The 922,746-nt window shown below is 59.1% G+C and carries 859 protein-coding genes, 24 tRNA genes, 2 rRNA genes, 13 pseudogenes and 2 riboswitches (1 of these 900 cut by a window edge); of the genes and pseudogenes, 449 read left to right on the forward strand and 449 right to left on the reverse strand.

From position 1 onward, the window contains the following. Window positions 1–2 precede the first annotated feature (2 nt). From QB905_RS02220 to QB905_RS02230, 3 genes are all read left to right on the forward strand, one after another. Window positions 3–2,882: ribosomal RNA gene (locus QB905_RS02220) — 23S ribosomal RNA — on the forward strand. Between the two features lie 221 nt (window positions 2,883–3,103). After that, window positions 3,104–3,218 (forward strand): 5S ribosomal RNA (gene rrf / locus QB905_RS02225). Between the two features lie 148 nt (window positions 3,219–3,366). Further along, a tRNA-Met gene (locus QB905_RS02230) sits at window positions 3,367–3,443 on the forward strand. Window positions 3,444–3,592: 149 nt separating this feature from the next. On the opposite strand, the gene tnpC is transcribed toward QB905_RS02230, so the two are convergent. From tnpC to QB905_RS02250, 5 genes are all read right to left on the reverse strand, one after another. Continuing rightward, complete coding sequence (tnpC, locus tag QB905_RS02235) at window positions 3,593–5,131, reverse strand: IS66 family transposase (protein WP_282972944.1); 1,539 nt, start codon at window positions 5,129–5,131, stop codon at window positions 3,593–3,595. Window positions 5,132–5,199: 68 nt separating this feature from the next. Further along, window positions 5,200–5,553, reverse strand: coding sequence for an IS66 family insertion sequence element accessory protein TnpB (tnpB, locus tag QB905_RS02240; protein ID WP_282972945.1), 354 nt, complete (start codon window positions 5,551–5,553; stop codon window positions 5,200–5,202). After that, window positions 5,550–5,942 carry an IS66-like element accessory protein TnpA gene (tnpA, locus tag QB905_RS15260; RefSeq protein WP_461781760.1) on the reverse strand — a complete coding sequence of 131 codons (393 nt, stop codon included), beginning with the start codon at window positions 5,940–5,942 and terminating at the stop codon, window positions 5,550–5,552. Before tnpA (QB905_RS15260) ends, tnpB (QB905_RS02240) begins: the two co-directional genes overlap by 4 nt. 44 nt (window positions 5,943–5,986) lie before the next feature. Further along, a complete protein-coding gene (locus QB905_RS02245) occupies window positions 5,987–6,967 on the reverse strand; it encodes a trehalose-6-phosphate synthase (protein WP_282972946.1) in 981 nt (326 codons plus the stop codon). A 73-nt stretch (window positions 6,968–7,040) separates the two neighbouring features. Then, complete coding sequence (locus tag QB905_RS02250; RefSeq protein WP_282972947.1) at window positions 7,041–8,531, reverse strand: catalase; 1,491 nt, start codon at window positions 8,529–8,531, stop codon at window positions 7,041–7,043. Window positions 8,532–8,749: 218 nt separating this feature from the next. On the opposite strand from QB905_RS02250, the gene QB905_RS02255 reads away from it, so the two are divergent. After that, entirely contained in the window at window positions 8,750–8,986 is a 237-nt protein-coding gene (locus tag QB905_RS02255; RefSeq protein ID WP_282972948.1) for an alkylphosphonate utilization protein, read from the forward strand. 41 nt (window positions 8,987–9,027) lie between these two features. Further along, window positions 9,028–9,483 (forward strand): GNAT family N-acetyltransferase, encoded by a 456-nt coding sequence (locus QB905_RS02260; protein ID WP_282972949.1) that lies wholly within the window; start codon window positions 9,028–9,030, stop codon window positions 9,481–9,483. On the opposite strand, the gene QB905_RS02265 is transcribed toward QB905_RS02260, so the two are convergent. Further along, window positions 9,480–9,692 carry a helix-turn-helix transcriptional regulator gene (locus tag QB905_RS02265; protein WP_282972950.1) on the reverse strand — a complete coding sequence of 71 codons (213 nt, stop codon included), beginning with the start codon at window positions 9,690–9,692 and terminating at the stop codon, window positions 9,480–9,482. The genes QB905_RS02260 and QB905_RS02265 overlap by 4 nt on opposite strands. After that, window positions 9,689–10,078: a hypothetical protein gene (locus QB905_RS02270; protein ID WP_282972951.1), complete on the reverse strand. Its 390-nt coding sequence runs from the start codon at window positions 10,076–10,078 to the stop codon at window positions 9,689–9,691. Before QB905_RS02270 ends, QB905_RS02265 begins: the two co-directional genes overlap by 4 nt. 182 nt (window positions 10,079–10,260) lie before the next feature. On the opposite strand from QB905_RS02270, the gene QB905_RS02275 reads away from it, so the two are divergent. Next, entirely contained in the window at window positions 10,261–11,421 is a 1,161-nt protein-coding gene (locus QB905_RS02275) for an acyltransferase family protein (RefSeq protein WP_282972952.1), read from the forward strand. Window positions 11,422–11,426: 5 nt separating this feature from the next. Here QB905_RS02275 and QB905_RS02280 read toward each other — a convergent pair whose 3' ends face one another. Continuing rightward, complete coding sequence (locus tag QB905_RS02280) at window positions 11,427–11,741, reverse strand: rhodanese-like domain-containing protein (protein ID WP_282972953.1); 315 nt, start codon at window positions 11,739–11,741, stop codon at window positions 11,427–11,429. A gap of 161 nt (window positions 11,742–11,902) precedes the next feature. Between QB905_RS02280 and QB905_RS02285 the strand changes: the two genes are divergently transcribed. Then, complete coding sequence (locus tag QB905_RS02285; RefSeq protein WP_282972954.1) at window positions 11,903–14,104, forward strand: beta propeller repeat protein; 2,202 nt, start codon at window positions 11,903–11,905, stop codon at window positions 14,102–14,104. Window positions 14,105–14,265: 161 nt separating this feature from the next. Here QB905_RS02285 and QB905_RS02290 read toward each other — a convergent pair whose 3' ends face one another. Continuing rightward, entirely contained in the window at window positions 14,266–14,814 is a 549-nt protein-coding gene (locus tag QB905_RS02290) for a hypothetical protein (RefSeq protein WP_282972955.1), read from the reverse strand. Between the two features lie 154 nt (window positions 14,815–14,968). Next, complete coding sequence (locus tag QB905_RS02295; RefSeq protein WP_282972956.1) at window positions 14,969–16,108, reverse strand: endo-1,4-beta-xylanase; 1,140 nt, start codon at window positions 16,106–16,108, stop codon at window positions 14,969–14,971. Window positions 16,109–16,284: 176 nt separating this feature from the next. On the opposite strand from QB905_RS02295, the gene QB905_RS02300 reads away from it, so the two are divergent. From QB905_RS02300 to QB905_RS02320, 5 genes are all read left to right on the forward strand, one after another. Next, entirely contained in the window at window positions 16,285–18,699 is a 2,415-nt protein-coding gene (locus QB905_RS02300; protein ID WP_282972957.1) for a glycoside hydrolase family 3 N-terminal domain-containing protein, read from the forward strand. A gap of 72 nt (window positions 18,700–18,771) precedes the next feature. After that, on the forward strand, window positions 18,772–19,596 hold the full coding sequence (locus QB905_RS02305; protein ID WP_282972958.1) for a GDSL-type esterase/lipase family protein: 825 nt from the start codon (window positions 18,772–18,774) through the stop codon (window positions 19,594–19,596). Beyond that, entirely contained in the window at window positions 19,596–22,208 is a 2,613-nt protein-coding gene (locus tag QB905_RS02310; protein ID WP_282972959.1) for a glycosyl hydrolase 115 family protein, read from the forward strand. Before QB905_RS02305 ends, QB905_RS02310 begins: the two co-directional genes overlap by 1 nt. Window positions 22,209–22,395: 187 nt before the next feature. Then, entirely contained in the window at window positions 22,396–23,607 is a 1,212-nt protein-coding gene (gene manD / locus QB905_RS02315) for a D-mannonate dehydratase ManD (protein WP_282975553.1), read from the forward strand. Between the two features lie 39 nt (window positions 23,608–23,646). Next, on the forward strand, window positions 23,647–24,906 hold the full coding sequence (locus tag QB905_RS02320; protein WP_282972960.1) for a DUF3422 domain-containing protein: 1,260 nt from the start codon (window positions 23,647–23,649) through the stop codon (window positions 24,904–24,906). A gap of 2 nt (window positions 24,907–24,908) precedes the next feature. Here the strand turns inward: QB905_RS02320 and QB905_RS02325 are convergent, their stop codons facing one another. Continuing rightward, complete coding sequence (locus QB905_RS02325) at window positions 24,909–25,676, reverse strand: class I SAM-dependent methyltransferase (RefSeq protein WP_282972961.1); 768 nt, start codon at window positions 25,674–25,676, stop codon at window positions 24,909–24,911. Window positions 25,677–25,778: 102 nt separating this feature from the next. Between QB905_RS02325 and QB905_RS02330 the strand changes: the two genes are divergently transcribed. After that, window positions 25,779–26,567 (forward strand): helix-turn-helix transcriptional regulator, encoded by a 789-nt coding sequence (locus tag QB905_RS02330; RefSeq protein WP_282972962.1) that lies wholly within the window; start codon window positions 25,779–25,781, stop codon window positions 26,565–26,567. A gap of 17 nt (window positions 26,568–26,584) precedes the next feature. Here the strand turns inward: QB905_RS02330 and QB905_RS02335 are convergent, their stop codons facing one another. The 4 genes from QB905_RS02335 to QB905_RS02350 form a co-directional block, all read right to left on the reverse strand. Next, window positions 26,585–27,079 (reverse strand): hypothetical protein, encoded by a 495-nt coding sequence (locus QB905_RS02335; protein ID WP_282972963.1) that lies wholly within the window; start codon window positions 27,077–27,079, stop codon window positions 26,585–26,587. An 81-nt stretch (window positions 27,080–27,160) separates the two neighbouring features. Next, a complete protein-coding gene (locus tag QB905_RS02340; protein ID WP_282972964.1) occupies window positions 27,161–27,484 on the reverse strand; it encodes a hypothetical protein in 324 nt (107 codons plus the stop codon). Between the two features lie 63 nt (window positions 27,485–27,547). After that, on the reverse strand, window positions 27,548–27,694 hold the full coding sequence (locus QB905_RS02345) for a hypothetical protein (RefSeq protein WP_282972965.1): 147 nt from the start codon (window positions 27,692–27,694) through the stop codon (window positions 27,548–27,550). 240 nt (window positions 27,695–27,934) lie between these two features. Continuing rightward, window positions 27,935–28,678, reverse strand: a complete 744-nt coding sequence (locus QB905_RS02350) for a glutaredoxin (protein ID WP_282972966.1) — start codon at window positions 28,676–28,678, stop codon at window positions 27,935–27,937. Between the two features lie 67 nt (window positions 28,679–28,745). On the opposite strand from QB905_RS02350, the gene QB905_RS02355 reads away from it, so the two are divergent. Continuing rightward, complete coding sequence (locus tag QB905_RS02355) at window positions 28,746–29,129, forward strand: MerR family transcriptional regulator (RefSeq protein WP_282972967.1); 384 nt, start codon at window positions 28,746–28,748, stop codon at window positions 29,127–29,129. A gap of 149 nt (window positions 29,130–29,278) precedes the next feature. Here QB905_RS02355 and QB905_RS02360 read toward each other — a convergent pair whose 3' ends face one another. Continuing rightward, window positions 29,279–29,689, reverse strand: coding sequence for an endonuclease domain-containing protein (locus QB905_RS02360; protein ID WP_282972968.1), 411 nt, complete (start codon window positions 29,687–29,689; stop codon window positions 29,279–29,281). Between the two features lie 65 nt (window positions 29,690–29,754). Further along, window positions 29,755–31,590 carry a phosphomethylpyrimidine synthase ThiC gene (gene thiC / locus QB905_RS02365; protein WP_282972969.1) on the reverse strand — a complete coding sequence of 612 codons (1,836 nt, stop codon included), beginning with the start codon at window positions 31,588–31,590 and terminating at the stop codon, window positions 29,755–29,757. 387 nt (window positions 31,591–31,977) lie between these two features. Here thiC and cytX point away from each other — a divergent pair, with 387 nt between their 5' ends. The 3 genes from cytX (at window position 31,978) to QB905_RS02380 (ending at window position 37,104) form a co-directional block, all read left to right on the forward strand. Then, complete coding sequence (gene cytX, locus QB905_RS02370) at window positions 31,978–33,294, forward strand: putative hydroxymethylpyrimidine transporter CytX (protein WP_282972970.1); 1,317 nt, start codon at window positions 31,978–31,980, stop codon at window positions 33,292–33,294. Window positions 33,295–33,383: 89 nt separating this feature from the next. After that, window positions 33,384–33,824 (forward strand): hypothetical protein, encoded by a 441-nt coding sequence (locus tag QB905_RS02375; RefSeq protein ID WP_282972971.1) that lies wholly within the window; start codon window positions 33,384–33,386, stop codon window positions 33,822–33,824. Window positions 33,825–34,017: 193 nt separating this feature from the next. Beyond that, window positions 34,018–37,104: a TonB-dependent receptor domain-containing protein gene (locus tag QB905_RS02380; protein ID WP_282972972.1), complete on the forward strand. Its 3,087-nt coding sequence runs from the start codon at window positions 34,018–34,020 to the stop codon at window positions 37,102–37,104. Window positions 37,105–37,197: 93 nt separating this feature from the next. Here QB905_RS02380 and QB905_RS02385 read toward each other — a convergent pair whose 3' ends face one another. Beyond that, window positions 37,198–37,971: a PhoH family protein gene (locus QB905_RS02385; protein ID WP_282972973.1), complete on the reverse strand. Its 774-nt coding sequence runs from the start codon at window positions 37,969–37,971 to the stop codon at window positions 37,198–37,200. A 323-nt stretch (window positions 37,972–38,294) separates the two neighbouring features. On the opposite strand from QB905_RS02385, the gene QB905_RS02390 reads away from it, so the two are divergent. From QB905_RS02390 to QB905_RS02415, 6 genes are all read left to right on the forward strand, one after another. Beyond that, entirely contained in the window at window positions 38,295–38,825 is a 531-nt protein-coding gene (locus tag QB905_RS02390; protein ID WP_282972974.1) for a gamma carbonic anhydrase family protein, read from the forward strand. 72 nt (window positions 38,826–38,897) lie between these two features. Then, the gene (locus QB905_RS02395) at window positions 38,898–40,385 is read left to right on the forward strand and encodes a DUF1593 domain-containing protein (protein WP_282972975.1); all 1,488 of its coding nucleotides are present in this window, start codon (window positions 38,898–38,900) and stop codon (window positions 40,383–40,385) included. 200 nt (window positions 40,386–40,585) lie between these two features. Then, entirely contained in the window at window positions 40,586–40,795 is a 210-nt protein-coding gene (locus tag QB905_RS02400; protein ID WP_282972976.1) for a cold-shock protein, read from the forward strand. A 151-nt stretch (window positions 40,796–40,946) separates the two neighbouring features. After that, window positions 40,947–41,918 carry a bifunctional helix-turn-helix transcriptional regulator/GNAT family N-acetyltransferase gene (locus QB905_RS02405; protein ID WP_282972977.1) on the forward strand — a complete coding sequence of 324 codons (972 nt, stop codon included), beginning with the start codon at window positions 40,947–40,949 and terminating at the stop codon, window positions 41,916–41,918. 30 nt (window positions 41,919–41,948) lie between these two features. Next, the gene (locus tag QB905_RS02410) at window positions 41,949–42,590 is read left to right on the forward strand and encodes a dihydrofolate reductase family protein (RefSeq protein WP_282972978.1); all 642 of its coding nucleotides are present in this window, start codon (window positions 41,949–41,951) and stop codon (window positions 42,588–42,590) included. Between the two features lie 110 nt (window positions 42,591–42,700). After that, window positions 42,701–42,988 (forward strand): hypothetical protein, encoded by a 288-nt coding sequence (locus tag QB905_RS02415; RefSeq protein WP_282972979.1) that lies wholly within the window; start codon window positions 42,701–42,703, stop codon window positions 42,986–42,988. A 1,153-nt stretch (window positions 42,989–44,141) separates the two neighbouring features. Here the strand turns inward: QB905_RS02415 and rnhA are convergent. Together rnhA and ispH are read right to left on the reverse strand one after the other, a co-directional pair. Continuing rightward, window positions 44,142–44,594, reverse strand: a complete 453-nt coding sequence (gene rnhA, locus QB905_RS02420; protein WP_282972980.1) for a ribonuclease HI — start codon at window positions 44,592–44,594, stop codon at window positions 44,142–44,144. 9 nt (window positions 44,595–44,603) lie between these two features. After that, window positions 44,604–45,557: a 4-hydroxy-3-methylbut-2-enyl diphosphate reductase gene (ispH, locus tag QB905_RS02425; RefSeq protein ID WP_282972981.1), complete on the reverse strand. Its 954-nt coding sequence runs from the start codon at window positions 45,555–45,557 to the stop codon at window positions 44,604–44,606. Between the two features lie 188 nt (window positions 45,558–45,745). Between ispH and QB905_RS02430 the strand changes: the two genes are divergently transcribed. The 10 genes from QB905_RS02430 to QB905_RS02475 all read left to right on the forward strand — a co-directional run bounded on the left by QB905_RS02430 (window position 45,746) and on the right by QB905_RS02475 (window position 55,794). After that, window positions 45,746–46,444, forward strand: coding sequence for a Tat pathway signal sequence domain protein (locus QB905_RS02430; RefSeq protein WP_282972982.1), 699 nt, complete (start codon window positions 45,746–45,748; stop codon window positions 46,442–46,444). A 47-nt stretch (window positions 46,445–46,491) separates the two neighbouring features. Then, on the forward strand, window positions 46,492–48,306 hold the full coding sequence (gene argS, locus QB905_RS02435) for an arginine--tRNA ligase (RefSeq protein ID WP_282972983.1): 1,815 nt from the start codon (window positions 46,492–46,494) through the stop codon (window positions 48,304–48,306). A 191-nt stretch (window positions 48,307–48,497) separates the two neighbouring features. Further along, entirely contained in the window at window positions 48,498–49,364 is an 867-nt protein-coding gene (locus QB905_RS02440; RefSeq protein WP_282975554.1) for an NYN domain-containing protein, read from the forward strand. Further along, the gene (locus QB905_RS02445) at window positions 49,357–49,797 is read left to right on the forward strand and encodes a hypothetical protein (protein ID WP_282972984.1); all 441 of its coding nucleotides are present in this window, start codon (window positions 49,357–49,359) and stop codon (window positions 49,795–49,797) included. Before QB905_RS02440 ends, QB905_RS02445 begins: the two co-directional genes overlap by 8 nt. A gap of 67 nt (window positions 49,798–49,864) precedes the next feature. Further along, window positions 49,865–49,958, forward strand: a riboswitch (glycine riboswitch). Window positions 49,959–50,087: 129 nt separating this feature from the next. After that, complete coding sequence (gene gcvT, locus QB905_RS02450; RefSeq protein WP_282972985.1) at window positions 50,088–51,233, forward strand: glycine cleavage system aminomethyltransferase GcvT; 1,146 nt, start codon at window positions 50,088–50,090, stop codon at window positions 51,231–51,233. 15 nt (window positions 51,234–51,248) lie between these two features. Further along, a complete protein-coding gene (gcvH, locus tag QB905_RS02455; RefSeq protein ID WP_282972986.1) occupies window positions 51,249–51,614 on the forward strand; it encodes a glycine cleavage system protein GcvH in 366 nt (121 codons plus the stop codon). A gap of 152 nt (window positions 51,615–51,766) precedes the next feature. Then, complete coding sequence (gene gcvPA / locus QB905_RS02460; RefSeq protein WP_282972987.1) at window positions 51,767–53,107, forward strand: aminomethyl-transferring glycine dehydrogenase subunit GcvPA; 1,341 nt, start codon at window positions 51,767–51,769, stop codon at window positions 53,105–53,107. Continuing rightward, window positions 53,104–54,675, forward strand: a complete 1,572-nt coding sequence (gene gcvPB / locus QB905_RS02465) for an aminomethyl-transferring glycine dehydrogenase subunit GcvPB (RefSeq protein WP_282972988.1) — start codon at window positions 53,104–53,106, stop codon at window positions 54,673–54,675. The genes gcvPA and gcvPB overlap by 4 nt, the downstream gene beginning before the upstream one ends. Before the next feature lie 78 nt (window positions 54,676–54,753). Continuing rightward, the gene (locus QB905_RS02470; protein WP_282972989.1) at window positions 54,754–55,131 is read left to right on the forward strand and encodes a hypothetical protein; all 378 of its coding nucleotides are present in this window, start codon (window positions 54,754–54,756) and stop codon (window positions 55,129–55,131) included. 228 nt (window positions 55,132–55,359) lie between these two features. Next, the gene (locus QB905_RS02475; protein ID WP_282972990.1) at window positions 55,360–55,794 is read left to right on the forward strand and encodes a hypothetical protein; all 435 of its coding nucleotides are present in this window, start codon (window positions 55,360–55,362) and stop codon (window positions 55,792–55,794) included. An 86-nt stretch (window positions 55,795–55,880) separates the two neighbouring features. Here QB905_RS02475 and radC read toward each other — a convergent pair whose 3' ends face one another. The 3 genes from radC to QB905_RS02490 form a co-directional block, all read right to left on the reverse strand. Then, entirely contained in the window at window positions 55,881–56,615 is a 735-nt protein-coding gene (radC, locus tag QB905_RS02480; protein ID WP_282972991.1) for a RadC family protein, read from the reverse strand. 23 nt (window positions 56,616–56,638) lie between these two features. Next, on the reverse strand, window positions 56,639–57,457 hold the full coding sequence (gene map / locus QB905_RS02485; RefSeq protein WP_282975555.1) for a type I methionyl aminopeptidase: 819 nt from the start codon (window positions 57,455–57,457) through the stop codon (window positions 56,639–56,641). 70 nt (window positions 57,458–57,527) lie between these two features. After that, window positions 57,528–57,716 (reverse strand): hypothetical protein, encoded by a 189-nt coding sequence (locus QB905_RS02490; protein ID WP_282972992.1) that lies wholly within the window; start codon window positions 57,714–57,716, stop codon window positions 57,528–57,530. Between the two features lie 326 nt (window positions 57,717–58,042). Here QB905_RS02490 and QB905_RS02495 point away from each other — a divergent pair, with 326 nt between their 5' ends. Together QB905_RS02495 and QB905_RS02500 are read left to right on the forward strand one after the other, a co-directional pair. Then, on the forward strand, window positions 58,043–58,891 hold the full coding sequence (locus tag QB905_RS02495; protein WP_282972993.1) for a division plane positioning ATPase MipZ: 849 nt from the start codon (window positions 58,043–58,045) through the stop codon (window positions 58,889–58,891). A 5-nt stretch (window positions 58,892–58,896) separates the two neighbouring features. After that, entirely contained in the window at window positions 58,897–59,358 is a 462-nt protein-coding gene (locus QB905_RS02500) for a J domain-containing protein (RefSeq protein WP_282972994.1), read from the forward strand. 44 nt (window positions 59,359–59,402) lie between these two features. On the opposite strand, the gene QB905_RS02505 is transcribed toward QB905_RS02500, so the two are convergent. Beyond that, on the reverse strand, window positions 59,403–60,902 hold the full coding sequence (locus QB905_RS02505; protein WP_282972995.1) for a serine hydrolase: 1,500 nt from the start codon (window positions 60,900–60,902) through the stop codon (window positions 59,403–59,405). A gap of 502 nt (window positions 60,903–61,404) precedes the next feature. On the opposite strand from QB905_RS02505, the gene QB905_RS02510 reads away from it, so the two are divergent. From QB905_RS02510 to QB905_RS02530, 5 genes are all read left to right on the forward strand, one after another. Beyond that, entirely contained in the window at window positions 61,405–61,842 is a 438-nt protein-coding gene (locus QB905_RS02510; protein WP_282972996.1) for a phasin family protein, read from the forward strand. A 282-nt stretch (window positions 61,843–62,124) separates the two neighbouring features. Then, window positions 62,125–62,439, forward strand: coding sequence for an ATP-dependent Clp protease adapter ClpS (gene clpS, locus QB905_RS02515; protein WP_282975556.1), 315 nt, complete (start codon window positions 62,125–62,127; stop codon window positions 62,437–62,439). 341 nt (window positions 62,440–62,780) lie between these two features. Further along, window positions 62,781–65,096 carry an ATP-dependent Clp protease ATP-binding subunit ClpA gene (gene clpA, locus QB905_RS02520; RefSeq protein ID WP_282972997.1) on the forward strand — a complete coding sequence of 772 codons (2,316 nt, stop codon included), beginning with the start codon at window positions 62,781–62,783 and terminating at the stop codon, window positions 65,094–65,096. A gap of 129 nt (window positions 65,097–65,225) precedes the next feature. Then, window positions 65,226–67,010: an AAA family ATPase gene (locus QB905_RS02525; protein ID WP_282972998.1), complete on the forward strand. Its 1,785-nt coding sequence runs from the start codon at window positions 65,226–65,228 to the stop codon at window positions 67,008–67,010. A gap of 90 nt (window positions 67,011–67,100) precedes the next feature. Beyond that, window positions 67,101–68,090: an LLM class flavin-dependent oxidoreductase gene (locus tag QB905_RS02530; RefSeq protein WP_282972999.1), complete on the forward strand. Its 990-nt coding sequence runs from the start codon at window positions 67,101–67,103 to the stop codon at window positions 68,088–68,090. Window positions 68,091–68,178: 88 nt separating this feature from the next. On the opposite strand, the gene QB905_RS02535 is transcribed toward QB905_RS02530, so the two are convergent. From QB905_RS02535 to QB905_RS02555, 5 genes are all read right to left on the reverse strand, one after another. Next, entirely contained in the window at window positions 68,179–68,724 is a 546-nt protein-coding gene (locus QB905_RS02535; protein ID WP_282973000.1) for an NADPH-dependent FMN reductase, read from the reverse strand. 8 nt (window positions 68,725–68,732) lie between these two features. After that, window positions 68,733–69,275, reverse strand: a complete 543-nt coding sequence (locus tag QB905_RS02540) for a glutathione peroxidase (protein WP_282973001.1) — start codon at window positions 69,273–69,275, stop codon at window positions 68,733–68,735. 90 nt (window positions 69,276–69,365) lie between these two features. Continuing rightward, a complete protein-coding gene (locus tag QB905_RS02545; protein WP_282973002.1) occupies window positions 69,366–70,400 on the reverse strand; it encodes a LacI family DNA-binding transcriptional regulator in 1,035 nt (344 codons plus the stop codon). A 213-nt stretch (window positions 70,401–70,613) separates the two neighbouring features. After that, window positions 70,614–71,261, reverse strand: coding sequence for a pseudouridine synthase (locus tag QB905_RS02550; RefSeq protein WP_282973003.1), 648 nt, complete (start codon window positions 71,259–71,261; stop codon window positions 70,614–70,616). A gap of 44 nt (window positions 71,262–71,305) precedes the next feature. Continuing rightward, on the reverse strand, window positions 71,306–71,722 hold the full coding sequence (locus QB905_RS02555; RefSeq protein ID WP_282973004.1) for a hypothetical protein: 417 nt from the start codon (window positions 71,720–71,722) through the stop codon (window positions 71,306–71,308). Window positions 71,723–71,865: 143 nt separating this feature from the next. On the opposite strand from QB905_RS02555, the gene QB905_RS02560 reads away from it, so the two are divergent. Continuing rightward, window positions 71,866–72,834, forward strand: coding sequence for a 2-hydroxyacid dehydrogenase (locus tag QB905_RS02560; protein WP_282973005.1), 969 nt, complete (start codon window positions 71,866–71,868; stop codon window positions 72,832–72,834). On the opposite strand, the gene QB905_RS02565 is transcribed toward QB905_RS02560, so the two are convergent. Next, window positions 72,795–74,027: a glycosyltransferase 87 family protein gene (locus QB905_RS02565; protein WP_282973006.1), complete on the reverse strand. Its 1,233-nt coding sequence runs from the start codon at window positions 74,025–74,027 to the stop codon at window positions 72,795–72,797. The genes QB905_RS02560 and QB905_RS02565 overlap by 40 nt on opposite strands. Continuing rightward, window positions 74,024–75,193 carry a hypothetical protein gene (locus tag QB905_RS02570; protein ID WP_282973007.1) on the reverse strand — a complete coding sequence of 390 codons (1,170 nt, stop codon included), beginning with the start codon at window positions 75,191–75,193 and terminating at the stop codon, window positions 74,024–74,026. The genes QB905_RS02565 and QB905_RS02570 overlap by 4 nt, the downstream gene beginning before the upstream one ends. A gap of 302 nt (window positions 75,194–75,495) precedes the next feature. Here QB905_RS02570 and QB905_RS02575 point away from each other — a divergent pair, with 302 nt between their 5' ends. Next, entirely contained in the window at window positions 75,496–76,671 is a 1,176-nt protein-coding gene (locus QB905_RS02575) for a glycosyltransferase (protein WP_282973008.1), read from the forward strand. 43 nt (window positions 76,672–76,714) lie between these two features. On the opposite strand, the gene QB905_RS02580 is transcribed toward QB905_RS02575, so the two are convergent. Together QB905_RS02580 and QB905_RS02585 are read right to left on the reverse strand one after the other, a co-directional pair. After that, window positions 76,715–77,188, reverse strand: a complete 474-nt coding sequence (locus QB905_RS02580) for a glycine zipper 2TM domain-containing protein (RefSeq protein WP_282973009.1) — start codon at window positions 77,186–77,188, stop codon at window positions 76,715–76,717. Between the two features lie 236 nt (window positions 77,189–77,424). Next, window positions 77,425–78,021 (reverse strand): hypothetical protein, encoded by a 597-nt coding sequence (locus QB905_RS02585; RefSeq protein WP_282973010.1) that lies wholly within the window; start codon window positions 78,019–78,021, stop codon window positions 77,425–77,427. Window positions 78,022–78,179: 158 nt separating this feature from the next. On the opposite strand from QB905_RS02585, the gene QB905_RS02590 reads away from it, so the two are divergent. Together QB905_RS02590 and QB905_RS02595 are read left to right on the forward strand one after the other, a co-directional pair. Continuing rightward, a complete protein-coding gene (locus QB905_RS02590; protein ID WP_282973011.1) occupies window positions 78,180–79,421 on the forward strand; it encodes a class I SAM-dependent RNA methyltransferase in 1,242 nt (413 codons plus the stop codon). A gap of 16 nt (window positions 79,422–79,437) precedes the next feature. Next, window positions 79,438–80,115 (forward strand): glycosyltransferase, encoded by a 678-nt coding sequence (locus tag QB905_RS02595; protein WP_282973012.1) that lies wholly within the window; start codon window positions 79,438–79,440, stop codon window positions 80,113–80,115. Window positions 80,116–80,149: 34 nt separating this feature from the next. Here QB905_RS02595 and QB905_RS02600 read toward each other — a convergent pair whose 3' ends face one another. From QB905_RS02600 to QB905_RS02610, 3 genes are all read right to left on the reverse strand, one after another. After that, window positions 80,150–80,584, reverse strand: a complete 435-nt coding sequence (locus tag QB905_RS02600; protein ID WP_282973013.1) for a hypothetical protein — start codon at window positions 80,582–80,584, stop codon at window positions 80,150–80,152. A gap of 32 nt (window positions 80,585–80,616) precedes the next feature. Then, window positions 80,617–82,641, reverse strand: a complete 2,025-nt coding sequence (locus QB905_RS02605) for a lytic transglycosylase domain-containing protein (protein WP_282973014.1) — start codon at window positions 82,639–82,641, stop codon at window positions 80,617–80,619. Between the two features lie 166 nt (window positions 82,642–82,807). Beyond that, on the reverse strand, window positions 82,808–83,638 hold the full coding sequence (locus QB905_RS02610; RefSeq protein ID WP_282973015.1) for a uracil-DNA glycosylase: 831 nt from the start codon (window positions 83,636–83,638) through the stop codon (window positions 82,808–82,810). Between the two features lie 120 nt (window positions 83,639–83,758). Here QB905_RS02610 and QB905_RS02615 point away from each other — a divergent pair, with 120 nt between their 5' ends. The 3 genes from QB905_RS02615 to QB905_RS02625 all read left to right on the forward strand — a co-directional run bounded on the left by QB905_RS02615 (window position 83,759) and on the right by QB905_RS02625 (window position 88,466). Then, window positions 83,759–85,447 carry an electron transfer flavoprotein-ubiquinone oxidoreductase gene (locus QB905_RS02615; protein ID WP_282973016.1) on the forward strand — a complete coding sequence of 563 codons (1,689 nt, stop codon included), beginning with the start codon at window positions 83,759–83,761 and terminating at the stop codon, window positions 85,445–85,447. A gap of 347 nt (window positions 85,448–85,794) precedes the next feature. Continuing rightward, window positions 85,795–87,582 carry a tetratricopeptide repeat protein gene (locus QB905_RS02620; protein ID WP_282973017.1) on the forward strand — a complete coding sequence of 596 codons (1,788 nt, stop codon included), beginning with the start codon at window positions 85,795–85,797 and terminating at the stop codon, window positions 87,580–87,582. Beyond that, window positions 87,579–88,466, forward strand: coding sequence for a 4-(cytidine 5'-diphospho)-2-C-methyl-D-erythritol kinase (locus QB905_RS02625; protein ID WP_282973018.1), 888 nt, complete (start codon window positions 87,579–87,581; stop codon window positions 88,464–88,466). The genes QB905_RS02620 and QB905_RS02625 overlap by 4 nt, the downstream gene beginning before the upstream one ends. Here QB905_RS02625 and QB905_RS02630 read toward each other — a convergent pair. Together QB905_RS02630 and QB905_RS02635 are read right to left on the reverse strand one after the other, a co-directional pair. After that, window positions 88,404–88,880: a DUF6157 family protein gene (locus tag QB905_RS02630; RefSeq protein ID WP_282973019.1), complete on the reverse strand. Its 477-nt coding sequence runs from the start codon at window positions 88,878–88,880 to the stop codon at window positions 88,404–88,406. The two genes, QB905_RS02625 and QB905_RS02630, sit on opposite strands and share 63 nt — an antisense overlap. 68 nt (window positions 88,881–88,948) lie before the next feature. Beyond that, window positions 88,949–90,292, reverse strand: coding sequence for an AmpG family muropeptide MFS transporter (locus tag QB905_RS02635; RefSeq protein WP_282973020.1), 1,344 nt, complete (start codon window positions 90,290–90,292; stop codon window positions 88,949–88,951). A gap of 341 nt (window positions 90,293–90,633) precedes the next feature. Here QB905_RS02635 and QB905_RS02640 point away from each other — a divergent pair, with 341 nt between their 5' ends. The 5 genes from QB905_RS02640 to QB905_RS02660 all read left to right on the forward strand — a co-directional run bounded on the left by QB905_RS02640 (window position 90,634) and on the right by QB905_RS02660 (window position 99,030). Continuing rightward, window positions 90,634–91,533: a glycine--tRNA ligase subunit alpha gene (locus QB905_RS02640; protein ID WP_282973021.1), complete on the forward strand. Its 900-nt coding sequence runs from the start codon at window positions 90,634–90,636 to the stop codon at window positions 91,531–91,533. Window positions 91,534–91,686: 153 nt separating this feature from the next. Next, window positions 91,687–94,041 carry a glycine--tRNA ligase subunit beta gene (glyS, locus tag QB905_RS02645; RefSeq protein WP_282973022.1) on the forward strand — a complete coding sequence of 785 codons (2,355 nt, stop codon included), beginning with the start codon at window positions 91,687–91,689 and terminating at the stop codon, window positions 94,039–94,041. A gap of 95 nt (window positions 94,042–94,136) precedes the next feature. After that, on the forward strand, window positions 94,137–96,803 hold the full coding sequence (gene ppdK, locus QB905_RS02650) for a pyruvate, phosphate dikinase (RefSeq protein ID WP_282973023.1): 2,667 nt from the start codon (window positions 94,137–94,139) through the stop codon (window positions 96,801–96,803). 499 nt (window positions 96,804–97,302) lie between these two features. Further along, window positions 97,303–98,193, forward strand: a complete 891-nt coding sequence (locus tag QB905_RS02655) for an OmpA family protein (RefSeq protein WP_282973024.1) — start codon at window positions 97,303–97,305, stop codon at window positions 98,191–98,193. 105 nt (window positions 98,194–98,298) lie between these two features. Beyond that, the gene (locus QB905_RS02660) at window positions 98,299–99,030 is read left to right on the forward strand and encodes a hypothetical protein (protein WP_282973025.1); all 732 of its coding nucleotides are present in this window, start codon (window positions 98,299–98,301) and stop codon (window positions 99,028–99,030) included. Window positions 99,031–99,217: 187 nt separating this feature from the next. Here the strand turns inward: QB905_RS02660 and QB905_RS02665 are convergent, their stop codons facing one another. Both QB905_RS02665 and QB905_RS02670 read right to left on the reverse strand, forming a co-directional pair. Next, window positions 99,218–100,165: an NUDIX hydrolase gene (locus QB905_RS02665; protein WP_282973026.1), complete on the reverse strand. Its 948-nt coding sequence runs from the start codon at window positions 100,163–100,165 to the stop codon at window positions 99,218–99,220. Beyond that, window positions 100,162–100,725 carry an HD family hydrolase gene (locus tag QB905_RS02670; RefSeq protein ID WP_282973027.1) on the reverse strand — a complete coding sequence of 188 codons (564 nt, stop codon included), beginning with the start codon at window positions 100,723–100,725 and terminating at the stop codon, window positions 100,162–100,164. The genes QB905_RS02665 and QB905_RS02670 overlap by 4 nt, the downstream gene beginning before the upstream one ends. A 173-nt stretch (window positions 100,726–100,898) precedes the next feature. Between QB905_RS02670 and QB905_RS02675 the strand changes: the two genes are divergently transcribed. Next, window positions 100,899–101,726: a universal stress protein gene (locus tag QB905_RS02675; protein WP_282973028.1), complete on the forward strand. Its 828-nt coding sequence runs from the start codon at window positions 100,899–100,901 to the stop codon at window positions 101,724–101,726. Here the strand turns inward: QB905_RS02675 and QB905_RS02680 are convergent. Next, a complete protein-coding gene (locus tag QB905_RS02680; RefSeq protein ID WP_282973029.1) occupies window positions 101,704–103,236 on the reverse strand; it encodes a tetratricopeptide repeat protein in 1,533 nt (510 codons plus the stop codon). The two genes, QB905_RS02675 and QB905_RS02680, sit on opposite strands and share 23 nt — an antisense overlap. Then, window positions 103,233–105,083 carry a tetratricopeptide repeat protein gene (locus tag QB905_RS02685; protein WP_282973030.1) on the reverse strand — a complete coding sequence of 617 codons (1,851 nt, stop codon included), beginning with the start codon at window positions 105,081–105,083 and terminating at the stop codon, window positions 103,233–103,235. The genes QB905_RS02680 and QB905_RS02685 overlap by 4 nt, the downstream gene beginning before the upstream one ends. Before the next feature lie 273 nt (window positions 105,084–105,356). Between QB905_RS02685 and flbT the strand changes: the two genes are divergently transcribed. From flbT to QB905_RS02705, 4 genes are all read left to right on the forward strand, one after another. After that, window positions 105,357–105,752: a flagellar biosynthesis repressor FlbT gene (gene flbT / locus QB905_RS02690; RefSeq protein WP_282973031.1), complete on the forward strand. Its 396-nt coding sequence runs from the start codon at window positions 105,357–105,359 to the stop codon at window positions 105,750–105,752. Beyond that, window positions 105,742–106,134, forward strand: coding sequence for a flagellar biosynthesis regulator FlaF (gene flaF, locus QB905_RS02695; RefSeq protein WP_282973032.1), 393 nt, complete (start codon window positions 105,742–105,744; stop codon window positions 106,132–106,134). The genes flbT and flaF overlap by 11 nt, the downstream gene beginning before the upstream one ends. 97 nt (window positions 106,135–106,231) lie before the next feature. Next, window positions 106,232–107,599: an MATE family efflux transporter gene (locus QB905_RS02700; protein WP_282973033.1), complete on the forward strand. Its 1,368-nt coding sequence runs from the start codon at window positions 106,232–106,234 to the stop codon at window positions 107,597–107,599. 50 nt (window positions 107,600–107,649) lie between these two features. Then, window positions 107,650–108,414 carry an SDR family NAD(P)-dependent oxidoreductase gene (locus QB905_RS02705; protein ID WP_282973034.1) on the forward strand — a complete coding sequence of 255 codons (765 nt, stop codon included), beginning with the start codon at window positions 107,650–107,652 and terminating at the stop codon, window positions 108,412–108,414. A 29-nt stretch (window positions 108,415–108,443) separates the two neighbouring features. Here QB905_RS02705 and QB905_RS02710 read toward each other — a convergent pair whose 3' ends face one another. After that, window positions 108,444–109,352 (reverse strand): cobalamin biosynthesis protein CbiG, encoded by a 909-nt coding sequence (locus tag QB905_RS02710; RefSeq protein ID WP_282973035.1) that lies wholly within the window; start codon window positions 109,350–109,352, stop codon window positions 108,444–108,446. Between the two features lie 206 nt (window positions 109,353–109,558). On the opposite strand from QB905_RS02710, the gene QB905_RS02715 reads away from it, so the two are divergent. Continuing rightward, window positions 109,559–110,509, forward strand: coding sequence for a Gfo/Idh/MocA family protein (locus QB905_RS02715; RefSeq protein WP_282973036.1), 951 nt, complete (start codon window positions 109,559–109,561; stop codon window positions 110,507–110,509). A gap of 4 nt (window positions 110,510–110,513) precedes the next feature. Here the strand turns inward: QB905_RS02715 and QB905_RS02720 are convergent, their stop codons facing one another. From QB905_RS02720 to QB905_RS02745, 6 genes are all read right to left on the reverse strand, one after another. Beyond that, on the reverse strand, window positions 110,514–110,663 hold the full coding sequence (locus tag QB905_RS02720) for a hypothetical protein (protein ID WP_282973037.1): 150 nt from the start codon (window positions 110,661–110,663) through the stop codon (window positions 110,514–110,516). A gap of 172 nt (window positions 110,664–110,835) precedes the next feature. After that, the gene (locus tag QB905_RS02725; protein ID WP_282973038.1) at window positions 110,836–111,522 is read right to left on the reverse strand and encodes an NnrU family protein; all 687 of its coding nucleotides are present in this window, start codon (window positions 111,520–111,522) and stop codon (window positions 110,836–110,838) included. Between the two features lie 168 nt (window positions 111,523–111,690). After that, complete coding sequence (locus tag QB905_RS02730) at window positions 111,691–112,404, reverse strand: hypothetical protein (RefSeq protein WP_282975558.1); 714 nt, start codon at window positions 112,402–112,404, stop codon at window positions 111,691–111,693. A gap of 75 nt (window positions 112,405–112,479) precedes the next feature. Further along, window positions 112,480–113,151 carry a hypothetical protein gene (locus QB905_RS02735; RefSeq protein ID WP_282973039.1) on the reverse strand — a complete coding sequence of 224 codons (672 nt, stop codon included), beginning with the start codon at window positions 113,149–113,151 and terminating at the stop codon, window positions 112,480–112,482. 55 nt (window positions 113,152–113,206) lie between these two features. Next, complete coding sequence (locus QB905_RS02740; RefSeq protein ID WP_282973040.1) at window positions 113,207–114,019, reverse strand: exodeoxyribonuclease III; 813 nt, start codon at window positions 114,017–114,019, stop codon at window positions 113,207–113,209. A gap of 176 nt (window positions 114,020–114,195) precedes the next feature. Continuing rightward, on the reverse strand, window positions 114,196–114,525 hold the full coding sequence (locus QB905_RS02745) for a HesB/IscA family protein (protein ID WP_282973041.1): 330 nt from the start codon (window positions 114,523–114,525) through the stop codon (window positions 114,196–114,198). A gap of 145 nt (window positions 114,526–114,670) precedes the next feature. Between QB905_RS02745 and QB905_RS02750 the strand changes: the two genes are divergently transcribed. Then, window positions 114,671–115,834, forward strand: coding sequence for a deoxyguanosinetriphosphate triphosphohydrolase (locus tag QB905_RS02750; protein ID WP_282973042.1), 1,164 nt, complete (start codon window positions 114,671–114,673; stop codon window positions 115,832–115,834). A gap of 10 nt (window positions 115,835–115,844) precedes the next feature. Here QB905_RS02750 and QB905_RS02755 read toward each other — a convergent pair whose 3' ends face one another. After that, window positions 115,845–116,690, reverse strand: coding sequence for a fumarylacetoacetate hydrolase family protein (locus tag QB905_RS02755; protein WP_282973043.1), 846 nt, complete (start codon window positions 116,688–116,690; stop codon window positions 115,845–115,847). Window positions 116,691–117,070: 380 nt separating this feature from the next. Then, window positions 117,071–118,330, reverse strand: coding sequence for a spinster family MFS transporter (locus QB905_RS02760; RefSeq protein ID WP_282973044.1), 1,260 nt, complete (start codon window positions 118,328–118,330; stop codon window positions 117,071–117,073). Between the two features lie 85 nt (window positions 118,331–118,415). On the opposite strand from QB905_RS02760, the gene QB905_RS02765 reads away from it, so the two are divergent. Then, window positions 118,416–118,850, forward strand: coding sequence for an OsmC family protein (locus QB905_RS02765; protein ID WP_282973045.1), 435 nt, complete (start codon window positions 118,416–118,418; stop codon window positions 118,848–118,850). Here QB905_RS02765 and QB905_RS02770 read toward each other — a convergent pair. Then, complete coding sequence (locus QB905_RS02770) at window positions 118,847–120,259, reverse strand: ArnT family glycosyltransferase (RefSeq protein ID WP_282973046.1); 1,413 nt, start codon at window positions 120,257–120,259, stop codon at window positions 118,847–118,849. The genes QB905_RS02765 and QB905_RS02770 overlap by 4 nt on opposite strands. 391 nt (window positions 120,260–120,650) lie before the next feature. Between QB905_RS02770 and QB905_RS02775 the strand changes: the two genes are divergently transcribed. Then, a complete protein-coding gene (locus QB905_RS02775) occupies window positions 120,651–121,745 on the forward strand; it encodes an NADH:flavin oxidoreductase/NADH oxidase (RefSeq protein ID WP_282973047.1) in 1,095 nt (364 codons plus the stop codon). A 46-nt stretch (window positions 121,746–121,791) separates the two neighbouring features. Here QB905_RS02775 and QB905_RS02780 read toward each other — a convergent pair whose 3' ends face one another. From QB905_RS02780 to QB905_RS02790, 3 genes are all read right to left on the reverse strand, one after another. Continuing rightward, a complete protein-coding gene (locus QB905_RS02780) occupies window positions 121,792–124,131 on the reverse strand; it encodes a glycoside hydrolase family 31 protein (protein ID WP_282973048.1) in 2,340 nt (779 codons plus the stop codon). A 146-nt stretch (window positions 124,132–124,277) separates the two neighbouring features. Then, window positions 124,278–125,372, reverse strand: a complete 1,095-nt coding sequence (locus QB905_RS02785; RefSeq protein ID WP_282973049.1) for a hypothetical protein — start codon at window positions 125,370–125,372, stop codon at window positions 124,278–124,280. 476 nt (window positions 125,373–125,848) lie between these two features. Beyond that, a complete protein-coding gene (locus tag QB905_RS02790) occupies window positions 125,849–126,517 on the reverse strand; it encodes a COQ9 family protein (protein ID WP_282973050.1) in 669 nt (222 codons plus the stop codon). A gap of 262 nt (window positions 126,518–126,779) precedes the next feature. Here QB905_RS02790 and rpsU point away from each other — a divergent pair, with 262 nt between their 5' ends. The 3 genes from rpsU (at window position 126,780) to QB905_RS02805 (ending at window position 128,154) form a co-directional block, all read left to right on the forward strand. Next, window positions 126,780–127,025 carry a 30S ribosomal protein S21 gene (rpsU, locus tag QB905_RS02795; RefSeq protein WP_282975559.1) on the forward strand — a complete coding sequence of 82 codons (246 nt, stop codon included), beginning with the start codon at window positions 126,780–126,782 and terminating at the stop codon, window positions 127,023–127,025. A 114-nt stretch (window positions 127,026–127,139) separates the two neighbouring features. Next, on the forward strand, window positions 127,140–127,568 hold the full coding sequence (locus QB905_RS02800) for an acyl-CoA thioesterase (protein WP_282973051.1): 429 nt from the start codon (window positions 127,140–127,142) through the stop codon (window positions 127,566–127,568). 91 nt (window positions 127,569–127,659) lie between these two features. Continuing rightward, window positions 127,660–128,154, forward strand: coding sequence for a hypothetical protein (locus tag QB905_RS02805; RefSeq protein ID WP_282973052.1), 495 nt, complete (start codon window positions 127,660–127,662; stop codon window positions 128,152–128,154). A gap of 316 nt (window positions 128,155–128,470) precedes the next feature. On the opposite strand, the gene QB905_RS02810 is transcribed toward QB905_RS02805, so the two are convergent. From QB905_RS02810 to QB905_RS02840, 7 genes are all read right to left on the reverse strand, one after another. Further along, on the reverse strand, window positions 128,471–129,193 hold the full coding sequence (locus QB905_RS02810; RefSeq protein WP_282973053.1) for a hypothetical protein: 723 nt from the start codon (window positions 129,191–129,193) through the stop codon (window positions 128,471–128,473). Between the two features lie 106 nt (window positions 129,194–129,299). Continuing rightward, window positions 129,300–130,721 carry an NAD(P)(+) transhydrogenase (Re/Si-specific) subunit beta gene (locus QB905_RS02815; RefSeq protein WP_282973054.1) on the reverse strand — a complete coding sequence of 474 codons (1,422 nt, stop codon included), beginning with the start codon at window positions 130,719–130,721 and terminating at the stop codon, window positions 129,300–129,302. Beyond that, window positions 130,722–131,057, reverse strand: coding sequence for a proton-translocating transhydrogenase family protein (locus tag QB905_RS02820; protein ID WP_282973055.1), 336 nt, complete (start codon window positions 131,055–131,057; stop codon window positions 130,722–130,724). Next, complete coding sequence (locus tag QB905_RS02825; protein ID WP_282973056.1) at window positions 131,044–131,436, reverse strand: nuclear transport factor 2 family protein; 393 nt, start codon at window positions 131,434–131,436, stop codon at window positions 131,044–131,046. Before QB905_RS02825 ends, QB905_RS02820 begins: the two co-directional genes overlap by 14 nt. Continuing rightward, on the reverse strand, window positions 131,433–132,572 hold the full coding sequence (locus tag QB905_RS02830; protein ID WP_282973057.1) for a Re/Si-specific NAD(P)(+) transhydrogenase subunit alpha: 1,140 nt from the start codon (window positions 132,570–132,572) through the stop codon (window positions 131,433–131,435). The genes QB905_RS02825 and QB905_RS02830 overlap by 4 nt, the downstream gene beginning before the upstream one ends. A gap of 349 nt (window positions 132,573–132,921) precedes the next feature. Continuing rightward, window positions 132,922–133,167, reverse strand: a complete 246-nt coding sequence (locus QB905_RS02835; protein ID WP_282973058.1) for an aa3-type cytochrome c oxidase subunit IV — start codon at window positions 133,165–133,167, stop codon at window positions 132,922–132,924. A 151-nt stretch (window positions 133,168–133,318) separates the two neighbouring features. Next, on the reverse strand, window positions 133,319–135,118 hold the full coding sequence (locus QB905_RS02840; protein ID WP_282973059.1) for a M3 family oligoendopeptidase: 1,800 nt from the start codon (window positions 135,116–135,118) through the stop codon (window positions 133,319–133,321). Window positions 135,119–135,350: 232 nt separating this feature from the next. Here QB905_RS02840 and QB905_RS02845 point away from each other — a divergent pair, with 232 nt between their 5' ends. Next, a complete protein-coding gene (locus QB905_RS02845; RefSeq protein ID WP_282973060.1) occupies window positions 135,351–136,826 on the forward strand; it encodes a sigma-54-dependent transcriptional regulator in 1,476 nt (491 codons plus the stop codon). Window positions 136,827–136,924: 98 nt separating this feature from the next. Then, window positions 136,925–138,049: a lactonase family protein gene (locus tag QB905_RS02850; protein WP_282973061.1), complete on the forward strand. Its 1,125-nt coding sequence runs from the start codon at window positions 136,925–136,927 to the stop codon at window positions 138,047–138,049. On the opposite strand, the gene QB905_RS02855 is transcribed toward QB905_RS02850, so the two are convergent. The 4 genes from QB905_RS02855 to ykgO form a co-directional block, all read right to left on the reverse strand. Next, on the reverse strand, window positions 138,046–139,032 hold the full coding sequence (locus QB905_RS02855; protein WP_282973062.1) for a glycoside hydrolase family 71/99 protein: 987 nt from the start codon (window positions 139,030–139,032) through the stop codon (window positions 138,046–138,048). The two genes, QB905_RS02850 and QB905_RS02855, sit on opposite strands and share 4 nt — an antisense overlap. Further along, the gene (locus QB905_RS02860) at window positions 139,029–139,448 is read right to left on the reverse strand and encodes a hypothetical protein (protein ID WP_282973063.1); all 420 of its coding nucleotides are present in this window, start codon (window positions 139,446–139,448) and stop codon (window positions 139,029–139,031) included. Before QB905_RS02860 ends, QB905_RS02855 begins: the two co-directional genes overlap by 4 nt. Before the next feature lie 86 nt (window positions 139,449–139,534). Beyond that, window positions 139,535–139,810, reverse strand: a complete 276-nt coding sequence (locus tag QB905_RS02865) for a DUF2312 domain-containing protein (protein ID WP_282973064.1) — start codon at window positions 139,808–139,810, stop codon at window positions 139,535–139,537. 223 nt (window positions 139,811–140,033) lie between these two features. After that, the gene (gene ykgO / locus QB905_RS02870; RefSeq protein WP_006274063.1) at window positions 140,034–140,159 is read right to left on the reverse strand and encodes a type B 50S ribosomal protein L36; all 126 of its coding nucleotides are present in this window, start codon (window positions 140,157–140,159) and stop codon (window positions 140,034–140,036) included. Between the two features lie 275 nt (window positions 140,160–140,434). On the opposite strand from ykgO, the gene QB905_RS02875 reads away from it, so the two are divergent. From QB905_RS02875 to QB905_RS02915, 9 genes are all read left to right on the forward strand, one after another. Then, window positions 140,435–141,757, forward strand: coding sequence for a lytic murein transglycosylase (locus tag QB905_RS02875; RefSeq protein WP_282973065.1), 1,323 nt, complete (start codon window positions 140,435–140,437; stop codon window positions 141,755–141,757). A gap of 128 nt (window positions 141,758–141,885) precedes the next feature. Then, complete coding sequence (gene motA / locus QB905_RS02880; protein WP_282973066.1) at window positions 141,886–142,758, forward strand: flagellar motor stator protein MotA; 873 nt, start codon at window positions 141,886–141,888, stop codon at window positions 142,756–142,758. Between the two features lie 257 nt (window positions 142,759–143,015). Then, window positions 143,016–143,219, forward strand: coding sequence for a hypothetical protein (locus tag QB905_RS02885; RefSeq protein WP_282973067.1), 204 nt, complete (start codon window positions 143,016–143,018; stop codon window positions 143,217–143,219). 124 nt (window positions 143,220–143,343) lie between these two features. Next, a complete protein-coding gene (locus QB905_RS02890) occupies window positions 143,344–143,550 on the forward strand; it encodes a hypothetical protein (protein WP_282973068.1) in 207 nt (68 codons plus the stop codon). 108 nt (window positions 143,551–143,658) lie between these two features. Then, the gene (locus tag QB905_RS02895; protein ID WP_282973069.1) at window positions 143,659–143,904 is read left to right on the forward strand and encodes a hypothetical protein; all 246 of its coding nucleotides are present in this window, start codon (window positions 143,659–143,661) and stop codon (window positions 143,902–143,904) included. Between the two features lie 10 nt (window positions 143,905–143,914). Next, on the forward strand, window positions 143,915–145,660 hold the full coding sequence (mnmC2, locus tag QB905_RS02900; protein WP_282973070.1) for a tRNA (5-methylaminomethyl-2-thiouridine)(34)-methyltransferase MnmC2: 1,746 nt from the start codon (window positions 143,915–143,917) through the stop codon (window positions 145,658–145,660). A gap of 85 nt (window positions 145,661–145,745) precedes the next feature. Beyond that, entirely contained in the window at window positions 145,746–146,204 is a 459-nt protein-coding gene (locus QB905_RS02905; protein WP_282973071.1) for a DUF6491 family protein, read from the forward strand. An 18-nt stretch (window positions 146,205–146,222) separates the two neighbouring features. Next, window positions 146,223–146,660 (forward strand): DUF6491 family protein, encoded by a 438-nt coding sequence (locus QB905_RS02910; protein ID WP_282973072.1) that lies wholly within the window; start codon window positions 146,223–146,225, stop codon window positions 146,658–146,660. A 3-nt stretch (window positions 146,661–146,663) separates the two neighbouring features. Further along, on the forward strand, window positions 146,664–147,071 hold the full coding sequence (locus QB905_RS02915; protein ID WP_282973073.1) for a hypothetical protein: 408 nt from the start codon (window positions 146,664–146,666) through the stop codon (window positions 147,069–147,071). Between the two features lie 31 nt (window positions 147,072–147,102). On the opposite strand, the gene lepA is transcribed toward QB905_RS02915, so the two are convergent. From lepA to QB905_RS02930, 3 genes are all read right to left on the reverse strand, one after another. Then, window positions 147,103–148,908 (reverse strand): translation elongation factor 4, encoded by a 1,806-nt coding sequence (gene lepA / locus QB905_RS02920; protein WP_282973074.1) that lies wholly within the window; start codon window positions 148,906–148,908, stop codon window positions 147,103–147,105. A gap of 317 nt (window positions 148,909–149,225) precedes the next feature. Then, a complete protein-coding gene (locus tag QB905_RS02925) occupies window positions 149,226–150,449 on the reverse strand; it encodes an SGNH/GDSL hydrolase family protein (RefSeq protein ID WP_282973075.1) in 1,224 nt (407 codons plus the stop codon). A 112-nt stretch (window positions 150,450–150,561) separates the two neighbouring features. After that, window positions 150,562–151,164 (reverse strand): fasciclin domain-containing protein, encoded by a 603-nt coding sequence (locus QB905_RS02930; RefSeq protein ID WP_461781761.1) that lies wholly within the window; start codon window positions 151,162–151,164, stop codon window positions 150,562–150,564. A 377-nt stretch (window positions 151,165–151,541) separates the two neighbouring features. Here QB905_RS02930 and QB905_RS02935 point away from each other — a divergent pair, with 377 nt between their 5' ends. Then, entirely contained in the window at window positions 151,542–152,153 is a 612-nt protein-coding gene (locus tag QB905_RS02935; RefSeq protein WP_282973076.1) for a DUF1134 domain-containing protein, read from the forward strand. Here QB905_RS02935 and QB905_RS02940 read toward each other — a convergent pair. Genes QB905_RS02940 through QB905_RS02950 form a run of 3 tightly spaced genes read right to left on the reverse strand, consistent with a single transcriptional unit; the run spans window position 152,148 to window position 154,570 of the window. Continuing rightward, window positions 152,148–153,182, reverse strand: coding sequence for an oxidoreductase (locus QB905_RS02940; RefSeq protein WP_282973077.1), 1,035 nt, complete (start codon window positions 153,180–153,182; stop codon window positions 152,148–152,150). The two genes, QB905_RS02935 and QB905_RS02940, sit on opposite strands and share 6 nt — an antisense overlap. Further along, window positions 153,175–153,804 (reverse strand): TIGR02466 family protein, encoded by a 630-nt coding sequence (locus QB905_RS02945; RefSeq protein WP_282973078.1) that lies wholly within the window; start codon window positions 153,802–153,804, stop codon window positions 153,175–153,177. The genes QB905_RS02940 and QB905_RS02945 overlap by 8 nt, the downstream gene beginning before the upstream one ends. A gap of 40 nt (window positions 153,805–153,844) precedes the next feature. Next, the gene (locus tag QB905_RS02950) at window positions 153,845–154,570 is read right to left on the reverse strand and encodes an SIMPL domain-containing protein (protein ID WP_282973079.1); all 726 of its coding nucleotides are present in this window, start codon (window positions 154,568–154,570) and stop codon (window positions 153,845–153,847) included. Between the two features lie 166 nt (window positions 154,571–154,736). On the opposite strand from QB905_RS02950, the gene QB905_RS02955 reads away from it, so the two are divergent. The 3 genes from QB905_RS02955 to QB905_RS02965 all read left to right on the forward strand — a co-directional run bounded on the left by QB905_RS02955 (window position 154,737) and on the right by QB905_RS02965 (window position 157,080). After that, window positions 154,737–154,812, forward strand: a tRNA-Ile gene (locus QB905_RS02955). 104 nt (window positions 154,813–154,916) lie between these two features. Beyond that, window positions 154,917–155,342, forward strand: a complete 426-nt coding sequence (locus QB905_RS02960) for a TadE/TadG family type IV pilus assembly protein (RefSeq protein ID WP_282973080.1) — start codon at window positions 154,917–154,919, stop codon at window positions 155,340–155,342. Between the two features lie 67 nt (window positions 155,343–155,409). Further along, window positions 155,410–157,080, forward strand: a complete 1,671-nt coding sequence (locus QB905_RS02965; protein ID WP_282973081.1) for a pilus assembly protein TadG-related protein — start codon at window positions 155,410–155,412, stop codon at window positions 157,078–157,080. Here QB905_RS02965 and QB905_RS02970 read toward each other — a convergent pair. Continuing rightward, entirely contained in the window at window positions 157,077–157,337 is a 261-nt protein-coding gene (locus QB905_RS02970; protein ID WP_282973082.1) for a GNAT family N-acetyltransferase, read from the reverse strand. The genes QB905_RS02965 and QB905_RS02970 overlap by 4 nt on opposite strands. A 218-nt stretch (window positions 157,338–157,555) precedes the next feature. Between QB905_RS02970 and QB905_RS02975 the strand changes: the two genes are divergently transcribed. The 11 genes and pseudogenes from QB905_RS02975 to QB905_RS03025 all read left to right on the forward strand — a co-directional run. Beyond that, window positions 157,556–158,371, forward strand: a complete 816-nt coding sequence (locus QB905_RS02975) for an SPOR domain-containing protein (RefSeq protein ID WP_282973083.1) — start codon at window positions 157,556–157,558, stop codon at window positions 158,369–158,371. 12 nt (window positions 158,372–158,383) lie between these two features. Next, window positions 158,384–159,439, forward strand: coding sequence for a beta-N-acetylhexosaminidase (nagZ, locus tag QB905_RS02980; protein ID WP_282973084.1), 1,056 nt, complete (start codon window positions 158,384–158,386; stop codon window positions 159,437–159,439). A 20-nt stretch (window positions 159,440–159,459) separates the two neighbouring features. Next, window positions 159,460–160,314, forward strand: a complete 855-nt coding sequence (locus tag QB905_RS02985; protein ID WP_461781793.1) for a segregation and condensation protein A — start codon at window positions 159,460–159,462, stop codon at window positions 160,312–160,314. Then, window positions 160,304–160,951 (forward strand): SMC-Scp complex subunit ScpB, encoded by a 648-nt coding sequence (scpB, locus tag QB905_RS02990; protein WP_282973086.1) that lies wholly within the window; start codon window positions 160,304–160,306, stop codon window positions 160,949–160,951. The genes QB905_RS02985 and scpB overlap by 11 nt, the downstream gene beginning before the upstream one ends. 138 nt (window positions 160,952–161,089) lie before the next feature. Further along, a complete protein-coding gene (gene tatA / locus QB905_RS02995; RefSeq protein ID WP_282973087.1) occupies window positions 161,090–161,287 on the forward strand; it encodes a twin-arginine translocase TatA/TatE family subunit in 198 nt (65 codons plus the stop codon). A gap of 61 nt (window positions 161,288–161,348) precedes the next feature. Further along, window positions 161,349–161,927 carry a Sec-independent protein translocase protein TatB gene (gene tatB, locus QB905_RS03000; RefSeq protein WP_282973088.1) on the forward strand — a complete coding sequence of 193 codons (579 nt, stop codon included), beginning with the start codon at window positions 161,349–161,351 and terminating at the stop codon, window positions 161,925–161,927. Continuing rightward, window positions 161,924–162,853: a twin-arginine translocase subunit TatC gene (gene tatC, locus QB905_RS03005; protein WP_282973089.1), complete on the forward strand. Its 930-nt coding sequence runs from the start codon at window positions 161,924–161,926 to the stop codon at window positions 162,851–162,853. Before tatB ends, tatC begins: the two co-directional genes overlap by 4 nt. A 117-nt stretch (window positions 162,854–162,970) precedes the next feature. Beyond that, window positions 162,971–164,458: a serine--tRNA ligase gene (gene serS, locus QB905_RS03010; RefSeq protein WP_282973090.1), complete on the forward strand. Its 1,488-nt coding sequence runs from the start codon at window positions 162,971–162,973 to the stop codon at window positions 164,456–164,458. 86 nt (window positions 164,459–164,544) lie between these two features. Further along, a pseudogene (locus QB905_RS03015) lies at window positions 164,545–164,694 on the forward strand (serine--tRNA ligase); the annotation flags it as partial. 86 nt (window positions 164,695–164,780) lie between these two features. Continuing rightward, window positions 164,781–164,930 (forward strand): annotated as a pseudogene (locus QB905_RS03020) (serine--tRNA ligase); the annotation flags it as partial. A gap of 85 nt (window positions 164,931–165,015) precedes the next feature. After that, window positions 165,016–165,165 (forward strand): annotated as a pseudogene (locus QB905_RS03025) (serine--tRNA ligase); the annotation flags it as partial. A gap of 170 nt (window positions 165,166–165,335) precedes the next feature. Here the strand turns inward: QB905_RS03025 and QB905_RS03030 are convergent. The 6 genes from QB905_RS03030 to QB905_RS03055 form a co-directional block, all read right to left on the reverse strand. Then, entirely contained in the window at window positions 165,336–165,983 is a 648-nt protein-coding gene (locus tag QB905_RS03030; RefSeq protein WP_282973091.1) for a 3-oxoacid CoA-transferase subunit B, read from the reverse strand. 1 nt (window position 165,984) lies between these two features. Then, window positions 165,985–166,737 (reverse strand): CoA transferase subunit A, encoded by a 753-nt coding sequence (locus tag QB905_RS03035; RefSeq protein ID WP_282973092.1) that lies wholly within the window; start codon window positions 166,735–166,737, stop codon window positions 165,985–165,987. Between the two features lie 97 nt (window positions 166,738–166,834). Beyond that, a complete protein-coding gene (locus QB905_RS03040; protein ID WP_282973093.1) occupies window positions 166,835–168,070 on the reverse strand; it encodes an NAD(P)/FAD-dependent oxidoreductase in 1,236 nt (411 codons plus the stop codon). Between the two features lie 130 nt (window positions 168,071–168,200). Continuing rightward, the gene (locus QB905_RS03045) at window positions 168,201–169,118 is read right to left on the reverse strand and encodes a bifunctional 5,10-methylenetetrahydrofolate dehydrogenase/5,10-methenyltetrahydrofolate cyclohydrolase (protein WP_282973094.1); all 918 of its coding nucleotides are present in this window, start codon (window positions 169,116–169,118) and stop codon (window positions 168,201–168,203) included. A gap of 84 nt (window positions 169,119–169,202) precedes the next feature. After that, window positions 169,203–170,009: an N-formylglutamate deformylase gene (hutG, locus tag QB905_RS03050; protein ID WP_282973095.1), complete on the reverse strand. Its 807-nt coding sequence runs from the start codon at window positions 170,007–170,009 to the stop codon at window positions 169,203–169,205. A gap of 57 nt (window positions 170,010–170,066) precedes the next feature. Next, entirely contained in the window at window positions 170,067–170,873 is an 807-nt protein-coding gene (locus QB905_RS03055) for a glycoside hydrolase family 16 protein (protein WP_282973096.1), read from the reverse strand. 120 nt (window positions 170,874–170,993) lie between these two features. Between QB905_RS03055 and QB905_RS03060 the strand changes: the two genes are divergently transcribed. Then, on the forward strand, window positions 170,994–172,811 hold the full coding sequence (locus QB905_RS03060) for a monovalent cation:proton antiporter-2 (CPA2) family protein (protein WP_282973097.1): 1,818 nt from the start codon (window positions 170,994–170,996) through the stop codon (window positions 172,809–172,811). Window positions 172,812–172,836: 25 nt separating this feature from the next. Here QB905_RS03060 and QB905_RS03065 read toward each other — a convergent pair whose 3' ends face one another. After that, window positions 172,837–173,484, reverse strand: coding sequence for an HAD-IB family phosphatase (locus tag QB905_RS03065; protein ID WP_282973098.1), 648 nt, complete (start codon window positions 173,482–173,484; stop codon window positions 172,837–172,839). Between the two features lie 270 nt (window positions 173,485–173,754). Here QB905_RS03065 and clpX point away from each other — a divergent pair, with 270 nt between their 5' ends. Next, on the forward strand, window positions 173,755–175,014 hold the full coding sequence (gene clpX, locus QB905_RS03070) for an ATP-dependent Clp protease ATP-binding subunit ClpX (protein WP_282973099.1): 1,260 nt from the start codon (window positions 173,755–173,757) through the stop codon (window positions 175,012–175,014). A 167-nt stretch (window positions 175,015–175,181) separates the two neighbouring features. On the opposite strand, the gene QB905_RS03075 is transcribed toward clpX, so the two are convergent. The 3 genes from QB905_RS03075 to QB905_RS03085 all read right to left on the reverse strand — a co-directional run bounded on the left by QB905_RS03075 (window position 175,182) and on the right by QB905_RS03085 (window position 177,150). After that, a complete protein-coding gene (locus QB905_RS03075; RefSeq protein WP_282973100.1) occupies window positions 175,182–175,883 on the reverse strand; it encodes a transposase in 702 nt (233 codons plus the stop codon). A gap of 128 nt (window positions 175,884–176,011) precedes the next feature. Then, window positions 176,012–176,842, reverse strand: coding sequence for a hypothetical protein (locus QB905_RS03080; RefSeq protein WP_282973101.1), 831 nt, complete (start codon window positions 176,840–176,842; stop codon window positions 176,012–176,014). Further along, window positions 176,839–177,150, reverse strand: coding sequence for a hypothetical protein (locus QB905_RS03085; protein WP_282973102.1), 312 nt, complete (start codon window positions 177,148–177,150; stop codon window positions 176,839–176,841). The genes QB905_RS03080 and QB905_RS03085 overlap by 4 nt, the downstream gene beginning before the upstream one ends. 251 nt (window positions 177,151–177,401) lie before the next feature. Between QB905_RS03085 and lon the strand changes: the two genes are divergently transcribed. From lon to QB905_RS03100, 3 genes are all read left to right on the forward strand, one after another. Next, entirely contained in the window at window positions 177,402–179,792 is a 2,391-nt protein-coding gene (gene lon, locus QB905_RS03090) for an endopeptidase La (protein ID WP_282973103.1), read from the forward strand. Between the two features lie 361 nt (window positions 179,793–180,153). Beyond that, window positions 180,154–180,432, forward strand: a complete 279-nt coding sequence (locus tag QB905_RS03095) for an HU family DNA-binding protein (RefSeq protein WP_282975561.1) — start codon at window positions 180,154–180,156, stop codon at window positions 180,430–180,432. Between the two features lie 164 nt (window positions 180,433–180,596). Beyond that, a tRNA-Val gene (locus tag QB905_RS03100) sits at window positions 180,597–180,672 on the forward strand. A gap of 198 nt (window positions 180,673–180,870) precedes the next feature. On the opposite strand, the pseudogene QB905_RS03105 reads toward QB905_RS03100, so the two are convergent. From QB905_RS03105 to QB905_RS03115, 3 genes and pseudogenes are all read right to left on the reverse strand, one after another. Then, a pseudogene (locus QB905_RS03105) lies at window positions 180,871–181,878 on the reverse strand (IS256 family transposase); the annotation flags it as partial. A gap of 35 nt (window positions 181,879–181,913) precedes the next feature. After that, window positions 181,914–183,094, reverse strand: a protein-coding gene (locus QB905_RS03110) for an IS3 family transposase (RefSeq protein ID WP_282973104.1) whose coding sequence is annotated in 2 segments (ribosomal slippage) — window positions 181,914–182,800 and window positions 182,800–183,094 — 1,182 coding nt in all. Because the reading frame shifts where the segments join, the coding sequence is not laid out codon by codon here. Next, the gene (locus QB905_RS03115) at window positions 183,024–183,947 is read right to left on the reverse strand and encodes a site-specific integrase (RefSeq protein ID WP_282973105.1); all 924 of its coding nucleotides are present in this window, start codon (window positions 183,945–183,947) and stop codon (window positions 183,024–183,026) included. Before QB905_RS03115 ends, QB905_RS03110 begins: the two co-directional genes overlap by 71 nt. 261 nt (window positions 183,948–184,208) lie before the next feature. Here QB905_RS03115 and QB905_RS03120 point away from each other — a divergent pair, with 261 nt between their 5' ends. Next, the gene (locus QB905_RS03120) at window positions 184,209–185,408 is read left to right on the forward strand and encodes an IS256 family transposase (protein WP_282973106.1); all 1,200 of its coding nucleotides are present in this window, start codon (window positions 184,209–184,211) and stop codon (window positions 185,406–185,408) included. 273 nt (window positions 185,409–185,681) lie between these two features. Here the strand turns inward: QB905_RS03120 and QB905_RS03125 are convergent. Next, window positions 185,682–185,756, reverse strand: a tRNA-Val gene (locus QB905_RS03125). A 92-nt stretch (window positions 185,757–185,848) separates the two neighbouring features. Beyond that, window positions 185,849–186,559, reverse strand: a complete 711-nt coding sequence (gph, locus tag QB905_RS03130) for a phosphoglycolate phosphatase (protein WP_282973107.1) — start codon at window positions 186,557–186,559, stop codon at window positions 185,849–185,851. Window positions 186,560–186,618: 59 nt separating this feature from the next. Here gph and glmU point away from each other — a divergent pair, with 59 nt between their 5' ends. The 16 genes from glmU (at window position 186,619) to QB905_RS03210 (ending at window position 206,439) form a co-directional block, all read left to right on the forward strand. Further along, window positions 186,619–187,995 carry a bifunctional UDP-N-acetylglucosamine diphosphorylase/glucosamine-1-phosphate N-acetyltransferase GlmU gene (gene glmU / locus QB905_RS03135; RefSeq protein WP_282973108.1) on the forward strand — a complete coding sequence of 459 codons (1,377 nt, stop codon included), beginning with the start codon at window positions 186,619–186,621 and terminating at the stop codon, window positions 187,993–187,995. A gap of 22 nt (window positions 187,996–188,017) precedes the next feature. Further along, the gene (gene rpiA, locus QB905_RS03140; RefSeq protein ID WP_282975562.1) at window positions 188,018–188,710 is read left to right on the forward strand and encodes a ribose-5-phosphate isomerase RpiA; all 693 of its coding nucleotides are present in this window, start codon (window positions 188,018–188,020) and stop codon (window positions 188,708–188,710) included. A gap of 131 nt (window positions 188,711–188,841) precedes the next feature. Then, window positions 188,842–190,218 (forward strand): glutathione-disulfide reductase, encoded by a 1,377-nt coding sequence (gene gor, locus QB905_RS03145; protein WP_282973109.1) that lies wholly within the window; start codon window positions 188,842–188,844, stop codon window positions 190,216–190,218. After that, on the forward strand, window positions 190,215–191,549 hold the full coding sequence (locus tag QB905_RS03150; RefSeq protein WP_282973110.1) for an O-antigen ligase family protein: 1,335 nt from the start codon (window positions 190,215–190,217) through the stop codon (window positions 191,547–191,549). The genes gor and QB905_RS03150 overlap by 4 nt, the downstream gene beginning before the upstream one ends. Before the next feature lie 114 nt (window positions 191,550–191,663). Further along, window positions 191,664–193,037 carry a class II 3-deoxy-7-phosphoheptulonate synthase gene (locus QB905_RS03155; RefSeq protein WP_282973111.1) on the forward strand — a complete coding sequence of 458 codons (1,374 nt, stop codon included), beginning with the start codon at window positions 191,664–191,666 and terminating at the stop codon, window positions 193,035–193,037. A 318-nt stretch (window positions 193,038–193,355) separates the two neighbouring features. Beyond that, the gene (locus QB905_RS03160) at window positions 193,356–194,186 is read left to right on the forward strand and encodes a flagellin (RefSeq protein WP_282973112.1); all 831 of its coding nucleotides are present in this window, start codon (window positions 193,356–193,358) and stop codon (window positions 194,184–194,186) included. Between the two features lie 274 nt (window positions 194,187–194,460). After that, a complete protein-coding gene (locus QB905_RS03165) occupies window positions 194,461–195,294 on the forward strand; it encodes a flagellin (RefSeq protein ID WP_282973113.1) in 834 nt (277 codons plus the stop codon). Between the two features lie 109 nt (window positions 195,295–195,403). Continuing rightward, window positions 195,404–195,748 carry a flagellar biosynthesis protein FlaG gene (locus tag QB905_RS03170; protein WP_282975563.1) on the forward strand — a complete coding sequence of 115 codons (345 nt, stop codon included), beginning with the start codon at window positions 195,404–195,406 and terminating at the stop codon, window positions 195,746–195,748. A gap of 152 nt (window positions 195,749–195,900) precedes the next feature. After that, a complete protein-coding gene (locus QB905_RS03175; RefSeq protein ID WP_282973114.1) occupies window positions 195,901–196,731 on the forward strand; it encodes a flagellin in 831 nt (276 codons plus the stop codon). A 247-nt stretch (window positions 196,732–196,978) separates the two neighbouring features. After that, on the forward strand, window positions 196,979–200,026 hold the full coding sequence (locus QB905_RS03180; protein ID WP_282973115.1) for a transcriptional regulator: 3,048 nt from the start codon (window positions 196,979–196,981) through the stop codon (window positions 200,024–200,026). Window positions 200,027–200,183: 157 nt separating this feature from the next. Next, window positions 200,184–200,867, forward strand: a complete 684-nt coding sequence (locus QB905_RS03185; protein ID WP_282973116.1) for a hypothetical protein — start codon at window positions 200,184–200,186, stop codon at window positions 200,865–200,867. An 86-nt stretch (window positions 200,868–200,953) separates the two neighbouring features. Continuing rightward, the gene (locus QB905_RS03190; protein ID WP_282973117.1) at window positions 200,954–201,424 is read left to right on the forward strand and encodes a hypothetical protein; all 471 of its coding nucleotides are present in this window, start codon (window positions 200,954–200,956) and stop codon (window positions 201,422–201,424) included. 177 nt (window positions 201,425–201,601) lie between these two features. Continuing rightward, window positions 201,602–202,108, forward strand: a complete 507-nt coding sequence (gene ssb / locus QB905_RS03195; protein ID WP_282973118.1) for a single-stranded DNA-binding protein — start codon at window positions 201,602–201,604, stop codon at window positions 202,106–202,108. A 92-nt stretch (window positions 202,109–202,200) separates the two neighbouring features. After that, on the forward strand, window positions 202,201–204,990 hold the full coding sequence (gene gyrA, locus QB905_RS03200; protein WP_461781794.1) for a DNA gyrase subunit A: 2,790 nt from the start codon (window positions 202,201–202,203) through the stop codon (window positions 204,988–204,990). 20 nt (window positions 204,991–205,010) lie between these two features. Next, entirely contained in the window at window positions 205,011–205,499 is a 489-nt protein-coding gene (gene coaD, locus QB905_RS03205) for a pantetheine-phosphate adenylyltransferase (protein ID WP_282973120.1), read from the forward strand. Between the two features lie 13 nt (window positions 205,500–205,512). Beyond that, window positions 205,513–206,439 (forward strand): peptidylprolyl isomerase, encoded by a 927-nt coding sequence (locus QB905_RS03210; RefSeq protein WP_282973121.1) that lies wholly within the window; start codon window positions 205,513–205,515, stop codon window positions 206,437–206,439. Between the two features lie 11 nt (window positions 206,440–206,450). Here QB905_RS03210 and QB905_RS03215 read toward each other — a convergent pair whose 3' ends face one another. Next, the gene (locus tag QB905_RS03215; protein ID WP_282973122.1) at window positions 206,451–207,149 is read right to left on the reverse strand and encodes an MBL fold metallo-hydrolase; all 699 of its coding nucleotides are present in this window, start codon (window positions 207,147–207,149) and stop codon (window positions 206,451–206,453) included. Between the two features lie 166 nt (window positions 207,150–207,315). Here QB905_RS03215 and QB905_RS03220 point away from each other — a divergent pair, with 166 nt between their 5' ends. The 3 genes from QB905_RS03220 to QB905_RS03230 all read left to right on the forward strand — a co-directional run bounded on the left by QB905_RS03220 (window position 207,316) and on the right by QB905_RS03230 (window position 212,236). Then, complete coding sequence (locus QB905_RS03220) at window positions 207,316–208,893, forward strand: amino acid permease (protein ID WP_282975564.1); 1,578 nt, start codon at window positions 207,316–207,318, stop codon at window positions 208,891–208,893. Between the two features lie 76 nt (window positions 208,894–208,969). Continuing rightward, window positions 208,970–211,450 (forward strand): ATP-dependent helicase HrpB, encoded by a 2,481-nt coding sequence (gene hrpB, locus QB905_RS03225; RefSeq protein WP_282973123.1) that lies wholly within the window; start codon window positions 208,970–208,972, stop codon window positions 211,448–211,450. A 42-nt stretch (window positions 211,451–211,492) separates the two neighbouring features. Further along, window positions 211,493–212,236, forward strand: a complete 744-nt coding sequence (locus QB905_RS03230) for a glutathione S-transferase (protein WP_282973124.1) — start codon at window positions 211,493–211,495, stop codon at window positions 212,234–212,236. Window positions 212,237–212,357: 121 nt separating this feature from the next. Here QB905_RS03230 and QB905_RS03235 read toward each other — a convergent pair whose 3' ends face one another. From QB905_RS03235 to QB905_RS03245, 3 genes are read right to left on the reverse strand one after another with little or no spacing between them, the layout of a single operon-like run. Next, window positions 212,358–213,149 (reverse strand): TrmH family RNA methyltransferase, encoded by a 792-nt coding sequence (locus QB905_RS03235; protein WP_282973125.1) that lies wholly within the window; start codon window positions 213,147–213,149, stop codon window positions 212,358–212,360. Next, window positions 213,146–214,078, reverse strand: a complete 933-nt coding sequence (locus tag QB905_RS03240; RefSeq protein ID WP_282973126.1) for a class I SAM-dependent methyltransferase — start codon at window positions 214,076–214,078, stop codon at window positions 213,146–213,148. The genes QB905_RS03235 and QB905_RS03240 overlap by 4 nt, the downstream gene beginning before the upstream one ends. Continuing rightward, on the reverse strand, window positions 214,023–215,627 hold the full coding sequence (locus QB905_RS03245; protein WP_282973127.1) for a glycosyltransferase family 2 protein: 1,605 nt from the start codon (window positions 215,625–215,627) through the stop codon (window positions 214,023–214,025). Before QB905_RS03245 ends, QB905_RS03240 begins: the two co-directional genes overlap by 56 nt. 141 nt (window positions 215,628–215,768) lie before the next feature. Between QB905_RS03245 and QB905_RS03250 the strand changes: the two genes are divergently transcribed. Genes QB905_RS03250 through QB905_RS03260 form a run of 3 tightly spaced genes read left to right on the forward strand, consistent with a single transcriptional unit; the run spans window position 215,769 to window position 218,311 of the window. Beyond that, window positions 215,769–216,530 carry an ABC transporter substrate-binding protein gene (locus tag QB905_RS03250; protein ID WP_282973128.1) on the forward strand — a complete coding sequence of 254 codons (762 nt, stop codon included), beginning with the start codon at window positions 215,769–215,771 and terminating at the stop codon, window positions 216,528–216,530. 7 nt (window positions 216,531–216,537) lie between these two features. Then, on the forward strand, window positions 216,538–217,533 hold the full coding sequence (locus tag QB905_RS03255; RefSeq protein ID WP_282973129.1) for a FecCD family ABC transporter permease: 996 nt from the start codon (window positions 216,538–216,540) through the stop codon (window positions 217,531–217,533). Between the two features lie 4 nt (window positions 217,534–217,537). After that, window positions 217,538–218,311, forward strand: coding sequence for an ABC transporter ATP-binding protein (locus QB905_RS03260; RefSeq protein ID WP_282973130.1), 774 nt, complete (start codon window positions 217,538–217,540; stop codon window positions 218,309–218,311). A gap of 117 nt (window positions 218,312–218,428) precedes the next feature. On the opposite strand, the gene QB905_RS03265 is transcribed toward QB905_RS03260, so the two are convergent. Then, a complete protein-coding gene (locus tag QB905_RS03265; RefSeq protein WP_282973131.1) occupies window positions 218,429–220,897 on the reverse strand; it encodes a lytic transglycosylase domain-containing protein in 2,469 nt (822 codons plus the stop codon). 167 nt (window positions 220,898–221,064) lie between these two features. Between QB905_RS03265 and dapA the strand changes: the two genes are divergently transcribed. Next, window positions 221,065–221,973, forward strand: coding sequence for a 4-hydroxy-tetrahydrodipicolinate synthase (gene dapA / locus QB905_RS03270; RefSeq protein WP_282973132.1), 909 nt, complete (start codon window positions 221,065–221,067; stop codon window positions 221,971–221,973). An 8-nt stretch (window positions 221,974–221,981) separates the two neighbouring features. Further along, window positions 221,982–222,452 carry an SsrA-binding protein SmpB gene (gene smpB, locus QB905_RS03275; RefSeq protein ID WP_282973133.1) on the forward strand — a complete coding sequence of 157 codons (471 nt, stop codon included), beginning with the start codon at window positions 221,982–221,984 and terminating at the stop codon, window positions 222,450–222,452. A gap of 248 nt (window positions 222,453–222,700) precedes the next feature. Here the strand turns inward: smpB and QB905_RS03280 are convergent, their stop codons facing one another. Further along, window positions 222,701–223,282 carry a LabA-like NYN domain-containing protein gene (locus tag QB905_RS03280; protein ID WP_282973134.1) on the reverse strand — a complete coding sequence of 194 codons (582 nt, stop codon included), beginning with the start codon at window positions 223,280–223,282 and terminating at the stop codon, window positions 222,701–222,703. A 30-nt stretch (window positions 223,283–223,312) separates the two neighbouring features. On the opposite strand from QB905_RS03280, the gene folK reads away from it, so the two are divergent. Further along, a complete protein-coding gene (folK, locus tag QB905_RS03285) occupies window positions 223,313–223,822 on the forward strand; it encodes a 2-amino-4-hydroxy-6-hydroxymethyldihydropteridine diphosphokinase (RefSeq protein WP_282973135.1) in 510 nt (169 codons plus the stop codon). A 140-nt stretch (window positions 223,823–223,962) separates the two neighbouring features. Here folK and QB905_RS03290 read toward each other — a convergent pair whose 3' ends face one another. After that, complete coding sequence (locus QB905_RS03290; RefSeq protein WP_282973136.1) at window positions 223,963–224,892, reverse strand: DMT family transporter; 930 nt, start codon at window positions 224,890–224,892, stop codon at window positions 223,963–223,965. A gap of 251 nt (window positions 224,893–225,143) precedes the next feature. On the opposite strand from QB905_RS03290, the gene QB905_RS03295 reads away from it, so the two are divergent. Next, entirely contained in the window at window positions 225,144–225,668 is a 525-nt protein-coding gene (locus QB905_RS03295; protein ID WP_282973137.1) for a thermonuclease family protein, read from the forward strand. 71 nt (window positions 225,669–225,739) lie between these two features. Here QB905_RS03295 and QB905_RS03300 read toward each other — a convergent pair whose 3' ends face one another. After that, window positions 225,740–226,531: a glutaminyl-peptide cyclotransferase gene (locus tag QB905_RS03300; RefSeq protein WP_282973138.1), complete on the reverse strand. Its 792-nt coding sequence runs from the start codon at window positions 226,529–226,531 to the stop codon at window positions 225,740–225,742. Next, window positions 226,512–228,182, reverse strand: coding sequence for a 2-isopropylmalate synthase (leuA, locus tag QB905_RS03305; protein ID WP_282973139.1), 1,671 nt, complete (start codon window positions 228,180–228,182; stop codon window positions 226,512–226,514). The genes QB905_RS03300 and leuA overlap by 20 nt, the downstream gene beginning before the upstream one ends. Window positions 228,183–228,493: 311 nt before the next feature. On the opposite strand from leuA, the gene rpoZ reads away from it, so the two are divergent. From rpoZ to rpmF, 4 genes are all read left to right on the forward strand, one after another. After that, window positions 228,494–228,853: a DNA-directed RNA polymerase subunit omega gene (gene rpoZ / locus QB905_RS03310; RefSeq protein ID WP_282973140.1), complete on the forward strand. Its 360-nt coding sequence runs from the start codon at window positions 228,494–228,496 to the stop codon at window positions 228,851–228,853. A 204-nt stretch (window positions 228,854–229,057) separates the two neighbouring features. Next, entirely contained in the window at window positions 229,058–231,355 is a 2,298-nt protein-coding gene (locus tag QB905_RS03315; protein ID WP_282973141.1) for a RelA/SpoT family protein, read from the forward strand. A gap of 80 nt (window positions 231,356–231,435) precedes the next feature. Beyond that, window positions 231,436–231,819 (forward strand): RidA family protein, encoded by a 384-nt coding sequence (locus QB905_RS03320; RefSeq protein ID WP_282973142.1) that lies wholly within the window; start codon window positions 231,436–231,438, stop codon window positions 231,817–231,819. Between the two features lie 171 nt (window positions 231,820–231,990). Next, on the forward strand, window positions 231,991–232,173 hold the full coding sequence (gene rpmF, locus QB905_RS03325) for a 50S ribosomal protein L32 (protein WP_282973143.1): 183 nt from the start codon (window positions 231,991–231,993) through the stop codon (window positions 232,171–232,173). Window positions 232,174–232,244: 71 nt separating this feature from the next. Here the strand turns inward: rpmF and QB905_RS03330 are convergent, their stop codons facing one another. Further along, window positions 232,245–232,457 (reverse strand): hypothetical protein, encoded by a 213-nt coding sequence (locus tag QB905_RS03330; RefSeq protein ID WP_282973144.1) that lies wholly within the window; start codon window positions 232,455–232,457, stop codon window positions 232,245–232,247. Window positions 232,458–232,600: 143 nt separating this feature from the next. Here QB905_RS03330 and eno point away from each other — a divergent pair, with 143 nt between their 5' ends. The 12 genes from eno (at window position 232,601) to QB905_RS03390 (ending at window position 243,418) form a co-directional block, all read left to right on the forward strand. Then, window positions 232,601–233,878, forward strand: coding sequence for a phosphopyruvate hydratase (gene eno / locus QB905_RS03335; protein WP_282973145.1), 1,278 nt, complete (start codon window positions 232,601–232,603; stop codon window positions 233,876–233,878). A gap of 177 nt (window positions 233,879–234,055) precedes the next feature. Beyond that, a complete protein-coding gene (gene pyrE / locus QB905_RS03340; RefSeq protein ID WP_282973146.1) occupies window positions 234,056–234,643 on the forward strand; it encodes an orotate phosphoribosyltransferase in 588 nt (195 codons plus the stop codon). 3 nt (window positions 234,644–234,646) lie between these two features. Next, window positions 234,647–235,399, forward strand: a complete 753-nt coding sequence (locus QB905_RS03345) for a pyridoxine 5'-phosphate synthase (RefSeq protein ID WP_282973147.1) — start codon at window positions 234,647–234,649, stop codon at window positions 235,397–235,399. Beyond that, window positions 235,396–235,785, forward strand: coding sequence for a holo-ACP synthase (acpS, locus tag QB905_RS03350; RefSeq protein WP_282973148.1), 390 nt, complete (start codon window positions 235,396–235,398; stop codon window positions 235,783–235,785). Before QB905_RS03345 ends, acpS begins: the two co-directional genes overlap by 4 nt. Window positions 235,786–235,908: 123 nt before the next feature. Further along, complete coding sequence (gene lepB / locus QB905_RS03355; RefSeq protein ID WP_282973149.1) at window positions 235,909–236,787, forward strand: signal peptidase I; 879 nt, start codon at window positions 235,909–235,911, stop codon at window positions 236,785–236,787. A 63-nt stretch (window positions 236,788–236,850) separates the two neighbouring features. Further along, window positions 236,851–237,561, forward strand: coding sequence for a ribonuclease III (rnc, locus tag QB905_RS03360; protein WP_282973150.1), 711 nt, complete (start codon window positions 236,851–236,853; stop codon window positions 237,559–237,561). Then, window positions 237,558–238,565 (forward strand): GTPase Era, encoded by a 1,008-nt coding sequence (gene era, locus QB905_RS03365; RefSeq protein WP_282973151.1) that lies wholly within the window; start codon window positions 237,558–237,560, stop codon window positions 238,563–238,565. The genes rnc and era overlap by 4 nt, the downstream gene beginning before the upstream one ends. Window positions 238,566–238,798: 233 nt before the next feature. Then, window positions 238,799–239,521 carry a DNA repair protein RecO gene (gene recO, locus QB905_RS03370; protein WP_282973152.1) on the forward strand — a complete coding sequence of 241 codons (723 nt, stop codon included), beginning with the start codon at window positions 238,799–238,801 and terminating at the stop codon, window positions 239,519–239,521. Window positions 239,522–239,594: 73 nt separating this feature from the next. After that, window positions 239,595–240,053 (forward strand): hypothetical protein, encoded by a 459-nt coding sequence (locus QB905_RS03375; protein ID WP_282973153.1) that lies wholly within the window; start codon window positions 239,595–239,597, stop codon window positions 240,051–240,053. Window positions 240,054–240,102: 49 nt separating this feature from the next. After that, the gene (gene parC, locus QB905_RS03380; RefSeq protein WP_282973154.1) at window positions 240,103–242,334 is read left to right on the forward strand and encodes a DNA topoisomerase IV subunit A; all 2,232 of its coding nucleotides are present in this window, start codon (window positions 240,103–240,105) and stop codon (window positions 242,332–242,334) included. Window positions 242,335–242,427: 93 nt separating this feature from the next. Continuing rightward, window positions 242,428–242,844 (forward strand): PEGA domain-containing protein, encoded by a 417-nt coding sequence (locus QB905_RS03385; RefSeq protein WP_282973155.1) that lies wholly within the window; start codon window positions 242,428–242,430, stop codon window positions 242,842–242,844. Continuing rightward, window positions 242,831–243,418 carry a hypothetical protein gene (locus QB905_RS03390; RefSeq protein ID WP_282973156.1) on the forward strand — a complete coding sequence of 196 codons (588 nt, stop codon included), beginning with the start codon at window positions 242,831–242,833 and terminating at the stop codon, window positions 243,416–243,418. The genes QB905_RS03385 and QB905_RS03390 overlap by 14 nt, the downstream gene beginning before the upstream one ends. A 412-nt stretch (window positions 243,419–243,830) precedes the next feature. Here QB905_RS03390 and QB905_RS03395 read toward each other — a convergent pair whose 3' ends face one another. Next, on the reverse strand, window positions 243,831–244,568 hold the full coding sequence (locus QB905_RS03395; protein ID WP_282973157.1) for an arginyltransferase: 738 nt from the start codon (window positions 244,566–244,568) through the stop codon (window positions 243,831–243,833). A gap of 105 nt (window positions 244,569–244,673) precedes the next feature. After that, window positions 244,674–245,579, reverse strand: a complete 906-nt coding sequence (locus QB905_RS03400; protein WP_282973158.1) for a flagellar motor protein MotB — start codon at window positions 245,577–245,579, stop codon at window positions 244,674–244,676. Between the two features lie 171 nt (window positions 245,580–245,750). Between QB905_RS03400 and QB905_RS03405 the strand changes: the two genes are divergently transcribed. Continuing rightward, window positions 245,751–246,236 carry a flavin reductase family protein gene (locus QB905_RS03405; protein WP_282973159.1) on the forward strand — a complete coding sequence of 162 codons (486 nt, stop codon included), beginning with the start codon at window positions 245,751–245,753 and terminating at the stop codon, window positions 246,234–246,236. Then, the gene (locus QB905_RS03410; RefSeq protein WP_282973160.1) at window positions 246,233–247,099 is read left to right on the forward strand and encodes an NAD(P)-dependent oxidoreductase; all 867 of its coding nucleotides are present in this window, start codon (window positions 246,233–246,235) and stop codon (window positions 247,097–247,099) included. Before QB905_RS03405 ends, QB905_RS03410 begins: the two co-directional genes overlap by 4 nt. 300 nt (window positions 247,100–247,399) lie before the next feature. Here QB905_RS03410 and QB905_RS03415 read toward each other — a convergent pair whose 3' ends face one another. Beyond that, the gene (locus QB905_RS03415; protein WP_282973161.1) at window positions 247,400–248,107 is read right to left on the reverse strand and encodes a DUF1223 domain-containing protein; all 708 of its coding nucleotides are present in this window, start codon (window positions 248,105–248,107) and stop codon (window positions 247,400–247,402) included. Between the two features lie 71 nt (window positions 248,108–248,178). Then, complete coding sequence (locus QB905_RS03420; protein WP_282973162.1) at window positions 248,179–249,051, reverse strand: DUF535 family protein; 873 nt, start codon at window positions 249,049–249,051, stop codon at window positions 248,179–248,181. 174 nt (window positions 249,052–249,225) lie between these two features. Here QB905_RS03420 and QB905_RS03425 point away from each other — a divergent pair, with 174 nt between their 5' ends. Next, window positions 249,226–249,891, forward strand: coding sequence for a response regulator transcription factor (locus QB905_RS03425; protein WP_282973163.1), 666 nt, complete (start codon window positions 249,226–249,228; stop codon window positions 249,889–249,891). Continuing rightward, a complete protein-coding gene (locus QB905_RS03430; protein WP_282973164.1) occupies window positions 249,888–251,294 on the forward strand; it encodes an ATP-binding protein in 1,407 nt (468 codons plus the stop codon). The genes QB905_RS03425 and QB905_RS03430 overlap by 4 nt, the downstream gene beginning before the upstream one ends. Window positions 251,295–251,309: 15 nt before the next feature. Here the strand turns inward: QB905_RS03430 and QB905_RS03435 are convergent, their stop codons facing one another. The 4 genes from QB905_RS03435 to QB905_RS03450 form a co-directional block, all read right to left on the reverse strand. Beyond that, entirely contained in the window at window positions 251,310–251,711 is a 402-nt protein-coding gene (locus QB905_RS03435) for a hypothetical protein (RefSeq protein ID WP_282973165.1), read from the reverse strand. 66 nt (window positions 251,712–251,777) lie between these two features. Then, window positions 251,778–252,311, reverse strand: coding sequence for a hypothetical protein (locus QB905_RS03440; RefSeq protein ID WP_282973166.1), 534 nt, complete (start codon window positions 252,309–252,311; stop codon window positions 251,778–251,780). 2 nt (window positions 252,312–252,313) lie between these two features. Next, entirely contained in the window at window positions 252,314–253,315 is a 1,002-nt protein-coding gene (gene hemB / locus QB905_RS03445; protein ID WP_282973167.1) for a porphobilinogen synthase, read from the reverse strand. A 191-nt stretch (window positions 253,316–253,506) separates the two neighbouring features. Then, on the reverse strand, window positions 253,507–254,052 hold the full coding sequence (locus QB905_RS03450; protein ID WP_282973168.1) for a DUF1697 domain-containing protein: 546 nt from the start codon (window positions 254,050–254,052) through the stop codon (window positions 253,507–253,509). A 190-nt stretch (window positions 254,053–254,242) separates the two neighbouring features. On the opposite strand from QB905_RS03450, the gene hemA reads away from it, so the two are divergent. The 16 genes from hemA to QB905_RS03530 all read left to right on the forward strand — a co-directional run bounded on the left by hemA (window position 254,243) and on the right by QB905_RS03530 (window position 268,471). After that, entirely contained in the window at window positions 254,243–255,466 is a 1,224-nt protein-coding gene (gene hemA, locus QB905_RS03455) for a 5-aminolevulinate synthase (RefSeq protein WP_282973169.1), read from the forward strand. 22 nt (window positions 255,467–255,488) lie between these two features. After that, window positions 255,489–255,785 (forward strand): hypothetical protein, encoded by a 297-nt coding sequence (locus QB905_RS03460; RefSeq protein WP_282973170.1) that lies wholly within the window; start codon window positions 255,489–255,491, stop codon window positions 255,783–255,785. 152 nt (window positions 255,786–255,937) lie between these two features. After that, complete coding sequence (locus tag QB905_RS03465) at window positions 255,938–256,351, forward strand: hypothetical protein (RefSeq protein WP_282973171.1); 414 nt, start codon at window positions 255,938–255,940, stop codon at window positions 256,349–256,351. 229 nt (window positions 256,352–256,580) lie between these two features. Further along, entirely contained in the window at window positions 256,581–256,784 is a 204-nt protein-coding gene (locus QB905_RS03470; protein ID WP_282973172.1) for a DUF6898 family protein, read from the forward strand. A gap of 353 nt (window positions 256,785–257,137) precedes the next feature. After that, complete coding sequence (locus tag QB905_RS03475) at window positions 257,138–257,338, forward strand: DUF6898 family protein (protein WP_282973173.1); 201 nt, start codon at window positions 257,138–257,140, stop codon at window positions 257,336–257,338. Window positions 257,339–257,671: 333 nt separating this feature from the next. Next, entirely contained in the window at window positions 257,672–258,976 is a 1,305-nt protein-coding gene (glyA, locus tag QB905_RS03480) for a serine hydroxymethyltransferase (protein WP_282973174.1), read from the forward strand. A 3-nt stretch (window positions 258,977–258,979) separates the two neighbouring features. Next, complete coding sequence (nrdR, locus tag QB905_RS03485; RefSeq protein WP_282973175.1) at window positions 258,980–259,516, forward strand: transcriptional regulator NrdR; 537 nt, start codon at window positions 258,980–258,982, stop codon at window positions 259,514–259,516. A 153-nt stretch (window positions 259,517–259,669) separates the two neighbouring features. Beyond that, window positions 259,670–260,320 (forward strand): RibD family protein, encoded by a 651-nt coding sequence (locus QB905_RS03490; RefSeq protein WP_282973176.1) that lies wholly within the window; start codon window positions 259,670–259,672, stop codon window positions 260,318–260,320. A gap of 322 nt (window positions 260,321–260,642) precedes the next feature. After that, complete coding sequence (locus QB905_RS03495) at window positions 260,643–261,242, forward strand: riboflavin synthase (RefSeq protein WP_282973177.1); 600 nt, start codon at window positions 260,643–260,645, stop codon at window positions 261,240–261,242. Continuing rightward, on the forward strand, window positions 261,239–262,408 hold the full coding sequence (ribB, locus tag QB905_RS03500) for a 3,4-dihydroxy-2-butanone-4-phosphate synthase (protein ID WP_282973178.1): 1,170 nt from the start codon (window positions 261,239–261,241) through the stop codon (window positions 262,406–262,408). The genes QB905_RS03495 and ribB overlap by 4 nt, the downstream gene beginning before the upstream one ends. A gap of 85 nt (window positions 262,409–262,493) precedes the next feature. Continuing rightward, the gene (locus tag QB905_RS03505) at window positions 262,494–262,961 is read left to right on the forward strand and encodes a 6,7-dimethyl-8-ribityllumazine synthase (RefSeq protein WP_282973179.1); all 468 of its coding nucleotides are present in this window, start codon (window positions 262,494–262,496) and stop codon (window positions 262,959–262,961) included. Continuing rightward, window positions 262,958–263,482, forward strand: coding sequence for a transcription antitermination factor NusB (gene nusB, locus QB905_RS03510; RefSeq protein WP_282973180.1), 525 nt, complete (start codon window positions 262,958–262,960; stop codon window positions 263,480–263,482). The genes QB905_RS03505 and nusB overlap by 4 nt, the downstream gene beginning before the upstream one ends. A 59-nt stretch (window positions 263,483–263,541) precedes the next feature. Then, a complete protein-coding gene (gene thiL / locus QB905_RS03515) occupies window positions 263,542–264,516 on the forward strand; it encodes a thiamine-phosphate kinase (RefSeq protein ID WP_282973181.1) in 975 nt (324 codons plus the stop codon). A gap of 161 nt (window positions 264,517–264,677) precedes the next feature. Next, complete coding sequence (locus tag QB905_RS03520) at window positions 264,678–265,256, forward strand: glycine zipper 2TM domain-containing protein (protein ID WP_282973182.1); 579 nt, start codon at window positions 264,678–264,680, stop codon at window positions 265,254–265,256. A 92-nt stretch (window positions 265,257–265,348) separates the two neighbouring features. After that, a complete protein-coding gene (locus QB905_RS03525; RefSeq protein WP_282973183.1) occupies window positions 265,349–265,759 on the forward strand; it encodes a hypothetical protein in 411 nt (136 codons plus the stop codon). 555 nt (window positions 265,760–266,314) lie between these two features. Beyond that, window positions 266,315–268,471, forward strand: a complete 2,157-nt coding sequence (locus QB905_RS03530; RefSeq protein WP_282973184.1) for a sodium-translocating pyrophosphatase — start codon at window positions 266,315–266,317, stop codon at window positions 268,469–268,471. Window positions 268,472–268,540: 69 nt separating this feature from the next. Here QB905_RS03530 and QB905_RS03535 read toward each other — a convergent pair whose 3' ends face one another. Together QB905_RS03535 and bamE are read right to left on the reverse strand one after the other, a co-directional pair. Then, a complete protein-coding gene (locus tag QB905_RS03535) occupies window positions 268,541–270,388 on the reverse strand; it encodes a beta-L-arabinofuranosidase domain-containing protein (protein ID WP_282973185.1) in 1,848 nt (615 codons plus the stop codon). A 126-nt stretch (window positions 270,389–270,514) separates the two neighbouring features. Continuing rightward, window positions 270,515–271,009: an outer membrane protein assembly factor BamE domain-containing protein gene (gene bamE, locus QB905_RS03540; RefSeq protein ID WP_282973186.1), complete on the reverse strand. Its 495-nt coding sequence runs from the start codon at window positions 271,007–271,009 to the stop codon at window positions 270,515–270,517. 117 nt (window positions 271,010–271,126) lie between these two features. Between bamE and QB905_RS03545 the strand changes: the two genes are divergently transcribed. From QB905_RS03545 to QB905_RS03585, 9 genes are all read left to right on the forward strand, one after another. Beyond that, window positions 271,127–271,762 carry a ubiquinol-cytochrome C chaperone family protein gene (locus tag QB905_RS03545; protein WP_282973187.1) on the forward strand — a complete coding sequence of 212 codons (636 nt, stop codon included), beginning with the start codon at window positions 271,127–271,129 and terminating at the stop codon, window positions 271,760–271,762. 12 nt (window positions 271,763–271,774) lie between these two features. After that, a complete protein-coding gene (locus QB905_RS03550; RefSeq protein ID WP_282973188.1) occupies window positions 271,775–272,314 on the forward strand; it encodes a DUF177 domain-containing protein in 540 nt (179 codons plus the stop codon). Window positions 272,315–272,456: 142 nt separating this feature from the next. Further along, window positions 272,457–273,638 carry a phosphate acyltransferase PlsX gene (plsX, locus tag QB905_RS03555; protein WP_282973189.1) on the forward strand — a complete coding sequence of 394 codons (1,182 nt, stop codon included), beginning with the start codon at window positions 272,457–272,459 and terminating at the stop codon, window positions 273,636–273,638. 3 nt (window positions 273,639–273,641) lie between these two features. Next, on the forward strand, window positions 273,642–274,622 hold the full coding sequence (locus QB905_RS03560) for a beta-ketoacyl-ACP synthase III (protein WP_282973190.1): 981 nt from the start codon (window positions 273,642–273,644) through the stop codon (window positions 274,620–274,622). A 95-nt stretch (window positions 274,623–274,717) separates the two neighbouring features. Then, on the forward strand, window positions 274,718–275,020 hold the full coding sequence (locus QB905_RS03565) for an integration host factor subunit alpha (protein ID WP_282973191.1): 303 nt from the start codon (window positions 274,718–274,720) through the stop codon (window positions 275,018–275,020). 29 nt (window positions 275,021–275,049) lie between these two features. Continuing rightward, window positions 275,050–275,541 (forward strand): MerR family transcriptional regulator, encoded by a 492-nt coding sequence (locus QB905_RS03570; RefSeq protein WP_282973192.1) that lies wholly within the window; start codon window positions 275,050–275,052, stop codon window positions 275,539–275,541. 80 nt (window positions 275,542–275,621) lie between these two features. Continuing rightward, window positions 275,622–275,698, forward strand: a tRNA-Pro gene (locus tag QB905_RS03575). A gap of 145 nt (window positions 275,699–275,843) precedes the next feature. Beyond that, the gene (surE, locus tag QB905_RS03580; protein WP_282973193.1) at window positions 275,844–276,650 is read left to right on the forward strand and encodes a 5'/3'-nucleotidase SurE; all 807 of its coding nucleotides are present in this window, start codon (window positions 275,844–275,846) and stop codon (window positions 276,648–276,650) included. Next, window positions 276,647–277,288, forward strand: a complete 642-nt coding sequence (locus QB905_RS03585) for a protein-L-isoaspartate(D-aspartate) O-methyltransferase (RefSeq protein WP_282973194.1) — start codon at window positions 276,647–276,649, stop codon at window positions 277,286–277,288. The genes surE and QB905_RS03585 overlap by 4 nt, the downstream gene beginning before the upstream one ends. On the opposite strand, the gene QB905_RS03590 is transcribed toward QB905_RS03585, so the two are convergent. From QB905_RS03590 to QB905_RS03605, 4 genes are read right to left on the reverse strand one after another with little or no spacing between them, the layout of a single operon-like run. Then, window positions 277,285–278,526: a hypothetical protein gene (locus QB905_RS03590; RefSeq protein WP_282973195.1), complete on the reverse strand. Its 1,242-nt coding sequence runs from the start codon at window positions 278,524–278,526 to the stop codon at window positions 277,285–277,287. The genes QB905_RS03585 and QB905_RS03590 overlap by 4 nt on opposite strands. Window positions 278,527–278,566: 40 nt before the next feature. Next, a complete protein-coding gene (locus QB905_RS03595; protein ID WP_282973196.1) occupies window positions 278,567–278,881 on the reverse strand; it encodes a hypothetical protein in 315 nt (104 codons plus the stop codon). Next, window positions 278,878–279,408 (reverse strand): RNA polymerase sigma factor, encoded by a 531-nt coding sequence (locus QB905_RS03600; protein ID WP_282973197.1) that lies wholly within the window; start codon window positions 279,406–279,408, stop codon window positions 278,878–278,880. The genes QB905_RS03595 and QB905_RS03600 overlap by 4 nt, the downstream gene beginning before the upstream one ends. Window positions 279,409–279,415: 7 nt before the next feature. Further along, a complete protein-coding gene (locus QB905_RS03605) occupies window positions 279,416–279,844 on the reverse strand; it encodes a hypothetical protein (protein ID WP_282973198.1) in 429 nt (142 codons plus the stop codon). Between the two features lie 263 nt (window positions 279,845–280,107). Between QB905_RS03605 and QB905_RS03610 the strand changes: the two genes are divergently transcribed. The 3 genes from QB905_RS03610 to secD all read left to right on the forward strand — a co-directional run bounded on the left by QB905_RS03610 (window position 280,108) and on the right by secD (window position 284,590). Then, window positions 280,108–281,352, forward strand: coding sequence for a M23 family metallopeptidase (locus tag QB905_RS03610; protein WP_282973199.1), 1,245 nt, complete (start codon window positions 280,108–280,110; stop codon window positions 281,350–281,352). 210 nt (window positions 281,353–281,562) lie between these two features. Continuing rightward, entirely contained in the window at window positions 281,563–281,913 is a 351-nt protein-coding gene (gene yajC, locus QB905_RS03615) for a preprotein translocase subunit YajC (RefSeq protein ID WP_282973200.1), read from the forward strand. 61 nt (window positions 281,914–281,974) lie between these two features. After that, window positions 281,975–284,590, forward strand: coding sequence for a protein translocase subunit SecD (secD, locus tag QB905_RS03620; RefSeq protein ID WP_282973201.1), 2,616 nt, complete (start codon window positions 281,975–281,977; stop codon window positions 284,588–284,590). Between the two features lie 241 nt (window positions 284,591–284,831). Here the strand turns inward: secD and uvrA are convergent, their stop codons facing one another. Continuing rightward, window positions 284,832–287,744, reverse strand: coding sequence for an excinuclease ABC subunit UvrA (gene uvrA, locus QB905_RS03625; protein ID WP_282973202.1), 2,913 nt, complete (start codon window positions 287,742–287,744; stop codon window positions 284,832–284,834). Between the two features lie 240 nt (window positions 287,745–287,984). Here uvrA and QB905_RS03630 point away from each other — a divergent pair, with 240 nt between their 5' ends. After that, window positions 287,985–289,046 carry a hypothetical protein gene (locus QB905_RS03630; protein WP_282973203.1) on the forward strand — a complete coding sequence of 354 codons (1,062 nt, stop codon included), beginning with the start codon at window positions 287,985–287,987 and terminating at the stop codon, window positions 289,044–289,046. 109 nt (window positions 289,047–289,155) lie between these two features. Here the strand turns inward: QB905_RS03630 and QB905_RS03635 are convergent, their stop codons facing one another. From QB905_RS03635 to QB905_RS03650, 4 genes are all read right to left on the reverse strand, one after another. Further along, window positions 289,156–290,946, reverse strand: a complete 1,791-nt coding sequence (locus QB905_RS03635) for an acyl-CoA dehydrogenase C-terminal domain-containing protein (RefSeq protein WP_282973204.1) — start codon at window positions 290,944–290,946, stop codon at window positions 289,156–289,158. 32 nt (window positions 290,947–290,978) lie between these two features. Continuing rightward, complete coding sequence (locus QB905_RS03640; RefSeq protein ID WP_282973205.1) at window positions 290,979–291,404, reverse strand: MerR family transcriptional regulator; 426 nt, start codon at window positions 291,402–291,404, stop codon at window positions 290,979–290,981. A 97-nt stretch (window positions 291,405–291,501) separates the two neighbouring features. Continuing rightward, a complete protein-coding gene (locus tag QB905_RS03645; protein ID WP_282973206.1) occupies window positions 291,502–291,987 on the reverse strand; it encodes an RrF2 family transcriptional regulator in 486 nt (161 codons plus the stop codon). 66 nt (window positions 291,988–292,053) lie between these two features. Further along, the gene (locus QB905_RS03650; RefSeq protein ID WP_282973207.1) at window positions 292,054–292,533 is read right to left on the reverse strand and encodes a carboxymuconolactone decarboxylase family protein; all 480 of its coding nucleotides are present in this window, start codon (window positions 292,531–292,533) and stop codon (window positions 292,054–292,056) included. A gap of 155 nt (window positions 292,534–292,688) precedes the next feature. Between QB905_RS03650 and QB905_RS03655 the strand changes: the two genes are divergently transcribed. Then, on the forward strand, window positions 292,689–294,359 hold the full coding sequence (locus tag QB905_RS03655; protein WP_282973208.1) for a lysine--tRNA ligase: 1,671 nt from the start codon (window positions 292,689–292,691) through the stop codon (window positions 294,357–294,359). 142 nt (window positions 294,360–294,501) lie between these two features. Here QB905_RS03655 and QB905_RS03660 read toward each other — a convergent pair whose 3' ends face one another. From QB905_RS03660 to QB905_RS03680, 5 genes are all read right to left on the reverse strand, one after another. Next, window positions 294,502–295,146: a S24 family peptidase gene (locus QB905_RS03660; protein WP_282973209.1), complete on the reverse strand. Its 645-nt coding sequence runs from the start codon at window positions 295,144–295,146 to the stop codon at window positions 294,502–294,504. A 95-nt stretch (window positions 295,147–295,241) separates the two neighbouring features. Next, a complete protein-coding gene (locus tag QB905_RS03665; protein WP_282973210.1) occupies window positions 295,242–295,679 on the reverse strand; it encodes a hypothetical protein in 438 nt (145 codons plus the stop codon). A gap of 104 nt (window positions 295,680–295,783) precedes the next feature. Continuing rightward, window positions 295,784–296,146 carry a hypothetical protein gene (locus QB905_RS03670; RefSeq protein ID WP_282973211.1) on the reverse strand — a complete coding sequence of 121 codons (363 nt, stop codon included), beginning with the start codon at window positions 296,144–296,146 and terminating at the stop codon, window positions 295,784–295,786. A gap of 127 nt (window positions 296,147–296,273) precedes the next feature. Next, on the reverse strand, window positions 296,274–296,681 hold the full coding sequence (locus QB905_RS03675) for a PaaI family thioesterase (protein ID WP_282973212.1): 408 nt from the start codon (window positions 296,679–296,681) through the stop codon (window positions 296,274–296,276). Window positions 296,682–296,684: 3 nt separating this feature from the next. After that, a complete protein-coding gene (locus QB905_RS03680; protein WP_282973213.1) occupies window positions 296,685–297,128 on the reverse strand; it encodes a PaaI family thioesterase in 444 nt (147 codons plus the stop codon). A gap of 144 nt (window positions 297,129–297,272) precedes the next feature. Here QB905_RS03680 and queC point away from each other — a divergent pair, with 144 nt between their 5' ends. Next, window positions 297,273–298,013 (forward strand): 7-cyano-7-deazaguanine synthase QueC, encoded by a 741-nt coding sequence (gene queC / locus QB905_RS03685; protein ID WP_282973214.1) that lies wholly within the window; start codon window positions 297,273–297,275, stop codon window positions 298,011–298,013. Then, window positions 298,010–298,645 carry a 7-carboxy-7-deazaguanine synthase gene (gene queE, locus QB905_RS03690; RefSeq protein ID WP_282975565.1) on the forward strand — a complete coding sequence of 212 codons (636 nt, stop codon included), beginning with the start codon at window positions 298,010–298,012 and terminating at the stop codon, window positions 298,643–298,645. Before queC ends, queE begins: the two co-directional genes overlap by 4 nt. A 133-nt stretch (window positions 298,646–298,778) precedes the next feature. Here the strand turns inward: queE and QB905_RS03695 are convergent, their stop codons facing one another. The 4 genes from QB905_RS03695 to QB905_RS03710 form a co-directional block, all read right to left on the reverse strand. After that, the gene (locus tag QB905_RS03695; protein WP_282973215.1) at window positions 298,779–299,492 is read right to left on the reverse strand and encodes a pirin family protein; all 714 of its coding nucleotides are present in this window, start codon (window positions 299,490–299,492) and stop codon (window positions 298,779–298,781) included. A gap of 79 nt (window positions 299,493–299,571) precedes the next feature. Further along, window positions 299,572–300,672 carry a chorismate synthase gene (aroC, locus tag QB905_RS03700; RefSeq protein ID WP_282973216.1) on the reverse strand — a complete coding sequence of 367 codons (1,101 nt, stop codon included), beginning with the start codon at window positions 300,670–300,672 and terminating at the stop codon, window positions 299,572–299,574. A 120-nt stretch (window positions 300,673–300,792) separates the two neighbouring features. Further along, window positions 300,793–301,512 (reverse strand): GNAT family N-acetyltransferase, encoded by a 720-nt coding sequence (locus QB905_RS03705; protein ID WP_282973217.1) that lies wholly within the window; start codon window positions 301,510–301,512, stop codon window positions 300,793–300,795. Further along, window positions 301,509–302,291 (reverse strand): DnaJ C-terminal domain-containing protein, encoded by a 783-nt coding sequence (locus QB905_RS03710; protein WP_282973218.1) that lies wholly within the window; start codon window positions 302,289–302,291, stop codon window positions 301,509–301,511. The genes QB905_RS03705 and QB905_RS03710 overlap by 4 nt, the downstream gene beginning before the upstream one ends. 109 nt (window positions 302,292–302,400) lie before the next feature. On the opposite strand from QB905_RS03710, the gene pdxH reads away from it, so the two are divergent. From pdxH to QB905_RS03725, 3 genes are all read left to right on the forward strand, one after another. Then, window positions 302,401–303,066, forward strand: coding sequence for a pyridoxamine 5'-phosphate oxidase (gene pdxH, locus QB905_RS03715; RefSeq protein ID WP_282975566.1), 666 nt, complete (start codon window positions 302,401–302,403; stop codon window positions 303,064–303,066). Window positions 303,067–303,446: 380 nt separating this feature from the next. Next, entirely contained in the window at window positions 303,447–304,190 is a 744-nt protein-coding gene (locus tag QB905_RS03720) for a DUF1499 domain-containing protein (protein ID WP_282973219.1), read from the forward strand. A gap of 73 nt (window positions 304,191–304,263) precedes the next feature. Next, entirely contained in the window at window positions 304,264–304,413 is a 150-nt protein-coding gene (locus QB905_RS03725) for a hypothetical protein (RefSeq protein WP_282973220.1), read from the forward strand. Between the two features lie 53 nt (window positions 304,414–304,466). On the opposite strand, the gene sppA is transcribed toward QB905_RS03725, so the two are convergent. From sppA to QB905_RS03740, 3 genes are all read right to left on the reverse strand, one after another. Continuing rightward, window positions 304,467–306,239 carry a signal peptide peptidase SppA gene (sppA, locus tag QB905_RS03730; protein WP_282973221.1) on the reverse strand — a complete coding sequence of 591 codons (1,773 nt, stop codon included), beginning with the start codon at window positions 306,237–306,239 and terminating at the stop codon, window positions 304,467–304,469. 140 nt (window positions 306,240–306,379) lie between these two features. After that, on the reverse strand, window positions 306,380–307,270 hold the full coding sequence (gene trhO, locus QB905_RS03735) for an oxygen-dependent tRNA uridine(34) hydroxylase TrhO (RefSeq protein ID WP_282973222.1): 891 nt from the start codon (window positions 307,268–307,270) through the stop codon (window positions 306,380–306,382). Between the two features lie 20 nt (window positions 307,271–307,290). After that, the gene (locus QB905_RS03740; RefSeq protein WP_282973223.1) at window positions 307,291–307,752 is read right to left on the reverse strand and encodes an MEKHLA domain-containing protein; all 462 of its coding nucleotides are present in this window, start codon (window positions 307,750–307,752) and stop codon (window positions 307,291–307,293) included. A gap of 191 nt (window positions 307,753–307,943) precedes the next feature. Here QB905_RS03740 and QB905_RS03745 point away from each other — a divergent pair. Next, a tRNA-Gln gene (locus tag QB905_RS03745) sits at window positions 307,944–308,017 on the forward strand. Between the two features lie 261 nt (window positions 308,018–308,278). Here the strand turns inward: QB905_RS03745 and QB905_RS03750 are convergent. Beyond that, window positions 308,279–311,575 carry an autotransporter domain-containing protein gene (locus QB905_RS03750; protein ID WP_282973224.1) on the reverse strand — a complete coding sequence of 1,099 codons (3,297 nt, stop codon included), beginning with the start codon at window positions 311,573–311,575 and terminating at the stop codon, window positions 308,279–308,281. A 358-nt stretch (window positions 311,576–311,933) separates the two neighbouring features. After that, window positions 311,934–312,010, reverse strand: a tRNA-Asp gene (locus tag QB905_RS03755). Between the two features lie 366 nt (window positions 312,011–312,376). On the opposite strand from QB905_RS03755, the gene QB905_RS03760 reads away from it, so the two are divergent. From QB905_RS03760 to QB905_RS03855, 20 genes are all read left to right on the forward strand, one after another. Beyond that, on the forward strand, window positions 312,377–312,754 hold the full coding sequence (locus tag QB905_RS03760; protein ID WP_282973225.1) for an NADH-quinone oxidoreductase subunit A: 378 nt from the start codon (window positions 312,377–312,379) through the stop codon (window positions 312,752–312,754). After that, window positions 312,745–313,320: a NuoB/complex I 20 kDa subunit family protein gene (locus QB905_RS03765; RefSeq protein WP_461781762.1), complete on the forward strand. Its 576-nt coding sequence runs from the start codon at window positions 312,745–312,747 to the stop codon at window positions 313,318–313,320. The genes QB905_RS03760 and QB905_RS03765 overlap by 10 nt, the downstream gene beginning before the upstream one ends. A gap of 12 nt (window positions 313,321–313,332) precedes the next feature. After that, window positions 313,333–313,935: an NADH-quinone oxidoreductase subunit C gene (locus tag QB905_RS03770; protein WP_282973227.1), complete on the forward strand. Its 603-nt coding sequence runs from the start codon at window positions 313,333–313,335 to the stop codon at window positions 313,933–313,935. 25 nt (window positions 313,936–313,960) lie between these two features. After that, the gene (locus QB905_RS03775; protein WP_282973228.1) at window positions 313,961–314,371 is read left to right on the forward strand and encodes a hypothetical protein; all 411 of its coding nucleotides are present in this window, start codon (window positions 313,961–313,963) and stop codon (window positions 314,369–314,371) included. Between the two features lie 12 nt (window positions 314,372–314,383). Further along, entirely contained in the window at window positions 314,384–315,607 is a 1,224-nt protein-coding gene (locus tag QB905_RS03780; protein WP_282973229.1) for an NADH-quinone oxidoreductase subunit D, read from the forward strand. Further along, on the forward strand, window positions 315,604–315,948 hold the full coding sequence (locus tag QB905_RS03785; protein ID WP_282973230.1) for a hypothetical protein: 345 nt from the start codon (window positions 315,604–315,606) through the stop codon (window positions 315,946–315,948). Before QB905_RS03780 ends, QB905_RS03785 begins: the two co-directional genes overlap by 4 nt. Window positions 315,949–316,072: 124 nt before the next feature. Then, entirely contained in the window at window positions 316,073–316,741 is a 669-nt protein-coding gene (gene nuoE, locus QB905_RS03790; protein ID WP_282973231.1) for an NADH-quinone oxidoreductase subunit NuoE, read from the forward strand. Then, window positions 316,741–316,998 carry a hypothetical protein gene (locus tag QB905_RS03795; protein ID WP_282973232.1) on the forward strand — a complete coding sequence of 86 codons (258 nt, stop codon included), beginning with the start codon at window positions 316,741–316,743 and terminating at the stop codon, window positions 316,996–316,998. Before nuoE ends, QB905_RS03795 begins: the two co-directional genes overlap by 1 nt. A 2-nt stretch (window positions 316,999–317,000) precedes the next feature. Continuing rightward, window positions 317,001–318,314, forward strand: coding sequence for an NADH-quinone oxidoreductase subunit NuoF (gene nuoF, locus QB905_RS03800; RefSeq protein WP_282973233.1), 1,314 nt, complete (start codon window positions 317,001–317,003; stop codon window positions 318,312–318,314). A gap of 176 nt (window positions 318,315–318,490) precedes the next feature. Next, window positions 318,491–320,557, forward strand: a complete 2,067-nt coding sequence (nuoG, locus tag QB905_RS03805; RefSeq protein ID WP_282973234.1) for an NADH-quinone oxidoreductase subunit NuoG — start codon at window positions 318,491–318,493, stop codon at window positions 320,555–320,557. 13 nt (window positions 320,558–320,570) lie between these two features. Then, a complete protein-coding gene (gene nuoH / locus QB905_RS03810; protein WP_282973235.1) occupies window positions 320,571–321,629 on the forward strand; it encodes an NADH-quinone oxidoreductase subunit NuoH in 1,059 nt (352 codons plus the stop codon). Beyond that, window positions 321,626–322,117, forward strand: a complete 492-nt coding sequence (gene nuoI / locus QB905_RS03815; RefSeq protein ID WP_282973236.1) for an NADH-quinone oxidoreductase subunit NuoI — start codon at window positions 321,626–321,628, stop codon at window positions 322,115–322,117. Before nuoH ends, nuoI begins: the two co-directional genes overlap by 4 nt. 16 nt (window positions 322,118–322,133) lie before the next feature. Then, a complete protein-coding gene (locus tag QB905_RS03820) occupies window positions 322,134–322,748 on the forward strand; it encodes an NADH-quinone oxidoreductase subunit J (protein WP_282973237.1) in 615 nt (204 codons plus the stop codon). Then, window positions 322,745–323,050 (forward strand): NADH-quinone oxidoreductase subunit NuoK, encoded by a 306-nt coding sequence (gene nuoK / locus QB905_RS03825; protein ID WP_282973238.1) that lies wholly within the window; start codon window positions 322,745–322,747, stop codon window positions 323,048–323,050. Before QB905_RS03820 ends, nuoK begins: the two co-directional genes overlap by 4 nt. A 30-nt stretch (window positions 323,051–323,080) precedes the next feature. Further along, a complete protein-coding gene (gene nuoL, locus QB905_RS03830) occupies window positions 323,081–325,162 on the forward strand; it encodes an NADH-quinone oxidoreductase subunit L (protein WP_282975567.1) in 2,082 nt (693 codons plus the stop codon). 18 nt (window positions 325,163–325,180) lie between these two features. Further along, window positions 325,181–326,695 carry an NADH-quinone oxidoreductase subunit M gene (locus QB905_RS03835; RefSeq protein ID WP_282973239.1) on the forward strand — a complete coding sequence of 505 codons (1,515 nt, stop codon included), beginning with the start codon at window positions 325,181–325,183 and terminating at the stop codon, window positions 326,693–326,695. Between the two features lie 18 nt (window positions 326,696–326,713). Continuing rightward, window positions 326,714–328,141: an NADH-quinone oxidoreductase subunit NuoN gene (gene nuoN / locus QB905_RS03840; protein WP_282973240.1), complete on the forward strand. Its 1,428-nt coding sequence runs from the start codon at window positions 326,714–326,716 to the stop codon at window positions 328,139–328,141. A gap of 9 nt (window positions 328,142–328,150) precedes the next feature. Next, the gene (locus QB905_RS03845) at window positions 328,151–328,894 is read left to right on the forward strand and encodes a biotin--[acetyl-CoA-carboxylase] ligase (protein WP_282973241.1); all 744 of its coding nucleotides are present in this window, start codon (window positions 328,151–328,153) and stop codon (window positions 328,892–328,894) included. Beyond that, on the forward strand, window positions 328,891–329,664 hold the full coding sequence (locus tag QB905_RS03850) for a type III pantothenate kinase (RefSeq protein ID WP_282973242.1): 774 nt from the start codon (window positions 328,891–328,893) through the stop codon (window positions 329,662–329,664). The genes QB905_RS03845 and QB905_RS03850 overlap by 4 nt, the downstream gene beginning before the upstream one ends. 20 nt (window positions 329,665–329,684) lie before the next feature. Next, window positions 329,685–331,352 (forward strand): ribonuclease J, encoded by a 1,668-nt coding sequence (locus QB905_RS03855; RefSeq protein WP_282973243.1) that lies wholly within the window; start codon window positions 329,685–329,687, stop codon window positions 331,350–331,352. 408 nt (window positions 331,353–331,760) lie between these two features. Here QB905_RS03855 and phaC read toward each other — a convergent pair whose 3' ends face one another. Next, window positions 331,761–333,605 (reverse strand): class I poly(R)-hydroxyalkanoic acid synthase, encoded by a 1,845-nt coding sequence (phaC, locus tag QB905_RS03860; protein WP_282973244.1) that lies wholly within the window; start codon window positions 333,603–333,605, stop codon window positions 331,761–331,763. A gap of 678 nt (window positions 333,606–334,283) precedes the next feature. Between phaC and QB905_RS03865 the strand changes: the two genes are divergently transcribed. From QB905_RS03865 to QB905_RS03905, 9 genes are all read left to right on the forward strand, one after another. After that, window positions 334,284–334,544 (forward strand): hypothetical protein, encoded by a 261-nt coding sequence (locus QB905_RS03865; protein ID WP_282973245.1) that lies wholly within the window; start codon window positions 334,284–334,286, stop codon window positions 334,542–334,544. Between the two features lie 176 nt (window positions 334,545–334,720). Next, window positions 334,721–335,686 carry a class II fructose-bisphosphatase gene (gene glpX, locus QB905_RS03870; RefSeq protein WP_282973246.1) on the forward strand — a complete coding sequence of 322 codons (966 nt, stop codon included), beginning with the start codon at window positions 334,721–334,723 and terminating at the stop codon, window positions 335,684–335,686. Window position 335,687: 1 nt separating this feature from the next. Continuing rightward, entirely contained in the window at window positions 335,688–337,559 is a 1,872-nt protein-coding gene (recJ, locus tag QB905_RS03875; RefSeq protein WP_282973247.1) for a single-stranded-DNA-specific exonuclease RecJ, read from the forward strand. Between the two features lie 64 nt (window positions 337,560–337,623). Then, window positions 337,624–337,698: transfer RNA gene (locus tag QB905_RS03880), tRNA-Glu, on the forward strand. Window positions 337,699–337,957: 259 nt separating this feature from the next. Next, window positions 337,958–338,521: a cold-shock protein gene (locus tag QB905_RS03885; protein WP_282973248.1), complete on the forward strand. Its 564-nt coding sequence runs from the start codon at window positions 337,958–337,960 to the stop codon at window positions 338,519–338,521. A gap of 219 nt (window positions 338,522–338,740) precedes the next feature. Continuing rightward, window positions 338,741–338,817, forward strand: a tRNA-Pro gene (locus QB905_RS03890). A 33-nt stretch (window positions 338,818–338,850) separates the two neighbouring features. Continuing rightward, window positions 338,851–338,927, forward strand: a tRNA-Pro gene (locus tag QB905_RS03895). Window positions 338,928–339,344: 417 nt separating this feature from the next. Then, complete coding sequence (locus QB905_RS03900) at window positions 339,345–339,650, forward strand: ETC complex I subunit (RefSeq protein ID WP_282973249.1); 306 nt, start codon at window positions 339,345–339,347, stop codon at window positions 339,648–339,650. A 212-nt stretch (window positions 339,651–339,862) separates the two neighbouring features. Continuing rightward, window positions 339,863–339,939, forward strand: a tRNA-Arg gene (locus tag QB905_RS03905). A 9-nt stretch (window positions 339,940–339,948) separates the two neighbouring features. Here QB905_RS03905 and sseA read toward each other — a convergent pair. Both sseA and QB905_RS03915 read right to left on the reverse strand, forming a co-directional pair. After that, window positions 339,949–340,788: a 3-mercaptopyruvate sulfurtransferase gene (sseA, locus tag QB905_RS03910; RefSeq protein WP_282973250.1), complete on the reverse strand. Its 840-nt coding sequence runs from the start codon at window positions 340,786–340,788 to the stop codon at window positions 339,949–339,951. Continuing rightward, the gene (locus tag QB905_RS03915) at window positions 340,785–342,218 is read right to left on the reverse strand and encodes a cryptochrome/photolyase family protein (protein ID WP_282973251.1); all 1,434 of its coding nucleotides are present in this window, start codon (window positions 342,216–342,218) and stop codon (window positions 340,785–340,787) included. Before QB905_RS03915 ends, sseA begins: the two co-directional genes overlap by 4 nt. 72 nt (window positions 342,219–342,290) lie before the next feature. Between QB905_RS03915 and QB905_RS03920 the strand changes: the two genes are divergently transcribed. Genes QB905_RS03920 through QB905_RS03930 form a run of 3 tightly spaced genes read left to right on the forward strand, consistent with a single transcriptional unit; the run spans window position 342,291 to window position 345,117 of the window. Then, the gene (locus QB905_RS03920; protein ID WP_282973252.1) at window positions 342,291–343,070 is read left to right on the forward strand and encodes a glycosyltransferase family 2 protein; all 780 of its coding nucleotides are present in this window, start codon (window positions 342,291–342,293) and stop codon (window positions 343,068–343,070) included. After that, a complete protein-coding gene (locus tag QB905_RS03925; RefSeq protein ID WP_282973253.1) occupies window positions 343,067–343,984 on the forward strand; it encodes a lysophospholipid acyltransferase family protein in 918 nt (305 codons plus the stop codon). The genes QB905_RS03920 and QB905_RS03925 overlap by 4 nt, the downstream gene beginning before the upstream one ends. Continuing rightward, a complete protein-coding gene (locus tag QB905_RS03930; RefSeq protein WP_282973254.1) occupies window positions 343,981–345,117 on the forward strand; it encodes a DUF3089 domain-containing protein in 1,137 nt (378 codons plus the stop codon). The genes QB905_RS03925 and QB905_RS03930 overlap by 4 nt, the downstream gene beginning before the upstream one ends. Before the next feature lie 109 nt (window positions 345,118–345,226). On the opposite strand, the gene recG is transcribed toward QB905_RS03930, so the two are convergent. Further along, on the reverse strand, window positions 345,227–347,296 hold the full coding sequence (gene recG / locus QB905_RS03935; RefSeq protein ID WP_282973255.1) for an ATP-dependent DNA helicase RecG: 2,070 nt from the start codon (window positions 347,294–347,296) through the stop codon (window positions 345,227–345,229). A 65-nt stretch (window positions 347,297–347,361) separates the two neighbouring features. On the opposite strand from recG, the gene QB905_RS03940 reads away from it, so the two are divergent. Together QB905_RS03940 and mfd are read left to right on the forward strand one after the other, a co-directional pair. Further along, window positions 347,362–347,643, forward strand: coding sequence for an FAD assembly factor SdhE (locus QB905_RS03940; RefSeq protein WP_282973256.1), 282 nt, complete (start codon window positions 347,362–347,364; stop codon window positions 347,641–347,643). A gap of 8 nt (window positions 347,644–347,651) precedes the next feature. Then, window positions 347,652–351,119, forward strand: a complete 3,468-nt coding sequence (mfd, locus tag QB905_RS03945) for a transcription-repair coupling factor (protein WP_282973257.1) — start codon at window positions 347,652–347,654, stop codon at window positions 351,117–351,119. A 109-nt stretch (window positions 351,120–351,228) separates the two neighbouring features. Here the strand turns inward: mfd and QB905_RS03950 are convergent, their stop codons facing one another. Beyond that, window positions 351,229–352,557 (reverse strand): GGDEF domain-containing protein, encoded by a 1,329-nt coding sequence (locus QB905_RS03950; protein WP_282973258.1) that lies wholly within the window; start codon window positions 352,555–352,557, stop codon window positions 351,229–351,231. 101 nt (window positions 352,558–352,658) lie between these two features. Continuing rightward, window positions 352,659–352,922 (reverse strand): sulfurtransferase TusA family protein, encoded by a 264-nt coding sequence (locus QB905_RS03955; protein WP_282973259.1) that lies wholly within the window; start codon window positions 352,920–352,922, stop codon window positions 352,659–352,661. A gap of 99 nt (window positions 352,923–353,021) precedes the next feature. Here QB905_RS03955 and QB905_RS03960 point away from each other — a divergent pair, with 99 nt between their 5' ends. Then, entirely contained in the window at window positions 353,022–353,681 is a 660-nt protein-coding gene (locus tag QB905_RS03960) for a hypothetical protein (RefSeq protein WP_282973260.1), read from the forward strand. Here QB905_RS03960 and QB905_RS03965 read toward each other — a convergent pair. After that, the gene (locus QB905_RS03965) at window positions 353,678–354,583 is read right to left on the reverse strand and encodes a LysR family transcriptional regulator (RefSeq protein WP_282973261.1); all 906 of its coding nucleotides are present in this window, start codon (window positions 354,581–354,583) and stop codon (window positions 353,678–353,680) included. The genes QB905_RS03960 and QB905_RS03965 overlap by 4 nt on opposite strands. Window positions 354,584–354,689: 106 nt before the next feature. On the opposite strand from QB905_RS03965, the gene QB905_RS03970 reads away from it, so the two are divergent. Then, window positions 354,690–355,541, forward strand: a complete 852-nt coding sequence (locus QB905_RS03970; RefSeq protein ID WP_282973262.1) for a pirin family protein — start codon at window positions 354,690–354,692, stop codon at window positions 355,539–355,541. A 50-nt stretch (window positions 355,542–355,591) separates the two neighbouring features. Here the strand turns inward: QB905_RS03970 and QB905_RS03975 are convergent, their stop codons facing one another. Both QB905_RS03975 and QB905_RS03980 read right to left on the reverse strand, forming a co-directional pair. Then, a complete protein-coding gene (locus QB905_RS03975) occupies window positions 355,592–356,944 on the reverse strand; it encodes a glycoside hydrolase 5 family protein (RefSeq protein ID WP_282973263.1) in 1,353 nt (450 codons plus the stop codon). A 223-nt stretch (window positions 356,945–357,167) separates the two neighbouring features. After that, on the reverse strand, window positions 357,168–358,058 hold the full coding sequence (locus QB905_RS03980) for a class I SAM-dependent methyltransferase (RefSeq protein WP_282973264.1): 891 nt from the start codon (window positions 358,056–358,058) through the stop codon (window positions 357,168–357,170). A gap of 272 nt (window positions 358,059–358,330) precedes the next feature. Here QB905_RS03980 and QB905_RS03985 point away from each other — a divergent pair, with 272 nt between their 5' ends. After that, window positions 358,331–358,567 (forward strand): hypothetical protein, encoded by a 237-nt coding sequence (locus QB905_RS03985; protein ID WP_282973265.1) that lies wholly within the window; start codon window positions 358,331–358,333, stop codon window positions 358,565–358,567. 9 nt (window positions 358,568–358,576) lie between these two features. On the opposite strand, the gene QB905_RS03990 is transcribed toward QB905_RS03985, so the two are convergent. Genes QB905_RS03990 through QB905_RS04010 form a run of 5 tightly spaced genes read right to left on the reverse strand, consistent with a single transcriptional unit; the run spans window position 358,577 to window position 362,635 of the window. Continuing rightward, complete coding sequence (locus QB905_RS03990) at window positions 358,577–359,389, reverse strand: MBL fold metallo-hydrolase (RefSeq protein WP_282973266.1); 813 nt, start codon at window positions 359,387–359,389, stop codon at window positions 358,577–358,579. Beyond that, complete coding sequence (locus QB905_RS03995) at window positions 359,386–360,177, reverse strand: TatD family hydrolase (RefSeq protein ID WP_282973267.1); 792 nt, start codon at window positions 360,175–360,177, stop codon at window positions 359,386–359,388. Before QB905_RS03995 ends, QB905_RS03990 begins: the two co-directional genes overlap by 4 nt. A gap of 17 nt (window positions 360,178–360,194) precedes the next feature. Then, window positions 360,195–361,193 (reverse strand): DNA polymerase III subunit delta', encoded by a 999-nt coding sequence (locus QB905_RS04000; RefSeq protein ID WP_282973268.1) that lies wholly within the window; start codon window positions 361,191–361,193, stop codon window positions 360,195–360,197. Continuing rightward, window positions 361,193–361,885, reverse strand: coding sequence for a dTMP kinase (tmk, locus tag QB905_RS04005; protein ID WP_282973269.1), 693 nt, complete (start codon window positions 361,883–361,885; stop codon window positions 361,193–361,195). Before tmk ends, QB905_RS04000 begins: the two co-directional genes overlap by 1 nt. A gap of 42 nt (window positions 361,886–361,927) precedes the next feature. Further along, window positions 361,928–362,635, reverse strand: coding sequence for a septal ring lytic transglycosylase RlpA family protein (locus tag QB905_RS04010; protein WP_282973270.1), 708 nt, complete (start codon window positions 362,633–362,635; stop codon window positions 361,928–361,930). Window positions 362,636–363,361: 726 nt separating this feature from the next. Here QB905_RS04010 and QB905_RS04015 point away from each other — a divergent pair. From QB905_RS04015 to QB905_RS04055, 9 genes are all read left to right on the forward strand, one after another. Next, window positions 363,362–363,451 (forward strand) — tRNA-Ser (locus QB905_RS04015). A gap of 288 nt (window positions 363,452–363,739) precedes the next feature. Next, a complete protein-coding gene (locus QB905_RS04020; protein ID WP_282973271.1) occupies window positions 363,740–364,315 on the forward strand; it encodes a hypothetical protein in 576 nt (191 codons plus the stop codon). Then, window positions 364,312–364,953: a hypothetical protein gene (locus tag QB905_RS04025; RefSeq protein WP_282973272.1), complete on the forward strand. Its 642-nt coding sequence runs from the start codon at window positions 364,312–364,314 to the stop codon at window positions 364,951–364,953. The genes QB905_RS04020 and QB905_RS04025 overlap by 4 nt, the downstream gene beginning before the upstream one ends. A 620-nt stretch (window positions 364,954–365,573) precedes the next feature. Beyond that, complete coding sequence (locus QB905_RS04030; RefSeq protein ID WP_282973273.1) at window positions 365,574–365,975, forward strand: MarR family winged helix-turn-helix transcriptional regulator; 402 nt, start codon at window positions 365,574–365,576, stop codon at window positions 365,973–365,975. A gap of 66 nt (window positions 365,976–366,041) precedes the next feature. Continuing rightward, window positions 366,042–366,422 (forward strand): DUF1398 domain-containing protein, encoded by a 381-nt coding sequence (locus QB905_RS04035; protein WP_282973274.1) that lies wholly within the window; start codon window positions 366,042–366,044, stop codon window positions 366,420–366,422. 85 nt (window positions 366,423–366,507) lie between these two features. Beyond that, a complete protein-coding gene (locus tag QB905_RS04040; RefSeq protein ID WP_282973275.1) occupies window positions 366,508–367,860 on the forward strand; it encodes an MFS transporter in 1,353 nt (450 codons plus the stop codon). Between the two features lie 8 nt (window positions 367,861–367,868). Then, window positions 367,869–368,642: a nucleoside triphosphate pyrophosphohydrolase gene (gene mazG / locus QB905_RS04045; RefSeq protein ID WP_282975568.1), complete on the forward strand. Its 774-nt coding sequence runs from the start codon at window positions 367,869–367,871 to the stop codon at window positions 368,640–368,642. Then, window positions 368,614–369,156: a DUF6438 domain-containing protein gene (locus QB905_RS04050; protein ID WP_282973276.1), complete on the forward strand. Its 543-nt coding sequence runs from the start codon at window positions 368,614–368,616 to the stop codon at window positions 369,154–369,156. Before mazG ends, QB905_RS04050 begins: the two co-directional genes overlap by 29 nt. 159 nt (window positions 369,157–369,315) lie before the next feature. After that, a complete protein-coding gene (locus tag QB905_RS04055) occupies window positions 369,316–369,924 on the forward strand; it encodes a winged helix-turn-helix transcriptional regulator (RefSeq protein ID WP_282973277.1) in 609 nt (202 codons plus the stop codon). On the opposite strand, the gene QB905_RS04060 is transcribed toward QB905_RS04055, so the two are convergent. The 8 genes from QB905_RS04060 to dusB form a co-directional block, all read right to left on the reverse strand. Then, the gene (locus QB905_RS04060) at window positions 369,916–371,460 is read right to left on the reverse strand and encodes a DHA2 family efflux MFS transporter permease subunit (RefSeq protein WP_282973278.1); all 1,545 of its coding nucleotides are present in this window, start codon (window positions 371,458–371,460) and stop codon (window positions 369,916–369,918) included. The genes QB905_RS04055 and QB905_RS04060 overlap by 9 nt on opposite strands. Continuing rightward, window positions 371,460–371,888 (reverse strand): MarR family winged helix-turn-helix transcriptional regulator, encoded by a 429-nt coding sequence (locus QB905_RS04065; RefSeq protein WP_282973279.1) that lies wholly within the window; start codon window positions 371,886–371,888, stop codon window positions 371,460–371,462. The genes QB905_RS04060 and QB905_RS04065 overlap by 1 nt, the downstream gene beginning before the upstream one ends. A 77-nt stretch (window positions 371,889–371,965) precedes the next feature. Beyond that, on the reverse strand, window positions 371,966–373,294 hold the full coding sequence (gene hflX / locus QB905_RS04070; protein WP_282973280.1) for a GTPase HflX: 1,329 nt from the start codon (window positions 373,292–373,294) through the stop codon (window positions 371,966–371,968). 48 nt (window positions 373,295–373,342) lie between these two features. After that, window positions 373,343–373,591, reverse strand: coding sequence for an RNA chaperone Hfq (gene hfq / locus QB905_RS04075; protein ID WP_282973281.1), 249 nt, complete (start codon window positions 373,589–373,591; stop codon window positions 373,343–373,345). Window positions 373,592–373,703: 112 nt separating this feature from the next. Then, window positions 373,704–374,567 (reverse strand): D-amino-acid transaminase, encoded by an 864-nt coding sequence (locus QB905_RS04080; protein WP_282973282.1) that lies wholly within the window; start codon window positions 374,565–374,567, stop codon window positions 373,704–373,706. A 48-nt stretch (window positions 374,568–374,615) separates the two neighbouring features. Continuing rightward, window positions 374,616–376,016 (reverse strand): nitrogen assimilation response regulator NtrX, encoded by a 1,401-nt coding sequence (ntrX, locus tag QB905_RS04085; RefSeq protein WP_282973283.1) that lies wholly within the window; start codon window positions 376,014–376,016, stop codon window positions 374,616–374,618. Then, window positions 376,016–378,259, reverse strand: coding sequence for a sensor histidine kinase NtrY-like (locus QB905_RS04090; RefSeq protein WP_282973284.1), 2,244 nt, complete (start codon window positions 378,257–378,259; stop codon window positions 376,016–376,018). The genes ntrX and QB905_RS04090 overlap by 1 nt, the downstream gene beginning before the upstream one ends. Before the next feature lie 146 nt (window positions 378,260–378,405). Then, window positions 378,406–379,398, reverse strand: coding sequence for a tRNA dihydrouridine synthase DusB (dusB, locus tag QB905_RS04095; protein ID WP_282973285.1), 993 nt, complete (start codon window positions 379,396–379,398; stop codon window positions 378,406–378,408). Window positions 379,399–379,477: 79 nt separating this feature from the next. Between dusB and QB905_RS04100 the strand changes: the two genes are divergently transcribed. The 3 genes from QB905_RS04100 (at window position 379,478) to QB905_RS04110 (ending at window position 381,932) form a co-directional block, all read left to right on the forward strand. After that, window positions 379,478–380,611 carry a bifunctional 2-C-methyl-D-erythritol 4-phosphate cytidylyltransferase/2-C-methyl-D-erythritol 2,4-cyclodiphosphate synthase gene (locus QB905_RS04100; protein ID WP_282973286.1) on the forward strand — a complete coding sequence of 378 codons (1,134 nt, stop codon included), beginning with the start codon at window positions 379,478–379,480 and terminating at the stop codon, window positions 380,609–380,611. A 137-nt stretch (window positions 380,612–380,748) separates the two neighbouring features. Further along, on the forward strand, window positions 380,749–381,363 hold the full coding sequence (locus QB905_RS04105) for a superoxide dismutase (protein ID WP_282973287.1): 615 nt from the start codon (window positions 380,749–380,751) through the stop codon (window positions 381,361–381,363). Window positions 381,364–381,422: 59 nt separating this feature from the next. Next, entirely contained in the window at window positions 381,423–381,932 is a 510-nt protein-coding gene (locus tag QB905_RS04110) for a CinA family protein (protein WP_282973288.1), read from the forward strand. A gap of 109 nt (window positions 381,933–382,041) precedes the next feature. On the opposite strand, the gene QB905_RS04115 is transcribed toward QB905_RS04110, so the two are convergent. After that, window positions 382,042–382,494 carry a type II toxin-antitoxin system RatA family toxin gene (locus tag QB905_RS04115; protein WP_282973289.1) on the reverse strand — a complete coding sequence of 151 codons (453 nt, stop codon included), beginning with the start codon at window positions 382,492–382,494 and terminating at the stop codon, window positions 382,042–382,044. 3 nt (window positions 382,495–382,497) lie between these two features. After that, on the reverse strand, window positions 382,498–383,469 hold the full coding sequence (gene lipA, locus QB905_RS04120) for a lipoyl synthase (protein WP_282973290.1): 972 nt from the start codon (window positions 383,467–383,469) through the stop codon (window positions 382,498–382,500). Window positions 383,470–383,623: 154 nt separating this feature from the next. On the opposite strand from lipA, the gene QB905_RS04125 reads away from it, so the two are divergent. Continuing rightward, window positions 383,624–384,568, forward strand: a complete 945-nt coding sequence (locus QB905_RS04125) for a serine aminopeptidase domain-containing protein (protein ID WP_282973291.1) — start codon at window positions 383,624–383,626, stop codon at window positions 384,566–384,568. Window positions 384,569–384,752: 184 nt separating this feature from the next. On the opposite strand, the gene QB905_RS04130 is transcribed toward QB905_RS04125, so the two are convergent. After that, complete coding sequence (locus tag QB905_RS04130; RefSeq protein WP_282973292.1) at window positions 384,753–385,100, reverse strand: hypothetical protein; 348 nt, start codon at window positions 385,098–385,100, stop codon at window positions 384,753–384,755. A gap of 83 nt (window positions 385,101–385,183) precedes the next feature. Between QB905_RS04130 and QB905_RS04135 the strand changes: the two genes are divergently transcribed. The 5 genes from QB905_RS04135 to QB905_RS04155 all read left to right on the forward strand — a co-directional run bounded on the left by QB905_RS04135 (window position 385,184) and on the right by QB905_RS04155 (window position 391,448). Then, on the forward strand, window positions 385,184–386,743 hold the full coding sequence (locus QB905_RS04135; protein WP_282973293.1) for an AMP-binding protein: 1,560 nt from the start codon (window positions 385,184–385,186) through the stop codon (window positions 386,741–386,743). 194 nt (window positions 386,744–386,937) lie between these two features. Further along, window positions 386,938–387,252, forward strand: coding sequence for an ArsR/SmtB family transcription factor (locus tag QB905_RS04140; protein ID WP_282973294.1), 315 nt, complete (start codon window positions 386,938–386,940; stop codon window positions 387,250–387,252). 105 nt (window positions 387,253–387,357) lie between these two features. Beyond that, entirely contained in the window at window positions 387,358–387,750 is a 393-nt protein-coding gene (locus QB905_RS04145; RefSeq protein ID WP_282973295.1) for a hypothetical protein, read from the forward strand. A 74-nt stretch (window positions 387,751–387,824) separates the two neighbouring features. After that, on the forward strand, window positions 387,825–390,038 hold the full coding sequence (locus QB905_RS04150; protein ID WP_282973296.1) for a TonB-dependent receptor: 2,214 nt from the start codon (window positions 387,825–387,827) through the stop codon (window positions 390,036–390,038). 72 nt (window positions 390,039–390,110) lie between these two features. After that, window positions 390,111–391,448: a PepSY-associated TM helix domain-containing protein gene (locus tag QB905_RS04155; protein ID WP_282973297.1), complete on the forward strand. Its 1,338-nt coding sequence runs from the start codon at window positions 390,111–390,113 to the stop codon at window positions 391,446–391,448. On the opposite strand, the gene QB905_RS04160 is transcribed toward QB905_RS04155, so the two are convergent. The 9 genes from QB905_RS04160 to tpiA all read right to left on the reverse strand — a co-directional run bounded on the left by QB905_RS04160 (window position 391,440) and on the right by tpiA (window position 400,871). Then, window positions 391,440–391,700: a DUF6496 domain-containing protein gene (locus tag QB905_RS04160; RefSeq protein WP_282973298.1), complete on the reverse strand. Its 261-nt coding sequence runs from the start codon at window positions 391,698–391,700 to the stop codon at window positions 391,440–391,442. The genes QB905_RS04155 and QB905_RS04160 overlap by 9 nt on opposite strands. A gap of 123 nt (window positions 391,701–391,823) precedes the next feature. Beyond that, complete coding sequence (gene lpdA, locus QB905_RS04165; RefSeq protein ID WP_282973299.1) at window positions 391,824–393,233, reverse strand: dihydrolipoyl dehydrogenase; 1,410 nt, start codon at window positions 393,231–393,233, stop codon at window positions 391,824–391,826. A 14-nt stretch (window positions 393,234–393,247) separates the two neighbouring features. Next, window positions 393,248–394,516 carry a pyruvate dehydrogenase complex dihydrolipoamide acetyltransferase gene (locus tag QB905_RS04170; RefSeq protein WP_282973300.1) on the reverse strand — a complete coding sequence of 423 codons (1,269 nt, stop codon included), beginning with the start codon at window positions 394,514–394,516 and terminating at the stop codon, window positions 393,248–393,250. A 12-nt stretch (window positions 394,517–394,528) separates the two neighbouring features. Next, complete coding sequence (locus QB905_RS04175) at window positions 394,529–395,875, reverse strand: pyruvate dehydrogenase complex E1 component subunit beta (RefSeq protein WP_282973301.1); 1,347 nt, start codon at window positions 395,873–395,875, stop codon at window positions 394,529–394,531. A 17-nt stretch (window positions 395,876–395,892) separates the two neighbouring features. Continuing rightward, on the reverse strand, window positions 395,893–396,927 hold the full coding sequence (pdhA, locus tag QB905_RS04180; RefSeq protein ID WP_282973302.1) for a pyruvate dehydrogenase (acetyl-transferring) E1 component subunit alpha: 1,035 nt from the start codon (window positions 396,925–396,927) through the stop codon (window positions 395,893–395,895). 172 nt (window positions 396,928–397,099) lie between these two features. Continuing rightward, entirely contained in the window at window positions 397,100–397,414 is a 315-nt protein-coding gene (locus tag QB905_RS04185) for an FtsB family cell division protein (protein WP_282973303.1), read from the reverse strand. Between the two features lie 259 nt (window positions 397,415–397,673). Next, entirely contained in the window at window positions 397,674–399,308 is a 1,635-nt protein-coding gene (locus QB905_RS04190) for a CTP synthase (RefSeq protein WP_282973304.1), read from the reverse strand. A 98-nt stretch (window positions 399,309–399,406) separates the two neighbouring features. Continuing rightward, complete coding sequence (secG, locus tag QB905_RS04195) at window positions 399,407–399,988, reverse strand: preprotein translocase subunit SecG (RefSeq protein WP_282973305.1); 582 nt, start codon at window positions 399,986–399,988, stop codon at window positions 399,407–399,409. A 139-nt stretch (window positions 399,989–400,127) separates the two neighbouring features. Beyond that, complete coding sequence (gene tpiA, locus QB905_RS04200) at window positions 400,128–400,871, reverse strand: triose-phosphate isomerase (protein WP_282973306.1); 744 nt, start codon at window positions 400,869–400,871, stop codon at window positions 400,128–400,130. Between the two features lie 217 nt (window positions 400,872–401,088). Here tpiA and QB905_RS04205 point away from each other — a divergent pair, with 217 nt between their 5' ends. Both QB905_RS04205 and trpE read left to right on the forward strand, forming a co-directional pair. Continuing rightward, complete coding sequence (locus QB905_RS04205) at window positions 401,089–403,038, forward strand: peptidylprolyl isomerase (RefSeq protein ID WP_282973307.1); 1,950 nt, start codon at window positions 401,089–401,091, stop codon at window positions 403,036–403,038. 5 nt (window positions 403,039–403,043) lie between these two features. Continuing rightward, window positions 403,044–404,567 carry an anthranilate synthase component I gene (trpE, locus tag QB905_RS04210; RefSeq protein ID WP_461781795.1) on the forward strand — a complete coding sequence of 508 codons (1,524 nt, stop codon included), beginning with the start codon at window positions 403,044–403,046 and terminating at the stop codon, window positions 404,565–404,567. Here the strand turns inward: trpE and QB905_RS04215 are convergent. Continuing rightward, window positions 404,564–404,845 (reverse strand): hypothetical protein, encoded by a 282-nt coding sequence (locus tag QB905_RS04215; protein WP_282973308.1) that lies wholly within the window; start codon window positions 404,843–404,845, stop codon window positions 404,564–404,566. The two genes, trpE and QB905_RS04215, sit on opposite strands and share 4 nt — an antisense overlap. A 198-nt stretch (window positions 404,846–405,043) precedes the next feature. On the opposite strand from QB905_RS04215, the gene QB905_RS04220 reads away from it, so the two are divergent. The 4 genes from QB905_RS04220 to lexA all read left to right on the forward strand — a co-directional run bounded on the left by QB905_RS04220 (window position 405,044) and on the right by lexA (window position 408,252). Then, a complete protein-coding gene (locus QB905_RS04220; RefSeq protein ID WP_282973309.1) occupies window positions 405,044–405,637 on the forward strand; it encodes an anthranilate synthase component II in 594 nt (197 codons plus the stop codon). Then, entirely contained in the window at window positions 405,630–406,655 is a 1,026-nt protein-coding gene (gene trpD, locus QB905_RS04225) for an anthranilate phosphoribosyltransferase (protein ID WP_282973310.1), read from the forward strand. The genes QB905_RS04220 and trpD overlap by 8 nt, the downstream gene beginning before the upstream one ends. Continuing rightward, entirely contained in the window at window positions 406,652–407,443 is a 792-nt protein-coding gene (gene trpC / locus QB905_RS04230) for an indole-3-glycerol phosphate synthase TrpC (RefSeq protein ID WP_282973311.1), read from the forward strand. Before trpD ends, trpC begins: the two co-directional genes overlap by 4 nt. A gap of 110 nt (window positions 407,444–407,553) precedes the next feature. Then, window positions 407,554–408,252, forward strand: coding sequence for a transcriptional repressor LexA (gene lexA / locus QB905_RS04235; RefSeq protein ID WP_282973312.1), 699 nt, complete (start codon window positions 407,554–407,556; stop codon window positions 408,250–408,252). On the opposite strand, the gene QB905_RS04240 is transcribed toward lexA, so the two are convergent. After that, window positions 408,246–410,405: a ComEC/Rec2 family competence protein gene (locus QB905_RS04240; protein WP_282973313.1), complete on the reverse strand. Its 2,160-nt coding sequence runs from the start codon at window positions 410,403–410,405 to the stop codon at window positions 408,246–408,248. The two genes, lexA and QB905_RS04240, sit on opposite strands and share 7 nt — an antisense overlap. A gap of 88 nt (window positions 410,406–410,493) precedes the next feature. Here QB905_RS04240 and gltX (QB905_RS04245) point away from each other — a divergent pair, with 88 nt between their 5' ends. Both gltX (QB905_RS04245) and gltA read left to right on the forward strand, forming a co-directional pair. Beyond that, the gene (gene gltX / locus QB905_RS04245) at window positions 410,494–411,891 is read left to right on the forward strand and encodes a glutamate--tRNA ligase (protein WP_282973314.1); all 1,398 of its coding nucleotides are present in this window, start codon (window positions 410,494–410,496) and stop codon (window positions 411,889–411,891) included. An 89-nt stretch (window positions 411,892–411,980) separates the two neighbouring features. Then, a complete protein-coding gene (gene gltA, locus QB905_RS04250; RefSeq protein WP_282973315.1) occupies window positions 411,981–413,273 on the forward strand; it encodes a citrate synthase in 1,293 nt (430 codons plus the stop codon). A 204-nt stretch (window positions 413,274–413,477) separates the two neighbouring features. Here gltA and QB905_RS04255 read toward each other — a convergent pair whose 3' ends face one another. Together QB905_RS04255 and thiS are read right to left on the reverse strand one after the other, a co-directional pair. Beyond that, window positions 413,478–414,275 (reverse strand): thiazole synthase, encoded by a 798-nt coding sequence (locus QB905_RS04255; RefSeq protein ID WP_282973316.1) that lies wholly within the window; start codon window positions 414,273–414,275, stop codon window positions 413,478–413,480. Between the two features lie 4 nt (window positions 414,276–414,279). Continuing rightward, complete coding sequence (gene thiS / locus QB905_RS04260) at window positions 414,280–414,477, reverse strand: sulfur carrier protein ThiS (RefSeq protein WP_282975570.1); 198 nt, start codon at window positions 414,475–414,477, stop codon at window positions 414,280–414,282. Between the two features lie 119 nt (window positions 414,478–414,596). Here thiS and QB905_RS04265 point away from each other — a divergent pair, with 119 nt between their 5' ends. The 5 genes from QB905_RS04265 to aat all read left to right on the forward strand — a co-directional run bounded on the left by QB905_RS04265 (window position 414,597) and on the right by aat (window position 418,192). Continuing rightward, on the forward strand, window positions 414,597–415,058 hold the full coding sequence (locus QB905_RS04265; RefSeq protein ID WP_282973317.1) for a type II 3-dehydroquinate dehydratase: 462 nt from the start codon (window positions 414,597–414,599) through the stop codon (window positions 415,056–415,058). A gap of 29 nt (window positions 415,059–415,087) precedes the next feature. After that, a complete protein-coding gene (gene accB, locus QB905_RS04270; RefSeq protein ID WP_282973318.1) occupies window positions 415,088–415,576 on the forward strand; it encodes an acetyl-CoA carboxylase biotin carboxyl carrier protein in 489 nt (162 codons plus the stop codon). Between the two features lie 7 nt (window positions 415,577–415,583). Further along, window positions 415,584–416,939: an acetyl-CoA carboxylase biotin carboxylase subunit gene (gene accC, locus QB905_RS04275; protein ID WP_282973319.1), complete on the forward strand. Its 1,356-nt coding sequence runs from the start codon at window positions 415,584–415,586 to the stop codon at window positions 416,937–416,939. Window positions 416,940–417,053: 114 nt separating this feature from the next. Further along, window positions 417,054–417,458 (forward strand): hypothetical protein, encoded by a 405-nt coding sequence (locus QB905_RS04280; protein ID WP_282973320.1) that lies wholly within the window; start codon window positions 417,054–417,056, stop codon window positions 417,456–417,458. Between the two features lie 74 nt (window positions 417,459–417,532). Next, window positions 417,533–418,192: a leucyl/phenylalanyl-tRNA--protein transferase gene (aat, locus tag QB905_RS04285; RefSeq protein WP_282973321.1), complete on the forward strand. Its 660-nt coding sequence runs from the start codon at window positions 417,533–417,535 to the stop codon at window positions 418,190–418,192. On the opposite strand, the gene QB905_RS04290 is transcribed toward aat, so the two are convergent. Together QB905_RS04290 and QB905_RS04295 are read right to left on the reverse strand one after the other, a co-directional pair. Next, window positions 418,171–418,962 (reverse strand): DUF2155 domain-containing protein, encoded by a 792-nt coding sequence (locus QB905_RS04290; RefSeq protein WP_282973322.1) that lies wholly within the window; start codon window positions 418,960–418,962, stop codon window positions 418,171–418,173. The genes aat and QB905_RS04290 overlap by 22 nt on opposite strands. A 10-nt stretch (window positions 418,963–418,972) precedes the next feature. Then, window positions 418,973–419,368, reverse strand: coding sequence for an NADH:ubiquinone oxidoreductase subunit NDUFA12 (locus tag QB905_RS04295; protein ID WP_282973323.1), 396 nt, complete (start codon window positions 419,366–419,368; stop codon window positions 418,973–418,975). Window positions 419,369–419,608: 240 nt separating this feature from the next. Here QB905_RS04295 and QB905_RS04300 point away from each other — a divergent pair, with 240 nt between their 5' ends. From QB905_RS04300 to QB905_RS04310, 3 genes are read left to right on the forward strand one after another with little or no spacing between them, the layout of a single operon-like run. Beyond that, window positions 419,609–422,365, forward strand: coding sequence for a TSCPD domain-containing protein (locus tag QB905_RS04300; RefSeq protein WP_282973324.1), 2,757 nt, complete (start codon window positions 419,609–419,611; stop codon window positions 422,363–422,365). Window positions 422,366–422,415: 50 nt separating this feature from the next. Continuing rightward, the gene (locus QB905_RS04305) at window positions 422,416–422,970 is read left to right on the forward strand and encodes a pentapeptide repeat-containing protein (RefSeq protein ID WP_282973325.1); all 555 of its coding nucleotides are present in this window, start codon (window positions 422,416–422,418) and stop codon (window positions 422,968–422,970) included. A 57-nt stretch (window positions 422,971–423,027) separates the two neighbouring features. After that, the gene (locus tag QB905_RS04310) at window positions 423,028–423,750 is read left to right on the forward strand and encodes a DUF6445 family protein (protein WP_282973326.1); all 723 of its coding nucleotides are present in this window, start codon (window positions 423,028–423,030) and stop codon (window positions 423,748–423,750) included. Between the two features lie 53 nt (window positions 423,751–423,803). Here the strand turns inward: QB905_RS04310 and aspS are convergent, their stop codons facing one another. Then, window positions 423,804–425,600: an aspartate--tRNA ligase gene (gene aspS, locus QB905_RS04315; RefSeq protein WP_282973327.1), complete on the reverse strand. Its 1,797-nt coding sequence runs from the start codon at window positions 425,598–425,600 to the stop codon at window positions 423,804–423,806. Between the two features lie 219 nt (window positions 425,601–425,819). Here aspS and QB905_RS04320 point away from each other — a divergent pair, with 219 nt between their 5' ends. The 3 genes from QB905_RS04320 (at window position 425,820) to QB905_RS04330 (ending at window position 430,404) form a co-directional block, all read left to right on the forward strand. Next, the gene (locus QB905_RS04320) at window positions 425,820–426,494 is read left to right on the forward strand and encodes a P-loop NTPase family protein (protein ID WP_282973328.1); all 675 of its coding nucleotides are present in this window, start codon (window positions 425,820–425,822) and stop codon (window positions 426,492–426,494) included. A gap of 82 nt (window positions 426,495–426,576) precedes the next feature. Next, entirely contained in the window at window positions 426,577–428,847 is a 2,271-nt protein-coding gene (locus QB905_RS04325; protein WP_282973329.1) for an RNA degradosome polyphosphate kinase, read from the forward strand. A gap of 75 nt (window positions 428,848–428,922) precedes the next feature. Beyond that, complete coding sequence (locus tag QB905_RS04330) at window positions 428,923–430,404, forward strand: Ppx/GppA phosphatase family protein (protein WP_282973330.1); 1,482 nt, start codon at window positions 428,923–428,925, stop codon at window positions 430,402–430,404. Between the two features lie 15 nt (window positions 430,405–430,419). On the opposite strand, the gene rnd is transcribed toward QB905_RS04330, so the two are convergent. Then, window positions 430,420–431,568: a ribonuclease D gene (rnd, locus tag QB905_RS04335; RefSeq protein ID WP_282973331.1), complete on the reverse strand. Its 1,149-nt coding sequence runs from the start codon at window positions 431,566–431,568 to the stop codon at window positions 430,420–430,422. 63 nt (window positions 431,569–431,631) lie between these two features. On the opposite strand from rnd, the gene purM reads away from it, so the two are divergent. Together purM and purN are read left to right on the forward strand one after the other, a co-directional pair. Continuing rightward, window positions 431,632–432,675 carry a phosphoribosylformylglycinamidine cyclo-ligase gene (gene purM / locus QB905_RS04340; RefSeq protein ID WP_282973332.1) on the forward strand — a complete coding sequence of 348 codons (1,044 nt, stop codon included), beginning with the start codon at window positions 431,632–431,634 and terminating at the stop codon, window positions 432,673–432,675. 148 nt (window positions 432,676–432,823) lie between these two features. Further along, entirely contained in the window at window positions 432,824–433,399 is a 576-nt protein-coding gene (purN, locus tag QB905_RS04345) for a phosphoribosylglycinamide formyltransferase (RefSeq protein WP_282973333.1), read from the forward strand. A 129-nt stretch (window positions 433,400–433,528) separates the two neighbouring features. Here purN and ndk read toward each other — a convergent pair whose 3' ends face one another. After that, entirely contained in the window at window positions 433,529–433,945 is a 417-nt protein-coding gene (ndk, locus tag QB905_RS04350) for a nucleoside-diphosphate kinase (protein WP_282973334.1), read from the reverse strand. A gap of 109 nt (window positions 433,946–434,054) precedes the next feature. Between ndk and QB905_RS04355 the strand changes: the two genes are divergently transcribed. Beyond that, complete coding sequence (locus QB905_RS04355; protein WP_282973335.1) at window positions 434,055–435,956, forward strand: ABC-F family ATP-binding cassette domain-containing protein; 1,902 nt, start codon at window positions 434,055–434,057, stop codon at window positions 435,954–435,956. Window positions 435,957–435,980: 24 nt separating this feature from the next. On the opposite strand, the gene QB905_RS04360 is transcribed toward QB905_RS04355, so the two are convergent. The 5 genes from QB905_RS04360 to QB905_RS04380 form a co-directional block, all read right to left on the reverse strand. Further along, window positions 435,981–436,694, reverse strand: a complete 714-nt coding sequence (locus tag QB905_RS04360) for a sensor histidine kinase (RefSeq protein WP_282973336.1) — start codon at window positions 436,692–436,694, stop codon at window positions 435,981–435,983. A gap of 15 nt (window positions 436,695–436,709) precedes the next feature. Further along, complete coding sequence (locus QB905_RS04365) at window positions 436,710–437,183, reverse strand: response regulator (protein ID WP_282973337.1); 474 nt, start codon at window positions 437,181–437,183, stop codon at window positions 436,710–436,712. A 118-nt stretch (window positions 437,184–437,301) separates the two neighbouring features. Further along, window positions 437,302–437,604: a proteinase inhibitor i78 gene (locus QB905_RS04370; protein WP_282973338.1), complete on the reverse strand. Its 303-nt coding sequence runs from the start codon at window positions 437,602–437,604 to the stop codon at window positions 437,302–437,304. Between the two features lie 74 nt (window positions 437,605–437,678). Continuing rightward, the gene (locus QB905_RS04375) at window positions 437,679–438,185 is read right to left on the reverse strand and encodes a DNA polymerase III subunit chi (protein WP_282973339.1); all 507 of its coding nucleotides are present in this window, start codon (window positions 438,183–438,185) and stop codon (window positions 437,679–437,681) included. A 1-nt stretch (window position 438,186) separates the two neighbouring features. After that, complete coding sequence (locus QB905_RS04380; RefSeq protein WP_282973340.1) at window positions 438,187–439,668, reverse strand: leucyl aminopeptidase; 1,482 nt, start codon at window positions 439,666–439,668, stop codon at window positions 438,187–438,189. A 254-nt stretch (window positions 439,669–439,922) separates the two neighbouring features. On the opposite strand from QB905_RS04380, the gene QB905_RS04385 reads away from it, so the two are divergent. The 6 genes from QB905_RS04385 (at window position 439,923) to rsmA (ending at window position 448,391) form a co-directional block, all read left to right on the forward strand. After that, complete coding sequence (locus QB905_RS04385) at window positions 439,923–441,095, forward strand: LptF/LptG family permease (RefSeq protein WP_282973341.1); 1,173 nt, start codon at window positions 439,923–439,925, stop codon at window positions 441,093–441,095. A 12-nt stretch (window positions 441,096–441,107) separates the two neighbouring features. Continuing rightward, the gene (locus tag QB905_RS04390; protein WP_282973342.1) at window positions 441,108–442,244 is read left to right on the forward strand and encodes an LptF/LptG family permease; all 1,137 of its coding nucleotides are present in this window, start codon (window positions 441,108–441,110) and stop codon (window positions 442,242–442,244) included. 112 nt (window positions 442,245–442,356) lie between these two features. Further along, window positions 442,357–445,092, forward strand: a complete 2,736-nt coding sequence (locus QB905_RS04395; RefSeq protein ID WP_282973343.1) for an LPS-assembly protein LptD — start codon at window positions 442,357–442,359, stop codon at window positions 445,090–445,092. A gap of 60 nt (window positions 445,093–445,152) precedes the next feature. Continuing rightward, on the forward strand, window positions 445,153–446,535 hold the full coding sequence (locus tag QB905_RS04400) for a peptidylprolyl isomerase (RefSeq protein ID WP_282973344.1): 1,383 nt from the start codon (window positions 445,153–445,155) through the stop codon (window positions 446,533–446,535). A gap of 12 nt (window positions 446,536–446,547) precedes the next feature. Further along, entirely contained in the window at window positions 446,548–447,573 is a 1,026-nt protein-coding gene (gene pdxA / locus QB905_RS04405; RefSeq protein ID WP_282973345.1) for a 4-hydroxythreonine-4-phosphate dehydrogenase PdxA, read from the forward strand. 44 nt (window positions 447,574–447,617) lie between these two features. Then, on the forward strand, window positions 447,618–448,391 hold the full coding sequence (gene rsmA, locus QB905_RS04410) for a 16S rRNA (adenine(1518)-N(6)/adenine(1519)-N(6))-dimethyltransferase RsmA (protein ID WP_282975571.1): 774 nt from the start codon (window positions 447,618–447,620) through the stop codon (window positions 448,389–448,391). Between the two features lie 2 nt (window positions 448,392–448,393). On the opposite strand, the gene gmk is transcribed toward rsmA, so the two are convergent. The 7 genes from gmk to fabD all read right to left on the reverse strand — a co-directional run bounded on the left by gmk (window position 448,394) and on the right by fabD (window position 454,681). Next, window positions 448,394–449,050 carry a guanylate kinase gene (gene gmk, locus QB905_RS04415; RefSeq protein ID WP_282973346.1) on the reverse strand — a complete coding sequence of 219 codons (657 nt, stop codon included), beginning with the start codon at window positions 449,048–449,050 and terminating at the stop codon, window positions 448,394–448,396. 3 nt (window positions 449,051–449,053) lie between these two features. Continuing rightward, window positions 449,054–449,926 (reverse strand): YicC/YloC family endoribonuclease, encoded by an 873-nt coding sequence (locus QB905_RS04420; protein WP_282973347.1) that lies wholly within the window; start codon window positions 449,924–449,926, stop codon window positions 449,054–449,056. Window positions 449,927–449,984: 58 nt separating this feature from the next. Next, on the reverse strand, window positions 449,985–451,088 hold the full coding sequence (gene mltG / locus QB905_RS04425; protein ID WP_282973348.1) for an endolytic transglycosylase MltG: 1,104 nt from the start codon (window positions 451,086–451,088) through the stop codon (window positions 449,985–449,987). Between the two features lies 1 nt (window position 451,089). Next, window positions 451,090–452,379 carry a beta-ketoacyl-ACP synthase II gene (fabF, locus tag QB905_RS04430; protein ID WP_282973349.1) on the reverse strand — a complete coding sequence of 430 codons (1,290 nt, stop codon included), beginning with the start codon at window positions 452,377–452,379 and terminating at the stop codon, window positions 451,090–451,092. Between the two features lie 88 nt (window positions 452,380–452,467). After that, window positions 452,468–452,707 carry an acyl carrier protein gene (locus QB905_RS04435; RefSeq protein WP_282973350.1) on the reverse strand — a complete coding sequence of 80 codons (240 nt, stop codon included), beginning with the start codon at window positions 452,705–452,707 and terminating at the stop codon, window positions 452,468–452,470. A gap of 184 nt (window positions 452,708–452,891) precedes the next feature. Then, window positions 452,892–453,644: a 3-oxoacyl-[acyl-carrier-protein] reductase gene (fabG, locus tag QB905_RS04440; protein WP_282973351.1), complete on the reverse strand. Its 753-nt coding sequence runs from the start codon at window positions 453,642–453,644 to the stop codon at window positions 452,892–452,894. 92 nt (window positions 453,645–453,736) lie between these two features. Next, the gene (gene fabD, locus QB905_RS04445; RefSeq protein WP_282973352.1) at window positions 453,737–454,681 is read right to left on the reverse strand and encodes an ACP S-malonyltransferase; all 945 of its coding nucleotides are present in this window, start codon (window positions 454,679–454,681) and stop codon (window positions 453,737–453,739) included. 146 nt (window positions 454,682–454,827) lie between these two features. On the opposite strand from fabD, the gene QB905_RS04450 reads away from it, so the two are divergent. Further along, window positions 454,828–455,355: a peroxiredoxin gene (locus QB905_RS04450; protein ID WP_282973353.1), complete on the forward strand. Its 528-nt coding sequence runs from the start codon at window positions 454,828–454,830 to the stop codon at window positions 455,353–455,355. Between the two features lie 294 nt (window positions 455,356–455,649). On the opposite strand, the gene rpoC is transcribed toward QB905_RS04450, so the two are convergent. From rpoC to rplJ, 6 genes are all read right to left on the reverse strand, one after another. Continuing rightward, on the reverse strand, window positions 455,650–459,843 hold the full coding sequence (gene rpoC / locus QB905_RS04455; protein WP_282973354.1) for a DNA-directed RNA polymerase subunit beta': 4,194 nt from the start codon (window positions 459,841–459,843) through the stop codon (window positions 455,650–455,652). Window positions 459,844–459,945: 102 nt separating this feature from the next. Further along, window positions 459,946–464,019, reverse strand: a complete 4,074-nt coding sequence (gene rpoB / locus QB905_RS04460) for a DNA-directed RNA polymerase subunit beta (protein WP_282973355.1) — start codon at window positions 464,017–464,019, stop codon at window positions 459,946–459,948. Between the two features lie 360 nt (window positions 464,020–464,379). Then, window positions 464,380–465,246: a hypothetical protein gene (locus tag QB905_RS04465; RefSeq protein WP_282973356.1), complete on the reverse strand. Its 867-nt coding sequence runs from the start codon at window positions 465,244–465,246 to the stop codon at window positions 464,380–464,382. Window positions 465,247–465,258: 12 nt separating this feature from the next. Beyond that, window positions 465,259–466,011 (reverse strand): hypothetical protein, encoded by a 753-nt coding sequence (locus QB905_RS04470; RefSeq protein WP_282973357.1) that lies wholly within the window; start codon window positions 466,009–466,011, stop codon window positions 465,259–465,261. A gap of 180 nt (window positions 466,012–466,191) precedes the next feature. Further along, window positions 466,192–466,575, reverse strand: coding sequence for a 50S ribosomal protein L7/L12 (gene rplL, locus QB905_RS04475; protein WP_282973358.1), 384 nt, complete (start codon window positions 466,573–466,575; stop codon window positions 466,192–466,194). A 64-nt stretch (window positions 466,576–466,639) separates the two neighbouring features. Then, window positions 466,640–467,155, reverse strand: a complete 516-nt coding sequence (gene rplJ / locus QB905_RS04480) for a 50S ribosomal protein L10 (protein WP_282973359.1) — start codon at window positions 467,153–467,155, stop codon at window positions 466,640–466,642. 446 nt (window positions 467,156–467,601) lie between these two features. On the opposite strand from rplJ, the gene QB905_RS04485 reads away from it, so the two are divergent. Then, entirely contained in the window at window positions 467,602–468,201 is a 600-nt protein-coding gene (locus tag QB905_RS04485; protein WP_282973360.1) for a MiaE family protein, read from the forward strand. Window positions 468,202–468,205: 4 nt separating this feature from the next. On the opposite strand, the gene QB905_RS04490 is transcribed toward QB905_RS04485, so the two are convergent. Next, window positions 468,206–469,564, reverse strand: a complete 1,359-nt coding sequence (locus tag QB905_RS04490) for an MFS transporter (protein WP_282973361.1) — start codon at window positions 469,562–469,564, stop codon at window positions 468,206–468,208. A gap of 118 nt (window positions 469,565–469,682) precedes the next feature. On the opposite strand from QB905_RS04490, the gene QB905_RS04495 reads away from it, so the two are divergent. Continuing rightward, on the forward strand, window positions 469,683–470,600 hold the full coding sequence (locus QB905_RS04495) for a LysR family transcriptional regulator (protein WP_282973362.1): 918 nt from the start codon (window positions 469,683–469,685) through the stop codon (window positions 470,598–470,600). A gap of 53 nt (window positions 470,601–470,653) precedes the next feature. Here QB905_RS04495 and rplA read toward each other — a convergent pair whose 3' ends face one another. The 6 genes from rplA to QB905_RS04525 all read right to left on the reverse strand — a co-directional run bounded on the left by rplA (window position 470,654) and on the right by QB905_RS04525 (window position 475,253). Further along, window positions 470,654–471,346 carry a 50S ribosomal protein L1 gene (gene rplA / locus QB905_RS04500; RefSeq protein WP_282973363.1) on the reverse strand — a complete coding sequence of 231 codons (693 nt, stop codon included), beginning with the start codon at window positions 471,344–471,346 and terminating at the stop codon, window positions 470,654–470,656. A gap of 1 nt (window position 471,347) precedes the next feature. Next, the gene (gene rplK, locus QB905_RS04505; RefSeq protein ID WP_282973364.1) at window positions 471,348–471,776 is read right to left on the reverse strand and encodes a 50S ribosomal protein L11; all 429 of its coding nucleotides are present in this window, start codon (window positions 471,774–471,776) and stop codon (window positions 471,348–471,350) included. A 205-nt stretch (window positions 471,777–471,981) separates the two neighbouring features. Then, the gene (nusG, locus tag QB905_RS04510; RefSeq protein ID WP_282973365.1) at window positions 471,982–472,557 is read right to left on the reverse strand and encodes a transcription termination/antitermination protein NusG; all 576 of its coding nucleotides are present in this window, start codon (window positions 472,555–472,557) and stop codon (window positions 471,982–471,984) included. A 21-nt stretch (window positions 472,558–472,578) separates the two neighbouring features. After that, window positions 472,579–472,875: a preprotein translocase subunit SecE gene (secE, locus tag QB905_RS04515; RefSeq protein ID WP_282973366.1), complete on the reverse strand. Its 297-nt coding sequence runs from the start codon at window positions 472,873–472,875 to the stop codon at window positions 472,579–472,581. A gap of 113 nt (window positions 472,876–472,988) precedes the next feature. Continuing rightward, window positions 472,989–473,064: transfer RNA gene (locus tag QB905_RS04520), tRNA-Trp, on the reverse strand. 119 nt (window positions 473,065–473,183) lie between these two features. Continuing rightward, window positions 473,184–475,253: a DUF3857 domain-containing protein gene (locus tag QB905_RS04525; RefSeq protein ID WP_282973367.1), complete on the reverse strand. Its 2,070-nt coding sequence runs from the start codon at window positions 475,251–475,253 to the stop codon at window positions 473,184–473,186. A 430-nt stretch (window positions 475,254–475,683) separates the two neighbouring features. On the opposite strand from QB905_RS04525, the gene QB905_RS04530 reads away from it, so the two are divergent. Further along, window positions 475,684–476,496, forward strand: a complete 813-nt coding sequence (locus QB905_RS04530) for a carbonic anhydrase (protein WP_282973368.1) — start codon at window positions 475,684–475,686, stop codon at window positions 476,494–476,496. Window positions 476,497–476,504: 8 nt separating this feature from the next. On the opposite strand, the gene QB905_RS04535 is transcribed toward QB905_RS04530, so the two are convergent. Both QB905_RS04535 and QB905_RS04540 read right to left on the reverse strand, forming a co-directional pair. Continuing rightward, entirely contained in the window at window positions 476,505–477,419 is a 915-nt protein-coding gene (locus QB905_RS04535; protein WP_282973369.1) for a hypothetical protein, read from the reverse strand. A 39-nt stretch (window positions 477,420–477,458) separates the two neighbouring features. Next, window positions 477,459–478,268 carry a hypothetical protein gene (locus QB905_RS04540; RefSeq protein WP_282973370.1) on the reverse strand — a complete coding sequence of 270 codons (810 nt, stop codon included), beginning with the start codon at window positions 478,266–478,268 and terminating at the stop codon, window positions 477,459–477,461. 177 nt (window positions 478,269–478,445) lie between these two features. On the opposite strand from QB905_RS04540, the gene trmFO reads away from it, so the two are divergent. Both trmFO and QB905_RS04550 read left to right on the forward strand, forming a co-directional pair. Further along, window positions 478,446–479,870: a methylenetetrahydrofolate--tRNA-(uracil(54)-C(5))-methyltransferase (FADH(2)-oxidizing) TrmFO gene (gene trmFO, locus QB905_RS04545; protein ID WP_282973371.1), complete on the forward strand. Its 1,425-nt coding sequence runs from the start codon at window positions 478,446–478,448 to the stop codon at window positions 479,868–479,870. A 245-nt stretch (window positions 479,871–480,115) separates the two neighbouring features. After that, entirely contained in the window at window positions 480,116–480,850 is a 735-nt protein-coding gene (locus QB905_RS04550) for a DUF1353 domain-containing protein (RefSeq protein WP_282973372.1), read from the forward strand. On the opposite strand, the gene QB905_RS04555 is transcribed toward QB905_RS04550, so the two are convergent. From QB905_RS04555 to QB905_RS04580, 6 genes are all read right to left on the reverse strand, one after another. After that, entirely contained in the window at window positions 480,834–481,508 is a 675-nt protein-coding gene (locus tag QB905_RS04555; protein ID WP_282973373.1) for a squalene/phytoene synthase family protein, read from the reverse strand. The two genes, QB905_RS04550 and QB905_RS04555, sit on opposite strands and share 17 nt — an antisense overlap. Before the next feature lie 3 nt (window positions 481,509–481,511). After that, on the reverse strand, window positions 481,512–482,150 hold the full coding sequence (locus QB905_RS04560; RefSeq protein WP_282973374.1) for a hypothetical protein: 639 nt from the start codon (window positions 482,148–482,150) through the stop codon (window positions 481,512–481,514). 94 nt (window positions 482,151–482,244) lie between these two features. Continuing rightward, a complete protein-coding gene (locus tag QB905_RS04565) occupies window positions 482,245–482,487 on the reverse strand; it encodes a putative signal transducing protein (RefSeq protein ID WP_282973375.1) in 243 nt (80 codons plus the stop codon). 293 nt (window positions 482,488–482,780) lie between these two features. Further along, window positions 482,781–483,971 carry an elongation factor Tu gene (gene tuf / locus QB905_RS04570; RefSeq protein ID WP_282973376.1) on the reverse strand — a complete coding sequence of 397 codons (1,191 nt, stop codon included), beginning with the start codon at window positions 483,969–483,971 and terminating at the stop codon, window positions 482,781–482,783. 187 nt (window positions 483,972–484,158) lie between these two features. Beyond that, a tRNA-Gly gene (locus QB905_RS04575) sits at window positions 484,159–484,232 on the reverse strand. Between the two features lie 106 nt (window positions 484,233–484,338). Beyond that, a tRNA-Tyr gene (locus tag QB905_RS04580) sits at window positions 484,339–484,422 on the reverse strand. A 176-nt stretch (window positions 484,423–484,598) separates the two neighbouring features. Here QB905_RS04580 and rlmB point away from each other — a divergent pair. Further along, window positions 484,599–485,513 (forward strand): 23S rRNA (guanosine(2251)-2'-O)-methyltransferase RlmB, encoded by a 915-nt coding sequence (gene rlmB / locus QB905_RS04585; RefSeq protein ID WP_282973377.1) that lies wholly within the window; start codon window positions 484,599–484,601, stop codon window positions 485,511–485,513. Window positions 485,514–485,640: 127 nt separating this feature from the next. Beyond that, entirely contained in the window at window positions 485,641–486,333 is a 693-nt protein-coding gene (locus QB905_RS04590; RefSeq protein WP_282975572.1) for a YjbE family putative metal transport protein, read from the forward strand. A gap of 17 nt (window positions 486,334–486,350) precedes the next feature. Here the strand turns inward: QB905_RS04590 and metG are convergent, their stop codons facing one another. After that, window positions 486,351–488,072: a methionine--tRNA ligase gene (gene metG, locus QB905_RS04595; RefSeq protein ID WP_282973378.1), complete on the reverse strand. Its 1,722-nt coding sequence runs from the start codon at window positions 488,070–488,072 to the stop codon at window positions 486,351–486,353. A gap of 151 nt (window positions 488,073–488,223) precedes the next feature. Between metG and QB905_RS04600 the strand changes: the two genes are divergently transcribed. The 3 genes from QB905_RS04600 (at window position 488,224) to QB905_RS04610 (ending at window position 489,548) form a co-directional block, all read left to right on the forward strand. Then, window positions 488,224–488,299 (forward strand) — tRNA-Thr (locus QB905_RS04600). A 349-nt stretch (window positions 488,300–488,648) separates the two neighbouring features. Continuing rightward, a complete protein-coding gene (locus QB905_RS04605) occupies window positions 488,649–488,909 on the forward strand; it encodes a hypothetical protein (RefSeq protein ID WP_282973379.1) in 261 nt (86 codons plus the stop codon). 99 nt (window positions 488,910–489,008) lie between these two features. After that, complete coding sequence (locus QB905_RS04610) at window positions 489,009–489,548, forward strand: c-type cytochrome (RefSeq protein WP_282973380.1); 540 nt, start codon at window positions 489,009–489,011, stop codon at window positions 489,546–489,548. Here the strand turns inward: QB905_RS04610 and QB905_RS04615 are convergent. The 6 genes from QB905_RS04615 to QB905_RS04640 all read right to left on the reverse strand — a co-directional run bounded on the left by QB905_RS04615 (window position 489,520) and on the right by QB905_RS04640 (window position 495,512). Then, on the reverse strand, window positions 489,520–490,326 hold the full coding sequence (locus QB905_RS04615) for a hypothetical protein (protein ID WP_282973381.1): 807 nt from the start codon (window positions 490,324–490,326) through the stop codon (window positions 489,520–489,522). The two genes, QB905_RS04610 and QB905_RS04615, sit on opposite strands and share 29 nt — an antisense overlap. Before the next feature lie 52 nt (window positions 490,327–490,378). Continuing rightward, window positions 490,379–490,885 (reverse strand): NfeD family protein, encoded by a 507-nt coding sequence (locus QB905_RS04620; protein ID WP_282973382.1) that lies wholly within the window; start codon window positions 490,883–490,885, stop codon window positions 490,379–490,381. Between the two features lie 9 nt (window positions 490,886–490,894). After that, the gene (locus tag QB905_RS04625; protein WP_282975573.1) at window positions 490,895–491,800 is read right to left on the reverse strand and encodes an SPFH domain-containing protein; all 906 of its coding nucleotides are present in this window, start codon (window positions 491,798–491,800) and stop codon (window positions 490,895–490,897) included. A 169-nt stretch (window positions 491,801–491,969) separates the two neighbouring features. Further along, on the reverse strand, window positions 491,970–494,477 hold the full coding sequence (locus QB905_RS04630; RefSeq protein WP_282973383.1) for an ATP-binding protein: 2,508 nt from the start codon (window positions 494,475–494,477) through the stop codon (window positions 491,970–491,972). Window positions 494,478–494,695: 218 nt separating this feature from the next. Then, on the reverse strand, window positions 494,696–494,833 hold the full coding sequence (locus QB905_RS04635; protein ID WP_282973384.1) for a hypothetical protein: 138 nt from the start codon (window positions 494,831–494,833) through the stop codon (window positions 494,696–494,698). 271 nt (window positions 494,834–495,104) lie between these two features. Beyond that, window positions 495,105–495,512 (reverse strand): NUDIX hydrolase, encoded by a 408-nt coding sequence (locus QB905_RS04640; protein WP_282973385.1) that lies wholly within the window; start codon window positions 495,510–495,512, stop codon window positions 495,105–495,107. Between the two features lie 58 nt (window positions 495,513–495,570). On the opposite strand from QB905_RS04640, the gene QB905_RS04645 reads away from it, so the two are divergent. Beyond that, complete coding sequence (locus QB905_RS04645; protein WP_282973386.1) at window positions 495,571–497,004, forward strand: FAD-binding oxidoreductase; 1,434 nt, start codon at window positions 495,571–495,573, stop codon at window positions 497,002–497,004. A 27-nt stretch (window positions 497,005–497,031) separates the two neighbouring features. Here the strand turns inward: QB905_RS04645 and QB905_RS04650 are convergent, their stop codons facing one another. Next, on the reverse strand, window positions 497,032–497,859 hold the full coding sequence (locus tag QB905_RS04650; protein ID WP_282973387.1) for a response regulator: 828 nt from the start codon (window positions 497,857–497,859) through the stop codon (window positions 497,032–497,034). Window positions 497,860–498,161: 302 nt separating this feature from the next. Beyond that, window positions 498,162–498,947, reverse strand: a complete 786-nt coding sequence (locus tag QB905_RS04655) for a response regulator (protein ID WP_282973388.1) — start codon at window positions 498,945–498,947, stop codon at window positions 498,162–498,164. A gap of 196 nt (window positions 498,948–499,143) precedes the next feature. Here QB905_RS04655 and yaaA point away from each other — a divergent pair, with 196 nt between their 5' ends. Further along, the gene (gene yaaA / locus QB905_RS04660) at window positions 499,144–499,911 is read left to right on the forward strand and encodes a peroxide stress protein YaaA (protein ID WP_282973389.1); all 768 of its coding nucleotides are present in this window, start codon (window positions 499,144–499,146) and stop codon (window positions 499,909–499,911) included. Window positions 499,912–499,919: 8 nt separating this feature from the next. Here yaaA and QB905_RS04665 read toward each other — a convergent pair whose 3' ends face one another. Together QB905_RS04665 and QB905_RS04670 are read right to left on the reverse strand one after the other, a co-directional pair. Further along, a complete protein-coding gene (locus QB905_RS04665; protein WP_282973390.1) occupies window positions 499,920–500,837 on the reverse strand; it encodes an L-threonylcarbamoyladenylate synthase in 918 nt (305 codons plus the stop codon). After that, complete coding sequence (locus tag QB905_RS04670; protein WP_282973391.1) at window positions 500,834–502,096, reverse strand: YceI family protein; 1,263 nt, start codon at window positions 502,094–502,096, stop codon at window positions 500,834–500,836. Before QB905_RS04670 ends, QB905_RS04665 begins: the two co-directional genes overlap by 4 nt. A 180-nt stretch (window positions 502,097–502,276) precedes the next feature. On the opposite strand from QB905_RS04670, the gene QB905_RS04675 reads away from it, so the two are divergent. Then, window positions 502,277–504,052, forward strand: a complete 1,776-nt coding sequence (locus QB905_RS04675) for an acyl-CoA dehydrogenase (protein WP_282973392.1) — start codon at window positions 502,277–502,279, stop codon at window positions 504,050–504,052. On the opposite strand, the gene QB905_RS04680 is transcribed toward QB905_RS04675, so the two are convergent. Beyond that, on the reverse strand, window positions 504,036–504,896 hold the full coding sequence (locus tag QB905_RS04680) for a S1 family peptidase (protein WP_282973393.1): 861 nt from the start codon (window positions 504,894–504,896) through the stop codon (window positions 504,036–504,038). The genes QB905_RS04675 and QB905_RS04680 overlap by 17 nt on opposite strands. Window positions 504,897–505,061: 165 nt before the next feature. Between QB905_RS04680 and QB905_RS04685 the strand changes: the two genes are divergently transcribed. Both QB905_RS04685 and QB905_RS04690 read left to right on the forward strand, forming a co-directional pair. Continuing rightward, window positions 505,062–507,194, forward strand: coding sequence for a S9 family peptidase (locus tag QB905_RS04685; RefSeq protein WP_282973394.1), 2,133 nt, complete (start codon window positions 505,062–505,064; stop codon window positions 507,192–507,194). Continuing rightward, window positions 507,187–507,723 carry a GNAT family N-acetyltransferase gene (locus tag QB905_RS04690; protein WP_282973395.1) on the forward strand — a complete coding sequence of 179 codons (537 nt, stop codon included), beginning with the start codon at window positions 507,187–507,189 and terminating at the stop codon, window positions 507,721–507,723. The genes QB905_RS04685 and QB905_RS04690 overlap by 8 nt, the downstream gene beginning before the upstream one ends. A 333-nt stretch (window positions 507,724–508,056) precedes the next feature. Here the strand turns inward: QB905_RS04690 and QB905_RS04695 are convergent, their stop codons facing one another. From QB905_RS04695 to QB905_RS04710, 4 genes are all read right to left on the reverse strand, one after another. Further along, window positions 508,057–508,695, reverse strand: a complete 639-nt coding sequence (locus QB905_RS04695; RefSeq protein WP_282973396.1) for an ATP-dependent Clp protease proteolytic subunit — start codon at window positions 508,693–508,695, stop codon at window positions 508,057–508,059. 222 nt (window positions 508,696–508,917) lie between these two features. Continuing rightward, complete coding sequence (gene tig / locus QB905_RS04700; RefSeq protein WP_282973397.1) at window positions 508,918–510,267, reverse strand: trigger factor; 1,350 nt, start codon at window positions 510,265–510,267, stop codon at window positions 508,918–508,920. A 315-nt stretch (window positions 510,268–510,582) separates the two neighbouring features. Further along, window positions 510,583–511,233: a hypothetical protein gene (locus QB905_RS04705; RefSeq protein ID WP_282973398.1), complete on the reverse strand. Its 651-nt coding sequence runs from the start codon at window positions 511,231–511,233 to the stop codon at window positions 510,583–510,585. Between the two features lie 135 nt (window positions 511,234–511,368). Then, on the reverse strand, window positions 511,369–512,595 hold the full coding sequence (locus QB905_RS04710) for a dicarboxylate/amino acid:cation symporter (protein ID WP_282973399.1): 1,227 nt from the start codon (window positions 512,593–512,595) through the stop codon (window positions 511,369–511,371). A gap of 236 nt (window positions 512,596–512,831) precedes the next feature. Between QB905_RS04710 and rpsF the strand changes: the two genes are divergently transcribed. From rpsF to QB905_RS04760, 10 genes are all read left to right on the forward strand, one after another. Further along, window positions 512,832–513,215: a 30S ribosomal protein S6 gene (gene rpsF, locus QB905_RS04715; RefSeq protein WP_282973400.1), complete on the forward strand. Its 384-nt coding sequence runs from the start codon at window positions 512,832–512,834 to the stop codon at window positions 513,213–513,215. A 14-nt stretch (window positions 513,216–513,229) separates the two neighbouring features. Continuing rightward, entirely contained in the window at window positions 513,230–513,508 is a 279-nt protein-coding gene (gene rpsR / locus QB905_RS04720) for a 30S ribosomal protein S18 (protein ID WP_282973401.1), read from the forward strand. A 10-nt stretch (window positions 513,509–513,518) separates the two neighbouring features. Beyond that, window positions 513,519–514,106: a 50S ribosomal protein L9 gene (gene rplI, locus QB905_RS04725; RefSeq protein ID WP_282973402.1), complete on the forward strand. Its 588-nt coding sequence runs from the start codon at window positions 513,519–513,521 to the stop codon at window positions 514,104–514,106. A 187-nt stretch (window positions 514,107–514,293) separates the two neighbouring features. Next, on the forward strand, window positions 514,294–515,778 hold the full coding sequence (locus tag QB905_RS04730; RefSeq protein WP_282973403.1) for a replicative DNA helicase: 1,485 nt from the start codon (window positions 514,294–514,296) through the stop codon (window positions 515,776–515,778). 213 nt (window positions 515,779–515,991) lie between these two features. Next, window positions 515,992–518,460 carry a glycoside hydrolase family 2 TIM barrel-domain containing protein gene (locus QB905_RS04735; RefSeq protein ID WP_282973404.1) on the forward strand — a complete coding sequence of 823 codons (2,469 nt, stop codon included), beginning with the start codon at window positions 515,992–515,994 and terminating at the stop codon, window positions 518,458–518,460. Window positions 518,461–518,655: 195 nt separating this feature from the next. Beyond that, window positions 518,656–519,705 carry an alanine racemase gene (gene alr, locus QB905_RS04740; protein WP_282973405.1) on the forward strand — a complete coding sequence of 350 codons (1,050 nt, stop codon included), beginning with the start codon at window positions 518,656–518,658 and terminating at the stop codon, window positions 519,703–519,705. Window positions 519,706–519,757: 52 nt separating this feature from the next. Next, the gene (gene radA, locus QB905_RS04745; RefSeq protein ID WP_282973406.1) at window positions 519,758–521,131 is read left to right on the forward strand and encodes a DNA repair protein RadA; all 1,374 of its coding nucleotides are present in this window, start codon (window positions 519,758–519,760) and stop codon (window positions 521,129–521,131) included. A 151-nt stretch (window positions 521,132–521,282) separates the two neighbouring features. Continuing rightward, a complete protein-coding gene (locus QB905_RS04750) occupies window positions 521,283–521,783 on the forward strand; it encodes a CvpA family protein (protein ID WP_282973407.1) in 501 nt (166 codons plus the stop codon). A 58-nt stretch (window positions 521,784–521,841) separates the two neighbouring features. After that, window positions 521,842–523,353, forward strand: a complete 1,512-nt coding sequence (gene purF / locus QB905_RS04755) for an amidophosphoribosyltransferase (protein WP_282973408.1) — start codon at window positions 521,842–521,844, stop codon at window positions 523,351–523,353. Between the two features lie 8 nt (window positions 523,354–523,361). Continuing rightward, a complete protein-coding gene (locus QB905_RS04760; RefSeq protein ID WP_282973409.1) occupies window positions 523,362–524,111 on the forward strand; it encodes an SDR family NAD(P)-dependent oxidoreductase in 750 nt (249 codons plus the stop codon). A 3-nt stretch (window positions 524,112–524,114) separates the two neighbouring features. On the opposite strand, the gene der is transcribed toward QB905_RS04760, so the two are convergent. The 4 genes from der to panB all read right to left on the reverse strand — a co-directional run bounded on the left by der (window position 524,115) and on the right by panB (window position 529,092). Next, window positions 524,115–525,731 (reverse strand): ribosome biogenesis GTPase Der, encoded by a 1,617-nt coding sequence (gene der, locus QB905_RS04765; protein ID WP_282973410.1) that lies wholly within the window; start codon window positions 525,729–525,731, stop codon window positions 524,115–524,117. Window positions 525,732–525,804: 73 nt separating this feature from the next. Then, window positions 525,805–527,247 carry a PQQ-like beta-propeller repeat protein gene (locus QB905_RS04770; RefSeq protein ID WP_282973411.1) on the reverse strand — a complete coding sequence of 481 codons (1,443 nt, stop codon included), beginning with the start codon at window positions 527,245–527,247 and terminating at the stop codon, window positions 525,805–525,807. A 63-nt stretch (window positions 527,248–527,310) separates the two neighbouring features. Next, window positions 527,311–528,063, reverse strand: a complete 753-nt coding sequence (locus QB905_RS04775; protein ID WP_282973412.1) for a tetratricopeptide repeat protein — start codon at window positions 528,061–528,063, stop codon at window positions 527,311–527,313. A 204-nt stretch (window positions 528,064–528,267) separates the two neighbouring features. Further along, window positions 528,268–529,092: a 3-methyl-2-oxobutanoate hydroxymethyltransferase gene (panB, locus tag QB905_RS04780; protein ID WP_282973413.1), complete on the reverse strand. Its 825-nt coding sequence runs from the start codon at window positions 529,090–529,092 to the stop codon at window positions 528,268–528,270. A gap of 298 nt (window positions 529,093–529,390) precedes the next feature. On the opposite strand from panB, the gene QB905_RS04785 reads away from it, so the two are divergent. Together QB905_RS04785 and QB905_RS04790 are read left to right on the forward strand one after the other, a co-directional pair. Then, window positions 529,391–530,002: a PadR family transcriptional regulator gene (locus QB905_RS04785; protein ID WP_282973414.1), complete on the forward strand. Its 612-nt coding sequence runs from the start codon at window positions 529,391–529,393 to the stop codon at window positions 530,000–530,002. Window positions 530,003–530,022: 20 nt separating this feature from the next. After that, window positions 530,023–530,517 carry an SIP domain-containing protein gene (locus QB905_RS04790; protein WP_282973415.1) on the forward strand — a complete coding sequence of 165 codons (495 nt, stop codon included), beginning with the start codon at window positions 530,023–530,025 and terminating at the stop codon, window positions 530,515–530,517. Here the strand turns inward: QB905_RS04790 and QB905_RS04795 are convergent. Further along, window positions 530,451–530,810: an ArsC family reductase gene (locus QB905_RS04795; RefSeq protein ID WP_282975574.1), complete on the reverse strand. Its 360-nt coding sequence runs from the start codon at window positions 530,808–530,810 to the stop codon at window positions 530,451–530,453. The genes QB905_RS04790 and QB905_RS04795 overlap by 67 nt on opposite strands. A 402-nt stretch (window positions 530,811–531,212) precedes the next feature. On the opposite strand from QB905_RS04795, the gene QB905_RS04800 reads away from it, so the two are divergent. After that, complete coding sequence (locus tag QB905_RS04800; RefSeq protein WP_282973416.1) at window positions 531,213–531,416, forward strand: cold-shock protein; 204 nt, start codon at window positions 531,213–531,215, stop codon at window positions 531,414–531,416. A gap of 71 nt (window positions 531,417–531,487) precedes the next feature. On the opposite strand, the gene guaA is transcribed toward QB905_RS04800, so the two are convergent. The 5 genes from guaA to QB905_RS04825 all read right to left on the reverse strand — a co-directional run bounded on the left by guaA (window position 531,488) and on the right by QB905_RS04825 (window position 537,082). Continuing rightward, window positions 531,488–533,029 (reverse strand): glutamine-hydrolyzing GMP synthase, encoded by a 1,542-nt coding sequence (gene guaA, locus QB905_RS04805; protein WP_282973417.1) that lies wholly within the window; start codon window positions 533,027–533,029, stop codon window positions 531,488–531,490. A 5-nt stretch (window positions 533,030–533,034) separates the two neighbouring features. Beyond that, a complete protein-coding gene (locus tag QB905_RS04810; protein WP_282973418.1) occupies window positions 533,035–534,351 on the reverse strand; it encodes an RsmB/NOP family class I SAM-dependent RNA methyltransferase in 1,317 nt (438 codons plus the stop codon). A gap of 9 nt (window positions 534,352–534,360) precedes the next feature. Continuing rightward, on the reverse strand, window positions 534,361–534,753 hold the full coding sequence (locus QB905_RS04815) for an MAPEG family protein (RefSeq protein ID WP_282973419.1): 393 nt from the start codon (window positions 534,751–534,753) through the stop codon (window positions 534,361–534,363). An 18-nt stretch (window positions 534,754–534,771) separates the two neighbouring features. After that, window positions 534,772–536,229: an IMP dehydrogenase gene (gene guaB, locus QB905_RS04820; protein ID WP_282973420.1), complete on the reverse strand. Its 1,458-nt coding sequence runs from the start codon at window positions 536,227–536,229 to the stop codon at window positions 534,772–534,774. Window positions 536,230–536,341: 112 nt separating this feature from the next. Continuing rightward, window positions 536,342–537,082 (reverse strand): RlmE family RNA methyltransferase, encoded by a 741-nt coding sequence (locus tag QB905_RS04825; protein ID WP_282973421.1) that lies wholly within the window; start codon window positions 537,080–537,082, stop codon window positions 536,342–536,344. 102 nt (window positions 537,083–537,184) lie between these two features. On the opposite strand from QB905_RS04825, the gene QB905_RS04830 reads away from it, so the two are divergent. The 6 genes from QB905_RS04830 to tgt all read left to right on the forward strand — a co-directional run bounded on the left by QB905_RS04830 (window position 537,185) and on the right by tgt (window position 541,353). Beyond that, on the forward strand, window positions 537,185–537,556 hold the full coding sequence (locus QB905_RS04830; RefSeq protein WP_282973422.1) for a hypothetical protein: 372 nt from the start codon (window positions 537,185–537,187) through the stop codon (window positions 537,554–537,556). 90 nt (window positions 537,557–537,646) lie between these two features. After that, complete coding sequence (locus tag QB905_RS04835) at window positions 537,647–538,120, forward strand: peptidylprolyl isomerase (RefSeq protein WP_282973423.1); 474 nt, start codon at window positions 537,647–537,649, stop codon at window positions 538,118–538,120. 68 nt (window positions 538,121–538,188) lie between these two features. Continuing rightward, window positions 538,189–538,605: a hypothetical protein gene (locus QB905_RS04840; RefSeq protein ID WP_282973424.1), complete on the forward strand. Its 417-nt coding sequence runs from the start codon at window positions 538,189–538,191 to the stop codon at window positions 538,603–538,605. Window positions 538,606–538,676: 71 nt separating this feature from the next. Beyond that, entirely contained in the window at window positions 538,677–539,087 is a 411-nt protein-coding gene (locus QB905_RS04845; RefSeq protein WP_282973425.1) for a hypothetical protein, read from the forward strand. 31 nt (window positions 539,088–539,118) lie between these two features. Further along, window positions 539,119–540,189 carry a tRNA preQ1(34) S-adenosylmethionine ribosyltransferase-isomerase QueA gene (gene queA, locus QB905_RS04850; RefSeq protein ID WP_282973426.1) on the forward strand — a complete coding sequence of 357 codons (1,071 nt, stop codon included), beginning with the start codon at window positions 539,119–539,121 and terminating at the stop codon, window positions 540,187–540,189. A 48-nt stretch (window positions 540,190–540,237) separates the two neighbouring features. Next, on the forward strand, window positions 540,238–541,353 hold the full coding sequence (gene tgt, locus QB905_RS04855) for a tRNA guanosine(34) transglycosylase Tgt (protein ID WP_282973427.1): 1,116 nt from the start codon (window positions 540,238–540,240) through the stop codon (window positions 541,351–541,353). Here tgt and QB905_RS04860 read toward each other — a convergent pair whose 3' ends face one another. Beyond that, complete coding sequence (locus QB905_RS04860; RefSeq protein ID WP_282973428.1) at window positions 541,354–541,878, reverse strand: hypothetical protein; 525 nt, start codon at window positions 541,876–541,878, stop codon at window positions 541,354–541,356. A gap of 468 nt (window positions 541,879–542,346) precedes the next feature. Between QB905_RS04860 and QB905_RS04865 the strand changes: the two genes are divergently transcribed. After that, a tRNA-Lys gene (locus QB905_RS04865) sits at window positions 542,347–542,423 on the forward strand. A gap of 109 nt (window positions 542,424–542,532) precedes the next feature. Here QB905_RS04865 and hspQ read toward each other — a convergent pair. Next, window positions 542,533–542,877, reverse strand: coding sequence for a heat shock protein HspQ (gene hspQ, locus QB905_RS04870; protein ID WP_461781763.1), 345 nt, complete (start codon window positions 542,875–542,877; stop codon window positions 542,533–542,535). A gap of 284 nt (window positions 542,878–543,161) precedes the next feature. Here hspQ and QB905_RS04875 point away from each other — a divergent pair, with 284 nt between their 5' ends. Beyond that, the gene (locus QB905_RS04875) at window positions 543,162–544,415 is read left to right on the forward strand and encodes a Ppx/GppA phosphatase family protein (RefSeq protein WP_282973429.1); all 1,254 of its coding nucleotides are present in this window, start codon (window positions 543,162–543,164) and stop codon (window positions 544,413–544,415) included. Window positions 544,416–544,532: 117 nt separating this feature from the next. Here the strand turns inward: QB905_RS04875 and QB905_RS04880 are convergent, their stop codons facing one another. Then, on the reverse strand, window positions 544,533–544,838 hold the full coding sequence (locus tag QB905_RS04880) for an SCP2 sterol-binding domain-containing protein (RefSeq protein WP_282973430.1): 306 nt from the start codon (window positions 544,836–544,838) through the stop codon (window positions 544,533–544,535). Window positions 544,839–544,984: 146 nt separating this feature from the next. On the opposite strand from QB905_RS04880, the gene QB905_RS04885 reads away from it, so the two are divergent. From QB905_RS04885 to QB905_RS04895, 3 genes are all read left to right on the forward strand, one after another. After that, the gene (locus QB905_RS04885) at window positions 544,985–546,178 is read left to right on the forward strand and encodes a BaiN/RdsA family NAD(P)/FAD-dependent oxidoreductase (protein WP_282973431.1); all 1,194 of its coding nucleotides are present in this window, start codon (window positions 544,985–544,987) and stop codon (window positions 546,176–546,178) included. Between the two features lie 163 nt (window positions 546,179–546,341). Beyond that, on the forward strand, window positions 546,342–547,646 hold the full coding sequence (locus QB905_RS04890) for a tyrosine-type recombinase/integrase (protein WP_282973432.1): 1,305 nt from the start codon (window positions 546,342–546,344) through the stop codon (window positions 547,644–547,646). Between the two features lie 58 nt (window positions 547,647–547,704). Then, window positions 547,705–547,789 (forward strand) — tRNA-Leu (locus QB905_RS04895). A 145-nt stretch (window positions 547,790–547,934) separates the two neighbouring features. Here the strand turns inward: QB905_RS04895 and QB905_RS04900 are convergent. Then, entirely contained in the window at window positions 547,935–549,416 is a 1,482-nt protein-coding gene (locus tag QB905_RS04900; RefSeq protein WP_282973433.1) for a DUF2971 domain-containing protein, read from the reverse strand. A gap of 165 nt (window positions 549,417–549,581) precedes the next feature. Beyond that, window positions 549,582–549,782, reverse strand: a complete 201-nt coding sequence (locus QB905_RS04905; RefSeq protein ID WP_282973434.1) for a hypothetical protein — start codon at window positions 549,780–549,782, stop codon at window positions 549,582–549,584. Between the two features lie 464 nt (window positions 549,783–550,246). Here QB905_RS04905 and QB905_RS04910 point away from each other — a divergent pair, with 464 nt between their 5' ends. Continuing rightward, window positions 550,247–550,465 carry a hypothetical protein gene (locus QB905_RS04910; protein WP_282973435.1) on the forward strand — a complete coding sequence of 73 codons (219 nt, stop codon included), beginning with the start codon at window positions 550,247–550,249 and terminating at the stop codon, window positions 550,463–550,465. Continuing rightward, window positions 550,458–550,778: a hypothetical protein gene (locus QB905_RS04915; RefSeq protein ID WP_282973436.1), complete on the forward strand. Its 321-nt coding sequence runs from the start codon at window positions 550,458–550,460 to the stop codon at window positions 550,776–550,778. The genes QB905_RS04910 and QB905_RS04915 overlap by 8 nt, the downstream gene beginning before the upstream one ends. 40 nt (window positions 550,779–550,818) lie before the next feature. Here QB905_RS04915 and QB905_RS04920 read toward each other — a convergent pair whose 3' ends face one another. The 3 genes from QB905_RS04920 to QB905_RS04930 all read right to left on the reverse strand — a co-directional run bounded on the left by QB905_RS04920 (window position 550,819) and on the right by QB905_RS04930 (window position 552,253). Then, entirely contained in the window at window positions 550,819–551,097 is a 279-nt protein-coding gene (locus QB905_RS04920; protein ID WP_282973437.1) for a hypothetical protein, read from the reverse strand. 509 nt (window positions 551,098–551,606) lie between these two features. After that, window positions 551,607–552,011: a helix-turn-helix domain-containing protein gene (locus QB905_RS04925; protein WP_282973438.1), complete on the reverse strand. Its 405-nt coding sequence runs from the start codon at window positions 552,009–552,011 to the stop codon at window positions 551,607–551,609. Beyond that, window positions 552,008–552,253, reverse strand: coding sequence for a type II toxin-antitoxin system RelE family toxin (locus QB905_RS04930; protein ID WP_282973439.1), 246 nt, complete (start codon window positions 552,251–552,253; stop codon window positions 552,008–552,010). Before QB905_RS04930 ends, QB905_RS04925 begins: the two co-directional genes overlap by 4 nt. A gap of 182 nt (window positions 552,254–552,435) precedes the next feature. Here QB905_RS04930 and QB905_RS04935 point away from each other — a divergent pair, with 182 nt between their 5' ends. Beyond that, window positions 552,436–553,311: a hypothetical protein gene (locus QB905_RS04935; protein WP_282973440.1), complete on the forward strand. Its 876-nt coding sequence runs from the start codon at window positions 552,436–552,438 to the stop codon at window positions 553,309–553,311. Between the two features lies 1 nt (window position 553,312). Here QB905_RS04935 and QB905_RS04940 read toward each other — a convergent pair whose 3' ends face one another. Further along, complete coding sequence (locus QB905_RS04940) at window positions 553,313–553,750, reverse strand: hypothetical protein (protein WP_282973441.1); 438 nt, start codon at window positions 553,748–553,750, stop codon at window positions 553,313–553,315. Window positions 553,751–553,972: 222 nt separating this feature from the next. Here QB905_RS04940 and QB905_RS04945 point away from each other — a divergent pair, with 222 nt between their 5' ends. After that, the gene (locus QB905_RS04945; protein ID WP_282973442.1) at window positions 553,973–554,569 is read left to right on the forward strand and encodes a tyrosine-type recombinase/integrase; all 597 of its coding nucleotides are present in this window, start codon (window positions 553,973–553,975) and stop codon (window positions 554,567–554,569) included. Between the two features lie 44 nt (window positions 554,570–554,613). Here QB905_RS04945 and QB905_RS04950 read toward each other — a convergent pair whose 3' ends face one another. The 3 genes from QB905_RS04950 to QB905_RS04960 form a co-directional block, all read right to left on the reverse strand. Next, a complete protein-coding gene (locus QB905_RS04950; RefSeq protein ID WP_282973443.1) occupies window positions 554,614–554,952 on the reverse strand; it encodes a hypothetical protein in 339 nt (112 codons plus the stop codon). Between the two features lie 185 nt (window positions 554,953–555,137). Beyond that, the gene (locus QB905_RS04955) at window positions 555,138–555,482 is read right to left on the reverse strand and encodes a type II toxin-antitoxin system RelE/ParE family toxin (protein WP_282973444.1); all 345 of its coding nucleotides are present in this window, start codon (window positions 555,480–555,482) and stop codon (window positions 555,138–555,140) included. Continuing rightward, window positions 555,479–555,763, reverse strand: coding sequence for a type II toxin-antitoxin system ParD family antitoxin (locus tag QB905_RS04960; protein WP_282973445.1), 285 nt, complete (start codon window positions 555,761–555,763; stop codon window positions 555,479–555,481). The genes QB905_RS04955 and QB905_RS04960 overlap by 4 nt, the downstream gene beginning before the upstream one ends. 199 nt (window positions 555,764–555,962) lie before the next feature. On the opposite strand from QB905_RS04960, the gene QB905_RS04965 reads away from it, so the two are divergent. The 5 genes from QB905_RS04965 to QB905_RS04985 are packed head-to-tail and all read left to right on the forward strand — an operon-like array spanning window position 555,963 to window position 559,618. Then, the gene (locus tag QB905_RS04965; RefSeq protein ID WP_282973446.1) at window positions 555,963–556,454 is read left to right on the forward strand and encodes a hypothetical protein; all 492 of its coding nucleotides are present in this window, start codon (window positions 555,963–555,965) and stop codon (window positions 556,452–556,454) included. A gap of 11 nt (window positions 556,455–556,465) precedes the next feature. Continuing rightward, complete coding sequence (locus tag QB905_RS04970; protein ID WP_282973447.1) at window positions 556,466–557,203, forward strand: hypothetical protein; 738 nt, start codon at window positions 556,466–556,468, stop codon at window positions 557,201–557,203. A 23-nt stretch (window positions 557,204–557,226) separates the two neighbouring features. Beyond that, a complete protein-coding gene (locus QB905_RS04975; RefSeq protein WP_282973448.1) occupies window positions 557,227–557,484 on the forward strand; it encodes a hypothetical protein in 258 nt (85 codons plus the stop codon). Between the two features lie 11 nt (window positions 557,485–557,495). After that, window positions 557,496–559,076: a type IV secretory system conjugative DNA transfer family protein gene (locus tag QB905_RS04980; protein WP_282973449.1), complete on the forward strand. Its 1,581-nt coding sequence runs from the start codon at window positions 557,496–557,498 to the stop codon at window positions 559,074–559,076. Then, the gene (locus QB905_RS04985; RefSeq protein WP_282973450.1) at window positions 559,073–559,618 is read left to right on the forward strand and encodes a hypothetical protein; all 546 of its coding nucleotides are present in this window, start codon (window positions 559,073–559,075) and stop codon (window positions 559,616–559,618) included. Before QB905_RS04980 ends, QB905_RS04985 begins: the two co-directional genes overlap by 4 nt. A 173-nt stretch (window positions 559,619–559,791) precedes the next feature. On the opposite strand, the gene QB905_RS04990 is transcribed toward QB905_RS04985, so the two are convergent. Then, the gene (locus QB905_RS04990; protein ID WP_282973451.1) at window positions 559,792–560,556 is read right to left on the reverse strand and encodes a hypothetical protein; all 765 of its coding nucleotides are present in this window, start codon (window positions 560,554–560,556) and stop codon (window positions 559,792–559,794) included. Further along, window positions 560,553–561,278: a hypothetical protein gene (locus tag QB905_RS04995; protein WP_282973452.1), complete on the reverse strand. Its 726-nt coding sequence runs from the start codon at window positions 561,276–561,278 to the stop codon at window positions 560,553–560,555. The genes QB905_RS04990 and QB905_RS04995 overlap by 4 nt, the downstream gene beginning before the upstream one ends. Before the next feature lie 135 nt (window positions 561,279–561,413). Between QB905_RS04995 and QB905_RS05000 the strand changes: the two genes are divergently transcribed. Beyond that, complete coding sequence (locus QB905_RS05000; protein ID WP_282972822.1) at window positions 561,414–562,760, forward strand: IS1380 family transposase; 1,347 nt, start codon at window positions 561,414–561,416, stop codon at window positions 562,758–562,760. Window positions 562,761–562,894: 134 nt separating this feature from the next. Here QB905_RS05000 and QB905_RS05005 read toward each other — a convergent pair whose 3' ends face one another. The 6 genes from QB905_RS05005 to mobQ form a co-directional block, all read right to left on the reverse strand. Then, a complete protein-coding gene (locus tag QB905_RS05005) occupies window positions 562,895–563,341 on the reverse strand; it encodes a hypothetical protein (RefSeq protein WP_282973453.1) in 447 nt (148 codons plus the stop codon). A gap of 27 nt (window positions 563,342–563,368) precedes the next feature. Next, window positions 563,369–564,661, reverse strand: a complete 1,293-nt coding sequence (locus tag QB905_RS05010; protein WP_282973454.1) for a hypothetical protein — start codon at window positions 564,659–564,661, stop codon at window positions 563,369–563,371. Between the two features lie 55 nt (window positions 564,662–564,716). After that, entirely contained in the window at window positions 564,717–565,376 is a 660-nt protein-coding gene (locus tag QB905_RS05015) for a hypothetical protein (RefSeq protein ID WP_282973455.1), read from the reverse strand. A 20-nt stretch (window positions 565,377–565,396) separates the two neighbouring features. After that, complete coding sequence (locus tag QB905_RS05020) at window positions 565,397–565,927, reverse strand: hypothetical protein (protein ID WP_282973456.1); 531 nt, start codon at window positions 565,925–565,927, stop codon at window positions 565,397–565,399. A 284-nt stretch (window positions 565,928–566,211) separates the two neighbouring features. Beyond that, window positions 566,212–566,670, reverse strand: a complete 459-nt coding sequence (locus QB905_RS05025) for a hypothetical protein (protein ID WP_282973457.1) — start codon at window positions 566,668–566,670, stop codon at window positions 566,212–566,214. Beyond that, window positions 566,660–567,652: a MobQ family relaxase gene (gene mobQ, locus QB905_RS05030; RefSeq protein ID WP_282973458.1), complete on the reverse strand. Its 993-nt coding sequence runs from the start codon at window positions 567,650–567,652 to the stop codon at window positions 566,660–566,662. The genes QB905_RS05025 and mobQ overlap by 11 nt, the downstream gene beginning before the upstream one ends. Before the next feature lie 377 nt (window positions 567,653–568,029). Here mobQ and QB905_RS05035 point away from each other — a divergent pair, with 377 nt between their 5' ends. Together QB905_RS05035 and QB905_RS05040 are read left to right on the forward strand one after the other, a co-directional pair. Next, on the forward strand, window positions 568,030–569,172 hold the full coding sequence (locus QB905_RS05035; protein ID WP_282973459.1) for a Fic family protein: 1,143 nt from the start codon (window positions 568,030–568,032) through the stop codon (window positions 569,170–569,172). Window positions 569,173–569,309: 137 nt separating this feature from the next. Beyond that, window positions 569,310–570,707 (forward strand): hypothetical protein, encoded by a 1,398-nt coding sequence (locus QB905_RS05040; RefSeq protein ID WP_282973460.1) that lies wholly within the window; start codon window positions 569,310–569,312, stop codon window positions 570,705–570,707. Between the two features lie 112 nt (window positions 570,708–570,819). Here QB905_RS05040 and QB905_RS05045 read toward each other — a convergent pair whose 3' ends face one another. From QB905_RS05045 to QB905_RS05055, 3 genes are read right to left on the reverse strand one after another with little or no spacing between them, the layout of a single operon-like run. Continuing rightward, entirely contained in the window at window positions 570,820–572,757 is a 1,938-nt protein-coding gene (locus tag QB905_RS05045) for a DUF3732 domain-containing protein (RefSeq protein WP_282973461.1), read from the reverse strand. After that, complete coding sequence (locus QB905_RS05050; RefSeq protein ID WP_282973462.1) at window positions 572,754–573,272, reverse strand: three component ABC system middle component; 519 nt, start codon at window positions 573,270–573,272, stop codon at window positions 572,754–572,756. Before QB905_RS05050 ends, QB905_RS05045 begins: the two co-directional genes overlap by 4 nt. A 3-nt stretch (window positions 573,273–573,275) precedes the next feature. After that, window positions 573,276–574,484: an ABC-three component system protein gene (locus QB905_RS05055; protein ID WP_282973463.1), complete on the reverse strand. Its 1,209-nt coding sequence runs from the start codon at window positions 574,482–574,484 to the stop codon at window positions 573,276–573,278. 287 nt (window positions 574,485–574,771) lie between these two features. On the opposite strand from QB905_RS05055, the gene QB905_RS05060 reads away from it, so the two are divergent. From QB905_RS05060 to QB905_RS05070, 3 genes are all read left to right on the forward strand, one after another. Next, window positions 574,772–575,278: an antirestriction protein ArdA gene (locus tag QB905_RS05060; protein WP_282973464.1), complete on the forward strand. Its 507-nt coding sequence runs from the start codon at window positions 574,772–574,774 to the stop codon at window positions 575,276–575,278. A gap of 546 nt (window positions 575,279–575,824) precedes the next feature. Beyond that, window positions 575,825–576,085, forward strand: coding sequence for a FitA-like ribbon-helix-helix domain-containing protein (locus QB905_RS05065; protein WP_282973465.1), 261 nt, complete (start codon window positions 575,825–575,827; stop codon window positions 576,083–576,085). Further along, window positions 576,082–576,495, forward strand: a complete 414-nt coding sequence (locus tag QB905_RS05070) for a PIN domain-containing protein (RefSeq protein ID WP_282973466.1) — start codon at window positions 576,082–576,084, stop codon at window positions 576,493–576,495. The genes QB905_RS05065 and QB905_RS05070 overlap by 4 nt, the downstream gene beginning before the upstream one ends. Before the next feature lie 235 nt (window positions 576,496–576,730). On the opposite strand, the gene QB905_RS05075 is transcribed toward QB905_RS05070, so the two are convergent. Further along, window positions 576,731–576,994, reverse strand: a complete 264-nt coding sequence (locus QB905_RS05075) for a hypothetical protein (protein WP_282973467.1) — start codon at window positions 576,992–576,994, stop codon at window positions 576,731–576,733. Between the two features lie 1,035 nt (window positions 576,995–578,029). Here QB905_RS05075 and QB905_RS05080 point away from each other — a divergent pair. The 4 genes from QB905_RS05080 (at window position 578,030) to QB905_RS05095 (ending at window position 582,616) form a co-directional block, all read left to right on the forward strand. Beyond that, window positions 578,030–578,368, forward strand: a complete 339-nt coding sequence (locus tag QB905_RS05080; protein WP_282973468.1) for a P-II family nitrogen regulator — start codon at window positions 578,030–578,032, stop codon at window positions 578,366–578,368. A gap of 56 nt (window positions 578,369–578,424) precedes the next feature. Further along, on the forward strand, window positions 578,425–579,831 hold the full coding sequence (gene glnA, locus QB905_RS05085; RefSeq protein ID WP_282973469.1) for a type I glutamate--ammonia ligase: 1,407 nt from the start codon (window positions 578,425–578,427) through the stop codon (window positions 579,829–579,831). A 339-nt stretch (window positions 579,832–580,170) separates the two neighbouring features. Continuing rightward, window positions 580,171–581,646, forward strand: a complete 1,476-nt coding sequence (locus QB905_RS05090; RefSeq protein ID WP_282973470.1) for an ammonium transporter — start codon at window positions 580,171–580,173, stop codon at window positions 581,644–581,646. A 268-nt stretch (window positions 581,647–581,914) separates the two neighbouring features. Beyond that, complete coding sequence (locus QB905_RS05095) at window positions 581,915–582,616, forward strand: TorF family putative porin (RefSeq protein ID WP_282973471.1); 702 nt, start codon at window positions 581,915–581,917, stop codon at window positions 582,614–582,616. Between the two features lie 91 nt (window positions 582,617–582,707). Here QB905_RS05095 and QB905_RS05100 read toward each other — a convergent pair whose 3' ends face one another. The 9 genes from QB905_RS05100 to coxB form a co-directional block, all read right to left on the reverse strand. Next, entirely contained in the window at window positions 582,708–583,967 is a 1,260-nt protein-coding gene (locus tag QB905_RS05100) for a M16 family metallopeptidase (protein ID WP_282973472.1), read from the reverse strand. Then, window positions 583,964–584,680 (reverse strand): SURF1 family protein, encoded by a 717-nt coding sequence (locus QB905_RS05105; RefSeq protein ID WP_282973473.1) that lies wholly within the window; start codon window positions 584,678–584,680, stop codon window positions 583,964–583,966. The genes QB905_RS05100 and QB905_RS05105 overlap by 4 nt, the downstream gene beginning before the upstream one ends. After that, window positions 584,677–585,045: a DUF983 domain-containing protein gene (locus QB905_RS05110; RefSeq protein WP_282973474.1), complete on the reverse strand. Its 369-nt coding sequence runs from the start codon at window positions 585,043–585,045 to the stop codon at window positions 584,677–584,679. Before QB905_RS05110 ends, QB905_RS05105 begins: the two co-directional genes overlap by 4 nt. Continuing rightward, window positions 585,045–585,920 (reverse strand): cytochrome c oxidase subunit 3, encoded by an 876-nt coding sequence (locus QB905_RS05115; RefSeq protein WP_282973475.1) that lies wholly within the window; start codon window positions 585,918–585,920, stop codon window positions 585,045–585,047. The genes QB905_RS05110 and QB905_RS05115 overlap by 1 nt, the downstream gene beginning before the upstream one ends. Window positions 585,921–586,098: 178 nt before the next feature. Then, window positions 586,099–586,632, reverse strand: a complete 534-nt coding sequence (locus QB905_RS05120) for a cytochrome c oxidase assembly protein (protein ID WP_282973476.1) — start codon at window positions 586,630–586,632, stop codon at window positions 586,099–586,101. A gap of 2 nt (window positions 586,633–586,634) precedes the next feature. After that, entirely contained in the window at window positions 586,635–586,829 is a 195-nt protein-coding gene (locus tag QB905_RS05125) for a hypothetical protein (protein WP_282973477.1), read from the reverse strand. Then, a complete protein-coding gene (locus tag QB905_RS05130; protein ID WP_282975576.1) occupies window positions 586,826–587,791 on the reverse strand; it encodes a heme o synthase in 966 nt (321 codons plus the stop codon). Before QB905_RS05130 ends, QB905_RS05125 begins: the two co-directional genes overlap by 4 nt. Before the next feature lie 158 nt (window positions 587,792–587,949). Continuing rightward, window positions 587,950–589,641, reverse strand: a complete 1,692-nt coding sequence (gene ctaD / locus QB905_RS05135; protein ID WP_282973478.1) for a cytochrome c oxidase subunit I — start codon at window positions 589,639–589,641, stop codon at window positions 587,950–587,952. Window positions 589,642–589,665: 24 nt separating this feature from the next. Then, window positions 589,666–590,625, reverse strand: a complete 960-nt coding sequence (coxB, locus tag QB905_RS05140) for a cytochrome c oxidase subunit II (protein ID WP_282973479.1) — start codon at window positions 590,623–590,625, stop codon at window positions 589,666–589,668. A gap of 409 nt (window positions 590,626–591,034) precedes the next feature. On the opposite strand from coxB, the gene tldD reads away from it, so the two are divergent. Then, window positions 591,035–592,495: a metalloprotease TldD gene (tldD, locus tag QB905_RS05145; protein ID WP_282975577.1), complete on the forward strand. Its 1,461-nt coding sequence runs from the start codon at window positions 591,035–591,037 to the stop codon at window positions 592,493–592,495. 62 nt (window positions 592,496–592,557) lie between these two features. On the opposite strand, the gene QB905_RS05150 is transcribed toward tldD, so the two are convergent. The 8 genes from QB905_RS05150 to QB905_RS05185 all read right to left on the reverse strand — a co-directional run bounded on the left by QB905_RS05150 (window position 592,558) and on the right by QB905_RS05185 (window position 599,798). Then, window positions 592,558–592,746, reverse strand: coding sequence for a hypothetical protein (locus QB905_RS05150; RefSeq protein ID WP_282973480.1), 189 nt, complete (start codon window positions 592,744–592,746; stop codon window positions 592,558–592,560). Between the two features lie 26 nt (window positions 592,747–592,772). Beyond that, the gene (locus QB905_RS05155; RefSeq protein ID WP_282973481.1) at window positions 592,773–594,143 is read right to left on the reverse strand and encodes a glutamate--cysteine ligase; all 1,371 of its coding nucleotides are present in this window, start codon (window positions 594,141–594,143) and stop codon (window positions 592,773–592,775) included. A 97-nt stretch (window positions 594,144–594,240) separates the two neighbouring features. Beyond that, a complete protein-coding gene (locus QB905_RS05160) occupies window positions 594,241–594,987 on the reverse strand; it encodes a 16S rRNA (uracil(1498)-N(3))-methyltransferase (protein WP_282973482.1) in 747 nt (248 codons plus the stop codon). A gap of 1 nt (window position 594,988) precedes the next feature. Continuing rightward, window positions 594,989–596,839 (reverse strand): M61 family metallopeptidase, encoded by a 1,851-nt coding sequence (locus QB905_RS05165; RefSeq protein WP_349252557.1) that lies wholly within the window; start codon window positions 596,837–596,839, stop codon window positions 594,989–594,991. 285 nt (window positions 596,840–597,124) lie between these two features. Further along, the gene (locus tag QB905_RS05170; RefSeq protein WP_282973484.1) at window positions 597,125–597,535 is read right to left on the reverse strand and encodes an OsmC family protein; all 411 of its coding nucleotides are present in this window, start codon (window positions 597,533–597,535) and stop codon (window positions 597,125–597,127) included. A gap of 13 nt (window positions 597,536–597,548) precedes the next feature. Beyond that, window positions 597,549–598,424 carry a pirin family protein gene (locus QB905_RS05175; RefSeq protein WP_282973485.1) on the reverse strand — a complete coding sequence of 292 codons (876 nt, stop codon included), beginning with the start codon at window positions 598,422–598,424 and terminating at the stop codon, window positions 597,549–597,551. A gap of 14 nt (window positions 598,425–598,438) precedes the next feature. Beyond that, the gene (locus QB905_RS05180; protein ID WP_282973486.1) at window positions 598,439–599,194 is read right to left on the reverse strand and encodes a hypothetical protein; all 756 of its coding nucleotides are present in this window, start codon (window positions 599,192–599,194) and stop codon (window positions 598,439–598,441) included. 97 nt (window positions 599,195–599,291) lie between these two features. Continuing rightward, complete coding sequence (locus tag QB905_RS05185; protein ID WP_282973487.1) at window positions 599,292–599,798, reverse strand: DNA-deoxyinosine glycosylase; 507 nt, start codon at window positions 599,796–599,798, stop codon at window positions 599,292–599,294. A 93-nt stretch (window positions 599,799–599,891) separates the two neighbouring features. On the opposite strand from QB905_RS05185, the gene QB905_RS05190 reads away from it, so the two are divergent. Both QB905_RS05190 and QB905_RS05195 read left to right on the forward strand, forming a co-directional pair. Next, window positions 599,892–599,983 (forward strand) — tRNA-Ser (locus QB905_RS05190). 186 nt (window positions 599,984–600,169) lie between these two features. Continuing rightward, window positions 600,170–600,304, forward strand: a pseudogene (locus QB905_RS05195) (IS630 family transposase); the annotation flags it as partial. A gap of 324 nt (window positions 600,305–600,628) precedes the next feature. Here QB905_RS05195 and QB905_RS05200 read toward each other — a convergent pair. Further along, window positions 600,629–601,636, reverse strand: a pseudogene (locus QB905_RS05200) (IS256 family transposase); the annotation flags it as partial. A 35-nt stretch (window positions 601,637–601,671) separates the two neighbouring features. Continuing rightward, a protein-coding gene (locus QB905_RS05205; RefSeq protein WP_282973104.1) for an IS3 family transposase occupies window positions 601,672–602,852 on the reverse strand; the annotation gives its coding sequence in 2 pieces (ribosomal slippage) (window positions 601,672–602,558 and window positions 602,558–602,852; 1,182 coding nt in all). Window positions 602,853–603,474: 622 nt separating this feature from the next. Here QB905_RS05205 and QB905_RS05210 point away from each other — a divergent pair. The 4 genes from QB905_RS05210 to QB905_RS05225 all read left to right on the forward strand — a co-directional run bounded on the left by QB905_RS05210 (window position 603,475) and on the right by QB905_RS05225 (window position 608,261). Continuing rightward, on the forward strand, window positions 603,475–604,980 hold the full coding sequence (locus tag QB905_RS05210) for an undecaprenyl-phosphate glucose phosphotransferase (RefSeq protein WP_282973488.1): 1,506 nt from the start codon (window positions 603,475–603,477) through the stop codon (window positions 604,978–604,980). Between the two features lie 109 nt (window positions 604,981–605,089). Then, entirely contained in the window at window positions 605,090–606,565 is a 1,476-nt protein-coding gene (locus QB905_RS05215; protein WP_282973489.1) for a lipopolysaccharide biosynthesis protein, read from the forward strand. Continuing rightward, window positions 606,562–607,479 (forward strand): glycosyltransferase family 2 protein, encoded by a 918-nt coding sequence (locus QB905_RS05220; RefSeq protein WP_282973490.1) that lies wholly within the window; start codon window positions 606,562–606,564, stop codon window positions 607,477–607,479. Before QB905_RS05215 ends, QB905_RS05220 begins: the two co-directional genes overlap by 4 nt. Then, window positions 607,479–608,261 carry a polysaccharide deacetylase family protein gene (locus QB905_RS05225; RefSeq protein ID WP_282973491.1) on the forward strand — a complete coding sequence of 261 codons (783 nt, stop codon included), beginning with the start codon at window positions 607,479–607,481 and terminating at the stop codon, window positions 608,259–608,261. The genes QB905_RS05220 and QB905_RS05225 overlap by 1 nt, the downstream gene beginning before the upstream one ends. Window positions 608,262–608,339: 78 nt before the next feature. On the opposite strand, the gene QB905_RS05230 is transcribed toward QB905_RS05225, so the two are convergent. Next, window positions 608,340–609,539, reverse strand: coding sequence for an IS256 family transposase (locus QB905_RS05230; protein WP_282973106.1), 1,200 nt, complete (start codon window positions 609,537–609,539; stop codon window positions 608,340–608,342). Window positions 609,540–610,509: 970 nt separating this feature from the next. On the opposite strand from QB905_RS05230, the gene QB905_RS05235 reads away from it, so the two are divergent. The 4 genes from QB905_RS05235 to tnpA (QB905_RS15265) all read left to right on the forward strand — a co-directional run bounded on the left by QB905_RS05235 (window position 610,510) and on the right by tnpA (QB905_RS15265) (window position 614,099). Next, window positions 610,510–611,709 carry an IS256 family transposase gene (locus tag QB905_RS05235; RefSeq protein ID WP_282973492.1) on the forward strand — a complete coding sequence of 400 codons (1,200 nt, stop codon included), beginning with the start codon at window positions 610,510–610,512 and terminating at the stop codon, window positions 611,707–611,709. 30 nt (window positions 611,710–611,739) lie between these two features. Further along, a complete protein-coding gene (locus QB905_RS05240; protein ID WP_282973493.1) occupies window positions 611,740–611,943 on the forward strand; it encodes a DUF736 domain-containing protein in 204 nt (67 codons plus the stop codon). A 223-nt stretch (window positions 611,944–612,166) separates the two neighbouring features. Then, complete coding sequence (locus tag QB905_RS05245; protein WP_282973494.1) at window positions 612,167–613,393, forward strand: ATP-binding protein; 1,227 nt, start codon at window positions 612,167–612,169, stop codon at window positions 613,391–613,393. Window positions 613,394–613,706: 313 nt separating this feature from the next. Further along, window positions 613,707–614,099 (forward strand): IS66-like element accessory protein TnpA, encoded by a 393-nt coding sequence (gene tnpA / locus QB905_RS15265; RefSeq protein ID WP_461781760.1) that lies wholly within the window; start codon window positions 613,707–613,709, stop codon window positions 614,097–614,099. A gap of 51 nt (window positions 614,100–614,150) precedes the next feature. Here tnpA (QB905_RS15265) and QB905_RS05250 read toward each other — a convergent pair. From QB905_RS05250 to tnpA (QB905_RS15275), 3 genes are all read right to left on the reverse strand, one after another. Beyond that, window positions 614,151–615,331, reverse strand: a protein-coding gene (locus QB905_RS05250) for an IS3 family transposase (protein ID WP_282973104.1) whose coding sequence is annotated in 2 segments (ribosomal slippage) — window positions 614,151–615,037 and window positions 615,037–615,331 — 1,182 coding nt in all. Because the reading frame shifts where the segments join, the coding sequence is not laid out codon by codon here. After that, complete coding sequence (gene tnpB, locus QB905_RS15270; protein WP_461781765.1) at window positions 615,261–615,524, reverse strand: IS66 family insertion sequence element accessory protein TnpB; 264 nt, start codon at window positions 615,522–615,524, stop codon at window positions 615,261–615,263. The genes QB905_RS05250 and tnpB (QB905_RS15270) overlap by 71 nt, the downstream gene beginning before the upstream one ends. Next, entirely contained in the window at window positions 615,521–615,913 is a 393-nt protein-coding gene (tnpA, locus tag QB905_RS15275) for an IS66-like element accessory protein TnpA (protein WP_461781760.1), read from the reverse strand. Before tnpA (QB905_RS15275) ends, tnpB (QB905_RS15270) begins: the two co-directional genes overlap by 4 nt. 264 nt (window positions 615,914–616,177) lie before the next feature. On the opposite strand from tnpA (QB905_RS15275), the gene QB905_RS05255 reads away from it, so the two are divergent. Beyond that, the gene (locus QB905_RS05255; protein ID WP_282973495.1) at window positions 616,178–616,297 is read left to right on the forward strand and encodes a hypothetical protein; all 120 of its coding nucleotides are present in this window, start codon (window positions 616,178–616,180) and stop codon (window positions 616,295–616,297) included. Window positions 616,298–616,310: 13 nt separating this feature from the next. Here the strand turns inward: QB905_RS05255 and QB905_RS05260 are convergent, their stop codons facing one another. The 9 genes and pseudogenes from QB905_RS05260 to QB905_RS05305 form a co-directional block, all read right to left on the reverse strand. Beyond that, on the reverse strand, window positions 616,311–616,625 hold the full coding sequence (locus QB905_RS05260) for a type II toxin-antitoxin system RelE/ParE family toxin (RefSeq protein ID WP_282973496.1): 315 nt from the start codon (window positions 616,623–616,625) through the stop codon (window positions 616,311–616,313). Further along, entirely contained in the window at window positions 616,625–616,873 is a 249-nt protein-coding gene (locus QB905_RS05265) for a type II toxin-antitoxin system ParD family antitoxin (protein ID WP_282973497.1), read from the reverse strand. Before QB905_RS05265 ends, QB905_RS05260 begins: the two co-directional genes overlap by 1 nt. Window positions 616,874–616,915: 42 nt before the next feature. Next, the gene (locus QB905_RS05270) at window positions 616,916–617,041 is read right to left on the reverse strand and encodes an XRE family transcriptional regulator (protein ID WP_461781766.1); all 126 of its coding nucleotides are present in this window, start codon (window positions 617,039–617,041) and stop codon (window positions 616,916–616,918) included. A gap of 93 nt (window positions 617,042–617,134) precedes the next feature. Then, window positions 617,135–617,443, reverse strand: coding sequence for a helix-turn-helix domain-containing protein (locus tag QB905_RS05275; RefSeq protein ID WP_282973498.1), 309 nt, complete (start codon window positions 617,441–617,443; stop codon window positions 617,135–617,137). A gap of 300 nt (window positions 617,444–617,743) precedes the next feature. After that, a pseudogene (locus tag QB905_RS05285) lies at window positions 617,744–618,318 on the reverse strand (IS6 family transposase); the annotation flags it as partial. A gap of 277 nt (window positions 618,319–618,595) precedes the next feature. Beyond that, a complete protein-coding gene (locus QB905_RS05290; protein WP_282973500.1) occupies window positions 618,596–620,875 on the reverse strand; it encodes a nitric-oxide reductase large subunit in 2,280 nt (759 codons plus the stop codon). A gap of 268 nt (window positions 620,876–621,143) precedes the next feature. After that, complete coding sequence (locus QB905_RS05295; protein WP_282973501.1) at window positions 621,144–621,341, reverse strand: hypothetical protein; 198 nt, start codon at window positions 621,339–621,341, stop codon at window positions 621,144–621,146. 69 nt (window positions 621,342–621,410) lie between these two features. Continuing rightward, on the reverse strand, window positions 621,411–622,106 hold the full coding sequence (locus tag QB905_RS05300; RefSeq protein ID WP_282973502.1) for an alternative oxidase: 696 nt from the start codon (window positions 622,104–622,106) through the stop codon (window positions 621,411–621,413). 114 nt (window positions 622,107–622,220) lie between these two features. Continuing rightward, window positions 622,221–622,997, reverse strand: a complete 777-nt coding sequence (locus tag QB905_RS05305; RefSeq protein WP_282973503.1) for a cyclic nucleotide-binding domain-containing protein — start codon at window positions 622,995–622,997, stop codon at window positions 622,221–622,223. 145 nt (window positions 622,998–623,142) lie between these two features. Between QB905_RS05305 and QB905_RS05310 the strand changes: the two genes are divergently transcribed. Next, window positions 623,143–624,096, forward strand: coding sequence for a Tn3 family transposase (locus QB905_RS05310; protein ID WP_282975580.1), 954 nt, complete (start codon window positions 623,143–623,145; stop codon window positions 624,094–624,096). Window positions 624,097–624,369: 273 nt separating this feature from the next. Here QB905_RS05310 and QB905_RS05315 read toward each other — a convergent pair whose 3' ends face one another. From QB905_RS05315 to QB905_RS05335, 5 genes are all read right to left on the reverse strand, one after another. Then, a complete protein-coding gene (locus QB905_RS05315) occupies window positions 624,370–624,750 on the reverse strand; it encodes a cation transporter (RefSeq protein WP_282973504.1) in 381 nt (126 codons plus the stop codon). Between the two features lie 143 nt (window positions 624,751–624,893). After that, window positions 624,894–625,091, reverse strand: coding sequence for a hypothetical protein (locus tag QB905_RS05320; protein WP_282973505.1), 198 nt, complete (start codon window positions 625,089–625,091; stop codon window positions 624,894–624,896). 80 nt (window positions 625,092–625,171) lie between these two features. Next, complete coding sequence (locus QB905_RS05325) at window positions 625,172–626,287, reverse strand: nickel/cobalt efflux transporter (RefSeq protein WP_282973506.1); 1,116 nt, start codon at window positions 626,285–626,287, stop codon at window positions 625,172–625,174. A gap of 6 nt (window positions 626,288–626,293) precedes the next feature. Further along, the gene (locus tag QB905_RS05330; protein WP_282973507.1) at window positions 626,294–626,569 is read right to left on the reverse strand and encodes a metal/formaldehyde-sensitive transcriptional repressor; all 276 of its coding nucleotides are present in this window, start codon (window positions 626,567–626,569) and stop codon (window positions 626,294–626,296) included. Between the two features lie 620 nt (window positions 626,570–627,189). Beyond that, the gene (locus QB905_RS05335) at window positions 627,190–627,882 is read right to left on the reverse strand and encodes a cytochrome b (protein ID WP_282973508.1); all 693 of its coding nucleotides are present in this window, start codon (window positions 627,880–627,882) and stop codon (window positions 627,190–627,192) included. A gap of 464 nt (window positions 627,883–628,346) precedes the next feature. On the opposite strand from QB905_RS05335, the gene QB905_RS05340 reads away from it, so the two are divergent. The 3 genes from QB905_RS05340 to QB905_RS05350 all read left to right on the forward strand — a co-directional run bounded on the left by QB905_RS05340 (window position 628,347) and on the right by QB905_RS05350 (window position 633,295). Then, the gene (locus QB905_RS05340; protein ID WP_282973509.1) at window positions 628,347–630,917 is read left to right on the forward strand and encodes a TonB-dependent receptor; all 2,571 of its coding nucleotides are present in this window, start codon (window positions 628,347–628,349) and stop codon (window positions 630,915–630,917) included. Between the two features lie 162 nt (window positions 630,918–631,079). Continuing rightward, on the forward strand, window positions 631,080–632,117 hold the full coding sequence (locus QB905_RS05345; protein ID WP_282973510.1) for a YncE family protein: 1,038 nt from the start codon (window positions 631,080–631,082) through the stop codon (window positions 632,115–632,117). Beyond that, window positions 632,114–633,295 (forward strand): histidine-type phosphatase, encoded by a 1,182-nt coding sequence (locus QB905_RS05350; RefSeq protein ID WP_282973511.1) that lies wholly within the window; start codon window positions 632,114–632,116, stop codon window positions 633,293–633,295. The genes QB905_RS05345 and QB905_RS05350 overlap by 4 nt, the downstream gene beginning before the upstream one ends. Window positions 633,296–633,473: 178 nt before the next feature. On the opposite strand, the gene QB905_RS05355 is transcribed toward QB905_RS05350, so the two are convergent. The 4 genes and pseudogenes from QB905_RS05355 to QB905_RS05365 form a co-directional block, all read right to left on the reverse strand. Then, window positions 633,474–633,875, reverse strand: coding sequence for a hypothetical protein (locus QB905_RS05355; protein WP_282973512.1), 402 nt, complete (start codon window positions 633,873–633,875; stop codon window positions 633,474–633,476). Window positions 633,876–634,428: 553 nt separating this feature from the next. Then, window positions 634,429–634,629 (reverse strand): annotated as a pseudogene (locus QB905_RS15280) (integrase core domain-containing protein); the annotation flags it as partial. A gap of 31 nt (window positions 634,630–634,660) precedes the next feature. Beyond that, on the reverse strand, window positions 634,661–634,957 hold the full coding sequence (locus QB905_RS15285; RefSeq protein ID WP_461781767.1) for a group II intron maturase-specific domain-containing protein: 297 nt from the start codon (window positions 634,955–634,957) through the stop codon (window positions 634,661–634,663). Between the two features lie 131 nt (window positions 634,958–635,088). Continuing rightward, window positions 635,089–636,269 (reverse strand): IS3 family transposase gene (locus QB905_RS05365; RefSeq protein WP_282973104.1). Its coding sequence is split into 2 segments (ribosomal slippage): window positions 635,089–635,975 and window positions 635,975–636,269, totalling 1,182 coding nucleotides; the frame shifts between segments, so codons are not numbered across the junction. Between the two features lie 60 nt (window positions 636,270–636,329). On the opposite strand from QB905_RS05365, the pseudogene QB905_RS05370 reads away from it, so the two are divergent. Further along, window positions 636,330–637,355 (forward strand): annotated as a pseudogene (locus QB905_RS05370) (IS3 family transposase); the annotation flags it as partial. Here QB905_RS05370 and QB905_RS05375 read toward each other — a convergent pair. The 5 genes from QB905_RS05375 to QB905_RS05395 all read right to left on the reverse strand — a co-directional run bounded on the left by QB905_RS05375 (window position 637,326) and on the right by QB905_RS05395 (window position 644,745). Next, complete coding sequence (locus tag QB905_RS05375; RefSeq protein ID WP_282973513.1) at window positions 637,326–638,684, reverse strand: sensor histidine kinase; 1,359 nt, start codon at window positions 638,682–638,684, stop codon at window positions 637,326–637,328. The pseudogene QB905_RS05370 and the gene QB905_RS05375 sit on opposite strands and share 30 nt — an antisense overlap. Beyond that, the gene (locus QB905_RS05380; protein ID WP_282973514.1) at window positions 638,681–639,334 is read right to left on the reverse strand and encodes a response regulator transcription factor; all 654 of its coding nucleotides are present in this window, start codon (window positions 639,332–639,334) and stop codon (window positions 638,681–638,683) included. The genes QB905_RS05375 and QB905_RS05380 overlap by 4 nt, the downstream gene beginning before the upstream one ends. 118 nt (window positions 639,335–639,452) lie before the next feature. After that, window positions 639,453–642,548, reverse strand: a complete 3,096-nt coding sequence (locus tag QB905_RS05385) for an efflux RND transporter permease subunit (protein ID WP_282973515.1) — start codon at window positions 642,546–642,548, stop codon at window positions 639,453–639,455. Further along, window positions 642,548–643,435, reverse strand: a complete 888-nt coding sequence (locus QB905_RS05390; RefSeq protein WP_282973516.1) for an efflux RND transporter periplasmic adaptor subunit — start codon at window positions 643,433–643,435, stop codon at window positions 642,548–642,550. The genes QB905_RS05385 and QB905_RS05390 overlap by 1 nt, the downstream gene beginning before the upstream one ends. Then, complete coding sequence (locus QB905_RS05395) at window positions 643,432–644,745, reverse strand: TolC family protein (RefSeq protein WP_349252558.1); 1,314 nt, start codon at window positions 644,743–644,745, stop codon at window positions 643,432–643,434. Before QB905_RS05395 ends, QB905_RS05390 begins: the two co-directional genes overlap by 4 nt. Window positions 644,746–644,959: 214 nt before the next feature. Here QB905_RS05395 and QB905_RS05400 point away from each other — a divergent pair, with 214 nt between their 5' ends. The 14 genes and pseudogenes from QB905_RS05400 to QB905_RS05460 all read left to right on the forward strand — a co-directional run bounded on the left by QB905_RS05400 (window position 644,960) and on the right by QB905_RS05460 (window position 658,225). Further along, window positions 644,960–645,436: a DUF2127 domain-containing protein gene (locus tag QB905_RS05400; protein ID WP_282973517.1), complete on the forward strand. Its 477-nt coding sequence runs from the start codon at window positions 644,960–644,962 to the stop codon at window positions 645,434–645,436. Between the two features lie 302 nt (window positions 645,437–645,738). Further along, window positions 645,739–645,912, forward strand: a pseudogene (locus QB905_RS05405) (transposase); the annotation flags it as partial. A gap of 118 nt (window positions 645,913–646,030) precedes the next feature. Further along, window positions 646,031–646,285, forward strand: a complete 255-nt coding sequence (locus tag QB905_RS15290; protein ID WP_461781768.1) for a heavy-metal-associated domain-containing protein — start codon at window positions 646,031–646,033, stop codon at window positions 646,283–646,285. Window positions 646,286–646,539: 254 nt separating this feature from the next. After that, the gene (locus QB905_RS05410; RefSeq protein ID WP_349252559.1) at window positions 646,540–647,286 is read left to right on the forward strand and encodes a Bax inhibitor-1/YccA family protein; all 747 of its coding nucleotides are present in this window, start codon (window positions 646,540–646,542) and stop codon (window positions 647,284–647,286) included. A 35-nt stretch (window positions 647,287–647,321) separates the two neighbouring features. Next, window positions 647,322–647,822 carry a hypothetical protein gene (locus QB905_RS05415; protein ID WP_282973518.1) on the forward strand — a complete coding sequence of 167 codons (501 nt, stop codon included), beginning with the start codon at window positions 647,322–647,324 and terminating at the stop codon, window positions 647,820–647,822. Window positions 647,823–648,143: 321 nt separating this feature from the next. Next, window positions 648,144–649,343 (forward strand): IS256 family transposase, encoded by a 1,200-nt coding sequence (locus QB905_RS05420; protein ID WP_282973519.1) that lies wholly within the window; start codon window positions 648,144–648,146, stop codon window positions 649,341–649,343. Between the two features lie 174 nt (window positions 649,344–649,517). Beyond that, window positions 649,518–649,793: a metal-sensitive transcriptional regulator gene (locus QB905_RS05425; RefSeq protein WP_282973520.1), complete on the forward strand. Its 276-nt coding sequence runs from the start codon at window positions 649,518–649,520 to the stop codon at window positions 649,791–649,793. A 9-nt stretch (window positions 649,794–649,802) separates the two neighbouring features. Then, window positions 649,803–652,184 (forward strand): copper-transporting P-type ATPase, encoded by a 2,382-nt coding sequence (locus QB905_RS05430; protein WP_282973521.1) that lies wholly within the window; start codon window positions 649,803–649,805, stop codon window positions 652,182–652,184. A 146-nt stretch (window positions 652,185–652,330) separates the two neighbouring features. Then, window positions 652,331–652,702, forward strand: a complete 372-nt coding sequence (locus QB905_RS05435; RefSeq protein WP_282973522.1) for a hypothetical protein — start codon at window positions 652,331–652,333, stop codon at window positions 652,700–652,702. A gap of 106 nt (window positions 652,703–652,808) precedes the next feature. Continuing rightward, entirely contained in the window at window positions 652,809–654,962 is a 2,154-nt protein-coding gene (locus QB905_RS05440) for a multicopper oxidase domain-containing protein (RefSeq protein WP_282973523.1), read from the forward strand. After that, window positions 654,952–655,704 (forward strand): copper resistance protein B, encoded by a 753-nt coding sequence (locus tag QB905_RS05445; protein ID WP_282973524.1) that lies wholly within the window; start codon window positions 654,952–654,954, stop codon window positions 655,702–655,704. Before QB905_RS05440 ends, QB905_RS05445 begins: the two co-directional genes overlap by 11 nt. Window positions 655,705–655,738: 34 nt before the next feature. Beyond that, the gene (copC, locus tag QB905_RS05450) at window positions 655,739–656,104 is read left to right on the forward strand and encodes a copper homeostasis periplasmic binding protein CopC (RefSeq protein ID WP_282973525.1); all 366 of its coding nucleotides are present in this window, start codon (window positions 655,739–655,741) and stop codon (window positions 656,102–656,104) included. A gap of 29 nt (window positions 656,105–656,133) precedes the next feature. Beyond that, window positions 656,134–657,057 (forward strand): copper homeostasis membrane protein CopD, encoded by a 924-nt coding sequence (copD, locus tag QB905_RS05455; protein WP_282973526.1) that lies wholly within the window; start codon window positions 656,134–656,136, stop codon window positions 657,055–657,057. Window positions 657,058–657,088: 31 nt separating this feature from the next. Continuing rightward, window positions 657,089–658,225 (forward strand): acyltransferase family protein, encoded by a 1,137-nt coding sequence (locus tag QB905_RS05460; protein WP_282973527.1) that lies wholly within the window; start codon window positions 657,089–657,091, stop codon window positions 658,223–658,225. 151 nt (window positions 658,226–658,376) lie between these two features. Here the strand turns inward: QB905_RS05460 and QB905_RS05465 are convergent, their stop codons facing one another. The 3 genes from QB905_RS05465 to QB905_RS05475 form a co-directional block, all read right to left on the reverse strand. Beyond that, complete coding sequence (locus QB905_RS05465; protein ID WP_282973528.1) at window positions 658,377–660,569, reverse strand: two-component system response regulator; 2,193 nt, start codon at window positions 660,567–660,569, stop codon at window positions 658,377–658,379. A 17-nt stretch (window positions 660,570–660,586) separates the two neighbouring features. Beyond that, window positions 660,587–662,815, reverse strand: a complete 2,229-nt coding sequence (locus tag QB905_RS05470; protein ID WP_282973529.1) for an ATP-binding protein — start codon at window positions 662,813–662,815, stop codon at window positions 660,587–660,589. A 194-nt stretch (window positions 662,816–663,009) separates the two neighbouring features. Then, on the reverse strand, window positions 663,010–663,600 hold the full coding sequence (locus QB905_RS05475; RefSeq protein WP_282973530.1) for a glycine zipper domain-containing protein: 591 nt from the start codon (window positions 663,598–663,600) through the stop codon (window positions 663,010–663,012). Window positions 663,601–663,945: 345 nt separating this feature from the next. Here QB905_RS05475 and QB905_RS05480 point away from each other — a divergent pair, with 345 nt between their 5' ends. The 4 genes and pseudogenes from QB905_RS05480 (at window position 663,946) to QB905_RS05495 (ending at window position 667,788) form a co-directional block, all read left to right on the forward strand. Then, a complete protein-coding gene (locus QB905_RS05480) occupies window positions 663,946–664,683 on the forward strand; it encodes a hypothetical protein (RefSeq protein ID WP_282973531.1) in 738 nt (245 codons plus the stop codon). 151 nt (window positions 664,684–664,834) lie between these two features. Beyond that, window positions 664,835–665,302 (forward strand): hypothetical protein, encoded by a 468-nt coding sequence (locus tag QB905_RS05485; protein ID WP_282973532.1) that lies wholly within the window; start codon window positions 664,835–664,837, stop codon window positions 665,300–665,302. A 168-nt stretch (window positions 665,303–665,470) separates the two neighbouring features. Then, window positions 665,471–666,535 (forward strand): annotated as a pseudogene (locus QB905_RS05490) (transposase); the annotation flags it as partial. A gap of 72 nt (window positions 666,536–666,607) precedes the next feature. Continuing rightward, window positions 666,608–667,788 (forward strand): IS3 family transposase gene (locus tag QB905_RS05495; protein WP_282973104.1). Its coding sequence is split into 2 segments (ribosomal slippage): window positions 666,608–666,902 and window positions 666,902–667,788, totalling 1,182 coding nucleotides; the frame shifts between segments, so codons are not numbered across the junction. On the opposite strand, the gene QB905_RS05500 is transcribed toward QB905_RS05495, so the two are convergent. From QB905_RS05500 to QB905_RS15295, 4 genes are all read right to left on the reverse strand, one after another. Further along, on the reverse strand, window positions 667,772–668,326 hold the full coding sequence (locus tag QB905_RS05500; protein ID WP_282973533.1) for a hypothetical protein: 555 nt from the start codon (window positions 668,324–668,326) through the stop codon (window positions 667,772–667,774). The genes QB905_RS05495 and QB905_RS05500 overlap by 17 nt on opposite strands. Further along, complete coding sequence (locus QB905_RS05505; protein WP_282973534.1) at window positions 668,326–668,655, reverse strand: VirB3 family type IV secretion system protein; 330 nt, start codon at window positions 668,653–668,655, stop codon at window positions 668,326–668,328. Before QB905_RS05505 ends, QB905_RS05500 begins: the two co-directional genes overlap by 1 nt. Before the next feature lie 2 nt (window positions 668,656–668,657). Beyond that, window positions 668,658–668,966, reverse strand: a complete 309-nt coding sequence (locus QB905_RS05510; protein ID WP_282973535.1) for a TrbC/VirB2 family protein — start codon at window positions 668,964–668,966, stop codon at window positions 668,658–668,660. A 117-nt stretch (window positions 668,967–669,083) separates the two neighbouring features. After that, entirely contained in the window at window positions 669,084–669,878 is a 795-nt protein-coding gene (locus tag QB905_RS15295; protein WP_461781769.1) for a lytic transglycosylase domain-containing protein, read from the reverse strand. Between the two features lie 112 nt (window positions 669,879–669,990). Between QB905_RS15295 and QB905_RS05515 the strand changes: the two genes are divergently transcribed. Further along, a complete protein-coding gene (locus QB905_RS05515) occupies window positions 669,991–671,190 on the forward strand; it encodes an IS256 family transposase (RefSeq protein WP_282973536.1) in 1,200 nt (399 codons plus the stop codon). 335 nt (window positions 671,191–671,525) lie between these two features. Here the strand turns inward: QB905_RS05515 and QB905_RS05520 are convergent, their stop codons facing one another. From QB905_RS05520 to QB905_RS05535, 4 genes are all read right to left on the reverse strand, one after another. Beyond that, window positions 671,526–674,303 (reverse strand): valine--tRNA ligase, encoded by a 2,778-nt coding sequence (locus QB905_RS05520; RefSeq protein ID WP_282973537.1) that lies wholly within the window; start codon window positions 674,301–674,303, stop codon window positions 671,526–671,528. A gap of 108 nt (window positions 674,304–674,411) precedes the next feature. Beyond that, window positions 674,412–674,942: a DUF2497 domain-containing protein gene (locus QB905_RS05525; RefSeq protein WP_282973538.1), complete on the reverse strand. Its 531-nt coding sequence runs from the start codon at window positions 674,940–674,942 to the stop codon at window positions 674,412–674,414. 227 nt (window positions 674,943–675,169) lie between these two features. Continuing rightward, window positions 675,170–676,576 (reverse strand): TolC family outer membrane protein, encoded by a 1,407-nt coding sequence (locus QB905_RS05530; protein ID WP_282973539.1) that lies wholly within the window; start codon window positions 676,574–676,576, stop codon window positions 675,170–675,172. A 233-nt stretch (window positions 676,577–676,809) separates the two neighbouring features. Next, window positions 676,810–677,439, reverse strand: a complete 630-nt coding sequence (locus tag QB905_RS05535; protein ID WP_282973540.1) for a protein-L-isoaspartate O-methyltransferase family protein — start codon at window positions 677,437–677,439, stop codon at window positions 676,810–676,812. A 231-nt stretch (window positions 677,440–677,670) separates the two neighbouring features. On the opposite strand from QB905_RS05535, the gene QB905_RS05540 reads away from it, so the two are divergent. The 3 genes from QB905_RS05540 to QB905_RS05550 all read left to right on the forward strand — a co-directional run bounded on the left by QB905_RS05540 (window position 677,671) and on the right by QB905_RS05550 (window position 678,982). Next, a tRNA-Cys gene (locus QB905_RS05540) sits at window positions 677,671–677,744 on the forward strand. Window positions 677,745–678,150: 406 nt separating this feature from the next. Beyond that, a tRNA-Asn gene (locus QB905_RS05545) sits at window positions 678,151–678,226 on the forward strand. A gap of 117 nt (window positions 678,227–678,343) precedes the next feature. Continuing rightward, entirely contained in the window at window positions 678,344–678,982 is a 639-nt protein-coding gene (locus QB905_RS05550; protein ID WP_282973541.1) for a 2OG-Fe(II) oxygenase, read from the forward strand. Between the two features lie 22 nt (window positions 678,983–679,004). On the opposite strand, the gene QB905_RS05555 is transcribed toward QB905_RS05550, so the two are convergent. Next, a complete protein-coding gene (locus QB905_RS05555) occupies window positions 679,005–679,805 on the reverse strand; it encodes a hypothetical protein (RefSeq protein ID WP_282973542.1) in 801 nt (266 codons plus the stop codon). Window positions 679,806–679,941: 136 nt separating this feature from the next. On the opposite strand from QB905_RS05555, the gene QB905_RS05560 reads away from it, so the two are divergent. Next, window positions 679,942–680,538, forward strand: coding sequence for an LOG family protein (locus tag QB905_RS05560; protein WP_282973543.1), 597 nt, complete (start codon window positions 679,942–679,944; stop codon window positions 680,536–680,538). 1 nt (window position 680,539) lies between these two features. Further along, window positions 680,540–681,238 (forward strand): VIT1/CCC1 transporter family protein, encoded by a 699-nt coding sequence (locus QB905_RS05565; protein WP_282973544.1) that lies wholly within the window; start codon window positions 680,540–680,542, stop codon window positions 681,236–681,238. A 98-nt stretch (window positions 681,239–681,336) separates the two neighbouring features. Here QB905_RS05565 and gltX (QB905_RS05570) read toward each other — a convergent pair whose 3' ends face one another. Further along, window positions 681,337–682,674 (reverse strand): glutamate--tRNA ligase, encoded by a 1,338-nt coding sequence (gene gltX / locus QB905_RS05570; protein WP_282973545.1) that lies wholly within the window; start codon window positions 682,672–682,674, stop codon window positions 681,337–681,339. Between the two features lie 200 nt (window positions 682,675–682,874). On the opposite strand from gltX (QB905_RS05570), the gene QB905_RS05575 reads away from it, so the two are divergent. Beyond that, window positions 682,875–685,019: a putative bifunctional diguanylate cyclase/phosphodiesterase gene (locus QB905_RS05575; protein ID WP_282973546.1), complete on the forward strand. Its 2,145-nt coding sequence runs from the start codon at window positions 682,875–682,877 to the stop codon at window positions 685,017–685,019. A 49-nt stretch (window positions 685,020–685,068) separates the two neighbouring features. On the opposite strand, the gene dksA is transcribed toward QB905_RS05575, so the two are convergent. Continuing rightward, window positions 685,069–685,497 carry an RNA polymerase-binding protein DksA gene (dksA, locus tag QB905_RS05580; protein ID WP_282973547.1) on the reverse strand — a complete coding sequence of 143 codons (429 nt, stop codon included), beginning with the start codon at window positions 685,495–685,497 and terminating at the stop codon, window positions 685,069–685,071. A gap of 228 nt (window positions 685,498–685,725) precedes the next feature. Then, window positions 685,726–686,151, reverse strand: a complete 426-nt coding sequence (locus QB905_RS05585; protein ID WP_282973548.1) for a flagellar assembly protein FliX — start codon at window positions 686,149–686,151, stop codon at window positions 685,726–685,728. A gap of 267 nt (window positions 686,152–686,418) precedes the next feature. On the opposite strand from QB905_RS05585, the gene QB905_RS05590 reads away from it, so the two are divergent. From QB905_RS05590 to QB905_RS05600, 3 genes are read left to right on the forward strand one after another with little or no spacing between them, the layout of a single operon-like run. Next, window positions 686,419–687,561: a flagellar basal body P-ring protein FlgI gene (locus QB905_RS05590; RefSeq protein WP_461781770.1), complete on the forward strand. Its 1,143-nt coding sequence runs from the start codon at window positions 686,419–686,421 to the stop codon at window positions 687,559–687,561. Next, window positions 687,561–687,902 carry a rod-binding protein gene (locus QB905_RS05595; RefSeq protein ID WP_282973549.1) on the forward strand — a complete coding sequence of 114 codons (342 nt, stop codon included), beginning with the start codon at window positions 687,561–687,563 and terminating at the stop codon, window positions 687,900–687,902. The genes QB905_RS05590 and QB905_RS05595 overlap by 1 nt, the downstream gene beginning before the upstream one ends. Before the next feature lie 4 nt (window positions 687,903–687,906). Further along, window positions 687,907–688,347, forward strand: coding sequence for a flagellar basal-body protein FlbY (locus QB905_RS05600; RefSeq protein ID WP_282973550.1), 441 nt, complete (start codon window positions 687,907–687,909; stop codon window positions 688,345–688,347). A gap of 35 nt (window positions 688,348–688,382) precedes the next feature. On the opposite strand, the gene QB905_RS05605 is transcribed toward QB905_RS05600, so the two are convergent. Next, on the reverse strand, window positions 688,383–688,865 hold the full coding sequence (locus QB905_RS05605; RefSeq protein WP_282973551.1) for a peroxiredoxin: 483 nt from the start codon (window positions 688,863–688,865) through the stop codon (window positions 688,383–688,385). 107 nt (window positions 688,866–688,972) lie between these two features. Between QB905_RS05605 and QB905_RS05610 the strand changes: the two genes are divergently transcribed. Then, entirely contained in the window at window positions 688,973–689,638 is a 666-nt protein-coding gene (locus tag QB905_RS05610; RefSeq protein WP_282973552.1) for a YqgE/AlgH family protein, read from the forward strand. On the opposite strand, the gene QB905_RS05615 is transcribed toward QB905_RS05610, so the two are convergent. Continuing rightward, window positions 689,615–691,378, reverse strand: a complete 1,764-nt coding sequence (locus tag QB905_RS05615) for a putative bifunctional diguanylate cyclase/phosphodiesterase (RefSeq protein ID WP_282973553.1) — start codon at window positions 691,376–691,378, stop codon at window positions 689,615–689,617. The genes QB905_RS05610 and QB905_RS05615 overlap by 24 nt on opposite strands. A gap of 487 nt (window positions 691,379–691,865) precedes the next feature. Between QB905_RS05615 and QB905_RS05620 the strand changes: the two genes are divergently transcribed. The 6 genes from QB905_RS05620 to QB905_RS05645 all read left to right on the forward strand — a co-directional run bounded on the left by QB905_RS05620 (window position 691,866) and on the right by QB905_RS05645 (window position 698,947). Next, complete coding sequence (locus QB905_RS05620; protein ID WP_282973554.1) at window positions 691,866–692,528, forward strand: TorF family putative porin; 663 nt, start codon at window positions 691,866–691,868, stop codon at window positions 692,526–692,528. 132 nt (window positions 692,529–692,660) lie between these two features. Next, window positions 692,661–694,781 (forward strand): DNA topoisomerase IV subunit B, encoded by a 2,121-nt coding sequence (parE, locus tag QB905_RS05625; protein ID WP_282973555.1) that lies wholly within the window; start codon window positions 692,661–692,663, stop codon window positions 694,779–694,781. A 211-nt stretch (window positions 694,782–694,992) separates the two neighbouring features. Then, a complete protein-coding gene (locus QB905_RS05630) occupies window positions 694,993–696,444 on the forward strand; it encodes a DEAD/DEAH box helicase (protein ID WP_282973556.1) in 1,452 nt (483 codons plus the stop codon). A 121-nt stretch (window positions 696,445–696,565) separates the two neighbouring features. Beyond that, a complete protein-coding gene (locus QB905_RS05635; protein WP_282973557.1) occupies window positions 696,566–697,621 on the forward strand; it encodes a GGDEF domain-containing protein in 1,056 nt (351 codons plus the stop codon). Between the two features lie 77 nt (window positions 697,622–697,698). After that, complete coding sequence (locus tag QB905_RS05640) at window positions 697,699–698,457, forward strand: lysophospholipid acyltransferase family protein (protein WP_282973558.1); 759 nt, start codon at window positions 697,699–697,701, stop codon at window positions 698,455–698,457. An 82-nt stretch (window positions 698,458–698,539) separates the two neighbouring features. Then, window positions 698,540–698,947, forward strand: coding sequence for a hypothetical protein (locus QB905_RS05645; protein ID WP_282973559.1), 408 nt, complete (start codon window positions 698,540–698,542; stop codon window positions 698,945–698,947). Window positions 698,948–699,095: 148 nt separating this feature from the next. Here the strand turns inward: QB905_RS05645 and QB905_RS05650 are convergent, their stop codons facing one another. From QB905_RS05650 to QB905_RS05690, 9 genes are all read right to left on the reverse strand, one after another. Then, the gene (locus QB905_RS05650; RefSeq protein WP_282973560.1) at window positions 699,096–699,488 is read right to left on the reverse strand and encodes a HesB/IscA family protein; all 393 of its coding nucleotides are present in this window, start codon (window positions 699,486–699,488) and stop codon (window positions 699,096–699,098) included. A 125-nt stretch (window positions 699,489–699,613) separates the two neighbouring features. After that, window positions 699,614–699,976 (reverse strand): SUF system Fe-S cluster assembly protein, encoded by a 363-nt coding sequence (locus QB905_RS05655; RefSeq protein WP_282975585.1) that lies wholly within the window; start codon window positions 699,974–699,976, stop codon window positions 699,614–699,616. Between the two features lie 69 nt (window positions 699,977–700,045). Then, window positions 700,046–701,260, reverse strand: coding sequence for an aminotransferase class V-fold PLP-dependent enzyme (locus tag QB905_RS05660; RefSeq protein WP_282973561.1), 1,215 nt, complete (start codon window positions 701,258–701,260; stop codon window positions 700,046–700,048). Beyond that, window positions 701,250–702,296 (reverse strand): SufD family Fe-S cluster assembly protein, encoded by a 1,047-nt coding sequence (locus QB905_RS05665; protein ID WP_282973562.1) that lies wholly within the window; start codon window positions 702,294–702,296, stop codon window positions 701,250–701,252. Before QB905_RS05665 ends, QB905_RS05660 begins: the two co-directional genes overlap by 11 nt. Further along, the gene (gene sufC, locus QB905_RS05670; protein ID WP_282973563.1) at window positions 702,296–703,045 is read right to left on the reverse strand and encodes a Fe-S cluster assembly ATPase SufC; all 750 of its coding nucleotides are present in this window, start codon (window positions 703,043–703,045) and stop codon (window positions 702,296–702,298) included. Before sufC ends, QB905_RS05665 begins: the two co-directional genes overlap by 1 nt. Beyond that, window positions 703,045–703,515, reverse strand: a complete 471-nt coding sequence (locus QB905_RS05675; RefSeq protein WP_282973564.1) for a hypothetical protein — start codon at window positions 703,513–703,515, stop codon at window positions 703,045–703,047. The genes sufC and QB905_RS05675 overlap by 1 nt, the downstream gene beginning before the upstream one ends. Then, window positions 703,512–704,978 (reverse strand): Fe-S cluster assembly protein SufB, encoded by a 1,467-nt coding sequence (sufB, locus tag QB905_RS05680; protein ID WP_282973565.1) that lies wholly within the window; start codon window positions 704,976–704,978, stop codon window positions 703,512–703,514. The genes QB905_RS05675 and sufB overlap by 4 nt, the downstream gene beginning before the upstream one ends. 1 nt (window position 704,979) lies before the next feature. Beyond that, entirely contained in the window at window positions 704,980–706,119 is a 1,140-nt protein-coding gene (locus tag QB905_RS05685; protein ID WP_282973566.1) for a cysteine desulfurase family protein, read from the reverse strand. Window positions 706,120–706,123: 4 nt separating this feature from the next. Beyond that, window positions 706,124–706,648 carry an Rrf2 family transcriptional regulator gene (locus QB905_RS05690; RefSeq protein ID WP_282973567.1) on the reverse strand — a complete coding sequence of 175 codons (525 nt, stop codon included), beginning with the start codon at window positions 706,646–706,648 and terminating at the stop codon, window positions 706,124–706,126. Window positions 706,649–706,854: 206 nt separating this feature from the next. Here QB905_RS05690 and QB905_RS05695 point away from each other — a divergent pair, with 206 nt between their 5' ends. Beyond that, the gene (locus QB905_RS05695; protein WP_282973568.1) at window positions 706,855–707,502 is read left to right on the forward strand and encodes an alpha/beta hydrolase; all 648 of its coding nucleotides are present in this window, start codon (window positions 706,855–706,857) and stop codon (window positions 707,500–707,502) included. A gap of 62 nt (window positions 707,503–707,564) precedes the next feature. On the opposite strand, the gene QB905_RS05700 is transcribed toward QB905_RS05695, so the two are convergent. After that, the gene (locus QB905_RS05700; protein WP_282973569.1) at window positions 707,565–708,698 is read right to left on the reverse strand and encodes an anhydro-N-acetylmuramic acid kinase; all 1,134 of its coding nucleotides are present in this window, start codon (window positions 708,696–708,698) and stop codon (window positions 707,565–707,567) included. A gap of 80 nt (window positions 708,699–708,778) precedes the next feature. Between QB905_RS05700 and tyrS the strand changes: the two genes are divergently transcribed. Continuing rightward, window positions 708,779–710,047, forward strand: a complete 1,269-nt coding sequence (gene tyrS, locus QB905_RS05705) for a tyrosine--tRNA ligase (RefSeq protein WP_282973570.1) — start codon at window positions 708,779–708,781, stop codon at window positions 710,045–710,047. Between the two features lie 12 nt (window positions 710,048–710,059). On the opposite strand, the gene QB905_RS05710 is transcribed toward tyrS, so the two are convergent. From QB905_RS05710 to QB905_RS05725, 4 genes are all read right to left on the reverse strand, one after another. Beyond that, window positions 710,060–711,061, reverse strand: coding sequence for a YihY/virulence factor BrkB family protein (locus QB905_RS05710; protein ID WP_282973571.1), 1,002 nt, complete (start codon window positions 711,059–711,061; stop codon window positions 710,060–710,062). A 161-nt stretch (window positions 711,062–711,222) separates the two neighbouring features. Then, on the reverse strand, window positions 711,223–711,783 hold the full coding sequence (locus QB905_RS05715; protein ID WP_282973572.1) for a bactofilin family protein: 561 nt from the start codon (window positions 711,781–711,783) through the stop codon (window positions 711,223–711,225). Then, the gene (locus tag QB905_RS05720) at window positions 711,767–712,903 is read right to left on the reverse strand and encodes a M23 family metallopeptidase (protein ID WP_282973573.1); all 1,137 of its coding nucleotides are present in this window, start codon (window positions 712,901–712,903) and stop codon (window positions 711,767–711,769) included. The genes QB905_RS05715 and QB905_RS05720 overlap by 17 nt, the downstream gene beginning before the upstream one ends. Window positions 712,904–713,130: 227 nt before the next feature. Continuing rightward, window positions 713,131–713,619 (reverse strand): peroxiredoxin, encoded by a 489-nt coding sequence (locus QB905_RS05725; RefSeq protein ID WP_282973574.1) that lies wholly within the window; start codon window positions 713,617–713,619, stop codon window positions 713,131–713,133. Window positions 713,620–713,768: 149 nt separating this feature from the next. Here QB905_RS05725 and QB905_RS05730 point away from each other — a divergent pair, with 149 nt between their 5' ends. Further along, window positions 713,769–717,980 carry a YhdP family protein gene (locus tag QB905_RS05730; RefSeq protein ID WP_282973575.1) on the forward strand — a complete coding sequence of 1,404 codons (4,212 nt, stop codon included), beginning with the start codon at window positions 713,769–713,771 and terminating at the stop codon, window positions 717,978–717,980. Window positions 717,981–718,207: 227 nt separating this feature from the next. On the opposite strand, the gene prfB is transcribed toward QB905_RS05730, so the two are convergent. The 3 genes from prfB to QB905_RS05745 form a co-directional block, all read right to left on the reverse strand. Then, a protein-coding gene (prfB, locus tag QB905_RS05735; protein ID WP_282973576.1) for a peptide chain release factor 2 occupies window positions 718,208–719,333 on the reverse strand; the annotation gives its coding sequence in 2 pieces (ribosomal slippage) (window positions 718,208–719,263 and window positions 719,265–719,333; 1,125 coding nt in all). Between the two features lie 77 nt (window positions 719,334–719,410). Beyond that, window positions 719,411–721,828: a penicillin-binding protein 1A gene (locus QB905_RS05740; protein WP_349252560.1), complete on the reverse strand. Its 2,418-nt coding sequence runs from the start codon at window positions 721,826–721,828 to the stop codon at window positions 719,411–719,413. Between the two features lie 174 nt (window positions 721,829–722,002). After that, complete coding sequence (locus QB905_RS05745; RefSeq protein WP_282973577.1) at window positions 722,003–723,229, reverse strand: N-acetylmuramoyl-L-alanine amidase family protein; 1,227 nt, start codon at window positions 723,227–723,229, stop codon at window positions 722,003–722,005. 709 nt (window positions 723,230–723,938) lie between these two features. Here QB905_RS05745 and QB905_RS05750 point away from each other — a divergent pair. From QB905_RS05750 to QB905_RS05760, 3 genes are all read left to right on the forward strand, one after another. Further along, window positions 723,939–726,575, forward strand: coding sequence for an Rne/Rng family ribonuclease (locus tag QB905_RS05750; RefSeq protein ID WP_282973578.1), 2,637 nt, complete (start codon window positions 723,939–723,941; stop codon window positions 726,573–726,575). 272 nt (window positions 726,576–726,847) lie between these two features. Next, on the forward strand, window positions 726,848–728,278 hold the full coding sequence (locus tag QB905_RS05755) for a M48 family metalloprotease (RefSeq protein WP_282973579.1): 1,431 nt from the start codon (window positions 726,848–726,850) through the stop codon (window positions 728,276–728,278). A 22-nt stretch (window positions 728,279–728,300) separates the two neighbouring features. After that, window positions 728,301–729,095, forward strand: a complete 795-nt coding sequence (locus tag QB905_RS05760) for a DsbA family protein (RefSeq protein ID WP_282973580.1) — start codon at window positions 728,301–728,303, stop codon at window positions 729,093–729,095. Window positions 729,096–729,271: 176 nt separating this feature from the next. Here QB905_RS05760 and lpxB read toward each other — a convergent pair whose 3' ends face one another. From lpxB to QB905_RS05880, 24 genes are all read right to left on the reverse strand, one after another. Beyond that, complete coding sequence (gene lpxB / locus QB905_RS05765; RefSeq protein ID WP_461781771.1) at window positions 729,272–730,447, reverse strand: lipid-A-disaccharide synthase; 1,176 nt, start codon at window positions 730,445–730,447, stop codon at window positions 729,272–729,274. Then, window positions 730,428–731,270 (reverse strand): LpxI family protein, encoded by an 843-nt coding sequence (locus tag QB905_RS05770; protein ID WP_282973581.1) that lies wholly within the window; start codon window positions 731,268–731,270, stop codon window positions 730,428–730,430. The genes lpxB and QB905_RS05770 overlap by 20 nt, the downstream gene beginning before the upstream one ends. A gap of 18 nt (window positions 731,271–731,288) precedes the next feature. Next, a complete protein-coding gene (gene lpxA, locus QB905_RS05775) occupies window positions 731,289–732,080 on the reverse strand; it encodes an acyl-ACP--UDP-N-acetylglucosamine O-acyltransferase (RefSeq protein ID WP_282973583.1) in 792 nt (263 codons plus the stop codon). Continuing rightward, complete coding sequence (gene fabZ / locus QB905_RS05780) at window positions 732,077–732,556, reverse strand: 3-hydroxyacyl-ACP dehydratase FabZ (protein ID WP_282975588.1); 480 nt, start codon at window positions 732,554–732,556, stop codon at window positions 732,077–732,079. Before fabZ ends, lpxA begins: the two co-directional genes overlap by 4 nt. 53 nt (window positions 732,557–732,609) lie before the next feature. After that, a complete protein-coding gene (gene lpxD / locus QB905_RS05785; protein WP_282973584.1) occupies window positions 732,610–733,653 on the reverse strand; it encodes a UDP-3-O-(3-hydroxymyristoyl)glucosamine N-acyltransferase in 1,044 nt (347 codons plus the stop codon). A gap of 15 nt (window positions 733,654–733,668) precedes the next feature. Then, window positions 733,669–734,379 carry an OmpH family outer membrane protein gene (locus QB905_RS05790; protein WP_282973586.1) on the reverse strand — a complete coding sequence of 237 codons (711 nt, stop codon included), beginning with the start codon at window positions 734,377–734,379 and terminating at the stop codon, window positions 733,669–733,671. Window positions 734,380–734,445: 66 nt separating this feature from the next. Beyond that, entirely contained in the window at window positions 734,446–736,914 is a 2,469-nt protein-coding gene (bamA, locus tag QB905_RS05795; RefSeq protein WP_282973588.1) for an outer membrane protein assembly factor BamA, read from the reverse strand. Between the two features lie 226 nt (window positions 736,915–737,140). Then, window positions 737,141–738,343, reverse strand: a complete 1,203-nt coding sequence (locus QB905_RS05800; RefSeq protein ID WP_282973590.1) for a M50 family metallopeptidase — start codon at window positions 738,341–738,343, stop codon at window positions 737,141–737,143. A gap of 24 nt (window positions 738,344–738,367) precedes the next feature. Further along, window positions 738,368–739,585 (reverse strand): 1-deoxy-D-xylulose-5-phosphate reductoisomerase, encoded by a 1,218-nt coding sequence (dxr, locus tag QB905_RS05805; RefSeq protein WP_282973591.1) that lies wholly within the window; start codon window positions 739,583–739,585, stop codon window positions 738,368–738,370. Further along, window positions 739,585–740,475, reverse strand: a complete 891-nt coding sequence (locus tag QB905_RS05810) for a phosphatidate cytidylyltransferase (RefSeq protein WP_282973593.1) — start codon at window positions 740,473–740,475, stop codon at window positions 739,585–739,587. The genes dxr and QB905_RS05810 overlap by 1 nt, the downstream gene beginning before the upstream one ends. Window positions 740,476–740,481: 6 nt before the next feature. Continuing rightward, on the reverse strand, window positions 740,482–741,249 hold the full coding sequence (uppS, locus tag QB905_RS05815; protein ID WP_461781772.1) for a polyprenyl diphosphate synthase: 768 nt from the start codon (window positions 741,247–741,249) through the stop codon (window positions 740,482–740,484). A 52-nt stretch (window positions 741,250–741,301) separates the two neighbouring features. Further along, a complete protein-coding gene (frr, locus tag QB905_RS05820) occupies window positions 741,302–741,859 on the reverse strand; it encodes a ribosome recycling factor (protein WP_282973594.1) in 558 nt (185 codons plus the stop codon). A 14-nt stretch (window positions 741,860–741,873) separates the two neighbouring features. Beyond that, window positions 741,874–742,614, reverse strand: a complete 741-nt coding sequence (pyrH, locus tag QB905_RS05825) for a UMP kinase (RefSeq protein ID WP_282973596.1) — start codon at window positions 742,612–742,614, stop codon at window positions 741,874–741,876. A 126-nt stretch (window positions 742,615–742,740) separates the two neighbouring features. Beyond that, window positions 742,741–743,655 (reverse strand): translation elongation factor Ts, encoded by a 915-nt coding sequence (tsf, locus tag QB905_RS05830; protein WP_282973597.1) that lies wholly within the window; start codon window positions 743,653–743,655, stop codon window positions 742,741–742,743. A 148-nt stretch (window positions 743,656–743,803) separates the two neighbouring features. Beyond that, on the reverse strand, window positions 743,804–744,601 hold the full coding sequence (gene rpsB / locus QB905_RS05835) for a 30S ribosomal protein S2 (RefSeq protein ID WP_282973599.1): 798 nt from the start codon (window positions 744,599–744,601) through the stop codon (window positions 743,804–743,806). Window positions 744,602–744,784: 183 nt separating this feature from the next. Next, on the reverse strand, window positions 744,785–748,213 hold the full coding sequence (gene dnaE, locus QB905_RS05840; RefSeq protein WP_282973601.1) for a DNA polymerase III subunit alpha: 3,429 nt from the start codon (window positions 748,211–748,213) through the stop codon (window positions 744,785–744,787). A gap of 298 nt (window positions 748,214–748,511) precedes the next feature. Next, window positions 748,512–749,192, reverse strand: a complete 681-nt coding sequence (locus tag QB905_RS05845) for an ABC transporter ATP-binding protein (protein WP_282973603.1) — start codon at window positions 749,190–749,192, stop codon at window positions 748,512–748,514. Further along, window positions 749,185–750,471, reverse strand: a complete 1,287-nt coding sequence (locus QB905_RS05850) for a lipoprotein-releasing ABC transporter permease subunit (protein WP_282973605.1) — start codon at window positions 750,469–750,471, stop codon at window positions 749,185–749,187. Before QB905_RS05850 ends, QB905_RS05845 begins: the two co-directional genes overlap by 8 nt. 5 nt (window positions 750,472–750,476) lie before the next feature. After that, window positions 750,477–751,802 carry a proline--tRNA ligase gene (proS, locus tag QB905_RS05855; RefSeq protein ID WP_282973606.1) on the reverse strand — a complete coding sequence of 442 codons (1,326 nt, stop codon included), beginning with the start codon at window positions 751,800–751,802 and terminating at the stop codon, window positions 750,477–750,479. A gap of 102 nt (window positions 751,803–751,904) precedes the next feature. Continuing rightward, complete coding sequence (locus tag QB905_RS05860; protein ID WP_282973608.1) at window positions 751,905–752,165, reverse strand: DUF1467 family protein; 261 nt, start codon at window positions 752,163–752,165, stop codon at window positions 751,905–751,907. Window positions 752,166–752,185: 20 nt separating this feature from the next. Then, on the reverse strand, window positions 752,186–753,130 hold the full coding sequence (gene argC, locus QB905_RS05865; protein WP_282973609.1) for an N-acetyl-gamma-glutamyl-phosphate reductase: 945 nt from the start codon (window positions 753,128–753,130) through the stop codon (window positions 752,186–752,188). 291 nt (window positions 753,131–753,421) lie between these two features. Continuing rightward, window positions 753,422–753,898 (reverse strand): 30S ribosomal protein S9, encoded by a 477-nt coding sequence (gene rpsI, locus QB905_RS05870; RefSeq protein WP_282973611.1) that lies wholly within the window; start codon window positions 753,896–753,898, stop codon window positions 753,422–753,424. A gap of 2 nt (window positions 753,899–753,900) precedes the next feature. Continuing rightward, complete coding sequence (rplM, locus tag QB905_RS05875; RefSeq protein ID WP_282973612.1) at window positions 753,901–754,374, reverse strand: 50S ribosomal protein L13; 474 nt, start codon at window positions 754,372–754,374, stop codon at window positions 753,901–753,903. Between the two features lie 163 nt (window positions 754,375–754,537). After that, window positions 754,538–755,590 (reverse strand): COX15/CtaA family protein, encoded by a 1,053-nt coding sequence (locus tag QB905_RS05880; RefSeq protein ID WP_282973613.1) that lies wholly within the window; start codon window positions 755,588–755,590, stop codon window positions 754,538–754,540. Window positions 755,591–755,889: 299 nt separating this feature from the next. On the opposite strand from QB905_RS05880, the gene QB905_RS05885 reads away from it, so the two are divergent. Genes QB905_RS05885 through QB905_RS05895 form a run of 3 tightly spaced genes read left to right on the forward strand, consistent with a single transcriptional unit; the run spans window position 755,890 to window position 757,010 of the window. Beyond that, on the forward strand, window positions 755,890–756,159 hold the full coding sequence (locus QB905_RS05885) for a transglycosylase (protein WP_282973614.1): 270 nt from the start codon (window positions 755,890–755,892) through the stop codon (window positions 756,157–756,159). Between the two features lie 3 nt (window positions 756,160–756,162). Next, a complete protein-coding gene (locus tag QB905_RS05890) occupies window positions 756,163–756,399 on the forward strand; it encodes a DUF2842 domain-containing protein (RefSeq protein ID WP_282973616.1) in 237 nt (78 codons plus the stop codon). Next, window positions 756,396–757,010 (forward strand): TMEM175 family protein, encoded by a 615-nt coding sequence (locus tag QB905_RS05895; RefSeq protein WP_282973617.1) that lies wholly within the window; start codon window positions 756,396–756,398, stop codon window positions 757,008–757,010. The genes QB905_RS05890 and QB905_RS05895 overlap by 4 nt, the downstream gene beginning before the upstream one ends. 122 nt (window positions 757,011–757,132) lie before the next feature. Here the strand turns inward: QB905_RS05895 and QB905_RS05900 are convergent, their stop codons facing one another. The 5 genes from QB905_RS05900 to QB905_RS05920 all read right to left on the reverse strand — a co-directional run bounded on the left by QB905_RS05900 (window position 757,133) and on the right by QB905_RS05920 (window position 761,182). Continuing rightward, entirely contained in the window at window positions 757,133–757,858 is a 726-nt protein-coding gene (locus tag QB905_RS05900; RefSeq protein ID WP_282973619.1) for an ABC-type transport auxiliary lipoprotein family protein, read from the reverse strand. Next, window positions 757,855–758,790: an MlaD family protein gene (locus QB905_RS05905; protein ID WP_282973620.1), complete on the reverse strand. Its 936-nt coding sequence runs from the start codon at window positions 758,788–758,790 to the stop codon at window positions 757,855–757,857. Before QB905_RS05905 ends, QB905_RS05900 begins: the two co-directional genes overlap by 4 nt. 10 nt (window positions 758,791–758,800) lie before the next feature. Further along, on the reverse strand, window positions 758,801–759,604 hold the full coding sequence (locus tag QB905_RS05910; protein ID WP_282973622.1) for an ABC transporter ATP-binding protein: 804 nt from the start codon (window positions 759,602–759,604) through the stop codon (window positions 758,801–758,803). Continuing rightward, window positions 759,604–760,770, reverse strand: coding sequence for an MlaE family ABC transporter permease (locus QB905_RS05915; RefSeq protein ID WP_282973623.1), 1,167 nt, complete (start codon window positions 760,768–760,770; stop codon window positions 759,604–759,606). The genes QB905_RS05910 and QB905_RS05915 overlap by 1 nt, the downstream gene beginning before the upstream one ends. Before the next feature lie 133 nt (window positions 760,771–760,903). Next, window positions 760,904–761,182, reverse strand: a complete 279-nt coding sequence (locus QB905_RS05920) for a DUF3253 domain-containing protein (protein WP_282973625.1) — start codon at window positions 761,180–761,182, stop codon at window positions 760,904–760,906. 31 nt (window positions 761,183–761,213) lie between these two features. On the opposite strand from QB905_RS05920, the gene QB905_RS05925 reads away from it, so the two are divergent. The 3 genes from QB905_RS05925 to QB905_RS05935 all read left to right on the forward strand — a co-directional run bounded on the left by QB905_RS05925 (window position 761,214) and on the right by QB905_RS05935 (window position 763,904). Further along, complete coding sequence (locus QB905_RS05925; RefSeq protein ID WP_282973626.1) at window positions 761,214–761,666, forward strand: PaaI family thioesterase; 453 nt, start codon at window positions 761,214–761,216, stop codon at window positions 761,664–761,666. Between the two features lie 145 nt (window positions 761,667–761,811). Continuing rightward, the gene (locus QB905_RS05930; RefSeq protein WP_282973628.1) at window positions 761,812–762,513 is read left to right on the forward strand and encodes a response regulator; all 702 of its coding nucleotides are present in this window, start codon (window positions 761,812–761,814) and stop codon (window positions 762,511–762,513) included. A 32-nt stretch (window positions 762,514–762,545) separates the two neighbouring features. Then, window positions 762,546–763,904 (forward strand): ATP-binding protein, encoded by a 1,359-nt coding sequence (locus tag QB905_RS05935; protein WP_282973629.1) that lies wholly within the window; start codon window positions 762,546–762,548, stop codon window positions 763,902–763,904. Here the strand turns inward: QB905_RS05935 and proC are convergent. From proC to QB905_RS05950, 3 genes are all read right to left on the reverse strand, one after another. Beyond that, window positions 763,877–764,680 carry a pyrroline-5-carboxylate reductase gene (proC, locus tag QB905_RS05940; RefSeq protein ID WP_282973631.1) on the reverse strand — a complete coding sequence of 268 codons (804 nt, stop codon included), beginning with the start codon at window positions 764,678–764,680 and terminating at the stop codon, window positions 763,877–763,879. The genes QB905_RS05935 and proC overlap by 28 nt on opposite strands. A gap of 102 nt (window positions 764,681–764,782) precedes the next feature. After that, window positions 764,783–765,322 carry a type III secretion system chaperone family protein gene (locus tag QB905_RS05945; protein ID WP_282975590.1) on the reverse strand — a complete coding sequence of 180 codons (540 nt, stop codon included), beginning with the start codon at window positions 765,320–765,322 and terminating at the stop codon, window positions 764,783–764,785. Window positions 765,323–765,351: 29 nt separating this feature from the next. Next, window positions 765,352–765,648 carry an accessory factor UbiK family protein gene (locus QB905_RS05950; protein ID WP_282973633.1) on the reverse strand — a complete coding sequence of 99 codons (297 nt, stop codon included), beginning with the start codon at window positions 765,646–765,648 and terminating at the stop codon, window positions 765,352–765,354. A 250-nt stretch (window positions 765,649–765,898) separates the two neighbouring features. On the opposite strand from QB905_RS05950, the gene lgt reads away from it, so the two are divergent. From lgt to ychF, 8 genes are all read left to right on the forward strand, one after another. Beyond that, entirely contained in the window at window positions 765,899–766,786 is an 888-nt protein-coding gene (gene lgt / locus QB905_RS05955) for a prolipoprotein diacylglyceryl transferase (protein WP_282975591.1), read from the forward strand. After that, window positions 766,786–767,853, forward strand: a complete 1,068-nt coding sequence (locus QB905_RS05960) for a class I SAM-dependent methyltransferase (RefSeq protein ID WP_282973634.1) — start codon at window positions 766,786–766,788, stop codon at window positions 767,851–767,853. Before lgt ends, QB905_RS05960 begins: the two co-directional genes overlap by 1 nt. An 83-nt stretch (window positions 767,854–767,936) precedes the next feature. Further along, window positions 767,937–768,716 carry a peptidoglycan editing factor PgeF gene (gene pgeF / locus QB905_RS05965; protein ID WP_282973637.1) on the forward strand — a complete coding sequence of 260 codons (780 nt, stop codon included), beginning with the start codon at window positions 767,937–767,939 and terminating at the stop codon, window positions 768,714–768,716. Between the two features lie 159 nt (window positions 768,717–768,875). After that, on the forward strand, window positions 768,876–769,811 hold the full coding sequence (locus QB905_RS05970; RefSeq protein ID WP_282973640.1) for a ribose-phosphate pyrophosphokinase: 936 nt from the start codon (window positions 768,876–768,878) through the stop codon (window positions 769,809–769,811). Window positions 769,812–770,129: 318 nt separating this feature from the next. Continuing rightward, window positions 770,130–771,401, forward strand: a complete 1,272-nt coding sequence (locus QB905_RS05975) for a hypothetical protein (RefSeq protein ID WP_282973644.1) — start codon at window positions 770,130–770,132, stop codon at window positions 771,399–771,401. A 163-nt stretch (window positions 771,402–771,564) separates the two neighbouring features. Then, on the forward strand, window positions 771,565–772,167 hold the full coding sequence (locus QB905_RS05980; protein WP_282973646.1) for a 50S ribosomal protein L25/general stress protein Ctc: 603 nt from the start codon (window positions 771,565–771,567) through the stop codon (window positions 772,165–772,167). Between the two features lie 72 nt (window positions 772,168–772,239). Continuing rightward, window positions 772,240–772,869 carry an aminoacyl-tRNA hydrolase gene (pth, locus tag QB905_RS05985; protein WP_282973648.1) on the forward strand — a complete coding sequence of 210 codons (630 nt, stop codon included), beginning with the start codon at window positions 772,240–772,242 and terminating at the stop codon, window positions 772,867–772,869. Window positions 772,870–773,253: 384 nt separating this feature from the next. Next, window positions 773,254–774,366 (forward strand): redox-regulated ATPase YchF, encoded by a 1,113-nt coding sequence (ychF, locus tag QB905_RS05990; protein ID WP_282973650.1) that lies wholly within the window; start codon window positions 773,254–773,256, stop codon window positions 774,364–774,366. Between the two features lie 227 nt (window positions 774,367–774,593). On the opposite strand, the gene QB905_RS05995 is transcribed toward ychF, so the two are convergent. Genes QB905_RS05995 through petA form a run of 3 tightly spaced genes read right to left on the reverse strand, consistent with a single transcriptional unit; the run spans window position 774,594 to window position 777,313 of the window. Next, window positions 774,594–775,454 carry a cytochrome c1 gene (locus QB905_RS05995; protein WP_282973652.1) on the reverse strand — a complete coding sequence of 287 codons (861 nt, stop codon included), beginning with the start codon at window positions 775,452–775,454 and terminating at the stop codon, window positions 774,594–774,596. An 18-nt stretch (window positions 775,455–775,472) separates the two neighbouring features. After that, window positions 775,473–776,762: a cytochrome b gene (locus tag QB905_RS06000; RefSeq protein WP_282973653.1), complete on the reverse strand. Its 1,290-nt coding sequence runs from the start codon at window positions 776,760–776,762 to the stop codon at window positions 775,473–775,475. A 2-nt stretch (window positions 776,763–776,764) separates the two neighbouring features. Further along, complete coding sequence (gene petA, locus QB905_RS06005) at window positions 776,765–777,313, reverse strand: ubiquinol-cytochrome c reductase iron-sulfur subunit (RefSeq protein ID WP_461781773.1); 549 nt, start codon at window positions 777,311–777,313, stop codon at window positions 776,765–776,767. Window positions 777,314–777,662: 349 nt separating this feature from the next. Here petA and QB905_RS06010 point away from each other — a divergent pair, with 349 nt between their 5' ends. Next, entirely contained in the window at window positions 777,663–778,130 is a 468-nt protein-coding gene (locus tag QB905_RS06010) for a tRNA (cytidine(34)-2'-O)-methyltransferase (RefSeq protein ID WP_282973656.1), read from the forward strand. A gap of 40 nt (window positions 778,131–778,170) precedes the next feature. Beyond that, window positions 778,171–779,061, forward strand: coding sequence for an oxygen-dependent coproporphyrinogen oxidase (gene hemF / locus QB905_RS06015; protein WP_282973657.1), 891 nt, complete (start codon window positions 778,171–778,173; stop codon window positions 779,059–779,061). 136 nt (window positions 779,062–779,197) lie between these two features. Here hemF and QB905_RS06020 read toward each other — a convergent pair whose 3' ends face one another. The 4 genes from QB905_RS06020 to QB905_RS06035 form a co-directional block, all read right to left on the reverse strand. After that, window positions 779,198–779,929, reverse strand: coding sequence for a type 1 glutamine amidotransferase (locus QB905_RS06020; protein WP_282973658.1), 732 nt, complete (start codon window positions 779,927–779,929; stop codon window positions 779,198–779,200). Window positions 779,930–779,954: 25 nt separating this feature from the next. Continuing rightward, complete coding sequence (locus QB905_RS06025; protein WP_282973659.1) at window positions 779,955–781,178, reverse strand: CCA tRNA nucleotidyltransferase; 1,224 nt, start codon at window positions 781,176–781,178, stop codon at window positions 779,955–779,957. A gap of 72 nt (window positions 781,179–781,250) precedes the next feature. After that, window positions 781,251–781,769: a GNAT family N-acetyltransferase gene (locus tag QB905_RS06030; protein WP_282973660.1), complete on the reverse strand. Its 519-nt coding sequence runs from the start codon at window positions 781,767–781,769 to the stop codon at window positions 781,251–781,253. A 424-nt stretch (window positions 781,770–782,193) separates the two neighbouring features. After that, on the reverse strand, window positions 782,194–782,940 hold the full coding sequence (locus tag QB905_RS06035; RefSeq protein ID WP_282973661.1) for an enoyl-CoA hydratase-related protein: 747 nt from the start codon (window positions 782,938–782,940) through the stop codon (window positions 782,194–782,196). Window positions 782,941–783,194: 254 nt separating this feature from the next. Between QB905_RS06035 and QB905_RS06040 the strand changes: the two genes are divergently transcribed. Together QB905_RS06040 and QB905_RS06045 are read left to right on the forward strand one after the other, a co-directional pair. Next, entirely contained in the window at window positions 783,195–784,625 is a 1,431-nt protein-coding gene (locus QB905_RS06040) for a hypothetical protein (RefSeq protein WP_282973662.1), read from the forward strand. 73 nt (window positions 784,626–784,698) lie between these two features. Next, entirely contained in the window at window positions 784,699–785,454 is a 756-nt protein-coding gene (locus QB905_RS06045; RefSeq protein WP_282973664.1) for a hypothetical protein, read from the forward strand. 406 nt (window positions 785,455–785,860) lie between these two features. Here QB905_RS06045 and QB905_RS06050 read toward each other — a convergent pair whose 3' ends face one another. Next, window positions 785,861–787,189, reverse strand: a complete 1,329-nt coding sequence (locus QB905_RS06050; RefSeq protein ID WP_282973666.1) for a dihydroorotase — start codon at window positions 787,187–787,189, stop codon at window positions 785,861–785,863. Between the two features lie 77 nt (window positions 787,190–787,266). Continuing rightward, entirely contained in the window at window positions 787,267–788,256 is a 990-nt protein-coding gene (locus QB905_RS06055) for a glycosyltransferase family 9 protein (protein ID WP_282973667.1), read from the reverse strand. Between the two features lie 38 nt (window positions 788,257–788,294). Here QB905_RS06055 and ygfZ point away from each other — a divergent pair, with 38 nt between their 5' ends. The 5 genes from ygfZ (at window position 788,295) to QB905_RS06080 (ending at window position 792,361) form a co-directional block, all read left to right on the forward strand. Continuing rightward, the gene (gene ygfZ, locus QB905_RS06060; RefSeq protein ID WP_282973668.1) at window positions 788,295–789,143 is read left to right on the forward strand and encodes a CAF17-like 4Fe-4S cluster assembly/insertion protein YgfZ; all 849 of its coding nucleotides are present in this window, start codon (window positions 788,295–788,297) and stop codon (window positions 789,141–789,143) included. Next, window positions 789,140–789,739, forward strand: a complete 600-nt coding sequence (locus QB905_RS06065) for a DNA-3-methyladenine glycosylase I (protein WP_282973669.1) — start codon at window positions 789,140–789,142, stop codon at window positions 789,737–789,739. The genes ygfZ and QB905_RS06065 overlap by 4 nt, the downstream gene beginning before the upstream one ends. A 29-nt stretch (window positions 789,740–789,768) precedes the next feature. Next, entirely contained in the window at window positions 789,769–790,329 is a 561-nt protein-coding gene (locus tag QB905_RS06070) for a DUF805 domain-containing protein (RefSeq protein WP_282973670.1), read from the forward strand. A 34-nt stretch (window positions 790,330–790,363) separates the two neighbouring features. Next, window positions 790,364–790,978, forward strand: coding sequence for a ribonuclease HII (locus tag QB905_RS06075; protein WP_282973671.1), 615 nt, complete (start codon window positions 790,364–790,366; stop codon window positions 790,976–790,978). A gap of 273 nt (window positions 790,979–791,251) precedes the next feature. After that, window positions 791,252–792,361 carry a site-specific DNA-methyltransferase gene (locus tag QB905_RS06080; protein WP_282973672.1) on the forward strand — a complete coding sequence of 370 codons (1,110 nt, stop codon included), beginning with the start codon at window positions 791,252–791,254 and terminating at the stop codon, window positions 792,359–792,361. Between the two features lie 153 nt (window positions 792,362–792,514). Here QB905_RS06080 and purD read toward each other — a convergent pair whose 3' ends face one another. Together purD and QB905_RS06090 are read right to left on the reverse strand one after the other, a co-directional pair. After that, entirely contained in the window at window positions 792,515–793,780 is a 1,266-nt protein-coding gene (gene purD, locus QB905_RS06085) for a phosphoribosylamine--glycine ligase (protein WP_282973674.1), read from the reverse strand. Between the two features lie 57 nt (window positions 793,781–793,837). After that, the gene (locus QB905_RS06090; RefSeq protein WP_282973676.1) at window positions 793,838–795,895 is read right to left on the reverse strand and encodes a GAF domain-containing hybrid sensor histidine kinase/response regulator; all 2,058 of its coding nucleotides are present in this window, start codon (window positions 795,893–795,895) and stop codon (window positions 793,838–793,840) included. A gap of 144 nt (window positions 795,896–796,039) precedes the next feature. Here QB905_RS06090 and xseA point away from each other — a divergent pair, with 144 nt between their 5' ends. The 6 genes from xseA to QB905_RS06120 all read left to right on the forward strand — a co-directional run bounded on the left by xseA (window position 796,040) and on the right by QB905_RS06120 (window position 801,727). Beyond that, window positions 796,040–797,569: an exodeoxyribonuclease VII large subunit gene (gene xseA / locus QB905_RS06095; RefSeq protein WP_282973677.1), complete on the forward strand. Its 1,530-nt coding sequence runs from the start codon at window positions 796,040–796,042 to the stop codon at window positions 797,567–797,569. 37 nt (window positions 797,570–797,606) lie between these two features. After that, window positions 797,607–797,855, forward strand: coding sequence for a DUF2093 domain-containing protein (locus tag QB905_RS06100; protein WP_282973678.1), 249 nt, complete (start codon window positions 797,607–797,609; stop codon window positions 797,853–797,855). Further along, on the forward strand, window positions 797,852–798,673 hold the full coding sequence (locus QB905_RS06105) for a M23 family metallopeptidase (RefSeq protein ID WP_282973679.1): 822 nt from the start codon (window positions 797,852–797,854) through the stop codon (window positions 798,671–798,673). Before QB905_RS06100 ends, QB905_RS06105 begins: the two co-directional genes overlap by 4 nt. Before the next feature lie 100 nt (window positions 798,674–798,773). Continuing rightward, window positions 798,774–799,268: a response regulator gene (locus QB905_RS06110; protein ID WP_282973681.1), complete on the forward strand. Its 495-nt coding sequence runs from the start codon at window positions 798,774–798,776 to the stop codon at window positions 799,266–799,268. Window positions 799,269–799,379: 111 nt separating this feature from the next. Next, window positions 799,380–800,663, forward strand: a complete 1,284-nt coding sequence (gene tipF / locus QB905_RS06115) for a flagella assembly cyclic-di-GMP phosphodiesterase TipF (protein ID WP_282973682.1) — start codon at window positions 799,380–799,382, stop codon at window positions 800,661–800,663. A 191-nt stretch (window positions 800,664–800,854) separates the two neighbouring features. Next, window positions 800,855–801,727, forward strand: a complete 873-nt coding sequence (locus QB905_RS06120) for a TIGR01459 family HAD-type hydrolase (protein WP_282973683.1) — start codon at window positions 800,855–800,857, stop codon at window positions 801,725–801,727. Here the strand turns inward: QB905_RS06120 and QB905_RS06125 are convergent, their stop codons facing one another. From QB905_RS06125 to QB905_RS06135, 3 genes are all read right to left on the reverse strand, one after another. Then, window positions 801,728–802,186, reverse strand: a complete 459-nt coding sequence (locus tag QB905_RS06125) for a GNAT family N-acetyltransferase (RefSeq protein ID WP_282973685.1) — start codon at window positions 802,184–802,186, stop codon at window positions 801,728–801,730. 148 nt (window positions 802,187–802,334) lie between these two features. Then, on the reverse strand, window positions 802,335–803,270 hold the full coding sequence (locus QB905_RS06130) for a protein phosphatase CheZ (protein ID WP_282973686.1): 936 nt from the start codon (window positions 803,268–803,270) through the stop codon (window positions 802,335–802,337). A gap of 36 nt (window positions 803,271–803,306) precedes the next feature. Further along, complete coding sequence (locus QB905_RS06135) at window positions 803,307–803,693, reverse strand: response regulator (protein WP_282973688.1); 387 nt, start codon at window positions 803,691–803,693, stop codon at window positions 803,307–803,309. Between the two features lie 293 nt (window positions 803,694–803,986). Between QB905_RS06135 and QB905_RS06140 the strand changes: the two genes are divergently transcribed. Both QB905_RS06140 and QB905_RS06145 read left to right on the forward strand, forming a co-directional pair. Further along, window positions 803,987–804,412, forward strand: a complete 426-nt coding sequence (locus tag QB905_RS06140) for a MaoC family dehydratase (protein WP_282973689.1) — start codon at window positions 803,987–803,989, stop codon at window positions 804,410–804,412. A 6-nt stretch (window positions 804,413–804,418) separates the two neighbouring features. Beyond that, on the forward strand, window positions 804,419–805,429 hold the full coding sequence (locus QB905_RS06145) for a bifunctional riboflavin kinase/FAD synthetase (RefSeq protein WP_282973691.1): 1,011 nt from the start codon (window positions 804,419–804,421) through the stop codon (window positions 805,427–805,429). A 162-nt stretch (window positions 805,430–805,591) separates the two neighbouring features. Here QB905_RS06145 and QB905_RS06150 read toward each other — a convergent pair whose 3' ends face one another. Both QB905_RS06150 and QB905_RS06155 read right to left on the reverse strand, forming a co-directional pair. Continuing rightward, window positions 805,592–807,934: a glycosyl hydrolase 115 family protein gene (locus tag QB905_RS06150; protein WP_282973693.1), complete on the reverse strand. Its 2,343-nt coding sequence runs from the start codon at window positions 807,932–807,934 to the stop codon at window positions 805,592–805,594. 312 nt (window positions 807,935–808,246) lie between these two features. After that, the gene (locus tag QB905_RS06155) at window positions 808,247–809,083 is read right to left on the reverse strand and encodes an IS5 family transposase (protein ID WP_282973694.1); all 837 of its coding nucleotides are present in this window, start codon (window positions 809,081–809,083) and stop codon (window positions 808,247–808,249) included. A 135-nt stretch (window positions 809,084–809,218) separates the two neighbouring features. On the opposite strand from QB905_RS06155, the gene QB905_RS06160 reads away from it, so the two are divergent. The 6 genes from QB905_RS06160 (at window position 809,219) to mutL (ending at window position 817,794) form a co-directional block, all read left to right on the forward strand. After that, window positions 809,219–810,154, forward strand: a complete 936-nt coding sequence (locus tag QB905_RS06160; RefSeq protein WP_461781796.1) for an IS110 family RNA-guided transposase — start codon at window positions 809,219–809,221, stop codon at window positions 810,152–810,154. 368 nt (window positions 810,155–810,522) lie between these two features. After that, window positions 810,523–813,588 carry an isoleucine--tRNA ligase gene (gene ileS / locus QB905_RS06165; RefSeq protein ID WP_282973700.1) on the forward strand — a complete coding sequence of 1,022 codons (3,066 nt, stop codon included), beginning with the start codon at window positions 810,523–810,525 and terminating at the stop codon, window positions 813,586–813,588. Next, window positions 813,578–814,126 (forward strand): signal peptidase II, encoded by a 549-nt coding sequence (gene lspA, locus QB905_RS06170; RefSeq protein ID WP_461781774.1) that lies wholly within the window; start codon window positions 813,578–813,580, stop codon window positions 814,124–814,126. Before ileS ends, lspA begins: the two co-directional genes overlap by 11 nt. Before the next feature lie 115 nt (window positions 814,127–814,241). Next, complete coding sequence (locus QB905_RS06175) at window positions 814,242–814,811, forward strand: DUF3035 domain-containing protein (RefSeq protein ID WP_282973702.1); 570 nt, start codon at window positions 814,242–814,244, stop codon at window positions 814,809–814,811. Between the two features lie 71 nt (window positions 814,812–814,882). Next, entirely contained in the window at window positions 814,883–815,650 is a 768-nt protein-coding gene (locus QB905_RS06180) for a methyltransferase (protein ID WP_282973704.1), read from the forward strand. 299 nt (window positions 815,651–815,949) lie between these two features. After that, on the forward strand, window positions 815,950–817,794 hold the full coding sequence (mutL, locus tag QB905_RS06185; protein ID WP_282973706.1) for a DNA mismatch repair endonuclease MutL: 1,845 nt from the start codon (window positions 815,950–815,952) through the stop codon (window positions 817,792–817,794). Window positions 817,795–817,894: 100 nt separating this feature from the next. Here the strand turns inward: mutL and QB905_RS06190 are convergent, their stop codons facing one another. From QB905_RS06190 to QB905_RS15300, 3 genes and pseudogenes are all read right to left on the reverse strand, one after another. After that, window positions 817,895–818,047: a hypothetical protein gene (locus QB905_RS06190; protein WP_282973707.1), complete on the reverse strand. Its 153-nt coding sequence runs from the start codon at window positions 818,045–818,047 to the stop codon at window positions 817,895–817,897. A 257-nt stretch (window positions 818,048–818,304) separates the two neighbouring features. After that, window positions 818,305–818,880, reverse strand: coding sequence for a 16S rRNA (guanine(966)-N(2))-methyltransferase RsmD (gene rsmD, locus QB905_RS06195; protein ID WP_282973708.1), 576 nt, complete (start codon window positions 818,878–818,880; stop codon window positions 818,305–818,307). 1,175 nt (window positions 818,881–820,055) lie between these two features. Further along, a pseudogene (locus tag QB905_RS15300) lies at window positions 820,056–820,890 on the reverse strand (pseudouridine synthase); the annotation flags it as partial. Between the two features lie 214 nt (window positions 820,891–821,104). Between QB905_RS15300 and QB905_RS06205 the strand changes: the two are divergent. Together QB905_RS06205 and QB905_RS06210 are read left to right on the forward strand one after the other, a co-directional pair. Next, window positions 821,105–821,578 (forward strand): nucleoside deaminase, encoded by a 474-nt coding sequence (locus QB905_RS06205; protein WP_282973711.1) that lies wholly within the window; start codon window positions 821,105–821,107, stop codon window positions 821,576–821,578. A gap of 59 nt (window positions 821,579–821,637) precedes the next feature. Beyond that, window positions 821,638–822,507 (forward strand): mechanosensitive ion channel family protein, encoded by an 870-nt coding sequence (locus tag QB905_RS06210; protein ID WP_282973712.1) that lies wholly within the window; start codon window positions 821,638–821,640, stop codon window positions 822,505–822,507. A gap of 426 nt (window positions 822,508–822,933) precedes the next feature. On the opposite strand, the gene QB905_RS06215 is transcribed toward QB905_RS06210, so the two are convergent. The 4 genes from QB905_RS06215 to QB905_RS06230 all read right to left on the reverse strand — a co-directional run bounded on the left by QB905_RS06215 (window position 822,934) and on the right by QB905_RS06230 (window position 825,513). Then, window positions 822,934–823,887 (reverse strand): acetyl-CoA carboxylase carboxyltransferase subunit alpha, encoded by a 954-nt coding sequence (locus QB905_RS06215; protein ID WP_282973714.1) that lies wholly within the window; start codon window positions 823,885–823,887, stop codon window positions 822,934–822,936. Between the two features lie 88 nt (window positions 823,888–823,975). Further along, entirely contained in the window at window positions 823,976–824,341 is a 366-nt protein-coding gene (locus QB905_RS06220; protein ID WP_282973715.1) for a type II toxin-antitoxin system VapC family toxin, read from the reverse strand. Beyond that, window positions 824,338–824,553, reverse strand: coding sequence for a type II toxin-antitoxin system VapB family antitoxin (locus QB905_RS06225; protein ID WP_282973717.1), 216 nt, complete (start codon window positions 824,551–824,553; stop codon window positions 824,338–824,340). The genes QB905_RS06220 and QB905_RS06225 overlap by 4 nt, the downstream gene beginning before the upstream one ends. A 45-nt stretch (window positions 824,554–824,598) precedes the next feature. Continuing rightward, window positions 824,599–825,513, reverse strand: a complete 915-nt coding sequence (locus tag QB905_RS06230; RefSeq protein ID WP_282973718.1) for a site-specific tyrosine recombinase XerD — start codon at window positions 825,511–825,513, stop codon at window positions 824,599–824,601. Window positions 825,514–825,619: 106 nt separating this feature from the next. On the opposite strand from QB905_RS06230, the gene QB905_RS06235 reads away from it, so the two are divergent. The 3 genes from QB905_RS06235 to QB905_RS06245 all read left to right on the forward strand — a co-directional run bounded on the left by QB905_RS06235 (window position 825,620) and on the right by QB905_RS06245 (window position 828,733). Next, window positions 825,620–826,207: a shikimate kinase gene (locus tag QB905_RS06235; protein ID WP_282973720.1), complete on the forward strand. Its 588-nt coding sequence runs from the start codon at window positions 825,620–825,622 to the stop codon at window positions 826,205–826,207. Next, window positions 826,204–827,361 carry a 3-dehydroquinate synthase gene (gene aroB, locus QB905_RS06240; protein WP_282973722.1) on the forward strand — a complete coding sequence of 386 codons (1,158 nt, stop codon included), beginning with the start codon at window positions 826,204–826,206 and terminating at the stop codon, window positions 827,359–827,361. The genes QB905_RS06235 and aroB overlap by 4 nt, the downstream gene beginning before the upstream one ends. An 82-nt stretch (window positions 827,362–827,443) precedes the next feature. Beyond that, window positions 827,444–828,733 carry an HlyC/CorC family transporter gene (locus QB905_RS06245; protein ID WP_282973724.1) on the forward strand — a complete coding sequence of 430 codons (1,290 nt, stop codon included), beginning with the start codon at window positions 827,444–827,446 and terminating at the stop codon, window positions 828,731–828,733. Between the two features lie 85 nt (window positions 828,734–828,818). Here QB905_RS06245 and QB905_RS06250 read toward each other — a convergent pair whose 3' ends face one another. The 3 genes from QB905_RS06250 to QB905_RS06260 all read right to left on the reverse strand — a co-directional run bounded on the left by QB905_RS06250 (window position 828,819) and on the right by QB905_RS06260 (window position 835,007). Continuing rightward, window positions 828,819–832,352, reverse strand: coding sequence for an efflux RND transporter permease subunit (locus QB905_RS06250; RefSeq protein WP_282973726.1), 3,534 nt, complete (start codon window positions 832,350–832,352; stop codon window positions 828,819–828,821). Between the two features lie 3 nt (window positions 832,353–832,355). Then, window positions 832,356–833,453 (reverse strand): efflux RND transporter periplasmic adaptor subunit, encoded by a 1,098-nt coding sequence (locus QB905_RS06255; protein ID WP_282973727.1) that lies wholly within the window; start codon window positions 833,451–833,453, stop codon window positions 832,356–832,358. Window positions 833,454–833,669: 216 nt separating this feature from the next. Then, window positions 833,670–835,007 carry a hypothetical protein gene (locus QB905_RS06260; RefSeq protein ID WP_282973729.1) on the reverse strand — a complete coding sequence of 446 codons (1,338 nt, stop codon included), beginning with the start codon at window positions 835,005–835,007 and terminating at the stop codon, window positions 833,670–833,672. Between the two features lie 190 nt (window positions 835,008–835,197). Here QB905_RS06260 and QB905_RS06265 point away from each other — a divergent pair, with 190 nt between their 5' ends. The 3 genes from QB905_RS06265 to QB905_RS06275 all read left to right on the forward strand — a co-directional run bounded on the left by QB905_RS06265 (window position 835,198) and on the right by QB905_RS06275 (window position 837,466). Beyond that, the gene (locus QB905_RS06265; RefSeq protein WP_282973730.1) at window positions 835,198–836,034 is read left to right on the forward strand and encodes a DUF2336 domain-containing protein; all 837 of its coding nucleotides are present in this window, start codon (window positions 835,198–835,200) and stop codon (window positions 836,032–836,034) included. An 85-nt stretch (window positions 836,035–836,119) separates the two neighbouring features. Next, the gene (locus tag QB905_RS06270; protein WP_282973732.1) at window positions 836,120–836,878 is read left to right on the forward strand and encodes an NAD kinase; all 759 of its coding nucleotides are present in this window, start codon (window positions 836,120–836,122) and stop codon (window positions 836,876–836,878) included. 93 nt (window positions 836,879–836,971) lie between these two features. Further along, complete coding sequence (locus QB905_RS06275) at window positions 836,972–837,466, forward strand: Hpt domain-containing protein (protein WP_282973734.1); 495 nt, start codon at window positions 836,972–836,974, stop codon at window positions 837,464–837,466. A 68-nt stretch (window positions 837,467–837,534) separates the two neighbouring features. Here the strand turns inward: QB905_RS06275 and spbR are convergent, their stop codons facing one another. Next, a complete protein-coding gene (gene spbR, locus QB905_RS06280) occupies window positions 837,535–838,716 on the reverse strand; it encodes a SpbR family protein (RefSeq protein WP_282973736.1) in 1,182 nt (393 codons plus the stop codon). Window positions 838,717–838,910: 194 nt separating this feature from the next. Between spbR and QB905_RS06285 the strand changes: the two genes are divergently transcribed. After that, a complete protein-coding gene (locus tag QB905_RS06285) occupies window positions 838,911–840,713 on the forward strand; it encodes an ATP-binding response regulator (RefSeq protein ID WP_282973738.1) in 1,803 nt (600 codons plus the stop codon). A 198-nt stretch (window positions 840,714–840,911) separates the two neighbouring features. Here QB905_RS06285 and QB905_RS06290 read toward each other — a convergent pair whose 3' ends face one another. From QB905_RS06290 to QB905_RS06345, 12 genes are all read right to left on the reverse strand, one after another. After that, window positions 840,912–841,835: a transglycosylase SLT domain-containing protein gene (locus tag QB905_RS06290; RefSeq protein ID WP_349252561.1), complete on the reverse strand. Its 924-nt coding sequence runs from the start codon at window positions 841,833–841,835 to the stop codon at window positions 840,912–840,914. 50 nt (window positions 841,836–841,885) lie between these two features. Beyond that, window positions 841,886–842,962, reverse strand: a complete 1,077-nt coding sequence (locus tag QB905_RS06295) for an NAD(P)/FAD-dependent oxidoreductase (protein WP_282973740.1) — start codon at window positions 842,960–842,962, stop codon at window positions 841,886–841,888. 153 nt (window positions 842,963–843,115) lie between these two features. After that, a tRNA-His gene (locus QB905_RS06300) sits at window positions 843,116–843,191 on the reverse strand. Window positions 843,192–843,342: 151 nt separating this feature from the next. Next, window positions 843,343–844,038 (reverse strand): energy transducer TonB, encoded by a 696-nt coding sequence (locus tag QB905_RS06305; RefSeq protein ID WP_282973742.1) that lies wholly within the window; start codon window positions 844,036–844,038, stop codon window positions 843,343–843,345. A gap of 247 nt (window positions 844,039–844,285) precedes the next feature. Further along, the gene (locus tag QB905_RS06310) at window positions 844,286–844,879 is read right to left on the reverse strand and encodes a TonB family protein (RefSeq protein ID WP_282973743.1); all 594 of its coding nucleotides are present in this window, start codon (window positions 844,877–844,879) and stop codon (window positions 844,286–844,288) included. 124 nt (window positions 844,880–845,003) lie between these two features. Beyond that, window positions 845,004–845,438, reverse strand: a complete 435-nt coding sequence (gene exbD, locus QB905_RS06315; protein ID WP_282973745.1) for a TonB system transport protein ExbD — start codon at window positions 845,436–845,438, stop codon at window positions 845,004–845,006. A gap of 5 nt (window positions 845,439–845,443) precedes the next feature. Further along, window positions 845,444–846,337, reverse strand: a complete 894-nt coding sequence (locus QB905_RS06320) for a MotA/TolQ/ExbB proton channel family protein (protein WP_282973747.1) — start codon at window positions 846,335–846,337, stop codon at window positions 845,444–845,446. Between the two features lie 663 nt (window positions 846,338–847,000). Beyond that, window positions 847,001–848,509, reverse strand: coding sequence for a tryptophan halogenase family protein (locus QB905_RS06325; RefSeq protein WP_282973748.1), 1,509 nt, complete (start codon window positions 848,507–848,509; stop codon window positions 847,001–847,003). Then, complete coding sequence (locus QB905_RS06330) at window positions 848,510–849,508, reverse strand: cupin-like domain-containing protein (protein ID WP_282973749.1); 999 nt, start codon at window positions 849,506–849,508, stop codon at window positions 848,510–848,512. 4 nt (window positions 849,509–849,512) lie between these two features. Next, the gene (locus QB905_RS06335) at window positions 849,513–850,238 is read right to left on the reverse strand and encodes a SapC family protein (protein ID WP_282973751.1); all 726 of its coding nucleotides are present in this window, start codon (window positions 850,236–850,238) and stop codon (window positions 849,513–849,515) included. 135 nt (window positions 850,239–850,373) lie between these two features. Continuing rightward, window positions 850,374–851,918 (reverse strand): tryptophan halogenase family protein, encoded by a 1,545-nt coding sequence (locus QB905_RS06340; RefSeq protein ID WP_282973754.1) that lies wholly within the window; start codon window positions 851,916–851,918, stop codon window positions 850,374–850,376. A 270-nt stretch (window positions 851,919–852,188) separates the two neighbouring features. Further along, window positions 852,189–855,032, reverse strand: a complete 2,844-nt coding sequence (locus QB905_RS06345) for a TonB-dependent receptor (RefSeq protein ID WP_282973756.1) — start codon at window positions 855,030–855,032, stop codon at window positions 852,189–852,191. 805 nt (window positions 855,033–855,837) lie between these two features. On the opposite strand from QB905_RS06345, the gene QB905_RS06350 reads away from it, so the two are divergent. Next, window positions 855,838–858,339 carry a glycoside hydrolase family 9 protein gene (locus QB905_RS06350; RefSeq protein WP_282973758.1) on the forward strand — a complete coding sequence of 834 codons (2,502 nt, stop codon included), beginning with the start codon at window positions 855,838–855,840 and terminating at the stop codon, window positions 858,337–858,339. 163 nt (window positions 858,340–858,502) lie between these two features. Here the strand turns inward: QB905_RS06350 and QB905_RS06355 are convergent, their stop codons facing one another. Then, window positions 858,503–859,057: a PDDEXK family nuclease gene (locus QB905_RS06355; RefSeq protein ID WP_282973759.1), complete on the reverse strand. Its 555-nt coding sequence runs from the start codon at window positions 859,055–859,057 to the stop codon at window positions 858,503–858,505. After that, window positions 859,054–859,284, reverse strand: a complete 231-nt coding sequence (locus QB905_RS06360; protein ID WP_282973761.1) for a helix-turn-helix domain-containing protein — start codon at window positions 859,282–859,284, stop codon at window positions 859,054–859,056. The genes QB905_RS06355 and QB905_RS06360 overlap by 4 nt, the downstream gene beginning before the upstream one ends. Before the next feature lie 74 nt (window positions 859,285–859,358). Here QB905_RS06360 and QB905_RS06365 point away from each other — a divergent pair, with 74 nt between their 5' ends. Both QB905_RS06365 and QB905_RS06370 read left to right on the forward strand, forming a co-directional pair. Then, complete coding sequence (locus tag QB905_RS06365; protein ID WP_282973762.1) at window positions 859,359–860,351, forward strand: DNA-methyltransferase; 993 nt, start codon at window positions 859,359–859,361, stop codon at window positions 860,349–860,351. A 433-nt stretch (window positions 860,352–860,784) separates the two neighbouring features. Next, window positions 860,785–861,408: a hypothetical protein gene (locus QB905_RS06370; protein WP_282973764.1), complete on the forward strand. Its 624-nt coding sequence runs from the start codon at window positions 860,785–860,787 to the stop codon at window positions 861,406–861,408. Between the two features lie 115 nt (window positions 861,409–861,523). On the opposite strand, the gene QB905_RS06375 is transcribed toward QB905_RS06370, so the two are convergent. Both QB905_RS06375 and QB905_RS06380 read right to left on the reverse strand, forming a co-directional pair. After that, window positions 861,524–862,444 carry a nucleotidyl transferase AbiEii/AbiGii toxin family protein gene (locus QB905_RS06375; protein WP_282973765.1) on the reverse strand — a complete coding sequence of 307 codons (921 nt, stop codon included), beginning with the start codon at window positions 862,442–862,444 and terminating at the stop codon, window positions 861,524–861,526. Continuing rightward, window positions 862,437–863,207: a type IV toxin-antitoxin system AbiEi family antitoxin domain-containing protein gene (locus QB905_RS06380; protein ID WP_282973767.1), complete on the reverse strand. Its 771-nt coding sequence runs from the start codon at window positions 863,205–863,207 to the stop codon at window positions 862,437–862,439. The genes QB905_RS06375 and QB905_RS06380 overlap by 8 nt, the downstream gene beginning before the upstream one ends. Window positions 863,208–863,437: 230 nt before the next feature. On the opposite strand from QB905_RS06380, the gene QB905_RS06385 reads away from it, so the two are divergent. The 7 genes from QB905_RS06385 (at window position 863,438) to drt3b (ending at window position 872,686) form a co-directional block, all read left to right on the forward strand. Further along, window positions 863,438–863,626: a helix-turn-helix domain-containing protein gene (locus tag QB905_RS06385; protein ID WP_282973769.1), complete on the forward strand. Its 189-nt coding sequence runs from the start codon at window positions 863,438–863,440 to the stop codon at window positions 863,624–863,626. 58 nt (window positions 863,627–863,684) lie between these two features. Beyond that, window positions 863,685–864,116, forward strand: coding sequence for a hypothetical protein (locus QB905_RS06390; RefSeq protein WP_282973770.1), 432 nt, complete (start codon window positions 863,685–863,687; stop codon window positions 864,114–864,116). A 312-nt stretch (window positions 864,117–864,428) separates the two neighbouring features. Further along, window positions 864,429–864,755, forward strand: a complete 327-nt coding sequence (locus QB905_RS06395; protein ID WP_282973771.1) for a hypothetical protein — start codon at window positions 864,429–864,431, stop codon at window positions 864,753–864,755. Next, window positions 864,752–866,581: a type IV secretion system DNA-binding domain-containing protein gene (locus tag QB905_RS06400; RefSeq protein ID WP_282973772.1), complete on the forward strand. Its 1,830-nt coding sequence runs from the start codon at window positions 864,752–864,754 to the stop codon at window positions 866,579–866,581. The genes QB905_RS06395 and QB905_RS06400 overlap by 4 nt, the downstream gene beginning before the upstream one ends. Then, window positions 866,581–869,355, forward strand: a complete 2,775-nt coding sequence (gene mobF, locus QB905_RS06405) for a MobF family relaxase (RefSeq protein WP_282973773.1) — start codon at window positions 866,581–866,583, stop codon at window positions 869,353–869,355. The genes QB905_RS06400 and mobF overlap by 1 nt, the downstream gene beginning before the upstream one ends. Before the next feature lie 117 nt (window positions 869,356–869,472). Continuing rightward, window positions 869,473–870,723, forward strand: coding sequence for an antiviral reverse transcriptase Drt3a (gene drt3a, locus QB905_RS06410; protein WP_282973774.1), 1,251 nt, complete (start codon window positions 869,473–869,475; stop codon window positions 870,721–870,723). After that, the gene (gene drt3b / locus QB905_RS06415) at window positions 870,716–872,686 is read left to right on the forward strand and encodes an antiviral reverse transcriptase Drt3b (RefSeq protein ID WP_282973776.1); all 1,971 of its coding nucleotides are present in this window, start codon (window positions 870,716–870,718) and stop codon (window positions 872,684–872,686) included. Before drt3a ends, drt3b begins: the two co-directional genes overlap by 8 nt. 233 nt (window positions 872,687–872,919) lie before the next feature. On the opposite strand, the gene QB905_RS06420 is transcribed toward drt3b, so the two are convergent. Both QB905_RS06420 and QB905_RS06425 read right to left on the reverse strand, forming a co-directional pair. After that, window positions 872,920–875,325 (reverse strand): DEAD/DEAH box helicase family protein, encoded by a 2,406-nt coding sequence (locus QB905_RS06420; protein ID WP_349252562.1) that lies wholly within the window; start codon window positions 875,323–875,325, stop codon window positions 872,920–872,922. A 154-nt stretch (window positions 875,326–875,479) separates the two neighbouring features. Then, window positions 875,480–876,439 (reverse strand): annotated as a pseudogene (locus tag QB905_RS06425) (IS256 family transposase); the annotation flags it as partial. A 58-nt stretch (window positions 876,440–876,497) separates the two neighbouring features. On the opposite strand from QB905_RS06425, the gene QB905_RS06430 reads away from it, so the two are divergent. Further along, window positions 876,498–877,678 (forward strand): IS3 family transposase gene (locus QB905_RS06430; protein ID WP_282973104.1). Its coding sequence is split into 2 segments (ribosomal slippage): window positions 876,498–876,792 and window positions 876,792–877,678, totalling 1,182 coding nucleotides; the frame shifts between segments, so codons are not numbered across the junction. Here QB905_RS06430 and QB905_RS06435 read toward each other — a convergent pair. From QB905_RS06435 to QB905_RS06450, 4 genes are all read right to left on the reverse strand, one after another. After that, window positions 877,622–878,278, reverse strand: coding sequence for a hypothetical protein (locus tag QB905_RS06435; RefSeq protein ID WP_282973777.1), 657 nt, complete (start codon window positions 878,276–878,278; stop codon window positions 877,622–877,624). The genes QB905_RS06430 and QB905_RS06435 overlap by 57 nt on opposite strands. A 176-nt stretch (window positions 878,279–878,454) precedes the next feature. After that, window positions 878,455–879,654 carry an IS256 family transposase gene (locus QB905_RS06440; protein WP_282973106.1) on the reverse strand — a complete coding sequence of 400 codons (1,200 nt, stop codon included), beginning with the start codon at window positions 879,652–879,654 and terminating at the stop codon, window positions 878,455–878,457. A gap of 117 nt (window positions 879,655–879,771) precedes the next feature. Then, window positions 879,772–880,719, reverse strand: coding sequence for an Eco57I restriction-modification methylase domain-containing protein (locus tag QB905_RS06445; RefSeq protein WP_282973779.1), 948 nt, complete (start codon window positions 880,717–880,719; stop codon window positions 879,772–879,774). After that, the gene (locus QB905_RS06450; RefSeq protein ID WP_282973781.1) at window positions 880,716–881,366 is read right to left on the reverse strand and encodes an N-6 DNA methylase; all 651 of its coding nucleotides are present in this window, start codon (window positions 881,364–881,366) and stop codon (window positions 880,716–880,718) included. Before QB905_RS06450 ends, QB905_RS06445 begins: the two co-directional genes overlap by 4 nt. A gap of 259 nt (window positions 881,367–881,625) precedes the next feature. Here QB905_RS06450 and QB905_RS06455 point away from each other — a divergent pair, with 259 nt between their 5' ends. Continuing rightward, entirely contained in the window at window positions 881,626–882,132 is a 507-nt protein-coding gene (locus QB905_RS06455) for an antirestriction protein ArdA (RefSeq protein WP_282973782.1), read from the forward strand. A gap of 71 nt (window positions 882,133–882,203) precedes the next feature. Here the strand turns inward: QB905_RS06455 and QB905_RS06460 are convergent, their stop codons facing one another. From QB905_RS06460 to QB905_RS06510, 11 genes are all read right to left on the reverse strand, one after another. Continuing rightward, window positions 882,204–883,421 (reverse strand): tyrosine-type recombinase/integrase, encoded by a 1,218-nt coding sequence (locus QB905_RS06460; RefSeq protein ID WP_282973783.1) that lies wholly within the window; start codon window positions 883,419–883,421, stop codon window positions 882,204–882,206. 164 nt (window positions 883,422–883,585) lie between these two features. Further along, a tRNA-Phe gene (locus tag QB905_RS06465) sits at window positions 883,586–883,661 on the reverse strand. Between the two features lie 142 nt (window positions 883,662–883,803). Then, window positions 883,804–884,055, reverse strand: a complete 252-nt coding sequence (locus QB905_RS06470) for a DNA gyrase inhibitor YacG (RefSeq protein ID WP_282973784.1) — start codon at window positions 884,053–884,055, stop codon at window positions 883,804–883,806. Further along, complete coding sequence (locus tag QB905_RS06475) at window positions 884,052–885,062, reverse strand: ribonuclease E/G (protein ID WP_282973785.1); 1,011 nt, start codon at window positions 885,060–885,062, stop codon at window positions 884,052–884,054. The genes QB905_RS06470 and QB905_RS06475 overlap by 4 nt, the downstream gene beginning before the upstream one ends. Next, window positions 885,059–885,652, reverse strand: a complete 594-nt coding sequence (locus QB905_RS06480) for a Maf family protein (protein ID WP_282973786.1) — start codon at window positions 885,650–885,652, stop codon at window positions 885,059–885,061. The genes QB905_RS06475 and QB905_RS06480 overlap by 4 nt, the downstream gene beginning before the upstream one ends. Window positions 885,653–885,662: 10 nt before the next feature. After that, window positions 885,663–885,884, reverse strand: coding sequence for a translation initiation factor IF-1 (gene infA / locus QB905_RS06485; RefSeq protein ID WP_282973788.1), 222 nt, complete (start codon window positions 885,882–885,884; stop codon window positions 885,663–885,665). A 162-nt stretch (window positions 885,885–886,046) separates the two neighbouring features. Continuing rightward, on the reverse strand, window positions 886,047–886,577 hold the full coding sequence (locus tag QB905_RS06490; RefSeq protein WP_282973789.1) for a porin family protein: 531 nt from the start codon (window positions 886,575–886,577) through the stop codon (window positions 886,047–886,049). A gap of 262 nt (window positions 886,578–886,839) precedes the next feature. Further along, on the reverse strand, window positions 886,840–887,304 hold the full coding sequence (locus QB905_RS06495) for a UPF0262 family protein (RefSeq protein WP_282973791.1): 465 nt from the start codon (window positions 887,302–887,304) through the stop codon (window positions 886,840–886,842). Between the two features lie 2 nt (window positions 887,305–887,306). Continuing rightward, window positions 887,307–887,777 carry a DUF2948 family protein gene (locus tag QB905_RS06500; RefSeq protein ID WP_282973793.1) on the reverse strand — a complete coding sequence of 157 codons (471 nt, stop codon included), beginning with the start codon at window positions 887,775–887,777 and terminating at the stop codon, window positions 887,307–887,309. Further along, window positions 887,778–889,073, reverse strand: a complete 1,296-nt coding sequence (murA, locus tag QB905_RS06505; protein WP_282973795.1) for a UDP-N-acetylglucosamine 1-carboxyvinyltransferase — start codon at window positions 889,071–889,073, stop codon at window positions 887,778–887,780. A gap of 114 nt (window positions 889,074–889,187) precedes the next feature. Next, window positions 889,188–889,403, reverse strand: a complete 216-nt coding sequence (locus tag QB905_RS06510) for a hypothetical protein (RefSeq protein ID WP_282973797.1) — start codon at window positions 889,401–889,403, stop codon at window positions 889,188–889,190. 128 nt (window positions 889,404–889,531) lie between these two features. Here QB905_RS06510 and QB905_RS06515 point away from each other — a divergent pair. After that, a tRNA-Thr gene (locus QB905_RS06515) sits at window positions 889,532–889,606 on the forward strand. Between the two features lie 505 nt (window positions 889,607–890,111). Here QB905_RS06515 and QB905_RS06520 read toward each other — a convergent pair. The 5 genes from QB905_RS06520 to QB905_RS06540 form a co-directional block, all read right to left on the reverse strand. Further along, a complete protein-coding gene (locus tag QB905_RS06520) occupies window positions 890,112–890,288 on the reverse strand; it encodes a hypothetical protein (protein ID WP_282973799.1) in 177 nt (58 codons plus the stop codon). Window positions 890,289–890,420: 132 nt separating this feature from the next. Continuing rightward, window positions 890,421–890,957, reverse strand: a complete 537-nt coding sequence (locus tag QB905_RS06525) for a hypothetical protein (protein ID WP_282973800.1) — start codon at window positions 890,955–890,957, stop codon at window positions 890,421–890,423. After that, the gene (locus QB905_RS06530) at window positions 890,936–891,403 is read right to left on the reverse strand and encodes a D-Ala-D-Ala carboxypeptidase family metallohydrolase (RefSeq protein ID WP_282973801.1); all 468 of its coding nucleotides are present in this window, start codon (window positions 891,401–891,403) and stop codon (window positions 890,936–890,938) included. Before QB905_RS06530 ends, QB905_RS06525 begins: the two co-directional genes overlap by 22 nt. Next, a complete protein-coding gene (locus tag QB905_RS06535) occupies window positions 891,400–893,067 on the reverse strand; it encodes a DUF2793 domain-containing protein (protein ID WP_282973802.1) in 1,668 nt (555 codons plus the stop codon). Before QB905_RS06535 ends, QB905_RS06530 begins: the two co-directional genes overlap by 4 nt. 141 nt (window positions 893,068–893,208) lie before the next feature. Continuing rightward, window positions 893,209–893,688, reverse strand: a complete 480-nt coding sequence (locus QB905_RS06540; RefSeq protein WP_282973803.1) for a DUF4112 domain-containing protein — start codon at window positions 893,686–893,688, stop codon at window positions 893,209–893,211. Between the two features lie 155 nt (window positions 893,689–893,843). Here QB905_RS06540 and QB905_RS06545 point away from each other — a divergent pair, with 155 nt between their 5' ends. Next, entirely contained in the window at window positions 893,844–894,716 is an 873-nt protein-coding gene (locus QB905_RS06545) for an endonuclease/exonuclease/phosphatase family protein (protein WP_282973805.1), read from the forward strand. Here QB905_RS06545 and QB905_RS06550 read toward each other — a convergent pair. The 10 genes from QB905_RS06550 to QB905_RS06595 form a co-directional block, all read right to left on the reverse strand. Then, window positions 894,713–895,303, reverse strand: a complete 591-nt coding sequence (locus QB905_RS06550) for a hypothetical protein (protein WP_282973806.1) — start codon at window positions 895,301–895,303, stop codon at window positions 894,713–894,715. The two genes, QB905_RS06545 and QB905_RS06550, sit on opposite strands and share 4 nt — an antisense overlap. A 107-nt stretch (window positions 895,304–895,410) precedes the next feature. Continuing rightward, window positions 895,411–896,256: a 23S rRNA (adenine(2030)-N(6))-methyltransferase RlmJ gene (rlmJ, locus tag QB905_RS06555; RefSeq protein WP_282973808.1), complete on the reverse strand. Its 846-nt coding sequence runs from the start codon at window positions 896,254–896,256 to the stop codon at window positions 895,411–895,413. 42 nt (window positions 896,257–896,298) lie between these two features. Further along, window positions 896,299–896,670, reverse strand: a complete 372-nt coding sequence (locus QB905_RS06560; RefSeq protein ID WP_282973810.1) for an MmcQ/YjbR family DNA-binding protein — start codon at window positions 896,668–896,670, stop codon at window positions 896,299–896,301. A gap of 4 nt (window positions 896,671–896,674) precedes the next feature. Beyond that, window positions 896,675–898,345: an amino acid kinase family protein gene (locus QB905_RS06565; protein WP_282973812.1), complete on the reverse strand. Its 1,671-nt coding sequence runs from the start codon at window positions 898,343–898,345 to the stop codon at window positions 896,675–896,677. 126 nt (window positions 898,346–898,471) lie between these two features. Then, the gene (locus QB905_RS06570) at window positions 898,472–899,359 is read right to left on the reverse strand and encodes a DUF1003 domain-containing protein (protein ID WP_282973814.1); all 888 of its coding nucleotides are present in this window, start codon (window positions 899,357–899,359) and stop codon (window positions 898,472–898,474) included. An 84-nt stretch (window positions 899,360–899,443) separates the two neighbouring features. After that, complete coding sequence (locus tag QB905_RS06575; protein ID WP_282973816.1) at window positions 899,444–900,604, reverse strand: glycoside hydrolase family 5 protein; 1,161 nt, start codon at window positions 900,602–900,604, stop codon at window positions 899,444–899,446. Between the two features lie 131 nt (window positions 900,605–900,735). After that, window positions 900,736–901,377: a DUF3617 domain-containing protein gene (locus tag QB905_RS06580; RefSeq protein ID WP_282973817.1), complete on the reverse strand. Its 642-nt coding sequence runs from the start codon at window positions 901,375–901,377 to the stop codon at window positions 900,736–900,738. A gap of 5 nt (window positions 901,378–901,382) precedes the next feature. Then, window positions 901,383–902,192 carry a hypothetical protein gene (locus tag QB905_RS06585; protein WP_282973819.1) on the reverse strand — a complete coding sequence of 270 codons (810 nt, stop codon included), beginning with the start codon at window positions 902,190–902,192 and terminating at the stop codon, window positions 901,383–901,385. A 68-nt stretch (window positions 902,193–902,260) separates the two neighbouring features. Continuing rightward, window positions 902,261–902,956: a uracil-DNA glycosylase gene (gene ung, locus QB905_RS06590; protein WP_282973820.1), complete on the reverse strand. Its 696-nt coding sequence runs from the start codon at window positions 902,954–902,956 to the stop codon at window positions 902,261–902,263. 76 nt (window positions 902,957–903,032) lie between these two features. Beyond that, a complete protein-coding gene (locus tag QB905_RS06595; RefSeq protein ID WP_282973821.1) occupies window positions 903,033–903,773 on the reverse strand; it encodes a helix-turn-helix transcriptional regulator in 741 nt (246 codons plus the stop codon). A 123-nt stretch (window positions 903,774–903,896) separates the two neighbouring features. On the opposite strand from QB905_RS06595, the gene QB905_RS06600 reads away from it, so the two are divergent. The 4 genes from QB905_RS06600 (at window position 903,897) to metB (ending at window position 907,606) form a co-directional block, all read left to right on the forward strand. Continuing rightward, window positions 903,897–904,502, forward strand: a complete 606-nt coding sequence (locus QB905_RS06600; protein WP_282973823.1) for a TetR/AcrR family transcriptional regulator — start codon at window positions 903,897–903,899, stop codon at window positions 904,500–904,502. Next, on the forward strand, window positions 904,499–905,215 hold the full coding sequence (locus QB905_RS06605; protein WP_282973824.1) for a DUF899 domain-containing protein: 717 nt from the start codon (window positions 904,499–904,501) through the stop codon (window positions 905,213–905,215). The genes QB905_RS06600 and QB905_RS06605 overlap by 4 nt, the downstream gene beginning before the upstream one ends. Window positions 905,216–905,269: 54 nt before the next feature. Further along, window positions 905,270–905,378: riboswitch (SAM riboswitch) on the forward strand. An 84-nt stretch (window positions 905,379–905,462) separates the two neighbouring features. Next, the gene (gene metX, locus QB905_RS06610; protein WP_282973825.1) at window positions 905,463–906,443 is read left to right on the forward strand and encodes a homoserine O-succinyltransferase MetX; all 981 of its coding nucleotides are present in this window, start codon (window positions 905,463–905,465) and stop codon (window positions 906,441–906,443) included. 5 nt (window positions 906,444–906,448) lie between these two features. Then, complete coding sequence (gene metB / locus QB905_RS06615; RefSeq protein WP_282973827.1) at window positions 906,449–907,606, forward strand: cystathionine gamma-synthase; 1,158 nt, start codon at window positions 906,449–906,451, stop codon at window positions 907,604–907,606. Here metB and QB905_RS06620 read toward each other — a convergent pair. The 3 genes from QB905_RS06620 to QB905_RS06630 all read right to left on the reverse strand — a co-directional run bounded on the left by QB905_RS06620 (window position 907,601) and on the right by QB905_RS06630 (window position 910,669). After that, entirely contained in the window at window positions 907,601–908,734 is a 1,134-nt protein-coding gene (locus QB905_RS06620) for an enoyl-CoA hydratase/isomerase family protein (RefSeq protein WP_282973829.1), read from the reverse strand. The genes metB and QB905_RS06620 overlap by 6 nt on opposite strands. Then, on the reverse strand, window positions 908,734–910,233 hold the full coding sequence (locus QB905_RS06625) for a CoA-acylating methylmalonate-semialdehyde dehydrogenase (RefSeq protein WP_282975595.1): 1,500 nt from the start codon (window positions 910,231–910,233) through the stop codon (window positions 908,734–908,736). Before QB905_RS06625 ends, QB905_RS06620 begins: the two co-directional genes overlap by 1 nt. A gap of 202 nt (window positions 910,234–910,435) precedes the next feature. Then, window positions 910,436–910,669 carry a BolA family transcriptional regulator gene (locus QB905_RS06630; protein ID WP_282973831.1) on the reverse strand — a complete coding sequence of 78 codons (234 nt, stop codon included), beginning with the start codon at window positions 910,667–910,669 and terminating at the stop codon, window positions 910,436–910,438. A 139-nt stretch (window positions 910,670–910,808) separates the two neighbouring features. Here QB905_RS06630 and QB905_RS06635 point away from each other — a divergent pair, with 139 nt between their 5' ends. The 4 genes from QB905_RS06635 to QB905_RS06650 are packed head-to-tail and all read left to right on the forward strand — an operon-like array spanning window position 910,809 to window position 914,454. Then, on the forward strand, window positions 910,809–912,314 hold the full coding sequence (locus QB905_RS06635) for a porin (protein ID WP_282973833.1): 1,506 nt from the start codon (window positions 910,809–910,811) through the stop codon (window positions 912,312–912,314). Between the two features lie 10 nt (window positions 912,315–912,324). After that, the gene (gene modA, locus QB905_RS06640) at window positions 912,325–913,068 is read left to right on the forward strand and encodes a molybdate ABC transporter substrate-binding protein (RefSeq protein ID WP_282973834.1); all 744 of its coding nucleotides are present in this window, start codon (window positions 912,325–912,327) and stop codon (window positions 913,066–913,068) included. Continuing rightward, window positions 913,068–913,742 carry a molybdate ABC transporter permease subunit gene (modB, locus tag QB905_RS06645; protein ID WP_282973835.1) on the forward strand — a complete coding sequence of 225 codons (675 nt, stop codon included), beginning with the start codon at window positions 913,068–913,070 and terminating at the stop codon, window positions 913,740–913,742. The genes modA and modB overlap by 1 nt, the downstream gene beginning before the upstream one ends. Then, complete coding sequence (locus QB905_RS06650) at window positions 913,735–914,454, forward strand: molybdenum ABC transporter ATP-binding protein (RefSeq protein WP_282973837.1); 720 nt, start codon at window positions 913,735–913,737, stop codon at window positions 914,452–914,454. Before modB ends, QB905_RS06650 begins: the two co-directional genes overlap by 8 nt. 130 nt (window positions 914,455–914,584) lie before the next feature. Here QB905_RS06650 and QB905_RS06655 read toward each other — a convergent pair whose 3' ends face one another. Next, the gene (locus QB905_RS06655) at window positions 914,585–916,252 is read right to left on the reverse strand and encodes a PQQ-dependent sugar dehydrogenase (protein ID WP_282973839.1); all 1,668 of its coding nucleotides are present in this window, start codon (window positions 916,250–916,252) and stop codon (window positions 914,585–914,587) included. Between the two features lie 160 nt (window positions 916,253–916,412). Here QB905_RS06655 and QB905_RS06660 point away from each other — a divergent pair, with 160 nt between their 5' ends. The 3 genes from QB905_RS06660 (at window position 916,413) to QB905_RS06670 (ending at window position 922,157) form a co-directional block, all read left to right on the forward strand. After that, window positions 916,413–917,195 (forward strand): pseudouridine synthase, encoded by a 783-nt coding sequence (locus QB905_RS06660; RefSeq protein ID WP_282973841.1) that lies wholly within the window; start codon window positions 916,413–916,415, stop codon window positions 917,193–917,195. A gap of 369 nt (window positions 917,196–917,564) precedes the next feature. Then, window positions 917,565–918,884, forward strand: a complete 1,320-nt coding sequence (locus QB905_RS06665; RefSeq protein WP_282973842.1) for an MFS transporter — start codon at window positions 917,565–917,567, stop codon at window positions 918,882–918,884. 225 nt (window positions 918,885–919,109) lie between these two features. Continuing rightward, a complete protein-coding gene (locus tag QB905_RS06670) occupies window positions 919,110–922,157 on the forward strand; it encodes a beta strand repeat-containing protein (protein ID WP_282973843.1) in 3,048 nt (1,015 codons plus the stop codon). 4 nt (window positions 922,158–922,161) lie between these two features. Here QB905_RS06670 and QB905_RS06675 read toward each other — a convergent pair whose 3' ends face one another. Next, window positions 922,162–922,746, reverse strand: partial view of a mannitol dehydrogenase family protein gene (locus tag QB905_RS06675; protein WP_282973844.1) — the final stretch only. The gene runs 834 nt beyond the window's last position; only the last 585 of its 1,419 coding nucleotides appear in the window; its start codon lies off the right edge, out of view; its stop codon occupies window positions 922,162–922,164.

Raw genomic sequence — 922,746 nt, forward strand, 5'->3', positions numbered from 1 at the left:
ACGATCAAGCGTTAAAGGGCTTCTGACGGATGCCTTGGCGTAGAGAGGCGAAGAAGGACGTGGCAAGCTGCGATAAGTACCGGGGAGGCGCTAGCACCCTTTGATCCGGTAATTTCCGAATGGGGAAACCCACCTTTACGGCTCTCTCATTTTAGTGAAGAAAGTGAAGCAAACTGTTGTTGTTTTCCGAACCTACGCACGTAGGTGAGGCAAGCACGACCGTGCGCCCGAGCTTATGCGAGGAACTCGCTGCGCAAGCAGCGCACTAAGATGAGTTAGTTGTTTTAAGGTATAATAAACTGAATACATAGGTTTATTAAGCAAACGCGGTGAACTGAAACATCTCAGTAACCGTAGGAAAGGACATCAACCGAGACTCCGAAAGTAGTGGCGAGCGAAATCGGACCAGGCCAGTGCTCTTGTGAAATAAAGCCGAACAGTCTGGAAAGGCTGACCATAGCGGGTGACAGTCCCGTAGGCATCAAATAGCAAGAGACTCGAGTAGGGCGGGACACGTGCAATCCTGTCTGAACACGGGGGGACCACCCTCCAAGCCTAAGTACTCCTCTACGACCGATAGTGAACAAGTACCGTGAGGGAAAGGTGAAAAGCACCCCGACAAGGGGAGTGAAACAGATCCTGAAATCGGAAGCCTACAAGCAGTCGGAGCCCCCCAGCGGGGTGACGGCGTACCTTTTGTATAATGGGTCAGCGACTTCATGTGCCGAGCAAGCTTAAGCCGATAGGTGTAGGCGTAGCGAAAGCGAGTTTGAATAGAGCGTTAAGTTCGTTGCATGACGACCCGAAACTAGGTGATCTATCCATGAGCAGGATGAAGGTACAGTAACATGTACTGGAGGTCCGAACCCGTGAATGTTGAAAAATTCTGGGATGACTTGTGGATAGGGGTGAAAGGCCAATCAAACCTAGACATAGCTGGTTCTCCGCGAAATCTATTTAGGTAGAGCGTCGGATGTATTCCCTGGGGGGTAGAGCACTGGATGGATGCGGGCGGCGCGAGCTGTACCAATTCTAACCAAACTCCGAATACCCAGGAGAACTGTCCGGCAGACACACGGCGGGTGCTAACGTCCGTCGTGAAGAGGGAAACAACCCTAACCATCATCTAAGGCCCCCAAGTTATGGCTAAGTGGGAAACGATGTGGGATTGCTTTGACAATCAGGAGGTTGGCTTAGAAGCAGCCATCCTTTAAAGAAAGCGTAACAGCTCACTGATCAAGCGATCCTGCGCGGAAAATGTAACGGGGCTCAAGCCATACGCCGAAGATATGGGTTTGCAGTTTACTGCAAGCGGTAGCGGAGCGTTCCGTAAGCCTGAGAAGGTCAACTGTGAGGTTGGCTGGAGGTATCGGAAGTGAGAATGCTGACATGAGTAGCGATAAAGAGTGTGAGAGACACTCTCGCCGAAAGACCAAGGGTTCCTACGTAAAGCTAATCTGCGTAGGGTTAGCCAGCCCCTAAGGCGAGGCCGAAAGGCGTAGTCGATGGGAACCAGGTAAATATTCCTGGGCCAGTGTGAAGTGACGGATGGCATAACTTGTAAGGGCTTATTGGATTGTCCTTGCAGGGGCGTTGTCCCTGGAAATAACTCACACAGAGACTGTACCCGAAACCGACACAGGTGGTCAGGTAGAGTATACCAAGGCGCTTGAGAGAACTATGCTGAAGGAACTCGGCAAATTACACGCGTAACTTCGGGATAAGCGTGACTTGCTCTGGGCAACCAGAAACAAGTGGCACAGGCTAGGGGGTAGCGACTGTTTATCAAAAACACAGGGCTCTGCGAAGCTGTAAAGCGACGTATAGGGTCTGACGCCTGCCCGGTGCCGGAAGGTTAAAAGGAGTGGTGAGAGCTGCGAATTGAAGCCCCGGTAAACGGCGGCCGTAACTATAACGGTCCTAAGGTAGCGAAATTCCTTGTCGGGTAAGTTCCGACCTGCACGAATGGCGTAACGACTTCCCCACTGTCTCCAGCATAGGCTCAGCGAAATTGAATTCCCCGTGAAGATGCGGGGTTCCCGCGGTCAGACGGAAAGACCCTATGAACCTTTACTATAGCTTCGCCTTGGCGTTAGCATCAACATGTGTAGGATAGGTGGGAGGCTATGAAGCGGGGGCGCCAGTTCCCGTGGAGCCATCCTTGAAATACCACCCTTATTGTTGCTGACGTCTAACCGAGGTCCGTTATCCGGATCCGGGACATGGCGTGGTGGGTAGTTTGACTGGGGCGGTCGCCTCCCAAAGTGTAACGGAGGCGCGCGATGGTGGGCTCAGAACGGTCGGAAATCGTTCGACGAGTGCAATGGCATAAGCCCGCCTGACTGCGAGACTGACAAGTCGAGCAGAGACGAAAGTCGGCCATAGTGATCCGGTGGTCCTTCGTGGACGGGCCATCGCTCAACGGATAAAAGGTACTCTAGGGATAACAGGCTGATTTTGCCCAAGAGTCCATATCGACGGCAAAGTTTGGCACCTCGATGTCGGCTCATCTCATCCTGGGGCTGGAGCAGGTCCCAAGGGTATGGCTGTTCGCCATTTAAAGAGGTACGTGAGCTGGGTTCAGAACGTCGTGAGACAGTTTGGTCCCTATCTGCCGTGGGTGTTCGAGACTTGAGAGGATCTGTCCCTAGTACGAGAGGACCGGGATGGACATACCTCTGGTGGACCTGTCGTGGCGCCAGCCGCGCAGCAGGGTAGCTAAGTATGGAATAGATAACCGCTGAAAGCATCTAAGCGGGAAACTAACCTCAAAACAAGGTCTCGCTGAGGATCGTGGTAGACTACCACGTTGATAGGCCGGGTGTGGAAGCAGGGTGACTTGCGAAGCTAACCGGTACTAATAATCCGATAGGCTTGATCGTTCCTCAATAAAACTCATGATAATACTCATCATCAAAGTCCTTCGCGCCGAGAAGCGTTGCTCTAACGCTTCGCTCTTTGAGAGCGGCGCTCAGTGTACTTTGATGATGGGCCATATCGACATCTTTGATCTCGAAGCGGTTCTTCGATCAAAGATGACATGTCGTTCAGCGCGCTCATAGGCGCGCATGTCAGCTTTGTCTTCTCACTTCTTCTCTGTTGACCTGGTGGCTATGCCGGAAGGTCCCCACCCGATCCCATTCCGAACTCGGTCGTTAAGCCTTCCTGGGCCGATGGTACTTCGTCTTAAGGCGCGGGAGAGTAGGTCGTCGCCAGGTCTACAGAGAAGAAGAAAATACCCTTCAATTACATCACAAAAAACCGGGCAGGCTCCCATTGCCCGCCCGGTTTTTTAGTATCTGTATGTGACTTAAACACATGCAAAAACAATCCGGGCTGCGCTCATACGCCCGACATTCTTGGTGACGCGGGGTGGAGCAGCCCGGTAGCTCGTCAGGCTCATAACCTGAAGGTCAGAGGTTCAAATCCTCTCCCCGCAACCAAAATATCGCCGCCCATAATAGGGCGGCTTTTTTGTGCCGGAAAGGGGGGTACGCGCATCAGTCCTCGACAGGCTGTTTCTGGCTGGTTGCTTCCGGCACCGTAAACCGGCCCGCTTCGACGGCGCTGATAAAGGTAAGCGGTGTTTCGCTCACACCTTGACGGCGTAGTTGCAAGGGAGAAGGTGGTCGATCTGGCTTTGCTTATGTCCGCCCGCGATGGCCCTTAGGGTGTTGGTCAGGTAGGCATGGGGATCGATGCCGTTCAGTTTGCACGTTTCGATCAGTGAGGCGATGATGGCCCAGTTCTGGGCGCCGGCGTCATGGCCTGCAAAGAGAGCGTTTTTCCGGTTCAGGGCGATAGGCCGGATCGTGCGTTCAACAGTGTTGTTGTCCAGCTCGACGCAGCCGTCGTCGAGGAACTGGCAGAGGCCGCCCCAGTATTTGGCGATGTAATTCAATGCCTCGCCAAGCGGCGATTTGGCGGCGACACGGCTGCGGTGATTGTTGAGCCATGCCTCTATATCGGCCACTACGGGGCCAGATCGTAATTGTCGTGCAGCCAGACGCACCGCCGGATCGCTACCGCGGATGTCCCCTTCGATCTTGTAGAGATCGGCGATGCGCCTGAGGCCCTCTTCGGCGATTGGCGCCGGACCGGCGCGGGTAATCTCAAACAGCTTACGACGGGCATGCGCCCAGCAATAGGCCAGCCGGATTGCCGGGCCGATACGGTCGGGTGCGATCAGGCGATTGTAACCGGCATAGCCGTCGACCTGCAGAATGCCGGTGAAGCCCTGCAAGATATGTTCGGCATACTGCCCGCCACGCCCGGGCGCGTAGGTGAAGGCCACACCAGGCGGTGCCGCACCGTTCCACGGTCGGTCATCGCGGGCCAGGGCCCAGAAGTATCCGGTTTTTGTTTTACGTGCGCCGGGATCAAGTACCGGGGCGCGGGTTTCATCCATAAAGAGCTTGGTGGATTGCTTCAGATTGGCGATCAGGGCGCCCCACACCGGGCGCAACTCGAACGCGGCCCGGCCAACCCAGTCAGCCAGCGTAGACCGGTCAAGGTCAACGCCTTGGCGGCTATAAATCTGGGCCTGCCGATACAGGGGCAGATGGTCGGCATACTTACTGACCAGCACATGAGCCACAGTCGCCTCAGTCGGCAGGCCACCGGGAACGAGGCGCGCCGGAGCAGAGGCTTGAGTTATGCCATCCGTGCAGGCCCGGCAGGCATATTTGGGGCGGCGGGTGACGATGACGCGGAACTGCGCCGGGATCACGTCCAGCCGCTCGCACCGGTCTTCACCAATGCAATGTAAGCCGTTGCCGCAGGCACAGAGCAGACTGTCAGGCTCAATAACCTCTTCGATGCGGGGCAGATGGCCGGGTAAGGCCCCGCGATTGCCAGCGCGAGACTTTGCAGCCCGTTTACCACAAGGCGCATCGGCCTCTTCCTCAGCATGGATCGCGGCGATAGCGGTTTCAAGGTCTTCCAGGGCCAGTTCAAACTGACCCGGCTCGGCCTTCTCGGATTTGCGCCCGAAGGCGGCCTGCCTGAAGGCGGCGACCAGCTTCTCCAATCGCTCGATCCGGTCATCCTTGCGCAGATTGCGGGCCTCAGAAGCCACCAGCATGGCTTTGAGAACCGCTATATCATCAGGCAAATTGGCGGGGTTGAGCATGACGGCAATCTAACAAAATCCGCTTTTACCTTCCTGCCTAAAATGCCCCCCGAGTCATCTTGTCGCAGCTATTCCACCGCCTCCGGTGCACGCGCCTCCAGGGCCCGGACTCGGCGCCAGTCCAGCCCCGAGAACAACGCCTCAAACTGAGCATGGCTAAGGCTCATAAGTCCGTCCTTGATCGCCGGCCAGGTGAACACATGCGCCTCCAGCCGTTTATAGGCCATCACCAGTCCGGTGCCGTCCCAATAGAGCAACTTCAGGCGGTCCGCCTTGCGCGACCGGAAGACGAAGACCGTGCCGGTGAAGGGGTCTTTGTGCAATTGGTTCTTCACCAGTGCGGCAAGACCATCATGCCCTTTACGGAAGTCGATTGGCTTGGTCGCCACCATGATCCGTACCCGGTTTGACGGGAAGATCATACCGACGCCATCATGGCACACGCAACTGCCGCAATACGATCTGCTGAAGCGTCGTCTTCAAGACGGATCGTCACATTCCCGACCACGATCTCAGGCCTGATAGCCGGATGCGTAGCCGCGACCGGGGCCGGTTCGCTGACCACCAGAGCGCTAAATTCAACGTCGTCCTCAGGCGCCGGCAAGATCAACTTGCCCCTCCGCGCCAAGGTGCGCCATGAAGACAGGTGGTTCGCCTTTACCCCGGCACGGCGCGCCACTTCATTGACGCTTACCCCAGGCCGCAAGGTCTCTGCAACAAGCCGCGCCTTGACCTCATCCGGCCATCGGCGCGAACGCCGGGTCCCACTGCGGACCGCCCTTCCAGTGAGAATCTCCGGTGTAGTCTCCATGGAGAAAGTCCCTCTCGTTCAACTCTGAACAAGCCATGCGCAGATCAATGCCGAAAAGGGAACGTGGGGGCAGAACACCGCTTACTGATAAAGCCATCGGCCCAGGCGCTGATGTCATATGGATTGGCGAGCAGCGCGCCGTGCAGTTCGGCGGCGGCGCCGGCGAATTCCGACAACAGCAGCACGCCCTTGCCATTCCAGGCCTCCTTGGCGATGACATATTCCTTGGCGACCAGATTAAGCCCGTCGCGCAAAGGGGAAATCCAGGCCACATCGGCGGCACCATAATAGGCCATCAGGTCTTCAAAGGGCAGGCTGCGGAAGAAGAAGCGCACCGGCGTCCAGTCCATGCGCCCGAAACGGCCATTGATACGTCCGATGGCAGCCTCGATGTCCTGCTGGATGGTTTGATAGACCGTCATGCCGGGGGCGGCCGGGGTGCAGATATTGATCAGACTGACCTGGTCGTGCATTTCCGGGTGGTCGCTGAGCAGTTGTTCGAAGGCCGCCAGTTTTTCGAGTTGGCCCTTAATACCAACTTGCGCAGACCTGAACCTATTTGGTTGCAAGTTGGTATTCGTTTTTTTGCAGCTCAAGCGCCGCATGGCTCGCCGCATACGCGGCGACGCGCAGTCGCGCTTGCCAAGCTGCGATGAGTCAAAGTCATCGCAGCTTGGTATAACGTAATCGAGGCGCTCGACCGACAGGATGGTGGTCTTGCCGCGCATTTCCTCTTCGATGGCCGCTATGCGCTGGCGTGTTTCGGGCATGTCCATCAGCGAGCGGACGTGATCGACATGGATGCCGACGGGATGGGCTCCCAGGCGCAGGCGGCGATGTGCGGCCACAATTTCAGCCGGATACAGATTGCAGGCGACCGCCGCACCAAAGGCCATGAAGCGTGGCGCGCTGGCATAGGATTTGACGATTCGCGTTTCACAATGCGCCTCGACCGCATCGACGAATGCAAACCGCGCTAACAGGATGCTGAAGACGCCGGCTAGGGGGGGCGGCCTCTTCAACATCCTGTCAGGCTTTTATTTGTGCGCATACGCACATCTGGGGCCCAAAAGTGCGTCACACTTTTCGGGATGGGCTCTAATACGGGCCGGTGTCGCGCGTGGCCTCCACCGCCGCATCGCCGCCGGTTTTCAGCGCCTGACGAATGCCGGCACCATAGGCCGGATCGATCCGGTCAAAATGACCGAGTGCGCGTTCGATGATAAAGTCGGGGACTCCTTTCATCGAACCGGCAATACTTGCGCAGGTGCGTTGTTTTTCACCGGCGTCGAACAGGTTGAACAGGGCGCGGATCTGACCGTAATCGTCATTGCCTGCGCGGTGATCATAGCGGTCGGCGTCGCCCGAAATTTTGAGCGGCGGTTCGCGGTATTCCGTGGCCTGAACCGGGCCGCCGAAGCTGTTGGGCTCATAATAGGCGTCCGGGTTCTTGAAGTTATCGAAGAAGCGCATGGCGCCATCGGCATGGTAATTATGCACCGGACATTTCGGTGCATTGACAGGCAGGGCCTCATAATGGGTGCCCAGGCGATAGCGATGGGCGTCGGCATAGGAGAAGATGCGCGCCTGCAACACCTTGTCGGGTGAGAAACCGATACCCGGCACGATATTCGACGGCGAATAGGCGGCTGATTCCACCTCCTGAAAATAATTGTCAGGATTGCGGTTCAGTTCAAGCACACCGACCGGGATCAGCGGGTAATCCTTGTGCGTCCACACCTTGGTCAGGTCGAACGGATTATAGGGCGTCTTTTCCGCATCGGTTTCGGGCATGATCTGCACCTGCAAATCCCATTTGGGATATTGGCCGCCCTCAATGGCGTTATACAGCGCCTCCTGGTAGCTTTCGCGGGTTTCGCCGATCAGCCGGGCGGCCTCGGCATTGCTGTGATTGACCTTGCCCTGACGGGTCTTGAAGTGGAACTTGACCCAGAAGCGCTCGCCATCATGATTGATAAAGCTGTAGGTGTGCGAGCCATAGCCGTTCATGTGCATCGGCGAAACCGGTATGCCGCGATCCGACATCAGTATGGTAACCTGATGCAGGGATTCGGGGCTCAGGCTCCAGTAATCCCACATGGCGGTGGGCGAACGCAGATGGGTTCGCGGGTGGCGTTTTTGCGTGTGGATGAAGTCGGGGAACTTGTACGGATCGCGGATAAAGAAGACGGGCGTGTTGTTGCCAACCATATCCCAGTTGCCTTCCTCGGTATAGAATTTCACCGAAAAGCCGCGCACATCGCGTTCGGCATCGGCTGCGCCCAGTTCACCGGCCACGGTGGAGAAGCGCGTGATCACCGGCGTCACCTTGCCGATGTCGGAGAACAGGCGGGCGCGCGTATAGCGCGAAATGTCGTGGGTGACGGTAAAGGTGCCGTGCGCGCCCCAGCCCTTGGCGTGAACCACGCGCTCAGGAATGCGTTCGCGGTTCTGGTGGGCCAGCTTTTCGATGAGCTGGTAATCCTGCATCAGAACAGGGCCGCGCGGTCCCGCCGTCAGCGCATTCTGATTATCGGCGATCGGCGCGCCGGCAGTGGTGGTATGGTAAGGGCATTTGGGTTCGGACATGGTTTCGATCCTGTAATGGCAGCGAGACGGGCTTGCGTTTTTCTGAGAGGCTCAGGGTAAGAATGGGTGCTTAATAAGTCAAATTGATTGTTATTTACTTTTCAATAAGGTAAGCTTATATAAAGTCTCGACACGACCCCCGTTCCGGCGCGTTCGATTGTACTTGATGTATGATCAGACGGGCTGTAGGGCCGTTGTTTTTATAGATGGAGATGCAGATGACCGAAGATGATGACGAGATCGTGGTAAAGGATGCCAATGGCACCCGCCTTAGTGACGGCGACAGTGTCACTTTGGTCAAGGATCTGAAGGTCAAGGGTTCGGGCGGCGTGACGCTGAAACGTGGCACATTGATCCGTCAGATACGCCTGACCGATGACGAGGCCGAGATTGAATGCAATCATGAAAAGGTGCGCGGACTGGTTTTGCGTACCGAGTTCGTCAAAAAAGCCTGAGCCCGCGGCGAAGCGTGGGTCATCAGCAGGAGAAACGACATATGCGGATCGTCATGGCGAAACAGGATGACAAAGCGGCGTGGTGGCCGCTGTGGCAGGCCTATCTCGCTTTTTATGAAAACCCCTTGCCCGACGATCTCAGCGAACTGACCTTCGCGCGCTGCCTCGATCCGGCGTCGGGCATGGAATTGCGGCTGGCGAAGCAGGATGGCGAGACGGTGGGGTTCGCCCTGTGTGTCTATCATCCGTCATCTTGGTCGCGCAGCGGCTATTGCTATCTCGAAGACCTGTATGTGACGGAAGCTGCGCGCGGCCAGGGCGTGGGCCGGGCGCTGATCGAGGCGGTGGCGGCGGGCGCAAGCGAGCGCGGTGCGGAAAAGCTTTACTGGCAGACTCACGAACATAATGCCACGGCGCGCGCCCTATACGATCAAGTGGCCACAAAGACGGATTTTGTCAGCTATATGCGGCCATTGCTGGCTTCTGGGCCATCTTAGACCGGCTGATCCGTGCGATAGGGGTTGATAAAGATAGCCTCTACGGGCCTGTCGAAGACCGCAGCGATTTTGTAAGCCAGGTCGAGCGACGGGCTGTGCTTATCGGTTTCGAGTGCGATAACGGCCTGACGTGACACACCCAAGCGGCTGGCGAGATCGGCCTGCGTCAGGCCTTTTTCGGTGCGTAGTTCGCGCAGGTTCTGCTTCACGAGGCTTGTCTCGACGCAATACGGGTCAGGCCGAACAGGCCCCAGAATAACAGATAGACGAGATAGAGCGAAAAATGACGGGCATTGGCGTTGCTTTCTATAAAGCCCCATGCCGAGCAGATGAACAGGGTCAGACCGGTGGCGGTAATGAAGCGCTTGACCAGCAGACCGCGCAGATATTCATCGACCCTGTCTATGTAGTTCATGAAAACAAGGATCGTGCCGCCAATGGGCAAGGCGGGCAAAACCGCCATGACGTAAAGCAGCGCTCCCGTTGGCTGTTGAGATTTGATGAACAGGACGGAAGCGAACAGAACGATGATATAGACGGCCACCCAGGCCAGGAACCAGATATTATACTGACAGGTCGGCGATTTGAGGTTCATGAATTTGCTCCGGAAAGTATGTAAGGTAAGCTTTACATTTTAGGCAATGTCATGTCAACCTTACATTACAAAAAAAGTAAAGTTTGCCTTACATTTTATTGGTATTGAAATGGTAGATACCAATTTGGGCTTGGCAAGCGCCGCGCCATGTGGGATGAGTTGTGGCACAACAGGGGACGCACATGGCCACGGTGATTGATTTCAAGAAACGCGAAAAGACGTCCTCCGCACCGGCGAAGCCGCGTTTCGAGGCGCTCGATATATTGCGTGGCCTGTTCATCATCGGCATGTTGCTGGCCAATAATGCCGGTGACTGGGGCCATATCTACACGCCGTTCGATCACGCCGAATGGCACGGCTTCACCATGACCGATATGGTGTTTCCGGGCTTTATGGTCTGCGTTGGCATCTCGATGACCCTGTCGCTGGGGCGGCGCATGAAGGCGGGCGGCAAACCCGCCATGGCGCTGCACGCCGGTCGCCGCGCCCTGATCCTGATCGCGCTCGGCATATTTCTCAATGCCCTGCCGTGGTTTGATCTGGCCCATCTGCGCTTTCCGGGCGTGCTGCAACGCATCGGCATCTGCTATGGTCTGGCCACGGCTCTGGTGCTGCTGCATTCGCATCAGGACAGTTCCGGTCGCCTGATCCTGCATCCGCGCGCCCTGGCCTTCTGGGCAGGCGGTCTGCTGGCGGCCTATGCCGTGCTGCTGCGCTTCGTGCCGGTGCCCGGTTTCGGGCCTAACCATTTCGACGCGGTGATGAGCTGGCCCGCCTATGTTGATCGCGCCGTCTTCGGCCCCAACCATATCTGGATGCAGGCCAAGACCTATGATCCAGAGGGCATTCTTTCCACCTTCCCGGCGATTTTCAACATATTGGCGGGCATATTGATCGGCCTGTTTATCAATGATCGCACGCCGCAAAAAGCGATTGGCGGCGTGGTGGCGGCAGGGCTGATGCTGGCTCTGGCCGGACTGGCGCTCGATCCCTCTCTCCCGATCATCAAGAAGTTATGGACGCCCAGCTTCGCCCTGCTGACCAGCGGCATCGCCTTTTTGCTGCTGGCTGCACTGATGCAAATCATGGACAAGATGGGCCATAAACGCTGGGCCATGCCGATCCGCGTCTTTGGCACCAACGCCATACTGGCCTATGTTTTCGCCTGGCTGCTGGCGGTGGGCCTCGATGTCAGCGGACTGTACCGCATGATGACCGAATGGATGCTGGGCTGGATGCACGATCCCTATGCCATGTCGCTGGCCTTTGCCGTGCTGGTGCTGGTCGTCGTCTGGCTGGTGGTTTTGCCCTTTTACCTCAGGAAGATATTCCTGAAAATCTAAGCGCCTTACCGCTCGGTCGGCAGGCCAGCGCCCTTCCAGCCATAGAGGCCGCCCGCCAGATGATGGTCTATGTCCAGACCCATCGCCTGAAAATACTCAGCCGCCTTGGCGGAGCGCACGCCACCGGCGCACGACAGCACGATCATCTTCTCCCCGGCATCGGGCAGGGCGGCGGGATCAATCACCGACAAGGGCAGGCTGACCGCCCCCTTGATGCGCTCGGCGTCAAATTCATGCGGTTCGCGCACATCGACCAGCACGATCTGCCCGGCTTCCAGACCGGCGGCGACCTCTTCGGGGGACATATTGATGACGGGCATAGCAGTCTCCGGCAGACATGAAACGATACGCCGCGATACGCTTTTCGTCGCCTGACGGCAAGATTGTCTGTGTATTTTTATATGTAGTATAATTTTTTACTGGTGCTGGCTGCCTTGGCCGTGCCATTCTGGAGGCTATAAAAAAGCGGGAGTGAAAAGACATGCGTTCAGCGGTATCGGCTGCGGCCATCGCACTTGTTCTGGCGGGCCTTTGCGGTGGTCAGGCCGTGGCCGAATCCCGGCTTCCGGCCAGCACGGCCCAGCCCTATCAGTGGGCCAGCGTGCCGTGGCATGGCGGCGGTTTCGTTGATGGCTTCCTTTATCATCCCACCGAAAAAGGCCTGCTCTACGCCCGCACCGATGTCGGCGGCATGTATCGCTATGATGCGCAGGCACAGCGCTGGATTCCGCTGATGGACGGTTTCGGTCACGACGACTGGGATTGCTTCGGCGTGATGAGCATGGCGGTGGACCGCCACGATCCGAACCGGCTATACGCCACCTGCGGCCTGTATCTCAATCCGAACGTGCCCGATGGCGCGGTGGCCCGTTCCGATGACCGGGGCGCCACCTGGAAGCTGACCCGGCTGCCGGTGAAGATGGGCGGCAATGCGATGGGGCGCGGCACGGGTGAGCGCTTGCAGGTCGATCCGGCCGACAGCGATCATCTGTGGCTCGGCACGCCGCAGGACGGCCTGTGGGAATCGCATGATGGTGGCAAATCTTTCACGCGCAACACGGCCTTTACGCCCAAATCGGTCAGCGTGGTGCTGCTGTCGGGCGATGGCCAGACCGTGTGGGCCGGATCGGGCGAGACGGGCGAGGGGCTGTTCGTCAGCCATGACGGCGGTAAAAGCTTTACGGGCGTGGTCGGTTCGCCGCGCCTGATCCCGCACCAGATGGCTCTGGGCACGGACGGCACGCTCTACGCCACCTTCTCTGACGGTCTGGGGCCGTGGGCGGTGACGAACGGCGCGGTCTGGAAGCTGTCGCCGCAGGGCGTGTGGACGGACATATCGCCGATCCACCCCTCGAAAGCCGACAGTTTCGGTTTTTCCGGCCTCGATCTGCAACACGGCACGCTGGTCGTCTCGACCTCCGACCACTATCCGGGGCGCGACGATCTTTATGTCAGCCATGACGGCGGTGCATCGTGGAAACCGGTCGGGCCGCAATCGCATCACGATATTTCGCAGGATCCGTGGCTGAAATCCTATATGGGCGACGCTGATCATCCCCAAAAAGACAAGGACGCGGCTAACCGTCGCAATATGGGCCATTGGATGGATGCGGTGAAACTCAACCCGTTCCATCCCGACGAACTGGTCTATGGCACCGGCTATGGCGTGTGGATGACCGATGATCTCGGTCACCTCGATACGGGCGGCACGGTTGATTTCCAGTTCCGCGACGATAATTTCGAGGAAACCGTCATTCTCGGCCTCGAAAGCCCGCCGCAAGGCGCGCATGTGCTGGCGGCGATGGGTGATGTGTCGGGCGCGGGCTGGGACGATGTGACCAAGGGGCCGGACGCCTATCTGTTCGCACCGACGCACGAAACCAACCAGTCGGTCGCCTTTGCCGCCCTGAAGCCGCAGGTGGTGGTGCGCGCTGCCGATAATAACCGTTCACACGGCTATATTTCGTACGATGGCGGCCAAAGCTGGCAGGGTTTCGCCTCGGCCCCGCCGCCTCTGGCCGGGCAGGAATGGCACGACCACCGCGCTGGCCGAATCGCCATTTCGGCGGATGCGTCGTCTATTGTGTGGATGCCGGAAAACGCCTCGACCTATGTCTCGCAGGATGGCGGCAAAAGCTGGATCGCCGCAAAAGGCTTTCCGGCGCCCGACCGCGGGCTGGATCCGATCGCCGACAAGCTATCGCCGCACACCTTCTATGTGTTTGATCGCAAGACCGCGACCATCTATGCCAGCCATGATGGCGGCCTGAACTTCGCACCGTGGTTTGATAATCTGCCAGGTCTGACCCCCTGGCAAAACGGCCAGTTGCGCGCCGTGCCGGGGCGGGCGGGCGACCTGTGGCTGGCCTTGCCGCAGGGGCTTTATCACGTCCAGGACGGCAAGGCGCAGGCCGCCGCGCAGGTTACGCAAGCCTGGCAGGTGACGTTCGGCAAGTCCGCGCCGGGCCAGACCTATCCTGCTGTCTTCCTGTGGGGCCAGGTGGGCGGCGTCGAGGGCCTGTGGCGTTCGGACGACGAAGGTGCATCATGGGTGCGCATCAATGACGACGCCCACCGCTTCGGCAATATGCGCGCCATCGCCGGTGATCCACGCGACTATGGGGTTGTGTATATCGCACCGGACGGGCGCGGCGTGATGGTGGGCCGGATGGCGAAGCCTTAGGATGGATCGAAATTTAGCAACCCCTCCGTCATCTTCGCCCTGACGGGCTTGCTGCCACCTCCCCATCTTCGCTTCGCTCGACAAGGAGAAGGGATGTGCCGCCTGTCACCCTCCTCCCCATTCATGGGGAGGTGTCGATCCGGCTCAGGCCGTTTACGTCCTCAGTAGGTTTCGCTGTTGTTGAACACAAAGGCCGGGCCAATATCGACCGTCTGTTTCGCGCTGTTGAGGTGAACCACGAAGACCAGCTTACCGGCGGCATAATCCTTATCGGCGGTCGTTTTCAGCGTGTAGAGCGCCCACTGGCCGGTGACGTTGAAATCGGCTTCGGCGCCGACATTGGTATAGGGGGCTTCGTTGATCTGCACGCGGCTGTGCAGCACGGCGGGCTGGCCGTCGTCGCGTTTCGCCTTCAGGAAGATGTCGCATTCGATCTGGTCGCCCGCCTTGATCGGCTTGTCGAGGCTTGTTTGTGCCGCAGCGGCGTAGGATTCGCCCACGCCCGTCGCCTTGACCTCGATGGCGGCTCCGCCCTGCACGCTGGCGTCCTTGATCTTCTTGTTGGTTTGCGGGCCATAGATGACCAGGCTTGCCGGATTGGGGTTGTTGATCAGATGCTTCATCGGATCGTCATCGGCGCGGGCGGCGCTAAAAGCGAGCGGCATGGCGATCAGGGCGCAGACGGCCGCGGCGAAGAGGTGGCGTTGCATGGTCTATCCTTCCTGTTTCAGACGCTCCCTTCGGAGCTTTCTTATTTTTGAAAGAGGAAACTGGCATACAAATTTCATTTTGACCACACGGTCAAAAAGAACGGGCGAAACTTACGTCCCGCCCGTTGCTTTTAGGTATCAGTCGAAGCCGATATTACCCCCGTGCCGGTGCCGTTTTGAAGGCGTCGGCGATGGCTTCGCGCAGCGGCTTGGGCTTGAAATTGTCGTCATAGGGGGTGGGGCGCAGGCGCACCCCGTCTTTGCGCGGCGTGAAATCCTGCAACCAGCTAAACTTGTCGTCCATACCCCAGCACAGAACGTCTTTCGTTTGCGTATAGCTGAGGATCTGGTCGAGATAGAGCCGCCCGACGGTCGCCACGATGGCGTCGCGCTTGTCGATGTCACTGGTCGGGATGGTGGCGTCATCGACGTCGAATTCAGTGACGAGCAGATCATAGCCCATGCCGGTCACCTCATCGAGGAAGTCCTTCCAGTCATTGACCTGCGCCGCCAGCAGATCAAAACCGTTGCCGATATGGCTCTGCACGCCCAGCGCATCGACCGGCACCTTGTTGTCGCGGAACCAGTGCAGCAGCTTGAGCACGCCCTTGCGGTGGGTTTCATTGCCGGTTTCCCAGCTCATATAGTCATTATAGACAAGCTGCATCTGCGGCAGGTTTTCGCGCGCAGCTTCAAAGGCGATGCGTAAGGAATCGATGCCGAGCACGCGCGTAAAGGCATTGGCGCGCACCTCGCCGGTTTTCGGGTCGATAGTTTCGTTGACCACGTCCCATGAGGTCAGGCGCGTGCCGTAATGGCGGGTGACCCTGGCGATATAGTCGCGCAGCATTTTTTCGGCCTCGGCCTTGCCGGAGAACTTATAATCCTTCAGCCATTTCGGCGTGTATTCGTCGCGCGCCCAGATCAGGTTGTGGCCGCGCATGGCCATCTTGTGCTCTTCGGCGAAGTTAAGGATCGCGTCGCCCGGTGCGAAATTATAATCGGTCGGGTTGGTATTGTGCGTGACGTACATCTTCAGCTCGTTTTCGGGCACGATGATGTTGCATTCACGAATCACGATCGCCGTCACATCTGGGTTCAGAATGCCGGTTCGGCTGGCGCTGATCGCCGTGCCGAAGCGCAAGCCTTTGGCGGCGGCCAGCGCGCCAAGCGAGGGTGATGCGGTCTGCGCCAGGGCGAGGCCGGGCAGGGCGCTTGCGGCCAGGGCCGTCGCGCCCAGAGCGGTGATCGATTGGCGGCGGGTGAAATTCGCAGGTGCGAGATTTTGGCTCATGAAAGATTCCCTGTTGAATTTTTGTCTGTTAGCGGTAACAGTGACAGCAACAAATTGCGCCGTCAACCGATATGCTCATGCCTGAAGTCAAGGCGCGGGAATCAGCTTAAAACGACGGGCACAATCCTTCAAAACCGGGCCATTACGTCCCGGCAAGCCGTTACAGGGAAAATATTATGAGCCAGACCCGTCACCCGACCCGCCGCGCCTTTACCGCAGGTGCGGGTATTTCCACCCTGGCCCTGACGATGGGCGCGGCTACGGGGGCTATGGCCAAGGCCAAGACCAAGGCCGCCGATACCCCGCTCTATAAGGACGCCAGCCAGCCCATCGATGCGCGCGTCGAGGATCTGCTGGGCCGCATGACGCTCGAAGAAAAGGTCATGCAGATGGAGTGCGTCTGGCAGGCCAAGGGCGCGATCATGGACGCCCAGGGCAATTTTGATCCCAAAAAAGCCGCCGCTGTTTATCCGAACGGCCTCGGCATGATGGCACGTCCTTCGGACCGTGTCGGCGTCCATGCCGTCACCGGCGCGGGCGATAACGGCACGACGCCGAATCGCAACGCTTTTGACACCGCCACCTATATCAATGCCGTGCAAAAGTGGGCGGTCGAGCAGACGCGCCTCGGCATCCCGCTGATCATGCACGAAGAAGCGCTGCACGGCTATGTGGCGCGCGACGCCACCTCCTTCCCGCAGGCTATCGGACTGGCCTCGTCCTTCGATCCCGATATGGCGCAGCGCATCTTCTCGGTGGCGGCGCGCGAAATGCGCGCGCGCGGGGCCAATTTCGCCCTGGCCCCGGTGGTCGATGTGGCGCGTGATCCGCGCTGGGGCCGGATCGAGGAAACCTATGGCGAAGACCCGCACCTGTGCGGTGAAATAGGCAAGGCGGCTGTGCTGGGCTTCATGGGCGATACCCTGCCCCTGGCCAAGGACAAGGTGTTCGCCACGCTCAAGCACATGACTGGTCACGGTCAGCCCGAAAACGGCACCAATGTCGGCCCCGCCGATCTCGGCGAGCACGAGTTGCGCGAGGATTTCTTTCCGCCGTTCGAGAAGATCATCAAGGAGACCAATGTCCGCGCCGTCATGCCCTCGTATAATGAGATCGACGGTGTGCCTTCCCATGCCAATAAGTGGCTGCTGACCACCATCCTGCGCGGCGAATGGGGCTTTAAGGGCGTGACGGTGTCCGACTATTTCGCCATCAACGAACTGATTACGCGCCACCATCTGGTGTCCGATCTGACGGATGCGGCTTACCGCGCCATCAAGGCTGGTGTCGACATCGAAACCCCGGATGCCGCCGCCTATCCGAACCTGCCAGCCCTGATCAAGGCGGGTCGTGTGTCCGAAGACGAAATCAGTGAGCCGGTAAAGCGCATTCTGGAAATGAAGTTCCAGTCGGGCCTGTTTGAAAACCCCTATGTTGACGCCAAGATCGCCGACAGTCTGACCGCCGCACCCGACGCCGTGGCCCTGGCCCATGAGGCGGCGACGAAGACGGTGGTGTTGCTGAAAAATAATGGCATTCTGCCGCTGCAACCGGCCAAGGTCGGCAAGCTGCTGGTGCTGGGCACTCATGCGCGCGACACGCCGATCGGCGGCTATTCCGATGTGCCGCGCCATGTCGTGTCGATCCTCGAAGGCATGCAGGCCGAGGGCAAAAAGTCGGGATTCGAGGTGGATTATTCCGAGGCCGTGCGCATCACCGAAGGCCACATCTGGGGTCAGGACGAGGTGCATTTCACACCCGACTCGATCAATGACAAGCTGATTGCCGACGCCGTGGAAGCCGCCAAATCCGCCGACACCATCCTGATGGTGCTGGGCGGTAACGAACAGACTTCGCGCGAAGCCTGGGCCGACAACCATCTGGGCGACCGCGAGTCGCTCGACCTGATGGGCCGCCAGAACGATCTGGCAGAGCGGATTTTCGCGCTCGGCAAACCCACTGTGGTCTTCCTGCTCAACGGTCGCCCGCTGTCGGTCAACCGGATCAATGACAAGGCCGACGCGATTGTCGAGGGCTGGTATATGGGCCAGGAAACCGGCTGGGCCGCCGCCGATATTCTGTTTGGCCGCGTCAATCCGGGCGGCAAGCTGCCGGTGTCGATCGCTCACAATGTCGGCCAGTTGCCGATCTATTATAACTACAAGCCGACCGCGCGCCGTGGCTATCTCGACGGCACCACCAAGCCCTTGTTCCCGTTCGGTTATGGCTTGAGCTATACCACTTTCGACATCTCGGCCCCGCGTCTGGCCAAGGCGACGATGGGAGTGGCCGATTCCACCGAGGTCAGTATCGATGTGAAGAATACCGGCTCCGTGACCGGCGACGAGGTGGTGCAGCTCTATATTCGCGACGATGTCTCTTCGGTGACGCGCCCGGTACTCGAACTCAAGCATTTCAAGCGCATCACGCTCAAGCCGGGCGAAGTCCAGACCGTCACCTTCACCATCGCACCGCCCGACCTGTGGTTCTATAACACCGATATGCAGCGCGTTGTCGAACCGGGCACCTTTACCATCTCGGCGGGAGCGAATAGTGTCGATCTGAAGACGGCGACCCTGACGGTCGCTTAAAAAGGGTGCGGCCTGGAACAGGCTGTTTTTCGGGCCGCACCGCCATCAGATGAATGACATGGGAGTGACATCATGGACGATATGCGGCGCAAACTTCTGACGGGCGCTATCGCCGGTGGAGCGGCGTTTTCACTGGCGGCCTCTTTGGCCACGGGGGCGCGGGCGCAGAATGCCGGACAGAACAATGCCGAATCGGAAAAGGTGCAAAGCCAGCTTCAGGATTTTAACGGGCCGGAGCTGAATGTCACGCCGGTGGGCGAGGACTGGGCGCAACTGCATCGCTATCATGACGCCAATACCGGTGTCGCCGCCCTGCCGCAGGATAAGCGCCGCGTCGTCATGATGGGCGATTCGATCACCGACAACTGGGCCAAGCCGGATTTTTCGGGCACCTTCTATGCCGATAACGGTCTGATCGGGCGCGGCATTTCCGGTCAGGTGTCGGCGCAGATGCTGGTGCGCTTTATGCCCGATGTGGTGGCCCTGCGGCCGCAGGTTGTGCATATCATGGCGGGCACCAATGATGTGGCCGAAAACAAGGATCCTTACGATCCGGTGGCCACCACCAATAATTTGCAAGCCATGATCAGCCTGGGGCGTCTGTTCGGCATGAAGGTGCTGCTGGCCAGCGTGCCGCCCGCCCTGAGCTTTTCCTGGCGTCCCGGCATCGTCAACCCGCATGAAAAAATTGTCGGCATCAATACATGGCTGAAATCGGTGGCGGCGGCGCAGGGCTGTACCTATGTCGATTACTGGCCGGTTCTGGCCACGCCCGATGGCGGCCTCAAGCCCGAACTGGGCATCAATGGCAACACCGTGCATCCCAATGTGCAGGGCTATGCCCTGATGCAGCCGATCCTGCTGGCGGCGGTCAATTCGGCACTGGCGGCTGGCTGATGCGGTTGTGGCCCGGACTGATCGCAATGGTGGCTCTGGCCTGCGGGCCGGTTGCCTACGCCGCCTGCGAAGGCCCGGTCGCGGTTTGCGACGGAGCGGGCGAGGGCGTGGCCCTGATCAGCCATGATAAGCCGGTCAGTGTCTATGTCGATGCGGACGCCGAAAAGCCGGTGGCGCGCGTGGCCAGTGATTTCGCTGCCGATCTGGGCCGGGTGTCGGGCACGGACGCCACCATCATTCACAGCCTTGATGGCGTGAAGGGCGATGTGGTGGTGATCGGCGAGATCGGTCACTCAAAGCTGATCGATGCGTGGATCAGGGCCGGTAAGCTCGATGTGTCGGCCATCAAGGGACAGTGGGAAGCCTATGGCCAGCAGGTGATCGGCTTGCCCGGCGGCGGCCATGCGCTGGTGATCACCGGGGCCGACAAGCGCGGCGCCATCTATGGCACCTATGATATTTCGGCGAAGATGGGGGTGTCGCCCTGGTACTGGTGGGCCGATGTGCCGGTGGCGCACAAGGACGATCTGCACGTCACGGCGGGGATGCGCCACGATCAGCCGGTGGTGAAATATCGCGGCTTTTTCATCAATGACGAAGACCCGGCCTTTGGCGGCTGGGCGAAGGAGAAATTCGGCGGCGTCAATCATCTGGCCTATGAGAAGGTGTTCGAACTCGATCTGCGCCTGAAGGGCAATTTCCTGTGGCCCGCCATGTGGGGCAAATCGATTGCCGATGATGATCCGCAAAGCCTGAACACGGCTGATGATTACGGCATTGTGCTGGGCACGTCGCACCATGAACCGATGATGCGCGCCCAGGAAGAATGGCACCGCCATCAGGATCAGGGCGTGACCGGCGGCGCGTGGGACTACACGAAGAACGCCGACAATCTCAATAAGTTCTGGCGTGGCGGCATTGAGCGCATGGTTGCGTGCTCAAGCAGCGGCAGCGTTAGCACAACGAAAAAGTGCGGTCATGAAGATGTTGTGACCATCGGGATGCGTGGCGATGGCGATGAGCCGATGACCGAAGGCAATGCCATCCCCCTGCTGGAAGAGATCGTCACCGACCAGCGTAAAATCATCGCCGATGTGACAGGCAAACCGGCCAGCGAGACACCGCAGGTCTGGGCCCTCTATAAAGAGGTGCAGGACTATTACGATCACGGCATGAAGGTGCCGGATGACGTGACCCTGCTGTTTTCCGACGATAATTGGGGGCAGATACGCCGCCTTCCCAAATATGGCGCGCCGCAACGCGCGGGCGGCTATGGCATCTATTATCATTTCGATTATGTCGGCGCGCCGCGTAACTATAAATGGATCAATACCAACCAGATCGAAAAGACCTGGCAGCAGATGGAACTGGCCGACGAGGCGGGGGCGGATCGCCTGTGGATCGTCAATGTCGGCGACATCAAGCCGATGGAATATCCGCTCAGCTTCTTCCTCGACATGGCGTGGAACCCGAAGGCGATGACGCCTGACGCGCTGGCTGCCTATCCGGCGAAGTGGGCGGCGCAGCAGTTCGGGCCGGATCATGCGGCGGAGATCGGCGAAATTCTGACGCGCTACTCGCAGTACAATGCGCGCAAGAAGCCGGAATTGCTGGATGCCGACAGTCTTCCGGTGCAGGATCTGCAAAATATGACGACAGATTACCACAGGCTGGCGTCCGAAACCGACAGGATCGGGGCTCTCCTGCCGAAGTCGGACGCAGCCGCATGGTACGAGCTTGCCGAATATCCTGTTGCGGCCAGTGCCAATCTCTATGCGCTGTATAATGCGGTGGCCACGAACCGGCTGATCGCGGATAAGAATCCTGACATGGCAGATCAGTTTGCGAACAAGGCGGATGCGGCCTTCGCTACGGATGCAGCGATGGCGGCGCATTATAATGGCCTGCTTGACGGCAAGTGGGATCATATGATGGATCAGACCCATATCGGCTATGACAACTGGCAGGAACCCAAAACCAATATCATGCCGGCGCTGGTGCGAAGCTCGGGCCATGCCACGGCGACAGTCACGCAGCCCGAAGCCGTGCCGGCCAGCCCTCCGCTGCCAAAGGATGGCCCCGTCACGGATGCGGGCCAAGGTTATATCGCTATCGAGGCCCCGCATTTCAGCCGCAAGACCGAGGCGCACGGTGTTCGCTGGCAGGTCATCCCCAATCTTGGCCGTACGCTCGGTGCGGTGATCTCCCTGCCGCAGATCGCGCCCGCCATCACTGATGGTTCGATGCAGCTCGATTACGACATCACCACCAGCAAAGATACGGACGCCACGCTGAACCTCTATCTGGCACCGACTCTGGACACCCAGGGGGCAAGTTCTGAAAAACCCGGCGGTCTGCGCATCGGCGTCAGTATTGATGATCGTCCCGTCCAGATTCTGAGCTATGATCTTAAGCCTGATAAGCCCGACTGGAACCAGGCGGTAAAAGATAATATCGTTATTTTGCAAGCGGTTTTCCAGAGCCTGAAGCCGGGAGCGCATACGATCCGGGTCTTCCGGATCGACGGCAATGTGGTGCTGGAGCGGCTGGTGCTGGACACGGGCGGGCTGAAACCGTCCTATCTCGGCCCGCCGGAAAGTCTGCAAAAATGACCCCTTCGGGCCCTTCGGGCTCATGGCTTTGCAAAAGCTATACTTTTGCTTTGCCAAACCCCACGCTTGCGCGCAGGGAGGAGGGCGGGCGTCCTCCTCCTCCCTATCGAGCCTTTGGCGAGGATGGGGAGGTGCCGGCGAAGCTGGCGGAGGGGTAAAACCTAACGAACGAAAGTTTGAGAGACCTATTATGAAAATTACCGCAGCCCGCGTCATTGTCTGCTCGCCCGGACGCAATTTCGTCACGCTGAAGATCGAAACCGACCAGGGCGTCTATGGCATAGGCGACGCCACCTTGAATGGCCGCGAAAAGTCGGTTGTGGCCTATCTCGAAGACCACGTCATCCCCACCCTGATCGGCCGCGATCCGCGCCGCATCGAAGACATCTGGCAATATCTCTATCGCGGGGCCTATTGGCGCAGGGGGCCGGTCACCATGCGCGCCATAGCCGCCGTCGATGTGGCTTTGTGGGACATCAAGGCCAAGATGGCGGGTATGCCGCTCTATGATCTGCTGGGCGGGCGTTCGCGCGATGGCGTGCTGGTCTATGGCCACGCCAATGGCACGGACATCGCCCATACTTCCGAACAGGTCGGCCATTACCGCGACCTCGGCTATAAGGCGATCCGCGCCCAGTCGGGCATTCCGGGCGTCAAGGGCGCTTATGGCGTCGGGCGCGGCGATATGTATTACGAGCCCGCCGATGCGGCCCTGCCCACCGAAACCCTGTGGAATACGGCCTCCTATCTCAGATTCGCGCCCAAGCTGTTTGAACAATTGCGCGCCGATCATGGCGACGACATCCACCTGCTGCACGATGTCCACCATCGCCTGACGCCCATTGAGGCGGGCAGGCTGGGCAAGGATCTGGAACCCTACCGCCTGTTCTGGATGGAAGATGCCACGCCCGCTGAAAATCAGGAGGCCTTCCGCCTGATCCGTCAACATACCACCACGCCTCTGGCCGTCGGGGAAATCTTCAATACGCTGTGGGACGCCAAGGATTTGATCAGCGAACAACTGATAGATTATCTGCGCATGACGATTGTTGGCTCGGGCGGGGTGACGCACCTGCGCCGCGTGGCCGATTTCGCCGCTGTCTATCAGGTGCGCACCGGCAGCCACGGCGCTACCGATCTGTCGCCGGTGACGCTGGGCACGGCGGTGCATTTCGACACCTGGGTGCCCAATTTCGGCATTCAGGAATATATGCGCCATTCGCCCGAAACCGACGCGGTCTTCCCGCACGATTACCGCTTCGCCGACGGTTACCTCTATGCCGGTGAGGCCCCTGGTCACGGCGTTGACATTGATGAAAAGCTGGCGGCCAAATACCCGTATGCGCCCAAGCAACTGCCGATTGCCCGCCTCGAAGACGGCAGCATGTGGAACTGGTAGACGTACGCTTCGGATATAATAACAAGGTCACAAACCACCATGCCACGCTCCGAAGACCATAGCTTACGCGCCAAGCTCAGCGAGCTGATGCACGCGCGCACCATTCCGCTGTTCACGGCCCCCGCCGTGGTGCGAAGCTGGCTGTGCCTCGTCTCTGACGATGAACGGGCGGCTGAAACAGAATGGGTCAACAGCCTGGGCACACCCGTCGATGGCCGGCTGGCCGAGACAACGCCGAAAGGCGGCATGATCTGGGAGCGACACGGCGAATTTTCGACCTGGCTGCAATTCAGCCTCGCCCTCGATCCACGCGCCGCCCTGCGCGAAGGGCTTGGCTTTTGCAGTCTGCGCACCGAGGATTTCGCCTGGCTGGAAGGGGCGCCGGGGCAGGTGTTCCGCTCGGTCGAAATCGTGGTGATGGCCCATGAACCCAAGGCCGCCCAGTTCAGCGGCGTCATCGACCTCGCTCAGGCCGTCTGTTGCGATGTGTTCGATCACAAGGCGCGCATCTGGAGCGACTTCCGCGCCCATGAAGGCGGTGCAGGGCGCATCTATGTGCAGGATAAGGGGCTGAAAAACGACGAACTTTCCCGTCTGCTGCAAGGCCTGATCGAGATCGGCCATTATCGCAAGCTGGCCCTGCTGGGCTTTCCGGTGGCGCGCGATCTGATGGGCTGGCTCAAAGACGCCGAGGCGCGGCTGGCGACGGTGACGGCCGATATGGCGGCGCAATCGGCCTCGCAGGAGGTTTTGCTGGAACGGCTGATGACGCTGTCGGCCGAGGTGGAAAGCCGCGCCAATGCCGTGCGCTTCCGGCAGGGGGCTACCGAAGCCTATGATCGCCTGACCTCCGACCGGTTGGTTTCGCTGCGCGAAAGCCGCGTCGAGGGCCATTCCACCATGCAGGAATTTATCGAGCGCAGACTCCAGCCCGCCATGCGCACCTGTGAGGCGGCGTCGCGCCGGCTGGATGACCTGTCGGTGCGCTTAAGCCGGGCGTCCGATCTGCTGCGCGCCCGTATCTCGATCTCGCTGGAGGTGCAGAACCAGAGCCTGCTCAAAAGCATGGACCTGCGCGCCCGGCTGCAAATGAAACTGTCGGCTCTGGTCGAAGGCTTATCGGTCTTCGCCGTCAGCTATTATGTGTTCAACCTCGTCAAATATGCGCTTGATCCGCTGCTGGCCGGGCACGAAAAGCTGGCGCATTTTCTTTATGCGCCGCTGATCGTGGCCATCATCGCCCTGGCCTGGCTGTTCATCACGCGCCGCAAGAAAACGATCGAGGGCGCGGCGGAATAGGCCTATACCGCCTTCGCCCAGAACAGGCCCGTCTTCAGCGTGAACGAGCCGTCGGCCTGCACCTTCAGGGCGTCGCGCACCTCGGCGGGGGCCTCGTCGAGCAGGGTGCGGATCATGGCGGCGCGCTGGTCGGAGGTGCGCATCCGCGTCACCCAGGCGCTGAAATCGAGCGGCAGGGGCCAGTCGGCTTCCTCAACCATTTCGAAACCGGACGCAGCGATCAGATCGCGCCATTGCGACGCCTTGAGATTGCGCAGGTGCGAGCGGTCGCGCAGCACTTCGATGGCCTGTAAATGGGTATCGACCAGATCATCCTCGTCGCCCAGCACATCGATCATCAGCAGATAGCCGCCGGTTTTGACCACACGGCGCATCGCCTTCAGCGCCACCGGCAGATTGCGCCAGTGGTGGGCCGAATAGCGCGAGGCGACGACGCAGAATTCGCCATCCGCAAAGGGCAGGGCGTCAGCGCTGGCCTGTACCGTTTCGATGGTCAGGCCGCGCAACTTAGCCGTTTGCGCCACCGTGGCCAGCATGGCCGGTGACGGATCGCAGGCCACGGTGCAGTTCAGGTGCGGGGCCAAAGCATAGGCCAGATGACCGGCGCCGCAGCCAATATCGAGCCCCTTGCCCTTATAGGCCGGGATGGCGGCGCTGACCGTCTCGGCGGCGCGCTTCAGATCGGGGCCTTCTGCGTGAACGCGGCTGGTCAGATAGGCGGCGGCCTGCGGATCGAACTGGTTGTGCACGGTCTGGGAATGGTCGGTCATTTGGAAAAGCTCCTTGCGATGGAGGCGAGCATATCCCGAATTTAAGGGGGTACAAGATGGTATCTTATGGTGGTATAAGAGGTGACAGTTCAGGAGTTATCCATGTCCGCCAGCCATCCTGATACCAGTGAACTGGGTGCCTTTATCCGCGCCGCCCGCGAACGGCTGACGCCCGAATCGTGCGGATTACCGCCGGGAAAGCGCCGCCGCGCCTCCGGTTTGCGCCGCGAAGAAGCCGCCGCCCTGTGCCATATCAGCCCGACCTGGTTCACCTGGATCGAACAGGGGCGCACCACGGCCATTTCCACCGCCACTTTGGGGGCCATCGCCAGGGGGCTGAAACTGTCGCGCGCCGAACGCAGCTATCTGTTCATTCTGGCCGGTCGCGGCGAACCGGTGGTGGCCGCTGGGCAAATGTCCGATCCGCACCAGATTGCCCCGCTGGTGGAAGCCGTGACCGCACCGGCCTATGTGCTGGATCGCCACTGGGACGCGGTGGCATGGAATAAAGGGGCACAAAGCCTGTTTACGGGCTGGCTGGGCGGTGCGGAAAGAAATCTGCTGCGCTATGTCTTCCTTGATCCTGAAGCGCGCAGCTTTATCGCCGATTGGGAAACGCGCGCGGTGCGGCTGGTGGCGGAATTCCGCGCCGACACTGCCGATGCGCCCGCCGATCCGGTGCGCCGCGCGCTGGTCGAGGAACTGAGCCATGCCAGCGCCGATTTCAAGGCGGCCTGGGCCTCGCAGGCCGTTCTGGAACGCGAAGGCGGCCTGCGGGTGTTTCACACGGATCAGGGCGAGGCGCGCCACCGCCAATTCACCTTGCGTCCCTCAGGCTTTGCTGACCTGCGTCTGATCGTGTTGCTGGCGGAGGTTGCTGCGGGCGGATAGAGCCTCAGAAGCGGTTATCAGCCTCCGATACAGGTCAGGCCGATCAGTTTCTGCGCCCGGGCGTGCAGTTCGCTGGTCTTGGGGTAGAGCGCCTTCAGCGGTGCCGTATCGGCCTTGTCGTCTTCGGCGATTTTGACCATAGAATCGACGGTGTCCTGCGCCTTGCCAAACTGGCTTTGCGCCGAACGGGCGCGCTGGCAGGCGATCAGCGGGCGCTGGGCTGTCCAGGCGATATGGGCATCGGTCAGGTCTTGCTGGCCGGTCTTGATCAGACTCACAAAGCTATCGGTCTGGTCGCGCAATTTGGCTTCGGTTTGAGCCGACTTGCTGGGCGTGGCGCGTCTGTGCGTGGCGTGGCGGGATTTTGCCGGATGGCGGGTTTTATGGGCCGTGGTTTTATGGGCTGCCGTTTTATGGCTTGGGGCCTTGTGGTGCGGCGCAGCTCTCGCGGCCAGGGCCGCAGGCGCGGGGGCCAGCGCCAAAAGGACGCTCGACATCATTAACAGAAACATGGACTTGCACATTTTCACGGGGCCGAACCTATAGAGGGCTTTCGGGCCTTGCAAGTCTATGTCCTTAAAAAAGGGAGTGAATTACGTCCGCAGGCGCTTCGCGTTCGCCTGAGCGCGGCGGCTGACCGGCTTTAGCCCGGCATGGGCGATTTTCAGCGCCGAACTGGCGTTGAAAGGCAAGGCCATCGACGCCATGCCCATCGCCATCAGGCTTTCAAACGCGGCCTCGCCCTTTTCGGCGCTCATTTTGGTAAATTCGCGCTGATCACGCGCTGACAAAGGCAGGCTGGCCGTCGCCATGCGTGTTGTGCGCTGGGCGATGACTTCGGCGGAGGCTGTCAGCATGGCAGCGGCCTCCATATTGAAATCGAACCACAGCATGAAGGGGTTGGTATTACGCGCCATAGGGGGGACTCCTTTGTCCACAACCTGACAGCATGATCATCAGGAAGCGATAAGCTTGCGGGATCAGCCGATTTGTTCGGCCACCAGACGGCGCAGTTCACGGCGCGAGAAACCCATAAAGACGGGGGTGGCGCGTTCGGTGCGGGCCGTTATGAGGCGCAGATCGGTGTGCGGGTGGTGGGAGGTGGTCTTGTTGTGTTGAACTTGCATAAGAATAATCCTTAGCCGCCGGTTTTACCCTGACGGTCTTTTTTATAATGAAGGCGATTGGAATCAAAAGCCGGAACAGCCACGCAAAATCTCGCGGCGATCAAACGGAAATGACGTGAAAAACATGAGGCTCGCGGCGCGTTTGCGCAATCTGGAACCTATGCCCTCTGGGGGACATATCGTCGTTGATGTCACCTATATAGGGCATAGGCGGCTGTGATGCAAGTCAGTCAGGGTTCATCAGGCGGGCATGACCAGCACCCAGACGGCCATGACGATCATCATCAGGTTTTCGGTCAGGGACACAAAACCGAGCGGCACATTGGAATCACCGCCGACGCAGGCGCATTTCAGTTCGCGTTTGTCGATATAGACGGCCTTGAACACCGATATGGCCCCGACCGTGCCGATGAACAGGGCCACCGGTGCCGACAGCCAGTGCAGCGCGCCCGCCGCCATCAGCAGGCCCGCCGCGCATTCGGCGAACGGATAGATATAGCCATAGGGCACCCATTTTTTGGCCAGCAAATCGTAGTTCAGGAACATGGTCGAGAACTTTTCCAGGTTTTGCAGCTTGAGAATGGCCAGCACCACCATGCTGAAGGCAATGAACAGGCCGGGCGTGCGCAGGCTGAACAGCGTGCCGGACACGGCATAGCTGACCGCCAGGGCCAGCAGGGCGGTGACGGCGAAGATAGCGATGACCGGCTTATAGCTGGTGGCTTTGGGATCGGCGACTTTCTGGCCGAAATAGCGGCGCAGATCATCATAACCGCCGATGCGCGCGCCGTCGATAAAGGTCTGGGGCGTGGTTTTGACATCATGCTGCGCCTTGAAGGCATCGGTGTCTTCGCGCGTCTTCAGCCAGCGATCCTCGACGGTGAAGCCCTTGCTTTTCAGCAGATGCAACGCCTTCAGCCCATAGGGGCAGGTGTGGCTGGGCATCACCATGCGATAAAGGGTGGCAGTTTTTGGCGCGGTCATATCCGTCTCGCTTGAAAGCTGATGGCGAGGAGCTTACCTTCTGTACTATGGTACGGAGTCAAGCGTAATGACGATGCGGATTGCAGACCTGGCGCGTAAGGGCGGTGTCGGCGTGGAAACGGTGCGCTATTATCAGAGGCGGGGCCTGCTGCCGGTGCCGCCGCGCACGGCGGGCGGGCGGCGCTACGGCGAGGACGCCGTGCGGCGGCTCGGTTTTATCCGTCAGGCCAAGGCGGCGGGCTTTACGCTGGAAGAGATTAGCGACTTGCTGGCGCTGGACGCGACCGAAGACCGCGATCAGGCGCGCGCTTTGGCGCGGACGCGGATTGCGGCGCTTGATGCGCAGATTGCCGCGATGGTGGCGGCGCGCACGGCGCTGGAGCGGCTGGCCGACGCCTGCGCCCATTCCAGCGGGCCGTGCCCGATCTTGACAGCCTTTGACGGCGGGTGAGGCGAGGTTCGGGTGGGCCGTTAGGATAATCCTCCTCCCCCTTGGGGGAGGGGAACCGCGAAGCGGTGGTGGGGGGTAAGGCGGGCAGCACCCCCACCGTCATTTCGTAAGAACGAAATGCCACCTCCCCCAGGGGGGAGGAGGGTGTTTCATGGTCTTTGGATTAGGCGCTCGTGGATTTGTATGAGGACGTATTCGGCGGCGGCGTCCGGATCCTGCATGATGTAAACGGCGGGGATACGCAGGGTTTCAATGCCTTGCTTTAATAGCCAGCTATCACGGCGCGCGTCATAGGCGATAGCTTCATCAAAGGTGTGTTGCGCGCCATCGACCTCAATGGCCAGCATGGCGTCCGGGCAAAAGAAATCGAGAATGTAGGGCCCAACCGGATGCTGGCGGCGGATGGTCAGGCCGGTGTTTTTACGTGAGCGCAGGCGCAGCCACAGGCGAACCTCCGGCGGCGACATGGCTTTACGCAAGGCGCGGGCCTGTTTGTGTTTCGGTTTTGCGAGTTCGGAGGCCATTTCAAGGAAGGTATGATACCACCGTCTTTTTGGCAAGGCCAAACACCCTCCTCCCCCCTGGGGGAGGTGGCGGCGCAGCCGACGGTGGGGGTAAGCTCAACTCACTCCGCCGGCACGTCGATCTCCGAGCCCAGTTCGCGGAACTTAGCCGACATGCCCTCCATGCCAGCCTCAATATCGGCGCGTTCGTTATCGGTCATGGCGGCGGAGTAGTCGCGCACCTCCTGACTGATCTTCATCGAGCAGAATTTCGGGCCGCACATCGAGCAGAAATGCGCCGTCTTATGCGCCTCTTTCGGCAGGGTTTCGTCGTGGAAGGCGCGCGCCGTTTCGGGATCGAGGCCGAGATTGAACTGGTCTTCCCAGCGGAACTGGAAGCGGGCGCGGCTCATGGCGTCGTCCCACAGGCGCGCAGCCGGATGGCCCTTGGCCAGATCGGCAGCGTGGGCGGCGATCTTATAGGCGATCACCCCGTCCTTTACGTCCTGACGGTCGGGCAGGCCTAAGTGTTCCTTGGGCGTGACGTAGCAGAGCATGGCCGTGCCGTACCAGCCGATCATGGCCGCGCCGATGGCCGAGGTGATGTGGTCATAGCCCGGCGCGATGTCGGTGGTGAGGGGCCCAAGCGTATAGAAGGGGGCTTCGCCGCAGGTTTTGAGCTGCTTATCCATATTGGCCTTGATCTTGTGCATCGGCACGTGGCCGGGGCCTTCGATCATGCACTGGACGCCCTTCGCCCAGGCGATCCTGGTCAGTTCGCCCAGCGTATCGAGTTCGGCGAATTGCGCCGCGTCATTGGCGTCGGCGATCGAACCGGGGCGCAGGCCGTCGCCCAATGAGAACGACACATCATAGGCGCGCATGATGTCGCAGATTTCGTCAAAGTGCGTGTAGAGGAAGTTTTCCTTATGGTGGGCCAGACACCATTTGGCCATGATCGAGCCACCTCTGCTCACAATGCCGGTAACGCGCTTCGCCGTCAGGTGGATATAGGCCAGCCGCACCCCGGCATGGATGGTGAAATAATCGACGCCCTGCTGGGCCTGTTCGATCAATGTGTCGCGGTACACGTCCCAGGTCAGGTCTTCGGCGACGCCGTTCACCTTTTCGAGCGCCTGATAGATGGGCACGGTGCCGATGGGGGCGGGCGAATTGCGGATGATCCATTCGCGGATATTGTGGATATTGCGGCCTGTCGAGAGATCCATGACATTATCGGCGCCCCAGCGGATGGCCCAGACCATCTTTTCGACCTCTTCCTCCATCGAGGAGGTGACCGCCGAATTGCCGATATTGGCATTGATTTTCACAAGGAAATTGCGGCCGATAATCATCGGCTCGACTTCCGGGTGGTTGATATTGGCCGGGATGATGGCGCGACCACGGGCCACTTCGGAACGGACAAATTCAGGGGTGATATAGTCGGGGATTTCCGCCCCGAAATCCTCGCCATCGCGGATCACTTCAGCATTTTCGGCGCGGCGCAGGTTTTCGCGGATAGCGATATATTCCATCTCCGGCGTGATAATGCCCTGGCGCGCATATTCGAACTGGGTGACGGATTTGCCGTCCTTTGCGCGCAAAACCTTGGGCAGGTTAGGGAATTGCGGAGCCAGAGCGCCTTCGGACACATTGCCATTATCTTCGGGTTTGACCTCGCGGGCGTCGATATACTCCACATCGCCGCGATCCACGATCCACAGTTCACGCAGGCGCGGCAGGCCCTTGGCAATGTCGGGCGTGAAGCCCTCTTCGGTATAGGGGCCCGACGAATCATAGATGGTCAGCGGGGCTTCGTTGGCCGACGGATGGACGCGGACTTCGCGGAACGGCACGCGAATATCAGGGTGGAGCGTACCCGGCTGATAGACCTTGTGCGAGCCGGGAATGGGCGAGGCCTCGACCGTAACCGGTTTTTGGATGGTAGGTTTGTTCATTGTAAATCCCTTATAAAACAAGGGATCATGCGCGTTAAGTGCGGGCGCTTGACCATTGGCGGCCAGATTAAGCGTATCCAACTCCCTTCGCCGGCATGACCCGGATCAGGTTCGGCGGGTTTGGAGCGCCGGAACATTTTCAGATGAAAATGTTCCAAGATTATCTGGTCGCTCTTTCTGATCCAAAAAGTGGAACCACTTTTTGGGAAAACGCTCCAGCCTCCGTCTCAGCCCGCCTTACTGCGCGGACACCCCGGTGAACTACGTGGGACAATAGGCGCATGGCAGCGGCGGAGCAAGCGAAGAAAGGCCGGTTACGCATTGTTGTTGCAGGGGGCGGCGGGCATGGTTAAGGCTGTGCTTTTTGCCCGATTTGTAAAGTTTCACATGGCTGCCGAACCTTCCTCCCTGTCCGATCACGACGCCTATGACCCGCTGACCCCGGTGCCGCCGGACAAGCGCACCTTGAGCGGACGTGATGCGTTTTCCCTGTGGTTTTCGCTGGGGATCGGCCTTTTGGTCTTGCAGGGCGGGGCGCTGCTGGTGCCTGGGCTTTCGCTGGCGCAGGCCTTTGCCGCCATCCTGATCGGCAGCGCGGTGGGGGCGGTTCTGCTGGCGCTGGCCGGTGTCGTCGGGGCCGATACGGGGCTGGCCACCATTGCCGCCTTGCGTCCGGCCTTGGGCGTGCGCGGCGCTCATGCGGCGGCTGTGCTCAATGTGGTGCAACTGATCGGCTGGGGCGCGTTCGAGATCATCGTGATGCGTGACGCCGCCAATACCCTGTCTGGCAAGGTGTTTGGCGTGTCGCTGCCCGTGGTCTGGACGCTGTTGTTTGGCGCGGCGGCCACAGGGCTGGCGGTGATGGGGCCGTTGAGTTTCGTGCGGCGGTTTCTGCGCCACTGGGGCTTGTGGATTTTGCTGCTCGGCGCGGCGTGGATGACGGTGACCCTGCTGCGCGGTCATGACTGGGTGGCGATGTGGCACAGGGCGGGCACGGGGGCCTTATCCCTGCCGGGCGGCATCGATCTGGTGGTGGCCATGCCTTTGTCATGGCTGCCGCTGATCGCCGACTATGCGCGCTTCGGCAAAACGGCGAAAGGCGTGTTTCGCGGCTCGGCCTCAGGCTATGTGCTGGCCAATATCTGGTTTTACGCGCTGGGGGCCGCCTATGGGCTGACGGCGTCCGACATGCAGGGGCAATTGCTGTCGGCGCTGGCGCTGGCGGGCGGCGGACTGGCGCTGCTGCTGGTGCTGATCGACGAAACCGACAATGTGTTTGCCGACATCTTTTCCGCCGCGACCTCAACCGCCACGGTGGTCAAGGTGAAGATCAAGCACCTCGCCATCGGCTTTGGTATCTTATGCACCGGCATCGCGCTGTTCGTGGCGATGGATCAGTTTATGAGCTTCCTCTATATGATCGGTTCGGTGTTCACCCCGCTTTACGGGGTTTTGCTGGTCGATCATTTCATCATCCGCCGCCGCCGTATCGAGGCTGATATTTTCACGATTTCCGGGCCCTATGGCTTTACGCAGGGCTTTCATGTCGCGGCGTTTGCGGCCTGGATCAGCGGCATCGCCACCTATTATTACGTGCTGAGCTATCTGCCTGCTCTGGGCGCTACCCTGCCGGCTTTTGCGGCTTCGGCCTTTATCTACTGGGCCTTGCGCATGGTTTTCACCCGCCCGGTGATTGCGCCTTAATCTTTCGGAAATGTCACGCAGATAAAATTATCCACAGACGATTGGGCGCTCAGGACTCATGGCTGATCAGAGGCCACAGGATAACAACAATGCCGGATACGGCTGAACCGCACCATGTGCCGCATGGCTACAAGCATCCGGCAGAGCATCATCACTGGTGGTGGTATGCCGGGCTGGCGGCCATCTGTCTCGTTATCGCCCTGATCGTTTTCGTGTTTCGTCAGTTCGATCAGGCGGCGTCGCCTTTGTGCAACCGGGAAACCGGTCAGGTGCTGAATTCGCCTAATGGCACAATGGAGCTGTCGATCGCCACCACCTCCTGTCTGGGCGGCAAGCCGCAGATTCGGCTGATGATGCGCCGCATCGACAGAGGTTCCGGCGATCCGCATACGGTGGTCAGCTTTGACGACAAGGCCAGTGTGCGCGCCGGGTGGGTTTCCGACCATGAGGTGCTGGTCAGCCAGAAGGGCGGGCAGATCACCACTTTCGAGCCGATCTGGCACGATGTGCGCATTCATTACAAAAAATAGAGTTCCGAACACGCCTGGCCGGGGCACCAAATGGGCGAAACTGTGTTCGCTTTGCGGCGCAACAGTGAATTAATCATTTGTAATCTATAATGCGCACGGTCTCGCATTCCGCAGGCCGGTCAGGTCTGGTGGCGCCCCGGCGGCGCGATACGGCTGCTGAGTATAACTCCTTACCCCCCGATGGAGTCGCGTCATGTTTCTTTCGCCCTGCCAGACCCGCTTGTGGCTGCTGAGTGGCACTGTTCTGGGTTCGGTTGTCGCCGTTCCGGCCCTGGCCCAGACTCAAGTCCAGACTCAGAGCCAGACTCAGACTCAGAGTAAGGCTCCGACAGCCTCCGGCGATGATCCCGCCACCGAGGTGATCGTCACCGGTTCGCGCCTCCATCACACCGAATATGAGTCCGACGCGCCGGTGCAGATTATCAGCGCCGAAAAATCGAGTCTGTCGGGCATGATCAGCGCCGCCGGTGTGCTGCAATCGGCCTCGGTGGCCGCCACATCGGGCCAGATCGACAACACCTTCACCGCCAAGGTGCCGCTGGGCGGGGCCGGGATCAATACGATCAGCCTGCGGGGCCTGGGCGCGCAACGCACGCTCGTTTTGCTCAATGGTCACCGGATGCCGCCTGCGGGTGTGGGCGGCACGGTTGGGCCGGTCGATCTCAGCTTCATTCCGCAATCTCTGGTGGCGCGCTATGAAATCCTGAAAGACGGCGCATCGTCCATCTATGGCTCGGACGCCGTGGCGGGCGTGGTCAATATCATCACCAGGGACAAGGTGAATGGGGCCACTGTCAGCGCCGATGCGCGCGTCACGCAAAAGGGCGGCGGTGACCAGTACGACACCAGCCTTTTGTTCGGCAAGACCTATGATAAGGGCGATTTCCTCGTTTCAGCCGACTATTACACCCAGACGGCGCTGCGTTATTCGGATCGGTCGGAATTTGCCTGTCCGCAGGATAACTATACCGACGCCAGCGGCAAGCGCGCCGATATTATCGATCCCAATACCGGCACCTATAAATGCTTCGGCCCGGCGGGTTTTTCCGGCTATGTCGGCACCTATTTACCGCTTAATTCCTATTACTACTATTATGGCAGCCTCTATACCAATATCGGCGGCAGCCTGCATGGCAGCCGCGCCCCCACAAAGGACGGCTCCGGCGTTTCCCCCGAAGGCGTGGCGGGCTATCTGTTCACCCCCTATGCTGAACGTAATTTCAATTCCAAACAGGGTCTGGCCGCCACGGTGGTTTCGCCGGTGAAGCGCCTGTCGCTGTTTGCATCGGGCCATTATCGCCCCGATTGGGCGGGTGGTGCCGAGCTTTACGGCGAGCTGATGTATGGCCAGCGCACGTCCGAACAGGATTTCACGCGCGTCCTGTCACCCTATATCAGCGGCGATAATCCGACCAATCCGTTTAATAATGTCAGCCTGGCCCTGCCTGTGCCCGGCTATCCGAACTTCTATATTTCCGATGAAACCGGCGCGCCACAAACCAAGCTGACGATTGTGCCGTTTCTGCTGGCCCCGGCCAATTCGGTGCAGACCGTTGATTATCTGCGTGCACTTGGCGGGGTGCGCGGTGATATGGGCAGGTGGCACTGGGACGCCTATGTATCGGCTTCGAAAAGCCACGGCACCTACACCACGGACGTGATCCCGACCGACCGGCTGGAGGCCGTCACCGGTACGGAGCAGACACCGGCGGCCACCTATATCGGCACCTGTAATGCCGATGCTCCGGCTGGCTGCGTGCCGCTGGTGCTCAATTACGATCTGCTGGTGAACAACGACCTGCCGAAAGCGCTTACCGACTATCTGTTCCAGCAGGATAAGGGCAAGACCGACTATACGCAGCTTATCGCCGAGGCCACAATGACCGGCGACCTGCTGCAACTGCCCGCAGGCCCGCTCGGCTCAGTCTTTGGCGTCAATTTCCGCCACGATGAGATCAATGATGTGCCGGGACAATATGCCATCAGTGGTGATTCCTGGCGGCAGTCGGCGGCGGGCCAGACCAAGGGCCAGGACACGCTGTCGGAAGCTTTTTTCGAACTGAATGCGCCGCTGGTGCGCGACCAGTTTGCCATGAAAAACCTCAGCGTCAGCCTGTCGGGGCGTTTCTCCAACTATGACAGTGTGGGCAGCGCCTGGACCTACAAGACGGGCTTCAACTGGGCGCTTGATAACCGTGTGCGTCTGCGCGGCACCTATGGCACCTCGTTCCGCGCACCTGCATTGTATGAACTGTATCTCAACGACCAGACGACCTTTTATAATCAGAATCAGGTCGATCCGTGCATCAATTACAATCTGACGGGGCCGGACGGCAGCCAGAACCAGAGCGCCACCGTGCGCGCCAATTGCGCCGCCGATGGCATTCCCGGCAATTATAACGGCTCTTATAACGGCGTCAGCGCTGGCGCGGCTGTCACGACGGGCGGCGGCAAGGATCTGAAGCCCGAACATTCGGCTTCGGCCACCTTCGGCTTTGTGGTTACCCCGCCGCTGAGCGGCTTCCAGTTGGCGGTCGATTTCTGGCGCATCAGCGTAGCCGACCAGATTACCAGTTCGGCCAGCGGCATTGTCGGGGCCTGTTATGCCAGCACGACCTTCCGCTCGCAGCCCGGCTTTTGTGACCTGTTCAGCCGCGATCCGGTGACGCACCTGATCAGTACGGTCGATGCCAGCTATCGCAATATTCCGCTGGAGCAGAGCGGCGGCGTCGATTTCACCACCAGCTATGAACACAGTTTCCCGTTTGGCGAACTGCATATCGACTCACAGGTTTCGAACATCAAATACCATCGCAAGCAATTGTTCCCCGGCGCCGATAATTACGACTATGCCGGTACGATCGGCGACCCGAAATGGGCGGGTAATGTACAGACCCGGTTCAGCCATCATGCCTGGACCCTGGCCTGGACGGTCAACTATACCGGCGCCAGCAGCAATATCGGCCTGTACGGCGAAACCGGCAGCGCCAGCATCGCCGACGGCACGCTGGGCTCAGGTTTCGGTTATAATGCCAATACGGTCTATTACCGCGCCTTCACCAAGGATTTCTTCACCCACGACCTGACCGTGCGTTATGCCGCCAAAGACTGGACGGTCATCGCCGGCGTGGTCAATCTGGCCAATACCAAGGCGCCGCTCTTAGGCAAGGGCGTCTATGCCGGTTCGGCCGACCGGTTGGGCAATGTGGTCGATTCCAGCCAATATAATGACGGCTATCTGGGCCGAACCTTCTACCTGCACATGGATAAGAGCTTTTAGAGGGTCCAGATGCGTGTAGAAACAAAAGCTTAGAGTGCATAAAAAAACGGCGGGCCACAAAGCCCGCCGTTTCCGGTTTTAAAGCTGGCGCGCTTACAAAACGCCGAGCATCTGGGCCACCAGCGGATGGCGCACAATGTCCTTGTCCTTCAGGCGCACCACGGCGATGGTTTCGACCGCCTCGAACTTGTCGGCGACATCGGCCAGACCCGACAGGCCGGTCAGCAGGTCGGACTGGTTGGGGTCGCCGGTCACGATCATGGTCGAGTTCCAGCCGAGCCGCGTCAGCAGCATTTTGAGCTGGGTGTAGGTGCAGTTCTGCGCTTCGTCGATCACCACAAAGGCGTTGTTGAGCGTGCGTCCGCGCATATAGCCGACAGGCGCAATCTCGATCAGGCCCTCGCTGATCAGCGCCTTGACGCGCTTCATGCTGAGACGGTCGGTCAGGGCGTCGTACAGCGGGCGCAGGTAGGGGGCCAGCTTGTCTTCCATATCGCCGGGCAGGTAACCGATCGATTCCCCGGCCTCGACCGCCGGGCGCGACAGGACGATGCGGCCTACCTTGCCGGCTTCGAGCGCCTCGACCGCTTTCGCAATAGCCAGATAGGTCTTGCCGGTGCCGGCGGGGCCCAGGGCCAGGACGAGGTTTTTCTCATCAATGGCGGAAAGCAGGGCGGTCTGGCCCTCGGATTTCGCCTTGATGGTTTTGACATAGGACTGATCACGATCCTCATTAGCATGACCAAGCGGCGACCAGGTCGAGCCACCGCTGTGCACATTCAGACGGCGCACCTTGGGGTCGTTCTGATACTGTTCGGCGTCGAGCGTGCCTTCGCGCATGAAGCGTTTGACGGTTCGCTTGGTCATTGGATGCTCCTTATGGCAATAAAAAAGGCGAGGCCATGAGAGGCTCGCCTTCGGATACGGATACAGGATTTGGGGAGGACAGGGCATGGCCACATGAGTCAGGGCCATCGCCCGATGGGGGCGGAGGATAGGCGTGGGGGGATGAGTCAATCACTCGTCGTACCACTGAAAACTCCAGGTTACACCTTGAAGCGATAGTCTTGTCAGGGACTATAGGGGAGAACTGATTCCCTTAAGTCCGACGCTAACAGATTCGTTGACTATGGTTAGCAGGGTCTTAATAAAAAATCGTGTTATGCACATTTCACATAAGGTTCATGCAAATGGCTACTTATCGCCTGGGCGACAAAACCCCGGTCTTACCGGCAGGTGAGCGCTACTGGATCGCGCCCTCGGCTGAGGTAATCGGCGATGTCCATCTGGGCGAGGACGCCAGTATCTGGTTCGGCGCGGTGGCGCGGGCCGATAATGAACCGATGATCATCGGCGCGCGCAGCAATATCCAGGACGGGGCGGTGCTGCATTCCGATCCCGGCTCGCCACTGGTGATCGGCTGTGACGTGACCGTCGGCCACAAGGCTGTGCTGCACGGCTGCACGGTCGGTGATGGCAGTCTGATCGGCATCGGCGCGGTGGTGCTCAATGGGGCGGTGATCGGCGCGGATTCCATTGTGGGGGCAGGCGCGCTGGTGCCGGAAGGCAAGGTCTTCCCCGACGGCGTTTTGCTGTTGGGCCAGCCCGCCCGCGTAGCGCGCGACCTGACGCCGGAACAGATTGGCCAGCTCAGGCACTCCGCCGCCCACTATGTGCGCAATGGAAGGCGCTTCAGACGCGATCTGGTAGTCAGTAAATGAGCGTTTCCGGGCGCGGGAAATCATGATAGCGCGATCAGCATAAATAAAAATTGCCACGGTATGGAGACAGTCATGAAACTTTTTAAAGCGGCGAAACCGGGCCTGATGACATCCGCCATGCTGGCAGCCCTCATCCTGAGCGCCGTCTCACCTGACGCTTATGCCCAAAACGTTGCGCACGCGCCGATCACGGCCCCCGCCGACAAGCAGCGTCTGATCGTTCTGACCGACATCGGCGGTGAGCCGGATGACAGCGAATCGATGGTCAGGCTGATGGTCTATTCCAGCGAGATCGACATCGAAGGCATCATCGCCACGACCTCGGTCTGGATGAAGAACGACACCCACCCCGAAGATATTCGCCGCGCCATCCATGCCTATGGCCAGGCGCGCTCCTATCTGCTGCTGAACGAAACCGGCTATCCGACCGCCGAAAGCCTGCTGGCCAGGGTGGCCGTGGGCCAGCCCGGATACGGCATGGGGGCCACGGGCAGGGGCAAGGCCTCGCCCGGTTCCGAGCTGATCGTCAGGGCGCTCGAATCCAATGATCCGCGCCCGCTATGGGTGACGGCCTGGGGTGGCGTGAACACGCTGGCGCAGGCGCTGATCACTTTGCAGAACACCAAAAGTCCTGCCGAGATGAAGCGTCTGGTCGCCAAGTTGCGCGTCTATACGATTTCGGATCAGGACGATGCAGGCCCGTGGCTGCGCAAGACCTTCCCCGGCCTGTTTTACATCACCAGTGTCGGCCCGTACAGCAACGCCACCTGGACGGCCAATAACACCGTCATCGACGGGATCGACAACAGCCATATCAGCAATGGCTGGCTGGCGAAGAACATCCAGCAGGGCCACGGGCCGCTGGGCGCGGCTTACCCCGATGTCGGCTATGGCATGGAAGGCGACACGCCGTCGTTCCTCGGGCTGATCCCGAACGGTTTGAATGTGCCTGACCGCCCTGATTTCGGCGGCTGGGGCGGGCGTTATGAATTGCAGACGCCTTCGGTGACCGGGCTGGGCGATGAAGTGACAGGCGGGATTCCGATCACGCCCGAAACGCGCCCGATCTGGTCGAATGCGGTTGACAGCTACACCCCTTACGAAGCCTCCGACTATGGTCGCGTGATCAAACCGGGCGCGAAAACCTTCAAGGATTTCCGCGTTACCCTGTGGCGCTGGCGTGACGATTATCAGAACGACTTCGCCGCCCGCATGAACTGGGCCGTCAAGCCGTTTGCGCAGACCAATCATGCGCCTGAGATCAGGCTGGCCACGCCCGATCATCTCACCGTGCATTCCGGCGACTATGTGGGGCTGAGCGCCGCAGGCACCACTGACCCCGATGGCGACAGCCTGACCTATCTGTGGTTCAACTACCCCGAAGCCGGAAGCTGGAAAACGCCGATCGCCATCGACGGCGCGGAGGATGTGGTTCATGCCGGGTTTACGGCCACCGTGGTCACCAAACCGGAAACGGCGCATTTCATCCTGAAGGTGACCGACAAGGGCACGCCGCCGCTCAGCAGCTATAAGCGCATTATCGTCACCATATTGCCGTGATTTATTGCCGAACTAAAATCTTCGATTGACTTATCCAGCAAAGTAAAATAGAAGAGTTTTGCCCGACTATATATATTGTCTGTAGATTTGTTTTGGCGTCTTACAAGCGCATCTGGCGAACCTTCCATTCAAAATTTAATCGAGAGGTATTCGTGCATTTGCGCGAATACGTATAATACTTACCATTGAAAGGGTTCATCATGAGCGCAGGTACAGTTAAGTGGTTTAATTCCACAAAAGGTTTTGGTTTCATCGCGCCTTCGGACGGCGGCCAGGACGTGTTCGTTCATATCAGCGCGGTCGAACGCGCAGGCATGAGCGGCCTGAATGAAGGCCAGCAGGTCAGCTATGAGCTGCAACGCGACGCCAAGTCGGGCAAGATGTCCGCTGAGCGTCTCGAAGTCGCCTAAAGCGTTTTCGAGCGAAAGCTTGAGATGAAAAGGTCGGGCCTCGCGATCCGGCCTTTTTCTTTGTCTGCCATACGGATTCATAGGCTTGCCAAAAGGTTTTGGTTTATATATACCGCGTTATATAACTGAGCATATAGATGTGAGTCCTGAGATGGATATTGTCAGTGAAATGGGGGCCGTTTTTCTGGGCAGCCGGTTGAAGCGGCTGGCCGAACGGTTGCAGGCCGACGCGGCGCGCATTGTCAACGAGGCCGGACTGCCTGTGCAGCCAGCGCACATGCCCGTGCTGATGGCGCTGGATCGCCAGCCCCTGACCATCGGCCAACTGGTGGAAGTGGTGGGCGTCAGCCAGCCGGGCATGACGCGCGGCATCGGCCAACTGGTCGAGCTGGGGCTGGTGCAGTCCGAAAAAGGCGAGGATCAGCGCATCCGCACCATCCACCTGACCTCCGATGGTCAGGCGGCGATGGCGCGTGCGAAACACATGGCGGTGCCGCGTATCGAAGCTGCGGTGCAGAGTCTGTTCGCCACGCTCGATCATGATTTTCTGGCCCAGATCGCCCGGGTGGAGGCGGCGCTGGATGAGCGCTCCCTGTATGCGCGGGCGGGCGAAGCGGCTTTGCCGGGGTTGAAGATTCGTGAATATACACCTGATCTGGCACAGGATTTCCATGAGATCAATGCCGAATGGATCAGCGGCATGTTCCGCCTGGAAGCCACCGACATTGAGGTTTTACGCCACCCCGACGAAAAGATCATCAAGCCCGGCGGCACCATCCTGTTTGTTGAGGCGGCCGGTCTTGGCATTGTGGGGACGTGCGCCCTGCAAAAGACCGGGCCGGGCGCGTTCGAACTGACCAAGATGGGTGTGCGCTCAGTGGCGCGCGGCATGAAGGCGGGCGAATTTCTGCTGGCGGCCATGATCGAACGGGCGCAGGCTATGCAGGCGGAAACCCTGTATCTGCTGACCAATTCGAAATGCGCCGCCGCCATCCATCTGTATGAAAAGCTGGGCTTCCGCCACGATGCCGCTATCATGGCCACCTATGGCGCGCGTTACGCAAGGTGCGACGTCGCCATGCGGTTCGGGCAGGATGGCGTATTCCATCAGGTGGCTTCCTGATATAAAATCTCAAGGCACAGGGAGACATCAATGACGAAAGTAAGGGTGGCCGGGTTCAGCGTTTCGCTTGACGGCTTTGCGGCGGGTACGGATCAGAGCCTTGATCATCCGCTAGGTCTGCGGGGGCAGGACCTTTTTCAGTGGATTTTCCCGACGCGGATGTTTCATCAGATGATGGGAAAAGAGGGTGGTGAAACCGGCCCTGATAACCGGTTCGCGCAAAGCTCGATGGACGGTTTCGGCGCCTTCATCCTGGGCCGTAACATGTTCGGGCCGTCGCGCGGCGAATGGCCGGACGATCAGTGGAAAGGCTGGTGGGGCGACAATCCGCCCTATCACGCGCCCACCTTTGTGCTGACCCATTATCCGCGACCGCCCATCGAGATGCTGGGCGGAACGACATTTCACTTTGTCACGCAAGGCATCGAAGCTGCGCTGGAAATGGCGCGCGAAGCGGCGGGCGCGAAGGACATCAAGATCGGCGGCGGCACCCGGACGGTCAGGCAATATATTGAGGCGGGCCATGTTGATGAGATTCACCTCGCTGTTGCGCCCGTTGTGCTGGGGCAGGGCGAGGCGCTTTTCAGCGGGCTGGATCTGCGCGCTCTGGGCTACCGAACCGTCGAGCACGTAGCGACCGAGCGCGCCACCCATATTGTTCTGGCCAGATAGAGCGATAGCCCGCGCCTTTCTGCTTTACGCAGCCGGGCTGCGGCCCTATGTGGGCGGAAAGATTGGGTCAGAGGAGACAGGCGATCATGGTGGCGAAGGCGAAGCGGGCGATGAGCGATATTGCCGTCATCGATGGCGTCACCTATTGCTGGCATGTGCATCGTGAGCCGCAATGGGCCACGGTTGATGGCGCCAAGGGCCTGTGCATCGCGGTCGAACCCCAGGAAGACCCTCAGAAAATCCTGCTGATGGAATATCCGTTTCCGCCACCGAACCGGCACCAGCAACGCCCGAAAATATCGAAAAGCGACGTTGCCCTGCGCATCCGGGAAGCGATGGAGGCTGGCTGGAACCCGGAATCGCGCGGCAAGCCGTTTACCTATATCATCGGGAAGTAGGGGGCTCGTCTGCGGTGGTTGGCTGTGGATGGAGCTGCCGCGTGGGGTGCGGGGCCGAAGTCGGTTATTGGCCCATAAGAGACATCAACGCACTTTTATAAAGAGAAAAAGCGGAAGTAGTTGGGCAACGTAACGCCAGCCGATGTCTACTTGGTAGGGCCTACTGGCCAGTCTCAACCAAAGGCAGAAGATCAAACGCAAGACTCTCGAATGCCGCCGCTTGCAACACCCAAATAAGCGGCCTAATTTCATGCCAACTGGAGATCAATCCCGCCGTTATTTTGAGAGCCAGCTTGTCCCATCAACCTTGAAGACGGACAAATTATAAAACCGTAACTAGGCATCACCCTGCTCTCGTTTCTCAGTCATTTTTGCAATCAAACAAATAAAGAAAAAGCCCCAAATGAATATATCTTTTATAAAGAAAAACGTGATGTCCCAATAATTCAAATATTCTCTTTTGGCATACCTAACGTATTTTCCACTATTTACATAGGTATGTCTTATTTCTGACAATCTCTCACTATAGCTAGTCAAAATATTATGGCCACTAGATATTGACATGATAATTTTATCAACGCTACGATTCAAAAGCTTTTTTATTTCTACATATTGAACTCGAACAGGCTTTGTCGGGGACCCTAGGCTTGCCAGAGCAGATGCCTGGACACACATGTTGAGGGGAGGGCTAGGTTCGCAATTCATCTCCAATATTTCGCCTGATGTCGTTTGAAATTTAATGGGTGGCGGAACACAGCTAATTGAAGCACACCTAGGCACAGTCGTCGGGACAAAAAAACCAACGGCTGTCACAAATGCACTTCCTTTGGGAGGGCTCCAAAAGTATGTGTTTATGCCTGGGTTACTGTTAAATTCCAAGCCGATTAGAATTATAAAAACCAAACAAAATAACCAGTATGGAGCTTTCTGAAACGTCTTTATATAATCATTCATGGCGTTCATTATTTTACGTTCTTTATAATTACTGACCTGCACTGGATTTTGTGGAGGCTCGAACTTCCGAGGAAATGATTTCTTTAGTTTGGATATTTGCGACCGCGTCAACAATGTCCGTTTCTGGCTCGTCGCGCAACCTGTGATATGGTGTCGCCTTTGGGCGCAAAGCGGAACACCATACGCCTACGCCCCCGTCTTACACCCTCTTCCGGGCCTCGATAATGCCTTTGTTGGCCAACTGGTCGGCGCGTTCGTTCATTTCGTGACCGGCATGGCCCTTGACCCAGTGCCATTTGATCCTGTGCGGCTGGCAGGCGGCGTCGAGCCGTTTCCACAGGTCGTCATTCTTCACCGGCTTCTTGTCGGCGGTTTTCCAGCCGCGCGCCTTCCAGCCCTTGATCCATTCCGACATGCCCTTCAGCACATACTGGCTGTCGATATACAGCGCCACGTCGCACGGCTTTTTCAGCGCCTCCAGCCCCTGAATAGCGGCCATCAGCTCCATGCGGTTATTGGTGGTGACGGGATCATAGCCGTACAGCTCTTTTTCATTGAGGCCGGACACGAGGATGCAGCCCCAGCCGCCGGGGCCGGGATTGCCCTTGCAGGCGCCGTCTGTGTAGAGCTGGACTTTCGGGCGGTCGGTCATGGATCAGTTTTACGCCACGGCCCTGGGCAGTTTGAAGGTGACGGTTTCGCGCACCCCGGCATTTTCGATCACCTTGGCATCGAAGCGCGCCGCCACCGCCGCCACAAGGTCTTCGATCAGGTTTTCCGGTGCCGAAGCGCCCGCCGAAATGCCAAGCGTTTTCACATCCTCAAACCACGCCCAATCGACATGGCTGGCGTCATCGACCAGATGCGCGGCCTTCGCGCCGGCACGTAAGGCCACCTCGACCAGACGCTGCGAATTGGACGACTTGGCCGAGCCGATTACCAGCACCAGTTCGCAAGCGCCGCTGATCGATTTCACCGCCTCCTGACGATTGGTGGTGGCGTAGCAGATGTCTTCCTTGTGCGGCACGCTGATGGCCGGAAAGCGCGCTTTCAAAGCGGCCACGATCTCGGCGGTATCGTCCACCGACAGGGTGGTCTGGGTGACGAAGGCGAGATTGTCGGGGTCTTGCGGGATAAATGCGCGCGCCTGTTCCACCGTTTCGATCAGCTTCACCGTGCCTGCGGGCAATTGGCCCATCGTGCCGATCACTTCGGGATGACCGGCATGGCCGATCAGGATGATTTCGCGGCCCTCGGCATGGTGGCGCTCGGCCTCGACATGCACCTTGGAGACCAGCGGGCAGGTGGCGTCGAGATAGAACATCTGGCGCGACTCAGCCGTGGCCGGCACTGATTTCGGCACGCCATGCGCCGAAAACACCACCGGGCGGTCAGGCGGGCACTGGTCCAGTTCCTTGACGAAGATGGCGCCCAGGCCTTTCAGTCGATCCACCACATGCTTGTTGTGGACGATTTCGTGGCGGACGTAAACCGGCGCGCCATAGCGCTCCAGCGCGCGTTCGACGATCTGGATGGCGCGATCCACCCCGGCGCAAAAGCCGCGTGGCGTGGCGAGATAGACGGTGAGCGGTTTTTTGACGGAGACTTGCGACATAGGGCTCACATAATCGCTTTCGCAGGCTTGCGCCAGACCCTGTGGCACCCGGTCTGACACATCTTCCGCCGCACTTTGGCCGCAACTGCTCCATAAAACCCTTTGAAAAGCGGTTTCGAGGCGCTACACATCCTGCCGAAGCGCCGTTTATTCGGCCATCATTGTCCAGATCAGGGGATCAACAGTCTATGTCAGTTGTCATGCGTCGTATTCTGACGGGGGTTTGCCTTGGTCTGCTAATCAATATTGGCGGTGTTATGGTGGCGCACGCCCAGATGGGCGGCGGCCCCGGTGGCGGTCAGGGCGGACAGGATAACAGCCGGGCCGAGCAGGACAAGAAGGACAAGGAGTGGGGCAATACCAACCTGCACCTGAAGGCGGTCAAGGCCGAAGGGCCGTGCCCTTACGTCAAGGTATTGTACGATGCCGCCCGCTATGAGGAATTCCAGGATAATAAGGAATCGACCACCACGGCGAAATGGACCGGCCAGATCAATGGCGTCAATTCCGATTGCGCCTATAAGGGCACCGATCCGATTCTGGTCGGCATGGACATTTCCTTCTCGCTGGGCCGCGGCCCGATGGCCGATGGCGACACCAAGATCTATCATTACTGGGTGGCGGTGACCGAGCGCGACAAGACGGTGCTGGCCAAGAAGGAATTCGACCTGCCGGTGACCTTCGCTCCCGGCCAGAAGGCGCAGGACGTCAATACGCGAATCGAGGATATTGTGATCCCGCGCGCCGACCTGACCGTTTCCGGCGCCAATTTTGAAGTGCTGGTCGGGTTTGATGTGACGCCGCAAATGGCCGACTTCAACCGTCAGGGCAAGCATTTCCGTTACGTCACCCCTGAGGAAAACAAGAGCGACGACGCGGGGCAATAGGCCGCTTTTTCCTTGTCACGGCGAGGGTGGGTGCTTATGACGGCGGGATGTCACTGACCCCGCCGGATGGCCCGATGTTTACCGAATCGTTCGACAACTCCCATGATTTTCGTCACGGCCTGAGCGCGCTGACCGGCAAGGCTTTTGCTGCTAAGGGTTTTGATGCCGCAGCCGGGCGCGTCAGGGCTTCGGATCGGCCTGATCTGGCCGATTTTCAGTGCAATGGTGCGCTGGCGGTGGCCAAGCAGGCCAAGGCCAATCCGCGCGAGGTGGCTACGCGCATTCTGGCCCATATCCAGCATGATTCCCGTCTGAAATCGGCGGACATTGCCGGGCCGGGCTTTCTCAATCTGATCCTGTCGGAATCCGCCTTAAGCCAGCGCGCCAACACCCTTGTCGTCGATGAACGGCTGGGCGCGCCGGTGGTGAGCCATCCGCGCAAGGTGATCATCGATTTCGGCGGGCCCAATGTCGCCAAGGAAATGCACATCGGCCACCTGCGCACGGCGGTGATCGGCGAAAGCCTGAAGCGCGTTTTCCGCTTTATGGGCGACACGGTGGTGGGCGATGCCCATTTCGGCGACTGGGGCTATCAGATGGGCCTGCTGATCGTGGCCCTGTCGGATGAACAGCCCGATCTGCCCTATTTTGACGCAGGGTTTGAGGGGGAGTATCCGGCCGAGCCGCCGGTGAGCCTCGATGATCTCGGCCGCCTCTATCCGCTGGCGTCCAATAAGGGCAAGGCCGATCCTGATTACCGCGATCGGGCGCGCAAGGCCACGAAAGAGCTACAGACCGGGCGGCGCGGCTATCTGGCCCTGTGGCGGCATTTCGTGACCGTATCACGCGAAGCCCTGCAACGTGACTATGCGGCTTTGGGCGTCAGCTTCGATCTGTGGAACGGCGAATCCGATGCCGACCCCTATATCGAGCCGATGGTGGCTGACCTGAAGGAAAAGGGCCTGCTGGTGCCCAGTCAGGGGGCGCAGATTATCCAGGTGGCGCGCCCGGACGACAAGAAGGAGATGCCGCCCTTGCTGGTCGTCTCGTCGGAAGGTTCGTCCATGTATGGCACGACCGATCTGGCTACCATCGTGCAGCGCAAACAGGAATTCGGCCCGGATCTGGCGCTTTATGTCGTCGATCAGCGACAGGCCGGCCATTTCGAACAGGTCTTCCGCGCCGCCTATCTGGCCGGTTATGCGAAGGTCGGCGAACTGGAACACGCCGCCAATGGCACGGTCAACGGGCCGGACGGCACACCGTTTAAAACGCGCGACGGCGGCACGCTGAAGCTGCACGATCTGCTGTCACAGGCGCTGGCGAAGGCGACAGAACGCCTGCATGAGGCCGGGCTGGGCGAGGGGCTGTCTGAGGCTGAGTTCGCCGATACGGCGCATCAGGTGGCGGTGGCGGCGCTGAAATTCGCCGAGCTTTCCAACCACCGCACCACCAATTACATCTTTGATCTCGACCGCTTCACCAGCTTCGAGGGCAAGACCGGGCCGTACCTGCTTTATCAGGCGGTGCGGATGAAATCGATCCTGCGCAAGGCGCGCGATCAGCAGGTGTTTGAAGGCGAGATCACGGTGGCCGAACCTGCCGAGCGCGAACTGGTCTTGCTGCTCGATGCTTTTGATGGTGCGCTGAAAGAAACCTATCTCAAGCGCGCCCCTAATATCCTGGCCGATCATGTCTATCGTCTGGCGCAGGGTTTCTCGAAATTCTATGCCGCCTGTCCGGTGCTGGCCGGTGAGGATGTGGCGTTGAAGGGCTCGCGTCTGGCGCTGGTGTCGCTATGCTTGCGTCAGCTTGTGCTGGGGCTTGATCTCATGGGCCTGACCGCGCCGGAACAGATGTAAGATTTTTGACCACGGATAACACGGATGATGGCCTATTGCCATCTACACGGATAAGGTCTTTGATTTCAGGGTAACCGCAGTCTTCGACGACAAGGCCGTCATGATCAGAATGATTTGCGGGCTCAAATATTGTGTTTTTACCATGAAGTCCGCGCCCTTATCCGTGTCGCCGTGCAGCGGCATCCGTGTCGATGGCCATCGGCTGTCGATCCGTGGTGAAATCCTTCCCTTCCTATCCCGCCACAAAATATGCTGACAAATCCTCGGGCTTAAGCTTAACTGTTACCCAAAGCTTAACGGATCAGGGCGATATGTCGGGCGCGGCGGGGAAAAATTCGCAAGACGGATGGCGTCTGCCCATCTTCCGCAAGCGCGCGGCCTTTTATTATGACGGCTTCAACCTCTATCAGGCGGTCGATGCCTATAAGCGCCCCTATCTGAAATGGCTCAATCTGAAGGCCCTGAGCCGGGCGCTTGCGCCAAAATCAGAGGCCGTCAAGCGCGTGGTCTGGTGTTCGGCTTTCCGGCCGGCGCAGAAATTCAAGCTGAAGCGCCACGAAGACTATATGAAGGCGCTGCAAGGGCAGGGGGTGATCTGCCGCATGGGCCATTTCATCCACGCCACAGACACCTGCAAGGCGTGCGGGCACGGCTGGCAGATCGCGGTGGAAAAACAGGGCGATGTCAATCTGGCCCTGTCCATCGCTGCCGATGCCGAGGATAATCTGTTCGATATTTGCTATCTGGTGACGGCGGATGGCGATCACGCTGCCACGGCGCGCTATCTGAAGGAGCGGTTCCCGAAAAAAAAGCTGGTGCTGGTGACTCCGCCTGGCCGTTATCCCAATCGCCATATCGAACGGCTGGCCGATGCCTGCCTCGACATTGAAACCCGTCATCTCGAAGCGGCCCTGTTGCCGCAGATGGCGAAATATAAGGCTCGTTTTTTGCGTTCATCCGAAAAAATCGCCCGCCCGGACATCTATAATCCGCCGCAAGTGCTCCAGAAAAAGCACCTGACTCTGGTGGTCAATAATGGGGCGGCCCATCATGGCTGAACCGTTTGAACAACGCCTCTATGCCCTGATCGAGCGCCATCAGCATTGTTCGCCCGAAGCGCTGGAAAATTTCCGGGCGCTGGGTGACGACGCCTTCGTGGTCGGCGATCTTGGCGGCGAGCACCAGATCGGCTTCTATCTCGATGACGTGCAGCGCTTGCTGAAAAGCTATGGCGTCGAGCCGCCCATCGAACAGAAGGCCTCACCCTTTTGGTGGCTGTGGCCCGATAAATGCCTGGTGTACCGCGATTTCACGATAGGCGAACTGAAGGCGCTGATTCGCACCGGCATCTGGCCCGATGACGCCTATGAATGGGAAGAGGTCAGTCTCGGCCAGAAGCTGGCCAGTCTGAGCGTGATGCTGGTTCTGCTGGTGCTGGTTCTGGGCCTGCTGGGCCTGGGCGTGTGGTGGATCGCGCACTGGATCGGTTAGGCGAGGTGTTGATTTTCACCGACACGATTCATCGGCTTGACTCTTATCGCGCCGTATCGCACAAGCGAAAGACCTTACGGGAGAGTGCGTGACCTAAAGTCCACGCCGCCGAAGGCGCAACCGCCCCGGAAACGCTCAGGCCAACGGACCGTAAGTCATCTAAAACGCTGGAAAGTGATGCTGTCATGGCATCCGCCGACGGAGCGAAGGCGTTTTACAGACGCTGAAATCTCTCAGGCCACAAAGGACAGCGGGGGCAGACCGAACCTTAAAACCGTCTGCGAGCCCTCATGTCAGAAGAAATCCTCAAATCGACGCCCCTCGAAGACCGCCATATCGCGCTGGGTGCGCGCATGGTGCCGTTTGCCGGTTACAACATGCCCGTGCAATATGAGGGCGTGCTGGCCGAACACAAATGGACGCGAGCCTCCGCCGGTCTGTTCGATGTGTCGCATATGGGACAGGCGCGCATTACGGGCGAGGGGGCTATCGCCACGCTGGAAGCCCTGACCCCGACCGATTTCGCCGCCCTGAAAGCGGGCCGCCAGAAATATGCGCTGTTGCTGGCTGAAGACGGCGGCATTCTCGACGACTGGATGGTGTCGCGCCCTGAGGCCGAGGGCTTCTTTCTGGTGGTCAATGCCGCCTGCAAGGATCAGGATTTCGAGATCATCGCCGACGCCATCGCCGACGACGAAAATGGCCCCCCAGACGAACTTGAAGATGTCGAGTTTGAAGTGCTGACCGAGCGGGCGCTTCTGGCCCTGCAAGGGCCGAAGGCCAAGGACGTGATGCGCGAACTGTGCCCGGCGGCCTGTGACATGTATTTCATGGACTGCGGCACGTTTGAGCTGCTGGGCGAAACGGCGTTTATTTCGCGCTCCGGCTATACGGGCGAGGATGGCTTTGAGATCAGCTTCCCGGCGGAGCGCGTCGGCGATCTGTGGGACGAACTGCTCTCCAGCCCTCTGGTGAAGCCGATCGGGCTGGGCGCGCGCGACAGTTTGCGCCTGGAGGCCGGAATGCCGCTCTACGGGCATGAGATGGATGCAGGCTATACGCTGGTTGAGGCTAATCTTGGCTTCGCCATGCAAAAATCAAGACTTGAGCGCGGCGACATCAGGGGCATTGACAGGATCCGCGCCCAGCTTGGCGGCGATCTGGCGCGGGTGCGCGTCGCTATCCGCGTGCTGGCAGGCCCGCCCGCCCGCGAAGGTGCGAAAATTCTAGACGGCGACGGCGAGGAACTGGGCGTTGTGACGTCCGGCGTGCCGTCGCCCAGCCTTGGGGTTTCCATCGCTATGGGCTATGTGCCGCCCGCCTTTTCCGCCATCGGCACGGCTGTCCAACTGGAAGTGCGCGGCAAACCCTATGCCGCCGAAATCGTCAGCCTGCCGTTTGTGGCCAATGGCTATCATCGCCAACCGAAATCCTGAGCAAAGGACAATCTCATGAAATTCACCAAGGATCACGAATGGGTGCGCGTCGAGGGCGCGGAAGCCTTTGTGGGCATTTCGCTCTATGCCGCCAATGCGCTCGGCGATGTTGTGTTCGTCGAGCTGCCCGAAATGGGTAAGACCGTGAAGCAGGGCGACGCCTTTGCTGTCGTCGAAAGCGTCAAGGCCGCGTCGGATGTCTATGCGCCGGTGTCGGGCGAGGTGGTTGCGGTCAATGACGACCTGCCGAATGCGCCCGAAACCATCAATGCCGTGCCCGAAGCGGGCGGCTGGATCGCCAAGATCAAGCTGTCCGATCTGTCGGAGCTGGACGGGCTGATGGATCAGGTGGCTTACGACGCCTATCTGGACACCTTGTAATAAAAGAACCTCCCCTGATTTCAGGGGAGGGGGACCGCGCAGCTTGCTGCGGGGTGGTGGGGTTAAATGACCGTCGGAATTAACCCCCTCCGACGCTTCGCGCCACCTCCCCCTGAAATCAGGGGGAGTTCTTTGGTAGGAATTGTGAGCCTATGAGATACCTCCCTTTAAGCGCCCATGACCGGGCCGACATGCTGGACAAGATCGGTGTGGCCACTATCGACGATCTGTTCGTTGATGTGCCGCAGCCCGCGCGCCGCGCAGGCACGGTTGACCTGCCGACGGTGGCGGGCGAAATGGAGGTCGAGGCGCAGCTTCAGAGCCTTGCCGCGCAGAATGTGTCGCCGGCGAATGTGCCGTTTTTCATTGGGGCAGGGGCCTATCGCCACCACATTCCATCAACGGTTGATCATATCATCCAGCGCTCGGAATTCCTGACCAGCTATACGCCTTATCAGCCGGAAATCGCCCAGGGCACGCTGCAAGTCTTGTTTGAGTTTCAAAGCCAGGTGGCGCGTCTGACGGGGATGCCGGTGGCCAATGCCTCGCTCTATGACGGCTCGACCGCCGCCGCCGAAGGCGTGCTGATGGCGACGCGCGTCACGCGCCGCAACAAGGCCGTGCTGTCGGGCGGCCTGCATCCGCATTACCGCGAAACGGTCGAAACCCTGGCCCATGCGGTCGGGATCAAAACCGAGGCCTGCGCTGTGGCGGTCGATCACGAAGCCGATGTGCTGCAACATATTGACGCCGATACGGCCTGTGTGGTGGTGCAGACGCCGAATGTCTTCGGCACGGCCACGGATGTGAGGAAGATCGCCGAGGCGGCGCAGGCCGCGGGCGCGCTGCTGATCGTGGTGGTGACCGAGGCCATGTCGCTGGGTCTGCTGAAATCGCCCGGTGAAATGGGCGCCGATGTGGTGGCGGTCGAAGGCCAGTCGATCGGCGTACCGCTGTCCTACGGCGGGCCCTATGTCGGGCTGTTCGCGGCGAAGGAAAAATACCTGCGCCAGATGCCGGGGCGTCTGTGCGGCGAGACGGTCGATGCCGATGGCGAGCGCGGCTTCGTGCTGACGCTTTCGACGCGCGAACAGCATATCCGCCGCGACAAGGCGACATCAAATATTTGCACCAATTCAGGGCTTTGCGCGCTGGCCTTCAGTGTTCACATGAGCTTGCTCGGCGAAACCGGCTTAAAGCGTGTGGCGAAAATCAACTATGCCAAGGCGCATCAACTGAAGGATCAACTGGTTAGCGCAGGGTTTGAAATCGTTACGCCGCGCTTTTTCAACGAATTCACGGTAAAATTGCCGAAACCTGCCACGCCGGTGGTGGAAGCGATGGCGGCCAGGGGCGTGCTGGGCGGGGTGCCGTTCGCGCGCCTGCAAAACGAACCAGGTTTTGAGAATGATCTGATTCTCGCCGTCACGGAAACCGTATCCGAGGCCGATATGGCCGCCCTTGTCATAGCCCTGAAGGAAGCCGTGCAATGAGTATGAACAGCGTTGGCCGCCCGACGGCGCCGGAAATGACACCAGACATCGACGTTACAGCCGCCTCGTTCAGGACGCTGCTGGGCGGGCGCGGCCTGCTGCAGAATGAAAAGCTGATCTTCGAGAAGGACGATTACAGTCGTACCGGCGTCGATTTCGCCGATGTCGAGATCGACGCCTCCGACCTCGACGGCCTGTTGCGCGGCGATGATCTGGGCCTGCCGGGCCTGACCGAGCCGGAAGCCATGCGCCACTATGTCCGCCTGAGCCAGAAGAACCACGCCATCGACCTGGCGCTCTATCCGCTCGGCTCCTGCACCATGAAGCACAATCCGCGTCTCAATGAGAAGATGGCGCGCCTGCCGGGGCTGGGCGACATCCACCCCTTGCAGCCTGTCTCGACTGTGCAGGGCGCGCTGGCCCTGATGGACACGCTCAGCCACTGGCTGAAAACCCTGACCGGTATGCCCGCCGTCGCCATTACGCCCAAGGCGGGCGCGCATGGCGAGCTGTGCGGGCTGCTGGCCATCAAGGCGGCGCACGAGGCGAAGGGGCAGGGCCATCGCCGCACGGTTCTGGTGCCGACCTCGGCGCACGGCACCAATCCGGCCACAGCCGCCTTTGTCGGCTATCAGGTGCGCGAAGTGGCCCAGACCGAAGACGGCCGCGTCGATGTGGCCGATCTAGCCGCCAAGCTGGGGCCCGATGTGGCCGCCATCATGGTCACCAACCCCAATACCTGCGGGCTTTTTGAACGCGACATCATCGAAATTGCCCGCCTGACCCACGCGGCGGGGGCCTATTTTTACTGTGACGGCGCTAATTTCAACGCCATTGTCGGGCGGGTGCGTCCGGGCGATCTTGGCGTCGATGCCATGCATATCAATCTGCACAAGACCTTCTCGACACCACACGGCGGCGGTGGGCCGGGTGCCGGGCCGGTGGTGCTGTCCGAGGCGCTGGCGCCTTTCGCGCCCAAGCCGTGGGTGGTCTCCCACGGTTCCGGCTTCGATCTGATCGAGCATGACGAAGGGATCAGCGCTGAAAATTTTGGCCGCCAAAAGCCTTTTGGAAGAATGTGCGCCTTTCACGGCCAGATGGGCATGTTTATCCGTGCGCTCACCTATATGCTCAGTCATGGCGCTGACGGGCTGAAGCAGGTGGCCGAGGACGCGGTTCTCAATGCCAACTATATTAAGGCCAGCTTGCAGGATCTGATGAGCGTGCCTTTCCCGGACGGCCCGTGCATGCACGAGGCGCTTTTCGACGACGAATGGCTGAAGGATACCGGCGTCACCACGCTCGATTTCGCCAAGGCGATGATCGACGAGGGCTTCCATCCGATGACCATGTATTTCCCGCTGGTCGTGCATGGCGCCATGCTGATCGAGCCGACCGAAACCGAATCGAAGGACGAACTCGACCGCTTTATCGCCACCTTGCGCGCCCTGGCCGGTGCTGCCAGGGCCGGTGAGGTGGCACGTTTCAAGGGTGCGCCCTATCTGGCCCCGGCCAAACGGCTTGATGAAACGCGCGCTGCCCGCCAGCCCCGGCTGAGCTACAGCTAGTCCGCGGCACTCCATCTTGTTTCCTTATGCGGCGGGCCCATATCCTGATCATGGGAAACCCTTCGTGGAGTCTTGGTCATGGCGATTCTGGCAAAGCTGTTGATGACGTTTGGCGGTGCATGTCTGATGCTGCTGGGCATGGTGATCGCCCCCTTGCCGGGCCCCTTCGGTGTGCCGGTCATGCTGATCGGCCTGATCATCATCTTGCGCGGCTCTACATGGATGAAACGGCTGTTCGTGCGCCTGCTGCATAAATATCCCAGGGTGATGCGGCCCATTCGTGCCCTGTTGCGTCCGGGCGCCAAGGTGGTGGCTCTGCTCTGGCTGACCAGCCTGCGTATCGAGCGGCGCGTCCTGCCCAAGCGCTATCGCTATCTGTATCGCTGCCGCCGCGATCTGAGGGGGATTCTCCATCAACGCCGCCCGCGTCGTGGGCTGGTAGCGGTTACGATGTAAAATATTGTTGCAAATCACAGAATGTGCAGCCGAAAACATGAACAAATACAAGCTTTGTCATCACGAAGTTTTCCTTACAGATACGAAACTTTCGACATCTTCACTTCGTCTTCAGGCTGAGCCTTTACAATGCCATGATGTCTCTCCATATGGGGCTTGTGTCGCTATGTTGCGGTGCGAAAAAATTTAGAGTTTTTTGGGGACGATAAGGCGTCCGAATTGATCAGCATGTCGAGTGAACACGGCGCTGTCGCGCCCATTGAAGAGATGGTTCCTTCCCGCACCCGTTGCCGGATCCGCGCTGCCAAGCGTGCGATCAAGCGCTTTAGCCGACGTGTGCTCGGCTGGCTGCTGATCGCCCTTGGCTTGTCGCTGATCGCAGCGGGTTTTGTGCTGATCATTATTCCGGGCCATTATTTCCTGATCGTGTTTGGTCTGGTGCTGGTGCTCGGCAATTCCTTCTGGGCGCGTCGCCAGTTTGTGCATCTGAAGCGTCGCCACCCCAACTGGGTCATGCCGATCCGCAAGCTTTTGCGCCGTAATCCGCCGGTGGTTTCGGTGTTCTGGCAACAGGTTCTGAAGGCCGAACGCTTTATCCTGCGCGGTCGTGGTATGCTGGTGGGTATGCGTCGCCGATTTCTCAGGCGCGCGCGCCCGGTCTAAAAGCACCCGGTCTAAAGCCGACAGACATTGACAAAAAAAGCCCCTTCGGTTTCGCCGGAGGGGCTTTTTCTTGTTGCGCTGCCCGTTTACATAGCCCCGATCTGTTTCAGGCTGGCCACGCCTTCGCGACCGACGATCAGATGATCATGGACGCCGATCTTGAGCGGCTTGCCGGCGGCGACGATCTGTTTTGTCATGTCGATGTCGCCCTGACTCGGCATGGGATCGCCACTGGGGTGGTTATGCACGAGAATGACGTTGCTGGAAGAAAGCTCCAGCGCGCGACGCATGATTTCGCGCGGATAGGCCGGCGCATGATCGACCGTGCCGTGGCCCATGATTTCGTCGGCGATCAACTGATTTTTCTTGTCGAGAAACAGGATGCGAAACTGTTCGCGCGGCTCGTGGGCCAGGGTCACCTTGAGGTACGACACCAAAGCCGACCATGAGGCGATCACCGTGGTGCGGCGTAAGGGATCGGCCACCAGACGACGCGTGGCCTCGAACATCAGTTGCAGATCAAGCGCGATGTCGGCGGTCATTTTCAGCGCCTTGCCGTGATTATCGAGCGCCGACACCTGTAGCATGTCATCGAGCGGGGCGGAGAGGGCGGCGGCCAGTGAGCCGAAGCGCGCCAGCAGGGCCTTGGCCAGCGGCTTGACATCGCGTTGCGGGATCGAGCGGAACAGGAACAGTTCGAGCAGTTCGTAATCGGGCAGGGCCGATACGCCGCCGATGCGTGCCCGGTCACGCAGACGCTGGCGATGGCCGCCATGTTGCGGGAGAAGGGGCTCAGCCGCCGGATGATCGTTTGCGTCCATGCCTCCCCCCAAAAATAAACGGCCTAGCCGGCGACTGCGCCCGGCCGGAACTGACCCGTTGGCGAGGCGGTGAACAGCTCGACGCCATTGTCCGTCACGCCGCAGCTATGTTCACACTGGGCGCTCAGCGTCTTGTCGCGCGTCACGGCGGTCCAGCCGTCGTTCAGTACTTTCACCTCATGACGACCGAGATTGATCATCGGCTCGACGGTAAAGAACATGCCTTTTTCGAGCACGGGCCCGGTGCCCGCCTTGCCGAAATGCAGCACATTGGGGGCATCGTGGAAGATACGCCCGACGCCATGACCGCAGAAGTCGCGCACCACTGAGCAGCGCTGGCCCTCGGCATATTTCTGGATAGCGGCGGCGATGTCGCCAAAGGTGTTGCCCGGTTTGATCTGGGCCAGGCCGAGCGCCATCGCCTCATAGGTGACGTCGATCAAACGCTTTGCTTTCGGCGATACGTCGCCAACCTCGTACATGCGCGAAGTGTCGCCATGCCAGCCATCGATAATGCAGGTGACATCGATATTGACGATGTCGCCTTCACGCACGGTTTTTTCCGAAGGCATACCGTGGCAGACCACATGATTGGCCGAGATACACACCGTATTCTGGTAGCCGCGATAAAAGACGCAGGCTGGCAAACCGCCATGATCAAAGATAAACTGGCGCGCCAGATCATCGAGAAAGCTTGTGGCCACGCCGGGTTTGACGTGCGGGATCAGCATGTCGAGGCATTCGGCGGCCACACGGCCCGCCTTACGCATACCAGCGAAATCCTCATCCGTGTGAATGCGGATGGTGTCGGAGCGGGTCATATAGTCGGAATCTGTCGTCATGGCGGCAATATAGACCGCAGCGGCTCTCATTTCCAGAGGGGGCGCGGCCTATATTGTGTCGGTCGTTCCGTCAGAGCGTTTCCGAAAAAGCGGTCGGTGCCTGCCAGCCCATATTGTCGTGCCGCAGCGATCCGTCATCATATCCGGCAGCGCCCGGTTGCGGCGCACAATGCGGACATTCTTCGAGGGCTTCTTCAACGGTGAGGCCATGATCAATAGCCTCCATCATGCACTTTAAACGTTCGGCAGCAGCGTCCATCAAAGGATCTCCATAAACTCCCCAAGGGTAACCAAAGGCAGTCTGCGCCCGCTTTTTTGAATTGTTAAATCAATTTTATTTGCACTTGCGAAGGTTTGCATACGGACAATTTATTGCAACGCACAATGTCCGGGTTCGGATTAGCCTCCGGCTCAGACATGACTTACCCACGCCCAAAATCGCCGATAGTCTTAACGAAAGCCGAAAATCTTAACGAAGGGTTGACGGCCTCTGGCGGCCAGCGGCATGAAGGCCTAAGTGATGGGGACTTGGGCCTTCGGGCATGAGTCGCGGTGAGAGCGTAGGTTCAGGGCGGAGTTCAAGGCATGTCGCAGGCGCGTATTCTGGTTTTCGGCAATGAAAAGGGCGGTGCGGGCAAGTCCACCGTGGCCATGCACGTGGCGGTGCATCTGCTGCATCAGGGCAAGCGCGTGGCCTTTATTGACCTCGATCTGCGTCAGCGTTCGCTGGCCCGCTTCTTTTCCAACCGCGCCAGATGGGCGGCGGCCAATGAAAAGACTCTGTTGCAGGCGTTTGAACCCTTTCTGGCCGACAAGCCGGCCAGCCTGCTCACCGCGCCGGAAAATGAGGCGAAGGCGGCGTTTGACCGCGCGCTTGATCAGGCGCTGGATGCAGCCGATTATGTAATCATCGATACGCCGGGCGGCGATCATGCCCTGTCGCGCCGCGCCCACGCCGTGGCCCACCTGATCATTACGCCGATGAATGACAGCTTCATCGATTTCGACCTGCTGGGCGAGGTCGATCCGGTGACGCTTGAGGTCAAGCGTCCGTCCATCTATGCGGAAACCGTGTGGAATTCGCGCAAAACACGCGCCGCCTGGGATGGTAAGTCGATCGGCTGGATCGTGCTGCGCAACCGTCTGGCCCAGCTTGAGGCGCGCAACCGCCGTCGGGTGGATGAGCGGGTGACGGCGCTGGGCAAGCGGGTCGGGTTTGAGGTTCTGGCGGGCCTGCGCGACCGGGTGATTTATCGTGAGTTGTTTCCGTTCGGCCTGACTGTGGCCGATCTTTCGGAGGACATCAATCCGGTGGCCATGTCGCTCAGCCATGTGTCGGCGCGGCAGGAATTGCGCGCCCTGATGGCCTCGCTGGGGCTGGAGGCCGGAAGCGATACCCAGGCCGAGCCTGAATTTGAAACGGCGGAGACGTAAAATCTATGTGGCTGGCCCTGATCGCGGTGGCGTTTCTGATCTTTGTCTATATCGGGCGGCAGGCCCGCCTTGGCCGCCTGAAACCTGCGCCGTGGATCAGGCAGTTCCGCGCCGTGCGCAGCGTCATCGGCGTCGGCTTAAGCGTGTTCGGTATCACGCTTCTGGTGCGCGGCCTGTTGTGGGAAGGCGTGATCGCCATACTGATCGGCATGGGCATGATGGGCACAGTGCGCTTTCAGGCGGCGTTTCGCAGGCCGCAAGGCCCGCCCGTGGCCGCCGCCTACAGTCAGGACGAAATCCGTGCCTATGCCGTGCTCGACCTGGCGGTGGGGGCAGATCGCAAGGCGATACGCGAGGCGTGGAAGCGCAAGATGAAGACGGCGCATCCCGATCAGGGCGGCTCCGGCGAACGCGCTCAGGCGCTCAATGCGGCGCGCGACATCCTGCTCCGGCGCAGAGGCGTGTGACATTGGCGGAGGGGGGGGCTTTAAGGCCGCTAAATACCGGTTCGTTATGCGTCCGGCTTGATGACCATGCAGTCGAGATGCTTGGCGCTCATGCTCTTGCAGGCTCCTTGCGCCTCTTCCTTGGTGAGGGCGGCGAAGCGCGTACGATACCAGCCCGCATCGGATTTGGTGACCTGTGAACGGCCCTCGGCCAGGGCGTCGTCGAAGCGGTGCTGAATCTTCTTCACCCAGTCGGCGGCCAGTTCCTTGTCGCGGAAAGCGCCGACCTGAATCGACCAGACGGCGTCACGCTTCTTCTTACGGCTTTTCGACGCCTTGCTGTCGGCGGCGGCGAGGCGCGTATGCACACGAATCTTTTCAGCGGTTCTGGTAACCGGCGCGGGGGTGGCCTTCTGAACCGGAGCGGGCGTCAGATCGGCTGCCTTGGGCGTTTGATTAAGCGCGGCCACCACGTCCGGGGCCTTGATGACGGCGCTGGCTTTTTCGACATCGCTATCGGTGGCATTGGCCTGTTCGCTACCCTCAAGCGTAGCGCGTAACTGCTGGTCGCTCAAAGGCTTGCTGTTGGCGGCCAGCACCGTATAGGGCACGGGGCCTTGCGGCATGACCTGATAGGGCGTGGTGGACGATGGCATGATGCCCGTATCGAAGGCCTTGGTGAATTCGTTCTGCGCCACGGTGATGACTTCGCCGTGGTCGCGGCGGTTTTCGACATCAAAGCCGATATTCAGCAGTTCGGTGGCGTGTTCGCGGCGCTGTCGGCTATTGGTAGCGCCCAGCATGACGGCGATCAGACGGTGACCGTACTTGACCTGCGACACGACAATGGTTTCGCCGGCGGCATTGGTGAAGCCGGTCTTCATGCCATCGACGCCCGGCATACCGTGCAGCGGATTGTGGTTGTAATAGGTGCGGCCGCGAAAGGTGACACTGGGCAGGTTGAAATAGCCGTAATATTGCGGGTAATCGCGCATCACCGCGCGCGCCAGAATGGCCAGGTCGCGCGCCGAGGTCACCTGACGCGAATCGGGCAGGCCGTTGGCATTGACGAAGCGTGTTTCGGTCATGCCCAGTTCCTGCGCCTTGATCGTCATCATGGCGGCGAAGCGTTCCTCGGTGCCGCCCACCTTTTCGGCCAGCGCCACGGCCATGTCATTGGCCGAATAGGTCGAGGCCAGGCGCATGGCCGTATCGACATCGATCGTGTCGCCCGCCTTCATATAGACCTTGACCGGCGCCTGCGAAGCGGCGTGCTGGCTGATGGTGATCTGGTCGGTGGGCTTGATCTGGCCGTGGGCCAGGGCGTCGAACACCATATAGAGGGTCATGATCTTGGTCAGCGAGGCCGGATAACGCTCGGCGTCGGCGCGCATTCCGTACAGCACTTCACCGGTCTGGGCATCGACCACGATACCGGCATATTTGGCATTGTCGGTCAGATCCTGCGCGACGGCGGCGTTAGGGATCAGGGTGGGCAGGGCCATCATCACCGCCGTTGTCAGCAGCAAAGCCTTGCCGCCGCGCGCACCTGAAAGTGTTGCCATCCGCCGGAATGAAATAATTGCCTGCCCGATCCTGCCCATCAAAGCTGTCCTTAAAACTCTTTTACAACGCTAACCTTCGCCTCGGCGGGCAGAATAAGGAAGCAATGTGTTCCTATTATGCGCCGCAGCCAGCAACCCGAACCACAAGTGTGTTACGGCATTTCCTTAAGCAAGTTTTAAGGACACCGTTTCGTGACCGGGAAATCCCGCCTTGCGACTGCCCGGATCACATCAGGGGCCCTGACACTGGATCAGGACAAGCCCGATGCGACAAGCGCAGACAACCACTGTCTGCACGGCTTGACTAAAAATCTCCCATGTGGCGGGAAATGTCGCATCACGATTGCGTTAATTGCGTTGTGCAGCGCAACATAATCCTTGACCTGTTATCGCGCCTGCGATATAACACTGTTCATCCGGGCAGGACGTCCGGGTTTCCGGCGCTTAAAACGGCGTCTCAACTCGGGTCAGTCCCAACTTAATCCCTTATAGGAGTTCTCTCATGGTAGAAGCTGCTGAAACCATCAAGTCGACTGTCGAAAAAATGTCGGTCGCCGGCAACCAGGCCTTCAAGGACTCGGTTGAAAAGACCCTCGGCGCGCTCAATGAAGCCAGCGCCCTGTCAAAAAGCAATGTCGAAGCTGTCGTCGAAAGCATGACCGCCGCCACCAAGGGCGCGGAAACCGTCGGGGCTCAGGCCCTGGCCTATTCGAAGAAGAGCTGGGACGACGCCGTGGCCGCCGCCAAGACCTTGTCCGGTGCCAAGAGCGCTCAGGAAGTCATCGAGCTGCAATCGAAATTCGCCAAGTCTTCGATGGAAGCCTATGTGGCCGAAATGAATGCGATCAGCCAGACCCTGTCGGCCTCGTTCAAAGACACCTTCAAGCCGATCAATGCCCGCATGACCGCGGCCGTCGAGAAGTTCCAAAGCTACCGTTAAGCTTTATAGCTGACCAGTTTTGAAGCCCCGTGCGGTAACGCGCGGGGCTTTTTCGTGTGCTTTATTACACCGGAAAAGAATCTGTGATCGGGTGTGAACGACAAACTGCATTTAACCTCTTAACAGGGAAGCGGTTTGGACTATCTTGTCTTTTACCGACTCCGACATATCTATGTAGGACGGCGGCAGGGCGGTAAGGCCAGCCCAAACCGGAAGCGATTAAAGAGGTTGATTTTGCGTAAGGACGGATACAAGCGCGCCATTACGGCAGCGGAAAAGGGCCTGACGGGCACGCGCCCGGCTGGTGCGCCGCTGGTGGTGGTGGATACCAAGCCCAAGCCGCAGAAACCATCGCTTTATCGCGTACTGATTCTCAATGACGACTACACGCCGATGGAATTCGTCGTTTATGTGCTGGAGCGCTTTTTCAACAAATCGCGCGAAGAGGCCACGCTGATTATGCTGCATGTCCACCAAACCGGTGTGGGGGTATGCGGCGTATATACGTATGAGGTGGCGGAAACGAAGGTGGCGCATGTGGTCGATATGGCCCGGCGTCATCAGCATCCGCTGCAATGTACGATGGAGAAGGAATAGTTGGTCTGATGACGACGATCTTAAGGCAAGAATGTCGGCATCAGCATCCGCTGCAATGTACGATGGAGAAGGAATAGTTGGTCTGATGACGACGATCTTAAGGCAAGACTGGCTTTAGGCAAGAATGGCGTCATCAGCATCCGCTGCAATGTAAGATGGAGAAGGAATAGGAGGGCGCGGACAAAAAGCAGACGACCAGGCCCGGTGCGCGGTTCAGATCGCGTTCAGGTCAGTATGGTAAATTCGTCTAAACCTTAAATTTAGAGGTTTGGTCGCAAGATTTTCAAGAGTGCCGCTTTTCCCCAAAAGCGTTTTGAGTTTTCAGGTTTCAGGAGGTCGTCATGCCGTCATTTTCCAGCGCTTTAGAGGAAACCCTGCACCGCGCCGTCGGGCACGCCAATGGGCACCACCACGAATATGCGACGCTTGAGCACCTGCTGCTGGCGCTGATCGACGATGTCGATGCCGCCGCCGTCATGAGCGCCTGCAATGTCGATCTGGCCAAGCTGCGCACCGCGCTTGACGCCTATATCGAAACCGACCTGAAATCCCTGGTCGAGCCCAGTTCGGAGGAGGCCAAGCCCACGGCGGGTTTCCAGCGCGTGATCCAGCGCGCCGTCATCCATGTCCAGTCGTCCGGGCGCGACGAGGTGACCGGTGCCAATGTGCTGGTGGCCATCTTCTCCGAGCGCGAATCGCACGCCGCCTTCTTCTTGCAGGAGCAGGAGATGACGCGCTACGACGCAGTCAACTATATCGCCCACGGCATTGCCAAGAAGCCGGGTGCTTCGGAACCGCGCGTCGTGCGCGGCGGCAATGAGGACGGCGCACAGAGCGACGACAAGGCCAAGAGCGGTTCTACCGATGCGCTGGCCGCCTATTGCGTCGATCTCAACGAAAAGTCACGCCACGGCAAGGTCGATCCGCTGATCGGGCGTTCGGCTGAGGTGGAACGCTGTATCCAGATCCTGTGCCGCCGCACCAAGAATAATCCGCTGCTGGTCGGCGATCCGGGCGTCGGCAAGACGGCCATCGCCGAAGGTCTGGCCAAGAAGATCGTTGATGGCGATGTGCCGGAAGTTCTGGCCGGGGCCACCATCTATTCACTCGATATGGGTACGCTGCTGGCCGGCACCCGCTATCGCGGCGATTTCGAGGAGCGCGTCAAGCAGGTGGTCAAGGAACTGGAGGCGCATCCCAATGCCGTCCTGTTCATCGACGAAATCCATACGGTGATCGGCGCGGGCGCGACCTCTGGCGGCGCGATGGATGCTTCCAACCTGCTCAAGCCCGCTTTGGCTGCCGGTTCGCTGCGCTGCATGGGTTCGACCACCTATAAGGAATATCGCCAGCACTTCGAGAAGGATCGGGCGCTTGTCCGCCGCTTCCAGAAGATCGACGTCAACGAGCCGACGCTCGACGACACGATCAAGATTCTGAAAGGCCTCAAGCCCTATTACGAGACCTTCCACCATCTGAAATATACCGACGCCGCCATCAAGACGGCGGTGGAGCTGTCGGCGCGCTATATCACCGACCGCAAGCTGCCCGACAAGGCGATCGACGTGATCGACGAAGCGGGGGCCTTGCAGATGGTGCTGCCCGAATCGAAGCGCCGCAAGGTGATCGGGCCGAAGGAAATCGAGTATGTGATCTCCAAGATCGCCCGTGTGCCGTCGAAATCGGTGTCGCGCGACGATACCCAGACCCTGCGCGATCTCAAGACCGATTTGCAGCGCGTGGTATATGGGCAAGACGAGGCCATCGACCAGCTCTCGACCGCCATCAAGTTGTCGCGGGCGGGCCTGCGCGATCCGCAAAAGCCGATTGGCTGCTACCTGTTCTCCGGCCCCACGGGTGTCGGCAAAACCGAGGTGGCCAAGCAACTGGCGGCGACGCTGGGTATCGAACTGCTGCGTTTCGACATGTCGGAATATATGGAGCGCCATACGGTGTCGCGTCTGATCGGCGCGCCTCCGGGCTATGTCGGCCATGATCAGGGTGGTCTGCTCACCGATGCCGTCGATCAGCAACCGCACGCGGTTGTGCTGCTCGATGAAATCGAGAAGGCGCACCAGGACATCTACAACATCCTTTTGCAGGTCATGGATCATGGCCAGTTGACGGATGCGGTGGGCAAGAAGGTCGATTTCCGCAATGTCGTGCTGATCATGACCACCAATGCCGGGGCTTCGGACAACCAGAAGAACTCGATTGGTTTTGGCCGCGAAAAGGTGACGGGCGAGGACGAACAGGCCATCAAGCGTCTGTTCACCCCGGAATTCCGCAACCGCCTCGATGCCATCGTCACCTTCAAGCAACTGAAGCCTGAAGTGATCAGCCAGGTCGTCCAGAAGTTCATCCTGCAACTGGAAATGCAACTGGCCGACCGCCACATCTCGATCGAACTGACCGACGATGCGGCCAAGTGGCTGGCGGAAAATGGCTATGACGAACTGTATGGGGCGCGCCCGCTGGCCCGCGTCATCCAGGAAAACATCAAGAAGCCGCTGGCCGACGAAATCCTCTTCGGCAAGCTGGTCAAGGGTGGTCATATCCTCGTCAAGCTGACCGATGGCAAGATCACCTTCGACATCACGCCTTCGCAAAAGGGCGGCGCCGACAAGTCAGGCGCGAAAGCCGAAGCGGTGGATTAAGCCACACGCACTAAGTTATTGAAATCTACACAATCCCGATCTTGAAATCCAAGGTCGGGATTGTTGCATTCGCAATTCGAATAGCTTTATGTACGGTATAATTCAGTTATTGAATGGGAAAATAAAATCGTGGCTTCGATATTCGAATACATAGAAATAAAGAATTTTAAAAAATTCTCGACCTCACAGCGTATAGAATTTGCACATCCCACGGTTCTGATCGGCCCGAACAATTCTGGAAAAACCAGTGTCGTGCAAGCACTCGCGTTGTGGTCTTTGGCCATAAAAACTTGGTATGAACTTAGAAGAACATCAAAGGCAAAAGAAAGAACATCTGCACCAATAAATAGGCTTGCAATAACTGGGGTGCCCGTTCCTAGGACGCGACTTTTTTGGCATGATGCGAAAGTGCGAACGGGCAACAAAGACATCAACATGGAGATAACTGTCGGAGTGTGGTTAAAGGGACAGTGCCGTCCACTCGGTATAAGTTTTAGAAATCAAGGGGACGAACTTATATATTGCGATCCGATAGGTGATGTTAAAACTGATGATGAGCTTATTGCTTATGCATCTTCTATAGATGTTGCCCTGCTCTATCCCATGTCTGGAATTGAGCCTGAAGAGCCTATGTTGCAGCCTGGACGTATTGATGTGCTGCTCGGCCAAGGGAGAACTGCGGAGGTGTTGAGGAACCTTTGCTGGTCTGTTCATAATGGTGACGCCAAAAATTGGATCAAAATTCAAAATCTTATGAAAAGGCTATTCAGTATAATTTTGGGAATTCCAGAAGCCACATCGCGTGGCGGCATTCAACTGACCTACAAGCAAGAGGGAGCAAAAGAACCCTTTGATATTTCTTTAGCTGGTAGAGGGATGCTTCAAATGCTACTTTTGCTTGCTTATATATATTCTCATCCTAGAGGGGTAATGTTAATTGATGAGCCAGATGCTCACCTTGAAATTCTTAGGCAGAGGCAAGTATTTGTTTTATTGAGAAATATAGCTCAAGATGCGTTAGGGCAAGTAGTTTTGGTCACTCACTCGGAAGTCGTTCTAGAGGAGGCTTTAGATGAAAATTTAACACTAATAATTGATGGTATATCTGACAATTTAGCTAGTAAAAATGACATTAAGCATAGCTTAAAGCATTATGGCGCGGCCAATTATATAAAAGCAAAAGAGAGGGGGTATGTTTTATATTTAGAGGGATCAACTGATTATGACATGCTTAGAGCTTTTGCAGAAAAAATAAATCATCCAGTATTAGATGTTTGGGATGACAGAGTTAATCTTTATTACGTTCAAAATAATTATCCGGATGCAACAGAAGATACTGAATTGGAACGTGTTGAGGGAGGGTATGGGCTCAAACCTGTTGATCACTTTGGTCGTTTAAGCTCAATATTGCCTAAGCTTCATGGGTTGGCAGTCCTGGATAATGATGGCAAAAACCGTACAAATTTGGATGCGGGAGCTTTGAAGATAAGATATTGGGACCGTTACGAGGCAGAAAATTACTTCATTACGCCGCAGTTGTTATTAGATTATGTGACGAAGGAAAATTCGGACACACCCTTATTTGGTTCATTTTCAAGTGAAGCTAATGAGGTAATGGACAGCTTGATTTTGTCTGAGGTTTTTAACGGTCGAGAAGATGACTTCGCTATATGGAAAGGAGCAGAAGGGGCTGCTTCTAAATTAATTTGGACAACAGCGACAAAAAATAAAAAAATGAGTTCTTTTGCAGAAGAGTTCTTTCGACAGTTTTCTATTCGTGTAGGAAATCCAATGTTACTTCGAAAAAGTGATCTTCATACGCTGGTGCCGCTTTACGGAGATATTTTGGATAAGGAAGTCTCTGAAAAATTGGATGCACTTGATGATCTATTAAAGAGAGCTGGGCCAATTTAATTGCACTTTAGATTGAAATTATCATTTGAATATTCCCCCTCGCAATCATGACCCAAGCACCTACATAGGCTCCAGCACAAGGAGCGCCGCATGATCCCCTTTTCCATTCTCGACCTGTCGCAGATCGGCGAGGGCGGCAGCGCGTCTGAGGCGCTGGCCAATTCGGCTCTGATGGCGCAAATGGCGGAAGAGGCGGGCTATCACCGCTACTGGCTGGCGGAACATCACGGTATGCCGGGCATAGCGTCCGCGGCCACCGCCATCGTCATCGCCCATGTTGGCGCGGCTACCCAAACCATTCGAGTCGGCTCTGGCGGCATCATGCTGCCCAATCATTCGCCGCTGGTCATCGCCGAACAGTTCGGCACGCTCGAAGCGATGTTCCCCGGTCGCGTCGATCTCGGCATTGGCCGCGCCCCCGGCACCGATATGGGCACGGCGCGGGCGCTCAGGCGCAATATGGAAGCCGCCGTCGATAGCTTCCCGCACGATATTGTTGAACTGCATAAGCTTTTGGGCGCACCCGAAGACGGCCAGCGCCTGCTCGCCGTGCCGGGTATGAACAGCCATGTGCCGGTCTGGTTGCTCGGTTCCAGCCTGTATAGCGCGCAACTGGCGGCGCAACTGGGCCTTCCCTATGCCTTCGCCTCGCACTTCGCGCCGGAGCTTTTGTTTGAAGCCCTGCACATCTACCGCTCGACCTTTCGGCCCTCGGCGGTGCTGAAAAAGCCGCATACGATGGTGGGGGTGATGGGGGTGGCCGCCGACAGCGATGCCGAGGCCGAGCTGCTCTACACCTCGATGCAGCAATCCTTCGCCAATCTGCGCCGCAATGTGCGCGTGCCCTTCCCGAAGCCGAGCTATGACGCGGTGGCTGGGCTGACGCCCGACGAACAGGCCATGATCGACCACATGCTGCGCTATGCGATGGTCGGATCGCCTGAAACCATCGAAAAGCGGCTGACCAGCTTCCTCACCCAGACCCAGGCCGACGAACTGATCGTTTCCATGCCGATCCACGACATCGAGGCGCGGCTGAAATCCGTGCGTTTGTTCGCCGGGATCCGCGACCGGATTTAGAGCGTCATGGCATGGAAGCCGTATCTGGCTCCGTATGACATCTTCTATCGTGAACAAGCGCGCTGTAGTTGGGAATAAAAAAAGCGCTCTAGACTTTCGTGCGTTCGATCCAGGCGACGAAATTGTCAAGAAAGCCAGACAGGAATCTGGCCGTGCCTTCGTTGGCGATGGTGCCGTCTTCGCTGAGGAAATCGGGCTTGAAAGTCATGTAAACCTCCGGTTCACCCAGCACGGCCATGCCCAGGATGACGAGGGTGGAGCGCAGTTGCGACTGCATGACCGCCGTGCCCTGCGCACCGGGCGAAGCGCCGGTGACGGCTACAGGCTTGCCCTTCCAGACATTATGGCCGAAGGGCCGCGAGCCCCAGTCGAGCGCGTTCTTGGTGACGGCCGGCATGGAGCGGTTATATTCTGGCGAGACGATCAGGACCGCATCGGCGGCGGCCACCTGATCTTTCATCCGCGTGACGGCTTTCGGTGGCGCGGCCCACAGATCGTCATTATAGAGCGGCAGATTCATATCGACATGATCAAAGCTGAAGCGATCAGCGCCCAGTTTTTCAAGGGCTTGCGCATATTGGCGGTTGATCGACTCGCGGCGCAGGCTGCCGATCAGCAGGGCGATCTTGTACATGATATTCCTCAGGCTGCGAGTTCGGCGTCAATGGCGGCGATCAGGCGCGGATCATCAGCGGCGACATCGGGCGCGAAACGCTCGACGATGCGGCCATCGCGGCTGATCAGGAATTTTTCGAAATTCCACAAAACCTCGCCCGGCGGACTGACCGGAATGCCGAATTTTTCCAGCCGTTCGCGCATCGGCCCGGCGCTGACGGCGGTGGGTTGGGCGCGGGTAAGCTGTTCATAAAGCGGGTGTTTATCCGCGCCGACCACACTGATCTTGGCAAACAGTGGAAAGGTGACATCGAAGCTGGTGGTGCAGAAATCGGCGATCTCGGCATCGCTGCCCGGTTCCTGACCGAGGAAATTATTGGCCGGAAAGGCCAGTATCTCGAAACCCTGATCCTTGTGGGCGCGGTAAAAGGCTTCCAGCCCCTCATATTGCGGGGTCAGGCCGCATTTCGACGCAACATTGACGACCAGCAACACCTTGTCGCGATAATCGCCGAGGCTGGTGGCTGTGCCGTCGATGCGTTTCAGGGCAATGTCGGAAAGATCGGGCATGGCGGCTCCTTTGTCTGATGGGGCGATGGCGAGTATGGCAATGGAAAGGGCGTTTGTCGCTTCCCGACTGCGTGAACGGCCTTCTTTCATTCAGGCGGCGGGCGCTACGGCGGAATCGCGGATGACGACACGGTGCGGCATCAGCTCATAAGCTCCGGTCAGATGGGGCGAGGCGATGGCTTGCAGAACAATATCGACGGCGCGCTGCGCCATATCAAAAACCGGTTGCGAGATGGTGGTAAGCGGCGGCCAGACGATCTGCGAAAAGGGCGCATCGTCGAAACCGGCGATCGTCAGGTCGCGCGGCACGCTCAGGCCGAGCTGGTGCGCGCGGTACAGCGCGCCTGCGGCCATGTCGTCATTGGCGCAGATGATGGCGGTGGGGCGGGCGGTCATCAGCGCATCGAGCCGTTCATAGCCGCCGTGGAAGGTCAGGTTGCCGCGCGCCGTGGCAGCGCTGGCAGGATCGAGGCCCTGCGAGGTCAGGGCACGGCAAAAACCCGCATAGCGCAGGCTGGCCGAGATATGGTCGCGCAGGCCATCGATAAAGGCGAAGCGACGGTGGCCGAGGTCGAGCAGATAGCGCGTCAGGTCATAGCCTGCCGCCTCATCATCAATGCCGATGCCGGGGGCCAGGTCGCGCGTCTGCGGGCCGGCGGCGATGCAGGCCACCGGCATGTGGCGCGCCCGGATCATGGCGATCAGCTCGGCGTCATCGGAAAAGGGCGGAGCCAGAATCAGGCCGTCGCAGGCATGGCTGTCGATCAGATCCATGACGCGCTGGTGCTTTTGCAGCGAGTGCGGAAAAACCTGCTGCATCAGCAATTGCAGGCCCGCCTTGCCACAGGCGCGCAAGGCGCCGCTTTCGATCAGCAGATTGTACCAGGTATGGGGGCCGACCTCGTCATTGACCGGATAGATGACCATCAGGGCGTGGCTGCGTCCGCCCGCCAGCATCCGCGCCTGGGCATTGACCCGGTAACGCAGCTTGCGCACCGCCGCCAGCACCCGGTCGCGCGTCGCTTCGGCGACATGGGCCTCGCCATTCAGAACGCGCGACACCGTGGTGCGGCCTACGCCGGACAGGGCGGCAACATCATAGATGGTGGGGGCGCGCGTGGGCATGGCGTTTCTGACCTGTGGCGTTTTATGTGGCGCTGTCGCCTTATCCACGCACCCTAGGCCAGTCGGCGCACAGGTCAAGCCAGACCATGTGGCGCAAATGCGACAAGCCGCCTGACAGGGACATGATAATATTTTGCGGTTTCAAGGGCTTGTTGAATAACAGAAAGCGATGGGATGACAGACGATTTTATGGGAGCGCACCCATGTCCATTGTTAAAACGCTGCCGCCGCCTCAAAGCGCAGGGCCTCTCCGCTGACCGGATGCGGCACGGTCAGGCTGTGGGCGTGCAGCAGCAGGCGCGGGCTTAAGCTTTGAATCGGCGGCGGCGCATAAAAGACATCGCCGAGGATCGGGTGGCCCAGCGCCGCCATATGGACGCGCAACTGGTGCGAACGACCGGTGACGGGCTCTAAGCTGAGGCGGGTGGAGGCTGGGGCGCGTTCGATGACGCTGTAACGGGTAAGCGCCGCCTTGCCGACCTCATGATCGACCTTTTGCAGCGGGCGATTGGGCCAGTCGCAGATCAGCGGCAGGTCGATTTCGCCATTGTCTGCCGTCACATGACCCGCCACCACGGCGATATAGGTCTTGGCGATGCGCCGTTCGGAAAAGGCGACCGACAAGGCCTTTTGCGCCGCTGTACCGCGTCCGAACACCATCAGGCCGGAGGTAGCCATATCGAGCCGGTGGACGGTCAGGGCGTCCGGGTAAAGCACTTGCAGGCGGGTGATCAGGCAGTCCTTGTTGCTGTCGGCGCGACCGGGCACGCTGAGCAAGTCCGCCGGTTTGACGGCCACCAGCATGTGGTCGTCGGCATAGAGGATTTCGGGCGGGCTGTCTGGCGGGCTTTTGGGCGGCATGATCCCCGCCTAGCCGAGCCTGCGCTTTTTCGCAAACGGCTTTTTCAGGCCACCCGTTCGGCCACGCCATTTTGGGCGCGCACTTCGAAGCGGTCTTGCGAAAAGCAGATGAATTGCCGCGACATCAGCGTATCGACCGACATCCATTCGCCAAGCGCCATATCGGGCGTCAGGGTGAGGCGCAGGAAACCATTATAGGCATCGTCGGCGGCCACGACTTCGGCGTTTCGCTCGGTCAGCAATTCTGCCAGATGCAGGTCGGGCAGCCAGGCATCGAGCCAGCGCGTCGGGCTGGAGACGGCGGTGACACCGAACTCGGCGGCGATGGGCCGCCTAAGCGTCACGGTTTCGGGCAGCGGTTCGGGGATGCGCATCAAAACCCGGCCATTGCCCATGCCGTAATCGGTGGGGCCTGTGCCATCAAAGCGTGTCTGCGGCTTATCACCATGACCAATCCCCAAATCCCGATCCGGCCGTCTGTGGATAAGTCCGCGCTTAAGGCGGTTGGATGACGGTTTTGCGTGCAAAACCTTAACGAGCCCGTCATGTTTTGCTTGGTGTTTGGTGTCGCATGGGCCAAAAAAGCCTGTAAACCGGAGGTTCCATGTCCCAGCCGAAACTGTTGCTCACCCGTCCGTGGCCAGAAGGCGCGCAAAGCTGGTTACAGGCGCGTTTCGATGTCACCGTCCATCAGGGCGCAGGGCTCGATGCGGCGGGTCTGATTCAGGCTATGCGCGATTATGACGCTCTGGGCGCGGCGGTGAATGACAAGCTGACCGCTGAGGTGTTCGCCGCGCCTGAGTTGCGCGCCCGTCTGGTGGCCAATTTTGGCGTCGGTTATGAACATATCGATACCGAAGCCGCCACCAGGGCCGGGATTATCGTCACCAATACGCCGGATGTCCTGACCGAGGCCACGGCCGACATCGCTTTGATGCTGATGCTGATGGCGTCGCGCCGGGCGGGCGAGGCCGAACGCCAGTTACGTGCCGGTCAGTGGAAGGGCTGGGGTGCCAAGGCGCTGTTGGGGCAATCCCTGCAAGGCAAAACTTTGGGGCTGGTCGGCTTTGGCCGCATCGCTCAGGCAACGGCGCGCAAGGCCCGCGATGCCCTGGGGATGGAGATTATCTATTATGGCCGCCACCGCGCCGCGCCGGAGACTGAGGCCGCATTGGGGGCGCGCTTCGTCGCCGATCTCGATGCTTTGCTGGCCGAGGCCGATGTGGTGTCGCTGCATGTGCCGGGCGGGGCGGACACACACCACATGATCGATGCGGCGCGTCTGGTGCATATGAGGGCCTCGGCCATACTGATCAATACGGCGCGCGGGCCGGTGGTGGACGAGGCGGCCCTGGCGCGGGCGCTGACTGAGGGGCGCATCCGGGCGGCGGGGCTTGATGTTTATGAGCACGAGCCGGACGTGCATCCGGCGCTGCTTAAGCTGGAAAACGCCGTCCTGCTGCCGCATCTCGGCAGTGCCACGGTCGAGACGCGCGAAGCCATGGGGATGCGCGCCGCCGAAAACATCGCGCTCTATTTCGCAGGTAAGCCGGTGCGTGACCGTAGCGCCTGATCGGATCGCTGGCGGACTGACGGTGCCAGCCAGGCTGAGCGTGCGGCCAGACGCGCAGCGACGCAGACTGTGATGGCGGCATAGGCCAGCACGCAGACCGGGGCACGGGGCAGGCCTGGAACCTCGAAGATATTGAGCGCCAGGGCGAAGATCAGCACGCCTGCAAAGGCCCAGCTTACCGCCGTGAAAAAGCGTTCGCCCAGCGGCTTGGCCATCATCACCACCAGCGCCATGAAGGGGGCCAGCGCCAGCATGTCGTAATCCATCAGGCGCGGATTGAGCAATTGCGCCACGCCCAGTCCGATGATGATCCGGCCAAGATGATCATGGCTTCGGCTCTCGGCCAGACACAGCCCGGCCAGACAGATCACCGCCATATAGAGGGCCAGTCCCGTCAGAGTAAGCCAGCCATAGGGCGACAGACCGAGCCACGAAGCCCAGGCGAAATAACCAATGCCCGGTTGCTGCGCCATCACCACAGTACCCAGAGTCTGATGCCAGTTGGCGCTCAGCGAACCGGCGGTCAGCATCTCGGCGGCGACGGCGGCAAGGCCGAGAGTGGATGCGCCAAACGTGGCGAAGATGCGGGCGCGCCAGGGCCGGTTATCCAGAGCCAGCACGATCAGATAGGTCAGCATGACCGGCTTGACGAGCGCGGCCAGAATGACGGCGGCCACAAAGGGCCAGCGCGCGCGCTTCAGATTGAGAGCGGCGGCAATGATCATGGCGTGCAGAATGAAGCCGATATTGCCGCAGACCAGCGCGCTGCCCGCCATAGCCGAAAAACTCATCAGGCGCAGCCGCCAAGGGCTTCCCGCCAGCGGCATGATCAGGGCATACCACAGCAGAAAGGCCAGGGCGGGCAACAGGGCGATCAGCCAGAGCCAGCGCGATTGTATCAGGCCGATGCCCGCCAGAGGCGCGAACAGCTTCGCCACCTGCGGCGCATAGACATAGACGGCGGGGCGTAAGGCTGTGCAGACCGGGTGCAGGTCGTAGGGGCTTAAACCCCGCCGCACATGGTCGGCACCGCAGATCAGGGCGTCGAAATCATTGAGCCACCAGCCGTGTTTGATGATCCGGCTGACCAGATTGCCGAGCGCCGGAAACAGACACAACAGGTAAAAGACGACGCGCCCCCACGGGCGCAGGCTGTGGCCTTCGATAAAGGCAACGGCGTCGCTTTTGATCATGCCGCCAGTCCATCGGATACCGGTTTGAAAGTGCGCAGGGCCAGACGCGCCGACGCCCACAGCAGGTAAAGCGCAAAACCCAGAACAGCCAGAGGCGTGGTGATGCCGGCCACCGTTGTCAGGCCGCCGATCAGGCACAGGACGCACAGGCCAAGGATGATAGCCGGGCCGCGCGGGGTCAGGCCTGCCGAGGCGGCCCGCCCGGCAATGATGATCAGACCGGGGCCGAGCAGGAACATATCCTGGCTCATCAGGCGCGGAATCAGCAGGACGGCCAGGCTGAAACCGAACCACAGGCGCTCATGGCGCGTCAGTTTCAGCGCTTCGGCCAGGGCCAGCCCACCCGCCGACAGAAGTGCGGCATAGATAAGATAGCCCGCCTTGGCGGTCATGGATGAAGGCGACAGCCCCGCCATCTGGAACCAGCCGAACCAGCCCGCACCGGGGGTCTGGTCATAAACGAAGTGCGACAACAGAGTGTACCACTGCCGGGCCAGTTCGCCGCCCGACAGGCTGAAGATCAGCATGGGCGCCAACCCGCACACTATGGCGACGGCGATCATGATCAGCCGCCTGCGCCATGTCAGTTGAGCCAGCAGGATGACCGCCAGATAGGTCAGGAAAACCGGCTTGACCCAGGCGGCGATGACTACCGCGGCCACGAACAACCAGGGCAGGCTTTCCAGGCTCAAGGCGGCCAGCAGAACCGCGCCGTGCAGGATGACGGCGATATTGCCCCACATGAAGGCGCTGCCGCTGAGAAAGCTCAGAAACGGCAACTGACCGCGCGTTCCGGGCAGGGGGGAGAGACGCAGGGGCATGACGGTCAGGGCCGCCGCCGCCATCAGATATACCAACAGGTAGATAACGAAAAAACCATGCTCGCCGCACAGGCTCTGGAGGAAAGCGGCGAGGCGCGCCACGGCGGGCAGGTAAACAAAACTCGAAGCGTGCATCCCAGAACAACTTAAATTTCGCGCATAGATGGGCGCACCTGCCAGCATCTTCTGACCGGCGCAGGCCACGGCCTGATAATCGCCGAACCACAGTTTTGAATGGTGCAGCTTGGCGATCAGGCCCAGAACAGGCGGCAGGGCGAACAGCCAGCCAGCGGAAACGGGCAGGGCGGGGCGTTGCGGGCTGGGTCTGGATCCGAATTTTAACATTGTGTTCTGTAAGTGAAGCAGATAATGAGCGGCGTTTGTCTTGCCGTTCATTGGCGCTTAGCGGTGTGCGAAGACTGTTTTTTGACCGTCTTGTTTCAGTTCTGATACTATCGCTTTCAGGTCTGATGCTATCGCGGGTGGATCGATCACAGATTTGCCACGGTTTGGTCTTTTAAGCGGGCAGCGGAGATGAGGGTAATATCGTGCTTGCCCGTCTGACGGGTTTGGTTGTTTTTTGATAGACTGTATTTGTCTGGTTTGACAAGTCAGGGTTGACGATTTTGTCTGGGGAGTCTGATTTTTTGGCCGATACCGAACGCGATTCCGGCGCTGCCGTATCCACTATGATTCCCGATCTCAGCCTCGTCATCTGCACGCTGAACGAAGGCACGGCCATCCGCTCCGTCATCAATGAGATTTGTGACGCGCTGGACGGCATCCGCCATGAGATCATCGTGGTGGACGATAATTCCTCGGATAATACCGGCAGCGAAGTGCTTGATGTGGCGAAGCTGCGTCCCAATGTGCGCCTGCATGTACGTGTCGGTGAGCGCGGCCTGTCATCGGCGGCCATCAAGGGCTGGGACATAGCCCACGGCCGCTATCTCGGTGTGATGGACGGCGACGGCCAGCACGACCCCAGGGCCATCCGCCAGATGGCCGACATGATCATGGCGGGAAATACCGATCTGGTCTGCGTGTCACGCTATCTCGGCCAGACCGAGACGGGGCTGTCGGGCCTGCGCGACATTGGCTCGAAAGTGGCCACCGCCGCCACCGGTCTGGTGCTGAAAGTGCCCTTGTCCGATCCGATGAGCGGCTGTTTTTTGATGACGCGCGACTATTACCAGTCGGCGCGGCCCAAACTGACCGGCATTGGTTTCAAGATATTGCTCGACATAGCCGCCTCGGCACCGAAAAAGCCACGCTTCGGCGAGGTCAAGGCGGCCTTGCGCGAACGTCAGGGCGGGCAATCGAAGCTCGATCTGCGCGTGGTGGCCGATCTGGGCGCTTTGCTGATCGAAAAGGCGACGGGCGGGCTTTTGCCGGCGCGTTTCGTGCTGTTCGCAGGCGTCGGCGTGACCGGTGTTGTCGTCTATGCCGTCGTGCTGATTGCTTTTCATCTGCTGTTGCGCGGCGAGCATCAGGCGCTCTATCGTTATCAATACCGCTATGACGACACGATCAGCTACAGTATGGCCATCTGGCTGTCGATGACATGGAATTTTTTCATCAATAACTGGCTGACCTTCCGCGACAAACGGCTCAAGGGTTGGGCCATCCTGCGCGCCCTGCTGGGCTTTTACGTCGCCTGTTCGATCGGTGCCGTGCTCAGCCTGGTGCTTTCACTGTTTATGAAGGAACACCTGCATATCCACTGGCTGGTGGCCGGGATCAGCGCTGCCCTGCTCAGTTCGGTGTGGAACTACTGGGGCGCGCGCATGTTATCGTGGCGCGACAAGAAGCCCGCCAAATAAGGGATCAACAGGAAAGGCCCCGGCTCAAACCGGGGCCTTCATCTTACCAGCGATCATGACGCTCATGATGGTAATGGTGACGGTAATCGCGGCGATCATAACGGTCATAACCGTCGCGGCGATCATAATAGCCATAGGCGGGCGCCACATAGACACGTTCGCGGACATAGGGGCGGGGCTCGACATAGACGCGGCTGTAGCCGTAGCCGCCGCGATAACCGTTGTCGTAATAGCCGGTATCGCGGTAGCCGTCATAATAGCAGTCGGTATTGTCGCGCGCGATCGACGAGCCAACAACGGCCCCCAGCACGGCGCCAGCTGCGGTGCCTGCGCCACGGCTGTGGCGGCCCGATACGCCGTTACCGATGGCGGCTCCGGCGACAGCGCCGAGAATAGCGCCGTTAGTGCCGTTTTCGCTGCGGCGGTAGCAATCGGCGGACGCCACGCCCGGCAGGGCCACGGCAATGGTGGCGGCGGTCAGGGCGGAGGCGATCAAGGTCTTGTGCAGAATCTTCATGGTTGTGTCTCCTTCTCGTGCGGCCACGAAGCACCTCCGAAGCCGATCATGAAGCCAGTATAGACGGGCGAACATGAACGGCATTTGAGCGCTGCGTTCATCTTCGTTCATCATAATTTTACGTCCGCAGACCTCTGTTCACGATGCCGATAGCCGCTCGTGTTGCAAGGCGCGGATAAAAAAACCGCCCCTTGCGAGGGCGGTGAAGTCTTCCGGGGGAGGAGGGGAGAAAAGGGTTACCAGTCGAAGCGGCTGCGGCCAAAATCGCTGCGGCTGATCGACCGAGAATGGTAATAGGCGCGCGGCGAATAGCTGTTGGTGGGCGTATAGTCGCGCTGGCGTTCGTCGAGCCGACGATAGGCACGGTTGTAAGAGCCATAGCCGTAGCCATAGGATCGGCAACCGCAGCCATAACCATCATAATACCAGCGTGCACGCGACACAGGGCGGGTATGCACAATGCCATCTCGGTAGCCTGATTGCTCGCGGTCGCGGTGATCCTGTGGTGGTGATCCGTCCCAGCGGTAATATTCGTCGCTCACATAATCATAGCCGAGATAGCGCCCGGCATAGGGCACGCCGCTGTCATCCTGACTGTCGCCTGCATAGGCATAGGCGTCGTCATCGTGGCTGCGTTCATAGGCATTGGGGGGATCGCGGTGATCAGAGGTTTGGTCGGAATAGCCATCATGGTCGTAACCCCGATCATAGCCATTATCGCTGTAGCCGTCATGATCATAGGCTTGATCGTAACCCCCAGCCAGAACCGTAGCCGGTATCATGGCCGCGCACAGCAGGATAGCCAATGATGAGCAGCGAGAGAAACGCGGCATGACGATGACCCCTCAGATGATAGTTCCATAGTCGCGGAAAAGATGAAAACTGTAAATATGCAATTTAGTCCGCTTTGTAAGGAAGGCGTAAGGGTAAATCCTCCTGCCGTTTCGGGCTTTGGTTGCGGATTGATGCGCCATGCTTTAAGCGGGCGCACATGGATAACAGCTTCGATCTCGATATTACGCGCATGGGCTTTCAGGGCGACGGCCTGAGTGCCGACGGTCAGGCCGTGGCGCTCAGCCTGCCGGGCGAGCGCGTCCGGGTCAGTCGCGGCAAGGAAAGGCTTGAACTGGAGGCGGTTTTGAGCGCCAGCCCTGAGCGCGTCACGCCGCCCTGTTCGCATTTCAGCGCCTGCGGCGGCTGCGCCCTCCAGCACTGGCAGATGGATGCCTATAGCGCCTGGAAGCGCGAAGCGGTGGTGACCCAGTTGCGCCGCGCCGGTATCGACGCCGAGGTGACGCCGATCCTGACCACGCCTGTAGCCACACGCCGCCGCGTGGGCCTGCACGCCCGCAAGCGCGGCAAGGCGGTTGAGTTGGGTTTCAAGGCGCGCCGCTCGTGGAATCTGGTGCCGATCGATACCTGCACCATCGCCGTGCCGTCGATCGTCAGCGCCATGCCGGTTTTACGCGAACTGGCCCTGCCTTTGTTCGAACATCCGAAATCCGCGCCCATCTTGCATGTTACAGCGTCGCTGACGGGACTCGACATCGATATTTCCGGCGTCGAGCGCAGCAAGAGCGGCGGCTTGTCGGCGGATGCACGGATGCAGATCGCCATGATCGCCGGTGAGGCCGATTTCGCCCGCGTGACGATGGGCGACGACATCCTCTATCAGGCGCGCACCCCGGCCGTCGCCTTTGGCCGGGCACGAGTCGGCCTGCCGATGGGCTCGTTTTTGCAGGCCAGCGCGCCCGCCGAGGCCGAAATGGCGCGGCTGGTGGGGGCGGCAGTGGCGGGCGCCAGGCGCGTGGCCGATCTGTTTTGCGGCGCCGGGGCCTTTACCTTCCCGCTGGCCGAACAGGCGAATGTCTGGGCTGCCGATGGTTCGGCCCCCGCCATTGCGGCGCTGAAAAGCGGCATGGCCAGCGCGCCGGGCCTGAAAACCATCACTGCCGAGGTGCGCGACCTGTTTCGCCGCCCCTTGCTGGCCGAGGAGATGAAGGGGCTGGACGCGGTGGTGTTCGATCCGCCGCGCGCCGGAGCCGAGGCGCAGAGCCGCGAAATTGCCCGTTCCGCGCTCAGTCGCGCCGTGGCGGTGAGCTGCAACCCCATCACCTTTGTCAGGGACGCGAAAATCCTGATCGAGGCCGGTTTTTCGCTGGACAGGGTGACGCCCATCGATCAGTTCTTGTGGTCGGCCCATGTCGAACTGGTCGCCGTCTTCTCGCGTTAGATAAGGCTCTTTTCCTGTGATTTCCGTCATCATGCCTACCCTGAATGCCGAAGACACGCTGGCGCGCAGCCTGTCGGCCCTCGTGCCGGGTGTCGTGGAGGGGCTGATCAAGGAGGTGGTGGTGGTCGATGGCGGTTCCGACGACGCCACGCTGGAAATCGCCGATTCGACCGGCTGCACCATTATTCATGGCGATGCCGAACGCGGCCTGCAATTATGGCAGGGCTGCCGGGCGGCGCGCGGCGACTGGCTTTTGATCCTGCATCCCGATTCACAACTCGGCGATGGCTGGATGGATCAGGTGCAGGCCCATATCCGCAACTATCCGTTACAGGCCGGTTATTTCCATCTCAAATTCGATGATCCGTCATGGCTGACCGCCTTCTGGGGTGAGATTCTGGCGCTGCGGGCGCGCTGGCTGGCCATGCCGAGCGGCGATCACGGCCTGCTTCTGTCACGCGCCCTCTATGACTGTGCGGGCGGCTATAAGGATCAGGTGGCGTTCGAGGATGTGGCCCTGTCGATGGCGCTGGGGCGGGCGAGATTACGACCGATGGCAGCGGCACTGACCACCAGCGCGGCGCGTTTCCATGCCCGTGGCTGGGCTTTCGGCACGCTGGGCCGCGCCTTTCGCTTTCTGCTGTACCTGCTGGGCGTGCCGCCCAGGCCGCCGGTGCATAAGCCGCTGGGTTAGAGGTCGTTTCCCTCAACCCAATTGACGCGGATTTTTAGAGCCGTCCAACTTGCTTTTCGGACAAGCCCTCAGACTTTAAGCGAGAACTCAGTATTGTAAGAACGACCGCTGCGATGAACGCAACGGAAGTTCCGATTAAGAATATAGAATCAAACGAAAGTTGCGAAATTGATAAATTCTTGTTCCTTGAATATATCATTATAGCGCCAATAATCATGAGTCCTGCTGCCACGCGAAAATATGCGGCTGCATATCTCATTAACATATTTCTTTTTGATATTTTGGGCAACTGGGCTCGATCGACAGATTTCATACTTTTTAATGAGCCATATATTAGTGCCATAGGAATTAAGAAATAAAAATCACCCAAGGGTGATGCTGCTATATTTAATAGAAATATTCCAATCAATAATAGTCCTATCCCTGTGATCGCAAGAGTTATGGATAGAGGTGTGTTTTTTTTATTCATCTTTTCCACATGCGCTGGATGAAAATTTACCTCTACTGATCCTTTGACACATCAATAATCGGCGCGTCATTGGCCGCCAGTTGCAGGCTATGCGTTGGCTTGTCCATGATCTGGCGATAGATCCAGTAGCTGGCGGCGACTTCTTCGACATATTGCCGTGTCTGGGCCACGGGGATCGATTCCATTACCAGCAGGGAATCGGGGTTATTACCCAGCGAATCGAGCGCGTCCTTCACCGGGCGCGGCCCGGCATTATAGGCGGCGATGGTGCGCAACAGGTCGCCATCGACAATGTTCGAATCCTGAAGGCGGGTAATATAGTCCTGGCCGACGCGCAGGTTGACCGCCGGGGTCAACAATTGTTTGGGGCGCGAATTGAAGCTCGAATCGTTCTCCACCAGGGCGGCGGTGCCCGGCATCAGTTGCAGCAGACCGTAAGCCCCCGCATAGCTGTGTGCACCCGGATCGAAGCGGCTTTCCTTGCGCGCAAAGGCAAAGAGCAGAGCCTTATCGACCGTATAACCGCCCTTGGGCTTGAAATCGGGCAGGGGGTAGGAGGCGGTGTTGAACAGCCAGTCCGAGGTGGTGAGCGCATTGACGGGCACGTGGGTTTTGGCGGCCAGGGCCAGCCAGTTTTCGCGATCATCGGCCCCGCCTGAATGCTGGATGGCCGATTGCAACTCGTCCTGGGCATCCGAAGTGCGGCCGACCTGAAGCAGGGCATTGAGGCGCTGGGCGCGCGCATCGGTCAGCACCCAGTTGAAATTATCGGTCAGGCTGGCCTTCAGCGCGTCGCGCGAGGCGATATTAAAGGTCGGCGGCAGGCCCTTCTGCGCCAGTTCGACCGCAGGCGTGACGCCCAGTCGCGCCTCGGCCACCAGGCCATAGAAGGTGAAAGGGAAGCTGGCGGCGATCTTGAACCAGGCATTGGCGGTGTCGGCCTGATTGAGCTTGGTGGCGCAGCGTCCGGCCCAATAGGCCCCGCTTGACTGGCTCCAGGCATTGCGGCTGGGATCGGTGGCCACGAACTTGAATTCGTTCAGCGCCTGGTCATAGCGCGCCAGCCGCCACAGGGCGAGGCCGGCCACCCAGTGATCGCCGATCTGTCGGCCCAGTTTCACGGCACCTTCGAGATCGCCATTATTATAGGCCGAGCGCGCCGATTTCGGCGTCAGGGGCGAATCGAGTTCGGGTGCGCCTTCATCCGGATCACCGGCAGGCGTGGACTGCGACAGCTTCGTGCTGCCCGACAGGGCCACGGCAGCATCGCTGCCTGCCGCTGCGGTGGCCTGCTGCCCCATCAGCGACGGGAAGGCCGGATCGGGCGCGCCCTCGGGCTTTTTGCGCTTGGCCAGGTTCCAGACGCGCATCGCCATCGGCTGATCGCCATAGGCATTGAGCCAGCCGATCAGTTCGTCATAGGTGGAGGTATAGCCCGCGCTGAACAGCTTGTGATATTCCGCATAGCCCATCAAACGTTTGTCGGTCACCTGAGCCAGTTGCGCCTCGGCCCCCGTATAATCACCCTGATCAATCAGGGTAAAGGCGGTGCGGTAGAGCGTGGCGTCCTGCGGTGACAGCGGACTGAGCAGCGGCTGGGCGGTGATCGGCGCGCCCTGACCCGCCACCAGACGGTAGGGTATGGGCGTGGCGTTCATCACCATTGGCGCAACAGCCGAGGCAGGCGCAGCGGCGGCATCAGCAATAGCCGGCGCGTTGCTGGCGAAGCCTTTCGGCGCCAGGGACAGCGCCTTGATCAGGGCGGCCATGCCATCGGCGGCGAAGGCTGAGGTGCTGACAGGTTTCGCTCTGGCAGTTTCGGTTTTTCTGGCAGTTTCGGTTTTTCTGGATTTAGATGAAACGGCTCTGGATGTTTTGACGTGTTCTGCGGCCCTGTGCGCGGTGGTCTTATGCGCGGCAGTCTTGTGTGCGGCAGTCTTGTGCGTGGCAGTCTTATGCGCGCTGGCGGCATGGCAGGGAACGGCCATGATCAGGGCCAGACCAAGGCCCAGGCTGAAAACAGAAAATCGGGTGAAAGCGCGGGTCTTTGACGTCAAAACGGTGCCTTGGTCAGAGGGTGGGCCGGTCGGCGCAAATCGGGAAGAACGAGGTTAGCCAGATATTGAGATCATGGCAAGCCATGACCTATTGTGTCTTTATAATCAGGCATGAGTTTACAATATGGCCAAAAAGGGTCGAACCTATCACGGCTTGGTGAGGTGGCTATAAGGCAAGCTGTGCCTTGAGCTGCAACAGGTCGCGCCACAACAGCGCCTTGGCCTGAGGCTGGCTCAGCAAAAAGCGCGGCGGATAGCTGGCAATGGCCGGTATGTCGAGGCCGCCTTCATGATAGCGCACAAGGCGACCACGTAGTTTGGACAGGCTCTGGTCGAGATTGAGCGCGCAGGCTACGGCGGGGGCGCCCAGCAGCAAAAGCGCTTTTGGCGCGGCCAGCCGAATCAGGGCGTGCAGGAAGGGTGCGCCCAGCGTGATGTCCTCAGGCGTCAGGGGGCGTCCGCCCGCCGGTCGCCAGAAGGCGCAAGGAGCCAGCATGGCGCGCTCCAGCAGGCCCGCCGCCTTCAGCGCCTTGTCCATCATCTCGCCCGGCTTACCGGCAAAGGCCTGCCCGCTGTCGTCCTCGTCGCTATCGGGCGGTTCGCCGATGACCAGCAGGTCAGGACTGGCCAGCCCGCGAAACCGCACGAGCGATTTGCCGCCCTCATGGCGCAACGGCATGTGCTGGAAGGCGTCGAGTTCGGCATAAAGCTCATCAAGGCTGCGCGCGGCATTGGCGCGCTGGCGGGCCTCGTGGGCCAGCGCCGCCACATCGATATAGGCTAAGCTGTGTGGGCGCAGCGCATTGACGGGGGCTGTTGCGGCCTGAGGCGTCACGTGAATTTGCGCGGACGTGGCGGCATTGGCTTGAAAACGCGGTTTATTTTCGCTCAGAGTCCTATTAAGAGGCTCTGTTTCATAGACTTCGTCCAGCTCATGATCGATAAGAAAGCCGAAATAGCTTTCGAGTGCCTGATAGGTGTCATCGCTGAACGGCATGGCTTGAGCGGATGGCCTTATGAAAACGAACGGTGGGCGCAGTCATAGAGGCTGGCGCGGCAAAGTTCAAAACAAAACACGTCCTGGCCGTTTGCAGGCCGCTTTGAGGAGATGAAGGTCATGTCGGATACGCCGAAAACCACCGAAGGGGTGGCGCGCGAATCGATGGACTATGATGTCGTCATCGTCGGCGGCGGGCCAGCGGGCCTGTCGGCGGCGATCCGTCTCAAGCAGAAGGCTGCCGAGGCCGGTATTGAGGTCAGCGTGGCCGTGCTCGAAAAAGGCTCGGAAATCGGCGCCCATATATTGTCGGGCGCGGTGATCGATCCGTCGGGGCTGGCGAAACTGTTCCCTGACTGGAAAGCTATGGGCGCGCCCCTCGAAACCGAGGTCAGCGACGACAAATTCATCTTCCTGGGGCCGCAGGGCGCGCTGGACATTACCTGGCTGCCCAAGCCCGACTATATGAGCAATCACGGCTGCTATATCGCTTCGCTCGGCAATTTAAGCCGCTGGCTGGCCGAACAGGCGGAAGGCTTGGGCGTTGAAATCTATCCCGGCATGGCCTGTTCAGAGGTGCTTTACGACGACGAGGGCGCGGTGGCGGGCGTGGTGGCCGGGGTGTTCGGTGTAGCGAAAGATGGCCATCACAAGCCCGATTACCAGCCGGGCCTCGACCTGCGCGCGCGTTACACCTTCTTTGCCGAAGGGGCGCGCGGCTCGCTGTCGCAGCAGGTGATCCGCAAGTTCGATCTGGACGCCAAAAGCGATTACCAGAAATACGGGCTGGGCATCAAGGAACTGTGGAAGGTTGCCCCCGACAAGTTCAAGCCCGGCCTTGTGCAGCATACGCTCGGCTGGCCGCTGGACGACCGCACCGGCGGCGGCTCATTCATGTACCATTTCGGCGACCATTATGTGTCGATCGGCTTTGTGGTGCATCTCAATTACCAAAATCCGTATCTGTCGCCCTATGACGAGTTCCAGCGCTTCAAGCACCATCCGCTGATCCGCGACGTGCTGGAAGGTGGCGAGCGCGTGGCCTATGGCGCGCGCGCCATCAGCGAAGGCGGTTATCAGTCGGTGCCGCGTCTGGTCTTCCCCGGCGGGGCGCTGATCGGCTGTTCGGCGGGACTGGTCAATGTGCCGCGTATCAAGGGCAGCCATAATGCGATCAAGAGCGGCATTCTGGCGGCGGATGCGGTAGTCAAGGCGCTGAGGTCAGAAACGCCGTCGCGCGTGCTGGAAGCGTATCAGACGGCCTATGACCATTCCGACATCGCGGCGGAACTGCGCCTTGTGCGCAACGTCAAGCCGCTGTTGTCGCGGCTCGGCACCAGTTTCGGCACGCTGATCGGCGGCCTTGAAATGTGGTGTACGCGGCTGCTCGGCGGTTTTTCGTTCCTCGGCACGCTCAGTCATGGCAAGTCCGACGCCCATGCCATCAAGCCTGCGGCGGAATGCAGGCCGATCAGCTATCCGAAGCCGGATGGCGTCCTGTCGTTCGACAAGCTGTCTTCGGTGTTTCTGTCGAGCACCAATCATGAGGAAGACCAGCCGGTTCACCTGAAACTCAAAGACCCGCATATCCCGATCGACATCAACCTGCCCAAATATGCCGAACCGGCGCAGCGCTATTGTCCGGCAGGGGTTTATGAGATTGTCGGGCTGGAAACGCATCAGCCGCGTTTACAGATCAACGCCCAGAACTGCGTCCACTGCAAGACCTGCGACATCAAGGATCCGACCGGCAATATCGTCTGGACGTGTCCGGAAGGTGGTGGGGGGCCCAACTATCCCAATATGTAAAAATGGCTGAGGCTGGCCTGCAACGGGCAGTTTTCTGCGCTTCCGGTGCTCACGGACTTGAGTACGCTGCGCTCCGGTTCTCGAAACCAGCCCGTTTCGTCACAGCCTGAGCCATTTTAAATGGCTGAGGCTGGCCTGCAACTAGCAGTTTTCTGCGCTTCCGGTGCTCATGGACTTGAGTACGCTGCGCTCCGGTTCTCGAAACCAGCCCGTTTCGTCACAGGCTGAGCCATTTTAAAAGCGCCCGGCTGCTGACATCTTGTCAACTTTTACGTGACAGGTTTTGACATTATATCCTACCTGCTTAAGTACAGCTTCCGTTCGACAAAAGGTCACCCGCCGTCGCCATGCCCAAACCCCGTCTTGTCCCGGCCCTTGCAGGCCTTTTGTCGCTGGCCTGCGCCACGGCGGTGCCCGCCAGCGCCCACTCGACCGCGCCTGTAACCGAAGCAGCGCAATCGCCCATCGCCGATTTTCTGGTGGGCCGTTATGCCATCGCCAATGGCGACATCGCCACGGCGGCCCAGGCCATGAACGCGGCGGCTCAGGCCGATCCCGCCAGTTCCGATCTGCGCGAAAGCGCTTTTCTGGTCGGCATTCTGGGTGGTGACATCGACCGGGCAGCGGCGATGGCGCCCGGCCTGAAGGATGGCTCAGACACGTCACGATTGATGGGGCCACTGGTCATGGCCGTCACCGAAATACGCGCAGGCCGCTATGGTGCGGCGCGCCGCCATATCGAAGCCGGCCTCAAGTTCAAGCCGCAGGATCGCAATCTGGTTTTGCTGCGCCCCTATGTGCTGGCGCTCGACGGTAAATGGAAGCAGGCTTTCGATGAGTCCGGCGATGCGGCCCTGACTGCCAGCGACAGCGGACGGCTGCTCGTCTACCTGCTCAAATCGGAACGCGCCCGCCTTTATGAACTGCATGGCGACAACACCAGCGCCGAAGTCCTTTACAAGGCCCTGTGCCAGCCCGGTGCGGCCAGTTATATTTTCGGCCCCGACTATGCGGCCTTCCTTGAGCGGCAAGGACGCGGCGACGAGGCCAAGGCGCTGTGGAGCACGATTGCCAGCCAATCGGGTGATCCCGCCGCCAAGGCCGCGCTCAAACGTATCGCCAAAGGTGGTGCGGCTCCGGCCTTGCCTGACCTGAAGGCCTCGATGGCGCAGGCCCTGTTCGTGTCGTCCACCATTGCCTTCAGCGAGCACGATTCCGAAATGGCGCTGGCCAGCATACGCCTGTCGCTGTATCTCGATCCGCAGCCCGAACGGCCGCGCATCTTTCTGGGCCAGATCGAGCAAAACCTGAAGGATACCCAGGCCGCCGATGCGGTATGGGCCGGAATTGGCCGTGATTCGCCCTTCTATGCCGAAGCCACCTTGCGCCGCGCCGGCATGTTGCGCGATGCGGGCGATTCTGATGGCGCTCTGGCCCTGCTCGATCAGGCCTTAAGCATCGATCCCGACAATCTGTCACTGATCAGCGAAAAGGCCGGGCTGCTTCATGCCGAATATAAGGATCAGGCGGCGCTTGATGTGATCGAGGCGCGCGTCAAGCGGGCGGGCGACAAGGATTTCACCTGGCAGGCCTGGTTTCTGGAGGCCATGATTTACGATTCGCTGGATCGCTGGAGCGATGCCGAGGCCATGATCACCAAGGCGCAGGCGCTCAATCCGGGCCGCCCGGAGATTCTCAACTTCCTCGGCTATGGCTGGATCGAGCACGGCATTCATATACAGGACGGCATGGATCTGGTGCGTCAGGCCATGAATATCAGCCCCAAATCAGGCGCGATCATCGATTCGCTCGGCTGGGGCTATTATAAGCTGGGTGATTATGATCAGGCCCTGACCTATATCGAACAGGCCATCCAGCTCGAACCCGCCGACGCCGACATCAATGAGCACCTCGGCGATGTCTATAAGGCGCTGGGGCGCAATACCGAGGCCGGTTACGAATGGCAGCGCGTCCTGACCCTGAAAACCAGCGACAAACAGGCCGCCGAAGTGCGCAAGAAGATCGATGACAATGCCGCCAGCCTGCGCATGGTGTCGGGCGCGGTTGCGCCGAAAGCCGGGGCCGTCAAGGTGGTTGCCACGGCGAATGACCCAGCGGCGCGGCAGCGCCCGTGACGGCCACGCAAACGGCGCGCGCCAAGGTCAATCTGTACCTGCATGTGGCCGCGCCCGATGCGCGCGGCTGGCATCCGTTGCAAAGTCTGGTGATGTTTGCCGATTGCGGCGATACGGTCAGTCTGACAGACGATGGTGGCCGGAGCATCACCGGGCCGTTTGGCGCAGGGCTAAGCACAGGCGAAGACAATCTGATCTGGAAGGCGGTGCGCGCCTTTGAGCAGACGGCGGGCGTTACTATCCGCCACGGTCTTCATCTCGACAAGCAATTGCCCATCGCTTCGGGGCTGGGCGGCGGCAGCGCCGATGCGGGGGCCGCTTTACGCCTGTTGCGCGAAGCTTATGCGCCGCAGATGGCCGATGACCTGCTCGACACCATCGCCGCCAAAACCGGGGCGGACGGCGTGATGTGCCTGCGCAGCGAAACCGCTTTTGCCGAGGGCTATGGCGAGCGTCTGACGGCGGTGAAACTGCCCTGCGTGCCGTGCGTGCTGGTCAATCCCGGCGTGGCCTGCGCCACCGCCGATGTCTATGCCGGATTCGATGCGCTTGAGCCTTTCGCGGCCATTGAGGCGAAGGGGGGCGAGGCGAAAGGGGGCGAGGCGAAGGCGGGCTTTGCCGATATTGTCAATTTGAACGGGCTGGTGGCGGCGTTGGCGGCCACGCGCAACGATCTCGAACCCGCCGCCATACGCCTGCAACCGGTCATCGCCGAGGTGCTGGCGGAACTGCGTGGTCAGCCGCAAACCCTGCTGGCGCGCATGTCAGGATCGGGCGCCACCTGCTTTGCGCTCTGCGCCGATGATGAGTCCGCCAGTGCCTTAGCCAGCCGGATGCAGACGATTTTGCCGGGCGGCTGGGTGCGCGCCTGCCGGCTTGGTTGAGACTGTTTTGGCTGAAGGGCGGGCATTGCGCATGGCCGGTTCGATGCGATGGCCGCCGCTTGTCAGGAATTTCCGATAAGCCACCGAATCTACCGGATAAATAGCGATTTTTCCTGCATCATTATAATGGGCACCGAAACCATAGGTCTTGGTGAGCGGCGAGGCGCGCATACAGGGATGGCCCTTGCTGAAAAAGGCCTCGCGGTGAGTGTCACGCACCGCGTCAGCAATATGGTTGCGCCGACACCAGACCTCGAAATTGAGGGCGTCGATGTCATATTCGTAAGGGTGTTCGCTCAGCAGATCATAATGCAGGCGGGCGATGGTCGGCCCCGCGTCACGCTCAGGCGGCGGCAGACCCTGGCTGGCGGGACAGTCTTCGGCGACGGTGATGAAGGTGTTGGTAATATGCACGGCATTTTCCCTTTTTGCCTTCGATATGCGACAGGCAGGGTAAGAAATCCATACGAGTTTACGCCGTTTCAGCGCGCCGTAAAGACTCCCTTTTGCCCCAGTCGCCAGCAGAGAAACAGAGTTGGAATGGCCAGGGCGGCGGTGAAGGCAAAAAACAGCGCATAGGCCGGGAAAAGCCCCAGGATCGGCTTAAAGCTGTCGATGAGCAGGCCGGAAAAACCCTTGAGAAATTTACCGCTTAGGGCCACCACCGAATACATCAGCGCATAGTGGGTGAGGGTGTGGTCGCGGCCCTCTTCGCCGCGCACGATCAGGCTGGTCATAAAGGCCACCAGCGCCGTTTCGGCAATGCCATCGCCGATGTCATCGACCACCAGAGCCGTGCCGAACAGCACCAGATTGCCATGCACCAGCGATAACCACGAAAAGAACAGATTGGAGGCAGGGCCAACCAGCGCCCCCAGCCAGAAGGCGCGCCGCAAACCGAAAAACAGCAGACAGGCTCCGCCGATGCCAATGCCGGCAAAGCCCGCTGCCAGCCCCACCGTGCCGCGCAAGGCACCGATGGCGTCGAGATCGAGGCCGGTATCCTGATACATGGGCGTGCAGACCGGCCCGATCAGATAATCGCCCAGCCGGTAAAAGGCGAGGGTCAGCAGGATCAGCCCCGCCGTGCCCTTGTGTTGTTGGTAAAAACTGACAAACGGCTCAATCACCAGTTCGCGGAAGGTTTTGGGCGCGTCACGGTCGCGGATTTCCGCCTCGGTGCGGTGGGCCAGAAGCGTGGTGATCATGCCAATGCCGATACAGGCGGCCATCAGTTCATAGGTAAAGGGCCAGCCCAGATGATTACCGACGATCAGAATGATCGACGAGGCCGACCACAGGCCGATCTTGACACCGAGGCTATAGGCGCTGGGGTTAAAGGCCTGATCGGTGCGGGTCTTAGTCTGCTCGACGCGCCAGGCGTCGATGGCGATCTCCTGCGAGGCGGCGCAGAAGGTGACGAACACCGCCGCCGCCACGAAGGGCCACAGGTGGCGCGGCCCGATCAGCGCCATAGCCACCAAGCCAATCGCAACCCCGATCTGGCTCAGCAGCATGTAGGATCGCCTCTGACCCAGCCACGCATAGAGCAAAGGCAGGCGCACCTTGTCCATCCACGGCGCCCAGACGATTTTCAGCCCGTACAGCAGCGTCACCCACGACATGAAGCCGATGACGGTCAGGGCAATGCCTTCGCCGCGCAGCCACAGGTTCAGGGTGGAGCCGACGAGCAGGAAGGGCAGGCCGGAGGAAAAGCCAAGCCCGATCAGCAGCCATGAGGTGGGCTGGCGCAGGCTGTGGCGCAGGTCGGCCAGATGGCTTGTAGTGGCCCGCAAGGGTGTTGAATTGTCAGGGGAATGGGCCATCGGATCGCACCTCTGGCTGATCAAGGCCGATTCGCGGCTTTTTTCCAAGCCGCGATGAGCTTTATTCATCGCAACTTGGCAAGGCCGACTGGCCGACGCCGCGTTAGAGCATCATGCCAAAAAGTGGATGCCACTTTTTGGAAAAACATGATGCGTAAGCAAAGACTTAGAGCGAGATGACGAGTCTATCTAAAGTCATCTTGCTCTAGCGGTGAGCCATGCGGCGCCTGAGCTACATGAACAGAAGGATTTCTTTGAAATCTGAGGGTCTTTCGGCTTGCGGCGCGCGGGGCGTCCCTTTATGTTCGCGCCAAATTTCGACCACCGGATTAGCCGAATTCATGCCGCCTGCCGAACCCGCCAAAGAGCCCTTAAGTTTTCAGGATCTGATCCTGACGCTCCATGCCTACTGGTCCGAACAGGGCTGCGCCATTTTGCAGCCCTATGACATCGAGGTGGGGGCGGGTACGCTGCATCCGGCCACGGTGCTGCGTGCGCTCGGCAAAAAGCCGTGGAAGGCCGCCTATGTGCAGCCGTCGCGCCGCCCGGTCGATGGCCGTTATGGCGAAAATCCCAACCGTTTGCAGCACTATTACCAGTATCAGGTCATCCTCAAACCCAATCCTGAGGACATGCAGGCGCTCTATCTGGAATCGCTTCGCCGCATCGGGCTTGATCCAGACCTGCACGATATTCGCTTCGTAGAAGACGATTGGGAAAACCCGACGGTCGGGGCCTGGGGCCTTGGCTGGGAGGTGTGGTGCGACGGCATGGAGGTGACGCAATACACCTATTTTCAGGGCGTCGGCGGCATCGAGGTCGATGTGGTGTCGGGCGAACTGACCTACGGGCTGGAGCGTCTGGCCATGTATGTGCAGAATGTCGATAATGTCTATGACCTGAAGTTCAACAAGGCCGGGGTCAAATACGGCGACATCTTCAAGGAGCAGGAGCGCCAGTTTTCGGCCTTCAATTTCGAGGTGTCAGACGTGGCGACGCTGAAGCGCCAGTTTGAGGATATGGAAATTCAGGTCAAGCGCATTCTGGAGATGAAAAACAGCCTTGGCTATCCGCTGGTTTTGCCCGCCTATGATCATGTGCTGAAAGCTTCGCATTTGTTCAATCTGATGGATGCGCGCGGCGCCATCGCCGTGGCCGAACGTCAGAGCTATATCGGGCGTATCAGGGATCTCTGTAAGGCGTGCGCGCAAGAGTGGGCGCGGCAGGAGGAGATGCGGTAATGGCCGGTAAATTAAAACCTCTCCTCCCCATTCATGGGGAGGGGGGCCACGAAGTGGTGGTGGGGTATCTCTCCGCCGATAGAATGACCCCTCCGTCATCGACGCTTGCGGCGCGATGCCACCTCCCCATGAATGGGGAGGAGAAATAAGATTATGGCCCAGCTTCTGATCGAACTGTTCTCCGAAGAAATTCCGGCCCGTATGCAACTCGGCGCAGCAATGCGTTTGGTAGGTCTATTTGCTCATGCCTTGAAAGAAAAGGGTTTGGCCGAAACAGCGGTCGTAAGCGAGCACTTGAAAGTGTATGTTACGCCTAGAAGATTGACTCTGGTGGGCGACAATCTTCCCGTGGAACAACCTTCTATCACTGAAGAGGTGAAGGGGCCGAAAGAGGGCGCGCCGGAACAGGCGATGGCCGGATTTCTGCGTAAAGTCGGTCTGACTCAGGATCAGCTTGTGCTGGAAAACGGCGTGTGGATGGCTAAAATCCATAAGCCCGGCCGTCGCACGGTCGAGGTTTTGCCCGACATGCTGCGCGACGTGATCTTAAGCTTCCCGTGGCCGAAGTCGATGCGTTCGGGCACCAGCAGCTTCCGCTGGGTGCGGCCTTTGAAGCGCATCCTGTTCCTGTTCGATGGCGCGGTGGTGCCGTTTGAACTGGAAGGGCTGACGGCTTCGAACCTGACCGAGGGGCACCGTTTCCTCGGTTCGGGCAAGCCCTTGGCAGTGAGCGATTTCGCCAGCTATGAGAAGGCTTTACGCGAAAATTTTGTCATTCTGGATCATGCCGAACGGCAGACCGTCATTCTGTCCAGGGCGCATGGTGTTTGCGAAGCCGCCGGTTGCGAACTGATCGAGGATCAGGGCCTGCTCGAAGAGGTGGCCGGGCTCAATGAATGGCCCGTGCCGCTGCTGGGCGACATGGATCCGGCTTTTCTGACCCTGCCGCCCGAAGTCATCAAGACCTCGATGCGCACGCACCAGAAGTATTTCGCTGTCCGCAGGAAAGCTGCGGACGTGCCCCCTCCGTCGCCGACAAGCGGCGACACCTCCCCCGCAAGCAGGGGAGGAGAAATGGCCCCCAAGTTCGTCATCACCGCCAATATGCAGGCTGTCGATGGCGGCGAAGAAATCAAGCGCGGCAATGCCAAGGTCTTGTCGGCGCGCCTGTCGGATGGCGTCTTCTTCTGGAAGGAAGACAATCGCGCCGGCAATTTCGATCAATGGTTGACGAAGCTTGAAGGCAGTACCTTTCACGTCAAGCTGGGCACGATGAAGCAGCGGGTAGAGCGCATTGTGGCGCTGGCCGCGCATCTGGCGCCTCTGGTGGGCGCGGATGCCGATAGGGTGGCGCAGGCGGCGCGTCTCGCCAAGGCCGATCTCGCCTCCTATATGGTGGGTGAATTCCCCGAATTGCAGGGTGTGATGGGCGGCTATTATGCCGATGCCGCCGGGCTGGATGCCGAAGTGGCCGACGCTATCCGTCAGCATTATAAGCCGCAGGGGCCGACCGATACGCTGCCACAAGGCAAGGTCGGCGCGGTGGTGGCGCTGGCCGACAAGCTGGATACGCTGGTCGGTTTCTTTGCTATCGGTGAAAAGCCGACCGGTTCTAAGGATCCATACGCTCTGCGCCGCTCAGCGTTAGGGATTTTGCGCATTCTGAGGGATCAAAATGTTAAATTGGAATTGCTGGAAATAACTCGCGCTTGGTATAGAAATCTGAAAGTGTGTGCGATTCCCACGGGAGAGCTAGGCTATGGTATCCGTGCGGCCCTGAATGATCAAATATACGCTGTCGGCCCAAGTGGAAATTTACCGGATGGAGCTCAAGATGCGCTTTTTGATGAGAAATTTTCTCTTGCGCTTACAAACGGTACTGTCGAAATTTTTAAATGTCCATCTGCTTACGGACGCACTCAGAAACACATAGATTATGCACCTAACACTGCCGAATACGAAGTACTTTCTACGCTGAATAAGCAGGACGAAGTCGCTTACGATCTCCTCGACTTCTTCAATGACCGTCTGAAGGTACAGTTGCGCGACGAGGGCCATGCGCCCGATGTCCTGGAAGCCGTTTTCGCGCTGAAGGACGACGATGTGCTGCGCCTGACGAAGAAGCTCGATGGCCTCGAAGCCGTGCTGACATCGTCTGATGGCGAGAACCTGCTGCAAGCCCATAAGCGCGCGGCCAATATCTTGGCGGCGGCCAAATGGACCGCGCCCGCCACCGCGCCCATCGCTTCGGCGCAAGCCGAACCGATGGAAACCGCGCTGGCCGAGGCGCTTAAACAGGCGCAAACGGCTGTGGCAACGGCTCTGGCAGCGGAAAATTACGCGCAGGCCTTGCAAACAATTGCTGCGTTGCGGCAAAATATTGATAGCTTTCTTGACGGCGTTCTGGTCAATGCCGAAGATGCGACGGTTCGCGCCGCGCGTCTCAATCTGCTGGCCGGTGTGTGTGCCCTGTCAGCCGATATTGCCGACTTAAGCAGGATCGTCTGATTGAATCTTTATAATCAATAATAAAAACATAGGGTTTTGCGAACCAACGCACCCGCTACATCAAAACTACATGCGAAGTGAAAAAGGGAAAGTTCATGTCAAAGCAATGGGTTTACGCTTTCAAGGCCGGTCAGGCCGACGGCAATGCCGGAATGAAGGCGTTGCTGGGCGGCAAGGGGGCCAATCTGGCCGAAATGTCGTCGCTCAACCTGCCTGTGCCTGCGGGGTTCACCATCACCACCGAGGCCTGCGTCCACTATTTTAAGAACAATGCCGAATTGCCCGATGGTCTGGTGGCCGAGGTCGATCAGGCGCTGGCCGACCTCGAAAAAGTGACGGGCAAGGGTTTTGGCCAGGTGGCCAATCCGCTGCTCGTTTCGGTGCGCTCGGGCGCACGCGCCTCGATGCCCGGCATGATGGATACGGTGCTTAATCTCGGCCTCAACGACGAAACCGTCGAAGGTCTGGCGACGCTGACCGGTGACCGCCGCTTCGCGCTCGATTGCTACCGCCGCTTCATCACCATGTATTCCAATGTGGTGCTCGATGTGAGCCACCACAGCTTTGAAGACATACTGGACGACCACAAGGATCGCCTGGGCATCACGGTCGATACCGACATCACCGCGAAAGACTGGGAAAAAATCATCGCCGACTATAAGGAGATGGTGAAATCCGAGCTGGGCCGCGATTTTCCGCAGGCGCCGCAAGACCAGCTCTGGGGCGCGGTGAAGGCGGTGTTCGGCTCGTGGATGAATGACCGCGCCAAATTCTATCGCAAAATGCACGACATCCCCGAAGACTGGGGCACGGCGGTCAATATCCAGTCGATGGTGTTCGGCAATATGGGCGACACCTCGGCCACGGGCGTGGCGTTCACGCGCAATCCGTCCAATGGCGATTCAGACCTGTACGGCGAATTCCTGCTCAATGCGCAGGGCGAGGACGTGGTGGCGGGCATCCGCACACCGCAGGCCCTGACCAAAAAATCGCGCGAAGAGATGGGTGAAAAGGCCCTGTCGATGGAAGAGGCGCTGCCCGAAGTGTTCGCCCAGTTCAAGGCGACCGTCGATACGCTGGAAAACCATTACCGCGATGTGCAGGACGTGGAATTCACGGTCGAGCAGGGCAAGCTCTATATGCTGCAAACCCGCAATGCCAAGCGCACCTCCAAGGCCGGGTTGAAGATCGCCGTCGATATGGCGAAGGAAGGGCTGATCACGCCCGCCGAAGCGCTGATGCGTGTTGATCCGGCCTCACTCGATCAGCTTCTGCACCCGATGCTTGACCCACAGGCCGAAAAGGTGGTCATCGCCAAGGGCCTGCCCGCTTCGCCGGGCGCGGCTTCGGGCAAGATCGTCTTTACCGCCGATGACGCCGTGCGTCTGTCGGCGGCGGGCGAGGATGTGATTCTGGTGCGCGATGAAACCTCACCGGAAGATATTCATGGTATGCACGCCGCCAGAGCCATCGTCACGGCGCGCGGCGGCATGACCAGCCACGCCGCCGTTGTGGCGCGCGGCATGGGTCGGCCGTGCGTTTCGGGCGCGGGAGAAATGAACATCTATGCCGAGCGCGGTGAATTTTCGGCGCGCGGCCAGACCTTCCGCTTCGGTGAAATTATCACGCTCGATGGCTCGACCGGCGAGATCATCAAGGGCGCGGTGCGGATGATCGAACCGGAATTTTCGGAAGACTTCCACCAGATCATGCGCTGGGCCGATGAGCATCGCAAACTGGCCGTGCGCACCAATGCCGAAACCCCGGCGGATGCCCGCACGGCGCTGGGCTTTGGCGCCGAGGGTATCGGCCTGTGCCGCACCGAGCACATGTTCTTCGATGAAGACCGCATCACCGCCGTGCGCGAAATGATCCTGGCCGATGACGAAGCCGGCCGCCGCAAGGCGCTGGAAAAGATCCAGCCGATGCAGAAGGCCGATTTCGCCGAACTGTTCGAGATCATGGACGGCCTGCCGGTCACCATCCGTCTGCTCGATCCGCCCTTGCACGAATTCCTGCCCCATACGGCGGAAGACGTGGCGCAGGTGGCCGAAATGTCGGGCGTCGGCGAAGAAAAGCTGATGAAGCGCACCAAGGAGCTGTCGGAAACCAATCCGATGCTCGGCTGGCGCGGTTGCCGTCTGGGCGTCACCTTCCCGGAAATCTACGAATCGCAACTGCGCGCCATTTTTGACGCGGCGCTTGATCGCGTCGAAGCCGGTGGCAAGCCGCAACCGGAAATCATGCACCCGCTGGTGGCGACGCGCGAAGAGATGAAATACCTCTCAGACATGACGCACCGTATCGCCAAAGAAGTCTTCGCGGCGCGTGGCAAAGAAATCGCCTATCTGGTTGGCACCATGATCGAACTGCCGCGTGCTGCCCTGCTGGCCGATAAGCTGGCCGAGACGGCGGAGTTCTTCTCGTTTGGCACCAATGACCTGACCCAGACCACCTACGGCATCAGCCGCGACGATTCGGGCCGCTTCCTCAATCCCTATATCGAAAAGGGAATCTTCGAGAAGGATCCGTTCGTTTCGCTCGATCAGGAAGGCGTTGGCGCACTGATCGACATCGCCGTCACCAAGGGTCGCAAGCAACGCCCCAATATCAAGATGGGCATTTGCGGCGAACATGGCGGCGACCCGGCCTCGATCGCCTTCTGTCACAAGGAAGGGCTCGGCTATGTGTCGTGTTCGCCCTATCGCGTACCCGTGGCGCGGCTGGCGGCGGCGCAGGCGGCGATTGCGACTGCTGAGTAACCGCGCCACATCTTAAGTGTAATGGGGCGCGGCTGGCGGCGGCGCAGGCGGCGATTGCGACTGCTGAGTAAGTTTTAGCCAACGGATGACACTGAAAGCACGGATGGGGCGGTGGCCCTGTCCGTGCTTTTTTGTGACGGGTGGAGGAAGAGAATCCACAGATGGACACAGATATTCAGGATCGCTTCACGCTACCGCTATCGAGGGCGTGAATATGTGTCACCACGGATTGGGCCTGCGGCCAAGACACGGATCGCCGCCGGGGCTGCGTCACGAATAAGAATGCGCCTTCGCTTTACCTTCCAGGCCCATCTCTCCGTTTTGCGACATACGGCGTGTCAAAATCTCTTCCGATAGCGGTAGCGTGAAAATAGTCTGCATATCTGTGTCCATCTGTGGATCAACTCACCTTAACAACATCGCCTGTTGATTGTTTTCGCTGGTTGTGTCGCGTCGAAAGCCGCGATAAAAGGTTAATAAAGTCATTGGAGGGGATGCCATGCAGGCTGGAGCCGTCTGGTTCTTGGGCGTATTGGGGCTGGCGGGCCTCAGTGCCGCAGCGGTCGTCAATGTGCTGCCCGCCATGCAGGCCGATCTGCAATCGAGCATCGACAAGGCTTTGCTGGCCGATGGCCTTGGCCATGTCAGCGCCGATGTGTCGGGCCAGAGCGTCATCTTGCGCCTGAAGGACAAGAATCCAGCCCATGCGGCGGAGCTGCTGCGTGCCAAAACTCTGGTGGAAGGCGTGGCCATTCCGGGCGAAATCCGGGTGCCGCGCGGCGGTATTTTGCTTAATCGCCCGGTCAGTTCGGTGACTGTGGCCGAAATGGCGACCCCGCCCGTACCCGCCAACAGTGATCACAGCGCCTTGCCCGCCGCCCAAACTCAGGCATCTTCAGTTGCGGCAGTCTTGGCCACGCCGGAAACAGTGGGTGGTGAGCGCGCCACCGTGATCGCCGCATCGGGTGATCTGCCGCGCGTGGCGGGCGATGCGGCGCAGGAGGCCAGTGTGCTGGCGGCGCGCTCGTGCGAAGACCGGGTGCGCGCGGTAGTCAATGATCGCCGCGTCGATTTCGAACCCGGCACCTATGAGCTGACCGGCAGCAGCCTTGATCTCGTCCATGATGTTTACAGGGTGGTGGCGGCCTGTCCGGCCCATGCGCGGGTGACGGTGGCCGGTTATACCGACAATGTCGGCGATGGCACGGTCAATCAGCTCATTTCGCAGGCGCGCGCTCAGGCCGTGGCCGATGCGCTGGTGGCCGATGGCTTAAAAACGGGACAGGTGACGGTGCGCGGCTTTGGCGCGGCCTTGCCGGTGGCCGATAACAGCACGGTGGCGGGGCGCGAACAGAACCGCCGCGTCGTGTTTTCCGTGAATGCGGGGTAGGGCGATGGTGCATCTGGTCATGGAATTGCGCTGGTTTCTGGCGGCGGCGGCGGCCCTGGGCCTCTTGACCGGCATTCTGGCGCGGCGGGCAAGCCGATGACGGGCATGGAATTTCTGATCGCCAAGACCGTGATCCTGTTCGCGGCAGCCTTTTTCGTACCGGCATTGATCGGCTTTCTTTTGACACCTGCGCGCCGCAAGCCTGTCAGGGCGATGGCGCGGCCCATGCTGTTCGATGATGAGCCTGAAAAGCAGGCCGAAGACCAGCCGGAAACTTTGGTCAAAGTCGCGGAACCTCCGCCCGAGGCGCAGGCAGACACCCGACCGGCCCGTCCTGAACCCGTCAGCTATCTCGATGCCGCCGCCGAAGCCTTTACGGCTGGCGTGGTGACGCCGCCCGGCGCGCCCCGCGCCGCGCGTCCCGCCGATCTCGGCCCCTATACGCCCCTGCCGGTCAGCGGAGGACAGGCCGCCGCCGCCAGCAGAAGCGTGGCCAATGTGACCATCCATCGCCGTGATACCAGTCTGCAACGCCGCGTTTCCAGCCTGGCGGTCATGACGCCGGACAGCATCGAGGCGGCGGTGCAGCAGGCGGGCAGCGGCCTTGAGCCCCTGCGTCTGGATGGCCCGGAAGGCGCGCCTGACGACCTGACGGTGATTTCCGGCATCAGCCCGTCCTATCAGGGCGAACTGAACGCGCTCGGCATCTATCACTACTGGCAGGTGTCAGGCTGGGGGCCGGAAGAGGTGGCGTGGGTCGCCAACCGCATTCGCCCGGCCCAGCGCATCGCCCGCGAAAACTGGATGGCGCAGGCAGCGCGGCTGGCCAAACTTTAGGTTTTGGCAATAAAGTCAGATTTGAACCACGGAAAACACGGATCATGGCCTCCGGCCATGTCACGGATAAGAGACAGCGTTCACGGTTGTTTTGGAGTCCGCATCACCCATCCGTGACGCCGCGAAGCGGCGATCCGTGTTTTCCGTGGTTTAAAGTCTTCGCCCTGCTGACTGGCAAAGGTCAAACTCAGGCTCTGGGCAGGCTCAGGCCCGATGACGGGCTGAAGCGGAAACGGTCGCGGTCATAGGCGTAAAGCTCGGCCGGTCGCCCGCCGGTATCTTCGCGCAACTGGCCAAGCGGCGTCACGAAACCGGTGCGTTCCAGGCCACGGCGGAAGTTTTGCTTATGCAGGCGCAGGCCCGACAAGGCCTCCAGCGATTTTTGCAGTTCGAGCAGGGTGAAGCGTTCGGGCATCAGCTCGAAAATCACCGGGCGGTATTTCAGCTTGCCGCGCAACCGCGACAGGCCGGTGGCCAGGATGCGGCGGTGATCCGACGCCATGACTTCGCCGCCTGCGGTTCCGGCGTCTCTGCCCGGTCTGGCTTCGCCGATCAGGCCGGCATCATAAAGTAGTTCGTAGCGGTCAAGCACGCGCTCTTCGTTCCAGTTGTCGAAATCGCGCGGGAACAGGATGTCGATGCGGCGGCGGCGCAACTCGGTTTCGTCCGGCGTTGCCGCCTGGGCGCACCACGCCGCAAAGGCCGGGCGCAGGGCTTCGAGCGCCGGGGGACTGTCGCCGCGCCGCCAGTCCTCCCACGGGAAGAAGCGCTGAAACGGCACCCAGGCAGCATTGATGCGGGCGCGAAAATCGCTGTCCGGCGTCAGGGCCAGATAGCCGACCGAAATGATGCGGGCGGCGTCGATGCCGGGAATCGCCGCCTCGCGGTCATCGTCGCCGAACGAATAGAGTTGCTCGACATAGCCGATGTCGAAGCCCGTCTGTTCGCTCACAAAGGCGCGTAAGCCCAGATCGAAGGTGCGGTGGGCGCGCGGTGCGAAGGGGCCTGAGGGCAGGGCGAAGGCTGGCCCCCCTGCGGATTTCGGCAGGTTGAGGCACAGAACCACGGCCTCGTTGTCGCGCACGGTCACGACCACGGCAGACAGTTCGATCGCTATGTCGCCGCTTGCCATCATGGTTTTAAAATCTCGTGCAAGCTTTTGAAACGCAATAAAAAAGCAGAACTGGCTTCAACTGGTGACAGGGGTGTTATGGCGAGGTGATAACCCTCAGGTGGTTCGCCGAACCACTGACGCGCCTCCGCGTCGCTGAAACCGGCCAGTTGGGTGGCCTCGAAAAAGGCGCAAGCCTGATCAGCGCGCTTGATCAGCTTTTTGACCATCGGCGGGGTGGTGGCCGACAGGCCGAAACGGATATGGATGGTTTTTTCGAGCTGATCCTCAAAGCGCCGGTAATCGAAGCCAAGCGCCGCTTTGAAGGGCGAAATCATGTCGCCGATCACATATTCCGGCGCATCGTGCAACAGGGCCATCAGTCGCCATGCCACGGCCAGATCGGGCTGGATATGGCCACAAATTTCTTCGACAATCAGGCTGTGCTGGGCCACGCTGAAGCCGTGTTCGCCGCGCGTCTGGCCGTTCCAGCGCGCCACGCGCGACAGGCCGAGCGCAATATCGTCGATCTCGACATCGACGGCGTGCGGATCGAGCAGGTCGAGGCGGCGGCCCGACAACATGCGCTGCCACGCACGGGGGGCTGGATCGGGAAGCTTTGCGGAACGTGAACGGGGAGAGGAAGGCATGATCGATCTAAAATGTCACATCAGGTTTTTATCACAAGAGGTATATAGATAAGGTGGTGCATGGGGGCGTACGATTCGCGCTTATGCACAGGATACGGGAGGCGAAAATGGTGGAAACATCCAAGGGACAGGCGTGGTCGCGCATCAGTGTGCCGATCAGTGGTGCCGAGTCCGAGGCCCTGTCACTCGAACTGGCGGCGCGCATCGCCGCGGCCTTTGAGGCGCGCCTCAATGTGCTGTTCACGCCGCCCGATCCCGCTGAACTGGCACCCTGGCTGGGCGAAGGCTTCATGGGCACGGTGCAGATGTCGGCGGTGGAAAGCCTGAAAAATGCCGCCGAAGAGGCCGAGCAAATGGCGCGTTCGCAATTCGACGGCCTCAGCTATCAGGCCAAAACCTTCACGGCCCTGACCTCGCCGGTGTGGCAGGATCTGGCGCTTGAAACGCGGCTGTCCGATATGGTCGTATTCGGTGGTCAGAGCGCACGCGGGCAAGGGCTGCTGTCGGAAGCCTTCCAGCAGGTGCTGATGGAGGAGCGCGCCGGTGTCTTTATCGCGCGTCAGCCCTTTGATGTCAGCGGCACGGCTCTGGTGGCCTGGGACGGCAAGGAACCTTCGTCACGCGCCGCGCGCCGCGCCGTGGCCCTGCTCAAAAAGGCGTCGAAAGTGGTGATCATCGGCGCGCCTTCGGGCGATGTGCCCGCCGATCTGCACCGTCTGGCCGATTATTACGCCGCGCACGGCATCCCGACCGACATCGACGAACTGCCCAAGGGCGATCTGGTGGCCCAGTTGATCGAGGCCAATGCACGCCATGACGCCGACTATATGGTGGCGGGGGCCTTCGGTCGTTCACGCCTGCGCGAATTCGCCTTCGGCGGCACGACACGGGCGCTTTTGCAGAATACCCAGCTCAACCTTTATATGGCGCATTAAATCTTGCGGTCAGTGCTTCCTGGATGGCCTGCATGGCAGGCTGCCAGTCCGGCAGTTTGGATGGGCTGAATGTTCGCACGGTCGGATACCACGGATAATGCGGCTGCCCCAGTTGTGGCCAGCTTCGGGGTGGCATGATCAGCCACACAGGTGCGCCACAGGCAGCGGCGATATTGCTGGTGGCATTGGCGGGCGCGATGATCAGATCGAGCGCCAGACTTAAGGCCGCCAGTTCATCGAGATCGTCCTTGAGATCGAGGTCGGGCAGACGGATGAGCGCTGCGCCCCAGGTTTCGGCGCAGGCCTGCTCTTCCGCCGTGTCACCATATTGCAGATTGATAAAATGCGCGTTCGGCGTGGTCAGCACGTCGCGCCAGTCGGTGAAGGGCGCGAAGTTCGGATCGCGTTGCAGGCCGCTTTTCAGGCTTTTCCATAGAATGCCGATTTTGGGTCCGTCACCCAGGCTGTCGAGCACGTTACGCCAGTGGGCTATGCGCGCCGGATCGGGCGTCAAAAAGGCATTGCCGGACGGAAAGCTGTCGATACGGCTGCGATAGAGCGGCAGGAAGTCGGCGAGCAGCGCCCACGCCTCGATGGCGGACTGGTCAAGGCCGGGGAAGGTGCGTTGCAAACGGCCATCGATTTTTTGCGTGTGATGCGCCACGATATGGACGGCTGGAAAACTGCGCTGAAACAGGCTGACAAGGCGCGGTTCGACGGCCAGGGTCAGGCGGCCAAAAGGGCCGAGATCGCGCAGCAGATCAGGCAGGATGGAGGCGAAAAGCACTTCATCGCCAAGGCCCTGTTCGGCGCTGACCAGAAGCTTGCATCCGGCAAGCGGCTTGCCGGGACGCCAGTGCGGCGACCAGACGGCATAATGCACCTCCTGCGCCGTGCCATAGCGATAACGGGCGGTATAGGTTTGCCAGCCCTCTGCCAGATGGCCGTGGGCCAGCAGGGCCTGGGCATAGGCAATACCGGCGCTGGAACTGCTGTCGGGATCTTCGAAAGTGTCTGCGGCATATTTGAGATCGGACAGGGCCAGGGCGTGCTGATCCAGCGCCATCAGCACGCCGCCACGATTGAGGCGCGCGGCGGCGTCATCGGGTGCCAGGCGCAGGGCCTCATTATAAAAAATGAGGGCGTTGTCATAATCGAGGCGTACCGACAGCACATCACCGAGTGCCGCCCAGAGTTGGGGCACGTCGGGATGCTGGCCGATCAGCGGCTTGAGCAGGGCGATGGCCTCGTCGAAACGGCCCTGTTCGCGCAAAGAGGCGGCGTAGGCGCAGATGACCGGCAGTTCGTGCAGGCCGTGCGTGATCAGATGGGCGTAAAACCGTTCGGCCATGTCGAAATGGCCCAGGCGAAAAGCCAGTCCGGCCAGACGACGGGCAATATCGAGCGAATCGGGCGCTTCTCTTAAGGCCGCTTCATAAGCGGCCAGCGCGCCGGGCAAATCCTGCTGCGCCTCAAGCGTCATGGCGCGTTTAAGAGCCGTTTGCGTCATGCCCGGCGGATGTCCGGCTGATCGCTCAGATGGGTGGCTATGAGGGCGTCGCGCACCTGCGTCATGACCGGGGCCCAGTCCACCAGCGAGTCGGTGAAAACGCAGCGCGTCTTCGGATACCAGGGGAAATAGTCGGTGCCGAGCGCTGTCCACGAACCGCGCGGCAGGATCAGCAGGATGGAGGCCCCGGCGGCACCGGCGATATTGCTGGTGGCCACAGCGGGCGACACGATGGTATCGAGCGCCACGCTGAGGGCGGTCAGATCATCGAGATCGTTTTTCAGATCGAGGCCGGGCGGAGTCCAGATGTCGATACCGGCCTCGGCGGCCCACGCCATTTCTTCGCTCGTATCGCCATATTGCAGATTGACGAATTGCAGGCCGTCGAGCCGCAGCAGGGTTTCCCACTCGGCGAAGGGCGAATAGAAGCGGTCGCGCCGGGCGTGCTTGATCATGCTCTTCCACAGAAGGCCGATCTTGGGCTTGTTGTTCAGGCTGTTCAGCATCGCCTTCCAGTAGGCAACGCGCTCCGGGTCGGGCGTCAGGTAGCTGTCCGTGGCCGGAAAGGTTTCGATGCTGCCACGGTAGCGGCCGAGGAAATCGCCAATAATCGACCAGGCGTCATAATCGTCCCAGTTGTTCACTTCGGGAAAGACGCGCGTCGGCAGGTTTTTATAGCGTGTCGTGTGGTGGCGGCACACGGTGGCGGCGGGAAAGCTGCGCTGGAACAAAGGCACAAGGCGCGGTTCGGTGGCGATGGTCAGATGACCGTCCGGGCCCATTTCGGCCAACAGGTCGGGCAGGAGGTTGGAAAACAGGACTTCATCGCCCAGGCCCTGCTCGGTGGAGACGAACAGACGTTTTCCTACCACGGGCTCACCGGGCTGCCAGCGCGGGCGCGGGATGACATAGTGCATGGTTTCGGCGGCACCGTTCCAGCTACGCGCCTCGTACCATGTCCAGCCTTCGGCTAGCCTGCCCAGGCTGAGATTGGCGAAGGCCATGCTCAGTTTGCAGGTATAGATGTTGGACGGATCGACGAACAGTTTCAGCGCGCGGTGCAGATAGTCCAGCCCCTCTTCGGGCGGAATGACATTGCCGAGATTATACAAGGCGTGGACGTGGTTCGGATCGAATTTCAGCGATTCCCGGTAAAACAGGGCGGCGTTTTCATTGTCGCCGCGCGCATTGACCACGGTGCCCAGGGCATTCCACAATTGCGCGTCATGCGGAAAGCGCGGCAGGAAGTCCTGAAGCAGGGCGATGGCGTCATCGATCTGTGAGGATTCGCGTAAGGTGGTGGCCAGGTTATTGACGGCTTCGAGGCTGTCGGGACACTTTTCGAGGTGGAAGCGGAAGAATTTTTCCGCCATGTCGGTAAAGCCCATCTTGTAGGACAGGCGGCCGAGATCACCGGCAATGGCGGGATTTTCGGGCTGGATGCGCAGGGCCGTTTCGTAGCAGGTGATGGCCGTTTCAAAATCATTGCACTTGTCACGCGCCACGCCGAGAATATGCCAGGCCTCGCCGCTCTTTTCATCAATATTCAGTGCCTGCAAAGCCAGGTCGCCGCCATTCGCCCAGTCGCCGGTCTTGAATTTCTGGATCGCTTCGCGCAGCAGCTTGAGGGTGTCGGTGCGCCGGATATGCTCATTGGCTTCGGCAAGGATGCGCAGGGCTTCGCTGGAACCGGCATCGCCGAAAATTTGCCGTGACGGCGCCGCGGAATCGAAGGCCGGAAAGGGCAGGGCGGTATCGGTAACGGGAGCCGGTGCGGACGGTACGCTCGCCAGCGGCAGAAAGCCTTTGGCCGGATCGGCCGCGCCACCGGTGGCTGGTGGCTTCATAGGCAGACCCCGCTTTACAGGCAAAGGTTTCCGGTGTGAGGACATAGGCTAGCTCCGCAACGCATGACGTGTCATTCTGTAAATAGGGATTCGTTTAAGACAACCTAAACATATGGATTCCGGCCCCTTCTGGTGACCCGTCTGGCTGGTGACCCGTCCGGCAAGGGGCGTCTGTAACCTGTTGCAGGTTTCTTTGAAACCGGATGTTAACCTCGGTGGCTTTATAGACGGATGGGCTGTCTGTTTCGCACCGGTCGGCTCTAAGGAAAAAAAATGCCTTTAAAACTGTCTTTGAAGCCCGGTGAAAGATTTGTTCTGAACGGGGCGGTTGTGCAGAACGGCGATCGCCGCTCTTCGCTGGTGCTGCAAAACAAGGCGTCGGTGCTGCGTGAAAAAGACATCATGCAGGAAGAAGAGGTCACCTCGCCCGCGCGCCACGTCTATTTCCCCGTCATGATGATGTATCTCGATGAAGCGGGGGCTGACAAATATTACGATGAATTCCTGCGCCGCATGACCGAGTTCATGAACGTCATCAGCAATTCTCTGGTGCTGGCCGAATGCGTCGGCATATCGAAGAACCTGATGGCGCGCGAATATTACAAAGCGTTGATGGGCTGTCGTAAGCTTATCGAGTATGAGGACGAGAGACTGGGCCATGTCGCTTAAAGCGTATCAGACCACCGCCGCCCGCGCCGAAGATCCCCGGCAGACCGAGTATCGCCTGTTTGGGCAGGTAACGCGGGCCCTGATGGAGGCTGAGAAGCTTGACCGTTCGCAGATTTGCGAACGCATGGACGCCCTGGACTGGAATCGCCGCATGTGGTCGATGCTGGCCGCCGATTGCGCGCTCGAAGGCAACCGGCTGCCTGATCAGATACGCGCCAATATTATTTCGCTGTCGATCTGGGTCAATAAGCATACCTCGCTTGTCATGCGCAATGCCGAAGAGATCGCGCCCCTGATCAATATCAACCGCATCATCATGCAAGGGCTGGCCCCCAGCCAGGCTGCCGAGCCGCAGCCCGTGGCGCGCCAGTCTTTTGGCTGACCAGTCTTTTGGCTAATAAGTCTTTTGGCTGATAACCCTTTCAGATAATTTGACATAGGCAAGCCGGGCGGCTTCGGCTAAACAGGCGGCCATGTTCGTGTGGCGATCCTTTATCACTCCTGAAACCAGGGCGGCGTTTGCCGCCCTTTTTCGCCTGTCATGGCCGGTGGTGGCGGCGCGCGTCGGCATCATGCTGATGGCTCTGCTCGATACGATCGTGGTCGGGCGCTATTCCACCGCCCAGCTTGGTTTCCTGATGCAGGCCCAGGCCCTGCACTGGGTGCCCGCCCTGACCGGCATGGGCCTCTTGATGGGGGTGCAGGTCAAGACCGCGCATTTTCTTGGCTCAAACGAGCCGCATCGCATCGGCGCCGTGGTGCGGCGCGGCCTCGGCTATGCCCTGATCTTAGGTGTCGGCTGCATGATCGTGCTGATCGCCGCCGGGCCGGCCTTTCTGCGCGCTACGGTGCAACCCGACATCGCGCAGGGGGCATACCTGCCGCTGATCCTCTTTTCCAGTTCCCTGCCGGTTTTTTTGTGCGGTATCGTCGCCACCCAGTTTCTGGAGGCGCTGGGCCGGACGCGCGATGTGCTGATCGCCACCCTTCTGGCCAATGCGCTCAATGTGGTGCTGCTTCTGTGGCTGGTGCCGGGCCATGTCAGCCTGTTCGGCATCACCTGCAATGGCGCGGCCGGAGCGGCGGCGGCCACCCTGATCGCGCGCACGCTTCAGGCTGGCGGACTGCTCATCTATGTTGTGTGGATGCGCGCGGCCCGTCCGTTCAACCTGCTGGGCCGCCAGCCGCCCGACCATGACGGGGCGGTGGAGCAGCGCCATGTCGGCTATGCCACGGGCGCGGCCTATTTCATCGAGGTGGCGGCCTTTTCCGGCATGACGGTCTTTGCCGGTCATGTCGGTGAAATGGCGGTGGCGGCGTGGTCGATCGTGCTCAATTTCGCCGGTGTCATCTTCATGGTGCCGATGGGGCTGTCCGCCGGGTGCTCGGTGCTGGTGGGGCGGGCTTACGGCGCAGGCGACCGGGCGGGCGTGGCGCGTATGGGACGGGTCAGCTTCATGACGGCCACCTTGTTTACGCTGGGCGTGGTGGTGCTGGTGCTGATTTTCAGCGAACCGGTCACCCGTTTCTATACGCACGATCCGTTGCTGATTCCGGTGGTGCGCCACGGGCTTTTGCTGGCCTGCCTGTTCTTCGTGCCCGATGGTTTGCAGGTGGTGGGGGCGCAGGCCCTGCGGGCGCGCCGCGATATTCTGGCCCCGACCGTCATCCACTATGTCTCGTATGGCGCGATCATGCTGCCGCTCGGCTTTATCTTTTGCCTGACCCTGAACCTGGGCGTGGCGGGGCTGATCTATGCCGTGGTGGTGGCCTCGCTGATAGCAGGCGGTTTTCAGACGGCGCGGTTTCTGTGGCTCGATAAAAAGCCGGTGCCCATCTCGACTTAGGAATCGATCCGACCTAATAAGTCGTACAATTTTTAAAGAAAGGCCATGCCATGCTCGACGACCTAAAGGGGAAATGCGTTCTGATCACCGGGGCCTCGACCGGCATCGGTGCGGCGGCGGCCAGGGGCTTTGCGCGCGTCGGCGCAAAGGTGGCCGTGCATTATCACCAAAGCGCCGCCGAGGCCGAAGCTGTGGCCGCCGACATCAGGGCTGAGGGGGGTGAGGCGCATCTGGTGCAGGCCGATCTCAACCGTTTTGAAAACGCAGCGGACATGGTGGCGCAGGCCGCCGACAAGCTGGGCGGGCTCGATATATTGGTCAATAATGCCGGATCGCTGATGACGCGCACTCTGTTTGCCGACTGGAGCGACGCCCTGTTCGATGAGGTGATGAACCTCAATGTCCGCTCGGTGCTCGACGCCACCCAGGCCGCCGTGCCGTATATGGAGGCCGCGGGCGGCGGGGCCGTCATCAATCTCGGCTCGATCGCGGGCAGCAATGGCGGGGGCCCCGGTTCGGGCATGTATGCCAGCGCCAAGGCCTTCATCCATAATGTCACGCGCCACATGGCCACCGATCTGGCTAAAAAGAACATCCGCGTCAATGCCATCGCGCCCGGCGTGATCAAGACGCCGTTTCATGACAAGACCCCTCCCGAACGCATGGCCGCCATGCTGGCCAGCGTGCCGATGGGCCGTCTCGGCGCGGCCGAGGATTGCGTCGGGCCGATCCTGTTCCTGGCCTCGGATCGCATGAGCGGCTATGTCACCGGCCAGATCGTCCATATCAATGGCGGTCAGTTTTACGCCGGTTGAGTGTTTCGCGGAGCCATTTTCTGAGCGGATCACAGACCCAGAATCCAGCCTTCTTCCTGCGCGGCGATGAGCCGTTGCGCCTCGTCCAGCTTCGGTGCGGCGAAGGCCGCGCCAAGCTGGCCCTTGTCATCGAGATCAGCCAATCCTTGCGCGGTCAGGCGTACCGAGGCCGCGTCCTTCATCTCGCCCGCCTCGGCGACGCCGTCGAACAGCGGCGGATGCACCTCGACGACCAGCGTGTTCAGTCCGGCCAGTGTGTCGGGCGTCTGAGCCTCGAAACCGGTCTGGAACGGCCAGATTTTCGCAGCCTCGCCCAGTTCGGCCACAAGGGTGCGCAGGGCGGTGATGCCGAGCATGGCCGTGCCGCCGGCCACGCCCGCGCCGTGCATCTGCCACAGGCTTTTCGGCATGGAGGCTTGCGGCAGTTTTCGGGCGCGCACCGCCTCTTCGGTCAGGCGATATTCAGGAAATTCGCCGTACGAGTCGGGCTTGAGCGTTGACAGCCATTTCTGCGCGGCATTCTTCGGGCAGCCCCAGAAAGGGTAGGCGGCGTCGGTCATCAGCCGGTTGATCTTGGCCGCCACCTGAAAGCGGTTATTGCTGTTGTCGGGCTTATCGACGATATTTTTGGCCAGAAAATCCCACACGGCCCGCCACGGTTCGCCATCCAGCTTAAGGCGTTCCGCCGTGCCACGGGGCAGGCCAAGCGGAAAATTGACGGCCAGCAGGATGCGGTCGCCGCGCTTGTGCAGGTCGGCCAGAAGCTCGCGCAGCAGAGCCAGACCTTCGGCGCGCGTGGCCGGATTATGCGTCTCATAGGACAGGCGGAAACGCACATCGCGCTTCATCACCCCGATCCACATCGAGGAGTCACCGGTCTTCTTGCCTTCGGCGGCGCTGTAATCGACGACGACATAGGCGCCAAACAGACGTGACACGGCGGAACCTCCGGTGAGAAAACGAATTGCAGGGATGGGCTGCGACCGGCGGGCCGCGAAAAACCCGGCGCTTCTAGCCTGAATAGAGGCGCGACAAAAGCGCTTTATGCGCTCCATATGCCGCTTTGCACAAATTATGTTTTGAAATCTTATCGCAAAACACGGTAAGCAGGAGCCCGAAGGTACGGCAATGGCGAGAGATGACGATGACGAAGATTTTGCGCGTCGGTGTGGCGGGAGCAGGTGTTTTCGGCGGCTATCACGCCAATAAATATCGTCAGATCGCCAATGTCGAACTGGCGGGGGTTTATGATCTCGACAAGGGACGCGCCGAAACCCTGGCCGACCAGCATGACGTGCAGGCTTTCGGTGCCGATGATCTTGACGATTTCCTGAGCCGGATCGACGCCCTGACCATTGCCGCACCGGCCTTTGCCCATGCGGCCATCGCTTTGAAAGCTCTGGAAAAGGGCGTGCATGTCTATTCCGAAAAGCCGCTGGCGGCCACGGAAGATGACGGCGAGGCCATGATCGCCGCCGCGGCGGACAAAGAGCTGGTGCTGGCCTGCGGCCATCAGGAACGCGCCGTTTTTGAAGCCATCGGCCTCTATGGCGTGCCGGAGCGCCCCTTGCGTCTCGAAGCGGTGCGTAACGGCACGGCCAGCACGCGCAATCTCGATGTGTCGGTGGTGCTCGATCTGATGATCCACGATCTCGACCTCGCCATCTCGCTGGCCGGTGCGCATCCGGGCGGGTTGACGGCCACGGCGCGCTACCGGCAGGAACCGGGCTATCAGGCGACAGGTGCCGATGAGGCGGTGGCCGATGTCGATTTTGAAAACGGTATGAAGGCCATTTTCAGCGCCTCGCGCATGGCCGAAACGCGCCAGCGCACCATGCGCATCGTCTATCCGCAAGGGCAGGTGGAGATTGACTTCCTCAACCGCACCTTCGTCAATACCACGCCTTTCAAGCTTAATGCCGATTTCGCCGAAGCCGACATCGCCCGCGACCCGCTGGGCACCAGCGTCGGACGGTTTCTGGAAACGGTGCGCGGCGAACGGGCGGTGCCTTTGTGCAATGGGCGCGAAGCCCTGAGCGCGCTCAGCCTGGCCCTGGCGATCGACAGTGATCTGGCCGATGTGGCGCGGGCCTGAGCGTTTATTGCGGCTGGCCCTTGAAGATCAGCCCGAAGGCCAGAACCCCAAAGCCGCCGGTCATCAGCCAGTACTGGTAATCGCTTAAATAGGGAATGGCGCGGAAATGGCCGATCAGGCTGGCCAGAACCAGCGCCACGGCCACGAAAAACATGAGTAATGTGAAGGCTGAAAGCTTCATAACCCGACGCGCACCCACCCAAACCGACGTCCACAGAATTAGTCTGCGCCCATTTGTTCAAAAACATGTGACAAGATCAACGAAAAATTAACCGCGAACGCTTCGCAAGGGCTGATCTCTGGCAAATATATCGCAGGTGCGTAAATTAAAACGCCCGTACCGTGAACAGCAGTTCGTGCAGGGTGAGGAAAACGCTGAACATCGATACGGCCAGCAGCGGGCGCACCACGCCCAGTTCTTTGGCGTCGAAGGCGATGCGGCCTTCGATAATGGCCACGAAGGGCACGATCGACGTGCGGCGCATGATCGAAGCATAGACATCGCCCATCAACGTCATGCGCTTGCGGTCGATGGTGTTGGCACCTAGGCCGCACAACGCCAGCAGGGAGCCGAAAAAAATCCAGGCCGCCAGATTGCCATTGCAGATCATATGGGTCAGGGCCCAGATGCCGATCCCGGCCAGAACCGGGTGGCGGGTGATGCGGATAATGCCGTAAACCGGTTTTTCAGGCATGTGCCACAGGGCGGGCAGGCTGGTGGCCGACGGCGTGGTGTAGCCCATCACCACCAGCAGGAAGGCCAGGAAATTGCCAGCTATGCCGATGACGCGCAGAAAGGGGCCGGAGTTCCACAAGGCGTAATTCATCGGATCGCCCAGCGCCATGCCGAAGGCGACGCAAAGCCAGATCAGCCCGCCGATCGACAGCAGGGAAAACAGGATATAATAGGCCGTGCCGCCGATCTTTTCGATCACACGATCCTTCAGCGATGTGGCGCTGATCATCAGGTGGATGAACAGGAAAAAGGCGCTGGCAAGCGCAAGTGTCCACATCAGTCGTCTCCGCTTTGATCAGCAGGCGCGTCGTTCCATACGGGCTTCGGGCAATATGGCTTCAGGTCATCCGGCTTCATGGGATTCGCTTAGCACGGCTGGCAGGGCTGCGCCACAGGACGGTGGCCTGTGCCCTGTGCATAAACCTTAAGCCAGAACCATGCCGCATCAGAGATAGGGAATCATCGGCGCATTGAGCACATCGCCTTCACTCTTCGGCGGCGCGTCGGCTTTCGGCGAGGCCGGAGCCGGCGTCACCGATGCCGTCAGTTGCGCAGGCATGGGAGGCATAGGGGGTGGCATGGGCGGTGGGGCGGCGATCAGGGCAGAAGCCGGTTTCGGTGGTGCGCTGGTGCGGCGTAAGACCGCCTCGACATGATAGAACCATTTACGGGCATTATTGAGCGCGGCGCGCGGCCCTTCGGCGCGGGCGGTCATGGCGTCGTGCGGATCCCAGATCACCAGTTCGAAATCGGGGTCGGACGGATCGTCGAACATCAGCCGCAGGGTGACGCGGTGCACGGTGGGGGCGATGTCATCGAGCAGTTTGGTGGGCCCGCCGCGCACCACCCGGCCCGCCACCTTGTCATCGACAAAGACCTCGATGCCCATCAGTTCGGCCATCGTATAGGGCTTGTGCGGTATTTTGCCGAAATTGCGCACGATGATGATGCGGTCACCGGCAAAGGATGAGGCGGCCGCCGCCTTGCGCACCGGCTCCAACGCCTGAACATCCGCCTTGAAGCCGCCAAGGCCTTCGCGCAGCTCGTCTTCGAGCTTTTTGGGCTGTTCGACGCGCGAATCGTAAAGACGATAAAGCACGACCAGTATGGCCAAGACGGCTGCCGACAGAATGATAATGACGGGCAGATAAGGCGGCACGATCAAGAACCCGATGCTAAGCGGAAAGCGAACTTAACCACGTTTTTGGGCCGAGGTTAAGCGCTCTGGTGTTTTTTACCGCATTTCATCGTCATACGTGTCATGCGCGTCATCGTCTTCCCAGGGCGGAAGCGGGGCCGGGGCTTGCGGCCTGTCGCCGTGGCGCTCGGTTTGACGGGCGGCGACAACCGGTTCGGCTTCAGGATAGGGCGAGGGCTGGGCCGACTGGCGCTTGATCACCGCATCGACGTGCGACAGCCATTTGCGCCCCAGCCGGACAGCCTCGGCGGCGGTCTTGGCGTGCACCGGATTATGGCTGACATCGCCGAACAGATTGATTTCAAATTCCGGGTTCTGCACATCGGCAAAGATCAGACGCAGCGTGACATGGGCGGCCTGGGCGTGGGTTTCGTTGAGCACCTTGCGGCTTTCACCGCGCTGGGCGCGCGCCACCACGCGCTCATCAACGATCAGTTCAGCCCCCTCGATCTCGTCAAAAGCGAACACCAGCCCTTGTCCGCTGGGGCTCCACATGACGGCCAGATCACCGGCGGTGAAATCGAGGCCCGCCGCCTTGCGGCCGTCAAGGTCGTAAACAATGGCGTCCGCCGGTTTGCCGAGCGCGGCATTGAGCGCACGCGCCAGACGGCGGGAGGCTTCGAACCACCACATCAGGCCCGACGCGATCAGGGTCAGGCCGATTCCGCCAAACAGAAAATACAGAAGTACGCGCGCGGCATGGGCCATGTGGGGAGTCACGCCAGTTGAACTATGGATAACAAAACCTTATCGCCGATACGGGTTAAGATTGTGTTGTCAGCATGATCTCAACCGGCACATGATCAGACGGTTTGGCCTCGTCATGGGTGCGACCGCGTGTCTCTTTGTGGATGACCAGATCGGTCAGCCGGTCGGCGGCCTGCGGCGACAACAGGTGGTGATCGATGCGGATGCCCTGATTCTTCTGCCAGGCCCCCGCCTGATAATCCCAGAAGGTATAGCGGTTGCCTTCGGTGGGGTGCGAATCGAAGGCGTCGGTATAACCGAGATTTTTCAGGCCCTGATAGGCGCGGCGCACAGCGGGCTGATAGAGGGCGTCGTCGAGCCAGACACTGTCATTCCAGCAATCTTCCTTGGTCGGAATAATGTTGAAATCTCCAGCCAGTACGGTCATTTCCTCAAGTGAAAGAAGAGATGCGGCATGGGCGCGCAGCCGTTCCAGCCAGCGCAGCTTATAGGCATATTTGTCGGTGCCGAGCGGATTGCCATTGGGCAGGTAGATGGCGGCGAAGCGCACCGGCTCAGGGGCCTCGATCACCGCTTCGATATAGCGCGATTGCTCATCGGCTTCATCGTCCGCCAAATCGTTCCGGGGAAGGCCGCGCCGCACATCCGACAGCGGATATTTCGACAGGATGGCCACGCCGTTCCAGGTTTTCTGCCCGAAGACGGCGCAATTATAGCCAAGCGATTCAAAAGCTTCTGTGGGAAACTTCTCGTCGATACATTTCAGCTCCTGCAAGCCGCAGACATCGGGCGCGGCTTCGCGGAACCATTCGAGGATCAGCGGCAGGCGGGCATTGACGGAGTTGACGTTCCAGGTGGCGAGTTTCATGCGTCCAGATTTAGCGGGCGTCATGGCGAAGGGCAAGGCGTTTAGAATTTGAACCACGGAAAACACGGAAATCACGGAAATCAAACAGAGTGTTCCAAAGCTTGCTGGGCGAAAAAGGAGCGCTATGTGCTCAGACTATTTTTCCGTGCTTTCCGTGTTTTCCGTGGTTCAGACAATTACAGCGCGAAGCTGGTTCCACAGCCGCAAGACGAAACCGCCAGCGGATTCAATATCTTGAACTGCGATCCGACCAGTTCCTCGACATAGTCGATCATGGATCCGGCCATGAGCGGGGCCGATACCTCATCGATCAGGGCCGTGGCGCCGTCCAGTTCGATACGGCTCTCATCCTCGTTCGGCGCATCCGTCAGATCGAGCACATATTGAAAACCCGAACAGCCGCCGCCTTCGACCTGCACGCGCAACATGACCGGATGACCGGCCTCGGCGGACAGGCGGTTCAGGTGACGGGCGGCGGATTTGGTCAGGGTGATGTCGGGGTGCATAGGGTAAACTCTGGGAGAACTCCGGCTAATATGGGCGCGAATCCGCATAAAATCAGCCCCCCATCTGCATGTTCTGTGAATTTTTAGGCGCTGGTCACACTTCATAGTATATCGACAGCCATCTGATCCGCACGGAGACACCCTTATGTCCGTTCTTGCTCCTTATGCCGCCGATGCCAGCCAGAACCAGGGGCGTCTGCACGCCGAACCGGACAGCGCCACGCGCACCGCCTACGCCCGTGACCGCGACCGCATTATCCATTCGACGGCCTTTCGTCGCCTGAAGGGCAAGACGCAGGTTTTCGTGGCGACCGAAAGCGACTATTTCCGCACCCGCCTGACCCACAGCCTCGAAGTGGCGCAGATCGCCCGTTCGCTGGCCCATGCGCTCAGGCTCGATGAAGACCTGGCCGAAACCATCGCTCTGGCGCACGATCTCGGCCATCCGCCCTTCGGCCATGCCGGTGAGGACGAACTGCACGCCTGCATGTTGCCGTGGGGCGGGTTCGATCACAATGTCCAGACCTTCCGCGTCGTCACCCGGCTGGAAGTGCGTTACCCCGCCTTCGATGGCCTGAATCTGACCTGGGAAACCCTTGAAGGCATTATCAAACATAATGGCCCGGTCAGCCAGCACATGAGCGAGCCCTCATGGAAATCCATCGTTGATTTCAATGAGCAGTGGGATATTCGCCCCGGTAGTTTCGCCTCGCTCGAAGCCCAGTGCGCCGCGATTGCCGACGACATTGCCTATAATAATCACGATGTCGATGATGGTTTGCAGGCCGGGCTTTTCAGCATTGCCGACCTGCTCGACGTGCCGATGATCGGGCCCGCCCTGCGCAGCGTCCAGGCCGACTGGCCGCAGATCGACGACCGGCTTTTGCGGCTGGAGGGCGTGCGGCGCATGATCGGCGTGATGATGCGGGATGTGCTGGAGCAGACGAGGGCGCGCCTGAGCGTAGCCGGTATCGAAACCGCCGAGGATGTGCGCGTGGCGGGCAGCCAGATGGTGCAGTTTTCAAAGCCGGTGCATGACGACCTGTCGCGGCTGCGCGGCTTTCTGTTCGAGCGCATGTACAAGCATTACCGTGTCAACCGCACGCGCTCGCACGCCAGACGCCTGCTGAACGAGATGTTCCATCTGTTCATGAAGGAGCCCGACACCCTGCCACCCGAATGGTATCAGCTTGTCTGCGCCAGGGATGCCGAGGCGGCGCGGGCACGGGTCATCTGCGACTATATTGCCGGCATGACCGACGCCTATGCCACGGAAGAACACCGCCGCCTGTTTTCATTTGGTGGCTAGCCGTTAGACATCAGGCGTCGGCCACGGTCTGTTTTTGTGTGCCGAGGCCCGCAATACCCAGTTCCATCACATCGCCCGCCTTCAGCCAGACCGGCTCCGGCTTGACGCCCATGCCAACGCCGGGCGGGGTGCCGGTGGTGATGATGTCGCCCGGTTGCAGGCTCATAAACTGCGACACATAATGGACGATATGGGCCGGTTTAAAGATCATGGTGGCGGTTGAGCCGTTCTGGTAGCGGTGGCCATTGACCTCAAGCCACATGTGCAGGGCATGGGGATCGGCAATCTCGTCCTTCGTCACCAGCCACGGGCCGATCGGGCCGAAGGTGTCGCAGCCCTTGCCCTTGTCCCAGGTGCCGCCGCGCTCGATCTGAAACGCGCGTTCCGATACATCATTGACCACGCAATAACCGGCCACATAGTCAAGCGCCTCGGCTTCGGAGACGTAAGCAGCGTGTTTGCCGATGACGATGCCGAGTTCGACCTCCCAGTCGAGCTTGGTCGAACCGCGCGGTTTCAGCACCCTATCGAACGGGCCGCAAATGGCGCTGGTGGCCTTGGTGAAGATGACTGGCTCCGATGGAATCGGCAGGTTTGATTCGGCGGCATGGTCGGCATAGTTGAGGCCGATGCACAGGAATTTGCCGACGCGGCCAACGCAGGGCCCGATGCGCGCATCCTGCGGCGCCAGAGGCAGGCTTGACGGATCGAGGCCGCGCAATTGGGCCAGACCGGCATCGGAGAGCACATCTCCGGCCATATCGTCGATCACGCCGCTGAGATCGCGGATCTGGCCGTTCGCATCAAGCAGGCCGGGTTTTTCCTGACCCGCAGGGCCGAAGCGCAAGAGTTTCATGAGCAGTCTCCAAATGTCGTCTTGCCTATAAAACAGTTTTTACCGCTTGCGAAGCATCGCTTAACCGCATTCTGATTTTTTCGCGGCGGGCTTGGCATCGCATGACGATGATGTCCGGCCTATTCTGTCCCCTTACACACAATTTGCGATGACGGTTCGCGAAGACAGAGATGTTTGGGTTCAGATTGAGCAGCCTCAGATTTAACGGAGCGGCGCTTGCCCTCGCACTTTGTACGGCGGTCGTAGCTCCGGAGCTTATACCAGCGACCGCTGACAGTTTATAAGCCATTTCCGGGTTCGGGCGACGCCCCCCAAGCGTTCGTATCCGGAATGCGAGCCCTTCAGCCTTTACTGGTTGAAGGGCTCTTCTTTTTGCAGCCTCAATCCACCCACGCTTTTTTCAGCGTGCGCGACGCACCGAACAACAGCAAGGCGGCCAGCAGGTAAAAGCCAAGCCCGATCACGAAGGCCCATTTAATGGAGTCTTCGCCGTACATCGGTTTGAGCAGGTCGGACACCTTGCCAAAAAAGTAAGGCCCAAGGCTCAGGCCGATCAGATTATTGACCAGCAAAAACAAGGCGCTTGCCTGACTGCGGCCATTGACCGGCACAAGATGCTGGACGGCGGTGAGCAGCGGTGCGAGCCAGACAAGGCCCAGCGCCTGCGGAATCAGCACCAGCAAAAAGGCTTGCAGCGGCGTATGGGCCATCACAGCCAGCCCGTACAGCGGGGCGGAAACGAGCAGGGCGCAGGCCGGGATGAGCGGATAAGCGCCTTTGCGCGCCTGCCCCAGACGGTCAGCCAGCCAGCCGCCCAAAGGTATGCCGATCAGGCCGCTGATCAGAAAGGCCATTGAGAACAGGATCGAACGGCTGGTTATGTCCATGTTCAGGCTGCGCGCCAGAAAGGTGGGGAACCAGTAGAGAAAGCCGTAGCCGACCATTGAGGCCGCCGCCGCGCCCAGCGCCATCAGCCAGAAGGCCGGCTTGGCGCAGACCAGACGCGCCGTGGCCAGCAGGCCGGGCGCTGCGCCCTGCACGGGCGCGTCATACTGGCCACGCGGCGGATCGCGTACCAGCAGGCGAAACAGGGGCGCGACCACCAGCCCGACAAGACCGATGACCAGAAAGGCGTAGCGCCAGTTGACATGGGCCGCCATCAGCCCGCCAAACAGAATACCGGCGGCGCTGCCGAGCGGAATGCCGAGCGTATAGACCGAGATGGCGCGCGCCCGGCTGTGCGGCGGATAAAGATCGGCGATCAAAGCATAGGCGGGCGGCACGCCTCCGGCTTCGCCGACCCCGACCCCCATGCGCGCCAGAAAGAGCTGGCCGAATCCGGCGCTCAGGCCGCACGCAGCGGTGAAGGCCGACCAGACGGCCAGCGCCACCGTCATCAGCCAGACACGCGAGCCACGGTCGGCCAGCCAGGCGGCGGGCAGGGCCAGCACCGAAAAGAACAGGGCGAAGGGCAGGCCGCCCAGCCAGCCGGTCTGGGCATCATTGAGATGCAACTCGGCGGCGATCGGCTCTTTCAGGATGCTTAAGATCTGGCGGTCGAGAAAGTTGAGCATATAGACCACGATCAGCAGGATCATGGTCAGGTTGCGGCCTTTGGCAGCAGGAAGAGGATCGGTCATGGCAGCTTTGCGATTCGCATTGTTTTGCTATGGATGAGGTCATACAACGGCAGTCGGCATTCACACCAGATGAAAGGTTCTCCCCATGATCCGTACAGCAAAGGCCCATTGGGCCGGTAATGGCCAGCAAGGCGAAGGCAGCCTGACCACGCAGAGCGGGGTGCTTGACCAGCAGCCCTACAGCTTCAAGCTGCGCTTTGAAAATGCCGACGGCAAGGCGGGCACCAATCCCGAAGAACTGATCGCGGCGGCCCATTCGGGCTGTTTCTCGATGGCGCTGGCCTTTGCCCTGGGCGCGGCGGGCTTTACCGCTGACAGTATCGACACCGAGGCCAGTGTTGACCTGCAACCGGCGGATGGCGGTTTTGCCATCGCGGCGATCAAGCTGAAGCTCAGCGCCAAAATTCCCGGCATTTCGGCTGATCAGTTTCAGGAGATCGCAGCGGGCGCCAAGGCGGGCTGCCCGGTATCCAAGGCGCTGTCGTCCGTGCCGATCACGCTGGAAGCCGTTCTGATCTAAGGTATTTGGCAATCAGGCGTTTTGAGTCGACCGCGATAGAGATGGAAGTCCGTCTTGCGGCTGGCTCTGGCGCGTGAGGCCGTGTCGAGATCGCTTAACTGATCAAAGCAGGTGGTCAGGTCGGGCGCATGGTTGGGGGCGACGACGATCAGGGCCATGCCCGGCGGCACGGGCGTGGGCCAGTTGTAGCGCGCCCGTTCGGCCACGGCGCGCACGGTCTGCTGCGGCAGGTGGTAGCTCAGTTCGCCCTGCGTATCATAGTCGGTGGTGGCGATCCATGTCGCGCCGCTCGCCTGACGCGCCGCGTCTATACGGCTGGCAAGGCCATTCCAGCCCTGAGCCAGACCCGCCGCACCAAGGCCGGGGGCCTGATCGCCGAGCGCCAGAAAGCCAAGCGCCAGAACGGTGATGGCGATGCCGAAGGGCGCGGCCCAGCTTCGCAGCCGTGGCCACCAGCGGCCCTGCAAGCCCTCGCTCGCCGAGGCCGCCAGCACGACCAGTCCCGGATAGATGGGGGCCGGCCAGTTGCCCTGAATGCGGTCGTGAAAAACATGGATCAGCAGATAGACCAGCAAAGGCAGGGGCAGGGCGATCAGCAGGTTGGCGGCGGGGTCGCGGCCTTTCCACCACCTTGCCACAGCCAGTCCGGCGAACAGGGCGATGAAAGGATTGATCAAGAGCGGTTGCGAGATCAGGAATTCGATCAGATAGCGCGCCGTCAGATGGCTGGCTTCGAGCCGCCCGAACTGCTTGGCCACTGTGATCCAGCCATGCTGCGCGTTCCACAGCAGGTTGGGGGCCATGACGGCCAGAGCCAGCACAGCACCCAGCCATAACCAGGGCCGCGTCAGGTGACGGCGGGCGTCACGATCCATGACCAGCCAGACCAGTACGCCTAAGCCTAAGAACAGATTGGTGTATTTGGCCTCAACGCCCAGACCCGCGAACAGGCCGAACACCAGCCACCAGCGGCCATCATCGCTCCTGACCAGTCGCGCCAGTGCCCACAAGGCCGCCGCCCACATCAGCACGCTGGGCGGATCGGGCGTGGCCACCACCGTGCCGATGCTCAGCAGCAAACAGGCATTGAGCCAGAGCAGGGCCCGTTTCGCCACCGTGGCGTCGAATAATGTGCGCGCCGTGTTGTAAACCAGCGCGCACAGGACGAGGAAACCCAGCACGAACGGCAGACGCACCCAGAGCGCCGCGTTGCTGACGGCGGTGAAGGCGGCGATCCACCACGCCACCATCGGCGGGTGATCATAATAGCCGAAGCTCAGATGCTGCGCCCACAGCCAGTAATAGCTCTCATCGGGCACAAGTCCGGCCCGTCCCGCCGCGATCAGGCGCAAGGCCGTCAGGGCGAGGATCAGCGGCAGGTAGGGGATGGTTTTCAGGCGGGCCAGCATGTCGCCTTCATGGCTGGTTTCGCCGCTTCTGGCAACTACAGCCTGAGGAACCAGCGATCCGGCACGGTAACCTCCCTTGTATTCTTATTTTCATCGAGGGTAGAGCGGTTTGCATTCTGCTTGAATCAGTCAAAGGAATGCAACCCGCTCTACATTTTGCGTTTTTCCGCATCTCGCATTCAATTTGTAAGTCAAATTAAACGCTCGTTGCTCTGGAGCGGTTTGCATTCTGATTGAATCGTTGAAAGGCATGCAACCCGCTCTACATTTTGCGTTTTTCCGCATCTCGCATTCAATTTGTAAGTCAAATAAACGCTCGTTGCTCTGGCGTGGCGGCGGTGATCACTCCATATCGGGAGCGCGCCCACATTTTAATGTACCGGAGATGAGCATGAGTGTCCTGTTTTCCCCCATCGCCCTGCGTAGCCTCAGTTTACGAAACCGCATCGTGGTGTCGCCCATGTGTCAATATTCGGCGGAGAATGGCCGCGCCACGGACTGGCACATGATCCATCTTGGCCATCTGGCGCTGTCGGGGGCGGGGATGCTGATCATCGAGGCCACGGCGGTCGAGGCCGATGGCCGCATTACCCCCGGCGATCTGGGGCTTTATGATGAGGCCTGCGAAGCGGCGCTGAAGCCGGTTCTGGCCGCCATCCGGCGCTGGTCGGATATACCCGTGGCCATCCAGCTCGGCCATGCCGGGCGCAAGGCGTCGTGCCATCTGCCGTGGGAGGGCGGCCAGCAGATCGCGCCCGATGCGCCGCAGGGCTGGCGCGTCCATGCGCCGTCAGACGTGCCCTATCTCGAAACGGACGCTACGCCGATTGCGCTCGATAAGACCGGACTGGAGCGCGTCAAAGCCGCCTTCGTGGCGGCGGCGCAGCGGGCCGAGCGCCTCGGTATCGACGCCATCGAGATCCACGCCGCCCACGGCTATCTGCTGCATGAATTCCTGTCGCCCCTCAGCAATCACCGCGATGACGACTATGGCGGCTCGCTGGACAACCGGATGCGCTTTCCGCTCGAAGTTTTTAAAGCGGTGCGCGACGCCTTTCCGGCGGATAAGCCGGTGGGCGTGCGTGTTTCGGCCTCCGACTGGGTGGAGGGCGGCTGGGACATCGACCAGACGGTCGTGTTTGCCAAAAAGCTGAAAGCGCTGGGCGTGGACTGGATCGATGCCTCGTCGGGGGCTTTGTCGCCCTTGCAACAAATCCCGGTTGGCCCCGGTTATCAGGTGCCGTTCGCCGCCGCTATCCGTGAAACCGGCGTCACCACCTTTGCCGTGGGGCTGATCACCGAAGCGCAGCAGGCTGAGGATATTCTGGAATCGGGCAAGGCCGATCTGGTGGCTCTGGCGCGCGCCATGCTCTATGATCCGCGCTGGCCGTGGCACGCCGCCGCCGAACTGGGGGCGCAGATCGATGCGCCCGCACAATATTGGCGCTCCGCCCCGCACGGGGTGAAGGATCTGTTCCGAACGTGACGGTCTGAAAAAAAAGCCCTGGATCGCTCCGGGGCTTTCTTTCATTTTACTTGCCGATCACCTGTACGAGGCCAGGTGCGGTTTTGGCCATTGCGCCTGAGGCGGACAGCTTGCCTGAGGCGTCATCCCAGGTGAGCTGGCTCGTCACCGTGCCCTTGCCCGTTTCGTAACCATAGGTTTTGCCGTCATCATCATAGAGGTTGAAGGTGCCGTCAGCGCCCGGATAGACCTTCAAGGCGGTGATGGTTTGCGGCGTGGCGGTGGACTGGATGTCCGAACCCACGGGGATGATCGAGCCTGCCTTGACAAACAGCGGGATCTGCTCGATCGGCGCGGCCACATCAACCCACTGGCCGCCGGTCAGCTTTTCATTGGTCCAGTAATTATACCAGTCTGAACCCGCCGGCAGATAGACCTTCTTCTGGGTTTGCCCCTGTTCGGTGACGGGAGCCACGAGGAAGGCCGGGCCGAACATATATTCCGTGCCGATGTCGCTGACATTCGGGTCGTTCGGGAAGTCCATCCACAGGGCGCGCATGAAGGGGGCACCCGTATCATAGGTATGTTTGGCGCTGGAATAGATATACGGGATCAGGGCGTAGCGCAGCTTGTCGTATCTGGCCATGATCGCCTCGGCCTCGTGACCGAAGGCCCAGATTTCGGTGTGTTTGCGATCACCATGCAGGCGTAAGGTCGGCAGGAAGGTGCCGTATTCGAACCAGCGCGTCAGAAGCTCAGGATAGTCGTTGTTCTGGCCCACCACGTCGCGCGCATCGGACGGATCGAGCAGGGGCGGCTTGGTGGCGGTCGTGGTTTGCGGCAGCCATTGCCAGCCGCCGATGTCATTGCCCCAATAGGCGATGCCCGACGCCGTCATGTTAAGCCCGGTAGGAATCTGGCGCTGCAAAGCTTCCCATGACGGGTTGATGTCGGACGACCAGAACAGGGCCCCCGTGCGCTGCGAGCCCAGATAGGCGGCGCGCGCCAGGATCAGCACGCGCTTGTCGGGCTTCCAGGCGCGCATGCCATCGGCCACGCCCTCAACGTGCAGCAGGGGGAAGACATTGTGGTAGCGGTCGCCCGAACCGATCGAGAAGAAATAGCCGTCCGGCACCAGATCGGGCTCGGTTTCGTCGAGCCACGGATAGTCGTAACCGTGCGACAGGATATTATCACGCGCGTGATCCCAGTACCATTTGCGGGCGTCGGGATTGGTCGAATCGATCAAGGCGCCGGTGCGGTCGGAACGGAAGGGCAGGCCATCGACCGGGTTCCCGTCCTTATCCTTCAGGAAATAACCCTTAGCGGCGAGTTCGTTATAATAACGGCCTGAGGTTTCGAAACGCGGCCAGATCGAGATGATCGACTCTATCCCCATATCGTGCAACTGCTTGTTCATGGCGTCCGGATCGGGGAACTGCGCCGGGTCGATGTCCATCTGGCCCATGCGCGTCCAGTAGAACCAGTCCTGCACCATGATGTCGAGCGGATAGCCCTTCTGGCGATAGGTATTGGCCACGCGCAGGATTTCGGCCTGGCTGTCGTAACGCGCCTTGGACTGGATCAGGCCGAAGGCGGCCTTGGGCGGGATCGGTGTGCGGCCGGTGACGCGGGCATAGGCCGAGTAAATCTCTTCGGGCGTATCACCGGTGACGACGAAGAAGGAGACGCGCTCGCCGACCTCGGACTGGAATTTCGTTGCGCCATTGATGCCGGCAATGAAGTGCGTATCGGACGGGTTGTCCCAGATGATACCATAGCCTTTGGACGACACCATAAAGGGCACGCAGACGGTTTCACCGCCGGGCGCATCATACCAGTGTTTGCAGTCGATCACCCGGCCGCGCAGATCGAGCGGGCCGCGTGACATCTGATTCTGGCCCATGCCGTAATAATGTTCGTCGGTGGGCGCGGTGAAATCGGCACCAACCTGAAAGGTGTGCTCGCCATTGACATCGTGCGGGGCCATTTCCCAGCCGGTCATGTTGAGGATGGTTTCGCCTTTGGCGTTCGTCACCTGCAAACCGACGGGCGGCAGGGACGGGGCGAAATATTTTTCACCCTGACTGGGCACATGCGGCGCGGGGGCAGCATTGACATGCAAGGTCAGGGCGTTCGAGGTGAAGCTGTCGCCGTTTGCGTCGCTGGTTTCGCGGAAGGCGGAATTATCGGCGTGATCGGCCAGTATGCCGTAACCGGGGCCTTTCAGCGCGTCGGCCTTGTCGATGGCAATGGTGACGTGGATGACGTTCGGGCCGTAAGCCTCGACGCTGACCCACGCGCCGTTGCGGTCCAGCGTGGTGATCGGCGCAGAGTGGGCGCTGACGGCCAGGCTTAAGGAAAGAGCGGATACGACACCGCAAAGAAGGGCCTTGAAGGAACGCATCGGTATCTCCCCTGACAGCGTTATCATTTTTCTTACGGCTAAGGCGGCGCAGGCCTTGCGTCAAGCTATTATCATACAAGTTTGGGCGTCACCGTCGTAAAACCGACGATGGTGAAATTGCTCCATCGCCGGTTTTCATCGATAAATTACATCTTCATGCCCGACATAGGCATCCAATGGGTTTTTAACTGTATGAAGCCGACTGTGCCGTTCGGATGGTCGCCATAAGCCGGTTTCAGAGGCTTCGGCACATGGTTGAACTGGCGCACCACGCCGAGACCCAGGGTTGCGCCATGACCGATTTGGAAGGTGCGAATGACGCCGATCTCTGTCTTGGCCACCCACCAGGCATGGCCTGGAACCAGTTCGTCATTATAGACACGTTCATAACGCGCCAGTCCGATCCAGGGGCCTTTGAAATGGAAACTGTTTTCGAACAGCCACGCATCGGAGGGTTTAACGTTTCTATGTTCTTGCGCTTTGCGCCCGAAGGCAAGGGTTGAGTCCAGCCTGCCCGTAACGAAATTGCGCGTATAGGCGAGGCTGGCGCTTTTCTGAATCAGATTGATGTCCGGCTCCAGTTCTTCCGGGCTGACCACACGCGCCCATGAGCCTTGCGCTGACAGATCAGGTGTGATCCGCCATGTCAGGCGCATGGCCGTGGAATCAAGATGCGGACGTTCAAGATTGAAGCGATGCTCATCCGGTTCGCGGCCGGTGAACTGGCTGACCTCAATCTGCACGGGGCCTTGGGTCAGGCCCGCAGCCACGACGCCCATGGTGATATGTCCGGCATCGAACCAGTGGTGGGTGATTGGCGCAGTTGGGAAATTCTCGCCGGAAGGGCGGTGCATGAAAGCCTGCGGCCCGAAGCCATTTTCGCCCGGCCAGCCGACGCGCACGAAACCGCTCATATCACCATCGAAACGGTGGGTGACGGTGGCGGTCAGGCCCATGAACAGGTCGTGTGGATGCTGGCGATCGACGAGCGGGTGCACGCCGTCAGCCGTTTCGCCTGTCTGGAGCAGAAGAGGGTAGCCGTTCTTGCCCATGAAGGCGTCCGGCGACAGCATGGCCTGAAGATCAAGATCGGTGCTGTCGTTGAGCGCATGGCTGGCCATGATCATCGCCATGCCTTCGACAAAGCTCTTTGAGCCGCCACGGGGGCCCTGTTGATCATCGGCGGCAAAGGTGATCGCCGTATGGGCCATGATATGCCAGCGGGAGCTTTGTTGTGGCATGGACATATCCGGCATGTTCATGCCTTGCATCTGAGCATGGGCTATCTGGGGAAGGGACAGCGAAAAAAACGCCGCCGCGCAGGCGGGCGTGATAAAGCGGTAAGACATGGATGTATTTCCGAAAAAATTGATGGAACAGGTTTCAGACCATCAGGCGTTTTTCGGCGGGCGCGGTTCCATGAAAGTGGACAGGCCGACGAGGGTGGCGGCAGGTGAGGCCGTGAATTGTATGGCCGAGGTTTTGCGCGCCATGGGAACCGGGCTAGCGTCAGGTGCTATCATGGCGGGCTGATTGCAACAGGGCATAAGGTTCTGATCGAGGGGCGGGGTCCGGTGTTGAACATCAAGTCTGACGATGTCCTGCATCATGTCCATCGGCATATGACACGGAGCGCTGGTGGTGACCGCCGTCGCATGAGCCGCGCTGCTCACAGCTAGCATAGTCCACAGGATAGCAAGCATGATGCGCAGGTTTTTCATGCTGTTTCGCCGACGCGAACGCTGCCGAAGCGCCAGCGGCCCAGTTTTTTGCCGAGATCGAGCAGCAGGTCTTCCGGTTTTTTCGGCAGTTTGGCCTTGAACTTTTCAAACGCCATGACCTGTTCGATATTGCGCGCGATCTGGGCGGTTTGCGCTTCGCGCTCTTGCGTCAGGCGCGTCATCAGGGCGGTGGTCAGGATGCCGCAGACAATGGCGCGTTTGGAATAGTGATTTTCATCAAGCGCCACATCGCCGGCCAGCCGCCAGATACGGTCTGCCGTGGCCCATAACAGCCGATGATAAAGAACGGCGTGGCCGGGCAGGGCAAAAAAGCCCATCAGGTGACGCGCCACCTCACCATCAACGGCGGCGGCATCAAGGCGCAGATTGAGCAGAAAGCCGATTCGCTCACGAATCTTCATGGCGGCCAGAGATTGACGCATATCGGGATCATCGAGCGCATCATCGGCCATTCGCCATAGAATAGCGGCGATGTCGGCGGCCCCATTGGGGGCGATCAGGCTGGCCTCGGCTTCGGAAAACCCGGCGGCGCGTGCACCCGCCGCCACGGCTTGCCGATTGAGGCCAAGCGTGGCGATATAGGGCATAACGGCCTGGGCGAGCTGGTTTTCAGCGGTGCGCAGCGGTGAGGCATGATCTGTCATGGCCTGAGAATAGCGCCTGCATCGCCCGCCGCCAAGAGACGGTTTACGGCCTTTGTGTAACAAAATGGCGGTAAGGGGCAAAAAATCACCGCGAATTCCCCTTTTCGCGCGGGCTTTGGCTGGACATGGGCTTGCGCCTCATGTAAGGCAATCCCGACCTGCCCGCCAGCTTCTGTTGGCGGGTTAACGTTTTTATTCACTATCGGGCTGAAGGCATTGCGCCCCGCAAGGGCTGGTCATTTCCCTCTCAAGCCTTCGCACCCTGAATGGAGAGATACCTCTGGTACAGATTTTTGTCCGCGACAACAATGTCGATCAGGCCCTGAAGGCCCTGAAGAAGAAGATGCAGCGCGAAGGTTCCTTCCGCGAAATGAAGCGTCACGTCCATTACGAAAAGCCGTCCGAAAAGCGCGCCCGCCAGCAGGCGGAAGCCGTGCGTCGTGCGCGCAAGCTGGCCCGCAAGCGCTTGCAGCGTGAAGGCGGTCTGCCGGCCCCGCGCACCAAGTAAGACCTGTCCGGCGCGCCCTTTGCAGCGCGCCGTTCGGAGATTTACACATAACGCCGGGACGGGTTCGTTCCGGCGTTATTTTTTTGCCATATCCAACTTGCCGGAAACACTCTCATGGCCAAATCCGCCGGTATCGACACCGATGCCCCCGACCCCGCCGATCTCGGCATCCTGACCACCGCCATGCCTTCGGACACCAATCCGTCCGGTGATATTTTCGGCGGCTGGCTGATGTCGATGATGGATCTGGCGGCGGGAAATATCGCTGCCCGCTATTCGAAAGGCCGCGTCGCCACCATCGCTGTCGATGGCATGGTGTTTCTCACCCCGGTGCAGGTGGGCGACGAGGTGACAGTGTATGCCAAGCTTTTGTCCGTGGGCCGCACCTCGATCCGCATGAAGGTGGACGCCTATCGCCGCCCGCGCGAAGGCGAACTGAAAACGCACGTCACCGAAGGCATTTTTACCTTCGTGGCCATCGACGATCAGGGGCGGCCGCGGCCCGCCGTGACGGGCGACAGCAAGGACTCGCTTCCGGAATAAATTGTGTTAACACTATGAACAGGCCGTGATGACTGTGATCCATGATCGCCGTCATGCGATAAAAAGCCGGTTCAGAACAGGGGCAGACATCATGAAACCGTCATCCTTCAGCCGCTTTCAGGATTGGCTCAGCGCGTGGGACGACGCCAAGACCCGGCAGGTTCTCGTGGTGGTTCTGGCGGTTCTGTCCGGTCTGTTGCTCGGTATGCTCGTCTATACCATCACCAAATATGTCCTCGATCAGATGTTCCCGTTTCCGCCGGGTCTTTACATGATGCAGGGTGCGCAAAAGGCCGAACTGATGAAAACCGTGGCCTTGCAGGTGTTTCTTGTCATCCCGATCACCTGGATGGTCGGTACGCTGGTCGGCGGTTATTGCGCCACGCGCATGGGTAAGGTGGGGCAGTTTCCCGCCTGGATCACCGGTATCCTGCTCATCGCCTATTTCTGGATCGACCTGCTGAGTCTGCCCAACGACATGGCGCTGTTTGTGCTGTGCCCGATTTTGGTGGTGATCTGCGCTGTAGCGGGTGGCTGGCTGGGTATGTATATGACGGTGCAGAAGAGTCTCAAGTCCGCAGCCTGAGCGGCACTGGCGGGCTGCAAGCCGTCATCTCACTGCGCGCATTGGCTCGTGTACAAGGGTACACGTCGCGGCATGTGCTCGTGAGCCAACGCCTTTCGCCGCCCCATTGCCACTCAGGAGAGTGGCAAGCTGATCAATGGCCTGAGCGGCACGGACGGGCTGCAAGCCGTCATCTCACTGCGCGCATTGGCTCGTGTACAAGGGTACACGTCGCGGCATGTGCTCGTGAGCCAACGCCTTTCGCCGCCCCATTGCCACTCAGGAGAGCGGCGAGCTGATCAATGGCCTGAGCGGCACGGACGGGCTGCAAGCCACCTCAGTTCGTATCGAACAACACTTTCGACGGCATGTGGCTGAGCTGAATGCGCGTGGCCCCCTTCACATCACCGGGCACGAAATAGGGCGTGCCTGCCGGATATTCACCGTTCTGCGTGGTTTTCGGCAGACGTTGCGGGCCGCTGGCCGTGGTGGCCACAGCCTCACCGCCGCCGACAAAATAAACGCGGTCGAGTTTCGACAGGGTGAAGGCCAGAATACCGGCGATCTTGTTCATGGCGTCATTGCCCTGCTGGATGCCCTGCGCCAGACCATTCGCGTCATAGCTCTGCCTCAGGCCCTGCGCCGGGGTGACCTTCAGCTTCATCGCCACTGAGCAGGTTTCGGGGCGCACGGTCGTGATGGTGGCGTCGCTATTGAGCTGGGCGCGCGTCGGCAAGGGCGTGATGCGGCCATCGCCTTCAATGCGCAACGGAATGGCGCGGCCATTATCGTTCAGCGTGGCCCTGACCTTTGAGGCGTCGCAATGCTTGATGCGCAGGACGTAATAGATGTCGATCAGGTCGCGTTCGCCGGGCGACAGATTGAGGAAGCTCTTGTAGCCGAGAAAAGCCTGCGAGGCCTGTGCGCTTTGCGTCACCATGCCATTGGCCGTGGTGGCGGGCGGCAGCCTGGGCGTAGCCAGCGCCGGGGCGGCGCAGGCCAGCAGGGCCAGGGACATTACAGAGGCAGGCTTGAACATAGGCTTGGCGGCTTCGGACATGGTTTCCATCACAACTGATCTTACGGTCTTAAATCTACCGTCACATCTATAAGGATGTAAGACTGAATGGAAGCTGAACGGGGTGGTTTCGTGGCCACCCCGTTTTTCACAGCGCCTTGACGATGCCCTCGACCATCTTCTTCGCATCACCAAACAGCATCATCGTATTGTCGCGGAAGAAGAGTTCGTTCTCGACCCCGGCATAGCCGGCGCTCATGCCGCGCTTGATGAAGAGCACAGTGCGCGCCTTTTCGACATCGAGGATCGGCATACCGAAGATCGGCGAGGCCGGGTCGGTCTTGGCCGCCGGATTGGTGACGTCGTTGGCGCCGATGACGAAGGCGACATCCGCCGTGGCGAATTCGGAATTGATGTCTTCCAGTTCGAACACCTCATCGTAAGGCACATTGGCTTCGGCCAGCAGCACATTCATATGGCCCGGCATACGGCCCGCCACCGGGTGGATGGCGTATTTGACCTCGACGCCTTCCTCTTTAAGCTTGTCGGCCATTTCGCGCAAAGTGTGCTGGGCCTGCGCCACCGCCATGCCGTAACCGGGCACGATGATGACCTTTGAGGCATTCTTCATGATGAAGGCGGCGTCATCCGCCGAGCCCTGTTTGACGGGCCGTGTCTCGATCTTGCCCCCGGCGGCGGCCGCGCTCGTATCGCCGCCAAAGCCGCCCAGGATGACCGAGATAAAGCTGCGGTTCATCGCCTTGCACATGATGTAGGAAAGGATTGCGCCCGATGAGCCGACCAGAGCGCCGGTGATAATCAGGGCGATGTTTTCCAGCGTGAAGCCGAGCGCTGCGGCGGCCCAGCCCGAATAGGAGTTGAGCATTGACACCACGACCGGCATATCGGCTCCGCCGATCGGGATAATCAGCGTGATACCCAGCACCAGAGCGACGGCGAAAATGCCCCAGAAGGGCCAAGTGGCCAGTCCGTGCGTCAGGATCAGGGTGACGATCAGGGCGACAACCGCCAGGGCCAGCACGATATTGAGCAGGTGGCGGGCGGGCAGGATGATCGGTGCGCCCGACATATTGCCATTGAGCTTGGCAAAGGCGATGACCGAACCGGTAAAGGTGATGGCGCCGATGGCGCAGCCTAAGGATAGTTCGATCAGGGACTGGGTTTTGATACCATCGAGTCCGTCATCAATGCCAAAGGCGCGCGGCGCATAGAGCGCCCCCACGGCCACCATGCAGGCGGCCATGCCGACCAGCGAGTGAAAGGCCGCCACCAGTTGCGGCATCTGCGTCATGGCCACCTTGTTGGCGATGATGGAGCCGACAATGCCGCCCACCGCAATGCCGCACAGGATGATGACGATGGTGACCGGATCGAGATCGCCCTTGGTCAGCAGGCTGAACAGGGTGACGCCAACGGCGATGGCCATGCCGACCATGCCGTACAGATTGCCCTTGCGCGAAGTTTCCGGCGACGACAGGCCACGCAGGGCCAGAATAAACAGAACGCCCGAAACGAGATAGGCGAGCGCGGCGAAGTTGGTAATATCCATTTACTTTCCCTCCGCTTTCGCAGCCGGTTTTTCTTTTTTCTTGTACATGGCCAGCATCCGGCGCGTGACCATGAAGCCGCCGAAGATATTGACGGCGGCCAGCATCGAGGCGATCCCGCCCGCGCCCTTGGAAATCCACACGCCCGAACCCATGCCCGCGGCGCTGGAGGCGGCGGCGATCAGAGCGCCGACGATAATCACCGAGGAAATGGCGTTGGTGACGGCCATCAGCGGCGTGTGCAGGGCGGGTGTGACGCTCCACACGACATAGTAGCCGACAAAGATGGCCAGCACGAAAATGGCCAGACGGAAGATTGTGGGATCAACGGCTTCCATAATTTTTCCTTTTTATCGGTGCCGTCGAGAAGGCGGCATTGGCCAGACGGATCAGGCCCTGATCGTTATATTCAAAGGTTTCCGCGACGATATGGCTCGACTGGTTGCGATAGACGAGCGTATGGCCCTGCGCGCCGACACAATTGGCGACCGGCTCGTATTTCAGCTTGGGTACGCGCGGCAGGGTGGCCGAAACATAGCTGAAAAAGGCCTGAATATCGGTCAGCACGCCGCGTTCCGACAGGCCGAGTTTGGCGACGAAGGGCGAGATAAAGACCAGATTATCGGCATAGAGTTCGCATATGGCCTGGGCGTCGCGCGCATTCCACGCGGCGTACCACGCCAGAGCCTTTTGTTCGTAGTCGATAACCGGGCTCATGATGCGCTTTTCAGATTGGGGTGAACGATGGCGCCGCCCTGGGTGACCAGCGCAGCTTTCAGGATTTCATCTTCCAGATCGGGGGCCAGTTCGCCATCCTTGTTGATCAGCAGACCGACAAAGGCTTGCAGGTTTTTGGCATAGAGCGCCGAGGCATCGGCGGCGATGCTGGCGACGATATTCGAGAAACCGATGATCCTGACGCCGTTAGCATCGACGATCTCATCGGCCTTGCAGCCCTCGACATTGCCGCCCTGCGGCGCGGCCAGATCGATCAGCACCGAACCGGGCTTCATCGAGGCCACCTGTTCGCGCGTGACCAGCACGGGCGCGGGACGTCCGGGAATGAGCGCCGTGGTGATGACAATGTCCTGCTTGGCGATATGGCTTGAGACGAGCGCCGCCTGCTTGGCCTTGTACTCCGCCGACATTTCCTTAGCGTAGCCGCCCGCCGTCTGGGCGTTTTTGAACTCTTCATCCTCGACGGCCAGAAATTTCGCGCCCAGGCTTTCGACCTGCTCCTTGGTGGCCGGACGGACATCGGTGGCGGTGACGACTGCACCCAGACGCCTGGCCGTAGCGATGGCCTGAAGGCCTGCCACGCCCACGCCCATGACGAAGACCTTGGCCGGGGCCACTGTGCCCGCCGCCGTCATCATCATCGGGAAGGCTCTGCCATAGGCATTGGCCGCCTCGATCACGGCGCGGTAACCGGCCAGATTGGCCTGCGACGACAGCACGTCCATCACCTGCGCGCGGGTGATGCGCGGCACGAATTCCATCGCATAGGCGGACGCGCCCTGTGTGGCCAGAGCCTCCAGCGTCGCCTTTTCGCGGTAGGGATCGAGCGTAGCGATGACGATGGCCCCCGGTTTAAGCGCCTTGATCTCATCGACCGAGGGGCCGCGCACCTTTAGCACAATATCGGCGTCTTTCAGGGCGTCACCGGCGGTTGTGACAACGGTGGCACCGGCGGCGGTGAAGGCATCGTCAGGCAGGGAAGCGCCCAGACCTGCGCCCGTTTGCAGGCGCACAGCCAGACCCGCCGCAACCCATTTTTTGACGGTATCCGGCGTGGCGGCGACGCGCGTTTCGCCGGGGGCGGTTTCTGAGGTAATGGCAAGGGTCAGGCCCATTTGGCTTCCTCTTGAAGTGTGGCAAGGCTGCATTCGCAGCTTTATTCGCCGCTGACTCAGCCAGGGCGATTGTTGGTTATGGTTGCTAGGTATGAGCAAATCGGGCGCAAGTCAAAGACTTGTTGCAGGAAGTTTACAGCGGGTGCGCTTAAGAACTGGCCACCGCGAACAGAGACGGCGCGACCGTTAGCGCTATCATCATTGCATCTTAAGCCTGAGGCGGATCGGCATTCAGCCCCTTGCTGAAGAAAGCGACCCCTCCGTCTCGACGCGCTTTGCTGGCTCGACACCTCCCCATGAATGGGGAAGAGGGTGGGGCCGCTTGTTTCTCTCTCAGACGCCGCTGGATTTAGTGCGACGGGTTTTTTTGCTTGAGAAAGTAGAAACCGGCCACGGCGACGATGGCCGCGCAGATAAAGGCAGTGATGAAGCCCGCCTTGGTGGAGGTCAGAAGCACGAGGAAGACGAGCAGAACGGCAATATGCAGACTGACCCATTTGGTCAGGGCATTGAACAGGTGATAGGAGGCCTGATGCTCGTGTATATACATCTCGCCGCGCACATAGTCGTCGGAAGAATCGTGGGGATCGGCCATGAGAATCCTCGCTAAACCTGTATTTTTATAAACCGCCGCAGCTTTTTTGTGCGCGGTGATACCGTGTTCTTACAAAAGCCCGACGCTTCGGTCAATGGCCTGCTCAGCGCGAGGCAAAACAGATACAAACCCAAACCATTTCAGGGCGGGATTAAAAAAGCGCCTCGAATTGCTCGATCAGGCTTTCCAGGCGATGGCAGCCCATCTTCCAGAAGGCCTTGTCGCGCGGGTTCATGCCGAAAGGCACCAGAGCTTCCACGTAGGTTTTCGTGCCGCCGCCCGCCAGAAGCTGCTCATACAATGGCGCGAAGCTTTTCGGATCCTCGCGGCGCTTTTCCATCAGGGCCGATACCAGCAAATCGCCGAAGGCGTAGGCATAGACATAGAAGGGCGCGTGGACGAAATGGCTGACATAGGCCCACCACACCTCATAACCGTCATTGAGCTTGATGGCGGGGCCAAGTGATTCGCCCATGATGTCCAGCCAGATGGCGTTGATCTGCTCCAGCGCCACCTCGCCCTCCAGACGCGCGGCGTGGAACCTCTCCTCGAAGCGGTGAAAGGCGATCTGGCGGACAACCGAATTGAGGCCGTCTTCAATCTTGCCCGCCAGCAGGGCTTTTTTATCTTCCAGCGAGGCGGTGGCCACCAGATGCTCGAACACCAGACCTTCGGCGAAAATCGAGGCGGTTTCGGCCAGCGTCAGTGGGGTGTCGGCCAGAATCGAGCCCAGCGGCTGGCACAGGGTCTGGTGAACGGCGTGGCCCAGTTCGTGGGCCAGGGTCAGAACCTCGCGGCGGTCGCCGGTGAAGTTGAGCATCACATAGGGATGGCGGTTGGCCGTCACCGGATGGGCATAGGCGCCTGACGATTTGCCGGCGCGCGGGGCGGCATCGATCCACGGATGCTCAAAAAAGGTGCGGGCGCGCGCGGCAAATTCCGGCCCCATCTGGGCGAAGCTGTCGAGCACGATTTTTTTGGCATCTTCCCAGCTATAATGCTTTTGCACATCTTCGGTGAGCGGGGCGTTGCGATCCCAGAAATCGAGCGATTTTTTGCCCATGACGCGGGCCTTCAGCGCATAATAGCGGTGCGACAGGCTGGCATAGGAGTCCGACACGGCCTCGGCCATCGCATCGACCGCGTCCTTATCGACCTCATTGGCGAGATGGCGTGAGGCGGCGGGGTCTTCGTACTTCCGCCAGCGATCCTCAACCTGCTTTTCAAAAGCCAGCGTGTTCATGGCCAGTGCCAGAACGGGCGCATTGTCGCGTAAGGCTTCGGTCAGCCCCTTGGCGGCGGCCTTGCGCACCGAAGCCTGCGGCGCGGACAGGCGCGTCAGGGCGTCGTTGAGGGTCAGGCTTTCGCGTCCGACCCTGGCGCGCAGGCGGGTCAGGGTTTCATCGAACAGGCGCGTCCATTGCGACACGGCGGGCATACGCTCCAGCATCAGCCGTTCGAGATCGGCCGAAAGCTCGTGCGGACGCGAGGCGCGAATGCGGCGCAGCCACGGACGCCAGCGTTGCGCCTTTTCGGTGGTACGTAAAGCCTGCTCGATCTCCCAGTCTTCGAGCCGGTTCAGTTCGAGGCTTAAATAAAGTGTGCCTGCCGAAATCATGGCGGCTTGCGTCGATAAATCTGATTGCAGCTTGGCGATGGCGGTGTTTTCGCGGTCGATGGTCGAGGCCAGGGTGGCATAGGCCAAGGCCCCGCCCATATCGTCCATCGCCTTTTCATAAAGGCTGGCCGCCTGATCGATCAGCAGGCCCAGCCGTTCAGGATTGGCGCGGGCGGAGATAAAGGCGTTTTCCAGCTTCGCCAGTTCTTTCACATGGCCTTCGCCGCGCGCGAAATCGGCGGCGATGCGCGGGTCTTCGGGGCCGACATAGAGGTCGGATAAATCCCAGACGGGCAGGCCTGAGGCGGCGTCAATCGGCAATATCTGTGTCATGGCCGTTCTGATAAGCCTGTCGGACGCGAAAATCGAGAGGTAATTTATCAGCGACCAGCGACCGAACGGGCATGCCGCCTGCGCAATGCTGTGGCACATGCGCCTGAGCGCTACTCAAAATGAAACGTTAAGGATAAGGCTACACCCGATTTTTACCCCAAGACGATACACATGTCTCAAAACAGGTCGTGTCCGCCGGGCAGGGCCGATGATGATGACGGGTGACTTCCATATGGCTAAAACCATCCTGATCTGCGACGACGATCCGACGCAGCGCCGCCTGATTCAGGCCGTGCTGGAGCGCGAGGGTTTCGCCGCCCTGCACGCCGAGAATGGTGCGCAGGCCTATGAACGCCTCAGTCAGGCGCAGGGCATCGACGCCGTGATCCTCGATCTGGTCATGCCGGGACAGTCGGGCATCGACACACTGAAGGACATCCGCGCCGCCGGTATCCGCACGCCGGTGGTGGTGCTGACCGCTTCGGGCGGCATCGATACAGTGGTCAAGGCGATGCAGGCCGGGGCGCAGGACTTTTTTATCAAGCCCGCTTCGCCCGAACGCATTCTGGTATCGGTGCGTAACGCCCTGCAAATGGGCGATCTGTCGGCTGAGGTGCAGCGCCTGCAAAAGCGCAACACCAATCGTACCTCGTTCGATGATCTGATCGGCACTTCTGCCGCCATGCAGATGGTGCGCAGGCTGGGTGAACGGGCGGCGAAATCGAATATTCCGGTGCTGATCTTAGGCGAGAGCGGCGTCGGTAAGGAACTGATCGCGCGCGCCATTCAGGGATCATCCGAACGCGCAGGCAAGCCGTTCGTGGCCGTCAATTGCGGTGCCCTGCCGGAAAATCTTGTCGAATCGATCCTGTTCGGCCATGAAAAGGGTTCCTTCACCGGCGCTTCCGACAAGCATCTCGGCAAGTTTCAGGAGGCCAGCGGCGGCACGCTCTTCCTCGATGAGGTCGGCGAACTGCCGCTCGACATGCAGGTCAAGCTGCTGCGCGCGCTGCAAGAAGGCGAGATCGATCCGGTGGGATCGAAGCGCCCGGTCAAGGTGGATGTGCGCATTATCTCGGCCACCAATCGCGATCTGGCCGATCAGGTCAGGGCGGGGGCATTCCGGGAAGATTTATTCTATCGGCTCAATGTCTTTCCGGTGGAAGCTCTGGCCTTACGCGAACGCCGCGACGATATTCCGGCCCTGATCGATCACTTCATCCGCCGCTTTAACATCGAAGAAGGCAAGCGCGTCACCGGCGTGTCGGGCGAGGCCATGCAGATGCTGTGCGCCTTCGACTGGCCCGGCAATGTGCGCCAGCTCGAAAACACCGTGTACCGCGCCATCGTCCTGTCCGACAGCCCGTATCTGCAAGCCTTTGATTTCCCGGCCATCAGCGGCAAGGCGGCCCCTCTGTTTGTCGTGGACGACAAACCCGATAGCGTCCACGTCCCCAATGGTGTCCACGTTATCGAAGAGCACCATGCGGCGATCAATGCCTTACAGGACACGCCGGTGCGCATCCTCGACGAGTCCGGCCACCTGCGTAAGCTCGACGAAATCGAGCGCGACCTGATCGAACACGCTATCGGCGTCTATGCAGGTCACATGTCGGAAGTGGCGCGTCGTTTGGGGATTGGCCGTTCCACCCTCTATCGCAAGGTGCGCGATTGCGGTCTGGAAAACATGGTCAGGGAAGCGGGCTGACGCTCTGGAAGCGGGCTGACGCTTCTGGAAGTGGGCTGGCGCTCTGGCGCCGGACACGGTTTCGCTCTAGGATGGCTCTTTTGCCCCGGAGTCGCGCCTTGCCCATTACCCTTCACCGTCGTCAGATGCTGGCCGCCACCACGGCGCTCGGATTCATGTCCCTGTCCGCCCGCGCCGCCACGCCCGGTTCGGAATTCTTCGTCGGCGCCTACACGACCGATAGCTCGAAGGGCATTGTGCCGCTTTTCTATGCCGCCGACAGCAACACATGGACATTGGGCGCGCCTGTAACCCAGATCGAAAACGCCTCCTTCGCCGTGCGCCATCCGTCCGGCAAGCTGTGGTACATGCTCAATGAACAGGCCGACGGCAAGGTGGGGGCCTGGGCGCGCCACGAAGACGGAAGCTGGACGCCGGTAGCGGAAGTTTCCAGCCACGGCGACGCGCCCTGTTTCGTTTCGACCGACGATACAGGCGGCACGCTGGGCGTGGCCAATTACAATACCGGTGATGTGGTTTTCTACCGTACCGATGCGGCCACGGGCGCGCCGCTCGAACCGGCCTCGATCCGCCGGAATACGGGCAGCGGCCCGAATAAGGATCGCCAGTCAGGCCCCCACGCCCATTGCGTGCGCTTTACCCCGCAGCAGGATTTCATCTACAGCAATGATCTCGGCACCGATCAGGTGCTCGGCTATCCGTTCGATGCCGCCAGCCAGACGGTGGGCGATGTCTTCACCGCCGTCACACTGCCGGGCGGGCAGGGGCCGCGCCATATCGTCTTCCATCCGTCCCAGCCTCTGGCCTTTCTGGTGACGGAAATGGGCAATTGCGTCTTTGTGCTGCGCCGTGAAAAAGACGGCACGCTCAGCATCGTGCAGCAGATTTCGACCATCCCCGCCGATTTCACCGGTCACAGTCAGGCGGCGCATATCGTGCTCAATCAGGCGACGAACCGGCTCTACGTGTCGAATCGCGGCCACAACAGCATCATCGTGTACGATGTGGCGGCGGATGGCAGCCTGACCACGCGCCAGATCGTTTCGACCGAGGGCGACTGGCCGCGCTTCTTCCTGTTGCTGGAGGACAAACAGCGCGTGGTGGTGGCCCACCAGAATGGCGGCACGCTCAATGTGTTCAGCGTCAAACCGGACGGTTCGCTGGCTTCGACCGGTCAGGTTCTGAAGGTGCCGCAGCCGGTCTTTATCGGCCAGCTTATCTAAAAGCTAATGGCGGCGGCGGTCTTCAGTTCGCGGTCGCCATATTGCGTGCTGGGTTCGATCTCGCTGCCTTCGTGCCATTCATTGAAACTGACGATCAGCAGCCAGTCCGGTTTGGCGGCGATGGCGTCGGCCAGCAGGCGCCGAAAGGTCTGGCCGCCGTCGCGCCTGACGATCGGGCGTTTGCCGTCGCGTCCCGGCACCAGATGGTCGTCGAAACCGGGCAGGACGGTGGCGGTGGTGACGGCCAGCCCCTTCTGGGCGCGCACCCATTGCCGGTAATGATGCGCCCGCCACAGGCCGCGTAAAAAATGCGGATGGGCGATGTCGAACTGCTGGGAATAGATATGGACGGCGTCGAAATGCGGGCCGCGTTGCGCGATTTCGTCAAGTGTATTGGCCGTGCCGATAAAGGCCAGAGCGCCGGGGGCCTTCGCTTCGATCAGCTTGCGCGCCTTGTCCCAGCCGTCGAGGCCGAGATTTTGCATCAGCCGGTCGAAGAACATGATGACCGGTTTACCGGCCAGTTTCAGCCAGGCCGGATGATGGGCGTAATGGCTGTGCAGGTACAGCACATCCGTCGCCACGCTGTCGGGTGAGGTCGCCGGTTCGACATAGGCGCACACCTTCAGCCCCTGCGCGGCGCAGGCATCGAGCAGCAGGGGCAACTGCTTGTCGGTACGGTCATCCTGCCCCCACCACGAGGCGATGAAACCGGTCATACCGGCGGCTTTCGCCTGCGCCACCTGCCGTTTGATCACCGCCGGGTCGAGGCTGTCATAAAAGCCACCTTGCGGCGTGTCGAGAATAACGTCCTCCGGCCCGGCGTCCGGCCAGTGGGCGGACTGGCCCGAAAAGGCTTTGGTGGCGTACCAGCCGTAATAGAAGGCCAGCACCTCCTTGCTGGCGGGCGCGGCGCGACTCAAGGCAGGCCAGAAGGGCAGCAGGGCGAGGGCGGAGACGATGGTGCGGCGATCAAGATTCACGGTCTTGTCTTCTCTTTTTTATCGGCTTTTTGGCGGATTTCGCGCAGCTTGATGCCCTGGCGCAGGCTGAGTGTGCCGTTCATCGCGCCCTTGTCGGGATCGGCGAAGGCGCGGCCATAGGTTTTGACACGCTCACTCACGCTGTCGATAAAGGCGTCTTCCCATTCCGATAGCTCAACACCCTGTTCGGCAGCGGCCTGCCGCGCTTTGTCGAGGGCGCGCAGGGTGCGTTTTTGCAAAGCCTTCTTTTCCTGGGCGCGGCGTTCTTCGGGCGTGACAGCCTGGGTTTGCAGGCCGGATTTGGCGCTCAGACCGGTCTTGGATTGCAAGGATGTCTTGGATTGCAAGCCGGATTTTGATGTCAGCGGCTGGCTGCGGCGCATACCGGCAGCGGGCGTTTTCGCTTTAAACGCCATGATCGCCGCGCACAACTGACAAGACCATCCTCATCTTTTGATGATGAGGATGGTCTGAACAAAGGGTCAAGCGTTTTTGTCTGCAATCAACGGTCGCCGATGGCGGTCAGGTACAGGTCGAGAATGGTTTCCTCTTCCTCGCGCTTCAGCTTGTCCTTCTTGCGCAGGGCCACCACCTTGCGCAGGATTTTGACATCAAAGCCCTCGCCCTTGGCTTCGTCGTAGATTTCCTTGATGTCGGCCATGATACCGGCCTTGTCTTCCTCAAGGCGTTCGACACGCTCGATAATGGTGCGCAGGCGGGTCTGGGCAGCGCCGGAAATCACGTCGTCGGCGGCAAAGGCGGGGGCGTCATCGGCCATAGGGTAATCCTGTCGGTTCGGGTAAGGGCTTTCCACTTAACCATAGTCAATGCGAATCACGACCTCAATCTCGGCTTTGCGGATAAGTACGCTCATCTGTGGATGAATTGCGAAAAAGCCGGAAATCAGACACGAAAAAACGCCTGAAGCGCGGCGGCTCCAAGCGTTATCCGATAAGTATCAAGACGGCAGATACGGCCTTGCGGGCGCAGCCTTGCTGAGCTTAGCCTTGCTTCGCCTTGAAGCGCGGGTCGGTCTTGTTGATCACATAGACGACACCCTTGCGGCGCACGATCTTGCAATCGCGGTGGCGACCTTTAAGCGACTTAAGCGAGCTGCGGACTTTCATGGTTTCACCCGGTCTTATAAAAAATGGCGTTGGAAGAAGCGGCGGCACACAACAATCTTGCCGATTGCGCACATGGCCAACTTCGTCGGAGCGCAGCGATCTAGGGGAGGCGTCGGGAAATGTCAACGCCGTTTGCCATGATTTCGCTCTGAGAAGGAAATTTCGCGCGAAAATAACATGGCAGGCCCGATTCACGCCGAAGTGAGGCGCGGGTGGCTAGGCATGTGCCGGGCAATCGGGCTACCCTGAACGGGCACTATCATTTCGGAGATCCCATGCGCGCGCATTATCTTGGCTTCTGCGTTCTTCTGACGGCCTGCGCCTCAACTGCGCCTTCTCCGGCCCTGCCGCCTGCGCCTGCGCCCGCGCCCGCTCCAGCGGCGGTTACACCTCAGCCGACCAAAGCGCCAGCGGTCGCAGCGGTGGCCCCGCCCGCCACAGGTGTGATGAGTTTTGACGATTGGCGGCAGAGCTTTATCAACAAGGCTGTGGCGAAGGGCTTCGATCCGATCTTCGTTACCAATGTGATGGCGGGCGTGCAGCCTTTGCCAAGTGTCACCTCGGCTGACTCGCAGCAACCGGAATTTTCGAAGCCGCTTTCCACCTATATTCGTAATACCGTAACGCCCGCACGCGCCGCTGCCGCGCGCGCCGCCCTCGATGCCGATCCCGATGTCGCCACTATTGTCCAGACCTATGGCGTGCCCGCCGAAATTCTGGGCGGAATCTGGACGATAGAAAGCGATCTCGGCCGCGTTCAGGGCTCCACCGATGTCGTGGCGGCGCTGTCAACCCTGGCCTATAATGGCCGCCGCCGCGACTGGGCCGAGGGCCAGTTGCTGGCCGTTCTGACCATATTACAACAGGGAAAGATCGACCGCGCCATGCTGAAGGGGTCGTGGGCCGGTGCAATGGGCCAGACCCAGTTCGAACCCGACAATTATCTGTCGCTCGGCGTTGATGGCGATCATGATGGTAAGATCGATATCTGGAATTCCAATTCGGACGCCCTGGCGTCTGCGGCCAATCTGCTGGCGAAGGCCGGATGGAAGCCGGGCGAGGAATGGGCGGTCGAGGTGATCCTGCCGGTCGGGTTTGATGATTATCTGGCCGAAACCCAGCAGATGACGCCGACCCAGTGGGCCGCTATGGGGGTTAAGCGCGCCGATAACGGCTATTGGAAGCCGGGCGAGGCGGATGAGGAGGCCACGCTCCTGTTGCCGTCCGGCGCAAAGGGCCCGGCTTTTCTGGCCCTGCCCAATCATTATGTCATCCGCAAATATAATAATTCGACCGCCTACGCCCTGGCTGTGGGGCTGCTGGCCGATGGCATTGCCGGGCGACCGCCTCTGGTCACGCCCTGGCCGGATGAGCCGCCACTCAGTCTCGACCAGCGCGAGAAAAGCCAGATGGCGCTGAAAGCGGCGGGCTTCGATCCCGGCCCGATCGACGGCGTGATCGGCACCGGCACGCGCCAGGCCATCCGCGAATGGCAAAGGGCGAATCACCTGGCGGCGGATGGCTATCTGAGTTTCGACCTGGCCAACCGGTTTACATCTATGGTGGATACGGCGGGCGCCACCACGCCTGTATCCTGAACAAAATAAGGCCAGTTGCGCCAATAATACGGTAAAAAAGTGCGGTTAAGGCCGCCGCGTCGAAACCGCCCCTTAATGATTAACGGCGATAGTGACCACATCTTTCAGGTCGCAGGTCGTCATTTTTCATGTTCCAGATCATCGGTATCGTTCTTCTTTTCGGCGCTGTCTTCGGCAGCTACATCATGACGGGCGGTAATCTGGCCCCGGTCATCGAGGCGGCACCGCACGAACTCATGTGTATCGGCGGGGCGGCCATCGCCGCCACCCTGATCGGCAACAGCCTGACCACGATCAAGGGCATTGCCGGGGGCTTTGGCAAGATTTTCAGCGGCGCGAAATGGAAGGCATCCGATTACCGTGACCTGTTATCGCTTTTGTTCCTGCTGACCAAGACGATGAAATCCAAGGGCGTGATCGCACTGGAAAGCCATATCGAAAAGCCGCATGAGTCCTCGATCTTCAACCGCTTCCCCAAGATCGTCAAAGACCATTTCGCCACCGATTTTATCTGCGATACCCTGCGCATGATGACCATGAACCTCGAAGATCCGCATCAGGTCGAAAGCGCCATGGAAACCCAGTTGGAAAAGCACCATCACGAGGCGCTGGGGCCTTCGCACGCCTTGCAAAACATGGCCGACGCCTTGCCGGCGCTCGGTATCGTGGCCGCCGTTCTGGGCGTGATCAAGACGATGGGATCGATCACCGAACCGCCGGAAATCCTGGGCGCCATGATCGGCTCGGCCCTGGTCGGCACCTTCATGGGTGTCTTCCTGGCCTATGGGCTGGTGGCGCCGTTTTCGGCGCGCATGGGCGCGGTGGTCGATGAAGAGGGGGCTTTTTACAAGATCATCCAGTCCGTTCTGGTGGCCCATCTGCATGGCAATGCCGCCCAGATCTCCGTCGAAATCGGTCGCGGTTCGATCCCGTCGGAATCGCAGCCGTCGTTCCTGGAAATGGAAGAGGCGCTGAACAACATACCGGCCGAAGCCGCCTGATCCCTTGCGCTATGAGGGGGCCTTCTGACGGGCCTGTGTTCACAATTTTCCACCGTCTTGTCTCGCAGCGGTCGCTTTACGGCTTGTATTTGTGGCCCAAATTCGTCACTTCATCTGAAAAGCATTGAGATTGTCGCTGCCACGATCACAGTTTTGTGAAATAAGCCCTTGCGAGACTCGGGGCTTTTCGGTATGGGTTTTCCGTGAGTGTGGGTTCGCTTCCTGACGCTCTAACGTTAGAAAAAAGGATTGGGTTCATGACATCCAATATCGTCCGCGCGGCTCTGGTCGCCATGGCTGCTATCGCTGCTCTGTCCGTCGCTGCCTGCTCGAAGCCGGCTGCTACCACGGACGAATCTGCCGCCTCTTCCGAAATGGCTCCGGACGCTGCTCCGGCTGATTCGGCTATGGCTGCTGATACCTCGGCCATGCCGGCCTCTGACGCTGCTTCGTCGATGTAATTCCGGACATCCTCTCACGAGGGTGTCTCAGGAGGGTCGCTTCGGCGGCTTTCGCCTTGCGGGGGCTCTAATTTTCCGCAACAGACCACTATCTCTTTTGTCTCTTAAAAACAGGATTTGATCCATGACCTCCAAGATCGTTCGCATCGCCCTCGTCGCCGCTCTCGCCGGCGCTGCCCTGACCGTCGCCGCTTGCTCGCCGAAGGCTCCCGCCACCGACGCCGCTGCCGCTGCTTCGGATGCCGCCACCGACGCTTCGGCCGCCGCTTCGACCGCCGTTGACGCCGCTTCGGACGCCGCTTCGGCCGCTTCGGACGCCGCTTCGAGCTAAGTCCTTTGCCTTAGGGCAAAAGCTGATGAAAAGGGTCGCCACTGGCGGCCCTTTTCTGCATTCTGCGCCGTGATTCGCCACAATATGCGCCTCAGGAATTTGATGATTATGTCCCGTACAAAGGTTGCTGCCGCCGCTGCATGTTTGCTGATCGCCGCCCTTTCCTTAAGCGCCTGTAAGCCCAAGGCTGATGATGCGGCTCCGGCGGCCACGGCCGCCACACCTGCCGATGCCGAACTCGACGCCGCCGCTTCGCAGGACGCCGCAGCGGCGGTGGAAGCGGCTATGGCGGCCTCGCCGAGCGCCTCCGATCCGCTGACCTCTACGGACGCTGCATCATCGGCTTCGTCGTAAAGGCGATCTGATGAGTGGCGATCCGGGCCTCTATTTCGCCGAGGACGGCGCGCCGCGCTCGCAACGTTTCGGCGACATCTATTATTCGCTGCAAGACGGCCTCAACGAATCGCGCGCCGTCTTTCTGGCCGGGTGCGGTCTGCCGGATGCATGGCTGAACCGGCAGGATTTCCGTGTGCTCGAACTGGGTTTCGGCACCGGGCTGAATATCGTCGCCCTGCTCAAACTCTGGGCGGACACGCGCGTGCCGGGGGCGCACCTGTCGATCTTTTCGGTCGAAGCCTATCTGATGACGGCTGAGGAGGCGGGGCGGGCGCTGTCAGCATGGCCGGAACTGGCCCCTTACGCCGAAGCCTTATTGGCGCAGTGGCCCGCTGCAAGGCGCGGCTTCGCCCGGTTTGATTTTCCGCAATGGGGTGCCAGCCTGACCCTGGCCCTGATGGATGTCCGTCCGGCGCTCGATCAATGGCAGGGGCGGGCCGACGCTTTTTTTCTTGATGGGTTTTCACCGGCCCTCAATCCCGACATGTGGGGCGAGGATGTGATGCTGGCCCTGGCCGCACATGCCAGACCGGGCGCGCGACTGGGCACCTTTACCGTGGCCAGCGCCGTGCGGCGCGGCTTGCAGGCGGCGGGGTTTGAGGTGGCCAAACGGCCCGGTTTCGGGCGCAAGCGCGAACGACTGGAAGCCGTGCTTCCGGGGGAGGCGGAGGCTGCGCTGCCCGCGAAACGCATCGCTATTGTCGGCGCGGGCATTTCCGGCGCGGCGCTTGTCTGGCAGGCGCGCCTGATGGGGCTTGAGATCGATCTGTTCAGCGTGGGCGAGGGGGCGTCGGCCAATGCAGCGGCTCTGGTGACGCCACGTTTCGATGCCGGCCATGAGGCCGACGCCGCTCTGTTCGCCGACGCCTTCGCCTATGCCAACGCCTTTTACAGGCGGATCTGCCCGCACGCCATATTGGCCGAGGGCATCGATATTGCCGCCACCTCAGAACGCGAGGCCGAACGTTTCGCCCGCATCAGGACGCAGGATGTTTTTGCTGATGATGATCTGATCCTGTTCGCGCCGGGCGACTCCGTCGCCATGCCCGAACTGCCGGGATTGCGCCTGCCGGGGGGGCTGGCGATCAGGCCGGGGGCTGTGATCAAAAGTCTGCTGGGCGATCAGTCGGTGATCGCCGAAAAAGTAACCGGCTGGCGGCGTGAGGTGCGGTTGTTCAGTCTGATCACCGAAGCCGGAACGCATGAAGCCTATGACGCCGTGATTCTGGCCTGCGGGGCGGGCCTGCTCGATTTCCCCGCCGCCCGTAAAGGTTTGCGGCCGGTGCGCGGGCAGGTCGAGCTTGCGCCTGTATCGCCGCCGCTGCAACCGGCGAGTTGGGGCGGCTATGCTGTGCCGGTGGATGGCGGCTGCCTGTTCGGGGCCACGCATGACCGCGACGACCTCGGCACGGAGGTGCGCATGGATGACCGCCAGGACAATCTCGACAGGCTGAACAGGGCCATGCCGCAGGTGGCGGCGGCCATCGATCCGTCATCCCTGACATCACGGGCGTCGTTGCGCATGAGCAGCCGCAACCACCTGCCGCGTTCGGAAAGTCTGGAGCCGGGTCTGTGGCGCTTAAGCGGCCTGGGCGGGCGCGGATTTTGCCTGGCCCCCTTGCTGGCGGCCGATCTGATCGCCGATCTGGCGGGCCTGCCGTCGCCTTTGCAGCGCAGGGCAAAAAAATTATTGTCGTCGCGCGACACAGTTTGAGCCAGATGAGCGTATAAGCTTTTGTTCATCCGCGGTTCAGCCTGACAGGATTAGGCTGAATGGCTTTGTCGGCAGGAGAGTTGTGATGAAAATTTCGGCTGTTTTGGCTTCGATGATGATTACGGCGGGGGGGCTTGCCGCGATTGCCGGGGTAGCCTCCGCCATGTCGGCAAAACCGGATGGACAAGGCGTGCCGCCACCGGCCAGCCATGACCGTTTCGCCTGTTTCGACCCGTCCTTCACCGAAGGGTTCCAGACGATCAATGATCACAAGATGATCGTGACGACGCCGCGCAACCAGGCTTACGAACTGACGCTCGGCGGCGTCTGTATCGGCCTCGACACCAGCTTTACGGTCGGCATCCGCTCGCGCAACGGCATGTCGCAGGTGTGCGGGCCCTTCGATGCCGACATTCTGTACAATGATATGGGCGGCCTGCGCCATATGCAGTCCTGTCCGATCACCTCTGTGCGCCATTTGAGCGCAGAAGAGGCGGCACCCTATGTCGGCAAACTGCGCAAGGCGAAAAACGATAAAAAATAAAGTGCAAAGGAAACAGAAATGAACAGCTTCAAAAAAGGCGGTGCTTTTATCGGCTTTGCCGCCGCCGGACTTCTGGCCGGTATCGTCAGCGTCGCGGCCTTTTCCGGCGTCGTTTCGGCACAGGAAAGCCATGTGGCTGATGCCGCCGATATGAACAAGATGGCCCCCAAATGCCTCGATGGCCAGCATACGGGCCGGATGCACGTCGTCAATGACCATACCTTGCTGGTTTATGACCAGTGGCAGAACGCCTACAAGCTCGATATTGGCGGGCCGTGCCGCTCGATGAGCGACATGTCGCATTTTGGTTTCGAGTTTCAGGGATCGACGCAGATATGCCGCGCCCACGACGCCATGCTCCTCTATTCGGTGGATCGTGAACGCCCGGTCAAGTGCCTGATCAATGGGGTGACCCCTCTGACCAAGGCCCAGGCCAATGAGCTGGATCCCGGCTAGGTCATGCGCCGTTTGTGGATGATCGCCGCCGTGCCCGTGATCGTGCTGGGCGGCTGCGCCGGCCCGATGGCTCCTCAGGATCAGATGAGCCGCCTGTCATCGGATCAGTGCATCTTCCGGCCCTTGCGCGATACGCGCGTGATCGACGACCAAACCCTGTTGCTGGTCGGGCGCAGCGGGCGCGGGGCTCTGGCCCACATGGCCTCGGCCTGTCTGCGCGTCAATGAGGCCGTGGTGCTGCGCTATGATGGCGGCGCCAGTATCTGCGGGCCGCTGGATGTCGATGTGTCGGGCGGCATGGAGATGCTGGGCGTTGGCAATGCCAATGTGCCCGTACACTGCTATGTCAAAAGCCTGACGCCGCTTAGTCAGGACGATGCCAGCCGGATGATGAAAAGCGGCAAGTCCTGATGATCAGTCCCTGATGATCAGTCCCTGATGATCAGTCATTGTCCATTTTCAGCGCGGCGATGAAGGCTTCCTGCGGGATTTCGACACGGCCGAACTGGCGCATCTTTTTCTTGCCTTCCTTCTGCTTTTCGAGAAGCTTCTTCTTGCGCGTGGCGTCGCCGCCATAACATTTGGCGGTCACGTCCTTGCGCAGGGCGCGCACGGTTTCGCGCGCGATGATCCGGCCGCCGATAGCCGCCTGAATCGGAATGACGAACAGGTGCTGCGGGATCAGGTCTTTCATCTTCTCGCACATGCCGCGCCCGCGCATCTCGGCCCGGTCGCGGTGGACGAGCATGGACAGGGCATCAACCGGTTCGGCATTGACGAGGATCGACATCTTGACCAGATCGCCCTCGCGGTAGTTTTCGATGGCGTAGTCGAAGCTGGCATAGCCCTTGGAAACCGATTTCAGCCGGTCGTAAAAATCGAACACCACCTCATTAAGCGGCAGATTATAGACCACCATAGCGCGGTTGCCGACGTAAGAGAGATCGACCTGTTCGCCACGGCGATCCTGACACAGCTTGATGATAGCGCCGAGATAATCGTCGGGGCAGAAGATGGTGGCCTTGATCCAAGGCTCCTCGATATGGTCGATCCTGACCGGATCGGGCATGTCGGCGGGATTGTGCAGATGGATCACATCGCCGTTGTTCATGTAGATTTCATAGACCACCGAGGGCGCGGTGGCGATCAGGTCGAGATTGAACTCGCGCGTCAGACGCTCCTGAATGATTTCAAGGTGCAAAAGCCCCAGAAATCCGCAGCGGAAGCCGAAGCCGAGCGCCGCCGAGGTTTCCATCTCGAACGAGAAGCTGGCGTCATTGAGACGCAGGCGGCCCATAGCGGCGCGCAAATCTTCGAAATCGGCGGCGTCCACCGGGAAGATGCCGCAAAAGACCACCGGCTGCACGGGTTTGAAGCCGGTGAGGGCGGCGCTGGTGGGCTTTTTCTCATCGGTGATGGTGTCGCCGACTGCAGCGTCGGACACCTCCTTGATCTGGGCGGTGAAGAAGCCGATCTCGCCGGGGCCCAAGCTTTCGACATCGACGGCCTTGGGCTGGAAGACACCGAGCTTGTCGATCTTATAGGTCTTGCCGGCATTCATCAGCTTGACCTGCTGACCGGGTTTCATGCGGCCATTGAAGACGCGCACCAGCACCACCACGCCGAGATAGGCGTCATACCAGGCATCGACCAGCAGGGCCTTCAGCGGCTCGGCGTCATCGCCCTTCGGCGCGGGCAGGCGGGTGACGATGGCTTCGAGCACGTCCTCAATACCAAGACCCGACTTGGCCGAACACAGAACGGCGTCGGAGGCGTCGATACCGATCACGTCCTCGATCTGGGCGCGGATACGCTCCGGCTCGGCGGCGGGTAGGTCGATCTTGTTGAGAACCGGCACGATCTCATGGTTGTTGTCGATGGCCTGATAGACATTGGCCAGCGTCTGGGCCTCGACGCCCTGCGAGGCATCGACGACCAGGATCGAGCCTTCGCAGGCGGCCAGTGAACGCGACACTTCGTAGGCGAAATCGACGTGGCCCGGCGTGTCCATCAGATTGAGGATATAGCTCTTGCCGTCATGGGCCGTGTAATTGAGCCGCACGGTCTGGGCCTTGATGGTGATGCCGCGCTCGCGCTCGATGTCCATATTGTCGAGCACCTGCTCCTTCATCTCACGCGCCGTCAGCCCGCCGGTGAACTGAATCAGGCGGTCGGACAGGGTGGACTTGCCGTGGTCGATGTGGGCGACGATGGAGAAGTTGCGGATCAGCGAAAGGTCTGTGCTCATAAGGCCAGCGCACTAGCATGGCCTACCCCAATAAGGAAGAGGCAATAGGCAGGGGCGATTAAGGACGGTGGTTCCGCAGCCGCCTGTAATCGATTGCAAAATTTCATGGCGGCGTGGAGTTTCGACTGGTCAGGCCGGGACGAAAACGCTTATGTCATCCCCGAAGGCTCGATCTATATCCAGTTGGTCAACGCCACCAATGCGTTGAAGTAGGATTTTGAACCACGGAAAATATGGAAAGCACGGACTTTCAGGGATATAGCTCAAATCGCCATCTCACCCTGCGATCCGTGTTTTTCCGTGTTTTCCGTGGTCGATCACTTAAATAAACTCAGATCAATCGCATCGCCCATCGCCTTGTAACCGGCCATGCCGGGATGCAGGTGGTCGCCGGAATCATAGGCGGCTGACAGGCGATCAGGAGCCTTCGGATCGCGCAGCAGAGCGTCGAAATCGATCACGGCATCGAAAGCACCCGATGTGCGGATCCAGCTATTGATCGCCTGACGGTCGGCCTCGACCTGGGAATCGGGATGGTAATAATCGTTGCCGGTAAAGGGCGTGATGGTGGCCCCATACACCTTCAGGCCGCGGGCATGGGCGCGGTAGATGACCTGCTGGTAATCGGCGATGATCTGGTTGACGAGGGCCGTATGGGCCTCAGGCGGAATGGGCGCGTCGCGCGTGGCCGTGCCGAGATCGTTGACGCCCTCGAACACGATCAGCCACTTCGCTCCGGCCTGCCCCAGCACATCACGGTCGAGGCGGGCAATGACATTGGGGCCCAGCCCATCAAGATGCAGGCGGTTGCCGCCGATGCCTTCATTGATGACGGCGATATTCTGACCGGCCAGGCGCGCGGCCAGTTCGTCGGTCCAGCGGCCATTGCTGTCGTTCTCGACCGCGTGGCCGTCGGTGATCGAATCGCCGAGCGCCACGATGGTTGACCCGCCGCTATCGACATCGACGCCGGACAGGTTGAACCAGTTGGCCTGGGTTTTCGCATCCTTCATGTCGGCGTCGTCGCTGTGATCACCGTGCATGATATAGGTGGTGGCGCGCGAGCCGGGATGGCCGGTCTGTTGCGTGATGGTGCCCGGAATATAGAGGCTGATGGCCAGGCTGGCCCCGTCAGCCACGTTCAGGTCAACGGGATCGGAAATATATTCGCCGGAAGCGGGCACCAGCACATCCGTTGAACCGCCAAAGGTGACGGCGCTGTCGGTGGCCGGATCGATGGCCGATGAGCCGAGCTTGCCGAGCGCGACATGCACGTCCTTTATTTCCAGCGGCACTGAACTCATGACATTGGAGACGCGGATGCGGATTTTCGGGCCGCCTTCCGACACATGCACGACCTGACGCAGGGTGATGTTGGATGTGTTGTCGGCGGACAGGGCATTTTCACCGGTCGGCACCATCTGCGACGAGGCCCAGGTGGCGTTCCAGCCTGGATCGCCTGAGGTGGCGGCGTGCGCAAAAGCGGGCATCGAAAAGGCGAGCAGACCGCAGGTGGCCAGCAGAAGACGGCGGGTGATCATGGGTATTGTCCCTGTTTATGGTAGCGTTATCAGCAACTATGCGGCAGAGCGCTTCGCCTGACAAGGGACAAAAGTTCCCCGAAGACCAGAGTTGATCTTCGGGGAACGGGCATTACGAAGCGGGCAGCAAAACCTTGTCGATGACGTGGATCATGCCGTTCGACTGGTGGACATCGGCGATGGTGATGTCGGCGGTGGCGCCGGTTTCATCGGTGAGTGTGATCATGCCGCCGTTCTTTTTGGCGGTGAGCACGCAGCCGCCGAGCGTGGTGAGCTGATAACTGCCGCCATTCTTATCGATCCAGCCCGCAAGATCAGCCGCCGATACATTGCCCGCCACCACATGACAGGTCAGGATTTTGGTGAGCTGCGCCTTGTTTTCGGGCTTGAGCAGCGTATCGACCGTACCTTTGGGCAGGGCGTCAAACGCTTCGTTGGTGGGCGCGAAAACGGTGAAGGGGCCTGGGCCTTCAAGCGTATCGACCAGGCCGGCGGCCTTGACGGCGGCGACCAGCGTGGTGTGATCGGCGCTGTTCATGGCGTTTTGTACGATGGTCTTGTTGGCATACATGGCCGCGCCGCCGACCATCGGGTTTTGCGCATAGTGCATCAGATGGGCCGTGGTATCGGCGGCAATAGCCATAGGGGCTACGAATATGGGGGCGATAGCGGACAGGGCCAGAATGCAGGCGGGGAGAACAACAAAAGAGCGCATGGAGATGATCCTTGAGGCATGTGCATGACAAAATGGCCATGTCGGAAGCTGTTACGCTGTCAAAGCCTTGCCGGACGTTTCCTTTATAGAATTTTACCAAGCCACCACCTGCTCGCACATGGGAAGTTTACATGAGGCTTCACATCGCCACAGTGCAACCGGGAAAATGGAAATGGCGGCTATGCTGACATTCGAAGACCTGCAAAGTCCCACCCGGACAGGCTTAACCAATAAGGCGAACTTGCGGCTGGTTGAGCCCTATTGCTGACATAGGAAGATGCGAATCTGGCCTTTACGGGGCGACGTAAGGGTTATTTAGTAAATCTGATCTTAACCTTCACGACGATACATCCCCGCTAAAATTCCGAGGAGCCGTCATGAAGCGTCGTCAATTTCTAATGGCTGGTATGGCCCTGGCGGCTGCACCGCTTGTTCCGCAGTTCGCCCTTGCCCAAAATCAGCCGCCTGCGCCTGCGGATAACGACACGCAGAACGGCCAGCACTATTATTCGCGCGATGAAATCCTTCAGGCGGGATCCAATTTCCTGGGCGTCACGGTCGAGGCGCTGGGGGGTGCGATGGAAAAGATTTTCGCCGATTACGGCGACCACCCCACCGCCTATATCGCCGGTCAGGAAGTCTCCGGCGCGGTCGGCATCGGTCTGAACTACGGCAAGGGGATGCTGTATATGAAGGACGGCGTGGCCCCGAGCGAAATCTACTGGCAGGGGCCTTCGATCGGTTTCGACACGGGTGCCAATGCGTCGCGCGTCTTTACGCTGGTCTATAATCTGCGCGAACCGATCTTCATGTATCGCCGTTTCCCCGGCGTCGAGGGTTCGGCCTATTTCATCGGCGGTTTAGGCGTAACCTATCAGCGCGCCGAAGGCATTATCCTGGCCCCGATCCGCGCCGGTGTCGGTTTCCGCCTCGGTGCCAATGTCGGCTATATGAGCTTTTCCAAGAAGCGCCGTATTTTTCCATTATAGAAGAATACGGCGGCCTTCGCGGGCGCTCAAAAAACCCATTTCGAGCAGGTGCATCACCTTCAGCGCGTCCGTGGCCAGTACCGGCACGGGCGCGTTGTCGCGTATGGCGGCGGCCATGCCTTCATAATAGCCGGGATAATGGCCGGGCAGGGCGGGTATAAGCTGTTCGACGCCGGGTGAGCCATCGCCGGTTTCACGCAGCACGCTCATTTGCAGATCGACGCCCCAGCCTGCATCGCCCGGTGTACGGCCCGCCTTCAGCATGTCCTCCTGCGTGTCGAGGCCGTGCTTGATCCAGCCGCCGCGCGCGCCTTGCGCCTCAATGGCCGGGCCGCTGATCGTCGTCATCATCGATGAATGCAGGATAACCCTCAACGGCCCATAGGCCAGCACGACATGGAAATAATCGTCGGTACTGGCACCGGGACGCTGGGCGGCGATGTCGGCCTCGATCCAGTCCGGCTGCCCGAACAGAGTCAGCGCCTGATCGATCAGATGCGCGCCGAGGTCGAACCAGATGCCGGAGCCGGGGCCTTCGCGTTCGCGCCAGCGGTCGCGCACCTGCGGCCGCCAGCGATCAAAGCGGATGATGACCTGATACAGATCGCCGAAGCGCGGCAGCAGCGCCTGAAAGGTCAGGTGATTGGAATCCCAGCGGCGGCAATGAAAAACCGACAGGTGCCGCCCGACCCGTTCTGCATGACGGATCAGCGATTCGCCTTCGGCCACCGACAGGGCGAACGGTTTGTCGATCACCACATGCTTGCCCGCATCGAGCGCTTCGTGGGCCAGCGGCGCATGACTGTCATTGGGGGTGGCGATGACCACCAGTTCGATGTCGGGATCGGCGACGGCGCGGCTGTAATCGCTGTTCACCCTTATATCGGGCAGATCGGCGCGCACATTATCGGGCCGTGATGAGCCGATCAGCGTCAGTTCCAGCCCCGGCACGGCGCGGATCAGCGGCGCGTGGATCACCTTGCCGGCATAGCCATAACCGATCAGAGCGGTTCTGACGGGTTTAGCCATAGTTGAAGCTCACCGAAATGCGCACATCTTCGCTCATATTGATCGGCACCTCATGGCGCAGCCAGCTTTCCCACATCAGAAGGTCGCCGGTCTGAGGCTGGACAGGCACAAAGCTCTGGTGTTCGGGACGGCCCGGTTTGCGCAGAGGCGCGTTCATCATCATCGGCAGGCGCGGGTCTTCGAGACGCAGGGCGCTGGCCCCATCGGGCACATGCACGTAAAATGTGCCGGACAGGATGCTGCGCGGGTGGATATGGCCGGAATGGTGGCCCATCGGTTCGAGAATATTGATCCACATCGAATCGAGCTTCAGCTTCTCACCGCCGAGATCGAAATCGAGCGTATCGGCAAAGGCGGCGACGTGGGCGTCGAGCAGGGTCTTCAGGTCGGAAAAAACACTGGCGCGCGCCGGAAGATCGGGCAGGGAGGCATAGGAGGTATAGCCGAGATAGCCCTTGGTCTGCGACCAGGTCTGTCCGGCCTCGTCCTCATCGGCGAAGGCGCGGCAGGTATCATCGAGATCCTCCAGCCAGATGGCGAAGTCGGGTCGTGCACTCAGACGGGCGCTGTAAAGCTCGGTGACGAACAGCGGGGTGATGGCGGCGGGGGGCAATTTGCTCATCCCGCCTGATTAGGCCGATCCTCCCATCCCGGCAAGGGGGCTATTGCAGCTCATAGGTCGCCGAAACCTGCACGCTCAGTTGCAATTCTCCCGAAGCCACGGGGGTGGAATCGGATGCCGCCTTCATCATCATCATCGGGCGCGGCGGGGTGATAGTGCTGGTGGAGCCTTCTTCGAGCGTCAGCAGGCGGCCGAGTTTCATGCCGGTGGCGTCGGCATAGAGTTGGGCGCGCTGGCGCAGATTGGCCACGGCGTCTTTACGCGCCTGATCGCGGAGGACGCTGTCGTCCTTCAGACCGAAATCGATGCTGTTGATCTGGTTGATGCCGGCACCGATCACCGCATCGACCACCGGGCCGGTGCGGGCCGTGTCATTGACGCGCACCGTGATCTGATCCTGCGCCTGATAGCCGGTCAGTTTCGGGGCCTGACCGTCCTTATAGTCATATTGCGGATTGAGATTGAGGCTTGATGTCTGGATGTCGCGCGCCTCGATCCCGGCCTTTTTCAGGGCGGCCATCACAGCATTCATGCGGACATTATTATCCTGCATGGCAGACGACGCGGTGGCGCCTTGCGTCACCACGGCGAAAGTAACCGTGGCCATATCGGGGGCGGCGCTTTCCTCACCCGTAGCGGTCAGGCGCAATGTGGTCGGCATGGGCTGGCTGGCAGCAGTTTGCGCGAAGGCAGGCAGGGCCGTGAGCGGCGCGGCAGCCATAAGCAGACCTATCAGGGCGGGTTTCAGCAAGCGGGAAGCGGACATGGTGGGGGCCTTTCGACGGAGAGTTGCTGGTGGTGATAATATATAGGTGCGATGAACCCCGGCTGAACGTTTTTGAGGCACGCCCCTGTGGACAAATGCCTCGGTGGCTTTGTGCGCATTGCGGTTTGACGAAAGCCGTGTTAGCACGCGCCTCTCCCATATTCGGGGGCGAGTAGCTCAATGGTTAGAGCCGACCGCTCATAACGGTCTGGTTGGGGGTTCGAGTCCCTCCTCGCCTACCAATCCCAAAATACAACCTTGAGATTTATGCAACCCAATAAATCGTTATAGGTTTATAAACGCATTTGATGCAACCTTAGATGGAGTTTCTGTTTGGGGTCGCAAAATGCCAGACCTGTCTGCCTATTTATCAGGCTTTCAGCGAAATCGCACCGGGGCGACGGCGCTGGAGTTCGCGCTGATCGCACCGATCCTTATCATGATGGTGGGAGGGATTATCGATTATGGCGGCTATTTCGCCTCGGCCCACGCCGTGCAGCAGACGGTCAATGACGCCGCCCGCGTCGCCATTTCCGGCACGACCGCCGATGAGCGCCTGGAACTGGCGCAGCAATCCATCAACAGCGACATGACCAGCTATGCCATTCTGGCGGGCGGGCAGACGAGCCTGTCCATCGATGAAGGCGCGCAAATCATCGTGGTCAGCCTGACCTACACACCGCAAGGCGACAGTTTCGAACTGATGCCGATGGCACCGGGCCTGCCGCATTCCCTGACCCGCACCGCATCCATCGTCCGGGGCGGCTACTGACCGCCTGCGCTGGCCCCATCGCAGGCGGTCTTTTTTTATAAATGCAAGCTTTCCCAAAGGAAGCGTCATGTATCTGTTCTTACTACGCTTTCGCCAGGATGATCGCGGCGCTGTCGCTATAACTATGGCCTTGATGATGACGGTCATCATCAGCTTTGCCGCGCTGGCGGTCGATACCGGCTATCTGTATCTGAAAAGCCGCCAGTTGCAGGGCACGGCCGATCTGGCGGCCTTGTCGGCGGCGGCGCATCTCGACCATGCCGATGCGGCGGCGCAGGCGGTGGTGGCGGCCAATGAAAGCGATGCGGTCAGTGTCCAGACGCAAACCGGCGTCTATGATCCGGCTTCCGGCAGCGACCCGGCCTCGCGCTTCAAAGCGGGTGCGTCAGGTGACAGTGCCAGTAACGCCGCCCGCGTCGTGCTGACCGATCACGCCGACCTGTTTTTCGGGCGCATATGGCGCAACAGCCCCGTGGCCATATCGCGCACGGCCACGGCGTCGAACGTGCAGATGGCCGCCTTCAGCATCGGCAGTCGGCTGGTCTCGCTGAACGGCGGCGTGGCCAATGCGCTGTTAAGCGGCCTGACCGGCAGCCAGATCAGCCTGAGCGTCATGGATTATAATGCTCTGGTCGGCGCAAAGGTCGATCTGCTCAGCTACGTACAGGCCCTGCACACCAAAGCGAACCTGACCGCCGCCAGTTTCAGCGACACGCTCAACAGTCAGATCAGCGTCGGCGATGCGCTCGATGTGCTGATCGGCCAGAGCGACATACAGAATAATCCCAGCCTGAAAGCGCCGCTGACCGTGCTGGCCAACAGTGCCGTTCGCAACACCAAGATCCGCCTCGGCGACCTGATCGATACCGGCGTCTATGGTGATCAGGATCATATAGTGGGCGGTGTCGATTCCGCCATCCATGTCAGCAGCATGGCGCTGGTCAATGCCCTGCTCGAACTGGCCAATGCCGACCGTCAGGTGCAGCTTGATCTGTCGGCGCAGGTGCCGTCACTGGCCGGGGTGAAGGTATGGCTGGCGATCGGCGAGCGGCCCAACCATTCGCCCTGGCTGACCGTGACGCGCAGCGGCGATCCGATTATCCGCACGGCGCAGGCAAGGCTCTATATCGAGGCGTCTGTAGCGGCCAATAATGCGTTGCTGAAACCGCTGGGCGTGACGGGCGTGCGTTTGCCGGTCTATGTCGAACTGGCCTCGGCGCAGGCGAAGCTGTCGGCCATTTCGTGCGATGCCTCAGGCCACAGCGTCAATCTGCTGGTCAGTCCCAGCATCGGTCAGGCGGCCATTGGCGACATCGATACCAGCCAGCTCAACGATTTCAAAACACCGCTCACCGTTTCCACCGCCACCGTGCTGGGCCTGCCGCTGATCAGGGCCACGGCACGCGCTCAGATCAGTCTGGGCGGCGTCACCTGGCAGAACGTCCGCTTCAATGCCGCCGATATTGCCAACCAGACCCTGCATACGGTCAAGACCGATGATCTGGTGCAGGGCCTGACCACCTCCCTGCTGCAACAGACGCAGATCAATGTCAGCGTGGCGGGGCTGGGGCTTAATCTCGGCGGTGTCACCTCGGCTGTGGGGGGGCTGCTGACGCCGGTGGGGCCGCCGCTCGATGGTGTGCTCAACGGCCTGCTCGACACATTGGGCCTGGGGCTGGGTGAGGCCGATGTGCAGGTCAATGGCCTGCGCTGCAATGGTTCGGCTTTAGTGATTTAGGCCGGATGCCGTTTGATCCACACCGCCGCATAGTCGCAGATCGGTACTACTTTCAGATCCTCGGCGCGGGCTCTCTGCATCAGATCCGCCATCAGCCGTCCGGCGGCGCCGGTGCCGCGCAATGCGGGCGGGGCCTCGACATAATCGATATAAAGTGTTGCGCCATCAAGGCGATAATCGGCAAAGGCCGTGTGGCCGTCTTCGCTCAGTTCGAACCGCCCGCCGGGTGATGATAGTTGCTGATCGTCCGTGTGCATGGTGTTGTCCTTACAGGTCGAAATCTGGGCATACGAAACCATATGTGCAAGACATGACAGGACGAAAATATCCCATCTCGCCGATGAACATTTTTGGACACAGGGCTGTCAAAATCGTCTGCCACACTGTAGGTAAAGCTGAAGATGCAGGACGCTGAAGGGCGAATCAGCGTCTATTGCTGCGGTTTGGCGGCTTTCTGCACCAGGGAATATACGACATGTCTGACGAGGATCGCGGCACCTATTCGCCCCCGACCGAGGATCATCTGAGCTACGAATCGCGCCGCCCCGTCTCGCGCGATCAGGCTCCGGTGACGCTGATCATCAGCGGCATCTGTCTGGTCGTCTTGCTGCTGATTGTGGTGCTGCTCTATAATTCCGGCCTGAACAAGCATGGCAAGCTGGCGCCGGTTGTGGGTGATTCCATTGCCAATATGAAGGATGCTCAGGTTCAGGACGCCCAGCCGCTTTCCGATTCCGACACGAGCCTTGATGAGACGGGCCAGCCCATTTTCGCGCCGAGCGCCGAAGCGCCCGTGGCGCGCGACCTGGCCCCGCCGACCGCTGCGCCGATCAGCGGGCCGCTGCCCTCGCAGGCCGGTAATTCCGCCGTGGCTGCCGCTGCGCCCGCTCAGGCCTCATCGCAGGTCGTGTCTCAGCCCGCCGCGCCGGTCGATAACACGCCCGTACCCGGCGCGCCCGTAGCAAAACCGGTGGTCAAGCCGGCCGTGGCGGCCCCCGCCGCTGCCAAACCTGCCGCTGCCAAACCTGTCGCTGCCAAACCTGTCGCCGCCTCAGGCGGAGCCGCCGTGCAGATCGGGGCTTATGATTCCACTGATACGGCCAATGCCGAATATGCGCGTGTCGCTTCCAGCTATGGCCTGTTCGTCGGCGGCGCGGGCAAGCGGGTCGAGAAGGTTCAGACCGCCAACGGCACCTTCTACCGCACGACCTTTACCGGTCTGACGCCTGAGAAGGCAAAAGCCTTTTGCGCGGCGCTCAAGGCCAATGGCCGCGATTGCATTATTCGCTAGGAGCGTAAAACCTTGGTCAGGGCGTGCATCCTGGGGCTGGCCGGGCCGGAGCTGACGAAGGCGGAAGAGGCGTTTTTCGCCGAAACCCAGCCTTTGGGCTTTATCCTGTTTCGCCGTAATATCGAAACGCCGGGGCAGGTGGCGGCGCTCGTCGCGGCCCTGAAATCTTTAGTCGAACATGCGCCGCTGATCCTGATCGATCAGGAGGGCGGTCGCGTCCGCCGCCTGCGCCCGCCGTACTGGCCCGACTATCCGCCCGCCGCGCGCTTTGCCGAGGTGTGCGCGACACAGGATGCAGAGCGCGAACTGGTGCGGCTGGGCGCGCGTCTGATGGCGCACGATCTTTTTGCACTCGGCATCAATGTCGATTGCGCGCCTGTGCTCGACGTGCCGCAACCGGGCGCGCATGACATTATCGGCGACCGCGCCTATGGGCGGACGGCGCGCGATGTGGCCGTGATGGGGCGCGCCGCCTGCGAAGGCCTGCTGGCGGGGGGCGTTCTGCCGGTCATCAAGCATATTCCCGGTCATGGCCGTGCCGGAGCCGATTCCCATACGGCCCTGCCGGTGGTCGATACGTCGCTTGATGAACTAATGGCCGTCGATTTCTATCCGTTCCGCGTCCATGCCGACATGCCGCTGGCCATGACCGCCCATGTTCTCTACACGGCCATCGACCGCAAGAATCCGGCCACCACGTCAAAAGCCTGCCTGAAGCTGATCCGTGAGATCATTGGCTTTGATGGCCTGATCATGTGCGATGATCTGTCGATGAACGCGCTGTCGGGCGATCTGCGCAAACGCGCCCGCCAGACCCTGAGGGCCGGGTGCGATGTGCTTTTGCATTGCAATGGCCAGATGGAGCAGATGCGCGAGGTTGTGACCGAAACGCCGAAGCTGAAAGGCGCGGCGCTGCGACGTTTCGAGGCGGCGATGAACCGTCTGCTGGCCATGCCCGAACCGCTTGATGTGGCGGCGGCGCGGGCGCGTTTCGAGGCGGCTGTGGGCGGCAAGGCGGAGTTGCGCGCCGATCCCACCGAAGGCCATACAAAGGTAGTTGTGCCGTGAGCCGCCCCGGCGAGCGCGACATGGCGGGGCTGGAGCACGACGTCCTGCAAAGACGGCTCGATTTCGAGGCCCCCGGCCCGGACATTCCCGAAGACATTGCCGCCGATGAAACTCTTGTGCTCGATCTCGATGGCTATGAAGGGCCGCTGCATGTTCTGCTGGCTCTGGCGCGTCAGCAAAAGGTGGATTTGCTGCGCATTTCGATCACCCGTCTGGCCGAGCAATATCTGGCCTTTATTCAGGAGGCGCGCCGCCTGCGCTTTTCGCTGGCCGCCGATTATCTGGTCATGGCCTCATGGCTGGCCTATCTGAAATCACGCTTGCTGCTGCCCAAGACCGAGCGCCAGCAAACCAATGAGCCGCAGCCGGAAGAACTGGCCCAGGCCCTGGCTTATCGCCTGAAAAAGCTTGAAGCCATGCGCAAGGCAGTCGAGGCCCTGACCTCGCGGCCGCAACTGAAGCGCGATATGTTCGCGCGCGGCGACCCGGAGGCAAGGCTGGTTCTGCCATCCTCACGCATTGAGGCCAATGTGTTCGATCTGATGAGCGCCTATGTGACGCAGCGCCGCCGCGAACTGGATCGCCATTATGATCCAACGCGGCGCATCGAGGCCTATTCGCTCGAAGACGCGCGCGATCACCTGCGCGCCCGCCTGCCGAATCTCAGCAACTGGACGGCGCTCGACGATGTGGCCCCGGAGCCGCAAACCGAAGCCGGGCCAAGGCGCGTCTCCTATCTGGCCTCCACCCTGTCGGCCTCGCTCGAACTGGCCAAGGAGGGCCATTTGCAGCTTCAGCAACTGGCGACGTTTGAAACCCTGTATATGCGTAAGCGCCAGCCGATTCTGAACGCGGGAGCCGGGCATGACGCCTGAGGAAACGGAACGCGCCATCGAGGCCCTGTTGTTCGCCGCCGCCGGGCCCTTGTCGGTGGCCGAACTGGCCTACCGCCTGCCGGAAGGTGCGGACGCCGGCAAGGCGCTGGCGGCCTTGCGCACCCGCTATGCGGGACGCGGTGTGACGCTGGAAATCATCAATGACCGCTGGCAGTTCCGCACCGCGCCGGATATGGCCTATCTGATGGTCGAGGAGCGCGAGGAGCCGCGCAGGCTTTCCAAGGCTGCGCTCGAAACCCTGGCCATCATCGCCTATCACCAGCCGGTGACGCGCGCCGAGATTGAGGCCGTGCGCGGGGTGGGGCTGTCGCGCGGCACGCTCGATGTGCTGCATGAAATGAACCTGATCAAATTACGCGGACGCAGGCGTTCGCCGGGTCGGCCCGTCACCTACGGTACGACCGACACCTTCCTTGAACAGTTCTCGCTGCCGTCCTTGTCCGACCTGCCGGGCATGGCCGAAATGCGCGCGGCGGGCCTGCTCGATCTCAATGTACCGGCTGATTTTCTGGTGCCCGATCCGGGGCAGGGGCAGTCTGCCGACGGCGAGCCTTCGCTGCTGGAGGACATGGATGAGGTCGAGTTCGCGCAGGATTTCTTTGACAATAAAACCTGAGATCGCCGTAATTTGATGCAAAAAGGCTTTCCTGACTTGGGCAGATAAGCCTATAAGGAAGTGATAAGCCCTCATCGGGCTGTTGTTTAGTGAGCGCCGTGCAGGCTTGACCTGATGCAGGCGCAAAGGAGACGTATCATGTTTTCAGGTGGATTGAGCATCTGGCACATTCTGCTTGTGGCGGTCGTGGCCCTGCTGCTGTTCGGCGGCGGCGGCAAGATTTCCCACATTATGGGCGACGCGGCCAAGGGCATCAAGGCTTTCAAAGACGGCCTGAAGGATGAGCCTGAGGACGACAAGAAAGCCAAGAAGGACGCCGACGAGCCCAAGGCCTGATCGTGGTTTTGGCTTAACGCCCTGATTTCAAGCCCGATTTCAAGATAGAAAGCGTTCGATCATGGTGCCCGGTATCGGGGGCGGTGAGCTCGTCGTCATAGCTGTTGTGGCTCTGATCGTGGTCGGGCCGAAAGACCTGCCCAAGCTATTGCGTCAGTTAGGCCGGTTTGTCGGCAAGATGCGGCGCATGGCCGACGAATTCCGCACATCTTTTGAAGACATGGCCCGCCAGAGCGAGCTGGATGAGTTGCGTAAAGAAGTCGATGCCCTGCGCGCCAATACGTCGCAGCCCTCCATCGTCAGCGACATCAACAGCCAGATGCGCGCCATCGAAACCGACATCAATGCGCCCGCAGCCGGCAGTTTCACGCCTGCGCCTGCCGCGCCTATCCCCACCACGCCGATTTTCTCAGAGTCTTTGGCCGATCTAGCGCCCGCCGAGCCGGTCAATCCGCAACTCGAAGGCCTGCCGCCGCGCTCAGGCGCCAAAACCAGAACCAATAAGGTTGCTGAGCCTGCCCCAGCCACCGTAAAAGCACCGCGCAAACGCGCCGTGAAAGCCACACCCGCCACGTCCGAACCCACGCTGAGCGCGCCAAAAAAGCCGCGCGCCCCGCGTAAACCGAAGGCCAAGGCATGAGCGAGGACATTACCCTGCCGCAAACGGTCGAGGATTCCGGCAAGCGCGAGCTGATCAGTCCGGTTCTGCCTCATCCGGACGAGGTGGAAATCGAATCGTCGCGCGCTCCTTTGATGGATCACCTGATCGAGCTGCGGTCGCGCCTGATCAAGATGGTGGCGGCGTTTTTCGTCTGCGTCATCGGCTGCTACGCCTTCCATAACCACATCATGCAGTTTCTGGTGCATCCGCTGGCCGTGGCCTCGGCCCTGTATCAGGAGCAGCAGGGCGGCCATAAGGGCGGACCGTTCGACCTGATTTTTGTGCTGACCGGCCTGAAGCACGTAGCGCAGGTCAAGGATATTCCGCTGATCGCCACTGCACCGATGGAGGTGTTCTTCACCAATTTGCGCATCGCCATGTTCGGCGGCGTGATCGTCAGTTTTCCGGTGCTGGCCTGGCAGGTGTATCGCTTTGTTGCCCCCGGCCTCTACAAACGCGAACGTATGGCTTTTTTGCCGTTCCTGTTCGCCGCGCCCGTTCTGTTCGTCATGGGCATGTGCCTTGTCTATTTCGCCATCCTGCCGATGGTTCTGTGGTTCTCGCTTAACCAGCAGATCATGAGCAATACCGGCGTCACCGTGCAGTTCATGCCCAAGGTGTCGGAATTTCTCGAACTGGTCGAAACCCTGATGATCGCCTTCGGCCTCTGTTTCCAGTTGCCGATCGTCATTACCCTGCTGGGTATGACCGGCATGGTCACGTCGAAAATGCTCGGTTCGTTCCGCCGTTATGCCATCCTGTGCATCGTGGTGGTGGCCGCCATCGTCACCCCGCCCGATCCCATCTCGCAATGTCTGCTGTCGGTGCCGATCATCCTGCTCTACGAGGTGTCGATCCTGTGCGTGAAACTGGTGGAATTTAACAGACGCCACCGCAAGGCCTGAGCCTTGCCTGAAACCACGCAATACGTATAAAGCAACATCCCTCCCTGCGCAGCGGGGAGGGGGGACCGCGAAGCGGTGGGAGGGGCAAACCTCTGACTTCATCTCAAGGCTGACACCATGCACGATATTAAAGCTCTGCGCGAAAATCCGGACATGTTCATCGAGGGCTGGACGCGGCGCGGACGCGACTCTGCCGCCAAGGATGTGCATCTGGCCGTCAGCCTCGATGGTGAACTGCGCGCCGCCCAGACGGCCTTCCAGACGGCGCAAGGAGAGCTGAAGCGAATTTCAGCCCAGATCGGTCAGGCCAAGGCGCAAAAGGACGAGGCGCGGGCCGCCGCCCTGATGGCCGAGGTCGAAGGGCTGAAAGTTGCAATTGCCGAGGCGCAGGAGACTGAACGCGCCAAGACCGAAGCCTTGCGCGACCATCTGGCTGCCTTGCCGAACCTGCCGTTCGATGAGGTGCCGGTCGGGGCCGATGAGCATGAGAATGTCGAGGTGCGCAAGCATGGTGCGCCGGTGAAGCTCAGCTTTGCGGCCAGGGATCACGCCGATCTTGGCGAGGCGCTGAAAGGCCCGCTGGGGTCGATGATGGATTTCGAAGCGGCGGCGAAAATGTCGGGCGCGCGCTTTGTGGTGCTGAAGGGGCAATTGGCGCGACTGGAGCGCGCCATCGGCCAGTTTATGCTCGATGTTCAGACGACCGAGCATGGCTATCTGGAGGTCAATCCGCCGGTGCTGGTGCGTGATCACGCGCTGTTTGGCACTGGGCAACTGCCGAAGTTTGAAGAGGATTTGTTCAAGACTAAAGGTGAAAAACTAGATGTTGCTCGCAATGAAGATCTACGTTCGTATCTAAATGGCCAAATTAAGTTTTCATTGGATAAATTGGAAGTAATAAATTTTATTGATAGGTATGATAAAATAACGAATCTTAATGTAATTGCTCAAGAATTTACTACCGCAATGCAAAAAGATAAACTGGCGGAAAGGGTTTCTAATCGTTATTACCTCATCCCCACCGCCGAAGTATCCCTAACCAATCTTGTCCGCGAAGCCATCACCGCCGAGGAGGAACTGCCCCTGCGTCTGACGGCCCTGACCAACTGTTTCCGCGCCGAGGCCGGATCAGCAGGCCGCGACACCAAGGGGATGATCCGTCAGCACCAGTTCCAGAAGGTCGAACTCGTCTCGATCACCACGCCGGAGCAATCGGGCGAGGAGCATGAGCGCATGACCAACTGCGCCGAAAACATCCTGAAAAAGCTCGATCTGTCGTTCCGCACCATGCTGCTCTGCACCGGCGATATGGGTTTCGGCGCGAAGAAGACCTATGATCTCGAAGTGTGGTTGCCGTCGCAGAATACCTACCGCGAGATATCAAGCTGCTCGAACTGCGGGGATTTTCAGGCCCGCCGCATGGATGCCCGCATCCGTAAATCCGGCGAAAAGGGCACGCGCTTTCTCCATACGCTCAATGGTTCGGGCCTGGCCGTGGGGCGCACCCTGGTGGCGATCATGGAAAATTATCAGGACGAGGGCGGACGCATCGCTATCCCCACCGTGCTGCAACCCTATATGGGCGGGTTGAGCCATATCGGCTGAGTTTTGAAAGCAAGAACCCCCACCACCATCTGCGCTGCGCTTGATGGTCCCCCTCCCCATCGAAGATGGGGAGGTATAAGGTGAAGGGGCGCTTTCTCCATACGCTCAATGGGTCGGGGCTGGCCGTGGGACGCACTTTGGTGGCCATCATGGAAAACTATCAGGACGAGGGCGGGCGCATCGCTATCCCCGCCGTGCTGCAACCCTATATGGGCGGGTTGAGCCATATCGGCTGAGTTTTGAAAGCAAGAACCCCCACCACCATCTGCGCTGCGCTTAATGGTCCCCCTCCCCATCGAAGATGGGGAGGTATAAGGTGAAGGGGCGCTTTCTCCATACGCTCAATGGGTCGGGGCTGGCCGTGGGCCGCACCCTGGTGGCCATCATGGAAAATTATCAGGACGAGGGCGGGCGCATCGCTATCCCCACCGTGCTTCAACCCTATATGGGTGGGCTGAGCCATATCGGCTGAGTTTTAAAGCAAGAACCCCCACCACCATCTGCGCTGCGCTTGATGGTCCCCCTCCCCATCGAAGATGGGGAGGTATAAGGTGAAGGGGCGCTTTCTCCATACGCTCAATGGGTCGGGCCTGGCCGTGGGCCGCACCTTGGTGGCGATCATGGAAAACTACCAGGACGAGGGCGGGCGCATCGCCATTCCCGCCGTGCTGCAACCCTATATGGGTGGGCTGAGCCATATCGGCTGAGTTTTAAAGCAAGAACCCCCACCACCATCTGCGCTGCGCTTGATGGTCCCCCTCCCCATCGAAGATGGGGAGGTATAAGAAAAAGGTCTTCCTCAATCTATACCTCCCCGACTTGTCGGGGAGGGGGACCGCGCCGAAGGCGTGGTGGTGGGGGTTCTGACTTGCGAACCCTATCCCTTCAGCGCCACCTCATAGGCGGCTTCGGTCTTGGCGGCGATCTCTTCAAGCGTCACATCTGGCGCCAGTTCGGTGAGGATCAGGCCCGAACCATCAGGCTTGACCTCGAAAACGCCGAGCGTCGAGATGATCACATCCACCACGCGCGTGCCGGTCAGCGGCAGGGTGCAGGCCTTCAGCACCTTCGATTCGCCCAGCTTATTGGCGTGTTCCATCACCACCACGACGCGCCGCACACCGGCCACCAGATCCATCGCCCCGCCCATGCCCTTGACCAGCTTGCCGGGGATCATCCAGTTGGCGATGTCGCCGTTTTCGGCCACCTCCATCGCGCCTAAGATGGTCAGGTTGATATGACCACCGCGAATCATGGCGAACGAATCAGCCGACGAGAAGAAGGAAGTTTCCGGCAGGGCGGTGACGGTCTGCTTGCCGGCGTTGATCAGGTCGGCGTCGATCTCGTCTTCGTAGGGAAACGGCCCCATGCCCAACATGCCGTTTTCCGACTGGAAGGTGACGGTCATGCCTTCGGGGATGTGATTGGCCACCAGGGTGGGGATGCCGATGCCGAGATTGACATAGAAGCCGTCCTGAAGCTCTTTTGCCGCACGCTTGGCGAGATCGTCTCTTGTCCAAGGCATATTAAGCTCCTTCCCCATTTGAGTGCGCTACCGCTGCGCTGCTTGAGCGCTCGCGCACGGTGCGCTGTTCGATCCGCTTCTCGAATGTGCCCTGCACGATGCGATCAACATAGATGCCGGGCGTGTGGATATGATCGGGATCGAGGCTGCCGACCGGCACGATCTCTTCGACCTCGGCAATGGTGATCTTGCCCGCCGTCGCCATCATCGGATTGAAATTACGCGCCGTTTCGCGGAAGATCAGATTGCCGCGTGCATCGCCTTTCCAGGCCTTGATAATGGCCAGATCGGCCACCAGTCCGGTTTCCAGCACATAGGTACGGCCACCAAAATCCTTCAGCTCCTTGCCATCGGCCACGATGGTGCCGACGCCGGTGGCGGTATAAAAGCCGGGAATGCCCGCGCCGCCCGCCCGGATGCGTTCGGCCAGCGTACCCTGCGGATTGAATTCCAGCTCCAGTTCGCCCGCCAGATATTGCCGCTCGAACTCTTTGTTTTCACCGACATAAGACGAGATCATCTTTTTGATCTGGCGCGTTTCCAGCAACTGGCCGAGGCCGAAACCATCGACTCCGGCATTGTTGGAAATCACCGTCAGTCCCTTCACGCCCGAATCGCGTAAGGCCGCGATCAGGTTTTCCGGGATGCCGCACAGGCCAAAGCCGCCGGACATGACGGTCATGCCGTCAAAGGCAAGGCCAGCCAGGGCGGTTTTGGCGTCGGGATAGACTTTGGGGGTAGAAGTTTCGGCCATGTTATCCTCAGTCAGCGGAGGCAGGTGTTTTGAAGCTAACCGCAATTATCGCGCAATGTCATGTCAAAATTGTGCGTTGCGACAATAAGATCGACGCTCAGGCGGCGGGCGCATTGAGATAGGGCTTGAGCGGCGCATCGCCATCGGCGACCACGGCTTCGTCAAGCGCCGGGCCACGCGCGATCAGCAGCTTGGCGGCCATGAAATCGGCGGGGCGGCTGACGCATTCGGCGGTGCGCAGGCGGTTTTGCGCATCGAGATGATAGACGCTGAAAGCCCCCGTCGCCGGATCGCCGCGCACAATGGCGCGCGTATCGGGCCTGAGCAGTCCGGCGATTTGCAGTTTGAACTCATACTGATCCGACCAGAACCACGGCGTCTCGACCACGGGCGGTTTATGGCCGGTGATGGCCGCCGCCGCCTGCTTGGCCTGCTCCAGCGCATTGGGCACGCTTTCCAGCCGGAAACGGCCATCATAAAAGGGCAGGGTGCGTGAGGTGACATCGCCGATGGCGAAAATGGCCGGATCGGATGTGCGCGCCTCGTGATCGACCACAATGCCATTATCGACCTCAAGCCCCTCTGCCCGCGCTAGGTCGTCATTGGCCAGCGCGCCGATGCCGACCAGCAGCAGGTCGAAAGCGTGTTCGGTGCCGTCCGCCATATGGACAATCTTCTGATCGCCCCCGCCAAGACATAAGCCTGCAATAGCGCAACCGGTAATCAGGTTCGCGCCGCGGCCCTGGTGCATCTCGCTGAAAAAGGCCGACAGTTCGGCGGAGGCGACGCGCGCCAGAATACGCGGTTCCTTCTCAAAAATCGTCACGTCGCAGCCGAGATGACGCGCCGACGCCGCCACTTCGAGCCCGACATAGCCCGCGCCGATCAGCCCTATATGATGACCGGGGCGCAGGGCGTTTTTCAGCGCCTCGGCGTCATCGAGCGTGCGCAGGGTGTGGTGCGGCACCCTGTCAGCGCCGCTGGCCGGATAGGGGCGGGCGCGCGAACCGGTGGCGATGATCAGGTGGTCGTAGGGCAGGGTTTCGCCGCTGGTGAGACGGACGGTTTGGGCTGACCGGTCGATGGCCACGACCTGTAAGCCGAGCCGCGTTGTGATCTGCTGATCGTCATAAAAGCTGTCGCCGCGCAAATACAGATCATCGAGTCCGGCCTCGCCTTTCAGCCATGCCTTGGAAAGCGGCGGGCGCTGATAGGGCAGGTAGGGTTCCGCGCCGATCAGCGTGATGGGGGCGTCATAGCCATATTGACGCAAAGCCCCCGCTGCTGCGCCGCCCGCATGACCCGCGCCGATAATGACAATGCCGTTGGACATGGATGGATCCTAAAAAGTAAGCCCCCCACCACCACGTCGCTACGCTCGCGGTCCCCCTCCCCAGTGAACTGGGGAGGTATAGGGAAGTGTTGGCAGAACGGTACGAGTGGCGGCGGTGGGAACGATTTGCTCAAACGCCTTCCGGCACGGGCAGATTATTCTGCAAACAGAAGGCCTTGATCGTATTGTTGAGCAGGCAGGCGATGGTCATGGGGCCGACGCCCTTCGGCACCGGCGTGATGGCCAGGGCATGGGCCTTGGCCGCCTCGAAATCGACATCGCCGACCAGCTTGTTCTTCGGGCCTTCGGCTGTATCGACCGTGATTCGGTTGATGCCGACATCAATGACATAGGCTCCGTCCTTCACCCAGTCGCCCTGCACGAAGTTCGGACGGCCAACGGCGGCGACCAGAATATCGGCGCTGCGGCAGACCGAAGCCAGATCGCGCGTTTTGGAGTGGGCGATGGTGACCGTGCAGTCCTGTGCCAGCAAAAGCTGCGCCATCGGCTTGCCGACAATATTGGAGCGCCCGACGATGACGGCAGTCTTGCCCGCGAAGCTGTCGCCATAGGTCGTCATGGCGTCTTTGAGGAGCATCAGCGAGCCCAGCGGCGTGCAGGGCACGATGCCGTCCAGCCCGACGGCCAGCTTACCGGCATTGGAGACGTGGAAACCATCGACATCCTTGTCGGGGTCGATAGCGTCGATCACCTTCAGCGATGACATATGCTTGGGCAGCGGCAATTGCACCAGGATGCCATTGACCGCCTGTTCGTGGTTCAGTTCGGCAATCAGGGTCAGCAATTCGTCTTCGGAGGTGGTGTCGGGCAGTTTGATGGTGCGCGATTCCATGCCGATGGCCTGGGTCTGTTCGCCCTTGTTTCTGACATAGACCTGACTGGCCGGGTCTTCACCAACGATGACCACCACCAGGCAGGGCACGAGGCCGTGCGCGGCTTTCAGATCGGCGACGTGCGCTTTCAGGCGCTCGCGCAGACGGGCGGCGTAACCGGCACCATCGATGATATGACCGCGGGATGTTGACATGTTCAGACCTCTTCTACAGGGCTAAGTCTTTGTTTTATAGCTCTTCCTTATCCAAAAAGTGGAACCACTTTTTGGGGAAACGCTCTAAAACAAGGCCGCCACCAGCGTGCGCAAGGCAGAACTCAAGGGGCTGGCAAGGCCTGCTTCATACAGGTGGGGTGTGGCCAAGTCCAGATAAGTGGACTGAACTATTTCGATTTGCAGGGCATAAATATCATCCTGCGGTTGCCCATAATGGCGGGTGGTGTAGCCGCCGGTGAAACGCCCGTCCAGCACATGGCTCCAGCGTGTTTCATGAAGGCACCAGTTGCTCAGGGCCTCTTGCAGGCGCGGCGGTAGGGTGCGGCCCGAGTTCGTGCCGAAATTGAGATCGGGCAGGTGGCCTGCGAACAGATTGGGGATTTCCGGGCGGATCGAATGGGCATCGATCAGCAGGGCGTAACCGTGGCGCGCCCTGGCGGCATCAAGGGCGCTGCGCAGAGCATCGTGATAGGGTTGCCAGTAACGGGTGCGACGATGGCGTATTTCGGCGTCATCGGGTTCGTGACCCGGCAGGTAGATCGGATGCAGGTCGAAATCGCTTAACGGACACAGGCCCGTCTCGAACCTGCCGGGATAGAGGCTGGCGTCATCGGGCGGGCGATTGAGGTCGATGACATAGCGTGAATGGGTGGCGAAGAGTGTGGTGGCGTCAAACTCAGGCGCGAAATCGAACAGGCGGTGGACGTGGAAATCGGTTTCGCCGACGCTATGGCCGGTGGCGTTCATCTGAACAGCGATGGCGGGCGGAATATGGGTGCCGACATGCGGAGCCGCGATGACCAGAGGGCCTAAGCCCCTATGCAGGTCGAAAAGCGGATATTCGTCCGTAGGCGGCGTATCGGAAGGCATGGTTTCAGTTGAACCGGTCAGGCTGTCTGCGTCAAGGGCCGCAGACCCCAGCCGGGATTATTTTTGGTACACCCGCACATAGTCAATCTGCATCTGCGCCGGAAACGCCGTGTCATCGACACCCTGACGCCCGCCCCAGGTGCCGCCCACCGCCACATTGAGGATCATATATTCCGGCTGATCGAACGGCCAGGTGCGTGCATCGGCACCGGCGGGTTTATCGAGACGGTAATAGGGCTTGTTATCGACCAGAAAGGTGATGTGATCCGCCGTCCATTCCGCCTGATAATCATGAAAGGCGCGGCACAGATCAGCGACCTCGGTATGGCCGCCCTGATGCACCTCGTCCTCGACCGTGTGCGTTGAATGCAGGGTGCCATAGACGGTGGTGGGCTCGAAGCCGACCTCTTCCATGATGTCGATCTCGCCCTGCTGCGGCCAGTGCCAGCCGCCGATCAGCCAGATGGCGGGCCACTGGCCGACGCCGCAGGGCAGTTTGGCGCGCACATCGAAAAATCCATAGGTCCAGCTTGCCTTGCCATTGGTGGTCAGCCGCGCCGACGAATATTTCTGGCCGCCATAGTCGCGCTGGCCGGTCAGGGATTCGTGGCGGGCCTCGATGATCAGGTCGCCGTGCGCGACGCGGGCGTTCTCAAGGCGATGGGCGGAATAATATTCCAGCTCCTTGTTCCACCAGCCATCGCGGTTGCGCTGAGTCTGATAGCCCCATTTGGCCGGGTCGGGCGCGCCGCCCTTGCTGAACTCATCCGACCAGACCAGATGATAACCGTCCGGCACGGTTTGCGCATGTGCGGCAGCCGGCAAGGTGGCCAGAGCGACGGCAAGGCCCAGACGGAATTTCATGACAACGGCTCCCCTAGTTTTAAAGCGATGCTGGCAGGTTTGGCGGCAATGGGCAAGTAAGCGCCGCAATACGGTATTTTCCAGCCTTGCAAGCCCGTGCTTTGTGGCTAAATAGGCGGCATGGACATAAGGCTGCTGATCAATATCTTCGTCTTCCTCATGGCGGGTGCCTTCGTGGTGCCGCTGGCGCAGCGCTTTCGGCTGGGATCGGTGCTGGGCTATCTGATCGCCGGGATCATTATCGGCCCGTTCGCTCTGGGCCTGATCGGTCAGGCCGACAAGGTGATGCACTTTGCCGAGTTCGGCGTGATCATGATGATGTTCCTGATCGGCATGGAACTGGAACCGGCGGTGCTGTGGCGTCTGCGCCGTCAGATTGTGGGGCTCGGCGGCTTGCAGGTGACGGTGACGGCGGCAGCGCTGATGGCGGCGGGGCTGTTGCTTGGTCATGGCTGGCGGCCTTCGCTGGCCGTCGGGCTGGCTCTGGCCATGTCATCAACGGCTTTGGTGTTGCAAACCTTGCAGGAAAAGAACCTGACCCATTCGCTGGTGGGGGAGACATCGTTCGCCGTCCTGCTGTTTCAGGACATGGCGGTGATCCCGATCCTCGTCGTGATTCCGTTGCTGGCCCAGACCATGTTTGCCCATGTCACGCCCGCCGATGACGCCAGCCTGATCGCCCACTGGCCGATCTGGTTGCAACCCGTAGCCGTGGTGGCGGTGATCGCCCTGGTGATCCTGATCGGGCGCTATGCCTCACGCTATCTGTTCCAGTTGATCGCCAGGGCCAATCTGCGCGAGGTCTTCACCGCCGCCTCTCTGGCGCTGGTATTTGGTGTCACCATCCTGATGGAACTGGTGGGGGTGTCGCCCGCCTTGGGGGCGTTTATCGCCGGGGTGGTTCTGGCCAATTCGCAATATAAGCGCACCATCGAAACCGACATCGAGCCTTTCAAGGGGCTGCTGCTTGGCCTGTTTTTCATTTCGGTGGGGATGGGCATGGATTTCGGCGTGCTTGTCCAGCACCCGCTGGGCCTGTTTGGCGCGGTGATCGCGCTCATGCTGATCAAGGCGCTGGTGCTGTGGTTTCTGGGTGAGCGCTTCGGGCTGGATACGCCGCTGGCGCTGGGGCTGGCTTTCGGCCTCAGTCAGGGTGGTGAATTCGCCTTCGTGCTGCTGCAACTGATCGGCGGGCTGAAGATGATCGACGCCGAGACGCAGAAATTCCTGACCCTGCTGGTGGCCCTGTCGATCGCCGCCACGCCGCTGCTGACCGCCGCCTATGCGCGCTTTATCGTGCCGAAATTCATGAGCCGCCTGCCACAGCGCGATTTTGACGAGATCGACGAGCATAATCCGGTGATCATCGCCGGTTTCGGGCGGGTGGGGCAGATCATCGGTCGCTTCATGCTGTCGCAAGGTCTGGCCGTGACCGTGCTGGAAAAAAGCCCGGATCAGGTCGAGGCCGTGGGGCGGTTTGGCTTCAAGGCCTATTTCGGTGACGCCACGCGCATGGATTTGCTGCGTTCGGCGGGCATCACCGAGGCGCGGATGCTGGTGGTGGCGATCGACGACCCGGACGCCGCCATCGACATTGTTCGGCAGGCGCGCGAGCATTATCCGAAGCTGAAGATCTTCGCCCGTGCCCGCAACCGCCGCCACGCCTTCGATCTCAATAAGGCGGGGGCTGATTATTATCACCGCGAGACGCTCGACGCTTCGCTGGCGATGGCGCGCGAGGCGATGGTGGCGCTGGGCTACCCCAAGGCGCAGATGGAGCGGCGGGCCAAAAAGTTCCTCGAACACGACATCGCCACTTTGCGAAAATCGTTCGAGTTTTTCGAAAGCGAGCCCGACATGATCAATTTCGCCAAGCTGTCGCGGCAGGAACTGGAAGGTATCCTGCGCGACGACGCTCAGGAAGGTGAGGGCGCTTAGGCTGGTCATTTCGTGCGCTGTATTATTAAGGGCGTCCACTGAAAACCCGGTAGTGACCTTCGCGGGCAGCAGCGATCATCTCCCGGTCGCCGCTGGTGTCGCCATAGGCGGCTTGCAATTCGAAAGCGTCCCCGAAGGCTTCGCGCAGGCGGCACATCTTTTCTTCGCCGCGGCAATTGGGGCCGTCGAGATCGGGCGTCAGCCGACCCTCGGCGGTAAAGCCAAGGCGGGTGCCGATAACGCGATCCGCGCCGATCAGCTTGCCGAACGGGCGCACCAGCAGGTCGGGCGAGGCGGTAACGATGACGCGCCTGATCTTAACGCCCCTGACATCTGCCGACTCATGGCCGCGCCACGTGGCCAGCGCATCCGGGCGAAACAGGTCCATGCCGGTGCGGGTAACGAAGGCGCCGATCAAGGTTTCGAGTTCGGCCTGCCGGATCGGCCCCAGCAGGTGAAACAACAGACGCGATTTGAGGGTGCCGCGGTCGCGCGTTTTCAGATAATCGAGGCCCAGCGAGGGTTGCAGCGCAAAGGCTGAGGCCACGCGCGCCCTGCCGCAGGTGGCCATGAGAAAAGCATTAAAGCTGTCCTTGCAGGTCAGGGTGCCGTCGAAATCGAAGGCGACGATCGGGCGGGAATCCGTAGCCGGAGCGGGGTTTGTACGGGTCATGAAAACTTCAAAATCTCGTTATAGCGCATGTGTCACTTTCAAACTGCCCGGCTTATCCCATATAAAGGTGGTTAAGCGAAGCTTCACGGAACTTGCGTGGTTGAGACGTGGTCTAAACTGTGCATAATCGCCATAATGTGAAGCTAATATGACGTGGACCTGTGCCAAAATCAGCCTTTCATTAAGGCTTGCGGGTTTAGGTTTGTGATATGTAAGGCGAAATGGGCCCGGTCTGCCGCGCACCTTTCGCCGATTGAGGATTGAAAGCCTATGACCAAAGCCGCTTCTGGCGACTCGAAAAGCACTCTGTATTGCTCCTTCTGCGGAAAGAGCCAGCATGAGGTGCGTAAGCTCATCGCCGGGCCGACCGTGTTCATCTGCGATGAGTGCGTCGAACTGTGCATGGACATTATCCGCGAGGAGCACAAGATCGCCTTCGTGAAATCGAAGGACGGCGTGCCGACTCCGAAGGAAATCCGCGAGGTTCTCGACGACTATGTCATCGGTCAGGGCCAGGCCAAGAAGGTGCTGTCGGTGGCGGTGCATAACCACTACAAGCGCCTCAACCATGCCCAGAAGGGCAATGATGTCGAACTGGCCAAGTCCAACATCATGCTGATCGGCCCCACCGGTTCGGGCAAGACCCTGCTGGCCCAGACCCTGGCGCGCATTATCGACGTGCCCTTCACCATGGCCGATGCCACCACCCTGACCGAAGCCGGTTATGTGGGTGAGGACGTTGAAAACATCATCCTCAAGCTGTTGCAGGCGGCGGATTATAATGTCGAACGCGCCCAGCGCGGTATCGTCTATATCGACGAGGTCGATAAGATTTCGCGTAAATCCGACAATCCTTCGATCACCCGCGATGTGTCGGGCGAGGGGGTACAGCAGGCGCTTCTGAAGATCATGGAAGGCACGGTCGCCTCCGTGCCGCCGCAAGGTGGCCGCAAGCATCCGCAGCAGGAATTTTTGCAGGTCGATACCACCAATATCCTGTTCATCTGCGGCGGCGCCTTTGCCGGTCTGGAAAAGATCATTTCCGGCCGTGGCAAGGGTTCCAGCATCGGTTTCGGCGCCACGGTGAAAGACCCGGAAGATCGCCGCACCGGCGAAGTGCTGCGCGCGGTTGAGCCTGATGACCTGATGAAGTTCGGCCTGATACCGGAGTTTATCGGCCGTCTGCCGGTTCTGGCGACGCTGGAAGACCTTGATGAGCATACGCTGGTCATGATTTTGACCCAGCCGAAGAACGCGCTGATCAAGCAGTATCAGCGCCTGTTCGAGATGGAAAACGTGACGCTTACCTTCACCGACGAGGCCTTGCTGGGCGTCGCCAAGAAGGCCATTGTGCGCAAGACCGGCGCGCGCGGCTTGCGCTCCATCCTCGAAGGCATCCTGCTCGACACCATGTACGAACTGCCGACCATGCAGGGCGTCGAGGAAGTGGTGATCAATGGCGAGGTGATCGAAGAACGCGCCCAGCCTTTGCTGATCTATGCTGAAAAGCGCAGCGGCGGCGCGGCTTAAAGCCACTCTGGCGGACTGCGAACCGTCATCTTGCTGCGAGCCGGTGCTCACGTACTTGAGTACGCTGCGCTCCGGTTCTCACAAGCTAACGCCTCTCGCCTCGCCATAGCGGCTCGGTTACGTAGTAATAAAAAAATGGCTCCGGTATTACCGGAGCCATTTTTTATTTAGGTGAAAAGCGGTAGTGGCTTCTGTTCCGGCGATTTTATCCTCCGCGGTTTTGGCCCCCGTTTTTGCGGAAGCAGAGCGCGCCCATGGACAGCTTCAAGCTGTTCGATCCACGCCTTCGCACCGATGGGCCTGCCGATCTGTTCGGCTTGCAGAAGACGCGACCAGCACTCGTCGTCAACGGGCGCGGATCTAACAAATTCTGCAAAGTCGGGGATGCGTGAAAGCGCCGGCTCTACCTGAACATAGGCCGTATCCTGACCCTGAATATGGGCCGCTGCGCTCGACCACGGCCAGTCCTGTGCGCGCTCGACAAGTCTGGCCTTGACGGGGTTGAGGGCCACATAGCGAAACGCGGCCAGCAGATGAGCCTCATCCATGGCCACGGAGCCAAACCGCCCCTGAAACAGATGACCTGTCCAGCGTTGCCGTGCGCCGATAAAGCCCGTATAGCGCCGGTGCGCTTCGCCTACGGCCCGCGCCAGACCCGTCTCGTCTATCGGCGTCAGAATGAAGTGAACATGATTAGGCATCAGGCAATAGACCAGGCAGGCAACATTATACCTCTTGAGTTGAGTGGCCATAAGATCGAGGTAAATCTGCTCGTCGCCCGGCTCGAGAAATATCCGCTCACGCCGATTGCCGCGTTGCGTTACATGGTGCGCCACCTCCGGTATAATCATTCGACCTAAACGCGCCATGTCCCCTCCGTTTAAGGTGCAATCTTATTGGGTAATTGGTATCGTGTCACCGTAATGCACACCGTAATGCAAATAATTTAGTAGGCCGTTCGCAAATGTTGACTGGGGGTCAGTTGTGACATTTCCCATTATTGGCCTCCGCCAAAGGAACTTTCTTCGAACAGATGATATAAATCAGACTTTTCACACGCTGATCCATTTGCAGAATAGCCTTTGTTAACTACGTAATTAACACCCTTCGCAAATACCTTATTTCCATTCCCCCGCAACTCTTGAGCGTATCCGATAACATTTGGAACGGAATTTGAAATATAACTAACAAAAAACAAATTATATTTATTTATGTCTAATTTTCCGCCATAAGTCCAAACTAGGCATGTCGTACTTGCATTTTTTCTTATTGGAATATCTTTAAATCCAGAATCATTACTAAGAACATGCTTCACATTATTGCATTCTGGTGAATTAATATTCGCTTCTTTAATTGTATATACTCCAGGAATTGCATCATCTCCTAAAACTCTTACTTCTATGTTTCCAATAGATCCGACGTATGCATCAATTTTACTAACAGGTAACACTTGAAATAAAGTTTCAGCTTCCTGTATTGCCCCAAAATTACTACCATTTTTATCCGGAACAAGAACTTCATTTGTTTCCAAAGGATTTTCCACCTTTTGCAAAACAAGTAAATTATCAATTTTTGGTATTGGTAGCAACCATCGCGCCCTACCATCCACTTCACATTGCGTTTGAAGATTCTCCACTTCTGAATGAAAGCTCACTGCAGTTGAAACGTCCGCAATCGGCGCACATCCGGATATCGTAAATACAGATAAACACCCAAATACCGATATACACACAGAAACCTTTTTCAAAAAAAGGATGTTATTTTCTTTCGAATTTCTTAGAAATTTCCATGCACATTCTATACTGATATTTTTTGTTCTATTTCTCACTTCTCTCTCCCAGCTTCATGCACGGCCCTGGCCACGGGTGACCACAGATAGTCGATGACGCGACGCTTTCCCGTGACCACTTCGAGCGTAGCGCTCATGCCTGCGGACAAAACAGCGCGATGACCACCGACCATCAGGTCCGACTGCGTAAGCTTTACACGTATGGGAAATACCAACCCCCTCTTGTCGTCCACCGTCGCATCCGGCGACACGTATTCGACAACCCCATGAAGCACACCGTAGCGTGTAAATGGAAATGCATCAAGCTGGCTGGCCTGGCACAAAACCAGCATCGGGATCAGGCGCAAGCCTTCGGTGTTTCGCCGATTATGACGAAGCTGAGTGCGCTTAAATCAGTCACTATTGAACTTCACCAAAGTGTCACCACATCTGTTGCAACGCCGCATAGTGGGTGAAAAGAGTGGACTTATCCCCTTTTTGTCATGGTTATGACGGCAAAACCGAAAAGACCCGGTTGAGCCTGTGCGCCCAAGGTTTAAGGTGAGCACATCCGGCGACTGAGTCTTGTAAGGCGGTCTTCCCGCCGCAAGGAGTATCGATGTTAGATGTTTTGACCATTCCCGTCTTGCCATTGCGCGATATTGTGGTGTTTCCGCATATGGTCGTGCCGTTGTTCGTCGGGCGGGAAAAGTCCGTTCAGGCGCTGGATGAGGTGATGAAGGGCGACAAGCAGATCCTGCTGGCCACCCAGAAAAATTCCGGCGATGACGATCCGGCCGCCGACGCCATCTATGAAATCGGTGTGCTGGCCAATGTGTTGCAGCTTCTGAAGCTGCCCGACGGCACGGTTAAGGTGCTGGTCGAAGGCAAGTCGCGCGCCCGTATCAAGCGCTTTGTCTCGACCGACGCCTATTATCAGGCCGAGGCCTATGTGCTGGAGCCGACCTCCAGCGCGGGGCCAGACGCCGAGGCGCTGGTGCGCGCGGTATCCGAGCAGTTCGAGAACTATATCAAGCTCAACAAGAAGATTCCGCCCGAATCCTTGAGCGCCATCGCCGAAATCCACGATGCTGATGTGCTAGCCGATTCGATCGCCGCCCATCTGGTGGTCAAGATCAGCGAAAAGCAGGCGCTACTGGAGCAACTGGGCGTGGCCAAACGCCTTGAGAAGATTTACGCCCTGATGGAGGGCGAAATCTCGGTCTTGCAGGTCGAGAAGAAGATCCGCTCGCGCGTCAAGCGCCAGATGGAGAAGACGCAGCGCGAATATTATCTGAATGAGCAGATGAAGGCCATTCAGCGCGAACTGGGCGAGCAGGACGAAGGCAAGGACGAGCTGGCCGATCTCGAAAAGAAGATCAAGGCCACCAAGCTTTCCAAGGAGGCCCGCACCAAGGCGATGGCCGAGCTGAACAAGCTGCGCCATATGAGCCCAATGTCGGCGGAAAGCACGGTTGTGCGCAACTATCTCGACTGGCTGCTGGCCATCCCCTGGGGCGCGGCCAAGACGAAGCCGATTGATCTGCAAAAGGCCGAGGATATTCTCGAAGCCGACCATTACGGTCTGGACAAGGTCAAGGAGCGCATTCTTGAGCATCTGGCCGTGCAAGCGCGCATGGGCACGCTGAAAGGCCCGATCCTGTGCCTTGTCGGGCCTCCGGGCGTCGGCAAGACCTCGCTCGGCAAGAGCATCGCCAAGGCGACCGGGCGCGAATTCGTGCGCATCAGCTTAGGCGGCGTGCGCGATGAGTCGGAAATCCGCGGTCACCGCCGCACCTATATTGGCTCGATGCCCGGCAAGATCATCCAGAACATGAAGAAGGTGAAATCGACCAATGCCTTCTTCCTGCTCGATGAAATCGACAAGATGGGCAATGACTGGCGCGGCGATCCGGCTTCGGCCCTGCTCGAAGTGCTGGATCCGGCGCAGAATTCGACCTTTGCCGACCATTATCTCGAAGTCGATTATGACCTGTCGAAGATCATGTTCGTCACCACGGCCAACAGCCTGAACATGTCGCAGCCCTTGCTCGACCGGATGGAGATCATCCGCATCCCCGGCTATACCGAGGATGAAAAGGTCGAAATCGCCAAGCGTCACGTCCTGCCGAATCTGATGAAGGAACACGGCCTGACCGAGGCGGAGTTCGTGGTGCCGGAAGCGGCGATCCGCGACATCATCCGCTATTACACGCGCGAGGCCGGCGTGCGTTCGCTGGAGCGCGAGTTGGGCAATCTGGCGCGCAAGACGATCCGTGATCTGGCGCGTGAAAAGGTGGCTTCGATCACCATCGATGATGAGCGTCTGGCCAAATATGCCGGTGTGAAGAAATATCACTACGGCGCGACCGACGAAACCGATCAGGTCGGTATCGTCACCGGTCTGGCCTGGACCGAATTCGGCGGTGACATCCTCACCATCGAAGCCATCAAAATGCCTGGCAAGGGCCTGATGAAGGTGACCGGCAATCTGAAGGAAGTGATGAAGGAATCCGTTTCGGCGGCCAATTCCTACGTCAAGGCTCTGGCACCGAAATTCGGTATCCTGCCGCCGGTTTTCGACAAGACCGATGTCCACGTCCACGTGCCCGAAGGCGCTACGCCCAAGGATGGCCCTTCGGCGGGCGTGGCGATGGCGGTGGCGATGGTGTCGGTGCTGACCGGCATTCCGGTCCGCAAGGATCTGGCCATGACGGGTGAAATCACCCTGAGGGGCCGCGTCCTGCCGATTGGCGGGCTGAAGGAAAAGCTGCTGGCGGCCCTGCGTTCCGGCATCAAGACCGTGCTGATCCCCAAGGAAAACGAGAAAGACCTCGTGGAACTGCCCGATAATGTCAAGGCTGGGCTGGAGATCATCCCGGTCGGTCTGGTTGAGGAAGCGCTCGGTCATGCCCTGACGCGGCCCCTGACGCCCGTGGACTGGATCGAACCGGTTATCGCCGCGACCGCAACGCCGGTGGATGACGCCGACAGTGCCACGGCGCATTAAGCCGGGGCCCAACACCGCTAAAGAAGCCCGCCGCATCCGTGGCGGGCTTTTTTGTGTGCGCCCGAATCAGGGCTGCGTTTTGTGGATTTGAGTCCTTATGGCGTAAGGAGCGGGTGGGTTTTGCGGCGAAATGGTCGTTTCAATATGAAACAAAAGCCGGCAAATATGTGCAAAAGGATCGAAAATAGGCGCAAACCCTTTAAAAAACACGGTTTGCAGCGCAGCAATCGCCATTTCTGTTTTGACCTTCCATAAATTTTGTAGTCTCTATCACGTTCACCCACTGACGACTCAAGGCATTGCCGGCGTGCAGAGGGGATGAGCTGAAGCGAACCACCCGATGCCGGGTAAGGGAGAGAAACTGATGACGAAAGCTGAACTCGTGGCCGCCATTGCCGATCAGGGCGGTCTGACGAAAGATCAAGCCAAGAAGGCCCTCGACGCCTTCACCGACAGCGTGGTCGGTGCCCTCAAAAAAGGCGACGACGTACGCCTTGTTGGCTTTGGCACCTTCCTGGCCGTCAAGCGCGAAGCTGGCACGGCCCGTAATCCGCGCACCGGTGAAACCGTGCAGCGCGCGGCCAGTGTCACGGCGCGTTTCCGCGTCGGTGAAGGCCTGAAGGGCGCGCTGAACAGCTAAGATCAGGCTGTGCAGACCATGATGTGTTGCTTTTCCGGCAGCGCCTCTTGGACGTCAAAAAGTTTTAGAGGCGTTTCTGTCAGGGCGATTTGTTGGCCCGAAGCGGAAACGCCTCTTGACTTATGGGGGGCAGGTTGGCACATCGTCCGCTCCCACCGCAAAGGGGGCGATTAGCTCAGCTGGCAGAGCGGCTCGTTTACACCGAGTAGGTCGGCGGTTCGATCCCGTCATCGCCCACCAACTATCTGATTCTATTGAACATTCTCAATATTTTCACGAAATTGACCCATCTTTTGACACCAAACTGGTTCACCAGACGGTCTTAGAACAGTCAAATTCACCATTAGAATCAAATACTAAGGCATGCAGATCGTGCCCCAGGGCGTGGTGTAATTGAGCGCTTGGCATCAATGACTTCCGGACAGGTCCAGGCTTTTATCAGTTTGCCACGGCGGGCATGCTGATAAGCGGATCATCGCTGAGTTGTGCGATGGTTTCAAGGGTAATGTAGCGCCCGCGCTGAACCGCCCATTCATCGTTCTGTTCGAGCAAGATGGCGCCGACCAGTCTGGTGATGGCATCGTCGTTTGGGAAGATGCCCACGACATCGCAGCGACGCTTGATTTCGCCATTGAGCCGTTCAATGGGGTTGGTTGAGTGCAGCTTGATGCGGTGTTCCTTCGGGAAGGTCATATAGGCCAGGACATCGTGCTCAGCCTCGTCCATGATCGTGGCCAGCTTTGGCATTTTGGGCCTGAGCTGGTCGGCGACGTTTCGCCATTGGGTACTCGCCGTTTCCGCCGTCTCCTGGGCGAAGGCCGTGCCGATGAAGGCAGAGACGACGCGTCGCCCGCTCTTGCCGGCATGGGCGCAGACATTGCGCATGAAGTGAACACGGCAGCGCTGCCAGGTGGCGTTGAGAACCTTGGAGACGGCACCCTTGATGCCGATGTGGGCATCAGAGACCACAAGTTTGACACCACGCAGGCCCCGGCGTGTCAGGTTGCGCAGGAACTCTGCCCAGATCGGTTCGGCTTCCGAGGTGCCGACCTCCATGCCCAGCACTTCACGCCTGCCGTCGCTGTTGACGCCAACGCAGATGATGACGGCGACCGAGACGATACGGCCGCCCCGGCGCACCTTCAGATACGTAGCGTCAATCCAGATGTATGGCCATTCCCCTTCAATGGGGCGGTTCAGGAAAGCCTTCACACGGTCATCGATCTCTTCGCACAGCCGACTGACCTGACTCTTGGAGATGCCGCTCATCCCCATCGCCTTGACCAAATCATCGACAGAGCGCGTCGAGATACCCTGAACGTAAGCCTCCTGGATCACAGCCGTCAGTGCCTTCTCGGCCATGCGCCTGGGCTCCAGGAAACCCGGGAAGTAACTGCCTTTACGAAGCTTCGGGATCCGAAGCTCGACCGTGCCTGCGCGTGTTTGGACTTGCCCGGAAAAAGTGGAGAGCGAACCGGGTTTTAGGCAGCCAGCTTGAGAGCGGTGCTCTCGAACTGGATGGGGCTCATATAGCCTAAGGCGGAATGCCTTCGGCGTGGGTTGTAGAAGCCGTCGATATATTGGGATATCTCGGCTTCTGCCTGCTGGCGGGATCTGTAGGCCGTCCGCCATATCAGCTCGGATTTGATGGTCTTGAACACCGTCTCGACCATCGCATTGTCATAACAGTTGCCCTTGCCCGACATGGACAGGATAAAGCCTCGGCCCGTCAAGAGCTTTTGGTAGGCCTCGGAACAATATTGGCTGCCGCGGTCGGAGTGGTGAATAACGCCACGCGGCGGTCTGCGTATGGCGATGGCGCGTTGCAGGGCATTGAGGGCAAGATCCTTCTTCAACCGGTCGCTGACCGACCAGCCGATAATCCGGCGGGAATAAAGATCGAGCACGATCGCCAGGTAAAGCCAACCCTCCGCCGTCCAGATATAGCTGATATCGACACCCCATTTCTGGTCAGGCGCTGACGCCTCAAAGTCCTGATCCAGAATATTGGGCGCCACAGGCCCGCCATGATGGCTGTCGGTCGTTTTCTTATAACGCCTTGTCTGCAAGGCCTTCAAACCGTTGTCGCGCATCAGACGGGCAACGCGATGGCGCCCGACCTCGACGCCGTCTTCCTGCAATTCGACCGTCATACGCGGGCTGCCATAGGTTTCATGCGACGTGGCGAACTGCGACCGGATATGCGCCAGAAGCACCAGGTCATCCTTCTGACGACGGCTGGGCGCACGGCCCTTCCAGGCGTAAAAGCCGCTCATGCTGACGCCGAACAGGGCGCAACTGCGGCGGACAGGAACGGTGGCCTTCTCCGCATCGATGACCCGAAATATCATTTCGTGGTCTCCCGCGCGAAGAAGGCGGCTGCTTTTTTTAGAAGGTCGCGCTCCTGGCGCAAAATCTCATTCTCTTTGCGAAGCCGCGCCAGCTCCTTGCTGACGTCTGAGTGCGGCCCCGACAAAAGATCGGCCTCCCGATGTTGCGTCAGCCAGCGCGTCAGCGTCGATTTTCCAATACCCAGATCTTCTGCAATTGCGGCAACAGATCGGCCACTCGTCTCAACAAGACGCACAGCCTCAGCACGGAACTCCGGCGTCACACCAGCATGGCGACCACGCCCGCCTAATGTCTTCTTCTCGTCCTTCATGGATCAAACTCCTAGCAAATTTTAGAAGTTCGCTCTCCACTTTTTTCGGGCAAGTCCATTTCGAAAATGGATCGCTATAATAACCCGTGGTGCTAAGCGTCAGTTCCGGGAAGAGTTTCTTGCCGTGTTTGCGGTGCTGGTCAGACACATAATCCAAAAATCCGAGTCCAATGAGCTTGGCGTGGATCGGCACGATCCGGCGGCTGCTCATCGTCTTAAGCTTCTTGTCGTCGCGCCCTCGAACGCATTCGGTGTTGACCGAGAAGCAGGCTATTCCGTCGATTTCTTTCACATCTTTAAGATCAAGCTGGCATATTTCGTTTAGTCGCATTCCACTGAACAACGCGATAAGTGGAATCCAGAAGCGACCACGCCGTGGCCGAGCCTGCCCCGGAATGTGGTAGCCAGCCTCGTCATCGCGACATCCCCGATAAAGTGGGGCGTTGAAAATGCGGGTCAGTTGCTCTGGGCTGAATGGGTGTCGTTTGTCACGGGGATGAACGTCATCTTTAACTTGTAGCCCCCGGAACGGATTGCGATCCACCAGTCCTTCGTTGATTGCGAAGTTCACCAACGTGGAAAGCTTGATGATGTAATCATTCACCGACTTTGGACTGAGAAGGGCATACCTACCAGTGCGCCCCTTCTCGGCGGCTTGCCGAAAATCCAAACGCGGAAAGCGCTTCTTTGCGTTTGACGGCACCCATTTTAACGTCGCGATGATGTCTCTGGCGGATTGTCGGTCATAGTCGGTGATGACCTTGTTCTTGCCTTGTACAGCCTCAGCCAATTCGACAGCATTCCAATAGCCCGACGCCGCTTTCTCTGACCGGTTCTTGGTGGGATCGGACAAGAAAACCTCGCAGACCTCTCGCAAAGTCTTGCCGGTAGGCTTGGGGACGAAGCTGGCAGGGGCGGGGGCTACTACCGGATCAGGAGCCGCAGCAGGCGGAGTAGGTCGTGTCCCAGCGAGTGGTGTAACTGGGTAAGAGCGTAGCGCATGGCTCGCCGCCCATTCAAAAGGGCAAAGCGAGCCTTAGCGTAGCGGGTTGGTCATCAGTGATTTTCGGATAGGTTTGGGTTGCGACACTCATTCCAGAACGAAAGAACACCGATGACCGACGATATGATGGCCCTGAAAGGGCTTGTTGAAAAGACCTCAGACAGCGATTTGTTGCGCGACATGATCAGCTTCACGGCTGAACGCTTGATGGCATTGGAAGTGAGCGGCATGACCGGTGCCGGCTACCATGAGAAAACCGGCGACCGGCTGGTCCAGCGCAACGGCTATCGTGACCGAGACTGGGAAACACGCGCAGGCACGGTCGAGCTTCGGATCCCGAAGCTTCGTAAAGGCAGTTACTTCCCGGGTTTCCTGGAGCCCAGGCGCATGGCCGAGAAGGCACTGACGGCTGTGATCCAGGAGGCTTACGTTCAGGGTATCTCGACGCGCTCTGTCGATGATCTGGTCAAGGCGATGGGGATGAGCGGCATCTCCAAGAGTCAGGTCAGTCGGCTGTGCGAAGAGATCGATGACCGTGTGAAGGCTTTCCTGAACCGCCCCATTGAAGGGGAATGGCCATACATCTGGATTGACGCTACGTATCTGAAGGTGCGCCGGGGCGGCCGTATCGTCTCGGTCGCCGTCATCATCTGCGTTGGCGTCAACAGCGACGGCAGGCGTGAAGTGCTGGGCATGGAGGTCGGCACCTCGGAAGCCGAACCGATCTGGGCAGAGTTCCTGCGCAACCTGACACGCCGGGGCCTGCGTGGTGTCAAACTTGTGGTCTCTGATGCCCACATCGGGATCAAGGGTGCCGTCTCCAAGGTTCTCAACGCCACCTGGCAGCGCTGCCGTGTTCACTTCATGCGCAATGTCTGCGCCCATGCCGGCAAGAGCGGGCGACGCGTCGTCTCTGCCTTCATCGGCACGGCCTTCGCCCAGGAGACGGCGGAAACGGCGAGTACCCAATGGCGAAACGTCGCCGACCAGCTCAGGCCCAAAATGCCAAAGCTGGCCACGATCATGGACGAGGCTGAGCACGATGTCCTGGCCTATATGACCTTCCCGAAGGAACACCGCATCAAGCTGCACTCAACCAACCCCATTGAACGGCTCAATGGCGAAATCAAGCGTCGCTGCGATGTCGTGGGCATCTTCCCAAACGACGATGCCATCACCAGACTGGTCGGCGCCATCCTGCTCGAACAAAATGACGAATGGGCGGTTCAGCGCGGACGCTACATTACCCTTGAAACCATCGCACAACTCAGCGATGATCCACTTCTCAGCATGCCAGCCGTGGCAAACTGAGCGAAACCCGGACCTGTCCGGAAGTCATTGATGCCAAGCGCTCAATTACACCACGCCCTGGGGCACGATCCAGAATCGGTACAAAAAATCGGTACAGCAGAAAGGCTGTTAGTTGTTGATTCTAATGATGAATTTTGACATTTCGGATCATCGAATTGGAACACTTCACCAGCACAACAGTCGAGATTATGGACTGAGAGCGTTGGGTATGGATGATTAAAACCGTTAAAAAGCAACGGTTTGAGATCATGGATTTCGATTGTTGGGGGGAAATGGTGGACGTGACAGGGATTGAACCTGTGACCCTTCGCGTGTGAAGCGAATGCTCTCCCGCTGAGCTACACGTCCGTACCAATTTCGCGGGCCATTCCACAGAAACCGGAATGGCGGCGGGGAGGCGTGCTATTAGCGTGGCGGGCCTGCGCTGGCAAGACGGAATTTCAGGAAATTGTGGAAACCAGCCGCGCCACGGCGGCGGGCAGGTCGCGGAAATGGTCGAGCAGGGCGTCGGGCCGCAGTTCAGCCAGCGGGCGTTCGCTATAGCCATGCGTGAAGAGGATCGACGGCACCTTGGCGTTGCGCGCCGTCATATGGTCGGTTTCGGAATCGCCGATCATGATGACACGGTTCATATCACCGCCCATTTCGCTGACAGCGGCGATCAGGTGATCGGGTGAGGGCTTCTTGTTGGGCACGGTGTCGGCCCCTTTGATGGCACCGAAGCGACCGGCCAGTCCCATGCGCGTCAGCAGCTCAACTGCCAGATAGGTGTGCTTATTGGTGCAGACACAAAAACGCGCGCCCGCGGCTTCCAGCGCGTCGAGCGCCGCTTCCATGCCGTCATAGGGCCGGGTCAGTTCGTCGATATGGCGCTCATAATGCTTAAGCATCAGCTCTAACAGCGGCCCCTCTTGTTCGGGGGCCAGAGGCGCACCGGCCAGGGCGAAGGCGCGGCGCAACAACTCCATCGCGCCCCGGCCGATCAGCGGGCGGGCATCGTCGAGTTTATAGGGTTCGACGCCCTGTTCGTGCAGCACCTTGTTGAGCGCGCTGATAATGTCGGGGGCGCTGTCCACCAGCGTGCCGTCCAGATCGAAGGCGAGACTATAGCCGCTCAGGTTCATTTTTGTCGAAACTTTCAAGTTTGCCATCGAATTCATGTTCCGTTTGGGCTAAATCGGCCTGTCCCGCAACCCAAAGAGTCGCAGTCATGGCCGAAAAACCCGCTTCCGCTCGCGCCGCCGTTATCCTCGCCGCCGGGCAGGGCACGCGCATGAAGTCGCCCCTGCCCAAGGTGCTGCATAAGATCGGCGGACGCACCATGCTCGACCGGGCCATTGACGCAGCGCTGGATGTGGGTTGCGAGCGCGTCATCGTGGTGGTGGGCACGCATAGTCCTGAGGTGCGCGCCGTCGCCGAAAAGCGCGTCGGTTCCGCCAATATCGTCACCCAGGATCCGCCGCAGGGCACCGGCCATGCCGTCAGTGTGGCCAAGGCCGCCCTGGCCGATTTCGACGGCAGCGTGATCATCACCTATGCCGACTCGCCGCTGATGGCGCGCAAGGTGCTGGAGCCGGTGTTTGCGCTCAATGAACGCGCCGATCTGGCCGTGCTGGGCTTTAACGCCGCCGATCCTTCGGCCTATGGCCGCCTGATCCTCGATGGCGACGGGCTGGAGGCGATTGTCGAAGCGCGCGAATGCACGCCGGAGCAACTGGCCATCACCGCTTGCAATTCCGGCGTCATCGCCTGCGACCGGGCGCTGTTGTTTGAACTGCTGGCCGGGGTCGGCAACGACAATTCCAAGGGCGAATACTACCTGACCGACATTGTCGGCATCGCCCGTCATCGCGGCCTGTTGCCGCGCGTCTGTTTTGCGCAGGAAAACGAGGTGCTGGGGGCAAATTCACAGGCCGAACTGGCGGTGATCGAGCGCGTCTGGCAGGACGGTGTGCGCCGTGGTTTTATGGACAATGGCGTCCATATGCCCGCGCCGGAAACGGTTTTCTTTGGCTGGGATACGCAGATTGCGCCCGGTGTGGTGATCGAGCCCCATGTGGTGTTTGGCGAAGGCGTTACGGTGGCCACAGGCGCGGTGATCCGGGCCTTTTCGCATCTCGAAGGCGCAAAAGTGGGCGAAGGCGCGCTGATCGGTCCCTATGCCCGTCTGCGCCCCGGTGCGGACATAGGCCGTGACGCGCATATCGGTAATTTCGTCGAGGTCAAGAATGTGACGATCGGCGCGGGGGCCAAGGCCAATCATCTCAGCTATCTCGGCGATGGCGAGGTGGGGGCGGGCTCCAATATCGGCGCGGGCACCATTTTCTGCAATTATGACGGCTATTTCAAATACCGGACGATCATTGGTGAAAACGCTTTTATCGGCTCGAACACGGCGCTGGTGGCGCCGGTGACGGTGGGGGCGGGGGCCATGACCGGTTCGGGTTCGGTGATCACGCGCGATGTGACGCCGGGGGCGCTGGCTTTTGAACGCGCCGATCAGATCGAAAAGCTGGACTGGGCCACGAATTTCCGTGCTCGTAAGGCGGCGGAAAAAGCGACCCGCGCTCAAAAAGCGAAGCGTTAGCGCAAGGAAACTGCAAATGACCATGTCGGCGGATGAACAAAAAAAAGCCGTGGGCGAAGCGGCGCTTCAATATGTCAAAGATGGCATGAAGGTCGGACTGGGCACCGGCTCGACGGCGGCCTGGTTCGTCAAGGCCATTGCGGCGGCGGTGCAGGCCGGTATGAAGCTGACGCTGGTTTCCACCTCGGTGCAGACCACGCAACTGGCCCAGAGCCTTGGTCTGGCCATCAAAGACATCAATGAGGTCGGGATGCTCGATGTCTGCGTCGATGGCGCTGATGAGGTCGGGCCGGGCCTGGCCCTGATCAAGGGGGGGGGCGGCGCTCTGTTGCGCGAAAAGCTGATCTGGGAACAGGCGAAGACCTGCGTGGTCATTGCCGATGCCGGTAAGGTGGTCGAGATGCTCGGCAAGTTCCCCCTGCCGGTCGAGGTTGAGCCATTCGCCTGGAAGGGCACGGTCAATCGCATCACCGATGTGCTGGCCGAGTTCGACATCACCATGATGCCGGTTATGCGCAAAAAGGAGGGGGAGGGCTTCATAACCGATGGCGGTAATCTTATATTCGATATTGCCTGCGGGCGCATCGAAGACCCGGCCGGACTGGCTCACGCGCTGAAATCAGTGACGGGTGTGGTCGATCACGGCTTCTTCCTCGATCTGGCCGAGGTGGCCTTGATCGGTACGGAGACGGGCGTGAACACGCTGGAGCCGTAAGACTTTGAACCACGGAAAACACGGAAAACACGGATTTGAGGCTTTTTTCTCGAACGGATCCTGTCTTTCCGTACTTTCGGTGTTTTCCGTGGTTAAAAACAATAAAGGCGCTGCCGCGCCCGGAGTAACACATGACCAAGTACGATTATGATCTGTTCGTCATCGGCGCAGGCTCCGGTGGGGTAAGGGCGGCGCGTCTGGCGGCGCAACTCGGCAAGAAGGTGGCCGTGGCCGAGGAAGACCGCCCCGGCGGCACCTGCGTGCTGCGCGGCTGCGTGCCGAAAAAGTTCATGGTCTATGCCTCGGAAGTGACCGAGCAGATCGCTGAGGCGCGCGGGCTGGGCTGGGATGCGCACAGCGGCACCTTCGACTGGAACAGCTTCCGCGACCGCAGTCAGGCCGAACTGACGCGGCTGTCGCAGATCTATTCGGCCAATCTGGTCAAGGCCGGTGTCGAGATCGTCAATGCCCATGCCGCCTTTGCGGACGCCCACACCCTGATCCTGACCACCAAGGCGGGTGGCCAGCGCAGGGTGACTGCCGAAACCATCCTGATTGCGACAGGTGGCTGGCCCTTCCTGCCGCAGCATTGCCCCGGCGTGGCCGAGCATGGCCTGACCTCGAACGATATGTTCCTGTTGCCGGAATTGCCGAAAAGCCTCGTCATCGTCGGTGGCGGCTATATTGCGGTTGAGTTCGCTGGCATCATGCACGGGCTGGGCGTCGATGTGACCCTGCTTTATCGCGGTCAGAAAATCCTGCGCGGCTTCGATGACGATGTGCGCGATCATCTGGCCAATGAAATGGCTCTGCGCGGCGTGAAAATCCGCACCCAGCTCGATCCGGTGGCCCTGCGTCTCGATGACGGGGGCCGCACCATCCTGTCGCTCAATGACGGCAGCGAAATGACAGCCGACAAGGTGCTGTACGCTTCAGGCCGCAAGCCGAAGACCGAGGGGCTCAATCTCGAAGCCATTGGCATCACGCCCGATGCGCATGGCGCCATTCCGGTTGATCCGTTTTCGCGCACCGAACTTGCTCATATCTACGCCATCGGTGATGTGACCAACCGGATGAATCTGACGCCGGTAGCGATCCGCGAAGGCGTGGCCTTTGTCGAGACGGTCTATAAGGACAACCCGACCGCTTTCGATCATGAAAACATCCCGACGGCGGTGTTTTCGCAGCCGCAGATCGGTACGGTGGGCCTGACGGAAGCCGAAGCTGTCGAGAAGGCCATTGCCTTTGATGTGTACACGGCGCGCTTCAAACCGATGAAGACGGCCTTTATTGGCGGGGACAGCCGCATCTTCATGAAGCTGATCGTCGAACAGAAAAGCGATGTCGTACTGGGCGTGCATATGGTGGGCGGCGATGCGGGCGAAATCATCCAGTTGGCCGGGGTGGCCGTCAAGGCCAGGCTGACCAAGGCGCAATGGGACGCCACCTGCGCCGTTCATCCGACGGCGGCTGAAGAGTTAGTAACATTGAAGGATAAGCGCGCATGAGCGGGTATGAGGGGGGAGGCGAAGTGGCCGTTGCAGACGGTCTGTGGCCGCGTTTTCGTGAAGCCTATACGCCCTGGGTGCTGAAGATCGGCTTCGCGTTTCTGCTGCTTTTTGCCTTCTTCGCGCCTGACCATATCGCCGCCCTGATCTTTCTGATCGGGGTCTTTCTGCTCGGCTATCTGCGCCATCTGCGCGCCATGATCGTGCCGGCCGTTCTGACGGCGCTGATCCTGCTGATGGCGTTTGCGCGTTCGGATTTCGTCGACTTTCTGCGTCAGGGCATGAGTCTCGGCGCAGCCTACACCAGATCGGTGCGTTATTTTCAGGCCCCGATGGTGGAATGGTTTGTCGGCTGGGCGGTGATCCTGGCGGCCTTCCGGCTGAAAGGGCGGCAGGCGGCGGATGTCATGACCTGGCTTTACTGGGCTTTCGCGGGCCTGACCGTTTTGCAACTGCTCGACGGGGTCAGTCTGATGAGCCTGCGCAACAGCATCAACAACGCCTTTTTCGGCGGCCATCGCCCCGAAATGGTGGTGGTGCTGGTGTCCAATTCCAATACGATTCTGACCATGCTGTTCTGGCCGCTGGCCTATTATCTGGTGGCGCGGCGGCGCTTCCTGCTGCTCTGGGCAGCGGCCCTGACGGTTCTCGGCGTGGCGGTGGTGGTCGATACCAATGCACAGGTCTTGGCCATGGCGGCGGGTTTTATTGTTTTCATGGCGGCGCGCCACTGGCCAGCCGGTCTGGACAAGAGCGGCGTGCGGCCGGAGCGCGTTCTGGCAGTTTTGTCCGCCGTGGCCGCGCTGGGCTTTCCGCCGCTGGTACTGTGGTTGATGCGTTCGGGGCTGGCGCTGAAGATCAAGACCGACCTCTTGCCCTCATGGGCGGCGCGCATCGACATCTGGAGCTTCGCTGTGACGAAAGCGCTGGAAAAGCCGGTCTGGGGCTGGGGATTTGAATCCTCGCGTAACTTTTCACCGATGATCCCCGATCATCCGCATAATATGTCGTTGCAGGCCTGGCTCGAATTGGGCGTACCGGGTCTGATCCTGCTGTCGGTTTTTTGGTTCAGCGTCTTCTGGTCGCTGAAGGGGACGGGCAGGGTGGTCGCACGTGAGAAGGGCTTGACGGCGTTGACGGAAGAGGCTGCCGCACCAGAGCCGGTCAGTGACACGCGGCCCTACTGGCTGGCCACGGCCACGGCCTTTTATCTGGTTAATACGGTCAGTTTCGGCCTGTGGCGCGACTGGTTCTATTGTCTGGGAGCTTTTGCGGTCACTGCTGCTTTTCTGGCCGAACGCGCGGTGCGCCACGTCCGCGATGAGACGTAAGGTTGCAAATTTAACAACAGTGTGCGGGCTTTACAGGCCACAACTACCACCTATATAGGTTTGCAACAGGTTTTTCCGGTTGAGTTCAGGCCGGACGAGAGTTTAGATAGTTACATGAAAAAGATATGGTCCCCCAAAGACTGGCGTTCGTTACCCGCTCTGCACATCCCTTCGGATTATCCCGATGCGCAGGCGCTGAACGCCGTTGAAGATGAACTTTCGCACCTGCCGCCTCTGGTTTTTGCAGGCGAAGCGCGCCGCCTGACTCAGGCGCTGGGCAAGGTGGCCAATGGTGAAGCCTTCCTGCTGCAAGGCGGCGATTGCGCGGAAAGCTTCAAGGAGTTTTCGGCTGACAATATCCGCGACAGCTTCCGCCTGATCCTGCAAATGGCCGTCATCCTGACCTTCGCCGGCGGCAAGCCGGTGGTCAAGGTGGGGCGCATCGCCGGGCAATTCGGCAAGCCGCGTTCGTCTGGCGTCGAAACCATCGATGGCGTCACCCTGCCCAGCTATCGCGGCGACAATATCAATGGCATGGATTTCACGCCGGAAGCGCGCCTGCCCGATCCGCAGCGCCTGATCAAGGCCTATCATCAGTCTTCGGCCACGCTGAATCTGCTGCGCGCCTTCGCCAATGGCGGCTATGCCGACCTGTACAACATCCATAAATGGACCCTAGGTTTCGTGTCCGGCAGCCCGCAGGGCGAGCGTTACCGCGCCCTGGCCGACAAGATTTCCGAAACCCTGAGTTTCATGTCGGCGATTGGTATTTCTTCGGAAAGCCAGCAGGAGATACGTCAGGTCGATTTCTTCACCTCGCACGAGGCGCTGCTGCTGAATTACGAGCAGGCGATGACGCGCGTCGATTCCACGTCGGGCGACTGGTACGACACCTCGGCCCATATGCTGTGGATCGGTGAACGCACGCGCCAGCTTGACGGCGCACACGTCAACTACATGCAGGGGATCAAGAATCCGATCGGCGTCAAATGCGGCCCGACCATGGAGCCTGACGATCTCAAGCGTCTGATTGATGCCCTGAACCCGGAGGCCATTCCCGGCCGCCTGACCCTCATCGGCCGCTTTGGTTCCGACAAGGTGGCTGAGCGCTTGCCCAAGCTGATGGAGGCCACACGCAGCCACGGCGTGCCGGTCGTCTGGTCAATTGATCCGATGCACGGCAATGTCATCAAGGCGGCCAATGGCTATAAGACGCGGCCTTTTGATCGCATCATCTCGGAAGTGCGTTCGTTCGTTGATATTGCGGCGGCTGAAGGCGTTCACCCTGGTGGTATGCACCTCGAAATGACCGGCCAGAACGTCACCGAATGCACAGGCGGGGCTTTTGCCCTGTCGGAAGAGGATCTCGGCGACCGTTACCATACGCATTGCGATCCGCGCCTTAATGCCGATCAGGCGCTGGAACTGAGCTTCCTGGTGGCTGAACGCCTGCACAGCCTGAAAGTGAAGGCGCAGGCGGCTGCCTGAGAGCCGATGCTGAAAAAAAAATGACTGAAAACGCCCGGCTATGTCCGGGCGTTTTTTTGTGCCGTCGCCAGATTATGGTTCATGACCGGTTAAAATTGCCCGGTCTGATGAGTATGCGCGGCACCTTTTGCCGCAAGTGCGAAACCTGCTTCGATTCGCAGCAATGGCAATATAAAATTATATATATAATTCAATCAGTTATAATAATTTTCGCGTGCATACCCTATGGCCTCCGGCTTGCTTTGATCCTGTTAGCTAAAATAGCTGATCGGCAAAAGCCGTGATTATTTCCCCCCGACCAGAATGGAAGGTTCTCCGATGTCGAATGTATCGGTCAATACCAATGTGGGCGCCATGGTGGCGCTGCAAAACCTGAACGCAACCAATACCGAGCTGCAAATGACTCAAAACCGGATCAGTACCGGTTTGAAAGTCGCCAGCGCCAAGGATGACGGATCGACCTGGGCGATTGCCCAGAACCAACGCGCGACCGTTTCGTCTCTGGATGCTGTCAAGGACTCGCTGAACCGGGCATCGTCAACGATCGATGTTGCCATGTCGGCGGGGCAGAGCATCTCGGATATGTTGACGCAAATGAAAGCAAAGGTACTCGCAGCTTCGGACACATCGCTCGACACCACCAGCCGGAAGGCCCTGGATGCCGATTTCAAGGCCTTGCGTGACCAGATCAGTAAGACCGTGAAAACGGCCAGCTTCAATGGAATCAATATCCTTGATGGCAGCACAACCGGGATCAAGGCGCTGGCCAATGCCGACGGCACGTCCGTTTTGACAATCAGTACGCAAAACCTGTCATTGGGGGGAGGGATCATTACCCTCACCGCATCGCAGGACTTCACCACTTCGACCAATGCAGCATCGCTGATCTCGGTAATCGATACCTCGCTCAACAATGTTTCATCGGCCCTAGCGAATTTGGGTACGTCATCGAAGTCTGTCGATTCCCAAACGCAGTTCATTGGTAAGCTTCAGGATTCACTGACGGCAGGTATAGGTAATCTTGTTGATGCCGACATGGCCAAGGAAAGTGCCAATCTTCAGGCGCTGCAAACCAAGCAGCAACTGGGTGTTCAGGCGCTTTCAATAGCCAATCAGTCGCCTCAGACGATACTGAGCCTGTTTAAGTAATCCCCTCAGCCGGGAAGCGTCCCCTCGCTTCCCGGCAGCCTTTTGACTGGGCACATATTGCCGGAGTGGGCAAAAATTTCCCGGCAAAAGCGCTAACCCGGCAGATATTGCCGGGAAAAACATCCCTAACGGGACTTTAAAATCAATATAATCAATTTGTTGAGCAGGCATTTTTCAGGCGGAATATCTGGCCTGTCCCTTGCATATAGCTACTCAGGCAAAATGCCGCCGGCCGACAAAATGTCGCCGGATATCCAGAACAAGGAAAAAAGCTATGTCGAATAATAGCATCAATACGAATGTTGGCGCCCTCATTGCGCTGCAAAACCTCAATGCGACCAACACCCAACTGCAAACGACCCAAGACCGCATTTCGACAGGTCTGAAGGTTGCCAGCGCCAAGGATGATGGTTCGACCTGGGCCATTGCCCAAAACCAGCGCTCCACCGTTACCTCGCTTGACGCCGTGAAGGACTCCCTGTCCCGCGCATCGTCGGTGGTTGACGTGGCTTCCAACGCCGGCAGTTCGATCTCTGACATGTTGACCCAACTCAAGGCGAAGGCTCTGGCCGCGTCCGACACATCGCTGGACACGACGAGCCGCAAGGCTTTGGATGCCGACTTCAAGTCGATCATCGGTCAGATCAACAAGACGATCAGCACCTCTTCGTTCAACGGCATCAACCTGCTGGACGGCTCCAAGGCCAATGGCATCACGGCTCTAGCCAATGCTACCGGCACCAGCGTTTTGACTGTCGCCGGTCAGAATCTGTCCCTTGGCGGTTCGATCATCACCCTGTCCGCTGCCGCTACACTGAGTTCGGCTACCCATGCCGGTTCACTGTTGTCGACCCTTGATACGTCGATCACCAATGTGTCGTCAGCTCTGGCCAATCTCGGCACGGCTTCGAAATCCATTGCGAGTCAGTCTGACTTTGTCGGCAAGCTTCAGGATTCAATCACGGCGGGTATTGGTAACCTCGTCGATGCTGACATGGCCAAGGAAAGCGCTAATCTGCAAGCCCTGCAAACCAAGCAACAACTTGGCGTCCAGGCCTTGTCAATTGCCAACCAACACACATCTTCGGTTCTCAGTCTCTTCCGTTAAGGAATTGGCGGGTGTGTCGCTGCCGGTTACAACGGTAGCGACACGCCTGAACCGCCGACGTTGCTATCTCCAGAAAAGGTATCGGTCTGACAGGCCGCACGTATTGGAAATGATTAATAATGTCATAAGTTTTCCGCAATTGCCCGACGTGGCTCAAATCAAGCCTACGCCGATCTTGGCACCGGCTGTAACTGCCACGAATGCGTCCGGCGATGCGCCGCCACAAGACGAAAAATCTGAACTGGGTCAGGACAAGGGCCGAGATCAGGAGCCGCCTTTAGCTTATACTTTGCGCCTGACGATCGATAAGGATCCGACGACGGGCGAATGGATTTATAGGGCAATTGATCGCTATACGGGCAAGATTGTAAGCCAAATGCCTCACCAAACGGTTAAAGAGTTAATAAGTTCAATGTACTATCAAGTGGGTTCTGTTATTAAAACAGATATTTAAACAGATTTTTAAGCTAAATTAAAAAACTATCCACCGTGCAATTTGTGTTGCGCGGTAAAAGTCGTTTGCACCCGTTAACACTTTGCTTACCATGAACGTTAAGATTCGAATCAGTTGAACTGAGTCGGCGTTTCAATGGAGGTTTCCGGGCCATGACCGTAAGTGTGCATACCAACACATCGGCAATGATTGCCTTGCAGAATCTGACGAGCACCAACAAGGCTCTTGAAGACGCGCAAAATGTTATTTCAACAGGATTTGCTGTCAACTCCGCCAAGGACAATGCTTCGGTTTACGCGATCGCGCAAGGCCAGCGCGCCGATCTGAGCGGACTGAACGCAGTGACCGACAGCCTCAACCGTGCCTCGTCGATCGCCGATGTTTCGATGGCAGCCGGTCAGTCTGTGTCCGATCTGCTTAATCAGTTGCGTGAAAAGGTGGTTGGCTCGATGGATACCTCCATCGACACGACCTCGCGCAATGCACTGAACGCCGATTTCAAGTCCATCCTGGGCCAGATCACGCATGTCGTTGAGAACGCCACTTTCAATGGCACCAATATCATCGATGGTTCGCTGGCCAAGTCGATCAATTTCATCGCCAATGCCGACGCAACCTCGACTATCACGCTGAGCGTACGTACCATTGCTCTGGGCGGGCCGATCATTACCCTGACGGCGGGGTCTTCCCTGACGAGCGCCACGATGGCGGGCAATATTCTGGCCAAGCTTGATACCTCGATTGACAGTCTCAACGCCAATCTCGGTGCGCTCGGTTCGCAATCGAAGCAGATAGAGGGCCATCTGGCTTTCGTGTCCAAGCTTCAGGATTCGATCACCAGCGGTATCGGCAATCTGGTTGATGCCGATATGGCCAAGGAAAGCTCGCAATTGCAGGCTTTGCAGGTGCAGCAACAATTGGGCACGCAAGCCTTGTCGATCGCCAACCAGGCACCGCAGCAAATCTTGTCGCTCTTCAAATAGGGCTGTTTCAAATGCTGAAGAAAAGCGGGCTGCGGCTCGCTTTTTTTATGATTTAAATCTTCTGAAACCCGATAAGAGAGCGTGTTCCTATCTGATCGGCGCTCTAAGTTTTTTTATGCGCATCTTAATCCCGAAAAAATGCGTTACACTTTTTGGATGCGCTTTATTGCACAATATTTACACTTATTAAGATTTGCTCAGGCACAGTCGATCACACCTTTTACGTTTGGTTTGTGTCGATTCTGTCATGATCAACCTGGATACCTCTCTGCTGACGAGTTATTATAACGCGAAGTATGGCATTGCTTCAGCGGATACGTCAGGCGCGTCCTCAGGCGGAGGGGCGGGCGGTGCCGACAAGACCAATTCGCCAACGGGCATGGCTGCGGCCCCGACCGCGCCGTGGGCGGGCAATTCAGGTATGTTGAGTGAGGATGATCTCGTCAGCAAGGTGCTGGGCGGGCAAAGATTCATCAATGCCAATGCTGTGCTTTCCAATGTTACCGGGGCCTCACCGGACTATACCAAGCTGTTTACTCTCTATCAGGGGTTGAATGCGCTGGAGGGCCTGGCCCAGCAGGCCAAGGGCGGCCATCTCTCCGCCTTCGCCCTGTCGGCCCTGAAAAGCCGCTTCGATTCCGGTATGAAAGAGGTCAGCGGCTATATCGGCAGCACCCGGTACGACCACATCAATCTGAGCGCCGGTACCCTGACCGACGAAATGAAAAGCGATTCAGGCACGGCGCGCACCGATACACTCTACAATGGCCCGGCCATCGCCAGCGGGGCGGCTTCGACGGCGGTCAAAGCCTTTACGGGCGATATCCGTTTCGCCATATCGGCCCAGAAGATCGGCACCCATGAGCCGATTGTGGTCAATCTCGACCTCAGCGATATGGGCGACCAGACGCGCAGCATGTCGAATGTGGTGTCCTACATCAACAGCCAGCTCAAGGCGGCGGGACTGTCGAGCAGGTTTGCCGTCAACCGTACACCGGCGGTTCCGGTGACCACCACGGTGAACGGCAAGACTGTTACCCTGTCGGATGGGCAGGACACGCTGGGCCTGCAAATCAAGGGCGTCACCACAGAAACCCTGACTCTGAGCGCGCCCGTAACGACCGATTCCGTCTATGTAGCCCAGACAACGGGCGATCCCGACAAGAAGATCACGCCGTCCACCAGCGCTTCGGCAACCTCAACGACAACGAAAGATGACAAGGCTGTTCCAACCACGGATGTGACATCGAAATTATTGAAATTTCAGACAGATACATCCGGCGGCGCAGTCCTTGCCAGCGGCGATCCGCAGCCGCCCGACACGATTTCCAAGGTTGGCGCGCAATATTGGGTCAGCGGCGAGGCGGGGCAGACGGCCTTGCCAGCCTCGGTGACCAATGTCCACGCCACGGCGGCGGGCAAGGATGGCTCGCTCTATGTGCTGGCCGACATCAATGACACGACCGGCGGACAGGTGGTGGGCGGCGCGCAGGATGTGGCGCTGATGAAATACGATTCGGCGGGTAATCTGGTCTATACGCGCGTACTTGGTGCCGCCGATACCGCCACCGGCCTGGCCCTGACGGTGGCGGATGATGGCCGGGTAGCTGTGGCCGGATCGGTGACCGGCGCGCTCGAAACCGCCGCCACTAAGACCACCACCTATGGCACGGGCGACAAGGCCGTCAGCTATACCGCCACCACGGAAACGGGTTTGAATGGCGTCGATAACGCCACGACGGACAGTTTCGTTACCGTATTCGACGCGGATGGTGTGGAGGCGTGGACGCAGAGGCGGGGGGCTTCGGCTTCGGATGAAGCGACATCGGTGGCTTTCGGCGAGGATGGCTCGGTCTATGTCGGCGGGCGCACCCAGTCGCTGATGCCCGGTGCCAATGGCGGCACGCATGGCGGCTGGGATGGCTATGTGCAGGGCTACACCGCCACGGGCATGCCGAAATTCACCCTTCAGACCGGCTCGGCCAACAGCGATACGGTTTCGCAACTGATGACCGACGGCAATATGCTCTATGTGGCGGGCAGCAATAATGGCGATGCGACGCTGACCGCTTATGCGCTGAGCAGCACCACGACCGTTGATGACAAGGGTAAGAGTACAACTAAATATGCCGCCACCCAGACGACGACGCGCGATCTGGGCGGGTTGGGCGGCGGCTCCATTACTGGCATGGCGATTGATAATGGCCAGATCTATCTCGGTGGCTCCACCGGCAATAGCGGCCTGCTTAGCGGCGGCACGGTCAGCAAGGCGGGGTCGGGCGGCCAGGACGCCTATGCCTTGTCGGTGGCAGAAAATCTCGGCGATACAAGCCGCGACACCATCGCCTTTTACGGCGGAACCGGGCAGGAAAAAGACGCCCATGTGCAGTTTATCGGCGGCAAGGCGTGGATCGCCGGTTCCACCACCGGGACGATTGACGGCACGACGCAACTCAGCACCAAGGACAAGACGCAGGACGGTTATCTGGCGCGCCTCGATGTGGCCAGCGGCGCGGTGGAGTATCAGACGCGCTTCACCTGCACGGACGGCATCGTCAATCCCAAAGCCATTGCCGTGTCGCAAAATTCATCGAGCGCACTCGACCGGCTGGGCCTGCCGCTGGGCACGATCCAGCAGACCGATTCCAATCTGGTGATCGCGGGCACCAGCGTGCGCACGGGCGACCAGTTTTACCTGATGGATCCCGATACCGGCGTCAAAAAAACCATCACCATCGAAGCCAGCGACACGATGAAAAGACAGGCCACCAAGATCGTGCGTGCGTCGGGTTACAAGCTCAGCGTCGATGTCAGCAAGATGCTCGGCGAGCAAACCGACCAGCTCGTTATTAAGCCCACCAATTCGAACAGCCGCATGGAGTTTGTCAGCGGGGCGGTGGGCAAGGATGCGCTGAAAGGGCTGGGTATCGATCCGGGACTGGTCAGCAACGACGCTACCAAGACGATGAATGCCTCGTCGGCCAGTTACCTGAAATCGCAAAAGCCGATGGGACTCGATTTTGACGGCAGCCTCAATCTCAATTCGGACGCCAATATTCAGAAGGCGCTCGACAGCTTGCAGGCGGTGATGAAAAACGTACAGAAGGCCTATAGCTATCTGAGATACGGCGATCCGCAGGCATCGGACGCCAGCCATAAAGGCAAAACCGGCGGCTCGGTGCCGACCTATCTGACCAACCAGATCGCCAATTATCAGGCGGCGCTCAACCGTTTGCAGGCGGGCAGCAGCAATAATAATAGTGGCTCTTCATCCACCGGCCTTTTTGGTCTTTGATTTTTGGGCGGATAACGCCTTGCCTTGGGATGACCTTAAATCTTAATTGTATTGAGGCTTGGCCTGAGGCGCGCCTCTGCTATGATTGCGCCTGAAAACCAAGTTTCAAGAAACCGAGTCTCAAGGCGGCATTTACCGGTCGCGAAGGGGGAAACGAATGGCGATGCAACCTGAAAAGCGCTGGCTGTGGCTTGCGGGCGGCGCGATCGTGGCGCTGGTGATCGGCATTGCGTTGGCCGTGGCTATGTCATCGGGTCACAAAGACGAATCGAAAATGAACGATCAGCCGACCGGGCTGACCTTCAATGTCAGCGATCCGAAGCCAACCCTCGATCCCAAAAAACCTCTGCGCTGCTATGTGGCTGGGGCCTATGTCGGCGAGGTCACTCTGGCCGAGTGCGCCAAAAGAAATGGCGTGGCGGCGCAATCACTCGATGTTGGGCAGGATGATCAGGGCAATATGACGGCGGCTCCCACCGGTTCGTTGGCACCCGTGCCGTTGGCACCCGCCAGCAGCGTCAGCGCACCGGAAGCGCAAGCGGCAAATACTGGCGGCGAAGTGGTGCCGCCGACCGTACCCGCCGCCGCCGGGCCCACGGCAGCCTGCCTGCGCTATAATTCCAATAGCTGGAACCGGCTGGCCGACAATATCACGCTCGGCCAGTGCGCCGTGTTGCTTTATGATGGCCGTTGCGTGTCGCCTGGGCAGGCGTCTTACGGCCGCTGGGGATCGAAGACCCTGCGCCTTGTGCCGCATCGGGTGGAGCAGTCGGACGACAACACCAATTTCCACGGGTTTGTTGATCAAGGACAGGGCTGTTCAGTGCCTTTGGTGCGCTGAGCGGCGACCTGTGCTTTTTTCTTGGTGCGAAGCCCCGGTTCGTGGTTAAATCGCTACGCAATAAGAACGACAGGAACGGAAACAGGATGCGTCGAAACGCGGTGATGATCATGGGTGTGGCCGGGCTTGGCCTGGGTGCGATGGCGCTGGCGGGCTGCACGCCGCGCGTCCAGTCGCCTGATGCGCCGGGGGTCTGTTATTTCATCGGTCACCCGACGCCGAAAGAAAACAAGTTCAATGTTCTGGCCACCAATGTGCCCGACCTCGAACACTGCGCTGTCTATGTCTATAATGCCCGCATGGACATGCTGAAAACCGGCACAGCCGGGCCGGAAACCGACGGTGCCTATATGGGCAACTTCCTGTTCGCCGATAATCATGAGGTGCGGTCGGGCCAGCATTATGAAGGGCCGGCTTTTCCCTTCCTCGTCAAGGCCCCGGATGGACGTCTGGTGGCGCCGGGGTCGATTGTTCAGGACGATGGCGAACCGACCGGGCCTCAGTCGGTGAATATCCCGAAAGACCTGCCGAAGATTTCTTCTGGCGACAAGAAATAGGCCCGGCCACGACCCTTGCGTTAACGATCTGTGGATAGGCCGATTCCGAAACGGGCAAGGCGGGCCTCAGGTCTTGGCTTGGCGGCGTTAAGATTCTAGTGTGGTTTTTTTGAGTCGCGTAAAAGACGGCGCATCGCGCGGACCGCGCGGTTCACGAACATATAAAAGGCAAGAGCGATGGCAGGCAGTGTCAACAAGGTCATTCTGGTCGGCAATCTCGGCAAGGATCCCGAAATCCGCACCCTCAATTCCGGCGACCGCGTGGCCAATCTGACCATCGCCACCTCGGAATCGTGGCGCGACAAGATGAGCGGCGAGCGCAAGGAAAAGACCGAGTGGCACCGCGTCGTCATTTTCAATGACAATCTCGCCAAGATCGCCGAGCAATATCTGCGCAAGGGCTCCAGTGTCTATATCGAAGGCAGTCTGCAAACGCGCAAATGGACCGACCAGAGCGGCGTTGAAAAATACTCGACCGAAATCGTGCTGCAAAAATACCGTGGCGAACTGACCCTGCTGGGTGGTCGTGGCGATGGCGGCGGCGCATCGTCCGGCATGGGCGGCGGCGGTTACAGCGATTATGACGATGGACATAGCGGCGGCGCACCGGCTTCGAGCGGCCAGCGCGCTCCGGCTTCGGGGCCTGCGCAGAATTTCGATCTCGATGACGAGATTCCGTTCTAGGGCTGGGCACGCAACCTATGCCAAGGCTGGCAATATTGCCTCAAGCCACAAGAGTTCAACTGTAAGATATTGATTTCATGAACGATAAGACAATGGACGATTCGGATAATACAGGCCAGACGCCTCAGGGCGGAGGCGGCCTGCCGCCGGGAATCAGCCACGTCACTATCGAAGACGAACTGAAGCGGTCCTACCTCGATTACGCCATGAGCGTGATCGTGTCGCGCGCCCTGCCGGATGCGCGCGATGGCTTAAAGCCCGTCCATCGCCGCATCCTCTATTCGATGCACCAGTTGGGTATGACGCCCAATAAGTCCTATTCGAAATGCGCCCGCGTCGTGGGTGATGTGCTGGGCCGTTTCCACCCGCACGGCGACCAGTCGGTCTATTTCGCATTGGTGCGCATGGCGCAGCCCTTTTCGATGGGGCTGATGCTGGTCGATGGTCAGGGTAATTTCGGTTCGGTGGACGGCGATATGCCGGCCTCGATGCGTTATACCGAAAGCCGCATGGACCATTCGGCTATGGCTTTGCTGGCCGATATTGAAAAAGATACGGTCGATTTCCAGCCCAATTATGACGGCAAGGAAGAAGAACCGACCGTCCTGCCAGCGCGGATTCCCAATCTGCTCGTCAATGGGGCGGGCGGTATCGCGGTCGGCATGGCCACCAATATTCCGCCGCATAATCTCGGTGAGATCGTCGATGCCGGTCTGGCCATGCTCGATAATCCATCGATCACCACCGAAGAACTGCTCGACATCGTGCCCGGGCCGGATTTCCCGACCGGCGGTGAAATCCTTGGCCGATCAGGCTCTCGTCAGGCGCTGCTGACCGGGCGCGGCTCGGTGATCATGCGTGGCAAGGCCACGGTGGAAACCCTGCGCAAGGACCGCGAAGGTATTGTCGTCACCGAAATCCCCTATCAGGTCAACAAGTCGAGTCTGATCGAACATATCGCCGATCTGGTGCGCGAAAAGCGGCTGGAAGGCATTGCCGACATCCGCGACGAATCCGACCGTCAGGGGATGCGCATCGTCGTCGAGCTGAAGCGCGATGCGTCGGGCGAGGTGATCCTCAACCAGCTTTATCGCTACACGGCGCTGCAAACCTCGTTCGGCGTCAATATGCTGGCGCTCAATCATGGCCGCCCGCAGCAGATGGGCCTGCGCCAGTTGCTCGACATCTTCCTCGAATTCCGCGAAGAGGTGGTGGTTCGCCGCACGCGCTTTGAGCTGAACAAGGCGCGGGATCGCGGCCATGTTCTGGTCGGCCTGGCCATTGCGGTGGCCAATATCGACGAAGTGATCCACATTATCCGCACCTCGGCCGATCCCAATGCGGCGCGCGAACGCCTGACCAGCCGTGTCTGGCCCGCCGCCGACATGGCGTCGCTGGTAGGCCTGATCGCCGATCCGCGCTCGATCGTGCTGGAAGGCGGCGATGTGCGCCTGACCGAAGAGCAGGCGCGCGCCATTCTGGCGCTCACCCTGTCGCGTCTGACCGGGCTTGGCCGCGACGAAATCGGCGACGAGGCGCGCGCTCTGGCCGCGTCGATTGCCGAATATCTGGCTATTTTGTCGTCGCGTGAGCGGATCATCAGCATCGTACGCGAAGAACTGGTGGAGGTGCGGGAACAGTTCGCCGTGCCGCGTCGCACCCAGATTGCCGAGGGCGAGGGTGAGCTGGAAGACGAAGACCTGATCCCGCGTGAGGATATGGTCGTGACCGTCACCCATTCCGGCTATGTCAAGCGCACGGCGCTTAATGCCTATCGTGAGCAGCATCGCGGCGGCAAGGGCCGGTCGGGTATGGCGATGAAGGATGAGGACGCGATTACCGGCGTCTATTCGGCGACGACGCACCAGCCGATGCTGTTCTTTTCGTCGAACGGCAAGGCCTATAAGCTGAAAGTGTGGCGTCTGCCGCTCGGCACGCCGCAATCCAAGGGTAAGGCCTTCGTCAATCTGCTGCCGCTCGACAGCGGCGAAACCATCACCAATATTCTGGCCCTGCCGGAAGACGAGGCGGCGTGGGACGGCCTCGACATCCTGTTCGCCACCCGTTCAGGCGATGTGCGCCGTAACAAGCTCAGCGATTTCGTCAACGTCAATCGCGCCGGTAAAATCGCCATGAAGCTGGAGGATGGCGACGCCATTGTTGGCGTGGCCATTTGCAGCGAAGACAATGACGTCTTGCTGGCTACATCTGGCGGACGGGCGATCCGCTTCGCCGTCGATGAGGTGCGCGTGTTCAAGGGCCGCGACTCCACCGGCGTGCGCGGCGTGCGCTTGCAGGGCGACGACAAGGTCATTTCGATGGCCATCTTAAAGCGCGTGGATGCCACACCGGCTGAGCGCGCCGCCTATCTGAAGGAGGCTTCGCGTCGTCGTCAGGCCATGCTGGAAGGTGGCGAAGGCGAAGAGGTTGTGGCCGTCGCTGATGATGAGAGTGATGAGGCCGCCGATGCCGTGGCGCTGAGCGAGGAGCGTTTCGCCGAATTGCAGGCCACGGAAGAGTTCATCCTCACCCTGTCCGATCTTGGTTTCGGCAAGCGCTCGTCCTCCTATGATTACCGGCGCACGGGCCGGGGCGGGCAGGGCATTGTGGCGATGGATCTGTCCAAGCGCGGCGGTAAGCTGGTCGCCTCCTTCCCGATTGAGGCTACGGGCGGTTTGCTGCTGGTGACATCGGGCGGGCAACTGATCCGCACCAATGTGACCACGGTGCGTGTGGCCGGGCGCAATACGCAGGGCGTCACCATCTTCCGCGTCGGCGATGACCGCGTCGTGTCGGTGGAACGCCTGCCGGAAAGCGAAGACGAGGCGGAAGACGTGGCGGCAGAAACTGCCGAAGCCGCGCCACCAGCCAGCGAAATCTAAAGATTTCAGGGGAAGCGCATATGCGGATCGGGCTTTATCCGGGCACGTTTGACCCGATCACCAACGGCCACAGCGATATTATCGGTCGCGCGGTCAAGCTGGTCGATAAGCTGGTGATCGGCGTAGCGCGCAATACCGGCAAGGCACCGATGTTTTCGCTGGAAGAGCGCGTCGAGATGATCGCCGAACAGGTGGCCTATCTCGGCGACCGGGTCGAGGTTCTGCCGTTTTCAAGCCTGCTTTTGCATTTCGCCGAAGAGGTGGGGGCCGGTGTCATCATACGCGGCTTACGCGCCGTGGCCGACTTCGAATACGAATTTCAGATGACAGCGATGAACCAGCAGCTTAATCGTGAGCTGGAGACGGTTTTTCTGATGGCCGATCCGCGCCATCAGGCCATTGCCTCGCGTTTGGTCAAAGAAATAGCCCAATTGGGCGGCAATATCACGCCGTTCGTGGCCGAAAGCGTCGAAAAGCGCTTGATGGCCCGCGTCCGGAACTCAGTTTGAACAGGATCATTGGATGTCGGTTGTGAAAAAGAAGGCCATCTTGGCGGGGGCGGTCGTGGCCTTTTTTGCGGCGGGTATCTGCGGTTCCGCGCTCGCGCTCGATCCCGGCTATCGCGCGCCGGACGCCGATAATACGGTGGTGATCGACACGACCAAGGGCGAGATCATTGTCGAGCTTTATCCTGCCCTGGCGCCTCTGTCAGTGGAGCGGATCAAGACCCTGACACGCCAGCACTTCTATGATGGCCTGACCTTCCACCGCGTTATCGAAGACTTCATGGATCAGACTGGTGACCCCAAGGGCGATGGCACGGGGGGCTCTACCCTGCCGGACGTCAAGGCCGAATTCACCATACGTCATGATGCCAGCTTCCCGATGGTGGTGGCGGCGCGCCCCACAGGTTCGCAGATTGGCTTTCTCGGCGCCATGCCGGTGGCCAGCCAGGTCAATGAACTGATGCCGATGTCGGCCGATGGCAAGGTTGAGGCATGGCCGCTGTTTTGCCAGGGTGTGATGGGCATGGCGCACAGCTATGATCCCAATACCAATAACAGCCAGTTCTTCCTGATGCGCGGTTCCAATTCGTCGCTCGACAAAAACTACACCGCGGTCGGCGTTGTCCTGTCCGGCATGGAGGCCGTGCGCAAGATGAAGATCGGTGAACCGCCCGTCGATCCCGACAAGGTGACGAAGATGCGTATGCTCTCCGATATTCCTGAGGCCGAGCGTCCGCAGATCGAGGTGATGGATACGTCTTCGCCACAGTTTCAGGCCGTGATCGACCAGACTCGCAAGGATAAGGGTGCAGATTTTTCAGCCTGCGATGTACCAATGCCGTTCAAGGATCTGAAAGCCAAGCCCGCTGACGCCGCGCCCGCCGCTGCACCGGCTGCCATCGCTCCTGCATCGCCATTAGCCCCGGCCAGTGCTGGGAATTAAACCTCCTAAGTTTAGCCCGGCCCCTGCTGATTGGGGCCGGCGCTGGCGATGACGCTGTCGGCCACAAACGGATTCGTCTGACGTTCAATGGCGAAGCTCGACATCGGGCCGTGGCCGCAGACAAAACGCACATCGCCCCCCGGATTCTGACACAGCGGCCAGAGCTTGTGCGTGATGGCGTGGATCAGGTCGGCATGGTTGCCGCGCGGAAAATCGGTGCGGCCAATTGAGCCGCGAAACAGAATATCACCGACCTGCGCAAACTGGCTTTCGGGCTGATAGAAGATAACATGGCCGGGCGTATGGCCGGGGCAGTGGATCACCTGCCAGGTGGTGTCGCCAAGCGTAACCGTGTCGCCATCCTCCAGCCAGCGGTCGGGCGTGAAGCTTTCACCCTCCAGCCCCCAGCGCGCGGCGTCTTCCGGGATGCGGTCGATCCAGAACTGATCGTCGCGGTGCGGCCCTTCAATGGGCAGGCCGGTGCGGCGTTTCAGTTCCGCTGCGGCCCCGGCATGATCAGCGTGACCGTGGGTAATCCAGATTTTTTCCAGCTTCAGGCCGCGCCGGTCAATCTCAGCCAGGATCGGGTCAAGATCGCCGCCCGGATCGATAATGGCGCAGGCTTTCGTCGCGTTACACCAGACGATGGTGCAGTTTTGCTGCAAGGGCGTAACAGGCGCGACAAGCAGACTGATCGGTAATTCGGACATAACAACTCTCGAACGGCGGGATGGCCGGGGCGCGGATGACAGTTCAGCAAAGATAGTTGCAGATTTAATTTATGCGTTATAGGCTTCAACCTTATCAGGCCGCAACCGGGGCAGAATAAAGGTTTAGTGACCTGAAAAAAACCAGCAAAAAAGGTGAAGGATGAATATTTGGCGCGTGAAGTCACTGGATGCGATTCTGGCGACGGCGGAAAAGAAGTCTCTGCACCGCTCGCTGGGGGCGTTCCAACTGACCATGCTGGGCATTGGCGCAGTGATCGGCACAGGGATTTTCGTGCTGACGGCGGCGGCGGCGCAAAAAGCCGGGCCCGGCATGATGCTGTCCTTCGTTGTGGCCGGACTGGTCTGCGCCGTGGCGGCCCTGTGTTATTCCGAACTGGCTTCGATGGTGCCGGTTTCAGGTTCGGCCTATACCTATACCTATGCCGTGATGGGCGAACCGATTGCCTGGATGGTGGGTTGGGCGCTGATCCTTGAATATGCGGTGGCGGCTTCGGCGGTCTGCGTCGGCTGGTCGGGCTATGTAATGGGGCTGATTAAGAGTACGACCGGTTTCGCCCTACCCGAAGCTCTGGCCAATGGCCCGCTGTGGGGGCTGAATGGCTTTCTGCCGACCGTCGATTTCAGCCACGGCATCGTCAATCTGCCAGCCATTCTGGTGGCGGCGGCGGTGACCTGGCTTCTGGTGATCGGCACCAGTGAAAGCGCCACGGTCAATGCTATCCTCGTGGCGATCAAGGTGGCGGCCCTGACAGCCTTTATCGTTCTGACCATGCCCCTCCTGAAGGGGCATAATTTTACCCCCTTCATGCCGAACGGGCTTTTCGGCCATGATGGTCTGGGTGTCATCGGCGCGGCGGCCTCGATCTTTTTCGCCTATGTCGGCTTCGATGCGGTTTCGACTGCCGCCGAGGAAACCAAGAACCCGCAACGCAATGTGCCGATAGGACTGATCGGTTCGCTGGCCATCTGCACCATTTTTTACCTGCTGGTGGCGGCTGGCGTGGTCGGCACGGTGGGGGCGCAGCCGATTCACGATGCCAATGGCGCGATCATGGGGCCTGATGGCGCCGATTTCGCCCTTCGCTGCAAGGCTTTGGCTGCCGCAGGCACGCCACCTATCGTCTGTTCGAAAGAGGCGCTGGCCGAAACCCTGCGCCGCATCAATTTTCCCTTTATCGGCAATCTGCTCGGTCTGGCGGCCTCGATCGCCCTGCCGAGCGTGATCCTGATGATGATTTACGGCCAGACGCGGATATTCTTCGTGATGGCGCGCGATGGTCTGCTGCCGGAAAAACTGGCTGATGTGCATCCGAAGTTCAAGACGCCGTGGAAGATGACGATCTTCACCGGCATCTGCGTGGCGGTGGCCGGGGCCTTCTTCCCGGTGGGGCAACTGGCCGATATTTCCAATTCGGGCACCCTGTTCGCCTTCTTCATGGTGGCCATTGCCGTGGTGGTGCTGCGCAAGACCGATCCGAACCGTCACCGTCCATTTCGCACCCCCTTTATCTGGGTGGTCGCACCACTGGCCGCGCTGGGCTGTCTCGGCCTCTATTTCAACCTGCCTTTCGTGGCCAAGATGGTGCTGCCAGTGTGGGGCGCCATTGGTTTGATCATCTATTTCGCTTATAGCCGCAGTCATAGCCATGTCGGGCGCGGCCTGATCGAGGTGCACGAATCCGACAGTGATGTACCGCCGCCTTCGGTGCCGCCTATCGTATAGTCTTCGGGCGGATGTTTTTTGTTTCCTTGTGCGGGGAAGGGCCCTAAACCGAAGCGGCTTTGTGTAAGGTTGAGCCGTGCTGCCCGTCGAAGAGATTTTTCCCGCCCTTAAGGCGCATCTGGCCACCGTCTCGACAACGGCGCTGATCATCGCACCGCCGGGGGCGGGCAAGACGACTGGCGTGCCGCTGGCCCTGCTCGATGCACCCTGGCTTGCCGGGCAATCGATCCTGTTGCTCGAACCGCGCCGACTGGCCGCCCGGGCCGCGGCGACGCGCATGGCCGAAACACTCGGTGAAAAGATCGGGGAAACGGTCGGTTTCCGCGTGCGCGGCGAAAGCCGGATCGGGCCGCGCACCCGAATCGAGGTGGTAACCGAGGGTATATTTTCGCGCCGTATTCTCGATGATCCGGGGCTTGAGGGCGTGGCCTGCGTTATCTTCGATGAGTTTCACGAGCGCAGTCTCGATGCCGATCTGGGGCTGGCCTTTGCGCGCGACAGCCAAAGCCTGTTGCGCGAAGATTTGCGTCTGATCGTCATGTCGGCCACGCTTGATGGCGAGCGCATATTAGAGCTGTTGCCGGAGGCCGGACGGTTTGAATCGCAAGGCCGCACCTTCCCGATAGAGACGCACTATCTTAGCCGCGACCAGAACCGGCTGATGGAGGCCGATGTGGCGCGTCATGTGACGAGGCTGGCGGCGAAACTGATGCCGGAACGGGCCGAAACGATGCTGGTCTTCCTGCCCGGACAGGCGGAAATCCACCGCGTGGCGCGCCATCTCGATGAGATCGGGCTGGCGGCTCATATCGAGGTGCATAAGCTTTATGGCGCTATGGATGTCCGCGATCAGCAGGCAGTGCTGGCGCGCAATACCCCCGGCCATCCCAGGATCGTGCTGGCCACCGCTATTGCTGAAACCTCGCTGACGCTTGACAAGGTGGCGATGGTGATCGATTGCGGCCTGTCGCGGTTGGGCCGCTTCGATCCGGCGCGCGGCGTCACCCGCTTTGTGACTGAGCGCGTGACGAAGGCTTCGGCGGATCAGCGGCGCGGCCGGGCTGGACGGACGCAGGCTGGCCATGCCTATCGGCTGTGGGATGCCGAGCAGGATCGCTCGCTAATACCCTTTGCGCGCCCGGAAATTCTCGAAACCGACCTGTCGCAACTGGCCCTGGGCCTGCGTCAGTGGGGCGCGAAAACGACGCAAGGCCTGGCCCTGCTCGATCACCCGCCCGCCGCCGCCATGAACGAGGCGGTGAAGTTGTTGCAGGGCTTGGGCGCGCTGGATAAGGCCGGGGATATGACGGCGCACGGGCGGATGATGGCGCAACTGCCGATGGCACCGCGTCTGGCCCATATGTTGCTGAAGGCGGCGGAAGCCGGGGCGGCCATGCAAGGGGCGCAACTGGCGGCGCTTTTGTCGGAAAATGGCCTAGGTGGACGTTCCGGCGATCTCGATACGCGGCTTGAGGCTTTGGCGCGCGATCGCTCACCAAAGGCCATGCAGGCGCGCAGACTGGCCGAAACCTGGGCGCGTCAGGCGGAAAATCTGGTCACAAAAGGGGCAAAAACAGCGGGCGGACGGGTGTTTTCGCATCATCTGCTGGCGGAGTGCTTCCCGGAGCGCGTGGCCAAGGCCAGAAAAGCAGCAGATGGCAAGGCGGGGCAATTCGTCATGGCCAATGGACGTGGCGTCTATGTTGACGAGCACGATGCGCTGGCGCGGGCCGACTATCTGGCCGTGGGCGATCTGGGCGGGGGGAAAGACCGCGACCGTATCCTGCTGGCCGCGCCCCTGAGTGAGGCGGACATCCGCACCCTGTTCGCCGACCGGCTGGAAACCTCTGTTGTGCTGGAGCGTGGCGGCTCTGGCTTTCGCGCGTTCGAGCAGGTGCGGCTGGGGGCGGTGATCCTGTCCAGCAAACCGCTGGAGCGTGTGCCGTCGGACATGCTGCTTGAGGTCGAGGCTGAGGAAATTCGCGCCAAGGGTCTAAAAGCGCTGAAATTTTCTGATGGGGCGCAAGCCTTGCGGGCGCGGGTCGCTTTTTTGCGGGCCGGGGACGATAGCTGGCCCGATATGTCGGACGAGGCCTTGCTGACAGGCCTTGCCGACTGGCTGGGCCCCTATGCGGCCGGGAAATCCATGTTGCGGCTGGTGCAGGGCGAAATTCTGCAAGCGCTGAAGGGCCTGCTGACCTCCGATCAGCAACGCCTGCTCGGCAAGCTGGCCCCCGAAACCTGGCCCATGCCGACCGGTTCCCAGATCCGCATCGATTATGCCGCCGAGGGTGGGCCACGTCTTGAGGTGCGGGTGCAGGAGCTTTACGGCACGACGACGCACCCGTGCGTGGGGCCGAAGCGCACGCCCCTGACCCTGGCCCTGTTATCGCCCGCCCATCGGCCGATCCAGATCACCAAAGACCTGCCCGCCTTCTGGGACGGATCGTGGCGCGAGGTGCGCAGCGAGATGAAAGGGCGCTATCCGCGTCATGTCTGGCCCGAAAATCCGCGCGAGGCCACGGCGACAACGCGCGTTAAGCCGCGCGGCACCTGAACCCATTCGCGTCTTGCGCCGTATAAGGTCACAGGAGGCACAATGATCACACTTCACCATCTTGAGAATTCGCGTTCGCAGCGCATGATCTGGCTCTTGGAAGAGCTGGGGCTCGACTATAGGCTCAAAATTTACAAGCGCCGCCCCGATATGCTGGCGCCGCCCGAACTGAAGGCGGTGCATCCGCTCGGCCATGCGCCCGTCCTGACCACGGCGCGCCGCACCCTGGCTGAAAGCGGCGCGATTGCCGAATATCTGCTCGTCACCTATGGGGTTGGTCGCCTGACGCCGCGCGAAGGCAGCGCCGCCTGGATGGACTATATCTACTGGATGCACGCCACCGAAGGCTCGGCCATGCCGCCGATCCTGCTCAGGCTGATTTGCGAGACCGTGCCGAAAAAAACGCCGTGGCCGCTGCGGCCATTGGCTTCGGCCATCATGAAAGGGCTGGAGCGCATGATGGTGACGCCCAATCTGAAGGCGCAGACAGCGCTGTGGGAAGACACGCTGACACGCCATGCCTGGTTTGCCGGGCCGGTCTTCACCGCCGCCGACATCATGATGAGCTTCCCGGTCGAGGCGGCGGCGCGCTTTGGCCTGCTTGAGCATTCACCGCAGACCCTGCAATGGCTCAAGACCATTCAGGCGCGCCCGACCTACCGGCGAGCCTTGCTGCGCGGCGGCCCCTATACCTTCGTGTTAGATGGTGATGCAGCCGGCGAAGGTGAGGCCGATCAGCGGCAGGATGAGCAGTTTGAGGATAAGCGACGTCAGGCGATTCATTGAGGCAACTCCGGTTTTCAGTCAGCGCAGACTAGACTTTCCGGCGCTGAAGAGAAACCGCAAAAAGCTTTTCCTTACGCCGGGTTTATCAAATAAAGCCCGATCCGGCGGCAGTTACTTTTCATCACAGCCCCTGCGCTGCATAGATCATGATGCCGGTGGCGACCGACAGGTTAAGACTGTCAGCGCGACCGCGCATCGGGATTTTGACATGGGTGTCGCAGATGGCGGCGAGGTCAGGCGTCAGGCCTGACTGTTCGGTGCCCATCAGGATCAGGGTGGGGCGGCGATATTCGGCGGTGCGGTGGTTGTGGCTGGCGGTGAGCAGGGTGCCGACCAGCGCGCCCGTCCAGCGCGCCCGGTCGGCCAGAAAAGCCTCGCGCGTGCATTTAACGATGGGCAGGGCGAAGATCGAGCCCATCGTGGCGCGCACGGTTTCGACCGAAAACGGATCGACGCAATCGCCGATCAGGATCACCCCGCCTATGCCCGCCGCATCGGCGGTGCGGATGATGGTGCCGAGATTGCCGGGGTCGCGCACCTGTTCGAGCGCCACCCAGACATCGGCGGAGGCAGGGTCGATCTCATCAAGACGATGCACGATCTGCGCAAAGACAGCGATGACCATCTGCGGATTATCTTTACGCGAAATTTTCTCTAAAATTTCGCGCGTTACCTCAAGAACCTCGCCCTGTGCCGCAAGCGTGGCGGCGATGGCGCGTTCCAGCAACGGATGGCGATCAGCGTCCCTGCCATAGACCAGTATGCGCGGCGTCATGCCCTGATCGAGGGCGTCGATGATGATTTTCAGTCCCTCGGCCAGAAACAGACCCGTCGCCTCGCGTTCCTTACGCATGTGCAGGGCGCGGATGTCTTTGACCGTCTGGTTGGTGAGCGAGGTAATCTCTCTGATCATCCCTGCCACCGCGCAAAGAAGGACAGGCCGATCTCGCGCGGTGCGACATCGGCGGGCTTGAAACCTTTCGGCGGTTGGGCTTCCTCAATCAGGGTCAGTTCGCCATGATCGATGCGCCCCTCGCGCGGGCCAATCGCTTCGGCGACCAGATGCGCCAGTGCCGGGCCGGACACACGCGCCGCATAGGCATTGAGCAGCAGGAAGGCGGCTTCGTCGCTCAAAAGCTGGGCGCACAGATGGATCATTTCCGGCAGGTCTTCGAACAGACGCCACACCTCGCCCGTGGGGCCACGTCCGTATTTTGGCGGATCGAGGATAATGCCTTCATATTTCGAGCCGCGTTTGACCTCGCGCTGCACATATTTGCGCGCATCCTCGCAGATCCAGCGGATCGGCGCGTCACTCAGGCCGGACAGGGCGGCATTGTCACGCGCCCAGCCAATGGCTTTTTTCGACGCATCGACATGGGTGACTTTGGCGCCCGCCGCCGCGGCCGCCAGCGAGGCGACGCCCGTATAGCCAAACAGGTTGAGCACGCGCATACCGTCCCCCTGACCACGCCGCGCGGCGATGACTTCGCTCTGCCATTGCCAGTTGGCCGCCTGTTCGGGGAAGAAGGCGAGGTGGCGAAAATTGGTGAAGCGGCCATGAAATTTGACATCTTGCCAGCCCAGCACCCATTGCTCAGGCGGCGGGCGGCTGAAGCTCCAGCGGCCTTCGTCTTCATCGCCTGCGGGGTCAAAGATGGCGTCGGCCTTGTCCCAGAGGGCCGGGTATTTCGGGCTCCACCAGCATTGCGGTTCAGGACGCACGACGAGGAAGTCGCCATAGCGTTCGAGCTTGCGCCCGTGGCCGGAATCGACAAGGGCGTAGTCAGCCCAGGCTTGCGTTCTTAAGGTTGTGGCTGTGTCGGCGATGATCATGCTCATCGCCATACTGGCGCGCGGCGGCTTCGTAAAGAGGCGGCTCATCTTTTTGCGGCAGGCCCTGACATGCCGGGACAGATACCGGGGCATGATCGGTCTTGTCCCAGTGGAAAGGACGCGCGAAAAGCTGATGGGCCGCAAAGGCGGCGGCGATCGATTGCAGGCTCCAGTACAGGGGGGCGGCGAACAGATCGCGCCAGCGCAGGGCCAGACCGGCGCGCTTGCCGCCCGTCTGCATGGCGATCAGGCCCGCCAGATTGCCGAGGACGAACAGCAGCAGATCATGCATGGCCGGATCACGCACGGCATGGCCCGGATCGAATGTGCCTTGCAGGCCGAACAAAAGCAGGGTGACGACCATCATGAAACTGAGCGGCGCATAGCAGAGCGAAGCCAGAACGCTCAGGCCCACACCGATGACGACGCCTGCCCACACTCTGAGGCTGCGCGGGGCGGTCAGGCGCGTATGCACCAGAAGGGTCTGGATATAGCCCTTGATCCAGCGCGTTCGCTGCGGGATCCAGGCGTGGCTGGTGGCTGTGGGTGTTTCAAGGGTGGGCAGGCTGAGAAGGCCGCTGGCATAACCCGAATCGGCCAGCCTCAGGCCGAGATCGGCGTCTTCGGTGACATTATAGGCATCCCAGCCGCCTAGTTTTTTCAGCGCCTCAGCCCGGAAGTGATTGCTGGTGCCGCCCAGCGGAAAGGGCAGGCCGAAATAATGGAGCGCCGGCAGCAGGACATCGAACTGCACGGCATATTCGGCAGCGAACTGGCGGGCGATGAAGCCTTGCGCATGAGCCGGGCGCAAAGGGGCCTGCAAGCAGATCAGGCGTTTGGGGCTGGCGGCGAAGGTGCGCGCGGCTTCGAACAACTGGCCGGGATCGGGGCGATCCTCGGCGTCGTAGATCACGACCAGATCGCCGCGTGCCTCGGTCAGGGCATGGTTAAGGGCGCGCGGCTTGGTGCGCGGGAACCCCACCGGCACCAGTATGGGGCGCATATAGGACGGCAAATCGGTGGCACACAGGGCGGCGATGGTATCGGCATCGTCTTCTTCAAGGGCGAACAGGATTTCCAGACGATCCTGCGGATAACGCAGGGCCTGCATGGCAGCCACGACCTGCGGCACGATGTTGGCCTCATTGTAAAGCGCCACGATGACGCTGTAATAGGGCATGGCGGCCGGATGGAGATAGGGCGTTTTGACGCTGCGCCTGGGCAGGAAGACCGCCGTGACGCGCAGAAGGGCATTGGCGCAGAAGCCGGTCCACAGCAGGGCCTGAAGCGTGTTCAAAGTCGTATGCGGCGCGAAGATGGAGGCGGTGATCAGCAGGCCCAGCAGGCACAGGGTTAAAACGGCCTGATGGCGCGTCATGCGGATGATGGCCGAGCGGGCGCGGCTGAGCGGCAGAATGGGGCTGCGGCGGCGGCGGCGTGGACGGGCACCGGGAAAAAGACGTATCGGGCCTGTTCCTGTCCGGCCAGAATCCTTATAGGCATTCTTATAGGCCCATTTTTCCCTGAACGCCTCGGCCTTGAAAATCCAGCTCATCACGCCCCCCGCTGCCCTGTGCCGTTTTGAGACGGCAGATTATGAAGAGCGGGTTTTACAGAGAGATAAAAGCAATTGCCGGTGGAGATTTTGCGAAAAACGCTCACCCTTTGCGCGAGTTTCGTCTGGTTTTTCGCCTGCGTGACTTATGCGCATGGCCTGTCGGGTGCGCCGACCGTGGTTTCGCTCGATGAATGCGCCGATCAATATGTGCTGGGTCTGGTGGAACGCAACCGCATCCTGGCCCTGTCCGATCATGTGCGCTTTGGCGACTCCTATTTTCGCGACCGTGCCGGTAATATGCGCCGCATCAAGCCTCGGCTGGAATCGGTGCTGGCGCTTGATCCCGACATCGTGGTGCGCACCTGGGGCGGCGATTTTCGCCTGATTCAGGCGCTTCAGCGCCGTGGCATCAAGGTGATCAATATCAATGATGTTAACAGCTATGTTCAGGCAAAGGATGAGCTGTTTCGTGTCGGAAAAGCGCTGGACGCGGAAGCGGGCGCCCGCATCGAGGCGCACAATTTCGATGAAGCCTTCAGCGAAATCAAGCCGGTCGGGCGCGGTCGCAGCGTGCTTTATTATACGCCGTCGGGCACCAGTGCGGGCCCCGATACCATGACCGGCGACATGCTGCTCAAGCTGGGTTTCCGGCTGGAGACACAGGACAAGGGTTATTTTGCACTGTCGCCGGAGGTCTTGCTCGGCATGAAGCCCGACGTGTTTGCGCTTGGTTTTTATAACGACCGTTACGCCATGCGGCGCGTGCCCGGCAGACAGCCTCTGGTGCGCGCCCTGATCGCACGCACACCGCATTTCACCCTGCCGGCGCGGGCTTTGAGCTGTGGCGGCTGGTTCACCATCTATGATCTGCGTGACCTGTCGCAAACCCCCATACCTTAGGGCCTCCATGCACGTATCCACCACCCTGCTGAACCTGTCGCTCGCGGTCGCCATTGTGGTGCTGCTCATCGTGATGATGCTGTTCGGCGATGTGCCTTTGAGCGCCGCGGCCTGGCTCGACGCCTTTATCCACTGGCAATCGATCGGCGCGGAAATCGTATGGGGCATCCGCCTGCCGCGCAACCTGACGGCCATTGGCGTGGGGGCCATGCTGGGCATGAGTGGTGCCCTGATGCAGGGGCTGCTGCGCAATCCGCTGGCCGAACCGGGCCTGCTCGGCGTCTCGGCCGGGGCGGGGCTGGGCGCGGCCATCGCCATCGTGCTGGGGCTGGCCCTGATCCCTTTCACCGTCGCCGGTTTCGCCCTGATCGGCGCAACCGGCGTAGCGTTTCTATTGCTGGTTTTCGTGCAAAAATTTCCACAGCGTCAATCCTTGATTTTGCTCGGCGTTGGCCTGTCGGCCCTGTGCGGGGCAACGATGGCGCTGGTGTTTAATCTGTCGCCCTCGCCGGTGACGACATCTGAAATGCTGGGCTGGATGATGGGGTCGGTCGAGAACCGCGACTGGTTCGATGTGATGCTGTGCGTCGTGGGGCTGGCCGCCGCCGGGGCCTTGAGCTACCGCGTCGGCAAGGGGCTGCGCTTTTTGACGCTCGGCGAGGAGACGGCGCGTTCGATGGGTATCGACATGACGCGCCTGACGCAACTGATCGTTATCAGTTCGAGCCTGCTGGCCGGGCTTTCGGTGGCGGTGGCGGGCGTGATTGGCTTTGTCGGCCTGGCCGCCCCGCATTTCGTGCGCGCTATGGGCATCCGCGATCCTTATCGTTTGATCGTGCCCTCAGCCCTGACCGGCGCCCTGATCGTGCAACTGGCCGATGGGCTTGTGCGCATTATTCCGACGACCGGCGAGTTGCACCTAGGCGTCGTCACCTCGCTGATCGGTGCGCCCTTGTTTGCCGTTCTGGCCTATCGCAGCGCCCGCTCATGGATGCAGGATTAAAGCCATGTCAGATGTGAAACCGGAACTGCACATTAAACAGGTCAGTGTCAGGCTGGGGGGCGACACCATTGTCCGTGAGGTCGATGCCGTCTTGCCGGCGGGCAGACTCTATATTCTGGTCGGGCCGAACGGGGCGGGCAAGACCACATTGTTGAAGGCGATGGCGGCGCTTTTGCCGCTCGATCAGGGGGCTGTGACACTGGAGGGCCGCGATGTGGCGGCCATGCCGCCTTTCGCCCGCGCCGCGCAAATGGCCTATCTGCCGCAGGAACGCAGCATCGCCTGGAATTTGAGCTGCGTCGATGTGGCGGCGCTGGGCGCGCAGCACCTGCCGCCCGAACTGGCGCGGCAAAAGGCCTTTGCCGAACTGGAGGCGCTGGGCTTGCAGGAGATTTGCGATCGCGGCGTATTTGCTTTGTCGGGCGGACAGAGGGCGCGGGTGCTGCTGGCGCGTGTGCTGGCGGGCCCGGCATCGGTTCTGCTGCTCGATGAGCCGCTGATCGCGCTTGATCCGGCCTGGCAGCGCCATGTCCTGGTGCGGTTGAAACAGCGCGCCGAGGCCGGACAGACGGTGATTTTAAGCCTGCACGACCTGCATCTGGCGGCGCAGTTCGCCGATAGCGTCATGCTGATGCACAGGGGCGAGCTAGTGGCGATAGATGACCCAGAAAAAGTATTTACATCGAGATATTTATCTGAAGTTTTTAATCTTGATGGTGAACTGTCCGGCCCGCCGGATCAGCGTGTATTACGTCTGGAAAGCCGTCCGCTTTTCTAGAGCAACGAGCGTTTAATTTGACTTACAAATTGAATGCGAGATGCGGAAAAACGTAAAATATAGAGCGGGTTGCATTCCTTTGACCGATTCAATCAGAATGCAAACCGCTCTAGCGCTTCAGCGCCGCTTATGATGGCTGGCGGCTTTCGCCTTTGACTTAGATTTTGTCTTCGATTTGACGCTTTTCTTTTCCGTCCTGTGCGTCTTTACCGCCTTGTGTTTAGTCCCGGTCCGGCGCCTTGCCTCAGTCCTGTGCGCGGCAACCGGTCTGGCCTTCGGTTTTGGATCGGCGATGGGCTTCATACTGACCGGGGCGGCGGTAAGCGCAGCGGCGGCTGTGGCGTCCTGGGTTTGGGCCTTCTGGTAATCCATATAGCTGATCGGCGCATCGGGCGTGTCGCTGCCATCACCGACATCATCGGGATCGAAGCTGCCGATCGGCGCAGGGCTGCCGCGCGTCACATCGGCCGTGGCGGTGAGGGGGGCCGTGCCGCCATTCAGGCGGGCGCGATAGATGCGCATATTTTCGGTGACGCGCATCATATAGTCGCGCGTTTCGCCCAGCGGCATACATTCAATAAAAGACAGGGCGTCGGCCCCCGGTCCGCGCGGTTCGCCACATTGCGCAATCCACTGGCCCATACGACTGGGCCCGGCATTATAACCGGCGGCGGCCAGAATATAGGAGCCACCGAAACGATCCACCAGTTCGCCGAGATGGTAGGTGCCGAGCGTCATATTGTAATCAGCGTCATAAAGCCTGGAATCGCTGAAACCGAGATTGAGGCGGTTGGCCACGGCCCGGGCGGTGGAGGGAATAAGCTGCATCATGCCCTTGGCATTGGCGGGTGAGCGTACGCTGGGGTCGAAGCCCGATTCCTGACGGGTAATGGCCAGCACAAAGGCTTTTTCCGGCCCCGGCACATTGGGCACATCGCGGATCGGATAGGCGCGTTCCGGCAGGTAAAAGCCGCGCTGCATCGACATGCGCGCCACCTTCATGGCCATAGCCTGACTATCGTAAGAGGCCGTCAGGTCAACGAGCAGGGCTTCCTCCTCGGCATTGGGCAGGACGGTGTCGAGATCGAAGATGATGGCGTGGAACAGGCCCATTTCGCCCAGCCCGCCAAGGATTCGCGCCGCCTTCACCTGTTCGCGGTTTTCAAAGCGCGCCTTGTCGGCGGCGGAAGGCACCGGATCCTTGCCGAGGCTGATCTGGGTGACACCTGCTTTTTCGGCAGCCATCTGGCCATAGAAGGCATAGATATATTGCGCGCCCTTCTGATACCAGGCGCGGGCCGTATCGGCGTCGCTGACTTCAGTGGCCGTAGCGGGATGGTTGCGTGCCTCATAGGCGCGGCCCAGCCAGTAATCGGCACGGCCTTGCGTGATCGGCGAGGTGCCGGCCTCGGCCACGCCCTGAAAATGGCAAATGGCGGCGTCGGGATCGTTCAGCTTGATGAGCGCCATCCAGCCCGCGAAAAACTCGGCCTCAGCCTCGGCCTCGCCGCCATCGAATCCGCCGCCATTCATGGCATTATAGGCGGTGCGATAGTCCTGTACCTTCAGGGCGGCGCGGAAATAGGCGAGGCGCAGGCGGTAAAGCTGTGAGGCCGCACCGGGGCTCATCGAGGCGGGCGGCAAATCGGGCAGCAGGGGAAAGCCGAGCGGTTCCAGCCCCTTGCCCGACAGGTATCGGGCGCGGGCATAGGCCAGAACCGGATTATGCGGATCGCTGGCCAGAGCGGTCTGGTACAGGCCATCGGCGGCGGCGGAACTGCTGCGCATGGCGATGACGGCACGCGCGACATCGCCTGTGTGGGCATCGACATAGGCAATCATGTCGGTGATCGATTGCGAACTGGCGTTTTGCGTATCCAGCATCAGACAGTTGATGCGCGCCAGATTGTCGGCGGCAGTCAGGTAACGGCTGAAGGCCTGATAAAAATTGGCCTGGGCGATCGAATCGAAAACCTGGGTGCGCCACCAGATTTTGGCCAGGCTTTGCGCTTCGCTGGTGCGACCGAGATTGCCATAGGCGGTGATCAGGGCCGTGGCGCCCTCGATGCTTTGCGGCGGTGCGCCCTTGAACCAGTCCACGATCTGCTGGTCGGTCATGCCGGATGCGGCGATCAGTCTTTCGGCGGCGATCTGGCGATTGGCGGCGCGCGGCCAGCCCCACAGGTCGCGGCGGGCGGCGTCGAGCGCGGCGAACGAATAGATGCCGCCATTATTATTGATAATCGTCCAGGTGACGATCTTGCGCGCCACCGGATCGGTCAGGCCCTTAGCCAGCGAATCGGCCTGGGCGAAATTGCCGGTCTTGACGGCTTGCAACGCCTGTTCGAGCAGGGCGGAATCGGCGGCGGACAGGATGGACGGCACGTAAGGCCGGGCCGTCGTACCGGTATCGGGCTGGTCGCTGAGCTGGCTATAGGGAATCGGCCCCGAATCGTCCTGCGCCTGAGCAGGCCCCAACCCGGTCAGGCTCAACGCGCCGACACTGCAGGCCAGCCACACCTTGCGGCGCAGCGTTTTCGTACCGAAGGGGGGGCGAAAGGCGAGCGGAAGGCGAAGGCGCGTCATAAGAATCCTTTTTAGGGTGGTGGCGTCCACTATAGGTGATAGTTTCTTTTTATAAAGCCATTGCGGCGAAAGCTTAGTCGCCGTAAGGCTAATTTTGCATTTAATGGCAGGCGAATACGGGTGAAAAGACACATCTTCTCGCGGCCAATCACGATCACGGATTCAAGATGAGCGACGCAAAGCCCACACCCCTGTTTCAAGGGATTTTCACCGCCCTGGTGACGCCTTTTCGCAATGGCGAGGTCGATTATGCCGCTTTCGAGCGGCTGGTGGAGCGCCAGATTGCGGCGGGTGTGCATGGCCTGGTGCCGGTGGGCACGACGGGCGAAACCTCGACCCTGTCGCTGGAAGAGCACAAGGCCATCGTCAGGCTGTGCGTTGAAAAGGCCGCCGGTCGTGTGCGCGTCATCGCCGGGGCTGGTTCTAACAATACCGCCGAAACGCTCGAACTGGCGCACCACGCCAAGGCCGTGGGGGCTGATGCCGTGCTGGTGGTGGCCCCCTATTACAACAAGCCTTCGCAAGAGGGTTTGTATCAGCATTTCAAGGCTTTGAACGATTCAGTTCAGATTCCGGCTGTGCTGTATAATGTGCCGGGTCGCACCGTGGTTGATATGAGCAACGAAACGATTGCCCGTCTGGCCGAACTGCCCAATATTGTCGGCATCAAGGACGCGACCGGCGCGCTCGACCGCATGAGTCAGTTGCGCGTAGCGATTGGCGGCGATTTTTCGTTCATTTCGGGCGATGACCCGACCTTCCTCGGCTATCTGGCGCATGGCGGGCATGGCGTGATTTCGGTCACCTCCAATGTCGCGCCCGCCAGCATGGTGGCGCTGTATGACGCCGTGCGTCAGGGCGCTTATGACACGGCGCTGGACTGGCAGGACAGGCTGATCGGCCTGCACAAGGTTCTGTTCGCCGATGCTTCGCCTTCGCCGACCAAATACGCCATGAGCCGCCTTGGCCTGTGTACGGATGAGGTACGCCTGCCGATCACGCCATGCGCGCAGGCCGTGCGTCCGCTGGTCGATCAGGCGATGGCCGTGGCCGGTCTGGACATGGAGACGGCATAGGCACCCGCATGGCCGAACTTCAGCCCAATTACAAAGTGATCGCCGATAACCGGCGGGCGCGTTTCGATTATTTTCTCGAAAATAATATCGAAGCGGGTCTGGCCTTACGCGGTACCGAGGTCAAATCCCTGCGCAATGGCCGGGCCAATATCGCCGAGTCTTACGTCAGCGTCGAGGGCGACGAACTGTGCCTGATCAATGCTGACATTCCGCCCTACGGTCAGGCCAACCGCTTCAATCACGAACCGCGCCGTATCCGCAAACTGCTGCTGCATCGCAAGGAAATCCACCGTTTCATCATCGCCATCCAGCGCGAGGGCATGACCATCGTGCCGACCAAGCTCTATTTCAACGATAAGGGTCTGGTGAAGCTGGAGATCGCCCTGGCCAAGGGCAAGAAGATCCACGACAAGCGCGAAGCTTCGGCCGAACGCGACTGGCAGCGCGATAAGGGCCGCCTGATGCGTGACAAGGGCTAGAGCAACGAGCGTTTAATTTGACTTACAAATTGAATGCGAGATGCGGAAAAACGTCAAATGTAGAGTGGGTTGCATTCCTTTGACCGATTCAATCAGAAGGCAAACCGCTCTAGTTATTAACCCGGCGCTTGAGAGAAGAACCCCCACCACCACATCTCAGCCGCTTCGCGGCCTCGTGCGGTTCCCCTCCCCATCGAAGATGGGGAGGTACAGGAAAGGTGACAACACGTCGATTTGTGCCGAAATTCTCAGGCCTCGTCGAACTCATCATCGGTTTGCAGGAATTTCGGCGCGTTCTGGCTGCGCGGACGCCCCACCACGCCTTGCAGATCGGCCAGATCGACGAAGGTGTCGGCCTGACGGCGCAATTCATCCGAGGTCATGGGCGGCTGCGACTTGACGGTGGAAACGACCGTAACACGCGCGCCCTTGCGCTGCACCGATTCGATCAGGCGGCGGAAATCGCCATCGCCGGAAAACAGCACCAGATGGTCGCAATGCTCGGCCATTTCCATCATGTCGCAGGCGATTTCGATGTCCATATCGCCGCGCCAGCGCTTGCGGCCCTGACTATCGGTATATTCGCGCGCCGATTTGGTGACCAGACTGAAGCCGTTATAATCAAGCCAGTCGACGAGCGGGCGCACCGGCGAATAGTCGTCGCCCTCGACCAGTGCGGTATAGTAGTAGGCGCGCACCAGAATGCCGCGCTTCTTGAATTCATCGAGCAGCTTACGATAATCGATGTCGAAATTGAGCGCCTTGGCGGCGGAATAGAGGTTGGCCCCGTCGATAAAAAGCGCGATACGGTCGCTGGGATAAAAACTCATCGAAATACTCTCGGAAAATGGCGGGATGAAATGACGGCAGATACAGAAATAATCGTGGCCTATGGCGCCAATCTGACGCCGCCGGACATGACTGCATCGCAGGCTTTCGCGGCCCTTGTCAAGACGCTGGAAGCGCGTGGTCTGACCATGATAGCGATTTCGCGTTTGTGGCACTCAAAGGCCTGGCCTGATCCGGCTGATCCGCCCTATTATAATGCCGTCATGGTCGTGGAGACGGAGCTGCCGCCGCAGGCATTACTGGCGCTTTTGCATGAGGTCGAGCGTGAGGCCGGACGCCTTCGCCAGCCCGGTTTGCTAAATGCGCCGCGCACGCTCGATCTCGATCTGATCGCCTATGGACGGCGCGTCATGACGGAGGATGGGCTGATCCTGCCGCATCCGCGCAGCCATGAGCGCGGTTTCGTTATGGGGCCGCTGGCCGAAATCAGGCCTGATTGGCTGCATCCCGAACTGGGTCGCACCGCCACCGATCTGTACCGCGAGGTGAGCGTAGGGCGCGACGCTCAGCCTGTGTCTTAGAAGGCTTAACCACGGAAAGCACAGACGGTCGCAAGCGACCACACGGAAAGAACAAACTGCATTATCTTCTCTTATCCGTGCAGATGGTCGCAGGCCATCGTCCGTGTTTTTCGTGGTGAGTTTCTAAATATCGATGAACCTTAAGCCTCGCGGCGCGCTGCGCGCTGATCGAGCCACAGATAGAGGCCGACGCCTGCCAGCACCAGCAAGGTGCCAACCAGATCGGCGGCGGTAACCGGAATGGTCAGGATGAGCGCGCTCATAATCAGGGTGAAGACCGGATTGACGAAGCCGATCACCGCATTGGCCTGAGATGAAATGCGGCTGAGGGCGAAATTGATCAGGTAGCTGGGCATGACGGTGGCGGTGACGGCCAGACCGAGGCTCAGGTAAAGCAGCGGCGGGCTGAGATGAACGCCACCCTTGTGATGCAGGATGAAAAACTGGCTGACCGTGACGACCGCCGCGCCGCTCATGGCCCAGGAGGTGAACAGCGACGGGCCCAGGCGGCGGATCAGCGGCTTGGCCAGCAGCAGATACAGGGCGAAGGCGATTGACGACACGCTGCACCACAGGACGCCGACGGCGATGACCGAACCGCTGGTCTTCAGATCGGTCAGGAAGACGAGGGCCAGCCCGACATAGGCGATGGCGAAGGCCCAGATCGCCTTCAGCCGCAAGGGCTGGCCGAAGAAAAGCGCGCCGAACAGGATAACGAACAGAGGATAGGTGAACAGGATCAGCCGTTCGAACTGCGGCGACAGGGTGGTCAGGCTGACAAAATCGGTATAGCTGGCCAGCCAGTAGCCGAGGGCACCCACCGCCATCGCTTGCAGATAAAGGCCGGGACGGCGTAGCGGCGAGGGCAGGGCGTCCTGCCCCTTGCGACGGGCGCGCCACCAGGTCATCAGGCCGATCAGCAGGTAAAACGGCATGGCGATGCTGAGGCGCAAGGATAGGAGCGCGCTGGCGTCGATGCCATAGCGATAGGCCAGCTTGATCCAGATGCCCTTGGTGGCGAACAGGAAGGAGCCCACAAAGGCCAGTGCGTAGCCTGTCCAGTTTTTCATCTGGAATCCGGGACGTTCAGGCGAAGGAGAGGCAGCGGGCGGCATCGGCAGGCTCGTAAGAGGGGGCATTGTCCGATGCGGAGCGCCCCGTTATGACGGGGGGCGCGAAAAAAGTTTACGCGCCCGGTGTGCGATTACGGTCAGAGCGTGTTGTGCCCGGACGGAAGATACGCACGGACTTGCACGCCCGGCTGAGTCTGGACATGATGTCGAGGTGCGTCAGCACGAAATGATTGGCGAGGCTGGTAAACATGAGGCGGCGTGTACGCTCTGACGGTTTCAAATGCAACTGCAACCTGAAGCTTTTCGCGCTGTGGCTGTCACTTTGCGTTACGGTGTGTGGTTATCTGACGCCTTTGCCTGTGATGGCCGCTGTCGGTTTAAGCGGCCCGGCCTATGTCATCGACGGCGATACGATTGTCATTCATGGCCGCCATATCCGTTTGTTTGGCGTCGATGCGTTTGAGCACGATCAGACCTGCGGGCGCTTCGCCTGCGGGGTAGCGGCGACGGAGGCCATGCAAGGGCTGGTGCGCGGCAATATGGTCGCTTGTGTTCGGCAAGCGACTGATCCCTATGGCCGCATGGTGGCGGTCTGCCGGGCAGGGGCGAACGATCTCGGACAGGTCATGGTGCATCAGGGACTGGCCGTCGCCTATCGCGCCTTTTCGACGCGCTATCTGCCGGATGAGAATTGGGCGAGGGTGCATCATGCCGGGGCCTGGGCGCATGGCTTTGACAGTCCGCGCACCTGGCGCGAGACGCATGTGAAGTAGATTTGAACCACGGAAAACACGGAAAACACAGATGATTTACGTCATTTCCGTGTTTTCCGTGGTTCGTCTATCTATTCCGGCGTCAGCTTGATCTCATAGAGGTGCGGCCACAGCTTGCCGGTGACGAACAGGCGGTCATGGGCGGCGTCATAGGCGATGCCATTGGCCACCGCATCAGGATCCGTGCCGGGACTGACGATTTCCGGCAAGCTGTTGAGGTCGATAATGCCGGTGACATGCCCGGTTTTCGGGTCAATGCGTACAAGCTGGCGGGTGCGCCAGATATTGGCCAGCACCTCGCCCTTCACCCATTCCAGTTCGTTGATCTGGTCGAGCGGCTGGCCGTCCAGCGTCACTTTGAGCGTGTGCACCACTTTCAGCGTCAGCGGATCGAGGAATTTGAGCGTTTCGGTGCCGTCGCTCATGATCAGCTCGTGGCCGTCGCTGGTCAGGCCCCAGCCTTCGCCTGTATAATGGAAGCTTGACAGGCGATGCAGATTTTTCTGCGACCAGACAAAGCCTGTGCCCGCCTGCCAGGTCAGGCTGATGATGCGGCCCTGCCAAGGCGCGATGCCTTCACCGAAATACTGCTTGTCGATACTGACCTGACGCAGCACCTTGCCGGTTTGCAGATTGACCTGGCGAATCCACGATTGGCCATTGCGGCCCGTACTCTCATAAAAGGTGTCGTCCTGATAGAAGAGGCCCTCGGTAAAGGCCTGCGTATCGTGCGGATAGGTGTGAACCACCGAGACGGCATAGCGCGGCACAGCCGCCTGAGCCTGCGCGCCGGTCAGGCCTATGGCTAAAGCGAGGAGCGCCGCGCGCCACATCATCTGCGGCCTACAGGGCGTTGGCGGCACTGAGCACCGCCTTGACGGACGCGGTGGCCACATCATCATCGATGCCGACGCCGAACACGCGACGGTCATCACTGGTTTTGGCCTCGACATAGGCGACGGCCTGACCATCGGCCCCCTGCCGGATCGCGTGCTCGGCATAGTCAACCACGTCGAGATCGAGGCCGTACTGGTCATTGAGCGCCTTGACTGCGCTGGAGATCAGCCCGTTGCCGTGGCCGATCACCGAGGCTTCGACGCCATCATGGCTGATCCGCCCCACAAAGGTGCGCGTGCCGCCCGAACGTACCGGCCCGGTCTGTTCGTACTCGATCAGGCCGTATTTCTGTTCGCCGGTCAGATGATAGGCTGACTGGAAGGCGTCCCAGATTTCGAGCGACGACAATTCGCGTGACGAGGCGTCGGTGATGTTCTGGATTTTGTGCGAAAAATCGACCTGAAAGCGGCGCGGCAGTTTCAGCCCGTGGCTCTGCTCCAGCACCCAGGCGATGCCGCCCTTGCCCGATTGCGAATTGACGCGGATGACCGCCTCATAGCTTTCGCCAAGATCGGCCGGATCGACCGGCAGATAGGGCATTTCCCAGATACCGTCATTGCGCTGTTCGTGGGCGGCGAAGCCCTTGCGGATGGCGTCCTGGTGCGAGCCGGAAAAGGCGGTGAAGACCAGTTCACCCGCATAGGGGTGACGCGGATGCACCTTGATATTGTTGCAATATTCGACCGTCTGCACCACTTCGCGCATATTGGAGAAATCGAGCTGCGGCGACAGGCCCTGGCTGTACATATTGAGCGCCAGCGTCACGAGATCGACATTGCCCGTGCGCTCGCCATTGCCGAACAGGCAGCCTTCGATGCGGTCGGCGCCCGCCAGCAGGCCCAGTTCGGCGGCGGCGGCACCCGTACCGCGGTCATTGTGCGGATGAAGGCTGATGACCACGCTGTCGCGGCGGCTGATATGGCGGCAGAACCATTCGATCTGGTCAGCATAGATGTGCGGGCCCGCCACCTCGACCGTGGCCGGCAGGTTGAGGATCAGAGGCCGTTCGGGCGTCGGCTCGATGACGGCGATTACCGCCTCGCAGACCTCAAGCGCGAATGCCGGTTCGGTGGCAGTGAAGGTTTCGGGGCTGTATTCGAACAGCCAGTCGGTGCCCGGCTGTTTGGCGGCCTCGTCGCGCAGCAGGCGCATCCCGTTCACCGACAACTGCACCACCTCTTCCTTGCTGCGGTCGAATACGACGCGGCGGAACAGGGGTGAGGTGGCGTTATAAAGGTGGACAATGGCCGTCTTCGCGCCGCGTAAACTTTCAAAGGTGCGTTTGATCAGGTCTTCGCGCGCCTGCACCAGTACCTGAATCGTCACATCGTCGGGGATCAGATTGTCTTCGATCAGCTTGCGCACGAAATCGAATTCGGTCTGCGACGCCGAAGGAAAGCCGACCTCGATCTCCTTCAGGCCGCATTTGAGCAAAAGATTGAAGAAGATCAGCTTCTTTTCCACATCCATCGGGTCGGCGAGGGCCTGATTGCCGTCGCGCAGATCGGTGGAGAGCCAGCGGGGTGCCTTTTCGATGCGCTTCGACGGCCATGTGCGATCCGACATGTCAACGCCGAGCGAGAAGGGCAGGTACTTGGTTTCAGGGTTCTTCAGCATAGTCCGGCTTGTGTCACGCTTGGGGCGGTTTCGTCAATTGTCATTGCATTTTTCGCAGCTCAAACGCCGCCAATCTTCTTTGATTTAAGAATGGGCTCCTCGCATAAGCTCGGGCGCGCAGTCGCGCTTGCCAGGTTGCGATTGAGTCAAGATCATCGCAACCTGGTATTACAGGCATTTGCCTAGCATTTTTCTTGTCTTTGGCGAGGAAGCGCTTTATAGACCCGTTCAAAGATTATCCGCTTCGCCGATGGCCTGCCGCCCGATGGGCAGGGCTGCGTGCGAAGCTGTCCCTGTTACCGAGGTATTTCATGGCCCGCGTCACCGTCGAAGATTGCGTTGAAAAGATCGACAACCGCTTCAATCTCGTGCTTCTGGCCGCGCACCGCGCGCGCGCCATCTCATCGGGTTCGTCGATCCTGGTGGATCGTGACAACGACAAGAATCCGGTCGTTTCCCTGCGCGAAATCGCTGACAGTGCCGTCGATCCTGAAGTTCTGACCGAAAGCCTGATCGCCTCGCTGCAACGTGTCGATGAGCGCAGCGAAGCCGAGGAAGAGGCCGAAACCCTGGCCCTGCTGGCCGATCCTTCGCACCAGCAAATGTCGGAAAGCGAACTGATCCGCGCCTTGCAAACCGACCGAGACGGCGGCCAGGAAGAGCGTTACTGATCAGGTTGCGCCTCAGGTCGCATCTGGCTTTCAGCGCGAAACAACCTATCTAAAAGGCCCGTGGCGCATAGCTTCGGGCCTTTTTCATATCAGATGTGACGAAATCAGGCATTTTCCCTTAAAAAGCCTTGTGAATATTCCCACCTGTGAGAAACTTTTAACCCCAGTCTTTGAAGAGATGGGGTGCATGGATACGGACACACGATGAACGCAGATGGCGAGCAATTGGTGGGCACGACGGCGACGCAGGCGAATGCGGCGGCCGGTTCGGTTGCGTCCGCGCCTCAACCCGTCTCCCAACCTGCGCCCGCCCGTCCGAGATTCCTGCGTCAGGTCGAACTGATCGAGCGCGTGGCGGCCTATGACCCCACGGTCGATGAGGCCATGCTCAACCGCGCCTATGTCTATGCCATGCGGATGCACGGCGCTCAGTTGCGCGCTTCGGGCGATCCCTATTTCGCCCACCCGATTGAGGTGGCGGGCATCCTTACCGATTACAAGCTCGATTCCGCCGCCATCGCCACCGCGCTTTTGCATGACACGATCGAAGACACCCCGGCCACGCGCGAAGACATCGCCTCGATGTTTGGCGAGGATGTGGCCCAGCTCGTCGAGGGGGTCACCAAGCTGACGCGGCTGGAGCTGCAATCGGAATATACCAAGTCGGCGGAAAACCTGCGCAAGTTCATCCTGGCCATCGCCAAGGATGTGCGCGTGCTGCTGGTCAAGCTGGCCGACCGTCTGCACAATATGCGCACCCTGCAATATGTGCCCGAACACAAGCGCGAGCGCATCTCGCGCGAAACCATCGAGGTCTATGCGCCGCTGGCCCGCTCCATCGGCTGCAACCGCTTTGCTACCGAACTCGAAGACCTGGCCTTTTCCTTTATCAATCCGCGCGCCCATAAGGCGATCATCCGGCGGCTGGAGGAGATGCGTAAAGAACGTGGCGACACTATCGCCGCCATTGCCCGCGATGTGGCCGCCAGGCTTGAAAAGGCCGGCATGTTCGCCCGCGTATCGGGGCGCGAAAAATCGCCCTATTCGATCTGGCGCAAGCTGCAACGCAAGAGCGTGGGCTTCAATCAGCTTTCCGACATCTATGCCTTTCGCGTGGTGATGCAGAATGTCGATGACTGTTACCGGGCGCTGGGCATATTGCACAGCACCTGGCCGTGCGTGCAGGAGCGGTTCAAGGATTTCATCTCGACGCCGAAGAGCAATAATTACAAGTCGCTGCATACCACTGTGGTCGGCCACAAGGGCACGCGCATCGAATTACAGATCCGCACCGCCGAAATGGATCGTATCGCTGAGGAAGGCGTGGCGGCGCATTGGGGCTATAAGAACCAGACCTATGGTTTCGACGAGGAAGCCGCCACAGCCGATGGCGGGCGTAATCCGATCAATTCCTTGCGCAATATCGTGTCCATCGTCGAAAACGGCGGCGATTCCGAGGACTGGGTCGAGCACGCCAAGATGGAGATGTACCTTGATCAGGTGTTTGTTTTCTCGCCCAAGGGTCGGCTGATCTCGCTGCCGCGCGGTGCCATGCCGCTCGATTTCGCCTTTGCTGTCCATACCGAGGTCGGAGAAACAGCGATTGGCTGCCTGATCAATGGTGAGCACAGGCCGTTGCGCACCGTGCTGCAAAATGGCGATCAGGTCGAGATCCTGACCGGGCTGGAATCGCGCGTCAATCAGGACTGGTTCTCACTGACCACGACGGGCAAGGCGCGCGCCGCCATCCGTCGCCATCTGCGCCAGTCGGAGCGCGAGGATTTCATCAAGGTGGGGAAGGTCGCTGTCGAGCGCGCGGCGGCGCAGGTCGATAAGGGGCTGGACGATATTAGCTGGCGTCCGGCCTTTGACCGTTTCAACGTGACCAGCGAAGACGAATTGTTTGAGCTGTGCGGGCGCGGCAAGATTCTTCCGGCCAAGATATTAGAGGCCATCTTCCCCGGCCTCAAACTGCCGATGACCCTGTCGATCGATACATTGACGCGCATCCGTGACAGCGACGGCGGTATGGCCTTTGTGCGCGGCACGGCCCTGCACGAGGGGCATAAAATCTTCTTCTCGACCTGCTGCCATCCGGTGCCCGGTGATCGCATCGTCGGCATTGTCGAGGCCGACGGCGTGCATGTCCACTCCATCGAATGCGAAACCCTGGAGGCGCTGGAGGCCGAAAAAGACCGCTGGATCGATCTGCACTGGACGCTCAACGCTGAAAAGAACACGCTGTCCGTGGCGCGTCTGCGCGTCAATATGCAGAATAAGCCCGGTGTTCTGGGTCAGGCCTGTACCTTGATAGGCGAGGCGAGGGGTAATATCGTCAATATCGCCCTGACCTCGAAACCCTATGATTTTCTTGATGTCGATTTCGATATTGAGGTGCTGGATGCCCGCCACATCATCAATATCTCGGCGGGCCTGCGCACTTCGCCGATGATCGAGAGCGTCGAGCGGGTGCGCGGCGAAGAGTTGGGGCCCGCCGCCTGAATTTCGGAATCATGGCTTGAATTTTCGCTGCAAACAGGCGAAAGGCGGCGGCATTGTTGTGACATTTCAGGATAGCTGCCATGCGTAAGCTCATTTCTTCCGGTTCGCCCTTCGAGGCCACCATCGGTTTCTCCCGCGCCGTGCGCAGCGGCAACCGGATCGAGGTTTCCGGTACGGCCCCGATTCGTGACGGCCAGACGGCGGGCGTAGGTGACGCCTATGAGCAGACAAAGGCGGCGCTGGAGATCATCGTCAAGGCGGTCGAGGAGGCGGGCGGCAAGGCCACGAACATCATCCGCACGCGCATTTTCATGACCGATATTTCGCTGTGGCAGGATGCGGCGCGCGCGCATGGCGAGGTTTTCGGCCAGATTCGCCCGGCCTCGACCTTTGCCGAGGTCAAGGGGCTGATCAATCCCGATTGGCTGGTCGAGATCGAAGCCTCAGCGCAGATCGAGGAATAGGGCCTGAATAGAAAAGCTTTGCCCTGAGGCTTTTAGCCCTTGATCGGCGGGGGAAGTTGGGGCATAAGGCGCGCCTTCTGTCTCACATGCCGACATGGGCTGTGAGCCTGACCCCATTTATTATGCCTGAAGGCTGTGGCTTTCGGCTTTTGACCAAGAAGAGAGACGGAAATGGCCGTACCTAAGCGCAAAGTCTCGCCCTCGCGTCGTAATATGCGCCGTTCGCATGACGCCCTGGGCCCCAATCCCTATACGGAAGACAAGGACACCGGCGAACTGCGCCGTCCGCACCATGTCGATCTGAAGACCGGCATGTACAAGGGCCGTCAGGTGATCACGCCGAAGAAGGACTAATTCTCCTTTTATCGTCAGATTTAAAAGCGCGGGCGCTGGCGACAGTCCCGCGCTTTTTCGTGGCGGACAGCCTATTGCGGCGACGGCAGATCGACGATCAGGGTTTCGGGTGTTTCCATCGTGCCGGGCACCACATGGCAGGTGCCGCCATATTTGAGCGCGTAGGCACCGGATTGTTCGATCAGGGCTTTGAAGTGTTCGTAGGATTCGCCTTCGGGCAGGGTGAATTGGTAACGGCCGGGTTCGCCACGGCGCAGTTTTTCGGTCTGTTCAAGCCATCCCATATGAAACTCCTCATTTAAACCTTGTGGGTGTGCAGCATTGCCTGCCCTGGCTATAAGGGGTCAATCCTAAAAAGAGGTGGCCACCTGCACGCATGATGTTATAAGGCGGCGCCTCTCAATCCCCTTCATGCAAGGATCTGCCCATGCCCGAAATCATCGACATCGCCGCCCGTGAAATTCTCGACTCCCGTGGCAATCCCACGGTCGAAGTCGATGTGACCCTCGATGATGGCGCGTTTGGCCGCGCCGCCGTGCCATCGGGCGCGTCTACCGGCGCGCATGAAGCGGTTGAAAAGCGCGACAATGATCCCAAGCGCTATGGCGGCAAGGGCGTGCGCGGCGCGGTCGATTCGGTGAATGGCGAAATATTCGATGCCATTTCGGGCTTTGAGGCGCTCGATCAGCGCCGCCTCGATCAGGCCCTGATCAATCTGGACGGTACGCCCAATAAGGCGCGTCTCGGTGCCAACGCCATTCTGGGCGTTTCGCTGGCCACGGCGCGCGCCGCCGCCATTTCTTCGGGTCTGCCGCTTTATAAATATGTTGGCGGCCTGGCGGCGCGCGTCCTGCCCGTGCCGATGATGAACATCATCAATGGCGGCGCTCATGCCGACAACCCCATCGACATTCAGGAATTCATGATCGTGCCGGCGGGCGCGGAATCGTTTTCCGAAGCCCTGCGCATGGGTGCGGAAATCTTCCACGCGCTGAAAAAGGGCTTGAAGGCTGCCGGTCACAACACCAATGTCGGCGATGAAGGCGGTTTCGCCCCCAATCTCGGTTCGGCCGAGGAAGCGCTGAGCTTCATCATGAAGGCGGGCGAGAGCGCGGGCTATAAGGCCGGTTCGGATTTCTGGCTGGCTATGGATGCGGCGGCCACCGAATTCTACAAGGACGGCAAGTATAATATGACCGGCGAAAAGAAGATTCTGGAAGCCGACAAGATGGTCGATTATCTGGCCAATCTGGCCGACAACTTCCCGATCTGCTCGATTGAAGACGGCATGGCCGAGGACGACTACGAGGGCTGGCGCATGTTGACCGACCGTTTGGGCGACCGCGTCCAGATCGTTGGCGACGACCTGTTCGTCACCAATCCTGACCGTCTCGAAACCGGTATCGTGGAAGGCATGGCCAATTCGCTGCTGGTCAAGGTCAACCAGATCGGCACCCTGTCGGAAACGATGGACGCCGTCGATATGGCGCATCGCGCCGGCTATACGTCGGTCATGTCGCACCGTTCGGGTGAAACCGAGGATTCGACCATTGCCGATCTGGCCGTGGCGATGAACTGCGGTCAGATCAAGACCGGTTCGCTGGCGCGTTCGGACCGGGTGGCCAAGTACAACCAGCTTCTGCGCATCGAATCGATGCTCGATGATGAGGCGGTGTATGCGGGCGTCGGCGTCATTCGTTGCTGATATAAAGGGGCGTGGGGGCTGTGCCCCCACATCTGTTTTATTTCCAATAAAAAAGAGCCTCGCCTTAAGGCGGGGCTTTTTTATTGGAAGAAAAGGCATGGGGCCACAGGCCCCAAACCCCTTTACATCGCTCCGGGTAACGCGATAAACCGGGCACCACTTGCAAGGGATAAAGCTATGACCTCCGAAGACGTAATCAACGAATTCCGCGCCGCCAATGCCCTGCGCGAAGGCCATTTTGTCCTGTCGTCGGGCCTGCATTCGCCGATGTTCCTGCAAAAGAACCTCGTCTTCATGAACGGCGAACGCTGCGCGCGCCTGTGCAAGGCGCTGGCCTGGAAGATCGTCGATCAGATCGGTGAGGTCGATGTCGCCATCTCTCCGGCGGTGGGCGGCATCATCCCCGGCTATGAAACGGCGAAGCATCTCGGCGTCGATTCGATGTATGTCGAACGCGAAGGCGGCGAGTTCAAACTGCGCCGTGGCTTTCACATCGAACCGGGCGCGAAGGTCGTCATGGTCGAGGATATTGTCACCACAGGATTGTCGTCACGTGAGTGCATCGCCGCCATCCAGAAGGCAGGCGGCAAGGTGGTGGCGGCGGCCTGCATCGTGGATCGTTCGGGCGGAAAAGCCGATGTCGGTGTGCCGCTGATCGCCCTGGCCTCGCTGGCCGTGCCCGCATACCCTGCCGATAATCTGCCGCCCGAACTGGCCGCCATTCCGGTCGAAGACCCCGGCAGCCGCCGTCTGGCGAAAGCCTGACCCATGACCCGTATCCGTCTGGGGCTGAATGTTGACCACGTCGCCACCGTGCGCAATGCGCGCGGCGGCTCTGCGCCTGATCCGGTGCGGGCGGCGCAGATCGCGCTTCAGGCTGGAATTGACGGTATTACGGCCCATTTGCGCGAAGATCGCCGCCACATTCTCGACCGCGACATCACGGCGCTGAAAGCGGTGTGCGACGCGCATCACAAGCCGCTCAATTTCGAAATGGCGGTCACCGATGAGATGGTGGCCATCGCGCTCGACCTGAAGCCGCACGCCGCCTGTCTGGTGCCGGAGCGCCGCCAGGAACGCACGACCGAAGGCGGACTGGATGTGGTGGGCCAGATCGAGGCGGTTGGCGCGGCGGTGGCCAGGTTCAACGCTGCCGGCATTCGCTCCTCTCTGTTCATCGCCACCGATCCGGCGCAGGTCGAGGCCGCCGCCAGGATCAAGGCCCCGGTGATCGAATTCCATACGGGCGCGCTGTGCGATGCCTTCCGTGACGGCGAAGAGGCTGTTTTCGAGAGCGAACTGAGCCGTTTGCAGGCAGCGGCGGCACAGGCGCAGGCGCTCGGCGTCGAGGTTCATGCCGGGCATGGTATTGATTACGACACGGTGGCCTTCATCGCCAAAATCCCACAGGTGCGCGAACTGAATATCGGTCATTTCCTGATTGGTGAAGCGATCTTCATCGGTCTGGAGGCGGCCCTGTTGCGGATGCGCGATCTGATCGACGCGGCGCGCGGCGCATGATTCTGGGCGTCGGCATCGATCTGGTGGATGCGCGCCGCATCGAGGAGTCGATCCGCAAGTTCGGCCATAAATTTCTTGACCGCATCTTCACCGCCGACGAACAGAGCCATGCCTTCAAGGCCGCCAAGCCGCATTTGAGCTTCGCCAAACGCTTCGCCGCCAAGGAGGCTGTGGCCAAGGCGCTCGGCACCGGCGTGCGTGGCTTTCTGTTTGTCGATATCGAGGTCTTTTCCGATGCACTGGGCAAGCCGCATGTCGTGCTGCACGCGGGCGCGGCAGGCGTTTTGCGCGGCAAGCTGAGCGAGCATCACACCGCCCACATCCATCTTTCCTTAAGTGACGAAGACCCTTACGCCACGGCCTATGCGGTGATCGAAACCACATAGGCCGTGGCTGGCGCGCCACCATCCGGGGAAATGTCTTGCCCTTGCCATATTCTATGGTTAGTTGGGGCGAAGTTTTTCGGGGCAGCGGCCTTGATGATGCGAACATAAGCGGGGCAGTTTCTCATGACCACACCGGACGATATGACGCCAAAGGCTGATTCAGAAGCCCTTGCGGCATCGGCTGAACGCCGTTCTGAGGCACAGGCGGAAACGGCTGAGATCGTCAGCGACGCGCCCGCCGATACGCGCACAGCGAAGCAGATGGCGATTGATGAGTTCAAGGAAATCGTCACGGTCGTCGGCGTGGCGCTGGTTCTGGTGCTGATCCTGCGCACGTTTCTGTTCCAGCCCTTCACCATTCCCTCGGCCTCGATGGAGCCCAATCTCTATTCCGGCGATTACATTATCGTTTCCAAGTGGAATTACGGCATTTCCAAATATTCGTTCCCGATCACCTTCCCGGTCATCAAGGGCCGCTGGTTCAATCACCTGCCGACGCGCGGCGATGTGGTGGTGTTCAAGCTGCCGCGCGATCCGCATATCGACTATATCAAGCGCGTGATCGGCCTGCCGGGCGATACGGTGCAGATGAAGCACGACCGGCTCTATATCAACGGCCAGCTTGTGCCGAGCGTCAAGGTGGGCGAGGTGGCAGCCAAGGACGATCCGGCGGGGTCGGCTATGGAATATCGTGAATCCCTGCCTGATGGCCGGGTTCATACGATTCAGGACATGATGACCGATGGCCAGGCCGACGACACGCAGCTATTTACAGTCCCGGCGGGCAATTATTTCGTTATGGGCGATAACCGCGACAATTCGCTCGACAGCCGTTTTTCGCCCGATAATCCTTACGAACCGGGCGTTGGTTTCGTGCCGGAAGCCAATCTCGAAGGCCGCGCCTTTCTGATCCTGATGTCGTGGAAGGACGGGTCTTCGCTGTGGAAGCCGTGGACATGGCTCAACTTCCACTGGGATCGTTTCTTCAAGCCCATCCACTAGACCTGGAGCCTTAGGCGCAGTTTGCCTTTGCCCTTATGCGGCAGGTGATGTAAACGCTGGCAAATGAGCGCCCGCGTGCAAAATAACCGTCTTCAGGCCATCGACGCCCTTCAGGATAAGCTCGGCTATCGTTTCCGCGATGGCCGGATGCTGGAACTGGCCCTGACCCACGCCTCGGTGGCCGAGGGCGCGCGCAAGATGGCCGATAATGAACGGCTGGAATTTCTCGGCGACCGCGTGCTGGGTCTGATGATCGCCGAAGCCCTGATGGAAGCCTTTCCCGACGCCACCGAGGGCGATCTGTCGCGCCGGTTTCATGTGCTGGTCAGCCGCGAAACCTGTGCCGATGTGGCGCGCGCGCTCGATCTGGGCGCGGCCATCCGGCTGGCGGCGGGCGAAACCAAAAGCGGCGGACGCTCGAATCCGACCATATTGGGCGATGCCTGCGAAGCCCTGATGGCGGCGGTTTACTGCGACGGCGGCTATGACACTGTTGTGCGCATTTTCAAGCCGCTGTGGGTGCAGGCGCTGAAGGACAGCGGCAATGTTTCGCGCTCAAATCCGAAATCCTTCTTGCAGGAATGGGCAGTGGCCAAGGGGCTGGGCGCGCCGGTTTACCGGCTGGTCAATCGCCGTGGCCCCGATCATGCGCCGGTCTTCACCATCGAAGTGGTGATCGACGACATACCAGCCCAGCCCGCCACAGGAAAATCACGCCAGGAGGCCGAAAAGGCCGCCGCGCTTCGCTTTATCGAAAGAGAAAACCTCACTTGAACGACCTTGATCCCACGGTTTCAGACTCTTCTGGCCCGCAAACCTGCGGCTTCGTCGCCATCATCGGCGCGCCCAATGCGGGCAAATCGACCCTGGTGAACCGCCTTGTCGGCACCAAGGTGTCGATCGTCACGCAAAAGGTGCAGACCACGCGCTTCCCGGTGCGCGGCATCGCGCTGGACGGCGATTGCCAGATGATCCTCGTCGATACGCCGGGTATTTTCAAGCCGCGCCGTCGGCTTGACCGCGCTATGGTCCGGTCGGCGTGGAGCGGCGCGCAGGACGCCGACGCCATTGTGCTGCTGGTCGATGCGGCGGCGCAGGCCGCGGTCAACCATCCTCAGGCCCGCATCGAGGGCGCAGCCCAGAAAAGCGCCAAGGCCACCGGCGCCGATCATAAGGCGGTCGAGGATGTCGAGATGATCGTGGCCCAGCTTCAGGCCAATGGTGCCAAGGCGATTCTGGCGCTCAACAAGATTGACCTGATGCAGAGCGAGAACCTGCTGGCCATTGCCGATGATCTGTATAAGAGCGGCGTGTTCACGGATGTTCTGATGATTTCGGCCGATAAGGGGCATGGGGTGCATGATCTGAAAACCCTGCTGACGGCGCGGATGCCGCAGGGGCCGTGGCTCTATCCCGAAGATCAGGCGGCGGACGCGCCGGTGCGCATTCTGGCGGCGGAAATCACGCGCGAAAAGCTGTTCCTGCGCGTCCACGAAGAACTGCCCTATGCGGCGGCCGTGGTCACGACCGAATTCAAGGACATGCCTGATGGTTCGGCGCGCATCGAGCAGTCGGTCTTCGTTGAGCGCGACGGTCAGCGCGCCATCGTGCTGGGCAAGGGCGGCCAGACGCTGAAATGGATCGGCCAGAAATCGCGCGAGGAACTGGCTATCTTGCTCGACCGGCCCGTGCATCTGTTCCTGCATGTCAAGGTCGAGGAACGCTGGAGCGATGATCGCGCGCTCTATGCGCAGTTCGGTCTGGAATATGATAGCTGACCATCGAAAGCCACGAAAACAGGCAGGATTGATTTCCGCGAAGCGGCATCCCGATGAATAGTCATCATCGTGTCGTTTGCTCTTCTTATTTTCGTGCTTTTGGTGCTTTTCGTGGCTAGAGCAAGATGACTTTAGATAGACTCGTCATCTCGCTCTAAGTCTTTGCTTACGCATCATGTTTTTCCAAAAAGTGGCATCCACTTTTTGGCATGATGCTCTAAAAATTCTAACCTATGACCGAATTTGAAGACGACGCCATTGTTCTGACCGCGCGCCCTCACGGCGAAACCGGTGCGATTGTCCATGTGTTGAGCGAGGTTCACGGCGTCTATGCCGCCCATGTGGCGGGCGGGGCGTCACGGCGGCTCAAACCGATTCTGCAAGCCGGATCGCGCGTGGCCCTGACCTATCGGGCGCGCCACGATGATCAATTGGGCGCGGCCACGCTGGAGCCGCTGGGGGCAACGCCCGACCTGCTCGATGACCCGCAGGCCTTGACCGGCCTGCAATGCGCCTGCGTGATGACGCGCTCTGTGCTGCCCGAACGCGAGGCCCATCCCGGCGTCTATCACGCGCTGTCGGCCCTGCTGGGCGTTCTGGTCGTGGCGGAGATATGGCCCGCCATCTATGTGCGCTATGAGGCGGGCCTGCTCGAAGCGGTCGGCTTTGGCCTCGATTTAAGCGCCTGCGCCGTCACCGGCAGTCATGATGATCTCGTCTATGTCAGTCCGAAATCGGGCAGGGCGGTCAGCCGCGCGTCGGGTGCGCCTTATCAGGACAAGCTTTTGCCGCTGCCGCCTTTTCTTTTGTCGAGTCAGGGCGGGCTGGGTGAAGATGACATCGAAAAGGGTCTGGCCCTGACCGGCTTTTTCCTCGAAAGGCATGTCTTTCATCCGCATGACAAGCCCTTGCCCGACATCCGCCAGCGCCTGATCGACACGCTGCGGCAGGGCTGAAACCTGCCGTCCATTTTTTGGTAAGGGTTTGTATGTCATAACTTTGTTACAGTTAAGGATAAAGCCGAACCCCATGCTGCCGTACAGCGAAGCGCAGATCATAGCCGCCAATGTCAATCCGGCCACCGGACTGGCGACCGACTATCTGAACCTTTTCAACGAAGCTATCATGCTGTTCGAAATGGGCCTCGACATGCCGGACATGGCCGAGGAACTGGCCGACTGGCACCGGCGCGGTTATATCGAGCATTTTGAATATTCCGGTTTTGAGCTGAAGGATGTGGTGATCGCCGCCTATCTGTACGCCCCGCACGAGATTCGGAGCGCGTTTGACGATACCGTGGAGCGCGCGCTCGGCGTTTTCGATTCCTCGATCAACATCCTGCTCAGTTCCAACATCGAAGACGCGGCGGCGCGTGCCGATCTTGATGCGCGGCTGGACGAGATGAAGGCGATGGTGGTCGAGATGGATTCGCATATCCACGGTCGCGCTGAGGCCGACCGCCAAAGCGAGGTTGACGCGCTGTTCTAAGCTTGCCTCCGGGCTTGTTTTCCGGGGCTTCCCGCTCTAGCCTGCGCGCATGAGCGACATAATGATTCCTGACGACGCGGGCGGGCGCATCCTTGATGAGCCGATGGGCGATGCCCTGTCGCGCCGCTACCTGGCCTATGCCCTGTCCACCATCATGCACCGCGCCCTGCCGGACGTGCGCGACGGCATGAAACCCGTCCACCGCCGCGTCATGTACGCCATGAGCAATATGCGGCTCAGCCCCGAAGCGGCGGCGCGCAAATGCGCCAAGGTGGTGGGCGAGGTGATGGGTAATTTCCACCCGCACGGCGACCAGTCGATCTACGACGCTCTGGTGCGCATGGCGCAGGATTTCGCGCAGCGTTATCCGCTGGTCGATGGTCAGGGCAATTTCGGCAATATCGACGGCGATAATGCCGCCGCCATGCGTTACACTGAATGTAAGCTGACCGTGGCCGCTACGCTTTTGCTCGACGGTATCAACGAGGACGCGGTCGATTTTCGCGCCACCTATGATGAGCAGGATGAAGAACCGGTCGTGCTGCCCGCGGCCTTCCCGAACCTGCTGGCCAATGGCGCTATGGGGATTGCGGTCGGCATGGCCACCTCGATCCCGCCGCACAATGCCGCCGAACTGATCGACGCCTGCCGCAAGTTGCTGGCCAAGCCCGATACCGCCATCGAAGAGCTGATGGAGATTATTCCGGGGCCCGATTTCCCAACCGGCGGCATCTGCGTTGAATCGAAGGCCTCTTTGCTGGAATCCTACCGCACCGGACGCGGCTCGATCCGCACCCGCGCCCGCTATGAGGTTGAGGATCTGGGGCGCGGCGCCTGGCGCATCGTGGTGCGCGAAATTCCCTATCAGGTGCAGAAATCACGCCTGATCGAGCAACTGGCCGATCTGATTGAGGCCAAGAAGGCCCCGCTGCTCGGCGATGTGCGCGACGAATCGGACGAACAGGTGCGTCTGGTGCTGGAGCCCAAGACGCGCAATATCGAACCCGAAGTGCTGATGGAAAGCCTGTTCAAGATCTCCGATTTAGAGACGCGCTTCAGCGTCAATATCAATGTGCTCGACGCCACCAGCACGCCGCGCGTCATGAGCCTGCGTGATTGCCTGACGGCCTTCCTCGATCACCGCCGCGAGGTTTTGCGGCGCATGTCGCAATGGCGGCTGGAGCGCATCGAAAAGCGCCTGCATCTGCTCGATGGCCTGATGATCGCCTTCCTCAATCTCGACGAGGTGATCCGCATCATCCGCGAGGACGAGACGCCTAAGCCCACCTTGATGGCGCGTTTCAGCCTGACCGAGGTGCAGGCCGACTATATCCTCGATACCCGCCTGCGCCAGTTGGCGCGGCTTGAGGAAATGACCATCCAGAATGAGCATAAAAAGCTCAGCGAGGAACGCGATGGTCTGATCGCCCTGCTCGGTTCGGAAAAGCTGCAATGGAAGCGTATCGACCAGCAACTGGTCGAGGTGCGCAAAAAACTGGTGTCGGGGCGTCGCACCACCTTTGCCGATGCGCCCACCGGTATCGAGGTGGCGGCCATCGAAAGCTATCTGCCGAAGGAGCCGATCACCGTCATCCTGTCGAAGCGCGGCTGGATCCGCGCCGCCAAGGGCAAGGTGGAAGACCCATCGGAACTGAAGTTCAAGGAAGGCGATGAACTGGGCTTCCTGGTGCCAGGTTATACCACCGACAAGCTGCTCATCCTGACTTCGGATGGCCGTTTCCTGACGCTTACCTGCGATAAGCTGCCTTCCGGGCGCGGGCATGGCGAACCTTTGCGCCTGATGCTCGACATCGAGGAATCGGCGCAGATCGTTACGGTCTTCATGCTCACGCCGGGCCAGAAGCGGCTGATGGTATCGAAAAACGGCTATGGTTTCGTCATGAACGAGGACGATGCCGTGGCCAATAAGCGCGCTGGCAAGCAGGTGCTGAATGTCGAGGGCACTGAAGCCTTTGCCGCCCTGCCGGTGACGGGCGATCATGTCGTGGTGCTGGGCGAAAACAACAAGGTGCTGGTGTATCCGGTGACGGAACTGCCCGACATGGCGCGCGGCAAGGGCGTCAAGCTTCAGGCCTATAAGGACGGTGGCGTGAAAGACATTGCCGTGTTCAGCATGGCGCCCAGATCCGGAGAGACGGGTGCGGTCTGGTATGATGGGGCGGGCCGGTCGCGCGACTTCAAGGATGTTAAGGACTATATCGGCCGCCGCGCTTCGGCTGGCCGTATCGCACCGCGGGGATTGCGCAAACTCAGGTTGTAATATGGGGTGGCTTGACATTTCCGTATCGTCATATATCGATACGGAAAGGCCGATAATGGCCAGGGGGGGAATTTCATGTATAAAATGAGGTCTATGGGCCAATTGAAAGCCGTGTGTCTCGGCATGGCGGCTGTGTCCGTGTCTGCACTCGGCGGCTGCGCCACCATGACGCGGGGCACGCATCAGGACTGGACGGTTACATCCGATCCCCTGGGCGCGATGGTGCAGACCAATAATGGTTTTGCCTGCGACACGACGCCGTGCACCTTCAAGGTGCCGCGCAAGCCCGGCTTTGAGGTAACTGTGAGCAAGCCGGGCTACAAGACCGCCAAGTTCAACGTCGTTAGCAGCGTACATGGTGGCGGCGGCGCGGCCATGGCGGGTAACGTCCTGGTTGGCGGTATTATTGGCGGCATCGTGGACGCTAATAACGGGTCGATGGATGATCTCACGCCCAATCCACTTGTCGTAAAACTGGAAAAAGAGGGTGGCTCGGATGCGCAGAAATAATCTGGTTTCAGCCGCGCTTGTCCTGGGATTTCTTGCGGTATCGCCCTATGCGCAGGCTCAGGACGCTACAGACTCCGCAAGCAGCAGCGCATTGAGCCAGAATGCCTCAGGTCAGAACGCTTCGACGGCTGCGGCAACCCCGGAAATTATCGGCAAGGGTGTGCTGGTCATGGACAGCGCCTTGCTTAATACGCGCCTGAAGCAGCATCCGGCGTCCTATACCGGCGCGCTGACAACGGTGACAGTACCGATCGGATCCAAACTGCGTGATAATGGCCTTGCGGCGCTCAAGGCCAGTTTCACCGGCGGGGTGTCGCAGGCGGCGGCTCCTGAAGCCGGGGCCTATAATATCACATTGCGACTTGATGGTTTCAGCTACAAGTATGATTCTCTGAGCAGTTTTGGCATGGCCGTTACACCGCGAGTGACAATCACCGTCACGGCGGACGTGACGGGTCCGTCTGGCATTGTCATTCTTCATAAGGCTTATAACCGTACCGATCTGACGGCTGGCCACTATGTTCTCAGTCTCAAACCATCCGAAAAGGTTTTGGCTAGAGCAACGAGCGTTTAATTTGACTTACAAATTGAATGCGAGATGCGGAAAAATGTAAAATGTAGAGTGGGTTGCATTCCTTTGACCGATTCAATCAGAATGCAGACCGCTCTAGAGCAACGAGCGTTTAATTTGACTTACAAATTGAATGCGAGATGCGGAAAAACGTAAAATATAGAGCGGGTTGCATTCCTTTGACCGATTCAATCAGAATGCAAACCGCTCTAGTCTGGACAAGGCTCTGGACGAAATTTTCACTGACATGGCGACAGATATTGCCGCTGTAGCAAAAACACCCGCCGCTGCGCCAGCAAGTGACGCCAACTCGTCCTCTTCCAGTGCAGGTGATGAAAGCAGCACGGGCGGCGAAACGGCACCATCGGACGACTCATCTTCCTCGTCTTCTGCTACGTCTTCACCGCAATCCTGATCAGCCGACGTCTGAATCCGACCTCGGCAGGGTTTGCCAGCCGAGGTCGGTCAGGGCTTCCAGCGGGCGGTAGCGCGCCTTGTAATCCATCTTGGGTGAGCCCTTCACCCAGTAGCCGAGATAGACATAATCATAACCGGCGCGCGTCGCCTGATCGATATGATCGAGGATGATATAGCGACCGAGGCTGCGCGGCAAAAGGTCGGGATCGTAAAAGCTGTACACCAGCGACAGACCGTCATTGAGCGCATCGACGAGCACGCAGGCCACCAGCCGGTCGTCCAGCCGGTATTCGATCAGATGGGTGCGCACCAGCGTTTCCTCGACCATAGCCACCAGATCGGGCCAGCTCATATCCATCATGCCGCCATCGGGATGGCGGGCGCGCAGATACTTTTGCAGCAGGTCGAACTGCTCACGGCTGGCCTCGGCCTCGACGAAGCTCTTGATCAGGTCGGCATTGGCGCGCACCACGCGCCGGTCAGATTTCGACATCCGGTACTGATGAACCGGTATGCGCACGCTTTGGCAGGCGCGGCACGACTGGCAGGCCGGACGATAGGCGATGTTTTGCGAACGGCGAAAACCGATGGCGGAGAGCTGGTCGTTGAGCCCGATGGCCTCCAGCGGCGGCAGGTGAACAAACACCTTGCGCTCTTCCTGTCCGGGCAGGTAGGGGCACGGGCCGGGCACGGTCAGATAATATCTGAGCTTTCGTCCTGGAAAGTGCTCGCTCATAACGCTACGGCTTCCTGACTCTATCCCTCTGGATACGGATAGTTGACCCTAATTCTGTCTTCCTCGCAAGGCGCAAATAAACCTTCCCGTATCAGTTTTGAGTTGTCAGTTCTGCGGCAGAACCGGTGCTTCGCGTAACAGCACGATCGAGATGCGGCGATTACCGGCCAGCGAAGGATCGTCAGGATAAAGCGGTTCCTTGGCGGCCTTGCCCGATACCTCGGCGATGCGATCCTGATCGACGCCCGCCGCCTGCAAAACGGCGCGTGACGCATCGGCGCGGGCGGCGGAAAGCGCCCAGTCCTTAGGATCCTGATCGGACTGGCCTGCCACGGCGGAGGTGTGGCCGGTGATGGTGATGCGATTGGGCAGGCGGTTGATGATCTTGGCCACGGCGCGCAGCAAAAGCTTGGCACGGTCATTGGGCTGGGCCGAGTTCACATTGAACATCGAACGGCCTTCCTGATCGATTAACTGGATGCGCAGCCCCTCAGGCGTCTGGTCGACGAGGATGTTCTTCGATAGCTCCGCCAGTTCAGGCATGTCCTGCAAGGCCTGACGCAGCGATTCGGCTGCACTCTGGAACGCCATCTGCTCCTGCTTCTGGGCGTCGGTTTCCTGATCATTATCGGCGTTCGATCCAGCGCTGCCCTTGCCCTTGGTCTGGCTCGACTGCCCATCGGGGTCTTGTGTGTTGGGCGGCTTGGGGGCCATCTGCTCGATGAAGGACATGGTGCCTTCGTTCTTGTCGCCGTCCGTGCCGAGCGCCTGACCGCCCAGAATACCGCCGGAGCCGGAGGTCGATTGCGACACATTGGCCGGGGCGAAATAATCGGCGACGCCGCGCTTTTGTTCGGGCGAGGTGGTGTTGATCAGCCACATCAGCAGGAAGAAGGCCATCATGGCGGTGACGAAGTCGGCATAGGCCACCTTCCACGCGCCGCCGTGGTGGCCGCCGCCGCTGACCTTCTTGACTTTTTTAATAAGGATCGGCGCGTCGCGACTGGCCATGAAAACCGCAAACCTCGGAAATGTTGCGCAGACCTTAAAGGTTTTAACGTTAATGACGCGTTGAGGATGTCTGTTTTTTGCGCAAAAAAGCGCGCGCAGGGTTTGATTCCGCCGCGCAGAATGGCATAGCCATGAGGGTAAGAAGGCGGCGTTTTGTGATTAGGCAGTATTATGGATAAGAAGGCCCTGCGCCATACGCTTGGCAGTTTCGCCACCGGCGTCTGTGTCATCACCACGCCCGATCCCGATCATCAGGCCGGTCATGTGATCGGCATGACCGCCAATTCCTTCAGTTCGGTGTCGCTGGAGCCGCCTCTGGTGCAGTGGTGCCTCGATCTGAAGGCGCACCGCTATCAGGTCTATGCCGAGGCACCGCGTTTCGCCATCAATGTGCTGGGCGCGGGCCAGGCCACGTTGTCGCGCCGCTTTGCCCGCCAAAACGCCCATATTCTGCCCGAAGAGGGATTGGTCAGCCCGCTTCATCCGCTGCGGCTGGAAGGCGTGGCGGCGTTTCTCGATTGCGAACTGTATGACAGCCGCGTCATGGGCGATCATCTGGTCATCACGGCACGGGTGATGGCCTTCGACGCCGATACGGAGCGGGCAGGGCTGTTGTTTTTCCGGGGCCGGTATGGCGAAGCGGGGGTGATGCTATGAAACTGTGTTTTGCCGGACTGGGCGTGATGGGCGATCCGATGGCGGGTCATCTGGTTAAGGCGGGCCATCAGGTGACCGCCTATAACCGCAGTCCTGCCAAGGCGGTGGACTGGGCGAAACGTAATGGCGCTAAGGCTGCGGATAGCGTTGCGCAAGCGGTTGATGGCGTGGACGCTTTGCTGCTGTGTGTCGGGCGTGATGGCGATGTGCGCGATATGGTGACTGAGGCCCTGCCGCATCTGAAGGCGGGCGCTCTGCTGATCGACCACACCACCACCTCGGCGAAGCTGGCGCGCGAAATGGCGGCTCTCTGTGCTGAAAAGGGTGTGATTTTCTTCGATGCACCGGTATCGGGCGGGCAGGCGGGGGCGCAAAACGGGCAGTTATCGGTGATGGTGGGCGGCGCTGCCGATCGCTTTGCCGACATGCAGGCCCTGACCGCGCCCTATACGAAATCGATCACCTATCTGGGCGAGGCGGGGGCTGGTCAGACGGCCAAGATGTGCAACCAGATCGCTATTGCCGCCGCCGTGCAGGGCGTGGCCGAGGCGATGCACTTCGCCAGATGTGCCGGACTGGACACCGATCTCGTCTTCAACGCCATTTCGGCGGGGGCAGCGGGTTCGTGGCAGATGTCGAACCGTTGGAAGACGATGAGCGAAGATAAATATGACTTCGGCTTTGCGGTCGATTGGATGCGCAAGGATTTGGGGATAGCGCTGGATGAGGCGCGTGAGAACGGCGCGCATCTGGCCGTGGCGGCGCTGGTTGATCAGTTCTATTCCGAGGTGCAGTCGATGGGCGGTGCGCGCTGGGATACGTCGAGCCTGCACGCGCGGCTGGAGGCCAGGCGAAAGCGCTAGAGCGGTCTGCATTCTGATTGAATCGGTCAAAGGAATGCAACCCGCTCTATATTTTACGTTTTTCCGCATCTCGCATTCAATTTGTAAGTCAAATTAAACGCTCGTTGCTCTAGGACAGATCGACATTCAGCGTCTTGCTGAAGAAAGCCCCCTTTGTCTCGACGCGCTTTGCTTGCTCGACACCTCCCCATTGCTGCGCAAAAGGGAGGAGGGATGTGCCGCCTGCCTTCCTCCTCCCTGTAGAGCGAAGCGAAAACGGGAAGGCTTGATGCCGGAGGGGTTTCTCAATGTCGATCCGTCCTACAGGGTTGCTGCCGTTATAATCGGCCCGCCATCGCCTTGCTGAACAAGGATAGCCGTGCGGTAATGTGCATCGCTGGCTTTTAGCAAGTGAAAATCCGCTGTCGTCCCATGCCAGTCGCCGAGGCGTACAAGCTGGCGCACCACATTACGCTGAGGCAGGGTGCGGCCACTGTTTTCACCGCGCCCGATAGCGACATTTTGCGTGCGCGGATCATAGCGCACCAGCCAGACAATGGCCTGTGGCGCACCGGTCATGGCGGCAATCGTGACATGATCGCCGTTGATCACCACGGACGGGCCCGGTTTTTGATGCGCGGCGGCGGTGCGGATCAGCGGCTCGACCTGTTGCAGGCTCTGGCCAGTGGTATCGTGCGCGCCATCAATCACCATTTGCGGCGTATAGACATTGTCGTGATGCAGGCCCTTCGCATAGGCCCATTGGCGGGCCGTATAGGCCGGATCGCCAAAACTGTCCTTCCAGCCGAGATTGTCCCAGTAGGTGACGGCAAAACTGAGCGCCAGTACGTCCGGCCGGTCAGCCAGCGTGTTCAGCACGGCATGGGCGGGCGGACAGGAGGAGCAGCCCTGACTGGTGAACAGCTCGACCACGACCGGACGCGCCGGGGCGGCAAGCGTGGGGGCGCAGGCCGTAAGGGCGGCGAAGATGGCGATCAAAGCGGGCATGAAGGGGGTGGGGCGTGTCATGGATAGCCTTACGCCTGAATGAACGCAAAGGTTACACCCGGTTGCAGCGGGCGAACAGTGCCGCCACCGTGTCAGGCCGCATGATCAAACCGTATAATCTCAGGCGCCGACAGCAATGCCAGGCCCAGGGTTTCCGCGATCTGTTGATTGAGCGCGTGTTTGAGCGCCTGACGCGCCAGCCAGTCCTTACGCTTCTTGGCCGGTATATCGGCGGCGGCGCGCGTTTCAGGACGGTGCGCCGCCATCTTGAAATAACCTTCGGGCGTAGTTTGCGCACCGTTTTCAAGCCAGAACAAATCGTTATTGGCAACGAAGGCGTGACGGGCATTGCGCAGCGGATGCAGGGCGTCGGGCACGGCCTCCAGCGTGTCGGCACCAAATATATTGGCCAGAAGTCCGGCAACATACAGACACGCGGCCTTGGGACGCCATCCGTGCAAGGCGCGCGTCGTGGCGATGATGCGTTGCTTGGCGTCTTCGGCAGCAGGGCCTTGCAGACCGCCGATGCGCAGGACGGGCCGCCCGTCGGCGGTGTGGCCGAGATGGAAGGTCAGCGCCGCCAGCGCCAGATCTTCGTTGTCTGCCTTAAGGAAAAGCGTGATCTCGCCTTCGGCGCGGTAACGCTCATGCCGATGCAGACTGAAGCTGTAAGCCTGGCCCAGCTTGTCATTCAGGCGGGCCAGAGAAACGATCTCGCCGCGCATGAGGCTGGCAATCATGTCAGGGCACAGGATGGCGGCCTCATAATCGTAATGCCCGGTGAGCAGGTCGAGCTTTTTGCGCGGCGAGAGTTTGCGGTTGTAATAGCTGCGGGCAAACTTTGTTCGCACCATTTCGATCGGCGGTTCCTGCCCGGTATAGAGCTGGTGATTGGCTTCGGTATAGGCGATCCAGCGCGATGACCACGGATACATCTGCCAATATTTCATAACGAAAAAACGCATTTTTCCGAAACCGAAACTCCGGCGAATCCGTTTCGCCGTCGCCACAAAACGCATAAAAGACATGGTTCGCCTGTATGACCTGTAAAATCAGGAGGCAGTCTAAAACACATTGCTGATGTGAAACTGATTGCACCTCTGGATTGTATGGAACGCGCGGCGACGGGACACAGGGGCGTGGCGACGAGATTGCTGGTGATTGAAGACGATCCCGTCCTGGGCGAAGGTCTGAGGGCCGGGCTCGAAAAGGCGGGCTACAGCGTCGATCTGGCCAACCGGCTCGATATGGCTGACACCCTGTTGAAAGGTCGTCATCAGCCTGCGGCGATCCTTCTCGATTTGGGCTTGCCCGACGGCGATGGGATGCGGTTTCTCAAAGCGCTGCGCCGTGATGGGCAGGCCATTCCCGTCATGATCGTCACGGCGGCAGCGCAACGGGAAATCCGGCTGGAAGGGCTGAATTGCGGCGCAGATGACTATGTCACCAAGCCCTATGATCTCGATGAAGTCACGGCCAGGACGCGCGTCCTGCTGCGGCGGGCCAGGGGCATGGCGGCAGATCTGTCGTATTTCGGGCCTTATGAACTCGATCTGAGCGGTCAGGTTGTGCGCGCAGGCGAACGCACCATCCTGCTGACCCAGCGGGAATTCCGCGTTCTGTCGCTTCTGACGAGCCGGATCGGTCGCTGGGTATCGAAATCCGACATCGAATATGTCGTCTATGAAGACGCCGTCGATATTGAAAGCAACACCATCGAGACAGCGGTCTATGGTTTGCGCAGAAAGCTGGGTGCGGAAGCTATCATGACAGCGCGCGGGCTGGGCTATATGGTTCGGCGATGAGGCCGGCGGCGATACAGAGCCATCCGCGCTCCCTGATCAGATCGGTCTTCCTGCGGGCGATGATCATTGTCATTCTTGGCATGACTCTGATCGGTGCTGTGGCGGCGACGACCGTGTCGTCACTGGTCAATCGCGGCTTCGATGCGCAATTGCGTATGGGCAGCCTGATGCTGGTCAGTCTTATGTCGGATGAACTGGCGGCGCGGCGTGCGATGTCGCCACCACAGCCCGCCTCATGCGATCAGCCGCTCCTGTCCGGGGAAGATCGTCAGGCCTTTACCGATTTCGCCCGCTGGCGCATGTTTCGCGTCTGGTACGGTGGCAGGGCGTGCTGGGCGTCACGGGTGGGGCCTGATCTCACCGCGCCGGGGGCTTCCAGTTTCAGCCGGTTTCAGAATATTCGCGATCACGGCGTCACCTGGCGCTATTATACCTATGCCGCGCCGCACAACGGCCCCGTGGTGCAGGTGGGTGAGCCGCTGGGCGTGCGCCGCCGTATCGTGGCGCGCATGGTGCTTGAAATGATCATTCCTTTTCTGCTGATCGCCATTCTGCTGATTTTCGTGCTGCTGCGTGGTATGCGCGCCAGCCTTAAAAATCTTTATCTGTTCAGCGAAACCCTGGCCATGCAGAAGGATCGCCCGCCTTTCCTGCATCCGCAGCCTGAGGATTGGGCCAGAGAACTGCATCCGCTCATCCGCACACTGAATCGCCTGTTCACCCGCATCGAGGAGGCGATCGGCCGCGAACGCCGCTTTATTGATATGGCCGCACATCAGTTACGCACCCCGCTGGCGGGCCTCAGTATCGAAGCGCAACTGGCGGCGCGCAGCCAGACGCCGGAGGAGCTTGAGGCGCGGCTGGCGGGCGTTCATGCTTCAACCCAGCGTGTGTCGGGTCTGGTGGATCAGCTTCTGATCCTCGCTCAGGTCGAGGCGACGGTGAGGCCCTCTGTCGCCGCCGTAGCCGTGAAAGATGTTTTGTCCTCCGTGATCGCCGACATAGCGCTGGTGGCGGCGAGGCGTCAGGTGGAGATCGCGGTCGAAATGGACGACGATGCCGAACTGACGGGGCCGGAGGCGCTGCTTCATCCCTTGCTGGCGAACCTGATCGACAATGCGGTCAAATACTCACCCGAAGGCGGGGAGGTTCTGGTCGAGGTGCACAAGCAAGCGCTGATCATCAGCGATAGCGGGCCGGGCATGAGCCGTGAGGAGCGCGCGCATGGTTTCGAGCGTTTCTGGCGCGCGCCCGGCAATAACCGGCCAGGCGCGGGTCTGGGCCTGGCCATCGCTCAGGAGGCCGCCACGCGGCTGTCGGCGCGCCTGTCGCTGGAGGATCGCGGCGATGGCCGCTCTGGCTTGCAGGTGCGCGTCAGTTTCGGTGATTGGCCTGAGGGCTGATTGTCGTCATACGGGTCACGAAGCCGGCCATTCAAGGCGGTGGTCGTCGGGCGCGAGCGTGATCCTGCCCGCCGCAATGTCTTTCTGACGCTGGAGCTCGCTCTTGACGCGCCAGTCGCCGACTGTATCGCAGCGCAGGTGGCGGTTATCGACCGGCACCTTGAATTGTGCGTGGATGGCGCGCGCGAAACCTTCGGCGAAAATATCGAGATTGCGGCCATGCGGCTTCAGATCGGCATCGACCTTGAAGACGTTCGATTCGTAGGATTGATTACGGTTGAAGTCGAAATAGCTGCATTGCAGCCAGGTTTCGGGCGGTGGCGGGGTGGAGGGCTGGGCGGGCGGCAGTTTTCCGGTCGTGATCTGCGCCGCGGCGGGCATGGCCAGAAACGCCAGCAAAAAAATGAACGCCTTCATGAGAGCCTCCTGAAATGTCATCCCTGTTAAATTAAGTGCTGCCGACCAGTTTGTCACCCTGTCGGGTTAATTCAACGTCGCGGCGCGTTCGACATAGCGTTGCAGGACGCGGCTGTAATTGTCGTCAAACTGGATCAGGCTGATGTCATCGAACGGGCAATCGAGGTCTTCGTCGATCCAGTTGCCACCCGGATCGACAGCCTTCAGATCGACGCTTTCGTCATTCACCACGCTGATCTGGCCGACATCGGCCTCATCGTCCTGCGACACCACAACGAATTTTTTCTTGACCTGCAAGGACTGGAAAATTTCCGCATAGGAGCCGAGCTTCAGCCAGGCATAGCGCTTGGTGCGCTTGACGCTGTTGAAGTCGAGAATGCGGCGTTGGTCGTCGTGAAATTCCGACACCTCGCAGCCCTCGACCCGTTCGACAGGCACGATCAGCGCCCCGACATCCTGCCATTCATAAACGGCCTGAAGCAGCAGAAAGCGCGCATTGAGGCCGACGATAAAGCCCTCATGGCCGCCTTCTTCGATTTCCAGCCGCACATAGGTGCCCTGCTCATAGGCCTGTTTCAGGGTTGCGCTGAGGTCGGTCATGGTCAAGCCTTTAAAAGTTCCGCCACATGGCGGGCGAAATAGGTGAGGATGCCGCTGGCCCCGGCGCGTTTGAAGGCCAGCAGGGTTTCCAGCACGGCCTTGTCGTGGTCCATGAAGCCCGCATCGACCGACGCCTTGATCATCGCATATTCGCCACTGACCTGATAGACAAAGGTGGGCACGCGAAAGGTTTCCGATACGCGTTGCACGATGTCGAGATAGGGCAGGCCGGGCTTGACCATCACCATATCGGCACCTTCCTGCAAATCGATGGCCACTTCACGCAGAGATTCGTGCGTGTTGGCGGAATCCATCTGGTAGGTTTTCTTGTCGCCTTTCAGCGCCTTGACGCCGATGGCGTCGCGGTAGGGGCCGTAAAAGGCGGAGGCGTATTTGGCGGCATAGGACATGATCAGCGTATCCTGATGGCCGCCCGCTTCCAGTGCCTTGCGGATCGCAAGTATCCGTCCGTCCATCATATCGGAGGGCGCGCAGATGTCGGCGCCAGCAGCGGTCAGCACCAGCGCCTGCTGGGTGAGCATCTCAACCGTGGCGTCATTGGCGATTTTGTCACCGATGATCAGCCCGTCATGGCCGTGATCGGTATAGGGGTCGAGCGCAATATCGACCAGCAGGCCGATACCGGGCACCTCGGCCTTGATGGCGCGACAAACTTGCGCGATCAGGCCGTCGGGATCGATGGCGGCTTTCGCGTCAGCGCTGCGGATTTTCTCACTGAGGTGCGGGAAAAGCGCCAGCACGGGGATGCCGAGATCGCGCGCCAGCTTTGCTTCTTTGACAGCCTCTTTGATGCTCAGGCGGTCAACGCCTTTGAGGCTGCCGATGGCTTCGCGGGCCACATCGCGGTCATGGACGAAGATCGGCCAGATCAGGTCGGACGTATGCAACCGGTTTTCAGCCACCAGATCGCGTATCCAGCCGGACTGGCGCAGACGGCGCGGACGGTTCAGCGGAAACGGAGCAAGGATGGGCGTGAAGGTCATGACGGCATAGTCTCGATTGATTTCAGGAGTCTTAGGCGCTTTGAGTCATGGCTTCAAGCGCGGGAAAAAAAGGTTTCAACCACGGAAAACACGGAAAGCACGGATCGCTGCATGGCGCGTCAGGCAGAATGGCTTCGGCTTCGCAATATGGCCAAAGGCCATCAGTCCGTGTTTTCTGTGTTTTCCGTGGTTCACTTTTCTCCCTTCGCCATTTCCACCAGAGTCTCGACCGTATTGAGATTGCGGGCGGTCATGTCGGCCTTGATATAGCGGCCGATCTTCTCGGCCAGTTTCGAGCGGCCGATGCCTTCGGGGGCATAGAGGTAAAAGACCTCGTCGGTCAGCTTGAAGTCTTCGCCATTGGCTTTCAGGGCGCTGAGCGCATCGAGATCGGCGGCGGCGGGCGGGGCCTTCAAAAAGAAAAAGTGCTGCGCCTTGCCTTGATGCTCATGATTGCGGAAGGGATTGTCGGCCAGCAGCTTTTCCAGATGGTCGCGCGTCACCAGAAACAAAGGCGGGCGAAAGCCGAACCGCTTTGCGATGGCGGCTTCGATGCGTTCAGTCGTTTCGGCTTCACTGAGCGATGAGCGAAACACCATATTACCGCTCTGGATATAGGTTTTCACCTCTGTGAAGCCCTCGGACTCCATCAGGGTTTTCAGGTCTTTCATCGGCAATTTGTTGTTGCCGCCGACATTGACGCCGCGAAACAGACCGATCCACAGGGCGTCTTGCATCGTAAATCCTCACAGGCTGCGGCAATATGCGCAGGCGAAAATGCGAAAAGGGCTGGAAATTTGCTACATTATATCGCAAATTCTATGCGAACTGACGATAAATTATGCCCGGCGTGTCTTGTTTCTGACCGCCGTGAGGTCTATCCCGTTGTGATTGCTGCCTTTGTCGCGGGCGGCCGGAGTTGTTGCTATGGACTATAATGCCGCTTTCGAAGCCGCCGTGGACAAGGTGCGCTCCGAGGGACGCTATCGCGTTTTCGCCAATCTGAAGCGCCATCAGGGCGATTTCCCCCGCGCCACCTGGATACGCGATGATGGCAGCGAACAGGAGGTCACCGTCTGGTGCTCGAACGATTATCTCGGTCAGGGCCAGAATCCGGTTGTACTCAACGCCATGCACGAAGCCATCGACACGGTGGGCACCGGTTCGGGCGGCACACGCAATATTTCCGGCACCACCTGGTATCATAATGCGCTGGAGGCCGAACTGGCCGATCTGCATCAGAAAGAAGCCGCTCTGGTTTTCACCTCCGGCTATGTGGCCAATGAGGCGGCGCTTTCGACGCTTTATAAAATCCTGCCGGGTCTGATCGTTTTTTCCGACGCCTTCAACCATGCTTCGATGATCGAAGGCATCCGCAATGGCCGTGGCGAACGTCATATTTACCGCCATAATGATCTCGACCATCTGGAAGAGCTGCTGAAAGCCGCGCCCGTCGATGCGCCCAAGCTGGTGGCTTTTGAATCGGTCTATTCGATGGATGGCGATATTGCCGACATTCGCGCCACCGTGGCTCTGGCCAAAACATACGGCGCGCTCACCTATATTGACGAAGTTCACGCGGTCGGCATGTATGGCCCGCGCGGCGCTGGCGTGGCCGAACGCGACGGGGTGATGGATCAGATCGACATCATCGAAGGCACGCTCGGCAAGGCGTTCGGCATGATGGGTGGCTATATCGCCGCCAATGCCAATATCTGCGACGCCATCCGCCTGTGGGCTTCGGGCTTCATCTTCACCACCTCTCTGCCGCCCGCCATCATGGCCGGGGCTGCCGCTTCGGTGAACTGGCTGAAATCGCACAATGAAAAGCGCATCCAGCATCAGGAACGCGCCAAAACCCTGATGGAGCGTTTCCGCGCCGTGGGGATTCCGGTGTTTCCGTCGGAATCGCATATCGTGCCGGTGCTGGTGGGCAATGCCAAGCACTGCAAGATGATCTCGGACATCCTGCTCAATGACTATGGCATCTATGTCCAGCCGATCAACTACCCGACCGTGCCCAAGGGTACCGAGCGCCTGCGTTTCACACCTTCGCCCGACCATGACGACCGCATGATGGACCATCTGGTCGAGGCGATGGACAAGCTGTGGACGCATTGTAATGTGGCGCGTCTGCCGAACGTGGCGTGAGGCTGATTTAGGGGGGGGGCAAATGATTAGTGTGTGGCGTCGTTGGCAATATAAAAAATATGAAGCGCGGATTTCAGCGTCAGATGATTTTGAGAAGTTCAATCAATTTGCGTCAGGGCCTTGGACGCCTGAAATAGCATCCAAGCTTCCTTGGGATATACTCGTTAAAGGCCCACAGCTTGGGAATATTGATGTGCAGACGCGAAAAGTTATAGATATGGAAATAGCTAAACGATGTCAATCTCATCAACCGTTTATTGCAAATTTACTGGCTGTTTTAGCAATATTAATTTCGATAATTTCATTGTTAAAATCATAGAATTTATAGAAATACTTCCTAAGATGCTGTGAAGTGATTTTATATTTGTGAATATAATGGCTTGAAAATACTATAACTGTCATGGTGTGGTGGGGTGGTAAGTGATGTATTCCTGTTTTGATGTTTACCTATCAAATACTCAGGTTCGGCTCATGGCGGATAGGGATTCTGAACATTTTAATATTTTTTGGAATGTGAAAATTCCAGATGATTGCGATGTAATACTTCCAAGTGGAAAAAGCTTGAAGCAAATGGATGGTGTTTTTGCACTTTTCTCTGCAGAAGATGCGAATTTGACGCAGCATCACAAAAATAAAATTTCAGTAGATGCTGAAAGTTATTTAATTTATTTTTGTATTAGCAATGATTTTTTGACTAAAATTGTCGATTTTGAGTTGTCGGGTCGCGGACCAGTTGGTGTGCGCGTTGGAGTTGATATGTGGAAATATTCTAAAGAGGACATCATGATTTCAACTTTTAAGGAAGAATTGCAAATAATACAAGGAAGGTCTGCGGTTTGGATGGTTGATGCAGTTGATTTTTTCTGGATAAGCCATAAGAAATGAATGCCTTCTCTTCATTTAATTTTAATATAGTAAATAATTGCGATATTTTTATTTAGGTGTAGATTCGGTAGATTCGGTAGATTCGGTAGATTCGGTGACACCATACCGAATGCGAGATATTTCCGGTGATTGTCCGCTCGGAGAATAAGATAGGAACGGGCAGGGATGGGCACACGCGCATAATCTGTGTAATCTGCGCAATCTGTGGATTCCTTACCTTACTCATCCGATGTCCGAAATCTATATCGAACTGCAACGCAATGGCGCTTACCTGAAGTGTACGGCCACCTGCGCCCGCACGGGCGAGGAGGCGATGGCGGTCGGGCCGGTCAATGATCCCGAAGGCGTCAAGCGGCTGGCCGTCATGAAGCTGCGCAACAAGCTGGACGGCAAGGGGCAGGGCCCGCGCAGCGGCGGCGGATTCGTTGTATAAACCCAAGGTTCGTAGGGGGGCATGTGGTGAAAAGGGACTCCACAGATGAACACAGATATTCAGGACAAACCCACGCTACCGCTATCTTGTGAGTCAGGATGGGCGCATCGCCGCTGCGCGGCCTAAGAAAAGTGAAGTGTTTAGCCGATAGCGGTAGCGCGAACCCCATCCTGAATATCTGTGTTCATCTGTGGATTCAAAACCTCAGCCTAAAATTCGGTGACACCATACCGAATGCGAGATATTTCCGGTGATTGTCCGCTCGGAGAATGAGATAGGAACGGCAGGGATGGGCACACGCGCATAATCTGTGTAATCTGCGCCATCTGTGGATTCCCTGCCTCAACCAGCCCATGTCCGAAATCTATATCGAGCTGCAACGCAATGGCGCTTATCTGAAGTGCACGGCCATCTGCGCCCGCACAGGCGAGGAGGCGATGGCGATTGGGCCGGTCAATGATCCCGAAGGCGTCAAGCGTCTGGCTGTCATGAAGCTGCGCAACAAGCTGGACGGCAAGGGGCAGGGGCCGCGCGGCGGCGGATTGGTCATATAAACCCAAGATTCATTCCAGGGTTCGTGGGGGGGGGCATGTGGTGAAAAGGGACTCCACAGATGAACACAGATATTCAGGATAACGCCACGCTACCGCTATCTTGTGAGTCAGGATGGGCGCATCGCCGCTGCGCGGCCTAAGAAAAGTGAAGTGTTTAGCCGATAGCGGTAGCGTGGCGTTATCCTGAATATCTGTGTTCATCTGTGGATTCAAAACCTCAGCCTGGACGCGCTTTGCGCCAAACGAGGCTAAAAACCTTGCCTCACCCTGTCGATAAGCGTAAACGCTCCCCATATTCCCATTTCCTTTCCAAAGCACAGGATTGTCACCGCCGTGAATGCGCCCGCCAATGCCTCCGCCTTCGTTCCGCAAGGCTATTTCCACAATGATCTGGCCTCTTCCGACACGGAAGTGCTGCACGCCATAGAGGGCGAGTTGCACCGCCAGCAGGATCAGATCGAGCTGATCGCCTCGGAAAACATCGTCTCCAAGGCGGTGCTGGAAGCGCAGGGCTCGGTGCTGACCAACAAGTACGCCGAGGGCTATCCGGGCCGTCGCTATTATGGCGGCTGCGAATATGTCGATGACATCGAGCGCATCGCCATTGAGCGCGCCAAAAAGCTGTTCAACTGCGCCTTCGCCAATGTGCAACCCCATTCCGGCGCGCAGGCCAATCAGGCGGTCTTTTTCTCGCTGCTGCAACCGGGCGACACCTTCATGGGCATGGATCTGGCCTGTGGCGGGCACCTGACGCACGGGTCGCCCGCCAACCAGTCGGGCAAGTGGTTCAATGTCGTGCCGTATGGCGTGACCGAGAGCGACAACACGATCGATATGGATCAGGTGGCCGCTCTGGCGCAACAGCACAAGCCGAAGCTGATCCTGGCGGGCGCTTCCAACTATCCGCGCCATATTGATTTCAAGCGCTTCCGCGAGATCGCCGATTCGGTGGGCGCCTATCTGTTCGTCGATATGGCCCACTATGCCGGTCTGGTGGCGGGCGGCGTCTATCCCGATCCCCTGCCGCACGCCCATGTGGTGACCACCACCACGCACAAAACCCTGCGCGGACCGCGCGGCGGCATGATCCTTAGCAATGACGAAGCCCTGGGCAAGAAGATCAATTCGGCCGTCTTCCCCGGCTTGCAGGGCGGGCCTTTGATGCACGTCATCGCCGGTAAGGCTGTGGCCTTCGGTGAGGCGCTGCAACCGGAATTCAAGCTCTATGCGCAGCAGGTTGTGGCCAATGCCCGCGTGCTGGCGTCCACGCTGGTTGAGCGCGGCCTGGCCATCGTGACCGGCGGCACGGACAGTCACGTCATGTCGGTCGATCTGCGTCCCAAGGGCCAGACCGGCAAGGGCACGGAAGCGGCGCTTGAGGCCGCCTTCATCACCTGCAACAAGAATGGTATTCCGTTCGATCCGCAGCCCTTCACCATCACGTCCGGCGTTCGCCTCGGCACGCCTGCGGGCACGACGCGCGGCTTCCGTGAGGAAGAGTTTAAGCAGATCGGCCATCTGATCGCCGATGTGATCGACGGCATGGCGGCCAATAATGGCGAGCCTGATCTGGCCGTGCAGGAAAAAGTGCGCGCGGCGGTCAAGGCCCTGACCGGCAAATTCCCGATCTACGGTTAAGCCATGCGCTGTCCGTTTTGCGGCAATCTGGAAAGTCAGGTCAAGGACTCGCGGCCTTCGGAAGACGGCGCGGCCATCCGCCGTCGCCGTTCGTGCCCGGAATGCGGCGGGCGCTTCACCACGTTTGAACGTGTGCAGTTGCGCGACCTGATGATTGTCAAGCGATCCGGGCGGCGCACGCCTTTCGACCGCGCCAAGCTGGAGCGTTCGCTGTCGATTGCGCTGCGCAAGCGACCGATTGATCAGGATCGCATCGACCGCATGGTGTCGGGGATCGTGCGTCAGTTAGAGAGCATGGGCGAGACGGATATTCCGTCTGATGCCGTCGGCGAACTGGTAATGGCGGCGCTCAAATCGCTCGATGTGGTGGCCTATGTGCGTTACGCCTCGGTGTATCGTGATTTCCGCGAAACCTCGGACTTTGCCAAGTTTCTTGGTGATGAGGGGTTGCATCAGGAATCGAGTGAGCCCGTAGAAGATCCGCATATTATCCGGCAAGGCTTGGGCGAACAGGATATTTCGCCTAGCGATGACGCTTAGAATTTAGACATGCCGCCATATCCCCTCTCCCCACGGGAGGGGAGAGGGTGGTTCGCTTGCGAACCGGGTGAGGGGTTCTAAGGCTGCGGTATTTACCCCTCACCCTAACCCTCTCCCCTTTGCATGGGGAGAGGGGACAGGTAAAGCGAACGCATGACCCGTCCCTCCGTCACACTGAAACTCGCCACCACGCTCGACGGGCGGATTGCGACCCATGACGGCCAGAGCCGGTGGATCACCGGTGAGGAGGCGCGGCGCGTCGTGCATGAATTACGCGGCGGTCATGACGCGGTTCTGGTCGGCATCGAAACCGTCCTGCATGATGATCCCGAACTGACCGTCCGCCTGCCCAATTATGAAGGTTTCCAGCCAGCGCGCGTGGTGCTCGATTCGCGTGGCCGTCTGCCGATGGCGTCGAAACTGGTGCAGACGGCGCGGGTGATCCCGACCTATGTGGTGACCACCGGCAACATCGCGCCGGAAATGCAGTCGCTGGGTGTCAAGGCGCTGAAGGTGCCGTCCAAACACCAGCGGGTCGATCTGGCGGCGGCGCTCGAAGCCCTGAGCGCGGTCGGTATCGAGCGTCTGTTCGTCGAAGGGGGCGGCGTCATCGCCACGGCCTTCCTGCGCGCTGGTTTCATTGATCGCCTTGAATGGTTTCGCTCGGCCACCATCTTGGGCGGAGATGCGCGCCCGGTGATCGGTCACCTCAATATCGAGGATTTGTCGCAGATGGTGCGCTTCACCCGGCTGGGTGTGCAGTCGGTGGGTGACGATCTGTGGGAGACGTATGAATTGGTATGAGACGTTTACGGGGTGGGATACTAAACCTTCATCCTTCCTCTGTTTACGGGGCCGGAGATTAAACCTTCATCCTTCCTCTGTTTACGGGGCCGGAGATTAAACCTTCATCCTTCCTCTGTTTACGGGGCCGGAGATTAAACCTTCATCCTTCCCCGTTTACGGGGAAGGTGGCGAGCTTGTCTCGCCGGAAGGGGGGATAGCAGACGACAGATTTCCCCCTTTCGTCTGCTCGTTACACTCGCATCCACCTTCCCCGTAAACGGGGAAGGATAAAAGACTCCGGCCCCGTACAAGGGGAAGGATGATAAAATGAGGTCTGAATTTGTTTACCGGCATTATTTCAAGCATCGGCACGGTCAAGGCGCTTAAGCGCTCGGATGAAGGGATGCGTCTGACCATGATGGTCGATTTCCCGCTCGACGATGTTGTGCTGGGCGCGTCGATCAGCCATGCCGGTTGCTGCCTGACCGTGGTGAAAAAAGGCGAGGGCGTCTATGATCTTGATGTCTCCAACGAAACCCTGAGCCTGACCAACCTTTCCGAATGGCGGGTCGGCACGCAGGTCAATTTGGAGCGCGCGCTCAAGATCGGCGATGAGCTGGGCGGTCATATCGTGTCCGGCCACATCGATGGCTTGGCGAAACTGATCAGCGTGACGCCCGATGGCGAAAGCTACCGCCTGACGTTCGAAGCGCCTGCGCCCCTGCATCGCTTTATCGCGCCCAAGGGTTCGGTGGCGCTCGACGGCATTTCGCTGACGGTCAATGAGGTCGAGGGCCAGACCTTTGGCGTCAATATCATCCCCCATACCTGGACGCACACCACCTTATCGCAGACAGGGGTTGGCGGGCATGTTAATCTTGAGGTTGATCGTCTGGCGCGCTATGCCGCGCGCTGGTATGAAACAAAGGCCCTGTCATGACCCTGCATAAAATCACCACCGATCTGCAACCGGTCAATGACCTTGCCAATAGCCATGCCAATAGCTATGAAAGCCCGATCTCGGCTATCGAGGCTATTCTGGAAGATGCGCGCAATGGCCGCCCCTATATTCTCGTCGATGCCGAAGACCGCGAAAACGAAGGTGATGTGGTTATTCCGGCTCAGATGGCCACGCCCGATGTCATCAACTTTATGGCGCGGTTTGCGCGCGGCCTGATCTGTCTGTCGATCACGGGTGAGCGCGCCAAGGCGCTGCGCCTGCCGCCGATGGTGCATGATAATGGCGCACGCAACGGCACGGCTTTTACCGTGTCGATCGAGGCCAAGGACGGCATCTCGACCGGCATTTCGCCGCGTGACCGCGCCCATACCATCGCCGTCGCCATCGATCCCGGCAAGGATTCGCGCGACATCGTATCACCCGGCCATGTCTTTCCACTGGTGGCGCGTGAAGGCGGCGTGTTGGTGCGCGCCGGTCATACCGAGGCGGCGGTCGATATTTCGCGCATGGCCGGGCTCTATCCGGCGGGCGTGATCTGCGAGATCATCAATGATGACGGCTCGATGGCGCGTTTGCCCGATCTGGTGAAATTCGCCCAGACCCACGGCATGAAGATCGGCACGATTGCCGACCTGATCGCCTATCGTCGCCGCACCGAACGCTTTGTCGAGCGCGTGCTGGAGCGTCCCTTCGACAGCGAATGGGGCGGTCAATTCCGCTTGCTTGTCTATCGCAATCAACTGGACGACGCCGAGCATCTGGCCCTTGTCAAGCAACAGCCGCAGGCTGGAAAGCCTACCCTCGTTCGGATGCACCAGCTCGATCTGGCCTCGGATGTGCTGGCAGGTTCAGGCGGGCCGTTCCGTAGCCATTATGTGCAAAAGGCGATGGAGGCTCTGGCGGCGCATGATGGCCCGGCGGTGATGGTGCTGCTGCGCGATCCCGATCCGAAGGTTCTGTCGGGCCGGTTCGCCAGTGACGAGTTGCACGGGCCGGGGGCGCGGGGTTTGCGCGATTACGGCGTGGGGGCGCAAATCCTGCTCGATCTCGGTGTGCGCGAAATGATTTCCCTGTCCTCGACGCGGCCAAAACCGGCGGCGCTCGAAGGCTATGGCTTGTCGATCATCGACTGGCAGGCGCTTTAGGGCTTTTTCATGGGGCCGGAAGCGCGTATGAGCCTGTTTCTGCCTGACTTCATTCAGTCGATTCTTTTTATTCAGGACCACGCGCTTGAGCCTTGATACCTCCCTCCGCATCCTCATCGTCGAAAGCCGCTTTTACGACGATATTGCCGACGAACTGCTGGCCGGGGCCAAGGATGCGCTGACCGCGCACGACATCGCCTTCGATGTCGTCACCGTTCCGGGCGCGTTTGAGATTCCGGCCGCCATCGCCATGGCCGAAGATGCGGCCCACCGTCCGATGGGCCGCGCCTATGATGGCTATGTGGCGCTGGGCTGCGTGATCCGTGGCGATACCACCCATTATGATTATGTCTGCAATGAATCGGCGCGTGGCCTGATGAATCTCAGCTACAAGCAGCGCCTCGCCATCGGCTATGGTATTCTGACTGTCGAAGACGAAGAACAGGCCTGGGTGCGGGCGCGCCGTAATGAAGGCAATAAGGGTGGCGCGGTGGCGATGGTCGCTTTGAGCATGATCACCCTGCGCAAAACCCTGATGGAGGGCGGCCAATGAGCGAATCGACGCCGCCCACCAGTCTGAAGGCCGTGATGGAACACCTGAACGCTCAGGCGGGCGTTACGCCGTCCCTGACCAAGAAGGATAAGCGCGCCCGCACCGTGGCGCGGCTGGTGCTGGTGCAGGCCCTGTACCAACTGGAGCTGACCGGTTCGGGTGTTGAGGCCGTGATCCGCGAATTTTCCGATTATCGCTTTGATGGCGACATCGAGGGCGAGCCGATGGGGCAGGCCGATGAGGCCTTTTTTGCCGAGGGTGCGCGCGCCGTGGTGCGCGAACAGGCGACCATCGATGCGGCGATCACGGCGCGTCTGGCGGCGGGCTGGCGTATCGAACGCCTCGACACGACGGTGCGCGCCATTTTGCGCGCTGGAACGTGGGAGATGATGCTGCGCAAGGATGTGGCGCTGGAAGTGGTCATCAACGAATATGTCGAGATCGCCCGCGCCTTCTTTGGTGAAACCGAGGCCCGCTTCGTCAATGCTGCGCTCGACGGCATTGCCAAGGATGTAAGATAGCTCCCCTTGCGTCATGACGGAACGGCGAGGGGCTGTTCCTTGACCCTATGAGGCCCGATATGAGCGAACACGACGAGTTTTCGATTATCGACCAGTTGTTCAAGCCGCTGGCGGGCCTGTGCCGCGAAGCGCGCGGCCTGATGGATGATGTGGCGGTCATTCCCGGCGATGCCGAGCACGACCTGCTTGTCTCGACCGACGCGCTGGTGGCGGGCGTCCATTTCTTCGAGAACGATCCGCTCGATCTGGTGGCGCGCAAGCTGATGCGCGTCAATATTTCCGACATCATCGCCAAGGGCGGCACGCCCTACGGCTATCAGCTCGTCACCGCTTGGCCGCGCGGCACCCCGATCAACGACAAGCGCGATTTTGTGCGCGGGCTGAAGGCCGATCAGGATCGCTTCGGTCTCAGCCTGTTTGGCGGCGACACGGTATCAACGCCGGGGCCGCTGACCTTGGTCATGACCATTTTCGGCAAGGCCCCGCGTGGCCGCGCCCTGTCACGTGTCGGGGCAAAGCCGGGCGACCGTATCTTCGTGTCGGGCTATATCGGCCAGGGTCATCTGGGTCTGCGGGCCTTGCAAGGGGCTTTAAGCGGCCTGTCGCAAGGTGATCGCAATGCGTTGATCAGCGCCTATCACCTGCCCGAAATCCGGCCCGATCTGGCGTCGGCTGTGCTGAACCATGCCAGTTCGGCGATGGATATCTCCGATGGGTTGCTGGCTGATGCCGACCATATGGCGCGCGCCAATGGATTGATGATGCGCCTTGATCTCGACCGTGTGCCCACCTCGCTGGCGGCGCGGGCGGCTATTGCGCAGGGGTGCAGCGTCATCGACCTGGTAACGGGCGGTGACGATTATCAGATACTTTGTACGGCTGCTGACGCCGGTGCTGACGCCCTTCTGATGGCGGGTTTTTATGAAATCGGCGTTTGCCTGGGCCTGTCGCAGGACGCATTGCCGGGGGCGGAACTCTGGGCAGGCGAACGCCGTGTCGATGCGCCTGTAAAGGGTTTTCGCCACCCGGTATAAGACTACATCGTCCTGCGCGCGATACCCCCTTACCGGAAATTTATAATTGTAGTATCGTTTTCGTTGCGAAATCGGCATTGCCGCTCTTGCACGCCAAATCTATGACAGGGCTACAAGCCAGTCCGGCAATGTGTTCGGACGTCTTTCGGAGGTGATCGTTCATGAAGCGTTTTACAACATTCAATACCCTGCGCGCCGCTCTTGCACTTGGGCTCGGTGCCGCGCTGGTGATGCCTTCGCTGGCCTCGGCGCAGGATCGCGATCTGCGCAACTATGATGGTTATTGCTATGCCAAAAAGGCCGATGCCCAGCGTAACGGCACGGTCATCGGCGCGGTGCTCGGTGGCCTGATCGGCAGCCAGGTATCGAAACATGAGCGTGGCCTCGGTGCGGTGGGCGGTGCGGTGCTCGGTGGCGTGATCGGCAACAGCGCCGGCAAAAGCAGCGTTAAATGCTATGATGGCAACTACTATGCCTATCAGGGGCATTATTATGATCCGGCTCCGGCACCGTACGGCTATACGGTCGTTTATTGGAAATCCCGGCCTTCGTCTTCGCATTATAGCCACGTCTATTATGACCGTGATCGCCACGCCGGGCCGCCGCCCTGGAATTATAATGACGCCTGGAAAAATAATGGCCGCAATGACAATAATGGTCACGGCCATAATGGTCATGACAATAATGGTCATCATAACGGCTGGCGTGACAAGAACGGTCACTGGCACAATAATCGTTGATCTGACGCCATTTTTTTTGAAAAGTCCTCCTGGAAATCGGGAGGACTTTTTTCGTTCAAGGCTTGTAAACCGTTTTGCGGCAAGGTCGGGCCATGAGCCCTTTACGTCGCCAGTTTTTTGTCACCCTGCCTCTGCTTGCCCTCCTGCCGACTTTGGCAAGAGCTGACGACAAGAAGGATGCCGCCGCCCCGTCGGTGCAACTGGCGACGGTGGCTGTGCCGATCACTCAGAATAACCGTCTGGTCAATTATATCTTCATCAGCGTGCGCGTGGACCTGACCATGATGGCCAATGAAGGCAAGTTCCGCGACATGGAACCCTATTTCCGCGATGCCATTGTGCGCGTGACCAGCAAAACCTCGTTCGGACTGCCCGGTCATGATGATCAGCTCGATACGGCCCGCTTCAAAGCGGCCATGATGCCAGCCTTTGCCGACATTACCGGGCCGGGCATGGTCAAATCCATCGATGTCTTGTCGCAAACGCCTAAATTTCATCATTAGAGCGCTTTTCGATCTGATAGACTCAAATCGGCGCTCTAATACCAACTTGCGCAGACCAGAACCTATTTGGGTGCAAGTTGGTATTCGCATTTTTTCAGCTCAAGCGCCGCCAATCCTCTTTGATGAAGAATGGGCTCGCCGCATACGCGGCGACGAGCAGTCGCGCTTGCCAAGCTGCGATGAGTCAAAGTCATCGCAGCTTGGTATAAGTTTTTATTTTATCGCTCTTCCTTACCCAAAAAGTGGATCCACTTTTTGGGAGAACGCTCTAGTGATCGACGTTTGCCGGAGGTTTGCGCTGCATTGCGTGCATCTTAAGCATTTGTATTCTTAAACTATAAGTAATGGTGATCTTGCAATGCAGCAAACATTGCGCGCGAAGCCTTTGCGTTTGCAGGTTTTAGTGATGATCAAGCCTTGAACTTAAGAAAAACTTTTGGCACTCTCCGTCGCAATCAAAAAATAAGACCTTGAATAAGGTTCGTTTTTTGATGTTCAAAAACAGGCATTGCATCTGCTTTGCCCTGAAAAATATAAACAGACAGGGGTTCCGTTATGAATATTGCTTTGATGCTGGCCATTGCGGCCGGCATACTTGGCCTGCTCTATGGGGTTGTGCAGACCCTGAGCCTTTTGAAGGCCGATGCGGGTAACGAGCGTATGCGTGAAATCGCCGCGGCTATCCAGGAAGGGGCCAGCGCCTATCTGAAGCGGCAATATACGACCATCGCCATGGTCGGTGTCGTCATTTTTGTACTCGCATGGGTATTCCTCGGTCAGTGGTCGGCCATCGGCTTTGCCATCGGCTCTATACTTTCTGGTGCAGCCGGTTTTGCCGGTATGCTGATCTCGGTGCGCGCCAATGTGCGCACGGCACAGGCGGCCTCGGAAAGCCTGAAAAAGGGTCTGAGCCTGGCTTTTGGCGCAGGCGCGGTGACCGGTCTGTTCGTAGCGGGCGGGGCGCTGCTCGGCGTTTCGGGTTATTTTGCCATCCTGACGCTTGGCCTTCATCTTGATCCCACCAGCCGCGACGTGGTCAATGCGTTGGTGTCGCTCGGCTTCGGTGCGTCGCTGATCTCGATCTTCGCCCGTCTTGGCGGCGGTATCTTCACCAAGGGGGCGGATGTCGGCGGCGATATGGTCGGCAAGGTTGAGGCCGGTATCCCTGAGGACGACCCGCGTAACCCCGCCACCATCGCCGATAATGTCGGCGATAATGTCGGCGATTGCGCCGGTATGGCGGCCGATCTGTTTGAAACCTATGCGGTGACGATGGTGGCCACGATGGTGCTGACCACCATCTTCTTCGGCACTTCGCCGCTGTTGATGCCGATGATGATGCTGCCGCTCGCCATCGGCGCGGTCTGTATCGTCACCTCGATCATCGGCACCTTCTTTGTGTCATTGGGTAAGTCGCAAAACATCATGGGGGCCTTGTATAAGGGCCTGATCGCCACCGGCATATTGTCGATCGTGGCGGTGGCCGGGGTGATCTGGAAGTTCGTCGGTTTCGATACGCCGATCAGCTATGAGCTGGGAGGCCTGACCTTCGCCTTCACCGGCATGACCCTGTTCTGGTGCGGCATGGTGGGGCTGGCCGTGACGGCGGGCTTCATCGTCGTGACGGAATATTATACCGGCACGGGCAAGCGCCCGGTCGTCTCCATCGCTCAGGCCTCGGTGACCGGACACGGCACCAATGTTATTCAGGGTCTGGCGGTTTCGATGGAATCGACGGCTATACCCGCCCTGATCATCGTGGCGGGTATCATCTGCTGCTATCTGCTGGCGGGCCTGTTCGGTATCGCCATCGCCACCACCACCATGCTGGCTCTGGCGGGCATGATCGTGGCGCTCGACGCCTTTGGGCCGGTGACCGACAATGCGGGCGGTATCGCCGAAATGGCGGGCCTGCCCAAGGAGGTGCGCCACACCACCGATGCGCTCGATGCGGTGGGCAATACCACCAAGGCCGTCACCAAGGGCTATGCCATCGGCTCGGCGGGCTTAGGTGCACTGGTTCTGTTCGCCGCCTATACGTCCGATCTCAAGCACTATGCCGGTCTGGCCGATGCTCCGGCTATCTTTCAGGGCCTCGGCGACCTGACCTTCTCGCTGTCCTCGCCGTGGGTGGTGATCGGTCTGCTGATCGGCGGGCTTCTGCCCTATCTGTTCGGCGGCATGGGCATGACGGCCGTTGGTCGCGCCGCGCAATCGGTGGTCGAGGAGGTGCGCAAGCAGTTCCGCGAGGATCCGGGCATTATGGCAGGCACGTCCAAGCCCAATTATGGCCGCGCTGTCGATATGCTGACCAAGGCGGCGATCCGGGAAATGATCATCCCGTCGCTGCTGCCGGTTCTGTCGCCCATCGTCCTGTTCACCATCGTCTATTATATCGGTGGCCGGGTGCCGGCGTTTGAATCTGTGGGCGCCATGCTGCTGGGCGTCATCGTTACCGGCATTTTTGTTGCCATCTCAATGACATCGGGTGGCGGCGCCTGGGATAATGCCAAGAAGTCGTTCGAGGATGGCTTCATCGACAAGGACGGCGTCAAGCACATGAAGGGCTCGGAAGCGCACAAGGCCTCCGTGACCGGCGATACGGTCGGCGATCCTTACAAGGATACGGCGGGCCCGGCGGTCAATCCGATGATCAAGATCACCAATATTGTGGCCTTGCTCATGCTGGCGGTTCTGGCCCACGGCGCGTAAATTTTGGGCCCATGAAAACGAAAGCCCCGGCTGTCAGGCCGGGGCTTTTTTGCGCCGCCTTTGAAAAGGTCAGGCGAGCCGCGTATAGAGGCGGTAGGTTTCATCACCGATGGCCGGGAAGGGCTTGAGGCGCACGTCGCGGTCGGCCCGGATCAGCCAGTCGCCGGAAGGATCGGGTCTGGCCGACAAAAGCGCTTCGCGGCTGAGGCTGGCATCGCCATCGCCCGTCGGGAACAGCACGACTGGCCCGGTCATCAGCGCTACCATTTCCGGGTGGGCTGTATTGAGCGGTTCGAGGCGCAGGCCCATATCGAGGCTTAAATCTATCCGGTCGCCGTTTTTCCAGGTGCGCGTGATCGTGGCGAACCGACCCGGCGTCAGCGCCACATCGGTTGGCTGGCCATTGATGGTAAGCCGGGTTTGCGGCCCGGCCCAGGCCGGAATGCGCAGCTTCAGGCCGAAAGTGGCGGGCCTTGCCGTCGTTATGGTCAAGACGCTGGTGTTTGCGACCGGGTATTGCGTGTCTTGCGCCAGCACCACCTTCTGCCCGCCGAAATGCGCCTGTGCCCTGGACGGCACATAGAGGTTGACGTACAGGTTTTCAGCGTCGAACAGATAGGCGCTGACGCCGTAATCGGCGGTGAGCTGGATGAAGGTGCCCGAACAGCACGGCCAGCGGTCGCGGGCATAGACCTTGGTCGAGGCCTGATTATAGTCTGAATAGTAGAAGGTACGACCATCCGGCTCGGTGGGTTTGGCGCCGAGAATGGTGTTGTACAGTACCCGCTCCATGCTGTCGCCGTAACGGCTGTCGCCGGTCAGGCGCAACAGGTAGCGGGTAATCTTGAAATGACCATAGGCGCCGCAGGGCGTCTCGAAACTGGCATGGGTTTCGGTCAGGCTCTTGTACAGGCTTTCCGTGTCGTCGCTGGCCAGCAGACCTTCATTGCGGCCCCAGCCGCCGGTGGCGAAGCTCTGGTCGCTGACGATCTGAAAGCCGTTTTTGGCGGCGCGCAGATAGGTTTCATCGCCCAGGCTCAGATAGGACTGAACCGCCGAACTCAGGCCGTTGACGTGGCTATAGGCATGTTGCGTGGCCAGCGGGTTTTGCCCTTGCGCCAGAGGGCCGAAATAGCCCTCAACGGCGAAATAGCGCGTGGCCAGGGCCTTATAGCGCTCGCCCATGCCGCGCTGCCAGGCCAGAAACAGGTTCTCCGGCAGGGTATAGCTTTCGTCGAAGGTCTTGGCCAGACGGTCATGCGGCCGCGCCTGCATCTCGTCGCGCGTCAGGGCCTTTTCGGGCAGATAGGGCAGGGCAATGTCAGTCAGGTGGTCAAGCGCAGGTTTGGCAGCGCTGACGCCAGCGAACGTCCAGGCGTCCATCAGCCCCACCACCAGCTTGTCATAGGTATAGGCGGGCAGATTGTAATCGTCGAAAAATTTCGGTGAAATGGTGGGAATGTAATTCTCGATCAGCGTCGTGATCTTGGCCCTGGTGGCTGGATCGCCGGTTATGGCGTAGTCGCGCGACAGGCCCGACACATACTGGCCGAAGCTGTGACCGGGAATAAAGCCATGCCAGTTATCGGCAATGCCCTTGTCGCCGACATGAAAATCATCGGACACGTCATACCATCCGCCCATATCCGCTCCGGGCGCAGGCATGTCGGCTTTCACGCGAAACGGCTTGAGCAGCGAATCATTATCCAGACTTAAGAAAAGCGCGTGCTGGGCGTCAAACTGATCCTTCAGAGGGCCGTCGGTCAATTGCACCTCGCCATACTGAAATTGACTGAGGGCGGGACGAATGGCAGGGGAAGCCGCGTTCGCTGCCAGAGGCAAGGTGCTTGCAGCGCAGCACAGGCAGGCGGCTTGTGTGCTGCGGCCCAGAAAGGCACGTCTGGACATTTCGGGCATGGGGCGGTTCCTCTTATGGCTGTTTACAGACAATTTAGCACAAAATGTCTGACAATTTCGAGAGGTGCAATAAAAAAGCCTGTGAGAAAACTCACAGGCTTTAAAAATCATAGGCGTGTCCGGGCGTCAGTCACGACGGTGATTATTATTGCCGGGATCGCTGTCCTGACCATCGGTGAGGCGCTGATGGCCAACCGTGCCGAGCAACTGCTCGATGGCGCTGAGCGAACGGCCGCGCGTTGGCGTCTTGTTCGGATTAGGCGTCAGGTTGCGACCGTCGGCCAGAGACAGGGTCTGGACATCTGATACGGTGTTGTTGGATTTGTCGAAATCGATAATCGTGACCGAGCGAGCCGTGACATGGGGCTTCTTATAGGTCATCTTCATCGATACCTGATCAATATAATACCATTCATTGGGATCATAGATCGAGGTTTGCGACGGTGCGCCCAGCTTGTCCAGCACCGTGGCCTGACTGTCGCCAACCTTGATGTCGGTGGAGGGTTTGGCATCGAACGCCAGATAGCCATGATGCGTCATGGTGGGGGCGCAGGCTGATGCGCCAAGCGCCAGAAGGGCAGCGCCCGCCAGGGCCAGTGAGGTTTTCATACGCGGCAGCATGTCAGTCCTGTAAGGTGCGAAACGCATTTGACCTATAAGAAATTTAGGCTTAGGGCAAGCTTAAGGCCTAAAGAAGGCCGCGCACAGCAAAAAAATCGCACAAGACCGGGCGTAAGAATGCAGCCATTTCTGAACATAGTCCAGACCCTGTTCGGACGCAGGCCGCCCAGACTGGCGAAAGCTGCCGGTGAGAGGCTATATGCGCAATGCGTGGAACGTTCGCGCCTGCCGGTCTTCTATCTCGACTATGGTGTGGCCGATGAAATAGGCGCACGATTCGAACTGCTGACCTTCCATATTGGCATGGTTGTCCATGCCCTGCGCGCGGTGCAGGCTGAGGAGGCGGGTTTCGCGCAGGCGCAGGAAACGGCGCAGGCCCTGTTTGATTCGTTCCTGCTGGCGCTCGATACCACGCTGCGCGAACAGGGCACAGGCGATCTGGCCGTGCCGAAAAAAATGAAGACGCTGGGCCAGATCATTTATACGCGCATGAAGCGCTGGGATGAGCTATGGCTGGAAGGCGAGGCGGCCCAGGTCGATTACGCCCTGCGCACAATTTACGCCGGCTCGGCCTATGCCGGACCGGGCAATGAGGACGAAGCGGAAGCCCTTGCCTCCGCAGCGAAAAACAGCGGCGGGCAAGCCTTGTCGTTCGCGGCCTATGCGCGCGCCGTCAGGGTGGCGCTGCGGGCCGAGGATATTATGAACGGGCGGCTGAGCTGGCCCGAACCGGTGGCACTGGAAGCCGCCTGAAGGATGAGTAGGATGCTAGAAGATCAGGATGCGGCTCTCTGGGAGCATAAGGTGCGTTTCGATGCGGCGTTACGGGGGCTGAGCCTCGATCTGAGCGCCGATGCTGAGCGGCGTGAGGTGATCGCGCGCGCCTTCGGCATGATGTCTCTGGATGCCCTGACCGCCCATATCGTAACGCGCGCTGCGGCAGGAACCAAGCCGGTCGTGCATATCGACCTGCATCTGAACGGCGAGGTGACGCAGGAATGCGGCGTGACCACCGAGTCCTTCAACCATGCGATTGAAGGCGTATTGCGCCTCGATTGCATCGAACGCACGCGCCTGACCGACGAAGTGGCCGAGATCGGCGCGCGGGAGTTTTCGCTCGAAGATCTGGATGAGCCCGATGTCATCACCAATGGGCAGATCGACCTTGGCCAGTATGTGATCGAGGCGCTGGGTGAGGCCTATGATCCGTTTGCGCGCAAGCCCGGCGTCGTCTTCGAGGAGCCGGAAACGGAGCCCGAACCTTCGCCTTTCGCGGTGCTGGCCCGACTTAAGCGGGATGAATAAGCGTGCCGCACTGCGATAAAACTTGCATAGTTGGCAAGTCACGCTATCGTCGCCTGTTTGTGCATGGCCCGAAATGGCTCTTGAATTCGAGCCGGGATTGCGCGCATGTTGCGACAAAGACCGCCCACAGGGATTCCCCGCCTTGACAGTTTCCGAAGCTCAGACACCAAACGGCGCACCGCAAGGCGCGCCACCGGAGGGGGCCTTAGTCATCGCTATCGACGCTATGGGAGGGGATCATGGCCCGGCGGTAACCGTGGCGGGCGCGGCCCTGCTGCTCAAAGAACGCCCCGAACTGTTTTTCCAGCTTCATGGCGATGCCGAAGGCATCAATGCCGAACTGGCGCGTCATCCGGCGCTTAAAAGCCGGTCGGTGCTGATCGCCACCGACCAGTGCATTGCTATGGACGAAAAACCGGCTCAGGCTCTGCGCCGTCGCAATACCAGCATGGCCAATGCGATCCACGCCGTAAAATCGGGTGAGGCGAAGGCGATCATTTCGGCGGGCAATACCGGTGCGCTGATGGCGCTGTCGAAAATGATCCTCAAAATGATGACCGACGATCTCGAACGCCCGGCCATCGGCTGTTTGTGGCCCAATAAACGTGGCTACGGCACGGTGCTCGATGTCGGGGCCAATGTCACCTCGGATGCACGCCAGTTGATCGAATTCGCCATGATGGGCGCGGCCTTCCATCGTGCCGTGCGCGGCGTAGATAAGCCGAGCATCGGGATTCTCAATGTCGGCTCGGAAGATGTGAAGGGCCATGAGGAGGTGCGTGAAGCCCACCGTCTGATGCGTGACACGAAGCTGGGACTGAATTATCATGGCTTTGTCGAGGGCACAGATCTGTGTACCGGCATTGTCGATGTGGTGGTGACCGATGGCTTCACCGGTAATGTGGCGCTGAAAACCGCCGAGGGCGTAGCGCGTTTTATCCGCGATCTGTTGAAAGAGGCTTTCAAATCATCGCCACTGGCCATGCTGGGCGCGGTTCTGGCGGCCTCGGCGCTGAAGACAATGGCCAAGCGGGTCGATCCGGGGGCCTCCAATGGGGGGCCTTTGCTCGGCCTAAAAGGCATCGTAATCAAAAGTCACGGGGGGGCGGACGCCAAGGCCTTTGCCAATGCGATTGGCGTCGGAGCTTCGCTGGCCAGTAGTGGTTATGCGCAGGAAATCGAAAGCGCGCTGGCCCTTTTGACGCAAAGCCTGAACGATGATGAAAGCAATCCTCTTGCCGTAACCGGTGAAGATACAAATATAAGAGACGCCCAAGCGCCCGGTCATGTGGCGGATGTCGCGGCGGATAATAAGGTAAGCTAGACTATGCGTGTGTTAAGATCGGCGGTCACGGGCGTGGGCGGCTATCTGCCGGAAACGGTAATGCCCAATTCCGATTTCGAGAAACTTGTCGAAACGTCCGACGTTAAGATCGTCGAACTGACCGGTATTCGCCAGCGCCATCGCGTGGCGGAGGGGCAGACGACATCGGATCTGGCGGCCGAGGCGGCGCGCGTGGCCCTGGCTGCCGCTGGCCGGACGCCTGCCGAGGTCGATATGATCATCGTGGCCACCACCACACCGGACATGCCTTTTCCGGCCACGGCCTCGCTCGTTCAGCAAAAGATCGGTGCGCCCACCTGTCCGGCCTTCGATGTGCAGGCGGTCTGTTCGGGATTCGTCTATGCGCTCAGCGTGGCCGATGGATTCGTGGCGCGTGGCATGGCGAAATGCGTGCTGGTAATCGGCGCCGAGGCGATGACGCGCCTGCTCGATTTCAGCGACCGCTCGACCTGCATCCTGTTTGGCGATGGCGCAGGCGCCGTGGTTCTGGAGCCTGCGGAAGGCGAGGGCACAACGGCGGATCGCGGCATTCTCGGTTTCGATCTGCGCTGCGACGGCTCGAAAACCGATCTGCTCTATGTGTCGGGCGGCATGTTCGAGGCGGAAAGCCGCATCGGCAAGATCAAAATGCAGGGCAATCAGGTTTTCAAACAGGCCGTGCAGAAGATTTCGCAGGCCATCGAAGCCACTATCGCCAAATCGGGCCTGACGCTCGATGAGATCGACTGGTTCGTGCCGCATCAGGCCAATCAGCGCATCCTCAATGGTGTGGCCCACCATCTGGGGCTGGATGAAAACAAGGTGATTTCCACCGTGGCCATGCACGCCAACACCTCGGCGGCTTCGATTCCGCTGGCCTGGTATGAAGGCGTGCGCGATGGCCGCATCAAGCGCGGCGATCTGGTGCTGATCGAGGCGCTGGGCGGCGGACTGACCTGGGGCGCGGCGGCGATCCGGGTATAAACCGTTCGCGTGAGCTGTTTATAATAAGCCTTTGACGACAAGGTGAATTTGCGGCATGTTAGCCGATACCTTATCCATAGCTGGGCGCAGACACCATGAAAACGCAAACCTTGACACGAGCCGAACTGTTTGAGGATGTCCATAACGAGCTGGGCCTGCCGCGGCAGGAATGCGCCGCCATTGTTGAGCGCACGCTCGATCTGGTGGTTGAGGCGCTGGAGCGCGGCGACGAGGTGAAGCTATCGGGTTTCGGCGTCTTTCAGGTGCGTGAAAAGAATGCGCGCGTTGGCCGCAATCCGAAAACGGGCAAGCCAGCGCCAATCGATCCGCGCAAGGTGATTTCGTTCCGCGCTTCGCAGATCGTCAAGGCGCGCGTCGATGCCGGTACGCACGACTGATTGAAGACCGGGTAAGGATAAGAAACGCGGTGAGTAAAGGGCCTTTAGCCTTAAGAACCATCTCCGAAGCCGCCGATAGTCTGGGCGTGCCGCAGCATGTTTTGCGTTTCTGGGAAACCAAATTCACCTTTATCCGCCCTACCAAACGGGCGGGCGGGCGGCGCTTTTACCGGCCGCAGGATGTTGATCTGCTGATCGGCGTCAAAACCCTGCTCTATGATCGTGGCTACACGATTCGCGGTGTGCAAAAGCTGTTCAAGGATGAGGGCCAAAAGGCGATCCTCAGCGCCAGTCATCTGCCCGCCTCGCATGAGCCGGAACAGGCTGGCGTAGCGCATCAGGTTTCACAACCGGTTGAAGGTGAAACCGCAGATGCGGATATGGCCGGACACACGCCTGTCATGAGCGCGGATGTACGCGCGCGCCTGCTCGACATCGCCCGTCGGCTCGAAGCCGCGCAGACCCTGCTGGGTCGGCAGATCGGCAGGGATACAAAACGCGGAAAATTCTCATCAAACTGAGTTTTGGGGATTGCGGCTGCTGATTTTCGTCTCTATAAGCCGCCTCTCCTGAAGGGGCTTAAAGCACTGGATGGTGTGGACGGAGCGTGGCGCAGCCTGGTAGCGCACTTGACTGGGGGTCAAGGGGTCGCAGGTTCGAATCCTGTCGCTCCGACCATTTAAAGTTCAAAATCCCCCGGTTCAGGCCGGGGGATTTTTGATTCGTGCTGTTCCATTTAGGAAAAGCGAAAATCCGTCTTCCGCGCGGTTGCCTTGTCGTGGCAAATGGCCTTAAAAACAAGGCTCCCGTCCGCGAGATTTTCATGCGTATCCTGCTCACCAATGATGACGGCATCGAGGCCTACGGGCTGAAGGTGCTTTATGATATCGCGCGGCGCTTAAGCGACGATGTCTGGGTGTGTGCGCCGGTCATCGAGCAGTCGGGCACGGGGCGCGGCATTACCCTGCATGACCCGTTGCGCGCCCTCTGCCTGGGCGAAAAGCGCTTCGCCGTTTCCGGCACGCCCACAGATTGCGTGCAGATCGCCGTCAATGACCTGATGCCTGAACCGCCCGATCTCGTCCTGTCGGGCGTCAATCGCGGTTTCAACCTGGCGCAGGACATTACCCTGTCGGGCACGGTGGCCGGAGCGCTGCAAGGCATGACGCTCGGCGTTCCTTCCATCGCCCTGTCGCAATGCCTCGATTTCGATATGGAGAGCGAAAGCCAGTGGTCGGCGGCGGTGGCCTATGGCGCGCCGGTGATCAGCCACCTTCTGGAACGCGGTTGGCCCACAGATGTGGTCATGAACATCAATTTCCCCGATTGCGCCGCCGAGGCCGTCAGCGGCGTCGAAGTCACCCGCCAGGGCTTCCGCGACCTGCATGAAATGCACGCGGTCAAGCGCGTCGATCCGCGCGGCCGCGACTATTACTGGCTCAATTTCCACAGCCTGCAACAGAGTCTGGTCGATGGCACCGATCTGAAGGCCGTGGCGGAAGGGCGCATTTCCGTAACGCCGCTGCATCTTGACCTGACCCATTACGAAACCCTGCACACTCTGCGAAAAACTATGGGCGGGGTGGCACCGAAATCCATCGTCACTCCAGTGCGCGAGGCTGGCCAATGAGCGGTGAAACACGGCTTGAGCGCCTGATGCACAGCCTGCGTGAGCAGGGCATTACTGACAAAAAGGTGCTGACGGCGATGGAGCACACGCCGCGCGACCTGTTCGTGCCCGAGCTGTTCCTTGATCGGTCATGGGAAGATTCGGCCATACCGATCAATTGCGGCCAGACCATTTCGCAGCCCTTTATCGTCGGGCTGATGACTCAGGCACTGAAAATCGAAGGCCGCCATCGTGTGCTCGAAATCGGCACGGGGTCGGGTTACCAGACGGCGGTGCTGGCGCGGCTGGCGCGCTATGTCTATACGGTCGAACGCTACCGGTCTTTGATGCTGGAGGCTGAAACCCGTCACAAACGGCTGATGCTGGAAAATATCATCTACCGCTTCGGCGACGGCTGGCAGGGCTGGCCCGAACAGGCACCGTTCGACCGCATCCTCGTCACCGCCGCCCTGCCGGAAGCGCCGGTCGATCTGCTGGCCCAGCTCAAGCCGAAGGGCGTCATGGTGGGGCCGCAGGGGCGTGGTTCGACCCAGCGCCTGCTGCGCTACACCAAGTCGGCGGAGGGCGATTACAAGATCGAGGATCTCGGTGAGGTGCGCTTTGTGCCGCTGATCAGCGGTGTGGCGAAAGAGGGCTAAGCCTCACCAACCGCGCGCGTCGGCACACTCGCGCCGCGGCCCGTTTCATCATCATCCTTGCGGCCTTGTAGCAACGGTTGAAAGGCCGCCGTCAGGCCGGTAATGCCGGTCAGCAGGCCAAACAGCAGCATGTCCATCGGCGTGCGGTGCCACGAGCTATCGCCGGTGATAGTGGTGATGATGCCATATATCAACCAGATGGTGAAAATCCACGACAGGACAAAGGCTAGCACCTTGCCGCCGATGCGGTGAATGAGGCTGATCAGCAGGGCGGCATAGGGCACGATCAGCACCATGTCATAATCGAGCAGGCGCGGCGTCATCAGCGGCACCAGTCCCATGACCAGCACCAGCCGTTCGTCGCTTGTCAGTTTTCCCCAACGCGCCATCGCCATACCGGCCAGCAGCATGACCACCATGAAGCCGAGCGCCAGTTCGACATTGAGATGCGACGATCCCCGCACATGAAAGACGAAATTGGTCAGTTCGAACCAGCCCATGCCGACCTGACGCGCCATCGCCACCGAATGCAGTGTCTTTTGCCAGGCATGGCCGTAATGGCCGTCGGTTATGATCATCAGATAGAAGATGCCAACCCCGGCCACGGCACGCCACGAAAAAGCGAAAACCCGCCGCCACAAGGCTTCGTCGGCCAGCAGGAAAAGGATGAAATAGGCCAGGAAGGTCGGTTTGACGCAGGCGCACAGAAACACCACCAGCGTGAACGGCCAGCGCGTCTTGCGAAACAGCAGCAAACTCGCCAGCACCAGCGCGTGCATGACGAGGCCGATATTGGCGCACACAAAGGTCATCGGCGTCAGGGCGGCGAAGGCCAGCAGGCGGTAGCGGATGTCGATGCCGGGAAAGGGCCGGATCAGGGCGAACCACAGCAGGAAAAGCGTGGCCGGTGCGAGCAGCAGCCAGATGAACAGGGTGCGCGTGCCCGCCACGCCAAACGTATGGAGTAACGGAAAGAACAGATAGGCCACCTGCGGCGCATAGACATAGGCCGCCGGGCGGATGGCGTCGCAAACGGGCGGATGGATAGCATAGGGTGAGCGGTGTGCGGCCAGAGTCTTGGCGCCGCATAATACCGCGTCGATGTCCATCAGCATCCAGGCGTGATGGGTGATCATATGCCAGACGCCGTATCCTACCGGCCAGGCGCAGAAAAGCGCGAACAGAGCCAAAAGCAGCCTGTTGCGGGTCAGCGCCCGCAAAACGGACAAGGCGTCCATTATTGATCACCCGTACAATGGCGGGTTTACGCGCCGCCCCTCAGATCGGCAGGTAGCGCCGGAATGGGGGAATCGTCAAGAGGGCGCCTAAGGTGATGAGAACGGCCAAGGCCGGGGCGAGGGCGCTGCCAAGGCCAATCAGGGCCGGGCTGAGATAGGGCATAACCACATAAAGCAAGGCGCACAGCGTCACCATGCCCGATGCCAGGGTCAGTAAACCCTCGATCAGACGGCGCTTTTCGATGCGTTTCATGACATCGAGCGCAAAGGCGAGGTCATGAGCGGGTGGAGCGGGCGGGGCCGCGTCCATCAGCAGGGCTTTCAGCGCATCCGGTTCTGAATGGGAGGGGTTCATGACGGTACACCTAACAGTTCGGCCAGTTTGTGCCGGCCTCTTTGAATATGCGACTTGATCGTGCCAAGCGGAAGCCCCAAAATTTCGGCGGCTTCGGCATGGCTGTAATCACCGGCCACGCACAGCGAAATCGCGGCGCGCTGATCGAGCGGCAGGGCCATCAGGGCGCGTTCGACCGCCAGTTTCTGGTCCACCGTTGATGACGCGGTTTGCGGGCGCACGTCCTGCCAGTCGGTGTCGCGTGCGGCGGCGCGGTGGAAGCGGCGCCGATCATTGAGCGCCTTGCGGTAGGCGATGCCGCAAACAAAGCTGCGAAAGCGGGCCTCATCATGCAGCCGGTCGAGGCGCGACCAGGCGGTGACGAAAGCCTCCTGCGCCAGATCGTCGGCGTCATCAGGGCGCACACACAGGCGGCGCAGGAAGGCCCGCACCGCCTGCTGGTGTTCAGCCACCAGCCGGGAGAAGGCCGCGTCGGAACCCTTCTTCGCCTGTTGCAGCAGGCTGATGCGCGCCTCTGTCCCGAACATGCGGCCATTACGCCCTGGGCATGGTGAAGGTCGAAATCAGGGCCCAGACCAGCGAGGCCACGGCCGCTACGCCAAAGGCAACGCCGAGTGCGGTGAAGACGGCATTGTTCTCACCGAGATGACTATAGTGTCCGGCATAGGAGAAGCCGGCGGCCAGAGCGCTCCAGATCACCACCTTGCGCCAGACGCCCCACGGGCCGTAACGGCCATGACGTCCATAACGACCGCGCAATTCATAGGCACGGTCTTCATCGGAACGGATCGCTTCGAGCAGGGCGGCGGGTGGATCCTTGCCCTGATCGGCATAGGATTTAATCAGTTTCAGGGTTTCGTTACGGTGATGAAAATGGGCGCTCATGGCGAATACCCCCATCAACATGCCGCCTATAGGAAAGATCAGCCACCAGTAACTGGCGAAAAGCGTGGAAAATGTCATGAGAGGTTCCTTTTCTGGACGCGCATGAAGGTAAAATTCAAAACCTTGCGGGCTTTTGTAACTGAATGTCCGCCGCGATGCGGATTGGATGCGCGGGCGTCGTTTTTTTAAATTGTCCCCGATTTTGACGCTTTTGGGCGTCTTTTGGTCGAATTTCACCTTCAAGGAGCAGGCATGGTAAGGATTCATTATCCATAAGTTCGCATAGACTTGCCTGAACAAAATCTTAAGGACGCTTAAACCTGATGCCGGAGGAAACAGCCATGACCCGTAAAGAGCCCGATACCTGCCTGGCCCTGCGTGGCGTGAAACTGATAGCCGCAGGCATGTGCGGGCTCTTGGTGCTGGCATTGCAGGCCTGTACGACTCCGGGCCAGATGCCTGAGCCGAAATATCCGATCTATATGCAGGATAAGCCCGCCGAAGCGACGGAAACCCCGGCTCAGGCCGGTGACGATCAGCCCGTACCCGCCGCCGCGCCGGTTGCCACCGCGCCCGCTGCTGCATCTCAGGGCACCGTGTCGGTCAGCGATCTGCCGCCCCCGCCGCCACCTCCGCCGCCGCCTGAGGAGATGACGAAAAACACCACGCCCCCGGCGTCTGCGCGTGATACGCACCATGATACCCATATGGCCGCTGCGCCCGTCAGGGATACGCGCGCCGCCTATGTTTACGTGCTTGAGGCCCATGACACGCTTTACGGGGTTTCGCGCCGCTTCGGCGTGCCGGTGAAGCAGCTTTACGAGATCAATGGCCTGTCTCAGAATGCCAGCCTGCGGATAGGCGAAAAAGTCCTGCTGCCGCCCAGCGCGGTAGATAAAGGACTGGATCCGCACGCCAATGGCACGGGCATGGTCAAGCTGGCGACGGCACTGGCTGAAAAGCGTCGCCCGCCCGTTGAGAAAAAGCCCGCGCCGGTCGTTACACCGCCTGCTGCAAAGCCTGTCTCTGAGCCTGAGCCGGTAAAAGCCCCTGCTTCTGTAAAACCGGTCGTCAGGGCACCTTCGCAAGCCGCCGCAACGACGCCTGCCGCCACAGCAGCGAAAACGGCTCAGCCGACGCCTGCCGAAGCCGCACCCGGCGGTTTCCCCAGCAATGCGCGCATCGCCGAAATGGGGCACGGCATGTTCGTCTGGCCGGTGCGTGGCAAGCTGCTGGTGCCGTTTGGCCAACTGGCGCCCAATGTTCGCAATGACGGCATCAATATCGGCGCGCCCATCGGCACCGAGGTCAGGGCTGCCGCTGATGGCATCGTCGTTTATGAAGGCGATCAGGTGAAGGAGCTGGGCAATACGGTCTATATCAAGCACAGCAATGGCTGGTACACGGGCTATTCGCACCTCGATTCGATGCGCGTGAAAAATAATGAGACGGTCACCAAGGGCGAGGTAATCGGCACGGTGGGCCAGACCGGCGTCATCGATAAGCCGCAACTGCATTTCGAGGTGCGCTATACGCCCTCCACCGATATTGCGCGCCCTGTCGATCCCAGGCTGGTTCTGCCCTGACCGCGTCAGTTACATGCCGGAACAGCCCTGAAGCAGTCAAAGAGCGGCCCGTTACGGTCGCTCTTTTCGCGTCCGGGATCATCCGCAACGTAATTAATTATCTCATTGACCTTTTTTTTCATGTGCCTATGTATGGCACACCTCATTTTTACCCCCGGATATGCCATTCGCGGGTTGTTTTTTATATGGCCTGATTTTCAGGAGATGCCTGTGTTCGCTACGCCTGCCTTCGCGCAAACCGCCGGTTCCGCTGCTGCCGCCCCTGGTGGCGATCTTCTTTCCATGCTGCCGATGCTGGTCGGTTTCGTGGCCATCATGTATTTCTTTATGATTCGCCCGCAACAGCAGCGCGCCAAGCAGCACAAGGCGATGCTGGCGGCCATGAAGCGCAATGACACTGTGGTTCTGTCATCGGGCATCATTGGTAAGATCACCCGCGTCGAAGAGGCCGAGGTGATGGTTGAAATCGCTACGGGCGTCAATGTGCGCGTCGTAAAAGCGCAGATCAACGAGGTGCGCGCCAAGGGCGAACCGGCCCCGGCCAACGACAAGGCCGCCTGATAACAGCCTGAATTAGCGCTGAAATTTTTTCCGAATCCGCCCACGACCGAGCACTCAGACCATGATCAATTTATCCCGCTGGAAGGTAGGCCTCGTTATTGCGGCTGTCCTGCTGGGCGTAGTGTTTACGCTTCCCAATTTCCTGCCCGCCAGTGCCCGCGATTCCGTCAAGAGTTTCCTGCCCACGGCAACGCTTAATCTGGGCCTCGATCTGCAAGGCGGCTCGTATCTGCTGGTTGGCGTCGATACCGATGCTCTGGTTCAGGAACGCACCACCAACCTGACCGAGGATGTGCGCAATCAACTGGGCGAACTGGGAATCGGATTCAGCAATCTCGGCAATTCAGGCCATACGGTCAGCGTCCGCATCACCGATCCGGCGCAACTCGACAAGGCCTATAGCGAACTCAGCAAGATGGCTTCGCCCCTGCCGAAGAATCCAAGTCAGAAGGATCTGACGGTGCAGCGCGGTGCCGATCAGATGATCACCATGACCCTGACCGATGACGGAATCCGCGAAACGGCTTCGCGCGCCGTCGATACCTCGATCGAGATAGTGCGCCGCCGGATTGATAATCTCGGCACCAAGGAGCCCTCCATCACCCGTCAGGGCACGTCGCGTATCGTGGTGGAAGCACCGGGCGAGAGCGATCCTGAGCAACTCAAGCGCATTATCGGCCAGACCGCCAAGCTGACCTTCCAGATGGTCGATGAAACCGTAGGCCCCGCCGACATCGCCGCCAATCGCATTCCGCCGGGCTCGGAAGCCCTGCCGGATGAAGAAAGCGGCCAACTGGTTGTCGTGCACAAGGCCGTGCTGGTATCGGGTAACAACCTGACCAAGGCGACGGTCGGGGTTGACCAGAACCAGCAGCCGGCTATTGATTTCACTTTCGATTCGACCGGCGCGAAGAAATTCGGCAAGGCGACATCGGAAAATATCGGCCAAAAGTTTGCGATCATTCTTGACGGCAAGATCGTGTCCGCGCCGAAGATTCAGGGCGCGATTCTGGGCGGCCACGGCCAGATTACCGGTTCCTTCACGCCGCAGCAGGCGTCTGATCTGGTGGCGGTGCTCAATGGCGGTGCCTTGCCGGCACCTTTGAAATTCGAGCAGCAACGCACGGTGACCGCCGAACTGGGTGCCGATGCTGTGGCCAAGGGCGAGCTGTCCACCGTCATCGCCTTCATTTCGGTCATCGTGTTTATGTTCCTGGCCTATGGCCTGCTGTTCGGCGGCATATCCGTGGCCGCCCTGATCGTCAATCTGCTGCTGTTGATCGGCGGCATGTCGCTGATGCAGTCCACCCTGACCCTGCCGGGCATTGCCGGTCTGATCCTGACCCTGGCGATGGCCGTGGACGCCAATGTGCTGATCTACGAACGGATGCGCGACGAGGTGCATGGCGGGCGCAGTCTGATCGCGGCGCTTAATGCCGGTTTCTCGAAGGCGCTGGAAACCATTCTCGACGCCAATGTCACCACGCTGGTGGCCGCCGCCATCATGTATATGTTCGGCGCAGGGCCGGTGAAGGGTTTTGCCGTCACCCTGATGCTCGGCACCTTTACCTCGGTCTTCTCGGCCGTCATGGTGACCCAGGTTCTGGTGGCCCTGTGGTTCAAGTGGCGGCGCCCGAAGGTTCTGCCGATTGCCGATGACGTGGCACCCAAGGCGTGGCCGCTGATCAAGATACTGCCGAAAAACACCAAGATTCACTTCGTCAATTTTTCGAAATACGCCACCATCATTTCGGTGATCGCGGTCTGTGTTTCACTTTTCCTGACGGTTGTTTCCGTGCAGGATGGCATTCACCCGCTTAAAGCACCCTGTGGCGGCCTGAACTGCGGCGTCGATTTCAAGGGCGGCACCTCGCTTGAAATCTACACGCCGGGCGTGCCGCTCGATCTGTCGCGTCTGCGCGCAAGCTTGAATGCTCAAGGCCTTGAAGATGTTCAGGTTCAGGGCGTCGGTAACGGCACGGATGCCATTCTGCGCTTTGAATCGCCATCGGTTGACCCGGTCAACAAGGTGGAAGACGTCAAGGCGGGGCTGACGAAGATTTTCCCGTCGGCCAAATTCTCCAATACCGAAGTGGTAGGGGCCAAGGTGTCGTCCGAGCTTTTGACCGGCGGCATTATGGCTCTGTTCATCGCTATCGGCCTGATGATGATCTACATCTGGTTCCGCTTTGAGTGGCAGTTTGGTCTGGGCGCTGTGGCGGCACTTTTCCACGACGTGATCCTGACCTTTGGCCTGTTTGCTATCTTTCAGCTCGATTTCGATCTGCGCGCCGTGGCGGCCATCCTGACCATTATCGGCTATTCGATGAACGATACGGTCGTGGTGTTTGACCGCTTGCGTGAAAACCTGCGCAAATACAAGAAGATGCCGCTGGCCGATCTGATCAATCTGTCGATCAACGAAACCCTGTCGCGCACGATCATTACCGGCCTGACGGCGGTGATGGCCTTGTCCGGCCTGGCCTTCCTGGGTGGAGATGCGCTGTTCAGCTTCTCGATTTCGATGATCTTCGGTATTATTGTCGGCACCTATTCGTCGATCTATGTCGCTGCGCCGGTCATCCTGCTCTGGGGCGTCAACCGCAATGCCGGCGATGTCGAGATCGTCGATATGGGCGGCTACAAGGGTGGCAAGAAGCCGAAGCAGATGCCGTAAGCTGCGGTTCAAATCATGTAAAAAGCGCGGAAGCCTCGGCTTTCGTGTTTTTTTGCAAGCAAAAATAGATTTAAACCACGGAAAACACGGATCATGGCCTTTGGCCATGACACGGATTTGGGACGAATGCTTACACCAGCATGACCTGTTTATCCGTGACGTCGCTTACGCGGCGATCCGTGTTTTCCGTGGTTCATTTTTTTATTTAAACGCTCAAGACTAAGGCGATGTGTCGGCCAACCTATTCCGCCGGTTCAGCCTGACGCTCACGGTGTTTGGCCAGCATTCCCTTGAGATACTTGCCAGTCCAGCTTGCCGGATTATCAGCCACAGCCTCAGGCGTGCCGCGCGCCACGATCTCGCCGCCGCCATCGCCGCCTTCCGGGCCGAAATCGAGCAGCCAGTCGGCGGTCTTGATGACATCGAGATTATGCTCGATGACCACGACCGTATTGCCATTGTCGGTCAGCTCGTGCAGCACGTCCAGAAGCTTGCGCGTATCTTCGAAATGCAGACCGGTGGTCGGCTCGTCAAGGATATACAAGGTCTTGCCTGTGGCGCGCTTGGAGAGTTCCTTCGACAGCTTGACGCGCTGCGCCTCGCCACCCGACAGGGTGGTGGCCTGCTGGCCGATCTTGATATAGCCAAGGCCAACCCGCTCCAGCGTTTTCAGCTTGTCGCGGATGCTCGGCACGGCCTTGAAGACCTCCGCCCCTTCCTCCACCGTCATATCGAGCACATCGGCGATCGAATAGCCGCGAAACACAATGTCGAGCGTCTCGCGGTTATAGCGCCTGCCCTTGCAGACATCGCAGGTGACGTAAACATCGGGCAGGAAGTGCATCTCGATCTTGATCAGGCCGTCACCCGAACAGGCTTCGCAGCGCCCGCCCTTGACGTTGAACGAAAAGCGCCCCGGCCCATAGCCGCGCGCCTTGGCTTCGGGCAGGCCGGCGAACCAGTCACGGATCGGGCCGAAGGCACCGGTATAGGTGGCCGGATTGGAGCGCGGCGTGCGGCCGATGGGCGACTGGTCGATCTCGACGATCTTGTCGAAGAATTCCAGGCCTTCGATCTTGTCGTGCGGAGCGGGGTGGGCCGAGGCATTATTCAGCCGCCGCGCCGCCGCCTTATACAGCGTCTCCAGTGTGAAGGTCGATTTGCCACCGCCCGAAACGCCGGTGATGCAGGTCATGACCCCGACCGGAATCTCGCCGGTGACATTTTTCAGATTATTACCGCGCGCTCCGACCACTTTCAGCATCTTCTTGCGGTCGATGGGCCTGCGGCCATCGGGCGAATCTTTGGAAAAGAATTTCGGTATTTCACGCTTGCCGGTCAGATACTGGCCGGTCAGTGACTTCGGATTGGCTTTAATATCGGCGGGCGTGCCCTGCGCCACGATCTCGCCGCCATGCACACCGGCGGCAGGGCCCATATCGATCACAAAATCGGCGGTCAGGATGGCGTCTTCGTCGTGTTCGACCACCAGCACGGAATTGCCGAGATCGCGCAGGCCCTTCAGGCTTTCCAGCAGCCGGTCATTATCGCGCTGATGCAGGCCGATGGACGGTTCATCGAGCACATACAAAACACCGGTCAGGCCCGATCCAATCTGCGAAGCAAGCCGGATGCGCTGCGATTCGCCGCCGCTGAGTGTGCCGGAATTGCGCGACAGGTTGAGATAATCGAGCCCGACATCATTGAGAAAGCGCAGGCGATCCTTGATTTCCTTGAGGATGCGCCTGGCAATATCCATCTGCTTTTCGCTTAAGCGGTTTTCAATGTCACTGAACCATTGGTGGGCGTGACGGATCGACAAGGCCGAGATTTCGGCAATATTTTTGGCATCGATCTTGACCGCCAGAGCCTCCGGCTTGAGGCGCGCACCGCCGCAGGCCTCGCACGGCGTTTCCGACTGGTAGCGGCCGAGATCCTCGCGCACCCATGCCGAATCGGTTTCGCGCCAGCGCCGCTCCATATTGGGGATCACGCCCTCAAACGGCTTGGTGACATCATAACGGCGCGAGCCGTCTTCATAGACGAACTTGATCTTTTCTGAGCCGGAACCATTGAGGATAATGTCCTGCACATTTTCGGGCAGGGCCTGCCATCTGGTGTCCATCTTGACGCCATAATGTAGCGCCAGGGCTTGCAGGGTCTGGCTATAGAGCGGCGAGGGGCCTTTCGACCAGGCGGCGATAGCGCCGCCGCCCAGCGTCGCCTTCGGATCGGGCACGATCAGGCTTTTGTCGAAGGCCAGCTTGACACCCAGACCATCGCAGGCCGGACAGGCGCCGAACGGATTATTGAACGAAAACAGACGCGGCTCGATTTCCGAAATGGTGAAACCCGAAACCGGACAGGCGAATTTCTCCGAAAAGATAATGCGTTTCGGTTCGTCCTCGCCTTCGGCTTTATCGGCATATTCTGCGATGGCCAGACCGTCGGCCAGCTTCAGTGCGGTTTCCAGACTGTCGGCCAGACGGGCCATGATGCCGGCCTTGACCACGACGCGATCCACAACGACGTCAATGTCATGCTTGAACTTCTTGTCGAGTTTCGGCGCATCCTCGATGGCGTAATATTCGCCATCGACCTTGAGGCGCTGGAAGCCCTGACGCTGGAGATCGGCGATTTCCTTTTTATACTCGCCCTTGCGACCGCGCACGAAGGGGGCCAGCAGCAGAAGGCGCGTGCCTTCGGGCAGGGCGGTAATCTTATCGACCATCTGCGAAATCGTCTGGCTTTCGATCGGCAGGCCGGTGGCGGGTGAATAGGGCACGCCGACGCGCGCCCACAACAGCCGCATATAGTCATGGATTTCCGTGACGGTGCCGACCGTCGAGCGCGGATTTTTCGAGGTCGTCTTCTGTTCGATGGAGATGGCCGGTGACAGACCTTCGATCAGATCGACATCGGGCTTCGACATCAGCTCCAGGAACTGACGCGCATAGGCCGACAGACTTTCGACATAGCGTCGCTGGCCCTCGGCATAGATGGTGTCAAACGCCAGCGACGACTTGCCGGAGCCTGAAAGCCCGGTCAGCACGACAAGCTGGCCGCGCGGAATATCAACGTCCACGCCCTTGAGATTATGCTCGCGCGCGCCCCTGATCCTGATGAAATCCTGGTCGAAAGGGTGATGAGCCATACGCACCTTATCCGGGGAAAGAACAAAGAGATTTATAGAGGAACTCTTGCGCGATTTACCAGGCGCACGCAAGAACATTTTGGCAACATTGATGGGCGCATCGCGCCGTCCTGATGCGCATATGGAGATGGCGGGTCTGGCTGTCAAATCCTGTCAGCAGGTCTTTTTGACTTTCTGGCGCAATCGGAACACAGTTAAGTCGGGTTTCTTGGTCAAGCTCACCTCAGGAGGGGCTGACATATGGATGACAGGCCGGGCGGCAAACGCTTCTGGATGAATTTCGACGCATGGAACGCGCGCGCCCTGAATGCCGCCTGGCCCTATTTCGGACGGCTGGATCGCCGTGGCCGTTTGAGCGCGGCGGTGGCCATATCGGTTGTGGTGCATCTGGCGCTGATCTGGATGCTGCTGAGCGAGCGTCCCGATGCCTGGCATTTGTCGCAAAGCTGGCAAACCGATGATCAGCCCGAACCGGTCGAATTGTGGCGCGTCACCTTGCCAAGGCCAGAGCCCCGGCCAAAGGTAATACCGCAGATGCCTGAGCGCCCCGAAGTGCCGCCACGCGATGTTACTCAGCCGCAACCGGCTCCGGCTGCTCAGTCCGCGCCGTCGCAAGCCGTGCAGCGCCCGCAGCCCGCGCCTGAAGTGACTGTTCCGGTGCCTCAGGTCAATCCCCTGCCATCACCCGTGGCGACGCCGCAGGTCGAAGCGCCGCGCGAGATGAGCCTTAGTCTGAAAACCAAGAAGAAAGACAATGAGAAGGTGGCCAGGGACGACAATGCGCTGGGCAAGCTGTCCGATCTCAAACTGCATCAGGTGCCTTCGATCAATCTGCCGGCGCTGAATGCCGTGCAGCCTTCGGGGCTGACCCGACCGACCGTCAATCCGGGCGGCTCATCGGCGGGCGGGGAGCCGGCAGTGGGCAGCCGTCTCGGCACGGTGCAACTGCCGGGCGGGCTTTCGGGTATGGGTGTGAATGGCCGCGGTGCGGTCAGTCAGGCCTTGCAGGATCATGACTATTGCGTCGATCAGCAGATCAAGGGCAAGGCCATCCCCGCCGATTGCCATATGAGCAAGCTAAGCGAGGCCAGGTCACTGGGCGTGAAGCACGTTGCCGAATACGACAAGGTGCTGGCAAAACGGCAGTCTCAGGCTACGCCCGGCAACGATGATTACTGGCGGCGCGTGGTGCAGGGGCCAACAGATCCCGGCCACGACGACCATATGCCGCACAAAGGCGCCTATAGCGAAGGCAGGGCTAATCGCGTCAAGGGGGAATGCTCGCTGTCCGATTCCTGCTAGAGCAACGAGCGTTTAATTTGACTTACAAATTGAATGCGAGATGCGGAAAAACGTAAAATCTAGAGCGGGTTGCATGCCTTTGACCGATTCAATCAGAATGCAAACCGCTCTAAAACAGATCGTCTTCCAGCGCCATAAGGGCTTCGGCCCCGGCCTTCATTTTAGCAAGGTGAGCGTCGGCATCGGGCAGGATGCGCTCCAGAAAAACACGGCCGATTTTCAGCTTGGTGGCATAAAACGGGTCGCTGTTACCGCCGTCAATGGCCGCTTGCGCCGCCTTGGCCATCATGGCCCACATATAGCTCATGCAGGTCAGGCCGAAGAGGTGGAGATAGTCGAGCGAACCGGCGGCAGCATTGTCAGGGTTGCCCATGCCGTTTTGCATCAGCCACATCGTGCCGTCCATCAGCTTCGCCTTGGTGGCTTTCAGGGCTGCGATATAGGCGGGCGCCTTCGATGAAGGCTCTTCGGCGGCGATATAGGCGTCGATTTCACCCAGCAAGGTTTGCAGCGCGCGGCCACCTTTCGAGGGCAGTTTGCGACCGACCAGATCAAGCGCCTGCACGCCATTGGTGCCTTCATAGATCAGGGTGATGCGCACATCGCGCATATATTGCGAGGCTGGGAAATGTTCGGTGAAGCCCGAACCACCATGCACCTGCATGGCGTCGGACGTGACCTTGAAACCTTTTTCGGTCAGATAGGCTTTGATGACGGGGGTGAGCAGGCCCATATAGTCGCTGGCCTTTTCACGCGCCTTTTCATCGGGCGCATGGTGCTGGAAATCGGCTTGCAGCGCGCCCCAGATCAGGAAGGCGCGACCGCCCTCGATCAGGGCGCGGCTCTCCAGCAACATGCGGCGCACATCGGGATGGACGAGGATCGAGTCGGCGGGCAGTTCGGGCGATTTCGGGCCGGTGAGGGCGCGGCCCTGCAAGCGATCCTTGGCGAACTGTTCGGCGGCCACATAGGCGGCGTGGCCGATGGCCAGACCTTGCAGCCCCACGCCGTAGCGCGCGGCGTTCATCATATAGAACATGATCTTCAAGCCCTCATTGGCCTGACCGAGCAGGAAACCCTTGGCGTCTTCATAGACCATCACGCAGGTCGAATTGCCGTGAATGCCCATCTTGTGTTCGAGGCCGGCGCATTGCAGACTGTTGCGTTCACCGGGCTGGCCATCGGCGTCGGGCAGGAATTTCGGCACAAGAAACAGCGAGATGCCCTTGACGCCTGCCGGTGCGCCTTCGATGCGCGCCAGCACCAGATGGCAGATATTGCTGGTGAAATCATGTTCGCCCGCCGAGATCCAGATCTTCTGGCCGGTGATTTTGTAGCTGCCGTCCTCATTGGGCACCGCCCTGGTGCGCAGCAGGCCCAGATCGGTGCCGCAATGCGGCTCGGTCAGATTCATCGTGCCCGACCATTCGCCGGAGATCAGTTTGGGCAGGTAAAGCGCCTTCATCTCGTCGGTGCCACCCGCCGTCAGGGCCGAGATCGCGCCCTCGGTCAGGCCCGGATACATGCCAAACGCCGACGAGGCGCCCGACAGCATTTCCGAAAAGGCCGTATTGACGAAGTGCGGCAGGCCCTGTCCGCCATATTGCGGATCGCCGGAAAGCGCCGTCCAGCCCGCTTCGGTCAGGGCCTTATAGGCTTCCTTGTAGCCCTTAGGCGCGGTGACTTCATGGGTGTCGGGATTGAGGGTGCAACCCTCCTTGTCGCCGGTCAGGTTGATCGGCGCAACCACTTCTTCGGTGAACTTCGCGGCCTCTTCCAGAATAGCCATGACCGTATCGGAATCGGCGTCGGCGAAGCCCGGCACATCATGATACTGATCGGTCTGGAACACGTCGCGGATGAGGAATTCGTAGTCGCGGACGGGGGCCTTGTAGGTCATCGATGTTTATCCCTGTGGTTTGGATTTTTGCCTTAGGCGTTGTTGCTTTTGAGGTTCTGCGCCTCAAGCTCATGTATCTGTGTTTCCAGCCAGACGCAGCCCTCCTGCATATCCTTGACGGCGGCGTCGATGTCGTCGCGCTGGCGCTTCAGGGTTTCGATCTGGCCGCGATATTTGACGAGGGTGGCGCGCATCTGTGAGGCACCGTGATCCTTGGGCGTATAGAGGTCGAGGATTTCATGGATTTCGACCAGCGAGAAGCCGAGGCGCTTGCCGCGCAGGATCAGTTGCAGGCGGGCGCGGTCGCGCGGACTGTAGATGCGCGTCTGGCCGCGCCGTTCGGGATGGATCAGGCCCTTGTCTTCGTAAAAGCGCAAGGCGCGCGCCGTAACGTCGAACTCCTTGGAAAGCTGACGGATCGAATAGGTGCGGTGCGAGTCTTTGTGCGGCGTTTCCATATCTTTTTTGGGTATCTGATCAGGCCTATATTGACGTTAACGTCAAGGTAGGGGCAATAGGCCATGTCGTCAACAATTTTTGTTATCGCTAGGGAAGTCAGTTATGCGTTAGCAGCCAGGTCATATTGCGTTGCAGGGCTTCCGGGCCGGGATATTCCAGCAGGTGCAAGGCGATGTCGGACAGGCGGACGGCGCGCAGACGGCTCCGCCAGGCCTCGTCGGCGGCCCACATGACGCGCGCGATGGCGCAAGGCGCCTTTTCGCAAGCATCGCTGGGACGGCAGGGATTGTTGCGGCGGATTTCGGTGCAGGCGAAGGTGGCGCGGCGGCCCTCAATCGCTTCGACAATATCGAGAAAGCTGATGCTTTCTGCCGGTTGTGCCAGCCGGTAGCCGCCGGTCGGGCCCAGCGTGCTGGTGACGATCCCGGCCTGCGACAGGGCTTGCAGCGCCTTTGACAGATATTCCTTGGGCACGCCGTGAAATTCGGCCAGCACCCGGGTGGCGAGATAACGCTCCGTCGGCAGGCCCGCCAGAACGGCGCAGCAGTGCAGGGCCCATTCGACCTGGTTTTTGAGAATCATCGGCGCGGTTCCGTTTTCAGACCGCGCCGAAGATTGCAAGGTTTAGGGGGCAATTCAAGCGCCTCTCTATGACAGGCCCGCCTTGTCGAGGCCGTACAGGGCGTCGGCCGAGCCCGGCACGGCGGCAAAGCCAATCGACAGGCGATTCCAGCCATTGATGGCCATGATGGCGAAGCTCAGTTCCGCCAGTTCCTTATCAGAAAAATGCTGGTGGGTGCTTTCATACAGAGCATCGCTGACGCCGCCTTCGGGCAGGCGCGTCAGGGCTTCTGTCCAGCGCAGGGCAGCGCGTTCGCGTTCAGAAAAGAGGGGAGATTCTCGCCAGATGGCGACATGATGCAGGCGCAGTTCGCGTTCGCCATGAAACTTCGCTTCCTTGACGTGCATATCGAGGCAGAAGGCACAGCCATTCAGTTGTGAGGCGCGAATCTGGACCAGATCGATCAGGCTGTCGCCGAGTGAGGTGTTGCGGATGGCGGCAGAAAAATCCTGATATTTGCGAAACAATTCTGATGCTTGCTGAATATAGTTGATGCGCTGGCTCATGACTGTGTCTCTATTTTAATTGCGGATAATATACATCCTTAAGGACAGAAAATATCCGTGTTTAAAGCCCATGTCAATAGCGGCGCGCTTGACCACCTGTCGCCTGCGGCCTAATGGGGGCGTAGTTGTTGTTTTACCGAGGTTTGGATCGCTCCATGACGTCTCTTTCCACTCTGGCTTACGCTGGCCGTGCATGGCCATTTGAACAGGCGCGCGCTCTGATCGCCCGTCTGGTCAAGACGCGCATTCAGGGGCATGAGGCGCAAAAACAGGCGCTGGCTTTGATCAGCGACGGCAAGACGGCCGAGGCGCTGAAAGCGTTCGAAGGGCTGGACCGCGCCGTTATTTTCGAAACAGGTTACGGGCCATCGGGCCTGCCGCACATCGGCACTTTCGGCGAGGTGGCGCGCACAACCATGGTGCGTCAGGCGTTCGAGGCCATGACCGGCGGGGCGTGGGCCACGCGGCTGATCTGTTTTTCCGACGATATGGACGGTCTGCGCAAGGTGCCGGATGGCATTCCCAATGCGCAGGTGCTGCATGAAGATCTGTATAAGCCCCTGACCGTGGTGCGTGATCCGTTCGGCGCGTATCCGAGCTTCGGCCAGCACAATAATGCGCGTCTGAAGAATTTTCTCGATGGCTTTGGATTCGCTTATGAATTCCTGTCGGCCACCGATTGCTACAAGGGCGGCGTGTTCGACGCCACCTTGCTGATCGCGCTGGAGCGTTTCGACGATATTCAAAAGATCATGCTGCCGACATTAGGGCCTGACCGGCGCGCCACCTATTCGCCCTTCCTGCCGATTTCGCCGAAGACGGGCCATGTTTTGCAGGTGCCGACGCTGGAACGCAATGTCGCCTGGGGCACAATCGTGTTCGAGGAAAATGGCGAAAAATTCGAAGTGCCGGTGACCGGCGGTCACGTCAAGATGCAGTGGAAGCCGGATTGGGCGATGCGTTGGGCAGCGCTTGGTGTCGATTATGAGATGGCGGGCAAGGATCTGATCGATTCGGTCAAGGTGTCATCGCAGGTCTGCCGTGTACTGGGCGGTGCCTCGCCGGAAGGCTTCAATTATGAGCTGTTCCTTGATGAGCAGGGTCAGAAGATTTCCAAATCGAAGGGCAATGGCCTGACGATGGAGGACTGGCTGCGTTATGGCGCGCCGGAAAGCCTGGCCTATTACATGTTCCAGTCGCCGAAATCGGCCAAGAAGCTGTATTTCGACGTGATTCCGCGCGCCACTGACGAATATTTCCAGCAGCTTGACGCTTTCCCGAAGCAGGAACTGGACAAGCGCATCGAAAACCCGGTCTGGTTCGTGCTGCGCGGACAGGAAGCGCCGAAATCTCCGCCGGTCACTTTCGGCCTGATGCTGAACCTCGTCTCGGCGGCCAATGCGGCCGATAAGGAAACCCTGTGGGGTTTCCTGCGCGCCTATATTCCGGGGGCGACGCCGGAGAGCGAACCGGTGCTTGACCGGCTGGCGGGCTATGCGCTCAACTATTTCGAGGACTTTGTGAAGCCGGCCAAGACCTTCCGTTTGCCGGATGACCGGGAGCGGGCGGCGATGAGCGATCTGGCGGCGCGTTTTCGCGCCTTGCCGTCCGATACGCGCGATGCCGAGGTTTTGCAGAATTTGGTCTTCGAGGTGGGCAAGGCGCATGAATTCGAGCCGTTGCGGGCGTGGTTCCAGGCGCTGTACGAGGTATTGCTGGGACAGTCGCAGGGGCCGCGTTTCGGGTCGTTCGTGGCGATTTTCGGTTTGGAGCGGACGGTGGCGCTGATCGAGCGGGGGCTGGCCGGAGAGTTGGCGGGCACCTGAGTATCGAATGGGGTTTGGGGCCTGTGGCTCCAAGTCTTCTCTTTCTTCTCTCATTCCGGCCCTTGGGCCGAAAATGAGAGAAGAAAATAAAGGATGTGGGGTCGCGGACCCCACGCCCATCAGATAACCGGCGTCACCAACCCTACTGGCTGGCCCACACAATCCGCGCGATCCACGCCACCTGCAAACGATCCAGCACCCGATCCGGGAAATCCGGATTGAGCGAGCGCAACTCGACCTGGCGCGCCGAATAACGCACCAGTTCCTTGGCCATGACCTCGCCCTCGTTCGTCTTCACCACCACCCGGTCGCCGCGACGCAGATTCTGATTGTGCGGATCCACCAGTATCCGATCACCATCCCGATACAGGGGCAGCATCGAATCGCCGGAAATTTCCAACGCATACAGCCCGCTGTTCGCTGTAGGGAAATCGACCTCATCCCAGCCCTGGCCAAGTGGAAACCCCGAATCATCGAAATAGCCTTCATTGCCAGCCTGGGCGAAGCCGATCAGCGGAATCCCTTGCCCGGCATTACGTCCTTCGGCGAGCAGCGCAAACTCGGAAAACTTGGTGCCCGTCGCTTCCAGAAGCTTAGCCAGACTCTCGGTAGAGGGCCAGCGCGGGCGCGCCGGACGGTTGGGCCCGGATTCGACATATTGGCGCTTTGATTTGTTGAAACTGGTAGGGTCAAGCCCGGCCAGACGGGCCAGACCCGACGGCGTCGTGCTGAATCGGCTGGCGAGAGCGTCAATGGCGGTCCAGATATGGCTATGTGACAAGGTCATGGGGGTGCCGGTTGCGACAGTTCAAATAGGATGAATCGCACTTAATATAGGAATTGCAATAACCGGAAAGGAAAATATATCCACAAATAGGAAAATTAGCCTATTTTTGGGATTTTATTCGCAGGCCGGAAACGCCGCAACGCCGCCGAAATCGTACCCACGCCCATAGCCAGCAACAGAGCGTAACCGAAAATCGACAGGGCCGTAAAATAGGCCCACTTCATGACATACGGATTCAACCACGTGGCCAGACTGACGCAAACGCTCATCATCTGCGCCCCCACGGCCCACAAAGGCCACGGATGCGGGCTTTTCCAGCACAGGGTGAGAAAGCCGACCAGGCACAGAGTATCCGTGAACATGTAACGCCACAGAGGCGCAATATGCGTCATGGAGCGCAACGACATGGTCAGAATCATGGCCGCCAGATAGATCAGCGCACCCATGCGTTCGCGCCAATAGCCGAAGATCAGCCCTGCCAGACAGACCGTAAAGCCAAAGGTCAGGCCGATAAGGACAGCAGGTGAGGGCATAAGAATCTCCGGAACACGACTTTTTGCCAGCGTTTCCGGAAAATCGCATCCGGGCAAGCGAAATTTTGCTCCCCCGGATGCGCAAAGAATGGCTATCTGAGGCCCTATGCCGGTTCGGGCATCAACCTGCCGGAGGGAGAGGTATTGCCCGGTGAGGTGGTTCCGGGCTTGTCGTCACCCGGCACCACCGCCGTATCGCCAAGGCCGATCTGCGTCTGGAGATGCGACAGACCGGAATGGGCGGCGGTCATCCAGGTCTGGGCCGCATTGAGCGCGCGCATGGCTTCCAGCGTGTTGAGGTGAACATCATTGGCGACGACAGTTGAAATATGGATGGCGCGGCGCGAATTGATATAGGTTTCGATCAGATGGGCGGCTTCGCACAGCGCGGTATCGATAGACTCTTCCGTGGCGCGCAACTGTGCGGCCAGGGCCTTGGCGACATTGATTTTTCTTTCTTTCGACATAGGAATTCCCCTGATTATTCATGCAAAGGTTACGGCGAATCGGTGGCCGGAACCCTCTCAGGGGTAGCACACTAATGGGGTGTGTAAACTAAAAATACATCTATAGGTGTAATTGCGCACAGCTCATTCAGTCGATCAGAAAATGCGCCTGTAAGGTGGCGATCCGTTGATGGCGCTGTTCCTGCCAGGCCGACACCTCGACATTGGCCACCGTGCGGCCGACGCGCTTGACGGTGGCGCGGGCGAAGCTGTTGATCGGCTTGCCGGAGCGCAGATACTGTACGGTGACGCCGATTGGCTTGGGGATGTGATCGAAGTTTTCGCTCAAAGCCAGTTGCGCCATCGCCGTGATTTCCATGAAGGCCCCGATCACCCCGCCATGCAGGGCCGGGATCATCACATTGCCGACCAGTTTGTCATCATAGGGCAGGTGCGCCGTCAGTTCGTCGCCGGCCAGATGCAGGCGCACATCGAGAAAGGCGGCGAATGGCATGGTCTTGAGGATATTTTCCATTTCGGCGGGATGAGCGATCATGGTTCAGGCCTTGGCTTTCAGCGCAGGCGAGGTCACGATAAAGGCCGCCTGAGCGGCGGCCACCGGATCATCGGGACTGACCTCATAGGCAAAGGCGCGCACAAAGCCCACGCTGCGCGTCAGCTTGTAGCATTTCGCCGTCACCAGCAGGTCGTTATCGGGCAGGGCGGGGCGCATATAGTCGATACGCAGGTCGAGTGTGGCAATCGGCTTATATTCGCCGATGCGATCCCAGACGGCCATGCCGCAGCCATTATCGAGCAGGGCGGTCACCACGCCCGAAGCGATGACGCGCGTTTCCGGATCGCCGATCAGATCAGCCCGGTAGGGCAGGCGCATGGTGACGCCGTGGTCGTCGCGTCCGGCATAAACGGCCCCTATCGCCTTCATATAGGGCGTATTGTCGATGATCGTGGCGAACATCTCGTGAAACGGCGACGGACTCATCAGAACCTCTTTCTGAGGATATAGTTTACCCATCTTTACGTAAACGTCAAAATTATAAGACCCTGCAATGCAGCAAAAATGCTTGCAATCGCGGCAAAAGGGGCATTTTACATGAGGCTTCCTTTGCGATTGAAAGCCATAGCCATGTCCGTCTCTCTGGATCAGGTTCCCGCCGCCCGTTCCGCGCTCGTCCTTTTTTCGGGCGGGCAGGATTCGTCTGTCTGCCTGGCATGGGCCCTGGCCCATTATGAGCGCGTCGAGACGGTGGGCTTCGATTACGGTCAGCGTCACAGTATTGAGATGACGACGCGCCAGACCGTGCTGACGAAGTTCCGCGATGTCTATCCGCTGGCCCAGACGCGCCTCGGCGAGGATCATGTCTGTGACCTGCGCGGTTTTGGCGCGGTGGCGGAATCGGCTTTGACGCGCGAAAGCGAGATCGTCATGACTGAGCGCGGCCTGCCGTCCTCCTTCGTGCCGGGGCGCAATCTGGCGTTTTTCGTCTATGCGGCGGCAGTAGCTGACCGGCGCGGCATCGACCATCTGGTCGGCGGCATGTGCGAAACCGACTATTCCGGCTATCCCGACTGCCGCAAGAACACGCTGGAGGCGATGGAGCAGGCTTTGCGGCTGGGCGTCGAGCGTCCCTTCAGCATCGAAACGCCGCTGATGTATCTCGACAAGGCCCAGACCTGGGCTCTTTCGCGCGATCTGGGCGGGCAGGCCCTGATTGATCTGATCATCGAGGACACCCACACCTGCTATATGAACGACCGCACGCACCGCCATCCCTGGGGTTATGGCTGCGGCGACTGTCCGGCCTGCCAGTTGCGCAAGACCGGTTTCGAGCATTTTCTCGAAGCCCGGACATCCGTTTCTCGCTGATGTACAGTTTTAAAGAGATTTTTCTCACCCTCCAGGGCGAGGGCGGTCAGGCCGGGCGCGTCAATGTGTTTGCACGCTTTGCCGGGTGTAATCTGTGGAGTGGGCGCGAGCAGGATCGTGCGGCGGCGGCCTGTACTTTTTGTGACACCGATTTTGTTGGCACCGATGGCGAGAATGGCGGCAAGTTCGCCGCGCCTGCCGATGTGGTGGTGGCGCTCGATGCGGTATGGGGCGAGGGCCGGGCCGACAGCAAGGCGGTGGTTTTCACCGGCGGCGAACCCTTGCTGCAACTGGACGCGGCATTGATTGCGGCGGTCAAGGCGGCGGGTTATTTTATCGCGGTCGAAACCAATGGCACGATTACAGCGCCCGACGGTATCGACTGGATCTGCGTTTCGCCTAAGGCCGATAATCGCTTGCAGCAAACAAGTGGTCAGGAACTGAAGCTGGTTTATCCGCAGGACGATGTTGATCCGGTGGCCTTTAGGGGGCTGGATTTCGAGCGCTTCTATCTTCAGCCCAAGGATTCGCCCGAACAGGCGATGCACACGCAGATGGTGATTGACTATTGTTTGCGGCACCCGCAATGGCGGATGAGCGTGCAGACGCACAAGCTGGTGGGATTGAAATAATACGGGGTTTGGGGCCTGTGGCCCCAAGTCTTCATTTTCCTTTCAGCCTGCCCCCGTTGGGGGCGAGCTGAAAGGAAGACAAGGTTTGTGGGGTCACGGACCCCACGCCCCGTATGATCAACAAGCCCGCCGCTTACGCCGCATCCAGCAGCACAACCTCGGCATCCACAAGCGCCGTGATCTTCAGTTCGGCCTCATCCCTGATCGCCGCACCATCGCGCTCATCCAGCTCGACGCCATTGACCGCAATCCGGCCCTTGGCCACCACCAGATAGAGATGGCGCGTCTGGCCTTCCGGTGCCGTCACCGGCGTGTAGGTTTCAACCTGATCCTTCAAAAAGGTCGCGCCCAGCAACCGCGCCGGTGTGCGGATCGGCAAGGCGTCTTCGTCGCCCTCGAAGCCGGAAGCCAGGGTGACGAACCGGCCCGCGCGGTCGCCCTTGGGGAAGGGTTTGGCACCCCAGGCCGGGGCCGCACCGCGCACCGACGGCTCAACCCAGATCTGGAACAGGCGCGTCAGTTCGGATTCGACATTATATTCGGCATGGCGGATACCGGTGCCCGCTGACATGACTTGCACATCGCCAGCTTCGGTGCGCCCCTTATTGCCCAGCGAATCCTCATGGGTGATCGCCCCGTCGCGCACATAGGTGATGATCTCCATATTGTCGTGCGGGTGCGGCGGAAAACCCGACTGCGCGGCGATCTCGTCATCGTTCCAGACGCGGATCGAACCCCAGCCCATGCGGGCCGGATCATAGTAGCTGGCGAATGAAAAGTGATGCTTGGCGTTGAGCCAGCCGTGATTGGCGCCGCCCAATGTGGTGAAAGCCCGTTTATCGATCATCGCAATTCTCCTTTCGCATCATGGGATGCGAGTCCGTTGACGACCATATAAGTGTAACTGTGTAAATTACAATAGGCGATCAGCCGAGATCGTGCGCACCGCCGCCGGTCTGGCCGCGATGGCGCAAAAAGGCGTCGAGCAGTACACATGACATCATAGCCTCGGCCACCGGAACGGCGCGGATGCCGACGCACGGATCATGACGGCCCTTGGTGCGCAACTCAACCTCATGGCCTTCTATATCGACGCTATGGCGCGGCGTCAGGATGGAGGAGGTGGGCTTGAGCGCCAGACGCGCCACCACCGTCTGGCCGCTGGAAATGCCGCCAAGAATGCCGCCCGCATGATTGGATGAGAAAACAGGCTTTCCGTTTTCCATGCGCATTTCGTCGGCATTTTCCTCGCCTGACAGCATAGCCGCGCCGAATCCATCGCCGATCTCGACGCCCTTGACGGCATTGATGCTCATCAGCGCCATCGCCAGTTCGGAATCGAGCTTGCCATAGATGGGCGCGCCCCAGCCAGCGGGTACGCCTTCAGCCTGTACCTCGACCACGGCACCGATGGAGGAGCCCGCCTTGCGGATGCCGTCGAGATAGTCTTCCCACGGGCCAACGCTGACCGGATCGGGGCAGAAGAAGGCGTTTTCGCTCACCTGAGCCCAGTCCCAGCGCGCCGGATCGATCCTGTGCGCACCCAGTTGCACCAGAGCGCCGCGCACTGTGATGCCGCCTATCAGGGTTTGCAGCACCTTCAGCGCCACCGCGCCCGCCGCTACGCGCGCCGCCGTTTCGCGTGCGCTTGATCTGCCGCCGCCGCGATAATCGCGCACGCCATACTTGGCGAAATAGGTGTAATCGGCATGGCCGGGGCGGAACTGGCGGGCGATTTCGCCGTAGTCCTTCGAGCGTTGGTCGGTATTTTCGATCAGGATCGAGATCGGCGTGCCCGTGGTGACGCCCTCAAACACGCCGGACAGAATCTTCGCCTCATCGGCTTCGTTACGCTGGGTGACGAAGCGCGAGCCGCCGGGTTTGCGCCGATCCATCGCCCACTGGATGTCAGCTTCTGACAAGGGCACGCCCGGCGGGCAGCCGTCGATAACGCAGCCGAGCGCCGGGCCGTGGCTTTCACCCCAGGTGGTGACGCGGAAAAGATGACCGAAACTATTGTGCGACATGATAAAAGGCCCGAAAACTTGCCCGAAAAACTTGCCCGAAAAACTTGTCCTGGGAACTTAGTCTTGGGGCTTTAGCCCTGTTTCCGCCGCGCCGCAAATAAATGATCGCCGTCGCGCAGTCTAAAAGGCCGACAAGGCGCGCTTTTGTTGCCCGTCGGCAGCGAAATTGCCCGGATCGAGCCAGGCTTCCAACCGTGCGCTTAACCGCGGCCAGTCTTCGGCGATGATCGCATACCAGGCCGTATCGCGGCGGCGGCCATGCACGACAGCGGCATTGCGGAACACGCCCTCGAACTGAAAGCCGAAACGCAGGGCCGCCTTGTTGGACGGCACATTGAGCTGGTCGCACTTCCATTCATAGCGCCGGTAGTCGTGGGCAAAAGCATGGCGCGTCATCAGATAGATGGCTTCGGTGGCCGCCGTGGAGCGCCGCAAGGTTGGAGAAAAAGTGACGCCGCCCACCTCGACGCTGCCGTTGGGATAATCATAGCGCATGAAGCTGATCAGCCCCGCAGGCTGGTCGTTTTTCAGGATCACAAAGGTCTGGAAATCGCGGTTGTCGATATAGGTTTGCAAGACCTCGTGCATCTGCGCCGGGCCGGAAAACGGCCCATAGGGCAGGTATGTCCACATGCGTCCATCATCGGCAGCATAGGCCCGGTAAAGCGCTTCGGCAAGGGCGGGGGCGTAGGGCACAAGCTGGCAATAGCGCCCGGTGAGCGGCACATTGGGCAGGCGGGTGCAGGCCTGCCAGTCAGGCAAAGCCTTGCCGATCGGATCACCGAAAGCATTGTGGCGGACGCCTAATGATGGACTCAAATTCTCATAAGGCTGGCTCATGAAGCCCATCTTTGCCGGAAAGCATTGAGCGCATAGCTTGTCTGCTGGCCTGCAAGAGGCAGGGCTTCCAGCCGGATATAGAGATCGCCGGCCGGGGCGGTTTCGCTGGCGGGCAGGCCTTTACCCTTCAGGCACAGGCTGGCGCCGTGCGGAATATCGCGGTCAACCTGAATCGATTGCGGGCCCGCAGGCGTGTCGATCATGGCCGCGCCGCCATAACGCAGTAGGTAGGGATCGAGCCAGGCCGTCATCCAGATGTCGTCGCCCCAGACGCGCATGTCATCGCCGGGCGCGATACGGATGTGAAAACGCGCATGGCCGCCATTTGACAAGGGCAGGCGCACCTTGTCATCGTCGCGCAGGCCCGCAGGCAGGGTGACATGCAGTTGCACCATCTGGGTCAGCGAGGTCAGGCTGTCGCCGCTGCGGTAAAATTCGAGCGCCGGGGCTTCGATCCGTATTTGGCCACCGTGGATCGCCTGCGTCATATCGATGGTCAGGAGCAGGGCGCTGCTGTCGAGGCGGGGCGCATCAAAATCAAAGGCGTCCGACGCGATGCGGGCGGGGTGCAGCAAAAGGTCGCGGGCCAGAATCAGGCGGCGCAGGGCGGTGTCATCGCCGCCGACCCGGTCAGGATGCACCTGTTTGATGCGGGCGCGAAAAGCGGCACGGATCGTTTCATGATGGAAGGAGGCGTTGAGATCGTGTGCGTTCAGGCCGAGAGCGGAAAGCGCTGCGGATTGTCCCGGTTCATCTGTCTGTTTATCTTGCGCGGCCATCTTGAGTTTCTTCTTCCCGGCGTCCATGCTGACAGCACTGGCGGCGGCGATCCTTCTGATGCCGCTGGCCTTTCCACAATGCCCCGATGATGGTTTGCAAAGTCTTAACATGTCTCAAGACCCGTTGATTCCCGACAGCCCTTCCGCCGATGATTATGCGAAGGCCCATGCCGCCCATGAGGGCGAAATAGATGCCGGTGAGCCCTTCGCCCTGTTCGCCCAGTGGCTGAAAGACGCCACGGCAAAAGAGGTTAACGACCCCAATGCGATGGCTGTGGCCACGGTGGACGAAGAGGGGATGCCCGATCTGCGCATGGTGTTGCTGAAGGATTTCGACGCGCAAGGCTTTGTTTTTTACACCAATACGCACAGCGCCAAGGGGCGGCAATTGCTGGGCCAGCCAAAGGCCGCGCTGTTATTTCACTGGAAATCGCTGCGCCGTCAGGTACGTATTCGTGGCGAGGTGACACGAGTGAGCGATGCCGAGGCCGACGCCTATTTCCAGAGCCGCGCCCGCCAGAGCCAGATCGGCGCCTGGGCCTCGGATCAGTCGCAACCGCTGGAAAGCCGGTTTGCGCTCGAAAAAAAGGTGGCGGAATATGGCCTGAAGTTCGGCCTTGGCAAGATCGACCGCCCGCCACACTGGACGGGCTTTCGCGTCGCGCCCCTGAGCGTGGAATTCTGGCGCGACAAGCCTTTCCGGCTGCATGAGCGTGTGTTGTTCCAGCGCGAATCCAGCGATGCAGGCTGGACACGCGGCAAGCTCTATCCCTGAATCGATACCCGCTGTGCCGCAGGGCCGCACCTTGAAACCCGGCTTGCGATCCTTTAGAGTGGTTTGCATTCTGATTGAATGGGTCAAAGGCATGCAAACCGCTCTACATTTTACGTTTTTCCGCATCTCGCATTCAATTTGTAAGTCAAATTAAACGCTCGTTGCTCTAGCATGAGGCGATAAGGCGAGAGCGACATATAACCTCAGGTGAATCAAAAGGCATGATCGGCTTTTAATTTCGCGCACCAAAGGTTTTAGCGTGACGCGCCATCCATCAGGGTTAAGTCTGCGCCGTTCTCCATCATGGCCAGCCAGAACAGGGAATAGTCCTCGTGACCGATGCGCCCCCAGACCATCCACATAACCATCGTAAAAGCCAGGTGCTGAGCCTGGCGCAGGTGGCGTTGGTTCTGTCGCTTTTGCTGCCGCTGGTTCTGTTTGTGATCATGATGGCGACGCATATAGGCTATCTCGATTATAAGCTCGGCTTCATGACGCTTACTCTTAATTATGGCTCGAAACTGGCCATGATCATTTTGGGAATTTCGGGTCTGTCCTTGCTGATTTCCCTTTTCATGGCCCCGGTGCGTTATGGGCCCTGGGCACTGGCCGCTGTGGTGATTTCAGGCGCGGTGCTGGGCGGCTACGCCCTTTATGACAGAGCCCTGAAAACCTATCCGCCGATCTATGATGTATCGACCAACTGGGATCGCCCGCTCAGCATGTCGGACAAACTGCTGGCCGATCGCGGCCCGGACGCCCTGCCGGTTGAGGATGCGCCGCGCGTGCCGGCCAATGAATCGGTCGATTGGGGCGGCAAGACGGTGGCTTCGATCAATGCCGCCACCTGCCCGGACGCGCGCACATTGAAGGTCAGGGATATTACAGCCGATCAGATCGTCGCCATGCTGAAGGCCAGCCACAATTATCAGGTTTTCGGCGTGGCGCCCTGGCGGGTGGAAGCCACCTATCAGGATAATTTCTACGGTTTCAAATCCGATCTCGTGATCCGCATCGACCCTGACGGCATCGATTTGCGTTCGGTTGATCGTGAAAACCCGCGCGATCTGGGCGGCAATTGCCGACGGATTGTGGCGATTCTCAAAAAATTGAAAGCGATGTAAAGGCGCCCTTCAGAGCGCTTGACGGGCGCGATTCTTGCTATTGACCGCACAAGGTTGCAGCAAGGAATGTCTGATGATCACCGATACGGTTTTGTTTGTGTCAAAGCGGTCCCAACGCTGGCTGGCGGCGTTTCTCGGTCTTGTTTTGATACATGTGGCGGTGGCCAGTTGCACGCCGGAACCGGTAGCGCCAATGATGGCGCGGATTATCGTGCAGCACTGATGTTTCGGCAGATGGCGTCAAAAAAGCCGTCGGATCACCGGCGGCTTTTTTGTTCAGCGGCCTGAGGTCTGGTAGGCGGGCGGTGCCATGACCGTGGCACCGTCTTCGCGCAGGCGTTCATCGGCCATCTGGTTCATCATCGCTTCGGCTTTAGGATCGGTCATGGCCCAACCGAGGAAGGACAGGGCCTTGAAGCCCGACAGGCTCATCTGAATCCCCTGACGGCCCTTGCCAAAAAGGGATGTCTGCGTGTCGTAATCGACCAGTTTCACAGCGGCACCAGCATCGATGTGCGCCAGGGACTTGGCCGTATCGACCGCATCATAGAAGCCACCCACCTTATCAACCAGATGCAGGCCCGCCGCCTGAGCGCCGGTCCAGACCCGCCCCCTGGCGATGTCGCGCACCGTGGCTTCCGGCAGGTTACGGCCTTCGGCGACATGGGTGACGAAGCCATTATAGATCTGGTCGATCCAGCCGGAGAGGGCGGCGCGCTGCGCCGGTGTGAAACCCTGTGCCGGGCTATAGGCCTGGCTGTAGGGGCTGCCGACCGAAATATCACGCAGATCGACGCCGAAGCGGCTCAGGGCGTCGCCATAGGCGAACTTGCCGCCAAACACGCCGATTGAACCGGTCAGGGTGCTCGGATTGGCGACGATGGCGCTGGCGCCCGCCGAAATCCAGTAACCGCCGGAAGCGGCATAGTCACCCATCGACACCACCACCGGCTTGCCCGCCAGCTTGGCTGCCTTCATCGCCGAGGCAATCTGTTCGGAGGCCGTGTCGGAACCGCCAGGCGACGACAAACGGAAGATGATGGCCTTGACATTCTTGTCCTTGGCGGCGGCAAAAAAGGCATCCGACACATTATCGGAAAGCATTTGCGGATTGCCGCCGAGGCCCGAACCGCCCTTGCCGGTCATGATCGCGCCTTCGCCATTGATCAGGGCGATGGTCTGGCCAGAGGCAGGCTTCAGCGTCTTTTCATAATCATCGATGTCCATCAGCTTGGCATTGTCGCCATGCTTCAGCGCCGCGTTCTCGGCATCCTGCACCTGGCCGAGATGATCGACCAGCTTGAGCTGCATGGCCTGTTCGGCACCGTAGGGCCCCGCTTCGAGCGTGGCGCGCAGCTTGACCGGATCCATGCGGCGATCATGGGCGATGTCGCCCAGCATGTCATTATAGATGCCGTTCATCCAGCCAAGCGTGGCTTCGCGGTGAGCGGGCGTGTAATTGTCATAAAGATAGGGATTGACGGCGTTCTTGAATTCGTAGCGCTGCTCATATTCGGCCTTGACGCCGTACTTGTCGAAGGCGCGCTTCAAAAACATGGTCGAGGTCGAGATGCCCGTCACCTGAAACGAGGCGCGCGGCTGCATCCATAATTCGCTGGCTGATGCGCCCAGCATATAAGACGCCACCACCATCGTATCGGGATAGAGGCCCTGGCTGTGGGCGATCACCGGCTTATTGGCCTTGCGCATATAGGCGAAGGCGTCGCGTATTTCTTCGGCGGCGGCGGGGGATATGCCGCCTTCGGGCAGGCGCACGAACACGGCCTTGACGTGGGGATCATCGGCGGCGCTGTGCAGGGTGGTGACGACATCCATCGTCGATAAGCCGCCACCGGTCAGGAAGTCGAGCGGCTGGTGCGTGCTCTGGTCGGTCATCTTCTGGCGCAGGTCGAGCGACAGTACGACATCGCCGCTCACCTTGGGATGCGAAGCTGCCGCGATCATCGACACCACCGCCACCGGCACGCCCACCAGCACGAACAGCATGGCCAGAACCACGGCCGAGAAGGTAATAAAGAACTGCTTCATGAAAATTCCGTTGTCCCCCCGGCGGTCACGGGCCGTATGTGCCGGAAAAAGACCATAGCTGTAATTGTATCAAGGTCAAATGAACAGGCGGCGTCGCAAGCGATTACGGCTGTCATGTGGATATGGAGCCACCCTGGGTGTCAGAATTTCGTACGGCCCGCAGGGTGCTTTTTGGGCGCATTATGGGCATGGAGCGGCGCGCCGAGGCAATGCGGGCAGGACTGACCCTGCACATAGGCCGGATGCGCCTGATCTTCGGCGGTCAGGGCGTGATCGCAGTGCAGGCACAGGGTGGCTGTGCGCGAGGGCTGGAGCTGATGATCAACGGCGATGCGCTCATCGAATACGAAGCATTCGCCCTGCCAGAGGGAGTCTTCGGGCTTTACGTCTTCGAGATACTGCAAAATGCCGCCCTTGAGGTGATAAACCTCCTCAAAGCCCTGATCGATCAGCCAGGCCGTATATTTCTCGCAGCGTATGCCGCCGGTGCAGAAGGTAGCGATCTTGCGCCCTTTCAGGGCATCGGCATGATCGTGCGTCCATTGCGGCAGATGTTTGAAATTGGGGATGTCGGGATCGATGGCGCCCCGGAAGGTGCCGAGATTGACCTCATAATCATTGCGCGTATCGACGATCACCACATCGTCGCGCTGGATCAGGGCGTTCCAGTCGGCCGGATCGACATATTGACCGAAACGCCGCATCGAAACCGGTTCGCCCAGCGAAATGGTTTCCTTCTTCAGCCGCACCCGCGCCTTACCGAAGGGTTGGAAGTCGGCATAGGATTCCTTCCAGCGGATCGGCGCGCCCACCACCTCGTCCTGTAACCAGCCGAGGAAGCCGTCAATGGCTTTGCGCGTGCCGGACAGGGTCGAGTTAACGCCTTCGCGGGTGATGAGTAGCGACCCCTTGATGCCGGCATCCTGCAAACGCGCCAGCAGCGGAGCCTGCATCGCTTCGAAATCCGGGAAATCGAAGAAATGATAAAAGGCGGCAATGACAAATGCGGGAGCGGGAGCATGATCGGACATATGCGCCGCCTATCATAAACTTACAGATAGCGCCAGTTGCGGATAAAGGCGGCCTGTCCGTGGCGCACGCCGTCTTCATCCGTGACGTTCCATAACACGGTCTGGTCGATCATGAAGCGCCTGCCGGTGCTGGAGATACGCACGCCGCTGTAAGAATCAACCCAGCCCTTGCCGAGCGCTTCACGCAGCAGGGCGTCGCGGTCGGCCTGAACATCGCCGCGCGCTTCGGCGCTGAGGCGCGAGGGCAGGCGCGTAAAGGCCTCCCAGTCCATCTCCCACAGGCTCAGGGCCTGGGCATTGGCATAGCGAAAAACAGGGTCTGTCTGCGTGCCGTGCGATACGATGGCCTGCGGTGCGGCAAACAGCGATTCGGCGAGAGCGGAATCGCTCAGGTCTTCAGCGCCAGCCACGAGCAACTGTCCGGTAAGGCGCGCGAAGCTCTTCGCCAGCAGGCGGGCATAGCGCTGTTGCGCAAGGGTCAAATGAGGTTTCATGTGCCTTATCAAACGGCTTCGCCTTAGGAAGGCAAGCGTTGACGCATCTGTTCACAGGAAAAGCGCGCTCACCGTGCCGCCTTGGTGAAAAAGTTATTGCGAGGGATTGCTTTACACAAAACCTTGCGCTATCTCCACGGCCTCCCGCAGGCAAGCCTTGTGGGATACCGGCTTAGTGCTGGGGAATGGTGTAATGGTAACACTCCGGTTTTTGGTACCGTCATTCTAGGTTCGAGTCCTAGTTCCCCAGCCAGTCAGTTTCAATTTTTCCAAACAATAAGCTTCTTGTCGGCAACCTGTGTGTCGAGCCGATTTGCGTCTTATTCGACAGAGCCATCTGCAATAAAAAACCGCCGCGAGAAGCATCGCGGCGGTTTTTTATTGCAATTGAATGTCTGAACCTAGAGCAACGAGCGTTTAATTTGACTTACAAATTGAATGCGAGATGCGGAAAAACGTAAAATATAGAGCGGATTGCATTCCTTTGACCGATTCAATCAGAATGCAGACCGCTCTAGAACTGGAACCGGGCGCGCAGGGCCAGGCTGATATTGGTGTAGGCGTCCTGCTTTTCGTAGCCGCCTTCCAGCCCGAAGTAGCTGTAGCGATTATCCACCGTCAGGCGGAAACCGGCGACGGGGCCGCCGCCCTTGATATTGCCTGCTGACAGGGTGAACGGATCGCCGCCGGTGAAGTTGGCGACTGTATCGGGCAGTTGCGCCGAGACATTCTCCTTCCAGCCCACCCAGAGTTCGGGCTTCAGGAACATGCGGTTATAGCTGACATTGATGACAGCCTGCGAGGTGAGCAGATGTCCGTCACGCTTGGCGATATTCAGATCGAAATAATCGCCGCCGCCAGTTTCGCTGTGCTTGGCTTCACTCAGATTATAATAGTCGGCACTGATTTCGGGGCGCAGGCCAATCGAGCCGATATTATATTGATACGAGGCACCGATGCCCGCACTGGTCGACATACCGTTCCATTTGGCCTTGGCGATGTGATTGACATTCGGCGTCAGCAGTTCGCGCGTGGCGTCGAACTGCGTATAACCGGCACCGGCATTCAGCCAGCCTTTGAAGCCATTGCTGTTGATGCGCCAGTAGGCACCGAGCGTCAGATCGGAATTGTTCATATTGTTGTTGGCGATGGCGAAGGTCGGCAGGGGCGTGGCCGTCGTGTACGACAGATAGCCACCGATCATCTGGTTGCCATAGACCTGCCGTTCGCGGCCACCGGCAAAGCTGAAGCCCGTGGCCTTGAAGCCGGCGGTTTCGCCATATTCACGCTTGGTCTGGAAGCCGTGTTCCTGGAACCACCACTGACCGGCATTATTGTCGGGCACAAGCGTCAGATCAGCCAGTGTCTGCGTCAGGGCCTGAGCGCCCTGCGCCAGGGTCAGCATGTTTTCGCCCGAATAATCGGGGAAATACTGATTATAGACCTGATCGAATCCGGCCTTGTTGGTCTGGCTGAGCAGTGAGGTTTCGGCACCGGGATCTTGCGAGGCGGCGGTCAGAATCGGCACGAGCGCCGCATACTGGTCAGCGGAATATTGCGCTTCGGCCTGGGTCTTCAGTCGGAAATTGGCGGTCAGTACGGTGTCGGTGGAATTCAGGGCCAGATCAGCATGGTAGAGATAGGGAATCTGGCCGTCGAGCGTCGAGGTTGTCATCGAACCGAGATTGATATTCGACGCTGTCAGCAAGGTGAAGCTGGTCGGATTCAGGATCAGCTTGCTGGCGGTCAGATCGATCAGGGCACCATTATCGAAGACCGCTGTGCCGCTGTCTTTCAGAATGGCATTGGTCGGATCGTCGGGATTGAGCGTCAGGATGATTGTGCTGGTGCCCCCGACATGCAGGCTGCTCAGGTTGAGCATCGAGCCTTCCGCCAGACCGAGATTGCCGTCGCTCACATCGAGCGCCACGGTGCCTGTGCCGGTCGCCGTGCCGAGATAAGTGGCCTTACCGGTCAGGGTAAAGCTGTTGGCCCCGCCGCCGAAATCGATATTGCCTAAAATGCTGCCGCCATTCGAGGTGATCGAATCATTACCCGAACCGAGCAGGATATCGCCGACAATATAGGGTGCGGCGATGGTGTCGTCCGTAGGCGCTGTATCGGTCTGAACCAGTGTCAGGCCCACCGTATTGGTATGGGTGTCGATGGCGATGCCACGGTGCAGAACTGTATCGACGACGCCGTCACCGTTATCGTCGGTGCCGGTGATCGCCGCCGAAATAAAGTTATTATTGATAATGCTGGTCAGCGTGTTGGACTGATCGCGAATGGCGGTGGCGAAACTGGTCGACCCGGTGGCCGAAGCCGTGATCGCGCCACCGACATTGATCTGAACGGTGGGCAGGGAGGCACCGGAAGCGATGTCGAGCGCCAGCGCGCTGCCGGGAATCGGCGTGGAATAGGTGGTGGTACCATTGGTGGCCGTCGTGGCGGTGACCGCGCTGGAAGCTGAACCTGTCAAAGCTCCCGAAATGTCGAGCAGGGGGGTGGAAGCACCGCTTTGCATGGCCAGGCCCGTCGCCGTGCCGCCATAGGCCTGCCCCACGACGGAACCACCGATACCGATGGCATTGGCGATATTGACGGCATGGCCCAGACCTCCGATCTGAACGCCCGTGCCATTGACATTCTGATAAACGCCCGAACCGGTGACAGAACCGCGGATCCACAAGCCGTAATTCAGGCTGGGCGGTGTGACGGCGTTGGCCGAATAGACCAGGCCGCCCAGGCTGATGTCCTGTGCCGCCGAGCCGACCAGCAGGGCAGGCGCGCTGCCATATTGGGTGAGTTTGGCGGTGGTTGTTTCAATACTGTCAGTAATGCCGTCACCGTCCTGATCGGTGCTGGTATTGGTGGAATCGATGGTGGGTGTAACGTTCAGCAGCACGCCATGCGCGACATTGCCGGAAATGGTGACGAGTGCGCCGTCCTGATACAGGTCGTCAGGTGTCTTAAGTATATTGGCCAGGGTGTCGCCGGTCGTTCCGCCCGTCGAAGCGTAGCCCGTACCGGAATAGGTGCCGTTGATGATGATATTATTGCCAAAATCACCGTTTAAGGCGACGCCCTGGCTGTCCTTGCCCTGATAGTTCAGGGTGCCGCTTAAATAGACTGTATCGCTGGCACCATTATCGAGAGCGATGCCGCGGGTATTGTTGCCGGTCATGGTCAAGGTGCCGGCATAGGAAAACTTGCCCTGAATATTGTTTTCGAAACGAATGCCGTAGCTATTGTCGCCCGTCACCAGCAGCGTGCCGGCGGCAGCAAAATCACCAGTATAGGCCGCCCCGGTCAGGGAGTGGATGCCATAGCGCTGGATGCCGTCGGCGAAAGGCCCGTCAAGGATGCCGTCAGAAACCAGTGTGCCCGTCGAATCCTTGAACGAATTCGAATCGGTGGCGGTAAAGGCGCTGTTGGCTGAGATCGTGCCGCCAATCGACAAATCGCCGGTATGGCCGGCATTGATCGCAATGCCCGTCACCGACGCGGTTGATTTTGACAGGTCGAGCGTGCCGTCCAGAATGACGGCATTGTCCGAATCGACCGTGATAGCCGTGCCGGAGGTCAGGGTGATGGAGCCGGACGAATTGACATCGAGGTCGCCGGTTGCCGAGGTTGCGACAGGCGCAGTGGTTGCCGTGGAAATCGTGGTGGCGGCGCTGGCAATGCCTGGCAGGGCAGCAAATGTGGCCAGCACACCCAGACCCAGGCCCAGACCCAGACTAAGGCCCAGATTAAGGCCCAGGCTATGACTAAGGGCGGTTGCGGTCAGAAAACGGGTTTTGCGCATATAATGAAGCTTCCCTGGGGGCTCTTGAATCATGATTGTCCTGGCCAATAGCGATGGGCCTGCGACCGCCAGGCGGTCAGTGCGTCACCTTTAACCTTTATTTGCACAGCCGAAAAGGTGGCAAACGCTCGCTGCGGAACGCTTCCATCGATCATGCGCATTGTGGCGCGCGCGATGGCCCGCCGGAAAGGCCGGTAAAGTCAAAAATAAACAGGGCTTAATTATGACCGCCAGCTTGCAGCTACGCCATGAGGCACACCTCTTTGTCAGCAAAAAGATGCCGGGCAGGACAAGGGCGGATTATCGATAAGAAAAAAGAGGAAAATGCGGGCCACCCATGCTTCAAATCAAGCAAGGGTGGCGCGAGTGACGGGACTCGAACCCGCGACCTTCGGCGTGACAGGCCGACACTCTAACCAACTGAGCTACACCCGCATTTCCTTGTCTCTTCAGCGAAGCGAACCGTTTGTGCGGAAGCCCGTCGAAGAGGTGCGCTTGATAGTTCGCCGCCCATGCCGGTGTCAAGCGCGATATTGCAAATTATCAACAAAATGTTGGATAGGTTGATGTGGCTATGCGAATGGTTTGCAAGTAACCGCGTTCGCTGTGGTGGCGTGGTTAAAAAGTGAAAGAAAATGGCCAAAAGGTCGTTTTTTTGCACTGCAAATGTTTGAAGCTTTCGACAGACTGGTCTAAAGCCTTGAGTCTCGCGATGACGATGCCGGGATTTGTACCGGCATTGAAAGCGCGGATTTTCCTGCACGGGCTGGCCCGTCGGGTTTAAGTCGAGGTGAGCCTTTCATGAATGCCTTTCTTCTGCATTATCTTCCCATCATCATCTTTCTCGGCATAGCGACGGTTCTCGGGCTGGGCTTTATCGTGGCGGCGCTGGTTCTGGCGCCCAAGGCTCCGGACACCGAAAAGTTGTCGGCCTATGAGTGCGGCTTTAATGCCTTCGATTCGGCCCGCCAGAAATTCGACGTGCGCTTCTATCTCATCTCTATTCTGTTTATTGTCTTCGATCTGGAAGCTTCGTTCCTGTTTCCTTGGGCGGTGTCGTTGTTCGACCTGCCCGCCAAGGGTATGCACTTTGCCTTCTGGTCGATGGTGACCTTCCTGGTCGAGCTTGGGCTTGGCTATATCTATGTGTGGAAAAAAGGAGCCCTGGAATGGGAGTAATCATTCCTGCCAATCAGCCTGGGTATGGTCAGGGCGGGCGCTCAGGCGTCGAGGGGTATGACCCCGCTGTCCACGACAAGTTCTTTGAAACCGTCTCGACCGAACTGAACGAGAAGGGGTTCCTGCTCGCTTCGGCCGATGATGTCATCACCTGGGCGCGCACCGGTTCGCTGATGTGGATGACCTTTGGTCTGGCCTGCTGCGCCGTGGAAATGATGCAGGCTTCGATGCCGCGTTACGATATGGAGCGCTTCGGCATGGCGCCGCGCGCCTCACCGCGTCAGTCTGACCTGATGATCGTGGCAGGTACGCTGACCAATAAAATGGCTCCGGCGCTGCGCAAGGTTTACGACCAGATGCCTGATCCGCGCTATGTGCTGTCGATGGGTAGCTGCGCCAATGGCGGCGGCTATTATCACTATTCCTATAGTGTGGTGCGCGGTTGCGACCGGATCGTGCCGGTCGATGTCTATGTGCCCGGCTGTCCGCCGTCGGCAGAAGGCCTGCTCTATGGCTTGTTGCAGCTTCAGAAGAAGATCCGCCGCACCGGCGGCATCCGGCGCTAGGGGGGGCGGAGCATGTCTATTGAAAAACTCCAGGCTCTTGCCGAGCGTGCCAGCGCACAGTTCAAAGACGCGATTGTCGAATCGAAGCTTGAATATGGCGAACTGACCCTGACCGTGGCGCGTGAACGCATCGTCGAGATCATGGGCAAGCTGAAGGCCGAACCTTACCGCTTTCATCAGCTCATTGATATTTGCGGTGCCGACTATCCGATGCGCGCCGAGCGATTCGATGTTGTCTATCATCTCCTGTCGCTGACGCAGAATATTCGTGTGCGCGTCAAGGTGATGACCGATGAAGTGGTGCCGGTGCCGTCGATTCGCACCGTCTATCCGAACGCCGACTGGTATGAGCGCGAAGCCTTCGACATGTATGGCATCGCCTTTTCGGGTCAGCCCGATTTGCGCCGTCTGCTGACCGATTACGGCTTTATCGGCCATCCTTTGCGCAAGGACTTCCCGATGACGGGCCATGTCGAGGTGCGTTACGACGAAGAACAGAAGCGTGTGGTGTATGAACCGGTGAAACTGGTTCAGGAATATCGAAAATTCGACTTCATGTCACCGTGGGAGGGCGCGAAATATGTCCTGCCCGGCGACGAGAAGGCGGGGAGCTGACATATAGGCATAAGGGGGCAGGGCCATGCAAAGTGATAAGGATCGCCATTTCGGCGCAGTACGTTCGGCAGTAGCGTTTTTCCTGATGACCTTTTCAACGGCCTACCTCTTCACCATCGGGGTGAAGCTGACGGGCGGATTTACACGCTCACCCGATATACCGGCCGCCGGTCTGCAACAGACCGGCCTGTCGATCATTATCGGGGTGGCGATTCTGATCGTCGGCGCTGCCCTTCGTCGCTTGACGGCGGCGGAAATGCAGTCGGCGCTCCTGGGCGCGTCAGCGGTTTTGCTGGCCACTCCGGTAGCGGCGGCGGTTCTGAGCAATGACTGGGGATTGTCCACGGCTGTTGTTTCGGGATTCGGACTTTTGACCTTGGTATTCGGTCTGCTGATCGCCTTTATGCGCAGCGCCGAGTCGAACGCGGATGAATAGGTGGTTTTGAGCATGGCTGATGATGTGACGCCTCAGGCGATTCAAGGGGCCGTTAAGGCGGAAGACGATCGCAAGTTCACGATCAATTTCGGCCCGCAGCATCCGGCGGCGCACGGCGTTTTGCGCCTTGTGCTCGATCTCGACGGTGAAATCGTCGAGCGCGTCGATCCGCATATCGGGCTGCTGCATCGCGGCACCGAAAAGCTGATGGAAAGCCGCACCTATCTGCAAAACGTGCCCTATTTCGACCGCCTCGACTATGTGGCGCCGATGAATCAGGAACACGCCTTCGTGCTGGCCATTGAAAAGCTGCTCGGCCTCGAAGTGCCCAAGCGCGCGCAATATATCCGCGTGCTGTTCTCCGAAATCGGCCGCATCCTGTCGCACATCCTCAATGTCACCACCCAGGCGATGGATGTCGGCGCACTGACGCCCCCGCTCTGGGGCTTTGAAGAACGCGAAAAACTGATGGTGTTTTATGAGCGCGCCTCGGGTGCGCGTCTGCACGCCAACTATTTCCGCCCCGGCGGCGTTCACCAGGATCTGACGCCGCAACTGATCGACGACATGGTGGAATGGTGCCGCGAATTCCTGCCCAAGCTGGCCGATATTGAAACCCTCGTCACCGAGAACCGCATCTTCAAACAGCGCAATGTCGATATTGGCGTCGTGTCGAAGGAGCAGGCTTTCGACTGGGGCTTTACCGGCGTGATGCTGCGTGGCTCGAACGTCGCGTGGGACCTGCGCAAGAGCCAGCCCTATGAATGCTATGCCGAACTGGAGTTCGACATTGCGCTCGGCAAGAATGGCGATTGCTGGGATCGTTATCTGTGCCGCGTCGAAGAGATGAAGCAGGCTGTCCGGATTATGGAGCAATGCCTTGACAAGCTGAAGGTTACACCGGGGCCCGTTCTGTCAACCGACCATAAGGTGACTCCGCCGCGCCGCGCTGAAATGAAGAATTCGATGGAAGCGCTGATCCATCACTTCAAGCTCTATACCGAGGGCTTCCATACACCCGAAGGCGAGGTCTATGCCTGCGTCGAAGCGCCCAAGGGCGAGTTCGGCGTTTATCTGGTGTCCGATGGCACCAACCGGCCCTATCGCTGCAAAATCCGCGCGCCGGGCTTCCCGCACCTGCAAGCGATGGACTGGATGAACCGAGGCCATCTGCTGGCCGATGTGTCGGCCATCCTGGGCTCGCTCGACATCGTGTTCGGGGAGATCGACCGATGAACAATATCCTGATCGCCTGCGGCCTGCTGGTCGGGGTGATGGCGCTTAGCCTGTACCTGTCGCGGCCCAACTGGCCCTATCATCCGGGTGGGCAGAAGGGCTATATCACCGACATGCTGATCTATCTGCTGCTGCCGGTGGCGCCTGTGCTGATCTGTGTCGGCGGTTTCGGCCTGCTGACCCTCTACAGCGCGCAATTCCAGACCGAGACGGCGCGCTATGTCCTGCTCGGCATCGCCTTTGTCGGCATGATGGGTGCCAGACGCCTGCCCTTCGTGGCGGCGGCGCAAAACCGGGTGCGTATCGCCCGCAATGCCCGCTTCGAAGCGATGAGGTCGTGATGCCCGGCATATTTTTTGTGAAACCCATGTTTTCTGTGAAATACCGCTGTTTTCCTGTGGCTTTCTCCGCCTTCCGGTGTAAAGCCACCTCTAAATCATCCTGTTCGCATGTGAGAGAGGCCTGATGTCCTTACGTCGTCTCGCCAAGGAGCAACCGGCCAGCTTTACCTTTTCTGCGGAAACGCTCGAAAAGGCCAACTGGTGGATTGCCAAATATCCTGAAAGCCGCCGCCAGAGCGCGGTGATCCCCATCCTGTGGCTGGTGCAGAAGCAGGAGGGTTGGGTTTCCGAACCGGCCATTACCGCTATCGCCAAGCTGCTCGGCATGGCGCAGATCCGCGTTTTCGAATGCGCCACCTTCTACACCATGTTCCAGCTTGAGCCGGTCGGCTCGGCGGCGCTGATCCAGGTGTGCGGCACGACGCCGTGCATGTTGCGCGGTTCGGATGGCCTGATGAAGGTGTGCAAGGACAAGATCGGCGCGAAGGACAAGCTGTCGGCCGATGGCAAGTTCACCTGGCAGGAGGTCGAATGTCTGGGCGCGTGCTGCAATGCGCCGATGGCCCAGATCAACGACTATTATTACGAAGACCTGACGCCGGAAAACCTGGCCCAGATCATCGATGATTTTGCGGCGGGCAAGAGCCCCAATCCGGGCCCCTATAATGGCCGTCACACCTCCGAGCCTCTGGGCGGCGTGACCTCGCTGACCGATCCGAAGCTCTATGACGGCTCGGCGGCTAAGAAGATCAAGATCCCCAATGCGCCGGGTACTGAAGAGGTGAAAGCCTGATGATTCAGCCAAACGACAGGCATAAAACGCATGGTGACGGTCATTTTCAGCATCTGCTGAAAACCACCTACCGGCTGCCGATCCGCATCGCGTTTCTGGCCATGTTTCTTGGCCTGATCGCCGTGCAGGCCCTGCAAAACTATTGGGGACTGGTGGCTGGCGCTGTGACGCTGACTGCGGGTGCCTTGATCGCCATCTATGTCGGCGTGGCCGCGCTTTTCGCCACGCGCGCTCATCATCAGGTAAAGGGTAGTTGAGTATGGTCGGCATTCTCGAAGACAAGGACCGGATTTTCACCAACCTGTATGGTTTCCACGACTGGGGCCTGGACGGCGCGAAGCAGCGCGGCTGCTGGAACGCCACCAAGGACATCCTGTCCTATGGCCGTGACTGGATCATTACCAATGTCAAGAATTCGGGCCTGCGCGGTCGCGGCGGCGCGGGTTTCTCGACCGGGCTGAAATGGTCTTTCATGCCGAAAGAGGTCAAGGATCGCCCGCACTACCTCGTGGTCAATGCCGATGAATCTGAGCCCGGCACCTGTAAAGACCGCGAAATCATGCGCCACGATCCGCATCTGCTGATCGAAGGCTGTCTGATCGCCTCCTTCGCCATGCAGGCCCATGCCTGCTACATCTATTTGCGCGGTGAATATGTGCAGGAGCGCGAGCGCATGGAAGCCGCCGTCAAGCAGGCCTATGAAGCCAGGCTGATCGGCAAGAACAACATCCACGGCTGGGATTTCGACGTCTATATCCATCATGGCGCCGGCGCCTATATCTGCGGCGAAGAAACCGCGCTTCTCGAATCGCTGGAAGGCAAGAAGGGCCAGCCGCGCCTCAAGCCGCCTTTCCCGGCGGGTTCTGGGCTTTATGGCTGCCCGACCACGGTCAACAATGTCGAATCAATCGCCGTTGTCGGCACGATCTTGCGTCGTGGCGCATCGTGGTTCGCATCGTTTGGCGCGCCCAACAATACCGGTACCAAGCTGTTCTGCATTTCTGGCCATGTCGAGCGGCCATGCAATGTCGAAGAAGCCATGTCGATCCCGTTTCGCAAGCTGATCGAGGATCATTGCGGCGGTATTCGCGGCGGCTGGGACAATCTGAAGGCGGTCATTCCCGGCGGTTCGTCGGTGCCGATGATCACGGCGGAGCAGTGCGAAGACCTGCCGATGGATTTCGACACCTTGCGGAATCTGAAGTCGGGCCTCGGCACGGCGGCGGTCATTGTCATGGACAAGTCCACCGACCTGATCCGCGCCATTGCCCGCCTCAGCTATTTCTACAAGCATGAATCCTGCGGCCAGTGTACGCCGTGCCGCGAAGGCACGGGCTGGATGTGGCGGGTGATGGAGCGCATGGTCAAGGGTGACGCCGATCCGGCGGAAATTGACATGCTGCTCGAAGTCACCACCCAGATCGAGGGCCACACGATTTGCGCGCTCGGCGATGCGGCGGCCTGGCCGATTCAGGGCCTGATCCGCCATTTCCGTGGCGAGATCGAGGAGCGCATCGCGCTTTACCGGTCCGCCAAGGCCAATTTCGCCGGTCATCGGGTGGCGGCGGAGTAGGGACGAAGAACAGAGGACAGGGTGCCTTAAGCTGGGAAATCAGGCGAACGGCACCTTGTTGATCAAACGGTTTTACGAAGACTATGTTGCGGGCAATCGCTCATGGTTTTGATGCTGAAGGGCAAAAAAGCTATGAATTTCCGTAATATATTTGCAAATGTTGAGGTATAGGGCAGATGGCCAAGGCTAAAGTCAATGGTGTGGAGGTCGAGTTCGATCCCGGCATGACCGTGCTGCAGGTGGCGGAACTGGCGGGGGAGGAAATCCCGCGTTTCTGTTATCATGAGCGTCTGTCGATTGCGGGCAATTGCCGCATGTGTTTGGTAGAGGTCAAGCCGGGGCCGCCGAAACCGCAGGCTTCGTGTGCGCTGCCCGCCGCCGAAGGCCAGGAAATCTTCACCAATACGCCGATGGTCAAGAAGGCGCGCGAAGGGGTGATGGAGTTTCTGCTCATCAACCACCCGCTCGATTGTCCGATCTGCGATCAGGGCGGCGAATGCGACCTGCAAGACCAGAGCATGGGCTATGGCAAGGGCGGTTCGCGCTATCAGGAAAACAAGCGTGCGGTCGAGGAAAAGCACCTGGGCCCCACGATCAAGACCTTCATGACGCGCTGCATCCAGTGTACGCGCTGCGTGCGCTTCACCACCGAAGTGGCTGGCGTCAATGAAATGGGCATGATCTCGCGCGGCGAAAATGCCGAAATCACCTCCTATCTCGAACAGTCGGTGTCGTCGGAATTGTCGGGCAACGTCAATGACCTGTGCCCGGTGGGGGCCCTGACGCACAAGCCGTGGTCGTTCAACTACCGGCCGTGGGAACTGACCAAGACCGAGACGATTGACGTGCATGATGCGCTGGGCGCGCATATCCGCATCGATAATCGCGGACCCGCCGTGCTGCGCGCCCTGCCGCGCCTGAAAGAAGACGTCAACGAAGAATGGCTGACCGACAAGAGCCGCTATGCGGTCGATGGTTTGTCGCGCCGCCGTCTCGATACGCCGATGGTGCGCACCAGCAAGGCTGGAAAGTTGCAGCCGGTAAGCTGGGACGAGGCGCTGAAGGCGGTCGCTGTCAAAATGAAAGCGACGGCAACGGGCCGGATCGGCGTGATTGCCGGTGACCTGTGCGACGCCGAAACCATGAAGGCGGCCAAGGATCTGTTCTACGGCCTGGGCGTGACCAATCTCGATTGCCGCCAGGAAGGCGCGAAAATCGGGCCTGTGACGCAAACGACGCCGCGTGAATCATGGCTGTTCAACACCGGTATTGGCGGGATTGAAGAGGCCGACGCCGTTCTGATGATCGGCACCGATCTGCGCCACGAAGCGGCCCTGATCAATACGCGCATCCGCAAGAGCTGGCTCAAGGGCAATGTGCAGGTAGGTCTGGTGGGCCAGCCGGTCGATCTGACCTATGACTACACCCATGTCGGCGCGGGCACCAAGGGCCTGAAAGACCTGAAGAAACATGCCTTCCGCGATGTGCTGAAAAACGCCCAGCGCCCGGCCATTCTGGTAGGCTCCGGCGCGATTTCCGGCCCGGACGGGGCGGCGGTGCTCAAGGACATCGCCGAACTGGCCGATGCCTGCGGCGTGGTCAAGGGTGACTGGAACGGCTTCAATATCGTTCACACGGCGGCCAGCCGCGTGGCTGGTCTTGATCTCGGCTTCGTGCCGGTGGGCGAGGCGCTCGACGCCGCCGCCATGCTGACGGGCGGGGTGGATGTTCTGTTCCTGCTCGGTGCCGACGAAATTGACACGTCGCAACTGGGTAACACCTTCGTCGTCTATATCGGATCGCACGGTGATGTCGGGGCCTCGGCGGCCGATGTGGTGCTGCCCGGTGCGGCCTATACAGAAAAGTCCGGCATCTATACCAATCTCGAAGGCCGGGTGCAGATCGCCGAGCGCTGCGTCTTCCCCAAGGGCGAAGCGAAGGAAGACTGGGCCATATTACGCGCCCTGTCGGGCCATCTCGGCCATACCCTGCCTTACGATTCGCTGAAGCAGTTGCGTGAAAAACTGATCACCGATCATCCGGTTTTCGGGCGCGTTGACGTCAAGCCGGCAATGAAAACTTTCGATGTCAAGGCGATGGGTGCCAAGGGTGCCATTGAAGATCGCGTCTTCACATCGCTGATTACTGATTTTTATCTGACCAACCCGATCGCCAGGGCTTCTGAGGCTATGGCGGAATGCTCGGCGGCCCGCAGGCCGCCGGTCAGCGCGGCGGCGGAATAGGGGTACGAACACGATGCATAGTTTCTGGTCATCACCCTGGGGCTGGACGATCATCACGATCGGCGAGACGCTGGCCGTCATCGTCGGCGTCATGGTGTCGCTCGCCTTCCTTCTGTGGGGCGACCGCAAGGTCTGGGCGGGCGTGCAGATGCGCAAGGGCCCCAATGTCGTCGGGCCGTTCGGTCTGATGCAGTCGTTTGCCGACTTCCTGAAGTTCGTTCTGAAGGAAGTGATTATCCCGGCCGGGGCTGACAAGTTCATCTTCATGCTGGCCCCGCTGATCAGCTTCGTGCTGGCCTTCGCCGCCTGGGCGGTGATTCCGTTCGCACCGCAATGGGTGGTGTCGAACATCAATGTCGGCATTCTCTACCTGCTGGCCATTTCATCGCTCGGTGTTTACGGCATCATCATGGGCGGCTGGGCTTCGAACTCGAAATATCCGTTCCTCGGCGCGCTGCGTTCGGCGGCGCAAATGGTCAGTTATGAAGTCTCGATCGGTTTCATCATTGTCACCGTTATCCTGCTGTCGGGTTCGCTCAATCTGAGCGACATCGTCAATAAGCAGGCCGGGGGTTTCTGGAACTGGAACGTTTTCGGCGGCGGCCACTGGCCCCTGCTGATCGTGATGATCCCGATGATGGTCATGTTCTATATCTCGGCCCTGGCCGAAACCAACCGCCCGCCGTTTGATCTGCCCGACGCGGAATCGGAACTGGTGGCCGGTTATCAGGTCGAATATTCCTCGACACCCTATCTTTTGTTCATGATCGGCGAATACGCCAATATCGTGCTGATGTGCGCGATGATCACCATCCTGTTCTTCGGCGGCTGGCAGTTTCCGTTTCCGCTGGAAAGCCTGCATCTGCCGCCGGTGGTCTTCACCCTGATCTGTTTGCTGACCTTCATCGTCAAGGTCGTGTTCTGGTTCGTCATGTTCGCCATGGCCAAGGCCATCGTGCCGCGCTATCGCTATGACCAGTTGATGCGTCTGGGCTGGAAGGTTTTCCTGCCGGTTTCGCTGGTAGCTGTGCTGGTCGTGGCGGCTTACCGTGTTTATGGAGGCGCATTATGATGTCGCGCATCGTTCAGGGCTTCAAGGCCGCGCTTTTGATGGACTTCGTCGGCGCTACCGGCCTTGCCGTCAAATATATGCTGAAGCCGAAGGCCACGATCAACTACCCGTTTGAGAAGGGCCCGATCAGCCCGCGCTTTCGTGGTGAACACGCCCTGCGCCGTTATGACAACGGCGAGGAGCGCTGCATCGCCTGCAAGCTGTGCGAGGCGATCTGTCCGGCTCAGGCCATTACCATCGAGGCCGAGCCGCGCGCCGATGGTTCGCGCCGCACCACACGCTACGACATCGACATGGTGAAGTGCATCTATTGCGGCCTGTGTCAGGAAGCCTGTCCGGTGGACGCCATTGTCGAAGGCCCGAATTTCGAATTTTCGACCGACACGCGCGAAGAACTTCTCTACGACAAGCAACGGCTTCTTGATAACGGCGACCGCTGGGAACGCGAAATCGCCCGCAGTCTTGAACTCGATGCGCCGTATCGCTGAGTGAGGATGTGAGCCTATGACCCTGATGCAAATCGCTTTTTATATCATGGCGGCCCTGACGTGTTTGTCGGGGCTGGCCGTGATCACCCAGCGCAATCCCGTCCATTCGGTGCTGTTTCTGATTCTCGCCTTCTTCTCGGCAGCGGGCCTGTTCGTACTGATGGGCGCGGAGTTTCTGGCCATGCTGCTGGTCGTCGTCTATGTCGGCGCAGTGGCCGTCCTGTTCCTGTTCGTCGTCATGATGCTCGATGTCGATTTCAACAAGCTGCGTCAGGGCTTTACCAGTTATCTGCCCATCGGCCTGGTGGTCGGGCTGGTTCTGCTGGTCGAACTGGTCATTGTCAGCGTCAGCGTGGCCACGAAAGGCGCGGCGGCAGGTCAATTACCGCAGGCCTTCACGGCCAATGAAAGCAATATCAAGACCATCGGTCATGTGCTCTACACCACTTATGCCTATCTGTTCGAGGCGGCGGGCTTCGTTCTGCTGGTGGCCATGGTGGGGGCCATCGTCCTGACCCTGCGTGATCGCGGTCAGGTCAAGCGTCAGGATATATTCAAGCAGGTTACGCGCCGCCGCAAGGACGCCGTAGCCGTGGTTTCCGTCAAGACGGGCGAAGGAATTGAGGAATGATCGAACTTTCCAACTATCTGACCGTATCGGCCATTCTGTTCACCATTGGCGTTGTGGGCATTTTCCTCAACCGCCGCAATGTCATCATCATCCTGATGTCGATCGAACTGATGCTTCTGGCGGTCAATATCAACTTCGTCGCCTTCTCGGTCTATCAGCATAATGTGCTGGGTCAGATCATGGCGATGTTCGTCCTGACTGTGGCGGCGGCCGAGGCGGCTGTCGGACTGGCCATTCTCGTCACCTTCTTCCGTAATCGCGGCGACATCGAGGTCGATGACGCCAGCATGATGAAAGGCTAATCCCAGGTGCTTTCTTCAATGCATTCCCATATGCCTGCCGTGGTCACGGCCTGCGTCATGCTGCCGCTGGCGGCCGCTTTCGTGGTCGGCCTGTTTGGCCGCCGCCTTGGCAATATCGCCTCGCAGACGATCACGACCGGGCTTTTGTTCGTGTCGTGCCTGCTCGGCTGGTCCACCTTCATCGCCCATACCTGGGGCGGCATGGCGGACTTCACCGTCCAGCTTCTGCCCTTCATCAATATCGGCGATTTCCATTCGGCCTGGTCGGTGCGTATCGACGCCATGTCGTGCGTGATGCTGGTGGTGGTGACCACCGTGTCGTCTCTGGTTCACCTCTATAGCTGGGGCTATATGGCGGAAGACCCGTCGCGGCCGCGCTTCTTCGCCTATTTGTCGCTGTTCACCTTCGCCATGCTGATGCTGGTGACCGCCGCTGACTTCATGCAATTGTTCTTCGGCTGGGAAGGAGTGGGGCTGGCCTCGTATCTGCTGATCGGCTTCTGGTTCAACAAGGAAAGCGCTTCTTCGGCGGCCATCAAGGCCTTCGTGGTCAATCGCGTCGGCGATTTCGGCTTTGCGCTTGGCATCATGACCGTGTTCTGGCAGTTCCATACGATCAATTTCGCCGAACTGTTCCCAATGATCGCCGCCCACAAGGGCATGGTGTGGCAATTCGCCGGTCACAGCTTCTCGGGCCTTGATCTGGCCGCCTTCCTTTTATTCATCGGCGCGATGGGTAAGTCGGCGCAGTTCTTCCTGCACACCTGGCTGCCCGACGCTATGGAAGGCCCGACGCCCGTTTCGGCCCTGATCCACGCCGCCACCATGGTGACGGCCGGCGTCTATATGGTTTGTCTGCTGTCCCCCCTGTTTGAATATGCGCCGGTGGCCAAGATGATCGTCGCCTATATCGGCGCGATCACCGCCATCTTCGCTGCCACGATCGGCTTTACGCAGAACGACATCAAGCGCGTCATCGCCTATTCAACCTGTTCGCAGCTCGGTTATATGTTCTTTGCGGCGGGTGTCGGAGCCTATCCGATGGCTATGTTCCACCTGTTCACCCACGCCTTCTTCAAGGCGCTGCTCTTCCTGGGCGCAGGCTCGGTGATCCACGGGATGCACCATGAGCAGGACATGCGCAAAATGGGCGGTATCTGGAAATATATGCCCGTCACCTATGCGGTGATGACCATCGGCACCATCGCTATTACCGGCATTGGCATTCCCTTCACCAATATTGGTTTTGCCGGATTCTTCTCGAAAGACGCCATTATCGAATCGGCCTGGGCCATGCACGGCACACCACAAGGCATGTTCGCCTTCATCATGGGCGTGGCGGCGGCATTCCTGACGGCGCTCTATTCTTTCCGTCTGATCTTCATGACCTTCCACGGCAAGAAGCACTGGCTGCATGAGGAGGGCGACCATCATCATGAGGTCATTGACGGTCACAACGTTTCCGAACCCGAACACGCCGATGACCATGCTCATGCGCATGATGATCACGGCCAAGATCATGGTCATGGTCATGGTCATGGTCATACGCCGCACGAAAGCCCGCTGATCATGCTGGTGCCGCTGCTGGTGCTGGCCTTCGGGGCGGCTTTCGCTGGCTTCCTGTTTGCACCCTACTTTATCGGCGAGCATTTCCAGCAGTTCTGGGGCAAAGCGATCTTCCTGGCGCCCGGTAATGACGTGATGGAAGGCCGTGAGCACATCACCCAGCTCTGGGTGCATCTGGCGCCTTTGGCCGTGACCCTTCTGGGCATCGCTGTTGCCTGGTATTACTATATTGCCCGGCCTGATCTGCCGAAAAAGATGGCAGCCAAGGACGGCCCGATCTACAACTTCCTGTATCATAAGTGGTATTTCGACGAAATCTATCAGGCGACCTTTGTTAAGCTGACTAAGGTGCTGGGCGATTTCTTCTGGAAGATCTGCGATATTCGCATCATCGACGGGCTTGGGCCCAACGGCGCGGCCTGGGCGGCCCTCAAATCCGCCAAGAACCTCGTCAAGACCCAGACCGGTTATGTTTATCACTACGCCTTCTTCATGTTCCTGGGGGTTGTGGGGCTTTTGTCCTACGTCCTGTGGATGGTGCGCTAAGGAGAGATGGATTTACCAATGCTACCGACAATTCCCAATCTCCTGAGCCTTATCACCTTCGCGCCTCTGTTCGGTGCCATTGTGATCGGCATCGTGCGGGCTCTGGCGCGCAAGGACGACGAAGCCGTCATCGCGCGCAATGCCAAATGGATCAGCCTGTGGACCACGCTGATCACCCTGGCCCTGTCCGTGGTGCTCATTCTCGGCTTCAACCGCCACAATCCCGGCTACCAGTTCGAGGAACACTATAAGTGGTTCGGGCCGATCTCGTACCATATGGGCGTGGACGGTATTTCGATCCTGTTCGTGCTGCTGACCGCCTTCCTGATGCCGCTCTGTATCGCGGCGTCATGGAATTCGATCAAGACGCGCATTACCGAATATATGATCGCCTTCCTTGTGCTGGAAACCCTGGTCATCGGCGTGTTCACCTCGCTTGACCTGTTCCTGTTCTACATCTTCTTCGAAGGCGGCCTGGTGCCGATGTTCCTGATCATCGGTATCTGGGGCGGCGCTAACCGCGTCTATGCCGCCTACAAGTTCTTTCTCTATACCCTGCTGGGATCCGTGCTGATGCTGGCGGCCATGCTGTACATGGTCAATACGCTCGGCACCGCCGACATCCCGACGATGACCGCTATGCTGAAGGCGCATCCCTATCCGCTGGTCGTGCAGGGCTTCCTGTGGTTCGCCTTCTTCTCGTCCTTTGCCGTCAAGATGCCGATGTGGCCGGTACATACATGGTTGCCCGACGCCCACGTCGAAGCGCCCACCGCGGGTTCGGTGATGCTGGCCGGTATCCTGCTCAAGCTCGGTGGCTACGGTTTCATCCGCTTCAACCTGCCGATGTTCGCCGCTGCCTCGCACATGTTCGCACCGCTGGTCATGACCCTGTCGGTCATCGCCATTGTCTATACCTCGCTGGTCGCCTTCCGTCAGACCGACATCAAGAAGCTGATCGCCTATTCGTCGGTGGCCCATATGGGCTTCGTGACGATGGGGATTTTCGCCGGCAACCAGCTCGGCGTGCAGGGCGCAGTGTTCCAGATGATCAGCCACGGCATCATCTCCGGCGCGCTCTTCCTTTGCGTCGGCGTGGTATATGACCGCTGGCATACACGCGAGATCGCCTTCTATGGCGGACTGACCAAGCTGATGCCGCACTATGCTTTCGTGTTCCTGCTGTTCACTATGGCCAATGTCGGCCTGCCGGGCACGTCGGGCTTCATCGGCGAAATCACCTCGCTGACCGGCGGCTATCAATGGAGCACCTGGGTGGCCTTGTTCGCCACTCTGGGCGTGATCTTCTCGGCCGTCTATGCGCTCAACCTCTACAAGCGCGTGATGTTCGGCGAAGTGACCAATGACGCCTTGAAAAAATACCCCGATCTGTCGGCGCGCGAGATCGCTATCTTCGCACCGCTCGTTCTGGGCACCTTGCTGCTGGGTATCTATCCGGCTTTCGTTTTTGACTTTACTACCGCCAGCGTCAATACGGTCGTCACGGCCTATCAGACGATCATCGGCGGATAAGGGACACGAGCTAGAAAAATGGATTTGCACCTCGCTCTCTCAATGGCCCTGCCGGAAGCGATCCTGGCTCTCGGATCGCTGCTGATTCTGGTCTTCGGTTCCTTCCGCGGCGACAAGGGCATGACCTCGGTCAGCGCCCTGTGCGGCGTGGCCCTGATCTGCGCTGCGGCGGCAGCCCTGTTCGACCGTCAGGGCACATTGTTCAACGGCTCGTTCGTCGTCGATAATGTCGCCATCTTTGCCAAGGTGGTGGTCTATATCGCCGCCACGCTCATCATCGTGCTGGGGCAGGGTTATTTCGACCGCCTCGGCCACCGTCGTTTCGAATTCCCTGTGCTGATCACCCTGGCGGCGCTTGGCATGAGCATGATGATTTCGGCGGGTGACCTGATCGCCATGTATATCGGCATCGAGATGCAGTCCCTGGCCTTTTATGTGCTGGCAGCCTTCCGCCGCGATGACGCGAAATCGTCTGAAGCGGGTTTGAAATATTTTGTGCTGGGTGCCCTGTCGTCGGGTCTGTTGCTGTATGGCGCTTCGCTGATTTACGGCTTCTCAGGCTCGATGAATTTCCATGACATCGCCCATGCAATGGTGGCGCATCCTGGCGTCGGCCTGATCTTCGGTCTGGTGTTCCTGATCTGCGGTATTGCCTTCAAGGTGTCGGCGGCACCCTTCCATATGTGGACGCCCGATGTTTATGAAGGCGCACCCACGCCGGTTGTGGCCTTTCTGGCCGGGGCACCGAAATTCGCTGCCATTGTGATGTTCGCGCGCATTCTGCAAACGGGTTTCGCGCAGGAAGCGGGTCAGTGGCAGCAGGTCATTCTGGTGATTTCCGTGCTGAGCTTCGTTATTGGAGCGCTGGGTGGGCTGATGCAGAAAGACATCAAGCGCCTGCTGGCCTATTCGTCGATCGCCAATATGGGCTATGCCCTGCTGGCCATCGCCGCCGGTCAGGTCGGCATAGCGCCGCTTCTGATGTTCTTTGTGCTGTACATGGTCGATGCGCTCGGCCTGTTCTCGGCGCAGATGGCGCTGAGCCGCAAGGGTGAGCCGGTCCTGCGCATCGACCAGTTGGCGGGCCTTTCCAAGGTCAATATGCCGATGACCGTGGTGATCACCATGCTGGCCCTGTCGGTTCTGGGGATGCCGCCGTTCGGTGGTTTCTGGAGCAAGTTCTTTGTCTTTGGTGCCGCTATCAAGGCCGGTCTGTGGAGCTTCGCCGCCGCCGGTCTGGTGGCTTCGGTCGTCGCGGCTTTTTATTACCTGCGCATCATCAAGCTGATGTGGTTCGATGCCCCGGCAGGCGACATGGACAAGACGCCGCGCGAAGCCCGCTGGATCGCCTATGCCTGCGCCGCCTTCTCGTTTCCGCTGGTCATCATCTTCCTGATCTTCGTCTACCCGCTGGCCGTTAATGCCGCCCAGTCGTTCGGCCTGTAAGCCGCGCCAGTGGCCAGGTTCGAGATCTTCGACAGCCTGCCTTCCACCCAGACCCTGGCCCTGCAAAGGCTGCGGTCGGGGCCAGAGGGGGCGGGCTGGATCATGGCCCGCGAACAGACGAAGGGCGTGGGGCGGCATGGCCGAAACTGGGTAGGCCAGAAGGGCAATTTCATGGCCTCGCGCTATGAGATCATGCAGGTCGATATTCGTCATGTGCCGCAATTGTCGTTCGTAACGGCGCTGGCCGTCTATGAAATGCTGCGCCCCGTGGTGCCCGATACCGATGAGGCCATGCGCATCAAATGGCCGAATGATATTCTGTACAAGGGACATAAGCTGTGCGGCATCCTCGTCCAGACCGAAACCGTCGATGAACCGGGCAAGCTGGGCGTGGTGATCGGAATCGGGCTCAACTTGCGCGTCGCGCCCATTCTGGAAGGCTATCCTACCGTGGCGCTGAAGACGGTCAGCCCCGAAGGTGGCAAGCTGACGCCAGATGTGGTGTTGCACAAGCTGAATGGTCATCTCGATGGTGTACTCGATCTGTGGCGCAGCAAGGATTTCAGCGACATTGCCAAAGCCTGGTTCAAGCGCGCCTATGGCATAGGGCGGCAGGTCAGTGTCAGCCATGAGGGCCGCGAGGTGAGGGGGCGGATGACCGGCCTCGACGCTTTCGGGGCCTTGCGTATCTTAAGCCCCGACGGACAGGACTATTCCATCACCGGCGGCGATGTGATCTACGGAGACGCATGATGCTGCTGGCGATTGAACAGGGCAATACCAATACGCTTTTTGCCATCCATGATGGTGAGGGCTGGGTGGCGCAATGGCGCGTGGCCACCGAAAGCACGCGCACGGCCGATGAATATGCCGCCTGGCTTTACCAGCTCATGCAGATGCAGGGGCTGGATTTTAAGTCGATCGATGATTGCATTATTTCCTCGGTCGTGCCGCAGTCGCTGTTCAATCTGCGCAAACTGGCCCAGCGCTATTTTGGCAAAACGCCTTATGTGGTTGGAGAAAATGCGCGACTTGGTATCGAGGTGCGTATCGACAAGCCGCGCGAGGCCGGGGCCGACCGGCTGGTCAATGCTGTGGGCGGTCATATTCACTATGACGGGCCGCTGCTGATCATCGATTCGGGTACGGCCACCACGTTTGATGTGGTGAGCGCAGATGGCGGCTATGAAGGCGGGGCTATCGCGCCGGGAATCAATCTGTCGCTCCAGGCCCTGCATTCGGCGGCGGCCAAGCTGCCGCGCATCGCCATCGAGAAACCACCGCGCGTGATCGGCAAGGATACGGTCAGCGCGATGCAGGCCGGCATATTCTGGGGCTATGTGGGGCTGATCGAGTATCTGGTGGCGGCGATCCGCAAGGAATATGGACAAAAGATGACAGTCATCGCCACGGGAGGGGTGGCATCGCTGTTCGAAGGTGCTACAGACAGCATCGAACATTTCGATCACGACCTGACGCTGCGGGGGCTGCTTGAGGTTTACAGGCGTACGCTCGCTGCCTGACGCAGCGGCATTGGATAAGAATGAAAAAGACAGACAACGAACTCGTGTTTTTGCCGCTTGGCGGCTCAAACGAAATCGGCATGAATCTCAATCTCTATGGATTCGGCCCGGCGCATGATCGCCAGTGGATTATCGCCGATGTCGGCGTGACCTTTGGTGACCTGACCACGCCCGGCATTGAAGTCATCGTGCCTGATCCCGAATTTCTCAAGGGCGAGACGATTCTCGGCATCGTGCTGACCCACGCCCACGAGGATCATATCGGTGCCATTGGCTGGCTGTGGGACAAGATCAAGGCCCCGATCTATGCCACGCCGTTCACCGCCTTCCTGGTGCGTGAAAAGCTGCGCGAAGCCGGGGTTGAGGATTTCAATCTGACGGAAGTGCCGCTGAATGGCAGCCTGAAGATCGGCCCGTTCGATATTGATTATATTACCCTGACCCATTCCATCGCTGAACCGAACGGTCTGGCGATTCGCACCGATCTGGGCACCGTATTCCATACGGGCGACTGGAAGATCGATGACGCTCCGATCACCGGTGCGCCGACCGACATCGCGGCCATCAAGGCGCTGGGCGATGAAGGTCTGCTGGCGATGGTCTGCGATTCGACCAATGTTTTCGTCGAAGGCCGCGCCGGTTCCGAAGACGATGTGCGGATCGAACTGGAAAAGCTGCTCAAAACGCTGAAAAAGCGCGTGGCTGTGGCCTGTTTCGCCTCCAATGTGGCGCGAGTCGATTCGGTGATGCGCGCGGCTATGGTGTGCGGACGGCAGGTGTGCTTGGTGGGTCGTTCGATGCACCGCATCACGGCGGCGGCGCGCCATGTCGGCTTGCTGGCCGGTATTCCTGAGCCGGTCACCGAACATGAAGCGGCGAAACTAAAGGCGCGTGACGTGCTTTATCTGTGCACGGGTTCGCAAGGTGAGCCGCGCGCCGCCCTGTCGCGCATTGCCGACGGCAATCATCCCCTGGTCAAGCTTAGTTCGGGCGATGCCTGCATCTTTTCCTCGCGCGTCATTCCCGGCAATGAGATCGGCATTCGTTCGTTGCAGAACCGCCTGTCGGATCTCGGCGTTGAAATCCATACCGAGCGCGATCATCCCGGCATTCACGTTTCAGGCCATCCGTGCCGCGAAGAACTGAAGGACATGTATGGCTGGGCGCGGCCGCGCATCTCCATACCGACGCATGGCGAGCGCCGCCACCTGCTTAAGCACGCGGCCCTGGCGGCGGAAATCGGCATTGCCGAACAGGTGACGCCGCGCAATGGCGATATGGTACGATTGGCACCCGGCAGGGCAGAAATCATTGATGAGGTGCCCGCCGCGCGCCTGTTCGTCGATGGTGGCCATCTGGTGCCGGAAGCTTCGGATGCTTTGCGCGAACGCCGCCATGCCGCCCATAATGGCATGATGTTCGTCTCTTTTGCGCTTGATTCCAAAAATCGCCTGGCCTCGATTGTCGATGTACGCGGGCTGGGTCTGGCCTTCGAGGATGAAGACGTCATCTCCGATCAACTGGAGGCAATCTGCTTGCTGGTTGAAAAGGCGGTCAAGGGTATGTCCGGCGAAGACCGCGATGATGATGCGTCGGTCGAGATCGTGGTGGCGCGTGTCGTGAAAAAGGCGGCGCAATCAATCTGGGGTCGTCGTCCGATTGTCGAAACCATCATTATCCGTATTTAAAATTCGCGTATAAAGAGAATTTTGGTTCGGGCTCCGCAAATTCTGCGTAGCCCGAACCGCCTATAGAATGCTATTTTCCATCAATATTGACAGCATTCTGCTCATACCCATGATCATGATGGGAATGGGTTTGGACTATTTTTGTTAGAGCGGTCTGCATTCTGATTGAATCGGTCAAAGGAATGCAAACCGCTCTAAATTTTACGTTTTTCCGCATCTCGCATTCAATTTGTAAGTCAAATTAAATGCTCGTTGCTCTAGCGTGTTGAATTATAAGCGAAAATTAAGATTACGCACAGAAAATCAATATTTATTTTCTGAAACACACATCGATCATCATTCAGAGCCAAACTTAAGTCCTTGCATCAGCCCCTTGAAAAGACTTAATTTTAGCCTGAAACGCGAATTTTACGATTTGACCAGCACATAGGCACCGGGGGCGTCCATCAGGGGTTTGAACCTGCCCTTGGCCGGGTCGCGTGCCGCAATCATCGGGCCGGAACGCTCATGCAGCCAGGCGGCCCAGTGCGGCCACCACGAGCCCGCGTGCATTTCGGCACCGCTCAGCCAATCGTCAAGCGTGTCGGGGTGGGCGTCATTGAGCCAGTGCATGTATTTCTGCGCGGCGGGCGGATTGACAACACCGGCGATGTGGCCGGAACCGGCCAACATGAAGGTGACCGGCCCGCCGAACAGTTTCGACCCCTTATAGACGGAACCCGGCGGCGCGATGTGGTCTTCGCGCCCGGCCTGCTCATAGATCGGAATCTTGACCTGTTTCAGGTCAATATCAACGCCGGCCAGAGTCAGTTTGTGCTGGCTCAGGGCGTTCTCACCGTAGAATTTGCGCAGGTAAAACAGATGCAGCGCCTTGGGCATCCGTGTCTGGTCGGCGTTCCAGTACAGCAGGTCGAAGGCCGTCAGATCGCGCCCTAACAGGTAATTATTGACGAAGAAAGACCAGATCAGGTCGTTGGCGCGCAAGGCATTGAAGGTGTCGGCCATCGCTGTTCCCGGCAGGACGCCACCGGCGGCGTCCATCTGGCGTTCGAGTTCATTGAGCCAGTGTTCGCTGGTGAACAGCAACAGATCGCCCGCCTCGGAAAAATCGTGCTGGGCCGTGAAAAAGGTGGCCGAGGCGATCGACGTGTCGCCTTTGGCAGCCATATGGGCCAGGGTAACGCCGAGCAATGTGCCGCCGATGCAATAGCCCACGGCATTGACCTGATCGACGCCGCACTGTTCCTTCACCCGCGCCACGGCCTCGTAAATACCGCCGAACATATAGTCCTCGAAGCTCGTATCCTTCATCGAAGCATCGGGATTGATCCACGATACGAGAAAGACGGTAAAGCCTTGTTCGGTCAGCCACTTGATCAGCGAATTCTTGGGCTGCAAATCAAGGATATAGTATTTGTTGATCCACGGCGGGAAGATCAGCAGCGGAGTTTCACGCACCTCATCGCTGGCAGGGCTGAATTGCAGGAGCTCGAAATAGGGACCGCGCCATACGACCTTGCCGGGGCTGGTGGCGACATTTTCACCGACACGAAAATGGCCGTAATCGGCCTGACTGATCTTGAGTTTGCCATCGCCGCGCGCCAGATCATCGGCGAAGCGTTCCATGCCCTTGACCAGACTTTCGCCGCCGGTTTCGAGCAGGGTTTCGAGCGCTGCCGGATTGGTGAGCAGGAAGTTGGCCGGTGACATGGCATCGGTCAGCAGCTTGGTGAAAAATTCGGCGCGGCGCTTGACCAGCGGATCTATGCCTTCGGCGCTGGCGATCAGCTTGTTGATCCAGTTCGATGACAGCAGATAGGACTGCTTCATCATGTCGAACACCATATTCTGTTCCCAGCGCGGGTCAGCAAAGCGTTTGTCGAACGGTTTTTTGACACCAGTTTGCGCCGTGTCGTCATCGGCCCCCTTACCCAGAGAACGGCGCGCCATCTGGCCCCACAAGCCCATATAGCCGGTCAGAAGTTCGTTTTGCGCCTCGATCAGTTTTTCCGGTTTGGACGCCAGGGCGCTGGCCACTTCGGTCATGGCGGGGCCAACCTGAAAGGGGTCGGCGGGGCCTGCATCGTCTTCGGGTGGACGAAAAAGGGTGCGAGCCAGGGCGCTTTGCGCCGTCATGCCGGCCTTGGCGATATTAAGCGACAGGGTTTCGAGGCGGCGCATGGTGTCCGTATCGAACGCACTGGCTGTGTCGAGGGGCGCGGTGGCGGCGGGGTTTTCAGCAGCGGCCTTCATGGACGCTTTTTTCACCGTTGCTTTTTTTGGTGAGGTTTTTTTGGGCGGGGCCTTATGGGCCATCGGCGTCCCGGCCTGAGTCGCAGGGCTTGCCCCGTTTTTGACCGCACGCTTTCTCGAAGGCTTTGCGGGCGCTTTCGGATCGGTCTGAACCTTTTCCTGCGTCTTATCCTGAGCTTTGACGGATGGAGGTACGGGCGGTTTGCTCATCGGAGTCCTTTGGCGAAAGACAGGTTTAGGGGCAGGCTTGTGAAAGCTGTGCACCCGTTCAGCTCTTGCGGGCAATTAAAATTATATTTCGCACTTCCGTTAAAGTGGAAGAGGTTTTACCCATGCTTTTTATAATCGGGGGCGATTTCGCTTGTCTTGCTACAAGGCAACATCGTAAATTCAGGCAAAATGCGGTTGTGCGCGGAGACAGTTTTGGCCAGACACGGAAATTTCCTGATCGCGGACTCTTGCGCACGACTGTCCGTAAGGCACCGCGCCCTGCTGATAGTGGCGTGCCTGATGACGGTCTGTCTCAGTTCGATGGCCGGGAGGGGTGAGGCCCAGCCCCAGACGGAAGCTTCCGCGACCGGGCAATCCGCCCCCACACAGCCTGTGCAGGCACCGATTCCCTTGCTGAAAACCGATCCCGGCGATTTGTCTTCCTTTCCAAAATGGTCACAATTTCCCGTGCCTCCCGCTAAGGTAACGCCGCTTTCGGAATTTGCGCGCCGCGTGGCCTTGCTCAACCGGGCGGGTGCGAACTTGCATCAGGAAACCTCACGAATCGTCTGGCCCAGCGAAACGCCGCAACAGGCGCATGATGCGATCATGGCGCGCATGGATGCCAGCCGTCAGGCACCGGTGGAAAAACCCATGACGGTTCAGGATATAGAAGCCCTCGGCGCGGCTTTGCGTAAGCGCGTCACGCCTCCGCCCATTGTGAAGTAAGTCTGTTCAGCCCCTGTCGGGTCTGCTAACAGCCCCAAGGCGCGCTTTCAAAGAAAGCGTGTTCAAAAAGGTGAAAACACCTGCATTCAAGCGGCAATAACAAGCCGCATTTCGTAAATGTCTGAAAACAGAAGACAATAATGCCAGATACAATTGAATTGAAAAAGGAAAATGCCATGAATATCGAGTTTGATCTCAGCCTCGATATTGTGCGTGTTGCCGAAGAAGCCGCCATCGCCGCCTATCAGCAGGTGGGTGGCGGTGATGAAAAAGCCGCCGATCAGGCGGCAGTCGATGCCATGCGCACCAGCCTCAACGCTATTGACATGGATGGTCGCATCGTCATCGGTGAGGGTGAGCGCGATGAAGCCCCCATGCTCTATATCGGCGAAAAGGTCGGCACAGGCAAAGGCCCGGCCATCGACATCGCGCTCGATCCGCTGGAAGGCACCACCCTGGCCGCCAAGGCTATGGCCAATGCCCTGGCCGTTATCGCCTTTGCGCCGCGCGGCGGCATGTTGCACGCGCCCGACACCTATATGGACAAGCTGGCTATCGGGCCCGGTTATGCGCCGGACGTGGTCGATCTCGACGCCACGCCCGAAGACAATGTGCGCTCACTGGCCAAAGCCAAGGGGGTGGCTGTATCCGAAATCGTGGCCTGCGTGCTGGATCGTCCGCGTCACGACGCCATCATCACCTCGCTGCGTAAGGCAGGCTGCCGGGTGCATCTGATCACCGACGGCGATGTGGCGGGGGTGATCCATACCGCTCAACCTGAAACCGGCATCGACATCTATATGGGGCAGGGCGGCGCGCCCGAAGGCGTTCTGGCGTGCGCGGCTTTGAAATGTGTCGGCGGGCAGTTTCAGGGACGATTGGTGTTTCGCAATAATGACGAGCGTTCACGCGCCGAGCGTCTGGGCCTCAGCGATTTCGACCGCAAATATCTGCTCAACGATCTGGTCAGCACCGATGCGGTTTTCATCGCCACCGGCGTGACCAATGGCGCCTTACTGCGCGGCGTCAATATGGAAACGACAGCACGCGGCGAAGTCTTCGTCACCACCGAAAGTCTGGTGATGATGTCCAAAACCCATACGGTGCGCAAGCTTTCCATGCGCCGCCCCCTGAAGCGCTGATATGGATACCGTGCCCGTCAGACCTCTGGCCGAAGCGCCGTCTTATCTGGGCGTCGGACGGTCGCTGACGGGGCGGGCCTGGCGTGAACGGATCGCCACGCTTGGCGTGACCCCCGAAGCTCTGCGCGAAATAACGCACCGGCTGGGCCTGATGAATGTGGCGGATAGTGACTTTGTCGGGCCGCTGGCGCGTTTCGTGGCCGGGCGTGGCATCACCGCCGATACGCTGGAAGCGTTCATTTTTCCGACTCTGAAAGCGCTTTTTCCCGATCCGTCCTGCTTTATGGACATGGATAAGGCTGTGGCCGCCATGCTCAATGCCTATGAGCGCAAGGCGAAGATCTGCATTTTCGCCGATTATGATGTCGATGGCGCCACCAGTGCGGCGCAACTCGTGCGCTGGTTTCGTCATATGGGCCACGAACTGAGCGTCTATGTGCCCGACCGCATGACCGAGGGCTATGGCCCGTCGAACGCCGCCTTTGACAGCCTGAAACGACAGGGTGCCGATCTGGTCATCACCGTCGATTGCGGCGCGATGGCGCATAAACCCCTCGACCACGCGGCAGACATCGGCCTCGATGTGGTGGTGATCGATCACCATCTGATGCGCGAGGAACCACCGCACGCTCTGGCCGTGGTCAATCCCAACCGGCCGGGCTGCACTTCAAAGCAGGGCAATCTGGCAGCGGCCGGCGTTGTGTTCGTCGTCATGGCGGCGCTCAACCGTGAAGCTGAAAAAAGAGGGCTGTTTGCAGAGCGCAGCAAGCCCGATCTGGTGCAATGGCTGGATCTGTCGGCACTTGGCGCGATCTGCGACGTGACGGCGCTGACCGGTTTCAACCGCGCCCTGGCGGCGCAGGGCCTGAAGGTGATGTCGCAGCGGCGCAATGCCGGTATTCGCGCCCTGATGGAGGTGGCGGGCGATGGCGCGGGCGGGGCGGTCAGCCTGATGGGCACCTTCCATTCGGGTTTCGTCATCGGGCCACGCATCAATGCCGGCGGCCGGGTCGGACGTTCCGATCTTGGTGTGCGGCTGTTATCGACCGATGATCCTGATGAAGCGGCCAGTCTGGCGCAGGAACTGGACGAATTGAACCGTCTGCGCCGTGAGGTTGAGGCCGGTGTACTGGAAGAGGCCGTACAAACCGCCGAGGCGCAAGGCTTATGGCCGAGTGACGATCCGGTCATCGTGGTGGCAAAAGAAGGCTGGCATCCCGGTGTGATCGGCATTGTGGCCGGTCGTCTGCGCGAACGCTGGCGCAAGCCGGTGGTTGTCATCGGTATCGATCCTGTGTCGGGCATGGGCAAGGGGTCGGGACGCTCGCAGGCCGGAGTCAATCTCGGCGAGGCGGTGGGGGCGGCGTTTGAGGCCGGAATCCTGCTGTCCGGTGGCGGCCATGCTATGGCGGCGGGGCTGAGCGTCGAGGCGGAGGCGCTTGGCGAACTGCGCCGTTTCCTCAATGACTATGTGCGCGCGCACGTGGCGGAGGCCGACCGGGTCGAGGCGGTTGAGGTCGATGCGCTGATCAGCGTGCGTGCCGCTTCGCGTGATTTTTTCGACCGGCTCGATCTGCTGGCACCTTACGGGCAAGGTAATCCCGAACCCTTGCTGGCCTTTGCCGATGTGCGCGTGGCCTATGCGGCGGTGATGAAGGGTGGCCATGTGCGGTTTGAGCTGAACGATGACAGTGGCGCGAAGCTGAAGGGCATTATGTGGCGCGCCGAGGGCACGCCGATCGGTGACGCCCTGCTGCGCCCGGCCGGAAAAGTCCATGTGCTGGGACGCCTCAAGGCGGACGATTATATGGGGCGGTGCGGTGTTCAGCTTGAGATTGAGGATATGGCGCTGGCCACAGGCCGCGAGCTGTGAAAAAGCACAAAAAAGCACTTGCATCACGAAAATGGAATAGGTACTAAGCGCACCTCTTCGATATGGTCCCTTCGTCTATCGGTTAGGACGTCAGATTTTCATTCTGAAAAGAGCGGTTCGATTCCGCTAGGGACTGCCATCGAATCGATGAATAAAATCTTACAATTCAGCATATTCTTTTTTTGATAGGGCGTTATATCCGCCTTATCCACAGAAATTATCAAACTGATAGCGCTCACAAGGTATCGCCTTGTCACCTTTGCACTCGCTATAAGCGATTTTTTATCTTAAAATACGCAACCGATGCGAATGTCGGCGCTTTTTCTCTCCCAAATTGCGATATCCGTGTTATGATAAAAAATGTCACTTGAGAGATCCTGGCGGCGTGGTGAGGATAGATGAGCGTGTTTGATTATAATGATAAAAACGAAGCCGAAGACGTAGTAGAGATTTCCGGGCATGTGAAATGGTTCGATGGCGCTAAGGGCTATGGCTTTATCGTTCCTGAAGATTCGACTCTGACCAGTATGCGCGATGTGCTGCTGCATATTTCCAGTTTGCGTGACATTGGCCGCGACACGGCTCTCGAAGGGGCGCGAATTTCGTGCCGGATCGCCAAGCGGGCCAAGGGCTGGCAGGTCATTGAAATCAGTCATCTCGAAGCCTCGGGACATGCAGCGCCTGCGCCGCGACCAGAAATGCCCGTGCGCTCTTCGCGTCTTACGAATGAAACCGTGCGCGTCGGCGATCTGGAAGCCGCCACCATCAAATGGTTCAACCGCACCAAGGGATATGGCTTCGTGGTGCGCGGCAATGATCCCACCGACATTTTCATCCATATCGAAACCCTGCGCCGGTATGGCTTGGAAGACGTGCAGCAGGGCGATGTGATCATGGTGCGTTTTGGCGAAGGCCCCAAGGGTCTGGTGGTCACCGAGGTGCAGCCGAAGGCGCTGGTCTGAAGCTTATCGCGTTGATGATATTGCAAAACAACGGGCGGCTTCATGTCGCCCGTTTTTGTATTTACAGCCATATCAGCCTTATCCACGCGTTTTTTGACCGGCTTCCCCGGCGAGGCTGCAAAATACATCTTTTCGCAAAGTTCGGGCTTGCGGAGGCCAATCTAAAATGGCATGAAGCGCGCCTCTCAAGGCTTCGGACGTTGTCTGACGCTTTGCTGACGGGGTGTAGCGCAGCCTGGTAGCGCAGCTGTTTTGGGTACAGCAGGTCGAAGGTTCAAATCCTTTCGCCCCGACCACGGCCCAAAAGCCGGGGGAGAGTTGAAATAAGTCGGGGCGTAGCGCAGCCTGGTAGCGCGCCTGCTTCGGGAGCAGGAGGCCGGAGGTTCGAATCCTCTCGCCCCGACCATTTAAAAAGGCCGAGCCCTTCAGGGCTTGGCCTTTTTAAATGGTGGGTGAGCAGGTGAGAACCTCCCGGTTCGAAACGAGCACCTTTGCGATAGCAAAGGTCGAGTTCGGCGGAGCGTAGCGCAGCCAATCCTCTCGTGCACATTTTATGCGGCTTCACCTGATGCGGCCCTTCAGGGCTTGGCCTTTTTAAATGGTATGGTGAGCAGGTGAGAACCTCCCGGTTCGAAACGAGCACCTTTGCGTTAGCAAAGGTCGAGTTCGGCGCAGCGAAGCGCAGCCAATCCTCTCCGCACATTTATGCGGTTTCACAAAACCCGTGCATTTTATCTGACGATCATTGCAAACCGCGTCGTCTTTGTAGTAACAGGGCAGGGAAGGTGCGGCGCGGAATCGCCCGCTTCACAAGGAGACGATGATGTTTGCGCGCATTTTCAAACCGGCGAAAACCGCCATGCAGTCGGGCCGTGCCAAGACGCAAGACTGGGTGCTGGAATTTGAACCGCGTTCGGCGCGTACACCTGACCCGCTGATGGGTTGGACATCTTCGGCCGACACCGATGCGCAGGTGCGCCTGACCTTTGAGAGCAAGGATCAGGCGATGGCTTTTGCCGAACATCATGGTATTCCTTTCCGCCTGATCGAGCCGGAATTACCGCCGAAAATTATCAAGACCTATGCCGATAATTTCGCCTATGGCCGCAGGCAGTCCTGGACGCACTAGAGCATCATGCCAAAAAGTGGATGCCACTTTTTGGAAAAACATGATGCGTAAGCAAAGACTTAGAGCGAGATGACGAGTCTATCTAAAGTCATCTTGCTCTAGAGCATCATGCCAAAAAGTGGATGCCACTTTTTGGAAAAACATGATGCGTAAGCAAAGACTTAGAGCGAGATGACGAATCTATCTAAAGTCATTTGCTCTAAGCGCAGATAGGCTCCGTAGCTCAACTGGATAGAGCATCCGCCTTCTAAGCGGACGGTTACAGGTTCGAGCCCTGTCGGAGTCACCACTTGGCCTTTTATGTTGCCTGATGACCTTCCACCACGGGGGTGTCGAGGCCAACCTGTCCCCATTCTGCCCACGAACCATCATAAAGCCGGGCGGTCCGGCCGATCTCGAAGAGGGCCATGCTTAAAATGGCGGCGGTGACGCCCGAACCGCAGCTTGTGATGATATTGGCCTTATCCGGCACGCCTGAATCTTTAAGAATAGTGCGGATTTCATCATCCGACTTGAGGGCTCCATCGCTGATCATCAGTCCGAAAGGCAGGTTGCAACTACCTGGCATATGGCCTGAGCGCAGGCCGGGACGCGGTTCTGCCGCCAGACCGTCAAAGCGCGGCTTCGGGCGGGCATCCAGGAGGGCCGTGCCGGGGGCATTCAGTTTGGACTTCACAGTTTCCACATCAATAACCCATTGCGGCTGAAATTGCGGACGATAGGTTGTGGGCTGAACTTCAGGCGTTCCATGATCGAGCGGCAGACCGGCGGCCTGCCAGGCCGGTAAACCACCGCGCAAGACCTGCACATTTTCATGTCCCATCAAACGAAATGTCCACCAGACGCGCGCGGCGGAAAAAAGCCCCTGCCGGTCATAGATAACGACCTGATCCTCAGCCGCAATACCCATAGCGCTGACAGCCGCGGCGAAAGCCTCCGGCGAGGGGGCCATATGCGGTAAAGGCGTTGTGTGATCGCTGATCGCCTCAAGATCGAAAAACTGCGCGCCCGGCAGATGGGAGGCTTCGTAGAGCGCGCGCATATCTGTGCCGTCCAGCGCCCAACTGCCGTCAATCACCTTGACAGCACCCTTATCCATCAAGGCTTTCAGTGTCAGAACATCCATCTGGCTGGTCATCCTTCGTCTCCACGATTTTGGTAGGCATCCAGGGCGCGCTGCCGGGCGAAGGCGTGCTCAATAACAGGTGAGCGTTTGGGGTTGGCATTCGGCACACCGGCCTTGTCGGCTTTGACATACTTGTCCGATTGCGTTTCATCGCCGTCAAGGTAGCGCGCGCGATAATGACCATGCGGATCGAATTTCGCGGCCTGACTGATCGGGTTGAAAACGCGAAAATAGGGCGCGGCGTCGGCACCACAACCGGCCACCCATTGCCAGCTTGCCGGATTATTGGCCGGATCAGCATCGAGCAGGCAGTCCCAGAACCATTGTTCGCCGCGTCGCCAGTCGATCAGCAGATGCTTGACGAGGAAGGAGGCCGCGATCATGCGCACCCGATTATGCATATAGCCGGTGCGCCAAAGCTCTTTCATGCCGGCATCGACGAGATCATAACCGGTTTCGCCACGGCACCATGCGCGAAAGGCAGGATCGTTATCGCGCCACGGAAAATCATTAAAGTCCTCACGGAAATTGACGTCGTGCAGACGCGGCTGCTGGTGCAGCAGATTGTAGGAAAAGTCCCGCCAGGCCAGTTCGGCGCGAAATTTGGCGGCATCGGCAGCCAGATCGGGCTGGGCCGCAACGTGCTTGTCCAGTTCAAACAGAATTCGGCGCGGGCTGATTTCACCGAATCGCAGATGGGGTGACAAATGCGATGTCACATCGAGATCAGGCCGGTCACGATGACCGGCATAACCAGGCAAGTCATGGCGCAGGAAATGGCGAAGCGCCTTGCGCGCACCGCGTTCGCCGGGCGTAAAGCGGGCAAATCCCGCCGACCAGTCCCGTCCCGAAGGCGGCAGGCGCGGGCGCAGACCGAGATCGTCGATAGTCAGTGAATCCGGCCATATATCGGGGAGCGGCCAGTGATCGGAGAGAGCGGGTGGCATCATGGCAATGCGATCATGCCCTTGCGCCTGTAGAGCTTTAAAAAAGGGAGTAAAGACCCGAAATGGCGTGCCGCCTTGCGTTTTTAATGCGCAAGGCAGGGTTAAAAGGGTGCTGTTATGGCGCTCCATACACACCTTGATGGCCGCGAGCTCGTCGATAATCCGTAGATCATTTTCTTCGCTTCTTGGATCAAAAGTATGCGAACAAATTACAGATTTAACTGAATAAGTTTGACATAGATAAGGCAGGAGAATGGTGGCGCTTCCTTCGAGAACGATCAATCTTGACGAAAGCCCGCGCAGTTCCTCATCCAGTACATGAAGAGATTTATCGAGCCACCACCGCGATGCGGCCCCGCCGGAGCGGGTTTCAAGGTCGTCATCATGGATATAGACGGGCAGAATCGGCACTCGCAGGGCCAGCGCCGAAGCAACGGCTGAATTATCCTGAAGGCGAAGATCGCGGCGAAACCATAGGATGACGGGGGCTGGCATAATGACCTATATCCAGAGACGTTGATTAAAAACCCTTGCCTGTCCGGCGGCACTTCGGCACAAAGGCTTAGCATGAAAGTCGCAAATCGAACCCCCTTAAGCTGCTGTATTATCGCCAGGAATGAAGGCGACCGCATCGGTGATTGCCTGCGCGCTATAGAAGGCCTCGTCGATGAGGTGGTGGTGGTGGACAGCGGCTCGACCGACGACACCGTGGCCGTGGCTGAAAAGCTGGGCGCGCGCGTCGTCTATCATGCATGGCCGGGATACGGGCCGCAAAAGCGTTTTAGTGAAGAGTGCGCCAAACATGACTGGGTGCTCAATCTCGATGCTGATGAGGTGGTTACGTCAGACCTCTATCAGGAGATCAAAACCCTGATGTCGGCTGAGCCTGCGCTCAAAGCCTATCGTTTTCGCATCCGTAATGTTTATCCGGGCAAGGCGCATCCGCGCTGGCTGGCCGATTATCATAACTATGTCCGGCTCTATGACCGGCGCGTGGTGCGATTTCATGAAAGCCAGGTGCATGATACAGTCGAAACGGGCAAGGAAAGGGTTGGCCAGCTCAAGGGCGCGGTCATGCACTTTTCGGCGCGCTCCTATGCCCATATCCGCGCCAAGCTCGATTCCTATACCAATTTGCAGGCGAAGGTTTTAAGCAAGCCGGCCTGGTCGATCTGGTTGCGCCTGCCTTTTGAGTATCCGATGGTATTCCTGCGTTATTTTCTGATGCGCTGCCATTTTACCGGTGGCTGGGACGGCATCTATTCCAGCCATCTGGCAGCCGAGGCGCGCGTCAAAAGGCTATTTAAGATTCTCGATGCGCAAAAGGCGGCGAAGACAGCAGGATGAGCGAACACGACGTCAGTTTCTGGCAAAATATAGCCTGGCGGCTGGAAGCGGCGGCCTATGACGCCTTTGTCGGCTTCATGCGCCTGCTGCCGCTCGATTTCGCGTCGGATGTTGGCGGCTGGCTGTTGCGCGTTCTGGGGCCGCTTGTTCCGATCCAGCGCACGGTGAGCCGCAATCTCGATCTGGCCTTTCCAGAAAAAGACGCCGAATGGAAGGCCCGCATATCACGTGAGCAATGGGATAATCTCGGCCGCACCTTCGCCGAATTCGCCCAGATGGATCGCATCACCATCGAAAGCGGACGGGTCGTCGTCGATCATATGGAACGCTTGACCGACATTGCTGCGGCGGGCAAGCCGGTCGTTCTGATTTCTGGCCATTTCGCCAATTTCGAGGTCATGGCGGCGGTCATTGTAGCGGCAGGCATTCCCTGCCAGGTCACATATCGCGCCGCCAATAATCCCTATATCGACGAGCGTATCCGCGCTGGCCGTCAGCGTTATGGCGTGCAGCTTTTTGCGCCCAAGGGCGGCGATGGCGCCAAGGAACTGATGATCGGCATGGCGCGCGGCGAATCGGTGGCGCTGCTTAATGATCAGAAGTTCAACCGCGGCATTGCGACGCCCTTTTTCAGCCATCCGGTCGATACGGCACCGGGGCCAACCCGACTGGCCCTGCGTTTCAACACCATCTTGCAGCCCCTGACGGTGGAGCGCCTGCACAAGGCGCGCTTCCGCGTGGTCGCGCATCCGCCGATTTCGGTGGTACAGGCCGCCAGCCGCGCCGAGGCCATCGAAGCGACGGTATGCAATATCAGCCGTTTCATTGAAGGCGTTGTGCGCGAACGGCCACAGGAATGGTTTTGGGTGCATAAGCGCTGGCCGAACGAATTGTACAGGCGCAAGAGCACATGAACCCATTCTGGTCACGCCTGTCGCACCGTCGCCGCCTGCTGACCCTTATGGGTATCGGGCTGCTGCTGTTTCTGGGGATGGCCTTCATTTACCTGCAAAATGATATTCATCGTAATTATCTCGATCCACAGATTCCGTTCCAGATCTATTCACCGCCGCCCGAACCGATATATACCAAGGCCGAAGGCTGGTATCTGAATCCGGCCATTGCCCGCTATTATGCCGATCCGCGCAAGGTGGACGTTTTTTTTATTCACGGCACCAGTTATGATGGTGGTGAAGCCTGGTTGGGTGACCCAAGACGCAACGCGATCCAAGCTGAGGTGCAGCGTGTGCAACTCCCGAACTATGCCGCCCCCTTTTCCGTCATGGGCAATGTCTATGCGCCGAAATATCGTCAGGCCAGCCTGTATAGCCAGTTGACCCTGCGTGAAGATGCGCGCGAGGCGAGACAGTTTGCCTATCGTGATGTGGCCACGGCTTTTGCGCAATTTCTGAAAACAAGGCGCGGCGGACGTGGAATCGTCATTGTTGGTCTTGAACAGGGCGGATTGCTGGCCGAGCGACTGGTGCGTGACGTGGTGGCACCTGATCCCTCATTGAGGGCGCAACTGGTCGCGGCCTATTTCCTAGAAACCTCCGCGCCCGAAAGTCAGTTCGGCCTTGCAGGCTCCGTGATGCCGGCCTGCGCGTCGCGGGAGCAGACAGGATGTATCGTCAGCTATATCAGCGTCGATTCCAATCGACCGGACATGGCGCTGCAAATGCTGCAAAAGGCCGTTTATTGGCAGGGCGATTCGCTGGCGCCGCTCGGCTCGCAAAAAGCCGTGTGCGTCAATCCGATTCTGGGCATGGCCACCAGCCAGGCGGCGGACGCCAAACAATCGCTTGGCGCTACCAATGCCACGGGGTTGGAATGGGGCACCGATCCGGCCCTGATTGCCCACAAGGTAGCCGCCCATTGCCTGGGCGGCTTGCTGTTCGTCGATAAGCCGCAATCGCCGTCATTCAAAAATACCGGTAATTGGGAAGATCGTCGAAAAGTAAATCATTACAATTTATTTTATGGCGATCTTCAGGCCGATATTCAGGCGCGCTGGCAGCTTTTTCAGGCCACCCCGCCAGCGGGCTAGAGCAACGAGCGTTTAATTTGACTTACAAATTGAATGCGAGATGCGGAAAAACGTAAAATGTAGAGTGGGTTGCATTCCTTTGACCGATTCCATCAGAATGCAAACCGCTCTAATCCTGCTTGTCCGATATATCGGCGCGCCAGTCGAACAGTTGTCGCAATACCTCCAGAGCCGCCAGACGCGGCGCGGGCAGAGCCTGGCCTTGTTGCAAAATATAGACGGCTTCGCGCGCGGCCATAGCGATCAGGTCGGTGTGGGCAATGGGATCGACAAAACGATAGTCAGGAAAACCCGATTGCCGGGCACCCAGAATATCGCCTTCGCCGCGCAGTTTCCAGTCCATCTCGGCGATACGAAAGCCATCTTCGGTGTCACGCAACAGTTCGAGGCGCGCGCGCGCCGTCTTGGACAGCGGTGTATCATAAAGCAGGATACAGGCGCTTTTGTCGCGGCCACGCCCAACCCGACCGCGTAACTGGTGCAATTGCGCCAGCCCAAACCGCTCGGCCTGTTCGATGATGATGATTGAGGCCGAGGGCACGTCGATCCCGACTTCCACCACAGTCGTGGCGCAGAGCAGTTTCACCTCGCCGGCGGCGAAGCGGGTGATGATCGCGTCCTTGTCTTCCGATGCCATGCGCCCGTGAACAAGCCCGATCTCAAAGCCCAGTGCTTCTTGCAGTTCGCGGTGGCGCGCCTCGACCGCAATCAGGTCGGATTCGGCGGTTTCTTCCACCAACGGGCAGATCCAGTAGGCTTGCGAGCCTTCGCTGATCGCCGTATTCAATCGCGCCATCACATCGGTCAGGCGTTGCCGCGGCACAACCGCCGTCAGAATCGGTTGGCGGCCCGCTGGCTTTTCATCGAGAATGCTGAGATCGGCCTCGCCATATTGCGTCAGGGCCAGTGTGCGCGGAATAGGCGTGGCCGACATCGACAAGTAATGTACCGAATCACCTTTGGAAAAGAGGCGCTGGCGCTGGCTGACGCCGAATCGGTGCTGCTCGTCGATAACCGCCAGTTGCAGGGCTTTGAAATCGACGCCCTCCTGAAAAACGGCATGGGTGCCAAACACGATCATAGCCATGCCATTCGCAACGGCGGTGCGTTTATCTTCACGCACGCGGCCCTTGTCGCGGCCTGTCATAAGACATGAAGAAATGCCAAGAGGTTGCAGAACAGGCTGACATTTTTCATAATGCTGGCGCGCCAGAATTTCGGTCGGCGCCATCATGACGCTTTGCTGGCCGCTTTCGGCGGCATCGATCATGGCCAGCAGGGCCACCAGGGTTTTTCCAGCGCCAACATCCCCCTGCACCAGCCGGTTCATGCGCTGGCCGGAGCGCAGGTCAGCGCGAATATCGGCTAATGCACGCACCTGCGCTCCGGTCAGGGCGAAGGGCAGGGTGGTCACGGCGCGGTCGGCCCAGAGGTGCTGGTCAATGACGCGGGCTGGCATGGCCTGACGGTGCTGCTTGCGCGCCTTGAGGGCCAACTGGTGCGCCAGCGCTTCATCATAGGCGAGGCGACGACGCGGCGGGCTTTCGGGGGTCAGGCTGACTTCGCTATCGGGTTGGTGCGCCGCTTGAAGCGATTGTTTAAAAGACGGCCATAAGCGCTTTTCTAAAATAGATTGATCCTGCCATTCAGGCAGGTCAGGCAGGGCCGACAGAGCGCTTTGCGTCAATTTGCGAATCTGGCGCGACGACAGGTCAAGCGTGGCCGGATAGACGGGTTCACAGGCCGGTATATCTTCGGCATGGGTCCGATCCACAATATAGTCAGGGTGCGCCATCTGGAACTGGCCATTGAACGATTCGAGCTTGCCGCTGATCAACCGCACAGCCCCCACCGGATGCTGCGTTTCAAAACCACGGATACGATGGAAATAGACGAGGGTGAGGCGACGGCCGCCACCATCCTCGGTTTCGATGCGTTGGGGCCCCTTTGGCGACATGGGTGGGTAGCCGCTGATCGTGACCTCGACGGTTAGCACCTCGCCCGGTCGCGCCAGATTCAGCGCCACAAGCGGACGTTTGATGATGCCCGAAGGCAGGAAGAAGGCGAGATCGCGCACAAACGGGCCGATATGCTGGCTCAGGCTCGGCGCGATTTTCGGCCCCACGCCCTTCAGGCTGGTCACGGGAGCATAGTAGGGATACAAAATTTCTGGCCGCATGGGCTTATCAAGCATCAAAATTGCTTTATGAGAAGCCCTTGATTTGTTCGGTAAAGGCCTTAGCTATGACCCCATCGGAAGCGCGCGATGCCCGCCTGAAGAAACTGTCTTTTCGTGCCTGGCGGCGCGGCTTCAAGGAGGCCGACATTATTCTGGGACATTATTCCGATGATCGGCTGGCCAGCATGAGCGATGCGCAGCTTGATATTTTTGAAGTTCTGCTCGAAGTGCCTGATCAGGATCTATACGGCTGGATTATCGAACGTGAACCCACTCCCTCAGAATTTCAATCCGAAATTATGATAGAACTCAATAACTATTATAAAACAGCTTATAAAAAACTTTAAATAAATCCATGTCCGCCTTGCCTGATCTTATCCGCTATGAAGGCCCGCTCATTCTCAGTGGCTGTCCTGAAGGTTATGAATGCCTGATCGCCGCCGATCTGGCGAAAAGCGCAGGGCTCAGCCTGTTTGTGGCGCGCGATTTCAGCCGCATGAATGCGGTGGCCGAGGCACTTAAATTCTTCGCACCCCAGCTCGAAACCCTGCTGCTGCCGGCCTGGGACTGCCTGCCTTACGACCGGATGAGTCCGACGCCGGGGGTTGTTGCGCAGCGCATGTACGCCTTGTCAAAACTGTCGCAATGGCGCGACAAGGCCCCGGATGCGCCGGTTCTGGTGCTGACCACGGCCTCGGCCATGACGCAGAAGGTGCCGCCACGGGCTATTATTGACGAAGGGCGCCTAAGCCTGCGCCCCGGTCAGACGCTCGATCTGGCCGGACTGGAAGCCTATTTCCTGCGCAATGGCTATGTCCGCGTCTCCACCGTGTCGGAACGCGGCGAATTTGCCGTGCGCGGCGGCCTGCTCGATGTCTTTTCGCCGAGCCATGACGAACCGATGCGCCTCGATTTCTTCGGCGACAGCCTCGAATCGATCCGCAGCTTCGATACGGAAACGCAGCGTTCGCTCAGTCAGGTCAAGAGCCTCGATTTTACCGCCGTTTCCGAAATTCATCTTGATGAAGCCGGTATCAGCCGTTTCCGCCAGCATTATCTGGAAGCGTTCGGCGCGGCAGGTGACGATCCGCTCTATGCGGCGCTTTCGGCGGGCATTCGCCGTCAGGGCGTCGAGCATCTGCTGCCGTTATTTTACGATGGCCTCGACAGCGTATTCGATTATCTGGTACCGCACACGCTCATCATGCTCGATGCCCTGACCGATAATGCGGTGGCCGAACGTCAGGCGACGATCCGTGACGCCTATGAATTGCGCCGCGACGCCGCCGAAAAGCGTTACCGCGCCCTGCCGCCCGAACGGCTTTATCTTGACGAGGAGAACTGGGCACGCACGCTTTCCGCCATGCGGGTACGGCGCTTTGAGCCGTTCGCACACGATAATGGCGTCGATCTCGGTGGTCGGCCGGGACGCAATTTTGCCGAGGCGCGCAAACTCGATTCGACCAATCTGTTCGCCGCCGTCACCGACCATGCCAAGGCATTGGCCAAACAGGGCAAGCGCGTCCTGTTCGCTTCGTGGACCGAAGGCTCATCCGACCGTCTGGGGCAGATGCTGGCCGATCACGGGCTGGAGGGGATGCGGCTGGCCAAGGACTGGGCCGATGCGCAAAATTTTGGTGTGGCGGGCACGAAGGTCAAGCCGATCCAGCGCGCTGTGCTGCCGCTCGATCATGGCTTCGAAACGGAATCTCTGGCAGTCATTTCCGAAACCGATATTTTAGGTGATCGTTTAGCGCGTCCGCGTAAACGGCGCAGAGCCAACAATTTTCTGGCGGAAGCTTCGGCCCTGTCGCCCGGCGATCTGGTCGTGCATATCGAACACGGCATCGGCCGCTATGAAGGCCTGAAAACGCTCGATGTGGCAGGCGCGCCGCATGATTGCCTCGATCTGCAATATGCCAATGACGCCAAGCTCTACCTGCCGGTCGAGAATATCGACCTGCTGACGCGCTATGGTGCCGACAGCGATAGTGCGCAACTCGACAGGCTGGGTTCCGCCAGTTGGCAGGCGCGTAAATCGCGCGCCAAGGAACGCCTGCGCGAAATGGCCGATGGCCTGATCCAGTTGGCGGCGGCGCGCGCCATGCGTCAGGGCACGCAGATTGATCCACCATCCGGCCTTTATGACGAATTCTGCGCCCAGTTTCCCTACGAGGAAACCGACGACCAGTTGAATGCTATTGCGGACGTGCTGGAAGATCTCGGCAAGGGCCAGCCGATGGATCGCCTGATCTGCGGCGATGTCGGCTTCGGCAAGACCGAGGTGGCGCTGCGGGCCGCCTTTGTGGTGGCCATGTCGGGCCAGCAGGTGGCGATTGTCTGCCCGACGACCCTGCTGGCGCGTCAGCATTTCAAGACCTTCAGCCAGCGTTTTCAGGGCTGGCCGATCCGGGTGCGGCAATTATCACGGCTGGTCGGTCGCAAGGACGCCGATGAAACGCGCGCCGGTCTGAAGAGCGGCGAGATCGAAGTGGTGATCGGCACGCACGCCCTGCTGTCCGAACAGGTGGGCTTCCGGGATCTCGGTCTGGTCATCGTCGATGAAGAGCAACATTTCGGCGTCAAACATAAGGAAAAGCTCAAAACCTTCCGTGCCGATGTCCATATGCTTGCATTATCTGCAACACCCATCCCTCGAACGTTGCAAATGGCGCTATCAGGTATCCGCGATATGTCGATCATCGCCACCCCGCCGGTGGACCGGATCGCGGTGCGCACCTATGTGTTGCCGTATGATCCGGTGGCCTTGCGCGAAGCCCTGCTGCGCGAAAAATATCGTGGCGGTCAGGCCTATTATGTGGTGCCGCGCGTCAGCGATCTGGCCGATGTCGCCGACTTTTTGCGCCAGCAGGTGCCGGAAATTCGTTTCGTGACCGGTCACGGCCAGTTATCGCCAACCGCACTGGAAGACGTGATGAACGCCTTCTACGAAGGCGAATATGATGTGCTGCTGTCCACCACGATCGTTGAATCGGGGCTGGATGTGCCGACGGCCAATACGCTGATCGTGCATCGCGCTGATATGTTTGGGCTGGCGCAGCTTTATCAGATCCGTGGCCGGGTAGGGCGCGCCAAGACCCGCGCCTTCGCCTATCTGACGACACCGGCGCACAAGACCTTGAGTATCGCCTCAGAAAAGCGCCTTAAAGTACTGCAATCGCTTGATAATCTGGGCGCTGGCTTCCAGCTTGCCAGCCATGACCTTGATATACGCGGTGGCGGCAATCTGCTTGGCCACGAACAATCGGGCCATATCCGCGAAATCGGCGTGGAGTTGTATCAGCAGATGCTGGAAGACGCCGTGGCGGAATTGCGCGAGAAGAGCGATCTCAGCCTGACCGATGCGCGCTCGTGGTCGCCGCAAATCAATACAGGCGCGGCGGTGATGATTCCCGAAAGCTACATCCCCGATCTCAATATCCGGCTTGCCCTTTACCGTCGGGTGTCCGAGGCCGAAAAACTGGCCGACCGCGAAGCGCTGGCTTCGGAACTGATCGACCGCTTCGGGCCCATCCCGCCGGAAGCCGAGCAATTGCTGAAGGTGGTCGGTATCAAGGGCCTGTGCCGCGAAGCCAATGCGTCCAAGCTCGACGTCGGGCCGAAAGGCGCGGTGGTCAGCTTTCGCAATGACAGCTTCGCCAATCCGATGGGGCTGGTGCGCTTCATCCCGACACGGCCCGACTGGAAGCTGCGCCCTGACCAGAAGCTGATGGTGCGCGGTGACTGGCCCGACGCCACGCAAAGACTGGCGGCGGCTGAGCGCATCATGAAAGAACTGGCCCGACTGGCGGCGGAAGCCTAGAGCAACGAGCGTTTAATTTGACTTACAGATTGAATGCGAGATGCGGAAAAACGTAAAATGGAGAGCGGGTTGCATTCCTTTGACCGATTCAATCAGAATGCAAACCGCTCTAAACCGCTTCGCGCGTTGTGTGGCCCACGGCGGCGGCGGCGCGGATCAGGGCCGCAGCCGCTGTTTCACCCGGTTCAAGCTCGGCGGCACCGACGATGAATTCGACGACGAAGGGCGGCTTGCCCTGACCGGAATCGAAGGCTGTGCAACTGACCACGGCTGAAATGCGTTCGCCAACGCTGCGCGCCTCGGCCAGCGTAGTGGCGGGCATGGCTAAGGCGAAGACATCATTCGACAACCGTCCGGCGGAGTCTTCGGCGCGCACCAGCCGACTGATCATCGAACCGATCTGCGGCACGGCGCGATCCAGCGCCTTACGGCTGCGGGCGCGTGTGATTTCGGGCGTATCGGCGATACGCAGCACGCAGATGCTCAGGCCCCTTTGACGCGCACGACATGCCTTCGTCAGCCGCGCCAGATGGGCGGCGAACAGATCGCGCCCGAACAGTCCCGTCCCTTCATCCATTTCAGGGCGGTGGCGCATCGCTTCCAGAGTCTTGCGGATGGTGGACTGGCGGCGGTGACCACTGGCCAGCCGCGTCAGACGGTCGGCGATTTCCACCACTGTAGCGCTCGGATTGGCAATATCATTGACGCCGCGCAAAAAAGCATCGCCCATATCCAGCTCGACCAGTCGATTCAGGCGCAGCAGAACCGGCGTATGATAGAGGCGCGTGTTACGGCGCATACCGGCGGCGATGGCCAGGGCTTCAGAGGGCTGCTCTCCACCCCACAACAGAACCGCATCGAAGTTTTTGTCATGCAGATAATCGAACGCGCTATAGCTCGACAGGGCCGCCACCACATCCACGCCCTGCGCCTTGAGCGCATGGCTCATGGCCAGAAATTCCGGATCAGGCTGGCCAACCGATAACAGACTGAGCGGCGGTTGCGCCTTCATTAAGGTGTCGAGATCCTGAAGGTCGGCAGCGAAGGTTTCGCAGCGGGTGACGTATTCTTCCTCGGCGATGCAGGCGCGCACGAGATGCTCGATACTGACGACGATCTGTTGCGGATGCGCCTCGCTGGTAAAGGCCATATCCCAGCCTGCGGGCACGGTATGGCGGGCATCGTTGCGCATCATGATGATGGCGATATGGCGCGGCGCGGCGGCGGCGCGCAGGCGTGCGGTGAGGTCGGGCCAGGCCTGCTGGCAGGTTTCATTGACCAGTACGGCTTCGATGGCCAGATCGCCAAGCGCCATGCACGCCGCTTCGGGTGTGCTGGCGCTGATCGTACGCAGGCCGAGTCTGTCGATGTCGTCGCTCAGGGCCTGCGACCAGCTATCCTCGCGGCTCAGGAGCAAAAGGCGGGCCGGAAATATCAAGACAAAAGCTCCTTGGCCGCGCGGACGGATCGGATGAAAATCGGGGTCATGGCATTGTCACTTTAGGTCGGCGAGGTAAAGAAGATTGTAACAGGCTGCGCTCAGGGCGCAAGCTGCACATCGAACACCCAGCCCTGGTCCCGGCTTTCGGTATTTACAAGCAAGAAATTGTTTTGATTACAAAAATGCGGAACGTCGATTTGCGCCATCGGATCGTCAGCCAGCAGGCGCACCCCCTGTTCCGACCGGATCAAGCTGAGCTGGCGGCGCAGGCGCAGGGTGGGCACCGGGCAGCGATGACCGCGCGCATCGACAAGAATCCAGTCGCAATCATCTTTATGGCTTTGAGTCGGGCTGGTGGTCATGCGGCGAATCCTGACATAAGACTTGCCTGTTGAGGAGCCAGAAAATTGCGGACAGCACAGGCGATTTTTATTCTGAAAAAATGGCTACCCGGGCTTGTATTGGCCCTGACGCCGCTGACGGCTTTTCCGCACGCCGCCCTGGCGCAAACGGCGCTTCCGGCAAGCGTCGCGCCCGACCTGTATGCGCGCATCCAGGTAGCGGGATTTTCAAAGCCCATTGATCTGCATCGGTCGGGCAATTATGCGCGGCTGGATGTGCATGAAACCGCCGTGCCGCAAATCTATATTACTGACCGCGCCAAGGGCATATTGATCAGCCTGATTTCCGGTGGGCCAAATCCTGTGGCGCTCGTTTTTCCTTTTGACCGCGCAGAATCTATCGTGCCCTTGCCGCTCGATCTGGCGGTTCTGGCACGGCAGGCCCAACTCAAGGTGGTGGGGGCTTCGCTGGTCAATGGCCGTTCGTGCCGCCTGATACAGTTCAGTGCTTATCTGGGGCAGGCGGGCATGGTGTGCGTTGGGGCAGATAATATTATTTTGCAGATGACGCGCGAAGGCCATCGTGAGCCGCTGTTTGAAGTGGTCGATCTGGTCATGGGAGAACAGGACGCCAAGTGGTTTCGCGTACCGCCCAATTATAAACTGGCCGTGATGCCTGCCATTGGCGGCGCTTCGGCTGACAATGACGGAACGCAAGCGCCTGCGGACGGAAGCGCTGCCGCTCCGACCCGGCCCATCTTGCGCGGTGTTCAGCCTTAAGCGAACTTGCTACGGAATTTCAACGCCAGAAAATCGACAAGCATACGTACGCGTCGTGTAGGGCTGCTTCCTGGCGGCATCAGCAGATGTACCGGCGTAGTGCCCCAGTCGTAATCATTCAGAACGATTTCGGCCTCACCGGATTGCACAAACCTGCCGGTGATATAGATCGGCAACAGGGTCAGGCCAAGATCGGCGCGCACAGCCTCCATCAGCATAAAGGCGTTGTTGGAACGCATGTGCGGCCGGATGGCGATATGGTGTGTGGCTTCATGATCGCGGTAACGCCACAGATCCTGAGTATGGACGCTGTTATAGTGCAGGATGACATGCCCGCTCAGATCTTCCGGCGTCATGATGGGCGGATGTCCGGCCAGATAGGATGGACTGCCGACGATCACGCGCCGCGACTGGCAAAGCTGACGTGCAATCAGGCTGGAATCGGGCAGTTGGCCAATGCGCACGGCGAGATCATAGCCATCGCGGACCAGATCTGATTTTTCGTCGCTGAAATCAACACACAGCTCTATCTCCGGATAAAGACGGGCAAATTCGGCCAGGGCCGGCGTCAGATATTCGCTGCCGAAAAAGACCGGCCCGGTCAGGCGTATCTGGCCGGAAATATCGCTGGTGGAGCCCGATGCGTTTTCCGCCGCGCATTCCAACTGAGTCATGGCGATGCGAGCCTCGTCATAATAGGCCTGACCTGCCTCGGTCAGTTGCGCGCCACGCGATGATCTTTGCAGAAGCTGCACATTCAGCGTTTCTTCCAGACGCGCCACGCGCCGGGAAATCAGCGATTTGGACGAGTCCAGACGCTGCGCCGCTCTGGCGAAGCTGCCGGTTTCCGCCACCCGGAAAAAAGCGTGCAGGTCGTCGAAGTCGATGCGAACCTGTTCCATTTTGTGCAACACCATGATGTGGATTGTGGAGCTTCCTGAAACGACGGTATCCGACTATATGCGATCCTACAATATGGCGGGCGTATTTTCGCACAGGAGATAACCCATGTTTATGAAGGCTCAACCACAACTGCATAAGGGACAACGCATCCGGCAAATCGTGCGCGGTATTCCCTCCAGCGACAATGCCGGCACACATCTGCACCGCGTCATCGGCACCGAAGCGCTTGATCAGATCGACCCCTTTCTGTTGTTTGAGGATCTGCGTCCGGCCAAAGCACAGTCTGAACTGATCGAACATCCGCACGCTGGTTTCGAGATACTGACCCTGGTTGTGGATGGGGCGGTGGATCATTCAACAGCGGGCCAGACCGGCCGGATTGTCAAAGGTGGCGGACACTGGATCACAGCCGGGCGCGGCATCAGTCATGGTGTGCAGCCGGTGGGTGAGGGGGCGCGCGCCTTTCAGATCTGGCTCAATCTGCCTGCCGTTGAAGAGCGGCTGGAGCCGGTGGCGCGTGAGATCGCGCCGGCTGACATTCCGGCGGTGATCTTTGCCAAGGCCGAAGTGCGCGTGCTGGCCGGTCGTTTTCATGGCCTGATCGGGCCTGTCGCTTCAGCCCATACCCAGCCCTTCATCGCCGATATTGTCTTGGGTCATGAGGGCGAAATCAGTCTGCCTCTGCCGGAAGGACATCAGGGATTTATCTACGTCAGTGATGGCGGGGTGGCCGTCGAACAGTCCCTGATCAATGCGGGCCAGGCCGGCCTGATTGATGGCACCGCGGATGACGGGGCGAATCTCGTCAATCTGGTCGCCGGTCAGGACGGAGCGCGCCTGTTTGTGGCGACGGCCTTGCCTCTCAATACGCCTGTCGTGCGCTATGGCCCGTTTGTCATGGCCGATCACGAAGGCATCAAACAGACCTTCATCGATTATCAGAACGGCCTCTTTTGATAAGACTTGGCCGCGCCACCTCATCTCCTCTTGAGTGGCGCGGCGCCTTTTTATGATTTCGCAAGTTTCAACAGGTCGGCGGCATGGGCCCTGATCAGGGCTTGAGTCGAAGTATCGGTGTTGAACACGCTGTACCAGCCCTGCGGTTCGTGCGGCGGATCGCCGACATAGGCGGTTTCGCCGCGCAGCATGTGGTGATCGGCGTGCAGCGCCCGTCCGGCACCGCCCCAGGCCCAGAAGTTGGAACCGGCCACGGGCGTATCCTTGGTGATAGCCTCTTCGACGGCAGCATAGATCAGGCCGTAAAAACGATCCTTATAGGTGGTCGGCGTCCCCGGATCATAGGCGATATGGTCACGCGGAAAGCCAAATTCCTCAAAAACCAGTGGCTTACCAATCTGTCTGGCAATGCGAATATGGTCGTCGATATAGGTCTGAACCCTGGCTGCGCTGGCATCGAATGTACCGCCGAGATCATTTTTATCGACCCAGCCCCAGTTTTGCGGCCAGATATGCGCAGTTAGATAATCTATGTGTTCATGGGCTTTTATCAGCATATCTTCATGTAAATTTACACCCATCAGCCCTTCATGGCCCAGTGAGATCAGATGGTTCGGATCAAGGCTGCGGATCAGGGCGCAGCTATCGGCGATCCAGCCATAATAGGCGTCGGCATTGGCGAGCACGACCTTATCGCTGCCACCGGGGCGCGGCTCGTTGCATAGCTGCCAGGCCATGATCGTCGGATCCTGATTATAGGCTTTGCCGGTGATGGTATTGGCGCGGCTGACCAGCATCTTCACATAATCATCATAGGCCTGCTTAGCGGCACCGCTGGCATAAAACTGCGCGGAAAAATCTGCGAAATCTGGCCACGGATGGGCCGGATCATTGTTATTGATGTAATGGCCACCATTCGTCCAGTACTGGTAGGTGACCATGCCACCCGACCATTCCCAGAAATTGGTCAGGTACAGCACAGCCGTCATGTCGCGTTTGGCCATTTCGGCGAGCAGGAAATCAAGGCCGCTCAGCAGGTCTTCATTGTACTTGTCCGGGCCATAGGAAAATGCCGGATCGAGTGAATTGATCAGGGGTGATAACTCCGATGAGCCGAGCACGCGCAGATTAACGACGCCAAGCGCTTTCAGATCGTCCAGTTCACGAACCAGCCGGGCGCGGTTGCCAAAACTGGCGGCAGAACCGAGATAGGCACCGTACCAGATATTGGCCCCGACATAGCGATAGGTTTCGCCCTTGCGTTTGAAATGAATGCCATCGCGCGTAACGAAAGCGTTTGCAGGGGGCTGCGGGGAGGTGGTCGTTTGGGCGCGGGCCGCTATACCAAATGCCAGGGCGCCCAGGCCGGCCCCCATGATCATGCGACGCGAAATAAGGGACATATGGCTCTCTTCCTTCCTGCTGTGACTCTTTCATGAGTCATTTTCATGCAGATTAACCGAGGCGTTGCAATTAAGCAAAATTAAAATATGTATTCGGGAGGTATGACCGGGGAGGGCGCAGTTATGCCAGGACATACTGCGTGGGTATGGCCGGAATTTCAGGCATGATTCATCGAAATCAGCAGATGAAACAGCAGGATGCAGGAAAAATCTTAAGTAAAGGTTAGGCGTCCATATCGAATATATGGGTGCCGCGCACCAGCCGGATCAGGCCATTCATGCGCAGGTAAGGGCGCAGGCGCGATTCCGGCATCCGGCGCATCAGTTGCCATATCAGCCAGTTGGCGGGCAGGTTACGGCCCAGCTTGCCGCCTTCCTCGCCGACATAGCGTATATCGTCTATTTGCCAGCCCTGTTCGGCAAAGAAGCGTGGCCAATCCGCGGGCGCATCACCCGGATTGAAGCGGAAAGGTGCATGTTTGGCCAGTTGTTTCATGATTTTACCGCGCGCGGAGAGCGAGCGAAAAAATGCAGAATAATAGTCAGTAAGCCAATAGCTTACATGATCTTGTTCATGCAATTCATGCGCCAGGCTCGCTACCGCTTCATTGCTCAGATAGGGGATGACACCTTCGGTCAGAACCAGAATATTGCGTCCCGCGTCGTTCAAGGTGTGAAGCAGGGTTTGCCGTGCCGGATCATCGCTTAGATCGCAGGCGATGCGCTGCAATCGGCAGGCGGGTTGCTCATCGTGCAACACGTCATTCTTGTGAGCGATCATATGTTCGAAATCGACTTCGATCCACGGCAGATTTTTCGGCAAATCCAACCGGTAGGGCCGCGTGTCCAGCCCGGCGCCCAGATTGATGACGGCATCAACGCCGCCTTTTATCGCTTCAAGAATATATTGATCGAGGATGTGGGTGCGCAGGGCCATCGACCAGGTCATGGCACGCTTTATACCCATGTGACGGGCCAGTTTTGCACCGCGCTTGCCCACCAGTTTAGCGGCAAGCGGATCACGAAACAGCGCATCCTTGCGCAAACCTTCCTGCGCCCGATGCCACGCCACCCAAAAGGCTGTGTCGGATACGTGTTCGATCTGTTCGGTCATGGGCTGCAATCTGGATGGAAAGGTGGGCTGACTGGAAGACGGGGATGATTTTTAGCATCTGGTTGCTATTTCCGCACATCAAAATAGAGTCCAGTCCGGCTGCATATATATTTCGCCTAAGAAAGATTATGGGAAATATATGGGTGGATCGGCTTACAGCATTCTTATTCTGTCGTCGGCGCTTAGGCACATACCTCTTATGCGTCCTGGTTTAGGCTAACCATTGACAGCACGATCTTGTGCGCCATATATCTGTTCCGGGAATTTACGTCATGGCCCTCTCAAGCGTCCATTTTGAGCCGACCACACAAGATTTTGGCAAGCTGACAATTCGCGCCGTGCGGACTCCGGTGTCTATTCATCTGCTTATAGGTCTGGCATTCGTGCTGGCTTTTCTCGCAGCCTTAAGCGGCCTTTATCTGATCGATCAGGCCGTTTTCCACTCGGCTTCCGGCGTCGCATCTGCACAAAACACGGCCTATAATGGTGCCTTGATCGACTATGACTGAGGCAGCGTTTTAAAGCTGAAGGCGCACTTCCATCTGGTCGTAGGCCGGCACAATTCGGGGTGGTAACTGCGTACGCAAGGCTTCATAATCCATATCCTGATGCAAATTGGTCAGGATGGTGAGTTCGGGCCTCAGGCGCTCAGCCCATTGCAAGGCTTTTTCAAGATGGGCGTGGGTTGGGTGCGGCTTGATCCGCAAGGCATCGACGATCCACACTTTCAAACCGCTGAGCGCGGCGAAACTGTCTTCGGGAATATCCGAAACATCGCTCGAATAGGCGATTGGTCCAAAACGATACCCCACCGAGCGGATCGGGCCATGCGCCTGATCGAAGGTGACCGCCGGCAATACACCCCCCTCGCCCGCTAACCCCCATTTCGTGCCGTGCGCCGGGATGATGTGAGGCGCGCATATAGGCGGATAACCAAATTTTCCCTCGAAAATATAGCCAAAGCGCGATGTCAGAGTGGCGTGGGTGGCCACATCCATATAGCCATCGATAACCCCCTCGCGGCCGAACGTGTAGGCGCGCATATCGTCAATACCGTGCGTCTGGTCGGCATGATCGTGCGTCCATAAAACCGCATCGAGATGACGGACGCCCGCCCGGATCATTTGTTCGCGGAATTCCGGCGATGTATCGACCACCACGGATGTCAGCTTATCCGGCGTGTTCTCTTCATGCAAACCAAGCCATAGCGAGCAGCGTGTACGGCGATTTTTTGGATTGTGCGGGTCGCAAGCCCCCCAGTAACCGTCGATGCGCGGCACACCGGTCGAGCAACCCGAACCGAGGATCCTGAGATGCAGATTTTGGCTCATGAGCGGGGTATCCTGTCGAACAGGCTGAAAAAGGCGTCGTCATTACGCGCAATTGTCTCATCCAGCGTCCAGCCACGAATTTGCGCCAGCTTTTCATAGACATGCACGACGAAAGCCGGTTCATTACGCCGCCCGCGCATCGGAATGGGTGCCAGATAAGGACAATCGGTTTCGGCGATGATCCGGTCAGCCGGCATGTCGCGGATGACGGCGCGCACATCTTCGGCGGCCTTGAAGCTGGCTATGCCCGACACAGAAAACCACGCCCCTATTTCGGCGCATTGCCGCGCCAGTTCCGGGCCGCTCGTATAGCAATGCAGCAGCAGCTTGAACGGGCTGTTGGCGTGTTCCTCCGCCAGGATATGTCCCATCACCGCGTCGGCTTCGCGGGTGTGCACGACCAAAGGCAGACCGCTTTCGCGCGCAGCAGCGATATGGGTGCGAAAAACCTGCGCCTGAACATCGCGCGGGCTGAAATCATAATGAAAATCAAGGCCGCACTCACCGATCCCGACCACTTTCGGCTTTTCGGCCAGGTCAAGAAGCGTGCGCACATCGAGATCGGGGTTTTCACGCGCCTCGTGCGGGTGCGTGCCCGCCGTGGCCCAGATGTCGTCATGATCGCTGGCCACCTGATAGACGGCGTCGAAATTCGACACCTTGTCGCAGATATTGATCATCAGCCGCACACCCGCCGCGCGTGCCCGCGCAATCACCTCCGCCCGGTCGTCATCATATTGTGGGGCGTGCAGATTGACATGAGAATCAATATATTGACGTTCAGACATGGAAGCTATGAAATCACTTAAGATATGGACGATAGTTCATTGTAAACAGACCAGAAATAATCACCACGGTCGAGATTGACAGCCTCGGTTTCGCTCACCGCCGTGCTGAGTTTCGACCAGAGTTGCGAAAGACCTTGCCCCTTTTGTGGCGTCTCCGCACTCAAGGCCTGTTCATGCAGGCGGTCTGTCAGGCAGGCCATAAAGGTAGCGAATTTCTTTGCCCCGTCATTCTTGGCTGAACTGGCCTTGAATGAGGCCGCCGCCGTCATCAGTTCGGCGCGGGGCGGCAAGGGCTTTTCGAGCAACCGCCCGGCAAAAGCATCGAGTTCCAGCGCGCCCTCATCCAGCAAGGACAAGGCCCGGCCCGGCGCGCCATGCGCCAACCGGACAAGTCGCATCAGGCTTTCTTCATCGATGTCAGCGCGTTTGCGCACAAAATCGGCCACCGCTTCATCATTCCACGGCACAAAGGTCTGGCGACGGCAACGCGAGCGAATGGTGGCCAGCAAACGGCCCGGAGAATGCGAGATCAGAAAGAGGATGCCTTTCTGAGGTGGTTCTTCAAGAATTTTCAATAAGGCATTGGCTGAATTGATATTCAGGTCATCGACGGAATCGATAATGCAGACGCGATAAGCCGACCGCGACGGCGCTTTTGAGAAGAATTCACCGACGGTACGCACCGCGTCGACGCTGATGTTTTTCTTCAGCCGCGTGTCGCCCATTTCGCGTTCCAGCACCAGCAGATCGGGGTGGGTTCTGGCTGAAATCAGGCGCACATCGGCGTCTTCCGGCGACATGCCGAGCCCACCTTCGCCCGTGCGCTGATGCCCCATCAAAAAGCGCGCGCAGCGATAGGCGAAACTGGCCTTGCCGACGCCCTGCGGCCCGCAGAGCAGCCAGGCATGGTGCAGACGGCCTTTTTCAAAAGCCGACAAAAAAGCACTCTCCGCCTCTTCGCCATGCTCGAAGGCAAAGGTTTCGCGCGGCGGAATCAGGAGAGCGTTCTCCGACATTATACAGCCTGCAATTCTGGGAAGGCGGCGCGCACGGCAGCCTGCACATCATCGGCAATCGCGTCTATCGCGCGATCAGCATCGAGCACGCGGTAGCGTTCGGAACTTCCGGCGGCGCGCGCCAGAAAACCCTGCCGCAGACGTTCATGAAAGGCCAGCCCCATCGATTCAAAGCGCGTTTCCGTGTCGCCACGGGCATGGGCGCGCGCCAGACCGGCCTCAGGCGGCATGTCCATGACCAGAACGAGATCGGGCTGGGTGTCGGCCACCACGGCGGCATCGACCTGTTCGATAAATTGTGGCGCAACGCCACCGCCGGCACCTTGATAGGCGCGTGAGGAATCGGCGAAGCGGTCGCACACCACCCACGCCCCGCGCATCAGGGCCGGCCGGATGACTTTTTCCAGATGATCGGCGCGCGCGGCATACATCATCAGCAATTCGCTGATTGCCGACCAGCGCGAAGCCTCGCCCTTCACCAGCAGATCACGCAGGGCTTCGGCGCCCGGTGATCCGCCCGGTTCGCGCGTCGCCACCACTTCCAGTCCAAAGCCGCGCAAATGGGCCACCAGGGCGCGCACCTGAGTCGACTTGCCAGCCCCCTCACCGCCTTCAAAGACGATGAAGCGGCCCCGGCCATAGGATGGATTTTGTGTTTGCGTGTTCACACCGGCAGATAGACCGGTTTTCACGCCATTTCTCAAGGCCTGAGTTCAAAAAGAGTTTAAAAATTTTCAGCCGTCATGCGCCAGGATAGCGTCGCGGAATCCGGCGTCAATAGCCGACTGACGCTGGTTTTCGGCGGCGGAAGCGCCACGAAACGGGCCGAGATAAACGACATACAGGCCGTGGCGGCGGTCGATCTTCGCCTGATCCAGCCGCCCTTGAGCGCGTTCGGCATTATCCTTGTCGGAAAAGGCCCCCAGTTGCACGATATAGCGGTCATCGTCACCGGCGGCATTGCTGGCATAGGTGACGGGCGCATTGGTGATGCTGTCAGCCGGGCCGAGCCATGTGATGCGCACCCGTGCCGTGCCCGTGGCATAGACGCCCAGCACCTTGGCCGCGCCGCGCGACAGATCCATGATGCGGCCACTGACGAAGGGGCCGCGATCATTGACGCGCAACCGGATCGATTTGCCATTGTCGAGATTGGTGACCTCAACCACGCACGGCAGGGGGAAGGTTTTGTGGGCCGCCGAAATGCCATCGGGATTGAAAACCTCGCCATCGGCGGTGCGGGTGCCCGATTCCTCGGCATACCATGAAGCCGTGCCGGTTTCGGTGTAACCCTTGTCGGGCACGCTGGGGTAATAGGTGCGGCCACCGACATTATAGGGTTTGAAATTGCCGGAATTATAATGGCTGTCGCTGGCCACAGAAGCCCCGCCCGGCACGGCGCTGTAACGCGGCCCGGAGGCGCACCCGCCTAAAGCCGCCATGAAAACAAGCGGTAAGAGGGTCAGTGTTAAACGACAAACTGAGCGGTTTGGCTCGAACATGGGAGCGGCTTTTCACGGGCTATCGGCATTTTGCAGATGTCCCATCATGGCACCAAGATGCAAAAGCTTGGTTAATCGTTTTTTGCTGCAATTCTCCTCCCCACAGCGTGGGGAGGTGGCGCGGCCATCAGGCTTATCATGGCCGTGACGGTGGGGTATTGCGTGGAAGAAACCCCTCACCCGGCCCTGTCGGGCCACCCTCTCCCCTCAGGTGGGGAGAGGGGAATTCTGCCCGCCCTGCGCCGCCAAAACCGGACAGATGGGGCGGAGGTTTAAGGCAGCGGTCTTGTAACGAGTGCCCTTGCGGAGCAAGGCGCGAGTTCGGCGAAGCGTTAGCGCAGCCAAAACCGCCCGTCGCCGATCAGGCGACAAAGAAACAACTACCGCCGTTCAGGCGACAATCAGCAAAAAAACTCTCAAGCTTGTCCTGGCAAACGCTGAAACGCGGGCTAAAAGCGCCTTCCCCTCGATAGAACCGGACAGATGGCCGAGTGGTTTAAGGCAGCGGTCTTGTAACGAGTGCCCTTGCGGAGCAAGGCGCGAGTTCGGCGAAGCGCAGCGCAGCCAAAACCGCCCGTCGCCGATCAGGCGACAAATAAAAAGTCTCAAAGCTGACTTGGCAAGCGTCGAAACGCGGGCTAAAAGCGCCTTCCCCTCGATATAGCCGGACAGATGGCCGAGTGGTTTAAGGCAGCGGTCTTGAAAACCGCCGTAGGTGGAAGCCTACCGTGAGTTCGAATCTCACTCTGTCCGCCAATTTTTCCATAAAATACAGTGCGTTATGGGCGTTTCGCCTGAAGTGGTGTGAGGCGTATTTTACCGCCCTCAAACGTCGCTTCTACCAAATACCTACCAGCCATCGCCGCCTGCTTGCCATTTAGTTGCGATTGCGTGATGCTCGCGGCAAGACGAATCCGATTAACGGACTGTCAGCAAGGCGGGGCGCACGTGGCAGACCTAATACCCACAACAATATCAGTATTGGCATTAGCCATATCGAGCACGACCGCATGGCTTACTTTATTCAGGCGCGGCACGGTTCGCATGACACAGCCCACCGTTATCTACCTCGGACCTGACGCGGCCAGATCGCGGACCCACTCCCCGCCGCCCAAGATATTTCTTCGAACTCTCCTCTTTTCAACTTCCAAGCGGGGGCGTGTCATCGAAAGTATGCACGTTACGCTGAGCCGGAATGAAAGCCACCAAAACTTTAGTGTGTGGGTATATGGAGAAGAAAAGCTCGTTCGTGGCAGCGGCCTTTTCGTTGGCGAGACCGGTATTGCGGCTAACCACCATTTCCTGACCCCAAAGGACGGCAGTCCGTTCAAGTTCCTGCCCGGAAGATGTGAATTGCGTGTCTTTGCCCGATTGCTCGGTGAGCGGAGACAGAAGCTTTTATTGTCGCAAGTACTGGAGCTATCCAGTGACAGCGCAGCAGCACTCAACGAACCGGGGAACGGTGTCTATTTTGACTGGGGACCGGACTCTTCATCTTATTTGCAACACGTCGAGCATCGCCCACCTACTCTTGCTCCTGAAGATCTTTTAGATGCAATCGCATTGTCGGGTCTCGGTGACAGGCCAACGTCTTCACCGCGTGAAGGTGAAGAACAATGACTAGTCACAAATATGCTTTTGATCTTCTGTTCCGCCACAGTAACGAGGTAGCGATCAATACCCGCCGTGCGCTGAAACAGCCAGTAGCAGAGGCACGTAAACTTTTTGGCTTCCTTGGCGAACACTTCCAAACAATTGAACGTGAACAATCAAGTCTATCCCGTAACGTGCGCCTTTCCCTGACCACGCGATTTATAAATCATCAGTTTGCGGAACTCATGTTAATCGAGCGTGGTTTACTGCTTGATGCATTCAACTGTTCCAGAGCTGGACTAGAAGCGACTGCCTTCTATTGGCTTGTGGTAAAAGACTCCTCCGCTGCCGAACACTACGAAGCTGCACGAAGCCTCAAACCTGTGGAGGTACGCAAGCGTCTGGAGGCGCTGGGCATCGACATCACCCCATTGCGTGACATGTATAGTTTTCAGAGCGAGGTTGCCCATGTTGGCAACAAGTCTGATGGATTACAAATTGATTGGGAAAAGGGTGCGAGCGGTAGGCTGCTGATTGGTGGCGGTGGAGATCAAACAGTCCAACACGCAATGCTCTTTGGGATGGTCAAGAATGTGTTTCGCTTCGTAAAGCACGACGAGGCTTACATAGTACCCGATCTTGACGAACGCTTTCCGGATTTTTGAGCGCTAATAGCGTAGCCGCCACCCATGCCCCACCTGCACGGGTTTCGCGGCTACAGCCGCCCCGTTGGGCCTACAAGGTACATCAAAATGCAAAGCACCCCTACCGGGCCATGTGCTCCCGGCAGGGGCTATTCGCTAAGGCATAGTCTCCGGACGGAAAGAAAGCGCCCTCTATGCTGCCGGGGTTGGATTTACGAGGAACTCACCGGCTATTCCTCGGCAGGGCGCGCTTGCACAATGGCCCTGCATCCGTCGCTATCAGCGCCGGACTTTCTCGTAGCGGCTTGGCCGCAAGGACGTGGGTATCGGATCGGCTGGCTGCTGGTCCGCCAAAAAGGCGTTGATGTCGCTCATCGCGTCGGCAACCATCTTATCCTGCTGAGGAGCCGCAACAGCTTCCCGGCGCTATGCCCCTCACCCGGTCACCTTCGCCATAGGCTTGGCTCCCGTCCTCTCCCCGCGAGCAGGGAGAGGGGAAGACTGATTTCACCCAAAACCACCTCACCCAAAAAAAACAGTTGACTAGGAAACACTACCCATATAGTTTCCTAGTCAATAAAGTGGAGTGCCGCATAATCACCATATCTGAACTGACCGAACACACCGGGTTTTGGCTGCGCATGGTATCCAACGCCGTGTCGCAGGAATTCTCGCGCAAGGTGGCCGATGAAGGCGTCACGGTAGCGGAATGGGCCTTTATGCGCGCGCTTTACCAAAACCCGGCCTCGCCGTCGGTTTTGGCCGACCGAATGGGCATGACAAGGGGTGCGATCAGTAAGCTGGCCGACAGGCTGCTGGCGAAAGCTCTGATCGAGCGGACGGAAAATCCGGAAGACAAGCGTGCGCACAGCCTGTCCCTGACCGCGCAGGGGCAGCTCAAGGTGCCGGTTCTGGCCGCGTTGGCCGATCAGAATGACGCAGAGTTTTTCGGCGTGCTGACACCAGACGACCATAAGGCGCTGGCGCAAATACTCAAAACGCTCGCCGACAGGCGCGCGCTCAAAACCATACCGGTGGACTGAAACCACCGCGCATTTCTCTTAACCCTGATACGAAAGGAAACCGCCATGAACGCGGAACGGACTTCTATGGCCAAAATTTGCCTGCGGGCGGCCCATGATCAAAGCCTGAGCTTCCCGGAGATTGTCGGCAAGCTGATAGAGGCGGGCTTTGAAGGCTATATGGTCGATTATCGCAGCCAGGCCCAGACCTATTATCTGCCCGATGGCGACCACGTCACGCTGGACATGGAAGCCTATGACGGGCGCGTCGCGCCAAAGTTTGATGCCGCCGAAGTGGAGCGATGCGTGCGGTGGGCGCAGGCCAACCCCGCCGATTACAGCTATGTCGGCTTTTGTGAAAAGGTAAAGGCTGCCGGATGCGCGGGGTACATTGTCTCGTTCCTCGGCCGCCGTGTGGTCTATTTCGGCCGCACCGCCGAAACCCATGTCGAGCACTTTCCCCAGTGACCGTCCTGTGACAACGCCCCCTGCTTATCCGGTTGGCAAATCAGGCGGCCTGCCCTATCAATGACGGATAAGCGGGGGGATCAGCATGGCGTCAGACCGGAATACGAACGCGGCACGGCAGGTCAGCTTCCCAACGATGCTGGCCTTTATCGGGCCGTGCGTGCCGTTCGCGGCGCTGGGCCTGCCGCTGGTCGTCAATCTGCCCGAATATTACGGCACCACACTGGGCCTCGGCGCTGTGGTCGGCGTGGTGTTTTTCGTGGTGCGCTGCTTCGATATATTGGTTGATCCCATCATTGGTTACTGGATGGACCGCACGCGCTCGAAACTGGGCCGGTTCAAGCTGTGGATGCTGATCTGCCTGCCGATACTGGTGATCAGTACGGGCTTTATCTTTCTGGCGCGTGGGGCTGTGTCGCCCGGCTATCTCGGCGGCTGGCTGTTCGCGCTCTATGTCGGTTTTTCCATCGCGGCGCTCAGTCAGGCCAGTTGGGGCAGCGTGCTGTCCACCGATTATAATGAGCGGTCGCGCATCTTCGCCTGGTGGCAGGTCGGTAATATCGCCGGCATCATCTGCGTGGCGCTGATCCCGGTCATCGTCAATACCAAGCTGCACTATTCTTACGCCACCGCCGTGCAGATCATGGGGCTGTTCATCATGATCGCCCTGCCGGTGATGATCGGGCTGGCCCTGTGGATCGTGCCGGAGCGCGTGTCGAATGCTGATACCCACGATCTGCGTCTGTCGCACTATTTCGACATGCTGAAGCGCAAGAATGTGCGCTGCATCCTGTGGGCTGATCTGTTCATGGGGCTGGCGCCGGGGGTGATGGCCGCCCTCTTCTTCTATTTCTTCGAGGAAACGCGCGGCCTGCATCGTGAGCAGAGCAATGTGGCCATGTTCCTCTATTTCGTGGCTGGAATTGTAGGCGCGCCGATCTGGGTGATGATGGCCAGGCGGCTCAACAAGCACGTCACCCTGATTATTTCGAGCCTGATCTTCGCGGCGCTTTATGCAGCGATGGCGTTTGTGCCCGCCCATAATGCGCCGGTGGCCATGATCATGACGTTTCTGAACGGCGTGCCTTATGCGGCCTCATTATTGCTGACCCGCGCCCTGATGGCCGACATTGGCGATGAGGTGCTGCATGAAACCGGTCATGATCACAAGGGCACGCTGATGGCCATATTATCGGCCACCACCAAGATCGGCTATGCGTTTTCGGTGCTGACCATATCGGTGCTGGGCTGGCTGGGCTTTAATGTGAAAATGCCCGCCATGAGCCCGCATGGCGCACTGATCTGGGTGCAGGTGTTTTTCATCGGCCTGCCCGTGCTGTTTCTTTTGCTGGGCGCCTATGCGATGAAGGATTACGATCTGTCGCCGGAGAAACACCGGCGGATTCTCGATGAGCTGATGCAAAGGGATGTGCTGTGAGTGAGGCGATGGAAGGGCTTTTGCAGGTGATGCGCCGCCTGCGCGATCCTGAAACCGGCTGCCCGTGGGACCGCCAGCAGACCTTCGATACCATCGCGCCCTATACGGTCGAGGAATCGTATGAGGTGGCCGACGCCATCCAGCGCAAGGATATGCGCGACCTGAAGGAAGAGCTGGGCGACCTGTTGTTTCAGGTGGTTTTCCATGCCCGTCTGGCCGAAGAGCAAGGGCTGTTCGATTTCAACGACGTGGCGGCGGGGATGAGCGAAAAACTGGTGCGCCGCCACCCGCATGTCTTCGGCGAGGCCGGTCACCGTTCGGCCGATGAGCAGAACCTGGCCTGGGAAGCGGTCAAGGCCGAGGAGCGCAAGGCCAAGGACAAGCCGGGTCTGCTCGATGATGTGCCGGTGGGCCTGCCAGCGCTTACCCGCGCTGCCAAGCTGACCAAACGGGCGGCCCGCGTCGGCTTTGACTGGCCGAGCCTCGATGAGGTGCTCGATAAGCTCGATGAGGAAACGCTGGAACTGAAGGCGGAAATCAAGGCTGGCGATATGGCCAAGGCGCGCGCCGAACTGGGCGACCTGTTGTTCGTGCTGGCCAATCTGGCGCGCAAGATGGAGGTGGAGCCCGAAGACGCCCTGCGCCTGACCAATGCCAAGTTTGTGCGCCGTTTTCAGGTGATTGAAGCGGCGCTGGCAGACCGTGGCAAGACGCCCGCGCAGTCCGATCTGGCCGAAATGGACGCCCTGTGGAATGACGCCAAAACCGCCGAACGCAGCTAAGGGCTGGCTGGGTCAAAGGCCGAAGCGGCTGCGCAATACGCTGGTCAGCCTGTTGATCTGCGCCGGTCTGATGGCGGCCTGGTACGTGTCATTGAGCGGACAGGTGATCGCGCCCGATACGCGCATTGTTTATGAGGCGCAGGATTGCGGCGGCGCGTGTCCGGTTTTCCGGCTGGAGATTACGGCGGATGGCTCGGTGAGTCTGAGCGATGCGACGCAGGTTTATACCTATCGCATCTCGGCCTTCGCCCTGCGCCGGATTTTGCGCGCCTTTGACCGGACACAGTTCCTGACGCGCGATATCAATGCCTATCTGCCGTCAAGGCCGCCGGTCTGTGACCTGGCTTTGAGTGAAGATCACCGCAAGATCAGTCTGCGCCATGCTTGTGGCGCTGACGCACCGGAACTGGCCGATCCCGTGCGCGAACTGGAGGCCGCCACACGTTTCCGTGCCGTGCTGGCTGGCCATCCGTCTGTGCTGCGGGAACTGCATGTGGTTGTCACGCGAAAATAATGCTTTCGGATGACAAGTGAAGAGATGTCGCTTGTTAATAGCTATCTACATGGTTATCCACTTTCAATCCACAAGCCAAGCACGCTTTCTCTTGCGAATCGCAAGACAATCACGCATCACTTGCGATACGCCACGCAATGAGTAGCCTCTGTGCCCGTCATGAAAAAACCTGCGCCCGTCGGCGGCAAATCGTCGAAAACCGCCAGCCGCGCCAAAAAACCGTCCCTGCCCACCCAGGCGCGGGTCAAGGCCGCCAAACCTGAGCCGGTGAAAACGCATCGTTCGCTGTGCCCCGTCAATCTGACGCTGGAACGGATCGGCGATAGCTGGTCGATGCTGATCGTGCGCGATCTGATGCTGCGCGGCCATAACAGCTATCAGGGGTTTTTGCGCTCCGAAGAAAAAATCGCCACCAATATACTGGCTGATCGCCTGATGCGGCTTGAGCAGAATGGCCTGATCAGCAAGGCCGCCGACCCTTCCGACAAACGGAAATTCATCTATGCCCTGACGGCGCGCGGGGCTGATCTGGCGCCGATCCTCGTTGAAATGGCGCTCTATGCCATGAAATACGAGGCCATCGTGCATATGCCGAAGGAGATCGTGGCCGAGATGCAGAAAAACCGGCAGGTCTATGCGCAGAAACTGGCGCGCAGCTTCACGCCTAAGGTTGCGAAGGCCAGACCTGCCGATAAGCCGGTAGCGGCCAAACAGGCGGTTCAGGATTTCAAGCCGGATTTCTCCGACGAAACGCTCAGCCTATTCTAGCGCGGCCATTTCGAGGTGGGAATCATCATTCGACGCGGCCTTTTTCTTCGGGGCCTTGATGACCAGCAGCAGCGGCATGGCCAGCAGGGTCAGGATCATCATCAGCCAGAAATTATCGATATAGGCGATCATGCTGGCCTGACGGGTGACTTCGCCATTCAGCCCCACCAAGCCGCTGGTATTTTCGATCAGGCGAGGATGATTGGCGGTGATATTGGCCACGATGCCGGAATGGGCCTTCTGGGTATTGCTGACCTGAAGCGCCTGCACCATAGCGATGCCGATCGATGAGCCGATATTGCGCACCAGGCTGTAGATCGAGGTGCCATCGGGGCGCAAATCGCCCGGCAGGGTGGCGAAGGTGGCGGCGGACAGCGGCACGAAGACCAGCCCCAGACCAAAGCCCTGAATGATCGACGGGATGACGACGGCGCGCTGCGAGGTATCGACCGTATAGCCGCACATCATCCACAGGGTTAGGGCGGTCAGGCCAAAGCCGACAGCCAGGATCAGGCGCAGATCCACCTTGCCCACCATGCGCCCGACGATCATCATGGCCAGCATGGTGCCAAGCCCGCTCGGTGCGGTGATCAGCCCGGCATAGAGGGCGGTATAGCCCATCAGACCCTGCAACATCGACGGCAGCAGGGCGCGCGTGGCGAACAAAACCATCCCGACGATGAAGATGAACAGAAGCCCGGTCAGGAAGTTGCGGTTCATCAGCAGGCGGTAGTTGAAAAACGTGCTGCCCGCCGGTTTGGTGGCCGTATGGATGATGAAAAAACCGAGGCTGATAAAGCAGACGGCGGCTTCGATGCAGGTTTCGGCCGAATTGAACCAGTCGTTCTGCTGGCCGCGATCAAGCAGCAATTGCAGCGCACCAATGGTCAGGCTGAGGCAGGTGAAACCCAGTACGTCGAAGCGGATTTTACGCTGTGCGAACTGGTGCGGAATGAATTTGAGAATACCAAAGAAGGCCGCCGCGCCAATCGGCACATTGATGAAGAAGCACCAGCGCCAGTCATAGGCGTCGGTCAGCCAGCCGCCGAGCGTCGGGCCGAGGATGGGGCCCACCATGACCCCCATGCCCCACACCGCCATAGCCGAGCCGTGCTTTTCGCGCGGATTGATGTCGAGCAGGGTCGATTGCGACAGCGGCACGAGTGCCGCGCCGAAAACGCCCTGAAGCAATCGCGCCCCGACGATTTCGGCCAGAGAACCCGAAACGCCGCAGAGCATCGAGGCCACGGTGAAACCGAAAATAGAAACGAGAAAAACCTGTTTCTGGCCGAAACGATCCGACAGCCAGCCGGTCATCGGGGTAGCAATGGCCGTGGCCACGATAAACGAGGTCAGAACCCAGGTGATCTGATCCTGAGAGGCATTGAGCGAACCCTGCATGTGCGGCAGGGCCACATTGGCAATGGTGCCGTCAATCGATACGATCAGCGTGGCCAGCATGATCGCAATCGTGATCATCGGACGGTTGATGTCCGTGCGCTGCGGCTCGTCGGCAGTCGTGGTTACGCCACTCATCAGGAATTCTCTATAAGATTTTGTAATTGTTCGAGTATATCGGTTGTCATGGCCAGCTTTTGCGGATCGATCCCGCTCAGAAGCTGGCCACGCATATCTTCGGCCTTGCCGCGCACCTTGCTGTAAACGCCCTGTCCGGCTCCGGTCAGTTCGAGGTGCTTGACGCGACGGTCGCTTTCACAAACGCTGCGCGTTACCAGCCCGGCCTTTTCCAGCTTATCGACGGTCGAAACCACGGTGGCGGCTTCGACGGACAAAAGCGACGCCAGTTCGCTTTGCGACAGGGGCGCATCGGCCTTGGCGATATAGGCGATGGCCAACCAGCCCGACTGTGAAATGCCAAGATCCTTCATGCGCCGATCCAGCGCCGCGCGCCACAGGCGGGCGGTGTTGTGCAGGGCATGAGAAAAACGTTCTTCGGGCGACATGATGAGCTGGCTAATAGTTAGACATCTAACCATCTAGCTCTGTTTGAGGCGTGCGGCAAGTCCTGCAACAAAAAGATTTAGCTTCGCGCCATCATGCGCTCATATCGGCCATAGGCCTGATCGCTGAGGCGCACGCGCAGATGGATACGGCCCTGTTCATCATCGTGGCGGCCGGTGACGCGGCCATTCTGGTACAGAAAGGCCAATGGCTCGCCCTGATGGGCTTCGAGAACGATATCCACTTCTTCGCCCTGCGCATCGACCAGTGCGGCAATGGCCGCCAGCAGGGCCGGAACGCCCTCGCCCGTCACGGCGGACACCGCCAGCGGCTTGTTCTTCGCGCGGTCACTGGTGGCGCGTGCATAGAGGATGTCGCGCGTGTCTTCGTCGATCAGGTCGATCTTGTTCCATACCTCGACCATGCGCGCGCGGTCGAGTTCGGGCAGGATCTGCGTCAGAACCTGTTCGACATCCTGCCTCTGGGCCTCGGTTTCGGGATTGGCGACATCGCGGACATGCAGAATCAGGTCGGCCTCGGCCACCTCTTCCAGCGTGGCGCGAAAGGCCGCCACCAGTTCGTGCGGCAGGTCGGAAATGAAGCCGACCGTATCGGACAGGATGGCGGAGCGGCCATTCGGCAGCTTCAGGCTGCGCAAGGTGGTGTCGAGCGTGGCGAACAACAGGTCTTTCGCCATGACCTCGGCGTGGGTCAGGCGGTTGAACAGGGTCGATTTACCGGCATTGGTGTAGCCGACCAGCGCCACAATCGGATAGGGCACCTTCTTGCGTGCCGATCGATGCAGGCCGCGCGTGCGGCGCACATCCTCCAGCTCGGACTTAAGCTGCTTGATCTTGTCAGCGATCATGCGACGGTCAAGCTCGATCTGGGTTTCGCCGGGGCCGCCGGTCGTACCGGTGGCGCGCTGGCGTTCGAGGTGGGTCCAGGTGCGCACCAGACGCGATTTTTCGTATTCCAGACGCGCCAGTTCGACCTGCAACTTGCCCTCATTGGTGCGGGCACGGCGACCGAAGATTTCGAGAATCATGCCGGTGCGGTCGATGACCTTGACCTCAAGCGCCTTTTCGAGATTGCGCTGCTGGATGGGCGTCAGGGCACCATTGACGACGCAGAGCGTGGCCCCGGTATCAACGCATAAAGCCCTGATCTCTTCCACCTTGCCCTGCCCGAACAGGGTGGCCGGACTGATCTTGCGCACGCGCAAGGTTATGGCGCCCACCACCTCAAGATCGAGCGCCAAAGCCAGACCGATAGCCTCATCGAGACGTGAGTCTTCGTGCAGGCGGGCCGGTGCGGCCTCGCGGTCACGGACATAGGCGTCCATATCGGGATCGACGACGACAGCACGCACCGTTTCCGGCGCGTGGTCATGGAAGCGGTCACTCAAAACCGATACCCCTCAAAGCCGGAGGCGGGATTTCGTCTTCCGCAAACCTTAATCTTCAACGTCGTCTTCTTGCTCGTAAAGCTGGACGGGCACGGCGGGCATAATCGTCGAGATCGCGTGCTTATAGACGAGCTGCGACTGGCCATCGCGGCGCAACAGCACGCAGAAATTATCGAACCAGCTCACAATCCCTTGCAGCTTGACGCCGTTGATCAGGAAGATGGTCAGAGGGGTTTTTGTTTTACGGACACTGTTCAGAAACGTGTCTTGCAGGTTTTGCTTTTTTTCGTGGGACATTGTCGGCCCTTCTCGTTGCATTATTGGAAGGCACGATACCCTCCACACAATCACAAGTGCAACATTAGGGCATGACTTACCCCTTTTTCAACCGTGTTGCGGTAAATTTATTTTACAAACCTGCGGTGCGGCGTGCCTGATCGATATAGGCTTCGCGCAGGGCGGTGGCGATCGGGCCCGGAACGCCGTCGCCGATTCTGCGGTCATCAATAGCCACGACCGGCATGACCAGACTGGTGGCGGCGGTGATGAAGACCTCGGCGGCGGCCTTGGCCTCAGCCAGTGTGAAGGCTTCCTCGCGCACATCCAGGCCGCTTTCGCGCATCAGTGGCAGCAGGTTGAGGCGCGTCACGCCGCCTAAGATATTGGCGTTGAGCGCGCGCGTTTTGATGACGCCTTCACGGGTGACCATATAGACATTGGTGGAACCGCCTTCCGTCACCAGACCGTCGCGGTCGATGAAGATCACCTCGCCTGCGCCGCGTTCGCGCGCCGCCTGTTTGGCCAGCACATTGGGCAAAAGGCCGATGGTTTTGATGTCACAGCGGCCCCAGCGCGTATCGGGCGCGCTGATGGCGCGAATCCCAGCCTCGGCCTTGCGCGCCGCGGCTTCGCGGTCCACAGGTTTGGCGGTGATGACGACGGACGGCATGATGTCGGCGGGAAAGACGTGATCGCGGGGTGCCACGCCCCGGCTGACCTGCAAATAGACCATGCCCTCACTGATGCGATTGCGCCGCACCACCTCATTCAGCACGGTCAGCAGGGCGCTGCGCGGCATGGGTTGCATAATCTGCAACTCCCGCAGGCTTCTGTCCAATCTGTTGAGATGACCTTCGGCATCGGCTAACCGACCATCAAATACCGACCAGACCTCATAGACGGCATCGGCGAACTGATAACCGCGATCATCGATCGATACGGCGGCCTCAGAAGCGCGGGTATAGAGGCCATTGACATAGGCGATACGGGGCATGGGATAATCCGGCTAAACAGCAACTGAACAAGGCGCAGTCATTAGCACCTAAATCTCGTCTTCGTCGCCACGAATATGGGCCAGACCCAGCGATTTCAGCTTACGGTGCAGGGCCGAGCGCTCCATGCCGATGAAATTAGCTGTGCGCGATATATTGCCGCCGAACCGCACGATCTGCGATGACAGATATTCACGCTCGAACACTTCACGCGCGTCGCGCAGCGGCAGGGCGATGATTCGTTCCGGTCGGATAGCCCCCGCCACCGCCGATTCGACCACTTCGGAAGGCAGCATTTCGGCGGTGATCGGATCGGAGGGATTGCCCGAAGCCAGGATCAGCAGGCGCTCGATATTATTGCGCAACTGACGGACATTGCCCGGCCATTCATGCACCTGCAAGGTCGCCATCGCATCTTCCGACAGGATGCGCTTGGGCAGGCCCTGCGCCATGCTGATGCGCTCGATGAAATAGGTGACCAGTTCGGCGATGTCGCCGCGCCGTTCGGACAGGCCCGGCACGCGCACCGGCACCACATTCAGGCGGTGAAACAGGTCTTCACGGAAACGGTTTGCCGCAATCTCGGACGCCAGGTCTTTCGAGGTTGAGGAAATCACCCGCACATCGACCTGCACGTCCTGCGCACCGCCAACACGGGTGAAGCGCTGCTCGACCAGCACGCGCAGGATGCGGCTCTGGCTTTCCGGCGGCATGTCGGCCACCTCGTCGAGGAACAGCGTGCCGCCGTGCGCGCGCTCGAACACGCCGACCTTGCGCGTGCGCCCGCCCTCGCCCTCCTCGCCGAACAGTTCGACATCGAGGCGCTCCGGCGTCATGCCGGCGGCGGAAATCGGCACAAATTCGCACTTGGCGCGCGGGCTGGCCTCGTGGATCATGCGCGCCACCAGCTCCTTGCCCGAACCCGCCGGGCCGGAAATCATGATGCGCGAATTGGCCGGGGCCACCTTGGCGATGGTGGATCGCAGCAGTTGCGCCGCCGCCGAATTGCCGATCAGGCCATCGGGCACCACGGCCTGATTGCGCAGGCGCTTGTTTTCGCGGCGCAGGCTCGTCAGTTCGAGCGCGCGCTGCACCACCATGATCAGCCGTTCGGTCTTGAAGGGCTTTTCGATAAAATCAAACGCGCCGCGCTTGATCGCCGTCACGGCGGTTTCGATCGTGCCGTGGCCGGAGATCATGATCGCCGGAATATCGGGATCGAGTTCGTGGATCACACTGAGCAGTTCCAGCCCGTCGAGCCCGCCGCCCTGCATCCAGATGTCGAGCACACACAAAGACGGCTTACGGGCCCGGATGGCGCGTAAGGCTGCATTGGAGTCGGCGGCGGTACGCACCGCATAGCCCTCGTCTTCGAGGATGCCCGCGATCAGCTCGCGGATATCCGCCTCGTCATCCACCACCAGAATATCAACGCCAGACGATACTTTCATCAGACCCTCATCATGTTGTGCGGCCCGTTATCGGAACCTTCACTGGCGACATCCGGGCGGAAACCCGTTTGTTGCCTCGGCAGACGCAGGACAGCCCGCGCGCCGCTTAAAACAACCGCGTCATTGAGATAGAACTCACCGCCGTGGTCTTCCAGAATACGCTTTACAATCGCCAGGCCGAGGCCTGTGCCCTTTTCGCGTGTCGTGACATAAGGCTCAGTCAGGCGGTCGCGGTCTTTTTCAGGCAGGCCAATGCCGTCATCCTCGACCTCGATCACCAGTTCACCCGCTTCCAGCCGCATCTCCACGCGCAAGTGGCCGACAATCGTATCGGTGTCATGGCTTTCCGCCCGGCCTTCGCGCATCAGACGCGACGAAATGGCCTCGCCGCCGTTTTTCAGCACATTGCCAAGCGCCTGACTGAGCATCCGCCCATCGCACACCACCTTGACCTCAGGCAGAGGCTCGACGATCTCGACCGAAATATCATGGCGGGCCACGCGCTGCGAAAAGACGCAGGCCCGCACCAGTTCGGCGGCCTCTTCCTCGGCGAAATTGGGCGCGGGCATCCGCGCAAACGACGAAAACTCATCAACCATGCGGCCAATATCGCCGACCTGACGCACAATGGTGTCGGTCAGGCGATCAAAAGTCTCGGTATCGGTCTGAATCTGCGCGCGATATTTGCGCTGCAACCGCTCGGCCGAAAGCTGGATCGGTGTCAGCGGGTTCTTGATTTCGTGGGCGATGCGCCGCGCCACGTCCTTCCAGGCGGCGTTACGCTGGGCCGCGATCAGGCGCGTGATGTCGTCAAACGTCAGCACTGCACCGCCGGTTTCCAGCCCGGACACGCGCACGCGCACGCGCCGCGTTTCGCCGAGACGCACGAGATCGACCTCTTCCTCCTCGACGCGGTGCACATTGGCCTTATCGAGAAGATCTGCGATTTCCGGGGCGATTTCACGAATATTGCGGCCCAGCGCGTCCTCGGCGCTGGTGCTGAGGAAGTTGGCGGCATGGCGGTTGATGGCCGAAACATGCTCCAGCACATCGAGGCCGATAATACCGGCGCTGATTTCCGACAGCACGGTTTCGATAAAGCGGCGGCGGCTTTCGGCCTCCTCGCCCGCCGATTTCAGCGCCAGTTGCTGGCTTTGCAGATCGGAGGTCATATGGTTGAAGGCGCGTGACAGGACGGCGATGTCTTCCGACTGCTTGCTGGTCATGACGCGCGCATTGAGATCGCCCGCCGCCACCTTACCTGCCGCCTGCACCAGACGGGCCACCGGCACGGCTATGCTTTCCGCCGCCGAGGCCCCGCCCCAGATCGCGCCGATCAGCACCAGCAGCACGGCCTCGACATAGGCCAGCATGAAGATGGTCTGGGCGCGGGCCTTGCGCGCTGTGGTGTCGCGGTAATCGGTAATGGCCTGACTGGAGGCTTGCAGCTTCTGCCAGATATTGGGTGGCCAGGTTTTCAGCCCATAGAGGATGGCACCATTATAATTTTGCAGCGGATACAAAAGCCGTTCGGCGTCGGGCGCGGTGAAGCCGACCGCGCCATTGGCATTGGCGTCGGCGATGGCGTCTTCGGGCGGGGCCATATAGACCGGCGCATCGGGGCTTTCGGCGCGGGCCAGCACCTGTCCGGCGGGATCGACAATATAGACGGCGGTCAGGTCGCCGCGGTCGGTAAAGGCGTTGCGCAGCGCAATCGAAAACGCCAGCCGGTCGGGGAAGAGTTTGCGCGCATCATCGGTTTCGATCAGCTTCTGGATATGGGTCAGCGCCTGTGACGAGGTTTCGTGCTGGGCCTCGATATAGGTCTTGGCGATGGCCGCGCCGTTTTCAACCGAGGTTTTCACCCGGTCGGAAAACCAGGTGTCGATGCCGCGATTAAGGAAGCCGAAGGCCAGGGCCACGATGATGGCCGGGGCCACGGCGGCCAGCGAAAACAGGAAAACAAAGCGCAGGTGCAGGCGCGCCCCGGCATCGGCACCCCGGCTGCGCGCAATGCGGATGACACGCATCACCACGACCGACATCAGGCCGAGCAGCAGCACCATATTGAGGCAGATCAGGATGAGCAGGTAATTGCCGACCTGACTGACCGGCCCGGTGCCGGGCGTGGCCACGATCAGCCACATCACGAAGGCGGTGGTCAGGATCGACGCGCCATAGCCCGCGCCAAGCAGCAGCTTTTGCAGTCCCGCCGCGCGAAGGCTGCGCAGATTGCGGGACAACCAGAAATGCCAGCGCCGTCTTGCGTGAGCCTCTTTCAAAGTGCCATCCAGACCATGAGCATATGCGTGGCATTTGCGCACTACTGTGTCCAAATATCAACAACTATATTGTCTATGTGCGGCAAATTTATCGAAATTCAGCCTCTTCAGGCCTGCATCAACGCCCGGACGGCGGTTTCGATTTCTTCGGGATCGTCCATGCGACACAGGCGGCCCTTGTCCTGACGACGTATCAACGGATCGGGATCGTGGGTCGAGGCCTCGATATAGGCACCGAGATGCTTCTTGAACATGCGCAGGCCCAAAGCGGCGCCATAGAAATCAAGGCTGGCCTGCATGTGCTCGATCAGGATGTCGGCGCGCGTGGCCAGATCCATTTCCTGCATGGGCCTGTTGTCGTTGAGCGCCCGGTCGAGATGGCTGGCGAACCACGGACGGCCATAGATGCCGCGCCCGATCATCACGCCGTCGGCCTCCGATTGCCGAAGCGCTGTGCGCGCCGAGGCCAGATCGACAATATCGCCATTGACGATGACCGGGATGCTGACCGCCCGCTTGACCGTGGCCACGGCGCACCAGTCGGCCTGACCCTTATAGAATTGCTGGCGGGTGCGGCCATGCACGGTCAGGGCCCTGATACCCAGTTTTTCGGCGCGCTGCGCCAGTTCGGCGGCATTGTGGCTGTTGTCGTCCCAGCCGAGGCGCATCTTGACCGTGACGGGACGCGATGTGGCCTCAAGCGCCGCCGTCATGATCCGTTCGGCCTGATCGAGGTCGCGCATCAGGGCCGATCCGCACAGAACGCCGGTCACCTCCTTGGCGGGGCAGCCGAAATTGAGGTCGATAATGTCGGCTCCGGCCTCCTCGGCCAGTTTTGCGCCGCGTGCGATATGAACCGGATCGCGGCCGATAAGCTGGATGATCTTCAGGCCGGAATGGTCGCCAAGCTGGGCTTTGCGGCGGATGTCGGCGCGCGTGCCGCCCATCTCGGCGCAGGCCACCATCTCCGTGGCGGCATAGGGCGCGCCGTGCTTATGCGCTATCTGGCGAAACGGCAGATCGGACACGCCCGTCATCGGCGCGATCAGCACGCGGCCGGGCACATGTACATCACCGATCTTGAGGGCTTTAGCTGTCATGGGCGGCTGTGTACAAGAAAGCGGCGCGAATGCCAATCTTCCAGCTTGCGCCGCGTCTATTTCGGGATAAACAGCCAGCATGACCTTTCACGCCATCATCGTGGCCGGCGGATCCGGCAGCCGTTCCGGCGGCAAGAAGCAGTGGATGCCGCTGGGTGGCAAGCCCGTCCTCGACTGGTCGGTGACGGCCTTCGCCGAGGCTGGGCAAATCGTCATCGTCGTGCCGCCGGAGGATGTGGCGCGCGCCGAACAGGCCTATGGCGCGCGGGTTCAGGTCGTGGCCGGGGGCGGCCAGCGGGCGGATTCCGTGGTCAACGGCCTGAAGGCGCTGACGGCCGCTGATGAGGATCTGGTCATGATCCACGATGCCGCCCGTCCCTTGCTGAAGGCAAGCCATATCGGCAAATTGCTGGCTGCGCTGGAACAGAACCGCGCCGCCATTCTGGCTTTGCCGGTGACCGACACGCTCAAAAAGAGCGCCGACGGCCTGATTATCGACACGCCGCCGCGTGAGGATTTGTGGCGCGCCCAGACACCGCAGGCCTTTCGTTATGGCGATATTCTGCGCGCCTATGCGGCTTGGCCGACCGGGCAAACCGCCACCGATGAGGCGATGGTGGCAGCGCATAGCGGCATTGTGGTCGCTCTGGTCGAAGGCGACATCGCCCTGCACAAGCTGACCTATGGCGAGGATTTCGCCCTTCTCGAAGCCCTTTTACATGCGAGCAAGCCTTTGAAACAGATCAGAATCGGACAGGGTTTCGATGCCCACCGCTGGGGGGAAGGCGAAAGCGTCTGGCTGTGCGGCGTCGAGATCGCGCACAGCCAGACCCTGATCGGCCACTCCGATGCCGATGCGGGGCTACACGCCCTGACCGATGCCCTGCTGGGCGCGGCGGCGCTGGGCGACATCGGTGATCATTTCCCGCCCAGCGATCCGCAATGGAAGGGCGCGTCATCCGATCTGTTCCTCAGATACGCCGCCCAACTGATCCGCCAGAAAGGCGGTGCCATCATCAATATCGATGTCACCCTGATCTGCGAACAGCCGAAGATCAAACCGCACCGCGAAGCGATGCGGGCGCGCCTCGCTGCTATACTTGGCCTTGAAATCCAACAGGTTTCGGTCAAGGCCACGACCACCGAGGGCATGGGCTTTACCGGTCGCGGCGAAGGTCTGGCGGCCCAGGCGGTTTGTATGATTGAAATCTGACGCCAGACAGAAAACCATTGAATTTTTATGGTAATTTAAGGCAAAGTTTCGCCAAGCCTTCCCTTGCAATAGGCGGTAACGCCGAATATATCACGAAGGTAGCGTTTTCCTTTTCCATTCAAGCCGTGAGGTCTGCCATGACATTCGAACTGCCCGCCCTGCCCTATGCCTCCGATGCGCTTGAGCCGTATATGTCGGCCAATACGTTCAGCTTTCACCACGGCAAGCACCATAAGGCCTATGTCGATAACCTCAACAAGGCCCTGCCCGGCAGCGAATTTGAGGGCAAGTCGCTGGTCGAGATCATCAAGGCGTCAGAAGGCAAGAACCCCGGCGTTTTCAACAATTCGGCGCAGGTGTGGAACCACACCTTTTTCTGGCATTCGATGAAGCCCAATGGCGGCGGCGCGGCCACCGGCAAGATTGCCGACAAGATCAATGCCGATTTCGGCTCGTTCGACGCTTTCGTTGAGCAATTCAAGATGGCGGGCGCCACGCAGTTCGGCTCCGGCTGGGCCTGGCTGGTTCTGGGTTCCGATGGCAAGCTGAAGGTCACCAAGACGCCGAACGGTGAAAACCCGTTCACCAAGGGCGACAAGCCGATCCTGACGCTCGACGTCTGGGAACACGCCTATTATCTCGATTACCAGAACCTGCGTCCGAAATTCATCGAAACCTTCCTCGACAAGCTGGTCAACTGGGATTTCGCCAATGAGCGGCTCGATGCGCCTTTGTTTGAGGGCGTTGCCTAATTCATTTTCAAGGGCGCGAATTTCGGTTCGCGCTCTTTTTCTTTGAGCTGGTCGGATTCATGCACACATCACGGCTTGCCGCCCGGCTCATCGAGCGTTTGCGCGAGCAGCAAAAAACCATCGCCACGGTCGAAAGCTGCACGGGCGGGCTGATCGCCGCCGCCATTACCAGCATCGCCGGGTCTTCCGATGTGTTCCAGTCGGGCTTCGTCACCTATGCCAATGCCGCCAAGAGCGCGATGGTCGGGGTGCCGGAATATCTGCTGGCCAGTTATGGCGCGGTCAGTATCGAAGTGGCCGCCAGCATGGCCGAAGGCGGCCTGAAAACCGCCGGAGCGCAGATCGCGCTCAGCGTCACCGGCATTGCCGGGCCGGGCGGCGGCACGCCGGAAAAGCCGGTGGGCCTCGTCTGTTTCGGCCTCAGCTATATTGATCCAGAACAGGAAATCGTCACCTACGCCCAAAAAATGACGTTTGGCGATATGGGCCGTGACAGGGTGCGTGAAAAGAGCGTCGAACACGCCCTGCAATGGGCGCTCGACGTTCTGGAACCGGGCACCAATGCCTAGAGCAACGAGCATTTAATTTGACTTACAAAATGAATGCGAGATGCGGAAAAACGTAAAATGTAGAGCGGGTTGCATTCCTTTGACCGATTCAATCAGAATGCAGACCGCTCTAAACCGGTGTCAGCGTAGCGGCGGCGCGATCCTCGAAGCATTTCATCAGGCGCGAGACGGCCAGGTTGAAATTGGCCTTGAACAGGGCGTTGAGGAGCGGATTGCGAATATCCAGCTCCATATCGAAGCCGATCTGCGTGCCCGTCTCGTCGGGCGTAAACGTCCAGTGGCCTTTCAGCGTGCGAAACGGCCCCTTGATCAGGCCAATATCGACGCTGCGCGCATCGGGATTACGGACAATGCGCGTCGAAAAGGTTTCGGTCAGCATCTTGAAACCGACACTGACATCGGCATCGAAACGGCTGTGGCCCGGTTGCGGTGCCTCGCGGTTATAGGCACGCAGGCGCTTGATCCACGGAATGAAGTCGGGGTAGTGCTCGACATCGCCGACCAGCGCCCACAGCGCATCAGCGTCATAAGGTAAATGGCGCTCAAGCCGGAAGGTCGCCAAGCGTCAGACCCCGCGCGCTTTGGCAGCGGCGCGGGCGGCACGCAGACGCTCGAAATCCTCACCGGCATGGTGCGATGAGCGCGTCAGCGGCGACGACGACACCATCAGGAAACCCTTGGCGCGCGCAATCGATTCGTAAGCCTTGAACTCTTCCGGCGTCACGAAACGATCGATGGCGGCGTGCTTGCGCGTTGGCTGCAAGTACTGGCCGATGGTGATGAAATCGATACCGGCCGAACGCATATCGTCCATGACCTGCATCACCTCTTCGCGTGTTTCGCCAAGGCCGACCATAATGCCGGACTTGGTGAATTGTTGCGGATCGCGTTCCTTCACGCGCTCCAGCAAACGTAAGCTATGGAAATAGCGCGCACCAGGACGGATTTTCAGATAGTTGCGCGGCACGGTTTCCAGATTGTGGTTGAACACATCGGGCTTGGCGTCGATGACAATCTCAGCCGCGCCTTCCTTGCGCAGAAAATCGGGCGTCAGGATTTCGATGGTCGTCTGCGGCGATTGGGCGCGGATCTGGCGGATGACTTCGGCGAAATGTTCAGCGCCGCCGTCTTTCAGGTCGTCGCGGTCCACCGAGGTGATGACGACGTGCGCCAGCTTCATCAGAGCCACGGTTTCGCCGACGCGCCTCGGCTCATCGGCGTCAAGCGCTTCCGGCAGGCCGGTCTTGACATTGCAGAAGGCGCAGGCGCGCGTGCAGGTGTCGCCCATGATCATGATGGTGGCGTGGTTCTTCGACCAGCATTCGCCGATATTCGGGCAGGCCGCCTCTTCGCACACCGTCACCAGCTTGGCGTCACGCACGATCTTCTGCGTTTCGGCATAGCCCGACGAACCGGGTGCCTTGACGCGCAGCCAGTCGGGTTTTTTGAGGATCGGCGAATCGGGGCGATTCTGCTTTTCGGGGTGACGCAGTTCGCGGGCGCCTGACTCGGCGAGACGATTGATAACGGTGGGCATGATACAGACTTGTCGACCGGCACAAGGTTGCCAAGGCCTAATTGGTCTTTTTGCGCGGTAATATCAAGTCACATTACGCTACTGTTTCTGTGCGAATGTCATGGCCGCGTTATGGAATCTCGCCTAAACTCGCCGGATGCGCAATCCTTACCTCTTGCCATCCATTCTCATTCTGACCCTGACCTTAAGTCTTGGCATGGCGGGCTGTTCGCGCCAGAAAGGCGGGCATGACCGCCAGCCGGGACAGGCGTTTCTGGCCAGCCGCATACCCTCCGGTCTGGCCCCGCAATATTACCCGCCCGAAGGCTTTGTCTGGGATGGCTACCGCGCCGATGGCCTGCCCGAAGCGCGTTATGGCGTGGCCTCGCCCCCGGTCAATCCTCATGCTCAGGTGCTGATCCTGGCCGATGCCGATTATCCGGCGGAGGTCTATTTCGAACTGGCGCGGCAATTGCTGGCCGCGGGCTATGGCGTATGGATTTTGGAGCCGCCGGGTCAGGGTGGCGCGGGCCACTATCTGTTGCAGGGCAAGGCCATCTATGCGCCCAACGACCACGATGCCGAGGCTGTGGCGGCGGGCCTGATCCGCGACCTGATCCATCCCTCGCCCGACAAGCCGTTGTTTGTCGTCGGCAGCGGCTATAGCGCCATCACCGCCCTGTCGCTGTCCACCCTGCTGAAGGACAGGGCCTATGCCGGTTTTGTGGCCTTCAATCCCTATCTCGGCGGCGGGATCGCGCCCGGTACGCTGTGGCACCGTGACCAGCCCTTGCCCGGCTATTGGGGCGGGATCGCCCAAAGCTGGCAGATGGAGAATCCCGATCTTCGCTTGCGTATCAAAAGTGATCCGTGGCGCAAGCAGATGGCCGGGGCCTATGCCGGTGTCACCAGCCTGCATCTGCCGGTGGTCGCCTTGCGCCAGCACGGCGCGCCGGTGCGCCTGTTCGAGCCGAAAACAGCCGTTACATCGGCCCTGAATGCCGCCTCGGCCCTGTGCGCCCATGTGCCGCGCTGCAAGCTGGCCACCAGCGCCGGGGAACAGGCCTTCGGCGGCGAACTGACGGCTTTTCTCGATACTCAGACGTCACCCGCGCCTTAGGACAGACGAGCATAGCCCTGAACCGCCCTTAAAAGCGGCTTTCCTCAAGAAATTCACCACGGATAGACACGGACGGTCGCAAGCGGCCACACGGATAAGAGCAGATTTCTGACCTTATCCGTGTGACGGCCACAGGTCGTCATCCGTGTCTATCCGTGGTCCAACTTTCTGAAGACCTTCCATTCTAATCGGCCGAATCGAGATCGGGATAATTGGCCAGCAGGGCGCGGGTTACGCCAGCGCGCAGGGCGTCCGACGTTTGCGGCTTTTGCGCGCGGTAATCGGCCATGATCGCCGCCGCCGGGCGTCTGGCCACGGCATCGACAAAGTTTTTGCCGTCCGGAAAGACGTGCTGCATCTGCACGCTGAGAAACAGATCGCCATAGAGATCGGCGGGCGTCGGCGATGGCGCTTCGGCAAGGGCGGGCAGCGCGAACGCCAGAGACAGAGCCAGAGACAGGGCGAGTATGAGCGGTTTGAGTTTGATGCGCCAATCATAACCGGCCCTGGCGCGCGGCGCACCCGGTCTCACGGGATCGTCATCTTCGCCTTTGACGCGCCCGGCGCTTCGTCTATGATCGTGGAAAATCCATGATCGCAGAGAGCAGGAAGCGCATGAAGCGCGAATTACGGGCTGAAGATTATAATGTATCGTTATTCGAAGCCCTGAGCGCGGCGCAGAAGCGCTTCGGATCGGGCAAGATCATTATCGAGGATCAGGATCGCAAGCCGCTGTCCTATGGCCTGTTCCTGACCGGCGTTTTTGCTTTGTCCCGTCTGCTGAAGCGTCATCTCGGCGATGAACCGCGCATCGGCATGATGTTACCGACCTCGGCCGGAGCGGCTGTGTCGTTTTATGCCCTGCACGCGCTTGGCCGCACGCCGGTGATGATCAATTTCACCGCCGGACAGGCCAATATCCGCGCCGCCGCCCAGACCGCCCAGCTCAAGACCGTGCTGACCTCGCGCCGCTTCGTCGAGCAGGGCAAGCTGGAGGATCTGATCGAAGCGATGCGCGGCTATGTCCGCATCATCTATCTCGACGACATCCGCAAGGAGGTGGGGCTGGCCGACAAGCTTTTCGGCGTCATCGCCTCGAAAGCGCCCGCCCTGTTCGCCAAAAAGATGAGGCCGCACGATACCGGCGTCATCCTGTTTACCTCCGGCAGTTTCGGCAGCCCGCGCGGCGTGGTGCTGACACAGTCCAATCTGGTCGCCAATACGCGCCAGATCGAGGCCCATATCGCGCTTAAGCCGGAATGGGTCATTTTCAATCCCCTGCCCATCTTCCATTCGCTCGGCCTGACCGGCGGCATCGTCCTGCCGCTGCTGGCGGGCTTGCGCAGTTTTCAGTATCCGTCGCCGCTGCACGTCAAGCAGATCCCCGACCTACTGCGCGAATCAAAAGCATCGCTGTTGTTTTCGACCGACACCTTCCTCAATCAATATGCGCGCTCCGGCCAGCCGGAAGATTTCCAGTCGCTGGAATTCATCGTCTGCGGCGCGGAGAAAGTGCGCGACGAAACGCATAATCTTTTCGCCACGCAATTCGACGGCATACCCATTCTCGAAGGCTATGGCGTCACCGAATGCTCGCCCGTGGTGGCGGTCAACTATCCCGACAACAACCATTTCGGCACGGTAGGCCGCCTGCTGCCCGGCATCGAAGCGCGGCTGGAGCCAGTGGACGGTATTCCGGTCGGTGGACGGCTGTGGGTGAAGGGGCCGAATGTCATGGCGGGCTATATCAATATCGACAGCCCCTATGTGCTCGAAAAACCGAAGGACGGCTGGCACGATACCGGCGACATCGTGCATATCGACGGAGAAGGCTTTGTGCGTATTCTGGGCCGCGCCAAGCGCTTCGCCAAGATCGCCGGTGAGATGATCTCGCTCACCGCCGTCGAGCGCATCGCCGAAGAGGTCTGGCCCGAAAATCGTCACGCTGTCATCGCCGTTTCGGACGCGAAAAAAGGCGAACGGCTCGTGCTGGTCACCGACAACAGGGACGCCGATTCCACACGTCTGGCGAACTGGGCCAAGGCCAATGGCACCCCTGCCCTGGCCATTCCGAAGACGATCGTCAAGGTCGATACTGTGCCGGTTCTGGGCTCCGGCAAAACCGACTATGTCACCCTGCAAAAGCTGGCGGAACTGAAAACGCCTGCCGCCTGATAGCCGGTAAAGAACTCGCCGTCAGTCAGAATTTGACGGCTTTTTTATATTTAACAATATCATTAAATATTGCCCTTATCGTTAAACTTTCGAGACATCGGGAATTTTATGATATAAAATACTCATCTTATTCAACATGATAATAATTCCGTTTTTATAGAAATAACTATCGCCTTCACGGAGACACGGCGGCCATGACGGTTACACTCGATCAGACACTGGCGGCTCTGGCCGATCCAAACCGGCGGCAGGTGATCGAAATCCTGTGCGCCCAGCCCCTGCCAGCGGGTGAACTGGCGCGACGCATCGGCCTGTCGCCCGCCGCCCTCAGCCGTCATCTGCGGGTACTGAAAACGCTTGGCATGATCAGCGAAGTGCCGCTCCATACCGATGCGCGCGTACGGGTTTACGGCCTGCGACCGCAGCCCATGGCCGACCTGAAAGTCTGGCTCGGTCATACCGAAACCCTGTGGACGCGACAGGTTGAACGATTCAAAAGCGATGCCTGACCTTGCCCTCTGACCTGGCCCCTGCGTCCGGTCGCCGCACTTGACAGATGGTCGCAGGCCCGTTACCCGGCCATCATGACCCGCCGCACGACCGCGGCTGCATTTATGCCCGCTCAGGAAGTTCGCTTCTGGGCGCTGGTCGTCGTGGCCCTGGCCCTGTTCACGCAGGTGCTGTTTCCGCCGCAGGTCATGGCGGTTGAATCGGAGAGCGGCCAGCGCCTCGTCCTGTGTTCGTCAGGCATTGACAGCCAGCCGATTGTTGAGCCAGGTCTGGCGAAAATTCTCAATATCGATACGCACAAAAAGGGCCTGCAAGGCCTGAAATGCGCCGATTGCGTGCTGGCGTCTCTGACGGCGATCCAGACGCCGGTTCAGACCTATGTGCCTGCCGTTTACCGCGTCGAACACATTGCCTTCTGCCCGCTGCAACGCACCTCGCCCGTCAAGGCCCGTGCCCCGCCGCGTCCCTATTCCTGCGGGCCACCGTCACAGATTTAAGCTGAACGTCACGCCGCGCCCGCGTTTTACGCTGGCGCGCCTTCATGCTTATTCCTGACCAACGGACTCTCTCCATGACAACCCGCTTTCTTTTGCTGGCGCTCGCCAGTTCCGCCTCCCTGCCCGCCATCATGGCCTCCGTCGCCCAGGCCGACACGCCCACCAAAATCGTGGTGACCGGCCAGCGCCGCGCGCCCAATGTGCCGACCACGACCGAAGGCGTCACCGCCGAAGCGCTCGGCAAGGCGGTCAATGTCGTCACCCCCGAAGACACGCTGCGCTACGTGCCCAATGTGCTGATCCGTCAGCGCCATATCGGCGATACGCAAGCCCCCATCACCACGCGCACCTCCGGCGTCGGCGGTTCGGCGCGCAGCCTGATCTATGTCGATGGCATCCTGATCTCGGCCCTGATCGGCAATAACAACACCTCGGCCTCGCCGAAATGGGGCCTGATCGCACCGGAAGCCGTCAGCCGCGTCGATGTGCTGTATGGCCCGTTTTCCGCCGCCTATGCCGGTAATTCGATGGGCAGCGTCATCGAATTCACCACGCGGATGCCATCAAAGCTGGAAGGCACGCTGGAGGTGCAGGGCGGTTCGCAGGCTTTCAAAAAATATGGCGACGACGACAGTTACGGTACGGGCCGCATCGCCGGCAGCATCGGTGACCGCGCCGACCGCTTTGCCTGGCGGCTCAGCTATAATCACCTCGACACCAACGCCCAGCCCCTGACCTATGTGACGGCGGCTTCCGCGCCGGCAGGCACGACCGGCGCCTATGCCGACGCCAATCGCACCCGCGTGCCGGTGGAGGTGCTGGGCTCCGGCGGGCTGGAGCACCAGATTCAGGACAATCTGTCGGGCCGCCTGACCTATGACCTGACCCCCACCCTGACCGCGGCCTACACGTTTGGCGTCTTTAAAAATAACGATGATGCCACGGTCAATACCTATTTGCGCGATGCCAATAATGCCCCGGTCTATACCAGCGCCTTTTCCAAAGGCGTCTATCATCTCGATGAAACCCAGATCGCGCAAGCGCTGTCCCTGACCTCACATACCGGCGGCGTCTTCGATTACAGCCTGACGGCCTCGACCTTCGATTACCAGAAAAGCCATCAGCGCACACCGACCGCCGTCCTGCCCGCAGGCTTTACCGGCGGCCCCGGCACCGGTGCCTGGCTGGACGGTACGGGCTGGTACACGCTCGACGCCAAGGGCACATGGCGGCCCAATGCCGCCCATATCGTCACTTTCGGCGCGCATCAGGACGCCTTCAAGCTCAATAATCCGCAATACAGGCTGTCGGACTGGATCGACGGCGCACCCGGCACGGTCAACAGTTCGAGCGCGGGCCGCACACAGACCCAAGCCCTGTGGGTGCAGGATGCGCTCACGATCACCCCGCGCCTGAAACTCACGAGCGGTATCCGTTTCGAACATTGGCGCGCCTTTGACGGCGTCAACTATTCGGCCTCCCCGGCGCTCGATGTCCGTCAGCCCGACCTGCAACGCGACGCCGTCTCGCCCAAGCTGGTTCTGGCCTATAACCCGACGCCCGACTGGATGCTGAAGGCCTCCATCGGCGCGGCCTCACGCTTCCCGACCGTCACCGAACTGTACCAGACAGTGACGACGGGTGCTGTCCTGTCGGTGCCCAATCCGAACCTGCGGCCGGAACGCGCCGTCTCTTCGGAACTGTCGGCGGAGCGCCAGTGGGACAGTGGCAGCGCGCGCGTCTCGCTGTTCAACGAAACGATTGCCAATGCTCTGATTTCGCAGAGCGCGCCGCTCGTGGCCGGATCGTCCACCCTCTATAGCTATGTGCAGAATATCGACCGTACCCGCGCCACCGGCATTGAACTGGTAGCCGATCAGCAGGATGTGCTGATCAAGGGGCTGCAACTCTCCGGCTGGGTCACCTATGTCGATGCGAAAATCGACAAGGACACGGCCTATGCACCCGCGGTGGGCAAAAACCTGCCGCAACTGCCGAAACTGCGCGGGGCGCTGGTGGCCACCTACAGCCCGACACCCAAGCTCGACCTCACCCTGGCAGCGCGCTACAGCGACCGCAGCTTCGGCACGATCGACAATTCCGACACCTATGCCAATACCTATACCGGTTTCAGCGGCTATTTCGTCATGGACGCCCATGTCCGTTATAAGATCAACCCGCATCTGTCGGCTGAGATCGGCGTCGATAACCTCAATAACCGGTCGTATTTCCTTTACCACCCCTTCACCCAGCGCACGATCATCGCCGGGCTGAAATACAGTTACTAGAGCGTTTTCCCAAAAAGTGGATGCCACTTTTTGGATAAGAAAGAGCGATAAAACAAAGAATTAGGGGATGTCATGAAAGAACAGGCCGCGCATTTTATTCGCCTCAGCCGCAGGCTGATTGATTACCGCATGATCTGGCGGTGGCACTTCTATGCCGGCCTGTTCTGCATACCCTTTATCGTCGTTCTCTGCCTCACCGGCCCGATCTACCTGTTCAAACCGCAGATTGAGGCGGCGATAGATGCGAAATACGATCATCTGGCCTTTTCAGGCGCGCCTGCCTCAGCGCAGAGTCAGGTGGCGGCAGCCCTAAAGGCGGTGCCAGGATCGACCTTTGCCGCCATCGAGGTGCGCCCCGACCTCCATGACGCGGCGCGCATCACCGTGGTGCGGCACGCCGAGAAAATCCGCGTCTATGTCCATCCGAAAACTTTGCAGATATTGAAACAGGTGCCTGAAAACGCGCGCTTTATCGAGATTGTGAAAGATATTCACGGTGAGCTGTTCGCGGGCCGCTTTGGCCAGATCATCGTCGAACTGGCCGCCTCATGGGCCATTGTCATGATCCTGACCGGCCTTTATCTGGGCTGGCCGCGCGATCTTAAGGGCGTGGCCGGACTTTTGTATCCGCGCCTCAAACTGGGCAAACGCATCTTCTGGCGCGACATCCACGCCGTCACCGGCCTTTATATATCGATGCTGGTGCTGTTCTTGCTGCTGAGCGGTTTGCCGTGGACCTATGTGTGGGGCAGCGAATTGAAAGCCATCCGCAATATGGGCCATCCCGCCGCCGCCGCGGGCTGGAGCCTTGGCCGCGCCGATGAGAAAAAGACCTTGCAGGCCGAGCGTTTCGTAGCGCCGGACATGTCGCGTCTCGATAATCTTCTCGATATGTCGCGCGGACTCGATATAGCCGCACCGGCGATTCTCAGTCCGCCGGACAAGGGCGGCCATCTCTGGAAACTGTCGTCGGACAATGGCAATCGCCCGCAGCGCGTCACCATGATGATCGACCCCGCCATGCTGGAGGTCATCAGCCGCAGCGATTTCCGCAACAAGCCGCTGATCGACAGGATCATAGGGGTCACCACGGCGGCGCACGAAGGCCAGTTGTTCGGCCCGTTCAATCAGGCGCTGGGTGTTATCACCGCGCTGGGCCTGCTGACCCTGTGCGCCAGCGCCATGATCATGTGGTGGCAGAGGCGACCCGAAGGCAGGCTGGGCGCGCCCATGCTCATGCCCGAACAGAAACTGGGGCCGGGTCTGGCCGTGATCATCATCGCTCTGGGCATTTTTCTGCCGGTTTTCGGCATCAGCCTGATCGTGATCGGCCTGCTGGAATGGGGAGCCCTGCGCCACATTCCGCAAGCCCGTCAATGGCTTGGCCTGAAGGTCACCGCATCAGTGTGAGTGGTGCATGTGGCCTTCCTTTTCCTGCCGGGCCGTCTTGCCGTGGCGCTCCTTGGACGTGGTGTGGGCGTAAGCGCGCCTGTTGTCGGGCTTGCTTTCCTGATTGGTCGTGCCGGATTCGTGCATACCAATGGCCACGGCCTGCTTGCGGCTTTTGACCTTTTTGCCGGTGCCGGTTTCCAGTTCGCCATGCTTGTACTCGTGCATGACGCGCTCCATCGTATCCTTTTGGCCGGAAGATTCCTTAGGCATATGATCGCTCCTGTGAATGGCCCCACCCCGCCATGAACGCCCATTCACCGTAAAATCGCCATGCGAAAAAGCCGCCCCGCTGATAACGGGACGGCTTTTAAAGTTTGTTTGCAAACGGCAAGTTTACAGATTGATCATCCGGCCATCGGCGTCGAGCGACGCTTCGAGGATGGCTTCCGACATGGTGGGGTGCGGGAACACCGTACCTTGCAGGTCTTCTTCGGTGGCTTCCATCGTAATGGCCAGACAGAAACCCTGGATCATTTCGGTGACATTGGCACCGATCATGTGCGCGCCCAGCAGAGCGCCCGTCTTCTTGTCGAAGATGACCTTGACGAAACCGCCCGATTCACCGGCGGCAATCGCCTTGCCATTGGCCTTGAACGGGAAGCGGCCGATCTTGACATCAAGCCCCTTCTCCTTCGCGCCCTGTTCGGTGATGCCGACCGAAGCCACTTCCGGCGTGGCGTAGGTGCAGCCCGGAATCGGCGGATTGAGGTTGCTCAGTTTCTTGCCCGCCATATAATCGACGGCGTGGATCGCTTCGTGTGACGCCTTGTGCGCCAGCCAGGGCGGGCCAGCACAATCGCCGATGGCATAGAGCCCCTTCACATTGGTCTTGCCGTGGCTGTCGTTTTTGACGTGGCCGCGATCCATCTCAACGCCAAGCTTATCAAGGCCGATGCCGTCCGTATTGGCGACGATGCCGACCGCAACGATGCAGCCTTCGGCGGTCAGAACCTCGGTCTTGCCGTTCAGTTCCACCGAAACTGAGACGCTGTCCTTGCTCTTTTCGACCTTGGTGACCTTGGCCCCAACGCGGAACTTCAGGCCACGCTTCTCGAACGCCTTGTGCGCCTCAGCCGAGACTTCCTTGTCTTCCACCGGCAGGATGCGGTCGAGCGCCTCGATAACCGTAACATCGGCACCGAGCGAACGGTAGAAGCTGGCAAACTCGATGCCGATAGCGCCCGAACCGATCACGACCAGCGATTTCGGCATACGGTTGGGTGTCAGGGCGTTGCGATAGGTCCAAATACGGTCGCCATCGGAAACCGCGCCAATGGCCGGGATTTCACGCGCCCGTGCCCCGACCGCCAGCATGACGTTTTTCGCCTCAACCACCTGTTCGCCGCCCTTATTGAGCTTGACGGTGACCTTGGGCGCGGGTGCATCTTTTGGGCCCGGCGACAGGGTGGCGAAGCCCTCGATCACGTCGATCTTGTTCTTCTTCATCAGATAGCCGACGCCGCCATTGAGCTGCTTGGCCACGGCGCGCGAACGCGCCACCACTTTTTCAAAGTCAAAGCTGGGCTTTTCGCCGCTCAGGCCGTAATCGCCGAGATGGTTGATCTTATCGAACACCTCCGCCGATTTGAGCAGGGCCTTGGTGGGGATACAGCCCCAGTTCAGGCAGATGCCGCCGAGCAATTCGCGCTCGACAATGGCGACCTTCATGCCGTTTTGCGCGGCGCGGATAGCGCCTTCGTAACCGCCAGGGCCCGAACCGATCACAACGAGATCATAAGTCATGTTGAATCAGCTCCTTAAGCCAACATTTTAATAGGGTCTTCGATCAACGGCTTGAAAGCGCTGATAAATTTGGCGCCAATGGAGCCATCGACCACGCGGTGATCGCAGGTCAGGGTCACTGACATGACGGTGGCCACGGCCAGTTGACCGCCCTTGACCACGGCGCGCGGTTCACCCGCCCCCACCGACATGATGCAGCCCTGCGGCTCATTCAGGATCGAGGTGAAGGTCTTGATGCCGAACATGCCGAGATTGGACACCGAGAAGGTGCCGCCCTGGAATTCTTCCGGCTTCAGCTTGCGGTCACGCGCGCGTTGCGCCAAATCCTTCATCTCGGTCGAGATTTCGGCCAGAGATTTGCTTTCCGCCTTGCGCACGATCGGGGTGATCAGGCCGCCATCAATGGCCACGGCCACGGCGATGTCGGCATGGTGGTGCATGGCAATGCCTTCGGGCGTGTAGGAGGCGTTCGCTTCCGGCACGGCCTTGAGCGCCAGGGCTACCGCCTTGATGATCATGTCATTGACCGACACTTTCACGCCGCGCGATTCGAGCGCCGTATTGATCTTCGAGCGCGCCGCCAGCAGGCTGTCGAGTTCGATGTCAACGGTCAGCGGGAAGTGGGGGATGTCGCGGAACGATTCGGTCATGCGGCGGGCAATGACCTTGCGCATCCCGTCGAGCGGCACGAGATCGTAGGAACCGGCGGGAATACCCATCTGTTCCAGCGATTGCACCTTACGCGGTTCAGCAGCGCCCGCAACCGCCGGGGCGGCCTTTGTGCCACCCGAAGCCATACTGGCCTCGATGTCGCGCTTGATAATGCGGCCATGCGGGCCGGTGCCCTTGATCGACTTGAGGTCAAGCTTGTTGATCTCGGCCAGACGGCGGGCCAGAGGCGAAGCAGCGACGCGCGCACCGGAGGCAGCGGCGGGCGCAGTCGATGCCGAAGCCACCACAGGCGCGGCCTTGGCCTCGGCTTCCTTCTTGGGTTCGGCGGTCGCTTCGGCGACGGCCTTGGGGGCTGGCGCAGGCGCGGCCCCGCCCTCACCCCTCAGGCGGGCGATGGGCGCATTAACCTTCACGCCCTCAGTGCCGGCGGGGACGAGGATTTCCTCGATCACGCCTTCATCAACGGCCTCGACCTCCATCGTGGCCTTGTCGGTTTCGATCTCGGCAATCACGTCACCAGCATTGACGGTATCGCCCACCTTGACGTGCCATTTGGCGAGAATGCCCTCCTCCATCGTAGGAGACAGGGCCGGCATCAGAATATCGGTCATGCGTGCTGCTCCTTAACGGTAGGTGACGGCCTTGACGGCGGCGACGATCTTTTCGACGCTGGGCACGGTCAGGGCTTCGAGGTTGGCGGCATAGGGCATGGGCACATCTTCCTGATGGACGCGCAAGGGCGGCGCATCGAGATCGTCAAAGGCCAGTTCGGTGACCTTGGCGGCCACTTCGGCCCCGACGCCCATTGGCCCCCAGCCTTCTTCGACGGTGACAAGACGGTTGGTCTTCTTCACCGAGGCGACGATGGTGTCCATGTCGAGCGGGCGGATGGTGCGCAGATTGACCACTTCGGCGTCGATGCCTTCGGCAGCCAACAGTTCGGCGGCCTTGAGGGCGAAGCCGACCATGCGCGAATGGGCGGTGATCGTAACGTCTTTACCCTCGCGCTGGATCTTGGCCTTGCCAATCGGCAGGACGAAATCCTCAATCTGCGGCAGGTCGAATTCCAGCCCGTACATCATCTCGTGTTCGAGGAAGACGATGGGGTTGGGGTCGCGGATGGCGGCCTTCAGCAGGCCCTTGGCGTCGGCAGCGTCATAAGGCGCAATCACCTTCAGGCCCGGCACATTGGCGTACCAGGATGAGTAATCCTGGCTGTGCTGGGCGGCCACGCGGGCGGCAGCGCCGTTCGGGCCACGGAAGACGATGGACGACTTGATCTGACCGCCCGACATATAAAGCGTCTTGGCCGACGAATTGATGATGTGGTCAATCGCCTGCATAGCGAAATTGAACGTCATGAACTCGATGATGGGCTTGAGGCCCGCCATAGCCGCGCCCGCGCCGATACCGGCAAAGCCCATTTCGGTGATCGGCGTATCGATCACGCGGCGCTCGCCAAATTCCTGCAACAGATCGCGCGACACCTTATAAGCGCCCTGATACTGGGCCACTTCTTCGCCCATCAGGAACACTTTTTCATCGCGGCGCATTTCTTCGGCCATCGCATCGCGCAGGGCGTCGCGCACCGTGATTTTCACGGTCGGCGTGCCTTCAGGGATATCGGGGTCAGATTGCGGCTTGGAGACCGGCGCAGCAGCGGCGGGCGCAGGCGCGGCTTCGGACTTGGCTTCAGGCGCGGCGGCTGCCGGTGCCGAAGCTGGCGCAGACGCACCGCCTTCGAGACGGGCAATCGGCGTATTGACCTTGACGCCTTCGGTGCCGGCCTCGACGAGGATGGCCTCGACCTTGCCTTCATCGACGGCTTCGACTTCCATCGTCGCCTTGTCGGTTTCGATTTCGGCGATCACCTGACCGGCAGAGACTTCATCACCTGCCTTGATCAGCCATTTGGAAAGTGTGCCTTCCTCCATCGTCGGGGAAAGCGCGGGCATAAGAATATCGGTCATGGAATGTGCGCCCTGAATTAAGCTTCGAGATAAACGTCGGTGTACAGTTCGGACGGATCGGGTTCCGGGCTCGTCTGTGCGAACTCAACCGCCGCCATCACGATGGTTTTGATCTCGTTATCGAGCGTCTTGATCTCGTCTTCGGACACGCCTGCCTGTTGCAGCATGGTCTTGATGTGGTCGATCGGGTCGCGCGTCGTCTTGACCTCGTCCACCTCTTCCTTGGAACGGTATTTCGCCGGATCGGACATCGAGTGGCCGCGATAGCGATAGGTTTTCATCTCAAGGATATAGGGGCCCTTGCCGGAGCGGGCGTGTTCGGCGGCCTTTTCGGCGGCGGCCTTGACGGCGAAGACATCCATGCCATCGACCGTTTCGCCCGGAATGCCGAACGAAGCGCCGCGTTCGGCCAGATTGACCGTGGCCGAGGCGCGGGCCAGCGACGTGCCCATCGCGTATTCGTTGTTTTCGATCACATACACGACCGGCAGCTTCCAGAGCTGGGCCATGTTGAAGCTTTCATAGACCTGGCCCTGATTGGCCGCGCCATCGCCGAAATAGGTGAAGGAGACATTGCCGTTCTGCTTATAGTGATCGGCGAAGGCCAGGCCCGTGCCAAGCGATACCTGCGCGCCGACGATACCGTGGCCACCGAAGAAACCGGCCTCGACGTCGAACATGTGCATCGAACCGCCCTTGCCCTTCGACGAACCACCCGAACGCCCGGTCAGTTCGGCCATGACTTCCTTGGGATCCATGCCTGCGGCCAGCATGTGGCCGTGGTCGCGGTAGCCGGTAATGACCTGATCGCCTTTTTTGGCGGCGGCATACATGCCAACAGCGACGGCTTCCTGACCGATATAGAGGTGGCAGAAACCACCGATCAGTCCCATGCCGTAGAGCTGTCCGGCGCGTTCCTCGAAGCGACGGATCTGCACCATTTCGCGGTAATAATGCAGCAAATCTTCTTTCGAGACATTGCGTCGGGCGTTGTCGCCGGTCTTCCCGCCTTGCGGGCTGGCCTTTGTATCGGTCTGGGCGGCACGCGCCATGGACACCTCCTACAGTAGAACATTACACGGCCCTCATTGAATAAGAAGGCCTGAATTTCATGCGCGCTGATGCGCGCTTATTACGGAATCGCTGTGCGCATTTGCGCACATGCCAGCGAAGGCTGCTTTCCTTTAGGAGAGGAGCGCCTTCGCGTAAAGGGCTAAAGACAGGTCAGGAACCGGCGTTTGGCGCCGCCGGCAGGCGAATGACATAGGCGTTGGGCTCGGCAAGCCCCAGCAGGACGCGCGCGCGCTCCTGTAACAAATCTTTAGAAAGATGGTCTATGCGCAGATATTTAGCACGCGCTTCAAGATCCGTACGCTCCGCCGTCAGGTTTGCAAGCTGCTGCTCCTTGACAACAAGCTCACGATCACGTTGTTCCTGAGAAAAAAATCCTTTATTGCCAGTCAAATACTGAACACATACATAGGACAGAACAAGCGTTATTAAGGCGGTGGGAATATAAGGCCTCAACCTGAAAAACACGACTTAAAGACCCTTCTGTAACGATGCAATCCCGAACCCGATTTTGCCGCCCGCGCAGTTAACATAGTGTTACTGAACATGTCGGAGAGCGCGAAAGAATTTATCGAAACAATCCGTCGTTTCAGCCGCTGCATCACGCCGTTTTTATCTTTATTGTCAAAAAGTGAGCAAGTCCATCGCATCTCCCTATGCGCGTCGTCAAAATGATAACGCTAACAAAGGAATGCGCTGCTTTCCGGCGGCCATCCTGAGTCGTGTTTCAGAAAAGGCGGCTCTTCACCTTGGCGGCCGCCACGAAGCTGGAAAACAGCGGATGCGGCGCAAACGGACGGCTCTTCAGTTCCGGGTGGTACTGCACACCGATAAACCACGGATGATCATCGCGTTCGACGATTTCCGGCAACAGGCCATCAGGCGACATGCCGGAGAATTTCAGGCCCACCGTTTCCAGCCGCGCGATATAGTCACGATTGACTTCATAGCGGTGGCGATGGCGTTCGTTAATATCGGTTGTGCCGTAGATTTCGGCCACTTTCGAACCCTCTCGCAGGCGCGCATCGAAGGCACCGAGCCGCATGGTACCGCCTAAGTTCCCACCCGCCGCGCGCTGGGTCAGTTCGTTGCCGCTCAGCCATTCGGTCATCAGCCCTACAACCGGTTCGGAGGTGTGGCCAAACTCGGTGGAGGAAGCCTCCTTGATTTCGGCCATGTGGCGCGCCGCTTCCAGCACCGCCATCTGCATACCGAAGCAGATGCCGAAATAGGGAATCTCATGTTCACGGGCGAAACGCGCCGCGTCGATCTTACCCTGTGCGCCGCGCTCGCCGAAACCGCCCGGCACGAGAATAGCGTGGACGTTTTCGAGGCGCTGACGCACCAGATCGGGCTCGCCTTCAAACGTTTCCGATTCAACCCAGTCGATATTGACGCGGACATTATTAGCCATGCCACCATGATACAGCGCCTCGATCAGCGACTTGTAGGCGTCCTTGAGCACCGTGTATTTGCCGACGATGGCAATCGATACTTCGCCGTCGGGATACTGGTAGCGCTGGGTAATGTCTTTCCACATCGACAGGTCGGGTTCGGGCGCGTCCTCGATGCCAAAAACGCTCAGCACTTCCGTATCCAGACCCTGCCGGTGGTAATCGAGCGGCACGGCATAGATGTTTTCTGAATCCATCGCCTGTATGACGGCGGTTTCGCGCACATTACAGAACAGCCCGATCTTGCGGCGTTCTTCAGGCGGTATCTCCTGCTCGCAGCGGCACAGCAGGATGTCGGGCTGGATGCCGATCGAGCGCAGTTCCTTAACCGAGTGCTGGGTCGGCTTGGTCTTCATCTCGCCGGCGGTCTTGACGAAGGGCAGCAGGGTCAGGTGGATGAAGCAGGCCTGACGGCGCGGCAGTTCCTGACCGAGTTGGCGGATGGCCTCGAAAAAGGGCAGACCCTCGATGTCGCCGACCGTGCCGCCGATTTCGACAAGGATAAAATCGGCGTCGCCCTGATCGGACACGACGAACGACTTGATCTGGTCGGTGACGTGCGGCACCACCTGCACGGTGGCGCCCAGATAATCGCCGCGCCGTTCTTTTTCGATGATGTTGGAATAGATGCGGCCGGTGGTAATATTGTCGGTCTTGCGCGCATTGACGCCGGTAAAGCGCTCATAGTGGCCGAGGTCGAGATCGGTTTCGGCACCATCGTCGGTGACGAAAACCTCGCCGTGCTGATAGGGGCTCATCGTGCCGGGATCGACGTTCAGATAAGGGTCGAGCTTGCGCAGGCGCACCTTGAAGCCACGCGCCTGAAGCAGGGCTCCCAGCGCCGCCGAAGCCAACCCCTTGCCGAGCGAGGACACCACCCCGCCAGTGATAAAGACAAAACGCGCCATATCCGATGTCATCCTGGAATGAGCTAGACTAATATCAAAAGCAACCCATGAGGTACACTAACCTCATGGGCTGAAATAAACGGAATTTCAAACTGCGCTTAGCGCGCGGCGGAAGAACTGGCGGCGGACGATGCCGGGGCCTTCGACGCATTAGCCGTATGAGCGGCGCTGGACGAAGATTCCCAGATCGCATTCTTGGCGGCTTCAACCTGCTTTTGTGAAGACTTGACCTGCGGCAAAACAACCGGCGGCGGCAGGGCGCTCAGCCCGCCCGTGACCGGCTTCGACGCAGGCTGGTTGGCGGCTTGCGGCTGCACCGGTGCGCCGGTCGGCAGGTCGTTCAGCGACGGCATGGAGGCGCTGGAAGAGGCCGCTGCGGCCGCTTGCGGCGCGGTGGAGGGTGTCAGGGTCAGGCCGGACGTATCGACCTGATCGACCGCCGAGCTGACGCGGTTATGTATATTGCCAACAATGGTGAGGCCAATGCAGTTGGCGAAGAACAGAAAGGCCAGAATGCCGGTGGCGCGGGTCAGCAGATTACCGGCACCGCGCGCCGACATGAAACCGCCGCCACCGCCGCCCATGCCCAGCGCTCCGCCTTCGGATTGCTGGATAAGAATCAAGCCACCCATGGCGAGGCAGATGATGATCTGGGCAGTGAGCAGGATACCAAAAAGCATGTCAGGTCTTTATATTGCATTCAAAAGTCGCTCGCCCTTAGCATCCCTCATGGCGCTTGGCCATAGGTGATGTGAAGGGGCATTACAGATTTATGGCGCGGGCAGAGGTTTGCAACCAGCCCGAAAAAGAAATTTACGCTCAGTCCGTAGCTGCCACGATCGGCATGAAGGTCTCGACGGTCAGCGAAGCCCCGCCGATCAGGGCGCCATTGATTCCCTCCAGCGACAGGAGATGGCGCGCATTCGACGGATTGACCGAACCGCCATACAGAATATGGCCAACAAAGCCGTTGCCGAATCGCTGGTCGAGATGCTGGTGGATGATGGCGATCGCCTCGCGGATCTGGTCATCTGAGGCCGCAAGCCCGGTGCCGATGGCCCAGACAGGCTCGTAGGAGACGTGAAAACTGGCGTCTTTCAGTTCATCGGGCAGGCTGTCGCTCAGTTGGCGGCGCAACACCTGCGCCGTCAGCCCGGCCTGACGCTGGTCGAGGGTTTCACCGATACAGATGATCGGCTCGATACCGGCGCGCAGGGCGGCGCGCGCTTTGCGCGCCACCAGAGCACAGGGTTCGAGATGACCGTGGCGGCGCTCGCTGTGACCCAGTATGACCATGCTGGCCCCGGAATCCTTCAGCATGGCCGCGGAAATATCGCCCGTATAGGGGCCGAAATCGGCATGGTGGCAATCCTGCCCGCCAAGCCGGACGCCGGTTCCGGCCAGGGCTTCGGCCATCAGGGGCAAGAGGGTGACCGGCGGAAAAAGGGCGATAACGCCATTGGCATGTTTGCGGCTTTGCGCAGCTATGGTTTGCGCCACCGGAAGCGCGGCTTTTGTACCGTTCATCTTCCAGTTGGCGGCAATCAGATGTGTTTGTGGCATTAAACGTCTTTTTTTTTGTGGTTTCTTTTATCCGGGCCGCGAATGCGCGAACCCTTGATGAGCATAGACTGCGGCCCGGTTTGAGGCCAAGCGGAAAAAGCCAATAAAAGCTTGAAAGCAACAAATTCCCTTTGTAACAGCCTTATTCGTGCCGTAAGACACGGCCACATAGCGACGCGATACGGCCATTATAGCTTCAGGGACTTGAAGACACCCGATGATCAGCCTTTTCAGAGATTTCACCAAATCATGGGTATTCACCGCCATCATGGCGCTGCTGATCCTGTCCTTCGCGGTGTTCGGCCTGCGCGACGTTTTCGGTTCGGCCAATACCGACTATGTGGTGACGGCGGGCTCGCGCCACGTAACGAGCGACGATTTCAAAGCCAGAATCGATCAGTACAAGGCGCAATATGCACAGAAAAACAACGGTCAGACCTTTACGAATCAGGAATTCGTGACCTCCGGCAGCTATTTGCAGGCGCTCGACAGCATTGCCGACGAAACGGCCTTTTCCGCCTGGCTCGACAAGCTGAACATCAAGGCCACGCCGAAGATGATCGTGGCGCAACTGGCCAAGATCCCGGCCTTCTTCAATTCGGTGACCGGCCGCTTCGACAAGGACACCTATCGTCAGCGTCTGGCCGAAAACCAGATGACCCAGCAGCAGTTCGAAAGCAATATGGCCGACGAACTGGCCGTACAGCAATATACACATGCGGCTTTGGGCGGACTGCACGCGCCGCGCATCCTGTCAGCCGTCGAGGCTGCCTATGAGGAACAGTCGCGCGATGTCCGCGTCTTCACCCTGTCGCCCAATAATGTCGCCCATCCTGCTCCGCCTACCGATGCGCAGATCGCCGACTATTACAAGGCGCACCTTCAGCAATTGCAATTGCCGGAATTGCGCACGGCTTCGGTGATCCGTTTCTCGGCCAGCGATTACGAAAAGTCGGTGCCGGTCACCGATGCCGACCTGCAAAAGCTGTACAACCAGGAACTGCCGACGCTGAAAACCCCCGAAACCCGCTCTTTCGTCGAAATCACCGCGCCGGATGAAGCCGCCGCCAAGGCGATTTCCGCTGACCTGAAGGCTGGCAAGTCGCCGGATGACGCCGCCAAGGCGCACAAGGGCAATGTGATCAGCTTTGACAACAAGACGCAGGACGATGTGCCCGACGCCGCCATCGCCGCCAGCGCCTTTGGCATGGCGTCCGGCGATGTGTCTGGCGCGCTCAAGGGCAGCCTCGGCTATGCCGTCGTCAAGATGGGCGACATCAAGCCCGGCACCACGCCTTCATTTGAAAGCCTGCGCGCCAAGCTGACCGATGATTATCGCAAGAGCGCCGCCGCCGATAAGGTCAATGATCTCGTCCACAAGTTCCAGGACGCCCATGACGCCGGTGATGATTTCAAAACCAGCGCCGCCAAGCTGGGCCTGACCATCACCCAGCTTCAGCCGATGACCGCTCAGGGCAAGACCGGCAATCCGCAGGTCGATTATTCGCCATATACCGACCTGGTGAAGGACGTGTATGACCTGTCCGCCGTCGGTGCCACCTCGGATGTCGAGCGCATGAGCGATGGCGAATATTTCGCCCTCAGGCTCGATGCGATCAAGCCTGCCGGCCCGCCGCCGCTCGCCGAGGTCAAGAACGATCTGGCGCGCTATTACATGATGGAAAAGATGGGTGACGCCGTGAAAGCCAAGGCTGACGAAGCCAAGGCGCGCCTCGACAAGGGCGAAGATTTCGCCAAGGTGGCCGCCGCCTATAATGCCCCGATCCAGACCCTGACCGCGCTCGACCGCAACAAGGCGCAGCAGGCCAAACTGCCCGATGCTATGGCCAACAGCATTTTTCTGGGTCAGGCTGGCGATACGTTCGAAGCCGCCGCCGACACATCCGGTCTTGCCTATGCCATCGGCCATATCGACGCCGTGCATCAGGCCGATCCGAAAACCGCCAATATACTGGCGGCCTCGGCCAGTGATCAGATGTCGCAGATGATCGCGCGCGATCTGGCCGGGATCACGCAATCGACGGCGCGCACCCTGGTCAAGACCAAGACCTATCCGTTGGCCGCCATCAAGGCGCTGGGCGTGACACCGCCCGCCACCACCAAGGATGGCGCGAAGGATAAGGGCGCTGATAAGGACAAGTCGTGATTTCCATGACCATGAGCGTTTCTGATAATGTCGGTGGCGCGTCGCAAAGCGCCTTTCTGGAAGCCTATGCAGCGGGTAAGCCCGGCCTGGTGTGGCGTCGCCTGATCGATGATCTCGAAACGCCCGTTTCGGCCTATCTGAAGCTGTCGCAGAACCGCCCGTTCAGCTTTTTGTTTGAATCGGTGGAAGGCGGTGCCTTGTCGGGCCGTTATTCGATCCTCACCCTGTCACCCGATCTGGTGTGGCGCTGTTTCGGCGAACGGGCCGAGATCGCGCGCGGTTCGGCGGTCGAAACCGCCGACTACAGCCCCGAATCTCTGCCGACGCTCCAATCGCTGCGCGCGCTCGTGGCGACCAACCGGATGGAGATTCCCGAAGGCCTGCCGCCGATGGTGTCGGGCCTGTTCGGTGTGTTCGGCTATGACATGATCCGCCTGACCGAACCCCTGGGCGCGGCCAATCCCGATCCGCTTGACCTGCCCGACGCCGTGATGGTGCGGCCCACCGTGGTGTGCGTCTTCGATAATGTAGCGCACGAAATCCTGTTGGCCAGCCCGGTCTGGCCCGATGAAAAGTCCGCTCAGGCGGCCTATGATGTAGCGCAAGGCCGTCTCGACGCGGTCGAGGCCGATCTGCGCGTACCGCTGGCCGCCCAGCCCGCAGCGCAGGATCATAGGCAGGAGCCTCTGATGTCGCCCACCTCACCGCTTGATTATGGTAGCATGGTCGAGCGCTCCAAGGCCTATATAGCGGCGGGCGATGTTTTTCAGGTGGTGCCCAGCCATCGCTTTGAGGCGCCCTACCCGCTTGATCCGTTTGCCTTTTATCGCAGTCTTCGCCGTCATAACCCTTCGCCCTATCTCTACTATCTTAATTTCGGCGACTTCCAGCTTGCGGGCTCCTCGCCGGAAATCCTGGTGCGGGTACGCGATGGCAAGCTGACCATCCGCCCGATCGCCGGCACGCGGCCACGCGGCAAGACTCCCGCCGAAGACAAGGCGCTGGAAGACGAACTGCTGGCCGATCCGAAGGAATTGTCCGAACATCTGATGCTGCTCGATCTGGGCCGCAATGATGTCGGCCGGGTCGCCAAACCGGCCACGGTGCGCGTCACCGAAAAATTCATCATCGAGCGCTACAGCCACGTCATGCACATCGTCTCGAACGTCGAAGGTGATGCGCCGGATACGCTCGATGCCGTCGATGCCCTGCTGGCCGCCCTGCCCGCCGGCACCCTGTCGGGCGCGCCCAAGGTGCGGGCGATGGAGATCATCGACGAACTGGAATCGGTCAAGCGCGGCGTCGTCTATGGCGGCGGCGTCGGCTATATTTCCAGCGCGGGTTCGGTGGACATCTGCATCGTGCTGCGCACCGCCCTGTTCAGGGATCGGATGATGTATGTCCAGGCGGGCGCGGGCGTGGTCGCCGACAGCGTGCCGCAAAAGGAATATGAGGAAACCTGCCACAAGGCGGGCGCTCTCATCCGCGCAGCACAGGATGCCTGGCGTTACAGCTATCAGAAAAACTAGCGTATAGGCTCGCTGCCCGGCGTTACCGGCTTGGCCGGATCGGCGTCAGGGAAGGCGCTGCCGGAAAGCTGAAAATCGGCGGAAACCGGCGCTGCGGCAGGTGTGATCGCGGCCTTCTTCGCAGGCATTACCAGACTGGCCAGCATGGAGGCGGCGGCGAACAGGGCCAGCACCGCCAGCAGGATCGCCAGACCTGACGGCGTGGGTTTGCGCCGCTCCAGCAGGTTTGAAGCGGCGTGAAGGCGGTCATCGAAAAGCGGGGCTGAGGAAGCAGGCATGTCGACTCGTCGGTTCGATTGGCAATGAAGATCACGCTAGGGCGATTTGGTTAACGAAATTTTGCCTGACATTAACCATAACACCGATAAATCCGCCTTCCAATGCTGCGCCCGCATCTTGCCGCTTGGAAAATCAGCCATATGTTCGTAAACAGCGCTGAATACGCATTTTAGAACGGCTCCAAGGAGCAACAGGTCATGATTCTGGTCATCGATAATTACGACAGCTTCACCTATAATCTCGTTCATTATCTGGCCGAGCTTGGCGCGGAAACGCAAGTGTATCGCAATGACGCCCTGAGCGTGCAGGACGCGCTGGCGCTGAAGCCCAGAGCCATCCTGCTGTCACCCGGCCCATGCGCGCCCGATCAGGCCGGTATCTGTCTGCCGCTCCTGCGCGCCGCGCCCGAAGACATGCCCATTCTTGGCGTCTGCCTCGGCCACCAGTCAATCGGTCAGGCCTATGGCGGTGATGTGATCCGCGCCAAAAGCCTGATGCACGGCAAGACCAGCCCGATCCATCACAATAATAAGGGCCTGTTCAGGGACATGCCCGATCCGTTCACCGCTACGCGCTATCATTCGCTGGCCGTCAAGCGTGAAACCCTGCCCGACGAACTGGAAATCACCGCCTGGACCGAAGACGGCGAGATCATGGGGCTGCAACACCGCACGCGCCCAATTCATGGCGTGCAATTCCACCCTGAATCGATCGCCACCGAGGGCGGCCACCAGTTGCTGGCCAATTTCCTCGCGCTGGCCGGTATCGAAAGCCACAATCTCTATGTCTGACGCCTTCAAACCCCTACTGGCCCGACTGGCCGACGGATCAACGCTCGATGAGGCCGACGCCGAATCGTTCTTCACTGCCTGCCTGCGTGGCGAACCAACGCCTGCACAGGTAGCGGCGGCGGTGACGGCAATAAAAATACGCGGCGAAACCGTAGGCGAAATCGCCGCCTCTGCCCGCGCCATGCGCAAGGCCGCCATCCATCTCGATCACCCTTATGATGTCATCGACGTGTGCGGTACGGGCGGCGATGGCCTGCATACACTCAATATCTCAACCGCCGTCGGTTTCGTGGCGGCGGGCGGCGGGCTGAAAGTGGCCAAGCATGGCAACCGCGCCATCACCTCGAAATCGGGCACAGCCGATGTGCTGGCGGCGCTCGGCGTCAATCTGGAAGCGACACTCGATCAGCAGCGCACGGCGCTCGATGAGGCGGGCATCTGCTTCATGTTCGCTCAGGCCCATCACGGTGCGATGCGTCATGTGTCGCCGATCCGTCAGCAGCTCGGCTTTCGCACCATCTTCAACCTGCTGGGCCCCTTGAGCAATCCGGCAGGCGCTAAGCGTCAGGTGATGGGCGTGCCGTCCTTGCGCTTTGTTGAGCCGATTGCGCAGGCGCTTGGCCAGTTGGGGGCGGTCAGGGCGTGGGCCGTGCATGGTTCGGGCCTCGATGAACTGACCACGACGGGCGAAACCGACGTGGCTGAATATCATAACGGCTTTGTGCGCCTGTTCAAAATTACACCGGAAGCCGTGGGCCTGCCGCGCGCCGCTCTGGCTGATCTGATCGGTGGCGCACCCGATCATAATGCCCGCGAACTGACTGATCTGCTCGACGGTAAAAAAAGCGCCTATCGTGACATCGTCATGCTCAATGCCGCCGCTGCCTTTCTGGTGGCCGACAAGGTCGAAACCCTGCGCGAAGGTATTGCTCTGGCAGGCGATGTGATTGATCAGGGCCGGGCGCGGGCTGCGCTGGCGGCGCTGATCCGCGCCACCCCGCCTCTGGAGACGACATGACCGATATTCTTGAACGCATCGCCAATTATAAGCGCGAAGAGGTGGCGGCGCGCCAAAAAGCTGTCACACAGGCCGATCTCGATGCTGCGATCAAAGCGGCGGATGCGCCGCGCGGCTTTGCGGCGCGTCTGGTGACCGATCAGCGTCCGGGCAGTCTGTCGCTGATTGCCGAAATCAAGAAGGCTTCGCCGTCCAAAGGTCTGATTTGTGATGATTTCGATCCGCCGTCTCTGGCGCGCGCCTACGAATCGGGCGGTGCCTCGTGTCTGTCGATCCTGACCGACGGGCCCAGCTTCATGGGCCACGAATCACACTTTCAGGCGGCGCGCGCGGCGGTGAATCTGCCCTGCATCCGCAAGGAATTTCTCGTCGATAGCTGGCAGGTGGCCGAATCACGCAGCCTCGGCGCCGATGCGATTCTGGTCATTATGGCGATGATCGACGATGCTCTGGCGGGCGATCTGATCGACGCAGCCCATGACCTCGGCATGGATGCGCTGGTCGAGGTGCATGACGCAGCGGAAATGACGCGCGCCTTGCGTTTGAAATCCAAACTGATCGGCATAAATAACCGGAATCTCAGGGATTTTCATGTCGATCTGAAGGTGACCGAAGACCTGTCGGTCATGGTCGGCAAAGAGCATATTCTGGTGGCCGAAAGCGGCATCTTTACCGCCGAGGACGTGGCGCGACTGGCCTCGACCGGGGCCACCGCCATGCTGGTCGGCGAAAGCCTGATGCGTCAGGGCGATGTGACGCAAGCCGCGAAAAAACTGCTTTCTCGCTAAAAAATTGCGGCATTAGCTTGACATTAACCGGAACACATATAGAACATTTTGCATAGGTTCATGACTTGTTCCGCGCCATATTGTGGGCGGAAAAATGCAAAGGTGTCCCGATGCTGACGACCAAACAACGCGAACTTCTGATGTTCATCCATGAACGGATCAAGGAAACCGGCGTGTCGCCTTCTTTCGATGAAATGAAGGAAGCGCTCGATCTGGCGTCGAAATCCGGCATTCACCGCCTGATCACGGCGCTGGAAGAGCGCGGCTTTATTCGCCGTCTGGCGCACAGGGCGCGCGCGCTTGAGGTCATCAAGCTACCGGATCAGGCCACCACCTCAGCACCGCCGCGTGGCCGTCAGGCCTTTGTACCGCAGGTCGTTGAAGGCACGAAGCCCGCCGAAGCGCCGCGCGCGGTCACTGATGAAACGCGCGACCTGCCCCTGCTGGGCAAGATCGCGGCGGGCGTGCCGATTGAGGCGATGGGGCAGGAACGCGACCGTCTGGCCGTGCCGGAAGCCATGCTGGGGGCGGGCGAGCACTATGTCCTCGAAATCGAAGGCGATTCGATGATCAATGCCGGTATTCTCAACGGCGATTATGTGGTGATCCGCAAAACCGATACGGCGCAGTCGGGCGAGATTATCGTGGCTCTGGTTGATGATGCGACCGCCACCCTCAAGCGTTTGCGCAAAAAAGGCGCGTCGATTGCACTTGAAGCCGCCAATCCGGCCTATAAGACGCAGATCTATAATGATGGCCAGGTCAAGGTGCAGGGCCGCCTTGTCGGGCTGATGCGGCGTTATCACTGACCTAATTCAGCATCCGAAGGGCTTGACCAGTAGCGTTGGCCACGCAGCGGCTGCCCGGCGCGGATGGCCCAGCCTTTTTGCGTGCGGGTCAGTTCGAGCGCGCCGAGGCGGCGGAAATCCCCGGCGCTGATATGGTTGACGCCTGAGCAAGTTTGCGGCCAGTCGCCGACCGGATTGCGCAGGACGACGAGTGTGCTTGAACGGCACAGAGAATCAAGCACCTTGGGTTTGGGCGGCACATTGGAAAACCAGAAGCCGACACGGTAAGGCGATGCAGCTTGCGGAATGCAAGCATAGCCCTTGCAGGTATAAAATTTTTGACGGGTATCGGCGTCAAGCGGTTGCAGTCCGTAACGCTGCGTCCACTGCACATAGCCGAATTGCCGGACTTTCGGACGCAGGACATAGGCGTCGTGGCCGATGCGAATAGCAGCGTTACCGCCATCGGGATCGACCCAGATGTCGGAAACCGGCAGGCGCGGCCACCACAGGATGGCCGTGGCGGCGATCAGGCCCAGCCAACGCACCGGGCCGCGTACCAGACATATCCACACTACGCCGAACAGCGAAACCGGCAAAATATAGCTGGCGGTGGACGGCCAGCCTATAACGGCTTGTGGCAGGGCCGATGTCCAGGCGGCGATATGGGCGATGAGCCACAGCCCGCCCGCCGCTACATTGAGCAACAGTGGCCCCAGCGGCGTAGCGGCCAGAACCGTGCCGAGCGCCAGAGCGGGCATGACGATAAAGGCGGTAATCGGCGATTCAAACAGATTGGACAACAGGCCATAGACCGAAAAACGGTTGAAATAGGCAATGGCGAAGGGCGTTGTGGCCGCCGTCGCCACCAGTGAAGCCACCAGCGACAACCAGAAACCGTGAACAATCGACTGAATTGTTTTCACCCACATGGGCACGCTGATTTCGCTGACCGGTGCCTGAAGAGCTTCAGCGAGGGCCAGCAGCGCCGCTGTGGCGCAAAACGACATCTGGAAACCAGGCTGAACCACCGCTTCGGGCGTCAGCGCGATCACCACCAGGGCGGCGATGGCCAGGGCGCGCAGGGACAGGGCGCGACGATCCAGCATAATAGCCGTAAAGGCGATACAGGCCACGACGGCCGAACGCACAGCGGGCGCAGGCGCGCCGGAAATGGCCAGATAGGCCAGGACGCACACCATGCTTAAGGCCGCAGCGATCTTCTTGATCGGCGCATTGAGCGCCAGAACCGGTATCATCGCCATCAATCCGCGCAGGGCGAAGAAGATAAAACCGCCGACCACAGCCATGTGTACGCCGGAAATCGACAGGATGTGCGCCAGCCCGGAATTACGCATATCGACGATCAGAGCTTGCGGTACGAAAGCCTCCTGCCCCGTCACCAGAGCCGCCGCAAAGCCGCCGAGCCTGCCGCCGTCATGCCAGACGGGGGTGATCGATTCCACAAGCCTTTGCGTGATGTTCCAGCGCAGGCGATTGAGCCGCAGGATCAGATCGAGCCGCCATCCATGCACGGGGGCGGCGATCTTTTCCGGCGCACCCGGCACCAGCCCCACACCGCCAATACCCTGAAACCAGGCGGCGCGCGCGAAATCATAGCCGCCCGGCAGGGAAGGTTCCGGCGGCGGATTGAGGATGGCGAAAACACTGATCGCATCCCCGGGTTTCAGGCCCGTCGCCGCGATCACCCCCGGTCGCAGCGACACGCGCAGGCGCAAGGGCACATCGCGCGCCGCCATCCCCTTGATGGCGAACGGAGCCAGCAGCAGACGCGGCGAATCGGCGGAAGGCGATATATTGTCAATGACAAAAGCCTGCACCCTATAGGTCGAATGGTCGGGGTTCAGCACCGGCGCGCGCACATGCTCGGTGCGCAATTTGGCCACCGCCAGCCCGAAGGCAAAAAAAGCGATCAGCACCACCGGCCCGGTCAGACGCGCCGCCGCAGGCCAGCGCCACATCGCCAGCAGCAGGGCCCCCATCAGGATGGCGGGCACAACAGCCCAGACAAGCGCCGGTTCAAACGGCAGGGCCAGATAGGCCGCCGCGCCGAAACCGAACGCCACCGGAAACCATAGGAACAACCGCCCGGCCTGCTGCTGCCATATGGCCGTTGCGCGTGCCCCCACCTCTTGCCAAACCGCTGTTTTCATCCCCCGTCCGGACAGATAGCACTTGGTTGCCCGCGCAGAGCGTTCTATGAGCAAGCCAATCTTTCCTCAATTTCCTGGCTATGTGACCATGTCCGCACCGCACACGCAAGTCGTCACCCGCTTCGCACCCTCGCCGACGGGCTTTCTGCATATCGGCGGAGCGCGTACGGCCCTGTTCAACTGGCTGTATGCCAGACACATGGGCGGTACATTCCTGATCCGCATCGAAGATACCGACCGCGAACGCTCCACGAAGGCAGCCGTCGATGCGATCTTTGCCGGGCTTGACTGGCTGGGCCTGAAAGGCGATGGCGAGATCGTCTTCCAGCATTCCCGTGAAGACCGTCACAAGGCCGCCGCCGCCCAATTGCTGGCGTCGGGCCATGCCTATGCCTGCTTCATGACGCCGGAAGAAACCGACGCCGCCCGCGAACAGGCCCGCCAAGATGGCCATGCGCTGCGCTCGCCGTGGCGCGACCGCACACCTTCAGTGGAAGAGATGCAAAAGCCGCATGTCGTTCGTTTCAAGGGGCCACTCAACGCCCCCCTGATCATCCATGACGCTGTGCAGGGCGAGGTCGCTTTCAATACGAAAGACATGGACGACCTGATCCTGCTGCGCTCGGATGGCAGCCCCACCTATAATCTTGCCGTCGTCGTCGACGATCACGATATGGGCGTCACCCATATTATCCGCGGTGACGATCACCTTAATAATGCCGCCCGTCAGAGCCTGATCTATCAGGCGCTCGGCTGGCCGGTGCCGGTTTTTGCCCATATTCCGCTCATTCACGGGCCGGACGGCGCGAAACTCTCCAAACGCCACGGCGCGCAGGCTGTTGGTGATTATGAAGAGCTCGGCTATCTGCCCGAAGCCATGCGCAATTATCTGGCGCGGCTCGGCTGGTCGCACGGCGATGACGAAATCTTCGACGATGCGCAAGCGGTCGAATGGTTCGATATTACCGGCATCAACAAGGCCCCTGCCCGTCTCGACTTCGCCAAACTCGGCTCGGTCAACGCCCACTGGATTCGCGCCTGCGCGCCGCAGCGCCTGACCGATCTGATGGCGCAGCGCCTCCGCATCAGCGATCCGGCTGTCCGCGCCGTGCTGGCCCGCACCCTGCCGCTGGTGCGCGAGCGCGCCCAGACTCTGGTGCAACTGGGTGAACTGGTACAGTTTGCACTGGCGAAGGGCCCCTTCACCATCGATGACAAGACAAAAAACCTGCTGATTCCGGAAACCGTTGCGCGTCTTCACCGTCTTCACGAAAATGTGTTAGGGTGGAGTGCCTGGGATGCCGGGGCCATCGACATGGCTTTAAAAAACTTTGTGGAAAATGAAGGTGTTGGCTTCGGCAAGATCGGCCCTGTACTGCGCGGCCTGCTCTCCGGCGGTCACCCCGCACCTGATATTTCGCGCACTTTTGCCAGCCTTGGCCGTGAAGAAAGCCTGTCACGATTGCAAGGGGGCCTTTTCATTTAGGCCGCATGTTTATATAGCAGGCGCGACGCTGATTTTAGTTGCGCCGCACAAACCCTTATGGGGTTCACTATCTTTCTGAGGCAAGCGTAATGACCCAGACTTCCACGAATGCGACTTTAAACCTAGGTGACAAGACCGTCGAACTGCCCGTGCAAAAAGGCACGCTCGGCCCCGACGTGATTGATATTCGCAAATTATATGCGGCCACCGACGCCTTTACCTATGATCCGGGCTTTACCTCCACCGCCTCGTGCGAAAGCAAGATCACCTTTATTGACGGCGATGCCGGCGTATTGCTGCACCGCGGTTATCCGATCGGCGAACTGGCCTCCAATTCGAGCTTCCTCGAAACCTGTTACCTGTTGCTGCATGGCGAACTGCCGACAGCCAGCGAATTTGAGTCGTTTGAATCGACCATCACGCGCCACACCATGCTGCATGAGCAGTTCGACCGCTTCTTCTCCGGCTTCCGCCGCGACGCCCACCCGATGGCCGTGATGACCGGTGCGGTCGGCGCCCTGTCGGCCTTCTATCATGACAGCCTCGACATCCACGATCTCGAACAGCGCGAAATCTCGGCGCACCGCCTGATCGCCAAGATGCCGACCATTGCCGCGCGCGCTTTCAAATACAGCCTGGGCCAGCCCTTCGTGCATCCGCGCAACAATCTGTCCTATGCCGAAAACTTCCTGCGCATGTGCTTTGCCGTACCGGCGGAAGACTATGTGGTGAACCCGGTTCTGGCCCGCGCTATGGACCGCATCTTCATCCTGCACGCCGATCACGAACAAAACGCCTCGACCTCGACCGTCCGTCTGGCCGGATCGTCGGGTGCCAATCCGTTCGCCTGTATCGCCGCTGGCATTGCCTGCCTGTGGGGCCCGTCGCATGGCGGTGCCAACGAAGAAGCGCTCAACATGCTGAAGGAAATCGGCACGCCGGAGCGTATTCCTGAGTTCATCGAAGGCGTGAAGGCACGCAAGTACAAGCTGATGGGCTTCGGCCATCGCGTGTACAAAAACTATGACCCGCGCGCCACGGTGATGAAACAGTCGGCTGACGAGGTTCTGGCCGCCGTTGGCGATCCGAACGATCCTCTGTTCCAGGTCGCTAAGGAACTGGAACGCATCGCGCTCAACGACGAATATTTCATTGAACGCAAGCTGTTCCCGAACGTGGACTTCTATTCCGGCATCACCCTGTCGGCGATGGGCTTCCCGACCACCATGTTCACCGTGCTGTTCGCCCTGGCGCGCACCGTCGGCTGGATCGCCCAGTGGAAGGAAATGATCGAGGATCCTTCGCAGAAGATCGGCCGTCCGCGCCAGCTCTATACGGGTTCCACGCAACGCGAATTCGTGCCGATTTCGCAACGCGGCTAAGAGCGCTCCTGATCCAAATAAAAAGCCCGCTCCGGTTTGCCGGGGCGGGCTTTTTTATTGACCACGGAAAACACAGAAAGCACGGAAAAAGAAAGAATATTCAAATGGCTTGCGCTTCGCGCATAGGCTTTCAGTCTCTTGTCCAAAACAGGATAGCAAACCTCCTGTCTGTGCTTTCTGTGTTTTCCGTGGTTCAATCTCCCCTTAAATCAGACCCGCCAGCGGTGACGAAGGATCGGCATATAATTTACGTTGCATTCTGCCAGCGAGATAGGCCTCGCGCCCGGCAATGACGGCGTGCTTCATGGCGCGCGCCATGCGGATCGGGTCTTTCGCCTCGGCAATCGCCGTATTCATCAACACCGCATCGCAGCCCAACTCCATCGCCTCGGCGGCTTCGGAGGCCGTACCGACACCGGCATCGACCAGCACCGGCACTTTCGCGTTCTCGATGATGATGCGTAGCGTCACCGGATTCTGAATGCCCAGCCCCGAACCTATGGGGGCAGCCAGCGGCATGATGGCGGCAGCACCCGCTTCTTCCAGCTTGCGCGCATAGACCGGATCGTCGGAACAATAGACCATGACGTCGAAGCCTTCGCTGACCAGCAGTTTCAGGGCGCGCAGCGTCTCTTCCATATCGGGATAAAGCGTCTTCGGATCGGACAGCACTTCCAGCTTGACCAGATTCCAGCCACCGGCTTCGCGCGCCAGACGCAGGGTGCGCACAGCGTCTTCGCCCGTGTAGCAACCCGCCGTATTGGGCAGGTAGGTGAAACGGTCGGGCTTGACGAAATCCATCAGCATGGGCTGGCTGGGATCGCTGATATTGACCCGGCGCACGGCCACGGTCACGATCTCAGCCCCGGAAGCTTCGGCGGCGGCGGCGTTCTGGGCATAGTCCTTATACTTGCCCGTGCCGACGATCAGGCGCGAGCGGAAGGTGCGTCCGGCAACGCTCCAGCTTTCGGAAGCATCGGTTTTTTGCGATTGATCGTCCATGGCTTCAGCCACCTCCAACAAAATGTACAATTTCCAGCCGGTCGCCCTCATCGATGGCGGTGGCCAGATAGGTTGAGCGCGGCACGATTTCGAGATTCTTTTCGACCGCGATCTTGCGGCCATCTAAGCCGATTTCTTCGATCAGGGCGCTCAGGCTGCGGGCCTCTACCTCCCTGTCTTCGCCATTCAAGCGTATTTTCACCATTTTTCTGCCCGATTTGCCAAAAAAGACGCTCTGAAACCGCCTGCGCGCCGTGAAGCCCCCTTGTGAGCCCCGGTGTCCGGGGTTACAAGTGCCGCTTCGTTTTTCGTGCAGGTTTCATGAAGCCCATATATGTCCTCAATGGCCCAAACCTCAACCTTCTTGGGGTGCGTGAGCCGGAAATTTATGGCTACGACACGTTGGCCGCTATCGAATCACGCTGCACGGCGCTTCTCGAAGGCTCCGGCACCGCTTTGGTGTTTCGCCAGAGCAATCATGAAGGCGAACTGATCGGCTGGGTGCAGGAAGCCCGCACCGAAGCCTGCGCCCTGATCATCAACCCCGCCGGTTACGGCCATACATCCGTGGCCTTGCTCGACGCGCTGAAGGCGCTCGACATACCGGTGATCGAATGCCACCTCTCCAATCCCCAGACCCGTGAAACCTTCCGCCATCACTCATATGTGTCACTGGCGGCCAAAGGGATCATTGCGGGCTTCGGTGCCATTGGCTATGAACTGGCCATTCGCGCCGTTCAAGCCCTGGTAAAACCCGCAGATTCAGCAAAAACAAAAGCTTAAACCTCATTTGCGTTGCTCAAGGTTAAGATATGACGACACCCAAACCCGCCGCTTCCGACCCGATTGATCCCAAGCTGGTTCGCAAGCTCGCTGACATACTGAAAGAAACCGAACTGTCGGAGATCGAGGTCGAGCAAGGCGGACTGAAGATCCGCGTCGCCCGTCAGCTCCAGACGGCATCGCAGGTTTCCTATGTCCCCGCTGCGGCGGCACCCGCGCCTGTTCAGTCCGCCGCACCCGTTGCCGAAGCGCCGGCCGCCGCGGCGGCCCCGGCAGTCTCCTTCAAGGATGCGATCAAATCGCCGATGGTCGGCACCGTCTATTTGCAGGCCCAGCCCGGTTCACCGGCCTTCATCAAGGTGGGCGATACGGTCAAGCAGGGCCAGACCCTGCTGATCATCGAAGCCATGAAGACGATGAACCCCATCCCCTCGCCGCGCGACGGCGTGGTGGCCCAGATTCTGGTCAGCGATTCCCAACCGGTCGAGTTTGGTGAAGCGCTGGTCGTTTTCGAGTAAGGGTCAGATGACCAAGCAATTTGATAAGATCCTGATCGCCAATCGCGGTGAAATCGCCCTTCGCGTCATTCGTGCCGCCAAGGAAATGGGCATCAGCACCGTGGCCGTGCATTCCGAAGCCGACCGCAGCGCCATGCACGTGCATCTGGCCGATGAAAGCGTCTGTATCGGGCCTGCTTCGGCGGCCAAATCCTATCTCAATATCCCGTCGATCATCGCCGCCGCTGAAATCACCGGCGCTCAGGCGATCCATCCCGGTTATGGCTTCCTGTCGGAAAATGCCCGCTTCGCCGAGATCGTTGAAGCGCACGGCATGACCTTTATCGGGCCGAAACCCGAACATATCCGTATGATGGGCGACAAGATCACCGCCAAGCAGGCGGCGCGCGATTCCGGCATTCCGGTCGTGCCCGGCTCGGACGGCGGCGTCTCGACGGTAGAAGAGGCGATGGCAGCCGCCGAAACCATCGGCTTCCCCGTGCTGATCAAGGCGGCGGCCGGCGGTGGCGGACGCGGCATGAAGGTGGCCAAGACCAGAGACGATCTGGCCGAAGCCGTGCTCAGCGCCCAGACCGAAGCCGCCGCCGCTTTTGGCGATGGCACGGTCTATATGGAGCGCTATCTGCAAAAGCCGCGCCATATCGAAATTCAGGTTATTGCCGATAGTCACGGCAATGTGGTGCATCTGGGTGAACGCGACTGTTCCTTGCAACGCCGCCACCAGAAGGTGCTGGAAGAAGCCCCCTCACCGGTGATCGATGCGCAGGCGCGCGACAAGATCGGCATGACGGTTGTCAATGCCATCAAGGCCATCGGCTATCTTGGCGTCGGCACGATCGAGTTTCTGTATGAGGACGGCGAATTCTTCTTTATCGAGATGAACACCCGCCTCCAGGTCGAGCATCCGGTCACCGAATTTGTCACCGATACCGATTTGGTGCGCGAACAGATACGCATCGCCGAAGGCCATCCCCTGTCCTTTACGCAATCCGACATCCAGATGCGCGGCCACGCTATCGAGGTGCGTATCAATGCCGAAAACGCGCGCACCTTCGTGCCTTCCCCCGGTACGGTGACCGATTTTCACGCCCCCGGCGGCCTCGGCGTGCGCATGGATTCGGCCATCTATAATGGTTATGCCATCCCGCCCTATTACGACTCGCTCGTCGGCAAGCTGATTGTGCATGGCCGCGACCGGCCCGAAGCCCTGGCGCGCCTGAAACGTTCGCTTCAGGAAACGGTCGTATCCGGCATCGATACCACCATCCCGCTTTTCCTTGATCTGCTTCAGGAAAAGGACATCCAGACCGGCGACTACAACATACATTGGTTAGAAAACTGGATTAAAGGCCAAGAGGCTTAAATCCAGCGGACTGGAAACCACAAAAAGCCTTGCCGAGTGCAGGGCTTTTTTTCTTTGATCACCGCGACAGCCCTGCTACCCTATGACAAGAAAACCATTCGCCGGGAGGCAGCCATGAAAAGATGCGTCGCCACCGTGCTGGCCTTAAGCCTGTCGCAGCTATGGATCGCCGCGCCCGCCTCGGCGAAAATCCGCGATTACACCTACAATACCTCAACCCTGCATGATGTCGTCATTGCCGATTATGGCAAGCGCCCGGAACCCTCAGGCATATTGCGCACCTGGCTGCGCATCGGCGTGGTTGAAAACCGCCTCGCCAATCTCGATGTCTATATCAACTACCTCGGCGAGTCGCAAAAGCTGCCGCCTATGGGCGCTACCTGCGATATTGTCTATCATATGGGCTGGATCGAAGGCTATTACCGCCCCCTTAAAAGCGTAGCCGATCAGGATCGCGTCGTCGATCATTTCAATTGCAAAGCGCCGCGCAAGACGGACAGAAAAGTGCGAATTTCCTGACGAAGCCCTTGCCCGTCACGTCCTGAATTGCCCACAATGCAGGCCGACTCATCGCCGCGACAGGAACCTACGGCTTGGCCGATTTCACCCTTGATGACCTGATCCAGTGCTATCGCAGCGGCGTCTTTCCGATGTCCGATGCGCGCGATGACGAATATCTGTTTCTCGTCGATCCGCCCCTGCGCGGTATCCTGCCTCTGGAGCAGTTTCACATACCGGCCAGGCTGGCGCGCACCGTGCGCAAGGATGATTACACGGTGCGCATCGATACGGCCTTCGCGCAGATCATCGAACTCTGCGCCGAGGAAGCCTATAACCGCACATCGACCTGGATCAGCCATGCCATTCAGGATTTGTATCAGGCCCTGTTCGCGCGCGGCCTGGCGCACAGCGTCGAGGTCTGGCGCGGTGAAGACCTGATCGGCGGCCTTTACGGCGTATCGATCGGCGGCGCCTTTTTTGGCGAAAGCATGGTGTCGCGCGCCAGGGATGCGTCCAAGATCGCCCTGGTGCATCTGGTGGCGCGGCTGCGCGCCGGTGGGTTCAGCCTGCTCGATTGCCAGTTTCAAACCGACCACCTGCGGCAATTCGGCGTCATGGAGATTGCCAAGGCCGATTATCTGAAGCTTCTCGGGCAGGCCGTTGATCAAAAAGCGGATTTTTACGTCTTGCCTAGCAAGACAAGCGGGGCCGAAGCGCTCGATTTCGTAGCTCAGGCACCCGGCAAGGGCTGACGACAGGCGACAACCCAGGCATCATAATTGGGATGTTCGATCGGGTTGAGGCTCGGCGCCGAGGCAAAGCTCCAGCCGTGGAACACTTCCCGCGACCGCACAGCCGGGGTGGTATTGGTGGCTGCCACCGGATTGGTGCGCACTTCGAGATAGGCCATGACGTCAGGCGCGGCTTCGTCATCGGCGGTGGTTTCGCAGGCGCGCGCCGTATAGATCAGGCCCTTGTAGCGAATGGGCTTGCCGATGGGCGCTTCGAAACGCACGGTTTCCGCCGTCACCTTGTCGAGGGCCTCGATAACCGCCACGGCATACCGCGGGCGTTTTTTGGGCATGTAGCTTTCAGGGCTGGCCGAAGATGACGAAACAGACGAAGCCTGCGCCACGACCGGGGTGGCAGGTTTTGCCACAACCGGCGCATTGACCGGCGCTGTCGGCACATAGGGGTGCAGTTCGGAAACCGGTCCCGGCGGCGCAATCGCCGCATCGGGCGCTACGCCATTATCCGCTTGTCTGGCGTCAGGCTTTTTACGACGCTGATCGGGCACATAGGGCTTGTATTCGACACCATCGACATAATAGGGCTGGCGGTCGGCATTATCGACATAGCCGGGTACATTGCCAGAATCATCGCCCGAATCGCGCGTTGGCGGTGCCACCTGCGCCCCCGCCGGAATCACGATGCAGCCAACGGCCAGAGCCACTACGGCCAGACCCGCACGCCACCACAATTTCTGGCTGAAAGCCCCGGTTATCCGATAATGTCGCGGCATGAAGGCCTCCTTAAGGCTTCCAGGCCTCGTAATCGCCGGTAGTGGCCTGACGCTTGCCGTCCACCTCGAGCGAGCCGGTGGGAAAACTGGCAAATGGCGTGCCGCTCAGATTGGGACGATGCTCCTTTTCCCAGGACTTACGCGGCAAGGCTTTTTCACTCGGCGGGGTATCATAGACATAATGCATCCAGCCATGCCAGTCGGGCGGAATCTTGGAGGCGTCGGCATAGCCCTTGTACATCACCCAGCGGCGCTTGCGTCCCGTATCATAGGAATGCTTTGCCGTGCGGTCCTCAAAATAGCGATTGCCGAATTCATCGGAACCGACAAGGCGGCCACGCTTGCCGATGGTGAACACAGTACCGAGCGTCGCGCCGCTCCACCAGAGAAACATCTTGTCCAGCAAGGTCTTCAATCCTGAACTATGAGCGCCTGCGCCCGGAATACAGCCCCGACTTATAGAGGGCTCTGCGCCTTTGGTCAAAGCCCAAGCCGCCCACTTATCGAAAATTATGAAATCCGCCTCATATCAACATATTGTGGATGAAGCGCGGTTTTTCCACCAGATTTATTGATGTTTGGCGCATAAGACGTTAACCTTCTCTCCGAATACGCGAAACTTAAGTCTTCCAGCTCAGGATCAATTATGGCCGCATTGCCCCCCGCATTGCTCAAACTGTGTCCTCCGCTCGATCTGGAGGGCCGCGAAATCGAACGCGGAGCCGGACTGGCCTGGCTGATCTGCCCGCGCGACATGACCACAGCTCAGGCTGAGGCCTGGCTCGACTGGGGTGATTCGCTGGCGCGTGACCTGCCCGCCGGTGCCAAGCGTCGCACGCCTGACGAAGACGATCCGTTTGATGGCGCGATGGCTGATTATGCGCACAGGCTGGCGCAATGGGGGCTCACACTCGGCTATTTCCACGATTCCGCCGATGCGAACGCCTTCGCTGAAGCGGTTGAGGCCACCCTGCTGGCCGGACTGGCTGCGCCGGGGCTGGGCCTACCGTCGGGCCATCGCCTGCACCCGACGGCCGGCGACATCCTGCCGCCATCAAATGAGACGGCTCTGCTCTATCTCGATGATCATGCCGGTCGTCAGGCGCTGGGCCGCCGCCTGATCGACGCACGCGGTCGCACCTTAAACCGCACGCTCGGCCAGCATCTTGCCGGAGCGCTTGAGGCGATCAGCGATGCCATCGCACGCAGTGAAGGCGACAACCGCACCAGTCTGAAACACAATGCTGCCCTGGCGCGCGCCGCCGCCCGCGCCCGCCGCCTCGGTGCCAGCGATACCCTGATCGCCCGCCAGATCCAGATGGGCGCGGGCAACTGGCCGGAAAGTGGTGCGCCTGACGAAACATCGCCCGCCTTGCGTGCCGTCATCGCGCCACGCGACCTTGTCGGGGCCGGTGATCCAATGGCGGTTCTGGCCGCCGAAGCCGCGCTGGAATCACCTCCTCTGCCGCTGGTGTTTGAACCCGCCGATGCTGAAGCCGTTGAAGCCTTGAATTGCGCGCCACGCGCCGCGCTCAATCTGACGCGATTTTTCGATGATGATGGCGCATTCGCACTCGACGCCTTTCTCGAAACCACCGCCCTGTGGGTGCGCGTCCTCGATATTGAGGTGGCTATCGGCTTTTCCGGTGAGGCCCAACATGCGCGCCGCCGCGCTGAGCAGCGCCCGCTGGCCCTGACTCTGGCGGGCCTTGGTGAAGTCCTGGTGGCGCAGGGTCTGAGTGTGCGCGACACAGCCGGGCTTGACTATGCGGCGCAGATTTTCGCACTATTTGAAGCGGTTGCGCTGGAAACCTCAACACTTCTGGCCGGTCAGCTAGCCCCCTATGAAGGCTTCGCCGCCGAAAAAACCGAGCGCCTCGACCGTCTGAGCCAGTATATTTACCGGATCGGAGAACTGAAAGGACATGGCGATCTCAAACCCCACGCTCTCGAATTGATCCAGACGGCGCAAAAACGGGCGCGCAGCGTCGGGTTGCGCCACAGCCAGATCACCGCCATCTATCAGGATCACGAACTGGCTCTGCGCCTTGGTGCCAGTCTTGGCGTGCAGGCGCTCGATACACCGCTCACCGTCATGGAAGCGGGCGATGGCCTGTTGATCCCTACGCTCAAAGCCTGCGTGATCAAGGGGCTGCAAAACCTGGGCATGGACTGGCCGGAGGTGCGGCGTCACCTGCTCGGCAGCCGTCTGCTGCACGATGCGCCGCACATCAATACGGCCACCCTCAAATGTAAGGGCCTGAGCGATTTTGAGATCAATCGCCTTCAGGAGGCTTTGCTGACAGCGGAAAACCTGTCCGAAGTCATGTCAACCCGCCATCTCGATGCCAATTTCATCAAGGATATATGGGGTTTAAGCGATGCCGAACTGGCCGACCCGGCGCTCGATCTTCTGGGCGTCATGGGTTTTTCCGCTGAGGAAGTGGCCGCAGCCGATGCCCATATTTTCGGCCATCGTGACCCCGAAGCCCTGCGCCTGATCAGCGATGGCGTCTATCATTTGCTGGCGCCTTTGCCGTTGAAACATCAGGTGGCTTTAAGGCAAAGACTGGAGGCCTTCTGCGACGCCCCCGACATCGTGCCTTTCGCTATTCAGTGGGAACAGGGCGTCAGCGAGGTGATGAAGCTTTATGCCCTGGCGGCCACAGCGGGCCTGCGCGCTGTGGACGTGCGCCGTCCCGACGCGCCGCCCGATTTCCGGCTTGATATTCCCGACATTGACGAAGCCCCCAAACGCCCCCTCGTCGAACCGGTGAAAGAAGCGCCGCCGCGCATTGTTGAAAAACTGGTTGAGCGCGAGCGCAGCCGTTTAAAGCTGCCCGATCGCCGCAAAGGCTATATCCAGAAGGCGGGCGTCGGCGGCCACAAGGTCTATATCCATACCGGCGAATATGATGATGGCAGCCTTGGCGAAATCTTCATCGACATGCACAAGGAAGGCGCGGCCTTTCGTTCGCTGATGAATAATTTCGCCATCGCCATTTCGATCGGCCTGCAATATGGCGTGCCGCTCGATGAATTCGTCGATGCCTTCGCCTTCACCCGTTTTGAACCGGCAGGCCCTGTGACCGGCAATGACCGGGTCAAATCGGCTACCTCGATCCTTGATTATATCTTCCGCGAACTGGCCATTTCCTATCTCGACCGCGACGATCTGGCCAATGCCGACCCCGCCGGACTGAACGCCGACGGCCTGAGACAGGGCGATCAGCCAGTGCCTGCCGATACACCCGAAGACGCCCTGCCCGCTTCGCAACTGATCTCGAAAGGCTTTGCGCGCGGCACCCATACCGATAACCTCGTGGTGGTGCCCTTCGGTGCAAAAGCGCGGCGCGACAGCATTAACCCCTTGCCGGATGAACATGGTATAGAAGAGCGGTAAGGGCGCAAGACTTGCCTGTCAGAACATAAATCCAGAGAAGGTGTTCTCCTATGAAACATGCAGTCCCGACAAAGAATGGCCCGAAAAAGAATGGCCCGAAACAGTCCCGTCTGAACTCTATAGGCCTGGCCCTGATCGCCACGGCGCTTTTCGCCGCCCCGGCCTTTGCGCAGAATGCGGCTGAGGTGACCCGCGCCCAAAACGGTGCCAACTGCCCGCATTGCAATCTCTTTCAGGCCGATTTCAACAATCGCACCCTGAAAAACAAGAATTTCGCCGGTGCGCGTCTGCGTCAGGCCGATATGGGACTGGGCATTTTCAACGGCACCACCTTTGCCGGCGATGACCTGCGCGACATCAACGGGGCCGCCGCCCTGTTCGGCCACGTCAATTTCAGCCGCGCCAACCTGACCAATGCCAATTTCGTCGGAGCCTATCTCGAACATGCCAATTTCAGCGGTGCCACGCTCGATGGCGTCAATTTTTCGGGCGCGGAAATGGGTTCGGCGGTCGGCCTGACGCAACGCCAGCTCGACAAGGCGTGCGGCGACGCCTCGACGGAAATGCCGCGCGGCCTGCGTATTCCGGTGTGCCGACTGAAATAACGTCTTTTCCGACAGGTTAAGTCTGATACATCTGCCTGGTCACAACCATGTAATATTATGCCGACAGACATTTTCCGCCCCAGACTGTCTTTTAATTCAAATGCAAAATTTTCCGCCCTCCAGCTTGGGCGGGAAAAGAGTAATGTTCTTCAGATAGATGGCCTGTTGCTGAACGCTGAACCGGTCAAGGCCTATGCCCAGGCGTGTCAGGATTATACACCACCTTACAATTCCTTCTATCCAGGTCTGACCGCACCGGTTCCAGAGGATATGGTTCTGAATCTGATAACAGCCCTGCGCAAAATCCTGCGGAGTGGCTATGGTATATCTGAAAGCACTCACCTGATTTATAATGCCTTTTTCGGTCTTGTGACACATGCACACGCCGATCTGCACCCTTTCCAGACCCTTCCGCATATTGACGATTTTTCGCGGTATCAAATCGCGGCCGTCTATTATATGTGCGGTACGGATCATGGTGGCACAGCCTTCTACCGTCAAAAGCGTACAGGCTTTGAGCGTATCGAGCCAGATCGTTTGGCCGCCTATAATGACCACATGCAAGATGAACTACAGGCCCGCGCCGGTTTGGCTCCGGCTTATTTTCAGGATAGCGATGACGATTACGAACAGATCGGTAAAATCGATTCCTGCTTTAATCGCATGGTTGTTTATCCAAGCTACCTGCTCCATTCCGGTCTTGTGAATCCCGGCCTACTGTCAAAAGACCCAAAAAAAGGCCGCTTAACCGCAAACTTCTTCTTCGGAATTTCCAGATAACTTGTACACTCCGCTATCAGGGCCGGAAACAGTTATGTCGTCGCGACAGCCACTCAGGTGACCTTCAATGGCAAAGCCGTGCGGACATGCAATTCTTTCAATTGCTTATCCTCAACGCCTGACGGCGCATTCATCATCACATCCTGGCCTTGCTGGTTCAGCGGGAAGGCGATGACCTCACGGATCGCCTGTTGCCCGGCCAGCAGCATGACGATGCGGTCGATGCCGGGGGCCAGACCACCGTGCGGCGGCGCGCCGTATTTGAACGCATTGAGCATCCCGCCAAACTGGCTTTCGACGAAATCGGCGTCATAACCGGCAATCTCGAACGCTTTCAGCATGATGTCCTGCTTGTGGTTCCGAATTGCGCCGGAACACAGCTCATAGCCATTGCAGACGATGTCGTACTGATAGGCCAGAATGTCGAGCGGGTCTTTGGTTTGCAAAGCCTCCATCTCGCCTTGCGGCATCGAGAACGGATTGTGCGAGAAATCGACCTTCTTTTCGTCGTCATTATACTCAAACATCGGGAAATCGACGATCCAGCAGAAGCGGAACTGGTCTTCATCGACCAGACCGAGATCGGTGCCCACCTTGGTGCGCGCTAAACCGGCGAACTTGACGAATTCATCGACCTTGCCCGCCACGAAGAAGGCCGCGTCGCCGCTGCCAAGGCCAAGTTGCTGGCGCAGGGCTTCTGTGCGCTCCTCGCCGATATTTTTGGCCACCGGCCCTGCGGCTTCCAGCCCCTCAGTCGCGCCTTCCGGCGTGCGCCAGAAGATATAGCCGAGCCCCTTTTGGCCTTCACCCTGTGCCCAAGAATTTATCTTGTCGCAGAAGGCGCGTGAACCACCGCCCTTGGCCGGAATCGCCCAGACGGCGGTTTTTTCCTGTTCCAGAATCGAGGCGAACACCTTGAAACCGGAACCGGCAAAATGCACGGAGACATCCTGCATCTCGATCGGGTTGCGCAGGTCGGGCTTGTCCGAGCCGTATTTGGCGATCGAGTCCTTGTAAGGGATGCGCTGGAACGGATAATCCGACACACGCTTGCCCTCACCGAACTCGCTGAACAGGCCGTGCATGACCGGCTCGATGGCGGCGAACACATCTTCCTGCGTCACAAAGCTCATCTCAATATCGAGCTGGTAGAATTCGAGCGAGCGGTCGGCGCGCAAATCTTCGTCGCGGAAGCAGGGCGCGATCTGGAAGTAGCGGTCGAAGCCCGAAACCATCAGCAATTGCTTGAATTGCTGCGGGGCCTGCGGCAGGGCATAGAACTTGCCGGGATGCAGGCGCGACGGCACCAGAAAATCGCGTGCGCCTTCGGGCGACGAAGCAGTCAGGATCGGCGTCTGGTATTCGAGGAAGCCTTGCGCCACCATGCGGTTGCGGATCGACTGGATCACGTTCGAGCGCAGCACGATATTTTTGTGCAGGGTTTCGCGGCGCAGATCGAGGAAGCGGTTTTTCAGGCGGATTTCCTCAGGGTATTCAGGCTCACCGAATACCGGCAGCGGCAGTTCGGCGGCTTCCGACAAGACCTCGACATCGGCTACCTGAACCTCGATCTCACCCGTCGGCAGATTGGCGTTGATCGTGGCGTCATCGCGCCTGACCACCTTGCCATCGACACGGATGACGCTCTCGGCGCGCAAACGCTCCACCTTGGCGAAACCCGGCGAAGACGGATCGAACACCAGTTGCGTCAAACCGTAATGGTCGCGCAGGTCGATGAACAAAAGGCCGCCGTGGTCACGTTTGCGGTGAATCCAGCCCGAAAGGCGGGCCTGAGAGCCGGCATCGGCAGCGCGCAGGGCGCCGCAGGTGTGAGAACGGTAAATGTGCATGTCAAAAGCCGTATAGAATAAGGAATTTAGTTGCCGCGTAGGGCACATGATGCGCCTGTAAAGTCAAGTCCTTTTGGCAATTTGCACTACGCTCAGGACGGGCTTTTCATCAACAGGCCAGCGATCTTCTCCCCAGCCGCGCGCATTGTCATTGGGCGCGATGGCTTCTACACTCAAGGCCCGTCCAATCAGCCCTTTCCTTAAACCCGCCACAGGCCCTTGCCGCATCAACTGCCCCTCGATCTCGAAGCGCCCGACCGTTACAGCCGCGACCGCTTCATCGCCACGCCACCCCTGCGCGACGTGCTGAGCCTGCTTGAGCGCGATAAATCGTGGCTTTCGCCGCATCTGATCCTGCAAGGGCCGACCGGCAGCGGCAAGACCCATCTCGGCCACATCTTCGCCGCCGATCATGACGGCCTGTTTCTGAGCGCCGCCGACACGCACCAGCTTGATCCGGCCCGGCTGGAAGCGCGCCCCTATGTGGTCGATGATGCCGAAATGGCCGATGAAGAAGCTCTGTTTCACTTAAGTAATCACGTTCAGACATACGGACAAAAGCTTGTTTTAACAACCCATATTCAGCCCCTCATGTGGGAAACCCACCTGCCCGACCTGGCCTCGCGCCTGCGCGCCATGCGGCTGATCGTGCTGCCCGAACCCGACGAAGACCTGCTGACCGGCATATTTCATAAGCTATTCTCCGAGCGGGCGATTTCGCCTTCCGCCGACTGTATCGACTATCTGGTGCGCCGCATGGATCGCTCGGTCGCTACCGCACAAAAAATTGTCACAGAACTTGAGCATTATGCCAATGGCCGTCCGTTCAACCGGATGCTGGCGCGCGACTATATGGAAAGTGGCCAGACATCCCTATTTGATGAATCGACGTAGTTCGACAGATTTTAAGAGTTTTCCACTAGGTTTCCCCAAAAAAGCCACCAAAAAAGCCCACAGAAAAGCCTATTTATATCTCATGACCGATTCGCCCGCCACCAGCCTGCCCGCCCCGACCGAAGCGCCCCTGTCCGCCCTGTCCGTGCCGGGCGAGGCCGTGGCCGCGACACCTAAGCCTGAGGCCTATGATTTCAGCGAAGACACGCCGCTCGATCCCACGCTTTATGTCAATCGTGAACTGAGCTGGCTGGCCTTTAACCAGCGCGTCATCGAAGAAGCGAGAAATCCGCGTCATCCGCTTTTGGAGCGCTTACGTTTTCTGTCGATCTCGGCCAATAATCTCGATGAATTCTACATGGTGCGCGTAGCCGGCCTGCAAGGTCAGGTGCGCGAAGGCGTGCGCGTGCTGAGCGCCGATGGCCATACGCCTGCCGAACAGCTCGAACTGGTCAACAGCGCCGCCAGCCAGCTAATGAGCCGCCAGCAGGCCATCTGGTCGCATATCCGCCATCAGCTTCACGATGAAGGCCTGATCCTGCTTCATCCGAAGGACATCAACAAGACCGATACGGCCTGGCTCGAAAAGCAGTTCGAGAGCCAGCTTTTTCCGGTGCTGACGCCGCTGGCCATCGATCCGGCCCACCCGTTTCCGTTTATCCCCAATCTCGGCTTTTCCATCGTCCTGAAGCTGATCCGGCGCAGCGACAACAAGACCATGTATGCGCTGGTGCCGATCCCCACCGGCGTCAAGCGCTTCTGGGAAGTGGTCACCACGGCGCGCAAGCCCGGCGATACCGGCCCGCAGCGCCGCAAATTCATCTCGCTGGAAAACTTTGTCTCCCTGTTCCTCAATCAGCTCTTTCCGGGCTTTGACATCGTTTCGCGCGGCCTTTTCCGAATCCTGCGCGATTCCGACATCGAAATGGAGGAAGAGGCCGAAGATCTGGTGCGCGAGTTCGAGGCCCTGATCAAGCAGCGCCGTCTGGGCTCCGTGGTGCGGGTCGAGATCGATGAAAACATGCCGGAAGACCTGCGCGATTTCATCACCGGCCACCTCCACGCCAAGGGCAAAGACGTGGTGCTGATGAATGGCATTCTCGGCATGGCCGAGGTGGCGCAACTGATTCCGCGCGACCGCAACGATCTGAAGTTCAAACCGTTCGAGCCGCGCTTCCCCGAACGCATCCGTGACAATGGCGGTGATATATTCGGTGCCATCCGCGACAAGGATATTCTGGTTCACCACCCGTTTGAATCGTTCGACGCCGTGGTGCAGTTCCTCAAACAGGCGGCGCGTGATCCGAACGTGATCGCCATCAAGCAGACCCTGTACCGCACCTCGAAAGATTCGCCGATTGTGGCGGCCCTGATCGAGGCCGCCGAACAGGGCAAGAATGTCACCGCCCTGGTCGAGATCAAGGCGCGCTTCGATGAAGAAGCCAACCTGCGCTGGGCGCGCGCCATGGAACGCGCCGGCGTGCATGTCGTCTATGGTTTTGTCGAATACAAGACCCACGCCAAGCTCAGCGTGGTGGTGCGCCGCGAAGGCGAATCGCTGCGCACCTATTGCCATTTCGGCACCGGCAATTATCACGTCATCACGGCCAAGATCTATACCGACCTGTCCTTGTTCACCGCTAATCCCGAACTGGGCCGTGACGCCATGCGCGTGTTCAACTTCATCACCGGCTATGCCCGCCCGGAGATGATGGAAAAACTCTATTTCTCACCTGTTACCTTAAAACCTGGACTTATCCACCTGATTGATCAGGAAATAAATAATGCTAAGGCGGGCAAGCCCGCACAAATCTGGGCCAAGCTCAATGCGCTGGTTGATCCGACCATTATCAAAAAACTCTATCAGGCCTCACAGGCCGGGGTGCAGATTGATCTGGTGATCCGTGGTATCTGCTGCCTGCGTCCGGGGGTGCCCGGTGTGTCGGAAAACATCCGCGTCAAATCCATCGTCGGCCGCTTCCTCGAACATGCGCGCATCGTCTGCTTCGCCAATGGCCACACCCTGCCCTCGGATCAGGCGCGCGTCTTCATGTCGTCAGCCGACTGGATGAGCCGCAATCTTGACCGCCGCGTCGAGGCCATGATCCCCATTGAAAACCCGACCGTCCATCGTCAGGTGCTCGATCAGATCATGGTGGCCAATCTGAATGACGAGGCCCAGACCTGGTCACTGGGCAATGACGGCATCTATCATCGCCTCGATACCCGCCACCTCGACAAGCCCTTTTCAGTGCATGACTATTTCATGACCAACCCGTCGCTTTCCGGTCGCGGACGCGGCGTCAAGGATATGCCGCAGGCCTTTGATCATATTGGCGCCCGCAAAGTCTGATAACGCCCTTTTGAACTGGTCAAACCCCAGCAAAGGCTTTAAGCGCAGAGGTGGATTTGACCGGAGACGGGTGCCTTGAACTATAATACCGCCGTCATCGATATTGGCTCCAATTCGGTGCGCCTCGTCATCTATCGTGTCGAAGGCCGCTCGATCTGGCCCATTTTCAATGAAAAGGTGCTGGCGGGCCTTGGCCGCGATCTGAAAACCACGGGCGTCCTGCATAAGGGCGGGGTGAAGGAAAGCCTGATCGCGCTGCGGCGTTTCAAAGCCATCCTCGAAACCTACAATCTCAATGGCATTCACGCCGTCGCCACAGCCGCCATACGCGAAGCCGAAGATGGCCGTGATTTTGTCGCGCAGGTTTTGCGCATGACCGGCTTTTCCGTCCGCATCTTGAGCGGTGCTGAGGAAGCCTGGTATTCGGCCCTGGGCGTGCGCTGCGGCCATCTCGATGCGCATGGCGTGGTCGGCGACCTCGGCGGCTCTTCACTCGAACTGATCGATCTCGACGGCCATGACGCCAGTGCGGGCATCACCCTGCCGCTCGGCCCGTTTGCGCTCGGCGCGCCCAAACCGATCGATCTCGATAAAACCTATCCCGCTATCCGTGAGCAACTGACGCCGCTCAAAGGCCGTTTCGCCAATCCGAAATTTCACGCTGTGGGCGGGGCGTGGCGTAATCTGGCGCTGATCTGGATGATGAAGCAGCATTATCCGTTGCAGATTGTGCAACAGTTCGAGCTACCCGCCCGTGAGGCGCTCGAAATTTCACGCCTGATCGCCAGCCAGTCCTTGTCATCGCTTGAAAAATTGCCGGGTGTTTCCAAGCGTCGCCTCGAAAACATCTCCTATGCCGCTCTGGTTTTGCAGGGACTGATCGAGGAACTGAAGTTCGAAACCCTGTGCTTTTCCGCCTTCGGCCTGCGTGAAGGCCTGCTGTTCGAATCGCTGGGCGACGATCTGAAGCGTGACGATCCGCTCATCGCCGGCTGCGCCGCCCTCGGTGCGCGCCTCGGCATCAATGATGATCTGGGCCCGGCGCTCGGCGAGTGGGCGATGGACTTTTATGCCAGCCTCGATCAGGAACAGATTGAATCGCCCAGCGAAAAGCTGATCCGTTCGGCCGCCAAGCTGAGCGACATCGGCGCGCGCCTCCATCCCGACCACCGCGCCGATCTGGCCAGTGATCAGGTGTTGCGCGCCCCTATTCCGGGCCAGAACCACGAAGAGCGCGTCTTTTTGGCCTGCGCCGTCTATACGCGCTATTCCGGCGACACCTATACGCGCGAACCGGTGCTGACGGGCCGCATTCTGGGCGAGGATAAATTGCGTCAGGCCACCCAGCTTGGCCTGTTATTGCGGCTGGGTTGCGATCTTTCGGCCAAATCGGCGCGGCTGCTGGTGCAATCGCACGTCACACAGGATCAGGGACAACTGGTGCTTAGCGCCAAGGCGGGCTGGGAGGATCTTCTGCTCGGCGAACAAACGAGGCGGCGTGCCCGCGCCCTGGCGCAGTCGCTTAAGCTGAACCTGAACATTGTCACCTATCCGTAAGATTCAAATAGATTTTTAGTCCAGCTCGACCACTTCAACGCGCGTGCCATTGAGCACCAACGCCAGTTCTCCGCGCTTCAGTCGCAGCGCGTCCTCACCGAACACCTTGCGCCGCCAGCCTTCAAGCGCGGCCACCGCCGCCTTGTCATCAAGCGCGATTTTTTCCAGATCAGACACAGTGGCGATCAGTTTCGGCGCTACACCTTCTTCTTCACAGCGGATGCGCAGCAAGACCTTGAGCAGTTCGACCACCGAGGCGGGCACCTGCACCGGCGGGCCGGATTTTTCGACCTTGGGCGCGTAGTTTTCCGGTGTTTTCAGCACATTGCGGATGATTTCGGCCAGTTCGACGCCGAATTTCGATGCACCGAAACCCTTGGAGGTCGAGCGCAGATGATCGAAGGCCGCCGAATCGGTCGGCAATTGCGTGGCGATTTCGTCAACGCCTTCATCCTTGAGGATACGGCCACGCGGCATGTCGCGTTCCTGCGCCATCCGCTCACGCCAGGCCGCGACCTGCGCGAAGACCGCCATATATTTGACCGAATGCTTGCGCGGCCTTAAGCGCTTCCAGGCGTCCTCAGGTTCAGTGGAATAGAGGCCAGACACGGTCAGGGCCTTCATCTCCTCGGCCACCCATTCCAGCCGTCCCTGTTTGGCCAACTGATCGCGCAGTTTTGGATACAGCTTAGCCAGATGGGTCACATCGCCCAGCGCATAATGCAGTTGTTGCTCGCTCAGGGGCCGTCTGGCCCAGTCGGTAAAGCGCGAACCCTTGTCGATGTCGATCTTCAGCGTCTGGCGCACCAGCGAATCATAGGCCACCTGATCGCCGTAGCCCGCCGCCATCGCCGCGACCTGCGTATCAAAGACCGGTTTGGGCATAACACCCAGATTGACGAAGATTTCCATATCCTGTCGGCAGGCATGAAAAACCTTCAGCACCTTTTCATCGCTCAGAATATCGAGAAAAGGCTGCATATCCAGATCTTTGGCCAGCGGATCGATGATCGCAGCATGGTCAGCGCTGGCCGCCTGAATCAGGCACAGCTTGGGCCAATAGGTGGTTTCGCGCATGAATTCGGTATCGACCGTGATAAAGGGCGCGGTTTTTATCGCTTCACAAAAGGCGATCAGGTCATTCGTATTTGTAATTGGTGTCATTTTGTAGCTATAGCAAACCGAAATCTTGCAGCCAGCCTTAAAGTGATCACAGGATAATTTTTTATGTCCCAGCCGACGTCCGCCCCGCCGCCGAAAACCGGACTCACCTATGCCCAGTCTGGCGTCGATATTGATGCCGGTGAAGCGCTGGTCGATGCGATCAAGCCTTTGGCCAAGGCCACCAGCCGTCCCGGCGCGGAGCCGAGCCTCGGTGGCTTCGGTGCCTTGTTCGATCTGCGCGCCGCCGGATACAATGATCCGCTGATCGTCACCACGACCGATGGCGTCGGCACCAAACTGAAAATCGCCATCGAAACCCACCGCCACGATACGGTCGGCATTGATCTGGTGGCCATGTGCGTCAATGATCTGCTGGCGCAGGGCGCAGAGCCTTTGATGTTCCTCGACTATTACGCCACCTCGAAACTCGATGTCGATACGGCGCGCCGCGTTGTGGCCGGGATCGCCGAGGGCTGCAAACGCGCGGGCTGCGCGCTGGTGGGCGGCGAAACCGCCGAAATGCCCGGCATGTACGGCAGCGATGATTATGATCTGGCCGGTTTCTCGGTCGGGGCCGTGGATCGTGACAAGGTATTGCCGCGTTTTGATGATCAGCGCGCCGGTGATGTGGTGATCGGTCTGGCCTCATCGGGCCCGCATTCCAATGGCTATTCGCTGATCCGCAAGGTGATCGAGGTGGCCGGGCTAACCTGGTCGTCGGAAGCACCGTTCGCCAGGGATCAGTCGCTGGCTCAGGCTCTGCTTGAGCCGACACGCATCTATATCAAGTCGGTTCTGCCGCTGATGAAGGCGGGCCTGATCAAGGGCGGCGCCCATATTACCGGCGGCGGTCTGATCGAAAACCCCGACCGCGGCGTCCGTGATGACCTGACGGCTCAGTTTGATTTCAACGCCTTCACCTTCCCGCCGGTCTTCCAGTGGCTGATGGAGACGGGCGGCATCGACAAGCAGGAAATGCTGCGCACCTTCAATTGCGGCATCGGTTTCGTGGTGTATGTTGCGCCGAAAGACGCCGATGCGGTTCTGGCGGCCCTGCTCAATGCCGGTGAAGACGCCTTTGTCTGCGGGCAACTGGCGGCAAAATAAGCACTGAACTCCCCCTGATATCAGGGGGAGTTGGCGCGCCAGCGCCGGAGGGGGTCAGAGCGGGCCGCTATAACCCCGCCCGCCCTTTGGGCACCCTCCCCTGATATCAGGGGAGGGTCTGATAACTCAGATAAGAGAGTTCAGAACCATGAAAAAAACCAAAACCGCCATCTTCATTTCAGGCCGCGGCTCAAACATGATGGCTTTGGTAGAGGCGGCGAAAGCGCCTGATTTTCCTGCCAAATTCGTGCTGGTGGTCGCCAATGATCCGGCAGCTCCCGGCCTGGAATGGGCACGCGATCACGGCATCAAAACTTTGGGGCTCGATCACAGGCCGTTCGGCAAGGATCGTGAAGCGCACGAACGTGCCATCGATGCGGCCCTGCGCGCCGAGGGCGTCGAATTCATCTGTCTGGCCGGTTATATGCGCGTTCTGACGCCCTGGCTGGTAGAGCAATGGGCGGGCCGGATGATCAATATTCATCCCGCCCTGCTGCCGGAATTCAAGGGCCTGCATACCCATGAACGGGCGCTGGAATCGGGTGTGCTCGAACATGGAGCCACGGTGCATTGGGTGTCGGCGGGCGTTGATGAGGGCGAGATCATCGCTCAGGCGCGCGTGCCGGTGCTGGAGGGCGATACGCCGGATCGGCTGGCCACGCGCGTACTGGCCGAAGAACACAGGCTGTATGCGCAGGCGCTGCGCAAGGTGCTGGCGCGTTAAGCTTATGGGGTTTGGGGGCTGTGCCCCCAAGTCTTGTCTATCTGATAAAAAAGCCCCGTCCATCGGACAGGGCTTTTTTATCAGAAGAGGTAAGGTTTGTGGGGTCACAGACCCCACGCCCCATAGGTTTTAACCGACGATCTGGTCTTCGGTGAAGAATTGCGCGATCTCGATGGCGGCATTCTCGTCCGAATCCGAACCATGCACCGAGTTTTCACCGATCGACAGGGCGAACAGCTTGCGCAGCGTGCCTTCGGCGGCCTGCTCAGGATTGGTGGCACCCATCACTTCGCGGTACTTCGGCACGGCATTGTCGGCTTCCAGAACCTGCACGACCACCGGCTCGGCGGTCATCTGCCCCACCAGTTCGCCGAAGAACGGACGTTCCTTGTGAACGCCATAGAAGGTTTCGGCTTGCGCCTTCGTCATGTGAACGCGGCGCTGCGCCACGATACGCAGACCGGCAGCTTCGATAACGGCATTGATCGCGCCGGTCAGGTTGCGGCGCGTAGCGTCCGGCTTGATGATCGAAAAGGTACGGGACATGAAAAGTTCCAATATGTTTTGCGCCAAAAGGCTTTAGATTTCGGTTGGCGTGGCTTATAGCGACACCCGATCCATTCGCCAACCCTGAATTTTTCCAAGTTTTTGTAACATGCTCCAAATTACCGGTCTGGTCTTCGACGCCTATGGTCGCCGCTTCTTCGATGGCGCCACCCTGTCCCTGCCGCCCGGCACCAAGGCGGGTCTGGTCGGCCTGAACGGCGTCGGCAAATCCACCCTGTTCAAACTGATCCTCGGCCACCTCCAGCCCGGCGGCGGCGACATATCCATGCCCAAGGCGTGGCGTGTCGCGTCGGTCGATCAGGAAATCGCCGCTTCACCCAAACACCTGCTCGATGAGGTGCTCGATCTCGATGTGCGCCGCCGCGATCTGCTGGCGGCGCTCGAAACCGCCGATCCGATCCATCAGGCCGAAATCCACCATGATCTTTATGCTATCGGCGCCGACCGGGCGCCTTCCAAGGCAGCCGAAATCCTGAGCGGGCTTGGCTTCTCCACTGCCGACCTGACGCGGCCAATTTCCGATTTTTCCGGCGGCTGGCGGATGCGCGCAGCGCTGGCGGGCGCGCTTTTGGCCGAGCCCGACCTGCTGCTGCTCGATGAGCCGACCAACTATCTCGACCTAGAAGGCGCGCTGTGGCTGGAAGCCCGCCTCAAGCGCTACCCCAATGCCGCCCTGATGATCTCGCACGACCGCGACCTGCTCAATGAATCGGTCGACGCCATCGTTCACGTCGTCGGCCAGAAGCTCGACTACTACACGGGCGGCTATGACTCGTTCGAGCGTCTGCGCGCCGAAAAAGCCCGCCTGAACGCCGCCAACGCCTCCAAACAGGAGGCTGAACGCGCCCATTTGCAGGCCTTTGTCGATCGTTTCCGCGCCAAGGCCTCAAAAGCCGCCCAGGCGCAGTCGCGCATGAAGAAGCTGGAAAAGCTGCCGCCTATCTCGGCCACCATCGAAGACCGCGTCGCCCCCTTCATGATCCCCTCACCGGAAAAGCAACTGGCGCCGCCGATCATCCGCCTCGATGATGCCAGCGTCGGCTATGGCGACACCATCATCCTGCGTCACATGAACATCCGTCTCGATCCCGATGATCGGATTGGCGTTTTAGGCGTCAATGGCGCGGGTAAATCGACCTTCGCCAAGCTTCTGGCGGGCGCTTTGACGGAGTCGCACGGCACCCAGTGGCGCGACCGCCGCATGACCGTGGCCTGGTTCCATCAGCACCAGATCGAGGCGATGGATCCCGAAGACACGCCGCTGGAAATGATCCGCCGCGTCCGCCCCGATGAAACCGAGGCCAAGCGCCGCTCGCGCCTCGGCTCCTTCGGCATGGGCGCACAGAAGGTTGAGACGAAGGTGAAGGACTTATCGGGTGGCGAACGCGCCCGCCTTTTGCTCAACATGGTATCGATGGATCGCCCGCACCTGCTGATCCTCGACGAACCGACCAACCACCTCGACATCGACAGCCGCCGCGCCCTGCTCGACGCGCTCAACGACTATGAGGGCGCGGTTCTGATGATCACCCACGACCGCTCACTGATCGAACTGGTGGCCGACAAGCTGTGGCTGGTCAATGACGGCACGGTGAAGACCTATACCGGCAGTATGGACGATTACGCCAGGCTGGTGATCGAGCGCTCAAAAACGGCGACGCGCGAAGAGGCCGCCGAGGCCAATAAGGCCAAGGATCCGCAGGTCAATTCCAAGGAGGCGCGTAAAGCCGCCGCCGCCGCGCGCAACGCCATCGCACCGCTGAAAAAGAAGGCCGATGAACTGGAGCGCCGAATCGAATCAACCGGCAATCAGATACGGCTGCTTGACCTCAAACTGGCCGATCCTGAGCTTTATGTGAAAGATCAGGCGAAGGCCATAAGCCTTGGAAAAGACAAGGCCCATCTCGAATCCGAACTGGTGCGCCTCGAAGCCGAATGGATGGAAGCCGCCGAGGTTTATGAAAACGCAAAAAGCGAAGCCGGGGTCTGATTCCGTCTCTTAGGTTCTCGGCTCTTAGGTTTTCGGCTTTTTCGTCAGACTGAACGATACCGTCAGGCCGCTCAACCGGCCCGATGGTTCAAGCCATATCGCACCGCCATGCTGAAGCACGATCTTACGCGCCAGGGTCAGCCCCATGCCGACGCCCGGATAGGCTTCGTCGGTATGTAATTTGCGCAAAGGCCTAAACACATCGTCATAAAACATCGGATCGATGCCGATGCCATTATCCGAAATATGAAACAGCCAGGCGTCAGGGCGCTCTTCGATCTGGATGCGAATATCGGGCGCGACATGATCGCTGCGGAATTTCAGCGCATTATCGATAATGGCGTAAAACAGGGTAAACATGCGCGACGGATCGGCGGTCAGTTCGGGCATACGCGGATAGTTGAGCTGTCCCTTAGTGGCGTCCAGCCGCGGCTGCGCCTCCATATAACAGCGCGCCATGACGATTTCGAGATCGCAGACGGTTGAGACTCGCTGCACCGTGTTCAGGCGTGAAAAGGCCAGCAGGCCCTGAATCATATCTCCCAGTTTCTCACCGCTTTCGACGATCAGATCGAGGTGCAACTGGTCGTCATCGGTCAGTGAAAGGCCCAATTGCTCTTTCAGCAATTGCGAAAACGCCACCATCGACCGCACGGGGCCGGCCAAATCATGCGAAACAATATAGACGAAATCACGAAATTCCGCCTCTGCGTCGCCCGTGACCTGCATTGTCGTCATGTCATCCTGCATCGCCTAAACCTCTTCACACCTGGCCGCCGCGCCGGGAAGCGCCGCCAGCAGAAAGAAAAACTGCTCAATCATGGCAATGGCCTCCCGAAACTTGACCAGATCCGTCGGTTTGACGACATAGGCATTGGCATAAAGGCTGTAGCTCTTGTAAATATTCGACAAATTTCCCGAATTCGACATGACGATGACCGGAATGTGCCGAAACTGCGGATCGCTTTTGATCGCCGTCAGCACATCTAGGCCGCTCATGCGCGGCAATTGCATATCAAGCAGGATAAGATCAGGTAAATTTTTACCGTAAACCTCATCTTCACCACGCAACATGGCCAGAGCATCCTCGCCGGTCATGGCCCTGGAAAGGCGGGTCGCTACACGCGCTTCACGAAAGGCGTGCGATGCCAGCAGCGCATCACCACGATTATCATCGATGAGCAGGATTTCGGCTGGTCGGCCTTCCGCTATCAATATCTTGTCCATTTCGCCTCACCTTGACTGGTAAGAAGGGCTCGCCACGTGACCACGACTCGCACTGTCTTTTCTCATCATGGTTGATCTGCCGCATCGCCGCAACCCGAAGCTATTTCAGAACCTAAACCTAGTTGCACTTCACGGAGGTGATCAGACCGGTATCGGAGTTGAAGGTGATAGTCTGGCGATCGGCGCGAAACTCCTGCGTCGTCACGCAGGTCGAGCACACGACGCGGCGTGATGACGGATCGAGCGGCACCGGAATATCGGTGCGCGGCTTGCCAACCAGATATTGCAGAGCCTGCGCTCCGCACTGATCCTTGTCCATCGGCTTCAACGTCGCCACAGGGGCCTCGGGCGAAGCGCTTTGCGGCAAGGCTGATATTGACGGTGTTGCCGGCGTCGGCGTCATCGCGGGGGGTGCCTGCACGGACGGCGCCTGTTCGGGCGCAGTAGAACAACCGGCCAAGACGGTGAAGCCTAAAGCAAAAATCGCGATCCTCTTCATTGCATTCTTTCCCATCTGCCCTGTTCGTTTTGCTTCCAGTAGGCCAGTGTCATGCCCTCACTCTTCAGCCGTTTCCACTGGTCGCGCGCCCAGGCGAGGTGCGCGTCGCGGCCGCCTTCAAAGACAATCAGACAACGCTGCAAACCGTTCATATTTTGTAAATCCGGCAAGTTCACCGGGGCGACCGACAGATAAACCTCAGCCTGATTTGTCGGTACGCCCGAAACGCCCAGCAGAACGGGCTGAAGTTCCGCGTGCGGATCGTCTTCGCGGCCATGCGCCAGAAATGAGGCTGGCGTAAAGCTCCACAGATAAGAATTCAATGCTTCGATACCGTGTCCATCGGCATCCTCAGCGCCGTGTACATAGACGCGCCAGCCCTTGCCCGTGCATTTTTCCAGCAAATCCGGCAGGGCCTGTTCGAGTGCACTTTTCTCAAGATGATAGAACCAGACATCTGGCCGCCCTGTTGCTCCGGCGGCTCCAGAGCTTTCAACGGCCATCTCAGCCCTCATAATATCTGGCGACGAGATCATTCAGCGTACGCACGCCAAAGCCGGTGGCCCCTTCCGGCACGGTGGGGATGCGCTGCTCATTCGTCCAGGCGGTCGGCGCAATATCCATATGCGCCCACGGCACATTATTGACGAAGCGCTGCAAAAAGAGCGCGGCTGTAATCGCGCCCGCCGGACGGCCGCCGATATTGCGAATATCGGCGATCTTGGAATCGATCTGCTTTTCGTATTGCGTCGGCAGCGGCATCCGCCAAAAATTCTCGCCCACCGCTTTTGAAACCTCGGTAATACGATCCGCCAGTTCGTCATTATTGCTGAAGACACCGGCATAATCGGTGCCGAGCGCGATGATCATGGCACCGGTCAGTGTGGCCAGATCGATCATAAATTGCGGCTTGAAGCGATCCTGACAATACCACAGGGCGTCGGCCAGAACGAGGCGGCCTTCGGCATCGGTATTGATCACCTCGATTGTCGTGCCCGACATGGCCTTGACCACATCGCCCGGTCGCTGCGCCTTGCCATCGGGCATGTTTTCGACGAGGCCGATAATGCCCACGGCATTGACCTTGGCCTTGCGCGTGGCGAGCGCGATCATGGTGCCGACCACAGTGGCCGAACCGCCCATATCCCACTTCATGTCCTCCATACCCTCGGCGGGCTTGATCGAAATACCGCCCGTATCGAAGGTAACGCCCTTGCCGACAAAGGCCACCGGCGCGGTCTTTGAGTCCGCGCCGTGCCACTGCATGACCACCAGCTTCGATTCGCGTCCGCTGCCCAGACCCACGCCCAGCAGCGCATTCATGCCCAGCGCCTCCATCTCGGCAATGCCCAGCACCTCAACCGTCAGGCCCGTGCCTTCCAATTTCCTGACGCGGTCGGCATAGGACTGCGGATAGAGGACATTGGCCGGTTCCGACACCAGGTCGCGGGCAAAGAAAATACCGTCGCGCAGCGCCATCAGGGGCACGCCCGCAGCTTCCGCCGCCGCTACGTCGTCGCAAACGACAGTGACGGATTTGAGAGCCGGTAATTTCTCCAGTTTGGCCTGACCGAAATATTTGTCGAAGCGATAAGCCGCCAGATTCAGGGCCAGCACGGCGTGGGCCACCCGTTCCGGCGCATAGCCGGTCAGATCAAAGCTTAAGCCTTCAAAGCCGGACGATTTCACCGCATGATAGAGTGAGGCTGCAACCACCTCCATGCCAGCCGCATCAAGCCCGGCAAGCTCGCCACCGCCAACCACGGCAAGGGCTGCCACATTGAGACTGGCCGGTCGGCTGAGCATCTGCACCTTGCCGCGCGCGCCCTTAAAGCCGGTTATGGTCAAAAGGCTCAAGACCTCTGCGGATACCACCTCGCCAAGACCGGTAAAGCCGGGGCTGGCCGCCTCGCCCTCGCCCAGAATAACGGCAAGGCAGGTCTTGGCCGCAGGCTTCGTGGCCAGTTGAATGGACGGTATAGGCATGAACAAACTCCGCTATCAGGCGCGTGGCGTGGGATCATCTATTAGCTAGGCGCGCCCTGTTTCTTTTGCAAATTCTTTTATGGGGCATTTTCAAGGCGAAGCTTTTTGCACATTTTTCGGAGATAAAGCCTGTTGGATTATTTTACGGCTTCGCCATGCTGCGGCTTGTAATTAACCGCGTAAGCGGTCAAAAGAAATGCCCGATACCGGCCCTGCGCCGACTCTTTTCAATGATCGAGCCAAGTTCCGACTGAATGCGCACACTGGACCGCTATATTTTCCGCCAGACCCTCGTGCCGGTTCTGGGTGCCCTGGCGGCCCTGACGGCCATCGCCCTGCTGAGTCAGTCCCTGACCCAGTTCGACCTGGTGGTTGAGCGCGGCCAGAGTGGCTGGACGTTTCTGCGCATCACGCTTCTGTCCCTGCCGCAACTGGCAGGCACCATCTTTCCGATCGCGCTGTTCGTTGGCAGCCTCGTGGCCCTGACGCGCCTGCAAGGTGAGCATGAATTCACTGCCGCCTATGCCAGTGGCATGTCGCTGGCGCGCATCGCCTATCCGATTGTACGCATTGGCGTCTATTTCGCCCTGATCAGCCTGGCCGCCAACCTGTTCCTGCAACCGTGGAGCGCCCGGGCCATGCGTCAGGAGTTGTACAACGTCAAAAACGACCTCGTTTCGACGCTTGTAAAGGAGGGCGATTTCTCGACCTCCGAAACCGGCCTGACCATCTATGTCAAGCGTATCGACCAAAACGGCCTGCTGCGCCAGATATTCATCCGCACCCCGGGGCCCGATGGCCACGACCGCACCTATGCCGCGCGCGAAGGCCGCATTATCAAGCAGAATGGCCTGTCCTACCTGGTGATGCGCAAGGGGTCGAGCCAGCAGGTCAATGATCAGGGCATCCTCGAACACGCCACCTTCGATGAGTACAGCATCGACATCACCCCTTATTTCGCCAGCGACGACTTTCTGCAATACAAGGAAAGCGACCGCTATATGCACGAGCTTTTCTTTCCCAATATGAAACTGCCCGGCATTGGCGGCGACTGGGAACGCGGCAACTGGCGCAAGCTGTTCGCTGAGGGCAATGCGCGCCTCGCCTCGCCGCTTTATAATCTAAGCTTCCTGCTGCTGGCCTTTGTGGCGGTTCTGGGCGGCCGTTTCAGCCGCAATGGTTATGCAAGACGCATCGCCATCGCCAGCGCTATCGCCGGGGGCACGCGCATATTCGGTATTATCGTCGCCTCGGGCTGCGAGAGCATCGCTTTTCTGAATTTCCTGCAATATTTAGTGCCGCTGATACCCATTTTTGTCTGTTATCGCCTCATCCGCAAACACGACATCAGCCTAAGCCACCAGCCCTCAATCAGTCTGCTGGGCGATGGCGGACGCGGCGGCCCCGTGCTCCAGCCTTTGAACTAGGCGGAATTTATGATGCAACCAACCTCCATCCTGGCTCCGCTGACCCATCTCAATCCGTGGCGCAAAAGTCGTCTCGAAACCTATATATTGCGCACCTGCGTGGCGATGTTCGGCACAGCCCTGGCCATTGTTTCGTGCCTGATTTTTCTGATCAACTATGTTGAGATTTCGCGCACAGTCGTCGGCAATAACGAACTGTCCAGCCTGTCAGTGCTTGGTCTTTTGCTGGAAAAATCGCCCAGCGTGATTCTGATCCTGCTGCCGTTCGCCTTCCTGTTCGGCTCGATGCTGGCCTTTATCAACCTGAACCGGCATTCGGAACTGATCGCCATGCGGGCGGCGGGCGTTTCGGCCTGGCGCTTCATTCTGCCAGCCAGCGTTCTGGCCTTTGTTTTCGGTATTGTGACGATTACCGTCTTCAATCCGGTCGCCTCCATTCTTAGCGATCGCTATGATCAGGTAACGAACCCGGTGGATGCGACGGCAGCCCTGAAAAAGGACATTTATCTGCGTCAGGGCGACGGCAACCAACAAATGGTCATACGCGCCGCCTCCCAGGCCACGGATGCGCCCGGCCACCTGAATGGCGTCACCTTCTGGATCTACAATATCGACAACAAGGACACGCCGCAGTTCGATGAGCGCGTGGACGCCGAAAGCGCCGTTCTCAATCCCGGCCACTGGGTGTTGAAAAATGCCCGCGAATATACGCTTGATAAGCAGGCGCAGTTTTATGACGTGCTGAGCCTCAATTCAAATCTCGATCCTCAGCGGGCGTTTAAAAGCTACGCCAATACGCAGTCCGTACCCTTCTGGCAATTGCCGGGCCTGATTCACCGCAACAGCATTTCCGGCTTTTCCACGGCTATTTATGCGCTGAAGCTGCATCAGCTCTTATCAACGCCGCTGATGTTCGCCGCCATGACGGCTTTGGGCGCGGCCTTTTCCCTACGCTTAATGCGGCTGGGCGGTATGACGCGGCTGGTTATTTCCGGTATCAGCCTCGGTTTCGTCATTTTTTTCGTCAATCAACTGTTTTCCTCCATGGGCAAGGCGGGCGTAGTGCCGGTTTCGCTGGCCGGCTGGTCGCCACCGATCCTGGCCTTGCTGGCCGCCATGACCTTGCTTGTCTATACCGAAGACGGCTAAGACATGATGCACGAAGACGCGGTTGCGTTGAAACTATGCTATAGACCCCCTGCCGCCGCTGGCTTGGCACGAATCACGGCACAAATTACAGAACGAATACATTAGGGCGATAATGAAGCGCTATTCCCTGAATCTAAGTGTCGGACTGATGTCCCTGATGGCGGTAAGCGCGGCTTGCGGCGGCTCCGCCGTGGCGGAAACCGTGCGTCTGCCTGCCGCCGATCATGGCGACCATACCCGTATGCAATTGTCGTTCACGCTGGCTATGGCGGATGCGAAAGCGTCTCCCGCGACACCGCCAATCGTCGCCGATGCACCGTCTGTCGCCGCCAGCCCGCCCTCTTCTCCGGCTCAGCCCGGCCCGGACGGGCTTGTGCCGGGCGGGGCCTATATTGAGGCCGATCAGGTTGAATCGCTGGATAAGAACCAGATCGTGGCCAATGGCAGCGTGGAAATGCGTTACAAGGATCGGACGATCCACGCCGATCAGGTGCAATACAATTCCGATACGGGCATCACGGTCGCCACCGGTCATACGAAGACAATCAATGACGACGGCACGGTGCAGTTCGCCGATTCGATCACCTATGACGACAATATGAAGTCGGGTGTCAGCTATAATTTCGCTGCCACCAGCCGCGACAACGCCAAGGTGTTTGCGCGCCGTGTCGAACAGATCGACCCCAACACCAACGAACTGACCAATGTCATCTATACGCCCTGCGATCTCTGCGTGGCGCATGGCCATACCCAGGAACCGAGCTGGTCGATCCAGGCCTCGCGCATTACCCAGCGCAAGGACAAGAAGATGGTGTTTTATCAAAACGCCATCATCCGCCTGAAAGGCGTGCCGATCCTGTACATGCCCTATCTGTGGACACCGGATCCCGAACTTGATCGCGCCTCCGGTTTTCTGTCGCCTAAAATCGGTTTTTCGAAAAAGCGCGGTTTTTCATACGAACAACCTTATCTGTGGTCGATTTCGCCCTATCAGCAACTGATCATCAGCCCGCAACTGAATACCGCCGTCGCGCCTCTTCTCAATTTGGACTATGAGCGCCACTTCTATTCGGGTTTGCTGCACATCCGTGGCGGCGTCACCAACGAATCTTTCTTTGACAATCACGGCAACAAATTCGGGCCTGCGGAGATCCGCGACTATGTGCTGGCCGATGGGGCCTTTAAGATTAATGATCTCTGGCGCTGGAACTTCACGGCCCAGCATGTGAAGGATGATTTCCCGGCTGGCAACTACTGGAGCAACGCCAATAGCGGCCAACAAACCTCCTATCCTTCCGGCGGAACATACGCTAATTTTTTTGAGCGCTACAATATCGATGACGCCTTCGACAAGGTTGGCGATTTTTCTGTCGATGACCGCCAGCTCATCAGCCAGCTCAATCTGATCCGGCAGGCCCCCAACGCCTATTTCGCCGTGACGATGGCCAGCTTCCAGAGCCTGCAAATCGCGGGATATCTGGATGCTTATACAGCGCCCAACACCGCCAGCCTCAATTCTGTTCAGCCCTATACGACCAGTTCCGACTATTACCCGGTCATTGCGCCGATGATCGAAGCCTACTGGTCACCGCGCGCGCGTATCCTTGGCGGACAACTGACCTTTTCACTGAATGCTCTGGGCCTGCAACACAAGCTGTTTCCGCTGGTCACCCCCTCGGATATTTTTCCGAATGCCGACACCAGTAATAGTAATCCCGGCGCGATTAATAGCAATAATGGCTTTGATAGCGACCGCGCCAGCCTTGGTGTGTCTTACGAAGGCGGTATGACGACGCGCGGCGGCTTGCGCTGGGGGCCGGTTCTTGATCTGCGCCATGATGAATATCATCTGAGCAATCTGCTTTATGCGGCGACGCCGGGCGATCCCGACACAAGCGTCAGCTTCTCCCGCAACCTCGCTACGACGGGCTTCAAGGTCAGCTATCCGCTTCTGCGCAAATTCAGCGGTGCCACCGTCGTGATTGAACCCATTGCCCAGTTGCTTGTCTCGCCCGATACGCAACAAAGCCCTTATCAGCCGACCGAGGACAGCCAGAGCGTCGAGTTCGACGAAACGACACTGTTTTCATTCGATAAATCTCCCGGCTTCGACATTTACGAAGGCGGGGCACGCGCCAATCTGGGTTTGCATACCAGCGTGACCTTCAAGAGCGGTCGTTCGTTCGACCTGCTGGTCGGTCGCACCCTGCGCGATAAGCCTGAAGAACAGTTTTTGAAGACGTTTACGGTGACTGCAACCGGCTCTAATACTCACCTAACGACTAGCAAATCATATACTTACGATCCGTCGGGCCTTGGCAGCCAAAATTCTGACTGGATCGTGGATAGCTCGTTCGTTCTGACCAAGGGTCTTAATGGTTATGAGCGCCTGCGCCTCAATTCCGATACCCTGCGTGCTGTGCAGGGTGAGTTCGGCATGAGCGCCTTCACTTCGAAGACGCAGGCGACATTGCGCTACATTTTCAACGATGTGCTCACAGAAGCACAGATTCAAACGCTGTACCAATATAGCGATCAATTACCTGCACAGTCCGACCTGAACACTTTTGGCAATAATTACCGTGACCTGCAACTGTATGCCGAACATTTCTTCACGAAAAACTGGGGCGTATCCGCGCGGCTGGATCGTGATCTGGTCGCTAATACCTGGCGGCGCTCAACGGTCAGTGTGATCTACAAGAATGATTGCATATGGTATGAACTGATTTATCAGAAGAACGATACGCTGTTAACAAACCAAAACCACAAACCGCAATCCTCCATCTTTTTCCGACTTAACTTTGCCACATTGGGAACGTCTGGTCAGAAATTCAAAGACGTTCGCTAAACCGCCAAATTCTGACGCCATATCTGAGGCCTCACCTGACGAATGCCCCTTATGCAATTCATGACTTCTAACGCCGCTATGCCCTTTTCCAAGATGGCTTTACGTCATTATGTCTGCGCGGGCGCATTTCTTGCCCTTGCCGCCGCCACAGCGGTTTCGGCGCAAGGGCTGACGCCTGCCCCCCTGCCTGACAGCGGCTCGGCGGCGCAGGATTCACAGCCCGCTTTCAGCGCGGCGACAGAAGCCCCGCAACTGCCGCAACTGGGCGAAGGCGTGCTTGTGTCTGTCAATAATGACATGATCACCTCCTATGATCTCAAACAGCGCATGTTGCTGCTGATCGTTACGTCAGGCGTCCAGGTCACCCAGGATAATTACGCTGCCTTCCAGAAGCAGGCGCTCAGCAGTCTGATCGATGAAAAGCTGGAAAAGCAGGAAATGGATCACTGGAAGGTCAAGGTGACCCCCAAGGAGGTCGATGATGAAATCGCGCGCATGGCCCAGCAGAGCAATCTGACGTCACCTCAGCTTCTGGCCGAACTGAAGCGCGTTGGCGTCGAACCGGCCACGCTGCGCGCCCAGATTTCGTCTGAAATCGGCTGGCAGGAACTGGTGGGCGGACGCTATCACTCCAATGCCGCCGTCGGTTCGACGCAGGTGGATGCCCTGATGGATAAGGTCATCGCCGATGGCCAGAAGCCGCAATATCTGGTATCGGAAATCTTCATCGATCCCGCCGCCGCCGGTTCTATGGCCAATGCCCAGCAGGGCGCGCAACAGCTTTACGATCAGATTGTCAAAAAGGCGGCGCCGTTTCAGGCTGTGGCCCGGCAGTTTTCCAATGCCCCTTCGGCAGCCAATGGCGGCGATGAGGGCTGGCTGGTTTCCGGCAGCATCGATCCGGCCATCGAAAACGCTTTGAAAAGCCTGAAACCCGGTGAGATGAGCCCGCCGGTCATGACGAAGGACGGGGCCTATATTCTGCTCCTGCGCCGCAAGACTGATGGCAATGCCGATATGGTCTTCCATATGAAGCAGGCCGCCATTCCCCTGTCTGCGAATGCTACTGCCGACGCCGTCAGCAATGCAGAGGCCCAGCTTTCAGCCTTCCGCAACAAAGTCGATTCCTGCGATGCGGTTGATGATCTCAATGGTAAGGCACCCGGCGACATTCAACTCACCGATCTCGGCGAAGTGCAACTGAGCACGCTCACGCCGGAATATGTCAAGGCCCTGCGCCCTCTCAAGGAAGGCGAGTCGACCACCCCCTTACGCAACAGCCAGTATATGAATGTGGTCTATGTCTGCGGTCGCCAACTGGCCGGTGACCATGCTTTGACGCGCGAACAACTGGAAGATAATCTGGTCAATCAGCGCCTGGCCATGCTGGGCAAACGCTATCTGCGTGAACTGCGGTCTTCGGCGACCATCGTCAACCACTAAAGAGGGGCGACTATGGCGGACTTATCCGCACCCCTTATCATCAGCCTGGGCGATCCGTGCGGTATCGGCCCGGAAATCATTGCGTCTGCATGGCGCGCCTTGAAAGATGAGCCTGAACTGGCCTTCTGCGTGGTCGGCGATGGCGATATACTGGCCCGGCACGACCTTGCAATCTCGAAAATCGCCTCGCCCGAAGAGGCGACCAGCGTTTTTCACGGCGCCTTGCCCGTTCTGCATCGGCCCCTTTCCGCAGCGGCCATAGCGGGCCAGCCTGATGCCGCCCATGCACCGCATATCATCGCCTGGATCCGCGAAGCCACCGAACTGTGCCTGAAGGGAACCGCGCGCGCCCTGATCACCGCCCCGATCGCCAAGTCGGTTTTGTATGGCGCAGGCTTCGCCTTTCCCGGCCACACCGAATATCTGGCCGAACTTTGCCGCGATGAGACAGGCTTGCCCCTGCCGGTCATGATGCTGACCGCGCCGGACGCCGCCAACGGAAGCGCTTTGCGCGTGGTTCTGGCCACCATCCATACGCCGCTGGCCGAGGTGGCCGCCAGACTAAGCCAACCCGGACTGATCGAAATCGCCCGCATCACCCACCAGGCCCTGATCCGTGATTTTGGTATCGCAGCGCCACGTCTGGCAATGGCGGGGCTGAACCCCCATGCTGGCGAAGACGGCACCATCGGGCGCGAGGAGATCGACATCTTATCGCCCGCCGCTCATCACTTGCGAAACGAAAGCATTGACATTTCCGATCCTCTGCCCGCCGATACGCTTTTTCATGAAGCTGCACGCCGCACCTATGACGCCGTGATCTGCATGTACCATGATCAGGGGCTGATACCTCTGAAAACACTGGATTTCTGGCGCGGCGTCAACGTCACACTCGGCCTGCCCATTGCGCGCACCTCGCCCGATCACGGCACCGGCTTTGCTATCGCCGGTCAAGGTAAGGCGCGGCCCGACAGCCTGATCGAGGCTATCCGGCTGGCGCACACCATTGCCCGCCACCGGCAGGGGTTTCAGGCGTGAGCGACTTGCCATCTTTACGCGAAAGCCTTGAACAGCACGGATTGATGGCCAAAAAAGCCTTCGGCCAGCACTTCCTGCTCGATCTCAACATCACGCGCAAGATCGTCAGGCTGGGCGGGCCCTATGACGGCGATACGGTCATTGAGGTCGGCCCCGGCCCCGGCGGCCTGACGCGCGCCGTACTCGAAGGCGGGGCGGCGCATCTGATCGCTATTGAAAAAGACCCGCGCTTTATCGAACTGCTCGGCGAACTCAACGCGGTCTATGGCGCGCGCTTCGCCGTGATCGAAGCCGATGCCCTGAAGGTGGACGAAGTCAGATTACTTGCAGACCGCAACCTGTCTCCACAGGCCCATATTGTCTCCAACCTGCCCTATAATGTCGGCACGCCCCTGCTGATCAAATGGCTGACCGGGCTGTGGCAGCCCAAATCCATGACCCTGATGTTCCAGCTTGAGGTGGCCCTGCGTGTGGTGGCCCCCGTGGGCGACGATGATTATGGCCGCCTGTCGGTCATTTCGCAGGTTTTGTGCGACTGTGAAAAGATCATGGATCTGCCTGCGCGCGCCTTTACCCCGCCACCGCGCGTCGATTCCGCCGTGGTTCGGCTGACGCCGAAAACCGACCAGCCGGAACGCGCCCTTATCAAGAATCTTGAAAAAATCACCGCCGCCGCCTTTGGTCAGCGCCGCAAGATGCTCAGATCATCGCTGAAGGGTCTGGGCGGAGAAGCCTTTCTTGAAAAGGCGGGCATTGATCCCACCGCCCGCGCCGAACAGATCAGCCCCGCCGATTTTCTGCGACTGGCCAGCCTTTAGTTCTAAATCGCCTCGGCCATCAGTTCATCAACGAAAGGCGCAATCCACAGGCCGCGCGAACGCCGCGCCGCCTCGGCATGATAGATATGCGTCAGTTCGGCGAACGAGCGGTCGAAATCGTCATTGAGAATGACATAATCATATTCGGCCCAGTGGGCGATTTCACCCTTGGCGCGGCTGAGACGGCGCTCAATCACCGCCTCGGCGTCCTGCGCCCGTGCCACCAGGCGCCGCTTCAGCTCCTCCATCGACGGCGGCAGGATAAACACGCGCACCACATCCGATGGTGCCCGGGCCGATATGCGCTGCGCCCCCTGCCAGTCAATGTCAAACAGCACATTCTGGCCCTGACTGAGCGCGCGCTCCACCGGTTCGCGCAACGAGCCATAGCGGTGATCATGCACCGAGGCCGATTCGAGAAACGCATCCTGCTGCGTCAGCCGATCCATCTCTTCATCGCTGATAAAATGATATTCGCGTCCGTCTTTTTCACCGGGCCGCGCTGCGCGTGTCGTCACCGAAATGGACAGGTCGAGATCGGAATGATCGGCCATCAGGCGACGGCACAGCGATGTCTTACCCGCGCCCGAAGGCGAAGAGACGATCAGCATCAGGCCACGGCGCAGCTTCTGCGTGGCGGGCGGCTGCGAATGGGACATAGTTTACTCCACGTTTTGCGTCTGTTCGCGGAACTGGTCGATCACGGCCTTCAGTTCCAGTCCGGTGCGGGTCAATTCGATAAAAGCCGATTTTGAGCACAGGGTATTGGCTTCGCGCATAAATTCCTGCGCCAGAAAATCAAGCTTGCGGCCCGGCGCGCTCTCAGCCTCGATCAACTGATGCGCCTGGGCGATATGCGACACCAGCCGATCCAGTTCTTCGCGCACATCGGCCTTGCCAGCCTGCAAGGCCGCCTCCTGCAAGACGCGCTCGTCAAAATTTTCGGTCACGCCCTCGCTCATCAGTTCGGCCAGACGGCGGCTGAACCGCTCGTGGATCACCGCCACCTGCTCGGTGGCCTGCGCCTGGGCGCGCCCCACCAGTTCGGCCATAGCCGACAGATGAGCTTTCAGAACCGCTTCAAGCGCCTGACCTTCGCCGCGCCGCGCCGCCAGCAAACGCTCGAATAGGGTGGCCATATCGCCTGCCAGTGCGCTTTCACTGCCTTCGTCGAGCGCAGGCCGGTCTTCGCCCGCCGCTTCGATCACGCCGCGCAGAGCCAGCAGACCATCCGCGCCCGGCGTCAGGGCATAACCGGCTTCGATCAGTTGCGCGCTGGCCTGCACATAGGTATCGAGTACCTGCTGGTTGATGGCGATGCCGCCCTGCCCGGCCGATGAATTGACGATCAGGTTCAGATTCATCTGGCCACGCTGAAATCGCGTCTTGGCCAGATCGCGGCCCAAACGTTCAACCATCTCGAAACCGGCGGGAAAGCGATACTTGATCTCCAGACCGCGGCCATTGACGCTGCGCAGTTCGAGCGTCCAGTTCAGATCGCCATACCCGCCTTCGCAACGGGCAAAACCGGTCATACTACAAAGGCTCATAACGGGGAATCCATCCTTAAACATGAAACCGCATCAGGCGATTTCAGGATTTGGCTTTCAATTGCACGGCGGCGGCGGGAACCTGCGCCTTTTTGGCGCCCGCCACAACACCCGGCACCAAATCATCGCTCACGGCAGAGGAGGTATAGACATTGACCTGCGATTCCATTGCCCGCCATTTGGCGACATTGGCGAGATGTTGCGCATAGGTGGCTGCGAACACATGGCCACCACTGCCATTGGCGACGAAATAAAGATCATTGGTCGGTGCCGGATTGAGCACGGCCTGCAAGGCGGCCCTGCCGGGATTACAGATCGGGGTCACCGGCAGTTTATCGATCATATAGGTATTCCACGGCGACCAGGTTTCCAGTTCGGTCTTGGTCAGGCCGCGCCCCAGAGGTTCACCATGCGAAATGCCATAAATCACCGTCGGATCGGAGCCCAACCGCATTCCGTCGCGCAAGCGGTTGATGAAGACCGCCGCAATGCGCGGCCGCTCGGCTGGCAGAGCCGTTTCACGCTCGACGATCGAGGCCATGATCAGCGCCTCTTCCTTATTGGCATAGGGCAGGTTTGGCGCACGTTTCGCCCATAGCTCGTCCAGTGTGCGCCGTCCGGCTTCCAGCATCCGCTCTAGCACCGCCTCGCGCGTTTCACCCGGCTGATACAGATAGGTTTCCGGCAGGATGGAGCCTTCGGGCGGCACGTCGATGTCGCCGGTCAGATTTTTCACGGCCATCAGAATGCGCACCGCCTGGGCCGATGTGCGACCTTCCGGAATGGTGACATAGGTCTGCACCACCCTGCCCGCCTCGATCTGCGCCAGGACCGAGATCAGCGAGGCGTGGGCAGGAAAATCGTAGGTGCCGGCCTTCAGGCCGTTTTCGTGGCCGCGCAGACGGGCGGCGATACGAAACAGTAGCGCCGAATGGATTACCTTCTGCTTTTCCAGTTCATGTCCCACAGCCACCACGCTCATGCCGTGGGCGAAGGTCAGTTCGCTGGCTTTCTCCGGGCCGGGGCCGAAAAGCTGGGCATAGACGAACAGGCCCGCCGAAAAGATCAGCAGCAATATGCCCGCCGCCAGTCCGGCCAGCGGCGCCAGCAGCGATCTGACCTGACGGGGCGCGGGCTCGGCTGGCATATCAGGCGTCGGCCACCTTGCCGAGGATCAGGGCCGCATTGGTGCCGCCAAAGCCGAAACTGTTCGACATCACCTTATCGATCTTCATCTTCTTGGCCTTGTGCGGCACGAGATCGATCACGGTGTCCACATCGGGATTGTCGAGATTGAGTGTGGGCGGCACGATCTGATCGCGGATGGCCAGGGCGCAGAAGATCGCCTCGACCGCGCCCGCGCCGCCAAGCAGATGGCCGATCGCCGACTTGGTGGAGGACACAGTGCCGGTGGCGGCACGTTCCCCTAAAAACCGCTCGATGGCCTTCAACTCGATACCATCGGCCATGGTCGATGTGCCGTGCGAATTGACATAGTCGATCTCGGCGGGATTGATACCGCCATTCTTCGCCGCCGCCATCATGGCGCGATAACCGCCATCACCGTCTTCCGACGGGGCGGTGATATGGTAGGCGTCGCCCGACAGGCCATAGCCCAGCACCTCGGCGTAGATTTTCGCGCCGCGCGCCTTGGCGTGTTCATATTCCTCAAGCACGACAATACCGGCGCCTTCGCCCATGACGAAGCCGCCGCGATCCTTATCATAAGGACGCGAGGCGGCTGTCGGATTATCGTTAAAGCTGGTGCATAGGGCACGGCAGGCGATAAAACCGGCAATGCCGATCGGCACAATGGCCGATTCCGCGCCGCCCGCCACCATCACATCGGCATCACCGCTTTTGATCAGTCTTGCAGCATCACCGATAGCATGGGCGCCGGTGGCGCAGGCCGTGACCACGGCGTGGTTTGGCCCCTTGAGGTGGTGACGGATCGATACCTGACCCGACGCCAGATTGATCAGGGCCGAAGGGATAAAGAAGGGCGAAATGCGCTTCGGCCCCTTTTCCTGCATTTCGAGGGCCGTGGCGGCGATCACGCCCAGCCCGCCAATACCGGAACCGATCATGACGCCCGTGCGTTCCTGATCATCTTCGCTTTCAGGATGCCAGTCGGCATCGTTCAGGGCTTCATCAGCCGCCGCAATAGCATACAGGATAAAATCATCGACCTTGCGCCGTTCCTTGTTGGACAGCACAGCCGAAGGATCGAACGAACCTTCGATATCCGGGCCGCCACCGCCACGGCCATCAACACTCGGCACTTCGCAGGCCACCGTGCAGGCATAATCTGTCGTATCGAAGGCCGTGATCGGCCCCGCGCCCGACTGACCGTCGATCAGGCGCTTCCAGGAGATGTCCACTCCGGCACCCAGGGGTGAGATCAAACCCACACCCGTGATTACAACGCGACGAACCATGCTCACCCCTGGTGTTCAGATCAAAAAAACTGAGCGCGGCCAGACCCGTGACCGGGCCTGATAACCGCGCTCATGCCAAAGCGAAGACTTAGGCCTTCAGCTTTTCGTTGATGTAGTTGACGGCATCGCCAACAGTCAGGATATGTTCGGCCGAATCATCGGGGATTTCGATATCGAACTCTTCTTCGAAAGCCATGACCAGTTCGACGATGTCGAGCGAATCAGCTTCCAGGTCGTCGATAAAGCTCGCCTTTTCGGTGACCTTATCCGGATCGGCGTCCAGATGGTCGATAACGATCTTGCGAACACGTTCAAGAACTTCAGACATTTATAGTCCCTTCAGAGGTTTAGCTATCAAAGACCCCATAAATCTCGAACGATTGAAGGGGCAGATCAGAATCTAGATTTTGTCTTGTAGGCACAGATGGTTTGTGATTCAAGCCATTTCAAGCCTTGGCCGCCATTACAGCATACTCTTGCGCCTTGCAAAAGACTGTCAGCGGGTGCGCGGCTCAGATCATCGCCATCCCGCCATTGACGTGCAGGGTCTGGCCGGTGACATAGCCGCCTTCCAGACTGGCCAGATAGACGGCGGCGGCGGCAATATCTGTGCCCTTGCCGAGGTCGCCGGCCGGGATCTTGGCCAGGATAGCGGCGCGCTGCGCTTCGTTCAGTTCGTCCGTCATCGGAGAGGCGATAAAGCCCGGCGCAATACAGTTGACCGTAATGCCGCGGCTGCCGACTTCCTGCGCCAGCGCCTTGGAAAAACCGATCATGCCCGCCTTGGAGGCGGCATAGTTGGTCTGGCCTGGATTACCGGTGACGCCAACGATTGAGGTGATGCCGATAATGCGACCGAAACGGCGCTTCATCATGCCTTTGGTGGCGGCACGCGCCAGCCGGAAATAGGCTTCGAGATTGACCTTGAGAACGGTTTCCCAGTCCTCGTCCTTCATGCGCAGGATCAGGCCGTCGCGCGTAATACCGGCATTGGCGATCAGAATGTCGATCCCGGCCCCGGCGGCGGCCTCCGCCCTGGCCACCAGCCCGTCCACCTCAGCCGAATCCGACAGGTTGCAGGCCGCCACAAAAGCGCTGGCGTCTTTCCGGGCGTTCAGTTCGGCGGCCAGATCGTTCAACACGTTCTCGCGCGTGCCCGACAGCACCACATGAGCGCCCTGAGCATGAAGCGCGCGGGCGATTTCAGCACCAAGGCCACCCGTGGCACCGGTAACAAGAGCAGTTTTGCCGGTCAGTTCAAACATGAAAGCCTCCGGGGCGGGTCATTAAATCAGCGGGGCGGTTTAGGGCAAACCGCCCGCCGGGGCAAGGAGAATATGGTTCGCGCGACCTTACGCTATTTGAGACTCTGCGCGAAGGCTTCGAAATCAGTCGCACCATTCAGCGCCACGCAGGTGGCCTCTGGCGCGATACGCTTGGCCATGCCGGTCAGCACCTTGCCTGCGCCCAGTTCGGCGAAGGTGGTCACCTGCCCCTCACCCGCCAGCCACATCATGCTTTCGCGCCAGCGTACGCGGCCGGTCACCTGCGCCACCAGCAAACCGGCGATCTCGCTCTTGTCGGCCAATGGCCGCGCCGTGACATTGGCGACAAGGCCGGTCACCGGCGACGCGGTCGTCACCGCCGCCAGCGCATCGCGCATTTCCAGCGCCGCCGGTTCCATCAGCGGACAGTGGAACGGCGCCGATACATTGAGCAGCATGGCCTTGGCACCCAGTTCCTTGGCTTTTTCCATCGCCAGTTCAACCGCCGCCTTCATGCCGGAAATGACAATCTGACCGGCATTATTGTCATTGGCCACCACCACCATGCCCGCCGCCGATCCGGCTTCGCAGGCCTTTTCGGCCAGTTCGAGATCGGCCTTGCCGATCAGGGCCGCCATCGCGCCGACGCCCACCGGCACGGCGCGCTGCATCGCCTGACCGCGCAATTTCAGCAGACGCGCCGTATCGGCCAGGCTGAACGTGCCCGCCGCTGCGTGGGCCGAATATTCGCCAAGGCTATGACCCGCCACGTACTTTGCGGCGGCGCAGGTGATACCGAAATCCTTTTCCAGCACCCGCGCCACGGCCAGCGACACCGCCATGATGGCGGGCTGGGCGTTTTCGGTCAGGGTCAACTGATCTTCCGGGCCGTCCTTCATCAGGGCAAACAGTTTCTGGCCCAGCGCCTCATCGATTTCATGGAACACATCGCGCGCACTGGCGAAATTATCAAAAAGCTCCGCGCCCATACCGACGCTCTGCGAGCCCTGTCCGGGAAATAAAAAGGCCAAGCTCATGATCATCTGTCCTTTGTCTTACGAGATGAGGCTGGTTAGGCCAAACCGCGTTTAAGGGCAAGCCTCCTGTGTTTTTTCACCGGCCACGTAACCCGGCTTGCCGTTGCTGCGTATAAGGCATAGGCTTCGCCCACAGGAGATACCCCATGAAAACCTTCGTCCGCTTCGCACCCGCCGCCCTGGCCCTGACAGCCCTGGCTTTCGCCACACCCTCCTTCGCCGCCCTTAAGGTCGGCGACAAGGCCCCAGACTTTAACTTGCAAGCCGCAACCAATGGCAAGGTCAGCACCTTTTCGTTGAAATCGGCGCTGAAAAAAGGCCCGGTCGTGGTCTATTTCTATCCCAAGGCCTTTACCACCGGCTGCTCGCTCGAAGCGCACGAATTTTCGGAAGCCATGCCGCAATTCGAAGCCAAACATGTGAGCGTTATCGGCGTGTCGGCGGACGACATCGACACCCTCAAGAAATTTTCCGCCCAGACCTGCGAAGGCAAGTTCCCTGTGGCTTCCGATACGTCCGCGACAGTGGCCAAGGCCTATGACGCCAAGATACCAGCGGTCAGCATGGCCAGTCGCGTCTCCTATATCGTCGGGCAGGATGACAAGATCATCTTCGTGCACAGCGATATGAACGCCGCAACCCACGTTAAAAGCCTGCTCGCCGCCATCCAGTAAGCCTCGGCACATTCCGCGACATCAGAGCGTTTCCTCAAAAAGTGGATCCACTTTTTGGATAAGGAAGAGCGCTAGAGCAACGAGCGTTTAATTTGACTTACAAATTGAATGCGAGATGCGGAAAAGCGTAAAATGTAGAGCGGGTTGCATTCCTTTGACCGATTCAATCAGAATGCAAACCGCTCTAAAACAAAAACTTAAAGCGCCGATCTCAGTCTATCAGACCGAAAAGCGCTCTAAAAAAACCCCCGGAGCCAGGCTCCGGGGGTTTTTTTACCGTTTGTTTGACGAAACCTATTCGCCCGCCGGAGCTTCGAGAAGCACTTCCGCCGGCAGAGGTTCCATCGAGTCTTCGCGCTGGCTCGACAGCATTTCGTCGCGCTTCATCGCCACACGTTGCAGGCTGCGCAGGTAAGCGCCGGTGCCCGCCGGGATCAGGCGGCCCACAATGACGTTTTCCTTCAGGCCATCGAGCGTATCGATCTTGCCTTGCACCGAAGCTTCGGTCAGCACGCGGGTCGTTTCCTGGAACGAAGCCGCCGAGATGAATGACTTGGTTTGCAGGGACGCCTTGGTGATGCCAAGCAGGATCGGCTGGGTAATGGCCGGACGGCCACCGCGCTTTTCGGTCTTGGCATTGTCGAGGTCAACCTCGGCCTTGTCGAGATTGTCGCCCTTGATCAGGCCGGTATCGCCCGCGTCGAGGATTTCCACCTTTTGCAGCATCTGGCGCACAATGACTTCGATGTGCTTGTCATTGATCGGCACGCCTTGCAGGCGATAGACTTCCTGCACTTCGTTGACCAGATATTCGGCCAGAGCCTCAACGCCCTGAATGCGCAGCAGATCGTGCGGATCGGGATTGCCGTCGATGATGTAATCACCCTTCTGAATGAAATCGCCATCGTGCACCGAGATGTGCTTGCCCTTGGGGATCAGGAACTCGACCGCCTCAGCCTGCTCACCATTGGCACCTTCCGGGGTGATCTTGATGCGGCGCTTGTTCTTGTAGTCGCGGCCGAATTCGACGCGGCCATCCATTTCGGCGATGACGGCGCAATCCTTCGGACGGCGGGCTTCGAACAGTTCGGCGACGCGCGGCAGACCGCCGGTGATGTCGCGGGTCTTGGCACCTTCGGTCGGCAGACGGGCGATGATGTCGCCCGGCTTGACCTCGTCGCCATTGCCGACCGACAGGATGGCCCCGACCGGCAGGGCATAACGCGCATCGCTGCCATTCGAGAGCTTCTTGTAAGCGCCGGCGTCATCCGTAATCCCCATGCCGGGACGGATTTCGACCTTGCCTGTGGCGCGGTAATCGACCACGACCCGGTTCGAGATACCGGTTGCTTCGTCGGTTTCCTCACGCACCGTGGTGCCTTCGTTCAGGTCTTCGAAGCGCACCTTGCCGCCCAGTTCGGTGATGATCGGCGTGGTGTACGGATCCCACTCGACCAGACGCTGGCCCTTGACGACCTTGGCGCCTGCTTCGACGCGCAGGCGCGCGCCATAAGGCACCTTGTAGGTTTCGCGGTCCTTGCCATCGGCGTGAACCGTGACGATCAGGTTACGTGACATCGAGATCAGTTCGCCATGTGATCCACGCACGGTGGGCGCAGCCGACAGCTTGATCACGCCGTCCGTGGTCGTTTCGTAGAAGGACTGCTCGGCCACCTGAGCCGTACCGCCGATGTGGAAGGTACGCATGGTGAGCTGCGTGCCCGGCTCACCGATCGACTGCGCCGCGATGACGCCGACGGCCTCACCCATATTGACGCGCGTACCACGGGCCAGATCGCGGCCATAGCAGGCCCCGCAGGTGCCGAGTTCGGCCTCACAGGTCAGAACCGAGCGCACCTTGACCGATTGTGCGGCCGAAGCCTCGATAATATCGACAACGTCTTCGGTGATATAGGTGTCGGCAGGCACCACCACTTCGCCGGAAGCGGCGTCCTTGATGTCTTCCGCCGTGGTGCGGCCCAGTACGCGCTGGCCAAGGCTGACAAGCACGTCACCGCCTTCGACAACGGCGCGCAGCGTGATGCCGCGTGTGGTGCCGCAGTCTTCTTCCATGATGATGCAGTCCTGCGCCACGTCAACGAGACGACGGGTCAGGTAGCCGGAATTGGCGGTCTTCAGCGCGGTATCGGCCAGACCCTTACGGGCGCCGTGGGTCGAGTTGAAGTATTCAAGAACGGTCAGGCCTTCCTTGAAGTTCGAGATGATCGGCGTCTCAATAATCGAGCCGTCGGGCCTGGCCATCAGGCCGCGCATCCCGCCGAGCTGCTTCATCTGGGCCTGTGAACCACGGGCGCCGGAATTGGCCATCATATAGATCGAGTTGATCTCCGCTTCACGGCCATCGCTGGTCATGTGCTTGCGGCTGATTTCCTTCATCATTTCGTCGGAAACGCGATCCGTTGCCTTCGACCAGGCATCAACCACCTTATTGTATTTTTCGCCCTTGGTGATCAGACCGTCAGCATATTGCTGCTCATATTCTTCCACCAGGGTGCGGGTATCATTGACGATACCCTTCTTGGTTTCGGGAATAACGATGTCGTCCTTGCCGAAGGAGATACCGGCGCGCGCCGCTTCCTTGAAGCCAAGCGCCATCATCTGGTCAGCGAAAATCACCGTCGCCTTCTGGCCGCAATGGCGATAGACGATGTCGATCAGATTGCCGATTTCCTTCTTGGTCAGGGTGCGGTCAAGCACACGCAGGCCGATGGAGGCGTGATGCGGCAGCAGGGCGGCGATCTTCATGCGGCCCGGCGTTGAATCGACCACGCGGGTGCGCGTAACGCCATCGGCGTCCATTTCGGTAAAGCGGCACTTGATGCGCGCATGAACCGAGACGGAGCCGTTATCGAGCGCCTGCTGGATCTCGTTCAGGTCGCCGAATACCATGCCCTCACCCTTTTCGCCATCCTTGACGAGAGAGGTGTAATAGAGGCCCAGCACGATATCCTGCGACGGCACGATGATCGGCTTGCCGTTGGCGGGCGACAGGATGTTGTTGGTCGACATCATCAGCACGCGCGCTTCAAGCTGGGCTTCCAGCGACAGCGGGACGTGGACGGCCATCTGGTCACCGTCGAAGTCGGCGTTGAAGGCCGAGCAGACGAGCGGGTGAAGCTGGATGGCCTTGCCTTCGATCAGCTTGGGCTCAAAAGCCTGGATGCCAAGACGGTGAAGCGTCGGCGCGCGGTTGAGCATGACCGGGTGTTCGCGGATCACCTCTTCCAGAATGTCCCAGACCTGCGGTTGCTCGCGTTCCACCATGCGCTTCGACTGCTTGACGGTGCCCGACAGGCCCTTGGCGTCGAGGCGCGCATAGATGAACGGCTTGAACAGTTCCAGCGCCATCTTCTTCGGAATACCGCACTCGTGCAGCTTCAGCTCCGGCCCGACGGTGATGACCGAACGACCCGAATAGTCAACGCGCTTGCCGAGCAGGTTTTGACGGAAGCGGCCTTGCTTGCCCTTCAGCATGTCGGCCAGCGACTTCAGCGGGCGCTTGTTGGCACCGGTGATGACGCGGCCACGACGGCCATTGTCGAACAGGGCGTCCACCGATTCCTGCAACATACGCTTTTCGTTGCGGATAATGATGTCGGGCGCGCGCAGCTCCATCAGCCGCTTCAGACGGTTGTTGCGGTTGATGACGCGGCGGTACAGGTCGTTGAGGTCGGAGGTGGCGAAGCGGCCACCGTCCAGCGGCACCAGCGGGCGCAGTTCGGGCGGAATGACCGGCACGACGGTCAGGATCATCCATTCAGGACGATTGCCCGATTCAATGAAGCTTTCGATCAGCTTGAGGCGCTTCGAATACTTCTTCGCCTTCATTTCCGACGTATTATCGACCAGATCGGCGCGGATCTTGTCGGCGATGGCGTTGAGATCCATCGCCATCAGCATGTTGCGCACGGCTTCAGCGCCGATTTCAGCGGTGAAGCTGTCGTCGCCGAATTCTTCCTGGCAGCGGAAATAATCGTCTTCGCTGAGAAGCTGGTTCAGCTTCAGCGAGGTCAGGCCCGGCTCGGTGACGATATAGTTTTCAAAGTACAGAACGCGCTCGACATCCTTCAGCGCCATGTCGAGGATCATCGAAATGCGCGAGGGCAGCGACTTCAGGAACCAGATGTGGGCCACCGGCGAGGCCAGTTCGATATGGCCCATGCGCTCACGGCGCACGCGCGAGAGCGTCACTTCAACGCCGCACTTTTCGCAGATAATGCCCTTATACTTCATGCGCTTGTACTTGCCGCACAAGCATTCGTAATCCTTGGTCGGGCCAAAGATACGTGCGCAGAACAGGCCGTCACGCTCAGGCTTGAACGTGCGGTAATTGATGGTTTCGGGTTTTTTGATCTCGCCGAAAGACCAGGACAGGATCTTTTCCGGCGAGGCCAGGGTGATGCGGATCTGGTCGAAGGTCGGCGCGACCTGGACCGGGTTGAAAATATTGAGGACTTCCTGGTTCATATGAATTCCAGCTTTCCAGTGTGCTTACAGCACGAAAATAAGACATTTGCGGACAGTTTACGGAGATAGAGGGAGCCGAATGTGTCTTCGGCTCCCCTCGCTTTAACTTTGTCCGTTCTCCAGCTCGACATTCAGACCAAGCGAACGCATTTCCTTGATCAGCACGTTGAAGCTTTCCGGGATACCGGCTTCGAAGCTGTCATCGCCACGGACAATAGCTTCGTACACCTTGGTGCGGCCCGCCACGTCGTCGGACTTGACGGTGAGCATTTCCTGAAGCGTGTAGGCGGCGCCATAGGCTTCGAGCGCCCAGACTTCCATTTCCCCGAAGCGCTGACCACCGAACTGCGCCTTACCACCGAGCGGCTGCTGGGTGACGAGCGAGTAAGGCCCGATCGAACGCGCGTGGATCTTGTCATCGACCAGGTGGTGCAGTTTCAGCATATAGATGATGCCGACCGTCACCGGGCGCTTGAACTGCTCACCCGTCTGGCCATCATACAGGATCGACTGGCCCGAACGTTCCAGACCGGCGAATTCGAGCATGTCCTCGATGTCGCTGATATGGGCACCGTCAAAGACCGGCGTGGCAATCGGCACACCGCGCGACAGGTTCTTGGCCAGGTCAATCAGTTCTTCCTCAGTATCAGGAAGCACCTGATCCTTGCCGTAAACACCTTGCAGATGGTCGATCAGCGCCTGCTTCTGGCCGCCATTCTGCCAGTCTTCCAAAAGGGCCGCGATTTGCAGGCCGATATTGTGACAGGCCCAGCCGAGATGGGTTTCAAAAATCTGACCGACGTTCATACGCGACGGCACGCCCAGCGGGTTCAGCACGATGTCCACGTGCTCACCATCGGCGAGGAACGGCATGTCTTCGACCGGGAGGATCTTGGAAATAACCCCCTTATTGCCGTGACGACCGGCCATCTTGTCGCCCGGTTGCAGCTTGCGCTTCACCGCCACGAACACCTTGACCATCTTCATCACGCCCGGCGGCAGTTCGTCGCCGCGTTGCAGCTTCTCGACCTTGTCCTCGAAGCGACGGTCGAGGCGCTTGCGGGCCTCTTCGAACTGACGCTTCATGGCTTCCTGTTCGGACATGATCTTCTCGTCTTCGAGCGCGATCTGCCACCACAGGCCCTTGCTGACTTCGGCCAGCTTTTCTTCGGTCACTTCACCACGGCCCATACCCTTCGGCCCTGAAACGGCGACCTTGCCGAGCAGGATTTCCTTCAGGCGGCCATAGATGTTGCGCTCCAGGATCGACAGTTCGTCGTCGCGGTCCTTGCCGAGACGTTCGATTTCGGCGCGCTCGATGGCCTGAGCGCGTTCGTCTTTTTCAACGCCGTGACGGTTGAAGACGCGCACTTCGACGATGGTACCGGCCACGCCGGGCGGCAGGCGAAGCGAGGTGTCGCGCACGTCGGAAGCTTTTTCACCGAAGATGGCGCGCAGCAGTTTCTCTTCCGGCGTCATGGGGCTTTCGCCCTTCGGCGTCACCTTGCCGACCAGAATATCACCCGGCTGCACTTCCGCGCCGATGGCCACGATACCGGCCTCGTCGAGGTTACGCAGGGCTTCTTCACCGACATTGGGGATGTCGCGCGTGATTTCTTCCGGCCCAAGCTTGGTATCGCGGGCCATGACTTCAAACTCTTCCAGATGGATCGAGGTGAAGATGTCATCGCGCACGATACGCTCGGAAATCAGGATCGAGTCTTCGAAGTTGTAACCGTTCCACGGCATGAAGGCGACGCGGACATTACGACCGAGCGCCAGATCACCAAGATCGGTGGACGGGCCATCGGCGATGATGTCACCGCTCGACACCTTGTCACCCACGCGCACAATCGGACGCTGGTTGATACAAGTGTTCTGGTTGGAGCGCTGGAACTTCGACAGGCGATAAATATCGACGCCCGGCTTGTTGGGATCCTGTTCCTCGGTGGCGCGGATGACGATCCGCGTACCGTCGATCTGCTCCACCACGCCGGTGCGGCGGGCGGCGACCGTAGCGCCGGAATCCCGGGCCACCACCTCTTCCATGCCGGTGCCGACAAACGGCGCATCGGCGCGCACCAGCGGCACGGCCTGACGCTGCATGTTCGAACCCATCAGGGCGCGGTTGGCGTCGTCGTTTTCGAGGAAGGGGATCAGGGCGGCGGCGACCGAAACGACCTGCTTGGGCGACACATCCATGTAATCGACGGTCGAGGCCATTTGCAGGCCCGGCTCGCCATTGACGCGGCCAGCCACCAGATCATTGACGAAGCTGCCATCGGCAATGGCCACATTGGCCTGAGCGATGACGTGCTTCGACTCTTCCATGGCCGACATATAGACGACCTCTTCCTGCGGCCTGCCGTCCACGACCTTGCGGTACGGGCTTTCAATAAAGCCATACTTATTGACGCGCGCATGGGTGGCCAGCGAGTTGATCAGGCCGATATTCGGGCCTTCCGGGGTTTCAATCGGGCAGATCCGGCCATAATGGGTCGGGTGAACGTCGCGCACTTCAAAGCCCGCACGCTCACGGGTCAGACCGCCAGGCCCAAGCGCCGACAGACGGCGCTTGTGGGTGATTTCGGACAGAGGATTGGTCTGGTCCATGAACTGCGAGAGCTGCGACGAGCCGAAGAATTCGCGCACCGAAGCGGCGGCCGGCTTGGCGTTGATCAGGTCGTGCGGCATGACCGTGTCGATGTCGACCGAGGACATGCGTTCCTTGATGGCGCGCTCCATACGCAGCAGGCCGACGCGATACTGGTTTTCCAGCAGCTCGCCCACCGAACGGACGCGGCGGTTGCCGAGATTGTCGATGTCGTCGATTTCGCCACGACCGTCGCGCAGGCCGACGAGGATCCTGAGGATCTTGAGGATGTCTTCCTTGAGCAGAACGCGCTGGGTATCCGGCACATCCTGTTCGAGGCGCATATTCATCTTGACGCGACCGACGCTCGACAGGTCGTAGCGGTCGATCTCGAAGAACAGCGAATTGAACATCGCTTCGGCGGCTTCGATCGTGGGCGGTTCGCCCGGACGCATGACGCGGTAGATGTCGAACAGGGCGTCTTCGCGCGAATTGTTTTTATCGACGCGCAGGGTGGAGCGCATATAGGGCCCAACCGTGACGTGGTCGATGTCGAGCACGTCGATCTTGGTGAAGCCCTGCGCCTCCAGCGTGTTGATCGCAACGGCGTCCAGCTCGTCGCCCGCTTCGGCGTAGATTTCGCCGGTTTCAAAATTGACTTCGTCACGCGCCAGATACTTGCCGACCAGCGCATCGGCGGCCAGCAGCAGCGACTTAACCGTGTCGCCCAGCTTCTTGGCGTTACGCGCCGAAATCTTGGTGCCGGCCTGAGCCACCACTTCGCCCGTATCGGCATCAACCAGATCGAATTCCGGCTTCACACCGCGCCAGCGCTCAGGCTTGTAAGGCGTAATCCAGCCTTCGCCTCTTTTTTCGTAAGGCACCACATCATAGAAGGTGGTGAGGATTTCTTCGCCGTCCATGCCGAGCGCATAGAGGAAGGAGGTAGCGGGCAGCTTGCGGCGACGGTCGATGCGGACATAGACCACGTCCTTGGCGTCAAATTCGAAATCGAGCCATGAACCACGGTAAGGAATGATACGGGCACCGAACAGAAGCTTGCCCGACGAATGGGTCTTGCCCTTGTCGTGATCGAAGAAGACGCCCGGCGAACGGTGCATCTGCGAAACGATGACGCGCTCAGTGCCGTTGACGACAAAGGTGCCCTTGTCGGTCATGAGCGGAATATCGCCCATATAGACATCCTGCTCCTTGATGTCCTTGACCGAACGCGCACCGGTTTCTTCGTCCGTCTCAAACACGATCAGGCGCAGCTTGACCTTCAGCGGCGCGGCATAGGTAATGTCGCGCTGAATGCACTCTTCCACATCGTATTTCGGCTCTTCGAACTCATACGACACATATTCCAAAGTGGCGCGTTCGTTGAAGTCCTTCACCGGGAAGACAGACCTGAACACGGCTTCCAGACCGTCGTCACGGCGGTCGGCAGGACGCACGAAGCGTTGCAGGAACTGCTCATAGCTTGAGCGCTGCACCTCGATCAGATTGGGCATACGGATGGCTTCAGGGATGCGGCCGAAAGATTTACGGATCCGCTTCTTCTGGGTGAACGACAGGGTCATCGTTATTCCTTGCGTCGAAAGACGCCTGAAAGTGTGGTCGGGAGGCAGGTTGGACTGCGCGCGAAGGGGTCGGTTTTGTCCCTTGATCGGGGAAAAATTTGCCTTGCGCCTGCTCTTTTATGATCCACACCTCAAAAGGCCCAGACCAAAGACGCTGATTGTATGATCCATCTGTTCGGATCAGCCCTTCGCCGGTGGAAAGAGCACAAGACCGGCCTGCGGGCCCCGCTTCAAGGCGCAATACGCCTGAAGGGGGAGCGTCACATACCCCACTTATCCCCGCACGTAAAGGGGGCGAGTGGAATTATTTTTAAAATGTCAAGCCATGTTTTGCATGACCGGAAATTCGCCGCACACAGCCTATTGCGCCATATGGAACTGCACGCTGAGCGACTGGCTGTCATTGCCACCTTCCACCGACTGACCGACCGAAGCCACCTGAAGAAGCGCCGGACCATTGGGGCCGGCGCGCAGCTTGCCCAGAACGGGCTGATCGGCAATCAGCGCATCATGGAAGGCCACCGACCGTTCGAGCGCCAGTGCCTGCTGGGCGCGGCCTTCCGGCGTGAAGGCGTTGAAGCTGGAACTGGCGACAATATTTACCACGGACATCTTGCCGGACGTCTCGCAGTTCGTGGCCGGGGCACCCGAAGCATAGCAGGGCAGTCTGGCCGCCAGGGTAGCGGCTACCTTGCCTGCAATAGACTGTCCGTTGGCCGACAAGGTGGTCGAGCCGTTTTCGAACAACTGGTCGGCGGTGAAGGTCAGGGTGCCGGTATCTATATTGGTATTGGCGGGAATCTTGTCCTTGTCGATGTCATCGCCCACCGAAGTCATGAAGGCGGCATTATCGGCAGCGGTCGACAGAGACGCCGACGACTGAGACGATTCCTTCGGTGTCTGGGCCGTATAGGCGAAACAGTGTGGATCGGGATCATTAACCCCGTCATCGGCCAGCACCTGACCCGGCACGCAGACCACGTGGTTCTTGTGGTCGATCTGGATGGTGGCCTGTTGGCTTTTCAGGGCGTCCGCCACCTGAAGGAGCGCCGTGGTCTGGGCGTCCTTGGCGCTGGTCAGCATTTCGGTCGATTTGTGAAAATTGAGCGCGAAATAGGCCAGCATGATGATGAAGATGAAAACGACCCCCACCATCATATCGGTCATGGAAACGTAATAGCTCTCGCCTTCTTCAAGCTCTTTGGCGCGGCGGTGTCGGAATTCCATGAACCGCTCCCCTTACGCCGTCGGCTTGGTGAGCGCCTGCTCGATACGCCCCAGCGTGCGCAACTGCTCGACCATGACCTTTTCCGGCGGCAGGAACTGCACGCAGGCGTCAAGCGCCTCAAACATCATGGCTTCGAGGGCGGCGATGCGCTTGCGGCGCAGGCGTGCCACGATGCGCAGGATGATCGAAGCGGTCACACCGGCGATCGAGGTCCAGAACTTGGTCGAGGCAATGGCCAGCAAGCCGATGATCGCCTGTTCCATCGCCGAGGAATCACCATGCCCCATGCCCGCCGTGGCTTCGCTCAGCGCTGCTACAATGCCGAGAAAGGTAACGGCCAGACCGATGGCGACCAGGATATTGGCCCACCATTCCAGCACGCGCGCCGGTTCATCGAGGCTGTCGAAGGTTTCGGCGGCACGCGCCGAGGTGGCGAAACTGCCCTCGCCCGTATCGGCCAGCAGGCTGCGGAAATTCGACCAGCCCAGCACCAGCGCCGCCGATGTGGCAGCGTTGGACATGGTGCCGGAAAAACGGATGTCGATCTGGGCGAACTGGTCGTGAAAATTCTTACGCGCCTGCGGGCCGCGAAAGGCCGACAGCAGGTTCCAGCGTTCGCGCAGTTCTTCGCGCAGCGCCTTGTATTCGGTAAATCCGGAAAATACGATCAGCCCGATGCCGAAGACCAGCAAAAGCCCGGCCATGATGAGCGCGGCGCCCGGTGTGGAAAAGACGGCGACGACGACGGAGGTAACCGGATCCAATATATATCATCCCTGTTTGAGGCGCTGCGCCCCGCTTCAAGGCGTAAAAGCGGGCAATTTTGTGACGAACGGCCTGAGAATAGCGATACAAGCCTGACCAATGGCACAGGCAATGCCATAAAAAAAGGCCGAAGCACAAGGGCTTCGGCCTTCTTCAGACAATTTTTCCGAAAATCGAAATTACTTAACTTCGACCTTGGCGCCGGCGTCTTCCAGCTTCTTCTTGATGTCGGCAGCTTCTTGCTTCGAAACGTTTTCCTTGACGTTTTGCGGAGCGCCTTCGACGAGATCCTTGGCTTCCTTCAGACCGAGGTCGGAACGGATGCCACGGATTTCCTTGATCACGTTGATCTTCTTGTCGCCGCCGTCAACGATGACAACGGTGAATTCGGTTTGCTCTTCGACGGCTTCGGCCGGAGCGGCAGCAGCGCCACCGGCAGCGGCAACAGCCACCGGAGCAGCGGCAGAAACGCCCCACTTTTCTTCGAGCAGCTTCGACAGCTCAGCAGCTTCGAGCACGGACAGGGCGGACAGGTCTTCGACCAGCTTTTCCAACTTAGACATGTGATTTCCTTAAGAGAGATATAGAGATTGAAAGTGAAAGGGTCTGTGGTGTTCGTTTGGCTGTTTAAGCCGCGTTCTTCTCGGCGTGAGCCGCAATAACGCGGGCCACAGCGCCGGCAGGCGCTTGCAGGACGCCAGCGATCTTGGTCGCCGGGGCCTGGATAAGACCGATAAGCTTGCCGCGCAGTTCGTCGAGTGACGGCAGCGTGGCCAGGGCCTTGACACCGCTCTCGTTGAGCACGTCCGTACCCATGATGCCGCCAATGATCTTGAGCTTGTCATTTTCTTTGGCGTACTGGGCGGAGATTTTAGCGGCCGTCACCGGATCGGCGGAATAGACCAGGGCGACAGGGCCTTTGAAGAGGGCTTCGCCCGCTTCGCCAACCGAGCCGTTCAGGGCCTTTTGCACCAGACGGTTTTTGAACACTCTCAGCACGGCGCCTTCTTTACGAAGGCGATTGCGGAGTTCAGACATTTCCACAAAGGTCATACCCGTATATTGGGTAACAACCACGGTACCGGAATCGGCAAAGACGCCTTTCAGCTCTTCGATCGACTCGGCTTTTTGTGCGCGGTCCATAAGTGGCCTCCATGGTACCCTGCGGCGAAAAATCCGTCGCAAGGCGCGTGACATTCCGCAAGAAAGCCTTGCGGAACAAACAAAACCCAAACCTTCCGGCAAGCCGGACGGATCAGGGGACTGTCAATGAGGGAGAGCTGCCACCATAAAACCGCGCGTGTCGCTTAAGGCAAACACGAAAGGTTTTTGGGCGTATCGCGTCCCGTCTCAATTCGGTCTGCGGGGGCTCCCGCACATTATGGATCAGGCGGCCCCTGATCCCCGAAGGTCTTTGACAGAACGGTATGAAAGACAAGGCTTTCACGCCGGAGCGCCGCCTTTACAGCGAAAACCCCGATATGGCAAGGCCTGAGGCCGAAAAAGATGAATCCTGATTGCGAGGCCTGATTGCGAAGGATGCAAATCACACCTATAGGCTGGCCAGCCTTCTATCCGCGAGTTCCGCCATGCTTACCGACATACACGATTTCCTGGGCAGTGAAACTCCGCGCGCATGGGTCGATGCCGCGCTGGACAATCTTGACACCCTGCTCCTCGACCACAAGAACTGCGAATACAAGGCGGCCTCCAATGCGCTGAACCTGATGGCCAAGTATCAGGAGCGCGTGGAACTGATCAACGCCATGTCGCGTCTGGCACGCGAGGAACTGGTGCATTACGAACAGGTGCTGAAAATCATCAGAGCGCGCGGCATTGCGCTGCGCCCCCTCTCCGCCTCGCGCTATGCCACGGGCCTGCGCAAGCTGGTGCGGCGCACAGAACCCGGCATGATGACCGACATCCTGCTGATCAGCGCCTTTATCGAGGCGCGTTCGTGTGAGCGGTTTGCCGCCATCGCCCCGCACCTCGATGACGACTTAAACAAGTTCTATTCGGGCCTGCTGCGCTCAGAAGCGCGCCATTATCAGGGCTATATCCGGCTGGCTGAGCTTTATGGCGACCGTGACGACATCGCCCGCCGCATCGCCATCATCCGCCCGGTCGAGCAGGCGTTGATCGCCGAGCCCGATGCTGAGTTCCGCTTCCATAGCGGCCCGCCGGCGTAAAATCTCACTCACGCACCTCATAGCGGCCGCGCGTCAGGCTGATCACAGCGGCAAGTCCCGCAAAAGCCGCCGCCACGCCAAGCGCGAATTTCGGTGCCGCCAGCAACGGCATAAGGCCGAATGTGATCGACATCAGGATCGAGCCGAAGGTCTGGCCGGTCAGGCGCGCCGTGCCCTGCATGGCCCCGGCGGCGCCGCTGCGCGCCTTGGGTGCCGACAACAACAATACGCGATTATTCGGTGTCTGGAACAGGCCAAAGCCCAGTCCTGCAATCACGCTGCCAATCAGGAACACCACAATGCGGCCATCCGCAGGGCCAAAGGCGATGAGCGCCAGCCCCGCCGCCAGCAGCACACCCCCGGCCCCGCACAGCCAGGCCGTGCGGATGCGTCCGGCCAGCCTGCCGGAAATGGGCGCGATGATGGCCACCGCCGCAGGCCAGGGCATCATGTAAAGACCGGCTTTTGTCGGGCTCATATGCAGATTGTGTTGCAGATAGAATGGCAAGGCCACGAAACTCAGCATCTGGCCGGTGAAGCAGCACACCGAGGCGATCACCGCGATCCGAAAAGCCGGCTCGGCAAACAGATCGACCGGAAACAACGGGGCAGCCTTGCCGCGTTCCAGCCGCAGCAGACACACCAGACTTAAAACAGCGGCGAGGATCAGTCCGGCCCCGATCATCGGCGCGCGCGTCAGTTGATCGGCACCACAGAAAAACAACACGAACATCAAAGCATTGATCAGGATGGCGAACAGATTGAGGCGGCGCGGCACACCCTGCGTCTTCATCAACGCCCCGCCGCACAGAAGCACCACCACACCGATTGGCAGATTGACTGCGAACAACCACGGCCAATGGGCCACTGCCAGAATCGCCCCCGCTATGCCCGGCCCCGCCGCCGAGGACACGGCCACGGTCATGGCGTTGACGCCGATAATCATGCCCAGCAGTCTTTGCGGCACGGCAAAGCGCAGATTCATGATGGCCAGGGCCATGATCGCGCCGCCGCCCAGCCCCTGGATGAAGCGGGCAGCAATCAGCATCGGCAGGCTGACGGAAAAGGCGCAGGCCGCCGAAGCGGCGATGAACAGGGCCACGCCACCCAGATAGACGCGGCGCGGGCCAAATTTTTCTCCGAGCGCCCCGCACGGCAGAAGCGCCACCAGCACGGCCAGTTGATAGCCCGACACCACCCACACCACGTCCGATTCGCGTGCGTGAAACGAGGCGGCAATCGACGGCAGGGCGATATTGGCAATGACGGTGTCGAGCACCACCAGCACCAGCGTGGCCAGCAACACAGCCACGGCCAGATAGCGCCTTGGCCCATTCAGGCCATCTGTATGGGGATCGGTCATCATATTCTCCGTTACGGCTGAGACTGGATTGTCATATAGCCCGAAAACGAACTTGCACCAGACGCAACAGGATCAAACCAGCCTTGTATAAAACGCCTTACACAACCATACTGATCTTATGTCCGATCCCGATCTCAATCTGCTTGTGGCGCTCGACGCCCTGCTGACCGAGCGCAGCGTCACCGGCGCGGCGCGCAAACTGCATCTCAGCACCTCGGCCATGAGCCGCACCCTGTCACGTCTGCGCGATGTGACCGGCGATCCGTTGCTGGCCCCGGCCGGTCGCACACTGGTGCCCACGCCCCGCGCCGAAGCTATGGCCGAAGAGGTGCGCGCCCTGACCCGGCGCGCCCAGACTCTGCTGCGTCCGCCGCCCGTCATGTCGGCGCGCGACCTGAGCCGCACATTCACTTTACGCGCCAACGAAGCTTTTGTGGTCATCCACGCCGCCCGTCTGACCGCCGCCGTGGCCGAAGCCGCGCCCGGTGTACAACTGCTGTTCGCGCCCAAGCCGGACAAGGACATCCAGCCCTTGCGCGACGGCTCGGTTGATCTCGAAATCGGCGTCATTTCCGGCGATGGCCACGAACTGCGCGCCCAGACCCTTTACCGCGACGGCTTTATCGGTCTGGCCCGCACAGGCCACCCGCTTCTGGACAAAGCCCCGGTGACGCCCCAGGCCTTCGCCGCCTGTGACCATGTCAGCACGTCGCGGCGCAGCCACCTGACCGGCCCGATTGACAAGGCGCTGGACGAGCTTGGCCTGACCCGTCGGATCAAGGTGGTGGTGCCCGGTTTTCCGGCGGCGCTGGCCGTGGTGATGGCGTCCGACCTGATCGGCTCCGTACCGCGCTCCTTTGCAGCCGAGATGCAGGCCACCGGGCAGGCTGCCAATGTGGTGATGTTCGACCTGCCCATCGCCCTGCCCGACATCGTCGTTTCGCAGATATGGCATCCGCGCATGGATGCCGACGCCGGACATCGCTGGCTGCGCGGCCTGATCTTCGATCTTTTTCGTACACACGACCAGCCATGAAAAAGCCGCCCCGGCAAACCGGAGCGGCTTTTCAACTTATCAGGTCACGAAATCTATCCGACGCTGGCCGAAGAGGTATCGACCTTCACGCCGGGGCCCATCGTCGAAGACAGAGCGATCTTCTTGACATAGAGGCCCTTGGCGCCCGACGGGCGCGCCTTGACCAGCGCATCCACCAGCGCCTTGGCGTTGGTTTCGAGCTGCTCGACCGTGAACGAGGTCTTGCCGATGCCGACATGGACGATACCGGCCTTTTCGACGCGGAACTCGACCGCGCCGCCCTTGGCGTCCTTGACGGCCTGAGCGACGTTCGGGGTGACAGTACCGACCTTCGGGTTCGGCATCAGGCCGCGCGGGCCCAGCACCTTACCGAGACGACCGACCAGGGCCATCATGTCGGGCGACGCGATGACGCGGTCAAAGTCCATGAAACCGCCCTGAATCTTTTCGACCAGGTCTTCGGCGCCGACGACTTCAGCGCCAGCGGCCAGAGCTTCTTCAGCCTTCTTGTCCTTGGCGAACACGGCGACGCGAACGTCCTTGCCGGTGCCGGACGGCAGATTGACCACACCGCGAACCTGCTGGTCGGCGTGGCGCGGATCAACGCCGAGGTTGATGGCGATTTCAACGGTTTCGTCGAACTTGGCCTTGGCGTTGGCCTTGACGACGTTAAGAGCTTCGGTCAGGCCGTACAGCTTGGCCGGTTCGGCGTTCCACGCCTTGATGCGCTTGGCAATTTTGGTCATATCAGTCCACCACCTGCAAGCCCATCGAACGGGCGGAGCCTTCAATGATCTTGATCGCCTGATCGATGTCGTGGGCGCTCAGATCCTTCATCTTCTTTTCAGCAATGTCGCGCAATTGGGCTTGCGTGATCTTGCCGGCGGAATCGCGGCCCGGCAGCTTCGAGCCGGACTTCAGACCCAGGGTCTGTTTGATGAAATAGGTCGCCGGCGGCGACTTCATGGTGAAGGTAAAGGACTTGTCCTGATAGACGGTGATGGTTGTCGGCAGCGGCGTGCCTTTTTCCATACTTTCAGTACGGGCGTTGAATTCCTTACAGAAACCCATGATATTGACGCCGCGTTGACCCAGTGCAGGGCCGATGGGGGGCGAAGGCGTAGCCGAGCCGGCCTTCACCTGGAGCTTGATATAGCCCAGGATTTTCTTAGCCATTGGATGTCTCCTGAAGTTCCCAAACGGGGAACGTTGTGAGCCGTGGTGCGCATCTCTGCTCCCACGGATTTAACTTCGTCCTGAAACGAAGAGCGGGCGCTATAACCGGTTTGTCCCGGCTTGGCAAGTCTTTGCGGGCCTTTGTGGCGCATGAAAAAAGCGCCCAGGCTAAGCTGAGCGCTTTTCACAAAACAGATGGCAGAACTTAAGCGCTCTTTTCAACCTGAGCATATTCCAGTTCCACCGGCGTGGCGCGACCGAAGATCGACACCGACACGCGCAGGCGGGCATGTTCCTGATCGACACTTTCGACAACGCCGTCGAACGAGGCGAAGTGACCCGACGTGATCTTGACCTTTTCGCCGATGTCGAAGCTGAGCACCGGCATGGGGCGTTCCACCGCCGCCGCCGAATTGCCGATGATGCGATCCACTTCCTTTTGCGACACAGGCATCGGCTTGAGGCCGGAGCCGAGGAAACCGGTCACTTTCGGCGTATTCTTGACCAGGTGATAGGCTTCGTCGGTCATTTCCATCTTCACCAGCACATAGCCGGGGAAGAATTTGCGCTCTGAATTGAATTTGCGGCCACGGCGCACCTCGACCACATCTTCGGTCGGCACGAGGATTTCCGAAAAATTCTCTTCCAGTCCCTGCGATTTCGCCTGATCGCGCAGGGATTCGGCCACCTTCTTCTCAAAGTTGGAATAGGCGTGGACGATATACCACTTGTGGCGGGGATTGGAGACGTCCGGCGATTCGGCGTGTGCAGGATTTGCCATAAAACTTTTATCCTTCCGGCCCTATTGACCGATTTTGACCACGAAGCTGGTCAGATAGCCCATCGCCCCGTCAACAACATAGAAGAAGACACCGGCCAGAATAACCATGATCAGCACCATGACCGTCGTAATCCAGGTTTCCTTGCGCGACGGCCAGGTGATCTTGCGCGCTTCCTGACGAACTTCGGCGAAGAATTTCATCGGGTTGAACGGCTTCTTCGGCGCTTTTTCCGCGACGGCAGCCGCAGGGGCAGCCTTGACAGGTTCGATCCGCCCCACAGCCGTCTTGCGGGCGGGTTCCACGGTCTTCCTCTTCACGTCTGGTTTCTTCACCTTCAGAACGCCTATCTATATTTAGCGTCGCGGCTGCGACTCCCGAACAACAGAAATGAGGCTCAAAAAACGTGTTTTCAAGCCTCTTCCCGAAATGATGGCAGGGGCAGAGGGACTCGAACCCACGACTTCCGGTTTTGGAGACCGGCGCTCTACCAGCTGAGCTATACCCCTGTAACCGCTGCGAACCCAAAGGCTGCCGCGATGTGAGCCGAAGCGTGTATCAGCGGTTCGCGCAAAGGGCAACAGGCACGGAACGATTTTTTGGTGACGATGTTTCGACCTGAGCGACTTCAGGGCGTCAGAACGGCATGGATGCGCCAGATGATCAGCCCCACGACCGGCAAACCACCCCACAGGCCGATCCGCAGCAAGAAGCCCGGCAGCCAGCGCGCCGGCAGATTCGATGGGACATGCAGGCTTAACCGGTCACAGGCCGACAGCTCGGCATGGGCCTGATCGAGCGCATTTTTTTCCTGTGCCCAAAGCCACGGTCGGGTCACCGTATAGTCGCGCACCGCCTCATAACCCGCTTGCGTGCGCCGCGCCGTGAAGCTCAAATGCAGGCCGCCGAAATCCCAGCTCTTCACCGCATCGGGCCAGCTCAGGTGCAAAGGCGTGCGCAAGGTGGTCGTCACCCGCCCCTGACGTACATCGCCGAGATCGAACGGAAAACGCCGCTGGCTGTCCGGTTCGCTCAGCACATAGTCGAAGGCCGATTCCGGGCTGAAAAACACCTTGCCGCCGCGCCCATCGGTGGCGTGCCAGGGAGTGTCGGTGGTCACCACAGTGGTGATGGTGATTTCATTGATGCGGCGATCATCGACCATCTGTGGAATGGCGCACATATTCATGCCGTAAATATAGCTGAACAGGGCGCAGCGATCCTCAATATACGATGTCAGGCTCTGATAGCGCAGGGCGCGGCGCACCGCATCGGCCCGCGCGCCGCGATAGATATAGTCGATCTCGATCAGCGTCCCCTCGCCTGTCTTTTCCGGCAGGTGAATCTGTTCGCGCACCTCGTAATTGAGTTGCGGCGTCTTCGCCATCATGCGCGCCAGATCAGCCCCCGGCTTCAGGATCAGGGCATAGCCGAGATCCGTTTGCGCCAGATGATCGAGATCGCCGCCCTGCGCCACCGAGGACGTGCCTTCGAACCAGTAGGTTTTACCCGCATGAACACACATCGCAATACAGTGGTTGAAGGCGCCCAGCCGTGGCTGCGTGTGGAGCAGATCGAAACCGCGCTGCGTATCGACCAGGGCCGGCCACGCCTCGACACCCATCCGCGTCAGCATGGCAGCGATCAGCTTCGACACATCCTTGCAGTCACCGATGCGGTCGGCGAAAATCTGACGCAAAGGACGCGGCACAAAACCGCCTTCGCCAAACGAAAAAGCGAAATAGCGGATATGTTCCTGCACCCAGCGCACGGCCGCCATGATGCGATCAGGCGTTTCGGTGTGATCGGCCTTTATCTGCGCGATCACTTGCAAAAGGCCATCTGGATAGTCTTCGTCGCCCTCAAACCCTGCCCGCATCACCTCATTGACACGCGCCCAGCTATCGGTCGAAGAAGCGAAAACACCGCGCATTGGCATAACCCAGCCCGGCATGTCCGGCTCATAGTCACAGGCCTCGACATGGTTGGCCTCGAAGCGGATGTCGCTATAGCCATCGGCCAGAACGCTGATGTGCGGCTCGCGCCAGCCCGCCGGAAAGGGCTTCATATAAAGCTGACGGTCGGGCGGCACCAGCAGGCGGGCGTGTCGTCTGTGCCAGTACACCACGTTCTGCAACAGAAGCGGCACGGAAAACTCACTCTGAAAACAGGCCGGATCGCCGCTGAGCGTCAGGGCCATGTCGATGATGTCGCCAACGCGCACGTCCGGCAGGGTGACGGCCAGTGTCCAGCGGCCATCCAGCACCAGCCGCTCGAACGAACTCTCGCGCCGCATGACGAGATAGCGCCTGGCCACATCGACCTCGATCACCTCATCGCCGCGCAGGATGCGGATATGGTGGATGGTCAGATCGTCATACCAGGGATCGAATGGCAGGGTGACATTGGCCAGCCATTGCAGGGCCGACAGATTGACCACTTCCTCGATGGTGCGGTTATAGCGCTGCGGGCGCGGATCGAGCCTTGACTGATCATCCATCAGCCAGGTGAAAAAACCATGCGGCGCGCGCGAGGCATCGAGCTTTTCGGGGCGCGCAAACGGCTGCACCTCTACCCAGTCGGGTTCGGGCGCAAAATGGATTCGCCGCCTGACCTCTTCCTCGAACATCGCCCCCCCGCCGCAAAACGCCCATGTGCCTGCCGCTAGAGCGGTCTGCATTCCGATTGAATCGGTCAAAGGAATGCAACCCGCTCTACATTTTTCGTTTTTCCGCATCTCGCATTCAATTTGTAAGTCAAATTAAATGCTCGTTGCTCTGGAGCGGTTTGCATTCTGATTGAATCGGTCAAAGAAATGCAACCCGCTCTACATTTTACGTTTTTCCGCCTCTCGCATTCAATTTGTAAGTCAAATTAAATGCTCGTTGCTCTGGAGCGGTTTGCATTCTGATTGAATCGGTCAAAGAAATGCAACCCGCTCTATATTTTACGTTTTTCCGCCTCTCGCATTCAATTTGTAAGTCAAATTAAATGCTCGTTGCTCTAGCCAACAGGGTTAACACACAGGTCGCAGGTGAAAAAGACCGTTTCCTCCACAGGCGAAAATTTGCCAAATGACGCCACAACGGATTAACCTCCGTTAACCATTTTTCGGCAAAGTGCTGCGCATGACATATGTGAGTCGTCCCGCCCTCGCCCTTGCCTTGATGGCTGCCAGCTTGCTGGCCCTGAACGGCTGTGCGCCGAAAAAACCGGCGGGCGAAACCGCCTCCGCCGCTGAAACCGCCAGCGCGCCTGTGGCGAAATGGACCTATGACGGTGCCACCGGCCCCGATCACTGGGCCGATCTCGGCGGTGCCTCCACGGTATGCGGCACCGGGCTGCGCCAGTCGCCGGTTGATATTTCCGGTCAGGTCAAGAACGAAACGGGCAAGGTGCAGCTCGACTATAATTCAGCAACCGCCACCATACAAAACACCGGTAAAACCGTACGCATCGTACCGCAAAACGGTGGCGCTCTGGTGCTGGATGGCCATGCCTACACTCTGAAATCGATCGAATTCCATTCGCCGAGCGAACACGCCATCAATGGTCACCATTCAACGCTCGAAAGCCAGTTCGTCCATGAAGACGCACAAGGCCATAAGGTCATTGTGGCCGTATTGTACGATGTTGGTGTCGCCGATCCGATGCTGGCCTCACTGTGGACATACCTGCCCTCGGATCCCGGCCAGCCCGTGCCACTGTCCGATCTGCTGATCAACGCGCAGGATCTGCTGCCGGGAACGGAAGATTTCTATGTCTATTCCGGCTCGCTGACCACGCCGCCCTGCACCGAGGGCGTGACCTGGATGATCTATTCCTCGCCGCTCAGCATTTCCGCTGAACAGGCCGATGCCTTTGAGCGCCTGATCGGACCCAATGCCCGCCCGGTGCAAAAACGCCATGACCGCGATTTCTTCCACCTGACCGGTTACTAATCCCCAACCTAATCCCCGACCGTGCCCGAAACCGTTACGGTCTTGCGCAGGGTGCGGATTTTTTTGTAGGCCGCCACCGGCGCACCCATCAGGATAGCGGCGATCAAGGGCGACAAAATACCGTAGGTCAGCACGATTTCGGCGATATTGCCGATGGTCAGGAAGGCGTGCAGGCTGCTCAGATCGGGCACGGCGACATTGCCCTTGGCCGAGGCGCCAAAACCGAATACCAGAATGGCTTCGATGACCATATTGCACAGGAACATGACCACAAGGCTCAGCCCGAAGGCCGTGGCATAGCCGGTGAAAAGCGGCCAGAACAGGTCTTTCGTCAGGCTATAGCTGCCAAAAATATCAAGTCGCCCCGTGTCGAAACTATGGGCAACATTCAGCGACAACCGCAAACTCATCCACAAGACCAGTCCGACAGCCGCCAGCATGGACAGGATCAGGCACAGGCTGGAAGCTTCGGGACTGACGCCCGACAATATCTGCGCCGCGATGCCGCCCAGCAACAGGCAGCCCATCACCACGCCTGAGCGAATAACCAGCATGATCAGTTCGACCCCCGCCACCACGAGCTCACGCAGGCCGAACGACAAAAAGCCGAACCGGCTGTCTGTTTCACCCAAAACAACGCGGCAGATGGCGCAGGTCAGGATGGCCGACATCACCACATAGACCGGCAGGCAGGCCAGAAAGGCCGGGGCGATCTGCTCCGACAGGGTGGCGGCCAGAACCGGATCGGGATGTTGACCGAGAAGCTTGTAAAAGCTCATAAAGGCTGGCCCGGCCATGCCGACCATCAAAAGCAGGATCACCGCATTGCCCAACAGAGCCACCGCCCCCCAGAAGGCGATGAGCTTGGGACGTTCGCGGATGATACGGAAGCCCTCGAAAGCGAACTCGAAAGACAGGGGCATAGATCAGGCCTTTACAGCTCCGCCACAGCGCGGATTCGGCTATTTAGACCTGTTGGCCACGATCTGCCTATAGCTCGAAGCGAAAAATCCGGCGAACCACGGCAAAATCAGAAGGATGGCGCCGATGCACACCGCCGTGTGAAAAACCACGGCAGGGTGTGCAATGTCACTCCGAAAACGTAAAATCCACGTCGCCGTCAAGGCCAGTGGCAACAGAATGATCACCGTACCGGCCAGCAGCTTCCATGCAGCCCCTTCACTCAGCCCCAGCGCATTGAGCGTCACGATCCGGTGCTGCGCCATACTGGCGGCAAACATCAGCGACAGGCGCACGCTTAAGATAATGAGCAGGAAAACGGCCAGAACCGTATAGATGATAAAGGCCCAGTCGAAATTTTGATGTCGCTCGAAGATGGCGGAAATCGCGCTGACCGTGTCGATATAACCATCGCCAAGATGCGACAAATTAAAAGCCAGCAGGAAAATCATGGCCAGGGTCACCGCGATCAGCAGCAGGAACAGCAGCAAGGCAAGCTGCGCGATCAGCAGACGCAGTTCCGGCCATCCGGCCTGAACGCCGCCAAAGCCAAGTCCTTCGCCACGCGCCGCCTGACCGAACACAGCCAGACGATACAGCGCTCCCAATGCCATGAGCTTAAGGGCCCATAACAGCACAAACAAACCGCCTGCCATCGCGGCCGTGGGCATGGATTTCAACGCATAGGGCGCGGCGAGGCTGACGGCCAGCAGGGCCAGCAGGATCAGCCATGCCCCGCCCCACGCCTTCAGCAGGAAGGCAGGAGCTTCCGCCAGCGCCTGTTTCAGCGAAAATACCGCCCCGATCCGCATAACTCCCCCGTTCAGCCCTGTTTTTCACGGCCATAACAAACCCTTCGGTCATTAGAAACAAATCCATTCTCTTGAGAAGCTTATTTCGTTAACCCTCCGCCATTTTCTGTTCGGCGCTGGCCCTGCGGCCACACCCGCCCTCTTCACAGTCCAGCCATCATGCTGTAGAGCCGCGCCATGTCGAAACATATCCCCCCTGTTCATATTATCGGCGGCGGCCTTGCCGGTTCCGAAGCCTGCTGGCAACTGGTCAGCGCCGGTGTGCCCGTCATCCTGCACGAAATGCGCGGCGCCATGCGCGATGGCGCCCCGATCACCACCAAGGCCCACCAGACAGACGGACTGGCCGAACTGGTCTGCTCGAATTCGTTTCGATCCGACGACTGGCAATTTAATGCCGTCGGCCTGCTGCATGAGGAGATGCGCCGCGCCCATTCGCTGATCCTGCGCTGCGCCGATCAGCATCAGGTGCCGGCGGGCGGCGCTCTGGCCATGGACCGCGAGCATTTCAGCGCCGCCGTCACCGAAGCGCTTGCCAGCCATCCCCTCGTCACGATTGTACGCGAAGAAGTGACCACGCTGGCTGACAAACCGTGGGACAATGTGATCTGCGCCACCGGCCCGCTGACCTCGGAAGCCCTGTCGCAGTTCGTGCTGGAGGTTTCGGGCGAAGGCCAGCTCAGCTTCTTCGACGCCATCGCCCCGATCATCCATTACGACTCCATCGACATGTCGAAGGCGTGGAAGCAATCGCGTTATGATAAGGAAGGCCCCGGCGGCGATGCGGCGGCCTATATCAATTGCCCGATGGACAAGGGCCAGTACGAGGCCTTTATCGACGCCCTGCTCGACGGCCCCAAGGCCGAGTTCAAGGATTGGGAGCATGTGCCCTATTTCGACGGCTGCCTGCCGATCGAGGTGATGGCCGAACGCGGCCGCGAAACCCTGCGCTACGGCCCGATGAAGCCGGTAGGCCTGACCAATCCGCACAACCCGACCGTCAAGGCCCACGCCATCATCCAGCTTCGCCAGGACAATGCGCTCGGTACACTCTATAATATGGTCGGCTTCCAGACCAAGCTGAAACACGGCGCGCAAGCTGAGGTGTTCCGCATGATTCCGGGGCTGGAAAACGCCCAGTTCGCCCGCTTGGGCGGCCTGCATCGCAACACCTTCATCCAGTCGCCGAAACTGCTCGACCGGAATCTGAGGCTGAAGGCTGTCCTGCCGGAAAAATCCGTGCGTTTCGCCGGACAGATCACCGGCGTCGAGGGCTATGTCGAAAGCGCCGCCATCGGCCTGCTGGCCGGACGCTTCGCCGCCGCACAGGCGCTGGGCCGTGAGCTTGATGCGCCCCCCGAAACCACGGCGCTGGGCGCGCTGATCAACCACATTACCGGCGGCCATCTGGAGGGCGGGGCCTTCCAGCCCCAAGCCTTTCAGCCTATGAATGTCAATTACGGGCTTTTGCCGCCCCTCGAAGCGCCGAAAATCGACGAAGAGGGCCGCAAAATCCCGCTCAAGGAACGTGGCCGCGCCAAAAAACGCCTGATGTCGTTGCGTGCCTTGCGCGATCTCGATGGCTGGCTAAATATCGCCTGAATGTCGGCCTATAGCGAAAAAAGAAGACACAACACGGATAGACACGGATGCTGGCCATGGCCAGCGACACGGATGCACACGGATTTCGGGATCACATTTGACGGCCATGCCATCGAATAGCCAACAAAAAGCGCCAGCGCTTAAAATTGTCATGAAATCCGTGTTCATCCGTGTCGAGGCGCATCCGCGCCTCGTATCCGTGTCATCCGTGTTTGATCTTTACGTTTAAAGTTGGGGCCTATCGCTTGCGTTCGCTGACCTATCTTGCCCTCTCCGCCCTGATTGCGCTGACCGCCTGCGCCAGCGAAACGACGACCAAAACCGTCTATGTACCGGTAGTAGCGCCGGTCGCACCCTCGTCGCTGACACCCCTGCCGATCATGCTGTTCAACCAGACCAAGCAGGGCCGCAAGCTGTTCACGCTCGACGCCGAATTCCCCTATTGCGACCCGGTCACCGGCATGGTGATCGTGGTGCCCAAATGGTACGTCACCGATTTCGCCTCCGTGCCGTGGTACGGCCAGGGGCTGATCGATCCGCAAGGCCCCACGGCGCGCGCCGCCATCATCCACGACTGGCTCTATACCATAGGCGAACCGGGCAAGCGCGAAGTGGCCGACGCCATATTTTACCGCGCCATGCTCAAATACGGCGTGTCCGAATTTCAGGCGCGCATCGCCTATAATGCCGTGCGCACCGGCGGTGAAGGCGGTTATGGCCTGGCCAGCGACTGGGTTTTCATCGATCCGACGCGGCAGAATGTGCGTCAGCCGCCGCCCTTCGCCAAACCGGCCACGGGGGCCGTGCGCATCATGCCCGGCTGCCGCGGCTTTGATCAGTTGATCCAGAGCGGCTGGCGCGCCTATCCCGATAAGCCGGTGCAAATCGCCGTGCCGCCGCCCGTGGTGGTGACCGAAAAGCCGCTCGATAATCTGATCAGCGATCTGCCCTGGCAGAAAAAATCTAAATCCGGCCGCTGACGAAAGCCCAGAAAAGCCGCGCCCGCTTGGCCAGCGGCCCGGCGGGACGACCGCGCCAGATACCCGCACCCAAGGCGGCGGGCAAGGCCAGCGGCATCAGCGTCACCGGCAGGTTGCGCATGGCCTCGGCGGCCTCACGATGCAGATGCGCCCGTTCGGTTTCGCCCGCATCGCTCAAACCCCGGCGCGCCTTCAGACCGGCCAGACCATAGAGACGGCTTGTCGCCAGCAAAGGCGCAGCCTCGGCCGAGGAATCCAGCAGGGCGGCGGCCAGACGCGCCACAATCGCCTCGCCGCGATCCACTGCGCCAAGCGCAGCCTTGATCATCAGTTCGCCCTTGTCGAGCAGAGGCATCTGGCCTTCGATCAGGTCATAAAAAGCCTGTGGCGCAAGTCCATGTGTCACGATGAGCGATTTCAGCTCATCGGTCAGGGGGTGATAGCGCACCGGCCTGCCGTGATCGATCTCCTCGATGGCTTCCCACCACCAGCGCAGACGGATTTCCCCCATCAGCGGATCGCTGACGCGGTTGGGAATATCGCGCAGAGTTTCAAGAAAAGCGTATAAACTTAAGATTTGACGGCGCTTTTCCTCATCAGCAATAAAGGCGCAGGCGAGAACAATATCCTCATTCGCCGGTACAGATTCGCTTGCCATGCTCTATCCGAAAAGCGTCTGGTACATGGTCATGGCGATCAGCATCGGCAGCGACAACAGCACATTGATGCGTGAAAACAGCATGGCGCGCACCGCCGCTGCGGCCTTCTTTTCCGGCGTCGCCTCTTTCAGGCCCAGCACGATCTTCTGCGCCGGCCAGACAAAGTGCCAGACATTGAGCATCATGATGATGCCGAGCCACATGCCGGTGCCGATGAAGATAAACTGCGCATTGGCGGCGTTGAAGCCGAACACTGTGCCGGATGGCGTCAGGCTGAAGAAGCCGAGGCTGAGGGCAGGTACGATATAGCCGCGCAGCCAGGCCAGGATCAGGCCGAACAACACGGTGAACAGGGCGGCGTAGCGAAACCAGAACAGGGCTTCCGGGGCGATATATTGATTGACCGCCGATTTCAGCTCAGCGGGCATGGCGGGCATGACCCGGCTTTGCACGAAGTTGAAATAATAGAGCAGACCAATCCACATCACGCCGCACAGAACGTGCGCCCAACGCAAGATCGCCACGGCATAGATGACATCGAAACCACCCGGCGCATGGACACCGAAGCCGATAGCGAACAGCAGGGCCAGGATGAAACTGACGATCACCACATTGCGCAGATTGCCGAAAAAGCCCGTCATGATAACCTCGCCCGTCTTGCCTGAATGGCGCGCAAACTAGCTCAAAAGATCAGGGCTTACAATGAGATTGCGGACAGGTTTGGGGCCTCAAAGCTCAATCCCAGCCATTGTTTTTGAGCGGGCGCAGTTCGCTTTCCAGTCCGGCGTCGATCAGCAATTGCCGCGCTGCGTCGAATTGCGCCTCCGGCACCAGAACACGCTTGGGGAACATGCCGATCGAGCCTTCCGCCGAGCTCATGGCCTGATCGGCCACGAAATAAGGTGTGCCAACCTCTTTCAGAAGCGATTCCACAAAGGAAATCAGGGCCGGGTTATTGGTGCGGATCAGATCTTTCATAGGCGCAGGATGCTATGGTTTGCCGTGGAAGATCAATCTTAAAAAGGAATCCACAGATACACACAGATGAACACAGATTGGATCATCCGCGAAGCGCTGTACTATTCCTGCCATCTGCCCGAGATCAGCGGATCAGCACCTGGCCAATCTGTGTCCATCTGTGTGTATCTGTGGATTCAAGCTTGCCTTACCGTCGCATAACGCAAAAACCCCGCCGGTTTGCACCGACGGGGTTTGTTTTAGCTTTGTCGCGTTATGGGGTGTGGGGTCTGTGACCCCACGACCTTGCCCCCTTATTCGACGATCTTGGCCACAACACCGGCGCCGACGGTACGGCCGCCTTCGCGGATAGCGAAGCGCAGCTTTTCTTCCATGGCGATCGGGGTGATCAGTTCCACGTCCAGCTCGGCATTATCGCCCGGCATGATCATTTCCACGCCTTCGCGCAGGCGGATGATGCCCGTCACGTCGGTGGTGCGGAAGTAGAATTGCGGCCGGTAGTTGGTGAAGAACGGCGTATGGCGGCCGCCTTCTTCCTTGGTCAGGATGTAGGCTTCGGCCACAAACTTGGTGTGCGGCGTGATCGAGCCGGGCTTGCAGAGAACCTGGCCGCGCTCAACGTCTTCGCGCTTGGTGCCGCGCAGCAGAACGCCGACATTGTCGCCAGCCTGGCCCTGGTCGAGCAGCTTGCGGAACATTTCAACGCCCGTGCAGGTCGTCTTTTGAACCGGACGGATGCCGACGATTTCGACTTCTTCGCCGACCTTGACGATGCCGCGCTCAACGCGACCGGTCACGACCGTACCACGGCCCGAGATCGAGAACACGTCTTCCACCGGCATCAGAAACGGCAGGTCAACCGGACGCTCCGGCTGCGGGATATAGGCGTCAACCTGGGTCATCAGTTCCAGAACGCGGTCCTGACCGATGGCCGGGTCGCGGTCTTCAACGGCGGCCAGAGCCGAACCCTTGACGATGGGGATGTCGTCGCCGGGGAACTGGTAGGAAGACAGCAGTTCGCGCACTTCCATTTCGACCAGTTCGAGCAGTTCTTCGTCGTCGACCATGTCCACCTTGTTCATGAACACGACCAGAGCCGGAACGCCGACCTGACGGGCCAGCAGAATGTGCTCTCTAGTTTGCGGCATCGGGCCGTCAGCAGCCGAAACCACCAGGATCGCGCCGTCCATCTGCGCCGCACCGGTGATCATGTTCTTCACATAGTCGGCGTGGCCCGGGCAATCGACGTGGGCATAGTGGCGGTTCGCCGTTTCATATTCGACGTGCGCCGTGTTGATCGTGATGCCGCGTGCCTTTTCTTCGGGCGCCGCGTCGATGTCGGCATAGTTCTTTGCCGTCGCGCCGCCGGTCTTGGCCAGCGTGATCGTGATCGCCGCCGTCAAAGTCGTCTTGCCGTGGTCAACGTGACCAATCGTGCCGATGTTGCAGTGCGGCTTATTACGGTTGAATTTTTCCTTGGCCATATGTTCAGGCTCCGTATTGCCCAAGCGGGCTAAGGGTTAAAACTGATCCGTTGTTTCGATCTCTGAGAAACAACTTTAAGCAAAAAAGTCATGCCGAAGCGAAGGGCCGCCCCGAGCAAGGCTTGTCGATTTGACCCCACGTTCAAAGTACACTGAGCGTCAGCGAAGGACTTTGAACGTGAATGTCTGGAGCGGGTAGTCGGGATCGAACCGGCATCCTCAGCTTGGAAGGCTGCTGCACTACCATTGTGCTATACCCGCCGAAGAGCCGCTAATTAAGTCCGCAGAAGACGAAAAGCGCCGCTTCAATTCTTGTGATTCGCGCCCTGTCTGATCGACGCCTGAGGCCGCCTGAGTTTTGAGTGAATGGTGGGGGAAGAAGGACTCGAACCTTCGAAGCTTACGCAGCGGATTTACAGTCCGCCCCCTTTGCCACTCGGGACATTCCCCCAAACACTCAAACCTAGGCCGATCGTCAGGCTTCGATCCGACGCCTTAAACTCGACCTTCAAAAAAAGGACAAGCCCTTTAGCGAAAAAAACTTCTGGACAACGCAGTTTGGTCGTAAAGACGCCGCTGATTATCCTTCCGCCTGTCTCAAGGCCTCAAATCGGAGCGCGTCTTATAGTGTCCTCTTTTCGTGAACGCAACGACCCGAAGCGGCATTCCGGCAAAAACCGCGCACAAAATTTCGCCGAGCCGGCAAAACCAGTGTCCGGCAAGCCGCGCTCAGATGACAAGAACGCCAAAAAACTACAGCATAATCATAAACATAAAACGAATGACGAAGGCTGGATATGGGGTGTTCACGCCGTCTTGGCCGCACTGAAAAATCCCCGTCGTCAGGGGCCGATCCGGCTGTTTTTGAGCGAAGATCGCAGCCAGACCCTCGCGCCCGAGTTGCTGAAACGCGCTGACATGCGCCTGACCACCCTGCCGGGTGCGGAGATTGCCCGCCTTTTGCCGCAGGGCGCGGTGCATCAGGGCATGGCCCTGCACGCCCCAGTGCCGGAGGGTGATTCGCTCGACAGCCTGATGGAAGCCCCCGCCGTGAACGGTGTTCGCGTGTTGCTGATGCTCGATCAGGTGACCGATCCGCAGAATATCGGGGCGATTTTCCGCTCGGCGGCCGCCTTTGGCGTTAGCGGCCTGATCATGCAGGATCGCCATGCCCCGCCCCTGCAAGGCGTGCTGGCCAAGACGGCGGCGGGGGCCATCGATGCCGTGCCGTTCGCGCGTGTCACCAATCTGTCGCGCGCCCTCGAATCGCTCAATGAAGCGGGCTACATCAGCATCGGTCTGGCTGGCGAAGGGGAATCGAACCTGCACGATCTGCTTTTTGCGCAAAACTGGCGCGAGGGCTTCGACAAGCTGGTTCTGGTGCTGGGCTCGGAAGGCGATGGCATCCGAAGGCTTGTCGCCGAGCATTGCGATCATCTGGCGCGCATCCCCATGCCGGGCGGTTTTGAGAGCCTCAATGTCAGCCACGCCGCCTCAATCGCGCTTTACGAAGCCTGCGCGCGCATCGCTGCCCCCGATTAAAATTTGACATGCCAGGTCAGCCCCCTATGTGTGAAAGACAGGCAGCAATGAGGAGGACGCCGTGCATTTCGACCTGTCATTTTTGCATATGCAGGGTTTGACTTTGCCGGGTTTTCTCAGTCCCTATATGTCCGCCCATATGCTGGCCGAGGGGCTGGTTTTTTTACAGGTCGTCTTCATCGACATCGTCATGGCAGGCGATAATGCTGTGGCCGTCGGTCTGGCCGCAGCGGGCCTGCCGGTGGATAAGCGCCGCCAGGCCATCGCCTATGGGCTGATCGGTGCCACCATCCTGCGCATCGGCTTCGTGCTGCTCGCCGTGCAGCTTCTCCAGATCGTCGGACTCTTGCTGGCAGGCGGCCTGCTGCTGTTGTGGGTGTGCTGGAAGATGTGGCGCGAACTGCGCCACAGCGAAATTGAGAGCGAAGCCGAAGCGGACTCCGCCAAGCCGCGCCGCCCGCCGAAAACCCTGCTGGCGGCCACCCTGCTGATCCTCGGTGCCGATATTTCGATGTCGCTCGATAATGTCCTGGCGGTCACCGGCGCGGCGGAAGATCATATCTGGGTGCTGGCTTTCGGCCTGCTGTTTTCCATCGCCGCGATGGGTTTCGCCGCCAATCTGATTGCCAGCCTGCTGCATCGCCACCGCTGGATCGGTTATGCGGGACTGCTGGTGGTGACACTGGTAGCGTTCAGGATGATCTGGGAGGGCGGCGTCAATGTCTGGGACGCGGCAGGTTGCGATCTTACCTTCAGATGCGTGCCCGCGGCCATGCAGGATTTACGCGACCATGTGGCGGAGTTGCACCGCCTGATCTGACACCAGTTGGCTGAAACCTATACCGTTGCTTCGCCTCCGCCGAAGCGTTCGGCCCATTCCGCCACCTGTTCGTCCTCGATCTTTTTGAACAGAACCTCGCCCGAAGCGATCTGCCGCCCGCCATGAAGCCGGTTCAGTTCGACGCGCGCATCGCCTGTGGGCCAGTCCAGCGGCAGCTCAGCGCCGACACAGGCGGCGATCCTGACCGCCGTAAAAGGAATCAGCGGCTGGGCCAGGGCGGCGTACAAACGCACCAGATTGAGCCCATGACGCACGATGACGCCAGCGCGTGTCACATCGGTTTTAAACGCCGTCCACGGCGCGGCTTCCTGAAGATATTCATTGCCCAGCACCCAGATGCGACGCACGGCCTGGGCGGCCTTGCGCATCTCCATCGCCTCGAAAGCGTCTGCCGCCTCGGCCAGCAAGGCGGAGAGATCGGCATAGAGCTTTTCTTCCAGAGGCCCCGCCTCGCCGCCTTCGGGCACGCAGCCTGCGAATTTCGACTCGGTGAACTTGGTGATGCGGTTGACGAAATTGCCGAGTACATCGGCCAGATCCTTGTTCACCGTGGTCTGGAACTGCTCCCAGGTGAAGGACGAATCCGAGCTTTCCGGCGAATTGGCGATCAGATACCAGCGCCAGTAATCGGCGGGCAAAAGCTCCAGCGCCTGATCCATGAAGACGCCGCGGTTCATCGAGGTCGAGAACTTGCCGCCATACCAGTTCAGCCAGTTGAACGCCTTCAGCGTATCGACCATCTTCCACGGTTCGCCCGACCCCAGAATCGTGGCCGGGAAGCTGACCGTATGGAAGGCGACATTGTCCTTGCCCATGAATTCGACATAGCGGACATCTTCCGCCCCCGCATCGAGCCGCCACCAGCTTTTCCAGCCATCAGGATCGTTATGTGCATCGAACATCTCGCGCGTGGCGGCGATATATTCGATGGGCGCATCGAACCAGACGTAAAACACCTTGTCCTCAAAGCCGGGGCGCGGCTGGCCATTCAGCCCCACCGGCACGCCCCATTTCAGGTCGCGCGTGATACCGCGGTCGATCAGCCCTTCTTCGAGGTGCTTGTTGGCGATAGAAAGCGCCAAAGGCGGCCAGTTGCCGTGCGAACCGATCCAGGCGCGCAATTGCGGCTCGACCTTAGTTTGCAACAGATACAGGTGGCGCGTATCGCGCACTTCCAGATTACGCGAACCCGACACCGCCGAATAGGGATTGATCAGGTCGGTGGGGTCGAGCAGCCGCCCGCAATTGTCGCACTGGTCGCCGCGCGCCTTGTCGTAGCCGCAATGCGGACAGGTGCCTTCGACATAGCGGTCGGGCAGGAAGCGGCCGTCATCGATGGAATAGACCATCTTATCGACGCGCTCTTCGATCAGGCCATTGCGGTCGAGCGCCGCGCAAAAGTCTTGCGTCAGTTCGCGGTTTTGCGGCGACGATGAACGCCCGAACCAGTCATAACTCAGACCGAAGGCCTCACCGGCCTTTTTCTGAATCTCGTGCTGTTCATCGCAATAGGTGCGCACATCCTGACCGGCCTTGGCGGCGGCCAGTTCGGCAGGCGTGCCGTGTTCGTCGGTGGCGCAGATATAAAGCACATCTTCGCCGCGCGCCCGCTGAAACCGCGCAAACACGTCGGCAGGCAGCATGGATCCGGCCAGATTGCCCAGATGCTTGATGCCGTTGATGTAGGGAAGCGCGGAGGTGATCAGGATGCGGGACATTTACAGCTCGGAATGAAGGGGTGCTGGCGTCATAAACCATTTTGGCCGCGAGCATATAGGCATAGTTCGCAAAAAATCCACTCAAGCCGTATAGACAAGCCGGATCGACCCCGGCATAAGGGCGCCGGGTCTGGCAGACCCTGAGAGATAAGCCGGTTTAGCTCAGTTGGTAGAGCAGTTGTTTTGTAAACATCAGGTCACGAGTTCGAATCTTGTAACCGGCACCAAGCTTTTAGCTTTAAAATCAATATGATACGAATTTTTCAGAAGTGTACATTAGCAGAACAAAAGCTCATGTGTGAGCCTCACACATCTTCTATGTGTGAGCATATGGCTTAGGCCACCGCAGGCGGATGGCTGATCGTTCTTCTGTCCCTCGGCGTCGCCCTTATGGGCATTGCCAAGCAAACCGGTCTTTTCCTGACAGGGCGCTGAAGGGCAATAGAGGCTGGGGCTGACTCGTCGAATAGATTGTGCCCACAGCATGAACGCGCGGCTGATGTGCCGCTTCGTATTGTTTGCTTACAGCCGGTCGAACTATGTCTTTAGAAGTGTATATCATCAAGGAGACAAGCTATGGCCGCGATCCTTTTTCATCTGATTGATAATAATACAGGCGAAGCGGTTTACGCCTCAGATTCTTTCCGCTTTCTCGATGTCCCCCTGCCCAACCATATCATCCATGATGATGTGCTGCGCGAACGCTATGGCGCGCCCGCCATCGTCGATCGCGTCGAAAATGCGCCCGATGGTTCGATCCATGTCTATATCGACGCGCTGGAAGAACAGCGCAATGCAGATGCCATCGACACAGATCAGGCCTACCGACGCTCGTAAATTTTTACGATTTTACCCGCCTCTTTTTTGCATCCGGGGCTAGCCATATGGTGCATAGCGGCCTAAAACCGGGAGCGAACCGCTTGAAGAGGTGCGCATATGATCAAGGTTTCTCTGGCCCTAACCGTCGCTGTTTGTCTGGCCCTGACCGGTTGCAACCGCTCCGCGCCAACGACCGCCGATAATGACAGCGGCGTCGAGATGAGCACGTCCGACCCGGTGGATTATACCGCCGCGCAAAAGGCCGCGATCCAGGCCACATTCCCGGCCCCCTATAATACGGCCGATTTGGCTGACGGCGAAAAGCAGTTCAAAAAGTGCCAGTCCTGCCACACGATCACGCCGGACAAGATGAATCTGACCGGGCCGCACCTGTACGGCGTCTTTGGTCGTAAATCGGGCACAGCCCCTGGCTATCCGTTTACCGACGCCATGACGGCGCATAATGTGGTCTGGGGCTTCGATACGCTCAATACCTACCTCACCTCACCGCAAACTGTGGTTAAGGGCACCAAGATGGGCTTCCAGGGCCTGCCCGACGACAAGGCGCGTCACGACCTGATCGCCTATATCGCCTTGGAATCCCAGCCACATCCTGAGGTCAGCAGCGTCAGTAGCGCCGCCACAAGCTCACAATAAACGCATTGACGCGCGGCACATTGCGCCCGGCTGTTGTCTGGCGCAGGCCCAGTTGCAGGCTGGTTTTCTGACTTGCGCCCAGGCTGCGCACCACGCTCAGTTCGGTGTTGAGCCATTGCGCCTGATAACCGTTCTGCCGGTCAGCGCGACCGGAAAAAACCTGCGCCATCACCATCCAGCGTGGCGAAGGCTTAAGGCCCAATGTGCCCTCCAGTCGCCATTCATCCGGGTTGAATTGCCGAATATGGCGCGCCGCCTGAAGATCGATAAAGGCAGGGGTGCGGGCGATACGAAAATTCCTGCCGAGATAGATGCGCAGATCAAGATCAGTGCCCTGACGACCGAAAAGGTTGTCGTAATCACTGCGCCGCCCCTTGCCGAGCCCTTCAAGGCCGGCACCCACGGCCAGCACATAATCATTGCCGACATGGAGCGCATAGCGGCCATCGATCTCCAGCGAAGACAGGCCGGAGAACTTTATATTGTCCGTATTATAGACTTTAAAATTGAGCTTGGTCGCCAGTGAGAACCGCGATGTCACACCATGATCAATATAGAGCGAAGCCTCCGTCTGACGCCAGTTGTCCAGAGGCGCATCGGCATGGCCTGTCGCATCATAGCCGCGCGAGGCACTCCCCGGTTCAAAACTGGCGATTATTTCGCTATGACCCGGATCCTCAGGCCACGCCGCTGCCCAGGCACCTGCCGCCCGACCCAGGCCACAGATGATTAAAATCGCGCTCAGCGCATAGCCGCCCCCGCCTCGCCATAAGCGCATGGCCCGCTTCCCCTAATACGAGAAACGCACTCTACAATTTTACCGCACAGCGTCAAGCATACGTATCATCTGTGACCATACGGACATAGAGCCTGCCTTCATAAATACGCTCGATCAGCACCTTCGCCTGCGTGGCTAAAAAATCCGTATCGGCATCCACCAGCACCGCCGGCCATTCAACGCCGTCATACATGACCCGGCCCGTGCGTTCGCCACCGGTCACATCGAAGCCGCTCAAAACCTCGGCCTGCTTACCGACCAGCCGGATGTGCTGATCATTGATGTCGGGGTGCGAAGCGCCCATTTTCAGGAAACGCCGCGTCAGCACGGTCATGACAAGGCTTAAGACGGCGAACACGATCACCTGGCCCGCCGTGGCGACGGGCGCACCGGTCAGGCAAATGACCGCCACCACTCCGGCGGCGGCGGCAGACCACAACAGCCATTGCGTACCCAGAAAAGCTTCGGTGGCCAGCAGGATCACGCCGAAGGTCAGCCATATCCAGAAGGCTTGCGTACCCACAGGCCCCGCCAGCCACAAGGCGGTCACGTCAGACATATAAGCCCCCTATTTTCTGGCCGGAGACGGTTTGGACTCATCGCGGCCAAGGCCGCTGATCAGTTCCGACACGCCGCCGATGGTGGCGGCCAGCGACGACATATCGGCGGGCACGATCAGGGTTTTGGTGTTGTTCGATTCGGCGAACTTGCCGAAGGCTTCAACATATTTTTGCGCCACGAAATAGTTGATGGCGTTGATGTCGCCCTTGGCTATGGCTTGCGACACCATGTCTGTGGCTTTCGCCTCAGCCTCGGCAGAGCGTTCGCGCGCCTCAGCATCGCGGAAGGCGGCTTCGCGGCGCCCCTCGGCCTGCAACACCGCCGACTGTTTCGAGCCTTCGGCGCGCGCAATGGCGGCCTGCTTGTCGCCATCGGCTTCGATGATCAGGGCGCGACGCTCGCGCTCGGCCTTCATCTGGCGCGCCATCGAATCGGTGATGTCGTGCGGCGGTTTCAGGTCCTTGATCTCGATGCGATTGACCTTGACGCCCCACGGCGACGTGGCGTGATCGATGACATTGAGCAGGCGTGAATTGATCGAATCGCGCTGCGACAGCACGTCATCCAGATCCATCGAACCGACGACGGTACGCAGATTGGTCATGGAAAGCTGGGTAATGGCATTATCGAGATTATCGACGCGATAGGCGGCCAGAGCTGCGTCAATCACCTGGGTGAACACGATGCCATCGACGCGCACCACCACATTATCCTTAGTGATGACCTCCTGCTGCGGCACGTCGAACACGCGCTCCATCATATTGACGCGGCGACCGATCGCCTCAACGAAAGGTGTCAGGAAGCTGATGCCGGGCTTGAGCGTGCGCGTGTAACGCCCGAACTTTTCGACGGTAAATTCATGACCCTGCGGCACGATCTTGACGATGCTGGACACGATAAAAATCGCCAGCATGAACAGAACAAAGATAAAAATGCCGAAAACCGACAGAGATTGCATGGATAGTCCCCGCAAAGGCTTTGGCCGGGCGGTATGCCCTTTCATCGCACGCCAATTATACAGGGCCGCCACGCCGCTCCCTAGGGTAATCGGTAGCCTTGCGTCAAATCGGCGTTACCGACCATCAGACGGCGCGCGCCGCCGCGTCTTCTGACTTTTGGCGCGCCTCCAGCAGACGGCTCACCGTATCGATGAGCGTGTCCATCAGGATGGGTTTGGAAATATGCGCGTCCATGCCCGCCGCATAACAGGCCTCGATCTGATCCTGCATGGCGTCGGCGGTCAGGGCCACGATTGGCACATGACGGCCGGGCGCTTCACTGGCGCGGAAAATGCGTGTCGCCTCCAGTCCATTCAGCCGTGGCATATTGATGTCCATCAGCACCAGATCAAAGCGCGACATATCCTGATCGAGCGCCTCCTGACCGTCCACCACTTCGATGACATTGAAACCGAAGGGTTCAAGGAAAAGCCGCGCCACCTTGCGATTGACCGGATGATCGTCCACGAGCAGGATTTGCAGGCTGGAGGCGCTTTCCGGCACGGTCTCAGCGGGTTCGGGAACCACAATGTCTTCCGGCATATCCGCCACAACCACGTCTCCCGCCTCAAACGTCATGACAAAGACCGATCCCGCGCCCTCCTCACTGGTAACAGTCAGGTGCCCGCCCATCAGTTCGGCCAGACGGCGGCTGATATTGAGCCCAAGCCCGGTGCCGCCATAGGTATGGGACGTCATGGCGTCGGCCTGGCTATAGGCGTCAAAAAGCTTGGTGAGCGTGGCTGCGTTCATACCGATGCCGCTATCGTGCACCTCGACGCGCACGAAATAGCCGCCCGGTTTGCGCTCAGCCGACACCACAATGCGCACCGAACCTTTTTCGGTGAATTTGATCGCATTGGACACCAGATTCGACAGGCATTGATAAACGCGCAGAATATCAAAACTCATCGGCATAATGGCATTGGCCTTGAATTCACTGGTCAGGGTCACGGCCTTGCCGACGAGCAGCGAACTATAGGTATTGATGACGCGATCCACCATATCCTTCATATTGGACGGGGTCGGCGCCAGTTCGATATGGTCGGCTTCGATGCGCGACATATCGAGCACATCATTAAGCAGCACCATCAGGGTCTGGCCGGAATCGAGCAATATCTCAACCTGTTCGCGCTGGCCTGCACTCAGATTCTCTTTCTTGAGCGTCTGAGCCATACCGAGCACGCCATTGAGCGGCGTGCGCAATTCGTGGCTCATCACAGCCAGAAAACGCGACTTGGCCGCATTGGCGGCCTCGGCATGGGCGCGGGCATCACTCAGGCGCATCTGCATCCGGCGCATACGGATCGCCCATAAAAGCCCGCCCAGCAGGATCACCACCAGCAACAAAGCGATCAGCACGGCGGCGGCCAGCAGCATGTGGCCCATCTGCACCTGACGAACCAGCAACCGGCTCTCGGCCGTCTTGCTGTCCAGTTCCTTGCGCAGCGCCTTATACATGCTCTGAACGGAGTCCGCCCGTACCGCTTCATCACGCTTGAACTGTATCCGCGACCATTCATAAAGAGTATTAAATGCCGCACCTTTATGCCCTTCCGCCTTGAGAAGAAAAGCTTCTATGCCCTGCTCAAACAGCTTATCGTGCGGATTGATGGGATCCGGCGCAGAACGAATTTTAGCCAGATAAAAGCGCGTTTTAGCAATGTCGCCCAGGTGCGCGTAGGCCTTGGTCAGTAATTGCAACTTACTATAGTCGAGAAAATTAGATACCTGCCCTGCGGCGACAGAAGAGCCGGACAGACAGGTTATGACGGCCTGATCTTTTTGCGCCGCGTCTTCCACATTGGCGCACAAGAATTCATCCCAGGTCTTTAAACCCGTCACGTCATATTTTTTCACATAATAGGCATGTAATTGTTGAAATTTTTCGGCAATAGGCAGGTCATTTTCTTTAGCTGCCCAGAAAGCGATATCGTAGACCGTGTCCATTTTTTGCGAAAAAAAGGCATTCTTATCGAGCAGTTTGGCGATCGCATACATATGATTGGCATAGGAATCATTGTCACCTACAGAAATCACAGAGTAAGCCGTCACCTGATGGGCCACCATCAAAAGCGGGGCCGCATCGGAACCCGCCGCATTCAGCCGAACAATAAGCTTGTCGCCCATATCAATGGCGTCGGCCCATTGCTGAAAATGCTGTAACTGCCGGACACGTTCGGTAATGGCTATGTTTTGCAATGCCGCATCGGGCATTGTCATATAGGCAGTCCATTCACGCTCGCTCAGGCTGGTAAAGCCGTCGCTTTCATTCTGATAGGTCTGGTACATGAGGCGCGCCAGCACATCGAGATTGGCATCACTGTCCTTTTGCGCCTGCGCCATGATCCGCGCGTGCCAGGCCTGGAACCTGGCGTCATTATGATCGTTTTTATAAGCATAGAGAACACGCCACAGGGCATAAAGACGCGCATCCCCATTCAGCCGCAAAGCCTGTTGGCCAAACTTGTCGACTTCATTCTGGCTGTAAATAAAGGGTTTTGCAGAGATCAGATTATAAATCGCCACAAGCTTGGCATGGTGTGGCGAAGGATAGTCATTGTCGGCGAAACTCGTTTGCGCGAACAGCATGCCGAGCACGAGCAAAACGGCGCAAAGTCCATTTCTGAAACCCCGCGCCGTAATTGCAGACATGAATTTTGAGCGACCCATGTCGCCTCCGCGTTACCCTGGCTCTCCATTAGATCGCAAAGACCTTAGGATTCGCTTAAGCGGTACGGTAAGGCTGGAAGAGGGTCAAAGGATGTGGTGCAAGGCACTCATACACGCTTGCACCTAGTGCCGTTTGCTTACAGCGGGCTGGCGCAAGAGCAGCCATATTCCTGCGAGCAGTTGCAGCTCGGCAGAGCATGTGCAACGGCCTGAGTATAGGCAAAGGCAGAGCCAGCAGCAGCGAGGACAGCGAGAGCCAGAACGATTTTTTTCATGAGAGAACTCCTTAAGGGACACAACCAAACCATCACCCGTCCAGTTTTTTACTGAACACGGCGTAACGCGATACATGCCTGGGAACCCATGATCGGGTATTTTATGGGAATGCACAGCGTAACGGTAGCTGTGACTATTTGAGTCAGCTCTCCGTTAACGTTTTATTAACCATGTTTTTATGGTTAACGCAATGCGGGATTGATTATCTGGCGCGTAATCGCCATGTTTTCACTTTATTGGGGAATAAAACTGACCTCAGACCTTATTCCGTCAGGTCTTCGAGCGCAAAAGCACGTCGCGCAAATCCGCGCGGCTCACCATGTCCAGAGCCGCCTCAAATGGTACAAACACGGCCTGATCGGCATCATCGCCTGCCCTCGGCTCGCCCGACATCCAGTCGGCAGCGTAATCGATCAGGATGTAATGAAAATCCGCTTCGATCATCTCATAAACCGCCAGCAGTTCGCCAATTTCCGCCACGACGCCTGTTTCTTCCCGCAGTTCGCGCAAAGCTGCCGTCTTCAGGCTCTCGCCATGTTCCACCTTGCCGCCGGGAATCGACCATTCTCCCTGTCGTGGGGCGCGCCCGCGCCGAATCAGCAGCACGTCTCGGCCGCGACGGCACACCACGCCGACCGCCGGAACCGGATACAGGCCGGATATAGGTTTTGCTTGCACTTGCCGCCCCTCTCGCTTAACGCAACATCGCGTCTCTATCCTAGCCAGGTTCCCGCCCATGTCCATGCCCGCTCCCCAGTCTGAAATCCCTGCCGTCGCGCCCGAAGTGCTGGCGCAGATCAAGGCCGTCGTGGGTGAAGCCGGTTATAGTCAGGACGCCGGACGCCTCGATCCAAAACTGACCGAATGGCGCGGCAAATGGAAGGGCCACACCCCTCTGCTCGTCATGCCGAAATCGACGGAAGAAACGGCCGCCGTCGTGAAAATCTGCTTTGACGCGGGCGTGGCCATCACTCCGCAGGGCGGCAATACCGGCCTGGTCGGCGGCCAGATTCCATTTGGTGAAATCCTGTTGTCGCTCGAACGCATGAAAACCGTGCGCGACGTGGCCGCCACCGACGACACTATGGTGCTGGAAACCGGCATTACCCTTCTGGAAGCCCAGCAGATCGCCGAAAAGGCCGCACGCTATTTCCCGCTGTCTCTGGCCGCCGAAGGCACGGCCACGGTGGGCGGCGTCATCTCCACCAATGCCGGCGGCACAGCGGTGCTGCGTTACGGCGTGACGCGCGATCTCGTGTCCGGGCTGGAAGTGGTTCTGCCCAATGGCGACATTTTCCACGGCCTGAAGCGCCTGCGCAAGGACAATACGGGCTATGACCTGAAGCAGATGTTCATCGGCGCCGAAGGCACGCTGGGCATTATCACGGCGGCCTCGCTCAAGCTGTTTCCGATCATGAATTCGCGCTCGACGGCCATTGTCGCCTTTGAAACCGCGCAAAAGGCCATCGATCTGCTGGTACGCGCCAAGCAGGAAACCGGCGGTCAGGTCGAGGCTTTCGAACTGATGGGGCGCTATGGCCTGTCTCTGGTGCTCAAGCACATCCCCGACACGCGCGAACCGCTGGAAGGCGAATATCCGTGGTATGCCCTGATCGAGGTTGCGTCCGGCGATCCGCAAGGCGCGGCGGCTTCGATGGAGCGTCTGCTCGGCGCCGCCTTTGAGGAAGAACTGATCATTGACGGCGTCATCGCGCAAAACGAAACCCAGGCGGCGGAATTCTGGCGTCTGCGCGAAGACCATTCGGCGGCGGAAAAGGCCGAGGGCGCAGCCTGGAAGCATGATATTTCCGTTCCCCTGTCACGCATGGCCGATTATATCGCAGCCGGCGACAAGGCGATTCAGGCGTTTCTGCCCGGCGCGCGGCTCGTGGCTTTCGGCCATGTCGGCGATGGCAATGTCCACTTCAATGTCATCGTTCCAGAAGGCATGGATGCAAATGCTTTCAATGCCTTACGCGATGAAGGTGCGAAAGTGGTTCATGATCTCGTGCATGAATATGAAGGCTCCATTTCCGCCGAACACGGGCTGGGCCGGATGAAGACACAGGAAGCCTTGCTGTATAAGGATCCGGCTGCGGTCGCTGCCATGCGCGCCATTCGTCAGGCGCTCGACCCCAAGCGCATCATGAATCCGCACGTCCTGTTTTAGGCGTCCTGTTTTAGGCGTTAGGCGGGATCAGTCAAAAAAAGCATCGACGGCCGCCTGAGCCGCATTGTCTTCCGGCGGGGCATCCTTGGCGCGTATAATGCTGGTTATGGTTCGGAGCAGTTCCGGCATGTGAAAAGGCTTGGCCAGCAGCGCATCGGCGCCTGCCGCCTTGGCCGCGGCCAGAACATGGACGGCGGTAATCGTGGCGTCCACGCCTTCTGACATGGCTACGACCTTGACGTGCGGAAAATCATTTTTAATCTGAGCCGTACCTTCGATACCGCCAATGCCGGGAATCAGAACCGCCGTCAGCACCACATCGACCAGACCCAGATTGTGGTCGAAAAACACGTCCTCCATATTGGAAGCATACGACACCTTGTAGCCGACCTGAGTCAGCACGCCGACCACGGCGCGGCGCAGATCGGGATCGTCCTCAACGACAAGGATATGATGCTCTTTCGAGCGGGCGCGGTGATAGCTATTGGTGTCGGCCAGCAGGTTTTTCAGCTTTTCCGGGCTGAAAGGCTTGGGAATGACAAAATCAGCCCCGGCCACGCGCGCCGCATTCATGGTGGAATTCAGCGCCGCGCTGCGGTTGCCGCCGTCCGACATGATGGCCAATGGCGCATCCTGGGCTTCCTGACGAATCTCCTCGACGATCTGCAAGGTGCTGCTGCCCTGGGCGTAGGCATCAAACAGAAGCAGGTGAAAACGACCGGATTTCAAGATGCGCATGGCCATGCGCGGGTCGAAACTTAAAACAGACGTCCACTTATGCTGATGCAGCATCGAGGATATGCGTTGCGCCTGAATTCTGTTTTCGTCCAAGACAAGCACGCTGCCCAGACTCATATGACCCTCCCCGGCCTTATTACAGAACGCACATTGGAGGAATCAAAATAAATGAAATATTTTAAAAACTCAACAACGGGTCAGGTTAACATAAATCATTCAATAATTAACGGTATTATTTAGCCATAAAGCAATGCAGGAAAACGAATATTTATCACTTCTCCATCTTGATATATGCTCTTGAGTTTGGCAAATCCTGAATACAAATACTATAATTTAAGTCCATTCAAAAATTTTCATCCCCGCACCCAAGCCGTTGAAATGGACGTGCCGGACGGGGTGTGATTAAGCCTGTTGCAAGCCTAAGCCGCCAATGTCTTTTCCACCAGCACAGCCTCCATCAGATAGGTCAGATCGGAAGCGGTGAATGGTTTGGGCAACAAGGCGTCAGCTCCCATATAACGAGCCGCAGCCAGGGCCTGATTGGGGTCAAGCTTATGATCGGAGCCGGCCGACATGGCTACGATCGCCACCTCCGGCCAGGTGGATTTGATGATGCCGATCCCTTCTATCCCACCCATGCCGGGCATGAAGATGTCGGTCAGCACAATATCGACGTGGGCAATATCAACACGATCAAACGCCTCTTCCATGCTGCGCGCCTCGCTGATGCGGTAGCCTTTTTCCGCCAGGGCCACGGTCGATAATTTGCGCACAACGCGGCAATCATCGACGACCAGCACATGCTTCGGCAAAACCGGTGCGCGCCGCATTTTGAAGGCCTCCTGCAAGATAATATTCAGGTCTTCCGGCGCGAACGGCTTAGGCACAACGAAATCGGCCTGAGCCCGGCGCGCCATATTGAGCGTCGAATGCAGGGCCCCGCCGCCGGCTCCGCCCGCCGTCATGATGGCAATCGGCACATCGGGTGCCAGTTCGCGTATTTCCGGCAGGTGCATCAGGGTATTGCCGCCTTCGATATAGACATCAAGCAGCAGGAGATCGAAACGTGAATTTTTCAGAAGCGAGAAAACCGTCTTGTGATCGAAACTCAGCATGGCCGACCAGTTCAGACCCGTCAGCATCTTCGAAATCAACTGAGCCTGAACGCGGCTATCCTCAAGTACCAGAACGGTGCCTCGTGACATATCTTCACCCCCTGCGGTGTATAACATTGTTATGACTGATGGAAGGTCACCCCATCAAACGGTCAAGTTTGTACGATTAAGCTACTGATATTGAATAAAAATACAAATTCTCTGCATCCCGAATACGCAGGGCTTGCCCCCATCCTATCTTCGGCATAAACAAAAATCCTACGCGCAAAATGGTAAGAAAACGTTCATGCTCACCCTGTTGTCTCCGGCAAAATCGCTCGATCCGTCTCCGCATGAGGCCGGAATACCCGCCACCGAGCCACGCTTTCCCGATCAAAGCGAAAAGCTTCTGAAAGCCGCTAAAAAGCTGAAAGCGAAGCATCTCGCCGAACTGATGGATATTTCCAAGGCCCTCAGCGAACTGAATTATGCGCGCTATCAGGGTTTTGAGGCACAGGCCGAAATGAGCGCCGTTTTCCTGTTCAATGGCGATGTCTATGATGGCTTGCAGGCGCGAACGCTCGACAACGACGCCCTTGCCTTTGCGCAAGCCCATCTGCGCCTCCTGTCAGGGCTTTACGGGTGTTTACGCCCACTCGACCTGATCCGGCCTTACCGGCTGGAAATGGGCACGGCGCTGAAGGTGGGCCGCGCCCATTCGCTTTATCAGTTCTGGGGCGATACCCTGGCCGAATCGTTGCGCGCCGAAGCCGGTGATGGCGGTTTGCTCAATCTGGCCAGCCAGGAATATGCGAAAGCCGCCCTGACCAAAAAGCTCAGCCTGCCGGTGGTCAGCCCGCGCTTTCTCGAAATCAAGGGCAATGAGGCGAAGATCATTTCCTTCTTCGCCAAGAAGGCGCGCGGCCTGATGGCGCGCTATATTGTCGATCAGCGCATCGACCGGCCCGAAGGCGTCAAGGATTTCAATGTGGACGGCTATGCCTTCCGCCCCGATCTGTCGCACGAAGGCGACTGGGTGTTCACCCGCCAGCAGCCTGCGCTTAAGGCGGCTTAACCTATCGCCTAACCTATAAAGCCTGCCGCACGGCGTATCCGGTCATTGATTGCCTCGCCTATGCCGTGCTCAGGGATCGGCGCGATTTCGATGGCGGCAGGCCGCAACCGGTCGGCTTCACGCAGGCAGCGAAACAGATTGGCGGCGGCTTCATGCAGATCGCCTTTTCCGCTGAGCGGGAACAGCGGCCCCTGATAATCACTGCTGCCAAACGACAGATAGGCCGCGCCCGGCGTCGGCGCATCTATATTGATCCTGACCGGCGCATCAGGAGCATAATGCAGGCTCAGCCGTCCCGGTGACCGATGGCCTTCGGTTTCATCCAATGCCAGAGGCCCGATCAGACCCGTGATCTCTGCGCGGCTTACCGCTCCGGCGCGCAAATAACGCGCCTCACCGATCAGGCTGATCACGGTTGATTCCACGCCAACACGGCAAGGCCCACCATCGGGCGACTCCGCAACATATGCGCCCGTTTCCTCGAACGCATGGCCCTGCGTGCTCGGGCTTGGCCGCCCGGAGCGATTGGCGGACGGGGCCACGACGCCAAACGGCACGGCGCGTAAAATATCAAGCGCCACAGCATGATCGGGCATCCGCAGGGCCACGCTGTCCAGTCCGGCGCGCGCCAGATCGCAGGCCGCGCTCGCATCCCTCACCGGCACGACCAGGGTTAAGGGCCCCGGCCAAAAGACGGCGGCCAGCTTTTCGGCGCGCGCATCAAACCGGCCGATCCGCCGCGCCAGTTCGATGTCGCCGATATGCACGATCAGCGGATTAAAGCGCGGACGGCCCTTGGCCTCGAACACCCTGATCACCGCTTCGGGATCGTCGGCCCGCGCCGCCAGTCCGTAAACCGTCTCGGTCGGCAGGTGGATCAGCCGTCCTTCGCGCAAAGCGCTGGCGGCGGCCTCGACCTCGCTCATCCCGCCCTCGCCTTGACGCGAATATCGAGATGCACCTTAGCGGGCACGGCGTCAGTTTTGGCCCAATCGCCTGTGCCAACGCCAAAGGCTATACGGTCAATATCGGTGGCACCACTCATCATCGCCACGCCGTTTTTAATGTTCAGGTTGAACGGCAAATCACATGGCCGCGTGACGCCGTGCAGGGTCAGCTTGCCGTGGGCGATGAAATGGCTGTCGTCTATGCGCGTAAAATGACTGGCCTCGAATGTGGCCTTCGGGAAACTATCAATGTTGAAAAACGAGTCGCTGCGCAGCGAGGAATCGCGGTCGGCATCACCCGATACGACCGAGTTGAGCGTGATCGTCACCTTGACGTGCGAGGCATCGAGGCGCTTGGGATCAAAGCTGATAGCGGCGTCGAAATCACCAAAATTGCCATTGATCGCTTCGCCGGAAAAGGTGGTCGAAAAGGCGATATGGCTGGCGGCCTTGTCCATCGTCCAGACCGTGACCGGCGCGACCCCGCCAGACGCCGATGCAGATGATCCAGCAACAGATGCTGAGGCGGCGGATGAAACCGCCACGGATGACGCCTCTGAAGACGGCGGCGCAGCAACCGCTTCCGGCGGCGGCGCATGTTCCTCACCGCCTTTTTCCGGCACACCGCGATAGATGCCATAACCGAAACCTACAGCCAGCACTATAACGCCCACCGGCACGATCCAGCGCCAGTTCAGCACCGGCTTCGGCGTCAAGCCGGGCACCATATGCTGCATCACCTCGTCCTTATCGATGAACTGATGCTTGAGCGCCGCCACCACATGCAGGGGCACCATCGCATAGATGATCAGCTTGGCAATCAGGCCATGCAGCGTTTCGAACAGTTCATGCGTGGCGTGGGTCTGCGGCACGGGCAGATGCGGCCACGGCAGGCCGAAGAAGGGAATTTCGCGCGCGCTGGTGGACACCATCAGCCAGCCGGTCAGCGGCATACCGATCATGACCACGTAAAAACCGACATGCAGGGTTTTTGCCGCCCATATCTCCCATTGCGACATGGGCGGTTTGGGCGGAGCCTTGTAGGCGAGTCGGAAACCGATGCGCACGAGACTGAGCAGCAGGATCAGGATACCGACCGATTTATGCAGATTGGTGCGACTGAGGCGCAGCGAATCGTGATCGCCAAGCCGCCAGCCGAGGAAAATCATAAACAGGATCAGTCCGGCGATCACCCAATGCAGGATGCGGCTGGACAGGTTATAGCTGGTGCGGTTCATGCGATCTCCGTTTTTCGGCTCTCTAGCGACATACACCACGGCCCCGCTGCCGTCATGTGAAATTATATGTAACTGTAATGATTTCATTATTTGCACAAGTTGACGTTCACGTAAAATAACTTGCCAAGCCGGATAGCCGGTGCCTACTATTCTTTAAAACGTTTCTACAGGGATCCGACCATGAGCTACCGGCCCAGCCTCAGGGATATACGCTTCTGCCTCGACCACATTATCGGTATGGAGGCGACCTATAACAGCGCGGCCTTCCCCGATTGCGACCTTGAGGTACGCGATGCCGTACTGGAAGCGGCGGGCCAGTTGGCGGCAGACGTGCTGGCGCCGCTCAACCGCACAGGCGATCAGCAGGGCACGCAACTGGAAGGTGATCGCGTCGTCATCGCCGAGGGCTTTCCCGCCGCCATCAAAACCTATGCCGAAGGCGGCTGGTACGGCCTGGCCGCCGATCCGGCCTATGGCGGCCAGGGTATGCCGAAAATGCTCGAACAGGCCTGTTTCGACATGTTCCATGCCGCCAATATGGCCTTCACCCTGCTGCCTACCCTCAGTCAGGGCGCCATCGAAGCCATCCATGCCCACGGCACGCAAGGCCAGAAGGACCTCTTCCTGCCGCACCTGATCGCGGGCGTCTGGTCGGGCACGATGAACCTGACCGAACCGGGGGCCGGTTCCGATCTCGCCGCCCTCAAAACCCGCGCCGAACCCGATGGTGAGGGCGGTTACCTCATCACCGGCCAGAAGATCTTCATCACCTGGGGTGAACACGACGCCGCCGACAACATCATCCATCTGGTGCTGGCGCGCCTGCCCGATGCGCCTGCGGGCACACGCGGCATTTCGTTGTTTCTCTGTCCGAAATATCGCCTGACGCCCGAAGGTGCGCCCGGCGAACGCAACAGCGTGCGCTGCGTCGGGCTTGAGCATAAGCTCGGCATCCACGCCTCGCCCACCTGCGTCATGGCTTTTGACAATGCTCACGCCGAACTGATCGGCCCACCGCACGGCGGACTGGCGGCCATGTTCACCATGATGAATGCGGCGCGTCTGGCGGTCGGCTTCGAAGGCGTTGGTCTGGCCGATGCCGCCTGGCAAAAGGCGCAAGCCTATGCGCTGGAACGCCGTCAGGGCCGTTCACCCATTACGGGCGAGGCTTACGCGCCCATCTATGACCATCCCGATGTCCGTCTGATGCTGGCCCTGATGAAGATGAAGGGCGAGGCCGCCCGCGCCATCTGCATGGCCGCCGCCGCCGCGCTCGACGGCGAAAAGCTGGCGCAGGATGAAGTCAGCCGCGCCCGCCACATGCGCCGCGCCGATTTTCTTGTACCCATCGCCAAAGCCTGGAGCACGGATCGCGCCGTCGAAGTGGCCTCGCTGGGCCTACAGGTGCATGGCGGCATGGGCTTTATCGAGGAGACGGGGGCGGCGCAATATTACCGTGATGCGCGCATCGCGCCCATATATGAAGGCACAAACGGCATTCAGGCCGCCGATCTGGTGGGCCGCAAACTCGGCGGGGACGGACAGGCTGCGAAAGAGCTTGAAGAGGACATATCAGACTTCATAAAAAACAATATCTTGTCTGTTGATCTTAATCGTGAATATGAGCAGCTTTCCGTCGCTCTCACCGCCTTTTCCGCCGCCACGCAGCATCTGATCACACAAAAAACCGATGCCCCGCTCGATGTCGCCAGCGCCGCCACCACCTATCTGACCTTAAGCGGTGATCTGCTGGGCGGCTGGCTGTTGCTGAAAGGCGCTGTGGCGGCGCAAAGCCTGATCGCGGCGGGCGATGGCGATGCCGTCTGGCTCGGCGACCGCATCCGCCTGACGCGCCTCTATTTCGCCCATGTGCTGAGTCACGCCCCGGCCCATCTGGCGGCGATTCGCTCCGGTTTTGACGCACTCGACGGCTTGACCCTCAGCCCGGCTTCATAAGGTAATGCGCTGCCGTATCGCTCTGATCCGTACCGGTCATATCGTGGCTGTCCGCCGGTGTACGCAAGGGCGCAGGCGCTGTCGGTATGGTCAGGTGCACGCCCGGCCCTTGCCCGCTCATCTGTGCCTTCAGCATCAGATCGATGGTTTCGCGCACGAACACGGCATCGGTCACCACACCCAGTTCGAGGCGCTGATTATCATCCTCCACCTGCTTGATCAGCACGCCCGTCACCAAGACATGCGGCCGCGTTCCGTCCGCCGTCAGGAAAACCGGCCCGCCCGAATTGCCGGGCACAGCGGTCAGGTCGATCAGGAAGGTCGGGTAGGCGCTGGACGGCATCAGCGGATAAGAGGCCAGCCGCCCGGCGCGCAGGATCGGAAAACCAGCCACATTGGCGGAAAGCCCGTGCGGATAGCCGAGCGTCATCATCTCGTCACCGGGTTCGATATGTTCGGCGATGAAACCGGCGTCGCTGGCCAGCCAGTCTTCCGGTATGGCGGCCTGGCTGAGACCATCGGGCAGTTCGACCGGCATGACGGCAATGTCCTGCGTCGGGTGCTGATACCAGAGCGGCCCGCTGTCCGAGCGGATATTCAGCCCCTCCGGCGTATAGACCCAAGTGCCCTTCGCGCCCTTTATCCGCCAGCCGAGGCGCACCTGCGGGGCGGGCATCTTCTCAAACACATGTGCCGCCGTCACCAGCACCACCTCGGTGCCGCCGCCGGGCTTCGGCACGGAAACGAGAAAACCCGTGCCCACCATGCGCCGGGTTTCATTGATCGGCTGATCGATCTGAACAGTGGCCTTGATCAAGGCGACCGTCGGGTCCACATCCAGCACGTAAGCCCCCTCATCCGAAAGTCGCTCGAAAGTCCTCTCGACATTTGACGGCATTTCCGCAAAGGGTCAATGCTTCGCCCCAGATCAGCGCCGCGCGGGAATCACGTCTGGCATTAGCGCCACACCGGACAGTCCCCGCGCCTCGATAGGAAACCGATCCCCGCCATGCCCCTGCCGAAACCACCCGTGCCCGCCCGCAAACCTTTCCGTATCGAACAACTGGGCCGCGTGCGCGAAGACGCCTATCACTGGATGAAGGACGAAAACTGGCAGGCGGTGCTGCGCGATCCGGCGCGCATCCGGCCCGATGTCAAGGCGGCGCTCGACGCTGAAAACACCTACAGCGCCGATATGCTTGCCGATACGAAAGCCCTGCAACAGCAGATTTTCGAGGAGATGAAGGGCCGTATCAAGGAGGACGATTCCTCGGTTCCCGGCAAGGATGGCGCGTGGGAATATTACAGCCGCTTCGAGCTGGGCGCCCAGCATCCGGTGATCGCGCGCCGCCCTCTGCTTAAGCGCGCCTTCGCCGATCCTATTCCGAGCTTCGAGGCCATGCGCGAACAGGAACAGGTTCTGCTCGACGAAGACGCCCGCGCCAAAGGCCATAATTTCTATGAAACCTCATCGAGCCAGCACAGCCCCGATCACCGCCTGTTCGCCTGGGGCGAGGATACGCAAGGCTCGGAATATTACACCGTCCATGTCCGCGATCTCGCAACTGGCGACATTCTGCCTGATCCGATAACGGCCTGCGACGGCGGCTTCTGCTTCTCACCCGACTCGCAATGGATTTTCTGGACGTGGCGCGATGAAAATTCCCGCCCCGCCAAAATCTATCGCCGCCCGGCGCGCGGCGGCGAGGATGTACTCGTCTATACCGAAGAAGATGAAGGCTTCTTTCTGCACATCGGCACGCTCAGTTCGGAAGCCTTCATCGCCATTGGCACCGGCAATCACGAAACCTCGGAAACCTGGCTGATTCCAGCGGCCCACCCGACCGCAAACCCCTCATGCGTGGCGCGGCGCGAAGCGGGCGTGCAATATGACATCGACCACTGGGGTGATCGTTTCGTCATCCGCACCAATGCCGAGGGTGCAATCGACTTCAAGCTGATGGTGTCAGAATCCGCCCATCCGGCCCGCCATAGCTGGCGCGATCTGGTGCCGCACCGTCCCGGCATCTATGTCACCGGTTTCAGCCTCTATGCCCGCCATATGGTGCGCTCGGAACGCGAAAACGCCAATACCCGCCTCGTCATCACGCGCAAGGCCGATATGGACGAGCACATCATCGCCGTCGATGAGGAGGCCTATAGCCTGGGTGCGGGCGGCGGTTACGAATACAACACCGACACGATCCGCTACGCCTATACCTCGCCGACCACGCCCGCCCAGACCTTTGATTACAATATGGAGACGCGCGAAAAGGTGCTGCGCAAGGTACAGGTCATTCCATCCGGCCATAACCCGGCGGACTATGTGGCGCGCCGCCTTTACGCCACAGCGCCCGATGGTGCCGAGGTGCCCGTGACGGTGCTGCTCAAAAAAGACACGCCGCTTGATGGTTCGGCGCCGCTGCTGCTCTATGGTTATGGCTCCTACGGTATGCCGATGGATCCGGGCTTTTCGATCCGTTCTTTAAGCCTTGTCAATCGCGGCTGGGTCTATGCCATCGCCCATATTCGCGGCGGCTCGGAAAAAGGCTATGGCTGGTTCCTCGATGGCCGAAAGTTCAAAAAGGAAAACACCTTCAAGGACTTCATCGCCTGTGCTGAAGCCCTGTGTCAGGCCGGTTATTCGACCAAAGGCAGGCTGGTGGCCTATGGCGGTTCGGCGGGCGGCATGTTGATGGGGGCCGTGGCCAATATGCGCCCCGATCTGTGGGCCGGTGTGATCGGCGCGGTGCCGTTCGTCGATGTCCTCAATACGATGAGCGACACCTCCCTGCCCCTCACCCCGCCCGAATGGCCGGAATGGGGCAATCCGCTGGAGGACGAAGCAGCCTATGACTATATTGCCAGCTACAGCCCTTATGACAATATCGCCGACAAGCCCTACCCGCCCGTCCTGGCCACCGGCGGCTTAAGCGATACGCGCGTCACCTATTGGGAGCCGATGAAATGGATCGCGCGCCTGCGCGAAAAATCGACATCCGGTGCGCCGATGCTGCTCAAGATCAATATGGAGGCCGGTCATGGCGGCGCGTCCGGGCGTTTTGATTTTCTTAAAGAAATCGCTTTTGATTATGCCTTTGCCATCTGGGCGCAAGACAAATCATGGGTGAAGGATGCTTGAGATAAGGGCGGCGACAGAGCGGGATTTTCCGACGATTACGCAGATCTACGCCCATCATGTGCTGCACGGCACGGGCACCTTCGCGCTGGAACCGCCTTCGCGCGCCGACATGCTGGCGCAGTTCGGCCAGATCTCCGCCCTGCGCCTGCCCTATCTCGTGGCGGTCGAGCACGGCGAGGTGATCGGCTTTGCCTATGCCTCGCCGTTTCGCCCGCGTCCTGGCTACCGATATGGCGTCGAGGACAGCGTCTATATCGCTCCGGGCTATCCTGGGCGCGGACTGGGCAAGGCCCTGCTGACGCGCCTGATCGAGCTGTGCACCGAGCGCGGCCTTTACACGATGATGGCGGTGATCGGCGACAGCGAGAACGGCGCCTCCATCGGCGTTCACCGCGCCTGCGGCTTCAGCCAGACCGGCCTCCTGCCGCGCGCCGGTTACAAGTTCGGACGCTGGCTCGATGTCGTCTTCATGACGCGCGATCTGTTGCCGCCGACCACCACGCCGCAGGGCGAAGGCTGGGCCGGATAACGGCGTTCACGGATCGGTAGCAAATTTGTGCCATTTTTATGGCCGTACCGCGTTCTGATGGTGCGTCAGTGAGTATCCGCCATGTATATCAATCCTCAGCCCCATCGCACCAGCCTGTTCAGCCTGCTGGGTTTTGTCAGCCTTCTGGTCGCTGGTATTTTCATCGTCGCGCATCTGTAGCGGCCTTCCCCTTGTCAGGCCTCTACGGCACGGGAAATTTTTCGGCATGGCCCACGCAATCACAAACCCCCGGCATAGGCCAGGGGTTTGTCAGTTTATCAGCCGCGCCTCCACCGGAGACGCGGTTTCATTTTTCATCGACAGCCGAAACGATCAGGCCTTTTCAGAAGCGCCCTCGGCGTCCGAACGCTTTTCATACACATGGTCGATCAGGCCGAAATCCTTGGCCTCTTCCGCCGTCATATAGCGGTCGCGGTCGAGCGTCTTTTCGATCATGTCGTAGGTCTGGCCGGTGTGCTTGACGTAGATTTCGTTGAGCAGCTTCTTCGTCTTGCGCATATCTTCGGCCTGGATTTCGATGTCCGAAGCCATGCCGCGCGCCCCACCCGAAGGCTGGTGGACCATGATCTTCGAATTTGGCAAGGAGATACGCTGGCCCGCCTCACCGGCTTGCAGGATCAGCGAACCGGCCGAGGCCGCCATACCCATGCAGACGGTCGAAACCGGGCTTTTGATATATTGCATCGTGTCGTAGATCGCCAGCGCCGAGGTCACCTGACCGCCGGGGCTGTTGATATACATGGCGATTTCCTTTTTCGGGTTTTCCGATTCCAGAAACAGAAGCTGGGCGCAGATCAGCGAGGCCATGCCGTCCTCAAACGGGCCGGTCAGGAAGATGATGCGCTCTTTCAACATGCGCGAGAAAATATCGTAGGCGCGCTCGCCGCGGCTGGATTGCTCCACCACCATAGGCACCAGGTTCATGGTCAGATGATCAACAGGATCGCGCATCGTGAGTCCTTAAAAGAAAAAAAGAATCAAAGTGTCAGGGAGGGTTTTAGGGTCAAAGTCTTAACCCCGTATGGACGCGCCCCTGTTTTCTGAACTTGGCAATTTGCACCGCCCTTTTCAAGGGGCAATTGCGCGGCACACGCTCACACCCTGGGGACGGCCATAAAAAAAGAGGCCCGCGCAGGCGAGCCTCTTTTTCAGATCAATAGCAGACGCAAAGCTTTACGCTTCGTCTTCCTTCAGCAGGTCTTCCTTCGAGATCGGCTCGTCGGTCACCTTGGCCAGGGTGAAGATCAGGTCGCAGACCTTTTCCTCATAGATCGGGGCGCGAATTTGCGCGGCGGCGGCGGGGTTCTGGCGATAGAAGTCGAACACCTGCTTTTCCTGACCCGGATAGTTGCGCGCCTCATTCATGATGGCCTGCGACACTTCCTGATCGGTGACCTGCACATTCTGGCGCGTGCCGATTTCGGCCAGCACCAGACCGAGGCGCACGCGGCGCTCGGCGATCTTCATGTACTCGTCCTTCAGCTCCTGCTCGGACTTGCCGGCGTCTTCTTCGGCGAGCTGGCCATTGGCCTTGTCCTGCTCAACCTGCTGCCAGATGCCCTGGAACTCGGCGTCGAGCATACGCCCCGGCAGTTCGAAGCTGTGCTTTTCATCCAGCACGTCCAGCAACTGGCGCTTCATCTTGAAGCGCGCCGCCGACTTATATTGCTGGCCAAGCTGCGTCTTCAGAATCTCTTTCAGCGCGTCGAGGCTTTCCAGACCGAGGCTCTTGGCCATGTCGTCATCGGCCTCGCCATCCTTCGGCGACTGGATGTCCTGCACGGTCGTCTCGAAGGTGGCGGCCTTGCCAGCCAGGTTCTTCGCGCCGTAATCTTCGGGGAAGGTGACGTTGAGCGTCTTCACTTCGCCCTTCTTGGCGCCGATCAGTTGCTCTTCAAAACCGGGGATGAACTGGCCCGAACCGATCACCAGTTCCGCGCCCTCAGCCGAACCGCCTTCAAAAGCCTCGTCGCCGATCTTGCCGACGAAATCGATGACCAGCTTGTCGCCGTCCTCGGCCTTCACAGCGGCCTTGCCCTTGGCCTTCTTTTCTTCATACTGACGGTTGCCCGCCATGACGTTCTTCAGCGTCTCGTCAATATCGGCATCGGTCGGCTCATAAACCGGACGGGTCAGCGCGATGTCTGCGGGCTCGACCGGCGTGAAGATCGGCATCATTTCGACGGCGATTTCATAAGCCAGATCGGCATTACCGGAGATAACACCTTCGATGTCGCCAATCGGCTTCAGTTCAGGCTGGCTGGCCGGACGGATCTTGGCGTCGTCCATCGCCTTTTGCGTCGTTTCGTTCAGGGTTTCCTGAATGATTTCGCCCATCAGCTCCTTGCCGTACATCTTGCGGACATGGCCGGCGGGCACCTTGCCCGGACGGAAGCCCTTGATGTTCATCTTGGGCGCCATTTCGGCGATCTTGGCGTCCAGCTTGCTGGTCAGCTCACCCTTGGGGATGGTGACTTCGAGAACGCGGCTCAGGCCTTCATTCAGTTTTTCAACGACTTGCATCGGTCAACTTACCTTTTGCCTGCCGCGCATTCGCTCTCAGAGCAAACCCGGCAAGGCGGTTAAACATAGCGATAAGCGCACCGGCACGGGCAGGCGCGCGAAAAGATGTGCCCTTATGGCATGATTGGCTGACAGGTCAACGTCTAGGTTTCGTAAATTCGGCTTTTCCGCCGGAAATTACGGAGCAAGCGGGTTTAAGAGAAAAGGTTTATCCACAGATAAGCCAGATAAGTACAGATGATTTCGTCTTGTGGTCAGGCTATGTCGACAATGCCCGACGCCAATATCGCATAATGGCAAGACGTTCCACCGAACTCACTCGTCCTCATACTCCTTGAACCAAGGATTTTTGTCCGTAGGCCGGATTTCCCAAAGGTGACTTTTGCCTCGACCGTCCAAAGGCTTTTTCCAATTACCGGTGAAGGTGTGGGCGATGTTGCCCTGACGCCCGTGAATCTTATTCACAAGTGGCTTCTCACCAAACTTTGTCAAAAACTGTTCAAGTATGAAATGCTCGAAGTCCTTGTAGGCGTTGGGTGAACGGCTATCTCCAACCGCCTGCATATAGAAGCGGAACGGCACATCTCGCAGCGAACGAGACATGTCGAAAATCCAGTTGTTGAGATGGGAGCGTAACCGATTGGCAATGACGCCTCGGCCGATATACATCACCTCCGAGCATTTGTATCTGTAGCTGACCCCAAACCCCTCGCCAATGGCAATAACGTAAACCCCTTGTCTTACGGCATTAAAGTCACAGTTGTTGTTAGGCCCGTCATCACGATAGCATTCGCGCCAAGCTGCGCGAATTTGGTGAATCACGCTATCGACTGTGGCCTTTTTCACAAACGCCTGCACATCTTCAGGCTGCCCGTCGAACTTCCTTAGATCGAATCCCAGATCCCTGGCTTTTTCAGATACGCTGATATGGTCCGCGATAGCCCAATTCACTTCAATATTTGCCATGCCTCTCCCCTGTATTCAGTCTTTAGACTCTCATTACTCAGAGCCAGAAGATGACTGCAACTTTAGTAGTTAATCGTACAGAGCACAGCCAATCGATGCAAATTAAAAACGCGACTTGATCGCTCCCAACCTGAACTACGCCTCTTCCTCCAGCTTGCCTTCCCAGCGCGCAATCACCGCCGAGGCCACCGAATTGCCCAGCACATTGGTGGCCGAGCGGCCCATATCGAGCAGGTGATCGACGCCGATGACCAGCGCGATCCATTCGGCGGGTAAGCCGAAATAGGTCAGCGTGGCCATGATGACCACCAGAGAGGCGCGCGGCACGCCCGCTATGCCTTTTGACGTGATCAGCAGCAAAAACAGCATCATCAGCAATTGCGGCGTGGTGAAATGGATACCGTAGGCCTGGGCGATGAACAGCGTAGCGAAGGTGCAGTAGATCATCGAGCCATCGAGATTGAACGAATAGCCGAGCGGCAGGACGAAGGCCACGATCTTGCGCGGAATCCCCACCGTCGGCAGGCCCGCCAGCAGTTTCGGATAGGCGGCTTCCGAACTGGCCGTCGAAAAGGCCAGCAGGGCCGGTTCGCGGATCACGCCCAGCAGTTTCAGCATCCGCTTGCCGATAAACACAAAGCCGAGCGCGATCAGCAGCGCCCACAATATGCCCATCGCCGCATAGAACTCGCCCATGAACTTGGCATAGGTAATCAGGATCGGCAGCCCCTGCTCGGCCACGGTGCGCGCCAGGGCACCGAAAATGGCAAAGGGTGCAAACATCATCACAAGGCTGGTCACCTTCAGCATGATGGCCGAGGCCTCTTCCGCCAGTTCCATCACACGCGGCGATTTCTTCTCCAGCATCGAGATGGCCGTGCCGACGAACACCGCAAACACAACGATTTGCAGGATTTCATTATCGGCCATCGCCTTGATGATCGACGAAGGGATCAGATGTTCGATAAAGGTGTCGAGCGTAAAGCCCGCCATCGAGGGCACGCTGACATCACCGGCCACATGCAGATCCATGCCGACGCCCGGTTTCAGCCACTCCACCATCAGTATGCCGATGACCAACGATATGATCGACATCAGCAGAAACCAGCCGAGCGCCTTGCCTCCTACCCGCCCCACCGTGGCAGCGTCCTCCATATGACCGATCCCGGCGATCAGGGTGAACAGCACGAGCGGCGCGATGATCATCTTGATCAGGGTGATGAATATCTTGGTCAGCAGGCCATAGACCATCACCGCCGTGGTCAGTTGCCCGGCGGACATAAAGGTATGGCTGGCCCAGCCCGCTGCCACACCCAGTAGCATCGCCGTCAGCACGAACAGCGCCAGATTACCTTTTTTCATACCCGTCCCGCTTTGTCACACATGGTTACAGACGACACTAGCGCACTCTCCCGCCATGTCCATCCCCTTGCCAAACAAAGCACCGCTTGCCTTTTCCACCTTCATGCGATATGAGGCGCGCTCCCAGCCGGGTGGTCAGACCGCACATGCTTATAATGTGTGCGAAACCTGATCCATCGTTTCCATGAGACTTCCGCTCATCGAAACGCCACCCGGCGCAACGGAAGAGGATATACATGGCCTATTACGAACATGTCGTCATCGCACGACAAGACATTTCGCCGCAACAGGCGGAAGCCCTCAACGAAACCCTCAAAGGTCTGATCGAAGAAAATGGCGGACACATCGCCAAGATCGAATACTGGGGTCTGCGCAACCTGACCTACCGTGTCAAGAAGAACCGCAAGGGTCACTATTCCCTGCTGGCGATTGACGCCCCGGCTCAGGCCGTCAAGGAAATGGAGCGCCAGCTCTCGATCAACGAAGACGTCATCCGCTTCATGACCATCCGCGTCGAAGAGCTTGATCTCGAACTGTCGCCCGTTCTGGCGCGCCGTGACCGTCCTGAGCGCCCCGAGCGTTCGGATCGTCCTGAGCGTTCCAACGAAGCTTCGGCATAAGGAGGGTTTTCGACATGACTGAAGACACCAATTCCACGGCTCCCGGCGCTCCCGTCGGTAATGCCCCCGCCCGTCGTCCCTTCTTCCGCCGCCGCAAGGTGTGCCCGTTCTCGGGTGCCGGCGCGCCGAAGATCGACTATAAGGACGTCAAACTCCTGCAACGCTATATTTCCGAGCGCGGCAAGATCGTCCCCTCGCGCATCACGGCGGTCAGCCAGAAGAAGCAACGCGAACTGGCCAAGGCCATCAAGCGCGCCCGCTTTCTGGCCCTCCTGCCTTACGTTGTGAAGTAAGGAGCGCCCCATGAAAGTTGTACTGTTAGAACGTGTCGAGAATCTCGGCTCCATCGGCGATGTCGTCGGCGTGAAGGACGGCTATGCCCGTAACTTCCTGCTGCCGAGCCACAAGGCCCTGCGCGCCACCTCCGCCAATCTGAAGGTCTTCGAAATTCAGAAGGATCAGATCATCGCCCGCAACGCCGCCGCCAAGGCCGCTGCGGAAAAGGCGGCGTCCGATCTCGATGGCTCGACCTATATCATCATCCGCCAGGCGGGTGATACGGGTCAGCTCTACGGCTCGGTCAATGCCCGTGACGTCGCCGAAGCCATCACCGAATCCGGCGCGAAGATCGAACGCAACCAGATCGTGCTCGATACCCCGATCAAGACCCTGGGCCTGCACAATATCAAGGTTCGCCTGCACGCCGAAGTGGCGCTCACCATCACGGTGAACGTGGCTCGCTCGCAGGACGAAGCCGACCGTCAGGCCGCTGGCGAAAACGTCATCACCTCGCGCTTTGAGGAAGACCGTCTCGCTGACGAAGAAGCCGCCGCCGACATGCTCGAAGGCGGCGCGGGTCAGGCAATTGCCGACGCACCCTACGAAGCCTGATCCGTCAGTTGTCTGACGATCAGCTCAAACTTTAAAGCCCCCGGAAGGTTCGCCTTCCGGGGGCTTTTTGATCGCCACTACACTTATCCCCACAGTTCACAGACTGTGAATTGGCCTTAAGTGGACAAGGCTTGAAATCGTGACGAACAGGCGTAGGCTTTCCATGCAAAGCCTGTATGAATGCGCCATGCCCGACACCCTTCAAACACCCCCTCAAGCCGCCGAAACCACCCCGCAAAGCCTGCCGCACAATCTCGAAGCGGAACAGGCCCTGCTGGGCTGCCTGCTGTTCGACAATGGTGCCTATGAGCGCCTGTATGACGGGCTTCAGGCCCGCCATTTTTACGAGCCGTTCCATCAGCGCCTGTTTTCGGTGATCGAAGAACAGATCCGCATCGGCCATCTGGCCGAGCCGATTGTGCTGGTGGACCGCTTCAAGGCCGATCAGGCGTTCAACGATCTGGGCGGCATCCGCTATTTCGCCGATCTGGTGGATCGCGCCCCGCCCGCCGCCAATGCCTCGGACTATGCCCGCGTCATCTATGACCTGGCCCTGCGCCGCGAACTGATCCGGCTGGGTGGCGAAATCGCCAGGGCGGCTTCCGGCGAACAAAATGCCCGCGACCAGATCGAGGTGGCCGAGGCGCAACTGTTCGAACTGGCCGAAAAAGGCACCTCATCCACCGGTTTCGTGCCGTTTTCCGACGCGGTGGCGGGGGCTATCGGCGTGGCCGAGGAAGCCTTCAACCGCGATGGCGGGCTGGCGGGCATCGCCACGCGCCTGACCGATCTCGACCGCCAGATCGGCGGCCTGCACAAGTCCGACCTGATCATCCTGGCCGGACGCCCTTCGATGGGCAAGACGGCGCTGGCCACCAATATCGCCATGAATGTGGCCAAGCACTACCAGTATGAACCGCAACCTGATGGCGGCCGCAAAACGGTGGATGGCGGCGTGGTCGCCTTCTATTCGCTCGAAATGTCGGCCGATCAGTTGGCCACCCGCCTGCTGGCCGATGCGTCGGGCGTGTCGTCCGACCGCCTGCGTAAGGGCGAAATCGACGTGTCGGAATTTGCCCGCCTGAAAGAGGCGGCGATGGAGATCAGCGCCTGCCCGCTCTATATCGACGATACGGGCGGCCTGTCCCTGGCCAAGCTGACGGCGCGCGCCCGCCGCCTGAAACGCACGGTCGGTCTTGACTGCATCATCGTCGATTATCTCCAGCTCGTCACCATCGGCGACGGCGGGGCTACGCAAAACCGCGTGCAGGAAGTCTCGACCATCACAATGGGGCTGAAATCTCTGGCCAAGGAACTGGCCGTGCCGGTCATCGCCCTGTCGCAGTTGTCACGTCAGGTCGAAAGCCGCGACGACAAACGCCCGCAGCTTTCCGACCTGCGTGAATCGGGTTCCATCGAGCAGGACGCCGACATCGTGATGTTCGTTTACCGCGAAAGCTATTATCTCGGCCGCACCGAGCCAAAAGAAGGCACCGAAGACCACCTGAAATGGCAGGAAGATATGGATGAACTGCGCGGCAAGGCTGAGGTGATCATCGGCAAGCAGCGCCACGGCCCTATCGGCACGGTGCGCCTGTCCTTCGACGAAAACGTCACCCGCTTCGGCAATCTGGCCCAGACGGGCCGGTACGACGACTATAACCGCGAATAACGGCTTGGGGCAAACCTTGCTTTACACGCCTGCTGGAGCAAGGCGCACGGCTTTTGGCTCCGAGCGAAACCACCATATTTCTCTTTGGAGGTTGATCGAAAGTGCGCGTTAACGATCACGTATATTCAATTATAGTACATTTTGATTGACGCATGTCTTTCTTGGCGGCAATGCTTCTATTCCCCCATATCAAGAGTACAGAAGCAAACCCATATGATTGAGAACAAAGGCGGCACCGACCGGCGCACCGTACTCAAGGCCCTTGGCACGACGACCCTGGTGACGACGGCCAGCGGAGGACTGCTCGGTCAGGCCATGCCCGCGTTCGCTGACACTGCTAGCGGCGCGGACCAGCCCAGAAGCGTCGCGCTTTTCAATTTCGGCTGGACTTTTAAGAACGGCGACATCGCCAATGCGCAGGATCCCGCCCTGGATGACAGCGGCTGGCGCAAGCTCGACCTGCCGCACGATTTCCAGATCGAGCAGCCGTGGGACAAGTCGGCAAACAAGGGGCGCGGATTCAAGACACTCGGCGCCGCCTGGTATCGCAAGACCTTTGAGGCCGATAGCCGCTGGAAGGGTAAGCAGGTTCTGCTCGACTTCGAAGGTATCATGCTGTCCGGTGACGTGTGGGTGAACGGGAAGAAGGTCGGGGGCACAGCTTACGGCTATCTTGGCTTCGAAGCGGATATTTCTGACCTCATCCACTACGATGGCGCCAATGTCGTGGCCGTGCGCGCCACGACCGAAGGGAATTCGCGCTGGTACACAGGCGGCGGCTTGTTCCGCGACGTGCATCTCGTGGTCAGAAATCCGGTCTCCATCGCACGGCACGGTATTTTCGTGACGACGCCGGTCATCACAGCGAATAGCGCAGAGGTCAATGTCCAGGTCGAGGTCGCCGGGCTGCAAGGCAAGACCGACGCCATCCAGATCAATACCAAAGTGTTCTCGCCGGATGGCAAGCTGGTCGCTTCCACCAGTGGCCCGGTTCCCATACCGCGCAACCTGCCCACGGCCGAAGTCCCGATGCCGAAGCTCGATGTGGCCGATCCGCAACTTTGGTCCGTCGAGACGCCTCAGTTGTACACTGCCGAAGTCGAGCTGGTGGCTGGCGACAAGGTGATCGACAGGATGACCAAGCGGTTCGGCATACGCACTATCGAATTCTCCAAGGAATTCGGCCTGCACGTGAATGGCAAGAAGGTCTTCCTGAAAGGCATAGCCAATCACGACGATCTGGGTGCCGTCGGCGTGGCCGCCTATAAAACCTCGATCGCCAGGATGATGGACACCATCAAAGCCTTTGGCTTCAATCACATCCGCACCTCGCACAATCCGTATTCGGAATCGTTCCTCGACCTTGCCGATGAAAAGGGCCTGCTGATCGTTGACGAGCTTTACGACAAGTGGGGCAGCACCGTGGCCTGGGCGGGCAGCCAGCCCTGGAATGATGTGTGGTTCGACAATATGAAGGAATGGATCAAGCGTGATCGCAATCACCCGTCGGTCATCATGTGGAGCTTCGGCAACGAATTGCAGTTCCAGGAAACGCGCTGGAACTGGCCTACCGGTGACTGGGGCAAGACCACCTATCGCATCATGGATGTGGTGGCCAAACGCTACGATCCGACCCGCAAGACGACGGTGGCGATGTATCCGGCCCGCGCCAACGGCATCATCAAGGCCGACCCTGCCTTCAAGATCAAGGAAAACATCGTTCCTCCCGAACTGGCGACGATCACGGATGTCGCCGCCTTCAACTATGTCTGGGACGACTATCAGGAATATCTGAAGCACGCGCCTGACATGATCATCTACCAAAGCGAGGCGGTCACCAACGAACTGGCCGCGCCCTATTTCGGCATGGACCGCGACAAGATGGTGGGCCTGGCCTATTGGGGTGCCATCGAATACTGGGGCGAATCCGACGGCTGGCCGAAGAAGGGCTGGGCCTATTCGTTCTTCAACCATGCCATGCAGCCCTTCCCGCAGGCATGGCTGACCAAGAGCATCTTCACCGATGAACCCCTCGTCCATATTGGCGTCGTTGACGGCGAAGGTGAGTCAAAAATGTGGAACGACGTCTTAGTCGGGCAGAAGGTTATTTCATCCCACTGGAACCGCCAGGAGGGCAAGACCTACAACATCTATACCTATACCAATGCCGACGAAGTCGAGTTGCTGGTCAACGGAAGGTCCATCGGCGTGCAGAAGAATTCCACCGATGTGAGGGAGCGCAATACGATTTATTGGAAGGACGTGCCTTACGCGCCCGGCAAGATCACCGCGGTCGCTCGAACAGGCGGCAGGATTATCGCAAAACATGAGATCGAGACGACCGGCAAGGCCGTGGCGCTGATGCTTGAAACGGAAAATCCGGGCTGGAAGGCAGACGGCATGGATCTGCAATATGTGAAGGTCTACGCCGTGGACAGCAAGGGGCGCAAGGTGAGTACGGCCGGAGGCGAAGTCACCTTCAATGTCAGCGGCGCCGCACGCCTGATCGCCGTGGATAATGGTGACCACTGGAGCGATGACCTGTTCAGCGGTAACAAGAAGGTTCTGCACAACGGCTTTGCCATGGCGATCCTGCGTTCGGGACAATCGGCCGGCGCCGTCAAGCTGGAGGTCAGCGGGGCCGGCTTGAAAGGCATCGCCAAGACGTTTCAGGTGACGTGATCCAAGGTCTGTCGTCAGGTTCGCTTTGGGCGCTAACCGGACGCTGCAAAACGACAACATGAACTGGTCCTTCCCTCATACCTCCCCAGCTTGCTGGGGAGGGGGACCGCGACGACGCGAAGCGGCGGCGGGGTGGTGGGGTTTCTTTCTTCCCCCCTTATTCCCGCCAGCCGCGCATCATGCTATCCCCCGTCCATGACGTCTGAACACCCCACCGCCCGGCTCGACATCGACCTGAACGCCCTGCTGCATAATTTCCATGCGCTGCAAAAACGCTGCCCCGGCGCTGAGATCGCCCCGGTGGTCAAGGCCGACGCCTATGGCCTGGGCATGGCCACCATCGCCCCACATCTGGCGAAACACGGCGCGCGCACCTTCTTCGTGGCCCGCCTCGACGAAGGCATCGCCCTGCGCAAACGGCTGCCCGAAGCCGTCATCTATGTGCTGGACGGCTTTACTGGCGATTTGCAAGCCTTCTTCACCCATCGCCTGCGACCGGTTCTGAACAGTCTCGCGCAATACCGGCTGTGGCATGATGGCCAAAGCCTGCCCGCCGCCCTGCATATGGATACCGGCATGAACCGGCTTGGCCTGCGCGTCGATGAACTGGCCGCCCTGCCCGCTGCGCCCGCCCCTGCCCTGCTGATCAGCCATCTGGCGTGCGGCGACACCCCCGATCACCCCGAAAACGCCCGCCAATCCGCCGCTTTTCGCACCCTCACCACCCGCTTTTCCGGCGTTCCGCGCTCGCTGGCCAACAGCGCCGGGGCCTTTCTTGGCGAGGCTTACCGCTTCGATCTGGTCCGCCCCGGCATCAGCCTGTATGGCGGCGGGCCCTTCGGCACCCCCCACCCCGAATTGCACCCGATTGCCCACCTTTCCGCCCGTATTTTGCAGGTCAGAGCGCTCAAAAAAGGCGAAACCGTCGGCTATGGTGCCACCTTTACAGAGCCGCACGACATGCAACTGGCCACGCTCGGCATCGGTTATGCTGATGGCCTGTTGCGCAGCTTCGCCGAACGCGGCTTCGTTACCGTGAACGGCCAGCGCCGCCGCCTGACAGGCCGCATTTCGATGGACGTGTGCAGTATCGATGTCACTGGCCTCGATGTGCAGGCGGGCGAATGGGTTGAAATCCTTGGCGATTCTCAAACTGTCGATGAGGTGGCCGCCGCGTCCGGCACCATCGCCTATGAGTGGCTGACCCGTCTGGGGCCACGCATTCCGCGCACATATCGCACTTGACACGCGCCCTCAAATCGGAACATATGAAGAACAACTTCATGCCGAGGATGTCATGGCCCGCGATTCCGTTCAGTTTATCTGCCAGTCCTGCGGCAGCGTTTCCGCAAAATGGCAAGGGCAATGTCCAGGTTGCGGCCTGTGGAACACACTGGTTCAGGAAAGCTTCAGCGCCCCGCCCGGCGGGCTGAAACCGGAGACGGGCGGCAAGCTGTCGCGCCTCAATCGCTTGCAGTTTGAAACCCTTGACAGCGTTGATGAAGCTCCGGCGCGCATGGTGACCGGCATCGGTGAATTCGACCGCGTCTGCGGCGGCGGCGTGGTGCCCGGTTCGGCCATACTGATCGCCGGCGATCCCGGCGTTGGCAAGTCCACCTTGCTGTTGCAAGTGGCCGCACAGGCAGCGCAAGGCGGTCTGAAGATCGGCTATATTTCCGGCGAAGAGGCCGTTGAGCAGATTCGTGGCCGCGCCACCCGCATGGGCGTATCGAAAGCGCCGGTCGATCTGGCCGCCGAAACCAGTCTGCGCACTATTCTCGAAGCCCTGAAGCGCGAAAAATTCGACCTCGTCGTCATTGATTCGATCCAGACCCTGTGGTCCGACGCCATCGAGGCGGCGCAGGGCTCGGTGTCGCAGGTGCGCGCCTGTGCGGGCGAACTGGTGCGACTGGCCAAGAAGCAGGGCACCTCGGTCATCATGGTCGGCCACGTCACCAAGGAAGGCCAGATCGCCGGGCCGCGCGTCGTCGAACACATGGTCGATGTGGTCCTGTCGTTCGAAGGCGAGCGCGGCTATCCGTTCCGCATATTGCGCGGCGCCAAGAACCGTTTTGGCGCCACCGATGAGATCGGCGTGTTTGAAATGGGCGATGCGGGTCTGCGCGAAGTGCCCAATCCGTCCGCCCTGTTTTTGGGTGATGGCCACGAACGCGCCGCCGGTTCGGCGGTTTTCGCCGGTATCGAAGGTTCGCGGCCCGTTCTGGTCGAGATGCAGGCGCTCGTCGCCCCGTCAGCCTATGGCACGCCGCGCCGCGCCGTTGTCGGCTGGGATTCCGGGCGGCTGGCCATGATTCTGGCCGTGCTGGAATCGCGCTGCGGCGTGTCGTTTGGCCAGAAGGATGTCTATCTCAATGTGGCGGGCGGCTTGCGCATTTCCGAGCCTGCCGCCGATCTGTGCGCGGCGCTGGCGCTGGTGTCGGCCCTGACCGACACGCCGCTGCCGCGCGACGGCGTGGTGTTCGGCGAAATCAGCCTGTCGGGCGATGTGCGCGGCGTTTCGCGCAGCGAGGGCCGCCTGAAAGAAGCGCTGAAACTGGGCTTTTCCTGCGCTATTTCAGCCGCTTCCGCCGCCGATAATGCCCCGCTCACAGTGCATGGTTTTCGCTCGCTGGCCGATGCGATCACGCGGCTTTTCCCTGCGGAGGCATAAACGCGATTCCCGCAACAGGTTAACAAAGATTGTTAAAATTCGTGACGAATGATATGCAAACCGGCGCGGCACTCCCTAGTCTTGAACGGCATGATAAAAATCGATCTGGTACTGGAAAAGCCTCAACGCCACTACATATAGGGGGATGCATATGCAGCTTTACGATTTCATCTTCCTGGCGTTTCTGGCTATTTCGTGTTTCGCGGGCGTCATGCGCGGCGGCGTCAAGGAACTGGTGAACCTGATCGCGTTTTTCCTGGCCATGATGGTCGCCGTTGTCAGCAAGGGCTACATCGTCAAGGCCTTTCACCTCGGCATCATCACCGGCTATGTCACCGCCTTTATTCTCTTTGTACTGATTTATTTTGCCATTCGCTATCTGGGCCATGCCCTGTCCGACAAGGTGCAGAAACAGAAAGCCCTCGGCGCGTTTGATCGTGTGCTGGGGTTCGCGGTCGGCTTTGTCCGTACACTGGTGGTTCTGGGCGTATTCCATTTGATTTTTTCCGCCGTCACGCCTATTGAGCGGCAGCCCCACTGGTTTCGGGCCGCCAAGATCTACCCGCTGGGCGCGAAGTGCGCCAAGCTCATCCAGGCCTTCATCCCCGCAGGATCCGGCATGGCTGAAAAGGTGGCCGCGAACAACGAGTAACCGACCGTGCCCGGCTTGCGGCCTTCGGGAACGGTCCCGCGTTTGGAAAAGAGATACCATGCTGTCGTCCCAGATCGACCTGTCTGCCCTCACCGATCCGGATGCCTATACCCGCGACCTTGAAGATGACCGCCCGCGCCTCGAATGCGGCGTGTTCGGTGTCTATGGCATTGATGACGCCAGCGCGATCACCGTTCTGGGGATGCACGCCCTACAGCACCGCGGCGAAGAAGCCTGCGGCATCGCCTCCTGCGATGGCCGTCGCTTCTATACCGAACGCGAGCACGGTCTGGTTGGCGATGTGTTTACCCAACCGGAAATCGTCAGCCGCCTGAAGGGGCGCGCCGCCATCGGCCACACCCGCTATTCCACGGCGGGCGGAGCCTTCATTCGCAATATCCAGCCGATGTTCGCCGATCTTGACGATGGCGGCATAGCGCTGGCCCATAACGGCAATCTGACCAATTTCATGTTCCTGCGCACCAAGCTGGTATCGGAAGGTTCGATCTTCCAGTCCACTTCGGATTCGGAAGTGATCCTGCACCTGATCGCCCGGTCGCGGCAATTGCAGGTCATCGACCGCTTTATCGACGCCCTACGCCATATCGAAGGCGGTTTCGCCATCGTGGCCCTGACCAAGAACATGCTGATCGGGGCGCGCGATCCCCTGGGTATTCGTCCGTTGGTCATCGGCAAGCTGGGCGATTCCTATGTGCTGGCTTCCGAAACCTGCGCGCTCGACATGATCGGCGCCAGTTTCGTGCGCGATGTCGAGCACGGCGAAGTGGTGCAGATCGATGAGGGCGGCCTCAAATCCTACAAACCGTTCGATCAGAAATCCGCCCGTCCCTGCCTGTTTGAATATATCTATTTCGCCCGCCCCGATTCGGTTGTGAATGGCCAGTCCATCTATGCCGTGCGCAAGGCGATGGGCCGCCAACTGGCGCTGGAACACCCGGCCGACGCCGATATTGTCGTGCCCGTGCCCGATTCCGGCGTACCGGCTTCGTTAGGCTTTGCCGAACAATCGGGCCTGCCGTTTGAACTGGGCATTATCCGCAATCACTATGTCGGCCGCACCTTCATCCAGCCGACGCAAGGCATCCGCGATCTCGGCGTGCGCAAGAAGCACGCGCCCAATCGCATCGTGCTGGAAGGCAAGCGCGTCATCCTGATCGACGATTCGATTGTGCGCGGCACCACCTCGGTCAAGATTGTCCGCATGGTGCGAGCGGCTGGCGCGAAAGAGGTGCATCTGCGTTCGGCTTCGCCGCCGATCATGTGGCCCGATTTTTACGGTATCGATATGCCGGATCGTGAGAAGCTGCTGGCCGCCAATCACACGCTGGAAGAAATGCGCGTCAAGCTGGAATGCGATTCGCTGGGCTTCCTGTCGGTTGACGGACTTTACAAGGCGATGGGACACAATCGCCGCAATCCCGAATGCCCCCAATTCACCGACCATTATTTCACCGGCGAATACCCCACCCGCCTGACCGACCGCGAAGGCCTTTCGGACGATTCCGATGCACCCGGTTCGCAATTGTCGCTGCTCGTCAACGCCCACTGAGAGGTGCCATGACCGACTTGTCGCAACAGGGCCGGATCGCCCTCGTCACCGGCGCTTCGCGTGGCATAGGTCGCTCATGCGCGCTCGGCCTCGCCCGCGCCGGTGCGCAGGTGATCGCCTGCGCCCGTTCCAAAGCGGCGCTTGAGGCACTCGACGACGATGTCTTCGCCGCCACCGGCCAGCACGCCACGCTGGTGCCATTCGACCTGACGGATTTCGAGCCACTTGATCGCCTGAGCGGTGCGCTTTTTGAGCGCTTCGGACGCATCGACACCCTGGTTCATGCCGCCGCCATATCCGGCACACTGATGCCGGTCACGCATCAGGAACCAAAGGATTTCGACAAGATCATCACGCTCAACCTGACGGCCACATGGCGTCTGCTGCGCGCCCTTGAACCGCTTTTGCGGCAATCTCAGGCCGGACGCGCCGTTTTCCTGACCACGGGCGATAGCGTCACCCAGGGCCGGGCCTTCTGGGGGCCCTATGGCGCCACCAAGGCGGCGATGGAAACTTTGGTGCGCGCCTGGGCGGATGAGGTCGAGATCACGCCGATCCGCACGGCCCTCCTGTCACCGGGCGCCATGCGCACCAAAATGCGCGCCGCCGCCTATCCGGGCGAGGATCCGCAAAGCCTGCCGCACCCCGATGAGATCGTGCCTTTGCTGCTCGAACTGGCGGCACCGACACGCATCCCGCCCACGGAAAAGGTCAGTTTTCGTGACTGGCTGGCCAAGACCAGCCCCGTCGCGAACTAATTATCAGCGCTTTTTCGGAGCCGCCGGACGCGAACGCCCGCCCGGCCCCGCCGCGCCCGGCTTGGTGCTCGGCCCGATGCTGCGCGCCTTGGCGGTCTTCGCCTTGGCGACATCGTTGCGCGCCTTGACCACCACCTTGGCCTTGGGTGCTTCGGCAGCCCCCTTCTGCTTTTGCCGCACACGGTTGGGATGGGCGGGCTTCACACCCGGCTTGACCTTAGGCTGTTTTCTGACGCGCGAAGGCCCGGCCGTGTCCGACGCCTTATCATCATACGGATTGACCCCGGTATTGGCCTTGACCAGCAGGCGGATAGGCACACCCGGCATATCAAAAGATTCGCGTAAGCTATTGATAAGATAGCGTCTGTATTGATCAGGCATGGCATAGGCGCGCGCCGCGAACAAAACGAAGGTCGGCGGTCTGCCCTTGGTCTGGGCCATATATTTCGGCTTGATGCGCTTGCCTTCGACCGCAGGGGGCGGATGGCGCTGAATAGCCAGAGCCAGCCAGTCATTGAGATCGCGCGTCTTCACCTTGGCCGACCAGTTGCGATAGGTCTTGAGCACAGCCGGCATCAGGCGTTCCAGCCCGCGCCCGGTGGCACCCGACAGTGTCACCAGCGGCGTGCCTTTAAGCTGCGGCAACATGCGCTCGGAGGTTTCGATGATCTCTTGCAGGCGCGCTTGTGGCTCCTCCACCACATCCCATTTCGAGACGGCATAGACCAGGCCGCGCCCTTCGCGTTCGACCAGATCGGCGATTTGCAGATCCTGCACCTCGAAGGCATTGGCCTCATCCATCACCAGCACGACGATTTCGGCAAAGGTAATGGCGCGGATCGTATCGGCGGTGGACAGTTTTTCGAGCTTTTCCTGCACGCGCGCCTTGCGGCGCAGGCCCGCCGTATCCACCAGACGGATCGTGCGGCCCTCATACTGCCAGTCCACGCTGATCGAATCGCGCGTGATACCGGCTTCCGGCCCGGTCAGCAGGCGATCTTCGCCCAGCAACTTATTGATCAGGGTCGATTTTCCGGCATTGGGACGTCCGATAATGGCAATGCGGATCGGTTTGGTTTCGTCGTCCTCATCCTCATCTTCGCTCTCCATGAAATCACCTTCAAACATCTGGCGATATTTTTCGGTCGCTTCATAGAGTTCGGAAATGCCTTCGCCATGTTCGGCGCTGAGGTGAATCGGCTCGCCAAAGCCCAGCACGCGCGCCTCTTCGGCGGTGGCGGCGGCCTGATAGCCCTCGGCCTTGTTGGCGATGAGGATCACCGGCTTGTCGCGCTTGCGCAGGATGTCGGCGAAGATGCGGTCGAGCGGCGTTACGCCCTCGCGGGCATCGACCACAAAAAAGGCGACATCGCATTCGTCAATGCCGCGTTCGGTTTGCTGACGCATCCTCGATTCGAGCGACTGATCGGTCAGGTCTTCAAACCCCGCAGTGTCGATCAGTTCGAGATCGATGTCGCCGAGACGGCCCGTAGCGTAGCGGCGGTCGCGCGTGACTCCGGGCTGGTCATCGACGATGGCCAGCTTCTTGCCCGCGAGGCGGTTGAACAGGGTCGATTTGCCGACATTAGGACGGCCGACAATGGCTATTTTTAAAGGCATGGCCGCCTTATAGCTGAATTCGCCGCAATCGCCAGCCCTGGTTTTTCACGGCTGGCGATTCCTGGCCGTAAGCTTAGCGTATGGCCACCAGCTTGGCATCATCGGTCAGGACAAATAATTTGTCGCCAACGGCGATCGGGCTGATATAGGCCGCCCCCGGTAGTTTGAGGCTCTGCTCCTTTTCACCGGTCATGTCGTTAAAGGCCACGGCCTCACCGAGCGAATTGACCATGACCAGGCGATCCGAAGCCACGAACGGCCCCGTCCACAAAGGCACCTTGCCGACCAGTTTCGGGCGTCCCAGGCCGAAGAAGCCCTTCTTCGTTTTCTGGAAACCGGCATCAAGATCCTTGAGCCAATATACCTGGCCCGATTCACGCGACACGCAGATCAGCTCACCTTGCAGACTGGTCAGGAAGACGACATCGCCCGCCACCCAGGGCGTATTGATGCTGTCAGTATCGAGCGTCCATTTCACATCACCTGTGCGCGCGTCCATCGCCTGAAAAGCGCCCGAATGGCTGGCGGCGAAGATGACGCCATTATACAGAACCGGACGACCGGCAATATCGCGGATGTCCGACAGGGCATTGGTGCGCGACGATTGCGACAGCACCTGATCCCAGACCTCATTGCCGTTATTACTGGTCAACGCCACCAGTTCGCCTGACGAGAAAGGCGCATAGACCAGATCATCGGCCACAATCGGTGAAGAACTTTTGAGGATACGGGCCGGTTCGGAAATAGCCTGATAGGTCCAGACCATGTCTCCGGTACTTTTTTTGAAGGCGAAAATCTCGTTATCGACATCGGTGGCATAGACCTGCGTAGCGTCCACCGTCGGCGGCGAATGCATCTGGGTATCGAGCGCCTTGCGCCATTTTTCCTGCCCGCTGGCGGCATCGAGCGCCGCAATAAAGCGATAGCCCGATGTGACATACAGCACGCCGTCGGATACGGCCAGACCGCCGCCGAAGCCTTCTTTATCGCGTTTGAGATGCGGATTGAGATCGACCGACCAGACCTGATTGCCATTATTGACATCGAAGGCTGAGACCCGTGCCTGACCATCGAGTGTATAGATCAGCTTGCCGTCCGAAACCGGCTGGGCCAGCACCTCGGTGCTGTCTTTCGAGCCTTCGCCGATCGATTTCGTCCAGGCAATCTTGAAATCGGCAGCGGCGGCGGCGTTCTGGATCGGCGCTGTCGGATCGCCACCGGCCATCGGCCAGGCACTGACCGGCTGGGCGGGCGGTATATAGTAGCCGACACCCTTCAGGCTTTTCGATGGTTGCAGTTTTTGTTCGAAGGCGACAATGGAAATACGTTGCCCCTGCGAAATCACCGCACCCTGATCGCTGTTGGCATTATGCGTCATCTTGTTGACAAGGGCACAGCCATTCAGCCCTAGGCTGGCAGCCATAATCAGGGCCAGCAGGCTTCCGGCGCGCCCCATCTCTTTGCGATCCCGGCCTTTCGGGCGCATCTGCGAGGTAAGGATTGACGTATCGGGCATAAGCGCTGATTCCATGATAAGATTTAAACGACCGCCAAATTGAGGGACTGCGGTGACGCGGTTTTACTGAGCGCCATCCGGCGGACCGGCGGCCTGAGTTGCAGCCTGCATCGCGGAAGGTGTCGGCAGATTGGGTACGGGTTCTTTGAGAATGGCGAGAGCGGTTGGAATAGCGCCCGAATCGATAGCTTCGACAATTTCACCCGCCCGCTGCTTCAGGCCGTCGGGCGTTCCCACAGTGATGCTGAGCACCTTGAGATCGTCACGTGCGCCCTTGATGTCGCCATTCTGAAGCTTGGCCAGGGCCAGGGCTTCCTTGGCCAGAGGTGCAACAGGATCATTCTTGCCGGTCAGGGGCGTCAGTCGTTTGACGACATCGGCGTAAGGGGCCGTATCCATGCTAATATAGGCGGCCTTGAGAGCGGCAGTATCGCGCAACAGCGGCGACGGCGCAGCCTTGGCGGCTTCATCCAGATCCTTGATAGCTTCGTCCGGCTTGTGCGCCGCATCGGCCATCCCGGCCAACTCCATCAGGGCCAGGGCCTTGTAGGACGGACTGCCATCCTTGACGGCGGCTTCAAACTGCTTTTTCGCGGTGGCGTCGTCGCCATTGCCCGAAGCATCAATCCCTGCCTGAAAAGCCTCGGAGGCCTTCGCCGAATGCGCGGCCCGCAAGCTCTGCCAGCCCCAGATGCCGAGCGCCACGACCAGGGCGATCACCAGTACACCCGTTACCCAGGGCCACGTCTTTTTGACGATGGCGACCCATTTGTCGGCGCGTAATTTGTCTTCGGTTTCGTCAAAAATGTCGCTCACTGCGCATCCTTCTGGTCAAACTTCGTCTTCGGCTTCGTCTTCGGCGTCAACTTCGGCACGGAGCGCTAGCCTCCTTGCAGCGGCGGCGAACCTAGCCTCTGAGCGGCAAATACGCAACCATACAGCCGTCTTCACGGCATGTCTTTTGCGAAGTTTCCCCCTGACATGCAGCGCCCTCTATCTGGAAGCCGAAATCCTGAGCATTTATTTCGAAAAATATGTCTCTTCTGGGGCGGGAAAGCTGCGCGACCTGACATCATCAGCGTAGGCCGCCACCGCAGAATCGATCTGGTTGCGCAGATCGGCGTAATGACGCACGAATTTCGGTGTCCAGTCGAACAGGCCCAGCATGTCATCCACCACCAGCACCTGACCGTCGCAGGCGCTGGAAGCCCCGATGCCGATGGTCGGCGCCTTGACCGCGGCGGTGATCTCACCGGCCAGATCGGCGGCCACGCCTTCCACAACGATGGCGAAAGCGCCGGCGGTATCGGTGTCGCGCGCCTCCTTCAGCACCTTTTCGCGCTCCGCTTCGTTACGCCCCTTGGCCTTGAAACCGCCCTCGGCATTGACCGCCTGCGGTCGCAAACCGATATGGCCCATCACCGGAATGCCGCGTTCGACCAGATAACGGATCGTGTCCGCCACAGCCGAACCGCTTTCCAGCTTGACGGCCTGAGCGCCGGTTTCCTTCAAAAGCCGCACCGCATTAGCGAAGGCCAGTTCGGGACTGGCCTCATAACTGCCAAACGGCATATCGACCACGACCAGCGCCGTATTGGCCCCGCGCATCACCGCCTGAGCATGGAGGCTCATCATGTCCATGGTGACGCCGATTGTGTTGGGCAAGCCGTGAATCACCATGCCAAGGCTGTCGCCCACCAGCAGAATATCGCAATGCGGATCCATGATCTGCGCCATCGGCGTCGAATAACAGGTCAGGCAGACAATCGGAGTCTGGCCTTTACGGGCATGAATATCAGGGGCGGTTAATCGCTTGCTGCGGCTGGGCGCGGTTTGGCGGCTCAAGGGCTTATTCCTTAACTGGCAAGGTCTTAAGCGGACACCTGACAACTCGACCGCCAGAATCCGCCTCATTCAGAACAGGCGTCATACAGCCACAGGCGGCCTAAATATAGCGGAAAACAGTTTTGATAATCCACGACCAGACCTGATTCGAGATCAGACTCTGAATTTTTTTAGAACACACATCTTGCATTAGATGTAATTTAGATATATCTAAATGCTATCGAATTTGAAATCGTGTTCCTTGACGCTGTTTTATTTTCGATATATCTAATCACACTCTAAAATAGGAGGAAAGCCCATGCGTGGCTTTTTCTTTCACCGCCTTGGAGGCGGTCACGGTCTTGAGCGCCATTTCGGCCATCGCGACGGCTTTGGTCGCGGTTTCGGACGCGGACACAGCGATGGTTTTGACCCGCGCCGTATGGATCACGATTTCCGCGACGGCCGCGGCAGCCGCGATGGCCGCGGCCTTGGTCACGGCGGTTTACGGCTGGTATTGCTTAAACTCATCGCCGAAAAACCCAGTCACGGATACGAACTGATCAAGGCTGTCGAAGACCTTTTCAAAGGCGCCTACACGCCCTCGCCCGGCGTCGTTTACCCCACACTAAGCTGGCTCGAAGACGAAGGCCATATCACCATCGCCGCCGGTGAAGACGGCCGCAAGCAGGCTTCGATCACCGACACCGGCCAGTCCTTCCTGAACGAACATGCCGATCAGATCGACGCCATCTTCGCGCGCATGGAACAGGCTGGCGGCGAGCACGGCGACTATGCACCGATCTACCGCGCCATGCATAATCTCAAATCGGCGCTGCGGATGCGTGGCCTGAAATCGCTCGACCAGACTCAGATCGAAGCGATTGTCGATCTGATCGACGACACCGCCAAGAAGATCGAACGGTTGTAAAGCAGAGGCAAGGGGACGTGATGGATTATGTTCTGATCGCCGATCAAACCGCCCTGCCCGCTCTGCTTAAGCGCCTTGAGCGTTTATCGGGCGGGCGCGTGGTGGTGCTGGCTCAACGGCCTGACAGTGAAATGGCCGTCACCATCTTGCCCGCCGGGCTAACGCATAGCTCAAGCGCCGCATGGCTCACCGCATCCGCGGCGACGCGCAGTCGCGCTTGCCATGCTGCGATGAGTCAAAGTCATCGCAGCTTGGATAAGGCCGAATGGCATTGGGTGCATGATGATAGGGAGCACGCCTTCGCACTCAACCAAGCCTTGCGCGGTCTGCATCTGCCGCAAGGCCAAACCCAGGCATGGGTGGCCTGCTCCTCCACCGAATCCCGGCTGATCCGCCGCCAGCTTGTCGAAGATCATGGCGTCTCGCCCGATCATATCGAATGCGTCTTTTATGCCTCGGCCAGCAGACGCTCAAGCACGGCAACAGAATCGGGCTTGAAACCGGCGATGATGTGATCGCCGGTTTCAAAAATCGGCCGTCTGATCATCGAAGGCTGAGCCAGCATCAATGCAATGGCCTTGTCAGCGCTCAACCCCTCACGATCCGCCTCCGGTAATTTGCGAAACGTGGTGCCTGAACGATTGAGCACGGCTTCCCAGCCCAGCCGTTCGCACCATCTGCCAAGATGTTGCGCATCAATGCCGGACGCCTTGTAATCGTGGAATCTGAAATCCACCCCGCGCGCCGTCAGCCATTTCATGGCCTTTTGCATAGTGTCGCAATTTTTGATGCCGTAAATAGTGAGCATGACCGGTGAATCCTCAATTTCAATGACAGGCATATGCCGATAACGGACTGTAAATTCAATATTTCTCATGAAGCAGACCTGGAAATATCGCAATGCCCCGCATCTTGGGCGGTGGAGAAAGGCGTCATGCCGCCGTCTGATGACTTGGGCGCTCCTCATCTGAAGAAGAAAAAATAAAAAATTCATAAGCATAACCGCCGGGTGCTATGCCCATTCTTCATTCTGTCCAGAGGAATGGTTTGCGCACCTGTGCGGATTATGTTAAATGTACGGTATTCGAAATTCAGGTTTTGACTTGTCTGCTCGCCTGAAGAGGCCTCTCCAAGACATCGCTACTTTCGGATTTTCACACATGTCGTGTGACGATAATGCACGAAGGTGCGATTTCATAAGGAGGCCAACATGGCCAGCGGTACCGTAAAGTGGTTCAACCCGACCAAGGGTTTCGGTTTCATTCAACCTGATCAAGGCGGCAATGACGTGTTCGTTCACGTGTCCGCCGTTGAGCGCGCCGGTCTGCGCACGCTGAACGAAGGTCAAAAGGTTTCGTACGAAATCGCTCAGGATCGCGGCAAGAGCTCAGCCGTCAACCTGCAAACCGTCTGATCCTCGGATTAACGACATGAAAAAGCCCGGTGCTGAAAAGCGCCGGGCTTTTTTGTATTAAAAAGCGCGCCCTATTCCCACTCGATCGTGCCGGGCGGCTTTGACGTCACGTCGTAAACAACGCGGTTAACGCCCCTGACTTCATTGACGATTCGGGTGGCGCAGCGGCCAAGAACCGCCCAGGGAAATTCGTAGAAATCGGCGGTCATGCCGTCCGACGAGGTGACGGCGCGCAAGGCCAGCACGTCTTCATAGGTGCGGGCATCGCCCATCACCCCCACCGTCTTGACCGGCAGCAGCACGGCGAAAGCCTGCCATATCTCATTATAAAGCCCGGCCTTGCGGATTTCATCGAGATAGATGGCGTCGGCATCCTGAAGCGTTTTGACCTTTTCGGGCGTGACCTCGCCGGGAATACGAATGGCCAGACCCGGCCCCGGAAACGGATGACGGCCCACAAAAGCAGCGTCGAGGCCCAGTTCGCGGCCCAGCGCCCGCACCTCGTCCTTGAACAGTTCGCGCAAGGGCTCGACCAGTTTCAGCTTCATATAGTCCGGTAGGCCGCCAACATTATGGTGCGACTTGATCACCGCCGACGGGCCGCCGGACGGCGAAACGCTCTCGACCACGTCAGGATAGAGCGTACCCTGGGCCAGGAATTGCGCGCCTTCGATCTTGGCCGCCTCGACGTCGAAAACGTCGATAAACAGCTTGCCGATGGTCTTGCGTTTGGCCTCCGGGTCGGCAACGCCTTTCAGCGCACCAAGGAAAAGCTCTTGCGCTTCAACATGGATCAGCGGAATATTATAGTGATCCCTGAAGAGAGACACCACCTGCTGGCCTTCATTCTTGCGCAACAGGCCGGTATCGACGAAGACGCAGGTCAGTTGCTCGCCAATGGCTTCGTGGATCAAAACGGCGGCCACGGAAGAATCGACCCCGCCCGACAGGCCGCAGATCACCTTGCCCGTCCCCACCTGCTCGCGGATTTTGGCCACCATTTCCTGACGGAACGAGGCCATCGACCAGTCGCCGGCAAAGCCTGCAATCTCGAACAGGAAGTTGCGGATCATGTCGGTGCCGCGCTTGGTATGCACCACTTCGGGGTGAAACTGCACAGCGTAGAATTTGCGCCTTTCATCGGCAATGGCGGCATAGGGCGCGCCCTCCGATGTGGCGATGACTTCGAACCCGTCGGGAATGGCGGTGACGCGGTCGCCGTGGCTCATCCACACGGTTTCCTTCGCATCAAGGCCCTTGAAGATTGGCGACGCCTTGATCACGTCGATTTCGGCGCGACCAAACTCACGGTCGTGCCCGGCCTCGACCTTGCCGCCCAGCAGTTCGCACATGAGCTGTTCGCCGTAACATATTCCGAAAACAGGCACATTCTGCTCAAACAAAGAGGCATCGATGCGCGGCCCGGCATCGATCACGCTGTGCGGGCTGCCCGACAGAATGACGGCCTTTGGCTTCAGCGCCGCCAGCGCTTCGGCGGCCTTGGTGAAGGGGTGGATTTCGCAATAGACGCCGCATTCGCGCACACGGCGCGCGATCAGTTGTGTCACCTGAGAGCCGAAATCGACGATCAGCAGGGCTTCGTGATGGGACATTTCGCTTACCTTGAAAGACGTTCCCAGGCGGCGAGGAAAAAGCCGTCCGTCCGGGTTTTGTAAGGGCTGAGACTGAGCCTATGGCCCGCCGTATTGAGGTTTGTCGAGTCGAAAGACAGGCCCGCCCCCGCTTTCAGCAGGCTTTCCACCGACAGGGGCTGGAATTCGGCATGGGCGGCTTCGAAAGCTTCGGCGCTTTCGGCGTTTTCATCGTCCAGCACCGAGCAGGTAACATAGACCAGCCGTCCACCGGGTTTGACGCAGCGCGCGGCGCGACCCAGAATCTGCACCTGCAACAGATGCAGGCGGCGCACCTCGTCTTCCGTCAGACGATGCGCCTCTTCCGGGTGACGCCGCCATGTGCCCGAACCGGAACAGGGCGCATCGACCAGCACCAGATCGGCATCAGCCAGCGGCGTCAGCAGGGCTTCATCTTCGGGATCGGAAAAATGAATGAAATGGGCGCTGGCTTGCGCGCGCGCCAGACGTGGCTCAATGGCGCGCAAACGCTTTTCAACCACATCACAGGCCCAGATTTCACCCTCTCCGGCCATCATCTGCGTCAGGGCCAGGGTCTTGCCACCACCACCGGCGCAAAAATCGACCACCTTCTGCGCGCCGGGCAACAGGCCAGTGCCTGCGATAAAGGCCGCCAGTTGCGAGCCTTCGTCCTGAATTTCGATCAGGCCGTTTTGATAGGCGTCGAGCTTGACGAGATTGGGCGGTGGTTCGGCGGGCAAACGGATGCCGAAAGCGGAAAACGGCGTCGGTTCCGGGCTCAGGCCCGCCTCGCGCAAATAGTCGAGCATGGCCGTGCGCGTAGTGCGTGATCCATTGACGCGCAGATCAATCGGGGCGCGCGGCGCCATCAGTTCGGTGGCCTCCGCCGCCCAGTCATCGCCAAACTGCCGCTGGAATCGCGCCACCACGAATTCCGGCAGGCCGCTTTTCACCCAGTCCGGCGCATCCCCCTCACCCGCCGCCAAGCGTTGGCGCTCCTGCGCACTTAAGGGCGGCGGCCCGTAGCCCTGACCGCTGAACAGAGCGTCGATCTCCGCCAGCGGCAGGCCGTCGATCAGGGCCAGAGAGCCCAGAACGAGCGCCCGGCCAGGATGGCGTTCATCGGCCTGCATGGCCCAGATCAGGCGTTGCCGCGCCCGCAGGCAGCGATAGACGCGGTCGGCAATGGCGCGGCGATCCTTGGAACCGGCATAGCGATGGCCCTGCCCCCACGCTTTCAGCACCGTCTCGGCCGTGGCGCGCGTGACCACAAGCTGGTCGAGAATCTCGGCGGCGGCTTGTAAGCGGGCAGCAGGCGTCAAAGGGGATTCCTAGTGAAACAGAGCACCGAGGCACATGATGATGCCGGCTATCGAAACCGCCCAGCACAGGGTGCGCAAAACGATCAGATTGAAAGCATAGAGCGGTATATAGATGATGCGCGCCGCCAGATAGAGCCGCACACCCCACATCGTGGTTGTATCCGATTTGTGGGCGAGCGCCAGCAGGATAACCGTGACCGCAAAGAAAACAAAGGTTTGCTTAAAATTAGCAAAGGCGCGATCAAGACGTTCGCCGATGACGCCCTTGTCAAACGGCGTATCGCGTGACGACAACGACCATACCAGAAAACCTTTGCGCGTAGACGCGAAGACCAGCGGCAGGACAATCATCACAAGGCCGAGAATGGCGGCCCAGACCAGTACCCAAAGCTCATAAGTCATACGCTTATCCTTTTCAAACTACTGTCTGTAATTAGGCGCTTCCCTGGTGATCATCACGTCATGGACGTGGCTTTCGCGCAGACCCGCGCCGGTGATACGCACGAAACGCGCGCGTTGCTGAAAGGCGTCAATCGTCGGTGCGCCCACATAGCCCATCGCGGCGCGTAAGCCGCCGACAAGCTGGTGGATGACCGGCCCGACCGGCCCCTTGTACGGCACCTGACCCTCGATGCCTTCGGGCACCAGCTTCATCGAATCGCGCACCTCCTTCTGGAAGTAACGATCCGCCGAACCCGAGGCCATCGCGCCCACCGAACCCATGCCGCGATAGGATTTATACGAACGGCCCTGATAAAGGATCACCTCGCCCGGCGCTTCTTCGGTGCCCGCGAACATCGAACCCAGCATGGCCGAGCACGCACCCGCTGCGATAGCTTTGGCCAGATCGCCCGAAAACTTGATACCGCCATCGGCGATGATCGGTACACCCGTGCCTTCAGCGGCGCGAACGCTGTCGAGAATGGCCGTCAGTTGCGGCACGCCAACCCCCGCCACGATGCGCGTGGTGCAGATCGAGCCCGGCCCGATCCCCACCTTGACGGCGTCAGCGCCAGCGTCGATCAGGGCGCGTGTGGCGTCATAGGTGGCCACATTGCCAGCCACGATCTGCACCTTGTTGGTTTCATTACGCAGCCGGGTGACGGCCTCCGATACGAGGTTCGAATGGCCGTGCGCCGTATCGATGACCACAACATCGGCTCCGGCTTCGACCAGCGCCATCGAACGCTCGAAACCGGCGTCGCCTACGGTGGAAGCGCCCCCTACCAGCAGACGACCCGACGTATCCTTGGCGGCCAGAGGATAGGCCTGCGCCTTTTCCATGTCCTTGACCGTGATCAGGCCAACGGCGCGGTAAGCTTCATCGACCACGATGATACGTTCGATGCGGTGACGCGCCATCAGGCCGCGCGCCTCGCCCTGCGCCACGCCTTCGCGCACCGTGATCAGGTTTTGCGTCGTCATCACGTCAGCGGCGGTCTTGGCGCCGTCGCCTTCAAAACGGATGTCGCGGTTGGTCAGGATACCGACCAGCTTATTGGTTTCGCGCTCCACTACCGGAAAACCGGAAATATGGCGGCGTGCGATGATATCACGCACCTCGGCCAGCTTGGTGTCAGGATGGATGACGATTGGATTGATGACCATGCCCGATTCAAAGCGCTTGACGGTGCGAATCTCGTCGGCCTGCTCTTCATTGGTCAGGTTGCGGTGGACGATCCCCAAGCCGCCATTCTGCGCCATCGCCACGGCCAGCGGTGCTTCCGTCACCGTATCCATCGCTGAGGATACCAGCGGAATGTTCAGGCTGATGGTGCGGGTGAATTTCGTCTTCGTATCGACAGAGGTGGGCACCACATCCGAGGGACCGGGCTCCAGCAAAACGTCGTCGAAGGTTAGGCCTTCGCGTATATCCATATTGGACTCTCCATTTTGCGGGTTGTTCCTATGGGAAACGCCATGCCGCGTAAAGACCCGGCGGAAAAATAATTGTTTCAGCCGGTAAGGATCGGTGAAGCGCAGGCCACATCTATCCCTTGAACCCCATCGCCACGATGTAGATTTCCGACGAATCCGCCCGGCTCGATTTGGGTTTGAAATGGCGCACCGATTCAAAACTCAGCTTGAGCCTGAGCAATACCGCCTCGGTTTCTCCGCCCTGGAAGGCCTTGGCCGCGAAGGTGCCGCCGCTTTTCAGATTGAGAAGCGCGAAATCCGCCGCCATTTCGAGCAGGCTCATGATCTTGAGGTGATCGGTCTGCTTATGGCCGACCGTATTATGGGCCAGATCCGACAAAACAACATCGGCCCTGCCGCCCATCATCTCCATCAACTGCTCGCCAATCGCCGGATAGGTGAAATCGGCCTGAATCAGTTCGGCCCCCGGCACCGGATCGACCGGCAGCAGATCGACGCCCACCACCTTTGACGCCCCGCGCTTGATCGCCACCTGCACCCAGCCGCCCGGCGCACAGCCCAGATCGACGACGCGCGCGCCCTTACCCAATATATGGAAGCGCTCGTCGATCTCGATCAGCTTGAAGGCGGCGCGCGAACGCCAGCCCTCGGCCTTGGCCTGCTGCACAAACGGATCGTTCAACTGCCGCTCCAGCCACTTGGCCGAGGATTGCGTGCGCCGCTTGGCGGTTTTGACGGCGGTGTGGCCCGTGCCGCGCCCGGACATATTGCCCCCTTCCGGCGGCTTCACCATGCGGCGGCGCGGCTCATCTTCGGGTTTTGCAGGCGGTTTTGGGGGTAATTTGTCACTCATAAGCCACTCTATAGCTGGATTTGCTTGCCTTTCGCAAAACAGAATTTCCAAGGGCCGCGCCGGAGGCTATAAAAATCACACATCGAAGGTTCGGAGCGCGCCATGATCAAGCCTCTTCCCGTTCTGATCGTCACCCTTCTCATGGCTGGCTCCCTTTCGGCCTGCGGCGATGCTTCCGACCAGCCGAACCGGCTCCAGCCACCGGCCGCCGCCGCTGATCTGCCGGCTTCGGGTACTGCATCGTCAGATTCCGCGATCATGTCGTTATCCACCGCTTCCACCAACGGCACCTGCACGGCCCAGATCGGTGCGGCCGCCGCACAAAGGCTGGTCGAACGCTGCCAGGCCGTATCTTCCGCCACCCATCCGCCCTGCAATGCCGAAAACAGTTGCGACCTGATTCAGGGGGAAATCGACCGGGCCTGCGCCATGTATGGCGAGGGTGAGGACAAGCCGCCAGAATGCACGGCATAAAAGAAGGCTGGGTGTGAAATAGCGCTAAATATTTGTAATCCGCACCCTGATCCCCTATGTGAGGGCCATCTGTTTCTGCAAGGAGCTCCTATGTCCGAAGACCTCGAAAACACACTTATCCTGACCCTCGATACCGGCCCGGTCACGATCCGCCTGCGCCCCGACCTGGCGCCCACCCATGTGGCCCGCATCAAGGAACTGGCGCGCGAAGGCTTTTATGACGGCATCGTCTTTCACCGCGTCATCCCCGGCTTCATGGCGCAGGGCGGCGATCCGCAGGGTCAGGGCTTTGGCGGCTCCGGCAAGAAGATCAAGGCCGAGTTCAACAACGAACCGCATGTGCGCGGCGTCTGCTCGATGGCGCGTTCGCAAAATCCCGATTCCGCCGACAGCCAGTTCTTCATCTGCTTCGACGACGCCCGCTTCCTCGACAAGCAATATACGGTGTGGGGCGAAGTGACCGACGGCATGGATAATGTCGATGCCCTGCCCAAGGGCGAGCCGCCGCGCAATCCCGGCAAGATCGTCACCATGCGCGTGGCCGCCGATGTCGAAGCCTCTTAACCAAACCGTTTAAACGGATTTTAACGGGCCGGTCGCAAGGTAACTCAACCTTTGTATGAGTATCCAGTATGCGTTCGCGTTTCAGTATCACGCCTGACCGGCCCAACCGCCTTATGATCATCCGCCTGCACAGCCTGAGCGGTGACAGTATCCCTGCACCCGACCTGATCGACGCTCTCGCGGGCATAGAAGAACCCTGGCTTTATAATGCCCTCTTCGATTTTCGCCGCTATGAAGCCGAGCTTTCGCGCGATTATCTGGCCTTCCTGACGAAAAAATGGAGCGCCCTGACGCAAGGCCGTGACCGCGCCCGCTGCATGGCGCTGGTCAGCCGTGACTATGATCTCAAACGCCGCCTCTATGGAATGCTCGAGATCATGCCCGAACGCGCCATCGACGTGTTCGATGATTTCGATGAAGCACTCGACTGGATCAAGGCCGGGCCGCAAACCTGGCGTCCCGATAGCTTGCGCCTTGCCAGCTAACCTGAAGTTAAACAGTCTGCGGCAGAATGGCACCCTGTTTTCCGTCTTGCCTGTTTCCATTGAGAAAGATCATGACCAGCCATGACCGCGTCAGTCTTTCGCTCGACGAAGACCACAGAATACTGACCCTGCGCTATATTGGCGGGCTCGGCGGGGACGTGCTCTATGCTCAATTGCTCGAACAGTTCCACCGCATTTCTGCCCCGTGGTCTTACGACATACTGGTTGATACGCGCCGCTATGACGGCGTCATTCTGGCCAGCCACACCGAAGCCTTTGGTCAACAATGGGCCGATCTGGCTCAGGGCCGCGATCAGGGCCGCCTGATGGCCATCATCACCACCGACCCGCTGATCCGTGTTCGCAAGGGCTTGCGCACGACCATCTTCCCCAACCACATCTCCGAGGTGTTCGCCACCTTCGATGAGGGGCTGGACTGGATCATGGATTATCGCGGCTTCTCTCGCCCCATTAACGCTTGACGTCAGGGACATTGTCGCGTTTGACGACGCCATGCTGATTTCCGATTTCGATTTCGACCTGCCCGAAGACCGCATCGCGTTGCGCCCCATGCAACCGCGTGAAGCCGCCCGCCTGTTGCGTGTTGATGGCGACGCCCTGACCGACAGTCATATTGGCGACATCGGGCAATTCCTGCGCAAGGGCGATCTGCTCGTCGTCAACGACACGCGCGTCCTGCCGGTGCAACTGCATGGCGTGCGCCCGCGCGACGGCACCGAGGTGGCGGTGGAAGCCACCCTGATCAAGAGCCTGGGCGCATCGCAATGGCAGGCTTTTCTCAAACCCGGAAGGCGCGTCAAACCGGGAGACAGCCTGCTGTTTGGCGATATGGCTTGCCAGTTGCAAGCTGATGTAAGCGCCAAGAGTGAGGCCAAGGGCGAGGAGGGCATTTACACCCTCACCTTCCGCCACAGTCAGGTTGAATTGCTGGAGCGCCTGCATACGGTCGGGGCCATGCCGCTGCCGCCCTATATCCGCTCGAAACGCCGCGAGGACGAGCAGGACAAGCAGGACTATCAGACCATGTTCGCGCGCGAGGAAGGCTCGGTGGCGGCACCCACGGCGGGCCTGCACTTCACACCCGCCCTGCTCGAAAGCCTGACCGCGCAAGGCGTTGGAATCGAGCAGATCACCCTGCACGTTGGGGCGGGCACCTTCCTGCCGGTCAAGGTAACGGATACAGACGACCACGTCATGCACGCCGAATTTGGCGTGATCCCGGCGGATGTGGCGGCGCGCATCAATGCCGCCCGCGCTGCCGGAGGCCGGATCGTCTGCGTCGGCACCACCTCATTGCGGCTGATGGAATCGGCCTGCGATGATCAGGGCGTGATCCACCCTTTCGCGGCGGAGACATCGATCTTCATCACGCCGGGCGTGCGCGTGCGCGCCTGTGACCTGCTGATGACCAATTTTCACCTGCCGAAATCGACCCTGTTTATGCTGGTTTGCGCCCTGACCGGCACCGAAGCGATGAAGGCCGCCTATGCCCATGCCATTGCCAACGGCTACCGCTTTTTCTCCTATGGCGACGCCTGTTTGCTGACCAACAGGTCGCGATAAGAAGAACGCGATCTTTACGCCGCCGACTTTCGCCTCTAAGAGGCGCGGATGACCAGTTTCCCGTTTGAAATCCACGCCCATCAGGGTCAGGCGCGCACCGGCGTGCTGAAAACGCCGCGCGGCGACATCCCGACGCCGATCTTCATGCCGGTCGGCACGGCTGCCACCGTCAAGGCGCTGACGCTCGATATGGTGCGCCAGGCCCATGCCAGGATTATCCTCGGCAACACCTATCACCTGATGCTGCGGCCGGGGCCTGAGCGCGTGGCGCGACTAGGTGGCCTGCACAAATTCATGGGCTGGGACGGGCCGATCCTGACCGATTCGGGCGGTTTTCAGGTGATGAGCCTGTCAAAAATCTCGAAGGTCAAGGAAGAGGCCGTCACCTTCCAGAGCCATATCGACGGCTCGAAACACGTTCTGTCGCCGGAACGCTCGATCGAGATTCAGGCCGATCTGTTAGGCTCCGACATCGTCATGCAGCTTGATGAGTGCGTGTCATGGCCCGCCGAGGAAAAGCGGGCGCGAGAGGCGCTGCAATTGTCGGCGCGCTGGGGCCTGCGCTCCAAAACCGCCTTCGGGGCGCGCGACCGACAGGCCCTGTTCGGCATCCAGCAGGGATCAACCTTTGAGGCCTTGCGGCGCGAATCAAGCGAACGTCTGCTTGACATTGGTTTCGACGGCTATGCCATCGGCGGTCTGGCGGTCGGCGAAGGCCATCAGGCCATGTGCGACACGCTCGATTACTCTGCGCCGCTGCTGCCCTGGGATCGTCCACGTTACCTGATGGGGGTGGGCAAGCCGATAGATCTGCTCGAAGGCGTGGCGCGCGGCGTTGATATGTTCGATTGCGTCCTGCCGACGCGCTCAGGCCGCCACGGTCAGGTCTGGACGTGGGACGGCCCGATCAATATGAGAAACGCCCGCTTCGCCGAGGATGACGAACCGCTTGACGCCGCCAGCGATTGCCCGGCCAGCCGGGACTATTCAAAAGCTTACCTGCATCATCTTGTCAAATCGGATGAAATTCTCGGCCAGATGCTGCTGTCCTGGCACAATATCGCCTTTTTCCAGGCCCTGATGATACGGATGCGCGAAACCATCGCCGCTGGAACCTTCGATGCCCTGCGCCGCGACCTCAAGGCGCGCTGGACGCGCGACTGATCAGTGGTTTTTGTGGCGCAGCCTGCGCTGTTGCGGAGGCGCTTCTACCGGCGGCGGCGTCTGGGCGTCCGCATCAGCATCGGTGTCGATGCGAATGGCCGTGTGCGGCTTGAACCATGACGGCGCGGCGGGCGGAGCGCAGTTTTTATTCATGCCCACGCCCTTCAGATAGGCGCGGCGTACCTTGCCTGCCTGAATGGCCGTGTCCATTTCTTTCTGATGTTTGTCGGCGCCCGTCACCTGGCGCATAAACCCGCGAAACGGAATGATGCTGCGCGCTGCATTGCGTACGGCACCGATTGCGGCATGATTGGCCATGCGCTGGCCTTTTTGGGACATGGTGGACGAATCCGGGGCGGGCGGTTCGTCAAAGTCCGCCCCCAGCAACACATCAAGCTCGCTGACCTCGGCGGAAATGGCCGCGCAATTATCCAGGCCGCTCAGATCATAGGGCTTGGTGATAGCCTTTACGAGAATATCGGGAATGGCCTGACGCTTCAGATTGAGATCCGAGAGCGGGGCCATGAAAGCATCCCCCCAATTATTATCCGCATCGGTGCTGGAACGCATGGGGCGCTGTGCATGATCGTCGTCGTGGTTTTTGCGGGCATCTCTGTCCGCTGGCGAATCGCTGATGTTGTAATGCGGTTTTGACGCGCAGGCACTCAGGCAGCCGGACGCCATAAGCGCCGCCACGATCATTATCAGAAAGGATGAATGACGACACGCAAATCCCGACCGTGGCCCTGTCATGCCCACAGCCTTCCCCAAGGCCAGCATCGTCTTTCCCCCGTTACTCTCAGGCCAAAAGCCCATTCACCGCCTCCGGCCGAATACATTCTGCATATACCTCAGTTTCGGCGTAAAAAAGCAATATCCAAAATTTAGAGACTTTTTGCCTGTCCCGCGCTTGCGAAACGTAACAATCCCCTCTATGTCGTCCGTCACGTTTGATCTTACCTTTTCGGGGCGGTCAAGCCTGACGTCTTGTGAGAGCCCGTAGCTCAGCCGGCTAGAGCATCTGACTTTTAATCAGAGGGTCCTGGGTTCGAGTCCCAGCGGGCTCACCAAGACGAACAAAACCTCCGCCAGTTCTGTCACGCTATGGCAACCAAGCCTGCATGGCAAAATCGTGGCGCATGGGTTGCAATCCGCATACAAATTCAAAAAATTCTGGTTTCAGTTGGCGATGCGGGCCTTGGGCAGGTAGCGGCCATTTTCAAACCGCTCAAATATCAGGCCCATTTGCGGATGCTGGAGGGGCTGGCCGGTGTCGTCCGGGCTCAGATTGCCTTCCGAGGCATAGGCCACATAGGCGCTGTCGCCATTGACGGCGAGCAGATGATAAAAGGGCTGATCCTTTTGCGGCCGCACGGCTTCGGGAATCGCCTGCCACCATTCCTCGGTATTGGCAAATTGCGGATCGACATCGAAGACAATGCCGCGAAAATCAAACAGACTATGCCTGACCACCTGGCCGATTCCGAATTTCGCCGCGCGTTGTCCATTCATATGGCCGGTCATGGGGTCGAATCGCATCCTTCATGATATGTGCGTTTTCATCATGCACCTATTCGCGGCCAGCCTTCATCGCCCTTCTCCAGTCGGTTGTCAGCCCTTACGCATTTTTCATGCAGAAGCCGTATGGCCTGCGCCTGATGCCAGACGATTAAAGGCGTGAGGCTGCATTTTCAGGTTGGCAGTCAGGGCAACGCGCCCTAGACTGAAAAGTGAAATGAACTCCGGCCACTTTTCGGTCAGCAGTATTGTGCTGCTAGGGTTCACCTATAAAAAGCGGGGTATGAGCCATGTCGGCTCCCTCAGACAGGCAGCGCGGCAGCGGTGCCAGACGACGCCATCCTTCCGTGTCCGCGCCCGCCGCCGACAGGGATCAAAGCCGCCAAAATCCTGCGGGCCAAAATTATGGCCAAAATTATGGGCAGACGGTTTATGCCGCGCTCGATCTCGGCACCAATAATTGCCGCCTGATGATTGCTTCGCTGCATAATTCACAATTCCATATCGTCGAAGCCTTTTCACGAATCGTGCGTCTGGGTGAAGGCCTGGCCCATAGTGGCCAACTGCATGATCACGCGATGGACCGTGCGATCAAGGCGCTCAGGATCTGCGCCGAAAAGATAGAGCGGCGCGGCGTGGCCCGCGTCCGCGCCGTGGCCACTCAGGCGTGCCGCATCGCCCATAATGGCCAGGCTTTCATTGCCCGCGTCGAACGTGAAACCGGCCTCAAACTCACCATTATTTCACCCGAAGAAGAAGCGCATCTGTCCGTCATGGGGTGCGCTTCCCTGCTCGATCCGCGCGAGGTCAGCCCTGTGGCGAAAGCGGCCCTGGTCATGGATGTGGGCGGCGGCTCAACCGAACTGAGCTGGGTGGAACTGGAAGATGACAAGGCCGCCCCCCTGGACGGCGAATCGCAGTCCACCGCGCTCCATGTACAAAACCAGGCCCAGACGAGCGCCCTGCGCACCAGTCGGCGCACGCCAAAGCCACGCCACTGGATTTCCATGCCCGTCGGCGTGGTCAATCTGGCCGAACGTTTCCCGGAGCCGAAAGACAATGCTGACGGTGACAAAACCAATGCGTGGTTTGAAGCTATGGTTCAGGCCGTGATGGCCGAAATTCACGATTTCAAGGCTCCAGAACCCCTGCGGCCGCATTTTGACGCAGGCGCTGCCTATATTGTCGGCACATCGGGCGCGATCACCTCGTTGGCCGGGCTTCACCTGCGCCTCGAACGCTATGACCGATCAAAGGTGGACGGCCTGTGGATGCGCAATGGCGATGTGCAGAGGGTTATCCGTCAATTGCTCGACATGGGCCATAGCGGACGCGAACGCGAGCCCTGCATTGGCCGCGACCGCGCCGATCTGGTGCTGGCCGGTGCGGCGATCCTCGAAGCCGTGCAGCGCCTGTGGCCGTGCGAACGCCTGCGGGTGGCCGACAGGGGCCTGCGCGAGGGCCTGCTCCTGTCGATGGCGCACCGCAAGACGCGCCGCCGCCGTCGGCGCAAACCGGCGGCAGCGAAGCAGGAAAAAGCCTGAAAGGCTAGAGCAACGAGCGTTTAATTTGACTTACAAATTGAATGCGAGATGCGGAAAAACGTAAAATGTAGAGCGGTTTGCATGCCTTTGACCGATTCAATCAGAATGCAGACCGCTCTAACCCTTGACGATCTGGGCCAGTTTCTGCGCCACCGACATATCGCCCTGTATCTTCATCTTGCCGGTCATGAAGGCCATCATCGGATCGAGCGCTCCGGCATTAAGCGCCATCAGATCATCGATCGAAATCTGGACAGTGGTATCGGCCTCGCCGTCCGTATTGGTGACGCTGTTGGGCACATTGCGGCCATCGATCAAGATCTTGCCGGCATCGCCGAAATCGATCTTGACGATCTTGCCAAGGCCGGAATTTTCACCCACGGCAGTGGAAATTTTCTGGGTGATGGTTTCGAGATCGGACATGCGCCACTCCTGTGTTAAAGCCTTATGCCTATATCGGAGAGCCTTGAACCGATTCAATCTCCTCGTTCAAGCGTCTCAGGCAAGGGCTGACCTTAACGTAAGTTTTTCACCGGGCAAGTCATAGCCTGAGGCAAGTTGGAATAAATATGAAGACGAAACACGATTTTGACGTAGTGGTGCTGGGCGCGGGCGCGGCGGGCCTGATGTGCGCCATCGAGGCCGCACGGCGCGGGCGGCGTGTGCTCGTCATCGACCATGCCGCCAAGCCCGCCGAGAAGATTCGCATCTCCGGCGGCGGCAAGTGCAATTTCACCCATTTGCACACCGCGCCGAAAAACTTTCTGTCGGACAATCCGCGCTTTTGCATCTCGGCGCTGCGCCGCTTCACCCCGCACGATTTTCTCGATCGCGTCGTCCGGCGCGGTATCCCCTATTATGAAAAGACCGAAGGCCAGCTTTTCTGCGAAAACAGCGCCCATGACATCATCACTATGCTGCTCGACGATCTGCACGATGGCGGCGGCCAGCTTCGGCTCAATACCTCGGTTTCCGAAGTGGCGCATCACGACGGCGGCTTTACCCTGACCACCACGCGCGGCAAAATCGCCTGTGCAAAACTGGTCATGGCCACGGGCGGACTGTCGATCCCCAAGATTGGCGCCACCGGCTTTGCCTATGAGATCGCCCGTCAGTTCGGCCACACCATCATCGAAACCCGCGCAGGCCTGGTGCCTTTCGCGCTGGGCGACGACAAACTCGACAAGCTGGCGGGCCTGTCGGGTGTGTCGCTGACCGCTACGGCCAGCCTCGGCAAAACGCGCTTCACTGACGGATTTCTGTTCACCCATCGCGGCCTGTCCGGCCCGGCTGTTTTGCAGCTTTCCAGCTACTGGCGCACCGGCCAGCCGGTCAGCATTGATCTGATGCCGGGCACCAATGCCGCCGAATGGCTGCGCGCCCGCAAGGCCGAACGCCCGAAGGCCAGCCTGGCCACCATCGCCGCCGAAGCCCTGCCGAAACGTCTGGCCGAACGCTGGCTGGAGATGTTCGCCCTGCCCACGGATGCGCGCATGGCCGACCTGCCCAACAAAACACTTGATGTCTTCGCCGCCGCCCTCAATGCCTGGACTTTTACGCCAATGGGCACCGAAGGCTATCGCACCGCCGAGGTGACGGTGGGCGGCGTTGATACGCGCGCGCTCTCCTCGCAAACCCTGGAAAGCCAGATCGTGCCGGGACTGCATTTTATCGGCGAATGCGTCGATGTCACAGGCTGGCTTGGCGGCTATAATTTCCAGTGGGCCTGGGCTTCGGGCTGGGCGGCGGGCCAGGCGGTTTGAAGATGCCGGGTGCGCCAAAGTCTGGTGCGGATGAGAGGACTCGAACCTCCACGCCTTGCGGCGCTGGAACCTAAAGCCAGAACCGCGAGGCCAAAATGTATAAAATACTCTATAAAATCAAACACTTTTTTACTATTTCCGTATTATTGTGTCTGGACACAGTTTGGGCACAACGCCGGACACGGCAAATTGGAGGGCTGGCAGAATGACAACCCACACGATGTTCGATGGAAAACTTCAGGTTTATCAACGCGATGGCAGCCGCGTGTGGCAGTGCGCTGCCCGCGTCGGCGGCAGGCGCTACCGGCAATCCACAGGTGAAGAGAATTTTGCCACCGCGAAGCAAATGGCCGAGGAATGGTATCTCGGTCTGCGCGGTAAGCTGGCGGCGGGGATTATCGAGCCAAAGTCAAAGGAGCGCACATTCCGCGATGCGGCGCGAGAATATGTGGCCGAGGTCAGCGTCCTCGCCGTCAGTTCCAGAAGCCCCAAATACGTCGAGTTCATGAAGCTGCGTATGAACCGGCACATCATTCCTTTCTTCGGAGACAAGCCCCTTCCCGAAATCAATAAAGGCCTCGTTCAGACCTACCGCGTGAAACGCGCCGAAGAAACCATTGCGAAAACCGGCAAGCCCCCTGCCCGCAGCACCATGCTGCAAGAGATCGTCCATATCCGGCAGGTGCTGAAATTTGCCGAGGGCAAGGGCTGGATACCCTACGTCCCCAGCCTCGAAACGCCTTACCTCACCCAGACTAAGCGCGGACGCCGCGCATGGTTCTCTCCCGAAGAATACAAACAACTCTACACCGCCACACGCGCCCGTATCACCGAGGGCAAGCGTCCTGGCTGGAAATCCCATTACGAGGACATGCACGATTTTGTGCTGTTCATGGCCAACACGGGCCTTCGCCCCGACGAAGCTGCCAACCTTGAAATCCGCGATGTGCTGGTGGTCGATGATTACGGCACACGCGAGACCATCCTTGAGATCGACGTGCGCGGCAAAGTCGGCACTGGCTATGCCAAAAGCATGAACGGGGCCGTTCACCCGTTTGAGCGCCTGAAAGCCCGGCGACGGGGCGAACTGGAAAGCCAGTACCCGGACGAAAGCCGCGAGCAAATCGACAAACGCTTTGCGAAAACGCGCGTCTTCCGCCCCTTCGACCGCGACATGTTCAACACCATCTTGCAGGAGGAAGGCTTAAAGTTCGACCGCGACGGCCAACGCCGCACAGCCTACAGCCTGCGTCATACCTATATTTCAACGCGCCTGATGGAAGGCGCAAGCATTCACATGATCGCCAATAATTGCCGAACCAGCGTGCAAATGATCGAAGAGCATTACGCTGCCCATATCAAAGATCGACTGGATGCCTCGATGCTGAACGTCATGCGCCCGCAGCGCCAACGCAAGGCATCACACCGTAACAAGCCTGAAAACCCTGAAACCTCCCCACCAATTTAATGAGAAAACCTCAGTAAGGCTTGCAAATCTCTGATGTTTCTTTAAAGCGTCAACCCACGCGGCTGTGGCGGAATTGGTAGACGCAACGGTTTTAGGTACCGTCGCCGCAAGGCGTGAAGGTTCGAGTCCTTTCAGCCGCACCACTAAAAATTTTGGCCCAGCGTGAACGCGCCGGGCCTTTATTTTTGGGCAGAAGGCGGAACCGCCCTGCCCCCTTCCCGCGAAGGCTGCCCGAACGGGACAGCCGGTGGCCACCAGCGCGACGAACGGGGCGCGGCCATCGTATTACTACACAACCTTTTCTGGTTCTATTTTGGGAGTTAGCAATCTCAAAGGTAGGTCTTTTATTTTACCACTGCTCTGGCAGTAGTAGGCCTGAGAAAATTCAAAACCTTCCCGACGATCTTGCACGCACTTGCGCTCTATAATCCGCATAATTGCCAGCTTTTTATCCGCTGGCGTATTTATTCCAAAAATGATGCCTTCCAAGTCATTGAAATCATATATTTTGCTGCGCGTTTTCGGGTCGCTATAGTCATGGAAGAAACCGTCCATTAACAACCGATATTCCTGCTCGTAAGCCCAATCCTCTGTTTTTGCGGTAATCGTGGTTTTAAATGAACTCCAATAACTGCTGCGCCATTTGTCATGTTCGGAAAACACGTCATCATGGCATGAGCTTCTTTCGCCGTTTGATCCCACATACCAGGTCGCATTCAGCTTCGGGATAGGCAGCTTGCCAATGGACCTGAAGAAATCAACAGCAGGGCGAACGGTCTTGTAGGTAATTTTCTCAAATTCCATGTCAACATTGGAAATGTAAGTCTGGGGATTGTCTTTTCCGCCGCCGTAACCGGTGATCATCGGTAGCGGCAATGTCTGCCTTTCTTCCTTTTTATGGGTACGAAATTTTAGGCACACGCCCGTATGATTCTCGCTGTAATGGCCCCAAAGAGAAGCATTTTCAAAGCTGGCAGAAAATGACGCCGTGTACCATGCCGGGTAAATCAGGGTTTGAAGCTGAAGGACATATTCGTTCGGAAACTGATTCACGAGGAACAAAAGATTGTCGAAACGCTGTCCGGGCAGCGGTGAATTGAATCGTTCGATCAAATTGAGCTGTTCGACAATCGCGGTTTGACCGGCGAGGAAACGCTCAGTCCCATCGGGAACGTCAGGGTGGCGCTCTTCCAATTCGTCCAGCATCTGGCAGAAAGCGGTCGCCGTAACCTCGCTAACCGGGCTGACGAACGGTCGCCCCGCCCGAACAATTATGCGGTTTTCCTCAAACACGTCGAGAATGCAATTGAGTGCGTCGATATGCGTTCGCTTAAGGTGCATCGCCAGCTCATTATAGCGGACCGGGCTGCGTCTTTTGGCCAAGGCGGCAGGATAGCCGATCACGCTAGGCGAGTTGAAAAATCGTTCGCATATTCTCTTGTGGACATTTTCAAGCCTGTTTGTCGGCAGATCGGATGGACTTAAGAAAACCAGAATATCGCTACGGACGATTGCTCGTTCGCCCCCGGCGAACGAAAATAAATCAATGATATCCTCTAAACAGAGAAGGTAGTGCTTGAGGAGATTTTCCCATGCAATCTGGTCTCCGTTCCAAAAAATATCTTTGAAGCCTTCAACGGGATCGTTCAGCTCTTCCGGTGTCGCAAAATAGATCGTCTGTTTTTCGAGTTCGCTTCTTCCGTGCTCATAACCCTCATCAACGCCAAGGACGGCGTTTAAAGAGCGAAAACGGTATAAAAAATCAGTCATAAAGCGTCCCTTGTTGGCGCCATCCTATGATCATCGCAGTTGTATAACAAGGTTCCCGGCCTTCACTTTGGCCGGAGTGATGTGATGAAAGCTGCCAGCGCTGAAATCAGGTTCGCGATTGAGGCGATTAACAGGCTTAGCTCATTATAGGCCATATTGCCCTCCCTAGCGCTGTTGCGCGGATGTGCCGGACGGCCCATTCCGATGCAGGATGGAGCGGCGGACTTTTTCCTGATTAGCAAAGCTGGCCGGGCGTTGCCGGTGACCCACCTTATCGACCCAGCTTTCGGTTTCTATGATGAAGTACAGGGCTGCAAGCTCGATCAGCGTGCAGGATTCCAGTTCGATTGTCGTCAGCCGTTCCATATTCTCTCCTTGCGTTATAAGCCGCGACCATCGCGGCCATGCGCGGGAACCTGCGCCGATGGGCGGCGGCGGCATCGGCACGACCGCAACGTCAGAGTAGGAGCGCAACGCGCTTGCCGCCCGAGCCGCCCGAGGCGCTAAACCAAGCCAAGGCTGCGATCTTCGCGCTTAAACGCCGGAAATACTGAAACCGCTGAGACGGTGGGCCATGCCTGCTGTCAGGCTGGTGCGCCATGCAGCTCAACCTTCATACGTGGCGCAGAACCAAAGCGGGCTTCGACAGGTGAGTGTTTTGACTTAGGCCCGCCGACATTCAACCCGGCTCGTTTCCGCACCCTACGGGTTTGTGCAACTCCGCCCCCTCACGGGCGCTAAAGCGGGGTATGACTGCCGCCTCTATGGCCTGCATCTGTAACTCCCCATGAAGCCGCGAATGGTTCGCGGCGGAAATGAAGGAGATCGACATGGCTAAATCCCAACCTACCAAACAGACCGGCAAAAAGCCGACCCACCGCCTCTACCGGGTTACCGGCGACGGCGAAAATTCCAGTTGGACACCCATTGGTGCCGCCTGGCTGCATCAGGACGGCAAGGGCTTTAGCATCAGTTGCGATGCCGTGCCGCTACAAGGACGCATCGTTATGCGCCGCATCACCGAGCGCATGGAGGCGACCCATGCGTAAGGAGCGCGCCATCGTCACCGAAACCATCGACTGGCAGGGCATCACCCTGTCAGTCACCTTTGAGCCGGATTATCTGGGCTTCAACCGCACATCGGAATGCGCCCTCTCGCATTTGCAGGTGGAGAGTATCACCCCGGCCCGTAGCCCGTTGCCGATCACCGAAACAGGCTATCGCTCGCATTTTGTCCATCCCAGCGCCATTGACGAGCTGGGCGGCCCCGTAGCTTACGTACTGGCTTGGTTGGATCAGGCAGCAAGGAACGAAGGGTGGCGCGCACATCAAAATGCAGCAGCCCAACTATCCCTATGGTAACGGTCACAAATACTCCCTACTTCACACAGACCCGAACAACTTATGTTTTAAAGGAATGTTTGCATTCTTTGCAGCGCCAGCCACCAATTCCGGGCGTCCATTTAATGGCGGTATAGCCCAGTTTTGCCACGCCCAATCCAAGATGAACCAAGCCCTTAAATGGCATTCTAGGAGGCATCCGCCAGACGGTTTGGCTGGCATTCCTTAACTGTCGCTCAATGGTAGAATCTCCATCTCTCTCGCTATCGCCATTACATTTCGGACATTTTGGAAACAACATTTCGGCCTCCTGACTTTGAGCAATGTCATGATGGAACAAGAAGAGGCGCTTACAAAGAGACCTCTGAATGTCACTAAACTGTAATACCTACAACCGGTTGCGATGCTATAATTTGGGCATGGCAATTGGTGAAATAGTGGATGGAATTGGGAGTTGGGCTAGCTGGGCAGATTCAGTGGCCTCAAGTCGTGATGGTAAAAGCAGCGGCCCGATAAGCCGCTTCGTAGCCAGTAAACACGGTTTAATACTGATTTCAAGCGCGGTCGCCGGGGTTGGATTACTGCTGTATTATGAAAGCAACAAAGACAAATGGCGGCAGAAAGCCAATGCACGTGATTCATCAGATTTCACGACGTCAGCGCGTTAAGCTTACCCCATAAATAGTCAGCGGTTGCGCCGCCGCTAAGCAAAAATCAGCCAAATCTAGCGCCACACGGCCTATGCGCTCGCATGGCTCAACGAAGCGGCCAAATTACCGGAGTGGCAATTGAGCCAGGATGTCGCGCGACAACTGTCGTTGTTTTCGCAAATGGGCAGTTAGGCCCGTCCTACTTCTTTGCCTTGGGACGGGTCAGCGCAGCAGTTGAAGTCAGGTTATCAATGTCGCAGCCAAGCGCTATGGCGAGCTTTTTCAGCGTTGCGACGCTGCCATGCTTATGGCCAGATTCGATAGCGCCGATCATCCCGCGCGAAATCCCGGACGCCTGCGCCAATTGCTCCTGCGTCAGCTCGCGGAACTCCCGCCAGATTTTGGTTGGGTTCTCGCCAGCAAGGCGGCGAGAGATGATGGTGAAAGGCACCATTTCGTCCTCGCCACGTTCAACACGCGCAAGTGCTGCTTCCAGCGCACGGATGTCATCGCTCAGTTCCATTTCGGCAAGCACCTGCTCATATTCCCGCACGGGCACGAGCGCAAAGGTCTTGCCGTTCTTCGTAATCAGTTCAAAGCTCATTTGTAGATACCTCCTCGTGCATCGATTTCCAGAACCAGCATCACCAGTTTTTCGTCTTGGACCTCGTAGATAATCCGCCAGTCACCCACCCGAAGCCGGTAACCCGTAGTGCCCTGCAATTTCTTCAAATTGTTGTTGGGGGCATACGGATCTTTAGCCACTTCAAGGATTTTGCCGACAATCCGCTTCTGCAAATTGACGGGTAGACCTGAAAGCCGTCTATCAAAAAGCTTGGTGGTCATGACCGTGTACATGTGCCATTGTTACCATAAGAAACATTGGTGAGCAAATAGAATGTTTCCATAAGAAACAATTCGTCGGGCCAAACAGCAACCGGTAAGCAAAAATTAACCAAATTTTAGCGGATAATGCGGTATTATATGGCATGTTTAACCCGCGAAAAGAGTAATCTATTACGCCCCAAATGACAGACGATGCCCCGTTACCGGCTCGTCCGGCGAAGCCGGAGGAGCCGCAGGCTAGCCTGCGCGAACATTTACAACGACAGATCGACAGCGCCCATACCGCACTGGAAACCCAGCTAGCCGAACTCCAACGTACCGGCCTGCTCGCCAGCCATCCGGCCCTGGCCGAAGAGTTACGCGGCCAGCTTCAAATTCTCCATTCCCTCAGCCAATTCCTGCCTTCTGCCCCGGCATCGGCCCTACGGCAGATTCAGGCGGAAGTGGCCACATCTGTTACCGCAGCCAGCAATCTCACTCAGCAGGCGCAAAGTGTCGTCGCCACAGCCGAAGCAGGCCATGTCATCGCCCACATGGCCGAGCTTGCCACCGCCCGCGACGAGGCACGGCGCACCACCGACGACTTCCTGCATGACTTCTACGAAAAGCACCTGTTCGATGCCTACCTGACTTTCAAATCGCCGGAGGATGAACGCGCCTACCACGAGCGCGAAGCCCAGCGCAAACAGGCCATCGAGGACGCGAAGGCCGAGAACACACCGCAGGGTGATTTGAAAGCGATTGAATTGGCCCAAGCGCAATTGAAGGACGCTGGCGTACATGGTGCCGACCGCAGCCCGCTTTTCAAAGACACCAATGCACAGCTTGAAAGCCGCCGTTTGGCGCTTCAAGGCGCAATCGAGCACACCGAACACGAGCAGAGCGTTCAGCAAACGCCAGCAACGGCATCATTGCAGAATACGCCGCCTGACTCGCCAGTTGACCCACAGATACTGGCAGCCCTGAAAAATTCTGGTGTCACGTTGGCTGACCAAAAGCAGGATGGGCATGGTGTCACGGTGGATGCCTCTATTCTTGCCGCGCTCGGGCGTGCGTAGATTACATCAGCCCATAGGCCCTGCATTCTGCTGAAACGCGGGCGAAGTATCCCGGCTGATTCATCAACCGTGGCAATTCGCGATCCATAGCTGCTTTATAATCGTCGGCAATGCGGTCGCCGGAATAACCCAATTGCTCCCCGAGCTTGTTAGCGATGTCATGCGCGCGGCTGGCCTTGCCTTCGTACCTGGAAGCCCCCTCAAGGTCATGAGCGTCTCGGCGGTCGAATTCAGCATGGCCGCTAGCGACAAAGCACTTCATCGCCAATTCGTATGCTGCCTGCGTCTTACCATCCGAAGAAGATTGCGCCACCGCTGGCGTAGAAATCGCCAATCCCAAGGCGAGAGCCGCCACTGTATGGCGGCGGAAATACTGGAAACACATGTAGGTCTTTTCCCCGTGCCGGAGGCCATGTCCGATAGCCTCGGACAGGCGCATCCTGCCCGCTGCATCTCGACGGGGAAAAGTAACATTATGCTAATAAAGTTGCGTCCAAACGCTGCTTACTGTTTTGATTTCATGTAGGTTTTAACTTGTACGAACACTATGCGCTTCAATTGCGGCAATAGTCCGCCTTTGGCTGTGAGCCTCGGTTTTTCGGCTCCGTGGGTTGCAACTTTATTAGCATTGCGTTGCAGCCCGGCGCAGCAAGGAGGCAGAATGAGCGGATCATTCAATCGTGGTGACGACATGGCCCTGTTCAGTCTGGACGGCCAGCGCAAATATCTCTGCCGCAGCGAAGGTAAACGCTTCCTTCGCGCCGCATCGGGTATGGACGATGGCACGCGCCTTTTCTGCCATCTCCTGCACTTTACTGGCTGCCGGATCAGCGAAGCGCTGGAAATTGCCCCGCGTCGTCTCGACGTAGAGGGTAAGCGTGTTGTCTTTCGCACCCTGAAACGCCGCAAACGGGTGTTTCGCGCCGTGCCGGTGCCCGCACCCCTGATGACAGGCCTCGTACACCTCAGCCGCAACCACGGCCTTGATGAACGCCTATGGAGTTGGTGCCGACAGACGGCATGGCGGCGTGTGAAAAAGGTGATGGCGGCGGCAAGTATCGACGGGCCGCAGGCCGCGCCGCGCGGATTGCGCCACCAGTTCGGCGTTCAGGCGCTACAAGCCAACCTCCCGCTCACCGTGACCCAGCGGCTGTTGGGCCATGCCAGCCCCGGCACCACCGCCATCTACCAGTATGCCACCGGCGACGATGAACGCCGCCTCATGCACCGCATGTGGCGCGGTTGGGGAGAGAGCTAATTCCTCTATGAGCTTTGCTTCGCTTCACGGTAAAAGCGCGGCTTCTAACGGGCTTGAACTGGCGCTTGCGTTGCAGCGCGCTCGGCCTGAACCCTGCTGGCCCACGATGTTTGCTGTTCGGGTTTCTTACGGGTCGCCAGATAGATACCCCCGCCAATAACGGCAGTAGCCGCCACAATCGCCGCCACCTTGCCGCCACTGATGCCTTTGGGCAGCAACGATCCACCTGCCAAAGGTGTCACAGATGGCTTAGGGGCAAATGCTTTTACAGGTGTGGCAGAACTGAATGAGAGCGTCGAGCCGCTGGCTTGTGCTAAGGCACTGCCATTACGCTCGGCTAATAGAGCTTCAAGCGGCGGTCGGGCTGTAGCTGTGTCAGTCATGGCTCAATATTAGCAAATTAGCCCCGGTTCCGATGTTACAGTTTGGTGAATTATCGCAACGTTAGGCGGCTGCCAGTGACACTGGCAAGCGCGTTGCGCCGCTCAAGCACCATTTCCACTGCTGGGCGGCGATGCTCGGCAACCCACAGTTTGATGAGTGCGGTCGCGTTACGCAGACTGCCGAGCTAATCGACATCCCTCGGCAGATGGCGCGCCAAATCCATTGCATCATGGAGGATGCGGATGACCTCAATGATATGATCGTCGCTGGCGCGGTACAGGATGAAATGCCGCGCACGTTTACCGCGCCGTGCGATATGGTAAGTGCGCAAACCTGTGTGAATCTCATCACGCATTGCGCTGCCGGGTATGTTCGGGCCATGTTGCAACGCCACCAGCGCATCACGGATGAGCTTTCGATAGCCCGCTGCCTGACGCACTCCGAACTGCTCTTCGGTATAACCTATGATCCGTCGAAAATCGATTTCAGCCGGTGCGGTAAATCGAATACGCCAGATGATGTTGGTCACGGATGTTTCGCGGAGGCATCGGGGGCAAGCGTATCGAGATACGTCCCAAGCGCTGCACCATGTTCAAACGTGCGATATTCTCCCCGTTCCAGGGCACCAAGGCCAATGGCAGCGGCGGCGCGTAGGGCAGCAAGTTTGGCCGCATCTTCCGCCTCGCGTTGCTCGACCAGCCGCAGCCCCTCGCGCATCACTTCGCTGGCATTCTGATAGCGGCCACTCTGCACCAGCCCAGCAATGAGATGCTCTTGATGCTCGGTCAGGACGACATTGCGTGTGGACATAAAATCTCCTCGTAAAGAAACCTTACCAGAATTGGCATAGTATGCCAATTGAAATCACCTCGCGCTCTGAACACGGTTAATTTTCACCCCTCGCGCGGACTTTGGGTGCATCACCACAGGTTGAATCGTCCATTGGATGTATGGATTCGACCTGCATCTTGCGATGGCAACATCTTTCCTCAGTGAGAGGTGAATTCATATGTCGCAAGCCCAGACCCAAATGCTCATGGCCGCACTGTCGATGGCAGCGCAGGTCGCCACACAGAAGATCGGTGCCGACGTCAACCGTCAGGAAATGGCGTTCGCCGTTGAGCAACTTGCCCATGAGCGCGGCTTGTTCGACACCAAGGCTGGCATTATGCGCGACCTGATAGGCGCGCTGGTCGAGAAGCGCATCGATGCAGTCAAAAGCGGCTTCGATGCGGTGCTGTCCCTTTACGCTGAGCAAGCGCGCCATTTCATGGAACAGCAGCGCAGCTACGCCGATGCCGAATTGGCCACCACCGACCCGCTCATGAGCGCCCGACTGCGCAAACGCCTGGGCGAGACAGACATCGAACTGCGCAGCATCCGTTCCTCCGCCCGCCAGCTCTACGGCCAGATGAATGAGATTATCCTGCGCCTCGGGGGCGAAGCGCTCACCATCAGTCCCGACTTTGCCATGACATTATCGCTGCCAAGGGGAATGTAATGACGGTTCATATGGACGACAAGGAACGCTACCGCCAGCTACGCGGCGCATGGGGCTGGATATTCCTTGGGGCATGGATGGTGCTCTGGTGGATGAAACTCAGTGCGGATCGCGCCCATGCGCTGACATTGCCATGTCCTGAGAATTTCATGAACTCAGCGCAGGATTTGCTCCTCGGCAAAGGCAGCGCCTGCAAGGCAGGCATTGATGCCGCCTTTTGGGGCGGCCTGTTCATGGCGCTCATCTTCTCGCCCCTGGGCTTCGTCGCCTCGCACTATTTTGCCAAGTGGCGGATTGAACAGGCAGCATCAGAAGAAGAGCGCGCCGCCCACCAGCAAGAACAGGCGCGCCAACAGGCCAATGCCGCCGCCATGGCAGAAATGGGCGCGCGGTCAAAATCCGAAGAACAATCCAATCGCGTATCCAATGACCGGTTTGAGCTTATCACCCGCATCGGCGCGGTCGATGACCAGCTCGTCGTGCTGGCCGATGAGGCAGACCCGAAACGCATCAAGCTCATCAAGCTCAACCTGATGCAGGCGCTACGCGACATCCATGCCAAGTTCAGAGATGAAGAACTACGCGCCATGCACGCCAGTGACAGCGGCATCGCCAGCCGCGTCACCCGCACACTGGCCGAGATGCGTAAGCTCAACCTCGAAGGTTCCCGGCTTTATGACGATCTGGCCAGTATGTTTTTGGCTGAGGATGACGACCAGCCATCTGCCGATGGTGCCGTCACCAACTGAGATAGACCCGAAGGAGCACTGCCATGTCCGGTTTGTTTGCCCGCCTGTTTGAAGAATTCGGGCGTGCCATCGAGGATATCCGACACAAGGCCGTCGAAGAAGGCTGGTTTGGTCGAGAGGTAACCGGCCAAGCGCCGGGTGCAGATAGCGCGGAAAGCCCGTCGGAATCCTTAGGCTGGGATATGCCGCGCGCTTCCTTCGATGCGCAATGGGCACCCGCTGAGAAAAAGCAGGACATTGAACCGGCCAAAGAGGCACCAGAACCCGACATCGACCGTTAAGGGGAACCGCCATGTTCAAGGATTTCATCGGCAATCTGGACGCGCCATTGCTGCGCCTCTCCGCGAACGACCACTTCACCCTGCGCGATGCCGTGCAGGGCGTGCATATCTTCGGCGGCATCGGTTCCGGCAAAACCTCCGGCAGTGGCAAGGCACTGGCCTCAGCCTATCTACGCGCCGGTTTCGGCGGGCTGGTGCTGGCCGCCAAGCCGGATGAGGTGGAGCTTTGGCTCAAATACGCCAAGGCCAATGGCCGCGCCAATTCCGTCGTTCTGTTCGGAGATCGTGGTGGTGGCGGTTTCAACTTCATCACCTACGAACTGGCGCGTCAGGGCGCAGATGGCATGGGCAGTGTCGTGGAATGCCTGATGCGCATCCTCGATGCCGCCCGCCACACCAACCCCAATGCCAGTCGCGGCGGCGAAGCCTTCTGGGAAGATGCCACCCGGCAAGTGCTGCGCAATTGCCTGCCTATCCTCTACGCCGCCACCGGCACCGTGCGCATCCCCGACATCATCCGCTTTGTCGCATCCGCCCCCACCAGCCTTGCGCAGATCCGCGATGCGGATTGGCAGCAAAGCTCTTTCATGTTTCAGGCGTTGCGCCAGGCGCGTACCGCGCCGGTACATGCCTTGCCTGAAGACGAGTTCGACAAGGCCGGAAGCTACTGGCGCGATGAATACGGCCAGCTCGACAACAAGACCCGCAGCAATATCGCCATCTCGCTTTCAACCGCCCTGGACAGGTTCAATCGTGGGCGTCTCTATAGTGCCTTCTGCACGGAAACCACGTTGGTGCCGGAGATGACTTTCCACGGCGCGATCATCATCATGGATATGAGCGCCCTGACCTGGAATGAAGACGGCATCATCGCGCAGCAGCTCTTCAAATTCATGTGGCAACGCGCCGTCCTGTCACGCAACGGCCTCGAAGACCGGCACCGCGAGCGCCCGGTGTTTCTCTGGGCCGATGAAAGCCAGTATTTCGTCAATGCCTTCGATACCGATTACCAATCCACCTGCCGCTCCGCCAAGGCCTGCACCGTGTTCCTCACACAGTCCCTGCCGACCTATTACGCCAAAATGGGTGGCGATAACGCTAAGCACAAAGCCGATATGCTGCTGGCCAATTTCGTCACCAAAATCTTCCACAACAATGCCGACCCGGAAACCAATCGCTGGGCCGCCGACACCATTGGCCGCTCCATACAGCGCCGGGGCAGCTATAGCGAAGGCCAATCATCCGGCTATTCCCACGGCATGAATGCCGGTGAAAACCGTAGTTTCGGCACCAATTCCTCCTTCGGCTCATCTTCCGACAGCCGAGGCGGCTCCTCCATGTCATCCAGTTCCGGCAGCAATGCCGGTGCCGGAGATAATTGGGGCCGCAATCGCGGCATGAACAACAGTGAAAGTCAGTCCAGCGGTTACAGCGAAACCATGGATTACGAAATCGAACCTGCTGCCTTCGCCCACCACCTGCGCACCGGCGGCCCCGCAAATCAGCGGCTAGTCACCGGCCTGTGGTTTCAGGCAGGCAAGACGTTTGGCGACACCCACCGCAACTATCTGCATGTGAGTTTCCAGCAATGAAACAGCCCGGCGCGACCGCATATCTCTTCGGCAATCCTTTGAGCCTTTTAGCGCTCGTCCTCGCCATGTTCTGTACGGGCTACAATGCCCTCACAGGCAACGGCTCTGGCTGGCTGGCCATCGCCGCACTGGTCGCTGTCTCCTACAGCGTCAACAGCAGCCGCCAGATCACCGCCTACGCCCGATGGAAACGCGAATGGGATGCCATGAGTGGCAACCCGCCACGACAGCCGCTCTATGCTCGCCACCCATGGCTGCGCTACGTGGTTGGCGGCAGCGCATGGGTGTTCGGGGCATGGATGGCGTTCACCACCACGGACCGTGCCCTACAGTGGGCTGTGGCGGTGTTCTGGCTGGGTACGGTGCTGGGAATAGGCGTGCTGCTGTTTCGGCTGGCGAAAAGCCTTGGCAGGAGTGTGAAACACGCCATGCCGAAGCAGAAAATGGTAGTGACAGTTTGTCCGGTGGTGCCTATGCGCTCAATGAATGCATCGGATGCGTGCCAATTGCTTCCGAATTACTGCCGCAGCTTATTGTCTTAAAGAAATATCGTCTCAATTGAGGCCGTTGTCCGAACCGAATAACGTTGTAGAGACGGATGTCGCCTACCAGAGGTGCTACGGATAGGGTTTCAGGGCGCAAACTGATTTGGCTCTCTAATAGCCTCCAACCCATCCTTGTATTTTCAATTGCTCACAAATTTTAGGAAAGGTTCCTAGTGTATACTACGCTGGTTCGTTCGAGCTTCATCTTCAGTAGTTCTCGTCGCCCGGTCCCTTTCTCGCCCCCCGAAATACATTGCCAGCCCACCTAAAGCCGTCAGTCCAACCCCGGCCAAGAAGACCGTGATTGTTCGACGATCTATCCTTCGCAATGAAGAAGTTTTTTTTTGAGCAGCTTCTTCCATTATATGGGAAGCCTCAGCAATTACAGCTTGGCTTGGGCGACCTATATGCGCGCCATTAGAATCAATAATCACCAAACCCGCAGGCTTTTTGGACGCAAGTTGGGCAACGGTTTTGTCCCATAAAGTTTGGGGATTAGTCAGCCGTTCGAAGTTAGGAAGGTGAACACCGTCAATATGGTTCAAAATGCGCCGTTCAGTACGCGCCTGCTCTCCCAGTCTTCGGAGGTCGGCAGTAATTTGCCCCTCCAATTGCTCCAGCGCCGAGGTGGAAGGCAACGGAGTTCCATGGGGGGCCGAATAGGAAAGGGTAAATTCCAACTTCCGCCCCGCGCTATCAAGTGCAATTGGATGTCCCCAGCCAAGATAATCTCCGACGAATGCACGCCGCCCCCAAAAACATCTGTCCTCCGAATGGCCTACAAACCATGCCTTTGGAGGCAAACCTGCATGACGTATTGCCTTCCCAACACCACTATCTACAGACGAATCGATGGCATCAAATTCATACTCTCGGCCATTGGTGGCAAAGCAACTATACAGCAATGGCTTCCAAATCATTTCAATGTCCTTCACGATGGCCTTAACGGCAGCACACCTTCCCCGGAGTCTAAATCGAATTCATGTTTACCTCCACCAAAATAAATGAAATTCACATCTTTAGTGGAAGACTTATTAAAGGCGTGGATTGACGTATTTGCTATGTACTGAAAGGAACGCTCTCGAATACCTTGAAAATTTGCAGAATTCTCTGCATTATTGGCCCTTCGCTTCCATGCGCCCTCTGGCATTTCAAATATCTCTGCATCTGCTTCAAACCATCCGATAAAATTATCTAATATGCCATTATACCTTGCTCCAATTTCTCTGGCGCGCGCTCTCGCCATTTGAACTTCGTGGCCTTTTCTTTCGCCCTCATGATATCTTGACGCAGATAAGGTGCCGAAAGATAAGCAAAAATCGAATGGCGCAACGATGCAAAAGGGATCGAATTCCCCTCCCTTTCTGTTGTGGTCGCTTATAGGGCCTGGGTCGATATTCTGACCGAGACTAGTCCCTGTAATCATCACAGGATGCCTATGGTTTTCTTCAAAAAAATATGAAAATATCTGCTTGATGCGATCATGGGCTAACTTGACTAATTCTGCATTATCGCCATCCAGCAGACCAAGGGTGTCGAATTTAGTCATACAAAACACGACAGGGACACCAATCTTCGAGAATTTCCGCGCCAGTGATGAGCGGATAGAAGCTGTGATTAGACTCTCTATATCGTCAGGACTTAGGCGTCCCTTCATCTTATAGACACTAGCCGCTCTTATTCATGGTAGCGGCAAAATGATGCAGCGGGTGTAGCGTAAGGCTTTGTTTTGGCATAGATTATGGGTGTCGAATCCTAAATCATTTCCAACACCGCCGGTGCCACACCCGCCATGGACCAGATTACCGATCTTCCGTTCGATTTGCCAAGCGTTTCGCGCAAGAAAGTCACGGCTGCTTTCGATGGCGGTCGTATCAGTTCCGACGGCGGCGTCATGCTTTTGTCTGCCGCGGAACGCCAGATCGGGATCATCGACCGGCTTTGGCGGCTCATTCCAGACCGTCGCAATCCGTTGCTGGTGACACACTCGGTGGCGTCAATCTTGAAGGCTCGGATCTTCGCCATCGCCTGCGGGTATGAAGATGGCAATGACCTGGGCTCTCTGCGCACCGACCCTGCGTTCAAGCTCGCCTGCGGCCGTCTTCCCGAGGAAGGCAAGGATCTGTGCTCGCAACCCACGCTGTCGCGTTGGGAGAATGCCCCAGATCTTCGTAGCCTGATCCGGCTGACCTACGCCCTGGTCGATCAGTATTGCCATAGCTTTGGCTCGGCCATCCCGGCTGAGATCACGCTCGATATCGACGACACGGTCGACGTCGTCCATGGCCGCCAGCAGTTGTCGTTCTTCAACGCCCATGAAGGCGAGTATTGCTTCAAGCCTATCCACGTCTACGACGTGGCCACGGGTCGGCCGGTCGTGGTCATTCTGCGGCCAGGTAAAACACCTTCCGGCAAAGAGGTGCGTAGCTGGGTCCGCAAGATCGTGCGCCGGATCCGCAAACACTGGCCCAAAACTCACATTACCCTGCGCGGCGACGGGCATTACGCCAGACCCGAGGTCATGGCCTGGGCCGAGCGCAAGGGCGTCGACTATATCTTCGGACTGCCCGGCTCCAAGCCCTTGCATGCCAAGGTCGAAGCCTTTGCCGATCATATCCGTGTCGTTCGCGCCGAACAGCAAGCCGCCGCCGTTCGCGGCTACACCGAAGTCCGCCATGGCGCCCAATCCTGGGGGCGCGAGCGCCGCGTCATTGCTCGTATCGAAGCCACGCCGCTTGGTCTCGACAACCGTTTCGTCGTGACGTCCCTGGGCGATCCCGATCCTGAGACCCTATACGCCAAGCTCTATTGCGCCCGGGGCAATGCGGAGAACTTGATCAAGCTGCACAAGACCCAGCTTAAAAGCGACCGCACCTCCTGCCGTTGCCCCCTGGCCAACCAGATGCGTCTGATCCTCCACACCGCCGCCTATTGGCTCATGCTCACCGTCAGGGATCAAATCCCAAAGGCCCACAAGCTGGCGACCGCAGAGTTCAATACCATCCGGTTGCGCTTACTGAAGATCGGCGCCCGGATCACCGAGACGTCTCATCGCATCAGGATCGCCTTCGCCGCCGCTTGCCCAGAGGCCAGTCTCTTCCGTCACATCATGGCCGCGCTCAAGCCCGCACCTGCATGAAAAATGGGGCTATGCCCCAAAAGCCGCCGCCATCACCATCAACCCCATCGGAGAAAAATCTGGTCCAGCGCGTGGCGAAAAACACGAAGCGGAAAAACGCGTCTCGGCATAGGCCAACCTAAACGGCAACCCGGTCACAGGAACCATGAATGGATCGGGCTAGCAGACGCGAGCGCGCCGGAATCAAGTAAAACGATAAAGGCGTCACAGGTTTCTAGCTTCGAAACTAATTCCAAATGCAGTGTTAAACTCTCGATGCCTTTAGCTCCCCTTAAAAGGCCGCCTGGAAAATCAACAATAGTGACATCGCAACCCGTGTAGCCGTCAGGGGCAGAGGCCCCAAAGACATATTCAGTGACTAAATCGCCTGTTTTGAGCGGAAATCTCTCCGGAACCGACAAGTTGACATCTACTAAATTGTTAAAACATTGATTGAACCAGCTTCTTTGCAGTGGGTCCTTGACGGTAAATTTCAATGGATAGGTCTTGTCGTTATTCCGATCATTGATCAGCACCGAATATAAGGCGACGAGGTAGGATGTTTTTCCGTTTTCTTCCGGTGCCAAAAGCCCAATACGCATAGACTTACTTCCCCCAATTCATATAATTTAGCCGCCTGCCGCACGTGCCATTTCGTGAAGCGTCATCTCGTTGCTTGGCGTAGCAGCGGATGCAGTCCGCGTCAGTTCCATGCCACGTATTTTTTGCAGAGCTTCCTGTAACGTGCTCGCTGGGCCGACTTGATATTGAGCCATAATCTCATCGATCAAGTTTGCATCGCCATTCAACCTTGGCGCAGTTGCCATATGGCAGCATTCTAAGGCGACTTGCACAAGCTTTTCAGCCTGCTCCTGATCCCCAACTGAATAAGCATCTAGAGCACCTTGTGCAGCAGCTTCGGCGGCAGCCAATGGTGCCCGTTCGGCCACCTGATAGATAGTCCCTACATAGGTTTCAGATAGTAAGGTCAGCACATCGGACGCGGTAGCTTCCCCAAATCGGTCAGCTACGATTTGCAGTGGCAGCGCCCGCAGTTTTGAGCGGGTGCCGAAAAATGATTGCCTGGCGCTTTTCCTGCCATTGAGTATTTCAAATCGCGCGATAAGACCTGTGGTAATAGCTGTGAGAACATTCGATATATCGTTGATAAGGTCCTCTTTTTTTTCCACTTTAAAGCTAATAGTGCGGGAAACTTCTCTCTCGACCTCATCACGAGCACACAACCACCCCCAAGAATAGACCTCAAAATGTATGTAGGGAAAATCGTCCGTACCTACCTGGACGACCGCGCAAGCTTCGCTCTTGAGTTCTGAAAAGAGGGTTGCCGTGAACGCTTGCCCAGGCACCTTAATCGGCTCATTCGTCCAATCGTAAAACAAAACATGTGGATGCAAATTTGCATCTACGAAACGACGACAACGCCCAACACCCCGCCCAATATTACCCATATGGACATTGGCGTTAAGGCGCCCATCATCGTATACCGTGACGGTCTCCCCGTTAACAGTTCTCTGGGTCGGAAAAGGGATTACACTGACATCCGCCACAACCATTATATTCAAAGGGCTATTGGAGAGCCGTGATGCTCTGACGAAATTGATTGCCGATGTAGGCACAGGCCAACGGTGCAAGTGGTCTTGATAATGACGCGCCTCAATATCCGCGTTCTTAGTGCGGTCTTGCAATTCTTTCCGGTTCTCGAATTCATTCCTTAGCTCTTCACGGCGAACCTCATCTTGATTTAATTGCCGAATATGCGCTTCACGAAGGTGGTTCGTCTGTTCGAAAAGGTGATCAGTTTGAGCTTTTTCTAGCTTCGTCTGCCATAAGTACTGAAGTAGCCTTACGCCTATCGGGCCAAACGCAAATCCTGCCCCTCCAATGCCGCCAATTCCTGCCATAGCGTCCACTTCCCACCTGGAAACTTACTCAATGATACCGGTCACTAGAAAGAGTCTAAAAATCATATGCCATGGTTCCCGGCTCAATGGGATCGGCGATGGTGCCAGAATCATGCAGAAAAATATGTAGGTCGTTCGTCCCAACAGTTAGTGGGCCACCGACGTCGTTTACGCAATCCTGACTGTATACGACCGGCGCAGTTATCAAATCCAGATCCGGCACTATCCATGTCGCTACCGGATCGGTATCTCCCATATTCGAGACTGAATGATCGTAACTGGATGCATCCGCTCGACCGACAAGCCCAGTCGCGGCATCATCGTCGTGGATCGTCACAACTGGCTCGGTCGACATAGCAATGTGCACAGGATAAGTCGTAACGGGCTTCCAAAAATCATTGTCGGATGATTCTGTGAGCAGCAGACCATCCTCGGGCAAAACGTCACTCGGCCCAGATGCCATTAGCGGCGAACTTGTAGCTGACATTACCTCTGGAACTCCGACCTCAGGCCTATCCGCATCAAGTATCTCAGTGAGGTGCAACTGCTGCAAACCGTAATCCATAGCGCTTCCAGTTGCAGCAGCTATGTAAGGTGCGGCGAATGCGACTGGTGTTTCGTGGAGCGCGCTGTCCACTACGACAGCAGCAATGGCACCAATAGTACCATTAAGTACAGCTTCGCCGTTATTGCCTTGTTGAGCCGCAACCGCCATTTTACGAACCTTACTACCGCTTAGTTACTAGAGACTGAGCCACTATCCGACGCGCCCTCATCATAGCCCGACGTTGAGTTATCAAAGATAGAGGTGTCAAAACCTACCGACGAGACGATATCAAAACCAGAGATTTGAAACGAGGGATTGGAATAATCAGGCTCCGTCAGGCTCTCAAAGACCGAACTTCCGCTCGAATCCACTGAATCAGGTGATGACACCGGTGCCTCCGGCGGAGGTGGCAAATCGTCAGGTAGCGGCGCGAGCACACCTTGGACAGCGGCATCCGATATGGCGTCATTCAAATCGGAAAGAGTGTGGCAAACGTTATCCCATCCGCCGTTCAACATCTGATCGCGCACCTCATGGTAGGTGGAATCCCCCGTCACCGCTCCAACAACGGTTCCAGCAACCCCACCTATGTACGGCACTTCCAATGCAGGGGTTCCAGCTTCAACACCGCTAGAAATACCTGAAAGGATACCTATTCCTTCGCTCGCAATTGGAGCGTAAGACGAGCAATCGGTATAGAAATTGTCGTTGTCGGCCATTTGAGCATCCATCTGCTACTGTAAGCCGGTAAAGGATGCGCTTGAATGTGACCTCAGCGAAATCACGTTGTGTAACCTGCATTCACAGATTCTTGAAGCTTCGCTTTAGGTAAGATTTTTAAAATTGCAGTTGACTTAGGAGTTAGCTGGCGCGCCGGGAACCCCGGTAATGTTATTTCGGATGGTCAAAAGTCTAAATGAAGGCATGAATCGCGCCATGTCGCAGTAAAAAATGACAGTGGCTGCGGTTCTGCTGGTCCAAGCGGAACTCTTCATCAGATCAATTATGGTCTCACCACTTCGATTCTCTCGACAACTGGCTCCAGTGAAGGCGGCGACGGCCAGATGCGGGGGTTATATTGCTGGATGAAAGTCGCCATGCGGCGCGTGAGCTTCTGGCGCAGGTCGAGCAGGCGTTTGCCTTCAATGACCACGATGGCATCTGGCAGCATCAGCTTGAGCATTTCGTCCCCCACGAACCCCACCTGCATCAGGAAGCGGTATTGGAAGACAAGCCCCTCCGGCACATCGGTGCCGTTCACCCATGTCCGCACCTCGCAGATTTCGCCCACCGTGTTCGACGGCATGAAACCATAGGGTTTGTAGAGGCCGCTGCCGACCGTCGCCTCTTGCGGCGGTTCGGCATCCGCGACAGGCTTGGCCTGCCCCTGTGATACGCGGTCGAGGAAGGACGGGCGCGCAGGCGTGCGTCCGCCAAAAAGGGCGTCAACATCATCGTTCAAGCGGCACCTCCGGGATGTCTTCTTGTGGTTTTCGGAACGAGGCGGCGAAACCCTCCGCCATGTCGGCCAGCCGCAGCACGAACTCCGCCAGCTTCACCGGGTCGCGTGACTGGTAATGCTCGACCTCCTTGTAAAGGTCGGCTCGCTTTTTGATCGCCACCCACTGGGTGATGCGCTCCTTCAGATAGTCATACGCCTGCTCAATATGGCGGGCGATGCCCAGGGCGATTTCCGGTAGGCGGAAAATGCCCTGCTTCTCCAGTGTGCGATGGTCAATCCGCGCTTCCGCGCCTGCCGCCTCCAGCGCACGGTTGGCATATCCTGCCCATTGCGCGCGCCATACATGCACATTGCGCAGCGCCTCCGTTGCCTCCAGTACATCCTTGTCCTCCGGCAGGCCGGTATCGTTGAAACGCTTACGCGCATCCGCCACCATCCGCGCAATGTCGGGGCGCTCGTTCCAATCGCGCTCCTTGTGCGATGAGAAGCCGGTGTCAGAATTGGCGTCCAGCCTGCGCAGCGTCAGCAGCACATGCGCATGCGGCTGCTCCTGCCCGTCCGCCGCCTTGGGGCTGTGGATGGCAACATCCGCCACCATGCCCTGATTCACGAACTGCTCGCGCACGAAACGGCGCACAAGGTCTATCTGTTGATCCTTGCTCAGCTCACGCGGCAGGGTGATTTCAATCTCCCGCGCCAACTGCGCGTCCGCCCGTTTCTCGGATGCCTCCACCCGGTTCCACAGTGTTTGTCTGTCGAATACCCACGGGGCCACTTCCCGGTTGACGGGGCTCATGATCTCAGTATGAACAACGTCCGGCTTGTCGAACTCGAACCAGCGCCCCTGCGCCTGATCATAGAGCTTCTCGCCGGAGCGGTAGGCCGCAGCGGCAACCGCTGAACGCCGGGTCGCCCCACCCGGTTTGGGGGCTCGGCCAAGGGAACGCGAATGCACCTTGAGCCGCAAATGGTAGATGGCCAAAACTTTACTCCCTTCCAACGACAAAAGTTAAGAAAGGTCACATGTGTGCACTTATACATCGCAAGCGACGTGCACTCTAAAAGAGGACAATTAAGGGTTGATTATTGTCATTGGTTAACAACTTTCAAGCGAAAATTAATCTCGAAAGTTAAGATAAGCAGTAGCTTATCGTGGCCATCTCAACCGGCGCTTTAGGTTCCCTCCCAGCGCCGGTACGGGAACTCTCCCGTGCCCAGTCAGGGGCGTTCAGCGCACCCCCTGATACCCCCGCGCCGCATGGCCATGCGCTTGCTCAAAGTCAAACGTGATGGATAAACGCTATCTTTATCAATCATTATGGGCTATATTTTGATGGATAAATGGAGCCGGTATTCATCATGTCGTGGAATTGGGAAGAAAAAGACTGGCCGAATTTCCGCTGGGATGCGCGGAAATTGGCTAAGGCGGAAGCCCTTTTCGTTGAGGGCGCCGGTGTCGTCATTGGTGCATCAAAGCACCTGGACGAGACCGAACGGCAGGGCCTCAGCATCGAAATCATGAGCCATGAGGCCGTCGATACTTCGGCCATCGAGGGGGAACGCCTTGACCGCGACAGCGTGCAATCCTCCATCCGCAGGCATCTGGGCATGGCTACCGATCACCGCCGTAGCAACCCGGCAGAGGCCGGTATCGCGGAAATGATGGTCGATCTGTACCAGCACCTGCCGGGGCCGCTGGAGGAGCCGGTTCTGATGAACTGGCACCGCCTGCTCATGAATGGCCGCACCGACATCAAAGATGTGGGGCGCTATCGCACCCACGACGACCCGATGCAGATTGTCTCCGGGGCCATCTATGAACCCAAGGTGCATTTTGAAGCGCCGCCGTCTAAACAGGTCAGCAGCGAAATGGCCCGGTTCATGGGTTGGCTGGAACAGAGCGGCCCGAATGGTGGCACTCCCCTGCCCCCGGTCACGCGCGCCGGCATCGCGCATCTGTGGTTCGAGAGCATCCACCCGTTCGAGGATGGGAATGGCCGCGTCGGTCGCGCCATCATCGAGAAGGTTCTGGCGCAGGGGTTATCTGCCCCCATCATCACCGGCATGTCCGGCACCCTCCTGAAATACCGCAAAGCCTATTATCAGGCCCTTGAGGACGGCAGCCACGGTCTGGAAGTGACCGATTGGCTGCTGTGGTTTGCCACCAAGGCAATTGAGGCCCAGAAATATACCCTCGCCCAGGTCGAATTCATCCTGAACAAATCCCGCTTGATCGATACCTTACGCGGCCAACTAAACCCCCGCCAGGAGAAGGCGCTGCTACGCCTGTTCGCTGCCGGTCTGGACGGATTTACCGGCGGCCTGAGCGCCGCCAAATATATGAGCATCACTGACGCCCCGCCCGCGACCGCCACCCGCGACCTGAATGGCCTTGCCGATATGGGAGCGCTTGTACGGACAGGGGAACGCAAGTCTACCAGGTATCATTTGAATATCCCGATGGAGTCAATTCCGGCTATAAGTGTGAGTGACATACAATAACTGCAAACCCACACACTCCGTCAGAACAACCTATGACAAAGGAAACTTGGACGAGCAAATGCAGCGATGAAGCTGACAAAGCCAATAGCCCCAGGCGTATTAAGCGCCTAAACATCTATTCCTTTTGAGGAACCAATATGCCCCTGCTCGAATTCCCTGAGGATATGTTCCGCCTTCGAGAGGGGGAGGTACCAATGTACGGTGAGTTTCCTGACCTCAAAAAAGGCGTTCGCTTTTTCGTTTCATTGATGCCCGACGATGAATGGTCGCGTCGTCGCGAAGCAGTAGCCAAGCGATTTTACAATTCGCTAATCAGCGAGCCTGAGACGACTGACGAAAAAGGACGCTTCTTCGACGAACGGGACCAGTTCGCATGGTTCCTTTTCTTAGGAGAATCCTTCACTGATCACCCACAGAATTATGAGCCGGTCTACGGTTGCCGAGTAATCCCAATCCTAGCAGCAATTGGCCGCAACCTCGATACCTTACATGGTGTCGAAGGCTTTGTTGAAAAAGCTCAGGAGATCACTGCGCGTGAGAAATCCCAACCCAATGGTGGCCTATTCGAGATTCTTGTCGCTGCGGCATACGCCCGTGCGGGGTGGAAGGTAAAATTCAAGCCAAGACAACGTGGCATCGCACGCACCCATGACCTGGACGTCGAGAAGGACGGCAAGCACTATGCCGTCGAATGCAAACGCATCGAGGGTGGTGAATACATCGAACAAGAACGCGCACGTATGCGGCAACTTTGGAAGCCACCCAGCGCGGCGCTCGCGTTACAAGAACAGCGAAGCACGCTTCTAACTGTTCGTTTCAACGTCGAACTAAACGACGTGCCTGATACATATCTTTCGGTCAAAGTGGGGCAATTTATCAAATCAGGCCTACCGGCATGGATTTGGCACGATGGCATTGGGGTCGGAATCCTAAAAAACCTCGATTTAGGCCCCATTCAAGAGTCGCTCAAAAAAGGCTACATTCTTCACCCTGGCCCTGTTTTCAACAAGACCCTTACTGGCTCTTATGTCCGCTACGATAGCCTCGTCTCAGTCTTACGCATGAAATACGCGCCAAACCCGCACTTCATTGACGAAATTGACCTCGCGGTTCTGGCGCGATGGTCCAGCCATTCCGAGGCAGCAATCGAAAAGAAAGCACGTGATATTCAGTCTAAATTGGTTGAGGCCAACAGCCAATTGCCGACTGATGCCCCCGGCATCATTCATATAGGCTTTGAAGCGCTGTCAGGAGATGACGTTGAGCAACGGCGTTACGAGAAGATCATTCAACGTGTGCGGAGTTTCAACCCTGCCCAATCAAAACTTGAGTTTGTCTACTGCCATTATTTCGCCCCAGAAGCGCCTGTAGAGACGGCTTGGGCCTTTGACGAGACTTTCCAGTGGCATGCTCCCCATAATGGCAGCCGACCACTTGAAGACGTATTACTTGTGGTTCCTGAAAACAATGGCGGCCCGAGACATGGTGTCCATTGGGACGGCCAAAATGTGAATTATACGATATTTGAACCTTAAATATCCTCAATGATATCCGTTAAGCAGGTCTCGTAATTAGTATATGGGGCTCCATTTTAGGGACAAAATCTACACCGCGAATTGTGGGAGCAACTACGCAGGCTGACAGGAGCTAGTTTTGCCTAAGCCAAGCAACCGGGACCAGTTTGATGCCATCACGCCACCGCTGCGTTATCGAACTTAGGAACCAGTCCTGTAATAGCTCAACGTGGTCGGTGACAATAATTTGCGTTTTAGCCTCTGGTTGATGCACGTAATCCCAAAGTAGCTTATACAGCCGGGTTACAGCCAACTGATCTTCATCCTCCCCTGTAATCTGACCAACATCACGCTCAGGAGGATAGTGAGCCTGCGATGGCTGATCAAACATGAGAAACGCTGGTATGGGCCTTGTCTTGGCCCTAAACAGCTTATGGATAGCAAGGTGAGCAGCAACATGATAGCCAACCCAGTTTTCACCACTGCCAATTTGAGATAATGATAGCGGGCCATCTACGGTATCAGCAACTACAGTAAGGTTTTTGCGGTCAAGGCGCAGTTGATTGTCGCCATGCTCTAAACCTAGTTGAACGGCGTAGGTGGTAATATCGCGTCCAACCAAGCTCAGCGCAGTGGTGAGACGCTCTTCCATAGCTTCTTGATCAAGTGCGCGTTCCAGTTCTGATACTTCTGCACGCAAGCGTGCAATTTCTACGCGAATTCCGTCATCAGACGAGATCGACTTAACGCTGTCCAAATAATACCCGATTCTTCCCGAAACGCGGGCCTGTTCAGTAAACTGATCCTGCTCAATTCTAAGTCTCTCGTTGTCGGCAATGCGGGAGGTTATGTCCTGTTGCACACCTTTCATTTCCTCTTCTCTGGCCGTCATCTGTGTTTCAAGTTCAGCAATCCGACTTTGAAGACGAGGATTGTCTTTCCTTACCGAAGCAAGCTGCCTTTCAAGGCCCTCAAACGAGCGATGAATTTCATCAACTGAAGGAACCGGTGTCCGAAGCTGGCTGTCGCATACTGGGCAAACGTTATGAATAGCATCCTCAGGCTTCAGTAAGCCTATAGAAGCGAGCCTCGCCTGCTGTTCCTTTGCTTCATTTTCAAAATCAGATGTGTCTCGGGCTAGCTTACCCAACTCTTTAATTTCCTCACGCAGTTCTTGCAATTCCGCGCGCAAACGGCGCCGGCGTTCTTCTAAGTCGCTTAAATCGGCCGATGGATCATCGATATTAGCATAACTAAGTGACTTAGGGGCCGCCGCCTCCGATAGCATCCTTCGAATGGCTTCGGGGGAATCTGCGGAAGCTTCGGGAGCTAAAAGGCCAACCCGCTTTGCTTCCTGAAAGAGACTACGAGTTGTCCCCTCTGCCTCTTGTGCTAATGCCCGCATTTCAGTGAATTCGCGTTCAAGCCGACGCAAGCGAGCCCGAGCATCATCATATCTCTTCTGCTTAAGAAAATAGTCTTCTCCCATCGCTCCAACAAAATAGGGTAAGGAATCTTTTATTGCCTGCGGAATAAATTGTTCGCCCTGACGATGAAACAGGAGCCGACGATTGGCAATTTCATCCTGTGCTTGGAGGCAGAAGAAAATGGCCTGACTGGAAGAAGCCTCTAAAGGTTTTCGAGTTGCCCCGATTTCAGGTGTTAGCAAATTTTCGGCAATACCAAGTAACGAAGATAGGTGAGATCGCAGACCATCTACAGTTATGTTTTTGGCGAACAGGTTAGAGCTTGTCGGCAAATCTTCGACACCACGCTCAAAATAAATATCTTCACTTGCCTTACCTGCTGGACCAGGATTCCGCCGTGCAATTAAGATACCTTCGCCATCCCGATCGAATAATACGACGAACCATGAGACGCCACGCCGAATCTCGCCCTCAGCAATTGTGCATTCAGAGCGACCCCAGCAATAATCGACTATATCTAACAGCGCTGATTTGCCAGTTTTGGACGCGCCGGTTACGATATTAAGCGTGTTAAGCTCAAATCGAATATCACGGCATTCACCTTCCTTGGAATAGACCGCAATCGCCCGAATTTGGAAAGTCATATTCTTACCCCCATACTTTGAAGTACCATTGCTGGCTTGGCTTGACTGGCAAACCAACGGCCCAGCAAGCCTGCCGCACTTCTGATATCGTCAACTTCTTTGGTCGTAATTTGGGGTTTAGCGGATAATTTTAGCGGGTTACTACCAAGCTTTACCCCATCGCCAGATATGTCAATCACCTTCATTTGAGCCAAAAATAGCAAAGATTCACGTGTAACAGACCTAAGGCGCGACATTCGGTCCGGAATTTGAGCAAGGATAGCGTCATGATCCGCCGACCAGCCGCTAAATGCCGTATTTGACTTTCTAGGCAAGGAGTGTCGTGACGCTGGATGCAACAAAAGAGGCAAAATAATGAATGAAATTGCCAATGGGAAAGCCGTCTCGGTCACTCGGGTGTATTCTTTGACCGTACGAAATAACATCTCGCCACAAAAAGCAGGGTTGAAGAATGCAGCTTCCTCAGGCGGTCTTTCACGCCAAACCAAGTCCCAATGTGTGTGCACCGTCCCCATCGTCTATTCCTCTGCCAAACAGAGAGTTGAATAATCGCGATGCCAGCCTACCCGAAGATCATTTGCCAACATATGGTAGGAACCCACACTGAGAAAACGTGATGTATATGATCGCAGCGGGAAGCGCGCCTCAGCTTCAACCCATTGGTAAATCTGTTGCCCAGCTTGGCGCAGCACTGGATCAGTTGCCTCAGCGATTGCATTGGCATCGCACATCGCGCTAAATCGAGGCTCCCACTCTTCAATTAAAACAGCCTCAAAATTTTCGAGTTCGCCATCCAACACGACATGCTCTCTCGTCCATTTTGATCTCTGGGCGAAGGCACGGTAGTAATCCCTTTTCGCGTAACCAATACGATTGCCACCAATGCCTATAGCCTTTAGTTGTCTAACGAAGTGAAAACCCTCATATTGCTCTACATCGTTATCTGAGGGCACGGCAAATTCGAGATCTGCGACTAACGCATCTCTCTTCAGCATATCCCGGATATCGTCCAATTTTGCCTCAAGCTCCGCGATAGCAATTGGTGACGCTTGGGCGCTCGCTAATGAACTACAAACACGCGGCCACCACCAACCTTCCAAACGCTCACGGGCTTCGGCGGCTTTTCCGTTTGGCGCGCTTAGTCTCAGCAAATCTTCCAAAACTTCATCAAGATTTGCGAGAACCTCCTGACGATCAACAACCTCGACTACACTCAAAAGCGATGCACGCATGGGCTCAGTTAAGGCCAAGAAAGCCGCAAAGGCAGGCTTTAAAGCCAGATTTGTTGACGTCTCTGCGACTTTAGAGAGCCTATCAGCCGCCGATTTTGGATCACGTTTCACACCGGCAGGATATGCTGCTTGCGGACGTAACAAAGAAGCCACCGACTCATCTGGAGCCACCCCTGTTGTCACGAGAACAAGTCGTGTTCTCGAAGGTAGAGACGGATTATTAGTTATGGCTTCCGCCCAGATACGAAGTGTTTTCCATAGGTCAGGGCTTGAATCGGTCAAGCTCCCAACCCTGTCGATATGATGCTTAACTTGTAACAGTTCTAGTGGGGTGTAATTAGCCGAGAATGATATATCGTCAAGTCGCTCAATAGCGACTTCAATATTTGTGCCCTTGTTCACGTGCGGAATACACAATGCTAGCGCCAAGCGCGCTTGATAAAAGTATCCCGCAGCCGAAGGGGCTGCACTGAATTTCGGGCTGCCATTGCTCAAAATACACCTCCAAGTTGGGACGCTATCTGAGTTCTTCTACTCTTGCAATGGATGTAAAATTAGAACCAAGTCATCTATGTGATTGATTGGACTACGGGCTTTGCCCCACGCGCTCGCAAGGGTCTGCGATGAACAGCCCGTGGCGTATCCCCAGCCTTCCTGTGCTTCGCTGTGTGCAGGCCGGGTGATGCCCCTCGCCATGAGCTGCCCTTGCGGTTGCTACCCCCACCCTCGGCGGGAGCCAACGGTTGCTATGCGCAACCCAAGCTCAATGAGGGAAACAGACCATGCCCACTCTTTACGCCCAACCCTACGACACATCCGCTATCGGCTTCTATTTTGACAGTGAGGCGGATTATCTCGCCAAGTCTGCAGGACTTAGAAACGCCTACGGCCAGTTGGTCGAGGAATTTGAAATCCAATTTATCCAGGGTGAAGGCCTGGACTGTCACCTGTTTGGGGCGCTCGGCATCCATCAAGGTAGCGTTGGCGGGTATTTTGATGCGGTGGAAATTTGGAGCGCCGATGACAAAATCAGGGTCATTATTGCCATTGGCGAGGCGGGTTACAGCTTTGACCTCGGTAGCGACAGCCCGGACAAGTTCGAGGTGGACCTGTACGCCTGCGAATCGCTCCGCGACCTGGCCATACAGTTTGTCGATGACGGCCTATTTGGTGACATCCCCGACAGCATCCAAAACTATCTCGATTATGATTCTATGGCCCGAGATTTGAGCATCGACTACGGCCAAGTTACCATCGATGGCGCGCCTTATATCTACCGCTGCGCCTGACCAAAAGGCGCGCGCTGCTCACCGGCTAATAAAAACGTGTGAAAACAAGGGTCATCAGACACAGTTTTGGACACAGTTAAAAATTAAATCGTTGCAAACTACTGATTTTATGCTATTTTTAATAAGTTCAATCAGAACCTAAATCTGGTGCGTCTACCAATTCCGCCACACCCGCAAATTCAATGAATTTAAATAGTTATGCCTGTTTACTCAAGTTAATACAATTTGTAGAGCAAAAATTTCTAAACATTTTCAAATAGTAGACTTGGACACACATTATCCAGCCTTTTTGCCTCTGATTTTAACGAAATTTGCGATTTGAGGAGGGGTAAAATTTTTTCTTCCTGACAGAAAGGCTGGCGCGTTCGCGCATCTCGCGCCGTGTTCACGTCGCTCCCTTTCCCGCGTGCGTTCGCACGCCAGCTTGCAAAAACAAGCCCAAAGATCACGAAGGGATAAAACCCACAACGCGACCGCAATGATTTCATTGCGGTCATTGATTGCGCTTGGTATACTGGCTGCGCTTGCAAGATATGGAGAACCATCGTGGCTACACTGACAATCAGAAATATTGATGATGCCATCAAAGAGCGCCTGCGCGTTCTGGCCGCCCAACACGGCCATTCCATGGAGGAAGAGGCCCGTGTCATACTGAAACGTGCCACGGGAGGCGTTACCGCCACCGGCCTTTGGGCATTGTCGCGCCAGTTGTTCGACAAAGGCAAAGGCATTGACCTTCCATTGCCAAGCCGCACCGCAGATCGGGCCGCGCCCGATTTTGGGGCTGACGACAAGGGCGGCCGATGATCATTCTCGATACCAATGTGGTTTCCGAATTGATGAAACCTCAGCCTGATTTCCACGTGCACGACTGGCTGATGCAGCTTGGAGAGATACCCTTAACGACGACAACCATCACCGTCGCGGAAATCGAATATGGATTGCAGCGCTTGCCAAATGGGCGACGCAAGACAGAATTGCAAGCAAGCTTTGCGGCCTATATCCAGGCACTCGCTGTACTGCCATTTGACGAAGTGGCGGCCTATAAGGCGGGCCAATTTCGGGCTATTCGCGAAGCGTCGGGCCAAGCGGCACATCCGTCGGATATGATGATTGCAGGCATTGCCGCTGCCGCAGGAGCTGCCCTGGCAACACGCAATATCAAGGATTTTGACGGCCTGCAGATTCCACTAAGTGACCCGTGGCGCGCACATTGAATAAGGTGCGGGGATCAGCACAATAATTCATAGCTTATTCTCTGGTTGCGCCCCGATGAGCGATGGCTGTCAGGTGACGCGAGCGGCTCCAAGGTGCGCCGCGCAGTTTACAAAAATGAAAATCCTCGGCGTTAACCGCCGAAAATTTAACACCCCGCAAACTGCCGCCAGCAGGATGATCGATAAATCGTCATTTTATCGATCAAAATAGTCCATAATATGATCGATAACCTTCCTAACGTAACCCGCGCTGGGCCGCCGGCGAATCGCTTTCACTTGTCCTCGTCGCCCACCCTTTATTTTGACTACCCCAATAAACCGCCAAGCCTCCTAAAACGGCTAGCCCGACGCCCGCCACCAAGACCGTGATCGTTCGGCGGTCGATTCCTCGTATCGCAGAGGCTTTTTGCATCTCTTCTTCGACCATACGGGAAGCGTTCATAACCTCTTTTTCGCTACCCCACTTTATATGCTTGCCTTGCTCGTCAATGATCACCATGCCACCTGGCCTTTTGCTGCTTAGGCGTGCAATCCCTTCGTCCCAGAGCGTAGTTGGGTTTTGGGATCCATGAAAGTCAGGAAACTCAACTGCCTCAACAGTGCTGAGTGGCATTCGTGTATTTCTGGCTTCCCCTCCCAACCGTTTAAGATCGGCCTTAATGCGCTCGTCACATTGGTCAAGCATTGAGGCGGCAGGCAATGCCGTTCCTTGAGGGGCTGAGTACGAAAGCGTAAACTGCAATCGGCGTCCCGGCTTGTCCCGAGCAGCAGGATGATCCCAGCCTAAGTAGTCTCCCACATCCCTGCTCTATAGAAGGGATGATGCGAGGCACTGGCATGCTGTTGCCGGATGCCAACATCGCCCCACTATCCCCATTATGCACCATCGCTCGCGATCTAAGCCTCTGTCGTGCAAAGACCACGATAGACGGGGCCTGGTATGTGTACCGGCAGGATAAATTGGCCACGCCAAAACTCGGCTCAAATCGTATGTGAACACGCTTTTTGGGCACAGTTTTAGACACAGTTAAAAAATAAATCGTTGCAAACGATTGATTTTATGCTATTTTTTACAAGTTCAATCAGAACCTAAATCCAATGCGTCTACCAGTTCCGCCACATCCGCTTGCGCAGGCCGTTCAGTGACCGCAAGACCTGAGGACGCGCTTGCGGGCCGCCTGTCTGACGCAAAGCCCGCCTCACGTCAAGCGCCAGCACATGACGCATTGCAGCGAATGCGCCGTTTTATAATGAGCTATGCCGCCATGAGGTCATATGCCAAGCCGGTTTTCGTTTATGCGGCGAAAAGCGACGATGACTTCCGACGATTTTCGCTTTATATGTCATCAAATCACGCTAAAACGTATTTTTTCTTTGAAATTTAAGCTCTCAAGGGCTAAACGCACACCCATCGCGTTCACGCATCGTAATCGATTTTTACAGCCATGTGAGCCTAGTGCCCGCAAAACGGCTTGCATTCTTGCGCAATGCAAACAAGGTACGACGTTGAACGGTCTCGTTCTATGGATTGCTCATGAAAAAGATAGAAGCCGTCATTAAACCCTTTAAGCTCGACGAAGTGAAGGAAGCCCTTCAGGAAATCGGCGTACAAGGCATGACCGTGCTGGAGGCCAAGGGCTATGGCCGCCAGAAAGGCCACTCGGAACTTTACCGTGGGGCTGAATACGTTGTTGATTTTCTTCCGAAAATCAAAATTGAGCTCGTCGTTTCCGACGACCTGGCACCCGCGGCACTGGAAGCCATCCAGACGGCCGCACGCACAGGCAAGATCGGCGACGGCAAGATCTTTGTGAGCGACATCATCGAGGTCGTTCGCATCCGCACCGGGGAGTCCGGGCCGCAGGCGGTTTAAACCGTCTCGATCCCCCTCCCATTTTTAAATCTCCGGCTTTATGGGGCGTCATCAATATGACTTCTGCAGACATTCTCCAGCTCATCAAGGACAAGGACGTCAAATATGTTGACGTGCGCTTTTCCGACGTGCGTGGCAAACTCCAGCACGTAACCTTCGACATCGATCTGGTTGACGAAGACTTCCTCGACGACGGCACCATGTTCGATGGCTCCTCGATCGCCGGCTGGAAGGCCATCAACGAATCCGACATGAAGCTGCGTCCGGATCTGAAGTCGGCCTATATCGACCCCTTCTATCAGCAGACCACCCTGTTCCTGTTCTGCGATGTCGTGAACCCCGACACGAACGAGCCCTATAACCGCGATCCGCGCTCGATCTCGAAAAAAGCCCTGTCCTATGTGCAGGCCTCCGGCATCGGCGATACGGTCTATTTCGGCCCGGAAGCCGAATTCTTCATTTTCGACGACGTGCGCTGGTCGATCTCGCCGGAAAACACCGGCTACGCCTATGACGCCTCGGAACTGCCGTCCAATACCGGCAAGGTCTATCCTGAAGGCAATATGGGCCATCGTCCCGGCATCAAAGGCGGTTACTTCCCGGTCAACCCGGTCGATTCCGCTCAGGACCTGCGCGGCGAAATGCTGGCCGTCATGGGCGAACTGGGTATGGAGCCGGAAAAGCACCACCACGAAGTGGCGCCTGCCCAGCACGAACTCGGCCTGAAGTTCTCGGACATGCTGACGATGGCCGACCGCCTGCAACTCTATAAGTATGTCGTCCATAACGTCGCCCACGCCTATGGCAAGACGGCCACTTTCATGGCCAAGCCGATGTATGGCGATAACGGCTCCGGTATGCACGTCCACCAGTCGATCTGGAAAGACGGCAAGCCCCTGTTCGCCGGCGACAAATATGCCGGTCTGTCGGATCTGTGCCTGTGGTATATCGGCGGCATTATCAAGCACGCCAAGGCCATCAACGCCTTCTCGAACTCGACGACTAACTCCTATAAGCGCTTGGTGCCGGGCTACGAAGCCCCGGTTAAGCTGGCCTATTCGGCGCGCAACCGCTCTGCCTCGATCCGTATTCCGTGGGTGTCGTCGCCCAAGGGCAAGCGTATCGAAGCCCGCTTCCCCGATCCGATGGGCAATCCCTATCTGACCTTTACCGCCCTGCTGATGGCTGGTCTGGACGGCATCGAGAACCGTATCGATCCGGGCGCCGCCGCCGACAAGAACCTGTATGATCTGCCGCCGCAAGAGCAAAAGAACATCCCGGAAGTCTGCGGCTCCTTGCGTGAAGCGCTCGAAAATCTCGACAAGGATCGCGCCTTCCTCAAGAAGGGCGGCGTGATGGACGACGATTTCATCGACTCCTACATCGAACTGAAGATGGAAGAGGTCATGAACCTGCAACTGCGTCCGCATCCGGTCGAATTCGACATGTACTACAAGTGCTAAATCTGCGCTGAATTGACGCATTGCCTTCTGGCAGGTGCATCAGCTATAGGGCCGCTTCCGATCAGGAAGCGGCCCTATTTTTTTGCACCGCAACAATTGCCTTTTCATAATTGTAAATTTCAAAATATATTATTTCAATTGAAACCATTATGCTTTCAATTGCAACCATTTTAAAAAGTCCGAAATCAGATAGGTTTAGGCGTAATTCGACACATAAATGACGCAAACCATCCCTCACCCGGCTTACAGGCTTCGTTAAGCGCACAAACCCCTTTGCGATCATTTCAAGTCACGGCACTGTGAGCAGGTGCAATATCCGCAACCCAAAGGGGGATTACTTTGAAAACGTGGATCAAACTCTCAAGAGTGCTTGCTGCGGCAGCCACTCTGCTCCTGGTGGCCCCCGCCGCCAGCTTCGCACTGGCTCAGGATGCCGCCCCCGCGGCCTCCGCTGTTGCCAGCGCTTCCGACTCTATGATGTCGGCCTCGGCCGAAGTTTCCACCTCGGCCTCGGCAGACGCCTCCTCGTCAGCCGCCGCACCTGTGGTTCTGAAATCGCAAGCGGTTCTGACAAGCACCACGCTCAGCGCCGCCAACACGACCTATCTCATCTTCTGTACCGCTATGGTGCTGATGATGACCCTGCCGGGTCTGGCCCTGTTCTACGGCGGTATGGTGCGTCGCAAGAACATCATCGCCACCGTCACCCAGTCTGTCGGCGTTACCTGCGTGGTGGCGATCGTCTGGTGGGTCGTCTCCTACTCGATGGCCTTCGGCACGGCGGCAACGCCGATCTTCGGCATCCCGGCGGACACCCTGAACCTGTTCTTCGGCGGATTTGACAACTTCATGCTGAAGGCGGTCACTCCGGGTACGGCTTACGCATCGGCTCCGACGATTCCGGAATATACCTGGATTTCGTATCAGATGACCTTTGCCATCATTACGCCCGCCCTGATCACCGGCGCCTTCGCTGAGCGCGTCAAGTTTTCGGGCCTGCTCCTGTTCATGGTTCTGTGGTCGATCCTGGTTTACGCCCCGATCTGTCACATGGCCTGGGGCGGCGGTATCATGGCCCAGCATCACGTGCTCGACTTCGCCGGTGGCGCCGTCGTTCACTGTAACTCCGGTGTGGCCGGTCTGGTCTGCGCCCTCTTCCTGGGTCGCCGCAAAGGCTACGGCACCGATTCGATGCCCGCCAACAACCCGATCTACATCATGATCGGCGCTTCGCTGCTGTTCGTCGGCTGGATCGGCTTCAACGCCGGTTCGGAATGGGCGGGCGACACGATCGCTTCGGCGGCCCTGCTCAACACCATCCTCGCCACCTGCATGGCTGGCGTATCATGGAAAATCGTTGAGTGGATATTCCGTGGCAAGCCGTCGCTGATCGGCATCCTGTCCGGCATGGTCGCCGGTCTGGTCGTCATCACCCCGGCCTGCGGTTTTGTCAATCCGACGGGTGCCATGATCTGCGGCCTGCTCGCCGGTCCCGTCTGCTACGCTTCGGCCACCTGGGTGAAGAAACTCCTTGGTTACGACGACTCGCTGGACGCCTTCGGCATCCACGGTGCTGGCGGCTTCCTCGGTGCGGTTCTCACCGGCTGGCTGGCGGATCCCGCCATCAACTCAGCGGGTGCAGGCCACTCGGTCATGGCGCAGCTCTTCGGCCTCGGCATCACCATCGCCTGGTCGGCTATCGGCACCCTGATCATCCTCATCATCTGCAAGTACACGACAGGTCTGCGCGTGACGGCCGATGAAGAAGAAGCCGGTCTGGACGCCTCTCTGCATGACGAAGTCATGGACCACTAACCACTCTTAACCTGTTGCACAAAAGTTGCAGGGCGTCCGCTGGTCGGACGCCCTGTTTTTGTTACTTCATAAGGAAATATCGGCGTTATACTGCCATGATAACGACATGATCAATGCAAATTTGCCACACAAATTTGTTATATGGTCACACCCCTTGGAGTGGTGTCATAAATCTGCAATCATACGTTTGCGTCGCACAATGACATAGAATGACGCGGGAAACGTCTCGGAGAGGTTTGGCACACAAATCCGATCTGAGGACAACGAAATGAAAAAAATCCTTTTGGGCGCTGCCGCCCTCGCCGCCCTGGCTTTTGCCGGTTCCGCCTCCGCCACTACCAGCATTGCCGGCGGCACGCTCGCCTACAATGTCGCCGCCACCAGCGACTATGTTTTCCGTGGCGATTCGCAATCCTCGACCAAGCAGAATACGCCTGCTATTCAAGGCGGCCTCGACTACACCAATGGCATCTTCTATGTCGGCACCTGGGCTTCCAATGTTGACTGGGAATATTCCAAGGGCACGAAGAACCTCGAAGTTGAAGTCTATGGCGGCGTTCGCCCGACCTATAAGGATTTCAGCTTCGATTTCGGTCTGGTGACCTATAATTACGGCACCAAGGAACTGGACTTCTCTGAAGTGAAGGCCGCCGTCAGCCACCCCTTCTACAAGGCCACCATCGGTGCCGCCTTCTATGACAATGTCACCTGGGCTGAATCGGGCTATTACGAAGTCAACGCCTCTTATCCGCTGACCAGCAAGCTCAGCATTTCGGGTGCCGTTGGCGAATCCGCCCTGCTGGGCTCCAAGTACACGACCGAAAATCTGGGCCTGACCTACGCCTTCACGCCGATAGTTTCGCTGGACGTGCGCGCTTCGGATACCAATGTGCCTGAGTCGAGCGCCTACGGCCCCTATAACAAGCCTTACAAGCCGCAGCTCTCTGTGACCCTCAAGGCCGCTTTCTGATAACCGCGAGGCGGCATCCTTCGCCGCCTCGCCTGTCATTGCGATCTTCGCCGCGCCCTCCCATCGGATGGCGCGGCGTTTTTTATGAAGATCAGGCCGCCTTGCCCGTCATGGCCCTGGGCCCTAGTCGTGCCGAAGCAAATTGCGACTGAACCGCCAATTGTCCACCAACCCGCGCCAGATCATCACGGCGGATTCGCTCGATCTCGCCGCCCACCTCATCGAGGCTGAACACCTTGTCGAAAATCGACAACTGGCTGGCAAAGGCCGAGGCACGCGCGGCTGCGCTTTCGTGATTGAGAAACAACGAGGTTTGAAACTGCGCCTTGGCGCGCTCCAGTTCGGTTTCCAACGGATCCGCCGCCAAACCCGCCATCACCTTGCGAATCAGGTCTTCCAGCGGCTCAACATCGCCGGGTGCGCAACCGGCATAGACGCCGAACACGCCGCCATCACGATAGGGCGTGGCCCAGGCGTCGATGGCATAGGCCAGACCGCGCGATTCGCGGGCCTCCTGAAACAGGCGCGACGCCATGCCGCCGCCCAGAATTTCACTGAACAGGCGCAGGGGAATAATGTCGGGATCGAGCCTGCCTATGGCATCAAAGGCCAGGGTCAGATTGGCCTGTTCGATGCGGCGGGTCTGGATGACGCGGCCGGGCGTAAAGCGCAGGCGGTCTGGCGCTTCAAAACCCTTATGCGGCGCTACAGGTTCCATCAGCCCGCGCGCCACCTCATAAACCTCCTGCGCCGTAATGCCACCGGATACGCAGATCACGATACGGTGCGGCGCATAGAGGGTTTCGGCAAAGGCGCGCAAACTCTCCGGTCGCGCCGGCTTCAGGCTGGCCTTGCTGCCCAGGATAGGCCGCCCCAGCGCCTGACCTTCGAACATGGCACCCTGCAACAGATCAAAAACATGATCATCGGGCGTATCATAGGCTTCGAGAATCTCCTGCTCGATGACCTTCTTCTCGCGCTCCAGTTCGCTGCCATCGAGAACCGGGCGGAACATCAGATCGCTGACCACTTCGAGCGCCAGCGGCAGAAGACTCGTCAGGCCGCGCACTTCAAATCGCGTATGTTCGTAGCCTGTGGAGGCATTGATGCTGCCGCCCTTGTGCTCTATAGCCTCGGCCAGGGCGCGCGCATCGCGTTGGCCCGCTCCCTTGAAGACCATGTGTTCGAGCAGATGCGCCCACCCCGACTGCGTCTCGGATTCAAAGCGCGCTCCGCCATGAACTAGCGCATTGAGGGCAAAGGTTTTCAGGCCGGGCATCGGATCAACAAGCAGACGCAGGCCATTATCGAACTGATAGAGAGTCTGGCCTTCAAGAAGGGGAATGGTCATGCGTCGGTGGCAGCCTTGTTTTGTGCGGCGCGTTGATAGACATAGCTGACAAACATACCGATCAGCGCCCAGGCCAGTCCGAACCAGGTCAGGGCATAGTCGAAATGGCGGTTGCGCAGCGGTGCCACCACCGGCCCCTGTACCAGTCCCGGCATATGGACGCTGGACGCTTTCAGGTCAAGCACAAGGAAATAATCGTCGCGCACAGGCACCTGCAAATCAGCCCCCATTTCGGACGCCGAACGCCAGTACCATTCCTGCTCGCTGGGCCGGTTCACCGGTGTAATGGCATTACTCTTCTCGAACGGACGCAGCCGCCCCACCGGCATGAACTGAGCCGTCAAAGGCGTTTTGGCGGTCATGAAGCCCAGATCGACCAGAATCGCGCCCTGCGGCAGAGGGCAGGCCGTCAGCACACGATAACCGAGCGTGCCGTTCATTTCCGAATGCATGTAGATCAGATGGTCCGTCGTCACCTTACACGAAGGCAACCGAACCGAGCGCCAGGCGGGCCGGGTTTGTGACAAAAGCTGCATGGCCGGTAGGGGTGGCATGGCCTCGCTGCGCGCCATATCGGCGATCAGCCCCTCCTTCCATTGCAGCCGGTAAAGCTGCCAGACACCCAGACTATTGAGAAAAATAAAGCTGATGGCGACGGCGATGGTCATGCCGCGCGGCATGGCGCGCCGCCACTCACGAAAACCGATCTTCATTCGTCACGTACCTTATGACGCAATTGCGAAGCCACCATCAGCCCTTTCAAAGGTTGCATCAGCCCCAGACTGAACAAAACGGCAAATGGTGGCCAGATCAGCAGATGCGCCGTGACGGGCCAGCCGGGAAACAGGAAAAACGTGGTCAGCAAACCCGCGCACGCCACAAAACCGGCGATCAGAATGACAAAGACGACGGGCCCGTCACCGGTATCCGCCGCCCTGAAAGGCGTGGCGCAGACCGTGCAGGCCTCCGCCACCTTGAGCCAGGAACAAAACAGCTTGCCCTTGCCACACACCGGACACCGGCCCAAGGCCGCTGCCAGATAATCTATTCTGGCGGCGACTTGCGGCTTATCGTCCATCAGTGTGCACCACCGAAGATCACATAGATAAAGGCGAACAGGAACAACCACACCACGTCAACGAAGTGCCAGTACCAGGCGGCGGCCTCGAAGCCGAAATGCTTTTGCGGCGTGAAATCGCCGACCAGCAGCCGGATCAGGCAGACGATCAGGAAGATGGTGCCGATGATGACGTGAAAACCGTGGAAGCCGGTGGCCATGAAGAAGGCCGAGCCATAGAGCCCCGAACTGCTGGCGGCCTCAGAAAAGAAGAGATGCTCGCGTATAATTTCGCTGTATTCGGTGGCCTGCACACAGGTGAAGGCCAGCCCCAGCAAGATGGTGAGGAACAGGCCCCACTTGGCACCCTTGCGGTCACCCTGTTGCAGGGCATAGTGCGCCCAGGTGACCGTGGTGCCAGATGTCAGCAGCAACAGCGTATTGACCAGCGGCAATTGCCAGGGATTGAGCGTTTCGACACCCGCCGGCGGCCAGGTGGACCACGCCGCCTTGACCTCATCGATCGCCTCATGCGCGCCGGAGCGTTGGCCATGAAACAACGCCATATCAAAAAATATCCAGAACCAGGCCACGAAGAACATCACTTCCGAAATGATGAACATGATCATGCCGTAGCGCAGGCCAAGCTGAACCACCGGTGTGTGGTCGCCGCGATGGCTTTCCTTGATGACATCGCGCCACCAGAACACCATGGTCAGCAAGATGCCCGCCATGCCAACGGCAAACAGCCACCATGTCCCTTTCGGTTCGCCGAACAGACCACGCAGGCCGGTGACGAGGCCAAGCGCCCACAGAACCGCCGAAACCGAGCCCATCAGCGGCCAAGGGCTTGGATTGATGATGTGATAATCGTGTTTAACGCCGTGCTGGGCCATGCTTTGTCAACTCACCGTTTGCACCGCTATTGATCGCGGCTGTTTATCCGTTTGGGCAAGAAAGTCTCAATCGAAAACCAGATTGGCCCCAGATTGGTCGATGCCAGAATCCACTGATATGCCAATTCTTTACTGAACACAATGCAGCCACAACCCTCCAGATTGCGTTTTTACCCCTTTACTGTCCGGGCTTCACCTTGAAGTAAGTATAGGACAGAGTCACATCAGGCACATTCTTGGCATCGGGATCCTTGAGCATTTTCGGATCGAGAAAATAGACGACGGGAAAACGTTTCGTTTCACCGGCTTGCAGCGTCTCATCCGTAAAGCAGAAGCATTGCAGCTTCAGAAAATAATCATGCAGAATGTCGGGCTGAATATTATAGGTGGCGCGGCCCGTGATGGCGGTTTTGGCGTTATTGGTGACGGTGAAATAAGCCATCGCCGTCTTGCCAATGCGAACGTCCTGGTACGGCTGGTCGGGTTTAAAGGTCCACGGAATAGCGCTGACATTCGCATCAAAATGGACACGTATGAGCTGGTTGCTGGCTGTCTTCGGTGCGGAATTCACCCGGCTTTGTGCACCGGTCTGGACGGAAAGCGGGCAAAACAGGCGGTAAAGCGGCACAGCCGCGAAAGCCGCCGCGCCCATAAACACAAAAGCGCCGACCAGCATCAGAACAAGACGGGTGTTTTTCTTAGGATCGACCATGCCTACTCCTCAGGAGCCGCTGAGGCGGAAGCCGCCGACCTGTGCGCGTCATTGCGCAAACCCTGCGCCATGCGCGACATGGAAATGAAGAAAACGAGGATGACAAAAACGGCCAGTGCCAGCCCGATGAACAGATTGCGCTGTTTCTGAGCCTTCAGATAGGCCTGCTTATCGTCGTCCGAAACCGGGGGCGTCATGATAGAAATCCCTTGATCGCATGTTCCACCAGCAAGGTGGCGAACAGCGCCGTCAGATAAAGAATCGAAAAAGCGAACAGGTTGCGCGCGGTCAGAGCTTCCTTTTTAACGTCGTAAAGCCCCGCTTCGCCACCTTCAGGATGGTCACCGGCCCGCGACAAAAAGACGCGGACGGCGAGATAGATAAAATAGGCACCGCCCACAATGGACACGATGGCATAGGCGATACCGCCGGTCTTAAAGGCAATCGGCAGACAGGCCACGGGTGCCATGACCAGGGCATAGAGCAGGATTTGCAGCCGCGTCGATTTCGCCCCCTTGACCACCGGCATCATCGGAATACCGGCATTGGCGTAATCCTCGGTCGTGTAAAGCGCCAGCGCCCAGCTATGCGGCGGCGTCCACAGAAAGATAATGGCGAACAAAATCCACGCTTCCAGCGGCGCATGTCCGGTGGCGGCGGCCCAGCCGATCACCGGCGGAAAGGCCCCCGCCGCCCCGCCAATCACGATATTCTGCGGCGTGCGACGTTTGAGGATCAGGGTGTAGAGGACGACATAATAGACAATTGTCAGGGCCAGCAGACCTGCGGCCAGACCGTCGGGAAAGGCCAGCCACATCAGCGCCACCGACAAAAAGGCCAGCACGCCGCCAAACGCGAAGGCGTCATTGCGGCTGACCCGGCCCGCCGCCACCGGACGCATCCGGGTGCGGCGCATCAGCGCGTCGGTTTCGCCTTCGATGGCCATATTGAGCGCACCCGCTGCACCGGCTCCGATGGCGATGCACAGGATCGCCACAAAGGCCAGAAACGGATTGATCTTCACCGGCGCGATCACCAGCCCGGTCAGGGCCGTGAACACCACAAGCGACATGACACGCGGTTTGAGCAGGTCGAAATAATCGCGCGGTGTGCCGCGTCGGCCGCGGGTGGCATAGGCTTCCTGCAACCCGGCCTGCAATTCGGCCTGGGTGAGCGCATCGCGCGGCTTTGTTGGCTGATGGGTCTTTAGGTCGGTCAAGCTTGCGCCTTAAAAACAGGAAAGGGGTGAAGATCTTTACAACCTTCACCCCCTGAGGTCACGATACAATTGCAGGCTTAGGTGCCGGGCGATTGCGCCTAGTGCTGGCCGTCCTCTTCCTTCAGCACCGGCAGTTCGGAGAACTGGTGATACGGCGGCGGCGACGACAGTGTCCATTCCAGCGTGGTCGCCCCAACGCCCCACGGATTGGCCACCCCCTTGCGGCGCACGATCAGGGCCTCGGCGAACATGACGAGGAAGACCAGAACACCAATGGCGGTGATAACATAACCGATCGACGAGATCTTGTTCCAGTAGGCGAAGCCTTCCGGGTAATCGACGATCCGGCGCGGCATACCTTGCAGACCCAGGAAGTGCTGCGGGAAGAAAACGAGATTCACGCCGATGAACATGATCCAGAAGTGCAGATTGCCCAGCCATTCATTATATTTGACGCCCCACATCTTCTCGAACCAGTAGTAGAAACCGGCAAAGATCGAGAAAACAGCACCGAGCGACAGCACATAGTGGAAGTGGGCCACCACATAATAGGTATCTTGCAGGCTGTAATCGACGGCGGCATTGGACAGAACCACGCCCGTGACTCCGCCCACCGTGAACAGGAAGATGAAGCCAACAGCCCACAGCATCGGCGTCTTGAACTCAATCGAACCGCCCCACATGGTGGCGATCCACGAAAACACCTTCACGCCGGTCGGCACGGCGATCACCATCGTGGCCAGCACGAAATAGGCGCGCAGGTCGAACGACAGGCCCACCGTGTACATGTGGTGCGCCCACACGATGAAGCCGACAAAGCCGATGGCCACCATAGCGTAAGCCATAGCCAGATAGCCGAAAACGGGTTTTTTCGAGAAGGTGGAAACGATCTGCGACACGATGCCGAAGCCCGGCAGGATGAGAATATACACTTCCGGGTGGCCGAAGAACCAGAACAGATGCTGGAACATGACGGGATCACCGCCGCCGGTCGGGTCGAAGAAGGAGGTGCCGAAGTTACGGTCGGTCAGCAGCATGGTGATGGCGCCGGCCAGAACGGGCAGCGACAACAAAAGCAGGAAGGCCGTCACCAGCACCGACCACACGAACAAAGGCATACGGTGCAGGGTCATGCCCGGCGCGCGCATATTGAAGATGGTGGTGATGAAGTTGATCGCGCCCAGGATCGACGAGGCACCAGCGACGTGGATCGACAGGATGACCAGATCCATCGCCGGGCCGGGCGAACCGGTGCGGCTCGACATCGGCGGATACATGGTCCAGCCACCGGCAAAGCCATCCTGACCGGCACCGGGGCCTGATTGCGTAAAGATCGAGGTGCACAGGAGCACGAATGACGCCACCAGCAGCCAGAAGGAAATATTGTTGAGGCGCGGAAAGGCCATGTCGGGCGAACCGATCATGATCGGCACGAACCAGTTGCCGAAGCCGCCGATCATGGCCGGCATGACCATGAAAAAGATCATGATCAGGGCGTGGGCCGAAACGATGGCATTATAGGCGTGCTTGGCATTATCGGGGTTCGACAGGTTGAAGATACCCAGCGAATCGAGCAGCGAACCATGCGCGAAGACCTGAAGGCCCGGCTCGTACAGTTCCCAGCGGATCAGGCCGGAAAAAATACCGCCGACAAGCCCGGCCATGATAGCGAACAACAGATAGAGGGTGCCGATGTCCTTGTGGTTGGTGGTGAAGACCCACCGGTCAAGGAAGCTGGGCTTATGGTCGTGATCATCGTTGTGATCGTGCGTTGCAGCAAGGGACGACATGATGTTTCTCTCTGTACTGTTCTTTTAGTGCGCGGACGCGGCGGCGCTGGAAGCGGCCTCTGAAGTCGCGGCGGCAGAAGCGGAAGCCGCCTCTGAAACCGCAGCGGCTTGCGAAGCAGCCGCGCTGGCGGCGGCGTCAGCGGCCTGCATGGCGGCCGTCTTGCCGCCCTGGCTGACGATATAGGAGTCGAAATCGGCCTGCGACACCACCTTGACCTCAATCGGCATGAAGCCGTGATCCTTGCCGCACAGTTCGGAACATTCGCCGTAATAGGTGCCGATTTTGGTGGCCTTGAACCAGGTATTGTTGAGGCGGCCCGGCACGGCGTCCATCTTGAAGCCGAAGGCCGGCACGGTGAAGGAGTGGATCACGTCCGAACCGGTCACCTCGACATGCACCACCTTATTGACGGGCACGACAAGCGGATTATCGACTTCGAGCAGATAAGGGATGTTTTTGGCATGGGCCGTCTTCAGATCCTTGGCGTCGTCGAGCAGACGCGATTCCACATCACTGACGCCCAGTTCGGGATAGTCATAGGTCCAGAACCACTGGCTGCCGGTGGCCTTCACCACCACATCGGGCGACGGCATATTGTCGTAATCGCGCAGCAGGCTCAGCGAATAGACGGCGATGACCACCAGAATCAGCACCGGCACGGCGGTCCAGATCACCTCGATCAGCGTGTTGTGCGAAAAGCGCGCCGGCACCGGATTGGCCTTGCTGTTGTAACGGATCACGATCCAGACCAGCAGGGCCAGCACCAGAACGCATATGCCCGTGATGATCGGAAACAGCAGGTGGTTATAGAAGTTTTCCGTCTCGAGCTTCAGGCCGGTCGCCGCCGGTTGCCAGCCCATGGCCCCGTCCGTGGGCTGCCCCATTTTCAGATCTTCGGCAAACGCCTGAACCGACATCATGCCTGCCAGTGCAAACACCGATGCGGCGCCAGTGGCGGCCTTGAACAGCCCTTTGATGCCCATTCGCAAAACCCTCGTCTTTTACGCTGAACGGCAGTGTTCGCCGCCTCAGACTTATCATTCAGAATTGCTGATTGCCCCTGTCCGCCCCGCTTGAATGCGGCGCAGATGAGGCATTATATCCTACCCGTTACGTCCATCCCATAATGCCTTCGCGGCAAAATGCAAAGGGCAAAAACATTGATTTCCCGTTTTCGCAAAGCCTTTGGCGATTCCACTCCCCGCCGCATGAACGCTTTTTCGCAAGCCGCAATGACAGGTGCGGTTTATTGTCGCATGACGCGGCAGCGCCCCCGAATCATCAAAATGCGATTCACCTGTAGCCATCGGCCGTGCCAGCCCTTACATAAAGTACAGTTGCCGATCCAACGCACGAGTGTCTATGTCCAACTCAGTCCTGACTTCATCAGATATGCCCTCTTCACCCGCCGTATCGCCTTCAGACTGGGGCGATTTCGATCTCCATGCCGCGCAAGACCTGCTGGAAGATGCGCTGAAAGGTGCCGATGACGGTGAAATCTATCTGGAACGGCGCGAATCCGAATCACTGCTGTTCGATGATGGCCGCCTGAAATCCTCGGCCTATAATGCCGATCAGGGCTTCGGCCTGCGCGTGGTGGCGGGCGAAACCATCGGCTTTGCCAATTCCGCCGAACTGTCGCTGGAAGCCGTCAGGCGCGCCGCCGAGGCCGCTGTGCTGGCCAAGACCGGCAAGAGCATAGATGCGCGTGTCGGTGAAAATCCGGCACGCAGCAACCAAAGCCATTACAAGACCCACGACCCGATTGGCGAAATGGCCTTTGCCGACAAGATCGCCCTGTTGCAGGCGATGGACGCCTATGCACGCGACCGCCCCGCCGGTTCGGGCGGCAGGGTGGTGCAGGTATCGGCCTCGCTGGCCGCCGACCGCCGCTTCATCACCATCATGCGCGAAGGCGGCGAAATCTATCACGATGACCGCCCGCTGGTGCGGCTCAATGTGTCGGTATCGGTGGAACGCAATGGGCGGCGCGAAACCGCTTCGGCGGGCGGCGGCGGGCGTATTTCGTGGTTCGACATCACCGCGCCCGAACTCTGGCAGGCGCAAGTTGACGAGGCCCTGCGTCAGGCCCTGGTCAATCTCGATTCGATTGCCGCTCCGGCGGGTGAAATGGACGTGGTCTTAGGCCCCGGCTGGCCGGGCGTGCTGCTGCACGAAGCGGTGGGCCACGGTCTGGAAGGCGATTTTAACCGCAAGGGCACCTCGGCCTTTTCGGGCAAGATGGGCCAACAAGTAGCGGCGCGCGGCGTCACCATCGTCGATGACGGCACGGTGGTCGATGCACGCGGCTCGCTCAATATTGACGATGAAGGCACGGCCACCTCGGCCACCACCCTGATCGAGGACGGCATTCTGGTCGGCTATATGCACGACCGTCTGTCCGCCCGCCAGATGGGCGTGAAGGCCACCGGCAATGGCCGCAGGCAGTCTTATGCTCACCAGCCCCTGCCCCGCATGACCAATACCTTCATGCGCGAAGGCCGCGACCAGCAGGCCGAGATGATCGCCAACACCAAAAAGGGTCTGTTCGCCGTCAATTTCGGCGGCGGCCAGGTTGATATCACCAATGGCAAGTTCGTCTTCCAATGCACCGAGGCCTATCTGATCGAGGACGGCAAGGTGGGCGCACCGGTCAAGGGTGCCACCCTGATCGGCGATGGGCCAGCGGCCATGCGTCAGGTCGATATGATCGGCGATGATTTCCGCTTCGATCCCGGCGTCGGCACCTGCGGCAAGGCTGGCCAGAGCCTGCCGGTCGGCATCGGCCAGCCGAGTCTGCGCATCAGAGGCTTAACAGTAGGCGGTACGAATCAGAATTTGCGCAGTTTTTGAGTGCGCTAACGCTTCGCTGCTTGAGCGCGGCGCATCAGAGCCTTGACTGTCGGCGACACCCATTAAGAGAAATAGTGGCTAAGGGCGACGGTCAGAATGGCTATGGCGCAAATGACTACGCCCGTCGCCACCGCCCCTTTCCACGTCTTTGCCGTATAGCCTATGCCGTATGTTTTGGGGCCGAACCATTCGCGCCAGTCGTCGAACCAGTCGATGCGGGCGTTCCAGTCAATTTTTTTGCGTTTTCCCATCGCAAATCCGATCCCATCAGTAAGCTTTAATAGGCCTCGTGTTCATATAGCTTGCGGATGTCGCCCTGCCATGCACCATGATACAGGTCGAGCAGGCGTTCGGCGGGCGTGACTCCGCTGTCGGCAATCTCGAACAGTTCGGCCAGATAGCCGGTTTCATCGACCATGCCACCTGATAGTTTGTTGCGGTTTTTCAGGCCCATCCGGGCGATATTGAGCGCATCCATCGCCCAGTCCTTAACCGGACGCCCGGCGATTTCGCCCTTCAGGCCGGTTTTCGCCGCCATGCTGCGCAAGGCATTATGATCGTCCGATGTCCAATCTTTTACGAGTTGCCACGCCTGATCGAGCGCCGCCTGATCATAGAGCAGGCCGCCCCACAGGGCCGGCAAAGCGCACAGGCGGCTCCACGGCCCGCCATCAGCGCCGCGCATTTCGAGATATTTCTTGAGCCGCACCTCTGGAAACAAGGTGGTCAGGTGATCGGCCCAGTCGTCCATCGTCGGTCGCTCACCGGGTAGGCGAGCCAGTTCACCCTTCATAAACTGCTTGAAGTCTTGCCCGGAAACATCGATATAACCAGCATTTTCCGGCACATCGCGCTTGACGAAATACATCGGCACGTCCAGCGCATAACGTGCATAGGCTTCGTAGCCGAAATCATCGTCAAAGACGAAATCGAGCATCCCCGTGCGGTCGTGATCGGTGTCGGTCCAGACATTGGCGCGCGCCGACAAAAAGCCATTCGGCTTGCCTTCGGTAAACGGCGAATTGGCGAACAGCGCCGTGGCGATCGGTTGCAGGGCCAGAGAGACACGGAATTTCTGCACCATGTCGGCTTCGCTCTCGTAATCGAGATTGGCCTGCACCGTGCAGGTGCGCAGCATCATATCGAGGCCGAGCCTGCCCTTTTTCGGCATATAGCTGCGCATGATATTATAGCGCCCCTTGGGCATGACCGGCGTTTCCTCGCGCGTCCACAGAGGCGAGAAACCGAGGCCGATAAAGCCTAAGCCCAGTTCGGAGGCCACGGTCTTGACCTCTTCGAGGTGCTGACCCGTTTCCGAACAGATGTCGTGAACGGTTTCGAGCGGCGCGCCCGACAGCTCGAACTGGCCGCCCGGTTCCAGCGTCACCGAAGCGCCGCCCCGCAACAGCGCGATCAGCTTGCCCTGTTCGTAATAGCCCTGCCAGCCAAAGCGCATCATGCCCTTGAGCATGGCCTCGATGCCATCGGGCCCGGCATATTCGGGGCGGCGCAGAGTATCGAGACGGAAGGCGAATTTCTCGTGCTCGGCGCCAATGCGCCAGTTCGCCTTGGGCTTTTCCCCGCTGGCGAAATAGCTGACGAGATCATCCATCGTCCGGACAGGTTCCGCCTCGATTTGCAACGCCATACGGCCCCTGCTCTTTCTGTAACCGCTATTGTTCGCCGCCTATATGGGTCACGGTGTCATCGCTGGCAAGCGGGGAAGGATTTTATATTACCGCCAATTATAAGCGCCAGTCGCCCGCCGCCGCCTGATAAAGCGCAAGCGCCGCGATGGCCGCCGTATCGGCACGCAGGATGCGCGGGCCCAGGCTCACGGGCTGCACATTCGGCAGGACACGCAGCGCTGTGCGTTCGGAATCATCAAATCCGCCTTCGGGGCCGATCAGCAGCGCCGCCCTGCCCGTCAGTTGTGAGGCTGCGGCCAGCAGCGGCCGGGTTTGCCGCGCGCCCTGCTCGTGGGTGGAATTTTCATCGCCAAAAATGATCGTATCGACATCTGGCGCGGCCAGCCACGTATCGAGCTTCAGCGGTGCCAGTATTTCCGGCACGTCGAGGCGTTCGGTCTGTTCGGCGGCCTCTCGCGCGATGGTTTGCAAACGGTCGAGGCGCGTATGGTCGGCATTGCAACGGCGCGTAATCAACAGTTGAATCCGCGCCGCGCCCAGTTCGGTAGCCTTCTCGACAATATATTCCAGCGCCGCCCGCTTGACCAGCGCCACGGCCAGAACCGGCCCGCCTGCTGTGGGCTGCGGGCGCGTCTGCTGCGTCAGTTCCACGATCACCGCGCGCTTACCCACTTCGGCGATATGCGCCGTCCATTCGCCGTCACGGCCATTAAACAGGCTGATCTCATCTCCGGCCGTCCGGCGCATGACGGCACCCAGATAGCGACTCTGGTCGGGATTGAGCACAAGGCGCAGACCGGCGACGAAAACAGGCGTGGATTCGGCAATAAATAAACGGATCATATTACTTCTTCGCGGCGATAATATCGGCCAGCATATCTTTTGTGCCGTCGATCCGCACCAGATTCGGATAGCGCAACCCGCCATGATAATTGAGGGTGATCGTCTTGTAACGATCATCAGCCTTGATCAGCAGGTCGATCTGATCCTGATTACCGGTCGCCGCATCGGCCTTGATGACGTCCTTCAAGTCAATGCCGTCGAATTCCAGACCATTGACGGCGATCAGCCTCATGCCCTTGGTCAGGCCCGCCTTATAGGCCGGACTCTGCCACAGCACATTGCGGATCCGACCGGCGAAATCGACGGTGAAACCGAGGCTGTAATTGAAGTCCGTCCATTTGTGAAAGGTTTCGCGCGCTTTTAAATAGTCGTTTTCCTTGTCGCTATAGACGAGCTTATAACCGGCGCGCGTCAGGCCATCAAAGGGTGGCGGCTGGCCATGATCGTGCAGACGGCTGTGCAGGAATGTGGCCCAGTCATAGGGATAGACGCTGTTGAGCGCCGCCACCACATCGTCGGTATTATAGGTCAGGGTGTTCCAGTCGCCATTATGGACGCCGAAAAAAACCCTGGCGAAATCATCGAGCGATTTTTTACCCCCGGTTTTCTGGCGGATCAGCGTATCAGCATCGAGCCAGATCAGCAGGCCCTGATCATAATAGTCCTCGCTGCCCTGCCAGTTGGGCCAGCTTTGCGCGGCGCGTTCGGCGATGATCGGGTCATTGGTCGTGTCCTGCAAATCGCGCCATTGCCTTGACGCCAGCGTATCATAATAGCCCGCAATCATCGCCAGATGGCCGAGATACTGATCGCGGGAATAAAGCCCCGAGCGCGCCGCCAGCACATTGCCCCAATATTCGGTCTGGCCCTCGTAAACCCACAGCAGCGAATCGCGCATCGGTGCCTGAAAATCAGGTATCCACAAATCCCAGGGTCTGCGATATTTGCCGTTCCATGAGTGGGTAAATTCATGCGCCAGCAGGTCGCGGCCATAGAATTTTTGCGACCAGTTGGTGAAATAGTCGGGCTCGACGCTGTTTTCCGACGAACGGTGATGTTCAAGCCCGATGTCCCCCAGCTTATCCGTGGCCGCTACCAGAAAATCATAATGATCATAATGGTGTGCGCCGAAAAGCTTATAGGCTTGCTGAACCAGATCGCGGTGAATGGCCAGCACGCTGTCGGGTACATCAAGCGAAGATGGCTTATCGGCCACCACATCCATATGGACGGGCGTATTTGCCCCCGGATCGAGATCAAAACGCTTGAAATACCGGCCCGCCAATACCGGTGAATCGACCAGGGTGGCATAGGAAACCGGCTTAAAGCTGATCATATTGTCAGCCGAAACCGATTGCGGCTCCAGCGCCGAACCCTGCTGCCAGCCTTCGGGCAATCTGAGCGTGGCCTGCACCGGAATGCGGCTGACATAATAGCCCGCCGGATAGACGGATGCGAAATTCCACTCCAGATTGGCCATGTCCGGCGTCATCACCACCCGGCCAATATCGTCATCGACCGGGGCCAGATAGGTGAAATCGACCGTCACCTGCGAAGCGCCCTGCGGCACGTCGATATGAAAAGCATTGACCGCCACCGGATCGCGCGTCCAGACAAGGGGCGCGCCGCCTGCGCTGAAGGTAAAGCCCGCCATCCTGGTCAGTTCGCCATCGCCATCAGGCTCATGATCGCCGGGCAGCCATTTCGGCACCAGCAGGGTCAGCGGCCCCGGCGTGGCCGGTACAACCTCATGCACCTTAATCAGCCGGTGTTGCAGATCGGTCATATCGACATCGAGCCGGATCGTGCCGTTAAAAGCCACGTCCTGCGCGGCGGCAATGGCAGGGGGCATCGGGGCCCATTTCGGTGCAGACGGCGCACCTTGAGCGAATGCGCTCCCTGCCGCTAGCAATGCCGCCAGACTGACGCCTGCGATAAGACCCCGTGCGCGCATATCCTGCCCTTTCACAATTCTGCCAGCGAACAAACGAGCGCAAGTCACCGCTTTTGTAAAGGCGAAAGCCTAGAGCAACGAGCGTTTAATTTGACTTACAAATTGAATGCGAGATGCGAAAAAAATGTAAAATGTAGAGCGGTTTGCATGCCTTTGACCGATTCAATCAGAAGGCAAACCGCTCTAATCTCCAGCCGTCGTGATGCGCGTTTCCTGCGACATCAGGGTGCGATGCACCGGGCATTTACCGGCCACTTCGATCAGGGTGGCGCGCTGTTCGGCGGTCAGGTCGTCGCCGGTCAGATGTATGGCCTTGGTAAAAATATCGGCGCGACCTTCCTTGAGGTGTGTCATATCGACGCTGACATGCTGAAGCGGCCAGCCCTGCTTTTGCGCATACCAGCGCACCGTCATGGCCGTGCAGGCGGCCAGTGCTGACAGCAGCAGGTCATAAGGCGCCGGCCCCAGCCCCCCGCCCCCGAAATCAACCGGCTCATCAGCCACCAGGCCATGACCGGACACATTGATGGCGGCGGCATAGACCGATTGGCCGGTTTCGCTAAGGTGCGCCTCGATCAGTTTTTCACTGGCCATGATATGTCAAATCCTATTCAGGCAGGGGGATAAATTCACGATCATCACCGGGCACGGTCGGGAAACGGCCGGCCTGCCAGTCGGTTTTGGCCTGCTCGATACGCGCAGACCGCGACGACACGAAATTCCAGTAGATATGGCGTTCCGTCAGCGCTTCGCCGCCGATGATGACGAAATGGCTGTCTTCCAGCGCGGTCAGCGTTACCGCTGCGCCCGGAGTCAGCACGGCCATCTGGTAGGTTTCCAGCCGCGTGCCGTTCAGATCAAGCGCCCCGTCACAGACATAGACGGCACGTTCCTGCGTTTCCACCGGCACATCGGCGTTGCGCCCACCCGTCAGACGGCCTTCGATATACAGGGTTTCGGCAAAGGTCTTGACCGGCGAGGTCAGACCATAGGCCGTGCCCATCATCACGCGCAAAGACACGCCATCCGACTGCACCTGCGGAATATCGGCCGCCGGATAATGATGAAATTCCGCCGCCATCTCCTCATCGGCTTCGGGCAGGGCCAGCCATAATTGCAGGCCATCGAGACGGCGCGTCATCTGCTGGCGGGCCTCTTCCTCGCGTTCGGAATGGACGATACCGCTGCCCGCCACCATCAGATTGATGTCGCCCGGCGCGATCACCGAACAGGTGCCCAGCGAATCGCGGTGCAGGATGTGGCCGTCGAACAGATAGGTGACGGTGGCCAGATTGATATGCGGATGCGGCCTGACATTGATCCCCAGCCCCGGCGCAAATTCAGCGGGCCCCATGTGATCGAAAAAGATCCACGGCCCCACCATGCGGTGGCGCGCAAACGGCAGAACGCGCCGCACCTCGAACCCGCCCAGATCCTTAGGTCTGCCGGGAATGATCAGCGCAATGGCGTCGGATGCGTCCATGATATATCTCTCTATTAACGGCGGCGATGGTGCTTGCGCACCGTCTTCTTGGTAGCGGGTTTCGCCGCAGGTGCCTGTACAGCCGCAGCGCTGGTCGCGGTGGCCGAAGCCGCCGCAGCGCTGGTCGCTTCACCCGCAACCGGCGCGGGCGTAGCGCTGCGTGGCGGCAACAGCTCTACCGTGGTCTGCATCGGCAGATCGATCCTGGCGATGCGGTCATGCAGCACCGCCTTGACCGTATAGGTGCCCGGCATGTCCTGCGGTTCGAACTGCATCAGCACCACGCGCTGATTATCATAAACCGCCCCGTCGCCCGGCCCTGCCTGACCGATCATGGCCAGCAGGCCCTTATAGTCGCTCTTGCCGTAAATCTTGCCGTCCGGGCCCAGAACCTCCACATCATAGGTCAGATTGGCCACGCCATTGTCATCGGCCTTGACGCCGGTGAAGACCAGCTTGATGGCGAGATCGGCCCCGGCCTCGGCGCGGCTGACCCGGTCGATCTGACGGTCGGCGTCGTCCCCCTTGCCGAAAACCGCCACCTCCTGCTGCGGGATCACGATCACCATCCCCGACAGCGCGCCCTTGCGGTCAGGAAAGCCCTGCCCCGGATCATATTGCGTGGTGGTGGCCTGTGCGGAATCGGGCAACAGGATCGCCGGTTTTGCGACCGGCAGGGGCTGGGAGGTGACGGCGGCCAGCGCAATACCGGGAAGCGCGAGGCCCGGCAGCATCACCAAACCGAGTACCGCCCATAAACGAAGGGTCATTGTGAAATCCTTTTGCCCGGCCAGAGCCGATATATGTCATGCGCACCGCCCGGCGACAAGAGCCGTCCGCCCCCGCCCTCTACATGCCGGTGATGGCTTAATTCGGGCCCATAAACGCTTTCAGCACCTGCCATTGCGCCTGTTTGCGCTCAAAGGACAAGGTATAGGCCGGGCTGCTCGACGGCAGGTCGATCAGGCTGAGGCCCGCCGCCGCGCCGATCTGTTTGCGACCGATCAACGCCGCCTTGCCGCCATTGAAGCCCACGGCGCGCAAACCGGGCAGGTTTTTGATCAGGTCAGCCAGCGCATTCGGCTCATGGTCGCGGATTTGCGCATCGAGACTGCCGGTGCGCGTGGCCGAACGCACCACGTCCCATAGCCCGATACCGCTGGCCAGCAGGGCCTCCAGCCGCTCAGCATAGGCCAGCCCCGCCAGATCGCATCCGCACAGCCCGCCCGCCAGCCGCCAGAACTGGTTCTGCGGATGGGCGTAATATTGCTGGCGCGCCAGCGACACTTCGCCGGGCAGGCTGCCCAGAATGAGCACCCACGTCGTGCTGGCCACCACAGGCGCGAACGAAGCCTTGCGCCCAATCTCCTCCATCACTGTCCTCATCGGTTACCGGCAAAAAGCCTGTGTAACATTTTCGCAAATCGCGTTGCCTTTTAAAAACGAATAAGCTAACTGATCGGCAACGGAGACGTGGCCGAGTGGCTGAAGGCAACGGTTTGCTAAATCGTCGTACCCTGTAAGGGGTACCCAGGGTTCGAATCCCTGCGTCTCCGCCATTTTTATCTGAAATATAATTTAAAATCAGTTGGTTGTGTTTTTTCTTAGAGACTAACCCCACCATTAAATCTGTTAATGAGTTAGGGGGGCATTTCCCCATATTCTAGTTTGGACTAACAAGGCATCGAATTTGTAGCCCATTTTACCGACTAAAACCTGTCCAGTTACGATTGGAGAACCCTCGTCTCCAAGCCGCGATCAATCGCTTCATCCGCGAATACAATGACGCCGAACCAAAGCCATTTATCTGGAAAGCCAACCCAGATGACATCATCGCTGCTCGAAACAGAGGGTTCCAAACGTTGGAATCAATCCAATAGCGCAGGCCCTCCTCCGTGATTGGTAAGCTTGAAAGTCGGTAAGCTCGGCTTAGTATCTTCCAATCCTTCCTTGCCAAAAAAACTGCCTCTCCGTTTAATGTGTCCGGATGAGGCCACTGGAAATGAAAGTCTGCGGCGCAGCGACGGTGAGAGACCGTTAGGTGGATTGCTGCTGTAGGTCGTATTAGACGGTGATTTAAAGCTATGAGGAGACTGTGAAAGCCGTAAGCGGTGTTCTGCCCCCACGTTCCCTTGATCGTGCCCCAGGGCGTGGTGTAATTGAGCGCTTGGCATCAATGACTTCCGGACAGGTCCGGGTTTCGCTCAGTTTGCCACGGCTGGCATGCTGAGAAGTGGATCATCGCTGAGTTGTGCGATGGTTTCAAGGGTAATGTAGCGTCCGCGCTGAACCGCCCATTCGTCATTTTGTTCGAGCAGGATGGCGCCGACCAGTCTGGTGATGGCATCGTCGTTTGGGAAGATGCCCACGACATCGCAGCGACGCTTGATTTCGCCATTGAGCCGTTCAATGGGGTTGGTTGAGTGCAGCTTGATGCGGTGTTCCTTCGGGAAGGTCATATAGGCCAGGACATCGTGCTCAGTCTCGTCCATGATCGTGGCCAGCTTTGGCATTTTGGGCCTGAGCTGGTCGGCGACGTTTCGCCATTGGGTACTCGCCGTTTCCGCCGTCTCCTGGGCGAAGGCCGTGCCGATGAAGGCAGAGACGACGCGTCGCCCGCTCTTGCCGGCATGGGCGCAGACATTGCGCATGAAGTGAACACGGCAGCGCTGCCAGGTGGCGTTGAGAACCTTGGAGACGGCACCCTTGATCCCGATGTGGGCATCAGAGACCACAAGTTTGACACCACGCAGGCCCCGGCGTGTCAGGTTGCGCAGGAACTCTGCCCAGATCGGTTCGGCTTCCGAGGTGCCGACCTCCATGCCCAGCACTTCACGCCTGCCGTCGCTGTTGACGCCAACGCAGATGATGACGGCGACCGAGACGATACGGCCGCCCCGGCGCACCTTCAGATACGTAGCGTCAATCCAGATGTATGGCCATTCCCCTTCAATGGGGCGGTTCAGGAAAGCCTTCACACGGTCATCGATCTCTTCGCACAGCCGACTGACCTGACTCTTGGAGATGCCGCTCATCCCCATCGCCTTGACCAGATCATCGACAGAGCGCGTCGAGATACCCTGAACGTAAGCCTCCTGGATCACAGCCGTCAGTGCCTTCTCGGCCATGCGCCTGGGCTCCAGGAAACCCGGGAAGTAACTGCCTTTACGAAGCTTCGGGATCCGAAGCTCGACCGTGCCTGCGCGTGTTTGGACTTGCCCGGAAAAAGTGGAGAGCGAACCGGGTTTTAGGCAGCCAGCTTGAGAGCGGTGCTCTCGAACTGGATGGGGCTCATATAGCCTAAGGCGGAATGCCTTCGGCGTGGGTTGTAGAAGCCGTCGATATATTGGGATATCTCGGCTTCTGCCTGCTGGCGGGATCTGTAGGCCGTCCGCCATATCAGCTCGGATTTGATGGTCTTGAACACCGTCTCGACCATCGCATTGTCATAACAGTTGCCCTTGCCCGACATGGACAGGATAAAGCCTCGGCCCGTCAAGAGCTTTTGGTAGGCCTCGGAACAATATTGGCTGCCGCGGTCGGAGTGGTGAATAACGCCACGCGGCGGTCTGCGTATGGCGATGGCGCGTTGCAGGGCATTGAGGGCAAGATCCTTCTTCAACCGGTCGCTGACCGACCAGCCGATAATCCGGCGGGAATAAAGATCGAGCACGATCGCCAGGTAAAGCCAACCCTCCGCCGTCCAGATATAGCTGATATCGACACCCCATTTCTGGTCAGGCGCTGACGCCTCAAAGTCCTGATCCAGAATATTGGGCGCCACAGGCCCGCCATGATGGCTGTCGGTCGTTTTCTTATAACGCCTTGTCTGCAAGGCCTTCAAACCGTTGTCGCGCATCAGACGGGCAACGCGATGGCGCCCGACCTCGACGCCGTCTTCCTGCAATTCGACCGTCATACGCGGGCTGCCATAGGTTTCATGCGACGTGGCGAACTGCGACCGGATATGCGCCAGAAGCACCAGGTCATCCTTCTGACGACGGCTGGGCGCACGGCCCTTCCAGGCGTAAAAGCCGCTCATGCTGACGCCGAACAGGGCGCAACTGCGGCGGACAGGAACGGTGGCCTTCTCCGCATCGATGACCCGAAATATCATTTCGTGGTCTCCCGCGCGAAGAAGGCGGCTGCTTTTTTTAGAAGGTCGCGCTCCTGGCGCAAAATCTCATTCTCTTTGCGAAGCCGCGCCAGCTCCTTGCTGACGTCTGAGTGCGGCCCCGACAAAAGATCGGCCTCCCGATGTTGCGTCAGCCAGCGCGTCAGCGTCGATTTTCCAATACCCAGATCTTCTGCAATTGCGGCAACAGATCGGCCACTCGTCTCAACAAGACGCACAGCCTCAGCACGGAACTCCGGCGTCACACCAGCATGGCGACCACGCCCGCCTAATGTCTTCTTCTCGTCCTTCATGGATCAAACTCCTAGCAAATTTTAGAAGTTCGCTCTCCACTTTTTTCGGGCAAGTCCAGATCGCCATTGGCAAGCCCGAAGGCCATGATGTTAGCCTGTATATGTCATGGCGGCTCACAACCCTTGTCAGGCTCACCCCAACGCACTCAGGCACCCATGCGGCGGTCTATTTCCCCCATATGGTATCGTTCAAAGAAAAGGGTTTGGTCGCAGGCTTGAAGGCTTGCCTAGGCTGATTGTACCCTCAGGCATATATTCAGGCGTCCCTAGGCGTGGCAGATGGTCAACGCACGGGCACGGTGCTTGTGTAAGGAGCAGCTATTTCTATTTCGGTGACAGCATACCTAATACCTAATAAGTTTGCCGCCGAAAAATATTTCTCCACCGTCTCCACCGCCTTCGCGTCTCCTCGACTGGCGAAGCTCATCCCTTCGCCGACGCCAAACCCCACAATGTAGGGGGGGGGGGAAGTCGCGGATCCGACACTTGATCATTCACAACCTATGCGCGATAAAATTATCACTCTCCCGCAACAAATTCATAAAAATTCACTCGCGTTAACCTGAGCCTAAGCCATATGCCGTAAGGTTCCGGGCAGGACAGAAGCCCTCCCCCTCAGGTCATGAACGTCGCCTTTAACGCCCCCGTCAACGCCGCCACGGCCCTCAGCAGCGATCCCGAAGATCGCCGCGGGCCGTTCCGGCCGGAAAAGCTCGTCTCGGCGCGGTTGCGGCGGTCGGGCGGCATGTCGGTGCGGCTTTTCCGCAGCCTCGACCTGATCGCCCTGCTTATTCTGACCCTCATCGCCGCCATGCCCGCCACCCACGGCCACTGGCTGCGCGCGCCTCTGGGTGATGTTTTGCCGTTCATCGCCGCCGCCGCCGCCCTGGCCACCGGCCTGAACATGTTCGGTCTCTATCGCTTCGGCCGCAACGAAAACCCCATTCACCATCTGGCGAAACTGGCCTTCGCTCTGGCTATCGCCCTGATCGCCGGTCTGCTTTTCGCCCTGTTGCCGACCGGGCGCGCCGCTTTGATGAACGGACTGACCAACTGGGCCGCCATGACTGCCGCCGGGTTCGCCGCCCTGCATCTTTTGTGGTGGAGCGCAGTCAGGCGCTGGCGCAAACAGGGCCGGCTGACGCCCAATATCGTCATTGTCGGCGCCACGCGCCATGCCCGCAAGCTGATCGAAGCCGCCACCCTACAGCGCGACGTCAATATTCTCGGCATTTTCGACGACCGCATGGCGCGCAATCCGCACAGCGTGGCCGGTGTGCCGGTGCTGGGCGATGTGCAGTCCCTGCTCGGCCACAAGATCACGCCCTTCGTCGATCAAATCGTGGTGGCCATCGACACCTCGGCCAAGGCGCGCCTGAAGGACATTGTTGAAAAACTGCGCAGCCTGCCCAATCAGGTGGCCCTGCTGGTCGATGTCGATAATGATTATGAACGCAATGCCGCCCTGTCGCGTCTGTCCGATCTGCCGCTGGCGCGCATTTCCGGCATTTCCGAAGACGAACGCAAGGAGATGATCAAACGCGCCGAAGATCTGGTCGTCGGCACCCTGGCCCTGCTCATTTTCGCGCCCGTCATGCTGGCCGTGGCCATCGCCATCAAGCTCGACAGCCCCGGCCCGGTCTTCTTCCGCCAGCGCCGCCACGGCTTCAACAACGAAGCCATCCGCGTCTGGAAATTCCGCTCGATGCACACCCACCTGACCGACCATACCGCCCAGCAGCAGGTGATGAAAGGCGATCCGCGCGTCACCCGTATCGGGCGCTTCATCCGCAAGACCTCGCTCGACGAACTGCCGCAGCTTTTCAATGTGCTGGCGGGCGAAATGTCGCTGGTGGGGCCGCGCCCTCACGCTATCGGCATGAAGACCGGCCCCGATGAAAGCGCGCGCCTCGTGGCCGAATATGCCTGGCGGCACCGCATGAAACCCGGCATGACCGGTTGGGCGCAGATCAATGGCTCGCGCGGCGCGATGGACCTGCCCGAAGACGTGCGCCGCCGCATCGCCTTCGATGTCGATTATATCGAACGCCATTCCTTGTGGCTCGATCTGTGGATCATGGCCATGACCATCCCCTGCCTGCTCGGCGACGCGAAGACGGTGCGCTGATGCTGGCCGCATCAACGCATTCAGGCGTTCAGACGCCACGCAGGCTCGCCTCGCATAAGCTCGGGCGGGCATTCGCCCTTGCCTCGGCCTGCGGCCTCGGAGGGGTGTGATGTTCTCGCGTGGTCTATGGGGCTATCTGCCCGCCAACATCCTGCAAGGCCTGATCGGTTTCGCCACGCTGATGGTGTTCACGCGCGTGCTGACGCCCGAAGCCTACGGCATCTATGCCCTGACCTTCGGCGTGTCCAGTCTGGCCCAGACTGCCTTCTTCACCTGGATCGAAGCCTCGATGGCGCGTTTCTATCCCGCCCATGCCCGCGATGATACCGAAGCCCCGGTGCTTTATGGCACCCTGTACCGCCTGTTCATCGGCGTGGCGCTGCTGTTCGGGGCGGTCTGCATTACCGGCCTTGTGTTATGGCCCGCCCACACGCCGTCTGCCCACGCGCTGAAAACGGCCATAGCGCTGGGCCTCGGCAGCGTGGTCGCGCGCTCACTGGCCAAGCTGGTGCAGGAACAGCGCAAATCCGAAGGCCGCGTGGCGATGGCCGCCATGATCGATATGAGCCAGACGGTCGGCGCATTCGTGATCGGCGTCGGCTGCGCGCTGGCGGGCGTGGGCGGCGCATCGCCCGTGCTGGGTGGGGGCCTGATCGCGCTGTTTTTACTGCCCTTTATCGTGCGCGAAGACTGGGGCCGCGCCATTCGTGGCCGTTTTGAGCGCGCTCAGGCCGTGCAATTCGCCTATTACGGCTTCCCCGTTTCGGCCAGCCTCATCCTGACTCTGGCGCTCTATACTGCCGACCGTTTCCTGATCGCCCATTTCCTCAATGATGCCGAGGCCGGGGCCTATCATGCCGGTTTTTCGCTGGCCTCGCGCATCCTGGATGTGTTGTTCATCTGGTTTGGCGCGGCAGGCGCACCGGCCATGGTTCATGCCTTGGAAAACGGCGGCGAAGCGGCATTGAAGGCCACGGCCCGCCACCAGTTGCGCACCATAGCCTTTGTGCTGTTTCCGGCTGTGGGCGGACTGGTGATGGTGGCCCCTTCGCTGGGCGGCCTGCTGATCGGCGAAGGCCTGCGCGATCAGGCGCTTGGCGTCACGCCGCTGATTGCGCTGGGCGCGCTGTTTTCCGGCCTCAACACCTATTATTTCCTGCAAGCCTTCACACTTGCCCGCAAAACCCGCCTACTGGTGGCGGCCATGAGCGTGCCCGCCATCTCCAATATCGGCCTCAACCTCGCTCTCATCCCGGTCATGGGGCTGCAAGGCGCGGCGCTGGCCTCGGCCATCTCTTTCGGGCTCGGCCTCGCCGCCTCATGGGGCCTTGGCCTCAACACCCTGCGCCTGCCGGTGCCGCTGACAGACCTCGCCAAGACGGCGGCTTGCGTCCTCGTCATGATGGCGGTGCTGGCCGTCATGCCGCGCTGGGGCGGCATCGCCGAACTGGCCGCCAAGAGCCTGACCGGCATGGCCATCTATGGTGCATTAGCGTGGCTGCTCGATCTCAACGACATGCGCGCGCCTACGCTTGCCATCATCAACCGCCTGCGCGCCAAGGTCTTCGCCAGGGCAACATCATGACAAAACCCTTTCGCAACGCCGCCTATGCCTCGGTGACGCCGCGCCTGTCGGTGCTGGTGCCGTTTTACAATGAATCCCCGCTCGATCTGTTGCGTGCCCTGCACACCCGCCAGCCGCAGGCCATCGAGATCATCCTGATCGATGACGGCTCCAACCGCCCTGACATCACCGCCGCCATCGCGGATTTTCTGAGCCACAGTCCGCTGGCTGGCGAACTGATCACATTGCCGCAAAACGAAGGCCGGGCGCGCGGCCGCAACCGCCTGACCAGCGCGGCGCGAGGCGATTTCTTCCTGTTTCTCGACGCCGACATGCTGCCCGACAGCCCCGATTTCCTCGATCGCTGGCTGGGCGAAACCCAGCGCCTGCCCGCCGCCGTTTTCGGTGGTTTTTCGCTGCATCAGTCGCCGAAAGACCCCGCCTTCGCCCTGCATTACGCGATGGCCGGCCACAGCGATTGCCTCGATGCCGAGGCGCGCTCACAAAACCCGGAAAAATACGTCTTTACCTCTAATCTTTTGGTGCGCCGCGATGTGTTTGAGGCCGAGGGTTTCGACGCCGCCTTTACCGGCTGGGGCTGGGAGGATACCGAATGGGGTATCCGCGTCGCGGGCCGTTATGGCGTTGGTCATATCGACAATACCGCCACCCATATGGGGCTCGACCGCCCCGAAACCCTGACGCGCAAATATGAGCAATCGGTCGGCAATTTCGCCCGTGTCGTGGCCCGCCACCGCGAGGTGATTGCCAGCTATCCCAGCTATCGCGTGGCCCGCCTCTTGCAGCGCGCGCCTTTGCGCAGGCTGTGGCGTCCCATGCTGAAAGCCGTGGCTTTAAGCAGCCTGATGCCGCTGAACCTGCGCGCCTTTACCTTACGGCTCTACCGCGCCGCCCTCTATGCCGATGTGGTCTGATGAACGCTGAAACCCCTTACGCCGCCGACCGTTCGCTATATGGCAAGCTGCGCCGCCGCTATGCCCGCCTCGTCCATACGCGCCCGGCCAGCCTCGATCTGCGCCGCCCGATGATCACCTTCAGCTTCGATGACGCCCCGGCTTCGTCTGCGGATCATGGCGCGCGCATCCTCGAAAACTATGGCGCGCGCGGCACATATTTCATCTCGTCCGGCCTGATGGGTACGCAAAGCCATCTCGGCACCTTTGCCGGGGCCGAGGCCCTACAGCGCCTGTCGCAGGCAGGCCACGAAATCGCCTGCCACACCTATAACCATTTCGATTGCGGACGCGGCAAGACGAACGAGATCGCCGCCGAGCTTGAGCGTAACCGTGAGGCCTTCCGCGCCATGCGCTTGCCTGACGCGCAAACCTTCGCCTATCCCTATGGCGACGTGTCGCCCCAGGCCAAGGCTGTGCTGGGATCGCGCTTCGCCGCCGCCCGCGCCCTGCATCATGGCGTCATCACCTCCGGCAGCGACCTAAATCAGGCCCCGGCGGTCGGTATCGAAGGGTCGTGCGGCGAACTGACGGCGCAAGGCTGGATGAAGACGGCGCATGAGGCGCGCGGCTGGCTGGTGCTCTACACCCATGATGTGCGCGACCAGCCCTCTGACTGGGGCTGCACGCCACAGGTGCTGGAACGGCTGGTGGCTAAGGCGCGCGATATGCGTTTTGAGATCGTCACCTTCGCTGAGGGCGTGCGACGGGCTGCGGGCCATGCGGCGGCTGAGGCGGCTTGAAGAAGAGCGATCGTGCCCCAGGGCGTGGTGTAATTGAGCGCTTGGCATCAATGACTTCCGGACAGGTCCGGGTTTCGCTCAGTTTGCCACGGCTGGCATGCTGAGAAGTGGATCATCGCTGAGTTGTGCGATGGTTTCAAGGGTAATGTAGCGTCCGCGCTGAACCGCCCATTCGTCATTTTGTTCGAGCAGGATGGCGCCGACCAGTCTGGTGATGGCATCGTCGTTTGGGAAGATGCCCACGACATCGCAGCGACGCTTGATTTCGCCATTGAGCCGTTCAATGGGGTTGGTTGAGTGCAGCTTGATGCGGTGTTCCTTCGGGAAGGTCATATAGGCCAGGACATCGTGCTCAGCCTCGTCCATGATCGTGGCCAGCTTTGGCATTTTGGGCCTGAGCTGGTCGGCGACGTTTCGCCATTGGGTACTCGCCGTTTCCGCCGTCTCCTGGGCGAAGGCCGTGCCGATGAAGGCAGAGACGACGCGTCGCCCGCTCTTGCCGGCATGGGCGCAGACATTGCGCATGAAGTGAACACGGCAGCGCTGCCAGGTGGCGTTGAGAACCTTGGAGACGGCACCCTTGATCCCGATGTGGGCATCAGAGACCACAAGTTTGACACCACGCAGGCCCCGGCGTGTCAGGTTGCGCAGGAACTCTGCCCAGATCGGTTCGGCTTCCGAGGTGCCGACCTCCATGCCCAGCACTTCACGCCTGCCGTCGCTGTTGACGCCAACGCAGATGATGACGGCGACCGAGACGATACGGCCGCCCCGGCGCACCTTCAGATACGTAGCGTCAATCCAGATGTATGGCCATTCCCCTTCAATGGGGCGGTTCAGGAAAGCCTTCACACGGTCATCGATCTCTTCGCACAGCCGACTGACCTGACTCTTGGAGATGCCGCTCATCCCCATCGCCTTGACCAGATCATCGACAGAGCGCGTCGAGATACCCTGAACGTAAGCCTCCTGGATCACAGCCGTCAGTGCCTTCTCGGCCATGCGCCTGGGCTCCAGGAAACCCGGGAAGTAACTGCCTTTACGAAGCTTCGGGATCCGAAGCTCGACCGTGCCTGCGCGTGTTTCCCAGTCTCGGTCACGATAGCCGTTGCGCTGGACCAGCCGGTCGCCGGTTTTCTCATGGTAGCCGGCACCGGTCATGCCGCTCACTTCCAATGCCATCAAGCGTTCAGCCGTGAAGCTGATCATGTCGCGCAACAAATCGCTGTCTGAGGTCTTTTCAACAAGCCCTTTCAGGGCCATCATATCGTCGGTCATCGATGTTCTTTCGTTCTGGAATGAGTGTCGCAACCCAAACCTATCCGAAAATCACTGATGACCAACCCGCTACGCTAAGGCTCGCTTTGCCCTTTTGAATGGGCGGCGAGCCATGCGCTACGCTCTTACCCAGTTACACCACTCGCTGGGACACGACCGCTCTTCAAGCCGTCACACGCCCTTGGCGAAGCTGTCGGCGGCTTATGGACGTCTGAAGGCGGTGGTTTAGCCACGGAAACGAAACCGGATTCGGCGGGCGTAGCGCCTGATGCCAGCCTATCTAAGGTTTCAACCACGGAAAACACGGATCATGGCCTTCGGCCATGACACGGATAAGAAGAAAGGCCCGCGTCTGCCGTTGCCGTTCCAATTTTACACTGTTCATCCGTGACGTCGCGAAGCGGCGATCCGTGTTTTCCGTGGTTTAAATCTTATTTTTTGCTCCGGGCGCTTACGGATAGGGCGCTGCGCGCCGGGCTCTTCAAGCCGTCACACGCCCTTGGCGAAGCTGTCGGCGGCTTATGGACGTCTGAAGGCGGTGGTTTAGCCACGGAAACGAAACCGGATTCGGCGGGCGTAGCGCCTGATGCCAGCCTATCTAAGGTTTCAACCACGGAAAACACGGATCATGCCTTTGGCCATGACACGGATAAGAAGAACGGCCCGCGTCTGCCGTTGCCGTTCCAATTTTACACTGTTCATCCGTGACGTCGCGAAGCGGCGATCCGTGTTTTCCGTGGTTTAAATCTTATTTTTTGCTCCGGGCGCTTATGAATAGGGCGCTGCGCGCGCCGAGCTCTTCAGGTTCTTCAGGTCGTGTCCCAGCGAGTGGTGTAACTGGGTAAGAGCGTAGCGCATGGCTCGCTGCCCATTCAAAAGGGCAAAGCGAGCCTTAGCGTAGCGGGTTGGTCATCAGTGATTTTCGGATAGGTTTGGGTTGCGACACTCATTCCAGAACGAAAGAACACCGATGACCGACGATATGATGGCCCTGAAAGGGCTTGTTGAAAAGACCTCAGACAGCGATTTGTTGCGCGACATGATCAGCTTCACGGCTGAACGCTTGATGGCATTGGAAGTGAGCGGCATGACCGGTGCCGGCTACCATGAGAAAACCGGCGACCGGCTGGTCCAGCGCAACGGCTATCGTGACCGAGACTGGGAAACACGCGCAGGCACGGTCGAGCTTCGGATCCCGAAGCTTCGTAAAGGCAGTTACTTCCCGGGTTTCCTGGAGCCCAGGCGCATGGCCGAGAAGGCACTGACGGCTGTGATCCAGGAGGCTTACGTTCAGGGTATCTCGACGCGCTCTGTCGATGATCTGGTCAAGGCGATGGGGATGAGCGGCATCTCCAAGAGTCAGGTCAGTCGGCTGTGCGAAGAGATCGATGACCGTGTGAAGGCTTTCCTGAACCGCCCCATTGAAGGGGAATGGCCATACATCTGGATTGACGCTACGTATCTGAAGGTGCGCCGGGGCGGCCGTATCGTCTCGGTCGCCGTCATCATCTGCGTTGGCGTCAACAGCGACGGCAGGCGTGAAGTGCTGGGCATGGAGGTCGGCACCTCGGAAGCCGAACCGATCTGGGCAGAGTTCCTGCGCAACCTGACACGCCGGGGCCTGCGTGGTGTCAAACTTGTGGTCTCTGATGCCCACATCGGGATCAAGGGTGCCGTCTCCAAGGTTCTCAACGCCACCTGGCAGCGCTGCCGTGTTCACTTCATGCGCAATGTCTGCGCCCATGCCGGCAAGAGCGGGCGACGCGTCGTCTCTGCCTTCATCGGCACGGCCTTCGCCCAGGAGACGGCGGAAACGGCGAGTACCCAATGGCGAAACGTCGCCGACCAGCTCAGGCCCAAAATGCCAAAGCTGGCCACGATCATGGACGAGACTGAGCACGATGTCCTGGCCTATATGACCTTCCCGAAGGAACACCGCATCAAGCTGCACTCAACCAACCCCATTGAACGGCTCAATGGCGAAATCAAGCGTCGCTGCGATGTCGTGGGCATCTTCCCAAACGACGATGCCATCACCAGACTGGTCGGCGCCATCCTGCTCGAACAAAATGACGAATGGGCGGTTCAGCGCGGACGCTACATTACCCTTGAAACCATCGCACAACTCAGCGATGATCCACTTCTCAGCATGCCAGCCGTGGCAAACTGAGCGAAACCCGGACCTGTCCGGAAGTCATTGATGCCAAGCGCTCAATACACCACGCCCTGGGGCACGATCGAAATCGGTGCTGGGTGGATCAAGACAGCACGCGAAAGCAACCGCGACTATGTGTCGCTGAAGCTCGATGATCCCTCCCTGCCGGCCCCGATCTTCGGCAGCCTGGTTCAAGCGGAAGACTCCGAAACCTACCACCTGATCTGGTCGCGCCGCCCAGGCGAGTAGGTATCTCGGCTCATCCCCGCTCGAAAGAGCGGGGATTTTGCATGGCCCGTCATCCGGAGAGGCTTAAATTCGGGAGTCCAGCCGAGATAAAAAGCTCTATGCAAAACCAACTAAGGTGCCGTCCGATGTTCTTATTGCCGTAGCTCAATTTTATAGCGACGACTGTCGCCAAGAGGCAGGTTTTCGGCTAATATGGAATTAAATTCCATATTGGACGAGATTTATGCGCCACAGACACCGCACGCTCAGCAAAACCCTGGAGACCGTCTCCAGTGTCTTCCCCGTCGTCCTCATCACTGGGCCCCGGCAGGTTGGCAAGACGACTTTGCTTCAGGACTGTGCCGAAGCGACCCGTGGTTACGTCAGCCTGGATGACCTCGATCAACGCGCCTTAGCAAAAACCGATCCGGCCCTGTTCCTGCAATTACATAAGGCACCTCTGATTATAGACGAGGTGCAATATGCACCGCAGTTGTTCAGCGTCATCAAAGGCCTTGTCGACAAGGATCAAACCAGCGGCCAGTACTGGCTCACGGGCTCGCAAAAATTCCATCTGATGCACGGCATTTCCGAAACTCTGGCCGGTCGGATTGCCATTCTCGATCTGATCGGCCTGTCCCAGACCGAACGCGATGATCGCGCCGTCGCGCAAAGCCCTTTCCTCCCGACGCTGGATTGGATTGAAAAAGCCCGACCACAGCCGTCAAGCTCGGCGGTCCTCGATGTCTACCACACGATCTGGACAGGAAGCTTCCCGGCTATCGCGCTTAACCCGGATATGCCGCGAGATATTTTCTATAGTTCCTACATCCAAACCTATATCCAGCGGGATGTCAGAGATCTGACGCGCGTGGGGGACGAAGTCGCCTTCGCACGCTTCCTCCGCGCCGCGGCAGCCCGCACCGGCCAACTCATCAACTACGCCGACATGGCACGCGATGTCGATGTCGACCAGAAAACGATCAAGGCCTGGCTTTCGATCCTCGAGACGTCGGGGCTTGTCTTTATGCTTCAGCCTTACCACAACAATATCACCAATCGCCTGGTCAAGACGCCGAAGCTCTATTTCCTGGATACCGGACTGTGCGCCTATCTAACTCAGTGGTCGACGCCGGAAGCTCTCGAAGCTGGTGCGATGTCGGGTGCCATCCTTGAAACCTATATGCTGGCCGAGATTCTCAAATCCTATTGGAACCGAGGGAAGGTCGGCAATTTCTATTTTTATCGTGACCGTGATCAGAGGGAGGTTGATCTGCTGATCAGTCAGGATGGGAAGCTTTACCCCATCGAATTCAAGAAGACGATGACGCCCAGTCTGGGTGCCACAAAGAACTTCGCGGCCTTGGAAGCCCTGAAACAGCCGATCGGTGATGGGTGCGTTATCTGCCTAAAGGAAATTGATATCCCCCTGTCAAAGGCGGTTTGGGCAATTCCGGTGGGATACCTGTAATATCGCCATAACTTCTGGCAGATCGCCGTCAGTACGAATGTGCGCGAATGCGGGCCGTTTGGTTCTTTTCATATAAAGGAACAGCGGACCCTTAGCTCACTAGCCGCGACGGTCGCGCAACTCCAGGCGGCGGGACGCAATATGGCAAGAGTGAGAGTCTGCGTTTGGGTGCCGTGACGGGTGGAAGACCAGAGGAAAGGCCTCCGGCGCTCGTCTCGGAGATCGTTCGTAAGCGGTGTTCTGCCCCCACGTTCCCTTTTCGGCATTGATCTGCGCATGGCTTGTTCAGAGTTGAACGAGAGGGACTTTCTCCATGGAGACTACACCGGAGATTCTCACTGGAAGGGCGGTCCGCAGTGGGACCCGGCGTTCGCGCCGATGGCCGGATGAGGTCAAGGCGCGGCTTGTTGCAGAGACCTTGCGGCCTGGGGTAAGCGTCAATGAAGTGGCGCGCCGTGCCGGGGTAAAGGCGAACCACCTGTCTTCATGGCGCACCTTGGCGCGGAGGGGCAAGTTGATCTTGCCGGCGCCTGAGGACGACGTTGAATTTAGCGCTCTGGTGGTCAGCGAACCGGCCCCGGTCGCGGCTACGCATCCGGCTATCAGGCCTGAGATCGTGGTCGGGAATGTGACGATCCGTCTTGAAGACGACGCTTCAGCAGATCGTATTGCGGCAGTTGCGTGTGCCATGATGGCGTCGGTATGATCTTCCCGTCAAACTGGACTTGCCCGGAAAAAGTGGAGAGCGAACCGGGTTTTAGGCAGCCAGCTTGAGAGCGGTGCTCTCGAACTGGATGGGGCTCATATAGCCTAAGGCGGAATGCCTTCGGCGTGGGTTGTAGAAGCCGTCGATATATTGGGATATCTCGGCTTCTGCCTGCTGGCGGGATCTGTAGGCCGTCCGCCATATCAGCTCGGATTTGATGGTCTTGAACACCGTCTCGACCATCGCATTGTCATAACAGTTGCCCTTGCCCGACATGGACAGGATAAAGCCTCGGCCCGTCAAGAGCTTTTGGTAGGCCTCGGAACAATATTGGCTGCCGCGGTCGGAGTGGTGAATAACGCCACGCGGCGGTCTGCGTATGGCGATGGCGCGTTGCAGGGCATTGAGGGCAAGATCCTTCTTCAACCGGTCGCTGACCGACCAGCCGATAATCCGGCGGGAATAAAGATCGAGCACGATCGCCAGGTAAAGCCAACCCTCCGCCGTCCAGATATAGCTGATATCGACACCCCATTTCTGGTCAGGCGCTGACGCCTCAAAGTCCTGATCCAGAATATTGGGCGCCACAGGCCCGCCATGATGGCTGTCGGTCGTTTTCTTATAACGCCTTGTCTGCAAGGCCTTCAAACCGTTGTCGCGCATCAGACGGGCAACGCGATGGCGCCCGACCTCGACGCCGTCTTCCTGCAATTCGACCGTCATACGCGGGCTGCCATAGGTTTCATGCGACGTGGCGAACTGCGACCGGATATGCGCCAGAAGCACCAGGTCATCCTTCTGACGACGGCTGGGCGCACGGCCCTTCCAGGCGTAAAAGCCGCTCATGCTGACGCCGAACAGGGCGCAACTGCGGCGGACAGGAACGGTGGCCTTCTCCGCATCGATGACCCGAAATATCATTTCGTGGTCTCCCGCGCGAAGAAGGCGGCTGCTTTTTTTAGAAGGTCGCGCTCCTGGCGCAAAATCTCATTCTCTTTGCGAAGCCGCGCCAGCTCCTTGCTGACGTCTGAGTGCGGCCCCGACAAAAGATCGGCCTCCCGATGTTGCGTCAGCCAGCGCGTCAGCGTCGATTTTCCAATACCCAGATCTTCTGCAATTGCGGCAACAGATCGGCCACTCGTCTCAACAAGACGCACAGCCTCAGCACGGAACTCCGGCGTCACACCAGCATGGCGACCACGCCCGCCTAATGTCTTCTTCTCGTCCTTCATGGATCAAACTCCTAGCAAATTTTAGAAGTTCGCTCTCCACTTTTTTCGGGCAAGTCCAGACGAAGACCGTGCCGGTGAAGGGGTCTTTGTGCAATTGGTTCTTCACCAGTGCGGCAAGACCATCATGCCCTTTACGGAAGTCGATTGGCTTGGTCGCCACCATGATCCGTACCCGGTTTGACGGGAAGATCATACCGACGCCATCATGGCACACGCAACTGCCGCAATACGATCTGCTGAAGCGTCGTCTTCAAGACGGATCGTCACATTCCCGACCACGATCTCAGGCCTGATAGCCGGATGCGTAGCCGCGACCGGGGCCGGTTCGCTGACCACCAGAGCGCTAAATTCAACGTCGTCCTCAGGCGCCGGCAAGATCAACTTGCCCCTCCGCGCCAAGGTGCGCCATGAAGACAGGTGGTTCGCCTTTACCCCGGCACGGCGCGCCACTTCATTGACGCTTACCCCAGGCCGCAAGGTCTCTGCAACAAGCCGCGCCTTGACCTCATCCGGCCATCGGCGCGAACGCCGGGTCCCACTGCGGACCGCCCTTCCAGTGAGAATCTCCGGTGTAGTCTCCATGGAGAAAGTCCCTCTCGTTCAACTCTGAACAAGCCATGCGCAGATCAATGCCGAAAAGGGAACGTGGGGGCAGAACACCGCTTACCAATGACCCATAGGATTATACCTTAAAGGTGGGTCACTTCTCGATGAGAACCCTGGGTCAGTTTTAGGCGATAATCAACACACGGTTGTTTTCCAGACCATGAGCCGTAACCTCGATTCCGAGGACAGTGGCATGTCCTATAGCGAGCAACACACCGGCCGCTGCTGACGCCCGATGAAGTGCGACGCCTGCCGCCGGACGCGGAAATCCTGTTCCTGGCGGGGCAAGCGCCGCATGTCGCGCATAAGCTACGCTACTATGATGATCCCGAATTTAGGGGAAGGTTCGATACTGCATGAAGGACGGCGCAGTTTAAGCCCTGGGCGGCTGACGCTCGAACAACGCACCAAGATCGCGGGCCGAATGGAGGACGCGGATTACATTTATAGGCTTTGTCGCCGGATCGTAAACAATCAGGTAGGAGAACACACCCCAGAATTTTACTGGCTCGTCGGTGAGGTCTTCGCGGCCGTGGCCTGCGCCTGGCGTATCCGCAATGAAGTGAAAGCCATCCGTGACAGCGGACAGCACATAATGGGCGGCGCGCTTTCCATCCTGCTCGATCAGGTATGCTTTGATCTCGGCCAGGTCTTCATAAGCTTCATCTGTGAGGCGGTAGCGTCTCACTATGCTTCGTCGCCAAGGTCGCTCATCAGCTCCGCCATAGCGGCCTCGCCATCACGGAGCCGACCGGCTCGCGCCGAGGCCATGCCCGCCGCGATCTTGGCGCGGATTTCGGCCTTCGCCTGGTCGCGTTCTTCCATAATGCGGAGCGCATCACGCACAACTTCAGTCGCATCGGTGTAACGCCCGCTGCTGAGTTGCCCTTGTACGAATTCCTCGGAGTGCCCGCCAAGCTGAAAATTGATCGTCATAACTACCTCTGCCGATATTATGGCCTATTTTTACGCTTTGCGCTATGGGGCGCGGGAAATCCGCATTTCGACGTGTTGGCCGGTCTTGGCGATCATGGTGACAAGCATGTCCAGGCCGAACAGACCGATTTTTCCGCGCAGCAGGTCGGAATTGCGGGGTTGGGTCACTCCTAACACATTCGGCACCCGCATCGTCACCCATTTCCCGCAAGGCTTCCTGAATGGGTCTTAATTTATGTGCTTGGCCCATTGTCGTTCCGGTTACAAAATCGAATTGAACCCGACACGCCGAATGACATTCAGCAAAGCCAGCGCCGGGCCTTTCGGCTGCTTGGCCCCTCGCTCCAGATCAGAAACGTAGCCCTTCGACACATTCAGGTATTTCGCAAATGCGGCCTGGCTCAAGTGCGCCGTTTCCCGCACCTCGCGGATTTCATCGCTGGATATTGGTGCCACTGTAGGCAGCGCCTTCTTATCCAAATGGCGACTTGTGATCTTCTGGTATTTTTCGACACCCATAAGACCAGCACTGTGCAAATCGGCAGCCGCTTCAAGAATCGCCTCGCGCATTCTGCTCTTTCCGTTCATCGCTTCACCTCCACTATTTTGCCCGTTTCAAGGATCGCCTCGATAGTCTCGTCCGAGGCATTCAGCCAACTCGCACCGATGTCTTGCCGGCGCTGTTGCAAAATTTAAAAATGGGAATAGTCTGTTTAAGCTACGCGGTCTTCAGACATTGTAAATCCCGAAATTGCGCTCGATCAGACGCACTTCGCCTATGATGCCGTCCTGATATTGCCAGATCTTGGCCTGGCCCTTTTTCAAAGCGTGCATCACCTCAAAGCCTTTGAGAGTCGCATAGGCCGTCTTCATAGATTTGAAGCCTAAAGTTGGCTTGATTAAACGCTTGAGTTTGCCGTGGTCCGCCTCGACGACATTGTTCAGATATTTGACCTGTCGATGTTCCATATCCTCAAGACATTTTCCTTCTTTTTTAAGCTCAGATATGGCAACCCCGTAGGCAGCAGCCTTGTCAGTGTTGATCTTCAAAGGCTTTTCCCAATCTTTCAGACCGTGTAAAGCCTTGCCGAGAAAGCGTTTGGCGGCTTTCGCGTTGCGCGTCGAGGACAGGTAAAAGTCAATCGTTCACCTGTTTTATCAACCGCTCGGTACAGATAAACCCACTTGCCACTGACCTTCACATATGTCTCGTCGACCCGCCACGAGCGCCCGATTGAAGGCGCCCTCCAGTACCAACGCAGTCGCTTTTCGATCTCTGGCGCATACTTCTGTACCCAGCGGAAAATCGTCGAGTGATCAACATCCACGCCACGCTCGGCCAGCATGGTTTCAAGGTCGCGGTAGCTGATACCGTATTTGCAATACCAGCGCACTGCCCAAAGAATGATCTCGCCCTTATGGTGGCGCCCCTTGAAGTCATTCATCCGCTCAACCCGCAGTCAAAATCCCGAAGTTGGGTACGCAGGCGAAAATTTGCAACAGCGCCATATATTGCCGCGGGAGAGCGTAAGGCTTGAGCCTGGGGCGCCCGCAAGTGCAGTCGACGAAACACTCTTTCTAAAGTTTTAGATGTAACCCAGACAGTACAGTTCATGACTGACCTAACGAATCCAAAACCCCAAATGAGCGCCCATCTTTTCCTCAAATGCCACGGCGTATTGACCATCCCTCGGAATTCAAGAATGGGCCAAAGAGTGCTGATTACCTGAGGTTGGTATAAACAGAAGCCGAACGGGGCCTACCCCAAAGCGACAAATAGCCCCACACTACTGAGATCACGAGCGGCACGGCACCGGCAAAGATAAACACCACATCACCCGGCATCCGCATCCATTCCAGCGTGCGCGCCAGAGGTGCACCCGTATAGGCCAGACTGCGGCCGTGCCAGTAGCCGTGTTCGACCACGTCCCAGACCTGTAATATGCCGCCCGGGAACAGGCTGAACACAACCATCATGGCCAGCCCGACATTCAGGCCCCAGAAGGCCACCCTCACCAGCTTTTCGAGTTTCGGCCACAGGCGGTCAGAGACCGTCTCACGCAGAACGAACAGCATCAGCCCTACGCCCAACATCCCGAAGACACCCATCATGGCGGCGTGGCCGTGATTGGGTGTGAGGATTGTGCCGACCTCGTAATAGCTGACAATGGGCGTATTGATCAGGAAACCGAAAACGCCCGCGCCTAGGAAGTTCCAGAAACCGACCGACATCAAAAAGTAGAATGTCCAGCGGTGACGTTTTACGATGCTGTCCTCGCCGTGGGTGATTTTGACGAAATCCCACGCATCAAGAGTGATCAGGGTGAGCGGGACAACTTCGAGCGCCGAAAACACCCCCGATATGGCCAGGTTAAGCTCGGTTTGGCCGGTCCAGTACCAGTGGTGGCCGGTGCCGATCAGGCCGCCGCCGAAATAAAGGATGGCGTCGAGATAGATGGTGCGCAACGCTGATATGCGTCTTACCAGCCCCATTTCGTAAAAGATGATGGCCACGATCACTGTCACGAAAAACTCAAAGAAGCCCTCAACCCACAGATGGATGATCCAAAACCGCCACGCATCGACAATCGTGTAATTGGTGCGTGCGCCGAAAAAGAGCGCCGGCACATAGAAAAGCGGAATGGCAAAGGCGGCGATGAGGAAGAAGGTGGCAAAGCCGCGTTTTACCGGGTCATGCCACGCTGGCGCCACAGCCCGCCAGATCAGGTAGAACCAGAATAGCAGAGCAGCGGCCAGCAAATATTGCCAAAAACGGCCGATCTCAAGATATTCCCAGCCCTGATCGCCAAGCCAGAACCATGTTTTCGGCAGCCAGCCCAAAAGACTGGCCCATTCGCCGAGCAGACTGCCGACGGCGACAAAGGCAATGCCGACAAACAATATATTGATGCCCAGAGTCTGCCGCTTCGGACTGAAACCGCCCAGCAGTTCGGCCACAAAGAGCGCGCCTGCAACATAGGAGGTGGCGATCCAGAAGATGGCCGTTTGCAAATGCCATGCGCGCAACAGATTGCTGGGGAAGATCGTGGTCAGGTCAAAACCGTAAAACGAACCCGGTTCGGCGCGATAATGGGCCACCCCTGCCCCAACAAGGCTTTGCATGAGGAACAGCAAGGCCGCCACGACCATGAATTTCAAGGTTGCACTTTGCGACACGCTTAAGATCCAGCGTTCGCGTGTTGATGGCGTACCGTGCCAACCCAGATAGTCAAACTTGCCAAAGACGAGCAGAACGATGGCAATGCCGCCAAGCAGCGCAATGAAACTGACGGCGCTCCACAACAAAGCGGCACCCGATGGACGGTTACCGGCCAGAGCGTCATAGGGGAAGTTGTTGGTATAGGAATGATGGGTGCCGGGGCGCTCTGCCACCGAACTCCATGCCGCCCATGTGAAAAACGCTGTTAGATCATGCAGTTCCTTTGGGTCGCTAACCGCCCTGACCTGCAAACCGCCATCATCTGAAGGGTTTTCGAAATAGCGTTGCCAGACACCGATTTCATTGTGGAAGGTTTGCGCGCCAGCAGGCAGAAGCGTGAGCGTCTTGGTCGCGGCATCATAATGATTGGCTTTCAGCAGCGCGCCAACCTCACCATCGACGGCGCCCTTTTCGCCAGCATTCAGATCGGCATAGTCTTTTGAAAACCGCGTCTGGGCCGTGCGTTGCGCCAGATCAACCGCCCAGTCATGCAGAACGGTCGCGCTAAAGTCGGGGCCAAGATAGCCGCCATGCCCCCAGATTGTACCATTATCCATCAAGTCGTGCTTGAGGAATACCTCCTGACCATCGCGGACATTATCGCCGGTAAAGATGAGCAGACCCGACGGATCAACCACACGCTCAGCAATAGGTGGCGCGTTTTGGTAAGCCTTGACCGTCAGCAGGATCAGAACCGCAAAACCCAGAGCAAATGTAAAAGCGACGGCACGCCCCCACCATGGAGATAATTGCTCAATCTCGGGGGTTTTTGGCTCAGCCATGGCTATCTCTTTCAAAAAAGGTTTGAGATTTCAAACCGCCAAGCCTGTGCTGAACGTTGCAGACGCGATCTTGACGCTGTAGGTTTTAGGTAATCTTGAGACATATGGCGCAAAACCATATTGCGTCTTTGCGCGTAATAACGGCGTCTCGGTATTGTTCACAATTTTAATAAATTATCGGCATGTCTTGTTGAAATCTGCACTGGGACGCTGAAAAACAGTTTGCAACACATGCTCTCTGGAGAGGTGTGTTGTTTGCGCCAAGGCTTCAAACAGGCGGGCGCAAACGCGGCAGACAATGTCCCTGCTGATTTCGAGATAAAAGCAGATCGTACGCGAACTTGGTCAAGCGCGCAGAAGAAAACCACTCGCCACCATTTATGCGCCACAGCCCTTCGCCATCAGGCTCCAGAGAAAAGCCTGCGTCCTGAACTATTTTAATGGCCTTGCTGATGGAAGAGATCATATGCGTGATCCTGCACAAGCCTGAAACATAAGCCTTACGGGCCGCAATATTGCGGCCCATAAGGCTTGATCAAGCGGCAACCTTCCCAGTCGCTTGCGTATGACCGATCGGATAGGTGGTCAGTGCCCCCGGATCGACAGGCTTGCCGTGAAGCATGTTCGAAAAACCATGATTGACATCGCGGTGATGCGCTTCGTCCGCCCGCACTACGATAACGACATCGCGCAAGGTGGCGGTTTCCGGCAAATTCCAGTAGCGTTTGGCAATCTCTGGGGCCGGCACGTTTTTGCTGCGCCCTTCATCGATCTCTTTAAGATAATGAGTATAGCTGATAACGGCCTCTTCCTCAAAATACCCAACGACCCTGTGTGCGGTTCGGGCGGAGGTAAGGTAGAGGGCAAAGAAAGCCAGATAAAAGACCCACTGAACGCCGATAATAACGAACCGCTCAAACAGGGTGGGCTTCGCCACGTCCACAAAGGTCATAAGGTGCATGCGCTCGTTTTCGGCTTCCTCCATCAAGGTGCGAATCCAACCATTGTCATCCTGCATCCGGCGCAGGCATTTCAGATGGTTGATGGTGGCTCCGACCATGCCGGGAACCGCCGCCACGGTTTCGAGTACGATGGCCCTGTGACCGTAGCGCTTGGCAAAAAATGTGTCCGCACAGAAGCGCAGCACTTTGGTAAAACCGTGGGCGAAATGGTCGGAAAAGCCTTTGGGCTGGTGATGGACGCTCAGATCGATAAAAGGTTCTGTAAACATGTGCTGTGCCTTAGTTGAGGTTGACTATGTTTACCCTGAGCAGACCCGCTTCGCCTTAAGACCGGATAACTGGCATATTGAGGCAGTTGGACCGATGACTTGATCTTTGGTAAGTCAGTCGATCTCGCGGCTGCAACTCCGCTCGCTTTCCGGCCACATCTCTTTGACCGCCTTGCCATGCACCGCGTCTTTCGGCGGCATGTGATTATCGATAAGCGGGTCAGGCCGCGCCAGTCTGCGCAGGCCGACAGCATTGCCAAGCGTTACTGACGCGCCATGAACCTCCACATTGTACTTTGCCAAACCTGCAAAGGCGCGCGACAAGCTTTCCGGCGTCAGGCCGAGAAGAGATGCCAGAATTCTTTTTTCATGCGGCAGTTCGATGGTGTCCTTACTGCCTTGCCGCACCTGTTGCGTAAGCAAGTAGTTGGCCAGCCGTTCCGTGCCCGAACGTAATTTTTGCCCCTTGATAGTGCGAACAAGGCCACGATAGCAACCAGACAGCTCTTGCGCGACGGCGAAGGCAAAGCTCGCATCCTCCTGCATCGTTTTTCTGAGGCCGTCTGCCGGGATCATGATAATCTCGGAGCGATCCAGAGTTTTGGCCGACATCAAGGCTGGAGCCTCAAGGACGACAGCGGCCAGTATGAAGGTCGAGATTGGCCGCAGCACCGCCATTGTGCTTTCTTTATCGTGCCATTGCGCCTGAAGCTCCACACTGCCATCGAGCAAAATATAGAGAAAATCGACATTGTCCGCCTCAAAGAGCAAGGTGGTGCCAGCCGGATATTTTTGCAGCAATGACCCGTGTGTTGCACGCGCAAAACTTTCCGGTGTCATATCGGCGAAAAGCTGAAGTCTGCAAATGCGGTTGAGGTCGCTTTCTCTCATAACAGGCTCCAAGATCGGCAAAACAAAAACGGTGCCCTTGTGTAGCCGTTTTCAACAGTTTCCGGCAAATTTTTCATTCCACGACTGAGATAGCTAAAACGCCTCGAGCAATTGCGCTGGCACCTTAAGGCCACTTGAGGGCATAATTCCGCCAAGCCTTACTTTTCCGGCTGTTGAATGGTCCTTTGTTGTTCGCCGACAGCTCTGGAACGCCCGCACCGAACCGCGGCGCAAGAGCTTCGCCGTCGGCACCTACGCGCACATCATGGACCAGTGGGGCATCGTATATAACCAGCCGATCATCCTGAACCGGCGCCAGGCTGGCGCTGCAATCGAGGGTGCGCTGCGTCAACGCATTATCGATATCGACCGCGTGGCTGTCGATGCGCACGGCTTTACCCACTTCGGCATGGCCTTCGCCAAGATACTCGGTTTCGACCTGTGCCCCCGCCTAGCCGATCTGAAGGATCGGAAACTCTATGTCTCACGACGCTTCAACGTGCCGGGCACGTTGTCCGCAATCGCCAGTCCGACGGTCCGCATGGCGGATGTCCATGAAGGATGGGATGATCTCCTACGGCTGGCCGCTTCAGTCAAGTCCGGACGGTGTTCCGCCACCTTCGCGCTGGATCGCTTCGGCTCGGCCGCGCGCGGCGAAAGACTGTTCAAGGCGGGGGACGCATTTGGCAAAATGCTGCGTACCCTCTATCTGTGCGACTACCTAGGAAACGAGACGTTTCGGACAATGATCCTGAAATTGCTGAACCAGGGCGAATCCGTTCACTTCATGGAACGGGCGATCCACAATGGCGATGTCGGTCCGAAGCGCGGTCGCACCGAAGATCAACTCGCCGCCATCTCGGGTGCCCTGTCATTGGTTGCCAACATACTCATGGCCTGGAATACGGCCCATATTGAAAATGTCCGCGCCGAGGCACCCGAAATCCTGACCGACGACGTCGTCAGCAAGGTTGCGCCCGTGGCGCATGGTCATTTCAACCTGCGGGGCATGTTCAAGTTCGAGCTCGGGAACTATCGCTCTACCCTACTGGAACCGAGCGGGAACATCGCGCAACGCAGAGCAAAACCTGGTTCGTAAATGATTTTAATAGGTTACGCGAAGAACGCTACAATATCTCTAATTGTTTCAATGGCTTGCTTAGCGGGACTTTTTGCACGAATCAGCCGAGAACCCCGCGTAGGAATACATGAACTACCTCTGGGTGGTCCAAGTTTTCGTCCGCATCCCGAAGGGGTCCTTTATCAACGCCGGTTGACAACCGACGGTAAGGCCATCGACGGTGGCGGGCCTCAGTGGCGACCGCGGCGCGGCGTGTTTATCGGTGCCCCCCAGTCTTTCTAGGCAGGGCGCTTAAGGCTTTGCATCTGCATGCTCCACTCTGGCCGCCTCCCAGATTTCGCGGGCGGCATCGAGATTCATGATTGCTATGCCCATGCCAACAATGAGATCGGGCCAGGCGGTCCGCCACACCAGGGTGACAACGCCTGCCAGCATGATGGCGACGTTCGCGAGTGCGTCATTGCGTGCCGACAAGAAAGCCGCACGGGTCAGACTGCCTTTATGATGCTGGAAACGAGCAAGCAGGAAGGCACAACCGACGTTGACGGCCAAGGCCCCAAGGCCGGTAGTCGAAAGCACCCAGGGTTCAGGCGGAGCGAGGGTATGGATCTTTTGCCAGGCCGTCCAAACGAATGCCAGTGCGGGCGCAAGCAGGATTAGGGCCAAAGCCATGCCGACTCGCGCCCGCAGTTTTTGCGACCACCCCAAGGCCACCGCTATTAGAGCAACGAGCGTTTAATTTGACTTACAAATTGAATGCGAGATGCGGAAAAATGTAAAATGTAGAGTGGGTTGCATTCCTTTGACCGATTCAATCAGAATGCAGACCGCTCTAGGATGTTCACGGACGCATCCTCGAAGAAGTCGACGCTGTCCGCAAACAGCGAGACCGATCCGATGTGCCGGGCAACAGCAAACTCGACCCCGAAATAGCTCAGGTTTGCCAGCGCGACGATTATGACTGCGCCGCGCAGTTGTTTGTTGGCAACAACCTCATCGACCTCAATCATCATGCATTCCACTCATGTTGTGAGGGCTAAAGATACTCTCAAAAGTAGACCCCCGGTGCATTTCTTACAAAGCGTCACCAAAGCTAGTGAATTAGGGCCTTTAGCCCGGTGAAGCCGATGTAAAGCGCCACAAGGACGATAAGACCGCCGGATAGGTAGGGTGCCTTGTTGGCAAGCTTGCCAAAACCCCTGAACCGTTTGGACACATGCTTGACGCTGACCGCTGCCAGCACGCCGGAGGCGACCATAGTCAAGGCTAGGCCGATGCTGAAACAAAAGACAAGCGTGGCGCCGAGCGCGATGCGCTTGACTTGAAGGCAGAGCAGCAGGACGGTGATGGACGCCGGGCATGGGATCAGCCCGCCCGTCAGGCCGAACATGATGATCTGAGGGGTCGTGACTTTCTGGCGTGCGAACCGGGCCCGGATATCCTCGGCATGTTCCTGTTCGTGCGCGTCGGCATAGGCCTCCTCGCCTCCGAAGCCGGCGCCGACCCCAGTGTGGTCATGTACGTGATGGTGTTCTTCGTAGGTCAGCGGATAGGCATGGGCATGACCGGCATGTCCGAGGCTCAGTTTTGCCTTGAATTCATGCGGCTCGGGGATATCGTCGACCGACTCCAGAAAGCCGTTCTTTTGCACAAAAGCGAAGACCTGCTGGCTGCCATCTTCGCGCGCCGTTTCGACTGACACATCAGATGCAGTCCAGGCCTGCCCGCTCTCGCGGAATAGCCGAAAGCGCGGCGATTGGCCCTGTTCGAAGATTTCCAAACGGACCGTGCCGTGGCCCGTATCAATACGCTTGGTTTCGTCGTGACGATGGTGATGATCATGTCCATGACTGACGCCAACTCGCTGATACTGCCACGTCCGCCAGATCATCCAAAGAGCAATGGCCAGCATGATGACCGCTGAGGCAACCTGGAAATAGGGCTCGACGGCTTCGGCGTCCCACTTCTGCCCAAGATAAAGACCGCCAAGCGCGATCAGCCAGACGATCAGGGTGTGCGACAGCGTCGCCGATAGACCAAGGAGCACGGCTTGCCAAACCGTGCCGCGAACGGCGACGATGAAAGCGGCCATCATCGTCTTGGAGTGCCCAGGCTCCAAGCCATGCAAGGCTCCAAGGAGAATGGCCGACGGGATGAAGAGCCAGGCGTTGCCGGTGCCTTGCTGCAACAGGTGGGCGAAATCGTTCATGTTCGGCTACTTCACGTAAGAATGGATGATATCGATGAGGGCTTGCTGCGCTTCAGGCCTCAGCACGCCGGGCTGGTCGGGATCGTCAGCCAGATGATTGCGGATATGATGTTCGACGACCTCCCCCATCAATCCGGATATACCGCCCCGCGCCGCGACGATCAGGTGGAGGATCTTCTCGCTTTCGGCCTCGGACTCGAAGGCGCGTTCCAGCGCTTCGACTTGCCCCTTAATGCGCCGGACGCGCGCCAGGAGCTTGTCCTTCTCTTTGTTCGCGTGCATTGTTGCCTCACATAATATACCCCCCTATACTATAATGCGAACGTCGGAGTCCAGACCGGCGATCGAGGAGCGACAATGGCCAAATTCAAACTGGGTGATGTGAAGCGTGGGGCTTGTTCGCCTTGTTGTCCGCTCTGCTGTTCGGCGCCTCGACCCCTGCGGCCAAGGCCATAATCGGTGGCGTTCATCCCTTGATGCTGGCAGGCCTACTTTATCTGGGTTCGGGGTGCGGCGTCGCCATTGTACGTTTCACCGGAATAAAGCAAGCAGGTGGATAGGGTGAAAGTGATACCATTTCGCATCCGGCCATACTCGCACGTCCGCAAACCGCTGAGAATCCCCCTTCGGACTCTTTCGTTCCGGACAATCCACTAGATGATTCAGGGCGCGCTGACTGAAGCCTGAGGCGTGCCCGGCATGTGCCGGTCCTATCGATAATTTGTCATATAAAAAGGAGACGAACATGTCTGCTGCGAAAACACTCGCCGCTGCGGCGGCGACATGGCCCGTCGGTGGCCCATTCCGCACATCAACATGGCGATATGTCAGCGATTTTCAGCCGCGAAGCGGACATTGCTTGCCGAAAAGGGGCATCAAATTTAGGCCAATGCAGGCAAAACCTAAGACGACTTGGTGGCGGGTATTTGGGCTGGCCGAGCTTGGTCATGTGGGTGGTCTCCGCCGGGCTGAGGCGTGCCCTTATCCACCATGTAACCCGCTGCAATCGCCAGAGCGACGACGCCGACAGGGATGATCCAGCGCCAGTTCAATAAGGACTTGGGTGTCAGGCCAGGCAACATATGCTGCATGACCGCATCCTTATCGACGAACTGATGTTTAAGGGCTGCGAGGATATGCAGCGGGATCATGGCGTAGATGATCAGCTTGGCGAGGAGCCCGTGGATGGTAGAGATTTGCTCGTGCAGATCATGTGACTGCGGCATAGGCAAATGCGGCCACGTAAACAGGCCGAAGAAAGGGATTGGTCTAGCCAGGGTTGACACCATCAACCAGCCGCTAAGAGGCAGGCCAATGATGAGAACATAAAATCCAACATGCAAGGTTTTGGCGGCAAACATCTGCCACTTCGGCCCCTCGACATCAGGGGGTGCCTTTAAGACAAGGCGAAGGGCCAGGCGAACAACGCTCAGGATCAAAACAGACAGGCCGACCGATTCATGCAGGGCCGCGCGAACCGAGCGCAAAGTGTCATGGTCGTCCATTCGCCAGCCCAGAAAGACCATAAAAATGATCAAACCTGCTATCAGCCAATGAAGCCACCGGCTGTAGAGGTTGTAACTTGAAACTGGCATTCGACACTCCGTGACCGCAAGCGGGTCAGCGAACAGATTGCGCGGCAATCTGCTGGGATAACTCCATAACACCGTGCCCCCATGCGTGCCGTAAAATCAAGAGAAGCTTTTTTACCTGTCCTGAGTCAGGCGGACTATCTCGGCAATGGCTTTACCTCCAAGAATGAATCAAATCGACGAGGCAAAGTCGTTTAGTGCGCCAGTTTTGGTAAGGGTTTGTGCGTCAGGCCTGCATCCGTCTCCACAAATTGAGGTTTCAGGGCGCAAGTACATGAAGCGTGATCATGGCTCAGATTACCAGCCCGGCCAGCCTAGCCAGCGCTCTGGATGGTAGAGCCGCTTCATAAATCGATCTTAAAATTGTCATCAAAGGGAATCTAAAGCGCAACAAACAAGGGCCAAAGGGAACCGCTTAGAGGCAAGGGGAGGTCGCGGTGACTTCGTCCCGGCGGGAGGCTTTGAACATGTTCCACACAAAACGCGCTACGTGGCTGCTGACGACAACGGCAGCGACCCTTGTATTCACACTCGGTTCTGCGGCTGCCGCGCAAGGCGCAAGCCAGCCTCAAGCAGCCAATGCCTCAAATAAAAATATTGAGACGGTTGTTGTTGTGGGTACCCGCGATCAGGCAAGGCTGATAAAGCGGCACGCTGATACCCTTATCGATATTGCGCCGCTTGAGCAAATCCGCTCCTTGCCGGACGCCAATGCGGCCGAGGCCCTGCAGCGCCTGCCCGGCATTTCGATGGAATCCGACTCCGGGGCAGGCCGGTATATCAATATCCGCGGTATGGATGCCGATCTCAACGGCACCACATTTGACGGCGTGCGTATGATGGCCAACAATCCGCAAACGCCTCAGGGCGGCGCGCGTGCCGTGGCTTTTGATGCCTTCCCGGCGGGCATTCTGGGCGGCCTTGAGGTCATCAAATCGCTGACCCCGGACATGGACGCGGAAGGTCTTGGCGGTGTTGTGAATATCCAACCCCGCTCAATCCCGGTGGGAAAGGATCACGTGTTTGACGCGACACTGGGCGGAGGTGTTGAATCGCTACGCAACACGAGCGTTTTCAAAGGCGATATTACGGTTGGCAAACGCTTCCTTGATGGCAAGCTGTCGATCATAGGCAGTTATGCCTATTTCAAGGATGAACGCGGAATCGACGATGTTGAAGCCGACTATATCAACGATCCTACGGTTGTCCCGTCAGGCACCAGCGCATTCTTGACGCAGAAGGCCTTCGACGACGTGCAGTACCGCTGGTATCAGTATCATCGCACCCGTCAGGGCTATGGGGCCGGCATCACGTATGATGTGAGCGATCATACGCAGGTCTATCTGCGCGGTTTCCATGCCGGCTATGTCGAGACAGCCAACAAGCACGAATTTATCCTTAATGGGCTGGCCGACAATATCGTCAGTGTGGACAATGCCACCGGCAATTTCACATCCAATGGCGTAAGTGCGCAGTATTCCAATATCAATACGCGCGAAAAACTGGGTAATGATCTGATCGAACTGGGCGGCAACACACTGCTGGGTGGCACGGTCAAGGCGGACGCAAGACTGTCCTGGACCGAAGGCACGGATCAGTTTCCTTATTCCGTCAATGCGCGCTTTATTGATCCCACGAACGTGGACGTTACTTACAATAATACCAATGCGAAACGTCCGACCTATCAGGTTCTGGGCGGCGTCAACGTGTTTGATCCTTCGCTTTACACAAAGCTGAAGAAGGGCAACAGCCCATCAAAGAACACAGACCAGGAGTATGCTGGCAACGTCAATTTTTCGATGCCGCTTGATTTAGTGGGTGAAAATGGCGCGCTCAAATTCGGCGCCAATGTACGCGAACGTACGCGCAAGCAACAGGACTATGCCGCCGATTTCGCCATCAGTACAATTTCGTTAAGCGATTACGTCAGTGGTTCTGACATCACCTACTATAATGGCAGCTACAATATCGGACCGCAGCCGATCTACGAAAAACTGCTGACCATCCCGCAAACGCCGATAACGGCTGATCCCTCGACCTATGAGGATGACAACGAGAATATTTATGCCGCCTATGTGCAATACAATACCAGCTTTGAGAAGCTGGATGTGGTCGGAGGCGTTCGTATTGAAACCACCGACGGCACCTATCGCGCCAATGATGTGGATGCAGACGGCAACTTCCTGGCACGGCACGACACTGCACACAAATACACAAACTTCTTCCCGGATCTGAGTTTGAAGTACAATTACAGCGATGCGATCCAGATCCGTGCCGCGTTTTCGTCGGCAATCGCGAGGCCCGGTTTTAATCAGATCACGGCCGCGCGCTCGATCGACGCCTTCAATGCAACGCCAGTGATCACGCAAGGTAATCCGGATCTGAAACCGACCCTGGGCCACAATCTGGATCTGTCGGCTATCTACTACCTGCCGCATAACGGGGTTGCCTCGATCGGTCTGTTCTACAAATCCTTCGACAATTACATCATTGCTAACAATACGATCGGCGCCACGGATGTTGCGGGCTTTGTCGGACAGAAGGTGAATCTGATCAGCTACGCGAATGTCGGCTCTGCGAAGGCCCAGGGCATCGAAATGAGCTATGATCAGCAATTCGTCTTCCTGCCGGGTGCGCTTTCTGGTCTGGGTGTAGAGGGCAACCTCACCTATGTTGAATCCAGAGGCGATATCCGTCCCGGCGAGAGCCACACCCTGCCGCAGACCTCGCCCTTTACCTACAATGCGGCCGTTTTCTATAACCGAGGCCCCTTATATCTGAAGCTCGCGGCATCCTATGTCTCGACCAACCTCTGGGCAGTCGGCGGAGACGCCTCAACAGATATCTATTCCCAGCCGCGCTTCCGTCTTGACTTTGGCAGCACTTACGCCGTCACGAACCACGTCCAGCTTTACTTCGACGCGAAGAATATCAGCAACACGCACCTGGACTTCACGCAAACCAAAAACAAGAACTTCCCCGTTCAGAACGAGTTCTACGATGCGGATTATCTTTTCGGCTTGCGCGTAAAATATTAGAATAAATTCTATTCTAACAGGGTGATGAATTCAATTCGTCACCCTGTTTTCAATAATAGACATCTCATTTGAGTAAAGTCTGAAAACCTGCATATTTTCTGACATGAAAATGCAGTGATTAGGCAGAATTCACCTGATCAAAAATAGGGATTATTTCAAATCATGATACGGAAAATTCTTTGGATATTTGCGGGATTCGCCCTTTTGAGTACTGCCGCGTTTGCGGCCACAACTGCGGCACCAACTTATACGGTTGCGAAGACGATTGCGCTCGGTAGCCCCACCGACTTTGATTTCGTCGTTTTCGACCCGGTGATGAACCGCGCATATTTCTCGCACGGTTCGGAAGTTTCGGTAATTGATGGCCGCACCGGTTCCTTGCTGGGGGCACTGAAAGGCATTGATGGCGCCCATAGTGTTGCGCCTGTCCCCGCAATGAACCGTGTGTACGCCGACAGCGGAAACAACCATATGCTCTATGCGTATGACGCCCGGAACTTTAAAAAACTTGCCGCCATTCCGGTGGTTAGCGACACAGATGCGATGACCTACGATCCGGCCAGTCATCAGGTGTTCGCTTTCGGCGGCGATGCCCATGCGGTCAGTGTTATCGATCCGAAAACGAATAAGGTTGTCGCCACCATAGCGCTCGATGGTTCGCCGGAAGAAGCCGTACCCGACGGCACTGGCAAGGTTTTCGTTAATATAAGCGACCTGAACGAGATCAAGCAGATCGATGCCAGAACAAATAAGGTCACCGCCACCTGGTCGGTGCCCGGTTGTCCAAACATTCACGGGCTTGCGATCGACACCGAAACACACCGGCTATTCGCAAGTTGTAAGGACAATGCCAAAATGATCGTGGTCGATGCAAATAATGGAAAGGTTTTAGCATCCTTGCCCATTGGCCTTGGTACCGACGGTGCCGCTTTTGATCCAATCCGGCACCTCGCGTTCAGCTCCAACAAGGACGGCACATTGTCGATCATCAAAGAGAACGGGCCTGATAGCTTCACTAATCTCGGTAGCATCAAGACTATACCCGGTGCCAAGAACATGGCGGTGAATCCGACAACTGGCCGGATATTTCTGATCAGCGGGAAGGCTCAATCGATTTTGCCGGGAAATCCGGGCGGCGCGCCTGATATTCAGTTTGTTCCAGGTTCGATCTTCGCCTTGATACTGGATCCCGCATCATGAGCCGGGGCTGGCTCTGGCGCCATGTCACTGTTTTATGCCTGGCTGTGTTATCCTTCGCCCCGATGGCTGCGAATGCGTCCGCACTGAAGCTGGAACGTACCGTGCTTCTCATGCGTCATGGCGTTCGCCCGCCGACGCACACGCCCGCACTCAGCCCCACCATCGCGCCTTCGCCCTGGCCAAACTGGTCCACCCCAAACGGCTATCTGACCCCACATGGGGCACAGGCTATCACTCTGCTGGCTGCATATGACCGCGCGCATTTTGCGCCTTCGGCAGGCTGCCCTGATGTGCGTATCTATGCCGATACCGATGAGCGGACGTTAAAAACGGGTGAAGCCTATGCCGCCGGCTTCGCGCCTGGCTGTCACATCAAGGTGCACCACGCGGCTGGCACCGATCCGCTTTTCTCGGCGCTCGACAACGGCGCGAAGGATTTCGATTCTGTTCAGGCCAAAGCCCAGATGCTGGCGGCAGCCGATGGCAATCTCAACACCCCTGTCGTCGCTAATCAGGCGCTGTTTGACACGATGCAAGCTACTTTACAGCCTGGAGGAACCGCTTTTCTTCACCTACCTGCAAACATTATCATTAAACGGTCGCATACGAAGCCAAAGCTGACAGGCCCGATTGCAGAGGGTGCCTCCGCTGCGGAAGACTTCCTGCTCGAATATATCGAAGGTAAACCCATGAACGAGGTGGCGTGGGGCCGCGCCACACCTGCCCAGATTGCTACGCTGTTGGCGCTTCACCCGCTAAAGTACACAATTGAGGCACGCCCGGCGTATATCGCGCATGCCACTGCCCTGCCGCTGGCCAGAAAAATCCTCGTGGACCTAACGCGTGGTCCGCCAACCAGCATTATTATCGGCCACGATACCAATCAGGCCGAACTCAGCGGGCTGCTTAAACTCCATTGGCACCTTGGTGGCTATCCGGCAGACGACCCGCCACCTGGCGGCGGCATTGTCTTTGCTCTGCTGGCCGCGCCCGACGGCACAGACTACGTGACCGCTACCTATCAAACACAAACCATGGACCAGATTAGGAACCTGACGAAACTCACCAACACCAGCCCGCCGGCTGTTGAACCTCTGGCCATTCCGGGTTGCGGTGATAGTCCAGCCCCAACAGCCTGTACGCTTCAGGCGTTTACGGCACTGGTAGATGGCCTTTGATACAGGATAAGGCTGGTGAAGCTTGTGCCAAGACCGAGGCGACTGGCTGTTTTCGCTTGTGAGAGATAGGCACCAAGACACCAGATTGTTGACGAAAGTATCGTCCATAGGCCCGATGTCTCAGACACACCCCGATGCCAGATTATGGGGCAGAGACGAACTCTGCCCCATAATCTGATTACCAGCCACTGCGGTCATCGCGCCATTCATGGTGACGATGGAAAAAATAGCTCCAGCCGCCGTCGTAGCGATCATCCCGAGGCATCGCCCTTTGATCGCGACGGTCACCGTTACGGTAGCCTCCATCATAATGGCTACTGTCCTGGCGAGCATAAATGTTATCGGAGCTGTGACCATAACCACCTTGGTTATAATGGCTTTGATCAAAATTGCCGCCTCGATAGCCGTCTTGGCGACGGCCATCCGAACGTGTTTGATCATAGCTGCGGGTATCGCCTCGATGTGCGCCTTGGTCATGCCAATCCTGCGCCACTGCAAGGCCAGGAAGGGCGATACCGATCAAGGCTGCGGAGGCCATAGCCGCTACCATGATTGTCTTGGTTGATGTCAGTTTACTCATAGCGGGTCTCCTAAGCGTGTCGGCTGCGCGATCATCGTCATGCCGTTCTTGAGACCTGTTATGCCCCCTTCACTATGAATGGCGCGTGAGGCGGGTGTTCACCTATGTTCATCCTGGATATAATCTTCTCTGAATATCACTCTCGGCACGTATTGGCAGCCATGGCTGGCAATTCGAAGTGAGCGGCATCAATTTGCGATCGAGATAGCATTCAGCTCCGCCGCAATTACGCTGCTGATGGGCTCCGGTTCACGACCGAGAAGTTTGCCGAGAGCTGGATCCACGACCGCAAACTCGTCCTGTCGGCTGGCTTGATAGAAACCCGACAATATGTCGATGACGTCAGTTGGCAGTCCATTGGTCGCAAGGGTTTGATAAGTTCGACAGAGCTGGCTCAGTTCGTTTGGACACGCAGCGGGCCGAGATAAGTGGATGCCGCCAGTTTCTGTTGTGTCCTGAGTTGTCCACAGCGGCGGTCGGTCGTCGCCTTCACGACGAAAGACCGATAGCCGCGGTGGGCAACTCTCACGCGCTGCGCGTCGTGCGATTCGTTTTATGCCGCCTGCGCCAAGCTTGGCAAGCCTGAGACGTAAACCTGATCCGGTGTTCGACCTTGGTGGGCCGAATGCGGGCGCCGGGCATTGTAAAAGGCCAGGTACCTGCCGATCTGGGCGCGGGCGTCGCTGACCGTGTCGTAGGCGTGGAGGTAGTCGAGTGGCGCGAGGCATTTCAGCCTCGCGCTCTCCCAGAACCGTGCGTGAACCTCTCGATTCACACGGCTCCTGTCATTCACCGTTGGTACCGAGGGCCCAATGAGCGAACATGGTCGGGTTGCGCTGCCGAAGCGAACGTAACCACGCCCACGCTGCCATCGTCTGGCCGCGGAACCGTTTGTATTTGCGACAAACCCATCGGACGATAAAGGCGTCGATGGTGCGAAGCGCATTGCGAAGTTTGGAGGGATAGAAACGACCATAATATTGGACCCAGCCCTGTAGAACAGGGCGCGCCCATTTAGCAATTTCTTCCAGATCAAGGTCGTTGCGCCGATGTAGCCGCCATCGCCGCACCTCCTGCCGCATCCGTTTGCCAGCCTTATCGCTGACAGCCGGACTGAAGCTTACGAAGTGCTTTTGCTGGCGTCCGATCGCAACCCTTGGCCGGAAAGTATAGCCATGGACTTGCCCGGAAAAAGTGGAGAGCGAACCGGGTTTTAGGCAGCCAGCTTGAGAGCGGTGCTCTCGAACTGGATGGGGCTCATATAGCCTAAGGCGGAATGCCTTCGGCGTGGGTTGTAGAAGCCGTCGATATATTGGGATATCTCGGCTTCTGCCTGCTGGCGGGATCTGTAGGCCGTCCGCCATATCAGCTCGGATTTGATGGTCTTGAACACCGTCTCGACCATCGCATTGTCATAACAGTTGCCCTTGCCCGACATGGACAGGATAAAGCCTCGGCCCGTCAAGAGCTTTTGGTAGGCCTCGGAACAATATTGGCTGCCGCGGTCGGAGTGGTGAATAACGCCACGCGGCGGTCTGCGTATGGCGATGGCGCGTTGCAGGGCATTGAGGGCAAGATCCTTCTTCAACCGGTCGCTGACCGACCAGCCGATAATCCGGCGGGAATAAAGATCGAGCACGATCGCCAGGTAAAGCCAACCCTCCGCCGTCCAGATATAGCTGATATCGACACCCCATTTCTGGTCAGGCGCTGACGCCTCAAAGTCCTGATCCAGAATATTGGGCGCCACAGGCCCGCCATGATGGCTGTCGGTCGTTTTCTTATAACGCCTTGTCTGCAAGGCCTTCAAACCGTTGTCGCGCATCAGACGGGCAACGCGATGGCGCCCGACCTCGACGCCGTCTTCCTGCAATTCGACCGTCATACGCGGGCTGCCATAGGTTTCATGCGACGTGGCGAACTGCGACCGGATATGCGCCAGAAGCACCAGGTCATCCTTCTGACGACGGCTGGGCGCACGGCCCTTCCAGGCGTAAAAGCCGCTCATGCTGACGCCGAACAGGGCGCAACTGCGGCGGACAGGAACGGTGGCCTTCTCCGCATCGATGACCCGAAATATCATTTCGTGGTCTCCCGCGCGAAGAAGGCGGCTGCTTTTTTTAGAAGGTCGCGCTCCTGGCGCAAAATCTCATTCTCTTTGCGAAGCCGCGCCAGCTCCTTGCTGACGTCTGAGTGCGGCCCCGACAAAAGATCGGCCTCCCGATGTTGCGTCAGCCAGCGCGTCAGCGTCGATTTTCCAATACCCAGATCTTCTGCAATTGCGGCAACAGATCGGCCACTCGTCTCAACAAGACGCACAGCCTCAGCACGGAACTCCGGCGTCACACCAGCATGGCGACCACGCCCGCCTAATGTCTTCTTCTCGTCCTTCATGGATCAAACTCCTAGCAAATTTTAGAAGTTCGCTCTCCACTTTTTTCGGGCAAGTCCAGTGGCGTAATGGGCGCTTGCCTAACCGCACTCGGCTTGTCAAAAGCCACTTTCCATCGGCGCCGGGCCAAAGCCCTCCATCCGCTTGAAGACAAAGCTCCGCGTCCAAGACCCCCGCGGGCCCTATCTGATCTGGAGCGCGACGGCATTCTCGCGCTTTTGCATGAACCCCAATTTGCCGATCTCGCGCCCGCCGAGATCTATGCGACCTTGCTGGACCAGGGAATCTACCACTGCTCCATACGCACCATGTACCGCGTCCTTCACGATAATGACGAGGTTAAAGAGCGCCGACGCCAATTACGTCATCCAGTCTACAAGAAGCCTGAGCTGCTCGCAGAAAAGCCCAATGAAGTCTGGTCGTGGGACATAACGAAACTGATGGGACCAGCCAAGTGGACCTACTTTTATCTATATGTAATCATTGATATATTCAGCCGGCGAGTTGTCGGCTGGTATGTCGCAGATTGTGAAAGCGCCAACCTGTTTAAGCTGCTCTTTCATGACGCTGTCCAAAAGCATGATATACCAGCAGATCAACTGACCCTCCATGCGGACAGGGGGCCGTCTATGAAAGCCAAGGCGACTGCATTTATGTTGGCAGATCTCGGCGTCACGAAGTCACACAGCAGGCCCTATACTTCGAACGACAATCCTTTCTCGGAAAGCCACTTCAAAACGTTGAAGTACCAACCTCAGTTCCCGAAGAGGTTCGGCTGCATCCAGGACGCCAAAGCCTTCTGCCAGCATTTCTTCAGCTGGTACAATCAAGACCATCACCATGCCGGAATTGGACTGATGACGCCAAATCAAGTCCATTTCGGCAAGGTCGATGCCATCTACGACGAGCGCCAAAAGACCCTTAGCCTGGCTTTTCAAGCCAACCCCGACCGTTTCGTCAACAAAGCCTCTCTACCGCCGCAAAAGCCGATCGCCGCCTGGATAAATCCCCCGGCCAAAACGCTGGAAATCAAACAAAATGAGTGCAAACTGAAATTCTTAGGCCAGAAAGCGCAGATAGACGATTAAGCCCGACCCGTCTGCGGGATTGGCAAGTCGGATCTCAGCACCGATAAGTTCGCAAATGGTGTGCACGATCGCCAGGCCGAGGCCGCTGCCTGCCCGAGTATTGCCCTGGATGCGATAAAATCGGCCAAAGACCTTATCCTGTTCGACCTCAGGAATGCCCGGACCATGATCACGCAGCACAAATTCGGTTGTTTCACCTGCGCGACCTATACTCACTTCGACAGCGCTATCCGGCGCTGAATGTTTAATGGCATTGTCCAAAAGGTTGCTCAGCAGAAGGCTGAGCAGTGGCTTGTTAGCCATGATGGACACGCCTTCATCACCTGTCAGGATCAATTCCAGGCCGCGCGTATGCGCCTTGCTGTAAAGTTCACCTAGCGCCTCGCGCGTGGAATCGTATAGATTTATAGGTGTCAATTTTGCGGGCGTGTGCGAAATGCGCGCAAGCGTCAATAATTGATCGAGCAAGCGTGACGTGCGTTGCACGCCGCCCAAAAGCGCATCAAATGCGCGCTGCCTGTCGCGCTCGGTCAGGGCGGCTCGAGCGACTTCGGCCTGAACACCGAGGGCAGCAAGCGGTGTGCGCAGTTCGTGGGCAGCATTGTCGGTGAACAGACGTTCCTGATCACGAGAGACTGCGAGTTTCGTCAAAAGAGAATTGATCGAGTCTGAAAGCGGGGCCAATTCAGATGGCAACTTGTCGCCATCGACACGACCAAGATCATTCGGCGAGCGCCTGCGAATAACCGCAGCGAAAGCGCGCAAATCGCGTAAGCCCCACCGAATACCAAGCCAGACACCCAGCAAAATGATCGGCATGACGAACAACAGCGGCAAGGATACGCCCCAGACAATGCGTTGTGATATTTCTTGTCTCGCCTGCAACCTTTCCGCCACTTCTACCAGAATGTGGTCAGAGGGACTGCGATACGTGAAAACGCGCCACTTTGCACCGTTGCGACGAATGACCCTGAAACCACTGGCTTCAGCTGGCGTGTTGGCGTTTGGCGCATTGCCTGACGCTATAACAATCTGGTCGTTCCGCCAGACTCGAAAACTACGCCAGATGGAGTACTCATCAAGCGCCGCCTCATCCTCAGGCGATAGTCCCATATTGCCGTTCTCAACTTGGAAGCGTTGCGGATCCTGTTCCGCACGTGCCAGCTTCCAGAGCTCCTGCGCCGAAGAGATCATTTGCGAGTCGTATACCTCGGAGATTTCATCGTCCGCACTCATATAGGCAATCGCGCCGATCAGAACGGTGACCAACACGAACGGCAGGGCAACGCCTTTCAGGATCTGCCATGTCAGGGAGCCGCGCTTCGTCATGGATTGATCACATAGCCGATACCACGCAACGTTGTAATTAAATCCTTCCCCAGCTTCTTACGCAGCGTGTAGATGGTGGCCTCAACCGTATTGCTCTCGAAGTCGTCATTCCAACTATATATCTGTTGTTCGATTTCCGACTTGCTGACGACCCGGCCGACGCGTTGCATGAGTAGTTCAAGGATCTGATATTCGCGTGCCCGCATTTTGACCCAATTACCGCCTTTGCGCACGGCGCGAGCAGACGTGTCGAGCTCAATGTCCCGAAATAGGATCGTGGGATTGGCGCGTCCATGGCTGCGTCGTTGGACGGCGCGCAGCCTAGCAAGCAGTTCACCGAGCGCGAAAGGTTTGACGACGTAGTCGTCGGCCCCGAGATCGAGCCCCTCAATGCGGTCGGCAACCCCGTCACGTGCCGTCATTATAATGACTGGCAGATCCAAACTGGTCCGGAGTGTTCGCAAAACATCAAAGCCAGAGATTCCTGGCAGATTGATATCGAGGATCACAGCTTCGTAGGCATTAGTACGCAGGGCTAGAAGCGCATCTGGACCGTCTTTGATCCAGTCGGTGAGGTAGCCGCCCTGGCTCAGACCGGCCTGAAGGGCCTCGCCTAGCATTTCGTCGTCCTCGACAAGCAGTATCCGCATGGCTCGGATCATAGCATGATAAGATAAGACGAAACTGAAGCCTTTTGCGATTGTAGGTCAACTCGTTCACGGCTACCGTTTACAGCTTGTGCTGTCGTCGCTGGTTGTTCCCCGGATATCACATCCTCACTGACTTAGCCCTACGCCGAAAACGCCAGATCAGGCTGGGCAAGAGGATTAGACTTAGAAGCGTAGAAGTCACTAGCCCGCCAAGAATAACAATCGCCATCGGCCCCTGAATTTCGCGCCCCGCCTGCCCTGTTTCCAGCGCCAGAGGCATCAGCCCCAGGGCAGTTACTAATGCGGTCATCAAAATGGGCGTTACGCGCTCGCGTGTGGCCATCAGTACAGTACTCTCCGACCAAGGGTGGCCTTCAGCCACCAGTTGGTCTGTATGCGCCAGCAATAGGATTGCGTTGCGCGCTGCTACGCCCAGCAGGGTTACGAAACCAACCAGCGCTCCCAGCGACAGACTTCCACCGCTGAGGGCGACGGCAGCCACACCACCTACCAACGCGAACGGAGCTGAGGCTACAATCAGCCACACTGCTCTAGCTTCCCGGAAGGCCAGAACCAGCAAAGCCACAATGCCAACTAAAGCCAGCGCGGTGTTGAACAATAGCTCGTTGCGGGCCTTAATCAAGTCATCGGCTACGCTAACATAATCGAGATAGACGCCCGGTGGCAGCTTTACTTTTGCAGCGATGGTCGCCTTGGCGGCCAAGGTAACGCGCGTGACTTCGCTTGGTTTCGGGTTAGCGGTGACGGTTTCAACCAACTGACCACCGATATGTGAAATCTGGGTGCGACTGTCGCCCAGTGTGACCTTTGCGATGTCGGACAGACGTGCCAAATCTCCATTGGCGCCGCGCACCAGCAGTTCTCCTACCGCCTCGGGGCTTTGTCGGAGGTTCTGCGGCAGGGTGACGGCCACATTGATGACGCGGTCAGTGCGGTAAATCTGTGTGGCGTCGATTCCCTTATAGGCGCTCTGAACGGCGTTTAGCACATCCTTGGGTGATATGCCGCGCGCCGACGCTGCCTGACGGTTAATATCCACATGCACACTTGGCGCCTTAGGCGGTGTGGTGAGTTTGACATCGTTGGCGCCTTTTACGTCTTGCAGAACTGAAGCGATCTGATTTGCGACATGGTCGAGCGTGTCCGCGTCTGCGCCATATACATTGATGGCAAGGTTGGCCGTCTCGCCCGTCAGGGATTCGCCAATACGGTCGCCGAGAAAGGTGACGACATCGGTTTGCAGGCCCGGATAGTGATCAAGCACCTCATGAATTTTCGCTTCGATTGCATCTTGCCGCGCGCCTGATAGATGCGGCTTGAGCTCCAGTTGAAACTCACTACGCTCGGTTCCTGAAGTATCTTCGCTACCAGGCGCCCGACCGATGGCTTGTTCAATCCCTGAGATACCCGGTATGGCAAGGATCTCTTTCGAGATCGACTCACCATAGCGTCGCGTCACCTGAAGGGAGGTTCCCGGTTGCGCCGCAACCTGAAGAACGAAATGCCCCTCCCTAAAGGAGGGCATCAACTCGCTTCTGAAGAAAAATAAACCCATGATCGCCGCCAAAGTCGCTAACCCAGTAGCAATCATCACCGTGCTGGGACGTGCAAAAACACGACGCAGCAACTTTTCGTGGCCATCTTTCAGCCGCGTCATCAGTTTTGGTTCCGGCGGTAATTGGCTGTGCTCCAGAAAGAGGAAGCTGAGTGCTGGCGTCACTGTCATGGCAATAAACAACGAAATCAGCGTTGCCAGAATGAAAGCGGTCGCCAGGGGGGCAAAAAACGCTCCCTGCAAGCCATGCATCATGACGACCGGCACCAATACGAGTGCTACCACCAGAGTCGCATAGATAACCGGTGAACGCACTTCCAGTGAGGCCTTCAAAATGACTCCGATTGTCGCTTCGCTTCTGCCTTCTGGCATATCGCGATTTTGGCGCAGCCGACGGACAATGTTCTCGACGTCGATGACTGCGTCATCGAGGACCACGCCCAACGCCACGGCCAGCCCGCCCAGAGTCATGGTGTTGATCGTCACGCCTGCACGATCCAGCACCATAATCGCAACCAGTAATGAAAGAGGAATACTGACAAAGGAGATGAGTACAGTCTTGATATTGCGCATGAAAGCAAAAAGGATGACAGCGATCAGAGCAGCACCAATTAACAGGTCTTCAGTAATCCCAGCCAGGGCGGTTTCAATGAAGTTTGCTGGGCGGTGTAAACCCGTCACCATCTCGATACCCTGCGATGCCATAGCGGGCTTCATCTCGGCAAGCGCTTTTTCGACTTCGTGCGTGACCTTGAGCGTGTTCGAGCCATACTGGCTTGACAGGACGATCAGCACCCCGGGCTTACCCATGATTACGGCGTCGCCGAAATCGGGCGCAGGCGCCTCAACCACTTGGGCAACGTCGCCAATGTGCAGGCCCTGCGCTCCAGCAGCAGTGATCGGTGCGGCAGCAATGTCATCGGTCGTCGCGGCCTGCGTTTTCGGCTCGACAAGAATGCGTTGTTCGGAGGTATCTATGAAGCCACCGCCGCTTATGGCGGTTGCAGCTTGTGTCGCCGCAACAACATCTGACAAACTGAGGCCAAAAGTTTGCAGGGCATGTGGATCAACGCGCACTTCGATGCGTCGTACCTCGCCGCCATAGACAGCCGCGCGCGCTACACCTGGTACGGCCATCAGACGCGGCCGCAGCTTCCACTGTACCCAATCGCGCAAGGCCTGCGGCCCCTCCGACTTACTGAGAAACCCAACGGCTAATAGATCCATGGTTGGCGATGTCAGCGGCGACAGGGTCGGCGCGCCAACTCCGTTCGGAAGCGTCTGGGGCACATCATTGAGCGCCTCAGCAACGATTTGGCGTGCCCGATATGGTTCGGATCCGTCGTTAAAGATAACCTGAACGATGCTGAGGCCCTGAATGGAGGTTGAGCGAACCTGCTTGACGCCCTGCGCCCCATTGACCGCCTGTTCGACCGGGCGTGTGACGAGCTGCTCGACCTGCGCGGCCGACAAACCCGGTGATTCGGTCTGGATCTCGGCCTGGGGAGGCACAAAATCAGGGAAGACGTCATAATTGGCACGGGCCAGCGTCAGGCCACCGGCGACAAGCGCAAGAGCCGCCGCAACAGCGATTAAGCGCGGGTGTTTGAGGCAGGTGCCAACAAGACGGGACAGCATCAGTCGTCACCGTCCACTGGTGCGGCGGTTGCCGTGTAGAGCGCCGATGCACCCTGGGTCACAACATGCTCACCGACATGGAAACCGCTGTTTACGATCAGCCCATCGTCGCTAACGTGTATAGGCTGGACAAGCCGGCGATCAAACCGTGTCGGCGCAGTCTTAACATAAGCAAATATCTGGCCGTCATGCCGCAGAAGGGCAGCATTTGGGATTAAAAGACCATTGATACTGCCATCATAGAGCTCTGCCGTCATTGAAAGGCCCGTTGTAAGCCAGCGCGCCGCCATTCCGCGTACCACAACGATCAAACCCGGCGATTGCAGCTTGCCGTCCGCGGTACGCGCAGGGCCCAAAATCTCGGCATCGACATCACCGGTCGACGTATGCAGGCGGACGCTACGCGCACCGGCCTGCCCGCGACCAGACGGCGTATCGACACGAACGAGTGCCGCCTGACCAGAGGCAAGATCCCTGGCGAAGTTGGTTGAAGCAAGCCGGGCTACGGCGGGACCGACCTGCAAAGCAATCTGCTGTCTCAACAAGATGACACGCGCCTGATCGGCGGCAGCCTGCGCCGCTGCGGCTTCAGCGACCTTGACCGAAACTGTGTCATTGCCACTCAGCCTTTTCGTGCGTGTGGCCTCGGCGGATGATGCAGTAGCTGCGGCGCTGGCCGCAGATAGATCGCTGATGTAACCCAGCAACGGTGCCGGATCAATGACAGTGGCATAGCCACTTACGCTACCGGCGCTATGCGCAACATCGAGGGGAGCTGTGACGATTTGTAGCCTCGCCTGAGTTGCCGCATTGAGTATCTGTGTTGTTTGCGCTTGTGCATCTACCGGTAAAACCAGCAGAATAAGCGAAAGGGTAAGAGTCTTCATTTAGTCATATCCATCAAAGCAGCGGTCAAATCACGCGCATCAAGCGGATCAAATGGAATATGTCGCGCATCTTCCAGATCAAGCCTTGCCTGATCCGCCGTGGCTCGCGCCTGCGCAAGGGCAAGGTTGGTTTCCAGCGCCGCTATACGCGCCTGTAACAGCGTGATGCAGTCGGCTTCACCTTCACTCGCAGCGGCTTCGGCATGCCTCGCAATCTCGTTGGCGAGCGGTACATCATGAACAGCAATCTGGCGCTGTAGCAATTCAGCGCTTTCCCATCGCGCATGGGTGCGAGCGACATAAGCCAGAGCCGTCTTCACGGTGGCTTCCAGCGACTTCCCTGACGCCAATCGCGCCTGATCGGCTGCGTCGATGTTGGCCCGGTTGCCATCAAGCGGGGGCAAGTTAAGCGACAAATTGAATGGCAACTTCACCACGCCGCGCTCCCAGATATATCCCGGTGAAACAGTGATATCCGGATACTGCTGCGCCACGGCCAGGCGCAGCGCACTTTCGGACAGGTCATAATTAGCCACTGCGGTCTGGATATCCGGACGCGCATAAAGGACTATATCGTCATTCAGGTCTATTGATTTCCCAGATTGGGGAGGTGGCAAGTTGTACACTCTGGATGTATCCGCGTCGAGCGCATGGGCAAGATCACTGAGAGCGGCCTGTGCCTCACCTTGCGTCTGAATCAGTGTTTGCTGTGTCTGTAGTGTAGCGATCCGGGCGGTATCAAGGCCGTCGTGCGCATCCTCACCCGCAGCCATGCGTTGTTGCAGTGCTGCTTCGAGGGCGCGGCGCTGATCCAAAAGGGCGCGGGCCGCTACTTCAATGGCACGGGCACTGGCTAGTTTGACCTGCGCCTCTCGCAAGTTCTGGCGCGTTTGCCATAAGGCTTCAGCGAGGGTGGCCCGTGCCTTCATAACCTCGACACTTGCAGCCGTAATGCGGCTACCGCGCCGCGCGTTCGTATCAAAAGGAATATCAACGGCCATGCCCCATAGCCATGGTCGCGCTGAATCAGCCGCCTTCGAATATTCACTACTTAAAGCTAAAGTGATTGTCGGCATCTGTCGTGCCGCCTTTAACTCGGCTTGGGTGGACGCCAAGTGAGCACGTGCTGCAGCAACTTCCGGACTGCGCGACAGGGCTAGACTCAACAAATTGCCGGTGGGAACGGATGACGGCATAGGTGCGGTGGCACCAAGGCTTTCGAGTGGCTTCTGCATCGGCGAGTAGGTCGCACATGCACTGAGGCCTAACAGGCCAACTACGCAGAAAAGGGCCAATCTTAGATCGATCATACGGTCGGCTCGCAGACAAAGTTGAGCCAAAAAATACGTTTATAGATATGAATTATCGGGCGTTTGCCCGAATTTTTTGCTGCCGGCCAACTTCTGCATATCGATAGCTCAACTATGGACCGATGTCTGCCTGTCCTTAGGTTGAGCATTTTTATGATTATCTGAATCAAGTGAGTCACAGTACGGTTTCGCTGTTGAAGGTATCGCTCGCGAAATGAACGAAATTCGAATACGTCAAATATTTAATATCAGTCTTATTTTGAAAGGCATTCATGCGTTGGTTGAGTGCGCCGGTGGTATTGTGCTGGCCGTCGTCAGCACGAAAGCCATCGCGCTTTTTGTGAACAACATTACTCAAGAGGAATTGGTCGAAGATCCAAAAGACTTCGTCGCCACGCATCTGCTCGCCATTGCGCACAATTTTTCCATAAATACGAAAACTTTTTATGCTATCTACCTTTTCGCACATGGTATTGTAAATCTGGCTCTGGTCGTTGGCCTGTTTAAAGGCAAGCTTTGGTCATATCCTGCCTCTTTGATCATTCTTATGCTTCTGATTGCATATCAGCTCTACCGATACTCCTACACCCATGGTCTGGGCCTGATCCTGCTTACAATTTTCGATATCCTCATTGTAGTGATCATCTGGCATGAATACAGGCTCGCGCGCCGTCATATGCCAACCCAATAGAGTCAGTTCGACGAAGCCCTCAAGCACCGCCCGTTATAGCGGCTTCCGTCCGGCTTTTGCCATTACACCCCAAGCGGTTGAAAATCCAGATGCAGGACAGGTTGCACAAAGCGTTATGGGTCTTCTGCGAGATGTAATCAATTCATTCTAATCTATAATCCGACTCCGAGAGGATTCGAAAATAGGGCTTGCTAACCCGAATTATACATGAGGGGTCGGCGGAAGTAGCTTAATTGTCTGAAATCATGTAGGAATTGGTTGTTCACACCCATCCACGCGATTCAGGGAAAGAGACCTCCGCCATGCATGATCCTATGCTACCTTTACCCGGCTTGTCATCTGTAAATGGCAAGCCCGTGGTTATAAAATTCGATGGTGGTCAGCTGTCATCTGACGGTGGCGTACTTGCCCTTCGTGAGGTCAATGAACGCCTTGGCATATCCGATCGACTTGCCATCTGTATTGTGGATCGCCGAGGTTGGTATTAAGCGCACAGCTTCACATATTCGGAAATCAAACGGTATGTGGCCCCGGCCGAATGGATACGTATCGCCGCCGAATTCTTCATAAAGTTCGTCAGAAAGAGGCATGGCAATGCAAACCGAACTCTTAAAGGTAAGTGGAATGACATACGGCGGTTGCGTGAGCAATGTTACGTATGCTTTGAAAGCTCTTCCAGGAGTAGGCGACGTCAACGTCTCGCTCGCGGCCGGCGAGGCTACGGTACAATACGACGAACACCGAAGCACTGCCGACCAGATTAAGGCGGCCGTGAGAGCCGCGGGCGATGGTGTGGATAGGCTGATTGGCAATGAGAGCCATCCGTCCAAAGGTAGATGCTGCGGTTAGACGCTCGCACGCCCGATCGCTGGTTTAGGGCGCAATGCCGTCACGTCTATACGCTGACTGACTTCTCGGACAGTTAGAATTCGGAATTCGCCGTGGAAACGAGCGTCATTGAGGTTGCTTGATTACGGTCAATTACAATTTGGAAACCGCGGTTTAGTTTAAGGGTCTGTTGATCAACGTAAATGCTGGCGCCGCTTCTATCGTCAACAATATCCCCCGAATTTCGCCATAGTGGAAGTCAATAGGAGAGCTCCTTGCTTCAAACAAATATACAGGCTTCCACCGGCTCGCAATCGGCAATATACGATGTGGGCCTGCGCGCTTACATGCTCAGAATTTACATGTACATGACAGGCGGCCTCGCAACTACGGGCGCAATTGCGCTGTTCTCTGCCCAGTCCGCGACGGCTTTACACGCGATGTACAGCTACCAAGGTACCGCCATCGTGGGCATGAAGCCCTTGGCCTGGATTGTCATGTTCGCACCGCTGGGGCTTGTGATGTTCCTCAGTTTCGGGCTGCAGCGCATGAGCCTGTTCACTGCACAACTGAGCTACTGGGTTTATGCAGCGTTGATGGGGTTGTCGCTCTCTACCATATTCCTCACCTACACCGGCGAAAGCATAGCCAGCGCCCTCTTCATTACGGCCGGCACGTTCGGGGCCATGAGTCTCTACGGCTATTCGACCAAGCGCGATCTCACCGGCCTCGGCTCGGTACTGATGATGGGATTGATCGGCGTGATCATCGCCTCGGTCGTCAACCTTTTTCTAAAAAGCAATTCCTTGCAGTTCGGGATCTCCATCATTGGCGTCCTCGTCTTTATCGGCCTGACAGCCTACGATACCCAAAAACTCAAACTGCTGTACGCGACACTCACCGATAAGAACGATGGGCTTGGCAAGATCGTTATTCTGGGCGCGCTTACCCTGTATCTCGACTTCATCAACCTCTTCCTGCAACTGCTCTACCTCTTTGGCAACCGGCGCAAAAGTTGGTGACCGTTCCAATCAATCACGACAACTGGAGATATCTCATGAATATCAAGTTCCAATCCCTTCTGCTGGCTTCGACCCTCGTCCTGTCGGCCGGGGTGGCCAATGCCCAAAACATGGCACCGACAAGCCCGGCGAAAGTAATGCCCATGACGGCACCGATGACGGCACCCATGAAGTCGCCAGCGATGCCTATGGCATCTGGCGGTATAACCGACATGAAGGCCCATATGGGCGACATGCAAAAGCATATGGGAGATATGGCCGAGAAGATGCAGGCCATGGACGCACAGATGCAAAGCATGGCCAAGACGGAAACCAGTCCCGCCAAACGGAAGAAGATGGCCGCTATGCACGCCGATATGGCCGCGCAAATGCAGGACATGCAAAAGATGCAAGCCATGATGGGCTCAATGCCGTGCATGAAGGACGGCCAAATGGGGATGATGGGCAACCAAGGAGGCACGATGCCCGATCAATCGTCATCGTCCTCGGCGGCATCCGATAGCGCAGATCACGATATCCATCATCCCGCGAAGTAGGCTCTTCTGTGGGCGCCTCACTTGGCGCGCCATCGCGGGTAGCCTCCAGAAAATGACTCTCCTTGTAAACCGGTCTGGCTCAGCTCCCATAATATAGGCGCCGTAATCTTTGCAGTGATCGCCATCAAACCCAGGTTTGTCTTCAGCGGCAGGCCTCACAAATGGTCGTGTCCCAGCGAGTGGTGTAACTGGGTAAGAGCGTAGCGCATGGCTCGCTGCCCATTCAAAAGGGCAAAGCGAGCCTTAGCGTAGCGGGTTGGTCATCAGTGATTTTCGGATAGGTTTGGGTTGCGACACTCATTCCAGAACGAAAGAACACCGATGACCGACGATATGATGGCCCTGAAAGGGCTTGTTGAAAAGACCTCAGACAGCGATTTGTTGCGCGACATGATCAGCTTCACGGCTGAACGCTTGATGGCATTGGAAGTGAGCGGCATGACCGGTGCCGGCTACCATGAGAAAACCGGCGACCGGCTGGTCCAGCGCAACGGCTATCGTGACCGAGACTGGGAAACACGCGCAGGCACGGTCGAGCTTCGGATCCCGAAGCTTCGTAAAGGCAGTTACTTCCCGGGTTTCCTGGAGCCCAGGCGCGTGGCCGAGAAGGCACTGACGGCTGTGATCCAGGAGGCTTACGTTCAGGGTATCTCGACGCGCTCTGTCGATGATCTGGTCAAGGCGATGGGGATGAGCGGCATCTCCAAGAGTCAGGTCAGTCGGCTGTGCGAAGAGATCGATGACCGTGTGAAGGCTTTCCTGAACCGCCCCATTGAAGGGGAATGGCCATACATCTGGATTGACGCTACGTATCTGAAGGTGCGCCGGGGCGGCCGTATCGTCTCGGTCGCCGTCATCATCTGCGTTGGCGTCAACAGCGACGGCAGGCGTGAAGTGCTGGGCATGGAGGTCGGCACCTCGGAAGCCGAACCGATCTGGGCAGAGTTCCTGCGCAACCTGACACGCCGGGGCCTGCGTGGTGTCAAACTTGTGGTCTCTGATGCCCACATCGGGATCAAGGGTGCCGTCTCCAAGGTTCTCAACGCCACCTGGCAGCGCTGCCGTGTTCACTTCATGCGCAATGTCTGCGCCCATGCCGGCAAGAGCGGGCGACGCGTCGTCTCTGCCTTCATCGGCACGGCCTTCGCCCAGGAGACGGCGGAAACGGCGAGTACCCAATGGCGAAACGTCGCCGACCAGCTCAGGCCCAAAATGCCAAAGCTGGCCACGATCATGGACGAGGCTGAGCACGATGTCCTGGCCTATATGACCTTCCCGAAGGAACACCGCATCAAGCTGCACTCAACCAACCCCATTGAACGGCTCAATGGCGAAATCAAGCGTCGCTGCGATGTCGTGGGCATCTTCCCAAACGACGATGCCATCACCAGACTGGTCGGCGCCATCCTGCTCGAACAGAACGATGAATGGGCGGTTCAGCGCGGGCGCTACATTACCCTTGAAACCATCGCACAACTCAGCGATGATCCACTTCTCAGCATGCCAGCCGTGGCAAACTGAGCGAAACCCGGACCTGTCCGGAAGTCATTGATGCCAAGCGCTCAATTACACCACGCCCTGGGGCACGATCTCACAAATTGCCTGCCCGACATTGCACATTGAATATTGATGGCTTGACATCGCAATATACCCCTCACAGGTATATACCCGATCAGGGTATATATTGAGGTCGCAATGTCCGAACATCCATCCCACACCGAACAACTGCCGCGCCTGAACCGGGCGGGCGGCCAGATCGAAGGAATCAAGCGCATGATCGGCGAAGGCCAGTATTGCGTCGATATCCTGACCCAACTCCGGGCCGTGCGCAGCGCCATCAAGACCATCGAACTTAGCGTGCTCGAAACCCACATGAAATCCTGCCTCGTCAAGTCTTGTGCCTGCGGCGACGACACCACGCGCGATAAGCAACTCGCCGAAATCATGGTTCTTCTCAAGAAGTACGAATAGGAGGCCAACATGGCCGACGAACTTAATGCAAACGCCTTGTGCTGCCATTCTGGCAAAACGGAGACCGCGCCTTTGCCGCAGGACGTCGGAACGACAACGGCTGAAAAGCGCTATACGTGCCCCATGCATCCGGACGTTCATCAGTCAGGACCAGGGCAGTGCCCAAAATGTGGCATGAACCTTGTACCTGAAGCGGCTGACTCGACAGATCAGGCGACGCCCGACTGTTGCCACGGTGAGCACAATCATGGGGTAGCCAACCCAAAACACGCCCCTAACACCGGCGGTAAGGTCAGTTATACCTGTCCGATGCATCCACAGATCCATGAAGACAAGCCTGGCGCCTGTCCGATCTGCGGCATGGCCTTGGAGCCTGAGACCGTAGCCCTGGAAGATCACGGCAATCCCGAACTCAAAGATATGACCCTCAGATTCTGGGTGGCTGCGGCCTTGAGCCTGCCGGTATTCATCCTGGCCATGGGCGAACATCTGCCTATGCTATCGCGTCTCATCCCACATCAGAGTTCCGTCTATATCCAGATGGTTCTGGCGACACCTGTAGTTTTATGGGCGGGCGCGCCCTTCTTTGCCCGCGGCTGGATCTCGATCATCACCCGAAACCTCAACATGTTCACCCTGATCGCCTTGGGCACGGGTGTGTCGTGGGCGTACAGCATGGTTGCCGCTCTGCTACCCGACCTCCTGCCCGCATCGGACATGGGATTTCCGCCCGTCTATTTTGAAGCGGCCGCCGTCGTCACGGCGCTGGTTCTTCTAGGCCAGGTTTTGGAATTGAAAGCCCGCTCGCAAACGGGAGATGCTATCAAGGCCCTGCTACGATTGGCCCCAACAACGGCGACACGTATAAAGTCAGATGGCAGCGATGAAACCGTGCCGCTCGAAGACGTGCAGGTCGAAGATCATTTGCGCGTGCGACCTGGCGAAAAAGTGCCGGTCGATGGCGAGATCATTGAAGGGCAAAGCCATATCGATGAATCCATGGTGACTGGCGAAGCTATGCCAGTGGCCAAGGCTGTCGGGGCCAAGGTCACAGGCGCCACGCTCAATCAGGCCGGCAGTTTCGTTATGAAGGTCACGCGAGTGGGCGGCGATACTCTTCTGGCCCAGATCGTCCATATGGTTAGCAAGGCTCAGCGCTCACGCGCACCGATCCAACGCGTTGCTGACACGGTTTCGGGTTATTTTGTACCCATCGTAGTCGGCATTGCGGTGCTGACAGCCATCATCTGGTTTGTTTTTGGCCCTGAGCCGAAATTCGCCTATGCCCTGCTTAATGCCATCGCCGTCCTGATCATTGCCTGTCCCTGCGCGCTTGGGCTGGCTACACCCATGTCGATCATGGCGGGCACGGGTCGTGCGGCGCGCGCAGGCATTCTGATCCGTGATGCCGCCGCCCTTGAAGCCTTCCAGACGGTCGACACGCTCGTTTTCGACAAGACCGGCACGCTCACCGAAGGCAAGCCGCGCCTGATCGAGATCAAGGCGCTTGCAGGGTTTGACGCAGACCGGCTGCTGGCGCTTAGCGCCTCGCTGGAAGGCTCCAGCGAACACCCGTTGGCGATAGCTATCATCAACGGCGCCAAGGACAAGAAAATAAGCCTGTTCAAAGCAGAAGACTTTGCCTCGATTACCGGAAAGGGTGTCACCGGCAAGATAGATGGCGCGGTGACGGCTCTGGGTAATGCCGCCCTCCTGAAGGATCTCGGCGCGGATGAAGCTGCGCTTAGTAACCTGTCTAAAGCCTATCGTGACGCCGGACAGACCGTCATCTATGTCGCCATCGAGAAAAAAGCTGCTGGCATCATCGTTGTCGCCGACCCGATCAAGGCGACGACACCAGAAGCGCTCAAGGCGCTCAAGGCACAGGGCCTGCGTCTGGTCATGCTGACCGGCGACAATGCGGCAACCGCTCAGGCGGTCGCTAAGCAACTCGGTCTTGATGAGGTCAAGGCGGACGTGCCGCCCGAGGGTAAGGCAGAAGTCGTGCAAAACCTGATCAAAGAAGGCCGTAAAGTCGCCATGGCGGGCGACGGCGTCAACGATGCGCCTGCCCTGGCATCGGCTACAGTTGGCATTGCCATGGGTAACGGCACAGATATTGCCATGGAAAGTGCTGGCATTACCCTGATCAAGGGCGACCTGTTAGGCGTGGTTCATGCCCGGATTTTGAGTCGGGCCGTGATGAACAACATCCGCCAGAATCTGTTCTTTGCCTTCTTTTATAACGCGCTTGGTGTGCCGGTCGCTGCGGGGGTTTTATATCCATTCTTCGGAATATTGCTGTCGCCGATTATCGCAAGTGCTGCCATGTCGTTCAGTTCCGTATCTGTCATCGTCAATGCCTTGCGAATTCGAAACGTGAAACTCTGACGCCGCCCGTAATGCCTCAACGAAAGGCGCATTGACTTGAATACCTACCGGGGGTATACGCCGCCCTATAACGAGTTCTCATTTAATTTTTTAACAAAGATCGCGTTATCTGGCGTTTCATGACTAAGGTTTGGACAAGATTGCTGATGGGACTGGTGTTCGTCTTCGTGACGATTACCTCGCCTCTGCATGCCACAGCCATGTCGCTAGGCCAGGCGCATGTTCCTGGGGCGGCTCAAGCTGCTTCAATGCCCGGCATGAGCGCTGAATGTGCCAAAGCCATGGCAGCGCAAGCCGCGAAGGACAGCCCGTCAAAAAAGGCGGCGGGTCATATGGGCGGCGGCTGTTGCTCGAACGGCTGTAGCTGTCCACTTAGCCATTGCCCGGCGACACCGTCATTGCTGACTTATCTTCTTCCGGCCGTCTTCCAGATGGAGACGTCTTCGCTGGATGGGCAGAGCGCGCAAGCTCTGCCCTCCTATCTCGCCGACACGCTGAAACGGCCACCGCGAGCCTAATCCTGAAATCGTGACCTTGCTGTGCGCCTATGGGCGCCGCATTCCCAAGCTTCTTTGCACCCTCATCATCGGTGGCGAAGTGTGTCTTCTCTCAGGATTTACAATCATGAACCGCCTATTATCGCTGGTGTTCGGTCTGCTGGCTCTGGCTTTATGGCCATCGCTCACTCAGGCCGCACCGGTCCACCATGTTCAGGAATATAACCTCACCATCGCCCGCCAGATGGTTGAGGTTGCAGGCAAGCCTCGCAGCCGCATCACCGTCAATGGCACCAGTCCCGGCCCCGTTCTGCGCTTCACCGATGGCGATGACGCCATCATTCACGTCACCAATACCATGAGTGAGGACTCGTCGATTCACTGGCACGGACTGCTGGTGCCTGCGTCTCAGGATGGGGTTCCAGGCTTCAACGGCTTTGACGGCATACGGCCCGGCCAGACCTTCACCTATCACTTCCATATCAAGCAATCGGGCACATACTGGTATCACGCCCACTCTATGGGGCAGGAGCAGGATGGCCTGTTCGGTGCCATCGTCATCGCTCCGGCACCCGGATCGCAGGACGCGGCCGAGGATGTGAAATCAGACCGCGATTACACCGTCGTTCTGTCAGACGAGAGCCTTGAGCCCGCCCGCTCTATCGAGGCTCACCTTAAAATGTCCTCGGACTATTACGCCTATCATCGCCGTACCCTGGGCGACTTCTTCTCCGAGGTCGGCAAGATGGGCCTCGGCAAGGCGCTCAAAAAAGCAGGCCAGTGGGGCAGGATGAATATGAGCCCCAATGACCTCGCTGATGTTGAGGGCTATATCTTCATTGTCAATGGCGAAAGCCCCACTCAGAATTGGACCGGCCTTTTCAAGCCGGGCGAAAAGGTGCGCCTTCGCTTCATCAATGCCGCCTCCATGACCATGTATGATGTGCGCATTCCCGGTCTGAAAATGACGGTGGTTGCCGCCGATGGTCAACCGGTCGAACCGGTCAGCATCGATGAGTTCCGCATCGGCAATGCCGAAACCTATGATGTCATCGTCGAACCAAAGGACGACAAGGCCTACACGATCGCAGCCGAACCGATCGACCGCACGGGTTTTGCCATCGGCACCCTGGCGCCGCGTGACGGTATGAAGGGCGACATGCCCGCTCAGCGTCCGCGTTCCATCCTCACCATGTCCGATATGAATATGAGCATGATGATGATGGAAGACCCGAAAATGGACATGTCGGCCATGGACGGACCGAGCGGCTGGGCCGATGCCCATGCGCCCGAAGGTACCAAGATCCTCAGCTACAATGATCTCATCTATCGCGACACGCAGGGAGATACCCGCGAACCGACACGCGAAATCACCGTTCATCTCGACGGCAATATGGAACGCTATGTCTGGACGATCAACGGCAAGACGTTCGATCCGAATGTCGGCATCCATGTCGCCTACAACGAACGCGTCCGCCTGATCCTGGTGAATGACAGCATGATGGCGCACCCGATGCACCTTCACGGCATGTTCGTTCAGTTGGAAAATGGCCAGCCCATGGACAAGCTACCGAACAAGCACACCGTTATTGTGCCTCCCGGACAAACCGTATCAGTAATCCTGACGGCTGATAATGAAGGCACCTGGGCGTTCCATTGCCACCTCATGTACCACATGCTGTCCGGCATGATGACCGACCTCGTCGTCGAAAAGCCGGGCGCCCCACCTCCCGCGTCCATGCCGTCTGCCACAGGGGACATGAAGGGTATGAGCGGCATGTCCGGAATGGATATGGGCAAGTCACCCACGTCCGGCACGTCGGGCGATATGAAGGGCATGGACATGAGTCAGTCCGCCAGCCCTTCCGCGCCACTCACCAAACCCAATGACATGAGCGGGATGCAGATGCCAACGCCAGACGCAAAAGCAGCCGAACCAAGCGGAGCCACGGGTTCGGCCATGCCGGGCATGGATATGGGCGCCAACGACCAAGGCCCGCCACCTGGCCCTCCCATGGTCATGACCGCGCCGGACGCCAAGCCGACGACGTCTACGCCTGACGCCATGAACGGCATGGCTGGAATGGACATGAGCAAGAAGCCGGCAGCCAAGGCGCCTCCTCCAAAGAAAAAGGTGGCAGCCGTCAAAAAGAAGGGTGCGCCCGAACCCAAGCCCGCCCCAATGAAGATGGACGGCATGAACATGGGCGGCATGAACATAGGCGGCATGGATATGAGTGGGTCTGTAACCACCAGCAAGGAGGCTTCCCATGCGCACTAATCTGAAATTCGCAGCCCTTGCCGCACTCGGTCTCGGCCTTGTGGCGGCCTCGGCCCATGCCGATCAGCCCGCTGCCCTCGATGCCGTGGCCAATATGCACAAACCCGGCCTCCATCACATGTTCACGCTGGAAACCGACCTCTCACAACACAACGGCCTGACCACCGGCGCTTGGGACTTCGACGGCTGGGCGGGTGGCGATACCAATCGTTTATGGCTGAAGAGCGAAGGCGAAATCACCGACGGCAAAACTGACAAAGGCGAACTGTGGGCGCTCTATGGCCGTCATGTCGCAACCTATTGGGATGCGCAGGTCGGCGTCCGGGCGGATTTAAAACCCGACGTTCCCGGCGGAAAGGCGCATACCTTCCTCGCCGCGGGTATGACGGGTATGGCTCCCTATTTCTTCGATACCGAGGCCCACGTCTTCTTGCGAGACGACGGCGCAATATCTGGTCGTCTGCGCTATGAAAATCACTGGCTGATCACCCAGCGCCTCATCATGAGGCCACGGTTTGAGATGAATGTAAACAGTAGGAAGGACGCCGTTGAAGGTCTCGGAATCGGCCTCACCGATGCCAGCATCGGCGTACAGACTCGCTATGAAATCCGCCGCGAATTCGCCCCCTATGTCGATCTGACCTATCGGCAAAAGTTCGGCAAGACCGCCGATTACGCCCGTCTGCGCGGCGAAAAGCCATCGGACACTCGGCTAAGCTTCGGCATCCGGTGGATGTTCTAAACCTCAAACCATCCCAAACCCTAAGGAGACTAAAATGAAAAAACTTAACCTGTTCCTCGCTACCGCAACCCTGATGGCCGCAGCCCTCGTCGCCAACGTGGCTGACGCCCATGCCAAGCTGCAAAGTGCCATGCCGGCCGCCAGCTCGACGGTGACCTCGCCCACGTCGATCATGCTGCACTTCAATGAAAAGCTGGCGCCCAAGCTGTCTGGCTTTGACGTCAGCATGGGCGACGGCATGAAGGTCGATGTCGCGCCGGTCGTCGATTCCAGCGGCATGATGCTCACCGCGCCCGTCAAAGGCAAGCTGATGGCCGGCACCTACAAGGTCTCGTGGCACGCCGTGACAACCGACGACGGTCACCGCACGACCGGCGAATTCACCTTTAGTGTAAAGTAGATTTGGCACCGTAAAGTAGGACGACCAACATGTGGGCGGTAAGTATCGCGAGGTTTGTGCAATATGCCGGGACAACCGGCCTGTTCGGGGCTACCTTGTTCTATCTCACGCTTCTTCCGCCTGAGGGTAACGCGTCGGCCAGCGCTCTTCGCTGGCCGAAGCCCCTCCTCGTTGGCAGCAGTCTGCTCCTGTTCTTAGGCGCCTTATTGTCACTGGCTGCCCAGGCCGCCACGATGAACGGTATCGCGTTCGACAAACTCGACGTCCCGTCTGTGTCAGTCGTCCTGACCGACACCCAGTGGGGCCATGCCATCGCCGCACGCATTGCCTTGAGCTTCGTCACGTTTCTGACCGTCATAATCATGAAGCCGTCACATCGCCTGTGGCAGGTAACATGCCTATTGGGCGTAGTTCTTCTCGCCAGCTTCGCCTGGACCGGCCATGGCGCCTCGACTGAGGGAGCCGGCGGCTTGGTCCATCTGATCGCCGACATTGCGCACATGATCGCAGCCGGTGTGTGGCTGGGCGCGTTGACCGCATTCCTGGCCTTGCTCTGTTTCCCCAAGGCTCAGGACCTGGAACAGCAAACCGCACTATTCAATGCCTTGAAGAATTTCTCCGGCACCGGCTCTGCCCTTGTCGGGGTGCTGATCATTTCGGGCTTGGTCAACAGCTATTTCCTCATTGGGCTCTCCCATGCCGGACAGATTTTCCAGTCGACCTACGGCATCCTGCTCACGGTCAAGCTCGTCGTATTCGCCGCCATGCTGGTCCTCGCTGGCCTGAACCGGTTCAGGCTAACGCCCGATCTTGAAACCTCGCTCGCAGCCAATGACACGACCAGCGCGATCGCGGCCCTTATGCGGAGCCTTGTCCTGGAATCACTGGCGGGCCTCGCCGTTCTCGCGCTGGTCGCCGCCTTCGGCATGATGGAACCGCCGTCTGCACTCTAACAACGCTTAAAAAGGTCTTCGGGGGCCAGATATGACGCCAAATACGACGAATGACAACGAGGTCGCCATCAGCCGACCACAGGATTTACGGCCGCTCACGAGCCTGCGTTTTTTCGCGGCGATGTGGGTAGTGGCCTATCATTTTTGGCCAGACCTCCAGCCTGTGCGGCCGGATTTCGTCGCCAAGGGTTATCTCGGCGTCGATCTCTTCTTTGTCTTGTCGGGATTTATTCTCAGCCATGTCTATCTGGAAAACTTCAGGGCCAAGCGCTTCGGCTATCGCGATTTCCTCTGGGCACGTCTGGCGCGTATCTATCCGATGCACATCACCATTATTGCGGGCCTTGGCGTGCTAATAGGCGGTCTGGCGCTGGTGGGTGTGCATGCGGGTGACAAGCTGATCATCTGGTCTTCCTTGCCCGCCCACCTGACCCTGACCCAAGCCTGGGGTTTGGCGCCACATGGCGGCTGGAACCACCCTTCATGGTCGATTTCCGCCGAGTGGTTTGCCTATATAACCTTTCCCGCTTTCGCCACGGCAGCCGTCGCGCTGTGGGCAAGACCTTTCGTAGCCGTCGGCCTCGCCGTTTTACTTCTCGCAGCCCTCTACCTTGTCTTTCCCATGCTGGCAGGCTTTCAGCTTACGGAAGCGACGATATTCTGGGGTGCGCTGCGTATCGTGCCCTGCTTTGCACTCGGCTGCGCCATGTGGCTCGTTTGGCGATCAGGACGGATAAGGTCCGCGCCAACGGCTCTGATGCTCGCCGCCGCTGGCATGATCGGTCTGGTCGCGAACATCCTGCTTCACGCGCCTGATCTGATCACGGTTCTATTCTGTGCAACTCTGATCCTCGGTCTGGGTTTAGCGGCGCGAGCCGGTTCCTCGATTTTGTCGCAGGCTTGGCTGGTTTATCTCGGCGAGGTCAGTTTTGCCATCTACATGATCTGCATTCCGTGGCAGTTAGTCTATGTCGAGGGCCTCCAAAGGGTCACTAATATAAATCCCGATGCCATGCCCATCTGGCTTTGGGCGGGACTGGTTGCGGGCGTTATTCCGGCGGCGATAGTTCTTCATCACCTCATCGAACTGCCTGCCCGGCACTACATGCGCATGCTTCAATTTACGAAGAACCGGCCACTCTCGCCCCCGCATACCCCCATCGACTGATTTTGCTGTGCACACCGAATGGCGTAGGTCGTCTAGCGATTGCGCTTAAAGCGTCGCCCGCGCATTGCTCGATGGCCCGATCCGGCCCGGTTTACCGCAATAAATTTAACGACATGCGCGCTAACAAACAATGCCGAAAATGTAACACGTGTCACGTCATAGATCCTGATGCAGATGTGACCTGACGCAAACCCGTGGCCTGCGTCTTCGCAAAATCAACTATGTGACTCTTTTGAGCTAACAAAGCCGGTACGGCCAGAGCATCAATCGCTTTGCTGAAGAGAAAACCCTGAATCTCGGCACATTGCTCATCACGAAGGTGTTCAAGCTGTGCTTGAGTCTCAACACCCTCAGCGACGCAATCAAGGCCTAACTGACGTGCCAGCTCGAGGATACTATGCACGATAGCGGCAGTGCTTTGATCATGGATAATGTCGCGCACGAAAGATCGATCGATTTTTATCCGATCAAGGGGAAAACGTTTCAAATAGGCGAGCGACGACCACCCCGTGCCAAAATCATCAAGCGACAGCCTCACCCCCATGGCCTTCAATTCGTCCATGACACGAAGCGTTAGGTCGGTATCATCCAGCGTCAGGCTTTCGGTGAGTTCAAGCTCAAGCCATTCAGGTGCAAGGCCAGACTCGTCTAGCGCTTCGCGCACATTGCGTACAATATCACCTCTATAGAACTGTTGTGCGGACAGATTGACAGCCATCCGAACTTTCGGCAGGCCAAGAGCCTGCCAAGCGGCATTTTGCGCACATGCTGTCCTTAGCACCCAGCGGCCAACCTCGACCATCCGACCATGCTCTTCAAGCAAGGGAATGAAAAGACCGGGTTCGATCATGCCTTCCGTCGGATGGTTCCACCTGAGCAAAGCTTCGAATCCGCTTATGCTTGAATTTTGGACTTGGATTTGTGGTTGATAATGCAGCACAAACTCACCACGTTCGCACGCGCCATGTAGATCATTGGAAAGGGCATACCAGCGTTCAGCCGCCATGGTGAGATCATGAGTGAACAATCGGTACGTTCCGCGCCCCTTCTTTTTTGCGTGATACATCGCAGTGTCGGCAGCCTGGAGAAGGGCCGCTGGATTATCACCGTCGCCTGGAAAAAGGCTGATGCCAATGCTTGTGCCGACATGAAGGTTGTGACCATTAATTTGAAAGACCGGCTTCAACGCTTCCATTATGCGTCCGGCCAAGGCCTCGGCGTCTTCCGCCCCGCTCAGCCCGCAAGCTGCAATGACAAACTCATCACCCCCGAGACGAGCCGGCGTGTCACCTTCACGAAGCACACTGCGTAGCCTTTGCGAAACTTCTTCCAGTAAGTTGTCACCAACGAAATGTCCCAAGCTATCATTTATATGCTTGAAATGGTCAAGGTCGAGAAGCAAGATGCCAACCTGCGTTTTGTCCCGGCGAGCATGGGCAATCGCTTGGGTAAGTCTGTCCACTAGGAGCGTGCGATTGGGTAATCCTGTTAACGCGTCATGCATGGCCAGATAACTGACACGAGCCTCAGCTTCCTTCCGCAATCCAATGTCGCGAAGAGTACATTGCGCTAATACACGATTGTTGGCACGGTAGGTTGTTCCGAGGACTTCGACACAGACTGTGCTGCCATCGGCCTTCTGCCAGAACCATTCGTCCCATTTCACTTTACCATCTTTGCGCAAGGCTTCAGCGATGGCTCTGCCACCACCCATCGCTTGGAATGCCGGAATTTCGTGCAAACCGCTGCCACGGATATCCTTTGCAGACCCGCCGAGCATTCGCCCGCACTGGGCGTTTAGATCGTGGACAGTGTTCGATTCGCAATCAATCACCAAAATTCCGTCACCGGCGGTTTCAAAGAGGCGGCGATGGCGCACTTCGGATTCACTAAGTGAGGCCTCAACGAGATGTCGGGCGGCAATTTCTTTTTCCAGTTCGGCATTCCGTGCAGATAGATCTAATTGCGATCTGCGCAACGTAATGTGTGTCCGTACGCGAGCCAGTAGTTCTTCGACCTGAAACGGCTTACTGATATAGTCGACGCCGCCAGCTGAGAAGCCTGTAACTTTGCTATCCACGTCATTCAGTGCCGTCATGAAGATAACGGGGATATCCCGTGTATAAGTTTGCGCCTTCAATCGACGACAGGTTTCAAACCCGTCCAAGCCAGGCATCATCACGTCGAGCAAGATGATATCCGGATACGCGAAACACACGCGCTCCAGGGCCTCTAAGCCACCAAGGGCAACAAGGACTTCATAGCCATGCAGTTCAAGGTGGTCAACCAGTACCCCTAAGTTGGTTGGGTTATCGTCAACAACGAGAATACGCGCTTGTTCCATTACTGTACTCGACACCGCTACGCGGCGTCCCTTTCCTGAGCATGCTGCTCAATCAACCGCAGAACGGCAGGGGTCTGATAAGCGGCTGCCAATGCGTCAAGGCGCTCGGCAAAGGCTTGATACTGAGTGCCAGAGGCCATGATGGTAGGCACCTCTTTGCGAATACCTCGCATATTTCCGCTCCGCGCAAAGGCGAGGAGTCGGTCCATTATTTCGCCGGACGGAGCGGACAGTTCCACGACAATATTTTGTTCAGCCGGGGCATTCTCGTGAGCCAATAACAACTTAGTCACACAGATGTTGAGGCTGTCCAGAATGACCGGCTTTTGTAGCACTTGGTCGGCACCAGCGGCCATCGCTTCGGTTTGAGCGTCTGCGGATGTTGAGGCGGTGATGGCAATCACCGGAATCAAAGCTGTCGCCTCGATGCTCCGGAGACGACGTATCAAGTCGAGGCCGTCACGTGCGGGCATGTTGATATCGATAAGCACCAAATCGGGCCGGTTACGTTCTGTAAGAGCAAGCGCATCGAGACAATCCCCAGCCTCCCGAATTTGAAAGCCTTGCGTTTCGAGGGCTACCCGATACAGTGATCGATTTGTCTCTGCGGGATCCACTATAAGTATTTGGTAATCCCGGTGCGCCAACCTCGCCGTCTGCGTCGCTGTACCGCGCGCCGTAAGCGGGAACGATGCTTCAACAGTAAAACAGCTACCGCAACCGAATGTACTCTCGACCCGGATATTCCCGCTCATCATTTGCACGATCTGGTGCGTAATGCTGAGGCCAAGCCCAGTGCCGCCGCTACGGTCAATGGCATTGCCGGCTTGCTCGAATGGGCGGAAGACGCGATCAATCTGGTCGGCTCGAATGCCTATTCCGCTATCGGTGATGGCGAAGCGAAGGCGAACATTAGCGTCTTCTATCAGAACAACTGAGACCTCCAGCCGCACTTCGCCAGCTGCCGTAAACTTAATCGCATTGCCAAGCAGATTGATCAGGACTTGGCGAATACGCTTCTGATCGGCGACAATATCTTGTGGAACATCATCAGAAACATCGACAGTAAAGTGCAGCCCTTTTTCCTCAGCGCGAAGGCGGATCATTTGAGCAACTGTTTGGACACATGCCCGTATATCGACCGGACCGGAAAGCAGTTCCATCTTGCCTGCCTCAACCTTTGCCAAGTCGAGAACATCATTGATAACTGTCAGCAGGTGTTCGCCGCTATGCTCGATCGTATTCGCGGCCGATAGTCGTTGTTCAGACGTGAGCTCACCAATTTTCAAAAGTTGGGCGTAACCGAGAATGGCGTTCAGCGGCGTCCTTAGCTCATGGCTCATATTCGCAAGGAATTGCGACTTAGCGAGACTGGCGGCCTCTGCAGCGGCGCGAGCGGAAGCCAAAGCTTCGCTTTCCTTCGTTTGCTGGCGCTGGCGAGCTTCATAACCGCGCCGCAAGCCCAGAAAGCGATAAACTAGAAACGCACCCGTCAATACTAACCAGGCACCCAATATGACAAGGTACCATTGCTTCGTCGAAATGGAGACACCTTCGAATTTGATGCTATGAACCGAGATATCAAAATCGCCTAAAGGCGCGTTGTCACCCGAACTGACGGCAACGGCTACCACATTATCAAACAGCGGTTTTGCTTCCTCCGGCGTCAGTTTGTTGCTAGCGATCCACCAACCCTCAATGGCCAGTTGATCCTTCCTCAGATGAATCACGTTTTCGCCGTTGACGACATTGAACTCAGTTACCAGCGACATATCAGTATCACCCGTCACCTTGGCGCGAAGTGTTGCTGGAAGTTTGTTTTTCAGCATCAGCTTCAGGTGATCGCCCTTGCCGTGGTAGTTGAGGCGAATGGTTATGTCCTGAAAATGTCTAAAATCCAGCCCCTTGGCGTCCGGGGTTGCGCCAAAATAGAGGCCATATCCGCAATAGGGATAGGCAAACCCCGCCCGAAGAGTACAGGACCAGGTAAGTGTGTGTCCCGCCTCGACAGTTGTGGTAGACTTGCCGCCATTATCCTTGTCGCTAAAAACATACGGATAATATCGACTGGATAGAGGCGTGATGTCGAGAGTCTTGTCAGTGACCGCGCCCTGACCCAATACCGCTGCAAAGGTCAAGGCGATAAGCAGAAAGATAGCTGCCTCTACCTTCAAATTGGTATAATGAAACCACGATCTCGTCTCACGCCGTTGAGATTTAGCCTCGGGGGAAACCACTGGAGCCATTACCAGATGTGGCACAGCAACCAAACTAGTATGACTTGACGAAGTTGGGTCTTCAGCCGATGTATGCGAAGATTTTGACAAATTCGTTCTCTTACTCACACTAGGAATATTCTGGCACCCTCGCAACCAACGACGGGAATTCATCCTAGCCCGGATTAGTTATTAAGAGGTTTCCATTAGAAATTCCCGCTGCCTTACCAGGCGTTGGCTTCTTCGCCATCATCGTGGCGGCGATCGCCATAGCTGCGGCCATAGCCATTGCCCCCGCGAAAGCGTGTGGTCTCAACATAACGGCGTTGCGAATAGCCGCCATAATAGGCCGACGTCTGGGTGTATGTGCGTTCGCGATAGACCGTTTCGCGCGGCGGCGCGGCGTCATAGCCTCGGTCAGCATAACCGCGATTGCTATAACCACGGTCACCATAACCGCCACCGGCGGAGCCATTGTCATAGCCGCCATTGCCGTAGTCCTGGCGGTAATCAGTACGGTTCGAGGTATAGCGGCATTGGGTGGCCTCGCGAGCGACGTTGGAGCCGACCGCCGCCCCAAGGAAGGCGCCGATAAGGGTGCCGGCGCCCTTGCTGTGGTGGCTGCTGACACCGTTACCGACGGCTGCGCCGGCCAGGGCGCCGAGAATAGCGCCGTCAGTGCGGTTGGCCTTCATGTGATCGTAGCAGCTTTGTGCCGAGGCGAGGCTCGGGACCACCAAGCTGGCCGCGGCCAGGGCCGCGACGGACAGGGTGACGATTTTCAGGTTCATGGTCTTGGTCAGAAAGGTGGTCATTCGTGTATTTCCCGAAGTTCGCAGCGCGGCGTCCATCGTCGCGTTTCATGGGAACATGTATAGCTGCGGCGATATGAACGGGATTTGAGCAACACGTTCATACTGGTTCATCCGAGCGTTCAGTCATCGCGACTTCGACCGCCTCGCCGGCGATAGAGGCGATAGAGGCGATAGATGGTCGCAATGATTTTATTCGGCGATTCCTTGGATCAGCGATACGTTGGCGCGTAGCGCGGTGATGACGGCAGAGTCAGGAGATGCAGCAGATACCTTAACAATCGTTCATCGAGGGTTCACGAAGTGAGCGTTACGGACGGCTTGAAGTCAACGTTTGGGAGTACCGCAATGCCCTTGGTGAAATTTCGTCAGTTCGGCGACAGGCCTGCACCGCAACCGATAAAAATTACTGTGCCGGGTTGGGCGGGAACGAAAGTGTCGCGCGCCGATGGAAATCACGAACAGCCCTGGCATTGCATCCCGTTCTCAGAAAGCGCGCGCTACGGTCTGGAGTTGGTCTATCCATACGACACCGAACTTCGAGTTACGACGAAAGACGACCGCGTGCATCTGGAGGCCGACTGGGGAGAACCGCCTGAGTCCATGGCGGTCTGGCCGCCGTTTCGCACTTTCGGAGACGATTACTATTCCTATCAGCTATCGCTCGACCTGGACGTCCCGCCGGGGTTCGCCGTTCGCACGGAACCACACCCGCGCTATTTTACGGACCCTACCTACTCAACGCCCCTGGCGGTCCCGGCCCTGATTCGAAGCGAATGGTGGCCGATGATCTTCTTCTGCATTTTCCGAGCGCCACCTCCGGGCGTCACCCATGTGTTTCGGAAGAGTGAACCCTTTATGGCCTTTATAATATTGCCGGTCGACCCGCACCTGACTCTGGAACCAATGGACACTGAAACGGCCGCGCAGCGCGAAATGCGCAGCCGCCGTCTGGCCGCCAGCCGCGATAAGCTGGCTGAGGGCACACGATGGACGTCCGACACTCACACGATCTTCGATGGCACCTATCGTAACCTCGCCAGAGCTGCACGTGGCAAGACCAAGGATTCCGGCAGCGACGAATAGATCGTTGCCCGATTGTGATGCCAGATGAACCCCGCATGAACAGGCGCTTCAGCAAACACGTATATGAGATCTGCTAGAATTGAGCGTCGTATGTCGGGAGGGCTCCGGGGTCCCGCAGGCGAGCTTATTGGGTCAATAGAGGACAGCATCCATGACTGCAAAAACCATCTGGCTTGGCAGTGCGGCGGCGGCGGCATTCCTGGTGGGGATCTCCGCTGCAGGCTTTGCCACGGCCAATCCCATCCCTCCAGCGACGAGCTACGCTGATTTACTTGAACCGGTGCCAGACGCAAGGTTACGCTTGGCAGCAGACGACACTATGAGACTGCAAGGCGCGCATCTGCTCCGCACCCAGTATTGGGTCGACCGCCAAGACCAGGATCATCACCATCACCATCATCACCATCATTCGGGGCAATGGTACCGCGACAACGGCTACTCCTGGGACGGCGGTGCTTGGGTGCTGGTTCCAGAATACAACCGGTACCATCACCACCATCACTCATGGCAATGGTACAATGATAATGGATACTACTGGAACGGATGGTCATGGACGCGGCGGGTCGACCGCGATCACCACCATCATCACAATTACCATCATCACAACAACCGTTGGTGACGGATCACCGTCGGAATGGAAAAAATCAGAAGGCGGGAGGGGAGCGCTTCCCGCCTGACCTTTGGAACGGCTACGCACGCCGATTCAACCCGAAATGAACCTGACGCTGCTTTTGACAGCGCACAAGCAGTCTGTCGGATTTAGGCGAACTGGTATAGTGTCTTGGTCATGGCAAACTTCATCAACAGTGATCGTACCCAAGCCTTTTTACTTCCTCCAGACCTTCGGGATTGACTGCCGGAAGACGATTTGGCGCATTTCGTAATCGCGGCATCGGAACGGGTTGACCTGTCACATTTCAAGATCAACGACCGTGGGTCCGGGAAGGCGCAGTACCACCCGCGAATGATGTTGGCGCTTTTGATCTATGGTTACGCCAACGGTATTTTCTCGTCTCGTCGGCTTGAGCGCGCAACGCACCGTGACATAGGGGTGCGCTTTGTCGCCGCGAACACGCATCCCGATCACGATACGATTGCTGCGTTTCGCCGCGAGAACGCAGTGGCGTTCGAGCGGGCGTTTTTGCAGGTTTTGTTGCTGGCGAAAGAGGCGGGTCTTCTGAAGGTGGGTACGGTTTCGATCGATGGTACCAAGATCGACGCCAATGCTTCGAAGATTCGTTCCGTTCGGTATGACCGGGCTCTGGTTTTGCGCGACAAGCTGAAAGCGGACATCGCCGAACTGATGGCTCAGGCTGAAGCCGCCGATGCCTGCGACGCTCCCGATCCGCAAGCCTTGCCTGCCGAGATTGCCCGTCGTGAGGCGTTAAAGTCCAAGCTGGATGCCGCCTGCGCCCGGCTTGAAGCCCAGGCTCAGGAAGAGGCCAAGGCCGAGCGTGCGGCTTACGAGACCAGGAAAGCCCAATACGATGCCAAGAAGGGGCGGCGTGGCAAGCCTCCCGTTCCGCCCGACGACGATGCGCCCCCACCACCCGAATGGCAGACCAATCTGACCGATCCGGATTCGGCGCTTATGCGCAAATCCAAACATCATGAATATCGCCAGGCTTATAATGCCCAAGCCGTCGTATGTGCTGACGGAACTCAGCTCATTCTCGCAACCGAAGTTGCCACCACGCCTTCGGATCAACCCACCTTTGTCGACACCATCCAAGCCATGCGCACGGGGATCGGCCTGCCGACAACCGTGCTGGCCGACGCAGGCTTTGCCAGTGGCCCGGCCGTTGCCGCCATTGAGGCCATGAAGGTTGAAGCTTTGGTCGCCATTGCCAGAACACAGCCCCAAAGTGGACTTGCCCGGAAAAAGTGGAGAGCGAACTTCTAAAATTTGCTAGGAGTTTGATCCATGAAGGACGAGAAGAAAACATTAGGCGGGCGTGGTCGCCATGCTGGTGTGACGCCGGAGTTCCGTGCTGAGGCTGTGCGTCTTGTTGAGACGAGTGGCCGATCTGTTGCCGCAATTGCAGAAGATCTGGGTATTGGAAAATCGACGCTGACGCGCTGGCTGACGCAACATCGGGAGGCCGATCTTTTGTCGGGGCCGCACTCAGACGTCAGCAAGGAGCTGGCGCGGCTTCGCAAAGAGAATGAGATTTTGCGCCAGGAGCGCGACCTTCTAAAAAAAGCAGCCGCCTTCTTCGCGCGGGAGACCACGAAATGATATTTCGGGTCATCGATGCGGAGAAGGCCACCGTTCCTGTCCGCCGCAGTTGCGCCCTGTTCGGCGTCAGCATGAGCGGCTTTTACGCCTGGAAGGGCCGTGCGCCCAGCCGTCGTCAGAAGGATGACCTGGTGCTTCTGGCGCATATCCGGTCGCAGTTCGCCACGTCGCATGAAACCTATGGCAGCCCGCGTATGACGGTCGAATTGCAGGAAGACGGCGTCGAGGTCGGGCGCCATCGCGTTGCCCGTCTGATGCGCGACAACGGTTTGAAGGCCTTGCAGACAAGGCGTTATAAGAAAACGACCGACAGCCATCATGGCGGGCCTGTGGCGCCCAATATTCTGGATCAGGACTTTGAGGCGTCAGCGCCTGACCAGAAATGGGGTGTCGATATCAGCTATATCTGGACGGCGGAGGGTTGGCTTTACCTGGCGATCGTGCTCGATCTTTATTCCCGCCGGATTATCGGCTGGTCGGTCAGCGACCGGTTGAAGAAGGATCTTGCCCTCAATGCCCTGCAACGCGCCATCGCCATACGCAGACCGCCGCGTGGCGTTATTCACCACTCCGACCGCGGCAGCCAATATTGTTCCGAGGCCTACCAAAAGCTCTTGACGGGCCGAGGCTTTATCCTGTCCATGTCGGGCAAGGGCAACTGTTATGACAATGCGATGGTCGAGACGGTGTTCAAGACCATCAAATCCGAGCTGATATGGCGGACGGCCTACAGATCCCGCCAGCAGGCAGAAGCCGAGATATCCCAATATATCGACGGCTTCTACAACCCACGCCGAAGGCATTCCGCCTTAGGCTATATGAGTCCCATCCAGTTCGAGAGCACCGCTCTCAAGCTGGCTGCCTAAAACCCGGTTCGCTCTCCACTTTTTCCGGGCAAGTCCACTTGGCGGCATCGTCGAGCGCTGCCAGCGCCTCGTTCTCAGCGGCCCGAATGTCTGACACTGTCCGGCTCCCGACAGATTTGAAAAACCTACCCATTCGGGTAGGGACCGGGCGATAGATCAGCGTAATATAGAGCTCGGTGCGCATCTGGCGGTGGGTGTCGAAAGAGGCGTAATAGCGCGCGTTCAAATCGTCGCAAAAGGCGTTGCCATATTGGCCATTCAACCGTTCACGGACCGTCCGACGGATCTTGTGCGACCAGATGGCAAAGCTTCCACCGCCAAGTGACCTCAGAAAGTTATTGAGCCCTTCCTTGCGAACGTGAATGTCTTCGGGATCGACGGTCTCAAAGGGAATGCCGTCCAGTCGCCAGGTCGCAATATAGTCACCTGTCCGTCGCAGTTTGACGACATCAGCCGTGATATGCATACCCATAGGCACGAATTCCGAGGAGGAGATTTCGTCGCCAGCGGCAGCCTTGAGGTTCGATCGGTCTCGCATCAGGATTTCCGCTTCTTGTAGGCTAAGGGTGCAAAGCTCAAAGCATCCCAACGACGGCGCCCTGCCCCATGGCGATGACGCATGCGCGCCCGCATCAAAAGCTGGTGAAGACGTTGATCGTCCTTACGCGTCACCTGCCGCATGACGACGACGATGGTCACATAGGTAAGGCCGATAAATAGACTGACGACAGGGCTGATCAGGTACATCAGCCAGCCGCCCGCCAGCAGACAGACCCCCGTAACCATGAGAAAAGGCATCATCGGCACACCCAGAAACATCGGAGGGCGCGTACAGCCTTTGAAAATGGGATCGCGGAAGTCGTCCATGATCAGTTGATCAGCCAGCCCGCAATTTCAGCAGCGCCGCCGACCAGCACGCCGCCGATGACGATGTTCGAGATTTCCGACCACTTGGCGTGCTGAAAGATCATCTTGTAGCCAGCCCAGGCGATCGCGATCGTAAAGGCCACGACGCCAATACCAAGCAATGCGGTCTGAACGTTTTGCATGACCGACGTCAGCTTAGTGAGCTGCGCAAAGGCCGGAGATACCGACAAGGTCGAAATAGAGGTAACCATAAGGGCGACACGACCAGTGGGCCGTGACAGAAGTGTTTTCAGGAATTTGATAGGTGACATAGGGTCTCTCAGCGTTTTTTATTGCGTGTTTTCGGGTAAGGCGCGGACAAGGCTCGACCTTGCGGCGGATGCTGGGTGCATCTCCGCTGTGAGGCTTGGGTTGTTTCGATGTTTAAGTCAGAACAAAAGTGCCGATGTCTTCGGTGGATCCGCCGTTTTTGAAATCGAAACGACGCCCCCCGCGGGCAGAGTTCGGCCATGCCTGCGGACGGATACCGACAAGGCACGTGTAGGCGTGGAGGTAATCCTGGTTGAGCCGCCCCCTCCCCTCGCCGCTTCGATCTTTGCGACATAGCCAAGCCTATAGCCGCTCGTCAGATTGCCGGTGTAGTAGCAACTGAAAGCGTCGCGTAACGCGCGCTGTGGATCAGGCATCGATCTTGTAGCGGAGCGGAAACAATCGGCAAGGATTTCACTGCCGGAGCGAAGGTTTTGACAGGGATCAAATGCGGTCTCGACAGTCAGATTGTGACTGGCCAGATTCTTCTTATTCACCTGGGTTATGCCAAGGCTGTAATTATAGCCTTTAGCTTCGAGCGCCCTCACTGTGGCTATCGCTTCGGACTTCGAAGTCGGCTGCCGCGATAAACGGCCGTTAACGACCCCAATCGCGTACGGGTTGAAGCTGGACTCAACGCTGACAAGCCGCTGCAGTGTGGTGGGATGAACACTGGGCGCACATAGATGTGCTAACTCTAGAAATTCCAAGACCTTAGCCCCCATTTGAAACCGCTTGGAGCTCGGTTTCGTCTGGCAGGTTATTAGCGGAAAATTTTGGAACAGGTAAAGTGCTAACGGAATGCGAGTACTAAGTGTTAACAGATTTTGCAAAAACCATCGTGATTGGTTCAGAAGGCGAACCAATCGGTCGTGTCCCAGCGAGTGGTGTAACTGGGTAAGAGCGTAGCGCATGGCTCGCCGCCCATTCAAAAGGGCAAAGCGAGCCTTAGCGTAGCGGGTTGGTCATCAGTGATTTTCGGATAGGTTTGGGTTGCGACACTCATTCCAGAACGAAAGAACACCGATGACCGACGATATGATGGCCCTGAAAGGGCTTGTTGAAAAGACCTCAGACAGCGATTTGTTGCGCGACATGATCAGCTTCACGGCTGAACGCTTGATGGCATTGGAAGTGAGCGGCATGACCGGTGCCGGCTACCATGAGAAAACCGGCGACCGGCTGGTCCAGCGCAACGGCTATCGTGACCGAGACTGGGAAACACGCGCAGGCACGGTCGAGCTTCGGATCCCGAAGCTTCGTAAAGGCAGTTACTTCCCGGGTTTCCTGGAGCCCAGGCGCATGGCCGAGAAGGCACTGACGGCTGTGATCCAGGAGGCTTACGTTCAGGGTATCTCGACGCGCTCTGTCGATGATCTGGTCAAGGCGATGGGGATGAGCGGCATCTCCAAGAGTCAGGTCAGTCGGCTGTGCGAAGAGATCGATGACCGTGTGAAGGCTTTCCTGAACCGCCCCATTGAAGGGGAATGGCCATACATCTGGATTGACGCTACGTATCTGAAGGTGCGCCGGGGCGGCCGTATCGTCTCGGTCGCCGTCATCATCTGCGTTGGCGTCAACAGCGACGGCAGGCGTGAAGTGCTGGGCATGGAGGTCGGCACCTCGGAAGCCGAACCGATCTGGGCAGAGTTCCTGCGCAACCTGACACGCCGGGGCCTGCGTGGTGTCAAACTTGTGGTCTCTGATGCCCACATCGGGATCAAGGGTGCCGTCTCCAAGGTTCTCAACGCCACCTGGCAGCGCTGCCGTGTTCACTTCATGCGCAATGTCTGCGCCCATGCCGGCAAGAGCGGGCGACGCGTCGTCTCTGCCTTCATCGGCACGGCCTTCGCCCAGGAGACGGCGGAAACGGCGAGTACCCAATGGCGAAACGTCGCCGACCAGCTCAGGCCCAAAATGCCAAAGCTGGCCACGATCATGGACGAGGCTGAGCACGATGTCCTGGCCTATATGACCTTCCCGAAGGAACACCGCATCAAGCTGCACTCAACCAACCCCATTGAACGGCTCAATGGCGAAATCAAGCGTCGCTGCGATGTCGTGGGCATCTTCCCAAACGACGATGCCATCACCAGACTGGTCGGCGCCATCTTGCTCGAACAGAACGATGAATGGGCGGTTCAGCGCGGGCGCTACATTACCCTTGAAACCATCGCACAACTCAGCGATGATCCGCTTATCAGCATGCCCGCCGTGGCAAACTGATAAAAGCCCGGACCTGTCCGGAAGTCATTGATGCCAAGCGCTCAATTACACCACGCCCTGGGGCACGATCTGAAGAGCCCGGCGCGCAGCGCCCTATCCGTAAGCGCCCGGAGCAAAAAATAAGATTTCAACCACGGAAAACACGGATCGCCGCTTCGCGACGTCACGGATGAACAGTGTAAAATTGGAACGGCAACGGCAGACGCGGGCCGTTCTTTTTATCCGTGTCATGGCCAAAGGCCATGATCCGTGTTTTCCGTGGTTGAAACCTTAGATAGGCTGGCATCAGGCGCTACGCCCGCCGAATCCGGTTTCATTTCCGTGGCCGGAAAAACCTAAACCACTGCCTTCAAACGTTCATAGGCTGCCGACAACTTCGCCTTACCGTCCTGCGCTTCGCTGAGGCGTTCGCGGTTTTCCACGATCACCTCTTCCGGCGCGCGCGCCACGAAATCAGGATTGTCGAGCTTCTTGCTTGTCACCATGATCGTCTTGTCGAACTCGGCTATGCCCTTGATCAGGCGCGCCTCTTCGGCCTTGAGATCAATGAATTCAACAATGGCCAGATGCGCCGTCGCCTCACCCGACACGAAGGGCACGGCACCTGCCGGCGCGCTGTCGGCCAGACGCACCTCCGACAAACGGCCAAGGAACAGGATCAGGTCTTCGTGCGTAGCGACGCGGCTACGAGTCACATCGGATGCGCCGGTCAGAATCAGGGGCGAGCGCGCCGAACCCGGCACATTCATTTCCGAGCGGATTGAACGGATTTCATTGATCAAATCAATCAGCCAGTTCACTTCCGCATCGGCTTCGGCATCGATGAAACCGGCATCGAATTTCGGCCAAGCGTGCGTCATCAACATGCCCTGACCGCCGGTTTTTTCCCACAATTCCTCGGTGATGAAGGGCATGACCGGATGCAGCAGGATGGTGGCCTGATCGAGTACCCAGGCCGTCATGGCGCGTATTTCGGCCCTGGCCTCTGGATCATCGCCATTGAGGATCGGCTTGGCCAGTTCGAGATACCAGTCGCAGAACACGTTCCAGATGAATTTATAGAGCGCATTCGCCGCATCATCGAAGGCGCAGGCTTCCAGCGCCTGCGTCACCGCCGACAGGGTTTTCTGCACCTCGCCCCGGATCCAGCGGCTGAGGGTCAACTTGACCTGAGACGGATCAAAACCGGCCACACGCGCGCACTCATTCATTTGGGTGAAGCGGGTGGCATTCCACAGCTTGGTGGAAAAATTGCGATACCCTTCAATGCGCTGCTTCGATAACTTAATGTCGCGCCCCTGCCCCGACATGGCCGTCATGGTGAAACGCAGCGCATCGGCGCCATATTCGTCGATCAGGGCCAGCGGATCGACCACATTGCCCTTGGATTTCGACATCTTCTGGCCCTTGTCATCGCGGACCAGAGCATTGATAAAGACGCGCCTGAACGGCGCCTGCCCGGTGAAATGCAGCCCCATCATCATCATCCGGGCCACCCAGAAGAAGATGATGTCGAAGCCGGTGATCAATGTATCAGTCGGGTAGAAGCGCTTAAGATCAGCCGTGTCTTCCGGCCAGCCCATCGTCGAAAACGGCCACAGCGCCGACGAGAACCAGGTATCGAGGACGTCCTCGTCCTGCTTCAGCGCCACGGCCCTGCCGTAATGGGTCGCCGCCTCGGCAAGCGCTTCGGCCTCGGTTTCGGCGACAAAAATCTTGCCGTCTTCGGCATACCAGGCCGGAATGCGATGGCCCCACCAGAGCTGGCGCGACACGCACCACGGCTCGATATTGCGCATCCACTCAAAGTACGTCTTTTCCCAGTTCTTCGGCTCGAACACCGTGCGGCCATCCTCGACGGCGGCAATCGCTTCCTTGGCCAACTCACCGGCATTGACGTACCACTGGTCGGTCAGGAAGGGTTCGATCACCACGCCGGAACGGTCGCCATGCGGCACCATATGCTTGGTCTTCTCAATGGCCTTCAGCCAGCCCTCCTCTTCGGCGCGGGCGATAATGCTTTTGCGCACTTCAAATCGATCTTTCCCTTGAAACTCTTGGGGAATTGCTTCCAAGGCATCTAACTCTTCGAAGTTGGGAAACGGGCGCCCAACATTTCGCAAATTTTGTTGTTCAATAAAGCTAGGCTGGCTCGCGTAACGCACTCTGGCATGAGCATCGAAAATGCTAATTGTTTTTAATTCATGCCGCTTGCCGACCATAAAGTCGTTGAAATCGTGGGCAGGCGTGATCTTGACCGCGCCGGAACCCTTGGTCGGGTCGGCATATTCGTCGGCCACGATCGGGATGCGGCGACCCGTGATCGGCAGGATGACCGATTTGCCGATCAGGCCGGTATAGCGTGGGTCGTCCGGATGCACGGCCACGGCGGAATCGCCCAGCATGGTTTCCGGGCGCGTGGTCGCCACCACGATATAGTCGCGCGTTTCGGTCGTATCGTTGCCGTCCTCGTCCTTGACCGGATAGTCGAAGCTGACCCCATCGGCCAGCGGATAGGCGAAGTGCCAGTAATGGCCATCGACCTCTTTTTGCTCGACCTCAAGATCGGAAATCGCCGTCTGGAACTGCGGATCCCAGTTGACCAGCCGCTTGTCGCGGTACATCAGGCCCTGCTTATGCAGGGTGACGAACACCTTGCGCACGGCGGCGCTCAGGCCATCATCGAGCGTGAAACGCTCGCGCGACCAGTCGCATGACGCGCCCAGACGGCGCAATTGGCGCACAATCGTGCCACCCGATTCGGCCTTCCAGTCCCACACCTTCGCCACAAAGGCGTCGCGGCCCATATCGCGGCGCTTCAGCCCGGCTTGCGCCAGTTGCCGCTCTACCACCATCTGGGTGGCGATACCGGCGTGATCCGTGCCCGGCAGCCACAGGGCCGCCTTGCCGCGCATCCGCTCGAATCGCACCAGCACATCCTGCAAGGTGTTGTTGAGCGCATGGCCGATATGCAGATTGCCGGTCACATTGGGCGGCGGGATGACGATCGAAAAGGCCTCGCCGCTATCATTCGGGGCGAAAGCGCCCGATTTTTCCCACATGGCGTAAAGGCGGGGTTCAACGGCGCTCGGATCGAAGGTCTTGTCTAACATGGTGTGCGGTGCGGGCTCGAAAGGTGCGGAAAATGAAAAAGGCGGCGTCTGTGACCGACGCCGCCCTCTTAACAGGAGATGGTAGTAAAATCTATGACGAGATCAGGTTTAGCGACGCGACTGACGGGCGATGCGTTCGACTTCCTGACGCACCTGCTCTTCAACGATGCCGGGCAGGTTCTGATCGAGCCAGGCTTGCAGCAGCGGTTGCAGCATATCGCGCACCACGTCTTCGAGGGTACGGTCGCTGTGCGGCACCAGAAGCGAACTGGTCAGGGCGCCAAAGGACGAAGCCGCCATCGATTCGGTGCGTTCGCTGACCAGGCCGCTACTACGCGGCGCAGGCCTGGCCACAGGTGCGGGAGCCGGTTCGGGCGCGGCTACAGCCTCCGGTTCATACGCTTCGATGTCGCCGATGGAGACGGAGGACGGGCCGGCTTCATAGGTTTCAGTCAGTTCGAGGACGTCATCTTCGGCCCCGCCCTCGTCCTCAACCGCAAAATCGTCGTCTGCTTCAGCTTTCGCTTCGACGGCAGCCGACTCGTCGGCAACCGCCTCAGACTCGGCCTCGGCGTTCGCATCGGCGGGCGCGTCATCCTCGGAGATGATGCGGCGGATAGAGGCCAGGATTTCCTCCATGGTCGGTTCGTGTGCGGATTGTTCTGCCATCGTCTCTAACTGCTGCGAATCGGATAAGGGAATCGTAAACCGAGGCTAGCTGACACGTGTTCGGCGATTTTGGCAACTCTTAACGGTCACGCCACGGCCACATTTTCGTCCAATCGGCTAATTTTTCTGTGATCAAGCGAACTTGCAGACATTAGGCCGATATAAAAAGGCAAGATGAAATTGGCGAAGGCAGGCGTTTATTGCCCGCCTCCCGCCAGTCCGTCGAGCACGCGCACCACCGGTTCGAGCGGCGACCAGCCCTTATTTTTCACCTTGTCGAAATTCTTCTGCGGGTCGTAAACCTGAATATCGGGCACGAAGGCACGGGCCGTCAGCCCACCCATGACCGACAAAAGCTGGCTGCCGGCCAGATATTGATCGCGCTGGGCCTCGATCAGCGCCAGTTGCGCGCTTTTCAGTTCCTGATCGGCGTTGAGCACTTCGATATTGGTGCGCAAGCCCACCTGCTGCTCGGTTTTGACACCATCTGCCGCTACCTGCGCCGCCTTGACCTGTTCCTGGCTCGACGTCACCACCGAACGCGCCGCCAGCATTTGCGACCAGGCCTGCGCCACGGTCGATACCACCGAACGGCGCGTCAGTTCCACCGTGGCAGCCTGCGCGTCGAGGTCGGCTTTGGCTGCGCGGATGCGTGAAGCGTTCAGCCCTGCGCTGTACAGCGGAATCGACAGACGGGCGGTCAGGCTTGTGCCCTCGTAATCACCGAGATGGCCAAGTTGACTTGTCGGTGCCGTATAACCCGAACTGGCCGACAGGCCGATTGTAGGGCCATAGACCGAACGTTCGGCGCGCACGCGGTCGGCGGCGGCCTTTTCGGCGAAGACGGCAGACTGCAAATCGGGATTATTCTGATTGGCGGCGGCAAGGGCCGCGTTAAAATCGGTTGGCAAACCCGGCAGGTCGGGCGTGGGGTCGAGCGCCACCGGCGACTGGCCGACCACGGCCACATAGGAGGCGCGGTCGGTATCGAGTTGGGCCTGGGCCTGGGCCAGAGAGGCCGCCGAAGCCGCCAGCCGCGCCTGCGACTGGGCCACATCGGTGCGTGTTAACTGGCCGACATCGAACTGCGCCTGAGTCTGATCGAGTTGCTGCTTGAGAATGTCGTAATCGTCCTGCGAAATCTTCAGCGCCTCCTGGTCGCGCCGCACCGCCGTATAGACGCTGATCACATCGAGCAGGACGCTGGATTCCGTGGAGCGCAGGCTCTGCTGACCCGACAGGACTGTGGCCTTGGAAGCCGCCAGCGAAGCGGTCAGGCCCCCCGAAGCGAACAGGGCCTGATTCGCCGACAGGCCCAGCGTGCTATAGGAGCGATTACCGGCCAAATCCTGCTCGTGATCAGAATAATCGCTCGATGCAGCGGCGCTGACCGACGGGCCAAACTGCGACCGGCTCTGCACATAACCTTCATCCGTGGCGCGCTGCGCGGCGCGCGAGCGGGTAAGCGTCGGGTTTTGCGCATAGGCCATAGCAATGGCGTCATTCAGCGATTCGGCCTGCGCCGCGCCGACACCCGCCAGAACCAGCGACAGGGCCGCCAGCGACACGGCAAGCGCCTTGCCTGCAAATTTGGAAGTCTTCATCAACATAGTACCCCGATATAGCCGTCTGATCGTTTCGGCAGTCTCTGCCGCTCCCTCCAGATCGCTTTGGAAAAGTCCGGGCATTCGCCAGAATTTCAGCCGCAGACTTAGTTTAAACTTCTGATAGCAGAAGTTCTTACACCTGACGAGTTAAGCTTTTTTCATTCTATAACAGAATGTCAGAGTAAAAAACTGTCAGTGGTGTCGCAGGCGTTCGGGTAATGGGCTGAACATCAGAACTGGAAAGACGGCGCGCGCTCAAAGCCCGGCAGGGTGGACGGCGTGGAATCGAACACGTCGCGTTCTGAAAAACCGGCGGCAAGGCGCAGATAGAGGCGCGCACGACCAACAGGCCCGTCGCGCAGAACCACGGCGAGCCGCCCGCCCACCTTCAGCGCCTTCAGCCAGGCATCAGGCACTTCGGCCACAGCCCCCTCGACCACGATGACATCATAATCCTGACCCGTAGGCATGTTCAGGTCGGCGGTTTGCGTCTCGACACCGAGTTCCTTGAGATAGGGCTCGATCACCGCCATAGCGCGCGGATCGGCTTCCTGCGCCACAACCTTCAGGCCCGCTGTGGCCAGCACCGCGGCTGCATAGGGCGCTGCCAGGGCCAGGGCGCTTTCACCGGCCACCGGCTCGACCGTCTGCAACAGCTTGGCAATGTCGCGCGGCGCCATCAGGGTACGTCCCGGCGCAATCACCGGTTCGGCTTCGGCATAGGCGCGGAAACCCTGCGACGAAGCACACAAACGCTCGCGCTGCACCTGGCGCATCGCCATGACCAGAGGATGATCGGTGACATCATTCACCCGCACCTGGGATTCGACCATATTCTGACGGCTGGCATGAAAATCCATGAACGGGGCTTCCTTCGGGGAACGCCGCGCAGAAACGCGGACTTTTAATATATAACTGAATACAGCTTTTAATCCGCCCGCTTATAAGCGCAACCCCCTGTCGGCTTCAACGAAAAATTTTGCGCCGCAAAACAGCCGAGGCGAAATTTTTAAAAATTTATTGGCAAAATTGCCCTATCGGTCATTGCAGGCGCTGAGACGATCTGATAGCTCACCGCTTCGCTCAAGTGAGGCCTGATGGCGGAGCGGTTACGCAGCGGATTGCAAATCCGTGTAGGCCAGTTCGACTCTGGCTCAGGCCTCCAAGCAAATCTCAAATAAAATCAGTAGGCTTTAAATTTTCCACATGAGAACATGTTGAGAACATTTTTTCATGTGTGAGCCTCACACATCAACGACATGTGAGCCTGTGCGTTAAGCCGCTGCTGAATGGCTGGTAAAAGCGTCCCTGAAGACTGCCCAGGCAGCATTTACCCTGCATTAACCGAACACCCGGCATAACATCGTTGTCTTTCCGTTTTTGAAGACATCCACCATCACCTGACTTCCCGAAGCCCGAAACCTGTTTTCGGGCTTTTTTCTATGCGCCGCGTCGATCCTCAGACGGAACGGCGCTTATGTGCCGCGCGAAGAATAAATGTTGAAAACTTGGCGATTGAGACTTGCGCATCTAATCAAAGCCTTGCTATAGGGCGCGCCTTGCCGATGTGATCCCCGGTAGCTCAGTTGGTAGAGCAGTCGACTGTTAATCGACTTGTCACAGGTTCGAGTCCTGTCCGGGGAGCCATCCGCTTTTTCTCAAAAAAACTGAATCGTCCTTCGATATGCGTCACAATCGCCCGTAGCGCGCCACGCCGCTTGAGGCTATATTGAGTGTCAGTTCGACGAACAGGTTTTATTTCCCATGCTGCGTTATGACGCCATCGAGGCCACGCCCGCCTCCGACTATCCCTTCCGCAATCTGATCGGCGCGGATATTCTGCCGCCTGAGATGGAAGACGACATCGCCCGCGATTTTCCGCAGATCAACAAGACCGGCTTTATGCGGCCAGAAGACTTTCCAATGGGGCCATCCTTTCGCGCCCTGCTGGAAGAGGTGCGCGGGCCGGAATTCGCCCGTGCCGTCGGGGCCAAGCTCGGCGTCAATCTGGTGGATAAGCCAAGCTGGGTCACGGTGCGCAAATGGTCGGCGCTCAAGGACGGTCGCGCCCATACCGATGGCGCCGACAAGCTGGCTTCGGCGCTGATCTACCTCAACCGAGATGGCGCAAGCGGCGGCAATCTGCGTTTTCTGGAAGGCCCCGATCAGGATGGCCCCGGCACGGCCGAGGTCAATCCCGGCTATGGCCACTTCATCGCCTTCCCGCGCCTGGACAATTCCTGGCATGGCCACACGCCTTTCGAGGGCGAACGCCGCGTGGTGCAGATCGCCTGGCTGGTCAGCGATGAGGCCGTCAACCGCAAGGCCAAGCGCCACGGCCTGACGGAGTTTCTCAAAAAGCTGTTTTCCTCGACCCAGCAGAAACAAAACGAGATGATGTAGGGCGTCGTCGCAGGCCGTCTTCTCAGAAAACGAGCGTGGTCTGCATCCCGCCGCCCGGCAGCACCGAATCGACACGCCATCCATCCGCCAGGGCCGATATATTGTCGGTGTTGGTTTCCGGTAAAGACACCAACAGGGTGCGCGTGGCCAGCACATTGTTCTGGCCCGTCTTTTGACCGCTCGGCTGTAAAACGATCTCGACTTTTTTCGGCACGCTGCCTGGCGGAGCGATCTGCGACACGGCACTGTAGGCGTGTCGGGCGTCGGGCTTGATCTGGGCGCGAATATCGCCATCGATCAGCACATCCACCGTGCCCGAAACGGCCAGATGGCCGGAAATGGCGATTGCACCTGCCGCATCATAATCGATGACGGCAATCGCTTGCGTCTTGTCGAACAGCGGCAGGCTGGGCGCACCGGCGCGAATCAGCGTCGCCTTTTCAGGGTGCTGCGGCGGAATAAACAGCCGTCCTTCGGCGTGCATCAACCGGCCATTATCCTCAATCGACAGATCATAGAGGCCGCCGCCTTGCGCGCTTGACGGCACGGGCGCACGGAAGTGCCCCTTGGCATCGGCGGTAACGCCAATGGCGCTATCACCGCCATAGGTCACGCGCACCCGTCCGTCGGGCATGGCATTGCCGCTGATGATATAGCTGCCGCCGCCGCCCTGCTCCACCCCGGTCACCTGCGGCGCACGCGAATAGCCCGCCGCGCGCAGGGCCGCATCGTCATCACCACCGGTTTTCGCCGGATCGGCGTGACAGCCCGCCAGAACGAACAGGAGGCCACAGGTCATGATAGGGATTAAGAGACGCAGCATGAGTTTTCTTCCTGATGGCAGCACTATCCGCTTTTCACGCCTGCGCCTAGTGGAATAGGGTCACAGCGCCCATGTTGTTTTTTTATACCGGGCGGGCCAAGAGCAGATAACAGGCTTAATCAGGAACAGTAACCGAATGCCGTCCAGTCCATCCGAAATCAAATCCGTCTGTGTTTATTGCGGCTCCGCCTTTGGTGCGTCCGGCGACTATCGTGAAGCGGCGCGCGATCTGGGTCAGGTGCTGGCGGGGGCAGACCTGCGTCTCGTTTATGGCGGCGGCGGGGTTGGGCTGATGGGCGAAACCGCCCACGCCGTTCATGAGGCGGGCGGCCGCGTGCTCGGCATCATGCCGCAATTCCTGCGCTCACGGGAAATCCTGTTCGATGATGTCGAAACGCGCATCGTCGCCAATATGCACGAACGCAAGATGATGATGTTCGAGGAATCAGACGCCTTCATCGTGCTGCCCGGCGGCATCGGCACGCTGGAAGAGATTGTCGAGCTGTTGTCATGGCGCAGGCTCGACCTGCATATGAAGCCGGTCATCTTCCTGAACATCAATCAATTCTGGCAACCCTTTTTTGCTCTGATCGAACATATGCTGGCCGAGGGCTTCATCCCGGCCAATTTCCGCGAAACCTATGTCAGCGTCGACAGCGTGGCTGAGGTTCTGCCTGCCATCGCCGGAATGCGCAGCCACGACATCAAGATCGACACCAGAAAGGTAATCTGAAATGGCTAAACGTGGGCACAATGAAAATCACTTCATCAACCGTATCGGCTGGTTGCGCGCCGCCGTCCTGGGTGCCAATGACGGCATCGTCTCCACCGCTGCCCTGCTGGTTGGGGTGGCGGCGACCAAGGCTTCCAAAACCGATTTGCTGATCACCGGCGTGGCGGCCCTGACGGCGGGTGCCCTGTCGATGGCGGCGGGCGAATATGTATCGGTCAGTTCGCAATCCGACACGGAAAACGCCGAACTGACACGCGAGCGCCAGGAACTGCATGATGACCCAAAGGCCGAACTGGCCGAACTCAAGGGCATTTATCAGGCGCGCGGCTTAAGCGCCGAACTGGCGGAACAGGTGGCGCAGCAACTGACCGCACACAATGCGCTCGATGCCCACGCCCGCGATGAACTGGGCATTTCCGACATGACCACGGCGCGGCCCATTCAGGCGGCTATCGCCTCGGCCTTGTCCTTCTCGGCCGGTTCCATTCTGCCGATTGTCACACTGTGGCTCAGCCCGCGTGCCTTTGGCATATGGACGGTTTCCGTCTCGTCGCTGATCTTTCTGGCCCTGCTCGGCGCTTTGGGCGCATGGACGGGCGGCTCACCCATGCTCAGGCCCGTGATCCGCGTCACCTTCTGGGGCGCTCTGGCCCTGGCCGTCACCGCCGGAGTCGGCAAGTTGTTCGGCGCGGTGGCTTAGAGCGTTTCCCCAAAATGGGGATCCACTTTTTTGATAAGAAATAGCTATAAAACAAAGATTTATAGCAACAATCCGATCCCACCAGATCGAAAAGCGCTCTAAGCTTTCAAGCGCCGTGCGATCTCAGCGCGCCCGATCAGGAAGCTCAAAGCCCCCATGTCGGGGCCGTGATCCATGCCGGTCAGGGCCTGACGCAGCGGCATGAACAGGGCCTTGCCCTTGGCACCGGTCGCTTCCTTGATGGCGGCCGTCCAGGCCTGCCAAGACTCACGGCCATAATCGGCGGGCAAAAGTTCCAGCGCCCTGGCGGCAAAGGCTGGGTCTTCGATACGCGGCGCAATGTCGCCCTTCACCACCGCCACCCATTCGGTGATGTCGGCGAATTTATGCAGGTTCGGCCTGACCGTCTCCCAAAATAACTCACCCAGATCGGCATCGAGCGCCGCCAGACGCGGCTTCGCTTCGGCATAGCTCATGGCTTGCAAAACGCCAGCATTCAGCCGCATCAGATCGTCGAAATCATAGCGCGCCGGGGCACGGCCCATCTTGGCGAAGTCCTGAAGCTCGACCAGCGCCTCCAGCGACGGCGCGGCTTCCAGCGCATCGGAGGTGCCGATTTTGGCCAGATGCGAGGTGATGGCCAGCGGCTCCAGTCCGTCCTCGCGCATCTGCGAGATCGACATCGAACCGAGGCGCTTCGACAGCCCCTCGCCATCGGCCCCGACCAGCAGCGACATATGGGCGAAAACCGGCACGGGCGCAGCGAACAGGCCTTGCAGGGCCTCGAAAATCTCAAGCTGGGTGCCGGTATTGGCGACATGATCCTCGCCACGGATCACATGCGTGATCTGCATATCCATATCGTCCACCACCGAAGGCAGGGTGTAGAGATAGGCACCGTCTTCGCGGATCAGCACCGGATCGGACATGGAGGTGGTATCGACCTCACAGTGGCCGCGCACCATATCTTCCCAGGCCACGCGCTTGCCTTCGAGCTTGAAGCGCCAGTGCGGTTTGCGGCCCTCGGCTTCCAGCGTGGCTTTTTCCGCATCAGACAAATTGAGCGCGGCGCGGTCATAAACCGGCGGCAGACCACGCGACAACTGCACCTTGCGACGGCGGTCAAGCTCGTCGGCGGTTTCATAGGCGGGATACAGGCGTCCGGCAGCCTTCAGATAGTCGGCGGCGCGGTCATAAATATCGAAACGTTTCGACTGGTTGTAGCGCTCATCCCAGACCAGACCCAGCCATTGCAGATCGGTTTCGATCAGGTCTTCGTTGTCTTTGGTTGAGCGCTCCAGATCGGTATCGTCGATGCGCAGCACGAAAAGGCCCTGCTTCTGACGGGCAAACAGCCAGTTTTGCAGAGCGGCGCGCACATTACCGGCATGGATACGGCCGGTGGGCGAAGGGGCGAAGCGAACCTTGACGGTCATGGGCAGAGTCTCACAGGCAACAGGGAGGCCCTCCCATACGCGCCTGAGGCTGGTTTGAAAAGGCTTCTGTCGATTTTCACGTCCGTCATAAATGACAGTTCAGACAAGTTTTTATGACATTAAAAGCCGCTTAGCGATTGCCCGCTACACGCTTCTCAGGCGCAAAAGCGCTGTTGCGTAAACCGAAGGTGAGTACCTCCATGCAAGTCAGCTTGCGCATTGCAGATATAACCGACGCCATCGAGCCTTTTCTGGCCGATTGCAGCAATTCCACCCTTTATGAAGCCTTCCGCGACGATGCCGATCTGATGGTTGTGGCGATTACAGATGTTGCGGGCCACGTGCTCGGCCTGATCGAACGCCACGCCTTCAGCCTGACGATGGCGGCTGAATATGGCCGCGCCCTCTATAGCAGCAAACCCGTCACCGCACTGATGGACGCCAATCCTCTGCTCGTCGATGTGGAGACGCCCTTGCGCGATTTCACCCGCTCCACCCTGAGCGAGCGGCCCTCCGAACTGATGCGCGGCTTTATCGCCACCCGCAACGGCCGTTATGCTGGCGTCGGCACCTCCTTGTCGGTGCTTAAGGCCACCAGCGCCGATCTGCAAGCCGCGCACAATCAGCAGCGCCACCTGACCGACGACCTGATAAGGGTCAGCAGCAATGCGCAGCGCCAGCAGGCCTTCCTCGATCTGGTCATTCAGAATATTCCGGCTATGGTCATGGTCAAACAGGCCTCCGACCAGCGTATTCTGCTCGTCAATCAGGTGGGCGAAAACTGGCTGGGCACGAAGGGACGCGACATTACCGGTCTGACCAGTGCCGAGTTCATGAGCAGCGAGCGCGCCGCTCTCTTTCATGCCGCCGATCAAAAGGCGCTGGAAAGCGATACAGCCGTCCTGCTCAATGAGGTCGATCTTGTCGATGGCGAGGGACAGGTGCGCACCTTGCAATTCAAAAAAACCGTCCTGCGCGACGCCAGCGGCGAAGCCGACTGCATCCTGACCCTCGGCATCGACCTGACCGAACAGAAACAGGCGGAAAACCGCATTCAGCACCTGGCCCATTATGACGCCCTGACAGGCCTCGCCAACCGCACCCTGTTCACGCACGAAATCGAAAACGCCCTGGGCCGCGTGCAGCGTCACCACCATCGCCTGGCCCTGCTCTATCTCGATCTCGACCGCTTCAAGATCGTCAATGATTCCTGCGGCCATCTGATCGGCGATCAGGTCTTGAATGAGGTGGCGGCCCGTCTGCGCCTGTGCGTGCGCAAGGGCGATGTGATCGCGCGCATGGGCGGCGACGAATTCACGGTGCTTCAGGATATTTGCATCCCCGAAGACGCCCGCCATCTGGCCGAGCGCATCCTTGAGGCCATGAAAACACCTTTCGTCATCAATGATCTGCAATTCGAAATCGGCGCATCCATCGGCATCAGTCTGGCACCCGAAGACGGCATGGACGCCCGTAATCTTTTGTCGCGCGCCGACCTGGCCATGTATCAGGTCAAGAACGAAGGCCGCAATGGCTGGCGCTTCTATCGCCCGGAAATGGACGCGCGGTTGCAGGATCGCATCGAGATGGAAAAGGATCTGAAAGTTGCACTGACGGAAGGGCAGTTCGAGCTGCACTACCAGCCGCTTCTCGATCTGGCCAGCCATGAGATCGTGTCCTTCGAGGCCCTGCTGCGCTGGAACCACCCGCAACGCGGGCGCGTGTCACCGGTCGATTTTATTCCCGTGGCCGAGGATTGCGGCCTGATCGGACCGCTTGGCGAGTGGGTGGTGGAACAGGCCTGCCAGACGGCGGCCTTGTGGCCGCACAACTGGCGCGTGGCGGTCAATATCTCACCTCTGCAATTCCGGCACAAATCGCTGACGGCCATCATCAAAAAGGCGCTGAAACGCTCCGGTCTTGATCCCCGCCGCCTCGAACTCGAAATTACCGAAAGCGTAGTTTTTGAAAATGAGACGCACAATCTCGGCATTCTGAACGCCATTCGCAGCCTCGGCGTTACCATCGCCATGGATGATTTCGGCACCGGCTATTCCAGCCTCAGCTATCTGCGCACCTTCCCGTTCGACAAGATCAAGATCGATCAGTCTTTCGTGCGCGAACTGCCCCATGACCGCAACGCCCTGTCGATTATCCGCGCCATTACCGACATGGCGAAATCCCTCGGCGTACGAATCACAGCAGAGGGGGTGGAAACCCGCGAACAGATGGAAGCGCTCAAAAGCCTGAACTGCGCCGAGGCGCAAGGCTATTTCATCGGCCGCCCCGCAGCGCAAACCAGCATGTATGACAAGGCCAACGCCCTGTGGGAGATGGCGGGGTAAGGCCCACAAAAAAGCCCGTGACCGGCACGGGCTTTTTCTCAATCATGTCTCAGTCGTCGCGGTGCACGCGCTCGGAGCGCTCGTGGCGTTCCTGAGCTTCGATGGACAGGGTCGCCGTCGGGCGGGCCTCAAGGCGGCCAAGGCCGATCGGCTCACCGGTTTCCTCGCAATAGCCGTAGGAACCATCATCGATGCGCGAAATGGCCTCGTCGATTTTCGAGATCAGCTTGCGCTGGCGGTCGCGCGTACGCAGTTCGAGGGCGCGGTCGGATTCCGAAGACGCGCGATCAACAAGATCGGGGTGATTCTCCGTTTCCTTCTGCATGATATTGACGGTTTCCTTAGCCCCGCGAAGGATCTCTTCCTTCCAGTCGTTCAGCTTGCGGCGAAAATAGGCAAGCTGGCGCGGGCTCATATAGTCTTCGTCCTCAGAAGGACGATAATCGACATGCAATTCAGGCATTTCGGCAGCAGACATAAGCTTTTTCACACCCCTGATAATCGATAGCCGGCGAGTCCTGAGGCGGCACAGATCCGTCTCCCCGCGCGGTTAAGCAGCAAATTCGATACCACAGCCCCTGTCCGTTCGGATTTCAGGGTGCGCAGGCAGGCTGGCTTATAGTGACTAAGATTAAGGCTGTGAAGTCTTTTTAACGTGACAGTTTGAATGCAGGCTACGCCCCGGTTCAGATCAGGCCAGCCCGGTTCAGACCAGACGGCGCTTGGCCAGTTCGACGCAGGCGCGCGTTTCGATTTCATTGAGCACGCCTTGCAGCCTGTCATCGGAAATGTCTTCGCGGTGCAAGGCGATCAGCCCTTGCAGGCGTAGCAGCGCCTCGTCATCGAGATCGCCCGACAGGACGCTGACCTTGATGTCGTCGAGCGCGTCGAGAATGTCGTGCGAGCGCTTGATCTGACGGCGGCGGCGGCCATGCAGCACATCTTCCTCGGCCTGAATGGCCACCAGAGCGTCGATGCCGAGCATCCCCACGGCCGCCGAGCTTTGCGAAGGCGCGGACGCCTTGCCGGCACCTGAGGAACCGGACAGGGAAAACCCGCCGCTCGTCTTGCGCACACCACTGGCGCCAGCAGATGAAGCTGCGCCCGTAGCTGAATTGATTCTGATCGTCATGCTCGAACCTACACCTGAAACCATGTCGAAAGACTCTGATAAACCGCGTAAATTCTTACTCTGCGCCCTGATTAGGAGCGCACCGGTCTTTTACCGGTGCGATAACCCGGCCAATATTGCCCACGCCGGGTAAGCGAAGCCTTAACGCCCCGGCATATTTTTCCCATTTGTTAAGCCTTGGGCGATGCTCGGCTTCAATACGCTGAATCCATTCAATATATTTATCCACAGACTCTGGCACGCTCTTCGCAGACATATCGGGCAAGTATGGTTAACAGCCGCATGAAAGCGTTGATGACAATGGGCCTGAAACTGAAAGCGGCGTTCTGCGCCACCGCCATGATCGGCATGATGATCTCCGGTCAGGCTCTGGCCGCCTCGCGCATCAAGGATATTGTCGATGTCGAGGGCGTGCGCACCAACCAGCTTATCGGCTATGGCATCGTGGTGGGCCTTAACGGCACCGGCGACACGGTGCGCAATTCACCCATGCTCAAGCAGTCGCTCGAAAGCATGATGGAGCGGCTGGGTGTCAATGTGCGTGACGCCTCCCTCAATACCAAAAACGCCGCCGCCGTCATGGTCACCGCCGAACTGCCGCCCTTTTCCGCGCCCGGCGCCACGCTTGATGTCACCGTATCGGCTATGGGCGATTCCAAAAGCCTGCTCGGCGGCACGCTTCTTGTCACCCCGCTGATGGGCGCTGATGGCGAGGCCTATGCCGTGGCGCAGGGTACGGTTCAGACCGGTTCGGTATCCGCCAGCGGCGCATCGGGCTCATCGGTCACCAAGGGGGTGCCGACGGCAGGACGCATCGCATCGGGCGGCACGATCGAGCGTGAAACCAATTTCAATTTCAATGCCATGCAGGTTTTGCGCCTGACCCTGCACAATCCCGACTTCACCACTGCGCGCCGCATCGCCGACGCCATCGACCGTCAGTATCCGGGTACGGCCGTCGCCGAAAATCCGTCCATCGTCGCCATCAAGCCGCCCGCCGGCACCTCGATGATGGATTTCATCACTCAGGTCGAGCCGATGGATGTCGATGTCGATGCCCCGGCCAAGGTGGTGATCGATGAGGTCAATGGCGTCATTGTGATGGGCGAGAATGTACGTATCTCTCGCGTCGCCATCGCCCAGGGTAACCTGACCATCCGTGTCGATGAGCAGCCCTCAATCAGCCAGCCCCTGCCCTTCTCGCAAGGCCAGACCGCCGCCGTACCATCTAGTCAGGTCAGCGTCGATGAGGAAAAGGGCAAGCAACTGATCCAGCTCGGCGGCGGCTCCACCCTGTCTGATCTGGTGGCCGGGCTCAATGCGCTCAAGGTGACGCCACGCGACATGATCGCCATTATTCAGGCCATTAAGGCCTCGGGCGCTCTGCAAGCCGATATTGAGGTGATGTAATGGATACCGCCGCGCTTCTCACCTTGCAAAACGCCCAGACCTCGGCCCAGAGCGTCGTTTCCGGCCCGTCATCGATCCAGCAAATGGCGGCTTCGGCCGGCAAGGGCGGCAAGTCGAACGCCAAGCTCGGTCTCGATTTCGAAACCATGTGCCTGTCTAATCTGTTGAAGCCGATGTTCGATGGCCTGTCCGCCGATGGCCCCTTCGGTGGCGGCGCGGGCGAAGAGGCCATGCGCTCTTTTTATGTCGATGCCATGGCCAGACAGATGGCCATGCGCGGTGGGGTCGGCATTTCCGACATGATGCAGAAACAACTCATTAAGGTTCAGGCAGGACAATAGACTTATGGCACTTTCCGCACAAAACGGCTCAGAACGCGCCCGCCAGCTTCTGGCCCTGACCGTCAGGCTGGGTGAGCGGCTGGAGCGCGAAACCCTCAGTCTGGAGGCCCATCGCCCGCAGGATATTGCTGTTGAGGTTGAGGAAACGCGCCATCTGTCGAACCTCTATCGCCATGAATCGATGCGCATCAAGGCCAGTCCCGATCTGCTTGACGGCATGAGCGATGCGGAGAAAACAAGCTTGCGAAACGCCACCGAACTTTTTCAGACCCGGCTGAAGCGCTACGAACACGCCGTCAATGCGGCCAGGCGCGTCACCGAAGGCATTATCACGGCGGTGGCCAGCGACATCAACGCCAAGCGCAACCGCAGCGCCACCTATGGCGCACGCGGCCGCACCAGAGACTCAGGCCCCCACACGCTCAATTTCGGTGGCCGGGTGTAAGAAAAAAAGCGGGAGTCTGGCTCCCGCTTCCGGTCTTAAAGCTGTTCCAGCACATACTCTGCCGCTGAAACCCTGAACTCGCCGCCTTCTTCAACGAACAGCTTGTCGATCACGCCATTTTTGATGACGGCGGCATAGCGCTGTGAACGCGGCCCCATGCCGAAGCCCGAAGCATCGAGTGTCAGGCCCATCGTCTTGGCGAATTCGCCATTGCCATCGGCCAGCATCACCACCTCATCGCCAATACCCTGATCCTTCGCCCACGCCTTCATGACGAAATAGTCATTGACCGAGGTGCAGGCCACGGTATCGACGCCCCTGGCCTTGAAATCGGCGGCGTGATCCTTGAAGCCCGGCAGGTGGCGCGCCGAACAGGTAGGGGTGTAGGCGCCCGGCACGGCGAACAGCACCACGGTTTTCCCGGTGAAAAAATCAGCGGACGGCGTGGGCTTGGGGCCCTCTTCGTCAACCACGGTCAGGGTCAGGTCGGGGATCTTGTCACCGGATTTGAGAGACATGCAGGCGCTCCTTGTGTGCTATGTTGCGCCCCCTATATAGGCCGGTCTTGCGCCGTGCCAAGAGCCGCAGCGAGACAAGAGGGTGCGAATATGATAAGCTTTTCATTATGAATACGCCTCCCCCCTCTTCCTCCGCGTTTCCCGGTGTTGCCATAGCGGGCCAGGACGGGCACGTCTCCTATCAGGGCCAGCTCCTGATCGCCATGCCGGGCCTGAGCGCGCCGCCCTTTGACCACAGCGTCATCTATCTGTGTCATCATGATGCCGATCACGCTATGGGGCTGATTCTCAACCAGCCGATCAGTGGCCTGAATTTTGCGCGCATGATGCAGGAACTGGGGCTGAAGGCCGAGGATCGTCAGGCCGGGGAACTGGCCGACATGAAGATTTACCGCGGCGGCCCGGTGCAGAATGATCGCGGCTTCGTGCTGCACAGCCTCGATTATCAGCTCGACGACATCACTGTTGATCTCGGCGGGCCAGAAGTCACTACGCGCGGCGGCGAAATGCGCGGATTGGGCCTGACCGTTTCGCGCGATATTCTGGTTGATCTGTCAAGCGGTTCCGGCCCGGCCCGCACCCTGATCGCACTCGGCTATGCCGGTTGGGGGCCGGGGCAGCTCGAAGAGGAAATCAGCGGCAATGCCTGGCTGATCGTTCCGGCGCAGGAAGAGCTGATCTTTATGCGCGATCCCGATCAGATGTGGTCGGCCGCCGTGGCCAGCCTCGGCATCACGCCGGGCCATTTGTCAGGCGCGGCGGGTAATGCCTGAAGCGTCCGCCTGTGCCAGGGACGCCACCAGAAAGGCTTCGGCGTCCTGAGCCTTGAGCGCCCTGGCAAAGCCATAGCCCTGCCCCAGTCCGCAGCCCAGGCCGTAGAGCTGGCTGGCCAGCGCCATATCCTCAACACCCTCGGCCACCACATCGAGCCCCAGATCGCGGCCAAGTGTCAGGATGGCGCGCACGATCTTCTCCGACGATTCTTCTTTGCCCAAAGTCGAGACGAACGAACGGTCGATCTTCAGCGTGTCGAAAGGCAGCTTGGCCAGATAGCTCAGCGACGAAAAGCCCGTGCCGAAATCATCGAGCGCAATGCCCGCGCCCGCATCGCGCAAGTCTTCCAGCACACGCGCCGAAGCCGCCGGATCGCGCATCACATCGCTTTCGGTCACCTCCAGCTTCAGGGCCTTGACCGGCAGGTCATGCTCGCGGATCAGACGCGATACATCTTCCACCAGATGCAGGCGTTCGATTTCCGGTGCCGACAGATTGACGCTGATGAAAAAACCTTCCGGCAGCCTGTAGCTCTTCAGCCACTTGCCGAGCGTCATCACCGTGGCGTTCATGATGATGGTGCCGAGATCGGTCATCATGCCCAGGTCGCGCGTGGCGCTTAAGAAATTGTCGGGCGGAATGACGCCGCGCTTGGGATGCACCCAGCGCGCCAGCGCCTCGAACCCGGCGATCACCCCGGTTTCGAGATCGACGATCGGCTGATACCAGGCGTGAATTTCGCCGCTGATAAAGGCTTTGCGCAGTTCGGCTTCCAGCGCCAGCCGCGTCAGGCCATCGCTTTCGAGATCGCGCTTATAGGCCGCCACACCGCCCGCCCCCCGCGATTTCGCCACTTCAACGGCCATTTCGGCGCGACGCAGCAGTTCGCCGCCGTCAAGCGCCGCCTCGCCGCCCTCCACCGCCACCGCGCCCATCGAAAAGGTGGGGTGAATATCGAAACCGGCCACCGAAATCGTCCGTTCGAGCGCATTGCGCATCCGTTCCGACACACGCGGAAAACCGCGCTGGGTCAGCACCGCAAACTCATCCTCACCAAGCCGCGCCAGCACAGCACAGCCGGGAAAAGCATCGCGCAGGCGCTGCGCCAGCAGGCTCAGCACCAGATCGGCGCGTTCATGGCCCAGTGCCTCGTTCAGCCGGCGGAAACGATTGAGATCGCACACGACGAAATCATAATCGCCGGGACGCGCCAGCAGGGTGCGGACGGCGGGCAGAAACCCACTCCGACTATAAAGGCCGGTCAGCGAATCGATATGGCTGTCTTCGAGATCCAGACCCGCACCGGGCTGGCCGCCGCCGTTTGACGCCGCATGGCGCATGTCGCGACTCAGATCGGTCAGTGTGCCCAGCGCCAGACCGCGCGCCACGCGCCGTCCCTTGAGATAGACCAGCCGCCGGTCTTTCAGACGCAGCAGGCACTGCACATCGTCATCGCCCGGCAGGTCGATCGAGGTCAGCACATCAAGGGCGCGCAGCACCGTATCGAGCCGCTCAGCCTCACCGCCCGCCAGCAAAGGTGCCAGGGTTTCCAGCGTCATGACATCGTGAAACGGTGTCAGGCCCAGGCTCTGTGCGTCGCCGCGAAATTCAAACTGGCCGAGCGAAAGATCATAGGCCCATAACAGGCTGCCTGCGGCGGACAGCGCCTCATACAGTAAGGCAGATGAAGCTTCCGGCGAATCCGGCAGGACATGCCGCGTCCTCATACTTCTGTTCATCGTCATGGCACCCTCGCCGGATCGCCCCTGCGCGCCCTCTCTCATCCAATCTAACAGACTGCTACCTGACATCAAGCTACCCGACCCTGAACCATGCCGCCCGCGCGGGGCTCCATTCGGGCTTAACCATAACAGGTTTAATTTTTCATAAGCGCCGTACGATTTTTGCCGCAATGCACACTTCGTCTTTTTGATGTATTTGTGCCTTATTGCGCTCGCCTCTCCTTATGTTGCAGTGCGCAAATATTTGAATTTTTTGACATTTATTTAAAAAAAAGCGCTTCCAACCACCCGGCCAGGGGGCAGGCAAGCACTTGAAATAACGTGATAAATTTGCATCAAACCGTTGCCAAATGACATAGGGGGCCTTTGCGCACCCACAAAAAAAGGTACATTAGGCTCAGGTCTTATCACCAATGAGATGAATTCCTCCGAAACGCCGACAGTTCAACTGAGCGGCGAAAATCACCAAACTGGGAAAATAACCATGAAAAAGACGCTTCTTGTCGCCGCTGTCGCCATCAGCGCCCTCTTCGCCGGCGGAGCCGCTATGGCTCAGGACGCCGCAGGTTCGCTGAGCTATAATCTCGCCGTCACCAGCAACTATGTCTGGCGCGGCGTATCGCAAACCAACGACAAGGCCGCCATTCAGGGCGGTATCGACTATTCGAAGGGCCTCTTCTACGCTGGTGCGTGGGCCTCGAACGTCGATTTCTCGGATGGTGCGGGCAACAAGGCCAATACCGAACTCGACCTCTATCTCGGCCTCACGCCCTCGCTCGGCAACTACCATTTCGATTTCGGCGCGATTGCCTACACCTATCCCGGCGCGGATAAGGGCGGTGATTTCAACGTCGGCGAACTGAAGGCCGCCGTCAGCCACCCGATGGGCAAGGGCACAATCGGCGCGGTCATGTACCTGCCGACCAAGTCGCTCGAAGACCCCTATTACGAAGTGAACGCCTCCTACCCGCTGACCGACAAGTGGTCGGTTTCGGGCGCGCTCGGCAATTATGAATCGGCTGGCTACACCACGCAGAACTTCGGCGTGACCTATGCCATCAACGACAAGCTGGGCCTCGACCTGCGCTGGTCGGACGCCGAAAAGATGCCGTCCACCTTCGCCGCGACCCTGAAGGCGACCTTCTAAGACGCCTGAAGAGCTGATATTGAAGGGCCGCAAGTCTGAAAAGGCTTGCGGCCCTTTTTCTTTCGGCCCTTTTTCTGTTGCCTAATGACGGTGGCTTTACGAATATGGCGCGAATCATTCCATGTTAGAGTCATGACGTCCAGCATCCCGCAACCCTCGCTGTTTAATCCAGGCGACGACAAAACCGAAAAACCTGCCGCCATAAAGCCTGCGCAGGTCGTGCCAATGCCCACCCCCGCTCAGTCACCTCTTTCTGCCCAGCCTCAGGAGAAGAAGATCATGCCCGCCGCCGCCATACCGGAACCGGGCACGGATCAGGACGCGGACCTGAGCTATAATGCGTCCAGTATCGAGGTGCTGGAAGGGCTGGAGCCCGTTCGCAAACGCCCCGGCATGTATATCGGCGGCACCGATGAAAAGGCGATGCACCACCTCTTTGCCGAAGTGCTCGACAATGCGATGGACGAAGCCGTAGCCCATCACGCCAAGGCCATCTGGGTGGAACTGGACGCCGATGGCTATGTCAGCGTGCGCGATGACGGGCGCGGTATGCCGGTCGATCCCCACCCGAAATATCCGGGCAAGTCGGCGCTCGAAGTGATCATGACGGTGCTGCATTCCGGTGGCAAGTTTTCCGGCAAGGCCTATGCCACGTCGGGCGGCCTGCACGGCGTCGGCGCCTCGGTGGTCAATGCCCTGTCGCAACGGCTGGAGGTCACCGTCTGGCGCGATGGCTTTGAATGGCAACAGAATTTTTCCAAAGGCCATGTGCTGGGCCCGATCGAACAGGTGCAGCCGTCAAAAAAGCGCGGCACGAAGCTGCGCTTCCGGCCCGATCCCGAAATCTTCGCCAGCCACCACTTCAAACCGGCCCGCCTTTACCGCATGTCCAAGGCCAAGGCCTATCTGTTCCGTGGCGTTCAGATCAACTGGAAATGCGCAGCCGAACTCATCCACGACCAGACGCCCGCCGAAGATAAATTCTTCTTCCCCAACGGGCTGGCCGATTATCTGGCCGAGCGCGTCAAGGACACCGAAACCGTTTCGGACATCTTCTCAGGCCGGGTGGACCGCGCCGATGATGCGGGCGCGGTCGAATGGGCCGTGGTCTGGTCGGCGGCGGGCTTCGGCGAGCATGACGGCTTCGTCCAGTCCTATTGCAACACCATCCCCACACCCGATGGCGGCACCCACGAGGCGGGCCTGCGCGCCGCCCTGACGCGCTCGCTCAAAACCTATGCCGAGATGACCGGCGATAAACGCGGCGGCCTGATCACCGCCGAAGACGTGGCAGCCAGCGCCGGAGTCGTCATCTCGGTCTTTATCCGCAATCCCGAATTCCAGGGCCAGACCAAGGATCGCCTGTCCTCGCCCGACGCGGCGCGGCTGGTGGAACGGGCGCTGGCCGATCCGTTCGATCACTGGCTGACCTCATCGCCCAAACAGGCCGACCGTCTGCTGCAATTTATCGTCGAAAAGGCGGAAGAACGGCTGAAAAAGCGCAAGGACAAGGAAGTCCAGCGCGCCTCAGCCACGCGCAAGCTGCGCCTGCCCGGCAAGCTGGCCGATTGCGCCCGCCAGGACGCCATCGGCACCGAACTGTTCATCGTCGAAGGCGATTCGGCTGGCGGCTCGGCCAAGCAGGGCCGCAACCGCAATACCCAGGCCATCCTGCCCCTGCGCGGCAAGATCCTCAATGTCGCCTCGGCCACCGGCGACAAGGCGCGCGCCAATCAGGAACTGTCCGATCTCGGCCTGGCGCTCGGCGTGCAGCCCGGTGCCAAGTTCCGCGAGGAAGACCTGCGTTATGAGCGCATCGTCATCATGACCGATGCCGATGTCGATGGCGCCCACATTGCCAGCCTGCTGATCACCTATTTTTACCGCACCATGCCGGCCATGATCCGCAACGGCAACCTGTTCCTCGCCATGCCGCCGCTCTACCGCTTAAGCCTGGGCGGCAAAACCTTTTATGCGCGTGACGATGCCCACCGCGATGAACTGATCGCGAAGGAATTCAAGGGCAAGCGCCCGGAAATCGGCCGTTTCAAGGGTCTGGGCGAAATGATGCCCAGCCAGCTCAAGGAAACCACGATGGATCCCAAGACTCGCACGATGGCGCGCGTCACCCTGCCGCACGATGAGGAAGACATCGAAGCTCTGGTCGAAACCCTGATGGGCCGCAAACCGGAACTGCGCTTTCGTTTTATTCAGGATAATGCCGAATTCGCCATCGCTGATCTGGATGTTTAAACAGCGGCGACAAGAAAAATCTGTTCATTATTGCAAATTCTGTTATCAGACACGCACGAGCCGACAAAACCGGCTCGCGCGTGTTCGCGCATTGAGATGGGTCAGCCCGTCTGGCGAATACCGGCCGCCCATCCTTGCGCCACGATCGGCGCGCCGTTCACCCGCCTGCAAGATCGCTTGCCCGCCTGTGAACCTGTTTGAATAGAGTGTCATGACGAAATTTACTGAACTCGGCCTCGGCGCGGAAGTGCTCCGGGCAGTGGCTGAAACGGGCTATGATACGCCCACCGCCATTCAGGAACAGGCCATACCCGTGGCCCTGACCGGGCTTGACGTGCTGGGTATTGCCCAGACCGGCACCGGCAAGACCGCCGCCTTTACCCTGCCGATGATCGAACGTCTGGCTGCTGGCCGCTCACGCGCCCGGATGCCGCGCGCCATTGTGCTGGCGCCGACGCGCGAACTGGCCGATCAGGTGGCCGAGGCGTTTGAAAAATACGCCAAATATCACAAGCTGAACTGGGCCTTGCTGATCGGGGGCGTCTCGATGGCCGATCAGGTGGCCAAGCTCGACAAGGGCGTCGATGTGCTGATCTGCACGCCGGGCCGCCTGCTCGATCTGTTTGAGCGCTCCAAGGTGATGCTCAATGGCGTTCAGATTATGGTGGTCGATGAAGCCGACCGGATGCTCGATATGGGTTTTATTCCCGACATCGAGCGTATCTTCAAACTGACCCCGCCGACGCGCCAGACCCTGTTCTTTTCGGCCACCATGCCGCCGGAAATCACGCGCCTGACCGAACAGTTTCTGAAAAATCCGGTGCGTATCGAAGTGTCGCGCCCGGCCTCTACCAACGAAAACATCACCCAATATGTGCTGCGCGTGCCGCACCGCGACGCCCGCGCCAAGCGCATTGCCCTGCGCGCCCTGATCGCCACGCTCGACATCAAGAACGGCATCGTCTTCTGCAACCGCAAGTCGGATGTCGATATTGTCGCCAAGTCTTTGTCAAAGCACGGCCTCGACGCTGCGCCGATTCACGGCGACCTCGACCAGAGCCTGCGCATGAAGACGCTCGACGCCTTCCGCAAGGGTGATCTGAAACTGCTCGTGGCCTCCGATGTGGCGGCGCGCGGCCTCGATATTCCCGATGTCGGCCATGTCTTCAATTTCGACGTACCGCACCACGCCGACGACTATGTCCACCGCGTCGGCCGCACCGGTCGTGCCGGACGTTCGGGTGAGGCCTATCTGCTGCTGTCGGCGGCCGACGAAAAGAATTACGACAAGGTGGTCAAGCTGATCAAGAAAGACCCCGCTGTTCTCGATCTGGATGTCGATTACAGCGCGCTCAGCGATGCGCCGCGTCCCGCAGTGCGTGAATCGGGCAAAAGCCGCGGCAGCAGCAGCAGTCGGGTTCGTGATCGTAAAGAAAAACCGCGCGCCATCGTCGAAAACACAGAAAATCCGGAAAAAATACAGGCTCCCGTCGAAAAAATTTCGCCTGCAACCGCCGCCACAATTCAACCCGAAGCTGTCGGGAAAAAGCCTGCATCGCGCGGTAAAAAGCAAAATAAAACAACTGATAAAGCAGAGGTCGATACGCCATTTGGTGATCACGTTCCGGCCTTTATGATGCGGTCGGCACCGGTAAAAACGTAGCCCTCTTTCAATTTGTTGGCCACAGTACGGCGGCGTTAACCGCCTGTCAGAGAAGTTGCGCTAGGTTTGATCCGTTGCAAAGAATTGCCAACACCGGACGACCAGGGGAAACGCCTCTTCAATGAATAAAGATATAGACATCAGCGTCAGAAGTCCCAGTGCCTACGCCCTTGCCGGCGATGCCCTGCGCCTGATGCAGGAACATGGCGTTTGGCCCACTCCGCTGAATTATGAGTTGTGGCTCTATGTCGCCGGTGATCCGGAATGTCCGCTGGCGCAGGAAATTCTGCGCCTTGTGGCAGCGGGCGAAATGATCAGCGAAGATGTTTCCGAAAGTCTAGCCAGCAAATTCATCACACGCCTCAAGCTGAACGATGAGGTGCGTGACGCCGGCCTGAAGCTGACGCGCGAACTGGCCTCGATCACCGAGGTGATCGTCGATGCGCAAAAGACGCAACGCACCTATTCCGAAACCCTGGAAGGCGCCAGAAACGCGATGAACGCGGTTGACGCCTCGGCACTGAAGAGCCTGGTCGACAACCTGACCGAAGCCACCAATACCGTGCTTGATCATCATGCCGTTCTCGAAAACCGGCTCACCGAATCGTCACGCGAAGTCAACCGCCTGCGCAAGCACCTCGATCAGGTGCGCATGGAGGCGATGACCGACGCCCTGACCAATCTGGCCAATCGTAAATCGTTTGACGAAGCACTCGATGCCCATTGTGAAGATGATGGCACCCTGCCCCTGACACTCGCGGTTATCGACATCGACCATTTCAAGCGTTTCAACGATACCTGGGGCCACCAGACCGGCGATCAGGTTCTGCGTTATGTCGCCTCGGTTCTGGCGCGCATCGGCCGCGCACCGCGCATGGCGGCGCGTTATGGCGGCGAAGAATTCGGCCTGCTCTTCCCCGGTGAAACCTGCGCCCAGATCGAGCGCCTGCTCAACGAAGCCCGCCAGGAAATCGCCTCGCGCGTGCTCAAGCGCCGCTCCACCAACGAAGACTTAGGCACCGTCACCATTTCGGCGGGTCTGGCCCAGCGTCATGCCGGTGAGGATTCGTTCGACCTGCTCGACCGCGCCGATAAGGCCCTTTATCAATCGAAAAACAGCGGACGCAACCGCGTCACCATCGCTGACGACGATCAGTTGAATTCCAACGCCGCCTGACAGGCCTGACCTTTCACGCCACTTGACAATGCGCGTGAACAATGTTCAAATCCGTCATCAAATGACGGAGACGTCCGATGCGCAGTTGTCTATTTGCCCTAGCCTACTGGTGGCTTTCGATCAGCTATAGCCTGCTGGCCCTGATACTGTCCCTGTTGCCTGGCCATGCCCCCGTGCGCTGGATCATCCACCGCTATACACGGCGCATGGTGCAGGCCATGCGGATTTTCGCGGGCATAGGGCTGGAGATTCGCGGCCGCGAACACCTGCTCGACCGACCGGTCATCTATGCCTGCAAGCACCAGAGCTGGGGCGACGGCTTCAGCATCTATGCTCAGTTCGACGATCTCGCCTTCGTTACCGGCGACCATCTCGAAAAATATCCGCTGATGGCCACGCTTTTGCGCAAACTGGGGGCGATTGTCGTCAATAATTGCGGTGGCCATCAGGCGCGCAAGGCCCTGGCCAGCCGCTCCGCCGAGGCGGCGCGTGATGGCCGCTCGATCCTGATCTATCCCGAAGGCCACCTCAATGCACCGGGCACCTACCGTCGCTATCGCGCCGGCGTCTGGCACATGATGCGCGATTTCGACATGCCGGTCGTGCCCGTAGCCACCAATCTCGGCCTGTTCTGGCAGGAGCAACGGTTTGAAAAACGCCCCGGCACCGCCGTGCTGGAATTTCTCGCTCCCATCATGCCGGGTCTGGACAAGGACGCCTTCCTTGATCTGCTGCGTGATCGTATTGAAACGCGCAGCCAGCAATTGATCAGCGAAGCCACCGGCCAGCCTTTTACGCCATCCATTCCCGCCGAACCGCTGCTCTCACCTCTGTGATCGAAAGCGCCAAGGCTTTGTTAAGTTTCATCATCATACAATTCATGACAACCGCATTTTGCGTTGGCGTAAGGGGTGCAATATGGCCAGTGGCTTTCATGTCAGTGCGCGGATCGATGAGGATGAACGCCTGATCGTCTTTCGCATGAGTGGGCTGATCGACAGCCGCATCCTGATTGATCGCTGGATCGACACCTATAGCGGCCTTGCCGAACCGTGGCTTTATAACCGCCTGCTCGATTACCGCCGCTCCGAAGGCATTGTCGAATTCGATGAAATCATCCGCTTCGCCCACTGGTGGGACGAACGCACGGCGGGTGTCGATTACACCTCCAAAGTGGCGGTCATTGTCAATAATTCGCTCGATCTGGTGCGCGTCAATGTCGTTTCTCGGCAATTCCCGCGTGACATCCGCAAGTCCTTCATGACGCTTGATGAGGGCTTAAGCTGGCTCGGCGAAGCCCCCGGCGATCTGGCTATCAGGGCTTAATCCGCGCTGACCGGTTTGATCGTGACACTCTCGCCGCAACCCCCATTTTACGCAAAGATTTGCGGTTGCGGCTTAATCCGCGCTGACCGGTTTGATCGTGACGCTCTCGCCGCAACCCCCATTTTACGCAAAGATTTGCGGTTGCGGCTTAATCCGCGCTGACCGGTTTGATCGTGACGCTCTCGCCGCAACCGCAGGCATCCGTTTCGTTCGGGTTTTTAAAAACAAACTTCGAAGCCAGCTTCGTCGTCTCGTAATCAATAACCGTGCCGACCAGATACAGAACCGCCTTGGCGTCGATCAGGATCGTGACGCCCTTATCGCTGACCACCTCGTCAAGCGGCCCCGTCTCCTCGGCATAGGACAGCACATATTCCTGGCCCGCGCAGCCGCCCTGCTTCACGCCGACACGCAGACCCGCATAGGGCTTGTCCGCCTTATCCATGATCGCTTTCACCTGCGTGGCGGCGGCTTCGGTCAGGCTGACAATGGCCGGACGCGGGCGGCGGACGCGCGGTGTGATGACGGGTTGAATATCCATGACTATTCCAAAAATGCAGCCTTACTAAAAATGTAAAAATTTTCGCAGGGCCGCCCCAAGAAAATTTTTCCGATATGGTCATCCTCAAAGCCACTGAGCGCAGCGAAGGCCATTGGGGATGAGGTTTAAAACATATTCAGTTGCAGCTTGGCCTCATCGCTCATGCGCGACGAATCCCACGGCGGATCGAACAGAAGATTGACCTCGCAACCGGCCACGCCCTTGACCCCCATCACCGCCTGCTGCACCCAGCCCGGCATTTCCCCGGCCACCGGACAGCCCGGCGCGGTCAGGGTCATATCGACCACCACATGGCGCTCATCCGACACATCGACGCGATAGATCAGCCCCAGTTCATAAATATCGACCGGGATTTCCGGGTCGTACACCGTCTTGAAGGCGGCGATCAGTTCATCGGTCAGGCGGTCGAGCTCGGCCTGTTCGAGCGCAGCCGGTTGCTGGCCGCCCATCTCATCGAGGCTGAACATGGTGTCCTGATTTTCCGCGTGCGTTTCGGTCATGATTCCACTTTACGCCATTTAACTAAAGAACGGCATTTAACTAAAAAAAGACTGGGCCTTGGCGACAGCCTCAGCCAGGGTGTCGATCTCAGCCTCTGTATTATATAGGGCGATGGAGGCGCGCACGGTAGAGGTGACGCCCAAACGAGTCATCAGAGGTTCGGCGCAATGCGTACCTGCCCGCACCGCCACATTATAACGGTCGAGAATCTGCGCCACATCATGCGCATGGGCCTGCCCCAGCGAAAAGGTCAGGATCGAGCCCTTGCCCGGCGCCTCGCCATGCACACGCAGGGAATTGATCTGCGTCAGGGCGTCATGGGCGCGCACATAGAGCGCATGTTCGTGGGCGGCGACCTCATCACGGTCAAACTGCACCAGCCAGTCGATGGCCGCCTTCAGCCCGATCACTTCCAGAATGGCCGGCGTGCCCGCCTCGAAGCGATGCGGCGGCTCGTTCCAGGTGATCTTGTCCTTGCTGACATGGCCGATCATCTCGCCACCACCCTGCCAGGGCGGCATGGCGTCCAGCAGGTCGGCCTTTGCATACAGCACCCCCAGCCCGGTGGGGCCATAGAGCTTATGCGCCGAAAAAACGTAGAAATCGGCGTCCATCGCCTTCACATCCACCGGCAAATGGACAATGCCCTGCGCCCCGTCGATCAGCACTTTCGCGCCGACCGCATGGGCCTTTGTGATGATCTCGGCCACCGGATTGATCGTGCCCAGCACGTTCGACATATGGGTGACGGCCACCATCTTCACGCGCGGCGTCAGCAGGCGTTCAAAAGCCGCCATATCGAGCGATCCGTCATCGAGGATCGGCACGTAAGTCAGCTTCAACCCCTTGCGCTCGGCCAGCATATACCACGGCACAATATTGGCGTGGTGTTCCATCTCGGTGGTCAGGATTTCATCACCGGCCTGGAGACTTTCGCCCCAACTATAGGCGACCAGATTGACGGCTTCCGTCGCCGACTTGGTGAAAACGATCTCGTTCACTTGCGCGCCCATAAAGCGCGCCACCGTCTCACGGCCCGCCTCATAGGCGTCGGTCGTCTCGTTAGCCAGGCGATGCAGGCCGCGATGCACATTGGCATAGGAATGCCGCATGGCCTCGCTCATAGCGTCGATCACGGCGGCGGGCTTCTGCGCCGAGGCCCCGGAATCGAGATAGACGAGCGGCTTATCCTTGATCTGGCGCGACAGGATCGGAAAGTCAGCGCGGGCGGCCTCGACATCAAAGGGCATGAAAACTCTCCGATGCATTCTCGATAAAATTCAACACGGTTTCGCGTAAAACCTCATCCTCGATCTGATCCGCCACCGGCACCACAAAGGCGTGGGTCAGCATGGCGCGCGCCGCCGCTTCGGGGATGCCGCGGCTCATGGCGAAAAACAAAGCCTCTTCGTCGAGCGCGCCAATCGTATTGCCGTGGGCGCATTGCACATCATCGGCATAGATTTCAAGTTCCGGCTTGGCGCGGATATGCGCCCCGTCATTGAGGATCAGCGCCTGATGGCGCATCCGCGCATCGGTGCCGTCCGCGCCCTTTTCGACCAGGATACGGCCCTGAAAAACGCCGGTAGCGGTGTCTTTCACCAGCCCTTTGATCAGTTGCGCCGTCACACCGTCGATCTGGCCGTGCGTCACCCGCGTGGTCAGGTCGAAATGGCGCTTGTCCTTCAGCAGGTAAGCGCCGTTCATCTCGACCACCGCGCCATGACCGGCGTGGCTGACATGGGTTTCAAAGCGCTGAAACTTCGCACCGGTCGAAAAAACATATTGTTTGAAGACGCTGCCCGGAGCCGTATCAATGATTGATGTACGAATGGAAATAGCGCTTTCCGGCTCGTCCAGAATGACGACGCGGATCAGTTTCGCGCCCTCGGCCAGTTGAAAGCGCAACTGCGTATGGACGGCATAATCAAAGGCGCCGGTATAGTCCTCGAACAGGATCAGGCTCTGGCCTGCCGAAAGCGTGATCCGGCCTTCGCCCTGATAACCGAGATAGCCGTCTTCGTCGCCGAAATCATTGCCGTCGATATAGAGGCGGCCCGGCCCGGCCACGGCCTGATCGGCGGCCTGTTGCAGACCGGCAAAACCCGCCTCATCGGCGGCGAAATAGACGAAATCTTCGGCCTCGGCATCCAGCTCCGACAGGGTACGCACGACCAGAGGCTTACCCGGCGCAGCACGCAAGGCGCGCGACAGGTCGGAATATTTCCAGTCCTCGTCGCGGCGCGTCGGGTAGGACGACGGATCGAATATGTCCAAACCAGGCATCAGGCGGCGGGCTCCAGATATTCGTCATAGCCGCGCGCTTCGAGTTCGAGCGCCAGCTCCGGCCCGCCCGATTTGACGATGCGGCCGGCCACCAGCACATGCACTTGGTCGGGTTTGATATGGTCGAGCAGGCGCTGATAGTGGGTGATGACCAACATGCCGCGATCAGGGCTGCGCAAGGCATTGACGCCTTCGGACACCACCTTCAGCGCATCAATATCGAGGCCGGAATCGGTTTCGTCGAGGATCAGGAATTTCGGCTCCAGCAGCGCCATTTGCAGCACTTCCATACGCTTCTTCTCGCCGCCCGAAAATCCGACATTGAGCGGGCGTTTCAGCATGTCCAGGTCGATCTTCAGCGACTTGGCGATCTGGCGGATCGATTTGAGGAAGTCCGGTGCCGACACCTCCTCCTCACCGCGCAGTTTACGTTGTGAATTCAAGGCCGTGCGCAGGAAGGTTAAGGCCGGAACGCCGGGAATTTCGAGCGGATATTGAAACGACAGATAAAGCCCCGCTGCGGCGCGCTCATGCACGTCCTTGTCCAGCAGGTCTTCACCATTGAAGGTGACCGATCCGCCGGTGACGGTATAGTTGGGCCGTCCCGCCAGCGTATAGCCGAGCGTCGATTTACCGGCGCCATTGGGGCCCATTATGGCATGGACTTCACCCGCAGGCACATCCAGCGACAGGCCCTTGAGGATGGTCTTGCTATCAACGGCGACGGAGAGGTTTTGGATAGAAAGCATTATTTGGGTTCCGGGGTTAGGCCATCAGGAAATTCGTCAAAACCGTCAATATCCAATAATCGACCAAACATTCTTCTTTGTTCATTTGCCGCATCGAAAACTTTAGAAAATCCGCGAGATAAGTGCCCCCACATTTCTCTCGCTTTGCCTCGATTTTCGAAAGAATTTCCGGCTCTTAAACTATGCAACCAAACCATTAGTCCGGCAGCATCGTGGAAAGATTTTCTTTTCTGCGCCTCACGAAGAACATTACCCAGAGATAGAACGAAAAGCGGATCTGCTCCTTGAATGGCTATGCACTGTCGGAGGTCTATATCTTTTTCATCAATGTATACGTTCCGCCAATGAGCAACAAAAGCAACTACAAGCGCTATCTCATCCGAATCCATAACACTCAAATGAGAAACAAATTGGGAAGCCTCTTTAAGCTGCGTGGATAAAGACCATTTGTTTATTAAGCTCCCTATCATCCCACGCTCCCCTCTAACGAAATCGCCACCAGTTTCTGCGCTTCAACGGCGAACTCCATCGGCAGTTCCTGCAAGACATCGCGCACGAAACCATTGACCAAAAGGGCCACGGCCTCTTCTTGTGAAAGCCCGCGCTGCATGGCGTAGAACAATTGATCCTCGGAAAGGCGCGTCGTCGTCGCCTCGTGCTCAAACTGCGCTTTCGCCGTATCGGCCTCGATATAGGGCACGGTATGGGCAGCGCACGTCTTGCCGATAAGCAGACTGTCGCACTGGGTAAAGTTACGCGCCCCCGTCGCCCTGGCGTGGGCCGACACCAGCCCGCGATAGGTATTGGACGACCGGCCCGCCGATACGCCCTTTGAGATGATGCGTGAGCGCGTATTCTTGCCGAGATGGATCATCTTGGTGCCGGTATCGGCCTGCTGCGCGCCATTGGTGACGGCGATCGAATAGAATTCGCCCACGCTGTCATCGCCGCGCAGGATGCAGGACGGATATTTCCACGTCACCGCCGAACCGGTTTCGACTTGAGTCCACGACACTTTCGCGCGCGCACCACGGCAATCGGCGCGCTTGGTGACGAAATTATAGATGCCGCCCTTGCCTTCCGCATCGCCCGGATACCAGTTCTGGACGGTCGAATATTTAATCTCGGCATCGTCCATCGCCACCAGTTCGACCACGGCGGCGTGAAGCTGGTTCTCGTCGCGTTGCGGTGCCGTGCAGCCCTCCAGATACGAAACATAGGCCCCCTTGTCGGCGATGATCAGGGTGCGTTCGAACTGACCGGTATTCTCGGCATTGATGCGGAAATAGGTCGAAAGCTCCATCGGGCAGCGAACGCCCGGCGGCACATAGACGAACGATCCGTCCGAGAAGACGGCGGCATTGAGCGCGGCGAAATAATTATCCGACACCGGCACCACCGAGCCCAGATATTGACGCACCAGTTCAGGATGTTCGCGTAAAGCCTCGGAAATAGAGCAGAAAATCACCCCGGCCTGCGCCAGTTCCTTCTTGAAGGTGGTGACGACCGATACCGAGTCAAATACCGCATCCACCGCATAGCGCGGCGCGCCTTCCACCCCCGCCAGCACCGCCTGTTCCTTCAGCGGAATGCCGAGCTTGGCATAGACGGCCAGCAGTTCGGGATCAACTTCATCCAGCGATTTCGGCCCATCTTTCTTCTTGGGCGCGGCGTAATAATAGAGGTTCTGATAATCGACCTTCTGGTAATGCACCTTGGCCCAGTCGGGCTCTTCCATCGCCAGCCAGCGCTCAAAGGCCGCCAGACGCCATTCCAGCATCCATTCGGGCTCGTTCTTCTTGGCTGAGATAAAGCGCACGATGTCGGCGTTCAGCCCCTTGGGGGCGAACTCGGTTTCGATGTCGCTGACAAAGCCGTGTTCATAGGCTTCGAGCTTGGCCACCGTGTCGATGGTTTCCTTAACCGCCGCCATATCAGTTCAGTTCCTTTTCCAGCGCCTTGCCCGATGCTTTGGCATGGCGCTTCAGATATGCTTCATAACCCATTGACCAGACATCGTAAAAACGCTGCCAGTCTTCCGGCTTGGTTGTCCACCCGGCCGAGACGCGCAAGGCCTTGTCGGCCAGATCGTCACGTCCCATCGCCGACACGATCCGGCTCGATTTCACCTTGCCCGACGAACAGGCCGAACCCGACGAGACGCAGATCCCGGCCATGTCCATATAGATCAGTTGCAGGGCCGACGGCCAAGCGCCTTGCGCCAACGCCACAATACCGGGAACGCGCCGGGCATCCTCCCCCAATATGGTGACGCCCAGCGCCTTCAGCGAGGCTTCAACCGCGATTTGTGCGCTGCATAAAGCGTCCGCCATCGGCTGGCAAGCCTTGAAGGCGGCGGCAAAGGCGGCAATGCCGGCGATATTCTCGGTGCCGGCGCGCAGGCCCAGTTCCTGACCGCTGCCGCTGATCAGGGCCGCAGGCACGCGGTCGCGGTCATGGGCAAACGCCCCTACCCCCTGCCCGCCGCCGACCTTATGGGCGCTGAGGCTTAGTGAGTCCGCGCCCAGGGCACGAAAATCAATATTGATCTTGCCAAGCGCCTGCACGGCATCGACGTGCAGCCAGCCATCGCGCGCCCGCACCAGCGCCGCCAGCGCCGCAATGTCATTGATCACGCCGGTTTCATTATTGGCCAGCATAACGCAGACGAAAGGACGTTTTTTGTCCTGGCCGGGTCGATCCAGCAAGGCCGCCAGCGCCGCCACATCGACATCGCCCTGCGGTCGCAAAGGCGCGATCAGCGCGCCCGAAACCGCACCGTAAAGGCTGTCGTGTTCACCCGCCGACAAGACCAGATAATCGAAGCTTTGCGCCTGACGCAGCGCCATCGCATTGGCTTCGGTGCCACCAGACGTAAAGACCAGCCCCGCCGCCCCCGTGGCATTCAGCCCCGCCAGCAGGTCGGCGCGCGCCTCTTCGAGCGTGAGCTTGGCCTTGCGCCCCAGACTATGGATCGACGAGGCATTGCCGCCCAATTCAGAGGCGCGCAGAAACGCATCGCGCGCTTCGGGGCGCAACGGCGAGGTCGCGGCGTGATCGAGATAGAGGGGCAATGTTTCAGGCCTCCATCAGTGCAGGCGCGGAGATCGACACCGTCTTGCGCGTGCGGCGCTTGATCACGTCTTCCAGCGATACCTGCGACAGATAATCATGGATGGCAACGCCCAGATCTTCCCACAGATAATGGGTCAAGCAGCGCTGCCCACCCGGCATACAGCCGATTTCGTGCACGGCCTCGTCCTTTGACAGCCGTTTATTAGCCCCCAGCTTGTTCGATGTCATGGCGCAGCGCGTCGCCTTGATCGGCTCATCGACGGCCAGCACGATCTCGGATACGTACAGTTCCGCCGAAGGCCGCGCCAGCGAATAGCCACCGCCCGGCCCGCGCGCGCTTTTCACCAGACCGGCCCGGCGCAGGCGCGCAAATAACTGTTCGAGATAGGACAGGGAGATCTGCTGGCGCTCGGCGATTTCCGACAGGGATGTGGGCCGCGCCTGTCCGCCGTTCTCGCCACGCTGCCCGTTCAGCGCCAGATCAGTCATGGCCATAACCGCATAACGTCCCTTGGTGGATAAGCGCATGGAAACATCCTTCGGCGATACGTCTTGCGGTCCAGAGCATCGGGATGCGCTCTAAAGGCGCAAAAAACTGCGCAAACAGAATTCTTTATGCTAAGAGGCGCATCTGCCCGCGCTGGAGTGATCGTCGGAAGCTTAACAATTCCCGACTGCGTTAGTCAAGTATTGCGGTGCAAAACAAACATTTTTGCTGAATCTAAGGTGATTGAATGCCCGAAGTCATCCTGGCCGGAGCCGCAGGCCGTATCGAAGCCCGTTACAGTGCGGGCAAGACGGAGAATGCGCCGATAGCCTTGATCCTGCACCCGCACCCCAAGGCGGGCGGCCATATGAATAATCCGGTGACGGTGCAATTGTTCCACCTGTTCATGACGCGCGGCTTTGCGGTTTTGCGCTTCAATTTCCGTGGCGTGCAAAAAAGCCAGGGCGAGTTCGATTCCGGCATCGGTGAACTGGCCGACGCCGCCACGGCGCTCGACTGGTTGCAGGCCAAGAACCCGACCGCCTCGCAATTCTGGGTGGCCGGCTTCGACTTCGGCGCCTATATCGGTATGCAATTGCTGATGCGCCGCCCGGAAACCGACGGCTTCATCTCGGTATCGCCGCCCACCAATGCCTATGATTTTAGCTTCCTGGCCCCCTGCCCGGCTTCTGGCATGTTCCTGCACGGCGGCAATGACTCGATCGTGCCGACTGCCGAGGTTGACCGCGTCGTGGCCAAGCTGCGCACGCAAAAAGGCATTATCATCGATGCCGAGGTTGTGCCGGAAGCCAACCACTTCTGGACAGATCAATTGCCGGAAGTCGAAGCCAGAGTCGGCGCCTATATCGACCGGCGGATGAGCGAACGCGGCTGATCATGACGCGGCGCGCAGCCGCACCCAGCCCTAAATCGTCCGACATCACCAGCTATCTTTAATTAGCCGGTATGCCGCAGGCCGGCGCGCGGGCGATGCAGCACGCCGCCGGTCAACGGGGTTTTCACGCCCGTCGTGCCGGGAAATGAAATCGGCAGATTTTTCAGCGACCGCGCCGCCATATAGGCGAAGCCCTCGGCCTCCAGCGCACCGCCGCGCCAGCCCAGTTCCTCGGCCCGCACCACGCGCGCATCAGGCATGGCGGCGTGGATGCCGCTGACCAGATGGTTGTTATGCCGCCCGCCGCCCGCCAGAATGACGGTTTTCGGCGCAATGCCGCTCAGGCTGATCCCGGCCAGCAGGCTTTGCAGGGTAAAGGCCGACAGGGTGGCCATGCCGTCCTTTAAGCTTAAATCCTCAACCGGATGCAGATCGAAATCGTAACGGTCGAGCGATTTGGGCGCGGGATTGCGGAAATAGGGATGGGCCATATAGGCGGCCAGAATGCCTTCATCGACATGGCCCGCGGCGGCGATCCGGCCTTCGTGATCATAATCGCCACGGTCATGACGACGCATCCACTGATCCATCAGACCATTGGCGGGGCCGGTATCGAGCGCCACCATATGCCCATCGTCCATCGCCGTGATATTGGCCACGCCGCCCAGATTGACCACCACCAGCGGCAGGGCCAGTCCCGCGTGACGCACCAAAGCCTGATGATAGACCGGCATCAAAGGTGCCGCCTCGCCGCCCGCCTGAATATCGGCCTGGCGGAAATCACTGACCACGGCCACGCCGGTGGCGTCGGCGAAGGCCTGCCCGTCGAAAAGCTGCACCGTGCGCCCCGCCACGCCGTTTTTCGGACGTTCGTGCAGCACGGTCTGGCCATGCACGCCCAGCAGGTCAAGATCGCCGAAGCGCAGACCGGCATCATCGAGAAAGGCGCGCGCCGCCTGCAAATGGCAATCGACAATCGCATGGCGCGCCTCTTTGAAAATCAGCGGTTCGGCCTCACCGCGCGGCCAGTTGAGCGCCGCCTGTATGGTGGCTTCCAGCAGGGCGCGGGTTTCCGGCGGCATGGGCTGTTCGCTCCACGGCCCGAAATGCAATTGCGCCTCGCCATCGGTATCGAGCACGGCCATATCGACGCCATCGAGCGATGTACCCGTCATAAAGCCCAAAACTTTCAGCATATCCGGCCTCCCGCTCTTGACGCGCCACGCTTGCGGGTGTCACAGAAGCGGCCCCAGCCTCCTGATATTGCACCGAAATCATGACCGAGCCAAGCTTCCAATCCGACTTCCTGCGCACGCTCCAGGCGCGCGGCTTCATCCATCAGTGTACCGACGAGATCGCGCTCGATACATTGGCGAAGGCGGGCATGATCACGGCCTATATCGGCTTCGACGCCACGGCCTCTTCGCTGCACGCCGGTTCGCTGGTGCAGATCATGATGCTGCGCTGGCTGCAAAAGACCGGTCACAAGCCGATCGTGCTGATGGGCGGCGGCACCACCAAGGTGGGTGATCCTTCCGGCAAGGACACGCAGCGCCAGTTGCTCGACGACGCCAGGATTGCCGAAAACATGAACGGCATCAAACAGGTCTTCACGAAATTTCTCGATTTCGGTGAAGACGGCAACAAGGCCGTCATGGTCAATAATGACGACTGGCTGTCGGGCTTTGGCTATATCCAGTTCCTGCGCACTTTCGGCCCACATTTCACCATCAACCGCATGATGAGCTTCGATTCGGTCAAGCTGCGGCTGGAGCGCGAGCAGCCGCTGACCTTCCTTGAATTCAATTATATGCTGATGCAGGCGGTCGATTTCCGCGAACTGAACCTGCGCCATGACTGCATCCTGCAAATGGGCGGCTCGGATCAGTGGGGCAATATCATCAATGGCGTTGAGCTGACGCGGCGCATGGGCGAAGGCGCGCATGGCAGTTCTGCTTTCGGCTTGACCACGCCGCTCCTCACCACCGCTTCGGGCGCGAAAATGGGCAAGACGGCGTCGGGCGCGGTCTGGCTCAATGCCGATATGCTGTCGCCTTACGATTACTGGCAGTACTGGCGCAATGCCGAGGATCGCGATGTCGGGCGCTTCCTGCGCCTGTTCACCGAACTGCCGCTCGACGAGATCGCCCGTCTCGAAGCGCTGGAAGGCGCTGAAATCAATGAGGCCAAGAAGGTGCTGGCCGACGAAGCTACCCGCCTGCTGCACGGCGACGAGGCCGCCCATTCGGCGCGCGACACGGCGCAAAAAGCTTTTGAGCAGGGCGTGATGTCGGCTGATCTGCCGACCGTCGAGATCGAAGCCCATGTGCTGAACGAAGGCATCATGCTGGCGGCTTTGGCCACGCGCATCGGCCTGACCGCCTCGAATGGCGAGGCGCGCCGTCTCGCTCAGGGCGGCGGTTTGCGCGTCAATGATGTGGCGATCACGGACGGCAACCAGCTTGTCACCGCCGCCGATCTGCGCGATGGCGTCGTCAAGATCGCTCAGGGCAAGAAGAAGATCTTCCTGATCAGACCGGTCTGACGAAACCTGACTCTATAGTTTCGGTTCGGCGGGGTGCGCCCCCTTGCTCGTCTTGGCGATATTGATGACTTCGTGTCCCCGGCCTGTTGGTACGGTGGCCGATTTCAGCGATGTCTTGCGCCGACCTTTTTTGAGCACGATCTCTTCGCCCATAAAACGGGCATAGACCTGGGTGAATTCGGCGCCGAGGAAGAAAACCTGCGTCGAATAATAGATCCAGACCAGCAGCACGATCAGCGAACCCGCCGCACCATAGGCCGTGCCGAAAGCGGAATGGCTGAGATAGAGACTGATCAGGAACTTGCCGGTCTCGAACAGGATCGCGGTGATAATGGCACCGACCCCGACATCGCGCCATTTAATGTTAACATCCGGCAGGAATTTATAGACCATCGCAAACATCAGCGCCGCCACGCAGAACGAAAAAGCGGTATTGGACAGATGGAGAAGCCACGAAGGCACCACGCTCGACACCTGAGTTGTGAACGCGGCCAGCAAGGCCGAAATGACCAGACCGACCAGCAGGATCAGCCCGACACCCAGGATCATGGCGAAGGACAGCAGGCGCTTCTTGACAAACCATATCCAGTGGCCGCGCGGCATGTGATCGACATTCCAGATCGTGTTCAGCGCGTCCTGAAGCTGGGCGAAAAAGCCTGTTGAGGAAATAAGCAGGGTGATCAGGCCAATGGCGGTAGCCCAGCCGCCGCCCTGGCTATCGGTGGCGTGCTGGCGATGGCGCAGGATCGACTGGATGGCATGGGCACCACGCTCGCCGATCATAGCCTGAATCTCGGCAACCAGATAACCGGCCACGGCTTCATGGCCGAAGAAGAGACTGGCGATGGCGATGACGATCAGCAGCAGCGGTCCGATCGACAGGACGCTGTAAAAGGCCAGCGCCGCCCCCAGTCGCGGCACCTTATCCTCGTTCCATTCGTGCAGGGTTTCCTTCAGCATCAGCCACAGAACCGTCAGGTTAAGCCGGTGGCGGGGTTCAGCAATATCCGTCATGAGCTTGATAGGCCTGAATTGTGAAAGCGGAAAGCGGGAGCGCCTATACACTATAGCCCTATTCGTGCCCGGTTGCGTCCATGCTGACGAAAAATTGAAAAGCCGGGAAAGAACAGCGGCTTTCCCGGCTTTTTTAACAGTTTTTCAGGCCAATTGATATTTTACTTCAGATCGGCAAGCGCGCTCATATCATAGGTGCTGAGGCTGGGCGCGGCAGGCTGAATCGGCGCGATATCGGCCGCCGGTGCAGCCAGACTGACCGGTGACACGGCCTGTTCGGTGCGGCGGTTTTGCAGGCAGCGACCCTGGAAAAAGGCCCCGACATCGATGGCCAACTGGTCGTGGGTGATGTCGCCCTCCACATAGGCCGTGGCCTGAAGCTTGATCTGGCGGCCCTGAATCGAGCCGACAATGCGACCGCGCACTTCGATGCTTTCCGCCTCAACCTTGCCTTCGATATTGCCCGATTCACCGACGATCAGGTGACCCACCTTGACATCGCCGCGCACCGTGCCATCGAGGTGCAGATCGCCTGTGCCGGTCACATTGCCTTCAACGAGCAGGCCGGAACCGATCGAAGAAAAGGGCTTGTTGCCAGTGCTGGCGGGGGCCGCCGGTTTGGTGCGCGCCATATTGACGTGAGGGGCCTCATGGAGAGGCGGCGTGGCTGCGGGCTGCGGCTGGGGAGCCGGCGCGGTGCGGGGCTTAGTTTTGTTGAACATAGTCTCCTGCCTTCAAAAAGCGTGCGGGGTTTTGGGGACGGCCATTGATCCAGACCTCATAATGGAGGTGGTTACCGGTCGAGCGACCGGTCGATCCCATGGAAGCGATGCGCTGGTCGAGAGCGACATGCTGGCCGGGGTGAACACTATAGGCGGCCAGATGGGCGTAACGTGTCATAAAGCCGTTGCCGTGGTCGATCTCCACCACATTGCCATAGCCGGTACGGACGCCGGTAAAGCTGACAATACCGGGGGCCGTGGCATAGATCGGCGTCAGATAGGGGCCGGCGAAATCCTGACCGGTATGGAAATGCGGCGTGTGGTTGAACGGATCGAGGCGGATGCCGAAGCCTGAACTTTCGCGCGTGCCGATGGTCGGGCGACCGAATGGCAGATGCTGCGCGCTCGTTTGCAGGCCGCGCATGTCGGACAGATCGGCGGCGGCATTGCGGATGCGGTCGGCGAAATCGCTATCGACGCCGAGCAAGGTGGCCAGCGTCGCGGTGTCTTTGTTGGAAAGCGAATTATTGTCACTGCCCGCGAAGGCGGCCGGATTGAGGCCCGCCAGCCGGAAAGCCAGACGCAGGCGTTCGGCACGGCTCTTGGCGAAGGACTCAGCCTCGGTGATCATGCGTTCCTGCTCGGCGCGCACCGAATAGATGCGCTCAATCGGTGGCAGACTGTCATTGATCGGGGCGGGCGCCAGAGCGGCGGCGGCACCCGGCACGCCCTTGAAATCGGTCAGCACCTTGATCAGGGCGTCATTACGCGCTGTCACGGTCTTGGCCAGATCTTCGAGCGATCCCGAATTGGCGGTAGCCTGCTGGGTGGCGATGTCGAGACGCGCCTGCCGGTCGGCGATCCAGCGTTCGGATTGCGCCTTCATCATGCGGATGGCGTTTTCAGAGCCAGCGCCGTGGGCGGCGGCGAAAAACAGGGTGAAACCGGTCGAGATGGCCAGCCAGGTCAGAAGCGCCGCCGACATGAAGATCAGCGCGAACTGACGGCCCGGACTGAGCACATAGCCGTGGGTTTCCCCGCCTGTACGGATATAGATATGACGCTCTGGCAAAACGGATTCCATCCAGCCGCCAAAGCGATCCAGAGTATTCTCACGCATCGCCGCCCCAATGATTTTTTAGCTGCCCTAAACCATTTGTTAAGTATGCCTCCGGGCAGAGCCATGCGCAAGTGACCTGTGGAAAACTTTCGGACGCGTCCCTGCCCCTGCCGCGAAAACGGTTGCCGGGCAAAGGATTTGACGACGCAGACGACATGGTGTTTCCCCTTGGTCTGTGCCAAATCGGGAGGCACGTCCGGTTTATTTCAAGATCGGTGCCGCACGCTTCAAGCCCGCAGTTCTGAAACCACGGCCAGCACCTGATCGACATGGCCCTTCACCTTCACGCCGCGCCAGACATGGCGCACCATGCCTTCGGGATCGATCACGAAGGTGGAGCGGTCGGTGCCCATATAGGCGCGGCCATACAGGCTTTTTTCCACCCAGGAGCCGAAGGCCGCAATGACGGTCGTGTCAGGGTCGGACAGCAGAGGCATGGTCAGGCCGTATTTTTTGATAAACTTTTCGTGATCCTTAAGGCTGTCCTTCGATAGTCCATACAGGGTCACACCGAGCGCCGAAAAACGCGGCAAGGCTTCTGAAAAATCGCAACTTTCCTGCGTGCAGCCGGGCGTATTGTCTTTCGGATACAGGAACAGCACGCTCCAGCGCCCTTTCAGAGCCTCCCGCGTCACCGTGCCGCCCGCGCTGGAGGCCAGACTGAAATCCGGTGCCGGATAGGGTGTGAAGGTGATGTTTTTTTCTGTTTTTGCCATGAGTTAGCCTTGCTGAGCGACTAGGAATGCCGGGGATAGATGACAGGTTTGGCGGCGCATGTTAACGCCATCTCGATACCATAGCCTTATGACATAAAAATCCCCGTTTTCAGCCGCCTTACCAAACCTTTTGTGTTGCCAGACTTTTTGTGAAGAAACTTTTCAGTCATATTCGATCTGTCTTTGACGTGCTGGCCCGCCGCCTGCGTTTCTTCATCCTGGGCTGGATCGTGGTGATGATGATCCTGATGGCCGTGCGGCTGGCGTTTGCGCCCATTCGCGTTGACGCCATCCGCCCGGTGATCGTGTCACGGCTCGAAAATGCCCTGCCGAATACGCGCGTGACAATCGGCCATCTCGACCTCGTCTGGTTCGGCGATGCGCGCGCCGTCGGCTTTCGCTTTGAAAACCTGCGCGTGATGGATGAACGCGGCCGCGTCATCGCACGCGCAGGTCATATGGAAACGGCGCTGGCCGCCGACAGCCTGCTGCTGATGCACCTGGCCCCGGCTCGCCTGACCGCCGACGATTTCTTCGTCGTCGCCTCCGTCTCCAAAGAGGGGCGCTACGATCTTGGCTATGAGGCGCACGGCACCCCTGAAACTATGGGCGGGCTCGACCGGTTTTTTTATGCGCTGACGGGGCCGGAGCGCCTTGGCAGCCCCGTCAGTTTCGCCCGCCAGGTGTCGCTTCGTAACGGGGCTCTGCGTCTGATCGAACTGGCCCGCGATCCCGGCCATGCCGGGGTGGACTGGACAGCGCACGTCGCCACGCTCGATTTCACCAAGCTGCACGGTCGTATCGCCAGCCATGCCGATCTGGCCATCGACGCCACGGGCGCGGCCCCGGCCACATTGCGCGCGGCGGTGGAAGGCGAAACCGGTCTGCACCATATGGTTCTGACGGCCCGGCTCAGCCATTTATCGCCAGCCAGCGTGGCCCCGTCATCGGGCATGACACGACTGATCGCCGGGGTCAGGGCCCCGGTCAGCGGACTGGCGCGCATCAATTACAATCAGGGGCAGGGTTTCCAGGAAGCCTGGCTCGATGTGTCGGCGGATGGCGGGCGCGTCGATATAGGCGATTTTCATCAGGCCTTTGCCGGGGCGCGCGTGCGGGCCACCTATAGTTCGGCCAGCCACACAGCGCGCTTCACCACCTTCCAGGTCAAGTCAGACCGGCTCGATACCGATCTTTCCGGTAAAATCGTTATCCAGCCGCATGATGATAAAACCGGTCGCAATCTGGTCATCGCCTATGATTTTTCCGGGCCGCGCGTCACCGGCAAACTGGCCGATGATTTTGCCTCGCAAACCCTGACCAATGCCCATTTCCGTGGCCGCTATGTGCCGCACGACCGGCGTTTCCGCATCGACAGCGGCACGGGCCGGATCAATGGCGCTCTGCTGACGACGCAGGGCACGCTTTATACCGATGCGCAAGGACGGCTGGGTGCCGACCTGACCGCCAGCCTGAAAGGACGCTTCACCAAGGACGAGGTGTTCGCCTTCTGGCCGAAAGACCTGGCCGATCAGACGCGCACCATGCTGATCGAGCGCATCCGCAGCGGTGATTTTGCCAATGCCGATTTCGTGCTGAAAGCGCCGCCGGGGCATTTCGAGCCGGATCAGTTGACCAATGCTGATCTGCGCCTCGATTTCGACTTCCAAAATCTGGTGCTGGCGATTGATCCGCGCCTGCATGACGCCGAGGGCTTGCAGGGACACGGTCTTTTGCTCGGCGACAGCTTTGCCATGAATGTGACGGGTGGGCGGCTGGTCAAGGTCAATCTGATCCACGGCGATCTCGACGTGCCGAGTTTCCATGATAAGCGAACCCACACTCTGATCCGGCTCGATGCCGAAGGCCAGGCCGCCAATGTTATCGAGGCGATCGATCCCCTGGCCGATGGCCAGTTGAGTCAGCACGGGCTGAATGCGCAGCGCCTGAGCGGGGCGGCCCAGGCTCATGTCGAGATCGCTTTCCCGACGATGGTGCCGATCACCAGCCGCAATTTCAGCGTCACCTTCGACGGTCATATTCAAAATGCGGGCTTAAAACAGGCCGCGCTCGGCTGGGATCTCAGCGGTGCTGACTTAAGCGTCAAGGGCAATTTGCTGGCCAATAGCTTAAGCGTCAGCGGCCCCGGTGCGCTGGGCCCCTATCAGGGCAATATCAGCTACCGCACGCAATTCATGCCCAAAACACAACTGATCGATTTCGATGGCCATTTCAACGCCGCCCAGTTCGGCGGTTCGCCGCGCGTGCCCGTGGCGATCAGCGGCCATTTCACCATCGATGGCTGGACGGGCGACGGCGATGTCAGCGCCGATATTTTCAAAGGCCATGTCCATTGGTCGGGCGGCGAAACCGACAAGCAGGGCCGTCCCAGCCAGCTCGATATTGATGGCGTGACCCTGCGTTCGGGCATGGAAGCGCAAGGCCTGCCGATTTTCGAACACCTGAAGCCGCAATTGCCGACACAGATATCCTTGCTGCGTTCGGGCGACATATGGAGCGGCGAGATCGACGCTGAAAGCCTGTCGGGCGATGTTGCCTATATCGAGGGCCAGCGTCCGCGCCTCGTCTATAAATCGACCATCACGCCCCAGGAAGCGCGCCAGTTGGGCTATGGCGGCCTGCCCATGTTCCGGGTTCCGCGCCACCTCACGGTCAATATCGCGCTCGATAGTAACAGCAAACAGGCCCTGCTGACGCTCGACCAGATGACGGGCACGCTCGGCTGGAAGGAGGTGGCTGGCAGCGATGAAGTGCTGCGCCGCTTCGACATGACGGTGACACCCGAAGACTGGGCCACGCTGGGCCTGCCCACCGCCTTCTTCCATCCGCACGGCAATGTGCCGGTCACGGCCCTGTGGCGGCAAAGCGCGCACCTGCTGCAAGGCCAGGTGCGGCTGATGGGCGAGACGGCGGAATTCGATATGCCGCTGCACCCCTATGGCGAGGTCGAGGCCCCGCCGCCTCTGCTGTCCGATGGCACGCCTCCCCCTCACATCCTGCAAGTCCGCGCCACCGTGACGCCCGACATGCTGAAAACACTCGGCTATACGCGCGATCCGGTCAGTATCGACGGGCCGGTGAAGCTGGTCTTTACCCTGTTCGACCAGCCCGGCCAGCCCGGCGGCGTGCTCAATCTCGACGGCACGGACGCGGCCTTCGGCGTCAAGGCCACCGACTGGGTAAAACCCGTGGGTGAACCGGCGCAACTGGCGATCAGCTTCGATGCCCAGGGCAATGATCCGCTGGTGGCGCAAGGGCTCAATCTGTCGCGCATCTATGCCAGCGGCCCGCAGGTCAGTATCGATGGCCGCGCCGCCTTCGATGCCGATGGCAACCTGCAATTTGCCGATTTTTCAAAGTTTTACCTGAAAAACTTCATGGATGTGGCGGCAAGCTGGTACACGGCCGGAGCCGCCGATGTGATTTCGATCCAGGGTCAGAGGCTTGATCTGCGGCCCTGGCTTGAAGGTAACCCCGACACGGAAAGCGCCGCCGCGCCAGCGGCACCCGCAGACACATCTTCAACGCCGCCAGCCGGAAGGCCAACCCATCTGGTCGTCGATCTCGATCATCTGCAAACCTCGGCAGAGGGCACGTTCGACGCACTGAAACTCGATCTGAACTGGGACGGCCATAATGGTTTCAGCGGCAGCGGCTCCGGCCTGACAGCCAATGGCAGCGCCATGCGCCTGGCCGTCAAGGCGGAACAGAATTACAGCCTGTTTTCGCTGCGCACCGCCGATCTCGGCAATGCCGTGCGCACAGCCACCGGCAATCATAATCTCTATGGCGGTCAGGCCGTCCTTGAAGGGGCCTACAAGGACGGCGAGGCCGACGCCTCCCTGTATGGTGAAAATATCCGCGCCAAGCAGATTCCGATCCTCGGCCAGTTGCTGAGCGTGGCCACCCTGACCGGCCTGAACGACACCCTGGCCGGTGATGGCATACTCTTCACCGATTTCAGTGTTCCGGTGCGTTATCGCCATCATAGCCTGTTCATCAAGGACGGCTATCTGAAGGGCAAGGCGCTGGGCCTCAACATCTGGGGCACGGCCGATCTCGATACGCGCGCCATGAATTTCAGCGGCACCCTGATTCCGGCTTACAGCGTCAATTCATGGTTTGGCGATGTCAAGTCGAACGGGCTGGGGCTGGTCGGGCTGAAATACGATCTGCGCGGCACCTACAAAGCGCCGCAAATTGCGGTCAATCCGCTGTCGCTGATCATGCCGGGCTTTATCAAAAAATGGAGCAATGATCAGCGCAAGGATCCGGTACAGGCGCTCGACCTGCCCGATTACGAAGACGCGCTGAAAGCGCTGAGGCCGGACAAGCCTTAGGCTAGAGCAACGAGCGTTTAATTTGACTTACAAATTGAATGCGAGATGCGGAAAAACGTAAAATGTAGAGTGGGTTGCATTCCTTTGACCGATTCAATCAGAATGCAGACCGCTCTAGAGCAACGAGCGTTTAATTTGACTTACAAATTGAATGCGAGATGCGGAAAAACGTAGAATGTAGAGCGGTCTGCATTCTGATTGAATCGGTCAAAGGAATGCAACCCACTCTAATCTTCCGCCGCACCGTCGCGCGTCAGGCCGACGCGCTGGGCCAGTGACGCGCCCATAAAGGCGTCGAGATCGCCATCCAGCACCCCTTGCGTATCGGAGGTTTCGACATTGGTGCGCAAATCCTTGACCATCTGATAGGGCTGCAACACATACGAACGAATCTGGTGCCCCCAGCCGATATCGGTCTTCTGGTCTTCCAGCGCGGCCTGCGCCGCTTCGCGCTTCTGCAATTCCATCTCGTACAGGCGCGCGCGCAGCATCTTCCACGCCTCGTCGCGGTTGGCGTGTTGCGAACGCCCGGCCTGACAGGCCACGGCGATGCCGGTGGGCAAGTGGGTCAGGCGCACGGCGGAATCGGTCTTGTTGATGTGCTGACCGCCCGCCCCCGAGGCGCGGTAGGTATCGGTGCGCACATCGGCGGGATTGATGTCGATCACGATCGTGTCGTCCACCACCGGATAGACCCAGACAGAGGCAAATGAGGTATGGCGGCGCGCATTGGAATCGAACGGCGAAATACGCACCAGCCGATGCACGCCACCTTCAGTCTTCAGCCAGCCATAGGCGTTCTCGCCCTTGATTTGCAAGGTGACCGACTTGATACCCGCCTGTTCACCGGTCGTTTCTTCCTCGACCTCGACCGTCATGCCGTGCTGCGTCGCCCAGCGCGTGTACATGCGCAGCAATATGCCCGCCCAGTCGTTCGATTCGGTGCCGCCCGCCCCGGAATTGATTTCGAGATAGGCGTCATTGCCATCGGCCTCGCCCGACAGAAGTGCCTCTAACTCGGCCCGGCCCGTCTGCGCCTTCAGACGCTTCAGCATGTCGCGCGCCTCGTCGATCAGGCTGTCATCGCCTTCCATATCACCGAGTTCGGCATATTCGAGCGCGTCCTTCAGCTCTTTTTCGATCGTATGGACGGCCTCGATCGAAGCGGCCAGCCGCGAGCGTTCGCGCGTCACCTTCTGCGCCTCTTCGGGACGATCCCACAGGGTCGGGTCTTCGACCTTCGCATTTAATTCGTCGAGCTGACGCAGTGCGACATCCCAGTCAAAGACGCCTCCTGAGCAATCCGACGGACTGCTCGATCTCGGAAGCCGAAGCCTCGATATCCAAACGCATGAGAAATTCCTAAATAGCCAGATCAGACATAGCCAGAACGGCCGGGTTTATCGCTGTCGCTGCGGCAGGGCAAGCCCTCAAAACTGATTCTTGCCGTTGCGGGCATTCGGTTCGGCCGGTGGCGGCGGGTCTTCCGACGGCACATAGGTGATCGGTGCGTCAGCGTCATTCTGCTGATCATCCGTCCAGGTGTTGAGATAGGGACGCGGCCCGTCTGCATCGGGCGCGGCCTGAACCTTGGGCACAGTACCCGGCTTGAAGGCTTCCTCAATGCCGTTGACATAGGCATAGACGGCATCACGCGGCTTATTGAAATCACGGGCGGGCTTGCCGGCATGGGCTTGCTTCATAAAGTCCATCCAGATCGGCAGGGCGGCCACGGCCCCGGTTTCATGATTGCCGAGCGAGCGGTTATCATCGAAGCCGACAAAGACGCCCACCACCATGTCAGCCGAGAAGCCGACGAACCAGGCCGAGCGGTAATCATTGGTCGTGCCGGTCTTGCCGCCGATGGGGAAGCCCATATTGCGCGCCGCCGCCGCCGTGCCGCGAATGGTGACGCCTTGCAGGAAGCTGTTGATCTGATAGGCCGAAATCGGATCGAGCACCGGCGTGCCGATCCGCGGCAGGCGCGGACTTTCCAGTCCGTCAAAGGCGGCGGTGCAGGCGGCAGGACACACGCGCTCATCGGCCTTGTACACCACATGTCCGTCACGATCCTCGACCTCGGCAATCATGTGCGGCTTCACCTTATAGCCACCATTGACGAAGATCGAATAGGCATTGGTGAGGCGATACGGATTGACCTCGCCGGCCCCCAGCACCATCGACATTTCGTTCGGCATGGAATCGAGCACGCCGAAATTGACGATGCCCTGGGTGATCTTCTGGATGCCGACCTTCTGCGCCAGATGGATGGTCATCAGATTGCGCGACAGTTCGATGCCGCGCCGGATCGGCTGCGGCCCCAGGAAATCGCGCTCATAGTTTTCCGGCGTCCACAGCTTGCCGTCGCCGCCCATCATCGACACCGGCGAGTCATCGACGATGGAAGCCGGTGTGAAATCATTTTCCAGCGCCACCGCATAGACGAAGGGCTTGATCGCCGAACCGGGCTGGCGCGAGGCCTGAGTGGCGCGGTTGAACTTCGACAGAGAATAGGAATAGCCGCCAACCATGGCGATGATCCGCCCGGAATAGGGATCGATGGCCACCAGAGCGCCATTGACCGCCGGCACCTGATGCAGGCTGTACACCCCGTCGGATACCTTCGACACATAGACGAGATCGCCGGTTTTCAGCCCGCGCGTCGCCTTCGCCCAAGCCAGGTCATCGGCCTTGATCGTGCCCTCGCCGCCATCTATCGCGCGCACGCTGCCGGTCGAAGCCTTGACGATCTGGCCGATCTGCCAGTCCGGGCGTTCCGAAGGTGCCACACGACTGGGGGGCAACTGATCTTCGACGGCCTGCGCATCGGCAGCCCAGTGATCGCTGACGGCGATATTGCCCCAGGCGCCGCGCCAGCCGTGGCGGCGATCATAGGCTTCCAGCCCGTTCATCATGGCGGCGCGCGCCATGGTTTGCAGCTTCGGATCAAGCGTGGTCTTGATATAATAACCATCGGTATAGATGGCGTCGTTGAACAGGCGCTTGGAGCGCAGTTCAACCTCGGAGACGAAATAGTCGGCGTCCTGATATTTGGCGCGCAAGGGCTTGGCCTGAATGACCAGCGGATCCTTCATGGCGGCATGGGCCTCGGCCTGGCTGACCCAGCCATCCTTGGCCATTTCGCCCAACACCCAGTTGCGCCGGGCGACGGCCGCCGCCATGTGCGTTGAGGGTTTGTAGTTTTCCGGCCCCTTGGGCAGAGCCCCCAGAAAAGCCATTTCGCTTAAAGAGAGCTGATCGAGCGACTTGCCGAAATAATTATAGGCCGCCGCCCCCACGCCATACGAGCGGTAACCGAGGTAAATATCATTGAGGTACAGTTCGAGAATCTGTTCCTTGCTGAGGTTTTTCTCTAAGCGGCGGGCCAGAATCGCTTCCTTCAGCTTGCGGCCCAGTGTGCGCTCATTATTGAGCAGCAGATTCTTGGCCACCTGCTGGGTGATGGTGGAGCCGCCCTCGAAACGCCTCCCGCGCAGCAGGTTAAAGACGTTTTTCAGCATGGCGCGCGACAAACCGCTGACATCGACGCCATTATGCTGGAAGAAGCTGCGATCCTCGGCGGCCATGAAGGCTTCGCGTTGCAGGGGCGGAATATGGTTGTAAGGCACATAGATGCGCCTTTCCTGACCATATTGACCAATCAGGGTGCCGTCCCAGGCGAAGACGCGCGCCGAAGTGACCGGGTGGAAGTCGGCCAGTTCCGAACCATCGGGCAGGTCGTGGAAAAGCCAGGCGGCATAGATGGCCACGGCAAAACCGGCCAGCGCCACACAGGTCATGGCGATCACGCCCGCCATGCTGAACCAACGCTCCGACGATTTCTGCAAAAGACCTCCACACCTTATCGAAGGCGGAGATTCGCCTCTCCGCGCCCTGATCGATCTTCACACTTACCAAACCCCCGCTCTCCGGCAAAGAGATTTGGCAAAATTAAATCGGACACGAAAAAGGCCCCGCGGATGCGGAGCCTGCTGATCGCTTTCGGCATGAAAAGCCTTCTTTTAATTCAGACCGGCGAATGAGGCGTAGCGCACATTATTATCGAAATACTGATCGATGGCCTGAGCCACCTCGCCCATCATCTTGGTGCGGTGGGCAGGATTGTTGAGCATAGCCTCGTCGTGATCATTATTGACATAGCCCATTTCGAGCAACACGGCGGGCACGTCGGGGGCCAGCAGAACCACGAAACCGGCCTGACGCAGATTAGCCTTCAAAAGCGGCGTCGAGGCTTCGATATGATCCATGACGAGTTGGGCGAAGGTGGCCGAACGGTTCTTGGTGGCGCGTTGCGTAAGGTCGATCAGGATGCGGTCAACCATGCGGTCGGATGAGGTGACATCCGACAAAGACCAGTCGCCCTTGACCATCGCCTTTTTGGCGGCGCGTTCGGTACCGGAATCGGACAGGGTATAGATCGAGGCCCCCGAAACCGAGCCATCACCGCCCGAATCGGAATGGAGCGAAATGAACAGGTCGGCATTGGCGCTGCGGGCGATACGCACCCGCCCCGGCAGATCGACGAAGGAATCGGTGTCGCGCGTCATGATCACCTTGTAACGGCCGGTTTTTTCCAGAATGTCGCGCAAGGTCTTGGCCGAGGCCAGATTGATGTCCTTTTCCAGACTGAACTTGCCATGCGCGCCGGGATCCTTGCCGCCGTGGCCGGCATCGATCACGATCACCTTCTTGTGGTTTTCAGGATTGGGCGTCAGGGCCTGAGCCACTGTGCGCGTCACCACCGGCAAGGGCGCGACGGCGGCGGCCTGGGGTGTGGCCCCCTGCGGCACAATATCGACGACGTAGCGATAGACGCTGATACCATCGGCGGGCGGCAGCAGGAAACGGCGATAGATGCGCGCCTTGTCCGAAAAATCGAGGTGCAGGCGCGTACTGCCCGCCACCTTCTCGATCTTCCAGTCGGTGATGAGGCCCTGCCCCTTGCCTTCCAGGCTGCGGTCGAGATCGACATCCGGCAGGGCAATCACCTGACGGTCGCCATCATCGGCGCGCGTCACCACATGTCCGTTGACGCTTTTATCGAGTTCGACCACGATCCGCGTCTGATTTTTATCGCCGCCGAGGCGCACGCGCACCACATCGCCGCCAGTCGTGGCCTCGGCCACAGCGGCGGGCACCAGGGTGAACTGAGACACGGCAAGGCCGCTCAGCGCCAGGGCGCAGATAACAGTCTTCAAGCGGACGAAGGTGGCAAACCGTCGTTTCATTTTTACTCCACACACCACATGATTCTATGTCGGCTGGTCTATCAGGGCCTGTTCGCGGCCATGTTGTCACTCTGCCTGAAAGGTGTCGAAATAGCGTTAAGTGACAGGGTTTTTCTTCTCTTAAGCCTTATGGTTGCCAACAGGTTAAGATTGCCTGACCGGCGGGCCAAATTCTGGCTATTCGCCGCCCACCCGGCGGCTGCCCCCGCCAACGGAGCCAAAAACAACGATGTACGGCGTTTGCGCACGCCACAGGCGAAGAAATAGGTTGACGCATCCGGTGTTTTGCCGACATGCTTTCTTATGGGTGTCGCCGGAAAGGCGTTACGGCCAATTCGGCGCTTCGGGCGCGGATTTATCGCCGGACGCCGAACCTCACACCCTTGTGGCCGCGCCGCCGAGGTATTATCTCGCTTGTCGATCCGGTCTGGCGTGTTCTCGCCAGCCTGTCGCAGGTATTCTTCTCCCCGGATCGCAGCTACGCCCTTTTTTGACCTTGCGCGCTTTTGCCGCGCATACCAGAGTTTGGACCAACACCGCATGGGCCGCGCCCTCCAATCCCGTGAGTCTTTCCAAAACGGAACCACGATTGAGCATGACGTCGTCATGCGCGCGCGCTTGAACATCACATATCAGCGCCCCGCCCTCACCGCCGCCGGAGTTTTTCCGGCGCGGCTGTCCGCGTTCGAGCGCTTCGGAGACGTCTTTAATGCCCAAAACCATGTTGATAGACGCGACGCACACGGAAGAGACCCGTGTCGTCGTGATGAACGGATCCCGCGTCGAGGAATTTGATTTCGAAAGCCACGCCCGCAAGCAGTTGCGCGGCAATATCTATCTCGCCAAGGTCACCCGCGTCGAGCCCAGCCTGCAAGCCGCCTTCGTCGAATATGGCGGCAATCGTCATGGCTTCCTGGCCTTCAACGAAATCCACCCTGACTATTACCAGATTCCGGTGGCCGACCGCGAAAAGCTGATGGCCGAACTGGCTCAGGCGCACAACAAGAGCGACAGCCGTGGCGAAGTCCATGCCGATGAAGACGGCGAGGACGACGACCATCACGATGAGGATGGCGACGACCTGCCCGATGAAGAGCGCCGCCTGCGCCAGCATCTGATCCGCCGCTACAAGATTCAGGAAGTCATCAAGCGCCGCCAGATACTGCTCATTCAGGTGGTCAAGGAAGAGCGCGGCAATAAGGGCGCGGCGCTCACCACCTATCTGTCGCTGGCCGGCCGTTATTGCGTTTTGATGCCCAATACGGCGCGCGGCGGCGGCATTTCGCGCAAGATCACCAATGCGCCTGACCGCAAGCGCCTCAAAACCATGGTGCAGAGCCTCGATGTGCCGCACGGCATGGGGCTGATCGTGCGCACGGCGGGCGCCAAGCGCACCAAGATCGAGATCAAGCGCGACTATGATTATCTGCTGCGCGTCTGGGAAACCATTCGCGCCAATACGCTGCAATCGAACGCGCCCGCGCTGATTTACGAAGAAGAGGATCTGGTCAAGCGCGCCATCCGCGACCTGTTCGACAAGGATTTCGACGGGGTTCTGGTCGAGGGCGAGGACGGTTATCGCTCGGCCAAGGACTTCATGCGCATGATCATGCCGTCCCAGGCCAAGAAGATCCAGCTCTACAAGGCCAATGCGCCCCTGTTTGCGCGCTATGGCGTCGAGGATATGATCTCGAAAATCTATTCCCCGGTCGTGGCGCTGAAATCGGGCGGCTATCTGGTCATCAACCAGACCGAGGCCCTGGTGGCTATCGATGTCAATTCCGGCAAATCGACCAAAGAGCGCAATATCGAGGCCACGGCGCTCAAGACCAATATGGAAGCTGCCGAAGAGGCCGCGCGCCAGATGCGCCTGCGCGACCTGGCCGGACTGGTGGTCATCGACTTCATCGACATGGATGAGGCCAAGAATAACCGCGCCGTCGAAAAGAAGCTAAAAGACTCGCTGGCCGCCGACCGCGCCCGCATCCAGATGGGCAAGATTTCCGGCTTCGGCCTGATGGAAATCAGCCGCCAGCGCCGCCGCACCGGCTTCCTGGAAGGCACCACCATCATCTGCCCGCACTGCGAAGGTCAGGGCCGTATCCGCTCGGTCGATTCCGCCGCCCTGTCGGCCATGCGCGCCATCGATATGGAAGCCATGCAGAATGGTGCCGGCGCCATCACCATCAAACTGCCCATGCAGGTGGCTCTCTATATCCTCAACGAAAAACAGATCCATCTGGCGCGCCTGCGCCTCGAATGGGGCCTGAAGGTCAATGTCGAGATCGATAACGACCTCGGCCATACCGACATGCAGATCACGCGCACGGTTCACGCCGACGAAGTTGATTTCGTGCCGCCCGTCCGCCCCGAACCGATCGCCTTCGACACCACGCCCGACATCGAGGAAGACGCCGATGACGAGGCCGGTATCGAAGCCGAGGACAACGACGATGATGAGGCTTCGGCCAGAATCGAAAGTCGCGTCGAAAGCCGCAGTGAAACGGCTGAGGACCGCGATGCCGGTGGCCGTGGCGGACGCCGCCGTCGCCGCCGTCGTGGCGGACGCGACCGCGACGACAGCGAAGAGCGCGTGGCCCAGACCTCAGAGGATGAAGGCGAGAGCGAAGGCGAATCTGACGGCGACGAGGGCGAAGACGGCTTCCGTAAGGGCCGCCGTCGCCGGGGCCGCCGTGGCGGTCGCCGCGCTGGCATGGAAAACCGCCCGCGCGAAACCTATAGCTGGGTGCGCGCCCGTACGCCCTCGCTGGAAGCGCCCTATGTCTGGATCGATCCGTTCGATGAGCCGCAAAAGCGCGTGGATGCGTCCGGCGCACCGCCGCGCAGGGAGCAGCCCGCTGTCAATCCAGCCGCCGTTGCCGAGCCCGTACTCGGCGCTGTCACCACCCAACCCGAATCGCTGGTGCCCGCCGATCTACGTGATCAGCCCGCGCCCAAGCGTCCGCGCCCGTCACGCCGTCGCAAATCAACCGGCGATGCGGACGTCACAGCCACTGAAACGGTAAGCGAAGTCGTCGTGACGGAACCGGCGCAAGCCGAGGTCGCCCCTGCCGAAGCCCCTGCGGAAACGGAAACTCCGGCCAAGCCCGCCCGCCGTACACGCAGCCGCAAGAAGGTCGTCGAAGCGGAGGCCGAGGCGCCCGCAGCGATCACTATCGAAACGCCGCCTGTCGTCGCCTCGGCCCCGCAGCCTGTCCCCGCGCCCGAAGCCGAACCGACAAGGGTGCTGGAACCCGCCGCTGCCGAAGCGGCTCCCGCGGAGCCCGATCCGGCGGAAATTTCCACACCGCCCGAAAAGCCCAAACGCGGCTGGTGGCGTCGCTAGAGCAACGAGCGTTTAATTTGACTTACAAATTGAATGCGAGATGCGGAAAAACGTAATATGTAGAGCGGGTTGCATGCCTTTGACCGATTCAATCAGAATGCAGACCGCTCTAAAATGTCAAACGGCCAGACCCCGGCGGTCTGGCCGTTTTTTCTTAGTCGCACGGCACAGACGGCACGGTTAAACAGATCGGCCATAGATTGGTCACGCTTGCCGCTTAAAGACGGCTCTGAGGGTTCCCTGCCCCCTTGGATCGCTGTAAGGTCTTCGTAATGCAGATATTTCAAGCCTGTCTGGTTCGTTTCCCGCGTCTGGCGCGCAAGGCCGTCTGGCTGCTGCTGTGCGTGGTTTTGAGCGCTGCGCCCACATTGGCCGCCGCGCAGGACATCGACCCCGACTCGCAGAATGTCATCCGCGACACCGAGATCGAAACCTTCCTGAAAACCCAGACACGCCCGATCCTGATCGGTGCCGGGCTTGATCCCGATAATGTCCATTATCTGATCATCGCCTCCAGCGACCTCAACGCCTTTTCCACCTTCCGCCTTGTCATCGGTCTCAATACCGGCCTGATCATGGCGGCCGACACGCCCGATCAGTTGTTCGGCGTCATCGCCCACGAAACCGGCCATTTGAGCGGCGGCCACATGATGCGCACCGATGAGATCGAACACGCCGCCCGCGCCCCGATGGCCATTTCGCTGGGCTTAGGCGTCATCGCCGCCCTGGCCGGTTCGCCTGAAGCCGGCATGGGACTGGCCGCCTCATCGGGCACTTTCGGCACGCTGGGCGCGCTGCACTATATGCAGACCGAGGAATCGGCAGCCGATGTGGCCGGTGTCAAGGCGCTGGAACGCGCCGGTATGTCGGCCAAGGGACTGGTCGATTTCTTCTACAAATTCCGCAATGCCGAAACCTTCAGTCAGGCCGAACGCTACCAATTTTTCCGCACCCACCCTCTGACGCGCGAACGGATTCAGGCCCTGCAAAGCTTCGCCGCCAAACAGCCGCACTATAATACGCCCGACGATCCCGCCGTGGTGGCGCAGTTCGCCATCGTCAAGGCCAAGCTGGCAGGCTTTCTCGATGATCCGCTCAAGACCTTCCAGCTTTATCCCGAAACCGATACCAGCTTCGCCGCCCGCTATGCCCGCGTCATCGCCACCTATAAGGAAGGCAATTGGGACAAGGCCTTAAGCGACCTCGACGGCCTGATCGCCGAAAATCCGCAAAATCCTTATCTGTGGGAACTAAAGGGCCAGATCTATTTTGAAACCGGCCGCCCGAAACTGGCCAAGCCCGCCCACGAAAAATCAGTCGCGCTGATGCCTGAGGCGCCCTTATTGCAGCTCAATCTCGGCCAGACCCTGATCGCCATTGGCGACAAGGATGATCTCAACGAAGCGGTCAGCCATTTGCAGGAATCGATCAAGTACGAAGACGATGATAGCTTCACCTGGGCCCAGCTCGCCCAGGCCTATGATGCGCTGAACCAGCCCGGACAGGCACGGCTGGCCACCGCCGAGTCGCAATTCTATCAGGGCGATTACAATGCGGCGCGCACCTCCGCCGTCTGGTCACAGAAATATTTTGGGCCGCAAACGCCCGAATTCCGCCGCGCCCGTGATATTGTCATGGCCACCTCTTCCGAACTGGGCATCCCGCCGGTCGAGGGCGTCACCGAACGCCATAGATCCAACTAATCCGCCATAACGAAAGTCCCCCTTGACCCAGCCCGACACCCCCACCACCGCCCAGCCGCACCCCAAACCACAGTCGCGTCTGCGCCGTGCGTTCAGCCAGGCCAATATCACCACTGGTCTGGCGGTCTTCGCCGTGGTGCTGGCCGCCGCCCCCTATGTGGCCCCGCCGGTGCGGACATGGATGGTGCGCGACGGCCTGATGGCCCAGCCCGTCATCTTGCAGGACGCCTCCGACGCGCTCAATAATCAACGTCAGGCGGCGGCCTCCAAGGCGCTGGCCGAGGGGGTGAAAACCCACCACGATTCGCTGTTCAACGACGCCAGCGATCCTGTGCTGGGCGACCCGAAGGCACCGATCAAGATCGTGGAATTTCTCGATTATAACTGCGGCTATTGCCGCGCCGCCACGCCGGTGCTGAAGGATTATCTGGCGAAAAATCCCGATGTGGCGATCATCGTCAAGGAATATCCGGTCATCAACCAGAATTCGCGCCCGCTGGCTTCCTTCGCCCTGGCCGCCGCACAGGAAGGCAAATATGCCGAGGCGCACTACGCCCTGATGACCTCGAAAATCGACAGCGAAGCGGCCATGAATGCGCTGTTGCAAAAACTCGGCCTCGACCCCGTCAAGACCCGCCAACTGGCCATGTCCAAGCCCATTCAGGATCATATCGACAAGGTGATGACGCTGGGCGCTGATCTCAATGTGTCGGGCACCCCCACCTTCGTGGTTGGTGATCAGGCCATTGACGGCGCCAAGATGGACGAACTGAAGGCCGCGGTCGAAGCCCAGCGCAAGACGTTTAAGAAGAGGTAGCCAAGCCGAAGATAGAAGAATGACCACGGATAGACACGGATGATGGCCTGCGGCCATCTGCACGGATAAGGGAAGATGAATCTGTTCTTATCCGTGTAGCCGCTTGCGGCCATCCATGCCTATCCGTGGTGAATAACTTTTTGACTTCACCGAATTTCGTCTCGTGGCAAAAAAATCTAAATCTTCAAAAAATCCAGTACCGCCCGCGCCGCCTTTTCGGCGGGCGGCTTCTGGCCGCGCCCCATCAGATCGAGCGCGGCATCTTGCGCTGACACCTGTTCGTCGCGCAAAGCCTTGTCGTCCAGCCTCAAACTGACCGCACGCAGCAGCTTATCCGCCGTGCAATCGTGCTGGATAAATTCCGGCGCGATCTCACGGTCGGCCATGATGTTGAACAGGGTGGCGTATTTCAGCGTGGCGAAATGGCGGATGATCCAGTGGGTCAGCGGCTCCACCTTGTAAGCGATCACCATCGGGCAACCGGCCAGAGCCAGTTCGGTCGAAACCGTGCCCGAACAGGCCAGAGCCAGGTCGGCGGCCTGCATGGCAGCGTATTTTTCCGCCTCGTCCTCGATCAGCATCAGCCGCAACGGCAAATCAGCCGTGGCCGCCACCACCGCCTCGCGCACGGTTTCGGCCACCGGCAATACCATTGTCAGGCCGGGGCGCTCGCGGCCCAGGCGCAGCATGACTTCGCGGAAAACCGGCATCAGCCGTTTGATCTCCGAAGGCCGGCTACCGGGCAGAACCAGCAGCATCTGGTCGTCCGCCGTCAGGCCCAGCTTTTCGCGCAAAGCCACCGGATCGCCGTGCGATACATCGGCATTGAGCGCCGGATTGCCGACCACCACGGTTTTAAGGCCCTCGCGCTCGAAATAGGGGGCGTCCATCGGATGCAGGGCCAGCAGCAGATCAACGGCCTGCGCCAGCGTCTTCGCCCTGCCCGGTCGCATCGCCCAGACCTGCGGGCCGACATATTTGATCAGAGGCACATCAGGCATGATTTTACGGATGGCGTGGGCTACGCGCAGGGTAAAGCCCCACGAATCGACCAGCACCACCATGTCCGGCTTTGCGATTTCGGCGAAGATGGCGGTATCGCGCACCCGGCGCATCACCCGGCCATAGGCTTTCAGCCCTTCCAGCAAGCCGAAAATCGACAGTTCGGCAATATCGAACGGGCTGATCACCCCCTGCTCGGCCATGCGCGCCCCGCCGACACCGACAAAGCGCCAGTCGATCTGCGGGGCCTGAGCGCGCAACTGCGTCATCAGACCAGCGGCCAGCCTGTCGCCCGAAGCCTCGGCGGCCACCAGCATCACCTTGATGGATTTAGAGGTCTTCATAACCATGAATGAAAATGCCCTTTTCGGCGGCGCGGGCGAAAACCGCCCGCTTATCGACGATCAGCAGGTGATGGGCGCGCGCCACGATACCGCACAGACCGGCGGCGGCCACATCATCAACCGTGGCCACGCCAATGGTCGGCATGTCGAGACGCAGATCCTGAATCGGCTTGGCCAACTTGGCCAGCACACCCTTGCGGTTGTCCGGCGTGCCACGCAGGGTCGCAGGCAGTCCCGCCACCCGTTGCAGCAGGCTTTGCGTGCCCTCCTGCGCCTCGACGGCCAGGGTGATCCGTCCGGCCACCACGACCGCCTGACCAATATCGAGCTGGCCGATGGCGGCGGCGATGCGTAAAGCCTCCAGCGCGTCCTCCATCGCGTCCGGCGACAATTCCGGCCCGGTTTGCAGCCCCGCCCCGATCAACAGATCGGGATTGGCCTCATGCGCCCCCTCGATCTGATAACCCTGCGCCGCAATGACGCTCGCCACCTGACGCAGCAGCGAATCGTCGCCGCCCCGCCCTGCCGACTGAATGCCCGGCAAAACACGCGCCCCGCCATGATCGCGCTCCAGGCGGTTGAAATCGGGCCGCTGCACATAGCCGCACATGGTGACGCTGTGCGCCTGCTCGCTTTGCAAGATTTCAAACAGACGGGCAAATTCGCCAAGGCCCAGTGTGTGGCCAGGATGATCATCCAGCGCCGCATCGGAAAGACCGGCAATGCGGATCACCGTATAGGGCCTGCCGGTAGCGCGCAGATGCGCCGCCACCTCCATCGGCAGAGCACCGCCGCCGGAAATCAGGGCCAGTTTGGTGGCGCTTGTCATGCGGGGATTCCGATATCTTTAATCTGAAGGCAGGCAGATCGGCCGCGACGAATCCTCACGGATAAAGCGCACGATCTCGACCACCTGATCGATGTCGGAAAAATTCTCCAGCACATCATCCAGCCGTTCCTGAAACGTGCCTTCTTCGGCGAACATCATGCGGTAAGCCGTACGCAAGGCCAGGATCAGCTCACGCGAAAAGCCGCGCCGCTTCAGCCCGACCAGATTGAGCCCCTCCAGCCGCGCATGATTGCCCCATACCGAACCATAGGGGATCACATCCTTGGTAACGATGGCCCCGCCGCCGATAAAGCTGTAACGACCGAGACGCGCAAACTGATGCACGGCGCAACTGCCGCCGAGAAACACAAAATCGCCCACCTGCACATGGCCGCCGATCGAGGCGACATTGGCCATGATGACATTATTGCCGAGGATGCAGTCATGCGCCACGCCCGACCCGGCCATGAACATGCAATCGTGGCCGACCCTCGTTATGCCGCCGCCTTTTTCCGTACCGGTGTGCATGATCACATGCTCACGGATCAGATTGCGCTCGCCCACCACCAGCCGCGTCGGCTCGCCCTTGTGCGCCAGATGCTGCGGCGGCCCACCCAGGCAGGTAAACGGATGCACCACCGTGTCGGCGCCCAGTTCAGTAATGCCATCGACCACGACATGCGATTTCAACGTCACGCCGTCTTTCAGCGTGACGTGCTCACCCACGATGCAATAGGGCCCGATATTCACACCCGTGCCCAGTTGCGCGCCGTCATGAATAATCGCCGTCGGGTGTATCGTTACGGTCATTTAGGGCTCTCAACCACCATAGCCGCGAATTCGGCCTCGCAGACGATCCGGTCGCCGACATAGGCTTCGCCGCGAAATTTGAACACATCGCCGCGATGACGCACCACCTCAACCGGCATACGCACCACATCGCCCGGACGCACCGGACTGCGGAAGCGTACACCATCCACCGACATAAAGAAGATGGTCTTGCCTTCAACTTCGACGTCCAAAGATTTCGACATCAGAACCGCGCCGGTCTGGCCCAGGGCCTCGATCAGCAAAACGCCGGGCATGACCGGATTTTCCGGGAAGTGTCCGGCGAAGAAGGGCTCGTTGAACGTCACATTCTTGATGCCGGTCATCGACTTGTTCTTGACCCAGTTTTCACCGCGATCGACCAGCAGGAACGGATAACGATGCGGAATGCGCCGCAGGATTTCGGCATAGTCCACCGACACCGGCGCGACGGCAACCGCGTCGGCGCTCGCGGCCATTGCCGTCCCGGCAGGCATTTCGGCCTCGTCAGTCAAATTCTTCATGAAAACTCTTATCCTTTATCCTTGATCGCATTTTTTTCGAGCCATATCACCTCGCGCAGAAACTGCCGCGAGGGTTTGGCAGGGAATCCCGAAACCATCGTGCCTGCCGGCACGTCTTTGAAGACCGACGCCCCCGCCGCCACCTTGGCACCCGCGCCGATGTCGATATGGTCGATAATGCCAGCCCGACCGCCGAACATCGCCCCATCTCCCACCGTGACCGACCCCGACAGGCCAGAATGCGCCGCTACCACGCAATGACGGCCCAGACGCACATTATGGGCGATCTGCACCATATTATCGATCTTGCTGGCCTCACCGATGATCGTATCGTCGAAGGCACCGCGATCCACGCAACTGCCCGCCCCGATCGACACGTCATCCTGTACAATAACCCGGCCAAGCTGTGGCACATCGACCAGACCGCGCGCATCGCCGCTGACACCAAAGCCCGATTCGCCGATATGCGCGCCCGAAGCCAGTTGCACCCGGTCGCCGATCAGGGCGCAAAACACGGTGGCGTGCGCACCGATACGACCGCCACGACCGATCCGGCAACCCGGCCCGATCACCGCATAGGCTTCGATGCGCGTGCCTGCGCCGATTTCGACGCCCTGCCCCAACACTACCCCAACCCCCAGTTCCACACCCGCCTCACAGCGCGCCGACGGATGGATGGCCTGCGGGCCTTCATGCGTGCGTGTGCGGTAAAGCTGCGTCGCCACGCGCGCCCAAGCCGCCTGCGGATGATCGCAGATCAGGGCAATCCGGCCTTCGGGCACATGATCGGCAAAATCAGGCGGCACAAACACATATTCGGCGGCCGTACGATGCAGGGCCGACAGATAGCGTCGGTCACTGAAATAAGCCGCGCGGCCAAGGCCCAGCGCCGCATCGCCGGAAAACGACAAAGGGGCGCAGGCTTCGATGAAGCCGCTCCCCTTCGCGTTCAATGCCAGATGGCCCGATTCTACAAACCGACAATCTGTCAGTTCTGTTACCTGATCGAGGTCGAGTTTGAGACCTGTTTCAAAAAAGCGTGGATCAGGCATGAATGGGTTTAACTCTTACTTTTGCGCCGGCGCGGCCCCCTGAGCCGGTTGATCCAGGCTGACGCGGTCGAACTGCGGCAGAAGCTCTTTCGTCGCGTCCAGCTTGGCCACAACATCGCTGGTGATGTTCATGGACGGGTTGGCATAGAGGAACGACGTCTGAGTCGGTTGGCCATTGGTATTCGTAGTCATGTCATAATGCAACAGGCTGTCCGCCGAGATAACCGTAGCGCAGCCCTTTTGCGTCACCACGGCGTTGATTTGCGGGATCATCTTCTGGAAGATGGCCGACATCACCTCCTGCTGGGTGTACTGCATTTCCTTGTTACGCTGATCGACCTTCTCCTGGAAGGCTTCGCGCTTTTGTTCCCAGGCCTGGGCCTTGGTTTCCAGAGCGGTTTTTAGCGCCGGGGTCGTGGCGGTTTTTTGCTGGGTGACCAGGGCCTGGCGTTCGTCATCGAGCGACTTGCCTTGCGTGGACAGTTCGCTGTCCACCACGGCCTTCAGTTGCACGAGGCGCTGAGCCGCCGCCTTGCCCATGGCCGAATCGGTCATGGCCGTTTGTTCGTCAAGCACGCACTGGCCGGGAATAGCCGCGCCGAAGGTGGGCGGTGCAGGCGGCGTAGGGGCAGCGGCGGGCGCTGCCGCTGCCTGGGCCAGGGCCTGACCGGAAACACCGGCCAGGAACAGGGCGCTGAGCGAGAAGATGAGGGTCGTTTTTTTCATGGTGTTTCTTATCCGTTTGTAGCGATTTTATTGTGAGCTGATGATCGGTGGATGATCAGAATGGGTTTAGAACTGGGTGGATTGTGAGAAGCGGAAGGTTTCGACCTTGTCGTATTTATCCTTGGCCAGAACCTGGCTGAGGTCGAACTGAACCGGCCCCATCGGTGATTTCCAGCGAATCGTGATGCCCGCCGAGGCGCGCAAATTCATATCATCGGCGATCGTTGTCAGCGGTTCGCCCGAAGTGCTCTGACCCGGAGTTGTATTGATCTTGAGACGTTTGTCCAGACCGCCCAGCGTACCGACATCGACGAAGACGGCGGTTTTCAGGCCATACTGATCGGGCAGATGGTTGGGGATGCCCAGTTCGACCGAGCCGATGGCGTAGGTCTGGCCGCCCAGCGCATAACCGGTGGACAGGTCGCGCGGGCCCATGCCGGCATATTGGAAGCCGCGCATCGTATCGCCGCCCTTGAAGAAGCGGTCATTGATACGGATGGCGTCACCACCCCACGGCGTCTTGGTGCCCGCCGTGCCGGAAACGGACAGAACCATGTCGGTGGCGAAACCGTGATACCAATGGGCTTCGAGTTCGGTATCAACATATTTGACATCGCCGCCCAGGCCTGCAAAATCCTGACGCAGGAAGGCGTTCCAGCCGCGCGTCGGCCGGATGAAGTCGTTGCGCAGGTCAAAACCGAGCGTATAGCCGACCGACGAGGTGATGCCCGATCCGCAATTGTACAACAGGCCGTTACAACTGGCGGAGTTGGTATAGGTAATATTGTCCTTGCGCAGATTATAGCGCAGGCGCAGGACGGAATAACCGTTGAGATTATAGCCCAGACGTACATCGCCGCCGCGTGAGTCGGTCGAGTAATCGACGCCCGTATAGTTGTACGAACTTTCAAACAGGTCAAAACCGGCCTGCACATCACGGCCCAGGAAGTGCGGCTCGGTGAAGGAGAAGTCGATATCCTTCTGGATCGAACCTGTCTGGATGCGGGCGCGCAATTCCTGGCCGGTGCCACGAAAGTTCGATTGCGAAATGCCGATGTCGAGAATGAAATGCTCGTAAGAGGAGAAACCCGCCCCGAAGCTCAGTTCGCCGGTCGGCTGTTCCGTCACGGCCACCTGAATATTGGTCTTGCCCGGCTCTTTCGACGGCTGCTCGTCGATCTTCACATCCTTGAAGAAGCCAAGACCATTGACATACATTTTCGAGCGTTCGAGCAGCGCCTTGTTGTAGGCGTCGCCTTCTGAAACCAGCAACTGGCGGCGGATGACGCGGTCGAGCGTCTGGGTATTGCCGGTAATGTTGATCTTGTCGATATAGACACGCGCGCCTTCATGCACATTGAAGGTCAGGTTCACCGTTCTCGTGTTCGGATCGGCTTCTTCATCAGGGCGAATATCGACAAAGGCGTAGCCGTTCGATCCCGCCGCAAAGGTCAGGGCGTCAACGGCCTTATCCACCCGGTCGGCTTCATAGAGCTGGCCTGGCTTGATCGAAATGGCGCGTTGCAGGTTTTCTGCCTTCAGCTTGTCATTGTCGGTCTTGATGGTGATACGACCGAAATTATATTTCTGCCCCTCGTCGAGCGTATAGGAGATGGCAAAGCTCTTGCGATCCGGTGTCAGTTCGGCCACAGCCGAAATCACGCGGAAATCGTAATAGCCGCGATTGGTGTAGAATTTGCGCAACTGCTCGCGGTCATAATCCATCCGGTCAGGATCGTAATTGTCCTGCGAGGCGAAGAATTTCCACCACAAGGTCTTGCGCGTCACCACGACGCTTCTGAGATCGCTGTCGGAAAAGGCGTGATTGCCGATGAAATTGACGCTCGACACGCCGGTTTTCGGCCCTTCGTTGATTTCAAAAATCAGATCGACGCGCTTTTGCGGCAGTTCGACGATTTTCGGCGTCACCGTGGCGGCGATACGGCCCGACTTGCGGTACAGTTCGATAATGCGCTGCACATCGGCCTGCACCTTGGCCTTGGTAAAGACGCCGCGCGGACGAATCTGCACCTCATCGCGCAGCTTGTCCTTGGTCATGGCGTGATTACCCTCGAAGACCACCTGATTGATAATCGGGCTTTCGACGACGGTGACCACCATCTCGTTGCCGTTCATGGCAATCTGCACGTCAGAGAAGAGGTCGGTATTGTAAAGGGTTTTCACGCCCAGATCGATCATTTCGGAATCGACTGTGGCCCCTACCTGGAACGGCAGATAGGAAATGATGGTCTGCGAATCGATACGTTCATTGCCGCTGACCACGATGCGACTGATCTGCGCCGTGGGATTGGGTGCCGCTGGCGGTGCAGAAGCCTGCCCGCTGTTCGGCGCAGCCGCAGCCTGTGCGGGTGCCTGATCTTGCGGTGCCTGATCTTGCGGTGCCTGACCTTGCGGTGCCTGACTGGCATCCTTAGCGGCCGCAGGCGCTTCGTCCTGCAAGGCCGTGCGCGCCTGAGCGAAGCCCACATGGGCGAGCGCCATCAGGCTGACACCGAGCGTCAACGCACGGGTCATACCAGACATTCTCTGGCGCGAAATCCCCTTGCGGGCGGTCGGGTCGGCGTCTGCGTAAGAAGCTGGCAGGGTCTGGCCTGACATTAATGCACTACCTTTGTAACGGGCTTCGCCGCCCGCCCGCGCAACATAGCGCAGGCGACCGGAAAAAGCCCTGGGTTTGGTTTATCCGAAGGGGGCCTGACATGACTCATGAAAAAGCCAAGCCTCATGAAAAAATCAGGGTTCACGAAAACAACCCCCCGAAGAACCTGGCGAGTCCGATATGGTTAAGATCGTTCCATGCCGCGAACAACATTAAGCCTATAACCAGCACAATGGCAATCCGGAAGACCGCGTTTTGAAACCCCGCCGAAACCGTGCGCCGCGTCAGGCCTTGATAGAGATACAGCGCCAGATGGCCGCCATCCAGCGGCGGGATCGGCAAAAGATTGACAAAACCGATGGCTACCGAGATCAGGGCTGTCATCTGGGCGGCCACCAGGGCGCCATTGATCAGCTTGACATATACAGGGGCCTGCGCCTCGGCCAGATCGACCGTAGCGTCACCCGCCACCTTGGTCATGCCGATCAGGCCACCAATCTGGTTGCCGTTTTCCTTACCGGTAAAAATCCGGCTGATATAGGTCAGATTGGTATCAACAATCTCCCAGGTGCGACGCACACCCAGTTCGAAAGCCTTCACGGGCCCAAGGCGTACACTGACCGGCGGCCCGCTCAGTTCGACGCCAAGCTGACCACCCGTCGAGGTGGCGTCGCGCCCTGTGGGGTCGAGCACCACGCGGCGCGGCGTGGCCGTCAGCGTCACGTCCTGATGGTTCCGGTCGATCACGATCTTAACCGGCGTATCGGCGCGCAGCATGATCAGCATCCGCGCGTCTTCATTGTCGTCAACGCCGTGACCATCGATACGCAGGATCGTGTCGCCCACCTGAAACCCGGCGGTGGCCGCCGCACTGCCCGGTTCAATGCGCGTCACCGTGGCGGGCACGCGCGTATCGCCGACCACCAGATTGATCACGGTGAAGATGGCGATGGCCAGCACAAAATTAGCAGCAGGCCCGGCCAGAATGATCAGAAAACGCTGCCACAAGGGCTTGAAATGGAAATAATCGCCGACCGCCGTCGCGCCTTCGCGCGCCGTGATCGCCTCACGCGCCGCGTCCAGGTCTTCGGCGCTGGGGCTCATCGATGTCAGATTATCATCACCGGCGAACTTGACATAGCCGCCCACCGGCAGGGCGCTTAAGCACCATTCCACGCCCGACTTATCCTTGTGGCGCAGCAAAACCTTGCCCATACCGACCGAAAAGCGCTCGATCCGGGTACGAAACAGACGCGCAACCGCAAAATGCCCCCACTCATGGAAGCTCACGATCACCGAAATGATGATCAGAAACGGTATGATGCCTGCGATAAAACCTAACACTTAGGTGAAAAACTCCCCGTTACCTTACGCCCGCCTGCGGCTTTGGGCGAAAAGCCCATGCACCAGCCTGCGCACCTCGCCGTCAATCGCCAGGGCGCGCTCCATAATCGCATCGCTCCTAGCATGATCGGCAGGTTCGGTGGAAGAGATAGATGGCAATTGAGCCCGCATCATGGCAGTTTCCACAAATTCGGCGATCTCGGAAAAGCCGATCTTCCTGTCAAGAAAAGCCTGTACGCACACCTCATTGGCGGCGTTGAAAACGATCGGCATCCCCTCGCCCGCCGCCAGAGCCTGACGCGCCAGCGGCAGCATGGGAAAGGCCTGCGGGTCGGGCGTGGCGAAATCGAGACGGCCGCGCGCCGCCAGATCGAGCTTAGGCGCCTGCCAGTCCAGACGCTCCGGCCAGGCCAGACAATAGGCGATCGGCACGCGCATATCGGGCGCGCCAAGCTGCGCCAGGGTTGAGCCATCCGTATATTCGACCAGGCTGTGAATCACCGATTGCGGATGCACCACCACATCTATTTTTTCCGCTGGTAAATCAAATAAATAGGCCGCTTCGATAAATTCCAGCCCCTTATTGGCCAGGGTGGCCGAATCAATGCTGATCTTCGCGCCCATGCTCCAGTTGGGGTGACGCAGCGCCTGCTCGACCGTCACCGTCAGCATGTCTTCGCGCGTCCGACCGAAAAACGGCCCGCCCGAAGCGGTCAGGATCAGGCGCGCCACGCGGCTTTTCTGTGCCGGATCAAAGACCTGAAAGATGGCATTATGCTCGGAATCGACCGGCAGAACCCGCCCGCCATGCGCCTCAGCGCGCTCGATCAATGCCCGCCCGCAGCCGACCAGACTTTCCTTATTGGCTAGGGCCAGAACCGCGCCCGTGGCCGCCGCCGCCCAGGTGGGGCGCAGGCCCGCCATGCCGACAATGGCCGCCATGATCCAGTCGGCCTTGCGTCCGGCAGCTTCAATCACCGCCGCCTCGCCACAGGCCCACTGCAAGCCGGAGTTGCCGATTCCGTCATGCAGAACATGCGCCTGCGTCTCATCGGCCAGCACCGTGATCGCCGGACGGTATTTCAGCGCCTGCTCCACCAGCAGGGCGGCATTGCGCCCGCCGATCAGAGCCTCGATCTGGTAATCCTCGCCGGGCACGCCCGTTTCGTCGAGCAGACGCAGGGTGGAAACGCCGATAGAGCCGGTCGAACCCAGGATGGAAATACGTCTCGGCAAGCTCATCAGATAACGGTTCCCATAAAAACGAGAAGCCTTATACCCCCTATGGCCACGATGGCAAACATCAGCCCGTCCACGCGGTCCATCAGCCCGCCATGCCCCGGAATGAGGTCACCCGCATCCTTGACGCCAAACCGGCGCTTCAGAGCCGATTCCCACAGATCGCCCGCCATCGTGGCCAGCGCCACCAGCAACCCGACGAACGAGGCCGAGGTGTCGTGATGAAACAGATGGGTCAGATCGGACAAGGTGCCGGCCGTCAACATGCCGGCCATCATACCACCGGCAAAGCCCGACCACGTCTTGTTGGGTGAATAGCGCCGCCACAGCTTGGGCCCGCCCACCGCCTTGCCCACCACATAGGCAGCAATATCTGCGGCCCAGGCGATACCATAGGCGAAGAAAACCCAGTCGCGGCCGTGTTCGGTCTGGCGCAGCCACATCAGGATAATGGCCGGGACCCCGATATACAAAACGCCATAAGCCGCCGCCACCCAGCCCACACCCAGCCGGTAGGCATATAGCCCGGCGCACAGGCTGCCGAAAATCAGCACGATGAACGACAGGGCCGGATGATGCAGATAGCCGGTGAACAGGCCGCACAAGGCCGCCGCCGCCACCGCGCAGGCGATGCGCGCCGAGGCATTGGGTGCCGCCATCAGCCCCCATTCGATGCACAACAGCGCCACGCCGATGCTGATCATCAGCAGAAACAACCATCCGCCGACCACCACGATCCACAAGACCGCCGGGATCAGCACCATCGCCGAGGCGATGCGCAGGGTCAGGTCGCGCCAGTTCGCTTTCGATGCGGGTGGGGGCGCGGGCTTCGCACCCCCCTCGTCTTCGGCGGCATCTGGCGGTATCGGCGTTTGCGGAGGCATCACGTCCATACCGCCCTAGCCGGTTTCAACCGCGCCATAACGGCGGTCGCGGCGGGCAAAAATGCTCAGGGCCTCTTTCAGGGCTTCGCCGCCATAGTCGGGCCATAGAATGTCCTGAAAAACGAACTCGGCATAGGCGGCTTCCCACAACAGAAAGTTCGACAGCCTGTGTTCACCACTGGTGCGGATCAAAAGATCGAGCTGAGGAAGGTCATGCGTCGATAAAAAGCCGCCGAAATTTTCGACCGTCACAGCCTCCGGCTCCATGCGTCCGGCCCGCACCTCTTCGGCGATCCGGCGGGCTGCTTCAACAATATCAGCCTGGGCACCATAGTTCAGCGCCACCTGCAAAAAGAACCGCGAATTGTCTTTTGTCTTTTCGTGCGCCTCATTGACCATGCCCAGTATGTCGCGCGGCAGGCCCGCCTGCTGACCAACGATGCGCACGCACACGCCTTCCTTGCGCAGTCGCTCCAGATCCGAGCGGATAAAGGCGCGCAGCAGCCCCATCAGGTCATTGACCTCGGCTTCGGGGCGTCGCCAGTTTTCGGTGGAGAAGGCAAACACCGTCAGATGCGTCACGCCCTGCTCGACCGCCGCTGTGATCGTGCGGCGCAATGCTTGTACACCGGCGCGATGGCCCATCGTCCTGATCTGACCGCGTTCCTTGGCCCAGCGCCCATTGCCGTCCATGATGATGCCGACATGCAGCGCCCGAGAGACACAGGCCGTCATCTCCGTTGCCGGTGAGCTGGCCAGGGCTTGCGTAGGGCTTGAAGGCATGAACTCCACTTTCTTGCAACGGCTTCTTTGGCTCGCGGCGGCGGCGGCAGGTTTAAACCTGCATGATCTCGACTTCTTTCGCCTTCAGCATTTCGTCGATACGCTTGATGGCCGCGTCGGTAAACCCCTGGATTTCGACGCCGCCCTTCTTCTCTTCGTCTTCGCTGATCTCAGAGGCCTTTTCCGCCTTTTTGAGATCTTCCATCGCTTCGCGGCGCACATTGCGCACAGCCACGCGCTGGGTTTCGGTATATTTACCGGCAATCTTAGCCAGTTCCTTGCGGCGCTCCTCGGTCAGGGGCGGAATTGGAATACGCAGGGTCTGACCGTCGGTGATCGGATTGAGACCAAGCCCGGCATTGCGGATGGCCTTTTCAACCGCGATCACCAGGCCGCGATCCCAGACATTGACGCTGATCATGCGCGGTTCCGGCACGCTGACGGCGGCGCAGGCATTGAGCGCCATCGTCGAGCCATAGGCATCGACCGTCACCTGGTCGAGCAGGGATGACGAGGCGCGGCCGGTGCGCAGGCCGCCGAAATCGTCCTTCAGCGCCGATACCGCCTTGTCCATGCGGTCGCGGTATTTGGTAAGATCAGGCAGGGCCATGAGCCTATTCCCTCTTATTGTGTAATAACTGTGTGCGTGCCACGACCGTGAATAACCTCATCCAGGGCGCCGGGCGTTCGGATGGAAAAAACAACGATGGGGATGTCATTCTCGCGCATCAGCGAAACGGCGGAGGCATCCATCACCTTCAGATCCTGCGACAAAACTTCAAGATAGCTCAGTTCGTCATAGCGCTGCGCCGAAGCATCCTTCTTCGGGTCGGCTGTGTAAACACCGTCCACCGACGTGCCCTTGAACAGAGCATCGCAATTCATTTCGGCGGCGCGCAAAGCGGCGGCGGTGTCGGTCGTGAAATAGGGTGCGCCCGTGCCTGCCGCGAAGATCACGACGCGGCCCTTTTCGAGGTGGCGAATGGCGCGGCGGCGGATAAACGGCTCACAAACCGCATCCATCTGGATAGCCGATTGCACGCGCGTATCAATGCCCTGTTTTTCCAGCGCATTCTGCATCGCCAGGGCATTCATAACCGTGGCCAGCATCCCCATATAATCGGCTGACGAACGCTCCATGCCGACAGCGGCCTTCGACAGGCCACGAAAAATATTGCCGCCGCCGATTACCAGACACAGCTCAACGCCCAGCCGAGCCACGGCAGCCACCTCTTCGGCCACAGCCTGCACGGTCTTCATATCAATGCCGAAGCCCTGCTCGCCCATCAGCACCTCGCCCGACACCTTGAGCAGGATGCGTTTGTATTTCAGACCGGCATCGGTTTTCAGCGCATCGTGTGTCATATCAGGCTTTCGGAGCAGGAATCGCAGGCAAAACGGCTTTAACGTGTTCGCAGGCTCTTGAATAGTCAAAGGGGCGCCAGCATGTCAAATGCCGACGCCCCTTATACGCTTTTTCTGTGCGAGGATTTAGACGCCGCCCGTCATCGAGGCCACTTCAGCCGCGAAATCGTCAACCTTCTTTTCCACGCCTTCACCGAGAGCGAGGCGCGTGAACGCCTTCACCGTGACCGGCGTGCCGAGGCCCTTGGCAGTATCCGCCACCAGTTGCTCAATGGTCTGATCCGGGTTCATCACGAAGGCCTGCTTCATCAGCACCACCTCTTCGAAGAACTTGCGGATGCGGCCTTCGACCATCTTTTCCACGACCTGAGCGGGCTTACCCGAAGCCAGAGCCTGCTCGGTGAAGATCGCCTTTTCGCGTTCAACAGCCGCCTGATCGAGATCATCGGTGGACAGCGACAGCGGCTGGGTGGCCGCTACGTGCATGGCGATCTTACGGCCGACATCCTTCAGAACGTCGGGGTCGCCCGCCGATTCAATGGCCACCAGCACGGCGATGCGACCGAGATCGGGGGCGATGGCATTGTGGATATAGGAGGCCACGACGCCCTGATCGACCGAATAGCGCGCCACGCGGCGCACAACCATATTTTCGCCGATCGTGGCGATCAGGTTGGTCAGTTCGTCGCTCACCGCAGCCGCCACGCCTTCAACCGTACCGTCCTTCAGACCGGCCACACCGGCCTTGCGAGCCAGATTCTGGAACAGTTCGTTACGCGACACGAAATCGGTTTCGGCATTGACCTCGACGGCAGCCGCCGTCATGCCCGCGCCATTGGCTTCGGTGGCCACGGTCACCAGACCTTCAGCAGCCACGCGGTCAGCCTTCTTGGCGGCCTTGGACAGGCCCTTGGTGCGCAGCCAGTCCATCGCCGCTTCGATGTCACCGTCATTTTCCTGCAACGCCTTCTTGCAGTCCATCATGCCCACGCCCGATTTTTCGCGCAGATCCTTAACCAGGGTTGCTGTGATTTCAGCCATGAAATCCTCCAATAAATTCAGATAAACGGCCTCATAGCCGTAATGCATGTCAATCTGGCAACAGCCTGAAGCCGAAAACGGCCTCAAGCTGTGCTGAAACGTCTTTATTTGCGCACCAGTGATCAGCACCGGCGCATCAGGCAAAAGCTTACGCTTCCGAAGCCGTGGCTTCAGGGGCCACTTCGGCAGCGATGTCCTGCGCCAGCGCGGGCTCAACCGGCGCAATCGCCGCACCCAGATCGATGCCCGAAGCGCTTTGGCTGGCTGCCAAACCGTCCAGAACGGCGTCCGCCACCAGGTCGCAATACAGTTGCAGCGCGCGCGCCGCGTCGTCATTGCCCGGTACAGGATAGGTGATGCCGTCCGGATCGGAATTCGAATCGAGGATGGCGATCACCGGAATATTGAGCTTGCGGGCTTCCTGAATGGCGATCGCTTCCTTGTTGGTGTCGATCACGAACATCAGGTCGGGGATGCCGCCCATGTCCTTGATACCGCCCAGGCTCAGTTCCAGCTTTTCGCGCTCGCGCGTCAGGGTCAGCAATTCCTTCTTGGTGCGACCGGCCGGATTATTGTCAAGCACCTGTTCCAGTTCGCGCAGACGCTGGATCGAACCCGAAATGGTGCGCCAATTGGTCAGGGTGCCGCCGAGCCAGCGGTGATTGACGAAATACTGGGCCGAACGCTTGGCCGAAGTCGCCACCGGGCCTTGCGCCTGGCGCTTGGTGCCCACGAACAGGACGCGGCCACCGGCAGCGGCCACTTCACGCACCTTCAAAAGCGCCTGATGGAACAAAGGCAGGCTTTGCGACAGGTCAATAATATGGATATTGGAGCGCGCACCGAACAGGTAACGTTCCATTTTCGGGTTCCAGCGATGAGTCTGGTGACCGAAGTGCGCACCGGCTTCAAGCAGGAGGCGCATTGAGATTTCTGGCATGGCCATAGGTTGGTAATCCTTCTTCCGATAATCCTCCGCGGAGCAAAAAGCCTTGCCGAAAAACCGACAGTCAGCCTCGGAACGCAGCCTTCACAGGAAAGCCGCGCATATCCGCGTGTGAGATGAGGGGCACCTATTCACAATTTCAAAAAAAAGCAAGTCTCAAACAGCGAAAAACAACGCAGCCGCCTAGACATCTTCAAAATACAACACACCCGGCATAGCCTTGAGCTGCCCACGCAAATGGGCATCGAGACTATATCTCTGCGGCAGGCGAAACTCGACCTCCCCCTCACCACCGAGATCGCCCGCCAGACTGATTTCACCACCCCTGGGTGACTTCGACACTTCCAGCCGCGCGCGCAGATCGGCCAGGTCGATAATCTGCGCCGAAACATGTACCCGCAGCCCCATGTCATCGATTTTCAGGGCATTCGCCATCGGCTGTGCCTCATCTCCGAAGAAACGCACCTCGCCATCGCGCCCCTTGCTGCGCACTTTCAAAACGATGGAAGCCCCCACCTCCAGATGATCGCGGTTTTTGCGCAGCGATTCCGGCGGAAACAGCACCTCATATTCGCCGCTCGGATCAGACAGGGTGACGAAGGCGAATTTTTCCCCCGAACCCGCCGCCGCGCGCTCCTGTTTGCGCCGGATAATGCCCGCCATGCGAAACGCTTCGCGCCCCTCACCCGCCAGGGCCAGGGCTTCGGCATAGAGGGTCACATTGCGGCGCTTGAACACATCCAGCATGTCCTGAAGCGGATGCCCTGACAGATAAAAGCCGATCGCCAGCAACTCCTCGTCCAGTTGCGCCGGCCCCGACGTAGCGGCCACATTCGGCAAGCGCGGGCGCGAGGCTTCATTCGAGCCAAACAGGCTGACCTGCGCCGCCACACGATCCGCGGCGATGCTTTGGGCATAGGCGATCAGAATATCGGCCGCCGCAACGATCTGTGCCCGGTTGGGATGGATGGAATCGAAAGCCCCTGCACGTGCCAGATTTTCAATAGCCCGCTTATTGACCGATTTCGGGTCAATCCGCTCCAGAAAATCGAACAGATCGGTAAATTTACCGCCTTCTTCGCGCGCCTGCACCACGCTTTGCATCGCCTCGAAGCCGACATTGCGAATGGCACCGAGCGCATACAATACCTCACCATTGTCCACATCAAAATCAGCCATCGAGCGATTGATGTCAGGCGGACGGATCGTGACATTGAAACGCCGGGCATCCTGATAAAAGACCGCCAGCTTGTCGGTATTGGTAATATCGAGACTCAAGGTCGCGGCGAAAAACTCCACCGGATGATTGGCCTTGAGATAGCCGGTCTGATACGAAATAAAGGCATAGGCGGCGGCGTGCGATTTATTGAAGCCATAGCCCGCGAACTTATTGACCAGTTCGAAAATGCTATCGGCCTGCCCCGCATCGACACCTTTTTCTTTGGCACCCGAAATGAACCTTGCCTTTTGCAGGTCCATCTCCTCTTTCTTTTTCTTGCCCATTGCGCGACGCAAAAGATCGGCTTCCCCCAGACTGTAGCCTGAAAGAATCTGCGCGATCTGCATCACCTGTTCCTGATAGATGATGACGCCGTAGGTTTCCTTGAGCACCGGCTCAAGGCTCGGATGCAGCATATCGATTTCAGCACGACCGAATTTACGGTCAACATAGGTATCGATATTGTCCATCGGCCCCGGACGATAGAGCGAGATCAGTGCGGTAATTTCCTCCAGCGAGCCGCAGCGCATCTTGCGCAACGTGTCGCGCATCCCCTGACTTTCAAGCTGGAACACGCCGATCGACTGACCGGACGCCAGCAGTTCATAGGTCGGCGCGTCATCGAGAGGCAGGGTTGAATAGTTGATATCGATGCCGCGTTTTTTAAGATAGTTTTCGGCGCGCTTCAGCGTGGTCAGCGTTTTCAACCCCAGAAAGTCGAACTTCACCAGACCGGCGCTTTCCACCCATTTCATATTGAACTGGGTAGCCGGAATATCGGAACGCGGATCGCGGTATAGCGGCACCAGTTCCGTCAGGGGGCGGTCGCCAATAACGATACCGGCGGCATGGGTCGAGGCGTTGCGGTAAAGCCCTTCCAGCTTCAGCGCCGTATCGAGCAGGTTCTTAACCGACTCTTCTTCGTCGCGCGCCTGTTTCAGACGCGGTTCTATTTCGATAGCCTGAGCCAGGGTGGTGGGATTGGCGGGATTATTCGGCACCATTTTCGACAGGCGATCAACCTGACCAAGCGGCAACTGCATCACCCGCCCGACATCGCGCAGCACGGCGCGCGCCTGCAAGGTGCCGAAGGTGATGATCTGCGCTACCCGGTCACGGCCATACTTTTCCTGCACGTAGGAAATGACCTCTTCACGCCGTTCCTGACAGAAATCGACGTCGAAGTCGGGCATCGACACGCGCTCAGGATTGAGAAAACGTTCGAACAGCAGGCCAAAGCGCAACGGATCGAGATCGGTGATGGTCAGCGCCCAGGCCACCAGCGAACCGGCACCTGAGCCCCGTCCGGGCCCGACGGGAATGCCGTGGTTCTTGCCCCATTTGATGAAATCCGACACGATCAGGAAGTAACCGGGAAACCCCATCTTCTGGATCACGCCCAGTTCACGTTCCAGACGCGCCCAGTAATCCTCTTCCGGGAAGGCCAGCTTGACCTGTTTGAAGCGCGCCTTCAGCCCTTCGCGCGCCTGAAAAGCCAGTTCCTCGGCCTCATTCCGGCCTGCACCGGTATCAAAACGCGGCAGGATCGGATCGTGCTTGTTGACCAGAAAGGCGCAGCGCCGGGCGATTTCCAGTGTATTGTCGCAAGCCTCAGGCAGGTCGGAAAATAATTCACGCATCAGGCTCGCCGGTTTGAACCAGTGATCCTTTGTCACCTTGCGTCGGTCATCCTGCCCCAGATAGGCACCGTCCGAAATGCACAGCAGAGCTTCGTGCGCCGAATAGAGATCCTCCGTCGCAAACTGCACATCATTGGTGGCTACCAGCGGCACATCATGGGCATAGGCGAATTCCACCAGCCCCACCTCGGCAGGACCGCCCCTGGCTCCACCGTTCAGGCTACCGTCATGACGTTGTAATTCGATATAAAAGCGATCCCCGAAAGCCGCCTGCATGGCCTGCAAGGCCACCTTCGCTTCATCGGGCCGGTTTTGCCGGTACAGCACGTCAATCGGCCCATCAGGCCCGCCGGACAACAGAATCAGCCCTTCATGATGCGCCGCCACCATCTCCCACGGCACGAATTGCTCATCAGCGGAATCAACATAGGCATGGGAAGACAGTCTGGTGAGATTGAGATAGCCCTGCTGGTTTTGCGCCAACAGGACAAGCGTAGGAATACGCGCCCACCGCTCCGTGCCGGTGCCACCAATGCCCTTAACCGGCAGGGCGCAACCGATAATCGGCTGGATACCCGATTCCTTACAGATTTGAGAAAACTCAAGCGCGCCGAACAGATTGCAGCGATCTGCGATACCAACAGCCGCCATACCCTGCTTCTGCGCCAGCTTGCCCATATCATAGGCCTTGATCGCGCCTTCGAGCAGCGAATAGGCCGATCTGACCCGCAGATGGATAAACTCATCACTCACGGCGCGCACTCCCACACATGCTGACGCCCGGATGTTTCAGCGGCTCAGGCCGCCAGCGACACCACATGGCAGACGAGGACAACAAAGCCCGTAACGGCGGCGAATGACAACAGGTTATGCAGCGTGCTGACCATTTTTCCACATCCTCTTAATGTTCGACTTACGTTCTAAATTCTCTTTTTGTTCTTTATTCTTGTTTTGTTCCGCACGCAAGCGTCTTTTTTATCCCCAAAGAGAACAAAATAAAAACCGGTTGATAAGATTGTGGATTTTCAGCGGTTCTGATTTGGCGCGCCGGTCAGGCCGGCACCAGCCGCCCATTCTCAAGCCGCACGATGCGATCCATATGTGCCGCCAGTTCGACATTGTGCGTAGCAATGACAGCGCCGACGCCCTGCGCCTTGATGATGGTTTTCAGCGCTTCGAAAACCTGCTGTGACGTGACCGGGTCGAGATTACCGGTCGGTTCATCCGCCAGCAGAAGCCGCGGCTGATTGGCCAGGGCACGGGCAATGGCCACGCGCTGCTGTTCGCCGCCCGACAACTGCCCCGGCAGGTGATCGAGCCGTTCGCCCAAGCCCAAGGCCGACAGAAGTTCACGGGCCCTGGCCTCGCTGTCGGCGGGCTTTCGGCCCAGAATATTCTGCGGCACCATCACATTGCCAAGCGCGGTGAATTCCGGCAGCAGATGGTGAAACTGATACACAAAACCAATATGATGCAGGCGCGCGCGCGTCCGCACGGCTTCGCTGGCACCGGCATAGTTTATGCCGTCGATCATGATCTGCGCGCCCGGTGCGGCTTCGAGCAGGCCTGCGGCGTGCAGCAGCGATGACTTGCCTGAGCCGGAAGGCCCGACCAGCCCCACCAGTTCGCCAGCCTCGACATCGAGATCGGCTCCTTTCAGCACGGCCAGTTTTCGCCCGTCGCCGATATCGTAATCACGAGTCAGACCCTTGAGGCTCAAGACCTTATTCATAGCGAAGTGCCTCCACCGGTTCGAGCTTGGACGCCCACAAGGCCGGGAAGAAGGTGGATATACTGGCCGCCAAAAGCGAGGCCACCACCACGAAGATCACCTCGGACGGCTCCATCTTGGCGGGCACATGATCGAGATAATAGATGTCCTTGTTGAACAGCGAAGTATGGAACAACCATTCGAGGAAGTCCTGAATCTGGCGGATAAAGGTGCAAAACAGCACGCCGATCAACAGACCGCTGAAGGTGCCCGTGGCACCAATCGTCGTACCGGTCAGGAAAAAGATGCGTGAAATCGCGCTCCGGTCCGCCCCCATCGTGCGCAGGATCGCCACGTCGCGCGTCTTGTTTTTGACCAGCATGACGATGCCGGAAATAATGTTGAGCATGGCGATAATGACGATGAAAAACAGGATGAAACGCATGGCGTTACGCTCAACCTTCAGCGCACCCCACAAGGGCGCGTTCTGCTCTTTCCAGGTGGCGATCACCGCCCCCTGCCCCGCCGCCTGATGCAGGGCCGGCAGGTAGGACTCGATGTCATAGGGCTTGTCCACCTTCAGCTCGACCGTGTCCCATTCATCCTCGCGGTCGAAGAAGAGCTGCGCCTGCTGGATTGGCATATAGACGAAGCTTTTGTCGATCTCGCTGACACCGCTCTTGAACACGCCGCCCACCGTATAGACCTTGCGGCGCGGCGTGGCCCCAAAGGCGGTCGAGCCGCCCGGCGACACTAGAGTCACCTGATCGCCCGGCAACAGGCCCAGTTCATTGGCCAGGCCATCGCCCACCAGCACCACATTGCCACCATAGTCACCGACGCCGAACTGCGCCATCGAGCCGCCTTTCTCGATGGTGCCGGAAACGATCGGCGTCTTTTTCAGGTCTTCAGGCACGACGCCGCGCATATAGGCGAGACTTGTTTCGCCATGCGCACTTTCGATCAGGCCCGGCGAATCGATCAGCGGTGTGGCTTCGGTGACGCCCGGTACAGCCTTCAGGCGCTTCAGCATATCATCACGGTGGGCGAAATCATCGATCACCTGACCGCCGACATAGGCATGACCGCCAAAGGCCAGGGTGCGCGACATCAGTTCGTCGCGGAAACCGTTCATGATCGACAAAACGCAGATCAGCGCCGTCACCGCCAGCGTAATCCCAACAAAAGAGATGATGGCGATCACCGCAATACCGCCATCCTTGCGCTTGGTGCGCAAATAACGCATGGCCAGGTCGATTTCCCAGCGCTTAAAGGCGAACATCGACAGGACAGCGTTCATGGCGATCAGGCTTTCGTCAACTGAGCCGATAACTGGGCAAGCGCGGCATCCAGGCTGAGCGACTGGCGCTCACCGGTGGCGCGGCGTTTCAGTTCCACCTCGCCCGCCGCAATGCCCTTGGGGCCGATGATCAGTTGCCAGGGCACGCCGATCAGGTCCATGCTGGCAAACTTGGCACCGGGGCGCTCGTCGCTGTCGTGATAGAGCACATCCCTGCCCGCCTTTTGCAGGGCCGCATAGGCCTGTTCGCAGGCGGCGTCGCAGGCGGCATCGCCGACGCGCAGGTTGATCACGGCCACATCGAACGGCGCCACGCTGTCGGGCCAGATCATGCCGGCCTCATCGTGGCTGGCCTCGATGATCGCGCCGAGCAGGCGCGATACGCCCACGCCGTAAGAGCCCATATGGACGGTGATGTCGCCTTCGGGGCCATTGACGATGGCCTTCATCGGCTTGGAATATTTCTCGCCGAAATAGAAGATATGGCCCACCTCGATACCGCGCGCCGAAAGCTGTTTATCGGCGGGCACTTCAGCGAACTTATCCGGCTCGTGCATGTCTTCGGTGGCGGCATAGAGCGCCGTGCGCTGATCGACCTGCGCCTGCAAATCGTTCCAGTCCACATCGGGGCCGGGCGCGGCCATATCGACCAGATCCTTGTGGCAGAAGACGGCGCTTTCGCCCGTATCGGCCAGAATGATGAATTCATGCGACAGATCGCCGCCGATCGGGCCGGTATCGGCGCGCATCGGCACAGCCTTCAGCCCCATGCGGGCGAAGGTGTTGAGATAGGCCACGAACATGCGGTTATAGGCACGGCGCGCGCTGGCCTCATCGACATCGAACGAATAGGCGTCCTTCATCAGGAATTCGCGGCCACGCATCACGCCGAAACGCGGGCGCTGCTCGTCGCGGAACTTCCACGAAATCTGAAACAGGTTGAGTGGCAGGTCTTTATACGAGCGCACACTGGCGCGGAAAATGTCGGTGACCATTTCCTCGGCAGTGGGCCCATACAGAAGATCGCGGTCGTGGCGATCCTTGATGCGCAGCATTTCCTCGCCATAGTCTTCGTAACGGCCCGATTCGCGCCACAGATCGGCCAGTTGCAGGGTTGGCATCAGAAGCTGCACCGAACCGGCGCGCTGCATTTCTTCCTCAACGATGCGCTCAATCTTCCTCAGAACCTTCAGCCCCAGCGGCAGCCAGGCATAGATACCGGCGGCCTCCTGACGGATCATGGCGCCGCGCAGCATCAGGCGATGCGAGACGATCTGGGCTTCGGAGGGGTTTTCTTTGAGCAAGGGCAGGAAGAAGCGCGACAGGCGCATGGTTGTCTTTTCCGTCAGTTGATAAGGTTGGGGCGCACGCTAAACAGGTTGCGCCGCGCCGTGAAGCGTTTTTGCAGGAGAATTGCGGCGAAATTGGCCGGATCAGTGAATTTCCGGCAAGGGGATGTGAATCACATACATCAACAGCATCACGATGGCCCAGAAACCAAGCGCCACCAGTGAGTTGAGCCGCATCTTTTTACCGATCTGATGAACAATCGGCGCGCCGGGATCATTGCCCTTCTGGGTTTCGGTGCCCGCTTCATGCGGGCTTTGATTACCACCGATCGGCAAAACGGCGAACAGAGTCACCCACCAGATCATCAGGTAGATGGCGGCGCTGGTAACTATCTTGCCGATCATGATGTTTCCTCATTCTGGTTTTAATCCAGCCCCAGACTTTCCTCCACCCCTAATACCAGATTGAGGTTTTGTACAGCCGCGCCCGAAGCGCCCTTGCCGAGATTATCGAACACGGCCACCAGATTGGCGGTTTCGGCTTCGGGATCGCCAAACACATGAATCAGCAATTGATTGGTATTGGCCAGCAGGTCGCCATTCAGCGAAGCCGTCGCGCGGCTGTCTTCCAGCGAAGCCACCGACACGAAGCGCTCGCCGTCATAGGCGGCGCTCAAAGCATCGTGGATCGTGTCGAGATCGGGCGCATCGGGCAGAGCCCACAAGGGCAGCGGCACTTCCACGATCAGGCCTTGCGGAAAATGGCCAACCGTTGGGCTGAAGATCGGCGACGATTCCAGACCGCTATACAGCGTCATTTCCGGCAAATGCTTGTGGCGAAGGCCTGTGGCATAGATGCGCTCATGACCGGCTCCGCTTTCGAACTCGGCGATCATCGCCTTGCCGCCGCCCGTATAGCCCGACAAAGACGAAGCGGTCAGCGGAAAGAAGGGCGCGATCAGGCCGGATTCGACCAGCGGCCGGATCAGGGCGATAAAGCCGGTGGCGTGACAGCCCGGATTTGAGATGCGCTTCGAGGCGCGGATCAGATCGCGCTGCTCCACGTCCTGACCATTGGGCATTTCGGGAAAGCCATAGGTCCAGCCTTCGGCCACGCGATGTGCGGTCGAGGCGTCGATCACGGCGACATCGGGATTTTCGATCAGACTCACCGCCTCGCGCGCCGCCTCATCAGGCAGGCACAGGATAACGGCATCCGCGCTGTTGAGCGCATCGCGCCGCGCATTGACATCCTTGCGCCGGTCGTCGGACAACCGGATCAGCTCGATGTCGGCGCGCTTTTCCAGCCGCTCACGAATCTGCAAACCGGTGGTTCCGGCTTCGCCGTCGATAAACACCTTATGGGACATGAAATGCTCCGCATTTGTGATCCGTGCTTTCCGTGTTTTCCGTGGTTAAAATCCTTCGCCAGCGCAGATGGCGGCATAGATGCATTGAACCACGGAAAACACGGAAAGCACGGAAGGAAAAAGTGTCTTAAGCCCCCCACATCTGAGATGTGGAGGGAAGTGATGATCCCCCCTCCTCCCCATATATGGGGAGGTGTCGGCGCAGCCGACGGAGGGGTCATTTCGAAAACCAAGGAAAAAGCGCTTCGGTTTCCCGAAGCGCTTTTTGCATGGATAATAATACCCGTGCGCTTAACGCTTCGAGAACTGGAAGCTCTTACGCGCCTTGGCGCGACCGTACTTCTTACGCTCAACGACACGCGAGTCGCGGGTCAGGAAGCCAGCCGCCTTCAGAGCGCCGCGCAGGCCCGGCTCATAATAGGTCAGCGCCTTGGACAGGCCGTGACGGATCGCACCGGCCTGACCCGACAGGCCCGAACCCTGCACCGACACCATGATGTCGAATTGCGTGGCGCGTTCGGTCAGGTTGAGCGGCTGAGCGATCATCATGCGCAGAACCGGACGTGCGAAATACACTTCCTGCTCGCGGCCATTGATGATCCACTTGCCGGAACCCGGCTTGATCCAGACGCGGGCAATGGCGTTCTTACGCTTGCCGGTGGCGTAGGCGCGGCCCAGCTTGTCGAGTTGCTGCACGCGCACGGCAGGCGCTTCAACCGGATTGGACGACAGGGAAGCCAGGGCTTCCATACCTTGAGTTTCGGCCATGTTTACGCGCTCCGGACGTTTTTGCGGCTCAACGACTTGAAGTCGATGACTTCCGGCTGCTGGGCTTCGTGGGTATGGGTGGCGCCAGCGAAGATGCGCAGTTGCGTCATCTGCTTGCGGGCCAGCGGGCTTTCCTTGGGCATCATGCGCTCAACCGCCTTGGTCAGCACGCGCTCAGGATACTTGCCGTTCAGCAACTGGCCGAGCGTGCGTTGCTTGACGCCGCCGGGGTGGCCGGTGTGCCAATAGAAGATTTCATTGTGCTTCTTGCCGGTCAGGTGAACCTTCTCGGCATTGATCACGATGACATTGTCGCCGCCATCGGTGTGCGACGTATAGTTAGGGAGGTGCTTGCCGCGAAGACGCATGGCGATGAAAGAGGCGAGACGGCCCAGAACGGCGTCTTCGGCGTCGATCACGATCCACTTCTTCTCGACATCGGCCGGCTTCAGGGGCGCGGTGGTCGAAGTCAACATGGTGTCAAAATCCTTGCAGAGCCGCGCCCGCGAACCGGGAAACGGCGAAGAGGCGCGTCATGTACATGAGCGCTCCCACACTGTCAACGCATTAGTTTTGACAAAACTGCAACCAAGAAATTGATTTTAAAGGGTAAATTCGATTAGGTATTAAATTACCGCATCAAAAACCGCCTCTGCGGAAGCTGCGGTCGGCGCGCGCCACCATCCATGTCAGGCTGGTGGCCAGGGCCACGATGCAGACGGCCACGATCTGATGGGTCAGGGCGAAGCCTAAGGCCACCACCGACACCAGCGTGGCCACGCCGAGCGTTGCCTGCACCCAGACCAGGGTGGACAGCGTCGTCGCCACGACCTTCAGCTTGTCTTCATTGCACTGGCGGCCCAGAATGACAGCAAAGATGGTGGCGTAGATCAGCAGCAGATAGGCATTGCAGCGATGGACGAACTGCACCAGCCCCTGATCGTGCAAAAAGGCCATCATCACGCCGCGCGACCAGTCCACCGGCGGCAGGATGTGACCGTTCATCAAAGGCCAGTCATTATAAACGAGCCCCGCCTGATTACCGGCCACCAGCGCGCCCAGCACACATTGCAGCACCACGAGACACAATAATATGCCCGTGGCCCAGCGCCAGCCTGTCGGCGCGCCGCGTCCGCGCTTCTCGCCGTCCAGCGCCTCGAAACCCGTCCAGATCGTCGCCATCAGCAGCAGAAGCGCCATGAACAGGTGCGAGGCCAGCATTTCCGGCGCCACCGATACGCGCTTCGATAAGCCGCTGGCCACCATCAGCCAGCCGACCAGCCCCTGCCCCGCCCCCAGCACCAGAAGCCCGCCGCACCGCCAGATCAGGCGACCCGGAATCTCGCGCATCAGCAAAAGCACGATGAAACCACCGATATAGACCACGCCGACCAGCAGGCGCGCCACTAAGCGGTGCGTCCACTCCCACCAGAAGATGCCTTTGAACTGCTTCATCTCCATATGCGGATTGACCTGGCTGAACTGCGGGATCTTCTTGTAATTGTCGAATTCCGCCTGCCAGGCCTGCGCGTCGCGCGGCGGCATAATCCCTGAAATCGGCTTCCAGTCGGTGATCGACAGGCCGGACTGGGTCAGGCGCGTCGTGCCGCCAATGGCCACCAGCACAATGATCAGGAAGGCCGCCGAGAACAGCCATGCCGCCGTCAGCGGCGACTTGAGGGGAAGTCGCACTTGTTACGCCTCGCTTGCTTGAACTTTATCTTTATCGCGTCTTGTCCGCACATTCGCGCAACGCCTTGCCGCAGTCTGAATTTGCCGATAGGTTACATCAAAACTGGTGCGCTAAAGCGGAGTGAAACCGGACGGAGTTGGAATGGCTGCGATTTGCCCATGAAGATGTGGCGATTTCAAGCCATCCTCCTCTGAATGTGCCAAGATTGTGATCGGGATTCAGGTCTTCATGCACAGCTAAGCGCTCCAACCGGAAAGCGGTTTCGCTTTTTGAACTGAAAACAAAGGGAAGACCGTTCATGACGGCGGAAAACTACATACTCGCCATTCTCGCCGGCTTCGTGGTCGGCTGGGTCGGCAATGCCATCAGCAGGAGCCGCTTCAGCTTTTCGACCAATCTGTTCGTGGCCATTGCCGGTGCCATTTTGCTCAACTTCTTTATCCGCAGCAGCGAAATGATGAACGACGACTTCTTCCCCACTCTCGGCCTGTCATTGTTCGGTTCCGCCGCGCTGCTGCTGCTGTTCCACCTGAGCCGCTTTCCGGAGCGGGCCCGCAAGAAGCGCTGATTCATGCAAGACAGCCACTCTCCCAAGGGCCTGAGCCTGCCCAAACGCCGCCTGATCGCCTGCCTCGGCATACTGGTCTTCCTGCCGGTCTATGTGGTGGTCGCTGCGTCGCTGGCCGCTTTCATCCACGGCGGCCCCATCACCGCCTTCATCTTTTACGCGCTCGCCGGCACCTTGTGGGGCGTGCCGCTGATCCCGCTGATTTCCTGGTCGGAAAATTACAGGAAGCGCAGAAAATGACCGCGCCCGCCAGCCCAGCCCCTCCAAGCCCTGCGCCGCTGATGTCGAAAACCCGGCTCGAAGCCTTCAGCGACGGTGTGATCGCCATCATCATCACCATCATGGTGCTGGAGTTGAAAACCCCCGAAGGCGTTGATCTGGCGGCACTGTACAGCGTGGGCCATATCTTCCTGCTCTATGCCTTAAGCTTTGTCTATGTCGGCATCTACTGGAACAATCACCACCACCTGCTGCACGCCGTCCATCGCATCAATGGCGGGGTGCTGTGGGCCAATCTGCATCTTCTCTTCTGGCTGTCTCTGGTGCCCTTCACCACGCGCTGGATGGGCGAAAGCCACCTCGCTACCCTGCCCGTGGCCGTCTATGGCCTGTCCCTGCTCATGCCGTCGATTGCCTATTATATTCTTGTCCGCGTGCTGATCCGCATCAACGGCCACGACAGCCAGATCGCCCGCGCCATCGGCAACGACGTTAAGGGCATGGCCTCGACAGCCATCTATCTGGCGGGCATCGCTCTCAGCTTCTGGAATGTCTGGGGCGGCATTGCGGCCTATGTGCTGGTGGCCCTGATCTGGCTGGTGCCCGACCGCCGCATCGAAGGCCACGCCTGAAACGCAGCTCTAGAGCAACGAGCGTTTAATTTGACTTACAAATTGAATGCGAGATGCGGAAAAACGTAAAATGTAGAGCGGGTTGCATGCCTTTGACCGATTCAATCAAAATGCAAACCGCTCTAAAGCCCCTCCACCTTTTGCCCCTTAGCGGTTTGCGGCGTCACGGGCGTCGGCGGCAGGGCGGCACCGGCCAGCGCCTCCTGCGAAAAGGCGATCAAACCGGCCACCACCCTGGTCGTGGCCTGATTAAAGCCATCGGCGATCAGCGACATGTCATTGTGGCGCAAAGGCACTTCGGCCGACACATAGCGCTGCCCCACCACCGAACGATCCGACAGACGAATAATGCGTGCATCAACGCCGATGGAAACGGTGGGGCGATTATGGCTGTAATCGGCTTCGAAGCGGCGCACTGTCAGGTCGAGCCGGTAATTGGCGTCGCTCGGCCCGCGCGGCTCCAGCGCCACCGTGCCGCCCGAACGCGCAAACCCATCGCCGACCGCCGCCTTGAACATCGATTCCGCCGTGGCCGCCCAGCGCGCCTGCCCGACATAGGCCACTTCATTGCCCTCGACCGTCAGCACCTGATCACCGGCGCTGGCGGGCGGAAAGGTCATGCCGCCCAGAATCATGCCCACGGGCATTGTCACAGATGAAGTATCGGGAGCCTGCGCCTGATCGCCCTTGCCGGAGGGGCCGCTTTTATCAGGCAGATCGGGCTGATAGCCAAAGCGATAAAGCTGCACCGGCTTGACCTTGGGCAGCAGATTGACGCAGCCGCTTAAGGACAAGGCCGCCCCACCCACGGCAATCGCCACGAAACACGTTTTCAGAACGGCTCTCATTGGCCTACCTTTCTTTCCTTGGCGACAGGCTTATTGATCAGGGCCTGCGGGCTCGTCTGCACGGAATCGACCAGGCTTTTCAGCGAATTCGCCGCGTCATTGAGATTTTCAAGACTTTCCTGAACCTGCGGCAGGGTCACATTGTTGACCTGATCGACCGGCTTTTGAATCGCGTCCGACAGCTTGCTGACATTATCGGCGGCAGCGGCCAGCTTGTCGGTGGCCGCGTCGATCTTGTCCAGGGTTGCCGGCATCTGATTGCTCATCACCCCATTGGTCGAATGGGCAAGCTGGGTGACGGCATCGGCCGCCTGTCCGGCGCTGACCACCGCCTCGTGGGCGTCGTCGAGCAACTGCTTCTGTTCCTTCAGATCGGCGGTGATCGCCTGAATATTGTCCATCGTATGGGTAAAGGACTGGATATTATGATCGCTGAGCAGGCGGTTGATGCGGTCCAGACTGTCATAGGTTTTTTCGACCACCGATCCCGACCCCGACAACAACTTCGACAGAGGACTTTCCTCGGACGGAATGACCGGAACTTCGCCGTAAGCGCCGTGTTTGAGCAGAGGCGCCTTGGGCGTGCCCGGTGAAATTTGCATATAGAGCAGGCCGGTAATGCCCTGCGGCATCAGGGTGGCCACCGAATTGGTGCGGATCGGTGTTCCGGCGTCAAGCTGTATGCGGGCGAACACCTGGCGCGTGCCCGCCTTGCCGAGACGCAAATCTGTCACCTCACCCACCTTGATACCGTTGAAATGCACTTCCGCGCCCTTGTTCAGCCAATCGACCGGCTGATTGAATTCGACATCGTAAATGCCGTAATCCTTGTTGAAGTCGAACTTGACGAACCAGAAGGCGAAGCCGAGCAGGATACAGCCCAGTACCAGGGTGACCAGTCCGACGGCGGCATAATGAGCCTGACGTTCCATAAATGTCCTCCTACCCTCTCAGGCGGCTTCTGGGGCCATGAAAATATTCATGGATCCAGGGGTGATCAGATGTTTCCAGCACCTCGATGCGACCTCTGGCCGCCACGTGGCGGTCGGCCAGAACCGCAATCTCGTCGCAGACCGTATAAAGGCTGTCGAGATCGTGCGTAATCATAAAGACGGTCAGGTCGAGGCTATCGGCCAGATCACGGATAAGCTGGTCGAAGGCCGAGGCCCCGATCGGGTCGAGGCCTGCGGTCGGCTCGTCGAGAAACAGCAGCTCGGCGTCGATAGCCAGGGCACGCGCCAGCGCCGCGCGTTTCACCATGCCGCCCGACAGTTCCGATGGCGCCAGTTCGGCAGCGCGCAGCGGCAGGCCCACCAGGGCCAGTTTAAGCAGGGCGATCTCGTGCGCCTCACGCGGCGACAGACTGGTGAATTCGAGGATCGGCGCCATGATGTTTTCGGCCACCGACAAGGTGGAGAAGAGCGCCCCGCCCTGAAACAAAACGCCGGTCTTGGCGCGGACGGCCAGGGCCTCGTCTTCACCGGCCTCGCTGAGATTGTGTCCGAAAATACGAATCTCGCCGGAGGTCGGCTTTTGCAGGCCCAGAATCGTATTGAGCAGCACGGTCTTGCCGGCACCTGATCCGCCTACCACCCCCAAAATCTCGCCGCGCGCGACGCTCAGATCGAGATCCTCATGCACGACATGCGTGCCAAAGCGGTTGTTGAGCCCGCGGATGGTGATGGCCTCATCTTCGGTTTCCTGAGCCGGCGCGTCCTTATCGGGAGCACTTTTTACGGGGGCCATCAGAAGGTCACCCCGTTGAACAGCATGGCGAACACGGCGTCGAGCATGAAGACGAGGAAGATGGACTGCACCACCGCCGTCGTTACCTGACGGCCCAGCGACAACACGTCGTCCTTGACATTCATGCCCTGCCAGCAGCCAACAATGGCGATGGTGGCGGCAAAAAACGGCGGACGCACGATCCCAAGGAAGAAGTTATAATAGGGCACATAATCATGCAGGCGCTGGATAAAAATGTCGGGACCCGCGCCGAGCGCCGACCAGATGGCCAGCATCCCGCCGGTCATGGCGGCCAGGGCCGAAATCATGGTGATCAGCGGTGCCATCACCACCAGTCCGAGGATACGCGGCACGATCAAAGCCTCATAAGGATCGATGCCCATCACGCGCATGGCGTCGATTTCCTGATTCATCTTCATCGCTCCCACCTCGGCGGCGAAGGCCGAGGCCGAACGTCCGGCCAGCAGGATGGCGGTGATCAGCGGCGCAAATTCACGCAGGGCGAACACCGCCACCATGTCGATGGCGAAGATGCCGCCGCCATATTGCTGAAGCTGCAACACGCCGATAAAGCCGATCACCCCGCCCAGAAACAGGCTGGTCAGGGCCACGATCGGGATGGCGTCGATACCCGACCTCTGCATGATATTGAACACCGATGCCCAGCGCAGGCGGCCCGGCCGCACCACGGTCAGCATCCCCACCGTCGTCACATGGCCGAGAAACACCGACTGCTTGAGAAAGCCGTTGCGAAAACGCATGACCAGTCGGCCCAGCCAGCCCAGCGCATTAAACAGAGGGTGCAGCCAGAAGCGTGCCTCAGGCGGATGATCCTTCTCCCAGGCCAGCAGTTCGGGACTGTGCTGCCCCACCAGATCAAACAGGCGGGCGAATTTGCTGCCTTCGGCGAAAACCTCGCCGTCCAAGCGGTCATCGATCGCCTCGCGCAGGGCCAGGGCACCTGCGCTGTCGAGCGCCTCCAGCCCGTCCGCCTCAACGCGCACATGGGCAAAACCCGCCAGGCGGCTTTTCAGCCGCGCCGCCACGCCTTCCAGCCGGGTGATGATCCAGTGGCCGCTCAGGCGCAGCACCGCCAGGGAGTCTGCATCCGCCACGCTCTCCACCGCGAAATCGGCCTTGGCCACTTTAGTCCTGGTCTTTGGCATGGGTGCCGGTGCGCTCTTTATCTATACGGGCTGGGTAGTATGAACCAGCATAGATCGGGCTTATTGATAAAATGGCAATAGCTAAGGTGAAAAAAGTGTACAGACCCGTTCACTTTTTGCGTAGCTTCGTGTCTTACTGATCGCGCACCGGCCATGCCACCGGCCCACGCCGGATGCGATAAATACCGCGAACGTCTTCGGGCGCGACAGGTTTTCCCTTGCGCAGCATGTCGATCTGGCCTTTGCGCGCCAGCCCCAGAATCACGGCGCGCACCTTCGGCAGTTCGCGTTGCCAATATTTGGGCCCGCCCTCGGGATGCACCGCCTTGGCGACATCGTTCGGGCTTATGGACTCACCTTCTCGCGCCTGCGATAAGAGCGCCTGAATCGTCTCTTCGATCAATTGAGACATCTATGTTGTACCTGTTCCCGGAGTGTTGGCTATGACGGATCGCCAGATTGAAACCGTAACCGAAGGCGAGTTCGCCGGCTGGTCACGCGAGCTGAAGCGCGAGGGCTTCAACGGGCTTGTGGGGGCCTATTACTATCAGGCGGAAGATCCTGCCAATCTTAAAGTGGCTTTCAAGGCACAAAAGCAGCATCTGAATGGCGGCGGCACTGTGCATGGCGGCTGCCTGCTCACCCTGGCCGACACCTCTTTGTTCATCTTCTCCCTGCCCTGTCTCGATGGCGGCAGCGCAGTCACCGTGCAGCTCGACTCGCAGTTTCTGTCCCCCGGCCACGAAGGCGACATCATCGTGGCCAGCGGCGAAATCACCCGCGCCGGCAAATCGCTGATCTACGGACGCGGCCAGCTTACCTGCGGCGAGCGCATCCTCATGACCTTTTCCGGCGTCCTGGCGCGCAAGGCCACACGTCCCGGCGGCGATGGCTGACGCCGCCCGTCATCCGCCGCAAACAGCGAAATGACGGCTGAAGCGCCCGTCCCCGCTTTACATTTCCGGGCGAATAGTGATCAATCCTTGCCCATCGGCCGCCACATGCCGAAATGTCAAAGACAGATGTAAAAGAGATAAAGCTTTGAGCCAGGCCCCCGGTCAGAACGACGCCGCCGTCCGCCACCTCCTCGTCGTGGATGATGATGACCGTATCCGTACCCTGCTGAAGGAATTCCTTTCCCGGCAGGGCTTTCGCGTCACCACCGCCGCCCATGCCGACGCCGCCAAACGCATGTTGCAGCTTCTCGATTTCGACCTGCTGATCCTCGATGTGATGATGCCCGGCGAAGATGGTTTTTCCCTGTCGAAATGGGTGCGCGCCAATTCCAATGTGCCGATCCTCATCCTGACGGCGCGTGGCCTGCCCGATGACCGGATCATGGGATTATCGATTGGCGCTGATGATTATTTGTCGAAACCCTTTGAACCGCAAGAACTTTTACTGCGCATCGAAGCCATATTACGCCGCGCTGGCACGAAGCCCGCCCTGCCCAAATCAGTCGCTATGGGCGCTTTCAGCTTCGATCTCGAACGCGCCGAACTGACCAAGGGCGGCGCTTCCGTGCGCCTGACCGAAGCCGAATCGCAATTGCTGAAATATCTGGCCGAACGCGCCAATGTGGCGGTTGACCGCATGGATCTGGCCAAGGACAGCGTTGATACCACGGGCCGCGCCGTCGATGTTCAGGTCACCCGCCTGCGCCGCAAGATCGAGCAGGATCCGAAGAACCCGCGTTACCTGCAAACCGTGCGCGGTAAGGGTTACATGCTGGCGCCGGACTGATCCAGGTGCGCCTGCCACACCCGAAACTCTGGATGAAAATGCTGCGTCGGCGCTTCCCGCGCTCCTTGCGCTGGCGCGTCCTGCTGATGATCGTCATCCCGATCTTTCTGATGCAGATCGTTGTTTTGTGGGTCTTTTTTAGCTGGCACTACGAAACCGTCACCCAGCGCCTGTCGGAAGGGCTGGCCGGTGATGTTGCCTGGGCGGTCAATGCCTATGAGCAGGATCCGACCGCCGCCAATCTGGCCAAAATTACCGAACAGGCCCGTCCCATGCAATTATCGATCCAGTTGCAGCGTGACAAAACCTTGCCGCAAACCCATCGCGGTTCTTTGTTTGTGGCGCTCGACCGCACGATCGACAGCGCGCTCAATGATGCGCTGAATGATAATTACTGGTTCGATACAACGCGGTATCCGGGCTATGTCGATATCCGGGTCAAGACCACGGGTGGCGTCTTGCGTTTCATCGTGGTCAAGGACCGCGCCTTCGCCTCCACCGGCTACATCTTCATGTTCTGGATCGTCGGCGCCACGGCCCTGCTGACGATGGTGGCCCTGGCCTTCGTGCGCAATCAGGTGCGCGCCATCGAACGCCTGAGCTATGCGGCTGAGCGCTTCGGGCGCGGCGAGGACGATCCCGGCTTTAAGCCTTATGGCGCCAAGGAGGTGCGCGCCGCCGCCGAAGCCTTCCTGAAGATGAAGGCGCGCATCCAGCGTCAGATCGAGCAGCGCACCACGCTCCTGGCCTCGGTCAGCCATGATTTGCGCACCCCGCTCACCCGCCTTAAGCTCGAACTGGCGATGGGCGAACCGGGCGCCGCCACCGAACGGATGAAGTCCGATGTGTCGGAAATGGCCTATATGATCGACGAATATCTGGCCTTCGCGCGCGGCGAAATGGCCGAAAACACCGACAGCGTCTCGGTTCGCGCCCTGATGGACACGGTCACCGATTCGGTCTTGCGCGCCGGGCACCGCCTGCAAACCGAACCGCTGGAAAAAGACCTGCGCATCACCATCCGCGAACTGGCCGTGCAGCGCGCCATCGTCAATCTGGTGATGAACGGCTTCCATTACGGCAAGCATGTCAGCTTAAGCGGCGAAATCACCCACAATGACAACCGCCAGCAATTGCGCCTCTATATCGATGATGACGGCCCCGGCATCGCCCCCGAACGGCGCGAGGAAGCGTTCAAGCCCTTTTCGCGCCTCGATGAATCGCGCAATCAGAATATCAAGGGTGTGGGTCTGGGGCTGGCCATCGCCCGCGACATTATTCGCGGTCACGGTGGCGAACTGACGCTCGATCAGAGCCCGCAGGGCGGCTTGCGCGCCACCATCACCCTGCCGGCGGAACCCGTTCAGCCCAGTTCTTTTGAACGCGCGTGAGCGGCTTCCACCGCCGCCAGAATCAGTTCGTCAAGCCCGGCACCTTCGCGGCGCAGCACCTTCAGCGCCGCTTCGGTGGTGCCGCCCGGCGACGCTACCCTGGCCAGCAGAATCTCCGGCTCCTCGCCGGTCTGATCGAGCAGACGCGCCGCTGAAATCAGCGTGCCGCGCGCCAGATCGCGGGCATGGCTTGAGGAAAGTCCCATCGCCTTACCCGCCTTTTCGAGCGCGCTGACAAAGGCATAGACATAGGCCGGGCCAGAGCCGGAGACGGCTGTGGCCGAATTCATCTGGCTTTCGTCATTCAGTTCGACCGTCTGGGCCATCGGCGCAAACAGGCCGCGCGCCGCAGCCATGCCTTGTTCCGTATCGGAAAACAGGCTGGCCACGCCCTTGCCGGTGGCCACGCCGGTCGTGGGCATGACGCGCGCCACGGCATGACCGGCAAAGGCGGTTTTAAGCTGCGCCGTGGTGACGCCCGCCATGACCGACACATAGACCGCGCCCGGATCGATATTGCCGTTGAGGATTTGCGCCACGGCGTGCCAGCCCTGCGGCTTAACCGCCAGAATGACAGTGCGCGCCGCGCTCCATTCCTCAGGCAGCGGATTGAGCCGCGCCCCATCGGCGGCCCATGCCTTCGCCTCATCGCCCGGCATCAGGTCGAGGATCATCACCTCGTCCGGCGTGGCATGGCCACTGACGCGGAAGCCTTTGAGGATGGACGAACCGAGCGCGCCCGCGCCGATCAGCAGGATGGGTTTGGGTAAAGACATAGGCCCTCGCTTGCAAAAACATGACGCGCATCTTTGTGCCGCCGACTATGCGCCAAACGCGCAGGCGCACGCAATCAAAATTGGCCGGAGCAGATTGCTGTTTTACGCCTCGCCCTGCGTCTCGAACAGGCAGGCCGCGAAGGCCGCCTCGGCTGATCCCGATCCCTTGAACCAGAAGTCGAAAGCCGGATAGAAACGATCCACCGCCTCGGCCGCACTGTTGATCATATGGGCGCTGGCCGCCACCGAGCCGCGTTCAAGCGGATCGACGGCCAGTGTGTGGCGAAACACCACATCATACAGCCTGCCCTTGTCATCGCTGTCGCGGAAGGCTTCGAAATGGCCGAACCAGACGTGCTGATTGACCAGACACAGCAATTCATAAAGCCCCGCCAGACGGTCTTCGCCCAGACGCTGACCGGTGCCGCCCTCAACATCGAGCGAGCAGCACAGTTGCAGGCATTCGCCTTCGGGACGCCATGAAAACCACATTTCATAAGTGCGCCAGTCGCCGCCCAGCGCGAAGCCGAGATCACCCTCCGGCGTGCGCTCGAAGGTCAGCCCTTCCTCGGTCAGGATCGATTCCACCATATCGAGCGGGTCGAAGGCGGCTTCGCTGTCATAGGCCTGAGGCGTGTTCATGCGGTCATCAAAGCTCATAAAAAATAAAATCAGTCCTGCGGCAGATCGGTGGCCGGTTTGGCGCCCCGGCCACGCGGCTTGGCAGCTTCCGGCTTTACCACACCGGTCGCCACCGCTTTCAGGGCCGCCACCTCAGCGCGCAACTCAGCCAGTTCGGTGCGCATGGCCTCGAAATCCTCGCGGCGCACCAGATCCATCTCGGCCACGAACTTGTCGGCCTGAGCGCGCATCGCCGATTTGGCCTCCTCGCCCGCCGCCTGAGCCAGACTCATGGCATTGGCGGTCATCTTGGCGAATTCGTCGAAAAACGGATTTTGGCTTTGCATGGCTTACAGGCTCCGGGAACGGCAGGTGAAGAAACGGCACATAAAAATGTCTTATAGCTCCATCATATAGGTGCGGACGCCGCGCTTCAATCATTCAGGCCGCAAACTTGCGCTTCCCGACGACATGCCCGACTTTTTCATGATTCTGAACGCTTCGCCTCTGTTTTGTGGCGACTTGCCCGAACGAACTTGTTAAACACCGCTCAGCCTAACCTATACAGGAACGACCATGCTGTTATCGCTGATGACCTTGCGGCTGCCGGACATCAATCCGGTGCTCGTCCATCTCGGCCCTGTTCAGATTCACTGGTACGCCATCGCCTATATAGCCGGCATTGTCTGCGGCTGGCTCTATGTCAGCCGCCTGTTGCGCCGCGACGAGCTGTGGACGCCGCGCACGCCGCCCATCAGCACCGAACAGCTTGACGACCTGATCATCTGGATCATGCTCGGTATTATTCTGGGCGGGCGTATTGGCTACATCATCGCCTATGACACCTCGATCATCTGGCAGCATCCGTTACAGATATTCCAGATCTGGCAGGGCGGCATGTCGTTCCACGGCGGCTTCATCGGCGTCGGCACGGCCGCCATATTATATGCGCGCGCCAAGAAACTCGACCTGGCGCGCATCCTCAATCTTGGCGACGCCCTGGCCTGCGCTGCGCCCATAGGCCTGTTTTTCGGGCGGCTGGCCAATTTCGTCAATGGCGAGCTGTGGGGACGCCCCACCACCCTGCCGTGGGGCATGGACTTCTGTAATCGCTATATCAAACTGCAATATGGCGGTGTCTGTCCGGCTGATTTCGATCCGCTGACCGGCGGCTACCATGTCATTCTGCGTCACCCCAGCCAGCTTTACGAAGCGCTCGGCGAAGGCGTCATCCTGTTTACCCTCATGTGGCTGCTGATCCACCGCTTCGGCAAGCTGAAGGCCCCCGGCTTCGTGATGGGCACCTTCATCGCCGGTTACGGCCTGATCCGCATTCTGCTCGAAAATGTACGCAATCCAGATGCCCAGATGCCGGACTTTCTGCGCCACTGGATCACGATGGGCATGATCCTGTCGATCCCGATGGTGCTGGCGGGGGGCTTCCTGATCTGGAATGCACGCAGGATCGCAGCGAAAGCGGCCTGATGTCACTGCGACAAAAACTGATCGAGCAGATCACGCTGGAAGGCCCGCTATCCGTGGCCGACTATATGACGCAGTGCCTGCTCGATCCGCACCACGGCTATTATACCCGGCACGTCAGTCTGGGTGCCGATGGCGATTTCCTGACCGCGCCACTGGTATCGCAGATGTTCGGCGAGATGATCGGCGTCTGGCTGGCCGAAACCTGGCGCGAAATGGGTGCGCCGCCTGCCTTCCGGCTGGTGGAGATCGGCGGCGGCGACGGCACCTTGATGCGCGATATTCTGCGCGTGGCAGCGCGCGTGCCGGGCCTGCGTCAGGCCGCGCAGGCCGTGATGATCGAGCCTTCGCAGGCTTTGCGCGCGCTTCAGGCCGCCGTCGATCCCGGCATAAGCTTTGCCGACGCCCTGCACGCCATCGCCACCGACCTGCCGGTGATCCTGATCGCCAATGAGGTGCTTGATTGCCTGCCCGCCCGCCAGTTCGTGCAGACCGAAAAAGGCTGGTTCGAGCGCCGCATCGGCCTGATCGATGGCCAACTCGGTTTCGGTCTGGTCGAGATCGGGCCCGATTTCACACCGCCCGAAGATAGCCAGCAGGGCGACATCATTGAAATATCTCTGGCCCAGATGCGGTTTGGCGAACAGATCGGCGGGTTGCTGCGTAAAGCCACGGGCGCGGCCCTGCTGATCGATTATGGCCGTGATACGCCGGGCGCGGGCGATACACTGCAAGCCCTGCACCGCCACCAAAAGACCGATCCTCTGGCCGAACCGGGCCGCCACGACCTGACCATGTGGGCCGATTTCCCCGCCGTAGCCGCCGCCGCACAGGCTGCCGGAGCCAGAGTGGCCCTCACCACCCAGGGCGAATACCTGCACCGTCTCGGCATTGCCACGCGCCTCGACGCTCTGGGCCGCCTCCATCCCGTGCACGCGCCGGCTCTGCAACGCCAGTATGAGCGCCTGACCGCTGATGACCAGATGGGCAGGCTGTTCAAGGTGCTGGGCGTCGCTTTTCCCACGACAATTCGCCTCATTGGGGTTGAAGCCGGGGAGTCGCCTCTGTAGGCTTAGGGCCGACTCTGCTCATTTTTCTGCCAGCCTCCCCCGCCCTCCGAATTCCGGAGCGGCATGATTTTCAGGTTTAACCTATGTCGTATTTGCCACCGCGTATCGTGCACCCGCAACTTGACCTGCCCAATGTCCTGCATGGCTTCTTCACCCGCATCGGCGGTGTTTCCGAAGGGCTTTACGGCAGCCTCAACACAGGCGCAGGCTCGCAGGATGATGCCGGTGCCGTGCTTGAAAACCGCCGCCGCGTCGCCGCCGCCTTCGACCGGCCCGAAGACTATCTGATCACGCTCAATCAGGTGCATTCAACCACCGCCTTCAAGGTGGACGGCCCGTGGCCCGAAGAGCGCCCGCAAGGCGACGCCCTGGTCACCAGCCGCGCCGGTGTGGTGCTGTCGGCCCTGTCAGCCGATTGCGCGCCGATCCTGTTCGCCGATCCGCAGGCGCGCGTTATCGGTTCGTGCCATGCCGGCTGGAAGGGCGCTTTGGGCGGTGTCATCGAATCGACGCTCAAGGCGATGGCACAGCAGGGTGCCAAGATCGAACGCATCCGCGCCGTGGTCGGGCCGTGCATCCAGCAGCCCTCCTATGAGGTCGGGGCCGAATACGAGGCCGAGTTTCTGAAGGAAGACAAGGACTCAAAGCCCTTTTTCATGGCCGCCGACGATATGGACAAGCGCCTGTTCGACCTGCCCGGCTATTGCCTGATGCGGCTGAAACGCGCCGGGGCGGCGGTGGCGGTATCGACCGGCCACGACACCTGCGCGCAATCTGATCTGTTCTTTTCCAACCGCCGCGCCGTCAAGACCGGCGAGGCCGATTATGGCCGCCTGATCTCCTGCATCATGATCCGCGTATAGTTTTTAACACTTTATGACACTTTAACCTTGAACGGCGCGCCTACCCTGCTAAAAGCCGCCTCATAGCAGCCAGGACGCCGTAAAAGTCACGCACTCATGCGCGACGGGCGTCGGGCCTGAGACAAAACCATGCCCCAAAGCCATCAGGGACACGTCACGATGAAGTTGCTTTCCGCCAATTCCAACCGGACTCTGTCCCAGGCCATTGGCGACTATCTCGACATCCCCCTGACCAAGGCGCGCGTGCAGCGTTTTGCCGACAACGAAATCTTCGTCACCATCGACGAAAACGTGCGCGGCGAGGATGTGTTTGTCATCCAGTCCACCAGCTTCCCGGCCAATGACAATCTGATGGAACTGCTGATCTGCATCGACGCCCTGACGCGGGCCTCGGCCAAGCGCATCACGGCGGTCATCCCCTATTTCGGCTATGCTCGACAGGATCGCAAGACCGGCGGACGCACGCCGATCTCGGCCAAGCTGGTGGCCAATCTGATCACCCGCGCCGGTGCCCACCGCGTTTTGACAATGGATCTGCACGCTGGCCAGATTCAGGGTTTTTTCGACATACCGACCGATAATCTGATCGCTATCCCCTTCATGGCCAAGGATATTCTGGCCAATTACAAGGATGCCGGTCAGTTGATGATCGTGTCGCCCGATGTCGGCGGTGTGGTGCGCGCCCGTTCGCTGGCCGACCGCTTAGGCGCCGATCTCGCCATCGTTGACAAGCGCCGTCCGCGCGCCGGTGAATCCGAGGTGATGAACATCATCGGCGATGTGTCGGGCCGCAACTGCATCCTGTTCGACGATATTGTCGATTCCGGCGGCACCCTGTGCAATGCCGCCAAGGCGCTGATCGATCGCGGCGCGTCGTCGGTTTCGGCCTATATCAGCCACGGCGTCCTGTCGGGCGAGGCGCTCAACCGCGTCGATACATCGGTGCTCAAGGAACTGGTCATCACCGATTCGATCGAAGCGCCGCCCGCCATCCGTGACCATCCCAAGGTGCGCATCGTCGGCGTGGCCCCGCTGATCGGCGAAGCGATCCGCCGCATCGCCAATGAAGAATCGGTGTCGAAACTGTTCGACTGACAGAAGCGCCGCCTGCGCGGTTCCCGCCCCCCGCCTGATCAAAATTTTTTGATACAGACACGCCGTGAACATGCGTCAGCCGTGACACGGGCCAGATCGGTGGAAAAGTCTTGCGCTCCCGCCGTTCCACATCGCTTCCTTATGGCCTTTGACCTCTCAGTCGCTTGAAATGCCATAATTATGGCACTTTTCCTGTTGAACTGTCATCTTATCCATATAAGCCTGTCGGCTATATGTGTCTCCGTTCAATATATATAAATCCGGTACCGCGCGGGCTGAGGACGGGCGCGGGCCTCCACACACAGAGGGTTGTTTCGTATGATTTTGGCAGTTAGCAGGCGCTTCGCCGCAAGGGGCCTGGGCATCAGCCTGCCCACCCTTTTCCTGGCGGCAAGCCTGACCATGACCCTGGCCGGCTGCGCCACGGATGCGCCGCCACCGCCACCACCGCCACCGCCGCCGCCCGCTCCGGCCGGGCCGCCCGTAGCCCTGACCCCGGAAGTGTCCGACCTGGCCTCGGTCTATGTCGATTATATCCAGCAGGCGCGCAATCTTTCGGCCAATTTCGTCGATGCCGCCAGTGTCCAGAGCGAATTGCAGACCGGTGCCTCCATCACACCCGAACAACTGGCGCAAGGGGCCGTGGCCTATGGTGCCATCGTCGCCATGCAGGAGCCGAGTTTCCGTTCGTCTTTGCGCGGCTATGCCTCGAATGACGCGGCGCGCGCCGACCTGCTGGCCCGCATCATGGCCGATCCGTCCTACGCCACCACCCTGCCCGGTGCCGATGCCGCCGCACGCCGCGTCATTCTGGCGCTCAGTTCGGACGGTCAGTCCGTTTACAAGGCCGGCACCGCCGTCAAGCAAGCCGCCTACGACATCCAGCACCAGAACTGGTCGAAGGATTTCGTGGCGGATCGTCCTGGCCGTCTGGCCCTCGCCAAGCAGAATTCAGTCACGCTGAAAAGCGTGCAGTCGAATGAAAGTGCCCAGCTTCTGGTGGCAGCCCTGACCGGGCAGGGACTGGTTTCGCGCGCCACCACAGGTCAGTCAACCGGCGACCAGCAGGTGCAGGCCGCCGCCACCAGCAGCGATGCGGTTCCCGCCGCAGCCGAAACCGCTGGCACAGCGGCCCCGCTGCAAGCCGGGCAAACAACCAGCGTGTTTGATCGCCCCGACCTGTTCAACCAGCCCTATACCCATACCGTGGCCCATGCCCTGGCCATCGCCGCCATCGCCATACTCGGTGAAGGCGGGACCGAACACGCGCCGCAAATGACGGCTCTGCTCGATGATGGCGACAGCTCGAAATGCTTCGATATGTCAAAGCTCAACCTCTATCAGTGTCTGGCCGTGGCCAAGCCCAATTACGAGGACGTTTTCTGCCTCGGCCAGCATGTACTGATGGATGAGGGCCAGTGTCTGGGCAAGATGTCGAGCAATGCCCTGAGTTTCGAGCCCAAGGTCAATATCGGCTACAATGCCGACGGCAGCAATGCCTATGCCCATGCCGAGCCCTATCTGAAGACGCTTCCGGCTAAGAAAAAGACGGCACCTCACAAGAAGAGCGCGGTGAAAAAGCGCAAGTAAGACGAAGACGGGCAAAAACGGCTATTTTTTCCATGAAAAGGGACGCAATTTCTCATCTCAGGGCGGTTGCGTCCCGCCGCATAGTCGTGTATCACCCGCCCTCTTAAAGGTTTCACGCCGCGCTGTCAGTGCGGCGAATTTTTGTTATTCGAGGAAGAGGCTCATGGCCGATATCGTTTTGGACGTCGAAGTCCGTGATCGCACCGGTACGGGCGGCGCCCGCGAAGCACGCAAGCAAGGCAAGCTGCCGGGCATTCTTTACGGTGGCGATCTCGCTCCCGTAGCGATCTCCGTCAGCCTCAATGAGTTCCGCAAGGCGCTCTATACCGGCAAGCTGGCGGGTCACCTGGTCACGCTGAAGCACGGCAAGGATACGCAAAAGGTCATCGCCAAGGCGATCGACTTTCATCCGGTCACCGATGTGCCCGTGCATTTCGATCTGTACCGCGTCGATGAACACGCCACCATCAAGATTTCCGTACCGATCCACTTCAAGAACAGCGAAGCTTCGCCGGGCCTGAAAAAGGGTGGCGCGCTCAATATTTCGCTGCACGAGCTGGAAATCATGGTTCCCGCCGATCACATCCCGGAAGACATTATTGTCGATCTGACGGGCTATGAAATCGGCCAGTCGATCCACATTTCCGACCTGAAGCTGCCGCGCGACGTGAAATCCGTTCATGCGGCCGATGTGGTCGTGGCTTCGGTCACCGCTTCGGGCGCCAGCGCCAGTGACGAAGCCGCCGAGGCTGGCGAAGGCGCTTAAAGCTCACTTCGATATATGTTAAAAAGCCCCGGTTCTGTGTGAACCGGGGCTTTTTCTATAAGGAGACGCCCCGTGTACCTTCTCGTCGGCCTCGGTAATCCCGGCAGCCAGTATGCTGGTCATCGTCATAATATCGGCTTCATGCTGATCGACGAACTGGCGCGCGATCCGGCTTTCGGCCCCGAAAAGAAAGCGTTCGACGGCCTTGTCAGCGAGGGCGCGATGGAGATGAAGGGTGGGCGCGACAAGGTACTGCTGCTCAAGCCGCAAACCTTCATGAACCTGTCGGGCAACAGCGTGGCGAAAGCCATGCAGTTTTACAAGATCCGGCCTGACCGCGTCATCGTGTTTCACGATGAACTTGATCTCGCACCCGGCCGTATGCGCATGAAGCTGGGCGGTGGCCATGCCGGTCATAATGGCCTGCGCTCGATCATGCAGCATATCGGCCCCAATTTCATGCGCGCCCGGATGGGAATCGGTCATCCCGGTGCGAAGGAACTGGTGCATGACTGGGTGCTGTCCGATTTCTCAAAAGCCGATCAGGTCTGGCTCAAGGCCGAGTTGGAGGCCTGCACGCGCGCCCTGCCCCTGTTGTTTACCGGCCTGCCCGACGCCGCCGACCGTTATCAGGCCGAGGTGATGCGGCTGGCACCCGCGCCGAAAATGGACACGCGCCAGATGAATGCGGACAAGGCGTAGGATTCGATCCACAGATGGACACAGATGTTCAGAAACATCTCACGCTACCGCTATCGACTGCACTGGCTTAACGAAGGCGCTTCGCGCCTTAAATTTCAGGCCCCTAGAGCAACGAGCATTTAATTTGACTTACAAATTGAATGCGAGATGCGGAAAAACGTAAAATAAAGAGCGGATTGCATGCCTTTGACCGATTCAATCAGAATGCAAACCGCTCTAGCGATAGCGGTAGCGTGAAGACGGAATGAACATCTGTGTCCATCTGTGGATTGAAAATTCAGGACGGCGATAAAGGCTTAGACGCAGCCGTTCAAAACATTTCCCTTAGTGCGCCCCGGATGATAGGGAGGGCGCATATTTTTCATCCCAGCCCAGATCGAGTTCATGGCCCTTAAAGTCGCAATCGTCGGCCTGCCCAATGTCGGCAAGTCCACCCTGTTCAACGCCCTGACCCAGACCGCCGCCGCTCAGGCCGCCAATTATCCGTTCTGCACGATCGAGCCGAATACGGGCGATGTGGCCGTGCCGGAGCCGCGCCTGGACGTGCTGGCCAAAATCGTCGGCTCGAAAGAAATCATCCCGGCGCGCATCAATTTCGTCGATATTGCCGGTCTGGTGCGCGGCGCGTCGAAGGGCGAGGGTCTGGGCAATCAGTTTCTGGCCAATATCCGCGATTGCGACGCCATCACCTATGTGGCGCGCTGCTTCGTCGATACCGACATCACCCATGTCGAAGGCCGCATCGATCCGCTCAGCGACCTCGAAATCATCGAAACCGAACTGATGCTGGCCGATCTGGAAAGCCTGGAAAAGCGTCTGCCCAACCTGGAAAAGCGCGCCAAGACCGGCGGCGACAAGGAGGCGGCCATCACCGTATCGCTGATCAACGCTGCCCTTGCCGAACTGCGCGCGGGCAAGCCGGCGCGGCTGGCCTTTGAAAAGGGCAAGGTGGCCAAGGAAGACATCAAGGCGTGGGAGATGCTGCAATTGCTGACCTCCAAGCCCGCGCTTTATGTCTGCAATGTCGAGGAAGGCGCTGCCGACAAGGGCAATGCACTGTCCGATGCCGTGGCTGAGCGCGCCCGCGCCGACCACGCCAACAGCGTGGTCATTTCGGCGCAGATCGAATCGGAAATCGCCCTGCTCGATCCCGCAGAGCGCCGGGAATTTCTGGAAACGCTGGGCCTTGAAGAACCGGGCCTCAATCGCCTGATCCGCGAAGCCTACAAGCTTTTGGGCCTGGCCTCCTATTTCACAGTCGGCCCCAAGGAGGCGCGCGCCTGGACGATCCACGTCGGCGACACGGCCCCGCAGGCCGCAGGCGTCATCCATACCGATTTCGAGAAGGGCTTCATCCGCGCCGAAACCATGGCCTATGAGGATTTCGTCAAATACAACGGCGAAGCGGGCTGCAAGGAAGCGGGCAAGTTCCGTCAGGAAGGCAAGGACTATGTCGTCAAGGACGGCGACATCCTGAACTTCAGGTTTAATGTTTAGGGGCAAGCCTCTGGAACCATAGGTTGGAGACTGAAAAACCCGCCGGATCGCTCCGGCGGTTTTTTTTGTTGTGGCAAGTTCGCGTTAAATTCTTAGTCCAGCCCGCTGTGAGGCGGCGAAAAGGTTTAGCTTTCGAGCATCTGAGCTAAGCGTACTAAAGTACGTGTGCGAAGACGCGCAGAAAGATGAGCCTTTGCAGCCCCTCACAGATAGGGCTGGGCAAGGATTTAATGTTTGCCGCGCCAGACGGCACGATAGGCGCCATAGGTCAGCCCTGCCAGCAGCAGCAGGTAAAGGATGACAGCAAAGCCCATTTCCTTACGCTCGACCATGTGCGGATCGGCAGCCCAGGCCAGGAAGGCGGCCACGTCTTCGGCATTCTGGTCGATGGTGGACGGCGTGCCGTCATCATAGGTGACCTGGCCATCCTGACGTAAGGGCGGCGGCATGGCCAGCACGCCACCGTGCGGCACATGGGCGGGATCACCCTTCCACTGGGCGCGCAGATTGCCATTGACGTGCGGATAGTAGTACTGGCCCGGATTGAGCACCAGATTGGCGGGCGGCGTGTGCGAACCGGTCACCACATTATAGATGTAGAGCGGGCCACCTTCGCGCGCCTTGGCCAGAACCGACATATCGGGCGGCACCGTGCCGTTGTTGGACGCCTTGGCGGCGTCGTCGTTCCTGAAGGGCGACGGGAAGCGATCCGATGGCGTGCCCTTGCGGGTGCTGTCGTCGCCGGTATCGGGATCGATGTCGGCAATATCATATTCCGAGGCGATTTCCTTGACGACCGGATTATCGTTCGGGTTGGGATATTTCGGATCGTAGAAGGGGCCGCCCTTCTGGCCAAGATTGCGGAACGACATCAGGTGCATGGCGTGGCAGGTCGAGCAGACCTCCCGATACACCTTGTAGCCGCGCTGCAATTGCGCCTGATCGAAGGAGCCGAACGGCCCCTCGAAGGTAAAGGGGTGCGGCGGCTGCACCAGCGGCGCGGCGTTCGATTCGGCCAGAGCCGAACCGCCCGCCATCAGGGTAGCGGCGGCTATCAGGCCCACGGCCAGTTTCAGGGTTTTGGTCATCGGTACAGACATTGTGACTTAGCCCTTCTTTTTCGCGTGGGCCGCCAGCACAGCTTCGGAAATCGAGGCCGGCACAGGCAGGGGTTCTTCCTTCAGGCCGATCCACGGCATGATGAAGATGAAGAACAAGAAGTAGTAGGCCGCCAGCAGGCGCGACACGACGGTGACGCTGATGCCGGTGGCCTGACCCAGATTATCGGTGCCCATGCGGAAGACGACATCAGCCGGTTCCTGAGCACCGCACCAGCCGAGGCCGATGCAGGTCACCACGAACAGGAAGAAGAACCAGCGCATCACCGGACGGTAGCGCATCGACTTCACCTTCGACGTATCGAGCCACGGCAGGGCAAAGATCAGGCCGATCGAGCTGAACATGGCGATCACGCCCGCCAGCTTATCCGGCACGGCGCGCAGGATGGCGTAGAAGGGCAGCATATACCATTCGGGCACGATATGGGCCGGGGTTTGCAGCGGATTGGCCTGGATATAGTTATCGGTGTGGCCCAGCGCTTCCGGTGCGAAGAAGACGAAAACGGCGAAAAGGATCAGGAAGATCACGATGCCGAAGCCGTCCTTGACCGTGGCGTAGGGCGTGAAGGGCAGCGTGTCTTCCTTCGACTTGATCTCGACTCCGGTCGGGTTGTTCTGGCCCACCACATGCAAGGCCCAGATGTGCAGCACCACAACGCCGGCAATCACGAACGGCAGCAGATAGTGCAGCGAGAAGAAGCGGGTCAGGGTGGGGTTATCGACGGCGAAACCGCCTTGCAGCCAGGTCAGGATCGACGGGCCGACCACGGGGATGGCGCCGATCAGATTGGTAATCACCACCGCGCCGTAATAGGACATCTGACCCCACGGCAGCACATAGCCCATGAAGGCCGTGGCGATCATCAGGAAATAGATGATACAGCCGAGCAGCCACAGCACTTCGCGCGGTGCCTTGTACGAACCGTAATAGAGGCCGCGGAACATGTGGATATAGACGGCGAAGAAGAACATTGACGCGCCGTTGGCGTGGACATAGCGCAAAATATCGCCATAGGGAACGTCGCGCATGATCCGTTCGACCGAATCGAAGGCCAGGGCGGAATTGGCGGTATAGTGCATCGCCATGATCACGCCGGTGACGATCTGGATGACGAGGCAGACGGACAGGATGCCACCGAAAGTCCACCAGTAGTTCAGGTTTTTCGGCGTCGGGTAATCGACGAAGCTGTCATAGGCCAGGCGCACAATGGGCAGCCGTGAATCGAGCCATTTTTCAATGCCGGATTTCGGCACATAGTTTGAGGTATGTTCGCTCATGATCAGCCCACCTTGATCTTGGTATCGGTCAGGAAGGTATAGTCGGGCACCAGCAGGTTCAGCGGTGCCGGGCCCTGACGGATACGGCCCGACGTGTCGTACACCGAACCGTGGCACGGACAGAGCCAGCCGCCATATTCACCGAGGCCGAAATTGGGCACGCAGCCGAGATGGGTGCAGACGCCGACGACGATTAGATACTGCTCATGCCCCGCCTTGACGCGCTGGGCGTCGGTTTGCGGATCGCGCAGAGTCTTGATGTCAACATCCTGAGCTTCCTTGATTTCCTTGGGCGTACGGTAACGGACGAACAGGGGCTTCGAGCGCCACTTGATCACCACCTGCTGGCCTTCGGTGACCTTGGAGAGATCATATTCGATTGAGGCGAGCGCCAGCGTATCGGCCGCCGGATTCATCTGGCCGATCAGGGGGAACAGGGTCATCACCACCGCCCCCGCCGCGCCAGCGCCCGCGGCTATGTAAATAAAATCACGGCGGTTCGGATCCGTACTCACGGACTCTGGGCCGCCGTCATGTTCAGGTTCACTCACCTTAGCACCTCTCCATATTCGTCGCGTCGGGCACCCGGACTTATTGTTGTCCGCCTCCACTGCACCCACCGGAGCACACCTTGGGGCGCGACCGGCTCTTTTTTTATGCGTTCGGTACTGAAGCCTGATTCCATAACAAGGTTAAGCCCTTGCTGTGGCTTTGTGTCGCGGCCCTCGCACCCAATTCGTCTATAACCACAATTCCACGGCGGACACAAACCGGCAAACACTTTCTCGCCGTATTTTTCACCTTCGCTTCCTTTAACCGGCTGTCGGTGCATTTTGCGCTGGACTTGCGCCCTGCCCCGGCTTCACAAGGCAGGTTCGTGCTGCGAAAGAGCCTTACCCGATGCGCCTTGCGCTCTATCAACCCGATATTCCACAAAACCTCGGCGCGGCCCTGCGCCTGAGCGCCGCCTTTGCCATCGAACTCGACGTGATCGAGCCGTGTGGCTTCCCGCTGGGTGATAAAGCCATCCGCCGCGCCGCTATGGACTATGCTGCCTGCGCCAAAGTGTCGCACCATGCCTCATGGACGGCCTATCTCGATTTTCTGAGCGATTTGCCACGGTCGCGGCTGGTACTGATGACCACCAAGGCCGCCGAACCTCTGTATGATTTCACCTTCCGGCCCGATGACATCCTGCTGATGGGCCGCGAAAGCGCGGGCGTACCGGATGAGGTTCATGCGCGCGCCGATGCACGCCTGCTGATCCCGATGAGCCCTCAGGCGCGTTCGATCAATGTCATCAATGCCGCCTCTATGGCGCTGGGCGAAGGGCTGCGACAAACGGGCGGCTTTCCCGGACAGACATAATGGGGCATAGGGAAGATGATTTCGTAACACAGACAGCCTGATGACCCAGCCTTCTCCTGCCCTTTCAGCCGAAACGCTTACCGATCGCCAGAGCGCGGCGTCTGCGTGGTTCCGGCATTTGCGCGATTCGATCTGTGCGGCCTTTGAGCAACTGGAAGACGAGGCTCCGCCTGCCCTTTATGGCGATGTGGCGGGCAGGTTCGAGCGCACGCCGTGGCAGCGTCCCGAAGGTGGGGGCGGCGAAATGTCGATCATGAAGGGCCGCCTGTTCGAAAAGGTCGGCGTGCATATCTCAACCGTGCATGGCGAATTCAAGCCGGAATTTGCCGCCTCTATCCCCGGTGCCGCCGAAGATCCGCGCTTTCACGCCACCGGCATTTCGCTGATCGCCCACATGACCAATCCGCATGTGCCCGCCGTACATATGAATACGCGCTTCATCACCACCACCCAAAGCTGGTTCGGCGGCGGAGCCGACCTGACACCGCTGATGGCCGCCGACCGCCATCAGGATGCGCCCGACAGCGCCGCCTTCCATGCCGCCTTCAAAGCCGCCTGCGACGCCCACGGCCCCGACTATTACCAGCGCTTCAAGGCGTGGTGCGACGAATACTTCTTTCTGCCGCACCGCAACGAGCCGCGTGGTACGGGCGGCATCTTTTACGATCATCTCAATTCGGGCGACCACGACGCCGATTTCGCCTTCACGAAAGATGTTGGCAAAGCCTTTCTCGACATCTATCCGCAACTGGTGCGCCGGCGCATGACGCAACCGTGGATGCAAGCTGAGCGTGAGGCGCAACTGGTGCAGCGCGGCCGTTATGTCGAGTTCAATCTGCTCTATGATCGCGGCACGATCTTCGGCTTGAAGACCGGCGGTTATGTGCCGTCGATCATGTCGTCCATGCCGCCTGTCGTAAAATGGCCGTAGGGCGTTTTACGACATAAAACAAAGATGTGGTGAAATGGCCTTGAGGATTTCAAACCACGGAAAACACGGAAAGCACGGAGCAAACTAACGCCATGAAGCTTCAATCCGTGCTTTCCGTGGTTTCCGTGGTTAAACCCTACGCCGCCAGGAATTTCGAGATCGCGCCCAGCACCTCATGGCGCTGGCTGGGCCGCTTCAAGGTGGACAGCGCCTGATCGACCAGATCGGCGTCGATGCGCCCGCCGCGGCGGCTGAGCAGCAGGTCGGCGGCGAAATCCTCGCCGAACTCCGGGTGGCACTGAAACGATAACGCCTTGCGGTCGGTGTAATAGAGCGCGGCGTGCGGCGTGAAATCCGAACCGGCCAGCACCACCGCGCCATCGGGCTTTTTCACCACCTGATCCTGATGAGTGACGGCGCAGGCCAGGGTCAGCGCAGGCTTGCCCGCCATGTCGAGCCACAGATCATGCGCCCGCACTTCATATTCGTGCAGGCCCACGCCCCAGCCCTTGTCGGATTTCTCGACATGGCCGCCCCAGGCCTGGGCCATCACCTGATGGCCGAAACAGATGCCAACCACCGGTGTGGCGCTATCGAGCGTCCGCAGCCAGCCGATCAGCGCGCCGATCCAGGCATCGCTTTCATAAACCCCGGCAGGCGAGCCGGTAATCACCACGCCTTTCAGATGGGCGTCGGGATTGGGCAGGTCGCCTTCGAGCGTTTTGAAAACCTTGAACTGCCGTCCCTCGGCGGCCAGCAGGGTGGCGAACATATCGGCATAGCTGCCATAGGTCGCGTCCAGGCCAGCAGGCGGTATGCCCGTTTCCAGTATAGCGATATAGTCGCCGTGCGGCTCTTGGTTACGCATCACAATTTGCCCCGAATCCAGACGATTATTTCGGTGATTTCCGCAGCGCGTCAAGGGCGGCGTCCATCACGCTTTGTGAGAAATCATGATCAAGCCAGTCGGCTTCGATGCGTTTCAGATGTGCGCCTAAGTCAGGCCCGGCGGCCATACCCAGCGCCAGCAGATCCGCCCCTTTTAGCGGGAACACCGGCACGTCCGTGGCGCGCAAGGCCTCGATCAGGTTTTGCACATCAGCGAAGGGCCGCGCGATATGAGCCGCGCTTAAGATAACCGCGTCTTCGACCGCCTGACGACCATGCCGGTACATCAGGCGCGTAAAGTCCTCCGCCCCGTCGTGCAACCGGCCCATGACGGTCACGACCGCCTTCAGACGCTGATAAAGCCGCTGCGACAGTTTCAGCCGCGCCTGCACCTCTTTCAGCGCTGTGCCTTCCAGCAAACCGCCGCTGTCGAGCAGCGCCATCAGGCGTGGCTCAGGCTCAGCGCTGATCGGCAAGATGCTCGCCAGTACGGCTAAGTCATCGCCACGCCAGCCCGGCAGGATGTGCGGCAGCAAGCCGCCCGCCAGCATCGCCGTCAGGCCGGTCATCGGCGACGGCAGGGCCAGAATCTTCAGCATTTCCTGCTGGATGCGTTCGCCGGACAGGCTGTCGATACCGTCTATCAGCGCCACGCAGGCCGCCAGCGAGTCCGCATCGATCCCGCGCGCATAACCGGCGCTGAAACGAAAGAAACGCAGAATACGCAGATAGTCTTCGCGGATACGCTGTTCTGCTTCGCCGATAAAGCGCACCCGTCCGGCCAGGGCATCGCCGATCCCCTCGCCCGTCGGATCATAGACCGTGCCGTCCCGATCAGCGTAAAGCGCATTGAGATAGAAGTCACGGCGCAGCGCATCCCTGGCCCAGTCGGTCGTGTAACTGACCACGGCGCGGCGGCCATCCGTTTCGACATCCTCGCGTAAGGACGTGATTTCAAAAGGCTTTCCATTCACCACCGCCGTGATCGTGCCGAAAGCCTTGCCCGTCGGCACGCTTTTGATGGCCGCCGCCTTCAGCGCCGCCTCGGTGTCGTCGGGCGTCAGTTGCGTGGCGAGGTCAAGATCGCTGACCGGCCTCTGCATCAGGGCATTGCGCACGCAGCCGCCGACAAAGCGCACGCACCCCGCCCCGCCCAGCGCTTCGAGGGCGGCAAAGACAGAGCGCGTGGCGGGCGCCTGCATGTCGTCGGAAAGAACAATACGTGTCATGGTCATTCAGTATGCCAACAGGAAACGACTGATGCCATAACCCGCTCTGATAATCCATGTTGATAAATGGCTTCAGATAACCGTTACCACCTGCCCGCGCAGCTTTACATCGGCATGTGCACAGGCAATGAGCAGGCGGTTGGGATCAACGGGCCCCGGCAGGGTCAGACCATCAGCGCGTACAAAGCCAAGCGGTTCGAAATAGCTGCGCGCCCCCACCAGCAGAACAGCGGGCAGGCCACGCGCAAAAGCCGCCTCAACGGCATGACGGATCAGGGTCTTGCCCACTTCACGTCCGCGCCAGCTATCCGCCACCACGATCGGCCCCAGAAACGCCAGCGGCGTACCCGCTTCGCTATCGACATGACGCACGAAAACCGGCCACAGGCGCACCGAGCCGATCAGTTCATCACCGACCAGCGCCACAAAGCTGAGATCGGCCAGAGGCGTCGAATTTTCGCGCAGCCGTTCGGCGGTCTTGACGAAACGCCCCGGCCCGAAGGCATGGTCGGTCAGGGCTGTGATCGCCTCAGCCTGTGACGGCGCTTCGCATGTAATCGTATAATCCAAAGCCAGAATATCCAGAGCCATGCTCGTATCCCTGTCGAGGGCGCCACTTAAAGCATTGAACAATTATATTGAATCGATTCAATAGTTTAAATCTTTGTGCCGCCTCATGTTTTGCTAAAAAAGTGGCAGCCGCTTTTTGGCAGGAGGCTCTAGAGCGGTTTGCATTCTGATTGAATCGGTCAAAGGCATGCAACCCACTCTACATTTTACGTTTTTCCGCATCTCGCATTCAATTTGTAAGTCAAATGAAACGCGCGTTGCTCTAGAGCGGTCTGCATTCTGATTGAATCGGTCAAAGGCATGCAACCCACTCTACATTTTACGTTTTTCCGCATCTCGCATTCAATTTGTAAGTCAAATGAAACGCGCGTTGCTCTAGGCCCAAACCCGCCGCAGGTCAATGCGGATCAGGCGGCCCGCCCCGCAATTTATACGACGGAATATGTCACCGGTTAAGAAAGGCCATGAAGGCGGCCTGCGCCTGCGGGCTCGATAAAAGCGCGCGGAAGATGTCGCCCTCGGCGCAGACCACCGGCCATACTTCGTCGGGATTGCGCATCAGGGCCTTGGTGTGACGCAGGGCCTCCGGCGATAATCGCGTCAGTTGCAAGGCCATCTGCTGCGCCGTTGCGCGCAAAGCCTCCGGCGTCGTGATGCGGTTGATCAGGCCCATATCGAGCGCCTTTTGTGCATCTATCGCCTCACCGAGCGCCATCCAGGCAAAGGCGCGGGCGTGGCCAATACGGCGCGGCAGGAGAAGAGTCGAACCCGCTTCGGGCACCAGACCCAGCTTCAGAAACGGCAGGGTGAGGCGCGCATCATCTGCCACCACCACCAGATCGCAATGCAAAAGCACGGTCACCCCCACCCCGACCGCCTGCCCCTGTACGGCGCAAACCAAGGGTTTGGCGAAAAAGGTCAGGGCCTTGAGGAAGGCAAAGACCGGCAGGTCTTCGAGATTTTCCGCCGCCTTCAGTTCGGGCAGACCGTGCGCGAAATCGAGAATATCATTGCCCGCGCAGAAATCCGGCCCTTCTGCGCACAGGATGACGACACGCACATTGTCATCAGAACTGGCCGCCTGAAGGCCGTCTGTCAGGGCGCGGTACATGGCCGCCGTCAGGGCGTTTTTCTTGCCTGGCCGGTCAAGGCAGAGCGTTAAAACGCCGTCATTCAGGGTCTGGGTGATCATGGCGCGCCTCACATTGTTGACGCGAACGTAAACCGAAATCTCTCCACCGGCAAGGACTGCCGTAGATGGAGCGCCCCGCGCAGCCCTTATTCGTTACGCCCCGATCATAAAAGGTAAATAAACCTATTGAAAATTTCGCTCTGACGGGGCAAACCGCTTGAAGCTATAAAATGATATTCTGTACCGACGGGCGAAACCGGCGGACAGGCAATCGACATTGTCCCGATCATCTGAGCAGGGAGACTAGGCTCGCAATGAAACTTTCCAAACTTCTCACCCCCGCAGGCAGGCTGCAATCGCTTGCCGCGGTCATGATTCTGGCGCTCACAGCCAGTCTCGGTGCCCCCGCCGCCCAGGCCGCCGAAGCCGCCCCGGCTTTCAAGATCGATCCCAAGGTTCAGGCGCAGTCGATGACCGAAGCGCCCGGCCTGATCGCCGCCGCCAAGATCAGTTGCGATCCGAGCGATGCCTATAAGATGGGCGAAACCGACCTTGAAAAGGACGGTAAAAAGGTCAAGGGCTCGCTGTACGAAATCGCCTGCAAGACCGGCCCGGGCTTCATGATCACCGCCTTTACCCCCACTGAACCGGGCCAGTCCTTCACCTGCACCCTGGCCGAAGCCATCAAGGCCAAACAGCCGGGTGCCGCCACCTGCGTGCTGCCGGAAAACGTGCCGTCCTACAAATGGCTGAACACGGTGGTTCAACCCTATATTCCGGGCTGCGTCGTCAATAATGCCCGCATCATGGGCTCCACCCCGCCCGATTCGACTCAGCCGAAGATCGACCGCTACGAAGTCGGCTGCGAAAGCGGCCTCGGCGGTATCATCGATTATCCGCAACTGGCCTCCAGCGCCCCTGTCAACTATCAGAGCTGCCTGATCGGTAAGGACAAGGGCTTCCCCTGCCAATACACGACCGACGCCGCACTTACCGCTTCGCTGAAGCCGCTGGCTGCCCAGGCCGATCCCAAATGCCAGGTCAGCAATGTCCGCTTCGTCGGCATCACCAAGGAATCGGACGGCTACTTCTATGAATTCGGCTGCTCGAACCAGCCCGGCTTCATGGTGCTGAGCGGCAACGACAACAGCTTCAAGCGCATGATCCCCTGCACCGAGGCCGCCGGTCTTGGCGGCTGCACCCTGACCGACATGGGCACCGTGGCCGCCGACGCCAAGGTCACCTATGGCAAGGAACTGAAGGCCGCGGGCTATCCCTGCACCGTGCAGGATTTCACCATCATCGGTTCGCAACCTCAGACTAAGCGCGACTTCGCTGAGTTCAAATGCCCCGAACAACCCTGGGGCCTGATCGGCTTCGTGCCGCAACCGGGCGCTCAGGCTGCCGTGCATGTCAACGATTGCTTCATTGATCAGTCGAACCGCAAGAACTGCACCTATGTCACCGAGCCGCAACTCAAGGCCCAGCTCGACAAGCTGATCAAGATCAAGGAACCGGGCAAGGACTGCGATGTCGCTCAGGTGCGCTATATCGGTGAATCTGCCGATGTCGAAGGCGCGCTGATTGCCGAACTGGCCTGCAAGAACAAGCGCGGCTATATCGTGATCGTGGCGCCTGACCGCAACAGCCTGCTCGACTCGACGCCGTGCAAGCTGGCCAAGGCGCACGGCAGCGACCAGACCTGCACCATCCCCGGTAACGGCACCTATACCTCAGGCGACTGAGTCGAAGCCGACCGCCTATGAAATGACCCGTGGGGCCATGCCGCACGGGTCATTTTTTTACCCGGAGTTCCCGATGCGCTCTTTGCACCTGCTTTTCATCGTGACAACCCTTTTCGGCCTGACCGCCTGTGATCGCATCGCAGCCTGGCAGCACCCGAAACCGAAGGACACGGCATTACAGGTGGTGCCCGCGCCGCAGCCAAAGGGCGCTGTGGCCCTCTATCCGGCAGCCGATGGGGTCAGCGTGCAGAGCCGAACCAAGGACTGCGCGTCCGCCAGTTGCCTTGTTTACCGTGAAGGCAAGTGGCGGCCCCTGCCCGACGACCAGATAAGATTCCTGCCTTTGCTGAGCTTACGTGGCGCGACGGGCAGCGCCTATGGCGAGGATATGTGGCGCAATGCCGGCGCGGCGGGCCGTTCGGTGATGCTCAATGCGGCGGCGGGACGTGACGCCGTGAAACGCGGCCAGTTCGACGGCCTGCGTATCGGCCTGCGCAAAGATGGCCAGACCAGCTATGTCACGGTTTTTGCCCTCGGCGGCACAGATCCTATGCCCGATGCCGAGGTGGCGCTGTCGGGCGGCGGTGCCTGGCTTTTGGTGAGGCAGCCCGATGGCGAAAGCGTGCTGGCCAACCTGTTTGCCCTGATGGGCCGCACCACCGTCACCTGCGCAGGCAGGGTGGCGATCGATACTGCGGCGTGGGCTGGCCCGGTCGAAACCGCCCTATCGCCAGATATATTCGTGTCGCGCAACATATCCGCCGCCGCCCGCGCCACCGAACAGGCGCGGATCACGCAGGCCTGCGCGGTCCAAAATCAAAAGAGTTAGAGCGGTTTGCATTCTGATTGAATCGGTCAAAGGCATGCAACCCGCTCTACATTTTACGTTTTTCCGCATCTCGCATTCAATTTGTAAGTCAAATTAAACGCTCGTTGCTCTAAAGCGACAGCCTTGAGATCAGTGGCAGGAGGTGAGCGCAGCAGGTACTAGACCATCATGCCAAAAAGTGGATGCCACTTTTTGGAAAAACATGATGCGTAAGCAAAGACTTAGAGCGAGATCACGAGTCTATCTAAAGTCATCTTGCTCTAAAGTACCTGCCAGCGACGCCGCCTCGTCACCTTTCAAAGGATTTGAAGCCAGAGCCTTGAGTCGCATGATAGCCGGCAAGCGCAGCGGGTACTAAAGTACCCGCAAGCGACGACTGCGTATCAGGCGGCCAAGGATCGCCGCTTCAAAGGGTTTCCATGAAACGACACGCCTCACCCTGCGACGGCCCGACGATCTCGTCGTCGCGCATCACCACCTTGCCGCGGATGATGGTGGCCTTGGGCCAGCCGGTCACTTCCATGCCATCAAACGGCGTCCAGCGGCTCTTGGTGCGCATATCGGCATGGCGCAAAACGCGCTTGTGGTTGAGATCGACGAGCGTAACGTCACCGTCATAGCCCTCGGCCATGCGGCCCTTATTGGCCACGCCGAAGACCCGCTGCGCCCCGCCCGAGGTCAGATCGACCAGCCGTTCCAGCGACAGACGACCATTGGCGACATGGTTGAGCATGACCGGCAGCAACGTCTGCACCCCCGGCATACCCGAAGGCGATTGCGGATAGGGCTTGGCCTTTTCTTCCAGCGTATGCGGCGCGTGGTCGGAGCCCAGCACGTCGGCAATGCCGCCGGTGATGCCACGCCACAGACCCTCGACATGATAACGGTCGCGGATCGGCGGGTTCATCTGGGCCATGCCCTTCAGCCTTTCATAGGCTTCCGGCGCTTCCAGAGTCAGGTGCTGCGGCGTCAGCTCAACGGTCGCTACGTCCTTGTGATCCTTGAGGAATTCGATCTCCTCGCGCGTGGTGACATGCAGAACATGGATGCGTTTGCCCGCCTCGCGCGCCAGCCGCACCAGACGATGGGTGGACTGGATGGCCGTTTGCGGATCACGCACGAAATCATGGCTCGTCCAGTCGCCTTCGCGGGCCAGAGAACGGCGCTCGGCCAGCCGGTATTCGTCCTCGGAATGGAAGGTGGCGCGGCGGCGCACCGCCCCCAGCACAGCCGCCACGCCCGCATCATCGGCGATCAGCAGGGTTCCGGTCGAAGCGCCCATGAACACCTTGACGCCGCAGCAGCCTTGCAGCCGCTCCAGATCGCCGAGATGATGGATATTGGCGTGGGTGCCGCCGACATAAAAGGCGTGGTCGCAGTGCATCCGGTGATGGGCGCGCTTCAGCTTGTCGGCAAAGGCTTCGGGATCGGTCGTCGTCGGATTGGTGTTGGGCATTTCGAACACGGCCACCACCCCGCCCATCACGGCGCATTGCGATCCGGTCTCCAGGTCTTCCTTCCATTCCAGCCCCGGCTCGCGGAAATGCACCTGGGTGTCGATCACGCCCGGCATGGCCAGCAGGCCGCTGGCGTCGAAGATCTCACCCGCCGAAGCCTGAGACAGGTCGCCGAACGCCGCGAACTTGCCGTTCGTGATGCCGATGTCGCCCCTGCCCCGCCCGGCATGGTTGATGATGTCGGCATTGCGGATAATCAGGTCAAATGTCTGGGCCATAGCCACGCCTCCATCAATTTTGTTGTGCGCTAACGCTGCGCTGCTTGAGCGCGATGTCGGCATTGCGGATAATCAGGTCAAATGTCTGGGCCATCGGATGTTTCCTCGTTTTTCGGTATCGCCGTCAGGATCGAGTCATAGACCTTATCGACCGGTAAATCCAACATATGACAGGCGTTTTGCTTCAATTTCGGGTCAACAAGACGAATCTCGTCAAGACTGCGCGGGCCGCGCACCTTACGCACATTCGGCCCTGCCGGGCCTTCCGCCTCATCCGAGGGGCCGTAAAGCCCGATGGCCGGAATATGGGCCGCCGCCGCCAGATGCAGCCAGATTTCATCATTGCCGACAAACAGCTTTGCGTGACGCAGGGCGGCATAGAGGTTGAGCGCATCGATACTGTCGGATGTTTCCAGCACCTGGGCGCGCGTCGTGGCCAGGCTCAGCGCCATCAGTGTGTCATGTTCGGCACCGTGGCCGATCACCAGCAGGCGATGACCGGCAAACAGTCCGCCCTTGCGGGTCAGGCGCGCCGCCAGCACGGCGAAACGCTCGGTGGGCCAGCGTCGCCCCAGCCAGCCAGCGCCCGGCGCCATAATGATGAAGGGCGCAGCCTCTCGGCCATTGTCGATCAGACCACGCACACGGGCTTCGCGCCGCGGCGACACGCGCAGACCGGGATAGACCTCGGCCTCATCGAGATGCAGGGCCCGGCATATCTGCGTCAGAGCCGAGGCGCTGTCATTGGGATTGAACGAAAAGCGCGTTTTCGCCTTCATCATGCGCGCAATCATCGAAGGGCCGAGATCAATGCAAAGCCCCCATTTGCGCCGCGACAGCTCGCTTAACGATCCCAGCGATCTGAGATTGAAGATCGCGCCGTCAAGGGCTTGTATCTCGGCGATGGAATCGTCATCTTGGAACAGTTCGGCCGCGAAGGGCGTGGTGGCCAGGGTGATACGGGCGTGCGGTATTTCCTGCTTGAGGCGCGTGATCACGCCGCCCAGGCTGAGCGCGCGGGCCGGTTCGCAAAAGGCCAGAAGCAGAATCGGGAAAGCCTTTGTCATGCCCCATTGTCAGTTCGAAAGCGTTTCATAGCAAGACCATGTCCATCGCCACCCTTACCTATCGCGGATTACTGTCCGTTTCCGGCCCCGACCGGGCCAGTTTTCTCAAAGGCCTGTGCACGGCCCGAATCGATGATCTGAGCGCAGAGGCGGCGCGTCGGGAATTTCATAAACTGCATTACGGGGCCTTTTTGCGGCCACAGGGCAAGATGATCGCCGATTGCCTGCTGCACGCCGTTGATGCTGATACGATCAGGCTCGATGTTCCGCTTGACGTGCGCGATGAATTGTTCAGCAAACTCAATATGTATAAGCTGCGCGCTAAGGTAACGATTGAGAAGATCGATGCAGCGGTTTGTGCGGCGCTGGATGAACTGCCCGAAGGCTATATGGCCGATCCGCGCAGCCTGATCACCGGCGGCCTCTATGGCCGCGCCTATGGCCATGCCCATACACAGGCAGCCAGTGACGGCGACTGGCAGACCTTCCGCCATGCACTGGGGCTGGCCGAAGGTGGGGCGGATTTCGGCCCGGACGAACTGTACGCCATCGACGCCAATCTCGATGTGCTGAACGCGATTGATTTCCACAAGGGCTGCTATGTCGGGCAGGAACTGACCTCGCGCATGAAAAGGCGCGGCCAGATCAAGACCCGCATCCTGCCCCTGCGGCATCCGGGCAGGCTGGAAAAAGGCGCGGAGATCCTGACCGGTGAACGCAAAATCGGCGAAGTTTTAAGCGGCGGACGCGGCCTGTCCCTGGGCCTGATGCGACTCGACCGGCTGGGCGGGGACGCCACCTGTCAGGGTCAGTCCGTGGCGATCATGACGCCCGACTGGCTGCGGGAAGTCCTGCCCGACCAGGACACCCCAAAGGAAAATCAATGATGGATAAAACGCGCTGTCACTGGCCGGGGCAAGACCCGCTCTATATCGCCTACCACGATGAGGAATGGGGCGTGCCCGAATATGATCCGCGCGCCCTGTGGGAAAAACTGGTGCTCGATGGTTTTCAGGCGGGGCTGTCGTGGATCACCATCCTGCGCAAGCGTGACTCTTTACGCGAAGCCTTTGCCGGTTTCGATCCCGAAAAGGTGGCGCGTTTCAATGAGGCCGACATCGAACGGCTGATGAACAATGCAAGTATTATCCGCTCACGCGCCAAGATCGTATCAGCCATTGATTCGGCGCGCATCACGCTTGATTTACGTGAAAAAGGCGTCAGCTTCACCGACCTGATCTGGCAGGTTCAGGATCACCGTCCGCTGATCAACTCTTTCGACGACCGCACACAGGTGCCCGCCGAGACGGCCACCTCACGCGAACTGGCCAAGCTGCTGAAATCGCATGGCTATAAGTTTTGCGGCCCGGTGATCACCTATGCCTTCATGCAGGCGGTCGGCATGGTCAATGATCATCTCGTCACCTGTTTTCGCCATGATGAGATCGCAACCGAGATTGCGAAAGCCTATGAACTGCCGTAAGGCTCTGCCGGGCTATATGGGGAAGTTTTATGGACCTGATGTTCCAGCCGCTGAAACGCTATTTCGATTTTCAGGGGCGTTCGCGGCGCAGCGAATACTGGCTATGGGTGCTGTTCAAGATCATTCTCGGTGCCCTGCTTCTGGCCCTGTCGAGCCTGTTCGTCGGCGGCAGCGGCATCAGCCATATTGCCGGTATCGGCATTGTGGTGCTGTTGCGCGTGCTGGTTTTCTTCATTCTGCTGATCCCTGACATCGCCGTTTCCGTGCGCCGGATGCACGACATCGACCGCACCGGCTGGTGGATCCTGTTTCCGGCCCTGATCACCCTGATCGTGTCGGTCATCTATTTTGCTGTACGCGGAAGTGAATTTCTCGCCGAAATGCAGGCCCTGCGCGACCTGTCGCAGATGAGTGATCCGCAAATTCTCGTCTCGGCCCTGCTGGCCCTGATGGTGCCTTTAATGTGGGTCGTCATACCCACCTTGCTGGCGAAAATCGTCACGCTCGTCTTTCGCTGCACCGACGGCACACCGGGCCCCAACCGCTTCGGCCGCGATCCCAAGGGTCGCGGTGAGGCCGGGGTTTTCTGATGACGGCGGCGGGTGAATCGTCGTAAAAACCGGCATGGCGGATTTCAGCTACGAACTGGCCTTAAGCGGCCTTGTCTGCGGTGTCGATGAGGCCGGGCGCGGCCCGTGCGCCGGGCCTGTCTGCGTGGCCGCCGTCATTCTCGATCCCGCCCGCGTGCCCGAAGGCATCACCGATTCCAAGATGCTCACCGAAAAGCGGCGCTTCGAACTGGAACCGCAGATCAAGGCCAGCGCCATCGCCTGGTCGGTGGTGCATATGAGCATTGACGACATCGAGACGCTCAATATTTTCGGCGCCACGATGGAAGGGATGCGGCGCTGCGTGGCCGCGCTCAACCCGTGCGCCGATCACGCCCTGATCGACGGCAACAAGTGCCCCCCGCTGACCATCCCCTCCACCGCCATCGTCAAGGGTGACCTGAAATCTCTCTCTATCGCCGCCGCCTCGATTTTGGCCAAGACGGCGCGTGACCGCCACATGATCGAAATGGACGCCCTCTATCCTGTTTACGGCTTCAAAAAGCACAAGGGCTATCAGTCGGAACTTCACCTCGAAGCCCTGCGTTTGCATGGCCCCTGCCCGATCCACCGGCCAAGCTGGGCCACGCTGCGCAATCTCGGCGATAACGAGGTGATGGTGGCGGAATGAGCGGGCTGATCGCTCAAAGACGGCATGAAAAGAACAAAGCGGAATCAAAAGTGAGTCTTTTCGGACTCACATCGAAAAAATAGAATCCGCCGATTCCCCGGCATGGTTAATTTAACCCGTCATTAACTCTGGAAAGATTCTAGTCCTTGCGATTCAAGGTCTTAGAGCTTCGATCCGTTTGCATCGGGCCGAAGCTCTAAGACCTTGAATCTCGTTCTTCCTGATCCGAAAAGTGGCCCACTTTTCGGGGAAACGCTCTAGAAAGCTGTCCTTATGACGAAGTCGAAACCTGCGCCCGCCATCCCTGCCCCGCTCAAGCTCGACACCATCCATCTGGGTGAATGTATCGAAGTGCTGAAAAGCCTGCCGGATGCGAGCGTCGATCTGGTTTTCGCCGATCCGCCCTATAATCTCCAGCTCGGCGGCGACCTGCTGCGCCCCGATAATTCCAAGGTCGATGCGGTCGATGATGACTGGGATCAGTTCGCCAGCTTTGAGATCTATGACAGGTTCACGCGCCAATGGATGCGCGAATGCCGCCGCGTGCTGAAGGACGATGGCGCGATCTGGGTCATCGGTTCGTATCACAATATTTTCCGCCTCGGCGTGGCCATGCAGGATCTCGGCTTCTGGGTGATGAATGATGTCATCTGGCGCAAGGCCAATCCCATGCCCAATTTCAAGGGCACGCGCTTTACCAATGCCCACGAAACCCTGATCTGGGCCACCAAGGCCAAGGGCCAGAAGCGCTACACCTTCAATTATGATGCGCTGAAAGCCTTCAATGAAGACACCCAGATGCGCTCCGACTGGTCGATCCCTCTGTGTACCGGCGAAGAGCGCATCAAGGACGAAAACGGCAACAAGGCGCACCCGACGCAAAAGCCGGAATCGCTGCTGTACCGCGTGTTGCTGGCCTGCACCAAACCCGGCCATGTCGTGCTCGATCCCTTCTTCGGCACCGGCACCACAGGGGCCGCCGCCAAGCGCCTGGGCCGCCATTTCATCGGCATCGAACGCGAAGAAACCTACGCCAAGGTGGCGCGCGAACGCATTGAAAAGGTCATCCCGGCCACCGAAAGCGATCTGGCGGTCATGGGCTCGAAAAAGGCCGAGCCGCGCGTGCCTTTCGGTGCTCTGGTCGAGGCCGGTCTGCTGCGTCCCGGCGACATTCTTTATACGCCCAAGGGTGACCGCACGGCGCGCGTCCGTGCCGATGGCTCGCTGGTGCACGGTGAACTGTCCGGTTCGATCCACAAGATGGGCGCGATGATGGAACAGGCCCCGGCCTGCAATGGCTGGACCTACTGGCGCTTCAAATCCGATGCGGGCCTAAAGCCGATCGACGACCTGCGTATGCGCATCCGGGCCAATATCAACTAGAGCGGTTTGCATTCTGATTGAATCGGTCAAAGGCATGCAACCCGCTCTACATTTTACGTTTTTCCGCATCTCGCATTCAATTTGTAAGTCAAATGAAACGCGCGTTGCTCTCGTCACTCGCCTCACCTAATCTAGACGCCCAAAGACCGCGATTTACAATGCGCGGTGGGCGATGTCGGTACGGTAGAATCCCCCTGGCCAGTCGATGCGGGCAATGGCAGCATAGGCGCGGTCGCGCGCTTCGCGGATGGTTTTGCCGCGCGCGCAGATATTGAGCACACGGCCACCGGCGGCGCGCAAAGTGCCATCGGCATGAAGGCTGGTGCCGGCGTGAAACACGGTGACATCCGAACCGAAATCGGCGTCCGCGCCACGGATGACCGAGCCGGATAAGGGGCTGTCGGGATAGCCCTTGGCGGCAAAGACCACGCAGACCGCTGCATCATCATACCACTCAGGGGCGGGCAGGTTTTTTAAGCCCCCGGTGGCCGAGGCCTTGAGATAGGGCACAATGTCGCTTTTCAGACGCAGCATCAGCACCTGGCATTCGGGATCGCCGAAGCGGGCATTATATTCGACCAGACGCGGCGCGCCGTCTTCGATCATCAGGCCCGCATAGAGCACGCCCTTATACGGATGGCCCTCGGCCTTCATGCCCGCCATCGTCGGGTTGAGAATGTCCTCGGTTGTACGTTTGAGCAGGTCGGGCGTCACCACAGGGGCCGGCGAATAGGTGCCCATGCCGCCGGTATTGGGGCCGGTATCGCCATCAAAAGCGCGCTTGTGATCCTGCGCCCAGCCAAACAGAAGGGCGGTTTCGCCGTCGCACAGGGCAAAGACCGAAGCCTCCTCGCCGGTCATGAATTCCTCAATGACGATCTGCGAGCTGGCGGGGCCATAGCGTCCGCCGAGCATGGCCTCCACCTCGGCCACGGCGTCCTGATAATCGGGCGAAATGGCCACGCCCTTGCCGGCGGCCAGACCATCGGCCTTGATGACATAGGGCGGGTTGTAGGTTTTGAGGAAGTCGCGCGCCTCAGCCACATTGTCAAACGTTTCCGATTGCGCGGTCGGGATGGCGTGGCGCTGGCAGAAATCCTTGGTGAAGGCTTTCGACGATTCGAGCCGTGCAGCAGCACGCATCGGGCCAAAGCATGGGATGCGCGCATCGGCCAGGGCGTCGGCCAGACCTTCAGCCAGGGCGCTTTCCGGCCCGACCACGACGAGATCGGCGGCCATGTCACGCGCCAGCCCGACAAGGCCCGCCACATCGGTGGCCTTGATGTCGCGGCATTCGGCCAGAGACGCCATGCCCGGATTGCCGGGCGCAACGACGAGGCGTCTGACCAGCGGTGACTGGGCGATTTTCCATGCCAGGGCGTGTTCGCGGCCGCCCGAACCGATCAGCAGAATGTTCATGGCTTTCCGCCTAAAGCCTTCGCGTCGAAAAATCCATAAGCAATTTCTTGGAAGCTATCAAACCGCCAGCCGCGCCGGGGCATCGCCTTCGAGGCAGCGATAAAGGGTGGCGTAGAATTGCGGCAGGTCGATCGGTTTGGACAGGACACCGGTAAAGCCGCAGGCGTGTGCGTCTTCCGGCAGCTTCTGCGCCGCCGCCGTCAGGGCCACAATGGCCGATGGCCTGCGGTCGCCGTCCCAGCCGGTCATGGCGCGCGTGGCCGAAATACCATCAAGCACCGGCATCTGGATGTCCATGAAGACCAGATCGAAATGGGTTTTTTCGCACATGGCCACGGCCTCGGCGCCATCGCAGGCCTCGTAAATATCGAGGCCGTAGTCCTTGAGCAGCAGCCGGATCAGTTCGCGGTTGATCGGGTGGTCATCGACGATCAGCACCTTGCGGTCTTCGAGGAAGACCGGGCGCAGGTCGCGCTTCACAACCGGCGCGGGCGCCACGGCCACGGCAGCCGGAATTTCCAGCCAGAAGCAGCTTCCCTCACCCGGGGCCGATTCGACGCCGATCTCGCCGCCCATCAGCCGGACGATCTCATAGCAGATCGACAGGCCGAGCCCAGATCCGCCATATTTGCGGTTGATGCTGTTATCGACCTGATTGAAGCGCTTGAACAGGCGCGCCTGCTGCAAAGGCGAAAGTCCCGGCCCGGAATCACGCACCTCGACGCGCAGCCGCGTCTGCGCGCCTTCGCCGTGCAAGACCAGTTTGAGATCGACATAGCCGTTTTGCGTGAACTTGCAGGCATTGCCGACCAGATTATACAGAACCTGCCGCATCCGCGTGTCGTCGAGCATCAGCCACAGGGGCGCATCGGGGCGGCTGACGAAGCTGAGATCGACATGGCGGCTGGTGGTCAGGGCCGCGAACTGCTCGATAATATCGTCGGCCAGGGCGCGGCAATCAATAGCCTGCGGATTGAGCGTCACCTGACCGGCTTCGAGCTTGGAAAAATCGAGCACATCGGTGACCAGACTGAGCAAGGCCTCGCCCGCCTTGTTGATGCGGCCAATATAGTGGCGTGCATCCTTGGGCAGGTCGGTCACGCCGGTCAGCAGATTGGCATAGCCGAGAATCGTGGTCAGCGGCGTGCGGATTTCATGGCTCATATTGGCCAGAAAATCGGATTTAGCTTGCTGATGCGCCTCGGCCTGCGCCTTGGCGGCGCGCAGGGTTTCCTCGACATGGCTCTGTTCGGTAATGTCTTCGAGAATGCCGAACAGCCATTCCGGGCGACCCGCCTCGTCCGTTTCGACCATGCCTTTCGAATAGACGATGCGCTCCTCGCCATCGGCGCGCATCAGACGCGCCTCGAAGTGGAAATCCTCGCCCAGGTCCATCGCCTGCTGAACGCAATTGGTGACAAGGACGCGGTCAAACGGATGAAAGTGGTCGGGGGCGCTGATCAGGTCGGGCGTGTAATCCTCACGGTTGAGGCCGTGAATGGCATAGACGCCGCGCGACCAGAAACATTCGCGTGTGCGCACATGGATCTGCCAGTAGCCGACCCCGGCCACCTCTTCCATCAGTTCGAGCTTGCGCTGACCTTCCTGCAATTTGCGGATGGCGGCCTTGCGCACCAGTCCGTCCTTGCGCTGGGCGATCAGCAGCGACACGCTTTCGGCCATCATGCGCAGATGGCGCACCTGCGCCGCGCTGAAATCGCGCGGGCGGCTATCCAGGATGCAGAATGTGCCGACCAGAGCGCCTTCATAGCGCAAGGGCGCACCGGCATAGAAGCGGACATGCGGCGCACAGATCACGAACGGATTATCGGCGAAGCGCGCGTCTTCACATGTGTCGGGCACCACCAGCACATCGCCTTTTTCCAGCGTATGCACACAAAAGGACAGGCAGGCGGGCACTTCGTTGAAATCGATGCCGATATGCGATTTGAACCAGTGGCGTTCACCATCGGCCAGCGCAATCAGCACGATCGGCGCCTCAAAAATATCGGCGGCCAGCCTGGCCATCTGATCGAAGCTGGCTTCGGGTTCAGACTCGACGATCTCCAGTGCCTGCAAGGTGTTGAAGCGTTTCAGTTCCAGATCCAGTGACATATCATACATGGTGATTAAAAAGGAAAACTCTACACGCCTTACTGGTAATCACACTAGCTTCTTGCCTCTGAAGACTTCCTGAAGAGGTAAGGCTAACAGCGTTTTAAATCTGTCATCAGCGATGAAATCGGCTAGATTGACCCCATGTCCAACGACCTGCCCATGCCCCCCGATTCGTCCGCCGCCGCTTCACCCGGCGGCAATGCCCCCGCCTATTCGGTGTCGGAACTGGCCGGCGCGCTGAAACGCACGCTCGAACAGGCCTATGACCATGTGCGGCTGCGCGGCGAAATCTCCAAGGTGACGCGCCATGCCTCAGGCCATGTGTATCTGACCCTGAAGGACGACAAGGCCGCCATTGACGGCGTGGTTTGGAAGGGGCAGGTGTCGCGCCTGCAAACCCAGCCGGAAAGCGGGCTGGAAGTGATCATCACCGGCCGCATCACCACCTTTCCGGCCTCGTCGAAATACCAGATCGTCATCGAAGCGATGGAGGTGGCGGGCATAGGCGCGCTGCTGGCCCAGCTTGAGCGCGTCAAGAAAAAGCTCCACGCCGAGGGCTTGTTCGCCTCGGAACGCAAGCGCGCCCTGCCCTTTGCGCCGCGCACCATCGGCGTCATCACCTCGCCCACCGGGGCGGTGATCCGCGACATCTTACACCGCATCCGCGACCGCTGGCCCTGCCGCGTGGTGGTGTGGCCCGTCGTGGTGCAGGGCGAACAGGCGGCGGGTCAGGTGATCCGCGCCCTGCAAGGCTTTGAGAACGGACAGGTGGCGCGTCCTGACGTGATCATCGTGGCGCGCGGCGGCGGTTCGGTTGAGGATCTGTGGCCGTTCAATGATGAAAACCTGGCCCGCGCCGTCGCGGCCTGCACCATCCCGGTCATCTCGGCCGTCGGCCACGAAACCGACACCACCCTGATCGACTATGTCAGCGACCGGCGCGCCCCCACCCCCACCGGCGCGGCGGAAATCGCCACGCCGGTGATTGGCGAACTGCGCGCCTTCACCGCCGATCTCGAACGCCGCCGTCAGGCCAGTTTCAGCCACCAGATGCAGATGCGCCTTGAGCGCCTGAGCCTGTTGGCGCGCGCCCTGCCCCGCCCTCAGGATATGATCGACACCGCCCAGCAAAGGCTCGATTTCGTGGCCCATCGGCTGGCGGGCGGGCTGACGGCCAATCTCAGCGCCCACGATACCGCCCTGACGCGCGTGACCGCCCGTTTCCGCCCCGGCCTGCTCGAAAACCCGCGCCGCCTCAAGGGGCAGCAACTGACGCAACTGGCCGAACGTGCGACCCGCGCCATGCGGCGCAAGCTGGCCTTAAGCCAAAGCCATGCCCGCCTGCCCGAACTGCACGCCCGCATGACCGATGCCGTGCAGCGGTCTTTGAACCAGCGCGCCGACCGGCTGAAAAGCCTTGAGCAATTGCGCTTAAGCCTCAATCCCGACCGTCCGCTTGATCTCGGCTTTGCCCGCGTCAACCGGCCCGGCGGCGAACTGATCACCGCGCCGCATGGGCTCGCGGCGGGCGAAGGCCTCGTTCTGACCTTCAAGGGCCAGCAAAAGCTCGATGTCACGGTAGGCGCGGACGGGACACCATCAGCCCCACAAACGCCCCCGGCGAAAAAGAAACCCGCGCCGCCACTTCCCGCACAAGGCAGCCTGTTCTGATCTTGATCCGTCCGCACAACGCGCCTATGTTGGGGGTATGAACATGCACACTCCCTTGCCCGGTCAAGCTGTCCTGCACTATGGCGATGGCGACTTCACGATCATGCGCCCCGGCCAGTTCGTGATCTGCGCCATTTCCGGCCGTCAGGTGCCGCTCGACGCCCTGCGTTACTGGAACCCGCGCACCCAGGAAGCCTATGCCGGGCCGGAAGAGGCCACGATCGCCTGGAAGCGCCAAAACAACACGAATCAGGATCATCCGACTGCGGATCAAACCGCCGGATGATCGTCAATCGCCGCACCGTGCTGGCCATGACAGCCGGACTGGCGGCAACAGGCGTTGCGCGGGCGCAGACAGCCCTCAATCTGCCTTTCCAGCTCAGGGGCCGCTTCACACAGGGCGGCTGGTGCGTCGGGCGCGCTCTGCCCGACACTGAACTGACGGTCGATGGCCGTTTGCGCGGCCGCACCGCCCCCGACGGCCTCTTCTATGTCGGTTTTGACCGCGATGCCCCCGCTGCCTGCACGATCCGTTGCGCGGGCCAGGACGCCACGCTCGCCATCGCGCCGGTCACCTATGACGTGCAGCGCGTCGATGGCCTGCCGCAGGATACGGTGACCCCCAGGGGACAGGCCCTGCTCGACCGCATCGGCCGCGAATGGCTGCTGAAGAACGTCGCCTTCGCCAGCCATGATGACAGCGAACACTTCAAAAACGGCTTTATCTGGCCGCTGAAAACCTTCATTGTTTCAGGACATTTCGGCAATCAGCGCATCCTGAACGGTAAGCCTTCCAGCCCGCATATGGGCTTTGACATGGCCGCCCCCATCGGCACGCCGATCCATGCGCCACAGGACGGTCTGGTGGTGCTGGCGCAGGCCGATATGTTTTATGAGGGCGGGCTGATTTTCATCGATCACGGCCAGGGCGCCATCTCGATGTATCTGCATCAGTCGGCAGTTCTGGTGAAGCTGGGTCAGCGTGTGCGTCAGGGCCAGTTGATCGGCCGCGTCGGTGACCGGGGCCGCGCCACCGGCCCGCACCTGTGCTGGCGGCTGAAATGGAGCGACCGCCACCTCGATCCCAGCCTGATGGTGGCCTGACAGGCGAAATATTCGCTTGAAATGCACACCGCACTCAGCATAACAGCATTACGTTTTTCGCACCGATCCGTGCAACCCCTGATACCTGCCTGAAATAACCATGGCCGATTACAGCAGTCTGAAAATTCTTCTGATCGAAGACAACCAGCATATGCGTTCCATTGTATCGGCCATTCTCAATGGGTCGGGGATTCGCCATGTCCGCGAGGCGCGTGACGGTGCCGAAGGGCTCGATCTGTTGCGCCAGTATCCGGCCGACATCGCCCTGGTCGATTTCAACATGGATCCGATTGATGGCGTCGAATTCACGCGGATGCTGCGCAATGCGCCCGATTCGTCCAATCCCTATCTGCCGGTGGTGATGATCACCGGCCATTCCGAGCGGTCGCGCGTGATGCAGGCGCGCGACAGCGGCGTCAATGAATTCGTGGTCAAACCTTTGACGGCGCGCGCGCTTTTGGGCCGCCTCGATTCGGTGATCATGCGCCCCCGGCCCTTCATTCGTTGCAAGAGCTATTTCGGCCCCGACCGCCGCCGCAAAAGCGATCAGAGTTATCCCGGCCCCTATCGCCGTAACACCGACGCGATGGCCTGAATTTTAACAACTTGTTTATAAGTGTTAATGCGGACTATCGCCGCCGCCGGATTCACCCCATAGTTGCCTACGAATCGGTCTTGATTCGTGCTGACCGCCTGGGACAATCTCATGGGTAAACTGACCCCGCTTATTCTCACGGCCACCTATATCGTGCTCAGCCTGAGCATAGCGGCCATGATCTTCAATGGCGGCTCCGATTTCGGCACGGCCATCGCCGCCCTGCTCGGCACGCTGGGCGTCTGTTTCGCCTTCCATACCTTCGCGGTTCAGCACCTGGCCGAGCGCCGCATCGTCAAGGACATCGACAGCGTGCGCGAGGCGCACCGCCTGATGGTCGATGCCATTGATTCCACGCAAAAAGATATGGTCGAGCTGGCCGAGCGCGTGCAGGAAAACCGCATGACGCGCTCCGATGAGCTGACCTCCGAAGTGCGGATGCTCGAAGATCTGGTCAAGAAACTCGGCGAAAGCATCGAAGACCGCCTCGATAGCTGGACGGGTGGCGCCACGGTGGTGCCCCTGCACCATGCGCCGGGTATCCATGCCCGTGAACAGCAGGCCATCGCGCTGATCGAAACCATCCGCGAGGCCCTGATCGCCAACCGCGTCGATCTGTATCTGCAACCGGTCGTCAGCCTGCCGCAGCGCAAGACCATTTTTTACGAAAGCTTCTCGCGCCTGCGTGACGCCACGGGCCGCGTTCTGATGCCCGCCGAATATTTAAGTGTGGCCGACGCCGAAGGGCTGGTGCCGTCGATTGACAATCTGCTTCTGTTCCGCTGCGTGCAGATTGTGCGCCGTCTGGCCAAGCAGGACCGCCGCATCGGTATCTTCTGCAATATTTCGCTGACCTCCTTGCGCGACGAAACCTTCTTCCCGCAATTCCTCGAATTCCTCAGCGAAAACCGTGACCTGTCCGGCTCGCTGATTTTTGAGCTGGGTCAGGACGCCTTTGCCGGACGCGCTTCGGTGGAGGCGCGCAACATGGCCAAGCTGGCCGATCTCGGCTTCCGCTTCTCGCTCGACAAGGTGGCGAGCATCGATTTCGACCTTCAGGATCTGCATCGCTCTGATGTGCGCTATGTCAAGATCGGCGCGGGCCTTCTGCTCGAACAACTGCTCGATGTGGCGGGCAAGCCGGCGCTGAAATTCCTCAAGGACATCCACGCCGGCGACTATGCCGGTCTGCTGGCCCGCTACGGCATTGAGGTGATCGCCGAAAAGGTCGAAAGCGAAAAGCAGGTGGTCGATATTCTTGAAATCGAGATCGGCTACGCCCAGGGCCATCTGTTTGGCGAACCGCGCGCCATCAAGGAACAGGTGCTGGCCGAAACCGACCCGCCCGCCGGTTTCATCAAATCCACCATGCCGCAGGTGCGGCGACGGGCCTAGAGCAACGAGCGTTTAATTTGACTTACAAATTGAATGCGAGATGCGGAAAAACGTAAAATATAGAGCGGACTGCATGCCTTTGACCGATTCAATCAGAATGCAGACCGCTCTAGGGTTTAGATTTTCGCCTTCCCCTCGCCGCCCCCACCCGCTAAACAGCCCGCAGTCTTTTTGCTGTACGCGAGTCGTTAATGTCCCACCCCGAACTGCTTACCGGCCTGTCGGCAGTCGCCGATCAGTATGACGCCCTGTTCTGCGACATCTGGGGGGTGATCCATAATGGCCGTCAGCATTTTCCGCCCGCCTATGAGGCGCTAAAGCGTTTCAAGGAGATGCGCGGGCCGGTGATCCTGATCTCCAATTCGCCGCGTCCGCGCGACAATCTGATCGCGCAACTGGCCTCACTTGGCATTTATGAGGATGGCTTTTCCGAGGTGGTGTCGTCCGGCGACGCCACGCGCGAATATTTGCGCCAGTTCGCCTCTCAGGGCGCGGGCTGGAAGGTGGGGCCGGAGCGCGACGATGTCATTTATGAAGGTATCGAGATCGATCTGTCGGGCAAGCCCGACACCGCCGCCTTCATTTCCTGCACCGGCCCCTATGACGACGAAAACGACGTGCTGGAGCAATATAGCCACGCCTTCACCATCGCCGCAAAGCGCAGGCTGGTGATGATCTGCGCCAATCCTGACAAGGTGGTGCAGCGCGGCGACAAGATCATCATGTGCGCCGGTTCGCTGGCCGATCTCTATGCCAGCCTCGGCGGGCCGGTGATCATGGCGGGCAAGCCCTATGCACCGATCTATGAGCTTTGCTATGCGGCCACTGAGCGCCTGACCGGCCAGCCTGCCGAGCGCAAACGCATTCTGGCAATCGGCGACGGCCTGCCCACCGATGTGCTGGGGGCCAATGGTCAGGGCCTCGATCTCGTCTTTATCGCCGCCGGCATCCACGCGGTCGAGGCCACGGGCGATGACGGCAAGCTCGATCCGCTACGCCTGAAGGCCCTGCTCGACATGCAGACCGCCGAGGCGAAATATGTGTCTGACGCCCTGCGTTGGTGACTAAACTTCCCGCCGGTACACGATAAAGGCCGATTTGCGCGCCACCTGATCATATAGTCTGCGCGCTGCCCGGTTATGTGCCTGGGTATGCCAATACAGGCGCGGACTGTCGGCGGCTTCGGCGGCGGCGCAGACGGCCAGCACCAGAGCGCGCCCCGCCCCCTGCCGTCGCCCGGCCCGGCCGACGAACAGATCCTGCAAATAGCAGCTATCCGCCACAGCCGAGGTCGAGCGGTGAAAGAGATAATGGGCAAACCCCGTAATCCGGCCCGCGCTTTCGCTGATCAGGGCAAACACCGGTTCGCCCGGATCAAGGCAGCGCGCCCAGGTGGTTTGAGTCACCGCCTCCGGCAGAACCAGATCGCCCGTTCGGCCATAGAAGGTGTTGTAGGCGTCCCACAAGACCCGCCATTGCGCATAATCATCGCTGCGGACGGCCCGGATACGCATATCTGCCATGTCGGTCACGCCTTTCAACACTTTCATCGAAAAGGTAAAAAACGCGACGGCCTATAGCCATCGCGTTCTTCGCACCATCACAAACCTATTGTCCAGCCGATCATCCGGCGCCTCTGCGGGAGCCTGAAGGATGGTGTGGTTTTGCAGATCAGTCGAACAGGGCGTCGATGTCGTCCTGAGAATTGGTCTTCCGCATATCTTCGGACGGCGTATCGAACAAAGAGTCGATATCGTCCTGAGAATTGCCGGGCGCTTCCGCTTCGGGCGCCGGTTTCGGGGCCGGGGCCGGTGTGGCCTTGGCCACGGGCGGAGCCGCCGGTTGCGGCGCAGCCCTGGCTACAGCCGGTTGAAGGTTGGCGGGCTTTACGTCCGCCTTGACTTCAGGAGCCTTGGCCGCCAGGGCGTCAGGCTTGACGGGCTGAGCCGGTTCTTCCACGGCGTCGAACGAATCGAACATGGCATCGATAGCGTCCTGCCCGGTTTCAGGGCCACCGATGGCCGGGCCATTGAGCAGCAGGTCGTGGCGACGCTTTTCTTCGGCGCTCATTTCCAGCGGCCCCGAATCCTCGACACCGAGCGTATTGGCCAGCCGGCCGACGCGCTCTTCGATCTGTTTCAGGACACCGATCACCTTGGACACACGCTGGCCGGTAATATCCTGAAAGGAACAGGCCTCGAAAATCTTCATGACCTCATCATCGACCAGAGCCTTATAGGCCTTGGGGTCGCTGATGTCCGCGCCCATCAGGGCCTCGGCAGAGTTCATGATGGTGTGGGTGGCGGCTTCGGTATCGCGGGTAATGGCTTCCAGTTCCGCGCCGGCGGTCGGAATACGCTCCTGCGAAATGTCGTGGGGCCGCATTTCGCGGATTTCTTCCTTGGCCTTGGCGATATAGCCGGCGATGACGCGAAATTCTTCCGAACGGCGTCTGTCGAGCTGCTGGAAAAAGCCGCGCATCAAAGCGACGAGCGCTTCGGATTGCTGCATCAGATTGATCAGCTTGGGCTCAAGCTCGCCGACCAGAGCGGGGTCAAACCCGTCCAGACCGTCGATGGCGTCCCTGTTCGATGCTGGCAAAGCCATGGTAATCCTACCAAAAATTAAAGTCAGAAAAGGAACTCAGAACTCGCCGAGAACAGCGGTGATCTTTTGCTTCAGGGTCGCCGCATTGAAAGGCTTAACAATGTAATTGTTAACGCCGGCCTTCTTCGCCGCAATGACGTTTTCCGTCTTGCTTTCGGCCGTGACCATGATGAAGGGCGTGCGACGCAGAACATCGTCGGCGCGAACCTTCAGCAACAGCTCGTAACCGGTCATCGGCTCCATATTCCAGTCGGAAATGACCAGGCCATAGGAGCCCTTTTTCATTTTTTCGAGCGCTTCGGTGCCGTCCGACGCTTCCTCGACATTCTCAAAACCCAATTGTTTGAGCAGGTTGGAAATGATCCGAAGCATGGTTTTGTAATCATCTACGACCAGCACCGGCATGGACATATCGATGGCCATGTTGTAACGCCCCACTTTTTTTAAGTGAACCTGCAAGACGCAGGCCCTTCTTTCAAGACAGGTTCACTATGCCGCGAACACGATAAAATCAGGTTAAGAGCGTTATTGAATTTTATTGTTTTAATTCAACAATATATCCTATGTTAACCACGAAATATGGTGAAATTTTCCCGCACTGGCGCATTTTTTGTACCGCATCGGGACATTTTTTCAGCTCAGACCCGCGCACCTGGGGGATGCAGGCGCTCATAATCTCCTTGGCAGGCGCAGATGCGTGAATTACAGCACAAGGCATGAGCAACGCCTTTTATCTTGACGAACTTTCGCTGGAACAGACCGCTACGCGCGTCTTTATGATCAGCGATGAAGCCATCCGCGCCTTTGCCGAGGTTTCAACCGACCATAATCCCGTGCATGTCGATGAGGACTTTGCCAAGGCCTCACCGTTCAAGGGCCGCATCGCCCACGGCATGTTGCTGGGGGCCTATATTTCGGCCACGCTGGCCTCCGACCTGCCGGGTCGCGGCGCCATCTATGTGTCGCAGACGCTTAATTTCAAGCGCGCCGTCCGCCCCGGAGACGAGGCCACTATTGTGGTGACAATCACCGGTCTTGATGAAAAATCAGGGCACGTCACGCTTTCCACCCTTGTCAAGGTGCGCAATAAGACCATGTTGGACGGGACCGCCGTGGTCATCGCCCCGAAAAGACCCGCCTGAAGCCCTGTGCCCGTTTCCTTCGCCCACCTTCCGCCCGCCCTCAGGCCGCATCGTCTGCGCATCGTCTATGTCGATGTGGGTGCCGACCTGCGCAGCGTCCATACCAGCGACCACGCCCTGCTGACCGGGGCCAGCGCCGCCATCGGCAGTTTTGACGGCGTGCATATCGGTCATCAGCACGTTATCGAATCGGCGATTCGCCAGGCAAGGCTCAATGGCGCGCCCTCGGCGGTGATCGGTTTCGATCCGCACCCGCAGAGCTTTTTCCGCCCCGATGGCCCGCCCTTTCGCCTGATGGCTCTGTCGCAGCAGATGCGCGCCTTTGAAGCCCTGGGCGTTGAGATCGCCTATATACTGCACTTTGACGCCCAGATGGCGGCGCTGGAGGCCGAGCCGTTCGCGCGCCGGATCCTGCGCGATCATCTGCGCCTGTCGCATGTCAGCGCCGGTTTCGATTTTCAGTTCGGGCGCAAGGGCGGCGGCCACGCCCATGATCTGGAAGCCTTCGGCGCGCGCCTGGGCTTCACCACCGACATCCTGCCCTGCCAGACCGATGCCGATGGCCGCAAACTGTCCTCCTCCGCCGTGCGCGAAGCCTTGCAGGCCGGCGATGTGACGACGGCGACGGCGATTCTCGGCCGCCCGCAGGCTTTTCTCGGTGAGGTGAAGCATGGCGCGAAACTGGGGCGCACGCTCGGCTTCCCCACGCTTAATGTCGCACTGGGCGACTATTTGCGTCCGCGCTACGGCATCTATGTCACGCGCACCCGCCTGAGCGATGGCCGCGTGTTTAATGGCGTCAGCAATATCGGTCTGCGCCCGACTGTGGGTGGCGACCGGGAACTTCTCGAAGCCTATCTGTTCGGTTTCGACGAGGAGATTTACGGTCAGATGGTCGAGACTGAACTGCTGGCCTTTATCCGCCCGGAAGCGAAGTTCGACGGGCTGGAAGCGCTGAAAACGGCCATCCGTGGTGATGAAGCTGCCGCGCGCGCATGGTTCGCCAAAGCGGGATGACTTCGCTGTCTTCCCCTCTCCCCACATGTGGGGAGAAGACGGGAGCCAAGCGCAGCGCAGGCGACCGGGTGAGGGGCGTCTTTGCGATCCCCGCCAACCCTCATCCGGCCTTCGCTGCTTTCAGGCCACCTTTTCCCTCAGAGTGAGGAACAACCAGCATGATCAGCGCACCGCCTCTATGCCTTCGACGATCACGCCCGGATCGAGCGGCGTGATCGCCACCGTCACTGGCCCGCTGACCGTGCCCGCGTCCTGAACCAGCCGGTTGGCCATGACGCCCGCTTCCCAGCCCTTGTCCAGATCGTCGCGCGGATAGGTCAGCACCTGCGCCGCGCGACCATTCACCGACACGCTCAGGCGCCACGCCTTCGCGCCGTTCGCCGGGAAGGTGGGCAGGATAGCGATGCGCAATCGCCCCTGCACCACGCCCTTGATCGTCAGCGGTGACCTGCCATCGGCGCGCAGCACATAGCCTGAGCGGCCCATGCCAGCAATGCGTGTCCAGCCCTTTGCCACAGGCAGGGGCAGGCGCGTCACCGTCTCGGCCGGCGCAGGGCTGAGGGCCTGTTTTGAGCCCGGCCAGGGCGGCGGGGCCGTGCGGAACGACCATTGCCCGTCCGCTGGCTCCTCATTGATCAGGCCCGCCCATTTGCCGTCCTGCAAGCGGTTATAGCGCGCATCCAGGGCCGTGATCGCGTCATCGGCCACACGGGCGGGGGCTTCGCCGGACACCTTGCACGGCTTAGCCGCCTCCAGACATTCAAGCGCGAAATAGCGCCGGTTGGCCAAGGCGCTGGCCGCCACCGGATAGCCGACCAGCTCAAAATAGGCATCGCTCTGCGTGGAAGCCGCATCGGCATCGCGGCGCAAAGCATCGAATGCCGCCACGCGCGCGTCGATGGCCGGGGCGCTGAGGGGGCTGGCCACGGGTTTCACCCCCTTGCCCCAGTACCATTGCAACTGTTCGGGACGGCGTTCGAAATTCAACTGGTAATACCGATCCAGCACATCGCCGATGCGCGCGGCCTGCGGCGCGCCAAATGTCTCAGCCGAAAAGCGCGTCAGCCATTGCTTCTGGGTCAGACGGCGCGTATCGGCGATATTCCACGCCAGATCAAACGCATAGGAGATGTCGATCTCGGCCGGTTTGATGTCACCGACATTGAAAATCCACATACGGCGCGCGCCATGATCATAGGCCCGTCCCATCTCCTCGCCGATCAGGGCGGGCGGGGTGGTGGACAGCCAGATATAGCTGACCGGCCCGCCCAGATATTCGAGGTGATAATAGACGCCCGAACCGCCCGAACGCTTCCGCTCGGCGGCATCGGGGAACTGGCGGATATAGCCGAAATTGTCGTCGGGCCACATGATCGTCACGTCATCGGGCAGGTCGAGGCCGGTGCGGTAAACATCCAGCACCTCCTTATAGGGCACAAAGACCTGCGGCAGGGTATCCGGTGCGCCCACCTCGTCGGCCAGCAATTGCCGCTGATCGTGCAGAACGCGATTGAGCAGGGCGCGCTTTTCTTCGCTGGTTTTCGCCCCCACCATCGCCGAATCGTGAATGCCGCGCATCCCCAGCGTATAGATGTTCTCGTATTTGCCATTGGTTTTCAGCCGGGCGCGCCAATAGGCTTTCACCTCGTCCGGGTGGGTGGCGTAGTTGAAATTTGCCGGGTCATCCGTCCATTCGCCGACATTATTCCTGAGCATCGGTTCGGCGTGGGATGATCCCATGACGATGGCGTAGCGGTCGGCCAGGGCGGCATTGGCCGGATCGAGATTGAAGGCTTTCGAAACCTTGTGCATGGCGGGCCACAGCGTATTGGCGCGCAGGCGCAAAAGCAGATCAAACACGCGCTCATAGGTTTTCGGGCCGAAATTGCCGGTGGCCGGATCGAAGGTCTTCGCGGCCCACGGCTCCAGCCCCCAGTCCTCGTCATTGATGAAGATGCCGCGATATTTGACCGAAGGCGGGCCGAAACGGTGCGTGCCTGCCGCTGCATAAAGCGCATCCTGATGTTTTGGCGTCACATCGGCCCACCAGACCCACGGCGACACGCCAATAGCGCGCGACACCTCATAGGCGCCGTAGGCCGCGCCGCGCCGGTCAGACCCCGCAATCACCAGAGCCTGCTCAACGCCCGGTTTCGGGTGATCGACGACGCTGATGACAAAACATTCCCAGCAGCCTTTCAGGCGCGACAGATCGAGCTTCGCGCCGAGAGAATCGATCAGGGCGCTGTGGCCCACTGTGCCGATCCAGATTTGCCGGGCCGCTTGCGAACCTATAGCGGGCGTCTGGCCGGTAACGCGGCCCATATCCCTGGCCAGATCGTGCGCCGCCACGCTGATCACGGCGGCATCCGCATCATCATAGACAATCGACGCCCCCTTAAGCGCCATGTCGCCCGCTGAGGGATGACCGGTGATCCACGGCGTTTGCGCGTGCGCCGTCACCGGCAGGAGCAACAGCAGACAAACGAACACGATATGGCGCATGACAAGTCCTGATCAATATAGATCGAAAATGATTACTCCCTGCCGCCGCGCTCTGCAAGTCTTCGCGTCATAAGACTCCACGACGAATGCCATTCATCATTTTAGCCAAAGCAAGATACCCCTTGTCTTATGGAAGTCTGCGTTTTGGTTTAATCTGAGAGCATAAGGGCTGGGCGGCCACCCAGCCCTTATGGAAGGGTGTGGATCGCTGCCCCTTAGGTCTTTAAGGACCGTGACGGAGTGAGATCGCACCTTTCTTTTCCTGCACAAACCCGAACGGATACTTGGGCTTTAAAAGCCCGACTCAAAAGTTCATGAGACATAGCAGTGCCTTGCCAGCCTGCGGGTCAAGAGCCTGACGCTGGCAATGACTGTCCATGTGGTTGCGCTTTGGAGGGTCGTCTCCCAATCCTTGGCCAGGCGTCTGCATCGGCCCAGCCATGCGAAGGTACGCTCGACGACCCAGCGACGCGGCAGGATCTCAAAGCCCTTTGCGGCGTCGCTACGCTTTATGATCTCGATGGTCCAGTCTCCGTGGCCCTTCATAGCCCCCTTAAGTTTGTCACCCGCGTAGCCCCCGTCGGCGAAGACGTGGCGCAGCCAGGGGAAGTGGTAACGAATGGCGCGAAGCACAGCGGGGGCACCATCACGATCCTGAACATCCGCCGCATGGATGACGACAAATAGCAGCAGCCCCAGGGTGTCGGTGATGATATGCCGCTTGCGACCCTTGATCTTCTTACCAGCATCATAGCCACGAACACCGCCACTTTCGGTCGTTTTGACGCTTTGACTGTCGATGACGCCGGCTGAGGGGCTGGCTTCACGACCCTCCAATTCGCGTGCCGCCATGACGAGCAGGTGATTGATCTTCTGCCATAGACCGCTGCTACGCCAATCATAGAAATAGCCCTGAACGGTCGTCATCGGAGGAAAGTCCTTCGGCAACATCCGCCACTGGCAACCCGAGGACGCAATATACAGGATCGCATTCACCACGGCTCGCATCGACGTTGTGCGCGGGCGACCGCCACGTTTGGCAGGCGGCAGTAACGGGGCCAATAAAGACCACTCTTGTTCCGTCAAATCGCTTGGATAGCGCGACGATTTGCGTCTATGCTCGACGCGGGCAATATCATCCCAAGGCATCCGAATCTCCGTTTCTCGCAAATCCAGAGAATCAGAACTTATTGATATTGCCTACCTTCTTTTCGGTCGGGCTCTAAGGCCCGCATGACAAGGATGGGATCGGAAAAGATGCGCCAGTTTACTACAAACCCTTTGATGTACAAGAGCGTGGGTATTGATGTGTCCAAGGCCAGTTTGGATATGCACTGGCTTTTGGACGGCACAGATCACAGCTTCAGCAACGATGACGAAGGCCATGCGCGGCTACTGGCTTGGTTAGAGCAGCACCGGCCAGACCGCATTGTATTCGAAGCCACAGGTCCTTATCACCGAGGCTTGGAGTCAGCCCTCAAACGCGCTGGCCACAGCTATGCCAAACTCAATCCCTGGCAGGTAAGGCGTTTCGTTGATGCGATCGGTCAGCAGGCTAAGACAGACCGTTGCGATGCCATCCAGCTCGCCCGATATGCCGCCTTACTGCAACCGGAGGCCACCCAACCCAAAAGCCAGGCCCTTGATGATTTGGCTGAATGGCTCTGTGCCAGGCGCGCCCTCATTAAGAACCAAACTGCCGCCCTTAATCGCCAGAAGATACTGACAATCAAGGCATTAAAAAATCAGGTAGCCCAACGTTTGCAACAAATTGCCGAGGATATAGCGGCGGTTGATAGAGCCTGTCGCGCTCTCATTGTTGCCGATGCCAAGCTTAAAGCGAAGCTTGAAATCCTGACCTCAATGCCCGGCATTGGAGAGATAACGGCCATAGCGATGATCGTCGATATGCCGGAACTGGGAACCCTCGACGCTAAACAGGCCGCCAGTCTGTGTGGACTAGCCCCTGTGACGCGCCAGTCCGGACAGTGGAAAGGCAAGAGCTTTATCGCTAAAGGGCGAAGCATTCTCAGACGAAGCCTGTTCATGCCGGCCTTAGTTGCCGTCAGGTTTAATCCGGCACTCAAAAGGCACTACCAAAGGCTTATAGACGCCGGAAAGCCACCCAAGTTAGCCATTGTCGCCGCTATGAGAAAGATCATTATTACGGCTAACGCACTCATCAGAGATCAAAGAAAATGGTCAGCCGAAAAACCTTGACCATCACGGATACTCCGTCGGCGACTTCGCGCCGACACCTCCCCATGCCTTCGGCACAGGGAGGAGGGATGTGCCGCCTGTCACCCTCCACCCTGTTGCGCAGCAATGGGGAGGTGTCGGCGCAGCCGACGGAGGGGTACATGCAACGCCCATACCCAATGTATCAAAGACGCTTGCGGCACTTTTTGGTATGAGGCCCTAGCCAGCCCGGAACCGCTCTGATAAAGCCAAGCCCATGTTGATGTCCGGGCGCACCCTACGAATTTGACGCCCGGCACGCGATGCGTTTTCGCCTCCGTGCCGGGATGATTCCTCATGCTCTCCCCTGCGCCCCATTGCCGACACCTTTTTATAAGACGCATTTCCTCATGTCCGATTCCAAAACCGAAACCACCACCGGCCGCGATTACCGCGATACCGTCTTCCTGCCCGAAACCGATTTTCCGATGCGCGCCGGTCTGCCCAAGGCCGAGCCGGAGATGCTGAAAAAGTGGGACGAAGCCGACCTCTATCATAACGTCCGCAAGGCGCGTCAGGCGGCGGGTGCGCCCCTGTTCGTGCTGCACGATGGCCCGCCCTATGCCAATGGCAATATCCATATCGGCCATGCGCTCAACAAGATCCTCAAGGATTTTGTGGTGCGCTCGAAATTTCTGACCGGCCATGATGTCGATTATGTGCCGGGCTGGGATTGCCACGGCCTGCCGATCGAATGGAAGATCGAGGAAGAGTTCCGCGCCAGGGGCCGCAAGAAGGACGAGGTGCCCGCCGCCGAATTCCGCAAAGCGTGCCGCGACTATGCCGCCCGCTGGATCGACGTGCAGCGCGACGAGTTCAAGCGCCTCGGCGTGCTGGGCGACTGGGACAAGCGCTACGCCACGATGGATTTCGCCACCGAAGCGAAGGTGACCAGCGAGTTTCATAAGTTCCTGATGTCGGGTCAGCTTTATCGCGGCTCCAAGCCGGTCATGTGGTCGCCGGTGGAACGCACGGCGCTGGCCGATGCCGAGATCGAATATCACGACCATGTCAGCCCGACGGTTTGGGTGAAATTTCCAGTCAAATATCCCTCCCCGTTTACGGGGAGGGGGGATCACGAAGTGGTGGTAGGGGGAGCAACGGCACCTCTATCCCCCCCTCCGTCAGCGACAAGCGCTGACACCTCCCCCGTAAACGGGGGAGGATGGTCGGTTGTCATCTGGACGACGACGCCGTGGACCATCCCTGCCAACCGCGCCGTCAGTTTCAACCCGAACATCGTTTATGCACTCTATGAAGTAACCGGTGTAAAATCCGAAGAAGATTTGGGTTTCGCGCCCTGGGTTAAGGCAGGCGACAAACTGATCCTCGCCGACAAGCTGGCCGAAGGCGTGTTGCAGGCCGCCAATGCGACGGCATGGAACAAGGTCAGCGATCTGACGGGCGAAAGTTTAAGCGGCCTCACACTCTCCCATCCCCTCGCCGCGCTTGATGAAGGCTATGGCTTCGATGTGCCGATGCTGGCGGGCGATCATGTCACCGATGATGCCGGTACGGGCTTTGTCCATACCGCGCCCGGTCATGGCGCCGACGATTATCTGGTCTGGCTGAAATCGGGCCGCTCGCTCGATTCGATTCCCGATACGGTCGATGCCGATGGTGCCTATTACCCGCATGTGCCGTTGTTTGCTGGCCTGAAAGTGCTGGAAACCGAAGGCAAGAAGGCCGGTAAGTTCGGCCCGGCGAATAAAGAGGTCATGGATAAGCTGATCGAGGCCGGTAATCTGCTGGCGCGCGGCCGGGTGGAGCATTCCTATCCGCATTCGTGGCGCTCGAAGGCCCCGGTCATCTTCCGCAACACGCCCCAGTGGTTTATCCGCATGGATGGTGAAACCGCCCTCAAGCAGCGAAGCGGTAGCGCAACTGAAAATACCCTGAGGGAAACCGCGCTTTCCGCCATCGACGCCACCACCTTCTATCCGGCGGCGGGCAAGAACCGTATCCGTTCGATGGTCGAATCGCGCCCGGACTGGCTGATCTCGCGCCAGCGCAACTGGGGCACGCCTCTGGCCATGTATGTCGATAAAAAGACCGGCGAGCCGCTCAAGGACGAAGACGTCAATAAGCGCATCATCGACTATATCCGCGAAGGCGGGGCCGATGCCTGGTTCACCCGCCCGGACGCCGATTTCCTCGGCAATGGCTATAACCCCGACGATTTTGAGAAGATCACCGATATTCTCGATGTCTGGTTCGATTCGGGCTGCACCCACGCTTTCACCATCGAAGACCGCGCCGACTCACATTGGCCCGCCGATCTCTATCTCGAAGGCTCCGATCAGCACCGTGGCTGGTTCCAGTCGTCGCTTCTGGAATCTTGCGGCACGCGCGGTCGCGCGCCTTACAAGGCCGTCCTGACCCACGGTTTCGTGCTCGATGAGAACGGCGAGAAGATGTCAAAATCGAAGGGCAATACCACCGCCCCTCAGGACATTGCCAAGGAATCGGGCGTCGAAATCCTGCGCCTGTGGGTGGCCCTGTCCGACTATTCGGAAGACCTGCGCATCGGCAAGCAGATCCTGCAAACCACGGTCGATGCCTATCGCAAGCTGCGCAATACGGTGCGCTATCTGCTGGGGGCGCTGAAGGGTTACACGGATGCCGAGGCGGTCGATTACGCCGACATGCCGTCGCTGGAACGCTATATCCTGCACGAAGTCCATCGCCTCGATGGCCATGTGCGCGCCGCCTATGAGCGCTATGATTTCGCCGATGTCATCCGCCCGGTCGCCGATTTCTGTTCGCAGACGCTGTCGGCGCTTTATTTCGACATTCGCAAGGACAGCCTCTATTGCGACAAGCCGTCCGAGCTGCGCCGCCGCGCCTGCCGCACTGTGCTCAATATCCTGTTTGAGCGCCTGACCCTGTGGCTGGCCCCGGTCATGACCTTCACCAGCGAAGAAGCCTATGCCTCGCGTTATCCCGATGGCGTTTCCGGTTTTGGCGCCAACCTGTTTCGCACGCTGGAAGATGCGCCTGATCAGTGGCACAATCCGTCCGAGGTTGAGCGCTGGAACCGGATCGATACCGTGCTGTCGGTGGTCACCGCCGCACTCGAACAGAAACGCCGCGACAAGGTGATCGGCTCGGCGCTCGAAGCCGCGCCGAAAGTCTATATCGCCGATGACAAGCTGCTGGCGGCTTTCAGGGATATTGACGCCGCCGAAGTGTTCCGCACGTCACAGGCGAGTCTGATCGCCGGACAAGGCCCTGATGACGCCTTCCATCTGGAAGGCACGCCCGATGTGGCCGTTGTCTTCGCGCGCGCCGAGGGTAAAAAATGCCAGCGTTCGTGGCGCATCCTCCCCGAAGTCGGCACCGATCCGCGCTATCCCGATCTGAGTGTGCGCGATGCCGGGGCCGTGGCGGAATGGGATCTGCGCCATGTCCTCTAGGCTCAACAATGCGCTGCGGTCGTTTTTCGCGCCGCCCCTGTTCACCAAGATGGGCGCGCTTGGCCTTGGTCTGGCCGCCGTGGTGCTGCTGCTCGACCAGATTTCCAAAGCCTGGGTGCTGAATGGCCTCGGACTTCACGAGATCGGTGATCAGGTCAAGATTTTGCCCTTCTTTTCCTTCACTCTGGTGCATAATATCGGTATCAGCTTCGGCATGTTGAGTTCTGACGGGCTCGGCCGCTGGCTTCTGGTGCTGTTCCAGTTCATCGTGGCGCTCGTCCTGATCGATTATGTCCGCAAGCAGACCCGGCCCTGGCTGGTGGTGTGCCTCGGCCTGATCATCGGTGGCGCGCTCGGCAACGGACTGGATCGGTTGCGGTTTGGCTTCGTCGTCGATTTTCTCGACTTTTCAGGAACGCATGTGTTTCCGTGGGTCTTCAATATCGCCGACAGCGGCATTTCCATCGGTGTGGCCCTGCTGGTCTGGTACTTTATCCGGACTGACAAGCCCAAGGCGTCCGAACAGGAAGCCGGTTAGGCACCACATCACGCATGGCGGCTTGGCAGGCGGCTATAAAACAAGTATCACTTCCCCCAACCGGCGGCCCCAGCACAAAAGATGGGCGCATCCGGCGGGTTTTTTGGAGCAGATAATGAAATTGGTGAACGTCGCGACGGGCATGGTGATGCTGGCGGGGGCAGGCCTGATCGGCCTGACGGGCTGCTCATCCACCAAGAATGCGCTCGGCCTGAACAAGGTGGTGCCGGATGAATTCCTGGTCGTCACCAAGGCGCCGCTGGTCGTGCCGCCCGATTACGCCCTGCGTCCGCCCAATCCCGGTGAGCCGCGCCCGCAGGAATTGCAGCCGGAAAGCCAGGCGCGTCAGGCGCTGCTGGGTGAGCGCGATGCGGTCAACCGCTCCGAAGGCGAAAAGCTGCTGGTGGCCAAGGCGGGCGGCGACAAGGCCGATCCGCTGGCCCGCTATGTGGTCGATGACGAATTCGGCGACCTGGCCTATAAGGAGCCGTCCTTCGCTGACAAGGTGATGTTCTGGCACAAGCCCAAGGACACATCGGTCGCCGACAACAATACCACGATGGGCGATGCCTCCACCCCGGTCGATGCCGCCGCCGAACAGGCGCGTCTCAAGGCGCTGGTCGGCACACAGCCGATCATTATCGAACAGAGGCGCGACCCCAAGTTCAAACTGCCGGGTCTTTAAAGGCAGGTTGGCATTTACATAGTTTGCAAAAAGGCGTTCCTTGTGAGCGCCTTTTTCTTTGGGAGACGACCATGATGAAAGCCTTTTCCGCACTGGCCCTGTCGCTGTTCCTGTCCGGCAGCCTTATGGCCGCTCCCGCCCTGGCCCAGACTAACCCTTGCGCCGCCGGGGCCTCGCTCGATACGCGACTGGCGGCGGCGCTGGCCCGCCCTGACCGGCCCGCCGGTCAGAAAGCAGCCGACGCCACGCGCGCCAGTGAAAACCGCTTCCTGTTCAGCTATATCCATCCCGGCGATCATGTGCTCGATCTCGGCGCGGGCGGCGGCTATGCCTCGATGCTGCTGTCGGCAGCGGTATGCGGTGGCTCGGTCGATTCGCAAAATCCCGCCCAGTGGGACAAGACGCCGGAGGCCCGTGCGACGATGGCGCAGGCCCGGCCCAATATTCACCTGCTTGAGGTCGATTTCGACAAGGTGCCGGTTCCGGCCACCCCCTATGACGCCATCTTCATCGGCACCATCTATCACGACACCTATAATATGCCCGGCGCCAATGGTGGGGCGATGGACAAGGCGCTCTATGCCACGCTCAAGCCCAGCGGGCTGGTGATTCTGGTCGATCACGCGGCAGCACGCGGCGCGGGCACCACCCAGACCAATACCCTGCACCGTATCGACAAGCAGGTGGTGCTCGATGATTTCAAGGCGGCGGGGTTTGATCTGATCGTCGATTCCGATGCCCTGGCCAATCCCGCCGATGACCATACGCTGAAGGTTTTCGATCCCTTGATTCGCGGCCATACCGACCGGATGGCGCTGGTGTTCAAAAAGCCTGAATAGGTTTTTGGCCGAAGGCCGCCATCCTCGCTCCAGTGCCGTCCACTCCCGATAGCGGTAGCGTGAGGCCATCCGGAAAATCTGTGTCAATCTGTGGATCAAAAACCGAACCTTCGTAACGCCCTCAGGCGGTAGGAAGGGAATCCACAGATGGCACAGATGAACACAGATGTTCATGTCGAACAGCACGCTACCGCTATCAAATGTGGCTTTGCAGGCTGCATTGAGAAACCTGAACTTCGTTTCCGTGTTTTCCGTGGTCAATCCTTCTCTCCTGCACCGACTCCGGCTATTCTGGCCCGATGAATCTGATCCAACGCCTGCCGCAGGACACCATCAACCGCATCGCCGCCGGCGAGGTGGTCGAGCGTCCGGCTTCGGCCATCAAGGAACTGGTTGAAAACGCCATCGACGCCGGAGCCACGCGCATCGAGATTTCGGCCTCGCAAGGCGGGTTGTCGCGCATCCTGATCGAGGATAATGGCTGCGGCATGGGGCCCGACGATCTGCAACTGGCCATCGAGCGCCACGCCACCTCAAAGCTGAAACCACAAGCCGACGGCTCATGGGATCTGCTGCATATCCAGACCCTCGGTTTTCGCGGTGAGGCCCTGCCCTCGATGGGATCGGTGGCGCGTCTCGGCATTACGTCGCGCACCTTGGGCGGCGAGGCCCTGCACATTGCAGTCGATGCCGGGCGCGTTTCGCCCCTGCGCCCCGCCGCCTTCGGTCAGGAGCACGGCACACGCATCGATTTGTCCGACCTGTTCTACGCCACCCCGGCGCGGCTGAAATTCATGAAGTCCGACCGCTCGGAAAATATGGCGATCAGCGAAGAGGTGCGCCGTCAGGCGATGGCGCATGAGCATGTTGGCTTCACGCTCGAACTGGACGGCAGGAAGGTGCTGAAACTGTTTGCCGAACCCGCCGGTGTCGAGGGGCGTTTGCGCCGCCTGTCCGCCCTGCTCGGCGATGAATTTTCCGGCAATGCCCTGCTGATCGACCAGCAGCGCGAAGGCGTGCGCCTCACCGGCTATGCGGGCCTGCCGACCTTTTCGCGCGGCAATGCCATGCACCAGTATCTGTTCGTCAATAACCGCCCGGTGCGCGACAAGCTGCTGGCAGGATCCTTGCGCGCGGCCTATGCCGATTTTCTGGCGCGTGACCGCCATCCGCTGGCCGCCCTGTTTGTGGAAATCGACCCGCAGGATCTCGATGTCAATGTTCATCCGGCCAAGTCGGAGGTGCGTTTCCGCGATCCCAATCTGGTGCGCGGCCTGATCATCGGCGCGCTGAAACACGCTTTGGCCTCGGCGGGTCATCGCGCCTCGACCACCGTGGCGCAATCCACCCTGTCGAGCTTCCGCCCGCAAGGCGCGGTGCAGCCCCTGCTCCACCTCCATCGCCCCAATCCCGCTCAGATCGCAGCGGTACGGCCGTATGTGGCACCTGAACCGTCGCCCTTTATGCCGGTGGCGCGCGTCGAGCCCGCTCCTGCCGATGCCGAACCGCTTTACGGCGTGGCCGAGGCCGAACCGGAGGTCGCGGAAATAGCCAGTACGGCGACCTACCCCCTCGGCGCAGCGCGGGCGCAGTTGCACGAAACCTATATTTTGGCGCAGACGGCGGACGGGCTGGTCATTGTCGATCAGCACGCCGCCCATGAGCGGCTTGTGTACGAGGAGATGAAGGCGGGCATGGCGGCGGGGCACGTCCAGAGTCAGGCCCTGCTCATCCCCGAAATCGTCGATCTCGAACGCGACGAGGTCAGCCGCCTGATGGCGCGCGCCGAGGATCTGGCCATGATGGGCTTAAGCCTCGAAGCCTTCGGCCCCACCAGCCTTTTGGTGCGCGAAGTGCCTGCCCTGCTTGGCGATTGCGATATTGCCGGACTGGTGCGCGATCTGGCCGACGACCTGAGCGAACACGGCGAATTGCTGGCCCTGAAAGAGCGCATGGCCGAAATCTGCGGCGACCATGCCTGCCGCCACAGCGTCCGTTCGGGCCGCCGCCTCAATGGCGAAGAAATGAACGCCCTGCTGCGCCAGATGGAGGCCACGCCCCATTCCGGCCAGTGCAATCACGGCCGCCCCACCTATGTCGAACTGAAGCTCAAGGACATAGAAAGGCTATTCGGACGGCGTTGAATGCCGCCCTGTGGGAGCGTCTATTCAGACGGCGTTGAACGCCGCCCGCGGTTTTGCGCGCAAAAAAACCCGCAACCGCAAGGTTACAGGCCAATAATTTTCAGTGCTGCGTAAAGTTCAGAACCATGAGGCTGAGCCCCATCAGAATGCCCCAGGCCTGAACACTGAGCCCTGCCATCAGCAGCAGCTTCAGCGCTTCGGAACGGCGCTTGGGCGCGCGGGTCTTCATGGCTTCGGTTGTCTGGAAATCCATTATCTCACCCCTGATTTTAAGTCTGCCCCTGAAGGACAATCCAGAGCCCCCAAGCTTTCCCAAGCAAAAAGGCTCTCTGAATGACAAAGCTTTCAGCAAGTTTTATGCCCTGTACGCGGCCTTGTCTGAAATTTACGCCTTGTTAAGGACATAGTGTGGATAAGAGCGGGAAAGCGTCAATAGATTATTTTTGGATATGCGCCAAATTTGCCACTTTGACGATAAAGAAACGATAAAAATGCTTTGAAATCAGAGATTTAAAAATTAATAATTTTTTGTTTAAGGAATAAAACCTGCGCCGCGCCGTAGGTTTTAGTGTTGAGAATATCCCACACATCAGTGACAAAATTATCCTCGTCAGCGGCGCGTTCAAAGACGATCACGGCCTCATCCGACAACCATTTACCATCGATCAAACCGGCCAAAGCCTTTTCGCCAAGGCCTTTGCGATAGGGCGGATCGAGAAACACCAGATCGAAAACTTCCGCAATCGCACCGGGACGCGCCCCCAACTGGGTGGCGTCGCGGCGATGGATGCGGCTTGTGCCAAAAAGACCGAAGGTTTCGATATTGTCACGGATCGCACCGCGCGCCGCCTCGTCGGTTTCAACGAACAGGCAGAAGGCCGCGCCGCGCGACATGGCCTCCAGCCCCAGCGCGCCCGAACCGGCAAAGGCGTCCATCACGCGCGCCCCGGCGATCGGCGGCGCCCAGTCGGCATGGGCCAGCACATTGAACACGGCCTCACGCGCCCGATCCGAGGTGGGCCGCGTCTGGCGGCCCTCCGGCGTCACGAGGCTGCGCCCCTTATAGTCACCGCCAACGATGCGCATCCGGCCTTACCCGCGCGGTTTACGCGGGCCAGAGGGCCTGGCACCCGCAGGCTTGCCGCCAAACGACGGCTTGCCACCGGCGGGACGGCCTTCGGATGAGCGCTGGAACCCGCCGCCCGTCGGGCGATCCGAACGCGGCTTATCGCCATAGCTTTTGCGTTCGCCGCCTTCACGCGCGGCATAGGGTTTCTTATCGCCAAAATCGCGCTTCGGGCGGTCGCCATAGGCTTTGCGTTCGCCGCCAGCGCCCTCTTCACGCGGGACCCACGGCTTTTTGAAAGCGGGGCGCTCGCCTTGAGGTCTGTCGCCTTGGGGCCTGTCGCTGCGCGGCTTATCGCCATAGCTCTTGCGCTCGCCGCCTTCACGCGCGCCATAGGGCTTCTTGTCGCCGAAATCGCGCTTGGGCCGGTCGCCATAGGTTTTACGCTCGCCGCCAGCCCCCTCTTCGCGCGGGGCCCACGGCTTTTTGAAAGCGGGACGCTCCCCTTGCGGCCTGTCGCCTTGAGGCCTGTCGCCACGCGGCTTATCACCATAAGGCTTCTTATCGCCAAAATCGCGGCGCGGGCCACGTTCGCCACCTTCGGCGCGCGGTGTCCATGTCTTTTTCGGACGCTCGCCTTCCGGCGCACCGGCGTTGCGCGGCGCACGGCCCTGCGGACCAAATTCCGCCTTGGCGCGCGCATAGGCCCCGGCCTCGCCGAGATCCTGACGCGGCTTGAAATCACGGCCCCCATCACGGCTACCGCTGCGCGCCGGACGCTCAGGCCGGGCACCGCGTTCCGGTTTCGGCATCCAGGCTTTCGCCGGGCGATCACCTTGCGGCCTGTCACTTTGCGGCCTGTCACCATATTCACGCTTCTTGATCACCGGACGGTCACCATAGTCGCGGGAAGGCTTGCGGTCGCGCGCCTCGCCATCGCCTTCAAAGCGCGGGCGCTGATCGAAATCTCTTTCCTTGAATTCGCGCTTGTCCATCATTTCCGAGCGCGGCTTCCACACCTTGGCAGCCGGTTTGCCCTCGCCGAAAGCGGGGCCGAAAGCGGGTTTGTCACCGCGACCGGCACCAAAACGATCCCCGCCGCCACGACGGCCAGCCGGAGCATCACCACCAGCCCGCGCGGGCCTGCCTTCCGAACGGGTCTGCGAAGCGCCTTCCGGCGGCAGGTGACGCAATTCGACCACATCGCCCAGCAGTTCGCGGATGACGCGCGGCCCCACCTCCTCGGCCTCACCGGGTTCGAGATTGCCCAGCAGGAACGGCCCATAGGCCAGACGGATCAGGCGGTTAACCTTCAGCCCGATCGATTCCAGCACCTTGCGGACTTCGCGGTTCTTGCCTTCGGTGATCGCCACGGTCAGCCAGACATTGGCGCGGCCATCGGCCTTTTCCGACATCTTGTCGAGCGTGGCCTCCATCGGGCCATAGATGACGCCCTCCACCGTAGTGCCGTCGCGCAGGCGATCCAGCTTCGACTGGGTGGTGTGGCCCAGCGCCCGGGCGCGATAGCGGCGCACCCAGCCTGATGACGGTTTTTCCAGCGAACGCGCCAGTTCGCCATCATTGGTCAGCAGCAAAAGCCCTTCGGAATTGAGATCAAGGCGGCCCACCGAAATGACGCGCGGCAAGCCTTCGGGCAGCTTGTCGAACACAGTGGAGCGGCCTTCGGGATCGCGGTGGGTGGTGACCAGACCGACCGGCTTATGATAGCGCCACAGGCGCGTCGGCTCGGCCTTGCCGATCACCTGGCCCTCGACCGTGATGACATCAGTCGGCTTGACCAGCACAGCGGGGGTTTCGAGGATGCGGCCATTGACGGCGATCTTGCCGAGGCCGATCAGGCGTTCCACTTCGCGGCGCGAAGCCAGACCGGCGCGCGCCAGCACCTTGGCGATGCGTTCGCCCGTGGCCTTGACCTCGGCTTTTTTAGGGGGTTTCTTGCGCTCCGGCTTGCCCGCCGCTTCGCGCGCATCGCGCAGTTCCTGCGGGATATAGAGATGGCCGTCGGCCATATCCTGCGCGTCTTTTTGCGCTTTCAGCTCTGCCTGCGTCGGCATCGGCGGGGTTTCGGCTTCGTCACGCTCTCCAGCGTTACTGTCTTCGGTCACGTCCATGACTTTCTATGGTAGGGCCCCTCATAAGGGGCATGGCTATAATAGAGCCCTCATTCAGGGCATGGGTCTTTTTACTTGACGCCGCCGCCGGGAAACCGTCTTTCACATCGCTATGGACAAAGACGACGAAACCCTGATGCAGGCAGCGCTGGCCAAGGCGCATGAAGCGGCCCTGGCCGATGAGGTGCCGATTGGCGCTCTAATCTTCGATCCGTCAAGTAAAACCATCATGACCGCGCAGAGAAATTCGCCGATCAGTCTCCATGATCCGTGCGCCCATGCCGAAATTCTGGCCCTGCGCGAAGCGGGCCGCCTCACCGGCAATTACCGCCTGAACGATCTGTGGCTGTATGTGACGCTGGAACCCTGCGCCATGTGTGCAGGCGCGATCAGCCATGCCCGCATCCAGCGCCTGATCTATGGGGCTGATGATCCGAAAGGCGGCGCGGTGGCGCATGGGGCGAAGTTTTTCGCGCAAGCCACCTGCCACTGGAAGCCTGAGGTCACGGCGGGCGTGCTGGCCGAAACCAGCGCCGGCCTGCTCAAAAGCTTCTTCAGGGCCCGCCGCAAACCGCGCGACGCCTGAAAAGGGGTTCAAATCGGCCGCCGGATAGGGTTTAAAGGGGCCGGCTTTCAGGAGACAGCATGAACGGTTTCGATTTCAGCTCATTGAAGACCTTCTTCACTAGGCTCGGCGGCCTCATCCAGCACTATGGCCAGCATCTGGCGGCCAAGCCCGATTTCTTCGCCAATCTCGGCTGGGCGGCGGTGATCCTGCTGGTCACGTTCATTATTTCGGGCATGTTGTCCGACGCCGTCAAGCGTACGGCGCGGCGGTTGGTGCAAAAGGATGGCGACCGCACCCTGCTGGAGTTTTTCTCGCAGGTCGTGCGCTGGCTGGTGCTGATCGTCGGCCTCGTGGCCTGCCTGAAAAAGCTCGGCGTCGAAACGGCTTCGCTGATCACCATACTGGGCGCCGCCTCGCTGGCCATCGGTCTGGCCCTGCAAAGCACATTGAGCAATGTGGCTTCGGGCCTGATGATCCTGTTCAACAAGCCCTATCGCATCGGCGATATGGTGCGCATCGGCGATGTGCAGGGCGTGGTGCATCGCCTGGGCATCTTCTCGACCGAGATCGACGATCTCGACAGCGTGCGGGTTTTCATTCCCAATACCAAGGTCTTTTCCGGCGACATTATCAACATCACCAATAATGGCTCGCTGAAGGTCAGTGTCGAAGTCGATGTAGGCTATGATACCGACCTGCCGCTGGCGCTTTCGCTGCTGAAAGAGGTGGCGGCGCGCCAGCCCGACCGGATCAGCCACCGCGAACCTGTGGTCGGCTTTACCACCTTTGCCGACAGCGGCATCACCGCCCTGGTGCTGATCTGGGTCATGCCGTCCAACCTGATGGCGGCGCGCACGGCCCTGATCATCGACATCAAGGCCGAACTCGACAGGCACGGCATCGAAATTCCGTTCCCGCATCAGGTCGCGGTGCATAAAAAGGCTTAGGTTACGCCTCGATGCTCATGGTTTTGCAAAAGCTATAGTTTTACTTTGCCAAACTCCACGACCGCGCAACAGGGAGAAGGCAGGCGGCACATCCCTCCTCCCTGCGCGAAGCGTGGGGAGGTGTCGAGCAAGCGAAGCGCGTCGAGACGGAGGGGCGCTGTCTTCAGCAATGTCGATCCGTCTTAGGTTAGAGCACTTTTCGATCTGATAGACTCAGATCGGCGCTCTAAGTTTTTGTTGTATCGCTCTTCCTTATCCAAAAAGTGGATCCACTTTTTGGGGAAACGCTCATTGCTCTAGAGCAACGAGCGTTTAATTTGACTTACAAATTGAATGCGAGATGCGGAAAAATGTAAAATGGAGAGCGGGTTGCATTTCTTTGACCGATTCAATCAGAATGCAAACCGCTCTAGCCGCCAGCTCCGCCTAACCCCCTTGGCGGCCAATCTGGTAAAAACGCTCGGCGCGCTGGGCCACAAGCTGGTCGGGTGTCAGGAAGCTCAAGGCGCGCAGTTCTTCTTCCAGCACATTGCCGAGCGTGCGGATCATCGTTTCAGGATCGGCATGGGCCCCGCCCGCCGGTTCCTCAACGATACGGTCAACGATACCGAGCTTGAGCAGGTCGGGCGCGGTGATCTTCATGCGGTCGGCGGCTTCGCGTGAGCGCGCCCCGTCCTTCCACAGGATCGAGGCCGCGCCTTCGGGCGAGATCACGCTGTAGATCGAATGTTCGAGGATCAGGACGCGATTGGCGGCGGCCAGAGCGATGGCTCCGCCCGAACCACCCTCGCCCGTCACCGTGGCGATCATCGGCGTGCGCAGGGTCAGGCCTTTTTCGGTGGAGCGGGCAATCGCTTCAGCCTGGCCGCGTTCCTCGGCCCCGACGCCCGGATAGGCGCCCATCGTATCGACCAGGGTGAGCACAGGCAGGCCGAACTGTTCGGCCATTTCCATCAGGCGCACCGCCTTGCGATAGCCTTCGGGGCGGGCCATAGCGAAATTGTGCTTGAGGCGGGTCGGCGTGTCATGGCCCTTTTCATGGCCCATCACCACCACCGGCTGACCGCGGAAACGACCCAGTCCGCCGACAATGGCCTGATCGTCGCCGAATTTGCGATCCCCGCGCAGCTCAACGAAATCCTCGATCAGACCGCCAATATAATCCACCAGATGCGGGCGCTCAGGGTGGCGCGCCACCAGGGTCTTTTGCCAGGGTTCAAGCTGGGAATAGGTGTCGCGGCGCAGCGATTCGGCGCGCTTGCGTAAGCCCACCAGTTCCTTGTCGAGATTGCCGCCACCCGACTCAGACAGGGCCGACAGCTCTTCGATCTTGGCTTCCAGGTCCGCGATGGGACGCTCAAATTCCAGATAGTGTCGCATGGATCGGTTCCGAACAGCCTTTGCAAAGGGGGGAGATGTAAGGGAGTTGGGCTTTAACAGCAAGCCCCCGCGCATGAAAGCGTATTTTTCAGATGCCTGCGGCAACGCCAACATGCACAGCGGCGGTGTGAAGGCGGCGGTCAAAAGTCCATAATCGGGCGTCAGGCGTAAGAGCGGCGGCGGCCAGAAGATGCGCGTCCACCCAGCCGATGCCCCGCCCCGACAGATCATGACGCGCTATAAAGCCCAGCACTTCATCATCAGCGGCACAGATAGCCTGAGGCAGGTTTTTCAGGAGATGCAGAACCGGACTGTCCGGCTTCAGGCCGCCCAGCGCCAGTTCGCCGACGACAAACGGGTGGCATAAAACCTGCGACCGCTCCAGCCAATGCGCCAGCCGGGGCTCACCCTGACGTAAATATTCGACCCAGACGGATGTATCAGCCAGGATCACAGGCTGGCGTCCGCCGGTCGGCGGCGTGGCGCAGCAAAGACATCAGGCTCGCTGCCGCCCAGCCGCGCCAGCCGACGGGCGCTTTCACGCTCAATCAGGGCCGTCAGGGCTTCCCGGACAAGCACCGTCTTTTCCGATACACCCGTCAGGATTGTCGCTTCGTTCAGAAGAGCATCATCCAAAGCCAGTGTCGTGCGCATTGCCAGTTCCACGCCTTAAAAAATCTTCACGCATCAAATATAGCATCATTTGATGTCTTATTCAATGCGTCCTTTCGCCAGCGGATGATGGCTTTCCACCACGTCGCGCAGGCGCTCAGAGGCGACATGGGTATATATCTGGGTGGTGGAAATATCGGCATGGCCCAGCAGGGTCTGGACGGTGCGCAGATCGGCCCCGCCTTCGAGCAGATGGGTGGCGAAGGCATGTCGCAGCACATGCGGGCTGACGCGGGCCGGATCCATACCGGCGTTCAACGCCGCCTCATCGAGCAACTGCCCCACCCGGCGGCGGGTCAGATGGCCCTCCTTGCCGCGTGAGGCGAACAGATACGGATTGGCCTTGTCGCCTTTGGGCAAAAAATGTGGGCGTATATCTATATAGGCGCGAATAGCCAGACGCGCCGAAGGATTAAGCGGCACCAGCCGTTCCACCCCGCCCTTGCCCTTGATGATCAGATAGGCCGGATCACGCGCCACCGCATCAAGCCGCAGGCCGACCAGTTCCGAAATCCGCATCCCCGACGCATAGGCCATTTCGATCAGGCATTCCAAGCGCAGCCCCTGCTGCGGGTCTTTGGCTTCGGTGGCCCGGATCAGGGCATCGACCTCAGCGCGTGACAAGACCTTGGGCAGGCTGCGGCCTTTGCGGGCGGCGGCGATCTTGCGGCTGGGATCGGCGGTGATCAGGTTTTCGCTCATGCAAAACCGATAAAACTGACGGATGGCCGAGCGTTTGCGCAACAGGGAAGAGGCCGCCAGACCGCGTTCTTCGAGCGTGGCGAAATAGCGCGCCAGATCGGCTTCGCTTAAGCCCAGCAGACCCGCCTCAGTCACCTTCAGCGTGTCGGCCAGATCACTCAGGTCGCGGCCATAGGCCTCCAGCGTCAGGCGCGCGGCATTGCGCTCGACGGCCAGCATGTTCAGAAAAGGCTGTATGGGATCGAATTTCATGATGTCCTCAAAGCATATACTGGCAAAGTGCCCCTAACATCGTGTAAAGTTACGCCATGAAACCCATTTCTTCGCTCCGCGCCCTTTGCGGCCAGTACAGGCCCGCATGACCACCGCATCCGAACCCGCCCTTCATCGTCCTGGCTTCACCCTGCCGAAAACCGTCGCTCTGGTGGGGCTGATGGGCGTGGGCAAGACCACGATCGGACGCCGCCTGTCCGAGCAGTTCGGCCTGCCCTTCGTCGATGCCGACGAAGAAATCGAAAAGGCCGCCGGTCAGACGATTCCTGAAATCTTCGCCCAACATGGCGAAGCCTATTTCCGCGAAGGCGAACAGCGCGTCATCGCCCGCCTGCTCGACGATCCGGTGCAGATCCTCGCCACCGGCGGCGGTGCCATGACCCACGCCAAGACGCGCGACAAGCTGAAGGACAAGGCCATTACCCTGTGGCTGAAAACCGATCTGAAGGTGCTGGCGCGCCGCATCGCCAATCGCCCGCACCGCCCGCTTCTGCGTGACCGCGACCCGATGGATGTGCTGAAAGAGCACGTCAGGGCGCGCTATCCGCTGTATGAACAGGCCGACATCATCGTCGAAACCGGCGATCAGTCCCATACCCGCGCCCTCGAACTCGTGATCGAAGCCTTGCGTGCCCATATCCAGACCCAAGACCACCGGAAACCTGCCCCATGACCACCGATTACCGCCGCATCCCCGTTTCCGGCGAAGGCTTCAAACCCTATGACGTGATCGTCGGTCAGGGCCTGCTGAGCGAGGCCGAAACCTGGGTCGGGCCCTTCCTCACCAATAAGCGCGTGGTCATGGTCACCGACAGCAACGTCGGGCCGCTGCACGCGCAAGGTATCCTCAAGCAGTTCGAGGCGGCGGGCCACAAGACGCACCTGATCACCGTACCCGCCGGTGAAACCTCGAAATCGTTCGACGGGCTGAAATACGTCATCGACGCCATGATCGATTGCGGCCTTGACCGCAAGGATGTGGTGATCGCGCTGGGCGGCGGCGTAATCGGCGACCTGACCGGCTTTGCCTGCGCCATCTATATGCGCGGCATAGATTTCATCCAGATGCCGACCTCGGTACTGGCCCAGGTCGATTCGTCGGTGGGCGGCAAAACGGCCATCGACCACGAGCGCGGCAAGAATCTGATCGGCAGCTTCTGGCAGCCACGGCTTGTCCTGTGCGATCTCGACGTGCTGAAAACCCTGCCGGTGCGCGAAATCCGCTGCGGTTATGCCGAGATCATCAAATATGGCCTGCTCGGCGACCGCGACTTCTTTACGTGGCTGGAGGCCAATGACGACAAGGTGCTGGCGCTCGAACCCGACGCCCTGCTCCACGCCATCGGACGCAGCGTTGAGATGAAGGCCGAGATCGTGGCTCAGGATGAGCGCGAAGGCGGTGTGCGCGCCCTGCTCAATCTCGGCCACACCTTCGGCCATGCCCTCGAAGCCGAGGTGGGTTTTGGTGACCAGCTCCTGCACGGCGAGGCCGTGGCCATCGGCATGTGTCAGGCCTTCCGCTACAGCGCGCTGACCGGTGAATGCACCGAGACGGAGGAAGAACGCGCCGTGCGTGCCATCGCCCACGCTGGCCTGCCAACCAAAATGAGCGACATCCTCTGGCAGGATGGCCGCAATACGCCTTTCAATGCCGCGCGCCTGCTTGACCATATGGGCCATGATAAAAAAGCCGAGGGCGGCGACCTGACCTTTGTGCTGGTGCGCGGGATCGGCCGCGCCTTCGTGGCGAAAAAGGTCGCGCGCGCCGCCATCTGCGACTTTCTGATCATGGACGGCGCGCAACTGAATGAAGATCAGTCATGCTGATCCTCATTCAGTTGCCCTTACTTTTGAAGTCGGGCGGGCAGTCGCCCTTGCCGAAACGAGTTTCGGAAAGCGAGAACCAGCCATGCTGATCGGCACCCTGCTCGCCCTCGTCCCGATGCTGTTCGTCATCCTGGCGATTTCAGCCCTGTTCAGCGCTGGCGAAACCTCGCTGACCGCCGCCTCACGCGGGCGGATGCACCAGTTGGAGCGCGAAGGCAACCGCGCCGCCAAGCGCGTCAATCGCCTGCTGTCCAATCAGGAGCGGATGATCGGCGCGATCCTGCTTTTGCAAAATGTGCTCAATATCGGCGCCTCGGCCATCGCTACCGTCTCGATCGAGCGCGCCATTCCCGGCGCGTGGGGCACCGCCATCTCCACCGCCATCATGACCGTGCTGGTGCTGGTCTTCGCCGAGGTTCTGCCGAAAACCCTGGCCATTATGCGGCCCGACGACGTGGCGCGCTTCATGTCGCGCCCCGTCCTGTGGGCCGTGGTGCTGCTGGGGCCGATCATCAACGCTGTGCAGTGGTTCGTGCGCGGCACCTTGCGCCTGTTCGGCGTGCAATTGTCGATGGAGGTCGATGTGCTGGCGGCGCATGAGGAGATTCGCGGCGCGGTCGAATATCACCATGAGGAAGGCGCGGTCAAAAGCGACGACCGCAATATGTTCCGCGGCGTGCTCGATCTGGCCGATCTCGATGTCAGCCAGATCATGGTGCACCGCAAGTCGATCGACATGATTGACGCCGGATTGCCGACCTCGGACATCATCGAGGCGGCCCTCAATTTCAGCCATACGCGCATCCCCCTTTATAAGGATAATACCGAAAACATCATCGGCATCCTGCACGCCCGCGACCTGATGGCGGCGGTGACCCGCGCCCACGGCCAGGTGGAAAAGGTCGATGTGATGGCGATTGCCCGCCAGCCGTGGTTCATCCCCGATACCAGCAATCTGAAGGATCAGCTCGCCGCCTTCCTCAAGAAAAAGACCCACTTCGCCCTGGTGGTCGATGAATATGGCGCGCTTCAGGGACTGGTGACGCTGGAGGATATTCTGGAAGAAATCGTCGGCGAAATCGATGATGAGCACGATGCGGTCATGACCGCCATCCGTCGTCAGTCCGATGGTTCGATCCATGTCGATGGCGACCTCGCCATCCGCGATCTCAACCGCTGTCTGGATTGGAACCTGCCCGACGAGGACGCCGTCACCGTGGCGGGCCTTGTCATCCACGAGGCGCGCACCATCCCTGAACCGGGCCAGACCTTCATCTTTTATGATCGCAAGTTCCAGATCATGCGCAAGCAGCGCAATCAGATCATGGCCATCAAGATCACGCCCGTGCCGCGGATTCGTGACGAGGATTAGGCTGAAGCAGAATGACGCACAGCGCACATAACAAAAGCCCTCCGGCCAACACCGGAGGGCTTTTGTTATGGTTTTGCAGCGGCTTTTACTCCGTCGGTTCTTCCTTGCCCTGGGCATGGAAGGCCGGGGAAATCCGCTTGCCGAAGAAGTTCGAAACCTGATCGACGATGGTGTACATGACGGGGATGAACAAAAGCGACAAAAGCGTCGAGGTGATCAGACCGCCGATCACAGCCACGGCCATCGGCTGACGGAAGCTGTCATTGCCGACCGCCACCGGGATCATGCCCGCCCCCATCGCCACTGTGGTCATGACGATCGGACGGGCCCGTTTGCGCGCCGCATCCATCAGGGCTTCGGTGCGCGTCACACCCAGCTTCATCGACACCATAGCGTATTCGACCAGCAGGATCGAATTCTTGGCGGCAATACCGGTCAGCATGATCAGGCCGATATAGGCCGGCATACTCAGGCTCAGGTGACAGGCGATCAGGCCGATAAAGGCACCGCCATAGCACAGAGGCAGGGCCATCATGATGGTGAAGGGGTGCGAGAAAGACCCGAACAGCAGCACCAGCACAATGTACATCAGGCCAATACCGGTGGCGATGGCGATGATGAAATTGGGCACCATCTCAACAAAGTCTTCGGTATTGGGGTTGATGATCGTGTGGACGCCCGGAATCTGGCCCGCCGCGATCTTTTGCATGATCGGCAGGTTCTTGACGGCATTATCGGCAGGCCCCTGCGGCACGCCATTGAGGTCGGCCGAAATGGTGGTGACGCGCGTCCGGTCGATACGGTTGATCTGGATCGGGCCCGCGCCATAGGAGATGTCGGCCACCGCCGTCAGCGGCACCGAGGTGCCGTATTTGGTCGGCACCATCAGATTGGCGAGATTGTTGACATTATCGAGCGCATTGGCTTTCAGCAGGACGCGGATCGGAATCTGCCGGTCGCCATCATTATATTTGGCCAGTACCTGATCGATGTCGCCCATCGTGGCCACGCGCGCCGCCGAGGAAATGGTGGCGGTGGAAACGCCCATCAGGGCCGCCTGATCGGGTTTCGGCGTGATTTCGATTTCCGGCCGCGTCAGATTATCGGCCGAACGCACATTGGTCAGTTGCGACAGTCCCATCATTTCACGTTGCAGTTCGGCCCCGGTCGAGGCCAGAAGCGGCGCGTTATCCGAGGCCACGATATAGGCCACGCCCGTGCCACCGCCGCCCTGATCGGAACCGAAGGAGGCGCGCACGCCAGGATAATCGCGCAGCTTTTTCGAGAAGGCTTGCTCAAATTGCGCCTGAGAATCCTTGCGCTTGTCCTTTGGCACCAGATTGATGGTCATGGTCGCCGATTCCATGTTTTCCGAAGCATAGGTGGATACCACTTCGGGCATGGCGCGCAATTGTTTGCCGATCTTCATGACCACGGCGTCGGTTTCATCCAGCGTGGAGCCGGGCGGCAGGGAAATGCTCATCACCGACATGGAATTATCAGACGCCGGAATATTGTCCTGCGGCAGGGTGACGACCAGGGCAATCGAGCCGATAAAGAAGCAGGTGCCCATAATGACCACGGCCCAGCGCGCATTGAGATAGGAGGTTTTGAACCGCGTACACAGGAAGATGGCACCGGCGATCAGGATCACGGCGATCACGGCCATGACCAGACCGGGTACGGCCATCGGATTGGGCGCGTGGGACGCCGCCGCCACAGCCGCCTTGACCGCTGCCTTGCCGTGCGGGGCCGCCGCCTTGGCCGCCGTCATCACCGGCCCGTTCATCATGAAGAAACCGCCCATACCGAACAGCAGGCCTAACAACAGACCCAGTTCGAGCGTCGCCCAGCGCGTTTTCATATAGGTCTGGCGCGCCAGCAAGGCCAAAAGACCGAACACCACCACCGCGACAACCGCAATGATGCCCGGCACCAGCGCGCTGCGGGCGGCGGCGAGAATGCCGAAGACCAGCCCGATAACAATGCCATGAAACAGCAGGGCCGAGCGCCATTTGACATGGCCCGACAGGCACCAGTGCAGCAGCTTCTGATAGCCGTCCATCCAGAACGGCTTGTCGTGGTCGTGCTTGACATCGTTGCGCAGCAGATAGGCGCCCATCAGCGGCGTCAGCGTGCGCGCCACCACCAGCGAGAAGAAGACGCTGACGCAGGAGGCAATGGCGAAACTCTTGAAGAACTGACCGACAATGCCCGGCATAAAGCCGGTGGGGGCAAACACGGCGATCAGGGTGGCGGTGGTCGCCACCACGGCCAGGCCGATTTCGTCGGCGGCCTCAATCGCCGCCGGATAGGGTTTCTTGCCCTCGCGCATGTGACGCACGATGTTTTCGATTTCGACGATGGCGTCATCGACCAGAATACCGATGGTCAGGGACAGGGCCAGCAGGGTCACGATATTGAACGACTGGTTGAGCACGCTCATCACATAGAAGGTGGGCAGAAGCGACATCGGCATGGCCACGGCCGAAACCAGGGTGGCGCGCCAGTCACGCAGGAACAGGAACACCACGGCCACGGCCAGCAGCGCGCCTATCACCAGCGCCTCCATCGACGAATCGAAGCTGCGATTGACCTCATTGACCGACGACGCCACCTCCTCGATCTGGACGTGCGGATTTTCGGCGCGCAGTTTGGCGATGGCGGCGCGCACCCCTTCGGCCACGCCCTTTTCCGAGGTGCCGCGCGTGCGTTCGATCGAGAAACCGACCACCTCATTGCCATTATAACGGGCGCGAGTGCGCGGCTCCGACCAGGTGTCGGTCACCGTGCCGAGATCGCCGAGCCGCACGGTCTGACCGCTGGCCAGAGTAATGCGCATATCGGATAACTGAGCGATGCTGTCGGCACCGCCCAGCGTGCGGATGGTTTGCTCCGACGTGCCGGCATTGAAGCGACCGCCCGGCATATTGACGTTGAAATTGCGCAACTGACTGGAAATATCGCTGGCCGTCGCGCCCAGCGCCGCCAGCTTGGCCGGATCGAGTTCGACGCGGATTTCGCGGTCAACGCCGCCATTGCGCGTCAGGGATGACACGCCCTTGACCGCCAGAGCCTTCTTGGCGACATCATTATCGACGTACCAGCTCAGATCTTCCGGCGACATATTATCGGCGCGGATCACATAGGTCAGCAGCGGTTGGCCCTGCGCATTATCGACGCGCGACACAATCGGATCCTGCACATCGCCCGGCAGGTTGGAGCGCACGCTGGCCACCGCATTACGCACATCATTGGTAGCCTTTTCCAGATCAACATCAAGCTGGAAGGTCACCATAGTGGTGGAGACACCCTCATTGACGAAAGACTGGATATGGCGCACCCCGCCGAGCCCCGACACCGAATCCTCGATGATGCGTGTCACCTGGTTTTGCAGTTCTTCAGGCGCAGCGCCCGAACGCACCACCGTGACCACGACAATCGGAAAATCAATGTCGGGCCAGTTATTGACGCGCAGGGACTGGAAACCCATGATGCCGGCAATGGTCATCACCAGGAAGAAAACCACGGTCGGGATCGGATTGCGGATCGACCACGACGAAATCTGAAAGCCGCCCGAACCGGGACGCGGCGTCTGGGAACCGGAAGCGCTCGACATGGCTTAACCTCCGGTCGCTTCAGTGCCCGAAGACACCTGAGCCGCACCGGCCAGCCTGACCATGTCGCCGTCATTCAGGAAGCCCGCGCCCGTGGTAACCACGCGATCACCGGCGCTGACGCCCGTCTTGATCACCACATCCTTGCCGAGATGATCGCCGAGCGTCACCTTGCGCAGATGCGCCTTGTTGTCGCTGCCGACATAATAGACGGCGGGCTGGTTCTGCGCATAGACAATGGCCGATTGCGGCACGGTCAGCACATTCTGAATGCCCGCGTCGATCGAACCTTGCGCAAACATGCCAGGACGCAGGCCCGAAGACCACGGCACGCTGATGCGCGCATAGCCGAGCCGCGTATCGGGATCGACCTGCGGCGTGACGATGCGCACCGTGCCATTGACGGGGCCGGTCGATTCGCTGGTCACCACGGCGCTCATGCCCGGCTGGATGTCGTGCAGATCGCCCTCGACCACCTCCATATTGAGTTCGACACGCCCGTCACGCACGATGCGGAACAGTTCGGCCCCCGCCTGGACGATCTGGCCGAGCACGGCCTTGCGCGAGGTGACGATGCCCGCCACCGGCGCGCGCACCGTGGCCAGCGATAATTGCGTCTGGGCGGTTTCGAGCGCGGCCTGGGTGGTCAGCATGGAAGCCTGCGCCTGATCGAGGCCGGCGGCGGACAGATAGCCCTGTTTGAAAAGCGTATTGGCGCGCTGATAGGCTTTATTCGCCTGATCGTAATTGGCGCTGGCCTGCTTGAGCTGGGCCTGGAGCAGCACATCGTCCATCTTCAGCAGGGGCTGACCCTGTTTGACGCTCTGGCCTTCGTCGGCCAGCAGGGCCACGGCGGTCAGGCCGCCGGTTTCAGCGCCGACCGGCACTTCCTGCCAGGCGCTGACCGTGCCGGTGCCGGTAATATGTTCGGGCGCGGCCACCTGCTGCACCACGGCGTAATTGACAACCGCCGCACGGGAGGCGGCACTGGCATTGTCAGCCTTGGGCTTTGCGCAGCCCGACAGCCCCGTCGTCGTCATGACAACCAACAGACCCGCCGCCAGCCATTGCGGCCTGATCCCCATCTTCTTCCCCGAATACATGCGTCGTTTTATCCTGATCGCTTTTTCATGATGATGCTGAGCCCATTGCAGCGCAGCCCGGCACAAAACCCTAGACTCAATCCCTAAGCGAACATGCACATTTCACACATGCTTCGCATCAGGCTTCGCCTGACAGGACACACCTATAAACTTTCTTGCCTCAAGTCGCCTCCTAAATCTGTCAGCAGCCGCTACGATTTTCAGGGGACTCCGATTTCAGGCTGTATGAGCCGTGCCTTCGTCTTCATGCACCGGCTCTGCTGATGGGACGCGCGGCGACATCAGGGCCGCTGTCTTGATGCTGGCATGGGTCACACCCGCCAGCCGCGCCACGGCCATCTGGCGATAATTTTCAAACCCCTGAATCATGCAGGCCCCGGCGGATGCCTTGGCGGTCTGGCTGAGCATGGTCAGGTACTCACGTAAGGCCTCTTCGTCGCGCCTGGCACCGTCATATTCGATGCATACACCGGAAAGCCCGCACTTATTAAGCACACTGATCGCCTTGCGGTCGGCATTGACCGATCCCACCACCGTCATGCAAAACGGTTTGATCATCGAGACGATTTCCAAAATCCGGTGTGGCGGCACACCATCCAGCCCTCGGATTTCAAACAGAACCTTCAGCCTCATCTCCGTCGCCGCGCGCGCCACTTCCTGGGTGATCATCTGGCGGGCGCGCCCCGATGCAAAGGTTGAAAAGGCCGCAGGTACGACCATCAGCATCTTACGCTGTTCTGGCGTACGCATCCGCAGCAGTTTCAGGCCCTGATGAATATTGGTAATGTCAACCAGTTCGCGTAAACCCCAGTCGAGATTGGCCAATGCCTTGCGATCAAGCAGGCCATTATCGAGATTTTCCATCACCATAGATTCGAGGCGATGACCGATCATGGCCATCTTCTTCATCTCGAACAGGGGCTCGATCGAACTGGCCACCTTCAGATTGCGTCCGGCATGGGTGACCGTGGCCGCCACGATCACCGGGCGCGTTTGAGCGCCCGTCTGGCCTTCGTCAGGCTGAAAGCCGCCGGTGCGCGCCTTGATCGGCGCATTGTCGCTTTCCTCAGCGTCGAAAAAAGTCTTGAGATCGATCCTGTTGATCGTAAAACAATCGACATCCTCGACGAGCACACTGTAAAGCGGCACCTCCAGCGCGGACATGTCGCCGACGAAAAAACCGCACAGATCGCGCCACAGCTCGGTCACGAACAGGGCCCCCTTGCGCGAACCCGTTTCCGGCAGCATGGCCAGCCAGGCGTCCTGATGGATGGGAATGCACCAGTTCGGTTCGGCATACTGACGCTCAAAAGCCGTTTTCAGATGCTCGAAAACCAGCTCGCGCTTCATCTCCCAGCGGGCACCGAGACGAACGATCAGCGTATCAAGCTTGAGCAGAAACGCATGTCCATCGCTGGCGGCATGGGTTTCACGCAGACGCTCGACGATCTCGACGGCATCTTCGTGTTCAAGCATCAGACGTTCGCGGTCACCAGCAGGTAATCGCGGGGCTGGCCTGGACGCAATCTGGCTTTCAGGATCGAAATCGGACATGGTCGTCCTTGTGAAAGGCTACTCTGAACTGAGCCAACCTTAAAAACCGTCGATTGAGACAAGATTAACATGCGGCGCTTTTTTTCGCACTTATGTCGAAAATCGTGGTGAACGCTTATTAAACAAGTCTTCACCCTGTATGCTCAGACTCTGATCTCAAGCGATTCTACACAACAGGCCCTGTTTTTTATTGATCACCTCCGCCCTGCCCCGCACCGACGGTTCCGAACCGCTGACGGCCAAGCCGCTGGCGGCGGAAGCGGCTGTGCAACAGCCTGATCAGGCCGGAGCCGACGAGGCCACAACGCACGGCCTGCCCGTGGCGGTACAGGATCTGGTGGTGCGCCTGTGCCAGATGCCGCTGGATCTGGCTGCGCCGCTGTTGCGCGCCCATCTGCCCGCCCTGACGCCGCAGGCCCTGCTGGCCCTGATCATGGTCACCGGCGAAGCCCATCACCGCCTGATCGCCGCCCGGCCCGGTCTCGACTGGCGGGTAATCAAGGCGCTGCTGCGGACGCAGCGCGATACGGTTGTGCTGGCTCTGATCGCCAATAGCACACTGGATTTCGACGCTGAGGATCAGGTCTTCATCGCCACACGCGCCGCCGGAAACGAAGAGGTGCGCGCCGCCGTTTTCAGCCATCCGGGTTTGCACCACGCCAGGGCGCAACTGGCCACGGACGCCCATCTGTCTCAGGATAATCTGCGCCTGATGGCCCGGTTGCGCGGCGGCGATGCGGCAGGCTTCACGCGCGACAGCGCCCGGCGTCTCGGTTGCGATACATACCGTCTGTGGCGCGCCCTGCAAGGGCCTTCCGCCGTGCCCCTGGCCCTGACTGTGTGCGCCCTGTCGTTCGACCGCGCCGCCTTCGGCCGGATGCTGGCCGGATGGCAGGCCGCCCATTGCGGTGCGCCGTTGGTGAAAGAGGCGCAAAAACCACTGCTCCTGTCGGTATTTGACCTTTCGCCCGAAGAGGCGCTCAGGCGACTGCGCGCCGGCCTGCCGCCTGCCCCCAACGCATATTGACAGCCTGGCGGATCGTATTTTCTTGGACGAGAGCCGTTAAAACACGTTAGACAGGACATTCCCTTCAGCCTGCCCCGCACCCCGCATGTCTCTTCGCCTCGATTTCACCGCCTCCGACCGCCCCGAAGCTCAGGCCGCCTGCGACCGGCTGAAGGCGCTTTACGGCGCGTCGTCAAACCCGGATGTTGTGGTGGCTCTGGGTGGCGATGGCTTCCTGCTGCAAACCGTCCACCGCTATCTGAAGGATCAGATTCCGATCTTCGGCATGAACCGCGGCAGCGTCGGCTTCCTGCTCAACGACTATGCCGAGGAGCAGCTTCTCGAACGCATTCTCAAGAGCGAAAGCACGCTGATCAGCCCGCTCAGCATGACCGCCCAGACCCGTTCGGGCGAGGTGCGCACGGCGCTGGCCTTCAATGAGGTGTCGCTGTTACGCCAGTCGCATCAGGGGGCCAAGCTGCGCATCCTGATCGATGGCAAGGTGCGGCTCGATGAACTGATGTGCGACGGCGCGATGGTGGCCACACCCGCCGGTTCCACCGCCTATAATCTGTCGGCGCACGGCCCGATCATCCCGCTGACCGCCAAGGCTCTGGCGCTGACACCGATCAGCGCCTTCCGGCCCCGGCGCTGGCGCGGCGCCATCCTGCCCCACACGGCCCAGGTGCGTATCGAGGCGCTGGAGGCCGACAAGCGCCCGATCAGCGCCGCCGCCGATACCTTCGATGTACGCGATGTGATCAGCGTCGATATTGCCGAGGCCGAAGACCTGAAGGCCACCCTGCTGTTCGACGCCGGCAATGGTTATGACGAGCGTGTCATGGCCGAACAGTTCGTTTCGTGACGAAACCCGACCTTTTTTGTCACGCATTAGCGCTTCTTAAATGTCCCCGGTCTATGGTCAGGGCGAAGCGTGACCGGCCATTCAGGAGTCCCCATGTCGGAAAAAGCCCAGATCATTCAGGTTCCCAATACGCTGCGCGCCAAGGTGGGCGGCCGTCTGGGAGCGCTTGACCAGGAGGCGATCGCCAAGGCCGAGGCCGCTCTGGCCGACCTGTCCAGCCATTTTGAGGACTGGCTGCTCGATGAGATCAAGAAGCTGGAAGACGTTCAGGCCGTGATCAAGGAAGAGGGGCTTAATCCGCAAAACAGCGATCAGCTCTTCTACCGCGCCCATGATCTGAAAGGACTGGGCACCACCTATGGCTATCCGCTGATCAGCCGCATGGCAGGCTCGCTGTGCAAGATGCTCGATGAACCCGAAAAACGCGCCCAGGCACCGCGTATGCTGGTGGAGGCCCATCTCGACGCCATCCGCGCCATTGTGCGCGACAAGATCAAGGCCGAGGGGCATCCCGTCGGCAAGATCCTGTCCGAAACCCTTGAAGCCCGCGTCAAGGAACATCTCGACAAGATCGGCCTCAACACCTGATTTCTCAAGAAACCTGCATGAAAAAGGCCGCACGCTGCGGCCTTTTTTGTGGGCGGAAAGCTGTTGGGTTACGCGGCCCTGGCCATGTCGTTGGCGGGCGCGGTTTCGCCTGTGCGGCGGCGGCCCTGCGGATCACGGTCGAGCCGCTCATAGAGATAGGTCAGATCTTCGCGCGACGCATAGGGGGCCTGCGTCAGGAAACGTTCGATCAGGCGTGACTGAAAGCGCGCCGGATCGAGATGGCCCGCCTCGGCTTGCAGATCGCGCCAGGTATCGACGGCGATGCGGAAGGTCTGGAAGAGACGTGCAGGCATTCCCGCCCGGTCATAGACCGCGCGCAGGCCCAGCATTCCGGCGTCATGCACCATCAGCCAGGTGCGGGCGTGCGGCACGCCGGACAACTCAGCCAGGGCATGTTCGAAAAAGCTCATATGGCCACGCACCAGCGCCCGCAGCATCAGCGATGGTGTCAGGCGGCCATTGGCATGGAGGTGGCGGGCCAGAACCTGCGGATCACGGCTGTTGCCGGCCTGATCATTGAGGTCGAGCGTGGCGCGTTCCTGCGCCGCCGTGGTGATGTCCGTCGCCGTTTCGGGGCTGATGGCGTGGCGCGACACCAGGTGTTCACGCAAGGCCGCCGACACCACATGCACGAGCCGCTCCGAGATCGATACCGGCAGCATGGCGCGATTGATCAGTACGCTGTGCACCACTTCGGATGTGCCGAAACGGTCCATGACGCGGCTGATGCCGCTTTCCGAAAACCGGGCATTATCATTGGCGCAGGCAATGACCACCGCCTCCTCTACCGCGCCGTCGGCCAGGGCGGAGGTCACGGTTTCAGACAGGACTTCGCGCCGGGCCACCGCCACCTGGCGCATCGGGCCGCCGCTGCGGATGATTTCGGTCAGGTCGGCGTCGGAAAACAGCGGCGAATGACTGAGCACCGGCAGGGCCACGCTTAACGTGTCCTGAGCCAGTTTGATGGCCACATCATGCGGCAGAAGATCGGAGGTGCGCAGGGTCACGGCCAGGGCGCGCCGCACCAGTTCGGCGGCGTCGGCGGCCAGCATACGGATGATTTCCTGCGCTGCGGCGCGTTCGCCTGCCGAAAGGACGCTGCGTTCCATGACGCGGCAAACCTTGTGCGTGGCCACGGCGCGGTCATCGGCATTTTCGCTCTTCACCAGACGTTCGATGTCCGTATGGCTGAGAGGCGTGCGGGCGGAGGCGTAAAGGGGTGCGGTCATGACGGCGAATCTCTTGGAAAAATCCTTGAAAACCAAGTGTCGCGCCGTATCCCTAACGAATCCTTTATCCACCCTCATCCGCAGGTCTTTTTAACCACCCCGCGCTACCTGGGCGCGTAAAACCACATCGCTAATTTACCTTTTTGCCGGTGCAGGTAACCGTAAAGCAACGGTTATGCCCTAGGCTCGCCCGCATGAACGCCATTGTCCCCACCTCCGGCTACGCCCCTAAGGCCGTATCGGCCCCGTCACGCGATGAGGTTGTGCTTGATTACGGGCTGAAGGCGCAGACGCGGCTGGGCATCTATGCTGCCGGTTTTTTTGGCATTGGATTACCGCTTCTTCTGTGGGTGGGCCATTTCAGCCTGCCGGACTGGCTGCTGGGTGTTTACCTGGCCGTCTTCACCATCAACTGGTCGGTCTTTCTTGGCCTGCGCGCGGCCCTGCGCCGCCTTGAACATGATCCGCATGGGCTGAAGCCACGCCTGAGCCGTCATTTTGTGGCGGGCGGCATGTGGGCCCTGACCCTGATCGGCATTTCCCTGAGCACGGCGGTCTATGGCCTGCATCCTGAAATGCTGCTGATGATCTGCGCCGGTACGGCGGCTGGCATCATCTTCTTTTCGGCACCCGTGCTGATCTGCCTGCTGATTCTGGGCCCTCTCGCCATGGCCGGGCCGCTGCTGGCGCTCCAGACCTTTCCGCACGATCCGCAGATCACCCAGATCATGACCGGCGGCCTGGCCCTGGCCCTGGCTATGGGCTTCGTGCTCAACCGCCATATGCAGGAGCATTATCTGCTCGAACATGGTCAGCTCGAACTGGCGCGCGAACGCGAAATGGCGCGCACCGAAGCGCAAGCCCAGACCGAGGCGCGCATGGCCCTGATGGAAACTCTGTCGCGCGAGGTGCAGACGGGCCTCAAAGGCATAGAACAAAACCTGTTGCAGGGCCTGACCCACCTGACACGCGCACCGGCGCCGCGCCAGTATGTCGATTCGTCGCTGGTCGAAATCAGCCACCTCCAGACCATTCTCACCACCACCTTCGATAATGATACAGCCGCCTCCGGGCGGATCGAACTCGACACCCGCCCGCTCGACATCGATCTGATCTGCCGCAAGATGATGGCGCAGTTTAACGCGCTGGCGCAGAGCAAGGGGCTGATCTTCAGCTATAATGCCGAGGCCCTGCCCGCCTCCGGTGCAGCGCTCGGCGACGAACACCGTGTCGAGCAGGTGCTGGCCCATCTTTTGTCGAACGCCCTGCTCTACACGCGCCAGGGTCGCGTCGAGCTGAAACTGGCCAGCCTGCCCGAAGGTTTGCTGCGCATCGAGGTGGTTGATTCCGGCCCCGGCCTGAACACCGCCGAACTGGCGCAGGTTTTTCGCCCGCATGTGCGCATCGCGCGCACCTCGGCGGGATCATCAGGCGCCGGTCTGGGCCTCAGCCTGTCGCGCTCACTGGCCGAACTGATGGGCGGCCACGCCGGCGGCGAAAGCACGCTCGATGTCGGCTCGAAATTCTGGCTCGACCTGCCGTTTGATACCGCAGCCTCCGCTCCGCCACGCCCGGCTGAAGCCGAGACTGCCGCCGCATCCGACGCCTCGCTGCGCGTGCTGCTGATCGCCAATGACAGCCTGCACTCGCACGAACTGCGCGATGCCCTCGAACATCTCGGTCACAAGTGCCTGACCTCGACCTCGCGCGAACGCGGCCTGAGCCTGGCCAGGAAGGCCGAAATCGACGCCTGCGTGATCAGTCTTGGCCGTGTTGAAAACCTGGAAGACGAAACCGCCCGCGCCAGGCTGGCCGCCTTTGCCGCAGCCCTGCGCGCCAGTCAGAAGGACGCAGGCGACATCGGCGACCTCACTATCCTGATCCTGCTGCCCGATGGCGACCAGGCCGAGTCGCTTCAGGCATTGGGCTATAAGCCCCTTCTGCTGCCGCAATCGCCGGAAAGCCTGGCCCGCGCCCTGATCCGGGTCACGTCTTAGAGCAAGATGACTTTAGGTAGACTCGTCATCTCGCTCTAAGTCTTTGCTTACGCATCATTTTTCCAAAAAGTGGCATCCACTTTTGGCATGATGCTCTGAGTGCGCTTTTCGATCCGATTGAATCAGGGCGGCGCTTTCAGTTTTTGCTTTACCACTCTTCCTTATCCAAAACGTCACTCCACTTTTTGGGGAAACCCTCTAACCGAGCACCCCGCCGCCGCCGCCGAGGCCCGGCAGGCCGCTCATCAACGAACTGGCCGAATCGTCGGGCTGATCGCCGTCTTCACCCGATCCTCCCGGCCCGAAACCCGACATGAGCTGGGTGGCGAACAACAACCCCTTCTGATCGCCATCGCCGAAGATCAGCGACAAAACCGCCTGATCATTGCGCAACTGATTGACGCGCGCCAGGGTAACCGGCGAGCTGTCGATCTCCGGTGCCTGCGGCGTGGTCTGCACGGGCTGATTGCCGCCCACGCGCGTCAGATTGGCCATGACCTCGCTGACCGCCAGGGCGCGGCCATGACTGTAAAAGATATTGTGATTGGCGCGCGCGGCTTGCGGAAACAGACTGGCCGCCGTGGCCTGAGGGCGGGTGGCAGCGGCCTGAATCAGGTCGGCGGCGCCATCGGGGCCAAGAAAATGGGCGGCGTAAAGTTCGCCCTGTGTGGGATCACGACCGATTCGTCCGCGCAGGTAGGCGGCATGGCCAGCCGTCATTTCAGCGGCCATCACCGCATTGGCGTCAGGATTAAAGCGCAGGGCCAGCACCTGTTTGCGCGCCGCCGGATCGCTGACGTGGAAGCGGCCATCACGCCCCTTGACGATCTGGTCAGCATAGCTGCCATAGCCGTGGCGTGCGCCATTGGCCTTGACCATGCCAAGCCAGGTCTGCTCGATGAACTGAAACAGCCCCGCCGCCGACGAGGTGGGGGCGCGGGCATTGGGATTGAGCGAACTTTCGCGCTGGGCGGTCTTGACCAGATAACCAAAATCGACCCCCGTAGCGGCGGCGGCGCGCTGAATGGCGCCCATCACCCCGGTGCCGACCGTGCCGACGAGGTTTTGCGCGCCCTGCATCAGGGTGGCGGGATCGGGTGTGGGGCTGATGAACATACGCATGGAAATATGACCTGTAGGCAGATTTTGCCGCCCGCAGGGTTAATTTCAGGTTAATATTCAGAAAACCGCCCAGGACGACAGGCTTCGCAGCCGACGGTTTCCCGGCCTTCGATCATATCCAGCAGGGCCTGAGCCGCCATCGGCGCGAAGACATAGCCATTACGGCGCATCCCCGTGGCCAGCCAGACGCCCGAAGACGGATCACGCCCGATCAACGGCCAGCCATCGGGCGTGGCGGCGCGCACGCCGGTGCGCGCCACGGCATGATGCAGGTCGAGGCCCGGAAACAGCGCTTGCGCCCGCGCCTTCAGATCGGCGACGGCCAGCGGATCGATACCCGAATCGTCACGGCCCGCCTCCATCGTGGCACCGAATTTCGCGCCTTGCACCTGCATGGCCAGATAACCGGAGGCGGCGCGCAACACGCCACGCGCGATCCTTTCCGGCAGATCCAGCATATGGCCCTTGATCGGGCTGAGATGAGCCAGCGACGGCACCATCGCGCGCAGGCTGTGCCCTGCCTGACCGGCGGCGATGATCACATGGTCTGCCATAAGCCAGCCGCCATCGCGCAGATGAACCCGCCCGCTTTCGACAGCATCGGCCTCACCACGAATATATTGCCCGCCAAGCCGCGCGAAATGCGCCGCCAGTTCGGCCATCAGCCAGACCGAGGGCACACTCCAGTCACCGGCCACATGCACGGCTTCCAGACGGTCATCGATCCCGAAATGCGCGCGCGTGGCGGCATCGGCCTCGGTCAGGTGCGCACCGGTCAGGGCCAGACGCGCCCTGCCCTCGCTATCGTCGCTGCGCCACAGATAATAGCTCGGCGTGGCCGACCAGACCGGCAGGCGGGCGCGCACACGCTCAGGCCAGGCCTGTTGCAACCCGAACCAGTTTTGCTGCGCCCTGGTCAGTCGGGCAAAGCTCACGGCCGGATCAGCCTCGTTCATGGCCTCCAGCGCCGGGGCGATCATGCCCGCCGCCACGCCGGATGCCGTCGCCTCGGGCTTGTCGCGGGCCATCAGACGAACGCGGTGACCACGGCTTTGTAACACCACGGCGCTACACAGCCCCACTATGCCCGCGCCGACAATGAGGATGGATTGCGAGGAGGAAGACATAGAGCGCATCCCAAAAAGTGTGACGCACTTTTGGGATCGAGATGCGCGTCAAAACAAAAGCTTAGAACCTGTTAAACGGTTCCGCCGCCAAAGGCCATGCGGCAGGATGGCGGTTTTTGGCTTTGGGGCCGGACTTTTCAGTAAGGCCTGCGATGGTACCGCCTGCTGGTTTCGAACCAGCTACCTCCAGAGCCACAATCTGGCGCTCTACCAATTGAGCTAAGGCGGCACGCTATCGCAAGGGGCCATCCTCTAATATGGCGCGGCGCGGCAATCAAGCCCCTTTACGGCGTAAAACGCTGATTTGCCGATTTTATCCCAAAGCCGCCGACGCCCCGGATACATAAGGGACGTCGGCAGGTACAGGATGAAGCGCGGCTTCAGTTCAATGTCCACCTGACCGTGGTGTGCAGCTTGGCGCCGATGCGAATATCGCCCTGGCTGGTATCCACCCGGCCGCGATCCTGTACCATGCGCGCCGTGGCCGCGCCGAAGCCATAGCCTTCAGGCGTTTCGCTGATGGCCTGACAGGCCACGCGGCCCCTGGCATCTATCACCGTGCATTCCACCGTGCTCGTGCCCTCCGTCTCATTATCCACAGCCCGCGGCGGATAATAGCTGGCCAGGGCATTGCCGTCGGGAAAGCGCGTCCAGTGCGGCGTGACGAAGGCTGGCCCCGGCTTCGGGCCGCTGGTCACCTGCGGCGGCGCATCATCGATGACGGGCGGGGTGAGCGGCGTGGCGTCCGTCAGGGGCTTCACCGCCGGATCAAGCGGCGTGGTGGCCACGATGGGCGGTGGCAGGGGCGACTCATGCGGCACAAGACGATTAACCGGCGGCTGGCGATGCACGTCGGGCGGCGGCGGCGGCAAGGTCACCATGGTGACGCCCATAGCAGGGGCTTCGCGCGGCGGTTCGGCATCCATGCCGCCATAGGTCTGGTGGATCAGATACCAGGCCAGCAAAAGATGCAGAAGCAGGGCAAAACCGATCCCCCAATACAGGGATTTCGGAATAGAACGCGCGCGGCTCTGCTCATAAATGGGGGTGTGATAACTGCGAATAACATCGATCATCGGCGTCTCCTTCGGGATTGAGGATTACGCAGAAGGCAGGCCAGCGCCGCGTCGTTCAGCATCTGAGTTTTACCGGAGCGGCAAGCCTGTCATCAACCTGCATCAACAGTGGGGGCATTATCGTTTCTTGTTCTACAGGCGGAGCATACTGCCGCCACATATTTGACGCAAACGTCAATTTTTGACGTGGCGCAAAAAAACGCCCCGAAGCGAACTCCGGGGCGTTTCATTTTCTGTATCCGACCGTTTAGCCGAGCACCCACTTATAGGTGAACTTCTTGCGGTCGCCATCGCGGAGCTGACCGCCGACCGTTTTCGGATCGACGTGCGCGTAACGGATGAAGGCCTTGACCGTAGCGCTACCGAAGCCATACCCCTTGGGGTTTTCGCTGACGATATCACACGACGTAACCTTGCCCGACGAATTGATGGCGCAGTCAATCGTAACCGTACCCTCAACCTCATCATCGACCGCCCGCGAAGGATAGAGATCCGCGAGCTGATCGCCGTTCGGATAGCTCCACTTGCCTTCCACATAATGCGGACCGACAGGTGCCGGAGGCGGCGTGCTTTGGTTCATCTGAACCGGCGGCGCCTTATATTCCACGTGCTGATCCTTGGGAACAGGCGGCACGGGGATCGGCGGCGGCGGCGTCACGTTCGGCACCGGCGGAGACACACGCGGCTGAACCACGGGTGGCGGCGGTGCCTTCGGCGGCGGAGGCGGCGGAGGCGGAGGCGGAGGTGGTGGCGGCGGAGCCACCAGATCGACCTTTACCTTCTCATCCGTATATTTGACTTCTTTTTGCAGAAACCTGGCATTTATGAAGTAGTAGGCCACACCAAGGTGGATGACCGCGGCGACACCAATACCAACCCAGAGAGAAGCGGAATTCTTTCTCTCAGGTGGGTCAAGTATAGGGTCACGTTTTCTATGGGGTGTTTCTTCCATAAATTAAGACCCTTTACTGATTAGCATCTTCGCCTTCGAGCGCCACGCTATAGAAGCCGGCGTCCTGCAGCTTGTTCATAACCTTCATAAACTCGGCGTAACGTGTGCCCTTGTCGGCGCGTATAAAAATACGCTCTTCTTCGGGATCACGCTGGCCAATCGCTTTTTTAAGGTCATCACCAAGAGCATCAAGCGATGTTTCGTTGTTGCCGACATACAGGCTCGCATCTTGTTTGAGCGTGATATACACCGGCTTTGGCGGATTTTCTTGTGGCTTCGACGTGGCTTTCGGCAGTTTTACCTCGATCGACACGGTGGCGAGCGGTGCCGCCACCATGAAGATAATCAGCAAAACCAGCATGACGTCGACGAACGGAGTAACGTTGATCTCCGACTGGGCTTCGACGTGAAACTTCGAGCCGCCACCACCTGATAGCTTGGCTCCCATGCTGCTTATGCCCCTTTGTCGAGTTGACGCGACAGCGAGTTCATCAGTTCGGACACGAATTGCTCAGAGCGCGTGCCGTAATTGGTGATGCTGGTGTTGAAGATGTTGTACATGACAACGGCCGGGATAGCGGCGATCAGGCCCATACCGGTCGCCATCAGGGCTTCGGCGATACCCGGAGCCACAACGGCCAGGTTGGTGGTGTGCGAGTTCGAGATACCGATAAACGAACGCATGATGCCGTAAACCGTACCGAACAGACCCACGAACGGCGAGGTCGAACCCACCGAGGCCAGGAAGGCCAGGCCGCCCGAAAGACGCTTGGCCAGACCGGCCTGAACAGCACCCACCGAAGCTTCGGCGCGGTGCAGGGTGGCGCCACGGTGTTCGCCGGAGATCGACAGACCGGCTTGCTTGGACAGTTGCACTTCTTCGGTCGCCACGGCGGCCATATCGGCCAGCGGGTTACCAGCGAATTCATCCGAAGTGGCGATGCGGTTGATGTCCGCGATCGAGCGGGCGCCGCGATAGGCTTCGAGGAAGTTGGTGGTGACCTTGTTCAGCGAAGCAAAATCCATCAGCTTCATGATCAGCAGAATCCACGAGATCAGCGAGCTGAGCGCCAGGATGAGCATGACCATCTTCACGATCCAGGACGCACCTGAAATCATCGTGACGAAGGTGATCTCCTCCTTGGGAGCCGCCGAAGACGACGAATCATCAGAAGCCGCCACGCTGGCGTCAGCCGCCGGAGCCATGTCCGAAGTGTCGCTGGCGGCGGCCGAAGCGGCGGCCGGAGGAGTCGCCGTGGCCGCAACGGCCAGAACGGGAGTGCTCATCATGAGTGCAGCAGCACCAAGCAGAGCAGCAAATTTGTTGTATTTCTTGTGTTCGAGCATTGTTCGCCAATTCCTGATTATGGACTTAACCCTCTGGGGGCTGACCAAGGACTGAAGGGGGAAGCGTTTACCCCGTGTTAAAAACAAAGACCTGTTACCAAGGTTCAGGACTTGAACGCCTGAGTTCTCTTGCAGCGGGCCTCTCGTGTCTGACGTGGCACGTGCAGTTCTTGCGTCTGCATCACGCCTGCGCCAAAGCACAAACTCTGCCATTATGGATCAAGGCGATCCAAAAGGCGACCTCTTTATTCGCGCGTAGCATTCGCAAACAAATCGATTTGGGCCTAAATGATCCGGCAAGGCCTTATACGTCAAGGTGTCTGTTACAGACTTTTCACGCAATTAAAGGCTGCAAGTGCCGAAATTTAGCCTCGAAAATCGTAAAAAACCATAGATGTCCGATAGTTAATTCAAACGCAACTCAATGTTTTTTTTAATAGCTTCCTGAAAAAAAATTTCGATAACCCCCGTCTTTATCACGATGCAAGCGAAGTCCTGGCCTGACACACAACCAGAAGATTGATCCAGACCGTGTTAGCGCTCCCATATGTTGAGTGGTAAAGGTCGCAATATGGGGCCGCCTCCCGGCGGCGGCACGTCCGTCCGGGCTCGTGGCGAGGCCAATGACCAGACCAGGATCGGCGGGACGGGCCGCAGGATTTTTCAGGCGTACAGCAGCTTGTTATGCTTCAGAAAATCACCATGCAGCGGCATGGCTCCGGCGCATTGGCCAATCACGGTGCGCAGTTCATCGAGAACCTGACTCACATGGCCTGGGTCGAGACGGTCGGCCATCGGATCGGTCTGGGCGGGCATGATGCCCTGCCCCGCCATGACATATTGCCAGCTCTGCACCGGAAACAGCTCATTATCCTCAGGCTGGATACGGCCATAGGCGCGAAACAGTTCGATCCGCTCGCTCAGCGAATCCGGTTTCGGCAGGGCGCGGCAATAGCGCCAGAAGTCTGAGTCGTCGCGCTCGGTCTGCGTATAGTGCAACAGCAGGAAATCGCGGATACGCTCATATTCGCTGGCAAAAATGCGGTTGTAGCGCGCGGTGTTGGCGGCGGCGCAGTGCCGGTCGGGCAGCAGTTGCAGAAACACCGCCAGACCGCGATGCACCAGATGCAGGCTGGTCGATTCCAGCGGTTCGAGAAAGCCGGAGGCCAGACCTAGCGACAGACAATTGCGGTTCCAGCTCTGGCGGCGGCGGCCTGTGGTGAAACGCAGCGGTCGCGGCTCGGCGCTGGCCTTCCCGTCCAGCCCGGCCATCAGGCGTGCATGTGCGGCCTCATCGTCGCTGAAGCCGCTGCAATAGACATAGCCATTGCCGGTGCGGTGCTGGAGCGGGATGCGCCATTGCCAGCCAGCCTCGCGCGCCGTAGCGAGGGTGTGCGGCGCAGGCGGCCCTGCGCTTTCGCTCTGCACGGCGATGGCCCGGTCGCAGGGCAGCCAGTTCGTCCAGTCCTCATAGCCGGTGTGCAGGGCCTCTTCGATCAACAGGCCGCGAAAGCCGCTGCAATCGATGAAAAAATCGGCGGAAACCGTCTCGCCGCTCGCCAGGGTCAGGCTGTCGATAAAGCCGTTTTCAGGCTTCAGCGTCACCCTTTCCACCCTGCCCTCGCTGCGGATGACGCCGCGTGCCTCGGCATATGCGCGCAGGTAGCGGGCAAAGAGGGTGGCGTCGAAATGCAGGGCATAGGTGATGCCGTGCAAGGGCGAGGTGCGCGCCGCGATCGGTCGCATGAACCGGCCCTGACGGATCGCCTGTGCCATCAGGGAATAATCGTCCAATGCCTCGACGCTTCCCTGACGGTGCGCCTTCAGCCATGTCGAATAGAAGGGCACGCCCTCCATATCGAAACCGGTGGCACCGAAGGGATGCAGATAGCTGTGGCCGAGGCGCGTCCAGTCGCGGAATTCGATACCGAGCTTGAAGGTGGCACGGCTGGCGCGGATGATTTCGTCCTCGTTGATGCCGAGCGAGCGGATGAAGTTCAGAATCGGCGGGATCGTCGCTTCCCCCACCCCCACCGTGCCGATGGCGTCCGATTCGATCAGCCGGATGGAGAGGCCGAGCGGGCGCAGGAAATGCGCCAGACTGGCCGCCGCCATCCAGCCGGCAGTGCCGCCGCCGACAATAGCGAGGCTGCGTAAGCGATCCGGGTTCATCTAACCGCCCCTCAGCCTGTGCATGACGAAGGCGCGGATCTTGCCGTAATTGTCCTTCAGCGGCCCCAGCAGGCCGTGCTGCTCCGGCGGCAGATGGGCCAGAGGATGACCTTCGGGGCGAAAGACATAGTGATCGAAAAAGGCGCGCCAGGCATGGCGCTCGGCGGGCGGGCGCTCGGCAATGGCGATCATGGCCAGCAGCATGGCGGTATTGGGCGCATCGGGGCCTGAGGCCGTGGCGTCCCACCAGTAATTGACCAGGCCATTGACCGGAGCCAGCGATTCGACCTTGTGCCACCATAGCTTGGGCAGATAGAGGGCGTCGCCCGCTTCCAGTTCGGCGCTCAGAGCCTGAGCGCGCACCGCTTCGAACAGGGGATAGCGGTCGGGCTCGGGCGGATCGGCGGCGGCGGCCAGACTGACCGGCTGGCCCGCCATCGTATGGTCGATGGGGCCGACATAGAGGCGGCTGATCGTATCGGGCGCATAGAGGGTAAAGCGCCGCCGTCCGGCAATGACGCAGGCCAGATTGTCATAGCCGTCATAGTGCGGCGACACATTGGCGGCATGGCCCAGCCACAGACGCCCCGCCCCGCCTGCCAGCCCCATCGGATTGGCCTGAGCCAGGCCCGGCAGCAGGTCATCCATCGGCAGCGAACCGACATAGACGGAGGGCGAGGCCGCATCGGCGCGCGGCGTGGTGGTCAGGGTCAGGGCCTCGGCCAGGGCCAGACGGCGGCGCTCGAAATTGAAGCCGCTCAGTCCCTCGGCATAATAGTATTTACCGGCAATGGCGGGCGCGCCGACAAATATCTCGGTCTGGCCCGCCACGGCAAAGGGCGTCAGATAATCGCCGAGGGCCGCTTCGGCCTGCACCAGCGGCCAGTCGGCCACCAGTCCGCGCAGGATCACCGGCTGGCAGGCCGCCACGATCTCCGCACGGAAGCGGGCCGTGTCGGCGCGGTCGAAACCGGAAATTTCGCGGACGGGCGTGGTCAAGGCCTTAACCGAACGCGCCCGACAGGCCGGAAAAGCCTTGAGTCAACTGGTCATTCTTGCGTCGCGCCAGTTGCGGCACCTGTTTCAGCGAGGCGATCATCAGTGACATCAGATGCAGGGAACCGTCGCGGAACAGGGCCAGGGCCGCCTCGTCGGGCAGGCCGCGCAGGGCGTCCTGATCGATGGTGTAGAGGCCATCGGTCGTGATCGTGCGCCCGTCATCGAAGGTCAGGTCGAAGGTGACCGGTTCGATCAGCCTGAGTTGCAGCAGGCGGGCGATAAAGGCGCGCGTGCGCTCCAGCCCCGGCACAAGCTGCTGGAACACGCCCATGATCCCTTGCAGATAAGGACTTGGCCCACCCGTCTCATCGAACAGACCCTGACCATCGGCGTGCGTCCCGACGCGCGGACTATCGAGATCGATGGCGATATTGTCGCCGGAGGTAAAAAACGGCACACGTTGCAGATTGAGCGGGCGGTAAACATCGCGGCTGGGCGGCTCAGCGGCGAACAGGTTCTCGCCCGGCTCGAAGCCGAGCATGGCCCCGGCGAAAAAAGCGCCTGTTTCGGCGTCCTTGGCGAACAGGATCGGATAATGCGTCACCAGATGGCCGAATTCACCGACCACTACGGGCACGAAATGCATCCGGTCTTCGGGCTGATTGACGCCATGCGGGCGCACGCGCAGATCATGGTGGGCGTCACGGTTCAGTATGGCGATATGGGGCAAGCGGACATCCTCAAACAAAAAACTAGAGCAACGCGCGTTTCATTTGACTTACAAATTGAAGGCGAGATGCGGAAAAACGTAAAATGTAGAGCGGTTTGCATTCCTTTCAACGATTCAATCAGAATGCAATCCGCTCTAAACGGGTTGCAGGCCGAAATCATGAATCTTGCGGATCAGGTCGCGGTTTTTCGGCAGTTGTGAGCGCAGGCGCTGGGTCAGGGCCAGGTTTTCCCCCATCAGCCGCCGGGCACGCACGGCATCGGCCGCTTCGTCGTCCTCAACCTCGGTTTTGAACCCCATGCCATACAATACATATTGATAGCTGGCGGCGGGGAAGACCTCTTCCAGCCGGTCAAACTCATCGAAGAACCACGGCGACTGGTAGGTCCACAGGGTCATCAGGTTTTGCAACCGTTCGGGAATGGTGGCCGGGTCGCAATTGTCGCGCCAGAAGGCGGTGTCGGTGCGTTGGGTCAGGGTGTAATGCAGTTTCAGGAAATCGATGATGCGGCCCCAGCGATAGAGGGTCGTCTCGTTGAAGCGGCGGGCGATAATGTCCATCACCTGCCGGTTGGCCGGCATCTGCTCGGCGATCAGCTTGGCCGACAGCTCGATCAGCACGATGGCCGAGGCTTCGAGCGGCTCCAGAAAGCCCGCCGCCAGCCCCACAGCCACGCAGTTGTTTTTCCAGAAGGTTTCGCGGTGGCCCGAACGGATCGGAATTTTCCGCACCTTCAGGTCTTTGAACTTAGGCCCGACATAGGCGGCCAGTTCTTCATGGGCCGCCTCTTCGCTGGTGTGGCGCGACGAATAGACATAGCCCAGCCCGCGCCGCGTCGGCAGGGCTATATCCCATACCCAGCCCGCCTTGAGCGCGGTGGAATGGGTGTGCGAGGCCAGAGGCGCATCCTCTTCATCAAAGGGCACCTGCACGGCCAGGGCCGTGTCGCAGAACAGGACATCGCTGCAATCGCGGAACGGAACCCCCAGGGCCTTGCCGAGCAGCAGGGCATGAAAGCCTGTGCAATCGACGAACAGATCGCCCGCCACCTCACCCGCCTGCTCGGTGCTGACGCTGATTATATCGCCGTTTCCGGCCTGATTGACCCCGGTGACATCGGCCAGGACATGACGCACGCCCAGTTTTTGCGTGCAATGGCGCATCAGGAAGGGCGCGAACTTACCGGCATCGAGGTGATAGGCATAGTTGGCCACGGCCTGATATTCGGGCGTGGTGATCATTTTCGGCGCCAGACCAGCTTCGCAAAGCTGGCCCTGCGGCGACACCGCATCGCAGAAGCTGCGCCCGCCGCCATCGCGCAGCCAGTGCGGCGCCAGATTCTGCTGGGTAAAGCCCTGCGGAAACATCAAGGGGTGGTAATAATAGTCGTCGTCAGTGCCGGTCGTCCATTTGGCGAATTTCGCGCCTTGCTTGAAGGCGGCATCGCATTCGCGGAAGAAATCCGTTTCCGATACACCGATCTTTTCCAGCGTACCGCGTAAGGTGGGCCATGTGCCCTCCCCCACCCCGACAATGCTGATATTCGGCGATTCGACCAGGGTGACGCTGAAACGGCCCGACTGGATGCGGCTCTTGTGGCGCGCCGCGATAATACCGGCCGTCAGCCAGCCCGCTGTGCCACCGCCCACAATGACGATATGATGAACAGACTCCGTCACCGCACACTCCGCACTATTTAAAGACAACACCTGAATAAAAATGGGCCGCAAATGGGTGTCGCCAGTTGCGGCCCGGAGTAGGAGATGAACTATACCACACTCAGTCAGGTGCCCAAACGGCACCCTTGGCCAAACACATGCCAGTCCGCCAGACCTGAAGACGTATCTTAAAACCGGGCGGGATGGCCCCTGACCGGCTGTCACCGGCAAGGGCCTTATAGCTGAAGCAGGTTTGCCCGGGGGCGGCTTCGTCTCCGGGCAGTTCCCCAATCAGTAGTGGTAGCGCACGCCCATCGTCCAGCGCTGACCATAGTCGTACAGGTCGAGAATCTGATCCTTGTAACGGCCATGCGTGGTCAGCGTCTGGTTGGTCAGGTTCAGACCTTCCAGGAAGACGCTCAGATTGCGCGTGATGTCGTAGCTGGTTGAGAAATCGACATTGGTGCTGGAATTGACGAAGGTCGGTTCGGTGCCAAACTGCGACACGTTCTGGGTCTGGCCGAAGTGATCGAGGTATTCGTCACGCCAGTTGACCGCGATCCGTGCCTGGAAGCCGCGCTTGTCATAGAAGACCACGGCATTGGCCGAATTGGCCAGCCCCGTCACGGCAAAACCCGATGTCGAAATATCGTTCGGGTCATAGGGCTTGTCGGTGCCGACGAAGGTGGCATTGGCCTGGAAGCCAAAGCCGGTATCGGCAAAGACATGCTGCCACGCCAGTTCGACGCCGTGGACATTGGCCGACGGGCCATTGACCGACGTGCTGTAGGCGAACTGCGCCAGCTTGTTGGTGGTCGGGTCGATCACGCCATTGATCGATTGCGTCACCGTATTGGTGACGATGAAGTTGGTCACGTCCTTGCTGAAGACATCGATCGCAGCATAGGAGTTGCTGCCATAATACCATTCCGCGCCGAAATCGAGATTGTCAGACAGATAGGGCAACAGCTTCGGATTGCCGCCGCTGCCCGTCAGGGCGTTGACGCGCTGGCCCTGGCCGACATTGAGATCGGGCGTCATGGAACTGAGGCCCGGACGCGACAGGGTGCGCGATGCGTCGAAACGCAGCTTGAGAGTGTCGGTCAGGGCATAGCTCAGATCCAGATTCGGCAGCATGTAACGATACTGGTTCTTCTGCGACAGAGGCTGGGTCGGCGTATAGACGATGTTGAACGCCGTATGGTCATTAGGCTGGATGGACATGCTGACCGGCAACTGACCGATACCGTTCGATATGACATGCGTATCTTCCTCGCGGATGCCGATATTGACCTCCATCGGCCGATCCGCCAGTTGCACCGTCGTATTCAGACTGAGGAACGCCGCCAGGGTCTTTTCCTCGACCTTCTGCACGCTGGCCGGATCCAGCGCGATCATGAACGGGCCATTGACGTGCGGATCGCAGCCATTGGCGCAGGCCGGATCGAGGCTTTGCAGATAGTTGAAGACGCCAAGCCCGTCATAGACCGGGATATTGGCCGGCAGATTGCCATTGCCGCTGAAGCCGCGGATGAAGTTGGAGGTGCTGAACGAACCGGTGATGTATTTCGCCGGGATCATCACGCCGTTATTGTTGTTCGACGCCGGGCCATAGCCCGCATAGGCCTGCCAGTTGCCGTTGGCAAAATTGCCGACATTGGACAGATCCTGGGTTTCATCCAGATACTGAACGCCCGCCTTCAGGTGCAGATTGTCCTCGTCCCAACTGCCCATGAACTTGGTCTGGTTGACCACGTCATGATTGTGCTGGCTGGTGATGACAACAACGTGCGAGCCGAGGATGGCCGGATCGCCGAAGCGCGAATGGTCATTGCCGGGGCCATATTCAGTCGTATAGGGCACCTGATTAGCGCCGATGCCGGCCAGGCCGGTATTGTTGGTCAGCGGGCCGCCATAGCCGATATCGCCGCCGATGCCGTCGAGTTCACCATTCGGATTGCGCTTCGAATCACCATTATCGGCGTCGAATTCGAGGTGCAGCTTGTCATTGACCGTCCACTTGATATTCAGGCCAAGATCATTGTTGTCGTAATGGCTGTAGGTGGTGTTGCTGTCGATGTCGGTCGGCGAATTGGCCTGACTGAAGTTGGTGATCGTACCATTCGGCGACTGGGTGACATTCTGCAGCGAGCCGCTATTGAACCAGATGGCGTAACCATACTGATGGCCGGTTGACCAGGTGCGTGAATGGTTGTCATTCAGCGTGATCAGCCAGTCCTCATTGGGTCGCCATTGCAATACCAGACGACCATCCATGCGCTTGTCGTCGGTATGTTCCTGGAAGACGCCATAGTCCTGCGAGAACCAGGCCGGGGTCGTGCCCGTGGTCGAGGCACCGGCGGCCGCGCCCTTCAGTTGCGAAGGCGCGACAAGGAAGCCGCCCCAGCCCTGATTCTGGACGTGGTTGGTTTCGGTCTGCTGGCGCGACGAGGTGACGTCGAACAACACGCCGAACTTATCATCCGCGAAGGTATCCGAGATCAGGAAACCACCGCCAGCCGAGGTATTGCCGTCCTTGTCATTGCGATTGCCCGACAGCGTGGCCGCCACATGGAAGCCGGGGCGATCCATCGGCTTGGGATATTTGATGTTGATCGTGGCACCGATAGCGCCCGACGACAGCGAGGAATCGGGCGTCTTCAGAACATCCACTTCGCCGACGAAATCGGCGCCGACGCCGCTGAAGTCAAAGCTGCGATTGCCTTGCCCGGAAGACGCCTGACGGCCATCGATCAGGGTTTCGTTGAAGCTGGGGCCGAAGCCGCGGATGGTGACCTGCGAAGCCTTGCCGGTCGATGTGCGGCTGATCGAAACGCCCGGTATGCGCTGAACCGACGCCGCCAGGTTCGAATCGGGGAACTTGCCGATGTCTTCGGAAGAAATCGCATCGACGATGCCGAGGGATTTCTTCTTGATGTTCATCGCCTTTTGCAGCGATCCGCGAATGCCCGTGACCACCACGACGGTGGAATCACTGGCCGCGTCGCCGGTGGCCGCCTTATCCTGAGCCTGTGCGGCGAAGGCCGAAGCGCCCAGCCCTATGGCCATAAATGACGCCGTACTGACGAGCACGAGTTTGCTCTTCCAGCCTGCGGCCGGATAGTCCTTTTTCATGTTTGTCTCCCTGCAATCCCTGATGGACTGGCATTTTTGTTGTCAGGCCGTTATGCGCAGCCTGTAGTTGCGGAACGGAGATGACCGCCCACCCTCTCATCGGCCCTTATGGCGAACCGAATACTCAGACCATATTGTTACCGCTAACCTCAAACAAGATGGTTTTTTATATTTACGGACAAAAATATAACATGGTTGTATTTGTGTGACAGTGAAGCTGCCTCCTGCCTCGGCAGACATCGGCCATGCGAGACGCCGGAGCAATCTGCGAAAAAAAATACCAAATTCTTATATTTTAATTGTTATATTTCAGATACTTATTATAAGCGTTCTTACGTGATACATCATACCTATTATGCATCTGAGGGCCAGCCTGAGCGCGGCGAATCTGGTTTCGGAAAGACGTCACGCGCTTAGAAAGTGAAAAATTTTATCGATTTAAGACGCATAAAGCTTTTAAACACCCAGACAATTACAGTTGATAAACTGGCCAGTTTCGCTGTCCGAGAGCCACATTCGACCGGATGTGGCAGACGTTTTCATATATGGATAATTGACAGGCGCAGCGGATTATTCCATGACTCATCTTCTGGTCGCTGACGGCCAGATGCGCTATTGCGTGCGAAATGTGATCATGCAGAATATCTGCACCGGATAAGGTGCACCTGCGGCGGCGGTATTTTTTGCATGAATGACGGGGCGCCAGTCAGCCTGCGCCAAACGAACCCGCGAACTGAACCTATCGATCTGTTCTGTAAGCGGCTCAATTTAAAAAAATAATGTTATCGCTATCAGGAAGGACATCATGCACAAGAAACTATTATCAGGGCTGCTTGCGGCCACCTGTCTGAGCTGCGCCGCCAATGCCGCCGAAGCACCGCAAACACAATTGCACCTCAGCCCCAATGAGACGCTGGAAACGCAGGGCTTAAGCGTCATCGTCGAGCAAAACCATTTCAGCCCGATTTTTTTCGATGAAAAGAATGCCGGCATCCAGATGATCCTGCATGGCGACCGGATCGCGGCCGATGGCGAGGTGCGCCTCAACCCGACGCCGGAGCAATGGGATCCCGTACCCGCCTTTGTCAGCCGCGTGCATGGCCCCAATCCCGGCGAACTGATCGTCACCTCCACCTATGATGCGGTGGGCCTGAAATATCAGGTCGAAGTGACGCCGGAAGCTCAGGGTTTCAAGATCGTGGTCAATCTGGACAAGCCCTTGCCACCGGAACTGGCGGGCAAGGCGGGCTTCAATCTCGATTTCCTGCCGACCGCCTATTTCGGCAAGACCTATCTGATGGATGCGCAGCCCGGCCTGTTCCCGCGTGACGCCAATGGCCCGATGGCCAAGGATGGTTCCGGCGATCCGCTGCCGCTCATATCGGGCGGACAATCGATCACCCTGTCCCCCGAAGACCCGCTGACGCGCGTCACCATCACGTCAGACGCCGCCCCGCTGGCGCTGTATGATGCGCGCAACCGGGCGCAGAACGGCTGGTTCGTGGTACGCTCGCTGATCAAGGCCGGTGCCAGGGACAATGCCATCGTCTGGCATGTGCGCCCCAATGTCGAAAAAGGCTGGGTGCGTCAGCCGGTCGTGTCGTTCAATCAGGCCGGTTACACGCCCGACCGCAGCAAGGTGGCCCTGATCGAGCTTGATCCCGCCTTCAAGGCACCCGATGAGGCCGTGCTGGTCAGGCTTACGGCTGACGGAACCGAGCAGCCCGTCCTGCGGGCCAAAATCAAGCCGTGGGGCAAGTGGACGCGCTATAATTACGCCAGCTTCGATTTTTCGAGCGTCCATGCACCCGGCATCTACGCCATCTCCTATGCTGGCCAAACCACCAACCCCTTCCCCATCGCTGCCAATGCCTATGGCCATATCTGGCAAACCTCGCTCGACACCTATCTGGCCGAGCAGATGGATCACATGGCGATTCGTGAGGAATACCGCGTCTGGTCAGGCCTTTCGCACATGGACGATGCGCGTCAGGCCCCACCCAATGAGGTGCATTTCGACGGCTACAAGATGGGGCCCAATCTCGATTCGCCCTTCAAACCGGGCGAACATATTCCGGGCCTCAATGTCGGCGGCTGGCAGGATGCCGGCGATTACGACATCCAGACGCCGCAGAATGCCGAGGTGGTCAGCGATCTGGCGCTCAGCCGCGAAATGTTCGGCCTCAACTGGGATGAAACCACGATCAATGAGGCGGCCCATTCGGTCGAGATCCGCAAACCCGACGGCGTGCAGGATTCGCTCCAGCAGATTCGCCACGGCGTGCTGCAATTGCTGGCGCAATATAAGGTGTTCGGCCACGCCATCACCGGCATTATCGACCCGACGCTCAAGCAATATACCGACATCGGCGATTCGGGCTCGCAAACCGACCGCATGATCTATGATCCGAAAATGGGGCCGCTGGAAAACAACGGCGTCTATTCGGGCGTGCCGGATGACCGCTGGGCCTTCACCACCGATCAGCCGGCCAATGACTATACGGTGGCGGGCGCTCTTGCGGCGGCGTCGCGCGAACTGGAAGCCAGCGATCCGGCGCTGGCCGGTGAAGCCCTGTCGGCGGCCAAGACGCTGTGGGCCAATCAGCAGAACCCCGGCGACCGCGTGAACCGTCAGGGCCGCGATGAAAGCGCCGACTGGCTCGATCTGGCCGCCGTGCAGGCCACGGTGGAACTGATCGTCACCACCAAGGGCCAGGCCCCTCTCTATACCGACAAGCTGAAGGCGCTGATGCCCGCCATCCAGTCCCATTTCGACTGGGTGGGCGGCACGGCCGTGCGCGCCATTCCCTTCATGGACGCCGATTACCGCGCCCAGTTGGCGACCGATGTCAGGGCGGCCAAGGTGAAGATCGATGCCGATCTGGCCAAAACCCCGTTTGGCGTGCCCGTCGGTCTGGGCTCGTGGGCCGGATCGAACCAGGTGGCTATGTTCGGTTCCAATATGTATCTGCTGCACAAGGCCTTTCCGGACATTATCGGGCCGGAATATACGCTCAATGCGCTCGATTACATGCTGGGCCGCCATCCGGCCACCAATCTGTCGCTTGTCTCGACGGTCGGCACCCGTTCAAAGCTGATCGGCTATGGGCATAACCGCGCCGATTACAGCTTCGTGCCCGGCGGCATGGTGCCCGGCGTGCTGGTCATCAAGCCGGACTTCCCTGAACAGAAAACCGACTGGCCCTTCCTGTGGTTCGAAAACGAATACACGGTCAGCACCACGTCGGCCTATATACTGGCAGCCAATGCGGCCATCGCCGTGACCGAGGAAGGCGAGAAAAAATAGGCCTTGCCACCAGCCCTATCCCTGGCCGCCAGGCCGCGACCAACCGGTCAGGGATAGGGTCAGCCTGACCTGATGCCAGCGGTGTGCGTGCTTTGCTTTTACACGTACCCGACAGGCCCCAGCGGGGTTGGCTGTAGCCGCGAAGTCGCTGTCGGCGCTTCTATTATTCGTCGGCCTCAAACGGATCGTTTACCGACGGCAAAATGGCAATCTGTTTGCGAGTTTTCACGTCTGGCACGGTTCCGTACGTCAGAGTGCCATTTTGTATTACGAAGACTACCGGTATCTTTGGATTGTTGATGTCTTTTCCGCCGTCCCGATGCCATTTCTCTTCCCAGTAGGTGAAAAGCGGCTCCAGCAGCGCAGGCTCCATGCTATGAATACAAGCGAGCTCTATACCGCGGTAAATCGCAAAAACCCAACCCACCTGTCTATATTTCGCGAGGATCGTAGGGTTAAGGTGATGGTGAGTAGAGAAGCTTTTGGTCAAGTCAAGATTCACTGACTTGAGTTCGTACTCCCGCCCCGCGTCGTCTTTGGCATCATTACCTTCGCGGCCTGACAACACAGTCAGGCCCATTGTCAAAATGACTTGAAGGAGCTTCCCACCATTGTCCTGAAAAATATCGTTAATACCATGCCTATTCGCCAGCTTTTGATATTCACGAACTGCCGGCATCAGAGCGTCCATTTTTTCTTTGTCGGGGTGCGACTTCATTTCATCCCCTCGCGAAACAGTTCAGCGGCAGGGACGCCGAGAGCAGTGGCTAGCTTTCCGATGTTGTCTAACGATATGTTGCGTTCGCATCGTTCAACCGCACCAATAAAGGTGCGGTGCAGGCCAGCAATATCCGCCAGCTCTTCTTGGCTGAGACCTTGCTTTCCCCTAAGCTCACGAAGATTTTGTGCTAGTGCCCTACGTAAGGGCGAATCAGTCTTTTCCATATTCGGGATGGAGAAGAATTGATGCGTATACGTCTACAGCGTATAAGTAGCGAAATGGAAATGGGAGATGATTCGTGAATCACCACTTAGCTTATAAAACGCCTAGCGGAGAAGCATGGTGTGGCGATTCTCTCGATTTGCTCAAGGGCTTGCCCGATGGCAGCGTCAATCTGGTCATCACTTCGCCTCCATTCGCACTCCAGCGAAAAAAGGAATACGGTAACCGCGACCAGCACGAGTACGTCGAATGGCTTTCGGAATTCGCTAACTTGGTTCGCCAAAAGCTTAAAGACGATGGCAGCTTCGTTTTGGATCTTGGAGGGGCATACCAAAAAGGGGTTCCTTCACGGAGCTTATACAATTTCCGTATCCCAATTAAGTTTTGCGATGATCTGGGCTTTTTCTTAGCCGAGGATTTTTATTGGTATAACCCGGCCAAACTTCCGAGTCCGATAGAATGGGTCAATAAACGCAAAATCAGGGCCAAGGACGCTGTTAATAATGTCTGGTGGTTTAGTAAAACTGAATGGCCAAAAGCGGATGTGTCGAAAGTGCTGGCTCCATACAGTGAGCGCATGAAAAAATTGATTGAAGACCCGAGCGCCTTTTACTCCCCCAAGGATCGACCAAGCGGCCACGTGATCAGTGACGGTTTTGGGCGCGACAACGGAGGAGCTATTCCCTCAAATCTACTACAAATCCCCAACACTGACAGTAATGGCGGTTATCTTCGTGGTTGCAAGGCTGTTGCCACTAAGGGCCACCCGGCTCGGTTTCCTGCTAAACTTCCCGAATTTTTTATCAAATTCTTGACAGAGCCCGGCGATCTCGTTGTGGATATATTTGCAGGCTCCAACACTACTGGTCGGGTAGCAGAGGATCTAGGGAGGCGCTGGCGCGCGTATGAATTGAGTTCAGAATATCTCGCCGCATCCGCTTTCCGTTTCCTCGATAAGAACACGCCAACTGCGCGACTATTAGAAGTTCACGCAGCCATTTCTGCGGGAGAAACGTTAGACCTCCGATCAGAAGCGGGCCTTCTAGGATTAGAGCGGTCTGCATTCTGATTGAATCGGTCAAAGGAATGCAACCCGCTCTACATTTTACGTTTTTCCGCATCTCGCATTCAATTTGTAAGTCAAATTAAACGCTCGTTGCTCTAGCGGCAGAGTAACAGACTATTGCAATATAAGGAAAAATAGTGGTGCCTGGAGCCGGAACCACATTAGATCGACAATATATTGATTTTCATTGCGAATTCCCAATGTGGTTTTGCTACGTAACCCAGTGAGTAACCCCGTCCCCGGAACATAAAAAAATGGGCGAGATGCGTGCAAATTGGGAATCCAATAGAGCCGCTTTTTGATCGAAAATTCGACCGCCGCGCGCGCCCAAAATCGCTCGTTTTAGGCGACTCAAATTTACGTCGCGTAACCCCTGCTCTAAACCCGCCGACGAAACTGATTCTGCGGTAAAGAGACACTTATGAGCCTAGGGAAGATGGAACTGGTTGAGCAGGCACTGGCGGCGCTGCTGGAGGTGTCCGACGACGAAGACTACGCCAAGGGCGTTTTAGCGCTTTTTCAGCTCTCAAGTATCGCGGGAGACAAGTGGCTCAATGAATTAAATATCCATCCTGCGCCTGGCGAATTTCTTGATCGCGAGGAAGTTTTAAATCTAAAAAATGAAAACATAAACAACGTTTTTCAAATGATGTCGTCGGCCGACATTCTAAAACTTGAGCTCCTTTCGGTAACGATAATGCCGCCGAGGTTTAAGCAGCTATTTAAAGTCATTTATCACGCCTTTTATATGGGAATGGCGTTTGGGTACATTAACCCGGATTTTGTTTTGAAGCACAATCTCATTGTAAAGGGTCTTGAACACAGGGCTTCCCGGCAAAAGTCCCAGTCCGAAACGGTCGCCAAATTGACGGCATGGCACGAGCCCGCAAAGGCAGCCTTTTACGAGGTGCGAGCGAATTTTCCTCACCTCAAATCAGCCCGAAGGATCACAGACGCAATAATCAGGCGGTACAATATTCAAGGCATGTTACCCGGCGCGTTGTACGACCTCGTTCTGCAATGGCAGAAGGAAGCAGAAAAGAAAGAGCCGGTCACCTGAAGGCGAAGGCGTCGTGTGCAGTGCAGTCAGTACTGGCGCCAGCCGCGGAGCGTCCGTATTTCTCCCATAAGCGAGAAAAATGTCCGCATTTCTCCCGTAAGCTTGAATACCACGGTTATAGGGCGAGCTTGTCGGCCAGGGCACGGTAGTGACCCGCGTGCTTGTCGGGGTCACTTCGCAGCAAGCCGCGTATATGCATGAGCTTCCACTGGGCGGACGGCATGTTCTGCAATTCCGCAATGTCGATAAGGGACCAGTCGGGTTCGCCACGCTTGAAGCTCAGCAAGAATGCCTTGTCCTGGTCCGTCAGCGCCACCTTTATCGCGTCATTCAGGCGCGTTCGCGTTGCTACGAAGTCATCATAGCTGAAGGGCGTGAAGGCCATGCCGGCAAACTGATTTTCAAACGCTTCGTGCTGATCCTTGGGCGTCGAGAGCAGGATTTCATTGATTGGCCTTTTTCCGCTCAGCAGGCAAACGATCATACCCAGCTTGATTTCAGGCGTCAGCCCTTCGTTGTTGAGCAGATGATGAACGTCGAACAGGTCGCGCGGGTGCTGGCGATCCAGGGCCGCGACAAGTTTGCCGCCGTAAAGTTCGCCATGCGAGACAACCGGCATTTCAACGAAGGCTTCAAACTCGGTCTGCACTGATTCAGTGCAGGCCATGAGGCGCGGCGCAAACACATGGCCGCGCAGCGTCGTGTTGACCTCAATTTTGATGTGAGTGCGTTGAAATTGGCAGTGAAGTTTCGCGTCGTTGCCTTCCTTTTGCGGAACGGGCGTCACCTTGATCCCTGCCTGGAGCCGCTCGATCCTACCCTTCAGCCGAAATAGCGCGGTGTCGATATTGGCGAGGGCCGTTGCGCGATCATCGAAGGGCAAATAGGTCAGGTCGATATCGACCGAGAGCCGGGGCATGTCGCGTTCAAAAAGATTGATCGCCGTACCGCCTTTGAGGGCAAAAACCTCTTCTTGCGCGACCAAGGGCAAGACCCGCAGCAGCAATCTTACCTGGTCCTTGTAGGCTTCATTCATGTTTCACCAGGTCTTCAGGCAGGATCAGGCCGTATTTAGAATCATAGAGTCCCGTCCGAGCTAGGCTACGATCTCCCTTGCCGAGATATATCGTCGCCATGTTCAAATTTTTGAAAACCGGGAGCGCGGCTTTTTCTGCCATGTACAGAAACAACCGTTTGACCTTCACGGACTTGCAGGCTTCGAGAAGTTCCTGCACCAGTTTGGGGCGCAGATTCAATAGCCCTTGGGCTATCTCATAGCATTCCACCAGGTCGGCCTTTTCCGGGCTCAGATACAGACATTCGAGTATCGCCCTTTCAAGCGTGGATATCCGAACATCTATGTTGCCATAACTATGAACCGTCAGGCCTATGTCTTCCGGCAGCAAGTTTGTAGCGGCATGGTGGACCGGACTTTGCCAATCATAGCCCACAAACCATTTTGGCAACCGGGTGTTCGGGGGCGTGAACAGGTAAACCGTCTCGTGTCCCATGCGGAGGTAATGGGATGCACCATGCGCGGATATAGCCGTAAGCGCGCCGACATGGACAGGCAGTTTCAACTGAGTTTGCAAACTGTGGACGGCGCCAAACCATTGAACTTTTTCCGAAGGTCTCTTGAAGGCGGCGCTGCCGAGCGGCACTATCCATCGGCTGCGGACATAGCGCTGGGTAAGCTGTGGGGAGACGTTCAGGGCATTAAGCCATGCGGATGTCGCCACCGTTTCAGGTAGCCAGCTATCCAGAACGCTCCTTAACTTTCCTGTATTTTCTAAATCCATAGTATATTTTTATCACATTTTTCAATGTATTCCAATGGCCTCGCATGGGGCACATTGAATTGAAAGATATTAATATACCCAAAGTATATAAATATTATGAATTATAATACGCTCGCCCCCCCTTTCGCGAGCTAGAAAATTTCCGATCCGGTAATGCACGGGTAAATACGAGGCTATCCGCTTGTGCTTCCCTTTAGGCGCTGAACTACCTCAGCATAAAGGAGACGCAGATGTTTGATAACAAGGACGAAGCCAAGAAAAGACAGGCCCTGTCTGTCGCCGATTTTTGTCGTGACTACGGTATAAGCCCAACGACATTTTACGCCCAGGTCAAGCTCGGCAAGCTGGCCATTTTGAAAATGGGCCGTCGAACCTTGATCGCCCAGGCCGAAGCCGAACGCTGGCTGAATAGCCTCTAACCCAATCCCCCCCTCCCACAATTTAAGCCGCCCCTTTTGGGGCCAAAGGATCATCCCCATGGAAAATCCTCAAGGCACCCCCATGCCTGAACATTCTGTTGCCGCCTTCGAGTACAAGGCCCACGGTTTCAAAATCCCCTTCGTCGTGGCATCCCACCGACACCGTGAAGGTAGTTGGCGCGCGTGCTTTGTCTGGCACCGCCAGCATGACCAGCGCCTGCGGTCCCAACTGCTGTTTTGTTTCAAGGCATGGGTGCGGACAGAACTTCAAGTCTCCAACCTCAAGAGCATCCAGTTCTTCGCCGTCAAAATCGACGATGCGGGCCGGGTGTCGCGGTTCAAAGTCATCGGCGCACACCGGGATTTAGGGCACCTGTTCCCAGTGTTCTTCCTGCCGTTCGCCATATCCAAAATGGTCAAGCCAGCCGCCCAGCGTCTCCAGCGCGAGATTTCCGAACAGACCGTAGAGGCCGCAAATGACAACGCCTGATCTTGCTGCGCGCCGTCCCGGTCAAGCCGGGGGAAAGCCCCAAAAGGCAAATACCAGAGCCAAGAATATCAGGAAGAAGATGGGGATAGTAATGTCACACCATACGCACACGTCTTTGGTTAAATTTCAAATACTTAAATGTATGCGCAGCGCTTACGGTCAGGTGGCTTTTCTTAAAATGCCAACTATCGCAACGGGTTGGACGTATGCGTTGCGCATACGCATGACAGGCCCGTCATGACCTCCCGACATCCGTTTTCGATCCGCATAAGCCTCCGCCAAAAGGCAATGATCGAGGCCTACGGAGCCGCCTTGGGCCTCGATTTGTACCAGACCGGTGTTCGGGTCTTTGAAGCGGGCCTCGCCTCGCTGATAATGCCGGGAGCCGTGGCGACGAGTACCAGCGCCGACCTCACCGACGCCCTGGGTGACATCAGCGCCGCCGTCAGGCGCATGGAGGCCATGACCGACCGCGCCCTGTTCACGGCGGTCTGCGCCTATGTCTACGCCCAGCGCACCGCCCTTAAGGGCGAAGCCGATCCCACCAAAATCAACCAGGCTTTAGCGGCAGAGGCCGCCGAAGCCTATTCGCGCCAGAAAAAGTTGGCCCAAAAAACACCGACAAGCGACCAATCATGAAAAACGTGCTCGAAAACCTGCAACGCGGCCAAGGGCTGCAAAACCTCAACCTTGCCGCCGCCACTCACAGGCTCAGAGGCTATGCCATCATTCTGCTGGCATCGACCTGCCTGTGTGCCTTCGGAGCCGTGAAGGCGTTCGTATCGTCTGACGATCAGGCTCTGACCGGCGACTACGCCCATGCCGCGTTCATGGACTGGCTTGTCGGCAAAACGGCCGAGCCGCCCAAAGTCAATATCACCATCGGCAAGGACCAGGTGCCCATCCGTGTGTCGATTATTCTCGCCAGCCCCGACTATCAGCACAGCGCCCATGTGTTCGAACTTTTCGCCAGCCTTGGTGCGATGGCCGGTACAGCCTTGGGCCTTGCCGGGTGCTACGGCTGGACCCGGTGGCTATCAGCGACCGGCGAAGAACTCGTCCAGGACGATGTTTTGCGCGGCACGCACATCGTCAGCGAACAAGCTTTAGCCCGACATACCCAAGGGCTTGCCGGCGCGCATCCAGTCAGGATCGGCACCGTAGCGTGGCCGTCCAACATGGAGACCCGCCACGCGGCGCTTATCGGCACGACCGGCGCTGGCAAGACAACCGTCCTGCGTCAAATGTTGAACGCCATTGAGGCAAGAGGCGATTGCGCCATTGTCTATGACACCAGCGGCGAATTCGTCGCGCATTATTATAACCCGTCGCGCGGCGATATGATCCTCAATCCATTCGATGAACGCGGCACATACTGGAACCCGTTCAGTGAAATCAGCCACCCCGCCGACGCCGACCGTATTGCCGCACAACTGATCACCGATTCCGGCTCCAAGGAGGACAGCGTCTGGACCACGGCGGGCCGGAACCTGCTGGCCAACATGATGCGAACCCTATGGCAGGAGGGTAAGACCGACATTGCCGACCTGATCGGGGCCGTTCAGTCCATGTCGAAAGACGACCTGAAGGTCTGGCTTCAGGATACCTCATCGTCGCGCATCTTTGCCGAGGATGCCGACCGGGCGACAGGATCGGTCTTGTTCATGCTGACCAAGGCCGCCGCGATTCTGCAGTATCTGCGCTCAGGGCCAGGTGATGGCGGATCGTTCAGCTTCCGCGCCTTCTTCAAGGGGTTGGACGCCGTACCAGGTCGCAAGCCCTGGGTCTTCGTTCAGCGCAAAGAGGATTATTTCGAGGCGATGAAGCCGCTCATGGCTTGCTGGCTGGATTGCGCCGCCACGTCCATTCTTGGGCTGGAGGTGAGCAAGGCCCGCCGCGTATGGATGTTGCTGGACGAACTGCCCGACATTCCCAGGGTCGATCAGCTACTACGGCTCTTGCCACAGGGCCGGAAGTTCGGCGCGTCCGTCGTCATCACATTCCAGAGCATAGGCCAGATGCACGACCGCTATGGACGCGAGGGGGCCGAAGCCATGTTGGGTTGCGCCAATACCAAGTTGTTTTTGCAGACCATCGACTCCGATACGCGGCTTTGGATCAGCAAGACGCTTGGCGATGTTGAAATTGAAATCCGCGCCGCCACCGACAATATGGATTTTGAGCACGGCAAGGGCCGAACCAGCCTTGGCACCACCCGCCAGCTTAGGCCCGCCGTTATCGAATCCCAACTTAGGCTTCCGCCACACACCGGCTATCTGCAATTGCCGGACGGTTTGCCGATTGCCCTGATCCGGTTGAGCAATGGCCACATCATAGCCCGTAGCGAACCAGGTCATGCCGCCTTCATCCCCGGCGACATTGCCGACACCTATTGGGGCCGCAAAAAGCGCCATGACAATGACGACGACGAGTCGCCTGTCTTGCCGACCGGGGGGCCGGTCTGATGGTCGCCACCATTTCCGCGATCCGCAGTTCCGGCCAGGCCGCCAGCTATTTTGAATCCGACGACTATTATAGTGAGGGCGGCGTGTCGCCGTCAGAATGGCAGGGCGAAGGTGCCAGAGCGCTCGACCTTGAAGGCGAGGTTGACCGCGAGACCTTCAAGGAACTGCTGGACGGCAATTTGCCCGATGGCACGACCTTGGGAACCAACAAATCTGATGTCCTGGAGCACAGGCCCGGATGGGATTTAACCCTGTCCGCGCCCAAGTCGGTTTCGGTCATGGCCCTGGTGTCCGGCGACGAACGCCTGGTGGAGGCCCACGCCGAGGCCGTTGAGGTCACAATGGCTTTCATCGAGGAATTCGCGGCAGAAACCCGCGTTCGTGGCGAGGATGGCGTTGAACACGTCCAGACCGGCAACCTGGTCATAGGCTCATTCCTGCACCAGACCAGCCGGGAGGAAGACCCGCAGCTTCATACCCACAATGTCATCTTGAATATGACCCAGGATGAGGACGGCACGTGGCGCAGTCTGGAATCGCGCCCCCTCTATCAAATCCAGAAAGCCGCCGGAGAGATTTACCGGCAAGAATTGGCGCACCGGGTTGTTCAGCTTGGCTATGAGATCGAGGTTGGCAAGGACTCAAACTTTGAGATCAAGGGTTTGAGCCGGGACTTGCTGCTGGCCTTCAGTGAGCGGTCTTCGCAGATCGAGAAGCATCTGGAGGCGCGCGGCAAGGATCGTGCATCGGCATCCGCCGAAGAAAAGCAGATCGCAGCACTCGACACCCGCGAGGCCAAGGGCGAGATCGACCGGGCCGGTCTGGTGCAAGCCTGGCGAGACAAGGCCGATGAATTGGGTTTCGACCAGGCCAAGCGTCAGGGCCTTGTCCATACGGCGGAGCAGCTTGCCGGCGACGACAGGCGATCACTCATCATAAAAGGAGAAGCCGAGACCCTCGCGCATAAGGCGGTGGCGTTCGCCCATAGCAAATTGGGTGAACGGCAGGCGGTGTTTTCCAGCGTGGACCTACAGAAAGAAGCCGGGCGCTTCGGCATGGGCCAGGTGGACAATGCCGTTATCCGCGAGGCTATGGCCCAGGCCGTGGAACGCGGCGAGCTTGTGCCCCGAACCTTCATCAACCGCCAGGGCCGGGAAAATCAGGGCTACACCACCCGCGCCAATCTCGACTATGAGCAGCGCCTGTTGAATGCCGAAATTCGCGGCAGGCATGGAGCCGAGGCTGTGGCCTCCCCTATCAAAGCCGCCGAGATCGTAGCGACCGCCGCCAGGTCTTCAAAGGATCAGGGCTTTAACTGGACGAACGACCAGAGGCAGGCGACGAAAGGCCTGCTGGCAAGTACTCATGCCGTTACCGCCGTCCAGGGCTATGCCGGCACGGCCAAGACGACGACGGTGTTGGCGACGTTCGCCGACACGGCGCAGGCGGCGGGCTTTGACATCAAGGCAATGGCCCCGTCCGCGTCCGCAGCGCAGACCCTTGGCGATGCCCTGAACCTGCCCGCCGTCACGGTCGAACGTCACCTGCGCTTGATGGAGCGACAGGCCGAGCCGAAAGCCAACGACCGGCAAATCTGGCTTATCGACGAGGCCAGTCTGATATCGGCGCGGGACATGACCCGCCTGCTGGAAGCGGCGGAACAGCGTGGCGCCAGGACCGTTCTCGTCGGCGACTACAAACAACTTAATTCTGTCGGCGCCGGCGCAGCGTTCCGTCAGCTTCAGGAAGCCGGGATGCCGACGTTCAAGCTGGAGCAGGTTGTGCGCCAGACCAACGATTTGACGCTTGAGGCCGTTGAACATTCTATAAAGGGGCAAGCCAGACAGGCGCTTGATGCACTTGATCGCGGCGGCGGCCGTGTCATGGAGCACGCCACCGCCTCCGACCGTATGGGGGCCATAGCCGATAGTTACGCCGCACTCAGCACCGACGAGCGGCGCAATACCATCGTCATTGATCCATCTCGCGAAGGCCGCGACCTGTTGACCGACCGGATCAGAACCGCGCTGGCTGACAGGGGCGAGCTTGGCAACCAGGCCATAACCCTGCGCACTTTGAACCAGAAGGACATGACCAAGGTGGAGACCAGGGAGGCCAAGGCCTATGAACCCGGCGACGTGGTGATATTCAACAAGGCCGACCGGGTACATGGCATCGAGCGCGGCGCAGCGTTTGACGTGGCGCGGATTGATGCCAACAAAGGCACGGTCGCGCTCCGGGACAAACATGGCCAAGAAAGAAGCTGGCAGCCCAACAAATGGAGCAGCGTCGAAGTGTTCCAGGGCCAGAACCGCGAACTCCGCGCCGGTGACAAGATCGAGTTCACCCGCAACAATGCCGTCCAGGCCCGGATCAACGGCCTGAAGGCCGAGGTGACGAAGGTCGATCCAGATCGGGAAACCGTCACGATTAAGACCGAGCGCGGCAAGACCGTCACCTTGTCCATCCATGAGGCGTCCGACCAGCATATCCGCCATGCCTATGTGCAGACCGCCTATGCCGCACAGGGGCGGACGGCGGAACGGGCCTTCATCCATTTTGAGAGCAACCGGACGAACCTCATTGACCAGAGCGTTCTCTACGTCGGCATATCCCGCGCCAAGGCCGAGGCCGTGATTTACACCGACGATCGCGACAAGCTCATACGCGGGATACAGGAACGGTCAGGCCAGGCCCAGAGCGGCTTCAGCCAGGGTGCCGACCACAGCGCCGGACAGGCGACCGTAGTGCTGACGAAAGGCATGTCAATGTAGCACATAGCCACAAGTGCAATACATGCAAATTCTAATGGACTATGGTCCCGGACGTTGCATTTTCAAGCCCTATGTGCCAATTCTCGAAATTACAACCAAGCTCAGCGGAGGCAGGATTTGTACGATTTTGCTTTCGACAAAAAGTCGCTGCACGAGACAATTCTAGCAAAAGACTTCATTGATGTTCCTGGTTTGCTCGATCCTTTAGTCCTCGATGCCACTCTTTTGCAGGCAATGGCTATAAGCCGTCTGGGATTCCCTAACCTCAACCTCAAAAATTCTGTCGTCCGAGGTAAAAGGCTCTATCAATTCGCGAACATCCACGATGAACTGGTAATCAGAAAACTTGGTAAGAATATCCGCCGTTTGACGCGCGTGAAGCAATCGGATCGTGACACCATCATACGATCCATTAAAACCTTGTTGGAGGAAGGGCATGCCTTCAGAGTGTATAGACTTGATGTCAAAAGCTTTTATGAGTCGATCTCACGAGACGAAATAGCTTTAGCATTCCAAAGGGATGCCGGGTTTCCACCGGCGTCGGCGGTCATTTGGAGTAGCTTTTCCGGTCAACTTGGACTGCAGAACATCACAGGTATGCCAAGAGGATTGGCAATAAGCGCCGTAATTGCAGAATATCTGATGCGTGACTTCGACAGCCGAGTACGGCGAATGAAAGGCGTCTATTATTATGCCCGATATGTGGATGACATATTTATCCTTACCACAGCTACCGAGGCCCAGGACACGTTTCACGGTTCGCTAAAAACACATCTGCCGGCGGGCCTAAGCTTCAATTATGTAAAGACAAAAGTATTGACGTTTGACCTACCCGTTGTCGCCGCCGCAACGCCTTTTGCGCCAGAGCATACGTTTGATTTTTTGGGCTACCAATTTGCGGTTTCTCCCCCAACAAAAAAAGCGGCAGGTGGGTGGGCGCGCACAGTGAGGCTTGATATCTCCAAAGCCAAAGTTAAGAAAATAAAGTCGCGATTGGTTTGGTCTTTACGTAAACACGTGGAAGACGGCAATTTTTCGGACTATATTGATCGTGTAAAAGTTCTGACAGGTAACTACAATATCTATGACCGGCACACAGGACACAGACGAAACGTGGGTGTTTATTTCAATTATTCTATGATCGACCACATAACTTCGTCCTCGTTGCCCGAGCTGGACAAGTTTTGGCAGTCCCTCGCGTTATCAGATGCTGGAAACTTGCCAGGTGCCGTCCCGGTCACGCTGAGCCAAGATCAAAAAAACTCGTTGCTTAGCCGAAGTTTCCAAAAGTCATTTCTTTCGAGAAAATTTTACTACTTTAAGCCCGTAAGACTAGCTGAACTTACAGAGTGCTGGGCCTATGCATAAAAAGAAATATATTAAGGGCAACCTTCGTAAGGGCGATTTTCAGCGTGCCGTTGTGACGGATACGGCACCATATGAAATGCCGTTAATCGTGTCTAACGACGGGTTCTATAAGAATATTTCGGAGGGTACATCTGCCCCTGTTTCTCGCCAAGAACTGGCAGGGTCAGGTCTGACAGCGATTGCACGAAAAGATTACACGATCCCGTATCGCTATAACATCAAGAAGGACGGCAGCTCGTTCCGCCAACTGAGTTTGATTCATCCCTCACTACAATGCAGGGTCATTGACTTCTACCAGAAATACCACTCCTTAATTTGCTTTTATGCATCCAGGGGAAAGTTTTCTATTCGTCACCCTGCCAAAGTGGGTAGCACATTTTCATTTTCGACAAATATTTCGGACAAAAATCAATTCAAAAATGATGTGGTAGATTTAACTCAGATCGAGTTTTTTATAAGAAATCCGGCTTCTTTTTTCGCCTACGAGGGCTATGATAGAATTTATAAGTATTTTTCTTCTGACGAATTTTTTAGAAATGAAAAGAAATTTCCAAAACTTGCTCTAATGGATGTCTCTAAATGCTTCTCAAGCATTTATACTCATACCCTTCCATGGGCCATAAAAGGTTGCGACTTTACGAAGCTAAACTTACATGCTGCATCATTCGGTGACGACTTCGATAACTTGATGCAGAAAATGAACTATAACGAAACCAATGGAATATGCATTGGTCCCGAACTTAGCCGTATATTTGCTGAAATAATTCTTCAAGCGGTGGACGTTGATATCGATGCGAAAGCGGTATCTCATGATCTTCACCTTGGGACAGACTATCATTGCCGTAGATACGTTGACGACTATATAGTATTCGCCAAAAATGAAGAAACTTTAGACAAGATAAAGGGCATTGTTGAGCTAGGCCTTAAAGCATACAACTTGCACCTCAACGAGGCTAAATACCTTAAGTATGACCGGCCTTTTATAACGCCAAAGTCATATATTATCCATTCCGCAAAAGCGGTAATCGGTGATTTTCTTGAGGAAAGGCTGACAAGTAAATTCAATTCTTTTGTTGTTCCAAAGAAAATATTCAGGAGTCGTTCTTTTGAAAAATCATTTCTCAATGCTTTGAAAAGTATTTGTGCCGAGCAGAAGGTAGGTTACGACGCCGTTTCCGACTATGTTATCTCAAGCGTTGCAAAGAGGATTATCCAACTCACGTCAGATTATGACCTAATAAAAAAAGCAGATCGGCCGGAAGAAGACTTGTACCAGGCAGCGTTTCAAATTCTTTTTGACACTCTGCTTTTTTTATATTCAGTCAACCCAACAGTATCGTCTTCCTATCAGGTAGGCAGAGCATTAATTGTCCTGATACGGTTTGTTCGGGAAAAAATGCCGGACAGTTATCCATCGATTGCGGGGCACGTTCATTCACTCATCTCGCAGTTTATTCGTCAATGCGTAAATATTGAAACTGCCACGTTTCAATCGAAGGTTCCGGTTGAAATATTAAACATCTTGCTCGCGTCACGTGAACTCGGTTCACCATATTTACTCGAAGAAGAGTGGTTGCTGAATAACGTCTTCGATATTGAAAAAATGGAATATTTTTCGATTGTTTCGTGCCTCTATTATGTCAGAGGCGACAGCCGGTATAACCAGTTGCGAACGGATGTCGAGGCCGCAATATTGAAACAGTTAGACAGTTGCAAGGGGGTCTTAAAACGCGCCCATGACGCGCATTTGTGCCTGGACATAATTACCTGCCCTTATGTTTCACTGCCGACGAAACTTCAATTATACCGAGACCTCAGGATGGTTCTTAAATTGCCGATCAAAAACGATGTAACCCTGGCTACCTATTTGACCGATATAGCGGCGCAGCCTTGGTTCGTACAATGGCAGACGGTTGACGTGCTTAACATGCTTAAGAAAAAAGAGTTGAGTGCGGTCTACTAGTCGGCTACGTTTTGGGTCGGAAGCTGCTCAATACCCCCTCTACCGTCGGGCGACCGACGGGTACACTGGCATGGCAACCTATTCGGGGAAATTTACCCGATGCGGCCCATGTTAAGAGCGAGCAATCGCACACACCTTAGTCGTGAGGGCAGTTTCCACTATCGAACGGGGACAGGCCGCCGACGACAAAAGCCCTTCTTAAGTTAGCAGATTCACCGACACAACCATCCCTGTCACTCTCTCGCGATGACTGTATCATAGAGTCCGATTTGCGTAATGCCTTCATGGGTTTCGATACCGGTATAACGCAATGAGGCGTCCTCATAGCGTCGGAAAGCGAATACGGCCTGGTTCATTCGCTCGGTATTGAAAACCTTTAGCTGAACCAACAGGTGAAAATCACTCACAGTTAGCCCAGTGACCGTCAGAAAAAGGTCAGGTTCCAGCTTAGTGATAACATCTCTCAGGGTATTTTCACGAAAATCAGTCAGGTACATGAAGGCAGGTATGCGGGTTGCAAACTTAATCAGCTTTTCCTGAATTTGTTTGCGCTTGGATTTATATTCCCTCTCCTCATCGCTAAGCTCTTTTTTCTCTTTTTTGCTTAGCCCGGCTTCTTTTGCTTTGTTTTTGAGTTCTTTGACCCTTTCGTTCTTGTTTATGATCGTCTCAATGACGTTGTCGCCCAGGGCGCGCCAGCCTTCGATGCGTTCGACGGCAGCCATGGCGTCGGGATTATCCATAATCCGTCGCAGCGTATCATTGTCCACGTTCACCAGCAGGGCGGATTCCCATTTGCGGGCCAGCAGCGTGCCGGAAGTGCCCGCCATGGCGATGTCGAGTATCCCGCCTGCATCGATCTGGGTCATGTTCGCGCCGTCATAGGCGAGCACGGGCAAGAACGATATCAGCTCCTTGACGGCATTTTCCGGGTTGGCTTCGCCGGGTGAAAGACCAATGCCGTAATCCGACAACTGGCGAAGCGCCCGTGTCGGCGCAAAGTCGAACACGAAGCAAACAGGCTTAACGACTATCTTGTCGTTCGGATTTTTTCCGTCGAGATTTTCGACTGTCCACGGCGACTGCACACGGAAGGCCGCCTGGAAATAGGTCTCAGGCGATTTCAGGTTGCGCAGCATAAGGATCGAGGACCATTGCGGAATTGTCACCCCGGTCGTTAGCTTGCCGCAGGACAATGTAATGGTCTTTGTGTCAAAGCCGCTGCCAATCGCCTTCCGAACAGGTGGCACCGCATCCAGGCCAATTCCGGCTTCCGATCCGGCAGCCATGATCACTTTATAGCTATGCCAGAAGGTATTGTGCTTTTCCCCAAGCAAGTTCGCCATCGCTCGGCAAGCCGCGACATTCGGCAAAAACCAAAATGCGTGCTGAAGATACGGCAAAAGGCGGGCGTCAGAATATGGAAATGGCGGCCGAGTGGTCTTCAAGCCGTCAACGACTTGCGGCGCATATGACCCACGGATGATCTCAAGCCATTTTTGAACATCCGACTTGTGCTTGAACTCAGCCTTCGCTCCCGTACCGGTCGCGGAGAAAAAGGCGTTCAGGTCGAACTCATCAAACTCCCCGGCGCTGGCTATGGCCACGAGTTCGTCAGGCATCTGATAGGTCAGCAGCCGCATCTGCGGCAACGCGCCATATGGATTGCGCTGATTGGGGTGATTGGCTGCGAACTCGGCCTTTGCACGCTGTTCGTCTGTATAGGTCCAGTTGAAAATTTGCTCTTCGATGAACTCGCCGGTCGCCAGAGCCTTGAACGGCGTGCCGGAAAGATAGAGGTAGGCCCGCGTGCTGATGGGCAGGAACATGGCCTCATTGGCGGAAATTTGTTCGAGGTCTTCGTTCACCTCATCCAGGCCGGCGTCATATTCTAGCTTAGTTTCCCGTTTCGCGTCGTCTTCGCCTTCGAAAAGCTCCTTGGCCGTGTCGCGCCAGGCGCCGAAGTGGTATTCATCAAACACCACCAAATCCCAATTGACGGCGTGCAACCATTCGTTCCGGGATTTGATGGCTCCGGTCGTTTTGTCGCGGCCGAGGAGGTCTTGAAAAGAGCCAAAGTAAACAACTGGCTTTTCATTTTCGATCTGGCTGGGGTCGCGTTCCGACTTGCGCGAAAGATATTGCCACCCGTCGAAGTCAGTATGAGTTTCCAGGTCCGTTTGCCAGGCATCCTCAACGGCAGGCTTGAAGGTCAGCACCAAAACGCGTTTGGCCTTCAGCTTTTTCGCCAGTTGATAGCTGGTGAAAGTTTTTCCGAACCGCATTTTGGCGTTCCACAGGAAACGCGGCACGGCTTTGCCGTCCTCTTTCCAGATGGACTGGAAATAGGCGAACGTTTTGTCCACGGCGTCGGCCTGTTCACGGCGCGGCGGGAAAGTTTCGTGGTGAGTGCCGGTCAACGGCTTTCCGATCCGCAACTCGGTCAACACGGTCTTTACATCGGCGACGGTGCATTGGATCCACTCAAGAGTAGGGTTTGAAAAGCCCTTTTTGACCAAGGCCGCGCGGACGGCATGGTCCGTAATCGTCGTGCCATCATCGCGGGCAGCGGACTCATCAAGTTCGATCCGAAACGGAATAGCAGCAGTCTTGACCTGTTCGGCTATCCGCTGTTTCACATTGCGCGTGGTTTGGCCAATCTTGAGAAGCCCCGTGTGCGTTGCAGACTCAATAGCGTAGGCATAGATACGCGGATTGGCCTCGATCGTGCCCCAGGGCGTGGTGTAATTGAGCGCTTGGCATCAATGACTTCCGGACAGGTCCGGGTTTCGCTCAGTTTGCCACGGCTGGCATGCTGAGAAGTGGATCATCGCTGAGTTGTGCGATGGTTTCAAGGGTAATGTAGCGCCCGCGCTGAACCGCCCATTCATCGTTCTGTTCGAGCAGGATGGCGCCGACCAGTCTGGTGATGGCATCGTCGTTTGGGAAGATGCCCACGACATCGCAGCGACGCTTGATTTCGCCATTGAGCCGTTCAATGGGGTTGGTTGAGTGCAGCTTGATGCGGTGTTCCTTCGGGAAGGTCATATAGGCCAGGACATCGTGCTCAGCCTCGTCCATGATCGTGGCCAGCTTTGGCATTTTGGGCCTGAGCTGGTCGGCGACGTTTCGCCATTGGGTACTCGCCGTTTCCGCCGTCTCCTGGGCGAAGGCCGTGCCGATGAAGGCAGAGACGACGCGTCGCCCGCTCTTGCCGGCATGGGCGCAGACATTGCGCATGAAGTGAACACGGCAGCGCTGCCAGGTGGCGTTGAGAACCTTGGAGACGGCACCCTTGATCCCGATGTGGGCATCAGAGACCACAAGTTTGACACCACGCAGGCCCCGGCGTGTCAGGTTGCGCAGGAACTCTGCCCAGATCGGTTCGGCTTCCGAGGTGCCGACCTCCATGCCCAGCACTTCACGCCTGCCGTCGCTGTTGACGCCAACGCAGATGATGACGGCGACCGAGACGATACGGCCGCCCCGGCGCACCTTCAGATACGTAGCGTCAATCCAGATGTATGGCCATTCCCCTTCAATGGGGCGGTTCAGGAAAGCCTTCACACGGTCATCGATCTCTTCGCACAGCCGACTGACCTGACTCTTGGAGATGCCGCTCATCCCCATCGCCTTGACCAGATCATCGACAGAGCGCGTCGAGATACCCTGAACGTAAGCCTCCTGGATCACAGCCGTCAGTGCCTTCTCGGCCACGCGCCTGGGCTCCAGGAAACCCGGGAAGTAACTGCCTGGACTTGCCCGGAAAAAGTGGAGAGCGAACTTCTAAAATTTGCTAGGAGTTTGATCCATGAAGGACGAGAAGAAAACATTAGGCGGGCGTGGTCGCCATGCTGGTGTGACGCCGGAGTTCCGTGCTGAGGCTGTGCGTCTTGTTGAGACGAGTGGCCGATCTGTTGCCGCAATTGCAGAAGATCTGGGTATTGGAAAATCGACGCTGACGCGCTGGCTGACGCAACATCGGGAGGCCGATCTTTTGTCGGGGCCGCACTCAGACGTCAGCAAGGAGCTGGCGCGGCTTCGCAAAGAGAATGAGATTTTGCGCCAGGAGCGCGACCTTCTAAAAAAAGCAGCCGCCTTCTTCGCGCGGGAGACCACGAAATGATATTTCGGGTCATCGATGCGGAGAAGGCCACCGTTCCTGTCCGCCGCAGTTGCGCCCTGTTCGGCGTCAGCATGAGCGGCTTTTACGCCTGGAAGGGCCGTGCGCCCAGCCGTCGTCAGAAGGATGACCTGGTGCTTCTGGCGCATATCCGGTCGCAGTTCGCCACGTCGCATGAAACCTATGGCAGCCCGCGTATGACGGTCGAATTGCAGGAAGACGGCGTCGAGGTCGGGCGCCATCGCGTTGCCCGTCTGATGCGCGACAACGGTTTGAAGGCCTTGCAGACAAGGCGTTATAAGAAAACGACCGACAGCCATCATGGCGGGCCTGTGGCGCCCAATATTCTGGATCAGGACTTTGAGGCGTCAGCGCCTGACCAGAAATGGGGTGTCGATATCAGCTATATCTGGACGGCGGAGGGTTGGCTTTACCTGGCGATCGTGCTCGATCTTTATTCCCGCCGGATTATCGGCTGGTCGGTCAGCGACCGGTTGAAGAAGGATCTTGCCCTCAATGCCCTGCAACGCGCCATCGCCATACGCAGACCGCCGCGTGGCGTTATTCACCACTCCGACCGCGGCAGCCAATATTGTTCCGAGGCCTACCAAAAGCTCTTGACGGGCCGAGGCTTTATCCTGTCCATGTCGGGCAAGGGCAACTGTTATGACAATGCGATGGTCGAGACGGTGTTCAAGACCATCAAATCCGAGCTGATATGGCGGACGGCCTACAGATCCCGCCAGCAGGCAGAAGCCGAGATATCCCAATATATCGACGGCTTCTACAACCCACGCCGAAGGCATTCCGCCTTAGGCTATATGAGTCCCATCCAGTTCGAGAGCACCGCTCTCAAGCTGGCTGCCTAAAACCCGGTTCGCTCTCCACTTTTTCCGGGCAAGTCCAATCTCATCAGTGGAAATGTCATACTTCGCGTAGAGGTCTTCGTCAGACCAACTCCGACTCCAATCCTGGTTCGGTACAAATGTGTAAACCTTGCGCGTCGTGTCCTGTGACGGCTTGTGAAGAAGGATTAGCAGACGGGTCAACCGACAGGAAAGATACGACAGGGCGTTTTCAGCATGACTCCTTGTCTCAAAAGGCCCGATGCAAAGGTAAGTCTCAGATGAGATTGAGCCCGGCTCCCCCACAAATGGGGTGCTTATTATTCGGTGCGGGTACGTGTCTTTGTTTCCCGTTCCGGGCGCGGCCCGACCTGTAAAAACCTTCCAATGATCAATGAACTGAATTCCAGATGAAATAGAGCTTCTTGGCGTGAAGCCCATACCTCCGTTCTGATACACCAACAGGTCGTCATCAGCACCTCTGGCGACCTTGCCTTTAAAAGTAGTTTCCAAACCAAATGGCTTTCTGGAACTAACCAGGCGTTCGAAGCGTAGGTTTTCAGGCAAGAGAAGCGACTGGTCTTGCCCGGTTTCCACTTCAACGACCTTTTTCAGGATCGACATTCCCTCATTGAATCTAATGAATACATCTGCCCCTTCTTCAACGAGTTTGCGACTAGCGGTCGAGAGTGCCTCGCCGTTGAAATGCGTGGTGACAGAGCAAAGTCCGGATCGTGCCCCAGGGCGTGGTGTAATTGAGCGCTTGGCATCAATGACTTCCGGACAGGTCCGGGTTTCGCTCAGTTTGCCACGGCTGGCATGCTGAGAAGTGGATCATCGCTGAGTTGTGCGATGGTTTCAAGGGTAATGTAGCGTCCGCGCTGAACCGCCCATTCGTCATTTTGTTCGAGCAGGATGGCGCCGACCAGTCTGGTGATGGCATCGTCGTTTGGGAAGATGCCCACGACATCGCAGCGACGCTTGATTTCGCCATTGAGCCGTTCAATGGGGTTGGTTGAGTGCAGCTTGATGCGGTGTTCCTTCGGGAAGGTCATATAGGCCAGGACATCGTGCTCAGCCTCGTCCATGATCGTGGCCAGCTTTGGCATTTTGGGCCTGAGCTGGTCGGCGACGTTTCGCCATTGGGTACTCGCCGTTTCCGCCGTCTCCTGGGCGAAGGCCGTGCCGATGAAGGCAGAGACGACGCGTCGCCCGCTCTTGCCGGCATGGGCGCAGACATTGCGCATGAAGTGAACACGGCAGCGCTGCCAGGTGGCGTTGAGAACCTTGGAGACGGCACCCTTGATCCCGATGTGGGCATCAGAGACCACAAGTTTGACACCACGCAGGCCCCGGCGTGTCAGGTTGCGCAGGAACTCTGCCCAGATCGGTTCGGCTTCCGAGGTGCCGACCTCCATGCCCAGCACTTCACGCCTGCCGTCGCTGTTGACGCCAACGCAGATGATGACGGCGACCGAGACGATACGGCCGCCCCGGCGCACCTTCAGATACGTAGCGTCAATCCAGATGTATGGCCATTCCCCTTCAATGGGGCGGTTCAGGAAAGCCTTCACACGGTCATCGATCTCTTCGCACAGCCGACTGACCTGACTCTTGGAGATGCCGCTCATCCCCATCGCCTTGACCAGATCATCGACAGAGCGCGTCGAGATACCCTGAACGTAAGCCTCCTGGATCACAGCCGTCAGTGCCTTCTCGGCCATGCGCCTGGGCTCCAGGAAACCCGGGAAGTAACTGCCTTTACGAAGCTTCGGGATCCGAAGCTCGACCGTGCCTGCGCGTGTTTCCCAGTCTCGGTCACGATAGCCGTTGCGCTGGACCAGCCGGTCGCCGGTTTTCTCATGGTAGCCGGCACCGGTCATGCCGCTCACTTCCAATGCCATCAAGCGTTCAGCCGTGAAGCTGATCATGTCGCGCAACAAATCGCTGTCTGAGGTCTTTTCAACAAGCCCTTTCAGGGCCATCATATCGTCGGTCATCGGTGTTCTTTCGTTCTGGAATGAGTGTCGCAACCCAAACCTATCCGAAAATCACTGATGACCAACCCGCTACGCTAAGGCTCGCTTTGCCCTTTTGAATGGGCGGCGAGCCATGCGCTACGCTCTTACCCAGTTACACCACTCGCTGGGACACGACCAAAGTCCGCGGTTCTCGCGGTCCCAAAGAAAATAGCAAACGCCCCCTTTGAGGCCGACGCCCGGAAATACGTCAGACGCGCTGAGATAGTCGTGAATGGAACGCAACCGATCATCAGCGAGCATTGATTCCCGGAACTCGTCTAAGCCCTTGCCACCTGCAAACCAACGCGCGGGGATAACCATTGACATATAGCGCGGCTCCAGCGCTTTGGCTTGCGTGACGAAATGATGGTAAATCGGGGCTGCGCTTGTCCCGAAGCCATCATCACTGAGTTGATAAGGCGGATTGCCGATAATGACGTCAAATTGCATATTGCCTCCGAATAACTCGGCAACCCGAGATTTGATGTCGTCTGTATGAATGAATGCATAGGCATGAGTTTCCAAATTTATGCCGCGATCCAAAGCTTCCTGGCTGGCCCCGCAATAGCTGCATTTGCCGTTGTGCCAAGTGTGCTCGGTCCGCTCAAACCAGATATTGCCTTCATCACGCGCGAACCCCTTGGCGACAGAATGTTCACCGGCAGCGTGCTTGGAGCAATAAAGGCTGCGGCGGGCCAGCAGGCTTGTCAGTTGGGTAATTCCAATGCCAAAAACCTGTTGGGTTAAGATGTGATCGACGCGCCTTTGCAGGTCGGGAATCTCCGCCGCCAATCCTTTGATCAAGCGGCTAGCGATTTCCCGCAGGAATACACCCGATTTCGTACACGGGTCCAGAAACCGAACCTTACTGTCGGCCCAAATACTTGCGCCATGGTGCTGCACGGCCCAGGCGTCTGAAAGTCCATCTAACATCCGGTTGGCGAATTCCGGCGGCGTGAACACTTCGTCGTTCGACAGGTTGGCAATGCAGGTCAGCACATCTGGATTGCGGCCGCGCAGCTCAAAACTCACCCGTTCATTCATGCCGCTTCTCCAGAGGCCTCGCCACCATTCGCCAAATCACGCAAGGTCATAGGCGGATAGGCCGTCGTCGGCTTGAAGATTTCATGCTTGCCCAGATGTGCGAACAGAGACCCCTCGGTGCTGAAACTGGACATGCCCGTCAGCACATCGAGGCGAAAATCGCGGCGCTGGAACTTGCCCTTACCCAAGTAGCCCCACTCCACCACCTTAATCGGCTTGCCATCCGTGTCGCGCATGGTCATGGCATCGCCATGGATAAGGTTTTGTGTCAGCACGTGTGTTGCCGCACGATAGAGTTCGTCCGACTCATTCAGATTCAAATAGTCCGCAAACACGTCCAGCATATTGGCGCGACATTCTGCTATATTGTCAGCCAAAAGCTCGACGCCGTAGGCGCACATTAGCGCCAGTAGGGCATAATGCTGCCTGTCGAAGTCCGACTTGCCGAATTTCAGTTCCACGGCGGCCAATTTGCGCTTCAGAATCGGCACCAGAAAATTTCCGCTGCCGCAGGCAGGTTCCAAGAAGCGCGCGTCAATCCGCTCTGTCTCGCCCTTAACCAGGTCAAGCATCTGTTCGACTAGCCACGCCGGGGTGAATACTTCCCCGTGATCGGCCACGCGCTTTTTGGACTTAATGAGATTCATAATCAAAGGGATATAGTGTGTCGGTGATTGAGTCTACACGGATAGGATGCCCCATAGTGAGAAGCTAAGGGGCGTTGCCCCTCGCGCGCGCAAGGGTCTTCGATGAACGACCAAGGCCGTATCCCCTGCCTTCCTTCGCTACGCTCTGTGCAGGCGGGTGATACCCCTCGGCCTTGATCGCCCTTGCGTTTGCTACCCCCACCCTCGGCGGGAGCCAAGGGTTGCTATGCGCAACCCAAAGCCAAAGAGGGAAATGACCATGACCACACTGTTTGCACAGCCCTACGACATCAGCGCGCGCGGCTTTTATTACGACACGGCCACGGAATATTCCGCCAGGGCCAGCAAGCTAAAAAACGACTACGGCCAGCCCGTTGAAGAGTTTGAAATTCAGTTCATTGACGGCGAGAGCTTGGACGCCAAGCTATTTGAGGCTCTGGGCGTCAACCAGGCGAACCATGAGGCCTTTTTTGAAGCCCTGACGGACTGGAGCGACGACGACAAAATTAAGGTCATCATTGCCGTGGGCGAGGCCGGTTATAAATTCACACTTGGCGACGACGTGCCGGATCAGTTCGAGGTTGAGCTTTATCAGGCTGACAGCTTTGCGGACCTGGCCGCGCAGTTTGTCGAAGAAGGGCTTTATGGCGAGATACCGGAACCGCTGCGAAACTATATCGACTACGACGCCATCGCCCGCGACCTCAGCGTTGAATATGGCGACATTCAGCTTGCCGGCACCCGGTACATTTACCGGTGTGGGTGAGCCTCATCGAAATCAGGGGAAGCCTGGCGGCCAATTGTCTCACCAGCGATGAGACAATTGGCCTTTCATCCTTAAGCCCCGCGCCGCATGGCAATGACCTTGGCGCCGTCGCGAAGCATGTCCAGATAGTCGGACCACCATTGCGCCATCTTGACCCGTTCATCCCAATGGGTGCCGCGATGGTAGGTGCCCCGGATTTTGTTGCTATCCTTGTGGGCGAGCGCGCGTTCAATGGCGTCGGACGACCACTTTCCGCTTTCATTAAGCAGGGTGCGGGCGGTGCTGCGGAAGCCGTGGGATGTCATTTGATCCTGGCCATAGCCCATGCCTCGCAAAGCCGCGTTCAGGGTATTCTCTGACATCGGGATATTGCCGGACCTGACCGACGGGAACACATAGCGCCCGCCGCCCGTGAGACCTTTGACCTCCGTGAGTATATCCAGGACCTGGGTGCTCAAGGGCACGACGTGTTCGCTGCGCATTTTCGTCTTGGCCGCCGGTATGCGCCAAACCTTGGCTTCAAAATCGAACTCCGGCCATTCGGCGTGACGGAGTTCCCCAGGGCGTACAAACAAGTGCGCCATAACCTTGAGAGCCAGTTTGGTCGTCAGGTATCCCTCGTAGCCTTCAATGACCTTCAGCAAGCTCCCTACGCCCTTTGGGTCCACAATAGCCGCATGGTTCTTGACCTTGGGCGTTATCAGTGCGCCGCCGAGGGAGGCCGCAGGATCAAGCCGGGCGCGCGAGGTGATCACCGCATAGGTAAAGACCCGGCTTGCGAATGAGCGGACGCGCTTGGCAGTTTCATGGTTACCGCGAAGCTCGATCTTTTTCAGCGCCGCCAGGACCTCGTAGGGTTCGATATTGGCTATCGGCAGGCTTCCGATATCTTTTTCCAACTGGGATGCCAGCCAGCGCGTCTTTTTCCTGGTCGCCTCGGCAATGCCTTCGCGCTCGATCTTATCCATATACTCGTCGGCCACAGCCTTGAACGTCGTGGCATTGGCAATGTCGGCCGCGACCTTCTTGCGCTTCTTGTCAACGCTAGGGTCAATCCCAATTTCCAAAAGCTCGCGGGCCTCATCACGCTTGGTTCGCGCATCTTTCAGGCCCGTTTCGGGGTAACGTCCCAGGGCCAACAGCTTTCTGAGGCCACCGAAGGAGTATTTTAGCCGCCATAACTTGGCGCCGGATGGTGAGACCTGGAGGAAAAGACCACGCTCGTCATAGATTGTAAAAGCCTTGTCCGTTGGCTTTGCGGAACGGACGGTAGCGTCGGAAAGGGCCATGGTGGGTTATCGCGAAATTGGGATATTGAAAATAACCCGCAGGATAACCCATTTTATCGCGAATACCGGCGAATACGAGCGGTCACCTACGGAGGTGGAAACCGCACAATAGCATGAATCTAAAGGATTTTCTAGTCTTCAGCGAATGTCAGGAAATGGGGAAATGGTGCCTGGAGCCGGAATCGAACCAGCGACACGCGGATTTTCAATCCGCTGCTCTACCAACTGAGCTATCCAGGCCCTTGATGCGCGAGCTGTTTCGCAAAACAGCGCTTCGGGCGAGGGCAGGTCTATAGGCGAGGCCCTTTGGCTTGTCCAGCCTAAACGGCCATGAATTTCCAAAAAACTGTGGCCAGATAAAGCATCGTCGCAAAGCGGGCCGTCAGGCGTCGTCGCTATCGTCGGCCAACCCCTGCCCGGCTCCCGGCGCTGCATCGTCTGCCGCGTCGTCGTCCTCGCTGATGATCAGCTCACCCGAACCGCCGATGACATAATCGCCCTTCAGCCAGTGGACGAGATCGACATCGGCGCAGCGCTTCGAGCAGAAGGGCGCATAGGAGCCCGCCGCATTGACGACGCCTTCCAGCGCCTCGCCATAGGGCTTGCGGCAGCGGGTGCAGTAACGGATGGTCATGACAAAATCACCTCAGGCTTCGTGCCCGTCTCAAGTCGGATCACCGCCGCCAGCGGATCATGCGATCCGGCCAGCAGGGGACGCACCTTATCTAATACAGTCTGTGGCCCGCGCAAGGTGAGCAAACGGCCCGGTTCGGCGCGACGCACCGCCTCACGCAGCAGCAGATGCGCCGCGCGTAACGGCGACGCGGCACTGTCGGCCAGCGGGCGGCGTGTCCACGGCCAGACGCATTCCAGCGTGCCGAACTTGCCGAGCGGCCCGATAACCAGCCGGTCGGCTTCCGGCCCCGCCGCGTGGCGCAACAGGCCCGTCAGGCGCGCCCCGTCATGGCGGCGTCCGATCAGATCGACCACGACCAGCCCGCCCAGCCCACTGAGCCGCAGGCGGCGCGCCAGCTCGCTCATGGCGCGTTCATTGCACGATTTGGCGAAGGCCCTGGCTGTGGCGACGCCGTCATGGCCGCCCGCATCGATGTCGCAGGCGATCAGGGCGCGCGTCGGCTCAAGGCTCAGATAACCGCCGCCTGCCATTGGGCCCGAAGGCGCGAACGCCTCGGCCTCGGCCTCATCGAGCGCATCGGGATCGTCATGCCCGTCGTCGCCCGCGCCCAGCGCCGCAGCGGCGGCCACCAGACGCTCGTGCAGGCTCTGGGGCGCGCTCAAAGGGCGTGGATCGCCCGTCGCCTGTGCGATCAGACGCGCCCGTGCCAGCTTGCCGCCGGACAGCCATGTGCGCGCCTCGGCGACAATCTCGATCTCCAGCGCTGCGCCTTCGTCAAGACCCGCCAGCACGGGCTGCGGCGCATCGAGCACGGCCTCAGCCCCATCGGCCAGTCCCAGAAAGCCGATACCGCCCGCCTTGGTGCGCAATCGCGCCACCGACACCGCGCCGAGGCGATCGAGCGCCGGATCGACCTCCAGACCTTCCAGATAGATATGGGGGCGGCCATGAACGAACACCGCGCCGCGCGCCAGTCCGAACCGGCTTTCCCAGGCGAGGCTCATCTGGTCCCGGCGGCGACGCTCAGGCCCGCGCCCTCCAGCAGACAGCGCGTTTCATAGAGCGGCAGGCCCATCACACCGGTATAGCTGCCGACCAGATGGGTGACGAAGGCCCCGGCCAGACCCTGAATCGCATAGCCGCCCGCCTTGCCGACGCCTTCGCCGCTGGCCAGATAGGTGGTGATGTCGTTACGGCTCAGGCGTTTGAAATGGATGCGCGTTTCGACCAGCCGCGACGACAGGCGGCCATCGGGGGCCACCACCGCCACACCGGTATAGACGCGGTGGGCGCGGCCCGACAGGCGTTCCAGACAATCGCGCACCTCGGCCTCGTCGTGCGCCTTGTCGAGGACGCGGCGGCCCATCGCCACCACGGTGTCGGCGGCCAGCACGATGGCGGCATGATCCTTCGCCACGGCGCGCGCCTTATCTATGGCCAGACGCAGAGCGAGACTGGCCGGGGGTTCTTTGGCTAAGGGGGATTCGTCGAGATCGGCGGCCACCACCTTATCGGGTGCAAGGCCGATCAGGGCCAGCAGGTCGCGCCTGCGCGGGCTGGCGCTGGCCAGAATGAAGTCGGCGGCGGCGCTCATGCCAGCCGCTTTAACGGAAGCGATAGGTGATGCGGCCCTTGGTCAGGTCGTAGGGCGTCATTTCCACCAGAATACGGTCCCCGGCCAGCACACGGATACGGTTCTTGCGCAGCTTGCCCGCAGTATGCGCGATGATTTCGTGACCGCTTTCTTCAAGCTTGACGCGAAACGTGGCATTGGGCAGCAGTTCGACGACGGTTCCGGGAAATTCCAGCAGTTCTTCTTTTGCCATTCGGCCTCTCGATGGACGGACCCGATCCCTTCGGACTCAGATCGCAGACATTTCGGTGAGAGCGCCCTTTATACCCAAAGCCCCAAAGTGGAAAGCCCAAAAAAGACAACGCCCCCCTTCATCACGAAGGGAGGCGCGGAAAGAACGCGTTCGGAAGAACAATCAGAACGACTTGACGAGCTTGACCGAAGTGGTGGTGGCCGACCCCTTGTCGCCTTCGAAGTCAGACTTGGTGACATCGGCGCGCAGGGCATAGCTGGGATTGATGTGGTATTGCGCACCCACGCCGTAATCAAGCGCCGTGCCCTGTTCCAGCTTGCCAGCGGTGGCCGGGGCCTTCATGTCGGTGTCGGAAACACCGACGCGACCCAGAAGATCAAATCTGGAAGAGATCGGCAGATAGCCGACGCCGTAAGCGCCCCATTTGTTCGACAGTTTGTAATCGCCGTCGCCGCGCTTGTCGGTATTGGTGCCGAAGGCGGCCTCGCCTTCTACGCCGAAATAGGGGTTGAGCTTGGTGCCGACGGTCGCATCGACAGCGCCGAGGCTGGAACCGGTCTTGTTGTTATTGGCGCTCTGATAGCCAAGCGAACCATAGACGTGGCCGACATCCTGATTGGTCGTCTGGGCGCTGGCAGCGGTGCCGAGGGCAAGAGCGGCCACCGAGGCCGCGGCAATGATAAAGGTTTTCATGGTGATGTGCTCCATAATTGATCACGGCGATCATGTCGTCGCCTGAGTCCAATATGAGCGTCTGTGCGGGCGGTGTTGGGGCCGTTCCAAGGTGGTTTTGGGGTCTTTGCGGTCAATTGGGGCGAAAGGGTCACGCCCGCGCCATCTGTGTGGCGAAGTGTCCGGTTTCAGCCGGAATCCGGCCATGTAGATGAACCGGACATGAATAAGGATTCAATAAAAAAGGTAATTAAATCATAAAGATAGGCAAATTCTGCCGGGCTCAGTTGCGCGCCAGGGCATTGACCAGCGTGAACAAACGCCGCGCCGTATCGTGGTCAATTGCGACCTTGCCCTTCAGGCGCTCTTCCAGCAGGTCGGCCCCTTCATTATGGACACCACGCCGTCCCATATCGATCGATTCGATCTGGCTCGGCGTCGCGCTCTTGAGCGCCTCATAATAGCTTTCGCAGATCATGCGGTAATCACGCAGCATGGTCTTGAACGGCGAGAGAGACAGCATCACCTTGCGCGCAAAGCCGGGAGCGGTGATGTCGAACACCAGCCGGTTATCCTCCAGCGCCAGCCGCAGATCGAACGGCCCCTCGCAGCCCGCCTCGGCAGCACCTTCGGGCATGAAGCTGTTCTTTTCGATCAGATCGAACACCGCCACCTTGCGCTCATGCTCGACCTGATCGGAGGGCGAGGCCAGACTCTGTTCGTCGATGTCGATACGGGCAATGCGCATGGCTAATCCAGAAGATGATTCGGAGCCTGACGGGCGCGGCGCGGCGCGGTCAGGTCGAGGAGCAGAATATCGATGCACTCGGCCTCGATCCGCACATCCTTAGCGCCCTCGCCCGCGAAGCGCAATGTCAGGGCGAAGGCGGGCGCGTCGAGCGCTTCGGCGGACAGATCGAGCAGGGCCAGGGCTTGAGCGGCGCGCGTCGGATCAAAGCCGCGCACCTGCACCTTTTGGACGCACGAAATGCGCAGCACGGCGGGCGCGCGCAGGATAGCGCCCGAACGGTCAAGCGCCGCCTCATGGCAGAAGCGGTTCATGCGCAGGGTGAAGTGCCGTCCGGCAGGCGTATAGCTCAGATCACCGGCGCGTAAGGCCGCGTCCTGCACCAGAGCCGAGAGGGCGGGCAGATCATCCGGCGATTGCGCGATCAGGCGCAGGGGCTTTACCGCCGGGCGGCTGCGACCAAACCAGCCCATCTATTCGTCTTCCACAACGGACACATCGCCCTTGATGCGGCGGATATTGGCCCCGCAGGCCGACAGCTTGCCCTCAAGGTTTTCAAAGCCGCGATCCAGGTGATAGACGCGGTTGACCATGGTTTCGCCGCGCGCCGCCAATCCGGCGATCACCAGTGAGGCCGAGGCGCGCAGATCGGTGGCCATCACCTGTGCGCCGCGCAATTCTGCCACGCCGCGCACCACCGCCTCGCCGCCACTGACCGAAATATCGGCCCCCAGTCGGCCCAGTTCGGGGACGTGCATGAAACGGTTTTCGAAAATGGTTTCGCGGATCGTCGATTCGCCATCAGCCAGAGTCATCAGCGCCATGAACTGCGCTTGCAGGTCGGTGGCGAAACCGGGATAGACATCGGTGGTCAGGTTGACGGGGCGCAGGCGGCCGTCTTTGCGTGTCACCGTTACCGTGTCAAAGCCGCGATGCACCTCGCAACCGGCCTCTTCCAGCTTGTCGAGCAAGACGGCGATCAGTTCGGGCCGCACCCTGGTCAGGCGCACCTCGCCTCCGGCCATCGCGCCGGCCACGGCATAGGTGCCGGCCTCGATACGGTCGCAGATCACGGCCCAATCCGTGCCGTGCAGGCTGGTGACCCCCTCGATCACCATCGTGGTGGTGCCCGCGCCGGAAATCCGGGCCCCCATCGCATTCAGGCATTCGGCCAGATCGACGATCTCCGGTTCGCAGGCGCAGTTCTTCATCTGGGTGGTGCCGTGCGCCAGCACCGCCGCCATCAGGGCGTGTTCGGTGGCACCGACACTGATAAATGGAAACTCGATCTCCGCGCCCTGCAAGCCACGCGGCGCCTGAGCGAAGACATAGCCTTCGTGCATGTCGATATGGGCGCCCAGCGCCTCCAGCGCCTTCAGGTGCAGATCGACGGGCCTGGCTCCGATCGTGCAGCCGCCGGGCAGACTGACCTTGGCGTGGCCGGTGCGCGCCAGCAAAGGCCCCAGCACATTGAACGAGGCACGCATCTGGCGCACCAGTTCATACGGGGCAAAGGCCGAAGTGATTTCGGGCGTGTGCAGGCGCGTTTCCGGGCCATCGGGGCCGTCCGTTTCGCTGATGCCGCAGCCGAAGCGCTGCAACAGGCGGCCCAGCAGGCGCGTATCGGCCAGACGCGGCATATTGGTCAGGCGCACCGGCTCCGAGGTCAGCAGCGAGGCCGCCATCAGCTTGATGGCCGAATTCTTGGCACCCGAAATGGGGATGTCCCCGAAAAGCGGGCTGCCGCCCTCGATAGCAATACGATCCATGACCCGTCCGTCGAACTCTATCCACCCAACCGGCGGAAAGGCGGTTCTACATCACCGGACGGCGCGCGCAATGACTTTTACGTCCCGGCGCGTTTCGCTTTTTCGTGATGGGGATCAGCCCTGCCCGTCTTCGGCTGCATCCGAAGCGGCATTGACGGACGGCGCAGCGGTGGAGACGGCGGCTTCAGAGGCATTTTGCGCGGCCAGCTTACGACGGCGCAGATTGTCGCGCAGGGCCGCCTGCAAACGCGCCGCCTTTTGTTCAGCGATCCGGCTGGCCCTGTCCTGTGCCATGCCCACCGTGCCTTGCGGCCTGCCCTTGTCGCTCATCCTATGGCTCCTTCCGGCTTTTCTCTTAAAAAATACCGGGAATAAATTCAAGCCATGACCATTTTTCGCTTTGTATTCGGCGAAACTTTGGCTATAGCCGCACGCCTTGGCCGGGTTTTACCCGCCAGGCCGCGTTAGCTCAGTGGTAGAGCGCATCCTTGGTAAGGCTGAGGTCGAGAGTTCGAGTCTCTCACGTGGCACCACGAGGGCCCCTGTCCGACAAGGATCGGGGCCCTCACCATTTTTCCCTACATACGCAAACTTACAGAACTTGGCGCGAACGACACGAGTAATCTCGTGCAAAATTAGTGGTTTGGCGAAACGAAACAGAAAATATTGATTTACGCATCAATATTGCCTTCGAGTGTCGAGTCTATATTCCCTAACCGCCCCGTGGTATAATGCCTAGATGGTCAAATCTGATCGTTCAGGAGCATTTAAATGCACCACTTCAGCAAGAATTTTAGTAAAACGAAAGATGGTAGATACCTACATTTAAAAGCTATTTGCGAAGAGGCAGAGCGGCTTTGGAGTCGAGACTTAGAGTGCCAAACGCATATTATGCATCTGCTTAGTCGATACATTAAGCTGCAAACGCTTTTTGATAAAAGGTCTGAAGATGGTATCGAGCCGTTAAGCAATTGAAACGCTTTGAATCTCTCACATAGCACCATATTTCCCAAACCCAAAAAAGGTCTGCCCTCACCCTCAGATTTCCTTCATCACCTTGATGGCGCGATACAGTTCCGAATCGAAGCCGCACAGGCGGCGCAGATGATCGGACTGATCCAGTTTGCGGGCAAACGACATGTCGCGGTCGGGACGAGGCGCGCGTGTCTTGGTAGCGAAAATGGCCAGTGGCGAGCTTAATCTGTAATGAAACATGGTGCATCTCCTGTGTAACCAGTTTAGGTCAGGCAACATAGGGCCGCGATAGGAACGCACCCGCGCAGAAGAAAGCCCGCGATAAAGGCAAGGCTTTACCGCGGGCTTATTATTTACCTGCGCACCACGCCTTTACTTGCGCACCACGCCGGGGCCGCGATCACCGAACCACCAGGCCAGGGCCGTCGAGGCGGCGAAGGTGACGGCGCTGACGAAGGTGGCCACCAGATCGCCAGCCGTCGTGCCCGGCAGTTTCGCACCCAGAGCCGCGAAGAACAGCAGGCTGAAGATCAGCCAGATCAGCACGGTCAGGGCGGGCCTGACCAGCGCGCGCACGGCTTCGACCCAGGCATAGCCGGAGGTCAGTTTGGCATCGGCATTGACCGAGGCGGTCAGGCCCGCCCACGACCCATCGAGCGCTGATTTATCAAGGCCCTGCGCCCCCAGTTTCAGCTCGTTTTCGGTTTCTTCGGCCTTGGCCTTGATTTGCAGGGTCTGAAGCTCGGTTTCATGGCTCCACAGGTCTTTTTCGTGGGCCATTTCAAGCGTACGATCCTGACGTTTTTCGCGCATTTCGAAAATGCCGATAATGCGGCCAAGCCCTGAGCCGAGCGCGCCGAAAAGCCCGCCCACAGCGCCCGAACCGGTCAGGCCAGATAAGATGTCCATGTTTTCATGCCTCCGTTTGCATAGTCCCATTGTGCCGGTCGCGTGCGCGGCGGCGTCAGGTGGCGGCGGTCGAGATGCAGGAAGTGCGTGCCATAGCCGAACCCCGTGAAGCCCTCAGCCAGCGCCTCTTTCAACAGCGAACCGCGCGCCCGGTCGCCCCAGCCCGCCACATTGATGTCAACCGCCAAAGCCACGCGGTGCTGCGACAGGGGCGCGCCGCCCACCGCCGCATTATGCAGCGGGCAGCGCCTGCCGGAATTGATCGTCAGGGGCTGGCCCAGCCGCGTGCGCATGGCTTCGAGCGCATCGAGAAAGGCCGGATCGTGATAATATTCGCCGGCGCAGAACTTGCCGCAGCGGCACGATAATTCGTGCGGCGTGAAGTGCGGCCATTGCCAGCCCGTGGCGTCGAAATCGCTGACCTGTTTGTAAAGCCTGCCCGTCATTGCGTCGCTCCCGCCTGTACAGATTCCAGCGCTGTCACGCGCTCAGACAGGGCGCGCAGACCCGCCCACAGAACCGGCACAAGCTGATCGGGACGCAGCCACTGGCGACTGTCGGGGTCGGCGGCGTCCTCCAGTCCCCAGGCCCCGAAATCGATACCCTGCGCCTGCATGGCCTTTTGCATATCCTGCGCCAGAAATCCGGCATGGCGGCGCATGCCCGGCTGATCGACGGTCTTCATGACCGGGCGCACCTCGATCTCTTCGCGCATCTGCGGGCGCGTCAGGGTGAGCGGCTGACCTTCGCCATCGCGCAGCGGCTGGCCATCAGCATCATGGCAGGGAAACGTCTCCATGACGGGCCGGTTGATGGTGAGGGTTTTGCTGACCTTAACGGCGCGGCCATCGGTAATCTGCCAGTCCTCTTGCATGACCTCGACCGCTTCGGTCACCATTTTCATGCGACCGGTTTTGACAGTGTCCACCCCCGTCTGCACCTGGGTCTGGCCGCCCGATTTCCAGCTAAAAAACACCGGCTCAACGGCGGCGATCAGCCCCAGGGCCAGATCGGGCGCGATCTTCGCGCTGACGATCTTGTCGCGCGCATCCGAGGTCTGGATCGTGCCATTGGCGGCCCACACCGCCGCCCAGCGGGCGCCCGTCTGACCAAGTGTATAGGTATTATCGCCGACAGGATGAAAGCCAGAGGCTTGCTGGGAGGAGCGCGCGGTGCCGCCGGATCCGAAATATATACTGCCGCCGGAGGTTATGCCCACATCACCGCTGCCGGTATTGGTGACCGAAAAGCTGCCATCCGGCCCAGGCGTCCGCAGCATGCGCGTTGAATAGCCGCCGGAGGGGGAATCAGAGGCCTGATAATCGAAATAAGCATAACGATCACCACTGATACCCTGGCCGATACTCATGGCAGGGGAGGCTGACGTAAAAGTCGTTGACAGGGCGTGGGGGCCGATATTCACCGTCGGCGGGCCGCCCTGACCGACCGGCGAAAACTGAAATATGCCGGACGATGCCTGAAACACGGTGGCATATGTCGAACCGTCATCCGACACCTTGGCCGTCAGTGTATTATCACCCAGAAGCCCGATGACGGCGCGCGCCGAATAGCCTGTCTGCAACAGGATTTGCGCCGTATCGCCATCCGTTTCCTTGTTGAGGCTCAGACTGAGGTCGCCGCTGCCGTCTTCGGCCGCCGTTTTGGCGCTGATCAGGACGGCGGGCCCCTTGACGGCCAGCACATTGGTGGCGTCGGGCGAGGTGCCGACGCCAAGCCCGGTCAGGTTGCCAAGCGACTTGATCACCGCTTCAAAGGCGTCCCAGCCCACAGCCGTGCGGAGGACGAGGCGGTTTTCATCGCCGATCAGCACGACGGTGCCCAGCGGCATATCCACCATCTCCCATGTGCCGCCTTCAGCGCGCACAAACGTACCCGCCGCCAGCGTGCTCCAGACTGCCCCCGTCGGGCTGGCGGGCAGGAGATAGCTGTCGCCATCGGCAGGCGTTACAGGCTCTGCCGCCACGCTGCGGCTGATCACACGGGCCTGTACGAGGCTTTCCAGCCGCATCAGGGCGGCGTTCATCACCAGTTGCTTCTGGGCGTGATCGCCGATCAGCGGCAGGTTCAGTCGGGGAGTGGTATCGCTCAAGGGACGCCTCAGGGCTTTGGGTGAGTGGAATGCCCAAAGTCTGGCCGCTTCCGCAGCGACGGGGATTGTTTAGAGCGCTTTTCGATCTGATAGACTCAGATCGACGATCTAAGTTTTGTTTTATCGCACTTCCTTATCGCTCTAACCCAGATAGACGATGCGTTTCTTGCCCTTGGTGGCGCGCAAGGCCGCCACATTCTGCGTGTGGCTGCCACTGCGGCGGGCATGGGCAGCGCTCGTTTCGATATAGATCGTGCGGTCGATGTCCTTCTGAATTATATGGGCGGCATAGAGATGTCCCTGAAACAGGGTGTTGATCAGCGCCCCCATCTCACCGATCACCGGCAGCAAGGCGAAGGCTTCCGGCAGGTCGTTGGCGATGAGGATAATCAGCGAAAAGCCCAGGGTTGTGGGGCTGACGCGCGCCCTTAAGCCCTGCCCCAGCAGAAACAGCGACGCCCCGACGCTGTAAATGATGCCGATGCCGGGAAACCACGACAGAATGCCATCCAGACCGATGATATTGATCGGGCCGATGCCGATAATCCGGTCCGACAAGCGCTTGACGGTATCGACAGAGTCGTAGATTTTAAGAATATCCCCGTGCGTGCGTGCCAGCATGTCCCGTTAGGTCTCCGCATGTCCCCGAACCCGCGCCCGAAAAGGCCGGATTGTTTGGGAAACTGCGGTGTCCGCCCTCTACTGTCAACAGACGATTGGACGATCCCTCCATGCGCGTGGCGCTTCACCGGCTGCTCCCGATCACGGGTCTTGTCATGGCCCTCTGTGCCTTGGCTCTGGCGCTTTTGTGCCTGAGCGATCCGCATCAGACCGCGCTGTACATACTCGACATCTTCACCCTGCCGATCCTGACCATGACGGTGATCATGACCGTGGGCCTGCTGATCGCCCGGCAGCGCGCAGCCTTCGCCATCGGCCTGCTGGCCACGGTGCTTCTGCTGGTCGCCGTCTGGCCACAGGCCGTCATCCGCCCCCTGCCCGCTTCTGCCGCCGCCACACCGTTACGCATCGTCTTTGCCAATATCTATTTCCGCAATCCCCACCCGGAACGCCTGCGCACCTTCGCCGAAAGTCAGAAGGCCGACATCGTGGTGACGGTCGAAACCACACCGCGTATCTGGGAGCGACTGCAAGTGGCCTTTGCTGACTATCCCTATCGCAGCAAACAGGGCGAGGTGGCCATTTTCTCACGCCTTCCGTTTGCGCAAGCCCCCGTTCATGACGGCGGCCATATCGCCCATGTCCGCTTCGATACACCGGCGGGGCCGATGAGACTGGTCGCCGCCCATCTGGATCACCCGGACAGCCATCGCCAGCCGAAACAGCCGAGCCTGCAAGATCGTCTGCGTCAGGTGTTGACCACGACAGGCAGCGACGATACCGTGCTGGTCGGTGATTTCAACAGCGATATGAGCGGCTACTGGCTCAAAGGTCTGGCGCATGATTTCAGGCTGAAGGCGCTGGCCGCCCCCTTTGGCACCTGGCCTTCCATCCTGCCCGGCATTTTGCGCCTCAATCTCGATAACGGCTTTGCTGGCCGTCATTACAGCCTGTCAGGCCGCGTCGTTGGCCCGCTTGACGGCTCAGATCACCGCCCCATCGCCTTTGAGGTCAGGCGCGCTGCCTAGGCCTTGCTGCGCGGCTTGCGGGCTGCCGACATGGTTTTGGCGATCGGCTTCGGCTCGACTTTTGCCGCCGGGGCCGCTTCCGCCGCTGTTTCCACCGTCTTGTCCACCACGGCAGCCATCTCAGCCGCCACAGCCATCGGAGCAGGTTCGGATATTGCCTCAGGCTCAGGCGTCACCACCACCGGCACTTCGATCACCGGATCGATCACGGTTTCGGCTACAGCCTCAGCGGCTTCCATGGCGGGCGCAACGACTTCGGGTTCAGGCGCGGCTTCCTTTGCCGTCTTGACAACGGCCTCGACGGCCTTTTCGTGCAGTTCGCCCGCTTCAAGGCCCCAGGCGGCGAACAGGCTGGGCCATTTGGCACCCGCCGGTATCTCCGACATCAGGCTTTCGGCGGGTTTCATATTGCGCGTCATGGCCCATGCACTGAGGCCAAAGCTGGATGCGGCCCAGAAAGGCACCCACATCGGCGACAGGGCGCCGACCCAGAAGTTCATCGCCTTTTCAGACGCCTTCTGCATGTCTTCGGGGGTCATGATGGGCGGCGTCATCATGGGGAATTTCGGCGGCAGGCTATCGGTCATGCTCAACATCTCACCCTCTGGGTTTCGGTTAGCCATATTGCAGCGCAGCGTAACATATCCACAGCGAGACTCCAACCGGGAGAATCAACCTCACGAATTTTGTGAGGTTAAAACAGCCGCACCCGTCCCTCAGCGCCCGCCTCGCCGAAAACATGCGCCACATCCGAGGCAATCACGGCCAACTGATCGGTGAATCCTTCCGGCGGATTAACCACGGCCAGGGCGCAGCCGTTCATCTTCATCGGGTTCCACAGAGGGCGCAGGCGGATTTCGGCCACGGCCATGACGGGCTGCGGCGTCATATCGGTGTCGATCACCTCGCGCTCCATTCCGCGCAGCCAGGCATCGAACGTCTCAAGGTCTTTCAGCGGCAACCAGATCAGCAGGCAGGCATCCGGCCGGACGGTCAGCACATCGCGCACGCAGGCCGTGATGCGCGCATAGTCATCCGGGCGCTCGAACGGCGGATCAATCAGGTAAAACAGCGCCTTCTCGTCCTCGGTGGCGGCCACGGCCACCGCATAGCCATCCTGCTTCACCGCCGCGCCGCGCGCCGCAATCTCTCTTTGCAGCCAGTTGAAATCATCGTCGCGCAGTTCGCAGCCAACATAGTCATCACCGGCGCGCAAATGATCGAGCACCAGCAGGGGCGAACCGGGATAGAAGCCGATGCGGTTCTTAAAACCCGCCCGGACATTGCGGGCGCGCACATAATCGGCCAGCGGCCTTAAGCTGTCGGGCACAGTGCCGCTCAACAGCGCCTGAATCCCGGCCTCGGCCTCTTTCGAGCGGGCGAAATCGGGGTCGGACAGATCATAACCACCTGCGCCGGCATGGGTATCGACCACCAGCAGGGGCGCGCCGGTGCGCAGGGTGCGCAACAGGGTCAGCACAGCCGCGTGCTTGGCCAGATCAGCGAAATTACCGGCATGGAAGCCGTGGCGATAGTTCATTCTCAAGCTCCGCTGTCCGTCCCTTGGCGAGACAGGACGGCATCAGATCGGCAGCCCCAGCGCTGCCCGCGTCTTTTTCGGCAAACCCGCCGCCACAATGTCGTGCGAAGCAGCCAGCAGCCCCAGCAGGTCGTCGCCGCGCATCTCATCGCCGCGATAATACTGAATCCACTTCATGCCGCGCGACGCAAGATAAGGGGCCGGACGGCAATCGGGATGATCGCGCAGAACTTCGAAACCCATGTCCGACACCTTGAAACTGGCGGTGAAGTGGTCACCCTCCATGCGACAAATAGCATAGACCTTGGCCCTGTCCGCATTGCCCACCTTCCAGACATCGGCCCCGCCCCACTGCACCACATGCAGGCTGGCGGGCAAGGCAGCGCAGAAGGCATTGGCCTGTTCGGACGTCATGGCTTCACGGTTTAAGCGGCTGCTCGCGGGCAATCTGCAACACGTCGGCCAGCAGGGCTTCGGTGGTCGGCCATGCGCCCGCCCCCTTGCCGGTGACATACCAGGTTTCGCCGTTTTCGAGTTCGATGATCGCCCGGTTCTGCTCGCCGCGCGCGCCGACCAGATAGTGATCGGCGTCCAGCACTTCCAGCTTCATCGAAGCTTCCAGCCCTTTGTCGGTACGGTTGCAGCGCGCCACATAGCGCAGGCCCTTGCCCGCCGGGATGACCAGCGACTCCTCAGTGATGGCCCCCACCTCGATATGGGTGGGCGTTTCGCCCGGAAAGGCGATTTCGCGCAGGAGTTTCAGTTTCGCCCCGACATCGGTGCCATCGAGATCGGCGGTCGAATCGGGCTCGGCAAAGCCCAGACGACGCGCCTCATCCATAGCGGCGTCGAAGGTTTTTCCGGCTTCCACCTGGTCGATGACGAAATTCGACGTGCCGTTCAGAACGCCGGAAAAGCCTTTGATCTTGTGGGCTTTCGCGGCGCGCGTCAGGGCTTCGATGACCGGTGCGCCGCCGCCGACGCTGGCCGAATAGGTCAGGCGCGCGCCCGTCGCTTTCGCCGCTGCGCGTAATCTGTCACCCGCCGCCGCCATCGCCTGCTTGTTGGCCGAGGTGACGCTGACACCGGCCTTCAGGAAGCCTTCGAGCAGTTCGGCCGAGGGCGAGACGCCCGTGCCAATATCGACAAACACATCGACATCCGCCCCCACAAACGACCGCGCATCCGACGTGAAAACCGCCGCCAGCGGATGATCGCGGCGCTTAGCCGGATCGCGCACCAGCACGCGCACCACCTCGATCAGGTCGCTCCATTCCAGGCAGCGTTCGAGGAATTTCGCCCCCACCCCGCCCGCGCCCATCACGGCCAGACGGATGCGGCGCGTCATCACCGGGTAGTTGCGCAGTTTGGTGGGCGCGCCGAGTGTGGTCTGATAACCCTTGGCCAGACCGGCCACGGCGACTTCCATGCCCTGATCGGCGGCGTAGCGCATGGCCTTGCCCTGCACCACCGGGAAGGCGATTTTCAGCGCCTCGTCCCAGCTTAAGCCCTCGTAAGGACGCGCCGAAGCGCCGACCGTGGCCGGATCGGCGTCATAGACCGCATCGACATCCTTGATCAGCCGCACCGGCGCGCCGAGCGCCTGACCAATATAGACTGCCGTCATGTCCGAACCGCCGCGGCCCAGCAAGACCGGTTCGCCCGCCGCGTTTTCGGCCACATAGCCCGGCACCACCACCAGATCGACGCTGTCGAGATCGCGCGTCAGCACCTCGGCCTTGATGGCTATCGGATTGGCATTGAGGTGCTCGCCATCGGCCACCAGCCCGATTTCATAGGCCGAGCGAAAGCGCGTCACGATGCCTGAACGCTCACAGGCCATCGCCAGCAAGGTGGCGGCGTGCATTTCGCCGGTCGCCACCAGATGCGGCGTGGCCGATGAGATCGAGGCCTGCGTATAAGAGCCGGCCAGCCGCATGAGCTGATCGGTCTGGCCTTTGAAGGCCGAAACCACCGCGATCACCTTGTCGGCGTCACGCACATAGCGGTAAATCTCGGCCACGGCGCGCTGAAGTGCGCTTTCCGAGGTCAGGACAGAACCACCAAATTTGACGACGAGAACGGACATTGAACCACCTGTGCATGGATATTGTCGTGGTGGCTATAAGACTTTCAGGCTCAGGCCAAGCGAAAAAGCATGAAGGTGCTTGCGACAAGACCCTTTTTCGCGGAGGAAAGAGGATAGACGCTCGCGTCAGCCCTCCACCTGATCCGAGGCAGTCGCGGCTGTGGCGCGGGCAGGTTTTCTGGCCTTGCGCTTGACCACCTTGCGCACCTTGATCACCCGGTTGGGCGTCTTGGCCTGTTCAAGCATCATTTCAATCTGGATCTGCTGGATTTCGGTCAGGCGCTCCCACTGGCGGTTGAGCAGGTGATCGACCTTTTCATGCAGGTGACGGATTTCCAGTTCGGCCTTGAGATTGACCTTGTAATCGTTATTGGCGCGCAGCCGGTCTTTTTCTTCCTGACGGCGCTGGCTCATCATGATCACCGGCGCCTGCAAGGCGGCGATGGTGGACAGGATCAGGTTGAGCAGAATGAACGGATAGACATCGAAGGCATGGCGGGCGCCCAGCCAGACATTGATCCCCATCCAGACGACCAGAAAAAAGCAGAAGGACAGAATAAACGTCCAGCTACCGCCAAAGGTGGCCACCAGATCGGCGACGCGATCACCAAAGGCGCGGTTGTCTTCGTAATCCTCTTCGATATTTTCAGCCAGGGTATCGTGTGTCTTGAGGCTTTCGATCACCTCGTCCTCAAGATTGGACAGTTCGCCGCGTTCGTCTTTCAGCAGTTCGGCGATATAACGTCCGCGATAATCATCGAGCACCTTGCGCCCCACATAGTCGTCGCGGCCAATGCCGGGATGCTGAAGGCGGATAAAGTCGGCCAGGGTCGGGCGCAGGTCGTCAAAGCGCACGGCGTCCTTTTTCTTAAGCGCCTGACCCGTAATGGCATCGATCAGACGCACCGACTTGGCCTTGGCAATGGCGAGATTTTCCCCCATAGCCTCAAGCTGTGCGTCTTCGATCTGATCGGCCAGAGGCGCGTCGATTTCAGTTTTCAGATCATCCGTCATGCGCAACTCCAGCCGATTCAACCAAACGATTCGATCTATGCAGCCACTATGACAGCTTGGCGACCGGAATATGACAAAAGATGTCTATTGTCCGGTCAGTTGCGCCACCAGCGCCGGATCGGCCCAGCCGCTCCAGTCGGGCTTCAGCAGGCCATAGCCTTCCAGCGCGCCGTTCGTGCGGCCATAGCCCGTCATCTGCACGCCATTGAGCGGCCAGTAGGCCCAGTCGATGCGCGAGGCGCGCTGATACTGCATAAAGGCGCGCACAAAAGCGGCCCGGTCAGGCGCGCACACGCCCTGAAGGCAGCCGCCCCATTCGCTGATAAACACGGGCGCTGTATAGGGGTGGCCGCCTTCGCGCACGAAATCCCAGCGCTGCCACGATCCCACCTCGAAGGCCAGAGGATCGGCCAGTTCGCCCGCCGAACGGTCCCAGGCATAGTCGTGCGCCGCATAGACCAGCCGGTGCGGCACCGTCAAAACAAGCGGATGATCGCGCACGGGCGACAGATCGGTCTGGTAATCGGGTGTGCCGACAATGATCAGCAGGTTCGGATTGGCTTTCAGCACCGCCTCAGCCCCGCGCTGCGCCGCCAGCCGCCAGTCGGTGGCGCGGTCGCCGCTGCCCCAGTTGGGCGTGGTGCCCAATGTGGCGTCGGAACGGATTTCGTTGCGCAGTTCGGCGGCGATAACCAGCGGATTGGCGCGGTAACGCCCCGCCATGCTCTGCCAATCGGCCAGCCACGCCTGCTCGGGATAGAGCGACGTGTACCACAGGCCGTCGCCATGCGCCGCATCGCAGCACCAGTCGCCCCGGCTGCGGTGATTATCGAGCACCACCATCAGCCCCTGAGCGGTCAGGGCCTTCACCACGGCATCATAGACCGCCAGCACATGCTGGCCCTTCAGGTGCGGATTAGCGGCCACCCGCGCATCACTCACCACGGGATTGCGCTCGACCATCTCATTGCACCACGGCAGGCGCACGGCATTGAAACCACGGCTTTTGATCAGTTTGGCAATCGCAGCCAGCGGCTGACGATCCAGCCCGCCCACGACCAGCGCCGCTGATTCCGCGCCGTACCAGTTGACGGCCTTCAGCCTGACGCGCGCACCATGCGCATCGAGAATAGCCGCCCGCCCTTCGATCAAACCGGTATGCAGGGGCATGGCCACCTGCGCCGCCACCGGCCAGACAGGCAGGCACCACAACAGGAAGGCCAACAGGATGGGCAAAAGCTTCACGACAGGAAGGCCATAATGTTACGGATATACGGAACCGGATATGTCATGGCGGCGTCTCCAGCAAAGGGCCGATCACTACCTACACGATTATGTTCCGGCCGAAAACCGCTTTGGGGTGGCCGTGCCGCTTTTTAACGGAATTTGGCCAGCACGTCCGCTACCTTTGAATGTACGCCGTCGTGGTCGATATAGTCGCCCGGTTTCATGCCCGCAGGACAGGGCCCCTGCCAGGCGGCATCGGTCACGGTCACCTGATCGCCATGACCGGCAAAGGCGGGGCTATAGCGCGTCTCGACCGTCTGGTGAAAAACCTTATGGCCGATGATGTCGGCGTGGATATGGCTGGTCAGGGTGGTGTCATTGACCTCGCACACCGTATCGACATCCGCCTTGCCCTGCCCGCCCACAACACCGCGCCGCGTGCAGCTCAAGCGCGACATTTCCGGCTTGCCGAGCAGATCCTGACCGATCATGGCCAGTCTTTCGCCCTGTTCGGCACTGATGCAGATGCTGGAAATCCAGGTCGATTCCGTCTGCGGCAGGGTTTGGGTCAGCTTCCAAAGCCCCGGCTTTTGCCCCAGCGGGCCAATGGCCGAAGTCTCGGATACAGATGAAGATGACACCGCCTCAGACGCCTGCGGGCTGGCCTGAGAGGCAGACGACGACGATGCCGCGTCCGACGCCGCCTGAGGCACCACAGGTTCCGCCTTCTGCTGACAGGCGGCCAGCATCAGCAGGCCAAGCCACAGGGCATGGTATGCGCGCAACGCCATCCAGCCTAGCCCTGATGGTCGCGTGGTTTGCGGTCGTGCGACCACGAACTGACGGACGAATGGCTGTCATGGCCCTCGGCTGGCGTATTGTGCGGATTATGCGAAGGGGTCGGCGTCTGATCGTGACCGTGATCGCTGGCCGAAGCCCTGTCATGGCCGTTGATATTCTGATCATGACCAGCCTGATCATGACCAGTCTGATCATGACCGGGAACAGGCGGCGTTGGCGCGGTATGATTTTGATTGTCGCGGCCTGGATTGTTACGGTTTTCCGGCCTGTTATCATTCCAGGCATTGACCCTCTTACCATCGTGCCGCACCACGTCGCCGGCGCGCGTATCGGTCGGGCAATTGCCCAGCCAGTTGGCCGCGCTCTTGATGCCGCGGCGGTCGGCGGGGGCCGTCACATGACCACCATCGCGCACCATGCGATCCCCGGTCGCCTTGTCGATGCACACCTTGTCGATGACCTGCTTATGGGTGAAGGGATCGTTATGGCGCACTTCCCAATAGCCGGGCCTGCGGCCCATTTCGGTGATGACGGCGGGATCATAGGTATCGGTGGACCGGGCAATGACCACCGTCACCGAACTGGCGGCGGCGGAGGATTCGACCGTGTTGCTGACGGTTGTATCACTGGCCGGGGCTTCCGGTTCGGGCACGGGCGCATTGTCGGGATTGACGTTATCGGCGGCGCTCTGCGCCACGCTGACATCCGCAGACGCCGAAGCCTGACTGGAGGGATTGGAGGGGCTGCATGCCACCACGCTCAAAACCAGCAAGGAAGCACATATCAGTTTCAAATCGGATTTCATAAACGTCTCCATACCATTCAGCCAAGCATAGCGGGCCGATTATAAAGGCGAAATTCGGAAAGCCCGGCTCAATCCGCTTTTACCGTTTCGGGCACCTGCCAGTCGATTTCGGGCAGACCCTTCGACGCCAGAAACGCATTGGCGCGCGAAAAGGGCCGACTGCCGAAAAAGCCGTTATGCGCCGACAGGGGCGAAGGGTGCGGGCTTTTGATGACAAGATGACGTGAGGTATCAACAAAACCGGCCTTTTTCTGGGCATAGGCGCCCCACAGAATAAAAACCACCGGCTGCGGCAGGTCATTGACGGCGCGGATCACCGCATCGGTGAACAGTTCCCATCCCCGGCCCTGATGCGAGGCGGCCATGCCCATCTCGACACTCAATACGGCATTGAGCAGTAAAACCCCCTGCTGCGCCCACGATTCCAGAAAGCCGTGCGCCGGACGCTCGATGCCGAGATCGCTGTGCAATTCCTTGTAGATATTGACAAGCGACGGCGGGATGCGCACGCCGGGCCTGACGGAAAAGGACAGGCCGTGCGCCTGCCCTTCGCCATGATAGGGATCCTGACCTAAAATCACCACGCGCACCTTGTCGGGCGGGGTCAGATCAAGCGCGCGGAAATAATCGGCACCGCGCGGGAAGATCCGCTTGCCCGCCGCCTGTTCGGCCTGAAGAAAGGCCTTGAGCTGAACCATATAGGGTTTGGAAAACTCGCCCTCAAGCAGGGCTTTCCAGCCGTCATCCAGCTTAATACCCGTCATCCCTGTCTCCCTGCGCCGTGCGAAAGCCCGGTAAGGAGCCGCGACTCATTTGCGCTGTCAAGGTCATCAGGCAGAGTTACGCCACACTGACGGCTTTCAGCGCGGTTTTCGTCATGCCCGCCTCGCAATGCGCCTGTTCGGCTTCGCGCTCGCTCTTCCAGGCCTTCATCAGGGCGAAGCGGCGCTTCGGATAGCGTTCCGCCAGCGGCTCCCACGCCATGATGCGGTCGGCGCGCAGGTGACGGAAAGCCTGACGCAGTTCGCACCACACCACCACAATGCGCACATGCTCGAAAAAGCCAAGCGCAATCGGCCAGACGACGCGCTGGCTGGCTTGCTCCTTGAGATCGACATAGCGCAGCAATACACGGCATTCGGCGCGGATCGAGGCGCGGATGTCGCCGAGATCGACCTGGGTGGCCGGGCGCGACCAGCTCGGCACCACCATCAGGCCGGTGGAATCGAGCGCATTAGCCATGTCTTTCGGCAAAACAGCGACAATCTTGGTGAGCGCGTTCTGCGCCGCTTCGCCGAGGCGCGCATCGCCACGATCAGCCACCCAGCTTGTGCCCAGAACCAGCGCCTCCAGTTCCTCCGGCGACAGCATGAGCGGCGGCAACATATAGCCGGGCCGCAGCACGTAGCCGACGCCCGGTTCGCCTTCGATGTGCGCGCCCTGCGCCTGAAGCGCGGCGATGTCGCGGTAAAGGGTGCGCAGCGATATGTCCAGTTCGCGCGCCAGCTCGGCCCCCGATACCGGATAGCGGTGGCGGCGCAACAGTTGCAACAGATCGAGCAGGCGTGTGGCGCGCGTCATAAAATGTCCCTCTCACAGGCAAATCGCCCCGCATCTTAGTGCCAATTCCTGTCAGCGGGAACCCGTTCTATCGTGATTTTTCCTGGCTTGACACGCCCATAACGATGATACATACCAATCGGTATGGAAGCTCAAGCCCCCCGTCGCAAGCCCACCCAAACCCGCGATCATCTGGTGGCGGCGGCCTTTGCCGAAATCTATCACAATGGGTTTCAGGGCAGCGACCTCAACGGCATCCTGCACCGCGCGGGCGTCACCAGGGGCGCGCTCTACCATCATTTCGGCAGCAAGGAAGGGCTGGGCCACGCGGTCATCGAACAGGCCATTTCCGGCATCACCACCGAGAAATGGCTGGCCCCGCTCGACGACATCGACGATCCGATCGACGCCCTGATCGGCATTATCGGTGAGACGCGCCTCGACGCCGAGGCCGTATCCGGGGGCTGCCCGCTCAACAATCTGGCGCAGGAAATGTCGCCGCTCGACGAAGGCTTTCGTCTGAGGCTGGCCCAGATCTTTGCTGGCTGGATCGGCGGGGTGGCCGACGCCCTGCATCTGGGCCAGATCAATGGCAAGGTGCGCCGCGACATTGATGCGCACGACACCGCCACCTTTTTCATCGCCACCTATGAAGGCTATATTTCGCTGGCCAAGAACGCCCAGAGCCCCGATCTTCTGGCTTCGGGCATCCGCCAGCTTCGCACCTGGCTGGAGAGTTTAAGACCATGAATCCGGTTGTATCGCATGAAGACTGGCTGGAGGCGCGTAAGGCGCTGCTGGCCGAGGAAAAAGCCCTGACGCGCCAGCTTGATTCTTTGCGCGCCAGACGGCTGAAACTGCCGTGGGTGAAGCTCGACAAACTTTATATTTTCGATACGCCGGGCGGACCGAAAACCCTGGCCGACCTCTTCGCCGGGCGCAGCCAGTTGCTGATCCAGCACTTCATGTTTTCGCCAGATTGGGAGGACGGCTGCACGGGCTGTTCGCTGGGCGCCGACCATATCAACGGCATCTTCACCCATCTGGAGCATCACGACGTTAAGTTCGCCGCCGTATCGCGCGCGCCTCTGGCAAAAATCTCGGCCTTCAAAAAGCGCATGGGCTGGGATTTCGACTGGGTATCCAGCGGAGACAGCGACTTCAACTACGATTTCAACGTCTCGTTCCGCGAAGGTCAGCCCATCACCTATAATTACCGCGACGAACCGTTCATGATGGAAGACCTGCCCGGTTTAAGCGCCTTTTACAAGGACGAGGACGGACAGATTTACCACACTTATTCGTGCTTTGCGCGCGGCACCGAACTGGCGGGCGGTCTGTTCGGCCTGCTCGACATCAGCCCCAAGGGCCGCAATGAAGAGGGCGGTATGATGGACTGGCTGCGCCTGCGCGACAGCTATGAGGACGCGCCCAAGGCGTGCGGATGCGGCGGCCCAAACTGAACACCAAGCCTGATCGCCCTTGACGAAAATACAAAAATGCGCACATAAGCAGAATACTCATCGAGACCAGCCGAGGGATAGGCCCGACGACGCTGGGGCAACCGCTGTTACATGCAGTATGGTGCCAACTCCTACGCGGTCAATTTTCCGCGACAGATGAGAGACGCGAACGCACGGGGCCTCGACTCCCGGCGGCAGGCGCTCTCTCGACTGGTCACGATGATAACCTTAAATCTCGTGACCCGATATGAACGCCATTACCCCTACTGCGCCCGACCTGATCGGCACTGACATCACCGCCCCCATTCCGGCCGATTTCCGCCTGCAAAGCGGCCAGACGCTCGAACAGACGGACGTGGTGGCGCGCCTCTATGGTCCGAAGGACGCACCTGTCATCGTGGCCGCCGGTGGCATATCGGCGGGGCGCGTGCTGTTCGCCAAGGAGGACACGACCGAAACCGCCCCCGGCTGGTGGGAAGGCGTGGCCGGGCCCGGCGAAGCGCTTGATCTCAACCGTTACCGCGTCCTGTCGATCGAGTTCGCGCCCCGCCTGCCCGCCGCGCGCATCTACACCATCACCACCCACGATCAGGCGCGGCTGGTGAAGCTGCTGCTTGATAAAATCAATATTGATAAAGTCTACTGTTTCATCGGCGCCTCTTACGGCGCCATGATCGGCCTGGCCTTTGCGGAAACTTATCCCGATGCGGTCGAACGCCTGTGCATCATCTCAGCCGCCCACCGTTCGCACCCGATGGCCACGGCCTTTCGCGGCCTGCAACGCCGCCTGCTCAAGTTCGGTGCCGACAGCGGTCGCCCGCTCGAAGGCATTTCGCTGGCCCGGCAACTGGCCATGACCACCTATCGGTCCGACGCCGAGTTTTCCGAGCGCTTCGACGGCCCGCCGCCCGAAACCGCCGGTGACAACTATGTCGTCTGCGGCTATCTGCGGGCGCGCGGCGACGCCTATGCCGCCACCGATGTCAATCGCTGGATCTCGATGTCGGACAGCCTCGACCGCCACCGCGTCGATCCGGCAAAGATCAAGGCTAAGGTGTTCCTGGCCGCCGTCCCCACCGACCGGCTGGTGCCCTATGACGATATGAAGATGCTGCATGAACAACTGAAAGACAGCGTTTTCATCGACTTTCCCTCACTTTATGGACACGATGCTTTCCTGAAGGAAATCAAGCTCGTTTCCGATATTGTTCGCACCTCACTTGCATAGATGACATGACCAAGGATTATCTGAAAAGCGCGCAGCCCGCCACCAAGCTGATCAATATCGGCATTGATTCCGATCCAGCGCACGGCGCGGTGATGCCGCCCGTTTACCTGACGACCAACTATTCGTTTGCAGGCTTCGGCCAGAAGCGCGGCTATGACTATGCCCGTTCCGGCAATCCGACGCGCGACCTGATCGCCGAGGTCATCGCCGAACTGGAAGGCGGGGCGGGCGCGGTGATGACCGCCTCCGGTCTGGCGGCGCTCGATCTGCTCTGGCAGGATTTGCCGGGAAAGCGTCGCGTCGTCGTGCCGCACGATTGCTATGGCGGCACGCAGCGCCTGCTCAATGCGCGCCATAAGCAGGGCCTGATCGACCTCGTTTACGTCGATCAGGGCGATGATGCAGCCATTGAAAAGGCCCTATCTGAGCCGACCGCGCTGCTGCTGCTCGAAACCCCGTCCAATCCGCTGATGCGCCTGATTGATCTGGAGCGGCTGATCGGGCTGGGTCATCAAGCGGGCGCGAAGGTGGCGGTCGATAACACCTTCCTGTCGCCCGCCCTGCAAAACCCGATTGCGTTCGGGGCCGATTACGTCGTCCATTCGACGACCAAATATATCAACGGCCATTCCGATGTGGTGGGCGGCGCTCTGGTTTGCACCACCGAAGACGAGGTAACGCGCCTGCGCTGGTGGGCCAATTGCCTGGGCGCGACACCGGCGGCCTTCGACAGCTACATGACATTGCGCGGCGTGCGCACCCTGTTTGTGCGCGTACGTCAGCAGCAGGAGAGCGCGCAAAGAATCGCCGAATTTCTGGAGCAACATCCGGCGGTCAGGGTGGTTCACTATCCCGGCCTGCCCTCACATCCGCAGTACGAATTGGCCAAGCGACAGCAAAAGGGCTTCGGCGCCATGATGAGCTTCGAGCTTGCGGGCGGACTTGAAGCGGTGAAAGAGGTTTTAGGCCGTATCGAGTTGTTTTCGCTGGCGGAATCGCTGGGCGGCGTCGAGAGCCTGATCGTCCATCCCGGCAGCATGACCCATGCCGCCATGTCGCCCGAAGCGCAAGCCACGGCGGGCATCAGCGAAGGCTTGCTGCGCCTGTCGATCGGGCTGGAAGACGCTGAAGATTTGATCGCGGCGCTCGACCGCGCTCTATAGCTGAAGTTCCGGCGTGACCGGCGCGAACATGGCCTCCACCATGTCGCCGGTCACGTCGGTCACCGTCGCGGGCAACCACACCGGCGCATTGTCCTTGTCTTCGAGGACGGCGCGCACGCCTTCGGAAAAATCGTGGCTACGCAGGATATGGCAGGCCAGCCGGTATTCCATGCGCATGGCGTCTTCAAAGCGGGTCAGGTTTGCGCCGCGCCGCAATTGCGCATACGCCACGCACAGTGACATAGGCGAGCGGGTCTTCAAAATCTCGGCCTGCGCCCTGCCCCACGCATCGCCGCTCGTCTCCAGCGCATGGAGGATGGCGCTGACCGACGCTTCTGAAAAGCAATGATTGATTATTGCCATATGCGGCGCATAGGACGGTTCGGAAACCGTTTGTGCGTAAGGCATGAGTGCATCATCCGGCGCTGCCCCCGCCAGCAGACGGTTTTTGAGCGCGGCTAGGTCGGCGGCGGCCACAAAATGCGTGGCGATCCCGGCGGCGGCGACATCCATCCCCTTCAAACGCGCCCCCGTCAGGGCCAGCCACAGGCCGAGAGCGCTATTCGATCTGATGGAATCAGATCGGCGCTCTCGATCTTTTTTGGGTCGCTCTTCCTGGTCCAAAAAGTGGGGCCACTTTTTGGGGAAACGCTCCGGCTTGCCTGCAAGGCGCGGCAGGAACCACGATCCGCCCACGTCAGGAAACAGGCCAATTCCGGTTTCCGGCATGGCAAACAGGGTGTTGTCGGTGGCGATGCGGTGCGAACCGTGGATCGACACCCCCACCCCGCCGCCCATCGTCACCCCGTCCATGATGGCCAGATAGGGCTTGGAGAAGCGCTTGATCAGCACATTCAGCCGGTATTCGACCGCGAAGAAATCCTCGCCCGCCTTGCCATCGCCGCGCCCGCTCTGCGCCGCCAACCGGATGTCGCCACCGGCGCAGAAACCGCGCGTGCCCTCGGCGTGATCGACCATGACCAGCCGCACAGCGGGGTCATCGGCCCAGTTCGTCAGGGCTTCGCTCATGCGGGCGCACATGCCGGTGGTCAGGGCGTGCAGAGCCTGCGGGCGATTGAGCGTGATGCGGCCAATGCCATTGTCGATGCGGGTAACAAGTTCAGTCATTACGTCATCGTGGGGATAACAAACGCCTGATCACCGCCTTCAAAACCATCGGGCCAGCGCTGGGTGACGGTCTTGGTCTTGGTGTAAAAGCGCACCCCGTCCTCGCCATATTGATTCAGGTCGCCAAAGGCCGAACGCTTCCAGCCGCCGAACGAATGATAGGCCACCGGCACCGGGATCGGCACATTGATGCCGACCATGCCGACATTGACCTTGGCGGCGAAATCGCGCGCCGCTAAGCCATTGCGCGTAAAGATGGCGACGCCATTGCCATATTGATGGCGCGAGGCCAGCGCCGTCGCCTCGTCCAGCGTCCCGGCGCGCACCACCTGAAGAACCGGCCCGAAAATCTCATCCTGATAGGTCTGCATCTCCGGGCGCACATGATCGAACAGGCTGGGCCCCAGGAAATAGCCGCTTTCATGGCCTTGCAGCTTGAGGCCACGCCCATCGATCAGCAGTTTCGCGCCCTCATCGACGCCCATCTGGATATAGGCTTCGATCTTGGCCTTATGGGCCGCCGAGATGACCGGGCCGTAATGGGCCTCGGCGTCGGTCGAAACCCCGACCTTCAGACGGCGAATTTCGGCGCTCATGCGTTCGACAAAGGCATCGGCGGTCTTTTGCCCGACCGGCACCACCACCGGCAGGGCCATGCAGCGTTCGCCCGCCGAACCAAAGGCGGCCCCGGCAATATCCTGCACGGCCTGATCGAGATCGGCGTCGGGCAGGATGATACCGTGGTTCTTGGCCCCGCCCATCGCCTGCACGCGCTTGCCGTGGGCTGCGCCTGTGGCGTAAATATACTGGGCGATGTCGGACGAACCGACAAACGACACGGCCTGAATATCGGGGTGGGTGATCAGGGCGTCCACCGCCACCTTATCGCCGTGCACCACCTGCAAAATACCCTCGGGCAGACCGGCTTCGATCAGCAGTTCGGCCAGACGCACCGGCACGGACGGGTCTTTTTCGGACGGTTTCAGGATAAAGGCATTGCCGCAGGCGATGGCGATGGCGCTCATCCAGAGCGGAATCATGGCTGGAAAGTTAAACGGCGTAATCCCCGCCACCACGCCGAGCGGCTGACGCAGACTATAGACATCGATGCCCGGCCCCGCGCCATGCGTATAATCGCCCTTGAGCAGGTGCGGAATGCCGCAGGCAAATTCGACCACTTCCAGCCCGCGCTGCACATCGCCTTTCGAATCGGCGATCACCTTGCCGTGCTCCGAGGAGAGAAGCCCGGCCAGTTCGTCCATATGACGCTCGATCAGGGCCTTGAAGGCGAACATGACGCGGGCACGGCGCTGCGGATTGGTGACCGCCCAGGCGGGTTGCGCCAAGCCTGCCTTGCGCACCGCCTCATCGACCTCTGACGCATCGGCCAGCGCCACACGCGCCTGTACCTGGCCGCTATTGGGATCAAAAACATCGCCAAAGCGGCCCGACCGACCCGGCACAGGCTGGCCATTGATAAAGTGGTAGATGTCGCGCATCGGGGCCTCGGTCAAAATCTTTGGCTGATCTTAGCGCGCCGCCCGTCATCGGCAAGCCAAATTGTGATCACATTCAGGCGATTCACCACGGAAAGCACGGAAGATGGCCTACGGCCATCTGCACGGATACGTCATGTCTGTTCTTATCCGTGTGGTCGCTTGCGACCGTCCGTGTTTTCCGTGGTTTGATCTTTCTGAGAGTTTACGCCTTCGCCACCGTTTCCAGCGCCAGGGCGTGCAGCGGCCCGCTTAAGAGATCGGCCAGCGCCTTATTGACCAACTGGTGCTGGCGCACTCGCGGCAAACCGTTGAAAACCTCCGACACGATACGAGCGCGATAATGATCGCCGTCACCCGCCAGATCGGTGATCGTCACCTCCGCGCCGGGAAAGGCGGCTTCGATGCGCGCCTGAAGATCGCTTTGCGCAATGGCCATGCGGAAACTCCCTGAATTGATAGCGCCCTTCTAACGGTTCAGCGCGCCTGTGTGTAGCCCAAATCCACTGCACATCACCCAACAAAGCCTCATTAACCAATTCATCCTATCGTTGCGCCCCTGTTCAGGAGTTGTGTATATGCGTAAAACCCTTTTTCTCGTCGCCGCCGTCAGTTCGGCTGTGCTGCTGACCGCCGTTCCCGCTTTGGCCCAGACCTCACCTGAATCTCAGGCGAAAATCGACGCGCTTCAGTCGCAGGTCGATCTGCTCAAGGCGCAACTGGCCGCCATGCAGGCCCAGATCGACGGTCTGAAATCGCCGCCGCCAGCACCGGTTTCGGCCCCGCCCGCCGCGCCTCTGGCCGCTGCGCACGCCGCCGCCTCGTCCATCAAGGTGGCTATGAAGAACGGCACGCCGTCGCTGGCCTCATCCGACGGTGCCTTCACCTTCAATGTACACGGCATTTTCCAGCTCGACGCCGCCACCTATGATCAGAGTAAAAATCTCGGCCCCGCCGTGATGGGCCGCGATCTCAACAGCGGCACCAATTTCCGCCGCGCTCGTATCGGTTTCGATGGCAAGCTGTTCAGCGATTTCGATTACCGCATCCTGCTCGATTTCGGCGGGGCAGGCGCGGAAAATGTCGGCCATTTTCATGAAGCCTGGCTGCAATATAACGGCTTCAAGGCGGCCACGATCCGCATCGGCGAATTCGCACCCAGCGTCGGCCTCGAAGATGCCGGTTCGGCCAATGCCTCACCCTTTCTCGAACGCTCGGCGGCCTCGGAAATTGCGCGCGGCCTGGGCGGTGGCGATACACGTATCGGCGCATCGGCCTTTGGCGGCAATGCACGCTGGCTGTGGGCTGTGGCCGTCACCGGCAATACGGCGTCGTCGCTCAGCACGCAAGGGCCCTTCAGCCCTGCCAATCACGATGAGCAACTCGGCATGACGGCGCGTCTGGCCGGTGTACCCCTGCAAGGCAAGAACTGGCTGATCCATACCGGCCTCAACTATTCTGCGGTGATCAACCCCGCCGATCTCGGCGATACGGCCAGCACGCGCTATCCGGTGCAGTTGCGCGAACGCCCCGAACTGCGCGTCGATGGCACACGCCTGATCGATACCGGCGCGATCAATGCGCAATCGGCGGCAGCCACCGGGCTTGAGCTCGGCGGCCAGTATGGCCCTGTCTTTGTTCAGAGTGAAGCCTTCCACTATCAGATCAAGCGCCTCAATCCGGCCAGCGGTGTCAGCAATCCTGATTTCAGCGGCTGGTATGTCGAAGGCGGCTGGTCACTGACCGGCGAGCGCCGCAAATATAACACCGCCACCCAGGCCTTCGACGGCATCACCCCCGCCGCCAATTTCGATCCGAAAAGCGGCCATTGGGGTGCTTTCGAGGTCGTGGCGCGCTATGCGACCATCGATCTCGACTATCACCGCAACGCCACGCTGACCGCCGACCGTGTTCTGGGCGGTCAGCAGGACGTGACCTCGCTCGGCCTCGACTGGCAGCTTAATCCCGATATCCGTTTCGTTTTTGAAGGCCAGTCGGTTAAGGTTGACCGCATCAATGCGTCGGGCGTCCAGATCGGCCAGAACTATCATGCCTTCGCCGTGCGGACGCAGTACGGCTTCTAAAGGAGTCTGTATGTCCTCTGTCATCCGCCGCGCCCTGATCGCCGCTCTCGTTCTGGCCCTACCCGGCATGGCGCGTGCCGCCGATCTCAATGTGGCGGTGGCCGCCAATTTTACGCAACCGGCGAAAGATATCGCCGCCGCTTTCGAGGCGAAAACCGGCACCCATGTGGCCCTCAGCTTCGGATCATCGGGCGCGTTTTTCAGCCAGATCGAACAGGGCGCGCCGTTTGAGGTGTTTTTGTCCGCCGACGCCCTGCGCCCGCAAAAGCTGGAGGCCGATGGTTTTGGCGTGAAAGGCACGCGCTTTACCTATGCGAAGGGCGCGCTGGTGCTGTGGAGTGCTGCACCCGGCTATATTGATGCCCACGGTGCGGTGCTGACAAAAGGCGGTTTCCAGCATCTGGCCATCGCCGACCCGGCAGCGGCACCCTATGGTCAGGCGGCGGTCGAAACCCTGCAAAAGCTGGGCCTTTATCCCGCCCTCGCGCCGAAGCTGGTCAAGGGTGCGTCGATCGGCCAGACCTATGGCTTCGTCCAGACCGGCGCGGCGGAACTGGGTTTCGTGGCCCTGTCGCAGGTCATCCATCAAACGGGCGGATCACGCTGGATCGTGCCTGCGTCCGACTATGCGCCCATAGAGCAACAGGCTATCCTGCTCACCCCCGGCAAGGATGATCCGTCTGCGAAAGCCTGGCTGGCCTTTCTGAAATCGCCGCCCGCCCTGAAGATCATCGCGTCCTACGGTTACCAATAATGGATGATATTGCGGCCGCCATTCGCCTGACCCTGTGCCTGGCCGCCACCACCACCCTGTGCCTGCTCGTCATCGCCACACCGCTCGGCTGGTGGCTGTCGCGGCGGCGCAGCCTGATCAAGGACGCCGTTACCGCCGTGGTGGCCCTGCCGATCCTGCTGCCGCCGACGGTGCTGGGCTTTTACCTGCTGGTGGCGCTGGGGCCGAAAAGCCCGCTCCTGTTTTTGCTGCGTCCGTTCGGTATTCATACCCTCGCCTTTTCCTTCACCGGCCTCGTTATCGGCTCGATGATCTATTCCCTGCCCTTTGCCGTGCAGCCGATCCGCAATGCCTTTGCCGCCACGGGTGCGCGCCCGTTCGAAGTGGCCGCGACTTTACGCGCCTCGCCGCTCGACGCCTTTTTCAGCGTGGCCCTGCCTTTGGCGCGGCGCGGCCTGTTGACCGCCGCCCTGTTGGTTTTCGCCCATACGGTCGGCGAATTCGGCGTGGTGCTGATGATCGGCGGCGCCATTCCCGGCAAGACCGAGGTGGTGTCGATCCGCATCTGGCAACTGGTGGAACAGCTCGACTGGCCCGCCGCCCATGCCCTGTCGGGCGGGTTGCTCGTCTTCGCCTTCCTTATCCTGCTGGCCCTGCTGGCTGTGGATCGGCGTTTAGGGGCGGCACATGATTGAGGTGGCGCTAAAGGGCATGGCGGGCGCATTTGCCATCGATGCGCACTTCAACGTGCCTGCGCAGGGTGTCACCGCCATCTGGGGGCCATCGGGCGCGGGCAAATCGACGCTTCTGCGCGCCATCGCCGGTCTGACGCGGCTGTCAGGCCATGTCCGCATCGGCGATCAGGTCTGGCAGGACGGGGGCAGCTTCACGCCCGTGCATCACCGCCGCATCGGTTATGTGTTTCAGGAGGCGTCGCTGTTCGGCCACCTGACGGTGCGCGGCAATCTGCTCTATGCCCTGAAACGGAATGGCGGCCAGACGGTGGACTATGACGGCTGGGTCGAACGGCTGAAACTGACGCCTTTGCTGACCCGCCGCGTCGGTCAGCTTTCCGGCGGTGAGCGCCAGCGCGTGGCTCTGGCGCGCACCCTGATGAGCGCGCCCGATCTGCTTTTGATGGACGAACCCCTGTCAAGTCTCGATGGCGAGGCGCGCGCCGAGATCGTGCCGATGATCGCCGATCTGGCGCGGCACAGCGGCCTGCCCATCCTCTATGTCAGCCACGATGCCTATGAGGTTGAGCGGCTGGCCGACCGTATCCTGCGTATGAGTCATGGCCGGATACTCGACGTGCCGGAACCCGCCCCGCCTTCGCTGGATGGTCTTGATGAAACTCAGGTGCGCAGGCTGGCCCTGGCAGCGCTTAAGGCCGGGATCAGGGGGTAGGTTGAACCGCGGAAAACACAGAAAGCACGGAAATGTTGAATAACGCGCAAAGCGCGCGTCCATCCCAGATGGCGATTTCAGCCTTTTGCCTCAGATTTCCGTGCTTTCTGTGTTTTCCGTGGTCAAAACCCTACTTCCCCGCAGGTGCGATCCGCCAGATGCGGTTGCCCGCATCATCCGACACATAGAGCGCACCATCGACGCCCACCGCCACCCCGACCGGGCGGCCATTGACGTGTTTGTCATCGACGATCAGGCCGGTCATGAAGTCCTGATAGCTCGCGCCCGGCTGGCCATGAGCGAAGCGCACACGCACGATTTTCGAGCCGGTACGCTGATGGCGGTTCCATGAGCCATGCAGGGCGATGAAGGCATCGCCCGTGTAATCCGCAGGGAAATCGGCGGTGCCACTGGCGGGCGGCTGATAAAAGACGAAGCCCAGCGGTGCCGAATGCGAAGCGAACAGCACGTCCGGCACGGTGATATGCCCCATCAGGTCGGGCCGCTCACCGGCATGGCGCGGGTCTTTGTGATCGCCGAGATAATACCACGGCCAGCCGAAGAACTGCCCCTCCTTCACCTGCGTGAAATAGTCGGGCACCAGATTATCGCCCAGCGCATCGCGTTCATTGGTGGTGCAGTAAAGCCCGCCGCTTTGCGGCTGAAAAGCCAGACTGACACAGTTGCGGATGCCGGTAGCCACCACATGGCGTTCGCTGCCATCGGGCTTGAAACGCAGGATCATGGCCCGGCCCGCCTCGCTGCCCCAGGCCTCGCCCAGGGCATGGGAGGCCACCCAGCCCTCGGGCGCTTTCGCATCCATGCCCTCGGCGACATTACTGCCCGAACCGACCGACACGAACATATATTGACTATCGGGAGAAAACGCGATGTCGCGCGTATTGTGGCCGCCCGTCGTGCTGAGATCGGCCACCACCGTCTCAGGCGCGCCACCGCCGATGGGGATACGCACCACCGAATCGACATTGGCAACATAGACATATTGCGGCGATGCGCCTTGCGGGTAAAAAGCCACGCCGAACGGCTGATGCAGGCCTTGCGCGAAGGTCTCCGGCGTGGCGGCCAGATGACCGCCGTGATTGCGATAGACCAGCACCTTGCCCGCATCGGATTCGACCACATAGAGATCGCCGTCTGGCGCGGTGCGCAACAGACGCGGGCCTTGCAAATCAGCCGCAAACACCGAGACGGCAAAGCCTTTGGGCACCTGCGGCAGCTTACCCGCGGGCGGCGCCACATAGGCCGCCGAATTGCCCGCCGACCGGGTGGCGTAAGGCGCGGGCAGATCGGCCACCGTCACCTGATGCACCACACCCGGCGCATCTTTGCGCCAGTCAAACGCACTGGCCGAGGGCGCAGGCGCAGCAGCGGGCTTTGGGGCAGGTGGGGCCTTCGCCTTCGCCGCACCCGCCTTCAGGCTGCCGAGATAGGCGATGATCTGCCTGCGCTGTTTGGCGTCGGGCACATTGACCGGCATCTGCGTGCCCGGCATGGCCTTTTGCGGATTGGCCAGAAAGGCATCGAGCGCAGCGGGGGTCCAGGTCTTGCCGTGCGCGCCGGCGCTTTTCAGCGCCGCCGAATAGTCAAAACCGGCCGTGCTGCCGATCTTTCGCCCGACCACACCAAACAGGGGCGGCCCCTGAAAAACACTCTTGTTCGGACTGGCATCGTGGCAAAGCGAGCAACTGGCGTCAAAGGCCTGCTTCCCCGCCGCCACATCCTGCGCCTTGGAACAGGCGGGCAGGATAAAGGCCGACAACAGGCTGAAGGCAGCCATAAGGCCATGTTTTAGATAGATTTTCTGAGGCCGGTTCGGTTGCATGTTTCGCGCTCGCTCGTGTTGAAAAGCCACAGGAATTCACCGCCACCGCCAGCCTAGCCCAGACGGGCGCGCCTTTCCAGTGGCGAAAACCGCGAAATGCCATTAGAGAGCCCGCATGACGTTCAACAGCAAAACCTATGATGGCCTTGAGCCCATCCGGCTCAATAAATGGCTGGCGCAAAGCGGCGTCTGTTCGCGGCGCGAAGCCGACACCCTTATCGGTGAAGGCCGTGTCAGCCTGGATGGCGAGCGCGTCACTGATGCGGGCCGCAAGGTGCTGCCCGGCCAGACCCTGACGCTCGACGCGGGCGGGGCCGAGGCGCTTGGCGGCAAGATGACCATCATCTATCACAAGCCGGTCGGCATCGTGTCGGGCCAGCCGGAACCGGGCGAAACCCCCGCCGTGCGCATGATCCGCCGCCCTAATGCGTTTGGGCCGGTCGATACCTATCCCGATCAAAATACCAAACTGGCCCCGGTCGGGCGGCTCGACAAGGATTCGCGCGGTCTTCTCATCCTGTCGGATGACGGCGTGCTGGCCAAGGCGATCATCGGGCCGGATAGCGAACTGGATAAGGAATACCATGTCCGGGTGCGCGGGCCGGTGTTTGAGGAAAAACTGAAATGGCTGCGCCACGGCCTCGAACTCGATGGCCGCCAGCTCAAACCGGCCCTCGTCACCCAGACCGGGCCGCAAGACCTGACCTTCGTGCTGAAAGAAGGCCGCAACCGCCAGATCCGCCGCATGTGCGACATGTGCGAACTGCGCGTCACCGACCTGTACCGCCACCGGATCGGCCCGCTCAAACTGGGCGACCTGCCCGAAGGCCGGTGGCGGCTGATGACGCCGGACGAACGCGCGATGATGATCAGGGCTGGTGCGGGCGACAAGGTTTAAGACGGATCGCCATTCAGCCCCTTGCTGAAGAAAGTGACCCCTCCGTCTCGACGGCGCTTCGCTTGCTCGACACCTCCCCACGCTTCGCGCAGGGAGGAAGGATGTGCCGCCTGCCTCCCTCCTCCCTGTTGCGTAGCAATAGGGATGTGTCATCGAGCCGGGCTCAGGGCGCGAAGCGTTAGAGCGGTTTGCATTCTGATTGAATCGGTCAAAGGAATGCAACCCGCTCTAAAAGGCTAAGCCTGATAGAAATGTGACTCAGCCCGGCCTGCCCGGATGCTTTTTAAGGTTGTCACCGGTGTCAGATTGCGGATAAGGTCGCGTCAATAAAAATCCGGGACAATAGACCAGATACAGGGACTCAAAAAAATGCCAGACGATACCGGCGCCAAGGCGCAGCCCAGCGGACGCTACAGATGGGGCATTGTGGCCCTGCTGTTCACGGCCCTGGCCATCAACTATACCCACCGCCAGATGCTGGGCCTTTTCAAAGGCGAATTGCAGACCCAGTTCGGCTGGACCGAGGAAACCTATGCCGGTCTGGTCTTCTGGTTTCAGGCCGCCTACGCCATCGGCCAGATGTCGTTCGGACGCCTGCTCGATGTGGCCGGTGTGCGTATCGGCTACGCCATCGGCTATGTGATCTGGGTGCTGGCCCATATGGCCACCGGCATGGTGACGGGGGTGACTGAGTTCGCCGTGGCCCGCTTTGCGCTCGGCCTTGGCGAATCGGGGGCCTTCCCGTCCAGCCTGAAGGCGATCTCGGAATGGTTCCCGCAAAAGGAACGCGCCCTGGCCGCCGGTGTCTTCAATGCCGGCACCTCGATCGGCATCATGATCGCCGCCGCCATCATCCCGTTTATTGCCCTGGGTAAATTCCATATCGGCACATTTCCTGTTGAGTTTCACGGCCTCAACTGGGGCTGGCGCGGCTCGTTTCTGTTCACCGGCGCTTTGAGCTTTCTGTGGCTGATCCCGTGGTTCATCATGTACCGCCGCCCGACCGAACACAAAAAGGTCTCGCCCGCCGAACTGACCTATATCGAAAGCGGTAAGGTTCTCGGCAATAACGAAAAGATCGGCTGGTTCAAGCTTCTGACCGTCAAGGAAACCTGGGCCTATGCGCTCGGCAAGTTCATGATCGACCCGATCTGGTGGCTTTACCTGTTCTGGCTGCCCGATTTTCTGCACAAGAATTACGGCCTCGACATCACCTCGTTCGGCGTGCCGCTCATCGTTATCTATCTGATGTCGGACATAGGTTCGGTGGCGGGCGGCTGGCTGTCCTCGACGCTGATTCACCGCGGCGTGTCGGTCAATGTCGCGCGCAAAACCGCCCTCTTCCTGTTTGCCCTGTGCGCCGTGCCGATGTTCTTCATCCACAATGTCCACGACCTCTGGCCCGCCGTTCTGATGATCGGTCTGGCCACGGCTGGCCATCAGGCCTTCTCGTGCAACCTCTACACCCTGCCCTCTGATCTTTTCCCGCCCGCTGGTGTCGGCAGCGTGCTCGGCATTGGCGGCTCAGCCGGTGCGGTGGGCGGCATGGTCATGTCGATCTTCGTTGGCTGGATCCTGCAAACCACCCATTCCTACACGCTGATCTTCGCCATCGCCGCCTTCACCTATCTGTTGGCCTTCGGCGTGATTCATCTGATTACGCCGAAACTGAGCCCAGCCAAAGTTTAGCGTTCCTAACAAAAAATGCCCCGTAATTCTCGGATCATGATTCCGAAAACTACGGGGCGTTTTCTGTCTTCCGGCGTAACGAAAATATTATGTCATTCCTGACACATTTCTTGAAATATCAGATAGATATTTGCCATTAACCCTGTTTTTTAATCAAGGCTTAGGCTTCCTGACGGCATAATCCAAGCGCTATAGCCCCGGATTCCGTCAGATGAATATCCAGCCATGAATATTCAGAACGCCACAGTCGCCCTGTCGCTGTTCACCAGTTCGTCGTCATCCTCGACGGACGAAACCACCCTTTTGACCAATTATTACAACGCCAAGGCGGGCATTACCGGCACCTCGGCGAGTGGCACATCCGGCTCCACCACCGCCACCGCTACTCCCACCAAGACGACCTCGCCTACCGGATCTGCCGATGCGCCTTCCGCGCCGTGGAACGACAGCAACGCCGCCAGCGAGGAAAGCAATCTCGTCAACCAGGTGATGCAGGGCCAGTCCTTCATCAATCCCAACCGGATCACCTCGAACGTCATCAATGCGTCGCCCGACTATACCAAGCTGTTCACCCTGTATCAGGGCCTGAGCGCGCTGGAAGGCATTGCGACAGCCGCCCAGGCCAAGAATGTATCGAGCAATCAGTTGGTCGCCTATCAGCGCCGCTTCACGCAAGGCATGACCGAGGCGGAAAACTATATCTCATCCACCAATTACGACCATGTTTCACTCACCGCCGGAACCCTGACCGACAATCTGCAAAATACGGTTGGCACGGCCACCACCAATTCCACCTATATCGGGCAGAATATCCAGACCGGCTCGCTGTCCAGCGCCGTCAACGCCTTTCAGGGCAATGTCCAGTTTTCGATGACGGTGAACCGCGTCGGCACACCTGCGCCGATCACCGTCAATTTTGACCTGTCGGAAATGGGCACGACGACGCGCAGCATGTCGAATGTCGTCTCCTACATGAATGACAAGCTGAAGGCCGCCGGCCTCAGCACGCGCATGGCCGTCAATACCACGCCCGCCGTGCCGGTCACCACCACGCTCAATGGCCAGACCGTCACCCTGTCGGCGGGGCAGGCCTCCTACGGGCTGAAAATCAACGGGGCCTCCTACGAAACCGTAACGCTCAACGCGCCCGACACCGCCGATTCGGTCTATGTGACCCAGACGACCGGCGACCCCACCAAGGTGGTGACGCCCAGCACGACATCCTCGACCAGTTCGACGACGACCAGCACCAGCTCGACCACGGCGGCCGACGCCACACCCGCCACCGATGTCACCTCGCAACTGCTGAAATTCCAGACCAGCGACAACGCCACCGGCGCGGCCCTCGATCCCACCAAGTCGCAGGTCGGCGACACCTATTGGGTGAGTGGCGAATCGGGCCAGACCGCCCTGCCCGCCACCGTGGCCGATGTGGTCAACGGCACCACCCAGTCCACTAACACCACCACCGACGCCCTGGCCACCGCCACGGGCACAGACGGCTCGGTCTATGTGCTGGCCAATGTCAATGGCACCACGGACGGGCAGGACATCAAGGGCACGCAGGACGTGGCCCTGACCAAGTATGATTCGGCGGGCAATGTCGTCTATACGCGGATGCTCGGCGCATCCGACACCGCTTCGGGCTATGCCCTGTCGGTTTCGGCTGACGGCAAGGTGGCGATTGCCGGTTCGGTGACCGGTGCGCTCGACATCAATAATCCCAGCACCACGCTCAATAAGTACGGCCTGCCGGTCGATACGGGCGTGGCCCCCTCCACCGCTGAACTGAGCGGCAGCGACCCCACCCAGACCGACAGCTTCGTCACCGTGCTCAATAATGATGGCACCGAGGCCTGGACGCAGCGCCGTGCCGCCACCGCTGCCGATCAGGCCACCAGCGTCGCCTTCGGGGCCGATGATTCAGTCTATGTCGGTGGCAAGACGCAAAGCACGATGCAGGGTGCCACCACCGGCGAACAGGGCGGCTGGGACGCCTATGTGCAGGGTTTTTCCGCCACTGGCCAAAGTCTGTTCACCCAACAGACCGGCACGCCACAATCCGATTCGACCGCCCAGGTAGCGTTGGATGGCAACACGCTCTACGTAGCCAGCCTGCAAAATAATGACACGGTACTGACCTCTTACGACATCTCAACAGGCAAGGCAGTCGAGACAGGCCAGCGCTCGCTGGGCGGCATAGGCGGCGGCAATGTCAGCGCTCTGGCCGTGCAGAATGGCCAGGTCTATCTGGGCGGCTCCACCTCCAACAGTAATCTGGTGGGGGCCACGGCCAATGTCACCCACGCCTATTCCGGCGGCTATGACGCCTTCGCCCTGTCGGTCAATACCAATTTAAGCGACACTTCGGGCGACACGATTGCCTATTATGGCGGCGCGGGCAATGAACAGAACGCCCAGGTCGCCTTTTCCAACGGCAATGCCTATATCGCCGGACAGACCACGGGCGCGATCGCTGGCACCACCCAGATCGGCAAGCAGGACGGTTATCTGGCCGAGATCAATGTGGCCAGCGGTCAGGTTGTGTCGCAGGTGCGCAACAGCGGCACGGACGGCGTGGTCACCACCAATTCGATTGCGGTGTCCAGTGGCGGTTCCAGCATTCTCGACAAGCTGGGCCTGCCTCAGGGCACGATCCAGCAGACCGATTCCGATCTGATCACCGCCAATTCGAGCGTCCGTGCGGGCGACAAGTTCTACATGGTCGATCCGCAAACGGGCGTGCAGCAAACCATCACCATCGACGCCGGTGAGACGATGGCCAGTCTGGCCACCAAGATTCAGCGCGCCTCAAGCTACCAGCTTAATGTCAGCGTGACCAAGATCATCGGCAAACAGCAGAACCAACTGACCATCACACCCGCCAATTCCTCCAGCGCGATGGAATTTGTGGCCGGGCCCGCCGGACAGGATGCGCTGGCGGGGCTTGGTCTGCCCGCCGGTCTGGTCAGCAATGCCGCCAATCAGACGATGGATCCGAATTCATCCAACTATACGAGTTCGAAAAAGGATATGGGGCTGAGCTTCAATTCCTCGCTCAATCTCAATTCGAGCCAGAATATTGCCGACGCCATCACCTCGCTGAAGGCGACGATGGCCAATATCCAAAAGGTTTATACCTATCTGGAAAACGGCGATCCGCAGCCCGCCGCCAAGACCACCGGCAACGGCGCCGGCACGGTGCCGCAATATCTGACCGACCAGATCGCCAATTATCAGGCTGCCCTAGCTCGCCTGACCGGTCAGGGTTAAAGCCCTATATCAGGGCCGCATAGGCCTTGGCGACGCCATCGGCAAAGGCGGGCGTCCTGGCCAGCCCTTCGGGGAAGACTTCGCGCAGGGCCAGGAACCGCGCTGCATCCGCTGCGCTGTCATCACAGGCACGACCCACGGCCAGCAGGGTTTCAGCCAGCGGGTCGGTCAGGTCACCGCCCGTCACGGCCTTGCCGCGCACAAAGCGCATCCACGCCGCCAGCGGCACGCACAGGCGCGATATGTCGCGGCCCTGCTCAAGCGCTTCCGACAGTGAGCTTAAGATACGGATCGGCAGTTTTTGCGAGCCGTCCCAGGCGATCTGGGCCAGCAGGTGGCGGATGGCCGGATTGCGGAAACGCTTGAGAATGGCCTCGCAATAGGCGGGCAGATCAAGGCCTGCCGGGGCTTCGAGTAGGGGCGCGATGTCGTCCAGCATCAGGGCGCGCACGAAACCGGCCAGCTCTTCGTCCTGCATCGCCTCGGCCACGGTTTCAAAACCTTTGAGTGACCCCACATAGGCAAGCGTTGAGTGCGGGCCATTGAGCAGGCGCAGCTTGGCGCGCTCGAAGGCCGGCACATTATCGGT

The organism is Asticcacaulis sp. EMRT-3 (assembly GCF_030027245.1).
In the GTDB taxonomy this organism is placed as follows: domain Bacteria; phylum Pseudomonadota; class Alphaproteobacteria; order Caulobacterales; family Caulobacteraceae; genus Asticcacaulis.

Coding starts and splice junctions, on each gene's coding strand:
- tnpC (WP_282972944.1), bottom strand. CDS start 5,131: ATGCTCAACCCCGCCAATTTGCCTGATGATATAGCGGTTCTCAAAGCC.
- tnpB (WP_282972945.1), bottom strand. CDS start 5,553: ATGATCTTCCCGTCAAACCGGGTACGGATCATGGTGGCGACCAAGCCA.
- tnpA (WP_461781760.1), bottom strand. CDS start 5,942: ATGGAGACTACACCGGAGATTCTCACTGGAAGGGCGGTCCGCAGTGGG.
- QB905_RS02245 (WP_282972946.1), bottom strand. CDS start 6,967: ATGTTGAAGAGGCCGCCCCCCCTAGCCGGCGTCTTCAGCATCCTGTTA.
- QB905_RS02250 (WP_282972947.1), bottom strand. CDS start 8,531: ATGTCCGAACCCAAATGCCCTTACCATACCACCACTGCCGGCGCGCCG.
- QB905_RS02255 (WP_282972948.1), top strand. CDS start 8,750: ATGACCGAAGATGATGACGAGATCGTGGTAAAGGATGCCAATGGCACC.
- QB905_RS02260 (WP_282972949.1), top strand. CDS start 9,028: ATGCGGATCGTCATGGCGAAACAGGATGACAAAGCGGCGTGGTGGCCG.
- QB905_RS02270 (WP_282972951.1), bottom strand. CDS start 10,078: ATGAACCTCAAATCGCCGACCTGTCAGTATAATATCTGGTTCCTGGCC.
- QB905_RS02275 (WP_282972952.1), top strand. CDS start 10,261: ATGGCCACGGTGATTGATTTCAAGAAACGCGAAAAGACGTCCTCCGCA.
- QB905_RS02280 (WP_282972953.1), bottom strand. CDS start 11,741: ATGCCCGTCATCAATATGTCCCCCGAAGAGGTCGCCGCCGGTCTGGAA.
- QB905_RS02285 (WP_282972954.1), top strand. CDS start 11,903: ATGCGTTCAGCGGTATCGGCTGCGGCCATCGCACTTGTTCTGGCGGGC.
- QB905_RS02290 (WP_282972955.1), bottom strand. CDS start 14,814: ATGCAACGCCACCTCTTCGCCGCGGCCGTCTGCGCCCTGATCGCCATG.
- QB905_RS02295 (WP_282972956.1), bottom strand. CDS start 16,108: ATGAGCCAAAATCTCGCACCTGCGAATTTCACCCGCCGCCAATCGATC.
- QB905_RS02300 (WP_282972957.1), top strand. CDS start 16,285: ATGAGCCAGACCCGTCACCCGACCCGCCGCGCCTTTACCGCAGGTGCG.
- QB905_RS02305 (WP_282972958.1), top strand. CDS start 18,772: ATGGACGATATGCGGCGCAAACTTCTGACGGGCGCTATCGCCGGTGGA.
- QB905_RS02310 (WP_282972959.1), top strand. CDS start 19,596: ATGCGGTTGTGGCCCGGACTGATCGCAATGGTGGCTCTGGCCTGCGGG.
- QB905_RS02320 (WP_282972960.1), top strand. CDS start 23,647: ATGCCACGCTCCGAAGACCATAGCTTACGCGCCAAGCTCAGCGAGCTG.
- QB905_RS02325 (WP_282972961.1), bottom strand. CDS start 25,676: ATGACCGACCATTCCCAGACCGTGCACAACCAGTTCGATCCGCAGGCC.
- QB905_RS02330 (WP_282972962.1), top strand. CDS start 25,779: ATGTCCGCCAGCCATCCTGATACCAGTGAACTGGGTGCCTTTATCCGC.
- QB905_RS02335 (WP_282972963.1), bottom strand. CDS start 27,079: ATGTTTCTGTTAATGATGTCGAGCGTCCTTTTGGCGCTGGCCCCCGCG.
- QB905_RS02340 (WP_282972964.1), bottom strand. CDS start 27,484: ATGGCGCGTAATACCAACCCCTTCATGCTGTGGTTCGATTTCAATATG.
- QB905_RS02345 (WP_282972965.1), bottom strand. CDS start 27,694: ATGCAAGTTCAACACAACAAGACCACCTCCCACCACCCGCACACCGAT.
- QB905_RS02350 (WP_282972966.1), bottom strand. CDS start 28,678: ATGACCGCGCCAAAAACTGCCACCCTTTATCGCATGGTGATGCCCAGC.
- QB905_RS02355 (WP_282972967.1), top strand. CDS start 28,746: ATGACGATGCGGATTGCAGACCTGGCGCGTAAGGGCGGTGTCGGCGTG.
- thiC (WP_282972969.1), bottom strand. CDS start 31,590: ATGAACAAACCTACCATCCAAAAACCGGTTACGGTCGAGGCCTCGCCC.
- cytX (WP_282972970.1), top strand. CDS start 31,978: ATGGCTGCCGAACCTTCCTCCCTGTCCGATCACGACGCCTATGACCCG.
- QB905_RS02375 (WP_282972971.1), top strand. CDS start 33,384: ATGCCGGATACGGCTGAACCGCACCATGTGCCGCATGGCTACAAGCAT.
- QB905_RS02380 (WP_282972972.1), top strand. CDS start 34,018: ATGTTTCTTTCGCCCTGCCAGACCCGCTTGTGGCTGCTGAGTGGCACT.
- QB905_RS02385 (WP_282972973.1), bottom strand. CDS start 37,971: ATGACCAAGCGAACCGTCAAACGCTTCATGCGCGAAGGCACGCTCGAC.
- QB905_RS02390 (WP_282972974.1), top strand. CDS start 38,295: ATGGCTACTTATCGCCTGGGCGACAAAACCCCGGTCTTACCGGCAGGT.
- QB905_RS02395 (WP_282972975.1), top strand. CDS start 38,898: ATGAAACTTTTTAAAGCGGCGAAACCGGGCCTGATGACATCCGCCATG.
- QB905_RS02400 (WP_282972976.1), top strand. CDS start 40,586: ATGAGCGCAGGTACAGTTAAGTGGTTTAATTCCACAAAAGGTTTTGGT.
- QB905_RS02405 (WP_282972977.1), top strand. CDS start 40,947: ATGGATATTGTCAGTGAAATGGGGGCCGTTTTTCTGGGCAGCCGGTTG.
- QB905_RS02410 (WP_282972978.1), top strand. CDS start 41,949: ATGACGAAAGTAAGGGTGGCCGGGTTCAGCGTTTCGCTTGACGGCTTT.
- QB905_RS02415 (WP_282972979.1), top strand. CDS start 42,701: ATGAGCGATATTGCCGTCATCGATGGCGTCACCTATTGCTGGCATGTG.
- rnhA (WP_282972980.1), bottom strand. CDS start 44,594: ATGACCGACCGCCCGAAAGTCCAGCTCTACACAGACGGCGCCTGCAAG.
- ispH (WP_282972981.1), bottom strand. CDS start 45,557: ATGTCGCAAGTCTCCGTCAAAAAACCGCTCACCGTCTATCTCGCCACG.
- QB905_RS02430 (WP_282972982.1), top strand. CDS start 45,746: ATGTCAGTTGTCATGCGTCGTATTCTGACGGGGGTTTGCCTTGGTCTG.
- argS (WP_282972983.1), top strand. CDS start 46,492: ATGTCACTGACCCCGCCGGATGGCCCGATGTTTACCGAATCGTTCGAC.
- QB905_RS02440 (WP_282975554.1), top strand. CDS start 48,498: ATGGCCATCGGCTGTCGATCCGTGGTGAAATCCTTCCCTTCCTATCCC.
- QB905_RS02445 (WP_282972984.1), top strand. CDS start 49,357: ATGGCTGAACCGTTTGAACAACGCCTCTATGCCCTGATCGAGCGCCAT.
- gcvT (WP_282972985.1), top strand. CDS start 50,088: ATGTCAGAAGAAATCCTCAAATCGACGCCCCTCGAAGACCGCCATATC.
- gcvH (WP_282972986.1), top strand. CDS start 51,249: ATGAAATTCACCAAGGATCACGAATGGGTGCGCGTCGAGGGCGCGGAA.
- gcvPA (WP_282972987.1), top strand. CDS start 51,767: ATGAGATACCTCCCTTTAAGCGCCCATGACCGGGCCGACATGCTGGAC.
- gcvPB (WP_282972988.1), top strand. CDS start 53,104: ATGAGTATGAACAGCGTTGGCCGCCCGACGGCGCCGGAAATGACACCA.
- QB905_RS02470 (WP_282972989.1), top strand. CDS start 54,754: ATGGCGATTCTGGCAAAGCTGTTGATGACGTTTGGCGGTGCATGTCTG.
- QB905_RS02475 (WP_282972990.1), top strand. CDS start 55,360: ATGTCGAGTGAACACGGCGCTGTCGCGCCCATTGAAGAGATGGTTCCT.
- radC (WP_282972991.1), bottom strand. CDS start 56,615: ATGGACGCAAACGATCATCCGGCGGCTGAGCCCCTTCTCCCGCAACAT.
- map (WP_282975555.1), bottom strand. CDS start 57,457: ATGACGACAGATTCCGACTATATGACCCGCTCCGACACCATCCGCATT.
- QB905_RS02490 (WP_282972992.1), bottom strand. CDS start 57,716: ATGGACGCTGCTGCCGAACGTTTAAAGTGCATGATGGAGGCTATTGAT.
- QB905_RS02495 (WP_282972993.1), top strand. CDS start 58,043: ATGTCGCAGGCGCGTATTCTGGTTTTCGGCAATGAAAAGGGCGGTGCG.
- QB905_RS02500 (WP_282972994.1), top strand. CDS start 58,897: ATGTGGCTGGCCCTGATCGCGGTGGCGTTTCTGATCTTTGTCTATATC.
- QB905_RS02505 (WP_282972995.1), bottom strand. CDS start 60,902: ATGGCAACACTTTCAGGTGCGCGCGGCGGCAAGGCTTTGCTGCTGACA.
- QB905_RS02510 (WP_282972996.1), top strand. CDS start 61,405: ATGGTAGAAGCTGCTGAAACCATCAAGTCGACTGTCGAAAAAATGTCG.
- clpA (WP_282972997.1), top strand. CDS start 62,781: ATGCCGTCATTTTCCAGCGCTTTAGAGGAAACCCTGCACCGCGCCGTC.
- QB905_RS02530 (WP_282972999.1), top strand. CDS start 67,101: ATGATCCCCTTTTCCATTCTCGACCTGTCGCAGATCGGCGAGGGCGGC.
- QB905_RS02535 (WP_282973000.1), bottom strand. CDS start 68,724: ATGTACAAGATCGCCCTGCTGATCGGCAGCCTGCGCCGCGAGTCGATC.
- QB905_RS02540 (WP_282973001.1), bottom strand. CDS start 69,275: ATGCCCGATCTTTCCGACATTGCCCTGAAACGCATCGACGGCACAGCC.
- QB905_RS02545 (WP_282973002.1), bottom strand. CDS start 70,400: ATGCCCACGCGCGCCCCCACCATCTATGATGTTGCCGCCCTGTCCGGC.
- QB905_RS02550 (WP_282973003.1), bottom strand. CDS start 71,261: ATGCCGCCCAAAAGCCCGCCAGACAGCCCGCCCGAAATCCTCTATGCC.
- QB905_RS02560 (WP_282973005.1), top strand. CDS start 71,866: ATGTCCCAGCCGAAACTGTTGCTCACCCGTCCGTGGCCAGAAGGCGCG.
- QB905_RS02565 (WP_282973006.1), bottom strand. CDS start 74,027: ATGATCAAAAGCGACGCCGTTGCCTTTATCGAAGGCCACAGCCTGCGC.
- QB905_RS02570 (WP_282973007.1), bottom strand. CDS start 75,193: ATGTTAAAATTCGGATCCAGACCCAGCCCGCAACGCCCCGCCCTGCCC.
- QB905_RS02580 (WP_282973009.1), bottom strand. CDS start 77,188: ATGAAGATTCTGCACAAGACCTTGATCGCCTCCGCCCTGACCGCCGCC.
- QB905_RS02585 (WP_282973010.1), bottom strand. CDS start 78,021: ATGCCGCGTTTCTCTCGCTGCTCATCATTGGCTATCCTGCTGTGCGCG.
- QB905_RS02590 (WP_282973011.1), top strand. CDS start 78,180: ATGGATAACAGCTTCGATCTCGATATTACGCGCATGGGCTTTCAGGGC.
- QB905_RS02600 (WP_282973013.1), bottom strand. CDS start 80,584: ATGAATAAAAAAAACACACCTCTATCCATAACTCTTGCGATCACAGGG.
- QB905_RS02610 (WP_282973015.1), bottom strand. CDS start 83,638: ATGCCGTTCAGCGATGACACCTATCAGGCACTCGAAAGCTATTTCGGC.
- QB905_RS02615 (WP_282973016.1), top strand. CDS start 83,759: ATGTCGGATACGCCGAAAACCACCGAAGGGGTGGCGCGCGAATCGATG.
- QB905_RS02620 (WP_282973017.1), top strand. CDS start 85,795: ATGCCCAAACCCCGTCTTGTCCCGGCCCTTGCAGGCCTTTTGTCGCTG.
- QB905_RS02635 (WP_282973020.1), bottom strand. CDS start 90,292: ATGGCCCATTCCCCTGACAATTCAACACCCTTGCGGGCCACTACAAGC.
- QB905_RS02640 (WP_282973021.1), top strand. CDS start 90,634: ATGCCGCCTGCCGAACCCGCCAAAGAGCCCTTAAGTTTTCAGGATCTG.
- glyS (WP_282973022.1), top strand. CDS start 91,687: ATGGCCCAGCTTCTGATCGAACTGTTCTCCGAAGAAATTCCGGCCCGT.
- ppdK (WP_282973023.1), top strand. CDS start 94,137: ATGTCAAAGCAATGGGTTTACGCTTTCAAGGCCGGTCAGGCCGACGGC.
- QB905_RS02655 (WP_282973024.1), top strand. CDS start 97,303: ATGCAGGCTGGAGCCGTCTGGTTCTTGGGCGTATTGGGGCTGGCGGGC.
- QB905_RS02660 (WP_282973025.1), top strand. CDS start 98,299: ATGGAATTTCTGATCGCCAAGACCGTGATCCTGTTCGCGGCAGCCTTT.
- QB905_RS02665 (WP_282973026.1), bottom strand. CDS start 100,165: ATGATGGCAAGCGGCGACATAGCGATCGAACTGTCTGCCGTGGTCGTG.
- QB905_RS02670 (WP_282973027.1), bottom strand. CDS start 100,725: ATGTTGTCGGGCCGCCGCCTCGACCTGCTCGATCCGCACGCCGTCGAT.
- QB905_RS02675 (WP_282973028.1), top strand. CDS start 100,899: ATGGTGGAAACATCCAAGGGACAGGCGTGGTCGCGCATCAGTGTGCCG.
- QB905_RS02680 (WP_282973029.1), bottom strand. CDS start 103,236: ATGACGCAAACGGCTCTTAAACGCGCCATGACGCTTGAGGCGCAGCAG.
- QB905_RS02685 (WP_282973030.1), bottom strand. CDS start 105,083: ATGAAGCCACCAGCCACCGGTGGCGCGGCCGATCCGGCCAAAGGCTTT.
- flbT (WP_282973031.1), top strand. CDS start 105,357: ATGCCTTTAAAACTGTCTTTGAAGCCCGGTGAAAGATTTGTTCTGAAC.
- flaF (WP_282973032.1), top strand. CDS start 105,742: ATGTCGCTTAAAGCGTATCAGACCACCGCCGCCCGCGCCGAAGATCCC.
- QB905_RS02705 (WP_282973034.1), top strand. CDS start 107,650: ATGCTCGACGACCTAAAGGGGAAATGCGTTCTGATCACCGGGGCCTCG.
- QB905_RS02715 (WP_282973036.1), top strand. CDS start 109,559: ATGACGAAGATTTTGCGCGTCGGTGTGGCGGGAGCAGGTGTTTTCGGC.
- QB905_RS02720 (WP_282973037.1), bottom strand. CDS start 110,663: ATGTTTTTCGTGGCCGTGGCGCTGGTTCTGGCCAGCCTGATCGGCCAT.
- QB905_RS02725 (WP_282973038.1), bottom strand. CDS start 111,522: ATGTGGACACTTGCGCTTGCCAGCGCCTTTTTCCTGTTCATCCACCTG.
- QB905_RS02735 (WP_282973039.1), bottom strand. CDS start 113,151: ATGGCCCATGCCGCGCGCGTACTTCTGTATTTTCTGTTTGGCGGAATC.
- QB905_RS02740 (WP_282973040.1), bottom strand. CDS start 114,019: ATGAAACTCGCCACCTGGAACGTCAACTCCGTCAATGCCCGCCTGCCG.
- QB905_RS02745 (WP_282973041.1), bottom strand. CDS start 114,525: ATGCACCCCGACATCACCCTGACCAAATCCGCCGCCCGTCACCTGAAC.
- QB905_RS02750 (WP_282973042.1), top strand. CDS start 114,671: ATGTCCGTTCTTGCTCCTTATGCCGCCGATGCCAGCCAGAACCAGGGG.
- QB905_RS02755 (WP_282973043.1), bottom strand. CDS start 116,690: ATGAAACTCTTGCGCTTCGGCCCTGCGGGTCAGGAAAAACCCGGCCTG.
- QB905_RS02760 (WP_282973044.1), bottom strand. CDS start 118,330: ATGACCGATCCTCTTCCTGCTGCCAAAGGCCGCAACCTGACCATGATC.
- QB905_RS02765 (WP_282973045.1), top strand. CDS start 118,416: ATGATCCGTACAGCAAAGGCCCATTGGGCCGGTAATGGCCAGCAAGGC.
- QB905_RS02770 (WP_282973046.1), bottom strand. CDS start 120,259: ATGCTGGCCCGCCTGAAAACCATCCCCTACCTGCCGCTGATCCTCGCC.
- QB905_RS02775 (WP_282973047.1), top strand. CDS start 120,651: ATGAGTGTCCTGTTTTCCCCCATCGCCCTGCGTAGCCTCAGTTTACGA.
- QB905_RS02780 (WP_282973048.1), bottom strand. CDS start 124,131: ATGCGTTCCTTCAAGGCCCTTCTTTGCGGTGTCGTATCCGCTCTTTCC.
- QB905_RS02785 (WP_282973049.1), bottom strand. CDS start 125,372: ATGCCACAACAAAGCTCCCGCTGGCATATCATGGCCCATACGGCGATC.
- QB905_RS02790 (WP_282973050.1), bottom strand. CDS start 126,517: ATGACAGATCATGCCTCACCGCTGCGCACCGCTGAAAACCAGCTCGCC.
- QB905_RS02800 (WP_282973051.1), top strand. CDS start 127,140: ATGGCCAAATCCGCCGGTATCGACACCGATGCCCCCGACCCCGCCGAT.
- QB905_RS02805 (WP_282973052.1), top strand. CDS start 127,660: ATGAAACCGTCATCCTTCAGCCGCTTTCAGGATTGGCTCAGCGCGTGG.
- QB905_RS02810 (WP_282973053.1), bottom strand. CDS start 129,193: ATGTCCGAAGCCGCCAAGCCTATGTTCAAGCCTGCCTCTGTAATGTCC.
- QB905_RS02815 (WP_282973054.1), bottom strand. CDS start 130,721: ATGGATATTACCAACTTCGCCGCGCTCGCCTATCTCGTTTCGGGCGTT.
- QB905_RS02820 (WP_282973055.1), bottom strand. CDS start 131,057: ATGGAAGCCGTTGATCCCACAATCTTCCGTCTGGCCATTTTCGTGCTG.
- QB905_RS02825 (WP_282973056.1), bottom strand. CDS start 131,436: ATGAGCCCGGTTATCGACTACGAACAAAAGGCTCTGGCGTGGTACGCC.
- QB905_RS02830 (WP_282973057.1), bottom strand. CDS start 132,572: ATGGGCCTGACCCTTGCCATTACCTCAGAAACCGCCCCCGGCGAAACG.
- QB905_RS02835 (WP_282973058.1), bottom strand. CDS start 133,167: ATGGCCGATCCCCACGATTCTTCCGACGACTATGTGCGCGGCGAGATG.
- QB905_RS02840 (WP_282973059.1), bottom strand. CDS start 135,118: ATGACACAGATATTGCCGATTGACGCCGCCTCAGGCCTGCCCGTCTGG.
- QB905_RS02845 (WP_282973060.1), top strand. CDS start 135,351: ATGGCTAAAACCATCCTGATCTGCGACGACGATCCGACGCAGCGCCGC.
- QB905_RS02860 (WP_282973063.1), bottom strand. CDS start 139,448: ATGGCGTTTAAAGCGAAAACGCCCGCTGCCGGTATGCGCCGCAGCCAG.
- QB905_RS02865 (WP_282973064.1), bottom strand. CDS start 139,810: ATGGCCGATGACGCCCCCGCCTTTGCCGCCGACGACGTGATTTCCGGC.
- ykgO (WP_006274063.1), bottom strand. CDS start 140,159: ATGAAAGTCCGCAGCTCGCTTAAGTCGCTTAAAGGTCGCCACCGCGAT.
- QB905_RS02875 (WP_282973065.1), top strand. CDS start 140,435: ATGCGCGCGCATTATCTTGGCTTCTGCGTTCTTCTGACGGCCTGCGCC.
- motA (WP_282973066.1), top strand. CDS start 141,886: ATGTTCCAGATCATCGGTATCGTTCTTCTTTTCGGCGCTGTCTTCGGC.
- QB905_RS02885 (WP_282973067.1), top strand. CDS start 143,016: ATGACATCCAATATCGTCCGCGCGGCTCTGGTCGCCATGGCTGCTATC.
- QB905_RS02890 (WP_282973068.1), top strand. CDS start 143,344: ATGACCTCCAAGATCGTTCGCATCGCCCTCGTCGCCGCTCTCGCCGGC.
- QB905_RS02895 (WP_282973069.1), top strand. CDS start 143,659: ATGTCCCGTACAAAGGTTGCTGCCGCCGCTGCATGTTTGCTGATCGCC.
- mnmC2 (WP_282973070.1), top strand. CDS start 143,915: ATGAGTGGCGATCCGGGCCTCTATTTCGCCGAGGACGGCGCGCCGCGC.
- QB905_RS02905 (WP_282973071.1), top strand. CDS start 145,746: ATGAAAATTTCGGCTGTTTTGGCTTCGATGATGATTACGGCGGGGGGG.
- QB905_RS02910 (WP_282973072.1), top strand. CDS start 146,223: ATGAACAGCTTCAAAAAAGGCGGTGCTTTTATCGGCTTTGCCGCCGCC.
- QB905_RS02915 (WP_282973073.1), top strand. CDS start 146,664: ATGCGCCGTTTGTGGATGATCGCCGCCGTGCCCGTGATCGTGCTGGGC.
- lepA (WP_282973074.1), bottom strand. CDS start 148,908: ATGAGCACAGACCTTTCGCTGATCCGCAACTTCTCCATCGTCGCCCAC.
- QB905_RS02925 (WP_282973075.1), bottom strand. CDS start 150,449: ATGATCACCCGCCGTCTTCTGCTGGCCACCTGCGGTCTGCTCGCCTTT.
- QB905_RS02930 (WP_461781761.1), bottom strand. CDS start 151,164: ATGCGCTCTTTTGTTGTTCTCCCCGCCTGCATTCTGGCCCTGTCCGCT.
- QB905_RS02935 (WP_282973076.1), top strand. CDS start 151,542: ATGAAGCGTCGTCAATTTCTAATGGCTGGTATGGCCCTGGCGGCTGCA.
- QB905_RS02940 (WP_282973077.1), bottom strand. CDS start 153,182: ATGGCTAAACCCGTCAGAACCGCTCTGATCGGTTATGGCTATGCCGGC.
- QB905_RS02945 (WP_282973078.1), bottom strand. CDS start 153,804: ATGAGCAAATTGCCCCCCGCCGCCATCACCCCGCTGTTCGTCACCGAG.
- QB905_RS02950 (WP_282973079.1), bottom strand. CDS start 154,570: ATGTCCGCTTCCCGCTTGCTGAAACCCGCCCTGATAGGTCTGCTTATG.
- QB905_RS02960 (WP_282973080.1), top strand. CDS start 154,917: ATGCCAGACCTGTCTGCCTATTTATCAGGCTTTCAGCGAAATCGCACC.
- QB905_RS02965 (WP_282973081.1), top strand. CDS start 155,410: ATGTATCTGTTCTTACTACGCTTTCGCCAGGATGATCGCGGCGCTGTC.
- QB905_RS02970 (WP_282973082.1), bottom strand. CDS start 157,337: ATGCACACGGACGATCAGCAACTATCATCACCCGGCGGGCGGTTCGAA.
- QB905_RS02975 (WP_282973083.1), top strand. CDS start 157,556: ATGTCTGACGAGGATCGCGGCACCTATTCGCCCCCGACCGAGGATCAT.
- QB905_RS02985 (WP_461781793.1), top strand. CDS start 159,460: ATGGCGGGGCTGGAGCACGACGTCCTGCAAAGACGGCTCGATTTCGAG.
- scpB (WP_282973086.1), top strand. CDS start 160,304: ATGACGCCTGAGGAAACGGAACGCGCCATCGAGGCCCTGTTGTTCGCC.
- tatA (WP_282973087.1), top strand. CDS start 161,090: ATGTTTTCAGGTGGATTGAGCATCTGGCACATTCTGCTTGTGGCGGTC.
- tatB (WP_282973088.1), top strand. CDS start 161,349: ATGGTGCCCGGTATCGGGGGCGGTGAGCTCGTCGTCATAGCTGTTGTG.
- tatC (WP_282973089.1), top strand. CDS start 161,924: ATGAGCGAGGACATTACCCTGCCGCAAACGGTCGAGGATTCCGGCAAG.
- serS (WP_282973090.1), top strand. CDS start 162,971: ATGCACGATATTAAAGCTCTGCGCGAAAATCCGGACATGTTCATCGAG.
- QB905_RS03030 (WP_282973091.1), bottom strand. CDS start 165,983: ATGCCTTGGACAAGAGACGATCTCGCCAAGCGTGCGGCAAAAGAGCTT.
- QB905_RS03035 (WP_282973092.1), bottom strand. CDS start 166,737: ATGGCCGAAACTTCTACCCCCAAAGTCTATCCCGACGCCAAAACCGCC.
- QB905_RS03040 (WP_282973093.1), bottom strand. CDS start 168,070: ATGTCCAACGGCATTGTCATTATCGGCGCGGGTCATGCGGGCGGCGCA.
- QB905_RS03045 (WP_282973094.1), bottom strand. CDS start 169,118: ATGTCAACATCCCGCGGTCATATCATCGATGGTGCCGGTTACGCCGCC.
- hutG (WP_282973095.1), bottom strand. CDS start 170,009: ATGCCTTCCGATACGCCGCCTACGGACGAATATCCGCTTTTCGACCTG.
- QB905_RS03055 (WP_282973096.1), bottom strand. CDS start 170,873: ATGAAATTCCGTCTGGGCCTTGCCGTCGCTCTGGCCACCTTGCCGGCT.
- QB905_RS03060 (WP_282973097.1), top strand. CDS start 170,994: ATGGACATAAGGCTGCTGATCAATATCTTCGTCTTCCTCATGGCGGGT.
- QB905_RS03065 (WP_282973098.1), bottom strand. CDS start 173,484: ATGACCCGTACAAACCCCGCTCCGGCTACGGATTCCCGCCCGATCGTC.
- clpX (WP_282973099.1), top strand. CDS start 173,755: ATGACCAAAGCCGCTTCTGGCGACTCGAAAAGCACTCTGTATTGCTCC.
- QB905_RS03075 (WP_282973100.1), bottom strand. CDS start 175,883: ATGGCGCGTTTAGGTCGAATGATTATACCGGAGGTGGCGCACCATGTA.
- lon (WP_282973103.1), top strand. CDS start 177,402: ATGTTAGATGTTTTGACCATTCCCGTCTTGCCATTGCGCGATATTGTG.
- QB905_RS03120 (WP_282973106.1), top strand. CDS start 184,209: ATGACCGACGATATGATGGCCCTGAAAGGGCTTGTTGAAAAGACCTCA.
- gph (WP_282973107.1), bottom strand. CDS start 186,559: ATGGCAAACTTGAAAGTTTCGACAAAAATGAACCTGAGCGGCTATAGT.
- glmU (WP_282973108.1), top strand. CDS start 186,619: ATGGCCGAAAAACCCGCTTCCGCTCGCGCCGCCGTTATCCTCGCCGCC.
- rpiA (WP_282975562.1), top strand. CDS start 188,018: ATGTCGGCGGATGAACAAAAAAAAGCCGTGGGCGAAGCGGCGCTTCAA.
- gor (WP_282973109.1), top strand. CDS start 188,842: ATGACCAAGTACGATTATGATCTGTTCGTCATCGGCGCAGGCTCCGGT.
- QB905_RS03150 (WP_282973110.1), top strand. CDS start 190,215: ATGAGCGGGTATGAGGGGGGAGGCGAAGTGGCCGTTGCAGACGGTCTG.
- QB905_RS03155 (WP_282973111.1), top strand. CDS start 191,664: ATGAAAAAGATATGGTCCCCCAAAGACTGGCGTTCGTTACCCGCTCTG.
- QB905_RS03160 (WP_282973112.1), top strand. CDS start 193,356: ATGTCGAATGTATCGGTCAATACCAATGTGGGCGCCATGGTGGCGCTG.
- QB905_RS03165 (WP_282973113.1), top strand. CDS start 194,461: ATGTCGAATAATAGCATCAATACGAATGTTGGCGCCCTCATTGCGCTG.
- QB905_RS03170 (WP_282975563.1), top strand. CDS start 195,404: ATGATTAATAATGTCATAAGTTTTCCGCAATTGCCCGACGTGGCTCAA.
- QB905_RS03175 (WP_282973114.1), top strand. CDS start 195,901: ATGACCGTAAGTGTGCATACCAACACATCGGCAATGATTGCCTTGCAG.
- QB905_RS03180 (WP_282973115.1), top strand. CDS start 196,979: ATGATCAACCTGGATACCTCTCTGCTGACGAGTTATTATAACGCGAAG.
- QB905_RS03185 (WP_282973116.1), top strand. CDS start 200,184: ATGGCGATGCAACCTGAAAAGCGCTGGCTGTGGCTTGCGGGCGGCGCG.
- QB905_RS03190 (WP_282973117.1), top strand. CDS start 200,954: ATGCGTCGAAACGCGGTGATGATCATGGGTGTGGCCGGGCTTGGCCTG.
- ssb (WP_282973118.1), top strand. CDS start 201,602: ATGGCAGGCAGTGTCAACAAGGTCATTCTGGTCGGCAATCTCGGCAAG.
- gyrA (WP_461781794.1), top strand. CDS start 202,201: ATGGACGATTCGGATAATACAGGCCAGACGCCTCAGGGCGGAGGCGGC.
- coaD (WP_282973120.1), top strand. CDS start 205,011: ATGCGGATCGGGCTTTATCCGGGCACGTTTGACCCGATCACCAACGGC.
- QB905_RS03210 (WP_282973121.1), top strand. CDS start 205,513: ATGTCGGTTGTGAAAAAGAAGGCCATCTTGGCGGGGGCGGTCGTGGCC.
- QB905_RS03215 (WP_282973122.1), bottom strand. CDS start 207,149: ATGTCCGAATTACCGATCAGTCTGCTTGTCGCGCCTGTTACGCCCTTG.
- QB905_RS03230 (WP_282973124.1), top strand. CDS start 211,493: ATGATCACACTTCACCATCTTGAGAATTCGCGTTCGCAGCGCATGATC.
- QB905_RS03235 (WP_282973125.1), bottom strand. CDS start 213,149: ATGATCAGAGAGATTACCTCGCTCACCAACCAGACGGTCAAAGACATC.
- QB905_RS03240 (WP_282973126.1), bottom strand. CDS start 214,078: ATGAGCATGATCATCGCCGACACAGCCACAACCTTAAGAACGCAAGCC.
- QB905_RS03245 (WP_282973127.1), bottom strand. CDS start 215,627: ATGAGCTGGATTTTCAAGGCCGAGGCGTTCAGGGAAAAATGGGCCTAT.
- QB905_RS03255 (WP_282973129.1), top strand. CDS start 216,538: ATGCACGTATCCACCACCCTGCTGAACCTGTCGCTCGCGGTCGCCATT.
- QB905_RS03260 (WP_282973130.1), top strand. CDS start 217,538: ATGTCAGATGTGAAACCGGAACTGCACATTAAACAGGTCAGTGTCAGG.
- QB905_RS03265 (WP_282973131.1), bottom strand. CDS start 220,897: ATGACGCGCCTTCGCCTTCCGCTCGCCTTTCGCCCCCCCTTCGGTACG.
- dapA (WP_282973132.1), top strand. CDS start 221,065: ATGAGCGACGCAAAGCCCACACCCCTGTTTCAAGGGATTTTCACCGCC.
- smpB (WP_282973133.1), top strand. CDS start 221,982: ATGGCCGAACTTCAGCCCAATTACAAAGTGATCGCCGATAACCGGCGG.
- QB905_RS03280 (WP_282973134.1), bottom strand. CDS start 223,282: ATGAGTTTTTATCCCAGCGACCGTATCGCGCTTTTTATCGACGGGGCC.
- folK (WP_282973135.1), top strand. CDS start 223,313: ATGACGGCAGATACAGAAATAATCGTGGCCTATGGCGCCAATCTGACG.
- QB905_RS03290 (WP_282973136.1), bottom strand. CDS start 224,892: ATGAAAAACTGGACAGGCTACGCACTGGCCTTTGTGGGCTCCTTCCTG.
- QB905_RS03295 (WP_282973137.1), top strand. CDS start 225,144: ATGAGGCGGCGTGTACGCTCTGACGGTTTCAAATGCAACTGCAACCTG.
- leuA (WP_282973139.1), bottom strand. CDS start 228,182: ATGCTGAAGAACCCTGAAACCAAGTACCTGCCCTTCTCGCTCGGCGTT.
- rpoZ (WP_282973140.1), top strand. CDS start 228,494: ATGGCCCGCGTCACCGTCGAAGATTGCGTTGAAAAGATCGACAACCGC.
- QB905_RS03315 (WP_282973141.1), top strand. CDS start 229,058: ATGAACGCAGATGGCGAGCAATTGGTGGGCACGACGGCGACGCAGGCG.
- QB905_RS03320 (WP_282973142.1), top strand. CDS start 231,436: ATGCGTAAGCTCATTTCTTCCGGTTCGCCCTTCGAGGCCACCATCGGT.
- rpmF (WP_282973143.1), top strand. CDS start 231,991: ATGGCCGTACCTAAGCGCAAAGTCTCGCCCTCGCGTCGTAATATGCGC.
- QB905_RS03330 (WP_282973144.1), bottom strand. CDS start 232,457: ATGGGATGGCTTGAACAGACCGAAAAACTGCGCCGTGGCGAACCCGGC.
- eno (WP_282973145.1), top strand. CDS start 232,601: ATGCCCGAAATCATCGACATCGCCGCCCGTGAAATTCTCGACTCCCGT.
- pyrE (WP_282973146.1), top strand. CDS start 234,056: ATGACCTCCGAAGACGTAATCAACGAATTCCGCGCCGCCAATGCCCTG.
- QB905_RS03345 (WP_282973147.1), top strand. CDS start 234,647: ATGACCCGTATCCGTCTGGGGCTGAATGTTGACCACGTCGCCACCGTG.
- acpS (WP_282973148.1), top strand. CDS start 235,396: ATGATTCTGGGCGTCGGCATCGATCTGGTGGATGCGCGCCGCATCGAG.
- lepB (WP_282973149.1), top strand. CDS start 235,909: ATGACCACACCGGACGATATGACGCCAAAGGCTGATTCAGAAGCCCTT.
- rnc (WP_282973150.1), top strand. CDS start 236,851: ATGAGCGCCCGCGTGCAAAATAACCGTCTTCAGGCCATCGACGCCCTT.
- recO (WP_282973152.1), top strand. CDS start 238,799: ATGACCGAATTTGAAGACGACGCCATTGTTCTGACCGCGCGCCCTCAC.
- QB905_RS03375 (WP_282973153.1), top strand. CDS start 239,595: ATGCTGCCGTACAGCGAAGCGCAGATCATAGCCGCCAATGTCAATCCG.
- parC (WP_282973154.1), top strand. CDS start 240,103: ATGAGCGACATAATGATTCCTGACGACGCGGGCGGGCGCATCCTTGAT.
- QB905_RS03385 (WP_282973155.1), top strand. CDS start 242,428: ATGGGCCAATTGAAAGCCGTGTGTCTCGGCATGGCGGCTGTGTCCGTG.
- QB905_RS03390 (WP_282973156.1), top strand. CDS start 242,831: ATGCGCAGAAATAATCTGGTTTCAGCCGCGCTTGTCCTGGGATTTCTT.
- QB905_RS03395 (WP_282973157.1), bottom strand. CDS start 244,568: ATGAGCGAGCACTTTCCAGGACGAAAGCTCAGATATTATCTGACCGTG.
- QB905_RS03400 (WP_282973158.1), bottom strand. CDS start 245,579: ATGGCCAGTCGCGACGCGCCGATCCTTATTAAAAAAGTCAAGAAGGTC.
- QB905_RS03405 (WP_282973159.1), top strand. CDS start 245,751: ATGGATAAGAAGGCCCTGCGCCATACGCTTGGCAGTTTCGCCACCGGC.
- QB905_RS03410 (WP_282973160.1), top strand. CDS start 246,233: ATGAAACTGTGTTTTGCCGGACTGGGCGTGATGGGCGATCCGATGGCG.
- QB905_RS03415 (WP_282973161.1), bottom strand. CDS start 248,107: ATGACACGCCCCACCCCCTTCATGCCCGCTTTGATCGCCATCTTCGCC.
- QB905_RS03420 (WP_282973162.1), bottom strand. CDS start 249,051: ATGCGTTTTTTCGTTATGAAATATTGGCAGATGTATCCGTGGTCATCG.
- QB905_RS03430 (WP_282973164.1), top strand. CDS start 249,888: ATGAGGCCGGCGGCGATACAGAGCCATCCGCGCTCCCTGATCAGATCG.
- QB905_RS03435 (WP_282973165.1), bottom strand. CDS start 251,711: ATGAAGGCGTTCATTTTTTTGCTGGCGTTTCTGGCCATGCCCGCCGCG.
- QB905_RS03440 (WP_282973166.1), bottom strand. CDS start 252,311: ATGACCGACCTCAGCGCAACCCTGAAACAGGCCTATGAGCAGGGCACC.
- hemB (WP_282973167.1), bottom strand. CDS start 253,315: ATGACCTTCACGCCCATCCTTGCTCCGTTTCCGCTGAACCGTCCGCGC.
- QB905_RS03450 (WP_282973168.1), bottom strand. CDS start 254,052: ATGCAAGACGCCCTGTGGATCGGTCTGTTTCGCGGCGTCAATGTCGGC.
- hemA (WP_282973169.1), top strand. CDS start 254,243: ATGGACTATAATGCCGCTTTCGAAGCCGCCGTGGACAAGGTGCGCTCC.
- QB905_RS03460 (WP_282973170.1), top strand. CDS start 255,489: ATGATTAGTGTGTGGCGTCGTTGGCAATATAAAAAATATGAAGCGCGG.
- QB905_RS03465 (WP_282973171.1), top strand. CDS start 255,938: ATGGCGGATAGGGATTCTGAACATTTTAATATTTTTTGGAATGTGAAA.
- QB905_RS03470 (WP_282973172.1), top strand. CDS start 256,581: ATGTCCGAAATCTATATCGAACTGCAACGCAATGGCGCTTACCTGAAG.
- QB905_RS03475 (WP_282973173.1), top strand. CDS start 257,138: ATGTCCGAAATCTATATCGAGCTGCAACGCAATGGCGCTTATCTGAAG.
- nrdR (WP_282973175.1), top strand. CDS start 258,980: ATGCGCTGTCCGTTTTGCGGCAATCTGGAAAGTCAGGTCAAGGACTCG.
- QB905_RS03490 (WP_282973176.1), top strand. CDS start 259,670: ATGACCCGTCCCTCCGTCACACTGAAACTCGCCACCACGCTCGACGGG.
- ribB (WP_282973178.1), top strand. CDS start 261,239: ATGACCCTGCATAAAATCACCACCGATCTGCAACCGGTCAATGACCTT.
- nusB (WP_282973180.1), top strand. CDS start 262,958: ATGAGCGAATCGACGCCGCCCACCAGTCTGAAGGCCGTGATGGAACAC.
- thiL (WP_282973181.1), top strand. CDS start 263,542: ATGAGCGAACACGACGAGTTTTCGATTATCGACCAGTTGTTCAAGCCG.
- QB905_RS03520 (WP_282973182.1), top strand. CDS start 264,678: ATGAAGCGTTTTACAACATTCAATACCCTGCGCGCCGCTCTTGCACTT.
- QB905_RS03525 (WP_282973183.1), top strand. CDS start 265,349: ATGAGCCCTTTACGTCGCCAGTTTTTTGTCACCCTGCCTCTGCTTGCC.
- QB905_RS03530 (WP_282973184.1), top strand. CDS start 266,315: ATGAATATTGCTTTGATGCTGGCCATTGCGGCCGGCATACTTGGCCTG.
- QB905_RS03535 (WP_282973185.1), bottom strand. CDS start 270,388: ATGCCCGAAATGTCCAGACGTGCCTTTCTGGGCCGCAGCACACAAGCC.
- bamE (WP_282973186.1), bottom strand. CDS start 271,009: ATGCTGCCGCGTATGAAAACCTCACTGGCCCTGGCGGGCGCTGCCCTT.
- QB905_RS03545 (WP_282973187.1), top strand. CDS start 271,127: ATGCAGCCATTTCTGAACATAGTCCAGACCCTGTTCGGACGCAGGCCG.
- QB905_RS03550 (WP_282973188.1), top strand. CDS start 271,775: ATGCTAGAAGATCAGGATGCGGCTCTCTGGGAGCATAAGGTGCGTTTC.
- QB905_RS03560 (WP_282973190.1), top strand. CDS start 273,642: ATGCGTGTGTTAAGATCGGCGGTCACGGGCGTGGGCGGCTATCTGCCG.
- QB905_RS03565 (WP_282973191.1), top strand. CDS start 274,718: ATGAAAACGCAAACCTTGACACGAGCCGAACTGTTTGAGGATGTCCAT.
- surE (WP_282973193.1), top strand. CDS start 275,844: ATGCGTATCCTGCTCACCAATGATGACGGCATCGAGGCCTACGGGCTG.
- QB905_RS03585 (WP_282973194.1), top strand. CDS start 276,647: ATGAGCGGTGAAACACGGCTTGAGCGCCTGATGCACAGCCTGCGTGAG.
- QB905_RS03590 (WP_282973195.1), bottom strand. CDS start 278,526: ATGGACGCCTTGTCCGTTTTGCGGGCGCTGACCCGCAACAGGCTGCTT.
- QB905_RS03595 (WP_282973196.1), bottom strand. CDS start 278,881: ATGAACCCCTCCCATTCAGAACCGGATGCGCTGAAAGCCCTGCTGATG.
- QB905_RS03600 (WP_282973197.1), bottom strand. CDS start 279,408: ATGTTCGGGACAGAGGCGCGCATCAGCCTGCTGCAACAGGCGAAGAAG.
- QB905_RS03605 (WP_282973198.1), bottom strand. CDS start 279,844: ATGACATTTTCCACGCTTTTCGCCAGTTACTGGTGGCTGATCTTTCCT.
- QB905_RS03610 (WP_282973199.1), top strand. CDS start 280,108: ATGACCCGTAAAGAGCCCGATACCTGCCTGGCCCTGCGTGGCGTGAAA.
- secD (WP_282973201.1), top strand. CDS start 281,975: ATGATCAATTTATCCCGCTGGAAGGTAGGCCTCGTTATTGCGGCTGTC.
- uvrA (WP_282973202.1), bottom strand. CDS start 287,744: ATGGCTCATCACCCTTTCGACCAGGATTTCATCAGGATCAGGGGCGCG.
- QB905_RS03630 (WP_282973203.1), top strand. CDS start 287,985: ATGGATGACAGGCCGGGCGGCAAACGCTTCTGGATGAATTTCGACGCA.
- QB905_RS03635 (WP_282973204.1), bottom strand. CDS start 290,946: ATGACCTACAAGGCCCCCGTCCGCGACTACGAATTCCTCATCCGCGAC.
- QB905_RS03640 (WP_282973205.1), bottom strand. CDS start 291,404: ATGGAAACGCCGCACAAAGACTCGCACCGCACCTATTCGATCCGTCAG.
- QB905_RS03645 (WP_282973206.1), bottom strand. CDS start 291,987: ATGATTCTCAAAAACCAGGTCGAATGGGCCCTGCACTGCTGCGCCGTT.
- QB905_RS03650 (WP_282973207.1), bottom strand. CDS start 292,533: ATGAGCCAGCGCATCAACTATATTCAGCAAGCATCAGAATTGTTTCGC.
- QB905_RS03655 (WP_282973208.1), top strand. CDS start 292,689: ATGACGTCTCTTTCCACTCTGGCTTACGCTGGCCGTGCATGGCCATTT.
- QB905_RS03660 (WP_282973209.1), bottom strand. CDS start 295,146: ATGACCTTGTCACATAGCCATATCTGGACCGCCATTGACGCTCTCGCC.
- QB905_RS03665 (WP_282973210.1), bottom strand. CDS start 295,679: ATGCCCTCACCTGCTGTCCTTATCGGCCTGACCTTTGGCTTTACGGTC.
- QB905_RS03670 (WP_282973211.1), bottom strand. CDS start 296,146: ATGTCGAAAGAAAGAAAAATCAATGTCGCCAAGGCCCTGGCCGCACAG.
- QB905_RS03675 (WP_282973212.1), bottom strand. CDS start 296,681: ATGATCGCTCATCCCGCCGAAATGGAAAATATCCTCAAGACCATGCCA.
- QB905_RS03680 (WP_282973213.1), bottom strand. CDS start 297,128: ATGAGTCCGTCGCCGTTTCACGAGATGTTCGCCACGATCATCGACAAT.
- queC (WP_282973214.1), top strand. CDS start 297,273: ATGTCCGTCTCTCTGGATCAGGTTCCCGCCGCCCGTTCCGCGCTCGTC.
- QB905_RS03695 (WP_282973215.1), bottom strand. CDS start 299,492: ATGATCGATAAACGGGCTTTCACCACATTGGGCGGCGCCAATCACGGC.
- aroC (WP_282973216.1), bottom strand. CDS start 300,672: ATGTCGCACAATAGTTTCGGTCATCTTTTCCGCGTCACCACCTGGGGT.
- QB905_RS03705 (WP_282973217.1), bottom strand. CDS start 301,512: ATGAGCCAGCCTTATGAGAATTTGAGTCCATCATTAGGCGTCCGCCAC.
- QB905_RS03710 (WP_282973218.1), bottom strand. CDS start 302,291: ATGGCCGCGCAAGATAAACAGACAGATGAACCGGGACAATCCGCAGCG.
- pdxH (WP_282975566.1), top strand. CDS start 302,401: ATGTCTCAAGACCCGTTGATTCCCGACAGCCCTTCCGCCGATGATTAT.
- QB905_RS03725 (WP_282973220.1), top strand. CDS start 304,264: ATGATCACCGATACGGTTTTGTTTGTGTCAAAGCGGTCCCAACGCTGG.
- sppA (WP_282973221.1), bottom strand. CDS start 306,239: ATGAAGCAGTTCTTTATTACCTTCTCGGCCGTGGTTCTGGCCATGCTG.
- trhO (WP_282973222.1), bottom strand. CDS start 307,270: ATGTCCGATCATGCTCCCGCTCCCGCATTTGTCATTGCCGCCTTTTAT.
- QB905_RS03750 (WP_282973224.1), bottom strand. CDS start 311,575: ATGCGCAAAACCCGTTTTCTGACCGCAACCGCCCTTAGTCATAGCCTG.
- QB905_RS03760 (WP_282973225.1), top strand. CDS start 312,377: ATGAATGCCTTTCTTCTGCATTATCTTCCCATCATCATCTTTCTCGGC.
- QB905_RS03765 (WP_461781762.1), top strand. CDS start 312,745: ATGGGAGTAATCATTCCTGCCAATCAGCCTGGGTATGGTCAGGGCGGG.
- QB905_RS03770 (WP_282973227.1), top strand. CDS start 313,333: ATGTCTATTGAAAAACTCCAGGCTCTTGCCGAGCGTGCCAGCGCACAG.
- QB905_RS03775 (WP_282973228.1), top strand. CDS start 313,961: ATGCAAAGTGATAAGGATCGCCATTTCGGCGCAGTACGTTCGGCAGTA.
- QB905_RS03780 (WP_282973229.1), top strand. CDS start 314,384: ATGGCTGATGATGTGACGCCTCAGGCGATTCAAGGGGCCGTTAAGGCG.
- QB905_RS03785 (WP_282973230.1), top strand. CDS start 315,604: ATGAACAATATCCTGATCGCCTGCGGCCTGCTGGTCGGGGTGATGGCG.
- nuoE (WP_282973231.1), top strand. CDS start 316,073: ATGTCCTTACGTCGTCTCGCCAAGGAGCAACCGGCCAGCTTTACCTTT.
- QB905_RS03795 (WP_282973232.1), top strand. CDS start 316,741: ATGATTCAGCCAAACGACAGGCATAAAACGCATGGTGACGGTCATTTT.
- nuoF (WP_282973233.1), top strand. CDS start 317,001: ATGGTCGGCATTCTCGAAGACAAGGACCGGATTTTCACCAACCTGTAT.
- nuoG (WP_282973234.1), top strand. CDS start 318,491: ATGGCCAAGGCTAAAGTCAATGGTGTGGAGGTCGAGTTCGATCCCGGC.
- nuoH (WP_282973235.1), top strand. CDS start 320,571: ATGCATAGTTTCTGGTCATCACCCTGGGGCTGGACGATCATCACGATC.
- nuoI (WP_282973236.1), top strand. CDS start 321,626: ATGATGTCGCGCATCGTTCAGGGCTTCAAGGCCGCGCTTTTGATGGAC.
- QB905_RS03820 (WP_282973237.1), top strand. CDS start 322,134: ATGACCCTGATGCAAATCGCTTTTTATATCATGGCGGCCCTGACGTGT.
- nuoK (WP_282973238.1), top strand. CDS start 322,745: ATGATCGAACTTTCCAACTATCTGACCGTATCGGCCATTCTGTTCACC.
- nuoL (WP_282975567.1), top strand. CDS start 323,081: ATGCCTGCCGTGGTCACGGCCTGCGTCATGCTGCCGCTGGCGGCCGCT.
- QB905_RS03835 (WP_282973239.1), top strand. CDS start 325,181: ATGCTACCGACAATTCCCAATCTCCTGAGCCTTATCACCTTCGCGCCT.
- nuoN (WP_282973240.1), top strand. CDS start 326,714: ATGGATTTGCACCTCGCTCTCTCAATGGCCCTGCCGGAAGCGATCCTG.
- QB905_RS03850 (WP_282973242.1), top strand. CDS start 328,891: ATGATGCTGCTGGCGATTGAACAGGGCAATACCAATACGCTTTTTGCC.
- QB905_RS03855 (WP_282973243.1), top strand. CDS start 329,685: ATGAAAAAGACAGACAACGAACTCGTGTTTTTGCCGCTTGGCGGCTCA.
- phaC (WP_282973244.1), bottom strand. CDS start 333,605: ATGAAGGCCGCTGCTGAAAACCCCGCCGCCACCGCGCCCCTCGACACA.
- glpX (WP_282973246.1), top strand. CDS start 334,721: ATGAATATCGAGTTTGATCTCAGCCTCGATATTGTGCGTGTTGCCGAA.
- recJ (WP_282973247.1), top strand. CDS start 335,688: ATGGATACCGTGCCCGTCAGACCTCTGGCCGAAGCGCCGTCTTATCTG.
- QB905_RS03885 (WP_282973248.1), top strand. CDS start 337,958: ATGAGCGTGTTTGATTATAATGATAAAAACGAAGCCGAAGACGTAGTA.
- QB905_RS03900 (WP_282973249.1), top strand. CDS start 339,345: ATGTTTGCGCGCATTTTCAAACCGGCGAAAACCGCCATGCAGTCGGGC.
- sseA (WP_282973250.1), bottom strand. CDS start 340,788: ATGACCAGCCAGATGGATGTTCTGACACTGAAAGCCTTGATGGATAAG.
- QB905_RS03915 (WP_282973251.1), bottom strand. CDS start 342,218: ATGCCAGCCCCCGTCATCCTATGGTTTCGCCGCGATCTTCGCCTTCAG.
- QB905_RS03920 (WP_282973252.1), top strand. CDS start 342,291: ATGAAAGTCGCAAATCGAACCCCCTTAAGCTGCTGTATTATCGCCAGG.
- QB905_RS03925 (WP_282973253.1), top strand. CDS start 343,067: ATGAGCGAACACGACGTCAGTTTCTGGCAAAATATAGCCTGGCGGCTG.
- QB905_RS03930 (WP_282973254.1), top strand. CDS start 343,981: ATGAACCCATTCTGGTCACGCCTGTCGCACCGTCGCCGCCTGCTGACC.
- recG (WP_282973255.1), bottom strand. CDS start 347,296: ATGCGGCCAGAAATTTTGTATCCCTACTATGCTCCCGTGACCAGCCTG.
- QB905_RS03940 (WP_282973256.1), top strand. CDS start 347,362: ATGACCCCATCGGAAGCGCGCGATGCCCGCCTGAAGAAACTGTCTTTT.
- mfd (WP_282973257.1), top strand. CDS start 347,652: ATGTCCGCCTTGCCTGATCTTATCCGCTATGAAGGCCCGCTCATTCTC.
- QB905_RS03955 (WP_282973259.1), bottom strand. CDS start 352,922: ATGACCACCAGCCCGACTCAAAGCCATAAAGATGATTGCGACTGGATT.
- QB905_RS03965 (WP_282973261.1), bottom strand. CDS start 354,583: ATGGAACAGGTTCGCATCGACTTCGACGACCTGCACGCTTTTTTCCGG.
- QB905_RS03970 (WP_282973262.1), top strand. CDS start 354,690: ATGTTTATGAAGGCTCAACCACAACTGCATAAGGGACAACGCATCCGG.
- QB905_RS03975 (WP_282973263.1), bottom strand. CDS start 356,944: ATGTCCCTTATTTCGCGTCGCATGATCATGGGGGCCGGCCTGGGCGCC.
- QB905_RS03980 (WP_282973264.1), bottom strand. CDS start 358,058: ATGACCGAACAGATCGAACACGTATCCGACACAGCCTTTTGGGTGGCG.
- QB905_RS03985 (WP_282973265.1), top strand. CDS start 358,331: ATGGCCCTCTCAAGCGTCCATTTTGAGCCGACCACACAAGATTTTGGC.
- QB905_RS03990 (WP_282973266.1), bottom strand. CDS start 359,389: ATGAGCCAAAATCTGCATCTCAGGATCCTCGGTTCGGGTTGCTCGACC.
- QB905_RS03995 (WP_282973267.1), bottom strand. CDS start 360,177: ATGTCTGAACGTCAATATATTGATTCTCATGTCAATCTGCACGCCCCA.
- QB905_RS04000 (WP_282973268.1), bottom strand. CDS start 361,193: ATGTCGGAGAACGCTCTCCTGATTCCGCCGCGCGAAACCTTTGCCTTC.
- QB905_RS04010 (WP_282973270.1), bottom strand. CDS start 362,635: ATGGCGGCTTTAGGCGGGTGCGCCTCCGGGCCGCGTTACAGCGCCGTG.
- QB905_RS04020 (WP_282973271.1), top strand. CDS start 363,740: ATGACACAGCCCACCGTTATCTACCTCGGACCTGACGCGGCCAGATCG.
- QB905_RS04025 (WP_282973272.1), top strand. CDS start 364,312: ATGACTAGTCACAAATATGCTTTTGATCTTCTGTTCCGCCACAGTAAC.
- QB905_RS04030 (WP_282973273.1), top strand. CDS start 365,574: ATGGTATCCAACGCCGTGTCGCAGGAATTCTCGCGCAAGGTGGCCGAT.
- QB905_RS04035 (WP_282973274.1), top strand. CDS start 366,042: ATGGCCAAAATTTGCCTGCGGGCGGCCCATGATCAAAGCCTGAGCTTC.
- QB905_RS04040 (WP_282973275.1), top strand. CDS start 366,508: ATGGCGTCAGACCGGAATACGAACGCGGCACGGCAGGTCAGCTTCCCA.
- mazG (WP_282975568.1), top strand. CDS start 367,869: ATGGAAGGGCTTTTGCAGGTGATGCGCCGCCTGCGCGATCCTGAAACC.
- QB905_RS04050 (WP_282973276.1), top strand. CDS start 368,614: ATGACGCCAAAACCGCCGAACGCAGCTAAGGGCTGGCTGGGTCAAAGG.
- QB905_RS04055 (WP_282973277.1), top strand. CDS start 369,316: ATGAAAAAACCTGCGCCCGTCGGCGGCAAATCGTCGAAAACCGCCAGC.
- QB905_RS04060 (WP_282973278.1), bottom strand. CDS start 371,460: ATGAGTGGCGTAACCACGACTGCCGACGAGCCGCAGCGCACGGACATC.
- QB905_RS04065 (WP_282973279.1), bottom strand. CDS start 371,888: ATGTCGCCCGAAGAACGTTTTTCTCATGCCCTGCACAACACCGCCCGC.
- hfq (WP_282973281.1), bottom strand. CDS start 373,591: ATGTCCCACGAAAAAAAGCAAAACCTGCAAGACACGTTTCTGAACAGT.
- QB905_RS04080 (WP_282973282.1), bottom strand. CDS start 374,567: ATGCCCCGTATCGCCTATGTCAATGGCCTCTATACCCGCGCTTCTGAG.
- ntrX (WP_282973283.1), bottom strand. CDS start 376,016: ATGAAAGTATCGTCTGGCGTTGATATTCTGGTGGTGGATGACGAGGCG.
- dusB (WP_282973285.1), bottom strand. CDS start 379,398: ATGACAGCTAAAGCCCTCAAGATCGGTGATGTACATGTGCCCGGCCGC.
- QB905_RS04100 (WP_282973286.1), top strand. CDS start 379,478: ATGACCTTTCACGCCATCATCGTGGCCGGCGGATCCGGCAGCCGTTCC.
- QB905_RS04105 (WP_282973287.1), top strand. CDS start 380,749: ATGACATTCGAACTGCCCGCCCTGCCCTATGCCTCCGATGCGCTTGAG.
- QB905_RS04110 (WP_282973288.1), top strand. CDS start 381,423: ATGCACACATCACGGCTTGCCGCCCGGCTCATCGAGCGTTTGCGCGAG.
- lipA (WP_282973290.1), bottom strand. CDS start 383,469: ATGCCCACCGTTATCAATCGTCTCGCCGAGTCAGGCGCCCGCGAACTG.
- QB905_RS04135 (WP_282973293.1), top strand. CDS start 385,184: ATGAAGCGCGAATTACGGGCTGAAGATTATAATGTATCGTTATTCGAA.
- QB905_RS04140 (WP_282973294.1), top strand. CDS start 386,938: ATGACGGTTACACTCGATCAGACACTGGCGGCTCTGGCCGATCCAAAC.
- QB905_RS04145 (WP_282973295.1), top strand. CDS start 387,358: ATGCCCGCTCAGGAAGTTCGCTTCTGGGCGCTGGTCGTCGTGGCCCTG.
- QB905_RS04150 (WP_282973296.1), top strand. CDS start 387,825: ATGACAACCCGCTTTCTTTTGCTGGCGCTCGCCAGTTCCGCCTCCCTG.
- QB905_RS04155 (WP_282973297.1), top strand. CDS start 390,111: ATGAAAGAACAGGCCGCGCATTTTATTCGCCTCAGCCGCAGGCTGATT.
- QB905_RS04160 (WP_282973298.1), bottom strand. CDS start 391,700: ATGCCTAAGGAATCTTCCGGCCAAAAGGATACGATGGAGCGCGTCATG.
- lpdA (WP_282973299.1), bottom strand. CDS start 393,233: ATGACTTATGATCTCGTTGTGATCGGTTCGGGCCCTGGCGGTTACGAA.
- QB905_RS04170 (WP_282973300.1), bottom strand. CDS start 394,516: ATGACCGATATTCTGATGCCGGCCCTGTCTCCTACGATGGAGGAGGGC.
- QB905_RS04175 (WP_282973301.1), bottom strand. CDS start 395,875: ATGACCGATATTCTTATGCCCGCGCTTTCCCCGACGATGGAGGAAGGC.
- pdhA (WP_282973302.1), bottom strand. CDS start 396,927: ATGGCGCGTGCCGCCCAGACCGATACAAAGGCCAGCCCGCAAGGCGGG.
- QB905_RS04190 (WP_282973304.1), bottom strand. CDS start 399,308: ATGGCGCGTTTTGTCTTTATCACTGGCGGGGTGGTGTCCTCGCTCGGC.
- secG (WP_282973305.1), bottom strand. CDS start 399,988: ATGCTTTTTGGTATCCTGCTCACTGCCCAGATCATCATCTGCCTCGCC.
- tpiA (WP_282973306.1), bottom strand. CDS start 400,871: ATGCCACAAACACATCTGATTGCCGCCAACTGGAAGATGAACGGTACA.
- QB905_RS04205 (WP_282973307.1), top strand. CDS start 401,089: ATGATCAGCCTTTTCAGAGATTTCACCAAATCATGGGTATTCACCGCC.
- trpE (WP_461781795.1), top strand. CDS start 403,044: ATGACCATGAGCGTTTCTGATAATGTCGGTGGCGCGTCGCAAAGCGCC.
- QB905_RS04215 (WP_282973308.1), bottom strand. CDS start 404,845: ATGCCTGCTTCCTCAGCCCCGCTTTTCGATGACCGCCTTCACGCCGCT.
- QB905_RS04220 (WP_282973309.1), top strand. CDS start 405,044: ATGATTCTGGTCATCGATAATTACGACAGCTTCACCTATAATCTCGTT.
- trpD (WP_282973310.1), top strand. CDS start 405,630: ATGTCTGACGCCTTCAAACCCCTACTGGCCCGACTGGCCGACGGATCA.
- trpC (WP_282973311.1), top strand. CDS start 406,652: ATGACCGATATTCTTGAACGCATCGCCAATTATAAGCGCGAAGAGGTG.
- lexA (WP_282973312.1), top strand. CDS start 407,554: ATGCTGACGACCAAACAACGCGAACTTCTGATGTTCATCCATGAACGG.
- QB905_RS04240 (WP_282973313.1), bottom strand. CDS start 410,405: ATGAAAACAGCGGTTTGGCAAGAGGTGGGGGCACGCGCAACGGCCATA.
- gltX (WP_282973314.1), top strand. CDS start 410,494: ATGTCCGCACCGCACACGCAAGTCGTCACCCGCTTCGCACCCTCGCCG.
- gltA (WP_282973315.1), top strand. CDS start 411,981: ATGACCCAGACTTCCACGAATGCGACTTTAAACCTAGGTGACAAGACC.
- QB905_RS04255 (WP_282973316.1), bottom strand. CDS start 414,275: ATGGACGATCAATCGCAAAAAACCGATGCTTCCGAAAGCTGGAGCGTT.
- QB905_RS04265 (WP_282973317.1), top strand. CDS start 414,597: ATGAAGCCCATATATGTCCTCAATGGCCCAAACCTCAACCTTCTTGGG.
- accB (WP_282973318.1), top strand. CDS start 415,088: ATGACGACACCCAAACCCGCCGCTTCCGACCCGATTGATCCCAAGCTG.
- accC (WP_282973319.1), top strand. CDS start 415,584: ATGACCAAGCAATTTGATAAGATCCTGATCGCCAATCGCGGTGAAATC.
- QB905_RS04280 (WP_282973320.1), top strand. CDS start 417,054: ATGAAAAGATGCGTCGCCACCGTGCTGGCCTTAAGCCTGTCGCAGCTA.
- QB905_RS04290 (WP_282973322.1), bottom strand. CDS start 418,962: ATGCCGCGACATTATCGGATAACCGGGGCTTTCAGCCAGAAATTGTGG.
- QB905_RS04300 (WP_282973324.1), top strand. CDS start 419,609: ATGGCCGCATTGCCCCCCGCATTGCTCAAACTGTGTCCTCCGCTCGAT.
- QB905_RS04305 (WP_282973325.1), top strand. CDS start 422,416: ATGAAACATGCAGTCCCGACAAAGAATGGCCCGAAAAAGAATGGCCCG.
- QB905_RS04310 (WP_282973326.1), top strand. CDS start 423,028: ATGCCGACAGACATTTTCCGCCCCAGACTGTCTTTTAATTCAAATGCA.
- aspS (WP_282973327.1), bottom strand. CDS start 425,600: ATGCACATTTACCGTTCTCACACCTGCGGCGCCCTGCGCGCTGCCGAT.
- QB905_RS04325 (WP_282973329.1), top strand. CDS start 426,577: ATGACCGATTCGCCCGCCACCAGCCTGCCCGCCCCGACCGAAGCGCCC.
- rnd (WP_282973331.1), bottom strand. CDS start 431,568: ATGACACCAATTACAAATACGAATGACCTGATCGCCTTTTGTGAAGCG.
- purM (WP_282973332.1), top strand. CDS start 431,632: ATGTCCCAGCCGACGTCCGCCCCGCCGCCGAAAACCGGACTCACCTAT.
- purN (WP_282973333.1), top strand. CDS start 432,824: ATGAAAAAAACCAAAACCGCCATCTTCATTTCAGGCCGCGGCTCAAAC.
- ndk (WP_282973334.1), bottom strand. CDS start 433,945: ATGTCCCGTACCTTTTCGATCATCAAGCCGGACGCTACGCGCCGCAAC.
- QB905_RS04355 (WP_282973335.1), top strand. CDS start 434,055: ATGCTCCAAATTACCGGTCTGGTCTTCGACGCCTATGGTCGCCGCTTC.
- QB905_RS04360 (WP_282973336.1), bottom strand. CDS start 436,694: ATGACGACAATGCAGGTCACGGGCGACGCAGAGGCGGAATTTCGTGAT.
- QB905_RS04365 (WP_282973337.1), bottom strand. CDS start 437,183: ATGGACAAGATATTGATAGCGGAAGGCCGACCAGCCGAAATCCTGCTC.
- QB905_RS04375 (WP_282973339.1), bottom strand. CDS start 438,185: ATGGCCGTTGAAAGCTCTGGAGCCGCCGGAGCAACAGGGCGGCCAGAT.
- QB905_RS04380 (WP_282973340.1), bottom strand. CDS start 439,668: ATGCCTATACCGTCCATTCAACTGGCCACGAAGCCTGCGGCCAAGACC.
- QB905_RS04385 (WP_282973341.1), top strand. CDS start 439,923: ATGCGCACACTGGACCGCTATATTTTCCGCCAGACCCTCGTGCCGGTT.
- QB905_RS04390 (WP_282973342.1), top strand. CDS start 441,108: ATGCAACCAACCTCCATCCTGGCTCCGCTGACCCATCTCAATCCGTGG.
- QB905_RS04395 (WP_282973343.1), top strand. CDS start 442,357: ATGAAGCGCTATTCCCTGAATCTAAGTGTCGGACTGATGTCCCTGATG.
- QB905_RS04400 (WP_282973344.1), top strand. CDS start 445,153: ATGACTTCTAACGCCGCTATGCCCTTTTCCAAGATGGCTTTACGTCAT.
- pdxA (WP_282973345.1), top strand. CDS start 446,548: ATGGCGGACTTATCCGCACCCCTTATCATCAGCCTGGGCGATCCGTGC.
- rsmA (WP_282975571.1), top strand. CDS start 447,618: ATGGCCAAAAAAGCCTTCGGCCAGCACTTCCTGCTCGATCTCAACATC.
- gmk (WP_282973346.1), bottom strand. CDS start 449,050: ATGTCCCATTCGCAGCCGCCCGCCACGCAGAAGCTGCGCCGTGGCCTG.
- QB905_RS04420 (WP_282973347.1), bottom strand. CDS start 449,926: ATGACCGGTTTTGCCCGTTGCGAAGGCGGGTATGGCGATCTGAACTGG.
- mltG (WP_282973348.1), bottom strand. CDS start 451,088: ATGCCAGCCGAGCCCGCGCCCCGTCAGGTCAGATCGCTGCTGGCGCCG.
- fabF (WP_282973349.1), bottom strand. CDS start 452,379: ATGGTTCGTCGCGTTGTAATCACGGGTGTGGGTTTGATCTCACCCCTG.
- QB905_RS04435 (WP_282973350.1), bottom strand. CDS start 452,707: ATGTCTGAAGTTCTTGAACGTGTTCGCAAGATCGTTATCGACCATCTG.
- fabG (WP_282973351.1), bottom strand. CDS start 453,644: ATGTTTGAACTGACCGGCAAAACTGCTCTTGTTACCGGTGCCACGGGT.
- fabD (WP_282973352.1), bottom strand. CDS start 454,681: ATGAGCTTGGCCTTTTTATTTCCCGGACAGGGCTCGCAGAGCGTCGGT.
- QB905_RS04450 (WP_282973353.1), top strand. CDS start 454,828: ATGAAAACCTTCGTCCGCTTCGCACCCGCCGCCCTGGCCCTGACAGCC.
- rpoC (WP_282973354.1), bottom strand. CDS start 459,843: ATGAACCAGGAAGTCCTCAATATTTTCAACCCGGTCCAGGTCGCGCCG.
- rpoB (WP_282973355.1), bottom strand. CDS start 464,019: ATGACCCTGTCGTTCACCCAGAAGAAGCGGATCCGTAAATCTTTCGGC.
- QB905_RS04465 (WP_282973356.1), bottom strand. CDS start 465,246: ATGGAATTCCGACACCGCCGCGCCAAAGAGCTTGAAGAAGGCGAGAGC.
- rplL (WP_282973358.1), bottom strand. CDS start 466,575: ATGTCTAAGTTGGAAAAGCTGGTCGAAGACCTGTCCGCCCTGTCCGTG.
- rplJ (WP_282973359.1), bottom strand. CDS start 467,155: ATGGACCGCGCACAAAAAGCCGAGTCGATCGAAGAGCTGAAAGGCGTC.
- QB905_RS04485 (WP_282973360.1), top strand. CDS start 467,602: ATGCTTACCGACATACACGATTTCCTGGGCAGTGAAACTCCGCGCGCA.
- QB905_RS04490 (WP_282973361.1), bottom strand. CDS start 469,564: ATGACCGATCCCCATACAGATGGCCTGAATGGGCCAAGGCGCTATCTG.
- QB905_RS04495 (WP_282973362.1), top strand. CDS start 469,683: ATGTCCGATCCCGATCTCAATCTGCTTGTGGCGCTCGACGCCCTGCTG.
- rplA (WP_282973363.1), bottom strand. CDS start 471,346: ATGACCAAAATTGCCAAGCGCATCAAGGCGTGGAACGCCGAACCGGCC.
- rplK (WP_282973364.1), bottom strand. CDS start 471,776: ATGGCTAAGAAAATCCTGGGCTATATCAAGCTCCAGGTGAAGGCCGGC.
- nusG (WP_282973365.1), bottom strand. CDS start 472,557: ATGGCAAATCCTGCACACGCCGAATCGCCGGACGTCTCCAATCCCCGC.
- QB905_RS04530 (WP_282973368.1), top strand. CDS start 475,684: ATGACATATGTGAGTCGTCCCGCCCTCGCCCTTGCCTTGATGGCTGCC.
- QB905_RS04535 (WP_282973369.1), bottom strand. CDS start 477,419: ATGCCCCTGTCTTTCGAGTTCGCTTTCGAGGGCTTCCGTATCATCCGC.
- QB905_RS04540 (WP_282973370.1), bottom strand. CDS start 478,268: ATGCGGATCGGGGCGGTATTTTCGCTGAAACAGGCGCTGGCGGAAGCT.
- trmFO (WP_282973371.1), top strand. CDS start 478,446: ATGTCGAAACATATCCCCCCTGTTCATATTATCGGCGGCGGCCTTGCC.
- QB905_RS04555 (WP_282973373.1), bottom strand. CDS start 481,508: ATGGCAAGCGAATCTGTACCGGCGAATGAGGATATTGTTCTCGCCTGC.
- QB905_RS04560 (WP_282973374.1), bottom strand. CDS start 482,150: ATGACGGGCTTTTTCGGCAATCTGCGCAATGTGGTGATCGTCAGTTTC.
- QB905_RS04565 (WP_282973375.1), bottom strand. CDS start 482,487: ATGAAAGATCTGATCCGCACCAATAACCCGGCCCTGATTTCCTTTGTG.
- tuf (WP_282973376.1), bottom strand. CDS start 483,971: ATGGCCAAGGAAAAATTCAACCGTAATAAGCCGCACTGCAACATCGGC.
- QB905_RS04590 (WP_282975572.1), top strand. CDS start 485,641: ATGTCCGCCCATATGCTGGCCGAGGGGCTGGTTTTTTTACAGGTCGTC.
- metG (WP_282973378.1), bottom strand. CDS start 488,072: ATGTCCCGCATCCTGATCACCTCCGCGCTTCCCTACATCAACGGCATC.
- QB905_RS04605 (WP_282973379.1), top strand. CDS start 488,649: ATGGCCGCGATCCTTTTTCATCTGATTGATAATAATACAGGCGAAGCG.
- QB905_RS04610 (WP_282973380.1), top strand. CDS start 489,009: ATGATCAAGGTTTCTCTGGCCCTAACCGTCGCTGTTTGTCTGGCCCTG.
- QB905_RS04615 (WP_282973381.1), bottom strand. CDS start 490,326: ATGCGCTTATGGCGAGGCGGGGGCGGCTATGCGCTGAGCGCGATTTTA.
- QB905_RS04620 (WP_282973382.1), bottom strand. CDS start 490,885: ATGTCTGACGTGACCGCCTTGTGGCTGGCGGGGCCTGTGGGTACGCAA.
- QB905_RS04625 (WP_282975573.1), bottom strand. CDS start 491,800: ATGCTGGCGATTTTTATCGTGTCCAGCATCGTCAAGATCGTGCCGCAG.
- QB905_RS04630 (WP_282973383.1), bottom strand. CDS start 494,477: ATGCTGTTCGCGCAAACGAGTTTCGCCGACAATGACTATCCTTCGCCA.
- QB905_RS04635 (WP_282973384.1), bottom strand. CDS start 494,833: ATGAAAAAAATCGTTCTGGCTCTCGCTGTCCTCGCTGCTGCTGGCTCT.
- QB905_RS04645 (WP_282973386.1), top strand. CDS start 495,571: ATGTCCATGCCCGCTCCCCAGTCTGAAATCCCTGCCGTCGCGCCCGAA.
- QB905_RS04650 (WP_282973387.1), bottom strand. CDS start 497,859: ATGAGTCTGGGCAGCGTGCTTGTCTTGGACGAAAACAGAATTCAGGCG.
- QB905_RS04655 (WP_282973388.1), bottom strand. CDS start 498,947: ATGTCACGAGGCACCGTTCTGGTACTTGAGGATAGCCGCGTTCAGGCT.
- yaaA (WP_282973389.1), top strand. CDS start 499,144: ATGCTCACCCTGTTGTCTCCGGCAAAATCGCTCGATCCGTCTCCGCAT.
- QB905_RS04665 (WP_282973390.1), bottom strand. CDS start 500,837: ATGAGCGAGGTCGAGGCCGCCGCCAGCGCTTTGCGCGAAGGACGGCTG.
- QB905_RS04670 (WP_282973391.1), bottom strand. CDS start 502,096: ATGAACCGCACCAGCTATAACCTGTCCAGCCGCATCCTGCATTGGGTG.
- QB905_RS04675 (WP_282973392.1), top strand. CDS start 502,277: ATGAGCTACCGGCCCAGCCTCAGGGATATACGCTTCTGCCTCGACCAC.
- QB905_RS04685 (WP_282973394.1), top strand. CDS start 505,062: ATGCCCCTGCCGAAACCACCCGTGCCCGCCCGCAAACCTTTCCGTATC.
- QB905_RS04690 (WP_282973395.1), top strand. CDS start 507,187: ATGCTTGAGATAAGGGCGGCGACAGAGCGGGATTTTCCGACGATTACG.
- QB905_RS04695 (WP_282973396.1), bottom strand. CDS start 508,695: ATGCGCGATCCTGTTGATCATCTGACCATGAACCTGGTGCCTATGGTG.
- tig (WP_282973397.1), bottom strand. CDS start 510,267: ATGCAAGTCGTTGAAAAACTGAATGAAGGCCTGAGCCGCGTTCTCGAA.
- QB905_RS04705 (WP_282973398.1), bottom strand. CDS start 511,233: ATGGCAAATATTGAAGTGAATTGGGCTATCGCGGACCATATCAGCGTA.
- QB905_RS04710 (WP_282973399.1), bottom strand. CDS start 512,595: ATGAAAAAAGGTAATCTGGCGCTGTTCGTGCTGACGGCGATGCTACTG.
- rpsF (WP_282973400.1), top strand. CDS start 512,832: ATGGCCTATTACGAACATGTCGTCATCGCACGACAAGACATTTCGCCG.
- rpsR (WP_282973401.1), top strand. CDS start 513,230: ATGACTGAAGACACCAATTCCACGGCTCCCGGCGCTCCCGTCGGTAAT.
- rplI (WP_282973402.1), top strand. CDS start 513,519: ATGAAAGTTGTACTGTTAGAACGTGTCGAGAATCTCGGCTCCATCGGC.
- QB905_RS04730 (WP_282973403.1), top strand. CDS start 514,294: ATGCCCGACACCCTTCAAACACCCCCTCAAGCCGCCGAAACCACCCCG.
- QB905_RS04735 (WP_282973404.1), top strand. CDS start 515,992: ATGATTGAGAACAAAGGCGGCACCGACCGGCGCACCGTACTCAAGGCC.
- alr (WP_282973405.1), top strand. CDS start 518,656: ATGACGTCTGAACACCCCACCGCCCGGCTCGACATCGACCTGAACGCC.
- radA (WP_282973406.1), top strand. CDS start 519,758: ATGGCCCGCGATTCCGTTCAGTTTATCTGCCAGTCCTGCGGCAGCGTT.
- QB905_RS04750 (WP_282973407.1), top strand. CDS start 521,283: ATGCAGCTTTACGATTTCATCTTCCTGGCGTTTCTGGCTATTTCGTGT.
- purF (WP_282973408.1), top strand. CDS start 521,842: ATGCTGTCGTCCCAGATCGACCTGTCTGCCCTCACCGATCCGGATGCC.
- QB905_RS04760 (WP_282973409.1), top strand. CDS start 523,362: ATGACCGACTTGTCGCAACAGGGCCGGATCGCCCTCGTCACCGGCGCT.
- der (WP_282973410.1), bottom strand. CDS start 525,731: ATGCCTTTAAAAATAGCCATTGTCGGCCGTCCTAATGTCGGCAAATCG.
- QB905_RS04770 (WP_282973411.1), bottom strand. CDS start 527,247: ATGCCCGATACGTCAATCCTTACCTCGCAGATGCGCCCGAAAGGCCGG.
- QB905_RS04785 (WP_282973414.1), top strand. CDS start 529,391: ATGCGTGGCTTTTTCTTTCACCGCCTTGGAGGCGGTCACGGTCTTGAG.
- QB905_RS04790 (WP_282973415.1), top strand. CDS start 530,023: ATGGATTATGTTCTGATCGCCGATCAAACCGCCCTGCCCGCTCTGCTT.
- QB905_RS04795 (WP_282975574.1), bottom strand. CDS start 530,810: ATGCTCACTATTTACGGCATCAAAAATTGCGACACTATGCAAAAGGCC.
- QB905_RS04800 (WP_282973416.1), top strand. CDS start 531,213: ATGGCCAGCGGTACCGTAAAGTGGTTCAACCCGACCAAGGGTTTCGGT.
- guaA (WP_282973417.1), bottom strand. CDS start 533,029: ATGTCCCATCACGAAGCCCTGCTGATCGTCGATTTCGGCTCTCAGGTG.
- QB905_RS04815 (WP_282973419.1), bottom strand. CDS start 534,753: ATGACTTATGAGCTTTGGGTACTGGTCTGGGCCGCCATTCTCGGCCTT.
- guaB (WP_282973420.1), bottom strand. CDS start 536,229: ATGGATATACGCGAAGGCCTAACCTTCGACGACGTTTTGCTGGAGCCC.
- QB905_RS04825 (WP_282973421.1), bottom strand. CDS start 537,082: ATGAGTGACAAATTACCCCCAAAACCGCCTGCAAAACCCGAAGATGAG.
- QB905_RS04830 (WP_282973422.1), top strand. CDS start 537,185: ATGATCAAGCCTCTTCCCGTTCTGATCGTCACCCTTCTCATGGCTGGC.
- QB905_RS04835 (WP_282973423.1), top strand. CDS start 537,647: ATGTCCGAAGACCTCGAAAACACACTTATCCTGACCCTCGATACCGGC.
- QB905_RS04840 (WP_282973424.1), top strand. CDS start 538,189: ATGCGTTCGCGTTTCAGTATCACGCCTGACCGGCCCAACCGCCTTATG.
- QB905_RS04845 (WP_282973425.1), top strand. CDS start 538,677: ATGACCAGCCATGACCGCGTCAGTCTTTCGCTCGACGAAGACCACAGA.
- queA (WP_282973426.1), top strand. CDS start 539,119: ATGCTGATTTCCGATTTCGATTTCGACCTGCCCGAAGACCGCATCGCG.
- tgt (WP_282973427.1), top strand. CDS start 540,238: ATGACCAGTTTCCCGTTTGAAATCCACGCCCATCAGGGTCAGGCGCGC.
- QB905_RS04860 (WP_282973428.1), bottom strand. CDS start 541,878: ATGGCCCCGCTCTCGGATCTCAATCTGAAGCGTCAGGCCATTCCCGAT.
- hspQ (WP_461781763.1), bottom strand. CDS start 542,877: ATGACCGGCCATATGAATGGACAACGCGCGGCGAAATTCGGAATCGGC.
- QB905_RS04875 (WP_282973429.1), top strand. CDS start 543,162: ATGTCGGCTCCCTCAGACAGGCAGCGCGGCAGCGGTGCCAGACGACGC.
- QB905_RS04880 (WP_282973430.1), bottom strand. CDS start 544,838: ATGTCCGATCTCGAAACCATCACCCAGAAAATTTCCACTGCCGTGGGT.
- QB905_RS04885 (WP_282973431.1), top strand. CDS start 544,985: ATGAAGACGAAACACGATTTTGACGTAGTGGTGCTGGGCGCGGGCGCG.
- QB905_RS04900 (WP_282973433.1), bottom strand. CDS start 549,416: ATGACTGATTTTTTATACCGTTTTCGCTCTTTAAACGCCGTCCTTGGC.
- QB905_RS04905 (WP_282973434.1), bottom strand. CDS start 549,782: ATGGAACGGCTGACGACAATCGAACTGGAATCCTGCACGCTGATCGAG.
- QB905_RS04910 (WP_282973435.1), top strand. CDS start 550,247: ATGGCTAAATCCCAACCTACCAAACAGACCGGCAAAAAGCCGACCCAC.
- QB905_RS04915 (WP_282973436.1), top strand. CDS start 550,458: ATGCGTAAGGAGCGCGCCATCGTCACCGAAACCATCGACTGGCAGGGC.
- QB905_RS04925 (WP_282973438.1), bottom strand. CDS start 552,011: ATGAGCTTTGAACTGATTACGAAGAACGGCAAGACCTTTGCGCTCGTG.
- QB905_RS04930 (WP_282973439.1), bottom strand. CDS start 552,253: ATGACCACCAAGCTTTTTGATAGACGGCTTTCAGGTCTACCCGTCAAT.
- QB905_RS04935 (WP_282973440.1), top strand. CDS start 552,436: ATGACAGACGATGCCCCGTTACCGGCTCGTCCGGCGAAGCCGGAGGAG.
- QB905_RS04940 (WP_282973441.1), bottom strand. CDS start 553,750: ATGCGCCTGTCCGAGGCTATCGGACATGGCCTCCGGCACGGGGAAAAG.
- QB905_RS04945 (WP_282973442.1), top strand. CDS start 553,973: ATGAGCGGATCATTCAATCGTGGTGACGACATGGCCCTGTTCAGTCTG.
- QB905_RS04950 (WP_282973443.1), bottom strand. CDS start 554,952: ATGACTGACACAGCTACAGCCCGACCGCCGCTTGAAGCTCTATTAGCC.
- QB905_RS04960 (WP_282973445.1), bottom strand. CDS start 555,763: ATGTCCACACGCAATGTCGTCCTGACCGAGCATCAAGAGCATCTCATT.
- QB905_RS04965 (WP_282973446.1), top strand. CDS start 555,963: ATGTCGCAAGCCCAGACCCAAATGCTCATGGCCGCACTGTCGATGGCA.
- QB905_RS04970 (WP_282973447.1), top strand. CDS start 556,466: ATGGACGACAAGGAACGCTACCGCCAGCTACGCGGCGCATGGGGCTGG.
- QB905_RS04975 (WP_282973448.1), top strand. CDS start 557,227: ATGTCCGGTTTGTTTGCCCGCCTGTTTGAAGAATTCGGGCGTGCCATC.
- QB905_RS04980 (WP_282973449.1), top strand. CDS start 557,496: ATGTTCAAGGATTTCATCGGCAATCTGGACGCGCCATTGCTGCGCCTC.
- QB905_RS04985 (WP_282973450.1), top strand. CDS start 559,073: ATGAAACAGCCCGGCGCGACCGCATATCTCTTCGGCAATCCTTTGAGC.
- QB905_RS04995 (WP_282973452.1), bottom strand. CDS start 561,278: ATGAAGGGACGCCTAAGTCCTGACGATATAGAGAGTCTAATCACAGCT.
- QB905_RS05000 (WP_282972822.1), top strand. CDS start 561,414: ATGGACCAGATTACCGATCTTCCGTTCGATTTGCCAAGCGTTTCGCGC.
- QB905_RS05005 (WP_282973453.1), bottom strand. CDS start 563,341: ATGCGTATTGGGCTTTTGGCACCGGAAGAAAACGGAAAAACATCCTAC.
- QB905_RS05010 (WP_282973454.1), bottom strand. CDS start 564,661: ATGGCAGGAATTGGCGGCATTGGAGGGGCAGGATTTGCGTTTGGCCCG.
- QB905_RS05015 (WP_282973455.1), bottom strand. CDS start 565,376: ATGGCGGTTGCGGCTCAACAAGGCAATAACGGCGAAGCTGTACTTAAT.
- QB905_RS05020 (WP_282973456.1), bottom strand. CDS start 565,927: ATGGCCGACAACGACAATTTCTATACCGATTGCTCGTCTTACGCTCCA.
- QB905_RS05035 (WP_282973459.1), top strand. CDS start 568,030: ATGTCGTGGAATTGGGAAGAAAAAGACTGGCCGAATTTCCGCTGGGAT.
- QB905_RS05040 (WP_282973460.1), top strand. CDS start 569,310: ATGCCCCTGCTCGAATTCCCTGAGGATATGTTCCGCCTTCGAGAGGGG.
- QB905_RS05045 (WP_282973461.1), bottom strand. CDS start 572,757: ATGACTTTCCAAATTCGGGCGATTGCGGTCTATTCCAAGGAAGGTGAA.
- QB905_RS05050 (WP_282973462.1), bottom strand. CDS start 573,272: ATGGGGACGGTGCACACACATTGGGACTTGGTTTGGCGTGAAAGACCG.
- QB905_RS05060 (WP_282973464.1), top strand. CDS start 574,772: ATGCCCACTCTTTACGCCCAACCCTACGACACATCCGCTATCGGCTTC.
- QB905_RS05070 (WP_282973466.1), top strand. CDS start 576,082: ATGATCATTCTCGATACCAATGTGGTTTCCGAATTGATGAAACCTCAG.
- QB905_RS05075 (WP_282973467.1), bottom strand. CDS start 576,994: ATGGTGATCATTGACGAGCAAGGCAAGCATATAAAGTGGGGTAGCGAA.
- QB905_RS05080 (WP_282973468.1), top strand. CDS start 578,030: ATGAAAAAGATAGAAGCCGTCATTAAACCCTTTAAGCTCGACGAAGTG.
- glnA (WP_282973469.1), top strand. CDS start 578,425: ATGACTTCTGCAGACATTCTCCAGCTCATCAAGGACAAGGACGTCAAA.
- QB905_RS05095 (WP_282973471.1), top strand. CDS start 581,915: ATGAAAAAAATCCTTTTGGGCGCTGCCGCCCTCGCCGCCCTGGCTTTT.
- QB905_RS05100 (WP_282973472.1), bottom strand. CDS start 583,967: ATGACCATTCCCCTTCTTGAAGGCCAGACTCTCTATCAGTTCGATAAT.
- QB905_RS05105 (WP_282973473.1), bottom strand. CDS start 584,680: ATGAAGATCGGTTTTCGTGAGTGGCGGCGCGCCATGCCGCGCGGCATG.
- QB905_RS05110 (WP_282973474.1), bottom strand. CDS start 585,045: ATGGACGATAAGCCGCAAGTCGCCGCCAGAATAGATTATCTGGCAGCG.
- QB905_RS05115 (WP_282973475.1), bottom strand. CDS start 585,920: ATGGCCCAGCACGGCGTTAAACACGATTATCACATCATCAATCCAAGC.
- QB905_RS05120 (WP_282973476.1), bottom strand. CDS start 586,632: ATGGTCGATCCTAAGAAAAACACCCGTCTTGTTCTGATGCTGGTCGGC.
- QB905_RS05125 (WP_282973477.1), bottom strand. CDS start 586,829: ATGACGCCCCCGGTTTCGGACGACGATAAGCAGGCCTATCTGAAGGCT.
- ctaD (WP_282973478.1), bottom strand. CDS start 589,641: ATGTCGTCCCTTGCTGCAACGCACGATCACAACGATGATCACGACCAT.
- coxB (WP_282973479.1), bottom strand. CDS start 590,625: ATGGGCATCAAAGGGCTGTTCAAGGCCGCCACTGGCGCCGCATCGGTG.
- tldD (WP_282975577.1), top strand. CDS start 591,035: ATGCCCTCTTCACCCGCCGTATCGCCTTCAGACTGGGGCGATTTCGAT.
- QB905_RS05150 (WP_282973480.1), bottom strand. CDS start 592,746: ATGGGAAAACGCAAAAAAATTGACTGGAACGCCCGCATCGACTGGTTC.
- QB905_RS05155 (WP_282973481.1), bottom strand. CDS start 594,143: ATGGCGTTGCAAATCGAGGCGGAACCTGTCCGGACGATGGATGATCTC.
- QB905_RS05160 (WP_282973482.1), bottom strand. CDS start 594,987: ATGATCCGTTTATTTATTGCCGAATCCACGCCTGTTTTCGTCGCCGGT.
- QB905_RS05165 (WP_349252557.1), bottom strand. CDS start 596,839: ATGCCCCCTGCCATTGCCGCCGCGCAGGACGTGGCTTTTAACGGCACG.
- QB905_RS05170 (WP_282973484.1), bottom strand. CDS start 597,535: ATGGCCAGTGAAAAACTGATCGAGGCGCACCTTAGCGAAACCGGCCAA.
- QB905_RS05175 (WP_282973485.1), bottom strand. CDS start 598,424: ATGGACGCATCCGACGCCATTGCGCTGATCATTCCCGGCAGACCTAAG.
- QB905_RS05180 (WP_282973486.1), bottom strand. CDS start 599,194: ATGACCCTTCGTTTATGGGCGGTACTCGGTTTGGTGATGCTGCCGGGC.
- QB905_RS05185 (WP_282973487.1), bottom strand. CDS start 599,798: ATGGAGGAGATTGGGCGCAAGGCTTCGTTCGCGCCTGTGGTGGCCAGC.
- QB905_RS05210 (WP_282973488.1), top strand. CDS start 603,475: ATGAACGTCGCCTTTAACGCCCCCGTCAACGCCGCCACGGCCCTCAGC.
- QB905_RS05215 (WP_282973489.1), top strand. CDS start 605,090: ATGTTCTCGCGTGGTCTATGGGGCTATCTGCCCGCCAACATCCTGCAA.
- QB905_RS05220 (WP_282973490.1), top strand. CDS start 606,562: ATGACAAAACCCTTTCGCAACGCCGCCTATGCCTCGGTGACGCCGCGC.
- QB905_RS05225 (WP_282973491.1), top strand. CDS start 607,479: ATGAACGCTGAAACCCCTTACGCCGCCGACCGTTCGCTATATGGCAAG.
- QB905_RS05230 (WP_282973106.1), bottom strand. CDS start 609,539: ATGACCGACGATATGATGGCCCTGAAAGGGCTTGTTGAAAAGACCTCA.
- QB905_RS05235 (WP_282973492.1), top strand. CDS start 610,510: ATGACCGACGATATGATGGCCCTGAAAGGGCTTGTTGAAAAGACCTCA.
- QB905_RS05240 (WP_282973493.1), top strand. CDS start 611,740: ATGCCAAGCGCTCAATACACCACGCCCTGGGGCACGATCGAAATCGGT.
- QB905_RS05245 (WP_282973494.1), top strand. CDS start 612,167: ATGCGCCACAGACACCGCACGCTCAGCAAAACCCTGGAGACCGTCTCC.
- tnpA (WP_461781760.1), top strand. CDS start 613,707: ATGGAGACTACACCGGAGATTCTCACTGGAAGGGCGGTCCGCAGTGGG.
- tnpB (WP_461781765.1), bottom strand. CDS start 615,524: ATGATCTTCCCGTCAAACCGGGTACGGATCATGGTGGCGACCAAGCCA.
- tnpA (WP_461781760.1), bottom strand. CDS start 615,913: ATGGAGACTACACCGGAGATTCTCACTGGAAGGGCGGTCCGCAGTGGG.
- QB905_RS05265 (WP_282973497.1), bottom strand. CDS start 616,873: ATGACGATCAATTTTCAGCTTGGCGGGCACTCCGAGGAATTCGTACAA.
- QB905_RS05275 (WP_282973498.1), bottom strand. CDS start 617,443: ATGCGCGAGGCGATTCTTGAAGCGGCTGCCGATTTGCACAGTGCTGGT.
- QB905_RS05290 (WP_282973500.1), bottom strand. CDS start 620,875: ATGGCTGAGCCAAAAACCCCCGAGATTGAGCAATTATCTCCATGGTGG.
- QB905_RS05295 (WP_282973501.1), bottom strand. CDS start 621,341: ATGATCTCTTCCATCAGCAAGGCCATTAAAATAGTTCAGGACGCAGGC.
- QB905_RS05300 (WP_282973502.1), bottom strand. CDS start 622,106: ATGTTTACAGAACCTTTTATCGATCTGAGCGTCCATCACCAGCCCAAA.
- QB905_RS05305 (WP_282973503.1), bottom strand. CDS start 622,997: ATGAGAGAAAGCGACCTCAACCGCATTTGCAGACTTCAGCTTTTCGCC.
- QB905_RS05315 (WP_282973504.1), bottom strand. CDS start 624,750: ATGGCTTTGGCCCTAATCCTGCTTGCGCCCGCACTGGCATTCGTTTGG.
- QB905_RS05320 (WP_282973505.1), bottom strand. CDS start 625,091: ATGATGATTGAGGTCGATGAGGTTGTTGCCAACAAACAACTGCGCGGC.
- QB905_RS05325 (WP_282973506.1), bottom strand. CDS start 626,287: ATGAACGATTTCGCCCACCTGTTGCAGCAAGGCACCGGCAACGCCTGG.
- QB905_RS05330 (WP_282973507.1), bottom strand. CDS start 626,569: ATGCACGCGAACAAAGAGAAGGACAAGCTCCTGGCGCGCGTCCGGCGC.
- QB905_RS05335 (WP_282973508.1), bottom strand. CDS start 627,882: ATGCCAGTTTCAAGTTACAACCTCTACAGCCGGTGGCTTCATTGGCTG.
- QB905_RS05340 (WP_282973509.1), top strand. CDS start 628,347: ATGTTCCACACAAAACGCGCTACGTGGCTGCTGACGACAACGGCAGCG.
- QB905_RS05345 (WP_282973510.1), top strand. CDS start 631,080: ATGATACGGAAAATTCTTTGGATATTTGCGGGATTCGCCCTTTTGAGT.
- QB905_RS05350 (WP_282973511.1), top strand. CDS start 632,114: ATGAGCCGGGGCTGGCTCTGGCGCCATGTCACTGTTTTATGCCTGGCT.
- QB905_RS05355 (WP_282973512.1), bottom strand. CDS start 633,875: ATGAGTAAACTGACATCAACCAAGACAATCATGGTAGCGGCTATGGCC.
- QB905_RS15285 (WP_461781767.1), bottom strand. CDS start 634,957: ATGCGGCAGGAGGTGCGGCGATGGCGGCTACATCGGCGCAACGACCTT.
- QB905_RS05375 (WP_282973513.1), bottom strand. CDS start 638,684: ATGACGAAGCGCGGCTCCCTGACATGGCAGATCCTGAAAGGCGTTGCC.
- QB905_RS05380 (WP_282973514.1), bottom strand. CDS start 639,334: ATGCGGATACTGCTTGTCGAGGACGACGAAATGCTAGGCGAGGCCCTT.
- QB905_RS05385 (WP_282973515.1), bottom strand. CDS start 642,548: ATGCTGTCCCGTCTTGTTGGCACCTGCCTCAAACACCCGCGCTTAATC.
- QB905_RS05390 (WP_282973516.1), bottom strand. CDS start 643,435: ATGAAGACTCTTACCCTTTCGCTTATTCTGCTGGTTTTACCGGTAGAT.
- QB905_RS05395 (WP_349252558.1), bottom strand. CDS start 644,745: ATGATCGATCTAAGATTGGCCCTTTTCTGCGTAGTTGGCCTGTTAGGC.
- QB905_RS05400 (WP_282973517.1), top strand. CDS start 644,960: ATGAACGAAATTCGAATACGTCAAATATTTAATATCAGTCTTATTTTG.
- QB905_RS15290 (WP_461781768.1), top strand. CDS start 646,031: ATGCAAACCGAACTCTTAAAGGTAAGTGGAATGACATACGGCGGTTGC.
- QB905_RS05415 (WP_282973518.1), top strand. CDS start 647,322: ATGAATATCAAGTTCCAATCCCTTCTGCTGGCTTCGACCCTCGTCCTG.
- QB905_RS05420 (WP_282973519.1), top strand. CDS start 648,144: ATGACCGACGATATGATGGCCCTGAAAGGGCTTGTTGAAAAGACCTCA.
- QB905_RS05425 (WP_282973520.1), top strand. CDS start 649,518: ATGTCCGAACATCCATCCCACACCGAACAACTGCCGCGCCTGAACCGG.
- QB905_RS05430 (WP_282973521.1), top strand. CDS start 649,803: ATGGCCGACGAACTTAATGCAAACGCCTTGTGCTGCCATTCTGGCAAA.
- QB905_RS05435 (WP_282973522.1), top strand. CDS start 652,331: ATGGGACTGGTGTTCGTCTTCGTGACGATTACCTCGCCTCTGCATGCC.
- QB905_RS05440 (WP_282973523.1), top strand. CDS start 652,809: ATGAACCGCCTATTATCGCTGGTGTTCGGTCTGCTGGCTCTGGCTTTA.
- QB905_RS05445 (WP_282973524.1), top strand. CDS start 654,952: ATGCGCACTAATCTGAAATTCGCAGCCCTTGCCGCACTCGGTCTCGGC.
- copC (WP_282973525.1), top strand. CDS start 655,739: ATGAAAAAACTTAACCTGTTCCTCGCTACCGCAACCCTGATGGCCGCA.
- copD (WP_282973526.1), top strand. CDS start 656,134: ATGTGGGCGGTAAGTATCGCGAGGTTTGTGCAATATGCCGGGACAACC.
- QB905_RS05460 (WP_282973527.1), top strand. CDS start 657,089: ATGACGCCAAATACGACGAATGACAACGAGGTCGCCATCAGCCGACCA.
- QB905_RS05465 (WP_282973528.1), bottom strand. CDS start 660,569: ATGGAACAAGCGCGTATTCTCGTTGTTGACGATAACCCAACCAACTTA.
- QB905_RS05470 (WP_282973529.1), bottom strand. CDS start 662,815: ATGGCTCCAGTGGTTTCCCCCGAGGCTAAATCTCAACGGCGTGAGACG.
- QB905_RS05475 (WP_282973530.1), bottom strand. CDS start 663,600: ATGACCACCTTTCTGACCAAGACCATGAACCTGAAAATCGTCACCCTG.
- QB905_RS05480 (WP_282973531.1), top strand. CDS start 663,946: ATGCCCTTGGTGAAATTTCGTCAGTTCGGCGACAGGCCTGCACCGCAA.
- QB905_RS05485 (WP_282973532.1), top strand. CDS start 664,835: ATGACTGCAAAAACCATCTGGCTTGGCAGTGCGGCGGCGGCGGCATTC.
- QB905_RS05500 (WP_282973533.1), bottom strand. CDS start 668,326: ATGCGAGACCGATCGAACCTCAAGGCTGCCGCTGGCGACGAAATCTCC.
- QB905_RS05505 (WP_282973534.1), bottom strand. CDS start 668,655: ATGGACGACTTCCGCGATCCCATTTTCAAAGGCTGTACGCGCCCTCCG.
- QB905_RS05510 (WP_282973535.1), bottom strand. CDS start 668,966: ATGTCACCTATCAAATTCCTGAAAACACTTCTGTCACGGCCCACTGGT.
- QB905_RS15295 (WP_461781769.1), bottom strand. CDS start 669,878: ATGCGCTACGCTCTTACCCAGTTACACCACTCGCTGGGACACGACCGA.
- QB905_RS05515 (WP_282973536.1), top strand. CDS start 669,991: ATGACCGACGATATGATGGCCCTGAAAGGGCTTGTTGAAAAGACCTCA.
- QB905_RS05520 (WP_282973537.1), bottom strand. CDS start 674,303: ATGTTAGACAAGACCTTCGATCCGAGCGCCGTTGAACCCCGCCTTTAC.
- QB905_RS05525 (WP_282973538.1), bottom strand. CDS start 674,942: ATGGAGGAAATCCTGGCCTCTATCCGCCGCATCATCTCCGAGGATGAC.
- QB905_RS05530 (WP_282973539.1), bottom strand. CDS start 676,576: ATGAAGACTTCCAAATTTGCAGGCAAGGCGCTTGCCGTGTCGCTGGCG.
- QB905_RS05535 (WP_282973540.1), bottom strand. CDS start 677,439: ATGGATTTTCATGCCAGCCGTCAGAATATGGTCGAATCCCAGGTGCGG.
- QB905_RS05550 (WP_282973541.1), top strand. CDS start 678,344: ATGCTGCGTTATGACGCCATCGAGGCCACGCCCGCCTCCGACTATCCC.
- QB905_RS05555 (WP_282973542.1), bottom strand. CDS start 679,805: ATGCTGCGTCTCTTAATCCCTATCATGACCTGTGGCCTCCTGTTCGTT.
- QB905_RS05560 (WP_282973543.1), top strand. CDS start 679,942: ATGCCGTCCAGTCCATCCGAAATCAAATCCGTCTGTGTTTATTGCGGC.
- QB905_RS05565 (WP_282973544.1), top strand. CDS start 680,540: ATGGCTAAACGTGGGCACAATGAAAATCACTTCATCAACCGTATCGGC.
- gltX (WP_282973545.1), bottom strand. CDS start 682,674: ATGACCGTCAAGGTTCGCTTCGCCCCTTCGCCCACCGGCCGTATCCAT.
- QB905_RS05575 (WP_282973546.1), top strand. CDS start 682,875: ATGCAAGTCAGCTTGCGCATTGCAGATATAACCGACGCCATCGAGCCT.
- dksA (WP_282973547.1), bottom strand. CDS start 685,497: ATGTCTGCTGCCGAAATGCCTGAATTGCATGTCGATTATCGTCCTTCT.
- QB905_RS05585 (WP_282973548.1), bottom strand. CDS start 686,151: ATGACGATCAGAATCAATTCAGCTACGGGCGCAGCTTCATCTGCTGGC.
- QB905_RS05590 (WP_461781770.1), top strand. CDS start 686,419: ATGGTTAACAGCCGCATGAAAGCGTTGATGACAATGGGCCTGAAACTG.
- QB905_RS05595 (WP_282973549.1), top strand. CDS start 687,561: ATGGATACCGCCGCGCTTCTCACCTTGCAAAACGCCCAGACCTCGGCC.
- QB905_RS05600 (WP_282973550.1), top strand. CDS start 687,907: ATGGCACTTTCCGCACAAAACGGCTCAGAACGCGCCCGCCAGCTTCTG.
- QB905_RS05605 (WP_282973551.1), bottom strand. CDS start 688,865: ATGTCTCTCAAATCCGGTGACAAGATCCCCGACCTGACCCTGACCGTG.
- QB905_RS05610 (WP_282973552.1), top strand. CDS start 688,973: ATGAATACGCCTCCCCCCTCTTCCTCCGCGTTTCCCGGTGTTGCCATA.
- QB905_RS05615 (WP_282973553.1), bottom strand. CDS start 691,378: ATGAACAGAAGTATGAGGACGCGGCATGTCCTGCCGGATTCGCCGGAA.
- QB905_RS05620 (WP_282973554.1), top strand. CDS start 691,866: ATGAAAAAGACGCTTCTTGTCGCCGCTGTCGCCATCAGCGCCCTCTTC.
- parE (WP_282973555.1), top strand. CDS start 692,661: ATGACGTCCAGCATCCCGCAACCCTCGCTGTTTAATCCAGGCGACGAC.
- QB905_RS05630 (WP_282973556.1), top strand. CDS start 694,993: ATGACGAAATTTACTGAACTCGGCCTCGGCGCGGAAGTGCTCCGGGCA.
- QB905_RS05635 (WP_282973557.1), top strand. CDS start 696,566: ATGAATAAAGATATAGACATCAGCGTCAGAAGTCCCAGTGCCTACGCC.
- QB905_RS05640 (WP_282973558.1), top strand. CDS start 697,699: ATGCGCAGTTGTCTATTTGCCCTAGCCTACTGGTGGCTTTCGATCAGC.
- QB905_RS05645 (WP_282973559.1), top strand. CDS start 698,540: ATGGCCAGTGGCTTTCATGTCAGTGCGCGGATCGATGAGGATGAACGC.
- QB905_RS05650 (WP_282973560.1), bottom strand. CDS start 699,488: ATGGATATTCAACCCGTCATCACACCGCGCGTCCGCCGCCCGCGTCCG.
- QB905_RS05655 (WP_282975585.1), bottom strand. CDS start 699,976: ATGTTCAGCCTCGATGAGATGGGCGGCCAGCAACCGGCTGCGCTCGAA.
- QB905_RS05660 (WP_282973561.1), bottom strand. CDS start 701,260: ATGCCCTTTGATGTCGAGGCCGCCCGCGCTGACTTTCCGATCCTGTCG.
- QB905_RS05665 (WP_282973562.1), bottom strand. CDS start 702,296: ATGCCTGGTTTGGACATATTCGATCCGTCGTCCTACCCGACGCGCCGC.
- sufC (WP_282973563.1), bottom strand. CDS start 703,045: ATGCTTTCTATCCAAAACCTCTCCGTCGCCGTTGATAGCAAGACCATC.
- QB905_RS05675 (WP_282973564.1), bottom strand. CDS start 703,515: ATGATAGGGAGCTTAATAAACAAATGGTCTTTATCCACGCAGCTTAAA.
- sufB (WP_282973565.1), bottom strand. CDS start 704,978: ATGGCGGCGGTTAAGGAAACCATCGACACGGTGGCCAAGCTCGAAGCC.
- QB905_RS05690 (WP_282973567.1), bottom strand. CDS start 706,648: ATGCGCTTATCCACCAAGGGACGTTATGCGGTTATGGCCATGACTGAT.
- QB905_RS05695 (WP_282973568.1), top strand. CDS start 706,855: ATGCCCGAAGTCATCCTGGCCGGAGCCGCAGGCCGTATCGAAGCCCGT.
- QB905_RS05700 (WP_282973569.1), bottom strand. CDS start 708,698: ATGCTGAAAGTTTTGGGCTTTATGACGGGTACATCGCTCGATGGCGTC.
- tyrS (WP_282973570.1), top strand. CDS start 708,779: ATGACCGAGCCAAGCTTCCAATCCGACTTCCTGCGCACGCTCCAGGCG.
- QB905_RS05710 (WP_282973571.1), bottom strand. CDS start 711,061: ATGACGGATATTGCTGAACCCCGCCACCGGCTTAACCTGACGGTTCTG.
- QB905_RS05715 (WP_282973572.1), bottom strand. CDS start 711,783: ATGTTCAACAAAACTAAGCCCCGCACCGCGCCGGCTCCCCAGCCGCAG.
- QB905_RS05720 (WP_282973573.1), bottom strand. CDS start 712,903: ATGCGTGAGAATACTCTGGATCGCTTTGGCGGCTGGATGGAATCCGTT.
- QB905_RS05725 (WP_282973574.1), bottom strand. CDS start 713,619: ATGGCAAAAACAGAAAAAAACATCACCTTCACACCCTATCCGGCACCG.
- QB905_RS05745 (WP_282973577.1), bottom strand. CDS start 723,229: ATGAAACGACGGTTTGCCACCTTCGTCCGCTTGAAGACTGTTATCTGC.
- QB905_RS05750 (WP_282973578.1), top strand. CDS start 723,939: ATGCCCAAAACCATGTTGATAGACGCGACGCACACGGAAGAGACCCGT.
- QB905_RS05755 (WP_282973579.1), top strand. CDS start 726,848: ATGCAGATATTTCAAGCCTGTCTGGTTCGTTTCCCGCGTCTGGCGCGC.
- lpxB (WP_461781771.1), bottom strand. CDS start 730,447: ATGGTTATGAAGACCTCTAAATCCATCAAGGTGATGCTGGTGGCCGCC.
- QB905_RS05770 (WP_282973581.1), bottom strand. CDS start 731,270: ATGACAAGCGCCACCAAACTGGCCCTGATTTCCGGCGGCGGTGCTCTG.
- lpxA (WP_282973583.1), bottom strand. CDS start 732,080: ATGACCGTAACGATACACCCGACGGCGATTATTCATGACGGCGCGCAA.
- fabZ (WP_282975588.1), bottom strand. CDS start 732,556: ATGGCCGCGAGCGCCGACGCGGTTGCCGTCGCGCCGGTGTCGGTGGAC.
- lpxD (WP_282973584.1), bottom strand. CDS start 733,653: ATGCCTGATCCACGCTTTTTTGAAACAGGTCTCAAACTCGACCTCGAT.
- QB905_RS05790 (WP_282973586.1), bottom strand. CDS start 734,379: ATGAAAAAAACGACCCTCATCTTCTCGCTCAGCGCCCTGTTCCTGGCC.
- bamA (WP_282973588.1), bottom strand. CDS start 736,914: ATGACCCGTGCGTTGACGCTCGGTGTCAGCCTGATGGCGCTCGCCCAT.
- dxr (WP_282973591.1), bottom strand. CDS start 739,585: ATGAGCTTGCCGAGACGTATTTCCATCCTGGGTTCGACCGGCTCTATC.
- QB905_RS05810 (WP_282973593.1), bottom strand. CDS start 740,475: ATGGACGTGATGCCTCCGCAAACGCCGATACCGCCAGATGCCGCCGAA.
- uppS (WP_461781772.1), bottom strand. CDS start 741,249: ATGCCTTCAAGCCCTACGCAAGCCCTGGCCAGCTCACCGGCAACGGAG.
- frr (WP_282973594.1), bottom strand. CDS start 741,859: ATGGCCCTGCCTGATCTTACCAAATACCGCGACCGCATGGACAAGGCG.
- pyrH (WP_282973596.1), bottom strand. CDS start 742,614: ATGACACACGATGCGCTGAAAACCGATGCCGGTCTGAAATACAAACGC.
- tsf (WP_282973597.1), bottom strand. CDS start 743,655: ATGGCTGAAATCACAGCAACCCTGGTTAAGGATCTGCGCGAAAAATCG.
- rpsB (WP_282973599.1), bottom strand. CDS start 744,601: ATGGCCATGCCAGAAATCTCAATGCGCCTCCTGCTTGAAGCCGGTGCG.
- QB905_RS05845 (WP_282973603.1), bottom strand. CDS start 749,192: ATGAATAAGGTCTTGAGCCTCAAGGGTCTGACTCGTGATTACGATATC.
- QB905_RS05850 (WP_282973605.1), bottom strand. CDS start 750,471: ATGAACGCTGTCCTGTCGATGTTCGCCTTTAAGCGCTGGGAAATCGAC.
- proS (WP_282973606.1), bottom strand. CDS start 751,802: ATGCGCCTGTCGCGCTTCTTCCTGCCCTTGCTCAAAGAAAACCCCTCC.
- QB905_RS05860 (WP_282973608.1), bottom strand. CDS start 752,165: ATGATCGGCAAGATAGTTACCAGCGCCGCCATCTACCTGATGATCTGG.
- argC (WP_282973609.1), bottom strand. CDS start 753,130: ATGTCCCATAAGGTGTTTATCGACGGCGAAGCCGGAACCACCGGTTTG.
- rpsI (WP_282973611.1), bottom strand. CDS start 753,898: ATGGCCGAAACTCAAGGTATGGAAGCCCTGGCTTCCCTGTCGTCCAAT.
- rplM (WP_282973612.1), bottom strand. CDS start 754,374: ATGTTGACTTCGACCACCGCGCCCCTGAAGCCGGCCGATGTCGAGAAG.
- QB905_RS05885 (WP_282973614.1), top strand. CDS start 755,890: ATGACGGCGGAAAACTACATACTCGCCATTCTCGCCGGCTTCGTGGTC.
- QB905_RS05890 (WP_282973616.1), top strand. CDS start 756,163: ATGCAAGACAGCCACTCTCCCAAGGGCCTGAGCCTGCCCAAACGCCGC.
- QB905_RS05895 (WP_282973617.1), top strand. CDS start 756,396: ATGACCGCGCCCGCCAGCCCAGCCCCTCCAAGCCCTGCGCCGCTGATG.
- QB905_RS05900 (WP_282973619.1), bottom strand. CDS start 757,858: ATGAGAGCCGTTCTGAAAACGTGTTTCGTGGCGATTGCCGTGGGTGGG.
- QB905_RS05905 (WP_282973620.1), bottom strand. CDS start 758,790: ATGGAACGTCAGGCTCATTATGCCGCCGTCGGACTGGTCACCCTGGTA.
- QB905_RS05910 (WP_282973622.1), bottom strand. CDS start 759,604: ATGGCCCCCGTAAAAAGTGCTCCCGATAAGGACGCGCCGGCTCAGGAA.
- QB905_RS05915 (WP_282973623.1), bottom strand. CDS start 760,770: ATGCCAAAGACCAGGACTAAAGTGGCCAAGGCCGATTTCGCGGTGGAG.
- QB905_RS05920 (WP_282973625.1), bottom strand. CDS start 761,182: ATGTCTCAATTGATCGAAGAGACGATTCAGGCGCTCTTATCGCAGGCG.
- QB905_RS05925 (WP_282973626.1), top strand. CDS start 761,214: ATGACGGATCGCCAGATTGAAACCGTAACCGAAGGCGAGTTCGCCGGC.
- QB905_RS05935 (WP_282973629.1), top strand. CDS start 762,546: ATGAAAATGCTGCGTCGGCGCTTCCCGCGCTCCTTGCGCTGGCGCGTC.
- proC (WP_282973631.1), bottom strand. CDS start 764,680: ATGTCTTTACCCAAACCCATCCTGCTGATCGGCGCGGGCGCGCTCGGT.
- QB905_RS05945 (WP_282975590.1), bottom strand. CDS start 765,322: ATGAACACGCCTCAGGCCTATGACAGCGAAGCCGCCTTCGACCCGCTC.
- QB905_RS05950 (WP_282973633.1), bottom strand. CDS start 765,648: ATGCAAAGCCAAAATCCGTTTTTCGACGAATTCGCCAAGATGACCGCC.
- QB905_RS05960 (WP_282973634.1), top strand. CDS start 766,786: ATGTCACTGCGACAAAAACTGATCGAGCAGATCACGCTGGAAGGCCCG.
- pgeF (WP_282973637.1), top strand. CDS start 767,937: ATGTCGTATTTGCCACCGCGTATCGTGCACCCGCAACTTGACCTGCCC.
- QB905_RS05970 (WP_282973640.1), top strand. CDS start 768,876: ATGAAGTTGCTTTCCGCCAATTCCAACCGGACTCTGTCCCAGGCCATT.
- QB905_RS05975 (WP_282973644.1), top strand. CDS start 770,130: ATGATTTTGGCAGTTAGCAGGCGCTTCGCCGCAAGGGGCCTGGGCATC.
- QB905_RS05980 (WP_282973646.1), top strand. CDS start 771,565: ATGGCCGATATCGTTTTGGACGTCGAAGTCCGTGATCGCACCGGTACG.
- ychF (WP_282973650.1), top strand. CDS start 773,254: ATGGCCCTTAAAGTCGCAATCGTCGGCCTGCCCAATGTCGGCAAGTCC.
- QB905_RS05995 (WP_282973652.1), bottom strand. CDS start 775,454: ATGACCAAAACCCTGAAACTGGCCGTGGGCCTGATAGCCGCCGCTACC.
- QB905_RS06000 (WP_282973653.1), bottom strand. CDS start 776,762: ATGAGCGAACATACCTCAAACTATGTGCCGAAATCCGGCATTGAAAAA.
- QB905_RS06010 (WP_282973656.1), top strand. CDS start 777,663: ATGCGCCTTGCGCTCTATCAACCCGATATTCCACAAAACCTCGGCGCG.
- hemF (WP_282973657.1), top strand. CDS start 778,171: ATGACCCAGCCTTCTCCTGCCCTTTCAGCCGAAACGCTTACCGATCGC.
- QB905_RS06020 (WP_282973658.1), bottom strand. CDS start 779,929: ATGCGTAACCAAGAGCCGCACGGCGACTATATCGCTATACTGGAAACG.
- QB905_RS06025 (WP_282973659.1), bottom strand. CDS start 781,178: ATGACACGTATTGTTCTTTCCGACGACATGCAGGCGCCCGCCACGCGC.
- QB905_RS06030 (WP_282973660.1), bottom strand. CDS start 781,769: ATGGCTCTGGATATTCTGGCTTTGGATTATACGATTACATGCGAAGCG.
- QB905_RS06035 (WP_282973661.1), bottom strand. CDS start 782,940: ATGATCACCCAGACCCTGAATGACGGCGTTTTAACGCTCTGCCTTGAC.
- QB905_RS06040 (WP_282973662.1), top strand. CDS start 783,195: ATGAAACTTTCCAAACTTCTCACCCCCGCAGGCAGGCTGCAATCGCTT.
- QB905_RS06045 (WP_282973664.1), top strand. CDS start 784,699: ATGCGCTCTTTGCACCTGCTTTTCATCGTGACAACCCTTTTCGGCCTG.
- QB905_RS06050 (WP_282973666.1), bottom strand. CDS start 787,189: ATGGCCCAGACATTTGACCTGATTATCCGCAATGCCGACATCATCAAC.
- QB905_RS06055 (WP_282973667.1), bottom strand. CDS start 788,256: ATGACAAAGGCTTTCCCGATTCTGCTTCTGGCCTTTTGCGAACCGGCC.
- ygfZ (WP_282973668.1), top strand. CDS start 788,295: ATGTCCATCGCCACCCTTACCTATCGCGGATTACTGTCCGTTTCCGGC.
- QB905_RS06065 (WP_282973669.1), top strand. CDS start 789,140: ATGATGGATAAAACGCGCTGTCACTGGCCGGGGCAAGACCCGCTCTAT.
- QB905_RS06070 (WP_282973670.1), top strand. CDS start 789,769: ATGGACCTGATGTTCCAGCCGCTGAAACGCTATTTCGATTTTCAGGGG.
- QB905_RS06075 (WP_282973671.1), top strand. CDS start 790,364: ATGGCGGATTTCAGCTACGAACTGGCCTTAAGCGGCCTTGTCTGCGGT.
- QB905_RS06080 (WP_282973672.1), top strand. CDS start 791,252: ATGACGAAGTCGAAACCTGCGCCCGCCATCCCTGCCCCGCTCAAGCTC.
- purD (WP_282973674.1), bottom strand. CDS start 793,780: ATGAACATTCTGCTGATCGGTTCGGGCGGCCGCGAACACGCCCTGGCA.
- QB905_RS06090 (WP_282973676.1), bottom strand. CDS start 795,895: ATGTCACTGGATCTGGAACTGAAACGCTTCAACACCTTGCAGGCACTG.
- xseA (WP_282973677.1), top strand. CDS start 796,040: ATGTCCAACGACCTGCCCATGCCCCCCGATTCGTCCGCCGCCGCTTCA.
- QB905_RS06100 (WP_282973678.1), top strand. CDS start 797,607: ATGAACATGCACACTCCCTTGCCCGGTCAAGCTGTCCTGCACTATGGC.
- QB905_RS06105 (WP_282973679.1), top strand. CDS start 797,852: ATGATCGTCAATCGCCGCACCGTGCTGGCCATGACAGCCGGACTGGCG.
- QB905_RS06110 (WP_282973681.1), top strand. CDS start 798,774: ATGGCCGATTACAGCAGTCTGAAAATTCTTCTGATCGAAGACAACCAG.
- tipF (WP_282973682.1), top strand. CDS start 799,380: ATGGGTAAACTGACCCCGCTTATTCTCACGGCCACCTATATCGTGCTC.
- QB905_RS06120 (WP_282973683.1), top strand. CDS start 800,855: ATGTCCCACCCCGAACTGCTTACCGGCCTGTCGGCAGTCGCCGATCAG.
- QB905_RS06125 (WP_282973685.1), bottom strand. CDS start 802,186: ATGGCAGATATGCGTATCCGGGCCGTCCGCAGCGATGATTATGCGCAA.
- QB905_RS06130 (WP_282973686.1), bottom strand. CDS start 803,270: ATGGCTTTGCCAGCATCGAACAGGGACGCCATCGACGGTCTGGACGGG.
- QB905_RS06135 (WP_282973688.1), bottom strand. CDS start 803,693: ATGGCCATCGATATGTCCATGCCGGTGCTGGTCGTAGATGATTACAAA.
- QB905_RS06140 (WP_282973689.1), top strand. CDS start 803,987: ATGAGCAACGCCTTTTATCTTGACGAACTTTCGCTGGAACAGACCGCT.
- QB905_RS06150 (WP_282973693.1), bottom strand. CDS start 807,934: ATGCGCCATATCGTGTTCGTTTGTCTGCTGTTGCTCCTGCCGGTGACG.
- QB905_RS06155 (WP_282973694.1), bottom strand. CDS start 809,083: ATGCCTTGGGATGATATTGCCCGCGTCGAGCATAGACGCAAATCGTCG.
- QB905_RS06160 (WP_461781796.1), top strand. CDS start 809,219: ATGTACAAGAGCGTGGGTATTGATGTGTCCAAGGCCAGTTTGGATATG.
- ileS (WP_282973700.1), top strand. CDS start 810,523: ATGTCCGATTCCAAAACCGAAACCACCACCGGCCGCGATTACCGCGAT.
- lspA (WP_461781774.1), top strand. CDS start 813,578: ATGTCCTCTAGGCTCAACAATGCGCTGCGGTCGTTTTTCGCGCCGCCC.
- QB905_RS06175 (WP_282973702.1), top strand. CDS start 814,242: ATGAAATTGGTGAACGTCGCGACGGGCATGGTGATGCTGGCGGGGGCA.
- QB905_RS06180 (WP_282973704.1), top strand. CDS start 814,883: ATGATGAAAGCCTTTTCCGCACTGGCCCTGTCGCTGTTCCTGTCCGGC.
- mutL (WP_282973706.1), top strand. CDS start 815,950: ATGAATCTGATCCAACGCCTGCCGCAGGACACCATCAACCGCATCGCC.
- QB905_RS06190 (WP_282973707.1), bottom strand. CDS start 818,047: ATGGATTTCCAGACAACCGAAGCCATGAAGACCCGCGCGCCCAAGCGC.
- rsmD (WP_282973708.1), bottom strand. CDS start 818,880: ATGCGCATCGTTGGCGGTGACTATAAGGGGCGCAGCCTCGTGACGCCG.
- QB905_RS06205 (WP_282973711.1), top strand. CDS start 821,105: ATGGACAAAGACGACGAAACCCTGATGCAGGCAGCGCTGGCCAAGGCG.
- QB905_RS06210 (WP_282973712.1), top strand. CDS start 821,638: ATGAACGGTTTCGATTTCAGCTCATTGAAGACCTTCTTCACTAGGCTC.
- QB905_RS06215 (WP_282973714.1), bottom strand. CDS start 823,887: ATGCGACACTATCTGGAATTTGAGCGTCCCATCGCGGACCTGGAAGCC.
- QB905_RS06230 (WP_282973718.1), bottom strand. CDS start 825,513: ATGAAATTCGATCCCATACAGCCTTTTCTGAACATGCTGGCCGTCGAG.
- QB905_RS06235 (WP_282973720.1), top strand. CDS start 825,620: ATGACCACCGCATCCGAACCCGCCCTTCATCGTCCTGGCTTCACCCTG.
- aroB (WP_282973722.1), top strand. CDS start 826,204: ATGACCACCGATTACCGCCGCATCCCCGTTTCCGGCGAAGGCTTCAAA.
- QB905_RS06245 (WP_282973724.1), top strand. CDS start 827,444: ATGCTGATCGGCACCCTGCTCGCCCTCGTCCCGATGCTGTTCGTCATC.
- QB905_RS06250 (WP_282973726.1), bottom strand. CDS start 832,352: ATGTCGAGCGCTTCCGGTTCCCAGACGCCGCGTCCCGGTTCGGGCGGC.
- QB905_RS06255 (WP_282973727.1), bottom strand. CDS start 833,453: ATGTATTCGGGGAAGAAGATGGGGATCAGGCCGCAATGGCTGGCGGCG.
- QB905_RS06260 (WP_282973729.1), bottom strand. CDS start 835,007: ATGTCCGATTTCGATCCTGAAAGCCAGATTGCGTCCAGGCCAGCCCCG.
- QB905_RS06270 (WP_282973732.1), top strand. CDS start 836,120: ATGTCTCTTCGCCTCGATTTCACCGCCTCCGACCGCCCCGAAGCTCAG.
- QB905_RS06275 (WP_282973734.1), top strand. CDS start 836,972: ATGTCGGAAAAAGCCCAGATCATTCAGGTTCCCAATACGCTGCGCGCC.
- spbR (WP_282973736.1), bottom strand. CDS start 838,716: ATGACCGCACCCCTTTACGCCTCCGCCCGCACGCCTCTCAGCCATACG.
- QB905_RS06285 (WP_282973738.1), top strand. CDS start 838,911: ATGAACGCCATTGTCCCCACCTCCGGCTACGCCCCTAAGGCCGTATCG.
- QB905_RS06290 (WP_349252561.1), bottom strand. CDS start 841,835: ATGCGTATGTTCATCAGCCCCACACCCGATCCCGCCACCCTGATGCAG.
- QB905_RS06295 (WP_282973740.1), bottom strand. CDS start 842,962: ATGTCTTCCTCCTCGCAATCCATCCTCATTGTCGGCGCGGGCATAGTG.
- QB905_RS06305 (WP_282973742.1), bottom strand. CDS start 844,038: ATGATCGATGTTATTCGCAGTTATCACACCCCCATTTATGAGCAGAGC.
- exbD (WP_282973745.1), bottom strand. CDS start 845,438: ATGGGAGCCAAGCTATCAGGTGGTGGCGGCTCGAAGTTTCACGTCGAA.
- QB905_RS06320 (WP_282973747.1), bottom strand. CDS start 846,337: ATGCTCGAACACAAGAAATACAACAAATTTGCTGCTCTGCTTGGTGCT.
- QB905_RS06325 (WP_282973748.1), bottom strand. CDS start 848,509: ATGAACCCGGATCGCTTACGCAGCCTCGCTATTGTCGGCGGCGGCACT.
- QB905_RS06345 (WP_282973756.1), bottom strand. CDS start 855,032: ATGAAAAAGGACTATCCGGCCGCAGGCTGGAAGAGCAAACTCGTGCTC.
- QB905_RS06350 (WP_282973758.1), top strand. CDS start 855,838: ATGCACAAGAAACTATTATCAGGGCTGCTTGCGGCCACCTGTCTGAGC.
- QB905_RS06355 (WP_282973759.1), bottom strand. CDS start 859,057: ATGAAGTCGCACCCCGACAAAGAAAAAATGGACGCTCTGATGCCGGCA.
- QB905_RS06360 (WP_282973761.1), bottom strand. CDS start 859,284: ATGGAAAAGACTGATTCGCCCTTACGTAGGGCACTAGCACAAAATCTT.
- QB905_RS06370 (WP_282973764.1), top strand. CDS start 860,785: ATGGAACTGGTTGAGCAGGCACTGGCGGCGCTGCTGGAGGTGTCCGAC.
- QB905_RS06375 (WP_282973765.1), bottom strand. CDS start 862,444: ATGAATGAAGCCTACAAGGACCAGGTAAGATTGCTGCTGCGGGTCTTG.
- QB905_RS06380 (WP_282973767.1), bottom strand. CDS start 863,207: ATGGATTTAGAAAATACAGGAAAGTTAAGGAGCGTTCTGGATAGCTGG.
- QB905_RS06385 (WP_282973769.1), top strand. CDS start 863,438: ATGTTTGATAACAAGGACGAAGCCAAGAAAAGACAGGCCCTGTCTGTC.
- QB905_RS06390 (WP_282973770.1), top strand. CDS start 863,685: ATGGAAAATCCTCAAGGCACCCCCATGCCTGAACATTCTGTTGCCGCC.
- QB905_RS06400 (WP_282973772.1), top strand. CDS start 864,752: ATGAAAAACGTGCTCGAAAACCTGCAACGCGGCCAAGGGCTGCAAAAC.
- mobF (WP_282973773.1), top strand. CDS start 866,581: ATGGTCGCCACCATTTCCGCGATCCGCAGTTCCGGCCAGGCCGCCAGC.
- drt3b (WP_282973776.1), top strand. CDS start 870,716: ATGCATAAAAAGAAATATATTAAGGGCAACCTTCGTAAGGGCGATTTT.
- QB905_RS06435 (WP_282973777.1), bottom strand. CDS start 878,278: ATGTCGATCCTGAAAAAGGTCGTTGAAGTGGAAACCGGGCAAGACCAG.
- QB905_RS06440 (WP_282973106.1), bottom strand. CDS start 879,654: ATGACCGACGATATGATGGCCCTGAAAGGGCTTGTTGAAAAGACCTCA.
- QB905_RS06445 (WP_282973779.1), bottom strand. CDS start 880,719: ATGAATGAACGGGTGAGTTTTGAGCTGCGCGGCCGCAATCCAGATGTG.
- QB905_RS06450 (WP_282973781.1), bottom strand. CDS start 881,366: ATGAATCTCATTAAGTCCAAAAAGCGCGTGGCCGATCACGGGGAAGTA.
- QB905_RS06455 (WP_282973782.1), top strand. CDS start 881,626: ATGACCACACTGTTTGCACAGCCCTACGACATCAGCGCGCGCGGCTTT.
- QB905_RS06460 (WP_282973783.1), bottom strand. CDS start 883,421: ATGGCCCTTTCCGACGCTACCGTCCGTTCCGCAAAGCCAACGGACAAG.
- QB905_RS06470 (WP_282973784.1), bottom strand. CDS start 884,055: ATGACCATCCGTTACTGCACCCGCTGCCGCAAGCCCTATGGCGAGGCG.
- QB905_RS06475 (WP_282973785.1), bottom strand. CDS start 885,062: ATGAGCCTCGCCTGGGAAAGCCGGTTCGGACTGGCGCGCGGCGCGGTG.
- QB905_RS06480 (WP_282973786.1), bottom strand. CDS start 885,652: ATGAGCGCCGCCGCCGACTTCATTCTGGCCAGCGCCAGCCCGCGCAGG.
- infA (WP_282973788.1), bottom strand. CDS start 885,884: ATGGCAAAAGAAGAACTGCTGGAATTTCCCGGAACCGTCGTCGAACTG.
- QB905_RS06490 (WP_282973789.1), bottom strand. CDS start 886,577: ATGAAAACCTTTATCATTGCCGCGGCCTCGGTGGCCGCTCTTGCCCTC.
- QB905_RS06495 (WP_282973791.1), bottom strand. CDS start 887,304: ATGCGCATTGCCCGTATCGACATCGACGAACAGAGTCTGGCCTCGCCC.
- QB905_RS06500 (WP_282973793.1), bottom strand. CDS start 887,777: ATGGGCTGGTTTGGTCGCAGCCGCCCGGCGGTAAAGCCCCTGCGCCTG.
- murA (WP_282973795.1), bottom strand. CDS start 889,073: ATGGATCGTATTGCTATCGAGGGCGGCAGCCCGCTTTTCGGGGACATC.
- QB905_RS06510 (WP_282973797.1), bottom strand. CDS start 889,403: ATGAGCGACAAGGGCAGGCCGCAAGGCACGGTGGGCATGGCACAGGAC.
- QB905_RS06520 (WP_282973799.1), bottom strand. CDS start 890,288: ATGTTTCATTACAGATTAAGCTCGCCACTGGCCATTTTCGCTACCAAG.
- QB905_RS06525 (WP_282973800.1), bottom strand. CDS start 890,957: ATGGACATCTTATCTGGCCTGACCGGTTCGGGCGCTGTGGGCGGGCTT.
- QB905_RS06530 (WP_282973801.1), bottom strand. CDS start 891,403: ATGACGGGCAGGCTTTACAAACAGGTCAGCGATTTCGACGCCACGGGC.
- QB905_RS06540 (WP_282973803.1), bottom strand. CDS start 893,688: ATGCTGGCACGCACGCACGGGGATATTCTTAAAATCTACGACTCTGTC.
- QB905_RS06545 (WP_282973805.1), top strand. CDS start 893,844: ATGGCCCTCTGTGCCTTGGCTCTGGCGCTTTTGTGCCTGAGCGATCCG.
- QB905_RS06550 (WP_282973806.1), bottom strand. CDS start 895,303: ATGACCGATAGCCTGCCGCCGAAATTCCCCATGATGACGCCGCCCATC.
- rlmJ (WP_282973808.1), bottom strand. CDS start 896,256: ATGAACTATCGCCACGGCTTCCATGCCGGTAATTTCGCTGATCTGGCC.
- QB905_RS06560 (WP_282973810.1), bottom strand. CDS start 896,670: ATGACGTCCGAACAGGCCAATGCCTTCTGCGCTGCCTTGCCCGCCAGC.
- QB905_RS06565 (WP_282973812.1), bottom strand. CDS start 898,345: ATGTCCGTTCTCGTCGTCAAATTTGGTGGTTCTGTCCTGACCTCGGAA.
- QB905_RS06570 (WP_282973814.1), bottom strand. CDS start 899,359: ATGACGGATGATCTGAAAACTGAAATCGACGCGCCTCTGGCCGATCAG.
- QB905_RS06580 (WP_282973817.1), bottom strand. CDS start 901,377: ATGGCGTTGCGCGCATACCATGCCCTGTGGCTTGGCCTGCTGATGCTG.
- QB905_RS06585 (WP_282973819.1), bottom strand. CDS start 902,192: ATGAAATCCGATTTGAAACTGATATGTGCTTCCTTGCTGGTTTTGAGC.
- ung (WP_282973820.1), bottom strand. CDS start 902,956: ATGACGGGTATTAAGCTGGATGACGGCTGGAAAGCCCTGCTTGAGGGC.
- QB905_RS06595 (WP_282973821.1), bottom strand. CDS start 903,773: ATGACGCGCGCCACACGCCTGCTCGATCTGTTGCAACTGTTGCGCCGC.
- QB905_RS06600 (WP_282973823.1), top strand. CDS start 903,897: ATGGAAGCTCAAGCCCCCCGTCGCAAGCCCACCCAAACCCGCGATCAT.
- QB905_RS06605 (WP_282973824.1), top strand. CDS start 904,499: ATGAATCCGGTTGTATCGCATGAAGACTGGCTGGAGGCGCGTAAGGCG.
- metX (WP_282973825.1), top strand. CDS start 905,463: ATGAACGCCATTACCCCTACTGCGCCCGACCTGATCGGCACTGACATC.
- metB (WP_282973827.1), top strand. CDS start 906,449: ATGACCAAGGATTATCTGAAAAGCGCGCAGCCCGCCACCAAGCTGATC.
- QB905_RS06620 (WP_282973829.1), bottom strand. CDS start 908,734: ATGACTGAACTTGTTACCCGCATCGACAATGGCATTGGCCGCATCACG.
- QB905_RS06625 (WP_282975595.1), bottom strand. CDS start 910,233: ATGCGCGACATCTACCACTTTATCAATGGCCAGCCTGTGCCGGGTCGG.
- QB905_RS06630 (WP_282973831.1), bottom strand. CDS start 910,669: ATGGCCATTGCGCAAAGCGATCTTCAGGCGCGCATCGAAGCCGCCTTT.
- QB905_RS06635 (WP_282973833.1), top strand. CDS start 910,809: ATGCGTAAAACCCTTTTTCTCGTCGCCGCCGTCAGTTCGGCTGTGCTG.
- modA (WP_282973834.1), top strand. CDS start 912,325: ATGTCCTCTGTCATCCGCCGCGCCCTGATCGCCGCTCTCGTTCTGGCC.
- modB (WP_282973835.1), top strand. CDS start 913,068: ATGGATGATATTGCGGCCGCCATTCGCCTGACCCTGTGCCTGGCCGCC.
- QB905_RS06650 (WP_282973837.1), top strand. CDS start 913,735: ATGATTGAGGTGGCGCTAAAGGGCATGGCGGGCGCATTTGCCATCGAT.
- QB905_RS06655 (WP_282973839.1), bottom strand. CDS start 916,252: ATGGCTGCCTTCAGCCTGTTGTCGGCCTTTATCCTGCCCGCCTGTTCC.
- QB905_RS06660 (WP_282973841.1), top strand. CDS start 916,413: ATGACGTTCAACAGCAAAACCTATGATGGCCTTGAGCCCATCCGGCTC.
- QB905_RS06665 (WP_282973842.1), top strand. CDS start 917,565: ATGCCAGACGATACCGGCGCCAAGGCGCAGCCCAGCGGACGCTACAGA.
- QB905_RS06670 (WP_282973843.1), top strand. CDS start 919,110: ATGAATATTCAGAACGCCACAGTCGCCCTGTCGCTGTTCACCAGTTCG.